The sequence below is a fragment of the Pseudomonas sp. R4-84 genome, from assembly GCF_054130985.1.
Map to the genome: position 1 here is coordinate 1,245,391 of NZ_CP096390.1, position 913,255 is coordinate 2,158,645.

At 60.8% G+C, this 913,255-nt stretch carries 817 protein-coding genes, 7 tRNA genes, 1 other RNA gene, 9 pseudogenes and 1 riboswitch (2 of these 835 running past the window's edge); of the genes and pseudogenes, 480 read left to right on the forward strand and 354 right to left on the reverse strand.

Annotated elements, in window-relative coordinates; all coding sequences use genetic code 11:
- From M1D68_RS05860 to M1D68_RS05870, 3 genes are all read left to right on the forward strand, one after another.
- Positions 1-1,720 carry the 3' portion of a potassium transporter Kup gene (locus tag M1D68_RS05860; protein WP_420764452.1) on the forward strand. 122 nt of this gene lie to the left of the window's left edge, so the window shows 1,720 of its 1,842 coding nt (coding positions 123-1,842); its start codon lies beyond the left edge, outside the window; the stop codon is at positions 1,718-1,720.
- Between the two features lie 177 nt (positions 1,721-1,897).
- The gene (locus tag M1D68_RS05865) at positions 1,898-2,188 is read left to right on the forward strand and encodes a type II toxin-antitoxin system Phd/YefM family antitoxin (RefSeq protein ID WP_457969622.1); all 291 of its coding nucleotides are present in this window, start codon (positions 1,898-1,900) and stop codon (positions 2,186-2,188) included.
- Between the two features lie 11 nt (positions 2,189-2,199).
- A complete protein-coding gene (locus tag M1D68_RS05870) occupies positions 2,200-2,487 on the forward strand; it encodes a type II toxin-antitoxin system RelE family toxin (RefSeq protein ID WP_434562600.1) in 288 nt (95 codons plus the stop codon).
- 55 nt (positions 2,488-2,542) lie between these two features.
- On the opposite strand, the gene M1D68_RS05875 is transcribed toward M1D68_RS05870, so the two are convergent.
- From M1D68_RS05875 to M1D68_RS05890, 4 genes are all read right to left on the reverse strand, one after another.
- Positions 2,543-3,832, reverse strand: a complete 1,290-nt coding sequence (locus M1D68_RS05875; protein ID WP_457969624.1) for a virulence factor family protein — start codon at positions 3,830-3,832, stop codon at positions 2,543-2,545.
- The gene (gene mprF / locus M1D68_RS05880; RefSeq protein ID WP_457970689.1) at positions 3,832-6,399 is read right to left on the reverse strand and encodes a bifunctional lysylphosphatidylglycerol flippase/synthetase MprF; all 2,568 of its coding nucleotides are present in this window, start codon (positions 6,397-6,399) and stop codon (positions 3,832-3,834) included. The genes M1D68_RS05875 and mprF overlap by 1 nt, the downstream gene beginning before the upstream one ends.
- A 224-nt stretch (positions 6,400-6,623) precedes the next feature.
- A tRNA-Met gene (locus M1D68_RS05885) sits at positions 6,624-6,700 on the reverse strand.
- Between the two features lie 220 nt (positions 6,701-6,920).
- A tRNA-Met gene (locus tag M1D68_RS05890) sits at positions 6,921-6,997 on the reverse strand.
- Between the two features lie 282 nt (positions 6,998-7,279).
- Between M1D68_RS05890 and dinB the strand changes: the two genes are divergently transcribed.
- Positions 7,280-8,341 carry a DNA polymerase IV gene (dinB, locus tag M1D68_RS05895; protein ID WP_420764295.1) on the forward strand — a complete coding sequence of 354 codons (1,062 nt, stop codon included), beginning with the start codon at positions 7,280-7,282 and terminating at the stop codon, positions 8,339-8,341.
- A gap of 63 nt (positions 8,342-8,404) precedes the next feature.
- On the opposite strand, the gene M1D68_RS05900 is transcribed toward dinB, so the two are convergent.
- The 4 genes from M1D68_RS05900 to M1D68_RS05915 form a co-directional block, all read right to left on the reverse strand.
- Complete coding sequence (locus M1D68_RS05900; RefSeq protein WP_457969626.1) at positions 8,405-9,358, reverse strand: hypothetical protein; 954 nt, start codon at positions 9,356-9,358, stop codon at positions 8,405-8,407.
- Positions 9,359-9,375: 17 nt separating this feature from the next.
- Positions 9,376-11,091 (reverse strand): proline--tRNA ligase, encoded by a 1,716-nt coding sequence (locus tag M1D68_RS05905; RefSeq protein ID WP_420764297.1) that lies wholly within the window; start codon positions 11,089-11,091, stop codon positions 9,376-9,378.
- A 144-nt stretch (positions 11,092-11,235) separates the two neighbouring features.
- Complete coding sequence (locus tag M1D68_RS05910) at positions 11,236-12,813, reverse strand: AmpG family muropeptide MFS transporter (RefSeq protein WP_457969628.1); 1,578 nt, start codon at positions 12,811-12,813, stop codon at positions 11,236-11,238.
- A gap of 44 nt (positions 12,814-12,857) precedes the next feature.
- Complete coding sequence (locus M1D68_RS05915) at positions 12,858-13,211, reverse strand: MGMT family protein (protein WP_420764299.1); 354 nt, start codon at positions 13,209-13,211, stop codon at positions 12,858-12,860.
- A 155-nt stretch (positions 13,212-13,366) separates the two neighbouring features.
- On the opposite strand from M1D68_RS05915, the gene M1D68_RS05920 reads away from it, so the two are divergent.
- Complete coding sequence (locus M1D68_RS05920) at positions 13,367-14,374, forward strand: DUF481 domain-containing protein (RefSeq protein WP_420764300.1); 1,008 nt, start codon at positions 13,367-13,369, stop codon at positions 14,372-14,374.
- 177 nt (positions 14,375-14,551) lie between these two features.
- On the opposite strand, the gene M1D68_RS05925 is transcribed toward M1D68_RS05920, so the two are convergent.
- Positions 14,552-14,761, reverse strand: a complete 210-nt coding sequence (locus M1D68_RS05925) for a cold-shock protein (RefSeq protein ID WP_002554837.1) — start codon at positions 14,759-14,761, stop codon at positions 14,552-14,554.
- Between the two features lie 353 nt (positions 14,762-15,114).
- On the opposite strand from M1D68_RS05925, the gene dcd reads away from it, so the two are divergent.
- On the forward strand, positions 15,115-15,681 hold the full coding sequence (dcd, locus tag M1D68_RS05930) for a dCTP deaminase (protein WP_017126297.1): 567 nt from the start codon (positions 15,115-15,117) through the stop codon (positions 15,679-15,681).
- 102 nt (positions 15,682-15,783) lie between these two features.
- Positions 15,784-15,990 (forward strand): hypothetical protein, encoded by a 207-nt coding sequence (locus M1D68_RS05935; protein WP_420764301.1) that lies wholly within the window; start codon positions 15,784-15,786, stop codon positions 15,988-15,990.
- Between the two features lie 34 nt (positions 15,991-16,024).
- Here the strand turns inward: M1D68_RS05935 and pdeM are convergent, their stop codons facing one another.
- The 10 genes from pdeM to M1D68_RS05985 all read right to left on the reverse strand — a co-directional run bounded on the left by pdeM (position 16,025) and on the right by M1D68_RS05985 (position 29,265).
- Positions 16,025-16,681, reverse strand: a complete 657-nt coding sequence (gene pdeM, locus M1D68_RS05940; RefSeq protein ID WP_420764302.1) for a ligase-associated DNA damage response endonuclease PdeM — start codon at positions 16,679-16,681, stop codon at positions 16,025-16,027.
- Positions 16,681-19,167, reverse strand: a complete 2,487-nt coding sequence (locus M1D68_RS05945; protein WP_457969631.1) for a ligase-associated DNA damage response DEXH box helicase — start codon at positions 19,165-19,167, stop codon at positions 16,681-16,683. Before M1D68_RS05945 ends, pdeM begins: the two co-directional genes overlap by 1 nt.
- A gap of 250 nt (positions 19,168-19,417) precedes the next feature.
- The gene (locus tag M1D68_RS05950) at positions 19,418-20,182 is read right to left on the reverse strand and encodes an ABC transporter ATP-binding protein (RefSeq protein WP_420764304.1); all 765 of its coding nucleotides are present in this window, start codon (positions 20,180-20,182) and stop codon (positions 19,418-19,420) included.
- A 13-nt stretch (positions 20,183-20,195) separates the two neighbouring features.
- Positions 20,196-21,314 carry a succinylglutamate desuccinylase/aspartoacylase family protein gene (locus tag M1D68_RS05955; protein ID WP_457969634.1) on the reverse strand — a complete coding sequence of 373 codons (1,119 nt, stop codon included), beginning with the start codon at positions 21,312-21,314 and terminating at the stop codon, positions 20,196-20,198.
- Between the two features lie 27 nt (positions 21,315-21,341).
- Positions 21,342-22,052: an ABC transporter permease gene (locus M1D68_RS05960; RefSeq protein ID WP_457969636.1), complete on the reverse strand. Its 711-nt coding sequence runs from the start codon at positions 22,050-22,052 to the stop codon at positions 21,342-21,344.
- Entirely contained in the window at positions 22,049-22,777 is a 729-nt protein-coding gene (locus M1D68_RS05965) for an ABC transporter permease (RefSeq protein ID WP_420764307.1), read from the reverse strand. The genes M1D68_RS05960 and M1D68_RS05965 overlap by 4 nt, the downstream gene beginning before the upstream one ends.
- A 58-nt stretch (positions 22,778-22,835) precedes the next feature.
- Positions 22,836-23,618, reverse strand: a complete 783-nt coding sequence (locus M1D68_RS05970) for a transporter substrate-binding domain-containing protein (protein ID WP_457969638.1) — start codon at positions 23,616-23,618, stop codon at positions 22,836-22,838.
- A gap of 259 nt (positions 23,619-23,877) precedes the next feature.
- The gene (locus M1D68_RS05975) at positions 23,878-25,566 is read right to left on the reverse strand and encodes an ATP-dependent DNA ligase (RefSeq protein ID WP_457969640.1); all 1,689 of its coding nucleotides are present in this window, start codon (positions 25,564-25,566) and stop codon (positions 23,878-23,880) included.
- Positions 25,563-26,594, reverse strand: coding sequence for a ligase-associated DNA damage response exonuclease (locus tag M1D68_RS05980; RefSeq protein WP_434562624.1), 1,032 nt, complete (start codon positions 26,592-26,594; stop codon positions 25,563-25,565). Before M1D68_RS05980 ends, M1D68_RS05975 begins: the two co-directional genes overlap by 4 nt.
- 220 nt (positions 26,595-26,814) lie before the next feature.
- Positions 26,815-29,265, reverse strand: coding sequence for a penicillin acylase family protein (locus M1D68_RS05985; protein ID WP_457969642.1), 2,451 nt, complete (start codon positions 29,263-29,265; stop codon positions 26,815-26,817).
- Between the two features lie 270 nt (positions 29,266-29,535).
- On the opposite strand from M1D68_RS05985, the gene M1D68_RS05990 reads away from it, so the two are divergent.
- Positions 29,536-30,093 (forward strand): cysteine hydrolase family protein, encoded by a 558-nt coding sequence (locus M1D68_RS05990; protein WP_434562628.1) that lies wholly within the window; start codon positions 29,536-29,538, stop codon positions 30,091-30,093.
- Between the two features lie 128 nt (positions 30,094-30,221).
- Here the strand turns inward: M1D68_RS05990 and M1D68_RS05995 are convergent, their stop codons facing one another.
- The 4 genes from M1D68_RS05995 to M1D68_RS06010 all read right to left on the reverse strand — a co-directional run bounded on the left by M1D68_RS05995 (position 30,222) and on the right by M1D68_RS06010 (position 31,969).
- Positions 30,222-30,422 carry an SEC-C metal-binding domain-containing protein gene (locus tag M1D68_RS05995; RefSeq protein WP_034146774.1) on the reverse strand — a complete coding sequence of 67 codons (201 nt, stop codon included), beginning with the start codon at positions 30,420-30,422 and terminating at the stop codon, positions 30,222-30,224.
- A 5-nt stretch (positions 30,423-30,427) separates the two neighbouring features.
- Positions 30,428-30,913 carry an LEA/WHy family protein gene (locus M1D68_RS06000; RefSeq protein WP_420764313.1) on the reverse strand — a complete coding sequence of 162 codons (486 nt, stop codon included), beginning with the start codon at positions 30,911-30,913 and terminating at the stop codon, positions 30,428-30,430.
- A gap of 67 nt (positions 30,914-30,980) precedes the next feature.
- On the reverse strand, positions 30,981-31,457 hold the full coding sequence (locus M1D68_RS06005; RefSeq protein WP_420764454.1) for a YchJ family protein: 477 nt from the start codon (positions 31,455-31,457) through the stop codon (positions 30,981-30,983).
- Positions 31,458-31,471: 14 nt separating this feature from the next.
- Positions 31,472-31,969 carry a DUF6231 family protein gene (locus tag M1D68_RS06010; protein ID WP_434701147.1) on the reverse strand — a complete coding sequence of 166 codons (498 nt, stop codon included), beginning with the start codon at positions 31,967-31,969 and terminating at the stop codon, positions 31,472-31,474.
- A gap of 193 nt (positions 31,970-32,162) precedes the next feature.
- Here M1D68_RS06010 and M1D68_RS06015 point away from each other — a divergent pair, with 193 nt between their 5' ends.
- The 4 genes from M1D68_RS06015 to M1D68_RS06030 all read left to right on the forward strand — a co-directional run bounded on the left by M1D68_RS06015 (position 32,163) and on the right by M1D68_RS06030 (position 34,820).
- Positions 32,163-32,858: an OmpA family protein gene (locus M1D68_RS06015; RefSeq protein WP_420764315.1), complete on the forward strand. Its 696-nt coding sequence runs from the start codon at positions 32,163-32,165 to the stop codon at positions 32,856-32,858.
- Positions 32,859-32,948: 90 nt separating this feature from the next.
- Complete coding sequence (locus M1D68_RS06020) at positions 32,949-33,674, forward strand: OmpA family protein (protein WP_420764316.1); 726 nt, start codon at positions 32,949-32,951, stop codon at positions 33,672-33,674.
- 122 nt (positions 33,675-33,796) lie between these two features.
- Positions 33,797-34,069 carry a DUF1145 domain-containing protein gene (locus M1D68_RS06025; RefSeq protein WP_420764317.1) on the forward strand — a complete coding sequence of 91 codons (273 nt, stop codon included), beginning with the start codon at positions 33,797-33,799 and terminating at the stop codon, positions 34,067-34,069.
- Positions 34,062-34,820: a collagen-like protein gene (locus tag M1D68_RS06030; RefSeq protein WP_457969643.1), complete on the forward strand. Its 759-nt coding sequence runs from the start codon at positions 34,062-34,064 to the stop codon at positions 34,818-34,820. The genes M1D68_RS06025 and M1D68_RS06030 overlap by 8 nt, the downstream gene beginning before the upstream one ends.
- Before the next feature lie 51 nt (positions 34,821-34,871).
- On the opposite strand, the gene M1D68_RS06035 is transcribed toward M1D68_RS06030, so the two are convergent.
- A complete protein-coding gene (locus M1D68_RS06035) occupies positions 34,872-35,336 on the reverse strand; it encodes a CopD family protein (RefSeq protein WP_420764319.1) in 465 nt (154 codons plus the stop codon).
- Between the two features lie 98 nt (positions 35,337-35,434).
- Between M1D68_RS06035 and dinG the strand changes: the two genes are divergently transcribed.
- The 4 genes from dinG (at position 35,435) to pdxH (ending at position 40,776) form a co-directional block, all read left to right on the forward strand.
- Positions 35,435-37,579, forward strand: a complete 2,145-nt coding sequence (gene dinG, locus M1D68_RS06040) for an ATP-dependent DNA helicase DinG (RefSeq protein WP_420764320.1) — start codon at positions 35,435-35,437, stop codon at positions 37,577-37,579.
- Positions 37,580-37,721: 142 nt separating this feature from the next.
- Positions 37,722-38,867, forward strand: coding sequence for a serine hydrolase domain-containing protein (locus M1D68_RS06045; RefSeq protein ID WP_457969644.1), 1,146 nt, complete (start codon positions 37,722-37,724; stop codon positions 38,865-38,867).
- A gap of 118 nt (positions 38,868-38,985) precedes the next feature.
- On the forward strand, positions 38,986-40,104 hold the full coding sequence (locus tag M1D68_RS06050) for an OmpA family protein (RefSeq protein ID WP_457969645.1): 1,119 nt from the start codon (positions 38,986-38,988) through the stop codon (positions 40,102-40,104).
- Positions 40,105-40,128: 24 nt separating this feature from the next.
- A complete protein-coding gene (gene pdxH, locus M1D68_RS06055; RefSeq protein ID WP_420764323.1) occupies positions 40,129-40,776 on the forward strand; it encodes a pyridoxamine 5'-phosphate oxidase in 648 nt (215 codons plus the stop codon).
- Here pdxH and M1D68_RS06060 read toward each other — a convergent pair.
- A complete protein-coding gene (locus M1D68_RS06060) occupies positions 40,724-41,005 on the reverse strand; it encodes a hypothetical protein (protein ID WP_420764324.1) in 282 nt (93 codons plus the stop codon). The genes pdxH and M1D68_RS06060 overlap by 53 nt on opposite strands.
- A gap of 172 nt (positions 41,006-41,177) precedes the next feature.
- Here M1D68_RS06060 and M1D68_RS06065 point away from each other — a divergent pair, with 172 nt between their 5' ends.
- Positions 41,178-41,642 carry an outer membrane lipoprotein gene (locus tag M1D68_RS06065; protein WP_024776354.1) on the forward strand — a complete coding sequence of 155 codons (465 nt, stop codon included), beginning with the start codon at positions 41,178-41,180 and terminating at the stop codon, positions 41,640-41,642.
- Positions 41,643-41,843: 201 nt separating this feature from the next.
- Here the strand turns inward: M1D68_RS06065 and nhaA are convergent, their stop codons facing one another.
- Positions 41,844-43,031 (reverse strand): Na+/H+ antiporter NhaA, encoded by a 1,188-nt coding sequence (nhaA, locus tag M1D68_RS06070; protein WP_434609931.1) that lies wholly within the window; start codon positions 43,029-43,031, stop codon positions 41,844-41,846.
- A gap of 263 nt (positions 43,032-43,294) precedes the next feature.
- On the opposite strand from nhaA, the gene M1D68_RS06075 reads away from it, so the two are divergent.
- Positions 43,295-44,389 carry a PLP-dependent cysteine synthase family protein gene (locus tag M1D68_RS06075; RefSeq protein WP_457969648.1) on the forward strand — a complete coding sequence of 365 codons (1,095 nt, stop codon included), beginning with the start codon at positions 43,295-43,297 and terminating at the stop codon, positions 44,387-44,389.
- Positions 44,390-44,515: 126 nt separating this feature from the next.
- On the opposite strand, the gene M1D68_RS06080 is transcribed toward M1D68_RS06075, so the two are convergent.
- From M1D68_RS06080 to M1D68_RS06090, 3 genes are all read right to left on the reverse strand, one after another.
- A complete protein-coding gene (locus tag M1D68_RS06080; protein ID WP_434562636.1) occupies positions 44,516-46,129 on the reverse strand; it encodes an NAD(P)/FAD-dependent oxidoreductase in 1,614 nt (537 codons plus the stop codon).
- Positions 46,130-46,238: 109 nt separating this feature from the next.
- Positions 46,239-46,913, reverse strand: a complete 675-nt coding sequence (locus tag M1D68_RS06085; protein ID WP_434564084.1) for a COG3650 family protein — start codon at positions 46,911-46,913, stop codon at positions 46,239-46,241.
- 59 nt (positions 46,914-46,972) lie between these two features.
- A complete protein-coding gene (locus M1D68_RS06090) occupies positions 46,973-47,572 on the reverse strand; it encodes a short chain dehydrogenase (protein ID WP_457969650.1) in 600 nt (199 codons plus the stop codon).
- A gap of 104 nt (positions 47,573-47,676) precedes the next feature.
- Here M1D68_RS06090 and M1D68_RS06095 point away from each other — a divergent pair, with 104 nt between their 5' ends.
- Complete coding sequence (locus M1D68_RS06095; RefSeq protein WP_434562640.1) at positions 47,677-48,585, forward strand: LysR family transcriptional regulator; 909 nt, start codon at positions 47,677-47,679, stop codon at positions 48,583-48,585.
- A 187-nt stretch (positions 48,586-48,772) separates the two neighbouring features.
- Here M1D68_RS06095 and M1D68_RS06100 read toward each other — a convergent pair whose 3' ends face one another.
- The 6 genes from M1D68_RS06100 to M1D68_RS06125 form a co-directional block, all read right to left on the reverse strand.
- The gene (locus M1D68_RS06100; protein ID WP_072409624.1) at positions 48,773-49,474 is read right to left on the reverse strand and encodes an ABC transporter ATP-binding protein; all 702 of its coding nucleotides are present in this window, start codon (positions 49,472-49,474) and stop codon (positions 48,773-48,775) included.
- Complete coding sequence (livG, locus tag M1D68_RS06105) at positions 49,475-50,242, reverse strand: high-affinity branched-chain amino acid ABC transporter ATP-binding protein LivG (protein WP_420764330.1); 768 nt, start codon at positions 50,240-50,242, stop codon at positions 49,475-49,477.
- Positions 50,239-51,495, reverse strand: a complete 1,257-nt coding sequence (locus M1D68_RS06110) for a high-affinity branched-chain amino acid ABC transporter permease LivM (protein WP_420764331.1) — start codon at positions 51,493-51,495, stop codon at positions 50,239-50,241. The genes livG and M1D68_RS06110 overlap by 4 nt, the downstream gene beginning before the upstream one ends.
- Positions 51,492-52,415 carry a high-affinity branched-chain amino acid ABC transporter permease LivH gene (livH, locus tag M1D68_RS06115; protein WP_434609939.1) on the reverse strand — a complete coding sequence of 308 codons (924 nt, stop codon included), beginning with the start codon at positions 52,413-52,415 and terminating at the stop codon, positions 51,492-51,494. Before livH ends, M1D68_RS06110 begins: the two co-directional genes overlap by 4 nt.
- Before the next feature lie 230 nt (positions 52,416-52,645).
- Complete coding sequence (locus M1D68_RS06120; protein WP_420764333.1) at positions 52,646-53,773, reverse strand: branched-chain amino acid ABC transporter substrate-binding protein; 1,128 nt, start codon at positions 53,771-53,773, stop codon at positions 52,646-52,648.
- Between the two features lie 60 nt (positions 53,774-53,833).
- Positions 53,834-54,082: a hypothetical protein gene (locus M1D68_RS06125; RefSeq protein ID WP_181289307.1), complete on the reverse strand. Its 249-nt coding sequence runs from the start codon at positions 54,080-54,082 to the stop codon at positions 53,834-53,836.
- A gap of 30 nt (positions 54,083-54,112) precedes the next feature.
- On the opposite strand from M1D68_RS06125, the gene M1D68_RS06130 reads away from it, so the two are divergent.
- Positions 54,113-54,418, forward strand: coding sequence for a DUF2288 domain-containing protein (locus M1D68_RS06130; RefSeq protein ID WP_264428324.1), 306 nt, complete (start codon positions 54,113-54,115; stop codon positions 54,416-54,418).
- A gap of 285 nt (positions 54,419-54,703) precedes the next feature.
- Here the strand turns inward: M1D68_RS06130 and M1D68_RS06135 are convergent, their stop codons facing one another.
- Positions 54,704-56,878, reverse strand: a complete 2,175-nt coding sequence (locus tag M1D68_RS06135) for a hypothetical protein (RefSeq protein ID WP_420764335.1) — start codon at positions 56,876-56,878, stop codon at positions 54,704-54,706.
- Between the two features lie 361 nt (positions 56,879-57,239).
- On the opposite strand from M1D68_RS06135, the gene M1D68_RS06140 reads away from it, so the two are divergent.
- Positions 57,240-58,589 (forward strand): spinster family MFS transporter, encoded by a 1,350-nt coding sequence (locus M1D68_RS06140; protein WP_457969654.1) that lies wholly within the window; start codon positions 57,240-57,242, stop codon positions 58,587-58,589.
- Positions 58,590-58,763: 174 nt separating this feature from the next.
- On the opposite strand, the gene M1D68_RS06145 is transcribed toward M1D68_RS06140, so the two are convergent.
- Positions 58,764-60,254 (reverse strand): MDR family MFS transporter, encoded by a 1,491-nt coding sequence (locus M1D68_RS06145; RefSeq protein ID WP_420764337.1) that lies wholly within the window; start codon positions 60,252-60,254, stop codon positions 58,764-58,766.
- A 94-nt stretch (positions 60,255-60,348) separates the two neighbouring features.
- Positions 60,349-61,539: a 4-hydroxybenzoate 3-monooxygenase gene (gene pobA, locus M1D68_RS06150; RefSeq protein ID WP_457969656.1), complete on the reverse strand. Its 1,191-nt coding sequence runs from the start codon at positions 61,537-61,539 to the stop codon at positions 60,349-60,351.
- Between the two features lie 172 nt (positions 61,540-61,711).
- On the opposite strand from pobA, the gene M1D68_RS06155 reads away from it, so the two are divergent.
- Entirely contained in the window at positions 61,712-62,605 is an 894-nt protein-coding gene (locus M1D68_RS06155) for a helix-turn-helix domain-containing protein (protein WP_420764339.1), read from the forward strand.
- 7 nt (positions 62,606-62,612) lie between these two features.
- Here the strand turns inward: M1D68_RS06155 and M1D68_RS06160 are convergent, their stop codons facing one another.
- The 9 genes from M1D68_RS06160 to gap form a co-directional block, all read right to left on the reverse strand.
- Positions 62,613-62,789 carry a hypothetical protein gene (locus M1D68_RS06160; RefSeq protein ID WP_420764340.1) on the reverse strand — a complete coding sequence of 59 codons (177 nt, stop codon included), beginning with the start codon at positions 62,787-62,789 and terminating at the stop codon, positions 62,613-62,615.
- A 168-nt stretch (positions 62,790-62,957) separates the two neighbouring features.
- Entirely contained in the window at positions 62,958-63,317 is a 360-nt protein-coding gene (locus tag M1D68_RS06165; protein ID WP_457969659.1) for a DUF5064 family protein, read from the reverse strand.
- A gap of 108 nt (positions 63,318-63,425) precedes the next feature.
- A complete protein-coding gene (locus M1D68_RS06170; RefSeq protein WP_457969660.1) occupies positions 63,426-64,772 on the reverse strand; it encodes a CoA transferase in 1,347 nt (448 codons plus the stop codon).
- Positions 64,773-64,828: 56 nt separating this feature from the next.
- Entirely contained in the window at positions 64,829-65,251 is a 423-nt protein-coding gene (locus M1D68_RS06175) for a YbaN family protein (RefSeq protein WP_434609957.1), read from the reverse strand.
- A 135-nt stretch (positions 65,252-65,386) separates the two neighbouring features.
- Positions 65,387-65,977: a biliverdin-producing heme oxygenase gene (locus M1D68_RS06180; RefSeq protein WP_457969661.1), complete on the reverse strand. Its 591-nt coding sequence runs from the start codon at positions 65,975-65,977 to the stop codon at positions 65,387-65,389.
- A 160-nt stretch (positions 65,978-66,137) separates the two neighbouring features.
- Complete coding sequence (locus M1D68_RS06185) at positions 66,138-68,729, reverse strand: TonB-dependent receptor (RefSeq protein ID WP_457969663.1); 2,592 nt, start codon at positions 68,727-68,729, stop codon at positions 66,138-66,140.
- 120 nt (positions 68,730-68,849) lie between these two features.
- Positions 68,850-69,812 (reverse strand): FecR family protein, encoded by a 963-nt coding sequence (locus M1D68_RS06190; RefSeq protein ID WP_420764346.1) that lies wholly within the window; start codon positions 69,810-69,812, stop codon positions 68,850-68,852.
- Positions 69,813-69,918: 106 nt separating this feature from the next.
- The gene (locus M1D68_RS06195) at positions 69,919-70,431 is read right to left on the reverse strand and encodes an RNA polymerase sigma factor (protein ID WP_457969665.1); all 513 of its coding nucleotides are present in this window, start codon (positions 70,429-70,431) and stop codon (positions 69,919-69,921) included.
- A gap of 201 nt (positions 70,432-70,632) precedes the next feature.
- Positions 70,633-71,634 carry a type I glyceraldehyde-3-phosphate dehydrogenase gene (gene gap, locus M1D68_RS06200; RefSeq protein ID WP_039593774.1) on the reverse strand — a complete coding sequence of 334 codons (1,002 nt, stop codon included), beginning with the start codon at positions 71,632-71,634 and terminating at the stop codon, positions 70,633-70,635.
- Positions 71,635-71,864: 230 nt separating this feature from the next.
- Here gap and edd point away from each other — a divergent pair, with 230 nt between their 5' ends.
- The 11 genes from edd (at position 71,865) to M1D68_RS06255 (ending at position 85,615) form a co-directional block, all read left to right on the forward strand.
- The gene (gene edd / locus M1D68_RS06205; RefSeq protein ID WP_457969668.1) at positions 71,865-73,691 is read left to right on the forward strand and encodes a phosphogluconate dehydratase; all 1,827 of its coding nucleotides are present in this window, start codon (positions 71,865-71,867) and stop codon (positions 73,689-73,691) included.
- The gene (locus M1D68_RS06210; protein ID WP_420764393.1) at positions 73,688-74,647 is read left to right on the forward strand and encodes a glucokinase; all 960 of its coding nucleotides are present in this window, start codon (positions 73,688-73,690) and stop codon (positions 74,645-74,647) included. Before edd ends, M1D68_RS06210 begins: the two co-directional genes overlap by 4 nt.
- A gap of 183 nt (positions 74,648-74,830) precedes the next feature.
- Positions 74,831-75,562 (forward strand): response regulator, encoded by a 732-nt coding sequence (locus tag M1D68_RS06215; RefSeq protein ID WP_420764394.1) that lies wholly within the window; start codon positions 74,831-74,833, stop codon positions 75,560-75,562.
- Positions 75,552-77,021 (forward strand): ATP-binding protein, encoded by a 1,470-nt coding sequence (locus M1D68_RS06220; RefSeq protein WP_420764395.1) that lies wholly within the window; start codon positions 75,552-75,554, stop codon positions 77,019-77,021. Before M1D68_RS06215 ends, M1D68_RS06220 begins: the two co-directional genes overlap by 11 nt.
- 255 nt (positions 77,022-77,276) lie before the next feature.
- On the forward strand, positions 77,277-78,536 hold the full coding sequence (locus M1D68_RS06225) for a D-mannose isomerase (protein WP_457969671.1): 1,260 nt from the start codon (positions 77,277-77,279) through the stop codon (positions 78,534-78,536).
- Positions 78,537-78,652: 116 nt separating this feature from the next.
- On the forward strand, positions 78,653-79,954 hold the full coding sequence (locus M1D68_RS06230; protein WP_420764397.1) for an ABC transporter substrate-binding protein: 1,302 nt from the start codon (positions 78,653-78,655) through the stop codon (positions 79,952-79,954).
- Positions 79,955-80,094: 140 nt separating this feature from the next.
- Entirely contained in the window at positions 80,095-81,003 is a 909-nt protein-coding gene (locus M1D68_RS06235; protein ID WP_030139360.1) for a carbohydrate ABC transporter permease, read from the forward strand.
- Complete coding sequence (locus M1D68_RS06240) at positions 80,996-81,835, forward strand: carbohydrate ABC transporter permease (RefSeq protein WP_420764398.1); 840 nt, start codon at positions 80,996-80,998, stop codon at positions 81,833-81,835. Before M1D68_RS06235 ends, M1D68_RS06240 begins: the two co-directional genes overlap by 8 nt.
- A gap of 2 nt (positions 81,836-81,837) precedes the next feature.
- Positions 81,838-82,998: an ABC transporter ATP-binding protein gene (locus M1D68_RS06245; RefSeq protein ID WP_434609975.1), complete on the forward strand. Its 1,161-nt coding sequence runs from the start codon at positions 81,838-81,840 to the stop codon at positions 82,996-82,998.
- 130 nt (positions 82,999-83,128) lie between these two features.
- Positions 83,129-84,475, forward strand: coding sequence for a carbohydrate porin (locus M1D68_RS06250; RefSeq protein WP_420764400.1), 1,347 nt, complete (start codon positions 83,129-83,131; stop codon positions 84,473-84,475).
- Positions 84,476-84,760: 285 nt separating this feature from the next.
- Positions 84,761-85,615, forward strand: a complete 855-nt coding sequence (locus M1D68_RS06255) for a D-hexose-6-phosphate mutarotase (RefSeq protein ID WP_457969674.1) — start codon at positions 84,761-84,763, stop codon at positions 85,613-85,615.
- A gap of 140 nt (positions 85,616-85,755) precedes the next feature.
- On the opposite strand, the gene M1D68_RS06260 is transcribed toward M1D68_RS06255, so the two are convergent.
- Complete coding sequence (locus M1D68_RS06260) at positions 85,756-86,616, reverse strand: MurR/RpiR family transcriptional regulator (protein WP_181289374.1); 861 nt, start codon at positions 86,614-86,616, stop codon at positions 85,756-85,758.
- Positions 86,617-86,812: 196 nt separating this feature from the next.
- Between M1D68_RS06260 and zwf the strand changes: the two genes are divergently transcribed.
- Genes zwf through M1D68_RS06275 form a run of 3 tightly spaced genes read left to right on the forward strand, consistent with a single transcriptional unit; the run spans position 86,813 to position 89,668 of the window.
- The gene (zwf, locus tag M1D68_RS06265; protein ID WP_434562672.1) at positions 86,813-88,285 is read left to right on the forward strand and encodes a glucose-6-phosphate dehydrogenase; all 1,473 of its coding nucleotides are present in this window, start codon (positions 86,813-86,815) and stop codon (positions 88,283-88,285) included.
- Complete coding sequence (gene pgl / locus M1D68_RS06270; protein WP_434609978.1) at positions 88,272-88,985, forward strand: 6-phosphogluconolactonase; 714 nt, start codon at positions 88,272-88,274, stop codon at positions 88,983-88,985. The genes zwf and pgl overlap by 14 nt, the downstream gene beginning before the upstream one ends.
- Before the next feature lie 17 nt (positions 88,986-89,002).
- Complete coding sequence (locus M1D68_RS06275; RefSeq protein ID WP_457969677.1) at positions 89,003-89,668, forward strand: bifunctional 4-hydroxy-2-oxoglutarate aldolase/2-dehydro-3-deoxy-phosphogluconate aldolase; 666 nt, start codon at positions 89,003-89,005, stop codon at positions 89,666-89,668.
- Positions 89,669-89,793: 125 nt separating this feature from the next.
- Here M1D68_RS06275 and M1D68_RS06280 read toward each other — a convergent pair whose 3' ends face one another.
- Both M1D68_RS06280 and M1D68_RS06285 read right to left on the reverse strand, forming a co-directional pair.
- The gene (locus tag M1D68_RS06280; protein ID WP_420764404.1) at positions 89,794-90,981 is read right to left on the reverse strand and encodes an aminotransferase class V-fold PLP-dependent enzyme; all 1,188 of its coding nucleotides are present in this window, start codon (positions 90,979-90,981) and stop codon (positions 89,794-89,796) included.
- A 33-nt stretch (positions 90,982-91,014) separates the two neighbouring features.
- Positions 91,015-91,251 carry a DUF3820 family protein gene (locus tag M1D68_RS06285; RefSeq protein ID WP_060738861.1) on the reverse strand — a complete coding sequence of 79 codons (237 nt, stop codon included), beginning with the start codon at positions 91,249-91,251 and terminating at the stop codon, positions 91,015-91,017.
- A gap of 207 nt (positions 91,252-91,458) precedes the next feature.
- Here M1D68_RS06285 and M1D68_RS06290 point away from each other — a divergent pair, with 207 nt between their 5' ends.
- The 4 genes from M1D68_RS06290 (at position 91,459) to M1D68_RS06305 (ending at position 95,198) form a co-directional block, all read left to right on the forward strand.
- Positions 91,459-91,923: a PA2169 family four-helix-bundle protein gene (locus M1D68_RS06290; protein ID WP_186709209.1), complete on the forward strand. Its 465-nt coding sequence runs from the start codon at positions 91,459-91,461 to the stop codon at positions 91,921-91,923.
- 207 nt (positions 91,924-92,130) lie between these two features.
- Complete coding sequence (locus M1D68_RS06295; protein WP_457969679.1) at positions 92,131-94,131, forward strand: FUSC family protein; 2,001 nt, start codon at positions 92,131-92,133, stop codon at positions 94,129-94,131.
- A complete protein-coding gene (locus M1D68_RS06300; protein WP_420764406.1) occupies positions 94,118-94,324 on the forward strand; it encodes a DUF1656 domain-containing protein in 207 nt (68 codons plus the stop codon). Before M1D68_RS06295 ends, M1D68_RS06300 begins: the two co-directional genes overlap by 14 nt.
- A gap of 10 nt (positions 94,325-94,334) precedes the next feature.
- The gene (locus M1D68_RS06305) at positions 94,335-95,198 is read left to right on the forward strand and encodes an efflux RND transporter periplasmic adaptor subunit (protein WP_420764407.1); all 864 of its coding nucleotides are present in this window, start codon (positions 94,335-94,337) and stop codon (positions 95,196-95,198) included.
- Positions 95,199-95,364: 166 nt separating this feature from the next.
- Here the strand turns inward: M1D68_RS06305 and M1D68_RS06310 are convergent, their stop codons facing one another.
- Both M1D68_RS06310 and M1D68_RS06315 read right to left on the reverse strand, forming a co-directional pair.
- Complete coding sequence (locus M1D68_RS06310) at positions 95,365-95,835, reverse strand: MaoC family dehydratase (protein WP_420764408.1); 471 nt, start codon at positions 95,833-95,835, stop codon at positions 95,365-95,367.
- A gap of 40 nt (positions 95,836-95,875) precedes the next feature.
- The gene (locus M1D68_RS06315; RefSeq protein WP_457969682.1) at positions 95,876-96,820 is read right to left on the reverse strand and encodes an alpha/beta hydrolase; all 945 of its coding nucleotides are present in this window, start codon (positions 96,818-96,820) and stop codon (positions 95,876-95,878) included.
- Positions 96,821-97,029: 209 nt separating this feature from the next.
- Between M1D68_RS06315 and fadD2 the strand changes: the two genes are divergently transcribed.
- Together fadD2 and fadD1 are read left to right on the forward strand one after the other, a co-directional pair.
- The gene (gene fadD2 / locus M1D68_RS06320; protein WP_420764410.1) at positions 97,030-98,718 is read left to right on the forward strand and encodes a long-chain-fatty-acid--CoA ligase FadD2; all 1,689 of its coding nucleotides are present in this window, start codon (positions 97,030-97,032) and stop codon (positions 98,716-98,718) included.
- A gap of 363 nt (positions 98,719-99,081) precedes the next feature.
- A complete protein-coding gene (gene fadD1, locus M1D68_RS06325) occupies positions 99,082-100,773 on the forward strand; it encodes a long-chain-fatty-acid--CoA ligase FadD1 (protein ID WP_445571427.1) in 1,692 nt (563 codons plus the stop codon).
- A 58-nt stretch (positions 100,774-100,831) separates the two neighbouring features.
- Here the strand turns inward: fadD1 and M1D68_RS06330 are convergent, their stop codons facing one another.
- On the reverse strand, positions 100,832-101,209 hold the full coding sequence (locus M1D68_RS06330) for a hypothetical protein (protein ID WP_030139341.1): 378 nt from the start codon (positions 101,207-101,209) through the stop codon (positions 100,832-100,834).
- Between the two features lie 195 nt (positions 101,210-101,404).
- Between M1D68_RS06330 and M1D68_RS06335 the strand changes: the two genes are divergently transcribed.
- The 3 genes from M1D68_RS06335 to def all read left to right on the forward strand — a co-directional run bounded on the left by M1D68_RS06335 (position 101,405) and on the right by def (position 103,257).
- Positions 101,405-101,596: a CsbD family protein gene (locus M1D68_RS06335; RefSeq protein WP_420764412.1), complete on the forward strand. Its 192-nt coding sequence runs from the start codon at positions 101,405-101,407 to the stop codon at positions 101,594-101,596.
- 174 nt (positions 101,597-101,770) lie between these two features.
- A complete protein-coding gene (locus M1D68_RS06340; RefSeq protein WP_420764413.1) occupies positions 101,771-102,721 on the forward strand; it encodes a YihY/virulence factor BrkB family protein in 951 nt (316 codons plus the stop codon).
- Positions 102,718-103,257: a peptide deformylase gene (gene def / locus M1D68_RS06345; protein WP_434562684.1), complete on the forward strand. Its 540-nt coding sequence runs from the start codon at positions 102,718-102,720 to the stop codon at positions 103,255-103,257. The genes M1D68_RS06340 and def overlap by 4 nt, the downstream gene beginning before the upstream one ends.
- Positions 103,258-103,323: 66 nt before the next feature.
- On the opposite strand, the gene M1D68_RS06350 is transcribed toward def, so the two are convergent.
- The 3 genes from M1D68_RS06350 to gntR form a co-directional block, all read right to left on the reverse strand.
- A complete protein-coding gene (locus tag M1D68_RS06350) occupies positions 103,324-103,746 on the reverse strand; it encodes a GNAT family N-acetyltransferase (RefSeq protein WP_457969686.1) in 423 nt (140 codons plus the stop codon).
- An 86-nt stretch (positions 103,747-103,832) separates the two neighbouring features.
- Entirely contained in the window at positions 103,833-104,387 is a 555-nt protein-coding gene (locus M1D68_RS06355; RefSeq protein ID WP_434562688.1) for a hypothetical protein, read from the reverse strand.
- 158 nt (positions 104,388-104,545) lie between these two features.
- Positions 104,546-105,577: an HTH-type transcriptional regulator GntR gene (gntR, locus tag M1D68_RS06360; RefSeq protein ID WP_457969687.1), complete on the reverse strand. Its 1,032-nt coding sequence runs from the start codon at positions 105,575-105,577 to the stop codon at positions 104,546-104,548.
- 216 nt (positions 105,578-105,793) lie between these two features.
- Between gntR and M1D68_RS06365 the strand changes: the two genes are divergently transcribed.
- Positions 105,794-106,327, forward strand: coding sequence for a gluconokinase (locus M1D68_RS06365; RefSeq protein ID WP_420764418.1), 534 nt, complete (start codon positions 105,794-105,796; stop codon positions 106,325-106,327).
- A 91-nt stretch (positions 106,328-106,418) separates the two neighbouring features.
- The gene (locus M1D68_RS06370) at positions 106,419-107,771 is read left to right on the forward strand and encodes a GntP family permease (RefSeq protein WP_305496305.1); all 1,353 of its coding nucleotides are present in this window, start codon (positions 106,419-106,421) and stop codon (positions 107,769-107,771) included.
- A gap of 162 nt (positions 107,772-107,933) precedes the next feature.
- Here M1D68_RS06370 and alaC read toward each other — a convergent pair whose 3' ends face one another.
- A complete protein-coding gene (gene alaC / locus M1D68_RS06375) occupies positions 107,934-109,148 on the reverse strand; it encodes an alanine transaminase (protein WP_305496304.1) in 1,215 nt (404 codons plus the stop codon).
- Between the two features lie 207 nt (positions 109,149-109,355).
- On the opposite strand from alaC, the gene M1D68_RS06380 reads away from it, so the two are divergent.
- Complete coding sequence (locus M1D68_RS06380) at positions 109,356-110,018, forward strand: LysE family translocator (protein ID WP_457969689.1); 663 nt, start codon at positions 109,356-109,358, stop codon at positions 110,016-110,018.
- 77 nt (positions 110,019-110,095) lie between these two features.
- Positions 110,096-110,584, forward strand: a complete 489-nt coding sequence (locus tag M1D68_RS06385) for a GyrI-like domain-containing protein (protein ID WP_457969690.1) — start codon at positions 110,096-110,098, stop codon at positions 110,582-110,584.
- 135 nt (positions 110,585-110,719) lie between these two features.
- Here M1D68_RS06385 and M1D68_RS06390 read toward each other — a convergent pair whose 3' ends face one another.
- Entirely contained in the window at positions 110,720-111,205 is a 486-nt protein-coding gene (locus M1D68_RS06390; protein ID WP_434562698.1) for a GNAT family N-acetyltransferase, read from the reverse strand.
- A 141-nt stretch (positions 111,206-111,346) separates the two neighbouring features.
- Here M1D68_RS06390 and M1D68_RS06395 point away from each other — a divergent pair, with 141 nt between their 5' ends.
- The 3 genes from M1D68_RS06395 (at position 111,347) to M1D68_RS06405 (ending at position 113,507) form a co-directional block, all read left to right on the forward strand.
- Positions 111,347-111,781 carry a YybH family protein gene (locus tag M1D68_RS06395; RefSeq protein WP_420764422.1) on the forward strand — a complete coding sequence of 145 codons (435 nt, stop codon included), beginning with the start codon at positions 111,347-111,349 and terminating at the stop codon, positions 111,779-111,781.
- A gap of 69 nt (positions 111,782-111,850) precedes the next feature.
- Positions 111,851-112,180: a YciI family protein gene (locus tag M1D68_RS06400; protein WP_457970691.1), complete on the forward strand. Its 330-nt coding sequence runs from the start codon at positions 111,851-111,853 to the stop codon at positions 112,178-112,180.
- Positions 112,181-112,271: 91 nt separating this feature from the next.
- Entirely contained in the window at positions 112,272-113,507 is a 1,236-nt protein-coding gene (locus M1D68_RS06405; protein ID WP_457969691.1) for an RNA polymerase sigma factor, read from the forward strand.
- Positions 113,508-113,821: 314 nt separating this feature from the next.
- On the opposite strand, the gene M1D68_RS06410 is transcribed toward M1D68_RS06405, so the two are convergent.
- From M1D68_RS06410 to M1D68_RS06425, 4 genes are all read right to left on the reverse strand, one after another.
- Positions 113,822-115,165, reverse strand: coding sequence for an imelysin family protein (locus M1D68_RS06410; protein WP_457969693.1), 1,344 nt, complete (start codon positions 115,163-115,165; stop codon positions 113,822-113,824).
- A 183-nt stretch (positions 115,166-115,348) separates the two neighbouring features.
- Positions 115,349-117,400: a putative bifunctional diguanylate cyclase/phosphodiesterase gene (locus M1D68_RS06415; protein ID WP_420764426.1), complete on the reverse strand. Its 2,052-nt coding sequence runs from the start codon at positions 117,398-117,400 to the stop codon at positions 115,349-115,351.
- 354 nt (positions 117,401-117,754) lie between these two features.
- Positions 117,755-118,351 (reverse strand): superoxide dismutase, encoded by a 597-nt coding sequence (locus M1D68_RS06420; protein WP_420764427.1) that lies wholly within the window; start codon positions 118,349-118,351, stop codon positions 117,755-117,757.
- Positions 118,352-118,525: 174 nt separating this feature from the next.
- A complete protein-coding gene (locus tag M1D68_RS06425; RefSeq protein WP_434562704.1) occupies positions 118,526-119,128 on the reverse strand; it encodes a LysE/ArgO family amino acid transporter in 603 nt (200 codons plus the stop codon).
- 98 nt (positions 119,129-119,226) lie between these two features.
- On the opposite strand from M1D68_RS06425, the gene M1D68_RS06430 reads away from it, so the two are divergent.
- From M1D68_RS06430 to M1D68_RS06440, 3 genes are all read left to right on the forward strand, one after another.
- The gene (locus tag M1D68_RS06430; protein WP_434562706.1) at positions 119,227-120,120 is read left to right on the forward strand and encodes a LysR family transcriptional regulator ArgP; all 894 of its coding nucleotides are present in this window, start codon (positions 119,227-119,229) and stop codon (positions 120,118-120,120) included.
- A 41-nt stretch (positions 120,121-120,161) separates the two neighbouring features.
- The gene (locus M1D68_RS06435) at positions 120,162-121,154 is read left to right on the forward strand and encodes an NAD-dependent epimerase/dehydratase family protein (RefSeq protein WP_420764430.1); all 993 of its coding nucleotides are present in this window, start codon (positions 120,162-120,164) and stop codon (positions 121,152-121,154) included.
- A gap of 107 nt (positions 121,155-121,261) precedes the next feature.
- Positions 121,262-122,140: an ATPase gene (locus M1D68_RS06440; RefSeq protein WP_420764431.1), complete on the forward strand. Its 879-nt coding sequence runs from the start codon at positions 121,262-121,264 to the stop codon at positions 122,138-122,140.
- A gap of 58 nt (positions 122,141-122,198) precedes the next feature.
- On the opposite strand, the gene rapA is transcribed toward M1D68_RS06440, so the two are convergent.
- Entirely contained in the window at positions 122,199-125,045 is a 2,847-nt protein-coding gene (gene rapA, locus M1D68_RS06445) for an RNA polymerase-associated protein RapA (RefSeq protein ID WP_420764432.1), read from the reverse strand.
- A 250-nt stretch (positions 125,046-125,295) separates the two neighbouring features.
- Between rapA and M1D68_RS06450 the strand changes: the two genes are divergently transcribed.
- From M1D68_RS06450 to ccoM, 3 genes are all read left to right on the forward strand, one after another.
- Positions 125,296-125,637, forward strand: a complete 342-nt coding sequence (locus tag M1D68_RS06450; RefSeq protein WP_420764433.1) for an aspartate-semialdehyde dehydrogenase — start codon at positions 125,296-125,298, stop codon at positions 125,635-125,637.
- Positions 125,638-125,728: 91 nt separating this feature from the next.
- Positions 125,729-125,890 carry a hypothetical protein gene (locus M1D68_RS06455; RefSeq protein ID WP_305496283.1) on the forward strand — a complete coding sequence of 54 codons (162 nt, stop codon included), beginning with the start codon at positions 125,729-125,731 and terminating at the stop codon, positions 125,888-125,890.
- A 145-nt stretch (positions 125,891-126,035) separates the two neighbouring features.
- Entirely contained in the window at positions 126,036-126,152 is a 117-nt protein-coding gene (ccoM, locus tag M1D68_RS06460; RefSeq protein ID WP_030139315.1) for a cytochrome c oxidase subunit CcoM, read from the forward strand.
- 247 nt (positions 126,153-126,399) lie between these two features.
- On the opposite strand, the gene M1D68_RS06465 is transcribed toward ccoM, so the two are convergent.
- The 3 genes from M1D68_RS06465 to M1D68_RS06475 all read right to left on the reverse strand — a co-directional run bounded on the left by M1D68_RS06465 (position 126,400) and on the right by M1D68_RS06475 (position 128,972).
- Positions 126,400-127,875: an inorganic phosphate transporter gene (locus M1D68_RS06465; RefSeq protein ID WP_420764435.1), complete on the reverse strand. Its 1,476-nt coding sequence runs from the start codon at positions 127,873-127,875 to the stop codon at positions 126,400-126,402.
- A 351-nt stretch (positions 127,876-128,226) separates the two neighbouring features.
- Positions 128,227-128,427, reverse strand: a complete 201-nt coding sequence (locus tag M1D68_RS06470; RefSeq protein WP_420764436.1) for a hypothetical protein — start codon at positions 128,425-128,427, stop codon at positions 128,227-128,229.
- A 143-nt stretch (positions 128,428-128,570) separates the two neighbouring features.
- Entirely contained in the window at positions 128,571-128,972 is a 402-nt protein-coding gene (locus M1D68_RS06475; RefSeq protein WP_457969698.1) for a hypothetical protein, read from the reverse strand.
- A gap of 16 nt (positions 128,973-128,988) precedes the next feature.
- Between M1D68_RS06475 and pcaR the strand changes: the two genes are divergently transcribed.
- The 11 genes from pcaR (at position 128,989) to pcaC (ending at position 140,083) form a co-directional block, all read left to right on the forward strand.
- Positions 128,989-129,831, forward strand: coding sequence for a pca regulon transcriptional regulator PcaR (gene pcaR / locus M1D68_RS06480; protein ID WP_420764438.1), 843 nt, complete (start codon positions 128,989-128,991; stop codon positions 129,829-129,831).
- Positions 129,832-129,940: 109 nt separating this feature from the next.
- Positions 129,941-131,287, forward strand: a complete 1,347-nt coding sequence (locus tag M1D68_RS06485) for an MFS transporter (protein ID WP_434562714.1) — start codon at positions 129,941-129,943, stop codon at positions 131,285-131,287.
- A 294-nt stretch (positions 131,288-131,581) separates the two neighbouring features.
- On the forward strand, positions 131,582-132,442 hold the full coding sequence (locus M1D68_RS06490) for a CoA transferase subunit A (RefSeq protein WP_457969701.1): 861 nt from the start codon (positions 131,582-131,584) through the stop codon (positions 132,440-132,442).
- On the forward strand, positions 132,439-133,218 hold the full coding sequence (locus tag M1D68_RS06495) for a CoA-transferase subunit beta (protein WP_420764441.1): 780 nt from the start codon (positions 132,439-132,441) through the stop codon (positions 133,216-133,218). Before M1D68_RS06490 ends, M1D68_RS06495 begins: the two co-directional genes overlap by 4 nt.
- On the forward strand, positions 133,215-134,420 hold the full coding sequence (gene pcaF / locus M1D68_RS06500) for a 3-oxoadipyl-CoA thiolase (RefSeq protein WP_434611535.1): 1,206 nt from the start codon (positions 133,215-133,217) through the stop codon (positions 134,418-134,420). The genes M1D68_RS06495 and pcaF overlap by 4 nt, the downstream gene beginning before the upstream one ends.
- Before the next feature lie 36 nt (positions 134,421-134,456).
- On the forward strand, positions 134,457-135,161 hold the full coding sequence (gene pcaH, locus M1D68_RS06505) for a protocatechuate 3,4-dioxygenase subunit beta (protein WP_457969703.1): 705 nt from the start codon (positions 134,457-134,459) through the stop codon (positions 135,159-135,161).
- Position 135,162: 1 nt separating this feature from the next.
- Positions 135,163-135,729, forward strand: coding sequence for a protocatechuate 3,4-dioxygenase subunit alpha (gene pcaG / locus M1D68_RS06510; protein ID WP_420764443.1), 567 nt, complete (start codon positions 135,163-135,165; stop codon positions 135,727-135,729).
- A gap of 342 nt (positions 135,730-136,071) precedes the next feature.
- The gene (locus M1D68_RS06515; protein ID WP_434562716.1) at positions 136,072-137,367 is read left to right on the forward strand and encodes an MFS family transporter; all 1,296 of its coding nucleotides are present in this window, start codon (positions 136,072-136,074) and stop codon (positions 137,365-137,367) included.
- Positions 137,368-137,502: 135 nt separating this feature from the next.
- Positions 137,503-138,867 carry a 3-carboxy-cis,cis-muconate cycloisomerase gene (locus M1D68_RS06520; RefSeq protein WP_457969706.1) on the forward strand — a complete coding sequence of 455 codons (1,365 nt, stop codon included), beginning with the start codon at positions 137,503-137,505 and terminating at the stop codon, positions 138,865-138,867.
- A 12-nt stretch (positions 138,868-138,879) separates the two neighbouring features.
- The gene (pcaD, locus tag M1D68_RS06525; RefSeq protein WP_457969708.1) at positions 138,880-139,680 is read left to right on the forward strand and encodes a 3-oxoadipate enol-lactonase; all 801 of its coding nucleotides are present in this window, start codon (positions 138,880-138,882) and stop codon (positions 139,678-139,680) included.
- A 10-nt stretch (positions 139,681-139,690) separates the two neighbouring features.
- Positions 139,691-140,083: a 4-carboxymuconolactone decarboxylase gene (gene pcaC / locus M1D68_RS06530; protein WP_030142291.1), complete on the forward strand. Its 393-nt coding sequence runs from the start codon at positions 139,691-139,693 to the stop codon at positions 140,081-140,083.
- A 342-nt stretch (positions 140,084-140,425) separates the two neighbouring features.
- Here pcaC and M1D68_RS06535 read toward each other — a convergent pair whose 3' ends face one another.
- The 4 genes from M1D68_RS06535 to M1D68_RS06550 all read right to left on the reverse strand — a co-directional run bounded on the left by M1D68_RS06535 (position 140,426) and on the right by M1D68_RS06550 (position 147,987).
- Positions 140,426-141,679: an OprD family porin gene (locus M1D68_RS06535; RefSeq protein ID WP_434562722.1), complete on the reverse strand. Its 1,254-nt coding sequence runs from the start codon at positions 141,677-141,679 to the stop codon at positions 140,426-140,428.
- A 528-nt stretch (positions 141,680-142,207) separates the two neighbouring features.
- Positions 142,208-143,665 carry an AdeC/AdeK/OprM family multidrug efflux complex outer membrane factor gene (adeC, locus tag M1D68_RS06540; protein ID WP_420766763.1) on the reverse strand — a complete coding sequence of 486 codons (1,458 nt, stop codon included), beginning with the start codon at positions 143,663-143,665 and terminating at the stop codon, positions 142,208-142,210.
- Positions 143,662-146,826, reverse strand: a complete 3,165-nt coding sequence (emhB, locus tag M1D68_RS06545) for an efflux RND transporter permease subunit EmhB (RefSeq protein ID WP_434562726.1) — start codon at positions 146,824-146,826, stop codon at positions 143,662-143,664. Before emhB ends, adeC begins: the two co-directional genes overlap by 4 nt.
- A 3-nt stretch (positions 146,827-146,829) precedes the next feature.
- Positions 146,830-147,987, reverse strand: coding sequence for an efflux RND transporter periplasmic adaptor subunit (locus M1D68_RS06550; RefSeq protein WP_420766761.1), 1,158 nt, complete (start codon positions 147,985-147,987; stop codon positions 146,830-146,832).
- Positions 147,988-148,251: 264 nt separating this feature from the next.
- Between M1D68_RS06550 and M1D68_RS06555 the strand changes: the two genes are divergently transcribed.
- Complete coding sequence (locus M1D68_RS06555; RefSeq protein ID WP_420766760.1) at positions 148,252-148,884, forward strand: TetR family transcriptional regulator; 633 nt, start codon at positions 148,252-148,254, stop codon at positions 148,882-148,884.
- 199 nt (positions 148,885-149,083) lie between these two features.
- Here the strand turns inward: M1D68_RS06555 and M1D68_RS06560 are convergent, their stop codons facing one another.
- From M1D68_RS06560 to M1D68_RS06575, 4 genes are all read right to left on the reverse strand, one after another.
- The gene (locus M1D68_RS06560; protein ID WP_434650171.1) at positions 149,084-149,710 is read right to left on the reverse strand and encodes a hypothetical protein; all 627 of its coding nucleotides are present in this window, start codon (positions 149,708-149,710) and stop codon (positions 149,084-149,086) included.
- A 177-nt stretch (positions 149,711-149,887) separates the two neighbouring features.
- Positions 149,888-150,937 carry an alkene reductase gene (locus tag M1D68_RS06565; protein WP_434562730.1) on the reverse strand — a complete coding sequence of 350 codons (1,050 nt, stop codon included), beginning with the start codon at positions 150,935-150,937 and terminating at the stop codon, positions 149,888-149,890.
- 33 nt (positions 150,938-150,970) lie between these two features.
- The gene (locus M1D68_RS06570; RefSeq protein WP_420766757.1) at positions 150,971-152,137 is read right to left on the reverse strand and encodes an MFS transporter; all 1,167 of its coding nucleotides are present in this window, start codon (positions 152,135-152,137) and stop codon (positions 150,971-150,973) included.
- 17 nt (positions 152,138-152,154) lie between these two features.
- On the reverse strand, positions 152,155-152,457 hold the full coding sequence (locus M1D68_RS06575; RefSeq protein WP_003198672.1) for an ArsR/SmtB family transcription factor: 303 nt from the start codon (positions 152,455-152,457) through the stop codon (positions 152,155-152,157).
- 152 nt (positions 152,458-152,609) lie between these two features.
- Between M1D68_RS06575 and M1D68_RS06580 the strand changes: the two genes are divergently transcribed.
- Positions 152,610-153,194: an acyl carrier protein phosphodiesterase gene (locus M1D68_RS06580; RefSeq protein ID WP_457969714.1), complete on the forward strand. Its 585-nt coding sequence runs from the start codon at positions 152,610-152,612 to the stop codon at positions 153,192-153,194.
- 112 nt (positions 153,195-153,306) lie between these two features.
- Here the strand turns inward: M1D68_RS06580 and M1D68_RS06585 are convergent, their stop codons facing one another.
- Together M1D68_RS06585 and olsB are read right to left on the reverse strand one after the other, a co-directional pair.
- A complete protein-coding gene (locus tag M1D68_RS06585) occupies positions 153,307-154,101 on the reverse strand; it encodes a lysophospholipid acyltransferase family protein (protein ID WP_457969716.1) in 795 nt (264 codons plus the stop codon).
- Positions 154,101-154,856 (reverse strand): L-ornithine N(alpha)-acyltransferase, encoded by a 756-nt coding sequence (gene olsB / locus M1D68_RS06590; RefSeq protein WP_434562738.1) that lies wholly within the window; start codon positions 154,854-154,856, stop codon positions 154,101-154,103. The genes M1D68_RS06585 and olsB overlap by 1 nt, the downstream gene beginning before the upstream one ends.
- Positions 154,857-155,000: 144 nt before the next feature.
- On the opposite strand from olsB, the gene M1D68_RS06595 reads away from it, so the two are divergent.
- From M1D68_RS06595 to M1D68_RS06615, 5 genes are all read left to right on the forward strand, one after another.
- Positions 155,001-155,885: an acyl-CoA dehydrogenase gene (locus M1D68_RS06595; protein ID WP_457969718.1), complete on the forward strand. Its 885-nt coding sequence runs from the start codon at positions 155,001-155,003 to the stop codon at positions 155,883-155,885.
- 163 nt (positions 155,886-156,048) lie between these two features.
- Entirely contained in the window at positions 156,049-157,143 is a 1,095-nt protein-coding gene (locus tag M1D68_RS06600; RefSeq protein WP_457969720.1) for a serine hydrolase domain-containing protein, read from the forward strand.
- Positions 157,140-157,451: an amidase gene (locus tag M1D68_RS06605; protein WP_434562744.1), complete on the forward strand. Its 312-nt coding sequence runs from the start codon at positions 157,140-157,142 to the stop codon at positions 157,449-157,451. The genes M1D68_RS06600 and M1D68_RS06605 overlap by 4 nt, the downstream gene beginning before the upstream one ends.
- A gap of 231 nt (positions 157,452-157,682) precedes the next feature.
- Positions 157,683-158,273 (forward strand): YceI family protein, encoded by a 591-nt coding sequence (locus M1D68_RS06610; RefSeq protein WP_420766750.1) that lies wholly within the window; start codon positions 157,683-157,685, stop codon positions 158,271-158,273.
- Position 158,274: 1 nt separating this feature from the next.
- Entirely contained in the window at positions 158,275-159,432 is a 1,158-nt protein-coding gene (locus tag M1D68_RS06615) for a phospholipase D-like domain-containing protein (RefSeq protein WP_457969722.1), read from the forward strand.
- A gap of 131 nt (positions 159,433-159,563) precedes the next feature.
- Here M1D68_RS06615 and bglX read toward each other — a convergent pair whose 3' ends face one another.
- Positions 159,564-161,855, reverse strand: coding sequence for a beta-glucosidase BglX (bglX, locus tag M1D68_RS06620; RefSeq protein WP_420766748.1), 2,292 nt, complete (start codon positions 161,853-161,855; stop codon positions 159,564-159,566).
- 261 nt (positions 161,856-162,116) lie between these two features.
- On the opposite strand from bglX, the gene M1D68_RS06625 reads away from it, so the two are divergent.
- From M1D68_RS06625 to M1D68_RS06645, 5 genes are all read left to right on the forward strand, one after another.
- Complete coding sequence (locus tag M1D68_RS06625) at positions 162,117-162,725, forward strand: LemA family protein (RefSeq protein WP_457969724.1); 609 nt, start codon at positions 162,117-162,119, stop codon at positions 162,723-162,725.
- Positions 162,725-163,543: a TPM domain-containing protein gene (locus tag M1D68_RS06630; protein ID WP_457969726.1), complete on the forward strand. Its 819-nt coding sequence runs from the start codon at positions 162,725-162,727 to the stop codon at positions 163,541-163,543. Before M1D68_RS06625 ends, M1D68_RS06630 begins: the two co-directional genes overlap by 1 nt.
- 28 nt (positions 163,544-163,571) lie before the next feature.
- Positions 163,572-164,189, forward strand: a complete 618-nt coding sequence (locus tag M1D68_RS06635) for a TPM domain-containing protein (protein ID WP_420766745.1) — start codon at positions 163,572-163,574, stop codon at positions 164,187-164,189.
- 282 nt (positions 164,190-164,471) lie between these two features.
- Positions 164,472-165,689 carry a class I SAM-dependent methyltransferase gene (locus tag M1D68_RS06640; protein WP_457969727.1) on the forward strand — a complete coding sequence of 406 codons (1,218 nt, stop codon included), beginning with the start codon at positions 164,472-164,474 and terminating at the stop codon, positions 165,687-165,689.
- A 202-nt stretch (positions 165,690-165,891) separates the two neighbouring features.
- Positions 165,892-166,473 carry a DJ-1/PfpI family protein gene (locus tag M1D68_RS06645; RefSeq protein WP_457969729.1) on the forward strand — a complete coding sequence of 194 codons (582 nt, stop codon included), beginning with the start codon at positions 165,892-165,894 and terminating at the stop codon, positions 166,471-166,473.
- 23 nt (positions 166,474-166,496) lie between these two features.
- Here M1D68_RS06645 and M1D68_RS06650 read toward each other — a convergent pair whose 3' ends face one another.
- The 3 genes from M1D68_RS06650 to M1D68_RS06660 form a co-directional block, all read right to left on the reverse strand.
- Positions 166,497-167,516 (reverse strand): DUF4917 family protein, encoded by a 1,020-nt coding sequence (locus M1D68_RS06650; RefSeq protein ID WP_457969731.1) that lies wholly within the window; start codon positions 167,514-167,516, stop codon positions 166,497-166,499.
- A gap of 104 nt (positions 167,517-167,620) precedes the next feature.
- Complete coding sequence (locus M1D68_RS06655) at positions 167,621-168,787, reverse strand: MFS transporter (RefSeq protein ID WP_457969733.1); 1,167 nt, start codon at positions 168,785-168,787, stop codon at positions 167,621-167,623.
- 12 nt (positions 168,788-168,799) lie between these two features.
- Positions 168,800-170,035 (reverse strand): aminotransferase class I/II-fold pyridoxal phosphate-dependent enzyme, encoded by a 1,236-nt coding sequence (locus M1D68_RS06660; RefSeq protein WP_457969735.1) that lies wholly within the window; start codon positions 170,033-170,035, stop codon positions 168,800-168,802.
- Positions 170,036-170,400: 365 nt separating this feature from the next.
- Between M1D68_RS06660 and M1D68_RS06665 the strand changes: the two genes are divergently transcribed.
- The 3 genes from M1D68_RS06665 to M1D68_RS06675 all read left to right on the forward strand — a co-directional run bounded on the left by M1D68_RS06665 (position 170,401) and on the right by M1D68_RS06675 (position 173,590).
- Positions 170,401-171,750 (forward strand): sensor domain-containing protein, encoded by a 1,350-nt coding sequence (locus M1D68_RS06665; protein ID WP_434562762.1) that lies wholly within the window; start codon positions 170,401-170,403, stop codon positions 171,748-171,750.
- A 347-nt stretch (positions 171,751-172,097) separates the two neighbouring features.
- Positions 172,098-172,601: a DUF4142 domain-containing protein gene (locus M1D68_RS06670; protein WP_420766738.1), complete on the forward strand. Its 504-nt coding sequence runs from the start codon at positions 172,098-172,100 to the stop codon at positions 172,599-172,601.
- A gap of 80 nt (positions 172,602-172,681) precedes the next feature.
- A complete protein-coding gene (locus M1D68_RS06675) occupies positions 172,682-173,590 on the forward strand; it encodes an SDR family oxidoreductase (RefSeq protein ID WP_457969737.1) in 909 nt (302 codons plus the stop codon).
- A gap of 45 nt (positions 173,591-173,635) precedes the next feature.
- Here M1D68_RS06675 and M1D68_RS06680 read toward each other — a convergent pair whose 3' ends face one another.
- Positions 173,636-174,040, reverse strand: coding sequence for a low affinity iron permease family protein (locus M1D68_RS06680; RefSeq protein WP_420766736.1), 405 nt, complete (start codon positions 174,038-174,040; stop codon positions 173,636-173,638).
- Positions 174,041-174,214: 174 nt separating this feature from the next.
- Here M1D68_RS06680 and M1D68_RS06685 point away from each other — a divergent pair, with 174 nt between their 5' ends.
- Positions 174,215-174,361, forward strand: a complete 147-nt coding sequence (locus M1D68_RS06685; protein ID WP_434562766.1) for a hypothetical protein — start codon at positions 174,215-174,217, stop codon at positions 174,359-174,361.
- Between the two features lie 124 nt (positions 174,362-174,485).
- On the opposite strand, the gene M1D68_RS06690 is transcribed toward M1D68_RS06685, so the two are convergent.
- From M1D68_RS06690 to M1D68_RS06700, 3 genes are all read right to left on the reverse strand, one after another.
- The gene (locus tag M1D68_RS06690) at positions 174,486-174,896 is read right to left on the reverse strand and encodes a type II toxin-antitoxin system HicB family antitoxin (RefSeq protein WP_198797116.1); all 411 of its coding nucleotides are present in this window, start codon (positions 174,894-174,896) and stop codon (positions 174,486-174,488) included.
- Positions 174,897-175,112: a type II toxin-antitoxin system HicA family toxin gene (locus tag M1D68_RS06695; protein WP_420766734.1), complete on the reverse strand. Its 216-nt coding sequence runs from the start codon at positions 175,110-175,112 to the stop codon at positions 174,897-174,899. It lies immediately after the preceding gene.
- A 267-nt stretch (positions 175,113-175,379) separates the two neighbouring features.
- Positions 175,380-176,009 carry a LysE family translocator gene (locus tag M1D68_RS06700; RefSeq protein WP_420766733.1) on the reverse strand — a complete coding sequence of 210 codons (630 nt, stop codon included), beginning with the start codon at positions 176,007-176,009 and terminating at the stop codon, positions 175,380-175,382.
- A gap of 145 nt (positions 176,010-176,154) precedes the next feature.
- Between M1D68_RS06700 and M1D68_RS06705 the strand changes: the two genes are divergently transcribed.
- Positions 176,155-176,631 (forward strand): Lrp/AsnC family transcriptional regulator, encoded by a 477-nt coding sequence (locus M1D68_RS06705; protein WP_434650188.1) that lies wholly within the window; start codon positions 176,155-176,157, stop codon positions 176,629-176,631.
- A 215-nt stretch (positions 176,632-176,846) separates the two neighbouring features.
- Here the strand turns inward: M1D68_RS06705 and M1D68_RS06710 are convergent.
- From M1D68_RS06710 to M1D68_RS06765, 12 genes and pseudogenes are all read right to left on the reverse strand, one after another.
- Positions 176,847-176,920 (reverse strand) — tRNA-Gly (locus tag M1D68_RS06710).
- A gap of 148 nt (positions 176,921-177,068) precedes the next feature.
- Positions 177,069-177,953, reverse strand: a complete 885-nt coding sequence (locus M1D68_RS06715; RefSeq protein WP_457969741.1) for an alpha/beta fold hydrolase — start codon at positions 177,951-177,953, stop codon at positions 177,069-177,071.
- A gap of 309 nt (positions 177,954-178,262) precedes the next feature.
- Positions 178,263-178,955, reverse strand: coding sequence for a pseudouridine synthase (locus M1D68_RS06720; RefSeq protein ID WP_457969743.1), 693 nt, complete (start codon positions 178,953-178,955; stop codon positions 178,263-178,265).
- Positions 178,956-178,988: 33 nt separating this feature from the next.
- Positions 178,989-179,207: a cysteine-rich CWC family protein gene (locus tag M1D68_RS06725; RefSeq protein ID WP_420766729.1), complete on the reverse strand. Its 219-nt coding sequence runs from the start codon at positions 179,205-179,207 to the stop codon at positions 178,989-178,991.
- Positions 179,200-179,817, reverse strand: a pseudogene (locus M1D68_RS06730) (GGDEF domain-containing protein); the annotation flags it as partial. The gene M1D68_RS06725 and the pseudogene M1D68_RS06730, both read right to left, overlap by 8 nt.
- Before the next feature lie 245 nt (positions 179,818-180,062).
- Positions 180,063-181,847: an allophanate hydrolase gene (gene atzF, locus M1D68_RS06735; protein WP_457969745.1), complete on the reverse strand. Its 1,785-nt coding sequence runs from the start codon at positions 181,845-181,847 to the stop codon at positions 180,063-180,065.
- Positions 181,848-181,869: 22 nt separating this feature from the next.
- Positions 181,870-185,550, reverse strand: coding sequence for an urea carboxylase (gene uca / locus M1D68_RS06740; RefSeq protein ID WP_457969747.1), 3,681 nt, complete (start codon positions 185,548-185,550; stop codon positions 181,870-181,872).
- Between the two features lie 297 nt (positions 185,551-185,847).
- Positions 185,848-186,489, reverse strand: a complete 642-nt coding sequence (locus M1D68_RS06745) for an urea amidolyase associated protein UAAP2 (RefSeq protein WP_420766726.1) — start codon at positions 186,487-186,489, stop codon at positions 185,848-185,850.
- Between the two features lie 11 nt (positions 186,490-186,500).
- Positions 186,501-187,226 (reverse strand): urea amidolyase associated protein UAAP1, encoded by a 726-nt coding sequence (locus M1D68_RS06750; protein WP_434562802.1) that lies wholly within the window; start codon positions 187,224-187,226, stop codon positions 186,501-186,503.
- 13 nt (positions 187,227-187,239) lie between these two features.
- Positions 187,240-188,028: an ABC transporter ATP-binding protein gene (locus tag M1D68_RS06755; protein ID WP_457969750.1), complete on the reverse strand. Its 789-nt coding sequence runs from the start codon at positions 188,026-188,028 to the stop codon at positions 187,240-187,242.
- Positions 188,025-188,840 (reverse strand): ABC transporter permease, encoded by an 816-nt coding sequence (locus M1D68_RS06760; RefSeq protein WP_420766723.1) that lies wholly within the window; start codon positions 188,838-188,840, stop codon positions 188,025-188,027. The genes M1D68_RS06755 and M1D68_RS06760 overlap by 4 nt, the downstream gene beginning before the upstream one ends.
- A 15-nt stretch (positions 188,841-188,855) precedes the next feature.
- On the reverse strand, positions 188,856-189,923 hold the full coding sequence (locus tag M1D68_RS06765; RefSeq protein WP_457969752.1) for a putative urea ABC transporter substrate-binding protein: 1,068 nt from the start codon (positions 189,921-189,923) through the stop codon (positions 188,856-188,858).
- A gap of 60 nt (positions 189,924-189,983) precedes the next feature.
- Positions 189,984-190,085: riboswitch (guanidine-I (ykkC/yxkD leader) on the reverse strand.
- A gap of 306 nt (positions 190,086-190,391) precedes the next feature.
- On the opposite strand from M1D68_RS06765, the gene M1D68_RS06770 reads away from it, so the two are divergent.
- On the forward strand, positions 190,392-190,787 hold the full coding sequence (locus M1D68_RS06770) for a hypothetical protein (RefSeq protein WP_420766721.1): 396 nt from the start codon (positions 190,392-190,394) through the stop codon (positions 190,785-190,787).
- A gap of 118 nt (positions 190,788-190,905) precedes the next feature.
- On the opposite strand, the gene M1D68_RS06775 is transcribed toward M1D68_RS06770, so the two are convergent.
- Complete coding sequence (locus tag M1D68_RS06775) at positions 190,906-192,018, reverse strand: enoyl-CoA hydratase/isomerase family protein (RefSeq protein WP_420766720.1); 1,113 nt, start codon at positions 192,016-192,018, stop codon at positions 190,906-190,908.
- A gap of 130 nt (positions 192,019-192,148) precedes the next feature.
- Between M1D68_RS06775 and ung the strand changes: the two genes are divergently transcribed.
- Positions 192,149-192,841: a uracil-DNA glycosylase gene (gene ung / locus M1D68_RS06780; protein WP_434562806.1), complete on the forward strand. Its 693-nt coding sequence runs from the start codon at positions 192,149-192,151 to the stop codon at positions 192,839-192,841.
- 126 nt (positions 192,842-192,967) lie between these two features.
- On the opposite strand, the gene M1D68_RS06785 is transcribed toward ung, so the two are convergent.
- The 4 genes from M1D68_RS06785 to M1D68_RS06800 are packed head-to-tail and all read right to left on the reverse strand — an operon-like array spanning position 192,968 to position 197,028.
- On the reverse strand, positions 192,968-194,011 hold the full coding sequence (locus M1D68_RS06785) for an AbrB family transcriptional regulator (RefSeq protein ID WP_434562808.1): 1,044 nt from the start codon (positions 194,009-194,011) through the stop codon (positions 192,968-192,970).
- Positions 194,004-195,518, reverse strand: coding sequence for a tripartite tricarboxylate transporter permease (locus M1D68_RS06790; protein ID WP_420766717.1), 1,515 nt, complete (start codon positions 195,516-195,518; stop codon positions 194,004-194,006). Before M1D68_RS06790 ends, M1D68_RS06785 begins: the two co-directional genes overlap by 8 nt.
- A gap of 1 nt (position 195,519) precedes the next feature.
- The gene (locus tag M1D68_RS06795) at positions 195,520-195,981 is read right to left on the reverse strand and encodes a tripartite tricarboxylate transporter TctB family protein (protein WP_434562810.1); all 462 of its coding nucleotides are present in this window, start codon (positions 195,979-195,981) and stop codon (positions 195,520-195,522) included.
- A 54-nt stretch (positions 195,982-196,035) separates the two neighbouring features.
- Positions 196,036-197,028: a Bug family tripartite tricarboxylate transporter substrate binding protein gene (locus tag M1D68_RS06800; protein WP_434562812.1), complete on the reverse strand. Its 993-nt coding sequence runs from the start codon at positions 197,026-197,028 to the stop codon at positions 196,036-196,038.
- A gap of 420 nt (positions 197,029-197,448) precedes the next feature.
- Here M1D68_RS06800 and M1D68_RS06805 point away from each other — a divergent pair, with 420 nt between their 5' ends.
- Positions 197,449-198,120, forward strand: a complete 672-nt coding sequence (locus tag M1D68_RS06805) for a response regulator (protein WP_420766714.1) — start codon at positions 197,449-197,451, stop codon at positions 198,118-198,120.
- Positions 198,113-199,498 carry a sensor histidine kinase gene (locus M1D68_RS06810; protein ID WP_457969756.1) on the forward strand — a complete coding sequence of 462 codons (1,386 nt, stop codon included), beginning with the start codon at positions 198,113-198,115 and terminating at the stop codon, positions 199,496-199,498. The genes M1D68_RS06805 and M1D68_RS06810 overlap by 8 nt, the downstream gene beginning before the upstream one ends.
- Before the next feature lie 58 nt (positions 199,499-199,556).
- Here the strand turns inward: M1D68_RS06810 and M1D68_RS06815 are convergent, their stop codons facing one another.
- Together M1D68_RS06815 and ygfZ are read right to left on the reverse strand one after the other, a co-directional pair.
- Positions 199,557-200,378, reverse strand: a complete 822-nt coding sequence (locus M1D68_RS06815) for an HDOD domain-containing protein (RefSeq protein ID WP_434562814.1) — start codon at positions 200,376-200,378, stop codon at positions 199,557-199,559.
- A gap of 35 nt (positions 200,379-200,413) precedes the next feature.
- Entirely contained in the window at positions 200,414-201,355 is a 942-nt protein-coding gene (gene ygfZ / locus M1D68_RS06820) for a CAF17-like 4Fe-4S cluster assembly/insertion protein YgfZ (protein ID WP_457969758.1), read from the reverse strand.
- A gap of 149 nt (positions 201,356-201,504) precedes the next feature.
- On the opposite strand from ygfZ, the gene M1D68_RS06825 reads away from it, so the two are divergent.
- Together M1D68_RS06825 and M1D68_RS06830 are read left to right on the forward strand one after the other, a co-directional pair.
- On the forward strand, positions 201,505-201,759 hold the full coding sequence (locus M1D68_RS06825; protein ID WP_003184348.1) for an FAD assembly factor SdhE: 255 nt from the start codon (positions 201,505-201,507) through the stop codon (positions 201,757-201,759).
- On the forward strand, positions 201,743-202,195 hold the full coding sequence (locus M1D68_RS06830) for a protein YgfX (RefSeq protein ID WP_434610097.1): 453 nt from the start codon (positions 201,743-201,745) through the stop codon (positions 202,193-202,195). Before M1D68_RS06825 ends, M1D68_RS06830 begins: the two co-directional genes overlap by 17 nt.
- Here M1D68_RS06830 and nadB read toward each other — a convergent pair.
- A complete protein-coding gene (gene nadB, locus M1D68_RS06835; RefSeq protein WP_434675236.1) occupies positions 202,164-203,780 on the reverse strand; it encodes an L-aspartate oxidase in 1,617 nt (538 codons plus the stop codon). The genes M1D68_RS06830 and nadB overlap by 32 nt on opposite strands.
- Positions 203,781-204,337: 557 nt before the next feature.
- Here nadB and rpoE point away from each other — a divergent pair.
- The 4 genes from rpoE to M1D68_RS06855 all read left to right on the forward strand — a co-directional run bounded on the left by rpoE (position 204,338) and on the right by M1D68_RS06855 (position 208,150).
- Positions 204,338-204,919, forward strand: a complete 582-nt coding sequence (gene rpoE / locus M1D68_RS06840) for an RNA polymerase sigma factor RpoE (RefSeq protein ID WP_003172477.1) — start codon at positions 204,338-204,340, stop codon at positions 204,917-204,919.
- 30 nt (positions 204,920-204,949) lie between these two features.
- On the forward strand, positions 204,950-205,537 hold the full coding sequence (locus tag M1D68_RS06845; protein WP_039593313.1) for a sigma-E factor negative regulatory protein: 588 nt from the start codon (positions 204,950-204,952) through the stop codon (positions 205,535-205,537).
- Positions 205,538-205,545: 8 nt separating this feature from the next.
- Positions 205,546-206,493 (forward strand): MucB/RseB C-terminal domain-containing protein, encoded by a 948-nt coding sequence (locus M1D68_RS06850; protein ID WP_457969770.1) that lies wholly within the window; start codon positions 205,546-205,548, stop codon positions 206,491-206,493.
- A 229-nt stretch (positions 206,494-206,722) separates the two neighbouring features.
- Positions 206,723-208,150: a DegQ family serine endoprotease gene (locus tag M1D68_RS06855; protein ID WP_434701075.1), complete on the forward strand. Its 1,428-nt coding sequence runs from the start codon at positions 206,723-206,725 to the stop codon at positions 208,148-208,150.
- A 69-nt stretch (positions 208,151-208,219) separates the two neighbouring features.
- Here M1D68_RS06855 and M1D68_RS06860 read toward each other — a convergent pair whose 3' ends face one another.
- Positions 208,220-209,653, reverse strand: a complete 1,434-nt coding sequence (locus tag M1D68_RS06860) for a M48 family metalloprotease (RefSeq protein WP_445571446.1) — start codon at positions 209,651-209,653, stop codon at positions 208,220-208,222.
- A 98-nt stretch (positions 209,654-209,751) separates the two neighbouring features.
- Here M1D68_RS06860 and M1D68_RS06865 point away from each other — a divergent pair, with 98 nt between their 5' ends.
- Together M1D68_RS06865 and M1D68_RS06870 are read left to right on the forward strand one after the other, a co-directional pair.
- On the forward strand, positions 209,752-209,991 hold the full coding sequence (locus M1D68_RS06865) for a sulfurtransferase TusA family protein (RefSeq protein ID WP_434562826.1): 240 nt from the start codon (positions 209,752-209,754) through the stop codon (positions 209,989-209,991).
- Positions 209,992-210,020: 29 nt separating this feature from the next.
- Entirely contained in the window at positions 210,021-211,091 is a 1,071-nt protein-coding gene (locus tag M1D68_RS06870) for an AI-2E family transporter (RefSeq protein ID WP_420766704.1), read from the forward strand.
- A gap of 132 nt (positions 211,092-211,223) precedes the next feature.
- Here M1D68_RS06870 and M1D68_RS06875 read toward each other — a convergent pair whose 3' ends face one another.
- Complete coding sequence (locus M1D68_RS06875; RefSeq protein WP_434675234.1) at positions 211,224-211,697, reverse strand: peroxiredoxin; 474 nt, start codon at positions 211,695-211,697, stop codon at positions 211,224-211,226.
- A 10-nt stretch (positions 211,698-211,707) separates the two neighbouring features.
- Positions 211,708-212,268, reverse strand: coding sequence for a glycine cleavage system transcriptional repressor (locus M1D68_RS06880; protein WP_003184325.1), 561 nt, complete (start codon positions 212,266-212,268; stop codon positions 211,708-211,710).
- A 315-nt stretch (positions 212,269-212,583) separates the two neighbouring features.
- Here M1D68_RS06880 and dapA point away from each other — a divergent pair, with 315 nt between their 5' ends.
- The 12 genes and pseudogenes from dapA (at position 212,584) to M1D68_RS06940 (ending at position 226,296) form a co-directional block, all read left to right on the forward strand.
- Entirely contained in the window at positions 212,584-213,462 is an 879-nt protein-coding gene (gene dapA / locus M1D68_RS06885; RefSeq protein WP_420766702.1) for a 4-hydroxy-tetrahydrodipicolinate synthase, read from the forward strand.
- A 17-nt stretch (positions 213,463-213,479) separates the two neighbouring features.
- Positions 213,480-214,595 carry an outer membrane protein assembly factor BamC gene (gene bamC, locus M1D68_RS06890; protein WP_420766701.1) on the forward strand — a complete coding sequence of 372 codons (1,116 nt, stop codon included), beginning with the start codon at positions 213,480-213,482 and terminating at the stop codon, positions 214,593-214,595.
- Positions 214,596-214,599: 4 nt separating this feature from the next.
- Positions 214,600-215,358: an MBL fold metallo-hydrolase gene (locus M1D68_RS06895; RefSeq protein WP_420766700.1), complete on the forward strand. Its 759-nt coding sequence runs from the start codon at positions 214,600-214,602 to the stop codon at positions 215,356-215,358.
- A gap of 28 nt (positions 215,359-215,386) precedes the next feature.
- The gene (gene purC, locus M1D68_RS06900; RefSeq protein WP_025212375.1) at positions 215,387-216,100 is read left to right on the forward strand and encodes a phosphoribosylaminoimidazolesuccinocarboxamide synthase; all 714 of its coding nucleotides are present in this window, start codon (positions 215,387-215,389) and stop codon (positions 216,098-216,100) included.
- An 83-nt stretch (positions 216,101-216,183) separates the two neighbouring features.
- Positions 216,184-216,273: transfer RNA gene (locus M1D68_RS06905), tRNA-Ser, on the forward strand.
- Positions 216,274-216,484: 211 nt separating this feature from the next.
- The gene (locus M1D68_RS06910; protein ID WP_457969773.1) at positions 216,485-218,956 is read left to right on the forward strand and encodes an RCC1 domain-containing protein; all 2,472 of its coding nucleotides are present in this window, start codon (positions 216,485-216,487) and stop codon (positions 218,954-218,956) included.
- Between the two features lie 75 nt (positions 218,957-219,031).
- A complete protein-coding gene (locus M1D68_RS06915) occupies positions 219,032-219,946 on the forward strand; it encodes an Ig-like domain-containing protein (protein WP_457969775.1) in 915 nt (304 codons plus the stop codon).
- Positions 219,943-222,075: an RCC1 domain-containing protein gene (locus M1D68_RS06920; protein ID WP_457969777.1), complete on the forward strand. Its 2,133-nt coding sequence runs from the start codon at positions 219,943-219,945 to the stop codon at positions 222,073-222,075. The genes M1D68_RS06915 and M1D68_RS06920 overlap by 4 nt, the downstream gene beginning before the upstream one ends.
- A 2-nt stretch (positions 222,076-222,077) precedes the next feature.
- Positions 222,078-223,691 (forward strand): hypothetical protein, encoded by a 1,614-nt coding sequence (locus M1D68_RS06925; protein ID WP_457969778.1) that lies wholly within the window; start codon positions 222,078-222,080, stop codon positions 223,689-223,691.
- A gap of 291 nt (positions 223,692-223,982) precedes the next feature.
- Positions 223,983-224,630: pseudogene (locus tag M1D68_RS06930) on the forward strand (MCP four helix bundle domain-containing protein); the annotation flags it as partial.
- 306 nt (positions 224,631-224,936) lie between these two features.
- Positions 224,937-225,536, forward strand: a pseudogene (locus M1D68_RS06935) (methyl-accepting chemotaxis protein); the annotation flags it as partial.
- A gap of 13 nt (positions 225,537-225,549) precedes the next feature.
- Positions 225,550-226,296, forward strand: coding sequence for a phytanoyl-CoA dioxygenase family protein (locus M1D68_RS06940; protein WP_434675229.1), 747 nt, complete (start codon positions 225,550-225,552; stop codon positions 226,294-226,296).
- A gap of 9 nt (positions 226,297-226,305) precedes the next feature.
- Here M1D68_RS06940 and M1D68_RS06945 read toward each other — a convergent pair whose 3' ends face one another.
- The 3 genes from M1D68_RS06945 to M1D68_RS06955 all read right to left on the reverse strand — a co-directional run bounded on the left by M1D68_RS06945 (position 226,306) and on the right by M1D68_RS06955 (position 227,908).
- The gene (locus M1D68_RS06945; protein ID WP_434562846.1) at positions 226,306-226,674 is read right to left on the reverse strand and encodes a cupin domain-containing protein; all 369 of its coding nucleotides are present in this window, start codon (positions 226,672-226,674) and stop codon (positions 226,306-226,308) included.
- Between the two features lie 100 nt (positions 226,675-226,774).
- The gene (locus tag M1D68_RS06950; protein WP_457969780.1) at positions 226,775-227,581 is read right to left on the reverse strand and encodes an AraC family transcriptional regulator; all 807 of its coding nucleotides are present in this window, start codon (positions 227,579-227,581) and stop codon (positions 226,775-226,777) included.
- 135 nt (positions 227,582-227,716) lie between these two features.
- Positions 227,717-227,908: a YegP family protein gene (locus tag M1D68_RS06955; protein WP_249873713.1), complete on the reverse strand. Its 192-nt coding sequence runs from the start codon at positions 227,906-227,908 to the stop codon at positions 227,717-227,719.
- A gap of 162 nt (positions 227,909-228,070) precedes the next feature.
- On the opposite strand from M1D68_RS06955, the gene M1D68_RS06960 reads away from it, so the two are divergent.
- The 8 genes from M1D68_RS06960 (at position 228,071) to M1D68_RS06995 (ending at position 236,307) form a co-directional block, all read left to right on the forward strand.
- Positions 228,071-229,006 (forward strand): LysR substrate-binding domain-containing protein, encoded by a 936-nt coding sequence (locus M1D68_RS06960; RefSeq protein ID WP_457969782.1) that lies wholly within the window; start codon positions 228,071-228,073, stop codon positions 229,004-229,006.
- A 71-nt stretch (positions 229,007-229,077) separates the two neighbouring features.
- Positions 229,078-229,443 (forward strand): 5-carboxymethyl-2-hydroxymuconate Delta-isomerase, encoded by a 366-nt coding sequence (locus M1D68_RS06965; protein WP_420766696.1) that lies wholly within the window; start codon positions 229,078-229,080, stop codon positions 229,441-229,443.
- A gap of 372 nt (positions 229,444-229,815) precedes the next feature.
- Positions 229,816-231,189, forward strand: a complete 1,374-nt coding sequence (locus tag M1D68_RS06970; RefSeq protein WP_457969784.1) for a glutamine synthetase family protein — start codon at positions 229,816-229,818, stop codon at positions 231,187-231,189.
- Between the two features lie 162 nt (positions 231,190-231,351).
- Positions 231,352-233,001: a phosphoethanolamine transferase gene (locus M1D68_RS06975; protein ID WP_434562854.1), complete on the forward strand. Its 1,650-nt coding sequence runs from the start codon at positions 231,352-231,354 to the stop codon at positions 232,999-233,001.
- A gap of 64 nt (positions 233,002-233,065) precedes the next feature.
- On the forward strand, positions 233,066-233,707 hold the full coding sequence (locus M1D68_RS06980; RefSeq protein ID WP_420766693.1) for a class I SAM-dependent methyltransferase: 642 nt from the start codon (positions 233,066-233,068) through the stop codon (positions 233,705-233,707).
- Between the two features lie 121 nt (positions 233,708-233,828).
- Complete coding sequence (gene rnd / locus M1D68_RS06985) at positions 233,829-234,962, forward strand: ribonuclease D (protein WP_420766692.1); 1,134 nt, start codon at positions 233,829-233,831, stop codon at positions 234,960-234,962.
- Positions 234,959-235,252: a YcgL domain-containing protein gene (locus M1D68_RS06990; protein ID WP_420766691.1), complete on the forward strand. Its 294-nt coding sequence runs from the start codon at positions 234,959-234,961 to the stop codon at positions 235,250-235,252. The genes rnd and M1D68_RS06990 overlap by 4 nt, the downstream gene beginning before the upstream one ends.
- 122 nt (positions 235,253-235,374) lie before the next feature.
- Positions 235,375-236,307 carry a D-2-hydroxyacid dehydrogenase gene (locus M1D68_RS06995; protein WP_457969787.1) on the forward strand — a complete coding sequence of 311 codons (933 nt, stop codon included), beginning with the start codon at positions 235,375-235,377 and terminating at the stop codon, positions 236,305-236,307.
- 121 nt (positions 236,308-236,428) lie between these two features.
- On the opposite strand, the gene M1D68_RS07000 is transcribed toward M1D68_RS06995, so the two are convergent.
- Positions 236,429-237,022, reverse strand: coding sequence for a nitroreductase family protein (locus M1D68_RS07000; protein WP_457969789.1), 594 nt, complete (start codon positions 237,020-237,022; stop codon positions 236,429-236,431).
- A gap of 159 nt (positions 237,023-237,181) precedes the next feature.
- Here M1D68_RS07000 and M1D68_RS07005 point away from each other — a divergent pair, with 159 nt between their 5' ends.
- Positions 237,182-237,631, forward strand: a complete 450-nt coding sequence (locus M1D68_RS07005) for a YcgN family cysteine cluster protein (protein WP_420766688.1) — start codon at positions 237,182-237,184, stop codon at positions 237,629-237,631.
- A gap of 35 nt (positions 237,632-237,666) precedes the next feature.
- Positions 237,667-238,896: a hypothetical protein gene (locus tag M1D68_RS07010; protein ID WP_457969791.1), complete on the forward strand. Its 1,230-nt coding sequence runs from the start codon at positions 237,667-237,669 to the stop codon at positions 238,894-238,896.
- Positions 238,897-239,017: 121 nt separating this feature from the next.
- Here the strand turns inward: M1D68_RS07010 and M1D68_RS07015 are convergent, their stop codons facing one another.
- From M1D68_RS07015 to M1D68_RS07030, 4 genes are all read right to left on the reverse strand, one after another.
- The gene (locus M1D68_RS07015; RefSeq protein ID WP_434562860.1) at positions 239,018-239,395 is read right to left on the reverse strand and encodes a YgaP family membrane protein; all 378 of its coding nucleotides are present in this window, start codon (positions 239,393-239,395) and stop codon (positions 239,018-239,020) included.
- Between the two features lie 77 nt (positions 239,396-239,472).
- Entirely contained in the window at positions 239,473-239,943 is a 471-nt protein-coding gene (locus M1D68_RS07020) for an RNA methyltransferase (protein ID WP_457969792.1), read from the reverse strand.
- Positions 239,944-240,145: 202 nt separating this feature from the next.
- Positions 240,146-240,520 carry a YajD family HNH nuclease gene (locus M1D68_RS07025; protein ID WP_003184246.1) on the reverse strand — a complete coding sequence of 125 codons (375 nt, stop codon included), beginning with the start codon at positions 240,518-240,520 and terminating at the stop codon, positions 240,146-240,148.
- A 48-nt stretch (positions 240,521-240,568) separates the two neighbouring features.
- Positions 240,569-241,255 (reverse strand): spermidine synthase, encoded by a 687-nt coding sequence (locus M1D68_RS07030; RefSeq protein ID WP_039593339.1) that lies wholly within the window; start codon positions 241,253-241,255, stop codon positions 240,569-240,571.
- Positions 241,256-241,331: 76 nt separating this feature from the next.
- Here M1D68_RS07030 and M1D68_RS07035 point away from each other — a divergent pair, with 76 nt between their 5' ends.
- Entirely contained in the window at positions 241,332-241,616 is a 285-nt protein-coding gene (locus tag M1D68_RS07035; RefSeq protein ID WP_434562862.1) for a hypothetical protein, read from the forward strand.
- A 72-nt stretch (positions 241,617-241,688) separates the two neighbouring features.
- Here the strand turns inward: M1D68_RS07035 and M1D68_RS07040 are convergent, their stop codons facing one another.
- Both M1D68_RS07040 and M1D68_RS07045 read right to left on the reverse strand, forming a co-directional pair.
- On the reverse strand, positions 241,689-242,162 hold the full coding sequence (locus tag M1D68_RS07040; RefSeq protein ID WP_420766683.1) for a cyclic nucleotide-binding domain-containing protein: 474 nt from the start codon (positions 242,160-242,162) through the stop codon (positions 241,689-241,691).
- Positions 242,163-242,292: 130 nt separating this feature from the next.
- Positions 242,293-244,347: a S9 family peptidase gene (locus M1D68_RS07045; RefSeq protein WP_457969795.1), complete on the reverse strand. Its 2,055-nt coding sequence runs from the start codon at positions 244,345-244,347 to the stop codon at positions 242,293-242,295.
- Between the two features lie 159 nt (positions 244,348-244,506).
- On the opposite strand from M1D68_RS07045, the gene M1D68_RS07050 reads away from it, so the two are divergent.
- The 7 genes from M1D68_RS07050 (at position 244,507) to M1D68_RS07080 (ending at position 250,377) form a co-directional block, all read left to right on the forward strand.
- Positions 244,507-245,001 (forward strand): MFS transporter, encoded by a 495-nt coding sequence (locus tag M1D68_RS07050; protein ID WP_434610143.1) that lies wholly within the window; start codon positions 244,507-244,509, stop codon positions 244,999-245,001.
- A 31-nt stretch (positions 245,002-245,032) separates the two neighbouring features.
- Positions 245,033-245,809 (forward strand): class II glutamine amidotransferase, encoded by a 777-nt coding sequence (locus M1D68_RS07055; protein ID WP_420766680.1) that lies wholly within the window; start codon positions 245,033-245,035, stop codon positions 245,807-245,809.
- Between the two features lie 12 nt (positions 245,810-245,821).
- Entirely contained in the window at positions 245,822-246,364 is a 543-nt protein-coding gene (locus tag M1D68_RS07060) for a DUF2937 family protein (RefSeq protein WP_003184238.1), read from the forward strand.
- Between the two features lie 293 nt (positions 246,365-246,657).
- On the forward strand, positions 246,658-247,944 hold the full coding sequence (locus M1D68_RS07065) for an MFS transporter (RefSeq protein WP_420766678.1): 1,287 nt from the start codon (positions 246,658-246,660) through the stop codon (positions 247,942-247,944).
- Positions 247,945-248,006: 62 nt separating this feature from the next.
- Positions 248,007-248,759, forward strand: coding sequence for a 5-oxoprolinase subunit PxpA (locus tag M1D68_RS07070; protein WP_457969798.1), 753 nt, complete (start codon positions 248,007-248,009; stop codon positions 248,757-248,759).
- Positions 248,756-249,460, forward strand: coding sequence for a 5-oxoprolinase subunit PxpB (gene pxpB / locus M1D68_RS07075; protein WP_420766676.1), 705 nt, complete (start codon positions 248,756-248,758; stop codon positions 249,458-249,460). Before M1D68_RS07070 ends, pxpB begins: the two co-directional genes overlap by 4 nt.
- Entirely contained in the window at positions 249,457-250,377 is a 921-nt protein-coding gene (locus M1D68_RS07080; protein WP_457969800.1) for a 5-oxoprolinase subunit C family protein, read from the forward strand. The genes pxpB and M1D68_RS07080 overlap by 4 nt, the downstream gene beginning before the upstream one ends.
- Positions 250,378-250,497: 120 nt before the next feature.
- Here M1D68_RS07080 and M1D68_RS07085 read toward each other — a convergent pair whose 3' ends face one another.
- The 3 genes from M1D68_RS07085 to M1D68_RS07095 form a co-directional block, all read right to left on the reverse strand.
- The gene (locus M1D68_RS07085; RefSeq protein ID WP_434675219.1) at positions 250,498-251,676 is read right to left on the reverse strand and encodes a vWA domain-containing protein; all 1,179 of its coding nucleotides are present in this window, start codon (positions 251,674-251,676) and stop codon (positions 250,498-250,500) included.
- A 34-nt stretch (positions 251,677-251,710) separates the two neighbouring features.
- Positions 251,711-252,556 (reverse strand): AAA family ATPase, encoded by an 846-nt coding sequence (locus M1D68_RS07090; protein ID WP_053143593.1) that lies wholly within the window; start codon positions 252,554-252,556, stop codon positions 251,711-251,713.
- Between the two features lie 306 nt (positions 252,557-252,862).
- Entirely contained in the window at positions 252,863-253,939 is a 1,077-nt protein-coding gene (locus M1D68_RS07095; protein ID WP_434610153.1) for a DUF748 domain-containing protein, read from the reverse strand.
- A 127-nt stretch (positions 253,940-254,066) separates the two neighbouring features.
- Between M1D68_RS07095 and cysK the strand changes: the two genes are divergently transcribed.
- The 3 genes from cysK (at position 254,067) to M1D68_RS07110 (ending at position 257,532) form a co-directional block, all read left to right on the forward strand.
- Positions 254,067-255,041 carry a cysteine synthase A gene (gene cysK / locus M1D68_RS07100; protein ID WP_434610156.1) on the forward strand — a complete coding sequence of 325 codons (975 nt, stop codon included), beginning with the start codon at positions 254,067-254,069 and terminating at the stop codon, positions 255,039-255,041.
- Between the two features lie 354 nt (positions 255,042-255,395).
- On the forward strand, positions 255,396-256,334 hold the full coding sequence (locus M1D68_RS07105; RefSeq protein WP_434562878.1) for an aspartyl/asparaginyl beta-hydroxylase domain-containing protein: 939 nt from the start codon (positions 255,396-255,398) through the stop codon (positions 256,332-256,334).
- Between the two features lie 334 nt (positions 256,335-256,668).
- Complete coding sequence (locus M1D68_RS07110; RefSeq protein ID WP_434562880.1) at positions 256,669-257,532, forward strand: DMT family transporter; 864 nt, start codon at positions 256,669-256,671, stop codon at positions 257,530-257,532.
- A gap of 113 nt (positions 257,533-257,645) precedes the next feature.
- Here the strand turns inward: M1D68_RS07110 and M1D68_RS07115 are convergent, their stop codons facing one another.
- A complete protein-coding gene (locus tag M1D68_RS07115; RefSeq protein WP_420766669.1) occupies positions 257,646-258,554 on the reverse strand; it encodes a DMT family transporter in 909 nt (302 codons plus the stop codon).
- A gap of 130 nt (positions 258,555-258,684) precedes the next feature.
- Here M1D68_RS07115 and aceK point away from each other — a divergent pair, with 130 nt between their 5' ends.
- From aceK to M1D68_RS07140, 5 genes are all read left to right on the forward strand, one after another.
- Complete coding sequence (aceK, locus tag M1D68_RS07120) at positions 258,685-260,406, forward strand: bifunctional isocitrate dehydrogenase kinase/phosphatase (protein ID WP_434650242.1); 1,722 nt, start codon at positions 258,685-258,687, stop codon at positions 260,404-260,406.
- Positions 260,407-260,615: 209 nt separating this feature from the next.
- Positions 260,616-264,527, forward strand: a complete 3,912-nt coding sequence (gene hrpA / locus M1D68_RS07125) for an ATP-dependent RNA helicase HrpA (RefSeq protein ID WP_457969805.1) — start codon at positions 260,616-260,618, stop codon at positions 264,525-264,527.
- Between the two features lie 240 nt (positions 264,528-264,767).
- Positions 264,768-265,889, forward strand: a complete 1,122-nt coding sequence (locus M1D68_RS07130; RefSeq protein WP_457969807.1) for a beta-ketoacyl-ACP synthase III — start codon at positions 264,768-264,770, stop codon at positions 265,887-265,889.
- Between the two features lie 289 nt (positions 265,890-266,178).
- Positions 266,179-267,489 (forward strand): OprO/OprP family phosphate-selective porin, encoded by a 1,311-nt coding sequence (locus M1D68_RS07135; RefSeq protein ID WP_434562888.1) that lies wholly within the window; start codon positions 266,179-266,181, stop codon positions 267,487-267,489.
- Between the two features lie 140 nt (positions 267,490-267,629).
- Positions 267,630-268,754 carry a GNAT family N-acetyltransferase gene (locus tag M1D68_RS07140; protein WP_457969809.1) on the forward strand — a complete coding sequence of 375 codons (1,125 nt, stop codon included), beginning with the start codon at positions 267,630-267,632 and terminating at the stop codon, positions 268,752-268,754.
- 163 nt (positions 268,755-268,917) lie between these two features.
- Here the strand turns inward: M1D68_RS07140 and M1D68_RS07145 are convergent, their stop codons facing one another.
- The 4 genes from M1D68_RS07145 to M1D68_RS07160 form a co-directional block, all read right to left on the reverse strand.
- On the reverse strand, positions 268,918-270,750 hold the full coding sequence (locus tag M1D68_RS07145) for an ABC transporter ATP-binding protein (protein ID WP_434562893.1): 1,833 nt from the start codon (positions 270,748-270,750) through the stop codon (positions 268,918-268,920).
- Between the two features lie 84 nt (positions 270,751-270,834).
- Positions 270,835-271,398 carry a peptidylprolyl isomerase gene (locus M1D68_RS07150; RefSeq protein WP_434562895.1) on the reverse strand — a complete coding sequence of 188 codons (564 nt, stop codon included), beginning with the start codon at positions 271,396-271,398 and terminating at the stop codon, positions 270,835-270,837.
- A gap of 4 nt (positions 271,399-271,402) precedes the next feature.
- A complete protein-coding gene (locus tag M1D68_RS07155) occupies positions 271,403-272,206 on the reverse strand; it encodes an alpha/beta fold hydrolase (protein ID WP_434562897.1) in 804 nt (267 codons plus the stop codon).
- A 14-nt stretch (positions 272,207-272,220) separates the two neighbouring features.
- Positions 272,221-273,144, reverse strand: coding sequence for a LysR family transcriptional regulator (locus M1D68_RS07160; protein ID WP_256233402.1), 924 nt, complete (start codon positions 273,142-273,144; stop codon positions 272,221-272,223).
- Between the two features lie 50 nt (positions 273,145-273,194).
- Between M1D68_RS07160 and M1D68_RS07165 the strand changes: the two genes are divergently transcribed.
- From M1D68_RS07165 to M1D68_RS07175, 3 genes are all read left to right on the forward strand, one after another.
- Positions 273,195-273,509, forward strand: a complete 315-nt coding sequence (locus M1D68_RS07165) for a 3-phosphoglycerate kinase (RefSeq protein WP_434610172.1) — start codon at positions 273,195-273,197, stop codon at positions 273,507-273,509.
- A gap of 150 nt (positions 273,510-273,659) precedes the next feature.
- Entirely contained in the window at positions 273,660-274,259 is a 600-nt protein-coding gene (locus M1D68_RS07170; RefSeq protein ID WP_434650249.1) for an FMN-dependent NADH-azoreductase, read from the forward strand.
- Positions 274,260-274,600: 341 nt separating this feature from the next.
- On the forward strand, positions 274,601-275,467 hold the full coding sequence (locus M1D68_RS07175; protein ID WP_420766658.1) for a carboxylate/amino acid/amine transporter: 867 nt from the start codon (positions 274,601-274,603) through the stop codon (positions 275,465-275,467).
- Between the two features lie 110 nt (positions 275,468-275,577).
- Here M1D68_RS07175 and M1D68_RS07180 read toward each other — a convergent pair whose 3' ends face one another.
- Positions 275,578-276,876, reverse strand: coding sequence for a mechanosensitive ion channel family protein (locus M1D68_RS07180; RefSeq protein ID WP_457969812.1), 1,299 nt, complete (start codon positions 276,874-276,876; stop codon positions 275,578-275,580).
- Positions 276,877-277,068: 192 nt separating this feature from the next.
- On the opposite strand from M1D68_RS07180, the gene M1D68_RS07185 reads away from it, so the two are divergent.
- Positions 277,069-278,415 carry a DEAD/DEAH box helicase gene (locus tag M1D68_RS07185; RefSeq protein ID WP_434650253.1) on the forward strand — a complete coding sequence of 449 codons (1,347 nt, stop codon included), beginning with the start codon at positions 277,069-277,071 and terminating at the stop codon, positions 278,413-278,415.
- 223 nt (positions 278,416-278,638) lie between these two features.
- Here the strand turns inward: M1D68_RS07185 and M1D68_RS07190 are convergent, their stop codons facing one another.
- On the reverse strand, positions 278,639-278,914 hold the full coding sequence (locus tag M1D68_RS07190; RefSeq protein WP_434562903.1) for a hypothetical protein: 276 nt from the start codon (positions 278,912-278,914) through the stop codon (positions 278,639-278,641).
- 245 nt (positions 278,915-279,159) lie between these two features.
- On the opposite strand from M1D68_RS07190, the pseudogene M1D68_RS07195 reads away from it, so the two are divergent.
- The 4 genes and pseudogenes from M1D68_RS07195 to M1D68_RS07210 all read left to right on the forward strand — a co-directional run.
- Positions 279,160-279,654, forward strand: a pseudogene (locus tag M1D68_RS07195) (POTRA domain-containing protein); the annotation flags it as partial.
- A 73-nt stretch (positions 279,655-279,727) separates the two neighbouring features.
- Positions 279,728-280,429, forward strand: coding sequence for a transposase (locus M1D68_RS07200; RefSeq protein ID WP_457969815.1), 702 nt, complete (start codon positions 279,728-279,730; stop codon positions 280,427-280,429).
- Between the two features lie 234 nt (positions 280,430-280,663).
- Positions 280,664-280,933: a hypothetical protein gene (locus tag M1D68_RS07205; RefSeq protein WP_434562911.1), complete on the forward strand. Its 270-nt coding sequence runs from the start codon at positions 280,664-280,666 to the stop codon at positions 280,931-280,933.
- Between the two features lie 137 nt (positions 280,934-281,070).
- Complete coding sequence (locus tag M1D68_RS07210; RefSeq protein ID WP_434562913.1) at positions 281,071-281,502, forward strand: hypothetical protein; 432 nt, start codon at positions 281,071-281,073, stop codon at positions 281,500-281,502.
- A gap of 65 nt (positions 281,503-281,567) precedes the next feature.
- Here M1D68_RS07210 and M1D68_RS07215 read toward each other — a convergent pair.
- Both M1D68_RS07215 and M1D68_RS07220 read right to left on the reverse strand, forming a co-directional pair.
- Positions 281,568-281,810: pseudogene (locus tag M1D68_RS07215) on the reverse strand (IS4 family transposase); the annotation flags it as partial.
- A gap of 40 nt (positions 281,811-281,850) precedes the next feature.
- Complete coding sequence (locus M1D68_RS07220) at positions 281,851-283,044, reverse strand: IS4 family transposase (protein ID WP_434562915.1); 1,194 nt, start codon at positions 283,042-283,044, stop codon at positions 281,851-281,853.
- A 264-nt stretch (positions 283,045-283,308) separates the two neighbouring features.
- Between M1D68_RS07220 and imm45 the strand changes: the two genes are divergently transcribed.
- A complete protein-coding gene (gene imm45, locus M1D68_RS07225) occupies positions 283,309-283,647 on the forward strand; it encodes an Imm45 family immunity protein (RefSeq protein WP_420766645.1) in 339 nt (112 codons plus the stop codon).
- Positions 283,648-283,843: 196 nt separating this feature from the next.
- Here the strand turns inward: imm45 and M1D68_RS07230 are convergent, their stop codons facing one another.
- Positions 283,844-284,116 carry a hypothetical protein gene (locus M1D68_RS07230; protein WP_420766644.1) on the reverse strand — a complete coding sequence of 91 codons (273 nt, stop codon included), beginning with the start codon at positions 284,114-284,116 and terminating at the stop codon, positions 283,844-283,846.
- A 680-nt stretch (positions 284,117-284,796) separates the two neighbouring features.
- Between M1D68_RS07230 and M1D68_RS07235 the strand changes: the two are divergent.
- Positions 284,797-285,077 (forward strand): annotated as a pseudogene (locus M1D68_RS07235) (HigA family addiction module antitoxin).
- Between the two features lie 99 nt (positions 285,078-285,176).
- Here the strand turns inward: M1D68_RS07235 and M1D68_RS07240 are convergent.
- Positions 285,177-285,908 carry a DUF899 domain-containing protein gene (locus M1D68_RS07240; RefSeq protein WP_457969816.1) on the reverse strand — a complete coding sequence of 244 codons (732 nt, stop codon included), beginning with the start codon at positions 285,906-285,908 and terminating at the stop codon, positions 285,177-285,179.
- A 189-nt stretch (positions 285,909-286,097) separates the two neighbouring features.
- Between M1D68_RS07240 and M1D68_RS07245 the strand changes: the two genes are divergently transcribed.
- Positions 286,098-286,490: a hypothetical protein gene (locus M1D68_RS07245; RefSeq protein WP_030141150.1), complete on the forward strand. Its 393-nt coding sequence runs from the start codon at positions 286,098-286,100 to the stop codon at positions 286,488-286,490.
- A gap of 136 nt (positions 286,491-286,626) precedes the next feature.
- Here M1D68_RS07245 and M1D68_RS07250 read toward each other — a convergent pair whose 3' ends face one another.
- The 3 genes from M1D68_RS07250 to M1D68_RS07260 form a co-directional block, all read right to left on the reverse strand.
- Entirely contained in the window at positions 286,627-287,493 is an 867-nt protein-coding gene (locus tag M1D68_RS07250; RefSeq protein ID WP_457969817.1) for a DUF6279 family lipoprotein, read from the reverse strand.
- 81 nt (positions 287,494-287,574) lie between these two features.
- On the reverse strand, positions 287,575-288,285 hold the full coding sequence (locus M1D68_RS07255; protein ID WP_445571478.1) for a TorF family putative porin: 711 nt from the start codon (positions 288,283-288,285) through the stop codon (positions 287,575-287,577).
- 197 nt (positions 288,286-288,482) lie between these two features.
- On the reverse strand, positions 288,483-288,671 hold the full coding sequence (locus M1D68_RS07260; protein WP_018607615.1) for a hypothetical protein: 189 nt from the start codon (positions 288,669-288,671) through the stop codon (positions 288,483-288,485).
- Between the two features lie 329 nt (positions 288,672-289,000).
- Here M1D68_RS07260 and M1D68_RS07265 point away from each other — a divergent pair, with 329 nt between their 5' ends.
- The gene (locus tag M1D68_RS07265) at positions 289,001-289,837 is read left to right on the forward strand and encodes a CvfB family protein (RefSeq protein WP_434610199.1); all 837 of its coding nucleotides are present in this window, start codon (positions 289,001-289,003) and stop codon (positions 289,835-289,837) included.
- Between the two features lie 405 nt (positions 289,838-290,242).
- Positions 290,243-291,697, forward strand: coding sequence for an NCS1 family nucleobase:cation symporter-1 (locus M1D68_RS07270; protein ID WP_457969819.1), 1,455 nt, complete (start codon positions 290,243-290,245; stop codon positions 291,695-291,697).
- Here M1D68_RS07270 and M1D68_RS07275 read toward each other — a convergent pair whose 3' ends face one another.
- The gene (locus M1D68_RS07275) at positions 291,698-292,870 is read right to left on the reverse strand and encodes an MFS transporter (protein WP_457969821.1); all 1,173 of its coding nucleotides are present in this window, start codon (positions 292,868-292,870) and stop codon (positions 291,698-291,700) included.
- A gap of 103 nt (positions 292,871-292,973) precedes the next feature.
- Between M1D68_RS07275 and ptrR the strand changes: the two genes are divergently transcribed.
- Positions 292,974-293,867, forward strand: a complete 894-nt coding sequence (gene ptrR, locus M1D68_RS07280) for a putrescine utilization regulator PtrR (RefSeq protein ID WP_434562929.1) — start codon at positions 292,974-292,976, stop codon at positions 293,865-293,867.
- Between the two features lie 138 nt (positions 293,868-294,005).
- Positions 294,006-294,134: a PA1414 family protein gene (locus tag M1D68_RS07285; RefSeq protein WP_256222727.1), complete on the forward strand. Its 129-nt coding sequence runs from the start codon at positions 294,006-294,008 to the stop codon at positions 294,132-294,134.
- 208 nt (positions 294,135-294,342) lie between these two features.
- Here M1D68_RS07285 and M1D68_RS07290 read toward each other — a convergent pair whose 3' ends face one another.
- The 4 genes from M1D68_RS07290 to speB all read right to left on the reverse strand — a co-directional run bounded on the left by M1D68_RS07290 (position 294,343) and on the right by speB (position 298,843).
- On the reverse strand, positions 294,343-295,731 hold the full coding sequence (locus M1D68_RS07290; RefSeq protein ID WP_434650275.1) for a sodium:solute symporter family protein: 1,389 nt from the start codon (positions 295,729-295,731) through the stop codon (positions 294,343-294,345).
- A 187-nt stretch (positions 295,732-295,918) separates the two neighbouring features.
- Entirely contained in the window at positions 295,919-297,421 is a 1,503-nt protein-coding gene (locus tag M1D68_RS07295) for a purine-cytosine permease family protein (protein WP_457969823.1), read from the reverse strand.
- 54 nt (positions 297,422-297,475) lie between these two features.
- Positions 297,476-297,883, reverse strand: a complete 408-nt coding sequence (locus M1D68_RS07300; RefSeq protein WP_434562935.1) for a YybH family protein — start codon at positions 297,881-297,883, stop codon at positions 297,476-297,478.
- Positions 297,884-297,892: 9 nt separating this feature from the next.
- Positions 297,893-298,843: an agmatinase gene (speB, locus tag M1D68_RS07305; RefSeq protein ID WP_420767428.1), complete on the reverse strand. Its 951-nt coding sequence runs from the start codon at positions 298,841-298,843 to the stop codon at positions 297,893-297,895.
- A gap of 336 nt (positions 298,844-299,179) precedes the next feature.
- On the opposite strand from speB, the gene M1D68_RS07310 reads away from it, so the two are divergent.
- Positions 299,180-300,073, forward strand: coding sequence for a LysR family transcriptional regulator (locus tag M1D68_RS07310; RefSeq protein ID WP_420767427.1), 894 nt, complete (start codon positions 299,180-299,182; stop codon positions 300,071-300,073).
- 2 nt (positions 300,074-300,075) lie between these two features.
- Positions 300,076-300,672, forward strand: a complete 597-nt coding sequence (locus M1D68_RS07315; protein WP_434562937.1) for a tRNA-uridine aminocarboxypropyltransferase — start codon at positions 300,076-300,078, stop codon at positions 300,670-300,672.
- Between the two features lie 174 nt (positions 300,673-300,846).
- On the opposite strand, the gene M1D68_RS07320 is transcribed toward M1D68_RS07315, so the two are convergent.
- The 3 genes from M1D68_RS07320 to M1D68_RS07330 all read right to left on the reverse strand — a co-directional run bounded on the left by M1D68_RS07320 (position 300,847) and on the right by M1D68_RS07330 (position 305,971).
- The gene (locus M1D68_RS07320; protein WP_420767425.1) at positions 300,847-302,211 is read right to left on the reverse strand and encodes an HlyD family type I secretion periplasmic adaptor subunit; all 1,365 of its coding nucleotides are present in this window, start codon (positions 302,209-302,211) and stop codon (positions 300,847-300,849) included.
- Positions 302,212-302,433: 222 nt separating this feature from the next.
- On the reverse strand, positions 302,434-304,593 hold the full coding sequence (locus tag M1D68_RS07325; RefSeq protein WP_420767424.1) for a type I secretion system permease/ATPase: 2,160 nt from the start codon (positions 304,591-304,593) through the stop codon (positions 302,434-302,436).
- 19 nt (positions 304,594-304,612) lie between these two features.
- Positions 304,613-305,971 carry a TolC family outer membrane protein gene (locus tag M1D68_RS07330; protein WP_420767423.1) on the reverse strand — a complete coding sequence of 453 codons (1,359 nt, stop codon included), beginning with the start codon at positions 305,969-305,971 and terminating at the stop codon, positions 304,613-304,615.
- Positions 305,972-306,420: 449 nt separating this feature from the next.
- On the opposite strand from M1D68_RS07330, the gene M1D68_RS07335 reads away from it, so the two are divergent.
- Positions 306,421-312,792, forward strand: a complete 6,372-nt coding sequence (locus tag M1D68_RS07335; protein WP_457969826.1) for a retention module-containing protein — start codon at positions 306,421-306,423, stop codon at positions 312,790-312,792.
- Between the two features lie 104 nt (positions 312,793-312,896).
- Here the strand turns inward: M1D68_RS07335 and M1D68_RS07340 are convergent, their stop codons facing one another.
- The 4 genes from M1D68_RS07340 to M1D68_RS07355 all read right to left on the reverse strand — a co-directional run bounded on the left by M1D68_RS07340 (position 312,897) and on the right by M1D68_RS07355 (position 316,797).
- Positions 312,897-314,942: a hypothetical protein gene (locus M1D68_RS07340; RefSeq protein WP_457969828.1), complete on the reverse strand. Its 2,046-nt coding sequence runs from the start codon at positions 314,940-314,942 to the stop codon at positions 312,897-312,899.
- 265 nt (positions 314,943-315,207) lie between these two features.
- Positions 315,208-315,648, reverse strand: a complete 441-nt coding sequence (locus M1D68_RS07345; protein ID WP_434675188.1) for a hypothetical protein — start codon at positions 315,646-315,648, stop codon at positions 315,208-315,210.
- Positions 315,649-315,805: 157 nt separating this feature from the next.
- Positions 315,806-316,201 carry a YbaN family protein gene (locus M1D68_RS07350; RefSeq protein WP_434562943.1) on the reverse strand — a complete coding sequence of 132 codons (396 nt, stop codon included), beginning with the start codon at positions 316,199-316,201 and terminating at the stop codon, positions 315,806-315,808.
- Between the two features lie 8 nt (positions 316,202-316,209).
- Complete coding sequence (locus M1D68_RS07355) at positions 316,210-316,797, reverse strand: UPF0149 family protein (RefSeq protein ID WP_420767418.1); 588 nt, start codon at positions 316,795-316,797, stop codon at positions 316,210-316,212.
- A 327-nt stretch (positions 316,798-317,124) separates the two neighbouring features.
- On the opposite strand from M1D68_RS07355, the gene recQ reads away from it, so the two are divergent.
- From recQ to M1D68_RS07370, 3 genes are all read left to right on the forward strand, one after another.
- Entirely contained in the window at positions 317,125-319,251 is a 2,127-nt protein-coding gene (gene recQ / locus M1D68_RS07360; protein ID WP_434610221.1) for a DNA helicase RecQ, read from the forward strand.
- Positions 319,252-319,368: 117 nt separating this feature from the next.
- Positions 319,369-319,803: a MarR family transcriptional regulator gene (locus M1D68_RS07365; RefSeq protein ID WP_003199001.1), complete on the forward strand. Its 435-nt coding sequence runs from the start codon at positions 319,369-319,371 to the stop codon at positions 319,801-319,803.
- Between the two features lie 111 nt (positions 319,804-319,914).
- On the forward strand, positions 319,915-321,888 hold the full coding sequence (locus M1D68_RS07370) for a FimV/HubP family polar landmark protein (RefSeq protein ID WP_457969832.1): 1,974 nt from the start codon (positions 319,915-319,917) through the stop codon (positions 321,886-321,888).
- A gap of 136 nt (positions 321,889-322,024) precedes the next feature.
- Here M1D68_RS07370 and M1D68_RS07375 read toward each other — a convergent pair whose 3' ends face one another.
- Complete coding sequence (locus tag M1D68_RS07375) at positions 322,025-324,226, reverse strand: patatin-like phospholipase family protein (protein ID WP_457969834.1); 2,202 nt, start codon at positions 324,224-324,226, stop codon at positions 322,025-322,027.
- A gap of 68 nt (positions 324,227-324,294) precedes the next feature.
- On the opposite strand from M1D68_RS07375, the gene M1D68_RS07380 reads away from it, so the two are divergent.
- Entirely contained in the window at positions 324,295-324,582 is a 288-nt protein-coding gene (locus M1D68_RS07380) for an Rdx family protein (protein ID WP_420767414.1), read from the forward strand.
- Positions 324,583-324,588: 6 nt separating this feature from the next.
- Here M1D68_RS07380 and M1D68_RS07385 read toward each other — a convergent pair whose 3' ends face one another.
- Together M1D68_RS07385 and M1D68_RS07390 are read right to left on the reverse strand one after the other, a co-directional pair.
- Positions 324,589-325,479 (reverse strand): DMT family transporter, encoded by an 891-nt coding sequence (locus M1D68_RS07385; RefSeq protein ID WP_420767413.1) that lies wholly within the window; start codon positions 325,477-325,479, stop codon positions 324,589-324,591.
- Between the two features lie 92 nt (positions 325,480-325,571).
- The gene (locus M1D68_RS07390) at positions 325,572-326,321 is read right to left on the reverse strand and encodes an AraC family transcriptional regulator (protein WP_457969837.1); all 750 of its coding nucleotides are present in this window, start codon (positions 326,319-326,321) and stop codon (positions 325,572-325,574) included.
- A gap of 136 nt (positions 326,322-326,457) precedes the next feature.
- Here M1D68_RS07390 and M1D68_RS07395 point away from each other — a divergent pair, with 136 nt between their 5' ends.
- On the forward strand, positions 326,458-327,276 hold the full coding sequence (locus tag M1D68_RS07395) for a UDP-2,3-diacylglucosamine diphosphatase (protein WP_457969838.1): 819 nt from the start codon (positions 326,458-326,460) through the stop codon (positions 327,274-327,276).
- A 54-nt stretch (positions 327,277-327,330) separates the two neighbouring features.
- Here the strand turns inward: M1D68_RS07395 and M1D68_RS07400 are convergent, their stop codons facing one another.
- Both M1D68_RS07400 and M1D68_RS07405 read right to left on the reverse strand, forming a co-directional pair.
- Positions 327,331-327,915, reverse strand: coding sequence for an HD domain-containing protein (locus tag M1D68_RS07400; RefSeq protein ID WP_457969840.1), 585 nt, complete (start codon positions 327,913-327,915; stop codon positions 327,331-327,333).
- An 11-nt stretch (positions 327,916-327,926) separates the two neighbouring features.
- Positions 327,927-328,238, reverse strand: coding sequence for an Mpo1-like protein (locus M1D68_RS07405; protein WP_420767409.1), 312 nt, complete (start codon positions 328,236-328,238; stop codon positions 327,927-327,929).
- Positions 328,239-328,437: 199 nt separating this feature from the next.
- Here M1D68_RS07405 and M1D68_RS07410 point away from each other — a divergent pair, with 199 nt between their 5' ends.
- Entirely contained in the window at positions 328,438-329,493 is a 1,056-nt protein-coding gene (locus M1D68_RS07410) for an AraC family transcriptional regulator (RefSeq protein ID WP_457969842.1), read from the forward strand.
- On the opposite strand, the gene M1D68_RS07415 is transcribed toward M1D68_RS07410, so the two are convergent.
- Positions 329,450-330,904, reverse strand: coding sequence for a TrkH family potassium uptake protein (locus tag M1D68_RS07415; protein ID WP_420767407.1), 1,455 nt, complete (start codon positions 330,902-330,904; stop codon positions 329,450-329,452). The genes M1D68_RS07410 and M1D68_RS07415 overlap by 44 nt on opposite strands.
- A 154-nt stretch (positions 330,905-331,058) precedes the next feature.
- Here M1D68_RS07415 and M1D68_RS07420 point away from each other — a divergent pair, with 154 nt between their 5' ends.
- Positions 331,059-331,622: an NAD(P)H nitroreductase gene (locus M1D68_RS07420; protein WP_434562958.1), complete on the forward strand. Its 564-nt coding sequence runs from the start codon at positions 331,059-331,061 to the stop codon at positions 331,620-331,622.
- 196 nt (positions 331,623-331,818) lie between these two features.
- On the opposite strand, the gene M1D68_RS07425 is transcribed toward M1D68_RS07420, so the two are convergent.
- From M1D68_RS07425 to phhA, 3 genes are all read right to left on the reverse strand, one after another.
- On the reverse strand, positions 331,819-333,012 hold the full coding sequence (locus M1D68_RS07425) for an amino acid aminotransferase (protein ID WP_457969844.1): 1,194 nt from the start codon (positions 333,010-333,012) through the stop codon (positions 331,819-331,821).
- A complete protein-coding gene (locus tag M1D68_RS07430) occupies positions 333,012-333,368 on the reverse strand; it encodes a 4a-hydroxytetrahydrobiopterin dehydratase (protein ID WP_457969845.1) in 357 nt (118 codons plus the stop codon). The genes M1D68_RS07425 and M1D68_RS07430 overlap by 1 nt, the downstream gene beginning before the upstream one ends.
- A gap of 99 nt (positions 333,369-333,467) precedes the next feature.
- On the reverse strand, positions 333,468-334,253 hold the full coding sequence (gene phhA, locus M1D68_RS07435) for a phenylalanine 4-monooxygenase (protein WP_186704640.1): 786 nt from the start codon (positions 334,251-334,253) through the stop codon (positions 333,468-333,470).
- A 387-nt stretch (positions 334,254-334,640) separates the two neighbouring features.
- Here phhA and M1D68_RS07440 point away from each other — a divergent pair, with 387 nt between their 5' ends.
- The 60 genes from M1D68_RS07440 (at position 334,641) to M1D68_RS07735 (ending at position 399,431) form a co-directional block, all read left to right on the forward strand.
- On the forward strand, positions 334,641-336,203 hold the full coding sequence (locus tag M1D68_RS07440) for a sigma-54-dependent transcriptional regulator (protein ID WP_445571487.1): 1,563 nt from the start codon (positions 334,641-334,643) through the stop codon (positions 336,201-336,203).
- A 336-nt stretch (positions 336,204-336,539) separates the two neighbouring features.
- The gene (locus M1D68_RS07445; RefSeq protein ID WP_003199043.1) at positions 336,540-337,277 is read left to right on the forward strand and encodes a flagellar basal body rod protein FlgF; all 738 of its coding nucleotides are present in this window, start codon (positions 336,540-336,542) and stop codon (positions 337,275-337,277) included.
- Between the two features lie 49 nt (positions 337,278-337,326).
- Complete coding sequence (flgG, locus tag M1D68_RS07450) at positions 337,327-338,112, forward strand: flagellar basal-body rod protein FlgG (protein ID WP_186610404.1); 786 nt, start codon at positions 337,327-337,329, stop codon at positions 338,110-338,112.
- A gap of 72 nt (positions 338,113-338,184) precedes the next feature.
- Positions 338,185-338,880, forward strand: a complete 696-nt coding sequence (gene flgH, locus M1D68_RS07455; RefSeq protein ID WP_420767402.1) for a flagellar basal body L-ring protein FlgH — start codon at positions 338,185-338,187, stop codon at positions 338,878-338,880.
- A gap of 45 nt (positions 338,881-338,925) precedes the next feature.
- Positions 338,926-339,996: a flagellar basal body P-ring protein FlgI gene (locus M1D68_RS07460; RefSeq protein WP_170847652.1), complete on the forward strand. Its 1,071-nt coding sequence runs from the start codon at positions 338,926-338,928 to the stop codon at positions 339,994-339,996.
- Between the two features lie 14 nt (positions 339,997-340,010).
- Positions 340,011-341,309, forward strand: coding sequence for a flagellar assembly peptidoglycan hydrolase FlgJ (gene flgJ, locus M1D68_RS07465; RefSeq protein ID WP_420767430.1), 1,299 nt, complete (start codon positions 340,011-340,013; stop codon positions 341,307-341,309).
- A 10-nt stretch (positions 341,310-341,319) separates the two neighbouring features.
- Complete coding sequence (gene flgK / locus M1D68_RS07470) at positions 341,320-343,386, forward strand: flagellar hook-associated protein FlgK (RefSeq protein WP_420767401.1); 2,067 nt, start codon at positions 341,320-341,322, stop codon at positions 343,384-343,386.
- 13 nt (positions 343,387-343,399) lie between these two features.
- Entirely contained in the window at positions 343,400-344,965 is a 1,566-nt protein-coding gene (locus M1D68_RS07475) for a flagellar hook-associated protein 3 (protein WP_434562966.1), read from the forward strand.
- Positions 344,966-345,059: 94 nt separating this feature from the next.
- Positions 345,060-348,629 (forward strand): glycosyltransferase, encoded by a 3,570-nt coding sequence (locus M1D68_RS07480; RefSeq protein ID WP_457969849.1) that lies wholly within the window; start codon positions 345,060-345,062, stop codon positions 348,627-348,629.
- Positions 348,630-348,894: 265 nt separating this feature from the next.
- Positions 348,895-349,668 carry a glucose-1-phosphate cytidylyltransferase gene (gene rfbF / locus M1D68_RS07485; protein ID WP_420767398.1) on the forward strand — a complete coding sequence of 258 codons (774 nt, stop codon included), beginning with the start codon at positions 348,895-348,897 and terminating at the stop codon, positions 349,666-349,668.
- Entirely contained in the window at positions 349,650-350,732 is a 1,083-nt protein-coding gene (gene rfbG / locus M1D68_RS07490) for a CDP-glucose 4,6-dehydratase (protein ID WP_457969851.1), read from the forward strand. Before rfbF ends, rfbG begins: the two co-directional genes overlap by 19 nt.
- Positions 350,729-351,289: a dTDP-4-dehydrorhamnose 3,5-epimerase gene (rfbC, locus tag M1D68_RS07495; protein WP_434562972.1), complete on the forward strand. Its 561-nt coding sequence runs from the start codon at positions 350,729-350,731 to the stop codon at positions 351,287-351,289. Before rfbG ends, rfbC begins: the two co-directional genes overlap by 4 nt.
- Complete coding sequence (locus M1D68_RS07500; RefSeq protein ID WP_457969853.1) at positions 351,286-352,512, forward strand: methyltransferase domain-containing protein; 1,227 nt, start codon at positions 351,286-351,288, stop codon at positions 352,510-352,512. Before rfbC ends, M1D68_RS07500 begins: the two co-directional genes overlap by 4 nt.
- The gene (locus M1D68_RS07505; RefSeq protein ID WP_434562976.1) at positions 352,509-353,366 is read left to right on the forward strand and encodes an NAD-dependent epimerase/dehydratase family protein; all 858 of its coding nucleotides are present in this window, start codon (positions 352,509-352,511) and stop codon (positions 353,364-353,366) included. Before M1D68_RS07500 ends, M1D68_RS07505 begins: the two co-directional genes overlap by 4 nt.
- On the forward strand, positions 353,356-354,426 hold the full coding sequence (locus M1D68_RS07510; protein ID WP_434650315.1) for a class I SAM-dependent methyltransferase: 1,071 nt from the start codon (positions 353,356-353,358) through the stop codon (positions 354,424-354,426). The genes M1D68_RS07505 and M1D68_RS07510 overlap by 11 nt, the downstream gene beginning before the upstream one ends.
- Before the next feature lie 16 nt (positions 354,427-354,442).
- Positions 354,443-355,180 (forward strand): cephalosporin hydroxylase family protein, encoded by a 738-nt coding sequence (locus tag M1D68_RS07515; RefSeq protein ID WP_434675176.1) that lies wholly within the window; start codon positions 354,443-354,445, stop codon positions 355,178-355,180.
- A 51-nt stretch (positions 355,181-355,231) separates the two neighbouring features.
- On the forward strand, positions 355,232-358,165 hold the full coding sequence (locus M1D68_RS07520) for a TIGR00180 family glycosyltransferase (RefSeq protein WP_457969856.1): 2,934 nt from the start codon (positions 355,232-355,234) through the stop codon (positions 358,163-358,165).
- Between the two features lie 228 nt (positions 358,166-358,393).
- A complete protein-coding gene (locus M1D68_RS07525) occupies positions 358,394-359,320 on the forward strand; it encodes a ketoacyl-ACP synthase III (protein WP_434701049.1) in 927 nt (308 codons plus the stop codon).
- Between the two features lie 83 nt (positions 359,321-359,403).
- Entirely contained in the window at positions 359,404-360,696 is a 1,293-nt protein-coding gene (locus M1D68_RS07530; RefSeq protein ID WP_457969857.1) for a motility associated factor glycosyltransferase family protein, read from the forward strand.
- Positions 360,693-360,962 carry a hypothetical protein gene (locus M1D68_RS07535; protein WP_434562994.1) on the forward strand — a complete coding sequence of 90 codons (270 nt, stop codon included), beginning with the start codon at positions 360,693-360,695 and terminating at the stop codon, positions 360,960-360,962. The genes M1D68_RS07530 and M1D68_RS07535 overlap by 4 nt, the downstream gene beginning before the upstream one ends.
- 253 nt (positions 360,963-361,215) lie before the next feature.
- The gene (locus M1D68_RS07540) at positions 361,216-362,067 is read left to right on the forward strand and encodes a flagellin domain-containing protein (protein WP_079305252.1); all 852 of its coding nucleotides are present in this window, start codon (positions 361,216-361,218) and stop codon (positions 362,065-362,067) included.
- Between the two features lie 72 nt (positions 362,068-362,139).
- Complete coding sequence (locus M1D68_RS07545; RefSeq protein ID WP_457969858.1) at positions 362,140-362,505, forward strand: flagellar protein FlaG; 366 nt, start codon at positions 362,140-362,142, stop codon at positions 362,503-362,505.
- 82 nt (positions 362,506-362,587) lie between these two features.
- Complete coding sequence (gene fliD, locus M1D68_RS07550) at positions 362,588-364,021, forward strand: flagellar filament capping protein FliD (protein WP_457969859.1); 1,434 nt, start codon at positions 362,588-362,590, stop codon at positions 364,019-364,021.
- A gap of 130 nt (positions 364,022-364,151) precedes the next feature.
- Complete coding sequence (gene fliS, locus M1D68_RS07555) at positions 364,152-364,547, forward strand: flagellar export chaperone FliS (RefSeq protein ID WP_457969861.1); 396 nt, start codon at positions 364,152-364,154, stop codon at positions 364,545-364,547.
- 11 nt (positions 364,548-364,558) lie between these two features.
- Positions 364,559-364,855 carry a flagellar protein FliT gene (locus tag M1D68_RS07560; protein WP_420767383.1) on the forward strand — a complete coding sequence of 99 codons (297 nt, stop codon included), beginning with the start codon at positions 364,559-364,561 and terminating at the stop codon, positions 364,853-364,855.
- 173 nt (positions 364,856-365,028) lie between these two features.
- Entirely contained in the window at positions 365,029-366,504 is a 1,476-nt protein-coding gene (locus tag M1D68_RS07565) for a sigma-54 dependent transcriptional regulator (protein WP_434563002.1), read from the forward strand.
- A 128-nt stretch (positions 366,505-366,632) separates the two neighbouring features.
- Positions 366,633-367,823 carry a sensor histidine kinase gene (locus tag M1D68_RS07570; protein ID WP_457970694.1) on the forward strand — a complete coding sequence of 397 codons (1,191 nt, stop codon included), beginning with the start codon at positions 366,633-366,635 and terminating at the stop codon, positions 367,821-367,823.
- Positions 367,824-367,828: 5 nt separating this feature from the next.
- Positions 367,829-369,211 (forward strand): sigma-54-dependent response regulator transcription factor FleR, encoded by a 1,383-nt coding sequence (fleR, locus tag M1D68_RS07575; RefSeq protein ID WP_457969871.1) that lies wholly within the window; start codon positions 367,829-367,831, stop codon positions 369,209-369,211.
- Between the two features lie 249 nt (positions 369,212-369,460).
- Positions 369,461-369,787: a flagellar hook-basal body complex protein FliE gene (gene fliE / locus M1D68_RS07580; RefSeq protein ID WP_457969873.1), complete on the forward strand. Its 327-nt coding sequence runs from the start codon at positions 369,461-369,463 to the stop codon at positions 369,785-369,787.
- A 15-nt stretch (positions 369,788-369,802) separates the two neighbouring features.
- Positions 369,803-371,587 carry a flagellar basal-body MS-ring/collar protein FliF gene (fliF, locus tag M1D68_RS07585; RefSeq protein ID WP_258648065.1) on the forward strand — a complete coding sequence of 595 codons (1,785 nt, stop codon included), beginning with the start codon at positions 369,803-369,805 and terminating at the stop codon, positions 371,585-371,587.
- Positions 371,580-372,599 carry a flagellar motor switch protein FliG gene (gene fliG / locus M1D68_RS07590; RefSeq protein ID WP_007958288.1) on the forward strand — a complete coding sequence of 340 codons (1,020 nt, stop codon included), beginning with the start codon at positions 371,580-371,582 and terminating at the stop codon, positions 372,597-372,599. Before fliF ends, fliG begins: the two co-directional genes overlap by 8 nt.
- Positions 372,600-372,606: 7 nt before the next feature.
- Positions 372,607-373,437 carry a flagellar assembly protein FliH gene (gene fliH / locus M1D68_RS07595; protein ID WP_434610273.1) on the forward strand — a complete coding sequence of 277 codons (831 nt, stop codon included), beginning with the start codon at positions 372,607-372,609 and terminating at the stop codon, positions 373,435-373,437.
- Positions 373,427-374,785 carry a flagellar protein export ATPase FliI gene (gene fliI / locus M1D68_RS07600; protein ID WP_420767378.1) on the forward strand — a complete coding sequence of 453 codons (1,359 nt, stop codon included), beginning with the start codon at positions 373,427-373,429 and terminating at the stop codon, positions 374,783-374,785. Before fliH ends, fliI begins: the two co-directional genes overlap by 11 nt.
- Before the next feature lie 6 nt (positions 374,786-374,791).
- Entirely contained in the window at positions 374,792-375,241 is a 450-nt protein-coding gene (gene fliJ / locus M1D68_RS07605; RefSeq protein ID WP_003184033.1) for a flagellar export protein FliJ, read from the forward strand.
- 102 nt (positions 375,242-375,343) lie between these two features.
- Positions 375,344-375,649: an STAS domain-containing protein gene (locus M1D68_RS07610; protein ID WP_258648063.1), complete on the forward strand. Its 306-nt coding sequence runs from the start codon at positions 375,344-375,346 to the stop codon at positions 375,647-375,649.
- Between the two features lie 5 nt (positions 375,650-375,654).
- Positions 375,655-377,361 (forward strand): ATP-binding SpoIIE family protein phosphatase, encoded by a 1,707-nt coding sequence (locus tag M1D68_RS07615; RefSeq protein WP_457969877.1) that lies wholly within the window; start codon positions 375,655-375,657, stop codon positions 377,359-377,361.
- A gap of 31 nt (positions 377,362-377,392) precedes the next feature.
- The gene (locus tag M1D68_RS07620) at positions 377,393-377,737 is read left to right on the forward strand and encodes an Hpt domain-containing protein (protein WP_420767375.1); all 345 of its coding nucleotides are present in this window, start codon (positions 377,393-377,395) and stop codon (positions 377,735-377,737) included.
- A gap of 85 nt (positions 377,738-377,822) precedes the next feature.
- Positions 377,823-379,190, forward strand: coding sequence for a flagellar hook-length control protein FliK (locus M1D68_RS07625; RefSeq protein ID WP_457969880.1), 1,368 nt, complete (start codon positions 377,823-377,825; stop codon positions 379,188-379,190).
- A 218-nt stretch (positions 379,191-379,408) separates the two neighbouring features.
- Entirely contained in the window at positions 379,409-379,912 is a 504-nt protein-coding gene (fliL, locus tag M1D68_RS07630) for a flagellar basal body-associated protein FliL (protein WP_420767373.1), read from the forward strand.
- Between the two features lie 9 nt (positions 379,913-379,921).
- Positions 379,922-380,890, forward strand: coding sequence for a flagellar motor switch protein FliM (gene fliM / locus M1D68_RS07635; protein ID WP_003184019.1), 969 nt, complete (start codon positions 379,922-379,924; stop codon positions 380,888-380,890).
- A 59-nt stretch (positions 380,891-380,949) separates the two neighbouring features.
- A complete protein-coding gene (gene fliN, locus M1D68_RS07640; RefSeq protein ID WP_420767372.1) occupies positions 380,950-381,408 on the forward strand; it encodes a flagellar motor switch protein FliN in 459 nt (152 codons plus the stop codon).
- Complete coding sequence (fliO, locus tag M1D68_RS07645; RefSeq protein WP_434610286.1) at positions 381,409-381,846, forward strand: flagellar biosynthetic protein FliO; 438 nt, start codon at positions 381,409-381,411, stop codon at positions 381,844-381,846.
- A complete protein-coding gene (gene fliP, locus M1D68_RS07650) occupies positions 381,846-382,595 on the forward strand; it encodes a flagellar type III secretion system pore protein FliP (protein ID WP_420767370.1) in 750 nt (249 codons plus the stop codon). Before fliO ends, fliP begins: the two co-directional genes overlap by 1 nt.
- Before the next feature lie 23 nt (positions 382,596-382,618).
- Positions 382,619-382,888, forward strand: coding sequence for a flagellar biosynthesis protein FliQ (gene fliQ, locus M1D68_RS07655; protein ID WP_003184009.1), 270 nt, complete (start codon positions 382,619-382,621; stop codon positions 382,886-382,888).
- A 2-nt stretch (positions 382,889-382,890) separates the two neighbouring features.
- Positions 382,891-383,673, forward strand: coding sequence for a flagellar biosynthetic protein FliR (gene fliR / locus M1D68_RS07660; RefSeq protein ID WP_420767369.1), 783 nt, complete (start codon positions 382,891-382,893; stop codon positions 383,671-383,673).
- A 3-nt stretch (positions 383,674-383,676) separates the two neighbouring features.
- Positions 383,677-384,813 (forward strand): flagellar biosynthesis protein FlhB, encoded by a 1,137-nt coding sequence (gene flhB, locus M1D68_RS07665; RefSeq protein WP_420767368.1) that lies wholly within the window; start codon positions 383,677-383,679, stop codon positions 384,811-384,813.
- Positions 384,814-385,043: 230 nt separating this feature from the next.
- Positions 385,044-387,173 (forward strand): flagellar biosynthesis protein FlhA, encoded by a 2,130-nt coding sequence (gene flhA, locus M1D68_RS07670; protein WP_420767367.1) that lies wholly within the window; start codon positions 385,044-385,046, stop codon positions 387,171-387,173.
- 11 nt (positions 387,174-387,184) lie between these two features.
- Complete coding sequence (gene flhF / locus M1D68_RS07675) at positions 387,185-388,534, forward strand: flagellar biosynthesis protein FlhF (RefSeq protein ID WP_420767366.1); 1,350 nt, start codon at positions 387,185-387,187, stop codon at positions 388,532-388,534.
- Between the two features lie 116 nt (positions 388,535-388,650).
- Positions 388,651-389,481: a flagellar synthesis regulator FleN gene (fleN, locus tag M1D68_RS07680; protein WP_003184001.1), complete on the forward strand. Its 831-nt coding sequence runs from the start codon at positions 388,651-388,653 to the stop codon at positions 389,479-389,481.
- Positions 389,478-390,221 (forward strand): RNA polymerase sigma factor FliA, encoded by a 744-nt coding sequence (gene fliA / locus M1D68_RS07685; protein ID WP_003184000.1) that lies wholly within the window; start codon positions 389,478-389,480, stop codon positions 390,219-390,221. Before fleN ends, fliA begins: the two co-directional genes overlap by 4 nt.
- Before the next feature lie 167 nt (positions 390,222-390,388).
- Entirely contained in the window at positions 390,389-390,760 is a 372-nt protein-coding gene (locus M1D68_RS07690; protein WP_003183998.1) for a chemotaxis response regulator CheY, read from the forward strand.
- Positions 390,761-390,778: 18 nt separating this feature from the next.
- The gene (locus tag M1D68_RS07695; RefSeq protein WP_420767365.1) at positions 390,779-391,564 is read left to right on the forward strand and encodes a protein phosphatase CheZ; all 786 of its coding nucleotides are present in this window, start codon (positions 390,779-390,781) and stop codon (positions 391,562-391,564) included.
- A gap of 30 nt (positions 391,565-391,594) precedes the next feature.
- Positions 391,595-393,844 carry a chemotaxis protein CheA gene (locus M1D68_RS07700; protein ID WP_434563018.1) on the forward strand — a complete coding sequence of 750 codons (2,250 nt, stop codon included), beginning with the start codon at positions 391,595-391,597 and terminating at the stop codon, positions 393,842-393,844.
- Positions 393,845-393,892: 48 nt separating this feature from the next.
- Complete coding sequence (locus tag M1D68_RS07705; RefSeq protein WP_434563020.1) at positions 393,893-395,026, forward strand: protein-glutamate methylesterase/protein-glutamine glutaminase; 1,134 nt, start codon at positions 393,893-393,895, stop codon at positions 395,024-395,026.
- A complete protein-coding gene (locus tag M1D68_RS07710) occupies positions 395,026-395,766 on the forward strand; it encodes a flagellar motor protein (protein ID WP_305499634.1) in 741 nt (246 codons plus the stop codon). The genes M1D68_RS07705 and M1D68_RS07710 overlap by 1 nt, the downstream gene beginning before the upstream one ends.
- A 15-nt stretch (positions 395,767-395,781) precedes the next feature.
- The gene (gene motD, locus M1D68_RS07715) at positions 395,782-396,666 is read left to right on the forward strand and encodes a flagellar motor protein MotD (RefSeq protein ID WP_420767362.1); all 885 of its coding nucleotides are present in this window, start codon (positions 395,782-395,784) and stop codon (positions 396,664-396,666) included.
- A 49-nt stretch (positions 396,667-396,715) separates the two neighbouring features.
- Positions 396,716-397,507: a ParA family protein gene (locus M1D68_RS07720; RefSeq protein ID WP_420767361.1), complete on the forward strand. Its 792-nt coding sequence runs from the start codon at positions 396,716-396,718 to the stop codon at positions 397,505-397,507.
- A 96-nt stretch (positions 397,508-397,603) separates the two neighbouring features.
- Positions 397,604-398,476: a CheW domain-containing protein gene (locus M1D68_RS07725; protein WP_420767360.1), complete on the forward strand. Its 873-nt coding sequence runs from the start codon at positions 397,604-397,606 to the stop codon at positions 398,474-398,476.
- Between the two features lie 72 nt (positions 398,477-398,548).
- Positions 398,549-399,034 carry a chemotaxis protein CheW gene (locus M1D68_RS07730; protein ID WP_024778681.1) on the forward strand — a complete coding sequence of 162 codons (486 nt, stop codon included), beginning with the start codon at positions 398,549-398,551 and terminating at the stop codon, positions 399,032-399,034.
- A 1-nt stretch (position 399,035) separates the two neighbouring features.
- Positions 399,036-399,431, forward strand: coding sequence for a DUF2802 domain-containing protein (locus M1D68_RS07735; RefSeq protein WP_420767359.1), 396 nt, complete (start codon positions 399,036-399,038; stop codon positions 399,429-399,431).
- Positions 399,432-400,157: 726 nt separating this feature from the next.
- Here M1D68_RS07735 and M1D68_RS07740 read toward each other — a convergent pair.
- Both M1D68_RS07740 and fliK read right to left on the reverse strand, forming a co-directional pair.
- Positions 400,158-400,487 (reverse strand): EscU/YscU/HrcU family type III secretion system export apparatus switch protein, encoded by a 330-nt coding sequence (locus tag M1D68_RS07740; protein WP_420767903.1) that lies wholly within the window; start codon positions 400,485-400,487, stop codon positions 400,158-400,160.
- On the reverse strand, positions 400,484-402,055 hold the full coding sequence (gene fliK, locus M1D68_RS07745; RefSeq protein ID WP_420767902.1) for a flagellar hook-length control protein FliK: 1,572 nt from the start codon (positions 402,053-402,055) through the stop codon (positions 400,484-400,486). Before fliK ends, M1D68_RS07740 begins: the two co-directional genes overlap by 4 nt.
- 197 nt (positions 402,056-402,252) lie before the next feature.
- Here fliK and ccmA point away from each other — a divergent pair, with 197 nt between their 5' ends.
- The 12 genes from ccmA (at position 402,253) to M1D68_RS07805 (ending at position 413,034) form a co-directional block, all read left to right on the forward strand.
- Entirely contained in the window at positions 402,253-402,888 is a 636-nt protein-coding gene (ccmA, locus tag M1D68_RS07750) for a cytochrome c biogenesis heme-transporting ATPase CcmA (RefSeq protein ID WP_434563026.1), read from the forward strand.
- Positions 402,885-403,553 (forward strand): heme exporter protein CcmB, encoded by a 669-nt coding sequence (gene ccmB, locus M1D68_RS07755; RefSeq protein WP_457969890.1) that lies wholly within the window; start codon positions 402,885-402,887, stop codon positions 403,551-403,553. Before ccmA ends, ccmB begins: the two co-directional genes overlap by 4 nt.
- A 94-nt stretch (positions 403,554-403,647) precedes the next feature.
- Positions 403,648-404,403, forward strand: a complete 756-nt coding sequence (locus M1D68_RS07760) for a heme ABC transporter permease (RefSeq protein ID WP_420767899.1) — start codon at positions 403,648-403,650, stop codon at positions 404,401-404,403.
- Complete coding sequence (gene ccmD, locus M1D68_RS07765) at positions 404,400-404,576, forward strand: heme exporter protein CcmD (RefSeq protein ID WP_007939192.1); 177 nt, start codon at positions 404,400-404,402, stop codon at positions 404,574-404,576. The genes M1D68_RS07760 and ccmD overlap by 4 nt, the downstream gene beginning before the upstream one ends.
- Positions 404,573-405,028, forward strand: a complete 456-nt coding sequence (gene ccmE, locus M1D68_RS07770; RefSeq protein WP_457969894.1) for a cytochrome c maturation protein CcmE — start codon at positions 404,573-404,575, stop codon at positions 405,026-405,028. The genes ccmD and ccmE overlap by 4 nt, the downstream gene beginning before the upstream one ends.
- 4 nt (positions 405,029-405,032) lie before the next feature.
- Positions 405,033-407,021, forward strand: coding sequence for a heme lyase CcmF/NrfE family subunit (locus M1D68_RS07775; protein WP_434610304.1), 1,989 nt, complete (start codon positions 405,033-405,035; stop codon positions 407,019-407,021).
- On the forward strand, positions 407,018-407,554 hold the full coding sequence (locus M1D68_RS07780) for a DsbE family thiol:disulfide interchange protein (protein WP_420767896.1): 537 nt from the start codon (positions 407,018-407,020) through the stop codon (positions 407,552-407,554). Before M1D68_RS07775 ends, M1D68_RS07780 begins: the two co-directional genes overlap by 4 nt.
- Positions 407,551-408,024, forward strand: a complete 474-nt coding sequence (locus tag M1D68_RS07785; protein WP_420767895.1) for a cytochrome c-type biogenesis protein — start codon at positions 407,551-407,553, stop codon at positions 408,022-408,024. The genes M1D68_RS07780 and M1D68_RS07785 overlap by 4 nt, the downstream gene beginning before the upstream one ends.
- On the forward strand, positions 408,017-409,219 hold the full coding sequence (gene ccmI / locus M1D68_RS07790; RefSeq protein ID WP_420767894.1) for a c-type cytochrome biogenesis protein CcmI: 1,203 nt from the start codon (positions 408,017-408,019) through the stop codon (positions 409,217-409,219). Before M1D68_RS07785 ends, ccmI begins: the two co-directional genes overlap by 8 nt.
- 14 nt (positions 409,220-409,233) lie before the next feature.
- Positions 409,234-409,641 carry a hypothetical protein gene (locus tag M1D68_RS07795; RefSeq protein ID WP_434563034.1) on the forward strand — a complete coding sequence of 136 codons (408 nt, stop codon included), beginning with the start codon at positions 409,234-409,236 and terminating at the stop codon, positions 409,639-409,641.
- Between the two features lie 151 nt (positions 409,642-409,792).
- Complete coding sequence (speE, locus tag M1D68_RS07800) at positions 409,793-410,668, forward strand: polyamine aminopropyltransferase (protein WP_434563036.1); 876 nt, start codon at positions 409,793-409,795, stop codon at positions 410,666-410,668.
- 272 nt (positions 410,669-410,940) lie between these two features.
- On the forward strand, positions 410,941-413,034 hold the full coding sequence (locus M1D68_RS07805) for an LTA synthase family protein (protein ID WP_420767891.1): 2,094 nt from the start codon (positions 410,941-410,943) through the stop codon (positions 413,032-413,034).
- Positions 413,035-413,089: 55 nt separating this feature from the next.
- Here M1D68_RS07805 and M1D68_RS07810 read toward each other — a convergent pair whose 3' ends face one another.
- Positions 413,090-413,242 carry a DUF3309 family protein gene (locus M1D68_RS07810; RefSeq protein ID WP_018606531.1) on the reverse strand — a complete coding sequence of 51 codons (153 nt, stop codon included), beginning with the start codon at positions 413,240-413,242 and terminating at the stop codon, positions 413,090-413,092.
- Positions 413,243-413,530: 288 nt separating this feature from the next.
- On the opposite strand from M1D68_RS07810, the gene M1D68_RS07815 reads away from it, so the two are divergent.
- The 3 genes from M1D68_RS07815 to csrA all read left to right on the forward strand — a co-directional run bounded on the left by M1D68_RS07815 (position 413,531) and on the right by csrA (position 415,085).
- Complete coding sequence (locus tag M1D68_RS07815) at positions 413,531-414,346, forward strand: SDR family oxidoreductase (protein WP_420767890.1); 816 nt, start codon at positions 413,531-413,533, stop codon at positions 414,344-414,346.
- Between the two features lie 57 nt (positions 414,347-414,403).
- Entirely contained in the window at positions 414,404-414,736 is a 333-nt protein-coding gene (locus tag M1D68_RS07820) for a YnfA family protein (protein WP_457969898.1), read from the forward strand.
- A gap of 148 nt (positions 414,737-414,884) precedes the next feature.
- The gene (gene csrA / locus M1D68_RS07825) at positions 414,885-415,085 is read left to right on the forward strand and encodes a carbon storage regulator CsrA (protein WP_420767888.1); all 201 of its coding nucleotides are present in this window, start codon (positions 414,885-414,887) and stop codon (positions 415,083-415,085) included.
- Here csrA and M1D68_RS07830 read toward each other — a convergent pair.
- The 5 genes from M1D68_RS07830 to mnmC form a co-directional block, all read right to left on the reverse strand.
- Entirely contained in the window at positions 415,074-415,301 is a 228-nt protein-coding gene (locus tag M1D68_RS07830) for a YheU family protein (protein ID WP_047226285.1), read from the reverse strand. The two genes, csrA and M1D68_RS07830, sit on opposite strands and share 12 nt — an antisense overlap.
- A gap of 179 nt (positions 415,302-415,480) precedes the next feature.
- Positions 415,481-416,671: an osmoprotectant NAGGN system M42 family peptidase gene (locus M1D68_RS07835; protein ID WP_420767887.1), complete on the reverse strand. Its 1,191-nt coding sequence runs from the start codon at positions 416,669-416,671 to the stop codon at positions 415,481-415,483.
- A gap of 175 nt (positions 416,672-416,846) precedes the next feature.
- Positions 416,847-418,592 (reverse strand): N-acetylglutaminylglutamine synthetase, encoded by a 1,746-nt coding sequence (gene ngg, locus M1D68_RS07840; RefSeq protein ID WP_420767886.1) that lies wholly within the window; start codon positions 418,590-418,592, stop codon positions 416,847-416,849.
- A 3-nt stretch (positions 418,593-418,595) separates the two neighbouring features.
- Complete coding sequence (locus M1D68_RS07845) at positions 418,596-420,368, reverse strand: N-acetylglutaminylglutamine amidotransferase (RefSeq protein WP_457969901.1); 1,773 nt, start codon at positions 420,366-420,368, stop codon at positions 418,596-418,598.
- A gap of 286 nt (positions 420,369-420,654) precedes the next feature.
- A complete protein-coding gene (gene mnmC / locus M1D68_RS07850; RefSeq protein ID WP_457969903.1) occupies positions 420,655-422,637 on the reverse strand; it encodes a bifunctional tRNA (5-methylaminomethyl-2-thiouridine)(34)-methyltransferase MnmD/FAD-dependent 5-carboxymethylaminomethyl-2-thiouridine(34) oxidoreductase MnmC in 1,983 nt (660 codons plus the stop codon).
- A 150-nt stretch (positions 422,638-422,787) separates the two neighbouring features.
- Here mnmC and pap point away from each other — a divergent pair, with 150 nt between their 5' ends.
- Positions 422,788-424,299 (forward strand): polyphosphate:AMP phosphotransferase, encoded by a 1,512-nt coding sequence (gene pap / locus M1D68_RS07855; RefSeq protein WP_434563044.1) that lies wholly within the window; start codon positions 422,788-422,790, stop codon positions 424,297-424,299.
- Positions 424,300-424,403: 104 nt separating this feature from the next.
- Positions 424,404-425,588 (forward strand): thiolase family protein, encoded by a 1,185-nt coding sequence (locus tag M1D68_RS07860; RefSeq protein ID WP_457969904.1) that lies wholly within the window; start codon positions 424,404-424,406, stop codon positions 425,586-425,588.
- A gap of 148 nt (positions 425,589-425,736) precedes the next feature.
- On the opposite strand, the pseudogene M1D68_RS07865 reads toward M1D68_RS07860, so the two are convergent.
- Positions 425,737-425,931 (reverse strand): annotated as a pseudogene (locus M1D68_RS07865) (DUF6316 family protein); the annotation flags it as partial.
- 190 nt (positions 425,932-426,121) lie between these two features.
- Between M1D68_RS07865 and M1D68_RS07870 the strand changes: the two are divergent.
- Entirely contained in the window at positions 426,122-427,084 is a 963-nt protein-coding gene (locus tag M1D68_RS07870) for a DMT family transporter (RefSeq protein ID WP_420767914.1), read from the forward strand.
- A 170-nt stretch (positions 427,085-427,254) separates the two neighbouring features.
- On the opposite strand, the gene M1D68_RS07875 is transcribed toward M1D68_RS07870, so the two are convergent.
- Entirely contained in the window at positions 427,255-428,649 is a 1,395-nt protein-coding gene (locus tag M1D68_RS07875; RefSeq protein ID WP_030141034.1) for a class II fumarate hydratase, read from the reverse strand.
- Between the two features lie 202 nt (positions 428,650-428,851).
- On the opposite strand from M1D68_RS07875, the gene M1D68_RS07880 reads away from it, so the two are divergent.
- From M1D68_RS07880 to M1D68_RS07910, 7 genes are all read left to right on the forward strand, one after another.
- The gene (locus M1D68_RS07880) at positions 428,852-429,373 is read left to right on the forward strand and encodes a DUF2059 domain-containing protein (RefSeq protein WP_420767909.1); all 522 of its coding nucleotides are present in this window, start codon (positions 428,852-428,854) and stop codon (positions 429,371-429,373) included.
- A gap of 13 nt (positions 429,374-429,386) precedes the next feature.
- Positions 429,387-429,686 (forward strand): BolA family protein, encoded by a 300-nt coding sequence (locus M1D68_RS07885; RefSeq protein WP_434675156.1) that lies wholly within the window; start codon positions 429,387-429,389, stop codon positions 429,684-429,686.
- Positions 429,687-429,949: 263 nt separating this feature from the next.
- On the forward strand, positions 429,950-430,891 hold the full coding sequence (gene trhO / locus M1D68_RS07890) for an oxygen-dependent tRNA uridine(34) hydroxylase TrhO (RefSeq protein WP_457969907.1): 942 nt from the start codon (positions 429,950-429,952) through the stop codon (positions 430,889-430,891).
- 36 nt (positions 430,892-430,927) lie between these two features.
- The gene (locus tag M1D68_RS07895; RefSeq protein WP_420767913.1) at positions 430,928-431,530 is read left to right on the forward strand and encodes a DsbA family protein; all 603 of its coding nucleotides are present in this window, start codon (positions 430,928-430,930) and stop codon (positions 431,528-431,530) included.
- Positions 431,523-433,352 carry an ABC transporter ATP-binding protein gene (locus M1D68_RS07900; protein WP_457969909.1) on the forward strand — a complete coding sequence of 610 codons (1,830 nt, stop codon included), beginning with the start codon at positions 431,523-431,525 and terminating at the stop codon, positions 433,350-433,352. The genes M1D68_RS07895 and M1D68_RS07900 overlap by 8 nt, the downstream gene beginning before the upstream one ends.
- Positions 433,353-433,542: 190 nt before the next feature.
- Positions 433,543-436,002 carry an EAL domain-containing protein gene (locus M1D68_RS07905; RefSeq protein WP_434563052.1) on the forward strand — a complete coding sequence of 820 codons (2,460 nt, stop codon included), beginning with the start codon at positions 433,543-433,545 and terminating at the stop codon, positions 436,000-436,002.
- Between the two features lie 79 nt (positions 436,003-436,081).
- Positions 436,082-436,852 carry a TenA family transcriptional regulator gene (locus M1D68_RS07910; RefSeq protein WP_457969911.1) on the forward strand — a complete coding sequence of 257 codons (771 nt, stop codon included), beginning with the start codon at positions 436,082-436,084 and terminating at the stop codon, positions 436,850-436,852.
- 1,015 nt (positions 436,853-437,867) lie between these two features.
- On the opposite strand, the gene M1D68_RS07915 is transcribed toward M1D68_RS07910, so the two are convergent.
- The 5 genes from M1D68_RS07915 to M1D68_RS07935 all read right to left on the reverse strand — a co-directional run bounded on the left by M1D68_RS07915 (position 437,868) and on the right by M1D68_RS07935 (position 442,860).
- Positions 437,868-438,794, reverse strand: a complete 927-nt coding sequence (locus M1D68_RS07915; RefSeq protein ID WP_420767781.1) for a GGDEF domain-containing protein — start codon at positions 438,792-438,794, stop codon at positions 437,868-437,870.
- 359 nt (positions 438,795-439,153) lie between these two features.
- A complete protein-coding gene (locus M1D68_RS07920; RefSeq protein ID WP_420767782.1) occupies positions 439,154-439,894 on the reverse strand; it encodes a YciK family oxidoreductase in 741 nt (246 codons plus the stop codon).
- A gap of 199 nt (positions 439,895-440,093) precedes the next feature.
- Positions 440,094-440,765 (reverse strand): N-acetylmuramic acid 6-phosphate phosphatase MupP, encoded by a 672-nt coding sequence (gene mupP, locus M1D68_RS07925; protein WP_420767783.1) that lies wholly within the window; start codon positions 440,763-440,765, stop codon positions 440,094-440,096.
- Positions 440,766-440,769: 4 nt separating this feature from the next.
- On the reverse strand, positions 440,770-441,468 hold the full coding sequence (ubiG, locus tag M1D68_RS07930) for a bifunctional 2-polyprenyl-6-hydroxyphenol methylase/3-demethylubiquinol 3-O-methyltransferase UbiG (protein WP_039588851.1): 699 nt from the start codon (positions 441,466-441,468) through the stop codon (positions 440,770-440,772).
- 60 nt (positions 441,469-441,528) lie between these two features.
- On the reverse strand, positions 441,529-442,860 hold the full coding sequence (locus tag M1D68_RS07935) for a TRZ/ATZ family hydrolase (RefSeq protein ID WP_457969914.1): 1,332 nt from the start codon (positions 442,858-442,860) through the stop codon (positions 441,529-441,531).
- A 105-nt stretch (positions 442,861-442,965) separates the two neighbouring features.
- Here M1D68_RS07935 and mtnA point away from each other — a divergent pair, with 105 nt between their 5' ends.
- The 32 genes from mtnA (at position 442,966) to M1D68_RS08095 (ending at position 480,429) form a co-directional block, all read left to right on the forward strand.
- Positions 442,966-444,042, forward strand: coding sequence for an S-methyl-5-thioribose-1-phosphate isomerase (gene mtnA / locus M1D68_RS07940; RefSeq protein WP_434610335.1), 1,077 nt, complete (start codon positions 442,966-442,968; stop codon positions 444,040-444,042).
- Positions 444,043-444,463: 421 nt separating this feature from the next.
- The gene (gene gyrA / locus M1D68_RS07945) at positions 444,464-447,127 is read left to right on the forward strand and encodes a DNA gyrase subunit A (protein ID WP_434563062.1); all 2,664 of its coding nucleotides are present in this window, start codon (positions 444,464-444,466) and stop codon (positions 447,125-447,127) included.
- A 320-nt stretch (positions 447,128-447,447) separates the two neighbouring features.
- Positions 447,448-448,533, forward strand: a complete 1,086-nt coding sequence (gene serC / locus M1D68_RS07950; protein WP_420767787.1) for a 3-phosphoserine/phosphohydroxythreonine transaminase — start codon at positions 447,448-447,450, stop codon at positions 448,531-448,533.
- Positions 448,533-449,627 (forward strand): prephenate dehydratase, encoded by a 1,095-nt coding sequence (gene pheA, locus M1D68_RS07955; RefSeq protein WP_420767788.1) that lies wholly within the window; start codon positions 448,533-448,535, stop codon positions 449,625-449,627. Before serC ends, pheA begins: the two co-directional genes overlap by 1 nt.
- Before the next feature lie 13 nt (positions 449,628-449,640).
- The gene (gene hisC, locus M1D68_RS07960) at positions 449,641-450,753 is read left to right on the forward strand and encodes a histidinol-phosphate transaminase (protein ID WP_457969916.1); all 1,113 of its coding nucleotides are present in this window, start codon (positions 449,641-449,643) and stop codon (positions 450,751-450,753) included.
- Between the two features lie 28 nt (positions 450,754-450,781).
- Positions 450,782-452,989 carry a bifunctional prephenate dehydrogenase/3-phosphoshikimate 1-carboxyvinyltransferase gene (locus M1D68_RS07965; protein ID WP_434564088.1) on the forward strand — a complete coding sequence of 736 codons (2,208 nt, stop codon included), beginning with the start codon at positions 450,782-450,784 and terminating at the stop codon, positions 452,987-452,989.
- Entirely contained in the window at positions 452,986-453,675 is a 690-nt protein-coding gene (gene cmk, locus M1D68_RS07970; protein ID WP_030141014.1) for a (d)CMP kinase, read from the forward strand. Before M1D68_RS07965 ends, cmk begins: the two co-directional genes overlap by 4 nt.
- Before the next feature lie 120 nt (positions 453,676-453,795).
- A complete protein-coding gene (gene rpsA / locus M1D68_RS07975; protein ID WP_030141013.1) occupies positions 453,796-455,487 on the forward strand; it encodes a 30S ribosomal protein S1 in 1,692 nt (563 codons plus the stop codon).
- 200 nt (positions 455,488-455,687) lie between these two features.
- Positions 455,688-455,966, forward strand: a complete 279-nt coding sequence (locus M1D68_RS07980; protein ID WP_457969918.1) for a hypothetical protein — start codon at positions 455,688-455,690, stop codon at positions 455,964-455,966.
- A 145-nt stretch (positions 455,967-456,111) separates the two neighbouring features.
- The gene (gene ihfB / locus M1D68_RS07985) at positions 456,112-456,408 is read left to right on the forward strand and encodes an integration host factor subunit beta (RefSeq protein ID WP_420767791.1); all 297 of its coding nucleotides are present in this window, start codon (positions 456,112-456,114) and stop codon (positions 456,406-456,408) included.
- Positions 456,409-456,433: 25 nt separating this feature from the next.
- Positions 456,434-456,658: a lipopolysaccharide assembly protein LapA domain-containing protein gene (locus M1D68_RS07990; RefSeq protein ID WP_457969920.1), complete on the forward strand. Its 225-nt coding sequence runs from the start codon at positions 456,434-456,436 to the stop codon at positions 456,656-456,658.
- A gap of 187 nt (positions 456,659-456,845) precedes the next feature.
- Positions 456,846-457,889: an LPS O-antigen chain length determinant protein WzzB gene (locus M1D68_RS07995; protein ID WP_457969922.1), complete on the forward strand. Its 1,044-nt coding sequence runs from the start codon at positions 456,846-456,848 to the stop codon at positions 457,887-457,889.
- 457 nt (positions 457,890-458,346) lie between these two features.
- Entirely contained in the window at positions 458,347-459,243 is an 897-nt protein-coding gene (locus M1D68_RS08000) for a hypothetical protein (RefSeq protein WP_434650359.1), read from the forward strand.
- 43 nt (positions 459,244-459,286) lie between these two features.
- Positions 459,287-460,441, forward strand: a complete 1,155-nt coding sequence (locus tag M1D68_RS08005) for a hypothetical protein (RefSeq protein ID WP_457969924.1) — start codon at positions 459,287-459,289, stop codon at positions 460,439-460,441.
- A gap of 139 nt (positions 460,442-460,580) precedes the next feature.
- Positions 460,581-461,045 (forward strand): acyltransferase, encoded by a 465-nt coding sequence (locus M1D68_RS08010; protein WP_434650363.1) that lies wholly within the window; start codon positions 460,581-460,583, stop codon positions 461,043-461,045.
- Positions 461,046-462,044 (forward strand): UDP-N-acetylglucosamine 4,6-dehydratase (inverting), encoded by a 999-nt coding sequence (pseB, locus tag M1D68_RS08015; protein WP_434650365.1) that lies wholly within the window; start codon positions 461,046-461,048, stop codon positions 462,042-462,044.
- Between the two features lie 3 nt (positions 462,045-462,047).
- Positions 462,048-463,208 carry a UDP-4-amino-4,6-dideoxy-N-acetyl-beta-L-altrosamine transaminase gene (gene pseC / locus M1D68_RS08020; RefSeq protein ID WP_434650367.1) on the forward strand — a complete coding sequence of 387 codons (1,161 nt, stop codon included), beginning with the start codon at positions 462,048-462,050 and terminating at the stop codon, positions 463,206-463,208.
- Positions 463,205-463,906, forward strand: a complete 702-nt coding sequence (gene pseF / locus M1D68_RS08025; RefSeq protein ID WP_434650369.1) for a pseudaminic acid cytidylyltransferase — start codon at positions 463,205-463,207, stop codon at positions 463,904-463,906. Before pseC ends, pseF begins: the two co-directional genes overlap by 4 nt.
- The gene (gene pseG, locus M1D68_RS08030; RefSeq protein ID WP_457969927.1) at positions 463,903-465,015 is read left to right on the forward strand and encodes a UDP-2,4-diacetamido-2,4,6-trideoxy-beta-L-altropyranose hydrolase; all 1,113 of its coding nucleotides are present in this window, start codon (positions 463,903-463,905) and stop codon (positions 465,013-465,015) included. Before pseF ends, pseG begins: the two co-directional genes overlap by 4 nt.
- On the forward strand, positions 465,008-465,547 hold the full coding sequence (gene pseH / locus M1D68_RS08035) for a UDP-4-amino-4,6-dideoxy-N-acetyl-beta-L-altrosamine N-acetyltransferase (RefSeq protein ID WP_434650373.1): 540 nt from the start codon (positions 465,008-465,010) through the stop codon (positions 465,545-465,547). Before pseG ends, pseH begins: the two co-directional genes overlap by 8 nt.
- On the forward strand, positions 465,534-466,586 hold the full coding sequence (gene pseI / locus M1D68_RS08040; protein ID WP_457969929.1) for a pseudaminic acid synthase: 1,053 nt from the start codon (positions 465,534-465,536) through the stop codon (positions 466,584-466,586). The genes pseH and pseI overlap by 14 nt, the downstream gene beginning before the upstream one ends.
- Positions 466,583-467,935, forward strand: a complete 1,353-nt coding sequence (locus M1D68_RS08045; RefSeq protein ID WP_434650377.1) for a hypothetical protein — start codon at positions 466,583-466,585, stop codon at positions 467,933-467,935. The genes pseI and M1D68_RS08045 overlap by 4 nt, the downstream gene beginning before the upstream one ends.
- The gene (locus M1D68_RS08050; RefSeq protein ID WP_434650379.1) at positions 467,932-469,485 is read left to right on the forward strand and encodes a capsule biosynthesis protein; all 1,554 of its coding nucleotides are present in this window, start codon (positions 467,932-467,934) and stop codon (positions 469,483-469,485) included. Before M1D68_RS08045 ends, M1D68_RS08050 begins: the two co-directional genes overlap by 4 nt.
- A complete protein-coding gene (locus M1D68_RS08055) occupies positions 469,482-470,276 on the forward strand; it encodes a glycosyltransferase family 2 protein (RefSeq protein ID WP_434650381.1) in 795 nt (264 codons plus the stop codon). Before M1D68_RS08050 ends, M1D68_RS08055 begins: the two co-directional genes overlap by 4 nt.
- Positions 470,273-471,217 carry a UDP-glucuronic acid decarboxylase family protein gene (locus M1D68_RS08060; protein ID WP_434650383.1) on the forward strand — a complete coding sequence of 315 codons (945 nt, stop codon included), beginning with the start codon at positions 470,273-470,275 and terminating at the stop codon, positions 471,215-471,217. Before M1D68_RS08055 ends, M1D68_RS08060 begins: the two co-directional genes overlap by 4 nt.
- A gap of 13 nt (positions 471,218-471,230) precedes the next feature.
- Positions 471,231-472,574, forward strand: a complete 1,344-nt coding sequence (locus M1D68_RS08065; RefSeq protein WP_434650385.1) for a UDP-glucose dehydrogenase family protein — start codon at positions 471,231-471,233, stop codon at positions 472,572-472,574.
- Positions 472,561-473,538 carry an NAD-dependent epimerase/dehydratase family protein gene (locus tag M1D68_RS08070; RefSeq protein ID WP_434650387.1) on the forward strand — a complete coding sequence of 326 codons (978 nt, stop codon included), beginning with the start codon at positions 472,561-472,563 and terminating at the stop codon, positions 473,536-473,538. The genes M1D68_RS08065 and M1D68_RS08070 overlap by 14 nt, the downstream gene beginning before the upstream one ends.
- A 55-nt stretch (positions 473,539-473,593) precedes the next feature.
- Positions 473,594-474,607, forward strand: a complete 1,014-nt coding sequence (locus tag M1D68_RS08075; RefSeq protein ID WP_434650389.1) for an MraY family glycosyltransferase — start codon at positions 473,594-473,596, stop codon at positions 474,605-474,607.
- 111 nt (positions 474,608-474,718) lie between these two features.
- Positions 474,719-476,713: a polysaccharide biosynthesis protein gene (locus tag M1D68_RS08080; protein ID WP_434650391.1), complete on the forward strand. Its 1,995-nt coding sequence runs from the start codon at positions 474,719-474,721 to the stop codon at positions 476,711-476,713.
- Positions 476,714-476,827: 114 nt separating this feature from the next.
- Positions 476,828-477,163 carry a ComEA family DNA-binding protein gene (locus M1D68_RS08085; protein WP_434650393.1) on the forward strand — a complete coding sequence of 112 codons (336 nt, stop codon included), beginning with the start codon at positions 476,828-476,830 and terminating at the stop codon, positions 477,161-477,163.
- 352 nt (positions 477,164-477,515) lie between these two features.
- Positions 477,516-479,519: an acyltransferase family protein gene (locus tag M1D68_RS08090; RefSeq protein WP_457969932.1), complete on the forward strand. Its 2,004-nt coding sequence runs from the start codon at positions 477,516-477,518 to the stop codon at positions 479,517-479,519.
- Positions 479,520-479,577: 58 nt separating this feature from the next.
- Entirely contained in the window at positions 479,578-480,429 is an 852-nt protein-coding gene (locus M1D68_RS08095; RefSeq protein WP_434563097.1) for an urea carboxylase-associated family protein, read from the forward strand.
- A 162-nt stretch (positions 480,430-480,591) separates the two neighbouring features.
- On the opposite strand, the gene M1D68_RS08100 is transcribed toward M1D68_RS08095, so the two are convergent.
- Together M1D68_RS08100 and eat are read right to left on the reverse strand one after the other, a co-directional pair.
- Positions 480,592-480,759, reverse strand: a complete 168-nt coding sequence (locus M1D68_RS08100; protein WP_003183831.1) for a DUF2897 family protein — start codon at positions 480,757-480,759, stop codon at positions 480,592-480,594.
- Between the two features lie 119 nt (positions 480,760-480,878).
- Entirely contained in the window at positions 480,879-482,243 is a 1,365-nt protein-coding gene (gene eat, locus M1D68_RS08105; RefSeq protein ID WP_457969935.1) for an ethanolamine permease, read from the reverse strand.
- A gap of 317 nt (positions 482,244-482,560) precedes the next feature.
- Here eat and M1D68_RS08110 point away from each other — a divergent pair, with 317 nt between their 5' ends.
- From M1D68_RS08110 to kdpC, 6 genes are all read left to right on the forward strand, one after another.
- Entirely contained in the window at positions 482,561-487,414 is a 4,854-nt protein-coding gene (locus M1D68_RS08110; protein WP_457969937.1) for an RHS repeat-associated core domain-containing protein, read from the forward strand.
- Between the two features lie 3 nt (positions 487,415-487,417).
- On the forward strand, positions 487,418-487,828 hold the full coding sequence (locus tag M1D68_RS08115; RefSeq protein ID WP_457969939.1) for a hypothetical protein: 411 nt from the start codon (positions 487,418-487,420) through the stop codon (positions 487,826-487,828).
- Between the two features lie 447 nt (positions 487,829-488,275).
- On the forward strand, positions 488,276-488,365 hold the full coding sequence (gene kdpF, locus M1D68_RS08120) for a K(+)-transporting ATPase subunit F (RefSeq protein ID WP_032863112.1): 90 nt from the start codon (positions 488,276-488,278) through the stop codon (positions 488,363-488,365).
- 8 nt (positions 488,366-488,373) lie between these two features.
- Positions 488,374-490,068 (forward strand): potassium-transporting ATPase subunit KdpA, encoded by a 1,695-nt coding sequence (gene kdpA / locus M1D68_RS08125; protein ID WP_434563099.1) that lies wholly within the window; start codon positions 488,374-488,376, stop codon positions 490,066-490,068.
- A 9-nt stretch (positions 490,069-490,077) separates the two neighbouring features.
- Positions 490,078-492,132 (forward strand): potassium-transporting ATPase subunit KdpB, encoded by a 2,055-nt coding sequence (gene kdpB, locus M1D68_RS08130; RefSeq protein WP_457969941.1) that lies wholly within the window; start codon positions 490,078-490,080, stop codon positions 492,130-492,132.
- Positions 492,133-492,165: 33 nt separating this feature from the next.
- Positions 492,166-492,711 (forward strand): potassium-transporting ATPase subunit KdpC, encoded by a 546-nt coding sequence (kdpC, locus tag M1D68_RS08135; protein ID WP_457969942.1) that lies wholly within the window; start codon positions 492,166-492,168, stop codon positions 492,709-492,711.
- 36 nt (positions 492,712-492,747) lie between these two features.
- Here kdpC and M1D68_RS08140 read toward each other — a convergent pair whose 3' ends face one another.
- Positions 492,748-493,695, reverse strand: coding sequence for an IS110 family transposase (locus M1D68_RS08140; protein WP_445570990.1), 948 nt, complete (start codon positions 493,693-493,695; stop codon positions 492,748-492,750).
- Positions 493,696-494,019: 324 nt separating this feature from the next.
- Here M1D68_RS08140 and M1D68_RS08145 point away from each other — a divergent pair, with 324 nt between their 5' ends.
- Together M1D68_RS08145 and M1D68_RS08150 are read left to right on the forward strand one after the other, a co-directional pair.
- Complete coding sequence (locus M1D68_RS08145; protein WP_457969944.1) at positions 494,020-496,671, forward strand: DUF4118 domain-containing protein; 2,652 nt, start codon at positions 494,020-494,022, stop codon at positions 496,669-496,671.
- Positions 496,672-496,718: 47 nt separating this feature from the next.
- Positions 496,719-497,417 (forward strand): response regulator, encoded by a 699-nt coding sequence (locus M1D68_RS08150; protein ID WP_434650413.1) that lies wholly within the window; start codon positions 496,719-496,721, stop codon positions 497,415-497,417.
- A 114-nt stretch (positions 497,418-497,531) separates the two neighbouring features.
- Here the strand turns inward: M1D68_RS08150 and M1D68_RS08155 are convergent, their stop codons facing one another.
- Positions 497,532-498,569, reverse strand: a complete 1,038-nt coding sequence (locus M1D68_RS08155; protein ID WP_420764824.1) for a patatin-like phospholipase family protein — start codon at positions 498,567-498,569, stop codon at positions 497,532-497,534.
- 208 nt (positions 498,570-498,777) lie between these two features.
- Here M1D68_RS08155 and M1D68_RS08160 point away from each other — a divergent pair, with 208 nt between their 5' ends.
- From M1D68_RS08160 to M1D68_RS08170, 3 genes are all read left to right on the forward strand, one after another.
- Entirely contained in the window at positions 498,778-499,068 is a 291-nt protein-coding gene (locus M1D68_RS08160) for a hypothetical protein (RefSeq protein WP_420764823.1), read from the forward strand.
- Between the two features lie 102 nt (positions 499,069-499,170).
- Positions 499,171-499,932, forward strand: coding sequence for a CHAD domain-containing protein (locus M1D68_RS08165; RefSeq protein WP_457969947.1), 762 nt, complete (start codon positions 499,171-499,173; stop codon positions 499,930-499,932).
- Between the two features lie 145 nt (positions 499,933-500,077).
- Positions 500,078-500,875, forward strand: coding sequence for an acyl-CoA thioesterase (locus M1D68_RS08170; RefSeq protein WP_420764821.1), 798 nt, complete (start codon positions 500,078-500,080; stop codon positions 500,873-500,875).
- Between the two features lie 14 nt (positions 500,876-500,889).
- On the opposite strand, the gene M1D68_RS08175 is transcribed toward M1D68_RS08170, so the two are convergent.
- The 3 genes from M1D68_RS08175 to M1D68_RS08185 all read right to left on the reverse strand — a co-directional run bounded on the left by M1D68_RS08175 (position 500,890) and on the right by M1D68_RS08185 (position 503,563).
- Positions 500,890-501,252, reverse strand: coding sequence for an Mpo1-like protein (locus tag M1D68_RS08175; RefSeq protein ID WP_420764820.1), 363 nt, complete (start codon positions 501,250-501,252; stop codon positions 500,890-500,892).
- 127 nt (positions 501,253-501,379) lie between these two features.
- Positions 501,380-502,597, reverse strand: a complete 1,218-nt coding sequence (locus tag M1D68_RS08180) for a methyl-accepting chemotaxis protein (RefSeq protein WP_457969950.1) — start codon at positions 502,595-502,597, stop codon at positions 501,380-501,382.
- Between the two features lie 156 nt (positions 502,598-502,753).
- A complete protein-coding gene (locus tag M1D68_RS08185; protein ID WP_457969952.1) occupies positions 502,754-503,563 on the reverse strand; it encodes a TatD family hydrolase in 810 nt (269 codons plus the stop codon).
- Between the two features lie 230 nt (positions 503,564-503,793).
- Here M1D68_RS08185 and M1D68_RS08190 point away from each other — a divergent pair, with 230 nt between their 5' ends.
- The 3 genes from M1D68_RS08190 (at position 503,794) to M1D68_RS08200 (ending at position 506,305) form a co-directional block, all read left to right on the forward strand.
- Positions 503,794-505,215 (forward strand): transglycosylase SLT domain-containing protein, encoded by a 1,422-nt coding sequence (locus M1D68_RS08190; protein ID WP_457969954.1) that lies wholly within the window; start codon positions 503,794-503,796, stop codon positions 505,213-505,215.
- 97 nt (positions 505,216-505,312) lie between these two features.
- Positions 505,313-505,747 (forward strand): DoxX family protein, encoded by a 435-nt coding sequence (locus tag M1D68_RS08195; RefSeq protein WP_457969956.1) that lies wholly within the window; start codon positions 505,313-505,315, stop codon positions 505,745-505,747.
- A 249-nt stretch (positions 505,748-505,996) separates the two neighbouring features.
- Complete coding sequence (locus M1D68_RS08200; RefSeq protein ID WP_420764815.1) at positions 505,997-506,305, forward strand: class I SAM-dependent methyltransferase; 309 nt, start codon at positions 505,997-505,999, stop codon at positions 506,303-506,305.
- Here M1D68_RS08200 and M1D68_RS08205 read toward each other — a convergent pair.
- The 4 genes from M1D68_RS08205 to M1D68_RS08220 all read right to left on the reverse strand — a co-directional run bounded on the left by M1D68_RS08205 (position 506,292) and on the right by M1D68_RS08220 (position 511,019).
- Positions 506,292-507,155 (reverse strand): hypothetical protein, encoded by an 864-nt coding sequence (locus M1D68_RS08205; RefSeq protein WP_457969957.1) that lies wholly within the window; start codon positions 507,153-507,155, stop codon positions 506,292-506,294. The genes M1D68_RS08200 and M1D68_RS08205 overlap by 14 nt on opposite strands.
- A 144-nt stretch (positions 507,156-507,299) precedes the next feature.
- Positions 507,300-507,797, reverse strand: coding sequence for a transcription elongation factor GreB (greB, locus tag M1D68_RS08210; RefSeq protein WP_420764813.1), 498 nt, complete (start codon positions 507,795-507,797; stop codon positions 507,300-507,302).
- A gap of 34 nt (positions 507,798-507,831) precedes the next feature.
- Positions 507,832-510,336, reverse strand: a complete 2,505-nt coding sequence (locus M1D68_RS08215; RefSeq protein ID WP_457969958.1) for an ABC transporter permease — start codon at positions 510,334-510,336, stop codon at positions 507,832-507,834.
- The gene (locus M1D68_RS08220; protein WP_039588896.1) at positions 510,336-511,019 is read right to left on the reverse strand and encodes an ABC transporter ATP-binding protein; all 684 of its coding nucleotides are present in this window, start codon (positions 511,017-511,019) and stop codon (positions 510,336-510,338) included. Before M1D68_RS08220 ends, M1D68_RS08215 begins: the two co-directional genes overlap by 1 nt.
- A gap of 10 nt (positions 511,020-511,029) precedes the next feature.
- Between M1D68_RS08220 and M1D68_RS08225 the strand changes: the two genes are divergently transcribed.
- The 3 genes from M1D68_RS08225 to M1D68_RS08235 all read left to right on the forward strand — a co-directional run bounded on the left by M1D68_RS08225 (position 511,030) and on the right by M1D68_RS08235 (position 513,200).
- Positions 511,030-511,635: an arylesterase gene (locus M1D68_RS08225; RefSeq protein ID WP_434563121.1), complete on the forward strand. Its 606-nt coding sequence runs from the start codon at positions 511,030-511,032 to the stop codon at positions 511,633-511,635.
- 56 nt (positions 511,636-511,691) lie between these two features.
- Positions 511,692-511,985, forward strand: coding sequence for a hypothetical protein (locus M1D68_RS08230; RefSeq protein WP_041020059.1), 294 nt, complete (start codon positions 511,692-511,694; stop codon positions 511,983-511,985).
- Positions 511,986-512,228: 243 nt separating this feature from the next.
- Positions 512,229-513,200, forward strand: coding sequence for a L,D-transpeptidase family protein (locus tag M1D68_RS08235; protein WP_434563123.1), 972 nt, complete (start codon positions 512,229-512,231; stop codon positions 513,198-513,200).
- A 123-nt stretch (positions 513,201-513,323) separates the two neighbouring features.
- Here the strand turns inward: M1D68_RS08235 and oprI are convergent, their stop codons facing one another.
- Positions 513,324-513,575: an outer membrane lipoprotei OprI gene (gene oprI, locus M1D68_RS08240; protein WP_011335311.1), complete on the reverse strand. Its 252-nt coding sequence runs from the start codon at positions 513,573-513,575 to the stop codon at positions 513,324-513,326.
- Positions 513,576-514,210: 635 nt separating this feature from the next.
- On the opposite strand from oprI, the gene M1D68_RS08245 reads away from it, so the two are divergent.
- Complete coding sequence (locus tag M1D68_RS08245; protein WP_420764809.1) at positions 514,211-514,492, forward strand: GNAT family N-acetyltransferase; 282 nt, start codon at positions 514,211-514,213, stop codon at positions 514,490-514,492.
- 82 nt (positions 514,493-514,574) lie between these two features.
- Here the strand turns inward: M1D68_RS08245 and M1D68_RS08250 are convergent, their stop codons facing one another.
- A complete protein-coding gene (locus tag M1D68_RS08250) occupies positions 514,575-515,651 on the reverse strand; it encodes a 3-deoxy-7-phosphoheptulonate synthase (RefSeq protein WP_420764808.1) in 1,077 nt (358 codons plus the stop codon).
- A 214-nt stretch (positions 515,652-515,865) separates the two neighbouring features.
- Between M1D68_RS08250 and M1D68_RS08255 the strand changes: the two genes are divergently transcribed.
- The 4 genes from M1D68_RS08255 to cysB all read left to right on the forward strand — a co-directional run bounded on the left by M1D68_RS08255 (position 515,866) and on the right by cysB (position 519,437).
- Entirely contained in the window at positions 515,866-516,831 is a 966-nt protein-coding gene (locus tag M1D68_RS08255; RefSeq protein WP_457969962.1) for a putative 2-dehydropantoate 2-reductase, read from the forward strand.
- 18 nt (positions 516,832-516,849) lie between these two features.
- Entirely contained in the window at positions 516,850-517,755 is a 906-nt protein-coding gene (locus tag M1D68_RS08260) for a 5'-nucleotidase (protein ID WP_420764806.1), read from the forward strand.
- A 96-nt stretch (positions 517,756-517,851) separates the two neighbouring features.
- A complete protein-coding gene (locus M1D68_RS08265) occupies positions 517,852-518,352 on the forward strand; it encodes a universal stress protein (RefSeq protein WP_420764805.1) in 501 nt (166 codons plus the stop codon).
- Between the two features lie 110 nt (positions 518,353-518,462).
- Positions 518,463-519,437 (forward strand): HTH-type transcriptional regulator CysB, encoded by a 975-nt coding sequence (cysB, locus tag M1D68_RS08270; RefSeq protein WP_003183769.1) that lies wholly within the window; start codon positions 518,463-518,465, stop codon positions 519,435-519,437.
- Positions 519,438-519,443: 6 nt separating this feature from the next.
- Here the strand turns inward: cysB and M1D68_RS08275 are convergent, their stop codons facing one another.
- Both M1D68_RS08275 and M1D68_RS08280 read right to left on the reverse strand, forming a co-directional pair.
- Positions 519,444-519,926, reverse strand: a complete 483-nt coding sequence (locus M1D68_RS08275; protein WP_457969966.1) for a GreA/GreB family elongation factor — start codon at positions 519,924-519,926, stop codon at positions 519,444-519,446.
- Positions 519,927-519,928: 2 nt separating this feature from the next.
- Positions 519,929-520,315: a cytochrome b/b6 domain-containing protein gene (locus tag M1D68_RS08280; protein ID WP_420764803.1), complete on the reverse strand. Its 387-nt coding sequence runs from the start codon at positions 520,313-520,315 to the stop codon at positions 519,929-519,931.
- 121 nt (positions 520,316-520,436) lie between these two features.
- Here M1D68_RS08280 and earP point away from each other — a divergent pair, with 121 nt between their 5' ends.
- The gene (earP, locus tag M1D68_RS08285; RefSeq protein ID WP_457969967.1) at positions 520,437-521,570 is read left to right on the forward strand and encodes an elongation factor P maturation arginine rhamnosyltransferase EarP; all 1,134 of its coding nucleotides are present in this window, start codon (positions 520,437-520,439) and stop codon (positions 521,568-521,570) included.
- A gap of 48 nt (positions 521,571-521,618) precedes the next feature.
- On the forward strand, positions 521,619-522,188 hold the full coding sequence (locus tag M1D68_RS08290; protein ID WP_007955690.1) for an elongation factor P: 570 nt from the start codon (positions 521,619-521,621) through the stop codon (positions 522,186-522,188).
- Positions 522,189-522,258: 70 nt separating this feature from the next.
- Here the strand turns inward: M1D68_RS08290 and M1D68_RS08295 are convergent, their stop codons facing one another.
- From M1D68_RS08295 to M1D68_RS08305, 3 genes are all read right to left on the reverse strand, one after another.
- The gene (locus M1D68_RS08295; protein ID WP_457969969.1) at positions 522,259-523,272 is read right to left on the reverse strand and encodes an alpha/beta hydrolase; all 1,014 of its coding nucleotides are present in this window, start codon (positions 523,270-523,272) and stop codon (positions 522,259-522,261) included.
- 36 nt (positions 523,273-523,308) lie between these two features.
- Complete coding sequence (locus tag M1D68_RS08300) at positions 523,309-523,728, reverse strand: organic hydroperoxide resistance protein (RefSeq protein WP_457969971.1); 420 nt, start codon at positions 523,726-523,728, stop codon at positions 523,309-523,311.
- Positions 523,729-524,024: 296 nt separating this feature from the next.
- Positions 524,025-524,486, reverse strand: coding sequence for a MarR family winged helix-turn-helix transcriptional regulator (locus M1D68_RS08305; RefSeq protein WP_434563134.1), 462 nt, complete (start codon positions 524,484-524,486; stop codon positions 524,025-524,027).
- 147 nt (positions 524,487-524,633) lie between these two features.
- On the opposite strand from M1D68_RS08305, the gene M1D68_RS08310 reads away from it, so the two are divergent.
- A complete protein-coding gene (locus M1D68_RS08310; RefSeq protein ID WP_434563136.1) occupies positions 524,634-525,383 on the forward strand; it encodes a sulfite exporter TauE/SafE family protein in 750 nt (249 codons plus the stop codon).
- Here M1D68_RS08310 and M1D68_RS08315 read toward each other — a convergent pair.
- The gene (locus M1D68_RS08315; RefSeq protein WP_420764840.1) at positions 525,373-526,227 is read right to left on the reverse strand and encodes a LysR substrate-binding domain-containing protein; all 855 of its coding nucleotides are present in this window, start codon (positions 526,225-526,227) and stop codon (positions 525,373-525,375) included. The genes M1D68_RS08310 and M1D68_RS08315 overlap by 11 nt on opposite strands.
- Positions 526,228-526,324: 97 nt before the next feature.
- Here M1D68_RS08315 and M1D68_RS08320 point away from each other — a divergent pair, with 97 nt between their 5' ends.
- Positions 526,325-526,546 carry a DUF1127 domain-containing protein gene (locus M1D68_RS08320; RefSeq protein ID WP_420764797.1) on the forward strand — a complete coding sequence of 74 codons (222 nt, stop codon included), beginning with the start codon at positions 526,325-526,327 and terminating at the stop codon, positions 526,544-526,546.
- A gap of 64 nt (positions 526,547-526,610) precedes the next feature.
- Positions 526,611-527,840: a winged helix-turn-helix domain-containing protein gene (locus M1D68_RS08325; protein WP_457969973.1), complete on the forward strand. Its 1,230-nt coding sequence runs from the start codon at positions 526,611-526,613 to the stop codon at positions 527,838-527,840.
- Positions 527,841-527,972: 132 nt separating this feature from the next.
- Here M1D68_RS08325 and M1D68_RS08330 read toward each other — a convergent pair whose 3' ends face one another.
- Complete coding sequence (locus tag M1D68_RS08330) at positions 527,973-529,319, reverse strand: class II 3-deoxy-7-phosphoheptulonate synthase (protein ID WP_420764795.1); 1,347 nt, start codon at positions 529,317-529,319, stop codon at positions 527,973-527,975.
- Positions 529,320-529,460: 141 nt separating this feature from the next.
- On the opposite strand from M1D68_RS08330, the gene M1D68_RS08335 reads away from it, so the two are divergent.
- Together M1D68_RS08335 and M1D68_RS08340 are read left to right on the forward strand one after the other, a co-directional pair.
- A complete protein-coding gene (locus M1D68_RS08335; RefSeq protein ID WP_420764794.1) occupies positions 529,461-530,216 on the forward strand; it encodes a spermidine synthase in 756 nt (251 codons plus the stop codon).
- Between the two features lie 465 nt (positions 530,217-530,681).
- Complete coding sequence (locus tag M1D68_RS08340; protein ID WP_030141884.1) at positions 530,682-532,355, forward strand: DEAD/DEAH box helicase; 1,674 nt, start codon at positions 530,682-530,684, stop codon at positions 532,353-532,355.
- Positions 532,356-532,555: 200 nt separating this feature from the next.
- Here the strand turns inward: M1D68_RS08340 and M1D68_RS08345 are convergent, their stop codons facing one another.
- The gene (locus tag M1D68_RS08345; RefSeq protein ID WP_457969975.1) at positions 532,556-533,323 is read right to left on the reverse strand and encodes a DODA-type extradiol aromatic ring-opening family dioxygenase; all 768 of its coding nucleotides are present in this window, start codon (positions 533,321-533,323) and stop codon (positions 532,556-532,558) included.
- A 104-nt stretch (positions 533,324-533,427) separates the two neighbouring features.
- Between M1D68_RS08345 and M1D68_RS08350 the strand changes: the two genes are divergently transcribed.
- Entirely contained in the window at positions 533,428-534,132 is a 705-nt protein-coding gene (locus M1D68_RS08350) for a thiopurine S-methyltransferase (RefSeq protein WP_434650433.1), read from the forward strand.
- A gap of 48 nt (positions 534,133-534,180) precedes the next feature.
- Here M1D68_RS08350 and htpX read toward each other — a convergent pair whose 3' ends face one another.
- Both htpX and M1D68_RS08360 read right to left on the reverse strand, forming a co-directional pair.
- On the reverse strand, positions 534,181-535,068 hold the full coding sequence (gene htpX, locus M1D68_RS08355) for a protease HtpX (RefSeq protein WP_003183732.1): 888 nt from the start codon (positions 535,066-535,068) through the stop codon (positions 534,181-534,183).
- 301 nt (positions 535,069-535,369) lie between these two features.
- Positions 535,370-536,581 carry a pyridoxal phosphate-dependent aminotransferase gene (locus M1D68_RS08360; protein ID WP_420764791.1) on the reverse strand — a complete coding sequence of 404 codons (1,212 nt, stop codon included), beginning with the start codon at positions 536,579-536,581 and terminating at the stop codon, positions 535,370-535,372.
- Between the two features lie 220 nt (positions 536,582-536,801).
- Between M1D68_RS08360 and msrB the strand changes: the two genes are divergently transcribed.
- From msrB to M1D68_RS08375, 3 genes are all read left to right on the forward strand, one after another.
- Positions 536,802-537,197, forward strand: coding sequence for a peptide-methionine (R)-S-oxide reductase MsrB (gene msrB / locus M1D68_RS08365; RefSeq protein ID WP_420764790.1), 396 nt, complete (start codon positions 536,802-536,804; stop codon positions 537,195-537,197).
- Between the two features lie 265 nt (positions 537,198-537,462).
- Positions 537,463-537,948: a glutathione peroxidase gene (locus M1D68_RS08370; protein ID WP_420764789.1), complete on the forward strand. Its 486-nt coding sequence runs from the start codon at positions 537,463-537,465 to the stop codon at positions 537,946-537,948.
- Complete coding sequence (locus M1D68_RS08375; RefSeq protein WP_434563144.1) at positions 537,945-538,406, forward strand: MarR family winged helix-turn-helix transcriptional regulator; 462 nt, start codon at positions 537,945-537,947, stop codon at positions 538,404-538,406. Before M1D68_RS08370 ends, M1D68_RS08375 begins: the two co-directional genes overlap by 4 nt.
- Here M1D68_RS08375 and M1D68_RS08380 read toward each other — a convergent pair.
- On the reverse strand, positions 538,390-540,711 hold the full coding sequence (locus tag M1D68_RS08380; protein WP_434563146.1) for a hybrid sensor histidine kinase/response regulator: 2,322 nt from the start codon (positions 540,709-540,711) through the stop codon (positions 538,390-538,392). The genes M1D68_RS08375 and M1D68_RS08380 overlap by 17 nt on opposite strands.
- 163 nt (positions 540,712-540,874) lie before the next feature.
- Here M1D68_RS08380 and M1D68_RS08385 point away from each other — a divergent pair, with 163 nt between their 5' ends.
- On the forward strand, positions 540,875-541,765 hold the full coding sequence (locus M1D68_RS08385; RefSeq protein WP_434563148.1) for an ATP-binding protein: 891 nt from the start codon (positions 540,875-540,877) through the stop codon (positions 541,763-541,765).
- Positions 541,762-542,244 carry a GAF domain-containing protein gene (locus M1D68_RS08390; RefSeq protein ID WP_434563150.1) on the forward strand — a complete coding sequence of 161 codons (483 nt, stop codon included), beginning with the start codon at positions 541,762-541,764 and terminating at the stop codon, positions 542,242-542,244. The genes M1D68_RS08385 and M1D68_RS08390 overlap by 4 nt, the downstream gene beginning before the upstream one ends.
- Here M1D68_RS08390 and M1D68_RS08395 read toward each other — a convergent pair whose 3' ends face one another.
- The 3 genes from M1D68_RS08395 to M1D68_RS08405 all read right to left on the reverse strand — a co-directional run bounded on the left by M1D68_RS08395 (position 542,245) and on the right by M1D68_RS08405 (position 549,526).
- Positions 542,245-545,193, reverse strand: coding sequence for an HD domain-containing phosphohydrolase (locus tag M1D68_RS08395; RefSeq protein WP_457969977.1), 2,949 nt, complete (start codon positions 545,191-545,193; stop codon positions 542,245-542,247).
- A gap of 74 nt (positions 545,194-545,267) precedes the next feature.
- Entirely contained in the window at positions 545,268-548,888 is a 3,621-nt protein-coding gene (locus tag M1D68_RS08400) for a transporter substrate-binding domain-containing protein (protein WP_457969979.1), read from the reverse strand.
- Between the two features lie 11 nt (positions 548,889-548,899).
- The gene (locus tag M1D68_RS08405; protein WP_420764782.1) at positions 548,900-549,526 is read right to left on the reverse strand and encodes a response regulator; all 627 of its coding nucleotides are present in this window, start codon (positions 549,524-549,526) and stop codon (positions 548,900-548,902) included.
- A gap of 75 nt (positions 549,527-549,601) precedes the next feature.
- On the opposite strand from M1D68_RS08405, the gene M1D68_RS08410 reads away from it, so the two are divergent.
- On the forward strand, positions 549,602-549,781 hold the full coding sequence (locus M1D68_RS08410; RefSeq protein ID WP_434650439.1) for a hypothetical protein: 180 nt from the start codon (positions 549,602-549,604) through the stop codon (positions 549,779-549,781).
- A gap of 88 nt (positions 549,782-549,869) precedes the next feature.
- Here M1D68_RS08410 and M1D68_RS08415 read toward each other — a convergent pair whose 3' ends face one another.
- The 4 genes from M1D68_RS08415 to M1D68_RS08430 form a co-directional block, all read right to left on the reverse strand.
- Positions 549,870-551,198 (reverse strand): deoxyguanosinetriphosphate triphosphohydrolase, encoded by a 1,329-nt coding sequence (locus tag M1D68_RS08415; RefSeq protein WP_434563156.1) that lies wholly within the window; start codon positions 551,196-551,198, stop codon positions 549,870-549,872.
- Positions 551,199-551,348: 150 nt separating this feature from the next.
- On the reverse strand, positions 551,349-551,684 hold the full coding sequence (locus M1D68_RS08420) for a hypothetical protein (RefSeq protein ID WP_420764780.1): 336 nt from the start codon (positions 551,682-551,684) through the stop codon (positions 551,349-551,351).
- The gene (locus M1D68_RS08425) at positions 551,681-552,070 is read right to left on the reverse strand and encodes a phage holin family protein (protein ID WP_434563160.1); all 390 of its coding nucleotides are present in this window, start codon (positions 552,068-552,070) and stop codon (positions 551,681-551,683) included. The genes M1D68_RS08420 and M1D68_RS08425 overlap by 4 nt, the downstream gene beginning before the upstream one ends.
- Positions 552,071-552,072: 2 nt before the next feature.
- Complete coding sequence (locus M1D68_RS08430; RefSeq protein WP_420764778.1) at positions 552,073-552,387, reverse strand: DUF883 family protein; 315 nt, start codon at positions 552,385-552,387, stop codon at positions 552,073-552,075.
- A gap of 340 nt (positions 552,388-552,727) precedes the next feature.
- On the opposite strand from M1D68_RS08430, the gene M1D68_RS08435 reads away from it, so the two are divergent.
- Entirely contained in the window at positions 552,728-553,936 is a 1,209-nt protein-coding gene (locus tag M1D68_RS08435; RefSeq protein WP_434563162.1) for an ammonium transporter, read from the forward strand.
- A gap of 7 nt (positions 553,937-553,943) precedes the next feature.
- Here the strand turns inward: M1D68_RS08435 and M1D68_RS08440 are convergent, their stop codons facing one another.
- Positions 553,944-555,656, reverse strand: coding sequence for a cation:proton antiporter (locus tag M1D68_RS08440; RefSeq protein WP_445571550.1), 1,713 nt, complete (start codon positions 555,654-555,656; stop codon positions 553,944-553,946).
- Positions 555,657-555,847: 191 nt separating this feature from the next.
- Between M1D68_RS08440 and M1D68_RS08445 the strand changes: the two genes are divergently transcribed.
- The 3 genes from M1D68_RS08445 (at position 555,848) to M1D68_RS08455 (ending at position 557,463) form a co-directional block, all read left to right on the forward strand.
- Positions 555,848-556,087 (forward strand): glutaredoxin family protein, encoded by a 240-nt coding sequence (locus tag M1D68_RS08445; RefSeq protein ID WP_420764775.1) that lies wholly within the window; start codon positions 555,848-555,850, stop codon positions 556,085-556,087.
- A 90-nt stretch (positions 556,088-556,177) separates the two neighbouring features.
- Positions 556,178-556,498: a transcriptional regulator gene (locus M1D68_RS08450; protein ID WP_420764774.1), complete on the forward strand. Its 321-nt coding sequence runs from the start codon at positions 556,178-556,180 to the stop codon at positions 556,496-556,498.
- A gap of 74 nt (positions 556,499-556,572) precedes the next feature.
- Positions 556,573-557,463 carry a pseudouridine synthase gene (locus M1D68_RS08455; RefSeq protein ID WP_457969982.1) on the forward strand — a complete coding sequence of 297 codons (891 nt, stop codon included), beginning with the start codon at positions 556,573-556,575 and terminating at the stop codon, positions 557,461-557,463.
- Between the two features lie 82 nt (positions 557,464-557,545).
- Here M1D68_RS08455 and M1D68_RS08460 read toward each other — a convergent pair whose 3' ends face one another.
- Both M1D68_RS08460 and mobA read right to left on the reverse strand, forming a co-directional pair.
- Positions 557,546-557,767, reverse strand: a complete 222-nt coding sequence (locus tag M1D68_RS08460; protein ID WP_039588986.1) for a YgdI/YgdR family lipoprotein — start codon at positions 557,765-557,767, stop codon at positions 557,546-557,548.
- A gap of 75 nt (positions 557,768-557,842) precedes the next feature.
- Positions 557,843-558,445, reverse strand: a complete 603-nt coding sequence (gene mobA / locus M1D68_RS08465; protein WP_457969984.1) for a molybdenum cofactor guanylyltransferase MobA — start codon at positions 558,443-558,445, stop codon at positions 557,843-557,845.
- A gap of 78 nt (positions 558,446-558,523) precedes the next feature.
- On the opposite strand from mobA, the gene moaB reads away from it, so the two are divergent.
- Together moaB and M1D68_RS08475 are read left to right on the forward strand one after the other, a co-directional pair.
- Entirely contained in the window at positions 558,524-559,063 is a 540-nt protein-coding gene (gene moaB, locus M1D68_RS08470) for a molybdenum cofactor biosynthesis protein B (RefSeq protein ID WP_420764771.1), read from the forward strand.
- 22 nt (positions 559,064-559,085) lie between these two features.
- Positions 559,086-560,273 (forward strand): molybdopterin molybdotransferase MoeA, encoded by a 1,188-nt coding sequence (locus tag M1D68_RS08475; protein ID WP_420764839.1) that lies wholly within the window; start codon positions 559,086-559,088, stop codon positions 560,271-560,273.
- Between the two features lie 60 nt (positions 560,274-560,333).
- Here the strand turns inward: M1D68_RS08475 and M1D68_RS08480 are convergent, their stop codons facing one another.
- Positions 560,334-560,642: a hypothetical protein gene (locus M1D68_RS08480; RefSeq protein WP_457969986.1), complete on the reverse strand. Its 309-nt coding sequence runs from the start codon at positions 560,640-560,642 to the stop codon at positions 560,334-560,336.
- A 348-nt stretch (positions 560,643-560,990) separates the two neighbouring features.
- Here M1D68_RS08480 and yegS point away from each other — a divergent pair, with 348 nt between their 5' ends.
- Complete coding sequence (gene yegS / locus M1D68_RS08485) at positions 560,991-561,908, forward strand: lipid kinase YegS (protein ID WP_420764769.1); 918 nt, start codon at positions 560,991-560,993, stop codon at positions 561,906-561,908.
- On the opposite strand, the gene M1D68_RS08490 is transcribed toward yegS, so the two are convergent.
- The 3 genes from M1D68_RS08490 to M1D68_RS08500 all read right to left on the reverse strand — a co-directional run bounded on the left by M1D68_RS08490 (position 561,892) and on the right by M1D68_RS08500 (position 564,134).
- A complete protein-coding gene (locus M1D68_RS08490) occupies positions 561,892-562,551 on the reverse strand; it encodes a response regulator (RefSeq protein ID WP_420764768.1) in 660 nt (219 codons plus the stop codon). The genes yegS and M1D68_RS08490 overlap by 17 nt on opposite strands.
- Positions 562,548-563,441 carry a sensor histidine kinase gene (locus M1D68_RS08495; RefSeq protein ID WP_434564091.1) on the reverse strand — a complete coding sequence of 298 codons (894 nt, stop codon included), beginning with the start codon at positions 563,439-563,441 and terminating at the stop codon, positions 562,548-562,550. The genes M1D68_RS08490 and M1D68_RS08495 overlap by 4 nt, the downstream gene beginning before the upstream one ends.
- A 225-nt stretch (positions 563,442-563,666) precedes the next feature.
- Positions 563,667-564,134, reverse strand: a complete 468-nt coding sequence (locus tag M1D68_RS08500) for a hypothetical protein (protein ID WP_420764767.1) — start codon at positions 564,132-564,134, stop codon at positions 563,667-563,669.
- A gap of 482 nt (positions 564,135-564,616) precedes the next feature.
- On the opposite strand from M1D68_RS08500, the gene M1D68_RS08505 reads away from it, so the two are divergent.
- Both M1D68_RS08505 and M1D68_RS08510 read left to right on the forward strand, forming a co-directional pair.
- Positions 564,617-565,540 carry a chemotaxis protein CheV gene (locus M1D68_RS08505; RefSeq protein ID WP_039588994.1) on the forward strand — a complete coding sequence of 308 codons (924 nt, stop codon included), beginning with the start codon at positions 564,617-564,619 and terminating at the stop codon, positions 565,538-565,540.
- Positions 565,541-565,611: 71 nt separating this feature from the next.
- A complete protein-coding gene (locus M1D68_RS08510) occupies positions 565,612-566,421 on the forward strand; it encodes an MOSC domain-containing protein (protein ID WP_420764766.1) in 810 nt (269 codons plus the stop codon).
- Between the two features lie 86 nt (positions 566,422-566,507).
- On the opposite strand, the gene ppnP is transcribed toward M1D68_RS08510, so the two are convergent.
- Together ppnP and M1D68_RS08520 are read right to left on the reverse strand one after the other, a co-directional pair.
- On the reverse strand, positions 566,508-566,792 hold the full coding sequence (gene ppnP, locus M1D68_RS08515) for a pyrimidine/purine nucleoside phosphorylase (RefSeq protein WP_003183665.1): 285 nt from the start codon (positions 566,790-566,792) through the stop codon (positions 566,508-566,510).
- A gap of 79 nt (positions 566,793-566,871) precedes the next feature.
- The gene (locus M1D68_RS08520) at positions 566,872-567,414 is read right to left on the reverse strand and encodes an exonuclease domain-containing protein (RefSeq protein ID WP_457969991.1); all 543 of its coding nucleotides are present in this window, start codon (positions 567,412-567,414) and stop codon (positions 566,872-566,874) included.
- Between the two features lie 214 nt (positions 567,415-567,628).
- On the opposite strand from M1D68_RS08520, the gene M1D68_RS08525 reads away from it, so the two are divergent.
- The 3 genes from M1D68_RS08525 (at position 567,629) to M1D68_RS08535 (ending at position 570,203) form a co-directional block, all read left to right on the forward strand.
- Positions 567,629-568,288, forward strand: coding sequence for a TetR/AcrR family transcriptional regulator (locus M1D68_RS08525; protein ID WP_457969993.1), 660 nt, complete (start codon positions 567,629-567,631; stop codon positions 568,286-568,288).
- Positions 568,289-568,327: 39 nt separating this feature from the next.
- On the forward strand, positions 568,328-569,122 hold the full coding sequence (locus tag M1D68_RS08530; protein ID WP_457969995.1) for a substrate-binding periplasmic protein: 795 nt from the start codon (positions 568,328-568,330) through the stop codon (positions 569,120-569,122).
- 67 nt (positions 569,123-569,189) lie between these two features.
- Positions 569,190-570,203 (forward strand): GNAT family N-acetyltransferase, encoded by a 1,014-nt coding sequence (locus tag M1D68_RS08535; protein ID WP_457969997.1) that lies wholly within the window; start codon positions 569,190-569,192, stop codon positions 570,201-570,203.
- Positions 570,204-570,306: 103 nt separating this feature from the next.
- On the opposite strand, the gene M1D68_RS08540 is transcribed toward M1D68_RS08535, so the two are convergent.
- A complete protein-coding gene (locus M1D68_RS08540) occupies positions 570,307-570,855 on the reverse strand; it encodes an RNA polymerase factor sigma-70 (protein ID WP_039589001.1) in 549 nt (182 codons plus the stop codon).
- Positions 570,856-571,137: 282 nt separating this feature from the next.
- Between M1D68_RS08540 and M1D68_RS08545 the strand changes: the two genes are divergently transcribed.
- Positions 571,138-584,124: a non-ribosomal peptide synthetase gene (locus tag M1D68_RS08545; RefSeq protein WP_457969998.1), complete on the forward strand. Its 12,987-nt coding sequence runs from the start codon at positions 571,138-571,140 to the stop codon at positions 584,122-584,124.
- A 275-nt stretch (positions 584,125-584,399) separates the two neighbouring features.
- The gene (locus M1D68_RS08550) at positions 584,400-585,212 is read left to right on the forward strand and encodes an alpha/beta fold hydrolase (protein ID WP_457970000.1); all 813 of its coding nucleotides are present in this window, start codon (positions 584,400-584,402) and stop codon (positions 585,210-585,212) included.
- Positions 585,213-585,361: 149 nt separating this feature from the next.
- Here M1D68_RS08550 and dsbG read toward each other — a convergent pair whose 3' ends face one another.
- The 4 genes from dsbG to M1D68_RS08570 form a co-directional block, all read right to left on the reverse strand.
- Complete coding sequence (gene dsbG, locus M1D68_RS08555) at positions 585,362-586,129, reverse strand: thiol:disulfide interchange protein DsbG (protein ID WP_420764760.1); 768 nt, start codon at positions 586,127-586,129, stop codon at positions 585,362-585,364.
- Positions 586,105-586,974, reverse strand: a complete 870-nt coding sequence (locus M1D68_RS08560) for a TlpA family protein disulfide reductase (protein WP_434610468.1) — start codon at positions 586,972-586,974, stop codon at positions 586,105-586,107. The genes dsbG and M1D68_RS08560 overlap by 25 nt, the downstream gene beginning before the upstream one ends.
- A complete protein-coding gene (dsbD, locus tag M1D68_RS08565) occupies positions 586,974-588,701 on the reverse strand; it encodes a protein-disulfide reductase DsbD (RefSeq protein WP_420764758.1) in 1,728 nt (575 codons plus the stop codon). The genes M1D68_RS08560 and dsbD overlap by 1 nt, the downstream gene beginning before the upstream one ends.
- A gap of 103 nt (positions 588,702-588,804) precedes the next feature.
- Positions 588,805-589,743 (reverse strand): sel1 repeat family protein, encoded by a 939-nt coding sequence (locus M1D68_RS08570; RefSeq protein ID WP_457970002.1) that lies wholly within the window; start codon positions 589,741-589,743, stop codon positions 588,805-588,807.
- A 212-nt stretch (positions 589,744-589,955) separates the two neighbouring features.
- On the opposite strand from M1D68_RS08570, the gene M1D68_RS08575 reads away from it, so the two are divergent.
- From M1D68_RS08575 to M1D68_RS08590, 4 genes are all read left to right on the forward strand, one after another.
- The gene (locus M1D68_RS08575) at positions 589,956-590,636 is read left to right on the forward strand and encodes a response regulator (RefSeq protein WP_420764756.1); all 681 of its coding nucleotides are present in this window, start codon (positions 589,956-589,958) and stop codon (positions 590,634-590,636) included.
- Positions 590,636-591,967, forward strand: coding sequence for an ATP-binding protein (locus tag M1D68_RS08580; RefSeq protein WP_457970005.1), 1,332 nt, complete (start codon positions 590,636-590,638; stop codon positions 591,965-591,967). Before M1D68_RS08575 ends, M1D68_RS08580 begins: the two co-directional genes overlap by 1 nt.
- 122 nt (positions 591,968-592,089) lie before the next feature.
- Positions 592,090-593,499, forward strand: coding sequence for an aspartate aminotransferase family protein (locus M1D68_RS08585; protein ID WP_420764754.1), 1,410 nt, complete (start codon positions 592,090-592,092; stop codon positions 593,497-593,499).
- Between the two features lie 83 nt (positions 593,500-593,582).
- Positions 593,583-593,810: an MbtH family protein gene (locus tag M1D68_RS08590; protein WP_420764753.1), complete on the forward strand. Its 228-nt coding sequence runs from the start codon at positions 593,583-593,585 to the stop codon at positions 593,808-593,810.
- Between the two features lie 121 nt (positions 593,811-593,931).
- Here the strand turns inward: M1D68_RS08590 and ppsR are convergent, their stop codons facing one another.
- Positions 593,932-594,750: a posphoenolpyruvate synthetase regulatory kinase/phosphorylase PpsR gene (gene ppsR, locus M1D68_RS08595; RefSeq protein WP_420764752.1), complete on the reverse strand. Its 819-nt coding sequence runs from the start codon at positions 594,748-594,750 to the stop codon at positions 593,932-593,934.
- 184 nt (positions 594,751-594,934) lie between these two features.
- Here ppsR and ppsA point away from each other — a divergent pair, with 184 nt between their 5' ends.
- From ppsA to M1D68_RS08635, 8 genes are all read left to right on the forward strand, one after another.
- Positions 594,935-597,310, forward strand: a complete 2,376-nt coding sequence (gene ppsA, locus M1D68_RS08600; protein WP_420764836.1) for a phosphoenolpyruvate synthase — start codon at positions 594,935-594,937, stop codon at positions 597,308-597,310.
- Between the two features lie 136 nt (positions 597,311-597,446).
- Entirely contained in the window at positions 597,447-598,436 is a 990-nt protein-coding gene (locus tag M1D68_RS08605) for an alpha/beta fold hydrolase (protein WP_457970008.1), read from the forward strand.
- A 128-nt stretch (positions 598,437-598,564) separates the two neighbouring features.
- Positions 598,565-599,056, forward strand: coding sequence for a ribonuclease E activity regulator RraA (gene rraA / locus M1D68_RS08610; protein ID WP_420764750.1), 492 nt, complete (start codon positions 598,565-598,567; stop codon positions 599,054-599,056).
- A 25-nt stretch (positions 599,057-599,081) separates the two neighbouring features.
- Complete coding sequence (locus M1D68_RS08615) at positions 599,082-600,077, forward strand: zinc transporter ZntB (RefSeq protein ID WP_420764749.1); 996 nt, start codon at positions 599,082-599,084, stop codon at positions 600,075-600,077.
- A 63-nt stretch (positions 600,078-600,140) separates the two neighbouring features.
- Positions 600,141-600,386, forward strand: a complete 246-nt coding sequence (locus tag M1D68_RS08620; protein WP_420764748.1) for a CrfX protein — start codon at positions 600,141-600,143, stop codon at positions 600,384-600,386.
- Positions 600,387-600,388: 2 nt separating this feature from the next.
- Positions 600,389-601,213: a mechanosensitive ion channel family protein gene (locus M1D68_RS08625; protein WP_045155488.1), complete on the forward strand. Its 825-nt coding sequence runs from the start codon at positions 600,389-600,391 to the stop codon at positions 601,211-601,213.
- A 91-nt stretch (positions 601,214-601,304) separates the two neighbouring features.
- Positions 601,305-601,895: an RNA polymerase sigma factor SigX gene (sigX, locus tag M1D68_RS08630; protein WP_420764747.1), complete on the forward strand. Its 591-nt coding sequence runs from the start codon at positions 601,305-601,307 to the stop codon at positions 601,893-601,895.
- 107 nt (positions 601,896-602,002) lie between these two features.
- Positions 602,003-603,037 (forward strand): OmpA family protein, encoded by a 1,035-nt coding sequence (locus M1D68_RS08635; protein WP_186609887.1) that lies wholly within the window; start codon positions 602,003-602,005, stop codon positions 603,035-603,037.
- A 186-nt stretch (positions 603,038-603,223) separates the two neighbouring features.
- Here M1D68_RS08635 and cobA read toward each other — a convergent pair whose 3' ends face one another.
- The 8 genes from cobA to M1D68_RS08675 form a co-directional block, all read right to left on the reverse strand.
- Positions 603,224-603,979 carry a uroporphyrinogen-III C-methyltransferase gene (cobA, locus tag M1D68_RS08640; RefSeq protein WP_420764746.1) on the reverse strand — a complete coding sequence of 252 codons (756 nt, stop codon included), beginning with the start codon at positions 603,977-603,979 and terminating at the stop codon, positions 603,224-603,226.
- Between the two features lie 10 nt (positions 603,980-603,989).
- Positions 603,990-606,707: a nitrate reductase gene (locus M1D68_RS08645; protein WP_457970012.1), complete on the reverse strand. Its 2,718-nt coding sequence runs from the start codon at positions 606,705-606,707 to the stop codon at positions 603,990-603,992.
- Positions 606,704-607,024 carry a nitrite reductase small subunit NirD gene (gene nirD / locus M1D68_RS08650; protein ID WP_420764744.1) on the reverse strand — a complete coding sequence of 107 codons (321 nt, stop codon included), beginning with the start codon at positions 607,022-607,024 and terminating at the stop codon, positions 606,704-606,706. The genes M1D68_RS08645 and nirD overlap by 4 nt, the downstream gene beginning before the upstream one ends.
- Positions 607,021-609,474, reverse strand: coding sequence for a nitrite reductase large subunit NirB (gene nirB / locus M1D68_RS08655; protein ID WP_457970014.1), 2,454 nt, complete (start codon positions 609,472-609,474; stop codon positions 607,021-607,023). Before nirB ends, nirD begins: the two co-directional genes overlap by 4 nt.
- Positions 609,475-609,902: 428 nt before the next feature.
- Positions 609,903-611,573 (reverse strand): protein kinase domain-containing protein, encoded by a 1,671-nt coding sequence (locus M1D68_RS08660; RefSeq protein ID WP_457970016.1) that lies wholly within the window; start codon positions 611,571-611,573, stop codon positions 609,903-609,905.
- Between the two features lie 9 nt (positions 611,574-611,582).
- The gene (locus M1D68_RS08665) at positions 611,583-612,794 is read right to left on the reverse strand and encodes a nitrate/nitrite transporter (RefSeq protein WP_025212688.1); all 1,212 of its coding nucleotides are present in this window, start codon (positions 612,792-612,794) and stop codon (positions 611,583-611,585) included.
- 332 nt (positions 612,795-613,126) lie between these two features.
- On the reverse strand, positions 613,127-613,702 hold the full coding sequence (locus tag M1D68_RS08670; RefSeq protein WP_420764740.1) for an ANTAR domain-containing response regulator: 576 nt from the start codon (positions 613,700-613,702) through the stop codon (positions 613,127-613,129).
- A 14-nt stretch (positions 613,703-613,716) separates the two neighbouring features.
- A complete protein-coding gene (locus M1D68_RS08675) occupies positions 613,717-614,928 on the reverse strand; it encodes a CmpA/NrtA family ABC transporter substrate-binding protein (RefSeq protein WP_420764739.1) in 1,212 nt (403 codons plus the stop codon).
- Between the two features lie 234 nt (positions 614,929-615,162).
- Here M1D68_RS08675 and M1D68_RS08680 point away from each other — a divergent pair, with 234 nt between their 5' ends.
- Positions 615,163-616,182, forward strand: coding sequence for a quinone-dependent dihydroorotate dehydrogenase (locus M1D68_RS08680; protein WP_420764738.1), 1,020 nt, complete (start codon positions 615,163-615,165; stop codon positions 616,180-616,182).
- 206 nt (positions 616,183-616,388) lie between these two features.
- Here the strand turns inward: M1D68_RS08680 and rmf are convergent, their stop codons facing one another.
- Positions 616,389-616,604 (reverse strand): ribosome modulation factor, encoded by a 216-nt coding sequence (gene rmf / locus M1D68_RS08685; protein ID WP_003223300.1) that lies wholly within the window; start codon positions 616,602-616,604, stop codon positions 616,389-616,391.
- A gap of 532 nt (positions 616,605-617,136) precedes the next feature.
- Here rmf and rlmKL point away from each other — a divergent pair.
- Positions 617,137-619,407, forward strand: a complete 2,271-nt coding sequence (gene rlmKL / locus M1D68_RS08690; protein ID WP_420764737.1) for a bifunctional 23S rRNA (guanine(2069)-N(7))-methyltransferase RlmK/23S rRNA (guanine(2445)-N(2))-methyltransferase RlmL — start codon at positions 617,137-617,139, stop codon at positions 619,405-619,407.
- 141 nt (positions 619,408-619,548) lie between these two features.
- On the forward strand, positions 619,549-621,933 hold the full coding sequence (locus M1D68_RS08695) for a sensor domain-containing diguanylate cyclase (protein ID WP_420764736.1): 2,385 nt from the start codon (positions 619,549-619,551) through the stop codon (positions 621,931-621,933).
- Positions 621,934-622,062: 129 nt separating this feature from the next.
- On the opposite strand, the gene dacB is transcribed toward M1D68_RS08695, so the two are convergent.
- A complete protein-coding gene (gene dacB, locus M1D68_RS08700) occupies positions 622,063-623,529 on the reverse strand; it encodes a D-alanyl-D-alanine carboxypeptidase/D-alanyl-D-alanine endopeptidase (RefSeq protein WP_420764735.1) in 1,467 nt (488 codons plus the stop codon).
- Between the two features lie 233 nt (positions 623,530-623,762).
- Here dacB and M1D68_RS08705 point away from each other — a divergent pair, with 233 nt between their 5' ends.
- Positions 623,763-624,107 (forward strand): YggL family protein, encoded by a 345-nt coding sequence (locus M1D68_RS08705; protein WP_249875505.1) that lies wholly within the window; start codon positions 623,763-623,765, stop codon positions 624,105-624,107.
- 158 nt (positions 624,108-624,265) lie between these two features.
- On the opposite strand, the gene M1D68_RS08710 is transcribed toward M1D68_RS08705, so the two are convergent.
- A complete protein-coding gene (locus tag M1D68_RS08710; RefSeq protein ID WP_434563216.1) occupies positions 624,266-625,456 on the reverse strand; it encodes a benzoate/H(+) symporter BenE family transporter in 1,191 nt (396 codons plus the stop codon).
- A gap of 242 nt (positions 625,457-625,698) precedes the next feature.
- Here M1D68_RS08710 and M1D68_RS08715 point away from each other — a divergent pair, with 242 nt between their 5' ends.
- The gene (locus M1D68_RS08715; RefSeq protein ID WP_420764733.1) at positions 625,699-626,463 is read left to right on the forward strand and encodes a GntR family transcriptional regulator; all 765 of its coding nucleotides are present in this window, start codon (positions 625,699-625,701) and stop codon (positions 626,461-626,463) included.
- A 120-nt stretch (positions 626,464-626,583) separates the two neighbouring features.
- Here M1D68_RS08715 and guaD read toward each other — a convergent pair whose 3' ends face one another.
- From guaD to xdhA, 4 genes are all read right to left on the reverse strand, one after another.
- Entirely contained in the window at positions 626,584-627,888 is a 1,305-nt protein-coding gene (gene guaD, locus M1D68_RS08720) for a guanine deaminase (protein ID WP_457970025.1), read from the reverse strand.
- Between the two features lie 20 nt (positions 627,889-627,908).
- Positions 627,909-628,745, reverse strand: a complete 837-nt coding sequence (xdhC, locus tag M1D68_RS08725) for a xanthine dehydrogenase accessory protein XdhC (RefSeq protein WP_434563220.1) — start codon at positions 628,743-628,745, stop codon at positions 627,909-627,911.
- A 114-nt stretch (positions 628,746-628,859) separates the two neighbouring features.
- Entirely contained in the window at positions 628,860-631,259 is a 2,400-nt protein-coding gene (gene xdhB, locus M1D68_RS08730) for a xanthine dehydrogenase molybdopterin binding subunit (protein WP_457970027.1), read from the reverse strand.
- On the reverse strand, positions 631,252-632,706 hold the full coding sequence (gene xdhA, locus M1D68_RS08735) for a xanthine dehydrogenase small subunit (RefSeq protein ID WP_434563224.1): 1,455 nt from the start codon (positions 632,704-632,706) through the stop codon (positions 631,252-631,254). Before xdhA ends, xdhB begins: the two co-directional genes overlap by 8 nt.
- 278 nt (positions 632,707-632,984) lie before the next feature.
- Between xdhA and M1D68_RS08740 the strand changes: the two genes are divergently transcribed.
- From M1D68_RS08740 to ffs, 6 genes are all read left to right on the forward strand, one after another.
- The gene (locus tag M1D68_RS08740) at positions 632,985-633,644 is read left to right on the forward strand and encodes a GntR family transcriptional regulator (protein WP_420764728.1); all 660 of its coding nucleotides are present in this window, start codon (positions 632,985-632,987) and stop codon (positions 633,642-633,644) included.
- A 1-nt stretch (position 633,645) separates the two neighbouring features.
- Positions 633,646-637,134, forward strand: coding sequence for a chromosome segregation protein SMC (gene smc, locus M1D68_RS08745; RefSeq protein WP_434610508.1), 3,489 nt, complete (start codon positions 633,646-633,648; stop codon positions 637,132-637,134).
- Between the two features lie 258 nt (positions 637,135-637,392).
- Positions 637,393-638,238 (forward strand): cell division protein ZipA, encoded by an 846-nt coding sequence (gene zipA / locus M1D68_RS08750; protein WP_420764726.1) that lies wholly within the window; start codon positions 637,393-637,395, stop codon positions 638,236-638,238.
- A gap of 137 nt (positions 638,239-638,375) precedes the next feature.
- Positions 638,376-640,733: an NAD-dependent DNA ligase LigA gene (ligA, locus tag M1D68_RS08755; protein WP_434563228.1), complete on the forward strand. Its 2,358-nt coding sequence runs from the start codon at positions 638,376-638,378 to the stop codon at positions 640,731-640,733.
- Positions 640,734-640,857: 124 nt separating this feature from the next.
- Entirely contained in the window at positions 640,858-642,018 is a 1,161-nt protein-coding gene (locus M1D68_RS08760; RefSeq protein ID WP_420764724.1) for a zinc-binding metallopeptidase family protein, read from the forward strand.
- A 160-nt stretch (positions 642,019-642,178) separates the two neighbouring features.
- Positions 642,179-642,275, forward strand: an RNA gene (gene ffs, locus M1D68_RS08765) — signal recognition particle sRNA small type.
- 131 nt (positions 642,276-642,406) lie between these two features.
- Here the strand turns inward: ffs and M1D68_RS08770 are convergent.
- The gene (locus M1D68_RS08770) at positions 642,407-643,174 is read right to left on the reverse strand and encodes a substrate-binding periplasmic protein (protein ID WP_457970030.1); all 768 of its coding nucleotides are present in this window, start codon (positions 643,172-643,174) and stop codon (positions 642,407-642,409) included.
- Positions 643,175-643,317: 143 nt separating this feature from the next.
- Here M1D68_RS08770 and dnaX point away from each other — a divergent pair, with 143 nt between their 5' ends.
- The 4 genes from dnaX to recR all read left to right on the forward strand — a co-directional run bounded on the left by dnaX (position 643,318) and on the right by recR (position 647,719).
- Positions 643,318-645,399, forward strand: a complete 2,082-nt coding sequence (gene dnaX / locus M1D68_RS08775; RefSeq protein WP_434563232.1) for a DNA polymerase III subunit gamma/tau — start codon at positions 643,318-643,320, stop codon at positions 645,397-645,399.
- Positions 645,400-645,463: 64 nt separating this feature from the next.
- Positions 645,464-645,802: a YbaB/EbfC family nucleoid-associated protein gene (locus M1D68_RS08780; protein ID WP_003183512.1), complete on the forward strand. Its 339-nt coding sequence runs from the start codon at positions 645,464-645,466 to the stop codon at positions 645,800-645,802.
- A 219-nt stretch (positions 645,803-646,021) separates the two neighbouring features.
- On the forward strand, positions 646,022-647,050 hold the full coding sequence (locus tag M1D68_RS08785) for an NADP-dependent oxidoreductase (RefSeq protein ID WP_457970033.1): 1,029 nt from the start codon (positions 646,022-646,024) through the stop codon (positions 647,048-647,050).
- A 66-nt stretch (positions 647,051-647,116) separates the two neighbouring features.
- Positions 647,117-647,719 (forward strand): recombination mediator RecR, encoded by a 603-nt coding sequence (gene recR, locus M1D68_RS08790; protein ID WP_181286939.1) that lies wholly within the window; start codon positions 647,117-647,119, stop codon positions 647,717-647,719.
- A 130-nt stretch (positions 647,720-647,849) separates the two neighbouring features.
- Here the strand turns inward: recR and M1D68_RS08795 are convergent, their stop codons facing one another.
- The 23 genes and pseudogenes from M1D68_RS08795 to ccoN (M1D68_RS08905) all read right to left on the reverse strand — a co-directional run bounded on the left by M1D68_RS08795 (position 647,850) and on the right by ccoN (M1D68_RS08905) (position 671,866).
- On the reverse strand, positions 647,850-648,398 hold the full coding sequence (locus M1D68_RS08795; RefSeq protein WP_420764720.1) for an adenine phosphoribosyltransferase: 549 nt from the start codon (positions 648,396-648,398) through the stop codon (positions 647,850-647,852).
- 75 nt (positions 648,399-648,473) lie between these two features.
- On the reverse strand, positions 648,474-649,208 hold the full coding sequence (fnr, locus tag M1D68_RS08800) for a fumarate/nitrate reduction transcriptional regulator Fnr (RefSeq protein ID WP_420764719.1): 735 nt from the start codon (positions 649,206-649,208) through the stop codon (positions 648,474-648,476).
- A gap of 94 nt (positions 649,209-649,302) precedes the next feature.
- Positions 649,303-650,685, reverse strand: coding sequence for an oxygen-independent coproporphyrinogen III oxidase (gene hemN / locus M1D68_RS08805; protein WP_457970035.1), 1,383 nt, complete (start codon positions 650,683-650,685; stop codon positions 649,303-649,305).
- A gap of 304 nt (positions 650,686-650,989) precedes the next feature.
- A complete protein-coding gene (locus M1D68_RS08810; protein ID WP_457970037.1) occupies positions 650,990-651,673 on the reverse strand; it encodes a sulfite exporter TauE/SafE family protein in 684 nt (227 codons plus the stop codon).
- Positions 651,666-651,884: a cbb3-type cytochrome oxidase assembly protein CcoS gene (gene ccoS, locus M1D68_RS08815; RefSeq protein WP_420764716.1), complete on the reverse strand. Its 219-nt coding sequence runs from the start codon at positions 651,882-651,884 to the stop codon at positions 651,666-651,668. Before ccoS ends, M1D68_RS08810 begins: the two co-directional genes overlap by 8 nt.
- 24 nt (positions 651,885-651,908) lie before the next feature.
- Positions 651,909-654,359, reverse strand: coding sequence for a heavy metal translocating P-type ATPase (locus M1D68_RS08820; RefSeq protein ID WP_457970038.1), 2,451 nt, complete (start codon positions 654,357-654,359; stop codon positions 651,909-651,911).
- Positions 654,360-654,379: 20 nt separating this feature from the next.
- A complete protein-coding gene (locus tag M1D68_RS08825; RefSeq protein WP_457970039.1) occupies positions 654,380-654,919 on the reverse strand; it encodes a FixH family protein in 540 nt (179 codons plus the stop codon).
- A gap of 11 nt (positions 654,920-654,930) precedes the next feature.
- On the reverse strand, positions 654,931-656,346 hold the full coding sequence (ccoG, locus tag M1D68_RS08830; RefSeq protein WP_434563242.1) for a cytochrome c oxidase accessory protein CcoG: 1,416 nt from the start codon (positions 656,344-656,346) through the stop codon (positions 654,931-654,933).
- 361 nt (positions 656,347-656,707) lie between these two features.
- Positions 656,708-657,178, reverse strand: coding sequence for a hypothetical protein (locus M1D68_RS08835; protein WP_457970040.1), 471 nt, complete (start codon positions 657,176-657,178; stop codon positions 656,708-656,710).
- A gap of 496 nt (positions 657,179-657,674) precedes the next feature.
- Positions 657,675-658,034 carry a DUF6124 family protein gene (locus tag M1D68_RS08840; protein WP_434563246.1) on the reverse strand — a complete coding sequence of 120 codons (360 nt, stop codon included), beginning with the start codon at positions 658,032-658,034 and terminating at the stop codon, positions 657,675-657,677.
- 505 nt (positions 658,035-658,539) lie between these two features.
- Positions 658,540-659,151, reverse strand: coding sequence for a hypothetical protein (locus M1D68_RS08845; protein WP_434563248.1), 612 nt, complete (start codon positions 659,149-659,151; stop codon positions 658,540-658,542).
- Between the two features lie 84 nt (positions 659,152-659,235).
- Positions 659,236-659,646: an SMI1/KNR4 family protein gene (locus tag M1D68_RS08850; RefSeq protein ID WP_434563250.1), complete on the reverse strand. Its 411-nt coding sequence runs from the start codon at positions 659,644-659,646 to the stop codon at positions 659,236-659,238.
- Positions 659,637-664,055 carry an RHS repeat-associated core domain-containing protein gene (locus M1D68_RS08855; protein ID WP_457970042.1) on the reverse strand — a complete coding sequence of 1,473 codons (4,419 nt, stop codon included), beginning with the start codon at positions 664,053-664,055 and terminating at the stop codon, positions 659,637-659,639. The genes M1D68_RS08850 and M1D68_RS08855 overlap by 10 nt, the downstream gene beginning before the upstream one ends.
- Positions 664,056-664,150: 95 nt before the next feature.
- Positions 664,151-664,560, reverse strand: a pseudogene (locus M1D68_RS08860) (PIN domain-containing protein).
- Positions 664,561-664,815 (reverse strand): type II toxin-antitoxin system Phd/YefM family antitoxin, encoded by a 255-nt coding sequence (locus M1D68_RS08865; RefSeq protein ID WP_420764706.1) that lies wholly within the window; start codon positions 664,813-664,815, stop codon positions 664,561-664,563. It abuts the pseudogene before it with no gap.
- A 150-nt stretch (positions 664,816-664,965) separates the two neighbouring features.
- Positions 664,966-665,949, reverse strand: coding sequence for a cytochrome-c oxidase, cbb3-type subunit III (ccoP, locus tag M1D68_RS08870; RefSeq protein ID WP_434563254.1), 984 nt, complete (start codon positions 665,947-665,949; stop codon positions 664,966-664,968).
- Positions 665,946-666,131: a CcoQ/FixQ family Cbb3-type cytochrome c oxidase assembly chaperone gene (locus M1D68_RS08875; protein ID WP_003183474.1), complete on the reverse strand. Its 186-nt coding sequence runs from the start codon at positions 666,129-666,131 to the stop codon at positions 665,946-665,948. Before M1D68_RS08875 ends, ccoP (M1D68_RS08870) begins: the two co-directional genes overlap by 4 nt.
- Positions 666,132-666,136: 5 nt before the next feature.
- Positions 666,137-666,745: a cytochrome-c oxidase, cbb3-type subunit II gene (gene ccoO, locus M1D68_RS08880; RefSeq protein ID WP_039589059.1), complete on the reverse strand. Its 609-nt coding sequence runs from the start codon at positions 666,743-666,745 to the stop codon at positions 666,137-666,139.
- The gene (gene ccoN, locus M1D68_RS08885; protein WP_420764704.1) at positions 666,745-668,187 is read right to left on the reverse strand and encodes a cytochrome-c oxidase, cbb3-type subunit I; all 1,443 of its coding nucleotides are present in this window, start codon (positions 668,185-668,187) and stop codon (positions 666,745-666,747) included. The genes ccoO (M1D68_RS08880) and ccoN (M1D68_RS08885) overlap by 1 nt, the downstream gene beginning before the upstream one ends.
- A 481-nt stretch (positions 668,188-668,668) precedes the next feature.
- Complete coding sequence (ccoP, locus tag M1D68_RS08890) at positions 668,669-669,622, reverse strand: cytochrome-c oxidase, cbb3-type subunit III (RefSeq protein ID WP_434563256.1); 954 nt, start codon at positions 669,620-669,622, stop codon at positions 668,669-668,671.
- Positions 669,619-669,819 carry a cbb3-type cytochrome oxidase subunit 3 gene (locus M1D68_RS08895; protein WP_420764702.1) on the reverse strand — a complete coding sequence of 67 codons (201 nt, stop codon included), beginning with the start codon at positions 669,817-669,819 and terminating at the stop codon, positions 669,619-669,621. The genes ccoP (M1D68_RS08890) and M1D68_RS08895 overlap by 4 nt, the downstream gene beginning before the upstream one ends.
- A 3-nt stretch (positions 669,820-669,822) precedes the next feature.
- Positions 669,823-670,431, reverse strand: coding sequence for a cytochrome-c oxidase, cbb3-type subunit II (gene ccoO / locus M1D68_RS08900; RefSeq protein ID WP_181286923.1), 609 nt, complete (start codon positions 670,429-670,431; stop codon positions 669,823-669,825).
- A 10-nt stretch (positions 670,432-670,441) separates the two neighbouring features.
- Positions 670,442-671,866: a cytochrome-c oxidase, cbb3-type subunit I gene (ccoN, locus tag M1D68_RS08905; RefSeq protein ID WP_434563260.1), complete on the reverse strand. Its 1,425-nt coding sequence runs from the start codon at positions 671,864-671,866 to the stop codon at positions 670,442-670,444.
- A 96-nt stretch (positions 671,867-671,962) separates the two neighbouring features.
- Between ccoN (M1D68_RS08905) and M1D68_RS08910 the strand changes: the two genes are divergently transcribed.
- Entirely contained in the window at positions 671,963-672,655 is a 693-nt protein-coding gene (locus tag M1D68_RS08910) for an alpha/beta family hydrolase (RefSeq protein ID WP_420764699.1), read from the forward strand.
- A gap of 168 nt (positions 672,656-672,823) precedes the next feature.
- Here the strand turns inward: M1D68_RS08910 and M1D68_RS08915 are convergent, their stop codons facing one another.
- The 3 genes from M1D68_RS08915 to acnA form a co-directional block, all read right to left on the reverse strand.
- Complete coding sequence (locus M1D68_RS08915) at positions 672,824-674,389, reverse strand: methyl-accepting chemotaxis protein (protein ID WP_457970047.1); 1,566 nt, start codon at positions 674,387-674,389, stop codon at positions 672,824-672,826.
- 76 nt (positions 674,390-674,465) lie between these two features.
- Positions 674,466-675,254, reverse strand: a complete 789-nt coding sequence (locus M1D68_RS08920; RefSeq protein ID WP_457970049.1) for a CPBP family intramembrane glutamic endopeptidase — start codon at positions 675,252-675,254, stop codon at positions 674,466-674,468.
- A gap of 115 nt (positions 675,255-675,369) precedes the next feature.
- Positions 675,370-678,111: an aconitate hydratase AcnA gene (gene acnA, locus M1D68_RS08925; protein ID WP_457970051.1), complete on the reverse strand. Its 2,742-nt coding sequence runs from the start codon at positions 678,109-678,111 to the stop codon at positions 675,370-675,372.
- A 172-nt stretch (positions 678,112-678,283) separates the two neighbouring features.
- Here acnA and rlmM point away from each other — a divergent pair, with 172 nt between their 5' ends.
- Together rlmM and tusA are read left to right on the forward strand one after the other, a co-directional pair.
- Positions 678,284-679,357, forward strand: coding sequence for a 23S rRNA (cytidine(2498)-2'-O)-methyltransferase RlmM (gene rlmM, locus M1D68_RS08930; RefSeq protein WP_457970053.1), 1,074 nt, complete (start codon positions 678,284-678,286; stop codon positions 679,355-679,357).
- Positions 679,358-679,544: 187 nt separating this feature from the next.
- Positions 679,545-679,796 (forward strand): sulfurtransferase TusA, encoded by a 252-nt coding sequence (tusA, locus tag M1D68_RS08935; RefSeq protein ID WP_420764694.1) that lies wholly within the window; start codon positions 679,545-679,547, stop codon positions 679,794-679,796.
- On the opposite strand, the gene M1D68_RS08940 is transcribed toward tusA, so the two are convergent.
- The gene (locus M1D68_RS08940) at positions 679,793-681,196 is read right to left on the reverse strand and encodes an MATE family efflux transporter (protein WP_434650518.1); all 1,404 of its coding nucleotides are present in this window, start codon (positions 681,194-681,196) and stop codon (positions 679,793-679,795) included. The genes tusA and M1D68_RS08940 overlap by 4 nt on opposite strands.
- A gap of 291 nt (positions 681,197-681,487) precedes the next feature.
- Between M1D68_RS08940 and pdxB the strand changes: the two genes are divergently transcribed.
- Positions 681,488-682,630 carry a 4-phosphoerythronate dehydrogenase PdxB gene (gene pdxB / locus M1D68_RS08945; RefSeq protein WP_457970056.1) on the forward strand — a complete coding sequence of 381 codons (1,143 nt, stop codon included), beginning with the start codon at positions 681,488-681,490 and terminating at the stop codon, positions 682,628-682,630.
- 62 nt (positions 682,631-682,692) lie between these two features.
- On the opposite strand, the gene M1D68_RS08950 is transcribed toward pdxB, so the two are convergent.
- Complete coding sequence (locus tag M1D68_RS08950; protein ID WP_003199629.1) at positions 682,693-682,872, reverse strand: PA1571 family protein; 180 nt, start codon at positions 682,870-682,872, stop codon at positions 682,693-682,695.
- Positions 682,873-683,090: 218 nt separating this feature from the next.
- On the opposite strand from M1D68_RS08950, the gene M1D68_RS08955 reads away from it, so the two are divergent.
- Entirely contained in the window at positions 683,091-684,902 is a 1,812-nt protein-coding gene (locus tag M1D68_RS08955) for an ABC transporter transmembrane domain-containing protein (protein WP_434563272.1), read from the forward strand.
- 206 nt (positions 684,903-685,108) lie between these two features.
- Here M1D68_RS08955 and M1D68_RS08960 read toward each other — a convergent pair whose 3' ends face one another.
- Positions 685,109-687,037 (reverse strand): transglycosylase SLT domain-containing protein, encoded by a 1,929-nt coding sequence (locus tag M1D68_RS08960; RefSeq protein ID WP_434700981.1) that lies wholly within the window; start codon positions 687,035-687,037, stop codon positions 685,109-685,111.
- A 215-nt stretch (positions 687,038-687,252) separates the two neighbouring features.
- On the opposite strand from M1D68_RS08960, the gene M1D68_RS08965 reads away from it, so the two are divergent.
- Entirely contained in the window at positions 687,253-689,172 is a 1,920-nt protein-coding gene (locus M1D68_RS08965; protein ID WP_420764689.1) for an ATP-binding cassette domain-containing protein, read from the forward strand.
- A gap of 107 nt (positions 689,173-689,279) precedes the next feature.
- On the opposite strand, the gene M1D68_RS08970 is transcribed toward M1D68_RS08965, so the two are convergent.
- Positions 689,280-689,720: a universal stress protein gene (locus tag M1D68_RS08970; protein ID WP_420764688.1), complete on the reverse strand. Its 441-nt coding sequence runs from the start codon at positions 689,718-689,720 to the stop codon at positions 689,280-689,282.
- A gap of 102 nt (positions 689,721-689,822) precedes the next feature.
- Between M1D68_RS08970 and M1D68_RS08975 the strand changes: the two genes are divergently transcribed.
- From M1D68_RS08975 to M1D68_RS09005, 7 genes are all read left to right on the forward strand, one after another.
- Complete coding sequence (locus tag M1D68_RS08975; RefSeq protein WP_420764687.1) at positions 689,823-690,260, forward strand: hypothetical protein; 438 nt, start codon at positions 689,823-689,825, stop codon at positions 690,258-690,260.
- Positions 690,261-690,745: 485 nt separating this feature from the next.
- Positions 690,746-692,893, forward strand: a complete 2,148-nt coding sequence (gene fadB / locus M1D68_RS08980; RefSeq protein WP_420764686.1) for a fatty acid oxidation complex subunit alpha FadB — start codon at positions 690,746-690,748, stop codon at positions 692,891-692,893.
- Between the two features lie 30 nt (positions 692,894-692,923).
- Positions 692,924-694,099 carry an acetyl-CoA C-acyltransferase FadA gene (fadA, locus tag M1D68_RS08985; RefSeq protein ID WP_420764685.1) on the forward strand — a complete coding sequence of 392 codons (1,176 nt, stop codon included), beginning with the start codon at positions 692,924-692,926 and terminating at the stop codon, positions 694,097-694,099.
- 109 nt (positions 694,100-694,208) lie between these two features.
- Positions 694,209-694,445 (forward strand): DUF1653 domain-containing protein, encoded by a 237-nt coding sequence (locus M1D68_RS08990; RefSeq protein WP_420764684.1) that lies wholly within the window; start codon positions 694,209-694,211, stop codon positions 694,443-694,445.
- Between the two features lie 115 nt (positions 694,446-694,560).
- Positions 694,561-697,173 (forward strand): type I DNA topoisomerase, encoded by a 2,613-nt coding sequence (gene topA, locus M1D68_RS08995; protein ID WP_420764683.1) that lies wholly within the window; start codon positions 694,561-694,563, stop codon positions 697,171-697,173.
- 222 nt (positions 697,174-697,395) lie between these two features.
- The gene (locus M1D68_RS09000; RefSeq protein ID WP_434650526.1) at positions 697,396-697,920 is read left to right on the forward strand and encodes a DUF6586 family protein; all 525 of its coding nucleotides are present in this window, start codon (positions 697,396-697,398) and stop codon (positions 697,918-697,920) included.
- A gap of 92 nt (positions 697,921-698,012) precedes the next feature.
- Entirely contained in the window at positions 698,013-698,246 is a 234-nt protein-coding gene (locus M1D68_RS09005; protein ID WP_003183419.1) for a hypothetical protein, read from the forward strand.
- A gap of 67 nt (positions 698,247-698,313) precedes the next feature.
- Here the strand turns inward: M1D68_RS09005 and sulA are convergent, their stop codons facing one another.
- On the reverse strand, positions 698,314-698,787 hold the full coding sequence (sulA, locus tag M1D68_RS09010) for an SOS-induced cell division inhibitor SulA (protein ID WP_420764681.1): 474 nt from the start codon (positions 698,785-698,787) through the stop codon (positions 698,314-698,316).
- A gap of 10 nt (positions 698,788-698,797) precedes the next feature.
- Entirely contained in the window at positions 698,798-699,406 is a 609-nt protein-coding gene (gene lexA, locus M1D68_RS09015) for a transcriptional repressor LexA (protein WP_420764680.1), read from the reverse strand.
- 240 nt (positions 699,407-699,646) lie between these two features.
- Between lexA (M1D68_RS09015) and M1D68_RS09020 the strand changes: the two genes are divergently transcribed.
- From M1D68_RS09020 to M1D68_RS09030, 3 genes are all read left to right on the forward strand, one after another.
- On the forward strand, positions 699,647-700,354 hold the full coding sequence (locus M1D68_RS09020) for a TetR/AcrR family transcriptional regulator (RefSeq protein WP_420764679.1): 708 nt from the start codon (positions 699,647-699,649) through the stop codon (positions 700,352-700,354).
- 171 nt (positions 700,355-700,525) lie between these two features.
- The gene (gene nagZ / locus M1D68_RS09025) at positions 700,526-701,536 is read left to right on the forward strand and encodes a beta-N-acetylhexosaminidase (RefSeq protein WP_457970061.1); all 1,011 of its coding nucleotides are present in this window, start codon (positions 700,526-700,528) and stop codon (positions 701,534-701,536) included.
- A gap of 10 nt (positions 701,537-701,546) precedes the next feature.
- On the forward strand, positions 701,547-702,287 hold the full coding sequence (locus M1D68_RS09030; protein ID WP_420764677.1) for an S-methyl-5'-thioinosine phosphorylase: 741 nt from the start codon (positions 701,547-701,549) through the stop codon (positions 702,285-702,287).
- A gap of 66 nt (positions 702,288-702,353) precedes the next feature.
- On the opposite strand, the gene M1D68_RS09035 is transcribed toward M1D68_RS09030, so the two are convergent.
- The 3 genes from M1D68_RS09035 to mfd are packed head-to-tail and all read right to left on the reverse strand — an operon-like array spanning position 702,354 to position 709,085.
- On the reverse strand, positions 702,354-705,047 hold the full coding sequence (locus M1D68_RS09035; protein ID WP_457970063.1) for a DEAD/DEAH box helicase: 2,694 nt from the start codon (positions 705,045-705,047) through the stop codon (positions 702,354-702,356).
- Positions 705,048-705,058: 11 nt separating this feature from the next.
- Positions 705,059-705,625 (reverse strand): CsiV family protein, encoded by a 567-nt coding sequence (locus tag M1D68_RS09040; protein WP_420764675.1) that lies wholly within the window; start codon positions 705,623-705,625, stop codon positions 705,059-705,061.
- 10 nt (positions 705,626-705,635) lie between these two features.
- Positions 705,636-709,085, reverse strand: coding sequence for a transcription-repair coupling factor (mfd, locus tag M1D68_RS09045; protein WP_434563284.1), 3,450 nt, complete (start codon positions 709,083-709,085; stop codon positions 705,636-705,638).
- 168 nt (positions 709,086-709,253) lie between these two features.
- Here mfd and M1D68_RS09050 point away from each other — a divergent pair, with 168 nt between their 5' ends.
- Positions 709,254-710,717, forward strand: a complete 1,464-nt coding sequence (locus M1D68_RS09050; RefSeq protein WP_420764673.1) for a glyceraldehyde-3-phosphate dehydrogenase — start codon at positions 709,254-709,256, stop codon at positions 710,715-710,717.
- A gap of 59 nt (positions 710,718-710,776) precedes the next feature.
- Here the strand turns inward: M1D68_RS09050 and tcuC are convergent, their stop codons facing one another.
- Complete coding sequence (gene tcuC, locus M1D68_RS09055) at positions 710,777-712,075, reverse strand: MFS transporter (RefSeq protein WP_420764672.1); 1,299 nt, start codon at positions 712,073-712,075, stop codon at positions 710,777-710,779.
- Between the two features lie 228 nt (positions 712,076-712,303).
- On the opposite strand from tcuC, the gene M1D68_RS09060 reads away from it, so the two are divergent.
- Positions 712,304-713,290 carry an FAD:protein FMN transferase gene (locus M1D68_RS09060; protein WP_434702043.1) on the forward strand — a complete coding sequence of 329 codons (987 nt, stop codon included), beginning with the start codon at positions 712,304-712,306 and terminating at the stop codon, positions 713,288-713,290.
- 415 nt (positions 713,291-713,705) lie between these two features.
- Positions 713,706-715,100 (forward strand): Si-specific NAD(P)(+) transhydrogenase, encoded by a 1,395-nt coding sequence (gene sthA, locus M1D68_RS09065; protein ID WP_304553302.1) that lies wholly within the window; start codon positions 713,706-713,708, stop codon positions 715,098-715,100.
- Positions 715,101-715,142: 42 nt separating this feature from the next.
- Here the strand turns inward: sthA and M1D68_RS09070 are convergent, their stop codons facing one another.
- Both M1D68_RS09070 and M1D68_RS09075 read right to left on the reverse strand, forming a co-directional pair.
- The gene (locus tag M1D68_RS09070; RefSeq protein ID WP_434563286.1) at positions 715,143-715,865 is read right to left on the reverse strand and encodes a glycerophosphodiester phosphodiesterase; all 723 of its coding nucleotides are present in this window, start codon (positions 715,863-715,865) and stop codon (positions 715,143-715,145) included.
- Positions 715,862-716,458 (reverse strand): PilZ domain-containing protein, encoded by a 597-nt coding sequence (locus M1D68_RS09075; RefSeq protein WP_434563288.1) that lies wholly within the window; start codon positions 716,456-716,458, stop codon positions 715,862-715,864. Before M1D68_RS09075 ends, M1D68_RS09070 begins: the two co-directional genes overlap by 4 nt.
- 94 nt (positions 716,459-716,552) lie before the next feature.
- On the opposite strand from M1D68_RS09075, the gene M1D68_RS09080 reads away from it, so the two are divergent.
- The 5 genes and pseudogenes from M1D68_RS09080 (at position 716,553) to queF (ending at position 721,008) form a co-directional block, all read left to right on the forward strand.
- Positions 716,553-717,803, forward strand: a complete 1,251-nt coding sequence (locus M1D68_RS09080) for a lipoprotein-releasing ABC transporter permease subunit (RefSeq protein WP_434563290.1) — start codon at positions 716,553-716,555, stop codon at positions 717,801-717,803.
- 7 nt (positions 717,804-717,810) lie between these two features.
- Positions 717,811-718,494 (forward strand): lipoprotein-releasing ABC transporter ATP-binding protein LolD, encoded by a 684-nt coding sequence (lolD, locus tag M1D68_RS09085; RefSeq protein WP_434563292.1) that lies wholly within the window; start codon positions 717,811-717,813, stop codon positions 718,492-718,494.
- A 63-nt stretch (positions 718,495-718,557) separates the two neighbouring features.
- A complete protein-coding gene (locus M1D68_RS09090; protein WP_457970067.1) occupies positions 718,558-719,802 on the forward strand; it encodes a lipoprotein-releasing ABC transporter permease subunit in 1,245 nt (414 codons plus the stop codon).
- 95 nt (positions 719,803-719,897) lie between these two features.
- Positions 719,898-720,116 (forward strand): annotated as a pseudogene (locus M1D68_RS09095) (cupredoxin domain-containing protein); the annotation flags it as partial.
- 61 nt (positions 720,117-720,177) lie between these two features.
- Entirely contained in the window at positions 720,178-721,008 is an 831-nt protein-coding gene (gene queF / locus M1D68_RS09100) for an NADPH-dependent 7-cyano-7-deazaguanine reductase QueF (protein ID WP_457970069.1), read from the forward strand.
- A gap of 84 nt (positions 721,009-721,092) precedes the next feature.
- Here queF and M1D68_RS09105 read toward each other — a convergent pair whose 3' ends face one another.
- Together M1D68_RS09105 and M1D68_RS09110 are read right to left on the reverse strand one after the other, a co-directional pair.
- The gene (locus tag M1D68_RS09105; protein ID WP_420764665.1) at positions 721,093-721,359 is read right to left on the reverse strand and encodes a DUF4404 family protein; all 267 of its coding nucleotides are present in this window, start codon (positions 721,357-721,359) and stop codon (positions 721,093-721,095) included.
- Between the two features lie 109 nt (positions 721,360-721,468).
- On the reverse strand, positions 721,469-722,089 hold the full coding sequence (locus tag M1D68_RS09110; protein ID WP_457970071.1) for an HAD family phosphatase: 621 nt from the start codon (positions 722,087-722,089) through the stop codon (positions 721,469-721,471).
- A gap of 201 nt (positions 722,090-722,290) precedes the next feature.
- Here M1D68_RS09110 and M1D68_RS09115 point away from each other — a divergent pair, with 201 nt between their 5' ends.
- From M1D68_RS09115 to rssC, 3 genes are all read left to right on the forward strand, one after another.
- Entirely contained in the window at positions 722,291-722,980 is a 690-nt protein-coding gene (locus M1D68_RS09115) for an MlaA family lipoprotein (protein WP_420764663.1), read from the forward strand.
- Positions 722,981-723,321: 341 nt separating this feature from the next.
- Positions 723,322-724,503, forward strand: a complete 1,182-nt coding sequence (gene rssB / locus M1D68_RS09120) for a two-component system response regulator RssB (RefSeq protein ID WP_039589103.1) — start codon at positions 723,322-723,324, stop codon at positions 724,501-724,503.
- The gene (rssC, locus tag M1D68_RS09125) at positions 724,503-724,985 is read left to right on the forward strand and encodes an anti-sigma factor antagonist RssC (protein WP_420764662.1); all 483 of its coding nucleotides are present in this window, start codon (positions 724,503-724,505) and stop codon (positions 724,983-724,985) included. The genes rssB and rssC overlap by 1 nt, the downstream gene beginning before the upstream one ends.
- 144 nt (positions 724,986-725,129) lie before the next feature.
- Here rssC and tal read toward each other — a convergent pair whose 3' ends face one another.
- The 5 genes from tal to M1D68_RS09150 all read right to left on the reverse strand — a co-directional run bounded on the left by tal (position 725,130) and on the right by M1D68_RS09150 (position 728,884).
- The gene (gene tal / locus M1D68_RS09130; protein ID WP_420764661.1) at positions 725,130-726,056 is read right to left on the reverse strand and encodes a transaldolase; all 927 of its coding nucleotides are present in this window, start codon (positions 726,054-726,056) and stop codon (positions 725,130-725,132) included.
- A gap of 178 nt (positions 726,057-726,234) precedes the next feature.
- A complete protein-coding gene (gene dusA / locus M1D68_RS09135) occupies positions 726,235-727,230 on the reverse strand; it encodes a tRNA dihydrouridine(20/20a) synthase DusA (RefSeq protein WP_434650538.1) in 996 nt (331 codons plus the stop codon).
- Positions 727,231-727,321: 91 nt separating this feature from the next.
- Entirely contained in the window at positions 727,322-728,044 is a 723-nt protein-coding gene (locus tag M1D68_RS09140; RefSeq protein WP_457970074.1) for a metallophosphoesterase, read from the reverse strand.
- Positions 728,045-728,108: 64 nt separating this feature from the next.
- Complete coding sequence (locus M1D68_RS09145; protein WP_457970075.1) at positions 728,109-728,714, reverse strand: putative adenosine monophosphate-protein transferase Fic; 606 nt, start codon at positions 728,712-728,714, stop codon at positions 728,109-728,111.
- On the reverse strand, positions 728,714-728,884 hold the full coding sequence (locus tag M1D68_RS09150) for a YhfG family protein (protein ID WP_085987050.1): 171 nt from the start codon (positions 728,882-728,884) through the stop codon (positions 728,714-728,716). Before M1D68_RS09150 ends, M1D68_RS09145 begins: the two co-directional genes overlap by 1 nt.
- A 161-nt stretch (positions 728,885-729,045) precedes the next feature.
- On the opposite strand from M1D68_RS09150, the gene M1D68_RS09155 reads away from it, so the two are divergent.
- From M1D68_RS09155 to M1D68_RS09170, 4 genes are all read left to right on the forward strand, one after another.
- On the forward strand, positions 729,046-730,266 hold the full coding sequence (locus tag M1D68_RS09155) for a putative DNA modification/repair radical SAM protein (protein ID WP_434563302.1): 1,221 nt from the start codon (positions 729,046-729,048) through the stop codon (positions 730,264-730,266).
- Entirely contained in the window at positions 730,263-731,126 is an 864-nt protein-coding gene (locus M1D68_RS09160) for a TIGR03915 family putative DNA repair protein (protein WP_457970078.1), read from the forward strand. The genes M1D68_RS09155 and M1D68_RS09160 overlap by 4 nt, the downstream gene beginning before the upstream one ends.
- Positions 731,127-731,248: 122 nt before the next feature.
- The gene (locus M1D68_RS09165; protein ID WP_457970079.1) at positions 731,249-731,935 is read left to right on the forward strand and encodes a cysteine hydrolase family protein; all 687 of its coding nucleotides are present in this window, start codon (positions 731,249-731,251) and stop codon (positions 731,933-731,935) included.
- Positions 731,936-731,942: 7 nt separating this feature from the next.
- The gene (locus M1D68_RS09170; protein WP_434610614.1) at positions 731,943-732,836 is read left to right on the forward strand and encodes a LysR family transcriptional regulator; all 894 of its coding nucleotides are present in this window, start codon (positions 731,943-731,945) and stop codon (positions 732,834-732,836) included.
- A 162-nt stretch (positions 732,837-732,998) separates the two neighbouring features.
- Here the strand turns inward: M1D68_RS09170 and M1D68_RS09175 are convergent, their stop codons facing one another.
- On the reverse strand, positions 732,999-733,916 hold the full coding sequence (locus M1D68_RS09175) for an AraC family transcriptional regulator (RefSeq protein ID WP_457970080.1): 918 nt from the start codon (positions 733,914-733,916) through the stop codon (positions 732,999-733,001).
- 258 nt (positions 733,917-734,174) lie between these two features.
- On the opposite strand from M1D68_RS09175, the gene M1D68_RS09180 reads away from it, so the two are divergent.
- A complete protein-coding gene (locus M1D68_RS09180; RefSeq protein ID WP_457970082.1) occupies positions 734,175-735,398 on the forward strand; it encodes an MFS transporter in 1,224 nt (407 codons plus the stop codon).
- A gap of 109 nt (positions 735,399-735,507) precedes the next feature.
- Complete coding sequence (locus M1D68_RS09185; RefSeq protein WP_434610621.1) at positions 735,508-735,750, forward strand: hypothetical protein; 243 nt, start codon at positions 735,508-735,510, stop codon at positions 735,748-735,750.
- Positions 735,751-735,782: 32 nt separating this feature from the next.
- Here M1D68_RS09185 and M1D68_RS09190 read toward each other — a convergent pair whose 3' ends face one another.
- Together M1D68_RS09190 and M1D68_RS09195 are read right to left on the reverse strand one after the other, a co-directional pair.
- On the reverse strand, positions 735,783-736,262 hold the full coding sequence (locus tag M1D68_RS09190; protein WP_457970084.1) for a hypothetical protein: 480 nt from the start codon (positions 736,260-736,262) through the stop codon (positions 735,783-735,785).
- Positions 736,263-736,349: 87 nt separating this feature from the next.
- A complete protein-coding gene (locus tag M1D68_RS09195; protein WP_420764650.1) occupies positions 736,350-737,498 on the reverse strand; it encodes a mechanosensitive ion channel family protein in 1,149 nt (382 codons plus the stop codon).
- Positions 737,499-737,784: 286 nt separating this feature from the next.
- On the opposite strand from M1D68_RS09195, the gene M1D68_RS09200 reads away from it, so the two are divergent.
- The 5 genes from M1D68_RS09200 (at position 737,785) to M1D68_RS09220 (ending at position 745,594) form a co-directional block, all read left to right on the forward strand.
- Positions 737,785-739,356: a sensor domain-containing diguanylate cyclase gene (locus M1D68_RS09200; protein ID WP_434610626.1), complete on the forward strand. Its 1,572-nt coding sequence runs from the start codon at positions 737,785-737,787 to the stop codon at positions 739,354-739,356.
- A gap of 200 nt (positions 739,357-739,556) precedes the next feature.
- Positions 739,557-742,133, forward strand: a complete 2,577-nt coding sequence (locus M1D68_RS09205; RefSeq protein WP_457970086.1) for a bifunctional diguanylate cyclase/phosphodiesterase — start codon at positions 739,557-739,559, stop codon at positions 742,131-742,133.
- Positions 742,134-742,203: 70 nt separating this feature from the next.
- On the forward strand, positions 742,204-742,998 hold the full coding sequence (gene xth, locus M1D68_RS09210) for an exodeoxyribonuclease III (protein WP_420764647.1): 795 nt from the start codon (positions 742,204-742,206) through the stop codon (positions 742,996-742,998).
- A gap of 115 nt (positions 742,999-743,113) precedes the next feature.
- Entirely contained in the window at positions 743,114-743,935 is an 822-nt protein-coding gene (locus M1D68_RS09215; RefSeq protein ID WP_420764646.1) for an arylamine N-acetyltransferase family protein, read from the forward strand.
- Positions 743,936-744,073: 138 nt separating this feature from the next.
- A complete protein-coding gene (locus M1D68_RS09220) occupies positions 744,074-745,594 on the forward strand; it encodes a nucleobase:cation symporter-2 family protein (RefSeq protein ID WP_457970087.1) in 1,521 nt (506 codons plus the stop codon).
- Positions 745,595-745,679: 85 nt separating this feature from the next.
- Here the strand turns inward: M1D68_RS09220 and M1D68_RS09225 are convergent, their stop codons facing one another.
- The gene (locus M1D68_RS09225) at positions 745,680-746,030 is read right to left on the reverse strand and encodes a hypothetical protein (protein ID WP_039589121.1); all 351 of its coding nucleotides are present in this window, start codon (positions 746,028-746,030) and stop codon (positions 745,680-745,682) included.
- Positions 746,031-746,275: 245 nt separating this feature from the next.
- Here M1D68_RS09225 and M1D68_RS09230 point away from each other — a divergent pair, with 245 nt between their 5' ends.
- The gene (locus M1D68_RS09230; RefSeq protein ID WP_420764644.1) at positions 746,276-747,097 is read left to right on the forward strand and encodes a shikimate 5-dehydrogenase; all 822 of its coding nucleotides are present in this window, start codon (positions 746,276-746,278) and stop codon (positions 747,095-747,097) included.
- A 6-nt stretch (positions 747,098-747,103) separates the two neighbouring features.
- Here the strand turns inward: M1D68_RS09230 and M1D68_RS09235 are convergent, their stop codons facing one another.
- The gene (locus tag M1D68_RS09235; protein ID WP_420764643.1) at positions 747,104-747,751 is read right to left on the reverse strand and encodes a YceH family protein; all 648 of its coding nucleotides are present in this window, start codon (positions 747,749-747,751) and stop codon (positions 747,104-747,106) included.
- A 129-nt stretch (positions 747,752-747,880) separates the two neighbouring features.
- Between M1D68_RS09235 and M1D68_RS09240 the strand changes: the two genes are divergently transcribed.
- Positions 747,881-748,390 carry a DUF1993 domain-containing protein gene (locus M1D68_RS09240; RefSeq protein WP_457970090.1) on the forward strand — a complete coding sequence of 170 codons (510 nt, stop codon included), beginning with the start codon at positions 747,881-747,883 and terminating at the stop codon, positions 748,388-748,390.
- Between the two features lie 79 nt (positions 748,391-748,469).
- On the opposite strand, the gene sstT is transcribed toward M1D68_RS09240, so the two are convergent.
- Positions 748,470-749,702: a serine/threonine transporter SstT gene (gene sstT / locus M1D68_RS09245; protein WP_434563329.1), complete on the reverse strand. Its 1,233-nt coding sequence runs from the start codon at positions 749,700-749,702 to the stop codon at positions 748,470-748,472.
- Positions 749,703-749,982: 280 nt separating this feature from the next.
- On the opposite strand from sstT, the gene M1D68_RS09250 reads away from it, so the two are divergent.
- Positions 749,983-751,143, forward strand: coding sequence for an MFS transporter (locus M1D68_RS09250; protein ID WP_434563331.1), 1,161 nt, complete (start codon positions 749,983-749,985; stop codon positions 751,141-751,143).
- On the opposite strand, the gene nhaR is transcribed toward M1D68_RS09250, so the two are convergent.
- Positions 751,140-752,036, reverse strand: a complete 897-nt coding sequence (nhaR, locus tag M1D68_RS09255) for a transcriptional activator NhaR (protein WP_420764639.1) — start codon at positions 752,034-752,036, stop codon at positions 751,140-751,142. The two genes, M1D68_RS09250 and nhaR, sit on opposite strands and share 4 nt — an antisense overlap.
- Positions 752,037-752,172: 136 nt before the next feature.
- Here nhaR and M1D68_RS09260 point away from each other — a divergent pair, with 136 nt between their 5' ends.
- Positions 752,173-752,436, forward strand: a complete 264-nt coding sequence (locus tag M1D68_RS09260) for a hypothetical protein (RefSeq protein ID WP_420764638.1) — start codon at positions 752,173-752,175, stop codon at positions 752,434-752,436.
- Between the two features lie 27 nt (positions 752,437-752,463).
- The gene (locus M1D68_RS09265; protein ID WP_420764637.1) at positions 752,464-753,213 is read left to right on the forward strand and encodes a TerC family protein; all 750 of its coding nucleotides are present in this window, start codon (positions 752,464-752,466) and stop codon (positions 753,211-753,213) included.
- 198 nt (positions 753,214-753,411) lie between these two features.
- Here M1D68_RS09265 and M1D68_RS09270 read toward each other — a convergent pair whose 3' ends face one another.
- Positions 753,412-753,576, reverse strand: coding sequence for a hypothetical protein (locus M1D68_RS09270; RefSeq protein WP_457970092.1), 165 nt, complete (start codon positions 753,574-753,576; stop codon positions 753,412-753,414).
- Positions 753,577-753,617: 41 nt separating this feature from the next.
- Between M1D68_RS09270 and M1D68_RS09275 the strand changes: the two genes are divergently transcribed.
- The 3 genes from M1D68_RS09275 to M1D68_RS09285 all read left to right on the forward strand — a co-directional run bounded on the left by M1D68_RS09275 (position 753,618) and on the right by M1D68_RS09285 (position 754,779).
- Positions 753,618-753,788, forward strand: coding sequence for a hypothetical protein (locus tag M1D68_RS09275; RefSeq protein ID WP_420764635.1), 171 nt, complete (start codon positions 753,618-753,620; stop codon positions 753,786-753,788).
- A gap of 10 nt (positions 753,789-753,798) precedes the next feature.
- Positions 753,799-754,476, forward strand: a complete 678-nt coding sequence (locus M1D68_RS09280) for a peptidase C39 family protein (protein WP_457970094.1) — start codon at positions 753,799-753,801, stop codon at positions 754,474-754,476.
- Between the two features lie 99 nt (positions 754,477-754,575).
- The gene (locus M1D68_RS09285) at positions 754,576-754,779 is read left to right on the forward strand and encodes a DUF6021 family protein (RefSeq protein ID WP_420764633.1); all 204 of its coding nucleotides are present in this window, start codon (positions 754,576-754,578) and stop codon (positions 754,777-754,779) included.
- A 51-nt stretch (positions 754,780-754,830) separates the two neighbouring features.
- Here the strand turns inward: M1D68_RS09285 and pbpG are convergent, their stop codons facing one another.
- Together pbpG and folD are read right to left on the reverse strand one after the other, a co-directional pair.
- The gene (gene pbpG, locus M1D68_RS09290; RefSeq protein WP_420764632.1) at positions 754,831-755,769 is read right to left on the reverse strand and encodes a D-alanyl-D-alanine endopeptidase; all 939 of its coding nucleotides are present in this window, start codon (positions 755,767-755,769) and stop codon (positions 754,831-754,833) included.
- Positions 755,770-756,094: 325 nt separating this feature from the next.
- On the reverse strand, positions 756,095-756,949 hold the full coding sequence (gene folD / locus M1D68_RS09295; RefSeq protein ID WP_420764631.1) for a bifunctional methylenetetrahydrofolate dehydrogenase/methenyltetrahydrofolate cyclohydrolase FolD: 855 nt from the start codon (positions 756,947-756,949) through the stop codon (positions 756,095-756,097).
- A gap of 281 nt (positions 756,950-757,230) precedes the next feature.
- Here folD and M1D68_RS09300 point away from each other — a divergent pair.
- The 10 genes from M1D68_RS09300 (at position 757,231) to M1D68_RS09345 (ending at position 767,579) form a co-directional block, all read left to right on the forward strand.
- A tRNA-Arg gene (locus M1D68_RS09300) sits at positions 757,231-757,307 on the forward strand.
- Positions 757,308-757,347: 40 nt separating this feature from the next.
- Positions 757,348-757,423, forward strand: a tRNA-His gene (locus M1D68_RS09305).
- 58 nt (positions 757,424-757,481) lie between these two features.
- Positions 757,482-757,566, forward strand: a tRNA-Leu gene (locus tag M1D68_RS09310).
- A 414-nt stretch (positions 757,567-757,980) separates the two neighbouring features.
- Positions 757,981-759,291: a trigger factor gene (gene tig, locus M1D68_RS09315; protein WP_420764630.1), complete on the forward strand. Its 1,311-nt coding sequence runs from the start codon at positions 757,981-757,983 to the stop codon at positions 759,289-759,291.
- Positions 759,292-759,383: 92 nt separating this feature from the next.
- Complete coding sequence (clpP, locus tag M1D68_RS09320) at positions 759,384-760,025, forward strand: ATP-dependent Clp endopeptidase proteolytic subunit ClpP (protein WP_003183177.1); 642 nt, start codon at positions 759,384-759,386, stop codon at positions 760,023-760,025.
- Between the two features lie 107 nt (positions 760,026-760,132).
- Positions 760,133-761,416 carry an ATP-dependent Clp protease ATP-binding subunit ClpX gene (gene clpX / locus M1D68_RS09325; RefSeq protein ID WP_024778305.1) on the forward strand — a complete coding sequence of 428 codons (1,284 nt, stop codon included), beginning with the start codon at positions 760,133-760,135 and terminating at the stop codon, positions 761,414-761,416.
- A 160-nt stretch (positions 761,417-761,576) separates the two neighbouring features.
- Complete coding sequence (gene lon / locus M1D68_RS09330) at positions 761,577-763,973, forward strand: endopeptidase La (protein ID WP_039589135.1); 2,397 nt, start codon at positions 761,577-761,579, stop codon at positions 763,971-763,973.
- A 148-nt stretch (positions 763,974-764,121) separates the two neighbouring features.
- Positions 764,122-764,394 (forward strand): HU family DNA-binding protein, encoded by a 273-nt coding sequence (locus M1D68_RS09335; protein ID WP_003183171.1) that lies wholly within the window; start codon positions 764,122-764,124, stop codon positions 764,392-764,394.
- Positions 764,395-764,618: 224 nt separating this feature from the next.
- Entirely contained in the window at positions 764,619-766,490 is a 1,872-nt protein-coding gene (locus tag M1D68_RS09340; protein ID WP_457970098.1) for a SurA N-terminal domain-containing protein, read from the forward strand.
- 219 nt (positions 766,491-766,709) lie between these two features.
- Entirely contained in the window at positions 766,710-767,579 is an 870-nt protein-coding gene (locus M1D68_RS09345) for a DUF2242 domain-containing protein (protein WP_434563339.1), read from the forward strand.
- A 330-nt stretch (positions 767,580-767,909) separates the two neighbouring features.
- Here M1D68_RS09345 and M1D68_RS09350 read toward each other — a convergent pair whose 3' ends face one another.
- Positions 767,910-768,947: an AraC family transcriptional regulator gene (locus tag M1D68_RS09350; protein ID WP_457970100.1), complete on the reverse strand. Its 1,038-nt coding sequence runs from the start codon at positions 768,945-768,947 to the stop codon at positions 767,910-767,912.
- A 2-nt stretch (positions 768,948-768,949) separates the two neighbouring features.
- Positions 768,950-770,080, reverse strand: a complete 1,131-nt coding sequence (locus tag M1D68_RS09355) for a nitrilase-related carbon-nitrogen hydrolase (RefSeq protein WP_457970102.1) — start codon at positions 770,078-770,080, stop codon at positions 768,950-768,952.
- Positions 770,081-770,350: 270 nt separating this feature from the next.
- Between M1D68_RS09355 and M1D68_RS09360 the strand changes: the two genes are divergently transcribed.
- Both M1D68_RS09360 and M1D68_RS09365 read left to right on the forward strand, forming a co-directional pair.
- Positions 770,351-772,390 (forward strand): oxidoreductase, encoded by a 2,040-nt coding sequence (locus tag M1D68_RS09360; protein ID WP_420764625.1) that lies wholly within the window; start codon positions 770,351-770,353, stop codon positions 772,388-772,390.
- A gap of 174 nt (positions 772,391-772,564) precedes the next feature.
- A complete protein-coding gene (locus M1D68_RS09365) occupies positions 772,565-773,473 on the forward strand; it encodes a 1-aminocyclopropane-1-carboxylate deaminase/D-cysteine desulfhydrase (RefSeq protein ID WP_457970104.1) in 909 nt (302 codons plus the stop codon).
- Between the two features lie 65 nt (positions 773,474-773,538).
- Here the strand turns inward: M1D68_RS09365 and M1D68_RS09370 are convergent, their stop codons facing one another.
- Positions 773,539-774,015 carry a hypothetical protein gene (locus tag M1D68_RS09370; RefSeq protein ID WP_457970106.1) on the reverse strand — a complete coding sequence of 159 codons (477 nt, stop codon included), beginning with the start codon at positions 774,013-774,015 and terminating at the stop codon, positions 773,539-773,541.
- Positions 774,016-774,028: 13 nt separating this feature from the next.
- Here M1D68_RS09370 and M1D68_RS09375 point away from each other — a divergent pair, with 13 nt between their 5' ends.
- The gene (locus M1D68_RS09375) at positions 774,029-774,310 is read left to right on the forward strand and encodes a hypothetical protein (protein WP_434563347.1); all 282 of its coding nucleotides are present in this window, start codon (positions 774,029-774,031) and stop codon (positions 774,308-774,310) included.
- Between the two features lie 156 nt (positions 774,311-774,466).
- Here M1D68_RS09375 and M1D68_RS09380 read toward each other — a convergent pair whose 3' ends face one another.
- A complete protein-coding gene (locus tag M1D68_RS09380; protein WP_434563349.1) occupies positions 774,467-775,855 on the reverse strand; it encodes a type VI secretion system Vgr family protein in 1,389 nt (462 codons plus the stop codon).
- A 216-nt stretch (positions 775,856-776,071) separates the two neighbouring features.
- Between M1D68_RS09380 and M1D68_RS09385 the strand changes: the two genes are divergently transcribed.
- A complete protein-coding gene (locus M1D68_RS09385) occupies positions 776,072-776,776 on the forward strand; it encodes a YebC/PmpR family DNA-binding transcriptional regulator (protein ID WP_420764620.1) in 705 nt (234 codons plus the stop codon).
- A gap of 7 nt (positions 776,777-776,783) precedes the next feature.
- Here M1D68_RS09385 and M1D68_RS09390 read toward each other — a convergent pair whose 3' ends face one another.
- From M1D68_RS09390 to M1D68_RS09425, 8 genes are all read right to left on the reverse strand, one after another.
- The gene (locus M1D68_RS09390; RefSeq protein WP_457970108.1) at positions 776,784-778,124 is read right to left on the reverse strand and encodes a leucine-rich repeat-containing protein kinase family protein; all 1,341 of its coding nucleotides are present in this window, start codon (positions 778,122-778,124) and stop codon (positions 776,784-776,786) included.
- An 88-nt stretch (positions 778,125-778,212) separates the two neighbouring features.
- Positions 778,213-779,274 carry an ABC transporter substrate-binding protein gene (locus M1D68_RS09395; protein ID WP_420764618.1) on the reverse strand — a complete coding sequence of 354 codons (1,062 nt, stop codon included), beginning with the start codon at positions 779,272-779,274 and terminating at the stop codon, positions 778,213-778,215.
- 18 nt (positions 779,275-779,292) lie between these two features.
- Positions 779,293-780,408: an NAD(P)/FAD-dependent oxidoreductase gene (locus M1D68_RS09400; protein ID WP_434650576.1), complete on the reverse strand. Its 1,116-nt coding sequence runs from the start codon at positions 780,406-780,408 to the stop codon at positions 779,293-779,295.
- Positions 780,405-781,760, reverse strand: a complete 1,356-nt coding sequence (locus M1D68_RS09405) for an FAD-dependent oxidoreductase (protein WP_457970110.1) — start codon at positions 781,758-781,760, stop codon at positions 780,405-780,407. The genes M1D68_RS09400 and M1D68_RS09405 overlap by 4 nt, the downstream gene beginning before the upstream one ends.
- A 160-nt stretch (positions 781,761-781,920) precedes the next feature.
- A complete protein-coding gene (locus M1D68_RS09410; RefSeq protein ID WP_457970111.1) occupies positions 781,921-782,211 on the reverse strand; it encodes a (2Fe-2S)-binding protein in 291 nt (96 codons plus the stop codon).
- Between the two features lie 7 nt (positions 782,212-782,218).
- Positions 782,219-783,013, reverse strand: coding sequence for an ABC transporter permease (locus M1D68_RS09415; protein ID WP_030140057.1), 795 nt, complete (start codon positions 783,011-783,013; stop codon positions 782,219-782,221).
- Between the two features lie 6 nt (positions 783,014-783,019).
- The gene (locus tag M1D68_RS09420) at positions 783,020-783,889 is read right to left on the reverse strand and encodes an ABC transporter permease (RefSeq protein WP_457970113.1); all 870 of its coding nucleotides are present in this window, start codon (positions 783,887-783,889) and stop codon (positions 783,020-783,022) included.
- Positions 783,886-784,911 carry an ABC transporter ATP-binding protein gene (locus M1D68_RS09425; protein ID WP_457970115.1) on the reverse strand — a complete coding sequence of 342 codons (1,026 nt, stop codon included), beginning with the start codon at positions 784,909-784,911 and terminating at the stop codon, positions 783,886-783,888. The genes M1D68_RS09420 and M1D68_RS09425 overlap by 4 nt, the downstream gene beginning before the upstream one ends.
- A gap of 244 nt (positions 784,912-785,155) precedes the next feature.
- Between M1D68_RS09425 and M1D68_RS09430 the strand changes: the two genes are divergently transcribed.
- A complete protein-coding gene (locus tag M1D68_RS09430; protein WP_457970117.1) occupies positions 785,156-785,992 on the forward strand; it encodes an IclR family transcriptional regulator in 837 nt (278 codons plus the stop codon).
- 134 nt (positions 785,993-786,126) lie between these two features.
- Here the strand turns inward: M1D68_RS09430 and M1D68_RS09435 are convergent, their stop codons facing one another.
- Both M1D68_RS09435 and M1D68_RS09440 read right to left on the reverse strand, forming a co-directional pair.
- The gene (locus tag M1D68_RS09435; RefSeq protein WP_457970118.1) at positions 786,127-786,879 is read right to left on the reverse strand and encodes an anti-sigma factor family protein; all 753 of its coding nucleotides are present in this window, start codon (positions 786,877-786,879) and stop codon (positions 786,127-786,129) included.
- Positions 786,876-787,382, reverse strand: a complete 507-nt coding sequence (locus M1D68_RS09440) for a sigma-70 family RNA polymerase sigma factor (RefSeq protein WP_420764610.1) — start codon at positions 787,380-787,382, stop codon at positions 786,876-786,878. Before M1D68_RS09440 ends, M1D68_RS09435 begins: the two co-directional genes overlap by 4 nt.
- 166 nt (positions 787,383-787,548) lie before the next feature.
- Between M1D68_RS09440 and M1D68_RS09445 the strand changes: the two genes are divergently transcribed.
- Positions 787,549-788,628, forward strand: a complete 1,080-nt coding sequence (locus M1D68_RS09445; protein ID WP_457970120.1) for a catalase family peroxidase — start codon at positions 787,549-787,551, stop codon at positions 788,626-788,628.
- Complete coding sequence (locus tag M1D68_RS09450; RefSeq protein WP_457970122.1) at positions 788,625-789,161, forward strand: cytochrome b; 537 nt, start codon at positions 788,625-788,627, stop codon at positions 789,159-789,161. Before M1D68_RS09445 ends, M1D68_RS09450 begins: the two co-directional genes overlap by 4 nt.
- Positions 789,162-789,222: 61 nt before the next feature.
- On the opposite strand, the gene M1D68_RS09455 is transcribed toward M1D68_RS09450, so the two are convergent.
- Both M1D68_RS09455 and M1D68_RS09460 read right to left on the reverse strand, forming a co-directional pair.
- Positions 789,223-790,374, reverse strand: a complete 1,152-nt coding sequence (locus M1D68_RS09455) for a M14 family metallopeptidase (protein ID WP_434610684.1) — start codon at positions 790,372-790,374, stop codon at positions 789,223-789,225.
- Positions 790,375-790,861: 487 nt separating this feature from the next.
- Positions 790,862-791,203, reverse strand: a complete 342-nt coding sequence (locus tag M1D68_RS09460; protein WP_434650588.1) for a DUF6124 family protein — start codon at positions 791,201-791,203, stop codon at positions 790,862-790,864.
- Between the two features lie 128 nt (positions 791,204-791,331).
- On the opposite strand from M1D68_RS09460, the gene M1D68_RS09465 reads away from it, so the two are divergent.
- Positions 791,332-791,979, forward strand: coding sequence for a LexA family protein (locus M1D68_RS09465; protein WP_457970124.1), 648 nt, complete (start codon positions 791,332-791,334; stop codon positions 791,977-791,979).
- Positions 791,980-792,009: 30 nt separating this feature from the next.
- Here M1D68_RS09465 and M1D68_RS09470 read toward each other — a convergent pair whose 3' ends face one another.
- Genes M1D68_RS09470 through M1D68_RS09485 form a run of 4 tightly spaced genes read right to left on the reverse strand, consistent with a single transcriptional unit; the run spans position 792,010 to position 797,571 of the window.
- Positions 792,010-793,959, reverse strand: a complete 1,950-nt coding sequence (locus M1D68_RS09470; RefSeq protein WP_457970126.1) for an acetyl/propionyl/methylcrotonyl-CoA carboxylase subunit alpha — start codon at positions 793,957-793,959, stop codon at positions 792,010-792,012.
- Positions 793,956-794,774 carry a gamma-carboxygeranoyl-CoA hydratase gene (locus M1D68_RS09475; protein WP_434675048.1) on the reverse strand — a complete coding sequence of 273 codons (819 nt, stop codon included), beginning with the start codon at positions 794,772-794,774 and terminating at the stop codon, positions 793,956-793,958. Before M1D68_RS09475 ends, M1D68_RS09470 begins: the two co-directional genes overlap by 4 nt.
- Positions 794,775-794,788: 14 nt before the next feature.
- Positions 794,789-796,396 carry a carboxyl transferase domain-containing protein gene (locus M1D68_RS09480; protein WP_457970128.1) on the reverse strand — a complete coding sequence of 536 codons (1,608 nt, stop codon included), beginning with the start codon at positions 796,394-796,396 and terminating at the stop codon, positions 794,789-794,791.
- A gap of 11 nt (positions 796,397-796,407) precedes the next feature.
- The gene (locus tag M1D68_RS09485; protein WP_420764601.1) at positions 796,408-797,571 is read right to left on the reverse strand and encodes an isovaleryl-CoA dehydrogenase; all 1,164 of its coding nucleotides are present in this window, start codon (positions 797,569-797,571) and stop codon (positions 796,408-796,410) included.
- A gap of 187 nt (positions 797,572-797,758) precedes the next feature.
- Between M1D68_RS09485 and M1D68_RS09490 the strand changes: the two genes are divergently transcribed.
- Positions 797,759-799,456, forward strand: coding sequence for an AMP-binding protein (locus tag M1D68_RS09490; protein ID WP_434563377.1), 1,698 nt, complete (start codon positions 797,759-797,761; stop codon positions 799,454-799,456).
- Between the two features lie 590 nt (positions 799,457-800,046).
- Here the strand turns inward: M1D68_RS09490 and M1D68_RS09495 are convergent.
- The 3 genes from M1D68_RS09495 to M1D68_RS09505 all read right to left on the reverse strand — a co-directional run bounded on the left by M1D68_RS09495 (position 800,047) and on the right by M1D68_RS09505 (position 802,532).
- Positions 800,047-800,946, reverse strand: a complete 900-nt coding sequence (locus M1D68_RS09495) for a hydroxymethylglutaryl-CoA lyase (protein WP_457970130.1) — start codon at positions 800,944-800,946, stop codon at positions 800,047-800,049.
- 71 nt (positions 800,947-801,017) lie between these two features.
- Positions 801,018-801,419, reverse strand: coding sequence for a MerR family transcriptional regulator (locus M1D68_RS09500; protein WP_420764598.1), 402 nt, complete (start codon positions 801,417-801,419; stop codon positions 801,018-801,020).
- 183 nt (positions 801,420-801,602) lie between these two features.
- Positions 801,603-802,532 (reverse strand): LysR family transcriptional regulator, encoded by a 930-nt coding sequence (locus tag M1D68_RS09505; RefSeq protein WP_420764597.1) that lies wholly within the window; start codon positions 802,530-802,532, stop codon positions 801,603-801,605.
- Between the two features lie 177 nt (positions 802,533-802,709).
- Between M1D68_RS09505 and M1D68_RS09510 the strand changes: the two genes are divergently transcribed.
- A complete protein-coding gene (locus M1D68_RS09510) occupies positions 802,710-803,939 on the forward strand; it encodes an acyl-CoA dehydrogenase (RefSeq protein WP_457970132.1) in 1,230 nt (409 codons plus the stop codon).
- A 139-nt stretch (positions 803,940-804,078) separates the two neighbouring features.
- Here M1D68_RS09510 and M1D68_RS09515 read toward each other — a convergent pair whose 3' ends face one another.
- From M1D68_RS09515 to M1D68_RS09550, 8 genes are all read right to left on the reverse strand, one after another.
- Complete coding sequence (locus M1D68_RS09515) at positions 804,079-804,948, reverse strand: isocitrate lyase/PEP mutase family protein (protein ID WP_420764595.1); 870 nt, start codon at positions 804,946-804,948, stop codon at positions 804,079-804,081.
- 183 nt (positions 804,949-805,131) lie between these two features.
- Positions 805,132-805,317 carry a hypothetical protein gene (locus M1D68_RS09520; protein ID WP_420764594.1) on the reverse strand — a complete coding sequence of 62 codons (186 nt, stop codon included), beginning with the start codon at positions 805,315-805,317 and terminating at the stop codon, positions 805,132-805,134.
- A gap of 17 nt (positions 805,318-805,334) precedes the next feature.
- Complete coding sequence (locus M1D68_RS09525; RefSeq protein ID WP_434563381.1) at positions 805,335-805,994, reverse strand: transposase; 660 nt, start codon at positions 805,992-805,994, stop codon at positions 805,335-805,337.
- Positions 805,991-806,764, reverse strand: a complete 774-nt coding sequence (locus M1D68_RS09530) for a hypothetical protein (RefSeq protein WP_457970135.1) — start codon at positions 806,762-806,764, stop codon at positions 805,991-805,993. Before M1D68_RS09530 ends, M1D68_RS09525 begins: the two co-directional genes overlap by 4 nt.
- 196 nt (positions 806,765-806,960) lie before the next feature.
- Entirely contained in the window at positions 806,961-807,995 is a 1,035-nt protein-coding gene (astA, locus tag M1D68_RS09535) for an arginine N-succinyltransferase (RefSeq protein WP_434563385.1), read from the reverse strand.
- A gap of 58 nt (positions 807,996-808,053) precedes the next feature.
- Positions 808,054-809,070 carry an arginine N-succinyltransferase gene (locus tag M1D68_RS09540; protein ID WP_457970137.1) on the reverse strand — a complete coding sequence of 339 codons (1,017 nt, stop codon included), beginning with the start codon at positions 809,068-809,070 and terminating at the stop codon, positions 808,054-808,056.
- A gap of 108 nt (positions 809,071-809,178) precedes the next feature.
- Positions 809,179-809,931: an N-formylglutamate amidohydrolase gene (locus M1D68_RS09545; protein ID WP_420764589.1), complete on the reverse strand. Its 753-nt coding sequence runs from the start codon at positions 809,929-809,931 to the stop codon at positions 809,179-809,181.
- Positions 809,915-810,127, reverse strand: coding sequence for a hypothetical protein (locus tag M1D68_RS09550; RefSeq protein WP_434675045.1), 213 nt, complete (start codon positions 810,125-810,127; stop codon positions 809,915-809,917). Before M1D68_RS09550 ends, M1D68_RS09545 begins: the two co-directional genes overlap by 17 nt.
- A 297-nt stretch (positions 810,128-810,424) precedes the next feature.
- On the opposite strand from M1D68_RS09550, the gene M1D68_RS09555 reads away from it, so the two are divergent.
- Positions 810,425-810,991, forward strand: a complete 567-nt coding sequence (locus tag M1D68_RS09555) for a histidine phosphatase family protein (RefSeq protein ID WP_434675044.1) — start codon at positions 810,425-810,427, stop codon at positions 810,989-810,991.
- Positions 810,988-811,743 carry a precorrin-6A synthase (deacetylating) gene (gene cobF / locus M1D68_RS09560; protein WP_457970139.1) on the forward strand — a complete coding sequence of 252 codons (756 nt, stop codon included), beginning with the start codon at positions 810,988-810,990 and terminating at the stop codon, positions 811,741-811,743. Before M1D68_RS09555 ends, cobF begins: the two co-directional genes overlap by 4 nt.
- Before the next feature lie 37 nt (positions 811,744-811,780).
- Here the strand turns inward: cobF and ftrA are convergent, their stop codons facing one another.
- On the reverse strand, positions 811,781-812,740 hold the full coding sequence (gene ftrA, locus M1D68_RS09565; protein ID WP_434563395.1) for a transcriptional regulator FtrA: 960 nt from the start codon (positions 812,738-812,740) through the stop codon (positions 811,781-811,783).
- Positions 812,741-812,840: 100 nt separating this feature from the next.
- On the opposite strand from ftrA, the gene M1D68_RS09570 reads away from it, so the two are divergent.
- From M1D68_RS09570 to M1D68_RS09585, 4 genes are all read left to right on the forward strand, one after another.
- Positions 812,841-813,275 carry a rhodanese-like domain-containing protein gene (locus tag M1D68_RS09570; protein ID WP_420764584.1) on the forward strand — a complete coding sequence of 145 codons (435 nt, stop codon included), beginning with the start codon at positions 812,841-812,843 and terminating at the stop codon, positions 813,273-813,275.
- A 289-nt stretch (positions 813,276-813,564) separates the two neighbouring features.
- A complete protein-coding gene (locus M1D68_RS09575) occupies positions 813,565-814,344 on the forward strand; it encodes an ABC transporter substrate-binding protein (RefSeq protein WP_434650604.1) in 780 nt (259 codons plus the stop codon).
- A gap of 104 nt (positions 814,345-814,448) precedes the next feature.
- Entirely contained in the window at positions 814,449-815,561 is a 1,113-nt protein-coding gene (locus M1D68_RS09580) for a succinylglutamate desuccinylase/aspartoacylase family protein (RefSeq protein ID WP_420764582.1), read from the forward strand.
- A 64-nt stretch (positions 815,562-815,625) separates the two neighbouring features.
- Entirely contained in the window at positions 815,626-816,342 is a 717-nt protein-coding gene (locus M1D68_RS09585; RefSeq protein WP_457970142.1) for an alpha/beta hydrolase, read from the forward strand.
- A gap of 447 nt (positions 816,343-816,789) precedes the next feature.
- Here M1D68_RS09585 and M1D68_RS09590 read toward each other — a convergent pair whose 3' ends face one another.
- Together M1D68_RS09590 and M1D68_RS09595 are read right to left on the reverse strand one after the other, a co-directional pair.
- Positions 816,790-817,377 (reverse strand): DcrB/PsbP domain-containing protein, encoded by a 588-nt coding sequence (locus tag M1D68_RS09590; RefSeq protein WP_434610725.1) that lies wholly within the window; start codon positions 817,375-817,377, stop codon positions 816,790-816,792.
- Positions 817,378-817,451: 74 nt separating this feature from the next.
- Positions 817,452-818,387 (reverse strand): LysR family transcriptional regulator, encoded by a 936-nt coding sequence (locus M1D68_RS09595; RefSeq protein WP_420764579.1) that lies wholly within the window; start codon positions 818,385-818,387, stop codon positions 817,452-817,454.
- Positions 818,388-818,498: 111 nt separating this feature from the next.
- Between M1D68_RS09595 and M1D68_RS09600 the strand changes: the two genes are divergently transcribed.
- Complete coding sequence (locus M1D68_RS09600) at positions 818,499-818,996, forward strand: DMT family transporter (protein ID WP_457970144.1); 498 nt, start codon at positions 818,499-818,501, stop codon at positions 818,994-818,996.
- Between the two features lies 1 nt (position 818,997).
- On the forward strand, positions 818,998-819,450 hold the full coding sequence (locus M1D68_RS09605) for a DMT family transporter (protein ID WP_457970146.1): 453 nt from the start codon (positions 818,998-819,000) through the stop codon (positions 819,448-819,450).
- 5 nt (positions 819,451-819,455) lie between these two features.
- On the opposite strand, the gene M1D68_RS09610 is transcribed toward M1D68_RS09605, so the two are convergent.
- Positions 819,456-819,734, reverse strand: coding sequence for a hypothetical protein (locus tag M1D68_RS09610; protein ID WP_457970148.1), 279 nt, complete (start codon positions 819,732-819,734; stop codon positions 819,456-819,458).
- 152 nt (positions 819,735-819,886) lie between these two features.
- Between M1D68_RS09610 and selD the strand changes: the two genes are divergently transcribed.
- From selD to M1D68_RS09625, 3 genes are all read left to right on the forward strand, one after another.
- A complete protein-coding gene (gene selD / locus M1D68_RS09615) occupies positions 819,887-820,921 on the forward strand; it encodes a selenide, water dikinase SelD (RefSeq protein ID WP_420764575.1) in 1,035 nt (344 codons plus the stop codon).
- Complete coding sequence (gene mnmH, locus M1D68_RS09620; RefSeq protein ID WP_457970150.1) at positions 820,921-822,024, forward strand: tRNA 2-selenouridine(34) synthase MnmH; 1,104 nt, start codon at positions 820,921-820,923, stop codon at positions 822,022-822,024. Before selD ends, mnmH begins: the two co-directional genes overlap by 1 nt.
- A gap of 318 nt (positions 822,025-822,342) precedes the next feature.
- On the forward strand, positions 822,343-823,290 hold the full coding sequence (locus tag M1D68_RS09625; protein ID WP_445570990.1) for an IS110 family transposase: 948 nt from the start codon (positions 822,343-822,345) through the stop codon (positions 823,288-823,290).
- 64 nt (positions 823,291-823,354) lie between these two features.
- On the opposite strand, the gene M1D68_RS09630 is transcribed toward M1D68_RS09625, so the two are convergent.
- Positions 823,355-824,029: a histidine phosphatase family protein gene (locus M1D68_RS09630; RefSeq protein WP_434563409.1), complete on the reverse strand. Its 675-nt coding sequence runs from the start codon at positions 824,027-824,029 to the stop codon at positions 823,355-823,357.
- A gap of 294 nt (positions 824,030-824,323) precedes the next feature.
- Between M1D68_RS09630 and M1D68_RS09635 the strand changes: the two genes are divergently transcribed.
- From M1D68_RS09635 to M1D68_RS09645, 3 genes are all read left to right on the forward strand, one after another.
- Positions 824,324-825,022, forward strand: coding sequence for a glutathione S-transferase family protein (locus tag M1D68_RS09635; protein ID WP_457970152.1), 699 nt, complete (start codon positions 824,324-824,326; stop codon positions 825,020-825,022).
- Between the two features lie 131 nt (positions 825,023-825,153).
- A complete protein-coding gene (hemB, locus tag M1D68_RS09640) occupies positions 825,154-826,128 on the forward strand; it encodes a porphobilinogen synthase (RefSeq protein WP_434563413.1) in 975 nt (324 codons plus the stop codon).
- Between the two features lie 283 nt (positions 826,129-826,411).
- Complete coding sequence (locus M1D68_RS09645; RefSeq protein WP_434700945.1) at positions 826,412-827,506, forward strand: DUF1615 domain-containing protein; 1,095 nt, start codon at positions 826,412-826,414, stop codon at positions 827,504-827,506.
- Between the two features lie 152 nt (positions 827,507-827,658).
- Here the strand turns inward: M1D68_RS09645 and M1D68_RS09650 are convergent, their stop codons facing one another.
- A complete protein-coding gene (locus M1D68_RS09650; protein ID WP_434610734.1) occupies positions 827,659-828,093 on the reverse strand; it encodes a phage infection protein in 435 nt (144 codons plus the stop codon).
- A gap of 193 nt (positions 828,094-828,286) precedes the next feature.
- Here M1D68_RS09650 and M1D68_RS09655 point away from each other — a divergent pair, with 193 nt between their 5' ends.
- Entirely contained in the window at positions 828,287-828,916 is a 630-nt protein-coding gene (locus M1D68_RS09655) for a glutathione S-transferase family protein (RefSeq protein ID WP_457970154.1), read from the forward strand.
- 1 nt (position 828,917) lies between these two features.
- Here the strand turns inward: M1D68_RS09655 and M1D68_RS09660 are convergent, their stop codons facing one another.
- The 5 genes from M1D68_RS09660 to M1D68_RS09680 all read right to left on the reverse strand — a co-directional run bounded on the left by M1D68_RS09660 (position 828,918) and on the right by M1D68_RS09680 (position 832,870).
- A complete protein-coding gene (locus M1D68_RS09660; protein WP_434563419.1) occupies positions 828,918-829,454 on the reverse strand; it encodes a PqiC family protein in 537 nt (178 codons plus the stop codon).
- 17 nt (positions 829,455-829,471) lie between these two features.
- Positions 829,472-831,127, reverse strand: coding sequence for a PqiB family protein (locus M1D68_RS09665; protein WP_434563421.1), 1,656 nt, complete (start codon positions 831,125-831,127; stop codon positions 829,472-829,474).
- Positions 831,108-831,767: a paraquat-inducible protein A gene (locus M1D68_RS09670; RefSeq protein WP_434563423.1), complete on the reverse strand. Its 660-nt coding sequence runs from the start codon at positions 831,765-831,767 to the stop codon at positions 831,108-831,110. The genes M1D68_RS09665 and M1D68_RS09670 overlap by 20 nt, the downstream gene beginning before the upstream one ends.
- Positions 831,764-832,360 carry a paraquat-inducible protein A gene (locus M1D68_RS09675; RefSeq protein ID WP_434650619.1) on the reverse strand — a complete coding sequence of 199 codons (597 nt, stop codon included), beginning with the start codon at positions 832,358-832,360 and terminating at the stop codon, positions 831,764-831,766. The genes M1D68_RS09670 and M1D68_RS09675 overlap by 4 nt, the downstream gene beginning before the upstream one ends.
- Before the next feature lie 69 nt (positions 832,361-832,429).
- A complete protein-coding gene (locus M1D68_RS09680) occupies positions 832,430-832,870 on the reverse strand; it encodes a CBS domain-containing protein (RefSeq protein WP_030138503.1) in 441 nt (146 codons plus the stop codon).
- Positions 832,871-833,191: 321 nt separating this feature from the next.
- Between M1D68_RS09680 and M1D68_RS09685 the strand changes: the two genes are divergently transcribed.
- A complete protein-coding gene (locus M1D68_RS09685; RefSeq protein ID WP_457970158.1) occupies positions 833,192-835,555 on the forward strand; it encodes a DNA polymerase II in 2,364 nt (787 codons plus the stop codon).
- Positions 835,556-835,702: 147 nt separating this feature from the next.
- On the opposite strand, the gene M1D68_RS09690 is transcribed toward M1D68_RS09685, so the two are convergent.
- Positions 835,703-836,524 carry an aldo/keto reductase gene (locus M1D68_RS09690; RefSeq protein WP_445571616.1) on the reverse strand — a complete coding sequence of 274 codons (822 nt, stop codon included), beginning with the start codon at positions 836,522-836,524 and terminating at the stop codon, positions 835,703-835,705.
- Positions 836,525-836,696: 172 nt separating this feature from the next.
- A complete protein-coding gene (locus M1D68_RS09695) occupies positions 836,697-837,845 on the reverse strand; it encodes an aldose epimerase family protein (RefSeq protein ID WP_434610751.1) in 1,149 nt (382 codons plus the stop codon).
- Positions 837,846-838,141: 296 nt separating this feature from the next.
- Between M1D68_RS09695 and M1D68_RS09700 the strand changes: the two genes are divergently transcribed.
- The 4 genes from M1D68_RS09700 to M1D68_RS09715 all read left to right on the forward strand — a co-directional run bounded on the left by M1D68_RS09700 (position 838,142) and on the right by M1D68_RS09715 (position 841,901).
- Positions 838,142-838,891: a hypothetical protein gene (locus M1D68_RS09700; RefSeq protein WP_420764562.1), complete on the forward strand. Its 750-nt coding sequence runs from the start codon at positions 838,142-838,144 to the stop codon at positions 838,889-838,891.
- Between the two features lie 103 nt (positions 838,892-838,994).
- Complete coding sequence (locus M1D68_RS09705) at positions 838,995-839,780, forward strand: sulfite exporter TauE/SafE family protein (protein ID WP_434563435.1); 786 nt, start codon at positions 838,995-838,997, stop codon at positions 839,778-839,780.
- Between the two features lie 69 nt (positions 839,781-839,849).
- Positions 839,850-841,208, forward strand: coding sequence for an erythromycin esterase family protein (locus M1D68_RS09710; RefSeq protein ID WP_457970160.1), 1,359 nt, complete (start codon positions 839,850-839,852; stop codon positions 841,206-841,208).
- A gap of 135 nt (positions 841,209-841,343) precedes the next feature.
- A complete protein-coding gene (locus tag M1D68_RS09715; protein WP_420764833.1) occupies positions 841,344-841,901 on the forward strand; it encodes a DUF4174 domain-containing protein in 558 nt (185 codons plus the stop codon).
- 61 nt (positions 841,902-841,962) lie between these two features.
- On the opposite strand, the gene ampC is transcribed toward M1D68_RS09715, so the two are convergent.
- Positions 841,963-843,108, reverse strand: a complete 1,146-nt coding sequence (gene ampC / locus M1D68_RS09720; RefSeq protein ID WP_457970162.1) for a class C beta-lactamase — start codon at positions 843,106-843,108, stop codon at positions 841,963-841,965.
- A gap of 227 nt (positions 843,109-843,335) precedes the next feature.
- On the opposite strand from ampC, the gene M1D68_RS09725 reads away from it, so the two are divergent.
- Both M1D68_RS09725 and M1D68_RS09730 read left to right on the forward strand, forming a co-directional pair.
- A complete protein-coding gene (locus M1D68_RS09725; protein WP_434563441.1) occupies positions 843,336-844,235 on the forward strand; it encodes a Dyp-type peroxidase in 900 nt (299 codons plus the stop codon).
- 77 nt (positions 844,236-844,312) lie between these two features.
- The gene (locus M1D68_RS09730) at positions 844,313-845,059 is read left to right on the forward strand and encodes an SDR family oxidoreductase (RefSeq protein WP_420764557.1); all 747 of its coding nucleotides are present in this window, start codon (positions 844,313-844,315) and stop codon (positions 845,057-845,059) included.
- A 115-nt stretch (positions 845,060-845,174) separates the two neighbouring features.
- On the opposite strand, the gene mapR is transcribed toward M1D68_RS09730, so the two are convergent.
- The 3 genes from mapR to M1D68_RS09745 form a co-directional block, all read right to left on the reverse strand.
- Positions 845,175-846,584 (reverse strand): GntR family transcriptional regulator MpaR, encoded by a 1,410-nt coding sequence (gene mapR, locus M1D68_RS09735; protein ID WP_420764556.1) that lies wholly within the window; start codon positions 846,582-846,584, stop codon positions 845,175-845,177.
- A gap of 38 nt (positions 846,585-846,622) precedes the next feature.
- On the reverse strand, positions 846,623-848,035 hold the full coding sequence (ccoG, locus tag M1D68_RS09740; protein WP_434563446.1) for a cytochrome c oxidase accessory protein CcoG: 1,413 nt from the start codon (positions 848,033-848,035) through the stop codon (positions 846,623-846,625).
- Between the two features lie 563 nt (positions 848,036-848,598).
- Positions 848,599-848,835, reverse strand: coding sequence for a DUF3203 family protein (locus M1D68_RS09745; protein ID WP_420764554.1), 237 nt, complete (start codon positions 848,833-848,835; stop codon positions 848,599-848,601).
- Between the two features lie 131 nt (positions 848,836-848,966).
- On the opposite strand from M1D68_RS09745, the gene M1D68_RS09750 reads away from it, so the two are divergent.
- Positions 848,967-849,467, forward strand: coding sequence for an MgtC/SapB family protein (locus M1D68_RS09750; protein WP_434650631.1), 501 nt, complete (start codon positions 848,967-848,969; stop codon positions 849,465-849,467).
- A gap of 136 nt (positions 849,468-849,603) precedes the next feature.
- Here M1D68_RS09750 and M1D68_RS09755 read toward each other — a convergent pair whose 3' ends face one another.
- A complete protein-coding gene (locus M1D68_RS09755) occupies positions 849,604-849,768 on the reverse strand; it encodes a hypothetical protein (protein ID WP_434563450.1) in 165 nt (54 codons plus the stop codon).
- Between the two features lie 207 nt (positions 849,769-849,975).
- Here M1D68_RS09755 and M1D68_RS09760 point away from each other — a divergent pair, with 207 nt between their 5' ends.
- From M1D68_RS09760 to glgB, 3 genes are all read left to right on the forward strand, one after another.
- Positions 849,976-851,973, forward strand: a complete 1,998-nt coding sequence (locus tag M1D68_RS09760) for an alpha-1,4-glucan--maltose-1-phosphate maltosyltransferase (RefSeq protein WP_445571621.1) — start codon at positions 849,976-849,978, stop codon at positions 851,971-851,973.
- Positions 851,974-852,146: 173 nt separating this feature from the next.
- Positions 852,147-855,491, forward strand: coding sequence for a maltose alpha-D-glucosyltransferase (treS, locus tag M1D68_RS09765; RefSeq protein ID WP_434563454.1), 3,345 nt, complete (start codon positions 852,147-852,149; stop codon positions 855,489-855,491).
- A gap of 11 nt (positions 855,492-855,502) precedes the next feature.
- Positions 855,503-857,737, forward strand: coding sequence for a 1,4-alpha-glucan branching protein GlgB (gene glgB, locus M1D68_RS09770; protein ID WP_434563456.1), 2,235 nt, complete (start codon positions 855,503-855,505; stop codon positions 857,735-857,737).
- A 78-nt stretch (positions 857,738-857,815) separates the two neighbouring features.
- On the opposite strand, the gene gudD is transcribed toward glgB, so the two are convergent.
- Together gudD and M1D68_RS09780 are read right to left on the reverse strand one after the other, a co-directional pair.
- Complete coding sequence (gene gudD, locus M1D68_RS09775) at positions 857,816-859,159, reverse strand: glucarate dehydratase (RefSeq protein ID WP_420764542.1); 1,344 nt, start codon at positions 859,157-859,159, stop codon at positions 857,816-857,818.
- A gap of 30 nt (positions 859,160-859,189) precedes the next feature.
- Positions 859,190-860,536 (reverse strand): MFS transporter, encoded by a 1,347-nt coding sequence (locus tag M1D68_RS09780; protein WP_434563460.1) that lies wholly within the window; start codon positions 860,534-860,536, stop codon positions 859,190-859,192.
- A 338-nt stretch (positions 860,537-860,874) separates the two neighbouring features.
- On the opposite strand from M1D68_RS09780, the gene M1D68_RS09785 reads away from it, so the two are divergent.
- On the forward strand, positions 860,875-861,588 hold the full coding sequence (locus M1D68_RS09785) for a FadR/GntR family transcriptional regulator (RefSeq protein WP_420764540.1): 714 nt from the start codon (positions 860,875-860,877) through the stop codon (positions 861,586-861,588).
- A gap of 249 nt (positions 861,589-861,837) precedes the next feature.
- Here M1D68_RS09785 and M1D68_RS09790 read toward each other — a convergent pair whose 3' ends face one another.
- The 3 genes from M1D68_RS09790 to M1D68_RS09800 are packed head-to-tail and all read right to left on the reverse strand — an operon-like array spanning position 861,838 to position 864,430.
- Positions 861,838-863,019, reverse strand: a complete 1,182-nt coding sequence (locus M1D68_RS09790; protein ID WP_457970165.1) for an acetyl-CoA C-acetyltransferase — start codon at positions 863,017-863,019, stop codon at positions 861,838-861,840.
- An 11-nt stretch (positions 863,020-863,030) separates the two neighbouring features.
- Positions 863,031-863,696, reverse strand: a complete 666-nt coding sequence (locus M1D68_RS09795; RefSeq protein WP_042731047.1) for a CoA transferase subunit B — start codon at positions 863,694-863,696, stop codon at positions 863,031-863,033.
- A 35-nt stretch (positions 863,697-863,731) separates the two neighbouring features.
- Positions 863,732-864,430, reverse strand: coding sequence for a CoA transferase subunit A (locus tag M1D68_RS09800; protein WP_420764538.1), 699 nt, complete (start codon positions 864,428-864,430; stop codon positions 863,732-863,734).
- Positions 864,431-864,598: 168 nt separating this feature from the next.
- On the opposite strand from M1D68_RS09800, the gene M1D68_RS09805 reads away from it, so the two are divergent.
- Positions 864,599-865,510, forward strand: coding sequence for a LysR family transcriptional regulator (locus M1D68_RS09805; RefSeq protein WP_420764537.1), 912 nt, complete (start codon positions 864,599-864,601; stop codon positions 865,508-865,510).
- On the opposite strand, the gene M1D68_RS09810 is transcribed toward M1D68_RS09805, so the two are convergent.
- Positions 865,490-866,317, reverse strand: coding sequence for an NAD-dependent protein deacetylase (locus M1D68_RS09810; RefSeq protein ID WP_420764536.1), 828 nt, complete (start codon positions 866,315-866,317; stop codon positions 865,490-865,492). The two genes, M1D68_RS09805 and M1D68_RS09810, sit on opposite strands and share 21 nt — an antisense overlap.
- 178 nt (positions 866,318-866,495) lie before the next feature.
- Here M1D68_RS09810 and M1D68_RS09815 point away from each other — a divergent pair, with 178 nt between their 5' ends.
- The 11 genes from M1D68_RS09815 to M1D68_RS09865 all read left to right on the forward strand — a co-directional run bounded on the left by M1D68_RS09815 (position 866,496) and on the right by M1D68_RS09865 (position 875,466).
- The gene (locus tag M1D68_RS09815) at positions 866,496-867,005 is read left to right on the forward strand and encodes a ferritin-like domain-containing protein (RefSeq protein WP_434563466.1); all 510 of its coding nucleotides are present in this window, start codon (positions 866,496-866,498) and stop codon (positions 867,003-867,005) included.
- A 78-nt stretch (positions 867,006-867,083) separates the two neighbouring features.
- On the forward strand, positions 867,084-867,353 hold the full coding sequence (locus tag M1D68_RS09820) for a hypothetical protein (protein WP_420764534.1): 270 nt from the start codon (positions 867,084-867,086) through the stop codon (positions 867,351-867,353).
- A gap of 24 nt (positions 867,354-867,377) precedes the next feature.
- Entirely contained in the window at positions 867,378-867,626 is a 249-nt protein-coding gene (locus M1D68_RS09825) for a metallothionein (protein ID WP_420764533.1), read from the forward strand.
- Between the two features lie 510 nt (positions 867,627-868,136).
- Positions 868,137-868,514 (forward strand): con-10 family general stress protein, encoded by a 378-nt coding sequence (locus tag M1D68_RS09830; RefSeq protein WP_434564093.1) that lies wholly within the window; start codon positions 868,137-868,139, stop codon positions 868,512-868,514.
- 266 nt (positions 868,515-868,780) lie between these two features.
- On the forward strand, positions 868,781-869,662 hold the full coding sequence (locus M1D68_RS09835) for a manganese catalase family protein (protein WP_420764532.1): 882 nt from the start codon (positions 868,781-868,783) through the stop codon (positions 869,660-869,662).
- Positions 869,663-869,769: 107 nt separating this feature from the next.
- A complete protein-coding gene (locus tag M1D68_RS09840) occupies positions 869,770-870,699 on the forward strand; it encodes a ZIP family metal transporter (protein ID WP_420764531.1) in 930 nt (309 codons plus the stop codon).
- Between the two features lie 247 nt (positions 870,700-870,946).
- Positions 870,947-871,600 (forward strand): hypothetical protein, encoded by a 654-nt coding sequence (locus M1D68_RS09845; RefSeq protein WP_420764530.1) that lies wholly within the window; start codon positions 870,947-870,949, stop codon positions 871,598-871,600.
- Positions 871,600-872,031 (forward strand): phage holin family protein, encoded by a 432-nt coding sequence (locus tag M1D68_RS09850; protein WP_420764529.1) that lies wholly within the window; start codon positions 871,600-871,602, stop codon positions 872,029-872,031. Before M1D68_RS09845 ends, M1D68_RS09850 begins: the two co-directional genes overlap by 1 nt.
- Entirely contained in the window at positions 872,028-872,837 is an 810-nt protein-coding gene (locus M1D68_RS09855) for a DUF3618 domain-containing protein (protein ID WP_420764528.1), read from the forward strand. Before M1D68_RS09850 ends, M1D68_RS09855 begins: the two co-directional genes overlap by 4 nt.
- A 115-nt stretch (positions 872,838-872,952) precedes the next feature.
- Entirely contained in the window at positions 872,953-874,359 is a 1,407-nt protein-coding gene (locus tag M1D68_RS09860) for a saccharopine dehydrogenase C-terminal domain-containing protein (protein WP_434563472.1), read from the forward strand.
- A gap of 87 nt (positions 874,360-874,446) precedes the next feature.
- A complete protein-coding gene (locus M1D68_RS09865) occupies positions 874,447-875,466 on the forward strand; it encodes a hypothetical protein (protein ID WP_457970697.1) in 1,020 nt (339 codons plus the stop codon).
- Positions 875,467-875,480: 14 nt separating this feature from the next.
- Here M1D68_RS09865 and M1D68_RS09870 read toward each other — a convergent pair whose 3' ends face one another.
- Complete coding sequence (locus M1D68_RS09870; RefSeq protein WP_420764526.1) at positions 875,481-875,675, reverse strand: hypothetical protein; 195 nt, start codon at positions 875,673-875,675, stop codon at positions 875,481-875,483.
- A 321-nt stretch (positions 875,676-875,996) separates the two neighbouring features.
- On the opposite strand from M1D68_RS09870, the gene glsB reads away from it, so the two are divergent.
- Positions 875,997-876,905 (forward strand): glutaminase B, encoded by a 909-nt coding sequence (glsB, locus tag M1D68_RS09875; protein WP_420764525.1) that lies wholly within the window; start codon positions 875,997-875,999, stop codon positions 876,903-876,905.
- 186 nt (positions 876,906-877,091) lie between these two features.
- Here the strand turns inward: glsB and M1D68_RS09880 are convergent, their stop codons facing one another.
- Both M1D68_RS09880 and M1D68_RS09885 read right to left on the reverse strand, forming a co-directional pair.
- A complete protein-coding gene (locus tag M1D68_RS09880) occupies positions 877,092-877,421 on the reverse strand; it encodes a hypothetical protein (protein ID WP_434563474.1) in 330 nt (109 codons plus the stop codon).
- A 543-nt stretch (positions 877,422-877,964) separates the two neighbouring features.
- Complete coding sequence (locus M1D68_RS09885) at positions 877,965-879,908, reverse strand: DNA topoisomerase III (RefSeq protein WP_457970170.1); 1,944 nt, start codon at positions 879,906-879,908, stop codon at positions 877,965-877,967.
- 241 nt (positions 879,909-880,149) lie between these two features.
- Between M1D68_RS09885 and M1D68_RS09890 the strand changes: the two genes are divergently transcribed.
- Positions 880,150-880,557: a response regulator gene (locus M1D68_RS09890; protein WP_420764522.1), complete on the forward strand. Its 408-nt coding sequence runs from the start codon at positions 880,150-880,152 to the stop codon at positions 880,555-880,557.
- Between the two features lie 62 nt (positions 880,558-880,619).
- Here the strand turns inward: M1D68_RS09890 and M1D68_RS09895 are convergent, their stop codons facing one another.
- Positions 880,620-882,242 (reverse strand): MFS transporter, encoded by a 1,623-nt coding sequence (locus tag M1D68_RS09895; protein WP_420764521.1) that lies wholly within the window; start codon positions 882,240-882,242, stop codon positions 880,620-880,622.
- A 207-nt stretch (positions 882,243-882,449) separates the two neighbouring features.
- Complete coding sequence (locus M1D68_RS09900; protein ID WP_457970172.1) at positions 882,450-884,093, reverse strand: GMC family oxidoreductase; 1,644 nt, start codon at positions 884,091-884,093, stop codon at positions 882,450-882,452.
- Between the two features lie 129 nt (positions 884,094-884,222).
- Here M1D68_RS09900 and M1D68_RS09905 point away from each other — a divergent pair, with 129 nt between their 5' ends.
- The 15 genes from M1D68_RS09905 to M1D68_RS09975 all read left to right on the forward strand — a co-directional run bounded on the left by M1D68_RS09905 (position 884,223) and on the right by M1D68_RS09975 (position 901,160).
- The gene (locus M1D68_RS09905) at positions 884,223-885,107 is read left to right on the forward strand and encodes a LysR family transcriptional regulator (RefSeq protein ID WP_434563482.1); all 885 of its coding nucleotides are present in this window, start codon (positions 884,223-884,225) and stop codon (positions 885,105-885,107) included.
- A 95-nt stretch (positions 885,108-885,202) separates the two neighbouring features.
- Complete coding sequence (locus M1D68_RS09910) at positions 885,203-885,955, forward strand: GntR family transcriptional regulator (protein ID WP_420764518.1); 753 nt, start codon at positions 885,203-885,205, stop codon at positions 885,953-885,955.
- Positions 885,952-887,691, forward strand: a complete 1,740-nt coding sequence (locus M1D68_RS09915) for a fumarate reductase/succinate dehydrogenase flavoprotein subunit (RefSeq protein ID WP_457970174.1) — start codon at positions 885,952-885,954, stop codon at positions 887,689-887,691. The genes M1D68_RS09910 and M1D68_RS09915 overlap by 4 nt, the downstream gene beginning before the upstream one ends.
- A gap of 24 nt (positions 887,692-887,715) precedes the next feature.
- On the forward strand, positions 887,716-887,961 hold the full coding sequence (locus tag M1D68_RS09920; RefSeq protein WP_003180418.1) for a 4Fe-4S dicluster domain-containing protein: 246 nt from the start codon (positions 887,716-887,718) through the stop codon (positions 887,959-887,961).
- Positions 887,962-888,211: 250 nt separating this feature from the next.
- Positions 888,212-889,618: an ABC transporter substrate-binding protein gene (locus M1D68_RS09925; RefSeq protein WP_457970175.1), complete on the forward strand. Its 1,407-nt coding sequence runs from the start codon at positions 888,212-888,214 to the stop codon at positions 889,616-889,618.
- Between the two features lie 129 nt (positions 889,619-889,747).
- Positions 889,748-890,530 carry an ABC transporter permease gene (locus M1D68_RS09930; RefSeq protein ID WP_420764515.1) on the forward strand — a complete coding sequence of 261 codons (783 nt, stop codon included), beginning with the start codon at positions 889,748-889,750 and terminating at the stop codon, positions 890,528-890,530.
- Entirely contained in the window at positions 890,530-891,378 is an 849-nt protein-coding gene (locus M1D68_RS09935; protein WP_420764514.1) for an ABC transporter ATP-binding protein, read from the forward strand. Before M1D68_RS09930 ends, M1D68_RS09935 begins: the two co-directional genes overlap by 1 nt.
- Entirely contained in the window at positions 891,375-892,337 is a 963-nt protein-coding gene (locus tag M1D68_RS09940; RefSeq protein ID WP_420764513.1) for a HEAT repeat domain-containing protein, read from the forward strand. The genes M1D68_RS09935 and M1D68_RS09940 overlap by 4 nt, the downstream gene beginning before the upstream one ends.
- Positions 892,334-892,606, forward strand: a complete 273-nt coding sequence (locus M1D68_RS09945; RefSeq protein ID WP_434650658.1) for a DUF971 domain-containing protein — start codon at positions 892,334-892,336, stop codon at positions 892,604-892,606. The genes M1D68_RS09940 and M1D68_RS09945 overlap by 4 nt, the downstream gene beginning before the upstream one ends.
- 171 nt (positions 892,607-892,777) lie before the next feature.
- Positions 892,778-893,395, forward strand: a complete 618-nt coding sequence (gene lexA, locus M1D68_RS09950; RefSeq protein ID WP_457970176.1) for a transcriptional repressor LexA — start codon at positions 892,778-892,780, stop codon at positions 893,393-893,395.
- Positions 893,395-894,018, forward strand: coding sequence for a translesion DNA synthesis-associated protein ImuA (imuA, locus tag M1D68_RS09955; RefSeq protein WP_457970177.1), 624 nt, complete (start codon positions 893,395-893,397; stop codon positions 894,016-894,018). Before lexA (M1D68_RS09950) ends, imuA begins: the two co-directional genes overlap by 1 nt.
- Positions 894,019-894,025: 7 nt before the next feature.
- Positions 894,026-895,447 (forward strand): Y-family DNA polymerase, encoded by a 1,422-nt coding sequence (locus M1D68_RS09960; protein ID WP_457970178.1) that lies wholly within the window; start codon positions 894,026-894,028, stop codon positions 895,445-895,447.
- Positions 895,423-898,521, forward strand: a complete 3,099-nt coding sequence (locus tag M1D68_RS09965; protein ID WP_457970179.1) for an error-prone DNA polymerase — start codon at positions 895,423-895,425, stop codon at positions 898,519-898,521. Before M1D68_RS09960 ends, M1D68_RS09965 begins: the two co-directional genes overlap by 25 nt.
- A gap of 164 nt (positions 898,522-898,685) precedes the next feature.
- On the forward strand, positions 898,686-900,797 hold the full coding sequence (locus M1D68_RS09970) for an ATP-binding protein (protein ID WP_434650665.1): 2,112 nt from the start codon (positions 898,686-898,688) through the stop codon (positions 900,795-900,797).
- A gap of 96 nt (positions 900,798-900,893) precedes the next feature.
- Positions 900,894-901,160, forward strand: coding sequence for a hypothetical protein (locus tag M1D68_RS09975; RefSeq protein ID WP_434563494.1), 267 nt, complete (start codon positions 900,894-900,896; stop codon positions 901,158-901,160).
- Between the two features lie 50 nt (positions 901,161-901,210).
- On the opposite strand, the gene M1D68_RS09980 is transcribed toward M1D68_RS09975, so the two are convergent.
- Entirely contained in the window at positions 901,211-901,732 is a 522-nt protein-coding gene (locus M1D68_RS09980) for a DUF4142 domain-containing protein (RefSeq protein ID WP_420764505.1), read from the reverse strand.
- A gap of 216 nt (positions 901,733-901,948) precedes the next feature.
- On the opposite strand from M1D68_RS09980, the gene M1D68_RS09985 reads away from it, so the two are divergent.
- The gene (locus M1D68_RS09985) at positions 901,949-902,182 is read left to right on the forward strand and encodes a YdcH family protein (protein ID WP_420764504.1); all 234 of its coding nucleotides are present in this window, start codon (positions 901,949-901,951) and stop codon (positions 902,180-902,182) included.
- Between the two features lie 80 nt (positions 902,183-902,262).
- Here the strand turns inward: M1D68_RS09985 and M1D68_RS09990 are convergent, their stop codons facing one another.
- The 3 genes from M1D68_RS09990 to M1D68_RS10000 form a co-directional block, all read right to left on the reverse strand.
- A complete protein-coding gene (locus M1D68_RS09990) occupies positions 902,263-903,126 on the reverse strand; it encodes a LysR family transcriptional regulator (RefSeq protein WP_420764503.1) in 864 nt (287 codons plus the stop codon).
- Positions 903,127-903,229: 103 nt separating this feature from the next.
- Positions 903,230-903,547 (reverse strand): SCP2 sterol-binding domain-containing protein, encoded by a 318-nt coding sequence (locus M1D68_RS09995; protein WP_457970180.1) that lies wholly within the window; start codon positions 903,545-903,547, stop codon positions 903,230-903,232.
- A gap of 52 nt (positions 903,548-903,599) precedes the next feature.
- On the reverse strand, positions 903,600-904,310 hold the full coding sequence (locus M1D68_RS10000; protein ID WP_420764502.1) for a histidine phosphatase family protein: 711 nt from the start codon (positions 904,308-904,310) through the stop codon (positions 903,600-903,602).
- A gap of 227 nt (positions 904,311-904,537) precedes the next feature.
- On the opposite strand from M1D68_RS10000, the gene sohB reads away from it, so the two are divergent.
- Complete coding sequence (gene sohB, locus M1D68_RS10005) at positions 904,538-905,569, forward strand: protease SohB (RefSeq protein ID WP_420764501.1); 1,032 nt, start codon at positions 904,538-904,540, stop codon at positions 905,567-905,569.
- A gap of 219 nt (positions 905,570-905,788) precedes the next feature.
- Here the strand turns inward: sohB and M1D68_RS10010 are convergent, their stop codons facing one another.
- The 3 genes from M1D68_RS10010 to M1D68_RS10020 form a co-directional block, all read right to left on the reverse strand.
- Positions 905,789-906,283 carry a DUF934 domain-containing protein gene (locus M1D68_RS10010; RefSeq protein WP_420764500.1) on the reverse strand — a complete coding sequence of 165 codons (495 nt, stop codon included), beginning with the start codon at positions 906,281-906,283 and terminating at the stop codon, positions 905,789-905,791.
- Entirely contained in the window at positions 906,267-907,925 is a 1,659-nt protein-coding gene (locus tag M1D68_RS10015) for a nitrite/sulfite reductase (RefSeq protein ID WP_420764499.1), read from the reverse strand. The genes M1D68_RS10010 and M1D68_RS10015 overlap by 17 nt, the downstream gene beginning before the upstream one ends.
- A 543-nt stretch (positions 907,926-908,468) precedes the next feature.
- Positions 908,469-908,687, reverse strand: coding sequence for a DUF2970 domain-containing protein (locus M1D68_RS10020; protein WP_024781254.1), 219 nt, complete (start codon positions 908,685-908,687; stop codon positions 908,469-908,471).
- Positions 908,688-908,843: 156 nt separating this feature from the next.
- Here M1D68_RS10020 and M1D68_RS10025 point away from each other — a divergent pair, with 156 nt between their 5' ends.
- Positions 908,844-913,255, forward strand: partial view of an NEL-type E3 ubiquitin ligase domain-containing protein gene (locus M1D68_RS10025; protein WP_457970181.1) — the 5' portion only. It continues 2,530 nt past the right edge of the window; only the first 4,412 of its 6,942 coding nucleotides appear in the window; the start codon lies at positions 908,844-908,846; the stop codon falls past the right edge of the window.

Consider the following 913,255-nt stretch of genomic DNA (forward strand, 5'->3'; position numbering starts at 1 on the left):
CCTGTCGCTGATTTTCTGGTCGCTGATTTGGGTCGTGTCCATCAAGTACATGATGTTCGTCCTTCGCGCGGACAACCAGGGCGAAGGCGGAATCATGGCCTTGACTGCCCTGGCGCGGCGCGCGGCGGCCGGCAGGGCGCGGCTGCGTACGTTGTTGGTGATCTGCGGCTTGATCGGTGCGGCGCTGTTCTATGGCGACAGCATGATCACCCCGGCGATCTCGGTATTGTCGGCGGTCGAAGGCCTGGGCCTCGCATTCGAAGGCATCGATCACTGGGTGGTGCCGTTATCGGTGGTGGTGCTGGTGGCGTTGTTCCTGATCCAGCGCCACGGCACCGCGCGCATTGGCATCCTCTTTGGACCGATCATGGTGACCTGGTTCCTCGTCCTCGGCGCCTTGGGCGTGTATGGCATCAGCCAGCACCCGGAAGTATTGAACGCAGTGAACCCGGCCTGGGCCGTGCGTTTCTTTGTCGTCCACCCGGGCATGGGCGTAGCGATCCTTGGCGCGGTGGTGCTGGCGCTGACCGGGGCCGAAGCGCTGTATGCCGACATGGGCCACTTCGGCCGTAAACCCATCGCCCGTGCCTGGTTCATCCTCGTGCTGCCGGGCCTGATGCTCAACTATTTCGGCCAGGGCGCCTTGCTGCTCGGTGATCCTGAAGCGGCGCGCAACCCGTTCTATCTGCTGGCGCCGAGCTGGGCATTGCTGCCCTTGGTGGGCCTGGCGACGCTGGCGACGGTGATTGCCTCGCAAGCGGTGATCTCCGGCGCGTTCTCGCTGACGCGCCAGGCAATCCAGCTCGGCTACATCCCGCGCATGTACATCCAGCACACCTCCAGCGCCGAACAGGGCCAGATCTACATCGGCGCGGTGAACTGGTCTTTGATGGTCGGCGTGGTCTTGCTGGTGCTGGGCTTCGAGTCGTCCGGAGCGCTGGCATCGGCCTACGGCGTGGCGGTGACCGGTACGATGTTGATGACCACGATCCTGGTCTCCGCCGTGATCCTGTTGCTATGGAAATGGCCGCCGCTGCTGGCGGTGCCGGTGCTGTTCGGTTTCTTGCTGGTAGATGGGCTGTACTTCGCCGCCAACGTGCCGAAAATCATCCAGGGCGGCGCATTCCCGGTCATAGCCGGCATTGCCTTGTTCGTATTGATGACCACCTGGAAACGCGGCAAGCAGCTGTTGGTGGAGCGGCTGGACGAAGGGGCGTTGCCGCTGCCGGTCTTCATCAGCAGCATCCGCGTGCAGCCGCCGCACCGGGTCCAGGGCACGGCGGTGTTCCTGACGGCGCGCTCGGATGCGGTGCCCCATGCGCTATTGCACAATCTGCTGCACAACCAGGTGCTGCATGAGCAGGTGGTGTTGCTGACAGTGGTCTACGAAGACATTCCCCGCGTGCCGCCACAACGGCGTTTCGAGGTCGATGCCTATGGCGAGGGCTTCTTCCGGGTGATCCTGCATTTCGGTTTTACCGACGAGCCGGACGTGCCCGAGGCGCTCAAGCTCTGTCATTTGGACGACCTGGATTTCAGTCCGATGCGCACCACCTACTTTCTCAGTCGCGAGACTGTTATCGCCTCCAAGCTGGAGGGCATGGCGCGTTGGCGTGAGTCGTTGTTTGCTTTCATGTTGAAAAATGCCAACGGCAACCTGCGCTTTTTCAATCTGCCGTTGAATCGGGTGATTGAATTGGGGACGCAGGTGGAGATGTAGCACCGGGAAACAAAAAGCCCCCACTGCCTTGCGGCGGTGGGGGCTTTTTTGTGGGAGCCTCTTGGGCATTTGGTCGGTTGGTCTTTCCTTACCTTGATTTGCGTCTAATATGACGTAATATTTTACAGTTAAAGATGTGTTTTAAAGTATGCGGAATCAGGTGGAAGGAGGTGGGGTATGGCAGCACTACTGGAGCGGGCGGATCAAGCGATATCCGTTACGGCAATGGTCAGGGGGTTCAGCGCGAAGCTCAAGGAAGTATCGAGTCGTGCAACCGAAAGGCTGGTGATCTTCAAGGACAATGAACCCGCAGCGGTGATCATCAACGTCGACGCTTATCAGGAAATGCTCGATGAGCTGGAAAATCTTCGCGTCGAGGCGACGGCTCGTGAGCGCTTGATCAATTTCGATCGGGCCAAGGCCGTCAGTCATAAGGATATGCGGGCGCGGTATGCCAAAAACGACTGAAGGGGCGGTGAATGGCTTGGAACGTTGTTTACCATCCGGAGGTTCAAGACGATCTGGATCAGTTGGGTGCTGCGGCTGCGAACCGTATCCTTGATGTCATCGAAGAGCGGATCATCAATGGCGAGCCGGACAAGATCGGCAAGCCGCTCAGAGCCAGCCTGGCCGGGTGCCGAAGGATCCGAACGGGTGATACCCGCATTGTTTACAGGGTCGACGGAAAAGCGATTCAGGTGCTGATAGTCGCCGTTGGCGCGCGGCGAGATAAAGAAGTATACGACGCGGCAGAACGTCGCCGTTAACAAAAGCCCCCAAGTGCCTTGCGGCGGTGGGGGCTTTTGTCTGGCTTGCCCCCGCTTATTGCACGGCAGGCTTGGTTTGGCGCTTGTCGATCTCGCCGATCAGGCGCTTGGCCAGGGCCGGGTAGTTTTCATCGAAGTGGTGGCCGCCCGGCAACTTGATGACTTCGCCCACGGCAGTCTTGTCGGTGCAGCCGCTTTCGTTGGCCTCTTCGGCGCCGTAGATGCACACCACTTTTTCGGCGGGCAGCTTGGCCATCTCCGGGCCGGTGGCGGCTTCGGTGCCGGCGTTGCCGAGCCAGCCCTCGACTTCGATTTCGAAGCTGCCGGTGCGAGCGAAGGCGAGCAGGATGATTGCATCGACCCGCTGTTGCTCTGTCGCCGGTAGACGGTTGTAGATCGCCGGCAGCACATCGGCGCCGAAGGAGTAGCCGGTCAGGATGAAGCGCTTGGTGCCCCAGATCTGGCGGTAGTGCTGCATCAGCTCGGTCAGGTCGGCGGCGCTCTGTTCGGGGCTCTTGTGCTGCCAGTAGTAACGCAGGGTGTCGATGCCGACGACCGGGTAGCCGACCTTGGCCATTTCATCGGCCACGTCGCGGTCCAGGTCACGCCAGCCACCGTCGCCAGAGAGAAACAGCGTCACGGTATCCCGGGCCTGGCTGGCGGGCACCTCCACCACCGGGATGCTCAGGCCGCCCTTGCCCTTTTCGGCACCTACCAGGATCTTGCGCAGCTCATTGTTCAGCACTTGCGGCAGGTTGATGTCGTAGTCGCTGATGCTGGTTTCGGCATTGTATTGATCACGAACGAACCCGGCGCTGGTGTCGTCGGGGTTATCGTTCCAGGCGACCAGCCAGTGACCGTGTGCGGCGCTCTTGGGCAGCAGGTGCGTGCAGCCAGGTTTTTCCAGGGCCAGGTCCACCGAGACGGCCCGGGCATTGTCGTCCTTCTGCTCGGCCAACCAGCGCCAGGCCAGCACGGCGCCGGGGCCGATGCCGCTGACCAGCGTGGCCGGGCCGTGGAGTTGTCTCAGGCCGGCCTGTAGAGCACGGCCTTGCAACATGCAGTCCTTGGGCAGGATCACTTGGACGATCTGTGCCGAGCCGCTGCGGCTGAGGGTCGTCAACTGGGTGTCGCTGAGCTTTTGGTCCTCATTCACGGCCACCAGTACCTGGGCGCGGGGCTTGGTGCCGGGGATGACGCGCGTCATTGGCACGCCGTCGGCGGGTTCCAGTTGTTCCAGGGTCGGTTGCGGGGCAGGGCGGTTCCAATACCAGTAGCCGCCACCGAGAATCACAGCCAGCACCAGCAGGGCGGCCACTACGTATCGCCACGAGCGTTGCATCATCAGCGTTTCACCAATCCAGTCAGGCCGCCTGCAATCAGGGCGGCGGTATCAGCCAGTGCAACCAGCGGATCGAGTCCGGCGGGCACGGCCATGTAACGAGGTTCCCAGTCAGGCTGGAATTTGTCTTTGAAGCGGCGCAGCCCCTGGAAATTGTAAAGCTGCTCGCCACGGCGAAACACCATCGACCCCAGGCGCTGGGTCAGCGGTGCGCCGCGCCGCGGCTGCAAGCCCGACAAAGGGACCATGCCGAGACTGAAGCGAGCGTAGCCATGGTTTTTGTAATGTTGAATCAGGCCGACCATCATGAATTCCATGGTCAGCTTCGGCGCGTCGGGGTGGGCACGCATCAGGTCGAGGCTGGCCAATTCGTGGTTGTGGGTTTCCAGCAGGTTGGCGAATGCCACCGGCCGGCCTTCGAAACGAATCACCGCGATGCGGAAATGCTTGAGGTAGTCATCGCTGAATCGTCCGAGGGAGAAGCCTTTTTCCCGGACGTTCTTGCCGGTCAGCCAGGCGTCGGAGATGACTTTCAGTGCGTCCATGGGCGCCTGGCCCGGCTCGTGGATTTCCAGCGACAGGCCATCGCGGGTGCCGCGATTCCAGGTGTAGCGCAGGTCCTTCATCTCTTTGCCCTTGGCTTCGAGATCGAAACGTTTGAGGTCGACTCGCGCCTCTTCGCCCAGCTTGATCGCGGTCAGGCCGATGTCCATGTAGTAAGGCAGGTTCTCGGCGCGTACCTGGTAGAACACTGGCCGGGCGTGATAGATGTCGCAAAGGTCACGGAACTGCCAGATCATTTCCGCCCGTTGCTGGGTCGGCCCGATCGGGTCGTACAGCGCGACAAGGCTGCGGCCGCGACGGGCGTACATCAAAAATGCCTCGTCGTTGGGGTGAAACAGCAGCGCCTTGTCGCCGGTCAGGGCCAAGCCGCCGTCGGGTTGAGACGACGCCATGAGAATGGTCTTGGCGCGTTCCAGCTCTTGTGCCGTAGGCAAGTGAATCACCGGCCGCGCGGTGCGCAGCAACCAGGTCAGCGACACCACCACCAGCAGCACCGCGGCACCGAGCAATGAGCGCAGGCCGCGGGGAGCGTCGGCATCCAGGGTGAATTGCCACCACAGTTGATGGCTGTAGGGCACGTCCTGATAGGCGAACAGCAACAGCCAGATCGACGCCCCCAGGACGCACAGGCTAGCGATCAAGAACAACGGCGAAAACGGCAACTCGGTCAGGCGACTCGGCCTGTAGAACGAACGCCGGAAGATCGACAGCAGGGCAGCAGTCAAGGTCAGCAGCGTGGCTTCTTCCCAATCAAAGCCCTTGAGCAGCGAGAGCAGGGCACCTACCAGCAATAACACGGTGGTGAGCATCCAGGCGGCGGACAGGCGACGGCGCAAGCCTTGGGCCAGCAACAGGCACAGCACGCCAATCAGGCTGGCGCCAAAGTGCGAGGCATCCACCAGTCGGTGAGGAATCAGAAAGCCGATGTGCTCCAGGCGGGTATCGATTTCGGGTGTCACCCCGGAAAACAGCAGCACCACGCCCGACAAAAACACCAGCACGGCCAGGATCGGTGCCGCGAAACCTGACGCCGCCCGCAAGGACTGGCGTGTCTGGAAGAGTCGTTGCGCCTCATTGATCAACAGCAGCACGCACGCTACCAGCATCGGCAGCAGCACGTAGATCAAGCGATACAGCAGCAAGGCGGCGGCCAGCGGCGCGGCACCCAGCTTGTCGGCAAACGCGGCCAGCAGGATCGCCTCGAACACCCCGACCCCGCCCGGCACGTGGCTGAGTACACCGGCGGCCAGCGCGAGCGAGTACACCAGCAGGAATGGACCGAACGGGGGCGCTTCGGGCAGCAACAGATAGAGCACCGTCGCGGCAGCTGCGACGTCCAGCGCGGTAATCACCAATTGCAGGAGCGTCAGGCGTCGGCCGGGCAGCCGCAAGGTCCGGCGACCGGCCCTGACCAGCAGGCTGTCGCGGTAGGGTTGGTCCGGCAGGCGACGGCGATAGATACCCACCGCCAGCACGCCAGTCAGCAGCAGCACCGCGACGGCGATCGATCCCAGCAACGTGGCTGGAAGATGCAAGGCGGCGGATGCCGCAGGCAGATTGCTCAGTGTCGCCAGGGCGGCCAAGGGCGGCAGGGCGCAGCCCAGCGACAGGCTGGCGAACAACGTCATATGGGCGACATCCGTCGCCCCCAGGCCATGGCGAGCATACAGGCGATAACGAACCGAGCCGCCCGACAGCAGCGACAGGCCGATGGCGTTGCCAATGGCGAAAGCGCTGAAGCCCCCTAGCACCAGGGTTTGCGGCGGCAGCTTCACCCCCGCGTAGCGGGTGGCGGACCACTCATAGCCCAGCAGAATGACAAAACCGGCCACGGTCGCGGCGATCGCGCCGAGCAGGGCCGGCCTCGGCACCTCGAGGATCGAGTCGTGAAGGGCGTAAAGGTCGAGCTCGCTCAACAGATGGCGGCAGGCGATCAAGGCAATTGCAAACAGGAGCAGCGTGACAGCGAGGCCGATCGGTTGCCGGTACTGGCTGATCCGCTCCATCCAGCGCAATCGCTCGGCCTTGATCGGTTGTGTCGCAGAAACAGTGTCTTGTGGGTCAGACGAGTGGGCGCGCATCAATCACCTCTTGAGCTATGCGCGACAGGATGGGGGTATCCAGCCAAGTTACCAATCCCTGCGGTGGAAAATATTACAAAATATTTGTCATGGAGTTTTTTCGACACGCACAAAAAAGGCCACTCTTTCGAGTAGCCTTTCTTGATGTTTGGTTGCGGGAGCCGGATTTGAACCGACGACCTTCGGGTTATGAGCCCGACGAGCTACCAGACTGCTCCATCCCGCGTCTGTGTGGCGGCATTCTACAGGCGAACGCCAGAGTGTCAACCGTTAATAAGGGGCTGGGTGAAATAAACGACGAGTTCACCTAAATACACGAAAACAAAAGAAAATTGTCCTACAACCATCAGCAAGGGCTTAGGTTGATAGAAGCGCCATGGGGCGCAGGCGCATAAATCAGGCGCGCACAAAAAAGGCCACTCTTTCGAGTAGCCTTTCTTGATGTTTGGTTGCGGGAGCCGGATTTGAACCGACGACCTTCGGGTTATGAGCCCGACGAGCTACCAGGCTGCTCCATCCCGCGTCTGTGAGGCGGCATTCTACAGAAGATCGATGGACTGTCAACCCTTATTCAGGAAAAACATGTTCCGCTTCAAGCGGTTAGCCCAGGGGCAGGGCCAGGTTTCGCGCTGTGACGCAAGCCGGGCAAGGGCTGGCGCCCTATTGGCGGGCTCTGGGTGATTGAGGAAATACATCCATGTAGGAATTTTCAAGGTTCAACGAAGGATCTTTCAAAGCACTGGTGCTATATACAGGTTCGAATGAGATACTGGCGCCCCGAATCAATCCGTGTGCCGCTTCTCTCATGACGCAACGCAAAATCATCCACGTCGACTGCGACTGCTTCTATGCCGCTATCGAGATGCGTGATGATCCGCAGCTGGCCGGCAAGCCATTGGCGGTCGGCGGCTCGGCGGACCGGCGCGGCGTAATCGCGACCTGCAACTATGAAGCCCGAGCTTATGGCGTGCGCTCTGCCATGTCTTCCGGCCATGCGCTGAAGCTCTGCCCTGACCTGACCATCGTTAAGCCGAGGATGGACGCCTACCGAGAGGCGTCGAAGGAAATCCACACGATCTTCAGCGATTACACCGATCTGATCGAGCCGCTGTCCCTCGACGAGGCTTACCTGGATGTCTCCGCCAGCGCGCATTTTGGCGGCAGCGCCACGCGTATTGCCCAAGACATTCGCCGGCGTGTCTCCAATCAGCTGCACATCACCGTGTCCGCTGGCGTTGCGCCGAACAAGTTTCTCGCCAAGATCGCCAGTGATTGGAAGAAGCCCAATGGCTTGTTTGTCATCACCCCCGACCAAGTGGAAGATTTCGTCTCGGCATTACCGGTGAATAAACTCCACGGTGTTGGCAAGGTCACCGCCGACAAGTTGAACAGGCTCGGGATCACCGATTGTTCACAGTTGCGTCAGTGGGACAAGCTCGCCCTGGTGCGTGAATTCGGCAGTTTTGGCGAGCGCCTCTGGAGCCTTGCCCGTGGGATCGATGAGCGTCTGGTGCACAACGACAGCCGTCGTCAGTCCATCAGCGTGGAAAACACCTACGACGTTGATCTGCCCGATTTGAAAAGCTGCCTGGACAAGTTGCCGGAGCTGATGGAAACCCTCAGCGGGCGCATGGCGCGGATCGACAGCAGTTACCGCCCGGGCAAGCCATTCGTCAAAGTCAAATTCCATGATTTCACCCAGACCACCCTGGAGCAGTCCGGGGCCGGGCGGGATCTGGGCAGTTACCAGCTTTTGTTGACCCAGGCCTTCAACCGTGGCGGCAAACCGGTGCGGTTGTTGGGGATCGGGGTACGGTTGGAGGATTTGCGGGGAGGGTATGAACAGTTGGAGCTGTTTGATCGGTAAGCGCTCGTTGTGGTGAGGGATAATCCCCTCACCACAGGGGAAGCATCCCTCGTTCAGCCAGGTTCAATTCGCCCCTGGGTCCGCCACCAACCGTCCGCCATCCTTGGTCAACGCCTTCAGGAACTCGGTCTGCAGTTCCGGATCGTTGCGGGTCAGTTCGATCAGGCTTTGCTCCAGCTCACTGGCTTCTTCTTCAAGGCCCAGTTCCGACAGGCGTTTGACCCGGTGAACCCACTGGCTCACTTCGTCATCTTCCAGGTCGTCGTAGATCAATGCGTGGGCTTCGACCAATTTGCTGCGCAGGGTGCTGCTGATGCTCAGCGACGAGTCGGTATGCACCTCGTCCTGGGCATCCGTCACGCTGATCTGCAATTTGCCGAACTGGCTCAGGTCATGTTCGGCGAACGGGCTTTCCAGCAGGTTCAAGCGCAGCACCCCGTTGCGGTCGGTGCTCATCTCGAATGTCTGGCGAGCGGCCTTCACCTGTACCGGGCGTTCGCTCCAGGGCAGGCTCGAGTGCTCGGTGCGCTTGTCGCGCTGGATTTCGTCGATACCGGCCAGGTTTTGTTGCGCTCGACCGTTGGACGGTACGTTCATGAATGGGTTCAGGCCGGCGAAACCGTAGCTGATCCAGTCACGGGTCGCGGTGTCAGGCAAGGTGCCCAGGGCGAACACATTGACCACGTTCGCGCCGACACCGGCCACCACCGCCACCGCGCCCAGCGGGATCTCATAGACCTCGCGCCATGGCTGGTAGGGCGTGTAGCGATCGTAGTGCCGGGTGACTTCGAATTCAGTGACCTCGAAAGTCTTTTGCTCGTTGATCCGAACCCGACGCTGCGGCAAGTCGAGCACCTTGGGCTCGCCCACATCGATTTGCAGACTATGGTCGAGCAGCTTGCGCTCGATCCGTTCTTCGTGCTCGTTGCGTTGCGACATCTGGTTGGCGCAGCCGCTGACCAGCAGGGCGCCGCACAGTGCGGCGCCCCCGAGGCCTAAGGTGTTTCGCTTGAACATGACGTCTCTATCTGGTCTCAGCGGCGGATACGAGCCTGGAGGAAGGACAGCACTTCGGCGACCGGTAGCGCTTGCGGCTCGGCCTCGGTGCGGCTCTTGTATTCCAGGTTGCCTTCGGCCAGGCCGCGATCACTGACTACGATCCGGTGCGGGATACCGATCAGTTCCATGTCGGCGAACTTGATACCGGGGCTGGTTTTCTTGTCGCGGTCGTCCAGCAGCACCTCGAAGCCAGCGGCCGTCAATTCGGCGTAGAGCTTGTCGGTCGCTTCGCGAACCTGTTCGGTTTCATAGCGCAGCGGCACCAGCGCGACCTGGAAGGGCGCCAGTGTGTCGCTCCAGATGATCCCGTTCTCGTCGTTGTTCTGCTCGATGGCAGCGGCCACCACGCGCGATACACCGATGCCGTAGCAGCCCATCTGCAGGGTGACCGGCTTGCCGTTGTCGCCCAGCACCTCGCATTTCATCGCCTTGCTGTACTTGTCGCCCAGCTGGAAGATGTGTCCGACTTCGATACCGCGCTTGATTTCCAGAGTGCCCTTGCCGTCCGGGCTTGGATCGCCGGCCACCACGTTGCGCAGGTCCGCGACGGCTGGAACCGGCAGGTCGCGCTCCCAGTTCACGCCGAAATAATGCTTGTCGTCGATGTTGGCGCCGATGGCGAAATCGCTCATCAGCTCCACCGAGCGATCAATGATGATCGGCAGCGGCAGGTTCAGCGGGCCGAGGGAGCCGGCGCCGGCGCCGATGGCGTCGCGCAGCTCGGCGTCGGTGGCCATGACCAATGGGCTTGCGACGCCAGGCTGGTTGGCCGCCTTGATTTCATTGAGCTCGTGATCGCCGCGGACGATCAGGGCGATCAGCTTGCCTTCTTCTTCCGCGCGCACGATCAGGGTCTTGATGGTGCGTTCGATCGGCAGGTTGTAGCCTTCCACCAACTGGGCGATGGTCTTGGTGTTGGGTGTATCCACCAGGCGCAATTCTTCGGTCGGCGCGGCGCGGGACGTTTCCCGTGGCACGGCTTCGGCTTTCTCGATGTTCGCGGCGTAGTCGGAGCCGTTGCTGAAGACGATGTCGTCTTCGCCGGACTCGGCCAGTACGTGGAATTCATGGGAGCCGGCACCGCCAATGGAGCCGTTGTCGGCTTCAACCGGGCGGTATTTCAGGCCCAGGCGGGTGAACACGTTGCAGTACGCCTGGTGCATGCGGTCGTAAGTAACCTGCAGCGACGCCAGGTCGGCGTGGAACGAGTAGGCGTCCTTCATGATGAACTCGCGACCGCGCATCAGGCCGAAGCGCGGACGGATCTCGTCACGGAACTTGGTCTGGATCTGATACAGGTTGATGGGCAGCTGCTTGTAGCTGCTCAACTCGTTGCGCATCAGGTCGGTGATCACTTCTTCGTGGGTCGGGCCTGCGCAGAAGTCGCGACCGTGACGGTCCTTGATGCGCAGCAGCTCGGGGCCGTACTCCTCCCAGCGTCCCGACTCCTGCCACAGCTCGGCCGGTTGGGTGCTCGGCATCAACACTTCCAGAGAGCCGGCGGCGTCCATTTCTTCACGGACGATGGCTTCGACCTTGCGCATGACCCGCAGGCCCATCGGCAGCCAGGTGTACAGGCCGGAGGCGAGTTTGCGGATCATGCCGGCACGCAGCATCAGCTGGTGGCTGATCACGACGGCGTCGGAAGGCGTTTCTTTCTGTGTGGCGAGCAAAAATTGACTGGTGCGCATGGTTGGCCGTTGTCGGTTGCTGATGACGAGAAGTGACGCAGCATTGTACGGGCGAGATGCCCTGGCGTACAGGCGCGTGGCCTGTTGCCGGATCCAGGCGCCGCTTTCTTCGGCGCCTGCTGAGCTTTCCTACGATTCTTGGGCCTACGACTCTTGGGCGGGCCGGGTCGGCGTCGATTTCGACTCCGGCTCTGACTCCGTTCCGTGCGTCGAGTCCTGGCGGCGATTTTCCTGGTACCAGTGGAGCGCGATCAGCAGCAAGGTTGGAACGCCGAGCAGGGCGGTGATCAGGAAGAAATCGTGATAGCCGAACTTTTCCACCATGACCCCGGAATACCCACCGATCAGGCGCGGCAGCAAGAGCATGATCGAGCTGAGCAGGGCGTACTGGGTTGCGGAGAATTTCAGGTTGGTCAGGCTGGACAGGTACGCGACGAATGCCGAGGTCGCCAGGCCGGAGCTGAAATTGTCCAGGGAGATGGTGACAATCAGCATCTCCAGGTCGGCGCCCATCCCCGTGAGCATCAAGAACAGGATATTGGTGGCCGCCGAGGACACGCCGCCAATGAACAGGATCGGCAAGATGCCGAATCGCACGATGAGCAGGCCGCCCATGCCGGCGCCCACCAGCGTCATGATCAGCCCGAATATCTTGCTGACGCTGGCGATCTGGTCCTTGGTAAATCCTTGGTCGATGTAGAACACGTTGGCCATGACGCCCATGACCGTGTCGGACATCCGGTATGTGGCGATCAGGCCGAGCAGCAGCAGCGCCTGCCAGCGGTAGCGCAGGATGAAGTCGTTGACGGGGGTGAGCACCGGCGCCAGGCCGCGACGGCCCATCGACGACAGGCACATGACAGTCAGGAGGGTATAGAGGATGGCGCGCAGGAACGCCCGGTCCTCGAGCAGCAGGTCGAGCAGGCTGACGCCCTCGAACAGCACGCTGGCGAAGTCGGTGTTATAGAGTTGGGTGAACATGGCCGGGACCGACACCAGGAGCACGATCAGGACGAACACCGATGCGAGCTGATGGACGAAGGTATAGCGCCCGGCCTGCAACTGTGTGCGCAGTGGCACCGGAGGCTCGCGCATGAACAGTGAGGTCAGCAAGGCGGGCACCATCAGCACGCCGAACAACAGGTACGTGCCCGCCCAGGCCGAATGTTTGTAGCTGAACCCGGTGGAGCCGAAGCCCTCGGCGAAAAACAGCGCGCCGGCCGTGGCCAGCAGGGCGGCGACCCGGTAGCCGGACATGTAGCTGGCGGCCAATGCGGCCTGGCGGGTGTCGTCCACGATTTCCAGTCGATAGGCATCGACGGCGATGTCTTGGGTCGCGGAGGCGAAGGCCACTATCACCGCGATTGCGATCAGCCAGGACAGGTGCTTTTGCGGATCGCAGAAACCCATGCCCACCAGGCCCAGGATGACCAGCCCTTGGGATAGCACCAGCCAGGATCGGCGGCGTCCCAGCTTGCCCAGCAGTGGCAGGCGCCATTGGTCCAGCAATGGCGACCAGACCCATTTGAAGGCGTAGGCGAGGCCGATCAGGCTGGCGTAACCGATGGTCTCGCGAGCCACGCCGGCTTCGCGCAACCAGACCGAGAGCGTGGAAAACACCAGCATGTACGGCAAGCCGGCGGCGAAGCCAAGCAGCAACAGCACGAGCGTCGAAGGACTGGCATAGGCGGCGAGGGCGGCGCGCCAGGTTTTACGGGGCATGGGCTGGAGTCTGCCTCAAAAATTGCGAAAACAAAGCGCGCACTCTAACCGCTGTGCTCTACCGGGCGCCAGCCATGGCGCTGAATATCAACACGATTATTCAGGACACTGATCCCCTCCGTGCGCAAGCGCGCGCGTTGTTCGTCCCCTGAGGGGCTTCCCACCGGCAGGCTGATCCGACCGCCGGCACCGAGCACGCGATGCCACGGCAGCTTCGTGTCGCCGGGCAATTGGCTGAGGGTTCGTCCTACCCAGCGCGCGGCGCGGCCCAGCCCGGCCATTTCGGCGAGTTGGCCGTAGGTTACGACTTTGCCGGCAGGCACCTGTGCCAGGGTGAGGTAAAGCGTGGTGCGGCGGATCTGGGCGGCGTTTTCGGTGGCCGAAGAGGCGTCAGTCACAAGCGCGGTTCCTGAAAGTGTCCGTCTGTAGATTAATTCCTACAGGGCGGGTTGATAAATGAACTCATCTTCCATACGTGGGTCAGTCGTTGCTGAGGTGTCATCCTGGGGGATAATGCCGCCTTTTCATCGCAAACTTGAGCCCATTATCGCTTATGTTGTCCAGAACCCTGCTTTGCCTAGCTGTTACGAGCGCCTCCATGCCTTTGCTTGCCGATACCGTCTGGTTGAAGAACGGCGACAAGCTCAGCGGCAAGATCACCGTTTTCGACGGCGGCAAGTTGCTGATCCAGACCGATTATGCCGGCGCGGTCCCTATCGATTGGAAACAGGTCAAGACCCTTGAAAGCGACCAGCAGTTGTTGGTCAAGCAGGACGCTTACAGCGGCGAGAAAGCCAAGGCGTTGCAGGCGGCCGAGGATGGCAAGGTGACCTTGGCCAATGGTGATGTGCCCAAGACCGTCGAGCTGGCGAGCATCCAGCAGATTCTCAAGCCCAAGCCGGTGGTCGAGGATTTGGTGTGGAAGGGCAATATCGACGCCGCACTGGATTACCAGCGGGCGGAAAACGACACCGACGACTACGACATCGACTTCAAGACCTCGGCGCGCCACGGCAGGTGGCGGCACACCGCCGAAGGCGAATACAACCGCGAATTCCAGGACGACATAGTCTCGGCTGATAACTGGCGACTGGAGTACTCCCTCGACCGGTTCATCACCGATAAATGGTTCTGGCAAGGTCGGCTCAACTACAAGCGCGACAAAGTCGAGGACCTGGCCCGCCAGCGTGTCGTGGGTACCGGTCCGGGCTACCAGTTCTGGGACGACGAACTGGGTGCGTTCTCCCTGGGTTCGCTGCTCAACCGCACCGATTACGAGTACAGCGATGGCGGCAAGGACAACTTCTATTCCGTCGCCATGAAATGGGACTACAACCGTTACCTGATCGGCAAACGGGTTGAATTTTTCACCAATGGCGAAGTCGGCAAGCCGCTGTCTGGCGTGGCGGATTATGCCTACGACGCAGAGTTGGGGTTGCGCTATAAAGTGACCGACTGGGCGTCACTCAATCTCAAGGCCGAGAAAGATGTCATCGAAGGGACGGAAGACAGCGACATCAGTAAGACGCGCTACACGGCTGGGTTCGGTGTGACCTGGTAATCCCAGGCTAATCAACGAACCCTCCTGTGGGAGCGAGCTTGCTCGCGATTGCGGTGGGTCAGACAGACCGCTATCGCGAGCAAGCTCGCTCCCACAGTTTTTTTGTGCCTGAAAAATCAACAGACACAAAAAAGCCCCGCTTTTAAGGGCGGGGCTTCTTACTAAAGCAAGTACAAGTTAGATAACTTGAACTTCTTCAGCTTGCATGCCTTTCTGACCGCGGGTAGCGATGAAAGAAACCTGTTGGCCTTCTTTCAGGCTTTTGAAGCCGTCGGATTGGATAGCTTTGAAGTGAACGAACAGATCGTCACCGGATTGTGGAGTGATGAAGCCGAAGCCTTTTTCATCGTTGAACCACTTAACGGTACCGGTTTGGCGATTAGACATGGTGTAACTCCTTGAACAAAGATAACTGCGACTCAGGAAGAACCCTGGCCGAGACTGAGTGCAAAGAGCAGGAAAAATTCTTGTAGATGGTTGGATCGAAATTCAACATATCGTGTAGAGATTCTCAGTGACACAAGCAGCACAGTGACGCCACCTTAACCCTTTTTCCGGAACGTGCCAATGGTCTTTGCGAAGGTTTCTCGGTTTTAATGACTGACGGCGCTGACGGTTGCCGCCAGGGCCCGGAAATCAAGGTGGATCGGCGAGAATTGCGTCCCGCACTTTGAACCCGCCCCGCGCCCCGGTAAGATGCCGGACAGTTTTTTCCACCTCGCTATTTCAGGAAACCCGCCATGAGCATCAAATCGGACAAGTGGATTCGCCGCATGGCGCAAGAGCACGGCATGATCGAGCCCTTCGTAGAGCGCCAGATGCGTGGCGAAGGCGCCGACCGGCTGATTTCCTTCGGTGTTTCCAGCTACGGCTACGATGTGCGCTGCGCCGATGAATTCAAGGTGTTCACCAACATCAACTCGGCCACCGTCGACCCGAAGAACTTCGACGAGAAGAGCTTCGTCGACATCAAGAGCGATGTCTGCATCATTCCGCCGAACTCCTTCGCCCTGGCTCGCACCGTCGAATATTTCCGTATTCCGCGCAACGTGCTGACCATTTGCCTGGGTAAAAGCACCTATGCCCGTTGCGGCATCATCGTCAACGTCACGCCGCTGGAACCGGAATGGGAAGGCCATGTGACCCTGGAGTTTTCCAACACCACGACCCTCCCGGCCAAAATCTACGCCAACGAAGGCGTGGCGCAGATGTTGTTCCTCGAATCCGATGAGGAGTGCGAAGTGTCCTACAAGGACCGGGGTGGCAAATACCAGGGCCAGCGCGGCGTGACACTGCCGCGTACCTGATTCTGACGAGCTGTTGGAATTCCTGGGCGGGCAGGCACTCTATGAAGTGTACTGCCCGTTTTTTTGCGTCAGCCCAATGGGCCTTCGCTCAGGAGTAGCTCTATGAAGATCGATCCGCGAATCAGTGCCGAACTGGCAAGTCTTGAGCCCAATCAGATCGGCGTCCTGGCTTGGTCACTGCTGGCCCACCCTGCTGAAGCGGCAGGCGGCATCCCCGGCCAGCCAGATCCCGATACCCCCAACGAGCAGCCAACCGAACCCGGCGAACCGACACTTCCCGACGAGCCGCCTCCTGCGCCCGTAGCCTGATCACATATGGCCCGTCAGTTGAAGCGAATGCGCTTCAGCTGACGGGCCATATTTCGTTGTCGCCAATCACGAAGATCTTGCAGTCGTTGTCCTGCTCGACCCGATAGCCTCCGGTGAACGCACCGAAGGCCGGCAGAAGGCTGACATCACTACCGAGGCGGAAACACGGAAGCCGAAGCCGTTGCCGGCCTTTGCCTGTCAAGTGATAGACCGGGTGCACATGCCCGGCCAGCACATGTCGGCTTGGGTGCGGCGTGGGTTCGTGTTGCACGGCGAACGGGCCCAGCAGCAGTGGCTCGGGTACGACGCGGATATTCATCGAGGGCGGTGGATCGCCAGCGCTCTTGTCGTGATTGCCACGTATGAGCGTGATGGGAAGTGCTTGATGCCGTTCACGCCAACCGGCGAGAGCGTTCAGTGTGCCGGGGGCATGGGAACCAGGCCCGTGAAGGAAATCCCCAAGGAAAATCAGCAATCGACACGGCACGCTTGCCAGCAGTTGATCCAGCACGGCGATATTGCTCGCCGTCGTGCCGTGGGGCACCGGTTGGCCGAGGCTGCGATAGGCAGCGGCCTTGCCGAAATGTGCGTCGGCCACCATCAGGGTTTCCTGGGCCGGCCAGTACAGGGCTTTGTGCGGCAGCAGCCAGAGTTCTTCACCGGCGAGGTTGATGGGGTAGGGCGCGGGCATCAGACGGTACCTTTATCGGCGGTTCGTTCCAGTTCGCTGACCATCCGGCGGATTCGATCGGCAAGTTTTTCCGAGCTCATGCTTTCGCGGAACCGTTCCACCAATAACGGGAAGCCCAGCGGGGTGGGGCGTTTAATGATGTGCAGGTCCAGCTTCAACGTATCGAGGCGTTCCAAGGTCTGCTCCAGTCGGCGTATATCCAATTCTTCGCGCAGGACCTCCTCGCCGGCCTGGGCCAGCAGCAGGTTATCGGCGTCGTATTGCTTGAACACTTGAAAAAACAGTCCGCTGGAGGCCTGGACTTGCCGTGTGCTCTTCGGCGCGCCGGGATAGCCGGCGAATACCAGCCCGGCGATTCGGGCGATCTCGCGAAAGCGCCGCAGCGCCAGTTCTCCGGCATTCAGGCTGGCGAGCACGTCCACCAGCAGATCATCGGTGCGCAAGAGCCCCGGGTTCAGGTGCGCTGACCAGTCCACTTGGGTGGCGCTGAGCAGTTCCAGTCCGTAGTCGTTGACCGCGATGGAAAATGTCACCGGTTGTCGCTGGCTGACGCGCCAGGCCAGCAGGCTGGCAAGCCCGAGGTGAACCTGGCGCCCGGCGAACGGATAGAGGAACAGGTGCCAGCCCTCCCGGGACTTGAGCGCTTCGGCCAGCAACGTGCCCTGCGTGGGGAGGCCGGACCAGCGCAGTTGCGTCGATAGTAATGGTTGCACGGCGCGCATCTCCGGGCCGTCGAAATGGCCTGCGGCGGCCTCGCTCAGGCGTGCTACGACCGCGGCGGCAAGTTCGCTGGAAAGTGGCATGCGGCCGCCGTTCCAGCGTGGCACGGCAGCTTTTTTCGCCTGGCTGCGCCGCACGTAGGCCGTCATGTCTTCGACCCGGACCAGTTCCAATAACCGCCCGGCGAAGAGAAACCCGTCGCCGGGACGCAGCCGCGCGATAAAACCTTCTTCCACGCTGCCCAAGGTTTTGCCGCCACCGCCCTTGCTCCAGAACTTCAGCTGCAGGCTGGCGTCGCTGACGATGGTGCCGATGCTCATGCGGTGGCGCCGGGCCAGGCGTGCGTCAGGCACGCGCCATACGCCGTGCTCGTCCGGCTCGACCCGTCGATAGTCAGGGTAGGCCGTCAACGAGAGTCCACCGTGGCGCACGAACGCCAGGGCCCATGCCCATTCGGCAGGGTTCAAATCGCGGTAAGCCCAGGCGCCACGGACCTCGTCGAACAGTTCGTCGGGCCTGAAACCGCCGCCCAGGGCCATGCTGACCAAATGCTGGACCAGCACGTCCAGGGGTTTGTGCGGCGATTCCCGGGGCTCGATGCGCCGCTGCGCCACGGCGTCCTGCGCGGCGGCGGACTCGATCAGTTCCAGGCTATGGGTCGGCACGAGTGTGATTCGCGAGGTCCGTCCCGGCGCGTGGCCGGAGCGTCCGGCGCGCTGCATCAGCCGCGCCACACCCTTGGCCGAGCCGATCTGCAACACCCGTTCTACCGGCAGAAAATCCACCCCAAGGTCCAGGCTTGAGGTGCACACCACCGCTTTGAGCTGGCCATCCTTGAGGGCTTGTTCCACCCAATCCCTGGTCTCGCGGGACAACGAGCTGTGATGCAGCGCGATCAGCCCGGCCCAGTCCGGACGTGCCTCGAGGATAGCCTGGTACCAGATTTCCGACTGCGCACGGGTGTTGGTAAAGACCAGGCAGCTGCTGCTGGCGTCGATTTCGGCGACGACCTGGGGCAGCATTTTCAAGCCGATGTGCCCGGCCCAGGGGAAACGTTCAAGGGTCGGCGGCAACAGCGTATCGACCTGTAGGGCCTTGGCGTTGGCACCCTGCACGCTGGCACCATTGCCTTGTGGGATAAGCACCTGTTCGGCGTGGGCCTGGTTACCCAGGGTCGCGGAGACTCCCCACACGATCAGCCCCGGATGCCAGCGCCGCAAGCGGGCCAGGGCCAGTTGCAACTGCACGCCACGCTTGTTGCCGAGCAATTCGTGCCATTCATCCACCACGACCATGCGCAAGGTCGAAACGGCGGTTTGCGCGTCGGCGCGGGCCAGCATCAGGGTCAGGCTTTCCGGGGTGGTGATCAGCGCCGTGGGCAGGCGTCGGCCTTGGCGGGCGCGTTCGTTCGCGCTGGTGTCACCGGTGCGCAGGCCGACGGTCCAGGGGATCTGCAACGGGTCGAGGGGCGCTTGAAGTGCCTTGCCGGTATCAGCGGCCAGCGCGCGCATCGGCGTTATCCACAAGACTGTCAACGGCTCGGCCGCAGGTTTGCGTTTTCGGGGTTTGTCCGGCGGCGGCACGGCGCGGGCGAAACGGTTGAGGGCGGCAAACCACACGGCGTAGGTCTTGCCGGCGCCGGTGCTGGCGTGCAGCAGCCCCGACTCGCCGCGCTTGACCGCGGCCCACACATTTTTTTGAAAAGCGAACGGCTTCCAGCCCCGGGCGTCGAACCACTTTTTTGCGAAGTTGCTGGATGTCGCCATGCGTGCCGTGTGCGCCCTGAAGGTCCTTCTTCAGTGACCACGGCAGGAGATGAAGGTTTATTTGATCGACTGGTCGGGCGCGGACCCCTGTGGGAGCGAGCTTGCTCGCGATAGGGCCAGCTCAGGCAGCATCGATGGCGACTGGTCTATCGCCTTCGCAAGCCAGCTCGCTCCCGCAGGTATTGCTGTGTTTAAGACTCGTTGATTGAACGCCAGCGGGAGCAAGCTCCCTCGCCACGGAGGCGGGGAGTTATTTCAGATTGCCGCTGAGGAACTGCTTGAGTCGCTCGCTCCTGGGGTTGCCCAGCACGTCTTGCGGCGCGCCTTCTTCTTCCACCAGGCCCTGGTGCAGGAACAGCACTTGATTGGAAACCTTGCGGGCGAAGCTCATTTCGTGAGTCACCATGATCATGGTGCGGCCTTCTTCCGCCAGGCCTTGGATCACCTTCAACACTTCTCCCACCAGCTCCGGGTCGAGGGCGGAAGTCGGTTCGTCGAACAGCATGACTTCCGGCTCCATCGCCAAGGCGCGGGCAATCGCCACGCGCTGTTGCTGCCCGCCGGACAGGAACGCCGGGTATTGCTCGGCGACGCGGGCCGGCAGGCCGACCTTGTCGAGATAACGACGGGCGCGCTCGTCGGCTTCCTGCTTGCTGACGCCCAGCACCCGGCGTGGCGCCATGGTGATGTTTTCCAGCACGGTCATGTGGCTCCATAGGTTGAAGTGCTGGAACACCATGGCCAGGCGCGTACGGATGCGTTGCAGCTCGTCGGCATCGGCCACGCGCATGCCGTGATGATCCTTGATCATCTGGATCGACTGGCCGTCCAGGGTCATGGCGCCGTCGTTGGGTTGTTCGAGGAAGTTGATGCAGCGCAAGAAGGTGCTTTTGCCCGAGCCGCTGGCGCCGATCAGGCTGATCACGTCGCCGGTCCTGGCCTTGAGTGAAACCCCTTTGAGCACCTCGTGCTGGCCATAGCTCTTGTGCAGGCCTTCGATGGTCAGTTTGTACATGGAACAGGCATCCTCAAGGCGAAAGTAAGTAGCCGCTGCGGTAGGCTTCGGTTCCGGCGACATGGGCGATGACCATGCCGGCGGTGGCCATGCGGCGCAGCGAGCGGGCATAAAGCAGCCCGGCGTTGCGGCAATGAACGGGCGTGACGGTGTCGTTGACCGGGTCGATGATTTCGGCGATCAGTTGCCCCGCCTCCATGTACTCGCCGGGCAGGGCGTTGTACACCAGCAGCCCGCCAACCGGCGTCGCCACCGGTTCGACGGCCGCCAGCGGCGTGGCCGGGTAGGGCAGGTCGGGCAACGGCACCGGTTCGCCGTCGATGGCGCCGTAGTGGATCAGGTACTCGATCAATGCCTGGCAGTCGAGGCTCGCCAGGCCGTGGTTGACGTCACCCTGGCCGCGCAGTTCGACGGTGACCGAAAAGCTTCCCAGGGGAATCTCGAATCGTTCGCCAAAACGTTCCTTGAGCTGCCACCACAGCAGCGTGAAACACTCATCGAACGACTGGCCGCCCGAGTCGGTGGCCAACAGGCTGGCCTCGGCGCCGATGTAGCGTGCCAGCGGCTCGACCTGCGGCCAGGCTTCGGGGGTGGTGTAGAGGTGGGCCACGGCTTCGAAATCGCAATGCAGGTCGAGCACCATGTCGGCGTCGCAGGCCAGCCGCTGAAGGACCAGGCGCTGGGATTGCAATTGCGTGCTGGCGCTCTGGCGGCTCAGGGCATCGCGCAGGCTGGTGCGGATCAGCATCAGGTTGTGCCGCGGGTCGTCGGTCAGCAAGCCTTCGATTTCATTGCCGATCTCTTCGCTCAGGTCGACGAACCGGCGGTTGAAATTCTGCCCGCTCTCCAACTCATAGCGGCCCAGCGGCACGTCCATCAGCACTTGTTCAAGGCCGATGGGGTTGGCAATAGGCACCAGCACGATCTCGTGTCGCAAATGGCCGGAGGCCTCCAACTCGGCCAGGCGCCGCTTGAGGTGCCAGGCCACGAGCATGCCGGGCAGCTCATCGGCGTGCAGGGACGACTGGATGTAGATTTTGCCATCGGCCTTTTCCGGGCCGAAGTGAAAGCTGTGGATCTTGCGTGCGGTCCCCGGCAGCGGGGCCAGCAGGTCATGTATCTGGTGGCGCATGTGCGTGTATGTCCTGGAACGGAAGCCTTAGTGGGTTGGCCCGAGGAAGGCCAGCCAGCGGCGTTCGGCGAGGCGGAAGAGGCCCACCAGTGCAAACGTTATGGTCAGGTAGATCAAGGCGGCGATCCCGAACGACTGGAACGTCAGGAACGTGGCCGAGTTTGCATCTCGCGCGACCTTCAGCACGTCTGGAACGGTAGCGGTGAACGCCACGGTCGTCGAGTGCAGCATCAGAATCACTTCGTTGCTGTAATACGGCAGCGAACGACGCAGGGCCGACGGCATGATCACGTGGGCGTAGAGTTTCCAGCCGGTCAGGCCGTAAGCCTTGGCCGCCTCGACCTCGCCGTGGTTCATGCTGCGAATGGCCCCGGCGAAAATCTCCGTGGTGTAGGCGCAGGTGTTCAAGGCGAATGCCAGGATCGTGCAGTTCATCGCGTCGCGAAAGAAACTGTCGAGCACGGGTTGCGCGCGCACCGCCTCGAGGCTGTAGATGCCGGTGTAGCAGATCAGCAGCTGAATGTAGAGCGGCGTGCCACGGAACAGGTAGGTGTAGAACTGCACCGGCCAGCGGACGTAGAACCTGGGTGAAACCCGCGCGATGGACAGCGGGATCGATACCACGAAGCCGATCAGCAACGAAGCGCTGAGCAGCCACAGAGTCATCGCCAGGCCCGTGATGTTGACGCCGTCGCTGTAGAGAAACGGTCGCCAGTATTCCTGCAGGAGTTCGATCATCGCACCGCCTCCCGGGCTCCGGCGGCGTAGCGCCGTTCAAGCCAGCGCAGGATGATATTGGACGCGCTGGTGATCATCAGATAGATCAGCGCCGCGAGCACCAGAAAGTAGAACAGCTGGTAGGTGCTCTTGCCCGCGTCCTGGGCCGCCTTGACCAGGTCAGCCAGGCCGATGATCGACACCAGCGCGGTGGCCTTTAGCATCACCATCCAGTTGTTGCCAATGCCCGGCAGGGCAAAGCGCATCATTTGCGGGAACACCACGTAGCGGAAACGCTGGCCACGCTTGAGGCCATAGGCCGTGGCCGCTTCGACCTGCCCGCGCGGCACCGCGAGGATCGCGCCGCGAAAGGTTTCGGTGAAGTACGCGCCATAAATGAAGCCCAGGGTGATGACCCCGGCGCCGAATGGGTTGATCTCGATGTATTCCCATTCCATGAAATCGGTAAAAGACGTCAGCCAGGTTTGCAGGCTGTAGAAGATGAGCAGCATCAGCACCAGGTCGGGTACACCGCGAATCAGCGTGGTGTAGAGCTGGGCTGGAACACGCAGCAATTTGACGCTGGACAGCTTGGCGCTGGCGCCCAGCAGGCCGAGCAGAACGCTTAACAACAGGGACAGGGCAGAGAGCTTGATCGTCATCCAGGTGCCCTGCATCAGCAGCGGGCCAAAGCCCTGCAGGCTGAAGGCCGAGAGCCCCAGATTTTGTAGGAGTTGTTCGAACATGGAAGATTGCCTTGGGCAGAAAAAAAGTGCCCACCCGAAACCGGGTGGGCACTGCGCATTATTTGCCGCTGTACAGATTCAGATCGCCAAAGTGTTTTTTCTGGATTTCGGCGTACTTGCCGTCGTCGTGTAACGCTTTGATACCTTTATCCAAAAGCGCCTTCAGCTCTTTGTTACCTTTCTTGATACCGATAGCGGTCTTGGAGGGCAGCAATTCATTGTCAACAGGCTTGCTGACTTCATAGTCTGCGCCTTTTGGCGACTTCAGGAAGCCCAGCTCAGCCTGGAGCATGTCCTGGATCGCGGCATCGAGGCGGCCGGAGGTCAGGTCGGAATAGACCTGATCCTGGTTCTGGTAGGCCTGGGTCTTGACGCCAGCCTTGTCCAGTACGGTCTTGGCGTAGGTTTCCTGGATGGTGCCTTGCTCGTAGCCAACGGTCTTGCCTTTGAGCGAGGCAACGTCTTCGCTCAGGCCCGAACCTTTCTTGAATACATAAGCCGTTGGGCCGGAGAACAGCTCGTTGGAAAAGTCGATGACTTTTTCGCGGGCCGGGGTCACGGTCATGGATGAGATCACGCCGTCGAATTTATTGGCCTTGAGGCCTGGGATCATGCCGTCGAAATCGCTTTCGACCCATTTGCATTTGACCTTCAGTTCTGCGCAGATCGCATTGCCCAGGTCGATGTCAAAACCCACCAGGTTGCCGTCGGCGGCCTTGGATTCGAACGGGGCGTAGGACGGGTCGACACCAAAACGCAGTTCCTTGTATTCCTTGGCCGTGGCAGCGCCAGCAGCCACGCACAATGCCAGTGCAGAAAGGGTCAGCAGTGCTTTTTTCATTATTGAGTCCCTAAAACCAATTTGAGCGCTTGTGGCGCGTTGGATTGTTACCGGTGAAGGTCTGAACGGTATGACGGCATAAAGGTAGCAATTTCCGAACCATAGTGCCGAACAAGTGTTTTAAAAGCACTCGCGGCAGATGACGGAACGCGGTGGTGCGCGGGGATGAGCGTACATCAAAAAGCGCACCGGGATGGAGCGTGCGCTGTTTGGAAAAACGCTATGGCAAAAGACGAACGGTTTTTTGTGGCGAGGGGTGTTATTTCAGCAAGTCCTGAAGGGTTGCCAGTGTGTCGGCCTCATCGACGCTCTTATCCTGGCGCCAGCGCAACATTCGCGGAAACCGCACCGCGATCCCACTCTTGTGGCGCTTGGACAGGGCGATGCCTTCAAAGCCCAACTCGAACACCAAGGTGGGGGTGACGCTGCTCACTGGGCCGAACTTTTCCACGGTGGTCTTGCGCACGATGCTGTCGACCTGGCGCATTTGTGCATCGGTCAGGCCTGAATAAGCCTTGGCGAACGGCACCAGCGTGCGTTCGCGACTGCCCGGCGGGTTGTCCCACACCGCGAAGGTGTAGTCGCTGTACAGGCTGGCGCGTCGGCCATGGCCGCGTTGGGCGTAGATCAACACGGCATCGACGCTGAACGGGTCGATTTTCCATTTCCACCAAACGCCCATGTCCTTGGTCCGCCCGACGCCGTACAGCGCATTGCGGGCCTTGAGCATCATGCCTTCGACGCCGAGGCTGCGTGAGGCTTCGCGCTGGCGGGCGAGGTCGAGCCAGTCCCGGCCGGTCACGACGGGCGATGGCAACAGTACGGGGCTGTGGCAACGGGCGACCAACGTTTCCAGCTGTTCGCGACGCTCGGCCTGGGGCCGGCTGCGCCAGTCCTCGCCTTGCCATTCCAGCAGGTCATAGGCCATCACCACCACGGGGGCGTCTTCGAGGATCTTCTTGCCCAGGGTCTTGCGACCAATGCGTTGTTGCAACAAGGCGAAGGGTTGCACCGCAGGTTGCAGTGGCGCCTGCGGGTCGAAAGCGTCGTCGATGACTGACTGCGGCGCTTTCCAGACGACGATCTCGCCGTCGATTACCGTGCCGTCGGGCAACGCCTGGGCCAGTGGGTGCAGTTCCGGGAATCGTTCGGTGACCAGGTCCTCGCCTCGGGACCAGATCCACAAGTGGCCGTCGCGCTTGATCACCTGGGCGCGGATCCCGTCCCATTTCCACTCAACCTGCCAGTCACTGGCTGGCCCCAGCAGGGTGTCGAATTGCTCCGCCGGTTGCGACAGGGCGTGTGCCAGGAAGAACGGATATGGCTGGCCGCCGCGCTGGGCATGTTCATCGTCGGACTCGGCGGCGATCAGCTTGAGGTAGCTGGCCGCCGTGGGACGATGGGACAGATCGGTGTAGCCCACCAGTCGTTGGGCCACCCGTTTGCTGTCCAGCCCGGCCATGGTCGCCAGGGCACGGGTCACCAATAGCTTGGACACACCGACGCGGAAACTGCCGGTGATCAGCTTGATGCAGAGCATCAGGCTCGACCGGTCGAGCTGCGCCCACAGCGCCGGAAGCCGTTGAGCCAGGACCTCGGGCGACTCACCGCGCAGCGGCAACAGTTTCTCTTCGATCCAAAGCGCCAGGCCCTCGTCGCTGTTGTGGGTCGATTCGGGAAGGACCAGAGAAATGGTTTCGGCCAGGTCGCCCACGGCCTGATAACTCTCCTCGAACAGCCAGAGCGACAACCCGGACACCCGGACCGCCAGCTCCCGCAGGATTTTCACTGGCACCAGTTGCCGTGGACGGCCACCGGAGAGGAAATACACAGCCCAGGCGGCATCTTCCGGCGGTGCCTTGCCGAAATAATCCTGCATGGCGGCCAGCTTGGCGTTGCTGGAGGTGGTGGCGTCCAGTTCGGCATACAGCTCGGCGAAGGCTTTCATGGTGCCTCCTCGCCGCTGACGGGTGCCTGGGCGAGGTCTTCTTCATCGTCGCCGTACTCGGTGGTGAAACCCTGGGCGTCGAGACCTTGTTCGCAAAGGTGGCGCACCAGCACGGCGACCGAACCATGGGTGACCATGACCCGCTCGGCGCCGGTCTGCTCGACGGCCCAGAGCAGGCCAGGCCAGTCGGCGTGGTCGGACAATACGAATCCGCGGTCCACGCCGCGGCGCCGACGGGTGCCGCGCAGGCGCATCCAGCCACTGGCGAAGGCGTCGCTGTAGTCGCCGAAACGACGCATCCAGCTGCTACCGCCGGCGGAAGGTGGAGCAATGATCAGCGCCTGGCTCATGATCGGGTCGTTCTTTTTGAAATCGCCCGCATAAAGTGTCGGCGGCAGGTGAATACCTGCTTCTCGGTACACCCGGTTCAACGGTTCCACCGCGCCGTGGGCGAGGATCGGCCCGAGGCTGTCATCGATGCCGTGGAGAATCCGCTGGGCCTTGCCGAAGGAATAGCAGAACAACACGCTGGCCCGGCCGGCGGCAATGTTCCCGCGCCACCACTGGTTGATCTCATCAAAGACTTGCGCCTGGGGTTGCCAGCGATAGATCGGCAGGCCGAAGGTGGATTCGGTGATGAACGTGTGACATTTCACCGGCTCGAACGGTGCGCAGGTGCCGTCGGGCTCGACTTTGTAATCGCCGGAGGCGACCCACACTTCGCCTTCGTATTCCAACCTGACCTGGGCCGAGCCCAGCACATGCCCGGCGGGATGAAAGCTCAGCGTTACGCCGTGATGCCGCAGGCGTTCGCCATAGGGCAGGGTTTGCAGATTGATGTCCTGGCCCAGCCGGGAACGGAGAATGCCTTCGCCGGGGGCCGCTGCGAGGTAGTGCTGGTTGCCGCCGCGGGCATGATCGCCGTGGGCGTGGGTAATCACTGAGCGTTCTACCGGGCGCCAGGGGTCGATGTAGAAATCTCCGGGCGGACAGTACAGGCCTTCGGGGCGGGCAATGACAAGATCCATGCGGTCACCGGGGCGATGGGCTTGTCAGGTAGAGGCGGGGGCGGGGGGAGAAGTTCGATCGGTTTTCAGAGGACGGACTGACGCCATCGCGAGCAAGCTCGCTCCCACAGTGGCTTGGTGTGATGCGGAAATACGGAACTCAACACCGCCTCATTGTGGGAGCGAGCTTGCTCGCGATGGCAATTTTCAACTCACCGCAAATCTCAAAGGCCGTTCCAGGTTATTTTCCAGGCACCAACGTCAACCGCGCCTTGCCATACCCGCGATCAAAGTTCTGCGGTTGCATCGGCAGGCTTTGATACTGCGCCTTGATCCACGGATCGATGCCGTTCACATAGTTCGGGCTGGCCGGGTTCCCCGATTGACCGGCGCCGCCCTGGATCGTCAACGGCTCGGGCTGGCTGAAATCGACGATCAAGCGCAGGGCCGGCGCCAGGGCGGTGTTGAAATCCTGGCCCCAGGCGAATGCCGCGGCATTGAGCGTGGTGCCATCACCGCCAGCCGCCAACGGCCCACGTACGACCTGGCCGCTGGTGTTTTTCCACTCGTAGCGGTGCAGTTTGCCCCACTGCCAAGTGGTGTGATCGCTGCCCAGTTGGCTCTCGCCGACAGTGATGGCCGCTGCCAGGCTGCGAGCAAGGATCACGGCCTTGTCTTCTTTCTGCGGGGTGCGCACGTCGTCCCAGAACGGGCTGTCCTCGCGGCCGAGCAGGTGATCGGCCTGGGCCGAGTAGGACCGTTGGCCGTTCGCGACCAGTGCTTTCCAAGCTGGGCTGCTTTCCGGACCCAGTTCATCGAGGAACGTCTGCTTCATGCTTTCCTGCAGGAACAGCTCGTAGATCGCCGCGTCGGTGGACACCGGGCTGAGCCTGCCGTCGAACGCCATCAGGCGGGTGTAGGCCTCGCGAGCCTTGGCCCGGTCCGCCACCGGCAGGGCTTCGATCGCCTGTTTCAGCGGCTGGGCCATGCCTGGGGCTTCGAAGACTTTCTTGAGTTTGGCCGCGAACGTCGTGGTCTGGTCATATTGCATGGCGCTCAGGCTGCGGGCGTCGTGCTTGCCGGCGCCGGCCAGTTCGGCCAGGCGCTCGCCACGCTCCGGCGCCGCCCAGGAGTTGGACAATTGCATGCCGTAGCCATGGGGAATGACCCGCTGGTTGGTAGTGCCGAGCCAACCCTGGACCGGGTCCTGGTCGTAGGGGTGCAGCATCGGGTCGGCATAACCGTCCCAGTCATAGCGACCCTCCCAGCCGGGCGATGGCAGCAATCCTTCGCCTTCACGGCGGTTGGGGTAGCGGCCGGTCACTTGCCAGCCGATGTTGCGCGCGTCGGCAAACACCATGTTCACCGCCAGGGCGCGAATCTCCCGGCTCGCATCCGAGGCTTTCTCGATATTTCGCGAGCGTGACAGATCGAAGAACGCATCCAGGGTCTTGTCGTCGGTGAAACTCGGCAATTGCAAGGCCAGCCCCAGACCGTTGGCCATGGCTGGGCCTTGGGCGCTGTTGAGCAGGGGGCCGTGGCGGGTCTCGTACACGGCTTCACGAATAGACCGTTGACCCTTGATGAAATAGGTTTCGTTGCGCACGGTCGCCGGCTGCCATTTGCCGTTCACTTCGTAGGACAGCCCGTTGCCCTGGCGTCGGATCTTTTCCAGGAACAGGTCTTGGTTGTCACCCAGGACGCTGGTCATGCTCCACGTCACGTGGCCGTTGAAGCCGGCCAGGATCATCGGAATACCCGCCACGGAAAGCCCGGCCGCCTGGTACTTGGGCGCGCGGATCTGCACCGGGCTCCAGAGCGACGGCACGCCCAGCGGGCCATGGCTGTCGCTGGCCAACAGGCTTTTACCGTTGCGGCTGCGTTGCGGGGCGATGGCCCAGTTGCTCGAAAACGCTGCGCCCAACAGATTCAGGTCGGACAACTGGGCGCCAGCCTTGCTGATTTGGTCCAGGCCGGGCACCTGGCCATTGAGGCGGACGCCCTGAAGTTTATCGGCTTCCGCCAGGGGCAGCGGTTCATCGGGGTAGGACGGGCTCAGCCAGGCCAGTTTGTCGTTTGTGACGGTCTGGGCCAGCACCAGGGTGGCCAGCTCTTCCGGCAAGTTGGCCGACTGGCTGAAATTCAGCAGGCAGAACAGCAGCGCCGAGTCTTCCGGCTTCCAGTATTCGGGCTTGTAGCCGGTGGCAGCCAAGTCCGCCGGCAACTTGTCGCGATAGCGGAACAGGTAGGCATTGACGCCCCGGGCATAGACTTCAAAGAATCGCTTGAGGCGCGGCGATGACGCTTTATAAAGCTCGTCGGCGTTTTTCTTCAGGTTCACCGCCCGCATGTAGCGGTCGATATCGAGCCGTTCGGCCCCGGACATTTCCGCCAGCCGACCTTGGGCAAGCAGGCGCAGGGTCGCCATCTGCGTGATCCGGTCACTGGCGTGGACATAGCCGAGGGCGAACAGGGCGTCGTGGAAACTGTTGCTTTCGATCAGCGGCATGCCCATGGCGTTGCGCCGGACCGAGACATTCTGCGCCAGCCCCTTGAGCGGTTGCACGCCGGTGGTAGGCGGGACAGTGTCCTGGGTATTCCAGGCCTGGCAACCGCTCAAACCGAGCACACTGGCCGCTGCTGCGGCTACGCCGAGCTTGGGAATGAGGGAAATAAAGGCTGGCGAGGCCATGGCAAAGCTCCTGCGGGAGGGGTGGCACCAATAAAGGCGCTACGTTAGTGAGCAGGAAGGGGCCGCGCAAGCGGGCGGTGGGGTTATTTGTTGATTTGGCGATGAAAGCCTGCGGCAAAGCCCGCGGCGAAGCCCGCGGCGAAGCCCGCAATCCGCTGAACACGTGGCGATGAAGCGGCCCCTCGCCACGGGCCGATCGACGACTTGCTCGTAGGGAACGGTGATGTTCAAGTGGTGCAAAATCCAACGATCGATCATGGGAAATCCGACATGGATCTACAGAAAAACGCGGCGCTGATTCTTATCGATCAACAAAAAGGCATCCTCCACCCCAAGCTCGGCCCCCGCAACAACCCCGAGGCGGAGCTGCGCATGCTTGAGCTGCTTGCCCGCTGGCGGAATTCGGCGCGGCCTGTCATCCATGTCCACCATCTGTCCCGCTCTGAAGACTCGGTGTTCTGGCCCGGGCAATCAGGCGTGCAAGTCCAGGAACGGTTCGAGCCGATGGCCGGGGAGCGGTTGGTTCAAAAGCAGGTGCCGGATGCGTTCTGCGGCACCTCCCTGGAGGCGGATCTGCGCGGCGCGGGAATCGGGCAACTGGTGATCGTCGGCGTCGCGACGAACAATTCGGTGGAGTCCACCGCGCGGACGGCCGGCAACCTGGGATTCGATACATGGGTGGCCGAAGACGCCTGTTTCACCTTCGACAAGGCCGATTACTTCGGCAATGCCCGTTCGGCTGCCGAGGTGCATGGGATGTCCCTGGCTAACCTGCACGGGGAATATGCGACGGTGGTCAGCGTGATGCAGATTCTGCAGGCGGGGTGATGGATGGGGTACAGGGCGGCCTCATCGCGAGCAGGCTCGCTCCCACAACATTCTTAGGCGGACTTTGAATCCTGTGGGAGCTAGCTTGCTCGCGATGACGGTCTAACAGGCAAAAAACTTTTTAGCCATCAAGCCCCGTGGCACTTCTTGAATTTCTTGCCATTGCCGCAAGGGCATGGATCGTTGCGGCCCACATCCTTCAAGGCATTGCGCACGGGCTCTTGGTGGGCGTGGCCGCAGTTCGGGCCATGGACGTGGCCGTGATCATGGTCGTGGTGGTCATGATCGTGGTTGCAATCAGGGCCATGGACATGGGGTTGCTGTGTCATCGGGGTTACTCCGCAATTAAATCGGCGGCGATTATCACGCCATTGCGTTCCAGGTGCACGTAGTGGGCGATGAATAAACCGGTTTCCAGCTCACCTTCCAGGCGATAGGGGATCTGCTCACGAGGTTTCTCCAACAGCTTTACCAGCTCCCGCACCTGGGGCCACAGGTTGGTGCGAACCGGCAGCTTGAAATACCCGCTGCGTCCGGGGCGAACCGTGAACCAGTGCTCATGCTCGCCTTCGGTCAGCAAGAGGTCGCCCAAATGAACCCGGTAGGTCAGGCCGCGCACGGTGAGGTCGCTATCACCGGGGTTGTCGACGCGAAAGTGCAGCATGAACCTTTGTTCCACCAGGCGCGCCCGCACCACCTCGACCTTGACCAGGTGGACTCGCGGCTCGGGTGCCTCTTCAGCTTGCCAGGACGCGCAACCGCCGAGCCCTACGATCAGTAGCAGGCAGGTGACGCATAGCCATTGGAGTTTGAAGGTCATGTCCGTGCCTCTGGTTTGTCCCCAGTTTAGCCCTCGGGTGGTGGACGAGCGTCAGGCGTTTGCAAAATCAGCGATTGAAATACCCGGCGCAGCATTTTTTGAATTTATGCCCGCTGCCACAAGGGCAACTGTCGTTGCGGCCGATCTTCACCGGCACGGTGGGGTCGATGAAGTACCAACGCCCGCCGTTCTGCACGAACGATGACTGTTCGCGATGGCTGTGCTCACCTTGGCCGTCGTGCCAGCGCGCGGTGAACGTAACGAAAGCGTGTTCCGGTTGGCCGCCGAACACTTCGCTGCTTTCCACTTCCAGCCCCAGCCAGGTGCTCCTGGCGCTCCATTCGCTGATGGACTGGCGATCGAGGCCATCCTGCTGGGCCGGCAGAGTGGTGCTGACGAGGTAGTCCACAAGGCCCAGTACATAAGCGCTGTAGCGCGAGCGCATCAAGGCTTCGGCACAGGGCGCGGGATGGCCGTCATGGTAACGGCCGCAGCAGGCATCCAATGGGTTGCCACTGCCACAAGGGCAAATGGTCGTGTGCAGGCTTGTGTCCACAGCTACCACCAATATTTTCCAAAGTTTTCGGGGTTAGCCCAAAACCGTGAGTTGAGCCAGTCGGGGACCTGCTTGTATTCAAGCAGATCGTAGGTAAACAGGGTCAGCACCTGGTCCTCGCGCTGGAACCGCTCGCTGGCTTGCAAGGCCAGGGAAAAGAAGTCCGTTTCCTGCCAGCCGCAGGCGTTGAGGTCGGCCAGCACCGCAATCCGGCTGGCGTTGAGATTGCGGATGCCGCCCAACAGGTTCAGACCGTCGCGCTTGGGCAAATGCTCCAGGCAATCGAGCGCAAGGGCCAGGTCGAAACGCCGCGCCGCCACGTTTGCCGGCAGCGCGCCGGGGCCCGCGTGGACCACTTCGGTGGCGGGATGGGCCTGCTGGAACGCCTCCAGCGCAGGAAAGCTGCTGGCGCCGATCAGCAGCAGCCTTTGCGGGGCGTAACGGTCAAGCACGGCGGCCAGGGCTTGCTGGGGCGTACGCGAAGAAATGGCAACGGTCATCGAAGTTCCTCAATCAGAACCGCCAAGATAGCCTGCCCGGACATCATGGCCTAGAGCGGTTTGTCCACGAACGTACGGAACCTGCGCGAACACGTGGCGAAAACCTGTAATCGTTGGGGCTGGCGCAGATCCGAAGTCCGGTCTTTACTCCCCTGAATCGGCGGCGAAGCCGATCCTTCAAGGAGAAAACCCGATGAGCATAGTTCGGACAGCGTTACCCCTGGTTCTGCTAACGAGTGTGTTGACTGGTTGCGCAGGTTTGCAGAAAACCGACTGGCCGATCTGTGCGGCCACCGGTGGTGTCGTGGGCGCGGGATTGGGCGCCATCGAGAGCAGTTCCTGGATTGGGCCGGGCGCGTTGGTGGCCGGCACCGTGGCGGCAGGTTGGTGCTGGGCCCATGGCGATGGCGACGAAGACGGCGATGGCGTCCCGGACAGCCGCGACAAGTGCCCGGGCACACCGAAAGGCGTGCAGGTCGACGCCGACGGCTGCCCACCGCCCGCCCCGGCGCCAATGGCCGAAGAGCCGGTAGTGGTCAAGGAAGAAACGATCGTGGTGCGCGATGTGCATTTCGAATTCAACAAGGCCACGCTGACACCAACCGACAAGGAAGTGCTGAGCACCATCGCGACCCGGTTGAAACAGGAAACCTCCACCGCGCAACTGCGGGTGACGGGCCACACCGACAGTGTCGGCAGTGATGCCTACAACCAGAGACTGTCGGAAAAACGCGCCAATTCCGTGGTGCAGTACCTGGTGGAAAGCGGCGTGCCTCGCGCCAGTTTCGTCTCGGTGGAAGGCGCCGGGGAAGGCCAGCCGGTGGCGGACAACAAAACTGCTGATGGCCGGGCGATGAACCGTCGTACCGAAATCAAGATAAACCGTTGAAACCCTTGTCATCCGCGGCTTGTACAGTCGCGGATGCGGGTCTTTACTCCTGTGTGACCGGTATGGGCCGGTGACACAGGAGCATTCATCATGAAGGTTCTCATCAGGGTTGCCATGCCGGTGCTGCTCGCGAGCAGTCTGTTATCCGGTTGCGCCACTCACAGCGACGGCAGCGCATCACTCAATCAACGCACCTGGCCAATCTGCAGCCTGATCGGCGGGCTCGTCGGCGGCGGTCTGGGTGCCATCGAAAGCACTGGCTGGGCGGCCGGTGGCGCCGCGTTGGGGCTGCTCGGCGGTGGCTTGATCTGTTATGCCCAGGATGGCGACGAAGATGACGATGGCGTGTTCGATCGTCGCGACCGTTGCCCCGACACGCCGGCCGGTACGGCCGTTGAACACCACGGTTGCCCGCTGCCGCAGTATCCGGCCAGCGCACCACCGGACGAGCCGCAAACGCCGACCAGTGAAGTCATCACCCTCAATGACACCGGCAAGGTGCTGTTCGAATTCGATAAATCCGATCTCACCCCGGCGGCTCGAAGCCAGCTCGACGAGCTGATGGGCAAGCTGAGCCACGCCAACGTCGCGAGCATTCGCGTGGTCGGCCATACCGACAGTGTCGGTACCGACGCTTATAACGAAGGCCTTTCCGAGCGCCGGGCCGGCAGCGTCGTGGAGTATTTGCTGACCCAGGGCGTGGCGCCGGCAAAAGTCACCAGCGAAGGCAAGGGCGAAAGCGAACCGGTGGCCGACAACGAGACCGACGAAGGCCGCGCCCAGAACCGTCGGGTTGAGTTGCGCATCCAGCGTTGATAACCGTTGCGACAAAGGGCCAGAGCCGTCGGATCGCAAAATTAAATTTGCCCGGCCCTCTGGCTTATCCTTTGCGCGAGCCGTTACTGTTCACGCAAAGAATAATTTCGAACGGGGGGCGTATGAAGGTGTTTTGGGGGCTGGGGCGCTTGTTGACCCTGCTGTTCTGGCTGGTGGTGCTGGTCAACCTGCTCTTGCCGTTTGTCCACCCGCTGCATGTCTTGGTCAATCTCGCCGGGGCGCTGTTGCTGGCGGTCCATTTGCTTGAGCTGTTGTTGTTCAGGGCACAGTTTCGCGGGCGTCCCGCTCCGGGCCGTGATCGCCTCCGAGTGCTGCTGTTCGGCATCTTCCACTTGCAAACCCTTCCGACCGCGCCAGAGGCTTCCCATGCGTAAATTGTGTCTACTCGCGGCATTCGTGTGCCCGTTGGCCTGTGCCCAAGTGGTCCAGGTCGAAAGCAATTCCTTGATGCGCCTGCCGAACACCACCAGCGTGCTGGCCCTGGAGCGCTTGGATGTGGCCGATTACGGCACGCTGTTGGTGCCTTCGAACGTCACGCAGCTGTCCATCGCAGAGCTGCACCTGGGGCGCGAGGCACGAATTGCGATCGTGCCGGCGCAACAGGCATTGGAGATGAAGGTGGCCCAGGCCGAACTGGACGAGGGCAGCCAGATCACGGCTCGCGGCGCGCCGGGAACCTACACGAAGGCGGCGCGGCCGGGGCGCAATCTCAACCTGCGCTTCAATGCGTTGAACGCACCGCTACTGTCAGTGGATGCCCGTGGCGGCAGCGGTGCGCCAGGTTATGTGGGGCTTGACGGCGCCAACGGACAATCTCCGGGGTGTACCTGGGGTTCGGCCGGTCGCGGCGCCGACGGCAGCAATGGCGGCGACGGCCAGCCGGGCGCGGCCGGTGCGCTGGTGCGGCTCGAGTTGCCTCGCGCTTACCCCGATGAACAGATAAAGGTCACGGTGGACGGCGGCGCCGGCGGCAAACCTGGGCACGGTGGCAAACCCGGAGCAGGCGGCAAGGCCAAGGGATGCCTGGTCTATACCGCCGACGGTGGCAAGAGCGGCCGGCCAGGCGCCGATGGCCAGCCAGGGCCTGCCGGAACGGCGGGCGCGGTGACGGTGCAGCGGTTCTGAATAACATTCATGACCCAGAGGGAGCGAGTTCCCACTGGGTTTGATGCGATATCAAAACATCGGCCGCGCCGCGCCTATCGCCACCACCAGCAACCCGATCAACAGATTGATGCCCACCAAGCGGCGTATCTTGCCCAGCATCGCTGCGCCAGTCGGCCAGTCCTGGGCCGTCACGGCGGTGCGCAATGCAGGCAGTTGCAGGCCCTGAATGCGGATGAACAGTGCCGTCATCACGATATACAGCCCCATCATCACCTGCACATAACGTGGCGCGGTTTCGAAGCCGGTGAAGCGCAGGTGGATCAGGCCCACGCCGCTGATCGGCAAAAGCACCACCGCCACCCAGACCCAGACAAAAAAACGCTGAAACACTTCTACCCATAGTTTTAGCCGGGCGGGGCCTTCAAGCGCCGTCATTGCGGCGGGACGCAGGATCATCCAGGCGAAAAACATGCCGCCGACCCAGATCAGGGCCGCCAGTAAATGCAGGGTGTAGACGAGGGCAAAGGGTGTCATTGGGTCACTCCGTTCTGCGCGAGATTCATTAGCGGGGTATGATAGCCGCCGATCCGAACCACTGAAAATTTATCCAGCGTTTTTTGCGCCCGACATTCATGATCAGCACCGAACTCAAAACCACGATCCAGGGCGCCTACTCGCGTTTTCTCGAAGCCAAGAGCCTCAAGCCGCGATATGGCCAGCGCCTGATGATTGCCGAAGTGGCAAAAGTCCTGGGCGACATCGACACCGATGACGAAGGTCGGCGCAGTGGCGAGCCGGCCGTCGTGGCGGTCGAGGCCGGCACCGGTACCGGCAAGACCGTGGCCTACAGCCTGGCGGCGATTCCGAGCGCCAAGGCTGCCGGCAAGCGGCTGGTGATCGCCACAGCCACCGTCGCCCTGCAGGAGCAGATCGTCTACAAGGACCTGCCCGACCTGATGCGCAACAGCGGGCTGAATTTTACCTTCGCTCTGGCCAAGGGCCGCGGGCGCTATATGTGCCTGTCCAAGCTCGACATGTTGCTGCAGGAAGGCCACGCCCAGACCGCCACCGCGCAGTTGTTCGAAGAGGAAGGCTTCAAGATCGAAGTCGACGAGGCGAGCCAGAAGCTGTTTACCAGCATGATTGAAAAACTGGCCGGCAATAAGTGGGACGGTGACCGCGACAGCTGGTCAACGGCCCTGGAAGACGCCGACTGGTCGCGCCTGACCACGGATCACAGCCAGTGCACCAATCGTCACTGCCCCAACTTCGGCCAGTGTGCTTTCTACAAGGCGCGCGAAGGCATGGGCAAGGTCGACGTGATCGTCACCAACCACGACATGGTCCTGGCCGACCTGGCCCTGGGCGGTGGTGCGGTGTTGCCGGACCCGCGCGACACCATCTACGTGTTCGACGAAGGCCATCATCTGCCGGACAAGGCCATCGGCCATTTCGCCCATTACACGCGGCTGCGCTCCACCGCCGACTGGCTGGAAACCACGGCGAAGAACCTGACCAAGCTGTTGGCTCAGCACCCACTGCCGGGCGACCTGGGCAAATTCATCGAACAGGTGCCCGAGCTCGCGCGTGAGATCAAGACGAACCAGCAGTTCATGTTCACCGCATGCGAACAGGTGGCTGATTTCAAGCCAGGCGAAGATGTAGAGGGCCGCGAGCGGCCTCGCCATCGGTTTGTCGGCGGGATCATCCCCGAGCATATGCGCGAGATGGGCATCGAGCTCAAGAAGGGCTTCGCGCGCCTGACGGATTTGTTCACGCGCCTGACCGACTTGCTCAAGGAAGGCATGGATGGCGAGGTGAACATCGGGATCGCCAGCAACCAGGCCGAGGAATGGTATCCGCTGTTCGGCAGCCTGCTGTCCCGCTCGCAAGGCAATTGGGAGCTGTGGACGGCTTTCACCACCGAAGACCCGGAAGACAACCCACCGATGGCGCGCTGGTTGACCCTGGCCGAGAGCGGTTCGCTGTTCGACATCGAGGTCAATGCCAGCCCGATCCTGGCGGCGGACATGCTGCGGCGCAACCTGTGGAACGTTGCCTACGGCGCGCTGGTGACGTCCGCCACGCTGACCGCCCTGGGTACGTTCGACCGTTTCCGTATGCGCGCCGGCTTGCCGAAAATCGCCGTGACGGCCGTGGTCCCGAGCCCATTCCACCATGCCGACGCCGGCGTGTTGCGAGTCCCCGACCTCAAGGCCGACCCACGGGACGCCGCGGCCCACACCGCGGCGATCATCCGTGACTTGCCGGACCTGGTGGAAGGTTCCCGTGGAACCCTCGTGCTTTTTTCCTCGCGCAAGCAGATGCAGGACGTGTTCGACGGTCTCGACCGTGACTGGCGCAAGCAGGTGTTCATCCAGGGCAATCTGTCGAAGCAGGAGACCCTGAACAAACACAAGGCGCGGGTCGATGGCGGCGACTCCAGCGTACTGTTCGGCCTGGCAAGTTTTGCCGAAGGCGTCGACTTGCCCGGCGCCTATTGCGAGCACGTGGTGATCGCAAAGATACCGTTCTCGGTCCCGGACGACCCGGTTGAAGCCGCGCTGGCCGAATGGATCGAAGCCCGGGGTGGCAATCCGTTCATGGAAATCTCCGTGCCGGACGCCTCGCTGAAACTTGTCCAGGCCTGCGGTCGCTTGCTGCGCACCGAGGAAGACCGCGGCACCATCACTTTGCTCGACCGCAGGCTGGTGACCCAACGTTATGGCAAGGCCATCCTCAACGCGCTGCCACCGTTTCGGCGGGAGATTTCCTGACGGTCTTGTGTGGCGAGGGGGCTTGCTCCCTCGCCACACAAGACTGCGCTTAACCAGCCGTCTCGCGAAGGTTCACAAAAACATCAATGACTGAAACAATGCCAGCCAGCTGAAAAAAGCGTGTGTTTCAAAGGAGTTGCGGGTGCAAATTCAAGGCCATTACGAACTTCAGTTCGAAGCAGTGCGTGAAGCGTTCGCGGCACTGTTTGACGATCCGCAGGAGCGCGGCGCGGCGTTGTGCATCCAGGTCGGGGGCCGCACGGTCATCGACCTCTGGGCCGGCACAGCCGACAAGGATGGCCATGAGGCTTGGCACTGCGACACCATCGCCAATCTGTTTTCTTGCACCAAGACATTCACCGCCGTTGCCGCCTTGCAATTGGTCGCCGAAGGCAAGTTGCAACTGGACGCGCCGGTCGCTCGCTATTGGCCTGAGTTTGCGGCGGCGGGCAAGCAATCCGTCACCCTGCGCCAGTTGCTCTGCCATCAGGCCGGACTTCCCGCATTGAGGGAGTTGATGGCCCCCGCGGCACTTTACGATTGGCAGACCATGGTCGATGCACTGGCTGCCGAGACGCCTTGGTGGACCCCCGGCGAAGGCCACGGCTATGCCGCGATCACGTACGGCTGGTTGGTGGGCGAATTGTTGCGCAGGGTCGATGGCCGTGGGCCAGGCGAGTCCATCGTGGCCCGGGTTGCCAAACCCCTGGGCCTGGATTTCCACGTTGGCCTGGCCGACGAAGAGTTTCATCGCGTGGCGCATATTGCCCGCGGCAAAGGCAACGTTGGCGACGCAGCGGCCCAGCGTCTGTTGCAGGTCACGATGCGCGAACCGACGGCCATGACCACCCGGGCCTTCACCAACCCTCCATCGATCATGACCAGCACCAACAAGCCGGAATGGCGGCGGATGCAGCAACCGGCTGCCAACGGTCACGGCAACGCCCGCAGTCTCGCCGGGTTCTACGCCGGCCTGCTGGACGGAAGCTTGCTGGAAGGTGAAATGCTCGACGAACTGACTCGCCAGCACAGTTTCGGCGAGGACAAGACATTGTTGACCCAGACCCGTTTCGGCCTGGGTTGCATGCTGGATCAACCGGATGTGCCCAATGCGACCTACGGCCTGGGGCCGCGGGCGTTTGGTCATCCCGGAGCAGGGGGCTCCATCGGTTTCGCCGATCCTGAGCATGACGTTGCGTTCGGGTTCGTGACCAATACCCTCGGGCCCTATGTCTTGATGGACCCACGTGCCCAGAACCTTGCACGGGTGCTTGCCACTTGTCTATAAAACGCCATTGGCGGTAGTGGGTAAAGGAACAAGGTGTTGTTTTCGCTTTCCAAGCGACTGTTTATGCGGCCGGAACATGGCCTTCGTTTTTTACTTCAGATCATTTTGTGGATATCCAATGTCATCGAACAAAACCCTCGCTCTGGCGCTGTGCTTCGCTATCACCGGTTGCGCACAAAACCCACAAAATGATGCCGAGGGCGGCGGTGGCTGGTGGCCGTTCGGGTCCTCCGACAAGGTCGCGGCCAAGGAGCCGGTCCCGCCGGCTCCCCTGAAACCCGCCGCCGTGGCGCCGCAAGCCAAGGCAGAGGGGGCCACGCATTGGTGGTGGCCGTTCTCCTCCGACGATGGCGCCGATGTCGCCAAGAAAGAAGAAGCGAAACCTGTCGCCAAGGCTGAAACCAAGGCGCCGACTACCGTCGCCAAGGCCCAAGCCGAGAGCAGTGGCAAATGGTGGTGGCCGTTCGGCGGCAAAGAGCAGGAGACCGCGAAGGCAGTGCCGATGCCCGACCCGAAAGTCACCCAGGCCTGGCTCGACGACTATGAGCCAAAGCTGCGTACCGCCATCAAGGACAGCAAGCTTGAGCTGGAGCGCCGCGATAATGTGCTGGTGGTCACCGCTCCCGTGGACGGCTCGTTCAACCCGGACCGTCCGGCCATGCTGCTGCCGGTGACACTCGGCCCGTTCACTCGCGTCGCCAAGATTCTAGAGGCCGATCCGAAAACCGCGGTGCTGATCCTCGGTCACGCCGATACGTCGGGCGCGGCGCCGGCGAATCTGAAGCTCAGCCAGGAACGCGCCCAGTCCGTCGCGGCGATCTTCCGGCTCAGTGGCTTGCAGCGTGATCGCCTGATGCTGCGCGGGATGGGCTCGGTGGCGCCACGTGCGGCCAACGATAGCGTCGAGGGACGGGCTTTGAACCGTCGTGTCGAATTGCTGGTCACGCCCGCCAATACCATGGTCGCGTTGTTGAGCAAGTACAACATGCCGACCCCTGCGCCAGTGACCATGGTGGCTGCCCAGGACGTCAAGCCCGCGGCACCTGCCCCGGCCCCGGCGGCGAAAAAATCCGCCGCGCCGGCAACCAAGAAAGCCGCAGCCAAGAAGGCTCCTGCAAAGGCCCCGGCCAAAAAAGCCCCGGCCAAGAAGGCGACTCCGGCGAAAAAACCTGAACCGGCCAAGGCCGCGGCTGACGGGAAAAAAGTTGCTGCCGCCGACTCCTCCAAAAAACAGTGATTGGCTGATCACAAGGAACGCGCCATGACCCAAGCGCTGGCTGATATGCGCCGTGACTACACCCGCGATGGCCTGACCGAGGCGCAAGCCCCGGCCGAGCCGTTCGCGTTGTTCCACCAATGGTTCGCCGACGCGGTGAAAACCGAACAGGCTCCGGTGGAAGCCAATGCCATGACCCTGGCAACAGTGGACGCTGACGGCCGGCCTCATTGCCGGATCCTGCTACTGAAGGGCCTGGATGCCCAGGGCTTTACTTTCTTCACCAACTACGACAGCGCCAAAGGCCAGCAACTGGCTGCGAATCCGTACGCGGCCATGACATTTTTCTGGCCGACACTGGAGCGTCAGGTGCGTATCGAAGGCAAGGTAGTGAAAGTCACTGCGCAGGAGTCGGACGCTTATTACCAGGTCCGACCGCTGGGCAGCCGCCTTGGTGCCTGGGCCTCACCCCAGAGCCGGGTGATTGCCGGGCGCGGCGAGCTGGAAGACTTGCTCAAGGCCACTGAGCAGCGTTTCAGCGACAGCCAACCCCATTGTCCCGAGCACTGGGGCGGCTACCGCTTGCTGCCCGAACGCATCGAGTTCTGGCAGGGGCGCCCCAGTCGCCTGCATGATCGTCTCAACTACCGCCTGCAAGGGGCGGATTGGACTCGCGAGCGCCTGGCGCCTTGATGGGGTAACCTGCCGCTGCCGCCTGGAGCCATTGCGGCAGGTCCCGTCGCTTGACGCCTTGTTCGCGGGCGCGAGCCAGTTGTTGCAGCATGTAGTGTTTTTTCGGTTCATCCTGCCCCGCCAATGACAGCGCCAGGTCTCGGTCCATCCAGCGTTTGATGCGTACGTACAGCCACCAGTGGAAGTACAGGCCGGCTAGGGTGGTAGCGACTATGATGAAGTAATCCATGGAGAGTCCTTGGAGCGGTAACGCCGCTGACTGAATTTGGCGCTGATGTTTGATGAATTTTCTCGGGTGCGCCTGTATCCCACCTGAATGAAAACAATTTTATCCCGGCGAGGCCGTGACAGGTGTCAAGCCGGGGAGTTTAATGGATCCCTGTCTTTTGGAGTTTGATGCTATGCGTAAGTCTGTTTTGCTGGTTGCTTCCTTTTCCACGATGGCGATGTTGCTCACTGGCTGTCAGTCGAGCCTGACCGGTGACTCCTACTCCCGTGACGAAGCGCGTCGCGTTCAGACGATTCGCATGGGCACTATTGAATCCCTGCGTCCGGTCAAGATCGAAGGCACCAAGACGCCTATCGGCGGTGCGGCGGGTGCTGTAGTAGGCGGCGTGGGTGGCAGCGCGATCGGTGGTGGCCGTGGCAGCATCGTTGCCGCCGTAATCGGCGCGGTGGCTGGCGGCTTGATCGGTTCGGCCACAGAAGAAGGCCTGACCCGTACCCAGGGTGTTGAAATCACGGTTCGTGAAGACGACGGCAGCATGCGTGCCTATGTTCAACAGGTTCAGGAGAATGAAGTGTTCCGCGTGGGCGAGCGGGTGCGGATTTCTACTGTCGGTGGAACCAGTCGCGTTTCCCACTAAGTGGCTTTGATCGCGAACGCCGCTGATAAATTTGAATGAACTGGCCTCTTCGCGAGCAAGCTCGCTCCCACAGTGGATCGGGGTATACACCGAATGGTGCGTCCGCCGAAAAAACCGTGGGAGCGAGCTTGCTCGCGATAGCCGCTGGTTCAGCTATGAAAACGCTGGATGAGTGCCCCGCTGTACGGCCCGCTCAACACGTCATGAATGCTGCGAAACGGGCTTGCGACTAGCCATCGCCGTAACCCCATACCCAATTACCGCCGCCAGGATCGACCCGGTAAGAATCCCCATCCGGTCCATTCCTGCATACTCACTTGCACCCGGTGCGAACGCCAGGGAACCCACGAACAGGCTCATCGTGAAACCGATCCCGCAGAGAATCGCCACCCCCAGTATCTGCCCCCAGTTCGCCCCGGCGGGAAGGCTGGCAATGCCGACTTTCACCGCAAGCCAGGTAAGGCCGAACACACCGACTGCCTTGCCCAGCAACAGCCCGACCGCGATGCCCATCGGCACGTGGTGAGTAAAACTTTCGACGGTGACGCCGCTCAACGACAGACCCGCGTTGGCGAAGGCGAACAGCGGCAAGATGCCATACGCCACCCAGGGATGCAGCGCATGTTCGAGGGTCAGTAATGGCGACGTTTCAGCGTTTTTCGTGCGCAGTGGAATGCAGAAGGCCAGGGTGACACCCGCCAGGGTGGCATGGACACCGCTCTTGAGCACGCAAACCCACAGAATCAGCCCGACCACCATGTAGGGGCCGAGTTTGACCACGCCCATGCGGTTCATTGCCACCAATGCCGCGATGCACGCCGCAGCCAGCCCCAATGACAGGGTCGACAGGTCGCCAGAGTAGAAGATCGCAATGATGATAATGGCGCCCAGGTCATCAATGATCGCCAGCGTCATCAGGAACAGCTTGAGCGACACCGGCACTCGCTTGCCCAGCAAGGCCAGCACGCCCAGGGCGAAGGCAATATCGGTGGCCGTCGGGATCGCCCAGCCGGCCAGTGCGGCTGGGTTGTCGCGGTTGAGGAACCAGTAGATGAGCGCCGGCACCAGCATGCCGCCGACGGCCGCAGCGCCCGGCAGGACAATCTGCGATGGTTTGGACAATTGCCCGTCGAGGACCTCCCGCTTGACCTCAAGGCCGATGAGCAGGAAGAACATAGCCATCAGGCCGTCGTTGATCCACAGCAGCAAGGGCTTGGCGATCTGCAAGGCGCCGACCTGAGCCACCACCGGAGTCTCCAGCAAGCCGTTATAAAGCCAGTCCAGCGGCGAATTGTTGATCACCAGGGCCAGCACAGCGGCCGCGATCAACAGAAGACCGCTTGCCGCTTCCAGTTGGAAAAAACGTGTCATAGAGCTACGTAGAGCCAAGACTGCTCTCCATTCATCGGATCCAAAGATAGGGACACCCTAACCCGTACCCTTAGTTGTTAAAACAAAAGTTATATTCTTTTTTGTTATATGCTGTTACAGCGCCTGTATTGCCGCCGGGCAGTTGACGGGCATATTGGACCTTAGCTGTACCTGTGCGCGATGTCGGTTTTTTCCTAAGCTTGCGTCTCGTATTTCCGAACCAGATCGTGCCCCGTGGCTATCGGTCTGCCTGCGTCGTACCGATCCAGCGAGAAAACACCATGAACGACCACCGCCAGTGGGCGCGTGAAGCCATCCGTATCATCGAGGCGGACTTCCAGCGCAGCGCCGATACGCACTTGATCCCACTGCCGTTGCCGGGGTTGCCGGGCATTGAGCTGTACTTCAAGGATGAGTCCAGCCATCCCACTGGAAGCCTCAAGCATCGATTGGCTCGTTCGCTTTTCCTCTATGCGTTGTGCAACGGCTGGCTCAAGCCGGGGGCGCCGGTGATCGAAGCCTCCAGCGGATCGACGGCAATTTCCGAGGCCTACTTCGCCCGGTTGCTGGGCCTGCCATTCATTGCGGTGATGCCGGCGACGACCTCTCGGGAAAAAATCGCACAGATCGCCTTTTATGGCGGCCAGAGCCATTTGGTGGATGATCCTACGCAGATCTACGCCGAGTCCGAACGCCTGGCGCGGGAGCATAACGGCCATTTCATCGACCAATTCACCTACGCCGAGCGCGCTACGGACTGGCGCGCCAACAACAACATCGCCGAGTCGATCTTCCAGCAGATGCGTTTTGAGCAGCATCCGGAACCGACCTGGCTGATTTCCAGCCCCGGAACCGGTGGCACGACCGCCACCCTGGGACGTTATGTGCGTTACCGCCAGCACTGTACCCGTGTGCTGTGTGCCGACGCCGAGCGCTCGGTATTCTTCGATTACTACCGCAGCGGCGACGCCAGCCTGCGCCTGGATTGCGGCTCGCGGATCGAAGGCATCGGCCGACCACGGGTCGAAGCGTCGTTCCTGCCCACGGTCATCGATGCGATGGTCAAGGTCCCGGACGCCTTGTCTCTCGCGGCCATGCATTACCTGGCCCAGCGGTTGGGGCGACGGGTAGGTGGGTCCAGCGGTACCAACCTGATCGGCGCGCTGATCGCCGCGAAGGGGATGGTGGATGCTGGTGAGTCAGGGTCGATCGTGGCCATTCTTTGCGACGGCGGGGAGCGTTATGCCACGACTTATTATGATCCGGCGTGGTTCAAGCAGCAGGGGTATGAGTTGAGTGGGTTGATCGATGCGGTGGCTGCGTGTGCGGAACGCGGAGAAGCGCTGCCGGAGAGTGTGTTGCGGGCTAACATCTGAGTTCTTGAACACGCTGAGATCCCTTGTGGGAGCGAGCCTGTTCGCGATAGCGGATCAACATTCAACACAAATGCTGGCTGATCCACCGCCACCGCGAGCAAGCTCGCTCACACACCGGGATGAATGTCAGGCCTCGAGGCCGAGCATATCCCGCGCCACCGCCTCGGCAATCCGGATTCCATCCACGCCCGCCGACAGGATGCCGCCTGCGTAACCGGCGCCTTCACCTGCGGGGAACAAGCCCTTCACATTCAGGCTTTGCAGCGTTTCGTTTCGCGTGATGCGCAGCGGTGACGAGGTGCGCGTCTCGATGCCGGTGAGCACTGCATCGTGCAGCGAATAGCCACGGATCTGTTTCTCGAACGCCGGTAACGCTTCACGAATGGCTTCGATGGCGAAATCCGGCAGGGCCAGGGCCAGGTCGCCCAAGGCAACCCCCGGTTTGTAGGACGGTTCAACGCTACCCAGCGCCGTCGAAGGCTTGCCGGCGATGAAATCGCCCACCAGTTGCGCGGGGGCCTCATAGTTGCTGCCGCCAAGTACGAAGGCGTGGGACTCCAGACGCTCCTGCAACTCGATTCCCGCCAGCGGGCCCCCCGGGTAATCCACTTCCGGGGTAATGCCGACAACGATGCCGGAGTTGGCGTTGCGCTCGTTACGTGAATACTGGCTCATGCCGTTGGTCACGACCCGGTTCGGCTCGGAAGTCGCCGCCACCACTGTACCGCCCGGGCACATGCAGAAGCTGTACACCGAACGGCCGTTCTTGGCGTGGTGCACCAGTTTGTAGTCGGCCGCGCCGAGCTTCGGATGGCCGGCGTACTTGCCCAGGCGTGCACTGTCGATCAGTGATTGCGGGTGTTCGATGCGGAAACCCACCGAGAACGGCTTCGCTTCCATGTACACGCCACGGCTGTGGAGCATGCGGAACGTGTCCCGGGCGCTGTGGCCCAGGGCAAGGATCACGTGTTTGGAATGGATCTGTTCACCGCTGGCCAACTCGACACCGACCAATTGGCCGTCTTCGATCAGCACATCGGTGACTCGCTGCCCGAAGCGCACTTCGCCGCCCAGCGCGCGAATCTGCTCACGCATGTTTTCCACGACGCCTGTCAGGCGGAACGTACCGATGTGTGGCTTGCTGACGTAGAGGATTTCTTCGGGCGCCCCGGCCTTGACGAACTCGTGCAGGACCTTGCGTCCGAGGAATTTAGGGTCCTTGATCTGGCTGTAGAGCTTGCCGTCGGAGAATGTCCCCGCACCGCCCTCGCCGAATTGCACGTTGGATTCAGGGTTGAGCACGCTTTTGCGCCACAGGCCCCAAGTGTCCTTGGTGCGCTGGCGCACCTCCGGGCCGCGCTCGAGGATGATCGGCTTGAAGCCCATCTGCGCGAGCAACATGGCGGCGAAAATGCCGCACGGGCCGAAGCCGACCACGATCGGCCGTTCGCCCAGGTCGGCCGGCGCCTGGCCAACCACTTTGTAGCTGACGTCCGGCGCTTCGTTGACGTTACGGTCATCAGCGAACTTGCGCAGCACGCTGGCTTCATCGCGCACCGTCAGGTCGATGGTGTAAATGAAGCACAGCTCGGAAGATTTCTTGCGTGCGTCATAGCTGCGTTTGAACAAGGTGAAGTCGAGCAGGTCATCGCTGGCGATGCCCAGGCGTTGCACGATGGCGGGACGCAGGTCTTCTTCGGGATGGTCGATCGGCAGCTTGAGTTCGGTGATTCGTAACATGACAGGATCCGGTTCGCGGGGCGCACAACTGCGCCAGGGCGTGCTTCAAACCGGCGATTATAAGCTGCATTCCCTGCTACCCGGGAGGTTAAAACAGACTGGCGACAAGTCAGTCGTCCCGTGCGCCACCGAAATAGGCACATCCGCGCTGGACCTGGCCGTTGACCCGCAATTCGGCGCTCATGTGTTGCACGCTGCCGCTGGCGCTGTCGACACAGCGAGCCGGGGTGACCCATAGCTCGACTTTCTGGCCATTGGCTTCGGTACCGAGGTTGAACCTGCCATCGCCCAATTGCTCCTCGACATAGGGCACCGCCAGTGGCGGCTGACCTACCCGATCCAGCACCAGGCCCTTGCCGCTGGCCGTGAGGGTCCATTCAGGGCTGTGGCCCGTTGCACGCAGAATCACGCGCTTGAAGTCTGCGTCGCCGCACGCGGTCCCCGAAGGTTCCAGGCGATAGAGCTGGCCAACGTCCAGCTGGCTGTCGGCACCGGCCGATGCGCTGGAAACGATGCGGCCGCGCAGGTCGGCGAACAATTTGCCGCTATCATCCGCCAGGGTGGCTGCTTGTTGCAGGACGCTGGTGCCGCCGGCGTCATTGACCATGTAGCGGCGCTGTTCCTGGCACGGCTGGAACATCAACTTGCCGTCCGCGGCTGTCAGTTCGCCTTGCATACGTGTTTGCCCCGCATGGGGCGCGCTCTGGCGCGGGGCTTCGAGCAGCTGGCAGCCGGCGAAAAGCGGGAGGAGGGCGACAAACAGCAGGGAACGAGCGGCACGCATCATTGGGTCTCCAGACAAGTGCCGCCACGTTACGCAGACTGTCCCTCTATCACAAGGGGTCAGCCCACGTGAAAGGTCTGGCCGGTTTGCAGGCCTTCGACACTCTTCGCGTAGGCCAACGCCACTTCCGCCGCAGGAACGGGCTTATAGCCACGGAAGTACGGCGCATATTTGTCCATGGCTTCCAGAAGCACGTTCGGGCTTACCGAATTGACCCGTAGCCCGCGCGGCAATTCGATTGCTGCCGCGCGCACGAAACTGTCGAGGGCGCCGTTCACCAGTGCCGCCGAAGCGCCGCTCTTGATGGGGTCGTGGCTGAGTACGCCAGTGGTGAAGGTAAAGGATGCACCGTCGTTGGCGAACTCGCGGCCGATCAGCAGCAGATTGACCTGGCCCATCAGTTTGTCCTTCAGGCCTAGGGCAAAGCTGTCTTCGGTCATGTCGCCCAGAGGTGCGAAGGTGACATTGCCCGCGGCACAGACCAGCGCGTCGAAGCGGCCGGTCTTTTCAAACAAGGCGAGGATCGAGGCGCTGTCGCTGATATCGACTTGTACGTCACCGCTATGGCGGCCGATGCGTACGATTTCGTGGCGGGGCGATAATTCATTATCGATGGCCGAACCGATGGTGCCGTTGGCGCCGATCAACAGGATTTTCATGGGCTGTTCCTCATTGGTTTGAACGAGGTTGCAGTCTAGGCTGGATTTTCTTCGGGATAATCGTGCTAATAGGAAACCTTTGGTTTTCAATTGGAAACAATCCAGTGAGCGAGATAGATGACCTCGCAGCGTTCGCCGTGCTGGTGGAGGCTGGGAGTTTCACCTTGGCGGCGCAGCAGTTGGGGTGCAGCAAGGGGCAACTGTCCAAGCGCATCAGTCTGTTGGAAGAGCGGTTTTCGGTACTGCTGCTCCAGCGCACGACACGACGCCTTAGCCTGACGGCGGCGGGCGCTGCGCTGTTGCCCCAGGCCCAGGCATTGTTGGTCCAGGTGGAAAGGGCGCGTCAGGCGTTGGCGCGCTTGAAGGGCGAAATTTCCGGACCGGTGCGCATGACGGTTCCGGTTTCGTTGGGCGAAACGTTCTTCGAGGGATTGCTTACGGAATTTGCCTGTGCCTATCCCGACGTGCAGATCGAGCTGGAGCTCAACAATGGTTACCGCGATTTAACCCGCGATGGCTTCGATTTGGCGATTCGTTCGGATGCGGCGGTCGATGAGCGGTTGGTGGCTCGACCGTTGCTGGCCTGGCATGAAATGACCTGCGCCAGCCCGGCCTACCTGGAACGCTACGGCGAACCCGAGTCCCCCCACGCCTTGGTGGAGCACAAGTGCCTGCTCAACAGCCACTACAGTGGTCGGGAAGAGTGGCTGTATCACCAGCAGCACGAATTGTTGCGGGTGCGAGTGTCCGGGCCGTTCGCCAGCAACCATTACAGCCTGTTGAAAAAAGCCGCCTTGGCCGACGCGGGTATCGCCCGTTTGCCATCGTATTTGCTCCATGAAGAGCTGGCCGACGGACGCCTGCGTTGGCTGCTGCGCGATTTCCAGACCCGGCGCATGCCGATGTACCTGGTGCATCCTTATCAGGGTGGGTTGCCCAAGCGTACCCAGGTGCTGGCTGATTATTTGATTGAATGGTTCAAGCGCAGTGGGGAGGCGTTGGATCGGTTGTAGAGTGAAGACGCTAAACCCGTGGCGAGGGAGCTTGCTCCCGCTCGGTTGCGTAGCGACCGCAAAAACTGGGGGCCGCTACGCCCGAGGCGTCGGACCGGCCCAGCGGGAGCAAGCTCCCTCGCCACGGGGGCGTGCGCATCCAGATAAAAAAAACGGCCCGAAGGCCGTTTTTTTCTTGGTGACAGCCTCAGCCGCCCAGGTACGCCTCGCGCACTTTCGGGTCGGTCAGCAGCGCTTCACCGGTGCCTTGCATCACCACGCGACCGTTCTCCAGCACGTACGCCCGGTCGGCGATTTTCAGCGCTTGGTTGGCGTTCTGCTCCACCAGGAACACCGTCACGCCATCCTTGCGCAGCTGTTCGATGATGTCGAAGATCTGCTGGATGATGATCGGTGCCAGGCCCAGGGAAGGCTCGTCGAGCAGCAGCAGCTTGGGCTTGCTCATCAGCGCACGGCCGATGGCGAGCATTTGCTGTTCGCCACCGGACATGGTGCCGCCGCGCTGGGTAAAACGCTCTTTCAGGCGTGGGAAAAGGTGCAGCACCTTGTCCATCTGTTCCTGATAGTCGCCCTTGTCGGTGAAGAACCCGCCCATGGCGAGGTTTTCTTCCACGGTCAGCCGGGCAAATACCCGACGGCCTTCAGGCACCACAGCGATGCTCTTGCGCATGATCTGCGCCGACTCCTGGCCCACCAGTTCCTCGCCCATGTAGCGGATGCTGCCGCTGTGGGCCTGGGGCGAACCGCAGAGGGTCATCAGCAGCGTCGATTTGCCAGCACCGTTGGCGCCGATCAGCGTGACGATTTCGCCCTGGCGGACCTCGACGTTGACGCTGTGCAGCGCCTGGATCTTGCCGTAGAAGGTGGAAACGTTTTCGAATTGCAGCATTTACGCTTCCCCCAGGTAGGCTTTGATCACTTCGGGATTATCGCGGATCTGTTCCGGCGTACCGTCGGCCAGCGGCGTGCCCTGGTTGATCACGACGATGTGGTCGGAAATGCTCATGACCAGCTTCATATCGTGCTCGATCAGCAGGACGGTGACGTTGTGCTCCTCGCGCAACACGCTGATGAGCGCCTTCAGGTCTTCGGTTTCCTTCGGGTTCAGGCCGGCGGCCGGTTCGTCGAGCATGAGGATCCGCGGGCGGGTCATCATGCAGCGGGCGATTTCCAGGCGCCGTTGCTGACCGTAGGCCAGGGTGCCGGCGGTACGGTTGGCGAACTCGGTGAGGTTGACCTTGTCCAGCCAGTACGCGGCGTACTCCATCGCCTCGCGTTCGCTCTTGCGGAACGCCGGGGTCTTGAACAGGCCCGCGAAGAAGTTGGTGTTCAGGTGACGGTGCTGGGCGATCAACAGGTTCTCGACCGCCGTCATGTCCTTGAACAGCCGCACGTTCTGGAAGGTCCGCACCACGCCCTTGCGAGCGATGTGATGGCCGGCCAGGCCCTGGATCGGCTCGCCGTCCAGCAGGATGGTGCCGCCGGTGGGCTGGTAGAAGCCGGTCAGGCAGTTGAACACTGTGGTCTTGCCCGCGCCGTTCGGCCCGATCAGGGCAACCACCTGTTTCTCTTTCACGGTCAGGGCCACGCCGTTGACCGCAAGCAAGCCGCCGAAGCGCATGCTCAAGTTTTCAACTTTGAGGATCTCGCGGCTCATTTGCGCAGCTCCATGTGTGGGCGTTGCATAGGCAGCAGACCTTGAGGACGCCAGATCATCATCAGCACCATCAAGGCGCCGAACATCAACATGCGGTATTCGCTGAATTCACGCATCATTTCAGGCAGCAGGATCATCACGATCGCCGCCAGGATCACGCCCAGCTGCGAGCCCATCCCGCCCAGCACGACGATGGCGAGGATGATCGCCGACTCGATGAAGGTGAACGATTCGGGCGTCACCAGGCCCTGGCGAGCCGCGAAGAAGCTACCGGCGAAACCGGCGAACGCAGCACCGAGGGTAAAGGCCGACAGTTTGATCACGGTTGGGTTGAGACCCAGCGCGCGGCAGGCGATTTCGTCTTCACGCAGCGCTTCCCACGCACGGCCGATCGGCATGCGCAGCAGGCGATTGATGACAAACAGTGCCGCCAGTGCCAGCAACAGGGCAACCAGGTACAGGAAGATCACCTTGTTGATCGAGTTGTATTGCAGGCCGAAGTACTCGTGGAAGGTCTGCAAGCCTTCGGCGGCCTTGCGCTCGAAGGTCAGGCCGAAGAACGTCGGCTTCTCGATATTGCTGATGCCGTTCGGACCACCGGTGATGTCGGTCATGTTACGCAGGAACAGCCGGATGATCTCACCGAAACCCAGGGTCACGATCGCCAGATAGTCACCACGCAAGCGCAGGACCGGGAAACCCAGCAGGAAACCGAAGGTCGCAGCCATCAGCCCGGCGATCGGCAGGCAGATCCAGAAGCTCAGGCCGAAGTAGTGGGACAGCAGCGCGTAGCTGTAGGCGCCGACGGCGTAGAAGCCGACGTAACCCAGGTCCAGCAGGCCGGCCAGGCCTACCACGATGTTCAGGCCCAGGCCGAGCATCACGTAGATCAGGATCAGCGTAGCGATGTCCACCGCGCCGCGCGAGCCGAAGAACGGCCATACCAGCGCGACGATGATGAGGGCGATGATGAAATAGCGCTGAGTCGTTGGCAGGGTCAGGAAGTTGCTGGCCTTGGCCGGGATCAGCGGCAGGCCCGGGGAGGAGCGCCAGGCCTTGCTGATTTGCTGGTTGAACAGCACGCGCAGGAACATCAGCACCGAGCAGATCGCGATGGTCGCAAGCACCGCAGGGCTGGTGTTGTGCACTTCCAGGTTGATACCGACGATGGTCAGTTTCAGACCGAGTACCGGGTAGGCCACGGCCCAGACCAGCAAGGCACTGAACAGTGCCTGTTTAAGATTCCTAGTCATACTTTCTCAACCTCCGGACGGCCCAGAATGCCGGTCGGACGGAACAACAGCACCAGAACCAACAAGCCGAATGCAACGACGTCCTTGTACTGGTCGCCGAAAATATCGGCGCCAAAGGCTTCCGCCACCCCCAGCACCAATCCACCGAGCATGGCTCCGGGAATGCTGCCGATGCCGCCTAATACCGCAGCGGTGAAGGCCTTGAGGCCGACGAGGAAACCGGCGTTCGGGTTGATCACGCCGTATTGCATGCTCAGCAGAACAGCCGCAACAGCTGCCAGCGCAGCACCAATGACAAAAGTCAGGGCGATGATGTTGTTGGTGTTGATGCCGAGCAGGTTGGCCATCTTGATGTCCTCGGCACAGGCGCGGCAGGCGCGGCCCAGGCGAGAACGGGAGATGAACAGGGTCAGGCCGAGCATGGCGATCACAGTGACGACGAACACCACGATCTGCATGTAGGAAATCAGCACTTCTTGTGCGCCACCCGGACCGAAGGCGAAGTTGCCAGGGATCAGGTTGGGGATTGCTTTGTCCTTGGAGTCTTGCGCCAGCAGAACGGTGTTCTGCAGGAAAATCGACATACCAATGGCGGAAATCAGCGGGATAAGACGGTTGCTGCCGCGCAAGGGGCGATAGGCGATCCGTTCGATGCTGTAGCCATAGGAGCTGGTGACCACGATGCTCGCGATAAAAGCCGCGGTCATCAACAGCGGGACACTGTCGAGTCCCATCATGGTCAGCCCGGCAATGGCGATGAACGCCACGTAGGAGCCGATCATGTACACCTCGCCGTGGGCGAAGTTGATCATTCCAATGATGCCGTAAACCATCGTGTAGCCGATGGCGATCAGGGCATACATGCTGCCAACGTTAAGGCCGTTAACCAGCTGTTGGAAGAAGTGATAGATGTCAGGCATTACAGCGCTCCTAAAAACCTGATACGCATTTCACTGGTGGAGTCATTTTCCCGCCCGGCCCCGTGGATCTCTATCCACTTCGAATCCGGGTTTTGCCAGCGAACCGCTGATGACGGTTTTGAGATTTTCAGGTGGGGAGACTGGCGGATCACGCCAGCGCGGCCCATACATTCGTAAAACAAAGCCCACGGCACGCCGTGGGCTTTATTGGCAGTCAGTGAGGCAGCGCCTTACTGAGGCGAAACTTCAGTTTTAGGTTTGCCGTTGTGCCACTCGTAAACCACGAATTTGAAGTCTTTCAGGTCGCCTTTTTCATCGAAGCTCAGGTCACCGGTCGGCGTCTTGAAAGTGCCGGCGTGGATGGCTTCAGCCACTTTGGTCGCGTCTTCGGACTTGGCCGCCTTGATGCCTTCGGCAATCACGGTCACTGCGGAGTAGGACGGGAACACGAACGGGCCGCTCGGGTCTTCCTTCTTCGCTTTGAACGCGTCAGCCAATGCAACGTTGGCCGGATCCTGGTCGAAGGACTTCGGCAGGGTCACCAGCAGGCCTTCGGAAGCATCCTTGGCGATCTGGGTGATCGAATCGTTGCCCACGCCTTCCGGACCCATGAAGCGGGCTTTCAGGCCCTTTTCCTGGGCTTGGCGCAGGATCAGGCCCAGCTCCGGGTGGTAACCGCCGTAGTAAACGAAGTCGACACCGGCTTGCTTGAGCTTGGCGATGATCGCGGAGAAGTCCTTGTCGCCGGCGTTGACGCCTTCGAACACGGCAACCTTGGTGCCTTTCTTCTCGAGGGTGGCTTTCACCGCGCTGGCGATGCCTTCACCGTACTGCTGCTTGTCGTGCAGGACCGCAACGATTTTCGGCTTGACGTGATCGGCGATGTAGTTGCCGGCCGCTGGGCCTTGGGCACTGTCCAGACCGATGGTGCGGAAGATCATCTTGTAGCCACGGGCGGTGATGTCCGGGCTGGTGGCCGCTGGGGTGATCATGATCACGCCTTCGTCTTCGTAGATGTCCGAAGCCGGTTGGGTGGAGCTGGAGCACAGGTGGCCGATCACGAACTTGACACCGTCGTTGACGACCTTGTTCGCGACGGCGACCGCTTGTTTTGGATCGCAGGCGTCGTCGTATTCAACGGCTTCGAGTTTCTTGCCGTCGACGCCGCCCTTGGCGTTGATTTGCTCGATCGCCATCTTGGAGCCGCTGAACTGCATGTCGCCGTATTGGGCTACAGGGCCGGTTTTCGGGCCGGCGATGCCGATCTTGATGGTATCGGCGGCAAACGAATGGCTGGCAACCCCGGCCAGAACCATAGCGGCAAACAGTTTGGAAATCTGCTTAGTAGCCTTAGTCATAGTGCTCCACTCATGCTGTTGTAGTTTTTATAGTCCTGGCGCCGTAGCAGCAGAACCGGGTCAGATATCTTGGATATCCTCGCGGAAAATGCCCCCGGCAACTGTACCGGTACAGTGTAGAGCGCCGATTGTTGGCAAGGGAAGCTGGCGCTTGGGGGCAAAACCTGAGGGTGTCGCTTTATTGAAAGAAAAAGACAGATTCGCGGCGGGGGTTGTCCGGTCAAATCGGCAATCCTTGGCTTTGCTGCGCTTTTCAATCGGTGCTGCAATTGCAACTGGGTTTTTCTGCCAGACCACCGACGTTATCATTCGCGCCGATTTCTTTTCCGGACAGCTCCCATGAATCAAGAACCTAGCACCCTCTATGCCAAATTGCTCGGTGAAACCGCATCCATCACCTGGAAAGAGCTGGAGCCGTTCTTTGCCAAGGGTGCCCTATTGTGGGTCGATCCGGCACTGGATCTGATCGCTGCCGCCGAAGCCGTGGCCCAGGACGAAGGTACCAAAGTCGCCGCCTGGCTGGGCGCCGGGCAGGTCGCCAAGCTGTCTGAAACGCGGGCGCTGGATTTTCTGGAGCGCGATCCGCAGCTCTGGGCGGTGGTGGTTTCGCCTTGGATCATGATCCAGGAAAGGGCATCGAATTGATCGATGCACCAACTTGGTTCGCTCCCTGGCTCGGTTGAAAGTGTGTAGGTGAGTAGCGAGATGACAGCCTGCCGTGGCGAAACGCCACAGGGCAGGGTGACGTATACGTAACGGGAACAGTTTATTGGGCAGCCTTTTGGCTGCTTAATTGTTTCTGGATGTTGTTCTGGGGAGAGATTCAAGGCCGCTATCGCGAGCAAGCTCGCTCCCACAATGGGTCTCTGTTCACAAAACCTGTGGGAGCGAGCTTGCTCGCGATTTGGGCGACTCGGTCTCAAGCCAGACTTAATAAGTACGGCCAGTATGGTTATTAAGCGAAATAACCTTGGTCTTGCCGATCCGATGACGGTAGATCTCGCGCAGGTACTTGATGGACTTCTTCACGCAGTCGCGGGACAGGCGGATGTCGTTGATCGAGACGAATTTTTCCTTGTCGCTGATCAGCTCGCGGTATTTCTTTTCATACATCGGCTTGATCGCGTACCAGTTGGTGTCGAGGATTTTCGCCGGGTTCTCGAATTCATTGAGCAGGTCGTCGATGCGTGCCTCGTCGAATTCTTCGTTGATGATGAAGTCCAGGATCGAGTTGTCCAAGGTCTCATCGAAGCGGTACGGCGTACGGGCGAAGCAGCGTTTGATAAACGCCACGATCAGGGTCAGGAAGTCGTCCGACAGGCATGGGCTCTTGGCGATCAGCGTGGTCAGCGACAGGTTCGCCGAGGCGCCGATCACCAACGCGTAGCGCTTGAGCGTGGTGTTGGGGAACAGGCTGTTGAGGTGGGTCTTGAGCCGGTTCAAGTCCATGTAGGACAGCTTGTAATCCTTGGGCAACGAGACGATCGATACCACCGACGAGCAGTTCTTGAAGAAGTGCAGGTCATGCAGCGCAGCGGCGTCGTAGCCGGAGTTCTTGTACTGCTCCAGCGAGGCGCGGTAGCGCTTGGACTCGATGGGCAACAGGCTGATGCCTTCGATGGCCTGGGTGACTTTGTTGAAGTGCGGCAGGTCGATGGAACGGAAGAACAGGTCATCGATGTTCAAGCGCGGTGGCTCTTTCTCGAACACCTTGAACTTGTCGCCGCTCGGCGCCGGGGTTTCCGGGACCACGGACTCGGCGTAGGCAATCGCCACCGGGCCGGCCAGGCTCATGAACAGGTCGTTGGCGTCCAGGCGAATGGTTTCACCAATGTCGATGCCGGCGCGACGGAAGTAGTTCTGGTCGTAGTCGGTGGTCACGGCCTGGGCCGTCAGGATGTTGAATATCTGCTGAGAAATGTACTGGTTGGCGTGCTTTTCCATGGCATTGACATCAATGTTCTGGATGTTGCCGTCATCACTCTCTTCGGCGTAGCGCATGATGTCGTTGGAGATCAACATCATCGCGTTCCACGGACGGATGCGGCCCATGACGCTGGCTTCGCTGCTGTCTTCGTTGGCGAAGTTGTACGAGAAATCCCATTCTTCCGAGAGGTATTTGCACAACAGCCGACCGGCGTTGATGTGCAGAGCCTCGGACATTTCGCTGCGGTGGTCGGAGATATTCGGCAGCACGCAGATGCCGCTGGTGAAAATCGGCTCGAAGACGAAGGAGTGACCGCTCTTGCTATCGTGTTCGTCCATCGGCTTGGTGTCGAACGTCTTGTTCATGTAGGAGTACTGCTGGGCCAGGCCAAACTCCGAGGCCATGCCGGAACCGGTACCGCCGCCGGCGCTGAAGATCGAAAAATACAGGCGCGACTGGTTGGCCTTGATACCGCAGCTGTCGATCAGGTACGAGTGAATCATCTTCCAGTCGGGGCTGGAGAAACGCTGGGTGTCCTTGTTCAGGATGATCTTCGCCAGATACTGGCCGAGGATCGGCGCGTTGCCGGCGCCACCGGCATGGACTTCCGACAGGTCCATGATTTTCATCTTGCTGTAGTCGCGCAAGAAGCCGCTTTTCTCGCCTTTGCGCGAGAAACGGATGCGCCCGGCGATGTCCTTGTCCAAGTCTCCCAGCATGACCAGCGGTTCCACCAGGAACACCGGTTTGCTTGCCTTGCTGTTGCCCAGGCGCAGGTTGCGCATCCACTGCGCCGGGCGATAACTTTTGTCGCCGTAGTTTTTATCCTCGGCATTGAATTCGTTGAGGTAGAACTTGCGGGCGTTGTAGACCAACTCCGCGACGTCCAGGGCGATGTTGGAACCGCAGCGACCCAGGCCGATCAGGCAAACCGATGGGAACTCCTGCTGGCCACGTTCGCTCTCGTCGTCCACCAGGTGCGGCGGACGGGGGAACACGGCATCGCGCAGGCCGTCGAGGTTGTCGAGGATGCGGTCGGTGTTGGTCTCGGTGAAATACAGGTATTGCTGGGTAGCCAGGGATCGCGAGCTGCTCGACAGCGTCGAGGTTTCAGGGCCGTTGGCGGCTGGGCTCAAGGTCAGATCGGAAACCGCAGTGGCTGTTTTTTTGGAAGTCATTGTGCGCCGTATGCCTGGACTGGTCGGATCGACGATATGTCATCGAACCATCGCGAATGGGAACTCGCGTCCTTTGATGGCAACGCGAATGTCGGCCCAAGCGTTCAGGGCTGCAGCCTGAGCAGCGCTCGGGAGAATCTATTCCTGATCATGTTGGATCGGCCATCGCGCGAGGTTCTTTAATCAAGAGCAGGCAAAATGATGACAGTTGTTGCAGCAAATTGACCAAAGCAATGAAACACGCCCTGCGCCATGGTTTGGTATCAGCCATGCGAATGATTGGAGACAGCTCGCGTCCCGCTGTCTAGATTGCAGACTCCGGGCTCGGATGCCTCGCCCAACAATAAAAAGAGACGGACCCATGCAGAACTCGACCCAAGCGGCGAATGCCTGGCGCATTCTGTTCCTGTTGTTCCTGGCCAACCTGTTCAACTTCTTCGATCGCACCATCCCGGCGATCATCATCGAGCCGATCCGCATGGAGTGGAGCCTCAGCGACTTCCAGATCGGCATCATCGGCACCGCGTTCACCATTGTCTACGCCATTGCGGGCTTGCCGCTGGGGCGCATGGCCGATACCGGTTCGCGCAGCAAGTTGATGGGCTGGGGCTTGGCCGCCTGGAGCGGATTGACCGCGGTGAATGGCCTGGTGGGCAGTTTCTGGGCGTTCCTGGTGGTGCGCATGGGCGTGGGCATCGGTGAGGCCAGCTATGCGCCGGCCGCCAATTCGTTGATTGGCGATCTGTTCCCGGCTCACCGCCGGGCTCGGGCAATGGGCATCTTCATGCTGGGGCTGCCGCTGGGCCTGTTGTTGGCGTTCTTCACCATCGGCGCGATGGTCAAGGCCTTCGACAGCTGGCGTGCGCCTTTCTTCATCGCGGCGGTGCCGGGGCTGGTGCTGGCGGTGTTCATGTTCTTCATCAAGGAACCCAAGCGCGGCGCGGCGGAAACCGTGCAGGTGTCCCAAGAGAAGGTTGATAAACCGGTTCGCCGGGTGCTGGCGATTCCGACCTTTCTCTGGTTGGTGCTGGCGGGGCTGTGCTTCAACTTCGCCACCTACGCCTGCAACTCATTCCTGGTGCCAATGCTGCAACGGTATTTCGGGATGCCGCTGCACGAGGCGGCCGTGGCGACCGGCATCATGGTGGGCGTGACCGGATTGTTCGGGCTGACCCTTGGCGGCTGGGTCGCAGACAAGATCCACCAGCGCGTGCCCAACGGCCGTCTGTTGTTTGCAGCGTTCAGCCTGGCCATTTCGACCGTGACCACGGCGTGGGCCCTCCATGCCGGGCGCATCGAGATCGGTGTTTTCGTGGCCGTGTTCAGCGTTGGTTGGTTGTTTGCCTATAACTTCTACACCTGCGTCTATACCGCGATCCAGGACGTGGTGGAGCCGCGACTGCGTGCTACGGCGATGGCCTTGTATTTTGCCGGGCTGTATCTGCTCGGCGGCGGCCTCGGGCCGGTGGTGGTGGGCGGCTTGTCCGACTACTTCGCCCACACGGCGATGGCCGTCGCAGGTGCCCCGCAAATGACCGAAGCCTTCAAGGCCATCGGCCTGCATGACGCGATGTACCTGATCCCGGTGGCGCTGTTGCTGACCATGGTGTTCCTGTTCCTGGCGTCTCGCTGCTTCGTGCGCGATGCCAAGCGGATGAAGGACGGGATGAGCGTGGTGGTGGAGCCGGGGGGCGTGGCGGCGACGGCTTGAGATCAAACTGCTGGCGAAACAGCTTTTGTGGCGAGGGGATTTATCCCCGCTGGGCTGCAGAGCAGCCCTCGAAAAACACTCAGCTAACCTGACACAGTGCGGCGTCGGTTTTAGGGCTGCTGCGCAGCCCAGCGGGGATAAATCCCCTCGCCACAGGGTTCAGCGCCATCTGCACTAACGAGCCTTTTCTTCTCGCCCGCGCAACAGCCGATCGGGCATTGCCACGGCAGCCGCCAGCCCCAGCAATGACACCGCCGCGCTGATCATCAGCAAGTGCCGGAACGTCGCCTGCAACTCCTCACGCAAGGCATCCCGTGCCTCGCCGGGAGCGGCGTTCAAACCATCGAGCAGGACGTTGCCGGAATGCCCCTCGCCGATCATCGACGAACCGGCGAGCTGGGCAAAACCGGAATCCTGCAGCAAGGCCAGCAGCAACGCCGACATCAGCGCCACACCCACCGCGCCGCCCAATGAGCGAAACAGGTTAGTGGTGCTGGTGGCGACACCGATGTCCCGTTGCTGCACCGAATTCTGCGAGCCCACCAGCGAAGTAGGAAATTGCATGCCCGAAGCGATGCCGCTGAGCAACATGAACAGGCTGCTCAGCCAGAACACGGCGGGCGGCGTGAAAGCCATGCCAAGAATGGCGAACGGGAAGAGCAGGGCGCCACTGAGGATCATCGGTTTGTAGCGCCCGGTGATCGAGGTGCGCCGCCCGGCAAAATAGGCGCCCATCGGCAAACCCATCGCCAGCGGCAGCAAGTGCAGCGCGGCGCTGTCGGCGCCGGCGCCGGTCACGCTCTGGAAGCGCAACGGCACCAGCACTGTCAGGGAAATCGCCTGGAAGCTGGTGAAGAAAACCGTGCACCAGCACAGCACCGCGCTGCGGTTGACGAACAGGTGCATAGGCAGCAACGGCTCCCGTGCGCGGCGTTCATGCCAGGCGAAGAGACCCAGCACGAGTACTGCGCCACCCAGCAGCCCGAGCACTTCGCGGCTGTGCCAGGCATGGCCTTGGCCGATCTGGGTAATGCCCAGCAGCAGCGAGGTCAGACCGATGATCAGCAACACGGTGCCCAGGTAATCGATGATTGGTGTGCGTTGTGGCACCGGCAGCCCCACCAGGGCGCGCCGGGCCACCAGCCAGGCGCCCAGGCCCAATGGCAGGTTGATCCAGAAGACCCAGCGCCACGACAGGTACTCGGTCATGTAGCCGCCCAGCACCGGTCCGGCCACGCTGGCCACCGCGTACATGCTGCTGAAATAACCCTGGTAGCGCCCACGCTCGCGGGGCGGGATGATGTCGCCGATGATCGCCTGGCTCACAGAAATCATGCCGCCGGCGCCGATGCCCTGGAAAATCCGCGCCAGCACCAGTTGCTCCATGTTCTGTGCCAACCCGCAAAACAGCGAAGCGAGGGTGAACAGGCCCATGCCGAACAGCATCAGCGGGCGCCGGCCATACAAGTCGCCCAGCTTGCCGTAGATCGGCACCGCTACGGTCATGGCGACCATGTAGCCGGAGATCACCCAGGCCAGCAGGCTGACATCCTTGAATTGCGCGGAAATGGCCGGCATCGAGACCGCGACGATGGTCTGGTCCAGCGCACCGAGGAAAATCGCCAGCATCAGCGCCACCAGCACGCTGCGGATAGCGGGTTGCATAGCTTGAGGCGTATCGAGCTGAGTCAAGGCAGGACCTGCGGGCATCGCGCCTGGCGGCGAGGGGACGAAGCCCGCAGTTTAATTCGGTAGCCGCCTATTCGATAGCCTCGTAAGGAAGGCCGACGTAATTTTCCGCGATGGTTTTGCGCCCCGCCTCGGAGTCGACGAAATACTCCAGCTCCGCCTCGCTGATGCGCTGGTTGAACGCGTCGTCATCGAAGCGGTGCAGCATCGACGTCATCCACCAGGAGAAGCGCTCGGCTTTCCAGACCCGTCGCAGGCAGATGTCGGAATAGCGTTCCAGCAGATCCGCGCGACCGTCGCGATAGACCTTAAGCAAAATATTGAATAGCGTGCTGACATCGCTGGCAGCCAAGTTCAGCCCCTTGGCCCCGGTCGGCGGGACGATGTGGGCGGCGTCGCCCACCAAAAACATCCGCCCGTACTGCATCGGTTCCACGACGAAGCTGCGCAGCGGTGCGATGCTTTTTTCTATGGAGGGACCGGTCACCAGGGTTTCGGCCAGGTCGGTGGGCAGGCGTATTTTCAGTTCATCCCAGAAACGCTCGTCCGGCCAGTCGGCCACTTGTTCCTCGGCGGGCACTTGCAGGTAATAACGGGTGCGGGTCCGCGAGCGCATGCTGCACAGGGCAAAGCCGCGCTCGTGGCGAGCGTAGACGAGTTCTTCGTGGACGGGCGGGGTGTCGGCGAGGATGCCGAGCCAGCCGAACGGGTAGACGCGTTCGAAGACCTTGAGCTTTGCCGCCGGGATCGATTGCCTTGCCGCGCCATGGAAACCATCGCAGCCGGCCACGTAATCGCAATCCAGGCGCCAGGTTTCGCCGGCGTGTTCAAAGGTCACGAAGGGGTGCTCGGTCTTCAGGTCGTGGGGCTGGGCGTTGTCGACCTGATACAGCGTCTGGGCGCCGGATGCCTGCCGGGCGGCCATCAAGTCGCGATTGACTTCGGTCTGACCGTAAATCATGACGTTCTGGCCACCGGTCAGCCCTTTGAGATCGATGTGGACGCGCCGACCGTTGAGGACCATCTCGAAGCCATCATGGGGCAAGCCCTCGGCGTCCATGCGTTGGCCAACTCCGGCCTGGCGCAGCAGCTGGACCATGCCCTGCTCGAGCACACCGGCGCGGATCCGGCCGAGGACGTAATCGGGAGTCTGGCGCTCGAGGATCACGGTGTCGATCCCTGCGTTGTGCAATAACTGGCCGAGCAGCAGCCCAGAGGGGCCGGCGCCGATAATGGCGACTTGGGTCTTGAGGGTTTTCATTGTTGTTATGGCTCGCAAGAGGCACGCGACCAGGGTCGGCGTTTATTTTTAGTAATCCTGGCGTGCATTTTTCGCTTGCGGACCTGTCAATTGAAGGGGAAAACTGAGCTGAAACCTGCACATTCTGCCAATCGGTGCGATTACCGCCCGTAACCCAAGGCCGATCCTCGTTATGAAGAAAACTGAGCTGCCTTCGATTCCCGTGTTCAAGCTCTACGGCGAGAGCCAGGATTGGCCCACGCCGGACCTACTGCACTGCGAAACCATTTCCAGCCGCAGTAGCGAGCACCAATGGGAAATAAAACCTCATCGACATGCCGATCTGTGCCAGCTGCTTTTTGTGTTCAAGGGTCAAGCGGAACTGGAAATCGAAGGCCAGCGTACGCGGCTCGACGAGCCGGCCGTGCAGATCCTGCCGCCGCTGTCGGTCCATGGTTTCCGTTTTTCGGAGGATGTGCAGGGTTACGTCGTGACCCTGGCGGCGCCGCTGGTCACGCACCTGCAAGCCCAGCTAGGCCATTCGGTCAATGTCCTGGCCCAGGCGGAAGCCTATCCGGCCGGAGAGAACGCTGATTACCTCAACAGTTTGTTCAGTGCCATGCAGGCGGAGTACGTGGGCCATCAACCGGCCCGGGAAATGCTCATGCATGCCTTGGTCAGCGTGATCATGGTCTGGGTGAGCCGCCAGGTGATGAACCGGCGTATCTCCACCCAGCGCCCGCAGCGGGCCCGGGAATACCTCAACGGGTTCATCCAACTGGTGGAAGAGACCTATCGCCAGCACGTCAAGGTCGAGGACCTGGCCCATCGCCTGGGCATCTCGGTGTCGCACCTCAATGGCACCTGTCGCGAACTCGCGGGACAGCCGGCACTGCAGATCATGCACGAGCGCCAGTTGCTGGAAGCCAAGCGGCTGCTGACCTATACAGGCATGACGATCTATGAGATCTCCGAGATGCTCGGCTTCTCCGACCCGACCAACTTCACCCGACTGTTCCGTCGGCGCGTCGGTATCTCGCCCAAAGCCTTCCGAGACCGGCTCAAGACCGATCAGCAGGACGACTGAAACCGTCTCAGCGCAGCGCGTTCAAGGTTGCGTTGTGCGGTATGCAGCGTTCGAAGTTGCAGCTGGCGTATTCACGGGGCAGTTGCCTGGCCTGCTCGACCCGATAAGCGGCGGTGCCATACAGCGCCAGCGTGGCGGTGCAGGTGACGAAGATGGCGAGGCGTCTTCTTGTTTTGATGTTCATGGCGATGACCTCTGAACGAATACCCGGGGGTACTGTTTTCAGCATAGGTCAGCCATGGCGGGTTGCCAGCCAAGCGGTTTGTGTATGTAAGCAGATATTCAGCTCGCTGATATTCCCTGTGGGAGCAAGCTCGCTCCCACAGGGAATAGGGTTGTTCTTTCGAGCGTTCTATTCCAAATGCTCAGGTTTCATCGGATCCCCCGGCTTGACATCCAACTGGTGGCGCACGTCTTCGAACATTTCGTCGTAGTACTTGTGCATCGAGCCGATGTTCGTGCTCTTGGGCAGGCCGTAGTGTTGGGCAATGCGGGTGGCGTGGCGGGCGAAGTCGAAGGCTTGGTCCTTGGCCAGGAAAAACGTCTCGTCTACGTTCTTGTCTTCTACCGTGCCGTGCAGGCGAAATGACATGCCCTTTCCCTCGTCGGGATCCTGGGCAATTTCGTAATCGATGCACAGGTTGTAGCTGAAATCGTCCTTGTTCAGCGCATGGCGCTCCATGTGCAGGTGTCCGGGTTGGAACGTGGCCATCAGCGTCTCTCCTTCGAAGGCGTGGAGAACGGCAGACACCGCGCCTGCCCCATAAGTTTTCCCGTTATCGATAAACATGCCGGGCGACGGGTGCGGTCTATTGAACCGTCACCATTGCGCGCGGTGGGCGCCCAGGTCAGCGGCCGGCAACTTCCATTGCAGCGGCGTGCCGGGCATTTTCAGCGGTACCAGCAAGCGATGCGCCGGACCCCAGGGCGTCTGTTCCACCAGCAACCCCTGGTCAGCCTCGTCTTCGGGGCGCAATGCAACCTCACTGCCGGCGCCGCCCTCGATCAACAGCTTCGCCGTGCGCGCCAGTGACAAGCGTGCCGAGCCCCCACGGCCGTTGGCCAAGCGTCGATTCAGCAACACGATTGCGCTGGCGGCCATCAGGTAACCGGTGCCGTGGTCCAGCGCCTGGACCGGCAGAGGCGTCGGTTTGTCCGTGTGTTTCCAGGCCATGCCGGCCTCGGCGATACCGCAGCTCATCTGCACCAGGCTGTCGAAGCCGCGACGGTGTTGCCAGGGGCCGCTCCAGCCGTAGGCGTTGAGGCAGACGTCGATCAGGCCGGGCGCCAACTGCCGACGTTGTGTAGCGCCGTAGCCCAGGCGTTCGAGCGCGTCGGCGCGGTAGCCGTGCAACAGGATGTCCGCCTCCTGGAGCAGCGCCTCGAACGCTGCTCGATCGGTGGGCTGGCGCAAGTCGAGGCGGGCGCAACGTTTGCCGAGGGTGACTTCAGGCACCACGCCGGGTTCGTTCCAGGTCGGCGGGTCGATGCGCAGCACGTCGGCCCCCAGCCCGGCGAGAAAGCGACTGGCAACCGGGCCGGCCAGCACGCGGGTCAGGTCCAGCACCTTGAGGCCCGCCAAGGGCTGGGCGACGGAGCCGAGCCAGGGGCCAGGCGCGCCTTGCGCTCCGCTATCCAAATGAACGAGGGGCTCGGCATTGACAGCGATGCCCTGGGGATGAGCCTGCCATGCCAGCCATGAACGCATCTGCGCGGCGCAACCGCCGGCATCGATCACGGCCTGTTCCAGTTCGGCCTTGTTCCACCGGACCACTCTGCTGGCCATGTCGGCGCGGTCGGTGCAGGCGCCGAGCACCTTTTGCGCCGCCTGGCGATGATGCGGCGCGTTGGTGTGCAGGCGGATCCAGCCGTCGGCGGTGGCGTAGTCGCCCGCCACCGGATCCCACAGGGGCGGCACGCCCCAGCCGATGGGCCGCAGGGAGGTGGAAAACCAGAATGAGGCCAGGCGCCGGTCGACTTCCATCGACGGCAGGCGACCGGTTTGCTGGCGGATCAGTTCGGCGACCGCTTGACCGGCCGTGGCGATGCTCGCGCAGGCCAGCTCGGTGACGGCGAAGGCGGAGGGCAGGGCGCCTTCGCTGGTGAAGGGGATGGGTGTCGTGGGCAAGCCGATGGCGGTTTGCATGGGTGTGAGTAGGTCTGACATTTGGAAACCCTCCTGAATCAGAGAGCGAGCATAGATCAAACAAACATCGGGGGCCGCTACGCCCGAGGCGTCGGACCGGCCCAGCGGGAGCCAGCTCCCTCGCCACGATTCTCCGGTCTGGACCAGATCCAGAGATTGCCCAGGCCCATGCCTGCGAGTGCCAGGTATACCGGCCAGCGGTGATCGAGCATCAGCAGCATAAACCCTGCACAGCACAGCATGCTGACCGTTGCAGCGATCTTGGCCCGGCGCGGGATAACCTTGCCGTTGCGCCAGTTGCGCAGCATCGGCCCGAACAACCGATGGCCCTCCAGCCAAGCGCTCAGGCGCGGCGAACTGCGGGTCGCGGCCCAGGCGGCAAGCAGGATGAATTCGGTGGTGGGCAAGCCCGGCACGACGATGGCCACCAGGCCGATGGCCAGGCTGGTGTAGGCGAGGAGGGCGAAGAGCAGGCGAGTGAATCTGGAAGGGCGTTTCATCAGTGTTCTTCTTTCATGCACATTCCCTGTGGGAACGAGCCGGCTCGCGATGGCGGTGGGTCAGGCGACTTCTGTGGCGACTGAGCCAGTGTCGTCGCGAGCAGGCTCGCTCGCGCAAGGGAAACTGTGAAGGCTTCAGGCCAACTCGGTCGCGTAGGCTTGCTCCAGCAACACGGTAAAGCGGTTGAAGGCCGCCAGCGCTCCTTTGTCCGCCTCGGCTTCCTGCTGTTCGGTGAGGGGCAGCGCGTCGAGGATCCGGGTGAAGGTTTTCCAGCCTTCGGCACGCCCGCCCGCCGGTTCTGCCAAGTGTCGGGCACCAAAGGTTTCGCTCAGCCCCAGCCCCACGGCGCGCTTGATCAGGAACGCGGCGCCAAGCTTGGAACCCTCGGACACGAACAGCCAGCCGAGGGCTTCGGCCTGGGTTGGTTTTTTCACTGCGCCGGCCACTGGCGGCGGCACTTCGGTGTGCAGGTCCACCAGGTCGGCCTTGGCCGCTTCGGCGCGGCAGCGCGCGGGCAGGTCGGCAATCAGCGCGGTCAGTTGCGCGTCGTTGTACAGCGCCACCAGTTCCGACTGGAATTGGTACTGGGCGACGACGAAGCGGGCGTAGCTGGCCTGGGTTTCGAATGGGGCGTGAGCCTTGACCAGCGCGTCGAGCTTGCCGTGGGGCTCGTGGGTGATCTGGTTCAGGCGTTGGGAGCGGGAAAGGGTGCGTTGTGTGCTCATAGCAATTCCTTCGAGTGGAATACATCGTGGCGAGGGAGCTTGCTCCCGCTCGGTTGCGCAGCGAGCGTTAGATCCGGGGGCGCTTCGCCCGAAGCGTCGGACCGTCCCAGCGCGAGCCTGCTCCCTCGCCACAGGTAACTGTCTTGCGTGAAGAATCGGATCAGATATCCCAGATCAGGTTGACCGCGAAGTTGCGCCCAGGGGCGGTCAGGCGGTCGAGGTTGGCCGGGCTCAGCACTGCCGCTTCGCCGACGCTGTCGTAGCCGCGCACGTCGTCCCACAGCCAGTATTTCTTGTCGGTGAGGTTGTAGAGGCCGCCGCTGACGGTGACGTCGTCGGTGACCTTGTAGTACCCGCTCAGGTCGAGGATGCCGAAGCCCGGCGTCTTGAACTGGCTGCTGACGCCGTCAGGAGAGTTGAAGTTGCTGTCGTCGACGCGGTTTTTCTTCTTCACCAGGGTCCAGCTAAGCAAAGTGCCGAACTGCTCCTGGTCATAGCCCAGGCCGAATACGCCGGTCATCGGGTTGATGCTGTTGAGCGGTTCGCCGGTGTCGTCGTTGCGGCCTTGGAGGTAAGCCACCGAACCTTGGGTATAGAGGCCCCGTGGCGCGCCGAACACGTCCAGGTCCAGGCGCCCCTTGGCCTCGATGCCCTTGATGGTAGCGTGCTTGATGTTGTTGCTCTGGAAGGTCAACTGGTCCGCGCCAGGGGTGATGGCGTCCTCGTTGATGAAATCGCGGTACTTGTTGTAGAACACCGCCACGTCGAACGAACCGGAGTCGAAACGACCGCGCAGGCCGGTTTCGTAGCTCTTGCTTTTTTCCGGCTCCAGGTCGGGATTGGGTTCCACGCTGTAGCCCGCGTCCGGGTTATCGAAGCGCCCGTACAGAGCCTTGGCGGTCGGGGTGCGGAAACCCTCGGCGTATTGGCCAAACCAGGTGTATTGGTCGGTCAGGGCGTAAGTCAGCCCGAACTTGGGCGAGACGCGGTGCCAGGTCTTGTTCTCATCACTGACTTTACCGCCGGCGGTAGGGTCAACGGTGCTGAGGAATTCTTCGGTCAGGTGTGGCTTGAGCTGGGTGTAGTCGTAACGCAGCGCCGGTGTGAAGGTCCATTTTTCCCAGCTGATCTGGTCCTGGGCGAACAGGCTGTAGGTGTTGATGGTCGGGTCCGGGAAGTCACTGGCTTTTGCCAGTACGTCCCGCGTGCTGATGGCGCCGACGGCGGCGCAGCCCACGCCGACCGCCAGGCACACGCCATTGCCGCTGCGCGAACCGGTGACTTTCTGCTGTTTGAGCGTGGTGCCGTAGGTCAGCGTGTGATCGGTGTCGGCAATGCTGAATGACTTGTCGACTTGCGCATCAAGCACCCACTGTTTTTCTTCATACAGGGTCTCTCGCGTGCGAAGGACCCTACGGGTGATCGGGAAGTAGAATTCGGCGGTGCTCTGGTCGGTCTTGGCGACCTGGTGGTTCAGGCTCCACTTGATGTTATCGGCCAGCAGGCTGTCGAGCGCGAAGCTGTGCTCCAGGCCGAAACGTTCGCGGGTGATGGTGTCGTTGCCGGTGCGCCACTGGTACATGCCGCCCGGCAGGATGGAGGCGGGAATGGCCGGTTGGCCGTTGGCGTAAGGACCGCCGTAGGCGCTTTTCAGATCGGTGTCACGGTCGTCCTTGTACTTCTCGTAGACCAGGCTCAGGCGTGCGTCATCGTTGTAGTTCCAGCCGAGCTTGGCCAGCACGTTGTTGGCGCGCACGTCCTGCGGGTTGGCCGCGGTGCGGTCCAGGCCGGTGCCATTGTTGCTGCCGTAGGATTCGGTTTCATGGCCGTCGCGCTGGCTGTAGTGCAGCAGGCCGTCGAAGGGCCCGCTGCGACCGGCGACGGTGGCGGACTTGAGCCAGCTCTCGTCGACGGAGCTGTAGCCAGTCTTCAGGCGCGCGCCAACATCCTTGCCCGGCTTGATGATGTCATCCGCATCGAGGGTGAAATAACTCACGACGCCACCAATGGCGTTGCTGCCGTACAGCACCGAGGCCGGTCCGCGCAGGATCTCCACGCGCTTGATGATCTCCGGGTCGACATAGTTGCGCTGGGTCTTGGCGTAGGGGCCGTTGAAGAAACCGCCGGGCACTTCCACGCCGTCGACCTGGGTCAGGATGCGGTTGCCGTCGATGCCGCGGATGTTGTAGCCGCTGATGCCGCCGCGCTCGCCCGCGCCGCCCACCGATACGCCGGGCTCGTAGCGCACCAAGTCCTTGATGGTGTTTACGTTGTTACGGTCCAGTTGCTGGCGATCATGAACTGAAACGGTGCTCGGTACGCGGGTGATGTCCTGTTCTTGACGGGTGGCGCTGATGGTCACCTGCTGCAAGTCCAGCACGTTGCCCGCGCTGCGTTTTTCCAGAACGATGTTGTTGCTGCCCAGTTTGCGGTAGCGCAAGTCGGTCCCCACCAACAGGTGCTCCAAGGCTTTCTCCGGCGACAGCGAGCCGTTGACGCCCGGCGAGGCGATGCCTTCGGCCAGTTCAGCCGGCAGCCCCACCTGCCAGCCTGTGACGGCAGTGAACGCGTTGAGCGCGGAGACCAAGGGCTGCCGGGCGATGTTGAAGCTGTAGTCGCCCATGTTGTGCGCGGGCGGTTGGCCAGCGGCGGCAAGGGCGGCCGGCGCGGCACCGGCCATCAGGATGGCGGCGGTCAGCAATGAAAGTGCGCGGGAAGGGACGAGTAACCGGCAAGTAAGGCGAGAGGACATCGATAGCGCTCCGTGTCGCATCTGTTATAGGTGCAGATCGGCATCGTGGAGATGCGAATCAATTGCATTGGCTATAACGAGACGAACCAGCGGAGGCTATCGAGTAAAAATAATTCTCATTTAGTTCAAAATCACCAGCGCCGGGAATTCCTGCAGGCGCGCGGAGGTGATCTGGGCCAGGGAGCGGACCACGTCCAGGGGCTGGTCGAGGCGGTAGTTGCCCGTCACCGCGACGTTGGCCAGCCGTTCGTTGGTGTTGATGATCCAGCCTGGGTAGTAGCGTCGCAACTCCGCCAAGACCTGGCTCAGCGGACGGTTCTCGAACACCAGTCGGCCCTGCACCCAGGCAAGGTCGGTGCCGGCATCGAGCCGTGCCGGGCGGTCGAAGCCATTGGGGCCGATGCGGATGCTTTCGCCAGCCGACAGCCGCACGTGGGTGTCGTAGCGGGTGGCCCGCAGGTCGACGTCGCCGCGCTGCACCTGGACTTGCGCGACGCCATCCACGTAGCGCACGGCGAACGAGGTGTCGCTGACGCTGGCGGTGACCGGGCCTGCGTCCAGCTCCAACGGCAGATGACGGTTGGCTGGCACCTCGAAGAAAGCTTCGCCCTTGTAGAGCCGGGCCACTTGCCGTTGGTTGTCGAATGAACTGGAGAAGGCCGAATCGGTATTGAGCAGCACCTTGGAGCCGTCTTCCAACTGCAGGCGCTGGCGTTCACCGACCACGGTCAGGTGGTCGGCCTGGAAGCGCAGGGGCAGGTCGCTGAAATTGAACAGTCCCAGCAACAGCACGGCGGCGGTGGCCAGGGGTTTCCAATGGGCGCGCAGGCGCGACAGCGTGGTGATCTTTGGCCGGTCCCTCAGTTGCCGGGCGCTTTCGATTATCTGCGGGCCGTTCCAGATCGCCTGGGCCCTGGCGAACGCTTCGCCATGGCGTGGATCGGCCGCCAGCCAGGCCTGGAAGTGTCGGCGCTGCTCCTCGCTGGGGCTGTCGAGCAGGATCAACCAGTCCAGCGCCTGATCCATGGCGTGGGCGGTGTCCTGCGCCTCGGCGGCTTCAGGTGGGCGATGGTTGTCCGTCACGGTGGATTCTCATTATTGGCGGCAAGCACACGCTACAAGCCGCAAGCGGTAGCTGGCAAGCCCATATCCCGCTTGCGGCTCGAAGCTTGTGGCTTGCCGCTTGTATTCACGGGTTGCGTTCGGCCACGCCCACGCAGATGGCCATGATCAGTTTCAGTTCTTTTTGCACCGTGCTCAGGGACACGCCTAATCGTTGCGCGATGTCCTGGTAGCTGTGGCCATGCAGCCGGCTGAGAATGAAGATCCGCTGTTGACGGGGGCTGAGGGATTGCAGGCTGACGTTGAGGCGTTCGAGCATTTGCGCGGCGTGGGCGGCATCTTCGGCGCTGCTTTGAGGGGCGACGACGTTGTTCACGATGTCCAGCGGCACGTCGTCGACCAGGGCCCGCGACTGGATCCGCCGCGCGCGCAGATGATCCAGCGCCAGATTGCGGGCGGTCTGGAAAACAAAGGGTTCGAGATGATCGACGGTGCGTTCGCTCAAGGCGCGGGTGACACGCAGGTAGGTTTCCTGCAGCAAGTCTTCGGCGGTGCTCGGGTTGTTGACCATCCGCTCGAGGGTGCGCAGCAGCGGGGTACGCTGGGCGAGAAAAATGTGGTGAAAACGCGATTGACTCACGATAGGGCCCGATCCGGTTCGAGTAGATGATAATGCTTATCATCTGCGTCGATGGTCAAGCCTTCATTTCATGAGTGTTGAAACCCTGTGGGAGTGAGTTCGCCAGCGATAGCGGTGGTCCAATCACCCTATGATCCAGGCTGACCGGACGCTATCGCGAGCAAGCTCGCTCTCACAGAAAAGCTTCCTGCTGCTGGGCAGTTACTCCGCGTTACACAACGCCAGGCAGTTATCCAGCATGCGGTTGGAGAAGCCCCATTCGTTGTCATACCAGGCCAGCACCTTGAGCAGCTTGCCGCTGGCTTTGGTGTGGTTGGCATCGAAGATCGACGACAACGGGTTGTGGTTGAAATCGCTGGAGACCAACGGCAGGGTGTTGTAGCCGAGGATCTTGGAGTGCTGGCTGGCCTGCTTGAGCAGTGCGTTGACTTCATCGGCCGACGCTTCGCGCTTGAGTTGCACGGTGAGGTCCACCAGGGAGACGTTGATCACCGGCACGCGCACGGCCATGCCGGTCAACTTGCCCGCCAGTTCCGGCAGCACCAGGCCCACGGCTTCGGCGGCGCCGGTCTTGCTCGGGATCATGTTCTGGGTGGCCGAGCGGGCGCGGTACGGGTCGCTGTGATAGACGTCGGTCAGGTTCTGGTCGTTGGTGTAGGCATGGATGGTGGTCATCAGGCCGCTTTCGATGCCGAGCTCGCGGTGCAGCACCTGGGCCACCGGGGCCAAACAGTTGGTGGTGCACGACGCGTTGGAAATGATCTGGTGGGACTGGCGCAAGATGTCATGGTTGACGCCGTACACCACAGTGGCATCGGCGCCCTTGGCCGGGGCCGAGATAATCACTTTGCGAGCGCCGGCACTGATGTGGGCGGCAGCCTTGGCGCGGTCGGTAAACAGACCGGTGCATTCAAACACCACATCGATCTTTTCGGCGGCCCAGGGCAGCTCGGCTGGGTTGCGGATGGCACTGACCGAAATGCGGTCGCCATTGACCGTCAGGCTTTCGTGATCGTGCTGCACGTCGGCATCGAAAGTGCCATGCACGGTGTCGAACTTGAGCAGATGAGCGTTGATCGCACTGTCGCCCAGGTCGTTGATGGCGACGATCTGCAGGTCGCGACGATAGCCTTGGGTATACAGTGCGCGGAGGACGTTGCGGCCGATGCGGCCAAAACCATTGATTGCGATTCGAAGAGTCATTAACTGCGCCGCCATCGATTTGTTGTTGGAATTACAAGATTATTCGCATAAAAATAGAAAACAAGCCTTTTTAGTGGCAATATTTTGTTTTATCTACAACGAGTGACCTGAATCAACTGGTCCGATTGGTCAAAAACCGTTTGTCGCCTTGTCTTTCACCGGGTGTGCAACGGGCTTTTAACCAGCATAGACAATCAGGTCGCCACACCCGCTAGCCTGGAGTTCTACACATGCATCCCCGCGTACTTGAGGTCACCGAACGGCTTATCGCCCGCAGTCGCGCTACGCGCGAGGCTTACCTTGCACTGATCCGCGGTGCAGCCAGCGACGGGCCGATGCGCGGCAAGCTGCAGTGCGCCAACTTCGCCCATGGCGTGGCCGGTTGCGGCACTGAAGACAAGCACCACCTGCGGATGATGAACGCCGCCAACATCGCCATCGTGTCGTCCTACAACGACATGCTCTCGGCCCACCAGCCCTACGAAACATTTCCAGAACAAATCAAGAAAGCCCTGCGCGAGATCGGCTCGGTTGGCCAGTTCGCCGGCGGCACGCCCGCCATGTGCGACGGCGTGACCCAGGGTGAGGCGGGGATGGAACTGAGCTTGCCGAGCCGTGAAGTGATCGCACTGTCCACGGCGGTGGCGTTGTCCCACAACATGTTCGACGGCGCGCTGATGCTCGGCATCTGCGACAAAATCGTCCCTGGCCTGATGATGGGCGCGCTGCGCTTCGGTCATCTGCCGACGATCTTCGTGCCCGGCGGGCCGATGGTCTCGGGCATTTCCAACAAGGAAAAAGCCGACGTACGCCAGCGCTACGCCGAGGGCAAGGCCAGCCGCGAAGAGCTGCTGGAATCGGAAATGAAGTCCTACCACAGCCCGGGCACCTGCACGTTCTACGGCACCGCCAACACCAATCAGTTGCTGATGGAAGTGATGGGCCTGCATTTGCCGGGCGCTTCGTTCGTCAACCCGAACACGCCGCTGCGCGATGCGTTGACCCGTGAGGCCGCGTTCCAGGTGACGCGCCTGACCAAGCAGAGCGGCAACTTCATGCCCATCGGCGAAATCGTCGACGAACGCTCACTGGTCAACTCCATCGTTGCACTGCACGCCACCGGCGGTTCCACCAACCACACCCTGCACATGCCGGCCATCGCCATGGCGGCGGGCATCCAGCTGACCTGGCAGGACATGGCCGACCTCTCCGAAGTGGTGCCGACCCTCAGCCACGTCTACCCGAACGGCAAGGCCGATATCAACCACTTCCAGGCGGCGGGCGGTATGTCCTTCCTGATCCGCGAATTGCTGGAAGCAGGCCTGCTCCACGAAAACGTCAACACCGTGCTCGGCCATGGCCTGAGTCGCTACACCCAGGAGCCGTTCCTGGAGGATGGCGAGCTGGTCTGGCGCGACGGCCCGACCGAAAGCCTCGACGAAACCATCCTGCGTCCGGTGGCCCGTGCTTTCTCCTCAGAAGGCGGGTTGCGGGTGATGGAAGGCAATCTCGGGCGTGGGGTCATGAAGGTTTCGGCCGTGGCCTTGGAAAACCAGATCGTCGAAGCGCCGGCCATGGTCTTCCAGGATCAGCAGGACCTGGCGGATGCGTTCAAGGCGGGTCTGCTGGAGAAGGATTTTGTCGCGGTGATGCGCTTCCAGGGCCCGCGCTCCAACGGCATGCCGGAGCTGCACAAGATGACGCCGTTCCTCGGCGTGCTGCAGGACCGTGGCTTCAAGGTGGCGCTGGTCACTGATGGACGCATGTCCGGGGCATCCGGGAAAATCCCGGCGGCCATTCATGTCAGCCCTGAAGCTTATGTCGGCGGCGCGTTGGCGCGGGTGCAGGAGGGCGATATCATCCGCGTCGATGGCGTCAAAGGCACCTTGGAGTTGAAGGTCGACGCCGAGGAATTCGCCGCGCGCGAACCGGCCAAGGGCCTGTTGGGCAACAACATCGGCACTGGTCGCGAGCTGTTCGGTTTCATGCGCATGGCCTTCAGCTCGGCAGAGCAGGGCGCCAGCGCCTTCACTTCTGCCCTGGAGACGCTTAATTGAAACTGGCTTTGGTCGGTGACATCGGTGGGACCAACGCGCGTTTCGCCCTGTGGAAGAACCACAACCTGGAGAATATCCAGGTGCTGGCGACAGCGGATTACGCCTGCCCGGAAGATGCCATCGAGGTTTACTTGAATGGCATGGGAATGAAACCGGGCGCCATCGGTTCGGTGTGCCTGTCGGTGGCCGGCCCCGTGAGCGGCGATGAGTTTCGTTTTACCAACAATCACTGGCGCCTGAGCAACCTGGCGTTCTGCCAGAGGTTGCAGGTGGAGAAACTGTTGCTGGTCAACGACTTCTCCGCCATGGCCCTGGGCATGACCTGCTTGCGTCCGGATGAGTACCGGGTTGTCTGCCAGGGCACGCCGGAGCCGATGCGCCCGGCGGTGGTGATCGGCCCGGGCACCGGGCTGGGCGTCGGTACGCTGCTGGACTTGGGCGAGGGCCGTTTTGCGGCGTTGCCAGGGGAGGGCGGCCATGTCGACCTGCCGATGAGCAGTCCGCGCGAGACCCAGCTCTGGCAGCACATCTACAACGAGATCGGCCACGTCAGCGCCGAAACCGCCCTGAGCGGCAGCGGCCTGCCCCGTGTCTACCGGGCGATTTGCGCGGTGGACGGTCATGACCCGGTGCTCGATACCCCCGAGTCGATCACCGCCGCCGGGCTGGCCGGCGACCCTATCGCCCTGGAAGTGCTCGAGCAGTTCTGCCGGTGGCTGGGCCGCGTGGCCGGCAACAACGTACTCACGGTGGGCGGGCGTGGCGGCGTGTACATCGTTGGCGGCGTGGTCCCGCGGTTTGCCGATTTCTTCGTCGAAAGCGGTTTCGCCAAATCCTTCGCCGACAAGGGCTGCATGAGCGATTATTTCAAGGGTATTCCGGTCTGGCTGGTGACGGCGCCATACTCCGGCCTGATGGGCGCGGGCGTGGCGTTGGAGCAATCCTCCACGATTTGAAATTGGAAACTCGCCCCTGTGGGAGCGAGCTTGCTCGCGATGATGGAGTGTCAGTCGCCATTGAGATTGACTGATACACCGCTATCGCGAGCAAGCTCGCTCCCACAAGGGGCTCTGGAGTGTTTGTAAAACCCGGCCATCAGGCATAATCGCCCCCAATCCACACAACAAGGACGAGGCCCCGTGAGTGCAGTGAACAAATCGATTTTGTTGGTCGACGATGACCAGGAGATTCGCGAACTGCTGGACACTTACCTCAGCCGTGCGGGTTTCCAGGTGCGCACCACGCCTGATGGCGCCGGGTTTCGCCAGGCCTTGAACGAGGCGCCAAGCGACCTGGTGATCCTCGATGTGATGCTGCCCGATGAGGACGGTTTCAGCCTGTGCCGCTGGGTTCGCGAACATCCACGCCAGGCCCATGTGCCGATCATCATGCTCACCGCCAGCTCCGACGAAGCCGACCGGGTCATTGGCCTGGAATTGGGTGCCGATGATTACCTGGGCAAGCCGTTCAGCCCGCGTGAATTGCAGGCGCGCATCAAGGCGCTGCTGCGCCGGGCGCAGTTCGGCCAGGAGCGGACGGGCGGCGACGTGCTGGCCTTTGACGAGTGGCGGCTGGACATGGTCAGCCATCGGCTGTTCCACGCCGACGGTGAAGAGGTGATTCTCTCCGGCGCTGATTTTGCCCTGCTCAAGTTGTTCCTCGACCACCCTCAGGAGATCCTCGACCGTGACACCATCGGCAACGCTACGCGTGGGCGCGAACTGATGCCCTTGGACCGAATCGTCGACATGGCGGTCAGTCGCCTGCGCCAGCGCCTGCGCGACACGGAAAAGCCGCCGCGGTTGATCCGCACGGTGCGCGGCAGTGGTTATCAACTGGCGGCCAGTGTGGTTGCCAGCAATGGTCACTGAAGCGATCAGGAAAGTCGTGCGCCGGGTGCCCGTGCCACGCTCGTTGCTGGGGCGGATGCTGCTGCTGACGCTACTGGTGGTGCTGTTCGCCCAGACGCTGTCCAGTCTGATCTGGGTCTCCCAATTGCGCGCCACCCAGCTTGAAGGCCTGGTCACCAGCGCGCGCAGCCTTGCCCATTCGATGACCGCCACTGTCAGTTATCTGCGCTCGCTGCCGGTGGCGTACCGGCCCCTGGTGCTGGACCAGTTGCGCAGCATGGGCGGCACACGCTTTGTCGTCACCCTCAACGACAAGCCGCTGGGCATGGACGTGCTGCCCGTGACGCCGCGAAAGCTGGCGGTGCTCCAGGCCGTGGATGACGTGCTGCGGCGCTCCCTGGGCAGCAGCGCCGACATCTCGGTCAAATTCGTCAGCCCTGAAGACCTGCGGATTTTCAACGGCGGGCTCAAGCTCGACGAGCTGCCGCGATCATGGGCCCATTACGCCTTGACGCTTGAGCCGGTGAATCCGCCGGTCCTGGTCACGCAAATCCAGATGGCGCCGGGTGAATGGCTTTACATCGCCTCGCTGCTGCCCGAACCCTATACCAGCCTCGAAGAGCAGGATCTGCCCAAGCAGCAGGTGGGCTTCATCGTGCTCACCAGCAGCCTGTTGCTGTTGTTCATCGGCTTGTTGGTGCATTGGCAGAGCCGACCATTGAAACGCCTGGCCCGAGCGGCGCGGGACATGTCCCTCGGTGCCGAAGTGGAACCGGTGGCCGAGGGTGGCGGCAGCGAAGTGGTGGAGGTGGGCCGGGCTTTCAATGCCATGCGCGAGCGCATCAGCCGCTATTTGACCGAGCGCAGCCAGTTGTTCAGCGCCATCTCCCACGATCTGCGCACGCCGATTACCCGGCTGCGGTTGCGGGTCGAGCTGCTGGAGGATGAAAACCTGCAAGCCAAGTTCGGCCGAGACCTGGATGAGCTGGAGCTGTTGGTCAAGGGGGCGCTGCAATGTGTGAAGGACACCGACATCCACGAAAACATCGAGCCGGTGGACCTCAACCATGTGCTGGATTGCCTGGTAGAGCCTTATCTGGCGCCCAACGGCAACGGCCGAGTGACCCAGGATGGCCGGGCGCTGGCGCCGTATCCCGGCAAGCCGCTGGCCCTCAAGCGGTGCATCGGCAACCTGATCGACAACGCCTTGAAATACGGCCAGAGAGCCCATTTGCACATCGATGATGATGAGTCGGCGTTCATCCTGCATGTCGATGACGAAGGCCCGGGCGTACCGGAGCAACGCCTCGAACAAGTCTTCGAGCCGCACTTTCGCCTGGCCGGGCAGCAGCAGGGGTACGGCCTGGGGCTGGGTATCGCACGCAACATTGCCCACAGCCATGGCGGTGAGGTGAGTTTGCAGAACCTGCGCGAGGGTGGGTTGCGGGTGACGTTGCAGTTGCCTCGCAGCGTGGATTGATTAGACCGCGTTATCGTCCGTCGCGAGCAGGCTCGCTACCACAGGGGATCTGCGTCAAACAGGATATGCGCGTCAATGAGGTCCAATGTGGGAGCGAGCCTGCTCCGGGCGGCGTTCCGACGAAGGCGCCCATCGCTTCAACACATATCCATGCCAATGTCACAACTCGGTGACATAACTCGCCCCTTTCGTTACCTGCCGTCAACCCTCCCTTGTTTAGACTCCCTGCGTCAAAACAACAAAAAAGGTATCTCGATGGACACCTTCCAACCGGCGTTCAGCAGTTGGCTGAATGCGCCCGTCCACCAGCAATGGCTTGCCGCAGAAGGCTTGCGTCTGCTGACGTTCGCCAAGGCCTCGAAGCTGCCGGACGGCTTTGGCAACCTGGACGAATTGGGCCGCCTGCCGGCCGATGCCCGGGCCGAAACCATGAATACCGCGCGCATGACCCACAGCTTCGCCATGGCCCACATCCAAGGCCTGCCGGGGTTCGCCGAGCTGGTTGACCATGGCGTACAGGCGCTCATGGGGCCGCTGCGCGATGCCGAGCATGGCGGTTGGTTCGCCAAGACCGATCCGGCTGAAAACGAGGCTGGAAAAGCCGCTTATCTGCATGCTTTCGTTGCCCTGGCAGCCAGCTCTGCGGTCGTGGCCCAGCGCCCTGACGCCGAGGCTCTGCTCAAGGAGGCGGTGCGGGTCATCGACGAACATTTCTGGTGCGAGGAAGAGGGTGCCCTGCGTGAATCCTTCAACCGCGACTGGTCAGAAGAAGAGGCCTATCGCGGCGCCAACAGCAACATGCACGGCACCGAAGCCTTCCTCGCCCTCGCCGATGCCACGGACGATCCGCGCTGGCTGGCTCGCGCGTTGCGTATCGTCGAGCGGGTGATCCATGGTCACGCGGCCGCCAACGACTACATGGTCGTCGAGCATTTCGACCGCGACTGGCAGCCGCTGCGCGAGTACAACCACGACAACCCGGCCGATGGGTTTCGTCCCTACGGCACCACCCCTGGCCATGGTTTCGAATGGGCGCGGCTGTTGTTGCACCTCGAGGCCGCACGCGTGCAGATCGGCATGCTGACGCCGGGCTGGCTGGCCCAGGACGCTCAGAAACTGTTCGACCAGAACTGCCGCCATGGCTGGAACGTCGACGGTGCCCCGGGCATCGTTTACACGCTGGACTGGGACAATCGCGCCGTGGTTCGCCATCGCCTGCACTGGGTGCATGCCGAAGCGGCAGCGGCGGCCAGTGCCTTGCTCAAACGTACCGACGAGGCTCGATACGAAGCGTGGTACCGGCGCTTCTGGGAATTTTGTGACAAACATTTCATCGATCGCTGCAACGGCAGCTGGCATCACGAGCTCGACCCGCAGAACCGCCCCAGCGCCGACATCTGGCCGGGCAAGCCGGACCTTTATCATGCCTGGCAAGCGGTGTTGATCCCTCGTCTGCCGTTGGCCCCGAGCATGGCGTCAGCCTTGGCGCGGTTGTCCGATCCTGCACCTGTGTAACCATGTCGTGACATATCCACGTCCCTTCGTTACCTGCGAAGGGATAACCCCTGATTAGAATCCATGCAGCGCAAGCACCAGACTTGCATGCATAACAACAAGAAAGGTACTTCTAGATGAATGCGATTTCTCGCCTCGCTACTGTCATTTCTCTTGCTTCCTTGCTTCCCGTCGCAGCATTCCCTGTCAGCGCCCTGGCCGCCGAATCGAAAGGTTCCGTGGAAGTCGTCCACTGGTGGACGTCGGGCGGTGAAAAAGCCGCGGTCGATGTGCTCAAGGCTCAAGTAGAAAAAGACGGTTTTACCTGGAAGGACGGCGCCGTCGCTGGCGGTGGCGGTTCTACCGCCATGACCGTGCTCAAGAGCCGCGCCGTGGCCGGCAACCCACCGGGCGTTGCCCAGATCAAAGGCCCGGACATCCAGGAATGGGCGACCACCGGCCTGCTCGACACCGACGTCCTCAAGGACGTTTCCAAGGCAGAAAAGTGGGACAGCCTGCTCGACAAGAAAGTCTCCGATACCGTGAAGTACGAAGGTGACTACGTCGCCGTGCCGGTGAACATCCACCGCGTCAACTGGCTGTGGATCAACCCGGAAGTCTTCAAGAAAGCCGGTATCACCAAGAATCCAACCACCCTCGAAGAATTCTACGCCGCCGGCGACAAGCTCAAGGCCGCGGGCTTCATCCCCCTGGCCCACGGTGGCCAGCCTTGGCAGGACAGCACCGTGTTCGAAGCGGTGGTGCTCTCGGTCATGGGCGCTGATGGCTACAAGAAAGCACTGGTCGACCTGGACAACAAAGCGTTGACCGGCCCGGAAATGGTCAAGGCGCTGACCGAGCTGAAGAAAGTCGCGACCTACATGGACGCCGATGGCAAGGGCCAGGACTGGAACCTGGAAGCGGCCAAGGTCATCAATGGCAAGGCCGGCATGCAGATCATGGGTGACTGGGCCAAGAGCGAGTGGACTGCCGCGAAGAAAGTCGCCGGCAAGGACTACGAGTGCGTAGCGTTCCCGGGTACCGAGAAGGCCTTCACCTACAACATCGACTCCCTGGCGGTGTTCAAGCAGAAGGATGCAGGCACTGCGGCGGGCCAGCAGGACATCGCCAAGGTCGTGCTGGGTGAGAACTTCCAGAAAGTCTTCAGCATCAACAAGGGTTCGATCCCGGTGCGCAACGACATGCTGGCCGACATGGGCAAGTACGGTTTCGATTCCTGCGCCCAGACCGCCGCCAAGGACTTCCTGGCGGACGCCAAGAATGGCGGCCTGCAACCGAGCATGGCGCACAACATGGCGACCACGCTGGCCGTGCAAGGCGCGTTCTTTGACGTCGTGACCAACTACATCAACGACCCGAAAGCCGATCCGGCCGACGCCGCCAAGAAACTTGGCGCAGCGGTTCAGTCTGCGAAGTAACCGCTAACCCCTGTGGAAGCGAGCCTGCTCGCGAAAGCATAGTGTCAGGCAGCAGTGCATGAGCTGATACGACGCCATCGCGAGCAGGCTCGCTCCCACAAGGAACAAACTTGTAGTTTTTCCTGGTACTGGATTTCCCCATGAGTTCTGTTGCTGTGTTCAGCAAGGCCTCGCCTTTCGATGCATTGCAGCGCTGGCTACCAAAACTGGTGCTGGCGCCGAGCATGTTCATCGTCCTGGTGGGCTTTTATGGCTACATCCTGTGGACGTTCGTCCTGTCGTTCACGACGTCGACTTTCCTGCCTACCTATAAATGGGCGGGCCTGGCTCAGTATGCGCGGCTGTGGGACAACGACCGCTGGTGGGTGGCCAGCAAGAACCTCGCGGTGTTCGGCGGGATGTTCATCGGCATCACCCTGGTCATCGGCGTGCTGCTGGCGGTGTTTCTCGACCAACGTATTCGCCGCGAAGGTTTCATCCGCACCATTTACCTGTACCCAATGGCGCTCTCGATGATCGTCACCGGTACCGCTTGGAAGTGGCTGCTCAACCCGGGCATGGGCCTGGACAAATTGTTGCGTGACTGGGGTTGGGAAGGCTTCCGCCTGGACTGGCTGATCGACCCCGATCGCGTGGTGTATTGCCTGGTGATCGCTGCCGTTTGGCAGGCCTCGGGCTTCATCATGGCGATGTTCCTGGCCGGCCTGCGAGGCGTGGACCAGTCGATCATCCGCGCCGCGCAGATCGATGGCGCGAGCATGCCGCGCATCTACTGGAAAGTCGTACTGCCGAGCCTGCGCCCAGTGTTCTTCAGCGCCGTGATGATCCTGGCGCACATTGCGATCAAGAGCTTCGACTTGGTGGCGGCCATGACGGCCGGTGGTCCGGGCTACTCCTCCGACCTGCCTGCCATGTTCATGTATTCGTTCACCTTCAGTCGCGGTCAGATGGGCATGGGCTCGGCCAGTGCAATCCTGATGCTCGGTGCGATCCTCGCGATCATCGTGCCTTACTTGTATTCCGAGCTGAGGGCCAAGCGTCATGACTAGTCTCGCTGCGAAACCTTCCATCAGCCGCATCGCGATCTATGCGGTGCTGATTGTTGCGGTACTGCTTTACCTGGTGCCGTTGGTGGTCATGCTGTTGACCAGCTTCAAGACGCCGGAAGACATCAGCACCGGCAACCTGTTGAGCTGGCCGACCGTGGTCAGCGGCATCGGCTGGGTCAAGGCCTGGGCGACGGTCAACGGTTACTTCTGGAACTCGATCAAGATCACCGTGCCGGCCGTACTGATTTCCACGGCCATCGGTGCACTGAACGGTTATGTGCTGTCGATGTGGCGCTTCCGTGGCTCGCAGTTGTTCTTCGGCCTGCTGCTGTTCGGTTGCTTCCTGCCGTTCCAGACCGTGCTGCTGCCGGCCTCGTTCACCCTCGGCAAGATGGGCCTGGCAAGCACCACCACTGGCCTGGTGTTTGTCCACGTCGTCTACGGCCTGGCGTTCACCACGCTGTTCTTCCGTAACTACTACGTGAGTATTCCCGACGCGCTGGTGAAGGCGGCGCGCCTCGATGGCGCCGGGTTCTTCACGATATTCCGGCGGATCATCCTGCCGATGTCGACGCCGATCATCATGGTCTGCCTTATCTGGCAGTTCACGCAGATCTGGAATGACTTCCTGTTCGGCGTGGTGTTCTCCAGCGGTGACTCCCAGCCCATCACGGTGGCGCTGAACAACCTGGTCAACACCAGCACCGGGGCCAAGGAATATAACGTGGACATGGCGGCGGCGATGATCGCCGGGCTGCCGACCCTGCTGGTCTATGTGATCGCAGGCAAGTATTTCGTGCGCGGCCTCACGGCTGGCGCGGTCAAGGGGTAATCATGGCTACGCTTGAACTTCGCAATGTAAACAAGACCTACGGCGCGGGCCTGCCCGACACCTTGAAAGACATCCAGCTGTCGATCAAAGAAGGCGAATTCCTGATCCTGGTCGGTCCTTCGGGCTGCGGCAAATCGACCCTGATGAATTGCATCGCCGGCCTCGAGACCATCACCGGCGGCGCGATCATGATCGGCGATCAGGATGTCAGCGGCATGAGCCCGAAGGATCGCGACATCGCCATGGTGTTCCAGTCCTACGCGCTGTACCCGACCATGAGCGTGCGCGAGAACATCGAGTTCGGCCTGAAGATTCGCAAGATGAAACAGGCGGACATCAACGAAGAAGTGGCGCGGGTCGCCAAGCTGTTGCAGATCGAGCACCTGCTAAACCGCAAGCCTGGCCAGCTCTCCGGTGGCCAGCAACAGCGCGTTGCGATGGGCCGGGCCCTGGCGCGGCGGCCTAAGATCTACCTGTTCGACGAACCGTTGTCCAACCTCGACGCCAAGCTGCGGGTCGAGATGCGCACCGAAATGAAACTGATGCACCAGCGACTGAAGACCACCACGGTCTACGTCACCCACGACCAGATCGAAGCCATGACCCTGGGCGACAAAGTGGCGGTGATGAAGGACGGGATCATCCAACAGTTCGGCACGCCGAAGGACATCTACAACAACCCGGCGAACCTGTTCGTGGCGAGCTTCATCGGTTCGCCGCCAATGAACTTCATCCCGCTGCGCCTGCAACGCAAGGACGGCCGCCTGCTGGCCTTGCTCGACAGCGGACAGGCCCGTTGCGAGTTGCCGCTGGGCATGCAGGACGCCGGCCTGGAAGATCGCGAAGTGATCCTTGGCTTGCGCCCGGAGCAGATCGTGCTGGCCGGCAACGAGCCGAACGGCATGCCAACCATTCGCGCCGAAGTGCAGGTCACCGAACCCACCGGGCCAGACACCCTGGTGTTCGTCAATCTCAACGACACCAAGGTCTGCTGCCGCCTGGCGCCAGACGTGGCGCCGCAGCCGGGAGAGACCCTGACGTTGCAATTCGACCCAGCGAAAGTGCTGCTGTTCGACGCCAAGTCCGGCGAACGCCTGGGCGTGGCTGCGCAGCCGCAGGCCGAAGACCGACCTGCCAACGTGGCGCAGTTCAAAGGCCGGTGATGAACAAGTGTGGCGGGAGCAAGCCCGCTCCCACAGGAAGGAGTATGCGACGGGTGGGGACATCCGTCGCAATCGTTGTAAACCGCGTTAGATAAAAACAGTTAATAACAATAAAGACGAGGATGTAGGGATGAAGAAGAAGAACAATGCCCAGCTTATCTGCCAGTTGTCAGCCGTTGCGGCGATGATGCTGGCCGGTAGCGCACACGCTGCCGACGCGTTCAGCGCCGATTCGCAGTGGATGACGGGCGACTGGGGCGGTGAACGGACCAAGCTGATCGAGCAGGGTATCGACATCAAGGCCGATTTCGTCGGTGAGATGGGTGCCAACCTCCACGGCGGCTACAACGATGACAAGACTGCGCGTTGGTCCCAGCAGTTTGGCCTGGGTGTCGCGCTCGACCTGGAAAAACTGGCGGGCTGGAACGATACCGAAGCCAAGATCCAGTTCACTCGCCGGGATGGTCGCAACATTTCCAACGACCGTATCGGTGACCCGCGTGCCGGCACGCTCAGTTCGTCCCAGGAAGTCTGGGGTCGCGGCCAAACCACGCGTCTGACGCAGTTGTGGATCAAGCAGAAGTACTTTGACAGCAAGCTGGACGTCAAGGCCGGTTACTACGGCGTGGGCGAGGATTTCAACACTTTCCCTTGCGACTTCCAGAACCTGGCCTTCTGCGGTTCCCAAGCGGGTAACTGGGCCACCGGCATCTGGTACAACTGGCCAATCATGCAGGCAGCGATTCGGTTCAAGTACAACATCACCCCTGAGCTCTACGCGCAAATCGGTGCGTACAACCAGAACCCTTCGCAACTGGAAAACAACAACCGTTACAAGCTCAGCGGCAGCGGGACCGAGGGTACGCTGATTCCCGTCGAGTTGGTCTGGTCGCCCAAGCTCAACAACCTGCCTGGCGAATACCGTGTCGGTTACTACAAGAGCACGGCCAAGGCCGATGACGTCCGTGAGGACGACAACGGCAACGACGCCGCAACCACCGGCAGCGCCTATCGCAGCCACAGCAGCAAGGACGGCTACTGGTTCGTCATGCAACAGCAGCTCACCACCCACAATGGTGACGCTTCGCGCGGCTTGAACATCGCGGCCAACGCCACCTTCCACGACAAGGACACCAACATCGTCGACAACTACCAGTCGCTGATGTTCGTGTACAAGGGCCCATTCGATGCGCGTCCAAAGGATGACGTGGGTATCGGCTTCGCCCGTATCCATGTCAACGAAGACGTGAAGAAGAACGCCGATCTGACCAACGTAGCCAATGGCGTGACCGATTACGACGATCCGCTGTTTTCGCCGTTGCGCAGCACCGAGTACAACTACGAAATCAACTACGGCTTCCACGTCACCAACTGGCTGACCGTGCGTCCGAACCTGCAATACGTCACTCACCCGGGCGGTGTTGACGAGGTGGACAACGCGCTGGTGGCCGGCCTGAAAATCCAGTCGGTGTTCTGACGCTGTTGCGATAAGCTCTCCTCTATGTGCGCATATTTGCGGACGGCCAAGGCTGTCCGCTTTTTTTTGCGGAGCGATCAATTGTTTGGTTAGGGGCCGAACCTGTGGCGAGGGGATTTATCCCCGCTGGGCTGCGGAGCAGTCCTCAGCTGGCCAACTCGGTGCGTCAGGCAGATTATCTGCAACCTGTTTTGGGGCTGCTCCGCACCCCAGCGGGGATAAATCCCCTCGCCACCAAAACTGTCGCATCAATTGAGAGTTCAGTGATTCCCAGGACGACAGCCCATGCATGAGCATCCGCTACAACGCTTTTTCAGATCCTTGCGCGAGCGTCCGGTGTTTGCGTGGGAGCGCTATCAGCAGCGCGACGTCTTGGTTATTGACCATCCGTTGTGCCAAGCGGTTTTCAGTCGCCAGGGTGCGCAGTTGTTGCACTTCCAGCCGCGAGGCCAGAAACCTTGGCTGTGGTGCGCGGCCAAGTGGCCCCAGGTCGGCGCGATACGCGGCGGGGTACCGGTGTGTTGGCCTTGGTATGGCCGCCATCCGAGTGAAAATGCCTGGCCGTCTCATGGTTGGGCGCGGCTGATCGATTGGAAGTTGCTCGACAGCGCCAGCGATGACGATGGCGTGCATCTGCATTGGCAATTGCAGCTGTGCGACTGGCAAGTGGACCTGCATGCCGACTTGGGCGACCGCATGGAATTGCGCTTGAGCACCGAGCATCAAGACAGCCTGCCTTGCCAATTGAGCCAGGCCTTGCATGCCTATTGGCGCATTGGTGACGTTGGTGAGGTAGCGCTGTCTGGACTCGAAGGCGCGCAAGGTTACGACCAGTTGAACCGTGCGGTTTGCCGGCAGGAAGGCGAGTTGCGGGTCGAGGGCGGCTGTCAGCGAGTGTTCCAGCATGAAGGAGAGTTGCAGCTCAAAGATCACGCCTGGCAGCGGGAATTGTGCATCGACACCGGTGAAAGCGCCGACACGGTGGTGTGGCATCCCGGTACACGGCCGTTGCTGGGCGTGAGCTGGGATGAGGTCAACGAGTTCGTTTGCGTCGAAGCGGCCAGTGGCGGCACCGACAGCCTGAGCCTGGCGCCCGGGGAGCGGGCGCATTTGAGTTTGCAGGCGCGGGCGGGGGTTTAGCTCTGGATCTACGGTGTGGCGGCTGCCGTCATCGCGAGCAAGCTCGCTCCCACACTGGTTCTCTGGCGTTCACAAAACCCCCGTGGGAGCGAGCTTGCTCGCGATGACGACCTATCAGGCACCAAAAGTTCCGGACCGAATCAGTTGAACTCATCCCCAACCGGATACCGGCTGGCATTGAGGCTTTCCTTGATTTTGCGCAGGTGCGGCTGGAAGTCCACCCCGCGGCGCAGGGTCATGCCGGTGGCGAGCACGTCCAGTACGGTGAGCTGGATGATCCGCGAAGTCATCGGCATGTAGATATCGGTGTCTTCGGGCAGCGGAATATTGAGGCTCAAGGTGCTGGCCTTGGCCAGTGGCGAGCCTTCGGCGGTCAGGCCGAGTACCGATGCGCCGTTTTCCCGGGCGATACGCGCGACTTCCACCAGTTCGCGGGTACGACCGGTGTAGGAAATGATCACGAACAACTCACCGGTATGGGCCACCGAGGCGATCATGCGTTGCATCAGCACGTCGGCGTGGGCGGTCACTGCCAGGTTGAACCGGAAAAACTTGTGCTGGGCATCCAGCGCCACCGGAGCCGAGGCGCCGAGGCCGAAGAAGTGGATCTGCCGGGCCTGGATCAGCAGGTCGACCGCGCGGCTGATCAAATTTGGATCAAGGGCCTGGCACGCACTGTCCAATGAGGCAATGGCGCTGCCAAAGATTTTCTGGGTGTAGGCTTCAGGGTTGTCGTCGGCTTCCACTGCGCGGCTGACATAAGCCGCGCCGCTGGCCAGGCTTTGGGCCAGTTGCAGCTTGAGTTCCGGGTAACCGCTCACGCCGAACGAGCGGCAAAAGCGGTTGACGGTCGGTTCGCTGACCGAGGCCGCCTGGGCGAGGGCGGCAATGCTGAAGCGGGTAGCCTGCTGTGGGTTGAGCAGGATCACCTCGGCCACCTTGCGTTCGGCCTTGTTCAGGTCTTCCAGGCGACTCTGGATCTGCTCCAGTAGATTTCGCACGCGGTCCATACAGGATTCCTAGAGAGACGGGTCTTTGATACGACCCTTTGCGGTGGCCTATCCTACTGATGGCTCCGACGGACCACCACTCGGAATCGGTATTTTCGGAAAATGTTGTAGTTATTACTACATTTTTCCTTGAGTGATGCCTTGAAAAAAGGTATTTGTAGCTTAACTTGATAAAAGAACAAACATCATGCATTCGATTACGGTTGAACCGTGTACTTTTGCCTTGTTCGGCGCGTTGGGCGACCTGGCGCTACGCAAGCTGTTTCCTGCCCTTTACCAGCTCGATGGCGCCGGCTTGTTGCACGAAGACACGCGGATCCTGGCGCTGGCCCGTGAACCGGGCAGCGAACAACAGCATCTGGCGTTCATCACCACCGAGCTGCGGCGTTACGTCGGTGATAAAGACCTCGACGAATCCGTGATCGAACGCTTCCTGGCGCGGCTGACGTACCTGCACGTGGATTTTCTCAAGGCGGACGATTACGTCGCGCTTGCCGAGCAGGTCGGGCTGACGCAGCAACAAGTCATTGCCTATTTCGCCACGCCGGCGGCGGTCTACGGCGCGATTTGCGAGAACCTGGCGAAAGTCGGCCTCAGCGAAAACACCCGTGTGGTGCTGGAAAAGCCCATCGGTTCGGACCTCGAATCGTCGCGCAAGGTGAACGACGCCGTGGCGCAGTTCTTTCCGGAGAACCGCACTTACCGCATCGACCATTATCTGGGCAAGGAAACGGTACAGAACCTGATCGCGCTGCGGTTCGCCAACAGCCTGTTCGAAACCCAGTGGAACCAGAATTACATCTCCCACGTGGAAATTACCGTGGCCGAGAAGGTCGGGATCGAAGGGCGCTGGGGCTATTTCGACAAGGCCGGCCAACTGCGGGACATGATCCAGAACCACCTGCTGCAGCTGTTGTGCCTGATCGCCATGGACCCTCCGGCGGACCTTTCCGCCGACAGCATCCGTGACGAGAAGGTCAAGGTGCTCAAGGCCTTGGCGCCGATCAGTCCGGAAGGCCTGACCACCCAGGTGGTGCGTGGCCAGTACATCGCCGGCCACAGCGAAGGCAAGGCGGTGCCCGGCTACCTCGAAGAGCCGAATTCCAATACCCAGAGCGACACCGAGACCTTCGTTGCCCTGCGCGCCGATATCCGCAACTGGCGCTGGGCCGGGGTGCCGTTCTACCTGCGCACCGGCAAGCGCATGCCGCAGAAGCTGTCGCAGATCGTGATTCACTTCAAGGAACCGTCCCACTACATCTTCGCCCCCGAGCAGCGCTTGCAGATCAGCAACAAACTGATCATCCGCCTGCAACCGGACGAAGGGATTTCCTTGCGGGTAATGACCAAGGAGCAGGGCCTGGACAAGGGCATGCAGTTGCGCAGCGGTCCGCTGCAACTCAACTTTTCCGACACCTACCGCAGCGCACGGATTCCCGATGCCTACGAGCGGTTGTTGCTGGAAGTCATGAACGGCAATCAAAACCTGTTTGTTCGTAAAGATGAAATCGAAGCCGCGTGGACGTGGTGTGACCAGTTGATCGCCGGCTGGAAGAAGTCTGGCGATGCGCCCAAGCCTTATGCCGCTGGGTCATGGGGGCCGATGAGCTCCATTGCACTGATCACGCGGGATGGGAGGTCATGGTATGGCGATATCTGAATTGAAACTGCCCCAGGGTGTCACTGCCCTGGAGTTCAAGAGCCCAGTGGTGCTGGCGGAAAAATTGGCGGTGAACGTGGCGGAGCAATTGCGCGCCGCGATCGATGCCAAAGGCGCGGCGACCTTGGTGGTGTCCGGCGGTCGTAGCCCGGTGGCGTTTTTCCAGCATCTGGCCAAGCAGGCGCTGGACTGGTCGAACGTGGTGGTGAGCCTGGCCGATGAGCGCTGGGTGCCGGTTGAACATGCCGACAGCAACGCCGGCCTGCTCAAGCGTTATCTGCTTCAAGGGGCTGCGGCCAAGGCCCAGTTCCTGAGCCTCTACAGCGCCAGCGCCAATCTGGAAGCCGCCGCCGAGCAGGCGGATCGCCTGCTCGCCGAGCTGCCGCCGATCGACGTGCTGATACTGGGCATGGGCGATGACGGGCATACCGCGTCGCTGTTTCCCGACAGCCCGAATCTGGCCGAGGCCCTGGATAAGAATGGTGCTCGCCGCTGCTGGCCGATGCTCGCGCCGACGGTCCCACACCAACGCCTGACCATGAGCCGCGCCTTGCTGGCGTCGGCCAGGCACAAAGTGCTGTCTATTTCCGGTCAATCGAAACTGACCACCCTGAATGCCGCGGTGTCTGGTGACGATGTCGCCGAGATGCCGATCCGCGCATTTCTGCAACCTACGTTAGAGATTTACTGGTGCCCATGAACCAAGGATCAGCCGCTATGACAAACCCATCCCCGACCGTTTCCATGGCGGACAAAGTGACGCTGATCGACAGCCTCTGCGCCAAGGCGCGGATCCTGCCGGTGATTACCATCGCGCGTGAACAAGACATCCTGCCGCTGGCCGATGCCCTGGCCGCCGGTGGCCTGACGGCACTGGAAGTGACCTTGCGCTCGCAATACGGGCTCAAGGCCATTCAGGTCCTTCGCGAGCAGCGCCCAGAGCTGGTGACCGGTGCCGGCACGGTGCTCGATCGCCACATGCTGGCCGCCGCCGAGGCTGCCGGTTCGCAATTCATCGTGACGCCGGGTATCACTCGGGATCTGTTGGAAGCCAGCGTCCAGAGTCCGATTCCGTTGCTGCCGGGAATCAGCAATGCCTCGGGCATCATGGAAGGTTATGGCCTGGGCTATCGCCGCTTCAAGTTGTTCCCGGCGGAAGTCAGCGGTGGCGTTGCTGCCATCAAGGCGTTGGGCGGGCCGTTCGGCGAAGTGAAATTCTGTCCGACCGGCGGCGTGAGCCCGGCCAATATCAAAAGCTACATGGCGTTGAAAAACGTGATGTGCGTAGGCGGGAGCTGGATGCTCAATCCGGAGTGGATCAAGAACGGCGACTGGGCCCGCATCCAGGAATGCACCGCCGAGGCATTGGCGCTGCTGGACTGATCGTCCTACCGAACTTCGTTGTGTGTTCTACGGCTTTACGGTGCGCTTGGTCGGCGCACCGTTTTTTTTGCCTGTTTTTTGGCTGCAGATCCCCGTGGCCAGGGACCAAGCGCCCTCGCCACGGGTTACGTACTGTTCAGGTTGATCAGTGCCGCAGTCAACCGCTCCATATCCCGCGCCAAGGTAATCAACCCCGGCGTAATGCGGATGCAGAGGCCGACGCTGGTCTTGCGCACCACGGTAAAGATCCCATATTCCTTGAGCAGTCGGTCGGCCATCACCTGTTGATCAGGCTGGTTGGTGAATCGCATGGACGTGATACCGCAATAGAGGCGCCGGTCGTCTGGGGTCATGACCTCGATGCCGGGCACATCGCGCACCGCGCTCACCCACAGGTCCCGTAGATAACAGAGCCGAGCACCCTTGGCCGGTGCTCCGCCCAGGGCACGGTGCTCTTCGAATACCAGAGGCAGCGTCAGCAGGGCCGGGATGTTGGGCGTGCTGTGGGGCGTGCGCGAGCGTATATCGGTGGTGGGGTAGTGGCCTTCGTCCATGTCCGGGTCGATGTCGGCCAGCCGGTGTGGAGCGATATAGAGAAAGCCCAGGGCCAGAGGGCCGCCGAGCCATTTCTGCAAGTTGAACCCGGCAAATTGAATGCCGAGCTTATTGAGATTGAAATCGATCTGCCCCAGGGCGTGGGCGCCGTCGAGAATGATATCGACGTCGAACTCCCGTGCCGTCTCGGCTATCGCCTGGACCGGCATCACCAGGCCGGTCAGGTGGTTAACGTAGGTCAGCGCCATCAGCTTCAGGCGCGGATAACGAATGAAGGCTTCTCGATACGTGCCCACCAGGCTGTCGAAACTGGCGGGGTGCGGATGGACCAGCTCGATGACCTCGGCGCCACGCTGGCGGGCGAGCCAGCGCATCGCGCTTTTGACCGACTCGTACTCCACGTCGCTGATCAGAACCTGGTCGCCAGGCTTTAGCTGGTTGTAATTGCGGATCAGCGTCTGCAAGGCGTCAACCGCGTTGGTGGCCAACGCCACGGTGGACGCTGGGGCGTGGATGAGCTGCGCCACCTCTCGGCGAATCACTTCGCAATGCTCCAGGTCGAACTGTTGGCGCACATAGACCGAATTGCCGCGGTTCACCCAGTCGATATTGCGTTGGTACTCCGCGACCACCGTACGGGACATCCGGCCAAAGTAGCCGTTTTCCAGGTTGAGCGGACCATTGACGTCGACATCGTAACGACCGACAAAGGTTTCCCAGAAGGCTTCGTCGTGGGCACGCAGCGTATTTTCGGGCATCGCAGAGCTCAGTCAGTCAGTCAATGGCAGGGGTCAATGGCGAGGTTTGGGCAAGCCATGTTTAGCCCGCAGCGGATCCAGGAGGTCAGACAGACCGTTGTGGTCGATTTCCTGCATCAATGCCAGCAACCCGCCCAATTCGCCGTGGGGGAAGCCCTCCCGCGCGAACCAATTCAGGTATTGGCCTGGCAGGTCGGCAAGAATTCTGCCCTTGTATTTGCCGAAGGGCATCTGGCGGGTGACCAGCAGCTCAAGCTTTTCTGGATTCATAGGGCGGCTGTCTTGTTGAAAGTCCTAGGCAAAATACAGGCATTCTGCATGCAGGCCAAATGACAGATCATGCAAATAACGCGGATACAGATTTCTCATTTGTTCATAACATATTGATTTAAATGGATTTTAAGTTGAGCTGAAGGCTGGCATGGCCGATGCAATATCCCTTGCAGGTTTTTATTCACCAAGCAAAGGAACTGAAAAATGACTGACATCAACAAAGAATCCATCTCTGTCTTGAATGACCTGATCGAGACCAGCAAGGATGGCCAGGAAGGATTCAAGACCTGCGCTGAAGACATCAAGCACCCTGAGCTCAAGGCGCTGTTCGTCAAGCGCGCCGCCGATTGCGCCACCGCTGCGGCTGAGCTGCAAGCCGCCGTGCGTTCCCTGGGTGGCGATCCGGAGACTTCTACCAGCGTTGCCGGTGACCTGCACCGCCGTTGGGTCGACGTAAAATCCATGTTCACCGGCAAGGACGAAGAGGCTGTGCTGAACGAAGCCGAGCGCGGCGAAGACCATGCGCTGAAGGCTTATAAGGAAGCCATCGAGAAGATCAACAAACACAACCTGGTGGGCATTCGTGACCTCGTGGAGCGTCAGTACCACGGCGTGCAACGCAACCATGACCAGGTCAAGGCTCTGCGCAACCAGGCACGCGCCAGCTAACATCCGCGTGTGAAGAAAAAACGCCAGCTTGCCTGGCGTTTTTTTATGGGAGCGATCTGGGGCAGTAAGACTTTTTCGGCACCAATTCGCAAGAGTGTTTGTCAGAACGCTCAACAATCATCTCTGGACGTGAATAGATAGCTCCCTAATAATTGCGCCGCCCCTCTCACGATCTATCGTTACATCATCTCAAGAAGAGTTTTGCGCGTGCCCATCACCTTTCAGGCTCTGTTCGCCCCTGATCGTCTCGCTGTGCAGTTCGCCATCAAGACTGTGCTCGGTGGCGGCCTGGCGTTGTGGCTGGCGTTGCGCTGGGGATTGGAGCAGCCGTCGTGGGCGCTGATGACCGCGTTTATCGTTGCCCAGCCGTTGTCTGGGATGGTGGTGCAGAAGGGCCTGGCACGCTTGGTCGGGACTCTGGTGGGGACAATCATGTCGGTGGTGTTCATGGGCCTGTTCGCCCAGGCGCCCTGGTTGTTCCTGCTGGCGCTGGCGTTGTGGCTGGGCGTGTGCACGGCCTGTTCAACGCTCTTGCGCAGCGCGTGGTCGTATTCGTTCGTGCTGGCTGGCTACACCGTGGCGATCATTGCCTTGCCGGCCATCGCCCATCCGCTTGGAGTGTTCGACCAGGCGGTGGCGCGTTGCACCGAGATCAGCCTGGGCATCACCTGCGCCACCGTGACCAGCGCCTTGCTCTGGCCGTTGCGGGTTGAACGGCAATTGGCGGATCAGGCACGTGCCGCCTGGCAAAGTGGCATGCAGGCGGCGCGCGCCACATTGGCCGGCGATGCCCAGGCGCGCAAAGGTCTGTTGGAAATCCTCGGCAAAATCGTCGCGGTAGACGCCCAGCGCGAACATGCCTGGTTCGAAGGCCGCCTGGGCCGCCAGCGTGCCCGGGCCATCAGTGGCTTGAGCCAGAAACTGTTGATGCTGCTGCGCATTTCGCGCTCGGTACGCCGACAATGGAACCAGCTCGACCCTCAAGAAGCCCAAGCGCTGCAGCCGTGGATGAGCGAGGTGCAGCAAGCCCTCGACGCCGACAGCACGACATTGCAGGCACTGCGGCCGCGGGTATGGGATGCGTCTCACGAAGCACGGTTCAGCTCGGCGCAAAGTTATTGCCTGGCACGTTTCGCTTTGTTGCTCGACACCGCCCTGGCGGCCTGCGCTGCGCTGTCGGCGGTGCAAGAGGGCAGGGCGGCGGCCGATCCGCCACGCACCCTGGCGCCCCATCGGGACCTGTCCCTGGCGATGGTGTTTGGAGCCCGCAGCGCCCTGGCGTTCCTGGCAGTGGCGTGTTTCTGGCTGGCCACTGCCTGGCCTGCCGCGTCGGGCGCGCTGTTGCTGACGTGTGTGGTGTGCAGCCTGTTCGCCAGCCGCGAAAATGGCGCGCAGATCGGCATGAGTTTCTTGCGAGGCATTCTCCTGGCGGTACCGACCGCGTTTGTGATCGGTGAAATCCTGCTGCCCCAATGGAGCAGCTTTGCGATGCTCTGCATGGCCATGGGCGTACCTCTGTTCCTGGGGGCGCTGGGCATGGCCAAGCCGCCGCTCTACGCGACCGCCACCTCGTTCTGCCTGCACTTCGTGGTGTTGGTATCGCCGCTTAACGCCATGAAGTACGACGTTGCGACATTTTTCAACAATGCCCAGGCCATGATGATCGGTGTCGGCGCGGCCGTGCTGGCATTCAATCTGTTGATTCTGCGCAACCCGGCCTGGCACAGCCGTCGGTTGCTGGCGGCAACGCTCGATGACCTGGTGCGCTTGACCCATCGCAATCTGCGCGGCGCCGAGAGCTGGTTCGGCGGGCGCATGGCCGATCGTTTGCTGCAACTGGCGCGGCACTATCCGGAGCTGCCGGTGCCGGCGCGCAGTCGTTGGGACGATGGTTTGCTGGGCCTGGACGTCGGGGACGAATTGCTCCATCTGCGCTTGAGCCTGGCCGTCGCCCAAGTGCCGGACAGTCCAGCCCAACGCCGATATTTCGAAACGTTGGAGCAGGTGCTGGAGCACGGCCCGGCGGGCGGGCAGGCCGACGCACTGGCCCAGGCGAGCGACGATTATCTGGCAGCGCTTTCAAATCAACCGCCAAGCGACGCGCTGAAGCTGGCCCAGGGCGCGGTGGTGCAATTGCAGAACAGCTGGCGCGCCTGGTGCCGCCAGCACGAATCTTCAGAAGGGAAACATAGCCATGGGCTTGCATGAATGGTCGATCGGCGGGGTGCTGCTCAGCCCGTTTTTGATTTATGTCGTGCTGGCCTTGTTGGTCACCGGAGCCTTGCGACTGCTGCTCAGTCTCGTGCCGGCAGGGCGCTGGATCTGGCATGAAGCGCTGTTCGACTGCGCTCTGTATGTCTGTGTTTTGACTGTCATTACCCTGGTCCTCGGACCGTCATGAGGAGTTGAACATGCGTACTTCCGTACGTGTCGCCGTCACGTTGAGCGTGGTGGCCCTGGCGATCTTCGCCGGTTTTCATTTGTGGCAGTACTACATGCTCACGCCCTGGACCCGGGACGCGCGGATCCGTGCCGACGTGGTGGTGATCGCCCCAGACGTCTCGGGTTGGGTGCGCGAGCTCAGGGCCGTGGACAACCAGCACGTCAAGGCGGGGGATTTGTTGCTGAGTATCGATCGCGAGCGTTTCGAGGCCGCGGTGGAGAAGGCCCGCGCGGTAGTGCAGACCCGCCAGCAGCAGTTGAGCCTGCGCGAACACGAAGCCAGCCGTCGAGCGGCCCTGGGACCCCAGGCCATCAGCGCCGAATTGCGCGAGAACGCCCAGATCAATGCCGGCATCGCCCGTGGCGAGCTACGCGAGGCCCAGGCCGAGGCCAAGGTCGCGGAGCTGAACCTGGCTCGCAGCCAGGTCCTGGCCCCACGCAGCGGCCACGTCACCAACCTGCGCCTGGCCGAAGGCAACTATGTGAACGCCGGGCAACCGGTCATGGCGTTGGTCGATGATTCGACGTTCTACGTGCAAGCTTACTTCGAGGAAACCAAGTTGCCGCGGATTCGCGTCGGCGATCCGGTCAAGGTCTGGTTGATGAGCGCCGGCCATGCGCTGGACGGCCATGTGGAAAGCATCAGTCGAGGCATCACCGACCGCAACACCAACCCCGATGCGCAACTGCTGGCAGAGGTCGAGCCGACCTTCAACTGGGTGCGTCTGGCCCAGCGGATCCCGGTGCGGATCAAGCTGGACAAGGTGCCGGAAGGGGTGAGCCTGAGTGCCGGGATGACAGCGAGTGTGCAGGTGCAGGACGAACAGCGATAGCCGCTGCGCCGCGCACCCCGTGGCGAGGGAGCTTGCTCCCGCTCGGCTGCGAAGCAGTCGCAAAACGAACGTTGCGTTGTTCAGGTTGGACGCGCAAGCCTTTTCCAAGGGGCGCTTCGCACCCCAGCGGGAGCAAGCTCCCTCGCCAGGGGAGTGTCGAGTCGCATCAGCCGATGCTGATTGCCGGCAACTCGGGCAAGGTCACGGTCTGCTGCTTGCGCGGCGCCAGGATCTCCGCTTCGCCGTCCACCACCAGCTCATCGCGCTGGTTGAACACGCGCGTGGCGATACGCACGCGGAATTTCGGCAGCTTTTCCAGGATCTCCAGGCGCACGGTCAGGGTATCGCCAATCTTCACCGGCTTCTGGAAACTCATCTGCTGGCCGATATAGATGGTCCCCGGCCCAGGCAACTCACAGGCCACTGCCGCGCTGATCAGCGCACCGCTGAACATGCCGTGGGCGATGCGTTCCTTGAACATGCTGGCGGCGGCGAATTCGGCGTCCAGGTGTACCGGGTTGTGATCGCCGGACATGGCGGCGAACAGCTGGATGTCGCGCTCTTCGACGGTCTTGCTGTAGCTGGCGGTCTGGCCGACTTCGAGGGCTTCGTAAGGGATGTTGGTAACCTGGGTCATGTCTGGATCCTGTGACGTGTAGAGAAAAAACGCTGCAAACCTACTCGCTGCGTGGTGGTCGCTGGTGGCTTAGCGTCTGGGCAATCCAGGCCAGCACATCGGCGGTCACCTCATCGCGGTTGGTTTCGTTGAACAGTTCGTGCCGAGCCTGCGGATAGATCTTCAGTTGCAAACGTTGGTTGCCGGCGTCGCGCAGGGCATCGGCCAGATCTCTCAGACGCTTGCCTTCGCTCACCGGATCACATTCACCGCCAATCACCAGCAGCGGCAGCCCTGGATCGATCTGCGCGAGATTGGACGCTTTGCTGATCTGCTGCAACCCGCCGAGCAGGTCGATCCACAGTTGGTTGGTGCAACGAAAGCCGCACAGCGGGTCGCGAATGTATTTGTCGACTTCGCCAGGGTCGCGGCTGAGCCAGTCGAAGGGCGTGCGGGTCGGTTTGAACTTTTTATTGAAGCTGCCAAATGAGAGCCATTCGATCAGGGCGCTACGCCCAGTGCCCCCCTGCCGCCTGCGTTCGAAACGGGCGATTAGCCGCGCCGCGCGGTAAAGCGCCACGGGTTGGAAGTTCGAACCGCTGAGGATGGCCCCGTGCAGGCTGGCGCTGTGGTGCAACAAATAGCCCTGGGCGATATAGCTGCCCATGCTGTGCCCCAGCAGCAGGATTGGTGTTTCTGGATGTTGCTGGCCGATGTGATGGTTCAGGCTTGCCATGTCGCCCACAACCTTGGCCCAGCCGTCCTGGTCGGCAAAATGACCCAGGATCGCTTCCTCGCCGGTCTTGCCGTGGCCACGTTGGTCCGGCGCGTAGACGCCGTAGCCTTCTTCGCACAACGCCTGGGCCAGGCGCCCATAGCGGCCGCTGTGTTCCGCCATGCCGTGAGCCAGCATGATCACCGCCAGCGGGGCGGTTTCGGGTAGCCATCGGTTGACGAGCAAGCGGCTGTGATCGGTCGCGGTCAGCCAGAACGTTTGGTGGATCATGGCGGTTCCTTGCACAAAGTCAGACGCAGCGTCGCTGCATTGTATAGCGCATCCGTTGCGCCAGGCGATTCAGCAAGATTCACACAATCTATGACGCAAGTTGCCATATTTGCCTGATTGGCCATAGCTGCTAGTGTCCCATGAGCTCCGCCTGTGCAAGCGATACGCAAGCGGTTACCGGATATGTTCAGGTAAAGAGGACAAAAACAATGCAGCCTGATTTCTGGAATGACAAACGCCCGGCCGGCGTGCCCTCGGACATCGACCTGAGTGCCTACAAGTCAGTCGTCGAGGTGTTCGAGCGTTCCTGCAAGAAATTTGCCGACCGTCCGGCGTACAGCAACATGGGGGTGACGATCACCTACGCCGAGTTGGAGCGTTACAGCGCGGCCTTCGCCGGTTACCTGCAAGCCAATACCGACCTGGCGCCGGGCGATCGTATCGCCGTGCAGATGCCCAATGTCCTGCAATACCCGATCGCGGTTTTTGGTGCCCTGCGCGCCGGGCTGGTGGTGGTCAACACCAATCCGCTGTATACCCCCCGGGAAATGCGTCACCAATTCAAGGACTCCGGCGCCCGGGCGCTGGTGTACATGAACCTGTTCGGGCAGAAAGTGCAGGAAGTGCTGCCCGACACCGACCTGCAATACCTGATCGAGGCGAAGATGGGCGACCTGATGCCCACCGCCAAGGGCTGGCTGGTCAATACAGTCGTGAGCAAGGTCAAGAAAATGGTCCCGGCCTATTCGCTGCCCCAGGCCATTTCCTTCAAGAGCGCCTTGCGTTTGGGACGGGGCCAGGCCATCAAGCCGCTCAATGTCAGCCTCGGGGACATTGCCGTGCTGCAATACACCGGCGGCACCACCGGCTTGGCCAAGGGCGCCATGCTGACCCACGGCAACCTGGTGGCCAACATGCAGCAGGCCCGCGCCTGCCTGGGGCAGATCGGCGACGACGGCAAGCCTTTGTTGCGCGAGGGCCAGGAGGTGATGATCGCACCGCTGCCGCTGTATCACATCTACGCCTTCACGGCGAACTGCATGTGCATGATGGTCACGGGCAACCACAACGTGCTGATCACCAATCCAAGGGACATCGGCGGTTTCATAAAGGAGCTGAAGAACTGGCGGTTTTCGTTGCTGCTGGGGCTCAACACGCTGTTCGTCGCGCTGATGGACCATCCGGATTTCAAGACGCTGGATTTCTCCAACCTCAAGGTCACCAACTCAGGCGGCACCGCGTTGGTCAAGGCCACCGCCGAACGTTGGAAGCAGTTGACCGGTTGCGGCATCACCGAGGGCTACGGCCTGACGGAAACCTCGCCAGTGGCCAGCGCCAACCCTTACGGTGGCAAGTCGCGCCTGGGCACGGTGGGGCTGCCGGTGCCGGGTACGCTGATGAAAGTCATCAGTGACGACGGTGTCGAGCTGCCCTTGGGCGAACGCGGCGAGCTGTGCATCAAGGGGCCGCAGATCATGAAGGGCTACTGGAACAAGCCCGAAGCGACCGCCGAAGTGCTCGACAGCGAGGGCTGGTTCAAGTCCGGAGATATCGCCGTGATCGACCCCGACGGGTTCGTGCGCATCGTCGATCGCAAGAAAGACATGATCATCGTCTCGGGCTTCAACGTGTACCCGAACGAAATCGAGGATGTGGTGATGGCCCACCCGAAAGTCGCCAGCTGCGCGGTCATCGGCGTGCCGGACGAACGTTCGGGCGAGGCGGTGAAACTGTTCGTCGTGGCCCGTGAGGCGGGCGTCAGCCTCGAAGAGCTCAAGGCGTACTGCAAGGAGAATTTCACCGGCTACAAGGTGCCCAAGCACATCGTGTTGCGGGAATCGCTGCCGATGACACCGGTGGGCAAGATCCTGCGCCGGGAGTTGCGCGATATCGCCTGAGGCCGGCGCGACAGACCCTAAGTGGGAGCGAGCTTGCTCGCGATGGCGGTGTATCGGTGCCAGAAAGATTGGCTGATACATCGTTATCGCGAGCAAGCTCGCTCCCACAGGTTTTATGGATTCGGGACAATTAGATAAGGCTTAGAATTTTTACTCTAAAAATGACCATTGAATATTCTTGAGTCATATTTGTGACTGTAGGGGCCGCTTTTGGCTCTAGGCGACCCTTGGCAAAGCTGCTACTCTCGGCGCGCTTTTGTGACTTCTCGGCCGTTATCCAAGCCAGATTCACCAATAGACATACACCAATAATAATCGCATCAAATGCGGTGAGAATTCGCGTTGCTGAGGAGTGGGGCTTCCATGATTGAAAACTTTTGGAAGGATAAGTACCCAGCTGGGATTGCTGCCGACATCAATCCAGATGAGTATCCGAATATTCAGGCGGTGTTGAAGCATTCCTGCCAACGCTTCGCCGACAAGCCGGCATTCAGCAACCTCGGCAAGACCATCACCTACGGTGAGCTCTACGAATTGTCCGGTGCCTTTGCCGCGTACCTGCAACAGCATACCGATTTGCAGCCGGGCGATCGAATCGCCGTGCAACTGCCCAACGTCCTCCAGTACCCAGTGGCTGTGTTTGGCGCCATCCGCGCCGGCCTGATCGTGGTCAATACCAACCCGCTCTACACCGCGCGGGAAATGGAGCATCAATTCAACGATTCCGGTGCCAAGGCACTGGTCTGCCTGGCTAACATGGCGCACCTTGCCGAAAGCGTGGTGCCCAAGACTGGCGTCAAGCACGTCATCGTCACCGAAGTGGCCGACTTGCTGCCGCCGCTCAAGCGCCTGTTGATCAACAGCGTGATCAAGTACGTCAAGAAGATGGTCCCGGCCTATCATTTGCCCAAGGCCATCAAGTTCAACGACGTCCTGAGCAAGGGCCACGGCCAGCCTGTGAACGAAGCGAGCCCCACCAGTGATGATGTGGCGGTGTTGCAATACACCGGCGGCACCACGGGCGTGGCCAAGGGCGCCATGCTGACCCACCGCAACCTGGTGGCTAACATGCTGCAATGCAAGGCGCTGATGGGTTCCAACCTCAATGAGGGCTGTGAAGTACTGATCACGCCGCTGCCGCTGTACCACATCTACGCGTTTACCTTCCATTGCATGGCGATGATGCTGATCGGCAACCACAACATCCTGATCAGTAACCCGCGCGATTTGTCGGCGATGGTCAAGGAGCTGTCGAAATGGAAGTTCAGCGGCTTCGTAGGGCTCAACACGTTGTTCGTGGCGCTGTGCAACAACGAAGCCTTCCGCAAGCTGGATTTCTCGGCGCTGAAGGTTACCCTGTCTGGCGGCATGGCTTTGCAGTTGGCGGCGGCGGAGCGTTGGAAAGCGGTCACCGGTTGCCCGATCTGCGAAGGCTACGGCATGACCGAGACGAGCCCGGTTGCCACGGTCAACCCGATCCAGAACATCCAGGTCGGCACCATCGGCATTCCGGTTCCGTCGACCTTGTGCAAGGTCATCAATGACGCGGGCGAAGAGTTGCCTTTGGGGGAAATCGGCGAATTGTGCGTCAAAGGCCCGCAGGTCATGAAGGGCTACTGGCAGCGCCAGGACGCCACCGACGAGATCCTCGACAGCGAAGGCTGGCTCAAGACCGGTGACATCGCCTTGATCCAGCCGGATGGCTACATGCGCATCGTCGATCGCAAGAAAGACATGATCCTGATCTCCGGTTTCAACGTTTACCCCAACGAGCTGGAAGACGTGCTGGCGGCCTTGCCGGGCGTGCTGCAATGCGCGGCCATCGGTGTACCTGACGAGAAATCCGGCGAGGCGATCAAGATATTCATCGTCGCGCGTCCGGGTGTCACGCTCACAAAGGAACAGGTGATGGAGCACATGCGCGCCAACGTCACCGGCTACAAGGTGCCCAAGTCCGTGGAGTTCCGCGATGCACTGCCGACCACCAACGTCGGCAAGATCCTGCGGCGTGAGTTGCGGGATGAAGAGCTCAGGAAGCTGGGGCTGAAAAAGTAACAACCCCACCAATGAAAAGCCCCGCTGATGCGGGGCTTTTTGTTGATCGAGTGGAGCGTTACAACCGAAACTGCGCAAAATCCAGATTGGTGCCGCCGGGCCGCATGTCTTGCAGGTACGAATCCTTGTCTGCGCTGAGCTCCAGGCTCAAGGCTGCCTTGCGTTTGCCCTGGTTGCGTACTTCCAGGCCTTCCATTTTTTCCCGCAGGAACACGGTGGGCACTTTCAGGTGCAAGAGTTCGTCGGTGGCAGGCGTGTGCAGCAGCAGGTGAATCCATTCGTACTGCCCAATGGCCAGGCGGGCCACCGGGATGTCGAACCAGAAGATGTTGCGGTTGCGGTTCAGTTCGCTGAAATGGCAGTTGTTGACGCCCAGGACGGCACCGCCCAGTTCTTGGTTCCTGCGGGCGATGGCCTGCTTTTTATCGAGTTTCATAACGTTCCTACGGGAATTGGAGCTTCAGGCGCAGCCTGAATACGTGGAGCATTCTCAGGTGTGGGTCGGTAAACATAAAGCGCAACCTGCATCTGACGATGAAATGCGCCGCTGAAAAAATGAAACTCCCTGCAAACGGCGTCGGTCAACCCCTATGTAATGACTTTTCTTACAGTTGTTCACAGGAGAAACATCATGGGAAGCACGAACGATAAAGTGAAGGGCGTTGCCAACGAAGCTGTCGGCAATATCAAGCAAGGTGTCGGCAAGGCCACCGACAATGACCGCATGCGCGCCGAGGGCGTGGTCCAGGAGAAAAAAGGTGAGGCCCAGCAAACCGCGGGCAAGGCCAAGGATGCAGTCAAGAAAGGCGTTGACGAGGCATAACCGGCCTGTAGAAAAGCGATTGGAACGGCCATCCGCGGGTGGCCGTTATCATGTCGGCTCGAACTTGCACCGGGGAAATTGTTCCAAAGTCGCCAAACAGGTTACTTTTGTCACGGATAGCAGCCCCGTGAGTCGCCAGGCGACCTTCCTCTTTTGCGGCGAAAGGAGACGCACATGATGTTCCCGGCCTTGAAAGGCTTGCCCCTGCATCGCGTGATGATGCGCACGGTGACCGAGTTTCTCGACGACGAGATGTCGACCTACGCCTCCGCACTGGCTTACCAGATGCTGTTTTCGCTGTTTCCCTTCATTCTTTTCCTGATCGCGCTGATCGGCTTCCTGCACCTGCCGGATTTCTTTTCCTGGCTGCGCCTGCAATCGGAACTGGTGCTGCCGCCCCAGGCGCTGGAGCAGGTCAACCCGGTGATCGACCAGCTCCAGCAATCCAAGGGCGGCTTGCTCTCGGTGGGTATCGTCATTGCGCTGTGGACCGCGTCGGCCGGCGTGCGGCTGATGATGAGCGCCATGAACGCGGCGTACGACGTGGTCGAGGGGCGCCCGGCCTGGAAGCGCTTTCCGCTGTCGATTCTTTATACGGTCGGTATCGCCGGCATGCTGTTGGTCGCCGCGGCCTTGATGGTACTGGGCCCGCAAGTGATGGGTTGGATTGCCTCGCAGATCGGGCTGGAGGAGTTCATCGTCACCGTCTGGACCCTGGCGCGCTGGCCGGTCATCGTGTTTTTGCTGATGGTGGCAGTGGCGCTGATCTATTACGTGATGCCTGACGTCAAACAGGAGTTCCGCTTCATCACGCCGGGCTCGGTATTGGCGGTGGTGGTGTGGATCATCGCGTCCCTGGGTTTTGCGTTCTATGTGAAGACCTTCGCCGACTACAACGCCATGTATGGCAGTATCGGCGCGATCATCGTGTTGTTGCTGTATTTCTATATCTCTGCGGCGGTGTTGCTACTCGGCGCCGAGATGAATGCGGTCATCGAACACATGTCCGCCGAAGGCAAGGACACCGGTGAAAAGACCCCGGGCGAGCACGAGAAACAGCATGTGTCGGGCCTGGGGCGCGACCATTCCGTTGCTCATACCCCTACAGACGAAGCCCGACCATGATCCGCGAAATCCTGAAGATGGGCGACGAACGCCTGCTGCGCATCGCCCCGCCGTTGCCGCCGGAAATGTTCGACAGCGCCGAGTTGTGGCAACTGATCGACGACATGTTCCAGACCATGGAAAGCGTCGGCGGCGTCGGCCTGGCGGCGCCGCAGATCGGCGTGGACCTGCAACTGGTGATCTTTGGCTTCGAGCACAGCGAGCGCTATCCCGATGCCGAAGCGGTGCCGCAGACGATCCTGATCAATCCTTTGATTACGCCGCTGAGTCCGTTGATGGAAGAAGGCTTCGAAGGTTGCCTGTCGGTGCCAGGCTTGCGCGGCGCGGTGGATCGTTACCAGCATATCCGTTACGAAGGTTTCGACCCCAAGGGCGAACCGATCATGCGCACCGCCTCGGGCTTTCATGCCCGGGTGGTCCAGCATGAGTGCGATCACTTGATCGGCCGCTTGTATCCGTCGCGCATCACTGATTTCAGTAAGTTCGGGTTTACCGAAGTGATGTTTCCGGATCTGGACCCTATGGCTGACGACTAGCTGAAACCGACACAAAAAAATTGTGGGAGCGAGCCTGCTCGCTCCCACAATGAACTGTGTTCGGCGTCAGGAGAGTATGTTGGGCTCCAACCCCATCGCAATCATCGGCTTGCTGCGCGCATACCGGCTCAGCCTTTCAGCCATCGCATAGGGCAGCTCGGGGTCGAAGCTGAAGCCCCGTCGTTCATAAAACCCGCGCAAGTCCGGGTGACAGAACAGCCACACCGGTTCATCCAGCCCCTTCACTGCTTCTGCGATCAGTCGCGCGGCGACGCCTTGTACGCGGTGCGCCGGGTCGACGAACAATCCCGTCAACCAATGTCCGCCCGAAACCGGTCGAAGGCACAGCGCCGCGATGATGTCTTCGCGCCGTGCCACCCACAGCTGGGCGTCGCGCACGGCTTTCATCGAGGATTGGTGGGCGCGGTAGAACTTGTTCATCAACGGCCACAGAGGCTCGTCGAGACGTGTGTAGTGGAAGTCGGGCATGGCGAGGGCGGAGAGGGCAGGGGAGATGGGCGATTATAAGGGAACAAACAATGCGCCGGGACATCTCCGGCGCCTGTCTGCAAGGTCTACAGCGAGGCGAGGAACATGTCCGTGGCCGGATTCTTCTCATCCGTCCGGCTTTCCTGGGCTTTTTCCACCTGCGCCATCGCGGCCTTGTCCTGCATGCGCTGGGCAATTTCCTCGCCGACCGCCCGTTGCTTCTCGGGCGGCATCTGCGCGTACTCTTCTTCAGTGATGCCCATTTCCTCAAGAATGCTGTCACGCAAGCGTTCTTCAGGCGTCTTGCTCATGTATTCCTTGAACTCCGTCATGGCAGAGCTGCGTGCTTTCTTCGCCTCGTCGGCGGCTGACGAAGCGACGGTTTGCAGTTGCACGCGGGTCTTGGCGAAGGCCTCGTCGACGTTGTCGCTGATGGCGGTGGCGGCGTTGACCTGCTGCGTGGCTTGCCGGGTGATGGATTCCTGGACCTGGGTGCTGCCCTGGTTGGCCTGGGCCTGGACGTTGTCACGCAGCGATTGCAGGGCGGCGCTTTGCAAGCCGCTGGCGGCTTCGGCGGTCGGGTCTTCGCCGGGGCGTTTGAGGGGCAGGTTTATCGCTTGTTGTTTTACGCTGACCAACATGATGTGTACCCGTAGGTAATGGCTGAGCGATGGTGGGAGCAATTACCATGCCGTCGCGCAAGGCCCCGTTTTTCAAGGGCTACGGGCGAAACGCATAGCGCGGTGCGGCCAATCCTTGCCGTTCGTCGGCATGGATCGACCGCAGGGTGGCGGGGCGCTCAGGTGCTTTCGCGAATCTTGAGTTCGAAACCCAGGTCGACGACCGGCTGGGCGATGCGGTTGCCGGCCATCAACGTGAGCATCTGTTCGGCGGCGCGCCGGCCGATTTCTTCTCGCGGGGTGCTGATGCTGCTCAAGCGCGGGACCATGTGGGCCGAAGCGGGCAGGTCGTTGAAGCCCAGTATCGAAACCTGTTCGGGAATCCTGATGCCGCAGCGCAACGCTTCGAGCAGGGCGCCGTGGGCCAGGTCGTCGTTGCCGAAGAAAATCGCGTCGACGTCTGGATGGCTGGCCAGCAATTGCAGGAACAATTCGCCGCCCAGGCCCACCGACGACGGGCGAGGGGTCAGCACTTCCAGGTCAGGGTCGTAGAGCCCGGCCTTCTGGAGGGCGCAACGAAAGCCTTCGCCGCGCAGCAACGTGCGTTGGTCCAGTTGCGCGCCGATGTAGGCCAGGCGCTTGCGGCCTCGGGAGATCAAATGCTCGGCGGCGGTCTCGCCGGCCTGGAGCTGGGAGAATCCCACGCAGTTGAGGCCGGCGCCCGGATCCAGTTCCATCATGTACACGCAGGGGATATTGCTGGCCTCGATCATGCGCCGGGCGCTTTCGGTCCGGTCGAATCCGGTCAGCAACAGACCGCGCGGCTGATAGGCCATGTAATTGCGCAGCAGGTCTTCTTCTTCGTCCCGGGAATAATGGTAGTTGCCGATCACCACTTCGAATCCCTTGGGCCGCAAGACGCGATGGATGGCTTCCAGGGTGTCGATGAACAACAGGTTGGACAGTGACGGCACCAGTACCACCACTGAATGGCTCTGGGCCGAAGCCAAGGCCCGGGCCGCGGGATTGACGACGTAATTGAGTTCCAGGGCGGCCTGGCGGACCTTGTCCACCAGTTCGACGGCCACGGTGCTGACGCCGCGCAGGGCACGGGAGGCGGTGATCGGGCTGACCCCGGCCAGGCGGGCGACTTCATTGAGCGTGGGGCGACCGGTGGTGCGAGTATTCTTATCGTTTTTAGGGGCGGTCATCAGGGCGGCTTGCCAAACAAAAATCAAGGCACTAAGGTAGCGCTGTCTCGGCGCGGCTGCAAATGCGTTGACAGGGTTTGCCTGATCCCTGTCCCGTGGGTGTCGTGGACGAACATGCTGCAACCACAAAAATGACAAGAAGGCGTCGGCAACTTCTGCTTTTGCTGCGGTGTCATAACTGGCAAAGGTAGCGCTGTCTGCGCGCTGAGGTGTTACATGAATAATCCAATCACCGCCCTCGTCATCATGGGCGTTGCCGGTTGCGGCAAAACTTGCGTCAGCCAGGCCCTGTGCCAACTGAGCGGCGCCACCGCCATCGAAGGCGACACGTTCCACCCCGCGGCCAACATCCAGAAGATGAGCGCCGGTATTCCCTTGACTGACGACGACCGTGCCGGCTGGCTCGACAGCCTGTGCGACGAGTTGCGCCGTGTCGACGGCACGGGCGAGCGCCCGGTGCTGACCTGCTCGGCCCTCAAGCACAGCTACCGCGAGCGCCTGCGCAGCGCCCTGCCGGGCCTGGGCTTCGTATTCCTTGAATTGACCCCCGAAGTGGCTGCCGATCGTGTCTCCCACCGTCCGGGCCATTTCATGCCGTCGACCCTGATCGACAGCCAGTTTGCCACCCTCGAATCCCCTGTTGGCGAGCCCCTGACCCTGGCTCTGGACGCGTCCAGCCACAGCATCGATGAATTGGCCCGCCAGGCCTACGTCTGGTGGCTGGCCCACGGTTTGAAACTCGCCGGCTGAGTTTCGAAAAATATGCGTCAGAAAGATAGCGCTGTCCCGACGGCCCATAAATAACTGCTTCAATAACAACAACAAATCAGGAGACACCTCCATGTTCGGCATGTCCCACGAGACGTTTCTACTGCTTGATGCAGTGGTCACGGTGATCGGACTCATCGTCCTCATCACCAAGTTCAAATTCCACCCGTTCATTGCGCTGACCATCGCCGCCGCGTTCCTCGGCCTGACGTCGGGGATGCCGACCGGCACCATCATCAAGGCGTTCCAGGACGGCTTTGGTGGCGTGCTCGGTTTTGTCGGCATCATCCTGGCGCTGGGCACGATGCTCGGCAAAATGATGGCTGAATCGGGCGGGGCCGATCAGATCGCCCAGACGCTGATCCGTGCCTTCGGCAAGGAAAAGGTGCAGTGGGCGATGATGTTCGCCGCGTTCCTGGTGGGCATCCCGCTGTTCTTCGAAATCGGCTTCGTGTTGCTGATTCCGTTGGTGTTCATCGTGGCGCGCCGCACCGGCGTGTCGATCATCAAGATTGGTATCCCGCTGCTGGCCGGCCTCTCCGCGGTCCACGGCCTGGTGCCGCCGCACCCGGGGCCACTGCTGGCGATCGGCATCTTCGGCGCCGACATCGGCAAGACCATTCTTTATGGCCTGATCGTCGCGCTGCCGACCGCTATCATTGCCGGCCCGATCTTCGGTACCTTCATCGCCAAGCACATCCCCGGGCATCCAAATCAGGAACTGGTGGACCAACTGGCCCGTGAGACGAACGCCGCCGAGCTGCCAAGCTTCAGCATCACCCTGATCACCGTGCTCTCGCCGGTGTTCCTGATGCTGCTCAAGACGTTCGCTGATGTGGCGCTGCCGGATGGCAACCTCTTCCGCGTCTGGATGGACATGATCGGCCACCCGATCTCGGCGCTGTTGTTGGCGTTGCTGCTATCGCTTTACACCTTCGGCTACAAACAGGGGATCGGTTCCAGCCAGATGTTGAAATGGCTCGACGCGAGCCTGGCCCCGACCGCCGCGATCATCCTGATCATCGGTGCTGGTGGTGGCTTCAAGCAGATGCTGGTGACCAGCGGTGTGGGCGATGTGATCGGTCACATGGCGGTGAGTGCGCAGATTTCGCCGATCCTGCTGGCGTGGCTGGTGGCGGCGGTGATCCGTATCGCCACAGGCTCAGCGACCGTGGCGACCATTACCGGTGCGGGGATCGTGGTGCCTGTCGTGGGGATGATGCCGGGCGTGAACCGTGAGCTGCTGGTGCTGGCGACCGGCGCCGGTTCGTTGATCCTGTCCCACGTCAACGATGCGGGTTTCTGGCTGGTCAAGCAGTACTTCAACATGACCGTGGCCGAGACTTTCAAGACCTGGACCGCGATGGAAACCATTCTGTCCGTGGTGGGCTTGATCTTCATCCTGCTGCTGTCGCTGGTGATCTAAGAACACCTTGGCCTAACTGTGGCGAGGGAGCTTGCTCCCGCTGGGCCGCGAAGCGGCCCCAATCCAGTCAATTCCTCTCATGGAGTGAGGCGACCGGTTTGCGACTGCTTCGCAGTCGAGCGGGAGCAAGCTCCCTCGCCACATAGAGGTTGTGGTTGGCCGTCAGGCTTGTTTGCCAGCCAACCCATCCGCCCGGAACATCCCACGGATCCCCCGCACCGCCTGGCGAATCCGGTCCTGGTTCTCGATCAGCGCAAAGCGCACGTGATCATCCCCATATTCCCCGAACCCCACCCCCGGCGAGACGCAGACCTTGGCTTCGGCCAGCAGCTTCTTGGCAAACTCCAGTGAGCCCAGGTGCGCATAGGCTTCGGGGATCTTGGCCCAGACGTACATCGACGCCTTCGGGTTTTCCACCATCCACCCCAGCTCGTGCAGGCCCTTGACCAGCACATTGCGGCGCTGGCGGTACTGCTCGGCAATGTCGCGCACGCATTGCTGGTCGCCTTCGAGGGCGGCGATGGCGGCCACTTGCAGCGGGGTGAAGGTGCCGTAGTCGTGGTAGCTCTTGATCCGCGCCAGGGCGCTGACCAGTTCCGGGTTGCCGACCATGAAACCGATGCGCCAGCCGGCCATGTTGTAGCTCTTGGACAGGGTGAAGAACTCCACCGCGATGTCTTTGGCCCCTGGCACTTGCATGATCGACGGCGCTTTCCAGCCGTCATACACGATGTCGGCGTACGCCAGGTCGTGGATCACCAGCACGTCGTATTGCTTGGCGAGGGCGATGACCCGTTCGAAAAAATCGAGCTCCACGCATTGCGCGGTCGGGTTGGACGGGAAGCCGAGGATCATCATCTTCGGCTTGGGGATCGAACCGCGAATGGCCCGCTCCAGCTCATCGAAGAAATCCACGCCGGGCACCAGCGGCACCGAACGCACCTGGGCGCCGGCGATCACCGCACCGTAGATGTGGATCGGATAGCTGGGGTTGGGCACCAGCACCGTGTCGCCCTGGTCCAGGGTCGCCAGCATCAGGTGCGCGAGGCCTTCCTTGGAACCGATGGTGACGATGGCTTCGCTTTCCGGGTCGATGTCCACCTCGTAGCGGTCCTTGTACCAACGCGAAATGGCGCGGCGCAGGCGCGGGATGCCTTTGGACGTGGAGTAGCCGTGAGTGTCTTCACGCTGGGCGACGGTGACCAGCTTCTCCACGATATGTGGGGGCGTGGCGCCATCGGGGTTACCCATGCTCAGGTCGATGATGTCTTCGCCGCGCCGACGCGCAGCCATCTTCAGCTCGGCAGTGATATTGAATACATACGGGGGGAGTCGATCGATGCGCGCAAAGCGGCGCGGCGAACCTTGTTCGGCCATTGTTGCCTCGAGATACGTGAGCGCCCGGAACCGTCCGAGCGACGTTGGCCACTGCGGTGGCCTGCGGCGCAAGATAATCGGGCGGATGTCGAATTGTCCAGTAGCCGCGCCGAACTATTTTCGACGACACTGTCGCCCTGGCTGCGGCGCCCCCGAAAGGCCCCGCAGGCGGCTGAACACGCTTATCCAATCCTGATGGAACGAATCATGGAATTTTCCAGCGGCTTCCTGCTGAGTCTTTCGCTGTGCCTGGACATTGGCGTGGCCAACATCGCGATGATCACGCTGGCGATGCAACGCGGCTATTTCCAAGGCTTCGCCTTGGGCCTGGGCACGTGCGTGGGCGACCTGGTCTATGCAGTCCTGGCGCTGGCCGGGATGACCGTTTTGCTGCAATACGAACCGGTGCGTTGGGCGCTGTGGATTGGCGGCTCGGTGCTGCTCTTGTATTTCGCGGCGAAAATGGTTTATTCGGCGATCTATCACAACGCGGTGCTGGCTGAGGCGGGCGAGACTCGGGCCAACTCGCCGCGCCAGGAATTTTTTCGCGGGATTTTCCTCGCCATGTCATCGCCCAGCGCCATTCTCTGGTTCGCCGCAGTGGGCGGAACGCTCATTGCCCGCTCGGGTGGCGGCACCGTGCTCAGCTCGGCCTTGTTCCTGGGCGGATTCCTCAGCGCCGGGCTGCTTTGGAGCGCTGGCCTGTGCCTGGCAGCGACCCAGGGCGGGAAAATGCTAGGCGATAAGTTGCTGCGGTACTCCTATTGGGCATCGGCGGCGATCTTCTGTTATTTCGCGGTCTACGTGATCGTTTCTGGTTATAACGAGTTTGTAGGAACGGTAAACGCCCCCAGCTTGCCGGGACTTTAACAAGCGAAACGGCCTGGCAATTACGGTTTGGCTTCTATACTGCCAAACCCGACTTCAAGTTTTCGGAGTGTTGAGCAATGGAAACGCAAAAACGCGCTAACGCAGCCGAGCCGCGCTTCGAGCAGGGACGCTTTCAGCTCATCGCCGGTTTCGGCGCGCGTTTTACCCAGGAAACCGCCCAGGACATCCCGCAGCTCTGGGAAAAATTCCTGCCTTGGCTCGGCAAGGTGCCCGGACAGAAAGACGAGGTAACGTACGGGGTGTGCTGCAACCCGGACGGCCAGGGCGGCTTCGAGTACATCGCTGGCGTGGAAATCAGCCGGCTCGACGACCTACCCGAACAATACCGCTGGATCGAGATCCAGCCCGGGTCCTACGCGGTCTTCGAGCACAAAGGGCCGCTCAAGGATCTGCCGCATACGTTCCAATACATCTGGAAAGAATGGCTGCCCCAATCGGGCCATCAGGCGGCGGATGAACCGGAGTTTGAGCGCTACAGTGAAGATTTCAATCCCCGGACCGGCGAAGGCCACCTGGAAATCTGGATACCGCTCAAGCCGAGTTGATCGCCTCGGGTCCCTGTGGAAGCGAGCTTGCTCGCGATAGCAGCGGATCAGCCAACGTCGACGACGACCGATATGCCCTCATCGCAAGCAAGCTCGCCGCCAGACTTTGCAGCTATTGATCGTTGGCCCTGTTTGTCAAAACACCAACCCCATCCGCCGCTCATAACCGATGCGGCCTTTGTAGGCTTCGCCACTGTCGACCCAGCCCAGTCGGGTGTAGAGGCCGATGGCCGAGTGGTTGTCAGCATCGACGGAGAGCTCCAATCCCCTGATTTCCGGCCAGGCCGCGCGGGCCGCGGCGGGTAGCGCTTGCAGGCACGCCTTGCCATAGCCTTTGCCCTGGGCGCGGTGGTCAACTTGCAACGCGTGCAGGGTCGCGCTGTGTTCGTTGGCCCAGGCCGGCAGCACGGGCGGGCGCTTGAGCAGCAGGAATGCCACGGGCACCTCGTCGTCCAACAAGGCGAAGCCCTTGACCCCTGGGCCGGGCTTGGACAGCAGTGTGTGCAGCGCGCCGTGAATGTCGCCAGAGAACTTGATTTGGTCGGGGTAAATCTCGATGGATTCGACCTGTTGCCGTTGCAGTGGGGTCAGGTCTTCATAGGGTACGAGCTGAGCAGTCACGAAAACGTCCGTTGTTTGTCGACAGAATGGACCTTGGATTCTAGCGAAATTTTTTCTTTGGATTATTTTTGTTTAGCTGTCGATTTGCCGTTTCTCCAAACGACAAAGGGTGTCTCTAACAAAAACCTGCGGAGAATCACCATGAATACCCAAGCTGCCGATACCGAGATCCAGACCCTGATCGATACTTATCGCCAAGCGGTCATGGCCAAGGATGTAGAAAAGGTCATGGCGCTTTATGACGATGGCATCGTTTCGTTCGACGCCATCCAGGCCTTGCAATTCAAGGGCAAGGTCGCCTACCGGGCGCACTGGGAGGCTTGCATGGAAATGTGCCCCGGCCCGCACAAGTTCGATTTTCACCAGGTGCAGATCAACGCAGCCGATGACATTGCGTTTGCCCACTGGCTGGCTTATTGCGGTGGCACCAACGACAAGGGCGAGGAGCAGGCCTGCTGGATGCGCGTGACGGCCTGCTACAAACGTTCGGCCGGGCAGTGGAAAATCGTCCACGAGCATTGGTCCGCGCCGTTCGATCCCATGGCCGGGACGGCGATTTTCGATTTGCAGCCCTGAGCGGCTGCGGTTCGCTTCTGCCATCCTTGTCGATCAGCCGATCACGGAGCTCTCCATGAAGTATTATGCCTGGTGTATAGCAACGAAGAGGTCCTGCACAACTCGCCGGACAGTCCCGAGGACGCCGAATGCATGGCCTACGCCGAATCGGTCCAGGGCAGTGGCCGGATGGTCGCGGCCGAAGCCCTGGAGTCGGTGCAGACCGCCACCACGGTGCGCATGCGCGGCGGCAAGCTGTCCATCACCGATGGCCCGTTCGCCGAAACCAAGGAGCAATTGGCGGGCTTCTACCTGATCGACGCCAAGGACCTGAATGAAGCCATCCAGGTCGCCGGCCACATACCGGCGGCCCGGGTCGGCTGTGTCGAGGTTCGACCGGTACGTCAATTGAATCCTTGAAAACGATGATCAACAGGATTGCTTCCATGAACCTTGAGCTTGTTTCTTCCATGCGATCCATCAGCCCAGTGACCAGGGGGCTGTCCGGCTGATGTCGGCCGAAGTGGTCAAGGCGCGGGTCGAGCAGGTCTACCGGCAGGACTCGCGGCGGATCCTGGCGACCCTGATTCGCCTGCTGGGAGACTTCGACCTCGCTGAAGAGGCTATGCACGAGGCCTTTTTCATCGCGGTGGAGCGCTGGCAGCGCGACGGAGTGCCGGACAATCCGCGAGCCTGGCTTGTATCGGCGGGGCGGTTCAAGGCGATTGACGGCCTGCGCCGGCGGGCGCGCTTCGCGGCATCTCAACCGATGCTGATTGCGCAGCTCGAGGAACTGGAGCAGGCCGATTGGAGTGACGAGGACGTGGAAGACGATCGCCTGCGGCTGATTTTCACCTGCTGCCACCCCGCGCTGGCGGCTGACGCCCAAGTGCCGTTGACCCTGCGAGAAGTGTGCGACCTGACGACCGAGGAGATCGCCCACGCATTTCTCGCGGCGCCGGCGACCATCGCCCAGCGCATCGTGCGGGCCAAGGCGAAGATCCGTGATGCACGGATTCCTTACCAGGTGCCGTCCCGCACCGAATTGCCTGAACGCCTCGACAGCGTCCTGCGCGTGGTCTACCTGGTGTTCAACGAAGGGTACTCGGCGTCGATGGGCGCCGAGTTGACCCGGGAAGACCTGACCCGCGAAGCCATACGCCTGGCACGCCTGTTGATGGAGCTGTTGCCCGAAGCCGAAGTAATGGGGTTGCTGGCATTGATGCTGTTGCACGAATCGCGGCGGCCGGCGCGGACTTCCATGACCGGTGAGCTGGTCTTGCTGGATGAACAGGACCGGTCGCTGTGGGACCAGGCAATGATTGCCGAAGGCTGCGCCATGGTCGAGGCGGCGCTCAATACCCGGCGGTTCGGACCGTATTGCCTGCAAGCGGCGATCGCTGCGGTGCACGCCGAAGCGCCGACAGCGCAGCAAACCGACTGGCCGCAGATCGTCGGCCTCTACGATGTGCTGCTGCGTGCCGTGCCATCGCCGGTCATCGAACTCAACCGCGCGGCCGCCTTGGCCAAGCGCGACGGGCCGCAGGCTGGGCTGAGCCTGATCGATGGAATACTGGGTAGGGGTGAATTGACCGACTATCACCTGGCCCATTCGGCGCGGGCGGAGTTTTGTCGGCAGTTGGGACGGGTGGAGGAGGCGAGGGCGGCGTACCGTCGTGCGCTGGCGTTGACGCAGCAGTTGCCGGAGCGGCGGTTTATCGAAGCCAGGCTTGCCGGCTTGCACTGATGGCACGAGCAGGCCCGTGGCGAGGGAGCTTGCTCCCGCTGGGGCGCGAAGCGGCCCCCTGCGATGTGTCGGTTATATGAAGGAGCTGCTGCGTCGGCAAATCCTGCATCACTGCGCTTGACCCACCGCCTTCGCGAGCAGGCTCGCTCCCACAAGGGAGGTTATCGCACGCATGGAATCATGTATCCAGAAACCAATGTGGGAGCCAGCTTGCTCGCGATGGGGGTGGCCCAGCCAACATCATGGTTGGCTGGTAGACCCCATCGCGAGCAAGCTCGCTCCCACGGGTTTATCGGTGACCGAACCGGCGTTGATCAGAACTGGTGATCAGCGCTGTCCGGGTTCAGGTCGCTGATGCCCAGCTTGCCTGCGGCCTGTTCGATCGAACCGGTCTGCTTGACCAGGGCGGCAATGGCGTCGCGCACGACCTGGTTGCCCGCGGTGTTGCCAGCGGCGATCAGTTGGTCGTAGTGCTCACCCTTGTTGGCGTGATCCACCATGACCTGGATCTTCGCTTCGGTATCGGCCAGGTCGGCCTTGAGCGCGGTGTCGGCGGCCGGGTCGGCCTTCGCCACCAGGGACGACAGGCTCGCACCGGTCATCTTGGTGCCGTCTACGCGTGTGTATTCACCCAAGTAAACGTTACGCACGCCCTTGGCATCGTAGAAATGCGAGTTGTGGGTGTTGTCGCTGAAGCAATCCTGTTCGTCTTCCGGGGAGTTGGCTTCCAGGGAGACTTTCATGCGCTCGCCCGCCAGTTCACCCAGGGACAGGCTGCCCATGCCGAACAGCATCTTGCGCAGGCCGGTTTCGGCAGGCTCGGCTTCCAGGGTGGCGCGATAGTTGTCGGCTACGTTCGGCTTCCAGTTGCCGACCATTTCCTGCAGGTCGTTGACCAGCAGCTGGGTGACGGACTTCAGGTAGGCGCGACGACGATCGTTGTGGCCGCCCGTGGCGCCGGCGCCTTCCAGGTAATCCGAGGCCGGGCGATTGCCAGCGCCAGGGCCGGTGCCGTTGAGGTCCTGGCCCCACAGCAGGAATTCGATGGCGTGGTAGCCGGTGGCGACGTTGGCCTCGGAACCGCCCAGCTCGTTCAGGCTGGCGAGTTTTTCCGGGGTGATGTCCTTGACGTCGACCTTGTCTTCGCCGACCTGGACCTCGGTGTTGCCAATGATATTGGCGGTGGCGCCCGGGTTACCCAAGGCATGCTCGTAGGATTTGTCGACGTAGTCGATCAAGCCCTCGTCCAGGGGCCATGCGTTCAACTGACCTTCCCAGTCGTCGATGATGGTGTTGCCGAAGCGGAACACTTCGCTCTGCAGGTATGGCACGCGTGCGGCGACCCAGGCAGCCTTGGCGGCTTTCAGGGTATCGGCGTTCGGCTTGGCCAGGAAGGCATCGACGGCGGTCTGCAGGTTTTTCGCGGTGGATTCGGCATCGCTGTAGACGGCGTAGACGATGTCGGCGTAGTGCGCGACAACAGCCTTGGCGGCGGCTTCATCGATCTTGCCAGCGGCAGCGGGGGCAGCCGGTGCAGCGGTGCTGGCGGCCGGCGTTGGCGCTTGCGGCGCGGCGGCCTTGTCTTTGCCTTCGCCGCAACCGGCGAGGGAAATAGCAATGGCCAACAGACTGGCGGTAGCCAGAGGCATACGAATCATGGCGAACATCCTGCTTCGGTGATGAATGGGACAGGCGCGAGGGCGCGCAAAACTGCGACATAATGCGAAAGATTTGCATTATGTGTAAAGGGTTGTGCCTGTAAATATTTCTTATTCACTCGAGCGGATCGCTGTCTTTCGACGACGTCCGTAAGAAATTTCCGATGACGGGGCCGGCGAGGATCAGACGATGGAAGCCTTGATGCGCTCCGCCTGCTTCAGGTAAAGGCCCAACTCCCGCGCGGGCAGGGGTTTGCTGTAGTAGTAACCCTGGCCTTCATGGCAGCCCTCGGAAATGATGTACGCCTCCTGCTCGATAGTCTCGACACCTTCGGCAATGACCTGCATGCCCAGGCTCTTGCCCAGTTGGATGATGGCGCGAACGATTGTTGCATCGTCTTCGTCATCGAGCAGGTCCTGGACGAAGCTCTTGTCGATCTTGATCTTGTCCAGCGGCAGGCTCTTGAGATAACTCAGCGATGAGTAGCCAGTGCCGAAATCGTCAATGGCGATCAGCGCGCCGGAACGGCGCAGGCTCAGCAAATGCTGGGCAGCGGTGGTGATGTCCTCCATCAGGCCGGTCTCGGTGACTTCCAGCTCCAGGCTGCGCGGCGGCAGACGGTACATCTGCAGGAAGTTGTTCACCACCCTGGGCAACTCGGCGTGGTGCAGCTGCACGGTGGACAGGTTGACCGCCATGCGCAGGTCGACGAAGCCCTGGTCATGCCAGTCGCGCAGCTGCTTGCAAGCCTGGTCCAGGACCCATTCGCCGATCGCGATGATCGTGCCGTTCTGCTCGGCCAGAGGAATGAACAGGTCTGGCGGCACGAAACCGTGTTCGGGATGGTTCCAGCGAATCAGCGCTTCGGTGCCCACCACGCGCAGGTCGCGATAGCTGATCTGCGGCTGGTACACCAGGGTGAACTGCTCGCGCGACAGGGCTTCGCGCAGGTCCTTTTCCAATTCGCGACGGCGGCGCATCTCGCTGTCGACGCTGGCAATGTAGAACTGATAACGATTGCGCGAGCGGGTCTTGGCCAGGGTCATGGTCTGCTCGGCTTTTTGCAGCAGCTTTTCGGTGCTGTCGCCGTCTTCAGGAAACAAGGTGATGCCAATGGTCGCCCTCAGGCGGATCTCCTGGTCGTCCAGCGCGAACGGCGCTTCCAGGTCGTCAAGAATGCTCTGGGCCAGTTCGGCGGCTTCGTAGGGTTGCTCGATATCGGCCTGGACCAGCGCAAACTGGTCGCCGCCCAGTCGCGCCAATGCGCCGAGGCGTCCGCTGTGGGCGCGCAGCCGATCGGCCAGGGCAAGCAGCAGCTGGTCACCGGTCTGGTAGCTGAACTGTTCGTTGATGCTCTTGAAATCATCCAGCCCCACGCACAGCACCGCGACGCGACGTTGCAGACGTCCGGCATCCACGAGGATCTTGTCCAGTTGCTGTTGCAGTTGCTGGCGATTGGGCAGGCCGGTCAGGAAATCGTACTGGGCCATGCGCAGCAGGCTGTTTTCAGCCTCGTGGCGCAGGTGGGTGTTGCGCTCGATGGAGGCCAGCAATTGATTGGCGGTGTTGATCCACAGGCCCAGTTCGTTGTGCTCGTGACCCCTTAGCTGCGGGATCTTGTGGGCACTGGGGCGGTCCGGGTTTATTTCGGTCAGGTGCTGGATGATTCGCGACAGCGGCTTGGTCAACAGCCAGTGGTAGACCAGGTACAGCACCAGGCCCATGGCCAGAGCCCGCAGCATTCCGGAAATGAAGATGATGACCGAACTGACGATAAAGCCCTGGCCATAGGTGGCGGTGTCGAGCGTGATGCTCAGGTCGCCATAATATTCACTGTAGGGGCCGCGGCCCACCAGTTGCGTGGTGAAGGTCCGCTCCTGGCCCAGTATCAGGTCGGTCAGCCAGCGGCTTTCAGACTTCTGCAGAGGCCGGGTTTTTTCGGCCAGCATGGTTTCGCGCGGATGCCCGATGGACGCCATGCGCACGGCTTCATCTTGGAACAGGCCTTCGATCACCTGCATGCCCATCTCGCGGTCCAGGCTATAGACCGCCTGGGTGGACGGGTCGCGGAACATATCGAGGATGCGCTGGGCGTCGTCGGCGACGGCCCGGTTGGTTTTGTAGGCGTCGAATACGATCTGGGCGCAGCTCAAAACCATGCCAACGATCAACGCCGAGAGGAGCACGACCCGGAGCAACTTCACAGACAAGCTGTTTTTGAGTTCCAGCTTCAAAGAGGGATTCCTTGTTCCGTGCGGGTAGCGTCAAGATGCCATGAGTATTGGCAATCCTGTGATGTCAGTCAAAGGGACAATCAAACACAAGGGATTTCGCCTGAAACCTGGCCGTTATACGGTGTTTGCAGAGTGATGACTCTACGACCATTGTTTCGGTTGGAAGGGCCTGCAACTTGAGGCTAGGCGGGATTTTTATTGGTTTTTCGGACGCGAGGTCATTTACCTGGGGCGATATTGCTTGATCACCGCGAAGCTTGCCGAGGGGCAAGCTCGCTCGCGCAGAGCAATCCAAGTCTAAAAAAAAACGGCGCTTTCCCGTCGGAAAAGCGCCGTTTTTCAAGACATCACAGCTTAGGCAGTAAAGGTCTTGCCTTCGAACTGCTGAGCCACGAACTCCCAGTTCACCAGGTTCCAGAACGCCTCGACGTATTTTGGACGCACGTTACGGTAGTCGATGTAGTAGGCGTGCTCCCAGACGTCGCAGGTCAGCAGCGGGGTGTCGCCGCTGGTCAGCGGGTTGCCGGCGCCGATGGTGCTGGCCAGGGCCAGGGAACCGTCAGCCTTTTTCACCAGCCAGCCCCAACCGGAACCGAAGGTGCCGATGGACGTCTTGCTGAATTCTTCCTTGAACTTGTCGAACGAACCGAAGGCAGCATTGATGGCTTCAGCCAGCGCGCCGGTAGGTTGGCCGCCGCCGTTAGGCGTCAGGCAGTTCCAGTAGAAGGTGTGGTTCCAGACCTGAGCGGCGTTGTTGAAGATACCGCCCGAGGAAGTCTTGACGATTTCTTCCAGGGTCTTGCCTTCGAACTCGGTGCCAGGCACCAGGTTGTTCAGGTTCACGACATAGGTGTTGTGGTGCTTGTCGTGGTGGTATTCCAGCGTTTCTTTGGAGATGTGTGGCGCCAGTGCGTCGTGTGGGTACGGCAGCGGCGGCAATTCGAAAGCCATGGTGATTCTCCTAATCAGGTCAGTTGCGGTGAGCGCAAGGCCGATCACGGGCGGCCAGACTAGCGCCGGGGAGTTTGTACTCTTTGCGGCGCAGGAGTCGGATCATAGCACCGGGGGTGCGGCATAACCACGCAACAACTGTGTGGAATAGAGGTTCCAGAGCGGTTTGGAATATCAGCCCGACACGATCAGTTGCGCTGCTACCGTGAACATCATCACGGCCACCAGCAGGTCCAGGACGCGCCAGGTCGCAGGGCGGGCCAGCCAGGGAGCGAGCCACGCGGCACCCAGGGCCAACGTGGAAAACCACAGCAGCGAAGCACTGGCCGCGCCCACGACATAGGCGCCAGGCACGCTCTGCTGGGCACCGAGAGAGCCGATCAGCAACACTGTGTCGAGGTAGACGTGAGGGTTGAGCAGCGTGACCGCCAGCGCGCTCAGCAGCACGGTTCGCAGAGACCGCGCGACCTGCTTTTCATCCCGCTCCAGACTTTGCCTCGAACAGGCCCGACGCAGCGCCTGGCTGCCGTACCAAAGCAAGAACGCAGCGCCGCCCCAGCGAGCGATAGAAAGCAACAATGGGCTCTGGGCCAGCAGCGTTGCCAGGCCGAACACCCCGGCGGCGACCAGCAGCGCATCACAGGCGATGCACAGCGCAGCCACCGGCAGGTGATGCTCGCGGCGCAGGCTCTGGGCCAGCACGAACGCGTTCTGCGCGCCGATCGCCATGATCAACCCAAGGGCCACCAGCAGCCCGTTTACATAGCTTTGCCACATAACGTTGTCACTCCAGGAGTTCGCAAATTGCTGGCCATTCTCCGGGGTGCGGGGGTATAAGAAAAACAAATCATGCTGATCGGCCATAAGGAAAACTGATGTTCGATTACAAACTGCTCTCCGCCCTGGCGAGCGTTGTCGAGCAAGCTGGCTTCGAGCGAGCCGCGCAGGTGCTGGGATTGTCGCAGTCGGCCATCTCCCAGCGGATAAAGCTACTCGAAGCGCGGGTCGGCCAGCCCGTGCTGGTGCGCGCCACGCCTCCGACGCCCACGGAAATCGGCCGTCGCCTGCTCAACCATGTACAACAGGTGCGTTTGCTGGAGCGCGACCTGCAAAGCCTGGTGCCGGCGCTGGACGAAGAGGGCCTGCCGGAGCGCCTGCGCATTGCGCTGAACGCCGACAGCCTGGCCACATGGTGGGCCAGCGCGGTGGGGACATTCTGTGCCGAGCAGCATGTGTTGCTCGATTTAGTGGTGGAGGACCAGACCGTAGGCCTCAAGCGCATGCGCGCCGGAGAGGTCGCCGCTTGTCTTTGCGCCAGTGAGCGCCCGGTGGCCGGCGCCCGCAGCGTGTTGCTGGGGGCCATGCGCTACCGGGCGCTCGCCAGCCCCGCCTTCATTGCCCGGCATTTCCCCGGCGGGGTGCGCGCCGATCTACTGGCTCGCACACCTGCCCTGGTGTTCGGCCCGGATGATTTCCTGCAACACCGGTATCTGGCTTCCCTCGGCGTCGAAGGCGGATTCGAACACCATTTATGCCCATCATCCGAAGGTTTCCTTCGCCTTATCGAGGCGGGGCTTGGCTGGGGTTTGGTGCCCGAGCTGCAGGTTCGCGATGCACTGGGCAGAGGCGAACTGGTGGAATTACTCGCAGATAAGCCGATTGACGTGCCGCTGTACTGGCATCATTGGCGCAATGGCGGGCAGCTGCTCGGTTTGTTGACCGAGCAGCTGGTCGCGGCGGCAGGCAGCACGCTGCATGGGGTGAACTGATGCAGCTGGCTTGTGGCACGAAACTGATTTAGGAGCATTTCATGAAAATTCTGGTCACCGGCGCAAGCGGCTTCATTGGCGGACGCTTTGCGCGTTTCGCCCTGGAGCAAGGCCTGGATGTTCGGGTCAATGGCCGCCGGCCTGAAAACGTCCAGCACCTGGTGACGCGCGGCGCCGAGTTCATCGAGGGCGATCTGGGCGACCCGATGTTGGCCCGGGACCTGTGTCGCGATGTCGACGCCGTGGTGCATTGCGCCGGCTCGGTGGGGTTATGGGGACGCTACCAGGACTTTCACCAAGGCAATGTCCAGCTCACCGAGAACATCGTCGAGGCTTGTCTGAAGCAGAAGGTCCGGCGACTGGTTCACCTCTCTTCGCCCTCGATCTACTTCGATGGTCGTGACCACTTGGGATTGACCGAAGAACAGGTGCCCAAACGTTTCAAGCATCCCTACGCCGCTACCAAATACCTGGCCGAACAGAAAGTCTTCGGTGCTCAGGAGTTCGGTTTGGAAGTGCTGGCCCTGCGCCCGCGATTCGTCACCGGTGCCGGCGACATGAGCATTTTCCCGCGGCTGCTTAAAATGCAGCGCAAGGGACGCCTGGCGATTGTTGGCAACGGCTTGAACAAAGTGGATTTCACCAGCGTACAGAACCTCAACGAAGCGCTGCTCAGCAGCCTGCTGGCCACCGATTCGGCCTTGGGCAAGGCTTATAACATCAGCAATGGCGCGCCTGTCCCGCTGTGGGATGTGGTCAATTATGTGATGCGGCAGATGGAAGTCCCGCAGGTCAGGCGTTACCGCTCCTATGGACTGGCCTACAGCGTTGCGGCCATGAACGAAGGTCTTTGCGCAATCTGGCCCGGACGGCCTGAACCGACGCTGTCACGCCTGGGCATGCAGGTGATGAGCAGGAATTTCACCCTGGATATCGACCGGGCACGGCACTGTCTGGATTATGATCCGAAGGTCAGCCTCTGGGCCGCCCTCGATGAATTCTGCGCCTGGTGGCGCGTCCAGCATGGCCGCTGATCGCCCCGTCATGAACCGAGTGCCCGGTTCGGGGTCAATGGGTGCGGCGGGCGAGGGGGTTATACTCGCCGCATCGAGTCACCACCGATTTCCCAAAGGTTGAACCCATGCCCACGCGTAACGATGCCAACGACGACTTCGACGATGTACCGAGCCTGCGGATGCGGGCGGACATCCCCGATGACGATGACTTCCTGAGCAATCGCCCGCCCCACGTGCAGGCGCGTCCGGCGTCCGTTGCGGCGGCGAAGGTCAAGGCACCGAGCACCGGGCCGCTGTGGGCCTTGGTCGGAGCCTTGCTGTGCGCGCTGGCCTTCCTGGCGTGGTGGAGTTTCCAGCAGATTTCCCTGATGGAACAGCAATTGGTGGCCACCCAGGAAAGCTTCGCCCGCATCAGCGAGGATGCGGCCGGGCGCTTGCAGGACATTTCCGGCAAGGTGGTCGCCGGACAGTCCAATGTCATGAGCGACAGTGAAGCCTTGAAACTGCAGATCAGACAGTTGGAAAACAAGATGCAAGAGCAGGGCCGCCAGTTCGACGGCAAGCTGCAGGAACAATATAAAGCGCTGCAAGGCGCCTTCGGCCCGTCCGCCGACCTGGACACGCAACTGGCCAAGATGATCACCCAGGCTTCGCAGCAGGAAAACACCAACACCCAGCTGCAAGCGGCCAACAAGGAACTCCAGGCTCAGGTCAAGGCGTTGGCGGCGGAAGTGTCGGCCTTGAAGAACCAAGGCGAGGGTGGTGCCCTGGATGCGCAGCTCAAGAGCATCGGTGCGGACATCACGGCTTTGAAACGAGCCACTTCTAACTCGGCCATCGAGCGTTTGGAGCAGGACATGGTCGTGCTCAAGAGCCAACAGGAAAACCGTTCCGGCAACACCGCCGAGTTCGATGCCTTCCGCGGCCAGGTCACCCGCAACATCAACACTTTGCAATCGCAGATCCAGTACCTGCAACAGCAACTGAGCAACCGATCTCAGTAACGAACCCTGTGGGAGCGAGCGTGCTCGCCCCCACACGGAAACGAAAGCCCAGCCGTAATTACCCCGCCACCAGCACCCGAATTGCCTCCAACCGCAACGCAGCCTTCTCCAACATCGCCAACCCTTGCTCACGCTGCTGGCGCAAAGCCTCCAGCTCGCTGTCCCGCACGGTTGGGTTGACCGCTTGCAGCGCGGTCAAGCGTGCCAGCTCTTCTTCGGTATCAGCCGCCAGGCGACGTTGGGCCTCGGCCACGCGCTCGGCATGGCGTGGGATGATTTTCTGTTCGCCGGCATTGATCCGCGGCGCGAGTTGGTCGCGCTGGGCCTGGATGAACTTGTTGGCGCTGGCGCGTGGCACGCTTTCGAGCTGGTCGTTCAGGGTTTCGAAAGAGACCCGGGCCGCCAGGTCGTTGCCGTTGGCGTCCAGCAGGCAGCGCAGGGCCGCTGGTGGCAGGTAGCGGCCCAGCTGCAGCGAACGCGGGGCGACCACTTCGCTGACATAGAGCAGTTCCAGCAGCACGGTGCCGGGTTTGAGTGCCTTGTTCTTGATCAGCGCTACGGCCGTGTTGCCCATGGAGCCCGACAGCACCAGGTCCATGCCGCCTTGCACCATCGGGTGCTCCCAGGTGATGAATTGCATGTCCTCGCGAGACAGCGCCTGGTTGCGGTCGTAGGTGATGGTCACGCCTTCGTCGTCGCCCAAGGGGAAACTGGCGTCGAGCATTTTCTCGCTCGGCTTGAGGATCAGCGCGTTGTCTGAATGGTCCTCGCTGTCGATACCGAAGGCGTCGAACAAGGTCTCCATGTAGATCGGCAGGGCAAACTGGTCATCCTGTTCGAGAATGGCTTCCACCAGCGCATCACCTTCACCCGCGCCGCCGGAATTGAGCTCCAGCAGGCGATCGCGGCCGGTATGCAGCTCGGCTTCCAGGCGCTCGCGCTCCACGCGGGCCTCGTCGATCAGCGCTTGCCAGTCGCCATCGTCGGCTTCTTCGAGCAATGGCAGCAGGCGCGGGCCGAACTGATGCTGCAAGGCGTTACCGGTCGGGCAGGTGTTGAGAAACGCATTCAGGGCTTCGTGATACCACTGGAACAGCCGGGCCTGCGGGCTGGTTTCCAGGTAGGGCACGTGCAGCTCGATGGTGTGTTTCTGGCCGATCCGGTCCAGGCGGCCGATCCGTTGTTCCAGCAGGTCCGGGTGCGATGGCAGGTCGAACAGCACCAGGTGATGGGCAAACTGGAAGTTACGACCTTCGCTGCCGATTTCCGAGCAGATCAGCACCTGGGCGCCAAACTCTTCATCGGCGAAGTAAGCGGCCGCGCGGTCGCGCTCCAGAATGTTCATGCCTTCGTGGAACACCGTGGCAGGGATGCCGGAGCGCACGCGCAGGGCGTCTTCCAGGTCCATGGCGGTTTCCGCGTGGGCGCAGATCACCAGAACCTTGGTGCGCTTGAGCATTTTCAACTGGTCGATCAGCCATTCGACGCGCGGGTCGAATTTCCACCAGCGCTCTTCTTCGCTGGCGTCCGGCTGGGCCTGGAAGCTGACTTCCGGGTACAGCTCGGCATGATCGCCCAGCGGCAGTTCCAGGTATTCGTCCGGGCATGGCAAAGGATAAGCGTGCAGCTTGCGCTCCGGGAAGCCTTGCACGGCGGCGCGGGTATTGCGGAACAGCACGCGGCCAGTGCCATGTCGGTCGAGCAATTCACGAACCAGGCGGGCGCTGGCTTCGATGTCGCCATCGTTGACAGCCGTCAGCAGCGCTTCGCCCTCGTTACCCAGGAAACCGTGGATGGTCTGGTGGGCTTCGGGCGACAGGCGCCCTTTGTCCAACAACTCCTGAACGGCTTCGGCGACCGGGCGATAGTTCTCGCTTTCGGCACGGAAGGCCTGCAGATCATGGAAACGGTTCGGGTCCAGCAGGCGCAGACGGGCGAAGTGGCTGTCCTGTCCCAGTTGCTCAGGTGTCGCGGTCAGCAGCAGTACGCCGGGAATGGTTTCGGCAAGTTGCTCCACCAGCGCGTATTGAGGGCTGACATGGTCTTCGTGCCACACCAGGTGATGGGCTTCGTCGACAACCATCAGGTCCCATCCGGCGGCAAACAGCGCGTCCTGGGCCTTCTCGTCGTCTACCAGCCATTCCAGCGCCACCAGCGCCAGTTGGGTGTCTTCGAAGGGGTTGCTGGCATCGCTTTCAATGAAGCGTTCTTCGTCGAACAGCGCCACCTGCAGGTTGAAGCGCCGGCGCATTTCCACCAGCCATTGGTGCTGGAGGTTTTCCGGGACCAGGATCAGGATGCGGCTGGCGCGCCCGGAAAGCAGTTGGCGGTGGATGATCAGGCCGGCTTCGATGGTCTTGCCCAGGCCCACTTCGTCTGCCAGCAGTACCCGTGGCGCAATGCGGTCAGCCACTTCACGGGCGATGTGCAGTTGGTGGGCGATCGGTTGGGCGCGGACGCCACCCAGGCCCCAAAGCGGGGACTGCAATTGGCGGCTGGTATGTTCCAGCGTGTGGTAGCGCAGGGAAAACCAGGCCAGTGGGTCGATCTGGCCGGCGAACAGGCGGTCGCTGGCCAAGCGGAACTGGATGAAGTTCGACAGCTGGGTTTCGGGCAGCGTGACGACTTCGTTCTGGCCGTCAAGGCCGTGGTAGACCAACAGTCCATCGACGTCGTCGACTTCGCGCACGGTCATTTTCCAGCCTTCGAAGTGAGTGATCACGTCGCCCGGCGAAAACCGTACGCGGGTCAAGGGCGCATTCCGTAGCGCGTACTGGCGAGTGTCGCCAGTGGCCGGATAGAGCACGGTCAACAAGCGGCCGTCCTGTGCCAGAACGGTGCCTAAACCCAGCTCGGCTTCGCTGTCACTGATCCAGCGTTGCCCCGGTTGATACTGCTGCGCCATGCTGCCTGACTCCCGCCGTGAAAAAGCCGGCTATCTTAACGGAATGAGCCGCCAGACCAAAGGATTTACGCACATCTGCCAGGCCTCGCGTGGGCGTTCCCCGTCAACCTGGCCAAGGGAACTTAAACGGGTTGCGCGATCAAACAAGCTTGTGGGCTGGCAGGGCGCAATGCCAACCAGGTCACAAGTTTCGGACCAGCGGTTCAAGCTGTCCCTGCCACAGCCGACAACCTGAAGACAGGAGACCTTTATGTTGCCACCCATGCTTCCCTTGAGCGCCGTACCCGTTACCGCGCAGCAGGATCCTATCCGGCCGCGACCGGATATTCCGCCCGTGGTCCCTGTTCAGGAAAGCTCCAGCGAAAGCACCATCGACCTGCAAAAGCGCGATCCTGAAGAAACCGCGTTGTTGCTGCGCGAGGAACAGCGCCGCCAGCAGGAGCGGGAAAGGCGTCGCCGTGAAGCCGATGAAGACCCCGACGAACATTTGGCGGTGCCGGGCACCGAGCTGAACGCCGACAACACCGTACCGGTCGTACCGCTGGTGGAAGGGGAGTCGCGCCAAGGCCTGTGGGTCGATATCCAGATCTGATCCAAGCCCGCCGAGACGGCCGGGCTGGTCAACGCAGGAAGCAGCCCGCATCATGGGCGCATCCGAACTCACCGTATGATGCCGAAACACCATGAGCCAAGAAGACAAGCTGATTGACCTGGGCGCTGAGCGCGCCAAGCGCGTTCACGACCTCAACGAAAAACGCCTCAATGAAGTTCGCCAGGCTTTCGAGCAGGCCATGCCGCTGGGCAAGCCAAAGAAAAAACCGAAAAACAAACCGAAAAAGCGCTGAGCTCCCCTCGATTCATTGATCCAAATCAATTATTCCCTCTTCATTTCGCTCCGTCGCGAGCGGTATTGATTCCGGTCAATTTTCATCCAGGCCCGATTGGTTAACTTGGCTCCAACGAAACAGGGGCAAGACCAGGAGGCCAGTCATGTTTATCGATAATGTGGTGTTTGCCGGTGTGTTGACGGTCGGCCTCATGTTCGTGTTTTTCGCAGGTTTTGGATTATTCATCTGGAAAGATGCGCACAAGCGCAAGAAGCCGTAGGCCTTTTCAGCGACAACGAGCACGCAAGGCATTTTGGGCGACTTCGGTCGCCCTTTTTTTTGGCAAATGTTCCGGTTTCACATAAAACCATTTTGGGAGCGTGCTTGCTCGCGATAGCGGTATGCCTGTAGATACCTGTGTTGGCTAACCCACCGCCATCGCGAGCAAGCTCGCTCCCACAGGTGGCTGGGCATAAAAAAAGGTGCGAACCGCAAGGAACGCACCTTTTTTCATGACTGCCAGAGACTCAGCCGCTGATGGCCTTGGACGCCAGCCAGAACAGCGCCGCCGACAGGGCCACCGTTGCCGGCAAGGTCAGCACCCAGGCCAGCAGGATGGTCTTCACCGTGCCGCCTTGCAGGCCGCTCTTGTTGGCGACCATGGTGCCCGCCACGCCGGAAGACAGTACATGGGTGGTGGAAACCGGCAGGCTGAAGACGTTCGCCGCGCCAATCATGCAAGCGGTGGTGATCTGGGCCGACATGCCTTGGGCGTAGGTCATGCCTTGCTTGCCGATCTTCTCGCCGATGGTCAGTACCACGCGCTTCCAGCCGACCATGGTGCCCAGGCCCAGCGCCAGGGCAACCGCCAGGATCACCCAGAACGGCGCGTATTCGGTGGTCGCGGTCAGGTCTTTGCGCAGCTTGTTCAGGTCGTCTTTCTCACGAGCCGCCAGGCCCGGCAGCTTGCCGACCTTTTTCGCCGTGTCGTCCAGGCAGAGCAGGTAGCGACGCACTTCGATACGGCTTTCCGAAGGCAGCGAGTGGTAGTCCGCCACGCCTTTGAGCGTATCGAGCAGCGCGTTGATGGTCGGTTCGGTCTGTTGCGGGTTGCAACGGAATTTCTCCGGCAGATCGCCTTCGACACTCTTGCCCAAGGCCAGGAATTCGCCGAGGGATTCACTGTTGCGCTTGTAGAACTGGCTCAAGTGCAGGGTCGCGTCGCGGGTACGCTCGATCTGGTAGGTCGTGCTGTTCAGGTCGAGTACGAACTGCGCGGGGACGATCCCGATCAGCACCAGCATGATCAGGCCGATGCCTTTCTGGCCGTCGTTGGAACCGTGGACGAAGCTGACGGCCATGGCGGAAATCACCAGCACCAGGCGGTTCCAGAATGGCGGGTGTTTCTTGTCGTCGATCTTGCGGCGCTGTTCCGGCGTCTTGTGCATCTTCGACAACGGACGCCACCATTTCAGGCCGATCAACACCAGGGCGGCGATCAGGAAGCCGGCCATGGGCGAGAACACCAGGGAAGCACCGATGTCGATTGCCTTCTGCCAATTCACGCCATCGCGCAGCGCAATGTCATTGATCAATGCGTTGGCCAGGCCGACGCCAAGGATCGAGCCGATCAGGGTGTGGGAGCTGGAGGCCGGGATACCGAAGTACCACGTGCCCAGGTTCCAGGTGATGGCCGCCGCGAGCAGTGAGAACACCATGGCCAACCCGTGGCCGGTGTTCACGTTGATCAACAGTTCCACGGGCAGCAAGTGCACGATGGCATACGCCACCCCCACACCGCCCAGCAACACGCCGAGGAAATTGAACACACCGGAAAAGAACACCGCCAGGTGAGGCGGCATGGCTTTGGTGTAGATAACAGTGGCAACCGCGTTAGCGGTGTCATGAAAGCCGTTGATGAACTCGAAGGCGAGGACAAAAGCCAGGGCGAGCAAGAGGCTCACGAGCACCCAAGCATCCAGTCCGCTGAATAAATCGATCATGAAGGTTTTCTGACCCGGTCATAAGGGGGCGCGATTATGCCAGAAAACCTCGCAAATCGATGCATTGCCTGCTCATCGGTAACAATCTTCTGCTAAGCGACCGGGGTGCCGGCTGTCTTTTTCGAGGGGCGCCAGGAGGCTGCAAGCCTTTGTTTACAAGGATCAAAGCTCTGTTGGCGTGTTCGCCTCGCGCCGGGATCGTCGGAAGAAAAAAACTGAAGGACGAGCAGTCGTTACGGTTACCCGACCGATGGCTGGTGAGTTGAAGCGGCCCGCTTTTGGCGGGCGTCCGCTGTTGTCCGGCCTGGGTGGCGACCGGACACGGCCCGTAACAACATCAAGTGCGCAACGTCATCCTTCTTCGGACTTGAGCTCTTTTTCCATCTTTTGAAGTTCCTGGCTGAAAGCCTGGTCCTGGACGGTGGCGCGTTTGCGCCAAGGTTTGCGTTCCGGTTCGGGTTGCGCGGCGTAGGTGGTGATTTCCCCGCCGTAGACTTCCTTGTAACGTTGTTCCTGGCGCTCAAGTTCAGCGCGCAGTTCTTCTTTCGTCACAGTATTACCTAATGAATTGAAAATTAATCTGGTGATACGCACTGCATGCAGTCATGCAGACGGCCACGGCACCAGAGCTGACAGCTGACGTAGCATCAGGGCTTCGGGTTATTGCCGATACAGAGGAAGCGGTCATCGATGCTTCACGCACCGGTTGCCGACATGACAGTTAGAACTGTCGTGCCCGCGGACGGGACTGGCCGATTGGCCGCGCCGTCACTGAGCGCATTATAGCGGTCCATCTGAATAACACTATCGCTAAAGTTAAAACGTTCGGTTGCCTTGTGTGAACCAATGTTTGTATGTGCAAGTTGTGTCAACAGAGTTTCAAGACGTACCACAAGTTCAATATTGAGCCTCGTTTGTTGCAACCCGTCACGGCCCATCTTTGTTATTTCCATACCCGAGTGGGCGATGTTAGGAGCATGGCCAGATGAAGAGCTGATGCATGGATTGCGATTATCGGCCGCCAGTTCGATAATCGAACGGTCTTGATCGCCAGGTGCTTGTCTGTCGGCCGGGCAGCCGCTTGTAATAGTCGTCAATTTCTGAGGACCTGACATGAACGACCAATTGCGCAATGCCTTTACGTCAGTCGCGCCACCGATCGTCGCCTCGCCGGCCAAGCGGATCCAGGCCATGACGGGTGACCCGGATTTCATGACCTCGCTGGCCCGGGGCCTTGCCGTGGTCCAGGCTTTCCAGGAGCGCAAGCGGCACCTGACCATTGCGCAGATCAGCCATCGCACGGAAATCCCCCGCGCCGCCGTCCGCCGTTGCCTGTATACCTTGATCAAGCTCGGCTATGCGACCACCGATGGGCGTACCTATTCGTTGCTGCCCAAAGTGCTGACGCTGGGCCACGCCTATTTGTCATCGACGCCGCTGGCCGTGTCCGCCCAGCCTTATCTGGACCGCATGAGCGAACAGCTGCACGAGGCCTGCAACATGGCCACGCTCGAAGGCGACGATATCCTCTACATCGCCCGGTCGGCGACCACCCAGCGGCTGATTTCCGTGGACCTGTCCGTCGGCGGCCGCCTGCCGGCGTATTGCACGTCCATGGGCAGGATCCTGCTGGCGGCCCTGGACGACGCTTCGCTGCGAGATTACCTCGACCATGCCGACCTTCAGGCCAAGACCAGCAGGACCCTGCATACGCCCGAGGCGCTGCTTGAATGCTTGCATCAGGTCCGGCAACAAGGGTGGTGCATCGTCGATCAGGAGCTGGAGCAGGGGCTGCGCTCGATTGCCGTGCCGGTCTATGACGCGTCGGGCCAAGTAGTCGCGGCCCTGAATGTCAGCACCCATGCCGGGCGGGTCAGCCGCAATGAGTTGGAGCAACGTTTCCTGCCAGGTCTGTTGGGGGCCAGCCGCGACTTGAGCGCACAGTTGTTTTCTTAAGCTGTTCGATAAACGCACACACTCGGCTGCGATGAATTGACGGTATTTGCCCGGCCTCATTAATGTCGCGCAGCGTCATCTGGCGTCTCTTGCGTGGAATAAAAATAAAATGAATCAGCCCCAGACTTCCGTAGGCACCTGCCTCGATGTGCAGTCCTTCATCAACGCTCAACCGATCTCACGCTATCAGTGGCGCGTGGTCATTCTCTGTTTCCTGATCGTCTTCCTCGATGGCCTCGATACCGCGGCCATGGGTTTCATCGCGCCGGCGTTGTCCCAGGATTGGGGCATCGACCGGGCCAGCCTTGGCCCGGTCATGAGTGCCGCTCTGATCGGCATGGTCTTCGGCGCCCTGGGCTCCGGCCCGTTGGCCGATCGCTTTGGACGAAAACTCGTATTGGTCGGCGCGGTCGTGTTGTTTGGCGCGTTCAGCCTGGCCTCGGCGTTCTGTACCAATGTCGATCAATTACTGGTGCTGCGCTTCCTGACCGGCCTGGGATTGGGCGCCGGCATGCCGAACGCCACCACTCTGCTGTCGGAATACACCCCAGAGCGCAAGAAATCCCTGCTGGTGACCAGCATGTTCTGTGGCTTCAACCTCGGCATGGCCGGCGGTGGGTTCATCTCGGCCAAGTTGATCCCGGCATTTGGCTGGCACAGCCTCCTGCTGATTGGCGGCGTTCTGCCGCTGATACTCGCGGTCGTGCTGGTGTTCTGGTTGCCGGAGTCCGCGCGTTACCTGGTTGTGCGTAACCGTGGCACCGACAAAGTGCGCAAGACCCTGGCGCCGATTGACCCAACGACTATCGCCCAGGCGTCCAGCTTCAGCGTGCCGGAGCAGACAACCGTGAAGGCGCGCAACGTGCTGGCGGTGATTTTCTCGGGCACTTACAGCGCCGGCACTTTGTTGCTGTGGCTCACGTATTTCATGGGCCTGGTGATCGTTTATCTCCTGACCAGTTGGTTGCCGACCCTGATGCGTGACAGCGGCGCGAGCATGGAGCAGGCGGCGTTCATCGGCGCGCTGTTCCAGTTCGGTGGGGTATTGAGCGCCGTTGGCGTGGGCTGGGCGATGGATCGGTTCAATCCGCACAAGGTCATCGGCATTTTCTATCTGTTGGCAGGGCTGTTTGCCTATGCGGTAGGGCAGAGTCTGGGCAACATCACCCTGCTTGCCACCTTGGTGCTGGTGGCGGGCATGTGCGTCAACGGCGCCCAATCGGCGATGCCGTCCCTGGCGGCGCGCTTCTACCCGACCCAGGGCCGGGCCACCGGTGTTTCCTGGATGCTGGGCATAGGTCGCTTCGGGGCGATTCTCGGGGCCTGGATGGGCGCGACCCTGCTGGGGCTGGGCTGGAACTTTGAACAGGTCCTGACCGCGTTGGTGATCCCGGCGGCCCTGGCGACCGTGGCGGTGGTGATCAAGGGCATGGTCAGCCATGCGGACGCAACCTGAGCCATAGAGTTTGAGCCTGTAAAAGACCTGTGGGAGCGCGCTTGCTCGCGATGGCGGTGGGTCAGTCAACATTGATGCAAGTTGATACGGCGCTATCGCGAGCGAGCTCGCTCCCACAGGGAATTTGCTGTGTCCTGATAAATAGATAGCCAAGCAACAATCTGTTCGATAAACGAACGCTCTGTCGATTATCGGATTGTTTTGCCCTCATCCCGAAGCTTAATCTTCAGTCATTCCGGCGCCTAACCTCGCGCCTTATTCATGTCGGTCTACTGGAAAACGGGAGCCTGCCCCATGGCTGAAATCCTTTCGCTGCACGATGCGGTGAAGCAGTTCGTCAACGACGGCGATACCGTCGCGCTCGAAGGCTTCACCCACTTGATCCCGACAGCGGCGGGTCATGAAATCATCCGTCAGGGCAAGAAAGACCTGACGCTGGTGCGCATGACGCCGGACCTGATCTATGACCAGTTGATCGGAGCCGGTTGTGCCCGCAAGCTGATTTTCTCCTGGGGCGGCAACCCTGGCGTGGGCTCGTTGCACCGGTTGCGTGACGCAGTGGAAAAGCAATGGCCGCATCCGCTGGAAATCGAGGAGCACAGCCACGCAGACCTGGCCAATGCCTACGTTGCCGGTGCCTCCGGCCTACCGTTCGCGGTGCTGCGGGCCTACGCGGGTTCCGACCTGCCGAAGGTCAACCCGCTGATCAAGAGCGTGACCTGTCCCTTTACCGGTGAGGTGTTGGCCGCCGTGCCTTCGGTGCGCCCGGACGTCACGGTGATCCACGCTCAGAAAGCCGACCGCAAAGGAAACGTGCTGCTGTGGGGCATCCTCGGCGTGCAGAAAGAAGCCGCCCTGGCCGCCAAGCGCTGCATCGTCACCGTGGAAGAAATCGTCGATGACCTGAATGCGCCGATGAACGCCTGCGTGCTGCCGACCTGGGCGTTGAGCGCCGTGTGCCATGTGCCCGGCGGCGCCCATCCGTCCTACGCCCACGGTTATACCGAGCGAGATAATCGTTTCTACCAAGCGTGGGACCCCATCGCCCGGGATCGCGATACGTTTAGCGCTTGGATCGACGAATACATTCGCAGCACCCAGGATTTCAGTGAATTCCAGGCCCGGCTCGCAGCCGCTTCGCAGGTGAAACCATGACCTATTCCACCAATGAGATGATGACGGTCGCGGCGGCGCGGCGGTTGAAGAACAATGCCGTGTGCTTTGTGGGCATCGGTTTGCCGTCGAAAGCGGCCAATCTGGCACGGCTGACTTCGTCACCCGATGTAGTGCTGATCTACGAGTCCGGTCCGATCGGTGCCAAGCCCAGCGTATTGCCGCTGTCCATCGGCGACGGTGAGCTGGCGGAAACCGCGGACACTGTCGTACCGACCGGTGAGATTTTCCGCTACTGGCTGCAAGGGGGGCGTATCGACGTCGGTTTCCTCGGTGCGGCCCAGGTCGACCGTTTCGGCAACATCAACACCACGGTGGTGGGTGACTACCATCAGCCGAAAGTCCGCCTGCCCGGCGCGGGTGGCGCGCCGGAAATTGCCGGTTCCGCCAAGAGTGTGCTGATCATCCTCAAGCAGTCGGCCCGTTCGTTTGTCGACAAGCTGGATTTCATCACCTCGGTCGGTCACGGCGAAGGTGGCGATTCACGCAAGCGCCTTGGCTTGCCGGGTGCCGGGCCGGTGGGGATTATCACTGACCTGTGCATCATGGAGCCGGAAGCCGGCAGTCATGAGTTCGTGGTCACCTCGCTGCACCCTGGCGTGACTCGCGAGCAAGTGATCGCGGCCACCGGGTGGGCGATCCGCTTCGCTGACCAGGTGCAGACCACCGCCGAGCCGACCGAGGTGGAGCTGCGCGCACTGCGTGACCTTGAGGCCCGCACTGCGGCGGCCCACGGGCAGACACCGGGAGAAGCCTGATGCGCGACGTTTTTATCTGTGATGCGATTCGAACCCCCATCGGCCGGTTCGGCGGCAGCCTGGCCGCCGTGCGTGCCGATGATCTGGCCGCCGTGCCGATCAAGGCATTGATGGAGCGCAACCCATCCGTGGACTGGAATGCAGTGGACGAGGTATTCCTCGGCTGCGCCAACCAGGCCGGCGAGGACAACCGCAACGTCGCGCGCATGGCGCTGCTGTTGGCGGGCCTCCCTGAAAGTGTTCCTGGCGTGACCCTCAACCGCCTCTGCGCTTCGGGCATGGATGCTATCGGGACCGCGTTCCGCGCCATCGCCAGCGGCGAGATGGAACTGGCGATTGCTGGCGGCGTGGAGTCGATGTCCCGTGCGCCGTTCGTGATGGGCAAGGCCGACGCGGCGTTTTCCCGCAACATGAAACTGGAAGACACCACCATCGGCTGGCGCTTCATCAACCCTTTGATGAAAGCCCAGTACGGCGTGGACGCGATGCCGCAGACGGCGGATAACGTGGCCGACGACCATGTTGTCTCCCGCGCCGACCAGGACGCCTTCGCCGTGCGCAGCCAGCAGCGGGCGGCAGCGGCCCAGGCGGCCGGTTTTTTTGCCGAGGAAATCGTGCCGGTGCGCATCGCCCACAAAAAAGGTGAAACCGTGGTCGAGCAGGACGAGCATCCACGGGCTGACACCACGCTGGAGACGCTGAGCAAGCTCAAGCCGGTCAACGGCGCGGACAAAACCGTCACCGCCGGCAACGCCTCGGGTGTGAATGACGGCGCGGCCGCGATGATCCTGGCGTCTGCAGAGGCGGTTAAAAAACATGGCCTGACGCCTCGGGGCAAAGTGCTGGGCATGGCCAGTGCCGGGGTGGCGCCCCGGGTAATGGGCATCGGCCCGGTGCCAGCGGTGCGCAAGCTCACCGAGCGCCTGGGAATGGCCGTCGCCGATTTTGACGTGATCGAGCTTAACGAAGCCTTTGCCAGCCAAGGCTTGGCGGTACTGCGGGACTTGGGGCTGGCGGACGATGCGCCGCAAGTCAACCCGAACGGTGGCGCCATCGCCCTGGGCCACCCGCTGGGCATGAGCGGGGCACGGTTGGTGCTGACCGCGTTGCATCATCTGGAAAAGACCGGCGGCAAGAAAGGCCTGGCGACCATGTGTGTTGGGGTCGGCCAAGGTCTGGCGCTGGCGATCGAACGCGTCTGACGGTCGTTTCACTAATAAGAAACCGAGGAATGCTTCATGACTGACAAGCCTGGTTACCGCCGCCCTCAAGTGGGCACCCAGCCGGAATACCTGCACCCGTCGTACCAGTCCACCAACCTGCGTTCGCCGTCGAAACCTTTGGTGTATCTGCCTCATTCGCTGTCGGAAATCACCGGCCCGACTGTGGGCGCAGATCGCATCCAGGAGAAGGACCACGACCTGACCGCCCAGCACCCTGGCGAGCCGCTCGGCGAGCGGATCATCATTCATGGGCGCGTGCTGGATGAGCACGGCGAGCCGGTGCCGGGCGTTCTCGTGGAGATCTGGCAGGCCAACGCCGCCGGACGCTACAACCACGACCGTGACAACCATGACGCGCCGCTGGACCCGAACTTCACCGGCACCGGTCGCACCGTCACCGACGCCGACGGTTGGTATCAATTCCAGACCATCAAGCCCGGCGCCTACCCGTGGGGCAATCACCACAACGCCTGGCGCCCGGCGCATATCCACTTCTCACTGTTCGGGCCGAGCATCCTGACGCGCCTGGTGACGCAGATGTATTTCCCCGGCGACCCGTTGCTGGAATACGACCCGATCTATAACTGCGTGCCGGACACCAGTGCCAAGGAACGCTTGATCGCCCGGTTCGACCTGGAAAAAACCGTCCCTCACTACGCCCTCGGTTATCGCTGGGACATCGTCTTGCGCGGCCGCGATGCCACGCCGATGGAGAAATAAGATGACGCTCAACGCCACTACGTCCCACACCGTCGGGCCTTACTACCACATCGGCCTGACCTGGCTGAACCGCGAAGACCTGACCGACGAGCAGACCCTCGGCCAAAGGGTGGCGATCACCGGGCAGGTGGTCGATGGCAATGGTCAGTTCGTCAACGACGCGATGCTGGAAGTCTGGCAGGCCAACGCGGCCGGCAAGTACGCCCACCCGGAAGACGACCAGGACAAACCCCTCGACCCGCATTTCGACGGTTTTGGTCGGGTACCGGTGGATGCCGAGGGACGTTTTCGTTTCACCACCATCAAGCCCGGCACCGTGCCGGGGCTGGGCGGCACGACCCAAGCCCCGCACCTGGTGGTGTTGGTGTTCGCCCGTGGGCTGGTCAAGCATCTGCTGACGCGGATCTATTTTGACGATGAACCCGGTAACGAAGCCGACCCGCTGCTGGCCTGCGTGCCGCAGGAACGACGCGGCACCCTCGTGGCCAAGCCCGATGCGTCAGGTGTGTACCAGTGGAACGTGATCCTGCAGGGCACGGATGCCGAAACGGTGTTCTTCGATTACTGAGTGAAATTCTCGGTGGTGAGGGAGTTCGCTCCCGCTGGCTTGCGACGCATTTCGTCAGACCAATCGCGCTGCCTGGTTTGCGACTGCTTCGCAGCCGAGCGGGAGCAAGCTCCCTCGCCACGGGTGTGATGCAAGCCCTGCGGGAGCGAGCTTGCTCGCCACGGGTGTGATGCAAGCCCTGTGGGAGCGAGCTTGCTCGCCACGGGTGTGATGCAAGCCCTGTGGGAGCGAGCTTGCTCGCGATAGCGTTGGTACAGGCGCTACTGCATGAAAGACTGTTTGTGGAACGGGACTGTTACGAAGTGTGTCTAGACGTCGTCAGTCCCCAACGAGTGAAAAATCATGACCACCCCAACCAGCCACTACACCGGTGAAGAGCGCAGCAAGCGTATCTTCGCCATCGTCGGTGCCTCATCCGGCAACCTGGTCGAATGGTTCGACTTCTATGTCTATGCCTTTTGCGCCATTTACTTCGCGCCGGCATTCTTTCCGTCGGACAATCCCACCGTGCAATTGGTCAACACCGCCGGTGTATTCGCCGCCGGGTTCCTGATGCGGCCGATCGGCGGTTGGATTTTCGGCCGGGTGGCGGACCGTCACGGGCGCAAGAATTCGATGATGATCTCGGTGCTGATGATGTGCTTCGGCTCGTTGCTCATCGCCTGCCTGCCCACCTACAAGGACATCGGCGTCTGGGCGCCGGTGCTGCTGTTGCTCGCCCGTCTGCTGCAAGGCCTGTCGGTGGGCGGCGAGTACGGCACCACTGCCACCTACATGAGCGAAGTCGCCTTGAAAGGCCAGCGCGGCTTCTTTGCGTCGTTCCAGTACGTGACGCTGATCGGCGGGCAGCTGCTGGCGGTGTCTCTGGTGGTGATCCTGCAGCAGTTTCTCAACGAAGATGAACTGCGCGCGTGGGGCTGGCGGATTCCGTTCGTGGTCGGCGCCGTGGCGGCAATGATTTCCCTGTTCCTGCGCCGCTCACTGAAGGAAACCAGCAGCAAGGAAATGCGCGAAAACAAGGACGCCGGCAGCATCGCTGCACTGTTTCGCAGCCACAAGGCCGCCTTCATTACCGTACTGGGCTACACCGCCGGTGGTTCGCTGATTTTCTACACCTTCACCACGTATATGCAGAAATACCTGGTGAACACCGCCGGGCTGCACGCCAAGACCGCCAGCTACATCATGACCGGCGCGCTGTTCCTCTACATGTGCATGCAACCGCTGTTCGGCATGCTGGCGGACAAGATTGGTCGGCGTAACTCCATGCTCTGGTTCGGTGGCCTTGGGGCGCTGTGCACGGTGCCGATCCTGCTGATACTCAAAAGCATCAGCAGCCCGTTCCTGGCATTTGTCCTGATCACGTTGGCGTTGGCGATCGTCAGCTTCTACACCTCCATCAGCGGTTTGGTGAAGGCTGAAATGTTTCCACCGGAAGTGCGCGCGCTGGGAGTAGGGTTGGCGTATGCGGTGGCGAATGCGATTTTTGGCGGTTCGGCCGAATACGTCGCCTTGAGCCTGAAGGCCCAGGGCATGGAGAACGCCTTTTATTGGTATGTCACGGTGATGATGGTAGTGGCGTTCCTGTTCAGCCTGCGCCTGCCCAAGCAGCCGGCGTATTTGCATCACGATCTTTAAGGCTTGCTTGATTCATTGTGGTGAGGGGATTTATCCCCGCTGGGCTGCGCGGCAACCCTCTCTTGTGAGCGCTTCGCACTCAAGCGGGAGCAAGCTCCCTCGCCATAACTGCATCTATTTTCTCAAGGAATGTTTATGAGCGAACGACCGGGCAATCAGCTCTTCGATGCCTACTTCACCGCCCGCGACATGCGCGACGTGTTCTGCGATGCGGGGCGGGTGCAGGCCATGCTGGACGTCGAAGCGGCACTGGCCCGGGCCGAGGCGCGAGTGGGGCTGATCCCCCACGAGGCGGTGGCGCCGATCGAGAACGCCTGCCACGCCCACCTGTACGATTTCGGCGCGTTGAGCGAAGCGATCGCCAGTGCCGGCAATTCGGCGATCCCGCTGGTCAAGGCGTTGGGCAAGCGCATCGCCACCCAGAGCCTGGAAGCTGAGCGGTACGTGCATTTGGGTGCCACCAGCCAGGACGTGATGGACAGCGGTCTGGTGGTGCAACTGCGCCAGGCGCTTGGGCTGATCGAAAACGAACTGGCGCAACTGGCCGACAGCCTGGCCCGACAAGCCGAACGCTACGCCGCGACGCCATTGGCCGGGCGTACGTGGTTGCAACACGCCACGCCGGTGACCCTGGGCATGAAGGTCGCCGGTTGGCTGGGGGCGATCACCCGCAGTCGCCAACGCTTGCGCGAGCTCAAGCCGCGCCTGCTGGTGCTGCAATTCGGCGGCGCTTCCGGGACGCTCGCTGCCTTGGGTGAGCACGCGCTGCCAGTCGCAGAGGCGTTGGCCGCCGAGCTGCAATTGAACCTGCCGGAGCAGCCGTGGCACACCCAGCGCGATCGCCTGGTGGAGTTCGGTTCGGTTCTGGGCCTGATCGCCGGCAGCCTGGGCAAGTTGGGGCGTGACATCAGTCTGTTGATGCAAACCGAAGCCGGCGAAGCGTTCGAACCCTCGGCGCCGGGCAAGGGCGGTTCGTCCACCATGCCCCACAAACGCAACCCGGTGGGCGCGGCCGTGCTGATCGGCGCGGCGACGCGCGTGCCGGGCTTGTTGTCGACGTTGTTCAGCGCCATGCCCCAGGAACATGAGCGCAGCCTGGGGCTGTGGCACGCCGAATGGGAAACCCTGCCGGAGATCTGCTGCCTGGTATCCGGCGCGCTGCAACAGGCGCGGCTGCTGGCCGACGGGCTGGAAGTGGATCCGTCGCGCATGGCCCGTAACCTGGAGTTGACCCAAGGGCTGGTGCTGGCGGAGGCCGTGAGCATCGTCCTGGCCCAGCGTGTGGGGCGCGACACCGCGCATCATTTGCTCGAACAATGCTGCAAGCGCGCCGTGGCCGAACAACGGCACCTGCGCGAAGTGCTGGGGGACGAACCTCAGGTCACCGCGCAGCTATCCACGACCGAGCTCGATCATCTGCTCGACCCGGCCCACTACCTTGGACAGGCCCAGACTTGGGTCGCCCGAGCCGTGGCCGAACACCTTGCCTTGAATGCCTGAAAGGAGATTGTTGTGGGATTCGTCAAACTCGCCGAGGGCGATCTGAATTATCGATTGGACGGGCCGGAAGACGCGCCGGTTCTGGTGCTTTCCAACTCCCTGGGCACCGACCTGCACATGTGGGACGAGCAGATCCAAGCTTTCAGCGAACACTTTCGCGTGCTGCGTTTCGACACGCGTGGTCATGGTCAGTCGTTGGTGACCGAAGGCCCCTACAGCATTGAACAGCTGGGGCGCGATGTGCTGGCCATGCTTGATGCCTTGAGCATCGACAAGGTGCATTTCTGCGGATTGTCCATGGGCGGGTTGATCGGCCAATGGCTGGGAATCAACGCGGGCGAGCGGTTGTTCAAACTGGTCATCTGCAACACGGCGGCCAAGATTGGCGACCCGTCGGTGTGGGACCCGCGCATCGAAACCGTGCTGCGTGACGGCCAGGCGGCGATGGTGGCCTTGCGTGACGCGTCGATTGGCCGTTGGTTTACACCGGACTTCGCCGAGGCGCACCCCGCGACGGTAAAGAAAATCACCGACATGCTGGCTGCCACCTCGCCCCAGGGTTATGCGGCAAACTGCGCGGCGGTGCGGGACGCCGATTTCCGCGAGCAGTTGGCGTCGATCCGCGTGCCGTTGTTGGTTGTGGCGGGCACCGAGGATGCGGTGACACCGCCGTCCGGTGGGCATTTTATACAAGAGCGGGTCAATGGGGCCGAATATGCCGAGTTCCGCGCCGCGCATTTGTCCAACGTCCAGGCCGGCGCTGCGTTCAGCGCACGGGTGCTGGATTTCCTGCTTGATTCTGGCCGGGCCTGAGGAGTTGTTTGTGGACGAGAAACAACGTTACGACGAAGGCATGCAAGTGCGCCGCGCCGTGCTGGGCGATGCCCACGTGGATCGCAGCCTCAACGCCCTGACCGAATTCAACAGCGAATTCCAGGAGATGATCACCCGTCACGCCTGGGGCGACATCTGGACCCGCCCGGGACTGCCGCGCCATACCCGCAGCCTGATCACCATTGCCATGCTGATCGGCATGAACCGCAACGAAGAACTCAAGCTGCACCTGCGCGCCGCCGCCAATAATGGCGTCAGCCGTAGTGAGATCAAGGAAGTGATCATGCAAAGTGCGATTTATTGCGGCATTCCGGCGGCCAATGCCACCTTCCATTTGGCCGAATCGGTCTGGGATGAACTGGGTGTCGAGTCGCGGGGTTAGGGCATACCTTCGATTCCTTTGGGAGCGAGCCTGCTCGCGAAAGCGGTGGGTCAGCTTGCATCGATGTTGGATGTGATGACGCCATCGCGAGCAAGCTCGCTCCCACAATGATCTCCAGCGGCCATTGAATCTACGTCCACCGCCAATCCCCTGTGGGAGCGAGCCTGCTCGCGAAAGCGGTGGGTCAGCTTGCATCGATGTTGGATGTGATGACGCCATCGCGAGCAAGCTCGCTCCCACAATGATCTCCAGCGGCCATTGAATCTACGTCCACCGCCAATCCCCTGTGGGAGCGAGCTTGCTCGCGATGACGGTGGTACAGCCTCCATCCCTCTTTGGTTTTTACAGCAGGCTGATCGGATAGCTGACAATCAACCGGTTCTCATCGAACTCATTGGTACTGAAGTCCCTACGCATCGTCGAATTACGCCATTTCACGTTGAGGCTCTTGAACACGCCGCTCTGCACCGTGTAGGCCAGCTCACTTTCCCGGCCCCATTCCTTGCCGTCGTCGACCGTGGCGGTGTGAACGTTGTCACCGCTGATGTAGCGGTTCATCAGGGTCAGGCCCGGCACGCCGACGGCGGCGAAGTTGAAGTCGTGGCGCAGTTGCCAGGATTTTTCCTTGGCGTTGTCGTAGCTGGAGTTGTAGCTGTCGTTCGCCAGGGTGCCGCCGCTGGTGCCGTTGACGCGCATCCAGGCATCGTCGCCGCCGACTTTCTGCAGGCCGACGTAGAAGGTGTTGCCGCCGTATTTGGCGGAAAGCATGGCGAAGGCGGTTTTGTTGTCAAGGTCGCCGGCCAATGCACTGCCGTCTTCCTTGCCGGTGAAGTAACCGAGGTTGGCGCCCAGGGTCCAGTCGCCGATGGGCTGGCTGTGGGTCAGGTTGAAATATTGCTGTTGGTAGATGTCGGACAGTTCCGCGTACCAGACGCCGACCTGGGTGCGTTTTTCGTTGAAGGCGTATTCGCCGCCACCGAAGTTGAAACGGTCGGAGGTGAATGCACCGCGGCCGTTCATCGACATGTCTTCCATGCTCGCGTCGTTACGCGGGCTGTTGGCGCGGAACTGGCCGCCGTAGAGGCTCAAACCGTTGATTTCGGTCGAAGTCACCTGGCCGCCACGGAAGGTTTGCGGCAGGGAACGGCCATCGTCGGAACGCAGGATCGGCAACACTGGCATCCACTCGCCGACTTTCAATTCGGTCTTCGAGACCTTGGCCTTCAGGGCCACGCCCAGGCGACCGAAGTCATCGGCCGGGCGGCCGTCGTCGTGCACCGGCAGCAGCTGGGTGCCGGCCGTGCCACGACCGCCGTCGAGCTTGACCGAGTACAGGCCCAGCACGTCAACGCCAAAACCGACGGTGCCCTGGGTGAAGCCGGACTTGGCGTCGAGGATGAAGCTCTGGGTCCATTCCTCGGCTTTGCCCTGGGCATTGTCCGGGTTGGTGAAGTTGCGGTTGATGTAGAAGTTGCGCAGGTTCAGCGTGGCTTTGGCATCTTCGACGAACCCCGATTCCGCCGCCAGGACGGGGAGGGCGGTGCTGGTCAGGGCGACGGCAATGAGGCTGGGGAACAAGTGCTGTGTGGGCTTCATGGGCGTTGTCTCTTATTTTTTGTGGACGAAGCGAGTTGTTGCCGCATTTTTTGGGTGCGAACGGTACGGTGGGGGCAGGTTGTTAAAGCGACTGAGGATCAGCCGGACGGTGCAGGGCGTGGGGACATGGCATCGAACCTGTTGTTATTGGTTTTGTGCGAGCGATGGTGAAGGGCGGCCCGGGATCGGTTCAATTGCTGTTTGCGGGTTTTGGGCGATTATCGAACAGCAAAACAATCGAATGGATGGTCGCAATCCCCTGTGGGAGATTCTATGTTGCAGGGGAACCCTGCAGCATAGAATTAGGGCGCTATTCGCTCTGGTTTTTCATCAGGGCGAATGCCACCCGACACAATTTACGGGCGAGGCTCACCAACGCTTGGGTTCTGGCGAAACCTCTCGCCAAGCAGGCTCTCAAAGGCTGATCGAGTACCGGATACTGTCGACCCCCGTTAGCCAACTTGTGGATAAAGCAGGCCCTAACAAAAAGCCCACCTTTCGGTGGGCTTTTTGTTTTCAGTACATCAATCAGAACAACTTCGTCTCCGGCGCTTTTTCCGCCAGCGGTTCGTGCTTGCCCGTCTCGGCATTCCAGCCACCACCCAGGGCCTTGTACAAATTGACCTCGCTGGTCAGTTGCGCAAGGCGGTCGGTGATCAGCGATTGTTGTGCGCTGAACAACTGCCGTTGGGCGTCGAGGAAGGTCAGGTTGCTGTCGACGCCGATGCGGTAGCGACGCTCGGCCAGGCGGTAGTAGTCCTGGTTGGCGGCGACGAAGTCGGTCTGGGCCTGCAGCTGTTCGTTGTAGGTCTGGCGCGCGGCCAGGCCGTCGGAGACTTCCTGGAACGCTGTCTGAATCGACTTCTCATACTGCGCGACGTTGATGTCTTTCTGGATCTTGGCGTAATCCAGGCTCGCCCGCAGGCTGCCGGCGTTGAAGATCGGCAGGTTGATCTGCGGCGCGAAGGTCCAGGTGCCCGAACCGCCCTTGAACAGACCGGACAGGTCAGGGCTCAGGGTACCGGCGTTGGCCGTAAGGCTGATGCTTGGGAAGAACGCGGCCCGTGCGGCGCCGATGTTGGCATTGGCGGCGAGCAGGTTGCGTTCGGCCTGGAGAATGTCCGGACGACGTTGCAGCAGGTCCGACGGCAGCCCGGCCGGCACTTCGCTGAGCAGGTCATCGCTCAACGGTTGAGTGCGCAGGTTGGCCGGCAGGCCGGTGCCCAGCAGCAGCGTCAGGCTGTTTTCATCCTGGGCCACTTGGCGGGTGTAGCGAGCCAGTTGCACGCGGGCGTTTTCAACCGCGGTGCGCGCCTGGCTCAGGTCCAGGGCCGAGGCCACGCCGACTTCGGCGCTGCGCGAGGTCAGCTTCAGGCTCTGTTCGTAGGTGCCCAGGGTGTCCTGGGTCAGCTTGAGCAGTTCCTTGTCCGCCTGCCAGGTCAGATAGGCGTTGGCGACGTTGGCCACCAGGCTGATCTGGGTGCTGCGACGGGCTTCTTCGGTGGCGAAGTAGCTTTGCAACGCTTGCTCGCTCAGGCTGCGGACGCGACCGAACAGGTCCAACTCGTAGGCGCTGATCCCCAGCGTTGCGGAGTAGGAACTGCTGATGGCCGCTTCGCCGGTCTGCGAAGCCCGTGCCGGCACGCGCTGACGGCTGCCGGAGCCGGTTGCCGAGACCGCCGGGAGCAGGTCCGCCCGCTGGATGCGGTATTGCGCGGCGTAGGCGTCGATGTTCAACGCAGCGACCCGTAGGTCGCGGTTGTTTTCCAGGGCAACCTGGATCAGCTGTTGCAGCGCAGGGTCATGGAAAAACTGCTTCCAGCCCTGCTCGGCGGCTGCCTGGCCGGGGGCGTTGGCCGGTTCGTAGGCCGGGCCTTGCGGGTACTGCGCCGCGACCGGAGCTTCGGGCCGCTGATAGTCCGGGATCAGCGAGCAACCGCTGAGCACGACCGCGGCGATGGTCAGGGAGAGTAGCGACTTGCTCATTGGCCAGCCTCTTTAGAAGTTTCAGGAGTGTTGTCCTGGTCGGCATTTTTGCGACGACCTAACGACGACACTGTCACGAAGAACAATGGCACCCAGAAGATTGCCAGGATGGTGGCCGTGAGCATACCGCCGATCACGCCGGTACCGATGGCGTGCTGGCTGCCCGAACCGGCGCCGGTGGAAATCGCCAGCGGGACGACGCCGAGGACGAACGCCAGGGACGTCATGATGATCGGCCGCAGACGCATCCTACAGGCTTCGATGGCGGCTTCCACCAGGGTCCGGCCTTGTTCGTGTAGTTCCTTGGCAAACTCGACGATCAGGATGGCGTTTTTCGCCGCCAGGCCGATCGTTGTCAACAAGCCCACCTGGAAGTACACGTCATTGGACAGACCGCGCAGGCTGGTGGCTAGCAGGGCACCGATAATCCCCAACGGCACCACGAGCATGACGGCGATCGGGATCGACCAGCTTTCATACAGTGCCGCCAGACAGAGGAATACCATCAGCAGCGAGAGCGCGTACAGGGCTGGGGCCTGGGAACCCGACAGGCGTTCCTCGTACGACAGGCCTGTCCAGGAGATGCCGACGCCGGCCGGCAACTTCTTGGCGATGGCTTCGACCTCGGCCATGGCTTCACCGGTGGAATAGCCCGGCGCCGGAGCACCCAAGACTTCCATCGCTTCCACGCCGTTGTAGCGCGCGAGCTTCGGCGAACCGTAGGTCCACTCGCCTTTGGCAAAGGCGCTGAACGGTACCATGGTCCCGGCGCTGTTGCGCACGTACCACTTTTTCAGGTCTTCCGGACTCATGCGAGCGCCCGGCTGGCCTTGCACGTAGACCTTTTTAACCCGGCCACGGTCGATGAAGTCGTTCACGTAGCTACTGCCCAGGGCGATCGACAGGGTGTTGTTGATATCGGCCAAGGTGATGCCCAGCGCGCTGGCCTTCTCGTCGTCGATCTCGAGCTGGTATTGCGGCTCGTCGTTCAGGCCGTTCGGACGGACCTGGGTCAAGACCTTGCTCTGGGACGCCATGCCCAGGAACTGGTTACGAGCTTCCATCAGCTTGTCGTGGCCGATGCCGGCGCGGTCCTGCAGGAACACGTCGAAACCGGTGGCGTTACCCAATTCCAGCACTGCTGGCGGGGCGAAGGCGAACACCATTGCGTCACGGAAGGTAAAGAAATGCTGCTGGGCGCGAGCGGCGAGCTTGAACACGCTGTTGTCGGCGTTACGCTCCTCCCACGGTTTCAGCATGATGAACGCCATGCCCGAGCTCTGGCCACGACCGGCGAAGTTGAAGCCGGTCACGGTAAACACCGAGGCCACGGCATCGCCTTCACCACCGTCCTTGCTTGGACGCAGCAGGAACTCGCGCATCTTGTCGACCACCACCTGGGTGCGCTCGGCACTGGAGCCGGCCGGTGTCTGTACCTGGGCAAACAACACGCCCTGGTCTTCTTCGGGCAGGAACGCGGTAGGGATGCGGGTGAACAGCCAGACCATGCCGACCACAATGATCACGTAAGCGAGCAGATACGGAGCCTTGCGCTGGAGCATGTTGCCCACGCCACGCTCGTAGCTCCTGACGCCACGGTCGAAAGTGCGGTTGAACCAGCCGAAGAAACCGCGTTTCGGCGTGCCGTGCTCGCCTTTCGGAATGGGCTTGAGCATGGTGGCGCACAGGGCCGGGGTGAAGATCAGGGCGACCAACACCGACAGCGCCATCGCGGAGACGATCGTGATGGAGAACTGTTTGTAGATCACGCCGGTAGAGCCGCTGAAGAACGCCATCGGCAGCAGCACCGCCGAAAGCACCAGGGCGATACCCACCAGGGCGCCCTGGATCTGGCCCATGGACTTCTTGGTGGCTTCCTTGGGCGACAGGCCTTCTTCGCTCATCACCCGTTCGACGTTTTCCACCACGACGATGGCGTCGTCCACCAGCAAGCCGATGGCCAGCACCATGCCGAACATGGTCAGGGTGTTGATGCTGAAGCCGGCCGCCGCGAGAATCCCGAAGGTACCCAGCAACACCACCGGCACCGTCATCGTGGTGATGATGGTGGCTCGGAAGTTCTGCAGGAACAGGAACATCACCAGGAACACCAGCACGACCGCCTCGACCAGGGTTTCAACCACACCCTTGATCGACTCGCTCACCACCGGCGTGGTGTCGTATGGGAACACCACTTCTACGCCCTGGGGGAAGAACGGCTTGAGGTCGTCAATGGTCTTGCGCAGGGCTTTGGCCGTGTCGAGTGCGTTGGCACCGTTGGCCAGTTTTACCGCCAGGCCCGACGCTGGTGCGCCATTGAACTGGGCGCTGATGCTGTAGTTCTCGCCGCCCAGGCCAACGTCGGCCACATCGCCAACGCGCACTTGGGAGCCGTCCGGGTTGACCTTCAGCAGGATCGCCTTGAATTGCTCGGCGGTCTGCAAGCGGGTCTTGCCGATAATGGTCGCGTTCAGTTGCTGGCCGGGCAGGGCAGGCAAGCCGCCGAGTTGGCCGGACGAGACCTGGACGTTTTGCGCGGCGATAGCGTTTTTGACGTCCACCGGGGTCAGGCTGAAATTGTTCAACTTGGCCGGGTCGAGCCAGATCCGCATCGCATACTGGGCCCCGAAGACCTGGAAGTCGCCGACACCGGCAGTGCGCGAGATCGGATCCTGCATGTTGGACACGATGTAGTTGGACAGATCGTCCTTGGTCATGCTGCCGTCGCGCGACACCACCCCGATCACCATCAGGAAGTTTTTCACCGACTTGGTCACGCGGATGCCTTGCTGCTGCACTTCTTGCGGCAACAGCGGGGTGGCCAGGTTCAGCTTGTTCTGGACCTGGACCTGGGCGGTATCGGAGCTGGTGCCCTGCTCGAAGGTCGCGGTGATGGTCATGCTGCCGTCGGAGTTACTTTCCGAGGACACATAACGCAGGTTGTCGATGCCGTTGAGCTGCTGCTCGATGACCTGCACCACAGTGTCTTGCACGGTTTGTGCGGAAGCACCTGGGTAGGTCACCTGGATCGCAATGGCCGGCGGCGCGATGCTCGGGTACTGGTTGATCGGCAACTTGAGGATCGACAAAGCGCCGACCAGCATGATCACCAGGGCGATCACCCAGGCGAAGATCGGACGGTCGATAAAGAATTTCGACATGGTTTACTCCCCTTTGCCGCCGGCGGCTTTGTCAGCTGCCTGAGCGGGGGCCGGGTTCTTAGCGCCAACGTTGGTGGCTTCGGTGGCTTTGACTTCTACCCCTGGCCGTACGTACTGCAACCCTTCGGTGATCAGGCGATCACCGGCCTTGAGGCCGTCTTCGATCAGCCATTGGTTGCCAACGGTGCGGCTGGCCTTGAGCTGACGCAGTTCGACCTTGTTATCAGCGCCCACGACCATGGCGGTCGGCGTACCCTTGAGGTCGCGGGTCACGCCTTGCTGCGGTGCCAGGATCGCCGCGCTGTTCACCCCAGCCTGCAGTTGCGCGTGGACAAACATGCCCGGCAGCAACGTGTGGTCGGGGTTGGGGAACACGGCGCGCAAGGTCACGGAGCCGGTGGTCTGGTCGACCGAGACTTCGGAGAATTCGAGCTTGCCTTCATGGGGGTACTGGCTGCCGTCTTCCAGGGTCAGCTTGACCATGGCGGCGTTGTCGCCGGCCTTCTGCAGGCGGCCGCTTTCCAGCTCGCGGCGCAGTTGCAGGAGTTCGACGGAGCTTTGCGTCACGTCGACATAGATCGGGTCGAGTTGCTGGATGGTCGCCAGGGCATCGGTCTGCCCGTTGCTGACCAGCGCGCCTTCGGTCACCGAGGAACGTCCGATGCGACCTGAAATCGGCGCATAGACCTTGGTGTACCGCACATTGATCTGCGCGGTCTGCAGGCTGGCTTCCGACTCCAGGCGATTGGCCATGGCAGTGTCGTATTCCTGGCGGCTCACGGCTTGTTCATCAACCAATTGCTTGTAGCGATCAGCGATCGACTTGGTGGAACGCAGGTTGGCCTCGGCGCTCTTGAGGTTCGCTTCGTAAACGGCGGGGTCGATCTGGTACAGCTGCTGGCCGGCCTTGACGTCGGCACCTTCCTTGAACAGGCGCTTGAGGATGATGCCATTGACCTGAGGGCGCACTTCGGCAACGCGGAACGCACTGGTGCGGCCCGGCAATTCAGAGGTCAGGGTGAAAGGCTGGGTCTTGAGGGTTACGACGCCGACCTGAGGAGGGGGAGGCGCGGGTGCAGCCTCTTCCTTTTTGCATCCGCTGAGCAGCGATGCCAGGGCGATGGCAGTGACCAGAGCGGTAACAGCTGGCTTGAATTGCATGAAAATCCTCGGGTCCAGGCGCGTAACAGGCGCGCTCGAAAGTGAAAGGTGAAAAAAGAGCCAGATAAGCAATTAGTAGGATGCTAAGAAATATACTTACGTACACGGTTGTTTGTAAACAGCCAAATTGCGTACCATCCGGATTTACAAAAGCCTGACAAAGGCCAATGCGGACCGGGGACGCGTGCAGGCAGACGTTGCCTATAGATTGTCCTGCTGATCCTTACGCATTGCTTACGCATCCTGATTGAGGTGTTTACTGCCATGGTCCGTCGTACCAAAGAGGAAGCCTTGGAGACTCGCAGCCAGATACTCGAAGCGGCCGAAAAAGCCTTCTTCGAGCGAGGCGTTGCGCGTACCACGCTGGCCGATATCGCGACGCTCGCCGGTGTGACACGGGGCGCCATCTATTGGCATTTCAGCAACAAGGCGGATCTGCTCCAGGCCATGCTCGATACGCTGCATGAACCGCTCGATGAATTGGCCCGCGCGAGCGAAAACGAGGAAGAGCTTGATCCCCTGGGGTGCGTGCGCAAGTTGTTGGTACGGTTGTTCCAGCAGGTGGCCCTGGACCCGAAAACCCGGCGCATCAATGAGATTCTGTTCCATAAGTGCGAGTTCACCGATGAAATGTGCGATTTGCGCCAGCAGCGACGTGAAGTCAGCCTCGACTGCAACGTGCGTATCGCCTTGTCGTTGCGCAATGCAATGAAACGCGGCCAGTTGCCGGATGACCTCAATCCCGAAAGGGCGGCGGTTGCCATCCATGCCTATATCGACGGCATTCTTTACCAGTGGTTGCTGGCTCCAGACAGTTTCGCCCTGGCGAATGAAGCCGAACGCTGGGTGGACATCGGGCTGGATATGCTGCACCTGAGCCCTAGCCTGCGCAAATGAAACAAAATGCGTAATTGAATCGGTTTGTGTCAATACGGGCGCGTGAGAAAGGCTTTATAAACTGACGTCGGCCAAGGGTATATAAAATCGATGGCGAATTTTGTAGGAAAATTGTTTCGCGGTTGTAAGCGCAGTGGCCCGGTGCGCTTACAAAGTGGAAATATGTGCCCCATCCGGTTGGCCTGACGGGGCAGTATCTTCAGCTAATTACGATTTCTACAGTAAAGCCGTAGGGTTCTCCCTCCGCCGCGTGAGTGATGCGAGTTGTGCAATTGACGGGCGTTGCGCCAATAGAGGTCACGTTATGGGTCCGTACCGGTGTCAGGGTGGGGGTGAAAACGCCAAAAGAAGTCTCCACGCGTAAGCCGAAATCGAAGCGGAATCCACATTGTTTGTCGCCAAACACAATGAAGTGTTGGAACATATCCTTGCTACGGCTGCGCAATGTCCTGACGTACGAGAAGTCGAATTTCAACGCCTGGATATCCCCGCGACGGATATTGAAGAAGTCATGATCAATGGCGTTCAGGCTGAGGTTATTTTCGCGAAATTGAAAAGCCTGGTCGGTGTGGTTGAATATCTTGACCAGCAATCGGGTTTTATCCTGGCGAATCTTTTCTTGCTCCCAGGCTTGAATCTTCCGGTCGACCTCATCGTTCTTTTTATTCTTTTCTATCAAGGCGTTAAGTGCCTCGGCGTACTCTGTCGTGTCGAGTGACTTGAATTGCTCGTACAAGACTGACAAGGGCAAAAAGCGGAACTGTGAAAGGAGTCTCTCGATAAGGTCGTTATTGGCCGGTGGCGTGCTGTCCGTCGCGTCATTCATTCTCAAATTCCTTTTTTCAATGTTGCCTTTCAATGGCAGGAGGGGAACGCCGTATGCGCTCACTGTTCCTGATAATGAGCGGCTTTGCCTTGATTACAAAGTTCTTATGTTTGACCGAATATTGGAAATTAAAAAAGCCCTGGCTCTTTCGAGGCAGGGCTTTTATAGAGGTGGAGATTAAAGTACAGGGTAATCGATATAACCCACCGGGCCTTTCCCGTAGAAGGTTTCCGGATGCGGCTCGTTCAATGGCGCGTCGGCTTTCAAGCGTGCCGGCAGGTCCGGGTTGGCAATGAATGGCACGCCAAACGCCACGGCGTCCGCCTTGCCTGCTGCCAGCCAGGCGTTGGCGCTTTCCTTGGTGAAGCGCTCGTTGGCAATGTACGGGCCGCCGAAGGCTTGCTTGAGTTGTGGGCCGATGCTGTCGTCGCCTTCTTTCTCGCGGGAGCAGATAAAGGCGATGCCACGCTTGCCCAGCTCGCGGGCGACATAGCTGAAGGTTTCCAGACGGTTCTCGTCGCCCATGTCATGGGAGTCGGCGCGCGGCGCCAGGTGTACGCCCACGCGGCCGGCGCCCCAGACTTCGATGGCCGCATCGGTGACTTCCAGCAGCAGGCGAGCACGGTTTTCCAGGGAGCCGCCGTAGTGATCGGTGCGCTGGTTGGTGCTGCTTTGCAGGAACTGGTCGAGCAGGTAGCCGTTGGCACCATGGATTTCCACCCCGTCGAAACCGGCGGCCTTGGCGTTTTCGGCACCGACGCGGTAGGCATCGACGATGTCGGCGATTTCAGCGGTTTCCAGTGCTCGCGGCGTCGGGTAGTCAGCCAACGGGCGAACCAAGCTCACGTGGCCCTTGGGCTGGATGGCGCTCGGTGCCACTGGAAGTTCGCCGTCCAGGTAGGAAGGGTGGGAGATCCGGCCCACATGCCAGAGCTGCAGGAAGATCTTGCCGCCGGCGCCGTGGATGGCTTTGGTCACGTTGGCCCAGCCGCGTACCTGGTCGTTGGACCAGATGCCAGGGGTGTCCGGATAACCCACGCCCATTGGCGTGACTGACGTGGCTTCGCTGAGGATCAGGCCGGCGGAAGCGCGTTGCACGTAGTATTCGGCCATCAAGGCGTTGGGTACGCGGCCTGCGTCGGCGCGGCAGCGGGTAAGCGGGGCCATGATGATGCGGTTCTTCAGCTCGATGTCGCCGAGTTTGATGGGGTCGAAAATTGTTGCCATGAAATACAACCTCGCAAAGTGAAGGATCAGTAGTCAGTGAGTGGCAGGTGCCAGGTCGGCATGGCCGCCCTGACGGAAAGTGATCAGGGTCACCAGCAGCGCCAGCACGGCCAGCGCGCCGGCGGCGAGGGGCACGGTGGTCAGGCCCAGGCCATGGTCGATGACAGTGCCGCCGACCCAGGCGCCCAAGGCATTGCCAATGTTGAAGGCGCCGATGTTCAAGGTGGACACCAGGTTGGGCGCGTCTTTGCCGAAGGTCACCACGTTGACCTGCAGGGCCGGCACGGCGGCGAAGCAGGCGGTGGCCCACAGGAACAGCGTTATCTCGGTCGGGATCAGCGCCACGCTGGTCCAGCTCAGGACGGTGGACACGACGGCCATGGTCAGGAATACGCCCATCAGCGTGTTCGCCAGGCTCTTGTCCGCCAGCTTGCCGCCAATGATGTTGCCCAGGGTCAGGCCGAGGCCGATCAGCACCAGGGTCCAGGTCACGCCACGGGGCGACACGCCGGTCACTTCGCCGAGCAGCGGGGCGACGTAGGTGAACAGGGTGAATACCGAAGCGGAGAACAGCGCGGTCATGCTCAACGACAGCCACAAGCCGGCGCCCTTGAGCGCCACCAGCTCTGAACGCATGTCGAGTTTTTCCTCGTCGCGCTTGGCCGGCAGGAAGCGGATCAGGCCGATCAGGGCAATCACGCCGATGATCGTCACGGCCCAGAAGGTCGAGCGCCAGCCGGCTTGCTGGCCCAATGCAGTGCCCAGCGGTACGCCAAGCACATTGGCCAGGGTCAGGCCGGTGAACATCAGGGCCACGGCCGAGGCACGCTTGTTGGGCGCCACCAGGCCGGCGGCGACGACCGAGCCTATGCCAAAGAACGCACCGTGGCAGAGGGCGGTGACGACTCGGGCAAACATCAGCACGTTGTAGTCGCTGGCTACTGCGCAGAGCAGGTTGCCGACAATGAAAATCCCCATCAATGCCACCAACGCAGCCTTGCGCGGCAGTCGCGCGGTGGCCAGGGCCATGAACGGCGCACCGATGGCCACGCCCAGGGCGTAGCCGGTCACCAACCAGCCGGCGCCGGGAATCGATACGCCCAGGTCCGCCGCCACATCGGGCAACAGGCCCATGATGACGAATTCCGTCGTGCCGATGGCGAAGGCGCTAAGCGCCAGAATCAAGAGTGAAAGGGGCATTTCGAATCCTTGTCGGTTTAGAGCTCTTGGCTCATTTGCTTGAGGAACTGCTGGATCACTTCCTCGTTGCGTTTGAAGAAGTGCCATTGGCCGACCTTCTGGCTGGTGATCAACCCGGCCCGTTGCAATACCGCCAGATGCGCCGAAACCGTGGACTGCGACAGGCCGCAGCGCTGGTCGATCTGGCCCGCGCAGATGCCGAATTCGTGGTTGTGCAACTGTTCGGGAAACTGGACCTTGGGGTCCTTGAGCCAGTTGAGGATGTCTCGCCGTACTGGGTGTGCCAGGGCTTTTATTATTTCGTCGAGGTCGAGGGTCATTGGGGCAGCTCACATGAATAACGCTATATCGCGATGAGGCGAACCTTAAATCGTTGCTTCGCGATATACCAATATGTATTTGATCTGAAGATCTTACAAATCGCTATATCGGGTTATAACGATATAGGCGTCGGGGTGCTAAGCTGCGGGCCATGAACTATCTCGCGCACCTGCACCTCGGCGGCCCTGGCCGGGAACAACTGCTCGGCAGCCTTTATGGCGACTTCGTCAAAGGGCCGCTGCAGGGCCAATTCAACCCGCGGATCGAAGCGGCGATTGCCCTGCATCGACGCATCGACATGTACACCGATCGCCATCCGCTGGTGGATATCGCCTTGTCGCGTTTCTCCACGGTCCGGCGGCGTTATGCCGGGATCGTGCTGGATGTATTCTTCGACCATTGCCTGGCCCGGGATTGGACGCTGTACAGCGAAGGACCGCTGATGGACTTCACCTCCCGGATCTATCAGGTCCTCGCTGCTGAACCGCAACTGCCGGGGCGGCTGGCGCAGATCGCACCTTATATGGCGGCGGACGACTGGCTGGGGTCGTATACGCAATTCGAGGTGCTGGGCCAGGTGCTGCGCGGCATTTCCCGGCGGCTATCGCGGCCGGAGGAACTGGCGGGGGCGATGTCAGAACTGGTCAGGCTCTATGAGCCGTTGAGCGAAGACTTTCGGTTGTTCTATCCGCAGTTGCAGGATTTTGCGCGGAATCAGGCCTCACCGCAGGACTAAATTGTGGGAGCGAGCTTGCTCGCGATGGCGGTGTATCAGCCAGCACATCTGCTGAATGTTAGATCGCTATCGCGAGCAAGCTCGCTCCCATAGGGGCTCATGCGCATTCGGATCAAGCCGCAATCGCCGCCGGCCGAACCGGCATTGTCTGCGTCTCGGGCATTTCGCCGAACAATGCTTTGTGTACTGCTTGTTGCGCCTGGAAAGCCAGGGCCGCGCGTTCCTGGCCGTGGCAAGCAATCGGCTCCAAGAGATGGATTTCCACATCGCCAAGATCATTGGCGAACAATCGCATCAGGTGCGACAGCAGGTCGTCATCGCCAATGAACGGCGCCAGCAAATCGGGTTCGCCCTTGCGCAGGTAACGGATCGCCACCGGTTGCAAGGCCACGTCGGCATCGATGGCCGCCGACAACAGGCGGCCGTGGAAAGTGCGCAGCGTCCGGCCGTCGGTGGTGGTGCCTTCGGGGAACATGAGCAGCGGATAGGCCTGCTCCAGGTGACGGCTCATCTGCTTGCGAATCAACTGACTGTCGCCCGAACCACGACGGATGAACAGGCTGCCGGCCTTGGCTGCCAGCCATCCGGCGACCGGCCAGGTACGCACTTCGGCCTTGGACAGGAACGACAGGGGCGTGAGCATGCCCAGCAGTGGAATATCGGTCCAGGACACGTGGTTGCTGACCCACAGCATCGGCTGTTTCGGCAGTTGCCCATGGACGGTGACGCGAAAGGGCAGGGCGTTGGTCAGCCGCGCCATGAAGAAACGCGACCAGCGCTGGCGGCGCACCATCGAATGAGCGAGTCCCAGACGTTCCAGCATCCCGAACACACTGGCCATGGCCAGGCCCAGGGTGACGACCAGCAATACTCGCGCGATTCGCGCGTACACCCGCAACCGGCTCATCAGACCGCCGCCTTGAAGTGACGGGCATAACGCGGGCAGAGCTCGTCGCGCTTGAGCAGGATAAACACGTCGGCCACCTGGAAGTCTTCATCCCAGCAGGGCTCGCCGCAGATTTTCGCCCCCAGGCGCATGTAGGCCTTGAGCAGCGGGGGCATTTCGGCGATGACGTTGGACGGGACGTCCAAGGCCGGCAACGGCTTTTTCGGCACCGCTTGCAGGTGTTCGGTGCACAGGTAGCGCTCGCGCAGGCGCTGCATGATTGCCTGGGCCTGGATGCCGCCGTCCTGCATCGGGATGCTTGCGCAACCCATCAAGTAGCTGTAGCCGCCTTGATTGAGGACTTCGGCCAACTCGCCCCAGAGCACCGCGATGGTACCGCCGTTGCGGTAGGCCGGGTCCACGCAGGTACGGCCTATTTCCAGAATCGGGCCTTGGAGATGAATCAGGCCGTGTAGGGCGAATTCTTCTTCGCTGTAGAACCGGCCCAGGCTGCTGGCGGCCTGGTGGTCGAGCAGGCGAGTGGTGGCCACGAGGCGGCCAGTGTTCAGGTCGCGTACGCCAATGTGAGCGCAGTGAACATCATAGTCATCCATGTCCAGACCCATCTCCGCGCCCTTGAGCTTGGCGTTGAATTCGCCGCTGAAGACGTTGAAGCGCAGGGCCTGTGCTTCTTGCAAGGCCTGGGCGCCGATCAGGCGTTCGGCTTGCAGGCGGCGTTCATTGCCGGTGTCGCTGATGCGGGCGATCTGGGTCATAGCGAATCTCCGTGCGGGCTGTTCAGTTGCAGCCTGTCGACTTTCTTTATGCAGCCATGTTGTGCAAAGTCAGGCTATGTAGCCCCGGTGTCATCGCCATGAAGCTTTGGTGATGCTTATATGACAGCCCGCAAGGAGGCCCAGATGCCTTGGCAAACCCTGATCGAACGCGGCGAGCGGCTGCCCGCCTGTGCGGATCTGGCCGAAGGTTATGCCGCGTTGCTACATCGCCTGGGGTCGGTGACGCCGTTCGAGTTGGCCGTAGTCGGCGGTCGGTCGATGGCCACGCCCGGGTTGGCGTTTCTGGTGGGTTACCAAGCGGCGTTGCGGGCGCTTTGGCCGAGCGCGCCCCAAAGCCTCGGTGCGTTGTGCGCCACCGAGCAGCGCAGCTTGCGCCCGGCGGACATGCAGACCCGACTCGCCGACTTGCGGCTGAATGGGCGCAAGGATTTCGTCACCGCGGGCGATGCCGCCGAGTGGTTGCTGGTCGCGGCCCGAAGCGAGGCCCCCGGCGAGGCGCCGCGATTGAACCTGGCGGTGGTGCATGCGGGCGAACCGGGCGTGACGCTGGAAAAGTTGCCGACGTTGCCGTTCATGCCGGATATCAGCCATGGGCGGATGTTGCTGGACGGTGCGCTGTGCCAATTGCTCCCCGGCGACGGCTGGGACGTCTACGTCAAACCGTTTCGCACCTTGGAAGATGTCTACGTGCTCAGTGCGATGACCGCCTGGTTGTACGGCTTAGGGCAAGAATGCGGCTGGCCCCGGCCGTTGCAACTGCGTCTGTTGGCGTTGCTCGCCAGTTGCGCGCAGACGAGTCGCCACAACCCTTCGAGTACTGTCGCGCATGTGTTGCTGGGTGGGCTGTTCGCCCAATTCAAAGGGCTCGATGCTGAGTTGGACGATGCCTTGGCCGATGGGCCGGCGGCGTGGCGTGAGATGTGGGGGCGTGACAAGGCGGTGATGGACATCGCGGCGGGGGCGCGGGCCAAGCGGTTGGACAAGGCGTTGGGGTCTTCGTCGATTTGAAGGGCCTCATCGCGAGCAAGCTCGCTCCTTCGGGGCTTTGCGTCGCGCATAAAGTCCGCTGTGGGAGCGCGCTTGCTCGCGATGGCGTCCTTTCGAACACCAAAACTCAAACTGTCATCAAGTCTGAATAGGCTCTGCAAGTTCACCTCTGCGAGCCCCGCGCATGCCCAAAGGCTGGTTGTTGCTTTCGCTCCTGCTGCTGACCCTGACGGCCCGCGCCGAAGTCTGGCCTGGCGAACAATGGCCGACCGGCCAGGCCTCGAGTGGGCCGGCCATCGAAGCCTTGGCGCATTACGCTTTTGCACCCAGGGACGACGCCACCCGCCAAGGCATCCGCACCGACGCGCTGGTGGTTATCCAGGATGGTCGACTGGTCTACGAACGCTACGCCGGACCGACTGACGCACAGACCCCGCACCTGACCTGGTCCATCAGTAAAAGCCTGCTGGCGACGGTGTTCGGCGTCGCCTACGGTGAAAAACGCTTTGCCCTGGATGATCCAGCCGCCCAGTACTACCCGCCGCTCAAGCGACATCCGGACATGACCCTGGCCGATCTTTTTCATTGGGCGTCTGGCCTGGACTGGCAAGAAGACTATGAATACGCGCCACTCAATTCCTCGGTCGTGGCGATGCTCTATACCCGTGGGCGCCACGACATGGCCGCGTTCACCGCCAGGCACGAAAGCTTCAGCCCACCCGGGCAGGTGTTCCGTTATTCCAGCGGCGACAGCAATCTGCTGGCGGCAGCCCTGAAAAATATCGTCGGCCCGGCGCGTTATGCCGATTACCCCTGGACAGCCTTGTTCGAGCCGCTGGGCATCCGCCACGCGACCTGGGAAACCGACGCCAGCGGCACGTTTGTCGGTTCGTCCTATGCCTATCTCACCGCCCGGGACCTGGCGCGTGTCGGCCTGCTGATGCAACGCGATGGCCGTTGGGGCGACCGGCAATTGATTCCCAAGGATTGGATTGCCTTCAACCGCGAGCCTTTCGCTCGGTTTCAGGCGGGCCAGGACGAAGCCGTGCCTGGCGGACACTGGTGGCTCAATCGCGGCGCCGACCCGTCGATCCGCCCGTGGCCCGACGCGCCGCCGGATACGTTCGCCGCCCTGGGCCATTGGGGCCAGGCGCTGTATGTCATCCCCAGCGCCAGGCTGGTGATCGTGCGCTACGGCGATGACCGCGACGGCACCTATCGCCACAACGAACTGCTCATGCGTGCCATGGCGGCCTTCGCCGGGACGGTGCAGCCATGAAGCGCAGGGTAGTGCTCATTCTTTTGTCGATGTTGCTTGTTGGCCTGTTCGGTTGGGGCTGGCAGGAGCGGGTGGCCTTGCGGGCGTTCCCCGACATCATCAGCGCCTATACCGCGAAGGAATACTGCTCGTGCCGCTATGTGATGCGGCAACCGGCCGACTATTGCCGCGGCTATGTGAAGCAGTCGGTGCCGATCAGCGATTTCCTCGAGACCGTCGAAGCAAAACGCATCACAGTCAGCGGCTTGGGGCGTAGCCACAGTGCGCGGTGGATGGGGGAGCGGCAGGGGTGTCGGTTGGAACCCTGAGTGCTGTTTCAGCGATGCCTTTTGTGGCGAGGGGGCTTGCTCCCGCTCGAGTGCGCAGTGCTCGCAAATCCTTCAGTCAATCGCGACTTGGGGCTGCTTCACAGCCCAGCGGGAGCAAGCTCCCTCGCCACTGGGTTATGTTGGAAGCAGCGATGTTGTGAAACAGACAGTTTGCAAGCGCCCTCGGCCCGGTTAAGGTTCGCCACAGGTTTATCTGCCCCCCGAGTCTGTATGTTCAAGCGGTTATTTTCTCGCGCTGTCACCACCTTGCTCCTGGCCTGCGCCACGCTGCCGGCCCAGGCCGACTGGTACCTGGATGGTGAGTCCTCGCGACTGTCCTTTATCAGCAGCAAAAACGGCAATGTCTCCGAAGTCCAGCGTTTCCTGGTGCTTCATGGGCAGGTCCAGCCCAAGGGCCAGGCACGGCTGGAGGTCGAACTCGAATCCATCAACAGCGGTATCCCCCTGCGGGACGAGCGCATGCGCGCCGAGTTGTTCGATATCAAGCAATTCGCCGAAGCCACCATCACCGCGCAGCTCGACCTGATGCCGATTCAGGACCTGGCCAACGGCGCGCAACTGGAACTGCGCCTGCCGGTGACCGTGGACCTGCATGGCAAGCAGCATGAGTACAACGTCCAACTGCTGGCGACTCGCCTGGATGAGCGGCGTTTTCAGGTCGTGACCCTGGAACCGGTGGTGCTCAACGCGGCGGATTTCGACCTGGCGCCGGGGTTGGAGAAGCTGCGCGACCTGGCCGGATTGTCGACCATCAGCCTGTCGGTGCCGGTGAGTGCGGTGCTGATTTTCACGGCGCGCTGACATGAGCGGCCCGGTCTTTCCCTGGCGTGAAGGCAATCGCTTCGAGCTGTTGATCGACGGCCCGCAATTTTTCCCGCGCATGCTGGTGGAAATCGCCCGCGCCCAGGAACAGGTCGAACTGGAGTTGTACCTGGTGGAAGCGGGCGCTTGCGCCGAGGCGATGGTCCAGGCCCTTGTCCAGGCGGCCGAGCGCGGGGTGCGCGTGCGCTGTCTGTTCGATGACTATGGCAGCCTGGCGTTTACCTTGGGCCTGCGCAATCGCCTCATCCAGGCGGGCGTGGAGCTGCGGTTCTACAATCGCCTGAGTTGGCGGCGTTGGGTGCGCAATCTCTACCGCGATCACCGCAAGTTGCTGTTGGTCGACCAACGCTTGGCGGTGGTGGGCGGTACCGGGGTCACCGACGAATTCTGGAACCCTTTGGACGACCGAAGCGATTGGCACGAAGTGATGGTGGAAATCGTCGGCCCGCTGGTGCTGGACTGGCAGTTGCTGTTCGATCGCCAATGGCTTGCCAACCGCCATCGACGGGCCTGGAAACCGGCGTCCAATTTCGGCCTGCCCCGTCTGCCTCGCGTCCCGCCGGTGGGCGAAGGCATGGGCCGGGTCGCCTATGCCGACGCCCGCCAGCACCGCGACATCCTGCAGTCGCTATCCCGGGCATTGAACAGCGGCCAGAAACGCATCTGGATGGCCACGCCATACTTTTTGCCGACCTGGAACGTGCGCCGCTCTTTGCGCAAGGCCGCGGCGCGAGGCATCGACGTGCGGCTGCTGCTGACGGGCCCGCGCACGGATCATCCATCGGTGCGATACGCAGGCCATCGCTATTACCCACGGTTGCTCAAGGCAGGGGTGAAAATCTACGAATACCAGCCCTGCTTCCTGCACTTGAAAATGGTGCTGGTGGACGATTGGGTCAGCATTGGCTCATGCAATTTCGATCACTGGAACCTGCGCTTCAACCTCGAAGCCAACCTGGAAGCACTGGACTCTGGGCTGAGCAAGGCCGTGGCCGCCAGTTTTGAACGGGACTTCGAGCAGAGCCTGCAAGTGAGCCTCGACACCTGGCAGCGCCGGCCATTTTGGAAGCGCTTCAAGCAAAGGGTATGGGGGTTGGTGGATCGGGTGGTGGTGAATCTGCTGGATCGGCGGGGTTAGTTCAAACACCTTGGATACAACTGTGGGAGCGAGCCTGCTCGCGAAAGCGGCCTGACAGTCAATGATGCAATGACTGAAAGATCGCCTTCGCGAGCAGGCTCGCTCCCACAGGGTATTGCGGTGTTGCTGGATCAGAGCAACTCAAAACTCTGCTGCTTCACGTCCTGGGAATCCAGGCCGATCTGCACGTTGAACTTGCCTGGCTCTGCCGCGTACTTGAGCTGCGCGTTGAAGAACTTCAGGTCGTCTTCGGTGATGTCGAAGTGGATGACCTTCTTCTCGCCGGCCTTGAGCATGACCTTGCGGAAGTTTTTCAGCTCCTTCACCGGACGGATGATCGAGCCGGTAACGTCCTGGATGTACAGCTGCACCACGGTTTCGCCGTCACGATCGCCGGTGTTTTCCAGAGTGATGCTGGCGTCGAGCTTGCCGGTCTTGTTCAGCGTGGTGGACGACAGGGCCATGTCCGACAGGCTGAACGTCGTGTAGCTCAGCCCATAGCCGAACGGGTAGAGCGGGCCGGTGGTGTCGTCGAAGTACTGCGAGGTGTAGTTGCCTGGCTTGCCCGGCGTGAACGGCCGACCAATGCTCAGGTGGTTGTAGTAGGTCGGAATCTGCCCGACCGAGCGTGGGAACGTGATCGGCAGCTTGCCCGACGGGTTGTAGTCGCCGAACAGCACGTCCGCGATGGCGTTGCCGCCTTCGGTACCGCTGAACCAGGTTTCCAGGATCGCATCGGCCTGCTGTTTTTCTTCCAGCAACGACAGCGGGCGGCCATTCATCAACACCAGCACCAACGGCTTGCCGGTGGCCTTTAGGGCCTTGATCAGCTCGCGCTGGCTGGCGGGGATGTTCAGTTCGGTACGGCTCGACGATTCATGGGACATGCCACGGGACTCGCCCACGGCGGCGACGACTACGTCCGCTTCTTTCGCGGCTTTCACCGCTTCATCGATCAGCACTTGGGCCGGACGCGGATCGTCCACCACTTCCGGGGCATCGAAGTTGAGGAAGTTCAGGTAATCGAGCACCTTCTTGTCGCCCGTGATGTTGGCGCCACGGGCATAGATCAGCTTCGACTCACCGCCCAACGCGCGGGCCATGCCGTCATACACCGTGACCGACAACGCCGGTCGCCCGGCGGCGGCCCAACTGCCCATCATGTCGATCGGCGCCTTGGCCAGCGGGCCGACCAGGGCGATCTTCGCGGTTTTCTTCAGGGGCAGAGTCTGGTTGCGGTTTTCCAGCAGCACCAGGCTGCGGCGCGCCACGTCACGGGCATCGGCGCGGTGCATGCGGTTGTCGGCATAGACATCGGCCGGGTCGTCCTCGGCCTTGCCGATACGCAGGTACGGATCCTTGAACAAGCCCATGTCGTACTTGGCGGCCAGCACTTCACGCACCGCGTTGTCGAGGTCGCTCTGCTCGATCTCGCCCGCCTTGAGCAGCCCTGGCAGCTCCTTGCCATAGAGCGAGTCGTTCATGCTCATGTCGATGCCGGCCTTGATCGCTAGCCTGGCCGCTTCGCGACCGTCCCGAGCGACGCCATGCTTGATCAGCTCGAAAATCGCGCCATGGTCACTGACGGCCAGGCCCTTGAAGCCCCATTCCTTGCGCAGCAGGTCGTGCATCAGCCATGTGTTCGCGGTGGCCGGTACGCCGTTGATGGAATTCAGCGCGACCATCACCCCGCCCGCGCCGGCGTCGATGGCGGCGCGATAGGGCGGCAGGTAGTCCTGGTACATTTTCACCGGGCTCATGTCCACGGTGTTGTAGTCCCGGCCGCCTTCCACGGCGCCGTACAGGGCGAAGTGCTTGACGCTGGCCATGATGCTGTCGGCGGCGTTGGCGCCGGTGCCCTGGAACGCCTTGACCATCACCCCGGCAATGCGCGACACCAGATAAGTGTCTTCGCCGAAGCCTTCGGAGGTCCGGCCCCAGCGTGGATCGCGGGAGATATCGACCATGGGCGCGAAGGTGATGTCGATGCTGTCGGCCGCTGCTTCCTTGGCAGCGATGCGGCCGGAGCGGTAGATGGCGTCCATGTCCCAGCTCGAGGCCAGGGCCAGGGGAATCGGGAAAATGGTGCGATGGCCATGAATCACGTCATAGGCGAAGAACATCGGGATCTTCAGCCGGCTGCGCATGGCCGCGTCCTGCATCGGACGGTTCTCATCGCGGGTAATGGAGTTGAATGTGCCTCCGATGTTGCCGGCGGCAATTTCCTTGCGGATCATCTCCCGGGGCATCTCCGGGCCGATGCTGATCAGGCGCAGCTGGCCGATCTTTTCCTCGAGGGTCATTTGCTTCATCAGGCTGCTGATGAAAGCGTCCTTGTTCTCTATGGGGGCTGGCAGGTTGTCGGCTAATACGGATTGACTGGCCAGACTGACAAACAGGCCCAGCAAACACAGCTTCTTCATGAATAGTTTTCTCGCAAGCCTAAAGGGCGGTGATCAGGACACGCCGGTCAGCCTAAATGTGAGGAACGGCTATTGTTGTTCGGGTGTTATCCAGTTAAATGCAGCACACTTTCGAACCTGTGCCGATGAACTTAGTTTCGCACTGCGCATCTTTTAGCCCATAGACCCGATTCGATCCAGTGCGGCGGCGATTATGCCCCAGACGCCGGTAAGATAGGTGGCGGTGTTTTCTTAATGCAATGCAAGGGAGAGCTTCACCCGATGATTCGACGACTGAACCACCGCAGCGCGCTGCAAATGCTGGCCCTGATGCTGTTCACCACGCTGCTGGCCGGTTGCGGCATCAACAACATCCCGACCCTGGACGAGCAGGCAAAGGCGGCCTGGGGCCAGGTGCAGAACCAATACCAGCGCCGCGCCGACCTGATTCCCAACCTGGTGGAGACCGTCAAGGGTTATGCCCAGCATGAGCAGGAAACCTTGACGGCGGTGATCGAAGCCCGGGCCAAGGCCACGTCCATTCAGGTCGATGCCAGCACCCTGGACAACCCGGAAAAACTCAAACAGTTCCAGCAGGCCCAGGACCAGTTGAGCGGCGCATTGAACCGCCTGATGGTGGTATCCGAGCGCTACCCGGACCTGAAGGCCAACCAGAACTTCCTGGCCTTGCAATCGCAACTCGAAGGCACCGAGAACCGCATCGCCGTGGCCCGTCGTGATTTCATCCTGGCCGTGCAGAAATACAACACAGAGATCCGTACCTTCCCGGGTCGCCTGTGGCACAGCGTGATGTACAGCGATCTGCCAGTTCGCGAGACCTTCGAGGCCACCAGCCCGAATGCCGAAAAAGCGCCTGAAGTGAAGTTCTGATGGAGCAGCCTCAAGTTCTGAGCGCCAAGCTGCAAGCTCAGGTAACGCGTACGGCTTTCGGCTTGAGGCTTGCTGCTCGAAGCTTGAAGCTGGTCGTGCTGTTGCTCTGGGCTTTTGCAGCCACGGCCCAGGCAGAATTGAGCTTCCCGGCGCTGACCGGGCGGGTGGTGGACACCGCCCAGTTGCTCGACCCATCGGTGCGCACGCAACTCGATGCGCAACTCAAGGCCCATGAACAGGCCACCGGCGAGCAGGTGGTTGTCGTTACGCTGGCGAACCTTCAAGGCGCCAGCATCGAAGACTTCGGTTATCAATTGGGGCGCCATTGGGGCATCGGGCAAAAGGATAAAAACAACGGCGCGCTGCTGATCGTCGCCCGCGATGACCGTAAACTGCGCATCGAAGTGGGTTACGGGCTGGAAGATCGCCTGACCGACGCCCAGAGTTCGGTGATCATCAACCAGGTGATCACCCCGGCGTTCAAGACGGGCAACTTCAACAAGGGCATCAGTGACGGTGTGGCGGCGATGCTCGTGGTGTTGGGTGGCAACCCCCTCGATGAACCGGCTGCGGCATACAGCGCGGGCAGTGCGGACGAGGGCGATTTCGTCGAGCGCCACCCAGGCTTGTTCATCTTCCTCGCGATGCTTTTCATCCTGACGATTTTCGTTTGCCAAGTGCTCGGTATCCTGCCCAGCGGAGGGGGCTCCGGCGCAAGTTATAGAGGCGGAGGAGGCGGCTTCGGCGGCGGTGGTGGCGGTGGCTTCAGCGGTGGTGGCGGCAGTTTCGGCGGCGGCGGTTCGTCCGGCGGCTGGTGACAATAACAATGAGCGGGCATTTTCAAACATGGCATTACTGACTGAACACGAACAGCGCAAAGTGGCCGAGGCGATCGCTCGGGTCGAGCGCGACACCGACGCCGAACTGGTCACGGTGCTCGCCGCCCGCGCCGATGACTACGCCTATATCCCCTTGCTCTGGGCCAGCCTGCTGGCGCTGGTGGTGCCGGGCATCCTGCATTACGTGACGGGATGGCTGAGCGTGCATAGCCTGTTGTGGGTGCAATGGGGTGGTTTCATCGTGCTGTGCCTGATGTTTCGCATTCCTGCCGTCACCACGCACCTCATTCCTCGCTCGGTACGCCATTGGCGGGCTTCCAACCTGGCGCGCCGGCAATTCCTCGAACAGAACCTGCATCACACCGTAGGCAGCACCGGCATGCTCATTTTCGTCTGCGAGGCCGAGCGGTATGTGGAAATTCTGGTGGACGAGGGTATTTCCAAGCGACTCGACAACAGCCATTGGGATGCCATTGTCGGTACGTTCACCCAGCAGGTTCGCCAGGGCCAGACGTTGCAAGGTTTTGTGGCGTGCATCGAGGCTTGCGGCGAATTGCTCAAGGAACACGTGCCGGTGACCCATGCGCGTAATGAGCTGCCGAATCGGTTGGTGGTGTTGGGCTGATTGGCTGCCGGCCACCCTGGCGAAGGCGCCTTTGTGGCGAGGGAGCTTGCTCCCGCTGGACCGCGAAGCGGTCCCCATCGATTCCAGGGTCAGGCAACGGGCTCGCACATCGACGACTGCTTCGCAGCCGAGCGGGCGCAAGCTCCCTCGCCACAAAAGCGCGCTGCCACCTAGATTGCGCTGCGCATTTCGCACCGTTGGGGAAATTCCCCGTGCCCCCGCATCCGATCCCCCCTAAAATACCCGTCATTCCCGATCCGCCCGCCCCGAGGCCGCTTTTCCATGTCCGTCACCGCAACTCCCACCCGTCCCGGGCCGGATCACCACGCTCAGTTCATCGAGCTTTTGCAAACCAGTCTCGAACAAAACGCGTTCATCAAGCTGGTGCTGGCCAAGTACGTCGGTGACGAAAGCGATCTGCAGCGGCTGATCATCAAGCAACTGACCGTCAAGGACCAGCCGTGCCTGTCCTTTGTCTATCGCTACAAGACCCGCGACATCACCAAGAATTTTTCGCTGGCCGAAGGCGTGGATGCCATCGCCACGCTGTTGCCGACTTCGTTCAAGAATGCTCACTTGTTGGCGATTACCGACGAGGCGCAGTTGGAATACAGCAAGAAAGGCAAGAGCTCGCTGTTCAAGAGCAAGCCGCAGCAACTGCGGGAAGTACCGTCCGCCGGGCACAACCGCGAGAAAAACCGCTTCCTCGACCTGAATCGGCCCTTTTTGGCCGACCTGGGGGTGACCAACCATAAGCACGAATTGATCCCGGCCATGTCGCGCAAGTGGAAGCAGATCAACAAGTTCATCGAAGTGTTCAGCCACGCGCTGACATCTTCGCCATTGGCCTTGGACAAGCCGGTGCGAGTCTCGGATTTCGGCTCGGGCAAGGGCTACCTGACCTTCGCCATCCATGATTACTTGCGCAACACCTTGCAGGCCGAAGGCGTGGTGACGGGTGTCGAGCTGCGCGAAGACATGGTCAAGCTGTGCAATGAAGCCGCGGCACGACTGGAGCATCCGGGCCTGAGTTTCCAGCACGGTGACGTGCGCACCGTGGCGCCGAGCGCGGTGGATGTGATGATCGCCTTGCACGCCTGCGACATCGCCACCGATTACGCCATCCACATGGGCATCCGCTCGGGCGCCTCGATCATCATGTGCTCACCGTGCTGCCACAAGCAGATCCGCCTGCAAATCCAGAGCCCGGCGCTGCTCAAGCCGATGTTGCAATATGGCCTGCACCTGGGCCAGCAGGCGGAAATGGTCACCGACAGTTTGCGGGCGTTGTACCTCGAAGCCTGCGGCTATGAGACCAAGGTGTTCGAGTTCATTTCCCTGGACCACACCAACAAGAACAAGATGATCCTGGCGGTCAAACGTCCCGAACCGGTGGAGCCCACCGAACTGCTGGCCAGGATCGACGAACTCAAGGCGTTCTACCACATTACCGAGCACTGCCTCGAAACGCTGCTGCGGGCGGATGGCTACCTGGCCTGACAAACCGACCTGAACCCTGTGGAAGCGAGCCTGCTCGCGAAGAACGATAACGCGGAATATCTGACAAACCGCGCTGCCTGATTCGCGAGCCTGCTCGCTCCCACCCATCAAGTGGTGCAGTCTGTCAGTTAATGGCGGGCTGTCGTTACAGCGGTCTACCTTTAATGCGTCCACTCTCACGCATTCCAAAGGAGCCCATTCCATGGCCGCCAAGAAAATCCTCATGCTGGTCGGCGATTACGTCGAAGATTACGAAGTCATGGTGCCGTTTCAGGTCCTGCAGATGATCGGCCACACCGTCCATGCCGTGTGCCCGGATAAAACGACCGGGCAGACTGTCCGCACGGCGATTCATGACTTCGAGGGCGACCAGACCTACAGCGAAAAACCGGGACATCTGTTCGCCCTCAACCATGACTTCGCCAGCGTCGAGGCGGCCGACTACGATGCGTTGCTGGTGCCAGGCGGTCGCGCTCCGGAATACTTGCGGCTGAATGAAAAAGTCTTGCAACTGGTGCGCGATTTTGACTTGGCGGGCAAGCCGATCGCGGCGGTGTGCCACGGGGCGCAATTGCTGGCGGCGGCGGGCATCCTGGAGGGGCGCGAGTGCAGCGCCTATCCGGCCTGTGCCCCGGAAGTGCGCTTGGCCGGCGGGACGTTCATCGACATCCCGGTGACCGAAGGCCATGTCCAGGGCAACCTCGCCACGGCACCGGCCTGGCCGGCGCACCCGAGCTGGCTGGCGGGGTTCCTGACGTTGCTCGGTACGGCGATTACCCTATAGGGCGCCGGGCCAATCGGAGCGGTCTAGACCTCCACCGGCACCGACAGCTTCGGATCGCCCAGTGGATGGCTCTTGGCATCGAAGAAACGCAGCTCTGTGTCCAAACCCTGGAACAGCTTGGCGTAATGCCGTTTCTGGTGCTGGATGAACGCCTGGCTGCGTGGGTAGATCGAGATGGCGACGGTCTTCGGCGCGGCTTGGCGCAAGGCATCGACAATGTGGCTGTCCTGCTCGCCCAGGGCGTGGCCGAACAGGCACAGATTGTCGTGGTGGTGCAGCAGTTGGTCGTAGCAGAACGACAGATAGTCGCTGCTGCGAATCGTTTTGAGTTTGTCCTGGCTCGGCCCTTCGCTGACCAACAACGGCACATCGTCGAGGGTCTTGATGGTGTTGTTGATGGCGAAGCTGCCCAGCAGCGTGCCTTCGGTGGAGGTGAGCTTGCGTGCCGTGCCGTCCTGGTTGCGCACCAGGTGCAGGCCACCGTGCAGGTACAAGAGACGGGGTTTGTCGAGGTGGGCCTGGCTCAGGTCAAAGCTGTGGTCGGCCCCCAGGAACAGATCGGTGAGGGTTTCGGGCGCTTGTTGGATCGCCCAATAGCTCAGCAGATCGTAGTTGGTGGTAAACACCGTAAGGTAGCGGCCCAGTTCCTGATTGAGGTTCTCCAGGGTCGACGGTTGTACCAACCGCCAAGGAATATGCACCGCATGTACGGTGTTGATCAGCGCTTCCTTGATCGCGTAATAACGATTGCGCGGCGCCGCGGAGCTGACGGCCAAGGCCTTGTTGACCCGACTGGTGGTTTTCAGCGCCCCCAGCACTTGTTCGAAACTGCGTGTCTGCAGCGCGTCGAAGACGCTCAGTTCCGACGCGCTCAAGGGTTTTTCCTCGACGGTGCGGGCGTTCTCGAACAACGAGTCATAGCCGAAATCATCCCACACGGCGCGGCTGGCGCCATTGCCCACCAACAAGCCGCTAAAGGCGGTGTCGGCGCGCAAGGTCTCCCAATCTTCGAGCCGGGCGTCGTATTCCTGGAAATCGGTCATCGCGAAAATCATCTCAAAACGTGGCTAAGGCAGGGCGTGACTTTATCACGACCCAGTCTTGAGCCAGATCGAGATGCGTTTTGAACAGTCGATTTCCTGTGTTTTTACCGACCCGGTCCATTTGGCGTGAACCTGGCGCACAGCGTCGCCGCCGTCGCCAATAACATGCATAAAACCGCGAGTGGCCACGCCTGTTGGCTTAGCAAGAGGCTGGCAATCGCGCCGATCATAGACGCCATCAGCTGGTGCAGGAAACCGCTCAACGCCATGGCGTAAGCGCCGGCGATCGGCGAGCCTTCGTTTGCCAGCGACAGGCTGATCGGATAATTCAACGACTGGCCGAACACCGCGAAGCAGTATGGCAACCAGAACAAAAGCGCGACGCTGCTCAATGAAACGCTTCCTGCCAGCATGGTCGCGCTGCCACCCAGGACCAGGGCAATGCCCCAACCCATCAGCCGGCGCTGGCCCGTGCGCAGCACAAAGGCATTGACCGCGAGCGCGCCCAGCAAGTACGCGCCGCTGATCGGCCAGCCCAACAGCCCATACTCGATGGCAGACCAGTGAAAGCCCTGTTGCAGGATCAGCGGCGCGGCGGTGTTGAAGGCGATGATCACGCCATAACCCAACCCGCCCGCCAACGCAGGCAACAGAAAACCACGATGCTGGAGTATCCGTACGTAGATCCGCCAAGCCGACTGTCCATTGCTGTTTTCGGCAAGTACCGGGAACGCCGCCGTGGACACCGCGGCGGCCATGACCAGGCTGGCCGCGCCCAATCCGAGAAAAATCGCCTCCCATCCAAACGCAGCCTGGATCAGTGAGCCGAGGTACTGGCCGATGCCGAGGGCAACCACGAAGGCGATCGATATCCAGGACAAGGCCTTGGCCAGCAGGTCGCCGCTGAAGCTGTCACGGATCAGCACCCTCGCCATCACCGAAATACCGCTGGCGCCGACGCCCTGGACCAACCTGAACGCCAGGAACGTTTCTATCGTCGTACCCAACGGCAGCGCCAGGTTTGCGAGGCCGTACAGCGTCAATGCCGCCAACAGCACCGGTTTGCGTCCAAGACGCTGGCTCAGGCTGCCCCACATCAGCATCGGCAAGGCCATGCCGGCCAGGTACACCGACAACCCCCACGACACTCGGGATGCATCGGCGCTCAGGGCCTGGGCGATATCCGGCAGGGCTGGCAGATAGATGCTCATGCCCAGCTGTGCCAGGAAGACCGTGGTGCAGGTGACGATCAGTGTTGTACGGTTTTTCATCAAGGGCTCGTTTCAAGGACGGATATCACGGCCGTGGGCCACCAAAAGACTGGTCAGCTGTTCGCAGAACGAACGAATCACGTCCGGCTCCATGTCGGCGCGCAGGGTGATGCGGATCGCGGCCTTGTCTTGCGGCACCACGGGGAAAAAGACCGCTGAAGTGAAATACCCCAGGTCGGCCAACTCCACCGCCAGGCGGGTAGCCAGGGCTGCCTCACCGCAGTGCACCAGGCGGATTGCCATGGGGCTTGCATACTGTTCGGTGCGGATGAGGCTGTCGAAAAAACGGATATTAGCCTGCAAACGTTCTTGCAAGGCGTGGAATTCTCGACTGCGATGCAAGCGGATCGAGGCCATGCCGGCGCCGATAGCCGCCGAATTGAGGCTCTGCGACCAGTTGGCGGGGCCGCCGTAACGCTGCACCAGCGTCTTGTGCCGCTCGCTGCCGAACATGGCCAGCCCGCCACTGGCCCCGAAGGACTTGGCCAGCGAGGCGACGATCAGGGTTCGCTCATCCAAGGCGTGGATCCGTGAGCGTACCCGACCGATGCCGCAGTGCCCCACGGTAGACACGGCATGGGAATCGTCCAAATAAAGGAACAGACCATAGCGCTGTCTGAGGTACAACAAACTGTCCAGGTCCGCCATGCCGCCCATGCTGTAGGCGCCGTCCGTCACGTAGGCCACGTTGCCCTGGCGTTTGCAGACGTCCTCAAGAAAATCCATGTCGTTGTGTGGGCAGGTGAGGACCTGGGTTTCATCCGCACACGCGGCCTTGATATGGTTCATTGAGTAGTGGGCGTGCTTGTCGAACACCATCACCGGCGGGCGGTTTTTCGTCAGCGCGCCGCTGGCCAGCAGCGGCAGGATTCCCGCACTCGCCGCACTGCAGGACAGCGCACTGAGGCAGCTGGCGCCGAACAACTCCGACAGCTGGGTTTCGTATTGGTCCAGGATTGCCAGCCGGCTGCGGTTTCTGGAGTTGGCGACACGCAGTGTTCCTGTTTCCCACAGCGTAGTCATGGCGCCATCCAGCAAGGCGGGGTGGTAATCCAGGCCCAGGTACGACGTGGTGCAAAAGTGATGCAAGGTGCGACCATATTGGTCGATGAGCACGTTGGGAGACTGGACCTCGACGTTCAGTCCAGCGATCTTTCCGTTTTCGGCGTTCTGCCAGTCCCGGTCCGCCAGGGAAATGATTTTGCGATAGTTACTGAAGTGCTGAGTGGGCTGCGCAATCTGGTTCATGGCGTGAATACATTCCTTGGTTAGCGTTGCTGTCCGTGGGGCTTGTGTGTCCAGACTTTACAGACCGATGGGCGGGGCTTTGAATCGGCTGATTCCGGCGTGTTTGAGTGTTACCGGAGACTTCTGCGTAGGACCCTGCCTAGGACCTTGGCCGGGAAATCCATTTGCCATGTCGGAGCTGCTTCCTGGCCTCTGAGCCCGGGGCGTTTGCTATCCTCAGGCGTCTGGGCACCCCGCGTGTCGATACCCTGCGCTATCCTCATCGGTACCGTGGGGGGCGCGTCGGCTTTGCATGCTCCGTCGGCGTCATGAACGGGGGCGACCCGGTTCGCCCATTGCTTGATTACCCGGATGGCTTGCGAGTCATGGACACCCGAAACTCCACGCCGTTGGCCAGTTACCTCGACCTGCTGCTCGATGCCGTCTGCGCCGTCGATGCCCAGGGACGCTTCGTATTCGTCAGCGCCGCCTGCGAGCGTATTTTCGGCTATACCCCCCAGGAACTGATCGGTCGGTCGATGATCGAGCTGGTTCATCCCGCCGATCGCCAACGGACCCTCGAGGCGGCGCGGGAGATCATGGGAGGCGAGCCCAAGCTCAATTTCGAAAACCGCTATCTGCGCAAGGACGGTGGCGTGGTGCACATCTTGTGGTCGGCGCGCTGGTCGGAGGCTGACCAGCTTCGGATCGCCGTGGCTCGCGACATCACCGAGCGCAAGCAGGCGGAATCCAGGCAGGCCGCGTTGTATGCAATTTCCGAGGCGGCCCATGCCGCCGCCGACTTGCTGGCATTATTCAAGCGTATCCACCTCATCATTGGCGAGTGGTTGCCGGCGCTGAATTTCTCGGTGGCGTTGTATGACGAGCAGTGCGCACAGCTCAACTTTGCCTATCACGTCGACGATCGAGAACGACAGCCCGAGCTGCCTGGCACGGCTATCGGGCGCTTGTGCGCCGAAGTGGTACGCAGCGGCCAGCCGATCCTGCTCACGCCCGGTTGCAGCTCGTCGCCCGTGGAATTCTGCGACCTCGTGGCGAAGCCTGATGCGCCTTGCTGGCTGGGTGTACCGCTGAATTCGCAAGGCAGTACGATCGGCGCATTGATCGTCAAGAGTGCTCCGGACAGTGGTCGCTATACGGAGCAGGACAAGGAATTGCTGCAATATGTCTGCGCCCAGATCACCCTCGCCATCGAGCGCCAGCAACTGCACGCCCGGCTTCAGCACATGGCGCAGTACGACCAACTGACCCAGGTACCCAACCGTGAGTTGCTGCGGGATCGGTTCAAGGCCGCGTTGGCCACGGCCCGTGTTGTCTCCGGACGGATGGCGTTGTTGTACATCGACCTGGATCGTTTCAAGCAAGTCAACGACACCTACGGCCATGGCGTCGGCGATATGCTGCTGCAAGCGGTCGCCAGCCGATTGAAGGGGTGCATACGTGACGCCGACACCGTCGCGCGCATCGGTGGCGATGAGTTCGTCGTGTTGCTCCATAGCGTCCACAGCGTGGAAGATGCCGGCAGGGTACAGGAGAAAATTCGTCTCGCATTGGCCCAACCTCTGCGGCTGGACGGCCACTGTCTCAGCATCGAGCCGAGCATCGGTCTGGCCTGTTTTCCTGACCACGGGACCGAAGACGTAACGCTGTTCCGCCATGCTGATGAGGCGATGTACGCAGCCAAGCGCCACAATCATAGGGCTTTCGGCATTTGAATTCGCGCCACCGTTCGTCGTGGCGTGAGCGTTTTTTCCAAACCTTGAATCCCAGGTCACTTCAAATGAATACGGGGCAAGCGTGCCCATCATTCTTTGTTTACGGAGGGTTGAACTATGGGCGGATCAAGCAATATTTATCCGGGAAACATTGCCCACGATCGAACGAAGGTGTCCGAAGCGGGTCGCAAAAGTGGGAGAACCACCATCGCGAGTGTCGATAAAAGTCCGCTGAAAGCCGAGATTGGCCGCAAGCCGGGCGGGACGTCTCGCTGAATGTTCAACGGTGGTTCTGATTTCTGCGGCGCAAAATCCCGTCGCAATATCTTTCAGAGGAGGGCGCGACCATGAGCCGGATGGCCACCTTTTTACGCACCACCAGTGTTGTTGTACTGATGGGCCTGGGTGCCAACAGTGCGTGGGCCCAGTCACCTGTCGAATTCATCAACGATGCATCCGCCAAAGGCATGGCCGACATCGAAGCCAGCCGTGAGGCACATTCGAAGGCGGAGTCACGGGAGGTCAAGGATTACACCATCATGGTGATCAACGACCGCACCACCGCCAACCAACATCTGGCGAAGATCGCCAAGAAACTCGACTTGCCTGTCGCGCCGCGGGAAGTAGTGGCGGACAAAGCGAAGACCCTGCAGCCGCAAGTCGCCGAGGGCGAGTCGTTTGAAGCGGCGTATGCCGCCAGCCAGGTCAAGGCCACTGAGGACGCCATCGCGCAGATCCAGCAGCAGGCCCAGACCACTGACGTGCCGGAGATCAAGGCATTCGCCGACGAAACCCTGCCTAAATTGCAGACGCACCTTGAAATGGCCAGGGCCCTGCAAGCCAGCCGTTGATCTTCGCTGCACCTGTGTCAATTCCAGGGCCGGGGCGCCAACGTCCCGGCTTGTTTTGCCCGCTGAAAAGGAGAACCTCGATGTTTACACGCCGAGAACCCAACCAATACGCGATGCAGAATCCGCTGACCCAATACCCGCGTCCGGAATTTCCCGACCAGCCGCAGTCACCCCCTGGCATTGATCAGGATATGGAACCGCAACCGGATCATGGTGAAAAAAGCTATCAAGGCTTTGGTCGCCTGGAGGGGCGCAAGGCCTTGATCACGGGCGGCGATTCGGGGATTGGTCGCGCCGCTGCCATCGCCTACGCCCGGGAAGGGGCCGATGTCGCGATCAATTATCTGCCCAGCGAAGAGCGCGATGCACAACAAGTCATCGAACTGATCAAGGCTGAGGGCCGCAAGGCCATCGCCATACCAGGCGACCTTAAGGATGAGGCGTTCTGTGTCCAGATGGTGAAGATGGCGCAGCAGCAACTCGATGGCCTGGATATCCTGGTGAATGTCGCCGGTAAGCAGGAGGCGCAAAAAGACATTGCCGACATCACCACCGCGCAATTCGATGACACCATGAAGACCAACATCTATGCGATGTTCTGGATCTGCAAGGCTGCTGTTCCGCTGATGCCAGCTGGGGCAACCATCATCAATACCGCCTCTATCCAATCCTACGATCCGTCCGCGACGCTGCTGGACTACGCCACCACCAAAGCGGCAATCGTGGCGTTTACCAAGGCGCTGGCCGGGCAAGTCATCAGCAAGGGCATTCGTGTCAATGCAGTCGCGCCGGGTCCAATCTGGACCGTGCTGCAACCCAGCGGCGGACAACCTAGGGAGAAGATTCCTACGTTCGGCTCCCAGGTTCCGATGAAACGTCCGGGCCAACCCGCTGAATGCGCGCCGCTTTATGTACTGCTCGCTTCCCAGGAGTCGAGCTATATCACCGGGGAAGTATTTGGCGTGACGGGAGGCAACCCGTTGCCCTGATGCCCAAGGGATGCGCGAGTGGCATGGGCCCCTCGCGCATCAGTATCAGCATTGGTTCAGGTCTACCTTTTTTTCCTGTTCGACGCCATCAAGGCTCTTGGCGTCGACCTTGCCCATGTCCTGATACCGCTTCCTCAACGCTTCAAGTTGTTTGAGATCAAGCGACTCGAGACCAAGCATCGCGTTCTGCGCATCCTTGGACGCCCGAAGCAATTCATCCACTTTCAGGTGCAGGATATCCGTATCGCGGTTCTGCGTATTCTGGATGAGGAACACCATCAGGAAGGTGATGATCGTGGTCGAGGTGTTGATGATCAGTTGCCAGGTATCGTTGAAACCGAACAAAGGTCCGCTGGCAGCCCAGAGCACCAACAGCACGATGGCCCCTAGGAAGGTCTTGGGGCTCCCGGCCCAGAGGGATAGTTTTTGAGCGATTTTGGCGAACGTCATTGCTGTGTTTCCTTTTGGGATGCACCTGTCTGGTGAGACAGCAACGAGGCGGTGAAAATTCTACTTACATTTCAATCGCAAGGTCCCTTACGTTCATCGTGCAGCACGATGACAGTCGCAACCATTGCCGCTGCCACGGGTCACTCATGAAAGCCCTCAGCATTGGAGTACATCATGAATATCGCCCGCACCCTTTGCCTCGCCTGCTGCCTGTTCGCTTTGCAAGGCTGCTTCGACAACTCGGGTAACGAGACCAAGGACAACACCGACGGCAGCAAGTCTTCGGTGCAGATGCAGGAGTCCAAGTCGGAGAGCAAGTAGAATCGGTGAAACGGTGGGAGCGAGCTTGCTCGTGATGGCTCTGTGTCAGACAACCTGATATCGCTGACCCTACGCCATCGCGAGCAAGCTCGCTCACACCGGTTCGTGTTTCGTCAGTGATTGCTCATCGCCCTTGCTGCAGCACCTTCAGCGCTGCCGACGCGAGGAAGCCGGAGCGGCTCTTCTCTTCGGGATGGTGCAATACATATTCATCAATCCGGTTGAGCAGGTAGCCGGGTAACGTGATGTTGAGTTTCTGCGCCTTGCCCAGGTACTTGGTCACATCGATGTCCACCAGCGCCCAGGTGCAACCGGCGTATTGTGGGTTGGCTGCGTGCAGGGTAACGGTGTTGGCCGATGGAATGGGCGAACCGTCTTCGGCCAGAATCTCGAAATGACCCTCGATGGCCTCCCGCGCCATCGCCATGGCCTCGTCCAGGTCGTCACCTGCGGAAAAACAACCGGGAATATCCGGCACTTCCACACCCCAGGCGTGCTTGTCATCGCCCATGGAAATCGCAATTGGGTAAAGCATTCAATCGTCCTCTGGAAAAGCGCGGCAACCAGGCGTCTGGAGAAGGGCCTGTTGCAAGATACTGATAGCCGTCTTCTTGAGCAGGTCCTTCTTGGGATGAGGAACCGTAACCAGCCCCGGTTTGGTTGGGTGTTTGAAGTGATGGTGACTGCCTCGGATACGCACCAGATACCAACCATCCGCAACAATTTGGCTTATCAAAAATCGGCTGTTCACAACACCTCCCTGTGGTGTCATCGGTAAGTACTATACCTACTGAAGAAAAATGATCAACACCATAACCACCATTGAGGACGGTTGGGGCTGGCGAGCTCTTTGCTTGAAGTCTAGGAGCAGCGTCACGCTAGGGTGGGAAAGGGCGGGTTGGCTTTATTTCGGGATGTGAGACGGGGTCGTTGATATTGACGTGGCGAGGGAGCTTGCTGCCGCTGGGCTGCGGAGCAGCCCTGGTTTTTCAGCGTATCCGCTACAAATCCATAGGACTCACGACTGCTGCACAAACGTCAGCCGGACCGCAAAACCGATCAGCAAACCACCAAACACCCATCGCTGCACGCGCTGGGCCGAAGGCGAGCGTTGGAGCCATCGCCCAAGCGCTACACCGATCAATGCATAAGCGCTGTCGAACAGCAGGCCAACGCCGACCAGTACTACACCCAATATCGCGAATTGCCCCAACACCGGCCCGTCCTGTGGATCGATGAATTGCGGGAGCAAAACCGAGCAGAACAGCAACGCCTTGGGGTTGAGCAAATTCGTCAACAGACCGCGCCGGATCGCCTGATGCCATTGCCGCTTCTCGATTTCAGCGGCGGCTCCTTCGAAGCGGGGCAACAACGTCGTCCGCAAACATTGAAACCCGATCCAGGCCAGATAAGCAGCCCCGGCCAGGCGCACCGCATCAAACGTCCACGGCGCCGTCTTGAACAATACCGAAAGGCCCATCGCTGCCAGCGCGACATGACATGCCCGGGCGACGCCCAATCCCAGCGCCGTTGCCAATGCCACGCCTTTGCCCTGTCGAGCGCCGGTTTGCAGCACCAGGATCATGTCCGGCCCAGGCAGTAGATACGCCACCGTCAATGCCATGAAAAACAACCAGAGCCCTGTCATTGCAAGCCCTCCGCATTCTGTAGATTGGAGACGCCAGTCTAGGGTCGAAGGGCAGGGCAGGTGGTTGCGTAGTCAGCTTCTAAAGCTCTTGAAATTGGCATAACCTGCCACTTAATCGAATGATTGAAACGGATAATGCCAAATTATGAAATTGGATACGTTCGACCGCAAAATCCTGACGGCACTGCAACGGGACGGTAGGCTGAGCAACGTGCAACTGGCCGAAGAAATCGGCTTGTCTCCCTCACCCTGTCTGCGTCGCGTGCGGATGCTTGAAGAGGCGGGGGTGATTCGCGGTTATCAAGCCATCCTGGATCGCGATGAAGTGGGACTTGGGATGACGATTTTCGTTGGCATCAAGGTCGAACGGCACACCGACGAGCGAGCCGAGGCTTTCCGTCAGGCGGTGACCGCGCTGCCCGAAGTGATCTCGGCGTTCCTGGTGTCCGGTGAGTCCGACTTCTTGCTGCAAGTGGTGGTGCCTGACCTGCGAGCCTATGACCGTTTTGTCACGGGCAAGCTGCTGAAGTTGCCGGGGGTCAGTGATATTCGCAGCAATTTCGCGATCAACACGGTGAAGGCGCCGGGGCCGCTGCCGTTGGGGCATTTGGGTGGGGATTGAGGCGGTTGTCTGTCGTAAGCAACTTGCTGTTTTATGTCGACGAACCAAGCGCTGATCATCCGCCGCCTTACCGCCGTTATGGAAAATAATAAATGACTCGGCGTAAGCGTCAGGAAAGAAACCCCACAAACCCCAGGCCAAAAAAACCGGCCACCAAGAGCCGGTTTTTTCAATCTCCCGTCAAAAACCACCACGACGCGAGACCAGAATTCGATTGGAGCGGGTGAAGGGAATCGAACCCTCGTTATCAGCTTGGGAAGCTGGAGTAATGCCATTATACGACACCCGCTCAGAGCGGCTGACTTTGTACCAGATGTCGCCTTGGATTTGAAGTTTTTCTTTCCGGCCGGTCAGGTCATCCGTCTGCGCAAGCCTTAAAGCAGAGCGGTCGTCGCGGGCAAGCCTCGTTGTGGGAGGCTCGCTCGCGATGACTTTTTTCAGATAGCCAGTGCATGGTAGTCCTGCACATAGCTGTAGCGCGGTCGGCTTTCGTGGCGGGTCGGCTTGAGGAAGCCCAGCAACGCGTCGCGGCTGTCGCGGCAGGCGGCTTTGTGTTCCATGTCCAGGAAGTGGCCGGTCGCTTGCAACGTGGTGAAGCTGCTGTGCTGGACGTGGTCGGCGAAGAGCCTGGCGTCGGTTGCCGAGGTGTACTCGTCCCATTCGCCGTTCAGGAACAGCACCGGAACGTTGACCTTCCTGGCTGCGTTGACGTAGCACTGCTGGTCGCTGTGAAGCACGTCGTTGATGTGAAAGTGCATCTGTCCGTATTCATGCTCGGCCAGGTTGCTGACGTGGCGATAGTTGAAGCGCTTGAACAGGGGCGGCAGGTGCTTGCCGATGGTGCTGTTGACCAAATGTCCAACAAGGTCGCCGTCCAGGCTGCTGAGGTAGTCGACACCGCGTTCCAGGTAGTCGCGCATCGGCATGTTGAGCACCGGTGAGAACGAGCTGATGACGGCTTTTTCGATGCGCCGCGGGCGGTGGGCCAGTGCCGTCAGCGCGGCCGCGCCGCCCCACGAAAAGGACAGCACGTGTTCGGCGGCGAAGTGGTCGATCAACTCCAGGAGGATCTGCCCTTCGATTTCCTTCGTGAGCATTTTCTCGTGACGGTTATGGGCCTTGGACTTGCCCGCGTAGGGCTGGTCGTACAGCACGACGTTGAATTGCGGGTAGAGGTTCTTGGCGGTCTGGGCAAACGACGCGGTGGTGGCCATCGAGCCGTTGACCAGGATGATGGTCTTTTGCGCGGCGTCTGCGCGATAGAACTCCGTGTAAACCCGATACTGACCCTGTATATCCAGCACAGCGATTTCTGGCCTCATGTCATAAGACTCCTGGCAAGCGGGTATGCGCGCAATGAGATTGCACGGGCAATGTGACAGGTAGGCATACGCCTGGAAGATAAGGCCCATGTCGATCCATGACATTCGGTCGACGGGTATTGTTATGGCGGGCAGTTTGCCGGAGGGATGGGGCGGAACCTGGGGGCTCCAGCCGGCAAAAAGTTTCTTAGAGGTATGAGGTGACTCGTCGGTCACATTTCGGCCGACGGTTTGATTCAAGCAGGGGGTCGAGCGTTGCGCAAGTGCTCTTTGAAAATTGTCCGGCACTTCTGCCCAGCGGTCGTTGGCTCAGACCAGGCAGATCTCCTCGGGGCCAAGGGCACGGTAGCGACCGGGCTCGAGATCCGAGTCCAGCACCAGGGGGCCCATGCTCTCGCGGTGCAGGCGCAGCACCTTGTTATTGAAGTGACCGAACATGCGCTTGACCTGGTGGTAGCGACCTTCAACGATGCTCAATCGCGCGGACTTCGGCCCTAGCAGCGTCAGTTGCGCCGGTTGCGTGGTCAGGTCTTCGAATCCGAAATACAGGCCTTTGGCAAAGGTGGGGGCGTACTCGGCGGTGAGGGGCTGCTCGGTCTCGACGTAGTAGACCTTCGGCAGTTTGGTTTGCGGTTGGGTCAGGCGCCGCGACCAACTGCCATCGTTGGTGATCAGCATCAGCCCGGTGGTGTTGAAATCCAGGCGGCCGGCGATGTGCAAGTCGTCCTTGTCCGGCTCGTCCAGTAGATCGAGCACGGTGCGGTGCTGTGGATCGCGGGTGGCACTGACGCAGCCAGGCGGCTTGTGCAGCATGAAGTACCGCGCGGGTCGGCCTGCTTGCAATACGTCACCATCGACTTCGACGTGGCTGAACTCGCGCACCGGCGCGTGTGGGTCGGTGACGGTCTGGCCATCGATACGCACCCGACGCCCCACCAGGAGCAGGCGGACCTGCTGCCGATTGAAACGCGGCAGATTACTGAGGAAACGGTCAACGCGCATGGGACGTTCAGGCCAGGAAGCGGGGGCGCAATATTACGCGATCGGTCGCGGATTGGCGCGCAACTGGTCGTCGACCTGAGCGCACCGTGGGCACAGGCAGGATTTGTTCCGTAGCTCGGCCGGCAATGCCAGGAGCACAGCCGGGTCGATGCTGACGCCATAGCACCAGCAGGCGCGGTCGGCGGTCCTCGGATCGGCGAGGGTGCAGTCGTTGGCGCCGCCGCAGGCCGGGCAATGGTCAGGTTCATTCATAGCTGGAGTGAGGCATTTCCACGCAGGTTCGGTTGTTGCCGGTTTGTCGGGCGCGTTGCAGCGCATGATCGGCTCGGGACAGCAGGCTATGCAAGGTGTCTTTGTCCTGCAAGGTGGTCAGGCCGATGCTGACGGTGACCTGCAATTGTTTCCCGCTGCAAAAGTAGCGCTGCAACTCGATGCGCTGGCGAATTTTCTCAGCGATTTTCAGACCGTTCTGTCCATCGGTGTCCTTGAGTAGCATGACGAAGGCGTCTGTGCCCCACCGACACACGATGTCCGAGTGCCGCAATGTGTCGGTCAGGTCGTGGGCGAAACCGCTCAGCAATTGGTCGCTGACGACATGGCCGTGGGTGGCATCCAGTTGTTTGAAAGCATCCACCTCCAGCAACAACGCGCTCAAGGGCTTGGGTTCTCGCTGGGCTTCGTGCAGTGCTTGCACCGCCAGCAGGTCGAAGCCCCGGCGATTGGGCAGTTCCGTCAGCCCATCCAGAATCGCTTGGGCGTCGATCCGGCGTTGGAAACTGGCGATCAGCCGATAAAGCATGACGAACACCGTCACCGTGACCAGTAGGCCGATCAGGAGGTTGACGTACAACGCCTTGAGGATGTTGTCCTTGAGTGACGTGTTGGCGGCGTAATAAGCCAACAGCGAAGTCAGCAGGAAGGCGGCACCCAGCAAAACGGCGAGCATCAGCACCGGTGAGCGCTGGGAATACAGCGGCGAACGAAGCGACATGGCGATTCCTCAGGAGTGACCCGATGGAATCAGTTTAGTGGCCTTGTGAGAAAAGGAGCCCCTGGATTTGCGATTTGTGAACCGGTGGCGAGGGAGCGGACTCCCTCGCCACCGGTTCATCGCGATTCCAGGGTTCGCAAATAAGCCCGCCATCCGCCCAAATGGCTGATGTCCTGTGCGCCGTCCAGGCCATACGGCTCGCAGATGAAACCGCTTTCCCAGCGCCCGTCGGCCAATTGCACCTTGCCCAACCCAAGCGGTGCGGGGATACCGGTCAGGAACGAGCCCAGTTCACTGGTTGGCAGTTCCCAGATTTCCACCTCGATCGCCATGCCTCCCTCGCCAACCCGAAGCATGCCGGGGCGCATTGGCGGGCCGCCGGCGAGGGCATAGAGCCGATAATCCGGCGAGCTTTGGCTGACCTCGACCAGCCGGGCCCCACGCTGCTTGAGTTGCCAATTCAACGCCAAACCCTCCAGGTGCGCGCCGCACACCACCAGCCGAGCCCGATCATGGCGCGCGGGATTGGCGGGGGTTGGCAAGTCATCCAGTTGCTGACGCTGCAAGGCGTCGGCCACGCCCAGCAGGTATTGATCGGTGAAGGCCCGGCCGAACAACGTCACGCCCCACGGCAAACCGCTGGCCATGAAGGCGCTGGGCACGGCGACGGCGGCGTAGTCCAGCAGGTTCATGAAGTTGGTGTAATAACCCAGTTCAGCGTTGCGCTGCAGCGGTTCGGCAGCGAGTTCGGCGAGGCTCACCGGGCGCCCGATGGTGGGGGTGAGCACGCAGTCGAGGGCTTCCATGGTTCGGTCGCACTGGGCCTTGAGCGCTTGCAAACGGTACTGGGCGCGGAAAGTTTCTACACCCGTTACGGTAGGCGCTTTCGCCAGCACGGCGCGGATGACCGGCAGCACCGCGCTGGAGTCGCGCTCGATCAGGTCCCCGGCAACGCTGTAGCGCTCGGCGACCCAAGGTCCCTCATACAGCAAGCGCGCCGCTTCGAGGAAGGGCGACAGGTCCAGCTCGACGACTTCGCCGCCCAGACGTTCGAGTCGCTCAATGGCGTCGCGGAACAACCGTGGGCCTTCGTCGCAGCCAAAAAATTCCAGGTCTTGCCAGCGAGGCACACCGAAACGAAAGCGCCGCGGCGCGCCGAACGCCGAGCCGTCGTTCCATTGCGGGTTGCGGCGGCTGTATTCGTCGCGCGGGTCGAAATGCGCGGTCAATGCCAACAGCTGGCTGGCTTCCCGCGCCGTCGCGGTGAAGGTCGTCACGCAGTCCAGCGTACGGCAGGCCGGCACCACGCCGGCGGTGGAAACCAAACCTTTGGTGGCTTTCAGCCCGACCAGATTGTTCAGCGCCGCGGGCACCCGGCCGGAGCCCGCGGTGTCGGTGCCCAAGGCAAAGCTTGCCACACCCAGGGCCACCGCCAGCGGCGAGCCGGCACTCGAGCCACCCGCCGGATAATCCGCCAGCACGCTGTTGCGGCAGGCACCGTAGGGGGTGCGGGTGCCGTTGAGCCCGGTGGCGAACTGATCGAGGTTGGTCTTGCCCAGGGGAACAGCGCCCAACGCCAGCAACTGCTCGACCACTGTGGCCGAACGTTGCGGTACGTAGGCAAACGCCGGGCAGGCGGCCGTGGTGGGAATGCCGGCCAGGTCAATGTTGTCCTTGATGGCGAACGGCACGCCATACAACGGCAAGCTGTCCAGGTCGCGACTTTCCAGGGCCGCCAGATAAGGCTCCAGCTCCTCGGGCGACAGCAGGTGAATGAACAGGTGGTAGTCCGGGTTGAGCGCAGCGGCTTTTTCCCGCAGGGCCAGCAGCAACTGGCGGGGTGTCGTTTCCCCTTTGCGATAGGCGTCGCGAAGGTTGTCCAGGCGCAGAGAAAGGTTCATCGCGTTAATCCTTTGTTTGAGTTCAGTCACGTTCCAGCACCACGACACGCTGCCCTGCGCGCACCGCCGAACCGGGTTGGACGCGTACTTCACGTACCACGCCGGCCATGGGCGCAAGCACCGGGATCTCCATCTTCATGGACTCCAGAATGACCAGTACGTCACCGGCGGCAACTCGCGTACCCACCTGCACTTGGACTTGCCAGAGATTGCCGGCGATGTGGCTGTCGACGCTCAGTTGGCCCGCGTCCAGCAACGCATCTTCGCTCGGCGCGAGTGTCGGTTCCTCACTGTCGAAATGAGCCTGGCCGCTGGCAATCCAGCGCTCGCGCTCGGCGTTGAAGGCACGTTGTTGCTGCTGGCGGAATGCGCCGATGCTGTCCGCTTCCCGGGCCAGGAAATGCTGGTAGTGCGCGAGGTTGAGTTGGCTGTGCTCGATCTTGAGGTCGAAGCGGCCCAGCGGGAAATCCCGGCGGATGCGCAACAGCTCATCGGCGCTGACCGGGTAGAAGCGGATCTGGTCGAAGAACCGCAGCAACCAGGGCTTGCCATCGAACGCGGCCACGTCCCGATAACGATTCCACATCTGCAACGTGCGCCCGACGAACTGATAGCCGCCGGGACCCTCCATGCCGTACACGCACATGTAGGCGCCGCCGATGCCCACCGAGTTTTCCGCGGTCCAGGTCCGGGCCGGGTTGTATTTGGTGGTCACCAGGCGATGGCGCGGGTCCAGCGGGGTGGCGACCGGCGCGCCGAGGTAGACGTCTCCCAGCCCCATCACCAGGTAGCTGGCGTCAAACACCGTGCGCTGGACCTCGTCGAGGTTCGGCAGGTCATTGATGCGGCGGATGAACTCCAGGTTGCTTGGGCACCAAGGGGCGTCCTTGCGCACGGTGGTCATGTATTTTTCGATGGCCAATTGGCAGGCCGGATCGTCCCAGGACAGTGGCAGATGAACGATGCGCGACGGCACTTGAAGATCTCGCGCGGCGCACACCGCGCCCCACTCGCCGGCGACGATTGCCAGCAGTTCGGCCAGAGGCAGTTGTTCGGGTTGGTAATGCACTTGCAGCGAACGGATGCCAGGCGTCAGGTCGATCACGCCGTGCAGGTGTTTTTGTTCCAGCGCCTGCATCAAGGCGTGGGCGCGAAAGCGCAGCACCAGGTCCAGTTCGGGTGCGCCGATTTCCAGCAGTAGGTGGGTGTCACCAGATAATCTTGCCACCAGGCGCGTGTCGTCCAGCCCGATATCCAACACCACAGGCGACACCAATGTTTGTGTATCCCCAAAACCTGTGGCGAGGGAGCTTGCTCCCGCTGGGTCGCGCAGCGGCCCCGACTTTTCACCGGTAAGCGTGTTGTCCGGCGAGCGCTGCGCACTCGAGCGGGAGCAAGCTCCCTCGCCACAGGGGAAATCCATTGCCAGTGCGCGCGCGGTCTCCAAGTCCACCGGCACAAACCTGACCTTGTCCCCCGCCTTGAGCTGCCCCAACTGCCAGAGGTCCGCCTCGATCACCGTCACCGGGCAGACGAAGCCACCCAGGCTAGGGCCGTCGGGGCCGAGGATGACAGGCATGTCGCCGGTGAAGTCCACGGCGCCAATGGCGTAGGGATTGTCATGGATATTGGACGGGTGCAGGCCTGCTTCGCCGCCGTCGGCGCGCACCCATTGCGGCTTGGGCCCGATCAGTCGCACGCCGGTTCGGCTGGAGTTGAAATGCACTTCCCAGGAGGTATCGAAAAACGTCTGGATGTAGCGCTCGGTGAAATATTCCGGCGCGCCATGGGGGCCGTAGATCACCCGGATTTGCCGCACGGCTGGCAACAGCAGAGGCGGCTCGTCCACTGTCGGCAACACGGCGTGCTCATCCAGCGCAGCCAGGTGCAGCACATCGCCGGTACACAGCGCCCGTCCACCATGGCCGCCAAACTGGCCGAGGGTGAAGGTGCTTTTGCTGCCGAGGTAATCCGGTACCTGCAAGCCACCTTGCAGGCACACATAGCTGCGCGCCCCGGCGCCGGTGATGGTGCCCAGGGCCAGAGTGGATCCGGGATTGATCGACAGCGGGGCGTTCATCGGCACCGCTTCGCCGTCCAGGGTCAGGGCAATTTGCGCACCGGTCACCGCCACCCGGGCGTTGCAATTGAAGCGCAGCACCGGCCCGCTCATGGTGATTTCCAGGGCCGCCGCGCCTTCGTCATTGCCCAGCAGGCGATTGCCCAAGCGCTGCGAGCGGCTGTCCATCGGACCCGACGGCGGTACGCCCACGGCCCAATAACCGAGGCGGCCCGGGTAATCCTGCACGCTGGTCTGGGTGCCAGGGCTGAGCACTTCGAAGGTGTTGGCGCGATAGGCCAGGGTTTCCAGGCAGCGCGTCCAGGGCTGGCCGCCGGCGAAGGGCGCGTCGAGAAGAATCTGTTGCAGGTAGATGCGGTTGGTTTCCACGCCGTAGAGCAGGCTTTCGTCCAGCGCTTGATGCAATCCCAAGCGCGCCTGTTCACGGGTCGGCGCCCAGCGAATCACCTTGGCGATCATCGGGTCGAAATAGGGCGGGATCTGGCAACCTGCCTCGACCCACGTGTCGATGCGCAGTTGTTGCCCGTCGGCGTGGGGGAATTTCACGGCGGTCAGCAGGCCCGGGCTCGGCTGGAAATCCCGGCCCGGATCCTCGGCATACAGGCGCGCCTGGATCGCGTGGCCCTCAGCTTTCAGGCCCAGGCTCAGCTCGCTCAAGGGCGGCAGTTCGCCGGCGGCCAGTTGCACCATCCAGCGCACCAGGTCCACGCCCCATACCTGCTCGGTAACGCCGTGCTCCACCTGCAGGCGCGTGTTTACTTCCAGGAAGTAGAAGCGCCCGGCGTCGCTGTCGTAGACGAACTCCACGGTGCCCGCGCTGCGGTAGTTCACTGCCCGGGCCAGTTTGATCGCCGCTGCGCAGAGGGCGTCGGCCATGCCCTCGGGCAGGTTGGGCGCGGGCGTTTCTTCAATGACCTTCTGGTTGCGCCGCTGCACCGAACAGTCGCGCACGCCGAGGGCGATCACTTGGCCTTGGCCGTCGCCGAAGACCTGCACCTCCAGGTGCCGTGCCCGTTCGATGTATTTTTCGATGAACACGCCGGCGTCGCTGAAGTTGTTCTGTCCCAGGCGCTTGACCGCTTCGAAGGAATCGCTCAATTCGGCGGCGCTACGGCACACACGCATGCCAATCCCACCGCCGCCAGCCGTACTTTTCAGCATTACCGGGTAACCGACCTGCGTTCCGGCCAGCAGCGCGGCGTCGAGGCTGTCGAGCAGTTCGGTGCCTTCGAGCAGCGGCACGCCGTGCCGCTTGGCCAGGTCTCGGGCGGTGTGCTTGAGGCCGAACACCCGCAGTTGTTCCGGCGTCGGGCCGATGAAGGCGATACTGGCGGCCTCGCAGGCTTCGGCGAAAGCGGCGTTTTCCGAGAGGAAACCGTAGCCGGGATGAATCGCCTTCGCGCCGCTGCTTTTGGCGATTGCCAGGAGCTTATCCACCGCCAGGTAGGTGCCCGCCGCCGCGCCTTCGCCCAGGCAGTGGGCTTCGTCGGCCTGGAGGATGTGCAGGCTGGCTTCGTCCGCTTGGGAGTACACCGCGATGCCTTGGACATTCAGCTCGCGCAAGGTCCGCAGGACGCGGCAGGCAATAGCGCCACGGTTGGCGATGAGGATTTTTTCGAACATGGCATTGCCCCCTCAGGCATGGGTGCTGCCTGAACTGGGATGCGGGCCGTCCCGCAGTTTTCGATGGCCGCCGGGGTCGTCCCCGTGGGCGAAACTTTCTTAAAAACACCATCGGACCTTGTGGGAGCGAGCTTGCTCGCGATGGCGGCGGCACATACAACCTCGATGTAGCTGACAGACCGCTATCGCGAGCAAGCTCGCTCCCACAGGACCGGCGGCGTTCAGCCGATCATTTAATGCACTGCCCCGACCGGCTCTGGCACAACGCGAACAGCCAGCGGCGCAGGCGCATGAGTTTCAGTTCCATATCAAAAGCTCCGCAGGCGTGGGGTTATAGGCGTTGCATGGGTTATTCAACTGCGGGCAGTTGGAGATCAGGACGATCACGTCCATCTCGGCCCGTAGGTCGACGTATTTGCCCGGTGCCGAGATCCCGTCTTCGAAGGTCAGGCCGCCGTCGGCGGTCACCGGTACGTTCATGAAGAAATTGATGTTCGGCCCGATGTCGCCCTTACCGAGGCGGCCGTCGTGGGCGCAGGCCCGCAGGTAGTTATCGCGACAGCTGTGCATGTAGCGTTTTTCCAGGGCGTAGCGCACGGTGTTGCTTTCCTGGGCGCAGGCGCCGCCGAGGGTGTCGTGACGTCCGCAGGTGTCTTCGATGATCGTCAGCATCGGTCGACCGAGGTTGGAATACAGCACGCTGCCGGTACTTAGATAAACGCTGTTCTGCCGGCGCAGGGTGCGTTGCACGTCGTAGCGTTCCTTGGGGTTGGCCAGGCTGTAGAACAGCGTATCGACCGCCTGGTTGCCTTCCAGGTCCAGGATGCGCAGGGTCTGGCCGGCCTTGACCTCGGTCAGCCAGGGTTCCCCGGCGGGAATCGTGGCGCGGTAGACGGCGGTCTCGGCGTGCTTGTGTGCGGTGGCGATGGCGAGTGACATGGCGACGATCCTCAGGCGAACAGGCGGTCGGTATTGATGAAGCCCCGCTGGTTTTCCGGGCGCGAAAGGCGGCAGTGTTCGGCGACGCTGGGGTTGGCATTCATCCAGCTGAGCTTGAGCGGCTGCGGGGCGTATTGCGGGTTCGGGTCCATCGGGTGTTGCAATGCGGTCAGCACCACCAAGGTGTCCATTGGCGCGTACAACTCGATGTAGTCGCCCGCCTTGGAGTTGCCTTCCACGAAATGAAAGTGGCCGGCCTCGTCGACATCGACCCGGCTGAACAGGTTGAGGGTCATCAGCAGGTCGGACAGGCCCAGCCCCCATTTGCCCAGTTCCACCAACAGGTTGTCGGTGCCGTTGCGAAAGAAGCCGTTGCGCAGTTCCTGATAGCGGCCCTGGCCATATTTTTCATCGACTTCCTCGGCGCAGAGCACACCGCCCAGGCTGTCGCTCCAGCCGCAGGTGTCGACGGTGATCGCCGCCAATACCCGGCCCATGTCGGAATAAAGGCAATGGCCGGCGGTGAGCTTGGCGGTGTGTTGGCACTTAAGGCTGTCCGGCAGGTTCAGGCGTTCGGTTTTTTCGTTGGCGTTGAGCAGCGTCAGGCTCACGTTGGCGCCGCCGCGAAGGTCGGTCAGGCGCAGCAGTTGGCCGCGCTTGAGCACGAAGGAACGGTGGCCGCCGCCGGGCAGAATCTCTTCAGCGAAGGGGGGAAATACTTGGATCGAATCGGTCATGGAAAAGCTCCTTTCAAGCGATACGCAGCGTGCCGGCCAGTTCGGCGGGCTGGGCGTCGACGGCGGCACGGGCGGTGCGACGGTCGCTGTTCAATGGAATGTCGTAGGTGATGCGTGCGCCATAGGCGCCAGGGGCGTGTGGATCGACGCGGACCTTGTCGAACACCAGCAGGCGTGTGCCGAGGCTGAAACCTTCGGACAGATCATGGGTGACCATGAATACCGTCAGCCGGGTTTCGCGCCACAGTTCCAGCAGCAGGGCGTGCATGTCTTTGCGAATGCCCGGGTCGAGGGCGCCGAACGGTTCGTCCAGCAGCAGGACCCGGGGCTTCATGATCAACGCCTGGGCAATCGCCAGCCGTTGCTGCATGCCGCCGGAGAGCTGCGCCGGGTATTTGTCCAGCGCGTGGCCGAGGCCAACCTTGTCCAACAGTTGCGCAGCCTCTTCGCGAGCCTGGCGTTTGGCACTGCCGAACAAACGCCCCAGCAACGGCGAGCGCGGCAACTCCAGGCCCAGGGCGACGTTGTCCAGCACCGTCAGGTGCGGGAACACCGAATAGCGCTGGAACACTACGCCCCGGCTGGCATCCGGCTCGCCCGCCAAGGGTTCGCCGTCCAGCAGGATCTGTCCGCGACTGGCGCGCTCCTGGCCGAGCAGCAAGCGCAGGAAAGTCGACTTGCCGCAACCCGATGCGCCCACCAAGGTGCAAAATTCACCCTCGGCGACGTTCAGGTTCAAGCGTTCCAGCACGACCTGATCGGCGTATTGCTGCCAGACATTGTTCACACAGATAAAACTCATGCCTTCGCTCCCTCGTACCAAGGAAACGCTCGACGGGTCAGGCGTTTGAGGCCCCAGTCCATCAGCCAGGCGAGCAGGGTGATCCACACCACGTACGGCAGGATCACGTCCATCGCCAAGTAACGACGCACCAGGAAAATCCGATAACCCAGCCCATCGGTGGACGCGATGGCTTCGGCGGCGATCAGAAACAGCCAGGCCGAACCCAGCATCAACCTCAGGGAGATCAGCAAGCGTGGCAGCAGTTGCGGCAGGACCACGCGCAAGATCAGAGTCCAGGTTGACGCGCCGAGGGTCTGGGCCTTGATCAGCAGCTCACGGGGAATCTCCCGGGCGCGCTGTTCCAAGTCCCGGGCCAGACACGGTGTGATGCCGATCACGATCAGCATCACTTTCGACAATTCCCCCAGGCCGAAGACGATGAAGAGGATCGGCAGAATCGCCAATGGCGGCACCATCGACACCACGGTGAGCAACGGTGAAAGCGGTGCGCCCAACAGCGGCAGCGTGCCAGCCGCGATGCCCAGGCACAGCCCGACCAGGGCGCTGATGCCCAGGCCGATCGCCAACCGGCGCAGGCTCGACGCGGTGTCTTGCCAGAGCAGGTAGTCGCCACTGCGCGCATCGGCGGTAAAGGCCAGGCGTTTCACCGCATCGGCCATCTGCCCGGCGCTGGGCAGCAGCTTGTCGTTGGGGTTGTCCGTCAACCGTTCGGCCGAGCCCATGAAGTAGGCGAACAGCACCAGCGCGAACGGCAAGATCACCAGCAACAAGCGGCTGGGACGGTCCGGGTAGCGGTTGATCAGGCGCATGCCAGCTCCTCCGGTTTACAGCTTGGCGTCGGCGGCCAGCTGTACGTAGGTCGGATCAAAGCGCAGCTTCAGGTTGGCCTTGTCGCCGCGAGTCACGCCATTGGCGAACGCCATGCCGACCGCATCGGTGTCCCTGGCGCCTTCGCCCAGCAAGCCGTGCTGGAACGAAAACGCCGCCACCTTGCCCATGGTGGCGGGCAGTTGTTCGCTGGTGACGAAGGCCAGCGCTTCCGTGGGCGTGGCGAACAATTTGGTGGTGTCCAGTTGCGCCTGGAAACCTTTGAGGTCAGTGCCCGACGCTTTGGCCATGTGTTCCAGCGCAGCGTTGGCGGCAGCGTTCCTGGCGTTCACCAGCGCCACCACTTCAAACCAGGCGCCGGTCAAGGCCTTGCCCAGGGCTGGGTTGTCTTTCAGGGTCTGGGTGTTGACCACCATCATGTCCATGATCTCGCCGGGCACTTGGCTGGAGTTGAACACTTCGCTCACGCCCGGCTGGGCCTTGATGTCCGAAAGCATCGGGTTCCAAGTGGTGACGGCCTTGACCTGGTCGGTGTTGAAGGCAGCGGAGATATCAGCGTCGGAGGTGTTGACGACTTTCAGGTCTTTCTCGGCGAGGCCGACCGAATCCAGGGCACGGGCCAGCAGGTAATGGGACACCGACAATTCCACCAGGTTGACGTCCATGCCTTTAAGGTCGTCAACTTTCTTGCCTTCGCCCTTGAGGACGATGCCGTCGTTGCCGTTGGAGAAATCGCTGACGATCAGCGCGGTGCTGTCCACGCCGCCGGCGGCGGGAATGGTCAGGGCGTCCATGTTGGTCATGGTGCAGCCGTCGAACTGGCCGGCGGTGTACTGGTTGATGGATTCAACGTAATCGTTGAGCTGCACGACATCGATGGTAATGCCGTACTTTTTTGCCCACTTGTCGACGATGCCTTGGCTGCCCGCGTACTCCCAGGGCATCCAGCCGGCGTAAATGGTCCAGCAGACGCTGAAGTGGTCTTTTTGCGCGGCGGCGGATGAGAAGCTCAGGAAAGCCGAGAGGACGGCGACGAGCAGGGCGGACAGACGAAGCTTGAACATGGTGGTTCTCCAGTTGATCAAGGGCGGACAGGAGCAACGCGGCACCGCGAACGGTGTCTTGTCTCCCGGGCTTTTGTCCCGCCGTGTAACCTCAACTGGAGGTCGCCAACTCTCGGACCAGCCACTCGCCAGAGGCGAGCCGGAACCCTAGTCAGCCATTGCAAATTGTGGTGCCGCGAACCTGTGATGACTCCTGCACGGGATTGGTAAAGCGAGAGCCGTGCCAATTCGGGCAGAGGCCCGGGCCAGAGGGGGTGGGTCTGAGGGAGGAATGATCGGGGGGCGGATTTGTGCTTGGTTGTGGTGCTGTCGCGCACCGGAAGAGGGCGACGAGGGACATGTTTCCAGTTGTTGCCAGGTCGCACCAGATTCCGATTTCGCTGTCAGATTAATCGTCAGTCACCCCAATAGATGACTGCTGCCCATCAGCGTCGCTGGTGCGGCCCATTCGCGGTCCAGGAGGCCGCCATGTATCGACGACTGCTCCTCATTGCGTTTCTTGGTCTGACTCTTTCGGCATGCGTGCCTTACTACGACGGAGGCTCGAGCTACTATCGTTCAGAGGTCTATACCTCACCAGCGCCGGCCTATTACAGCGGTGGGTATTACTCGGCCCCACGGGGCTATTACGCCCCACGGTACTACCAACCGGCGCCCCGTTATTACTCGGCCCCGCGCTACTACCAACATGGCCCGCGCTATTACTCGCCACCGCGAGCGGCGTACCGGCCTTATCCACACCGAGGCGGCTGGGATGGTCGCGATCGAGGCGGCTGGAACGATGACCGTCGTGGCCGGGGCGGGCGTGACCGCGGACATGACCATCGAGGACGTGGTCATGATGGGCGAGGCAACCATCGGTAAAGGACAGGCAGCAAAAAGCGGCGCATGAAGCGCCGCTTTTTTTATGCCTGCGATAAATCCGGCGGGATGACCTCTGTGGGAGTGAGTTTTCTCCTGCGCGGATATGATTCTGGCTCGGTTATTCGTTGGACAAATCCGCCAACGGATGCCGACCCTCCCACACCTTGTGAAAATGCGCTTGCACCGCTGCTTCCGGTACATGATTGATGTCCGGCCAGTGCCAGTGGGGTTTGTGATCCTTGTCGATCAATCGCGCCCGCACGCCTTCGCTGAATTCCGGATGGCGACAGCAGTTCAGGCTCAAGGTGTACTCCATGCGGAACACACCGGCCAACGACAAATGCCGCGCCCGGCTGATCTGCTCCCAGACCAGGTGCGCCGTCAACGGCGAGCCCTCGGTCATGGTCTTGGCCGCGCGGGCGATCAGCGGATCAGGATGCTCCACCAGCAAGCTGAGGGCCTTCCAGGCGCAGCGGACGTCACTGACATCCAGCCATTCGTCGATTTTGTGCCGACGGGGCAACCACTGGGCTTCGGGCAACTGGGTCAGCGCTTCTTGCTGCAAGGCCTTGAGCAGACTGTTGAGTTGCATCTCGGTCTGTTCCTGCCAATTGAGTTGCAACAAGCCCTCGATCAGGTCGTCCTGCTGCTCATCGAGTAAAAAACGATCGGCCAGGCCCAGGTCGATGGCGTCGCGCGCGTTCATGTGGGCACCGGTCAGGCCGAGAAACAGGCCCAGCTTGCCCGGCAGGCGCGACAGGAACCAACTGGCGCCTACATCCGGGTACAACCCGATGCTGATTTCGGGCATCGCCAACCGACTGCTCGGCGTGACGATCCGCGTGCTCGCGCCTTGCAGCAATCCCATGCCGCCGCCGAGCACGTAGCCATGGCCCCAGCACAGCAATGGCTTGGGGTAGGTATGGAGATTGAAGTCCAAGCGATATTCGGCGGCGAAGAATTGCGCGGCCAGCGGCGGCACCTCGCCGGGGTGGGCGCGGCAGGCTTCGGCCAGGCTGCGGACCTCGCCACCGGCGCAAAACGCTTTGGCACCTTTGCCGCGCAGCAATACGCAGACTATCTGCGGGTCCCTGGCCCAGGTGTCGAGCCGATCACGCAGGGCGTTGATCATTGGCAGGGAGAGGGCGTTCAAGGATTTTTCGGCGTCCAGGGTGGCGATGCCCAGGCGCGCGCCATCGATGCCGGTGAGTTCTTCGAAGTGCAGATTCATCGTGACCTCGATCAGAAATTGAATGATCAGTATGACTGCTGTACGAGAAAGTGCCGGATCCGTGTCAGATCAATTGACAAGCCTTGTGGGCTTTCCTAGGGTGCGCCCATTGTTTTTACCGGGTGCAACCATGACCGCTGACGACCGTATCAAGCTCGAACCCAGCTGGAAGCAGGCACTGCGTGCCGAGTTCGACCAGCCCTACATGGCAGAGTTGCGCGAATTCCTGCGCAGTGAATACGCCGCCGGCAAGGAGATCTACCCTCCGGCCCCGTTGATTTTCAACGCCCTCAATTCCACTCCGCTGGACAAGGTCAAGGTCGTGATCCTCGGCCAGGATCCCTATCACGGGCCGGGCCAGGCACATGGCTTGTGCTTCTCGGTGCAGTCGGGCGTGCCGACACCGCCATCGCTGGTGAATATCTACAAGGAATTGAAGCGCGACCTGAACATCGACATTCCCAACCACGGTTATCTGCAAAGCTGGGCCGAACAGGGCGTATTGCTGCTCAATACCACCCTGACCGTTGAACGCGCCAATGCCAACGCCCACGCCAAGAAAGGTTGGCAGCACTTTACCGACAGGGTCATCGAGGTGGTCAGCGAACACCAGTCGAACCTGGTGTTCCTGCTGTGGGGCGCCCATGCCCAGAGCAAACAGAAGCTGATCGATGCGACCAAGCATTTGGTCTTGACCTCGGTGCATCCGTCACCGCTGTCGGCCCATCGGGGCTTTATTGGTTGCGGGCATTTCAGCCGGGCCAACAAGTTTCTGGAGCAGCACGGCGAGAAGCCGATCGAGTGGCGGTTGCCGCCGGTTTGACGCGCTAGTCGAGCGGGCCCCATCGCGAGCAGGCTCGCTTCTACAAAGGTTTTGTGGTGGGACGCCAAATGGATACTCGCCGCAGACTCCTGTGGGAGCGAGCCTGCTCGCGATGAGGCAACTCGGTTACAAGCTTGAACCTGTCTTGCGCATCCAATACCTGAACAACGGCTCCGCCAGGAACAGCACGAACAGCAGCCGCATCACCTGCAACGCCGTGACCAACGGCACCGACAATTGCAACGTCTCCGCCGTCAGGCTCATCTCCGCGATGCCACCGGGCATCATGCCCAGGGTCAGCGAACGCAAATCCAGGTGAGTCAAGGTGCTCAGGCCCAGGGCCGCGAGCGTGGCGATCAGCATCGTCAATACCGTGCCAACCAATGTACGCCCCATGAACGACGGTGCCCGGCGGAAGAACTGCCGGTTGAAATGACAGCCCAGGCCGCTGCCGATCAGCCATTGGCCGATCTGGCTACCGCCGTCGGGCAGGCCGATGTGCAAATCCCAGCCGATGCTCACCGCCGCGCTGACCAACAGCGGACCGAACAGCCATGGGTTGGGCTGGCGAAGGCGCTCCCAGATCCAGGCGAGCAGTGCGCCGGCCGGGAACAGGATCGCCAGCCACATCCAGTCCACCGTCGTGGCGTGTTGCAGTGGGGTGCCTTCGCCCAGCAGGTACTTGAAGGCGGCGGGAACGCACAGCACCACCACCAGCACGCGTAGGCTCTGGCCCGCGGCGACATGGCTGAGCATCGCGCCGTTGCGGGCGCCGAGGTTGACCATTTCGCCGGAACCGCCTGGCATGCTGGAAAAGAAAGCGGTGGCGCGGTCCTCGCCGGTGCGGCGCATCAGCCACACGCTCACCACGCTGGACACGCTGGTGATCAGCGCGCCGAAGAAAATCAGGCCGAAGTGGCTCAGGACTTGCTCCATCACCACTGGCGTAAAGTGCAGGCCGATACCGATGCCCACCACCCATTGGCCGCATTTGCGGCCGCCGGGGATTTCCATCAATTGCCATGGCGTGAGGCAGCGCACCAGGATGATCGCCAACAGCGAGCCGACCATCCAGGGCAAGGGCCAGCCGATCAGGCTGGCCAGATAACCGCCGGCCAGACCGACCAGCGGTGTTCCCCACCATTGTCTGAAAGTTGTCGTCTCAGGCATTGGCCAGGGCACGACGCTGGGCACTGCGGCGACGCCAGATGCGCAGCAGCGGCAGGAACAACATGATTGCGGTCAGGACCCAGCAACCGAAGGTGATCGGGCTCGACCAGAGGATTTCCAGCGCGCCGTTGGAGATCGACAACGCACGACGCAGGTTCTGCTCCATCAGGCCGCCAAGGATGAAGCCCAGCAGGACTGGCGACAGCGGGAACTCAAGCTTGCGCAGGATATAGCCGAAGATACCGATGCCGATCATCAGGAACAGGTCGAACGTGGTGGCGTGTACCGCATAGACACCGATCCCGGTGATGATTGCGATGACCGGCACCAGCGCCCAGTTCGGCACCGCCAGGATGCGCGTAAACACGCGGATCATAGGGATGTTGAGGATCACCAGCATGACGTTGGCGATGAACAACGAGGCGATCAGGCCCCAGACGATGTCCGGTTGCTGTTGGAACAGCAGCGGGCCGGGGGTGATGTTGTACAGCGACAGCGCGCCGATCATGACCGCCGTGGTGCCCGAGCCGGGAACGCCGAGGGTCAGCATAGGCACGAGGGCGCCGCAGGCTGCGCCACCGATGGCGGTTTCCGGCGCCGCGAGGCCACGCTTGTCGCCCTGGCCGAACGTACCGGTGGCACCGGCCATGCGTTTTTCAGTCATATAGGCTACGGCACTGGCCAGGGTCGCGCCGGCACCTGGCAATACGCCCATGATGAAACCGAGCACGCCACAGCGCATGTTCACCCAGAACACCGAGGCAGCTTCCTTGACGTTGAACATCATCCGCCCGGTGGCTTTCACAGCTTCCTGGCCGCGATGGGTTTTTTCCAGCAGCAACAGAATCTCGCTGATGGAGAACAGGCCCAGCACCAGCACGACGAACTGGATGCCATCGGTCAAGTGAATGTTGTCACCGGTGAAGCGGTAGACGCCGCTGTTGGCGTCGATGCCGACGCACGACAGGAACAGACCGATCAGCGCGGCGATGAACGTCTTGAGCGGTCGATCACCGGCCATGCCGCCCAGGCAGACGATGGCGAACACCATCAGTACGAAATATTCCGCCGGTCCGAAGGCAATTGCCCATTTGGCCAGCAAGGGAGCAAACAGCACCATGCCGCAGGTGGCGATGAGCGCGCCGAGGAACGAACTCCACGCCGACAATGACAAAGCGACCCCGGCCAGGCCTTGGCGAGCCATTGGATAGCCGTCCAGCGTGGTCATTACAGTGGACGCTTCGCCCGGGATGTTGAGCAGAATCGAGCTGATACGCCCGCCGTATTCGCAGCCCAGGTAAACGGCCGCCAACAGGATCAACGCCGACTCCGGCGGCAGGCCCAGGGCGAAGGCGATCGGGATCAGCAGCGCCACGCCGTTGATCGGGCCCAGGCCCGGCAGCAGCCCTACGACGGTGCCGATCAAGGTGCCGCTCAACGCGGTGACGAGGTTGTAGGGAGTCAATGCAACGCCAAAACCCTGGCCGAGATAATTCAGGGTATCCATATCAATTCTCCAGGACGTCGAGCAGGCCCAGGGGCAGCGGCACGTCCATCAGCTTGTCGAACAACAGATAAAGACCAATGGCCATCAGGCTGATGATCACTACGCTCGGTACCCAGCGGCCGCCGTACAGGCGCGCCATCGGCACGCCGGTGACAATGCTGGCGAGGATGAAGCCCAGGGGTTCGAAAGTTCCGGCGAAGACCAACAGCAGCAAAACGCAGATGCCGATTTTCTGCAGGGTTTCACGGTCCAGTTGCGGGTCGTCTTCGCTGTGCACGACGGGGGTAGGACGAAACAGCATGTACAGCAGCGCCAGCCCCATCAGCCCGATTATCAGCAGGGGAAAGGCGCGCGGGCCGACCGGTTCATAGGAAAAGGCGGCCTGATAAGGCCAGGCCATCAGCGCCAGGCCGATACAGGCCAGCAGCAGCACCGCGGCAACAATACGTTGGATGACGAGCATGACTAACTCCTGGGCGGCGCCGGTTGTGCCGACGCCGCCGCGAGACAGGGGCGATTACTGGATCAGGCCGAACTCTTTGGCCAGCATCTTGTAGTCGGCCACTTGCTTCTTCACGTAGGTGTCCAGCTCCGGACCGGTCATGGCGAACGGGAACAGTTCGCGCTGGTCACGCAGCTTGGCGAACTCTTCGGAGGCCAGCAGTTTGTCGAAGGCGTTTTTCCACCAGGCGTATTCCTCATCGGTGACCTTCGGGCCCAGGTAGAAGCCACGTACCACCGGCCAGCGGATGTCGTAGCCTTGTTCCACGGCGGTCGGGATGTCTTTCATTTCCGGCTCTTCCAGGCGCTTATCGGAGAATACGGCCAGCAGACGCATGTCGCCGCTCAGGATGTGTGGCATGGAGTCGGAGATGTCCGTACTGCCCACCTGGATATGACCGCCGAGCAGAGCGGTAGCGATTTCGCCGCCGCCTTCAAGGGCCACGTAGCGCAGTTTGCGCGGGTCGATACCGGCGGCCTTGGCAATCAAAGCGGTCTGCATCCAGTCCTGGCTACCGACGGTGCCGCCAGAGCCGATCACCACCGAGCCAGGATCTTTCTTCAGAGCCTGTACCAGATCGTCGAGATTCTTGTAGGGCGAATCGCTTTTCACCGCGATGGCGCCATAGCTGGTGCCGACGGCAGCGAGCCAGCGCACATTGGTTTCATCGAAACGGCCGAACTTGCCTTGCGCCAGGTTCAGCAACGAGCCGCTGGACCAGGCCACCAGCGTGCCGGCGTCTGCCGGGCGCTGCGCAACCACTGCGTTGTAGGCCACCGCGCCGACACCGCCGGGCATGTAGGTGACGCGCATCGGCTTGGTCAGCAGCTTTTCATTGACCAGTGCGCTTTGCGCCAATTTGCAGGTCAGGTCGAAACCACCGCCGGGTGCGGCGGGGGCGATGCACTCAGGGCGCTTCGGCTCTTTGGACGAATCAGCGGCGAGCGTTTGCCCGGCGAGCATCAGGCATCCGACGGCAAGGGCTACTTTACGCAGTGCTAGGTTCATTTTTGTCTCCACAGGAGTTGTTGTTTTGTGTTTCAAATCAGGCTTCGCAGAACATGTACGGTGCAGACCCCTGAACGCGTGTCAAAGACGCAGCAGTTCGGTCTGCGCAGAGGCACAGGCAAGGGTAGTCTGGTTGGGGCAGCAAAGGCGGGTGGGCATTGAAGCCTGGAGCTGTATGGACAGCATGGTGAATACTCCGCTTATTGTTTTTATTCGGCGAAAACGCTTCGTGGCGTTTTTCGTTCGCGAGGTGTGTCGCGACCGGCAGTCGAAACTGTCCGTGGAGCGACTCTAACGACCCAACCTTTCGCTAACCTTTCAAAAGCTTTCAGGATGATTTTTGGCTTCACAGTGGCGGATGCGGCTGTAAACTCCGCGCCAAAGAATGGCGCCGGCCATCCCTGAATCGAGGAAAAACCCATGCGTGTTCTGCTCGTCGAAGACCATCTGCAGCTGGCCGAAAGTGTCGCCCAGGCGCTCAAGAGCACGGGTTTGACAGTGGACGTGCTGCACGATGGGGTGGCCGCTGACCTGGCCCTGAGCAGCGAGGAATACGCCGTGGCGATTCTAGATGTGGGGCTGCCGCGCATGGACGGTTTCGAAGTGCTGGCGCGCTTGCGGGCGCGGGGCAAGACCTTGCCGGTGCTGATGTTGACCGCGCGCAGCGACGTCAAGGACCGCGTCCACGGCCTGAACCTCGGCGCCGATGATTACCTGGCCAAGCCATTCGAACTGACCGAGCTGGAAGCCCGGGTCAAGGCGTTGCTGCGCCGTAGCGTACTCGGGGGCGAGCGCCAGCAGCGCTGCGGTGGGTTGGTCTACGACCTGGACACCCGCCGCTTTACGCTTGATGAGGAATTGATGACCTTGACCTCCCGCGAGCAGGCGGTCCTGGAGGCGTTGATAGCTCGACCGGGGCGGGTGATGAGCAAGGAACAGCTGGCCGCCCAGGTGTTTGGCCTGGACGAAGAGGCCAGCCCCGACGCCATCGAGATCTACGTTCATCGGCTGCGTAAGAAACTTGATGGCCATGCGGTGGCGATCGTGACGTTCCGGGGCCTGGGCTATTTGCTGGAAACCCGTGATGCATAAGCCCGACAGCCTGCGCTGGCGGCTCCTTCGCAACCTTGCATCGCTGCTGGTGGTGCTGATGCTCGCCAGTGGGCTGAGTGCCTATTGGAATGGCCGCGAAGCGGCCGATACTGCCTATGACCGGACGCTGCTGGCTTCGGCCCGGACCATTGCCGCCGGGCTTTCCCAGCGAGACGGCACCCTGAGTGCGGACGTGCCGTACGTGGCCTTGGACACCTTCGCCTATGACAGCGCCGGGCGTATCTACTATCAGGTCAACGATATCCACCAAAAGCTCATCTCCGGATACGAGAATCTTCCTGGCCCGCCGCCGGGTACGCCGCGCACGGACGATTACCCCGCGCTGGCGCGCTTCTATAACGCCTCTTATCAGGGCCAGAATGTGCGCGTCGTAAGCCTGCTCAAGGCCGTGAGCGAGCCGGAGATGAACGGCATGGCGGAAATCCGCGTGGCGGAAACCGAAGAGGCGCGGGTCAGCATGGCGCGCAGCTTGATGGCCGATACCTTGCTGCGGTTGGGCATGCTGGCGGTGGGTGCGCTGCTTTTGGTGTGGTTCGCGGTCAGTGCCGCGCTGCGTCCCCTGGAACGCTTGCGCACGGCGGTGGAAGAGCGGCAGCCAGACGATCTGCGACCGCTGCCGCTGGTGGAAGTCCAACATGAGTTATGGCCGCTGGTACGGGCACTCAATCACTTCACCGAGCGCCTGCGCGGCCAATTCGAGCGTCAGGCGCAATTCATTGCCGACGCCGCCCATGAGCTGCGAACGCCATTGGCCGCCCTCAAGGCTCGCCTGGAGCTGGGCCTGCGCGCCAGCGAACCTGCCACGTGGCGCCAAACCCTGGAGACCGCCGCCCAGGGCACCGACCGCTTGACCCACCTGGCCAACCAGTTGCTGTCATTGGCCCGGGTGGAAAATGGCGCCCGGGCGATTGCCGAGGGCGGCGCGCAATTGCTCGACCTGAGCCAGCTCGCCCGTGAGCTGGGCATGGCCATGGCACCCTTGGCCCATGCCCGTGGAGTCGCGTTGGCGCTGGAGGCCGATGAGCCCGTCTGGTTGCGGGGCGAACCGACGTTGCTGAACGAACTGTTGAGCAACCTGGTGGACAACGCCCTGGCCCACACCCCCTCGGGTGGCAACGTCATCCTGCGGGTGATCGCGCCGGCGGTCCTGGAAGTCGAGGACGACGGCCCCGGCATTCCTGAGACTGAGCGCGAGCGAGTATTCGAGCGCTTCTATCGACGCAACCAGCAAGTGGCCGGTTCTGGCTTGGGATTGGCGATCGTCGGGGAAATCTGTCGCGCGCATCTGGCCCAGATCACCCTGCATGACGGGCAGGAGAGTGGGCTGAAGGTGCGGGTGAGTTTTATCCCCGGCTAAGCCAGGCAATGCAAAACCCGTGGAAAGGGAGCAAAGTCCCTCGCCACAACGGGCCTTGTCAGTAAAACATCGACCGCGCTTCTTCCAGATCCGCGCAGCGGTCGTGGTTGTCCAGGTCAATGCCCAGCTTCTTGATCGCGGGGACGCCAAATACGTCGATCCTGCTCAGCGGATGATCGGAGTCCTTGTAGCAGTACAGTGCGGCGACTTGCACCAGGTCGACGTAATCGAGTTGTTCCGAATCCCGGGTGAAATCCAGATACAACCCCGGCAACTTCATCAATCGTTCCGGAAACTCCCAGACGCTGAGCAGCTTGTCCCCCAACACGGGATGAATCGTCTCGATGACGTGGTTGAGGCTGATTGGATCCGACAGCAATTCGTTGTTGTCTTCGGCGTACGTCAGGATCGGCAGCACGCCGATCTGATGGACCAATCCGCCCAGCGCGGCCTGGTCAGGCTTGAGGTGGGTATAGCTGCGACATAGCGCATAACTGACACCGGCGATCTCCAGGCTCTTGCGCCACACCTCACGCATCTTCTGTTCCACAACATCGGAGCGGGCATGGAATATCTGCTCCATGACCAGGCCAATCGCCAGGTTACTGCTGTAGTTGACGCCCAGCCGAGTGATGGCCGTGTGCAAGTCCGTCACTTCCTGCGTGGCGCGTAGCAGCGGGCTGTTGACCACTTTTATCAGGCGCGCCGAGAGTGCTGTGTCACGACCGATCACTTTGCTCAGGTTACTGACACTGATCTCCGGATCTTCCGCGGCCCGGCGAATCTGCATGGCCACTTCCGGTAGTGTGGGCAGGACCAGGTCGTCCTTATCGATGGCCGCCACCAAATCCCGCTGGACCTTATCCGCCAAATCGCTCATTTCGGTTCTCTAGGTGTTGCGACAAAATGTTGCGATCAACGCTGGATTTCGCGGTCGCGGTCCAGTTCGTAAGGCAAGTCCAGCAATTGTAGCGCGGGTCCTTCCAAAGCACCGAGATGCAAATTGCCATCCTCGGCGGCTTCGGCCTGCAACACTCCCAGCAGCTCAATATTCTGCTCGGCCCGGGCAGCAATGACGACCTCGCCGATCGAGCTGCCATGCGTAGGGGAAAACAGCGGGGTGCCAGGCTCCGGCAACTCGGCGGCGTCCAGTTGCAGGCGATACAGGCGACGCTTGAGCTTGCCGAGGTACTGCATGCGCGCGACGATTTCCTGGCCGGTATAGCAGCCTTTCTTGAAGCTGACACCGCCAACGGCCTGCAGGTTGAGCATCTGAGGAATGAACAGTTCGCATGTGGCCGCCATGACTTGGCCGATTCCCGCACGAACCTGGCCCAGCAGCCAGCGGTTCAAGTCGCCTTCGGCCAGTTGCGAGCCCAGGCGAGCGCGCAGCGTATCGGCCTGTTCGGCGCGGACCCAGAGTTCGGCCCGGCCCGGGGATACGCGGATGGCGATCAAGGATTCATGGCGTGCCATGCTATCGGTGTCGGCCGGCAGCTCCAGGCCCAGTTCGCTGAGGGCGGCGTCAGCGTTTTCCAGTCCGAAGCGAACCCAGGCCGGGCTTTCATCGGTGAGTTTGGATTTGGAAAACACCGCGTATTTTTTCAGGTCCGCCAGTTGCGGTTCGAGTAACTCGCTGGCCATCGCCATGAGTACGCCGTCGCCCTCGAGCAGGATCCGGAAGCTTGATTGCATCCGGCCTTTCTGTGTGCAGCGGGCGCCGAGGCTGGCCCGGCTGTCGCTCAGGTAATTGAGATTGCAGGTCAGTTGGCCTTGCAGGAATTTACCGGCATCCACGCCGCGGACCGCGAGAATGCCTTCGTGGGACAGGGTGCAGAAAAAAGCGGAATCAGCCATGGGTCATCGCAGGGTAAAAAAGTCTGGTGGACATCATAAGGGGGCGCCCTTGAAATGGGTAGTTGCCAAAGGATCGTCGACGGCCGACAAAGCCGTGTGTTCCGCCACGGCCGGGCCTGTATACTTGCGCCCTATTTGAGGAGCGCTCCATGGTCGAAGATGTTGAACTGAATCGCCTCTACTGGCACAGCCGCCGCGGCATGCTTGAGCTTGACGTGTTGCTGGTGCCTTTCGTGAAGGAGGTCTACCCCCACCTCAATGAGGTTGACCGTGCATGCTACGTCCGCCTGCTGGAATGTGAGGACCAGGACATGTTCGGCTGGTTCATGGAACGCAGTGAGTCCGAAGATCCGGAGTTGCAGCGCATGGTCCGGATGATCCTGGACCGTGTCCAACCCAAGTAATCGCTTCGAATGCCGCTGGCGCGCCTCCGGGCAGTTGTTGGCGGCCTATCTGCTGGCGCAGCTGTTCGCCCTTGGCTCGTTGTTGCTATTGGCCGTCCCACCCGGGTTCGCAGCCGTCGGCATCATACTGTGCCTGGGCCATGGCGCCTGGGTACTGCCGCGACACCTGTTGCTGACCCATCGACAGGCGTTTCGCGGCTTGCGTCGCGATGCCGGTGGCTGGCAGCTATGGAGCTCCGACGGCGGCTGGCAATCGGTGCAGTTGCGGCCCGATAGCCTCGCATTGCCGATAATCGTCGTGTTGCGCTTTCGCCTCCAGGGCGAGCGGCGGGTCCGCTCGCTGTGTGTGCCCCGTGATGCGCTGGCGCCGGATGTGCACCGACGCCTGCGAGTGCGGCTCAGGTTCAGCCGGCGTAGGTGGGCGGCACCAGGATAGTATCCAATGGCTCGGGCAACAGGTCCGGGTAATCGAGGGTGTAATGCAGCCCTCGACTTTCCTTGCGTTCCATCGCCGAGCGAATCATCAGTTCGGCCACTTGCGCGAGGTTGCGCAGTTCGATCAGGTCCCGGCTGACCTTGTAGTTACTGTAGAACTCATCGATCTCATCGAGCAGCAGTCGTACCCGATGCTGGGCCCGTTGCAAGCGTTTGTTGGTGCGCACGATCCCAACGTAGTCCCACATGAAGCGCCGCAGTTCGTCCCAGTTGTGGGCGATGATGACGTCTTCATCCGAGTCGGTGACCTGGCTGGCATCCCACGAGGGCAGGGCGGCAGGTATGTCGATGCGCGGCAATTGCTCAAGGATGTCGGCCGCTGCCGAGCGGGCGTAGACGAAACATTCCAGCAGCGAATTGCTGGCCATGCGATTGGCGCCGTGCAGCCCGGTAAAACTGGTTTCGCCAATGGCATACAGGCCGGGGACGTCGGTGCGACCGAACTGATCGACCATGACCCCGCCGCAGGTGTAATGCGCCGCCGGCACCACCGGGATAGGCTGCTTGGTGATGTCGATGGAAAATTCCAGGCAGCGTTCGTAGACCGTCGGGAAATGACTCTTGATGAACGCTTCGGGCTTGTGGCTGATATCCAGATAAACGCAGTCGATGCCCAGGCGCTTCATCTCATGGTCGATGGCTCGGGCAACGATGTCCCGTGGGGCCAGTTCGGCGCGGGGATCGAAGCGCTGCATGAAGCGTTCCCCGTTGGGCAGCTTCAGGTGCGCGCCTTCGCCGCGCAGGGCCTCGGTCACCAAAAAACTCTTGGCGAGCGGGTGATATAAACAAGTCGGGTGGAACTGGTTGAACTCCAGGTTCGCCACCCGGCAACCGGAACGCCAGGCCATGGCAATGCCGTCACCGCAGGCGCCGTCCGGGTTGCTGGTGTAGAGGTAGACCTTGGCCGCGCCACCGGAGGCCAGGATCACGAAGCGCGCCCCGTAGGTGTCGACTTCGCCCGTGCCACGGTTGAGCACATAGGCGCCCAGGCAGCGATCACCGTTCAGACCCAGGCGTTTTTCGGTGATCAGATCGATCGCGACCCGTTGCTCCAGCAACTCGATGTTCGGCCGTTGCCTGGCCTGGGCCAGCAGCGTCTTGAAAATCGCCGCGCCGGTCGCATCGGCGGCATGGATGATCCGCCGATGGCTATGGCCGCCCTCGCGGGTCAGGTGAAATTCAAAGCCGCCATCTTCGGTGCCGGACTGCTCATCGCGGGTGAATGGCACGCCTTGGTCGATCAGCCATTGGATGGCCTCCCTGCTGTGCTCGACGGTAAAGCGCACCGCATCCTGATTGCACAGCCCGCCGCCAGCGTTGAGTGTGTCGTCGACGTGGGATTGGATCGTGTCGGCGTCATCCAGCACGGCCGCGACGCCGCCCTGGGCCCAGAACGTCGAGCCGTTGGCCAGGTCGCCCTTGCTCAGCACGGCGATGCGCAGATGCGCGGGCAAAGTCAGCGCCAGGCTCAATCCGGCGGCACCGCTGCCGATTACCAGAACATCATGTTGGAACTGTTGGCTCATTCGAATGATTTCCGCTCAAAGCGACCCGTGAGGGGTTGGCGCCGGACATCCGTTTGACGGGTCGGGCAGCCTTGCAGCCCACTAGTATATAGAGGGGGGGATCGGCACAATAGCCGGGCAATCATGGCGATGTGAAACCAGCGTGACGGAAAAACAACACGCTTCGTCGGATCAGGGTTTTCTTGAAATGGCGACAACGCGACGTTTTCGCGGACAGAACGTTGTTTATCTCGTCACGGTTGCCAGATTTTCGTTTCGAAGAGCTGAAAATAGCGGGAACTTTTGCCAAGCGCCTACGTTCAATAGACGGTTGTCTGCAAAAGGGAACAGCGTCGGGTTGGTTAAGGACTTCGATTCAAGTCCTCGTCCGACAGGCCCGGCGACAGATTATTCGCGCAGCCGGGGAATCTCGTGCTGCGTTTTTCGTGCGTGCCGGATCAGAGCGCGCCGGAAACTTGCTTGGAAGGGGGAGAACTTTTGCGAAAAGCCCGAGTCTATGTTTGCAAGCCCGGTCGATTAGTAGTGCAACCCTCCTTCGAGCTTATCGAGGAGTGTTCATGCTAACCCAGGAAGAGGATCAGCAGCTGGTCGAACGCGTTCAGCGCGGCGACAAGCGAGCTTTCGATCTGCTAGTGCTGAAATACCAGCACAAAATTCTCGGGTTGATCGTGCGTTTCGTGCACGACACCCATGAAGCCCAGGATGTTGCCCAGGAAGCCTTCATCAAGGCCTACCGCGCACTTGGAAATTTCCGCGGGGATAGCGCGTTTTACACGTGGCTTTACCGCATCGCCATTAACACGGCGAAAAACTATCTGGTTTCACGCGGCCGCCGGCCGCCGGATAGTGATGTGAGTTCCGAAGATGCTGAGTTCTACGATGGCGATCATGGCCTCAAGGACCTCGAATCTCCGGAGCGTGCATTGCTGCGGGATGAGATCGAAGGCACCGTCCATCGAACCATCCAGCAATTGCCTGAAGATTTGCGTACGGCTTTAACTTTACGTGAATTCGACGGTCTGAGTTACGAGGACATTGCGAGCGTCATGCAATGTCCGGTGGGTACCGTGCGCTCCCGGATCTTCCGCGCTCGGGAGGCCATCGATAAAGCCCTGCAACCGTTGTTGCAGGAAAACTGAGACAGCGGCGACAGCCAAGAGAGGAACGCCATGAGTCGTGAAGCCCTGCAGGAATCGCTGTCCGCAGTGATGGATAACGAAGCGGACGAATTGGAATTACGTCGGGTATTGAATGCCTTCGACGATGTTGAAACCCGTGAGACCTGGGCGCGCTATCAGATCGCCCGGGCTGTCATGCACAAGGACCTGCTGCTTCCGCGTCTGGATATCGCTGCGGCAGTGTCTGCTGCGCTGGCTGATGAAGCCGTACCGGCAAAAGCCTCCCGCGGTCCATGGCGCAGCCTGGGTCGCCTGGCTGTAGCTGCTTCGGTCACCGTTGCGGTACTGGCCGGTGTGCGGTTGTACAACCAGGATGAGATCGCTGGCGTTCAAATGGCGCAGCAATCGAACCAGCCAAGCCTGGCAACGCCACAGGTCAAAGGTCCTGCGGTGCTGGCCGGCTACAGTGAAGGTTCGGAAGCTGCTGGCCCGATGAACAATGGTGTCCTGCAAGGACAACCAGGCTGGCACGATCAGCGCCTGCCTAACTACCTGCGCCAGCATGCCCAACAGGCTGCATTGAAGGGCACTGAAAGCGCGCTGCCCTACGCTCGCGCGGCCAGTCTGGAAAACCGTTAAGGAGGACCATGCGCGCCATACCTCTTTTATCGCTTCTGCTCGGTGGCTGGTGCGTGATTCCAGCCCATGCCGGCGAGGCTCAAGACTGGCTTAATCGCCTGAGTCAAGCCGAGCAACAGCAAAGCTTCCAGGGCACTTTCGTTTACGAGCGTAACGGTAGTTTTTCTACCCATAACATCTGGCATCGCGTCCAGGATGGCAAAATCCGCGAGCGGTTGCTCCAGCTCGACGGTTCGGCACAGGAGGTCATGCGCATTGATGGACGTACTCAATGCGTCAGTGGCACCTTGATCGCCGGGCTGGGAAATACGCCAGATGGCACTGCACGTGCGCTCGATCCGCAAAAACTCAAGAATTGGTATGACCTTGCCGTGATCGGCAAGTCGCGTGTGGCTGGGCGACAAGCTGTCATTGTGGCCCTGACTCCGAAGGACCAGCATCGCTACGGGTTCGAGTTGCATCTGGACAAGGAAACCGGGCTGCCGCTCAAATCCCTGCTGCTCAACGACAAGGGACAGTTGCTCGAACGCTTTCAATTCACCCGCCTGAACATCACCTCACCTTCGGACGCTGACCTGCAGGCCAGTGCCGAATGCACGGCTGTTGCGCAGGATCCGAACAAGGCGACGGCAGTGAAGACCGCATGGCGTTCGGACTGGCTTCCGCCGGGCTTTGAATTGACCAGCAGTGTTGCGCGAAATGACCCGGACACCAAAGTGCAGGTCAGCAGCCTCATGTACGACGATGGCCTGGCTCGGTTCTCGGTGTTTCTGGAACCGTTGAACGGCGCCACGGCTACCGATACCCGAACTCAGCTAGGTCCGACCGCCGCCGTATCCCGCCGTCTGACCACGCCGCAAGGTGAAATTATGGTCACGGTGGTAGGTGAGATACCTATCGGGACGGCGGAACGGATCGCGCTTTCCATGCGCTCCGACGTCGCGGCAGCCAAGTAGCCATTGCGCAAGTGGCTCGATTGCGCGGCAGGCCGTTAACGCCAAGGCTTGATCGAATTGCTGAAACTTCCTGTCAGCATTTTCATTTGCAAAAAATCGATTTTTTTTCTATTAGGTCAGAGCCGCTCGGCTCTGGCCTTGTCTGTTTGCGGAACGAAAATACCGGCGTATCGTTCTCCGGTGTTTCAGCTCCATATCGCTTAACCATGCTCGTCGTAACGGGAGCCGTATGTCGATACCACGCTTGAAAACCTATCTCTCCATATTCGCCACCGTGCTGGTCCTCGGTCAGGCCGTTCCCGCAGCGGCGGTCGAATTGCCGGACTTCACCCAACTGGTCGAACAGGCTTCACCCGCAGTCGTGAACATCAGTACGACGCAGAAGCTGCCTGAGCGCCGGGTGATGGACCCACAGATGCCGGACCTGGAAGGTCTGCCACCCATGCTGCGCGAGTTTTTCGAGCGCGGAATGCCGCAGCCTCGTTCACCGGGTGGTGGCCGCCAGCGGGAAGCGCAATCCCTGGGTTCGGGTTTCATTATTTCGCCCGATGGCTACATCCTCACCAATAACCATGTCATCGCGGATGCCGATGAGATCCTGGTCCGCCTGGCCGATCGCAGTGAGCTCAAGGCCAAACTGATCGGCACCGATCCACGGTCCGATGTGGCGCTACTCAAAATCGAAGGCAAGGATTTGCCAGTCCTCAAGCTTGGCAAATCCCAGAACCTGAAGGCCGGCCAATGGGTCGTGGCGATCGGTTCGCCGTTCGGCTTTGACCACACCGTGACCCAGGGCATTGTCAGCGCCATCGGCCGCAGCCTGCCGAACGAGAACTACGTGCCGTTCATCCAGACCGACGTGCCGATCAACCCCGGCAACTCCGGCGGCCCGTTGTTCAACCTTGACGGTGAAGTGGTGGGCATCAATTCCCAGATCTACACCCGCTCGGGCGGTTTCATGGGTGTGTCCTTCGCCATTCCAATCGACGTCGCCATGGACGTTTCCAATCAGTTGAAAAGCGAAGGCAAAGTCAGCCGTGGCTGGCTGGGCGTGGTCATCCAGGAAGTGAACAAGGACCTGGCCGAGTCGTTCGGGCTGGAAAAACCCGCCGGTGCCCTGGTGGCACAGATCCAGGAAGGTGGCCCGGCTGCCAAGGGCGGCTTGCAGGTTGGTGATGTGATTCTCAGCCTCAATGGCCAGCCTATTGTCATGTCCGCTGATTTGCCGCACCTGGTGGGTGCCCTGAAGGCCGGTGCCAAGGCCAACCTCGAAGTGATTCGCGAAGGCAAGCGCAAGAACGTCGAGTTGACCGTTGGCGCTATACCGGAAGAGGGCAAGGAGCTGGATTCGCTGCCCAAGTCCGGCGTAGAGCGCAGCAGTAATCGCTTGGGCGTCGCGGTGGTCGAATTGACCGACGAGCAGAAGCGCACTCTGGAACTGCAGGGCGGCGTGGTGATCAGGGAAGTACAGGACGGTCCTGCTGCACTGATCGGCCTGCAACCGGGCGACATCATTACGCACCTGAATAACCAGGCCATCGGGTCCGCCAAGGAGTTCACCGATATCGCCAAGGCCCTGCCGAAGAATCGCTCGGTGTCGATGCGAGTCCTGCGCCAGGGACGTGCGAGCTTCATCACGTTCAAACTGGCTGAATAAGCCCGTCTGCAGCTGAAAAAAACCGCCTCGATGTATGTCGAGGCGGTTTTTTTTATGCCTGGCTGAAGCTCAGCCCATCATGTCCTTGACCATTCGCTCCTGTTCCATAAGCTCACGCTGCCGTGCGTCGATGCGGGACGACAATGGAAAGTTGCCGCCGGCGCGGCGTTTGGCGAAGTCCAATTGTTGAATCGCCTGGCGATAGTCGCCGACCAACGCGAAGTATTCGGCGCGGGCCTGATGCAAGCCGATGATGTTGCCCGACAGGCCGCGCGTCTCGGCGACCATGTACCAGACGTCTGGATCGTCCGGGCGATTCTTGAGCAGCGTCTCCAGGGCTTTTTCTGCGTCAGCGGGGCGGTTTTGCTTTAGCAGCAGGTCGACGCGCACTTGGTTGAGCGGATAGTTGCCAGGGTATTGAACCAGCATCCGGTCGACGCGGGATTGGGCGTCAGCCAGCTTGTTGTTGGTAATGTCCAGATCGACTTGGGCCAGGTTGTAGATGATTTCGTTGGGTGATTTGGCCAGCAGCGGCTTGAGGTTCTCCCGCGCTTCATTCAACTGGCCCCCCTTGACCTGGGCGATGGCCAGGCCATAGCGGGCCACATCGTTTTTGGGGTTCTCGTCCAACAGTGCGCGAAAGCGCTTGGCGGCCAGGCCTGGGGTTTCCTCATAGGTCAGCTGGACGCGCGCACGAATCAGTTGATAACGCATGCTGTCCTCGATGCCCCCCGGCTTGGCCTGTTCGGCGCGGTTGCGGGTGTCGGCGATACGCGACTCGGTGACCGGGTGCGTCAACAGAAACTCCGGAGGCTTGGCGTCAAAGCGGTATTGGCGCATCAGACGCTCGAACATGGTCGGCATGGATCGAGGGTCGTACCCAGCTTTTTCCAGATTCTGGATGCCGATTCGGTCGGCTTCCTGTTCGTTCTGGCGCGAAAAGCGCCGTTGCTCCTGGATGGCGGCGGCCTGGGTCCCCGCGATGGCGGCAATCCCTGCATCGCCCCCGCCAGCGGCGGCGACCACGATGCCAGCCAGCAGCGCGGCCATCATCGGCACTTGCATGCGCTGTTGAGCTTCCACGCCACGGGCGAAGTGGCGCTGCGACAAGTGCGCCAGCTCGTGGGCCATGACCGACGCGTATTCGCCTTCGGTCTGTGCGTTGAGGAACAGCCCGCCGTTGACCCCGACGATTCCGCCCGGTGCGGCGAAGGCGTTGAGCTGCGGGCTGTTGATCAGGATGAATTCCAGGCGCCGGTCATTGACCTGGCTGGTCTCCACCAGCTTGTAGACGCTGGTTTCGACGTAGTCCTTGAGCTGGGGGTCGTTGAGCTGTGAAACCTGGCTGCGCAGCAGCGCCAGCCAGGCGCGGCCCAGTTGGTGCTCCTGTTCTGGCGAGACGATGGCAGAACTGGCGTCGCCAAGTGACGGCAGGTCGTCGGCGAAGCCCGGTGAGGCAAGCAGGCAGGCGAGCGTCAGCAGGGTGGGGCGCAGAAATGTCATGCACGAAGCCTTAGTCGACAAAGACCTTACTGTAGCCGGACAGCGGGTCCGGGACCAGATATTCTAGGCGGCTCGACGACCCGTTGCGGAGTGAAACAATGACCGATGCTGTAGCCCACGATGCCGAGCTGGACGCCAGTGGCCTGAATTGTCCGTTGCCGTTGCTCAAGGCCAAGCTGGAACTCAATCGTCTGACCAGTGGCGCCGTGCTCAAGGTAACCGCCACGGACGCTGGCTCCCAGCGCGATTTCCGCACCTTCGCCCGGTTGGCCGGTCATACGCTGCTGCGTGAAGAGGACGAAAACGGCACCTACCGTTACTGGTTGAAAAAAGCCTGAAGGCAGGCGACATCTCTTAGGGATTTTTAATGTTCAAAGTGTTACGCGACTGGATTCAGCGCTACTTTTCCGATGAAGAGGCGGTGGTCCTGGCAGTGCTCCTGTTCCTGGCTTTTACCGCCGTGCTCACGCTGGGCGGCATGTTGGCACCGGTGTTGGCGGGGATGGTGCTGGCGTACCTGATGCAAGGGCTGGTCATCACTTTGGAGCGCTTGCGACTGCCGGGTTCGGTCGCGGTAGGGTTGGTGTTCGCGCTGTTCATGGGCGTGCTGGTGGTCTTCCTGGTGGTGATCGTGCCCTTGCTGTGGCACCAGTTGGTGACGTTGTTCAACGAATTGCCGGGGATGCTCGTCAAATGGCAATCGCTGCTGTTGCTGCTACCGGAGCGTTATCCCCACCTGGTCTCGGACGAGCAGGTATTGCAGACGATCGAAGTGGTACGCGGCGAGATCGGCAAGTTCGGCCAGTGGGCGCTGACGTTTTCGCTGTCCAGCCTGCCGTTGCTCGTGAACATCATGATCTATCTGGTGCTGGTGCCGATCCTGGTGTTTTTCTTCCTCAAGGACCGGGAAATGATCGGACGCTGGGTCCGCGGTTACCTGCCGCGCGAACGGGCATTGATCACCCGGGTGGCGCAGGAGATGAATCGGCAGATCGCCAATTACATCCGCGGTAAAGTCATCGAGATTTTTATCTGTGGCGGCGTCACCTACATCGGCTTCGTCGCCCTGGGGCTCAATTACGCCGCCCTGTTGGCGCTGCTGGTGGGTATTTCAGTGGTGGTGCCCTACGTCGGCACCGTAGTGGTGACCGTGCCGGTGGCATTGATCGCACTGTTCCAGTGGGGCTGGAGCGATCAGTTCATCTATCTGATGGCCGTCTACGGAATCATCCAGACCCTGGACGGCAACGTGCTCGTACCGTTGCTGTTCTCCGAGGCGGTGAACCTGCATCCGGTGGCGATTATCTGCGCAGTGTTGTTGTTCGGTGGATTGTGGGGGTTCTGGGGAGTGTTCTTCGCGATTCCCCTGGCGACGCTGTTCAAGGCAGTGCTGGATGCGTGGCCGAGCAAGGAGCCGGTAGTGGCGCCGTTGCTATAGCAGTGATATAGCCGGTGATGCTACCGGCCCTTTCGCGAGCAGGCTCGCTCCCACAGGGGATTTGCGGTGTTCCGTGAAATCCTGTGGGAGCGAGCTTGCTCGCGATGAGGCCGAAGCTGACAACGATAAAACTCAGGCCTTGTTGAGCGCCTGAGCCGCCGCCAACACCGCATCCACATGCCCCGGCACCTTCACGCCACGCCATTCCTGGCGCAACACTCCCTGTTTATCGATCAGGAACGTGCTGCGATCAACGCCCAGGTATTCCTTGCCGTAAAGCTTCTTCAACTTGATCACGTCGAACAACTGGCAAACCGCTTCGTCCTTGTCGCTGATCAGCTCGAAGGGGAACTCCTGCTTGCACTTGAAGTTCTCGTGGGACTTGAGGCTGTCCCGGGAGACGCCGAACACTTCGGTGTTGGCGGCCTGGAATTGCGCGTACTGATCGCGGAAACCCTGGCCTTCGGTGGTGCAGCCGGGCGTGCTGTCCTTGGGGTAGAAATAAATGACCACTTGCTTGCCCTTCAGGGCTGCGAGGCTGATGGTCTGCCCGCTGGTGGCGGGCGCCTGGAAATCGGTAACCGGCTGGTCGATGGCAACGGCCATGAACGCTTCCTTACATTGGGTTTTGTGGGCGCCACGGTTCGATCAATGCGTCCAGGTTCATCGCATCGGCGAAATCCAGGAACTGATCACGCAGCCAGCTGATCTGGGTGCCGGCCGGCAGTGTCACGGTGAACGTGGCGTTGAGCATGGTGCCGCCGGTCTGCGGGGCCTGGTAGGTGTCGCAGGTCAGGTTCTCCAGTTCGACGTGGTGGTCCATGAAGAACTGGCACAGCTCGTTGATGATGTCCGGGCGGTAGGCCGAGCTGACGTAAGCCACATAAGGCAGGGCCTGGGGACGATTCTCCAAGGCGGCGCTGCGTACCACGTTGACGGTGAAGGCATGTTTCTTGGCCAGTACAGGCAGGCTGCCCTCAAGGCGGGCCAGCGCGTCCCAGCTGCCGGAAATTTCCAGCACGAGCGCGCTGCACTCGCCATGACGGGTCAGGCGTGACGTCACGACGGCGCAGCGATTTTCATGGCTGGCGCGGCACAGGACGTTAGTCAGCTCCATGGGGTTGGCGCCAAGGGCACTGATAACAAGGAATTGTTCGCGGACTGTGGGGGTGGACATGCAGCATTCCTAAAGCGATGAGCGGTCGGTACGTTTCAGCTCGATGTGGTGCCAGCCTTGGGAAATCGAACGGTTCAAGCCCTTCGCCTCGTGGATGCGTTGCGTTGCGGGGCAACACAAATACACCGGGACACACGCAGGATCGGGGCTTGTAACGACGAAAACGGAGGCTGGGGACCGGCGCATGAGCTTATCGCTACCGATCAAAGCCTGAAGGGTAGCGAAAACCATCGCCAAGGGGAATGGGAGTTCGCTTGTACAAGCATCTTGGCGCCAGTACCATTACGGCTCTCTTTTTCCGGCAGGAGCGGTTTCATGATTGCGGGCAGTATGGTGGCACTGGTCACACCCATGGATGCACAAGGGCGTCTTGACTGGGCCAGCCTCAGCAAACTCGTGGACTTCCACCTTGAAAACGGCACCCATGCCATTGTCGCCGTCGGCACCACCGGCGAGTCGGCTACCCTTGATGTCAACGAACATATCGAAGTCATCCGCGCCGTCGTCAAGCAGGTCAACGGGCGCATTCCGGTGATCGCCGGCACCGGAGCCAACTCGACCCGCGAAGCCGTCGAACTGACCCGCAACGCCAAGGAAGCCGGCGCCGATGCCTGCCTGCTGGTCGTTCCGTACTACAACAAGCCGACCCAGGAAGGCTTGTACCAGCATTTCAAGTACATTGCCGAAGCGGTCGACATCCCACAGATCCTCTATAACGTTCCCGGCCGCACCTCCTGCGATATGCAAGCCGAGACCGTGATTCGCCTGTCCACCGTGCCGAACATCATCGGCATCAAGGAAGCCACGGGCGACCTGGTACGGGCCAAGGCCATCCTCGATGGCGTCAGCAAGGATTTCATCGTGCTGTCTGGCGATGACCCGACAGCCGTCGAGCTGATCCTGCTGGGCGGCAAGGGCAATATTTCCGTGACCGCCAACGTCGCTCCGCGAGAAATGGCCGATCTGTGCGAGGCCGCGCTCAAGGGCGATGCCGAGACCGCACGTGCAATCAACGAAAAACTGATGCCGCTGCACAAGGACCTGTTCATCGAAGCCAACCCGATCCCGGTGAAGTTTGCCTTGGTCGAAATGGGCCTGATGCACGAAGGCATTCGCCTGCCGCTCACCTGGTTGAGCAACACCTGTCACGAACCGCTGCGGCAGGCCATGCGCCAGTCCGGCGTCCTGGTTTAATTGAGGAAGTACAACGCATGAAGCGAATGGCCGGACTTTCCGCACTTGCCTTGATTATCTCCAGCACCAGTGGCTGCGGGTGGATCTGGGGACCGGATGGTTACTTCCGCGACCGTGGTAGCGACTACCTCGAAGCGCAACAGACTGCACCGATGCAACTGCCACCGGACGTCAGCGTCGCCAAGCGTTTGGATCCGCTGCTGCCGATCCCGCGCAACGTCGCCGACGACAGCGTCAAGGGCGAATACGTTGTCCCGCGACCACAGCCGCTGTCGGCCGTGGCCGATGCCAGTGACTACACCCTGCAAAAGAGCGGTGACTCCAGCTGGGTCATGGGCCAGCACCCACCGGCCGAAGTCTGGCCGGTGGCGATCCAGTTCTTCCAGGACAACGGTTTCCGCCTGGACGAGCAGCGCCCACAGACGGGTGAATTCACCACCACCTGGCAGCGTTCCGATGAACTGTCCGCCGCCATGGCCAAGCGCCTGAGCGCCGCCGGTGTCTCGGCAGACAGCGAAACCCGCGTGCGCGTACGGATCGAGCCGGGCGTACAGCGCAACACCAGTGAGATTTACGTGGTCAGCGCCGAGCGTCCCGCCGGCAGCACCGCCGACGTGGCCTTCACCAATCGCTCGGTCAATACCGGCCTCGACGCCGCGCTGGTGGACGACATGCTTGCCAGCATGAGCCGCACCGCGGAGCAGGGCGGTTCGGTTTCGATGCTCGCGACCCGCGACTACGACACGCCAAGCCGCGTCAGCCTGAGCGAAGACGGCAGCGGCAACCCGGTGCTCAACGTCGGCTCCGACCTCGACCGTGCCTGGTCGAGCGTGGGTCGTGCGCTGGAGCAGGGCGAATGGCGCGTTGAAGACATCAACCGCAGCCTGGGCCTGTACTACATCAACCTGGCTGAAAAAGCCGAGAAGAAAGACGAGAAGCCTGGCTTCTTCAGCAACCTGTTCGGCAGCGCGCCGGACAAGGAAGAAATCGAAGCCCGCGCCGAGCGTTACCAGGTTCGCCTGAGCAAGGTCGGCGACAACGTCCAGGTCACCGTCGAGAAGAACATCAACACCGTGGCGCCGGCCGATGTAGCCCGCAAGGTGTTGGGCGTGATTCAGGACAACCTGGGCTGATCCGATGCGTTTTGCCGTTCTCGGCAGCGGTAGCCAGGGGAACGGCACGCTGATAGCCAGTGCTGGGACCTACGTTCTGGTCGATTGTGGTTTCTCCCTGCGGGAAACCGAGAAGCGCCTGTTGCGCCTGGGTGTGCACCCGGCGCAACTGAGCGCGATATTGGTGACCCACGAACATGCCGACCACGTGCATGGCGTGGGTTTGCTGTCTCGGCGCTACAATCTGCCGGTGTACCTGAGCCGTGGGACGTTCGAAGGCCTGCGCAAACCCATCGAGCCAGCTGGTTTCGTGGCCGGCGGCGAGCAACTGCGTGTCGGCGGCCTGGATATCAGCGTGGTCAGTGTGGCCCACGATGCCCGGGAGCCAACCCAGTATGTGTTCAGCGACGGCGAGCGGCGCTTTGGATTGCTCACCGACCTGGGATCGTATTGCGACAGGGTCATGGACAGCTACCGGGACCTCGATGCGTTGATGATCGAGTCCAACCACTGCCGGGACATGTTGGCGCGTGGGTACTATCCGTATTTTCTCAAGCAGCGGGTAGGCGGGGAGCACGGACATTTGAACAACCACCAGGCGGCATACCTGGTGGCCGAGTTGGGCTGGCAAGGCCTGCAACACCTGGTCCTGGCCCATTTGAGCAGCAAGAACAACCTGCCGCAGCTGGCCCGGCAATGTTTCGTCGACACCCTTGGGTGCGACCCGGACTGGCTGCAACTGGCCGATCAAGATTCAGGGCTCGACTGGCGACATATCGCCTAGCCCATCTACTTAGCAAGCGGAGCCCATCATGGAAAAACGTGAAGAACTCTACCGCGGCAAAGCGAAGTCGGTTTACAAGACCGACGACGCTGACCGCTTGATCCTGCTGTTTCGCAACGACACTTCGGCGTTCGACGGCAAGCGCATCGAACAACTCGACCGCAAGGGCATGGTGAACAACAAGTTCAACGCCTTCATCATGCAGAAGCTCGAAGCCGCCGGCGTGCCGACTCAGTTCGATAAGCTGCTGGGCGACAACGAGTGCCTGGTCAAGAAGCTGGACATGATCCCGGTCGAATGCGTCGTGCGTAACTACGCCGCTGGCAGCCTGGTCAAGCGCCTGGGCGTGGAGGAGGGCATGAAGCTCAACCCTTACACGTTCGAGCTGTTCCTGAAGGACGACGCCAAGGGCGACCCGTTCATCAACGAATCCCATGTCGTGGCCTTCGGTTGGGGCACCGCCGAGCAACTGGCTCGCATGAAGGAACTGTCGCTGAAGGTCAACGAAGTGCTGACCAAGCTGTTCGACGACGCTGGCCTGCTGCTGGTGGACTTCAAGCTTGAATTCGGTGTGTTCAGCGATGGCTCCATTGTCCTGGGCGACGAGTTCAGCCCGGATGGCTGCCGCCTGTGGGACAAGGACACCAAGAAGAAAATGGACAAGGACCGCTTCCGCCAAGGCCTCGGTGACGTCATCGAAGCCTACGAAGAAGTCGCCCAGCGCCTGGGTGTACCGCTGTAGTCGACGCAAGCGACTGATAGCACGGAAAAAATTTCGCCCGGGGGTTCGCTTCCGGCGAATGTGCTGGTATGATGCGCGCCACTGGAGAGATGCCGGAGTGGCCGAACGGGACGGATTCGAAATCCGTTGTACTGGCAACAGTACCTAGGGTTCAAATCCCTATCTCTCCGCCATTATTGAATACGACTAAGCCCCTGAAATGGTTGAACATTTCAGGGGCTTTTTCGTTTTTGGCGATTTGAACAATCCGTTTCTCGTCCAGCCTCACCCTGCCGTCCGTCGTGAATCTCCTCCGACCTGTAAGTTCTGACAGTAGCCCGTCCTCCCAGGATGAAGTTTGATGACTCCATGCCGAAAGGCCATGCGCCATTGTCAGGAGACATCATGGACATCCAATCTTCCGCCTTGAACGAATTGTTCGCTCTATACCCTGTGGTCATCATGGGATGGGTAACGCCAGTGAAGCCGGCAAGTATTGCGGATGGCGGCATTCCCAAGAGCCTTTACGACGATCAGCCCGATGGGCTGGAATGCCTGATCGACCCGTGGACCGAACTCCAGAAACGTTCCTGGACAATGGCGGTTGATGACCGAGCTGATTTGTACGTCAATGACGATGCTTTTCCGGTGGATGGGAAGACCGTAGGGCCGGGAGAAGAACAGCAGCGCATGAGGCTGTATGTGCCCCGTAATCGGTTACGGGATGGCGTCAACCGGTTGCACTACAAAGTAACCCGTCCCAGTCAGAACGGTGAACCATCCGGGGATTTGCACGTGCTTTACCACCTGTGGTCGCCGGGTCAGCCTGCGCCCGGAAGTCTCAACCTGGTGATTCCCCCCGCTGTCATTGCCGACGGAGTCAACGCCGACCGGGCGGCGCAGGGCGTAGAGTTTGGTTTTGAATATTCCAACAAGCGGAGCTACGACCACATCGATTTCTTGATAGGCACTGTGACGGTGCCATTTGAGGTATTGGACGGTTCGGTGCCCGTGGTGCATACGCTTTTTACCGATACATTCGTACAGGCGGGGGACAACCCAAACACGCCTCTCGTATTCAGGGTGACGGACCAACTGGGCAACTCCAGCCAATCATCAATCAAATACATCAATGTCCACCTTGATGAGGTCGAGCAGGAACTACCGGCACCGATCGTCGAAGGCGTGGAGGACGGCGGCACGCTCGATCCCTCTCAAACCGAAGTCTGGACCAGAGTGTACGGTGATAGGTTGAACCTTGGTGATGACGTCACCGTAACCTGGACGGACCCAAGCGGAGCGATCACACCCTATGTCTCTGCACCCAAATCGTATACGGCCAACGACCAACTCAATAATTACCTGCGGTTTTTGATCCCTGCGGCTGATGTCCTGAGATTTCTCGACAAGAGTGTGACAGTCACCTATACGCGGGATCGAGACGGGACGACCACCGGACCGTCCCTGCCGTTCAATATGCGGGTTGAAACGCCTGTATTGCTGGAACCGTTCAAGGTGATGGGGGCACGCTTCAATCGCACGACATACAGGGCATCCGGCAGTTCACGATTGCTGAGCGCGCTTCATGCCAACTCCCTGCAGCCGTTGCCCGTCGAATGGAAATACGTCGATGAAATCAATTGGAGTTCCCCTTCCGCTACCTGGCGCGACAGCCAACCATCGAAGCCACTTCAGGTGCGCTCCAGCAGCCATGAAGCGACCCTGAACCCGGCAAATATCTTCGGCAATGGCGTCGATACCCTCACCACTGGTGGTGCCGCCTTCGTAGCCTTGCTGAACCAAGGGAATGTGGTGGGTTGGGGAAACCGGGGTTTTGGTTCGGAGGTCCCCGCCTTGAACGGTATCGTTGAAGTGAGTTGTACCCAAAGCGCTTATGCGGCCCTTGATACCAGCGGCAGGGTATGGGTGTGGGGCAATGTGGCCGAAGGTGGGCGCATGGGCAACGTAGCGCCAACCGGCTTCGTCGAGATCGTCGGCAATGGCAATGCCTTCGCTGGCCGCAAGAGCAATGGGACGGTGGTGGCGTGGGGGGCGAATCGGGAAACCGATCTGGTACCGGCACCGATCAACAGTTACACAGATATCTTCGCTGTGTATGCCACTTCGCAGGCGTTCGCTGCCCGTCGAACGAACAACCCGGTCGTCGCTTGGGGAATCGCGGGGTTCGGTGAAACAGTGCCCGGGTTGATCAACGATGCCGCTGACATCATCGGCAGCTACGCCGCTTTTGCGGCCCTGCGTAACGGCGACAGAGTGCAGGCCTGGGGTAGCCCAGATTACGGCGGCGCACTGCCGGGCGGGCTGTCTGGCATCGCCTCTCTCGGGTGCTCCAATGCCCAGGCGTTCTGTGTCCTGAACAACAACCAGCAGGTGCAGTCGTGGGGTACGTCAGATTACGGAGGCGGCGGTGCTCCATCACCCAACAGCGATGTTGTCGAAGTCGTCAGCACCTGGCGCGCATTCGCCGCGCGTCGCAGTGACGGTACCGTGGGCGCATGGGGGCGGGCTGAGGAGGGCGGAACCGAGCCGGCGGGGCTCAACAACGTGGTGCAGATAGCCGGCAGTTCCGAGGCATTCGCCGCCTTGCACAGGAACGGCACCGTCACTGTTTGGGGCAACCAGGCAGTGGGTGGGGCAGCACCGGTGCTCAACAACGTCCTGGCTCTTTACAGTAACTCCCATGGTTTTACTGCTTTGACTGAGTCGGGTGACGTCGTTTCCTGGGGGCATGCCCAGGGTGGGGGCGATAACTCGTCGGCCATTGGGCAGTTGCGCAACAACGTTTCCTACTACCGCTCGCCACCGGCACCGAGGGCCTTGGCCGCCCAGGCTGAGCAAGCCAGCAGCCACTCTTGAATCATTTGTTCGGTTCTTGATCCGTCTCGGCGCACGGTAAGGACGTCGAGTCCTCTCTACCTATGAGGCTTCATCATGTCCGGTACACCTGAGCGTGCGGCAAACCTGCCTCCCCCGTCGGTGGATGAAGCGCCTGACGGCATCCTCGATCCTGCCGATATCCCGCTTGATGGCGCCCGTGTCCGGATCAAGCGCTCTACCGCCGATACCGACTGGGAGAAAGTGTTTGTTTTCGTCGGCCCTTCCTACAGCAATCAGTACCCTGTAGGAACGGTAATCAGGGATGTCGTGTTCTATGTCGAGGCAGAGCATTTTATCGCCGAAGCAGTCGATATCGTGATCATCCGCTATGAAGTGTTGATGAAAGATGGCTCCACGCAAGCCTCGGACAATCTTGAACTGAAAATGGATGTCGGCTTCGAGGCGCCTGCAATCCTGGACCTTAGCCAGGAAAATTATGTCGCGGTGGCTGACAAGGCTCCGCTGGACGTCCCGCCCTATGCCCTGATGACCCGAGTCGCGACCCGGGGCACTCCCCCTTATCGATATGAAAGCAGCAATGAATACGTCGCCAGCGTCAATGCCCAGACCGGCGAGGTGACCGCCAGGGGCAATGGCCAATGCACGATCACGGCCACCGACAGCCTGAACCAATCGCGCCATTACGATCTGACCGTCAAGGGTATTCGGGAAGTGCATTTCTTGAGCCCCAGCGCTGAATGGGAGGGCATGAAGGCCGTTTGTGATGCCGCCGGAATGAACATGGTCACGCGCTCGGACCTCGACCGGTTACGGGCAGTGTACAAACACCCGGAGATTGGTGAAGCGGTTGGGGAATATCTGGGTTGGCTGCCCTATCCGTTCTGGACCGGTGACGCGGTGGGGGCGGGCAGCACCTATTGGGTCTATGAAATGGACACCGGTGACAAGACATCAGCCGATGCCGGTGCTCATCACCAGGCACTCGGTATATCCAAACGAGTGCCTTGACCGTTAGCTTCGGAGGCCGCGATATGAACGACACGCCTGAAAACACAACAATGAGCACTTTGTTGCCGCCGCCCTCCGTGGAGGGAATGGTTGACGGCGCCGTACTGGATCCCGACTCCGTGCCCCAGGGCATCAGGGTGCAGGTGCCCGCCGCCAGCTTGGCCGAAGGCGACCATGCCCGGCTCGACTGGACGGACGCGGCAGGTGTTGTCCCCGCTTATAGCGTTGACAAGCCTTATTCCCATAACGATGTGGGCAAACCCCTGTCATTCACCGTAGCCCAGGCGGAGGTCCGCCGGTTTCTCGACCGAAGCGTGGCGCTGACTTATACGGTGCAACGCCTGGCGGACGGAGCAGACGTGGGCTCCGAGGTTTTCAGCTTTCGGGTGGCAAAGCTGCCGCTGTCCGCGCCGACGATCCTGGAGGCCAGGGATGGTCAGTTGAACCCTGATGATTTATCGGCCAGCGCCACGGTGCAAATCCCGCGCGAAGCCTGGCTCAAAGTCAACGATGTGGTGCGCGTGAGCTTGATGGGGGCAGTAGGCGAGGGAAGCAGGGTGGTGACGCACACAGTCGCCTTGAACGAGGCCGGGCAGGCGTTGGAAATTGCCCTTCCTTATAGCGTGATCAACGCCAACGAAGGCCGATCTGTCGTGTTGTCCTATACCGTCAACGGGGCAGAGCCGAGCCCAGAGGCCGTTTATTCAATCAAGCGGGACATTGGCTCCGGCGAGCTGCGGGTCATGGGTGCGCGGTATAACCGTGGCCTGTATCGCTGTTCGGGGTGTTCGCGGCGCTTGAGTGCGTTCCAGGCCGCCACGGGGCGGCCGATCCTGGCGCAATGGCGATACGACGGCGATGACAATTGGGTCGTCGGCGCGACTTTTCGCGATACCGATGCATCCCGGCGGCTACAGGTACGCTCGATCGATTATCAGATAACGCTCAGCCCCGCAAATGTCTTCGGCAACGGGCTCGACGGTGCACTCACCGGCGTCGCGGCTTTTATCGCCCGTCGAGGCATCGGCGATCTAGTCGGCTGGGGTAACTCCGGCGAAGGCGCCACGATCCCGGCAACCATTATCAGCATGGACGATATCGTTGAGGTGAGTGCCACGGCGGGTGCCTATGCCGCGCGCCGTGCCAACGGCAACGTGGTCGCTTGGGGAACGGCTACCCAGGGCGCGTCCATGGGAGACATCTCCAGACTGGATTTTGTCCGTGTGGTGGGAAATGGCGCGGCCTTCGCCGGTATCAAGCGTGACGGCACGCTAGTCGCCTGGGGGGACCCGGCGCGCGGTGGATCGCTGCCGGCGCCTATCGCGGAACTCACCGATTTCGTCCGGGTACACGGTGCGTCATCAGCCTTCGTGGCGATCCGCCGTACTGGAGGGATGGTGGCTTGGGGGGCGGCTGCCGGTGGAGGTGTGCTGAGCGACGACATCGCAACCTTGACCGATATCGAAGAGGTACTGGGCAACGATGCGGCGTTCGTGGCATTGCGCGGCAATAGGCGCTTGATCGCATGGGGCGCCGCCGAACAGGGCGGTGCACTACCGGAAGCGATCGCCTACCTGGACGACATTGCTGAGATCAGCTGCGCCAATGCGAAAGCCTTCGTCGCCCTGCGCGCCAGCGGACAAATCGTCGCATGGGGCGCTGCAACCCATGGCGGTGTCCTGCCGGAGCTGATCAGGGATCTCGATGACATTGTGGAGATAGCCGCCAACTGGCAGTCCTTTGTGGCACGTCGCGAAAACGGCCATTTGGTGGCTTGGGGCTCCGCAGAGACCGGAGGTGCTGTCAGCGATGACGTGGCCCGGTTGAACGACATTGTCCAGGTGGTAGGGTCTTCCAAGGCTTTTGCCGCCCTGCGCAAGGATGGCAGTGTCGTGGCCTGGGGCGATGTGACGGTAGGTGGGGACACCGCTTTGGTCGCCGAAAGTCTGATCGATGTCCAAGCCATCTATGGCAACTCCCATGGCTTTGCCGCCTTGACCGCCGGCGGCCAGCTGGTGACTTGGGGGCATGTGAAGGGCGGGGGAGATAGTGCTGCGGTTCAAGCTCTGCTGGACGGACGGGTCGATTATTATCTGTCTGCCCAGTCAGTGACGCCGGAAGATAAATAATCATGGCCACTTTCTCGGCGCGGGATTTCTTCGCCCATTTAACCCCGATAGTGGTCCTGCTATGGCTATCACTGATCCTATCAGCCCAGGCCGCAACTGGCCCGGAGGTCGCGCAGCTGCTCAATAACCGATATCGCAGCACGCCGCAGGAATGCCCCGGCGGCCATGCGGCGTATTACTGCAGCGGGGTGTTGGTCAGTGGTCTGGCGGGCAATTTCGGGGTGAAGTTCTGGCAGCATGGCCCTACGGCCAGTGAACTGGGCGCGCGCGATTTTTCCTATCTACGGCGCGATGTGGGTACTCGCACCCTGACGCAGCCCAGCGGGATGGTGTTCAGTGACTCATTTACTGCCATCAGCCAAGGCAAACCGCTGGATGTGCTTTGTGCCTATCCGTTGGTGTCGGCGAATCGGGATAAATATGGTTGTGGCGTCGGTGGCAGCGAGAATGATCCCGGCTCATGCGCCGCACAGGGCGTCAGCGATGCTCCAGGCTGGTTGGCGTACTTTCAGCAACAGGGCCAGCAGCCCTTGCTGCAATGTTCGTTGAGCAGCCGGATCGCGGCGCAATTTCGCGCCAGCTTGCTGGCCCATGAGCAATTGGGTGGCAGTTGGGTCGCCCAACCCAATGAGTTACAAGTGCGCAATTGGGATCCCGAGACACCGACGAACATCCCACTGCAAGCGCTGTTTTACGACGTGGCCCGTGAAGGGGGGTTGTACGATGCCCTGCGTAATCAGCGTGAGTTTTATGCGACTACCGGCCAATGGTTGCCGATTCTACGCCTGGATCTGGCGCAGGCTGATGGTGCAGTCTTTGGCTTTGATTTGCAGGAACAGCTGTACATAGGCTATCAGGTCGCCGCGCGTTTGAATGCGCGCTACGCCGATACCTCACCCTCCTGTCACGGGGGCAGCGCGGCGTTCAATTGCAATGGCGTGCTGATACGCATCACCGACGCAAATCCATCTTTCCACGCATGGAATCCGAGTACTGGTTCGGTAGCACGCAATGGCGTGTCTTTTTCCTATATGCGCGCCGATATGCCGATTTCAAGGCTGGCCTGGTACAAGCATCACGGACTGATAGTCAAGGAGCTGGCAGCTCCAACGTCGTATCGCCTGACCGTACGGTGTTCCTACCCGTACGACGGTTCTACTTTTTCTCGTAGTGACAGTTGCAACGAACACAGTGTCAATCCTTCCGTAAGCGGTCCGTGTGATGAACAGGGAATTTCCACGGTCGAACAATGGCTGGCTTTTTATAACTCTCTTCCTAATAAAATCACGGGGTGCAGCTTCAAAGGGGACCAGGAGTATTTCGCTCTAAGCATACAAGCCCGGATCCGACTTCCTCCTGCCTCCCAGATAGACCAAAACGAAGTCATCATTGCCAGTTGGGACCAAGACATTCCAGAACGGATTCCTCTGGAAGCGTTTTTCTATACCGTTCCCAGCCAGGCTCTACCCCAGGCTCGGTTTTTTCAGCGGGATTATTTCGAGCAGACCGGGAAATTCCTGCCGATCGTCAAAGTCAATCTAGCCCCTACGGCCAATGAGCCGAGCTTTTCCTATAGTCCGCAAGATCAGGCGGAGCCCGGGGCACCTGGAAAATGAAGATGTATAAGTCGTGCAGATTCTTCCAGTGCTATTGCTGCTGAGCGTTTGCTACATTCAGGCCGCGACCGGTCCGGGAGGTCGCGCAGTTTCTACCTCAAACCGTTCATTCCGGCCAACCCGCTGGTTTGTGGCAATCAGACTAATGGGCTATAGCTCAAGGCAAGGCTGCCGATAGGCAGGTATTCCCCCCGTGTAAGGAGTGACACCATGCTGCGGTTTTTCGCCGACTTGGGCTTTCGTTGGAAAATCACTCTGCCGATTGCGTTCCTGGCTGTGTTGCTGGTGCTGATGGGGGGGGCGGGTGTGCGCGGTATCGGCCAGGTGACGGAGTCCAGCACGCAGTTGACCAAGCGTTATCTGCCGGCCATCAGCCTGTTGCTCAATGCGGATCGTGACCTGTATCAGGCCTTCGTTGCCGAACGCAGTTTGCTGGGTGGCGGGGCGACGGCTCATGTCGAGGCGCTGCGGGCCAGTCACAGGGACAATTTGAAGCAAGCGTACGAACGCGTGCAAAAATACGCGGCGATGCAGCCAGGTGCCGAGGCGCAGGCGCTCGTCGGTCAGTTCAATGACCGCTTTGCCCAGTGGTCGCAGATCTCGCGGCAGGTCGTCGAGCAAGCCACGAGCAATCCGCAGGCGGCCAGTGCACTGAGTTTTGGTGAGGGCGAGAGCAAATTCGACACCATGCGCGATGCCATCGACAAACTGGGTGAGCTGGAAGACGAGGCGTCGCAACGGGAAGGTCAAGCGGCGATTGATCACGGACAAGCCGTGGGCCTGCAGCAGGGAGGCATCTTGCTGGTCGGCCTGGTCGGCTGCATCCTGCTGATCGTGACCTTGCCCATGGTCGTGTTGCGTCCGATGCGTCGCTTGCTCCACCGGGTCGAACAGATCGCCGAAGGTGGTGGCGATCTGAAGGGTCGTCTCGAAGTGCGTTCGGCCGATGAGCTGGGACAACTCGGCAGTGCCTTCAACCGTTTCCTCGACAAGCTGCAACCGCTGATTGCCGAAGTAGGGCGGGTGACCGGCGAGGTCGATTCCGCCGCGCGGGCCATGGCCGATATGGCCGCGACGAACGATCGGTTGATCAGCAGCGAGCACGCCGCGCTCGATCAGGTCAGTACCGCCGCCACTCAAATGAGCGCGGCGGTGCATGAAGTGGCGCACAACGCGGTAAGTGCTTCGGATGCAGCGCAACAGGCGAGCAGTCAATCTCGCGATGGCGTCGAGGTGGTCAGCAGCACCATCGAGTCGATCCGCCAGTTGGCCCAGGAAGTGGAGAGCGCCTCGGGTACGATCGAGGCACTGGCCCAGGAGACCTCCAGTATCGGTGCCGTGCTCGAGGTGATCCGTGGCATCGCTGAGCAGACCAACCTGTTGGCGCTGAATGCTGCCATCGAAGCCGCTCGGGCCGGTGAGCAGGGCCGTGGTTTTGCTGTGGTGGCCGACGAGGTGAGGGCGCTCGCGGCCCGCACCCAGGACTCCACCAAGGACATCCAGGTTCGCATCGAGCGCTTGCAGAGCGGCGTCGCCAAGGCGGTACAAGCCATGCATGTGGGCAGTAGCAAGGCCCGGGACAGCGTGGAGCGTGCGGCAGGTGTCGATCAGGTGCTCAGCGGTACCGGCGGTTCGATCCAGCGGATCAACGACATGGCCGCGCAGATCGCCAATGCCTGTGAGGAACAAAGCAGCGTCACCGAGGAAATAGCCCGCAATATTTCCGATATCCGCGATCTTTCCAACGAAGCGGCCGCCAATTCTGCCCAAAGCATGCATGCCAGCCAGCAGTTGTCGAATCTGTCGAGGAATCTCGCAGAGCTGACCGGCCGCTTCCGCACTTGAGGCAGGTGGTGTCGTGGCGACTGACGACCTTCTACGTGCCTTGCATCAGGACGGCTTTGTCCTGATGCCCGGTGTGTTGGACGCCGGGCAGGTCGCCGACCTGCGTCGCGCTATCGACTTGCTGAAGCCTCAGCACTGGGATTACAGCGGCGTCATCGATCATTACAAATGCGTTTTCAACCGGGATCCGTTCTGGTTGCCGTACCTGGACGTGAGCGCAGTTATCGAGCTTGCCGAGGCCGCCTTGGGAGATGATTGCCATATCATCGGGCAGACAGCCTGGCGCTGCCATCCCGGTTTTATCGGCGCGCCTCTGCATCTGGATTACCTGCCCATGGAGCTGCCGCCCGCCCTGTTGGCCGACCCCGGTTTCGAACTGCCGATGCAGGTGTTCACCGCACAGTTTTACCTTGATGACATTGATGCTGACCTGAGCCCGACACGGGTAATACCCGGCAGCCACAAGGCGGGCCGGGCGCCTGCGGCGGGCGAAACGCAGTGGCAGGGACGTTCGGCGCAGCCAGTGTTGTGCCGGGCGGGCGATGTTCTGGTACTGCGAAGTGAGTTGTGGCACGCCGGCAGCGACAACCGGACCGCCGACCGCACGCGGTACATGCTCCAAGTGCATTACGGTCGGCGGATGGTTGCGCAGAAGTTCTCGCCTTATCTTCAGTGGCAGTTCAACCCCGCAGTACTGGCCGCCGCGACGCCTCGCCAGCGACGGCTGCTTGGCGATCACCAGGAAGCGGAATACGACTGAGCTGCCCGGTCAGATCCAGACGTCATTGACTGCGGTTCGCGTATTGATTTGCTCCCCCGTGTTGATGACGCCCCGCGGTTCGATCAACAACAACTTCACTTCCCGCTCGGCACTGGGTTTGTGCTCGACGCCTTTCTTGACCACATACATCTCGCCCGGGCCAATCATGACGGCGCCGTCGCGAAAGTCGATGCGCAGTTCACCTTCCAGCACGATAAAGGTTTCGTCGGTATCGGCATGGGTGTGCCAGATAAAATCGCCTTCGAGACGAGCAATCTTGAACTGGTAGTCGTTCATCTCGGCGACAACCTTGGGTGCCCACTGCTCATGGAACAGCGCGTATTTCTGCGCGAAGTTAATGGGGGAGTAATGATTCATCGCGGTACGCTCCTCAATTGAAAGTGAGTGCTACGTTAGGGGCTGGATCGTCGCGGGTATTGGATGATCGTGCAGCTTTCCGCTGAAGGGGCGCAGGGCTTCAGCGCAGCATTTTCAGCCAGCGTGCCGGTGAAAGACCAAAGGCTTGGGTATGGAGCCGCGTCATGTGGCTCTGGTCGAAAAAGCCACAGGCCAGCGCCGCTTCACTCAAGGGCATGCCGTGCAATACCAGGCGACGAGCTTCGCTCAATCGACGTTGGGTGATGTAGCGATAGGGGCTGGTGCCGTACAAGGCGCGAAAGTCCCGCGACAGGCTCCATCGGTCCCGGCCACTGGCCTGCACGAGGTCATCGAGGGTAATGGGTTGGTCAAGGGCATCATGAATGAACAGCCGGGCGCGTTCCGCAGCAGGGTAGTCAAGCAGCCTGCGGCCTCGTCGGCTCCCTGACGCGACGGCGAGCGCCTGGGCCAGGTCGTAGATGGCATCCTCTTCCTCCAGTGGATCGAGACGATGCTCGAGGCTGGCCAATAACCGGCGGGTCGCTATGTTGAGTCGTGGATCGTTCGAAAGTCCGCCTTCGATGAAGGGCAGTGACCTGCCGCCCAACACTTGTTGGATCAACGCGGGCTCAATGTAGGACATCCGGTAACGAAAGCCATCGCTCGTTCCGGCCTCCCCATCATGCACCTCGTCCGGGTGCAGGACGATGGTTCCGCCGGGCTGGCTATGGCGCTTGCTGTGCCGGTAATTGAAGCTTTGGACGCCGGAAAGCGTGAAGCCGATGGCATAGGTGTCATGCCGATGGGTGTTATACCCATGACCGCTGAAATAGGCCTCGATGCGTTCCAGTTTCCTCGATTCAGGCGCACGCATCAGCCAGTCGCGACGGTGACTGAATTGACTCATGAGCTCCGACCTCTCGCTGTTGTCTGCACACGATACCCGCCTGCCAGCTCGCGTCGCAGCAAAAAACTCAACTCAAGTTCGGGTAAAGCTGCTCTGGTGCAGAGCAGCTTGCGCATCCGCCGCCCATGGACGGCTTCAGATTTCCTTTACGGGCGTCTCGCCGTGGGCACTTTTGATCAATCCGATAACGTGCAGGCAGTCGGCCTTGTTCACATAGGACTCGCCGCTGGCGATGGTTTCGTGATTGCCGGCCCTCAGGCGCCAGCGCCACTGGCCTCGTCCGGTGCTTGGGGTTCCTCGGGTCTGTCGGTAGATTTCAAAATACATCGGTTCGCTCCCTGCGATTTATTCATTCAAGACATGTTCTGGACATGTCGTCGCAAGCCTAGCCAAGCTGCACGTTTTCGCTATGGGGAAAACGTTTCCAATGATGATGGGATATTTCAGCGAATTTCAGCGCTGCTCAAACTGATAACCAGGAGCGAAAGGATGAACCGCAACGAATTGCGCAAGGCCGACATCAACCTCATGGTCGTCTTCGAAACGTTGATGCTGGAGCGTAACGTGACACGGGCAGCCGAAAAGCTGTTCCTGGGGCAGCCGACCATCAGTTCCGCGCTCAACCGCTTGCGCAAAATGTTCAACGACCCGTTGTTCATTCGCGTCGGCCACCGCATGGAGCCGACCGTTCGCGCCAAGGAAATCGTCCAGCACTTGTCGCCGGCCCTGGACTCGCTGTCGGTGGCCCTGAGCCTGACCCACGATTTCGACCCCGCCAGCAGCACCATGACATTTCGCATCGGCCTGTCGGATGACGTAGAGTTTGGCCTGCTTCCCCCGCTGTTGCGCAGCTTGCGCCAGGAAGCGCCGCAAATCGTGTTTGTCGTCCAGCATGTCGATTATTGGCGCATCCCCGATCTGCTGGCTTCCGGCGAGATCACCGCTGGCATCAGCCAGACCCGCGGGCTGCCGGCCAACGCCAAGCGCAAACTGCTGCGGCACATCCAGCCCTGTGTGTTGCGGGCCGACGCTTCGGACAAGCCGCTGACCCTGGATGAATATTGTTCGCGGCCCCATGTGCTGGTTTCCCATACCGCCAACATCGCCGGGTTGGCTGACGAATGGCTGGCGGAGATCGGTCGCAAGCGCCAGGTGGTGTTGTCCGTGCCTCAGTACAGCGCCCTGCCGGCGTTGCTGGCCGGCACTGATCTTATCGCCAGCCTGCCGGACTACACCGCCACGGCCATGGCCGCTTCCGGTCACTTGTTCAGCGAGCCATTTCCCTTCAAGACGCCGACGCTGGACCTGTCCATGGTCTGGCTGAGCCATGTCGACAACGATCCGGCGGAGCGCTGGTTGAGGTCCCGGCTGGAGGCCTTCATGAGCGAGCGCATGGGAGCGATGGACGAAACAAAACCTGCCTGAAAGCACAAAGTCGAGGTATGGTTGCGCCAATCCATTCCAGCAATCACTTTTTTCGAATCGGAGTCGAACGCATGCCTCACTTGCACATGGAGTACACCGCCAACCTGACCGAGCTGAACGCTGATGTCGCGCTGTTGCGCTTGAACAATGCGCTGGTAGCCTCGGGGCAGTTCGCTGCCGAGTTCGACATCAAGAGCCGGGCCGTGAAGCTCGAGACGTTCCGCGTAGGAACCGGCATGGGGGAGCGGGCTTTCGTGCATGTGAAACTGGCCTTGCTGAGCGGCCGTTCACCGGAAATCAAAAAACAGCTGGCGGACAGCCTGCTGGTGGTAATTCAGGACCTGGGCCCTTGGCCCGCCGGCGTTAGCGTGCAGTTGTGCGTAGAACTGCTGGATATCGACCGTGGCCCGTACGCCAAGGCTGCCATCGGTTTTTAATGTCTGTTCGAGCGGTGCGATTGTTTAGCGCGAGTCGATCCAGACTCCGCTAAATGATGGTTTAACGGTCAGTGGCGTCGTGTGACGCTTGAACCGAACATTTCCTGTGATATCTCTATGGACGGTTGGCCCGCAGGCCCTGCATACCCACCACTCACCGCTGAGGGGGCGGCTGGCGGTCGCATACCTGCCATCGCACCTTCATCCTGCGCGCTGCCCTGTGAACTGGCGTTCTGGGCGCTCTGGCATTGCCGCCATGCGCGTCCTCCAGACCTTCGTATTTCCTGTTGATCCTTGAACTGTGCTCGTCGCTGGCGAGTACAGCCTGACGGCGCCTGGTCGTCCGTCCGACATGAATATACGAGTGTGTCCATGAATCTTTCTTTTGCATCCGAGCAACAGGCCCAGGCGTTCCTGGCGCAAAACCCGGATATCGAGCTGTTCGAATTGTTTATCGTCGACAACAACGGCGTGCCCCGGGGCAAGTGGCTGCATCGGGACGAATTGCTCGCGGTCTATCAAAGTGGCCAGCCACTGCCCAGCACGATTCTGGGGCTGACCGTCAATGGCGACGACGTGGAGAATTCCGGCCTGGTCTGGGACGTGGGTGACATTGATTGCCGGGCCTATCCCATCAGCGGCAGCTTGCAACGCATGCCCTGGCGGCAGATTCCCACCGCCGCGGTGCAAGTGGCCATGCATCCCCAGGAGGGCATGCCGGCGGCCATCGCCGATCCCCGCCATCTGCTCGGCCGGGTCACCGACGAATTGCAGGCGGACGGCTATTTCCCGGTGATGGCGGCGGAGCTGGAGTTCTACCTGTTGGATGGGCAGCGCGACAGCGAGGGCCGGCCCCAACCGGCGCGGGACGCCGACGGCAGCAGGCCGCGCCATACCCAGGTCTATGGCTTGCGTGAACTGGAGCAGATCGAGCCCTTTCTCGCCGATCTCTATGCGGCCTGCAAACTGCAGGGCATTGCGGCCCGGACAGCCATTTCCGAATACGCTCCGGGGCAGGTGGAAATCACCCTCGAACACCGTGCCGATGCCTTGCAAGCCATGGATGAAGCGGTGCGCTACAAACGACTGGTCAAGGGCGTGGCCCATAAACATGGGATGGCGGCGTGTTTCATGGCCAAGCCATTCGAGCATCTGGCGGGATCTGGCCTGCACATGCACGTCAGCCTCGCGGACCGGGATGGCCACAATCTGTTTGCCAGCGAAGCCGCCGATGGCACGCCGTTACTGCGTCAAGCGGTGGGCGGTATGCTCGAAACGTTGCTCGACTCGCTGTTGATGTTCTGTCCGAACGCCAATTCCTACCGTCGGTTTCAAAGCAACAGCTACGCGCCGCTGGGGGCGACGTGGGGCGTGGACAATCGCACCGTCAGCTTGCGGGTGCCCGGCGGCCCGGCGTCCTCGCGGCACATCGAGCATCGTATCTGTGGCGCCGATGCCAACCCCTACCTGGCTGCGGCGGCAATATTGGCTGGCATCCATCGGGGCATCCGTGGACAGTCTGATCCTGGTGCGCCTGTCGAAGGCAACGGCTATGCCCAGGCCACCCAATTATTGCCCACCGACTGGCTCACGACTTTACGCGCCCTGGAGGCGTCCACTTGGGCGCGGGACGCTTTTGGGGAGGCGTTCCTCGGTGTCTACCTGGCGGTCAAACGTGCGGAGTATCGCCAGTTCATGGGTGAGGTCGGCGAGCAGGATTGGCGTTGGTACCTGAACCAGGCCTGAGGGCGTTCAGGAAGATTTAAATAATTATTTAACGGCAACTTTTTCACGAAAAATTGATGGTGGGCTACCTAAAGTTTGTGCTGCCGTAGGGAATGAATTTTCACATTTTCCTTGCGGCGCTTTTCTTTCTTAGAGCAACTTTTCAGGAAGTTTCCACCCATCATGCTGACTATCAAAGCCGTGCGCCCCGAGTGGGTGACGCTGGCCGCCAGTGCCTTTTTGTTAGTGGGTTTCAATCTGATCCTCTGGCAGCATCTGCTCACCATAACCGCATCCGATGGGCACGGTGCGCTGCTGTGCCTGGCGTTTGGCGTGATGGTGTTCTGCGCGTTCAACCTGGTGCTCACGCTGCTGGCGTTCCGGCCGCTGCTAAAGCCGTTGTTGATGGCGCTGTTTATGATCAGCGCTGGCGTGGCATATTTCATGGCCGAGTACGGCGTGTTGATCGATGCCGGGATGTTGCGCAACTTCGCCGAAACCAATGCCACGGAAGTTCGCGACCTGTTGTCGTTCAAGTTGTTTGCCTATTTATTCTCGTTGGGAGTCCTGCCAGCCTGGTTGTTATTCAAGACACCGATAAAATATCGTCGCTGGCCCAAGGAGTTGTTAAGTAAGTTTTTGGTCTCCGTGGTCACGATTGCCGTGCTCGGCGGGGTGGCGTTGGTCAACTACCAGGGCTTGGCGTCGTTGTTTCGCAATCATCACGAGTTGCACTTGATGGTCGTGCCGAGCAACTACATCGGTGCGTCGATCGGCTATTTGCGCGAGCAGGTCGCATCGGCCAAACAACCGTTCATCCCGTTGGGCGAGGATGCGAGTCGCAACCCGGCCTGGCAAACCCATCCACGAAAATCTCTCACTGTGCTGGTCGTGGGCGAGAGCGCCCGTGCCGAGAACTTCGGCATTCTTGGGTATAACCGTGATACCACGCCGCAACTGGACAAAGAGGCCGGCCTGATCGCCTTCACCGACGTGCATTCCTGTGGCACCGAAACCGCCGTGTCAGTGCCTTGCATGTTTTCCAACATGGGGCGCAAGAACTACGACGCGAGCAAGGCCAAGAACGAAGAGGGGTTGCTCGACGTGCTCAAGCACGCCGGGCTGGACGTGATCTGGCGCGACAATCAGTCCGGCTGCAAAGGCACCTGTGATCGGGTCACGGTGCAGGACGTGAGCAATCTCAAGGACCCGGCCCTGTGCGCCAACAGTGAATGCCGTGATGAAATCCTGCTTCAGGGCTTGCAGCACTTCATCGACAGCCTCGACAAGGACACCGTGCTGGTACTGCATCAGATGGGCAGCCATGGGCCGGAATACTTCAAGCGCTACCCCAAGGAATACGAGCATTTCACCCCGGTGTGTGAAAGCAACGCGTTGAACAACTGCAGCCGCGAAAGCATCGTCAACGGCTACGACAACACGCTGGTGTACACCGACCACGTGTTGTCGACGCTGATCGATCTGTTGCGGGCCAACCAGGACAAAGTCGACACGGCCATGCTGTACCTGTCGGACCATGGCGAATCCTTGGGCGAGTACAACCTGTTCCTCCATGGCACGCCCTACATGCTAGCGCCGGAGCAACAGAAACATGTGGCAATGCTGGCATGGTTCTCCGATAGCTATCAGAAGTCCTTTGCTGTCGACACCCATTGCTTGCAACTGAGTCGGGACAAGCCCCTGAGCCAGGACAACTTGTTTCATTCGATGATTGGGCTGTTGGAAGTCAACAGCAAGGTCTACAACCCGGACCTCGATCTGTTTGCCAATTGCCGGGGAGCGGTGATCGATGGCGTGCTTGCCCGGGAATGATTCCTACACCTTTTTTTCACCTGGCGTTGTTTAAGCTGTTGTCGAATCTTCCATGAGCGTAAGTATGTCCGGGCAACCCCCATCCACCGTCGAGCTTGAATTCGCCAGGCAGCATGACCGAGAGCATGCACAAATCTGTCGCCAGCCGGTGCCCCGCCGTTTACGCCTGACCTTCTGGCGTGACGAGCAATTGGTGCGCAACGCCATGAAAGTAGCCGGTGAGCCTGGGCTGGTGTTGGATGTCGCGTGTGGAGCCGGGCGGTTCTGGCCGGTGTTGGCCGAACATGCCAACCGGGTCATCCTGGCGGCGGACCCTTCGCCGGACACCCTCGATCACGCACGCAGCCACCACGGTGGTGCGTTGCTCAAGCGGGTCAAGACCTTCCCCAGTTCGGCGTTTACCCTTGGGCTGTCAGCCAACGCCGTGGACTGCATTTTCTGCCTGCAACTGTTTCAGCACATCAAGGCCAGCGAACATCGCCAGGCCTTGTTGCGCGAGTTTCATCGGGTCAGCCGCGATACGGTGGTCGTGTCGGTCCGGATCGAAGGGCGTCTCAAGCTCGGCCAGCCTGGGCGGCGAATCCTGGCTGGCAAGAACGACGTCGAAGGGGAGTTTGTCGAAGCCGGTTTCAGTGTGCTGTGGTATCAGGATTTCCTTCCGGGTTTCGCCTTGAGACGGGTTTATGTATTGCGCAAGGCCAGTTAAGTTCTGATGTAGGACTATTCTTGCGATTGCGTAGGCGATTTCTCTCAAGCTCTTGCTCCGTAGATGCTCGCAATCGCCGACGGCGATATATACTGCGCGCCATTCTTCAAGGGAGAGCCGTGTGGCCATCGATATTCACTGGATTCGCGACAACGATAGCCTCGGTCGGTTTTGCGCCGAATGGCAACAGTTGCCGTTCGTCGCCCTCGACACCGAATTCATGCGGGTCGACACCTTCTATCCCATCGCCGGCTTGCTGCAGATTGGCGATGGTAAAAGTGCGTACCTGATCGACCCCTTGAGCATCGACAATTGGCAACCCTTGGCCGCGCTGCTGGAAAATCCGGCTGTGCTCAAGGTGCTTCATGCCTGCAGCGAAGACCTGGAAGTCCTGCTACGCCTGACGGGCAGCCTGCCCGCGCCGCTGTTCGACACCCAACTGGCCGCCGCCTACCTGAACCTGGGTTTTTCCATGGGTTACTCGCGGTTGGTGCAGGAGGTGCTGGGCATCGAGTTGCCCAAGGGCGAGACGCGCTCCGACTGGCTGCAGCGACCCTTGTCCGAGACGCAGATCAGCTACGCCGCGGAGGACGCGGTGCATCTGGCGGAAGTCTTTGTAGAGCTGCGTCCCAAGCTTTGCGACGACAAATACGCCTGGGTGCTGGAAGACGGCGCCGAACTGGTCGCCAACCTGCGTCGCGAAGTGGACCCCTACGAGGTTTACCGCGAGGCTAAGCTGGCCTGGAAACTGTCCCGCGCGCAGTTGGCCGTGCTGCGCGAACTGTGTGCCTGGCGCGAGCGCGAGGCGAGGGCTCGTGATTTGCCGCGCAACCGGATCATTCGCGAGCACTCGTTGTGGCCCCTGGCCCGCACGCAGCCGGATAACCTCGCTGCGCTGGCAAAAATCGAAGACATGCATCCGCGTACCGTGCGTCAGGACGGTGAGTTCCTGCTGGACCTGATCAAGCGCGCGGGCAGCGTGCCGCCCGAACAGTGGCCGCCCGCCGTGGCTGAACCCTTGCCCATCGAGGCCTCGGCGCTGCTCAAGCGTCTCAAGGCACTGGGACAGGCCGAAGCCGAGCGCCTGGGCATCGCCCCGGAATTGATGCTGCGCAAGAAAACCCTCGAAGCCCTGATCAAGAGTGGCTTTCCCGAGGGCCCTTACCAACTGCCCGATTCGCTGCGTGGCTGGCGCCGCGAGTTGATGGGCCAGGCATTGCTCGACAGCCTGGCCACCGCCGGAGAACAGCCTTGAAACGAATCTGCTCCATCTACCGAAGCTCGAAGAAAAACGAGATGTACCTGTACGTGCTCAAGAGCGACGCGTTGGCCCGTGTGCCGGAACCGTTGATGGCGGCATTCGGCAAGGCCATCCACGCATTCGACCTGGTATTGAGCCCGGAGCGCCAGTTGTCCCGGGAGGACATCGGCAAGGTGCTGGAGAACCTCGACACCCAGGGTTATCACCTGCAAATGCCACCGGCCGAAGATGAGTACATCGAGCATCTGCCTGAAGAGTTGCTGCGACGCAACGATCCGGTCTGACGATGCCCGGGCGCCTGTCCAGGCGCCTGTTGAAAACGAAAAATGATTATTGGCGATTGGCCGCAAGGATGGAGCGATACTCTGTCAGCGGTCATCTGCACTGTTTTTGAAAGGTTTGATTCATGCGCGTTCTGATTGCCGAACACGACCACGCGGTCTATGCCCAGCTCCTGCGTCAGGCTGCACCCGATATCGAAGTGCTGACCAGCGGCGATTCCGCCGAGCTGTCGCGGCTTGCCACCGACTGCCCGGTCTGGCTCGGCCAGCCTGATCTATTGGCGACGCTGTTGCGTCAGGGCCATCGACCCCGTTGGTTGCAATCGACGTGGGCGGGCATCACGCCGCTGCTGGCCGAGGGCCTGACCCGCGAGTACCGCCTGACCCGCGCAGTGGGCATCTTTGGCCAAGTGATGGCTGAATATGTATTGACCTACATGCTGGGGCATGAGCGCGAGGTGCTGGCTCGGCTGGTCAGCCAGGTGGAGCGCAAGTGGGACAACCGCCAGGGGCAAAGCCTGGCGGGGCGCAAGGTGCTGATCGTCGGAACCGGCGATATCGGCCAGCGCGTGGCGCGGTTCCTGGTGCCGTTTGGCGTGCAGTTGTACGGCATCGCCAGTGAAGCCCGTGAGTTGGCGCCGTTTATCGAAGTCGGTGCGCTGGCGGATTTGCCGCGGTTGGTGGGCGAGATGGATTACGTAATCAACCTGCTGCCGAACACGCCGGATACCCATGACATCTACGACGCCGCGCTGTTCAAGCAATTCAAGCCCACCGGTTTGTTTATCAATGTCGGCCGTGGCGTGGCCGTGGTTGATGCCGACCTGGTGCAAGCCTTGAAGGACGGGCACCTGGCCGGGGCGGTGATCGATGTGTGTCGCCAGGAGCCGTTGCCGCAGCGCCATCCGTTCTGGACGGCTTGGGGCTTGCTGTTGACGGGACACAGCTCGGCACCGACCTCGCCGTCCATGATGGTGCAGCTGTTCCTGGAGAACCTGCGCGCTTACCAGGCTGGCGAAGCGCTGCGTGGGGAAGTGGATTTCAGTCGGGGCTATTGAGCAAGCCCCGATCAAACTGTGGGAGCGAGCTTGCTCGCGATAGCGGTGTGTCAGTTGCCATCAAAAGTGACTGGCCTGACGCCATCGCGAGCAAGCTCGCTCCCACTGTTGCTTGCGACGCTCAGAGAGTGAAATCCCCCTCGGCCACCAGTTCGCTCAACGGCCGGCGCGGGCTTGGGACTTCGCGGGCCTGGAGGTAGTCGGCCAAGGTGGATTTATCCCCCAGCTTGCCGATCGCCACGGCGGCATGCAGGGCGTAGCCGTCCGGGATCTTCAATTCCTTGCGGGTCAGCTCCTGGTCGAAGCCGGCCATGCCATGGGTATGCCAGCCGCTTAGGCTCGCTTGCAGCGCCAGATGGCCCCACGCCGCGCCGGTGTCGAAGGTGTGGCATTGCGCCGGGGTTTCTTCGGTGGCGCCGGGCACCGCGAACGTGGTTTTCGAGGCAATGATCACCAGCGCCGAGGCGTGCTGGGCCCAGCCACGGTTGAACTCGTTGAGCAGGCCCAGGTAACGCTCCCAGTTCGGCGTGTCGCGACGGGCATAAAGGAAGCGCCACGGCTGTGAGTTGTAGGCCGAAGGCGCCCAGCGCGCAGCTTCGAAGAAACTCAGCAAGGTTTCTTTCGCAATATGTTCGCCGGTGAAAGCGCGGGGGGACCAGCGTTCGATGAATTGGGGATGGATCGCGTAGTCGGCAATGCGGGAGTTGGCGCTCATGGGTTCACCTTGGCTAGGTCAGGGAATCTGATGACGCAACCTACGTCTCGGTGTGTGGCCTGACAAGTCCCTTCTACCGACAGTCGCCAATGCTTGGCCTCACGAGGCCTCGGCACTAGACTGTCGGCCTTTTCACCACGTGATGTTGATGCTCGAGCCATGGCCGCCAAAGTCGAACCGTTCTGGATACGCAAAACCCTCGATCAGCTCGATCCGCAGGAGTGGGAATCGTTGTGCGATGGCTGTGGCCTGTGCTGCCTGCAAAAGCTCGAGGACGAAGACGACAACGCCGTCTATTACACGCGCATCGCCTGCAAACTGCTGGACCTGAAGACCTGCCAGTGCACCGACTACCCCAACCGCCGCGACTTCGTTCCCGATTGCATCCAGCTTACGCCGGGCAAGGCCGACGAGTTCAAATGGCTGCCGCCGACCTGCGGTTATCGCCTGGTCAGCGAGGGCAAGGACTTGCCGCTGTGGCACCACTTGGTCTGTGGCGACCGGGATGCCGTGCATCACGAGCGCATTTCCCAGTCGGGGCGCATGCTGGCCGAAGGCAGCGTGGCTGAAGAAGATTGGGAAGATCATCTGATTTTCCGCGCTGGTTGAATCAAAAGACATCGCATCGCATCACGGGAGCGCCCATGGCTTCAGGATTGAGACAGACACTGGCGACGGGGCTGCTGGCGGTGTGCGGGCCGCTGTGGGCGGCGCAGAAAGTCGATCTGGATTATCACGTGCATTTGTTGCCGCAGAGCGACCAGGCTGAAGTGCGCCTGACCCTCGCGCGGGGCTCGGCGGTGCGCAGCCTGGATTTTGACCTCGGCGATGATGGCCGCTACAGCGATTTCAAGGCGGACGGCCAATGGCAGCTCACATCCGGCAAGGCGTCGCGAGGCGTCTGGCGTCCCGCTGCTGACAAGGCGAGCCTGACTTACCGCGTACGCATCAGCGAGTCACGCAAGAACGGCTCTTTCGAAACCCGCATGACCCCTGGCTGGGCGCTGCTGCGCGGCGATGCCCTGGTGCCGCCGGCGAAGCTGGACCAGCAGGACGGCGTTGAGCTGGTGTCGCGCCTGGCGTTCGAGTTGCCGGGCGGCTGGCAAAGCATCGAGACGGCCTGGCCGCGTATCGGCAAGCAACGCTTTCGTATCGATAATCCATCTCGCCTCTTCGATCGCCCCACCGGTTGGATGCTTGCCGGCAAGCTCGGCAGTCGCCGCACGCGCCTGGGCGAGACCGACGTGACGGTGACTTCGCCCAAGGGCCAGGGCATGCGCAGGATGGACGTACTGACACTGCTGACGTTTGTCTGGCCGCAGGTCCAGGCGGTGGTGCCGCGTCATCCCGGCAAGTTGCTGATTGTCGGCGCTGGCGATCCGTTGTGGCGTGGCGCCCAGGCCGGCCGCGAATCGATTTATCTGCATAGCCGCCCACCGTTGGTCAGCGAGCGAGGCAGCAGCCCTTTGTTGCGCGAGTTGATGCAGGTGCTGGCGCGTATCAACGATCATGATCGCAGCGACTGGATCAGCGAAGGGTTCAATGAATACTACGCCATCGAATTGCTGCGCCGAGCCGGAGGCATGAGCGATGAGCGTTATCAGGCCCTGAACGATCGGCTCGCCCGGGACAGCAAGGGCGTCACCACGCTGCGCGGCGAGCAGATGAGCCCCGCGATGGTGTCCAGGGCGGTGCTGTTGTTACAGGAGCTGGACCGGGAGATTCGCCTGAAGACTCGCAACAAGCGCTCGCTCGATGATGTGCTGCAGGCGGCGATGCGCCTGGAAACGGTCGACACCGAGGAATTTGTGCAGCTCAGCGAGAGCATTCTGGGTGGTGGTTCGACTGTTCTGGATACCCGGTTACTTCAGTAATACCGCTATCGTCGGAACGCCGCCCGGAGCAAGCTCGCTCCCACAGGGTTCTTGTGAACACCACAAATCCAATGTGGGAGCAAGCTTGCTCGCGATGAGGGCATCAGCGGCACTGCAAAAATCAGAGCCCAGCCCTAGGCGAACTCAACGAATCATTCCCCGTCACCGTGGCCGTACCTGTCGCCGCCTCGGCATTGGCCTTCATGCGGCTCAGTTCGTCGCCGGCCTGTTCGATGCGGGCGCGGGCGTCATGCAGATGCTGACGATTCCTTTCCAGCATGCTCTTGGCCGAACAATGCCCGGTGATGCCGCGCGCCAAGGCCATGCCACCGATTGCCAGTTGCGCCAGGCCGATCACCCCGCCGCGACGCAGACCCTTGCCCATCATCAGCACCCCGCCGGCCAATGAACCAATGCGCTCCCAGCCGTGAACGTTCTGTGGGCTGTGGGATTGGAATGGGGTGGTTTCAACCGGCCCGAACGGATTGTTATCGCTCATGATCTGTCTCCAGTGTGGGAATTTGTATAAAGCTGACTGCCAGAGCGAATCCGTCGTTCCATGGAATTTCCCGCCGGTCAGCGGAATTGCGGTCCCGAGCGCGTGTTGTTGCCTTTGGCCATCCGGTCGTACAGCACGACGTTGACCGTGGCCGCCAGGTTCATGCAGCCATGAGTGGGGATGTAGATCACGTCTTCGCACCAGTCGCGGATGTCTTTGTCCAGCGAGCCGTCTTCCGGGCCGAAGATATACAAGGCGCGGTCCGGATGGGTGTATTCGGGCAACGGACGGGCGTCTTCCACCAGTTCGACGGCCACCGGCACGCAGCCCAGGGGCAGGATCTTTTTCAAATCGTCGATGCCGATCAGCGGGATGTCGTAGTGGACTTTCTTGGTGTCGGTGACAAAGTCGGCCGCGCGTTCATAGCGTTTGCCGGTGTAGAACACCGACGCCACGCCGTAGCAGCCGGCGGCGCGCATGACCGAACCGACGTTTTCCGGTGACTTGGGGTTGAACAGACCGATGCAGCTGTAGCGTTTGTTGGCCACGGACGGGGTGCCTTTGGGAAAAGGCGCGATTATACGGGGAATGGGGGAGGGTGGTCAGGTTCGAGATGTGTGGTGTTCGTTCGATCGTCATCGCGAGCAGGCTCGCTCCCACATTGGATTTTTTGGCGATCAAAAAATTGTGGGAGCGAGCCTGCTCGCGATGGCGGCCTTGCAGCCTGTAAAGATTCTTCGATGATGCCAATCACTCGTCTTTTTTCATCAACCCCGCCAACGCGGCGAAGGGGTTGTGGGTCGCCTTGGCGATCTTCGGCGTACTCAGGGAGCCGTCGCCGAAATACTGCTGGTCGGTGTAGCGCGAGTGCTCGTTGTCGTGGCAATACAAGCACAGCAGTTCCCAGTTGGAACCGTCCTGCGGGTTGTTGTCGTGGTTGTGGTCGCGGTGGTGAACGGTCAGTTCGCTCAGGCGCTTGCCGGAAAATTCACGGGCGCAGCGGCCGCAGACGTGGGGGTACATTTTCAGGGCTTTGTCGCGGTAGCCCATCTCCCGGTCGCGCTGGGCGTCGGCGAGGATACGGTCCAGCTTGGCAGTGTTGGACGGCGGGGTGGACGAACTCATGGGTTCACCTTTGTAGAAAAGACTGATGACGGTTGGACAGAGTTTAGCTCAGCCCTTGAGCTTCTCGGCAATCCAGATGGTGTGGCGGGTGCCTTTGTTGCCATGGGCGAACACCTGCACCTCTTCAGCCTTGAAACCGGCCTTCTTCAGCTTGTCGGAAAACTGCCGGTCGGCGCTGGCCGACCATACGGCCAGTACGCCCTTGGGCCGCAGGGCCTTGGCGCAGGCGGCGAGGCCCCCGGCCGAATACAACCAGCTGTTGGCTTTCTGGGTCAGGCCTTCGGGGCCGTTGTCGACATCCAGCATGATCGCGTCGAACCCCTGAGGTTCGGCTTGCAACACCTTGGCAACGTCCTCCAGGCGGATCACCGTGCGTGGGTCCGACAGCGGTCGCCCGGCTTTTTCGCCCAAGGGGCCACGATTCCACTCCACCACGCCTGGCACCAGTTCAGCCACCACCACTTCAGCGCTCTTGCCCAAATGCTTGAGGGCCGAGGCGAGGGTAAAGCCCATGCCAAGCCCGCCGATCAGCACGCGCGAGCCGGGGCGACCGGCGACCTTGCGGCAGGGGATCTCGGCCAAGGCGTCTTCGGAACCGTGCATGCGGGTGTTCATCAGTTGCCCGCCGTCGCCGCCCTGGATCTTGATGACGAAGTCCTCGCCATACTCGAACAGGCACAAGGCGCCGCCGTTGTCGGGGATAGGCGTGGTGTCGAGCAGAACAAAACGTTTCATGGAAATCTCATGGAGAAGAAGCAGACCGGCCCGGCAGGGGCTAGCCTGAAAGCAGACAATAGCCACGGAGCCATTGATGAAGTGCATCATTCTAACGGCCATTGCGCTGGTGACGCTCTCGATAAGTTGCGCCCAGGCCCAGCAACCGACGATTCCGGTCGCGCCGCCGAGCATTCCCGGCTCTCCCGGCACCGCCACGCCCATGCCGTATCCACCGGTTACGCCCAGCGGCGTCCCAAAGGTGGCGCCAGGAAACGGCCCGCCCCTGTTGCCGCCCATCGAAATGCCCAGGCCGCCCAAGGACCAGCCGATACCGGGTATGGAGCCGAAGCCGGAGAAGGCCAAGTCGCCGGGGGGGTAGATTGCGAATACGACGCCATCCCCTGTGGGAGCGAGCTTGCTCGCTCCCACAGGTCTGTGTTTCAGCTAGGGGCTAGACCTGCTGCGACAGCAGCTGTCCATCCGCCATGCGCAGACGCTTGGAGAGGGAGACGGCGAGGGCGCGGATGATCTTGGCGGCGACCTTCGGTGCGTCGTTGAGCATTTTTTCCAATGAGTCCTTGCCCAGGTTCAGCAATTGGCAGTGAGTGGCCGCGATGCAGCTGGCCGAGCGCCGTTCGCCGTCGAGCACGGCCATTTCGCCGAACGCCCTGCCGCTGCGCAGTGTGGCAATGGTCACGGGTTGGCCGTCGGGGCCGGTTTTCTGCACGGCCACCTGCCCTGTATGAAGGATGCACATGAAACTGCCGGCATCGCCCTCGCGAAAAATCGCCTCGCCCTCGGCGACGGTGCTGATGCTGAAGTAACCCGATGCGGCGGCGAAGTCGACGGGCAGCAGTTGGTCGAACAGACCGCAGTCCATCAGCCAATCGCGGATTTGGTTGTTCAGTAAGGTCGGTTCTGACATGTCGTCACGGTCTTTTTCTTGTGCTCGTTGCGGTTTTGGAGTGCTTGGGTATCAGCCAATTCCCACAGAGGATTGTGTCAAATCCGGGCCCAGTGCATGGAGCTAAGACCCGGCCTTCACACAGAGTTCCTCAGGCCACTCCCAAAACCTTCAACACAAACGCATATTCGAGCGCTACGTCGCGCAATCCCTGGTAGCGACCGCTCATGCCGCCATGGCCGGCGCCCAGTTCGGTCTTGAGCAGCAGCAGGTTGTCGTCGGTCTTGGTGGCCCGCAGCTTCGCGACCCACTTGGCCGCTTCCCAGTACTGCACGCGGCTGTCGTTGTAGCCAGCGATCACCAGCATCGCCGGATATTCCTGGGCGCGGACGTTTTCGTACGGGGCGTAGGCCCTGATCCGATCATAGACCTGCGGCTCCTCGGGATTACCCCATTCGTCGTATTCGGTCACCGTCAATGGCAACTCGGGATCGAGCATGGTGTTTAGAACATCGACAAACGGCACTTCGGCGATCGCGACCTTGAACAGCTCCGGGCGCTGGTTGAGCACCGCGCCGATCAATAGCCCACCGGCGCTGCCGCCGCTGATCGCCAACTGGCCGGCGGTGGTGACGCCATTGGCGATCAGGTGTTCGGCGCAGGCGATGAAGTCGCTGAAGGTGTTGTGCTTGTGCTCTTGCTTGCCGGCGCGATACCAGGCTTCGCCCAGTTCACCGCCACCGCGCACATGGGCGATGGCAAACGCCACGCCGCGGTCCAGCAGGCTCAACCGTGAATGGGAAAACCACGGGTCGAGGCTTTCGCCATAGGCGCCGTAGCCATACAGATACAGCGGCACTGGCCGACCCAGGGCCTCGCGCTTGACCACCAGGCTGATGGGCACTTGCGTGCCGTCCGGTGCCGTGGCCCAAAGCCGTTGGCTGACATAGGCGTCGGCATCGAACGGACCCAATACCGGGGTTTGCTTGAGCACGACCTGGTTGCCGCTGGCCAGGTCCAACTGGCGGATCTGGGCCGGGCGATTCAGTGCCTCGTAGCGCAGGCGGATGCGCTCACTGACGAATTCCAGGCTGTTCTGTACGTGCAGGCTGTAGGCCGCGTCTGGAAGTTGCACCCGATATGTCGGCGATCCCTGTGGGTGAACTTCGATGATCGGCAGGCCACCTTCGCGCAAGCTCAAGGTCATGGCCATGGCGTTCAGGCTCAGGCCGTCGATCATCACCGTGTCGCTGTGGGGGATCAGGTTCTGCCAGTCGGCCTCGGTCGGCGCCTCGCCCGTGTCGACGGCCTCGTACAGCGCGAAGTTGATGCCGTCACGGTTGCTGCGGATAAACCAGGTCCAACGATCATCGAGCAAGCCGTGGTCGACGTCGTACTCATGGTTTTCCACCCGTGGCGCCACGCAGGTAAACGGTTGTTGCGGCTGCGCCGCGTCGAGCACCCAGACTTCACTCGTGGTCTTGCTGCTCAGGGACAGGATTAATTGTTTTTCCGAGCTGGAGCGGTAGCAATGCAGGAAAAACCGCCCGTCCGGCTCATGGAAGACCTCTTCGGCGGCGGTGCCGTCCAAACGATAACGAAACAGCTTATGCGGGCGATGGGTGTCGTCCAGTTCGCCAAAGAACAGCGTCAGGCTGTCGTTGGCCCAGGTCATGCTGCCATCACAGTTTTCGAAGGACAGTTCGCTGACCCTGTCGTTGGACAATTCCTTCACGAACAGCGTGTAGATCTCATCACCCGTGGTATCCAGGCTGTAGGCCAAGCGTTGGTGATCGGGGCTGATGCTGAACGCGCCCAGGGCAAAGAATCCGCCGCCGGCCAGGGCGTTCGGGTCCAGCAACAGCTGTTCATGGCTTTCATCCACGGTCAGGCTGTCGTCGGCCGGACGCGGGCAGCGGTAGTGGCGCGGGTATTCGTCGCCCGCCGTGGTTCGGGTGTAATACAGGTAGGGACCCCAGGGCGAGGGCAGGGACAGGTCGGTTTCGAGGATCCGTCCCTTGATTTCCTGGAACAGCGTCTCGCGCAGTTCGGCCTGGTCGGCAAGCAGGGCCTCCTGGTAGCTGTTTTCAGCCTTTAGGTAATCGAGCACGGCGTCGGTGTCGCGGTCTTGCAGCCAGGCATACGGGTCGATACCAGGGGCCTTGCGGGCAATCGGGGCATCGGTAACGTGGGCAGATCGGGGCATGGAAAAACTCTCGAGCGTGATACGAAAAGGGACAAGTGCCTGGCGGGGTCAGTTCTGCCGCCGGACCGAAAAACTCTCCATGCCGGGCATCCGCTGGATGCCGGGGCAGCCTGACGAGCGAAAAGCCGTTACTATAAGCGCCTCTTTGCCTGCCTTGCCATGGACACCATGACCGAGAACGACTATCTGATTGCCTGGGGCCTGTACGCCTTTGCCGCCGTGGGCTGCCTCCTGGTTTGGATGCGCATGACCCGCTTCATGTGGCGCTGGTTGCGCGAGCCGCTGCGGCTGCTGATGGCGGTGTTGCTGTTCAGCCCCACCATCGTCGACCCGGTGAAGGAAAAGGTCGCGCCGGCCTTGGCCATCGTCGCCCTGGACGTGTTGTTCAAGGTTGGCAACAACGTATGGCGCGCAGCGTCCGACCTGCTTATGTACGGCATGATCGCGTTCGGCCTTTATCTGATTTTCGTGCTGATCCGCTTCCCCATCGAACGCGCTGCCAACGCTCGCAGGGAACGGGCCGCCGCCGCTAAAGCCGCCGCCGCTGCCGAGCCTGACGACGAGCCGCCGTTCGGCGTGGCCGGTGACGACCGTTACGGTCGCCCACCCGTGCCGAGCAACCCCCAGCGTTCGCGTATCGAACCGCGCCTGTAATCGGGCCGCCCATTCAAACGAGGGTTCGAGCATGTGTGAGTTATTGGGCATGAGCGCGAATGTGCCGACCGACATCGTGTTCAGCTTCACTGGGCTGATGCAGCGCGGCGGCAAGACCGGGCCGCACCGCGACGGCTGGGGCATCGCCTTTTACGAGGGCCGTGGCCTGCGCCTGTTCCAGGACCCGGCCGCGAGCAGCGAGTCTGAAGTGGCGAACCTGGTGCAGCGTTATCCGATCAAGAGCGAAGTGGTGATCGGGCATATCCGCCAGGCCAACGTCGGCAAGGTCTGCCTGTCCAATACGCACCCGTTCGTGCGGGAGTTATGGGGACGCAACTGGTGTTTCGCCCACAACGGCCAGCTCGCTGATTTCCAGCCGGGCGCAAGCTTCTACCGTCCGGTGGGTGATACCGACAGCGAAGCGGCGTTCTGCGACCTGCTTAACCGCGTGCGCCAGGCGTTTCCCGAGCCAGTGGACGTGGAACAGTTGCTGCCGTCGTTGATCGAGGCCTGCACCGAATACCGCAGCAAAGGCGTGTTCAACTGCTTGCTCAGCGATGGCGACTGGCTGTTCTGCTATTGCTCGACCAAACTGGCGCAGATAACCCGTCGCGCGCCGTTCGGCCCGGCGCGGCTCAAGGACGTGGACGTGATTGTCGATTTCCAGGCGGAAACCACCCCCAACGACGTGGTCACGGTGATCGCTACCGAACCCTTGACCGAAAACGAAACCTGGACCCGCTACGAGCCGGGCCAATGGAGCCTGTGGCGGCGCGGCGAATGCGTCAGCCACGGCCGGACCGAATAAGGACGTCACGTTATGTTGCTCAGTTATCTACGGCTGGTGTTGTTCGCGGTGGGCCTGTTGGTGGGGGTCCAGGTTCCGGGGTTCATCAATGACTACGCCAAGCGGGTCGAGGCTCACCTGATCGAGGCGCAGACTGGCCTGCAAGGTTTCCAGGGCACCGCCAATCAATTCTTCAAAGGCGACATGCAGGCCCTCGTGGCCCATTACCGGGCCAGCGAAGACCCGATCTTTCGCAGCGATGCCGACAGCCTGAACACCTTGCTCGTGCGCCAGCAGGCCCTAGACAAGCAATTCCAGGCGATGCAAGGCCCGTGGTACATCCGCCTGCTGCAAGTGGCGCTGGCCGCCGATCCGGACATCCGCAAGGAAACATGGAACGGCTACAGCTACCAGATCCTGCTGACCCCCGAGGCGATGATCTGGGGCATCAGCGGCGCGATGTTGCTGTCGTTCGGCCTGGAATGCCTGTTCCGCCTGATCGACTGGGTGGTGCTGGGTGGCAAGCGCTTGCGCCAGAGCCGGCCGATCGAAGAGCGTGACCTGCGCGGGCTCTAGTGGCGAGGGGATTTATCCCCGCTGGGCTGCAAAGCAGCCCCCATTGCAGTCAATTAGATAATCCTGTTTGGCCTTGTTGGGGGCCGCTTCGCGACCCAGCGGGGATAAATCCCCTCGCCACAACGGTGTCCTCCAAGTTTTCCGGCAATCTTGCCCACCCAATCAAATTTTTCTTATGACCCGGCCAAGGTTTTATTCGTTGGACGGGATTGGCTGCGCGCTCAAGAATCGGGGCAACGGTCTCCGCGCCAGCATCGTCGAGACTCACAACAATAAAACCGTGGAGAACCACCATGAGTGCACCCGACACGCTCGGCGTCCCCCAACCCCAGGCCCGGTCCGGCCCGTTCGATTGGTATCGCAACATCAACCAGCAGGAACGGCGCACCTTCTGGAGCTGCAAGATCGGTTACGCCCTGGACGGCATGGACACGCAAATGCTCAGTTTCGTGGTGCCGACCCTGATCGCGATGTGGGGCATCACCACCGGGCAGGCAGGCCTGATCCACACCAGCACCTTGATCGCCTCCGCCATTGGCGGCTGGGTGGCGGGCATTCTCTCTGACCGCATCGGCCGGGTCCGTACCCTGCAATTGACGGTGCTGTGGTTCGCATTCTTCACTTTTCTGTGCGGCTTTGCCCAGAACTACGAACAACTGTTGATCGCCCGCACGCTGATGGGCTTCGGTTTCGGCGGCGAGTGGACCGCCGGCGCGGTGTTGATGGGCGAAGTCATTCGCGCCAAGGACCGCGGTAAAGCGGTGGGCATGGTGCAATCGGGCTGGGCGCTGGGTTGGGGCATGACGGCGATCCTGTATGCGCTGTTGTTTTCGGTGCTGCCGCCGGAAGACGCCTGGCGCGCATTGTTCATTCTCGGCATCGTGCCCGCCGTGTTCGTGATTTTCGTCCGCCGGTTGGTCAAGGATCCGGAAGTCTATAACCAGACCAAGGCCCGCCTGACGCCGGAAAACCCAGCGAAGTTCTACGAGATTTTCGCCCCCGGCATTCTCTTCACCACGATACGCGCCTCGTTGCTGACCACCGGCGCGCTGGGTGGTTACTACGCGATCACGTCCTGGCTGCCGACTTTTCTCAAGAACGAACGTGGCCTGAGCGTCCTGGGCACCGGTGGCTACTTGGCCATGGTGATCGTCGGCTCCTACGTGGGTTACGTCATCAGTGCGTACCTGTCGGACATCCTGGGACGAAAGAAGAATTTCGTCCTGTATGCCGTAGGCTCGTTCACCATCGTCTTGCTGTACACCCAGGTGCCGGTGAGCAATAACGTGATGCTCTGGCTGGGCTTTCCCCTGGGCTTTTTCGCATCGGGTATGTTCAGTGGCATGGGCTCGTTTCTCACCGAGCTGTTTCCCACGCGCATCCGGGGTTCTGGCCAGGGTTTCTGCTACAACATCGGCAGGGCGGTGGCAGCCTTGTTCCCGCTGTTGATCGGTATCCTGAGCCAGAAGGTGCCGTTGAGTGTTGGCATCGGTGCGTTCGCGGCAGTGTCCTACGGCGTGGTGATCCTGGCGGCCCTGAGCCTGCCGGAAACCCAAGGCAAGCAGCTGGAAGCCGAGTAACTGATACCCTGGGGGACGAAGTCCCACAGGCTTAAAAGAAAGAACTTACAGGAGCGTTCACCGTGAACCGCCTGCTATTGAATTGCGACATAGGCGAAAGTTTCGGCAGTTGGACCATGGGTCTGGATGCCGAGGTGATGCCCTTCATCGATTGCGCCAACATCGCCTGCGGTTTCCATGCAGGCGACCCGAGCATCATGCGCAAGACCGTCGGCCTGGCCCTGAGCCACGGCGTGCGCATAGGCGCCCACCCGGCCTATCAGGACCTGGCGGGCTTCGGCCGGCGTTCCATGGCTTATGGCCCCCAGGAACTGCAGGACTTGCTGCATTATCAGATCGGCGCGCTGGACGGCATCTGCCGCGCCCAGGGTGGGCGCGTCAGCTACGTCAAGCCCCATGGGGCGATGTACAACGACATGATGGCCAACCCGGCGCAACTGCGCGCCGTCATCCAGGCCGTTGCCGCTTATGATCGCGGGTTGCCGTTGATGCTCATGGCGACCCGGGACAACAGCGCCGCCCAGGCCCTGGGCGATGAGTATGGCCTGACGCTGTGGTTCGAAGCCTTCGCCGATCGTGCTTATGACAGTGCCGGCCGCCTGGTTTCGCGGCAAACGCCGGGCGCGGTGCATCACGACCCCGAGGTCATCATCGCGCAGGCCCTGACAATTGCTCGCGGCGATCCGTTGACGGCCAGCGATGGCAGCGCCCTGAACCTGCACGCCACTACGTTGTGCGTACATGGCGACAACGCCAGTTCGGTAGCCGCTGTGCAACGCATCCGTGAAGCCCTGGACCGGCAGAGCGCGCCATGAAACCACGCTTGGAAGTGGTGGCGGTGGACTGCCTGATGGTGCGCCTGTTCGACGAAATCGCAGAGGCCAACATGCCTTGGATGCTGGCCGCCAGCGAGCGCCTGCGAGCGGTGTTTGCCGAGCGTTTGATCGACCTGGTGCCGTCCTATACCACGTTGATGGTCCATTACGATTTGCTCGTCCTGAACCCGGTCCAGGCCCGCGAATTGATCGACGAGGCATTGCATAACCTTTCACCGGACGCCCGATCCGCCGGTCAATGCCACGTGCTGCCGGTGTGGTACGACGCTACCGTCGGGCCGGAGTTGGGCCTGCTGGCGAGTCGCAGTGGGCTGACGGTGGAGCAGGTGATCCGGCGCCACAGCGAGCGCGAATACCAGGTATTTGCCCTGGGCTTCGCACCGGGGTTCGCCTTCATGGGGCTGGTGGACGAAGCACTGGCCGCCCCGCGCCTCGACACGCCGCGCAAACGGGTCGCGGCGGGCAGTGTCGGCATTGCCGAACGGCAGACCGCAGCGTATCCGGCGGTGTCGCCCGGCGGCTGGAACCTGATCGGGCGCACCCCGGCCAAGCTGTTTGATCGTGAGCGCGACGGCTACAGCCTGATGCAGCCGGGGGACACGGTGCGTTTCGCTGCCGTGGACCACGCCGAATTCATCGCCCTGGGTGGCGACGACACACCGTTGGAGGCCCAGGCATGAGTCGGTTGTTGATCGAGGCCAGCACGCCGCTGTGCCTGTTGCAGGACACCGGCCGCTTCGGCGTGAGGCACTTGGGCGTGACCCAGGGCGGCGCGGCGGATTGGTTGTCGATGGCGTGGGCCAACTGGATGCTCGGCAATGATCTCGACGCGGCGGTGGTGGAGGTTACCCTCGGCGGCTTCACGGTGGTGGCTGAAGAGGATTGTGTGCTGGCCCTGGCCGGAGCGGACCTGGGTGCGCGGATAGACGGCCAGGGCGTGGCGTCGTGGCGCTTTTTCAGCTTGCGCAGGGGCCAGGTGCTGGCGCTGACCCAGCCCGTGCTCGGTGCCCGGGCCTACCTGGCGGCGCCTGGCGGGTTCGATGCACCGCAAGTCCTGGGCAGCCGTTCGACCGTCGTGCGCGAAGAACTCGGTGGCCTGGATGGGCGAGGGCGGGCCCTGGATCGTGGGGCGCGCTTGAGCTATTCAGGCTCGGCGACGCCTCGGCCCATGCCGCATACGCGGATTCCGGATTTCCAGCAGGTGCAGCCGCTGGATCTGATCCTGGGTGCGCAGAATGGCGAGTTCAGCGGACGGAGCCTGTTCGATGCGTTCAACAGCCCGTGGAGGCTGGACAGTCGCGCCGACCGCATGGGCATGCGTTTGCTGGGGACTGCGCTGGAGTATCAGGGGCCGGCGATGATCTCGGAGGGCATTCCCCTCGGTGCCGTGCAGGTACCGCCGGACGGCCAGCCGATCGTGTTGCTCAATGATCGGCAAACCATCGGCGGTTACCCACGCCTGGGTGCGTTGACGCCGCTGTCCCTGGCGCGGTTGGCGCAATGCCTGCCGGGAACTCAGGTGCGGTTGCGTCCGGTGGTGCAGGAAGTTGCGCATCGGCAGCAGGTTGAGTGTTTGCAGGGGCTATTAAATCGCTAAAAAGCATCGTCGGATCGCCGCCCGGAGCAGGCTCGCTCCCACACTGGATCTTCGTCGTATACAAGACCCCTGTGGGAGCGAGCCTGCTCGCGATGAGGCCCTGAAAGGCACCAAAGAACTTTACTTGGAAAGAAACCGCATCCCTTCCTCCAGCCCCCGCAAGGTCAGCGGATACATCCGGTCTTCCACCAGCTCGCGCACGATGTTGGTCGAGGCGGTATAACCCCAGGTGTCTTTGGGGTAGGGATTGATCCAGATGAGTTTCTTGTACTTCTCCATGAAGCGCTGCATCCACACGTAACCGGCTTCTTCGTTCCAGTGCTCGACGCTGCCGCCGGCCTGAGTGATTTCATAGGGCGCCATGGCGGCGTCGCCGATGAAGATCACTTTGTAGTCGGCGCCATACTTGTGCAACAAATCCTGAGTCGACGTGCGCTCCGAGGTACGGCGCAGGTTGTTCTTCCATACCGATTCATACACAAAGTTATGGAAGTAGAAGTATTCCAGGTGCTTGAACTCGGTCTTGCAGGCCGAGAACAACTCTTCGCAGATCTTCACGTGGGCGTCCATCGAACCGCCGATATCGAACAGCAACAGGAGCTTGACGGTGTTGCGTCGCTCCGGGCGCATCTGGATATTCAGCAGGCCGGCATCCCGGGCGGTGTGGTCGATGGTGCCATCGATGTCCAGCTCATCCGCCGCGCCCTGACGGGCAAACTTGCGCAGGCGGCGCAGGGCGATCTTGATGTTGCGGGTGCCCAGTTCGACCTGGTCGTCGAGGTTCTTGTATTCGCGCTGGTCCCAGACCTTGACGGCCTTGCCCTGGCGCTTGCCGGCGTCGCCGACGCGAATGCCTTCGGGGTTGAAGCCGCCGGAACCGAACGGGCTGGTGCCGCCAGTGCCGATCCACTTGTTGCCGCCGGCATGGCGTTCCTTTTGTTCTTCCAGGCGCTTCTTGAATTCTTCAATCAGCTTGTCCAGGCCGCCCAGGGATTGGATCTGCGCCCGTTCCTCGTCGGTCAACGAGCGTTCGAATTCCTTGCGCAGCCAGTCTTCGGGAATCAGCGCCTGGAGGTGATCGTCGAGTTTCTCCAGGCCATTGAAGTACGCGGCGAACGCCCGGTCGAACTTGTCGAAATGCCGCTCGTCCTTCACCAGGATGGCCCGGGACAGGTAATAGAACTCATCCATGTCGGCAAAAATCACCCGCTGTTTCAGCGCGTTGATCAGGTCCAGCAGTTCTCGCACCGACACGGGCACCTTGGCGGCGCGCATCTCATTGAACAGGTTAAGCAGCATGGCAATCGCCCTCGCTCTTGTTGGACGAAGAGGATCAGCGAGTGCCGCGACGGCTCATGAACGCCAGGCGCTCAAGCAATTGCACGTCCTGTTCGTTCTTGACCAAGGCGCCGGCCAGCGGCGGAATGGCCTTGGTCGGATCACGCTCGCGCAGCACCGCTTCGCCAATGTTGTCGGCCATCAGCAGCTTGAGCCAATCCACCAACTCGGAGGTGGAAGGCTTTTTCTTCAGGCCCGGGACTTTGCGCACATCAAAAAACACGTCCAGCGCTTCGCTGACCAGGTCCTTCTTGATATCCGGGTAATGCACGTCGACGATTTTCTGCAGGGTGGCGCGGTCGGGAAATGCGATGTAGTGGAAGAAGCAGCGACGCAGGAAGGCGTCCGGCAGTTCCTTTTCGTTGTTGGAGGTAATGATGATGATCGGGCGCTGCTTGGCCTTGATGGTTTCGTCGGTCTCGTAGACGTAGAACTCCATCTTGTCGAGCTCTTGCAGCAGGTCGTTGGGGAACTCGATGTCGGCCTTGTCGATCTCGTCGATCAGCAGGATCACCCGTTCTTCGGACTCGAAGGCTTCCCAGAGCTTGCCCTTCTTCAAGTAATTGCGCACGTCGTGGACCTTGTCCACGCCCAACTGCGAGTCCCGCAGGCGGCTGACCGCATCGTACTCGTACAGGCCCTGGTGGGCCTTGGTGGTGGACTTGATGTGCCAGGTGATCAGGCGCGCGCCGAAGGACTCCGCCAGTTGTTCGGCGAGCATGGTCTTGCCAGTGCCCGGTTCGCCCTTGACCAACAGCGGCCGCTCCAGGGTGATGGCGGCGTTGACGGCCAGTTTCAGGTCATCGGTGGCCACGTAGGCGCTGGTGCCTTCGAACTTCATCTGCAATTCCTCGAACGTGTCGCCGGCCCGGCGAGGCGGGGCGCGCGAAATAAATGTCGTGCCCGACTATACCGCGAGGCCCCGCCGACTGTGAACGCAGACGCTGTATTCAGTCTCTGAATGGAGCGTCACATGTTGACTCAGTCTTGGGCCTAGGGGATTAAGCGAAACGTCGCACCGCTCCGCTGGGCTGTGCAGCAGCCCTAAGGCAGTGAACCCGTTTTACCTTGCACACCGAGTTGCCTGGTTTGGGGCCGCTTCGCACCCTGGCGGGGATGTATCCCCTCGCCACCAATAACGCAAGATCTAATCTTTGGAAGGCGGCGGTTGCTCGTACCGGGCATTGAAGGCCTGTACGAAACCGTTGCGCAGGATCTGCAGGAAGGCTTCGAAGGCACTGATGTTCTGCTGATGCACGTTGCCACTCAGCTCCACCCGCGTGGCGAACTGGTTCTTGCTCTGATTTTTCAGGGCCGTTTCGCCCGTGCCGACCAAGGCTTCCCAGACCGAGCGGAAGATGTTCTTTTTCTCGTTCTCCACGTCCTGCTGCCAATCGAACACGTCGACGTCGCGAAGCAGCGGCTTGATGTAGCCGCTGAGCCGAGCATTGTCAGCTTCGGCTTCGACCACCAGATCGCCGTGACCGGCATTGAAGTCGAATTTCCCATAGGCCGCGGCAAAGTCGTTCAGGCGTTTCAACTCGATGTTTCTGGCCCGCAGACGGAAGTCGAAGTCCTCGAAATTGCTCAAGGGATCGAAGGTCGCTTGCACCTCCAGGGGCGCGTGTTCGGCCACCAGGGCCTTGCCCTCGAACCGGGCGTCGCGCTTGCCTTCGGTGTCGACCACGTTGGTCAGGTTATAGAAGCTGGCGTTGACCTCTGTGGCCCGCAGGTTGACAGGTGGCTTGGAGTTGAAATTGCGAAAGGTGACCTTGCCATCCCGCAGGCGCACTTCGTTGAAGGTGATAGGCAGCAGTTTGCTCAACTGCTCGCGCCAGTTGGTGCCCTGGCCGGTCTGGGAGTTCTGCCGGTCGGCCCCGCCGTCGACGAAGTTGACTTCGGGACGGGCAAATTCCACTTCGGCCACCACCGCATGGTCATACCACAGCGAGTGCCAGCTCACGGACAGGTCGACCACCGGAGCATCGACGAATGGCACCGGCACCTTGCCGTCGACCTTGACGATCTTCAAGCCATTGATCCGGTAGGCTCCACGCCAGAGGGCCAGGTCGACATCGACGACCTGGCCGCGGTAATCACCCATGTCCGCCAGTTTGTCGTTGAGGTAGTTGCGCACCAGGTAAGGCAATGCGAAATGCAGGGCCACCAACAGCGCAACGATGGCGACGAAGGCCCACAGTGGCCAGCTGTATCGACGCTTCATGACAGTAGTCTCCGTTGTTAAAGCCATTGACTCTTGTAACAACGGGAACGTTCGGTGCAACTGGACGCCTTTGGGCAACAGGCTTACCTTTAAGCGCTAAATTCCCTCTGCATTTAAGGACCCGGTCATGAGTCGTATATACGCTGACAACGCCCATTCCATTGGCAATACGCCACTGGTGCAGATCAATCGCATCGCCCCGCGCGGCGTGACCATCCTGGCCAAGATCGAAGGGCGCAACCCGGGGTATTCGGTCAAGTGCCGGATAGGCGCGAACATGATCTGGGACGCTGAAAGCTCCGGCAAACTCAAGCCTGGCATGACCATCGTCGAACCGACTTCGGGCAACACCGGCATTGGCCTGGCATTCGTGGCCGCCGCCCGTGGCTATAAATTGATGCTGACCATGCCGGCGTCCATGAGCATCGAGCGGCGCAAGGTGCTCAAGGCCCTGGGGGCGGAACTGGTGCTCACCGAGCCGGCCAAGGGCATGAAAGGTGCCATCGAGAAAGCCGCCGAGATCATGGCCAGCGACCCCTCGAAATACTTCATGCCGCAGCAGTTCGAAAATCCGGCCAACCCGGCGATCCACGAGAAAACCACCGGCCCGGAAATCTGGAACGACACCGATGGCGCGGTGGACGTTCTGGTCGCGGGCGTCGGGACGGGCGGAACCATTACCGGTGTCTCGCGGTATATCAAGAATACGTGCGGCAAACCGATCCTGTCGGTGGCGGTAGAGCCCGAGGCTTCCCCGGTGATCACCCAGGTGATGGCGGGGCAGGAAATCAAGCCCAGCCCCCACAAGATCCAGGGTATCGGCGCGGGTTTCGTGCCGAAGAACCTCGATCTGTCGATCGTCGATCAGGTGGAGCGGGTGACCGATGACGAGTCCAAGGCCATGGCCCTGCGCTTGATGCAGGAAGAGGGAATTCTCTGCGGCATCTCTTGCGGCGCGGCGATGGCCGTGGCGGCACGCCTGGCGGAAAAGCCGGAAATGCAGGGCAAGACCATCGTGGTAATCCTGCCGGATTCGGGCGAACGATACCTGTCGAGCATGTTGTTCAGTGACTTGTTTACCGAGCAGGAGACCCAGCAGTAAACCTCTGTGCAATGGCGAAATAGCTTTCTGTGGAGGGGAAACTTGATCCATGTGGCGAGGGAGCTTGCTCCCGCTGGCGTGCGAAGCGCGCCCCGGCGATCCTTGCGATTGGAGGCGACTGCTGCGCAGTCGAGCGGGAGCAAGCTCCCTCGCCACGAAAAGGAGTCACGTTTGAGAGTGCGTCAGCCAAGGTTCAGGCGACGCATGGTAACAAGGGCTTTGTTGCATTCCTCTCAACAGTGAATGTCGCCTCCGGCGATGTTTAACCTGGACAGGGATATTTAACATGGCCGGCCGCCGCGTCGGGCAGATGGCGTAGCGCAAGTTGCATTTAAACAAGGAGTTGAAAAAGAAATGACCGTTTCGTTTGTCGCGAAGGCTTCGGTATTGCTGCTGTTTTTGGGCAGCACGCTTTACGTGCATTTACGTGGCAAGGCGCGTTTGCCTGTCCTGCGCCAGTTCGTCAACCACTCGGCATTCTTCGCGCCCTATAACGCCCTGATGTACTTGTTCTCCAGCGTGCCGTCCAAACCTTATCTGGATCGCAGCCAGTTCCCAGAGCTTGATGTGCTCAAGGAGAACTGGCAAGTGATCCGCGACGAAGCCATGCGCCTGTTCGACGAGGGTTATATTCGCGCCGCCGAGAAGAACAACGATGCCGGCTTCGGCTCTTTCTTCAAGAAGGGCTGGAAGCGCTTCTATCTCAAGTGGTATGACAAGCCGCTGCCCTCGGCGAAGCAGCTCTGCCCAAGGACCGTTGAGCTGGTCAATCGAATTCCCAACGTTCGGGGCGCGATGTTTGCCCTGCTGCCGGGCGACAGTCACCTGAACCCCCATCGCGATCCGTTCGCTGGGTCCCTGCGCTATCACCTCGGGTTGTCCACGCCCAACTCCGATGATTGCCGGATCTTCGTAGACGGACAAATCTACGCCTGGCGCGACGGTGAAGACGTCATGTTCGACGAAACCTACGTGCACTGGGTCAAGAACGAAACGCCGCAGACCCGCGTTATCCTGTTCTGCGATGTCGAGCGTCCACTTAAAAACCCGCTGATGACTCGTCTCAATCGCGCTATCAGTGCATTCCTTGGCCGCGCTACCGCGCCGCAGAACCTCGACGACGAACGCGTCGGCGGTATCAACCGGGCCTACGCCTGGAGCAAGTCGTTCAGTGACGGCATCAGCGGTAGGGTCAAGCAATTCAAGCGCAAGCACCCCAAGGCGTATCGGGTGATGCGTCCGGTGCTGGCCGTGGCTGTGCTGACGGCGCTCGGCTACTGGTTGTTTGTTTAAACATTGCGTTACATGTCGAGCGCTGGTTATAGTCAGCGCTCGGTTTTCGAACCCACCCTCCAAGAGATCGGCTCATGCCTTCATTCCCAGTCACCGCGGTCGTGGTCCCAGCGTTCAACGCTGGCGTCGTGCCGTGCGGGAAAAGGTCGCCTGAGCAGATCGGTCAATACCCTCCACCTGTCAGTCGCTCACCGGTATACGCCTGCGTATCACCGCCGGGTGTTGGCGTTCAGGGCTGATCGGCAACGGTTGCCGTTCCCTGCGCCCGCCTGAAAAAACGACTGGATTTCAGCTTCGGCTGAGTTGGCTTTTTGCCTGACTACAGGTGGTTTTCATGTTTTCCTTTTCCAAAAACGCCTTATTGGCGACGGCTTCGACGAGCCTGTTCGTTCTGTTGTGGAGCAGCGGGGCGATCTTCTCCAAATTGGGCCTGGCCCACGCGTCACCTTTCGCCTTCCTGCTGATCCGCTTCGCCATCGCGTTGTGCGCATTGGTGCTGTTGATTCCCATGTTGAAGTTCAAGCTGCCCGGCACCGGCAAGCCGATGCTGTACGCGGCGGCGACGGGACTGGTGCTGTTGGGCGCCTATCAGATCTTCTATCTGCTGGCGCTGCAACTGAACGTCACCCCTGGAGTAATGGCGACGCTCATGGGCGTGCAGCCGATCCTTACCGTGGTGCTCATGGAGCGTCAGCGTTCATGGCAGCGCATGTTCGGCCTGGCGCTGGGGCTGGTGGGGTTGGTGATGGTGGTTTACCAAGGCATTGGCCTGGCCGGTATGTCCCTGGCGGGCATGCTGTGCGGGTTGCTGGCGCTGGTGAGCATGACGGCGGGCTCCATCATGCAGAAGCGCATCACCGACAACCCACTGGGCACGCTGCCGGTGCAGTACCTGGCCGGGCTGGTGTTGTGCTCGGTGTTCGTGCCGTTCCAACCCTTCCACTTCGAGCGCAGCGCGGGTTTCATCGTGCCGGTGTTGTGGATGGGGCTGGTGGTGTCGGTGTTGGCGACGTTGCTGCTGTACCGGCTGATTGCCCGGGGCAACCTGGTCAACGTCACCAGCCTGTTCTACCTGGTGCCGGCGGTGACGGCGATCATGGACTACCTGGTGTTCGGCAACCGGTTGGCGTTGTTGAGCTTGCTGGGGATGGGGTTGATCATCGTGGGTTTGGTGTTTGTGTTTCGTAAAAGTCGCTAGCTGATCGCTGGCAGTTCCACCGCTATCGCGAGCAAGCTCGCTCCCACAAAAGGCTGCGCATAACCCTGTGGGAGCGGGCTGCTCGCGATGGCCTACTCCGCTACACCGATGAATTACCGGGCAGACGCTCCAACCGGCTTGACCACCCCAGGCTTCAACACCAACCACAACGCCGCCGCAATCAACACCCCGCCATACACATGGGCCATGCCCAGTGGCTCATCCAGCAGCAATGCGCCCCACAGCACGCCGAACGGCGGGATCAGAAAGGTCGTTGTCATGGATTTGACTGGGCCAATGGAGCTGAGCAAGCGGAAATAAAGAATGTACGCCAGCGCCGTACACACCAGGCCCAGGCCCAGCAGCGACAGCCATACGCTCCAGCCGCCCCAGCTGGCCGGTGGTTGGGTGATGACACTGTAGCCAAACAGCGGCAACAGGAAGATCGTGGCGCCGAACATGCTGCCAAGGGCGGACAAGCGGCTGTCCAGCCCGCCTTGATGATCGAGCCAGCGCCGGGTCAGAAAACCGGCAAAGCCATAGCAGGTCGTGGCGAGCAGGCAGGCGAGGGCGCCCATCAACAGTTGCTGGTCGAACGCCACCGGACCTGCGCGGGTGAGGATCGCGACGCCCATCAGGCCGAGAAAAACCCCGCTGACCTTGGCCGCCGTGAGTGGCTCACGGAAAAACAATCCACCGATCAGCACGCCCATCAGCGGCGTCGTCGCGTTGAAGATCGCCGAGTAGCCCGCCGGCAACACTTGGGCCGCCAGGGAGTAGAACGTTGCGGGAATGCCGGAATTGATCAAGCCCAAAACCATCACGGCTTTTAGCTTGCCGCGAAAATTCCAGTCGACACGCATCAGCGCAAGAATGACCAGCAGGCCGACGAAGGCAATGGAGACGCGAAAGAAAGCCGTGGGAATCGTGCCGATGACCGGAGCGATAATGCGCATGAACAAGAAGCTCGCGCCCCAGATGGCGGCCAGTGACAGCAAGCGCAGGATATCGACGAGGTTCACGGGTGCATCCTTCCTTGATCGGGTCGCAAGTGTCACCCCGCTAAACACCGATGGCAATGGTTGCGTTGCCCAGGGATTGGCCTCTAAGCTCAGTCGCCAATAACAAGCATGACCCGCCGAGGTTTACCCTATGCCGCAGCCATGGCCCGCGACCGATATCGCCCGTTCGATCCTCGACGGTTTCGACGATTATCGTGAGCATTTCCGGCAGATCACCGACGGCGCTCGCGCCCGGTTCGAGCAGGCGCAATGGTTGGAGGCGCAGGCGGCCTCAGCGGCGCGCATCAATCTGTATGAAGAAAAAGTCTTCGAAACCGTCGCCCGGTTGCGCCAGGCCTTTAGCGCCGAGGCCTTGATGGACGTCGGTTGCTGGCCATTGGTGAAGAGCGCCTATATCAGCCTGATCGACCTGCGCTTCGACGATGAATTGTCGGAGACCTGGTACAACTCGATCTTCTGCGGCCTGTTCAGCCATGATCTGATCAGCGACGGCACCATGTTCATCCACACGACCCGGCCGAGCCTGCGTCGTGCTCGCGCGGCACAGACCCGCACCTATAAACCCGAAGGGCAACTGGACAAAATGCTCGCGGCGATCTTCGCCGATTATCGCTTCAGTGAAGAGTACGCCGACCTGCCCGGCGACCTGCGACGTCTCGAAAGCCAGCTACGCGAAAACCTGCCGGATTGGGTCTGCAAGGACCCGGAACTGACGGTCGAACTGTTTTCCTCGGTGCTCTATCGCAACAAGGGTGCCTACCTGGTGGGCCGCATCTACACCCGTGACGATCAGTGGCCCCTGGTGATCCCGTTGCTGCACCGCGAAGGCCGGGGTATCCAGATCGACGCGCTGATCACCGACGAGGCGCAGGTGTCGATCATCTTCTCGTTCACCCGTTCGTATTTCATGGTGGACGTGCCGGTGCCGGCGGAATTCATTGGCTTTCTCAAGCGCATCCTGCCGGGCAAGCACATTGCCGAGCTGTACACTTCGATTGGTTTCTACAAGCACGGCAAGTCGGAGTTCTACCGGGCGCTGATCAACCATCTGGCGAACACCGATGACCAGTTCATCATGGCGCCTGGCGTGCGCGGCATGGTCATGAGCGTGTTCACCCTGCCGGGCTTCAACACCGTGTTCAAGATCATCAAGGACCGTTTCTCGCCGTCGAAGAACGTCGACCGGGCCACGGTCATCGAGAAATACCGATTGGTGAAAAGCGTTGACCGGGTCGGGCGCATGGCCGACACCCAGGAGTTCGCCGACTTCCGCTTCCCCCTGAGCAAATTCGAGCCGGCCTGCCTGGAAGAACTGCTGGATGTGGCGCCGTCCACGGTGTCGGTGGAGGGCGACACGGTGTTGATCCGCCACTGCTGGACCGAACGCCGGATGACGCCTCTGAACCTCTACCTGGAAAACGCCAACGAAGCTCAGGTGCGCGAGGCGCTGGAAGATTATGGCCTGGCGATCAAGCAACTGGCGGCCGCCAATATCTTCCCCGGCGACATGCTGCTCAAGAACTTCGGCGTAACCCGCCATGGCCGCGTGGTGTTCTACGACTACGATGAGATCTGCTTTCTCACCGAGGCCAACTTCCGCCATATCCCCCAGCCGCGTACGCCGGAAGATGAGATGGCGTCCGAGCCCTGGTATTCCATCGGCCCGCTGGACGTTTTCCCTGAAGAGTTCCCGCCGTTCCTGTTCGCCGACGCCGGGCAGCGCAAGCTGTTCGACCAGTTGCACGGCGAGTTGTACAACGCTGACTACTGGAAAGGCCTGCAGGACGCGATCCGGGCGGGAAAGGTGATTGATGTGTTCCCGTATCGGCGTAAAGACCTGGACAGCGAATAACCAGCAGGCAAGCAAAAGCCACCTGTGGGAGCGAGCTTGCTCGCGATGACGGTGTGCCAGTTAACATCAACGATTGCTGATCCACCGCTATCGCGAGCAAGCTCGTTCCACAAGGGGACGGTGGTGAGGCCACTTCTGGTGTTCGGCGCAATAGCCGCAAATCTGCGACAATCGCCCCCTCGCTCAAACCGACGAACCCTCCGTACCTGATGACTGACCAAACCCCCGCTATCGACAAACTGCTGAAAAACCTCGATCACGCCATGCTCGCCGACCGGCACCGGTTGCGGCGGCAGTTGCTCGAGCTGCGCAAGAAGCCCGACGAGGCCAAGCTGGCCCAGTGGGTAGCGCGGATGCAAGCGTCGTGCGACCTGGTGCTGGCGCGCAAGGCGAGCGTGCCGTCGATTCGCTACGACGACAACTTGCCGATCGCCGCCAAGCGCGACGAGATCAAGGAGGCGCTGCTCAAGCATCAGGTGCTGATCATCGCCGGCGAAACCGGCTCGGGCAAAACCACCCAGTTGCCGAAGATCTGCCTGGAGATCGGCCGTGGCCAGCAGGGTTTGATCGGCCACACCCAGCCACGCCGCATCGCCGCCCGCAGCGTGGCGAGCCGTGTCGCCGAAGAGCTGGCGACCCCCCTGGGGGCGCTGGTGGGTTATCAGGTGCGTTTCGAGGACCAGAGCGACGCCAACACGCTCATCAAGTTGATGACCGATGGCATCCTGCTGGCGGAAACCCAGAACGACCGCTACCTCGAACGCTACGACACGATCATCGTCGACGAAGCCCACGAGCGCAGCCTGAATATCGACTTCCTGCTGGGCTACCTCAAGACCCTGTTGCCGCGTCGCCCCGATCTGAAAGTCATCATTACGTCGGCGACCATCGACCTGGAGCGTTTCTCCAAGCACTTCGATGACGCTCCCATCGTCGAAGTCTCGGGCCGCACCTTCCCGGTGGAAACCTGGTATCGCCCGCTGACCCTTGAGCAAGACGAGGAGGGTAACCGGGTCGAGGATGACTTGACCGTCGACCAGGCGATTCTCGCCACCCTCGACGAAATCGCTGCCTACGAGCGCAGCGAACGGCGCAGCCCCGGCGACGTGCTGGTGTTCCTGCCGGGCGAGCGGGAGATTCGCGACGCCGCGGAAATGCTGCGCAAGGCCCAACTCAAGCACACCGAGATCCTGCCGCTGTACGCGCGCTTGTCGCCGGCCGAACAACAACGGATCTTCCAGTCCCACCCGGGCCGTCGCGTGGTGCTGGCCACCAACGTCGCCGAAACCTCATTGACCGTGCCGGGTATCCGCTACGTAATCGACAGCGGCACCGCGCGCATCAGCCGCTACAGCTATCGCGCGAAGGTCCAGCGCCTGCCCATCGAAGCCATATCCCAGGCCAGCGCCAACCAGCGCAAAGGCCGTTGCGGGCGGGTCGAGCCGGGGATCTGCGTGCGGTTGTACAGCGAAGAGGATTTCATCAGTCGCCCTGAATTCACCGATCCGGAAATCCTGCGCACCAACCTGGCGGCGGTGATCCTGCAGATGCTGCACCTGCGTCTCGGCGAGATCACCGATTTCCCGTTCATCGAGCCGCCGGACGGCAAGGCCATCAGCGACGGATTCAACCTGCTGCAAGAATTGTCGGCGGTGGATCGAAACAGCCAATTGACGCCGTTGGGTCGGCAATTGGCGCGTTTGCCGGTGGATCCGCGCATGGGCCGCATGCTGTTGGAAGCAGCGAAGCTGGGCAGCCTGCAGGAAGTGCTGATTGTCGCCAGCGCCATGTCGATCCAGGATCCGCGCGAGCGTCCGCCCGAGCGCCAACAGGCCGCCGACCAGGCTCACGCCCAATGGAAGGACGTGGATTCGGACTTCGCCGGGCTGGTCAATCTGTGGCGAGGTTTCGAAGAACAGCGCCAGGCCCTGACCGCCAACCCGCTGCGCAACTGGTGCCGCAAGAACTTCCTCAACTACCTGCGCCTGCGCGAATGGCGTGATTCCCACCGCCAGTTGAGCCTGATCTGCCGCGACATGCAGTTGAGCCTCAACAAAGAGCCGGCCGATTACCCGAAACTGCACAAGGCGGTGCTCTCGGGGCTGTTGAGCCAGATCGGCCAGAAAACCGAAGACGGCGATTACCTCGGCGCTCGCCAGCGGCGCTTCTGGGTCCATCCATCGTCAGGCCTGGGCAAGAAGCGTCCGCAGTGGCTGATGACCGCCGAACTGGTGGAAACCACCAAGTTGTACGCGCGCATGGTGGCGAAGATCGAGCCGGACTGGATCGAACCGCTGGCGGGGCACCTGATCAAGAAAAACCACTTCGAGCCCCATTGGGAGAAGAAGCGCGGGCAAGTGGTGGCTTATGAGCAGATCACCTTGTTCGGGCTGATCGTCGTTGGTCGTCGGCCCGTTCACTACGGGCCGGTGGACCCGGTGGTGTCCCGTGAATTGTTCATCCACGAGGCGCTGGTGCGTGGCGAGATCCAGTCCAAGGCCAAGTGCCTGAGCGCCAATACGCGGTTGCTTGAACAACTCGACGAGCTCGAAGCCAAGGCCCGTCGCCGCGACATCCTCGCGGACGAGGAAACGCTGTTCGCCTTCTACGACGCGCGCCTGCCTGCCGAAATTCATCAGACCGCGACGTTTGACAGCTGGTATCGGATCAACAGCCAGAAAGATCCGCAGCTGTTGATCATGCGCGAAGAAGACGTGCTGGCCCGGGAGGCCAGCGAGGTGACGGCCAACCAGTACCCCGACACCTTGCGCGTCGGCGACTTGACGTTGCCGTTAAGCTATCACTTCGAGCCCAACCATCCCCGCGACGGCGTCACGTTGCGTGTACCGGCGCCGCTGCTGCCGATGCTGCCACCTGAGCGCCTGGAATGGCTGGTGCCGGGGATGATCGAAGCCAAGTGCATCGCGTTGGTGCGCAACCTGCCCAAGGCCTTGCGCAAGAACTTCGTGCCGGTGCCGGACTTCGTCAAGGCCGCGTTGCAACGCATCACGTTTGCCGAAGGTTCGTTGCCGCAATCCCTGGGGCGCGAATTGCTGCGCATGACCGGTGCGCGGGTCAGCGATGACGCCTGGGCGGAAGCGGCGCAGCAGGTAGAAAGCCATTTGCGCATGAACCTGGAAATCGTCGATGGCCAGGGCAAGTTCCTCGGTGAAGGCCGCGACCTGGCCGAGCTGACGGCGCGTTTTGCCGAGGCCAGCCAGGCCGCCTTGGCCGTGCCGCAAACAGCCAAGAGCCAGGAACCGGTGGAGGCGAAAGTCTTCGCACCGGTGGCCGAGAAAACCCAGCAGAAGATCGCCGGGTTGTCGATGACGGTGTACCCGGCGTTGGTGGAAGAGGGCGGCGTGGTCAAGGAAGGGCGCTTTCCGACCCCGGCCGAAGCCGAGTTCCAGCACCGTCGTGCCTTGCAGCGTTTGCTCATGCAGCAATTGGCCGAAACGGCGAAATTCCTCCGTGGCAAGCTGCCGGGATTGACGGAGTTGGGCCTGCTCTATCGTGAATTGGGGCGCGTCGACGCTCTGGTGGAAGACATCCTGCTGGCGAGCCTCGACAGCTGCATCCTCGAAGGCGAGCCGAGCCTGCCCCGTGACGGTGCCGCGCTGGCGGCCCTGGCCGAACGCAAGCGCGGCGGCTGGACCGAGCACGCCGAACGCCTGGCGAAGCTGACCCTGGACATCCTCAAGCTCTGGCACGGCCTGCAAAAACGCTTCAAGGGCAAGATCGACCTGGCCCAGGCCGTGGCGCTGAACGACATCAAGCAACAGCTCGGCCACCTGGTGTACCCAGGCTTCGTGCGGGAAACCCCGCATCAATGGCTCAAGGAACTGCCGCGCTATCTCAAGGCAATCGAGCAACGTTTCGAGAAGCTGGGCAGCCAGGTCCAGAAGGACCGGGTCTGGAGCGGCGAGCTCTCCAATCTCTGGGCTCAATACCAGGCCCGCGCCAGCAAACACGCCCAGGAAGGCAAGCGCGACCCGCAACTGGAGCTCTACCGTTGGTGGCTGGAGGAATTCCGCGTGTCGCTGTTCGCCCAGCAGCTGGGGACCAAGGTGCCGATTTCCGACAAGCGCCTGGGTAAGCAGTGGGGGTTGGTGGAGGGTTGAACAGACCACCACCTATTCCCTGTGGATTCTTGTCTGGTAAAAGGGAACATGGGCCAAAAGCCAGCGTTTATGGCAAACTTCGCGCCTATAAATACCGGTCCCGTGGTTTTGCGCTTCAAGGTCACGGGCGGATCGGAATAAAGCGATGCCAGGGCTGCTTCCCCGGGATGGGAAAAGTCCCTTTGCGTGTTGGTACGTCGGTGCCAATACTTTCTGCCTGAACAGAATAGAGACACGACCATGCATAACGTCGTCATCAGCGGCACCGGCCTGTACACCCCGGCCAACAGCATCTCCAACGAAGAGCTGGTGCAATCCTTCAATACTTACGTCGCGCAGTTCAACGCCGATAACGCCGAGGCCATCGAGCGCGGCGAAGTGCAAGCATTGACCGAATCCAACGCCGCGTTCATCGAAAAGGCTTCCGGCATCAAGAGCCGCTTTGTCATGGACAAGGACGGCATCCTCGACCCACAACGCATGACGCCGCGCCTGCCCGAGCGCTCCAATGACGAGTGGTCGGTGCTCTGCGAAATGGCCGTCGGCGCGGCGAAGCAGGCCCTGGAGCGCGCCGGTCGCACCGCCGCCGACATCGACGGCGTAATCGTGGCCTGTTCGAACTTGCAGCGTCCATACCCGGCCATCGCCATCGAAGTACAGGAAGCCCTGGGCATCGAAGGTTTCGGTTTCGACATGAACGTGGCCTGTTCTTCGGCGACGTTCGGCATCCAGGCCGCCGCCAACAGCGTTCAACTGGGCCAGGCTCGGGCGATCCTCATGGTCAACCCGGAAGTCTGCACAGGCCACCTGAATTTCCGTGACCGCGACAGCCACTTCATCTTCGGCGACGCGGCCACCGCCGTGATCATCGAGCGGGCGGACCAGGCCACGTCGCCGTATCAGTTCGATGTGGTCAGCACCAAGCTGCTCACCAAGTTTTCCAACAACATCCGCAACAACTTCGGCTTCCTCAACCGCGCGGCGGAGGAGGGCATCGGCACCCGGGACAAACTGTTCGTTCAGGAAGGACGCAAGGTGTTCCGCGACGTCTGCCCGATGGTGGCTGAACTGATCGGCGCCCATTTGGAGGAAAACCAGCTGAACGTCGGCGAAGTGAAGCGATTCTGGCTGCATCAGGCCAACCTGAGCATGAACCAGCTGATCGTGCGCAAGTTGCTGGGACGCGAAGCCAGCGAAGAGGAGGCCCCGGTGATCCTCGACCGCTACGCCAACACCAGCTCCGCCGGCTCGGTGATTTCGTTCCACCTGTATCAGCACGACCTGCCCAGCGGCTCCGTCGCGGTGCTCAGCTCGTTTGGCGCCGGCTATTCGATCGGCAGCGTGATCCTGCGCAAGCGTTGATCTCTCGTTCAATGTAAAAAAACTCCTGTGGGAGCGAGCCTGCTCGCGAAGGCGGAAGATCTGTCAACTTGAATCTGACTGATCCACCGCCTTCGCGAGCAGGCTCGCTCCCACATTTTTGTGGCATTTCTGTTATTCCCTTTCGAAGTAAAAAGTTCCGCTGTCATAAAATCTTTATGTGATAGCAACTTGCCTGACACACCCCGTCGCCAAGATCCCCTCCCAACACCAGCGGGCCCAGTTCCGCGTGTTTTCTAACGCATAGACTACCAACTAGGGGAATTCTTCGATGATCCGTAAGCACTTCGCAGGTTTTGCCGCCAGCGCTCTGGCAATGGCAGTAACCGCCCAGGCTTTCGCCGGCACCGTGACCACAGACGGCGCCGATATCGTGGTCAAGACCAAGGGCGGCCTGGAGGTCGCTACCACTGACAAAGAGTTCAGCTTCAAGCTCGGCGGTCGTTTGCAGGCTGACTACAGCCAGTTCGATGGCATCTACACCGACAACGGTGACAAGGCCGATGCCGCTTACATCCGCCGTGGCTTCCTGGAGTTGTCCGGTGTGCTGTACACGGACTGGGCCTACACCATCAACTACGATTTCTCCCACAACAGCGGCGATTCCGATAACGGCTACTTCGACGAAGCTTCCTTGGCCTACAACGGCTTCAAGCCGGTTTCGATCAAGGTCGGCCGTTTCGACCCGGATTTCGGCCTGGAAAAAGCCACCAGCTCCAAATGGGTCACCGCACCTGAGCGTAATGCCGCCTACGACCTGATCGACTGGGCCAACGGCCACCAGAACGGCCTGGGCCTGCAAGCATCCGGCGTCTTCGCTGATTCGTTCTACGTCTCGGCCGGTGTGTTCAGCAAAGACACCGACGACACCGACGGCAACAGCATCAAGCAAGCCAATGGTCGTTTCGTGTTCGCCCCGATGCACGAAGCTGGCAACGTGCTGCACTTCGGTTTGAACGTGGCCTCGCGTGACGTTTCGGACACCGCATTCGACGCTCGTTATCGCTCCCGTCTGGGCATGCGTGGCGTTGAAACCCTGGGCGGCAATGACGCCGGCCCTAACGGCAACCGTCCGGTCCTGGGCGGCGCCAACAACTCGCCGGCCGGTTCCTACGACACCGACACCGCCTTCGGTCTGGAAGCCGCTTTCGCCATGGGCCCAGCGTCTATCCAGGGTGAATACATCAGCCGCAAGACCAAGGCTGACAGCGACGCCTTCGAAGACCTCAAAGGTCACGGCTTCTACGTCCAGGGTGCCTACACCCTCACCGGTGAATCCCGTGGCTATAAACTCGGCAAATTCGACGCCATCAAGCCTCAGAACAAATCCATCGGCGCTTGGGAAGTGTTCTACCGCTTCGACAGCATGACCGTCGAAGACGACAACATCACCACCGCCTCGGCGACCCGCGAAGTGGGCGATGCCGAAGCCAAGGTGCACAACCTGGGTGTGAACTGGTACGCCAACGAAGCGGTGAAAATCACCGGTGCCTACGTCAAGGCCAAGACCGATAAAGTCACCAACGCCAATGGCGATGATGATGGCGACGGTTTCGTAGTCCGTGCCCAGTACGTGTTCTAAGCCCTTTTGACCTGATACACCGCTGCACTTTCATCCGTTACAGCTCCTTTGAACCCCGCCTCTGGCGGGGTTTTTTTATCCCCTTGCGATTCGGATCGGCGATACTCGCCCAATCCGTCGTCTGGATATCGGGGAACCGCATGCCGCTTCACGTCTTGGACAGCCTGTCCGCCATCGCGCCACATGAGTGGGACGCGCTGGTGCCCGTCAACCAACCCTTCCTGCGCCACGCTTTTCTCACCGCCCTGGAAGACAGCGCCAGCCTGGGTTCGCATTCCGGGTGGCAGCCCGAGCATCTGCTGCACCTTGAAGAAGGGCGGCTGCTGGCGGCCTTGCCCTGCTATCGCAAATGGCATTCCTACGGTGAGTACGTGTTCGATCATGGCTGGGCCGACGCTTGTGCCCGGGCCGGCATCGACTATTACCCCAAGCTACTGACGGCGGTGCCATTCAGTCCGGTGAGCGGCCCGCGACTGCTGACGGCGCGTGTTGAGGATGGCTTGGAACTGCTGGGCAGCCTGCCGGGCTATCTGGAGATCGAAGGGCTATCCAGCGCCCACATCAACTTCACCGACGCCTTCACCGACGAGGCATTGGCCAGGCAGGAGGGCTGGTTGCAGCGAATCGGTTGCCAGTACCACTGGCAGAATCGCGGCTATCGGGATTTTCAGGATTTCCTTGACGCGCTCAGTTCCCGCAAGCGCAAGCAGATGCGCAAGGAGCGCGAGCAGGTGGCGGGGCAGGGCATTGATTTCGAATGGCTGGAAGGCCATCAATTGGACGAGGCGCAGTGGGATTTTGTCTACGCCTGTTACGCCAACACTTACGCGGTGCGTCGTCAGGCGCCTTATCTGACCCGTGCTTTTTTCAGCCTGCTGGCCGAACGCATGCCCGAGGCCATTCGCGTGGTACTGGCCAAGCAAGGTTCACGGCCGGTGGCGATGGCGTTCAGCCTGTTGGCGGGCGACAGTTTTTATGGGCGTTATTGGGGCTGCCTGGCAGAGTTCGATCGGCTGCATTTCGAGACGTGTTTCTATCAAGGCATGGACTACGCGATTGCCAACGGCGTGCAGCGTTTTGACGCCGGGGCCCAGGGTGAGCACAAGTTGATTCGCGGCTTCGAACCGGTGATCACCCGTTCATGGCACTACCTTCGCCATCCGGGCTTGAAAGCGGCGGTGGCGGATTTTCTTGCGCGCGAGCATGAGGGCGTGATGGCGTATGCCGAAGAAGCGAAAACGGCACTGCCTTATCGGCAGTGCTGAGGATGTCTGAGGCTTGGTGGCGAGGGAGCTTGCTCCCGCTGGACTGCGCAGCAGGCCCCTGCGGTGTATCTGACACATCGCAGTGCCAGATACAGTTTGGGGCTGCTACGCAACCCAGCGGGAGCAAGCTCCCTCGCCACGGGGTTTTGTGCATAACCAGGGTTCAGTCGATCCCGACGAACCCACCCGTCTGATGCTGCCACAGCCGCGCGTACAACCCACCCTGGGCCAGCAACTCGGCATGGCTGCCGGTCTCGGCGATGCGACCCTTCTCCAGCACCACCAGCCGGTCCATCCGGGCGATGGTGGAGAGGCGGTGGGCGATGGCGATCACGGTTTTGCCTTGCATCAGCGTCTCGAGGCTTTCCTGGATGGCCGCCTCGACTTCCGAGTCCAGCGCGGAGGTCGCTTCGTCCATGATCAGGATTGGCGCGTCCTTGAGCAGCACCCGGGCAATAGCGATGCGCTGACGCTGGCCGCCAGAGAGCTTCACGCCGCGCTCGCCCACGTGGGCATCGAAACCGGTGCGGCCCTCAGCGTCCGAGAGCAACGGGATGAATTCATCGGCCCGGGCCTTGTGTACCGCTTCCCAGAGTTGCGCGTCGGTGGCGTCGGGCTTGCCGTAAAGCAGGTTGTCGCGAATCGAACGGTGCAGCAGCGACGTGTCCTGGGTGATCATGCCGATGCGTGCGCGCAGGCTCTCCTGGCCGACGTGGGCGATGTCCTGGCCGTCGATGAGGATGCGCCCGCCCTGCACGTCATAAAGGCGCAGCAGCAGGTTGACCAAGGTCGATTTGCCGGCGCCGGACGGGCCGATCAGGCCGATTTTCTCGCCCGGCTTGATCACCAGGTTGAGGTCGCTGATCACGCCGCTTTTCTTGCCGTAGTGAAAATCCACCTGCTCGAAACGCACTTCGCCCTGGGCCACCGCCAACGGCTTGGCCTGATCTCGGTCGGTGACGCTGACGGGCTGGGAGATGGTCTGCAAACCGTCCTGGACCATGCCGATATTCTCAAAAATGCCGGTGACCACCCACATGATCCAGCCGGACATGTTGACGATGCGGATCACCAGTCCGGTGGCCAGTGCAATCGCGCCGACGCTGATCAGCGACTGGGTCCACAGCCACAGCGCCAGGGCTGTGGTGCCGACGATCAGCAGCCCGTTCATGCTGGTGATGACCACATCCATGCTGGTCACGACGCGACCGGCGAGCTGGGCTTTTTGAGTCTGCTCTTCGATGGCTTCGCGAGCGTATTGCTGTTCGAAGTTGGTGTGGGCGAACAGCTTCAGGGTGGTGATGTTGGTGTAGCCATCGACGATCCGCCCCATGAGCTTTGAACGGGCATCGGAGGACACCACCGAGCGTTCCTTGACCCGGGGGACGAAGTAATAGAGCGCGCCGATGTAGGCGGCGATCCACATCAACAGCGGGATCATCAGGCGCCAATCGGCTTCGGCGAACAGCACCAGCGAGCTGACGGCGTAGATCAGCACGTGCCACAACGCATCCACGGCCTGCACCGCCGAGTCCCGCAGCGAGTTGCCGGTCTGCATGATGCGTTGGGCGATACGCCCGGCAAAATCGTTCTGGAAGAAGTTGAGGCTCTGCTTGAGCACATAGCTGTGGTTTTGCCAGCGGATCAGGCTGGTCATGCTGGGGCTCAGGGTCTGGTGAACCAGCAAGTCATGCAGGGCGACAAAAATCGGCCGAAGAACCAGTGCGACCACCGCCATCCAGGCCAGTTCGAGGCCGTGGAGCTTGAAGAACTCTGCGTTGGGCGTGGCCTGGGTCAGGTCGATGATGCGGCTCAGGTAGCTGAACAGCGCCACTTCGATCAGCGCGCCGATCAGGCCGACCACCAGCAGCACGGCGAAGCTGGGCCAGACCTGTTTCAGGTAATACGTGTAAAAGGGCAGGACGCGGTTCGGCGGGGCCGAAGTCGGGGCGTCGCGGAAGATGTCGATCAGTTTTTCGAAACGGCGATAAACCATGGGGTACCTAGCCCGGGCAGGGCTCTCCTTTTTTGCTGTGGGCGGCGCGGGATCGCCGACGCCGCCCAGGCTTGCCCTGTGGGTTTAGTCGATGCGCTTGGCCGACTTGATGATCACAGGGTCGACCGGCACGTTTTGCATGCCTTGCTTGGTGGTGGTCTGGGAGTTGACGATGATGTCCACCACGTCCATCCCCTTGACCACCTTGGCGAACACCGCGTAACCAGCGTCGCGACCCGGATCCAGGAAGGCGTTGTCGGCCACGTTGATGAAGAACTGGCTGGTGGCCGAATCCGGGTTGGATGTGCGGGCCATCGACAAGGTGCCGCGTACGTTGTGCAGCCCATTGCTGGCTTCGTTCTTGATCGGCGCCTTGGTGTCTTTCTGTTGCATCTGTTGGGTGAAACCGCCGCCCTGGGCCATGAAGCCCGGGATCACACGGTGGAAAATCGTGTTGTTGTAGAAGCCGCTGTCAACGTACTCAAGAAAATTCTTGGTACTGATAGGGGCCTTGACCGGGTCCAGTTCGATTTCAATCTGACCGTTGGTGGTGTCCAGCAATACGTGAGGGGCCTTGGCCGGTTGCGCGGCCATCAGGTTGGCAGCAAAGAGGACGGAGCCGGCGGCGAGGGCGATTTTTTTCAGCATGGGTTCAGTGATCCTGAGTAGTGGAATCGATTGCGATCAAGAATTCGAGCAGGGTTTGGTTGAAGCGTTCGGGTTGATCCAGCGGCGTAGCGTGCCGTGAATCGGTGATGACTGCCAGTCGTGCGTCAGGCAAACGCTTTGAATAGGCTTCTTTCAGCGCCACCGGGGTGTAGTCGTGGTCGGCGCAAATGATGAGGGTTGGACAGGCAACTTGCGACAGGCGTTCCTGTACGCCCCAGCCGACAATGGCGTCGAAGCTGGCCAGATAAGCACGTTTGTCATTCATTGCCCAGCGCCGGGCCATTTCCAGGCGCAACTCGGTCTGTTCGGGCTTGGGGAACAGCTTGGCACCGAGGGCCTTGCCGATGGTTTCCAGGCTGAGCAGCCGCATCAGGCTCCAGCGCTTGAACCATTGCCAGCAATCGTCGGGCGTGCGGACCTTGACCTCCGGGGCGCTGTTGACGATACACAGGCTCTTGACCCGCGCGGGTTCGTCCACGGCCAGTTGGAAGCAGATCATGCCGCCCATGGACCAGCCCACCAGATGCACCGCGCCCAGGCCGAGGTAATCGATCAGGGCGCTCAGGTCGTCGCTGAACCCTTCGATGCTGTAGCGCTCACGCGGCTTGTCGGACCGACCGTGTCCGCGCACATCCAACACGATCAGGCGATAGCGGGCGGACAGCACCGGGATCTGCTTTTCCCAATCCCGTGTGCTGGAGCCCAACCCGTGGACCAGCACCAGGGGCGCGCCGTGGCCATATTCCTCATAGTGCAGGTTGCAACCTTCGTGCGCAAAATAGGCCATCGGCGAGTTCCTTGTCAGGCTTGTTCAGGTGCGGCGAACGGCGCATCCAGCGGCGCGGTATCAAAGGTGCGCAGCAGCTCGATGAGGATTTGCGTGGCCGGGCCCAGAGGTTTTTCCTTGTTGGAGAACAGATAGAAAGTCGAGTTGCGGCTGCCTCCTTGCTCCAAGGGTAGACGCTTGAGCAAGCCTTCCTTGAGCTCTCGTTCGATCATGTGCCGCGGCAGCCAGGCGAACCCCAGGCCGCTGCCGACAAACGTCGCGGCGGTGGCCAGGCTGCCTACGGTCCAGCGTTGTTCGGCACCGAGCCAGCCGACGTCCCTGGGCTGCTGGCGACCGGAGTCGCGGATGACCACTTGCAGCTGGCTTTCCAGGTCCTGGAAACTCAGTTCGCGGTTGAGGCGATGCAGGGCATGTTCGGGGTGGGCCACCGCGACGAATTCGACGTCGCTCAACTCCGCGCCCAGGTAACCAGGGATGCTGAAGCCGCTGATGGCCAGGTCGGCCACGCCTTCGAGCAGCACTTCTTCGACGCCCGACAACACTTCTTCGCGCAGGCGCACCCGGCAGCCCCGGCTTTGTGGCATGAATGCCGTGAGGGCGCGGACGAGGCGGGCGTTGGGGTAGGCCGCATCCACCACCAGACGCACTTCCGCTTCCCAGCCTTGCTCCATGTGGTGGGCCAGGTCTTCCAGTTGGCTGGCCTGCTTCACCAGTTGCCGCGAGCGGCGCAGCAGCACGCCGCCGGCCTCGGTCAGCACCGCCTTGCGTCCATCGATGCGCAGCAGCGGCACGCCGAGCTGGTCTTGCATGCGAGCCACGGTGTAGCTCACCGACGATTGCGAGCGGTGCAGCACTTCGGCGGCCTGGGCGAAACCACCGTGGTCCACCACCGCCTGCAACGTTCGCCATTGATCAAGGGTCACGCGGGGCGCTTTCATATTGAGCTCCTCTTGTCCTAAGCTGGCGGTCCCTTGGTGGAGACTGCCGAATGAAAAAAATCTGTTGTGCGGTGCTGGCCCTGCTGCCGCTGACTGCATTTGCCTACCCGATCGATGTGGAAAAACACCTCAACGGCCTGAGCATCGACTACAACGCCTATGACACCGACGCCGACATCGGCTCGATCCAGGTCAACAACTACGGCAGCACCGATGCAACCTGCAAAGTAGTGTTCCGCAACGGCCCGGAGGCGCCGCGCACCCGCACCATCGAAGTCGCCGCCGGCAAGTTCAAGAACGCCACCGCCAAGTTCAACCGCAACATCATCAAGCTGCGCATCGAGCTGACCTGCAAGCCGAAATAGCCAGCGGCGGGGCGGCATCACAAAGCTTGCTCCGCTTATAAACGAAAATATCGATGGTTCGCAGCAATTATTTGCGCTTTTTCATCGATATGATCACGCTTAACCTTCACTCCATCGACTGACAACATTCTCAGATGGAGCCTACAAGCCATGTCCCGCGTCCTGATCATCGAAAGCAGCGCCCGCCAGCAAGATTCGGTTTCCCGTCAACTGACCCAAACGTTTATCAGCCAGTGGAAAGCCGCGCACCCGGCCGATGAGATCAGCGTCCGCGACCTGGCAATCAATCCGGTGCCGCACCTGGATGCCAACCTGCTGGGCGGCTGGATGAAGCCTGCCGAGCAACGCAACGACATCGAGAACGCTTCGCTGGAACGCTCCAACGAACTGACTGACGAGCTGCTGGCCGCCGACGTCCTGGTGATGGCGGCGCCGATGTACAACTTCGCCATTCCCAGCACTTTGAAAGCCTGGCTCGACCATGTGCTGCGTGCTGGTGTGACCTTCAAATACACCCCCACCGGTCCTCAAGGTCTGCTGACCGAAAAGCGCGCCTTCGTGCTCACCGCTCGCGGCGGCATCCACGCCGGCGGCGCCACCGATCACCAGGAACCGTACCTGCGCCAAGTGATGGGTTTCATCGGTATCCACGACGTGACCTTCATTCACGCCGAGGGCATGAACCTGGGTGGCGACTTCCAGGAGAAGGGTTTGAACCAGGCCAACGCCAAGCTTTCCCAGGTCGCCTGAGCCGTTAATCTTCGGATAATCGCCGGGTGTTCTAGTGACTCGGCGCTTCCCTTCAAACCGTTTTGCGCATCGAACCTCCCTTCGCACTTTCACAGCTCCTGAGTGCACCCGCCCGATTGAACGCTTAAGCGAGATCGGGCTTTTTTTTGCCTGGGATATTCCATTCGCTGAATGCCCATGTGGGAGCGAGCTTGCTCGCGATAGCGGTGGATCAGCCATGTAGATGTTGGCCGGCCTGCCGCTATCGCGAGCAAGCTCGCTCCCACAGGGTTCAGTGTTCGGAGATTCGCGACAACCACCAAAACCCGCTATCTTCGCCGCCATTCAAAACGAGGGGCGGTATGGGCTATCTACTTTTTGTAACGCTGATCCAGGCGTTTTCCTTCAGCCTGATCGGCGAATACCTGGCGGGGCATGTCGACAGTTATTTCGCGGTGCTGGTGCGGGTCGTGCTGGCGGGGCTGGTGTTCATCCCCCTGACGCGCTGGCGCCAGGTCGAGCCGTCGTTCATGCGCGGCATGCTGTTGATCGGTGCCTTGCAGTTTGGTGTGACCTACGTCTGCCTCTACCTGAGTTTCCGGGTGTTGACGGTCCCGGAAGTGCTGCTGTTCACCATCCTTACACCCCTGCACGTGACCTTGATCGAAGACGCCCTCAATCGGCGCTTCAATCCCTGGGCATTGGTTGCGGCGCTGGTGGCCGTGGCCGGTGCGGCGGTGATTCGTTATGACAGGATCAACCCGGACTTCTTCATGGGTTTCCTGCTGCTGCAACTGGCCAACTTCACCTACGCGGCCGGGCAGGTGCTTTACAAGCACTTGGTGGCGCGTCACCCAAGCGATCTGCCGCATTACCGGCGTTTCGGTTATTTCTACCTCGGTGCATTGATGGTGGCGTTGCCGGCGTTCCTGCTGTTCGGCAAAGCCGACTTCTGGCCGCAAGCGCCGTTGCAGTGGGGCGTGCTGGTCTTTCTCGGCCTGGTTTCCACCGCGTTGGGCCTCTACTGGTGGAACAAAGGCGCGTGCCTGGTCAACGGCGGCACGCTGGCGGTGATGAATAACCTGCACGTGCCGGTGGGGTTGCTGGTGAACCTGCTGATCTGGAACCAGCACGAGGCGCTGGGGCGGTTGGTGTTGGGTGGTTCGGTGATACTGGCGGCGGTGTGGATCAGTCGGTTGGGGGTTCGCCAACCGCTCGTTACACGCTGACCTCTGTGGGAGCGAGCCTGCTCGCGATGGCGTTGTATCAGTCAGCATCTATGTTTCTGACACACTGCTATCGCGAGCAAGCTCGCTCCCAAAGGCGAATGGGGTTGGCTTTAGACCGCCTGCTTCTCCGGCTCCGACAAGTGACTCGCCCCCAGCGCCGCCGGCAGCAGTCCCGCCCGCAAATCCGTGCCGCTCGGCTGCTGGTACAAGCCCAGCCCGAACTCCGGCATCACCGCCAGCAGGTAATCGAAAATATCCCCCTGGATGCGCTCGTAGTCGGCCCACACGGTGGTACCCGTGAAGCAGTAGATCTCCAGCGGGATCCCTTGGGCGGTGGTCTGTAGCTGCCGGACCATGCAGGTCATGTTCGGCTGGATCTCGGGGTGGCTTTTCAGATAGGCCAGGGCATAGGCGCGAAAGGTGCCCAGGTTGGTCATGCGCCGACGGTTGGCCGACATCGCCGCGACGTTGCCCTGGGCTTCGTTCCAGGCCTTGAGCTCGGCCTGTTTGCGGCCGATGTAATCAGTCAGCAGGCGAACCTGGGACAGGCGCTGCTCTTCGTCGTCATGCAGGAAGCGCACGCCACTGGCGTCGATGAACAGGCTGCGCTTGATCCGTCTTCCGCCGGATTGCTGCATGCCGCGCCAGTTCTTGAACGACTCGGACATCAACCGCCAGGTGGGGATCGAGACGATGGTCTTGTCGAAATTCTGCACCTTCACCGTGTGCAGCGTGATGTCCACTACATCACCGTCGGCGCCCACTTGTGGCATTTCGATCCAATCGCCAACCCGCAGCATGTCGTTGCTGGTCAGCTGCACGCTGGCGACGAACGACAGCAGGGTGTCCTTGTAGACCAACAGGATCACCGCCGACATCGCACCCAGGCCCGACAGCAGCAACAGCGGCGAACGATCGATCAGCGTGGCGACAATGATGATCGCGCCAAACACGTACAACACCATTTTCGTGAGCTGCACGTAGCCCTTGATCGAGCGGGTGCGCGCGTGTTCGGTGCGGGCGTAGACGTCCAGCAGGGCGCTGAGCAAGGCGCTGATGGCCAGCAACATGAACAGGATGGTGAAGGACAGCGCGACATTGCCCAGGAAAATCATGCTGGTCTTGCTCAGCCCTGGCACCAGGTGCAAGCCGAACTGAATGATCAGCGACGGCGTCGTCTGCGCCAGGCGATGAAAAACTTTGTTCTGGCGCAGGTCGTTGACCCAGTGCAGCGCCGGCTGGCGGCCGATCAGCTTGGCGCCGTGCAGGGTTAAATAGCGCGCCACCCGTCCAAGCACCAGCGCGATCGCCAGCAGCAACACCAGCGCAAGGCTCGAATGCAGGATCGGATGTTGATCAAGGGCGCCCCAGAAATCCTGGAGGTTGAGCCAGAGTTGTTTGATATCCATGGGCGAGACGGTTCTTTTATGAGCGCGAGGGGCGAATTAGAGCATTTTAAGCGGCGGGAAGTGACCGTTGATCGTGAATCCAATCATGACAACACACTGATTTGCTGCCGTTTGCATAAAGAAACTCGGCCTTCGCGCTCGAAACCGTTACCCTATGCAGCTGTTTTTTTGCATTTCTTCGAGGTAGCACCCGTGTTTTCCCAATTCGCCCTGCACGAACGCCTGCTCAAAGCCGTGGCCGAGCTTAAATTTGTCGAGCCAACGCCGGTGCAGGCAGCGGCTATTCCGCTCGCGCTCCAAGGGCGTGACCTGCGGGTGACGGCGCAGACCGGCAGCGGCAAAACGGCCGCGTTCGTGCTGCCGATCCTCAATCGCCTGATCGGCCCGGCCAAGGTCCGTGTCAGCATCAAGACGCTGATCCTGCTGCCAACCCGTGAACTGGCCCAGCAGACCTTGAAGGAAGTGGAGCGCTTCTCGCAGTTCACCTTCATCAAGTCCGGCCTGATCACCGGCGGCGAAGATTTCAAGGTCCAGGCCGCCATGCTGCGCAAGGTTCCGGACATCCTGATCGGCACCCCTGGGCGGATGATCGAGCAGCTGAACGCCGGCAACCTCGACCTCAAGGAAGTCGAAGTGCTGGTGCTCGACGAAGCCGACCGCATGCTCGACATGGGTTTTGCCGAAGACGTGCAACGCCTGGTAGACGAGTGCGTGAACCGCCAGCAGACCATGCTGTTCTCCGCCACCACCGGCGGTTCGGGCCTGCGCGAGATGATCGCCAAGGTGCTGAACAACCCCGAGCACCTGCAGCTCAACGCGGTCAGCCAGCTGAACTCCACCACCCGCCAGCAAATCATCACCGCTGACCACAACCAGCACAAAGAGCAGATCGTCAATTGGTTGCTGGCCAACGAGACCTACGAAAAAGCCATCATCTTCACCAACACCCGGGCCATGGCCGACCGCATCTACGGGCGCCTCGTTGCCCAGGAATACAAGGCGTTCGTGCTGCACGGCGAGAAGGATCAAAAGGACCGCAAGCTGGCCATCGACCGTCTGAAGCAGGGCGGCGTGAAAATCCTCGTCGCCACCGACGTCGCCGCCCGTGGCCTGGACGTGGAAGGCCTGGACATGGTCATCAACTTCGACATGCCCCGCAGTGGTGATGAATACGTTCACCGCATCGGCCGTACCGGTCGTGCTGGCAACGATGGCTTGGCGATCTCGCTGATTTGCCACGGCGACTGGAACCTGATGTCGAGCATCGAGCGCTACCTGAAGCAGAGCTTCGAGCGCCGCACCATCAAGGAAGTCAAAGGCACCTACAGCGGACCGAAGAAGGTCAAGGCATCGGGCAAGGCCGTTGGCGTGAAGAAGAAAAAGGTCGACGGCAAGGGCGACAAGAAAAAGACCGGCGCCAAGGCCCCGACCAAACGCAAGACCGCCAACCGCCCGAAGACCGACGCGCCGTCGCTGGTCAGCAAGGACGGCATGGCCCCGCTCAAGCGCCGCAAGCCAGAGGCGCCGGCGGCTGAGTGAAATCGCGTTAACGCTGTATAAAAAACCGGACCTTGGGTCCGGTTTTTTATTGAGGGAATTCCACAACCCTGTGGCGAGGGAGCTTGCTCCCGCTGGGCTGCGAAGCAGCCCTAAAACCAGCGACTCGGTGTGCCAGGAGCAAACGGGGGGCTTTTGTTGGGGCTGCTGCGCAGCCCAGCGGGAGCAAGCTCCCTCGCCACAAAAGCGGGTCGTGCCCGACTCATCACTCCGCCTTCTTCTGCGCCTCTTCCAACTCCTGCAGACGCTTGTCGATCAACTGGCACTTGTCCGGCACGTCCTTGCTGGATGTCTCCATGTTCATGGCCTGCAGTTCTTCATTCATCTCTTTTGCCTTGGATGGGTCCTGCTCGGTGAGCTTGGCGACTTTGTCCGCCAGCTGCTCACGCTTGATGGTGGCTTCTTCAGGCGTGCACGTAGCCCAGGCCGGCAGGGCGCAGGCGAGAGTGGCGGCGAGGGTGAGTTTGAGGAAGGTTTTCATGGCTCGGGCCTCGTATTCCTTTGATGGGCGGATATTTGGTTGAGGCTGGGCTGCGTTGGAAAGTTCATTTGATCGCCATGGCGGCGTCCTAGGGCGTGGCGGAACTCGCTTTTTCGGCCCCAGCTTGATTACAGATGAACGGACGCCTCGATCAACTCAAAGCACGCACGGTTGGTTGACGTCAAAATGATGGCTCATTAATATCGCGCCACTATTTTGATATTGCTTTTGTCGAGGGATCGAACATGTTCTCACCCGCCTTTTGGGCGAGGTTGTGCGTGGCTTTGCTGTGCCTTTCTCCGCTTTCCCTGGCTCACGCCGCTCCAACTCCCGGTGACACCGACCTGATCCGTGAACGCCAGAATCGCTTGCTCGAAGATCAGCGTCGGCGCCTCGAAGAGCTCAAGGATCTGCCGGGCAAGGAGACCAAGCCTGCCCAGCCGACCGCACCTGCCAACACCCGTTGTTTCCACATCAAAACCATTGAACTCAAGGGCGCCGACACCCTTTCCTCCAGCGAGCGCGAGCGCCTGCTCAAGCCCTATATCGACCAATGCCTGGGCGTGCCGCAGCTCAACGAACTGCTCAAAGTCATCACCGACTACTACATCGAGAAAGGCCTGGTCACCAGCCGTGCCTATCTGCCTCAGCAGGATTTGTCCGGCGGGCACCTGAGCGTGTTGGTAGTGGAGGGGCGACTGGAAGGCCTGAAGGGCGCCGAGAACAGTGGGTTGTCCGAGTGAGAGAAAAGGGGACAGATTTATTTTCTAAGCCTTTGCTACGCTGGAAGCTTCCACGGAGGAGAGGTCAAATATGCCCAGGATGGGACGTATTGTTTTGCCGAATTACCCACACCATATCGTGCAACGCGGTCACAACCGTCAGGTAGTTTTTGCGGTCCCCGAGGATTATCAACGCTACCTTACGGATCTGCGCGAGCTCAAGGACGCGTTTGGGGTCAGGGTCTACGCCTATTGTTTGATGACCAATCATGTTCATCTGTTACTGGCTCCGGGTGAGTCCATCGCTGGATTGGGACAGATGATGAAGGCTTTAGCGGCGCGAGCCACGCGTTGCCGCAATCGACTCGAAGGGCGCTCCGGTACGCTATGGGAAAGTCGTTACAAATCCAGCGTGGTGCAATCAGATGCCTATCTCCTTGCCTGTTGTCGTTACATTGAATTGAATCCCGTACGCGCTCAAATGGTGGCCGATGTGGCGGACTACCTTTGGTCGAGCTACAGAAGCAGGGTGGGTGATGGGCCTGACAGCGAATGGCTGGATGTCGATCCCTGCTTCGTTGCTCTAGGCGCTACGGCTTTGGAGCGGCGTCGTAGGTATGAGGCTTTCGTGTGCGAGGCCATACCTGCAGAGCAGGTCCGTTTGATCCGTGATGCGTTGCAGCGAGGCCAGTTGACTGGGACGGGACGCTTCGTTGATGAGGTAGAGCGGATAGTTGGTATCCGGGTAGAACAACGAGGTCAGGGGCGGCCAAGGGGGAGAGCAGAAAAATAAATCCGTCCCCTTTTTTTTCAATGCAACGTCTCGGCAATGAGGGTATCCAGGTCAATCAAATCCGTGGGGCTTGGGTGGCTGGTACTGACAGCGTTAACACTGCTCAATATCTCGAAAATATTGCTCATGGAATGTCAAAAGAAAACGCTGCCTTGAATACTTGGACAGGCCAAATATCCCAAAGATACGGATACGGAAAGGTCGATAAAATTGAAACCATTGGAGACATTACCTATGTCACCTTCAAAAAATAGACATTTGTTAGCGCAATTACTGGAAGGCAAGTTGCCAAGCACGGTGCTGAACATGATGCTGGAGGTCGATCCCCATTTAGATAAATATGCTTTGGCAAATATTTTTTTAGAAGAATATGATCGTTTGGATAGCAAAATCCTTCCGGTAATATGGCACTGGAAGAGCTCAAAGTCGATTAGAGGTATGTCTGATCGGCAGTTTGACGAGACGGTTTTGCTGTTGATGAGGGCTGCGGGTTACATGGTGTAAGTCAGCAGAAAAAAGGGGACAGATTTATTTTCTGAGCCTGTGATGATGGGGGCGATCCGGACCTGGTTGATCGCGTGGGAGGTAAACGCCGATGGGAAAATAAATCTATCCCCTTTTTTTGGGGGGGGAGCGGAATAATGGAAATGGATGATGAGTTTTTGGAAGTCAATGATTTAGATTGGTTTGCTTCTTATAAAGATGGGTTTCTTGCGCATTTTACGACTGGAGGAAAGGGGGGCGTTCCGCAGTCAATAAAAGAGTCCCTTTCTAAATATGAGTTGATATATGAGTATTTTGATTCGTTAAAAGAGTGCTTTGAGGTTGAGGTGGTCGAAGAGAATCTACCAGTGTTCAGCTCCGAAGCTCAACGGAATAGATACTTGCAGTCGTTTGTTTCTATGGCGAAAAAAGGGCTGTACAGTCATGATTTTAGTGGGGGAGAGTACAAGTTGGTCGCCAAACCCAAATGTGGTAAAAAGGGATCTGAGCTGCCCGCAGAAATTTTAAATATTATTTGCATGCTGTCAGTGGGCTCCAGTGAGGGTGTGAATAGTATTAGCGATTTTTGATGTTTGTGAGCAGCAGAACCGGGGACACCAGAACCGGGGACAGACCCTGAGGGATCCCCACAAATCTACTCCAGGCTCTGCGCCTGATAATGCACCTCGTCACGCAGGGCCTGCTCGAGCTTTTCTAAATGCTCTCGTCCGCCAAAGTCCGTGCAGCAACGCCAATACTCCAGCCCCAAGCGCCACAGCGAAAGCACCCGTCTATCTTTTAGGCTGTTGCTTTAATAACGCTGTTCCAATTTGCTTTCACGGGCCTGTAGCCCTGTCAGGAAGATGAGGTAGTTGGCCAGAGCCGCAATCAACAGCAGGGGCAGAACCGGGGACAGACCCTGAGGGATCCCCACAAATCTACTCCAAGCTCTGCGCCTGATAACGCACCTCGTCACGCAGGGCCTGCTCGAGCTTTTCTAAATGCTCTCGTCCGCCAAAGTCCGTGCAGCAACGCCAATACTCCAGCCCCAAGCGCCACAACGAAAGCACCCGTCTATCTTTTAGACTGTTGCTTTGATAACGCTGTTCCAATTTGCTTTCACGTGCCTGTAGCCCTGTCAGAAAGATGAGGTAGTTGGCCAGAGCCGCAATCAACAGCAGCGCCTCAATGCGCCGAGGGCAATGACTTCTATGCAGGTTCAGCCCCAACCCCAAGTGCTCACTTTTTACATCCCGGAAGCCTTCTTCGATCTGCATGCGCCTTTTATAAATCACGACGATTTTCGCCGGATTCCACTCACTGTGCTCCAGATTGCTCGCCAGCAACCAGGGTTCACGTTCACGTCTGGCGGACTGACGACTGAGCTTACTTTTGGCGATTGAACCTGTGACTCGTTGATGCTTTCGGCCTTTGGCCGAGTGCCGGACACAATACAAGTCGATGAAATGGGGAGCGCTACGGGTCATCTCGACATGGCCCAACGATCTGGGTGATGAAGTGGCCAGAGCATATAGGCTTTTCACGGGTTGCCAGTCAGCGCCACCAGTGCGATAAAGCTCACGATTTCGTATGCGAGCTACGTAATACCAGCCCTGTGCTGCCACCGCCTTCATCCATGGACGCCGAAAACCCGCGTCAGTTACCAAGATGGGAATACAGCCGTCAGGCAGTAGTTCAGCCAGTGTGTTGAGCAATCGTTTTTGGTATCTCGGGCAACTCTCACGCTCATGCACACTTTCATAAATGGGAAATGAGCGTCCGGCCAACGGAATCGCTGCTCTCAACAAGAACGCGTCTCCTGGGGCGTCAATTCGAGACCAGTCGACCAAAATCAATGGATGTTTTAGCGAGCCCAGCAACGCTCGTAACATCACCCAGTAGAACAGTGGGCGCTCTGCTCTGAGGTGCTGATTACCCAGCAATCGATCTACTCGCTTGATGGCATGTTTGGGGTAAGCCCGGCCTGGCATCGACCGCCCTAGTCCTGTCAGCGTCAGGCGACGGCCTTGCAGCAATGAACTAACACAACTCATCAACGTAGTCAGACGACGGGAATGGACAGAGGGAAGTGCTTGAGCGAGCGCTCTGTGTAAAAATCGGATGGCCTGCATGGGTTCGGGATCTTGTTTTTGCGTGGTGCAAACCAAGTTGCCGACTCATGCAGGTCTCTTCAATATTCCAACTTCTTGATTTTCCATAAGAAAATTCGGGGATCCCTCAGGGTCTGTCCCCGTTTTTCCGTCCCCGTTTTTCCTGGCAGGTTGGAGCAGGTGCACGGCAAAACAGGAAAACACATTGGCGAATATTATTTTGATTTGGTTGCTGTTCCTAATTCAAAGGACACATCTGGGTGGGCATGATTTGAGGGTTAAATAATGAAAGGTATCAAATTAGTCGATAGTCTGGCTCCAGCGATAACTCGTGGGCAGATATTCCGACTCCCTGCTAAATGGCCGTATGAGGAGATCGTAGATTTCATGGTCGTTGATATTCCGGACGACCAGTACGGGCATTCTATTGCCGTTGCGTCCGGTAATAAGGCGGGGCTTTTGGTGGTGCGCCTACCTCTTGAAAGTCGTTTTTCAGATACCCGAGAGATTTCAAGGGAATGGCTGATTAAGAACTGGGCCAAATGGATCTATCCCGATTGCCCTGTTGAGAAGGTTTATTTATTTAAGCAAGCAGCGATTCCGTCTAATTTTGTAGGTCGTTAAGTGTTGGCTTGTCCTTAAAAGGATGTCTAGTCCTGAAATAGGTTTACAGCCGTTTCAGGACCAGACAATACAAACCTTAAATGAGAGCACAGATGGAGCTAAGCAGAACCGGGGACAGACTACGTTATCTGTGTCCCTGGTTTTCTTTAGCTTTCCGCACATGTGAAAACGGCGACCCAAAGGTCGCCCGTTTTCGTCACTCAGCAGCTTGCGCCCGCAACCGTCTCCCAATTACATCCAGCACGTCACACCCATCACGCAACGCTATCGTCAGCATTTTGCAAAAGTCCGAAAGCACAACCGTATCGGAGCTGATATCCGAACGAAACGCGATGTTTTCCAGCAGTTGGGTCACGGTGCGGATGCGGTAGTCGGCGGTTTCGAAGAGGACGTCGAGTGGGGCTTCGGTGTCGATGAGCAGGGTGGCGGGCGTGCAGTCGACGCCAGTGATGGGCATGAATCTAGTCATAGCAAGAGCCTCGGAAGTTGATGAGTCTCTCTGTTTATTCGGGTCGCCAAACCCGGTCGCCTTTTTGGGCGACGAGGGACTATAAGCTGGTCCACTCCGGAGCCACAAGACGCCGCTTTCTGAGCTTTATGTAGGACGTTTGGCCTGGCATTTGTCGGCTTAAAGCAAGCGACTGCTGCGCAGTCGAGCGGGAGCAAGCTCCCTCGCCACGGGGCGGTGCTCGGCTAGATTGTGCTTATCCGCATCAGTGGCCGCAGGGCTTGGCCTCTTAGCGTCCGTTGGGATGCGGATAAGTCCTCGTTTCTTCCATTTACGAGCTGTTTTGTCATCTGTCCGTTTGTAGGAAGTTTCAACCTTCGAGCGGGATCCTTCGTACTTCTATACGGGACGCGTCTGATTTCAGAAGGACGGTTTCGACAGTAGTCTCTTTGGTCAAAGGTGCGCCGCGTCGAACCATTGGTCTGATCAGTATGTGGTTGGCGTGGTGGGCTACACCGAACGGCGAGGCGATGAGGTCTGCATGTCTCCACCCGATAGCTACTAAATAGAAGGCATACGTTATGTCGGAAACATCGAAAACCGATTGGGAGCGCCTGCTCAAGATGAACGACTCGGACATCGATACCAGCGATATACCTCCGCTAGACGAGGACTTCTTCCACCGCGCCGAGCTGATTAACATGCACAACCCTCCCCATCCCGGGGTGTTCATTACTGAGACTTATCTAGAGCCCAACGGCATCAGCAGCCGTGAGCTGGCAGTAAAACTCGATGTAGCCCCCTCGGCACTGAACGGTGTCTTGAAGGGCACTAGCCCCGTGTCGCCCGAAATGGCGATGCGGCTGTCTGTAGTATTTGGCCGCTCGCCGGAGAGTTGGCTGGCGATGCAGGATGCTTACGATCTCTGGGTGGCTCGTCAGCACATTGATTTGTTGTAGTTAAGAAGCTCGCTTTCGCCTGAGCCATCCTGTTGGTGCCCGCGGACACAGAAGGCGACCGCTGCGCAGTCGAGCGGGAGCAAGCTCCCTCGCCACGTCGCTCGACTGGGCGGGCTGACGTATCAGCTGTGGCAGCAACCCTGGGGCCTGGCCTCTTCGTACTTATCATGATGCCGCACCCAATCCATGATCTCGTCTTCATTGCGGCCCTTGGGCGTGAGGTCGAGGTAGTTGTAGGTGCCGACGAGGATGTCGAGGCCGCGGGCGTAGGTGGAGTAGGTGTGGAAGATGTCGCCGGCTTCGTTGCGATAGAAGACACTCAGGCCGGGGAGTTCGCCTTCGGTGGTGTCGGTTTTTTCGTAGTTGTAGGTGGCTGTTCCGGCGGCGGTGTCTTCGGTTTTGAAGCTGACGCCGAAGTCGTAGTTGAAGTCGCAGCCTTGCGACGAGACCCAATCGAAGGCCCAGCCCATGCGGCGTTTGAAGGGTTGGAATTCGGTGAAGGGCGCGCGGGAGACGGCTACGACGGCGACGTCGTGGTGGGCCAGGTGTTGGTTGGCGCCGTCGATGTGGTCGGACAGGAACGAGCAGCCTTGGCAGCCTTCGGTCCAGCCGGGGCCGAACATGAAGTGGTAGATGATCAGTTGGCTGCGGCCGCCGAACAGGTCGGCGAGGCTCAATTCGCCGTGGGGGCCTTGGAAGCGGTAGGGTTTGTCGATTTTTACCCAGGGCAGGGCGCGGCGTTCGGCGCTGAGTTTGTCTCGTTCACGGGTGAAGGCTTTTTCGTGGGCCAAGTGTTCGCGGCGGGCGGCGAGCCATTCTTCACGCGAGACGACCGGAGGGTGCTCGATGTTCATGGGGCTTATCCTCAGGGATTCAATTATCGACGTTTGCAATGCCTAGTCGTTTGGCCGGCCACGGTTTCGACACACCGTTGGTCGGCTGGCTGGTGGAACCGTTGGAAAACCAAGCTGAACGGCGCTGAACCGCCTCGGTCACACTTTAAGTAGGCATCTCACTCTTTAAGCATTAGAGGATGGACCAGGATGACGACTTATAACTGGGACTTGATCGAACGGTTGCTGCACGAAGTGCAGAACGGCGCCGGCCACAGTTTTACCCCTCGGCCCTACGCGGAGCAGCACGCGGCGGAAAAGGCGGCTCAGGGCGAGGAAATCGAGAACCTTGATCATCTGAAAGCGGTCGCCGGAGAGTACGAAAAATTACTGCTGGAGCGTGGGTATATCGAGCCTCGGCCGGAGGAAGAGGGCGGCAATGGCGAAAACTTCGTGCTGACGCCTCGCGGCTCGCGGTTGTTGAGCCTGATCGACAGCAGCATTCCGGGCAATGATCATCCGCGTCAGGTGCTGGATGAACAGGAAGATGCGCTGGATGAGTTTACCTTTGATGATTTGGCTTCGAAGGCGCAGATTGCCTGAAAGGCTGGCACTGAACCGTGTGGGAGCGAGCTTGCTCGCGATGGCCATTAAACAGGCAAAACACCTGTTGAATGTCAGGCCGCTATCGCGAGCAAGCTCGCTCCCACATTGGTTCTTCCACATGGATCTCAGTGGTTTATGATCGTGCTGCCTTCAAGCATTTCAGATCACTGAAATCCTTCTTCACTCCATCAATCTTCTGCAACAACCGTTCACGCTGCGCCGGGGTGCTGTCGGCCATCAGGTCCACCAACAGGCTGCGGGCCTGGGCTTCGGTTTTGTTGTAGGCCTCGCGATAAGCGGGCGTCCACAGGCTCTCGCGGTTTACCAGCAGTTGCTCGATACGTTTCGGGAAGTCGGGGCTGTGGCGTTGGGCGACGGCCTCGCTGAACTGGTTTTGCCAGTGGGCGCGGTTGGCGATCCATTGCTGGTTTTGATCGCCAAGAGCGGTAGACCAAGCCATCACACGCCGGCGCTGGGCGTCGTTGAGCGGGCCGATCCAGTCGTTGAGCCGTTTCTCCATGCGCTCGGCACGTTCCTGGATTTGCTGCTGCAACGTCGGCTTGAGGTATTCGCGCTGACGCTTTTGTTGATCCTTGACGAACGCGGCGTCCATGTCGGCGACTTGTTCGTCGCTCAGGCCTTGCAGCAGTTCGATGGCCGACGGGGTGATTGCCCGGGCGGTTTCGGCGATGGCGGCCTTGGCTTCCCGGGTGCGTTGCTGCAGGGCTTCGTCGGTTACCGCGTTGGTTTGCACCATGGTCTTCAGGCGGTCCAGCCAATCGAGATAGCCCGGCAGTTGCGTGGTGCAGTGCCAGCTCAGGTGTTCCTTGAGGCGATCGTCGAACCAGTCCTTTTGCTCGCCGTTGATCTCCAGGTAATCGTTGAGGGTCCAGGGAATGATCAGGTCGAGGTTGCGGTAGGCCAGGCCGACACGGCTGCAAGCGGTGAGTGTCAGCAGCAGGGCGATGAACATGGCGGTGCGTGTTAACCAGCGCGACATGAGCGGGTCCTTGCGAAGGCGGAGGTGATTTGTTTGAGCATGGCAGGCGCGCGGCAGTTCAGCCGAACGAATAAGTAACGCTTAGTAAAAAGGATGGGCCATCTTCAGGGTCAGCAGGCTGTCGCATTCGCTGTTGTGCCCGGAATAGGCCGAGCAACTGCTGCCGCTGAGGCTTGAGTCGCTGTAGATCAGGTCCAGGTCGATACCTTTCCAGGGACGGGATATTTTCAACGACCAGTCGCTGAAACTGCCTACGTAACCATTCTCCACCGAGACCGGGGTATTAAGCTGGTGGGTGGTGTACTTGGCGCTGATGCCGATGCCGAAGGGCACGTTGCCACCGAGGTCGGCGAACAGGGTGCTGTTCTGTTTGTCCGGGTCATTGCTCAAGGCCGCACCGAAGCGGCTGCCTAGAATGGTCAGGCCGCCATAGAATTCCTGGCTGTCGAGGGTATCGACGGTGGGGTAGCTGTAGTGGATCAGGCCGACTTCGTAACCCAAGGTCTGGTCGAAGGGCTGTTTGAAACCCATGTAGGAATCGACTTCCAGGTCAGCGGAGAAGCCGGCGCTGGGTGACCATTGTCCGACGTACCAGCCGCTGTCATGGCTCAGGTCCAGGCCGCCATGGAACGAGCCGGTGCTCGACGGCGTGACGAGGCCCTGGGCCATGCTGCGGCTGGGTGTGGTGCCGAGTTTAAGGTCGAAGTCACCGAGCTCACGCTGAAACACCTGCCCATAAGAAGCAGGGCAAGCGAGCAGACTGAACGCCAGCAGGACAACAGGAATGCGCAATGCTTCACTCCATGAATAGCGAGGAGCAGGGAACCGTAACCAAGCTGAAACGCTTGAGCTAGAGAGGTGCAAGCATACCGGCGAATGCTCGACCGAGATGGCCGTTCGTCGATTTTTGCGGGGAAGGGGGCTGAGAGAGGGGTTCCAGTCCAAGCGCTTCGAGATTCAAAGCGCTTTGGGACCAGGTGACGCGGGGATTACTTCTTGCCCAGGCTGATCTGCTTGGACGGGCCGAATGTCTGGCCGCTGACACCTTTGGCAATCTGCTGGATTTCACCGCCGGACTTGAGGAACGCAGCGATCTGGTCGTTGATCGACTCGCTGGTTTCAACGGCTGGAGCTGGCTTTGCTTTGCTGTTGGATGCTTTTACGCGCATGACGGCCATTAACCTATGGATAATTAATTGGGCCAGGCATCGTACAGGAAATACTTGACAATTGCTTGGCAAATATCCCCCTGAATTATTTGCAGTAGGGCTGGAATATCGACCGACTCATGCCTGTGTATTGACCTAAGCCACTGTTTTAAATAACAACCCGCCTTGAAATTACAAACGTAAGCGGGGCGATTCAAACCCAGTGTCTTCTGACGAATGGCCGCCTGCGGGCCAAAAAGCCAGAAAAATCAAGGGGCGCACGCCGATCGATGCTGGCGGCGACGAATCGCACGCCAAAACCGGGTAGAATGCCGCCCACGTAACGAGGGTATTTGGAAATGGCTTTAGTCGGGCGCTACAACAGTTTGCAAGTGGTTAAACATACTAACTTCGGTTTATATCTGGACGGCGGCGCGGACGGTGAAATCCTGCTGCCCAACCGTTATATCCCCAAGGATATTCCCAGCGAAGATGAAGACTGGCTCAATGTTTTCATTTATCTGGACAGCGACGACAAACTGATCGCTACGACAGAAAAACCAAAAGTCCAGGTGGGCGAATTCGCCAGTCTGAAAGTGGTTGAAGTCAACAGCATCGGCGTGTTCTTGGACTGGGGCCTGCCCAAGGATTTGCTGTTGCCGTATTCCGAAGAGAAACGCCAGCTGACCGCCGGCGAGTATTGCGTGGTCCATGTCTATCTGGACAAGCACACCCGCCGCATCACCGCGACGGCACGCCTGGATCGTTATCTGGACAAGACCCCGGCCAACTACACGCCTGGTCAGGAAGTGGATTTGCTGGTCGCCGAAGCCACCGACATGGGCTTCAAGGCAATCATCAATAACAAGCACTGGGGCTTGATCCACAAGAACGAAATCTTCAAGTTCATGCGCGCCGGCAAACAGGAAAAGGGCTTTATCAAGGAAGTCCGTCCGGACGGCAAGATCAGCCTGAGCTTGCAGCCGGTGGGCCAGGAAGCGGCGACCAGCCTCAACGCCAAGATTCTTGCCAAGTTGCGTGAGAACAACGGCACGCTCGCGGTGAGCGACAAGAGCGATCCTGCGCTGATCACCAGTCTGTTTGGCGTCAGCAAGGGCAACTTCAAGAAAGCCATTGGTGCGCTGTACAAGAATGGCCAGATTATCATTCATGCTGATCGTATTGAGCTGACTTGATCGTTAGGCCGAGCAAACCACCGTTGGCTAGGTCATCCTGTGGCGAGGGGATTTATCCCCGCTGGGCTGCGAAGCAGCCCTGATTCGAACGCCTCGGTGTACCTGCCAGATTGAGTGGTTATTTTTGGGGCTGCTCCGCAGCCCAGCGGGGATAAATCCCCTCGCCACAAATCTTCGCTGTATACAAAAATCCTTGCACCTTAACCATGCACCCGCGCCCCGTTCGTGGGCGTTCTGTTGTGTTCGTTCGGTTTTTACCTGCGCTGAAAAGCGCGGTTTGTCTCGTATCCACCATCCATGGCACGCATTCTGCGTAGGAACCCGTATACAAACCACGCCGGCTCCCGTGCGCAGTGTGGTGGACAATCAAACGCGGGAGCACGGCGGCACCCAAGGAGCCCCGCAATGTCCGAGCAATTGCCCAACGGCTACAGCCCCCGCCTCTATAACGAAGACCTGGGCCCGCTGCCGCAGAAATGGAATTGGTACAACATCTTCGCGTTCTGGATGAGTGATGTGCACAGCGTCGGCGGTTATGTGTTTGCTGCCAGCCTGTTCGCCTTGGGCCTGGCGAGTTGGCAGGTGCTGATTGCCTTGCTCGGCGGGATTTGTATCGTGCAGTTGATTGCCAACCTGGTCGCCAAGCCGAGCCAGCAAGCGGCGGTGCCTTATCCGGTGATCTGCAGGCTGGCGTTCGGCGTGTTTGGGGCGAATATCCCGGCGGTCATTCGTGGGCTGATCGCCGTGGCTTGGTATGGAATCCAGACGTACCTGGCGTCCAGTGCGCTGATCATTGTTGTCCTGCGGTTTTTTCCTTGGATGGAAGTCTACGCGACGCCACATTTTGTAGGGTTGTCCTATCTGGGGTGGTTCGGTTTCCTTGGGCTGTGGTTTGTTCAGGCGCTGGTGTTCTGGACGGGCATGGAGTCGATCCGTCGCTTCATCGACTGGGCCGGGCCGGTGGTGTATGCCGTGATGTTCCTGCTGGCCGGCTGGATCGTCTGGAAGGCCGGCTGGAGCAACATCAGTTTTACCTTGGCGGAAAAATCGCTGTCCGGCTGGCAGGCATTCGGCCAGGTGATCGTGGCAACGGCCCTGGTTGTGTCGTACTTTTCCGGCCCAACCTTGAATTTCGGTGATTTCAGCCGGTACTGCCGGAGCATGTCTGACGTGCGTCGCGGCAATTTCTGGGGGCTACCGGTGAATTTCCTGGCGTTCTCCCTGGTCACCGTGGTGATCGTTTCCGGGACGTTGCCAGTGTTCGGCGAGATGCTCCACGACCCGATCGCCACCGTGGCACGCATCGACAACGACGTGGCCGTCTTGCTGGGAGCCTTTGCGTTCGTCACCGCAACCATTGGCATCAACATCGTCGCCAACTTCGTGTCCCCGGCTTTTGATTTCGCCAACGTCGCGCCGAGCAAGATCAGCTGGCGCGCCGGCGGCATGATCGCGGCTGTGGCATCGATTTTCATCACGCCTTGGAACCTGTTCAATAACCCTGAAGTGATCCACTACACCCTAGACGTGCTAGCGGCGTTTATTGGCCCGCTTTTCGGGATCCTGCTGGTGGATTACTACCTGATCAAGAAGCAGCAGATCGACGTTGATTCGCTATTCAATGATGGCCCGACCGGGCGCTATTACTACAGCGGGGGCATTAACTGGACAGCAGTCAAAGCGTTGATCCCGGCGACGCTGATGGGCGTGGCGATCACTTTCACGCCGCTCCTCCAGCCAATGGCCAACTTTGCTTGGTTCACCGGTTGCTTCCTTGGAGGCGTGTTGTATTTCGCCTTGGCCCGACGCCAACCCTTCCTACACCTGAACCCGTCGTTAAACCCGGTCGGCCCGGCTTGATCAGCGCAGGGCGGTCTGGGCGCAAGGTTTCACCGCGCTCGCATTGGTGGGCCGCAGCAACAGGCCGCCCGCCAGCACCAGGCCGCTGCCGGCAACGATCAATGCCGGTTGCAAGCCGCCGCTGAAGTGACTGCTCAGTGCCGCCAACAGGGGGCCGCTGAGTTGGCCGACGGCGAAGCATGCGGTCAACAAACCGATGTTGCGCTGGGTGGCATGGGGCGCCAGTTCCCGGGCGCGCATCACCATCAATTGCATGCAGGCCAGAAACGGGGCGCCACACAGGATCACGCCCAGCGCCAGGCCTGTGCCACTGCCCAGCATGCAGGCAAACACGCCCGCGGCTTGCAGCCATAAAGTGGCCATCAACCACCGGGCAGTGGTGTCCGGGTTCGGCCGCCGCAGACTCACCAACAGCACGCCCGTGGCGGCCGCCAGGCCGAAACAAGGCCAGAACAGATCCGCCTGCCATTGCCCGTGGAACTGCGCCGAAGCCATCTGCGACAGGAACGTCGCCGGTATGATGTAGCCCACGCCATATAAGGCGTAGACCACGCAAAGCCGGGAGATGCCGCGATTGCTGGATACAACGACGGATGCGGCAGGGGCGGCTGTGGACATGGGCTTCGGCAGGGCCGGCAGGATCACCAGCAACATCAACAGTGCCGCGCCGGCATATACCAGCCACAAGACATCGGAGGTCTGGCCCAGCAGGTTCGAGCCAAGGGCCAACAAGCCTGTCAGAAAAATCCCCAGCCCCGGTCCGGCGAATACCAGTGCACCAAGGCGTGGCCGTCCTGCCGCCGCAGCCAAGGGTTGGCTGAGGGCGGTGATCATCACCATCACCCAAGCGCTCGCCACGCCTGTGCCGAAGCGCAGCGCCAAGTGCGGCCAGAAGCCCCAGGCCCAGAACGACGCCAGCGTCAGCAGCACGCACAACCACAGGCCGCCCAATAAACGCCGCTGTACCTGTTCGGCGCGACGGGCAAACATGGCGTCCAGCGCCCCGAGGAAATAACCCAGGTAGTTGGCGGCGGCGATCAGACCGGCGGCGGTCAAGTCCACCTGGCCTTCGCCGATCAAATGAGGTAACTGCGGTGTAAGGGCGAAGCGGCCGATGCCCATGGCCATCATCAGGGCTATGAAACTGGCGAGCAGGCGAATCAAGGGCGACATGGTCGTACTCCAGCGCTGAGGCGAATGACCGTCAGGCTAGGACTGATTGACTTTCATTAAAAATGAATAATAGTGAGTAACTTGTTCTTTTTTGGAGAAGGTCATGGAGTTCAGCCAACTTAGGATTTTCCAGGCCGTGGCCGAGGAAGGTTCGATCACCCGGGCTGCCGAGCGCTTGCATCGGGTGCCGTCGAACTTGTCGACGCGGCTCAAACAGCTCGAAGAGCAGTTGGGCGTGGATCTTTTCCTAAGAGAGCGTCAGCGTTTGCAATTGTCGCCTGCGGGAAAAGTCCTATTGGACTATGCGACCAAGCTGTTTGCCCTGCATGACGAAGCCCACGCGGCGGTGCAGGGCGGTCAGCCGGCCGGGGATTTCCTGCTCGGCACCATGTACAGCACGGCAGCGACGCATTTGCCTGATCTGCTGGCGGCTTATCACCGGGCCTACCCGGCGGTGAACCTGCAAGTGCAATCGGGGCCGAGTGGCGAATTACTTGAAGGCCTGCTCACCAATCGCCTCGACGCGGCGCTGGTGGACGGCCCGCTGGAACTGGCGGGGCTCGATGGCGTGCCGTTGTGCGACGAGCGGCTGGTGCTGATCACCGAGGCTGACCACGCACCGGTACGCAGTGCGCTGGACGTGCAAGGCCGCGCAGTGTTCACCTTTCGCCGGGGCTGTTCGTACCGGATGCGCCTGGAGGCCTGGTTTGCCCATGATCATGCAACCATGGGTCGGGCGATGGAGATCGAGTCCTATCAGGGGATGCTGGCGTGTGTCATCGCCGGGTCCGGGGTGGCGCTGATGTCCGAGTCGATGCTCGCCAGCCTGCCGGGGCGCGAGCGTGTGATGGTCCATCCACTGGCTGAGCCATTTGCGAGTGCGACAACGTGGTTGATGTGGCGTAAAGGCATGGTCGGAGCCAACCTGAACGCCTGGATTGAGATGCAACAACAAGCGTGGCCGCGGGCGCCAATGATGACGGCGCAATCGGCTTGAACTCACAGCCTGGGATTCGGATCAATTCAGTAACAGATCATTGCAATCTGTAACGAGCATTGCGTAGGACTTCGGACTATTATCAGTGCGAAGGGGCCACAGAAATCTGCCGCTCGCACCACCTGAGGGGGCACCACGATGAAAGAGAAAATCCAGAACTGGCTTCACGACTTGGGTGTCGCGCTCGGCCTGATCGAGCCGCCCATGCAGCCGATACCGATCCGCACTGACGATGAGCAACGCCGCCGCCAGCCGCGCCGCCGGTAAACACCGCCGAATTTGGAGAGATCGCAGCTGCGGACCATTTCAGTCGAGATGGCCCGCAGCTGCGATCTTTTTATTTCTGAAAGACAGAACCTGTTGGAGCGAGCTTGCTCGCGATAGCGGTGACCGGCGTGCATCCATGTTGAATGTACCGCCGTCATCGCGAGCAAGCTCGCTCCCACAGGAATCTCTTCTTGCCGAGAGTTGACGATCAAGCCGCCTTTGGCACCACATTCGACCGTGGCGAAAGCAGGCTGACCACCACGAAACTCACCAATGCCACGCTCAGGCTGTAATAGATCGGCGTATTCGCGTCCAGGCCATCCTTGACCATGAAGAACAGCGCGGTCACGAAGCCCAGCGACATGCTGGTAATCGCGCCGGCCGTGGTAGCGCGTTTCCAGTAGATGGCGCCTATCAGCGGGACCAGCATGCCGCCCACCAGCAGGTTGTAGGCCAGGGTCAGGGCGCTGATCACGTCGCTCACCACCAGGGCGATCGCCAGGACCACGGCGCCCAGCAGCAGGGTTGCGATGCGGTTTTCATGGACGTCGCCGTTGCCGCTTTCACGACCCTGGCGCAGACGCGGCAGCAGGTCCTGGACCACGGTGGTGGAGGCCGCCAACAGACCCGCCGCCGCAGTGGACATCAGCGCCGCGAGGGCTGCGGCGATTACCAGACCGCGTATCCCGTTGGGCAAGCTGTGTTGCACCACGCTGGCAAAGGCGTTGTTGACGTTTTCCAGGTCCGGCAACAGCACCTTGGCGGCCATGCCGATCAGCGCACCGGCCAGGCCGTACAGCACGCAGTACAGGCCGGCGGCGGTGCCGGCGACTTTTGCCACGCCTTCGCTGCGGGCGGTGAACACCCGTTGCCAGATGTCCTGGCCGATGAAGATGCCAAAGAAGTAGATCAGGAAGTACGTGATGATGGTGTCCCAGCCAATGGCGGTGAAATCGAAATAGCGCGCCGGCAAGGCCGCCACCATCGCGTCCCAGCCACCGGCGTCACTGATGGACAGGGGCATCAGCAGGAACACCAGGCCGATGGTCATGATCAGGAATTGCACGATGTCGGTCAGGGTCAGCGACCACATCCCGCCAATGGTTGAATACAGCACCACCACGCCGCCGCCCACCAGGATCGAAACCCAGAAGGGCAGGCCGAACAGCACCTGCATGACCGTGCCGATGGCGATGGTCGAGGTGGCGCCGATCATCAGCGCGTAGACCAGCATGATCAATGCGCTGGCATGGCGTGCGGCCGGGTTGTAACGGCGCTCTAGCACTTGGGTCACGGTATAGATCTTGAGCTTGAGCAACGGCTTGGCGAGAAACAGGCTCAGCCCGACGATGCCCAGGCCGATGGCGCCGCACAGCCAGAATCCGGAAATGCCATGGACATAGCCCAGGCGCACGGTGCCGATGGTCGATGCGCCGCCGAGCACGGTGGCGGCCATGGTGCCCAGGTAGAAGCCCGGGCCGAGGTTGCGTCCGGCGACGAGGTAGTCGTCACGGGTCTTGGCGCGGCGCATGCCGTACCAGCCGAGGGCGATCATGCCGGTGGCATAGATGAGAACGACGATTAAATCCAAGGCCATGATGGCGTGTCTCCGATTTTATTTTTTATGTACGGGATGAAGTGCTGCTGTCCCTGGCGAACGAGCGTCGGTGGCGAGGGAGCTTGCTCCCGCTCGACGGCGCAGCCGTCGTCGCTTTTCAGTTCAGAAAACCGGGGCTGCTGCGCAGCCCAGCGGGAGCAAGCTCCCTCGCCACGGAATTTGTCAGTCAGGCGGCCTGCCGGAGCGCTGGTTTCGTGAGCGGCGCTATGCTCCGCGGATCCTGCGGCCCATACACCGCCGCCGGTTCCGGAAACAGCCCCAGCAATGCCAGGTACACCACCGAGGCCAGCCCCAGAGTCACCGGCAGGCTGACGTCGATCCCACCGGCCAACTCACCCAGCGGCCCGACGAACTGCCCCGGCAAGTTGACGAAGCACAGCCCGACCAATGCGCTGGGAATCCACGCTCCCAGGCCGCGCCAGTTCCAGCCGTGGCTGAACCAGTAGCGTCCGCCGGTCTCGCCTCGGGTGAACACTTGCAGGTCATCCGGGCAGTAGAAGCCGCGGCGCACCAGCAGCCCGATGATCATGATCACCATCCACGGCGTGGTGCAGGTGATGATCAGCACGGCGAAGGTCGAGACGCTCTGCACAAGGTTTGCCGCGAAGCGGCCGATGAAGATGAAGGCAATCGACATGACGCCGATCAACAGCGTCGCCTTGACCCGCGACAGCACCCGTGGGAATACGCTGGACATGTCCAATCCCGTGCCATACAGCGACGTGGTGCCGGTGGACATGCCACCGATCACCGCTATCAGGCACACCGGCAGGAAGAACCATCCCGGCGAAACCGCCAGCAGCCCGCCCACGTAGTTGTTGGCCGCGATGTAGTCCGGCGCCTTGGTCGCCACGATGGTGGCGGTGGCGAGGCCGAACAGGAACGGGATCAGCGTTGCCAACTGAGCGGCAATCACCGCCAGCATGATGTGTCGCTTGGGGGTATTTCGCGGAATGTAGCGCGACCAGTCACCCAGGAAGGCACCGAAAGAAATCGGGTTGCTCATGGCCACCAGTGCCGCGCCGATGAAGGCGGCATAGAAGCCTGTTTGGCCGAGGGCGACCGTGCCGGCGAACTGGCTGTCGAAACTCGGCGCGAAGGCGAAGATGCCCAGCAGGAACAACAGGCTCGCGGCCCACACGGCGATGCGATTGACCCACAGCATGAAGCGGAAGCCGTAGATGCACACCGTCAGCACCAGCAGGGCGAACAGGCCGTAGGCCAGGCCCAGACTCAAGTCGGTTTCCGGCACACCGACCAGCCGCTTGGCGCCGCCGATCAGCGCGTCCCCCGAACTCCATACCGACAGGGAGAAGAACGCGATAGCGGTCAGCAGCGACAGGAACGAGCCGACGATCCGGCCGTGAACACCGAAATGCGCGCCGGACGAAACCGCGTTGTTGGTGCCGTTGAGCGGGCCGAACAGGCCCATCGGCGCAAGGATGATCGAACCGACCAACACCCCCAGCACGATCGCCCAGACCCCGGCCTGGAACGAAAGGCCGAACAACACCGGGAAACTGCCGAGCACGGCGGTGGCAAAGGTATTGGCGCCGCCGAAGATCAGTCGAAACAGATCACCCGGGCCGGCGGTTCGTTCATGGTCCGGGATCTGCTCGACCCCGTTGGTTTCAATCTGCGTAAGGCTTTTATCGTTATTGTTATTCATGATCTGCTCCGATCATCAAGGCGCGTTCATCGTGCGTGAACGTCGCCTGCTTGGCTAAGGGGGTGGCAGCCCTTCCGGCATTGCGGACAAATGTTCATGACAGGCCAGCCATAGGCCTTGTTGTTCTTGGCGAAACACGATGGTTTCGCGCTCCTGGCTAAAGTGAAGCTCCCCTTGCATGCGCAGCTCGGTGGCCACGTCATGGATGAAAATCGCCACGTTCCCTTGCAGGCTGACGAAGGCGTTGCTCGAGGTGCAGCTCAGCACCTCGAAGCCATCCTCGGACCGCCAGCGATCCCACAACGCCTGGTAGGCATCGCGCGACAGCAGCGGCTGTTCGAGGGTGTAGAACACGAAGCTCGCATCGGTGCTGAACGCGCCGAAGTAAGCCTCGCGATCGTTGCGGGCGAAGGCCGACACCAGATCGGCGGCGGCTTCGAGGACTTGATCTCGATCGTTCATGGCCGCGCCTCAGCGATGAACCACGCCGGGCAGTACGCAGAGCATCTCGTACAGCAGGTTCGCGCCCAGCAGCGAGGTGTTGCCGGTGGTGTCGTACGGCGGCGAAACTTCTACCAGATCGCAACCGACCAGGTCGAGGCCCTGGCAGCCACGGACGATTTCGATTGCCTGGATGGTAGTCAGGCCACCGATTTCCGGGGTGCCGGTGCCTGGCGCCCAGGCCGGGTCGATGCCGTCGATGTCGAAGCTCAGGTACACCGGTCCGCCGCCGACTTTCTCGCGCACTTCGGCCATCAGCGGTGCCAGGGATTTGTGCCAGCACTCTTCGGCCTGGACCACGCGAAAGCCCTGGTTGCGACTCCAGTTGAAATCCTCGGCGGTATAGCCCTGGGCGCGAAGCCCGATTTGCACCACGCGGTCGCAATCGAGCAGCCCTTCTTCCACGGCGCGGCGGAAGGTGGTGCCATGGGCGATTTTCTCGCCGAACATGTGGTCGTTCACGTCGGCGTGGGCGTCGATGTGCACGAGGCCGACCTTGCCGTGTTTTTTGTGGATCGCCCGCAGAATCGGCAGGGTAATGGTGTGGTCACCGCCCAGGGTCAGGGGGATGACGTTGTGTTCGAGGATCTTGTGGTACGACTCCTCAATGATTCGCACGGCATCGAGCAGGTTGAAGGTATTGATCGCCACGTCGCCAATGTCCGCCACCGACAAGGAGTCGAACGGCGCGGCACCGGTGGCCATGTTGTAGGGGCGGATCATCACGGATTCGGCGCGGATTTCGCGTGGCCCGAAACGGGTGCCGGCGCGCAGGGACGTGCCGATGTCCAGCGGCACGCCGACAAAGGCAGCGTCCAGGCCGGCGGCGGTGGGCACGTGGGGAAGTCGCATCATGGTGGCGATGCCGCCGAAGCGCGGCATTTCGTTGCCGCCCAGTGGTTGGTGAAGAATCTTGTCCACGGGTAGGGCCTCATCGTTTGTTTTATTTATCAGGGGCCGATTCTGCGAAAAGCCTGTGCCGTGAAGAATCGCTGACGGCAAATACTTAGTTCAGATTTTTCTAAACTAATGCGAGGCGGGGCGATAGACTCCGATCCGGCGCAGTTGTAGCGGACATGATGCCCCCTGTGGCGAGGGAGCTTGCTCCCGCTGGGCTGCGAAGCAGCCCCAAAACCATTCACCTCGGTGTATCAGGTAGATCGCGTGGGCAGGTTTTGCGACGGCTGCGCCATCGAGCGGGAGCAAGCTCCCTCGCCACAAGAGCGCTACTAAGCCCTGAGTAATTCGGAGACCCCCATGGCCAACGCTCTACCCGACCTGAAACTGCTGCGCATCTTCGTCAGCGTGGTCCGGCACCAGGGGTTTGCCAACGCGCAGCACGAGCTCAACCTCTCCACATCGGCCATCAGTACCTACATGAGCCAACTCGAATCGGCCCTGGGCCTGGTGCTCTGTCATCGCGGGCGGGGTGGGTTCAGCCTGACCAGCAAGGGCGAGTTGTTCCATCAGGAAACCTTGCGCCTGCTCGGCGAACTCGAAGGCTTCGAGCAATATGCTGCGGCCCTCAAGGGCGAGTTGCGCGGCACCCTGAACCTGGGGGTGATCGATTCCACGGTGAGCGACAAAGCCTTGCCGTTCGCCGAAGCCATCGGCGCGTACAGTCAGGAACACCCGGCGGTGCATCTGCACCTGTCGGTCCTGAGCCCTTACGAATTGCAACTCGGCGTCCAGGACAACCGCCTGGACCTGGCCATCGGCGCGTTTTCCACGCGCATGAGTGGGCTGGTCTACATGCCGCTGTACCGCGAGCAGCACTGGTTGTATTGCAGCAGTCGCCACCCGTTGTTCGGCGAACGACGTATCCCGGAGCAACTCATCACCCAGCAGCGCATGGTCGGACGCGGTTACTGGAGCCAGGCCGAGCTGGCCCGCCATGGCTTCAAGCACAGCGCGGCGACAGTGGAAAGCATGGAGGCACAGTTGATCCTGGTACTGTCGGGCGCCTACATCGGTTATCTGCCCGAACATTACGCTCAGGCCTGGGTCGACAAGGGCGATTTACGCGTGCTGCTGCCGGCGACGTTTGGTTATCAGGCGCCGTTCTCGATGATCGTGCGCCGTGGCCGCAGCCGCGAGCCGCTGATCCAGACCTTCCGTGATCTGCTCAAAGCTCAACTGAACCAGGCCTGACCATGTCCAGAATCCACTGCCCACGTTGCCTCAGGCCGCAAAGCCATTGCCTGTGCCCTTTGATCCCCAGCCTCGACAGCCGCACCCGCGTGTTGCTGTTACAGCATCCCAGCGAGGTGAACCATGCCTTGAACACCGCACGGCTGGCGGCGTTGGGGCTCAACAATGCCGAATTGATCGTGGGCGAGGTGTTCGAGGATCTGTCACGGCTGCTCGATCAACCGGGTTACCGGGCGCGGTTGTTGTTTCCCGCCGACGATGCGCAGCCGCTGCAAGCCTACACCCCCTGCGATGAGCCGCTGCTGTTGGTCGTTCCTGACGGCACCTGGCGCAAGGCCCGCAAGTTACTGCACCTCAACCCGCTGCTGGCGGCACTGCCAAGGGTGACCTTGGCCGACGGCGGCGTGTCCCGCTATCGCTTGCGCAAGGCGCCAGGGCCAGGGGCGTTGTCGACGGTGGAGGCGATCGCCCAGGCGTTGCAGACGCTTGAGACACCGGTGAGTTTCGAGCCGTTGTTGCGGCCGTTCGAGGCGTTGATCGAGGGGCAGATTGCGGCGATGGGGGAGGAGACTTACCAGAAGAACCATGGAGGGGTATAGAGACCCCTGTGGCGAGGGAGCTTGCTCCCGCTCGGCCGGTCCGACGTCTCGGGCGCAGCCGTCGTAAAACCTGCTGGCGCGGTCTGCCTGACACAACGAGGTGAATGGTCTTGGGGCTGCTGCGCAGCCCAGCGGGAGCAAGCTCCCTCGCCACGAGATCGGCGTAGATTCGGATTACCGCTCGCGCATCGCCTCGGTCCGCGCCTTCAACACCGGCTTGAGCAGGTAGTCCAACACACTTTTCTCCCCGGTAATGATGTCCACTGTCGCCACCATTCCCGGAATGATCAGCAACGGTTTCGCGTCCCCACCCAAGTGGTTTTTATCGGTGCGCACCTGGATCAAATAGAAACTGTTGCCCTTGTCGTCGGTGATGGTGTCGGCGCCGATCAGCTCGAGCTTGGCGCTCAGCCCACCATAGATCGTGTAGTCGTAGGCGCTGAACTTGACCATGGCTTTCTGGCCTGGGTGCAGGAAGGCGACGTCCTGTGGGCGGACCTTGGCTTCGATCAGCAGGTTGTCTTCCAAGGGCACGACTTCGATCATGTCGCTGCCCGGCTGGACCACGCCGCCGATGGTGTTGACCTTCATTTGCTTGATTACCCCATGCACCGGCGAGACTACGGTGGTGCGGGTCACGCGGTCATCGATGGCGATGCTGGAGGCGGTGATTTTCGACAGTTCCGTGCGTTTCTCGTTGAGCTCCTTGGCCGCGTCGGAGCGGAAGGTCTGTTCCGATTCGTCGATCTTGCTCTTGATCTCATTGATGGCCGACTCGGCCCGAGGGATCGCCAGGGTGGTGGCGTTGAGCGAGCCGCGGATTTCCACCGCGCTGCGCTTGAGCCGCAGAATCTCCACCGGCGACACCGCCCCGGTGCGCACCAGCGGTGCCGACATGTTCATCTCTTCTTGCAGCAATGCCAGTGCCGAGCTGAATTGGCCTTGCTTGGAGCGAAACTCCGCCAGTTCCTGGGTTTTCTGCCGCAATTGTTCGGTCAAGGTCCGTTGCTCGCTGGCCAGGCGACGCTGGCGCTGCTCATGGAGCGCACGCTCGTCCTCGGCCACTTGTGGCGCCTTGCCGGTCACTTCGCTGGATAACTGCAATGGCCGTCCTTCGGCCTCCGCCGACAAGCGTTCGACCTGGGCCATCAACGCATAACGGTCGGCCTCGCTCTCGCCCTTGTTCGACAGGAACCGCGTGTCATCCAGGCGCAGCAAGGTGTCGCCCTTGTTCACCATCTGGCCTTCGCGCACGAAAATCTCGGTGACGATGCCACCCTCCAGGTTCTGGATCACCTGGATCTTGCTCGATGGAATCGCCTTGCCTTCGCCGGTGGTGACTTCCTCCAGGACCGCCAGTTTCGCCCAGACCAGCCCGGTGACAATCAGCCCGGCCGCCAGCCAGACAGTAACCCGCGAGCGACGGGGCGAGTCCTGCAGCGTGGCACCGGCGGTTTCCGGCATGAACTCGCTTTCAGCGCTTTTGCTGAAGCTGCCGAAGTAGCTTCGGGCGGCTGAATCGGATGTTTGAGCAGACATGGGCGGTACCCGTTGGTTAAATGAAATAGAGCTGGATGCTGCTTCTTGTGGCGAGGGAGCTTGCTCCCGCTCGATGGCGCAGCCATCGCAAAACCAGTCGATGCGGTCTGTCAGATACACCGAGGTGAATGGTTCTGGGGCTGCTTCACAGCCCAGCGGGAGCAAGCTCCCTCGCCACAGTGTTAACCCTGTCCCCGGACCAAACAGATTATGTGTTGGCTTCTACACCGCAGCAGAGCCCACCCGTCCCTTGCGCAGCGCATCGATCACCGCGTCCTTCGGTCCGTCCGCCACGATCCGCCCGTTATCCAGCACCACCAACCGGTCAACCAGGCTCAACATCGAGGTACGGTGGGTGACCAGCAGCACGGTCTTGCCTTGCACATGGGTATGAAGCTTCTGGCGCAGAGTGTCTTCGCTGCTGTTGTCCATGGCGCTGGTGGGTTCGTCCAGCAGCAGGATCGGCGGGTCGAGCAACAAGGCCCGGGCCAGTAGCACGGCCTGGCGTTGGCCGCCGGACAGCAGTTGCCCGCGTTCGCCCACCGGGCGGTCGAAGCCTTGGGGATGTTGACGGGCCAATTCGGTGACGCCGGTCAGTTCCGCCACTTCCAGCATGCGCCCGTCGCTGATGTAGCGCGCGCCGAGGGTGAGGTTGTCCCGCAGGCTGCCGGCCAGCAGCGGCAAGTCATGGGCGACATAGCCGATCTGCTGACGCAAGTCGGCAACGTCCAGTTGCCGCAAGTCCAGGCCGTCCAGCAGCAACTGGCCTTGCTCCGGCGCATAAAACCCCATCACCAGCCGCGCCAGGGTGCTTTTGCCCGAGCCGCTGCGACCGATGATCCCGACCCGTTCGCCGGGCTTGAGGCTGAAGCTGACATCGGCCAGCGCCGGAGCGTCCTGGCCGTTGTAATGGAAGGTGATGCCGCTGACGTCCAGGGCACCTTGCAATTGGGTTCGGTCCAGCGGGCGCTGCTTGGCGTCGCGCTCCTGGGGCAAGGCCATCAGGGCATCGGTGCTGCGCATGGTGAGCTGCGCTTGCTGGTAGCGGGTGATCAACCCGGCGATCTGCCCGAGCGGAGCCAGCACGCGGCTGCCGAGCATGTAAGTCGCCACCAGTGCGCCGACGCTGAGGTTGCCGGCGATGATGCTGTAGACCCCGGCGACGATGGTCGCCATGCCCGCTAGTTGTTGCAGGAACAACGTGCCGTTGGTCGCCAGGGCCGAAAGATTGCGCGCATGGCTGTCGAGGCGGGTGAGGGCGCCGTGGGTGCTTTCCCACTGATGCTGGCGTTCGCTTTCGGCGCTGCAGGCCTTGAGGGTTTCCAGGCCGCCGAGGGTTTCGATCAGCAGGGCTTGGCGCTGGGCGCCCAGGGCCAGGCTTTTTTGCACGGTGTCGCGCAGGCGCGCCTGGATGATCATCGCGAATACCACGGTGATGGGAAACGCCACCACCGGAATCACCACCAGCCAACCGCCCAGCAGCCCGATCACCACCAGCATCAGCAGGGCGAAGGGTAGGTCGATCAGGCTGGTAAGGGTCACGGCGGTAAGAAACTCCCGCAGCCCTTGGAAGTCATGGATGCTTTGGGCGAATCCGCCGATGGTCACCGGCTTGGCTTTCATGGCCATGCCGGTGATGCGCTCGAACAGGGTGGCGGAAAGAATCACGTCGGTTTTCTTGCCGGCGGTGTCCAGCAGATGAGCACGCACCACCCGCAACACGAGCTCGAAACCGGTGCCGATCAACAGCCCGACGGCCAGCACCCACAACGTGGAGGTGGCCTGGTTCGGCACCACGCGGTCGTAGGTCTGCATGACGAACAGTGGCACCATCAAGCCCAGCAGATTGATCAGGAAACTGGCCAGGATTGCGTCGCTGTACAGCCAGCGGGACAGTTTCAAGGTGTCGCGAAACCACGCTTCGACCCGTGGCACCAGGGGCGCGCGCAGGTCTTCAAGCTCATGGCGCGGCCGGGCGAAGAGCGCCTGGCCGCTGTAATCGGTGGTCAGTTCCTCGCGGCTGACCCATTGTTCACCGCCATCGGCCTCGCTGGGCAGGATCAGCGCGCGACCGTCCTCGCCCCAGCGCCGCAATATCGCGCAGCGGCCCCCGGCGAGGATCAGCATCACTGGCAAATTCAGCGCCGATATATCCCCCAGCTCGCGGCGCAACAGCCGCGCCTGCAAACTGGCCCGGGCCGCTGCGCGAGGCAGCAGGTCCAGGCTCAGACGTTGGTGCGCCATAGGAAGCCCGGCGCTGAGGCTGGCGCGGCTGACGGTCGCGCCATGGAGTTTGCAGAGGATCAACAAGCCGTCCAGCAAGGGATCATCGAAGTTCAAGCGCGGGTCGGTGCCGGGAATTGCCGGTTCCATGCGGGTCATGCTGATCACTCCCACTGGATTACTTCAGTTCCGGCAGCCGTGCCTGGTTCTTGACTTCGGTCTGCGCGACCGCATCGGCCGGCAGCACGATCCGTTGTTTCTGCAGCAGCAGGCCCATGTTCGCCAACACCCGGTACATCGAGTACTCCTCGGTGTAGCGCACCTCGGTGTAACGGCGGTTGGCGTTATACAGCTCGTTTTCACTGTCGAGCAGGTCAAGCAGTGTGCGTTGGCCGAGGCCGAACTGATCTTGATAAGCCGCGCGCACACGAGAAGTGGTGTCGGCGTATTCCCGGGCGGTCGGGGTCTGTTTGCGGGCGTTGAGCATTGCGTTCCAGGCCAGGCGGGTGTCTTCGTTGAGCTGGCGCAATGCGTTGTTGCGGATGTCCATCGCCTGGTTGATCTGGTGGGCGTTGGATGCCAGCCGCGCCTTGTCGCTGCCGCCGCGGAACAGGTTGTAGTTCATCACCACGCCCAGCCGCCAGTTGTTGTCGTGGCCTTCCTCGCCACCCAGGTTGTTGTTGGCGCCCACGGCTGCTTCGGCGTCGAAGCGCGGATAGAACGGTGATTTCGCCACCTCGTATTGGCTTTCGGCGGACTGGATGTCGGCCTGGGCCGATTTCAGGTACGGGTTGTTATCCACCATGCTTTGCTGGGCCTCGCGCAGGTCCACGGGGATCTCGCCTTTGGTGGACGGTGGGGTTTCCAGCTCATCGGGCATGCGCCCGACCACGCTGTAGAAATTTGCTTCCGCGTCCGCCAGGTCGACCTGGGCGGTGTCGTAGTTGTTTTCCGCCAGGGCCCGACGTGCATTGGACTGATCGGAGTCGGCGGTACTGCCCACGCCGCGCTCGGTGCGCAGGCCGATCTGGTCATTGACGCGCAGGTGCGCTTGCAGGTTGTTCTTGGCCAAGGTCACCAGTTCGCGACGCTTGAGCACTTCCAGGTAGACCTCGATGGTCCGCAGCGCCAGATCCTGCGCGGTGCCCTGGGCGTAATAGGCCCGGGAATTGACCACGCCCTGGGTACGTTCCACTTCATTGGCGGTATTAAAACCGTCGAAGATCATCTGCCGCAGGCGCAGTTCCGACTGGGTGTAGGTCAGGATGTTGGTGTGATGGTTGCCCAGTGCCCGGGTATTGGTGTTGTCGCTGTAGCCACGGCCATAACCGGCGTTCAAATCCACCGACGGAAAGAAGCCTCCTCTGGCGACCTTGACGTCCTCGTTGGCCGACAGACGGCTGTCTACCCGTTGCGCCAGTTCCGGGTGAGTCGCGATGGTGCTCTGGATCGCCTCGGTCAGGGACATCGCCTGAACCTGAGAGGAGCAGGCCATGGCCAGTAGAACCGCGCTGCAGAGGGGGGTAAGAACGCGCATGGGGTGCTTCTCCTGAGATCTGTTGTACTTCGTTGTCGCCAGAATATTGACGTTTAAAAGATCAAAACCGTTTCAACCTTGTAACAACACAGCTAAGAACATCCTAGGAAAAACCTAAGAAGAATTTCTCATAACAGTTATTCCAAAAAAAACTTATGAGCTTGGAAAAATCCAGCACATTGTTCAAAGCGAAAGCCTCGCCGAATAAGGGTTGCGTCGGTTTGTAGGCGTCAATAAAAAGTTCCACATAATTTTTGAAACGATGTGAAGAGGTGCTGAAGGGTTCAAAAGTGAGACAGTTTTGAGTGACGTTTTTTTGTCGTTATGGCAATTTGACTGTCCCTCGTACGGTCTCGAAAGCTGGCAGATTTTCCAAATTCTGGCGGCTACCCAGCACCGATCTTCACCCAGACAGGTGCCGACTGTGGTTGGCAGCGGAGGGAATGCACATGGCAGCGCTCATCGGTACCGTCAGCAAGGTGGTAGGGCAGGTTTTCGCACAGGACGTCGGCGGGCTGCGGCGTCCTCTGGTCGAAGGTGACCGGCTGTATGCCGGCGAGCACCTGGTCACCGGGGCCGAAGGCGCTGTCGCGGTGCAGTTGCAGAACGGCCATGAGCTGACCCTGGGTCGCGGCAGCGACTTGACCTTGACCCCACAATTGCTCGCCGATCAGCAGGCGCCGCGGGTGGACACGCCGCAAACGCCGACGCCCAGCGAGGCCCAACTGACCGATGTGCAGAAGCTGCAGCAAGCCATCGCGGCCGGCGCCGACCCGACCCAGACTGGCGAGGCCACGGCCGCCGGGGCCGAGGGCGGCAACCCCGGCGCAGTGGGCGGCGGGCACAGTTTTGTGTTGCTGGAAGAAGTCGGTGGACAGGTCGATCCACTGATCGGCTTCCCCACCGCAGGCTTCAATGGCATACCCGAATTTCCGCTGCTGGAGGTGGCGGCTGACCCGGATGGCGACGACGCAGCCGTTGCGCCGGTCATTCCTGAGACCCCAGACAACCCCGTCACCCTCGACGGCCTGACCGTGGACGGTGGCGAATTGACCGCCAACGAGGCCAACCTCGCCGACGGCACCGCCAGTAATGCTGGTGCATTGGTGCAAAATGGCACCTTTACCATCTCGGCTCCCGACGGCCTGAGCAGCTTGAGCATCGGCGGCATCAGCGTCATCACCGGCGGCGTGCCCGCAGGTTTCCCGCAGTCCATCACTTCGGCCCTGGGCAACACGCTGACGATTACCGGATACGACCCCGCCACTGGCGTCGTCACCTACAGCTACACCTTGACCGACAACGAGGCGCATCCGGCGGGCGGTGGTGCCAACACCATCAGCGAGCAATTCCCGGTGGTGGCAATCGACACCGACGGTGATATCGCGAACGGGAGCCTGGACGTCAACATCACCGACGACGTGCCCCAGGCGATCGACGACAGCCACGCCAGTACCGCGTCGGAAACCCTCGTGAGCCTGACCGGCAACGTTTTGCCCAACGATCACCAGGGTGCGGACCGCATTCCCACCGGCCCTGACAGCGGGCCGATCATTGGCGGCACATTTACCGGCACCTACGGTACTTTGGTTCTCAATCCCAATGGCACCTACACCTACACGCTGAACACCAGCGATCCGCAGTTTGTCGCCTTACACGGCGGCGGCAGCGGCACGGAAACCTTCACCTACGCCCTGACCGACGCCGATGGCGACACCAGCACCGCGAACCTGGTGCTGCAAGTCCACAACAACGACGACCCGGTGATCATCACCGGCCTGGATACCGATGGCGGCGAGCTCACGGTCCAGGAAAACAACCTCGACGACGGCAGCAGCCCGGACACGTCGGCGCTGACGCAAAACGGCACCTTCACCGTGACCGCGCTGGACGGCGTGCAGAGCCTGAGCGTTGGCGGCATCACCGTGGTCAGCGGTGGCGTGGCCGCCGGATTTCCACAATCGATCACCACGGCGCTGGGCAATACCCTGACCGTGACCGGCTTCAACGCCGCCACGGGCGTGGTCAGCTATAGCTACACCTTGCTCGACAACGAAGCCCATCCCAACGCCAGCGGCGCCAACAGCCTTGGCGAGCAATTTACCGTGGTGGTCACGGACGATAACGGGACCACGGCCACCGGCAACCTGGACGTGAATATCGTCGATGACGTGCCCAACGCCGTGGACGACAGCAACACCGGCACCGCGTCGGAAAGCAACCTGACCCTCACCGGCAGCGTGCTGCCCAACGACACCCAAGGCGCCGATCAGGTGGCGTCCGATCCGATCACGCCCGGAACGTTCACCGGCACCTATGGCACCCTCGTCCTGAACGCCGATGGGTCCTACACCTACACGCTCAATGCGTCCGATACCGATTTCAAAGGCCTGAATGGTGGCGGCAGCGGCACGGAAACCTTCACCTACACCCTGACCGACGCCGATGGAGACACCAGCACCGCGAACCTGGTGCTGCAAGTCCACAACAACGACGACCCGGTGATCATCGACGGCCTGGACACCGATGGCGGCGAGCTCACGGTCCAGGAAAACAACCTCGACGACGGCAGCAGCCCGGACACGTCGGCGCTGACGCAAAACGGCACCTTTACCGTGACCGCGCTGGACGGCGTGCAGAGCCTGAGCGTTGGCGGCATCACCGTGGTCAGCGGTGGCGTGGCCGCCGGATTTCCACAATCGATCACCACGGCGCTGGGCAATACCCTGACCGTGACCGGCTTCAACGCCGCCACGGGCGTGGTCAGCTACAGCTACACCTTGCTCGACAACGAAGCCCATCCCAACGCCAGCGGCGCCAACAGCCTTGGCGAGCAATTTACCGTGGTGGTCACGGACGATAACGGGACCACGGCCACCGGCAACCTGGACGTGAACATTGTCGATGACTTGCCTACCGCTTATGCCGACTCCGCCTCGGTGGATGAGGGCGGGACGGTCAGCGGCAACGTTCTCAACAACGATGAGGGCGGTGCCGATGGGCCTGCGGCAAGCGGCGCGGTGATCGGCGTTCGCGCTGGCAGCGATACCTCGACCTCGGCCGTTGGCGGCCTCAATACCCAGATCAACGGCAGCTATGGTTACCTGACCCTGGACGCCAATGGCAACGCTGTGTACCACAGCAATCCGAATGCCGTCAGCGCACCGGGTGCCACCGACGTGTTCACCTACACCGTGCGCGACGCCGACGGTGACGAAAGCACCACCACCATCACCATCGACGTGCATAACAGCTGCCTCGTCGCCGCACCGGATGATGAAGTCAGCGTGCGTGAAAGCGCGCTCGACCTGAACCAGGACGGCCAGGACCTGGCCCCCGGCACCGTCACCGGTAGCCTGCCGAACGCCACCAGCGAAACCGCCAGCGGCAGCCTGCTGGACTCGGTGACCGGTGCCGTTGGCGCCGTCACGTTCGCCCTGGTCGGCAATGCCACCGGCGCCCACGGTCAACTATTGCTCAACCCGGACGGTTCCTACACCTACACCCTGACGTCGCCCGCCACGACAACGCCCGCCGCCAACGATGGCCCGAATGAACTGAGTGAAAGCTTTACCTATCAGGCCACGGATTCACTCGGCAACACCGTCACCAGCACCATCGTCATCAATATTGTCGACGATGTGCCCAAGGCGCATTGCGATACCGCCGCGGTGGTGGAGGGCGGGACGGTCAGCGGCAACGTTTTGCACAACGACGTGCTTGGTGCCGACGGTGGCACGGTGGTTGGCGTGCGCGCTGGCAACGACACCTCAAGCCCCGCCAACGGCGGCCTCAATACGCAGATCAATGGCGCTTATGGCTACCTGACGCTGGATGCCAACGGCAATGCGGTCTATCACAGCAATCCGGACTCCGTCGGCGCGCCAGGTGCAACTGATGTGTTCACCTACACCGTGCGCGACGGTGACGGCGATGAAAGCACCACAACCATCACCATCGATGTGCACAACAGTTGCCTGGTTGCCGAGACCGACCATGACATCACCGTCTACGAAAAGGCCCTGGACCTGAAACAGGACGGCCAGGACCTGGCGCCCGGCACCACGACCGGCAGCGAGCCAGGTTCCACCAGCGAAACCGCGACTGGCTCCCTGGTAGGCTCGGTCACTGGCGCAACCGGAGCCGTCACGTTCGCCCTGGTGGGTGATGCCAACGGCGCCCACGGCCAATTGTCGCTCAACCCCAATGGTTCCTACACCTATACGCTGACGTCTGCGGCGGCAACGTCGCCCAATGCCAACAATGGCCCGAACGTATTGACCGAGAACTTCACCTATCAGGCTACTGACGCCCTGGGCAACAGCACCACCGGCAACCTGGTGGTCAGCATCGTCGATGACGTACCCAAGGCTGTCGCGTCCGAGCGTTCGGTCACGGCGACCGAGATCGACTCGAACCTGCTGATCGTGCTCGACGTCTCCGGCAGCATGAAAGATGCCTCCGGTGTCCCGGGGCTTTCGCGAATGGACCTGGCCAAGCAGGCGGTCAGCGCCTTGCTCGACAAATACGACGACATGGGCGACGTGAAAGTCCAACTGGTGACCTTCAGCGGCAGCGCCACCGACCAGAGTGCCGTCTGGGTGGACGTTGCAACCGCCAAGACGCTGATCGCCGCGCTGAAAGCGCACGGTGACACCAATTACGACGCGGCGGTGGCCACGGCCCAGACTGCGTTCGCAACCTCCGGCAAACTGGTTGGCGCACAAAACGTTGGCTACTTCTTTTCAGACGGCAAGCCGACCTTGGGCGAAATCGGCTCGGCGGACGAGGTCGCGTGGAAAGCCTTTCTCGATGCCAATGGCATCAAGAACTACGCCATCGGACTGGGCAGCGGCGCGAGAAACATCAATCTCGATCCGCTGGCCCACGACGGCAGCACCCACACCGACACAAACGCGGTCGTGGTCACCGACCTGAACCAGCTCAACTCGGTGCTTTCCGGCACCGTGCAGGGCGTGCCGGTCACCGGCAGCCTGCTCGGGGAGGGCGGTTCGTTCGGCGCCGACGGCGGATTTGTCAAAAGCCTCCTGGTGGACGGCACGAGCTACAGCTACAACCCGGACGCCAACGGTGGCCAGGGAGCACTGACTGCCAGCGGTGGCGCCAATCATGGGGTCTTCAATACGGCGACCAACACGGTCAGCATCGCCACCGGCCACGACGGCACTCTGGTGGTGAACCTCGACACCGGGGCGTTCAGCTACACCTCCCAGACCACCACCGGTACGTTGATCACCGAGAACATCGGCTACACCCTCAGTGATAACGATGGCGACCTGGCCAGCTCCAACCTGGTCATCAAGGTCCAACCCAACAGCCCGCCGGTGGCGATCGATGACAACGTCATAACCAACGTGCTGTCGGGCAATATCGTAGTCCCCGGTGAGCTGTTGCTGGGCAACGACAGCGACGCCAATGGCGACCCGCTTACCGCGTCGCCGACCAGTTTCAACACAGGCTGGGTTGCCAAGGGCGCGGACTTCACCGGCAGCACCGGCACCGCAAGCTTCGCCGGCAACAACGTCCAGTCGATCAACCTGAACCGCAGCGCCTTCGTCGCCAATGCCGCGAGCATGACAGCGGTGCTGGTGGTCAGTGGCGCGCTGGGGGCGGTGTCGAACAGCAACGCCAACGATGAAGACCGGCTCAACATCAGCCTGAAGCAGGGCGAAACCCTCAAACTGGATCACAACCTGGCCGCGGGCCGCATCGCCATGGAGTACTCCTTGAATGGCGGGCCCTTCATCGCGATCAGCGACGGTGCCTCGTTCACGGCGGCGGCGACTGGCAACTACCAGATCCATGTGACCAACATTCCCAATCCTGGCAATGGCAACGGCAATGGCTCGGAAAACTACCAGCTGACCCTGACGGTCAACTACGCGGGCGCTCAAAACAGCACGCCGGATTTCCATGGCACCTACACCGCCAGCGACAACCACGGTGGCAGCGATAGCGCCGGGGTAGGCATCAGCTATCAAGCCGGTCACACCCTGACGGGGACGGCGGGCGACGACGTGCTGCTGGCCGGCAATGGCGACAACGTGCTGAACGCCGGCGGTGGCGACGATGTTCTCAGCGCGGGCTCTGGCAATAACGCCATGCACGGTGGGGCAGGGGATGATGTGCTCTACAGCGGCGTCGGCAACGACCTGCTCGACGGCGGCACCGGCAACGATACCGCCAGCTATGCCCATGCCACGGCAGGCGTCACCGTGAACCTCGGCCTGCTGGCCGCGCAAAACACCCTCGGGGCCGGGACCGACACCCTGGCCGGCATCGAAAACCTCGTTGGCTCGAATTTCAACGACACCCTCACGGGTGACGGCTCGGGCAATCGCATCGATGGCGGCCTTGGCCATGACGTGCTCAACGGCGGGGGCGGCGACGACATTTTGATTGGCGGCCTGGGCAATAACATCCTCAGCGGCGGCAGCGGCGCGGACACCTTCCAATGGCAGGCTGGCAACAGCGGCCACGACGTCATCACCGACTTCACCCCGGGCCTGGACAAACTCGACCTGTCCCAACTGCTACTGGGCGAAAACGGCAGCGCGGCGTCCCTGGACGACTACCTGCACTTCACCGTCACCGGAACCGGCGCATCGGTCGTGACCAGCATCGACGTCAGCAGCACCGCGGGCGCCACGCCGAACCAGACCATCGACCTGGCCGGCATCGATCTTGCCAGCCATTACGGGGTGACGCCGGGATCGGGTGGAATGATTGGCGGGGCTGATACGGCGACGATCATCAACGGAATGCTCAATGATCATTCGTTGAAGGTGGACACGGTTTGAGCTGAAACGAAGTGGGCAGCACCCGGCGAAATGCCGGTGCTGCCTGGCGCTTTGGACTCAAGCATGACGAACCCTGTCAGACCTCGTTCAGCGTTTCCTGCCGGTCAAGCGTCCACCACGCTGTCTTGGAGGATGACCTGGTACTGATACGTCCCCGACGCATCGAGCCAGGTGGCGAGAATGGCGTTGGGATTAGAGGCTACGGTCAGGGTTTCGTCTTCCGGAGCGGGATCCTCGCCAAATACTGTTTCGGCATCCGTCTGCTGCAGGATTACTTTCCATTGATAGACCGAACCCTCGCGCCAGGTCACGAGTGTGGCGGTAGCCCCCTCGACCTGGTCATGTCCATCAGGAATAGGGATCTGAGAATCGCCTTGATCGTCGCCGATGGCGCCGGGCTGACGCAGTTGCAACGTTGCCTCATCGACCAACTGGCCGATGCCGTCGAAGACTTGGCCGGAGGTCGCCAACTGCCGGGCCAGTGTCTTGCTGTTCGGCAGGGCTTCTTTGTTCAGCCAGGTCAGCGCGATGTATTGATAAGCGCCAACGGTTCGAGAACTGGCCGTCGATATGATGTAGCCGACGCCTCGATAGAGTGGGAGCTGGTTAGTCGTGTCCCAGGTACCGTACCAAGTTAATCGATAGTAACGATCTGGCCCGGCGACGGCACCGTAATAAACCGCGGAACGCCAATCAGCGGGGAACACATAACGGGCGTCGAGGGCTGTGAACTGAGTGCCCGGCGAAGGGGCTATCGCCCCGGAAACACTTCGCCGCCACCTTTCTGCGTTATCACCGCTAATACGGTGCGTGGAAAAAACCCACACCCAAGCCTGGTTGATGGTCACGGTGTAGGCAAGGCTGGCTCCGGTGCTGTCGGTGACGCGGATATCGGTGGTCCCTGCGCGTGCGATAAAGACTCGGCCATCAGCGGCGTTCACCGAAGCGACACTGGGATTGCTGGAGGTGTAGCTGTACGGAGGACTCCCATTGGAGGCTTGCCGCTGCACGTCCGAGAAATCCGGCCTGAACGGATGCGCTTCGGATGCGGTGGTCACGTGCACCGGTTGGGTGAATCTTACCGGGCTGGTATCGATCGTCAGGGCCACAGCCACCGTAAGGTGGCGTACATTCGAGTACACATTTGTGGGGTGGTAAAGGGATTTGGCATAAAGACGACGTCTTCCTGCGGGGACGGTGATGGCCAAGGTCCAAAGGCCGGTTGCTGCATCTGCGGTTGCAGTCCCCTTGGAAACGGCGCTGGACCCACTACCGTCGTATACCTCGATTTGCTTTCCTTTGCTTGCCTGCCCCGAGAGCGTCAAGGCGGTGCTGGTGGTGCTGCCTTCGTCGGGAATGTCCTGGCCGGCGGGGTCTTTTACGCTGTCGAGGGTAGGGGTGATCAACGCAACTTCAAGATGAATATCCAGGCGCCTGGTCTTCGACTCGTTGGCATTGCCCAATTGGTCGGTGACGGTGAATCGCAGCGGCGTGGCGGGGTTGTCCCCCGCCTGCCTGAACGTGTCGGTGAACAACGTATGCGCTACCGGCTGGGGAACATCCGCCACGTCGAATGGGACGGTCACGTTGCCCACAAAAAAATCGATATGGTCGTAGTTTCGGCGGTTGGTATAAGTGAATCCGAACTCCACCCCTTGCTCCGCCTTATCGAAGCTGACGCCGTCGATAATAACGTCAAGTGGAATGACTAGATCCGCGCTGAGTGATGGTTCACCCGGCGATTGCAGGTGATAGAGAACGTTCAGCGGTCGAGAGAGCTCTTCGTTGTTCCCAACGCGGGTGACTTTATAGTGCAGTTTGTTCACCCCTTCATTCAGTCTCCCAGGAGTGACATGCAATGGGATGCGTTCTTGCTCCTGCCCTGGCAGAACGGTATGGCCATCAACGGGGGTCGGCCCGTCATTGACGTATAAATCGACTCGATCAAACGCGGCCATTGTCCAGGAACGACCGATGAGTTCGGCCCATGGGTCAACCACGCATAGCAGTCCGTCGGACGATGAGTCGTAAAGCTTCTTGGGCACTCCGCCATTTGCGATGCCTGCCGGTTTCACCGGACTTATCCAACCCGGAATGACCACAGGATATAGTTCAAACAGCAGGTTTAAGGCAGGGGATCGGATATCCATGGCGATTTTCCCAAGAGCTGAACGGGCGAATGACCGTTGATGTATGGGCTATCAAACTCCCAGCAGGCAGCGCTGGCTACTGTCAGAGTCGACAGGTATGGGCAGGTTTTGGATGAGCGGTAGGGAGCTGGGAGGGGTGACGTTTTTCGCAGGCTTGGTGGGCGAAGTTTGAAGCTGGACACGGTTTAAGCTGAGCCGAATAGACAACACCCGGCGAAATGTCGGGTGTGGTCTATCAGCTACGGGAGGGCTCTGCTGGAACGGGTCATGCTATGAGTTCACGCACCAACAAGTTGAGTACCGATGAGTATTCATATTCCCGCGTGCCGGCGCGCCACAAGGTATAGCTCACCCTGACACGTCGGCCCATGTTCGGCATGACAAATTCTGTCCCCACCGCGAACCGCACCGGACGGCCTTCGAAGACGTCGGAGACGGTCAATTTGCTGCTGGTACACCCCAACGAATCTTCCCCAAGCCAATAGCACCTAAGAATGTCGTTGCGGGCCATTTGCGGATATTCGATCAGCACGTGAACGACTTCGAACTCTTTGCCAGGGTCGAACACATCCGGCGGGGAGGCCTCTTCCAACCTGGGGCAGGGCAACGTGGCACGCACGGTAGGGGGCAGCCGTTTGGCTGCATGGCGGGCGCGAGGCGATACTTGATTGGCGTAGGAACCGAGTGGGAAGGAAATGTCGGGCATGACCACGCTCCTTGGGGCGACGCTATGGTTGAAGCATGACGAAATGATGACATTGAGCCTCGACCGTGGCGCGCTGGCTACTGTCAAGGTTGACAGGTCGACAGCGATTCGCGACGAAAGGTGCAGAACCCTTTGCGACGCTACGCGACCTTCTGCATCAGGGCCGGCGCAGCGTTTTTTGCCGGAGTATGTAAACCGTCACCAGCACCGCGCTGGTCAGCATGAAGACCCGCGCCCACGGCAATGGCACCAGGTAGCACGAGAGCAGGATGCTTACCCACATCAAGCCGATGGCGTAGACCTTGCCCTTGAGCGGGATGCCGTTGCCGCTGAGGTAGTCGCCGATCCACGGGCCGAGGCGGGGATGTTCCACCAGCCATTGGTAGAAGCGCGGCGAACTGCGAGCGAAACAGGCAGCGGCCAGGAGGAGGAAGGGGGTGGTGGGGAGAACGGGAATGAAGATGCCGATGACCCCCAGCACCACGCTCAGCCAGCCGACGGCCAGCAGAGCGTAACGCAGGATCAGCGGGCGCTTGCCGATAGGGGCGCGCACCCGGTGACTCAGTGGTGGCGAGGCTTGAGAATCGCCGGCTTCTCGTCCGGTGCGTTGCACAGCAGGTACAGGGCCGTCAGTGCTTCCGGGATCTGCACGATCATGTCGTCCATCAGGTTCGCGTCCTTGGCAATGTCTTCGAACTCCGGTTGCTCGTCGAACAGGCCGGAACCGACCATGATCGGCAGCAGCATTTCGCTGACTTCTTCCTCGGCGGTTTCGAACCAGGCGGCTTCGCGCAGGAACACGCCTTCCATGAAACCGATGCACCAGCCGCGCAGTTCCGAATCGTCCGGGTCGTCGCCCAGGTCCAGCTCGCACGGCAACTCGAATTCCTCATCGGAAGCCAGTTGACGCGCGATGTGGGCCTTGAGGCCCACCAGCGTGGCTTCGATTTCAGCGCGCTGGGCTTCGTCGGCGTAGTGCGGTTCTTCGGCGAACAGGGCGTCGATCCACTCACGATCGGGCACCGATTCCGCGCAGATCGACAGGGCAGTCAGATAGCCATGAGCGGCCACGTAATCCAGCGCCTCTTCGTGCAGCTCATCGGCGTCGAGGAAGACTTGCAGGCGGGTCAGTTGCTCAGCGAAGGACATTACGGGCTACCTTGGGGAATAAACAATGCGGGAATTCTAGGCCTTCTTGAGCGCTCAGGCCAGCCGCGTGGTGGATTTGCCTCTTCGTTGGCCGGGCATGACTCAATGTCAGGGCGATCTTTGGCAGGTCTGGGCCTGGTCCAACACTCGCCGCTAGCGCCTCTTGTCAGCAACCCCCTTCGCAACGAAGCCCTCGGGTATACTGCCGCGTTTTGTGATGCCCTGCGGCGTCCCGCCGGTTCGAAACGCCCACTTACGATTTGTCGGTGCAGTCTTTTGGATTCTGAACCAGCCTTGCAGGGATGTTTTGGTGATTTTGGAGTTTCTATGCTCGAACAGGCTCAACGCGTTCTCAAGGACATCTTCGGCTACGACAGTTTCCGTGGCCGCCAGGGTGCCATTATTGAGCGCGTGGCCAGCGGTGGCGATGCCCTGGTGCTCATGCCCACCGGCGGTGGCAAGTCCTTGTGTTTCCAGGTGCCCGCGCTGCTGCGCAATGGTCTGGCGGTGGTGGTTTCGCCGCTGATCGCTTTGATGGATGACCAGGTCGCCACGCTTGAAGAGCTGGGTGTCGCCGCCGCATCGCTCAATTCCACCTTGAGCGCCGAGCAGCAGCGGGACCTGGCGGCGCGCATCAAGCGTGGCGAGGTGAAAATGCTGTACCTGGCGCCGGAGCGCCTCGTGCAGCCTCGCATGCTGGCTTTTCTACAGGGCTTGGAAATAGCCCTGTTCGCCATCGACGAAGCTCACTGCGTGTCCCAATGGGGTCATGATTTCCGTCGCGAATACCTGCAGTTGGGGCAACTGGCAGAGCTGTTTCCCGATGTACCGCGGATCGCGCTGACGGCCACCGCCGACAAGCGCACCCGTGAAGAAATCATTGAGCGGCTGCATCTACAAGACGCCGAGCGATTCCTCTCCAGTTTCGACCGCCCGAATATTTTCTATCGCATCGTGCCCAAGGAGCAGCCGCGCAAGCAGTTGCTGGCGTTCCTCGCGGAGCGGCGCAGCGACGCGGGCATTGTCTATTGCCTGTCGCGCAAGAAAGTCGAGGAGGTGGCGGCGTTCCTCAGCGAACAAGGTTTCCCGGCATTGCCCTATCATGCGGGGCTACCCAATGACTTGCGGGCCTATCACCAGAAGCGCTTTCTCAACGAAGAAGGCTTGATCATGGTCGCCACCGTGGCGTTCGGCATGGGCATCGACAAGCCCAACGTGCGTTTCGTCGCTCATCTTGACTTGCCCAAGTCCCTCGAGGCCTATTACCAGGAAACCGGGCGTGCCGGTCGTGACGGCTTGCCGGCGGATGCCTGGATGGCCTACGGTCTGCAAGACGTGGTGATGCTCAAGCAGATGCTGCAGAACTCGGAGGGCGATGAACGTCACAAGCGGTTGGAGCAGCACAAGCTCGACGCGATGCTTTCACTGTGCGAAGAAACCCGCTGCCGACGCCAGACCCTGCTCGCCTATTTCGACGAAGACATGCCCCAGCCTTGCGGGCACTGTGACAACTGCGTCGATGGAGTGGAGACCTGGGACGCCACCGAGCCTGCCCGCCAGGCACTCTCGACGATCTATCGCACGGGCCAGCGTTATGGCGTGGGGCATCTGGTGGATGTGCTGCTGGGCAAGGACAACGAGAAGGTCCGTGGCTTCGGTCATCAGCACTTGTCAGTCTTTGGCGTGGGCAAGGCCCGCAGCGAAAGCGAATGGCGGTCATTGTTCCGGCAACTGGTGGCCCGCGGGCTGGTGGACATCGACCTGGAAGGCTACGGCGGCTTACGCCTGAGCGCGAGTTGCCGCCCCTTGCTCAAGGGTGAGGTCACCCTGGAGCTGCGCCGCGACCTCAAGCCCGCGACAGCGGTCAAGAGCAGCAAGAGCCAGGCCAGCCAACTGGTGCGCGGCGAAGAGCGCGATCAGTGGGAAGCCTTGCGCGCCCTGCGTCGCAAGCTGGCCGAGGAACACGGTGTACCGCCGTATGTCATCTTTCCCGATTCCACTTTGCTGGAAATGCTCCGCAGCCAACCGACTTCCCTGGCGGAAATGGCCCGGGTCAGTGGTGTCGGCGCGCGCAAGCTGGAGCGTTACGGCGAGGCCTTCCTCCAGGTGTTGGGCGGCGAAGCCGAGACACCGCCAGCGGTGGCCGATGTACGCCACGAACTCATCACCTTGGCTCGAGCCGGCATGACCCCGCTGCAGATTGCCGGACAGTTGCAATGCTCGGAAAAGAACGTCTACACGATGCTGGCCGAGGCCATTGGCGAGCAACAGCTGTCCCTGGAGCAGGCGCTGGATCTGCCTGAAGAATTGATGGGCGAGGTTCAGGATGCGTTCCTCGATGGGGAGGGCGAGTTGCCTCCCGTATCGGAAGTCGCCGCGTTGTTTGTAGGACGTGTCCCAGAAGGAGTTTTGTATTGCGTCAGGGCTGCATTGCAATCGGAATTTGAAGTCTGATCAGCCAGTTACATTCCTTTAACGATTCACTACAGTGCGAGCCTTGCCTGAACCGCAAGCTCATGCTTAGCTGACTAATAATTAGTTTTTCTCTATTTCAGATTTGATGAGTTTTTTATGCCTTTGACCGATCAACACCGTTTTGGCATGCAGTTGGCGCAAATGTCCCGAGGCTGGCGCGCCGAACTGGATCGTCGTCTCGCCGGGCTGGGCCTGTCCCAGGCGCGCTGGCTGGTGCTGCTGCACCTGGCCCGTTTCGAGCAGGCGCCGACCCAACGCGAGTTGGCCCAGAGCGTCGCCGTCGAAGGCCCGACCCTGGCCCGCTTGCTCGATAGCCTGGAAACCCAGGGGCTGGTGCAACGCCAAGCCGTGGCCGAAGACCGTCGGGCCAAGAAAATCGTGCTGTGCGCCCCGGCGTTACCGCTGATCGAACAAATCGAAACCATTGCCACGCAGTTGCGCCGGGAGTTGTTCGAGGGCGTCGATGAAGCGGACATGCGGGTTTGCATGCGGGTTCACGGCACGATCCTGGCCAACCTTGAAAAATCCTGAGGCATATCCCTGGCATCCGACTTTTGAGATTCGACGGTTAGCGAACTATAACCAGTACTAAGCGATCGTATTGGAAGCGTTTCGCATAGGTCGTTGATCAAAGGGATACCCATGCTTGAAAGTTTGCAGTCCACGTTGCGCAGTTGGATCAACGTGTCGGTCGTCGTGGGTGTCCTGGGATTTCCAGCCCTGGCGTCGGCGCTGGGGCTGGGTGAGATCACGCTCCATTCCGCCCTGAACCAGCCGTTGCGCGCCGATATCGCCTTGGTTGACGCGGCGGGCCTCAGCGAGGGCGACCTGTCCGCGAGCCTGGCGGGGGCGGAGGATTTCAGTCGTGCGGGCCTGGAGCGGGTATTCTTCCTCAATAATTTGCGCTTTACCCCCGTGCTGCGTGGCGGGCGCAGTTTCATTCGGGTGACGTCCAGCAAACCGGTGGAGGAGCCGTTTCTCAACTTTCTGGTGCAGCTCAATCAGCCCAACGGGCGTTTGTTGCGCGAATACACCGTGTTGATCGATCCACCGGGCGCGCCCGGCATAGCTCCGTCTGTTGATGAGCCTTCCGCCCCGGCCGAGACAAAGGCAGCCATCAAGCCGCCTCCGGCCACACAGGGCAAACGCTACACCGTGGTGCAGGGCGACAACCCTTGGATCATCGCCAAGCGCCTGCACGATGCGGGCAGCAATGCATCGGTCAATGAACTGATGCAGGGGATTGAGGCCTTGAACCCCGGCAGCGAGCGACTTTCCATCGGCCAACGCTTGTTGCTTCCCGATTCGGCCATCCTGCCTGCTCCAGCCCAAAGTCCTGTCAGCCCGGCTCCCGCCACGCCCGACAACAATGCCGAGCAATTGGCAGCCAGTGTGCTGCAAGGCCAGCAGCAACAGCAGACCATCGAACAACTGCAAGCCAGGATCCAGGCTCAGGACCAGGAAATCGCCGCTCAACGCCAGCAGATCAGCGATCTCCAGGCGCAACTGACCCAGGCATCGTCACCTGAGATCACCTCGGAACTTGCTCCGGAACCCGCCGAATCAACCGAACCCGCCGAAGCCTTGCCGATGGACGAGACAGCACCAGCGACGCAAACCGAAGGCGTCGACTGGTTGTGGGTAGGGGGATTGGTGGGGCTGGTTGGGTTGCTTGCGCTTTTGCTGTTCCTTCGTCACCGTCAACAACAGGAAGTGACAAGGCCTGTGCCATTGGCCGAGCGTCCGGACCTGGCCCTGGATGACGACACCGAAACCTATGCCGAGAGTGCCGACAAAGAGCATCCCGAGGTCGCCTCGTCGTTCAACAATGGCGATGCGCCTTTGGGAGACGTGCTCGAGGGCGTTGGGATCTACCTGACGTATGGCCGTTTCACTGAAGCCGCGGGGCTGCTGCGCGCGGCACTGCTGGCCGAGCCGGACCGTACCGACCTGGGCCTGAAGTTGCTGGATGTATTGGGCAAGCAGGGCGATGTGATCGGCTTCCAGGCCCAGGAGAGCCATTTATCGGCCCAGGGCGTCGATCGCCAGGCACTGGAAGACGTCCGCAAGCGTTACCCCAGGGTGACCCTAGTTAATGCTGCGACGCAAACGCCGACAGAACCCCAGGCACCAGTGCCCGCGCCGAAACCTGTGGCCGCGCCCAGCGATGAGTTCGAGTTGAACCTGGATGGACTTTCCCTGGAGAACAGCTGGGACCTGGCCGATGACCAACGGGCATCCCCAGAGCCCCCAAAACCGCCGGCCGCTGCCGCCGATACGCTGACCCTATCGGGCTTCGATGAGACGGACCTGCAATGGGGCGCGCCGTTGGAAACGGAGTCGTTGGACGATGATTTCCTCGATGGGTTTGCCGATGAGGAGCAAGCGCTGGAGTTGGAGCCAGCGCCCGTTGAACCCGAATTCGAATCCCTCTCCCTCGAACCTGTCTCCTTCGAACCGCACACATCGGAGCACTCGGAGAAACTCGAAGAAGCCCAGAATTGCATCGACGAGGGCGATCTGAAGAGCGCCATCACGTTGCTGGAAGAGCTGCTGCAAGAGGGCGATGAACCGCTCAGGGAAACCGCCCGGGTTTTGCTCGCCGGGATTCGCTGAGACGATTGCAAGGCCGACGGGAATCCTGTGTGGGGGCGAGCCTGCTCGGGATGACAGTTGTGTATTCACAACCTGTGCTAGCCGGTCTACCGCATTCGGGAGCAGGCTCGCTCCCACAAGGTAGGGGCTGTGTACTTTAGAACGTCTGCCCCAGGTTCAAATACACCGCCTGCGCATCGTCGTCATTTACGCCATAGCTGAAGTTCAAGGGGCCCAGCGGCGTGTCGAAGCCTAGGAAGACACTGGCGGCATTGATGTAGCCACTGTCGAACTCGTTGTCGTTGTTCCAGGCCCGACCACGCTCCAGCGAGCCGCCGATATACAGCGGGAAATCCAACGGCAGGTAGGCCCGAGGCGTGAGCCTGCGGTAATACACGGCGCGCATCAGGCTCATGTTCTGGCCGGATATCCCGTCCTCGCGAAAGCCTGATAATTGCCGAGCGCCGCCGAGGACAAAACTGGAGGTCACTACTTCGGCGGTATCGAGGGTGCGGCCGTAGCGACCACCCAGGATGAACGTGTCCGGGCCGCTGCTCAGGGCCTTGTCCAGTTTGAATTCCCATTGGCGGTAGCGCTGGTCCGAACCCAGGCCCGGTTCGTACTGACGCCAGGACAAACCGATGTCTTCGCCTTCGTGGGGGAAGTACACGTTGTCCAGGGAGTCGAAGGAGTACTTGAGTTCGTAGAATCCCTCATTGAAATTTTCGCTGGGCTGGTCGTGGTCGCCGATGCGCACGTCGGCCTTGCCCCAGGCCTGGCCGACACCGAAGCGGATCTCCCCGCTGTTGCCGATCTGGCGACCCAGGTTCAGACCAAAGCCATAGCGCTCGACCCTGTACTGGGCCACCGGATCGTTGTCGAGGATCGAATCGACGTTGCGCGATTCGAACCGTCCATAGGGCGCGACGAAGTAGCGCGAGCCGACATCCAGCGGTTGGTAGAACTCGCTGTACAGCTCCTGTTTGTCGCCGATCTGCGCCCGGGTCAGCCATTCCGCACCCAGTCGATTGATACCGTTGACCCGATAGCTGGCGCCAAGGTTGAAGGCGCTGTCGCCGCGCATGTCGTCCGACAGGCTCAGGCCCACGCGCAGGTAATCGGTGCCGGTGCGTCTGCCCCGGGCATTGATCACCAGCGTGTTGTCCGCGCCCTTGTGTACGACGCGGTATTGCACCTGCTCGAAATAATCCAGGCCGTACAGCGTGCCCATGTCGGTTTGCAGGCGCCCCAGGTCCAGCGGCTCGCCGATCTTCTGGCGAATGTAATAGCGGATCACGTCGTCACCGACTTTCGAATCGTTTTCCACCCGGATCGCGGTGATGACCGGGGTGCGCTCGCTCGGGGTGCGCGCCGCCAGCAGTTCGGCGTCGGCCGGCTCGGCGGGACGCAAGTGCGCCAGGCGCGTTTGGAGTATCCGTGTGGCGCGGTAACCGGCATCGACTATTTCCTGCGCTCGTCCGAAGTCGGTGGAACCGAAGCTTGCCAGGGCCGGTTGGATCAACACGTCATCTTTCCCCAACGTGGCCAATTGCTCTTCGGAGTTGCGCCGGGTCATGAGCGTCGTTGACTGATTCAACACGTCCACCACCGTGACCAGTTGCTTGCGGGTGCGCAGTGGGGTGCCGATATCAACGACGATGGCCACGTCCACCCCCATTTCCCGAGCCACATCCAAAGGGATGTTGTCGGTCATGCCACCGTCCACCAGAAGGCGGCCGTCCAGCTCCACCGGCGCAAACACGGCCGGGATCGACATGCTGGCGCGGATGACCTTGGGCAGGTGGCCCTTGCGAAACACGACTTTTTCACCGGTGGCGATGTCGGTCGCCACGGCGCGGAAGGGGATCGGCAGTTTGTCGAAGTCCCGGGTATCACTGGCGTGGGCCAGGAGGCTTTCGAGCAGCAGGGCCAGGTTCTGTCCCTGGATCACTCCCAGCGGCAGGCCGAGGCTGCCGTCGTCGCGAAAGCTCAGTTTCTGCTTGACCAGGAAATCCCGGTCATCCTGCTTGCGCCTGAAGGGTACGTCCTTGCGCGGCGGGGCATCGGACAGGGCTTGTTGCCAATCAATGCCCAGGGCGAGTTTTTCCAGCTCGTCGATCTTGTAGCCCGAGGCATAGAGGCCGCCGATCACCGCGCCCATGCTGGTGCCGGCGATGGCGTCGATCTTGATGCCTTGTTCCTCCAGGGCCTTGAGCACGCCGATGTGGGCCAGCCCACGGGCCGCGCCGCCGGACAGTACCAGGCCGATCTTCGGGCGCCATGTTTCGACGGCGGGCTCGTTGGCCTGGCCGAGCAGGGGCAATAGCAAAAGTAGCAGGCAAGGCAGCAGGCGGCGCATCGTCAATTCCGGGTAGGCAATCAAAGGCGAGTAGTATAACGACGCCTTTGCAACCAGGAGTTGATCCCATGACCGCGCAGAAACCGGAAATCGTCATCACTTATTGCACACAGTGCCAATGGCTGCTGCGTGCCGCCTGGTTGGCCCAGGAACTGCTAAGCACGTTCGGCGACGACCTCGGCAAGGTGTCCCTGGTGCCAGGCACCGGTGGGGTTTTCCACATTGGCTGCGATGGTACCCAGATCTGGGAGCGCAAGGCGGATGGAGGTTTTCCCGAGGCCAAGGTGCTCAAGCAGCGGGTCCGCGACCAGATCGACCCGGAGCGCGACCTGGGGCACAACGACAGAATCCAGTGACCGGGCTCAGTGAGACGGGGCCTGGGCGCCGGCGCTGGATTTCTTTGTGCCGTCCAGCTGGCTCGACACCACGATCGCAACGATGATCAGCGCGCCACCGAGCAACATGCGCAGGGTCGGGTCTTCGTCGAACAGCAGCCAGGCGATGGTGATGCCGTAGACCGGCTCCATGGCGAACACCACCGCGGCGGTGCGGGCCTTGATCACCGCGAGGCTGGCGACGAACAGGCTATGGGCCAGGCCGGTGCAGAACACCCCGAGCAGGCCGATCCACAACCAGTCGAGCGGACGAACGTCGGCCAATTGCGGCGCGGCCATTGGCAACAGGCAGAGTCCGACCACGACGTTCTGGCACAGCGCGGCCTGCACCGGGGGCACGTGTCCTGAACCGGCGCGATTGGTCAGTGATAACAACGAGAACAACAGCCCCGAGGCCACCGCCCAGAGCAGCCCGGTGGTAGCGCCGCTCGCCAGGTCGAAGGTTGGCGTGACCAACACCAGGCCGACGCTCACCAGCACCACCAAGAGGATTTCGTTGGCGCGGATGCGCTCGCGGAAAATCAGCCCTTCAAGCAGCACCGTAAAGGCCGGAAAACTGGCGAATCCCAGGGTGGCGATCGCAACGCCGGCGACTTTCACCGAAATGAAAAAACTCACCCAGTGCCCGGTGAGCAACAGCCCGCCAAGCAGCAACCTGCGCAGGTCCCGGCCCCGCAGCTTTTCCCAGCGGGTAGGGCTGGCGAACCGGGCAAACGCCGCCAGCGCCAGCACGGCGAACACCGCGCGACCAAACACGATGACGGCCGGCGAGGCTGCGGCGAGCTTACCGAACACGCCGGTGAGGCCGAACATGAGTGCGCCGATGTGCAGGGCGCCGAGGGCGGTACGGGGTGTCATTGCAATCCTTGTTCAACGGTGGGACGTTCGGCTATTAAGCCCGCTGCCAAGCGCCTTCGTCTGTCGCGATCCTAGCGATTTTTAGCGCGAGACTAGCGCGGTTGCCGGAGCTTGCCCGGCGGGACGCCGAATTCGCGCTGCACGGCTGCGGCAAAAGCGCTTTGCGAGCTGTAGCCAACGCGATGGGCGATCTCGCCGATCGCCAACTGCGAGTCACGCAGCAGCTCAAGTGCCTTGTGCAAGCGGCGGCTGCGGATGTATTCCATCGGTGTCTGGCCGCATTCGGCGACGAAACGGGCATGCAGGCGAGCACTGGAAAGCCCTGCGACTTGCGCCAGGTCCGCTACCTGTAGCGGATAAGCGGCATATTGGTCGATGTGAGCGTTGAGCGCCGCGTAGGGCAGGCGCCGGCCACCGGTGGTTTCCAAACGCCCGCCGTTGAGGCTGGCCAGCAACAGTACCGCGCCTTGCTGTGCAATCACCGGGTCGTCCACCGGGCTGCCCGCCAACCAACTGACCAGTTGGCTTTGCCCCGCATTCAGGGGCAGGCGGGTGTTGTTGTCGAGTAATCGGCGGCTGGCATCGGCATGGTCGCCCAGGCATTGCCCGATCCATTCATCATCCGGCACGTCCAGCACCAGGCAACGGCTGCCCCGTGGGCTGCCGCACGCATGATGAGCACCGGCCGGTACCACCACGAAACTCTGCTGCACCACCTGGCTGCCACGCCCTTCGACTTCGAAGTCCAGCGCGCCAGACAACCCGAACACCAGTTGCGCGTGGTCGTGGCTGTGGACAATCAGATCGTGGCTGTAGTGGCGTAGCGTGAGGATCGGTCTCATCGCAGTCTCCCTTGTCAGGCGGCCAGTCTACACCGAGGGCGCGGCGCCCCGCGCTGTCATGTAATCGACTTATTGCTGTCACGGAGCATTAACCGCTCGGGTGCACTGTGGTGAAAACGATCAGAGGGTTGCCCCCATGACCAGCGCCGAGCTCGCCAGGCCCAGCCGCAAGCAACGTGTACGCACCCTGTGGATTTCCGATGTGCACCTGGGCACTCGGGATTGCCAGGCCGAACACCTGTCGCACTTCCTCAAGGGCTACCACGCCGACAAGGTCTATCTGGTGGGCGATATCATCGACGGCTGGAAACTGCGCAGTGGCATGTATTGGCCCCAGGCCCATACCAATGTCATTCGCCGCCTGCTGACCATGAGCAAGCGCGGCACCGAGGTGATCTATGTCACCGGCAACCATGACGAATTCCTGCGGCGTTATTCGAAGCTGATACTGGGCAATATCCAGTTGGTGGACGAAGCGGTGCACGTCACCGCCGACGGCCGGCACCTGCTGGTGATCCATGGCGATCAGTTCGATGTCATTACCCGTTACCACCGTTGGTTGGCGTTCCTTGGGGATTGGGCCTACGAATTCACCCTGACGCTGAACCGTTGGCTCAACCATTGGCGGGCCCGTTATGGCTACGACTATTGGTCGCTGTCGGCGTACCTCAAGCACAAGGTCAAGACCGCCGTCAGTTTTATCAGCGATTTCGAAGAAGCCATCGCCCATGAATGCGTGAAGCGTGAGTTGCACGGGGTGGTCTGCGGGCACATCCACCATGCCGAGATTCGCAAGGTGGGCGAGGTGGAATACCTTAACTGCGGCGACTGGGTCGAATCCTGCACGGCGCTGATCGAACATTGGGATGGGACGATCGAGCTGTATCGGTTGGCGGACGCCCAGGCGCGGGATGCGCTGCTCAAGGCTGAGTTGAAAGTGGCTGAGCCTGCCTAGAGCGCCGGCCTGTCTATCCACCCACTTAGAACCCGTGGCTGCTTCTGCAAGAATTCAGGGCTGTTCGGCCATCGCCGCCTTGTAGATAGACTGCTTCGGCGCGGCGAACACCCTTTCCAGCATCGGCTCGAAGAAGCTCAACGGCAGCGTGTCGTATTCGGGATCGAACGCCGCGGCGTCGTATTTCGCACAGAAGTCGATGGTCGCCTGGTACTGAGGATGTTCGCAAAATTGCTCGCGCAAATGCCGGTCCATGCCCAAGTGATGGAAAAAGTAGTAGCCCTGGAAAATACCGTGTTTTTCCACCATCCACAGGTTTTCGGCGCTGACGAACGGCTTGAGGATTGCCGCGGCGATGTCCGGGTGATTGTAGGTGCCCAACGTATCGCCGATGTCATGAAGCAGGGCGCAGACCACGTACTCCTCGTCCCGCCCGTCGCGGTAGGCGCGCGTGGCGGTTTGCAGGGAATGGGTCATGCGATCCACCGGGAACCCGCCAAAATCGCCGTCGAGCAATTTCAAATGAGCGAGAACCCGACTCGGCAGCTGCCGCGCATAGGCGCTGAAGTCGGCCGCGATGATCGCCCAGTCTTCCTGGGTCCCGTCCCGCATGTGGGTGAAGCGTGCGTGAGAATTCATCGACAGCCCTCCTAGAACGCGACTTTGCCCAGCAGCATGTCGCGGTACATGACAAAGTCACCGAGCAGGCTGTAAAGGGGATGTTGGAAAGTGGCAGGACGGTTTTTCTCGAAGAAAAAATGCCCGACCCAGGCGAAACCGTAGCCCGCCACCGGCAGGGCGACCCACAGCCACCAGGCACCGACCACCAGCGCCGTGGCGAAAACCAGCAGGACAAGGGAGGTACCGATGAAGTGCAAGCGTCGGCAGGTGCTGTTGCGGTGTTCGCTGAGGTAGTACGGATAAAACTCGGCGAAGGTGTTGAATCGTTTAGTGTTTTCCAAGACTGCGGGCTCTTTGGTTATTGTTCTGGCGACCGGTGTTTCATGGCTCATGACCAAGTCTAGAGCGGCCGTTCGCAACGGCCAGTGACAATCAGCGCCACTCTAGTGTCCTGTCTTACAAATACTGTTCGTATGACAGGACACTGATATCCTCCGCAAATCCAGCCGTACCCTGCGGCTCGTCATGCAAGTAAACGTCATGAGCGAACGAACCACTTCTTCAAGCTGGGCGATGGGGATTGTCAAGGCGTTGGAAATGGACGGCCTGGACTGTCGGGCGCTGTTCAAGCAACTGGGGCTGGATTTCGAGGCGCTGGACGATCCGGATGCGCGCTTTCCCCAGGATTCGATGACACGGCTCTGGCAGCTTGCGGTGGAGCTGTCGGGCAATGCGGCCATCGGCTTGAACATGGGCAAGGTGGTGCGCCCGGCATCGTTCCATGTGGTCGGTTACGCGTTGATGTCCAGTCGGACGCTGGCCGAAGGGTTCCGCCGGTTGGTGCGTTATCAACGAATCATTGCCGAAAGCGCCGACTTGAGCTTCCGCCATTTGGATGAAGGGTATGGGCTGATCCTGACGGTGCACGGCGACCACCTCCCGCCCACCCGGCAAAGTGCCGAAGCGTCCCTGGCTTGCGCGCTGGCCTTGTGCAGTTGGCTGACCGGGCGCACTTTGCATCCGGTGAAAGTGCTGTTCCAAGGCAACGAACCCGTTGACGTTGCACCTTATCGACAGGCCTTCGGCGCGCCGCTGGTTTTTGACGCACCCTACGATGCGCTGATTTTCCAGCAGGACGACATGGAAACACCACTGCCCACGGCCAACGAGGCCATGGCGCTGTTGCACGACCGGTTCGCGGGGGAATACCTGGCGCGGTTTTCAGGCAGCCGCGTGACTCACCAGGCGCGGCAAGTGCTGTGCCGGTTGCTGCCCCAGGGCGAGCCCAAGCGTGACGTGGTGGCGCAGACGCTGCACTTGTCCCAGCGCACCTTGCAGCGGCGCTTGCAGGAAGAGGGCACCAGTTTCCAGAGTTTGCTGGACGACACCCGACGCGAGCTGGCCGAGCAATACCTGGCGCAACCCAGCATGACCTTGCTGGAAGTCGCCTACTTGCTCGGGTTTGCCGATCCGAGCAATTTTTTCCGGGCCTTCCGCCGTTGGTTCGGTACCACGCCCGGCGACTATCGGGCGCGGGGCGTGGCCAAGCCGGTCAGTGACGCCAGAACGCAGGAATACACAGCACGAACACCGTGATGATCTCCAGCCGGCCCAGCAACATGCCGCCCGAGAGGATCCACTTGGCCGCGTCCGGCAGCGGCGCGAAGTTGCCGGCCGGGCCGATTGTCTCGCCGAGCCCAGGGCCGACGCCGGACACGGTACTGGCCGCGCCGGTCAACGCTGTCATCCATTCCACGCCCAACAGCGACAACAGCAGCGCGATCACGCAGATGGTGATGGCGAAGAAGAACGAGAAGGTCAGGATCGAACGCACGATTTCTTCATCGAGGCGATGGCCGTTGTATTTCTGCTTGATCACCGCACGCGGGTGGATCAGTTGGTTAAGGTTGGCCCGAAGCAGGATGTAGGCGACCTGGAAGCGGAAAATCTTGATTCCGCCGGCGGTCGAGCCCGAGCAGCCGCCGACGAAACCCAGGTAGAAGAACAGCATCAGTGAGAAATTGCCCCAGAGGCTGTAGTCGCCCAGGGCGAAACCGGTGGTGGTGACGATGGACGTCACGTTCAGCGCCACATGCCGCAGCGCGTCGAGCCAATGCAGGTCGGTGGTCGCCCAATACCAGGTGCCAAGCACCAGCCAGGTGACCAGCAGCACGCCGATAAGCCCCTGGACTTGCTGGTCCTTGATCAGCGCCCGGCGATTGCCCCGCAGCGTCGAGACATACAAGGCGAACGGCAGGCTGCCGAGGATCATGATCACAATAGTGACCCAATGCACCGCTGGCTGGGTCCATTTGGCCAGGGACAGGTCCGAGGTGGAAAAACCACCGGTGGAAATCGCCGACATCGAATGGTTGATCGCATCGAACAGGCTCATCCCGGCCCACCAGAGCGCCAGCGTGCCGAGAACCGTAATGCCCACATAGGACGCCACGATCAGCCGCGCCACCATGTGCGAGCGGGGCATGACCTTTTCCGAGCGGTCGGACGACTCGGTCTGGAACAGCCGCATGCCGCCGATGCGCAACAGCGGCAGGATCGCCACGGCCATGCCGATAAAGCCGATGCCGCCAAGCCAGTGCAACAGCGATCGCCACATCAGGATTCCGGGCGACATCGTGTCCAGGCCGCTCAACACCGTCGCGCCGGTGGCGGTAATGCCTGACATGCTTTCGAAGAACGAATCGGTGTAGCTGATGTGCTGGGTCAACAGGAAGGGGAGCGCGGCAAACACACACACCACCAGCCAACTGCTGACGGTCAAAAGGTACATGTCCCGGGGCCGAAGATGGACGTGCTCGGGGCGTCCGGGAAGAATCAGTGCCAGGCCGGCGACAAAAGTAATCATGCTTGACCAGAGGAACGATGGCAGGTCGCCGGTGCGCTCGTAGACCAGCAACGTGGCCATCGGCACGACCATGAAGATCGCCAGGGTGATCAGGAAGATGCCGATGATGAAACCAATGATCCGCAGGGTCGGCAACGCCATGAAGTCCGCTCGGTCTGAAAGAGGAAAGGGCGCCATTCTACCTGCGACAAGCGGCGTGTAAACCGGCGTCCGGCGTTGCCTGTCTCTGAATTCGGGCTAACGGATTGACGGAACAGCCACTAGAATAGCCGAACATTTTTCCAGGAGGTCGCCGATGCAGGCTTTAGATGCTTTGCTCAACCGTGTTTCCGTGCCACGCCTGGTTGACCCGGCGCCCACGCCGCAACAGCGCGAAGTCATGTTCGCGGCCGCGATGCGCGCGCCCGACCATGGCCAGTTGCGCCCGTGGCGGTTCCTGACGGTGGAGGGGCAGGCACGCCATCGCATGGGCGAGCTGTTGGCCGAAGCAGCGCGCTTCAATGATCCGCTGGTGCCCGAAGCCGTCGTGGAGAAAGCCCTCAACGGCCCGCTACGGGCGCCGCTGGTGGTGGTAGTGATTGCGCGGTTGCAAGACCATTTCAAGATTCCAAAGCCTGAACAATTGCTGGCGGCAGGCTGCGCGGCACACGGCATTCTGCTGGCCGCTTATGCACAAGGGATAGGCGGCGTGTGGCGTACGGGTGAGCTGGCTTACTCGCCGCATGTGGCCCGGGGCCTGGGGCTTGAAGACGGCGAGGAGGTGATTGGTTTCCTTTACCTTGGCACGCCGCAGAAAGAGGCGCGCACGGCACCACAGGAAGATATCGGGCGGTTTGTCCGGGCCTGGACGGGGGAATAACTTCTCAAGGGCGGCGGATAACCTGAGGCGGCTTTGATCCACTGTGGCGAGGGAGCTTGCTCCCGCTGGGCGGCGAAGCCGCCCGGATGGAACGACGCTATGTCCCAGGTACACCGCGCCAGGCCTGTTCACGACTGCTGCGCAGCCGAGCGGGAGCAAGCTCCCTCGCCACAAGATCAGCAGCCGACGGTGGCCATTATTTGCAAACATCCGCAATTGCCACCGCCAGGGCATCCAGGCGCGTCGCATCGATGCCGGCCACGTTGGCCCGGCCGGTGCCGACCATGTAGACGCTATGGCGCTCGCGCAGGTGCTTGACCTGTTCCGGCGTCAGGCCGGTGTAGGAAAACATCCCGCGCTGCACCCCCATATGGGCAAAGCGCTCACGCAAGCCGTGGGGTTCGAGTGCTTCCAGCAGACCGCCGCGCAGTTGAGCGATGCGCAGGCGCATGGCTTCCACTTCGTCGGCCCACAGGCCCCTGAGTTCCGGATTGCCGAGGATCGTCGCCACCACCGCCGCGCCATGATCCGGCGGCGTCGACCAAAGGTTGCGGGCGATGTTGGCCAGTTGGCTGCGAATGTCGACCAGTTTGTCGGCATCGCGGGCGCAGACAATCAGCGCACCGGTGCGGTCGCGGTAAAGGCCAAAATTCTTCGAGCATGAACTGGTGACCAGCACCTCGGGCAACGCTTCGGCAAACAACCGCACGGCCCAGGCGTCCTGCTCCAGCCCGTCGCCGAAGCCCTGGTAAGCGAAATCGATCAACGGCAGCAGGCCACGGCTGCGCACCACTTCCAACACCTGGCGCCATTGCTCGTGAGACAGGTCGAAGCCGGTCGGGTTGTGGCAGCACGCGTGCAGCAACACCACATCGCCTTTTGGCACCTGGCCCAGGGTGGCGAGCATTGCCTCGAAATCCAGGCGGTTGTCGGCGCCCACGTAGGGGTAATGACTGGCCTTGACGCCCGCGGCGGCGAAGATGGTTTCGTGGATCGGCCAGGTCGGGTTGCTCAACCAGACACCACGGCCCGGCAGGCACTGGGCGATGAAGTCGGCGCTCAAGCGCAGGGCGCCGGTGCCGCCGGGGGTCTGGGTGGCACCGGCGCGTTTGCCGGCGATCAACGGTGAATCGGCGCCCAGCACCAGCGCATTCATCAATTGGCCGAACGCGGCGTCGCCATGACCGCCGATGTAAGTCTTGGTGGACTGGCGATCCACCAGCCACTGCTCGGCCTGTTTCACTGACTGAAGAATCGGCGTCAGACCCTGGGCGTCCTTGTAGACACCAACGCCCAGGTCGAACTTGCCAGGGTTGCTGTCCGCCCCGTAGGCCTCCATCAGGCCCAGGATCGGGTCGCCGGGCACGCGGCCGATGGCATCGAAATGCATTACTTGCGGCCCTCGGCGGTTTTGGCAACGTCATCGGTGCGGGCGGCCATGATGAAGTCGTTGCGGTGCAGGCCCTTGATCGAATGGCTCCACCAGGTGACGGTGACTTTGCCCCATTCGGTGAGCAGGCCCGGGTGATGACCTTCGGCCTCGGAGATCTCGCCGACGGCGTTGGTGAACGCTAGGGCGTGCTTGAAATTCTTGAACAGGAAGACCTTTTCCAGCTGCATCACGCCGTCGCGCACTTCGATGTTCCAGTCGGGGATCTGCTTGATCAGTACTGGAAGTTCTTCGTCGCTGACCTGTGGGGCATCGGCGCGGCAGGCTTCGCAATGGGCTTGGTTCAAAGTGGTCATGGTGGGTTCCCGGATCGGATATTTGGAAAACGTCGATGCAGCCACGCTAAAGCAAAGTCGCGAGGCGCAACAGACTCAATTGGAATCAAAACCAGCGGTTCACGCGGCTTTCGGTGGAAATTTCGGTGCGTGCAGGCCCAGTTCCCGCCCGCGCTTGACCATGCCCATGATGTCCTCGTGGGCCAGGTCGAACAGGCGCTTGAGCTCGGGCAGCACGAAATACACCGGCTGTAGGATGTCGATGCGATAAGGCGTACGCATGGCTTCCAGCGGGTCGAAGGCTTGATGCTCCGGCTCGTCTGACAGGCAGTACACGGTTTCCTTGGGCGACGAGAGAATGCCGCCGCCGTAGATGCGCCGGCCTTGCGGCGTCTGCACCAGGCCGAATTCGATGGTCATCCAATACAGACGCGCCAGGTAGACGCGTTCTTCCTTGGAGGCCTGTAGGCCGAGTTTGCCGTAGGTGTGGGTAAATTCAGCAAACCAGGGATTGGTCAGCAGAGGGCAGTGACCAAAGATCTCGTGGAAAATGTCCGGCTCTTGCAAGTAGTCCAGTTCTTCACGGGTACGAATAAAGGTTGCCACCGGAAACTGCTTGCTGGCGAGCAACTCGAAGAAGGTCTGGAAAGGGATTAGCGCGGGCACCCGGGCGACCTGCCAGCCCGTGGTCTCGCCCAGCACTTTGTTGACTTCGTCCAGCTGCGGGATGCGGTCATGGGGCAACCCCAGCTTGTCGATACCGTCCAGGTACTCCTGGCACGCACGGCCTTCGATGACTTTCAGCTGGCGGGTGATCAGCGTGTTCCACACTGCGTGTTCTTCAGCGGTGTAGTGGATAAAACCTTGCGCATCGGGCTCGCGGGCCACGTATTGCGTCTGCTTCATGCTGCTCTCCTGCTGATATCCCTCAAGGGGAAAATTTGTTTTGTTGTTATCTCCAGCGATGCATAAGGGATAACCCAAACCAGGGGCAGGCGCAGCAGGGCTAGCTGGCCGAACAACCGCCAATCATGCACAAAATGTAAAGTTTCCGTTACGTATTCTGGCGAGTCTCGGTGTTGCAGGTATTTTCGGCTGGGAAAGGTTCTCAAACTGTCACATAATCTTGACGGCTATTTGCGCCGCAGCGCAGAAAACCGTGGCGAGGGAGCTTGCTCCCGCTGGGCTGCGCAGCAGCCCCAAAAAAACAGGGCCGCTTCGCGCCCCAGCGGGAGCAAGCTCCCTCGCCACAATGAATCAAACAAACCTTAAGTGAACAGCATCGGGCCTCTCATGCGTATCAAAGTCCATTGCCAGAACCGCATCGGCATCCTGCGGGACATTCTCAATCTGCTGGTGGAATACGGCATCAACGTCGCCCGGGGCGAGGTCGGTGGCGAGCATGGCAATGCGATCTACCTGCACTGCCCGAACCTGATCAACATCCAGTTCCAGGCGTTGCGTCCGAAGTTCGAAGGCATCGCCGGGGTGTTCGGCGTCAAGCGCGTAGGGCTGATGCCGAGCGAGCGTCGGCACATGGAGCTCAATGCCTTGCTTGGCGCCTTGGAGTTTCCGGTGTTGTCCATCGACATGGGCGGCTCCATCGTCGCGGCCAACCGGGCGGCGGCGCAGTTGCTCGGGGTGCGGGTCGACGAGGTGCCGGGGATTCCCTTGTCCCGCTACGCCGAGGACTTCGACCTGCCGGAACTGGTGCGCGCCAACCAATCTCGGATCAATGGCCTGCGGGTCAAGGTCAAGGGCGATGTGTTCCTGGCGGACATCGCGCCGCTGCAATCGGAGCACGACGACAGCGAGGCGATGGCCGGCGCGGTGCTGACCTTGCACCGCGCCGACCGGGTAGGCGAGCGCATCTATAACGTGCGCAAGCAGGAACTGCGCGGCTTCGACAGTATTTTCCAGAGTTCGAAGGTAATGGCGGCGGTGGTCCGCGAGGCCCGGCGCATGGCGCCGCTGGACGCGCCGCTATTGATAGAAGGCGAAACCGGAACCGGCAAGGAATTGCTGGCCCGTGCCTGTCACCTGGCAAGCCCACGGGGGCAATCGCCGTTGATGGCGCTCAACTGCGCCGGATTACCGGAGTCCATGGCCGAGACTGAACTGTTCGGCTACGGGCCCGGCGCCTTCGAAGGGGCGCGGGCCGAAGGCAAGCTCGGGCTGCTGGAGCTGACGGCGGGCGGTACGCTGTTTCTCGACGGTGTCGGAGAAATGAGTCCGCGCTTGCAAGTGAAATTGCTGCGTTTCCTACAGGACGGTTGCTTCCGCCGCGTAGGCAGTGACGAAGAGGTCTACCTGGATGTCAGGGTAATCTGCGCGACCCAGGTCGATTTGTCCGAACTCTGTGCCCGGGGAGAATTCCGTCAAGATTTGTACCATCGCCTGAATGTGCTTTCTCTGCACATCCCGCCGCTGCGCGAATGCCTCGACGGGCTGGCCCCGCTGGTCGAGCATTTCCTCGACCAGGCCAGTCGCCAGATTGGCTGCCCACTGCCAAGACTGGCCCCAGCGGCGATGGACCGGCTCAGTCACTACCACTGGCCAGGCAATGTCCGGCAACTGGAAAACGTGCTGTTCCAGGCCGTTTCCCTATGCGACGGCGGGAAGGTCAAGGCCGAACACATTCGCCTGCCGGACTACGGCGTACGCCAACCCCTCGGTGACTTTTCCCTCGACGGAGGGCTGGACGAGATCGTCGGCCGTTTCGAGAAGGCCGTGCTCGAGCGCCTGTATTCCGAACACCCGAGCAGCCGGCAACTGGGCAAGCGGCTGGGGGTTTCCCATACGACGATTGCCAATAAGTTGCGTGAGTATGAGGTGGGCAAAGAACCCGGCATGTGATGATAGACGCTTCGTGGCGAGGGAGCTGCTCCCGCTCGGTTGGGTAGCAATCGCCAAAAGTGTGGAGCCGCTACGCCCGAGGCGTCGGACCGGCCCAGCGGGAGCAAGCTCCCTCGCCACGGGGCGTCTATTTGATCAGGTTAGGCGGACACTTGCCGTAAGCGGCACGACACCGCCGGTTTTTCGTCTTCGATACGTTTCCATAATCCCTTTCAATTCCGCCAAGTCCTTTATTTACCGGCCCCACCAGCGTCAGAAATAAGTTGGTCTGCAATTTGCTTAAGGCTGTGCAACACAGCAGTGGGCGGCAAACGTCCGGCATGCAGAGGAACGACAGTGGACAAGTACCTTTATGTGGCAATGACCGGCGCCAGCCAGAACGCACTGGCGCAACGGGCCCATGCCAACAACCTGGCGAACATCTCCACCAATGGTTTTCAGAAAGACCTGGAGCAGGCACGTTCGATGCCGGTGTTCGGCGACAGCTTTCCGGCGCGGGCGTTTGCCATGTCCGAACGGCCTGCCACTGACTTTACCCCGGGAGCGCTGGTTGAAACCGGTCGCGACCTGGACGTGGCGGTCAGCGGACCGGGCTGGATGGCCGTGCAGAATCCCGACGGCGGTGAAAGCTACGTGCGTACCGGCAGCCTCAACGTTGACGCCCTGGGTGTGCTGCGGGCCGGCAACGGCATGCCGGTAATGGGCAATGGCGGTCCGATCGCCGTGCCACCGGAGCAGAAAATCGAAATTGGCCAGGACGGCACCATCAGCATTCGCGCCATGGGCGAAGGCCCGCGGGTGATGGCTGAGGTGGACCGAATCAAACTGGTCAACCCTGACCTCAAGAACATGACCAAGGGCCTCGACGGCTCGATCCGCACCAAGGACGGCCAGCCCGCGCCCATCGATGCCAACGTACAACTGGTGTCGGGCTTCCAGGAAGCGAGCAACGTCAATGCCGTGGATGAAATGACTTCGGTGCTGGCCCTGGCCAAGCAGTTCGAGCTTCACGTCAAGATGATGAACACCGCCAAAGAAGGCGATGAGGCCATGGCTCGGGTCTTGCAGATCTAATCACTAATTACAGCGCTGCGCCGAAAAACAGGCGTGAGAGGAGAATCGAATGCTTCCGGCTCTTTGGGTTGCCAAAACAGGTCTGTCCGCCCAGGACACAAACCTGTCCACCATTTCCAACAACCTGGCGAACGTCTCGACCACGGGTTTCAAACGTGATCGCGCCGAGTTCCAGGACCTGCTCTACCAGGTAAAACGCCAGCCAGGCGCCCAGTCGACCCAGGACAGCGAATTGCCGTCGGGCCTGCAAGTGGGTACTGGTGTGCGCATCGTCGGCACCCAGAAAAACTTCAACGCCGGCAGCCTGCAGACCACCGAGCAGCCGCTGGACATGGCCATCGACGGTCGCGGTTTCTTCCAGATCCTGCAGCCGGACGGCACCACGTCCTACACCCGTGACGGTACCTTCCACCTCGATTCCAATGGCCAGATCGTCAACGCCAGTGGTTTCGCCCTGGAACCGGCCATCATCATCCCGAACGATGCCCAGACCTTCACCGTGGGCCGCGACGGCACCGTGTCCATCACCGTGGCGGGCAACCCGGCCTCCCAGGTGATCGGCAACCTGCAGACCGCCGATTTCATCAACCCGGCCGGCCTGCAAGCGGTGGGTAACAACCTGTTCATGGAAACCGCTGCCAGCGGCGCGCCACAAGTCGGCACGCCTGGCCTGAACGGCTTCGGCACCACGCTGCAGAACACCCTGGAAACGTCGAACGTGAGCACCGTTGAGGAGATGGTCAACATGATCACCACCCAGCGCGCCTACGAGATGAACTCCAAAGTGATCTCCACCGCCGACCAGATGCTCTCGTTCGTCACGCAGAACCTGTAATCGCGTCGCAACATTCGTCATCACGTAGACAGGGCGGCTCCAGGGTCGCCTGCAACACCAAGAGGTAGGGTCATGAATCGCTTCGTATCTGTTCTGGCATTGAGTGGGATCACCGCATTGGCGGGCTGTGTCGCGCCAACGCCAAGGCCCAATGACCCGTATTACGCTCCGGTGTTGCCGCGCACACCGTTGCCGGCGGCGGCCAATAACGGTTCGATCTACCAGGCCGGTTTCGAGCAGAACCTGTACAGCGATCGCAAGGCTTTCCGGGTCGGTGACATCATCACCATCACCCTGAACGAGCGGACCCAGGCCAGCAAGAACGCCAACTCGCAGATCGACAAGACCAGCGAGACCAGCGTCGGCCTGACATCGCTGTTCGGCTCGGGCCTGACCACCAACAATCCGATCGGCAGCAACGATCTCAGCCTCAACGCCGGCTATGGCGCCGACCGTGCCACCAAGGGCGACAGCAAGTCGGGACAGAGCAACAGCCTGACCGGTTCGATCACCGTGACGGTGGCCGACGTCCTGCCCAACGGCATCATCGTCGTACGGGGTGAAAAGTGGCTGACGCTCAACACCGGTGACGAACTGGTACGCATCGCCGGCATGGTTCGGGCCGATGACATCGCCACCGATAACACCGTTTCGTCCACTCGCGTGGCCGATGCGCGCATCACCTATTCGGGCACTGGTGCCTTTGCCGATGCGAGTCAGCCAGGTTGGTTCGACCGCTTCTTCCTCAGCCCGAAGTTCCCTTTCTAGGTGATCAAGTTGAATCTTAAACAGCTGTTGATCGGTGCCCTGGTGATGTCGGCAGCCTTCAGCGCTCAAGCCGAGCGCCTGAAGGACATCGCCAGTATTTCCGGCGTGCGTTCCAACCAGTTGATCGGCTACGGCCTGGTCGTTGGCCTCAATGGCACCGGTGACCAGACCACACAGACACCGTTCACCCTGCAGACCTTCAACAACATGCTGTCGCAGTTCGGCATCAAGGTGCCGGCGGGCTCCGGCAACGTGCAGTTGAAAAACGTAGCGGCGGTGTCGGTCAGTGCCGATCTGCCGGCCTTCGCCAAGCCCGGCCAGCAGGTGGACATCACCGTTTCGTCCATCGGTAACTCCAAGAGCTTGCGCGGCGGCACCTTGTTGCTGACCCCGCTCAAGGGTATCGACGGCAACGTCTACGCCATCGCCCAGGGCAACCTGGTGGTGGGCGGTTTCGATGCCGAAGGGCGCGACGGTTCGAAGATCACCGTCAACGTTCCGTCGGCCGGGCGCATCCCTGGCGGCGCGTCGGTAGAACGTGCGGTGCCGAGCGGTTTCAACCAGGGCAACAGCCTGACGCTGAACCTCAATCGTTCCGACTTCACCACGGCCAAGCGCATCGTCGACAAGATCAATGACATGCTCGGCCCAGGCGTGGCCCAGGCCATCGACGGCGGTTCGATCCGCGTCACCGCGCCACTGGATCCGAGCCAGCGGGTCGACTACCTGTCGATCCTGGAAAACCTCGAAGTCGACCCGGGCCAGGCGGTGGCGAAAGTCATCATCAACTCGCGCACCGGCACCATCGTGATTGGCCAGAACGTCAAGGTTTCGCCAGCCGCCGTGACCCACGGCAGCCTGACCGTGACCATCACCGAAGACCCGATCGTCAGCCAGCCGGGCCCATTGTCCAACGGCCAGACCGCCGTGGTCCCGCGTTCGCGGGTCAATGCCGAGCAGGAAGCCAAGCCGATGTTCAAGTTCGGCCCGGGCACGACCCTGGATGAAATCGTCCGGGCGGTGAACCAGGTCGGCGCGGCACCGGGCGACCTGATGGCGATTCTCGAAGCCTTGAAGCAGGCCGGCGCGTTGCAAGCCGACCTGATCGTGATTTAAGGAAAGCGGTCATGGTGGATATGCGCAAAGGCGCCTTGATCAGTGGGGATTCAGCGTCCTATTCGGACCTCAATCGCCTCAATCAGCTCAAGGTCGGCGACAAGAACAGCGAAGGCAACCTGCGCAAAGTGGCGCAGGAGTTCGAGTCGCTGTTCCTCGGCGAAATGCTCAAGTCCATGCGTTCGGCCACCGAGGCCCTGGGCAAGGACAATCCGATGAACACGCCGGAAGCCAAGCAATACCAGGAAATGTACGACCAGCAGTTGGCCGTTTCCATGTCCCGCGAGGGCGGCGGTATCGGCCTGGCTGACGTGCTGCTGCGCCAGATGTCGAAGAACAAACCGCTGGCCTCGGGCGAGGCGGCCACCTTATCGGCCGCCAAGCAGCAAGAGGCGCTGGACAAGGCCAAGGCGCCAGTACCCACGCCTGTGGCGGCCGGAACGCTGCCCGACGGGCCGTTGTCGCGCAGCAACGGCCAGCGCCCACTCTGGGCGTCGCGTGCCGTGAGCGCGCCGCAAGGTGCCGAGGGCATTCACCGTAACGACATGGAATTGATCAACCAGCGCCGCCTGGCCCTGCCACCGAAACTCGCCGACCGCTTGCTCGCGGGGTTGGTGCCTTCGGCATCGGTCAAGCCTGAAGCCATGGCGCAGAACGTCTTGCCTGATCGCGCCATTGCCGCCGTCAAGCCGGCTTCCGGTGAGCTGGCCAACGGTGACTGGCTGGCCGCGCTCAAGGCTGCCGAGCCCAAAGGCGACATGCAAGTCTATGGCCGCGCCGTGGCCCAGCCACCGTTGGCGCCGGCGCGCAAGGCCTTCCGCGATGCCGATGAATTCGTCAACGCCATGCTGCCAATGGCCAAGGAAGCAGCGGACCGTATCGGCGTCGACCCTCGTTACCTGGTGGCCCAGGCTGCTCTCGAAACCGGTTGGGGCAAATCGGTGATGCGCCAGCCCGATGGCAGCAGCAGTCACAACCTGTTCGGCATCAAGGCCAGCGCGAACTGGAAGGGCGATTCGGCGCGGGCGATCACCAGCGAATTCCGCAATGGCGAGATGGTCAAGGAGACGGCCGAGTTCCGTTCCTACGCCTCGTACCGTGACAGTTTCCATGACCTGGTCAATCTGCTGCAAAGCAACAGTCGCTATCAAGCTGTGCTGAAGTCGGCCGATAACCCGGAACAGTTTGTACGCGAGTTGCAGAAGGCCGGTTACGCCACCGACCCGAACTACGCCAGCAAGATTTCGAACATAGCCCGGCAGATGACGAGTTACCAAAACTACGCTTCGGCTGGTGCCACCACGACTTTATAAGGTCTGAACCATGAGTTTGCTCAATATCGGGATGTCGGGTCTGTCCGCAAGCCAGACCGCACTGGTGACCACGGGTAACAACATCGCCAACGTCGATACCGCAGGGTATTCGCGTCAGCAGACCGTGCAGACCACCAAGGCGTCGAACCAGTACGGCAACGTGTTCATCGGCTCCGGCACGACCCTGGCGGACGTACGCCGGGTCTACAACTCCTATCTTGAAGCGCAACTGAAGACCACCACCTCGCTCAACAGCGATGCGGCGGCCTACCAGGGGCAGATCACACCGCTTGATTCCCTGCTGTCGGACAGCGGCACTGGCCTCAACGGCGCGCTGACCAAGTTCTTCGCCTCGGTGCAGAACGTCAACGCCAAGCCGGGCGACGACGCCTCTCGCCAGTTGCTGCTCAGCGATGCACAGGCCTTGAGCAACCGTTTCAATTCGGTAGCCAGCCAGTTGACGGCGCAGAGCGAGAACATCAACGGCAACCTGTCGAACATGGTCGAGCAGATCAACAGCCTGGCCACCACCGTCGCCCAGTTGAACAAGAAAATCGCCGAAGTCTCCAACGCCGGCGGCGCGCCGAACGACCTGCTCGATGCCCGCAGCGAGACCATTCGCCAGCTGTCCACCTTCACCGGCACTCAGGTCGTGGAGAACGGCAGCAGCCTGGACATCTACCTGGGATCCGGCCAGCCACTGGTCATGGGCAATATCACCAATAAACTGGAAGCGGTGCCGGACAAGAACGACCCCGGTCGCATTGGCATCCAGCTCAACAGCGGCTCCAGCGTCATGGACATCACCCAGGTGATGACCGGCGGTGAAATCGGTGGCCTGATGCGCTACCGCAGCACCGTCCTCGACCCGGCCATGAACGAGCTGGGCCGTGTGGCGCTGGTCGTCGCCGACCAGATGAACAGCATCCAGGCCTCGGGTATCGACAAGAACGGCGCATTCGGTTCCAACCTGTTCAGCAGCATCAACAGTGCGGCCCAGATGAGCCAGCGCAGCGTTGCCTCGCTGGGCAACAGCGCCGGGTCCGGCAACTTCAACGTGTCGATCGAAGACACGGGCAAGCTGACGACCAACGACTACAAGATCACCTTCACCAGCGCCACCGACTACACCGTCCAGCGTCTGCCCGATAACACGCCGATGGGTGCGTTCAACACCGCGACCACGCCGGCACCGGTGGTCGATGGTTTCTCGCTGACCTTCGCCAACGGCACTGCGGCCGTCGGTGACTCGTTCAAGATCACCCCGACCCGCAACGCCGCGGGCAGCATCAAGACCGAGATGACCGACTCCAAGCGGCTGGCGATCGCCGCGCCGCTGGGCGCCGCCATCACGCCGGGCGGCAGCGGCACGCTGACCATTCCGGCCAGCGGCCAGCCGACCATGACCACCAAGCTGGACATCTACGACGAAGCCACTACCAGCATCATCCAGAACGGCATCAAGAATTCGATGCCGGTCAAAGTGGTGTTTGGCGCGACGTCGGCCGGTGGCACCAGCCAGGCTTATCAGTTGCTCGATGCCAAGGGCGGCGTGATCAGCAGTGGCACCATCAAACCCGGTCAGAGCAACACCCTGAGCCTGAGCGTTCCGCTCAAGGACGCCACCGGCGCCCCGATCATGGATTCGTCCGTACCGCCGGTGCAGCGTACCGTCACGTTCGATATGTCCATCGCCGGCGCGCCTTCCGACGGTGCCGGCATCGATATAAGCCTCAGTCAGCCTGGTAGCCTTGATAACCGTAACGGTACCGTGCTCGCTGGCTTGCAGACCGCCAAAACCGTGGATACCGGTTCGGCCAGCAAGGGCATTTCCTTGAACGATGCCTACGGCAAACTGGTGGAAGGCGTCGGTGCCAAGGCCGCCCAAGGCAAGCTGGACAGCGCCGCCACCGGCGCGATCCTGGACAACGCCAAGAATGCCCGCGACTCGCTGTCGGGCGTCGACCTGGATGAAGAGACCGGCAATCTGGTCAAGTTCCAGCAGTACTACACCGCGTCTTCGCAGATCATCAAGGCTGCGCAGGAAATCTTCAGCACATTGATCAACAGTCTTTAAGGAGCCGTAGCCCATGCGCATTTCTACTTCTCAGTTTTACGAAAGCACGGCTGCGAACTACCAGAAGAACTTCGCCAACGTGGTCAAGACCAGCGAAGAGGCCAGCAGCCTGGTGCGCGTGAACACCGCCGCCGATGATCCGGTGGGCGCTTCGCGTCTGCTGCAATTGGGTACCCAGGCTTCGATGCTGGCCCAGTACGAAACCAACGCCAACACCATCAAGGCCACCCTGGGTACCACCGAAGCGGTGATGACCAGCATCGGCAACGTGCTGCAGCGCGCCAAGGAACTGGCTGTCGGTGCCGGTAACGCCGGTTACACCGACGCTGACCGTCAGGCCAACGCTTCGGAGCTGGCGCAGATCGAAGAACAGTTGCTGAGCCTGATGAACAGCAAGGACGAAAACGGAAAGTACATCTTCTCCGGTTCCAAGGGTGACACCGTCCCGTTCACCCGCAACACCGATGGTAGCTACAGCTACAACGGCGACCAGGTGACGCTCGACCTGCCGGTCGGTGACACCATGTCGATGGCCACCAACAGCACCGGCTGGGAAGTGTTCCAGCAAGCCGTCAACACCAGCCGCAGCCAGGTCACTCGGACCGCGCCGCCGGTGGATGACGGGCGCGTGGTCTTGTCCGACGGCCAGGTTTCCTCCAGCGTTAGCTATAACAGCAAGTTCCGCAGCGGCGAGCCGTACACCGTGGAGTTCACCAGCGGCACGCAACTGAGAATCACCGACTCGCTCGGCAATGACGTGACCGCCGAAGCGAGCCAGGGCGGCGCGTTCGACCCTAACAGCAAGAGCGGGCAGGCGGTCCAGTTCCGTGGTGTGGAGCTGACCCTGAACATCAATCTGCAAACGGGCGATGTCCCTGGCACGGTGTTGCCAGGCCATACCTTCACCCTGGCTGCCAAGCCGGACACCTTTGTTCCGATGCGCAGTCCTGGCAACCCGACCGCGGTGCAAGTCACCGGCAGCGAAATCACCGATCCGGTGGCCTACCACGCTAGTTTCCCTACGGGGGCGGCCGTGTTGAAGTTCACCAGCGCCACCGATTTCGACCTTTACGCAGCGCCGCTGACCGCTAACAGCCAACCCGTGTCCAGCGGCACCCTGGCCGGTAACGTAGCCACCGCTTCGGGCGTGAGCTTCACCCTGGACGGCACGCCAGCCGCAGACGATCAGTTCAGCATCGCGGTCAACACCCACGAAACCCAGAACATCCTGGACACCGTGAATCAGCTGAAAACCGCGTTGAACACACCGACCAACAACGATCCGATAGCGTTGCAGAAACTGCAGGCTTCGCTGGCGTCCGGCATCGGCAACCTGGCAAGCGGCACCGATCAATTGTCCAGCGCCCTGAGTTCCGTGGGTGGTCGTGGTGCCGCTCTGGACACCCAGAGCGACACCAACCAGAGCTTGATGCTGGCCAATAAACAGACCCAATCGTCGATCCGTGACTCCGATTCGGCCGAGGTATTAACCCGCCTGACATTGCAACAGACCATGCTGCAAGCCTCGCAACTGGCGTTCAGCAAGATCGCCCAGTTGGGTCTGTTCAACAAGATCTGAGCCGGTATCGACCGAGCCGCCAACCGTCTTTTTTTAAGCGGTTCCGGGGCTCCGGCCTGAAAAGGCCGGGGCCCGCCGCTCGAGAGTTTAAACCGTGAAGTCACTTCCCCTCGTCAGCATCGTCATCCCCGCATACAACCCTCGGTTCTTTGACCAGGCACTGCTCAGTGCGTTGGCCCAGACCTACGAAAACGTTGAAATCATCGTTTGCGACGATTCGCCTGACGATGAGATTCGCAACATAGTCGCGTCATTCAAACAGCCGGCCCATCCGGTCCGCTATCTGAAAAATCCTCAACGGCTAGGACTGCCGGGCAACCTGTTGCGTTGTGTCGATGAGGCGCAGGGCGAGTTCATCAAGGTCTTGTGCGATGACGATCGTCTATTCGCACCGAGCATTGCGATGCAGGCCCAGGCGTTGATGGATCATGCTGACGTGAGCGTGGTGTTCGCGCTGCGGCTGTTGTGCGATGCCGGCAACTTCATCCTCCCACCCCGTGTGGACAACTGTCGTTTCTCGCCAAATGACGCCTTGCTCAAAGGCGACGACATGCTGGCAATTTTCGAGAGCACGCCAACCAACTTCATCGGCAATTTCAGTTCCACCCTGATGCGCCGGGCCGATGTGCTGGAATTGCTGCCCGCGCTGATTCAGGACGGTGCCGGTTTTGTTGCGGTGCTCGATTTTGCTTTGTTTGTCTGCCTGATGCGACGCGGCAATCTGATTGCCTTGAATACCGTGTTGAGTATCGAGCGCCTCTACCCGGAGCGTTTGAGCAAGACCCCGGAAATGCTCAAGGCAGCAAAGACAGAGTGGGAATGGCTGGCGCAGATGCTTGTCGCGCGCAGCGGTGAAGCGGCGCCGGCTTCTGGTTGGGTGCGCTGCATTGATCTGGACAAGATCACCGATGAACCTCACACCTGGCAGGAGCTCTGCGTAACCCGCGTATTGGGCAACCGCAATACCGTCGTGAATGGTCGAGTCGGGGCGCAAAGCGATAGTTATGCCGACTTCTATCGGGAATGGCTGGCCGTCCGCCGGTTCAGTGAGGTAGAACGACGCGTCATGCCCGCGCGCATCGATAGTTGGCCGTTTCGGCCGAACATCGTGCCTTTGGTCATCGACGCGCTCGGCGATGCGGAGTCGCTTGAGGCGACGCTACGCAGCATCAAGGGCCAGCTGTATTCAGCCCAGGCCGTAGTGGTGCTTTCCGATGCTCCTTGCGAAGCGGATGAACGGGTTCTGCAGTTGCCTTACCAGGCGGATTGGCCGAGTCAGCTTAATGCCATCGTTCCACAGCTGGAAGGCGCCCATTGGTTCTACGTGCTGCGCGCGGGCGACGTGCTGCGCGATTCAGCGTTGTTGATCCTGGCCGAGCGCGTTGCCGGGAGGCCGGGCATCCTTTGCGTCTACAGCGATGAAGGCGCTTTGGTGGACGGCGAGTCCTTCGAGCCAGTGTTCAAGCCGGATTTCAACCTGGACCTGATGCGCGCCTATCCCTATGTCGGTCGGACCTTGGCTTTCGAGCGTGAACGATTCATGGCCCTCGGTGGTTTTGAACCGGATCACGGTGAACTGGCGCCCCACGATCTGCTCTGGCGCCTGGTGGAAGAGGCTGGCCCTCAGACCATCGAACACATCGCGGAAATCCAGGTTGAGTCGGTCCTGAGCTTCGCCCAATGGTTGTCGCTGCCCGAGGTGATCGAGGGCAACGCCCGGTTGGTTGGCGCGCATCTGGAGCGTATCGGCATCGATCATGAGATTTCCCCGGACACCTTGCCGTTGATCAACCGCATCAGCTACCGACACGGCGAGCGCCCGCTGGTATCGATCATCATGCGTACCGGTGACTCGCTCGCCGCCTTGCAGCGTTGCGCCGAGAGCCTGATCGAACGTACGGCCTACACCCATTATGAAATTCTGATTGTTGACAGCGGCGTCCGGGACCCGGCAATGCTCGACTGGCTGGATAACATGTCGCAGTTGGGTGCGAGCATGTTGCGCGTATTGCGATACGCCGGTGATGACAGCGATGCAGCGGTGCGCAATTTTGCCGCAGGTCAGGCCCGGGGCGACTATTTGCTGTTGCTCAGTCCGCAAACGGTCATTTGTGAAAATGACTGGTTGGACGAGATGGTCAATCATGCCCAGCGTCCTGAGGTAGCGGTGGTCGGTGCGAGAATACTCAGTCCTCAAGGCACGGTTGTCGGCGGCGGGCAAGTTCTTGGGTTGGCTGGGCCGGTGGGCACGCCGTTCTACGGTGAATCCGCGGCTTCGCGCGGCTACATGCAGCGTTTGCATACGACGCAGAACTGGAGTTCGGTAAGCAGCGATTGCTTGATGGTGCGCAAGCAGGTATTCGATGAACTCGGCTGCCTGGATGCGTCCTTAACCTTCGGCCTCAGCGATGTCGATCTGTGCCTGCGCGCAGGAAAAATTGGCTACCTGGTTGTCTGGACGCCCTACGCCACGGTCATGAAAGTCGTCCTGCCGTCGACCGCTGTCCAGCCTGAAGAAACCACGTTGGTGGAGCGCGAGCGCGAAATCTTCTATCGCAAATGGCTGCCGCAGATCGCCCAGGATCCAGGCTACAACCCTGCGCTGAGCCTCGGGGCGTCCAGCTTCAGCCTGGAACCTTCGCTGCGCAACAATTGGAACCCGTTCTGCCGCCGCGCCCTGCCATTGATACTTGGCTTGCCGGTCAACGCCACCGCGGTTGGGCATTATCGCGTCACGGCCCCGTTGGCCGAATTGGAGGCCGCCGGCCGGGTAATCGCTCGGGTCGCCTACGAGTCGCCTCCTACCGTCGAGATTGAGCGCCTGTCGCCGGATACGATCGTATTGCAGGGGCGCTACAGCGAAGGGGCCGCCGGCGATATTCTCAGAATGAAAAAATACTCCGGTGCCTTGCGGATTTTCGAACTCGACGATTACGTCATCCAGGCACCCAAGAAAAACACGCATGCGCGCAACAAGCCGGCCAATATCGAACAGATGCTGCGCGAAGGAATCGGGCTGTGTGATCGTGTGGTGGTGACGACACCTTCGCTCGCTGATGCCTTGTCCAGCATGCACAATGAAATTCGTATCGTGCCTAACATGTTGCCACCTGAGCCGTGGGCAAAGCTGACCAGCCGGCGCGGCACGTCCTCCAAGCCTCGGGTAGGTTGGGGGGGAGGAACCAGCCACAGCGGTGATCTGGAAATCATTGCGGACGTGGTTCGCGAGTTGGCAAACGAAGTGGAATGGGTGTTCTTCGGTATGTGCCCGGATGCACTGCGTCCGTATATTCATGAGTTCCACAGCTCGGTCGGCTTGAACACCTACCCATTCAAGCTGGCCAGCCTGAATCTCGACTTGGCGCTGGCTCCCCTGGAGTTCCACATTTTCAACGACTGCAAGAGCAACCTGCGCTTGCTGGAATACGGTGCCTGTGGCTACCCGGTCATCTGCACCGACACCAAGGCCTACGACGGTTTTCTGCCCTGCACCAAAGTGCGCAGCAACAGCACCGAGGAGTGGGTTGAAGCGATCCGCATGCACCTGGCCGATCCGGACGCGAGTTACCGCATGGGTGACGAACTGCGCGAAGCGGTGCTGCGGGACTACATGCTCAGCGGCAAGAACCTGCAGCATTGGTTGTGGGGGTGGTTGCCGGATTGAACGTTGCCCTGTGCAGCGTTGACACTCGTGGAGAGGGAGCTGGCTCCCTCGCCATAAAGGCCGCATACGCTCGTCTTTTCGCCTTCCTTCCCCTGAAACCGCCCCAACAGAGCTGGCGCGTTTCCTGCAAGCCCCCCTCATATCGCCATAAAACGAGCGCTCGCGGCCTTTCGCAGCGCCCAAATCGGCATTGAAGGTGTAATCCCCGCGTCCGCAAAGCGAAACAACGCTTGGTCGAGCCCGGTGATGAACAAGAGGGGAGACGATGAAGGCAGTTATCTTGGCAGGTGGTCTCGGCACGCGGATCAGCGAGGAGTCCCACCTCAAGCCCAAGCCGATGATCGAGATCGGTGGCAAGCCAATTCTTTGGCACATCATGAAGCAGTATTCCGCCCATGGAATCCACGACTTCGTCATTTGCCTGGGCTACAAGGGCTATGCCATCAAGGATTTCTTCGCCAACTACTTCCTGCACACCTCCGACGTTACCTTCGACATGTGCAACAACCGCATGGACGTTCACCAGAACTACAGTGAACCGTGGCGTGTGACCTTGATCGACACTGGTGATGACACCATGACCGGTGGGCGACTGCGTCGGGCGGCGCGTTACCTGGAGAATGAAGAGGCGTTCTGCTTCACCTATGGCGACGGTGTGTCGGATCTCAATATTGGCGCGCTGGTGGATTTTCATTTGTCCCACGGCAAGCTTGCCACGGTGACAGCCGTCCAGCCGCCTGGACGTTACGGTGCGCTGGAGCGCAACGGCGATTCTGTCCTCGGGTTTACCGAAAAACCGCGAGGCGATGGCGGTTGGATCAATGGCGGATTCTTCGTGCTTTCGCCCAAGGTGTTGCCTTATATCGCTGACGATCAGACCTCATGGGAAGCCGAACCGCTGGCGACGCTGGCAGCGCAGGAGCAACTCAACGCTTTCCAGCACGACGGTTTCTGGCATCCGATGGACACCTTGCGGGACAAGAACCACCTCGAAGCCCTGTGGCAAAGCGGCGAGGCCCCATGGAAGCAATGGTCTTGAACCCTGAATTCTGGCGTGGCAAGCGCGTACTGGTCACAGGCCATACAGGCTTCAAGGGCAGTTGGCTGACGCTGTGGCTGCAAAGCCTCGGGGCCAAGGTCAGTGGTTTTTCCCTCGACCCCGCCACCCAGCCGAACCTGTTCGAGTTGGCCCGCGTGAGCGAGGGCATCGATGACCGGCGCGGTGACTTGCGCGACCTCGGCGCCTTGCTGGAACTGCTGGCCGACGTGCAGCCGGAGATCGTCCTGCACCTCGCCGCTCAGCCGCTGGTGCGCGAAGGTTACCGGGACCCATTGGGCACGTATTCCAGCAACGTCATGGGCACTCTCAACCTGCTGGAAGCGGTTCGCCAGGTGGGTGGCGTCAAGGCATGTGTACTGGTTACCACCGACAAGGTCTACGCCAATCAGGAATGGTTATGGCCCTACCGCGAAAACGAGCCTTTGGGCGGTCACGATCCTTATAGCAGCAGCAAGGCCTGCTGCGAATTGCTGGCGCAGTCTTATGCCGCCTCATTCTTTTCGGCTGAGCGCTATGCCGAGCATGGCCTTGCTCTGGCCACGGCGCGGGCCGGCAATGTGCTGGGCGGCGGTGATTTCGCTCCCGAGCGCCTGATTCCCGACGTGCTTAAAGCCTGGTCGGCAGACGAGCCGGTGACGCTGCGTTATCCACAGGCCGTTCGTCCGTGGCAGCACGCCCTGGAACCGTTGGCCGGTTACCTGTTATTGGCTGAGTGCCTTTATCAGCAGGGACCAGAGTTCGCCGGTGCCTGGAACTTCGGCCCGGGTGAAACCGACATGTGCAGCGTCGGCGAGGTCGTCCAGCTGTTGGCCGAGCGCTGGCCGCAAGCGCCCGGCCTGCGCATCGAGCCGAGCGACTTACATGAGGCCGGCCTGTTGCGCCTGGACAGCACTCGCGCCCGGCAGCTGCTTGGCTGGCAGCCGCGCTGGTCGTTGCAACAATGCCTGGCCCAGACCCTGGATTGGCACTTGGCATGGCAGAACGGCGATGATATGCGTCAAGTCAGCCTCGGCCAACTGAACCTGTATCGAGGGACGTTGTGAGCGAGTTTTCCTTGATGGCGTTGCCGCTGGCCGGTCTGTTCAGCGTTCAGCACAAACGCTTCGAAGATCAGCGCGGGCATTTCGCCCGGCTGTTCTGCGAAGGTAGCCTGAGCGCATTTGGCCAGCCATTTCATATCCGCCAGATCAACCATTCCTGCACTCGTGAGCGCGGTAGCGTGCGTGGGTTGCATTATCAGAACGCGGCGCAGCCGGAAGCCAAGTTGATCACCTGCCTGCGTGGCGAAGTCTGGGATGTAGCCGTGGATCTGCGTCCCGATTCCGAGACGTTTTTGCATTGGCATGCCGAGCACTTGAAGGCTGGCGATGGCCGCAGCCTGTTGATCCCGGCCGGGTTTGCCCATGGGTTCCAGACCCTGACCGAAGACGCCGAGCTGCTTTACTTGCACAGTGCCGACTACGCTCCCGAGCACGAGGGCGGCCTGTCGGTGAATGATCCGCGGCTGGCGATTGCCTGGCCGCTGCCTGTCAATAATCTGTCGAGCCGGGACAGCAACCATCCCTTGCTCGACGAGCGTTTCGCTGGAGTGCGTCTATGAACTGCCGAGGTTGCGGAACTGCCCTGGCTTTGCCTTTGATCGATCTTGGTACTTCGCCGCCATCCAACGCTTATGTGCGGGCCGACCAACTGGATCAGGCCGAGCAGTGGATGCCGCTCAAGGTCGCGGTGTGCCAGCAATGCTGGTTGGTGCAGACCGAGGACTACACCCGCGCGGACACATTGTTCGACGCTGAGTACGCCTATTTCAGTTCGTTCTCCAGCACCTGGCTGGCCCACGCCGAGCGCTACGTTGCCGAGATGGTGGAGCGCTTCGAATTGAGTGCAGACAGTCGCGTGGTGGAAATTGCCGCCAACGATGGCTACCTGTTGCAGTACGTGGCCAAGTGCGGTATTCCCTGCCTGGGCGTCGAGCCGACGCGCAGCACCGCCGAGGCGGCTCGTGCCAAAGGCCTGGTGATCCGCGAGTTGTTCTTTGGTCGCGAAACGGCCACGCAACTGATCGGCGAAGGCTGGGCAGCGGATTTGATGGCGGCCAACAACGTGTTGGCCCACGTGCCGGACATCAACGATTTCCTCGCCGGCTTCGCCACACTGCTCAAGCCAACCGGCGTCGCCACGTTCGAGTTTCCGCAACTGCTGACATTGATGGCCGGGCAGCAATTCGACACGCTGTACCACGAGCATTTTTCCTACTTGTCGCTGACCTCCGTGCAAACCCTGTGCGAGCGCAACGGGCTGGAAGTATTCGATGTTGGCCGGTTGTCGACCCATGGCGGTTCGTTGCGAGTCTTCGTCCAGCGTGCCGACGGAGTGCGGCGTTCGATCCAGTCCTCGGTGCAGCAACAATTGCAGGCCGAACAGGAGGCTGGCGTGAAGACCGCCGCGTACTACGCCACCCTGGCGCCGGCTGCCGAAGCGATCAAGCATGGCTTGCTGCGTTTCCTTTTGCAGGCCAAGGCCGACGGCAAGCGTGTGGTGGGCTACGGCGCAGCGGCCAAGGGCAATACATTGCTGAATTATGCGGGGGTCAGGCCCGACCTGCTGGCATGGGTAGCCGATGCCAATCCACACAAACAAGGTAAATACTTGCCGGGCAGTCGCATTCCCATAGTGGCGCCTGAGCGTATTGCTGCCGAGAAGCCTGATTACATTCTCGTCCTGCCTTGGAACCTGCTGAGCGAAGTCAGCCAGCAGTTGGAAGAGGTGCGTGGGTGGGGTGGCCGATTTGTGGTCGCCGTACCTGAGTTGACGCTCCTATGAAGGTGCTGGTGACGGGGGCAACCGGATTTGTGGGTCGACATCTCGTCGAAGCTCTGCTCGCGCGTGGTTGCCAGGTTCGGGCCGTTGCGCGTCGGGTCGAGCCGGCCGAGGCGCTGCCCTGGTTCGACCGTGTTGAATTCGTCGCGGCCGATGTCCATTCCAAAGAGCTGGACGTCGCTGCATTGGTCAAGGGTGTCGATGCCTTGGCGCACCTGGCGTGGCCGGGATTGCCGAATTACCAGGCCCTCCTTCATTTCGAACATAACCTGATGGCCGATTATCAATTCATCAAACAGGTAGTCGTGGCGGGGGTGGGACAGGTGCTGGTCACGGGTACCTGTTTTGAATATGGCCTGCAGAGCGGGCCGCTTGACGAGCAGACTGCACCACAACCGTCCAACCCTTACGGCTTGGCAAAAAATACCTTGCGCCTGTTTCTCGAACACCTGCAACGCGAGCATTCGTTTACGTTGCAGTGGGTACGCTTGTTCTATTTGCACGGCATCGGTCAGAACCCCAACAGCCTGCTCGCGGCGCTGGACCGGGCCATCGATGCCCAAGCGCCGGTATTCGATATGTCGGGTGGCGAGCAGTTGCGCGATTACCTGGCCATCGAAACAGCGAGTGCTTATATGGCGGGTCTGCTGTCGCTGCGCGAATTCAATGGTGTCGTCAATTGCTCAAGTGGCGAACCGGTGTCGGTTCGCGCACTGGTAGAAGCACGCCTGCGCGAGCGTGGCGCGGCCATTCGCCTGAACTTGGGCCATTATCCCTATCCGACCCACGAACCCATGGCGTTCTGGGGCGTGGCCGAACGTTTGCAAACCTTGTTGGGAGCCGAACATGACGCGTGAGCTGTACCGGGCCGCCGGCCTTCCGGTTCTGCAGAACCGTACCTTCGCCGATGAGCAGTCGGCCAGAGCCTCGGCGAGTGCCGACATGGTGTTGGTTCAAGACGACGTGAGCGGGTTGGTTTTCAACCAAGCGTTCGATGCGGACAAGCTCAGCTATGACAGCGACTACCAGAATGAACAGGCCCACTCCGGTCAGTTCCAGAAGCATCTCGCTGACGTGGAAGGCATCATCGCCAGGCATTTCAGCGGTCAGGACTTGATCGAGGTCGGTTGCGGCAAAGGCTATTTCCTGGAACTGCTCAAAGAACGTGGTTATGCGATCACGGGTATCGACCCTGCCTATGAGGGGGACAACGCCGACGTGATCAAGGCGCCGTTCACTCGCGATCTGGGCCTGTCGGCCGACGCGGTCGTGCTACGTCACGTGCTGGAGCATATTCAGGATCCGGTGGCTTTCCTTGCAGAAATCTCAGCGGCCAACCAGGGCGGACAGATTTACATTGAAGTGCCGTGCCTGGACTGGATCCTGGAGCATCGTGCCTGGTTCGACCTGTTCTATGAGCACGTGAACTATTTCCGCCTCGATGACCTGCGCCGGATGTTTGGCACGGTGCATGAGGCCGGGCACCTGTTCGGCGGTCAGTACCTGTACATCGTTGCCGATCTGGCCACGTTGCGCCTGGAGCCGGAACAACCCGTTCCAGCCTTGCAAATGCCAGACGAATTCACCGCCAGCCTCAGTCGCGCCGTGCAGATCGTTCAGGCCGCGCCGCAACAAGGCTCGGCGATCTGGGGGGCATCCTCCAAAGGGGTGATCTACTCGCTATTCCTGCAACGAGCCGGTGTAGCGGTGGACTGCGTGGTGGATATCAACCCGGCCAAGCAGGGGCGATATCTGCCGCTGTCGGGCGCCCGGGTGTCTTCGCCGCAAGAAGCCATGAATGCATTGCCCGAAGGCGCCAACCTGTTCGTAATGAATTCCAATTACCTCGAAGAGATCAAGCGGATGACCGGTGGGCGCTACGTCTACCACGCCGTTGACAGCGCTTCGTTCCAATAACCGCGAGATTCGAAAAATGACTGACAACACTATCCATACAGCTTTCGAAGCCCAATGCCAGACCGAAATCGCCGGGCAAGGCCAAGATCAGAAACTCGTCGGCTTGGCCAAGGAGTTTTTCAACGAGTCGGCCCGCCACAAGTACAGCTACCATTTTTCATGGATGGGCCGGCCAATCATCCAACTGCCGCAGGACATGATGGCCATGCAGGAACTGATCTGGCAGATCAAGCCTGACCTGATCATCGAATGCGGTATCGCCCACGGCGGTTCGATCATCTATTACGCTTCGTTGCTGGAGTTGCAAGGCCACGGCGAAGTATTGGGCATCGACCTGGATATCCGCCCGCACAACCGTGAAGCCATCGAGAGCCATCCGATGAGCAAGCGCATCTCGATGATCGAGGGTTCGAGCATCGATCCGGCCATTGCCGAGCAGGTCCATGCAGCGGCCAAAGGCAAGAAAGTTATTCTGGTACTCGACTCCAACCACACCCATGACCATGTCCTCGAAGAACTGCGCCTGTACGCGCCGCTGGTTTCGGTGGGCAGCTACTGCGTGGTGATGGACACGGTGGTGGAAGACATGCCGGCGGACTTCTTCCCGGATCGCCCATGGGGCCCGGGCGACAACCCGAAAACCGCTGTGTGGAAATACCTCGAAGAAAACGACCGCTTCGAAATCGACCAGCAACTGCAGAACAAGCTGCTGATCACCGTTGCGCCGGATGGTTATCTGCGTCGGGTTCGTTAATCCATCCGTTTCAAGTCATTGGCGTCTGGCAGGTTGTGGGGACTAGGAAATATGCAGGTTCGAAATATGCTTCAAAACAACGTGGCACCGCTGAGCGAGCGGTTCACCGTGGTGGTCATCTCCCACAACCGCAGCGCATTTCTGCGCCGCACATTGCATTACTACAGCAGCTATCCGTGTTCGGTACTGGTATTGGACTCGTCGGTGGAGCGCGATGATCGGATCGCCGAGGATTTTCCGTCGGTCGATTACCGCCACTTGCCCCAGTTCACCTACAAAGGGCTTCAGGAAAAATTGACCTACGGTGTCAACCAGGTCAAAACGCCTTATATGGTGTTCGCCGCCGACGACGATTTCCTGCTGCATGATGCCTTGACCGAATCGGTTGAGTTTCTCGAAGCCAACCCCGACTACGGCCTTTGCCACGGCTACGGCATCATGTATTTGTCCTGCGCAACAGAAGTCTGCTACTTCCGCCGTGACCGCAAGGTGCATGAGGACTACGACAGCGAACTGGCCGAGGACCGTGTGATCCGTTTCATGGATCAATTCCTGCCGCCGTTCTACGCCGTGACCCGCACTGACTTGCTGCAACAGTGGTACGGCATGTTGCCGCCTGGCACCAGTTTCGAGTGGCAGGAGATCGGCCATACCTTTTACTTGCTGGCTTGTGCCAAGGCGCGGATCCTGCCGATTCCGTTCGCCGTGCGCGAACTCAACTACGGCGGTTCCGAACACAACACCAACGTGCTGACGGTGTTGAGTTACAAAGACGCCAAAAGCGTCGCCGAGCGTGAGCAGTTCGCCGAGTTCCTGGCATCGGTGCCGACCCAGCTCAGCGAGCAGGCTCCGGAACGCATCAAGCAGATTGCCCTGGACAGTTTTGCGGCCATGGCCGACTGCCTGCAGCAAGGGCGTTCGCTCAAGGGCACGCAGATTATCCGTTCGGCCTGGTTGGAGGCCGGTGGTGAGCCGGTTCGTTCGTTTGGCCCACAGCAATTTGTTGAAATGCCTTTCTACAATCAACGGGTCTTCGATCTTCTGACTCACTTTGAATTCCTGCTGCATGCCATGCCAGCCGGCCGCCTTCAGCTTCAACAATTGGAAGGCATTCTGCTGCGTCAGCATGAGCTGATGCGTGTGCAACCAAACGATAACGAGCGCACCCTACGCAGCCGTCTGTGGGAAGCCCAAGGCCTGTACGCGTTCAACCGCACCGTGATCAAGCGCCTGGCCGAGTCGTTGAAAAGCAGCGATGAGCCTGATGAGGCAGTGAAACTGCAGGCCTGGGCCGAGCGCCTGGACTCGGTGCCGGGTCAGCAAGAGCGCCGGTTACTGGAAAACATGCACTCCGGCCGTTTGTTAAATTGGCTTGAGGCGCGTAATCCAGATGCGCAGCAGCTCAAGTCCATCGCGGCGCACCTGGCCGAGCATCAAGGCGGCCCGCGGTTCGGCATCTTGTTGCTGGACCTGGACGCTGACATGTTCAAGCTGCAGGCGACCTTCGACAGCCTGGTCAACGGTCATAGCAAGGCGTTCAACGTGGTGGTCTTCACCACCGGCGACCTGCCGGCGACCACCACCGTGCGCGACACCGTGCACTTCGTCAAAGTCAGCACTGGCAATTATGTCGAGCGCATCAACCAGATCATCGGGCAGTCCTCCGCCGACTGGATGGTACTGGCCGAGGCTGGCGACCAGTTCACCGAAAGCGGTCTGCTGCGCGCCAGTCTTGAACTGATCGGCGCTGATGGCGTGCGTGCCGTGGCCATGGACGAAATCCAGCGTAAGGCCGACGGCAGCCTGGTCGATGTGTTCCGTCCTGGCGTCAATCTTGACTTCCTGCAATCGGTGCCTTCGCTGATGGCGCGGCATTGGCTGATTCGTCGTGACGTGCTGGTACAGGCACGCGGTTTTACGCCTGAATACACCCAGGCGTTGGAGTTGGACGTGTTGTTGCGTCTGATCGAAGAGGCGGGGCTTGCCGGCCTGGCGCATCTGTCCGAGCCGTTGCTGATCTGCAATGCCCCGGCGCAAGAGGAAAATGCCCAGGAGCGTCAAGTACTGACGCGCCACTTGGCGGCCCGGGGTTATCGTGCCCAGGTCACCTCGGCGCAACCGCTGACCTATCAAATCGACTACCAGCATGCCGAGCGGCCGTTGGTATCGATCATTCTCGAAAGCCGGGACAACTTCGAACAGATTCAACAGGCGCTGGTCAGCGTGCTGCAGCGCACCCGTTATCATCGCCATGAAATCCTGATCGCAGATAATCATAGCCAGTCCGAAGCAATGGCCCAGTGGCTCGACAGCTTGGAAGGCAAAGGCGATCGGATCCGTATCCTGCGCAGCGATCGGCGCTTGAGTGCGTCGGCTCTGTACAACTGGGCGAGCGCCCAGGCCAAGGGGGAATACCTGGTGCTGTTGTCGGCCGAGGTGCAAGTGATCAACGCCAACTGGCTCGACAGCTTGCTCAACCAGGCCCAGCGCCCGGAGGTGGGGATCGTCGGCAGCAAACAGATGGATATTCGCGGCATCACCACTCAGGCTGGCCTGGTGCTCAAGCCCGATGGCCAGGTGGCCTCGGTGTTCGTTGGCGAACGCAAGGACGCCAAGGGTTATCTCAATGGCCATCAGGCGGAACAGAACTACTCTGCGGTGTCCGGCGTTTGCCTGATGATCCGTAAGGATTTGTTCGAAGCCGTAGGCGGCCTGGACGAAGAACATTTCGCCGAGGCCTTTGCCGACGTCGACCTTTGTCTGAAAGTAGCTGACGCAGGCTATCTCACGGTCTGGACACCCCAGGCGCAGATGCTGCACGCCGGTACGGTCCCCGATGCGCCGGAGGCACTCGATGCCCTATGCAAAAAGTGGCAGGCGCGTTTCGAACACGACGCGGTCCGTAACCCGAACCTGGCCTTGACGGACAAAGGTTTTGCGCTGGGTACCGCCACGGCTGTCGACTGGGCGCGGTTGCTGGCATAGCCCGATGCCTCCTTCCATTGTCGTATAAGCCCTCGCAAAAAGGGCTTATTCGGCAATTTAGCGTGACCTGCGAGTCATAACGCGCATCTTCACTGTATTGTATTGACCGGGAAGATGGCGCCTGGCCCTTATCAGGACCGGTGATAGCCCTTTACACTTCCCGTTTGTCGGCGCCCCTCGATTCCTTGCGAGCGGTGGTATTGGGCTGTTTTTGATTGGGAAGCCGTAATGATTGGCATAAAAAGCATTGCGAGCTACGTTCCTGTAGCCGGCGTGGACAATTACGCACAAGGTGCAAAATTTGAAAAGGATGAAGAGTTCATCCTCGGCAAGATCGGTTCCGCCTTCTTGCCACGCAAGGATGACGGCCAGGAAACCTCGGATCTGTGCGTCGAAGCGGCCAATGCGCTGTTTGCCAATAATCCCGATCTGAAGCGCGAATCCATTGACGTGCTGATCGTCGTCACCCAGAACGGCGATGAAGAAGGCTTGCCCCACACGGCGGCTATCGTTCAGGACAAGCTCGGCCTGCCCACCAGCGTAGCGGCGTTCGATATATCCCTGGGTTGCTCGGGTTATGTCTATGGCATCTACGCCATCAAGGGCTTCATGGAAGCCGCTGGCCTGAAGAATGGCCTGTTGGTAACCGCCGACCCATACTCGAAAATCGTCGACCCGGAAGATCGCAACACCACGATGCTGTTCGGTGATGCCGCCACGGCGACGTGGATGGGCGAGGATGCGCCGTGGCAACTGGGCAAGGCAAAGTTCGGCACCGACGGCTCCGGTGCGCCGCACCTGAAGGTCAGCGACGGCGTATTCTTCATGAACGGCCGCCAGGTGTTCAACTTCGCTTTGCTCAAGGTGCCGGCACATTTGCATGAGTTGCTCGCCGATTCCGATCTGCAACCCAGTGACATCGATGCGTTCTGCATTCATCAAGGCAGCGCCGCAATCGTCGATGCCGTGGCGCGGCGTTTCGAAGGCGAGCCGGAGAAGTTCATCAAGGACATGGTCGAGACCGGTAACACAGTGTCGTCGAGTATTCCGCTCTTGCTGGAGAAGCACGTGATCGATTCCGACTGGAAGCGAGTGGCGTTGAGTGGCTTTGGCGTGGGCTTGTCATGGGGCTCGGCGATCATCTATCGCCCTTGAGCGCCTAAAACCCAGGCACAAAAATAGCGTCCAAGGTGTAACCTTGAACGCTATTTTTTTGCCTGGTGCAAAAGCGAGACGCCATGAGCGAGTATTTTGAGCGCAATCTACAGGTGATCCAGCGGCGTTGGCCTGCACTGGCCGAGCGCTTGCTGCTGGAAGACGTGGGTAGATTGCAAGCTGATCTGGTGGAGGGCATTGGTTCGACCCTGAGTATCAATGGAATCCAACTGACCAGCCGACATGACCGTCTTGCCGAGGCGGAGCTGCAAGCCGCCAGTCTGCCTTTGGACGCTTGCGTCGTGCACGTCTACGGAACCGGGCTGGGCGACCTGCAAAACCGTTTGCTGGAACGGGCAGGGCTCGAGCGGTTGTATGTTCATGTGCTCAATGGCGCTGTGTTTGCCTTGGTATTGCAGGTGCTGGATCAGATGCCATGGCTTGCCGATCCCAGGGTGGTATTGCTCTACGCGGGAGATCTGACGGAAATCCAGCTGCCATTCTTCGCACTCCCCGCCGAGCTGGTACTGGCCGATGATTATAGTGCCAAGATTCGCGATCGGTTGATCAGTGAAGTTCATCTGGACTTCACCAACCGAACGTTCGACCCCAAGGCTCCCGAGGTCGTCGAGCGGCTGCAATCGACGTTCAATCTTGTACAGGGCGACCGCGATGTTGCCGAGCTGTTCGGCGCATTCCAGGGGCGTGAGGTGTTCGTCGTTGCCACCGGTCCGAGCCTTGAGCACCATTTCGACAGGCTGCGCCGCGTGAGCGAGCGAGCTGAGCGACCGTTGTTGATTTGTGTCGACACGGCTTACCGACCGTTGATCAATCACGGCATCCGTCCTGATGTCGTGGTCAGCATCGACCAGCGTATCTCGGGGCGTCATCTTCCGCCTGAGCAAACCGAAGGCATTGCCCTTGTTTATCTGCCCATGGCCGACCCCTTAGTGATTCAGGCATGGCGGGGGCCGCGCTACGCCGGTTATTCCTCCAGTCCCGTCTACCGCGAGATGCGTGAGCGACTCTGCCGGGCCGAACTTCATGTGGGCGGGAGCGTGATTCATCCAGCGGTCGATTTAGCGGTGCAAATGGGCGCTGCGCAAATCACGCTGTTTGGTGCCGATTTTGCCTTCCCCCATGACAAGACTCACGCAGGATGGGGCGATGGCGATTTGGGGCCGCAGTTGGGGGCGTCAAGGCATTGGGTGCTCGATGGGCATGGACGGCGCGTCAAGACCCAGCTCAACTTTCGCAGCTACCTCTGTGAACTGGAGCGTTTCATTGCCAGGCACCCCAACGTACGCTTCTTCAACAGCAGTCGGGACGGGGCGATGATCGTCGGCACCGATTTCCATCCGGAGTACGTGCAATGACCACGCTTGATGAGGCACTCATTGATGCCCGCGCATGCGCGCGCCTGTTTCGACTAGGGCGGGATGTTGAGGCGGGGTTGGCGATGGTCACGCTGATCGAGTCGGCGCAGCCCCTGGTCGAACGGATGCCAGGCGATGTCCTCTCGTCGTGGAACGCGCTGCTTGCCCTGATGCTCGATGATCAACAGGCGCAGAATTGGGTTTCGCTGGCCGATTATCTTGAGTACGAGTGGGTCCAGCTGCTGACCGCTGGTCACTCCATCTAGCTACTTTTCGCAGCTTTCCCGCTGTCATGCGCTTCCAGCGACGTCAGCGGCGTTTCCCTGACGCCATTTTTTCACCCTTGAATCGCAGCCAAGTCCTTGATTTACGAGGGGTGGCACCCTGATGGCAAAATTTTTGAAAAATCTGCTAAAGCAAGTTCCGAATACGACGATAACTATTACGAAGGTTCTCTAGGCCACACCCGGCGGTTGCCAGGGCCGGAAGCCGCAGTACCCAACCAACGAGGAATTCGTCATGGCTTTAACAGTAAACACCAACGTCACATCGTTGAACGTTCAGAAGAACCTGAACAAGGCTTCCGATGCTCTGTCCACTTCGATGACCCGCCTGTCGTCCGGCCTGAAAATCAACAGTGCCAAAGACGACGCCGCCGGCCTGCAGATCTCCACTCGTATGACTTCGCAAATCCGCGGTCAGACTGTTGCGATCAAGAACGCCAACGACGGTATCTCCATCGCTCAGACCGCTGAAGGCGCTCTGCAGGAATCCACCAACATTCTGCAGCGTATGCGTGAACTGGCCGTACAGGCACGAAACGACAACAACGGTACAGCTGACCGTGATGCTCTGAACAAAGAATTTGCTCAGATGTCGGACGAGCTGACTCGTATCGCTGATTCGACCAACCTCAACGGCAAGAACCTGATCGACGGTTCCGCTGGCACCATGACCTTCCAGGTCGGTTCCAACACTGGTGCTACCAACCAGATCACTCTGACCCTGAGCGACAGCTTCGACGCTGCTACCCTGAGCGTTGACTCTGGTGCCATCGCGATCAGTGCTGCAGACAGCGCCGAAGCCGAAACCAACACCTCTGCTGCAATCGACGCGATCGACGCTGCTTTGGCGACCATCAACGCCAGCCGTGCGGACCTCGGTGCTGCCCAGAACCGTCTGACCAGCACCATCTCCAACCTGCAGAACATCAACGAAAACGCCGCTGCTGCACTGGGTCGCGTACAAGACACCGACTTCGCTGCTGAAACTGCCCAGCTGACCAAGCAGCAGACTCTGCAACAAGCTTCCACTTCGGTTCTGGCCCAGGCTAACCAACTGCCGTCCGCTGTACTGAAGCTGCTTCAGTAATAGTCGGATGAGTTTTAGCGGGGGAGTGCGCTTGCGTACTCTCTCGCTTTTTCCGTTCAAGAGGTGATGGACATGGATATGAGCGTGAAGCTGAACTTGTCTTATCCGGCGGCGAAACCGGCGCCTAGTGTGGCCGATAAGCCGGTGGAGAAGCCTCGGGCCGAGATGGCTGTGGTAGCTCCGGTCAAAGAAGCCCCTAAGGATGCTGCTGCCGAGCAGGACAAACTCAAGAAAGCCGTTCAGGAAATCGAGAAGTTCGTCCAGTCGGTCAAGCGTAACCTGGAGTTCTCTATCGATGAGCCTTCAGGCAAAGTAGTGGTCAAAGTGATCGCCAGTGGTTCCGGTGAAGTGATTCGCCAGATCCCGAACGAAGAAGTTCTGAAACTGGCCAACAGTTTGAATGATGCGAACAGCTTGTTGTTCAGCGCTGAAGCCTGACAACCGGCACGAATTCTGTTGTTATGTTCTTTTGGACGTTGTAAAGGTCAAAAGGCCGGCGACACACTGAAGGGAGTCCCACATGGCAAGTCCAATTCTACCTGGCTTGGGTTTAGGCTCTGGCCTTGATACCACTGCTATCGTCAAGGCACTGGTTGATTCTGACAAAGCGGCCAAGCAAGGTCAGATCGACCGCGCCACCAAGACCAACACAGCCAATATTTCAGGGATCGGTACCCTGAAGTCGCTGCTGGCTACCTTTCAGTCCGCGCTTGAAAGCCTGGGCAGCACGACCTCGCCTCAATTCACCGGGGTTGCAGCCACTTCGGCCAACACCAGCGCCTTGACAGTAGTGGCCAGCAACTCGGCGGTCAGCGGTACTTACTCGGTAAACGTCACTCAGTTGGCGACGTCATCAAAAGTCGCTACCGCCGCGTTCGCGGGTGGCACTTCCAGTGTCGTAGGGGCGGGCACGCTGACGATCAGCCAGAGCGGCAAGGATTACACGATTGACGTTCCGGCGGACGGGACGCTGCAGTCGGTTCGCGATGCGATAAACAGCAAGTATTCATCCAGCGGTCTGACCGCTAACATCGTCACCGACAACTTTGGTTCCCGTCTGGTAGTGGGCTCGACAAAGACCGGAGCCGGCAGCGATATTTCGCTCAGCGGTATTGCCAGTCTCGCTGCCGACGGATCTACGTTGATGGGGGCACCTAGTGCAACCTCTTCGGGCTCGATCGGCCTGGCCAAGGATGCAATTTTTACGGTTGATGGGCTATCGATGACTAGCCCAACCAACAAGCTGGATAACGTTATTTCGGGCTTGAACATGACATTGCTCGTCGCCGGCTCCGGACCGACGACGGTCACCGTTGCCACTAACGCCGACGGCTTGAAGGCTTCGATCCAAAAATTTGTCGATGCTTATAACGCTATTGCCAAGGCGGTCACATCGTTGACCAAACCGTCGACGGATGCTGATGGTAATTCGGTCCCTGCCGCGTTAACGGGCGACTCTTTGCCGCGTTCGCTCCTGGCGGCCATTCGTGCTCCTTTGTCTGAGGCGGGGGCGGGCGATAAGTTGACCGTGTTGTCACAGTTGGGCATCACGACCAACCAGACGACCGGTGCCCTGGACTTCAACAGCGTGAAGTTTACGGAAGCCCTGAATACCAAACAGTTGGGTGGAGAGGTCCAGACTCTGTTCACCGGCGAGAATGGTTTGATCGAACGCATGCAGAATGCACTCAAACCTTACACGGAAAAAAAGACAGGACCTGATGGGAAAACGGTAATCGATAGCATCTTGACAACGAGATCGAAGAATCTCGACATCATCAAGGCGAAATTGAGCGCTGACCAGCTGGCGCTGGACCGTCGGGTCGAGACGCTGACTGCGGTATTGACCAAGAAGTATAACGACATGGACACTCTGGTCGGCAAGCTGAAAGCCACTGCCAGTAACATCACCTCGATGTTTGAAGCGATGACGGCACAACAGAAGAACAGCTGATTTTCGACCGATACAAAAAGCCCGGCAGCGTTTTGACAACGCTCCGGGCTTTCGGCTTTTCGGACTAAAGTTTTTTGACACAGCGTCGATACGCTGTTTATACGAACCGAAGTTTTTGATGAGGTAGAACATGAATCCGATGTTAGCCCTTCGCCAATACCAGAAGATTGGCGCCCAGGCGCAAACCTCCGAAGCAAGTCCCCATCGTCTTGTGCAGATGCTCATGGAAGGCGGGCTGGACCGTATCGCCCAGGCCAAGGGCGCGATGGAACGCAAGGATGTCGCGAACAAAGGCATACTGATCAGCAAGGCCATCGGGATCGTGGGTGGCCTGCGTGAAGGCTTGGATCTGGAAAACCAGGCCGAGTCGGTAGCCGAGTTGGATGCTCTTTACACCTACATGATGAAACGTCTCGCCGAAGCCAACGCCAAGACCGATCCGAAGATCCTCGACGAAGTCGCTGATCTACTGCGCACGGTCAAGGAAGGCTGGGACGGTATCGCGCCACCTGGCCCGCAATTCTGAGGAATAAGCTCATGAGTCTTGTCTTGCAGCGCATAGAACAAACCCGAGATGCCCTGGTTGATGCCCTGGCTGAGCGCAATTGGGAGGCCATCGGTCAATTGGATCTGGCGTGCCGTTCCTGCATGGAAGACGTCATGGGCGAGTCCGAGGTGGACGAGGCGGCGTTGCGTAACAACCTGGAAGAGTTGCTTGGCGTGTATCGGCAGTTGCTGGATGCCGCGACGGGGGAACGTCAGGCGATCGTGAACGAAATGTCACAGATTAACCAGGCACAGAACGCGGCGAAGGTTTATCACCTGTTCGGATGATTTAATTTTCATTTAATCCGAACAAAGTGCGCCATAAATTTGACTGTGCACGATTTTTTGACTTAACTAGTGGCTGTTTACAGATTTCAGGCGTCTACAGGCATGACAAGTCTGCAAGCGTCTAGCTTGCCCCCAAATTCGGGCACTGAGTTGACTAGGGAAGTTGCTATTGCATGTGGCGTGAAACCAAAATTCTCCTGATCGATGACGATAGCGTCCGCCGCCGCGACCTGGCGGTGATCCTTAATTTTCTCGGCGAAGAAAATTTACCCTGCGGCAGCCATGACTGGCAGCAGGCTGTCGGCTCATTGTCGTCCAGCCGTGAAGTCATTTGCGTCCTTATCGGGACCGTAAATGCCCCCGCATCGCTTTTGGGCTTGCTAAAGACACTCTCAACCTGGGATGAGTTCCTTCCCGTTTTGCTGATGGGCGAAAATTCTTCCCTAGACCTGCCGGAAGACCAGCGCCGCCGGGTACTTTCCACCTTGGAAATGCCGCCCAGCTACAGCAAATTGCTTGATTCGCTGCACCGTGCCCAGGTTTATCGCGAAATGTATGACCAGGCCCGTGAACGCGGCCGGCATCGTGAACCCAATCTTTTCCGCAGCCTTGTCGGCACCAGCCGTGCGATCCAGCACGTGCGCCAGATGATGCAGCAGGTGGCCGACACCGACGCCAGCGTGCTGATCCTGGGTGAGTCCGGCACCGGCAAGGAAGTGGTTGCGCGCAACCTGCATTACCATTCCAAGCGCCGCGAAGCGCCGTTCGTTCCAGTCAACTGCGGGGCGATCCCAGCCGAGTTGCTGGAAAGCGAATTGTTCGGCCACGAGAAGGGCGCATTCACCGGCGCAATTACCAGTCGCGCCGGGCGTTTCGAATTGGCTAACGGCGGCACGCTGTTCCTCGATGAAATCGGCGACATGCCGCTGCCGATGCAGGTCAAGCTGCTGCGCGTGCTGCAAGAGCGCACCTTTGAACGCGTGGGCAGCAACAAGACCCAGAGCGTCGACGTGCGGATCATCGCCGCGACTCACAAGAATCTGGAAAGCATGATCGAGGTCGGCAGTTTCCGCGAGGATCTCTATTACCGCCTCAACGTATTCCCGATCGAAATGGCGCCGCTGCGTGAGCGGGTCGAAGACATCCCGCTGCTGATGAACGAATTGATCTCGCGCATGGAGCATGAGAAGCGCGGTTCGATCCGCTTCAACTCTGCGGCGATCATGTCTCTCTGCCGCCATGGCTGGCCGGGCAACGTCCGCGAGTTGGCCAACCTAGTGGAGCGCATGGCGATCATGCACCCCTACGGCGTGATCGGCGTGGCCGAGTTGCCGAAGAAGTTCCGCTACGTCGACGACGAAGACGAGCAGATGGTCGACAGCTTGCGCAGCGACTTGGAAGAGCGCGTAGCGATCAATGGCCATACGCCGGACTTCACCAGTAACGCCATGCTGCCGCCGGAAGGCCTGGATCTGAAGGATTATCTGGGAGGCCTGGAGCAGGGCCTCATCCAGCAGGCACTCGACGATGCCAACGGCATCGTCGCCCGCGCGGCGGAACGCCTGCGCATCCGTCGCACGACACTGGTGGAAAAAATGCGCAAGTACGGCATGAGCCGTCGCGAAGGAGATGAACAGGCGGATGATTGACGCCTGTTTTACAACCGCCTGATTTCTGGGCGGTTTTTTTTCGGCACGGGTATTGCTACTGCCCTCGCAACGTTCCGTTTAACTGACGGTCAGCCAAGCGAGAGAGCACGATGACCCAAGCCGCCCTGATGTCTCCTGTCCCTGAGCCGGGACTCATGCCGTCCGCCGAGCAGGCTAGCCGGCTTGGACTTGAGCAGGCGTTTTCGCTGTCTAACCAGGTCTCCAGCCAGTTATCCGACTCCTACAGCCTGCTCGAAGCCCGGGTCACCGAGCTCAAGGGTGAGCTGGCGGTGGTCAGCGCTCAGCGCATGCAGGAGCTGGCGGAAAAAGAACGCCTGGCCAATCGGCTGCAAAACCTCCTCGACCTCTTGCCTGGCGGCGTCATTGTCATTGATGAGCACGGTTTCGTGCGCGAAGCCAACCCGGCAGCGTGTGAGCTGCTCGGCCTGCCATTGGAGGGCGAGCTGTGGCGGCATGTGATTGCCCGCTGCTTCGCTCCTCGCGAAGATGACGGCCATGAGATTTCCCTCAAGGACGGTCGACGCCTTTCTATCTCGACCCGTTCGCTTGATGCCGAGCCCGGGCAGTTGGTGCTGCTCAACGACCTGACTGAAACCCGCCACCTGCAAGATCAGCTGGCCCGCCACGAGCGGCTGTCTTCCCTTGGGCGGATGGTGGCGTCGCTGGCCCATCAGATCCGTACGCCGCTGTCCGCCGCGTTGCTCTACGCCAGTCATTTGACTGAACAGCAACTGCCGATGGATACCCAGCAGCGCTTCGCCGGCCGCCTGAAGGAACGCTTGCATGAGCTGGAGCACCAGGTCCGCGACATGCTGGTGTTCGCCCGCGGCGAATTGCCGTTGACCGACCGCGTGACGCCCAAGGCGTTGCTGCAATCCTTGCAGGCCGCAGCGTCGACCCACGTACAGGGTTTGCCGATCCGCTGGCAGTGTGACAGCCGCGCGGGCGAAGTCTTGTGCAACCGCGACACGCTGGTGGGCGCGGTATTGAACCTGATTGAAAACGCGATCCAGGCGGGCGACGGCGACGTTCGCCTGAAAGTCCACCTATACACCCGTGGCAGCACGTTGCGCCTGTGTGTCAGCGACAACGGCAGCGGCATCGATCCAGCCGTGTTGACCTGCCTGGGTGAGCCTTTTTTCACCACCAAGACCACCGGGACGGGCCTCGGTCTGACCGTGGTCAAGGCCGTGGCGCGGGCCCATCAGGGTGAATTGCAGTTGCGCTCGCGGCCGGGGCGCGGCACGTGTGCGCTGGTCCTGCTGCCGCTGTTTTCCAGTGTGCCAGGGGTGGAGTGAAGGCAATGGCAATCAAGGTTTTGCTGGTGGAGGACGATCGTGCCCTGCGCGAGGCGCTCGCCGATACACTGCTGTTGGCCGGGCATGATCATGCCGTCGTCGGTTCGGCGGAGGAGGCGTTGCTGGCGGTGGCCCGCGAGCCGTTCAGCCTGGTGGTCAGCGACGTCAATATGCCGGGCATGGACGGCCATCAGTTGCTCGGTTTACTGCGGGCGCGCCAGCCTCAATTGCCAGTCCTGTTGATGACCGCCCACGGTGCGGTCGAACGAGCGGTGGATGCCATGCGCCAGGGGGCGGCGGACTATCTGGTCAAGCCGTTCGAGCCCAAGGCGCTGCTTGACCTGGTGGCGCGCCATGCCCTGGGAAGCCTTGCCGTTGAAGGTGAAGGCCCGGTGGCGATCGAGCCGGCCAGTGCGCAGCTGCTGGAATTGGCCGCGCGGGTGGCACGCAGCGATTCAACCGTATTGATTTCCGGTGAGTCCGGTACGGGCAAGGAAGTCTTGGCCCGTTATATTCACCAGCAGTCCCGTCGCGCCAGCGAGCCGTTCATTGCCATCAACTGCGCGGCGATTCCCGACAACATGCTCGAAGCAACATTGTTCGGCCACGAAAAGGGTTCGTTCACCGGCGCCATCGCGGCCCAGGCTGGCAAGTTCGAACAGGCCGATGGCGGCACCATCCTGCTGGATGAAATCTCTGAGATGCCCCTGGGCCTGCAGGCAAAATTGCTGCGGGTGTTGCAGGAGCGAGAAGTGGAGCGGGTCGGCGCGCGCAAGCCCATCAGCCTGGACATCCGGGTGGTCGCGACGACCAACCGCGACCTGGCGGGCGAAGTGGCGGCGGGGCGTTTCCGGGAAGACCTTTATTACCGGCTGTCGGTTTTTCCGTTGGCCTGGCGTCCGTTACGCGAGCGCACCGCCGATATCCTGCCGCTGGCCGAGCGTCTGCTGGCCAAGCACGTCAATAAAATGAAGCACGCAACGGCGCGCCTGTCCGCCGAGGCACAGGCTTGCCTGATCGGGTATCCCTGGCCCGGTAACGTCCGGGAACTGGATAACGCGATCCAGCGGGCGCTGATCCTGCAGCAGGGCGGCTTGATCCAGCCCGAGGATTTCTGCCTGGTCGGTCCGGTGGCTTGTGCGCCTTTGCCGGTACCGCCGCTGGCGCCGGTAGTGCCTCCGGTCGAGGTAGCCGAATCAGCCGGTGCGTTGGAGGACGATCTGCGTCGTCGCGAATTCCAGATGATCATCGACACCCTGCGCGCCGAGCGCGGCCGTCGCAAGGAAGCGGCCGAGCGACTCGGCATCAGTCCCCGAACCCTGCGCTACAAGTTGGCGCAAATGCGTGATGCCGGGATGGATGTGGAGGCCTACCTTTTCGCCAGTTGAATCATTGATCCAAGCAGTTGCACCTCTAGATCTGTGGGAGCGAGCCCTGCTCGCGAAGGCGGTGATTCAGGCGATGTAGATGTTGACTGACAGACCGCTATTGCGAGCAGGCTCGCTCCCACATGAGTCCGGATGAGCTCGCGCATGCATTTGTTTTTTACGGCCATCGAGCTGGCACCCTTGTTGCTAACACCTACGTACCCGCTGAGTAAGTGTCAAAAAAATGCGGGCCGCCAGAGAGAATAGACCATGAGCCAAGGTATTGAATTTAATCGATTGATGTTGGACATGCGGTCCATGCAAATGGACGCCATGGCCCAGCCGAATTCGGTCGCGGTCCCCCAGGTGGGTGGCAGCAGCTTTTCCGACATGCTCGGTCAGGCCGTCAATAAAGTGAACGATACCCAGCAGGCTTCGAACCAGTTGGCCAGTGCTTTCGAGATTGGTAAAAGTGGCGTCGACCTGACGGATGTAATGATCTCTTCGCAGAAAGCCAGTGTCTCGTTTCAGGCGTTGACCCAGGTACGTAACAAACTGGTTCAAGCCTACCAAGACATCATGCAGATGCCGGTCTAAGGAAACTATTGAGTCATGGCAGAAGCAGCCGTTGATAACGTTCCAGCCAAGGCCACTCCGGTAGACGGCAAACCGCCGTTGTTCGGTCTGTCTTTCCTGGAAAACCTCTCCGAGATGACCATGCTGCGTCAGGTTGGCCTGTTGGTCGGCCTGGCTGCCAGCGTGGCGATTGGTTTCGCCGTCGTGTTGTGGTCCCAGCAGCCAGACTACCGTCCGTTGTACGGTAGCCTGGAAGGCATGGACGCCAAGCAGGTCATGGAAACCCTGGCTTCTGCCGACATTCCCTACACCGTTGAACCCAATTCTGGCGCCTTGCTGGTCAAGGCCGACGACGTGGCGCGCGCGCGCCTCAAGCTCGCTGCCGCTGGCGTGACACCGACCGATGGCAACATCGGTTTCGAGATTCTGGACAAGGACCAGGGCCTGGGCACCAGCCAGTTCATGGAAGCGACTCGTTATCGTCGCGGCCTGGAAGGCGAACTGGCGCGCACCATCTCCAGCCTCAACAACGTCAAGGCTGCCCGTGTGCACTTGGCGATCCCGAAAAGCTCGGTGTTCGTGCGCGATGAGCGCAAGCCGAGTGCTTCGGTACTGGTTGAACTGTATTCCGGCCGCTCCCTGGAGCCAGGCCAAGTCGTTGCCATCATCAACCTGGTGGCGACCAGCGTTCCCGAACTGAGCAAGTCGCAAATCACCGTGGTCGACCAGAAGGGCAACCTGCTGTCCGACCAGGCGGAAAACTCCGAACTGACCATGGCCGGCAAGCAATACGATTACAGCCGCCGCATGGAAGGCATGTTCACCCAGCGGGTGCATAACATTCTGCAACCTATCCTGGGCAATGGCCGCTACAAGGCCGAAGTCTCGGCGGACGTGGATTTCAGTGCGGTCGAATCGACCTCCGAGCAATTCAACCCGGATCAACCCGCGTTGCGCAGCGAGCAGTCGGTGAACGAACAGCGTACCGCCAGCAATGGACCGCAAGGCGTGCCGGGTGCCCTGAGCAACCAGCCGCCGTCGCCGGCCAGCGCGCCGCAAACCACCGGTGGCGCCACCGCCGCCGCGGGCATGGTGCAGCCCGGCCAGCCGCTGATCGATGCCAATGGCCAACAGATCATGGACCCGGCCACCGGCCAGCCGATGCTCGCGCCGTACCCGGCCGACAAGCGTCAACAATCCACCAAGAACTTCGAGCTCGACCGTTCCATCAGCCACACCAAGCAGCAGCAGGGCCGTTTGAATCGCCTGTCGGTCGCCGTTGTCGTGGACGATCAGGTCAAGATCAACCCGGCCAACGGCGAAACCAGCCGTGCGCCGTGGAGCGCCGACGAATTGGCGCGCTTCACTCGCCTGGTGCAGGACGCCGTTGGTTTCGACGCCAGCCGTGGCGACAGCGTCAGCGTGATCAACGTGCCGTTCTCCCTGGAGCGCGGTGAAGAAATTGCCGACATTCCGTTTTATTCGCAACCCTGGTTCTGGGATGTGGTCAAGCAAGTATTGGGTGTGTTGTTCATCCTGATACTGGTATTCGGCGTGTTGCGCCCGGTGCTGAACAACATCACCGGTGGCGGCAAGAACAAGCAGTTGGCAGGCTTGGGCGATGTAGAGCTGGGAGGCATGGGCGGCCTGGATGGCGAATTGGCCAACGATCGCGTCAGCCTCGGCGGGCCGCAGAGCATCCTGCTGCCAAGCCCGAGCGAAGGCTACGACGCTCAGTTGAACGCCATCAAGAGTCTGGTGGCAGAAGATCCGGGTCGTGTGGCCCAGGTCGTGAAAGAGTGGATTAACGCAGATGAGTGATAATCGAGCCGCTGTTGCCAAATTGTCCCGGGTCGACAAAGCCGCGATCCTGCTGCTGTCCCTGGGTTCGACCGACGCCGCCCAAGTGCTGCGTCACATGGGGCCCAAAGAGGTCCAGCGCGTTGGCGTGGCCATGGCCCAGATGGGCAATGTCCATCGCGAGCAGGTCGAGCAGGTCATGAGCGAGTTCGTCGACATCGTCGGCGACCAGACCAGCCTGGGCGTCGGTTCCGACGACTACGTGCGCAAGATGCTCACCCAGGCCCTGGGCGAGGACAAGGCCAACGGCCTGATCGACCGGATTCTGCTGGGTGGCAACACCAGCGGCCTGGACAGCCTCAAGTGGATGGAGCCGCGCGCGGTTGCCGACGTGATCCGTTACGAACACCCCCAGATCCAGGCGATCGTGGTGGCGTACCTCGACCCGGACCAGGCCGGCGAAGTGCTGGGCAACTTCGACCATAAGGTTCGCCTCGATATCATCCTGCGTGTGTCGTCGTTGAACACCGTGCAGCCGGCGGCCCTGAAAGAACTGAACCAGATTCTCGAGAAGCAGTTCTCGGGCAACTCCAATGCCTCGCGCACCACCTTGGGCGGTATCAAACGCGCGGCGGACATCATGAACTTCCTCGACAGTTCGATCGAAGGTCAACTGATGGACTCGATTCGCGAAGTCGACGAAGACCTGTCCGGTCAGATCGAAGACCTCATGTTCGTGTTCAACAACCTGGCCGATGTCGACGATCGTGGTATCCAGGCTCTGTTGCGCGAAGTGTCCTCCGACGTTCTGGTCCTGGCCCTCAAGGGTTCGGACGAAGGCGTCAAGGAGAAGATCTTCAAGAACATGTCCAAACGAGCGGCCGAACTGTTGCGCGACGACCTCGAGGCCAAGGGCCCGGTGCGCGTCAGCGATGTGGAAACCGCACAGAAGGAAATCCTCACCATCGCCCGCCGTATGGCCGAAGCCGGAGAAATCGTGCTCGGTGGCAAGGGCGGCGAAGAGATGATCTAAGGTCGTTATGTCTGCCAAGAGTGATGATGCACCCAGCGACCTGATCCGCGCCCGGGACGTCGGAGGTTTCGACGTCTGGTCGCTGCCCAGTTTCGACCCCTTCGTGCCCGAGCCCGAGCCGGAGCCGGTGGAAGAACTGCCGGAGATGGAGGAGGTGCCGCTGGAGGAAGTCCAGCCACTGACCCTCGAAGAAGTCGAGAGCATTCGTCAGGAGGCCTACAACGAAGGCTTCGCCATTGGCGAGAAAGAAGGTTTCCACAGCACGACGATCAAGGTTCGCCAGGAAGCCGACGTGGCGCTGACGGCGAAGCTGCGTGCGTTGGAATCACTGATGCTCAATCTGTTCGAGCCCATCGCCGAGCAGGACACCCAGATCGAAAAGTCATTGGTCGGGCTGGTGCAGCACATCACCCGCCAAGTGATCCAGCGCGAGCTGGCGATCGATTCGAGCCAGATCGAACACGTCATGCGCGAAGCCCTCAAGCTGCTGCCGCTGGGCGTGGGCAACGTGCGGCTGTACATCAACCCTCAGGACTTCGAACTGGTGAAGGCCCTGCGCGAGCGCCACGAGGAAACCTGGCGCATCGTCGAGGACGAGTCCCTGCTGCCGGGCGGTTGCCGCGTAGAAACCGAGCACAGCCGCATCGACGCGACAATCGAGACGCGCATCAGCCAGATCATGGCGAAACTCTTTGACCAACTGCACGAACAGGCCCTGCATCCGGCTCCGGCCGACCTCAGCCTGGATCTGCCGGACGAACCCAAGGCCGCTGTCATCGTCGATCCGGACGGTGACGAACCGCTTGTTGGCGCAACGGACAGCCGCGATGCGCCTTGAGCGAACCAGCTTTGGCAAGCGCCTGGGCAGCTACGCCGAGGCCACCGAACTGGCCGGCCAACCGATCCTGGAAGGTCGCCTGCTGCGTATGGTCGGCCTGACCCTTGAGGCGGAAGGCTTGCGTGCCGCCATGGGCAGTCGTTGCCTGGTGATCAACGATGACAGTTATCACCCGGTGCAGGTCGAAGCCGAAGTCATGGGTTTCTCCGGCAGCAAGGTGTTCCTGATGCCGGTGGGCAGTGTCGCCGGCATCGCCCCGGGTGCCCGCGTGGTACCGCTGGCCGATACCGGTCGCCTGCCCATGGGCATGAGCATGCTCGGCCGGGTGCTGGATGGCGCTGGACGGGCCCTGGACGGCAAGGGCGGTATGAAGGCTGAAGATTGGGTGCCGATGGATGGCCCGACGATCAACCCGCTCAAGCGCGACCCCATCAGCGTACCGCTGGACGTGGGCATCCGTTGCATCAACGGTTTGTTGACGGTTGGACGCGGCCAGCGCCTGGGCCTGTTCGCCGGTACTGGTGTGGGCAAGAGTGTGCTGCTGGGCATGATGACCCGCTTTACCGAAGCCGACATCATCGTGGTGGGCTTGATCGGCGAGCGGGGTCGCGAGGTGAAGGAATTCATCGAGCACATCCTCGGCGAAGAAGGGCTCAAACGTTCCGTGGTGGTGGCTTCGCCGGCGGACGATGCGCCATTGATGCGCCTGCGTGCCGCCATGTACTGCACGCGTATCGCTGAATATTTCCGCGACAAGGGCAAGAATGTCCTGTTGCTGATGGACTCACTGACCCGTTTCGCCCAGGCCCAGCGGGAAATCGCCCTGGCCATCGGCGAACCTCCGGCGACCAAAGGGTATCCGCCTTCAGTCTTCGCCAAGCTGCCGAAATTGGTGGAACGCGCCGGAAACGCGGAGAAGGGCGGTGGCTCCATCACCGCGTTCTACACCGTGCTGTCCGAGGGCGACGACCAACAGGATCCGATCGCCGACTCGGCCCGTGGTGTGCTCGACGGCCATATCGTATTGTCCCGGCGTCTGGCGGAAGAAGGACATTACCCCGCCATCGACATCGAAGCGTCGATCAGCCGGGTCATGCCATCGGTGATCAGCCCCGAGCACATGAAGCGGGCGCAACAGTTCAAGCAGTACTGGTCCCGTTACCAGCAGAGTCGCGACCTGATCAGCGTAGGTGCCTATGTGCCTGGCGGCGATCGCGAAACCGACACGGCCATCAACCTCTATCCGGCCATGGCGGTGTATCTGCGCCAGGCGCTGAATGACAGCATCGGCATGGGCGCCAGCGAAGCGCACCTGCAAACCATTTTCGCCCCAGTCTCCGGCACGTAACCGATCATGGCCACGAGTCGTGCGGCGCGCCTGGCACCGGTGGTGGACATGGCGGAAAAGGCTGAGAAAACCGCTGTACAGCGGTTGGCGTATTTCCAGGGGCAAGTGGCTGTTGCTGAAAGCAAGCTGGCTGACCTGGAGAATTTTCGTCTGGAATACCAGGAACAGTGGATTGCCCGTGGCAGTCACGGCGTTTCCGGACAGTGGTTGTTGGGTTACCAGGGGTTCCTGGCGCAATTGGGCACCGCCATCGATCAGCAGCGCCAAAGCCTGGTCTGGCACCAGAACAATCTCGAGAAGGCTCGCCAGAGTTGGCAGGAAGCGTTCGCCCGAGTCGAGGGGCTGCGCAAGCTGGTACAGCGTTACATCGACGAGGCGCGGCAATTGGAGGATAAGCGTGAGCAGAAACTGCTGGATGAATTGTCCCAGCGCTTGCCGCGCCAGGACCCGTATTGATATTGGCGGTAGAGTTTTGTCGGGCAGGCGATTTGAAACCTTGCTCAGACCTCTACCAGGTGCTAAACCTTGTACACGTATGTCCACGACAAGGAAGTGAATATGTCTGTCGTTACCGAAGTATCTCCTGATGGGCAAAAACTGACGATCTCGATCAAGGGCCGCTTCGATTTTGGCCGGCATCAGGAGTTTCGTGAGTCCTATGAAAAGCTCAACACGAAACCCGAGTCCATCGTGGTGGATCTGAAAGAGGCCACTTACCTAGATAGCTCTGCCTTGGGCATGCTCCTGCTGTTGCGTGACCATGCCGGTGGCGACGAATCGGATATCCGCGTCGTCAACAGCAGCAGCGACGTCAAGAAAATCCTCGCGATTTCCAATTTCGACAAGCTGTTCGATATCAGTTGATCGCCATGCAATCGTCGCCGGAGCCGCTGACGATCCTGATTGCCGAAGACAGTGCCGCCGACCGACTGCTGTTGTCGACCATTGTCCGTCGCCAGGGGCACCACGTGCTCACCGCCGCCGATGGCGCCGAGGCGGTCGACGTCTATCTGGAGCAGCGTCCTCATCTTGTGCTGATGGACGCGATGATGCCGGTCATGGATGGCTTCGAAGCGGCGCAGAAAATCAAGCAATTGGCCGGGGATCAGTTGGTCCCGATCATTTTCCTCACCTCATTGACCGAAAGCGAAGGGCTCGCCCGATGCCTTGAGGCCGGTGGGGATGACTTCCTGGCGAAACCCTATAACCAAGTCATCCTGGCTGCGAAAATCAAGGCCATGGATCGCTTGCGTCGGTTGCAGGCCACGGTGGTCGAGCAGCGCGACCAGATCGCCCGACACCACGATTACCTTCTCAATGAGCAGCGGGTCGCCAAGGCCGTGTTCGACAAGATTGCCCACTCCGGTTGCCTGAGCGCGCCGAATATCCGTTATCTGCAATCACCTTATGCCTTGTTCAACGGCGACTTGCTGCTGGCCGCGTTCAACCCGGCCGGCGACATGCATATCCTGCTCGGCGATTTTACCGGGCACGGCCTGCCGGCGGCGGTCGGCGCGATGCCGCTGGCGGAAGTGTTCTACGGGATGACGGCCAAAGGTTATGGCCTGGCGCAGATCCTGCGGGAGATGAATGCCAAGCTCAAGCGCATCCTGCCGGTGGATATGTTCTGTTGCGCGACGCTGTTATGCATGAGTTTCCAGCGCTGCACCGTGGAAGTCTGGAATGGCGGCATGCCTGACGGGTATCTTCACGACAGCCTCAGTGGCGCGCGCACGCCGTTGCCGGCGCGGCACTTGCCGCTGGGTGTGCTGACGCCCCAGTTGTTCGACGATCGCACCGAGGTCCACTCGCTGTCGGTGGGTGATCGGGTCTTCCTGTTGTCCGACGGAGTGATAGAAACCAGCGACCACGATGATCAACCGTTTGGCGTGGAGCGGTTGCAGCAGGTGTTCTCGGCCAACCGCGAACCCGACCGTCTCTTCGAGGATATCCAGCAGGCCTTGCGGGATTTTCGCGGTGAGGCCCGTGATGATTTCAGCATGGTCGAGGTGCGGCTGGTCGCGCCGACGCAACTCAACCCGCCGCCACCGGTCTATTCCGATAGCGGCCAGTCCAGTCCGCTGGATTGGTCGTTGAGTTTCGAATTCCGCGCGCAAACACTCAAGCGCTTCAACCCGATGCCTTACCTGCTGCAATTATTGTTGGAGGTCCACGGGCTCAGGGCGCAGAGTGGAGCACTATACAACGTGTTGTCGGAGCTTTATTCCAACGCCCTGGAACACGGGGTGCTGGGGCTCGACTCCAGCCTGAAGCGTGATGCGACCGGTTTTGCTCGTTACTATCAGGAGCGCGGCGCGCGTCTGGACAAGCTGGACGATGGTCACGTGCGGGTGCATCTGCACGTCACGCCCCAGGGCGACGGTGGCAGACTAATCATTGAAGTCGAAGACAGCGGAAAGGGCTTCGATGTCGCCAAGGTGTTGGCGCGGCCGCTGGACCGGGATCGATTGTCTGGGCGCGGCGTGAGCCTGGTGCGCCAACTCTGTCATCAGGCCTCCTGGTCCGACGATGGTCGTAGTGCGCGCGTGGAGTTTTTCTGGGAGGCTCTGTCATAATCGGGGCCATTCTTGATCAGGGAGCGAACAAGTGAACGAAATTCATCTGGATCTCGACGTGCTGAGCACGTTGAAGGAAGTCATGGAGGACGGGTATCCGGAGCTGTTGGATACTTTCCTCAAGGATTCCGAAGCCCGCCTTCGTGTACTGCACGAGGCGAGGGACGCGCAAATGCTCAGTGCTACTGCCCATAGCTTCAAGGGCAGCAGCAGCAACATGGGCGCCATTCGCCTGGCCGAGCTGTGTGGTGAGCTGGAGCAGCGTGCCAAGGAGCCGTCGCTGCACGGTATCGAGAGCCTGGTCAATGAAATCGATAGCGAATTCGCTCACGTTCGTACGCTTTGTCGAGAAGAGCGCGAAAGCTTTCACTGCTGAAGCATCCCGTTTGCTTCATTGGCCCGTCCCTTGCATTGCCCTGTCTCAACTGCATCTATGATTCCAGTGCAGCGGAGACCATCTTATGCCCGTTACACCCAACACACTGCTCCAGGCCACCGCCCAGGCCAAGCCGCAGGCCGCCGTCAATCCACTGGCAGCAGGTCCGGACGCCGAGAACAGAGCCTCCAGCTTCGCCCAGGTCTTCGCCAAGCAGGCACCCGTCAAATCACCGGCGGTGCCTGAGTCATCGGCAAAACCGGTGCGCGACAAGACCGCCGACAATGCCGCCAAGAAGGACGCGGGCAGCGATACTGCCGCTCCGGAGCCGGCGGTTGCCGATAGCGGCAAACCCTTGCCCGCCGACAAGCCGACCACTGCCGGCAGCAAAACGGCGGATGATGCCGACAGCGATGCGCCAGAAACGCCGGTAGCGGATGCCGCGCCTGTCGATCCGACGCTGGCCCCTGCATTGTTGCCGGGCACCGTTATTCCAGAGGGCGTCGCTGAGGCGCAGCCTGCTCCCGTGGTGCCTACGATCGAGGCTCAAGTCACTGCGGCGGTAGCGGCTCCCGTTGCCCCGAGTGTGGCGGCCAATGCCTCGGCGCCGGTGACGGACCCGGAGTTCGATCCGCAGGCCGATCCGCTCGACGCACTACCGGCGTTGCGGTTGGCGATGGAGCAGAGCGGCCACGTGTCCGCTTCCAGCCAGGCGCAGTCCAAGACCGCTGCGCCGGCGTCTCTCGATGGTGAGCCGACTTCGGCCCAGACGTTCGCCGCCGGTATGGCGAGCATGCTCGCCGTGCAAGCCGACCAGGACAGCACCGGTGCCGGCAGCCAGGGGGGCGACAAGGCGTTCAGCGGCCTGATCAGCGAAGGCCTCAAGGATCTGACGGCCGCTTCCAGCGATACGCGCGTGGATGACTTTGCCAACCGCCTGGCGGCACTGACCCAGGCCGCCACACCGAAAACCGCCAACGCGGTGCCGGTCAATCAGCCCATTGCCATGAACCAGGGCGGCTGGACCGAGGAGGTGGTCAACCGGGTGATGTACTTGTCGAGCGCCAATCTCAAGGCGGCGGACATCCAGTTGCAACCGGCCGAGCTCGGACGCCTGGATATTCGGGTGAACATGATTCCAGACCAGCAGACCCAGGTGACCTTCATGAGCGCCCACTCAGGCGTGCGCGAAGCCCTCGAAGGCCAGATGCATCGTCTGCGTGACAGTTTCGCCCAGCAGGGAATGGGGCAGGTCGACGTCAGCGTGTCGGATCAATCCCGTGGCTCGCAGAACCAGGATCAACAGGCCCAGCAGCAAGCCCAGGCTGGACGCACCACGTCCTCCGGCGGCCGAGTTGACTCGCTGGATGAAGAGGTGCCGGCCAGCGTTGCCGAAGTGGCGGCCAGCACTACCAGCGTCATTGGCACCAGCGCGGTCGATTACTACGCCTGATTCAACGCATTAACCTTGTGGGAGCGAGCTGGCTCGCGATAACGATGGATCAGTCACCTGCAACGGTGGCTGAAAAACCGGCGTCGCGAGCAAGCTCGCTCCCATAATGGTTTAGGGTGTTCTCGAAATTGCGTCGACCATCGTTTCTCTTCTGGCATAACACTTGCTCCAGCCTAGCCATGCAACAGTGAACCCCCGATTAACGACGGATTATTGGCATGGCGAAGAGCGAAGCAGCAGCTGTAAAAGACCCCGCAACCAAAGGCAAACTCAAGATGATCATCCTGATCGTGGTGGGCTTGCTCCTGGCCGTGGGCGTGTCCGTGGGGGCGACCTGGTATTTCATGCACAATGCCCAGAGCAAGCCGGCCGAGGCGGTGGAAGCTGCTCCGGTGGGCAAGCAGCCAGCGGTTTTCGAGCCGATGGCCCCGGCCTTCGTCGCCAACTACACCCAGAACGGTCGTCAGCGCTACATGCAGGTGAGCATTACCTTGCTGGGGCGCAACCAGGCCGACCTGGAAGCGTTGCGTGTACACATGCCGCTGATTCGCAATAATCTGGTGATGCTGTTTTCCGGACAGAGTTTCGACACCCTGGCCACTCCGGTGGGCCAGGAAATGCTGCGTCAGAAAGCCACGGCCAGCGTGCAGGAAGTGGCCCAGAAAGAACTCGGCAAAGTGGTGATCGAACAGTTGCTCTTCACTAACTTCGTATTGCAGTAGGAACACGACATGGCCGTGCAGGACTTGTTGTCCCAGGACGAAATCGACGCGCTGTTGCACGGTGTCGACGACGGCCTGGTGCAGACCGAAAACGCTGCTGAACCGGGCAGCGTCAAAAGCTACGACCTGACCAGCCAGGATCGCATCGTTCGTGGACGCATGCCGACCCTGGAAATGATCAACGAGCGTTTCGCCCGATACACCCGCATCAGTATGTTCAACATGCTGCGCCGCTCGGCCGACGTGGCCGTGGGTGGCGTGCAGGTGATGAAATTCGGCGAATACGTGCATTCGCTGTACGTGCCCACCAGCCTCAATCTGGTGAAGATCAAGCCGCTGCGTGGCACGGCATTGTTCATCCTCGACGCCAAGCTGGTGTTCAAGTTGGTGGACAACTTCTTCGGCGGCGACGGTCGTCACGCCAAGATCGAAGGTCGCGAATTCACACCGACCGAACTGCGTGTCGTGCGCATGGTGCTGGAGCAGGCTTTCGTCGATTTGAAGGAAGCCTGGCAGGCGATCATGGAAGTGAATTTCGAGTACATCAACTCGGAAGTGAACCCGGCGATGGCCAACATCGTCGGCCCAAGCGAAGCCATTGTCGTCTCGACGTTCCACATCGAGCTCGATGGGGGTGGCGGCGACCTGCACGTGACCATGCCGTATTCGATGATCGAGCCGGTGCGTGAAATGCTCGACGCCGGTTTCCAGTCGGACCTCGACGACCAGGACGAGCGCTGGATCAACGCCTTGCGCCAGGACGTGCTGGATGTCGACGTGCCGATCGGCGCGACGGTCGCCCGACGCCAGCTACGATTGCGGGACATCCTGCACATGCAGCCGGGGGATATCATCCCCGTCGAAATGCCGGAAGACATGATCATGCGCGCCAATGGCGTGCCGGCCTTCAAGGTCAAGATGGGCTCTCACAAAGGCAACCTGGCGTTACAGGTGATCGAGCCGATCGAACGCCGCTGAGCGGTGTCAACTTCTTAAGTTTTGGTTTTTAACCGATTTTTGCCCGCCGAGGAAACATGATGGCTGACGATATGAATACCCAGGATGACCAGGCGCTGGCCGATGAGTGGGCTGCGGCCCTGGAAGAAACCGGCGATGCCGGGCAGGCAGACATCGATGCATTGCTGGCGGCTGACACAGGCAACCATGGTTCCAACCGCTTGCAAATGGAAGAATTCGGCAGCGTGCCGAAAAGCAACGAACAAGTGACGCTCGACGGTCCCAACCTGGACGTGATCCTCGACATCCCGGTGTCGATTTCCATGGAAGTGGGCAGCACCGACATCAACATCCGCAACTTGCTGCAGCTCAACCAAGGCTCGGTGATCGAGCTGGATCGCCTGGCCGGTGAGCCGCTGGATGTGTTGGTCAACGGCACCCTGATCGCCCATGGCGAAGTGGTTGTGGTCAACGAGAAGTTCGGCATTCGCCTGACGGACGTGATCAGCCCGAGCGAACGCATCAAGAAGCTGCGCTGAATGAAAGGCTTTCTCGCCGCAGCCCTGATGCTGCCGTTCAGTGTTCTGGCAGCCGAGCCGGTGGCCACGGCTGCCGTTGCGCCGGCGAGTGGCAGCGGCATGGCCGGGCAACTGGCGCAACTGGTGCTGGGCCTGCTGGTGGTGCTCGGGTTGATTTTCTTCCTGGCGTGGATGCTGCGACGCGTTCAGCAGGCGGGGCCTGCCGGCAAAGGGCAGGTCATCGACATTGTCGGTTCCCGCGCGCTGGGGCCACGGGATCGGCTGGTGCTGGTGCAGGTCGGCACCGAGCAGATCCTGCTCGGCCTGAGTCCTGGCAGCATCACTGCGCTGCATGTCCTGAAGGAACCGGTGCAGGTGCCGGTCACGGAGCAGGCCACGCCCGAGTTTGCCCAACGGCTCATGGAACTGCTGGGAAAAGACCAAAAGGATAAAAAGTAATGCCGTTGCGCATTCTCTTGGCGTTGGCCCTGATGCTGGCCGCGCCGTTGGCGTTCTCCGCCGACCCGCTGTCGATCCCTGCGATCACCTTGGGCACCAACGCCGAAGGGGCACAGGAATACTCGGTCAGCTTGCAGATCCTGCTGATCATGACCGCGCTGAGTTTCATCCCGGCGTTCGTCATGCTGATGACCAGTTTCACCCGGATCATCATCGTCTTTTCGATCTTGCGCCAGGCCCTTGGCCTGCAACAGACGCCGTCGAACCAGATCCTCACCGGCATGGCGCTGTTCCTCACCATGTTCATCATGGCGCCGGTGTTCGACCGGGTGAACCAGGACGCGCTGCAACCCTATCTGGCGGAAACCCTCAGCGCCCAGGATGCCGTGGCCAGAGCCCAGGTGCCGATCAAGGATTTCATGCTCGCCCAGACCCGCAGCAGCGACCTGGAGCTGTTCATGCGCCTGTCCAAACGCACCGACATTGCCAGCCCCGACCAGGCGCCATTGACCATCCTGGTGCCGGCGTTCGTGACCTCCGAGCTCAAGACCGCCTTCCAGATCGGTTTCATGATTTTCATCCCGTTCCTGATCATCGACCTGGTGGTCGCCAGTATCCTCATGGCCATGGGCATGATGATGTTGTCGCCGCTGATCATTTCGCTGCCATTCAAGATCATGCTGTTCGTGCTGGTGGATGGCTGGGCGTTGATCATCGGCACCCTGGCGGGCAGTTTCGGCGGTGTTTAGACCTCTCACGCGGGTAGTACGATATGACGCCTGAAGTAGCGGTAGACCTGTTCCGCGAGGCCCTCTGGCTGACCACCATGATGGTGGCCATCCTGGTGATCCCGAGCCTGCTGGTTGGCTTGCTCGTGGCGATGTTCCAGGCCGCCACGCAGATCAACGAGCAGACCCTGAGTTTCCTGCCGCGCCTGCTGGTGATGCTGGTCACGCTGATCGTCGCCGGCCCCTGGCTGGTGCAAACCTTCATGGAATACATCCTGCAGTTGTACGGCAGTATTCCGCAGTTGATCGGCTGACGATGTCGATGCTCGCGCTGACGGATACCCAGATCAGTACCTGGGTGGCGTCGTTCATCCTGCCGTTGTTTCGTGTCACGGCCGTGCTGATGAGCATGCCGGTCTTCGGCACGACCTTGGTGCCGGGTCGTGTGCGCCTGTATTTCGCCCTGGCGATTACGGTGGTCATCGCCCCCGGGCTGCCGCCCATGCCGCCGGTCAACGCCCTGGACCTCACCGCGTTGATGCTGGTGGCCGAACAGATCCTCATAGGCGCCTTGCTGGGCTTTTCGCTTCAGTTGTTTTTCCAGGCATTCGTGGTGGCCGGGCAAATCATCTCGATCCAGATGGGCATGGCGTTCGCCTCGATGATCGACCCCACCAACGGCGTGAACACTGCCGTTATCGGGCAGTTCCTGACGATGCTGGTGACGTTGCTGTTCCTCGCCATGAACGGGCATCTGGTGGTGTTCGAAGTATTGACGGAGAGCTTCACCACATTGCCGGTAGGCAGCGCGATGCTGGTCAATCATTTCTGGGACATTGCCAGCAAGCTTGGCTGGGTCCTCGGCGCGGCGATGGTACTGGTGTTGCCGGCGATTACCGCGCTGCTGGTGGTCAACATCGCCTTCGGCGTGATGACCCGGGCGGCGCCGCAGTTGAACATTTTTTCCATCGGCTTCCCGCTGACCCTGGTGCTGGGCATGGTGATTTTCTGGGTCAGCCTGGGGGACATTCTCAATCAGTATCAGCCGTTGGCCACCCAGGCCTTGCAGCTGTTACGCGACATGGCACAGGCGCGCTGAACCATGGCCGAGAGCGAAAGCGGTCAGGATAAAACAGAAGACCCCACCGAGAAACGCAAGAAGCAATCTCGGGAAAAGGGCGAGATTGCCCGTTCCAAGGAGCTCAACACCCTGGCGATCATGCTCGCCGGTGCCGGTGGTTTGCTGATTTACGGTGGCGGACTGGCGTTGGATCTGCTGGAAATCATGCGGTTGAATTTTTCCTTGCCTCGCGAGGTATTGCTCACGCCGGGCGCTATGACGCAGTACCTGTTGCATTCGGGCAAGATCGCGATGCTTGCAATGCAACCGGTGCTCATTTTTCTGCTGTTGGCGGCTTTCATCGGCCCGATTTCCCTGGGCGGATGGCTTTTCGCCGCCGGTAGCCTGGCACCGAAGTTCAGCCGGATGAATCCGGCCGCCGGTATCAAGCGCATGTTTTCCACCACGGCGTTGATGGAACTGCTCAAGGCTTTCGGAAAATTTCTCCTGGTGTTGTTCGTCGCGCTGGCGGTGTTGCAGGCCGATATCGACGATCTGCTGCGCATCGCCCATGAGCCGCTGGAGCAAGCCATCATCCATAGCGTGCAGTTGGTCGGCTGGAGCACCTTGTGGATGGCTTGCGGGCTGATCCTCATCGCCGCCATCGACGTGCCGATCCAGCTTTACCAGAGCAAGCAGAAATTGATGATGACCAAGCAGGAGGTGCGCGACGAGTACAAGGACTCGGAGGGCAAGCCGGAGGTCAAGCAGCGGATCCGCCAGTTGCAGCGCGAGGTTTCCCAGCGGCGGATGATGGCGGCGATTCCCGACGCCGACGTGGTCATCACCAACCCGACTCATTATGCCGTCGCGCTCAAGTACGATCCCGACAAGGGCAATGCGCCGGTCCTGCTGGCCAAGGGCAGCGATTTCCTGGCGTTGAAGATTCGCGAAATCGCTGTCGCCAACGAAGTGATGCTGCTCGAATCTCCGGCATTGGCGCGGTCGATCTACTACTCCACCGAGCTTGACCAGGAAATCCCGGGAGGCTTGTACCTCGCCGTCGCCCAGGTGCTGGCCTACGTCTACCAGATCCGCCAGCACCGCGCCGGCAAGGGCAAGCGGCCAGAACCGCTCAAGGACCTGCCCATCCCGCCGGATTTGCGCCGCGATTCCTGAACCAAGGTGCCAAAGCCCCTGTGGGAGCGAGCTTGCTCGCGATAGCGGTCTTCCAGTCAACGCTCGCACAAACTGACCCTCCGCCATCGCGAGCAAGCTCGCTCCCACAGGTCGGCATCCCTTGAAAGCCTCTATTTCAACCTCCCGCGAAAGTTGGAAAGCTTCTTGCAATACCCCGCCTGCGCCCCTTCCGGGCGTCAAAAGTTTGCTTCCAGGAACGGGGAATATTGGTGGATCGCTCTCAGTTACTCAGCACCGCGCGCAGCAACGTCGTAGACCTCAGCAGGGGCAATCTGGGCGTGCCGCTGTTGCTGCTGGTCCTGCTCGCCATGATGATGCTGCCGGTACCGCCGTTCCTGCTGGACGTGTTCTTCACGTTCAACCTCGCCTTGTCGATCGTGGTGCTGTTGGTGTGCGTATACGCGCTGCGCCCATTGGACTTCGCCGTCTTCCCGACCATCCTGCTGGTGGCGACGCTGTTGCGCCTGGCGCTGAACGTGGCGTCCACCCGGGTGGTGATGATTCACGGTCACGAGGGGCACCAGGCCGCCGGTAAGGTGATCCAGGCCTTCGGCGAAGTGGTGATCGGCGGCAACTACGTGGTCGGTATCGTGGTCTTTGCCATCTTGATGATCATTAACTTCGTCGTGGTGACCAAGGGCGCCGGGCGGATTTCCGAGGTGAGCGCGCGTTTCACCCTCGACGCGATGCCTGGCAAGCAGATGGCGATCGACGCCGACCTCAATGCCGGCTTGATCGACCAGAGCCAGGCCAAGCTGCGCCGTCTCGAAGTAGCCCAGGAAGCCGAGTTCTACGGGTCCATGGACGGTGCAAGTAAGTTTGTCCGCGGCGACGCCATCGCCGGCCTGCTGATCCTGTTCATCAACCTGATTGGCGGCATGGCCGTCGGTATCTTCCAGCACGGCATGGCTTTCGGCGACGCCGGCAAGGTCTACGCGTTGCTGACCATCGGTGACGGTTTGGTGGCGCAATTGCCATCACTGTTGTTATCCACAGCGGCGGCGATCATGGTGACCCGTGCTTCGGGCTCCGAAGACATGGGCAAGCAGATCAATCGCCAGATGTTCGCGTCGCCCAAGGCCCTGGCCGTGGCGGCCGGCCTGATGGCGGTGATGGGCCTCGTGCCGGGAATGCCGCACTTTTCTTTCCTGAGCATGGCGGCCTTGGCCGCGGGTGGCGCGTACCTGTTCTGGAAGAAGCAGAACGTGCAGAAGGTCCAGGCGCTGGAAGAGGTCAAGCGCCAGCAGGAACTGCTGCCGTCGCCAGCGCGTGCCATGGAAACCAAGGAATTGGGTTGGGATGACGTGACGCCGATCGACATGATCGGCCTGGAAGTCGGCTACCGCTTGATTCCATTGGTCGATCGCAACCAGGGCGGCCAATTGCTGGCGCGGATCAAGGGCGTGCGCAAGAAGCTGTCCCAGGATCTGGGCTTCCTCATGCCCACCGTCCACATTCGCGACAACCTCGACCTGGCGCCGAGCGCCTATCGCCTGACGCTCATGGGCGTGATCCTGGCGGAAGCCGAGATCTACCCGGACCGCGAGCTGGCGATCAACCCAGGGCAGGTCTACGGTTCGCTCAACGGCATTACCGCCAAGGATCCGGCTTTCGGCCTGGAAGCGGTGTGGATCGAAATCAGCCAGCGGGCCCAGGCCCAGTCCCTCGGTTATACCGTGGTGGACGCGAGCACGGTCGTGGCGACCCACTTGAACCAGATTCTCTACAAGCATTCCAGCGAGCTGATCGGTCACGAAGAAGTCCAGCAACTGCTGCAAGTACTGGCCAAAGGCTCGCCGAAACTGGCTGAAGAATTGGTGCCGGGCGTGGTTTCGTTGTCCCAATTGCTCAAGGTGTTGCAGGCGCTGCTGGCCGAACAGGTTCCGGTGCGCGACATACGCAGCATTGCCGAAGCGATCGCCAACAACGCTTCGAAGAGTCAAGATACCGCCGCTCTGGTGGCTGCGGTGCGGGTCGGCGTATCCCGCGCAATCGTCCAAAGCATTGTAGGCACTGAGTCTGAGCTGCCTGTGATCACTCTGGAGCCAAGGTTGGAACAGATATTGCTCAATAGTCTGCAGAAGGCAGGACAAGGCTCGGAAGAGGGTGTTCTGCTGGAGCCAAGCATGGCCGAGAAGCTGCAGCGTTCGCTGATCGAAGCAGCCCAGCGGCAAGAGATGCAAGGCCAACCGGTGATCCTGCTGGTGGCCGGTCCGATTCGCGCGATGCTTTCGCGGTTCGGGCGCCTCGCGGTCCCGGGGCTGCATGTGCTGGCGTACCAGGAAATACCGGACAACAAGCAAGTGACCATCGTTGCGACAGTAGGGCCCAACGGCTGAGGTAGTGGTTTATGCAAGTGAAGCGTTTTTTCGCCGCCGATATGCGTCAGGCCATGAAACTGGTTCGTGACGAGCTGGGCGCTGAAGCAGCCATCATCGGCAACCGTCGTATCGCCGGCGGTGTCGAGCTGACGGCGGCCCTGGACTACAAATTGTCGGCGCTGGCCCCTCGCGTTCCGAACATGGAGCTCGAGGACGAGCTGCGCAAGACTCAGTCGCGCATCGCCAGCGCCCAGGCCGAGTTGAGCCTGCGCAGCAGCGAAGGCTCGGCCAGCGCGGGCACCAATCGTCAATTGTTCGCCGGCCAGCCATTGACCGCAGGCCTGCCGCTGACCGCTGCCGAACCGCTGATCGAGCCGACGCCGGCCGAACCGCGTCGTCCGGCACCGGCACCCGTTGCCGCAGCCGCGGGCGTTGATCCCCGTGCCCTGGACTCGATGCGCTTCGAACTCAACAGCCTGCGCGAGCTGATGGAAGTCCAGCTCGGCTCGCTGGCCTGGAACCAACTGCAAGGCAGCCGTCCGGCCCAGGCCAACCTGTGGCGTCGCCTGCAACGCATTGGCCTGTCCGGCCCGCTGGCGCGCGACCTGCTGGCATTGATCAGCGACATCGACGAGCCTCGCCAGGCCTGGCGCATGCTGCTTGCGCACCTGGCGCGGATGATCGCCACGCCGGAAGTCGAGCCACTGGAAGAGGGCGGAGTAATCGCCATGGTCGGCCCGGCCGGCATGGGCAAGACCACCACTCTGGCCAAGCTCGCGGCCCGTTATGTACTCAAGTACGGCGCCCAGAGTATCGCCCTGGTGAGCATGGACAGTTTCCGCATCGGTGCCCAGGAGCAACTCAAGACCTTGGGCCGGATCCTCAATGTGTCGGTGACCCATGTGGATCCGGGCCAATCCCTGGCCCAGGCGCTGGAACCGCTGATGCGCAAGCGCGTCGTACTGATCGACACCGCCGGCCTGCAAGCCAGCGATCCGGCCCTGCGCATGCAGCTGGAAAGCCTGGCCGGGCGTGGCATCAAGTCAAAAAATTATCTCGTGTTGGCAACCACCAGCCAGAAACAGGTTCTAACCGCCGCATACCACAGTTACAAACGCTGCGGGCTGGCCGGCTGCATCCTGACTAAGCTGGACGAAACGGCAAGCCTGGGCGAGGTGTTGAGCCTGGCGATCGGTCATGAACTACCGGTGGCCTACCTGACCGACGGGCCGCGGATCCCGGATGATTTGCATCTGCCGCGCCGTCATCAACTGGTCAGTCGTGCCGTGAGTGTGCAAATGCAGGAAGAACCCAGCGAAGAAGCCATGGCTGACATGTTCGCTGATATCTACCACAGCCCGACCAAGCAGGTTGGCTGAGGTATTCATGAATATTTTTTGTACCTACATCGATGGTCTGCCATGCATTGTTCCGTATGTGAACGCGCAGCCAGTAATGTGGCCTCCGTCTAAGTAAGACAAGGTAAAGAACGAACATGGGCAGCATGCATCCCGTACAGGTGATCGCGGTGACCGGCGGCAAAGGTGGCGTCGGGAAGACTAACGTGTCAGTGAACTTGTCCCTGGCTCTGGCAGAGCTTGGCCGACGGGTCATGCTGCTGGACGCCGACCTGGGCCTGGCGAACGTTGACGTGCTGCTGGGGCTCACACCCAAGCGCACGCTGGCGGACGTGATCGAAGGGCGCTGTGAATTGCGCGACGTGTTGTTGCAAGGCCCCGGCGGGATTCGCATCGTGCCGGCCGCCTCCGGCACCCAGAGCATGGTTCACCTGACCCCGGCGCAGCACGCCGGCCTGATCCAGGCCTTCAGCGACATCGGTGACAACCTCGATGTGCTGGTGATTGACACGGCTGCCGGTATCGGTGACTCGGTGGTCAGTTTCGTGCGCGCCGCCCAGGAAGTGTTGCTGGTGGTCTGCGACGAACCGACGTCGATCACCGACGCCTACGCGCTGATCAAACTGCTTAACCGCGACTATGGCATGAACCGCTTTCGCGTCCTGGCCAACATGGCCCAAAGCCCACAGGAAGGACGCAACCTGTTCGCCAAGTTGACCAAGGTCACGGATCGCTTCCTGGACGTCGCCCTGCAATACGTCGGCGCAGTGCCTTACGACGAAAGCGTACGCAAGGCTGTCCAGAAGCAACGTGCCGTTTATGAAGCTTTTCCTCGTTCCAAATGCGCCCTGGCGTTCAAGGCGATCGCCCAGAAGGTCGACACCTGGCCGCTGCCGGCCAACCCACGTGGGCATCTGGAATTTTTCGTCGAGCGTCTCGTGCAACAAACAGCAGGGCCCGTGTTATGACAGCCAGCGGTTACAACCATCTCTACAAAAAATCGGCACGGGACGCCCAGTACGAATTGATCGAGCGTTACGCGCCACTGGTCAAGCGCATCGCCTACCACTTGCTGGCGCGTTTGCCGGCCAGTGTCCAGGTCGAGGACTTGATCCAGGCGGGCATGATCGGCCTGCTCGAAGTGTCGAATAAATACGACGCGAGCAAGGGCGCCAGTTTCGAGACATACGCCGGTATCCGTATCCGCGGGGCGATGCTCGATGAGGTCCGCAAGGGCGACTGGGCGCCGCGTTCGGTGCATCGCAACACCCGCATGGTCAGCGACGCGATTCGTGCGATTGAAGCGAAAACCGGGCGAGACGCTAAAGATCACGAAGTTGCGGCCGAACTCCAGTTGAGTCTCGATGATTATTACGGGATTTTGAACGATACCTTGGGCAGTCGCCTGTTCAGTTTCGACGACCTGTTGCAGGACGGCGAACACGAAGGGCTGCACGAGGACGGCGCGAGTGCTCACATGGAGCCGTCGCGCGACCTGGAAGATGAACGTTTCCAGAGCGCCCTGGCGGATGCGATTGCCAATTTGCCGGAGCGTGAGCGACTGGTCTTGGCGCTGTACTACGACGAAGAGCTGAACCTCAAGGAAATCGGTGAGGTCCTGGGGGTCAGCGAATCGCGGGTCAGCCAGTTACATAGCCAGTGCGCGGCCCGCTTGCGGGGGCGTTTGGGGGAGTGGCGAGCGCGCTGACGAGCAGTGTGGGGACGCTGCGAGCGGGGCTGGCATGGCGTATGCCGGGCCAGTCTCCATCCGTTGTGCTCCATACCGTTGTCGAGTGTTGTGCCGGATTGATTGAAATGGCGCGTCCAGGTGCTGGGCGCGTTTAAGACTGCTTGGAGGTCGAATTGGACAAGAACATGAAAATCCTCATCGTTGATGACTTCTCAACGATGCGGCGGATCATAAAAAACCTGTTGCGTGACCTCGGGTTCACCAACACGGTCGAGGCCGACGATGGCACAACCGCCATTCCGGTCCTCAACAGCGGGAGCATCGACTTTCTGGTGACTGACTGGAACATGCCTGGCATGACCGGTATCGACTTGCTGCGCCACGTGCGCGCCGACGAAAAACTCAAGCACCTCCCGGTGCTGATGGTCACTGCCGAAGCCAAGCGCGAGCAGATCATCGAAGCGGCCCAGGCCGGTGTGAACGGCTATGTGGTCAAACCCTTCACGGCCCAGGCGTTGAAAGAGAAGATCGAAAAAATCTTCGAACGCATCGGTTAACGGCGCCACGGGGGAGCTATGGACAACGAATCTTCAATGGGCGATTTCGAATCGACCCTGAAAAAACATGCCCGCGAACTGGTAGACAGCCTTGAAAAGGGCCGCTTCGGCGATGCGGTTCAAATGATTCATGAGCTCAACCAGACCCGTGATCGCGGTCTGTACCAGGAAGTCGGCAAGCTCACCCGTGAACTGCACAGCGCGATCGTCAATTTCCAGATCGATCCGAACATGCCGCAGGCCGAGGAAGTCTCGCAGATCACCGACGCCACCGAGCGCCTGGGTTATGTGGTCAAGCTGACCGAAGCCGCAGCGAACCGCACCATGGACCTGGTGGAAAGCGCAACGCCCCTGGTCAACGGCCTGAGCGAGGAAGCCCAGGCGTTGAGCACCGATTGGGGACGGTTCATGCGTCGCGAAGTCGGCGCCGAGGAGTTCCGGGAGCTGGCCCGTCGGGTCGACGGTTTCCTGGCGCGCAGCAGCGCTGAGAATCGCGCCGTGGCCAGCAACCTCAACGACATTCTGCTGGCCCAGGACTATCAAGACCTGACCGGCCAGGTGATCAAGCGTGTGACCCAACTGGTCACCGAAGTGGAAAGCAACCTGCTCAAACTGGTGTTGATGGCTAGCCAGGTCGACCGCTTTGCAGGTATCGAACACGACCGTGAAGCGATGCTTGCCGAAAAAGATCCACAAAAACATCTCTCTCAGGGTGAAGGTCCGCAGATTCATGCCGATAAAAGAGAAGACGTTGTGTCCGGTCAGGACGATGTGGACGATTTGCTGTCCAGCCTTGGATTCTAAGTTTTAGCCCTATTTTAGGAGCAGCCATTAATGAGCTTCGGCGCCGATGAAGAGATCCTTCAGGATTTCCTGGTTGAGGCCGGCGAGATTCTAGAGCAACTATCCGAACAGCTGGTCGAGCTGGAAAGCCGACCTGATGATGCGGATCTGCTCAATGCAATTTTTCGCGGTTTCCACACTGTAAAAGGAGGCGCCGGCTTCCTCCAGCTCAATGAGCTGGTGGAGTGCTGCCACATTGCCGAGAACGTGTTCGACATCCTGCGCAAGGGTGAGCGTCGCGTCGACTCGGAACTGATGGACGTGGTGCTCGAGGCCCTGGATGCGGTCAACAGCATGTTCAGCGAAGTGCGCGAGCGCTCGCCGATCACCCCGGCCACCCCCGAGCTGCTCGCCGCGCTGTCGCGCCTGGCCGAGCCGCAGTCGGCTGACGAGGCCATGCCCGTTGCCGAGCCTGTGGTCGAAGAACCGGTTGCGCAAGAATCGGGCGACATCACCGATCATGAATTCGAATCGCTGCTGGACTCGCTGAACGCCGTCAAGGCCGAAGCCGAGGCTCCGGCCGCGCCCGCTGCGCCAGCCGCCGATGCCGCTGCCAGCGATGAAATTACCGACGATGAGTTCGAATCGCTGCTCGACCAACTGCATGGCAAGGGCCAGTTCGCCCCCGATGCGGTCGTAGCGCCGGCGGCCCCGGCTGCGCCAAAGGCAGCGGGGGATGACTCCGACATTACCGACGACGAATTCGAAGCCTTGCTCGACCAGTTGCATGGCAAGGGCAACTTTGCCGTCGACGCGTTGGATTCGGCCATCGCTTCGGCGCCGACCCCGGCCAAACCAGTGGCAGCGGCAGCCGGAAGCGACTTGATCAGCGACCACGAATTCGAATCGCTGCTCGACGAGCTGCATGGCAAGGGCAAGTTCAGCGAAGTCGGCACGGCCGCCGCCGCGCCTGCCGCTGCCGCCACGGCTGCACCCGCCGCCAAGGCCGCGCCGAAGCCGGCCGCCAAGGCGCCGGAACCGAAAGCCGAAACCCCGAAGCCTGCCGCCGCAGCGGCGCCAGCCCCGGCTCGCGCGCCTTCCGCCGCGCCCGCCGAAAAACCGGCGAGCGAAGCCGAGACCACCGTTCGCGTCGACACCGCGCGGCTGGATGAGATCATGAACATGGTCGGCGAACTGGTGCTGGTGCGTAACCGCCTGGTGCGCCTGGGCCTCAACAGCCAGGACGAAGCCATGTCCAAGGCCGTGTCGAACCTCGACGTGGTCACGGCTGACCTGCAAACCGCGGTCATGAAGACCCGGATGCAGCCGATCAAGAAAGTCTTCGGGCGCTTCCCGCGCCTGGTTCGCGACCTGGCTCGCCAGCTCAAGAAAGAAATCAACCTGGAACTGGTGGGTGAAGAGACCGACCTCGACAAGAACCTTGTCGAGGCCCTGGCCGACCCGCTGGTCCACTTGGTGCGCAACGCGGTCGACCACGGCATCGAGTCGCCGGAAGAGCGCGAAGCGTCAGGCAAGGTCCGCAGCGGCAAGGTGATCCTGGCCGCCGAGCAGGAAGGCGACCATATCCTGCTGTCGATCTCCGACGACGGCAAGGGCATGGACCCGAACGTGCTCCGTTCCATTGCGGTGAAACGCGGTGTGATGGACAAGGACGCGGCCGATCGCCTGAGCGACACCGAGTGCTACAACCTGATCTTCGCTCCGGGCTTCTCGACCAAGACCGAGATTTCCGATGTGTCGGGTCGTGGCGTGGGCATGGACGTGGTGAAAACCAAGATTTCCCAGCTCAACGGTTCGATCAACATTTACTCGACCAAGGGCCAGGGCTCGAAGATCGTCATCAAGGTCCCGTTGACCTTGGCGATCATGCCGACCCTGATGGTGATGCTGGGCAACCAGGCGTTCGCCTTCCCGCTGGTCAACGTCAACGAGATTTTCCACCTCGACCTGTCGCGCACCAACGTCGTCGATGGCCAGGAAGTGGTCATCGTACGGGACAAGGCACTGCCGCTGTTCTACCTCAAGCGCTGGCTGGTCAGCTCTGCCGCTCATGTGGAGCAGGGCGAAGGCCATGTGGTGATCCTTTCGGTGGGCACCCAGCGGATCGGCTTCGTCGTCGACCAGTTGGTGGGCCAGGAAGAAGTGGTCATCAAGCCGTTGGGCAAGATGCTCCAGGGCACCCCGGGCATGTCCGGCGCCACCATCACCGGCGACGGCCGCATCGCGTTGATCCTCGATGTGCCTAGCATGCTCAAGCGCTACGCCGCTCGGCGTATTTGATTCTGGAGGGGCGCGGCCCGACGCCGCGCCTTGTCTAACGGAGTGTTTATGGTAGTTAAAGTCCTGGTGGTGGACGATTCGGGGTTTTTCCGCCGCCGCGTCTCGGAAATTCTTTCAGCGGACACGAGCATTCAAGTCGTCGGTACGGCGACCAATGGCAAAGAGGCGATCGATCAGGCCCTGGCGCTCAAGCCGGACGTGATCACCATGGACTACGAGATGCCGATGATGGACGGCATCACGGCAGTGCGGCATATCATGCAACGCTGTCCGACCCCGGTTTTGATGTTCTCGTCCCTGACCCATGAAGGCGCCCGAGTCACCCTCGATGCGCTGGATGCCGGGGCGGTGGACTTCCTGCCAAAGAACTTTGAAGACATCTCGCGCAACCCGGACAAGGTCCGCCAGTTGCTATGTGAGAAGGTCCACAGTATTTCCCGCAGTAACCGCCGCGTCAGTGCCTACAGCGCACCGGCGTCAGTGCCGGCTGCTGCGCCAGCACCAACGCCTGCGCCTTCTGCGTCGAGCAGCTTCAGTTCGGCGCCGGTTCGCAGTGCTCCTGCGCCGGCGCCCGCTCGCCCGGCGCCCGCCAGCCCGTCGTCGCCAGCGCCCAAGCGCAAGGCCTATAAACTGGTCGCCATCGGCACGTCCACGGGCGGCCCGGTTGCGCTGCAACGGGTCTTGACCCAGCTGCCAGCGAACTTCCCGGCTCCGATCGTGCTGATCCAACACATGCCCGCCGCATTCACCAAGGCGTTCGCCGAACGTTTGGACAAACTGTGCCGCATCAGCGTCAAGGAAGCCGAGGATGGCGACATCCTCCGTCCAGGCCTGGCGCTGCTGGCACCGGGTGGCAAGCAGATGATGATCGACGGCCGTGGCGCGGTGAAAATCCTGCCGGGCGATGAGCGCTTGAACTACAAGCCTTGCGTAGACATCACCTTCGGTTCCGCGGCGAAATCCTACGGCGACAAAGTTCTGGCGGTGGTGCTCACCGGCATGGGTGCCGATGGCCGCGAGGGTGCGCGCCTGCTCAAGCAGGGCGGCAGTGCGATCTGGGCCCAGGACGAGGCCAGTTGCGTGATCTACGGCATGCCCATGGCGATCGTCAAGGCCGACCTGGCTGACGCGGTCTACAGCCTGGACGACATGGGTAAACATCTGATCGAGGCGTGCCTGTAATGGATGTGCTCAGTCTGATCGGCATCATCATGGCGTTCGTCGCCATCATTGGTGGCAATTACCTGGAAGGCGGTCATCTCGGTGCGCTGGCTAACGGCCCGGCCGCGTTGATCGTGATCGGTGGCACTGTAGGCGCTGCGCTGTTGCAGTCGCCGATGAGCGCCTTCAAGCGCGCCATGCAGGTCCTGGTGTGGATTCTGTTTCCACCTCGGGTCGACCTGGCCGGCGGCATCGACCGCGTGGTCAACTGGAGCCTGACCGCCCGCAAGGAAGGCCTGCTTGGGCTGGAAGGGGTGGCCGATGCCGAACCCGACAGCTACTCGCGCAAGGGCCTTCAATTGCTGGTGGACGGCGCCGAACCCGAAGCGATTCGCAGCATCCTGGAGGTGGATTTCTACACCCAGGAAAGCCGCGACATCGAAGCGGCCAAGGTGTTCGAGAGCATGGGGGGCTACGCGCCGACCATCGGTATCATCGGTGCTGTCATGGGTTTGATCCATGTGATGGGCAACCTGGCCGATCCGTCGCAACTGGGCAGCGGCATTGCCGTGGCATTCGTTGCCACCATCTACGGCGTGGCGAGCGCCAACCTGGTGCTGCTGCCGATCGCGGCCAAGCTCAAATCCATTGCGTTGCGCCAATCGCGCTACCGCGAAATGCTGCTGGAAGGGATCCTGTCGATTGCCGAAGGCGAGAACCCGCGTTCCATCGAGTTGAAGCTCCAGGGCTTCATGGACTGATGGGGGAAATGGCAGATGGCGCGTCGCAGACATCGTGAAGAACACGTCAACCATGAACGCTGGCTGGTTTCCTATGCCGACTTCATCACGCTGCTGTTCGCGTTTTTTGTGGTCATGTATTCGATCTCTTCGGTGAACGAAGGCAAGTACAAGGTCATTTCCGAAGCGTTGATCGGCGTCTTTACCGATTCGGACCGCGCCCTCAAGCCGATTCCCATCGGCGAAGAGCGTCCGAAGACGACGACCCCGGCCAAGCCGCTGGTCAAGGACAGCGAACAGGTCGACGCCGGCATTGCCGGTGGCAGCGATCCGTTGAAGAGCATTGCCGATGACATCAGTTCGGCGTTCGGCGACCTGATCAGCTCCAACCAGATGACCGTGCGTGGCAACGAGTTGTGGGTCGAGATCGAACTCAACTCCAGCCTGCTGTTCGGCAGCGGCGACGCGATGCCCAGCGACATGGCGTTCAACATCATCGATAAAGTGGCGGCGATCCTGAGACCGTTCGACAACCCTATCCACGTCGAAGGTTTCACCGACGACCAGCCGATCCGCACCGCGCAGTACCCCACCAACTGGGAATTGTCGTCGGCCCGTTCGGCAAGCATCGTGCGCATGCTCGCCATGCAGGGTGTCAACCCGGGCCGCCTGGCGTCGGTGGGGTATGGCGAATTCCAGCCGGTGGCCAATAACGCCACGGCCGAGGGGCGCGCACGCAATCGACGGGTGGTGCTGGTGGTTTCGCGCAATCTCGATGTGCGTCGCAGCCTGACCGGTACCGGCACCGCCAATGCAAAGCCCGATGCGGCATTGAAGCGGGCTGGCACACAAACTGCACCGACCCCGGTCAAGTCGCCGGATAGACAGAACGCCGTCAATTCTCCGTCACCGGCTTTATAACCGAGCTATTTCTCGGTCGAGCCCGTCTCGACCGGGAGGAACGATCCGAATGAGAGTCTGGGCAGTCGCCAATCAAAAAGGTGGTGTGGGCAAAACCACATCCTCCATCGCTTTAGCCGGTTTGCTGGCCGAGGCCGGCAAGCGCGTGGTCATCGTCGATCTGGACCCCCATGGCTCGATGACCAGTTACTTCGGCTACGATCCCGATAGCCTGGAACACAGCAACTACGATTTGTTCCTGCACAAGGGCAGCGTGCCCGAAGGCTTGCCGGGGCAGTTGCTGCTGTCTACCAGCGACGAGCGGATCTCCTTGCTGCCGTCGAGCACCGCCCTGGCCACCTTGGAGCGCCAATCGCCCGGCCAGAGCGGCCTGGGCCTGGTGATCGCCAAGAGTCTGGCGCAGCTGTGGCAGGATTTCGATTACGCGATCATCGACAGCCCGCCGTTGCTGGGCCTGCTGATGGTCAATGCGTTGGCCGCCAGCCAGCAATTGGTCATTCCTGTGCAGACCGAACACCTCGCGGTGAAGGGCCTGGAGCGCATGGTCAACACCCTGGCGATGGTCAACCGTTCACGCAAGCAGTCGCTGGCATTCAACATCGTGCCGACCCTGTTCGACCGTCGTACCCAGGCGTCCCTCGGCACCTTGCGAGTGCTGCGCGACATGTACCCGGACGACATCTGGCAAGGCTACATCCCGGTGGACACGCGTTTGCGCGACGCCAGCCGCGCCGGCGTGACACCGTCGCAATTCGATGGCAAAAGCCGTGGTGTACTGGCCTATCGTGCGCTTCTCAAGCACCTGCTGGCCCAGCAGCTCGTTGCGCAGCAGGTGGCTTGAGTTGATGAAGTTCTCCTTAGACGTTGTGCTTGCTTGCGGGCGCTCAAGTCCTGCCGTATCCATGCCGATAACCTTTTCAAGTGGCGCACAGTTCCCATGAACCGCCCCATCAAGACAACTTCGCGTCCCCAATTGGCCCTGCAGTCCTATCTGGATGGGCTGTTGCAGGAAGCGACCGATGAATTGCCAGCGCAGCCGAGCGCGTTCCAGGCGTTGCCCGAGCCTGTCGAAGCCGAACCCGCGCTCGACGAGTTCCAGGCCGCCGTGCTCGAGGAGCAGGCCCGTGATGCACAGGCTTCAGCGGTTGTGACAGCGGTGGAAGCGCCGTTCGTCAAGCCGCAGTTGGCGGTGATGGAAGCACCCGCACCGATCCTGGCGCCGGTCTCCACCGTCGCGCCATTGTTGCAGGGGTTGGTGACGCCGGTAGTGGAAATCCACATGCCGCCGAGCAACACGCCGCCGCCGGCGCCGGGCGATGATCGCCCGGCGTGGGCCGCCGAGCCGTTCGAGTGCTTGTTGTTCGATGTGGCCGGTTTGACGCTGGCGGTGCCGCTGGTGTGCCTGGGATCGATCTACTCCCTGGCCGGGCAGGAATTGACGCCGTTGTTTGGCCAACCGGAGTGGTTCCTCGGAATCCTGCCGAGCCAGGCCGGCAACCTGAAAGTGCTGGACACCGCGCGCTGGGTCATGCCGGATCGTTATCGCGATGATTTTCGCCAGGGCCTGCAGTACGTGATTTCTGTGCAGGGCTACGAATGGGGATTGGCGGTGCATCAGGTCAGCCGTTCGCTGCGCCTGGACCCGAACGAGATCAAGTGGCGCAGCCATCGAGGGCAACGGCCATGGCTGGCCGGTACGGTGATCGAACACATGTGCGCCTTGCTGGACGTTTCCGAACTGGCGGAGCTGATCGCCAGCGGCGGGGCAAAACACCTGGACGGCGCCAAGCCGGTCCGGAAACCGAAATAAGACAACCGGCGGCGCAGGGCGACGCCGGACAGAACACACACCGCCACAGGCGGTTTTTCGAGGGGTCAGGGTATGAATGATAAGGCGTCGTCTCTCAAGGGTTCCGAAGATCCGATCTTGCAATGGGTGACTTTCAAGCTCGATAACGAAACCTACGGCATCAACGTGATGCGCGTGCAGGAAGTGCTGCGCTACACCGAGATCGCCCCGGTACCGGGTGCGCCAAGCTACGTGCTGGGCATCATCAACCTGCGTGGTAACGTCGTGACCGTGATCGACACCCGTCAGCGTTTCGGCTTGAACTCCACCGAGGTCAACGACAACACCCGTATCGTGATCATCGAGGCGGACAAGCAAGTGGTCGGTATCCTGGTCGACAGCGTTGCTGAAGTGGTTTACTTGCGTCAGTCGGAAATCGAAACCGCGCCTAACGTCGGTAACGAGGAATCGGCCAAGTTCATCCAGGGCGTCTGCAACAAGAACAACGAGTTGCTGATCCTGGTCGAACTGGAAAAAATGATGAGCGAAGAAGAGTGGTCGGAACTGGAGAGTATCTGATTTGATTCTTGAGGTAGCAGTCATTGTCCTGTTCCTTTTCTGGGCAGGCACGCTGGCGATGTTTTTGTCCTACATACGTGGCCAGCGGGAAATCGCCGCTCAACAGGCCCAGGGCGATGCGCTGCGCGATCAGCGCATCCGGGACCTGGCCAAGCGTGTCGACGACTATCAGAACGGCACCGTGCGCATGGGCGAAGCGCTCCATGAGCTGCGTGCCGTCGTCGCGCCATTGCCGGACAAACTGGCGCAACTGGAACAGCGCGACCCCTCCAGCCTGTCCTTTGCCCAAGCCGCCCGGCTGGTCGGCATGGGCGCCAGCATCGACGAACTGACCCAGGCGTGCGGCCTGACCCAGGCCGAGGCCGAATTAATGAGCAAGTTGCACAAGGGCGGCTGATATCTATCTATCCCCCAGAACCCATGCGGGAGCGAGCTTGCTCGCGATAGCGGTGTGACAGTCAGCAAATATGCTGAATGTATGACCGCCATCGCGAGCAGGCTCGCTCCCACAGGTTTTTTTGGCGTTCAGAAATAATCACTCCAGCCCGGTCCCCGTGGCGAGGGAGCTTGCTCCCGCTGGGTCGCGCAGCGGCCCCAGGTTTTTACGACTGCTTCGCAGCCGAGCGGGAGCAAGCTCCCTCGCCACGGGATAGCGCGTTCAGCGATTAGTAATTAGCGGTGTGACAGTCAGCGGATATGCTGAGTGTATGACCGCCATCGCGAGCAGGCTCGCTCCCTCAGGTTTTTCTGGCGTTCAGAAATAATCATTCCAGCCCGGTCCCCGTGGCGAGGGAGCTTGCTCCCGCTGGGTCGCGCAGCGGCCCCAGGTTTTTACGACTGCTTCGCAGCCGAGCGGGAGCAAGCTCCCTCGCCACGGGATAGCGCGTTCAGCGATTAGTAATTAGCGGTGTGACAGTCAGCAAATATGCTGAATGTATGACCGCCATCGCGAGCAGGCTCGCTCCCACAGGTTTTTCTGGCGTTCAGAAATAATCATTCCAGCCCGGTCCCCGTGGCGAGGGAGCTTGCTCCCGCTGGGTCGCGCAGCGGCCCCAAGTTTTTACGACTGCTTCGCGAGCCGAGCGGGAGCAAGCTCCCTCGCCACGGGTAGCGCCTTCAGCGATTAGTAATCATCCCCACGCTCCGTCACGTCTTTCTCGATGTTTTGCGCATGCGGGTCGAAGCCCTGGGGAAATTTGCCCTTCAGGTTCCAGGCAAACGCAATGATCTCGGCAATCGTGCGGTACAACTCTTCCGGAATGCTGTCGCCCAGCTCCAGCCGTGCCAGCAACTTCACCAGTTCAGCATTTTCGTAGATCGGTACTTCGCTCTCGCGGGCGATGCGCAGGATTTCCTCGGCCAGGGCTTCGTCGCCCTTGGCGGTGAGGGTGGGGGCGTGGTGGCCGTCGTACTTGAGGGCGATGGCCTGGCGGGGTTCGGTGTGGGTTGTCATGCGGTTTCGTCCACCCAGCGTTGTTCCAGCCGGGTCTTGGGTCCTTGGGGCGGGGTGCCGAGGTGGCAGTCGAGGTCGCCGACATTCAACCCGCACGTCACAAGGCGCTCGCGCAATGCGGTCAGGTTCCTTTCGATCAGGCCCGCGGTGTACGCTCGTTCTGCCCACAGCTGACTGGACAGGCTGCCACTGAGCAACTGGGCCTGGATCTGCAGCGGCCCCAGCGGTTCCATGTCGAAGGCCAGCTCGACCCGCCAGAGCTGCTGTTTCGGTTCGGTTTGTTCGCGGCGTTCGTCCGGTTGTTCCCGGGCGGCGGTTTCCTCGCGCTGGAACTTGACCTGCAACGGCACGATGTCCTGCAGGTTGCGCATCGGAATCTCCAGTTGCCAAGTGCTCATCAACCGGCCGTCATCGGTCAGCCCGGTTTGCTCCAGGCTGGACAGCTGATGGCTTTGCAGGCGTGACACGGCGGCGGCTGCCAGGCGCAGCAGATGCTCCAGGTCACCTTCTTCATCCTGACCTTTCAATAATCTGGCGGGCAGCGGAAAGCCGGTTGGTTGTGGCTTGGCGCTGACCTGGCCGAGCATTCCCAGGGCGCTGCGCACGAAGCTGGGCAATGCCTGGGCCAGGGTGTTGGCGGCGATGACCGCGGAGAGGTTGGTGGAAGCGGGCAGGGCGGGTGTCAGTTGGGCGATCAGTTTCAGCAGGTCGCCTTTCATGTCCGGGGCCAGGCTTGGCGGTTGGCCGGCCAGCAGCTTGCTTTCCAGGAACACGCCGCTGGCGACCATGGCTTGGGCCAGGCCCTTGGGTGTGCTCAGTTGTTGTACGTCCGGCAGGCCAGCCAGCAGGCGTGTCACCGCCGCGCGCAGTTCGGGGCCGGCGTCATCGCTGGCGGGAAGGTTTTGCAGGGCGGTGAGCAGGCTGTCCAGCGAGCCCTGGCGGCTCACTTGTGTCACCAATTGCTGGCTCACCGCCAATTGCTCCTGGCGATTGCTTAAGGGCACGAATTTCAATGTCTGAGCATCCTGTACCTGGGCGCTCAACAGCATGCCGATGCGCAGCGGCTGCGGGCTGTCGATGTCCAGGGTGCTGCCGGCCTGGGCGGTGTTGAGCAGGCTTACCAGCGAGCGATACACCGCCGGTTGCCCGGGCTGTTGCGGCAAGGCCTGGCTGGTCAGCACTTTGCCCTGCAACAAAGTGCCCACGGGCAATTGCGCGGTGTCGATCCGGGTCAGGGCGGCGACGCTGGAGGCGAGGGCCTGCTGCACGGTAATCGCCAGGTTGCTGGCCGAAGGCTGAGTCACGGCCAGGCTGGTGCCCTGGGGCAGCGGCTGGGTGCTGGTGGCTTGTACGGTGGCCTGCCGGCCGCTCTCCAGCGTGACCTTGAGCAGCAGTTGGAAAGCCTGGTCCGCCTGCTTGAGCGACAGCACCTCGGCCTTGGCGGTCTGGCCCGGACCGATCAATCCCTCGGCCGGTGCCAGCAGCTTGAGCAACTCGCCCGTGACCGCCGGCATACGTGTCGTTGCCGTGGGCTGGGGCAGCGGCGGGATGTTCATGTCGCCTGTCATCTGCGGTATTACCTTGGGGAAATCAGCGCTCTTGAGAGAAGAACTTCACATGTATAATGCCGCCCGCCTTCCAGAGAGTGGCAAAACCTTGCAATTGTTTGACGCAGCTCTGTGGATCGGGCCGTCAATGCATCTATGCTGCATCACTTTAACGGCTGCCGCACTGCCGACTTGAACCGTATAAGGCTCGTGATCCCTTGACCAGTCCTCTCCTGCAAACCGTCGGCCTCGCCTGTGAGCGAGATCTGCGACTGCTTTTCGAAAATCTCGAATTGAGACTCTCGCCTGGCGATATGGTACAGATCAGTGGCCCCAACGGCAGTGGCAAGACCAGCCTGTTGCGCCTGCTGGCCGGGTTGATGCAGCCCACCGCCGGCGAGATCCTGCTCAACGGCCAGCCGCTGCACAGCCAGCGTAGCGAACTGGCACGCAACCTGCTCTGGATCGGCCATGCCGCCGGCATCAAGGACCTGCTGACCCCCGAAGAGAACCTGAGTTGGCTCTGCGCGCTGCATCGTCCGGCTGGGCGCGAGGCGATCTGGCGGGCATTGGCGGCGGTGGGATTGAAAGGTTTCGAGGACGTTCCGAGCCATACCCTGTCGGCCGGCCAGCAGCGCCGCGTGGCCCTGGCCCGGCTGTACCTGGACAGCCCGCCACTGTGGATCCTCGACGAGCCGTTCACCGCTCTGGACAAGCAGGGCGTGGCGCAACTTGAAGAACACCTGGCCGGCCATTGCGAAAACGGCGGCATGGTGTTGCTGACCACGCACCACACCTTGGCCCGGATGCCCTCCGGTTATCGCAGCATCGACCTGGGGAACTGGGCGGTATGAGTGTCTTTGGCTTGTTGCTCGCCCGTGAGGCGCGCCTGTTGTTCCGTCGTCCGGCCGAACTGGCCAACCCGTTGGTATTCTTCGCAATCGTCATCGCCTTGTTCCCGCTTGCGGTCGGCCCGGAAACTCAATTGTTGCAAACGTTGTCGCCTGGACTGGTCTGGGTGGCAGCGCTTTTATCGGTCCTGCTCTCGCTGGACGGGCTTTTCCGCAGTGATTTCGAGGACGGATCCCTGGAACAGTGGGTCCTTTCGTCGCACCCCCTGGCCCTTCTGGTTTTGGCCAAGGTACTGGCACACTGGGTTTTTTCCGGCCTGGCGCTGGTGCTGCTCTCGCCGTTGATGGCGATGATGCTGGGCTTGTCCGCGGCCTGCATGCCGGTGCTGCTGTTGTCGCTGTTGCTGGGCACGCCGGTGCTGAGCCTGCTCGGCGCGGTAGGCGCGGCGCTGACTGTGGGGCTCAAGCGCGGAGGCTTGTTGCTGGCCCTGCTGATTCTGCCGCTGTACATACCGGTATTGATCCTTGGAAGTGGCGCCTTGCAAGCGGCACTGCAAGGCATGCCGGCAACCGGTTATCTGCTGTGGCTTGGGAGCCTGACCGCCCTGGCGATAACCCTGACACCCTTTGCAATAGCCGCTGGCCTGAAGATCAGCGTCGGCGAATAATAATGAGGCCTGGTCAGGAGTTGACCACTTCCCAGGAAGTAAAGGCCGCCCCAGCGGTTCGCGATAGCGAGCCGCAACCGTGATGGAATCTGCAATGAACTGGACCTGGTTTCACAAGCTCGGCTCACCCAAGTGGTTCTACGGCATCAGTGGCAAAATGCTGCCCTGGTTGAGTATCGCCGCCCTGTTGCTGATCGGCATCGGCGTGGTCTGGGGCCTGGCGTTCGCGCCGCCGGACTATCAGCAAGGCAACAGCTTCCGCATTATCTATATCCATGTCCCGACGGCGATGCTGGCCCAGTCGATCTACGTGATGCTGGCGGTATGCGGCGTGGTCGGGCTGGTGTGGAAAATGAAACTGGCCGACGTAGCCCTGCAATGCGCCGCGCCCATCGGCGCCTGGATGACCGCCGTGGCGCTGGTCACCGGGGCCATCTGGGGCAAGCCGACCTGGGGTTCGTGGTGGGTCTGGGATGCACGACTGACGTCGATGCTGATCCTGCTGTTCCTGTACTTCGGTCTTATTGCGCTGGGCAACGCCATCAGCAATCGTGACAGCGCCGCCAAGGCCTGCGCGGTGCTGGCGATCGTCGGGGTGATCAACATTCCGATCATCAAGTACTCGGTGGAGTGGTGGAACACCCTGCACCAGGGCGCGACCTTCACCCTCACCGAAAAACCGGCGATGCCGGTGGAGATGTGGCTGCCGCTGTTGCTGACCGCGCTGGGGTTCTATTGCTTCTTCGGCGCGGTGCTGCTGCTGCGCATGCGCCTGGAAGTGCTCAAGCGTGAGTCCCGGGCCAGCTGGGTGAAAGCCGAAGTACAGAACAGCCTGGAGGCCGCTCGATGAGTTTCGCGTCATTCGGCGATTTCCTCGCCATGGGCCATCACGGCTTGTATGTCTGGTCAGCCTACGGCATCTGCCTGGCGGTGCTGGCTCTCAACGTGGCGGCGCCGATCCTGGCCCGCAAGCGGTATCTGCAACAAGAGGCGCGTCGTCTGCGCCGGGAGAATGGTCAGTGAATCCGCTGCGCAAAAAACGTCTTTTCATCATTCTGGCGATCCTGGTCGGCGTCGGCGCGGCGGTCGGCCTGGCCCTGAGCGCCCTGCAGCAGAACATCAACCTGTTCTATACCCCGACGCAGATTGCCAGCGGAGAGGCGCCCAAGGACACTCGCATCCGCGCCGGCGGCATGGTGGAGCAGGGGTCGCTGGTGCGTTCCGGCGATTCGCTGGACGTGAGGTTCAACGTCACCGACTTCAACAAGACCGTGACCATCACCTACCGCGGCATTCTCCCTGACCTGTTCCGCGAAGGGCAGGGCATCGTCGCCCTGGGCAAGCTCAATGCAGACGGCGTGGTGGTGGCCGACGAAGTGCTGGCCAAGCACGACGAGAAGTACATGCCGCCGGAAGTGACCAAGGCCCTGAAAGACAGCGGCCAATCGGCGCCCGCGCCCGCGAAGGAGGGTTGATAAGATGACCACCGGTATCTTCATTCCCGAGCTGGGCCATCTGGCGATGATCCTGGCCCTGTGTTTCTCCCTGGTGCAGGCCGTGGTTCCATTGCTCGGCGCCTGGCGTGGTGACCGTCTGTGGATGAGCCTCGCCCAGCCAGCGGCATGGGGACAGTTCGCGTTCATGCTGTTTGCCTTCGCCTGCCTGACCTACGCGTTCATGGCCGACGACTTTTCCGTTGAGTACGTCGCCAGCAACTCCAACAGCGCCTTGCCCTGGTACTACAAGTTCAGCGCGGTGTGGGGCGCCCACGAAGGTTCGTTGTTGCTCTGGGCCTTGATCCTCGCCGGGTGGACCTTTGCCGTGTCGGTGTTCTCTCGGCAATTGCCCCAGGTGATGCTGGCCCGGGTATTGGCGGTGATGGGCATCATCAGCACCGGTTTCCTGCTGTTTTTGATCGTCACGTCCAACCCGTTCGAGCGCATCCTGCCCCAGGTGCCGACCGACGGTCGCGACCTGAACCCGTTGCTCCAGGACATAGGCCTGATTGTCCATCCACCGATGCTGTACATGGGGTACGTCGGTTTTTCCGTGGCCTTCGCGTTTGCCATCGCCGCGTTGCTCGGTGGTCGCCTCGATGCCGCTTGGGCTCGCTGGTCGCGCCCATGGACCATTGTTGCCTGGGCCTTTCTCGGCATCGGCATCACCCTCGGCTCGTGGTGGGCCTACTATGAACTCGGCTGGGGCGGCTGGTGGTTCTGGGACCCGGTGGAAAACGCCTCGTTCATGCCATGGCTCGTCGGCACGGCCCTGATCCATTCCCTGGCGGTCACGGAAAAGCGCGGGGTATTCAAGAGCTGGACGGTCCTGCTGGCCATCGCGGCATTCTCCTTGAGCCTGCTGGGAACCTTCCTCGTGCGTTCCGGCGTGCTGACGTCGGTGCATGCCTTCGCCTCGGACCCGGAGCGTGGCGTGTTCATCCTGATGTTCCTGATGGTCGTGGTCGGCGGTTCGCTGACGCTGTTCGCCCTGCGCGCGCCGGTGGTCAAGAGCCAGGTCGGCTTCAACCTCTGGTCCCGGGAAACCCTGCTGTTGGGCAACAACCTGGTGCTGGTGGTGGCGGCGTCGATGATCCTGCTGGGCACGCTGTACCCGCTGGTGCTCGATGCGTTGTCCGGCGCCAAGCTGTCGGTTGGCCCGCCGTATTTCAACGCATTGTTCATACCGCTGATGGCGATCCTCATGGTGGTGATGGCCGTCGGCGTGCTGGTGCGCTGGAAAGACACGCCGGTCAAATGGCTGATGGGCATGCTGACACCGGTGTTGTTGGGCACGGCTGCCCTGGCCGTGGTGGCCGGGATCGCCTACGGCGACTTCAACTGGGCCGTGCTGGCAACCTTCGTCCTGGCCGCCTGGGTATTGCTGGCCGGCGTTCGGGACATCTTCGACAAGACCCGTCACAAAGGCCTGATCAAGGGCCTGCCAACCCTGACCCGCAGTTATTGGGGCATGCAACTCGCCCACCTGGGCATCGCCGTTTGCGCCCTGGGCGTGGTGCTGTCCAGCCAGAACAGTGCCGAACGTGACCTGCGCCTGTCGCCGGGCGAATCCATGGACCTGGGTGGCTACCAGTTCGTCTTCGAGGGCGCCAAGCATTTCGAAGGGCCTAACTTCACCTCCGACAAGGGCACCGTGCGGGTCCTTCGCAACGGCCAGGAAATTACCGTGCTGCACCCGGAGAAACGCCTCTACACCGTGCAGAACTCGGTGATGACCGAAGCCGGGATCGATGCTGGTTTCACCCGTGATCTCTATGTCGCGCTGGGCGAATCCCTGGGCGATGGCGCCTGGGCGGTGCGCGTCCACGTTAAGCCGTTCGTGCGCTGGATCTGGTTCGGTGGCTTGCTGACCGGCCTGGGCGGAGTCCTGGCGGCGCTGGATCGTCGTTATCGCGTCAAAGTGAAGACCCGGGTGCGTGAAGCGCTGGGCGTGACAGGAGCCACTGCATGAAACGTTGGTTGATGGTATTGCCGCTGGCGCTGTTCCTGATGGTTGCGGTGTTCCTCTACCGGGGGCTGTTCTTGAATCCGTCGGAGTTGCCCTCGGCGCTGATCGGCAAGCCGTTCCCGGAATTTTCCCTGCCCTCGGTACAAGGCGACAGGACCCTGACCCACGCCGACCTGCAGGGCAAGCCGGCGTTGGTCAACGTGTGGGGCACCTGGTGCATTTCCTGCCGGGTCGAGCATCCGGTGTTGAACAAGCTGGCCCAGAATGGCGTGGTGATCTACGGCGTCAATTACAAGGACGTCAATGCCGACGCCTTGAAATGGCTGGCCGAATTCCACAACCCATATCAGCTCGATATCCGCGACGAAGAGGGCACCCTCGGCCTGAACCTGGGTGTGTACGGCGCGCCGGAAACATTCTTCATCGACGCCAAGGGCATCATCCGCGACAAGTTCGTCGGTGTGATCGACGAACAGGTCTGGCGCGAAAAACTGGCTGGCAAATACCAGGCCCTGGTGGATGAGGCCAAGCCATGAAGCGCTGGTTAGCCGCCGCTGTCCTCGGCTTGAGTCTGTCGGGTGTGGCCCATGCCGCCATCGATACCTATGAATTCGCCAATGACGCCGAGCGCGAGCGGTTTCGCGAGCTGACCAAGGAGTTGCGCTGCCCCAAATGTCAGAATCAGGACATCGCCGATTCCAACGCGCCGATCGCGACCGATTTGCGCAAGGAAATCTTCCGGATGCTCGGCGAGGGCAAGGACAACCAGCAAATCATCGATTTCATGGTGGATCGCTACGGTGAGTTCGTGCGCTACAACCCAGCCCTGTCTTCCAAGACCGCGCTGCTCTGGTTCGGCCCCGCCGGGCTGCTGCTGGGTGGTTTCGTGGTGATCGCGGTGATCGTGCGCCGCCGTCGGGTGCAGCGCAGCGCCGCCCCGGATACGCTTTCTGTCGAAGAGCGCCAGCGCCTCGACCAACTGTTGGATAAAACCAAGCATGATTGATTTCTGGCTCGCCGCAGGTCTGCTTCTCCTGGTCGCCCTGAGTTTTCTGTTGATCCCCGTGTTACGTGGCCGTCGCGCCCAATTGGAAGAAGATCGCACCGCACTGAACGTGGCGCTGTATCAGGAACGGGTTGCCGAACTGCAGGCCGAGCGGGAAGAGGGCGTGCTCAACGCGTCCCAACTGGACACCGGGCGCGCCGAGGCCGCCCGAGAATTGCTGGCTGATACCGAAGGCGCCGATGCGCCGCGTGAATCACGCCTGGGCAAGCCGTTGCCGCTTCTCGCCGCTGTGCTGGTGCCGGTGTTGGGCCTGGCGTTGTACCTGCATTTCGGTGCCATCGACAAAGTCGAACTGACCCGCGAATTCGCCCAGGCGCCGCAGTCCATGGAGGAGATGACCCTGCGCCTGGAGCGTGCGGTGGCGGCACAACCGGATTCCGCCGAGGGCTTGTATTTCCTCGGTCGGACCTACATGGCGCAGGATAGGCCGGCGGACGCGGCGAAGATTTTCGAACGCACCGTGGCGGTCGCGGGTCGTCAACCGGAGCTGTTGGGCCAATGGGCGCAGGCGCAGTACTTTGCCGATGGCAAGAAATGGTCGGATAAAGTCCAGGCCCTGACCGACGAAGCGCTGAAGCTCGACCCCAAGGAAGTGACCAGCCTTGGCCTGTTGGGCATCGCCGCGTTTGAAGGCGAGCGTTATCAGGAAGCGATCGATTATTGGGAACGCTTGCTGGCGCAATTGCCTGAAGGCGATAGATCCCGCGAAGCGTTGCAGGGCGGCATCACCCGGGCCACCGAGAAGCTCCAGGCCAGTGGGGGCAAGCTCGCCCAGGCGCCGACGGTCAAGGCCGTGGCACTGCTCAAGGTTCGCGTCGACCTGGCTCCGGCGCTCAAGGCGAAGGTGCAGCCGGGCGACAGCGTGTTCATTTTCGCCCGCGCCGTTTCCGGCCCGCCGGCGCCGCTGGCGGCCAAGCGCCTGACCGTCGCCGACCTGCCGGCCAGCGTCGAGTTAGGCGACGCGGACGCAATGATGCCGCAGCTGAAACTGTCGAACTTCCCCGAAGTCCAACTGGTGGCGCGTATATCCCGGGCCGGTCAACCGACCGCCGGCGAGTGGATCGGTCGCAGCCAGCCCTTGGCGAGCAGTACCACCGCACCGCAGCAATTGACCATCGACAGTCCGGACCAATGACAGGAACTCGCCCCATGACCGCCATCGCTCGTATCACACTGCTCACGCTCGTCCTGGGCCTGAGCGCTTGTGCGGTCCAGCGTCCGCCCGAACCTTCGGCGCCGCTGCCGCCCATACCGCCGTCGACACCGACCACCAAGCCAGCACCGTCGACCGCCCCCGGCAAACCGGTGACCCCGAACAAACCGGCCAAGCCAGTGCCGCGTACCTCCGCCAGTTTCGCGCCCCCACCCGGCGGCAACAGCCATTGGGATGCCAAGCTCGGGGTCTATGTGCTGGATGATCAGACCAATACCTTCTACCGCCAGCGCACCTACTATCGCTGGAACAATGGCTGGAGCCGTTCCGTCAGCCCGAACGGGCCGTGGGAAGACACCACCATCGAAGGCGTGCCGGCTGGGCTCGGACGCAAATTCAACTGAAAAACCATGGCGAGGGAGCTTGCTCCCTCGCCACAAAGGCTGCGTTGTGTCGTCAGACAGTTGAAGGTTCGACCTGTCATCCCCAGCGTCGTAGAATGCGCGCCTTTGCGAGCCTCACTGGCCAACCGCGTATTTATCGGAGCACCTGACCATGACGACCACCCCGACCGGCGATTACCTTGAAACCCTCTACGAAGGCTATGGCCAGCGTTTTCGCATGGACAAGCTGCTGCATGAAGTGCGCACCGAGCACCAGCACCTGGTGATTTTCGAAAACCCGCGCATGGGCCGGGTCATGGCCCTGGATGGCGTGATCCAGACCACCGAAGCCGATGAATATATCTACCACGAGATGTTGACCCACGTGCCGATCCTGGCCCATGGCGCGGTCAAGCGCGTGCTGATCATCGGCGGTGGTGACGGCGGCATGCTGCGGGAAGTGACCAAGCATGTGGGCATCGAGCACATCACCATGGTGGAGATCGACGGCACGGTGGTGGACATGTGCAAGGAGTTTTTGCCGAACCATTCCAAGGGCGCCTATGACGACCCGCGCCTGAACCTGGTGATTGACGATGGCATGCGTTTCGTTGCCACGACCCAGGAAAAATTCGACGTCATCATTTCCGACTCCACTGACCCGATCGGTCCGGGCGAAGTACTGTTCTCGGAGAATTTCTACCAGGCATGCCACCGCTGCCTCAATGAAGGCGGGATCCTGGTCACTCAGAACGGCACGCCGTTCATGCAGTTGGGCGAAGTCCAGACCACCGCCGGGCGCTTGCACGGCCTGTTCGCCGACTGGCATTTCTACCAGGCCGCCGTGCCGACCTATATCGGCGGCGCCATGACCTTTGCCTGGGGTTCGACCAACGCCGCTTACCGCAAGCTCTCCCGCGAAACCCTGCGCGAGCGCTTTACCGGCAGCGGTATCGTGACGCGCTACTACAACCCCGAGATTCATATCGGTGCGTTCGCCATGCCGCAATACGTGCTGCAGGCGATCAACAAGCCGAGCAACGACTGACGTCAGCGACAGTCTGCTCCTGTGGCGAGAGAGCAAGCTCCCTCGCCACTAGGCGCTGGCCCTTTTGTGTTGCCAAATATTCAATCAACGAAATTTTCACGAAACCTTGCAGACAATCCCACGCGCTTTTATTGCGGCGGTTATTAATGGCAATGCCATGACCGTTCGTGCAAGATTTGCGCTTTCGCGCAAGCCCCGGCCTTGAATGGCTCAGCAGAGGGCGCGCTGTTGTTCCTACTTTCGACCCCACTTCCAATAGGTCCTAAAACGACATGGCAATCCCGGACGCCCTGAGTCAGCAGCGCACCACGCATCGCCTGCTGCAACCGACCGTCAAATCGCACCTGGCCTACACGCTGCTCTGTGCCCTGGTGATGATGATCATGCTCAGCCTGCTGCGCGTGGCGCTGCTGGTCTACAACCGCCAGATGATCCTCGATACCCCAGCCTCGACCTTCGTGGAAGCTTTTATCAATGGGCTGCGTTTCGACTTGCGCCTGGTCGTCTATCTCTGCATTCCGCTGCTGCTGGCATTGTTCAGCGCGCGGGCCATGGCGGCACGTGGGTTCTTTCGTTTCTGGCTGACGGTCACCTCCAGCATCGCGCTGTTCCTGGGCTTGATGGAGATGGACTTCTACCGTGAGTTTCACCAGCGCCTCAACGGCCTGGTCTTCCAGTACGTGAAGGAAGACCCCAAAACCGTGGCGAGCATGCTCTGGTATGGTTTTCCCGTGGTTCGTTACCTGCTGGCCTGGGTGGGCGGCACCATCATCCTGAGCCTGGCGTTCAAGGGCGCCGATCGTGCCACACGGCCGCGTGGGCCTTTCAGTGGCGGCAGCATCGGCACGCGCCAGATCGCGCCGTGGTATGGCCGTGTCGCCGTGTTCCTGGTTTGCCTGCTGGTGGCCGTGGCCGCTGCGCGTGGCACCCTGCGCCAAGGGCCACCGCTGCGTTGGGGTGACGTCTACACCACTGATTCCAACTTCGCCAACCAGTTGGGTCTCAACGGCACGTTGTCGCTGGTGGCAGCGGCGAAGAGCCGGATGTCCGAAGACCGTGACAACATCTGGAAAGCCACTCTTGAGCAGCCGCTGGCGCAGCAGACCGTGCGCGACATGCTGGTGATGGCTGACGACAAGCTGGTGGACGCCGAGACGGCCGCCGTGCGTCGCGACTACACGCCGCCTGCCGACAAGACGCTGCCGATCAAGAACGTCGTCGTGATCCTGATGGAAAGCATGGCCGGTCATTCCGTGGGCGCCCTTGGCGCGCCGGGCAACATCACGCCTTACCTGGACAAGCTGTCCAAGGAGGGCCTGCTGTTCGACCGCTTCTTCTCCAATGGCACGCACACCCACCAGGGTATGTTCGCCACCATGGCCTGCTTCCCGAACCTGCCAGGTTTCGAATACCTGATGCAGACGCCGGAAGGCAGTCACAAGCTGTCGGGCTTGCCGCAGCTGCTCAGCGCCCGTGAATATGACGACGTGTATGTCTATAACGGCGACTTCGCCTGGGACAACCAGTCGGGCTTCTTCAGCAGCCAGGGCATGACCACGTTCATTGGCCGTAACGACTTCGTGAACCCAGTGTTCTCCGATCCGACCTGGGGCGTGTCGGACCAGGACATGTTCGACCGTGGCCTGATCGAGCTCAAGGCACGGGAGAATGGCAAGCCGTTCTATGCGTTGTTGCAAACCCTGTCCAACCACACGCCCTACGCGCTGCCAACGCCGTTGCCGGTGGAGCGCGTGACTGACCGTGGCAGCCTGAACGAACACCTGACCGCCATGCGTTACTCCGATTGGGCGCTGGGCCAGTTCTTCGAGAAGGCCCGCAAAGAGCCTTACTTCAAGGAAACCCTGTTCGTGGTGGTCGGCGACCATGGTTTCGGCAACGAGCGCCAGATCACCGAAATGGACCTGGGCCGCTTCAACGTGCCGATGCTGCTGATCGGACCGGGCGTGCAGGAGAAGTTTGGCCAGCGCAATCACACCGTGGGCACCCAGGTCGATATCGTCCCGACCATCATGGGCCGCCTCGGCGGGGAAGTGCGCAATCAATGTTGGGGCCGTGACCTGCTGAACCTGCCGCAAGGCGATACCGGTTTCGGCGTGATCAAGCCGTCCGGTAGCGAGCAGACCACGGCGATCATTCGCGACGACAAGATCCTGGTGCTGCCAAAAGAGAAAGAAATGGCGCCCAAGATGTATCGCTATGAACTCGGTGCGAACCCGCGGGCAGAAGTCATTCCGGATGCACCGGAAACTGCCGAGATGAAACTCAAGCTTGAATCGTTCCTGCAAACCGCGACAAAGAGTTTGTTGGATAACACCGCCGGCGTTATCGACGGCAAGCCGGACTGATAACCGGTGAATAAAAAAGAGGCCTTGAAGGCCTCTTTTTTTTGCGCTTGGGGATCTATATCTTGCCAAGTAACAGCAGGATCAACAGCACCACCAATACTACGCCGATGATACCGGACGGGCCGTAACCCCAACTTCTGGAGTGCGGGAAGACCGGAAGGCCACCGATCAGCAGGAGGATCAGGATGATGATAAGTATAGTGCCCATTGTTGATTTCCTTATTGGTCAGTTCTGGAGTGATGAAACTTTCAACTGCCAGCGCGCATGCATTAAATCCGGGCGGCTTATAAACTCCGACCGTAACGTCCTGTAAAAAATTCAAAGTTTTTTGTCGTCGCCATTGCGCGCGGGTTGACGCCATCTCTTGCCAAGGTTTCAAACCCATCAACTGTCATGGTTTGCCCTCGCCATTCAGCAAGATGATGGAACGTGGGTCGGGCCGGCTCCTTCGCTACACTCGGCCCATCTCTCCCGGAACAACAAGGCTGTTTCCCTATGCAAAATCGCATGATGATCACCGGTGCTGGCTCTGGCCTGGGTCGCGAAATCGCGCTGCGCTGGGCCCGCGAAGGCTGGCGCCTGGCCTTGTCTGATGTCAGTGAACCGGGCCTGCAGGAAACCCTCAGGCTGGTTCGCGAAGCGGGCGGCGACGGCTTTGTGCAACGTTGCGACGTGCGTGACTACAGCCAGCTCACCGCGTTTGCCCAGGCTTGCGAAGAAAAACTTGGCGGCATCGACATCATCGTCAACAACGCTGGCGTGGCGTCGGGTGGATTCTTCAGCGAACTGTCCCTCGAGGATTGGGACTGGCAGATCGCGATCAACCTGATGGGGGTGGTCAAGGGCTGCAAGGCGTTCCTGCCACTGCTGGAAAAAAGCCGTGGCAAAATCATCAACATCGCCTCCATGGCGGCCCTGATGCAAGGCCCCGCCATGAGCAACTACAACGTGGCCAAGGCCGGCGTGGTGGCGTTGTCGGAAAGCCTGCTGATCGAACTGGCGCAGCAGGAAATCGGTGTGCACGTGGTCTGCCCGTCGTTCTTCCAGACCAACCTGCTGGACTCGTTCCGCGGGCCGACTCCCGCCATGAAAGCCCAGGTCGGTAAATTGCTGGAGAGCTCGCCGATCAGTGCCGCTGACATCGCCGACTACATCTACCAGCACGTTGCCGAGGGCCAGTTCATGATCCTGCCCCACGAACAGGGGCGCGCGGCCTGGACGTTGAAGCAGAAAAACCCACAGCTGCTCTACGACGAAATGACCGCCATGGCAGACAAAATGCGCGCCAAGGCGCGACAGTCCCCAAGTTGACCTGCCTTCCCGGCATCCATCAGGATGGCGCCTCGTGCCCTCCTGATGGACCGCTCCATGCTCAATTACCTGTGGTTTTTCCTTGCCGCGCTCTTTGAAATCGCCGGGTGCTATGCCTTCTGGATGTGGTTGCGCCAGGGCAAGAGCGCCTGGTGGATCGCGCCGGCGTTACTCAGCCTGACATTGTTCGCCCTGTTGCTGACTCGTATCGAAGCCACGTATGCCGGTCGCGCCTATGCCGCCTATGGTGGGATCTATACCGTCGCGTCCATCGGCTGGCTGGCGGTCATCGAGCGCGCGCGGCCGCTGGCTTCCGACTGGATCGGCGTGGCGCTCTGTGTAATGGGGGCGGGAATAATTCTCTTCGGGCCGCGATTCACGGGACCTTGATCGGCTTCGATAAACGTTTTTTGCAGGACATTTCCTTCAGTTACAAGGATCCCGATGTGTAGGGGAATACTGAATTCGCGCCGGTATCTTGTGCATGGAAAACAGGCCGGGCATGGTCAAGGTCCAGACACTCTTAAGGACAAGAACCATGCTCGTATTAAGCCGCGCAGTGGGCGAGTTGATTTCCATCGGTGACAATATTTCCGTGCGCGTGCTGTCGGTCAGCGGCAGCACCGTGCGTTTCGGCGTGGAGGCGCCTCGACACGTCGAAGTGCATCGTTCCGAAATCTACGACAAGATCCAGAGAAAAAAGGCCCAGGCGGCACGCAAGGCCTGTTCAATCGAATAGATGCTTGGGCACGTCGTGCTTGAGCATCAATTGGCATTGTTCGCTTTCCGGATCGAAGACAATCATTGCCTGGCCTTTGGTCAGGGCCTGGCGGACCCGCAGGACGCGGGTTTCCAAAGGCGTATCGTCGCCATTGTCGGTCCCGTCACGGGTGACGAAATCCTCGATCAGGCGGGTGAGGGTGTCGACTTCGAGTTGGTCGTAGGGGATCAGCATGATAGGGCTCCGCTAAATATTGGGCGGATGCTACGGCGGATGAGCTGTGGCGGCTAGCCCGGGCTTTCTCATGTCTGCTCTGGCCTCATCGCGAGCAAGCTCGCTCCCACAGGGCCTCAGTGCATTGAAGTCTGTCGTGGGAGCGAGCGTGTTCTTGATGGAATTGTGAGCATGTGGGATCAGCTATCGGAACGCTGCCCAATCAGGCTGTCCACAGAAGGCACCCGGGTGTCGCTTTCCATTTGTGCATCGTGTTCGATCTGATGGCTGAAGCGGTCCAGTGAACCCTGGGCCGGTTGCGCATCGCTGGCAAACACCGGCGGGCTGAGGATGTAGGCGCCGAGCAGACGGCTGAGAGCCGCCAGGCTGTCGATGTGGGTGCGTTCGTAGCCATGGGTGGCGTCGCAGCCGAAAGCGAGCAGGGCGGTGCGGATGTCGTGGCCGGCGGTGATCGCGGAATGGGCGTCACTGAAGTAGTAGCGAAACAGGTCACGGCGCGCCGGCAGTTCGTTTTCCTTGGCCAGTTTCAATAAGTGCCGCGACAGATGGTAGTCGTAAGGGCCGCCGGAATCCTGCATCGCCACGCTTACGGCGTGTTCGCTGGAGTGCTGGCCCGGCGCGACCGGTGCGATGTCGATCCCGACGAACTCACTGACGTCCCAGGGCAGCGCGGCGGCCGCGCCGCTGCCGGTCTCCTCGGTGATGGTGAACAGCGGATGGCAATCGATCAGCAGCTCTTCGCCGCTGTCGACGATGGCCTTCAGCGCCGCCAACAACGCGGCGACCCCGGCCTTGTCATCCAGGTGACGGGCGCTGATATGGCCGCTTTCGGTGAATTCGGGCAAGGGATCGAAGGCCACGTAGTCACCGATGCCCACGCCCAGGGTCTCGCAATCGGCGCGGGTGGCGCAGTAGGCATCCAGGCGCAGTTCGATGTGGTCCCAACTGATGGGCATTTCATCCACGGCGGTATTGAACGCGTGACCGGACGCCATCAACGGCAGGACGCTGCCGCGAATCACGCCCGTATCGGTAAACAGGCTGACCCGGCTGCCCTCGGCAAACCGGCTCGACCAGCAACCCACGGGCGCCAGTGTCAGGCGACCGTTGTCCTTGATGGCCCGGACCGAGGCGCCAATGGTGTCCAGGTGCGCCGAGACCGCGCGGTCGGGGCTGCTTTTGCGGCCCTTGAGGGTGGCGCGGATGGTGCCGCGCCGGGTCATTTCGAAAGGAATGCCCAGCTCTTCGAGGCGCTCGGCGACGTAACGGACAATGGTGTCGGTGAAACCGGTAGGGCTGGGAATGGCGAGCATTTCCAGCAAGACTTTCTGCAGGTATTCGAGATTCGGTTCGGGAATCTTACTGATCATGGAAACTCCTCGCGAAATATTGGAACGAGAGACCCGTGGCGAGGGAGCTTGCTCCCGCTCGACTGCGAAGCAGTCGCCTTGAGCTCAAATCGGAGCACTAAGTGAGTCAGCAGGGCCGCCTCGCGCTGGTGGCCGGCCCGGCCCAGCGGGAGCAAGCTCCCTCGCCACAGAAATCTCAGACCACCGCTTGGCTATGGGGAAACAACAAGTCCACAAAACGCTCTGCGGTGGGTTGCGGTTCGTGATTGGCCAGCCCGGCGCGTTCGTTGGCTTCAATGAACACGTATTCCGGTTGATCAGCCGCCGGGACGAGCAGGTCCAGGCCGACCATCGGGATGTCCAGGGCCCGTGCTGCACGAACCGCCGCATCGGCCAGGGTCGGATGGAGGATGGCGGTCACGTCCTCCAGGACGCCACCGGTATGCAGGTTCGCCGTGCGCCGTACGAACAGATGCTCACCCTTGGGCAGCACGCTGTCGTAGGCATAACCGGCCGCGCTCAAGGTGCGCTCGGTTTCGGCATCCATCGGGATCTTGCTCTCACCGCCGGTAGCGGCCTGGCGCCGTCGGCTCTGGGCTTCGATGAGCGCGCCGATGGTGTGCTGCCCGTCGCCGATTACCTCGGCCGGGCGACGGATTGCCGCGGCCACCACTTCAAAACCGATCACGAGGATTCGCAAGTCCAACCCTTCGTGGAAGCTTTCTAGCAATACCCGGCTGTCAAACCGCCGGGCAGCTTCGATGGCGGCCTGTACTTCTTCGATCGTGCGCAGGTCCACCGCCACGCCTTGGCCCTGTTCGCCGTCCAACGGCTTCACGACCACCCGTTCATGCTCATCGAGAAACGCCAGGTTGTCGTCGGCATTGCCCGCCAGCTGTTGGGCCGGCAGGTTCAGGCCAGCGTTTTTCAGCACTTTGTGGGTCAGGCTCTTGTTCTGGCAGAGCGTCATGCTGATTGCGCTGGTCAGGTCGCTCAGCGATTCCCGGCAGCGAATCCGGCGGCTGCCGTGCATCAGGGTGAACAGGCCGGCCTCGGCGTCGTCCACTTGCACTTCGATGCCGCGACGATGCGCTTCCTCAACGATGATCCGCGCATAGGGGTTGAATTGCGCCTCGGGGCCGGGCCCAAGGAACAACGGCTGGTTGATGCCATTCTTGCGCTTGATGGCGAAGGTCTGGAGGCTGCGGAAACCGAGTTTGGCATAGAGGTTTTTCGCCATCCGATTATCGTGCAGTACCGACAGGTCGAGGTAGCTCAAGCCCCGGCTCATGAAATGCTCGATGAGGTGGCGCACCAGCACCTCGCCAACGCCGGGGCGTGAACACTGTGGGTCCACCGCCAGGCACCAGAGACTGCTGCCGTTTTCTGGATCGTTGAAGGCTTTCTGGTGATTGAGGCCCATCACGCTGCCAATCACCGCGCCGGTGTCGTCGTCCTCGGCCAGCCAGTAGACCGGGCCACCTTGATGACGCGGTGTCAATCGCTCCGGGTCGATGGGCAGCATGCCGCGAGCCTGGTACAGCTGGTTGATGGCCTGCCAGTCGCTATCGTTCTGGGCGCGGCGGATCCGGAAACCGCGGAATACTCGCGTGGCTTGTCGGTAATCGCTGAACCACAGGCGCAGGGTGTCGGACGGATCGAGAAACAGGTGCGCCGGCTCCAGCCCCAGCACTTGCTGGGGCGCGGCGACGTACAGGGCGATGTCCCGTTCGCCGGGTTGTTCGTTGAGCAGTTCCTGGGCCAGGGTCGCCGGGTCCGGGAACGTATGGCCGATCAGCAGCCGGCCCCAGCCGCAATGCACGGCGATGGGGGCGGCATTGAGTTCGCTGCCGTCTTCGGCCAGGCGTGCCTGCAAGCGTTCGTAGGACGGCGGTTGGCCGCGCAAGAGTCGTTGGTTGTGGAGGGTGGAATGGGGTTTCATCGGTCAGATTCCTTGCTCGCTGAGCCACAGGTTCAGCGCTGCCAATTGCCACAGCCGCGAACCGCGCAACGGCGTCAGCTGGCCGTTGGGGTCGGTCAGCAGGCGATCAAGCATGGTCGGGTTGAACAGGCCGCGATCCTGGCTCGGATCCAGCAGCAGTTCACGGACCCAGGCCAGGGTGTTGCCTTCAAGGTGCTTGAGGCCCGGCACCGGGAAATAGCCTTTCTTGCGGTCGATGACCTCGCTCGGGATCACCCGGCGTGCCGCTTCCTTGAGCACGTGCTTGCCGCCCTCGGGGAGCTTGAATTTGGCCGGCACCCGAGCGGAAAGCTCCACCAGACGGTAGTCGAGGAACGGTGTGCGTGCTTCCAGGCCCCAGGCCATGGTCATGTTGTCGACGCGCTTGACCGGGTCGTCCACCAGCATCACCGTGCTGTCCAGGCGCAAGGCCTTGTCGACGGCGGCATCGGCGCCCGGCTGGGCGAAGTGCTCCTTGACGAAGTCTCCGGCGGCATCGTTGGCCGTCAGCCATTTGGGTTGAACGGTGGCGGCATACTCCTCGTAAGTGCGGTCGAAAAACGCCGCGCGATAGGCCGCATACGGGTCGCTGGCGCCATCCACCTGCGGATACCAATGGTAACCGGCGAACAACTCATCGGCGCCCTGGCCGCTCTGAACCACTTTGCAGTGCTTGGCCACTTCCCGCGAGAGCAGGTAGAAGGCGATGCAGTCGTGGCTCACCATCGGTTCACTCATGGCGCGGAACGCGGCGGGCAACTGTTCAATGATTTCTTTTTCGTCGATGCGCAACTGATGGTGGCGGGTGCCGTAGTGCTTGGCGATCAGGTCTGAATATTGAAACTCGTCGCCGCGCTCACCGCCGGCGTCCTGGAAGCCGATGGAGAAGGTGGACAGGTCGTCAACGCCGACTTCGCGCAGCAGGCCCACGAGCATGCTCGAGTCCACGCCGCCCGACAGCAGCACGCCGACATCGACGGCGGCGCGCTGGCGGATGGCGACCGCTTCGCGGGTGCTGTCCAGTACGCGCTCGATCCAGTCTTCCAGTTTGAGGTTCTGCTCGTCGGGCCGGGGGCCGTAGGGCAGCGTCCACCAGGTTTTCTGCTCGGTGCTGCCATCCGCCTCGACGCGCATCCAAGTGGCCGGGGGCAACTTCTCGATGCCAGCCAGCAAGGTGCGAGGCGCCGGGACGACCGCGTGGAAATTGAGGTAGTGATTCAGCGCGACCGGGTCGAGCACAGGGTTGATGTCGCCGCCCTTGAGCAATGCCGGCAATGCCGAGGCGAAGCGCAGGCGCTGGCCGGTGCGAGACAGGTACAGCGGCTTCACGCCGAGACGGTCACGGGCGATGAACAGCCGCTTGGCGTCGCGCTCCCAGATGGCGAAGGCGAACATGCCGTTGAGCTTGGGCAGCAGAGCTTCGCCCCAGGCGTGATAGCCCTTGAGCAGCACTTCGGTGTCGCCGCCCGAATGAAAGGCGTAGCCCAGGCCTTCGAGTTCGGCCCGCAATTCCGGGTAGTTGTAGATCGCGCCGTTGAACGCCAGTGACAGGCCCAGTTGATTGTCGATCATCGGCTGGGCCGAGCCGTCGGACAGGTCCATGATTTTCAGGCGTCGATGGCCAAGGGCAATTGGGCCCTGGCTATGAAAGCCCCACGCGTCGGGGCCGCGAGGGGCCAAGTGATGGGTGATGCGCTCTACGGCCGCAAGGTCCGCAGGGTGTTGATCGAAACGTAACTCACCAGCTAATCCGCACATAAGTCCTTACCGGTTTTTCCGTTGGGGAGGGGTCAAGCCATACACGCCAAAAGGGCGGGTACTCTGAAACTGACCGGAGGGATGGCTGTGAGTTTTATATCGATGCGTTATAAGCCGACGGATGGAGGCTGTGGGTATTGCGACATTTGTCCAGGAAAAACTAGACCTTGTGGGAGCGAGCCTGCTCGCGAAGGCGGTGGTTCAGCCAACTTCTAAGCCGGTTGAACCACCGCTTTCGCGAGCAGGCTCGCTCCCACAGGAGAATGTGGCGAATCGTCAAAGTCCGTCAGGCCTTGCCCCGAATCAACGCCCGTAACGCAAATCGGTTGGGATGACAGGCCTCGGCCACGCTTCGCGGCAGGGGCAGCGATTCGTTCTCCAGCCACGCGGCGATCAGCTCGCCCGACAGCGGCGCGGTGATCAGGCCTCGGGAGCCGTGGCCGCTGTTGACGTACAGGCCGTCGAGCCAGGGGCAGGGGGCGTCGGGCACTTGACGGGCGTCCTTGGCCAGAACCGAATACGCCTCGATGAAGGCAGAGTGATCGGCCAGTGGCCCGACGATTGGCAGGTAGTCCGGGCTGGTACAGCGAAACGCCGCGCGGCCTTCCAGTTGCGCTGGGTCCAGCGCTTTGGCGTTGAGCCGGTCTACCAGGTCCACAGAAATATCTTCGAGCATCTTAAGGTTACCGGCATGCTCGGCGGCGGTGGGGGTCAGGTCGTCGCTGTGGAAATCGAAACTGGCGCCCAACGTGTGCTCGCCCATTCGCGGGGGCGCCACGTAGCCTTCGGCACAGACGACCGTTGCCAGGCGCTGGCTGCGGGTGGTTTGCGGCAGGCGAGTGATCTGCCCGCGAATGCGCTTGAGGGGCAGCTCGGCGGCAGGCTCGAAACGTTTGATCTCGGCCGCGCTGGCGAGGATCGCCACCGGTGCGCTGGCCACGCAGCGTTCGCCGTCCCAGGCCTGCCATTGGCCGTCGACACGCCGCAGTTCCAACACTTCATGGTGTGGCTGCAAGGTAATCGCCGGGTTCGAAGCCTGCCAGCGACACAGCGCTGGCGGATGCACCCAGCCGCCCTCGGGATAAAACAGGCCCCCGCTGGGCAAACCAATGCCGGCTTGCGCCTCGGCCTCATCGCGATCAAGCACCTTCAACAGACTGCCCGCAAAGGCCTCGGCCAAGCGCGCCTGGCGCTCGGCTTCCTTGGCATCGAAGGCCAATTGCAGGACACCGCAGCCGTCCCAGTCGAGGCTGCGCTGCAGGTGTTCGAGCACGCGCCGCGTGTAGCCGAAACCGCTGAGGATCATCTGCGACAGCGCCGTGCCGTGGGCCGACAGCTTGAGGTACAGCACGCCCTGGGGATTGCCGGACGCTTCCTCGGCCAACCCAGCGTGACGCTCCAGCAAGGTCACGTGCCAGCCACGGGCCGCGAGGCTGGCCGCGCTGGCGCAACCGGCCAGTCCGCCGCCGATGACCAAGGCCCGCCGCTCGCCGGTATGCGGGGCGGGCCGGGCGTACCAGGGCTTGATCGGCGCGGGTGACGGCGTCTGCTCCGGCCAACCGAGGAACACGCCGCGAAGAATCTCCCATTTATGGCCGATGCCTGGCGTGCGCTTCATCTTGAAACCCGCCGCGTTCAACCGGCGCCGCACCCAGCCGGTGCTGGTGAAGGTGCTGAGGGTAGCCCCCGGCGCGGCCAGTCGCGCCAGCTCGGCGAACAGCTCGGCGCTCCACATCTCGGGGTTTTTCGCCGGGGCGAAACCGTCGAGGAACCAGGCGTCGATCCGCCCATCCAGTTGCGGCAATTGCTCCAGGGCATCGCCAATCAACAACGTCAGGGTGACCCGGCCGCTCGCCAGGGTCAGGCGCTGGAAACCTGGGTGAATCGCCACGTACTGCCCGAGCAATTGATCGGCCTGGACCTTGAGCGCGGGCCACAAGGCCAGGGCCCGACGCAGGTCCTCGGGGCTCAGGGGAAACTTCTCGACGCTGACAAAATGCAGCCGTGCCCCGGCCGGTGCGCATTGCTCGAACAACTGCCAGGCGCAGAGGAAATTCAACCCGGTACCAAACCCGGTTTCACCGATCACCAGCCGCCCGCCCTCCGCCAGCCCGGCGAAACGCTCGGCGAGGTTGTTCTGTTGCAAGAACACGTAGCGGGTTTCTTCCAGGCCCGACTGGTCCGAGAAATAAACATCGTTGAACACCCGGGAGCGGGGGCGACCCTGGTCGTCCCAGTCGAGTTGGGCGTGGTGTTGAATGGGCGTCATGACGGGCTCGGCGAAAATGAAGGCGCCATTCTAGCCGATCGGCAAGGCGTTGCTTGATCCAAGGCAAGGGTGCCCGCATCCGGAAGGAATCTGCTGCGCAGGCGCGCATCCAATCCGCTAGTCTTGCCCCATTCCTTGAAGGAGCTGCCCATGTTCGAGTCCGCCGAAATCGGTCACGTCGTTGATAAAGAAACCTATGAGGCTGAAGTCCCGGCACTGCGCGAAGCGTTGCTCGAAGCGCAATACGAGCTGCACCAGCAGGGGCGTTTCCCGGTCATCGTACTGATCAACGGCATCGAAGGCGCGGGTAAGGGCGAGACGGTGAAGTTGCTCAACGAGTGGATGGATCCGCGATTGATCGAGGTCCGCACCTTCGACCAGCAGACTGACGAGGAGCTGGCGCGGCCGCCGGCCTGGCGCTATTGGCGGATGCTGCCGGCCAAGGGGCGCATGGGGATTTTTTTCGGTAACTGGTACAGCCAGATGCTGCAAGGGCGGGTCCACGGCGAGTTCAAGGACCCGCGGCTCGACCAGGGGATCAACGGTGCCGAACGCCTGGAGAAAATGCTCTGCGATGAGGGCGCGCTGATCTTCAAGTTCTGGTTTCACCTGTCCAAGAAACAGATGAAGGCCCGCCTCAAAAGCCTCAAGGACGATCCGCTGCACAGCTGGCGCATCAGCCCGCTGGACTGGCAGCAGTCGAAGACCTACGACAAGTTCGTCAAGTACGGCGAGCGCGTGCTGCGCCGCACCAGTCGCGATTACGCGCCGTGGCATGTGATCGAAGGGGTGGATGCCTGTTACCGCAGCCTTGCGGTCGGACGCATCTTGCTCGAAGGCTTGCGCCAGGCCCTGGATCGGCCGAAGGTCAAGGCGGCCAAGGTCAACGTGGCGCCGTTGCCAGCGCTGGATGACCAGGTGACCTTGATCGATAGCCTGGACATGACGCTACGTCTGGACAAGGCCGACTACGAAGAACAGTTGATCACCGAGCAGGCCCGCTTCGCCGGCCTGCTGCGCGACAAGCGCATGCGCCGGCATGCCCTGGTGGCCGTGTTCGAAGGCAACGACGCGGCGGGCAAGGGCGGTGCCATCCGCCGGGTCGCGGCGGCGCTCGATCCGCGCCAGTACAGCATCGTGCCGATTGCCGCGCCCACCGAGGAAGAACGTGCCCACCCCTACATGTGGCGGTTCTGGCGACATATTCCGGCCCGGGGCAAGTTCACCATGTTCGATCGCTCATGGTACGGACGGGTGTTGGTGGAGCGGGTCGAAGGCTTTTGCAGCCGTGCCGACTGGCTGCGAGCCTACGGTGAGATCAACGATTTCGAGGAACAGTTGGCCGATGCCGGCGTGGTGGTGGTGAAGTTCTGGCTGGCGATCGACAAGGAAACGCAGCTGGAGCGCTTCCAGGAGCGGGAGGAAATCCCCTTCAAGCGCTTCAAGATCACCGAGGACGACTGGCGCAACCGGGACAAGTGGGACGCCTATCGCTCGGCGGTCTGCGACATGGTCGATCGCACCAGCACCGAGATCGCGCCCTGGACGCTGGTGGAGGCCAATGACAAGCGCTGGGCCCGGGTCAAGGTGTTGCGCACGCTCAATGACGCGCTGGAGGCCGCGTTCGAGCGTTCCGCCAGGCAAGCACGGAAAAAGAGCTAGCACGATGGGCACGCATACGCGAGGTGAATGATTGTCGCGTTCGGTTATGCGGTGGATTTATCCTCGAATCCACTCTTAACCGATAACAACAATGAGGTGCCGCCATGCGTGAAGTGGTGATCGTCGACAGCGTACGGACCGGATTGGCCAAGTCCTTTCGCGGCAAGTTCAACATGACCCGTCCGGACGACATGGCGGCGCATTGCGTCAATGCGTTGCTGGCGCGTAACGACATCGACCCGGCCAGTGTCGAGGATTGCATCGTCGGCGCCGGTTCCAACGAAGGCGCCCAAGGCTTCAACATCGGGCGTAACGTGGCGGTGCTCTCGCAACTGGGCATCGGCACCGCCGGGATGACCCTCAACCGTTTCTGCTCCTCGGGCCTGCAAGCCATCGCGATTGCCGCCAACCAGATCGCCTCGGGTTGCAGCGAGATCATCGTCGCCGGCGGCGTCGAATCCATCAGCCTGACGATGAAGAGCGTCAACACCGACAACTTGATCAATCCATTGCTCAAGGAACAGGTGCCGGGAATCTACTTTCCCATGGGTCAGACTGCCGAGGTCGTCGCGCGCCGTTATCAGGTGAGCCGCGAGGAGCAGGACCGCTACGCCTTGCAGAGCCAGCAGCGCACGGCCCGGGCCCAGGCCGAAGGGCTGTTCAACGATGAAATCGTGCCGATGACGGTCAAGTACCGGGTCGAGGACAAGAGCACCGGCGCGGTTCAGATTCTGGGCGGTGTGGTTGACCGCGATGACTGCAACCGCCCCGATACCACCTACGAAAGCCTGGCCGGCTTGAAGCCGGTGTTTGCCGAGGACGGTTCGGTGACGGCGGGCAACTCTTCCCAACTGTCCGATGGCGCCTCGATGACGCTGGTAATGAGCCTGGAAAAAGCCGTGGCCCTGGGGCTCAAACCCAAGGCGTTTTTCCGCGGCTTTACCGTCGCCGGTTGCGAGCCGGACGAGATGGGCATCGGCCCGGTGTTCTCGGTGCCCAGGTTGCTCAAGGCCAAGGGGCTACAGATTGGCGACATCGACCTTTGGGAGCTCAACGAAGCGTTTGCCTCCCAATGCCTCTACAGTCGCAACCGGTTGGAAATCGATAACGAGAAATACAACGTCAACGGCGGCTCGATTTCCATCGGTCACCCGTTCGGCATGACCGGCTCGCGGCAAGTGGGGCATCTGGTGCGGGAGTTGCAACGGCGCAACCTGCGCTATGGCGTCGTGACCATGTGCGTGGGCGGCGGGATGGGGGCGACGGGGTTGTTCGAGACGGTGCGATAAGCGCCGCCTCAGGAGCTTCGTGGGGAGGGAGCTTGCTCCCACTCGGCTGCGAAGCAGTTGCCCCTTTTTACTGGGTATGAACCATAGAAGGGCCGCTTTGCGGCCCAGCGGGAGCAAGCTCCCTCGCCACGGGAGCTGCAAACTGTTCAGCCACCTTGGGCAACTTCTGCATCCGTTGGATGTATGCCGCAATCTCCTGCTCCGCCGCCTCACGAGTTTCGAACGGACCTTCCTGGGTGCCTTCGCGCGTATTGAAATAAAATTCGCCATTTACCCGGCAGATCCGGTCACTGCGGAATACTGTCTTGGGGGCGTCTGTATCGTTTGCGCGCGTTCCTGGCATTTCGGGTCTCCATGGGGGCTGCGTGGTTGTCTCAATTGAGCATATGTGGTGTCGCAGGTTTGCGCCTGTCCAGCCGATCGACGGCTAGCGACCCGTACAATTGCGTCGGCGCCAAATGCCCGATTGTGCCTGTGCCACCGATCGATCCGAGCCTAGAATGGGCGTTCATATCGAGGGCTTCGAGGGTTGCATGCACATATCGTCCGGTCGCTGGGTCTACGGGCTTCTTCTGGCTTTGTTGACCGCCCTGTTGTGGGGAATCCTGCCGATCAAGCTCAAGCAAGTGCTGCAAGTGATGGATCCGGTGACGGTGACCTGGTTTCGGCTGACGGTGTCCGGCGGGTTGCTCTTCGTTTACCTGGCGGCGACACGGCGCCTGCCCAGCCGCAAGGTGCTTGGCCCGCGTGGCGGCTGGCTGGTGGTGATGGCGGTGTTGGGGCTGGTGGGTAACTACGTCCTGTACCTGATGGGCCTGAACCGCTTGAGTCCCGGTACGGCGCAACTGGTGGTGCAGATGGGTCCGATCATGCTGCTGGTCGCCAGTCTGTTTGTATTCAAGGAGCGTTTCAGCGTGGGGCAGGGCATTGGCCTGCTGGTGTTGCTGATTGGTTTTGCGCTGTTCTTCAACCAGCGTCTGACCGAGTTGCTGACGTCGTTGAGCGACTACACCGCCGGGGTCTTGCTGGTGCTGTCTGCGTCGACGGTCTGGACGTTTTATGCCTTGGGCCAGAAGCAACTGCTGACGGTCTGGAATTCATTGCAAGTGATGATGGTGATCTACCTGTTCTGCGCGTTGTTGCTCACGCCTTGGGTTCATCCGCTGGAGGCGTTGCAACTGACCCCATTGCAGGGCTGGCTGTTGCTCGCCTGCTGCCTCAACACGTTGATTGCTTATGGTGCGTTTGCCGAGGCGCTGGCCCATTGGGAAGCCTCGCGGGTCAGCGCGACCCTGGCGATCACGCCGCTGGTGACGTTCGCCGCCGTGGCGATGGCCGCCTGGTGGTGGCCCGAGTATGTCCATGCCGAACAGATCAACGTTTTGGGGTATGGCGGGGCGGTGTTGGTCGTGCTGGGGTCCGCGCTGGTGGCGTTGGGACCATCGCTCATCGCCGGGCTCAGGGCCCGGCGCGAGCGTTTGGCGGTGGGTCGCTAGATCGCTGAGGGAGCGTAGGTGGGTGTCAGGTATGGTGATGTCGAGCCTGCTGGCGCCATCGCGAGCAGGCTCGCTCCCACATGGGTTCGTCTGTGGACTCGACATCAAGGCCCACACCGGCCCCTGTGGGAGCGAGCCTGCTCGCGATGGCGGCCTTCAGGACAACAAACTCAACCCTGCCCACCGGCCTCCAGCATGTTCTCCGGCCGGACCCAGGCCTCGAACTCCTCATCGGTCAGGTACCCCAGCTGCAACGCGGCCTCCCGCAGGGTCAGCCCCTCGCTGTAGGCTTTCTTGGCGATTTCCGCCGACTTGTCGTAGCCGATGTGCGGGTTCAGCGCCGTCACCAGCATCAATCCGCGTTCCAGGTGCGCCGCCATCTGCTCGGCATCCGGTTCGAGGCCGGCGATGCAATGCTGTTGGAAGTTGCTGCAGCCATCGGCCAGCAGGCGGATCGATTGCAGCAGGTTGTGGATGATCACCGGCTTGAACACGTTCAGCTGCAAGTGACCCTGGCTGGCGGCGAAACCGATGGCCACGTCGTTGCCCAGGACTTGGCAGGCGAGCATCGACAAGGCTTCGCACTGGGTCGGGTTGACCTTGCCAGGCATGATGGAACTGCCCGGCTCGTTGGCCGGCAATTTCACCTCGGCAAACCCCGCTCGCGGCCCGGAACCCAGCAGGCGAAGGTCGTTGGCGATTTTCATCAGGGTCACGGCCAGGGTCTTCAGCGCGCCGGACAATGTGGTCAGCGGCTCATGGCCCGCCAGCGCAGCGAACTTGTTCGGCGCGGTAACGAAGGGCAAGCCGGACAACGCCGCCAACTCAGCGGCAATCGCTTCGCCAAAACCATGGGGGGAATTGAGCCCTGTGCCCACCGCCGTGCCGCCCTGGGCCAGCTCGCAGACGGCCGGCAAGGCGGCGCGGATCGCTCGTTCGGCATAATCGAGTTGGGCGATGAACGCGGACAGTTCCTGGCCGAACGTGATCGGCGTGGCGTCCATCATGTGGGTACGGCCGGTCTTGACCAGCTTCATATGGCGCGCCGCCAGTTCCGCGAGACCACCCGACAACTCGCTGATGGCCGGCAGCAATTGCTGGTAGACGGCTTGGGCGGCGGCGATGTGCATCGCGGTGGGGAAGCAGTCGTTGGAACTCTGGGAACGGTTGACGTGGTCGTTGGGGTGAACCGGGCTCTTGCCGCCTCGCGGGTTGCCCGCCAGCTCATTGGCGCGCCCGGCGATGACCTCGTTGACGTTCATGTTGCTCTGGGTCCCGCTGCCGGTCTGCCAGACCACCAGAGGAAACTGGTCGTCATGCTGGCCGGCCAGCACCTCGTCGGCGGCCTGCTCGATCAGGCGGGCGATGTCGGCGGGCAGGTCACCGTTGCGGTCGTTGACCCGCGCGGCGGCTTTTTTGACCAGCGCCAAAGCGTGCAACACCGACAGCGGCATGCGTTCGTTGCCGATGGCAAAGTTGATCATGGAGCGCTGTGTCTGTGCGCCCCAATAGGCTTCATCCGGGACTTCAACCTGGCCAAGGCTGTCGGTTTCAATACGGCTCATCGGGTCAAACTCCTGTAGGTCTGAATGCGCAGTTTAGGCCCTGGTGGGCGCCAGCGGTTCCCTCAATCACCCCTCAATCTAGGAGCGCGCGGTTCTGTCCGTCAATCGGCCCCGCCAAGGGTCGGGGTTGAGCCCCGGCGTTTATTAGGCGCAGAATGGTCGCCCTTGGGGTTTTACCTCGCCTGTTAGAAAAGGAAACTCGATGACCCGTCTTCGTGCCATCTGTACCGCCGTTGCTCTGGTGTGTGCCAGCGGCCCTGTCTTCGCCGATACCGCCAGCCACAACGCCAGTGCCGAAGCGTTCCTGACCCTGGCGCATGCCGACAAGCTGGGTACCCCCGTCTACATGCAAGTACAGCAGATGTTTGCCCAGCGCTTCGAGCAGACCAAAGCTCCCGAGTCGAAAAAGGCCACGCTGGAGACCTACCAGGCCAAGGCCAATGCCGCGCTGGACCAGGCCATCGGCTGGAACAAGCTCAAGCCGGACATGGTCAAGCTCTACACCAGCAACTTCAGCGAATCGGAGCTCAAGGAACTGGTGTCCTTCTATCAGTCTCCCCTGGGCAAGAAAGTCCTGGAAAAAATGCCACAGCTGACCCAGCAATCGGCGCAACTGACCCAGGCCAAGCTGGAAAGCGCGGTGCCGGTGGTCAACAAGCTGCTGGCGGACATGACCGCCGAGCTCGAGCCGAAAGCCGCTGCCCCGGCCAAGAAAAAGCCATAAGCGGAGCCCTGGCATGAGCATGCAACAACGCATTGAATCGACCCTTGGGCTTCTGCAGCCCGAGCACTTGCAAGTGCTGGACGAAAGCCACATGCACAGCCGTGGGTTGCAGACCCACTTCAAGGCGGTCGTGGTCAGCCGACAGTTCGAGGGGCTCAATCGGGTCAAGCGTCACCAGATGGTCTACGGCACGCTGGGCGAATTGATGGGCGAATTCCATGCACTGGCGCTGCACACCTACACGCCGCAAGAATGGGCCGAGATCGACGCGGCCCCGGCTTCGCCGACCTGTGCCGGAGGCAGCAAGCACTGATTGTCATGGGTGAAGTAGCTTGTTGTGGCGAGGGGATTCATCCCCGCTGGCCTGCGAAGCAGGCCCATCCGGAAGGAAGCCTGGCGCCTGCTTCGCAGCCGAGCGGGAATAAATCCCCTCGCCACAGGGCAGTGTCCGGCCTTGCAATTGCAGCCCTGCAATACATATGTTTTTGCTAGAATCCGCACCGCGCCGCTTACCCGGCGCGTTTTTTTTCGCATCCGGTTCACCCTTTGCGAGGGTAGCCACCTGGAGAAATACCCATGACACCACCCATTGTCGTGGCGGCACTGTATAAGTTCGTCACCCTGAAAGATTACGTCGAGCTGCGCGAGCCCCTGCTCAAGGCGATGCTCGACAACGGCATCAAAGGCACGTTGTTGATCGCCGAAGAAGGCATCAACGGCACCGTTTCCGGCACCCGCGAAGGGATTGACGGATTGATGGCCTGGCTCAAGAACGACCCGCGCATGGATGATATCGACCACAAGGAGTCGTACTGCGACGAGCAGCCGTTCTACCGCACCAAGGTCAAGCTCAAGAAAGAAATCGTCACCCTCGGCGTCGACGGCGTGGACCCGAACAAGCAGGTTGGCACCTATGTCGAGCCGCAAGACTGGAACGCCTTGATCAGCGATCCGGAGGTCCTGCTGATCGACACGCGCAATGACTACGAAGTGGCCATCGGCACCTTCGAAGGCGCCATCGATCCCAAGACCACCAGCTTCCGAGAATTCCCCGACTACATCAAAGCCCACTTCGACCCAACCCGGCACAAGAAAGTGGCGATGTTCTGCACCGGTGGCATTCGTTGTGAAAAAGCGTCGAGCTATATGCTTGGCCAAGGTTTCGACGAGGTCTATCACCTCAAGGGCGGCATCCTGAAATACCTTGAAGAGGTGCCCCAGGAAGAAACCAAATGGCGCGGCGACTGCTTTGTATTCGATAACCGCGTGACCGTGCGCCACGATCTCAGCGAAGGCGACTACGATCAATGTCATGCATGCCGTACGCCGGTGAGCGTTGAAGATCGCGCCTCCGAGCACTACGTGCCCGGGATCAGTTGCCCGCACTGCTGGGACAAGCTGAGCGAGAAGACCCGCCGCAGCGCCATCGACCGGCAAAAGCAGATCGAACTGGCCAAGGCCCGCAACATGCCGCACCCGATCGGCTACAACTACAAGCAAACACCTTCCGAGGCTTGAGCCATGGCGTCGCGCCTGCTGTATGTGATGGACCCGATGTGTTCCTGGTGCTGGGGCTTCGCGCCGGTGGCCGAGGCGTTGGCCGAGCAGGCGCAGGCCGCGGGCGTGGAATTGCACCTGGTGGTGGGCGGCTTGCGCACTGGCAGCGGTTCGGCCTTGGAGCCGACGACTCGGCGCTACATCTTGGAACACTGGCAGGCGGTCACCCAGGCCACCGGCCAGCCGTTCAAGCTCGAGGGTGCGCTACCGGACGGTTTTGTCTACGACACCGAGCCCGCTTGCCGCGCGCTGGTGACGGCCCGCAGCCTGGCGCCGGACATGGCCTGGACGCTGATGAAGCTGATCCAGCAGGCTTTTTATGCACAGGGTCGCGACGTGACCCACGCCAGCGTCCTGGTGGAACTGGCGGAGCAGGCCGGGCTGCCTCGCATCGAGTTTGCCGCCGCCTTCGATCGCGCCGATCAGCATGCCGCCACGGCCGCTGACTTCACTTGGGTACAAGACCTGGGCATCGCCGGATTCCCCACGCTGCTGGCCGAACGGGACGGCCAATTGGCCTTGCTGACCAACGGCTACCAACCTTTGGATCAGTTGGCCCCGCTGCTGGGCCGCTGGTTGGAGCGCGCGGCCTGTGCCTGACCTGCCCGGTGATGGCGTATCCGCCACGCGGCGCATCGATCGGTTGAGCTGGGCGGAAATCCGTCGCCTGGCCCTCAAGCACAAGAAAGCCCTGTGGATCGCCAACGGCGTTGCCGTGCTGGCGACGCTGTGCAGCGTACCCATCCCGTTGTTGCTGCCGTTACTGGTGGACGAAGTCCTGCTGGGTCACGGCGACGCGGCATTGAAGGTCATGAATCATGCGCTGCCGGCGGCCTGGCAGAGTGCGGCCGGCTACATTGGGTTGATGCTGCTCGTGACGTTGGCACTGCGTTGCGGCGCATTGCTGTTCAACGTCTTGCAGGCCCGTTTATTCGCCAGCCTGGCCAAGGATATCGTCTATCGCATCCGTATCCGGCTGATTGAACGCCTCAAGCGCATTTCCCTCGGCGAATACGAAAGCCTGGGCAGCGGCACCGTGACCACCCATCTGGTCACCGACCTGGACACTCTCGACAAGTTCGTCGGCGAAACCCTTAGCCGGTTCCTGGTGGCCATGCTGACCCTGGTGGGCACCGCCGGGATCCTGATGTGGATGCACTGGAAGCTGGCGCTGCTGATCCTGTTGTTCAATCCATTGGTGATCTACGCCACGGTGCAGCTAGGCAAGCGGGTCAAGCACCTGAAGAAGCTGGAAAACGACAGCACCTCGCGTTTCACCCAGGCGCTGACAGAAACCCTGGATGCCATCCAGGAAGTACGCGCCGGTAACCGCCAGGGATTTTTCCTCGGACGATTGGCGATGCGTGCCCGGGATGTCCGGGACTACGCGGTGAATTCACAATGGAAAACCGACGCCTCGAACCGTGCCAGTGGCCTGCTGTTTCAGTTCGGCATCGACATTTTCCGCGCCGCGGCCATGCTCACCGTGTTATTTTCGGACCTGTCCGTGGGCCAGATGCTCGCGGTGTTCAGCTACTTGTGGTTCATGATCGGCCCAGTCGAGCAACTGCTGAACCTGCAATACGCCTATTACGCGGCGTCCGGCGCCTTGAATCGCATCAACGAATTGCTGGCCCGCGCCGATGAGCCTCAGTACGACGGTGGCGTCGACCCATTTAAAGGGCGGGACACGGTAGGCATCGACATCCAGGGGCTCAGTTTTGGCTACGGCGAGGAGCGGGTGCTCGATCAGATGAACCTGTCCATCTCGCCGGGGGAAAAGGTCGCAATCGTCGGGGCCAGCGGTGGCGGAAAAAGCACCCTGGTGCAACTGCTGTTGGGGCTCTATACGCCACAGGCCGGCAGTATTCGGTTCGGGGGCGCGAGCCAACAGGAAATTGGCCTGGAAACCATCCGGGAAAATGTCGCGGTGGTGCTTCAGCACCCGGCGCTGTTCAACGACACGGTGCGGGCCAATTTGTCCATGGGTCGCGACTGCAGCGATGAGGATTGCTGGCGAGCACTGGCGATCGCCCAGCTCGAATCGACAGTGCGGGCGCTGCCCATGGGGCTGGAGAGTGTCGTGGGTCGATCCGGGGTGAGGTTGTCGGGCGGGCAGCGTCAGCGACTGGCGATTGCGCGCATGGTCCTGGCCGATCCCCGGGTGGTGATTCTCGATGAAGCCACATCGGCGCTGGACGCCGCCACTGAATATAACCTGCACCAGGCATTGGCGAAGTTCCTGCACGGGCGCACCACCTTGATCATCGCCCACCGGTTATCGGCGGTGAAACAGGCCGACCGGGTGTTGGTATTCGACGGCGGGCAAATCGCCGAAGACGGCGACCATCTGCAACTGATTGCCGAGGGTGGTTTGTACGCTCGACTCTATGGTCACTTGCAACAAATACAGCGACCTTGAGTTTCCTTTGCTTTTCTGTGCTTAGTATCGGAAAAAAATCAGCCAGAGCCCCCGATTCGTCCGAATCTCCACCCCAAGCCAAGCGATCCCGGGATCCATTCGTTCGAAGGATCGAAAACTAGCCTAGGCTGTGGAATCTGGAGCGGAATTCTCGCGGGTGCTCATTGGCAATGCTTGTGCAAGGGACCTCATGAAGCAAAAGCGGACTCTCGGAACGCCACGATTGTTGGGCATTGTCTGGCCCTTTATTGCCGTTGTGCTATTTCAAGCATTGCTTGGCGGCGTCAGCCTGTATGTCTTGTCTGCGGTACGCGGATATGTGGCGGGGGAAAGTCTTTGGTCCAAGGGCCAGAAAGACGCCATTTATTACCTCAACCTGTATGCCGACAGCCGTGACGAATCGATTTTCCGCAAATACCAACAGGCCATCGCCGTGCCTGAGGGCGGCCATGACCTTCGCGTGGCCCTCGATCGCCAACCGCCGGACCTGGAAGCGGCGCGGGCCGGGATCCTCCAGGGCGGGAATCATCCGGACGACGTTTCCAGCCTGATCTGGCTGTACCTCAACTTCCGCCACTTCAGTTATCTGGAAGAAGCCATCGACCTCTGGACAGTGGGCGATGGCTACCTCACCGAGCTGGATAATGTCGCGCGACAAATGCATCGCAGTATCACGGCGGGGGAGGCGACGGAAAACGACGTGCGAGGCTGGAAAGCGCAGATTTTCGCGATCAACGATTCGGTGACGCCGGCCGCCAAGGCTTTCAGCGATGCGCTGGGCGAGGGGTCGCGGTTCATCCTGCGCCTGTTGCTCGTGACCAACTTCGCCACGGCCCTGGGGCTGATCGTGCTGGCGCTGTTGCGCACGCATAAATTGCTGGCCCAGCGACAAGTCTTCGCCAACGCGCTGCAGTTAGAGAAGGAGCGGGCGCAGATCACCCTGCAATCGATCGGCGACGGGGTGATCACCACCGACGTTGAAGGCGCCATTGCCTACATGAACCCCGCGGCCGAAGCGATGACGCACTGGAAAGCCGAGCATGCGGCGGGGCTGCCCCTGGCGGCGCTATTCAATCTGCTCGATGACAATGCCCAGACCGAGGGGCTGACATTGATCGAGCATATCCTCAGCGGGCGGCTTGGCGGCGGCAGCGAGCATTCCAAGCTGATCCAGAGGCTGGACGGCAGCACCGTGTCGGTCACGCTGGTCGGTGCGCCGATCCGCCACGCGGGCAAGGTCAGCGGCGCGGTGCTGGTATTGCACGACATGACCCAGGAGCGGCAGTACATCGCCAACCTGTCCTGGCAGGCCACGCACGATGCATTGACCGGTCTGGCGAACCGTCGCGAATTCGAATACCGCCTCGAACAGGCCCTGCATAACCTGACTCGTCAAGTGGGCCGCCACGCCTTGATGTTTCTCGACCTGGATCAGTTCAAGCTGGTCAACGACACGTGCGGTCATGCCGCGGGTGACGAGTTGCTGCGCCATATTTGCGCGCTGCTGCAATCGGGGTTGCGGGAAAACGATACATTGGCCCGGCTGGGCGGGGATGAGTTCGGCATCTTGTTGGAAAACTGTTCGCCGGACGCGGCGGAAAAAATTGCCGAAGGTCTGCGCCAGACCGTACAGAACCTGCATTTTGTATGGAAAGGCCGGCCATTCGTGACCACCGTTAGCATTGGCCTCGTGCACATCGCCCAGAGTCCGACCACGCTGGAGGCGTCCCTGCGGGCCGCGGACATGGCGTGCTACATGGCCAAGGAAAAAGGGCGCAACCGGGTCCAAGTCTACCATGCCGACGATTCGGAACTGTCCCTGCGTTTCGGCGAGATGGCCTGGGTCCAGCGCCTGCATATGGCCCTGGAAGAAAATCGCTTCTGTCTCTACGCCCAGGAAATTGCCGCATTGGGTCCGGGTGACCATGGCGGCGGTCACATTGAAATCCTGTTGCGCCTGCATGACGAGGCGGGCCGGATGATCCTGCCGGACAGCTTCATCCCGGCGGCGGAACGTTATGGCCTGATGACTTCGCTGGACCGTTGGGTAGTGGAGAATGTTTTCAGGATCATTCGTCAGTGCCTGAACGAATCAAGACGGGGTCCGTTGGCAATGTGTGCGATTAATCTGTCAGGCACGACTATAGGAGATCAGGCATTCCTGGACTTCCTGCGTAAACAGTTTGAGACGTACGCCATCCCACCAGAAATGATTTGTTTTGAAATTACCGAGACCAGTGCAATTTCCAATCTGGGCAGTGCGATCCGCTTTATCAATGAACTCAAAGGCTTGGGTTGTTACTTTTCCCTGGATGACTTTTGTGCCGGAATGTCTTCATTCGCTTACTTGAAACATTTACCTGTAGACTTCCTGAAGATCGATGGGAGTTTCGTAAAGGATATGCTGGACGACCCGATTAACCGGGCAATGGTCGAAGTGATCAATCATATCGGCCACGTCATGGGTAAGCGTACGATTGCCGAGTTCGTAGAAACGGTACAGATCGAACAGGCATTGCTTGAGATTGGCGTGGATTACGCTCAGGGGTATGTTATCGAGCGTCCACAAATGTTTACCTGTGACACATTGCAGTGCAGGCCGGCCAGGCCCCAGCCGTTGTTATTCAAGGCCCCCGGCACGTTCCGCTGAAACTCTTGTTGGTCCGCAAAAAATCACAATCAAAAGGAGCCCGACAGTGATCGACACATTCAACCGAACAGGCCCGCTCATGGACGCTAATAGCTATCCGAAATGGGCACAGCAGCTCATTACAGATTGCAGCGAGAGCAAGCGCCGGGTTGTCGAACACGAGCTGTATCAACGCATGCGTGACAACAAGCTCAGCGCCAAGACCATGCGTCACTACCTCATTGGTGGTTGGCCGGTCGTTGAACAGTTCGCTTTATACATGGCACAGAATCTCACCAAGACCCGCTTTGCCCGCCACCCTGGCGAGGACATGGCGCGTCGCTGGCTGATGCGCAACATTCGTGTCGAACTCAATCACGCCGACTACTGGGTGAACTGGAGCGCCGCCCATGGTGTGACGCTCGAGGATCTCCAGGCACAGCAGGTGCCGCCCGAGCTGCACGCACTGAGCCATTGGTGCTGGCACACCAGCTCGGCGGACTCGCTGATCGTGGCGATTGCGGCGACCAACTACGCCATCGAGGGCGCGACCGGGGAATGGTCGGCGCTGGTCTGCTCCAACGGCGTCTACGCATCGGCCTTCGCCGAGGAAGACCGCAAGCGGGCCATGAAATGGCTGAAGATGCATGCGCAGTATGACGATGCCCACCCTTGGGAAGCGCTGGAAATCATCTGCACACTGGCCGGCATGAACCCGAGCAAGGCGCTGCAGGTGGAGTTGCGGCAGGCCGTTTGCAAGAGCTACGACTACATGTATCTGTTCCTGGAACGATGCATGCAGCTGGAGCAATCGGGCGTAGCCGAGAAGACCCCGCCCAGCCGCGAGCGCCTGGCGTTGGCGGGTAGCTGACACCCGATAGCTTGACCCTTCTGTGGGAGCGGGCTTGCTCGCGAAAGCGGTCTGAACCGTCAACCTTGTGTTGAATGTTCCGGCCCCTTCGCGAGCAAGCTCGCTCCCACAGTGGTTTTGTGGTGAGTGAAGATCTTATGTACACCGCCAATCCCCTGTGGGAGCGACCTTGCTCGCGATGGCGGGCTGGCAGTTAACCTTGCGTTGGCAGACCCGGCCCCTTCGCGAGCAGGCTCGCTGCCACAGTGGTTTTGTGGGGATCGAAAATCTGATGTACACCGCCAATCCCCTGTGGGAGCGAGCTTGCTCGCGATGGCGGGCTGGCTGTTGACCTTGTGTTGGCAGGCCCGGCCCCTTCGCGAGCAAGCTCGCTCCCACAGTGGTTTTGTGGGGATCGAAAATCTGATGTACACCGCCAATCCCCTGTGGGAGCGAGTTTGCTCGCGATGGCGGTCTGGCAGTTAATCTTGTGTTGGCAGACCCGGCCCCTTCGCGAGCAGGCTCGCTCCCACAGTGGTTTTGTGGTGAGTGAAGATCTTATGTACACCGCCAATCCCCTGTGGGAGCGAGTTTGCTCGCGATGGCGGGCTGGCAGTTAACGTTGCGTTGGCAGGCCCGGCCCCTTCGCGAGCAGGCTCGCTGCCACAGAGGTTTTGTGGGGATCAAAAATCTGATGTACACCGCCAATCCCTTGTGGGAGCGAGCCTGCTCGCGATGACGGTCTGGCAGTTAACCTTGCGTTGGCAGGCCCGGCCCCTTCGCGAGCAGGCTCGCTGCCACAGTGGTTTTGTGGGGATCGAAAATCTGATGTACACCGCCAATCCCTTGTGGGAGCGAGCTTGCTCGCGATGGCGGTCTGGCAGTTAATCTTGTGTTGGCAGACCCGGCCCCTTCGCGAGCAGGCTCGCTCCCACAGTGGTTTTCTGGTGAGTGAAGATCTTATGTACACCGCCAATCCCTTGTGGGAGCGAGCTTGCTCGCGATGGCGGTGTGTCGGCGTTGAGCAGTTGGGGCTTCAGCCCGCCATCGTCAATCGGTTTCTGCCCTCGCGCTTGGCTACATACAGCGCACTGTCGGCTCGGCGCAAGAGGCTTTCGGCCGACTCGCCCGGCAGCAATGTCGCGCAGCCGAGGCTGACGGTCAGTTCAATCCTTGTCCCGCCGGCGAAATAATCCTGGGTCTGGGCGGCATAACGCAGCCGTTCGCCGACCATGGCCGCGGCATCCCGGCTGGTGTTGGCCAGCAGGATCAGGAACTCTTCCCCGCCAAACCGGAACACCATGTCGACATTGCGCAGATGGCTCTTGATCGAGTCAGCGACGGCCCTGAGCACTTCATCGCCGACACCATGCCCATGGGTGTCGTTGATCCGCTTGAAATGATCGATGTCCAGCATCAACAGCGACAGTGGCTGCATGTGGCGCCGGGCCATGTCGATCTCACGTTCCAGCGTCTGGTCCATCGCGATGCGGTTGCCGGTGCCGGTCAGCGGATCGCGTAGGGCGCTTTGGGTGGCGGCGCGGTAGAGCAAGGCGTTGCGCAGCGGAAAAAACAGCGAAGACAGTGTCGATTCCAGATCGCTCTGTTCCGACTCGGTAAAGCGCTGATTACGGCGGAACACCAACTCGCCCAGATGTTCGCCCTCATGGCTGAGGTTGTAGCTGAGGTTGTGGTGTCCGCGTTGGCCGAATTCCATACGCAGGTCGCTGGGCTTGTGCTGATACGCCAGCGCGTCCAAGGGCACCAGCCGTTGCACTTCGCGGAAGAACAAGCCAAGGATCCGTTGCGGTTCCAGGCTGGTCTGCAACTGTTGACCAAGTTGTTGGCGCAGCTGGGACAGGCTGACGGGCCGCGCCACGAGTGGAGACGGCTGGGCCAGGCCCAGGCGCTGCAACTTGGCGCTATCAAAGTCGATCGCGTTGGTCTGTGTGGGCGTTTTCATATGGCGTGAGCCCCTGAACTTTATCGATCCTGACCGGCGGGGGTGAGGTGGCCCTAGGCTACGCGTCGTACTGATCCATCAGTCCCGAAGGACACTGAGTTGAGTTTAGTCCGCTTTATCTGGCAGGCATAAACCCTTCGCAATGTTCGCTACTCGCCGGACACGGCGTGTTTAAAAGGGTTAGAGCGAAACTCGTGCCATTCAGTTCACCTTGATAAAAACCACTATCGAATCAAGGCGTTGATGACTGACGGTGGTCGTAATGCGAGCAAGGGGCGGCGACGGCTTGGCGTTTCGGTTGGGTGGCGCATCGAGGAAAGGTGCGTCGCGACGGTAAACCGCCGCGACGCGGATGGCTGTCACTGCGCGTTGAGCGCCTGGCCATTGACGCCCTGGCTGTCAGGTCCCATGAGGTACAGGTAGACCGGCATGATTTCTTCGGGTGTCGGATTGTTGAGCGGATTTTCTCCCGGGTAGGCCTGGGCCCGCATGCTGGTGCGGGTGGCGCCGGGATTGATGCTGTTGGAACGCACTGGCGCTACGGTGTCGACTTCGTCAGCGAGAGTTTGCATCAGCCCCTCGGTGGCGAACTTGGACACGCCATAAGCGCCCCAATACGCCCGGCCTTTGCGTCCGACGCTGCTGGAAGTGAACACCACGGAGGCATCCCTGGACAATTTGAGCAGCGGCAACAACGTGCTGGTGAGCATGAACATGGCGTTGACGTTCACTTGCATCACGCGCATGAAATTCTCGCCGGAAAGCTGCTCCAGCGGCGTGCGCGGACCAATGATCGAGGCGTTGTGCAGCAGCCCGTCGAGGTGACCGAACTCGGTCTCGATCATGGCGGCCAGCTCATCGTATTGATGGGGCAGGGCAGTTTCGAGGTTGAAGGGAATCACCGCTGGTTGCGGATGGCCGGCCGCTTCGATTTCGTCATAGACCTGGGTCAGGTTGGCCTCGGTCTTGCCCAGCAACAGCACGGTGGCGCCATGGGCGGCATAAGCCTTGGCGGCAGCGGCGCCGATCCCGCGGCCGGCCCCGGTGACGAGAATGATGCGGCCTTCGAGCAGGTCGGGGCGGGCGGAGTAATCAAACATAAAGAAACCTCACGAAACAAAACAATGCGTCAGTGGTGCGCAGTTGTGGCGAGGGGATTTATCGAAACGTCGCACCGCCCCTCTGGGTTCGGTTTGATGTACTGCGGTGGCAGTTATATTTTTGGGGACGCTGCGCACCCCAGCGGGGATAAATCCCCTCGCCACAGCAAGCTCCCTCGCCACAAGAGCGGGCCTCAGATCAGCAACTGCACAACGCGTTATCCAGCACTTCACGCAGGGCCAGGGGATGGTCGATCACCACATCCGCGCCCCAGTGCTTGGGATTGTCGTCTGGATGGATATAGCCGTAAGTGACCGCACAGGTCTTGGTGCCAGCGCCGCGGCCCGACTCGATATCGCGTAGGTCATCACCCACGAACAGCACGCTGGCCGGATCCAGGTCGAGCATCTTGCAGGCCAGGGTCAACGGTTCGGGATCCGGCTTGCTGTTTTTCACATGGTCGGGGCAGATCAACACTTTCGAGCGCTCGGCCAGGCCCAGCTGCTGCATGATCGGCTCGGCAAAACGTACCGGTTTGTTGGTGACCACGCCCCAGATAAGGTTGGCCGCCTCGATGTCGGCCAGCACTTCGGCCATGCCATCGAAGAGGTGACTGTGGACCGCGCACCCTTTGAGGTAACGGTCGAGGAATTCCTGGCGCAGTTCTTCGAAGCCCGGCGATTCGGGGTCCATCGAGAACGTCGCCGCGACCATCGCCCGGGCACCGCCGGAAATTTCGTCGCGGATGTGCTGGGTGTTCATCGGCGGCAAGCCACGGTCGGCGCGCATGGCCTGGCAGATGGCGATGAAGTCGGGCGCGGTGTCGAGCAGCGTGCCGTCCATGTCGAAGAGAACCGCTTTGAGACGCATCGACTTATTCCTCGCGCAGGGTCTGGATCATGTAGTTGACGTCAACGTCGGCGGCCAGCTTGTAGTGCTTGGTCAGCGGGTTGTAGGTCAGGCCGATGATGTCCTTGACGGTCAACCCGGCCATGCGGCTCCAGGCGCCGAGCTCGGAAGGACGGATGAATTTCTTGAAGTCGTGGGTGCCACGCGGCAGCAGCTTCATGATGTATTCGGCGCCGATGATGGCGAACAGGTAGGCCTTCGGGTTGCGGTTGATCGTCGAGAAGAACACCTGGCCGCCGGGCTTGACCATCTGGAAGCAGGCGCGGATGACCGACGAAGGGTCCGGCACGTGCTCGAGCATCTCCAGGCAGGTGACCACGTCGAACTGGCCGGGCATTTCCTCGGCCAGGGCTTCGGCGGTGATCTGCCGATATTCCACGCTGACGCCGGACTCAAGCTGATGCAATTGCGCAACCGCCAGCGGCGCCTCGCCCATGTCGATGCCCATGACAGTGGCGCCACGCAGGGCCATGGCTTCGCTGAGGATGCCGCCGCCACAACCGACGTCGAGGACTTTCTTGCCCGCGAGGCTGACGCGCTCGTCGATCCAGTTGACCCGCAGCGGGTTGATGTCGTGCAGCGGTTTGAATTCGCTCTCGCGGTCCCACCAGCGATGGGCCAGGGCTTCGAACTTGGCGATTTCGGCGTGGTCGACGTTGCTCATGTGAAGATCCTCGAAAAACTTGAAAAATCAGTGACCCCGAGCCTTGGCTCAAAGGGCGTGCTATTCGTCCTGGCCGCTCACCCGCCGGCCCCAGGCCTGGGCCGTGGCAGACAGTTGCGACTCGTCCATGCGAGTCAGGCGACCTTCCTCCAGCAATTGTTTTCCGGCCACCCACAGGTGTTTGACGCAATGCCGGCCCGTGGCGTAGATCAACTGCGAAACCGGGTCGTAGACCGGTTGTTGCGCCAGCCCGGACAGGTCGAAGGCCACCAGGTCGGCGGCCTTGCCGACTTCCAGTGAACCGACCGTCGCTTCGATGCCCAAAGCCCGGGCGCCGTTGAGCGTGGCCATGCGCAGCGCACGGTGGGCGTCCAGGGCGGTGGCCGAGCCCGCAACGGCCTTCGCCAGCAGGGCGGCGGTGCGGGTTTCGCCCAGCAGGTCCAGGTCATTGTTGCTCGCCGCACCGTCGGTGCCGACCGCGACGTTGACGCCAGCCTGCCACAGGCGCTCCACCGGGCAGAAGCCGCTGGCCAGCTTCAGATTGGACTCCGGACAATGGATCACGCTGCAGTTGTGTTCTACCAGCAGGGCCTGGTCCTCGTCGCTGACCTGGGTCATGTGCACCGCCTGGAAGCGTGGGCCCAACAGGCCAAGCCGCGCCAGTCGGGCCATCGGCCGCTCGCCAGTATTATCCACAGCCTGCTGCACTTCGAAGGCGGTTTCGTGAACATGCATGTGGATGGCCGCGTCCAATTCCTCCGCGATCACCCGGATCTTCTCCAGGTTGTCGTCGCCCACGGTGTATGGCGCATGCGGGCCGAATGCGACTTTGATCCTCGGGTGGTGCTTGAGGTCGCCGAATAATTCGATGCCCTGACGAATGGCGTCGTCGGCGTTGGCGGCGCCGGGGATCGGAAAGTCGAGAATGGGAATGGCTATTTGCGCGCGGATGCCGCTGTTATGGACGCGGTCGCTGGCGACCTTGGGGTAGAAGTACATGTCCGAAAAGCAGGTGATGCCGCCCTGGATCTGCTCGGCGATCGCCAGGTCGGTGCCGTCGCGGACGAAATCCTCATCGACCCATTTGCCCTCGGCGGGCCAGATGTGCTGTTCGAGCCAGGTCATCAGCGGCAGGTCATCGGCCAGGCCGCGGAACAGCGTCATCGCCGCGTGACCGTGGGCGTTGACCAGGCCTGGGCTGAGCAGCATGCCGGGCAATTCGCGGACTTCAGCGGCGTCGCACCTCATGGCTTCGGCCCGTGGCCCGATGAACACGATGCAACCGTCGCGAATGCCCAGGCCATGATCCTTGAGCACGACACCGGCGGGTTCGACAGGCACCAACCAGGTCGGCAGCAATAATAAGTCGAGCGCAACGGCAGGCTTGGGCATCGTGGAACGGTTCCATGAGTTATAAAGGAGGCGAAGTATACCCGAGCGTCTTCGCGGAGGGATCGCTATAATCGGCGGCTTTTGTTTCTGAGTGCGGGGTGAAGGATGCGCAATCGACTGTTGGCTGCGGAGAAGGTGAAGGCCATCGATTGGCGTGATGGCGCTCTTTATCTGCTCGATCAGCGTGTTTTGCCGTTCGAGGAGAACTGGATCGGCTACACCAGCGCGGCCGGCGTGGCCGAGGCCATCCGTTCGATGGTAGTGCGCGGCGCGCCGGCCATCGGCATCAGTGCCGCCTATGGCGTGGTGCTGGCGGCGCGGGCGCGGTTGGCCGAGGGCGGTGACTGGCAAGATGCGCTGGAAGCGGATTTCGCCTTGCTGGCTGATTCCCGGCCGACGGCGGTCAATCTGTTCTGGGCGCTTGACCGCATGCGCGACCGCTTGGCGCGCCTCAAGGAGCATGCCGATCCACTGGCGGCCCTGGAGGCCGAAGCCATGGCGATCCACGAAAGCGATCGGGAGGCCAACCTGACCATGGCCCAGCTCGGCGTCGACCTGATTCGTAAGCATCAGGGCAACGCCCAGGCCATCCTGACCCACTGCAACACCGGCGCCCTTGCCACCGGCGGCTTCGGTACCGCGCTCGGGGTGATTCGCGGCGCATTCCTTGAAGGCATGGTCGAGCGGGTCTACGCCGACGAAACCCGCCCATGGCTACAGGGTTCGCGGTTGACCGCGTGGGAACTGGCGAACGAAGGCATTCCAGTGACCCTCAACGCCGACTCCGCTGCCGCCCACATCATGAAGACCAAAGGTGTGACCTGGGTGATCGTCGGCGCCGACCGCATCACCGCCAATGGCGATGTGGCGAACAAGATCGGCACCTATCAATTGGCAGTCTGCGCCATGCACCACGGTGTGCGCTTCATGGTGGTGGCGCCGAGCTCGACCATCGACATGAACCTGGCCAGCGGTGAAGACATTCCCATCGAAGAGCGTGACGGCCGCGAATTGCTGGAAGTTGGCGGCAAGCGGGTCGGGGCCGATGCCGACGCCTTCAATCCGGTTTTCGACGTGACCCCGGCAGACCTGATCGACGCTATCGTGACGGAGAAAGGCATTGTTGAGCGGCCAGATGCGGCGAAGATGGCCCAACTGATGTGTCGCAAGCGGTTGCACTAAGGGCTTCGGCGCCTGAGCTGGCCCCATCGCGAGCAGGCTCGCTCCCACATTGGACGGCGTACGTTGCCCTGTGGGAGCGAGCCTGCTCGCGATGGGGCCGGCAAAGCCTGAAAAAACAGCCAAATCCGGCCACCAATCGCCATTCCCAGCGCCTCTGAGCTTCTCTCGTCCCTTTTCAGCCTGTCATCGGTCAACTAACTACGCACCATGCGCATCTGGGGGATAGGTGCGTGGCGGCTCTTGTGATAACATCCGGCGGTTTCCAAGGCTGCCTCGCGAGGTGGCCTTTACTGCGCAGATCCATGGCATAACTCGTTGATTTGTCGTAAGTCGCTGCTCGGCATTTGTCCTGCAGCGGCGAGCTTCGTTCGTCCCATCTGGACGTGACGAGGTTTCACCAGAAAAAGGAATCAGGCTTCTCATGGGCGAACTGGCCAAAGAAATCCTCCCGGTCAATATCGAAGACGAGCTGAAACAGTCCTACCTCGACTACGCAATGAGCGTGATCGTCGGGCGGGCGCTGCCGGATGCGCGCGATGGCTTGAAGCCCGTGCACCGGCGCGTGCTGTTCGCGATGAGCGAGCTGGGCAACGACTTCAACAAGCCGTACAAGAAATCCGCCCGTGTCGTCGGCGACGTGATCGGTAAGTATCACCCCCACGGCGACACTGCCGTGTACGACACCATCGTGCGGATGGCGCAGCCGTTCTCCCTGCGCTACCTGCTGGTGGATGGCCAGGGCAACTTCGGTTCGGTGGACGGCGACAACGCCGCGGCCATGCGATACACCGAAGTGCGCATGACCAAGCTGGCCCACGAGCTGCTGGCCGACCTGCACAAGGAAACCGTGGACTGGGTGCCGAACTACGACGGCACCGAGATGATCCCGGCGGTCATGCCGACCCGTATCCCGAACCTGCTCGTCAACGGCTCCAGCGGTATCGCCGTGGGCATGGCGACCAACATCCCGCCGCACAACCTCGGCGAAGTCATCGACGGTTGCCTGGCCCTCATCGACAACCCGGAACTGTCCGTCGATGAACTGATGCAGTACATCCCCGGCCCGGATTTCCCGACCGCCGCGATCATCAACGGTCGCGCCGGCATCATCGAGGCCTATCGCACCGGTCGTGGCCGCATCTACATGCGCGCCCGTTCCACCGTCGAGGACATCGACAAGGTTGGCGGCCGCCAGCAGATCGTCATCACCGAGCTGCCGTACCAACTGAACAAGGCTCGCCTGATCGAGAAGATCGCCGAGCTGGTGAAAGAGAAGAAACTCGAAGGCATCACCGAGCTGCGTGACGAGTCCGACAAGGACGGCATGCGCGTCGTGATCGAGCTGCGCCGTGGCGAAGTGCCCGAGGTGATCCTCAACAACCTCTACGCCCAGACCCAGCTGCAAAGCGTGTTCGGCATCAACATCGTCGCGTTGATCGACGGCCGTCCGCGGATCCTTAACCTCAAGGACCTGCTGGAAGCCTTCGTCCGTCACCGCCGCGAAGTGGTTACCCGCCGTACCGTGTTCGAGCTGCGCAAGGCGCGCGAGCGCGGCCATATCCTCGAAGGCCAGGCCGTTGCCCTGTCGAACATCGACCCGGTGATCGCCTTGATCAAGGCCTCGCCAACGCCGTCGGAAGCCAAGGAAGCGCTGGTCAGCACCCCTTGGGAATCCAGTGCGGTAGTGGCGATGGTCGAACGCGCCGGTGCCGATTCGTGCCGTCCGGAAAACCTAGATCCGCAATACGGCCTGCGCGAAGGCAAGTACTTCCTGTCCCCGGAGCAGGCGCAAGCCATCCTGGAACTGCGCCTGCACCGCCTGACCGGTCTGGAGCACGAGAAGCTGCTGGCCGAATACCAGGAAATCCTCAACCAGATCGGCGAGCTGATCCGCATCCTCAACAGCGCCACGCGCCTGATGGAAGTGATCCGCGAAGAACTGGAAGTGATCCGCGCCGAATACGGCGACGTGCGCCGCACCGAAATCCTCGATGCGCGCCTGGACCTGACCCTGGGGGACATGATCCCGGAAGAAGAGCGCGTGGTGACCATTTCCCACGGAGGCTATGCCAAGACCCAACCGTTGGCCGCCTACCAGGCCCAGCGTCGTGGCGGCAAAGGCAAATCGGCTACCGGCGTCAAGGACGAGGACTACATCGCACACCTGCTGGTCGCCAACAGCCACACTACGCTGCTGCTGTTCTCCAGCAAGGGCAAGGTGTACTGGCTCAAGACCTACGAAATTCCCGAAGCATCCCGCGCTGCCCGTGGTCGTCCGCTGGTCAACCTGTTGCCGCTGGACGACGGTGAATACATCACCACCATGCTGCCGGTGGAGGAATACACCGAAGGTCACTACATCTTCATGGCAACCGCCAACGGCACCGTGAAGAAGACCCCGCTGGAATCCTTCAGCCGCCAGCGCAGCGTCGGCCTGATCGCCCTGGAGCTGGACGAGGGCGACGTGCTGATTTCCGCCGCCATCACCGACGGCGAACGCGAAGTCATGCTGTTCTCCGACGGCGGCAAGGTCACGCGCTTCAAGGAATCCGATGTCCGCGCCATGGGCCGTACCGCCCGTGGTGTGCGCGGCATGCGTCTGCCGGAAGGGCAAAAGCTGATTTCCATGCTGATCCCCGAAGAAGGCAGCCAGATCCTCACCGCTTCCGAGCGTGGCTACGGCAAGCGTACCGCCATCAGCGAGTTCCCCGAATACAAGCGTGGCGGCCAGGGCGTGATTGCCATGGTCAGCAACGAGCGTAACGGTCGCCTGGTTGGCGCGGTCCAGGTGCTCGACGGCGAGGAGATCATGCTGATTTCCGACCAGGGCACGTTGGTGCGTACGCGGGTCGACGAAGTCTCCAGCCTGGGTCGTAACACCCAGGGCGTGACGCTGATCAAGCTGGCCAAAGACGAAAAACTGGTCGGCCTTGAGCGCGTCCAGGAGCCTTCGGAAGTCGAAGGCGAAGAGCTGGAAGGCGAGGACGGCGTGGCGTTCGATGGCGCCCTCGGTGCCGATGTCGACGACACCGTCGGCGACCAACCGCTCGATGCTGCCGCAGACGAAGAAGAGCCGCAGGACTAAGCGGGAACGCAGGGGGCGGATGAAAATTCGCCCCCTTGTTGTTTGTTCCGTTTGAAAATTTGCGACACTGCGCAATCCCTATGGGGACTGCCCCTCTCTTGAGGCTTGTTTGATTCATTGTGGCGAGGGAGCTTGCTCCCGCTGGGCCGGCTGGCGCTCCAGTGCGCAGCGGCCCCTCTTTTTTGTGAGCGCTTCGCACTCAAGCGGGAGCAAGCTCCCTCGCCACGGATTCATCCATGTCTTGACTAAGCGGTAGCCCTGTAAGGGCGGTGTGCGGACCAAAAGATTTATGTGACCACCAGATCAGAGCGAGATTGGATGTGAGCAAGAGAGCCTATAACTTCTGTGCCGGCCCGGCGGCGCTTCCCGAAGCGGTCCTGAAGCGTGCCCAGGGCGAACTTCTCGACTGGCATGGCAAGGGCCTGTCGGTCATGGAGATGAGCCATCGCAGCGATGAATTCGTGTCCATCGCCACCAAGGCCGAGCAGGACCTGCGTGATCTGCTGAACATCCCGTCCAACTATAAAGTGCTGTTCCTGCAAGGCGGCGCCAGCCAGCAGTTCGCCCAGATTGCGCTGAACCTGCTGCCGGAAAACGGCTCGGCTGACTACATCGACACCGGTATCTGGTCGCAGAAGGCCATCGAAGAAGCGTCGCGCTACGGTCATGTCAACGTGGCGGCCACCGCCAAGCCCTACGACTATTTCGCGATACCCGGCCAGAACGAGTGGAAGCTGTCCAAGGACGCGGCGTACGTCCACTACGCGCCGAACGAAACCATTGGTGGCCTGGAATTCAACTGGGTCCCGGAAACCGGTGACGTGCCGCTGGTGGCCGACATGTCCTCGGACATCCTTTCGCGTCCAGTGGACATCTCCCGTTTCGGCATGATTTACGCCGGCGCCCAGAAGAACATCGGCCCGAGCGGCATTCTGGTCGCGATCATCCGCGAAGACCTGCTCGGTCGCGCCCGCTCTCTGTGCCCGACCATGCTCAACTACAAGGTCGCGGCGGACAACGGCTCGATGTACAACACCCCGCCGACCCTGGCCTGGTACCTGTCAGGCCTGGTCTTCGAGTGGCTGAAAGAGCAGGGCGGTGTCGAGGCTATCGGCAAGCTCAACGAAGTGAAGCAGCGCACGCTGTATGACTTCATCGATGCCAGCGGCCTCTACAGCAACCCGATCAACAAGTCTGATCGCTCCTGGATGAACGTGCCGTTCCGCCTGGCGGATGATCGTCTCGACAAGCCGTTCCTGGCCGGCGCCGACGAGCGCGGCCTGCTGAACCTCAAGGGCCACCGCTCGGTCGGCGGCATGCGCGCCTCCATTTACAACGCCGTGGACATCAACGCAGTCAACGCGCTGATTGCCTACATGGCGGAGTTCGAGAAGGAACACGGCTGATGTCTGAGCAAGAACTCAAGGCGCTGCGCCTACGCATCGATGCCCTGGATGAGAAAGTCCTGGAGTTGATCAGCGAGCGCGCACGCTGTGCCCAGGAAGTTGCCCGGGTAAAAATGGCGTCCCTAGCCGAGGGCGAAGTGCCGGTGTTCTACCGGCCGGAGCGCGAAGCCCAAGTGCTCAAGCGTGTCATGGAGCGCAACAAGGGGCCGTTGGGCAACGAAGAGATGGCGCGCTTGTTCCGCGAAATCATGTCCTCGTGCCTGGCTCTCGAACAGCCGCTGAAAGTCGCTTACCTGGGCCCGGAGGGCACCTTCACCCAGGCAGCGGCCATGAAGCATTTCGGTCACGCCGTGATCAGCAAGCCGATGGCGGCCATCGACGAAGTCTTCCGCGAAGTGGCGGCCGGTGCCGTGAATTTCGGCGTGGTGCCGGTGGAGAACTCCACCGAAGGTGCGGTCAACCACACCCTGGACAGCTTCCTCGAGCACGACATGGTGATCTGCGGCGAAGTCGAGCTGCGCATTCACCATCACCTGCTGGTGGGTGAGAACACCAAGACCGACAGCATCAGCCGGATCTACTCCCACGCACAGTCCCTGGCCCAGTGCCGCAAGTGGCTGGACGCCCATTACCCGAACGTCGAGCGCGTGGCGGTATCGAGCAATGCCGAGGCGGCCAAGCGGGTCAAGGGTGAGTGGAACTCGGCGGCGATCGCCGGCGACATGGCGGCAGGCCTTTACGAGCTGACGCGCTTGGCCGAGAAAATCGAGGACCGTCCGGACAACTCCACCCGGTTCCTGATGATCGGTAACCAGGAAGTCCCGCCGACGGGCGACGACAAGACCTCGATCATTGTCTCCATGAGCAACAAGCCGGGGGCACTTCATGAGCTGTTGGTGCCGTTCCATGACAACGGCATCGATCTGACGCGGATCGAGACTCGCCCTTCGCGCAGTGGTAAATGGACCTACGTGTTCTTCATCGATTTCGTCGGCCACCACCGCGATCCGCTGGTGAAAGGTGTGCTGGAGAAAATCAGTCAGGAAGCAGTGGCACTCAAGGTGCTGGGTTCCTACCCCAAGGCAGTTCTTTAAGGGCGGATAGCAAATGAGTGGCAACTTCCTCGCCCTGGCCCAGCCAGGCGTGCAACAACTTTCGCCCTACGTTCCAGGCAAGCCTGTGGACGAACTGGCCCGCGAGCTGGATCTTGACCCGGCCAGCATCGTCAAGTTGGCGAGCAACGAAAATCCGCTGGGCGCGAGCCCCAAGGCACTCGCGGCAATTCGCGACGAACTGGCCGAGCTGACGCGCTACCCCGATGGCAACGGCTTCGCCTTGAAAAGCCTGCTGGCCGAGCGCTGCTGCGTCGAGCTGAACCAGGTGACCCTGGGTAACGGCTCCAACGACATTCTCGAGCTGGTCGCCCGTGCGTACCTGGCGCCGGGCCTCAATGCCGTGTTCAGTGAACATGCGTTCGCGGTCTACCCGATTGCCACCCAGGCCGTCGGTGCCGATGCCCGTGTCGTTCCAGCCAAGGCTTGGGGGCACGACCTGCCCGCCATGCTCGCCACCATCGACGCCAATACCCGCGTAGTCTTCATCGCCAACCCGAACAACCCGACCGGCACCTGGTTCGACGCCCAAGCCCTGGACGACTTCCTGCAGGACGTGCCCGAGCACGTCCTGGTGGTGCTGGACGAGGCCTACATCGAATACGCCGAAGGCAGCGACTTGCCCGACGGGTTGGATTTCCTCGCCGCCTACCCGAACCTGCTGGTGTCGCGCACCTTCTCCAAGGCTTATGGCCTGGCGTCGCTTCGGGTTGGCTACGGCTTGTCCACTGCGGTGGTGGCCGATGTGCTGAACCGCGTGCGCCAACCATTCAACGTCAACAGCTTCGCCCTGGCTGCCGCTTGCGCCGCATTGCAGGATGAAGCCTACCTGGCGCAAAGCCGTCGCTTGAACGAAGCCGGCATGCAGCAATTGGAAGTGGGCTTGCGTGAGTTGGGTCTGGGCTGGATTCCTTCCAAGGGCAACTTCATTTGTGTGGACGTTGGACGCGTCGCGGCGCCGGTCTATCAAGGCTTGCTGCGCGAAGGCGTGATCGTGCGTCCGGTGGCCAACTACGGCATGCCGAATCACCTGCGGGTCACCGTTGGCCTGCCGGCGGAAAACAGCCGTTTCCTGGAGGCGCTGAGCAAGGTCCTGGCTCGTGGTTGATGTCACCTTGCTGCAACCTGCGACCCCTATGATCGGTCGCCTGGTGGTGGTCGGCCTGGGGTTGATTGGCGGTTCGTTCGCCAAGGGCCTGCGTGAAAGCGGGCTGTGCCAGGAAGTCGTGGGCGTCGATCTTGACCCGCATTCACGCAAGCTGGCGGTAGAGCTGGGCGTGGTGGACCGCTGTGAAGACGATTTGCAGGTCGCTTGCCAGGGCGCGGATGTGATCCAGCTGGCGGTGCCAATCCTGGCCATGGAGAAACTGCTGGCCCGATTGGCCGGCATGGAGCTCGGGCAAGCGATTCTCACCGACGTCGGCAGTGCCAAGGGCAATGTTGTGCGGGCGGCGACCGAGGCGTTTGGCGGCGTGCCGGCGCGTTTCGTGCCCGGTCACCCGATCGCCGGCTCCGAACAGAGCGGGGTCGAGGCTTCCAATGCCGAGCTGTTCCGTCGGCACAAGGTCATCCTGACGCCGTTGGACCAGACGGACCCGACGGCGCTGGCGGTGGTGGATCGCCTGTGGCGCGAGTTGGGTGCCGATGTCGAGCACATGCAGGTCGAGCGACACGACGAAGTATTGGCCGCCACCAGCCATTTGCCGCATCTGCTGGCGTTCGGTCTGGTGGATTCATTGGCCAAACGCAATGAAAATCTTGAGATCTTCCGTTACGCTGCCGGCGGTTTCCGCGATTTCACGAGAATCGCGGGTAGCGACCCGGTCATGTGGCATGACATCTTCCTCGCCAACCGTGAAGCTGTCCTACGCACACTCGATACATTTCGCAGCGACCTCGACGCCTTGCGCGACGCGGTCGATGCAGGGGACGGGCACCAATTGCTGGGCGTTTTCACACGTGCCAGGGTGGCCCGCGAGCATTTCAGTAAAATCCTGGCCCGTCGGGCCTATGTGGACGCTATGAACTCCAACGATCTGATTTTCCTGGCACAACCTGGTGGCTCCCTCAGTGGGCGGATTCGTGTACCGGGCGATAAATCGATTTCCCACCGTTCGATCATGCTCGGCTCGCTGGCCGAGGGCGTGACCGAGGTGGAAGGTTTCCTCGAGGGCGAAGACGCTCTGGCGACGCTGCAAGCGTTTCGCGACATGGGCGTGGTCATCGAAGGTCCGCACCACGGCCGCGTGACGATTCATGGTGTCGGCCTGCACGGCCTCAAGCCTGCGCCGGGCCCGATCTACCTGGGCAACTCCGGCACCTCGATGCGCCTGTTGTCCGGCCTGCTGGCCGCCCAGGACTTCGACAGCACCCTGACCGGCGATGCCTCGCTGTCCAAGCGCCCGATGAACCGTGTTGCCAACCCGTTGCGGGAAATGGGCGCGGTGATCGAGACCGCTGCCGAGGGCCGTCCACCCATGACCATTCGTGGTGGCAACAAGCTCAAGGGCCTGACCTACACCATGCCGATGGCCAGTGCCCAGGTGAAATCCTGCCTGCTGCTGGCGGGCCTCTACGCCGAAGGCAAGACGACGGTCACCGAGCCGGCTCCGACCCGCGACCACACCGAACGCATGCTGCGTGGCTTCGGTTACCCGGTCACGGTCGACGGCGCCACGGCGTCCGTTGAATCCGGCAACAAACTGACCGCGACCCACATCGAAGTGCCAGGCGATATCTCGTCGTCGGCGTTCTTCCTGGTGGCGGCCTCGATCGCCGAAGGCTCCGACCTGGTGCTGGAGCATGTCGGCATCAACCCGACCCGTACCGGCGTGATCGACATCCTGCGCCTCATGGGCGCCGACATCACCCTGGAGAACCAGCGTGAAGTGGGCGGCGAACCGGTTGCGGACTTGCGCGTACGAGCGGCTAAACTCAAGGGCATCGAGATTCCGGAAGCGCTGGTTCCCCTGGCGATTGACGAGTTCCCGGTGCTGTTCGTGGCGGCTGCCTGCGCGGAAGGCCGCACTGTGCTCACTGGCGCCGAAGAGCTGCGGGTCAAGGAATCGGATCGCATCCAGGTGATGGCGGATGGCCTGCTCGCGCTCGGCGTCAAATGTGAGCCGACGCCGGATGGCATCATCATCGACGGCGGCCAGATTGGTGGCGGCGAGGTCCATGGGCACGGTGATCACCGTATCGCCATGGCCTTCAGTGTTGCGTCCCTGCGCGCCAGCGCGCCGATCCGCATCCATGATTGCGCCAACGTCGCCACGTCGTTCCCGAACTTCCTGGCGTTGTGCGCGCAGGTCGGTATTCGAGTAGCACAAGAGGCACAGTCGTGAACATCAAGGCACCGGTCATCACCATCGATGGCCCAAGCGGATCGGGCAAGGGCACCATCGCCGGCATGCTGGCCAAGCAACTGGGCTGGAATCTGCTCGATTCCGGTGCCCTGTATCGCTTGCTGGCCTTCGCCGCGGCCAACCATGGCGTCGATCTGACCAACGAAGAGCTGCTCAAGGCCCTTGCCGCCCATCTGGACGTGCAGTTCATCGCGGCCACCGATGGCCAGTTGCAGCGGATCATCCTCGAAGGTGATGAAGTCAGTGATGTCATCCGCACCGAAAGCGTTGGCGCCGGGGCTTCCCAGGTCGCCGCGCTGCCGGCGGTGCGCGAAGCGTTGCTGCAACGCCAGCGGGCTTTCCAGGAGCCGCCGGGGCTGGTGGCGGACGGCCGGGACATGGGCACGGTGGTGTTCACCGATGCGCCGCTGAAGATTTTCCTGACCGCCAGCGCGGAGGAGCGGGCTCGCCGCCGATATTTGCAGTTGAAGGGCAAAGGCGAGGATGTTAGTCTGTCGAGTCTGCTAGATGAGATCCGTGCACGCGACGAGCGTGATACCCAGCGCGCAGTGGCCCCGCTAAAGCCGGCGGCCGATGCGATACAGCTGGATTCCACGGAGTTGTCCATCGATCAGGTGTTGCAACGCATCATGAGTGAAATCGCGCTTCGCGATATCGCCGGGTGACCAGGAAGCTCCGCAGGGGACCAGTCATAGTCCTGCGGTGCTTCTTATATATGAAACTAACCCACATCGTCTGGGGTGTGGAGATGGGCGTTTACTTCGCCCTAATCAACAGGAATTAAAATGAGCGAAAGCTTTGCGGAACTCTTTGAAGAAAGCTTGAAAACCCTGAACCTTCAGGCAGGCTCCATCATCACCGGCGTTATCGTTGATATCGATTACCAGGCTCGCTGGGTAACCGTTCACGCTGGTCTGAAGTCTGAAGCGCTGATCCCGCTTGAGCAGTTCTACAACGACGCTGGCGAACTGAACATCAACGTTGGTGACGAAGTTCACGTAGCGTTGGATTCGGTTGAAGATGGCTTCGGTGAAACCAAGCTGTCCCGTGAAAAAGCCAAGCGTGCTGAATGCTGGATCGTTCTGGAAGCGGCCTTCGCAGCTGAGGAAGTGGTCAAGGGCGTTATCAACGGTAAGGTTAAAGGCGGCTTCACTGTCGACGTTAACGGCATCCGTGCGTTCCTGCCAGGTTCCCTGGTTGACGTTCGTCCAGTGCGCGACACCACGCACCTGGAAGGCAAAGAGCTGGAATTCAAGGTCATCAAGCTGGACCAGAAGCGCAACAACGTTGTCGTTTCCCGTCGCAGTGTCCTGGAAGCCGAGAACTCCGCCGAGCGTGAAGCTCTGCTGGAATCGCTGCAGGAAGGCCAGCAGGTCAAGGGTATCGTCAAAAACCTCACCGATTACGGCGCATTCGTCGATCTGGGTGGCGTCGATGGCCTGCTGCACATCACCGACATGGCCTGGAAGCGTATCAAGCATCCTTCGGAAATCGTCAACGTTGGCGACGAGATCGATGTCAAGGTTCTGAAGTACGATCGCGAGCGCAATCGTGTTTCCCTGGGCCTCAAGCAACTGGGTGAAGATCCATGGGTCGCTATCAAAGCCCGTTACCCAGAAGGCACCCGCGTCACCGCCCGTGTTACCAACCTCACCGACTACGGCTGCTTCGCTGAGCTGGAAGAAGGCGTTGAAGGCCTGGTACACGTTTCCGAAATGGACTGGACCAACAAGAACATCCACCCTTCGAAAGTCGTACAAGTCGGCGACGAAGTGGAAGTCATGGTTCTGGACATCGACGAAGAGCGTCGTCGTATCTCCCTCGGCATCAAGCAGTGCAAGTCCAACCCATGGGAAGACTTCTCTGGCCAGTTCAACAAGGGCGATAAAATCTCCGGCACCATCAAGTCGATCACCGATTTCGGTATCTTCATTGGTCTGGACGGCGGCATCGACGGCCTGGTTCACCTGTCCGACATCTCCTGGAACGAAGTGGGCGAAGAAGCCGTACGCCGTTTCAAGAAGGGCGACGAGCTGGACACCGTTATCCTGTCGGTTGACCCAGAGCGCGAGCGCATCTCCCTGGGTATCAAGCAACTGGAAAGCGACCCGTTCTCCGAGTACGTTCAAGAGAACGACAAAGGCGCAATCGTTAAGGGCATCGTGAAAGAAGTTGACGCCAAAGGCGCCATCATCACCCTGGCCGACGATATCGAAGCGACTCTGAAAGCCTCCGAAATCAGCCGTGACCGCGTTGAAGACGCGCGCAACGTCCTGAAGGAAGGCGAAGAAGTAGAAGCCAAGATCATCAGCGTTGACCGCAAGAGCCGCGTAATCCAGCTCTCCATCAAGTCGAAAGACGACGCTGAAGAGAAAGAAGCAATCCAGAGCCTGCGCGACAAGCCAGCTACTGACATTGCTGCTGGTCCTACCACTCTGGGCGACCTGCTGCGTGCACAGATGGAAAAACAGAACTGAGTTCTGTAAGACCATAGAAAAAGGGCGACTTCGGTCGCCCTTTTTTGTGCCTGCGATTTCTGGTTTGCCAAGGCATTGTAGGGTTGTCCCAGGCGTTCCTCTCGAAGCGTTGCGAAACCAAACGGCCAGCATGGGTGTCTCTTCTATGACACAGCTGGGAAATTCGGGACAGGGATGCGTCCCTCTAACGAAGGATCTGAATGAATAAGCTCTTTCTGATGTTGGTTGTTCTGCTGCTGGCAGGCTGCGCCACGAGCGCCAAGACCCACGCCGTGCGAGGTGTCAGCGGTATCGAGATCGATTGCTCAGGGCTGGGCTCCGGCTGGGAGAAGTGCCTTAAGCGCGCAGCCAAGGAGTGCAAGGGGGCAGGCTACAAGGTGATCACTCGATCCGATGATGCAAAAGACCAGGATCAATACCCCTTTGGCTTCAATCCGGCGGGTTACCTGACTCGCACCATGCTGGTCATGTGCCGCTAACCTGCAAAATGTTTTCAGTCTGCGCCAAAAAGGGGCGATCAGGAGGCGCTGAAGATATGTCAAGAGTTGGGCTGTTCAAATTCCTCCGGGCATGCTAAAACCTTTGAAGCGATTTTCCTAGCTGCTTGAAAAAGAAGGGAAAAACATGACGAAGTCGGAGTTGATCGAACGAATTGTCACCCATCAAGGGCTGCTCTCATCCAAGGATGTAGAGCTGGCCATCAAGACCATGCTTGAACAAATGTCCCAATGCCTGGCGACCGGAGATCGTATCGAAATCCGCGGGTTCGGCAGTTTCTCCCTGCACTACCGCGCCCCTCGTGTGGGTCGCAACCCAAAAACAGGTCAATCTGTCAGCCTCGATGGAAAATTCGTACCTCATTTCAAGCCGGGCAAGGAGCTCCGAGACCGGGTGAACGAGGAAGAGGGTGACGAGGTCTGAATCGACCCCAAAAAAAGAGGTCTCCATGCGGAACTTTAGGCGCCTTGCGCTTGTCGTACTTGCGGTGCTCGTGGCTTCGGCTATCGTACTGTTCGTGCTTGAAAACAATCAGCCTGTCGCGCTGTTGTTCCTGGGATGGTCGGCACCGCAACTTCCTGTTTCGGTTTTTGTGTTGCTCGCGCTCCTCTCTGGAATGATGATTGGCCCCCTATTGGCGTGGATCGCCGGGAGAGGTCGGCGGCTGAAATAAATGGATGTGTGAGCCCAGTAGTCTCGTAGTAAGGATCACTGCCGCAAATTTCTGACTTTGGGTATGTTGCATTTGTTTAAGTTTAATAAAAAGACCGCTGTGTCCGTCGGGGACTTGCCCGCCTTACCTTTTAATGCGACCCGTGTGTCTGCAAGCGCAAAGCTAAAAAAAGGGAGCGAGGCTATCCATGCAAGATGATCGTATTGCAACGCGCGACGACGATGAAATCGACCTGATCGCCCTCGCTCGCGGGCTTTGGGCTCAAAAATGGCTGATCCTCGCCATTACTCTTCTGGTCACTGCTGGCGCTGCTGCTTACGCGTTCCTCAGCAAACCTGTCTATGAAGCAAAGCTTTTTATCATGCCGCCGACTCAGAATGAGATCGCTGAGCTGAACTATGGGCGTGGGAAAAGTACGGAGCTGGAAACTTATACCATCAAGCATGTTTACGATGTATTTGCTCGTAACTTGCAGGGTGAGTCGCTTCGTCAGACTTTTTTTAATGAGGTTTATCTTCCTTCGCTTGATGAGTCGCAGCGAGAGGGAGCTCTTGATCGTTTGTACGAGCGGTTCTCTCGACAGCTGGTCGTCAAAGGGCCTGGGAAGGATACGCCAGATCGTTTCTCCGTCACTGTGCAAATCGGCGACCCGGTGAAGGCTACCGAGTGGGCCAAGGCTTACGTAGCCCGCGCCAGTGAGGCTGCCGAGGCAGAGCTCGTCAAGAACGTGACGACTGAAGCTTCGGTGAGAGCGCGCAATCTGGAGCAGCGTATTGTCAGCTTGCGCGAGACTGCTCAGCGGATACGTGAGGACAGGATTCAGCAATTGCGGGAAGCGTTGAAAATTGCCGAGGCGATTGGATTGACTACGCCGACTGTTAACTCTTCTGCTGCGGTGGATATTACCGTTGATACCGGTAGCAAGATGGATTATCAGCGTGGTAGCAAAGCTTTGGCTGCTGAGATCAAAACGTTGGAGTCCAGAACCTCAGATGACGCGTTTATAGAAGATCTGCGGACGTTGCAGATGCGGTATAACTTTTATCGTAAGTTGAATGTTGATCCTGAGCTTATTTCGGTTTATCGGCAGGATGGTAGTGTTGAGGTGCCGGAGAGCCCGGTTAAGCCGAGGAAGAGCTTAATTGTGGTGTTGGGCGCAATCATAGGTTTGATTCTGGGTGGGTTTGCGGCATTGATTTGTTTTGCCTTTGTCCGGAACCGGATTAAGTGAGTTCTCTTCATTCATAGAATTTAGCGTCTGGGGGGGGGGCTTTGCTGGCCTGTTATCGTCGTGGTGTGCGGCGATAGCGGGCTTTTTATATTTTTTGAAACTGAGTTTATGCTTGAGTAAGTTATTTAATCGGTAGCTATAACGCGCGTCATATATTCGATAGTATCTATGGCTTCATAGGCTGGCTACTTCGTTTTATAGATTTGCCTTGGCAAGTTGTCGCAGGCCAGCTACATACCCAGCAGCAGACGCATACTTACGATCATCACGCTGCTCCATCGCTCTACCTGTGCTAGCAAGCTGAGTTGAATCATCTGGACAAAATTCTCATTTACCCATGAAAATGGAGCTGGTGCGGGCGAGGGGAAATGCTTCCTTGGTGACCCTCCTCAGCAGGTTTCATTCGTCGATATAGTGATATTTTTTTGGGTTTTTGTAGCTGATAAGCAGGGAAATCATGTTGACAAAATATAAAATTATGCGTGGCTTGTTTAAGCGAAGGTCAGTAAGGACTCTGATTTGGACTGTCGTGGCCTTTTTTAATAAGAAGCGCCTAGCTGATTTTGTAAGGACTCAGGTAAATAGAAAAGAGGAGTCATTTGTAGTATTCGATGTCGAGTCTATAGATTCGGTGGTTGCAGAGCTGGAGATTAATGGTGCTCTAGCTGGGCCGTCGTTGCCAAAGGATGTTGTCGAGTATCTCTTGGACTATTCGGAAAGCAATCCCTGTTTCGCGGACAGAGATCAAGCAAAAGGTTTTTATTTAACAGATAGGGATAAAGCCCAGAAAGCGCTCGGCAAGGAGCTTTTGTTGGCTCAATACTTTGATGCGGAGCAAGACGAAAAAATTTCTAAATTGGCTAACGATCCGTATTTGCTATTGGTTGCTGCTAAGTACTTGAAAGTTCCTCCAAAGTTAATGAGTGTTAATATGTGGTGGACTTTTCCGGTAAACGCCAGTGCGGAAGACAAGGCGCGCCATGCGCATGTCTTTCATTTTGATTTGGATGACTTGAAGTTCGTTAAATTTTTCTTTTATTTGACCGATGTGGATGATGATGCTGGTCCTCATATTTTTGTAAAAACGTCGAATAGATTGATTAAATACGAATCGCCGATGTTCAAGTCTCGCCGCTTTACCGACGAAGAAATTATCTCCGCGTATGGGGCTGATAATGTTGTCAAGGTTTTAGGGCCGGCTGGGACGTGTTTGATAGAAGACACTATCACTGTACACAAAGGTGTTACGCCAGTTTCTCGGGCAAGGCTTATGCTGCAGTTCGAGTATTCGATTAATACTTATTCGGAAGTTAGTTGTGTTGGTGATAGAGAGGCTCAGAAAATATTCGTCTAGGCTGAATGCCTGGTCCTATTTGTTGTTCGCTGGCGGAGCCTCTATGATTGCTGCGCTAAAGGGGTTCGCTTACGCGCATTTACTTTCTTTTGATCAATATGCTCAAATAAATTATTATTTGTTGATTGTAGGGCTGGGCGCCCTTCTTGTTGGTTCTGGTGTAATAGTTAGATGCCATTCGGAGATGCCGTTATTAGCCAGTAATGAGAAGAAGTTATCTGAGTTTGTGTTGAATGTAAAATGGTTTGGTGGCGTTTGCTGGCTGGTTGGGCTTATCGGATTAATTGGCTACGGGGTTCTTTCGAATGCTCCGATGCTTATATTTTTACTCTCGCTAGTCCAAGTGTTGGTTTTTTTTGTTTTTACTGTTGATCTGATGGTTGTAAAGAGCAAAAAGAGGTTCGTGGAGTATGCGAAGCGGTTGCTTTATCGAAACTTGTTCATCGCTTTAGCTGGCTTGTGTGTTGCATTTGTCACAGTTAATGCCACATACGCGATTTTGGCTGAGGTTCTTGTAGGGGGTATTCTTTGCTTTAAGTCTCTGATGTCATGGCTCGTAAAAATGGTTGTTCCAAACCGGACATTTCTTCTGGATTGCTTGAAGTTTGTGCCTGTGACTTGTGTTGGGGCATTTATGCAGTACGTGGATAGGGTCTTTGCTGCCTATTATTTAAGTCCCAAAGATTTTTCACGCTTTTCTTACCTCTCACTTGTTGTGATGGTGGCGCTTTCTATTCAGCAGTTGATAAATACCCGGGTGATTACTCTGTTGCCGGAGATATGTCTGGATAGTCCTAGGGCGGGTTTCAGGTACGTTGCCAGGATTTCCTTCCTGGTATGCTTGTTTTTGTCGGTGGCGCTGCTATGTTTGCTTTGGCTTTTGCAAAGTCGCTGGTTTGCTGCCGAATGGCTAGAGGCGAGTGCTGGGGTTGGCGCGGTTTTCTTGATGTGCGCAATATTGCGTTCGGCTGATTTCTTCACGTCTTATTTGCTTGTGATGTCGCAAAGAAACAAACTTCTTGCTGTTCAGTTATGTATGCTTGGGTTGTTTTTTATTCTTTCTGTGTCTTACAGCTTGATATTTGAGTCGGGTGGTATTTTTGCTTTCGTTTCTTTGATGTGTGTAGGTTTCTCTGTGCAGTTGTTTTTTTTGATTTTCTTTTCTTGGAGAGTTAGTTTTGCTAAAGAAACTATCTGATGGTGTGGTTGCCCGGCTTAGAGTCTTCGGGTTGTTTTTTTCGATGCTCGCCCGTAGATCGTTAATCTCGCCTTTTTCTAGGGTCTCTAGGCGAGGACGTATATTGATCGGGAGGCGAGTCACTGTAAAAAGTGCGTTGTTGAACGCAGGTGTTGGAGAGGTCAAACTCGATGATGGGGTGTGGCTAAATAGTGGCGTTGAGCTTTCCGCGCTGACGCGAATCCGTATAGGCGAAGGAACGACAATCCAGCGGAACGTGACCATAAATGGTGACGTTTCAATTGGCAGGGAATGCCTTCTGGCGCCAAACATTTTTATGTCTTCAGCTTCGCATGTGCATGATCGTTACCCCGGGATCAGCATTCGCGAGCAAGAGCGGCGAATTTCCCGTGAGGACTTTTTGGCGACCTACAATAAGCCAATCGAGATCGGCGATGATGTTTGGATTGGCGCGAATGCGGTTATAATGCCCGGTGTTGAAATAGGTTCGCATTCGGTGATTGGTGCTAATTCTGTGGTGACCAAGGATGTTCCGGTAGGGGCAATTGTAGTAGGTGGTCCTGCAAAAATAATTAAGTTTCGCTTTGGGTTTGAGGGACTGTAGATGTTGAGCAACAAGACGATTTTGGTGACCGGCGGTACCGGCTCGTTCGGTAACACATTCGTACCGATGACCCTGGCCAAATACAACCCCAAGAAGATCATCATCTTCTCAAGGGACGAAATGAAGCAATGGGACATGGCGAAAAAATTCGAGGGTGACCCTCGTGTTCGCTTCTTTATTGGCGATGTTCGCGACAAAGAACGCCTTTATCGGGCCCTTGATGGAGTTGACTACGTTGTCCATGCGGCCGCTACCAAGATCGTACCGACTGCTGAATACAATCCTTTCGAGTGCATCAAGACCAATATCAACGGCGCCATGAACCTGATCGATGCCTGCATCGACAAAGGCATCAAGCGGGTGGTGGCGTTGTCCACCGACAAAGCCAGCAGCCCGATCAATCTGTACGGTGCCACCAAGCTGGCGTCTGACAAACTTTTCGTTGCCGGGAACTCATACGTAGGTGGTCACGAAACTCGCATGGCTGTTGTGCGCTATGGCAACGTCATGGGCTCGCGGGGCTCGGTTATTCCCTTTTTCATGTCTATCAAGGACAAGGGCGAGCTACCGATCACCGATGAGCGAATGACCCGCTTCATGATTTCGCTGGAGGAAGGTGTCGAGTTGGTCTGGCACGCTTTCGAAGACATGGAAGGCGGCGAAATCTATGTGAAGAAGATCCCTTCAATGAAGGTGACCGACCTTGCCCGTGTTGTGGCTCCCGACGCCAAGCAAAAGATTGTTGGTATCCGCCCAGGCGAAAAATTGCACGAGCAGATGATCAGCGCTGAGGATTCGTATTACACCTACGAGTACCCAGAGCATTTCAAGATCCTGCCGGTCATCAACGAGTGGGCGACCTGCCCGAAACGCATCAAGGATGGCAAGAAAGTCGCGGAAGGGTTCGTCTACGCCAGCGATAACAATACCGAATGGATGAGCGACGAGGATCTACGCAACTGGATCACCGCTAACGAAGCGAAGATCGGGAGTATCTGATCCATGATTCCATACGGTCGCCAGGATATAACCCAAGCCGATATCGACGCGGTTGTCGGTGTGCTGCAATCTGATTTCCTCACCCAGGGGCCGATGGTGCCTCGTTTTGAGCAGCAGGTTGCTGCCCATGTGGGCGCCAGGCATGCGCTTGCGGTGAATAGCGCTACGTCGGCGTTGCATATCGCATGTCTTGCGTTGGGTCTTGGTCCCGGTGATCGTTTATGGACGAGTCCCGTTACGTTTGTCGCTTCTGCGAACTGTGGTTTGTATTGCGCTGCTCAAGTTGATTTCGTTGATATCGATCCTCGTACCTACAATCTTTGCCCTCAGGCGCTGGAGCGCAAGCTGGTAAAGGCTGAGCGAGAGGGTACGCTGCCTAAGGTGGTCGTGCCGGTACACCTTTGTGGCCAGCCCTGCGATATGCAGGCCATACAAAAACTCGCCAAGCGCTACGGCTTCAAGGTGATAGAGGATGCCTCTCACGCCATCGGTGGAAAATACCAAGGCGATTTCATTGGGAGCGGCAAATACAGCGACATTACGGTATTCAGCTTTCATCCGGTGAAGATAATCACTACCGCAGAAGGTGGGATGGCGCTGACCAATAATGCCGAACTTGCGAACAAGATGGCGCTTTTGCGCAGCCACGGCATTACTCGTGATCCGCAACAAATGACTCACGACTCAGACGGTCCCTGGTACTACCAGCAGATAGACCTGGGTTTCAATTATCGAATGACCGAACTGCAAGCAGCCTTGGGCTTAAGTCAGATGGAGCGTCTGGATCAGTTCATTGCTCGGCGACACCAGTTGGCAACGCGTTATAACGATCTGCTCGCGGCGCTGCCTGTAACTGTTCCATGGCAACATCCCGACAGTTATTCAGGCTTGCACCTCTACGTGATTCGGCTACAACTGGCAAAAATCAGCAAGAGCCACCGTCAAGTGTTCGAATCGCTGAGGGACCAGGGGATCGGGGTGAACCTGCATTACATTCCTGTCCATACGCAGCCGTACTATGCGCAGATGGGGTTCAAGCCGGAAGATTTCCCGGTAGCCCAGGATTACTATCGCGAAGCTATCAGCATTCCGATGTTCCAGACCATGAGTGATGAACAGCAAGACCAGGTGGTAGCTGCCATCAAACAGGCAGTGAACGCATGAGACTGGCCGTCATTCCTGCCCGGGGCGGCAGCAAGCGCATCCCAAGAAAAAACATCAAGATTTTTTGTGGCAAGCCGATGATCGCTTGGTCAATCGAGGCGGCGCTCGAGAGTGGCTGTTTTGATAAGGTCATTGTGTCTACGGATGACGAAGAGATTGCCGGTGTTGCGCGTGATTGCGGAGCCAGCGTTCCATTCATGCGTCCAGCTGAGTTGGCTGACGACTACACCGGAACAATACCGGTTATTCAGCAAGCAATTGAACGTCTCAGGGCTGATGGGTTTGAAGCCCAGCAGGTTTGCTGCCTTTATGCTACAGCCCCGTTTGTCAGCCCTGAAGATTTGCAGCGAGGTCTGGCGACTCTTGAACGAACGGGCAGCCAATACGCGTTTTCAGTCACCAGCTATGCATTCCCCATTCAGCGAGCGATTCGCCTGTCTGAAAACGGAGGCGTGGAAATGTTTCACGCCGAGCACTTCAACACTCGCTCACAAGATCTGGAAGAAAGCTATCACGACGCCGGGCAGTTTTATTGGGGGCTGACAACTGCATGGCTGGCTGGGCATATGATTTTCAGCCCACAGTCGAGCGCTGTTGTACTACCGCGCCATCGTGTGCAAGACATCGATACCCCAGAAGATTGGGTTCGTGCTGAATGGATGTATAAAGCCTTTCAAGCGGAAAGCGCCAAAGCATGAAAGGCATGACGGTAGTATTCAGGGCAGATGCCTCGGTGCTGATTGGCAGCGGGCATGTAATGCGTTGCTTAACTTTGGCTGAAGCTCTGCGTGCTGAAGGCGCTACATGCTATTTCATTTGTAGGGAGCACCCAGGAAATCTGCTTGATTTTGTTCGGAGCAAGCATTTCGAAGCGTTTGCACTGGACGCGACTGAGAGCCCTGGCGCCGCTGGCTACTCAGTTTTCCCGGAAAGCCAACTAACTCACTCTGCTTGGCTCGGAGCTTCCCAAACGCAAGATGCCAGCGAGTGTGCTGCCCTGTTAGGCGAGTTAATGCCTGACTGGCTGGTAGTGGATCATTATGCTCTGGATGCCCGGTGGGAAAACGCACTGAAGAAATACTATAACGCTCTTTTAGTTATAGATGACCTCGCGGACCGTCCGCATGTTTGCAAAATACTCCTCGATCAGAACCACGGGCGTACGGAGCGAGACTACATAGGGCTTGTGCCCGATGGCTGCCAAATACTGGCTGGTGCACGGTTCGCACTGTTACGCCCAGAGTTTGCCCAGCTGCGTAAGCGAAGCCTTGAGAGACGAAGCTCTTCGGTGCTCCAGCATCTGCTGATTACGATGGGAGGCGTCGATCAAGCAAATGCCACAGGGCTCGTCCTGCGGATCCTGCGAGACTGCCCTCTACCTGACGATTGCCGAATAAGCGTAATCATGGGACTTAACGCTCCTTGTCTGGCTTCTGTAAACGAAATCGCGGCGACCATGCCTTGGCCTACCGAAGTGTTGGTTAACGTGTCTGATATGGCTGAGCGCATGACTTCGGCAGATCTAATCATCGGTGCCGCTGGCAGTACCTCCTGGGAGCGCTGCTGCTTGGGTGTGCCGACCATTATGGTGGTGTTGGCGGATAATCAAAAATCTGGGGCAGAAGCACTCTCGCGTTCCGGCTGCGTCGTGCTCGTTGGACAAGCGAACGATGTTCCCGAACGCTTACCGGCGGCCATATTCGATTTAACACAAGGCTGTTCCTTGTCGGAGCTAAGCCGGCAGGCAAAAAACGTCTGCGACGGTTTAGGTGTTGAGCGGTTAATCGGGAGCATGGGCAATGGATAATGCGCAGCGGGACTCATCTATCCGGAAGATGACGGCAGACGATTTGAACCTTGTACTTGCCTGGAGGAATCATCCGGATATACGTCGTTTTATGTATACCCAGCATGAAATCAAGCTTGAAGAGCATCGAACCTGGTTCATGCGTGCGTCCGTTGATGCAAGCAAGCATTTACTGATTTTCCAAATGGACGGCGCAGCCCAAGGCTTCGTGAATATAACCGAACTCGGCGTACCTGGAGTCGCTGACTGGGGGTTCTACATAGCGCCTGAAGCAGAGAAGGGCACAGGCCGAGAATTGGGAAAGGCGGCGCTGGATTACGCGTTTAGAGCTCTCCATCTGCATAAGATCTGCGGACAAGCCCTTGCCTATAATGAACGATCAATCAAGTTTCATCTTGGTATGGGATTTCAGCAAGAAGGAGTTCTGCGCGATCAACACTACGACGGCGAAAACTATCATTCAGTTATTTGCTTTGGATTATTGAGCGCCGAATGGCAGCCAGAAGAGAGTCAATCGTATGCGAAATCCTAGTATCAATATAGCCGGCAGAAAAATTGGCGCAGACGAGCCCCCGTATATTATTGCAGAGCTGTCCGCCAATCATAATGGCAATTTTGAGACTGCAAAGCGGATTATGGAAGAGGCCAAGAAGGCGGGCGCCGACGCGATCAAGCTGCAGACATATACCGCTGACACTATTACGTTAGATTGCGATTCGGCCGATTTCCAGATTCGTGGTGGGTTGTGGGATGGGCGGACATTGTATGAGCTTTATAAAGAAGCCCACATGCCCTGGGAATGGCATGCTCCGCTTTTTGACTATGCAAAAAAGCTCGACATCACTATTTTCAGCTCGCCTTTCGACTCGACGGCAGTTGATCTTCTCGAAAGTCTGAACGCACCTGCTTATAAAATTGCTTCGTTCGAAGCGATTGACCTACCGCTAATAAAATATGTGGCCAGTACGGGCAAACCGATGATCATCTCTACCGGGATGGCAGACGCAGACGAGATAGCTGAGGCAATCGAGGCCGCGCGAGAGGGCGGTTGTAAGGAACTGGCTGTCCTTCACTGCGTTAGTGGTTATCCAGCGCCGGCAGAAGATTATAATCTACGTACTATTCCGGATATGATCCATCGCCATGGTTTGGTGACCGGGTTATCTGACCATACATTAGACAATACAACGGCAATTACAAGCGTTGCACTCGGGGCGTCGATTATCGAGAAACACTTTACCCTTGATCGCAGCGGCGGCGGCCCAGATGACAGTTTTTCGCTACAACCCCAAGAGCTTATGGCGCTGTGCCAGGATAGTAAAACGGCATGGGCGGCGCTGGGCAAGGTTGATTATGGGTGTAAGTCTAGTGAGCAAGGAAATGTGCAATTCAGGCGCTCCCTCTATGCAGTGGAAAATATCGCCAAGGGTGAGATCATTAGTCTGAAAAATGTACGAAGTGTGCGCCCGGGCTATGGGTTGCCGCCGAAATACCTCGACATTATCTTAGGAAAAAGCGCTGCTGTTGATATCAAGAAAAACACGCCGTTGAGTTTTGACGTCTTAATATGAGTGGCAATGTAAGTGGGAAAGGGCGGGCTGAATTGATAATTGCCAAGAAAAATTTATTGCATATTATTTTGCCTGTTGCAATAGTGTTGGCTGTCGCGTTGTTGTTCTTGGTGCTTGAATTGTCTATTCCCTATACATCCGCAGTTGCGGATGTATACCCTGCCTATGGGGTGTATGCTCTATTTTATATGGTCATGGTTGTTTCGTACTTTCTGGTGTCGCTAGGTCTATATTTTATTGATGCGCGTACGATTTCAGCCTCTGTATATTCGCCGTCTCGTGAGTTGTATACAGTTATGAGGCTGTCGTGCTGGCTGTCGATATTAGGGCTTGGTTTCTTAATTATAGACCGGTCTTTATATCAGGGTGTGGATTACTTAAGTAGTAATTTTGTGGAGATCAGGTCACGGTTGAATTCTGAAAGAGCCGGCGCTGAGGGTGTCTCTTCTATTTTTAGCGTGGTGGGGAATCTGTTGCAATTCTGGTACTATTTTGCTTTTGTATTTCTAGTTTATTACTATGAATTTTTTTCCCGCAAACAGCGATGGGTCTTAGCGTCGTTGATTTTTGTCGCGCTTTTGACAGGGTCTTATATTCTCGGCGGACGCTCACTCATCGGTGTGTTGGTCGTTAGTTTTATTGCGGTAATTATCGCCCGAGGAAGTTCCGGTCGAGGTGCGTATACAGAACTGTTTAAGGTAAGATCTTTGGTTTGGATTTTCTTTGCGGGTATGCTTTGTTTGGCTGCAATCATGTTTGTTTTTTATGCACGAGCCTCTGTGGGTGGAAATGACTCGGAGGCTTACCTAAATAGCTTTGTAGATCACCTCCATGGCATGAAAACCCAATCTTACAATGCCTGTGACTCTGGAGCTGTTTGCGATATAAAAAATTACCTTCTTCTGACCGCCTTATATGTAACCCATACGTTCTGGGTGCTGTCCGAAAATATCCAATATTTACCTTCTGATGCGGGCGGGTCTGCGTTATGGGGGGGCATACTCGCCTTGAGTTCGAAAGTTATCGGCTCGGCAGGTGGCGAATATCAGTATGCGGGATTATTTAACTCCTTGCCAGGATCGATTTATTACGAGTATGGTTTACTTGGGGTTGTCGCAGGAGCGCTTTTGTTGGCTAGCCTCTTGGCTTGGATGAACTTCTCCATTCTGCGCTCTAGCGGTATATTTAAGGTGATATTTTATGTTGCTTTACTGGATACGTTGTTAGTAGCCCCTGTCCTTTCATCTATGAATGTAATTATGTTTATTTTTGTCTTGGTTTCGCTGTGTTCGGCGGCAGGTATATATATGTTTTTGTGCTCGATAAAAAAGGAGGTTAGGTCTTTATGAGGATCGGACTTGTCAATATGTTCTCTTTTAGGCCTCACGTCGAGCATTTGTATTATTTGGCTAGAATGCTTGAAGATGGCGGGCACGAGATTTTCTATCTGACCTGTGACGGTGCAGTGAGTAATTGCTACTCCCGAGCAATCAAAGGCAAGCGGAAGCTAGAAGAGTGTCCCAAATGTATCTTGGGAGGCGTCAGGAGCTTTCCGGTAAAAAATGTCACTTCTGTAAGCTCTGGCTCTGAGAGTCTAGACTCAGATGTGTTAGACCGTCTCGCCCTGTCCAGTTCATGTACGTTAAACCGGACCGAATCTGAGATTGAGTGGAATGAGCCTCAAGTCGTTACGGTCAGGGAAAGTTTGTATGTACCTATTAACACAGTGTACCAAAGCGCCGCCCGGTGGATAGAAGATAACCGTATAGAAGCGGTAATTTGTTTCAATGGTAGAATGGATTTGCCCCGGGCTATTACGTATGCGTGTGAGCAGAAAAATATTCCCTATATCACTCATGAGCGAACTTGGTTCGGTGACGGGCTCCAGTTGATCCCCAACGCGAACTGTCTGTCGCTTAAGGCACTGGGCGATATGGTTAAAGAATACGATGATAGACCTTTGACTGCTGAACAGGCGAGGTTGGCGGGACGTCTGGCAGGTGAACGCTTCCTGCAAAAAAATTCTCTCGAATGGCGTCTATATAATAGAAATCCCGAACCTGCACCTTGGCCGTTAACCAGCGACGGGCCCCGAGTACTGGTTATTCCAAGTAGCAAAAACGAATTTGCCGGTCACGATGAGTGGCGTACGGAGTGGACGGACAACACCAAGGCACTTGATGATCTATTCGAAGCGTTTTCAATAAAGCCAGAGCAAGTAGTGGTTCGCTGTCATCCAAATTGGGCTGAAAACATCGGGAAAGTAGTCGGTGACAGATCGCTTTCTTTATATAAAGAGTGGGCGTTCAAGAATAATATCTATTGTATATCCAGCGAGCAAAAGGCAAGTACCTATGATCTTATTCAGCAGGCGGATATAGTAGTCCTTAATGGCGGAAGCTCTGCAGTCGAAGCCGGGGTATGTGGCAAGCAAGTTATCTGCATGGGGCCTTCAACGTATCAGGAGGCGGGTTTTTTAAGGGCGTTTAGAGATAAGCAGTCTTTATATGCAAATGATGCTCGGGTTTCGCTTGATCCAGATGTCGTTATTCGCAAAACATTACGCTTTTTATATTTAAGATCTCACCGCTTCTCACAATACGTAAAATATGTCAAAGCTGTGGAGACTACGCGTTACAGGTATTTCGAGGGAGCTGACCCTGAGAGAATTATCTCCATGCTAAAAACAGGTAAGCTGACAGCTGACGACGCGACGTTCGCTGACGATGGCTATGGCGAAGACGTCGTAGTCGACGCCCTGAAGAAGAAGGAATGGGCGCAGCTTGCAGAATACGAGGCCCAGCCGATCATGTTGGAGCCACTTTTGATACGCAGGCGTTTCGGGTTGCGCTGGGTAGATAATGTTAGGGCAAAAATGCCAAGAGGAGATCGAGGTTGAGCGAGTTTGCGCGGAAATTAGTTTCAGTCATCATGCCTTCTTATAATGCGGAGGGCTTGATCGCGCGGTCGATACAGTCTGTGATTGATCAATCTTATACCAATTGGGAGCTGATTGTTATAGATGACTGCTCGAAGGACGCAACCCGTCAAGTTGTCCAATCGTTCGTAGAGAAAGACTCGAGAATCAAGCTTATATCTCTTGAAAAAAATAATGGAGCTCCGGCGGCTCCTAGAAATATTGGAGTACGTAATTCATCTGGCGATTGGATTGCTTTTCTAGATGCGGATGATATATGGCATCCTCAGAAGCTGAAGCTGCAAATTGACGCGCTTCAGACGAGTAATGTCGATTTTTGTTGCACCCAAATGAAAGATTTTACTGATGATACGCTTCTCACTTTTGATCCGGTGATGGAAGTTGCCTTGGAGCAAATCAGTTTCGCTAAGCAGCAGATAAAAGGCCGGATTCCTACCTCTAGCGTGGTGGTTAAGAAGGATCTCATGTTGCGCTTTCCTTTCAATGAGGATATCCGCTACAAGGCAGTTGAGGATTATCATTGCTGGTTGAGAATGCATGAGGAAATCGGGGCTACAATAAAGCTTTGTTATCCTTTGCTGAGCTATAGACGAATAGTAGGCCAAATATCAGGTTCGAAAAAATACATGCTTGAGCGTATGTATATGGTTCATAAAGAATATCCTGGAACTTCTGCTGCTCAAGCAGCGCTTTACACAATTACCCATGCGCTGGGTGGATTTTACTATCGAATTTTGAGGAAGGGATTATGAAACGTGTAATGGTTACTGGCGGGGCAGGCTTCGTTGGCTCTCATTTGTGTGAGCGGCTGTTGGAACGGGGCTATGAAGTTCTTTGTGTGGACAATTTTTATACCGGTGCTAAGCGCAATATCGCTCACCTGTTACAGAATCCGTACTTTGAACTTCTTCGTCACGATGTAACCTTCCCATTACATGTAGAGGTTGATGAAATTTATAATCTGGCCTGCCCAGCATCTCCTGTACATTATCAATTCGATCCGGTGCAAACGTTGAAAACCAGCGTTCACGGCGCGATTAATATGTTGGGGCTCGCTAAACGAACTAAAGCCAAAATTTTTCAAGCTTCTACCAGTGAGGTGTACGGCGATCCAGAAGTGCATCCCCAGCCTGAGTCCTATTGGGGGAAGGTAAACCCTATTGGCATCCGGTCGTGCTACGACGAAGGGAAACGCTGTGCAGAGACACTTTTTTCTGACTATCACCGGCAGCATAATGTTCGGATAAAAATTGCTCGTATTTTTAACACCTATGGCCCACGTATGCATCCGAATGATGGCAGGGTCGTAAGCAACTTCATTGTTCAAGCGCTTCGTGGAGAGGACATCACTATCTACGGTGAGGGACAGCAGACCCGTAGCTTCTGTTACGTCGACGATCTAGTAGAAGGGTTTCTGCGCTTGATGGATACACCCGATAGCGTCACGGGCCCAGTCAATCTCGGTAACCCGGGTGAATTCACTATTCGGCAGCTGGCTGAGCGAGTGCTGGAACTGGTGGGTTCGAATTCGAAACTTGTGTTCCAGCCGTTACCTCAGGATGATCCCCAGCAGCGCCAGCCGGATATTAGCTTAGCTAAGGAGCTGTTGAATTGGCAGCCGACAATTATGCTTGATCAAGGTTTGGAAAAAACGATCAAGTATTTTGACAATCTGTTGTCGGAAAAAAGTTAAAAGTTGAGTCTCGATGAAAATTACAGTATTCGGTAGTGGATATGTTGGGCTCGTCACGGGAGCTTGTCTGGCTGATGTCGGTCATACGGTGATGTGCATTGATATCAACAAGGAAAAAATTGACGCCTTAAACTGTGGTGTCATACCAATATACGAGCCAGGGCTTGACGAGCTGATATTGAATAATGTCCAGGCCGGACGTCTGAGATTCTCCACCGACGCTGCAAAAGGTGTCGAGCATGGCTATCTCCAATTCATCGCCGTCGGAACACCGCCGGACGAAGATGGTAGGGCTGATCTGCAATACGTGTTGGCCGTTGCTAAAACTATCGGTCTTTACATGGATAATGAAAAGTTGATCATCGATAAATCGACGGTTCCGGTAGGGACCGCTGATCAGGTGAAAGCTGTTGTAAGGCAACAACTTGAAGCCAGAAATAAAGAAATAGAGTTCAATGTTTGCTCTAATCCTGAGTTTCTCAAGGAAGGAGCAGCTATTGATGATTTCACGAAAGGACCTCGAATCATCGTTGGCACTGATTCGGAAAAAGTCGCCAATGACATGCGCCAATGCTATGCGCCATACAATCGTAATCACGATAAGATCATGTTTATGGATGTTCGTTCAGCGGAGCTTACCAAGTACGCAGCGAATTCTATGCTCGCCACTAAAATTAGTTTTATGAATGAATTGGCTAATTTGGCTGAATGTCTCGATGCAGACATTGAAAGTGTACGCCTTGGTATCGGTTCCGACCCCCGGATCGGTTACCACTTCATTTATCCAGGCTGTGGGTATGGCGGGTCCTGTTTTCCCAAGGATGTCCAAGCACTGGCTCGTACTGCTCAGGAAGCGGGCTATCAGCCTGATTTGCTGCTGGCTGTCGAGGCGGTCAATAATCGCCAAAAGGATATCTTGTTTAAAAAATTGGCACAGGCTTTTGATGGCCAGCTCAAGGGCAAATGCGTCGCCCTGTGGGGATTGGCCTTCAAGCCAAATACCGATGACATGCGGGACGCTCCAAGCCGTACCCTTATGGAAGCTTTGTGGGCCGCTGGTGCTTCTGTTAGGGCACACGATCCCGAAGCAATGGAAGAATGTAAGCGAATCTACGGTGCTCGTGATGACCTTATGTTATGCGCTACCAGAGAGGATGCGGTCGAGGGCGCCGATGCATTGGTAATTTGTACTGAATGGAAAGCCTATAGGACGTTAGAGGCTGATTGGCTGAAGAGTACTTTGCGTTACCCTATAGTTGTAGACGGGCGAAATATCTTCAACCCTACCGAGATGACCAAGGCCGGGCTGCTGTACTTTGCGATTGGCCGAGGAATTTCTAACCGTGACTGCCAATAATCACAAGGAAGTTCAAAACGTTTTAGTTACCGGGGCTAACGGCTTCATCGGTAGGGCTCTTTGTCATAGGCTTTTGTCGGAGGGCTATAACGTATCTGCAGTGGTTCGCCAGTTGTCTAAGCCGATCGACAGGGTCAATTATTTGGTGGCCGATCTTGAGCGTTCCGATGACCTTAGTCTAGAGGGGTTGGGCATCGACTGCATTGTTCATTTGGCGGGACGTGCTCACGTGCTGGGAGAAAAAAATGCTGGCGCCCTTGAGTTGTATCGTCTTGCGAACCGAGATGCGACGGTACGGCTTGCTCAGCTGGCTATTGCTGCGGGTGTGAGGCGTTTTGTTTATATCAGCTCGATAGGCGTCAACGGATCAGAAACCTGCACAGGTGCGTTTGATGAGCGAACCACAGCTCACCCTCACGCTGACTATGCCGTTTCGAAATATGAAGCGGAATTGCAACTCAATGCAATGATGAAAAGCTTACCTATTGAGTCTGTTATCGTTCGTCCCCCCTTGGTTTATGATGTTCAGGCCCCAGGAAATTTCGCCAGGCTCTTACGGTTGGTTTCGAGCGGGTTACCACTGCCTTTCGCCGCTCTGGACAATAAGAGAAGTATGATTTCCCTTAAGAATCTGGTGGGGTTTATTGAGTTGTGTGTCCGTCACCCCGATGCCGCTCAAGAGCTCTTTCTTGTATCTGACGGGTGTGATCTATCTACGACCGATATAGTAAAGTTGCTCGCTGAAGGGATGGGCAAGCGGCCATGTATGTTTCCTATTCCGGATAGCTTGGCTTTATTCGGAGCCAAACTGATTGGTCGCCAGAATTTGCATGTGCAGCTCTTCCGTTCGCTGCAAGTTGATTCATCCAAGGCCAGGCGTTTGTTGGGCTGGAATCCAGAAGAGGATGCACGGGCCGCGTTGATTGAAGTGGGAAGCAGTTGGAATCGGCGGTACTCCCGTTGAGATACGACTGTCGCTAAATCCGGTTTTAGATCCGGGTCACACGTTGGATGTCGATATGAATGTTATGTTGTCCCTGTTGTTTGTCGGTTTATCCTGCGCGCTCACTTGGTTGCTACGTCGTTACGCCTTGTCGCGCAGTATGATTGATGTGCCCAACGCCCGTAGTTCACATACCGTTCCGACCCCTAGAGGCGGTGGTGTGGCCATTGTCCTTAGCTTTCTGTTGGCTCTGCCTGTTTTGGCTGTTGCCGGGTTTCTGACCTGGCCAACCATGTACGCGATGCTTGGGGCTGGCATGGGCGTCGCTGTTCTGGGTTTTCTGGACGATCATGGCCACATCGCTGCTCGCTGGCGGTTACTGGGGCATTTCGCGGCTTCGGTATGGGCGTTGTACTGGCTAGGTGGGTTGCCGCCAATCACATTGTTTGGTCTGGATTTGGAGTTGGCTTGGTTTGGACACATCCTCGCGCTGTTCTACCTTGTCTGGGTGCTTAATCTCTACAATTTCATGGATGGTATTGACGGCATTGCCAGCGTGGAGGCAATTTGCGTTTGTCTAGGGGCGTGCCTGCTTTATTGGTTGGGCGGTTTTGACTCCTTGATTGTCGCTCCTCTCGCACTAGCGTTGGCTGTCGCTGGTTTCCTTTTTTGGAATTTCCCTCCCGCACGTATTTTCATGGGGGATGCGGGTAGCGGCTTCCTCGGGATTATCCTGGGAATGCTGTCGCTGCAGGCTGCCTGGGTTTCATCCAAATTGTTATGGGTTTGGCTGATCCTTCTCGGTGTTTTTATAGTCGACGCAACCGTCACCTTGCTAAGGCGGCTGCTTCGTGGCGACAAGGTCTACGAGGCCCATCGTAGCCATGCGTACCAGTTCGCCTCCCGCCGTTACGGTCGCCATCTACCTGTAACACTCGCGGTGGGGGTAATCAATGTCTTCTGGCTATTGCCCCTGGGCGCCTGCGTTGTGCTGTTGAACTTAGACGGCGCGTTGGCTTTGCTCATAGCTTACGTACCTTTGGTGTTGCTGGCTTTCAAGTTTCATGCGGGCGAGCTTGAAAAGGCCTGATTTCAAGCTAGGTTCGCTTTTTTCGGTTATGGATTGTCCAACGCACGATGGTTTGCCACCGGCGTAAGAGCGGACGGGGTTTAGGAGTTGGCCAGGGTGCAGGAAGGATTCATGGATAAATTAAGAACAGTCTTGTTGGGACTCCCGAGGCGCCATAAGCGAGCAATCCAGGTCGCCATGGATATTGTGCTGGTCTGGATTGCGCTGTGGCTTGCATTTGTCGTGCGATTGGGTGTTGACGCGTTGATAGCACCGATCGAAACGCATCTGTGGCTGTTCGCATCGGCTCCACTGGTCGCCATTCCTATTTTCATCCGTTTCGGCATGTACCGTGCTGTCATGCGTTACTTTGGTAACGATGCGCTGATCACTATTTGTAAAGCAGTCAGCCTCTCGGCGCTGCTATTGGCCTTGGTGGTGTATTGGTACAGCAACCACAAGACTGTCGTCCCGCGCTCGATTATCTTCAATTATTGGTGGTTGAGCCTGATCATGATCGGCGGGCTTCGTCTCGTGATGCGCCAATACTTCCTGGGCGACTGGTTCACTGCGGCGCAACATGTGCCCTTTACCAACCGTGACGATGGCCTACCCAAGGTCGCTATCTATGGCGCCGGCGCAGCAGGCAACCAGCTCGTCGCCGCGCTGCGTATGGGACGGGTGATGCGGCCCGTTGCGTTCATAGACGATGACAGCAGCATCGCCGATCGCGTAATCGCAGGGCTCCAGGTCTATCAACCCAACCACATTCAAAAAATGATCGATGCGACTGGCGCCCAGGAAATACTGCTCGCCATTCCTTCTTCGTCACGTGGGCGCCGTCGAGAAATCCTGACCCTGCTTGAAGGCTTCCCACTGCACGTACGCAGCGTCCCGGGCTTCATGGACCTGGCCAGCGGCCGGGTCAAGGTGGACGACATCCAGGAAGTGGATATCGCGGACCTTCTAGGACGTGATGCAGTGCCGGCGCAGCCTGATCTATTAGAACATTGCATCACAGGCCAGTCGGTCTTGGTCACGGGGGCCGGCGGTTCGATCGGCTCAGAGCTTTGCCGACAGATCCTTGCGCTGAAACCCACCACGCTGCTGCTTTTCGAGCACAGCGAATTTAATCTCTACAGCATTTTGTCCGAACTGGAACCGCGAATCGCTCGGGAGTCTCTATCTGTTCGCCTATTGCCGATCTTGGGTTCGGTCCGCAACCAAGAGAAACTGCTTGATGTGATGAAGATCTGGAACGTCGACACGGTCTATCACGCAGCCGCCTATAAGCATGTGCCTATGGTTGAGCACAACATCGCCGAAGGTGTCTTGAACAATGTAATCGGTACCCTGAACACTGCACAGGCTGCATTGCAGGCGGGTGTGTCGAACTTTGTCTTGATCTCCACCGACAAGGCTGTACGCCCGACCAATGTAATGGGTAGCACCAAGCGGCTCGCTGAGCTGACGTTGCAAGCATTGAGTCGTGAATTGGCCCCGGTATTGTTTGGTGATCAGGCCAACGTCTCACGAGTTAACAAGACCCGCTTCACCATGGTCCGCTTCGGTAACGTACTGGGCTCCTCCGGATCGGTTATTCCGCTGTTCCATAAGCAGATCAAATCCGGTGGGCCGTTGACCGTCACCCATCCCAAGATCACGCGATACTTCATGACTATCCCCGAAGCAGCTCAACTGGTGATTCAAGCCGGTTCCATGGGCTTGGGTGGAGATGTGTTTGTGCTGGACATGGGCGAGCCGGTGAAAATCGTTGAGCTGGCGGAGAAGATGATTCACTTGTCTGGCTTGAGCGTTCGCTCCGAAAAGAATCCTCACGGTGACATCGCTATCAAATTCACCGGCTTGCGCCCCGGCGAGAAGCTTTATGAGGAGTTGCTGATAGGCGATAACGTCGTCGCTACCCAGCATCCAATGATCATGAGTGCCAATGAGGACTTCCTACCTTGGGACGTCCTCAAGCTGAGGCTGGCAGATTTACTCATCGCCATCGAAGAAGACGATTACGCACGAGTCCGTCAATTACTTCGCGACACCGTCAGTGGCTACGCCCCGGACGGAGAAATTGTTGACTGGATCCACCAGCAGCGCCATCTTGAGCCCTGATTGTTACACACCTCGTAACATACGCACTTTTGACAGCAAGCCAGCATCGCCTAAGTTTGAGAAGCAGCTTTGGAAAAGCTGCTTCTCTCTTAACGATGTCATGGAGCGTCACTTATGCGTACAGGCTATTTCTACTCGCTGATTTTTGCCTTCCTCACCAGCGCCTCGATTGCTGTTATTGCTGCCCCAGCGGTCAAGCCGGAGTCGGTTGCTTCGCCGTTGACGGTGGAGCAGCCAGTGAAAAAGCAAGGAGCCAAGGTAGATCTGAACGGGGCAGATGCCGCAACGTTGCAGCGCGAGCTGTCAGGGATAGGCAAGGGCAAGGCCGAGGCGATTGTTGCATATCGGGAAAGTAACGGGCCTTTCTCTTCGGCGGACGAGTTGCTTGAGGTCAAGGGAATCGGTAAAGCGCTTCTCGACCGCAACCGTGACAAGTTAGAAATAAACTGAGGCGTACCGAGGCCGGTCAATGATCGGCCTCGGTATGATTGGCTCAAGGATAGGCCTGCCGTATATCTGAAAATTTTGTTCATGATCCAGGCTCGGCTGCACTTCTGCACCGCTGTGAATCGCTCGAAGGCGTTTACAACAATGCAACTCTCCATAGCTGACGAAACGCCCAACGGTTCTTCCAGCAAATCCATTATGCCATCAGCGCCCCAACTGTTTGTCAGCTGCATCTTGACGCAGCATTTGTATCGTGAGTTAAAAAATCTGGATACATTATGAAAACATTGGCAGTATGCATTCCAGCACACGAGCAAAATGGAGCTCGTATGGACGCATAGGAGCAACCTGGGCAATGCAATTCGAAAAAATAAACATCGGTCAAAAAACTGTCGGTCATGCTTTTGTTTATCGACCGGAAATCGATGGCCTTCGCGCAGTAGCAGTTTTAAGTGTTTTGTTCTTTCATGCTTTTCCCGAATGGCTTCCGGGAGGTTTTGTAGGTGTAGATATTTTTTTTGTTATATCTGGATATTTGATTGCTTCTATACTAGTAGCAGAGCTGCGTGACGATAAATTTTCATTTCTCCGGTTCTATGAGCGTAGAGCGCGTAGGTTGTTGCCGCCATTACTGCCTGTGCTCATCGCAACTATAATAATATTCTATTTTATTTTAAATAAGACGCAGTTTTCTGGGTTTGTAAGTAGCTTGAAGGCAAATGCGATCTTCATGTCGAATTGGTATTTTTTGAAGTCGTTATCATACTTTGATTCTCCTGGTGCGCTTGCGCCGATCTTACATACGTGGTCGCTCTCCGTAGAAGAACAGTTTTATTTTGTTTTTCCAGCAATGTTGCTTTGTGTGATGGTAATTGGTAAAAGGCTCTTGCTTCCTCTCGTCGTAATCATGCTAGCTTGTTCGCTATGCTATTCCGTGTACTTAATGAGTGACGACCAAAAAGATGTTGCTTTTTATAATTCAGTGGCGCGCTTTTGGGAGATTTTGGTAGGAGTCGTTCTAGCTACGATTCGGAAATATGATCTGTCAAGAGGGGTTGAAAATTTTCTAGAGTGTGTTGGGGTAGGGCTTATTGTTACTGCTATCATCGCATTCGGACACGATTTACCTTTTCCCGGTATGTATGCGTTAGTTCCCACCATTGGTGCTGCGTTACTAATCCTCACCAAGGGTAATGGCGTCGTAACCAGAATTCTCGCGAGTAAACCTATGGTTTCCATAGGGTTGGTATCTTATGCCCTTTATTTATGGCATTGGCCTTTGATGGCCGCTGTGCGGGTTCTTGATCCTACTCCTGCGGCTTGGCTGATGACTATAATATTGCTCATCTCCGGCTTACTCGCCTGGCTGTCTTATATATTCATAGAACGCCCAATTCGCTCCAAGCGAATTTTTTCAGGCAAGGCCCCTGTCTGGTCTTGTGCGCTGATTGTAGTCGTTGGTTCTTATGCGGCAGGAGCGTATTTTACCAATCCCAAGGCAGTAGCCCATCAAGAGACGGCGTATGCAGCAGTTTCAAGAGTAATCTATCCTGACGCCAAGGTAGAGATACTTGATAGGATTGAGGAGCGAAGAGAATTCTACATGCAAGCCATGAATCTGAATTTCAATGGTAAGTCGGGTGAGTTTGATGAAACAAAATTCAAATTTTGGACGTGCAGTTTTGATTTCGGTAATACCGCTAGTAAGCTCATTGAATGCCTTGTGAAACAATCAGGCGTGGATAACGTTTTGGTTATGGGGGATAGCGTCGGAAGGGATACGACACATGCCTTGAGAATCGCGTTTCCTAATAAAAACTTTATTATGCTTCATCAGTCCAGCTGTCCTCCTGGAACAACCAAGGTTTGCTTTAAGGAGCAGCAAAAAATATTGTCGGCTCTTAGTAGTCAAGTGAATGTTAGTGCGGTTGTAATGAGCTTTCGTTATCGTCCGAGCGACTACAGAAGTGTAGAGGCTGGAATAGTGGAGGCCAAAAAGGTCACCCCTAATGTCTACCTTTTTGGATTGTCTCCAATGTTTTCACTGCCATTGGCAGATTATTTGAAGTCTCTGCCGTTGCGGGCGATGCCAAGCGCGACGATCAGCGCTACTGACAAAACAATGCTCGCTTGGAAGTTGGATGAGCTGCTTTCCGAAGCCAAAAAAATGGCGGATCGACACGGTATAAAGTTTGTAAACGTGCTTCCGTTTTTTTGTGAAGATCAGTTATGCACCCTTTGGGTGGGTAAGCAATACGGGGAGCCTCTTTACTTTGATCAGTTGCATCTCACTGCGCCCGGTATCCAATCGTTTTCTTCTTATTTAAGAACCAAACCTGAGTTGGCCGATTTTCTGTAGCGCGGAAGGCCGCCGCTGAACTAATTTCCCAGTTGGGACTGATCAAAGGACCTGCGCCATGTACAAAGACTACCCAGCCGCCTACCAGGTCAGCAAAGGCTCTGCCCTCCAAGTGGACAAACCCTTTTACGACCGCATCCGCACCCAGCAGAACAAACGCACCCTGATCGAGCAGTTCGAAGTCCCAATCCGCACCGGCCGCGCCTGGCATGTGCCGGCCGGTCATGTCTTTCGCGTGACCACCCCGGTCGGTCCGCAAGTCGGGGATTTCAACGTCTGGAACGCCCACGATCCACGTGAACGGTTGTGGGCGGCGCGGACGCGGCAGCTGCAGGGCGCTCATGTCAGCACCTATGATCGGTTGTGGTCGAACCTGCCATTTCTGCGGCCTTTGGTAACAATCACCGATGACAGCTTGGCCAACTACGGTATCGACGAACACGGCGGGCGTTTGCATGATTTGCTGGGGACGCGATGTGACCCGTACGTGAACAAGATGCTGACCGGCGAAGATTTCCATCATCACTGCCACTCGAACCTGACGCGTGCGGTGTTGCCCCATGGTTTGACCGAGTTTGATGTCCACGATGTGCTGAATATTTTCCAGTGCACCGGGCTGAATCATGACGACATGTATTTCATGAAAGCCTGTCCGGCGCAGAAGGGCGATTACTTGGAGTTCTTTGCCGAGATTGATTTGTTGTGTGCGCTGTCGACTTGCCCTGGTGGGGATCTGTCGCTGGCGATGTGGGGGCCGGAGGCGCAGGATCCTTTAAGCGTTTGTCGTCCGCTGGGAGTGGAGATTTATCGGTTGGAGGATTCGTTGCTGCAGGGCTGGAGTCAGCCGGAGCGGGCGGCTTACAAAGGGCTGCATGGGTTGCATATTGCCAAGGCGGATTGGGAGAACTAAATACCGCAACGGCGCGAGCGGCTCTTGTGGCGAGGGAGCTTGCTCCCGCTGGGCTGCGGAGCGGCCCCAGATGCGTTGAACACAATAGAACTGACACACCGGGAGGGGTTGGGGGCGCTTCGCGCCCCAGCGGGAGCAAGCTCCCTCGCCACGAAAAGCGGGTCAGCGATCCTTCGCTTCTTTCGCATCCATCTCGGCATTGCGCTCGGCAACACGTTTGCGCTGTTCGTCCGTCAGCTCGACCTTGTTGGCGGTGTCGCGCAGCATCATCAGACCACCCACGATCGAGCCGATGGCGACGATCAGGATTAACCAGGCATACCAGGGCATAGGGCTCTCCTTGAGGGGGCAGTGGCCGGGCGAAAATTTCGCTGGCCATTGCCTCTACCACTTATGAGCGAAGACGGTTCGCAGTGGTTCCATACTACGCCGGTTATGCCGGGTACACCTTATAGCCCGGTCAACATCGCATCGACCGGGGCATCGGCACGCAACTGTGCGGTCAGCACGAAGTACACGAAGCCCACGGCCATGAAGCCGATGAATATCAACCCGATCAGGGCGTTGAACCAAGCCATTGCCACCAGGCACACCACCGCCAGGGCCAAGGCGATGCCCGGCACGATCGGATAGCCCGGCGCGCGGAAGGTGCGTTCCAGGTTGGGCTCGGTTTTGCGCAGTTTGAACAGGCTGAGCATGCTCATGATGTACATGACGATGGCGCCGAACACGGCCATGGTGATCATCGCGGCGGTGAGGGTCATGCCGCCGAGGTTGATCAGGCCGTCGCTGTAGATGGCGGCGATGCCGATCACGCCGCCGGCGATTATGGCGCGGTGCGGGGTCTGGAAACGCGACAGTTTGGCGAGGGAGGCGGGCAGGTAGCCGGCGCGGGCCAGGGCGAAGAATTGGCGGGAGTAGCCGAGGATGATGCCGTGGAAGCTCGCCACCAGGCCGAACAGGCCGATCCAGACGAGCATGTGCAACCAGCCGGAGCTTTCGCCGACCACGGTTTTCATGGCTTGGGGCAGCGGGTCGTTGATGTTGGAGAGGGTGCGCCAATCACCGACGCCACCGGCGAAGAACATCACGCCCATGGCCAGCACTACCAGGGTCAGGATGCCGCTGATGTAGGCCTTGGGAATCGTGCGTTTTGGGTCCTTGGCTTCTTCGGCGGCCATGGCCGCGCCTTCGATGGCAAGGAAGAACCAGATCGCGAAAGGGATCGCCGCGAACATCCCGGCGATGGCCGGTGCGCCGAACACGTCGGAACCGGCCCAGCCGTTCAGGGCGAAACTGCTGAAGCTGAACGCTGGCGCGACCACGCCCATGAACACCAGCAGCTCGGCGACCGCGAGTACGCAGACGACCAGTTCGAAGGTCGCGGCCAATTTCACCCCGAGGATGTTCAGGCCCATGAATACGATATAGGCACCCACGGCGGCGTGTTTCGGATCGAGCGCCGGGAATTGCACGTTCAGGTAGGCGCCGATGGCGAGCGCGATGGCGGGTGGAGCGAAGACGAATTCGATCAAGGTTGCCAGTCCAGCGATCAAGCCGCCTTTCTCGCCAAAGGCCCGACGGCTGTAGGCGAACGGTCCGCCGGCGTGGGGGATGGCGGTGGTCAGTTCGGTGAAACTGAAAATGAAGCAGGTGTACATGGCCGCAACCATGAACGATGTCACCAGAAAGCCCAGCGTGCCGGCCACGCCCCAGCCGTAGCTCCAGCCGAAGTACTCGCCGGAAATCACCAGGCCGACGGCGATGCCCCACAAATGCAGGGTGCCAAGCGTGGGTTTGAGTTGTGTGTTCATTGGTGGCTCCCCTCGATAAGTAGCAAAAGCGCTGGGGAAGGGCAGTGCAGTGGGCGTGCCAGTATGGTTCGGGCGGTCGTAATGGAGAAAATGGTGTCGTATCGGGGATGTTCGCGGCTGGATAGGCTGGGTTTGTGCCCCAGTTCGGAGCGCTGGTACCTGGGTGGGCGTCATTGCGAGCAGAGATTACGGTGGGCTACTGGCTCGGTTGAGCCAATTAAGGAATCGCCCTACGCGCACCGCTTCTTTTCCTGACTTATTTCCCCAGCCGTCCTCGGCACAGTCTCGCGCCCACTCCTGCGTTGCGAGATGTTTACATGCTCCCCTACGACAAAATCCTTGCCCAGGGCAACGTCATTGGTTCGCTGGTGATGGCGGTCATGAACCCGGATCACCCCGATATCGAAGCGGTACTGCAGGACTTTCGCCATTGCCTGGGGGACTACGACACGTGGGCAGAGAAGTTATGGAGTGGCCGGACACTGGACATCAAGCAAGTGTTCAAGGTGGGCAACGAGGTGTCGCTCGCACCCGCGAAGGACGGCGGCAAACGGGTCAGCTCCGTGGTGACAGCGTGTCCGGCGCAAGGTCCATTGACCCTTGTGCATATGTTCCAGGCATCACGTTTCGTGCCGATCGGCGACACGCCGGTGGTGTTGGAACCGATCAGTGTGAACGCGCAGGGGAAGGAAACGTTTGGCGAGCCAGTCCGTCACGTCATCGGCCCCAGCGGCATCTTGGAAATCCCCAAATGCGATCGCGGCCGGCGTTACCGCATCACCTTTTTCCCTGATGTTACGACCGATCATGTGAAGGCGCTGTATGCCTCCTACCACCTCGTGATCGCCGAACTCGAAGGTTGGCTGAAAGCCGAGTGGAACGAGTTTCAACCGCTGTGGAAAGAGTTCACCGAAAGCGGTTTCGTGAAGCGTTTTAACGTGTTGCAAGAAGCCGAACAGCGCGATTTTGAAAGAGTCCTCCGTGGACTGTGGGACAACGTCAAACAGATTTTCAATCTGTTGGCGGACCTGCAGTCCAACAGTGAAAAGTTGCTGGAATACCTCACCGGGGCCGAGCTTGAGCAACTGCTGGAAACTTCGTCAGAGGCGATCGCCAAAGCGCTGATGATCCTGAGCGATGAGCCCTTGCTCTTCGTCTACACGGCGGCGTTCACCACTTGGCTGCGGATGCTGCCGCCGCAGTACATGGCCGAAGTCATGGGGGAGATGCGCACCGAGATTCTGATCAATTTCCTATTGGCGGCTGTCACCGGCGGCCTGGGTTTGGGTCTGCGCCTGAGCGGCAAGGCGCTGCGTTTGGTTCGTTCGGAACGCGTCCGCGCATGGTTGCAGGCCTCGAGCCAACGCCTGGGCCAACTCGGTGGCGACAGCCTTAACGCTCATGCCGATGTGCTCAAGCCGGTCGTGATTGCGGGGCGAGGACCTTCAGTGGGGCCGGCGCCTGTCAGACCCTTGCAAATCACCACGGGAGACTCCCCACCTCTGTCGGTCAGCAATCCTGCCGCGATCGTGCGGGAAAAATCCCAGCCGTCTACGCAACTGAGCAAACAAGAACACCACGACGACGCCCCCGCCCAATCGAAAAACCCCAACGGCGACCCCGCCGACAGCGCCGCCCAGACCCGCACCGACGGTTGCCCGGTGTCCATGGTCACCGGCGAAGAGCTGCTCACCCTCGAAGACGGCACCCTCGACGGCCGCTTGCCCTTCGTCTTCACCCGCCTCTACCGCACCAGCGCCGCCGACCTGGACATCGGGCTCGGCCGCGGATGGACCCATGCCCTGGCCCATCGCCTGTTGATCGACGGCGAGCAGGTGACCTGGATCGACCAGGAAAACCGCCGCACCACGTTTCCCCGGCCCAGCCTGCAACGCCCCGCCATCCACAACAGCCTGGCCCGCGCGGCGATTTACCTGAGCAACGAGCCGGACGAATTGATCGTCGCCCAGCCCGGCGAAGACGCTCCTTTCCTACATTTTCGCGACGGCCATCTGACGGCCCTGAGCGATCGGTACGACAACCGCCTGACCGTCCAACGCAACATCTACGGCGACATCAGCCGCCTGGACAACGGTGCCGGCCGCTGTTTGCGTTTGCGCTATGAGCATCGGCATCTGGTCGCCATCGAGTATCAGAGCTTCCACCCGGCGCTGACCCTCGACGAAGCCTGGCGCACCGAACAGACCCTGGTGACCTACCGCTACGATGCGCGTTCGCGCCTCATCGAAGCGACCAACGCCGCCGGCGAGAGCGAGCGCTACGACTACGACGACCAGCACGTCATCCTCCAGCGGCAACTGGCCGGGGGCGCGAGTTTCTACTGGGAGTGGCAAGGCCTCGGCCCGGCGGCGCGCTGTGTCCGGCATTGGGCCTCGTTCGCGCAGATGGACAGCCGCTACACCTGGGGCGACGACGGCAGCGTCACGGTCCGGCATATCGATGGCAGCCAGGACGTGTATGTCCACGACGACCACGCGCGGCTGGTGCGCCAGGTCGATCCCGCCGGCGGCGAACACCTCAAGGCTTATGACGAACAGGGCCGGCTGATCGCCGAGCAAGACCCGCTGGGCGCCGTCACCGAATACCGCTACGACGAAGTCGGACGGCTGGTGGCGCTGATTCCGCCGGAAGGCGAGCCCACGTCCTACGAATACCGAAACGGTTTCCTGCACGCCCGGACCCGCGGCAAGGCCGTGTGGACCTACTGGCGCAATGCCCAGGGCGACATCATCGAAGTCGTCGACCCGGCTCGCCAAAGCACTTGGTATCACTACGACGACCAGGGGCAACTGAACACCATCAGCTACCCGGACGGCGGTGCCCATCATTTTGTGCGAAACCCGTTGGGCCAACTGACGGAAGAAATCCTGCCGGACGACGGCCAGCGAGTTTTTACCTACGACGCCCTGGGCCGCCTGCTGACCCGTCAAGACGAACGCGGCGCCATCACCCATTACCAATGGGACGCCGTGGGCCGCTTGCTACAGACCACCCTGCCCACCGGCGCGACCCGTGCATGGACCTACAACGCCTACGGCAAGGTCACCGCGGAACGGGACGAACTGGGGCGCATCACCCGCTACGAATACGCCGACGATCTGCACCTGGTCAGCCGCCGCCTCAACCCCGACGGCAGCGAACTGAAGTACCGCTACGACTCGGCGCGGCTGTTGCTGACCGAAATCGAGAACGAATCCGGCGAAAAGTATCAGCTGGACTACACGCCCAACGGACTGATCCGACAGGAAACCGGCTTCGACGGCCAGCGCACCGGCTACGCCTACGACCTCAACGGCCACCTGCTGGAAAAGACCGAATTCGGCGCCGACGGCAGCCAGCGGATCACCGCCTACCAACGCGACACCGCCGGCCGCCTGCTGCGCAAGACCTTGCCCGACGGTGCCACGGTCGAGTACGGCTACGACGCCCTCGGGCGACTGATCAGCGTTGAAGACGGCCATTGGCCGCTGGCCTACGAATACGACAACCAGGACCGCCTCGTCGCCGAACACCAGGGTTGGGCGAGCCTGCATTATCGCTACGACGATGTCGGCCGGCTGGTCCATTGCCGCCTGCCCGATCGCAGCACCCTGGATTACCGCCACCTGCGAGGCGGGGCGCTGATCGCCATCGACCTCAACGGCACGTGCCTGACCGAACACCGCTTCAAGGGCGGCCGCGAACGCCAGCGCCAGCAGGGCCAGTTGCTCAGCGACTACAGCTACGACGAACAGGGTCGCCTCAAGGCCCAGACCGTGTGGCAAAGCCAGCAAAAACAACTGTTCTGGCGTGACTATTCCTACAGCGCCAACGGCAACCTCGCCGCGCTTTCCGACACGCGAAACCGACGCGGCTACCAGTACGACGCGCTGGATCGCCTGGTGCGCATCGACTACGCCCACAGCCAACCCCCGGAACACTTTTCCCACGACCCGGCCGGCAATGTGTTGTTCAACGACCGTCCCGGCCCGACCACCCTCAAGGGCAACCGCCTGCTGATGGAGGGTGATCGTCACTATGACTACGACGCCTACGGCAACCTGGTCCGCGAACGCCGCGGCCATGCCCAGTGCCTCGTCACGCAATACCGCTACGACAGCCAACATCGGCTCATCGGCGTCACCACCCCCGACGAAAGCGAAACCTCCTACCGCTACGACGCCTTCGGCCGACGCATCGAAAAGACCGTGGACGGCCTTACCACGGAATTCATCTGGCAGGGCGACCAGGTCATCGCTGAAAGCAGCGACCGTCACTACCAGAGCTACGTCTATGAGCCCGGCACCTTCCGCCCCCTGGCCCTGCTGGAAGGCGCAGGCCCGGAAAAAGCCACGCCGTTCTACTACCACCTCGACCACCTCGGCACCCCTCAGGAACTGACCAGCCACCAAGGCGAAGTCGTCTGGGCCGCGCGCTACAACGGCTACGGCAAACTCACCGAACTGCGCCACGGCGACGGCAAGCGCCTGGAACAACCGCTGCGCTTTCAGGGGCAATACCACGACCGGGAAAGCGGCCTGCATTACAACCGGCACCGGTACTACAATCCGGAGACGGGGCGGTATTTGACGCTCGACCCGAGCAAGCTGGCGGGTGGGTTGAATGGGTACCGGTACACCCTGAACCCGACGGGGTGGGTGGATCCGTTGGGGTTGGTGGATTGTCCTGGGAGCGGTGGGTGTAAGCCGGCGGTTGGGGTTGAGGAGCCGACAGATAAGGTTGGGGTGAACGAAGGGGGCCCTGAGTCCCCAGGCGCCAAGCCCAAAGCTATCTATACCTATAGAGGCGACACCAGAGAACCGTGGGAAATTTTTGACGAAGGCTTCGAACCATTAGGCTTTAGTACTGATTTATTCCTTCACGCTAAGGATAATCGGAGTCCCCCCAGCATCTATGTGAGCACCACCACTTCGATGAAGGAGGCGAAAAAATTTGCAACGGGGTACGGGCTCGAGTCAGGGTATGTATATGTATTAAAAAATGTGCCAGGCATTGATGTTAATAAAAAACTTGGTCTGCTCTCACCCCATCGGAAGGAATTGGAGATAGCAGTTCCTGGCGGTGTCGATAAAAAAGATATAGTTGGCGCAACTCCCGTGGATTCAGATGGAGCTTTCGTGGGCTATTCGATACCTAATTTCAAAAGGTGATATATGATTATTCGTGAGGTGGCAGTTGAAATAGGCAGCTCTTTAAAGACTGCGAAATTTAAATGCGATCGGAAAACCAACATGATGACCGTGCTGATGCCGGACGGGTCAGAAAGATCTTATACCGACGCTGACCTGTATATGTGCTTTGGAAAAGTCAGGGAAGATTACCCGGATGTAAAATTTTTATGCAAGGGCTCGAAGCTTAACGTACACCCTTCGCGGATGTCTTCGCAGATGTCTGGAGGGATAATCGCTTACGAGGTTACTGCTGGTGAACCGGCGGACGACGATAGAATCGTAAATATCTTTGATTACGAAGATAGAGATTTAACAAACAACATCCAAGAGCAAATCAACTACTATTTGCATTGGATGCAATCATTAAATAAAGATGATGTTCCGAGCATATAAGGCAGTGCAGTGCCTCCTCGGCGTGCCTTAGGACTGACCAGCCATCAGAGCGAAACTGTTTGGTGGCGCGCTAAAACGGCTATAACAAATCCAACAGGGACATTCCGATACACTCTGAAATCACAACAAACTGGATACAGCTGGAAGAAGCATTAGCGAACGCGCTAAATAAAATAAAAAAGATAGCCGCCGGCAACAGTTCAGCTGATGGACATTGACTAAACGAGGGAGGCCGTCAATCGCGAGCAAGATTGACGGCGTTATCCCTAAAGGGCCTCCACGACTTGAGCAGTTCCGCCGCCTCGTGAATGGGCCACCCCCTCAACCCCACCCCGTTTTTTTACAATTTCTTTATCCCCCCACCCAACCCTCGATCTCGCACCTTTACACCCTCCCTACCGACAATCTCTCCACACACGGCACGACGCCGTACCACGGAGAAATCCCATGAGTGTTCTGGACGGGGTGTCGCTGCTGTTGGCAGTGGCGCTGTTCATTTATCTGTTGGTTGCGCTGTTGCGCGCGGACCGGGGTTAGGAGCGGTTATGCACGGCTATGACTACGGGCTGATCCTTGGCTTTTTTGCGCTGGTGCTGATTCCGGCACCGTTCCTGGGGCGGTTCTACTATCGGGTGATGGAAGGCCAGCGCACCTGGCTTTCACCGGTGTTTGGTCCGGTGGAGAGGTGTTGTTACAAGGTGGCCGGTGTCGATCCGACCACCGAGCAGAGTTGGCAGAAGTACACCTTGGCCTTGCTCGCCTTCAACCTGGCGGGTTTCGCTTTGTTGTTCGCGGTTCTGTTGTTGCAAGGGCATTTGCCACTCAACACCGAAAACCTGCCCGGCATGGAATGGACCCAGGCCTTCAACACGGCGGTCAGTTTCATGACCAACACCAACTGGCAGTCCTACAGCGGTGAGGCGTCCCTCAGTTACTTGAGCCAAATGATCGGCCTGACGGTGCAGAACTTCGTCAGCGCCGCCACTGGCCTGGCTGTGCTGGTGGCGTTGTGTCGTGGGATCGGGCGCAAGTCCGCCACGACCCTCGGCAATTTCTGGGTCGACCTGACCCGCGCCACGCTCTACGGATTGTTGCCGCTGTGCCTGGTACTGGCGCTGTTTCTGGTGTGGCAGGGCGTTCCGCAGACCTTCGCGCATTACATACATGGCGTGACGATGCAGGGCGTGGATCAAGTGATCCCGCTCGGGCCGGCGGCCAGCCAGATTGCAATCAAGCAATTGGGCACCAATGGCGGCGGTTTCTTCGGCGTCAACTCGGCGCACCCGTTCGAGAACCCGACGGCCTGGACCAATCTGTTCGAAGTCGCGTCGATCATCCTGATTCCGGCGGCGCTGGTGTTCACCTTCGGCCACTACGTCAAGGACCTGCGCCAGAGCCGGGCGATCATCGCCTGCATGCTTGCGCTGTTCCTGATCGGCGGCGCGACGTCGCTGTGGGCCGAGTCCCAACCCAATCCAGCCCTCGACAACGCCGCGGTTGAGCAAGCCGCGCCGCTGGAAGGCAAGGAGGCGCGCTTCGGCACCACTGCCACGGTGCTTTGGTCAGTGACGACCACGGCGGCGTCCAACGGCTCGGTCAACGCCATGCACGACAGCCTCAACCCCCTCAGCGGCATGGTGGCGCTGATGAACATGATGGTCGGCGAGGTGGTCTTCGGCGGCGTCGGGGCCGGGCTCTACGGGATGTTGCTGAATGTGCTGATTGCGGTGTTCCTCGCCGGGTTGATGATTGGTCGCACGCCCGAATACCTGGGCAAGAAGCTCGGTGCCCGGGAAGTGCAATTGCTGGTGGTAACGCTGCTGGTGATGCCCGTGAGCGTGCTGGTGCTCGGCGCTATTGCCGCAAGCCTGCCCGGCCCTGCGGCGGCGGTGAGCAACCCTGGCGCCCACGGTTTCAGCCAATTGCTCTACGCCTACACCTCGGCGGGGGCCAACAACGGTTCGGCTTTCGCCGGTTTTGGCGCCAACACGCCGTTTCACAATCTGATGCTGGGCCTGGGCATGTTGATTGGCCGTTTCGGCTACATCCTGCCGGTGCTGGCGTTGGCCGGTAGCCTGGCGATGAAAAAGCCCGCCCCTGTCGGCCAGAACAGCTTTCCCACCCACGGCCCGCTGTTCGTAACGTTGCTGACCGTGACCATCCTGTTGGTCGGCGGCCTGACCTTCCTGCCAACCCTGGCCCTGGGCCCGATCGCCGAACACCTGAGCCTGGGTTTCTGAGGATTTGAGATGAACATGCCGATGAGTAAGACCGTCGTCGCCAAGGCGCCGGAGCAACCGAAAACCAATCTGTCGGCGCTGTGGCGGCCTGCGTTGGTGCAAGCTTTCGTCAAGCTTGATCCACGCCAGTTGCACCGTGCGCCAGTGATGCTGGTGGTGGAACTCACCGCGATCCTCACCACTGTGCTGTGCCTGATTCCCGACAGCACCGTGCCGACTTTCGTGGCCGCGCAGATTGCCCTGTGGCTGTGGTTCACAGTGTTGTTCGCCAACTTCGCCGAAGCCTTGGCCGAAGGGCGCGGCAAGGCTCGCGCCGACAGCCTCAAGGCTGGCAGTGAAGGCTTGAGTGCCCGCCGCCAGACGGCGAACGGTTTCGAGGTGATACCCGCCACACGCCTGCGCAAAGGCGATGTCGTGCGCGTTGCGGCGGGGGAGATGATCCCCGGCGACGGCGAAGTGATCGAAGGCATCGCGGCGGTCAATGAAGCGGCGATCACCGGGGAGTCGGCGCCGGTCATTCGCGAATCGGGCGGGGATCGCTCGGCGGTTACCGGCAATACGCGGCTGGTCTCCGATTGGTTGTTGGTGCGCATCACCAGCAATCCCGGCGAATCCACCCTGGATCGCATGATCGCCCTGGTGGAAGGCGCCAAACGCCAGAAAACCCCGAACGAAGTGGCGCTGGATATCTTGCTGATTGGTCTGACGCTAATCTTCCTGCTGGTGGTGGTGACGTTGCAGCCGTTCGCCCATTTCGCCAACGGCAGCCTGCCGCTGGTGTTCCTGGTGGCGCTGTTGGTGACGTTGATCCCCACCACCATCGGCGGCTTGCTGTCGGCCATCGGCATCGCCGGGATGGACCGCCTGGTACGCCTGAACGTGATCGCCAAGTCCGGTCGCGCCGTGGAGGCAGCGGGGGATGTGCACGTGTTGATGCTGGACAAGACCGGCACCATCACGTTTGGTAACCGTCGTTGCGCAGCGGTCTATGCCGCCCCGGGCGTAAGCGCCAAGGAGCTGGCCGAAGGCGCGTTGTTCGCCTCGTTGGCCGACGATACGGCCGAGGGCAAGTCCATCGTCGAATACCTGCGTGGGTTGCATCCTCAGGCTGAACCCGCCGCGGAGTTACTGACAGCCGTGCCATTCAGTGCCGAAACACGCTTGTCCGGCGTGGATTATCAGGGGCGCGTGTATCGCAAGGGCGCGGTGGATTCGCTGCTGACTTTCATTGGCTTGCCCCGTGACGGACTGCCCACCGCATTGGGCCGGGAAGTCGACAAGATCGCCCAGAGCGGCGGCACGCCGTTGCTGGTCTGCGTGGACGGAAAATTGCTCGGCGCCATTCACCTCAAGGACGTGGTCAAGCCCGGCATCCGCGAGCGCTTTGCCGAGCTGCGCAAACTGGGGATCCGCACCGTGATGGTCACGGGCGACAACCCGCTGACCGCTGCCGCGATTGCCGCCGAAGCCGGCGTGGATGATGTGCTGGCCGAGGCCACGCCGGAGAAAAAACTGGCGCGCATTCGCCATGAGCAGAACGATGGTCGACTCGTCGCCATGTGTGGCGACGGCGCCAACGACGCTCCGGCCCTGGCCCAGGCCGATGTAGGCATGGCGATGAACGACGGCACCCAGGCCGCGCGCGAGGCGGCCAACATGGTCGACCTCGACAGCGATCCGACCAAGTTGCTGGACGTGGTGCAGATCGGCAAGGAACTGCTGGTGACCCGGGGCGCGCTCACCACGTTTTCCATCGCCAATGATATCGCCAAGTACTTCGCCATCCTGCCGGCGCTGTTCGCCTCCATCTATCCGCAGCTCGGCGTATTGAACGTCATGCATTTGCAGAGCCCGCAAAGCGCGATCCTGTCGGCCATCGTCTTCAACGCCCTGATCATCGTCGTGTTGATCCCCCTGGCCCTGCGCGGCGTGCGAGTGCAAGCCGCGAGCGCGGCGGCCTTGCTGCGCCGCAACCTGCTGATCTACGGCCTGGGCGGGATCGCGGTGCCGTTCGTGGGGATCAAGGCGATCGATCTGTTGCTGACGGGATTGGGGTTGGTTTGAGCCTGAAGACATCCATCAACTGAGGATTTAGCAATGTTCACCTTGATTCGCCCGGCCTTGAGCCTGTTGCTGCTGATGACCTTGATCACCGGCATCGCTTACCCACTCATCGTCACCGGCGTGGCGCAAATCGTTTTCCCGGACCAGGCCAACGGCAGCCTGGTCCATGATGCCGACGGCAAGGTCCGTGGCTCCCGGCTGATCGCCCAGGATTTCGTCGGCGATGGGTGGTTTCATCCGCGGCCCTCGGCAGGCGCGTTTGCGACGGTGGCCAGTGGCGCGAGCAACTTTTCGCCGAGCAACCCGGCACTGGCCACGCGGGTGATCGATGGTGCCCAGAAGCTGCAAGTGCCCGGCCAGGGACCGGTACCCCTGGCGCTGCTGACCACTTCCGGCAGCGGGTTGGACCCGCACTTGCCTCCGGCCGCGATTGCCTATCAACTGACGCGTGTCGCGGCGGCCAGGAATGTGCCAGTGTCGAGGTTGCAGCTGTTGCTCAATGAAAACATCGAGCAACCGTTGGTGGGACCGCCGGTGGTAAACGTGCTGGCGCTGAACATGGCCCTGGAAAAACTGTAGAAACCTGTGGGAGATTCTATGGTGCATGGCTAGCCCTTAGATGCCTTTTGGTAAGTATTCGCTCTGGTTCTTCAACAGAGCGAATACCACTCGGGCAAGCTTGCGGGCCAGTGCCACTAATGCTTCGGTTGTGCTTAGCCCTCGAGCCCGCAGAGCCCCATAAAAACCCTTCCACGCCGCTGTGCGGCTCGCCGACATCGCGGCGTTGTGCATCAATCGGCGCGCCTCCGGGTCACCTCGCTTAGACAGGCAGCGGCGTCCCTTCTTTTTTCCCGAGTCCGATATGCGCAGGTCCAGCCCTAGAAAAGCGATGAAGGCATCGGCATTTCTGAAATCTCCACGCTGAAACGACGTAAGTAAACGCGCACCGCTCAACAGCCCGATTCCTTCGACTTTCATGCAGCGCTTGAGCTGACTGCCCAGACCGGCTGCATCCAATTGCGTCTGGATTGTTTTCTCAAGCAAGATTTCCAGTCGCTGCATGGCCTTTATCTGGTTCTCAAAGGCCGTTTTGAGCAACGGTTCGTTCGACCAACTTTGCTTGAGGCTGACACGCGCCTGAACCAAGGCTGCCCGGCGCCGGAAAAGGCTTATAAGCCGGCAATACAGGGGCGATGGCGGGGTCCACGGGTGCAACTGGTGGCCTTCGTTGTTCAAGTAGCGAGCCAACAACCGAGCATCCAGCGCATCGGTTTTGGCGCGAACTTTCACACCTTTGCGGTAATGGCTGAGTTCGTAGCCGCCGATCATGTAGATCACACAGCCCTGCGCATAAGCCAGGTCGGCGAAGTCCTGGTGATAGATATTGGTGGCCTCGATGGCGACATCCACTGGCGCAGGCAATTCCTTGAGCCACTTCTTGATCGCAGCTTTGGTGTTGGGGATCGCTTCCAGTCGATCTGTTTCTGCGTGATAAATCACCAACTCATCTTTGGCGACATCAACCCCCACGATCGGCTTTGCGACAGAAACCGGCATTGCCATTGAAAATCCTCCGCGCTAAGGTTTGAACACTTGAAGGGTTCACCCAGAGGCGCAGGCTTGTTCCTATCGTCGGTCTAGGCCAGATGCATTCTTTATCGGCGCTTGGGTGAAAGGAGGAGGGGTGAAAATCTCCCACGGTCTGTACTGCGCGAACAGTCAGAATCGAGCCTTGTCCCTCCTCCTCCCTTCAAGCCCTACCATACAAGCGAGCTTGCTCGCGATAGCGGTGGGTCAGTCAATGACAGTGACGGCTGAACGACCGCCATCGCGAGCAAGCTCGCTCCCACAGAGGCTCAATTCCATCCCTGAAACAAGAGACATAGCATGAGCGACTCCGGCCGCGCCGATGCACTGCTAGCCAATCTGCCCCGCCACGACCGTGGCCGCCTCAAGGTTTTTCTCGGCGCCGCGCCGGGCGTGGGCAAGACCTACGCCATGCTGCAAGCGGCTCACGCCCGGCTGCGCCAAGGCACGAACGTCGTCGCCGGCGTGGTCGAGACCCACGGGCGCGCCGAGACCGAAGCGCTGTTGAATGGCCTGCTGCAGCAGCCGCTGGTGCGTTCGGAATATCGCGGCGTGGTGCTCGAGGAAATGGACCTCGACGGCCTTTTGTCGTCTCGCCCGAGCCTGGTGTTGGTGGATGAACTGGCCCACAGCAACGCGCCCGGCAGCCGGCATGCCAAGCGCTGGCAAGACATCCAGGAGTTGTTGGCGGCAGGCATCGATGTCTACACCACGGTGAACGTCCAGCATTTGGAAAGTCTCAACGATCAGGTGCGCGGCATCACCGGCGTGCAGGTGCGCGAGACGTTGCCGGACTGGGTGTTGCAGGAAGCCGACGAGTTGCTGCTGATCGACTTGCCGCCGCGCGAGCTGCTGGAGCGCCTGCGCGACGGCAAGGTTTATGTGCCGGAGCAGGCGCGGGCAGCCATCGATGCGTTTTTTACCCAGACCAATCTTACCGCGCTGCGCGAGCTGGCCATGCAGACCGCGGCGGCGCAAGTGGACGACGATCTGGCGCAAGGCTATCGGCAACTGGGCCAGGCGGCGCCGGCGGTGCGCGGTCGGTTGCTGGTGGGCGTGGACGGCGACTTGCAGGCCGAACGGTTGGTACGCCACGCCAGCCGCGTCGCCCAGCGCCGGCATCTGCCGTGGAGCGTGGTGCATGTGGATAACGGCGGGGCGCGGGACGAGTCGTCCCGCCAACGTCTGCAGAACGCCCAGCAATTGGCCGAGCGCCTGGGAGGGGAAGTGGTGTCGCTGCGCGCCGGGGAGGTCGCGCGGACGTTGATCCAGCACGCCATGCAACGCCGCGCCACGTTGCTGTTGGTAGGGCAGTCCCGCCGGCGTCTGCGGCGGCGATGGTTTGGCGGTGGCCTGGCCTCACGCCTTTTGCGCAACGCCCGTGGCCTGGAAATCAACGTGTTGGACAGCGATGAATCGCCACCGCCCACGCGCTTGGCCCTGAGCACCCTCGCCACCGGTTTCGACTATGCCCTGGCGCTCGCGGCGACGATGACGGCCAGTGCCTTGGCCTGGGGAGTCTCAGGGTTGCTGGCACTGCCGAACATCTCCCTGGTGTTTCTGATGGCGGTGTTGCTGGTGGCGGTGCGCAGCAGCCTCGGCCCGGCCCTGGCCTGTGCGGCGCTGTCGTTCCTGGCCTACGATTTTCTGTTTATCCCGCCCAATTTTTCCCTGACGATCCAGCGCGAAGAGGACGTACTGACGCTGGCATTTTTCCTACTGATGGCCGCCCTGACGGGCAATCTCGCGGCCCGCCAGCGCCGTCAACTGCAAGCGCTGCGCGACACCCAGCAGGAAACCGGTGAACAGCTCGACCTGTCACGCAAGCTGACTGCCGCCACGGATCGCCAGGCCGTGATCAGCGCCGCCGTGCAACACCTCGACAGCGAGGACGATTTGCAGCTGTGCCTGCTCAACCGCGACGGCGGGCATGGTTGGAAGGTCGAGACCGCCGAGCCGTTGACCTTCACCGAGGCCGAGCGCGCTGCCGCCGACTGGTCCTGGCAACACGACCAACCGGCCGGTGCCGGCACCGCGACGTTGCCGTCCGGGCGCTGGTGGTGGTGGCCTTTGTCCAGCGAGGGCGCTCCGCTGGGCCTGCTGGGCGTCTGCCCGAAAGACGGCAAGCCGTTGAGCGGCCATCGTCGACGCTTGTTGGCGGCCCTCAGCCAGCCGCTGGCCCAGGCGCTGGCCCGGGCGCAACTGGCACAGGATCTGGAAGCAGCGCGCCTGCACGGCGAAACCGAACAGTTGCGCAGTGCCTTGCTCGCGTCTGTCTCCCATGATCTGCGCACACCGCTGACGTCCATGCGCGGCAGCATCGACAGCCTGTTGGCGCTGGGCGAGGCGATCCCGCTGCAGGACCGTCGCGAGCTGCTGGAAGGCACCCGCGACGAGGCCGAGCGCCTGGACCGTTATATCCAGAATCTGCTCGACATGACCCGGCTCGGCCATGGCGCGCTGAAGCTGGCACGCGATTGGGTGTCACCCGCCGACATCGTCGCCAGTGCGTTGAACCGTCTGCGGGCCGTGCTGGCGCCGTTGGCGGTCGATGTCCAGGTGCCGGTCGGCTTGCCGTTGCTGTATGTCCACGCCGCGCTGATCGAACAGGCCCTGGTCAATGTGCTGGAGAACGCCGCGCGGTTTTCCCCGGCCCATGGACGGCTGCTGCTCAACGCCGAGGCGACGGCCGACGAAATCCTGTTCGCCGTGGCGGATGAAGGGCCGGGCATTCCCGAGCAAGAGCGGGAAAAGATTTTCGACATGTTCTACACCGCTGCGCGCGGTGATCGAGGCGGGCAGGGCACCGGGCTCGGATTGGCGATCTGCCAGGGCATGGTCGGTGCCCACGGTGGGCGGATCAGCGTCGGCGACGGCCTCGACGGTCGTGGCACCTGCATCACTTTGCACCTGCCCTTGCAGGCACAACCAGGCATGGACGATGAAGCCTGACCGGCGCTGCGTTATGCTCTCGCCACTTGATTGGATGAATGGACCCCATGAGCCAGAGCGCGACCCTTTTGGTCATCGATGACGAACCGCAGATCCGCAAATTCCTGCGCATCAGCCTGGCCTCGCAAGGCTACAAGGTGCTCGAAGCCGAGACGGGAGCCGAGGGCCTGGCCCAGGCGGCGTTGAACAAACCCGACCTGTTGGTGCTCGACCTGGGCCTGCCGGACATGGACGGTCAGCAAGTGTTGCGAGAGTTCCGCCAGTGGTCGGCGGTGCCGGTGCTGGTCCTCTCGGTGCGGGCCAGCGAGGCGCAGAAAGTCGAGGCGCTGGACAACGGCGCCAATGACTACGTGACCAAGCCTTTTGGCATCCAGGAATTCCTTGCCCGCGTGCGTGCGTTGCTGCGCCAGGCGCCGCCAGGCGAGGCACCGCCGGCGGCGCTGACGTTCGGCCCGCTGACGGTGGACCTGGCGTATCGCCGGGTCCTGCTGAACGGCGCCGAAGTGGCCCTGACCCGCAAGGAATACGCGGTGCTGGCGCAACTGGCGCGACATCCGGGGCGGGTCATCACCCAGCAACAACTACTCAAGGACATCTGGGGCCCGACCCACGTTGAGGACAGCCACTATCTGCGCATCGTGGTCGGTCACCTGCGCCAGAAACTGGCCGACGACCCGACCCGGCCTCGGTTTATCGTGACTGAAGCGGGGGTGGGGTATCGGTTGTTGGAGGAGGGGGGGCTTTAATCCATCGGAGTCTGGGCGGACATTATCGCGAGCAAGCTCGCTCCCACAGTGGGCCGCATTTCATTGTGGGAGCGAGCTTGCTCGCGATGACGCCCGCCCAGTCAGCGCAGATCCCTAATTCTGCTCACTCTCATACCGATCCAACGTATCCCGGGCGATCTCCCGCCCCAACGCGATCAGTTCCGGCGCCTTGTAGAATTCGAAGAACCGGCACACCCGTTTCGGCACGTTGATCAGCACGTCCGGCGGGTAACCGGCGATTTTGTACTGGGCCAGCGAGGTCTGCATTACTTCGAAACTCTGGTTGATCAAATCCAGCAAGGACGCGGGCCCGACGTTATCGATGATGAACGAGCCGGTGGCGGATCTTGGCGCACCGTCGCTCTCTGGCGCGGCGGCCGGTTGCTGGCCTTCCGGCTCGGCGGATTCGATCCACGGGTTGATATCGGCGGCCTCGGCCTTCAGCGCTTCCTGCTCCAGCAGCAACAGCTGCTCGGCCTGTTTGCGGCGAAATGGCAGCCGTGAGCCCAGGGAGCTGACCAGGGTATCGAAGCGACGCCGGAACGCGGCGGGGCGCTGGATCACTGGCAGCCGATATTGCTTCTGGTTGGTGGCGTTGAGGTTGACCGCGATGATCAGGTCGCAATGGCTCGACACCACTGGCACGATCGGCAGCGGGTTGAGCAGCCCGCCGTCCACCAGCATGCGGTTGCCTTGCATCACCGGGGTGAACAGGCTGGGAATGGCCGCCGAGGCGCGCATCGCCTGGTGCAGGCAACCTTCCTGGAACCAGATTTCCTGCTGGTTGGTCAGGTCGGTGGCGACAGCCGTATAAGGAATGCGCAGGTCTTCGATGTTGAGTTCGCCGACAATTTTTCGGATTTGCCCGAAGACTTTTTCTCCGCGAATCGCCCCGAGACGAAAGCTGACGTCCACCAGCCTCAGCACATCCAGGTAGTCGAGGCTTTCGATCCAGTTGCGGTAATCCTCGAGCTTGCCGGCGGCGTAGATTCCGCCCACGACGGCGCCCATGGAGCAGCCGGCGATGCAGGCAATGTCGTAGCCGCGCCGTTCGATTTCCTCGATCACTCCGATATGGGCATAGCCCCGGGCGCCGCCCGAGCCCAATACCAATGCGACACGTTTTGTCATGAGCCGGCCTCTTATCGAACAGACGTCAACAATGCACTCATCGACGGCCCGGCTCAAATCGTTGTGGCGCAGGCGTCGTTTTTTGACACGCCGCGACGGCATTTGCGTATTCTCGTCCACACTTGAATATAGCGGTGGCGCCGAGGCACTTTTTCCCGGCGAAACCGTCTTACCAGCACGACTGTTGACCTGACTTGAGGTGTTATCGATGAAAGCCCGGATCTGCCTGCCCCTGGTGGCATCCCTGATGGTTCTGGCCCTGGCCGGTTGTGCCGGCAAGACCGCGTACCGCGACAGTTGTGGCAGCCAACTCGACAGCGCCTGGCGCGAACTGGACCTGGCCAAGGCCGAAGGTTTTGCCGGTACGGTCAGCTACTCCAAGGCCCTGTCGCTGCTGACCGGCGCCAAGACCCAGCAGCAATTCGAAGCCTTCGAAGGCTGCACTCAAAAAGCCGAGAAGGCCCGCTTCTACATTCGCGAATCCCGCGCAGGACGATAAACACAGCGGCGAGCTACAAGCTGCAAGCTGTAAGTGGAAGCGAAACTGTTTTCCCTTGCGGCCTGTAGCTCGAAACTCGAAGCTGCGTACGGAGTACGCCCGATGATTGATCGGCTGGTGGCCCGGATACTGGGCCTGGAAGTCCGCCTGTTGGCCTGCCAGGCCCGCTTGAATGCCCAAACCGACAGCGAAGCTCTGCATGACCTGCGAACCACGGTCCGTCGGTTGCGCAGCCTGCTTCGTCCGTTGCGTGGATTGCCCGGTGTCGAACAGCTGGAAACGGCCGCGTCGGCAGTAGGAACCCTGACTACGCCCTTGCGCGACCGCGAGGTGCTGGCGGCTTATCTGCAAAAGCACGGCAAGACCGACGCGGCGCAGCGGCGCCAGGTGCAAATGGCCGAAGCCTATCCCGCCGTGGCCAGCAGCCCGGAATTGGCGCAGCTGCTGATGATTCTCGACGCGTTCCCACGCTTCATCCGCGCTGCCCAGCGCCAGGGCCTGCTTGCCGGGCTGCGCAAGCGCATCGAAAAACGCCTCGACAAGCAATGGAAAAAACTCGGCGAAGCCTTGCGCGACCCCTCCCATGACCGTCACCGGTTGCGCCTGTTGATCAAGCGCGTGCGCTACGCCATCGAGGCCTATCCTGAACTCGATCGCTTGCCGGAAACGGCCATGCCACGGCTGAAGGCTGCCCAAGGTGCCCTGGGGGATTGGCATGATTGCTGGCAATGGCTGGCGCGGGCCGAGCATGAAGCCGATTTGCAAGCCTGTGTGCCGGTCTGGCGAATCACCATGGAAAAGGCCGAGGCCAAGTCCGACCGCGTGCTGGATAAACTCATCGCCAGTTGTTTCGATAAATCCTGAGGCTACCCCAAACCCCTGTGACCATCCGGGGTGGATTCAAGCCCCACGGCTTTTCTGTCAGTCTCTTTGGCCGGAATGAGCGCTGTGTCGCTTGCCCGCGCTGGTTAAGATTCCTTCATCTTTTTCCGCTGCTCTCGAGGTCGACATGCGCTTCTCCGATTTGATCGATGCCGTGCGCCATCAGCCAGGCGCCGTTGTGATCCCTCCTGAATGGGGCCAGGGACGGGCCAGTTTTGGCGGGCTGGTGGCGGCGCTGCAATACGAGGCGATGAGGGCCCAGGTCCCGGCGGATCGCCCGGTGCGTTCGTTGGCGATCACCTTTGTCGGCCCCGTCGCGCCCGACGTCCCCGTCAGTTTTCAAGTGCAGGTGTTGCGTGAAGGCAAGGCGGTCAGCCAGGTCTTGGGGCGTGCGGTACAGAACGGTGAAGTGGTGACCGTGGTGCAAGGCAGCTTTGGCGCGTCGCGATCTTCAACCGTGTCGGTGCAGGCTGACCCCGCGCCTGAATTCAAGGATGTCGAGCAATGCCAGGAGTTGCCCTACATCAAGGGCGCTACGCCTGAGTTCATGCGCCACTTGGCGATGCGCTGGAGCGTGGGCGGGCTGCCATTCACCGGCAATAAATCCCGCAGCATGGGCGGTTGGGTACGTTTGCGCGGCGATGTAAAGGAACAGCCGCTGGACGAAGGGCATATCCTGGCGCTGGTGGATGCCTGGCCTCCGGCGCTGTTACCGCACCTCACCCAGATGGCCCCGGGCAGTACGCTGACCTGGACGATCGAGTTCGTCCAGCCGTTGCTGGAACTCACGACGTTGGATTGGTGCCAGTATTTGGCTGAGATCGAACACGCCCAGGATGGCTATGGCCATGTCGCGGCGAAATTCTGGAGTGCCGATGGGCGGCTGATCGCCATGAGCCGGCAGACAGTGACCATTTTCGGCTGAGACGTTTCGGCGATTCAGCGGCGGTGGCGCTCCCGCCAGGCGCGCCACCATCCACCGCTTAGAAAAAATCGTGGGAAGGTCAGGAATTGTTCCACCAGCAGGCGCGACATCGCGTCCTTGCGATCACTGAAAGGCTCCGGCGCTTGTGTCTCCAGGCTATGGCCATGGCGTTGCAGCCCGAGTGCGGCAAGCAAGCCGATCACACCGATGGCGACATCCCCCAGGCTCAGGCTGAACACACCGCAGACAATCAGCAAAAACGCGACGATGAACAACGGCACCGCGATCAGGTGCAGGACCAGGTTGGTCGGGTGGCGATGATTGTCAGGGTAGGCGCGCCATTGCCAGGCCGGAAGGTTGGGGTGACGTTTGCCCATGATGCTGTTCCTTGAGTCCGTTTAAACCGAATAAACGAAGGATAGGTCGGGCCGGGCGGGGCGGCGAATCGCGGTTGGCTATCGTGGCGATAGGTGGCGATAGCCATAAGCCTTCTGGACGAGGGGTTCAAAGCTTCAACTGCCCAATCGCCTTGTTCAATTGCCCCGCCAGCGTCGCCAGTTCAGCACTGGTGGCGGCGGAGTCCACCGTCTGGCGCACGGTGTCTTCGGTTACGTCGCGAATACCCAGCACCGCTCTGTTCATCTCCTCGGCGACGTGGCTTTGTTGCTCGGCAGCGACGGCGATCTGGGTATTGCTCTCGCGCATCTGCGCCACCGCCTCGGTGATCTGCGCCAACGCCTCGCCGGCTGCGCAAGCCTGCTGTACGCAGTCATCGGCCTTGTGCGAACTTTCCTGCATGAACTCCACCGCATCCCGGGTGACCGCCTGCAGCGCCGACACCATCGTGGTGATCTCGTCCGTAGAGGTTTGGACCCGCCTGGCGAGGTTGCGGACCTCATCGGCCACCACCGCAAAGCCTCGACCCATGTCACCGGCCCGCGCCGCTTCGATGGCGGCGTTCAGGGCCAGTAGGTTGGTTTGCTCGGCGATGCTGTGGATGACACCGACCACGCCGTTGATTTTCTGGCTGTCTTCGGCCAGGCGCCGGATCATCTCGGCGGTCTGCTGCACGCCGGTGGACAGGCCGGTAATCGATTGCTGGACACGGCTGACCACCTCGCGGCCGTTGCCGGCGAGGGTGTCGGTGGTTTTCGACAGATCACGGGTGGCGCCAGCATGCTGGGCGATGTGATAAACCGTCGCGGACATCTCGTTGATCGCCGTGGCGGCCTGGTCGGTCTCGCTCTGCTGGCCGAGCATGCCGTGGCGCACCTCGTTCATGCTCGACGCCAGCCGAGCGGCCCCGTTGTCCAGCTGCCGCGCGGTGCTGGCGACGGTGTCGACCACCCGTTGGTAACCCGCCTGCATCGCGTTGAACGCGGCGGCCATCTGGCCCACCTCGTCGCGGCAGGCCAGGGGCACGCGGGCAGAAAGGTCACCGGTTTTTTCCACGTGCAGCATCACGTCTTTCAACGTGTCGAGCTGACTGAGCAGGAAGCGGATCAACAGTTGCGAGGCACCCAGCATTGCCAGCATCAACACCATCACCGCCACGGCGTATTGGCTGAAGCGTTCGGCAAAGACCAGACCCAGGCTCACCCCTCGGACCTGCTGTTCCAGGTGCATGGCATAGAGCACCAACAGCAAGGTTGTGGCGAACGCGACCGCATTGACCGCCCAGAATTTGTATTTAAGCGAGGTATTGCTAAGCCAGGCACCCATGGTAGGTCTTCTCTGATAGCGGAAACAGTTTCGGCAAGGTGCCAGTATTCTGCTGCTATCCAGGGGCGGGGTTTTGATGTGCGTCAACAGATGCTAAAGAGCCCTTGACCAAGAGCCCTGGGGAGCGAGCTTGCTCGCTCCCCAGGGCCTTTCGGCTCATTCGGAAAGGTTCGGCAACCCAAAAAACGCCCGGGCGCAGGCGGTGGTGTGGGCTGCCAGGTCTTCCTGGGTTTCACCGCGGTGCAGGGCAACTTCGCGAAGGACGTCCGTCAGATACGCCGGCTCGTTGCGACCATTCTTGGGCTTGGGCCGCAGGGTGCGCGGCAGTAAATACGGGGCGTCGCTTTCGAGCATGAGCCGACCGCGTGGGATTTCCCGCATCAATGGATGCAGGTGGGTGCCCCGGCGCTCATCGCAGATCCACCCGGTGATTCCGATGTGCAGGTCCAGATCGAGGTAGCGGAACAGCGCTTTTTTCTCGCCCGTAAAACAATGCACCACCGCGGCGGGCAATCGGTCACGAAAGCCTTGTAGGATTTCCAGCAGACGCTGGTCGGCGTCGCGCTCGTGGAGAAACACCGGCAATTGCAACTCCACCGCAAGGGCTAGGTGTTCTTCCAGGACCTTTTCCTGCTGTGGGCGGGGCGAGAAGTCCCGGTTGAAATCCAATCCGCATTCCCCCACCGCGCGGACGCGGTCTTGCTTGAGCAGATCCTTCAGGTGTCGGGCGCTGTCGGTCGTCCAGTCGCTGGCGCTGTGGGGATGGATGCCGGCAGTGGAAAACAGCCGTTGCCCCTCTTCGTCGAGGTGCTGGCAGAGTTCAAGGGCCTGCTCGCTGCCTTCGATGCTGGTACCGGTCAAGACCAGTTGGCAGACGCCCGCTTCATAAGCGCGCTCGAGCACCGCCTGGTGTTTGTCGGCAAAACTGGGGTTGGTCAGGTTGACGCCGATATCGATGAGTTGCATGGTGCTACCTCGGCCCAAAGGCCGCAAAGCATATCAGAGCTGTAGATTTATAAAAAAAGCCAAGAACTACAACGAGTTGCGGCTGTCTGTTGAGGCCACGAGACCGGTTGGGGTGGTGCGAATGCCATCGCTGTGCCAGTCTTTCGCACTTTTCAGCGCCCCAAGGTGCTCTGTTTTGCCAGTCGGTCCCGTTCCCTGGGATGGCTCGGCACTGTCCTTCCGGAGAGTGGATGGCACGTCCCCAGGTATTGCTTGTGCTGTGTTGTTCGCTGTTTTTGCCGATGCCGGCCGAAGCGCGGCTGCCCGGACCGCTGCAAGCCGTGGCGCCGGGAACCGTCCGGGACCTGGCGCAGATCCGGGACAGCCGGGTGCTGAAAGTCCTGGTCAATCAGAGCCGCAACAGTTCCGGCGAAGTCCAGGGACAGCCCATTGGCGTCGAATATCACCGGTTGCGGGCGTTCGAGCAATACCTCAACGGACATGCCCGGGACGGCCAGGAAATTACCCTCAAGATCATTCCCAAGGCCAAGGATCAACTGCTTGGCGCCTTGCAGCGTGGCGAAGGCGACCTGGTCGCTCCCGGCGAACTGCTTGAGCCGCAACCGGGCCAGGCGGTCAGCGCCAGTGATCCGATCCGCAGCGACGTGCCGTGGCTGCTGGTGGGCATCAAGGGGGAGAAGCGATATACCCGCGTCGAACAATTGTCTGGCAAGACCCTGGCCCTGCCCACTGGCAGCGCGGCGGGGGATGCCGTCAGCCAGATCAATCAGAAGCTTGCGTTGCTCAAGTTGCCGGCGGTGAAAATCGAATGGGTCGATCCCACCCTGGCGGTGGAGGATGTGCTGGAGATGGTCCAGGGCGGGATCTTCCACCTGACCATTGTCGAACAGCCGATTGCCGAACGTTGGGGCAAGATCTTGCCCAAGCTGCGCTTCGACCGCCAATTGCTCATCGGCGAGCCGAGCGATGAGTTCTGGTTCGTCCGTCGTGACGCCGCGATGCTGCGGGCGAGCATCGATCGATTCCTCGTCACCTACAAGGCACCGTCAAACGAAGACGCTGCGTTCCTGCGGATCTACCGTCGCTTGTACCAGGTCCATTATCCGTTGGCCCGGGCCAATCGCCAGCGCCTGGAGCAATTGCGGCCGGTGCTGCAAAAGCACGCCCAGGCTCAAGGCATGGACTGGCTCAACCTGGCGGCCCTGGCCTTCAAGGAGTCGGCCCTGCAACCCAACGCGCGCAGCGGCAGCGGCCCGACGGGCCTGATGCAGATCACTCCGTCCGCTGCCCAGCGGGTCGGGGTCAATGACATCCGCAACCTCGATGGCAATGTGCAGGCTGGCGCCAAGTACCTGGCCATGATCCGCCGCAAGTTTTTCGCCAGCCCCAAACTCAACGAGCGAGAGCGCATGGCGTTCGTCCTGGCGGCCTACAACATGGGACCCGAGCGGGTGCAAGGGATGCGCGCCGAGGCCCGGCGACGGGGATTGAACCCGAACCAGTGGTTTTTCCAGGTGGAGCGAATCGCCATGGAGCAGGTGGGGATGGGCGCAGTCAGCTACGTTAATAGTGTGAACAAATACTATCTGGCGTTTGATCGGGAGCGAGAGTCGCTGGAGTCCCAGGAACGAAAGGTGGTCCTGCGAAAATAATCAAATAACCTGATCGTTATAGCGGAGTTTTTGCGCTAGTTAGATAAGGTTATTCGATTAATATGGCGTCCAACCACACATCACCAAGGAATGATCCATGAGCACTCTCATCAACAAAGTACTGTTCTCCCGTGCTGGCTACGGCCTGACTGTCCTGCGCATCGTCGTCGGTATCATCTTCACTGCCCACGGTGGGCAAAAGCTGTTCGGTCTGTTTGGCGGTTACGGTTTGGCGGGGACGGCGCAGTGGATGGAAAGCATCGGCCTGGCTCCCGGTTACTTGATGGCGACGTTAGCGGGCAGTACCGAGTTCTTTGCCGGCCTGGCGCTGATCATCGGCCTTCTGGCGCGCCCTGCGGCGCTGGGTCTGGCGATTCTGTCGCTGGTGGCGATTTTCTCGGTGCATATCGGCAATGGTCTGTTCATGGCCAACAATGGCTACGAGTTTGGCCTGGCCCTGCTGGCGGGTAGCATCGCCGTGCTGATTGAAGGTGCTGGCAAGCTTTCCGCCGACAACGCCATCGCCCGCTGACCCCTTGCTTGAATCGTCGAGGCCCGTCCAGTACGGGCCTTTTTTGTGCTCGTCGATTCTTGACACTGGCCGGTCAGCTTCTCTAGGATGCCGCTCATGCGCCGATTTAAACAGCTACTTGCGGGGCGCCAGGTGACTTCCGGTCACCGATAGAAGCCAGGACAACAGGGCTTCGAAATACCGCTAAAGCGCTGGTTCGGTGTTGCCTCTCACCTGCCATGCAGACTTTTGAGGCAGAGACACGACACAATGAACGCATCCAGCCCCCTCGTACGTCTTGCGCCAATCACGGCGAACCTTCTCCAACGCAATCCGAAAATTCTCCTGGGCGGTACCCACCAGCCAACGCTGCTGCGTTATCTGGACGGCTGGCCGCGACGCAACCATGGGCCTGCTGCCTTCCTGATCCAATTTGTCGAAGACGGCGAGTCCCTGGCGCGTTTTGCCAATGACAGCTTCGACCTCGCCGTGATCCAGTCCCCCACCCGGGCGGACGCTGCCGAAACGATCCGGCAGCTGACCCGTGTGGCCAGGCAGGGACTGATCACCCGCCGTTAAGGTCCCCTTTGGCCAGGCCCCGGAACTGGTTGGCGTGCATGCAGTTGAGCACAATGCTGCTTCGCGTCGACCAGTCGGTATTGATGATGTGAAAGCGTTGGATATAACTATTGATGTCTTGGGACGCGAACCATTCGTCAACTTTGTCGCTGAAATCATCCGGGACGAAGAAGCCTGTATATTTCGCGCATTGGATGGAGCGAAGCGCGTAGGGCCTTTTAGGCTGTGAACTGGCATCGTCCATGAATTTTTTCAGCGTTGAAGTGCTTATATAGTTCTCGTCGGACCATTGGTGCTCGACCCCGGGCCAGTAACCATCCCCGCCACGCCTGTTATAGGAAATGACGATATTCTTTCCTGGCATGCGTTGCCATAGTTCCTGAAGCGTCATATAGCTCTGAGCGTAGTGGATCAGTCGATGTCCGATCGTCTGGTCAATCAGGTCGTGAAGTTCGTTATGTGCCGCATCGGTAAAATTCTTGAACTGATGAAAGTTCAAAACGATGATTTCCTTCCCTCGGGCTGGGTTCGCATAAAACGCGTTGAGCACGTCAAGGACATCACCGGCCACGGTACGGCCCGACGAGGTCAGGTGATAAAGCTGGAAGCGACGCGGGTGACCGACAGGCTGGTCGGCGAACAGCTCAACGCGCAGGTCGAGTACGCGAAACCCACGGTTGATCTGATCGCGGATTGGAACGTCTTGGGTGATTTCAAACGGAAACTGCATCTTCGGCGCTTCTCTGTCAGAGCCTGAATCATGGGTGCCGGGGAGAATTAGTTCATCAATGCGAAGTTTATAAATTTGCGGTGTGTGGTTCATCCATCGGTCACTGAAGTTTGGGTTCATGTTATTCATCCTTGAATATGTAAAGGTAATAAAAAAGTGCGCTCTCGGCGCACTTTCAATTTCCCGGATGAACCTGTTGATGTCAAATAACAAGTTGCTTGTCGTTGTGCCGCGATATGTCCGTGGATTACTTTTCTTTGATTTTTACAAGTATTCGATGTGGGTTATATATATAAGTTGCTCCCCGGCAGGCGTTTGGACTCGGGCTTCGGCATCCAGGGCCTTGCCGATCAATGCCCGGGCCAGCGGCGAGTCGATGCTGATCAGGTTCTGTTTCAAATCCAGCTCATCGGGTCCGACGATGCGATAGCGGGACTCGTTGCCTTCTTCATCTTCCACGGTGACCCAGGCGCCGAAATAAACCTTGTTGGGGTCGCTGGGCTTTTCACTGACGACCTTGAGCGCTTCGAGGCGCTTGGTGAGGAAGCGCACGCGACTGTCGATTTCCCGCAGCATCTTCTTGCCGTAAGTGTATTCGGCATTTTCCGAACGATCGCCCTGGGCCGCCGCCTCGCTGACCGATTGGGTCACCTGGGGGCGGCGCACGTGCCAGAGTTCGTGGAGTTCAGCGCGCATCCGCGCCTCACCTTCGGGGGTGATCAGCGCGGTGCCGGCGGTGCGGGGAGGGCGATAGCGACTCATGGCAACTTCTTGTGATAGCGAAGCCGGAAGTCTATCAACCCTCGCGCAACACTGTCAGCGGGCTGGCGTTGAGTGCTCGGCGGGTACCAAATACGCCCGCTGCACCGATCAGCAAAGCGCCCAGCAATGGCAGCACCAGCAACCATGGATGCGGATGCCATGGCAGGTCGAATGCGTACCGGTAAAGCACCAGGCTCACCAACTCCGAGCCCAGGGCGGCCAGCAAGCCGCTGACCGCGCCCAGCAAACCGAACTCGATGCGCCGGGCCTTGGTCAGCAGTGGCCGCTCGGCACCGAGGGCGCGTAGCAATGCGCCTTGGCGAATCCTTTCATCGAGCGTGGCTTGCAAGCCTGAGAACAGCACGGCCATCCCCGCCGCGAGCACGAACAGCAGCACATATTCCACAGCCAGCGTCACCTGGGCGAGGATGCTGCGCAGTTGTTCGAGCAGGGCTTCCACCTGCAGGATCGTCACGGCGGGGAACGCCCGTGACAGGTCGACAATCTGCTGGTCGTGACCGGCTGCCAGATAGAAGCTGGTGAGGTAGGTGGCCGGAAGATCCTTCAAGGTGCCGGGCTGGAAAATCATGAAGAAGTTTGGCTGGAAATTGTCCCAATTGATTTCCCGCAGGCTGGTGACCTTCGCCTCCCGGTTGAGACCCCCGACATTGAACACCAGGCGGTCGCCCAGCTTGATCTTGAGGTTTTCGGCCACCTTGCCTTCCACCGACACTCCTGGAATATCGTCCGGTGGCTGTTGAGGCCACCAGTTTCCGGCGGTCACCACATTGCCCGCAGGCAGATCCGCGGCCCAGGTCAGGCTCAGGTCGCGCTGCAGCGCGCGATCGCCCGCCGAGTCTTTGGTCACGAATTCCTTCGCCGGCTCGCCGTTGATGCTGATGAGCCGCCCCGGTACCACGGGATACAGCGGGGCCGACTGCGCGGACAGTTCCATCAGCTTGTCGGCGAACGCCTGTTTGTCGTTGGGCAGGATGTTCAGGGCGAAATAGTTCGGAGCGTTCTTGGGCAGCTGGTTTTGCCAGGTATCCAACAACTCGCCGCGCAGCAACGCAATCAATGCCATGGACAACAGGATCAGGCCGAATGCCAGGGCCTGGCCCGCCGCGGCCAGCGGGTGGCGCAGCAACTGGCCGAGCCCCAGGCGCCAGGGCAGCGAGGCGCGGGCCAGCATCCGACGCAGGCTCTGCAATGCCAGCAGCAGCAGGCCACCAAGGACCAGCGCGGCAATCACGCCGCCACCGAGCAGGGCAAACGTGAGCACCAGGTCCAGGCTCAGGCGCCACATGATCAGCCCAAGGGCACCCAATGCGGCGCCGTAGACCACCCAGGTACTGGAGGGGATCGGCAGCATGTCGCGGCGCAGTACGCGCAGCGGCGGGACCCGGCCCAGTGCGGCCAACGGCGGCAAGGCGAACCCCGCCAGCGCCACCAGCCCGGTGCCGATCCCGGCGATCGCCGGCAACAGGCCGCCTGGCGGCACGGTGGTCGGCAACAGGTCATGCAGCAAGGCGAACAGGCCCAGTTGGGCGATCCAGCCAAGGAGGGCGCCGCTGATACTGGCCAGCAGGCCCAGCACTGTCAATTGCAGGCTGAACAGCACCATGGCTTCCCGGCGCGACAGGCCGAGACAACGCAACAGCGCGCTGGCGTCGAAGCGCCGGGTGGCGAAGCGGTTGGCGGAGAGGGCGACGGCCACGCCGGACAGCAGCACCGCCACCAGGCTGGCCATGTTCAGGTAGCGCTCGGCCTTGCCCAGGGCGCCTCCGATCTGCCGGTTGCCATCGCGGGCATCCTGCAGACGCTGGTTGGGTTCCAGGCCTGGCTTGACCAGGTCGCGGTAGGTTTGCAGTGCCGGGGCCGGGCCTCGCCACAGGTCGCGATAGCTGACGCGGCTGCCCGGTTGCACCACGCCCGTGGCGTCCAGATCCTTGAGATTGATCATGACTCGCGGTGTAAGGCTGTAGAAGTTGCCGGCGCGATCCGGTTCGTAGGTCAGCACCCGGCTCAGGCGAAGGGTCTTGTTGCCGACATCGATGCTGTCACCGATCTTCAGGTCCAGGGCGGTCAGCAGCCGCGCCTCCACCCAGGCCTCACCCGGGGCTGGACGTCCGCCCGTTTCCTCCTGTGCAAGGGGCGCGGGGGCGCTTTTCAGTTCGCCGCGCAAGGGGTAGATGTCATCGGCTGCCTTGACGCTGGACAGCTGGATACCGTTGTCGGTGGCAACGACACTGGAAAACTCCACCACGCGGGCATGTTCCAGGCCCAGTTCGGTGCCGCTGCGAATCTGTTCCGGGCGGGCGGGGGAGCTGCCTTCGAGCAGCAGGTCGGCGCCGAGGAACTCGGTGGCGCGCATCATCATCGCGCCGTTGAGCCGGGCGCCGAAGTAGCCGATGGCGGTGCTTGCCGCCACGGCCACCAGCAAGGCGAAGAACAGCACGCGCAGCTCGCCGGCGCGGGCGTCGCGCAGCAACTGGCGAATGGCAAGACTGAACAGGCGCAGCAGGGGCAAGCGTGCCATCAAGGCTCCAGGGGCGCGACCATCTGGCCGGCTTCAAGTCGGATCAGGCGCCGGCAGCGATGGGCCAGGCGTTCGTCGTGGGTGACCAGCACCAGGGTCGTACCGCGTTCCTTGTTCAGCTCGAACAGCAGATCGCTGATGCGTTCGCCAGTGTGGCTGTCGAGGTTGCCGGTAGGCTCGTCGGCAAACAGAACGTCGGGTTCGGCGGCAAAGGCGCGGGCGATCGCAACGCGCTGTTGTTCGCCGCCGGAGAGCTGGCGTGGCGAGTGAGTCAACCGCTGGCCGAGCCCGACCCGTTGCAGCAGTTGCGTGGCGCGCTCCCGGGCGTCCTTGCGGCCGTCCAGTTCCAGCGGCAGCATGACGTTCTCCAGCGCGTTGAGGCTGTCGAGCAGCTGGAATGACTGGAAGACGAAGCCGACATGTTCGGCGCGAACCCGTGCCCGCTGATCCTCGTCCAATGCGCTGAGGGCTTGGCCGGCGAGGGTCACTTCGCCCTTGCTGGGCAGGTCGAGCCCGGCCAGCAGGCCGAGCAGCGTCGACTTGCCGGAACCGGACGCGCCGACGATGGCCAGGCTGTCGCCCTTGTTCAGTTCCAGGCTGAGTTCGTGCAGGATGGTCAGTTCACCTTCCGCGCTGGGAACCACTTTGCTAAGGTCCGTCGCGGTGAGAATGCTTGAGCCCATGGAGAATCCGATGCGTGTGTGGTTTTTGAGTGCCGGCCTGGCCTTGATGTGCATGGTCCAGAACGCAGCGGCGGGTACAGTCCTGATCGTTGGCGATAGTATCAGCGCGGCTTTCGGCCTGGATACCCGGCAAGGCTGGGTGTCGTTGCTTGAACAACGGCTCAAGGCCGAGGGTTTCGACGATAAAGTGGTCAATGCCTCGATCAGTGGCGACACCAGTGCAGGTGGCCTGGCGCGCCTGCCGACGCTGCTTGCGGCCCATAAGCCGGAGGTGGTGGTTCTGGAGTTGGGAGGCAACGATGGGCTGCGCGGACAGCCGCCAACACAATTGCAACAAAACCTTGCAGCGATGATCGAGAGCTCTCGCGCCAGCGGTGCGAAGGTGATCTTGCTGGGCATGCAGTTGCCGCCCAACTATGGGCGGCGCTACACCGAGGCTTTCGCGAAGGTCTACACCACCTTGGCCGAGGAGAAGAAGGTGCCGCTGGTGCCGTTTTTTCTCAAGGATGTGGGAGGTGTCCCAGGGATGATGCAAGGCGACGGGTTGCACCCGTCCGTCGCGGCTCAGGGCAAGTTGCTGGAAAATGTCTGGCCGACGCTCAAACCGCTGCTTTGACGCTTTTCTACAGACGGTGTTTCGGCTAATGTGGCGCCCCCGATTTGGAGCCCCCGATGCCGCGTCCCGCCTGGTCCCTGTTTGCCTACCAACTGATCGAGCCTGACGAGCAGCTGGATCTGTTCGCCTGCCAGGAAGTACGGGTGCACCTGGTGACCCGGCAGTTGGAACTGGGCGGATCGGCCGACCGGACCCTGTGTGGCAGCCTGTTGCCGGCCCAGCCACGTTGGTCCGGGGTCGATCGCAGGATTTTCCAGGATCACCGCCTGTGTTCCTTGTGCCGGGCGATCCTGGAGTCGCAGAAACGCGGCACCTCGCCAATCTGGCCGGAGTTGCGGTTCGAGTTGTGATCCTTCTGGCCCAGAGTATCGCTTTTGTGGGAGCGAGCTTGCTCGCGATAGGGCCGGCACAGTCCCATACAGTGCAGGCAGGCCCACCGCCAATCGCGAGCAAGCTCGCTCCCACAGGGTTTCAGTTGATCCCCCGGCATGCTGCGCATCGGACACTCCGGTGCCGCTCTCCCCGAAATAACGGGGGGCAGTGTACAATCGCCGTTTCGATACCCCTTGTTCGATCTGCGAAGGATTTCCCGGATGTTGCCGCGCTTGCCTGCCGTCGCCCGCTGCCTGTCTCTTGCCGCCCTGTGTATGGCTGGTCCCGTTGCTGCGTTGGAGTTGCCCCTGCCCCCACCGGGCGAAGACATCGTCGGCCAGGTGCAGGTCATCAAGGCCAAATACGAAGATACCTTCGCTGACCTGGGCACCACCTATGACTTGGGCTATACCGAGATGGTGGCGGCCAACCCCGGGGTCGATCCGTGGTTGCCGGGGGCTGGCACCGAGATTGTCCTGCCGACCCGTTTCATTCTTCCTCCGGGCCCGCGCGAAGGCATCGTGATCAACCTCGCCGAATATCGCCTCTACTATTTCCCCAAGGGCCGGAACGTGGTCTATACGTTCCCGCTGGGGATTGGCCGCGAAGGTTGGGGTTCGCCCATTGCGCGCACCAGCATCATCGCCAAGACGCCTAACCCGACCTGGACGCCTCCGGCCTCGATCAAGGCCGAACACGCCGCTGATGGCGACCCGCTGCCGAATGTCGTGCCGGCCGGTCCTGACAATCCATTGGGCCCGTTCAAGTTCACCCTGGGTACGCCGGGCTACCTGATCCATGGATCGAACAAGAAGTTTGGCATTGGCATGCGTACCAGCCACGGCTGTTTCCGTATGTTCAACAACAACGTCCTGGAGATGGCCGGCATGGTGCCGGTGGGCACTTCGGTACGAATCATCAACGATCCGTACAAGTTGGGCCTCAGTGGCGGCAAGGTTTACCTGGAAGCCCATACGCCCCTGGATGACAAGGGCAACCCGTCCGTGGTGGACAAGCACACCGCGGTCATCAATGCGATGCTCAAGCGTGAGGACATCACCAGCAACTTGCGCATGAACTGGGACGTGGTGCGTGACGTGGTAGCTGCCGAAGATGGCCTGCCGGTGGAAATCGCAGTGCCAAGTGCATCAGCCCCGATGGTCTCGAGCGCCCCGGTCGACATGCCTCAGTAACTGTCCTGAAGCAAACCGCCGACTTCTTGCGACCTCGGCGGTTTTTTTTGCCTTGCAAAAACTCAGGGCAATAAAAAAGCCGACCCAGTAACAGGTCGGCTCGATAACAATCCCGAAGGACTATTACTTGCGGCTAGCTTTTTCCAGCATGCGCAGAGCACGCTCGTTAGCTTCGTCAGCAGTCTGTTGTGCTTTTTGAGCAGCAGCCAGAGCTTCATCAGCTTTACGGTAGGCTTCGTCTGCACGAGCTTGGGCGCGAGCTGCTGCGTCTTCGGTAGCAGTCAGACGGGCTTCGGTTTCTTTCGATGCGCTGCTGCAACCGGTAGCCAGAACTGCGGCCAGGGCCAGAGCAGAGAATTTCAGAACGTTGTTCATCGTGTTCCCCTTCAAGGACTTTCTATTTAATGACTGTCTCCCCAGAGTGAGGAGTTAGCCGGCGTACATACTACTCATTACTTGTAGTAAGTAAACTGACGTAGCGCAAGAAGCAAAAAAATTGTAGGCGGTGATTCTTTTTCAAGCAACTTTTCTGAGTGCTGTTTAAAAAACGCACAGCCCAACCTCCGGAATGGAGCGCGGCGGTGAAGAAAAGTTCCGCTGGGCAGACCAACTCATTGCAGAGCGCTAAAGTCGCTGTTTATTGATTCTCCTAGACTTTTGCTCATTTTTTGCGCAACCGCCGGCACATCTTTTATTGGTAACGGCGGTGACTTTAACAATCGGCGCTCGTCTCAAGACTCAACAACTGGCGATGTTCAGCTATTGCGCCTTGATCGACTACAGGGTGAGCGTGACGCTCAATCGATAAACCCGCCGGGGTTTATCCCTTCAGTGACAGGCGTGCCTTGAGCATTTGCGTCATTGGTGCCTACTATTCACGACGTGCTCGGGTTTGAGCGGTTGATTTTTTGCGCTCGGTGACCAAGCAGGCACGGGGTGGCGTAGATGTTCCTTCGCCGGAAAAACATCGGTAAGGTAGGGGTCGGCATTCAGACCCGCGAGGAGTAGTGATGAGCGAGGCGGTTACCATCCACCATGACCAGGCTGGTCATCAGTTCGAGACCATTGTGGACGGTCATCGTGCCTATCTGACCTACATGGACCTGGGCAAGCAGACCCTGGATATCTATCGCACGTTCGTGCCCAACGCGTTGCGTGGCAGGGGAATCGCGGCGAAGCTGACTGAAGCGGCCCTGCAGTACGCCGAGGAAATGGGCTACACGGTGATCCCGTCCTGCTCCTATGTGGAGCGATACATGGAACGTCACCAGCGGCACGCGGCGAAGCTCTGACACCCAACGGTTCCCCAAAAAAACGCCGGGCTGAAAAGCCCGGCGTTTTTTATGCTGGTGTTTTATCTGTCGAAGCGATCGATCAGCTGCGCTGACGCTTTGGCAGCACGTCCTTGAGCTTGGCGTGCATGCTGCGCAAGGTTTTCTCGGTGGTGCCCCAGTCGATGCAGGCGTCGGTGATGGAGACGCCGTACTGCAAATCGGCGAGGTCTTTCGGGATCGCCTGGCAGCCCCAGTTCAAATGACTTTCCACCATCAGGCCGATGATTGATTGGTTGCCTTCCAGGATCTGGTTGGCAACGTTTTCCATCACCAGCGGCTGCAGCGCCGGGTCCTTGTTGGAATTGGCGTGGCTGCAATCGACCATGATGTTCGGCTTGACCTTGGCCTTGTCCAGCGCCTGCTCACACAGGGCGACACTGACCGAATCATAGTTCGGCTTGCCGTTGCCGCCGCGCAATACCACGTGGCCGTAGGCGTTGCCCTTGGTGGTGACGATCGAGACGCCACCTTCCTGGTTGATGCCCAGGAAACGGTGCGGGCTGGAAACCGACTGCAAGGCGTTGATCGCCACAGTCAGGCCGCCGTCGGTGCCGTTCTTGAAGCCGACCGCCGAGGACAGGCCGGAGGCCATTTCCCGGTGGGTCTGGGATTCGGTGGTGCGTGCGCCGATGGCCGACCAGCTGATCAGGTCCTGCAAATATTGCGGAGAGATCGGGTCCAGGGCTTCGGTGGCGGTGGGCAGGCCCATTTCGGCCAGGTCCAGCAGCAATTGGCGACCGATGTGCAGGCCGTCCTGGATCTTGAAGGAGTCGTCCAGGTACGGGTCGTTGATCAGGCCCTTCCAGCCAACGGTCGTCCGAGGCTTCTCGAAATACACCCGCATTACCAGGTACAAGGTGTCGGAAACTTCCGCGGCGAGTACCTTCAGGCGCTCGGCGTATTCGTGGGCAGCCTTGATGTCATGGATCGAGCAAGGCCCGATGACCACGAACAGGCGATGGTCGGTGCCGTCGAGAATGTTGCGGATGACTTCCCGGCCCTTGGTCACGGTGCGCAGGGCAGCGTCGCTCAGGGGGATATCGCGCTTGAGCTGGTCAGGCGTGATGAGGGTCTCGTTGGAGGCGACGTTTAGGTCATTGATCGGTAAATCAGCCATCGTGTTACTCGTCAGGTCACGGGTGCCGGCCGCCAGCGATCCCCGCGCGGCGGTGCACAGCGAAGTTAAGCGCGTCGGGGAGCCGAACCTTAGCGCGTTCGGAGGTGGCTCGACAATGGGCAGGGGCCGCTTTAATTGCGGCGGGCAGGGTCCTCGCCACGAAGCGTGGGTCCTGTGTAATGATGCGCGGGGATTGTCAGAGAGGGGGAGTTGCATGACGCAGGCAGGCGCTAGGCCCGGGAGCGGCAGGATCGGCATGATCGGCACCGGGGCGATCGGTGGGTTTTACGGTGTGATGCTGGCCCGGGCCGGTCACGACGTTCACTTCTTGTTGCGCAGCGAATTTGCCGCCGTCGCCGAGGGCGGCCTGCGGATCGACAGCGATGTCCATGGCGCGCTGAGCCTCGATCCGGTCCAGGCGTACCGGTCGGCGGAGCAGATGCCGCCTTGCGAGTGGCTGCTGGTGGGCGCCAAGACCACCAGCAATGCCGACCTGGCACCGGCGATCATCCAGGCGGCCGCCGATGGGGCGAAAATCCTGTTGCTGCAGAACGGCCTTGATGTCGAAGACGATCTGCGGCCGTTGTTGCCCGATTCGCTGCACCTGTTGGGTGGCCTGTGCCTGATCTGCGTGAATCGTGTCGGCCCGGGCGTCATCGCTCACCAGGCGCTCGGTGCGGTCAACATCGGCTATCACAGTGGTCCCTTCCAGGACCAGGCTGAGCGCATGGCGATCGTCGAAGAGGCGGCGGGTCTGTTCCGTGACGCCGGCATCGACTCCCAGGCGATGCCCGACCTGCAACAGGCTCGTTGGCAGAAGCTGGTGTGGAACGTACCGTATAACGGCCTGTCGGTGCTGCTGGGCGCCAGCACCTCGCCGTTGATGGCGAATGATCACAGTCGCGGGCTGATCCAGGCGCTCATGGGCGAGGTGGTACGCGGTGCGCAGGCCTGCGGCCATCAAATCGCGCCTGGGTATGCGGATTATCTGTTCACGATGACCGAAAAAATGCCCGACTACTGGCCGAGCATGTATCACGATTACGCCCATAAACGGCCGCTGGAGCTGGAGGCAATCTACGCCCGGCCATTGGCGGCGGCCAAGGCGGCAGGCTGCGAGCTGCCGAAGATCGAAGCGTTGCATCAGGCGCTGGCGTTCCTGGATCGCCGCAACCGTTGACAGGCGAAAGGGGGCAACATGGCAAATAACATCGATGACAAGCTGGTGCTGGCGATTTCATCGCGGGCCTTGTTCGATTTGCGCGAAAGCCACAAGGTCTATCTGTCGAGTGGCGTCGAGGCCTATCGGCAATACCAGATCGAGCATGAAGACGAGGTCCTGGAGCCGGGGGACGCCTTCGCCCTGGTGCAGAAACTGCTCAACCTCAACGAGCACCTTGGGCGCGCCCGTGTCGAAGTCATCCTGGTCTCGCGAAACAGCGCCGATACCGGCCTGCGGGTATTCAACTCGATCCACCATTATGGCTTGGCGATTTCCCGCGCCGCCTTCGTTGGCGGCCGCAGTCCATACCCTTATCTGAAGGCCTTCGGCTGCGACCTGTTTTTGTCCACCCATGCCGAAGACGTGCGCAGCGCCCTGGACGCGGGATTTGCGGCCGCGACAATTCTGTCGGGCGGCGCCAGCCGTGCCGCCAGCGAGGAATTGCGCATTGCTTTCGACGGTGATGCGGTGCTGTTTTCCGACGAGTCGGAACGCGTCTATCAGAGCGGTGGCCTGGAAGCCTTCCAGGCCAGTGAACGCCAGGCCGCGCGCGAGCCGCTGCGAGGGGGGCCATTCAAGGGCTTCCTGGCGGCGCTCAATGCGCTGCAACGCGAGTTTCCCGAGGATGCTTGCCCGATCCGCACGGCATTGGTGACGGCCCGTTCGGCGCCGGCCCACGAACGGGTCATTCGCACGTTGCGCGAATGGGATATCCGCCTCGACGAGTCGCTGTTCCTGGGCGGCTTGACCAAGTCGGCCTTTCTCGAGGCTTTTGCCGCCGACGTGTTTTTCGACGACCAGACCGGACATTGCGAGCTTGCCCGGGAAGTGGTCGCCACCGGGCACGTGCCCCATGGCATCAGTAACGAAGTGAAGCTCTGACCACCCGTTGCGGGGAGCGTCACGCCGCACGTCGCACTCGTCGGGGCGCTGCTAAGCTGAATCAATCTCCGCCATTCAGGCATTCGAGGAGGTCACATGATTCGTTCGATGCTGTACGCCACAGACCTGGGCCTTTATGCCCCTTATGTGATGCAGCATGCCTTGGCGTTGGCACGGACGTTTGAAGCCGAGTTGTATGTAGTGCATGCGGTGGAACCGATGGGGCTGTTCGCCGAGTCGGTGTTGCAAAGCTACCTCGACGAGCACGCGCTGAACGAATTTCATCGCCAGGGTCTGAATACGGTGATGGCCAATATCGAGCAGCGGGTACTCGACAATTTTCGCGAGGAACTGGGGGAGGGGCAGCAGGACTTGAAGCTGATCAAGTCGGTGAGGGTATTCCAGGGTGATCCTTCCCAGGTCATTCTCGAGCAGGCCGCGAAACTCTCCGTCGATTTGTTGATCGTAGGCAGTCATTGCCAGGGGGCGAATGGCGAGACCCCTTTGGGGAGGACCGCCGCACGGGTATTGCAGTTATCCCGGGTGCCGGTCTACCTGGTGCCGCTGGTGCAGCGCCGGCGCCACGGGGAGACCTAAGGCTAAATGATGGTTTTTTATAAAAAGTTCTAGATTTATTAATACAACCATTCATATAGTTATATGCCGTCGCTGATGCCCGTCGCATCCAACTGCTTTGAGGGATACATATGAAGCTTCAACAATTGCGCTACATCTGGGAAGTGGCGCACCACGACCTCAACGTTTCCGCTACCGCCCAAAGCCTCTACACGTCGCAACCTGGCATCAGCAAGCAGATCCGCCTGTTGGAAGACGAACTGGGCGTCGAAGTCTTCGCCCGCAGCGGCAAGCACCTGACCCGTGTCACCCCGGCCGGTGAGCGCATCATCACCACGGCTGGCGAGATCCTGCGCAAGGTCGAAAGCATCAAGCAGATCGCCCAGGAATTTTCCAACGAGAAGAAAGGCACCCTGTCCATCGCGACCACGCACACCCAGGCCCGTTATGCGCTGCCGCCGGTGATCAGCAATTTCATCAAGCAATATCCGGACGTGGCGCTGCACATGCACCAGGGTTCGCCGATGCAGATCGCCGAAATGGCCGCCGATGGCACCGTGGACTTCGCCATCGCCACCGAAGCCCTGGAGTTGTTCGGCGACCTGGTGATGATGCCGTGCTATCGCTGGAACCGCTGCGTGGTGGTGCCCCAGGGCCATCCGTTGACCAAGCTGCCGAAGCTGACCCTCGAGGCCTTGGCCGAATACCCGATCGTGACCTACGTGTTCGGCTTCACCGGCCGTTCGAAACTCGACGAAGCCTTCAGCCATCGTGGCCTGACGCCGAAGGTGGTGTTCACCGCCGCCGACGCAGACGTGATCAAGACTTATGTACGCCTCGGCCTGGGTGTGGGGATCGTGGCGAAGATGGCCGTCGATACCAAGCTCGACAATGACCTGGTGGTGTTGGATGCCAGCGAGCTGTTCGAATCCAGCGTGACCAAGATCGGCTTCCGTCGTGGCACCTTCCTGCGTGGCTTCATGTGCGATTTCATCGAGAAATTCGCGCCGCACCTCACTCGGGAGGTGATGGCCAAGGCCATTCAGTGCCACAACAAGCAGGAACTCGAAGAGCTGTTCGACGGCGTCGAATTGCCGGTGCACTAAGCTGGACTAAATCGCCTCGGTGACAGCGAATTGTTGCCGGGCGCCCGCCACGACGATCTCCACTTCATCCCCTTCGAATTTGCCCAGCAGGCCTCGGCCCAGCGGCGAGCGAGGGGTGATGACGGTGATCGGCTGACCCACCAGCGACACCTTCAGCCCCGCCGCATCCGGCCCCAGGAACAGCCACTGTTGGCGGCCATCTTCATCTTCCAGTCCGATCAAGGTGCCGACCTGGATGCCGCGTTGCGCATCGTAAGGCCTTAGCGCCAGGTTCTGGCAGAGGGCGAGGGCCTGGCGGATTTCCTCTACGCGCCTGGCTTGCCCCGCGGCAAGGTAGGACGCTTCGAGACCAAGGGTGTCGTACTTGTTTTCGGCGATGTTTTCCTCGTGGGTCGCGGTTTCATAAACGGTTTGCGCGGCGCGCTCGGCGACGTCGAGGTCAACCTTGAGCTTGTCGAGGATCAATTGGTGAACGGTCTGCTTGTTCATGATCACTCGCAAAATTGCAGGACATTGGCGCGGCTTTTCTCACTGGGCGCGTTCTGGTCCTGTTGCAGCCAGAACTGGCATTTGGGGTTGGACAGGTTGCGAGGATTGTTGCGCACCTGTTCCAACGCCTGGCGCTGCTCGTTCTTCTGCAGATTCTGCTGGTACTGCTCGAACATCGGCGTGGGCGGCTCGGGCGCCGGTTGCACCGCTGGCGGTTGCGCCAGTTGATGGACCGCGGCGGCCACCGGGGCCAGTTGTTCATCGAACAGGAACCTGGACAGCAACCAGCCCGTCAGAACGATGGCGACAAACCCCAGCCACAGGCCCAGGGCAATACTGACGGTCAATCGCAGGGCTGTGAGGCGCGGGGCGGGGGGATGATCAGGCATGACTGCTTCCTGGCAGGGGCATGGATAGGCGCTGATTGTCGCATGAAGATTAATCGCCGTCGGCCCTTCTGCAATACGGGGCCAATGCGGGACAATCAGGCTTTGCCACAGGGAGTCGGGAATGACCGTGCGCTGGGATATTTTTTGCACCGTCGTGGATAACTTTGGCGACATCGGCGTCACGTGGCGCCTGGCCCGGCAATTGGTGGCCGAGCATCGATGCGCGGTGCGGCTTTGGGTCGATGACCTGCGTGCTTTCGAGCGGCTGTGCCCCGAGATCGACGTCGGCCTTTGTGAACAATGGCAGCAGGGTGTACAGGTCCGACACTGGCCCACGCAATGGTGCGACACCGACGCGGCGGACGTTGTGATAGCAGCCTTCGCCTGCCAATTGCCCGGTGCCTATATGGACGCGATGGCCGAACGCGAGGTGACGCCGTTATGGATGAACCTCGACTACTTGAGCGCCGAAGACTGGGTCATCGGTTGCCATGGCCTGCCGTCGGTCAAGTACAAGCATGTGCAGAAATATTTCTTTTTTCCTGGTTTCCAAGAGGGAACGGGGGGCTTGCTGCGTGAGGCCGGCCTGCTGGAGCATCGTCGGCTGTTTCAACAGGATGACGTGGCGCAGCGAAATTTCCTGCATGGATTGGGCGTTGTGCGGGAACCCGGGGCGCGCCTGATCTCGCTGTTCGCCTATGAGAACGCCGGACTGGCGAGCTGGTTCGAGGCGATGGCGACCGATGCGCGCGCATCCCATGTATTGGTTCCCGAAGGTCGGGTCCTGGGCGATGTGGCGCGCTGGCTGGGCGTGGATGGCTTGGAGTCCGGCGCGCTGTATCGCCGCGGCGCCCTGACGGTGCAGGTGCTGCCCTTTATTAGGCAGGATGATTACGACCGGCTCCTGTGGTGCTGCGATTTCAACGCTGTGCGTGGCGAAGACTCGTTCGTACGTGCGCAATGGGCCGGGCGGCCGTTGCTCTGGCACATCTACCAGCAGGAAGAAGACGTCCATCTGGAAAAACTCGAAGCGTTTCTCGCGTTGTACACCCAAGGTCTTTCGGCTTCGGCGGAAAAAGCGATCAGCGGTCTTTGGCGGGCCTGGAATGCCGGCCAGGACATGGCCGAGCATTGGAAAGCCACTGGCGAAGCGCGTCGTGAACTGGCCGAACACGCCCAGGCATGGTGCCTGGAACAGGCCTCGCGAGCCGATCTCGCCACGGCGCTGGTGAAGTTTTACCGAAATTGGATATGATACGCGGCCTAGATTTTTGTAAATCCCATCCAAATTCGGATATTCGCAATGAAAACTGGTAAAGAACTCAAACCCGGTACCGTGATTCGTATCGACAACGATCCTTGGCTGGTTCAGAAAGCTGAATTCACCAAGTCGGGTCGTAACAGCGCGATCATGAAGACCAAGCTGAAAAACCTGCTGACCGGCTACAAGACCGAAACCGTCTACGGTGCGGACGACAAGCTGGACGACGTGATCCTGGACCGTAAAGAAGCGACCCTGTCCTTCATCAGCGGCGACTCCTACACGTTCATGGACACCACTGACTACACCATGTACGAACTGAACGCCGAAGACATCGAAAGCGTTCTGCCATTCGTTGAAGAAGGCATGACCGACGTCTGCGAAGCCGTATTCTTCGAAGGCCGCCTGGTTTCCGTAGAACTGCCGACCACCATCGTGCGTCAGGTTGACTACACCGAAGGCTCCGCTCGCGGTGATACTTCCGGCAAGGTGATGAAGCCTGCCAAACTGAAGAACGGTACCGAGCTGTCGGTTGCTGACTTCATCGAAATCGGCGACATGATCGAGATCGATACCCGCGAAGGCGGTTCCTACAAAGGCCGCGCTAAATAAGCGAAGTCTCTTGTACGAAAAAGCCCGACCATTGAGTCGGGCTTTTTCATTCTTGCTCCCAGGGGCCCTGTTACTTCAGGTGTTCCTTGAGTTCTTGGGACGCTTGCAACATCGCCGAGCGCACCGCTGGCACCTGGCTCACGACGTTGAGCAAGCCATAGTCGTGGATCATGCCGTTGTAACGGACAGCCGTGACTGGCACGCCGGCCGCGTCCAGTTTGCGGGCGTAGGCTTCGCCTTCGTCGCGCAGTACGTCAGCCTCGGCAGTCTGCACCAGCGCGGGCGGCAGGCCCTTGAGCTGCGCGGTGGTTGCCCGCAATGGCGATGCATAGATCTCGTTGCGCTGCCCGGCATCGGTGGTGTAGTTGTCCCAAAACCACTTCATCATGTTCTTGCTGAGGAAATGCCCTTCGGCGAACTGGTTGTAGGACGCCGTCTCGAAATTGGCATCGGTCACCGGCCATAACAGCGCTTGGAAGCGGATCGCCGGGGTGCCCTTGTCCTTGGCCATCAGCGCCACGACCGCAGCCATGTTACCGCCAACGCTGTTGCCCGCTACCGCCAGGCGCTTGCCATCGACATTGATTTCCTTACCGTGCTCGGCCACCCACTTGGTTGCGGCATAAGCCTGGTTGATCGCCACCGGGTAACGCGCTTCGGGTGAAGGCGTGTAGTTGACAAACACCGCGACGGCGCCCGAACCCGCCACCAGGTCGCGAACCAGGCGTTCATGGGTTTGGAAGTCCCCCAGCACCCAGCCTCCGCCGTGGAAGAACATGAACACGGGCAGCGCACCCTTGATACCGGCCGGACGAACGATGGTCAGGCTGATCGATTGTCCATCGACCTTGATGGTTTTCTCGCTGACATCGGCCTTGGGCAGCGTCAACTTCACACCGGCCTGGGCGCCGACCAGTACTGCGCGGGCGTCTTTGGGCGACAACTGCTCCAGCGGCTTGCCGGTGCCGGCGTTCAGCGCGTCGAGGAAGGCCTGGGTGTTGTGTTCGACGATGCCGTCGGCGAAAGCGTTGCTCACGCTCAGGGCGAGAAGGGCGCCGGTCAGGGTTTTGCTGAAAGTGTTCATGTGCAGCTCCTTAAATTCAGGTTCGAGGGGCGAAGATCAAACGATCACGTGCAGGCGCACATCAACGTTGCCGCGGGTGGCGTTGGAGTAAGGGCACACCTGGTGCGCGGCATCGACGAGGCTCTGGGCGTCGGCCTGGTCGAGGCCCGGCAGGCTGATGTGCAGGTCGATGTCGAGACCGAAACCACCAGGAATCTGGCCGATGCCAACATGGGCAGAGATAGAGGCGTCGTCTGGGATCTTGCGTTTGGTCTGGCTGGCGACGAATTTCAACGCGCCGATGAAGCAGGCCGAGTAACCGGCGGCGAACAGTTGTTCAGGGTTGGTCGCCGCACCGCCTGCGCCGCCGAGTTCTTTTGGCGTGGCGAGTTTGACGTCGAGAATGTTGTCGCTGGAGATAGCACGACCGTCACGGCCGCCGCTGGAAGTTGCGATTGCGGTGTAGAGCGTTTTCATGGTGGGCGCCTCGTTTTCAGGTTGGTTGTTTGCGCTAAATGTTTGCGCGCTAAGTAGGTGTGGAGAGAATGTATAGCGCTAATAATTTGCGCGCAAGATAAATTTTTACGGAGAATATGAATTGGCAAGCCGGAAATGGCTGGAGGGGCTGTTCTAGAGCGGTTCGATGGGGTTGAAAATTTTTCGATGCGTGGGTTTTGACGGGAAGGGCGGAAGGTCAAGGGGAGGGGTATTGGATTCGCCGGCGCCTTCGCGAGCAGGCTCGGTCCCACATAGAGCCGGCGGTGTTCCTGAAGTTACAGGCTGTCTTGCAAGTGCCCACGCAACTGCTGGAGATCATGCTGCAGTTTCTTCAGTTGCTCCAACGTCTGGCCGCTGGCGGCGAGGATGCATTGGGGGATGTCGAGGGCCTTTTTCTGCAAGGCGCGGCCTTGCTCGGTGAGCTCGACGATCACCACGCGCTCGTCCTCACGGCTGCGGGTGCGGCTCAATAGGCCCTCGGCCTCCAGGCGCTTGAGCAATGGTGTCAGGGAGCCCGGGTCAGTGAGCAGGCGAGTGCTGATTTCACCGACGGTCAAACCGTCTTTTTCCCACAGCACCATCATCGCCAGATACTGCGGATAGGTCAGGCCCAGGGCTTGGAGCAGCGGCTTGTACACCTTGGTCATCAACAGCGATGTCGAGTGCAGGGCGAAACAGACCTGGTTGTCCAGCAAAAGGGCTTCGCAAGGGTCGGGGGTGTCGCGTTGGGTGCTCATGGCAAAACCTTTCGTCAAAGATGATTACGAATCTAGCGGACGAATCTTTAATGCACCAGATAATTCTGACGACTTGATCAGGTGTTGCGTTTCCTCGGTCTCGGCAACTGCGTAGGATAGGCGCCCTGATTAAGGGGAGAGTGGTCTGTGATCGAGGTCGTGCTGTATTTGCTGTTGGGCGCCGCGTTGGGCACCTTGGGGGGATTGTTCGGCATCGGTGGCGGGCTGATTGCGATACCGGTGCTGGGCGTATGGTTCGGCCTGGACCAGCAGATTGCCCAGGGCACGGCATTGGTGATGGTGGTGCCTAACGTCATGCTGGCGCTGTGGCGTTATCACCAGCGCAATCGCATCGAGTTGCGTCATGTCCTGCCGTTGGCGTCCATGGGATTCTGCTTCGCCTGGCTCGGCTCTATCTGGGCCGTGGGCATTGACGCCGAAAGCATGCGCATCGGCTTCGTGGTGTTCTTGGTTGTTTTGGCTGCATACAACCTCATCCGAATGTTCACCACCACGGCGCCCGCTTCGGCGCAGATGCGCCACGGTTGGCCATGGCTCGGTGTGTTGGGTGCGGCTTCAGGGACGATGGGTGGCCTGTTTGGTGTGGGTGGGGCCGTTGTCGCAACGCCGTTCCTCACCAGTGTGTTCGGCACGACTCAGGTAGTTGCCCAGGGCCTGTCGCTGTCGTTGGCCTTGCCCAGTACCGGCGTGACCCTTGTCACTTATGCGTTTCATCATGAAGTGGACTGGTGGATCGGCGTGCCGCTGGCAGTCGGTGGGCTGATGAGCATCAGCTGGGGCGTGAAGGTCGCCCACGCCTTGCCGGAGCGACTGTTGCGTGGGCTGTTCTGCGGATTCCTGGTGCTGTGCGCCGTACTGCTCATCTTTAAAGTTTGAAGCCTTCCACGATGTGTTCGGCCAGGCATTCGGTGATCGGCGACGGATTGTGCAGGTTGCGGATCAGCATGATGCTGGCCTCGGGCAGCTCCGGCAGGTTCTCGGCCTCGCCGAGGACGCGCATGTCAGGGGTCAGCAGGCTTTCCAGTTGCGCAGTTATTGCCAGGCCCGCGCCTACCACCGCCATGATCGCCGACAAGCTCGAGCTGTTATAGGCCACGCGGTAATCGCGTCCCATGGCGTCCAGCGCATTGCAGGCCCACTGCCGGCAGAAGCAATCGCTGTTGAACATTGCCAGCGGCAGGGGCGTTTGCTCATGGGTGTTGAAGCACGCCGCTTCGGCCCAGACAAAACGTTCCTTGCGCAGCAACTGGCCTATTTCATCCCCAGGCTTGCGAGTGACGATGGACAGGTCCAGGTCCTGGCGCAGCAGCAATTGCTTGGATGATTCGCAATGCACCTCGATTTCGATCAGCGGATAGAACTGGGCGAAGCGCTGCAGGATGCCTGGCAGAAAGCGCATCACATAATCGTCCGGTGTGCCGATGCGGACCGTGCCGACCATATGGGGTTCGCGCAGGGTATTGAACACTTCGCTGTGCAACTTGAGGATGCGCCGGGCATAACCCAGCAACACCTGGCCCTCGGCGGTGAGCTTTACTTGTCGCCCGTCGCGCTCGAACAGCCGACGCTGCAACACGTCTTCCTCCAGCCGCTTCATCTGCATGCTGACCGCGGATTGCGTACGGTTGACCAATTCCCCGGCACGGGTGAAACCACCCTGATCGGCGATGGCGACAAAGGTCCGCAGCACTTCCGTATCGATGCTCGGGTAACTCGACAATGGATCAATCTCCGAGATGTATTGCATAAGAAACATTCGTTGGATTGATCTTAGCCTTGGCGCGAGACTTGAGCTACCCCCAACGGAGGACATGACGATGAAAGGTCAGAAAGGGTATGTATCGATAGACAAGCACTCATTCCACCGGTTTTCCCTCAGCGATCTGCTGCACAAGTTTAGCCGCTGGTATGAATTGCACCATGAACGTGAATTGCTTGCCGGCCTGAGCGACGAGGCGCTCAAGGACATCGGCGTCAGCCGTGCCGACGTGGAAAAAGAAGTGGTCCGGCCATTCTGGGATGACCCAATGCACAAATGAGCCATCCTTCCCTACACAAACCGCTTAGTGGTGAGGTAGGTTGCGAGCAGACAAGGAGATCTCCATGCCCGCGACTCTGTCCTTTACCCTCAAACAGGCCCGGCGTCTGGCGTTGGCCGCCCAAGGATTCGATGGGCGGCTACCGTCGGCGCCGGTCCAACCCTCCCGCCTCAACCGCCTGATCGAACGTCTTGGCGTCCTGCAGATCGATTCAGTCAACGCGTTGGTGCGCTCGCATTACCTCCCGCTGTTCTCCCGCCTCGGTCATTACAATCGCGATTTGCTCGATCAAGCTGCCTGGAGCCAGGGGCGTCGTCGCACGTTGTTCGAGTATTGGGGGCATGAGGCTTCGCTGCTGCCGATGACGATGTATCCGTCGATGCGCTGGCGCATGGCTCGGGCGGCGCGCGGCGAAGGTATCTACCAACAATTGGCGCGTTTCGGCCGCGAGCAGCAAGACGTGATCGGTCGAGTCCTGCAATCTGTTCGGGACCAGGGCGCGATTGGCGCGGGCAGCTTGTCCACGCGCCAGGAAAAGGCCGGGCCGTGGTGGGACTGGAGCGCGGAGAAGCATGCGCTGGAGTGGCTGTTCGCGGCGGGCGAGGTGACGGTGGCGGGGCGCCGTGGCTTCGAGCGCCTCTATGATTTGCCGGAGCGGGTCTTGCCGGCCTCGATCCTGCAGCAACCGCTGCCGGACGAAGCCCAGGCCCAGCGCACACTGCTGATTCATGCCGCCGAAGCCTTGGGGGTTGGCACCGAAAAGGATCTGCGCGACTACTTTCGCCTGGGGCCGGCGGACGCGCGCGAGCGGCTGGCTGAACTGGAAGAGGCCGGAGCACTGCTGCGCTGTCAGGTCCAGGGTTGGAAACAGCCGGCCTGGTGTCGCCCCCTCGTGAAAATTCCACGCAAGGTTGCCGCCAGTGCGCTGCTGTCACCGTTCGATTCGCTGGTCTGGGAGCGCAGTCGCACCGAGCGGCTGTTTGATTTTCGCTATCGCCTGGAGATCTACACGCCGGTACACAAGCGGGTGTATGGCTATTACGTCCTGCCGTTTCTACACAACGAGCGAATTGCCGCCCGGGTTGATTTGCGGGCGGAGCGGGCTTTGGGGCAATTGGCCGTGCATGCCGTGCACGAAGAGGTGCCCGGGATGGACGAGGAGGGCGTGCTGGCGCTGGCGGCGAATCTGTGGAGCATGGCCCGGTGGTTGGGGTTGGAGCGGGTTCAACTCAATTGCCAGCGGGAGGGTGGGGTTCGGTTGGCGGTGGCATTGGCTGAAATTACCAGTGACTGAGCTGGCCCCTTCGCGAGCAGGCTCGCTCCCACAGGGATTTGCGGTGACTACAGCCTTTGTGACACAGCAAATCCAATGTGGGAGCGAGCCTGCTCGCGAGGCGATTGAACTGGTGAAGAAGGACCTACAGACTCACCGCCGAACCTGCTTCAAGGTCTCGGCAATCAAGAACGCCAACTCCAGCGACTGGTCAGCATTCATCCGCGGGTCGCAGTGGGTGTGGTAGCGGTCCGACAGGCCGTCCTCGGTGATCGGGCGCGCGCCGCCGATGCATTCGGTGACGTTCTGCCCGGTCATCTCGATGTGGATACCGCCGGCGTAAGTCCCTTCGGCTTCATGGACCTGGAAGAACTGCTTTACTTCGCCAAGGATCTGCGCAAAGTCCCGGGTCTTGTAGCCGCTGCTGGCCTTGATGGTGTTGCCGTGCATCGGATCGGAGCTCCACAGCACCTGCTTGCCTTCACGCTGTACGGCGCGCAGCAGTTGCGGCAGGTGATCGCCAACCTTGTTGGCGCCCATGCGCGCGATCAGGTTCAGTCGGCCCGGGTCATTGTCCGGGTTGAGGACGTCGATCAGGCGAATCAGGTCGTCAGGGTTCATGCTGGGGCCGACCTTGACGCCGATCGGGTTGTTCACCCCGCGCAGAAACTCGACGTGGGCACCGTCCAGCTGACGGGTTCGGTCGCCGATCCACAGCATATGGGCCGAGCAGTCGTAATAGTCATTGGTCAGGCTGTCGCGGCGCACGAAGGCTTCTTCGTAGTTGAGCAGCAACGCCTCGTGGGCGGTGAAAAAACTGGTTTCACGCAGTTGTGGCGAGCTGTCCATGCCGCAGGCGCGCATGAAGGCCAGGGTTTCGTCGATGCGGTCGGCCAGGTGGCTGTATTTTTCCGCCAGGGCCGAGTTGGCGATGAAATCCAGATTCCATTTGTGCACCTGGTGCAGATCGGCAAAGCCGCCCTGGGCGAACGCACGCAGCAGGTTCAGCGTGGCGGTGGACTGGTGGTAGGACTGCAGCAACCGCTCCGGATCCGGTACACGACTTTGCTCGTCGAAGCCGATGCCATTGACGATGTCACCCCGGTAGGCCGGCAGCGTTACGCCGTCGATGGTTTCATCATTGGCGGAGCGTGGCTTGGCGAACTGGCCGGCCATGCGCCCGACCTTCACCACCGGGCAACCGGCGGCGAACGTCATCACGATCGCCATCTGCAGCAGCACCTTGAAGGTGTCGCGGATCTTGGCGGCGGAGAATTCGACGAAGCTTTCCGCACAGTCGCCGCCCTGCAACAGAAAGGCCCGGCCCTGGGTGACTTCGGCGAACTGACGGCGCAACTCCCGGGCTTCACCGGCAAACACCAGTGGCGGATAGCTGGCCAGGGTCTGCTCGACCCGTTGCAGATGCGCCGCGTCAGGGTATCGGGGTTGCTGCTGGATCGGCAGGGCGCGCCAGCTGTCAGGGCTCCAGGGTTGGCTCATCATGATCTCTAGGTGATTTACGCTCGGGCGCTCATGTTATCAGCAAATTAGTGCGTGACCTGTTCCGCTTGCTTCGCGGACAATCGCGCCTTCGCCCCGTATGGGCAGGCCCATGGCCGCCCGGCAACATCAGGAGATGAAATGACAGAGGAGCGCGTCGAGCATTTGCTCGCCGAGGTGCACGACGAGTTCGGCATGATTCGCGTGTTCGAAGTGGCCGACTACCGGTTTCTCGAGTTCGGCGATGCCATCGAGCAGAGCTGCGTGTTCACGGCCGATCCCAGCTGGCTCGAATACGACTACACTCGCGCCATGCTGATCGGTGCGTTGTGTCACGAGCAGCCGGAAAGCGCGCTCTTCCTGGGATTGGGCGCAGGAACCTTGACCCAGGCCTGCCTCAAGTTTCTGCCGCTGGAAGATGTCGAGGCGATCGAGCTGCGCCCGGATGTGCCGCGCCTGGCCATCGAATACCTGGGGCTGGATGACGATCCGCGCTTGTACATCCGCGTCGGCGATGCCCTGGAACTGCTTGAAACGGCGGAGCCGGCCGATCTGATTTTTGTCGACCTCTATACCGATGTCGGCCCCGGCGTAGGCCATCTGGCGTGGGGTTTTCTGGAAAACTGCCAGAAGCGCCTCAACCCGGGCGGCTGGCTGGTGATCAATCAATGGGCAACCGATGACGGCAAGCCCCTGGGCGCGGCATTGTTGCGTGGTCTGTACCACCGACACTATTGGGAATTGCCGGTGAAGGAGGGCAACGTGATCCTGATCGTGCCGGCGGACCTGGACCAGGCGCTGGACATGCAAGGCTTGGTTGCCCGGGCCGAAGGGCTGGCGCCACGATTGGGGTATTCGTTGCAATCGCTGATCAAGGCGATCCGCCCGGCGACGTGATCAGAACTGCAAGGGCTTTTGTGGCGAGGGAGCTTGCTCCCGCTCGGCTGCGAAGCAGACGCCTGGGTCAGTAGTCTGGAATCGATGGGGCCGCTTCGCGACCCAGCGGGAGCAAGCTCCCTCGCCACAGGGGAACGCCAGCGCAAGTGAACCGTTTTAGCCGGCTGCCCCAAGGCTTTTGGTCGCGAGCCCTACAACAGTGTTTCAGTAAAAAAAGCTCCCTTTTTGGGCGAATTCCGGTATAGTGCGCGCCGGCCTTTAGCCGGGCCGCGTCAAGGTAGCGCAATATTCCGAAGCCAGCTTCGGTTGCATGTCCGCACAACGGATGCTTCCGCGACGTTCTTTTTCATTCATTCGTTTTCGCAAATCCCCGCCGACAAAGCTGCCAGGGCGACTCTTGAGTCTCAACACGGCATGCGCAGCTTTGGAGCATGGGTCTTTGCGGATGCACTTAGAGGCAGACCCATGACCCAGGAAATCGGCGGCTTCGCCGCTCTTGAACTTCATCCCAATATTGTCGCTGCAGTAGTCGCTACCGGCTATGAAGAGCCTTCGGCCATTCAGCAGCAGTCGATCCCGATCATTCTCGCCGGTCACGATATGATTGGTCAGGCGCAAACCGGTACGGGTAAGACCGCCGCGTTCGCACTGCCGATCCTGCACCGCATTGATCCGTCCAAGCGCGAGCCGCAAGCTCTGATCCTGGCCCCAACTCGTGAGTTGGCGCTACAAGTTGCAACCGCTTTCGAAACCTACGCCAAGCAAATGCCAGGCGTGACTGTTGTGGCTGTCTACGGCGGCGCGCCGATGGGCCCACAACTGAAAGCAATCCGTAATGGCGCACAGATCGTTGTCGCCACCCCGGGCCGTCTGTGCGACCACCTGCGTCGCGACGAAAAAGTCCTCGCCACCGTGAACCACCTGGTTCTCGACGAAGCGGACGAAATGCTCAAGCTGGGCTTCATGGACGACCTGGAAGTCATCTTCAAGGCCATGCCTGAGACTCGCCAGACCGTCCTGTTCTCGGCCACCTTGCCACAATCGATCCGTGCCATCGCCGAACGCCATCTGCGCGATCCGAAGCACGTGAAGATCCAGAGCAAGACCCAGACCGTCACCGCGATCGAGCAGGCTCACCTGCTGGTTCACGCCGACCAGAAGACTTCCGCCGTTCTCAGCCTGCTGGAAGTCGAAGACTTCGACGCCCTGATCATGTTCGTGCGCACCAAGCAAGCGACCCTGGACCTGGCCAGCGCCCTGGAAGCCAAAGGCTACAAAGCCGCCGCGCTGAACGGTGACATTGCCCAGAACCAGCGTGAGCGCGTGATCGACTCCCTCAAGGATGGCCGCCTGGACATCGTTGTGGCGACCGACGTCGCGGCCCGTGGCCTGGACGTTCCGCGTATCACCCACGTGTTCAACGTCGACATGCCGTACGACCCGGAGTCCTACGTACACCGTATCGGTCGTACCGGCCGTGCCGGTCGCGAAGGCCGTGCGTTGTTGTTGGTCACCCCGCGTGAGCGCCGCATGCTGCAAGTGATCGAGCGTGTGACGGGTCAGAAGGTCGCTGAAGTCCGCCTGCCGGACGCCCAGGCCGTTCTCGATGCCCGCATCAAGAAACTGACCAACAGCCTGTCGCCGCTGGTGGCTGACGCCGAATCGACCCACGGTGATCTGCTCGATCGCCTGACCGCCGACATCGGTTGCACCCCACGTGCCCTGGCCGCTGCCCTGTTGCGCAAGGCCACCAACGGCCAAGCGCTGAACCTGGCTGCAATCGAGAAGGAACGCCCACTGGTGCCGAACAACGCACCGCGTGGCGACCGTCCTGAGCGCAGTGGCGATCGTCCGGACCGTGGTGATCGCGAGCGTCGTGCACCGATCCCGTTGGCCGAAGGCCGTGCTCGCTGCCGTACCGCGCTGGGTGCTCGTGACGGCATTGCCGCCAAGAACCTGCTGGGCGCGATCCTCAACGAGGGTGGCCTGGCTCGTGAAGCCATCGGTCGTATCCAGGTGCGTGACAGCTTCAGCCTGGTGGAACTGCCGGAAGATGGCCTGGAGAAGTTGCTGACCAAGCTCAAGGACACCCGCGTGGCCGGCAAGCAGCTCAAGCTGCGTCGCTACCGCGAGGATTGATCGACCTACGGGTTGATTGATCGAGCACGAAAAAATCCCCGACTGGTTCGGGGATTTTTTTTGCCTGTCGTTTGGCGCTTTTCAATGCGAGCGGCGGGGAGGCCAATCGCGAGCAAGCTCGCTCCCACAGGGGATTTTTGAGCGCCGAAGACCCAATGTGGGAGCGAGCTTGCTCGCGATTGGCGCGACTCGGTTTGCGATCAGTCGAACCGATAAATATCCATCCCCAGCGTCCCCATGGTAAATCCAGCATGGGCAACGCTGAACGTACCACCGGCTCCGCGGGCGAAATACAGCGGCAACAAATGCTCGTCGCTGGGATGGCTGCGCACGGCATGGGGAGCCTGGCGGCGGTAGTCATGCAGTGCCGTCTCGTCGTTCGACGCCAGCCTGGCAACCATCCAGTCGCGAAACGCCTTGGCCCACGGCTCGATGCTGTCGGGGCCGGCGTTCCAATCCAGGTCCCGCAGGTTGTGGGTGATGCTCCCGGAGCCGATCACCAGCACGCCTTGTTCCCGCAGGCTTGCCAATGCGCGGCCCACCCGCGTTTGCAGCGTTGGCCCCTGACGGCTAGGCAAAGAGACCTGTACCACCGCAATATCCGCCTCGGGATACATCAGTGACAGCGGCACCCAGACGCCATGGTCGGCGGGCCGTCCCGTGTCGAGGCGTGCCGGCAGCTGCGTGGCGTTGAGCAGGTCGGCGACCTGTGTTGCCAACCGAGGATCGCCTGGGGCGGGATATTGCACCTTGTACAGGTCGGGTGGAAAACCACCGAAATCATGCCAGGTGCGTGGCCGTGGGTTGGCGCTGACCAGCAGCTCATCACTCTCCCAATGAGCTGAGACAACGACGATGGCCTTGGGCCTGGGCAACTGCGCGGCAAGGCGAGTCAGGGCCTGACCGCTTTCGCCGGGCTCCAGGGCAAGCATGGGGGAGCCATGGGAGATAAACAGGCTGGGCAGCATCGACGGGCTCCTGAGGGTTAAGATGTGTCATCTTCTGTCAGGTCAATGATCGAAATCTAATACAAGTTTTAAGCTGTTTTGATCGAATTTATGGAGCGAACCCCATGGACCCCGAGTTTTGGCACAAGCGTTGGTCAACCAACCAGATCGGCTTTCATCTGCCTGAAGTGAACCCTTACCTGCGGCGTTTCTGGCCTCAGTTGGGGTTGCCTGAAGAGACGCGAGTGTTGGTGCCCTTGTGCGGCAAGACGCTGGATCTGCTGTGGTTGGCGCAACAAGGTTTTTCCGTACGGGGGATTGAGCTGTCGGAAAAAGCCGTCACTGATTTTTTCCAGGAACATCAGCTCCAGCCGAACGTGAGTGAGGAGGGAGCCTTCAAGATATTTCGTGCCGGCGCCATTGAAATCCGTTGCGGTGATTTCTTTGCGTTGACGCCTTTGGACGTAGCCGATTGCGCGACGTTGTATGACCGCGCTGCATTGATCGCCTTGCCCGAGCCGATGCGTGAGCGGTATGCGGCCCATCTGCAGAGCATAATGCCGGACTGTGTCGGGCTGGTGATCACGCTGGATTACAACCAGGACGAGATGCCTGGACCTCCGTTTTCGGTAGGGCATGACGAGGTGCAGCGGTTGCTGGGTGGGGCTTGGGAGTTGCAGGTCTTGCACGAACAGGATGTGCTGGGCGAGAGTTGGAAGTTCTTGCAGGCGGGCGTGAAGCGGCTGGATGAGCGGGTATATCTGGTATCCAGTCGTGGGGTGCATTCAATGACCCCATCGTTGAAAAGTCCGCCCCCGCGCTTGGAATAGCAAAAAAAAGCCCGCATTGCTGCGGGCTTCTTTTTGAGGCTCTAGCGATCAACCACGGCGACGCAGTGCGTCAATCCGCTCTTCCAGCGGCGGGTGGCTCATGAACATGCGGGCCAGGCCCTGCTTGATGCCACCGTTGATGCCAAAGGCATTCAGGGTGTCGGGCATGTGCACTGGCAAACCTTGCTCGGCGCGCAGGCGCTGCAGGGCGCCGATCATGGCGCTGGTGCCGGCCAGGCGGGCGCCGGCGTCATCGGCGCGGAACTCGCGTTTGCGCGAGAACCACATGACGATCGCACTGGCGAGGATACCCAGCACCAGCTCGGCGAAAATGGTCGCCACGTAGTAGGCGATGCCTTGGCCTTCTTCGTTCTTGAAGATCACCTTGTCGACAAAGTTGCCGATGATGCGGGCAAAGAACATCACGAAGGTGTTCACCACGCCCTGGATCAGCGCCAAGGTCACCATGTCACCGTTTGCCACGTGGCCGATCTCGTGAGCCAGCACCGCCTTGACTTCATCCGGTGAGAACCGCTCGAGCAAGCCCTGGCTTACCGCCACCAGTGCATCATTCTTGTTCCAACCGGTCGCGAAGGCGTTGGCCTCGTAGGCCGGGAATATCCCGACTTCGGGCATCTTGATACCGGCTTCGCGAGACAGTTGCTCGACGGTCTGCAGCAGCCATTGTTCGTGGCGAGTGCGCGGCTGGCTGATGATCTGGGTACCGGTGCTCATCTTCGCCATCCATTTGGAAATGAACAGCGAGAACAGGGAACCGGCGAAACCGAACACCGCACAGAAGATCAGCAGCTGATTGAGGTTGAGGTCAACCCCGTTGGCCGCCATGAACCCGTTGAAGCCGAAAAGGCTCAGGGTGATGCTGGCAATCAGCACGACCGCCAGGTTAGTGGCCAAAAACAGCAGGATGCGCATCATGGTGGTAGCAATCTCCTCATGCTAAAGATGTAGCGTTATGCGGGGTATATAAGGTGCTGCCGCAGGCTATTCAACTCGCCTACTATTTCAAACTGTGTCCTACACGCGTCCTAAATGTTTGAAAGACTTTTCTGAAAGTGATCGTGGAATCGAGATTTGTCGCCCTTGCCCCGTGAACGTTGAGTTTCCTCTTCCTTAGGTCGCTGGTTTCCCAGTGTAGAAGGCCTGCCGGCGCGCAAAGATTGGATATGTTGCTGAATCAGACAGCGTGCGAGGCGAGGGGCCTCGCACGCTGACCGGGCTACTGGCGGTAGGACTTTAGGAAATTGCCGATGCGTCCGATGGCCTGGTCCAGGTCATCGACTCGCGGCAGGGTCACGACACGGAAATGATCCGGCCATGGCCAGTTGAACGCCGTGCCCTGGACGACCAGCAGCTTTTCGGAAAGCAGCAGGTCGAGGACGAATTTCTCGTCGTTGTGGATCGGGCAGATTTTCGGGTCGATGCGCGGGAACGCATACAAGGCGCCCATCGGCTTGACGCAGCTGACGCCTGGGATGTTGTTGAGCAGTTCCCAGGTGCGGTTGCGTTGTTCCAACAACCGGCCCTGGGGCAAGACCAGGTCGTTGATGCTCTGGTAGCCGCCCAATGCCGTCTGGATGGCGTGTTGGCTCGGCACGTTGGCGCACAGGCGCATGTTGGCCAGCATGTCGATGCCTTCGATATAGCTCTGGGCGTGATGCTTGGGCCCGGAGATGGCGATCCAGCCGGAGCGGAAGCCGGCGACGCGATAGGACTTCGACAAGCCGTTGAAGGTCAGGCAGAGGAGATCCGGCGCCAGGGACGCGGTGCAGACGTGCACGGCATCGTCGTACAGGATCTTGTCGTAGATCTCGTCGGAAAACACTACCAGGTTGTGCTGACGGGCCAGTTCCAGCATGCCCAGCAGCACTTCTCTGGAATAGACGGCGCCGGTGGGGTTGTTCGGGTTGATGATCACCAGGGCCTTGGTGTTCGGGGTGATCTTGGCCTTGATGTCCGCCAGGTCAGGGAACCAGTTCGCCTGCTCATCGCACAGGTAATGCACCGGGTTGCCGCCGGACAGGCTCACGGCAGCGGTCCACAGCGGATAGTCCGGCGCCGGCACCAGGACTTCGTCGCCGTTGTTGAGCAAGGCTTGCATGGACATGACGATCAGCTCGGACACGCCGTTGCCCAGGTAGATGTCCTCGATGCCGATGCCTTCGACCTGCTTCTGCTGGTAGTACTGCATCACGGCCTTGCGCGCACTGAACAGACCTTTGGAGTCGCTGTAGCCCTGGGCGGTCGGCAGGTTGCGGATGACGTCCTGGAGGATTTCATCGGGGGCTTCGAAACCAAAGGGCGCCGGGTTGCCGATGTTCAGCTTGAGGATGCGGTGGCCTTCCTCTTCCAGGCGTTTGGCGTGCTTGAGCACCGGGCCGCGAATGTCGTAGCAGACGTTGGCGAGCTTGTTCGATTTGCTGACCTGCATGGCGATGTGTTCCCGAAAATGAACGATCCAGGCGGCGTGTGAACTACCGTACTGGGGATCCTGCGTCTGTGCCCGGGCCGGACGCGGTAGATGCGCCACAATCCATTTGAATGCGCATGACGTGGCTGCCAGACTGGCGCCTGACGAGGCGCAATCATACGTGCCGCCCGATCTGCGGAAAAGCGTCGGATCGGGCTTTTTCAATTGCCGAGGTAGGACGATGGAAAAGTTGCAGAAAACCCTTGAAGAGTGGCGTGAAATGCTCGACCCGGAGCAATACAACGTCTGTAGGCTCAAAGGCACCGAGCGACCGTTCTCCGGCAAATACAACGGGACCAAGACCGACGGTGTTTACCACTGCATCTGCTGCAACGAGCCGTTGTTCGATTCGATGACCAAGTTCGATTCCGGCTGTGGCTGGCCGAGTTTTTATGCGCCCATCGAAGGCAGCGCGGTGGTGGAAGTGCGGGATGTCAGTCATGGCATGATCCGCACCGAGGTGGTCTGCGCCAAATGCGACGCGCACCTGGGACACGTCTTCCCCGACGGCCCGCCGCCCACCGGCCTGCGTTACTGCATCAACTCGGTGTGCCTGGATCTCGTGCCTCGGGAGTAACGTTCTACGCGGTCCTTTGTGGCGAGGGGGCTTGCTCCCGCTGGGTGGCGCAGCCGCCCCAACGCTGTTTGCCAGACGGACCGCGTCAGCTGGGTTTACGACGGCTGCGCCGCCGAGCGGGAGAAAGCGCCCTCGCCACAACACCCATGGCTCATCACAACAGTCACAGCAGCCTCATGGTCCGTGAGGTGTCCCGAGAATTAAATTGCACGCAATTTAATTGGTCGCTATCTTAATTCTCCCAACCTCTTCAGGAGCTGCCCTCATGACCGACAATCTGCTAAGCATCCCGTGCACGACCATCAAGGGCGAGCAAAAGACCCTGGCCGATTTTTCCGGCAAGGCCGTGTTGGTGGTCAACACCGCCAGCCAATGTGGTTTCACGCCGCAGTACAAGGGGCTCGAGGCGTTGTGGCAGTCCTACAAGGACCGGGGGCTGGTGGTGCTGGGTTTTCCCTGCAATCAGTTCGGCAAGCAGGAGCCAGGCAACGAGGGGGCGATTTCTGAGTTTTGCGAGCTCAATTTCGGCGTGAGCTTTCCATTGTTCAAGAAGGTCGAGGTCAACGGTGCCAATGCCCATCCGTTGTTCGTGCAGCTCAAGCAGCGGGCACCTGGGGTACTGGGGTCCAAGGGCATCAAATGGAATTTCACCAAGTTCCTCATCGGCAAGGACGGCCAAGTGGTGAAGCGCTTTGCCCCGACCACCAAGCCCCAAGACCTCACCGCCGAGATCGAAGCCCTGCTCAAATGAATGATCTGTCAGTCGATTCGCTGAAGCTCGACAGCCAGTTGTGCTTCAAGTTGTACGCCGCGTCGCGGGCGGTGATTCGGGGTTACAAGCCGATGTTGGATCAGCTTGGCCTGACCTATCCGCAATACCTGGCGATGCTCGTACTGTGGGAATGGCAGGTGAGCCCGCCGGAGCAACCGACCGTCAAAGCCCTGGGCGAACGCTTGCTGCTTGATTCCGGCACGCTGACGCCGTTGCTCAAGCGCCTGGAACAACTGGAGCTGGTCCAGCGGCAACGATCGGCACGTGATGAACGCGAAGTGCATTTGAGCCTGTCGGAGCGCGGGCGAACCTTGCGTGAGCAGGTCGGCCCGCTCAAGGCTCGCTTGCTGTGTGACAGCGGTATCGATCTGGATCGCGTGGGAGAGCTACGTGACGGCCTCGATCATTTGTTGGCCCAGATCAAAGCGCTGACGTAGTGGGCACCCATTGGTCCAGCAATGCGGCCAGTTCTTCGCGACGGAACGGCTTGGATAAATAGTCGCTCATGCCGGCGGCCCGACAGCGCTCACGTTCTTCGGGCATGGCGTTGGCGGTCAGCGCGACAATCGGCAGGTCGGGCCAGCGCCCGCTGCGGCGGATCTGCCGGCTGGCTTCGTAGCCGTCCATGACCGGCATGTTGCAGTCCATCAGGACCAGGTCGAATTCCCGCTGTTCGAGCTGATCCAGGCCCTCGGCGCCGTGGGCCGCGACAACCACTTCACAACCCAGTTTGACCAGCATGCCCTTGGCCACCAGCTGGTTGACGGGGTTGTCTTCCACCAACAGGACACGAGCACGCAGGGTGGGCGGCAATGCGTCGATCTGCGCCTCATTGATCGTGGTCGCCTCGCTTTGCAAGGCGCGACGCAGGACCTGATAAAGCGCATGGCGCGCCAGCGGCCGGGCCTGTTGCAGCAATGGGGCGAGGGCGCTCGCTTCTTCGCTGGGCATGAAACTGCCATAGGCGGTAACCAGCAGAATGGTGGCGTCGAAGGTCGGCCGCAGGTTGAACAGGCATTCCGGGCAATCGGTGATCAGGATGTCGGGCTTGAGCCCCAGCAGCCCGTCATCCACGGAACGTTGGACATAATCCAATCCCCAGGCGGGTAGCAACATGCCCAGCAGTTCGGCCAGCCCGCTGTTCGCGGTGGTGATGGCGACGACGTTGCCATGCAAGCGTACGACGGGGACGGCAGGGGTGTGGCAAGGCAACGGCAGGTCGGCACAGAACTGGCTGCCGAAGCCGGCCTCGGAACTGATCGTGAGCCGGCCCTGCATGGCTTCGCAGAGGTTGTAGGTCAATGCCAGCCCCAGCCCGGTGCCGCCGAACTGGCGGGTAATGCCTGCGCCGGCCTGGGTGAACGGCTGAAGGATCCGCGCCTGGGCCTCCTGGGGGATGCCGATGCCCGTGTCGCAGACCTCGATCCGCACGCCGCCCTCATACTGGCTCAAGCGCACATCGACCCGGCCGAAGCGGGTGAACTTCAATGCGTTGGACAGCAGGTTGCTGACGATCTGGCGGACGCGGGTCGGGTCGCCCAGTACCTGCGCGGGAAACTGCGGCTCGATCAGGCACGCCAGTTCGACGCTCGGGGCGGCATTTTGTGAAAGCAGGTTGGCGGTGTCTTCGACCAGGGAACCCAGGTCGAACGGGATGCGTTCGAGCTCCAGCTGGCCGGCATCGAACTTGGACAAGTCGAGGATATCGTTCAGCAACTCGACCAGCACTTTGCCCGAATCGTGGGCGATCGACAGCTGTTGCTGCTGTTCAGCGGTCAGTGGGCCATCCAGGGACAGGGCGATCATACCGAGCAGGCCATTGAGTGGCGTGCGGATCTCATGGCTCATGTTGGCGAGGAATGCAGAACGGGTGTCGGCCATGTCCAAGGCGGTACGCCGGGCGACCTCCAGTTCTTCGTTGGACTGGCTGAGGCGGGCATTGATGGCCTTGAGTTCGGCGGTGCGCGCCGAAACGATATTTTCCAATTGCGCCAGGTAATCGGTGAGGCGGTTTTCAGCCGTGCGTCGCTGCTGGATCTCGGTGGAGATATTTTCGAACTGCTGGTTGGCGACTGAAACCAGCACGCCGATTTCGTCGTATTGGTGGCCGGAGGGGCATTCCAGTGGGCTCTGTTCGCTGCTACTGGGATCGCGGCTGCTCAGCTCGCGGATGACGCGCACCAAGGGCTTGGTCAGCATGACGTAGAAAAGCGCCAGCAACAGGCCGGTCAGGATCAGGCTACGAGCGAAACCGTTGAGCAGGGTGATCTCGGCCCGTCGCAGGAAGCGACTGCCGAACGAATAGGTGTCGACATCCAGCCGCAACACTCCCAGGGACTCGCCGGGCAGATGGGTCAGGTAGAGCCGGTCTTCGAACTGGCGCTGGGCGCCAAAGAGAAAGTCGCTGATGAACCGATTGTTGCTCTGCAGTTCGGGACGTTTGACGCTGGCCAGGACCGTATTGTTGTTGTCGATGAGTTCGGCACCGATGATGGCCGGCGAGCGCAACAGGCCCAGGGCCAGTTCCTGAGCGAGTTCGGCGTCGATGTTGTAGGCGATGCGCGAGGCCGGGTTGTGGCTGATTTCCAACAGCGAGAGGATTTCACGGTTGATCGATGCGTCTTCGCTGGCATAATCGATGCCGATCTGTCCCAGGCTTAATAAAGTACCCAGCACGAAACCCACCAGGACGGTCAGTCGGGCCTGTTTGTACGACAACCGTTGGGTGAACCTGATGTCCATGGAATGGTGAACCACTTACGTTTCCCTTCGCCGGTCAAGCATAGCTGATCATCTCTGAATATCGGTGCGGCCGGTATGTAGTGTGTGAAACAGACCCGCCATCGGCTTCGTCGTTTCGTCGCTGTAGCGTCATCATTACCGTGAACCTGTCCGAGGAGAAGACGTGGACGCCCGATTGATCGCTTTTCTTGAACGCGCCGATGCGGTGCTGACCCGTATCGAGCCCTTTTTGCCTGCGCCACGGCCCGCCATCGACTGGAACCAGACCCTGGCCGCCCGTTGGCAGCGCGACGGGCGCGGCGGTTTTCTCCTGCCGCTCCAGGTCAGCCTCGATATGCGCTTGTCGGACCTGATCGGCGTTGATCGCCAGGTCGAACAGTTGGGGCGCAACACCCGGCAGTTCATCGATGGCATGCCTGCCAACCACGCCTTGCTGTGGGGCTCGCGCGGCACGGGCAAGTCTTCGCTGGTACGTGCGTTGCTGGCCGAACATGCTGGCCAGGGCCTGCGCTTGATCGAGATCGAACGCGATCATCTGGCCGATCTGCCTCGGGTGGTCGAGCAAGTGGCGAAATTGCCCCAGCGCTTCGTGGTGTTCTGCGATGACTTGTCGTTCGAGTCCGGCGAAGGTGACTACCGCGTACTCAAGAGCGTGCTCGACGGATCCCTCGAACAGGCCCCGGACAACGTGCTGCTGTATGCCACCTCGAACCGTCGTCATCTGGTGCCGGAAAAGGAAAGCGACAACGAGAACTGGAAGCGGGTCGACGGCGAGCTTCATCCGAGCGAAGCCGTGGAGGACAAGATTGCCTTGTCTGACCGTTTCGGGCTTTGGCTGTCGTTTTATCCGTTCACCCAAGAGCATTTTCTCGACGTGGTGGAGCATTGGATCGGCGAGCTCGCGGCGAAGGCCGGGCTGGCCTGGCAGCGTGACGAGGCGCTGGAAATACAAGCGGTTCGCTGGGCGACCGGACGCGGCAATCGCAACGGACGTTGCGCCTATCAATTTGCCCGTTATTGGGTGGGCCTGAAATTGCTGGAGCAAGATGCATGATCGATTTGAAAAGCACTGGCGAAGGCCTCGAAGGCTATGGCTTGTTATCGGCACAGTTGCAATCGCTGCTGGCGGATGAGCGCGATTTCATCGCCAACGCCGCTCAGTTCTCGGCGTTCCTGTTCAGTCAGCTGGACGACCTCAACTGGGCCGGTTTTTACCTCAATCGCAACGATGAGCTGGTGCTGGGGCCGTTCCAGGGGCAGATCGCTTGTGTAAGGATTCCCTTCGGTCGCGGCGTGTGTGGCGCCGCTGCGGCGACCCGCCAGACCCAGCGCGTCGAGGACGTGCATGCGTTCCCCGGGCATATCGCCTGCGACAGCGCCTCGAACAGCGAGTTGGTGGTGCCGCTGGTCAAGGACGGGCGCCTGGTCGGCGTGCTGGACCTGGACAGTCCCAAACTGGCGCGCTTCAGCGAGCATGACCAGGCCGGTATCGAACAGTTGGCGGCGATATTCCTGCGCCTGACCGATTGCTGATCATGCTTTCAATCCAGCCCTGAGCAATAGGTCGCCCGGGTCGACTTCATCGATCTGGAGCGGGTCGAGAAACGCCTCGGCGTAGCGCAGGTAGATTCTTTCTTCGATGAACAGCCCGAACAGCTCGGGATCGATATGGGCGTCACGGCACATGGTGGCCATGATGCCCAGGGCTTCGCTCAGCTTCTTGGCTTTTTTATAGGGGCGATCGGCCGCGGTCAGGGCTTCGAATATATCGGCAATCGCCATCATTCGAGCCGGCAGGCTCATCTGCTCACGCTTCAATCGCTTGGGGTAGCCGGTGCCGTCCATTTTCTCGTGGTGGCCGCCGGCAATTTCCGCAACATTTTCCAGGTGGCTGGGGAAGGGCAACTGGCTGAGCATCAGGATGGTCTGGACCATGTGGTGGTTGATCACGTAGCGCTCTTCGCGGGTCAGCGTGCCACGCGTGATGCTGAGGTTGTAGAGTTCGCCGCGGTTGTATTTCCAGGTCGGCACATCGAGCTGGAAGCCCCAGGGATTGTCCTCTGGAATCAACTCGGCCTCGTGCCGCTCGAACAGATGCTCGGGTTTGTCCATCAACAAGGGTTCATTCACGGGCAATGTCGGCTTGGGCGTGCGCGCCTGGCGGCGGTTTTCTTCCCAGGAAACCCCCAGGCGATCGTCCAGGGTCCGGGTCCATGTGCGGCGGGCGATGGTTTGCAAGCGTTGCAGGTCGGCATCGGCCATGGCTTCGGAGCCCAGGTTGCAGCGTGCAACAAAGGTGAAGTCATCGTCGAGGGCGGCCAGTGTCGCGTCGCGTTGCTCTGCCAGGGATGAGGGTTCGCCTCCGGTTGCCAGCGCCTGCCAGTAGTCGACCCAGGCGTCACGCTTGAGGACTTCGAAGCGGGTACGGATCTCGTGGATACGGTCGTTCAGGGTTTCCAGCTTGGTGGCTTTGTCCACCACGTATTCGGGCGTGGTGACCTTGCCACAGTCGTGTAGCCAGGCCGCGATGTGCAGCGCCTCCCACTCGTCTTCGGTCGGGCGGTAGCTCTCGAACGCCGGCGCCGGGCTGGCGGCGGCGGCCCGGGCGAGCATCAGCGTCAGGGCCGGTACTCGCTGGCAATGGCCGCCGGTGTAGGGACTTTTTGCATCGATCGCGCCGGCCAGCAATTGGATGAACGAGTCCAGCAATTGTTTTTGCCTGGCTTGCAGGCGCTGGCTTTCGATGCTCACCGTCGCGGTGCCGGACACGGCCTGCAGGAAGGCGATGCGATCCGGCTGGAGCTTTTCCAGGTCCGCTTCGGTGCCGGTGTCGGTGATCAGCAGAACCAGCGCGCCAACGGTTTCCTGGTGACGATTGCACAGGCGGATGCCGATCAGGTGTACCCGTGGCGCGTCCAGCGCAAGCAGGACACTGCGCAAATCGCCCGCCTGTTCGAAACCCAGGGACGATACAAGGGTTTGCGCGACGGCCAGCTCGCGAAGCCATTGGGGATTGTCCGCAGCGTCCAGTGAGTAACCTCGCAGGGCGAAGGTTTGCGGGTCCCGAGGGGAACCGTCGATGACCAGTCCGCAGGGCTTGATGTGCTCGCCATCGTTTTCGCGCAGGTAGATCAGGCCAGCCTGGGCCTGGCCAATTTTCACGGTCTCGAACAGCACTCGCTCCAGTAGCGGGGCGAAGCGGGTTTCGGCGCGCAGGCTGGCGGTGATTTCGAAAAAGCTCGCCAGGGTTTCCTTCATGCGGGCCATTGAAACGCCCAGTTGGTCAACCTCCAACACGGGGGAGCGACGGGACACCGGGTAATGGAAATTGAAACTGCGGATGGCATCGGCCTCTTGCACCAGGGCCCGCAATGGCTTGACCAGGATCCTGGAGGTCAGCCAGCCCAAGGGCAGGCACAGCAGCAAGGTGGCGAGGGTGATCAGCGCGCCTTGCCAGCGCATGCGATAGGCGCCGGCGAGCAGCTCGTCTTCCGGAACCAGCAACGCCAGTTCCAGGCCCTTCGGGCCGCCTTCCTGCATGTGGCTGCGAGAAACGATCCACTCGCGTCCTGCCGCCTCCAGGCGCGGCGTATCAGTGTCGTTGTCGAGCGCGGCGGCAATGGCCGGGTGCAAGTCGCGCGCCTTGATCAGGCGTGCCGACTGGCTGTCGGTCACCAGCCGGCCGCTGTCGGGATAACCCACGGCGTTGCCTTGCAGATCAGCCAGGACAATCTCGGTACTGGCGGTTACTTTGTGCTTGGCCAGCGTCTGGGAGAGGGCGGCCAGGGTGAGGTCTGCGCCGATGACGGCCTGATCGCCACTGCGGCGGGCGAGGGTCGTGCCGATGTTGCGGCTGGAAAAAAACACGTAGGGTTCGGTGGTGATTTGTTCGGAGGTGTCCATTGCGCTGCGAAACCAGCCGCGGCTGCGCGGATCGAAGGTCTCGCCAGAGTTGTCGCGGCGACCGATGAGCGCCAGGGCCTGATCGTAGAACAATGATTGGGAGAGCACCTGGCCTTGGTCAGCCGTGCGCTCGATGGTCCAGACCTCGTAGCGCGCGGCAGCCGGTGCCTTGATCGCCGTCTTCGAGGCCTCGGAGCCCAAAGGCCGGACCATCAGGAAATTGCCGTCGCGATCGCCCAGGTACAGCGATGCCAGGTTCGGGTTGTCCCGCAGTGCCTGGGTGAAGGGGGCGAGGAGCGTCAGTCGCTGGGCCATCCCCGGTTCGCGCGTCGCCGGGTAGTGGGCCAGCAGGCCCAGCAGATGGCGGATCGGTTCATAAGTGTCGTACAGGTCCAGGCGCACGTCCTGTTCGATTCGATTGAACAGCTGTTCGCTGCCAGACAGGATGATCTGGGTGGTTTGCCGATAGTTGAAGACGCCCAGCACCACACCGGTCAGCAGCAAGAGCAGCGTGAACATCACACTGATATGAACGTGCAGGGGAAACCGGCGTTTTTGCGGACGCGGTGCGCTGGGCATTTCCATCACTCCAAGTGTTGGGGGAGATCGCCCCCGGCTACGCACTGCTGAGCGAACAGCATAGTAAACACCGGTTATTTTGCCTTGGCGATCTCTGTTTCCAGGGCCTGCTCCAGTTCGCTCATCGCCCGGCCCAGGGCATGCGTGCATTCATCGATGCGTTCCGGCGCGAGCCCTTGTTGGCAGGCCTGCTCCAGTGTCTCGCACAGCTGGATCAATGAAGTTGCCTGCACGATACGGGCGACACCCTTTATCTTGTGTGCTGTCTCGGTGATCGCCTGTGGGTTTGCCCCTCGGGCGACGTCGAGTAGCTCCTGGCGGTCTGCGCGATTGCTGCTGAGCAGTTCCGCCAGCAGACGCTGGATGGAGACAGGGTCGCCGCCAGTCAGCATCTGCAGGCTTTGAACGTTGAAAGCGTGGGCGCGGCCGCCGGGTTTGATCGTGCTCATCCACTGATGCAGGGCGCTCAGGCTGATGGGCTTGAAGAGGCAGTCGTCCATGCCCGCCTCCTTGCAGCGTTGTTTTTCCTCGGGTTGTGCATTAGCGGTGAACCCGAGGATGGTGCAGGGCGGTCGCCGTTGTTCGGCCTCGTGTCGACGGATTGCTCCGGCGAGCTCGTAGCCGCTCATGACCGGCATGTTGCAGTCGGCGATGACCAGGTCGAAATTCCCCTCCTGCCAGGCCTTGAATCCCTGTTCGCCGTCATGGCTGACATGGTGGTGATGACCCAGGTAGTCCAGTTGTTGCGCCATCAACAGGCGATTGGCCGGATGATCGTCCACGACCAGGACGTTCAGCGCGCAGGGGGCTGTTTCAACGACAGGCGCGACGGGGGCGCGAGCCTTTGCGTCGGGCAGGATGGCCAAGGGCAGGCAAACCCGGACCTGGGTTCCTGCGCCCGGTTGGCTGTTCATGTGCAATTCACCGCCCATGACCTGGCACAGGTGGCGGCTGATCACCAGGCCCAGCCCAGCGCCCTTGCGGGCCATCCGGTTGCCATTGTCGACCTGGGCAAACGGCTCGAACAGGCGTTGCAGGTCGGCGGGGCTGATGCCGATGCCACTGTCGCGCACGTCCAGTTGCATTCGAAGGGTGTCTTCCCCGATCGTGCGTGACAGCCTCACGCTGACATTCACTTCACCTTGCTCGGTGAACTTCAGGGCGTTGCTGATGAGGTTCGAAATCACCTGCTTGAATCGCAACGGGTCCATCAGCACGTCCGGGTTACCCTCGGTTGGCTCGAATCGCAACGACAACGCCAGGTTTTTCTGCCGGGCCAGTCCTTCGAAAACCCGCATGACCGATTGCACCAGCGCCTTGAGGTCGACCCGTTCGGGTGCAAGGCCCAAGTGGCCGGATTCGATACGGGCAATGTCGAGGATATCGCCGATCAGGTCGAGCATGCCGGAAGCCGACTCGTATGCGACTTCAATCGCCGCGCGGTCCATCTGGCCCTTGTCGGCATGCTTGAGCGCCAATTCGAGCATGCCGATCACGGCATTCATGGGGGTGCGGATCTCATGGCTCATGGTGGCCAGGAACGTGCTCTTGGCCCGGTTGGCGTCGTCGGCCTGTTCCTTGGCGGCTCGCAGATCCTCGACAAGCTGTCGCCGTTCGCTGATATCGATCCAGCCGCCGATGATCCCTTGCACCTGGGCCGCGGAGTTACGGTAAGGCAGTATCCAGTGATAGATCGTCAGCTTGCGGTCACCGATGTGCAGGGGCCGATCGATGATCTGTGCGGTGCCCTGGGCCATGACGCGTCGATAATCGGCCTGGTACTCCAGCGCTTCGAAGGCGTTGCTCATGGCCCCGGGCATGATGTCCTTGCCGATCACGTCTTCGCGTCTTGCGTCGAACGTCTCCAGGTAGCTGTCGTTGCAACTTTGCAGGACCCCGTCCCGGTCTCTTACATAAATGGGATGGGGCGTGCCGTTGAGCAGGGCGTGCATGAACTCGAGCTGGTCATTGAGGGCCAGTTCCGCCCGCTGGCGTTGGCGGATCTGCCGTTGCATATAGGCATTCCAGGCCAGTGAGAGCAACAGCAAAAGGCCGGCCCCCGCTACGACCTGGAGAAACAGGCGGTTGTAGGTGCGCCATGTGCTTTCCGCGGCCGGGATATAGCCGCGCCAACGGTTGTCGATCACGCCCAGTTCATCGGGGTCGATGCTGGTCAGGGCTTTATCGAGGATGGCGCTCAGCTCCGTCGCGTTCCTGGACGTGGCCAGGGAGAACATGGCGTCGCGGGTGCCGACGGTGCTGCTGATCTGCAGCTTGCCCTGCAGCGTATGGGACGCCAGGAAATAGTTGGCCATGACCAGCGCGTTCACGCTGCCGTCGACTTGACCCTCGGCGAGCGACTGGGCGGCATGCTGCGAATCGACGGTTTCGATAATTCGCAGGTCTGGATACTGGCTGCGTAGCCATTCGATGATGGGATTGCCTTTGGTAACGGCCAGGCTCCGCGCGCCGAACTGGTCCAGCGTCGCCGGTGTGTCGGATTGCTTGCGCGTAAGCAATACAAACGAGCTGTCCATGTAGGGACGGCTGAATTTCAGCGATTTCTGTCGTTCGCTGCCAGGCAGCAACGCGGCGATCACGTCGGCTTTGCCGCCGAGGACCGCGGCGATCATTTCGTCATCGTCCTGATAACGCTGGATATCCAGGCGCAAGCCGCTGCGCAGGCGGATCAGTTCCAGCAGGTCGGCGCTGATGCCGTGGAAATCCCCGTCTGGGTCGAAAAAAGTAAAGGGCGCGAATCTTTCGTTCACCGCCACCCGGACCACCGGGTGCCGAGCCAGCCAGTCCTGTTCGCGGTCGGTCAGCTGGATTTTATGTTCGGCGAGGTACAGGTCGCTGCCTGCCCTCCAGCGCTTGGCGATTGTCGCTTGTTCGGCGATAGGGATCTGGTTGAGCGTGGTATTGACGATGTCCAACAGGCGGGTGTCGTCCTCCCGGAGCGCGAAGCCGAACCCGTGTGCCTCGTGTTTGGCAAAGCTGGCCATGCGGATGTTGTTCAAGTACCCCTTGCTGATCATGTAGTGGGTGGAGATGGCGTCGCCAAGAAAGACATCGGCCTGGCCGAAGGCAACGGCATTGATCGCGTTCTGGTAGGAGGGATACGTGTTGATGCGGGCCGTGGGGTATAGCTGTTTGACCTCCTCCAACGGCAGGTAGTGATAGACCATGCTGAGCCGCAGCCCTTTGAGGTCTTCGTTCAGCGGGCGGCTTTCATTCGTCCGGGTGACCAGCACCGGTTGATCGACAGCGTAGTGTGCCGAAAGAGCGACGCCTGAATTCTGCGCTTCGAACCCGTTGGCAGTGCCGAGCAGGTCGATTTCTCCGGCCTTGAGCGCGGCGATGGCGGCTTCCCGCGAATCGAACCGCAGTACGGTCATTGGCAGGCCGGTCGCCTTGGCGATGACTCCGGCATAATCGGCGGTCATTCCTTCGTAGTCGCGGCCACTGCTGGAAAGGTCGAAAGGCGGATAATCCGGGGCGGAGGTTCCCAGGATCAGTTCGCGACGTTCCTTGAGCCAGGCGCGCTGGGTATCGTCGAGCCTGATCTCGATATGATCCGCGGCCGCGCGACTCAGCAGCGAGTAGGCCTGAGGCAGATTCGTTGTCGCCAGGAGGAGCCCTGCATGGAGTCCTGCGGCGAACAACAAAAAGTAGCGGCTTATGCATTTGAGCATTCTGTTGTTTCTCACACCAGTGCGTTGCGTTTTGCCATTTCGATAAGGTCGACGAGGGACTTCACCTTGAGTTTTTGCATGAGTCGTTTTTTATAAGTGCTGACAGTTTTATTGCTAAGGAACATGCCTTTGGCTATTTCCTTGTTGGTCCGACCCTGGGCAAAAAGTTGCAATACCATCAACTCCCGGTCGTTGACACTTTTGAACAGGTCCAACTCGAAACTGCGTGGATCATCTGGACGAACAGGGTTAAGTGCCTGGCTGGGGAAATAGTTGTAGCCGGATAATACGGCTTTGATCGCGCTGACCAGTTCACTGAGATCTTCCTGTTTACAGACATAGCCGGAAGCCCCGGACTGCATGCAGCGAATGCCAAACAGCGTTGGCGATTGAGCCGTCAGGACCAGCGTCTTGAGGGGCGTGGTCATGGCGTTGAAGCGCGAAAGAATTTCCAGCCCGTCAAGTTTCGGAATGCTGATGTCGAGGATGACCAGGTCCGGCATGCATTCACGCACCATTTGCATCGCGTCGACGCCATTGTCAGTTTCTCCGACGACTTTATAGCCTTCATGCTCCAGCAGCATTCGGACAGCGAGGCGGATGACCGGATGATCGTCGACAATGAAAACGGAGTTCATGAATAAAGTCCCCTAGAGCTCTTATAAAGCGCGCACCTTAGCCCAGTTAAGGCTAACTCGTGCGGGGAGACCGGCATGCACGATCAATTTCAGAAGTTTCCTACAAAAAAAGAAGCGGGATACCACGACGTATTTAGGGGGGCAGGTAGGCAAGTGGAGCGAGGAGGGCATGTTTTACATTTTATTGAATATAAAACCGCGCTTTTAATAGTTGGGGAAAAGAAACTGTGCCGTTATTTCAGCGGCAGAAAATGACGAGCTGACAACCGGAAGGCTCCAGGCGCAGGCTGCAAAGCGAGCGCCAGGTCGCGTTTCCCTACCGATCGCCGGCTGCAATCGCCTGCTATTGGCGAGTGCGGCCGGTCATCTCCTGTGCCATGTCGCTTGCATAGCTGTCAGTCATGCCGGCGATGAAGTCGATCATCCGCAGGAAGGCGCTGTGAAGTGAACCTTGAGGATCGGGCGCGTTATTGCCCAGCAAGTCGAGAATCCGGCGATTCTTGAACGACGGCGTACGGCCACCGTGTTGTTCGAGGGCTGCGCCGCAGAAACCGTTGAGCAGGATCTCCAGCGTGGTGTAGGCGCCGATTTCGTTCAGGGTCTTTCGTTTGTCCTGGAAAATTTTCTTGCGGGCCATGTCCTTGGCGTTTAATACGCAACGCTTGGCAGGGCCGTGCATGTGTTCCACCAAATCGCCTTGCAGCGTGCCAGCGAGCAACGCCTCCTGCTGCTCTACGAATGCCCGTGCGGCCGCGTTGGTCAGGTGCTCGATGGCCTTGCCTCGCAGGATCGCCAGCTTTCGCCGTCGCGAATCCAGCGGCCCGAGTTGACGGTACGTCTCTGGCAGATCATCACCCACCAGGTCCAGGAGCAGCGATTCCACCTGCGGATACTCCAGCAGGTCCATTTCGACGCCGTCCTCCAGGTCGATGAGCGCATAGCAGATGTCATCCGCGGCTTCCATCAGGTAGACCAGCGGATGCCTTGCCCAGCGCTCATCCTCGATTTGCGGAAGGCCGAGTTTATGGGCGATTTGCTCCAGCAACGGCAGTTCGCTCTGGTAGCAGCCAAACTTGTGCTTCTTGTAGCCCAGGGAATCGGCGTGGCGAGCCGTCCAAGGATACTTCAGGTACGTGCCGAGGGTCGCATAGGTCAGGCGGGTGCCGCCGTCGAACTGGTGGTATTCGAGCTGCGTAAGGACGCGGAACCCCTGGGCATTGCCTTCGAAGTTGAGAAAATCGTTGCGCTCGGCCTCGCTCATTGCGTCAAGCCAGCCCCGTCCCGCCGCCTGTTGGAACCAGTAGCGGATGGCATCCTCGCCCGAATGGCCGAACGGTGGATTGCCGATGTCATGGGCCAGGCAGGCCGACTGCACCACCATGCCCAGATCACTGGGCTCACACCAGTCGGGCAGGGCGCCGCGGATGGTTTCCCCTACGCGCATACCCAGGGAGCGACCGACGCAACTGACTTCCAGCGAATGGGTCAGGCGCGTGTGGATATGGTCGTTGCTGGATACCGGATGCACCTGCGTCTTGCGCCCGAGGCGGCGGAAGGCACCGGAAAAGATAATGCGATCGTGGTCTTTGTGGAATGGACTGCGGCCCAGCTCTTCCGGGCTGTGCAGCGGTTTTCCCAGGCGTTCGCGCGTCAGCAGGGTGTGCCAATCCAAAGCCGGTTGCTCCGTTTGATGAGTCGAAGTCCTAGCTTCCCGGTTCGAGCCCCGTCCTGCAAGGGCTCAGGACCCCGATCAGTTGTGCCCGAGTGTTGCTGCGTCGACGGTCGAACAGGGCTCTTCGATGGAAGAGCCCGTCGATTCGCCTCAAGGCTTGCGCGCACTCTTGGCCAGTTTGATCAGCGGAAGCACGGCGGTCGCCAGTCGGATCAGGCGCGACAAACCACCGGAGCGGCCACTGCGGGTTCGCTTGCCACCGAGAAAGCCGAGCAGGCTCACCGCGGCGACGCCCCAAAGCGAGGCGTGCTTGAGGCCGAACCCTTCGTGCCAGCTCTGGGTGAATCCGCGTACCCGTTGCAACGGGTGCAGCAATTGTCGCGTTTCCTGACGAATTTCCTGGCGATGCATCTCCATGCGCAGGCGCACCAGTGCCTTGCGCATTTCCTGCCGCGTACGGGCTTGAGGAGCATTAGGGCGACTCATGGCAACAGGCGCTCCCGGTCGTTGGCGAGTTCTTCGAGAGTGGCGTGGAAAGGCGAGGACTCATCAAAAATCGCTGCCTTGAGCCGAAGCCCGCAGAACAGCGCCGCCAGCAGGTAGAACAGGCACAGGCCGATGATGCCCGCCAACCGATAGGTATCCCACACCAGGATCAATACCAGAGCCGACAGCCCCACCAGTAACAGCAGGCCGAAAACCAATGCCAGCCCCGCGAATAACAACAGGCTGACGGTGCGAGCCTTTTGTTCCTGCAGTTCAATACCGAACAACTCGACGTGGCTGTGCAGCAATCCAAGGAATGCCGCGCCCAGGCGACGCGCTGTTGGTTTAGTGCCCGTTTCGGGCGATCCGGATTCGTCGATGCCCATAATCAGCGCCGTGTCGCCAACAATCCGATCAAAAAGCCTACGCCCGCCGCGATGCCGACCGATTGCCAGGGATTGGCCTGTACGTATTCTTCGGTAGCGATCATGGCTGCCTGGCCGCGCTCACGCACTGAATCTTCGGTCAACTTAAGGGTTTCGCGGGCGCGCAGCAGTGTTTCGTGGATCTGGCCACGCAGTTCGTCCGCCTGGTCGCCTGCCAGCGTGGCGGTGTGATCCAGCAATCGTTCGGTGTCTTTGACCAGCGTCTGAAAATCATCCATCAACGTTTCTTGAGCAGTCTTTGCCTGGGTTCTGGCCATGGGGGTGGATCTCCGTAAGTGACGTCTGAAGCGTTCGAGTATGAGCCCAACCGGAAGGTTCAGTGAAACTGACTGGTACAACTTTTGCTCCGCCCTTTGCCATGTGCTGGTGCGCTGAGGTGTGCCGGTGCGCTGAAGCTGGGCGAAAGCCCGAAAACCTTAACCCAAATAATCAAAACCGGCGAAGCACCTCCAAGCGGGGCGTCATGTTGTCGCGTTTCATGCACCAAAGCGGTTCGGCTGCCCACCTATGGTCGGTCGTTCGGTCTCAACTTGGTGCATGACCGGCTGGGATGAACCATCACGGTGCTTTTTCAACTTCTTCAGGTCTGCCAATACCATGGAAAATCTGCAAAGTGCTGTGGACGGTCTGGTCCATAGCTCCAACACGCTGTTCATCCTGCTCGGCGCGGTCATGGTCCTGGCCATGCATGCCGGGTTCGCGTTTCTGGAAGTAGGAACGGTCCGGCAGAAGAATCAGGTGAACGCGCTGTCGAAAATCCTCAGCGATTTCGCGGTATCGACGCTGGCCTATTTCTTCATTGGTTATTGGATTTCCTACGGCGTGACTTTCCTGCAACCGGCGGCAGTTCTCAGTGCCGACCACGGCTACAGTTTGGTGAAGTTTTTCTTCTTGTTGACGTTCGCCGCCGCGATCCCGGCGATTATCTCTGGCGGGATAGCCGAGCGTGCCCGGTTCGTCCCGCAGTTATGCGCCACGGTGCTGATCGTGGCGTTCGTCTATCCGTTTTTCGAAGGTCTGGTCTGGAATGGCAATTTCGGTTTCCAGGCTTGGCTGCAAGCGCACTTTGGCGCCAGCTTCCATGACTTTGCCGGCTCCGTGGTGGTGCACGCCATGGGCGGCTGGCTGGCACTGGCCGCGGTGCTCCTGCTCGGACCGCGAAACGGGCGTTACCGGGACGGTCGTCTGGTGGCCTTCGCGCCTTCGAGCATTCCGTTCCTGGCACTGGGGTCGTGGATTCTCATCGTCGGCTGGTTCGGCTTCAACGTGATGAGCGCCCAGACCTTGCCCGGCGTGAGTGGGTTGGTGGCGGTCAACTCGTTGATGGCGATGGTCGGAGGGACCGTGACGGCGCTGGTCGTTGGGCGCAACGACCCCGGTTTCCTGCACAACGGCCCGCTGGCCGGATTGGTGGCGGTCTGCGCCGGCTCCGACCTGATGCATCCGATGGGTGCCCTGGTGACCGGCGCAATTGCTGGCGGTCTGTTCGTCTGGTGTTTTACCGCGGCCCAGGGCAAGTGGAAAATCGACGATGTGCTGGGCGTCTGGCCCCTGCATGGGCTGTGCGGCGTCTGGGGCGGTATCGCCTGCGGGATTTTCGGCCAGGACGCCTTGGGTGGCTTGGGCGGGGTAAGCCTCGCCAGCCAGTTCGTCGGCACCGCCCTCGGCGTGTTGATCGCCCTGGTCGGTGGTTTCGCGGTCTACGGTGTGATCAAGGCGGTGCTGGGCTTGCGGCTGACTCAGGAAGAAGAGTACTACGGGGCCGATTTGTCCATTCACAAGATCGGAGCGGTCAGTCAGGACTGAGCCTGTGCTACGGCTCCTTGTCCTGATTGCCGGGATAAAAGCCATGGAGCAAGCCATAGCGCTCGTGACGGACTTGATCCACATGGTGCCGCACCCGCTGCTCGGGCAGCCCGAGCATGATCAGCGCATGGGAGGCCAGCATCAGGCTCGATTCCAGCAGTTCTGGAACCACCTCGGTGGCTCCGGCTGCCTGCAACTCGGCCAGTTGGCTGTCGTCCCGGGTGCGCACGAGGATGGGCACTTGCGGGTTGACCCGCCGGGCCTCCCTCAGCACGGTCATCGCAATGTCCGTCTTGTCGACTGCAATGACCAGCAGCCTTGCGCGACCCAGTCCTACGGCGGCCAGCAGGTCGGCTCTGCGTGAGTCTCCGTAATGCACGCATCGTTCGCCGACGGACGCTTCACGAATGATGACCGGGTCATCATCCAGGGCCACGAACGCCAAGCCCTCCCGGCGCAGAAAGCGCCCGATCGATTGTCCTACCCGGCCATACCCGCAGATGATTACGTGACTCGACAAGTCGGCATTGAGAGCGCTGATCTGGTCCAGTTGCGCCTCTTCGTTGGGTTTGCGGTGCAGCCGCGCGGCCAGGCCGGGTGCGGCGCGCAGCAACAGCGGCGTCAACAGCATCGAGCAGAAGGTGGCGGCCAATAGCAGGCCGCCGATATCCCCTGGCATGAGTCGGTTCTGTTGCATCAGCGCCATCAGCGCGAAACAGAATTCACCGCCCTGGGCCAGGGCGAGGCCGCTGCGCCAGGCGGTTTCGCCGTCGCTGCCGCGCCACTTCACCAGGGCGGCCACGACGCTGCCCTTGATGAGCATCAGAGCGAGGGTCAGCCCGAGGATCAACAGGCCATCGTCGACAAACAATTGCAGGTCGATCAGCATGCCAATGCTGACGAAGAACAGCCCCAGCAAGATGTCGCGGAACGGTCGGATATCGGCCTCGATCTGGTGCCGGTAGTGGCTCTCTCCCAGCAGCATGCCGGCCAGGAATGCTCCCAGGGCGGGGGAGAGGCCGAGCAGGTGCGTAAGCCATGCCGTCAACAACACGATCACCAGGGCCAGCAGCACGAACAGTTCGGCGGACCGGGAGGCAGCCACCTCATGGAACAACCGTGGCAGCAATAGTCGGCTGGCCAGCAACAGGCCGCCAAACAGCACCAGGGTCTTGCCCAGAGTCAACGGCAACGCCCAATACCACGGGTGTTCGCTGCTGCCGGCAAATACCGGCACCAGGGTCAGGAGCAACACGGCGACGACGTCCTGGAACAGCAACACGCCGATGGCGTTCTGGCCGTGGCTGGTGAAGATTTCCCCCAGGCTGGTCAGTTCCTTGCTTACAATGGCGGTAGACGACAAGGCCAGCCCGGCACCAAGCAACACGGCCGCCGTCATCGGCACACCACTGCTTGCCAGCAGCACGCCCAATAGCAACCCAGAAGCCAGGACCTGGAGGCTGCCAAGTCCAAACACCACCCGACGCAGCTCGAGCATTTTCGATAACGAGAATTCCAGCCCCAAGGAAAACAACAGGAAAACCACCCCAAGCTCAGCCAGGTCCGGCAGCTCTTCGCTGTCGTTGACCCAGTCCAGCGCAGTGGGCCCGATGGCCAGGCCCACGCACAGGTAACCGAGTACCGGCGGCAGGCGCAGTCGCCTGAACAGGGCGATGACCACCAGGGACGAGGCAAGGATGATCAGCAGGTTGGCGTACAAGAGACACTCCGTTTCAGGGCTTGCTGGATCCAGCGTAGAACAGCAAAAAACTTGAGCATCACTGGAAAGTCATTTCAGCACAGTGATTTGCATCAGCGTTTTACCGACATAATCTGCGGCATTTTAGCCGGCTCGACGGTTGCGTGAGGTGGGCCTAGAATGGCGAACTGTCTTTTTTGGGTCTACCTGCCATGCTTCCTGAATGCCAGCTGTTCGGCACCCTGGGTTGCCATCTGTGTGAGGTCGCCGAGAGCGTGCTGATGCCTTTCGTCGAATATGGATTATTGGTGGAGTTGGTGGATATCGCCGAAAGCGAGGCCTTATCCGAAGCCTATGGGCTGCGCATTCCAGTGCTGCGCAGGGTTGATACAGGCGCCGAACTGGACTGGCCCTTCGACGATCCAGACCGGGTTGCTGCATTTTTACGTTGAACCTTCCATCGGCTGGGTCCCTACGTCGCGATTGGCGAAAAGACGTTCTTCGGTTACTGTATGCCCATACAGTTATCTGGAGTGGGTCCCTTGGTCAATGTCGAACAACTGAAAAACAGCGTGAACCGGATGTCCGTGGACGTTGTGCGCGAGGCGGTCCTGGAATTGCGTCTGGACGGGCTGGTGACCGAAGGCAAGACGCCCTTCAATAAACTTCACTTCAACACATGTTTCGCCGAGATCGAGGCGCTGTTCCAGCGCGCCGGCTACCACAAGCAGCTGGATGTGGTGGGTTATCAGGGGCTGTTGTATGCGCTGTACGATCCGGGGCGCTGGGAGGCGGTCGAGGTACTGCGCTGGCTTAAGGAATTCACCGAGGCCGCGACGAGGCCGGCGCCAATCCTTGCATGAGGCAATCATTGCTGGGCTGGCTCGTGTGACTGTCGGATAATGCCCAGTCCGCAACAGGCTGAAGAACTTTTTTAATGTCCGGTCCATCGTTTTCCGCAGCTCAGCATCAGGCCAGCACGCTTTACCTGCCGCCCGGCCCCTGGCAGACGGTATTGGATTGCCTATGCGATCACTTCAGGGCGATCAGCCGCGAGCAGTGGCTCGATCGCATCGCTCGAGGCCGGGTGCTGGACGCCGAGGGCAAGGCAATCCGCGCCGACCTGCCATACCGGGAAGGCTTGCGCGTCCATTACTTTCGGGAAGTACCGGACGAAAAGCCGATCCCGGTGATGGAGTCGATTCTGTATGTCGACGAACATCTGGTCGTGGCGGACAAACCACATTTCCTGCCGGTCACCCCAGCGGGCGAGTACGTTGAGCAGACCTTGTTGCGACGGCTGATTCATCGCCTGGACAATCCCAATCTGGTGCCTTTGCACCGCATCGATCGGCACACCGCCGGGCTGGTGTTGTTTTCAGCCAATCCGGACACCCGCTCGCGTTATCAAGCCTTGTTTCCAACGCGACGGATTGAAAAATTCTACCAAGCCATCGCTCCCGCATTGCCCGGATTGACGTTTCCCCGCGTACACAAAAGTCGGATGGTCGATGGCGAACCCTTTTTTCGCATGCAGGAGGGGGCGGGCGAGCCCAACACCGAAACGGCCATGGAAGTGCTTGAAAAAAACGGGGACCTATGGCGCTACGGTCTGTATCCGGTCACCGGGAAAAAACATCAGCTACGGGTCCATATGAACGCCTTGGGCGCGCCTATCTGTAACGATCCGTTCTATCCGGACGTGGTGCGAGACGCCGTGGATGACTTTGCCAATCCGCTCAAGCTGCTGGCTCGAGGTGTGCGTTTCATCGATCCGCTTACGGGGCAGGAACGGGACTTTGAAAGTCGGATTTCGTTGGGGTGGTAGCGAGCCGACGGTTCGAGCAGGCAACAAAAAAGCCCGCAATAACCATTGCGGGCTTTTCTTTATCTGGCTTTGACGCTGAGGATCACAGGTCTTTAACGGTACGAACCTGATCCTTGTTCACGCGAGTCTGCTTGCCGTCCAATTGTTCGAATTCGTAGAAGCCGCTGTCTTCATCATAATGTGGCGTGTCGACGGCCTGGATTTCGCGACCGTCATTCAAGGTAATCACTGTTGGCGATGCGCACCCGGCGAGAGTGGCGAGGCCCAGCGCGAGCATGAAAGTAGCGAGGGTCCGTTGAGTCATGGTGTTTCTCCGAAAGGATTTCTTCAAGTTACTGACCTTCAGACGTATACATCGCGAGCAAGTTCCTGGCTAGTGTCAATCTGACACGCCTTTGTGCTGGGCAAGGAGTTCCGGCGTATTGAGATTGGCCAGCCGGGGATCGTCGGCCGGGCATTGCAATGGGACCGCGTGCAACGTGCGCATGATCCGGCCGGGGCTGCGTTCGCCTTCTTTCCATGCCTGTTCGAAGTCATTGGCCAAGGCTCGCGGGATGACGCACAACAGCGGCTCCCAATGTTCGCCATGACGAACCATCAATGGCTTGTCCGGGTGTCGGCTTGCCGTTTCCCGCATGCCTTCGAGCAGGCTGGTGTCGATTCGCGGCACGTCGCATGGCAACACCAACAGATACGGATGGCGTGCCGCCCTCAGGCCCGCCCGTATGCCTGCCAGCGGGCCGGGGAAATCACCCTCGTCATCATGCACCAACTGATCGGCGTACGCGGCGTAACGCTCCCGGTTGCGGTTGCAGGAAATGATCAAGTCATCGCTCATGGCCCGGGTCTGCCGATGCAGATGAGCAATCAATGGGCTGCCTTGCCACTCCAGCAGCCCTTTATCCTGTCCACCCATCCGGTGCCCGCGTCCGCCCGCCAGGAGCAGGATGGAGCAGGGCGGCAGGGGATTGTTCAAGGTCATGAGGTGTCTCCACACGGGCGAAAAAATCGGGCGCTGTGATATAACACCAGGCTGTTTCCCCTACAACTGGACGAGCCTATGAAACCCAAGGCTGATGTACCTTTCGTACCGCTCAATATCGCGGTGCTGACTGTCAGCGATACCCGTACCCTGGAAACCGACACGTCGGGCCAGGTCTTCGTCGACCGGCTCTCGGAAGCCGGGCACAATCTCGCGGCTCGGGTGCTGCTCAAAGATGATCTGTACAAGATCCGCGCGCAAGTCGCCGCTTGGATTGCCGACGAGGTGGTGCAGGTGGTGCTGATCACCGGGGGGACCGGCTTTACCGGCCGCGACAGTACTCCAGAGGCCGTTGCGTGTCTGTTGGACAAGCAGGTCGACGGTTTCGGTGAGTTGTTCCGGCAGATATCCGTGGCGGATATTGGCACCTCCACCGTTCAATCCCGGGCACTGGCCGGGCTGGCCAATGGGACGCTGGTGTGCTGCTTGCCGGGCTCCACCAATGCGGTGCGCACCGGATGGGACGGCATACTGGCCGAGCAACTGGATGCGCGGCACCGGCCGTGTAACTTCGTAGCCCATTTGAAACAGGCGGCCCCTTGTGAATCCCGTGGGTAAACCGGGCAAGACCGGTGCCTTGATGGCCGTCGAAGTCGCGCTGGAGCGCTTGCTCCAAAGCGCGGCGGCTTCGCCAATCGTCGAGCGTGAGCGGGTTTCACTGGCGCAAGCGCAGGGGCGGATCCTCGCCGAAGATCTGGTGGCGACGCTCGACCTGCCGCCTTGGCCCAACAGTGCCATGGACGGCTACGCGTTACGCCTGGCCGATTGGCGCGGCGAGCCACTGGTGGTCAGCCAGCGGATTTTCGCCGGGCAGGCTCCGGAGCCCCTGGTCGCGGGAACCTGCGCGCGGATCTTCACTGGTGCGCCGATTCCGGTCGGCGCCGATTGCGTCGAGATGCAGGAAAACGTCGAGCTTGAGGATGACCAGCGGGTGCGGTTCATCCAGCCCCTGGCGATCGGGCAGAATATCCGCCCTCAAGGGCAGGAAACGACCGTTGGCGAACGGGTGCTTTGTGCCGGCACCCGCCTGGGCCCGATTGAGCTTGGGCTGGCGGCCTCCCTGGGATGTGCATCGTTGGAAGTCGTGCGCAGGGTGCGCGTTGCGGTCCTGTCCACGGGCGATGAATTGGTGGAGCCTGGCCAGCCCCTTGGGCCGGGCCAGATCTACAACAGCAATCGCGTGTTGCTCTGTGGTTGGCTGCAACGCCTGGGGTGCGAGGTTATCGATGCAGGTATCCTGCCCGATGACCTGCCCACTACCCGCAAATGCCTGGCCCAACTGTCGGATGTCGACCTGATCCTGTCGACTGGCGGTGTATCGGTGGGGGAGGCTGACTTCCTGGGCATCGCCCTTCGTGAGGAAGGCGAGCTGACGCTGTGGAAACTTGCCATCAAGCCGGGAAAACCCCTGACATTTGGGCATTTTCGCGACGTGCCGGTCATAGGCCTGCCCGGGAACCCTGCTTCGACGCTGGTGACCTTCGCGTTGTTGGCTCGGCCTTATCTGTTGCGACGCCAAGGCGTTCAGTCAGTGGCCCCCCTCAAGTTCAAGGTGCCGGCCGGTTTCGCCTGGCCGAAGGCTGGCAGCCGGCGCGAATACTTGCGAGGCCGCATCGAAAATGGTCGAGCAATCATCTATCGCAACCAGAGTTCGGGAGTCCTGCGCAGCGCAGCTTGGGCCGACGGACTGGTCGAGGTCCTCGAAGAGCGGACTTTGGTCGAAGGCGATGAAGTGGGCTTCATTCCTTTGAGCGAGGTGCTGGGTTAGTCCTGCATCGCATTCATTGGTGACGGCCTGAGCTGGGCTCGGGCCGTTGCGGTTTTGCCTTCATCGCGACAGTAGCATCACCAGTTGATCGAAACGGCTGTTCGCGACCCACCCCAGCAGGCCGACCACCACCGCCGCCGCGCCTGCCAGATAGGCAAGTCGGTGGCGAACCGCCTTGACGTCGGTACGAATTTCATCCATGTCCCTGCGGATGTACTTGAGGTGGGTTTCCAGTTCAACGACGCGCGGTTCCAAATCAATTCCTCCAGCGGGATTACAGCAACTTTTGCCTTCGTTTTTGGCGTCGGCCCGCTCGCTCCCGAAGGATACGAAGTGGCGGGGCGACACCTTGCATTCATGGCTGCGCATAGGACGTTCCTTCCCTGTGGCCATGATTAATCGAGCGATTCAGCGGGCCTCTACGGGCCGTGACATATCCATCCATGGGTGACACATCCTTGTCTAAATGATCGTTTGCCGGTTAAACGCAACAGAATGCCAAGGTGTCTCAATATGCCCAGGGGGTCAATTGAGCTGATTCGCCACGTCTTGTAAGAAAATTCTTTGAATAAGAAAAAGCCATGGGAAGGCTGTTCCCATCTTCGTGGCATCGGCCCGAACGCCATGCTTTTTCATATAAATTGAGGGAAGCTGGGCTTTTTCCAGTGAATGAGCGGTCCCATTTCCTGAACCTTCTTTCCAATGACGGAGACAACAATGAGCAAAGGCAAGGCGCTATTGATCCTGCATGGCAAGCAAGCGCTCAACGAAGAGGTTCGCGCCGCAGTGATGCTCAAGCGCAAACAGGGTTGGGACCTCGCGGTCCGGTTGACTTGGGAAGCTGGTGATGCCCGGCGATGTGTGGAGGAAGCACTGGCGGCCGGTTATACCCAGTTGATTGCCGGTGGCGGCGACGGGACCTTGCGCGATATTGCCGAGGCCATTGCCCAGCACTCTGGCGATGCCAGCCTGGTATTGCTGCCGCTGGGCACGGCCAACGATTTTTCCCGGGCCGCCGGTGTCCCGCTGGAGCCGGAGCGGGCCCTGGACTTGCTGGAGGTTGAGCCTCGGGCGGTCGATCTGGGTGAGGTCGGCGGGCGGATTTTCCTTAACATGGCCACGGGCGGCTTCGGTAGCCAGGTAACAGCGAACACCTCGGAAGACTTGAAGAAAATTCTCGGCGGGGCCGCCTATCTATTTACCGGCCTTTCAAGGTTCGGTGAGCTGAGTGCAGCCTATGGCGAACTGCAAGGGCCTGGTTTCCAATGGCGCGGCGATCTGCTGGCGCTGGGGATAGGCAATGGCCGGCAGGCCGGCGGGGGGCACATGTTGTGTCCGGAGGCGTTGGCCGATGACGGGCTGCTTGATATCAGTATCCTGCCGGCGCCGCAGGAGGTGGTGAGCACGCTGAAGGACCTGCTGGCCGGTGGCCTGGGTATCGACAACATGTTCGTGCGGGCACGCTTGCCCTGGGTGGAAATCAAGGTAGCCCAGGGGCTGGATATCAATCTGGATGGCGAACCACTACAGGTCGATGATCTGCGTTTTACCTTGCGTCCCAAGGCACTGCGGGTGCATCTGCCGGTGGACTCGCCGCTATTGGGATCCCCCGGATTGCTCAATCGTCCAGGCTGATGATCTGCTCGCGCACCGCAAACAGCACCAGGCCCGCCACGTCATGGATCTGCAGGCGTTTCATGATCTGGGCGCGGTGGGTTTCCACGGTCTTGATGCTCAGGCTCAAGCCGTTGGCGATTTCCCGGGTGGACTTGCCACGCACAATCAGCCGCAGGATCTCCAGCTGACGCGCCGTCAGGTTATGGGTCGGGGCAGGATGGGGCGGCTGTTTCTGCACCCGGGTCAGTGCCTGGTTGATCACGGTATGGGCGATGGCCGGGCTCAGGTAGCGTTCGTTGTTGCGCAGCGCTTCCAGGGCGTGCTCCAGCTCGGTGGGAGTGGCGTCCTTGAGCAGATAGCCATGGGCTCCGGACTCCAGCGCCTGCATGATCACCTCTGGGTCGGTGTGCATGGACAGGATCAACACCTTGCTCTGGGGGCGGACCTGCTTGAGCTGTTGCAAGGCTTGCAGGCCGCTGGTGTCTTTCATGGAAATATCCAGCAGCACGATATCGGGGTTCAGTCGTTCTACCAGCTCCAACAGTTGGGCGCCGTCATTGGCTTCGCCGACCACGGCGTAGCCAGGCAGGTCGAGGACCAAGGCGCGCACACCGGCCCTGATCAGCGAATGGTCATCTACCAGAAGCAAATTACAAGTCAATGGAGAACCTTATTCTTGCTGGCCCGTTCCAGGGTGCGAGGCGCCCAGGGAAAGCGAGCTTCGATATGCGTGCCTTTGCCGGCCTCGCTGGTTACCTTGAGAGCGCCGCCCAGTTGTTCGACCCGTTCCGACATGCCGGCCATGCCGCGTTGCCCTTCGCGGGCGGGATGGATGGCGGGGACAAAGCCCCGGCCGTCGTCGCTGATGAGCAGCGTCAGCCCTTCGGGCAGTCGTTGCAGGCGTACCAGCAGGTTTTTTGCCTGGGCGTGGCGCAGGATGTTGGTGACCGCTTCCTGTGTGATCCGAAAAGCCGCCACTGTCATTTCTTCCGGGATACCCGTCATGCGTTGCTGGCAATCCAGGCTCCAGTTTACGGGGGTATTAGCCAGGGTCTTGAGCAGATGCGCGCGCAGGCTGGCTTCGAGTCCCAGGCTGGTCAGTTGCCTTGGATTGAGGATCGCCGACACGTCGCGCACCTTGTTCAACGTTTCTTCCAGCGTCTCGCTGAGCACGGAGCATTGGCCTTGCAGCTCTTGCGGCATGCGACGCTTGAGCCATTCGCTCTGCAGTTTTGCCGCTGTCAGCAATTGGCCAATGTCGTCGTGCAGTTCGCGACTGAGGCGATGGCGCTCGTTTTCCTGGACCTCAAGCAGCCGGTCAGCGAGTTCCTGCGGCTGGAATTTGATGGATTTTCGTGACAACCGATACTGGATCCAGACACAGGCAAGGGCTGCGACATTCAGTACCAGCAAGCTCAACGGCACCGTGAGGGCCGACAGGTAAGCCAACAGACAACCGAGGGTCGAGCAGATGCACAGCAACAGCGTGAACCGGCGGGCGTTTTCTCGGGAAGGTGGCCAGGAAATGAATGACTTGAAGCTGGCGTACATAGCGGATGGAGCCAATGGGTGTTCGCTGCGGGCAAGCCGGTCAGCGCATCTGACGGGCCGGGTCGGGTAAACGTTTCAGGTCGGGGATTGCTTCAGTTGGCGGCGGCTGGTTGAAGCGAACGACGCGAGACATAGTACCACTTCAAATATCGTTGGTCGCGCTCGGCTTGGCGGCCCGAAAGCTCCGTGCGCCGGGCACATGGCACCAGGCAGCGACAGGCAGCTTCATGCTTGTTTCTGGGCGTAGGGCACCAATGCCAGCGGGCGCGGTGGTTGTAACGCCTGACAAGGGCTCTGACCCACCTGGAAGGCGAAGGCTTCGATCAGCGACGTCTGTTCGCTGTTGTCCAGGCCCAGTTTACCGGTGGTGTGGTCGACCAGCTCCAGCTGCCAGGCCATGAGCGTGAAACAATCCTTGAGCGCGACCAGGGCCTGCTCATGCAGTTCCATGTCCTGCGCATGGCTGAGCAAGCCATGGATATGCAGTGAAAACTCCGAAACGGCCTCCAGCGCCAGCGCATCGGCCTTGTTTGCCAGCTTCAGCAGCGTGCTGAGCATGCAATCAATGGCGTCTTTATCGTTGCTGATCAATTGCAGGTGGCTCAGGCATTCCTCTGACTTGGCCAAGAGGGTCTCGGCTTCGACCAGGAACTCAGGAAGGCGCTGGCTCCAATTCTTGCGATCGTTCGGCATGCTTATCTCCACAACATCATGTCAGGCGAAAAGTAAATCGCGCGTGGCGAACGGTTGGATCTCATGGCCGACAACGAACCAATACGCCCGGCGCGCCCATGCGATCCGGCAAAGGGCTGCTGTTCGCAAACGATTGCACGGGCGGGATCGGCCGAAAGGCTTGAGGTTCGGTGTCCTGCGATGGCGCACAAAAGCCTGACTCCGTTCAGCAATGAGAATGGCGTCACATTAATGGCTATTGGATAGCGCGAATATCAGGTTGGACCTGATTGTGCCTAGGGGAATCCCTTAGGCAGGGGAACTTCGTGCGCAAACCGGAGTCGCGCAGCGAAAAAATAACGGATGAAAACGGAACGCCAGTAAACCATGATGTTAATGTGACATCAATCCCCGAGGGGAATATTTCGTGTCGGGGTCAAGATCCGGCCCCGGCAGCCGATAAGCCTTTACAAGATTCATCCGAACAAGCCCAGGAGTCATCGATGGCCGGCATTCTCGACACAGTAGATCAGCGAACCCAACTGGTGGGTGAGAATCGCCTGGAAATTCTCATGTTTCGCCTGGCAGGGCGGCAATTGTTTGCCATTAACGTGTTCAAGGTCCAGGAAGTGTTGCAACTGCCGAAGCTGACCTTGATGCCCCAGCGCCATCCTTTCGTCTGCGGCGTGGTGAACCTGCGGGGCCAGACGTTGCCAGTCATCGATCTGTCCCAGGCCATCGGCATGCGTCCGCTCGTGCCCGGGCCGAACAGCACCATCATCGTCACCGAGTACAACCGCTCGGTCCAGGCGTTCCTGGTGGGGGGCGTGGACCGCATCGTCAACATGAACTGGGAAGCCATCCTGCCACCGCCGACCAGCGCCGGCCGCGAGCATTACCTGACGGCCATCAGCAAGGTGGACGATCAGTTGGTGGAAATCATCGACGTGGAGAAGGTCCTGGCGGAGATCGTCCCCTACAACGCCAAGGTTTCCCGAGACAAACTCGAAGACCCGGTGCTGGAGCGCGCCCGTGGTCGCGAAGTCTTGCTGGTGGACGATTCCAACGTAGCGCTCTCCCAGTTGCGCGATACCTTGGGCCAGTTGGGCGTGAAGATGCACATCGCCAGCGACGGCTTGAAGGCGTTGAACATGCTCAAGGCCTGGGCTGATTCCGGCGAGGTGATGACTGACAAGTTGCTGATGATCTTCACCGACGCGGAAATGCCAGAGATGGACGGCTATCGCCTGACCACCGAAATCCGTAACGACCCGCGGCTGCGTGGGCTCTATGTGGTGCTGCACACCTCGCTGTCCGGTAGCTTCAACGACTCGATGGTCAAGAAGGTCGGCTGTGACAATTTCCTCTCCAAATTCCAGCCGGACAAGCTCGTTGATGTAGTACGCCAACGGTTGATGCTCGACTGAAGCCAATCCGGGTTTGTTTCATCGACCGGCTCGTATAAGGTTGCGTTTTTTCGCCACCAGGAACGTCGATCATGTTGCGGCTGAGTGCGCTTTACCGTTATCCGTTGAAGTCCGGCAAGGGGCAGCAGGTCCAAGGGATTGGCCTGGACAAGCTCGGGCTCGACGGTGATCGTCGCTGGATGCTGGTGGATGAGGCCAGCGGACGGTTCCTGACCCAGCGAGCCGTGGCGAAAATGAGCCAGCTTTCGGCGCTGTGGAACGAGGCGGGTGGCCTGACGCTCAGTGCGCCGGGCCATGGCGTCATCGAAGTGCCGTTGCCGCCTGCCCACGAAGAACAGCGGCGCGGCGTGATCATCTGGCGCGACACGTTGCGCGTGCCGGATGCGGGCGACGAGGCGGCTGCCTGGGTCAGCGCGTTCATCGGCAATCCTACCCGGCTCGTGCATGTGCCAGTGGAGTTGGCCCGCACCACAGCCGCCGGGTATGGCAAGGACGATGACAAGGTGGCCTTCGCCGACGGTTTTCCCTTGCTGTTGATCGGTCAGGCCTCATTGCAGGACCTGTCTGGCAGGGTAGGTCGCCCGCTGGAAATGCTGCGTTTCCGTCCGAACCTGGTGGTCGAGGGCAGCGAGGCGTTCGCCGAAGATGGTTGGAAGCGTATCCGTATCGGCGATATGGAGTTGCGCGTGGTCAAGCCGTGCTCGCGCTGCATCATGACCACGATCGATCCGCAGACCGGTGAGCGCGATCCGCAGCGCGAGCCTTTCGCGACGTTGCTGCAGTACCGTTCGACCCCGGACGGTGCGATGTTCGGGCAGAACCTGGTCAATGACGGTAATGGCAGCCTGGAAGTGGGCATGCCGGTCGAAGTGCTGGAATAAAAAATGCCCGTGTCGTTGGACACGGGCATTTCATTTACCACGCAATCGCTTTTGCCGTGGGGCAAGCGCCCTTGCTACGGTCCGACTCAGCCGCGATATTCGCACAGGTAAGCCGTGTCGACGGCGACCTTGAGCTGGAACTTGCTGTTGGCCGGGACGTTGAACTGGCTGCCGGCCGCGAAGGTTTCCCAGTCGGTGCTGTCAGGCAGTTTCACGGTCAGGGCGCCGGAAACGACGTGCATGATTTCCCGCTGGGCGGTGCCGAATTCGTATTCGCCCGGTGCCATGACGCCGATGGTCGCGGGGCCTTCGGCAGTGCCGAACGCGATCGACTTGACGGTGCCGTCGAAGTACTCGTTGACTTTGAACATGGGCGATTCCTCGAGAAAGGGCTGAAAAAGGCCGGCCAGTATGCACAAGGCCACACGGGCCGTCATCTGCTACGCCGGGTCAGCCCGTCAGCACCAGAGGCAATAGTCGCGCTGTATTGCGGGCGTCCTCGAGCGCGCGGTGCTGTTGTCCGCAAAATTGCAGCCCGGCCAGTTGCAGCGCGCTATTTAGCCCCAACGGTCGTTCCAACCGGCGGGCCTTGGCAAAACGTTGCTTGAGGTTTATGTGCGGCACTTGGCCGAGGAGGCTGTGCAATCGCTGTTGCTGCCATTCCTGAAGAAGCTGCTTGCGATCGTAGTCGCCCCAACTGACCCAGCCTTCCAGGTTGGGGTGGTAGGGCGCCAGCCAATGTTCGAACGCCGGCCAGACCTCGGTCAGAGGTCCGGCACTGTCGATGTTGGCCTGGCTGATGTGGGTCAGCGAGCGACAGAAAGGGGTGAGCAGCGGTCGCCTCAGCGGCCGTACGAACCGCTGGAAATGATCGATTTCCCGGCCGTCTCGATTCACCAGGGTCGCGCCGATTTCGATAATTTCCATTTCGGTTACCGGCCAGCCACCTTCATCGGTGGTGGCCTCCAGATCAATCACCAGCCAGTGAGGCATTGCAGAGTTCCCGGTATCGACGTGCTGATGGGTTTGAGCGTAGTCAAACCCGGCGCTTGCGCCTAGCCCTATCTTGAGGCGCCGACACGAAGGACCGAGCGCAGGTTCTTGCGCCCGAGCGCTTGCTTGGTTGCCCCGGCCAGCTTAAATTGCCGTGTCACTGGCGATTCTGAGAGTGGCCGCGCATTGATCGTTCGACTGAGGAGCAAAGTAGGTGAACGAGCAAAAAGCCTTGGACGTGATGCGTGAGCTGGTCGACGCCGGGCAACTGACCGATCCGGACAGCGCTCGCGGCAAACTGCTCCAGACCGCCGCCCACCTGTTCCGCAACAAAGGCTTCGAGCGCACCACGGTGCGGGATCTGGCCAGCGCCGTGGGCATTCAGTCGGGCAGTATTTTTCATCATTTCAAAAGCAAGGACGAAATCCTGTGGGCGGTGATGGAAGAGACCGTCCGCTACAACACCGCGATGATGCGGGCAGCCCTGGCAGAGGGCGGCAGCATTCGCGAGCGGGTGCTGGCGTTGATCCGCTGTGAATTGCAATCGATCACGGGGGAAAACGGCGAGGCGATGGCGGTGCTGGTCTACGAATGGCGCTCTTTGTCAGAGGAAGGGCAGCGGCAAGTGCTGGCCTTGCGTGATATCTACGAACGTGTGTGGCTTGAAGTCCTGGGAGAGGCCAAGGAGGCCGGGTATATTCGCGGGGACGTATTCGTTACCCGACGTTTCCTGACAGGTGCATTGTCCTGGACCTCCACCTGGTTTCGCGCCGGAGGCAGCCTGAGCCTTGATCAATTGGCTGACCAGGCGCTGATTCTGGTATTGCAAGAAAACGATGAACCAGCGGCTGGCCAAGCGCCTGAAACCGCCTAGCGTGAACATATTGAACGGACTTCTGGGGGAGTGGTTATCTTGACGTTTTCGCCGATGGGGGTGACCTCGCGCGTTCTGGCTGCTCTGGCCTTGTTATGGATGTTGCCCGTCGAGGCGGCGCAGCTGGTCCGGATCGGTGCGGCACATTTTCCGCCCTATACCGTTCGACCCGAAAAAGGTGCGGACACCGGCCTGCTACCGGAACTGGTCGAGGCGTTGAATCGCGCCCAGGCCGATTACGAGTTTGTGCTCGTCCCCACCTCGATCCCGCGGCGCTTCAATGATTTCAAGCAAGGCCGGATCGACATGGCCATCTTCGAAAACCCTGACTGGGGTTGGCAGGATGTGCCGCATACCACGGTGGACATGGGCCTGGAGGATGCGGAAATCTTCGTGACCCAGCGTTTGCCTGACCGCCAGCAGAGCTATTTCGCGGACCTGCGGGCCAAGCGGCTGGCTCTGTTCAGCGGTTATCACTACGCTTTTGCCGAGTTCAATGCCGATCCCAAGTTCCTGATCGGCCAGTTCAACGCCACGCTGACGTATTCCCATGACAGCAATCTGCAAATGGTCTTGCGTGGGCGCGCGGACGTTGCGCTGGTGACCCGTTCGTACCTCAGCGACTATCTGCTGCGCAATCCTCAAGTCGCTCCGCAACTGCTCGTGTCCGAGCGTATCGACCAGATTTATCACCATTTCGCGCTGCTGCGACCCCAGGCGCCGATCTCCGGGGAGGCGTTTGGGCAATTGCTGGGCAAGTTGAGAGACAGCGGGCAGCTGTTGGAGATTTTCAAGCCCTACCAGATCGAGCTCGTGTCGACCGCTCGCCACTGAGGCGACACTAAATTTCCCCTTCCGGCTCACGTCACACGTTGACTACCGACGAATACGTGAGCCTTCAATGCCAGACCTCAATCCTGCAGCGACGCTGCCCTTGCCCGGCGGTCGCTGCCTGGGCGCCGATGAAACCGAACGTCACCTGAGCCTGATGCTCGAAGGCGCGCCGCTGATCCGGCTGCGCCTGGAACGAGGCGCGCCCTTGCACGTGCATTTGCAGGAAACCAACGGGCGCCCGGTGGGGCCGGCGCTTTGGGCGGCCTGCTATTGGCTGTTTACCCGGGATCCGGGCTGCCAGTGCCTGGTCTGGCATCTTGACGAGCGTCCTGGTGAAGCGTTGCTCAGCGGCCTGCTGGTGGGCACCGCGCAACCCAACGAATACGCATGCGAACGTGCGCTGTTCTGGCAACTGCCGCAGCCCTGGCTGGGGGAGTCGTTCAGTGGCAGTTATCCGCAACAGATGATCATCACCGATGGCAAGCGTCATCCTCGCCGGCCCATCAAGCCTCGGGGGGAGGTGTATCGGCGTTTCGACGCGCGGCTGGGTGCCTGGGTGTCCTTGCGAACCCTTGAAATCGAGCAGGACCTGACGCGTTTCAATCGTTGGCAGAACAGCCCTCGGGTCGCCAGCTTCTGGCAGGAGGAGGGTAGCCTGGAGCAGCATCGGGAGTACTTGGGCAACTTGCAGCACGACCCTCGGGTCTTGACGCTGATCGGCTGTTTCAACGACGAGCCATTCGCCTATTTCGAGGCCTACTGGGCCAAGGAGGATCGAATCGCGCCGTTCTACCAGGCCAACGATTATGACCGTGGCATTCACATGCTGGTGGGCGAGGAACAACACCGTGGCCCGCATAAGGTCGCCAGCTGGCTGTCGGCATTGGTGCACTATCTGTTTCTGGACGATCCGCGCACCCAGCGCGTGGTGGCCGAGCCCCGGGCCGACAACGCCCGCATGATCGGGCATCTGCACAACCAGTGTTTCCACTGCGAAAAGGAATTCGACTTTCCGCACAAGCGAGCGGCGCTGATGATCCTGGGGCGCGAGCGGTTTTTTGACCGGTGTTCGTTGATGTAAATCTCACCGCAATTCTCAAGGCCCCATCGCGAGCAAGCGCGCTCCCACATGCACTGCGACGACGCTTGCGTGGGAGTGAGCTTGCTCGGTCAGCCCCGCGGAATCATCGCCGAGCGAAGGTATCTCCACGCACCCCGGACACCTTGCGGCAATGTACCAGGGCATCGCGGATCATGAAGTTCACCAACGTCGGCGAGACCCCCAGCTCCTTGGCGATGTCTTTCTGCGGCACGCCGTGCAGGCGATACATCTCGAAGGCATAGCGGGTGCGGCTCGGCAACTCGGTCAGGGCCTCGGCAATGTGCTCGAGCGTGGAGAAGTTGATGTGAGACGTTTCCGGCGAAGCACCCTGGATCACCACGTTCAGCCCTTCCTCTTCCGGCCCCGAGTATTTCTGTTCCAGCGCTTGCTTGCGGTAATGATCGATGGCCAGGTTGCGCACGATCTGGAACAGATAACTGAGCTGGGCCTTGAAGGATGAGGTGATCTGGGGCGCCGACTGCAACCGGAAAAACGCATCCTGGACCACATCTTCGGCCCGGGACCGGCAGCCCGTGATACGCGCTGCGATCTTGACCAGGATGGTTCGGTTATCGACGAATGCCTGGAGTAGCGGTGAGTCGCACCTGCTTGTGGATACTTGTTCCGTCATGGAATTCACCTTGCTGCAAATAGTTAGCAGGACGACCGATCCGGCGGACATGTCCTACACATCGACGGCCAAATTAGGCGTAATGATAATTATTGTCAATTGAGAAGAAGAATTATTGATGAAAGGAAGTCCAGCCCGATAGCTGCGACCCGTTGCCGCGGCGCGTGATGGCCCGCAGTTCTGCCACCCGCGTGAGAACAAGGTCGCCGACTAATTATTTGCTGGTGTTATCCGTCCCCATGGGTGACCACTTGCAAGCCGAATTTCAGGCAGGAACCCCCCATGACCGACGCGTTCGAACTTCCCCGCACCCTGGCTCACGCACTCCAGCGCCGCGCCGCGTTGACCCCGGATCAGGTGGCCTTGCGCTTCCTGGCCGATACCCCGGAGCAGGGCGTGGTGTTGAGTTATCGCGACCTGGATCAACGCGCCCGGACCATCGCCGCCGCCTTGCAGGCCGAGGCCCGATTCGCTGATCGAGCGGTGCTGTTGTTCCCCAGCGGCCCGGATTATGTCGCGGCATTCCTCGGTTGCCTGTATGCCGGAGTGATCGCCGTACCGGCCTATCCGCCGGAATCCTCCCGTCGGCATCATCAGGAGCGCTTGCTGTCGATCATCGCCGATGCCGAACCGCGGCTGTTGCTGACCACCGCTGACCTGCGCGACACCTTGCAAGCCATCGAATCGGCACCGCCGGTGCTGTGCGTCGATACGCTCGATCCGACCCGCGCCGAGCAATGGCAAGCGCCGCAGCTGCAACGCGATGACATCGCTTTCCTGCAATACACCTCCGGTTCCACCGCCTTGCCCAAGGGCGTACAGGTCAGCCACGGCAACCTGGTCGCCAATGAACTGTTGATCCGCCGTGGCTTCGGCATCGATGTGAACCCCGACGATGTCATCGTCAGCTGGCTGCCGCTTTACCACGACATGGGCCTGATTGGCGGCTTGTTACAGCCGATCTTCAGTGGCGTGCCTTGCGTGCTGATGTCGCCGGCCTATTTCCTCGCCCGGCCGTTGCGTTGGCTCGAAGCGATCAGCGAGTACGGCGGCACCATCAGCGGCGGCCCGGACTTCGCCTATCGCTTGTGCAGCGAACGGGTCAGTGAGTCCGCCCTGAGCCGCCTCGACCTGAGTGGCTGGCGCGTGGCCTATTCCGGCTCCGAGCCGATCCGCCTAGACAGCCTGGAGCGCTTTGCCGGGAAATTTGCCGCGTGCGGCTTCACGGCCGACCGTTTCATGGCCTCCTACGGGCTCGCCGAGGCGACGTTGTTCGTGGCCGGCACGCCACGTGGCCGAGGCATCCCGTCGATGCGCATGGACGATGCAGCCTTGACGCAAAACCGTGCCGAGCCGGGGCAGGGCTGCGCGGTGATGAGTTGTGGCGTGAGCCAGCCGGATCATGCGGTGCTGATCGTCGAACCCAACACCCTGCAACCGCTGGCCGACAGCCAGGTGGGCGAGGTCTGGGCCGCCGGCCCGAGCATCGCCCACGGTTACTGGCGCAACCCCGAGGCCAGCGCCAAGACCTTCGTCCAGCATGACGGCCGCACTTGGCTGCGCACCGGCGACCTGGGTTTTATGCGCGAAGGCGAGCTGTACATCACCGGCCGCCTGAAGGACATGCTGATCGTGCGCGGGCACAACCTCTACCCCCAGGACATCGAGCAAACCATCGAACGGGAAGTGGAAGTGGTGCGCAAAGGACGGGTTGCCGCCTTCGCCGTCGATGAGGCGGGCGAGGAAGGCATCGGCATCGCTGCTGAAATCAGCCGCAGCGTGCAGAAGATCCTGCCCCCCGACGCCTTGATCAACGCGATTCGCCAGGCCGTGGCCGACGCCTGCCAGCAAGCGCCGAGCGTGGTGGTGCTGCTCAACCCGGGGGCGCTGCCCAAGACGTCCAGCGGCAAACTGCAACGTTCGGCGTGCCGCGCCCGGTTGGCGGACGCCAGCCTCGACAGCTATGCACGGTTCCCTTCGGCCAAGGCTGAAACCGGCGATGAAACCGCGCCATCATCCGAGCTGCAAGAACTGATCGGCCGCCTCTGGTGCGAGCAGCTACACGTTGAGCGGGTTCGTGGCGACGATCATTTTTTCCTGTTGGGCGGCAACTCCATCGCAGCCACCCAGATCATTGCACGGCTGCGTGAAGTGCTTGGTCTGGAACTCAACCTGCGCCTGCTCTTCGAAGCGCCGACCCTGGGCGCGTTCGCGACGGCAGTGGCAAATCTGCAACAGGACGGCGGCCAGGCCCAAGGCGCCATCAAAGCGTTGGCGCGCGATGAAGCCCTGCCGCAGTCCCTGGCCCAGAACCGTTTGTGGCTGACCTGGCAGCTGGACCCTGCCAGCCGCGCCTACAACATCCCCGGCGCTCTGCGCCTGCGCGGTGAGTTGGACGAACAAGCGCTGCGCGCCAGCCTCCAACAATTGACCGAGCGCCATGAATCCTTGCGCACACGGTTCCTGGAGCGCGACGGCGTGGCCCTGCAGCGGATCGATCCGGCCGGCGAGTTCAATCTCCAGGTGATCGACCTCAGCGACGTGGCCACCGATCAACGCGAAGCCCAGGCCCAGCGTCTCCGCGAAGACGAAGCAGCCACTCAATTCGACTTGGAAAAAGGCCCGCTGCTGCGGGTCGCCTTGCTGCGCCTGGCGGAAGACGATCACCTGCTGTTGGTGACGATGCACCACATCATTGCCGATGGCTGGTCGATGAATGTGTTGATCGAAGAATTCTCGCGACTGTACGCCGCAGCGTCCCAAGGACAAATCGCCGCGCTGGCGCCGTTGCCGCTGCAATACGCCGACTACGGCAGTTGGCAACGGCAATGGCTTGCCCAGGGCGAAGCCGATCGCCAACTGGCGTATTGGAAACAGCAGTTGGGCGACGAGCACCCGACCCTGGCGCTGGGCACCGACCACCCGCGCAGTGCCCAACTGCGTCGCAGCGCCGCGCGCCATAGCCTGCGCGTGGACAAGTCACTCAGTAATGCTCTGCGCCAGATCGCCCAGGCCCATGACGCGACGGTGTTCATGCTGTTGCTGGCGGCGTTCCAGGCCTTGTTGCAGCGCTACACCGGTCAGTCCGACATTCGCGTCGGCGTACCCAACGCCAACCGCCCGCGTCTGGAAACCCAAGGCTTGATCGGTTTTTTCATCAACACTCAGGTGCTGCGTGCGCAAACCGATTCGCGTCAACCCTTCGCCGCGCTGCTGGCCCAGGCCCGGGAGGCGACGCTCGCCGCCCAGGCCCATCAGGACCTGCCCTTCGAACAGCTGTTGGAAGCCTTTCCCCAGGCTCGCGATCAAGGTCTGTTCCAGGTGATGTTCAACCACCAGCAGCGCGACCTCGGCGCGTTGCGGCGTCTGCCGGGACTGTTGGCGGATGAGTTGCCATGGCACAGCCGCGAGGCCAAGTTCGACCTGCAGTTGCACAGCGAAGAAGACCGCAACGGTCGGCTGACACTGTCGTTCGACTACGCAGACGAGTTGTTCGAGGCGGCAACCATCGCGCGCCTGGCCGAGCACTTTTGCAGTTTGCTGCGGGCGGTCTGCGCTGATCCGCAGCAGGCCCTGGGCGATTTGCCGTTGTTGAGCGCCGATGAACTCGCCCAGCAGCAGCGTTGGGCGGCGGCACCCTGCGCGCCCGCCACGCAATGGCTCCCGGAACTGCTTAATGACCAGGCCCGGCTCACACCGCAACGCAGGGCATTGCAGTGGGATGGCGGCTCGCTGGACTACGCTGAATTGCACGCCCAGGCCAATCGGCTGGCCCATTATCTTCGGGACAAAGGCGTGGGCCCGGACGTGTGCGTGGCGATTGCCGCCGAGCGCTCGCCGCAATTGCTTGTTGGCGTGCTGGCGATCATCAAGGCAGGTGGCGCCTACGTGCCGCTGGATGTCGATTACCCGAGCGAACGCCTGGCCTACATGCTCCACGACAGCGGCGTCGATCTGCTGCTGACCCAAACCGCGCTGCTCGAACGCTTGCCGGCCTGCGAGGGCGTCAGCATCATCGCCATGGATGCGCTGCACCTGGAGCAATGGCCGAGCAACCCGCCGCGGTTGCACCTGCACGGCGATCATCTGGCCTACGTGATCTACACCTCCGGCTCGACCGGCCAACCCAAGGGTGTCGGCAATACCCACGCGGCCCTGGCTGAACGCTTGCAGTGGATGCAGGCCGCCTATGAGCTGGATGAAACCGACGTGTTGATGCAAAAGGCGCCGATCAGTTTCGACGTGTCGGTGTGGGAGTGCTTCTGGCCGCTGATCACTGGCAGCCGATTGGTCCTGGCCGGCCCGGGGGAACACCGCGACCCGCACCGCATCGCTCAATTAGTCGAGCAGTTTGGCGTAACCACGCTGCATTTCGTCCCGCCGTTGCTCAGCCTGTTTATCGACGAGCCGTTGAGTACCCGTTGCACCGGCCTGCGGCGGATTTTCTCCGGGGGCGAAGCCTTGCCAGCCGAATTGCGTAACCGGGTGCTGGCGCAGTTGCCGGCGGCGCAATTGCACAACCGTTATGGCCCGACCGAAACCGCGATCAACGTCACTCATTGGCACTGCACCGCAGACGATGGCGAGCGCTCGCCCATCGGCCGGCCCTTGGCTAACGTGCTGTGCCGCATCCTCGACAGTGAACTCAATCCCGTGCCCGTCGGCGTGCCGGGTGAGCTGTGCATCGGTGGCCTGGGCCTGGCCCGGGGTTACCTCGGGCGCCCCGGGTTGACCGCGGAGCGCTTCGTCGCCGACCCCCAAGGGCTGGCGGGCGCGCGGCTCTACCGGACCGGGGACCGGGCGCGCTGGGGTGCCGACGGCGTCATCGAATACCTCGGCCGCCTCGATCAGCAGGTGAAGCTGCGCGGTTTCCGCGTCGAACCTCAGGAAATCGAGGCGCGGTTGCTGGCCCAGGACGGCGTCGCCCAGGCGGCGGTGCTGGTGCGCGATACGGCGGCCGGTCCGCAGTTGATCGGCTATTACACCGCAGCAGTGCTTGATGAAGACGATATCGTCCAGGCCGCGCGCTTGAAAAACGCCCTTGCCAGTGAGCTGCCTGACTACATGGTGCCCGCCCAACTGCTGCGCCTGGACGCCATGCCCCTGAGCCCGAGCGGCAAGCTCGACCGTCGTGCCTTGCCTGAGCCGCAATGGCAGGTGCGCGAACACGTCGAACCGGCCAGCGCTCTCGAACAGCAGATCGCCGCGATCTGGCGCGACGTGCTGGGCCTTGCCCGCGTCGGCTTGAGGGACGATTTTTTCGCCCTGGGCGGCCATTCGTTGCTCGCGACCCAGATCATTTCCCGTACGCGCCAGGCCTGCGATGTCGAGTTGCCGTTGCGTGCGTTGTTCGAGGCCAGTGAGCTGGGAGCGTTCGCCGAGCAAGTGCGGTTGATCCAGGCCAGCGGCCGGACCAACCGTCAGCCGCCGATCGAGAAAGTCGACCGCAGCCAACCGGTGCCGTTGTCCTATTCCCAGCAACGCATGTGGTTCCTCTGGCAGATGGAACCGCATAGCCCGGCCTACAACGTCGGTGGCATGGCGCGGCTGCGCGGGGTGCTGGATGTCGGGCGCTTCGAAGCGGCGTTGCAGGCGTTGATCCTACGCCATGAAACCTTGCGCACCACGTTCCCGAGCGTCGACGGCGTGCCTCGCCAGCACGTACACGACGAGACGGGCCTGCGCATGGACTGGAAGGACTTCTCCATGCTCGACGCCGACATTCGCCAGCAACGGGTGCAGCAAATGGCCGACAGCGAAGCTCACGAGCCCTTTGACCTGGAAACCGGGCCGCTGCTGCGGGCCTGCCTGGTCAAGACCGCCGAGCACGAACATTACCTGGTGCTGACGCTGCATCACATCGTCACCGAAGGCTGGGCGATGGACATCTTCGCCCGGGAGCTAAGCGCGCTGTACGAAGCCTTTATCGATGATCGCGAGTCGCCGCTGGAACCGTTGCCGGTGCAGTACCTGGACTACAGCGCCTGGCAGCGCCAGTGGTTGGAATCCGGCGAGCGCCAACGCCAACTCGATTACTGGACCGCGCAGCTGGGCCGCGAACATCCCTTGCTGGAATTGCCGGGGGACCGCCCGCGTCCGCCGGTACAAAGCCATCGTGGCGAACTGTTCCGTTTCGACCTCAGCGATGACTTGGCCGCACGGGTTCGTGCCTTCAACGCCGAGCATGGCTTGACCCTTTTCATGACGATGACCGCTGCCCTGGCCGTGCTGCTCTATCGCTACAGCGGCCAGACCGACCTGCGCATCGGCGCGCCGGTGGCCAACCGCATCCGTCCGGAAAGTGAAGGGTTGATCGGCGCGTTCCTCAACACCCAAGTGCTGCGTTGCCAACTCGACGGGCAGATGTCCGTTGGCGAGCTATTGGAGCAGGTGCGCCACACCGTGATCGAGGGCCAGTCCCACCAGGACCTGCCGTTCGATCATCTGGTGGAAGCGTTGCAGCCACCGCGCAGCGCGGCGTACAACCCGCTGTTCCAGGTGATGTGCAACGTGCAGCGGTGGGAATTCCAACAAAGCCGCACGCTGGCCGGCATGAGCGTCGACTATCTGGTCAACGATGCGCGGGCCACCAAGTTCGACCTCAACCTGGAAGTCACCGATCTGGACCGGCGCCTGGGTTGCTGCCTGACCTACAGCACCGATTTGTTCGACGAGCCACGCATTGCCCGCATGGCCGGGCACTGGCGCAACCTGTTGGAAGCGCTGCTGGTGGATCCGGCCCGGCGGCTGAGCGAGCTGTCGTTGCTGGAGGCCGGCGAACAGCGGCAGTTGCTCGAGAGTCTGGGCGAAGAACCGGGCGAGCATCGCCTGGATCGATGCATCCATTCATTGTTCGAAGAACAGGCCAGGGTGCGCCCGGACGCGCCGGCGCTGACGTTCGCCGAGCAGACCCTGACCTATGGCGAACTCGAACGCCGGGCCAATCGCCTGGCCTGGATGTTGCGCGAACGTGGTGTCGGGCCTCAGGTTCGCGTGGGCCTGGCCCTGGAGCGCTCGCTGGAAATGGTCGTCGGCTTGCTGGCGATCCTCAAGGCGGGTGGCGCCTACGTGCCGCTGGATCCGGAATACCCGCTGGACCGTTTGCTCTACATGATCGAGGACAGCGGCGTCGGTCTGTTGCTCAGCGATCGGGCCAGGTTCCAGGCCCTAGGCCCACTGCCGGAAGGCGTGCAGCGCGGGTGCCTGGAAGACGACAGCGCGGCCGTGGCGGATTACCCCGACCAGTCGCCAGGGCTGATCAATCTGCCGCAACACCAGGCTTACTTGATCTACACCTCCGGCTCCACCGGCAAACCCAAGGGTGTGGTGGTGTCCCACGGCGAAATCGCCATGCATTGCCAGGCGGTGATCCAGCGCTTCGGCATGCGCCCCGAAGACTGCGAGCTGCATTTCTATTCGATCAATTTCGACGCCGCCACCGAGCGCTTGCTGGTGCCCTTGCTCAGCGGCGCCCACCTGGTGCTGCGCGCTCAGGGCCAGTGGGATGCCGAGGAAATCTGCGGCCTGATTCGCCAACACCGCATCAATATCCTCGGTTTCACCCCCAGCTATGGGAGCCAATTGGCGCAATGGCTGGCGACCCAGGGCCAGACGCTGCCGGTGCGCATGTGCATCACCGGTGGTGAGGCCCTGACCGGCGAGCATTTGCAGCGTATCCGCGCCGCGTTCAGCCCGGATCTATTCTTCAACGCCTACGGCCCGACCGAAACCGTGGTCATGCCGCTGGCGAGCCTCGCCCCGGAGCGACTGGAGGAGGGCGCCGGCAGCGTGCCGATCGGCAGCGTGATCGGGGCTCGGGTCGCCTACGTTCTCGACGCCGACCTGGCATTGGTGCCGCAGGGCGCGACCGGTGAGTTGTACGTTGGCGGCGCCGGGCTGGCCCAGGGTTATCACCAGCGCCCGGGCATGACCGCCGAGCGTTTCGTCGCCGACCCGTTTGCCGCCAATGGCGGACGGTTGTATCGCACTGGCGATTTGGTGCGCCAGCGCGCCGACGGCCAGGTGGAGTACCTTGGACGCATCGACCATCAGGTGAAGATTCGCGGTTTCCGCATCGAGCTGGGGGAAATCGAAAACCGTTTGTTGGAGCACGATGCCGTGCGCGAGGCCGTGGTACTGGCCCTGGACATGCCCGGCGGCAAGCAACTGGCCGGTTATCTGGCCACCGACATTGCCTCTCAGGACGCCGCCGGGCAAGCGGCGCTGCGCGAAGCGCTGAGGAACCACCTCAAGGCGCAACTGCCGGACTACATGGTGCCCGCGCACTTGATCCTGCTGGCGAGCATGCCGCTGACCGCCAACGGCAAGCTCGACCGCCGCGCCTTGCCGATGCCGGATCCGGAGCTCAATCGCCAACAATACGTGGCGCCGAGCAATGCCTTGGAGCAAGCGCTGGCGGCAATCTGGTGCGACGTGCTGAACGTGAAGCAGGTCGGCCTCAACGACAACTTCTTCGAGCTGGGCGGCGATTCGATCCTGTCGATCCAGGTCGTCAGCCGGGCCCGGCAACAGGGCCTCCACTTCACGCCACGCGACCTGTTCCAGCACCAGACCGTGCAGGCCCTGGCGGCGGTCGCGACTCGCAGCGAACAGGTGAGCGCCGAGCAAGGGTTGTTGAGCGGTGAGTCGGCGCTGACGCCGATCCAGCACTGGTTCTTGGCCAACGAAATACCCAACCGTGAACATTGGAACCAGGCGTTGTTGCTGGAGCCGACCACGCCCTTGGAAGCGGATGCTCTGGAGCAAGCGTTGCGCGCCGTTTTCGAGCAGCACGACGCCTTGCGCCTGGGCTTTGGCAACAGCGCCGGTCAGTGGCGCGCCGAGCATCAGCCAGTGTTCGAGGGAACGCTGCTGGAGACGGTATCGGTGGGCTCGCCGCACGCCTGCGAAGCCGTGTTTGCCCAGGCCCAGCGTGGCTTCGAACTGGCGACTGGGCCGCTGCTGCGGGCCGTGCTGGCGCAGCTACCGGACGGTCGGCAGCGCCTGCTGATCGCGATTCACCACCTGGTGGTGGACGGTGTGTCATGGCGGGTGCTGATGGACGATCTGCAAACGGCTTACCGCCAATGCGTCGCCGGACAAACGCTGCAATTGCCAGCCAAGACCAGCCCCTTGCGTGATTGGGCCGCGCGTTTGCGGGCCTACGCCGGTAGCGAATCCCTGCGCGAGGAAATGAGCTGGTGGCAAGGTCAGTTAAGTGGCCCGCAGGTGACACTGCCTTGCGCGCGTCCCGACGGCGGGCGGCAGGAACGGCATGCCGACATCGTCAGCCTGCGCCTGGACGCCGAGCGCACCCGGCAATTGTTGCAACAGGCGCCCAGTGCCTACCGCACCCAGGTCAATGACTTGTTGCTCACGGCGCTGGCTCGGGTGCTGTGCCGTTGGAGCAATCACGAATCGGCGTTGGTCCAGCTCGAAGGTCATGGTCGCGAGGCGCTGTTCGATGACATCGACCTGACCCGCACCGTGGGATGGTTTACCAGTGTCTATCCGCTGCGCCTGAGCCCATCGGCCGATGATATCGGCACCTCGATCAAAGCCATCAAGGAGCAACTGCGCGCCGTGCCCCATAAGGGCCTCGGCTATGGCGTGCTGCGTTACCTGACAGACAGCGGCACCCGCGAGGCGATGGCCGGCCTGCCGCAAGCGATGGTCACTTTCAACTACCTCGGCCAGCTCGACCATGCCCTCGGCCAGGACGTGCTGTTCCAACCGCTGGACGAGCCGCTTGGCGCGATTCACGACCCCGACGCTCCGCTGCCCAACGAGCTGAGCCTCGACTGCCAGGTCAGCGGCGGCGAACTGGCGCTGCGCTGGACCTTCAGTGCCGAGCGCCATGACCGCCAGAGCATCGCCGTGCTGGCCAACGCTTACCTCGACGAACTGCAGCACTTGATCGAACACTGCTTGACGGACGAGGCGGGCGGCCTGACGCCGTCGGACTTCCCGCTGGCGAAACTGACCCAGGCGCAACTGGACAACCTGCCGGTGCCGGCCGCGGAGATCGAAGACGTCTATCCACTGACGCCGATGCAGGAAGGCATGCTGCTGCACACCTTGCTGGAACCGGGCACGGGCCTGTACTACATGCAGGACCGCTACCGCATCAACAGTGAACTCGACCCCCAGCGTTTCGCCCAAGCCTGGCAGGCGGTGATCGCCCGTCACGAAGCCTTGCGCGCCTCGTTCTGCTGGAATGTCGGTGAAGACATGCTGCAGGTCATCCACAAACCCGGCCGCACGCCGGTGCAATACCTCGACTGGACGCAAGTACCCGACGACGCCCAGGAGCCCAAACTCCAGGCGCTGCTCAAGAGCGAACGGGAGGCCGGTTTCGATCTGTTGAACGAGGCGCCGTTCCACTTGCGCTTGATCCGGGTTGGCGCGGCGCGTTACTGGTTCATGATGAGCAACCACCACATCCTCATCGATGCGTGGTGCCGTTCGCTGCTGATGGACGATTTCTTCGAAATCTACACGGCCCTTGGCGAACAGCGCGAGCCCCACCTGGCCGTGCCGCCGCGCTATCGCGACTACATCGGTTGGCTGCAACACCAGGGCCTGGCCGAAGCCCGACAGTGGTGGCAGAAGAACCTGCAAGGCTTCGAGCGGACCACGCCGATCCCCGCGGATCGACCGTTCCTGCGCGAGCACGCCGGTGACAGCGGCGGCATGGTCGTCGGCGATTGCTACACCCGGCTCGACGTTCGAGACGGTGCGCGTTTGCGCGAGCTGGCCCAGGCCCATCAGCTGACTGTCAACACCTTCGCCCAGGCCGCGTGGGCCTTGGTGCTGCGTAGGGTCAGCGGCGATCGCGACGTGCTGTTCGGCGTCACCGTGGCCGGCCGTCCGGTGGAGCTGCCGCACATGCAGCGCACGGTGGGGCTGTTCATCAACAGCGTCGCCTTGCGAGTGCAGATTCCGTCGGATGACCAGCGTTGCAGCGTGCGCCAATGGCTCAACGGTTTGCTGGACAGCAACATGCAACTGCGCGAGTACGAATACCTGCCGCTGGTGAGCATCCAGGAGGTCAGCGAACTGCCCAAGGGCCAGCCGTTGTTCGACAGCCTGTTCGTGTTCGAGAACGCGCCGGTGGAAGTCTCGGTGCTGGACCGCGCCCAGAGCCTCAACGCCACCTCGGATTCAGGGCGCACCCACACCAACTTCCCGCTGACGGCGGTGTGTTACCCGGGCGACGATCTCGGACTGCACCTGTCCTACGACCAGCGTTACTTCAATGAGTCGACGGTCCAGGAGCTGCTGGGTGAGTTCAAGCGATTGCTGCTGGCGCTGATCGAAGGTTTCCACGGTGACATGGCCGAGCTGGCGCTGATCGGGTCTGAAGAAAAGACTTTCCTCATCGAGGGCTGCAACCAGAGTGAACGTGCCTATCCGCTGGAGCAGAGTTACGTGGAGCTGTTCGAGGCCCGGGTGGTGGCTCATCCGCAACGCATTGCCGCCAGTTGCCAGGACGACAGCTGGACTTACGCCGCGTTGAACGAACGCAGCAACCGCCTCGGTCATGGGCTGATCGAGGCGGGCGTCGGTCCCGACCAGCCGGTGGCGCTGCTGGCCGAGCGCGGCCTGGACTTGCTGGGCATGATCATCGGCAGCTTCAAGGCCGGCGGCGGTTATCTGCCGCTGGACCCAGGCCTGCCGAGCCAGCGCCTGAGCCGCATCATCGAGCTGAGCCGCACGCCGTTGCTGGTGTGCACGAGAGCTTGTCGCGAACAGGCGTTGGCCTTGCTGGAAGAGTTCGCCTGTGCCGGGAGGCCGAAGCTGCTGGTCTGGGAAGACGTCCAGGCCAGTGATACGGCGGTGGACAATCCTGGCGTTTACGGCGGGCCGGACAACCTCGCCTATGTGATCTACACATCTGGCTCCACCGGCTTGCCCAAAGGCGTGATGGTGCAGCAGCGCGGCATGCTCAACAACCAGCTCAGCAAAGTGCCGTACCTGGCGCTGGATGAAACGGACGTGATCGCCCAGACCGCGTCCCAGAGCTTCGATATTTCGGTGTGGCAGTTCCTGGCCGCCCCGTTGTTCGGCGCCCGGGTGGACATCGTGCCCAATGCCATCGCCCACGATCCCCAAGGACTGTTGGACCATGTAGGTCGTCAGGGCATTACCGTGCTGGAAAGCGTGCCTTCCTTGATCCAGGGCATGCTCGCCCAGGAGCACACCGGTCTGGATGGGTTGCGCTGGATGCTGCCCACCGGCGAAGCGATGCCACCGGAACTGGCCCATCAATGGCTGGTGCGTTACCCCGACATCGCCCTGGTGAATGCCTACGGACCGGCGGAATGTTCCGATGATGTGGCGTTCTTCCGGGTCGACATGGCCTCGACCCGTGGCACCTACCTGCCCATCGGCACTCCGACCGACAACAACCGTTTGTACGTGCTCGACGGCGCGCTGGAACTGGTGCCATTGGGCGCGGTGGGCGAGTTGTGCGTCGCCGGCACCGGAGTGGGGCGTGGTTATGTCGGCGATCCGTTGCGTACGGCGCCGGTCTTCGTGCCCAACCCGTTCGGCGCACCGGGCGAACGGCTGTACCGCACTGGCGACCTGGCGCGCCGCCGCAGCGATGGCGTGCTGGAATACGTCGGGCGCATCGATCATCAAGTGAAGATCCGCGGTTACCGCATCGAACTGGGGGAAATCGAAGCACGGCTGCATGAGCAGCCCGAAGTCCGCGACGCGGCGGTCGGGGTGCAGGAGGGCGTCAATGGCAAGCATCTGGTGGGCTATCTGGTTGCTGCCGACTCGACGCTCAGCCCGAGCGAACGCCTGGATCGGATCAAACAGCGCCTGCGCAGCGAGCTGCCCGAATACATGGTGCCGCTGCACTGGCTGTGGCTCGACCGCTTGCCCCTCAATGCCAACGGCAAGCTCGATCGCAAGGGGCTGCCGGCGTTGGAAATCGGCCAGTTGCACGGCCACGACTACCAGGCGCCCGCCAATGCGCTGGAGCAGACCCTGGCGGATATCTGGGCCGAAGTGTTGAAGGTCGAGCGGGTGGGGGCGCGGGACAATTTCCTTGAGCTGGGCGGGCACTCCTTGCTGGCGACACAAATTGCCTCCCGCGTGCAGAAGGCCTTGCAACGCAACGTGCCGCTCAGGGCGATGTTCGAGTGCAGCACCGTGGAGCAATTGGCTGAATACATTGCGGGGTTGCAAGCCAGCGAAATGACCGAGGAGAAAGTGGACCGGTTGAATGATCTGATGGCGGAGTTGGAGGGGTTGTAGTGCTGTGATGCCTGTAGCGGCCTCATCGCGACAGGCTCGCTCCCACAATGGATCGGAGTCCAGAGATCAAAATGTGAGCGAGCCTGCTCGCGATGGGGGGCGAGACTTTTGTCGCGGTTTTGCGATCGAACCGTCGAGCTATCGTCAGTGGCTGCGTTTATCTACTGTCAGACCTTACAGGTCGTTACGAAGCGGTTTAGGCCAGCGGTTGACGCTCAGTGCGGGTCACGGCAGTCTCCCCTGGGCCATTCCATTGCCAAACAAGGAGGTCACCGATGCCCTTTGCAACGATTGACGGACAACCGCTCCATTACCTGGACCAGGGCCAAGGCCCGGTAGTGGTGCTGGGTAGCAGCTATTTGTGGGACCAGAGCATGTGGGCGCCACAGGTCGATGCCCTGTCGAAACACTATCGGGTCATCGTCCCGGAGCTATGGGGCCACGGGCAATCCGGGCGACTTCCCGAGGGCATGGCCTCACTGGACGACCTGTCCCGCCAGACACTGGCGTTGATGGATCACCTGGATATCGACTGCTTCAACCTGGTCGGCCTGTCGGTGGGCGGAATGTGGGGGGCGCGGTTGGCGCTGGCAGCGCCTAAGCGAGTGAGTTCGCTGGTGTTGATGGACACCTACGTCGGGGTAGAGCCGGAACCGACCCGCCAGTATTATTTTTCACTGTTCGACAAGATCGAGGCCAGTGGCAGCGTGCCCGAGCCGCTGCTGGATATCATCGTGCCGATTTTCTTCCGGCCGGGCATCGATCCGCGGTCGGCGCTCTACCGGCAGTTTCGTGCCACCTTGGCCGCGCTGCCAACGGATCGCCTGAGGGACAGTATCGTGCCGTTGGGGCGGATCATTTTTGGTCGGGACGACATCCTGTCGCGCCTGCCTGAACTGGATGCCAGGCGCACGCTGGTGATGTGTGGCGACCAGGACAAGCCGCGGCCACCGTCCGAGGCCCTGGAAATGGCCGAGCTGATCGGCTGCGAACACATGCTGATTGCGCAGGCGGGGCATATATCCAACCTGGAGAATCCGGAATGTGTGACTGAAGCGTTGTTGGGATTTCTGAAACGGATGCACTGACTTTGTGGCGAGGGGATTTATCCCCGCTGGGCTGCGCAGCAGCCCATAACCAGAAACCTCGGTGAAGCTGACAAACCAAGTCGACAGGATTGGGGCCGCTTCGCGACCCAGCGGGGATAAATCCCCTCGCCACAGTTCAGTGTTCCGGATCACTTAGGCCCGAGAATCTTCACCAGTTTGTCCGACGACGGCGCGCCTTGCTGCTGTTGCAGTTCGCCCTGGTCATCGAGGTAGAAAATGGCTGGAGTGGAGGACAGCTCCAACTCGTCCATCAATTGCTGATTGGCGTCCAGTTTCGCCTGGATGGCCGGTGGTATTTCCTTGAGCGGCTTGAGCGAGCTGCCCTTGCCGGCTTTCTCATGGTCGGCCAGCGCCTTTTCCGGCGCCTTGGCCGCGAGCAGGGCGGCCGATTTGCCGGGGCTGTCTTCGCGGATGATGCCCACCATGATGTGACGCAACTGCACCTTGCCGGCCTTGACCCACGGCCGGGCCTGTTCCCAGAACATGTTGCAATACGGGCAATTGGGGTCACTGAACAGGTACACGGTGCGCGGTGCGTCCTTGCTGCCGTCGGCGATCCAGTTGCTGGCCTCCATTTTCGCCCAGATTTCCTTGGCCATCGGGGCATAGACCAGTTTTTGCAGCGGTTCGGCGCTCAAGTCCTTGCCGTCGGCGTCGTACAGGTTGCCCAGCAGGACGTGTTTGCCGTCCGGCGTCAGGTACAGCGCCATCCCACGGTTCTGGTATTGCGCCGCGTAGCCGCGCAGGCCGTCCGGTGCTTGGAAGGTGCCGACGATTTTCGCGCCCTTGGCTTCGATCTTCTTGATGGCCGCTGGCAATTCTTCGGCGTGAAGCAGCGGTGCCTGCAGCAACGCGCCGGCGAAAGCCAGGGTCAGCAGGTGGTGGAGGCGGGGCATGGCAGTTTCCTTGTAGAAGGTGGGATCGCCGAGGTTGGACCCGGCGTTTCGAAATTTTCCAGGGCGCGGGCCAGGCTGGCTTCCGACAGTTCACCCAGGTGACTGCCGAGCAGGCGGCCATCGGCGCCGTAGAACAGGGTCGTCGGCAAGGCCATTGACCCGACGGCCTGGGCGAGACGGCCACTGCCGTCGAACAGCACGTTGTGCAGGCTCAGGCCCTGGGTGGCGAGGTAAGTGCTGACGCTATGCATGCTTTCGGCCTGATTGACGAACAGGAACGTCAGGTCCGGGCGTTCCAGTTGAGCGGCTTCCAGCACCGGCATCTCGCGACGGCAGGGCGGGCACCAGGTGGCCCACAAATTGACCACCAGAGGCCCGCCCTGATAGTCGGTAAGTTTCACCGTTTGGCCGTCGGCGTTGCGCAGCTCGATCTCCGGCAGCCGCGTGCCTTGGTCATAGATGGTCAATGACATTGTCGCCACCAGCCAGAACAGCAGGCCGCTGCCCACACCAAAGCCCAATGGCCGGCGCAGGGTCGGTCGGCGCCGCGCCCACAGCAGCGCCGCGGCCAACAGCACCAATATCCCCGGCCATGCAAGGAAACCGCCATCGCGCAGATCGACGATCTGCCAGAGGTCGTCCCGATAATGATTCCAGTACGCCACGACAAAACCTGTTCGCGCGGCGAGCAGCCCGAGGAGAAACAGCACGAACAGCACCGACTCGGGGTTCTCGCCCCCGCGCTTGGCCACTCGCCAGCCGACGAACGTCGCCAATGCCAGCGCGCTGATCAACAGGAGGTGATGGATAGCGATGGCAAAGGTGCCCAGGGTAAAGGTCAGCATCAGCCTGCATCCCGGGTCAGGTTCCAACGCTCCAGGAAGCCTTTGGCATCGATCTCGCCTGTGATGCGCTGGCCACGGCGTTCTTCTGCGTCGGGCCCGATCCACAGCAGGCTGGGCGGGCCCGGCACCTGGTAGCGCTGGAGCAGCGCTCGGCTGGCGGCGTTGTCGGCAGTGACGTCCAGGCGCAGCAGGCGCACGTCGCTAAGCGCGGCCATGACTTCGGCGCGGCCAAACACCTGTTTCTCGATGATTTTGCACGACACGCACCAATCGGCGTAGTAGTCCAGCAGGACCCATTGGCCCTGGGCCTTGGCGCTGTCCAATTCCCGTTGCAGGGCGGCGGGCTCGCTGACGGTGATGAAGGCGTCGTGGGCCTGGGCAGTCGCATTGCCCCGGGCACCGCTGTAGACCTCCAGCGGCTTGAACAGATCGTCGCTGCCTCCCGCCGCCCCGACCACCAGCAGGCTTCCCCACAACCCGAACAGCAGCGATACGCTGCCCCACAGATAGGGCGCGCGACCGAACCCCTGGGTCTGGCGCCAGGCGCAGTAAGCGGCAATCAGCAGCAGAGCGCCCCAAAGGCCGATCCACAGCGAGCCGTCGATGACCGGGCGGATCATCAGCAACGCGGTACCCAGGAACAGGAAGCCGAATACGCCCTTGAGCAGGTTCATCCAGGCGCCGGGCTTGGGCAGGAAACGATTGCCGACGGTCACCAGCAACAACAGCGGCAGGCCCATGCCGACACCCATGGTGAACAGGATCAGGCCGCCGTGGAGCGCGTTGCCGCTCTGGGCGATGTACAACAGCGCGCCGGCCAGCGGCGCAGTCATGCACGGCCCTACCAACAGACCGGACAGGGCTCCCAGAACGCCGGCACCCACCAGGCTGCCACCGCGGCGCTGGCGGCCGGCGTTTTCCAAGCGATCACGCAGGGCGGCTGGGAGTTGCAGTTCGAAAAAGCCAAACATCGGCAGCGCCAATACAACGAAGATGGCCGCGAAGGTGCCCAGCAACCACGGTTGTTGCAGCAATGCCTGCAGATTGGCTCCCAACAGCGCGGCGAGCACGCCCATGGCGGCGTACACCATCGCCATGCTGATCACGTAGCTGCCGGCCAACGCCAGGCCGCGCCGGGGGCCGGCGCCGCTACCCACCACCAATCCCGCCAGGATTGGCAGCATCGGCAGCGAACAAGGGGTAAACGCCAGCAACAGCCCAAGGCCGAAGAACACCAGCAGGCTCCAGCCCAGCGCGCGCTGCTGCAAGCCGCTGGCCAGCGCCTGGTCTTGCGCCTCGCCAGTGCTTGCCACCGGTGCGGCGCCGCCCAGGTCTACGATTTGGGTCTGGGGCGGATAGCACAGGCCCGCATCGGCGCAGCCCTGGAAACCGACCTTGACCTTGCCGGTAGCCCCGGCGGGAATCTTCAGCTCCAATGCCTGGCGGTAGACTTGCTGGTCGCCGAAGAACTCGTCGCTGTGGGCTTCGCCCTCGGGCAGCTTCGGTTTCTGCGCTTCGGCCAGGCCATCGAACTTGAGCCGCTGCTGATACAGGTAATACCCGTCGGCGATCTGCCAGAACAACTGGGTTTCACCGGAGTCCAGGCGTTCGGAAGTAAAGACGAATGCCTTTTCCACCGGCAGGAAGTCGGGCTTGGTTTCGAAGGGATTGGCGGCCTGGGCCAGGCCCGAGATCAGAAACAGCCACAGCAAAAACAATCGACGCATGGGGTAGAGCCTTAGAACCAGGAGAGTGAGGCGCACAGTGGCGGCTGGCGATTAACCTTAAGTTAACGCCAGCCTACAAACGTGCCGGCACCCGTCGGGCCAATCAGAATTCCTGATAGGTTAACCGGTATTCGGACATCGGGGGATGGCTCAGTTTCCACGCTTGGGCCTGTTGCTTGGCGTCGGTGATTTCTTGCGCGGTCAATTGCGCTTCGAGGTGGGCGAGATTTTTGACAGTATCAGCGTGGCGCTTGAATTGGCGCGTTGTATCACTGACCAGCCAGAGCAGAGCGTAGGCTTTGACAAGGTCTTTTTCGTAGCCGAATTCCTGTTCATCCTCGTCCATGTCGTATTCCGTCGAGATCGCAAAGGCGTAGTCCAGCAAGGCATTGACATCATTGAGCTGAAGCCTCTTTTCCAGCCAGGCACGGCTGGTTGTCTTATCGCGTACTGTTAACAGTCTGGGATACCACGCCATGGCTTTGGGCAAGCCCGCAATCGCGGCCTCCAGCAGGAGTCTCGTCTGTTCAGCCGTTGGGGTGAGGCCGGAGGGGACGAGTTTTTCATCCCTTCCATACAAGTAAGCCAGGATACATTTGGCCTCGGAGGAACCGGCTCGCTCGGATTTTCTCAACGACTCGATGTCCCCCGTCAATTCGTAAAGCTGTAGCAGGCGCTCAGCCGGGTCTGCGTTGGCTTCAGCCAATGCCTTGGCCTTGGCCAACGACGTTTCGTCCGCCAGTCGCAGCAGGGCGTAGAAATGATCTTGACCAGCAGCCTTTTGGTACCAGTTTCGCGCCTCTTCGGTCATGTATCCGGCGTCACGCCTCAGCACCTCCGCCAAGGCATATTGCGCATCTTTGTTGCCATCCGTGGCAGCTATCAATAGATGGAGTTTCGCCCTGTTGAATTCTCCCAGGTTGTATAACTCCAGGCCCTCGTTTGTCGCCATTGTTCGTTGCTTTTTTACATGGTCGACCAGGTTTTGGATCGCGGTGACAAAGTCGGCGTAACTGAGCAGCGCGTTCGTATGCGTATACATGTTGGGATACCTGCTTCAATAAGGAAAATATGTGTCCAGCGGGTACCAAAGTAAAAGCGACGGTCCATTCGGGTGCGGTATATATGTATGGCGATGGATTCGAATGTTTCCAACGGTTACTGGTATGCCTCGCACCCACGGCTTTGCGGGCTGCCATAATTGCGCCTTAATGTTCACTTGGTTCAATCGCGGCTTTTGCCCATGGAGCGTTCATGCACGTATTGGTATGCGAAGATGACGCGCTGATTGCCAGCGGCATCGTGGCCGGGCTCACGGCTCAAGGCCTGACGGTCGAGCACGTCGCCACGGCATCGGCGGCGCGGGCCATGGTCGGCGTGGCGACGTTCGATGTCATGGTGCTGGACCTCGGCTTGCCCGATGAGGATGGCCTCAAGCTGCTCAAGCAATTGCGCCAGCAGGGCCTGGAAATCCCGGTGCTGATCCTGACCGCGAGGGACTCGGTGACCGACCGTGTCGACGGCTTGCAGGCCGGCGCCGATGACTATCTGCTCAAGCCCTTCGACCTGCGCGAGCTGGCGGCGCGCCTGCATACGTTGTTGCGGCGCGTTGCCGGGCGCAGCGTCAACCTGATTGAACATGGTCGCCTGACGTATGACCCCAGCAGCCGGGAAACCACCCTGGACGGCCAGCCGGTTGACCTCTCCCGGCGCGAGCAGGCGCTATTGCAGGCGTTGTTGCACAGCCGTGGCCGGGTGCTCTCCACCGAGCAACTCAAGGACAGCGTCTACGGCTTCAATGACGAGCTGGAAAGCAATGCGCTCAACGTCCATATCCACCACCTGCGACGCAAACTGGGCAATGGCGTTGTCGAGACGGTGCGCGGGCTGGGCTATCGCCTGGGGCCGGCCGACGGCGGGGAATCTTCCAAGTGATGAGCCTGCGATTGCGCTTGAGTCTGACCCTGGGCGCGGCATTTGCCCTGATCTGGGCCTTGGCGGCGGCGTGGATGCTCAGCGACCTGCGCAATCAGATGATGTTTTCTCTCGATCAGCGCCTGGTCGCCTCGGCACAGATGGTCGCCGGGCTGCTGGAGCAATTGCCGCCGGTGCCCAGCAAGGGTGAGGGTACGCATTTCAGCGCCGAACAACTGAGCGTCCCGGGGGGCATGGCTTGTCAGGTTACCTCGTTGCGGGGCGAAATCCTGGCACGCAGCCACGACACCCCGGGACAACCGCTGGAAGCCGAGAAGATGGGCTTTCATGACCAGATGATCGATGGCGCGCCGTGGCGCAGCTTCACCCTGGCCCGTGGCGACTTGCGTATCACCACCGCCGACCGCCAGATTGAACGCGAAGCCTTGAACATGTCGGTGCTGCTGGCGGCGTCGGTGCCGGTCGGCGTGGCGTTGCTCGGTTGCCTGTGCCTGTTGTGGCTAGGCGTCGGCCAGGGCTTGGCGCCGCTCAATCGCATGCGCGATGCGTTGACGCGGCGTAACGCGGACTCCCTGGAGCCGTTGCAGATCCAGCCGTTGCCCAGCGAGTTGCAACCCTTGCTGGAAACCCAGAACCAGCTGCTGCTGCGCATCGGCAAGGCCATCGAACGTGAGCGCCGCCTGACCGGTGACGCGGCCCATGAATTGCGCAGCCCCTTGACCGCCATCAAGACGCACCTGCAGGTGGCGCGCATGACCGACGGCGCCGCTCGCGACCAGTCCCTGGCGCGGGCGGAGGAGGGCGCCGATCGGTTGCACCGTACCCTGGAACAATTGTTGTTGCTGGCCCGGGTCGAGGGCAGCCTGTCGTTCGACGACGGTGTGCAATGCAATGCCGCGCAAGTCGCGCGGCTGGCTATCCAGGACGCGGCCAATGGCGCTCCCCGGCGAATCAGGCTGCATGTCTCGCCGCAATTGTCCGATGCGCCGGTCCAGATGCCGGCGGTCTTGTCCATAGCCGCGCTGCGCAATCTGTTGGACAACGCCTTGCGCCATACCCCGGACGATACTGACGTCGAGCTGAACCTGGAAATGGTGGGCCAGCGCGTGCGTTTCCAGGTACGCGACCACGGGCCCGGCATTGCCGCCGACGATGTCCAGCACCTGACGCAGCGCTTCTGGCGCAATGGGCAGAGCGAAGGTTGCGGGTTGGGGCTGGCAATTGTCCAGGCCATCGTTCAGCGATGCGGCTGCGGCTTGCAATTCGATAGCCGCCCGGACGGGCTGCGGGTCGAGCTGACCGTGCCGGTGCAAGCCTCTTTGACTCAGTAGATAGCCCGAGGCAGTAAATCCGTGCCTCGCTGATGCGTTCCCACAACAGGAAACCTGCATGTGCGCTGCGAATGCGCACCTGCCCGGTGCGCCGTTTGGTCACTCATTGCGGGGTCGAGAACATGTCAGTCACAAGTCCTATCGAAGCATCGCCAGTACGAGGCGGCTCCACGCCGGTCGAGACGCTTTACCAATTCGACGAATCACCGTTGCTGGCGCGCCAGAACCGCCAGGAATCCAATGCACGCAGTTATCCCCGACGCATACCCCTGGCGCTCAAGCGCGCCAAGGGGCTGTACGTCGAAGACGTCGAGGGCCGTACTTTCATCGATTGCCTGGCTGGCGCCGGCACGCTGGCGCTCGGGCACAACCACCCGGTGGTGATCGAGGCGATCCGGCAAGTGCTTGCCGATGAACTGCCCCTGCATACCCTGGACCTGACCACGCCGGTGAAGGACCGCTTTGTCCAGGATCTGTTCGGCCTGTTGCCGGCAGCCCTCGTCGCTGAGGCGAAGATCCAGTTCTGCGGCCCCACCGGCACCGACGCCGTGGAAGCGGCGCTCAAGCTGGTACGTACCGCGACGGGGCGTAGCACGGTGCTGTCGTTCCAGGGCGGCTATCACGGAATGAGCCAGGGTGCGTTGAGCCTGATGGGCAGCCTGGGGCCGAAGAAGCCCTTGGGCGCCTTGCTCAGCAACGGCGTGCAGTTCATGCCGTATCCCTACGATTACCGCTGCCCGTTCGGTTTGGGTGGCGCGGAAGGCGTCAAGGCCAACCTGCATTATCTGCAAAACCTGCTGAACGATCCGGAGGCCGGCGTGCAATTGCCAGCGGCCGTCATCGTCGAAGTGGTGCAGGGCGAGGGCGGCGTCGTACCGGCCGACCTCGACTGGCTGCGTGGCTTGCGGCGGATCACCGAGCAGGCCGGGGTGGCGTTGATTGTCGATGAAATCCAGAGTGGCTTCGGCCGGACCGGCAAGATGTTCGCCTTCGAGCATGCCGGAATCGTCCCGGACGTGGTCGTGCTGTCCAAGGCCATCGGCGGCAGCCTGCCGCTGGCGGTCGTGGTGTATCGCGACTGGCTCGACACCTGGGCGCCGGGCGCCCATGCCGGCACGTTCCGGGGCAACCAGATGGCCATGGCAGCCGGTTGCGCTGTGATGCGTTATCTGGTGGAACACGACCTGCCGGCCCACGCCACCGCCATGGGCGAGCGCTTGAGCGAGCATTTGCTAATCCTGCAACGGGATTTCCCGCAGATGGGCGATATTCGCGGTCGCGGCCTGATGCTCGGCGTCGAGTTGGTCGACCCTGCGGGCGTGCCGGACACCCAGGGTCACCCACCGGTGCATGCGCGTCTGGCGCCACGCTTGCAGCGCGAGTGCCTCAAGCGTGGGCTGATCCTGGAATTGGGCGGCCGACAGGGCGGCGTGGTGCGGTTCCTGCCGCCATTGATTATCACGGCGACGGAAATCGATCGGGTCGCCGACATTTTCCGGCGCGCCCTGGAAGCCGCCGTGGCCGATGCCTAATTTTCCCTCGGCCCGGTACGTTCCTTTCATACCTTGGCTGCGCCCGTGGCGCGGCGAACCTTGAGCAATGACGGAGAAACACCATGACTTCAGTATTCGATCGCGAGGACATCCTCTTCCAGGTCGTGGTCAACCACGAAGAACAATATTCGATCTGGCCGGACTACAAAGCCATCCCGGAAGGCTGGCGTACGGTCGGCAAAAGCGGCTTCAAGAAGGAATGCCTGGCGTATATCGAAGAGGTCTGGACCGACATGCGCCCGTTGAGTTTGCGCAAGAAGATGGAAGAGCAGGCGGCCTTAGCGCAGTAGACCGCGGACACATGTGGAAGCGAGCCTGCTCGCGATGCAGGCAACTGGGTCTTTCAGTCAGACCAAGGTGATGCTATCGCGAGCAGGCTCGCTCCCGCAGGGCTTTGTGGTGTTGCGGGTTTTATTTGAACCGCCGCTCCACGCCTTTCTCCACCAGGATCTTCGCCGATATCTCTTCCACGGAAAAATGCGTGGAGTTGATATGGGGAATGTTCTCCCGCCGGAACAGGTTTTCCACTTCGCGCACTTCGAACTCACACTGGGCGTAGCTCGAATAGCGGCTGTTGGGCTTGCGTTCGTTGCGGATCGCGGTGAGGCGGTCCGGGTCGATGGTCAGGCCGAACAGTTTGTGCTGGTGGGCGCGCAACGCATTGGGCAGTTGCAGGCGCTCCATGTCGTCTTCGGTCAACGGATAGTTGGCCGCGCGGATGCCGAACTGCATCGCCATGTACAGACACGTCGGCGTCTTACCACACCGCGACACACCCACTAGGATCAGGTCGGCCTTGTCGTAATAATGCGTGCGGGCGCCGTCATCGTTGTCCAGCGCAAAGTTGACCGCCTCGATCCGCTCCATGTAGTTGGAGTTGTGACCAATGGAGTGGGACTTGCCGACCGAATAGGAAGAATGTTCGCTCAGTTCCTGTTCCAGGGGCGCCAGGAACGTGGAAAAAATGTCGATCATGAAACCATTGGACGTTGCGAGAATCTCACGGATGTCCTGATTGACGATGGTGTCGAAGATAATCGGGCGAAAACCGTCGTTTTCGGCGGCTTTATTGATTTGCTGTACCATGGCCCGCGCCTTGTCGACGCTGTCTATGTAGGGGCGTGTCAGCTTGGTGAAGGTAATGTTTTCGAACTGCGCCAACAGGCTCTGGCCCAGCGTTTCGGCCGTGATGCCGGTGCCGTCGGAGATAAAGAAAGCAGATCGTTTCATTTGCGCCTTGGGCCTTAAGCTAGTGAGCTAGTCACGATTCTTGGATATGATAGGCGCGATTTGCCGGCCGCCCGTGGCCCGCATTCTCACTTATTTTCCAGGTCCAGGCCATATCGCCGGTGAGCGCTCCCCTGGAGCCGCCGGTACCTTGAGCTTTTCCAACACAGTCAGTGGAGAGATCACCTTGGTAGAGTACGTAGTTTCCCTCGATAAGCTCGGCGTCCATGATGTAGAGCATGTGGGGGGCAAGAACGCATCCCTGGGCGAGATGATCAGTAACCTCGCGGGCGCCGGAGTATCGGTGCCGGGTGGCTTCGCCACGACCGCCCAGGCTTATCGTGACTTCCTGGAACTGAGCGGCCTGAACCAGCAGATCCACGATGCGCTCGACGCCCTGGACGTCGATGACGTCAATGCCCTGGCCAAGACCGGTGCCCAGATCCGCCAATGGATCATGGAAGCCGAGTTTCCCGAGAAGCTGAACAGCGAAATCCGCACGGCTTTTGCCAAGCTCTCCGAAGGCAACCCCGACATCGCTGTCGCCGTACGCTCCTCGGCCACCGCCGAAGACTTGCCGGACGCCTCGTTCGCCGGCCAGCAGGAGACTTTCCTGAATATCCGTGGCGTGGAAAACGTCATCCGAGCCGCCAAGGAAGTCTTCGCCTCCCTGTTCAACGACCGTGCCATTTCCTACCGCGTGCATCAGGGCTTCGACCACAAACTGGTCGCCCTGTCCGCCGGTGTGCAGCGCATGGTCCGCTCCGAAACCGGCACCGCCGGCGTAATGTTCACCCTCGACACCGAGTCGGGCTTTCGTGACGTCGTGTTCATCACCGGTGCCTATGGCCTGGGTGAAACCGTCGTGCAAGGCGCGGTGAACCCCGATGAATTCTATGTTCACAAGGGCACCCTGGAAGCCGGTCGTCCGGCCATCCTGCGCCGCAACCTGGGCAGCAAGGCCATCAAGATGGTCTACGGCGACGAAGCCAAGGCCGGTCGTTCGGTCAAGACCGTCGATGTCGACAAGGCTGATCGCGCGCGCTTCTGCTTGACCGACGCCGAAGTCAGCGAGCTGGCCAAGCAGGCGATGATCATCGAGAAGCACTACAAGTGCCCGATGGACATCGAGTGGGCCAAGGACGGCGACGACGGCAAGCTGTACATCGTGCAGGCCCGTCCGGAAACCGTGAAGAGCCGCACCCAGGCCAACGTCATGGAGCGCTACCTGCTCAAGGAAACCGGCACCGTGCTGGTGGAAGGCCGCGCAATCGGCCAGCGCATCGGCGCCGGCAAGGTGCGGATCATCAAGGACGTCTCGGAGATGGACAAGGTCCAGGCCGGCGACGTGCTGGTCTCCGACATGACCGATCCGGACTGGGAACCGGTGATGAAGCGCGCCAGCGCCATTGTCACCAACCGCGGTGGACGCACTTGCCACGCGGCGATCATCGCCCGTGAGCTGGGCATTCCGGCCGTGGTCGGTTGCGGCAACGCCACCGAGCTGCTCAAGGATGGCCAGGGCGTGACCGTTTCCTGCGCCGAAGGCGACACCGGCTACATCTTCGAAGGCGAGCTGGGCTTCGACATCAAGAAGAACTCCGTGGACGCCATGCCGGAGCTGCCGTTCAAGATCATGATGAACGTCGGCAACCCGGACCGTGCCTTCGACTTCGCGCAGCTGCCGAACGCCGGCGTGGGCCTGGCCCGCCTGGAGTTCATCATCAACCGCATGATCGGCGTGCACCCCAAGGCACTGCTGAACTATGACGGCCTGCCACAGGACATCAAGGACAGCGTCGACAAGCGCATTGCCGGCTACGACGACCCGGTCGGTTTTTACGTCGAGAAGCTCGTGGAAGGCATCAGCACCCTGGCGGCGGCGTTCTGGCCGAAGAAAGTCATCGTGCGCCTGTCGGACTTCAAGTCCAACGAATACGCCAACCTGATCGGCGGCAAACTCTACGAGCCGGAAGAAGAGAACCCGATGCTGGGCTTCCGTGGTGCGTCGCGCTACATCAGCGAATCGTTCCGCGATTGCTTCGAACTCGAATGCCGTGCCCTCAAGCGCGTGCGTAACGAGATGGGCCTGACCAACGTCGAGATCATGGTGCCGTTCGTGCGCACCCTCGGCGAGGCGAGCCAAGTGGTCGACCTGTTGGCGGAAAACGGCCTCGCCCGTGGCCAGAATGGCCTGCGCGTCATCATGATGTGCGAACTGCCGTCCAACGCGATCCTGGCCGAAGAATTCCTCGAGTTCTTCGACGGCTTCTCCATCGGCTCCAACGACCTGACCCAACTGACCTTGGGTCTGGACCGCGATTCGGGGATCATCGCCCACCTGTTCGACGAACGTAACCCGGCGGTCAAGAAGCTGCTGGCCAATGCTATCGCCGCCTGCAACAAGGCCGGCAAGTACATCGGCATCTGCGGCCAGGGCCCTTCGGACCACCCGGACCTGGCCAAGTGGCTGATGGAGCAGGGTATCGAAAGCGTTTCGTTGAACCCGGACTCGGTACTGGAAACCTGGTTCTTCCTGGCTGAGGGGCAGGCTGCGGTCTGATCGAGTGAAGGGGCCTGATCGGTAATGTAAGCCGGGGTAATTCCTTGTGGTATCCGGCGGCCAGTCTTCCGGCCCCTTTTGATTTGAAGTAGGGCGGGCTCCATTTGGAAGCCGCCCTTTTTTGTGCAAGAAGATCATGCAAAGCAGCAGCAACCTATTTCCTGTCGCCCTGATCAGCGCCGAGCGGCGTGGCGATCTGAGCGAAGATGTCTATCGTTTGAAACCCGGTAACAGCCCCGACTACAGCGTCGAGCTGGCCGTCACCCGGCTGGGCATGGCCGATGTCGGCGAAACCCGGGGTGTCCCGGTGATCCTGCTGCACGGCAGTTTTTCCAACCGTCGCTTCTGGTATTCGCCCAAGGGGCTGGGGCTGGGGGCGCACCTGGCGCGGTTGGGGTTCGATGTCTGGATTCCCGAAATGCGCGGGCATGGCTTATCCCAACGAAACCAGGGCTACCGCAACAACCGCGTGGCCGACTACGCCCGGTATGACTTGCCGGCCATCGGCGCCTTCGTGCGCGAGCAGAGCGGGCAGGTGCCCCATTGGATCGGTCACTCGCTGGGCGGCATCACCCTGGCAGCGGCCTTGGGCGGCCATTACCTGGGCGCGCCTGCCGTTGCATCGGCGGCATTTTTTGGTACACAGGTCAGCCGTACCTATTGGCCACTGAAAATTCCCCCGGTTGAATGGAGCGGGCGCTTCATCCTCAAGCGTTTCGCCCATTTGTCCGGTTCAAGGCTCAAGCGCGGCCCAGAAGATGAGCCCATCGGCCTGGCCCTGGAGAGCCTGCGCTGGTATGGCCTGTTCGGGCGTTTCGGCGATGCCGAGAAAAACTGGTGGGCGGGCCTGGCCGACGTGCAGGTGCCGGTGCTGGCGGTGAGCGCCGCCGGCGATCAGCAGGATCCTACCTGGGCATGCCGCAAACTGTTCGAGCAGATCGGTTCCGAGCACAAGCAATTTGTCTGCCTTGGGCGCCAACAAGGCTTCGGCGATGATTTCGGCCACGTCGAAATGCTCGTCAGTAAAGCCGCCCAGGCCGAGGTCTGGCCATTGGTGGCTCGGTGGCTGGAGAATCAGCGCGGACCGTTGCCGGCGGATCAACCCCACCTGGCGGAGGCGGTTTGACGCGAAGGCTCTGAGGAGGGCATTTCGCTCTGGACTGCTTGCGGCTAAGATATGACGCGTTCCGCTGTTCCGGTCACAAACAGCGGTTCACTTCAGCCCGACGTTCCAGCCCATACAGGAGTTGTTCGATGAACCATTACCTCACGCCTGACCTGTGCGATGCCTATCCAGACCTCGTGCAAGTGGTGGAACCGATGTTCAGCAATTTCGGCGGCCGCGATTCCTTTGGTGGCGAGATAGTGACCATCAAGTGTTTCGAAGACAATTCCCTGGTCAAGGAACAGGTCGAGCTCAAGGGGGACGGCAAGGTGCTGGTGGTCGACGGCGGCGGTTCCCTGCGTCGGGCGCTGCTGGGAGACATGCTGGCGGAAAAGGCCGCGAAAAATGGTTGGGAAGGGTTGGTGATCTACGGTTGCATCCGCGACGTCGACGTCATTGCCCAGACCGACCTCGGCGTCCAGGCCCTGGCCAGCCATCCGATGAAGACCGACAAGCGTGGCATCGGCGATCTCAATGTGGCGGTCACCTTTGCTGGCGTGACGTTCCGTCCGGGTGAATATGTCTATGCGGACAATAACGGCGTGATTGTCTCGCCGAGCCCGTTGAAGATGCCTGAATAAAGCGTTGCAGCCATAAGGGATGAGGATGTTCGAGGAAGAAAACGCGCAATGGGGGCTGGTGCATGCCCTGGTGCTGGATGGTAAAGGTGGCGCGCGTTCGATAGCCCGGACCGAACTTGACGATCTGCAGCTGCAGGCCCATGAAAGCCTGTGGCTGCATTGGGACCGCAGTCATCCGCAAACCCATACGTGGCTGCGCAAATCCAGTGGTTTGAGTGAATTCAACTGCGACCTGCTGCTTGAAGAGAACACCCGTCCACGACTGCTGCCGCTGCCCAACGCCGAACTGCTGCTGTTTTTGCGTGGGATCAACCTCAATCCGGGGGCCGAGCCGGAAGACATGGTGTCGGTGCGCATCTTTGCGGCGGCGCAGCGAGTGATTTCCCTGCGGCTGCGCCCTTTGCGCGCCACCGATGAGCTGCTGGCCGAGCTGTCCGAGGGCAAGGGGCCCCGGACAGCTTCGGAACTCATCCTTTATATGGCGCAGTACCTGACCAATAAGGTGCAGGACCTGGTGACGTGCCTGTCGGAAATCGTCGACACCGAGGAAGAAAAGCTCGATACCGACGAACGGTATACGCCTGAACACGATGCCATTTTGCACATCCGTCGAAGGGCTGCCGGGCTGAAGCGATTCCTGGCGCCGCAACGGGATATTTTCGGCCAGATGTCGCGAATCAAGTTGCCCTGGTTCGTCGAGGACGACGGTGACTACTGGAATGAATTGAACAACAGCCTGACCCGCTATCTCGAAGAGCTGGAACTGACTCGCGAGCGCGTGGGGCTGGTACTGGAGGCCGAGGACCGGCGCCTTTCAGTGCGCATGAACCGCACCATGTACCGCTTCGGCATCATCACTGGGATCTTCCTGCCGATGAGTTTCCTCACGGGGCTGCTGGGCATCAATGTCGGCGGCATTCCGTTTTCCGAGAGCCCCTATGGTTTCCTCGTCGCTTGCCTGCTGATGGTCTGCGTTGCGCTGGGGCAATGGTGGCTGTTTCGCCGTTTGCGTTGGGTGTGATGGGGTTTCATGTGACCCGACGAAATCTGATCGCGTCTTCCACAGACATCACGAGAGGTGCGTATGCACGATCCGTTTGAACAGTCTCTGCGCGACATGCTCAAGGCCTCGCCGTCCAGCCGGGACGACGATGCATGCCTGGGCCGTGTACTCAAAACCGCCAACCGCCAGGTGGGCGCCGGCGATCTGTTCAGCCTGCTGGGCCGTTGGGTGCCAGCGCTGATGATCGCCCTGAACAACGGGTCGGCCCACGTCTCGCCGGTTTCCCGTCGCAAACCTGTTACTCGCACCGCTGATAAGGCTGACTGAATATGGAACTTGATCTCTGGACCCAGAGCCTCGTCACGGCAATGACTGCGTTGTGGACCAAGATAGCTAACTTTATTCCCAATCTCTTCGGCGCCCTGGTGGTGCTGTTGTTGGGTTTTGTCGTGGCCAAGCTGCTGGACACGTTGCTGTCCAAGCTGCTCGCCAAATTGGGCCTCGATCGCCTGATGGGCGGCACCGGCCTGACCAAGCTCTTGTCCCGTGGCGGCATCCAGGTTCCGATCTCGACCTTGGTGGGCAAGATCGTCTATTGGTTCGTGCTGCTTATATTCCTGGTTTCCGCGGCTGAGTCCCTGGGCCTGGAGCGCGTTTCAGCGACCCTGGACATGCTGGCGCTGTATTTGCCGAAGGTGTTCGGCGCTGCCTTGGTGTTGCTGGTGGGCGTGTTGCTGGCGCAATTGGCCAACGGCCTGGTGCGCGGCGCCGCCGAAGGTGTCGGGCTCGATTATGCTTCGGGACTTGGACGGATTGCCCAGGGCCTGGTGATCATCATCAGTATTTCGGTCGCGATCAGCCAGTTGGAGGTCAAGACTGACCTGCTCAACCATGTGATTGTGATTGTCTTGATTACCGTTGGTCTGGCGGTTGCGCTGGCCATGGGGTTGGGAAGCCGGGAAATCGCCGGTCAGATTCTTGCGGGAATCTATGTGCGTGAGCTCTACGAGGTTGGGCAACAAGTGCGTGTTGGAGAGGTCGAAGGCCAGATCGAAGAGATCGGCACGGTGAAGACCACATTGCTGACCGAGGAAGGCGAGCTGGTGTCGCTGTCCAATCGGATTCTGCTGGAACAGCATGTGAGTAGCCGCTAACCCGGCAAATCCTGCTAATGTATGCCGCCGCAAAATGCCTGGTACCGCAGGCTGCGGCGCACATTGACCTAGACTGTCGGCCCGACTTGTTTTGAACAAACCCCAATCGCTATCCACGCGCTACGACCCCCGTGATCTCTCCGATGAGGAGTTGGTCGCGCGCGCGCATTCGGAGCTGTTTCACGTCACACGCGCATACGAAGAGTTGATGCGCCGTTACCAGCGAACATTATTTAACGTTTGTGCAAGATATCTTGGGAACGATCGTGATGCTGATGATGTCTGTCAGGAGGTGATGTTGAAGGTGCTGTACGGCTTGAAGAACTTCGAGGGGAAATCGAAGTTCAAGACGTGGCTATATAGCATCACCTACAACGAATGCATCACACAGTATCGCAAGGAGCGGCGAAAGCGTCGGTTGATGGACGCGTTGAGCCTTGACCCTCTCGAGGAAGCGTCCGAGGAAAAGGCGCCCAAGCCCGAGGAAAAGGGTGGACTCGATCGCTGGCTGGTTTATGTGAACCCGATCGACAGGGAAATTCTGGTGCTACGATTTGTCGCAGAACTGGAATTCCAGGAGATCGCAGACATAATGCACATGGGTCTGAGCGCGACAAAAATGCGTTATAAGCGCGCGCTCGATAAGCTGCGTGAGAAATTTGCGGGCATAGCTGAAACTTAGTTCAGCGCAAATATCTCTTACGTGTAGGCAAGTTCTGATAGACTTGCCGCCGAGTTGTCCCCCGGTTTGCGGGACTGCTTCACAATCACCAGATGGGGATTTAACGGATGAAACTGAAAAACACCTTGGGCTTTGCCATTGGTTCTTTGATTGCTGCCACTTCGTTCGGCGCTCTGGCACAAGGCCAAGGCGCAGTTGAAATCGAAGGCTTCGCCAAGAAAGAAATGTTCGACAGCGCTCGTGATTTCAAGAACAACGGCAACCTGTTCGGCGGTTCGGTTGGTTACTTCCTGACCGACGACGTTGAACTGCGTCTGGCCTACGACGAAGTGCACAACGCACGTACCGACGATGGCACCAACGTCAAGGGCGCGAACACCGCTCTGGACGCTCTGTACCACTTCAACAACCCAGGCGACATGCTGCGTCCTTACGTTTCGGCCGGTTTCTCCGACCAGAGCATCGACCAGAATGGCAGCAACGGTCGTAACCGTTCTACCTTCGCCAACGTTGGTGGCGGCGCCAAGCTGTATTTCACCGACAACTTCTACGCCCGTGCTGGCGTTGAAGCTCAGTACAACATCGACCAGGGCGACACCGAGTGGGCTCCTAGCGTCGGTATCGGTGTGAACTTCGGTGGCGGCTCCAAGCCAGCTGCTGCTCCAGTTCCAGCACCTGCTGAAGTCTGCTCCGACAGCGACAACGATGGCGTGTGCGACAACGTCGACAAGTGCCCTGACACCCCAGCCAACGTAACCGTTGACGCTGATGGCTGCCCAGCTGTTGCTGAAGTCGTACGTGTTGAGCTGGACGTCAAGTTCGACTTCGACAAGTCGGTCGTTAAAGAAAACAGCTATGGCGACATCAAGAACCTGGCTGATTTCATGAAGCAGTACCCATCCACCAGCACCACTGTTGAAGGTCACACTGACTCCGTCGGTCCTGACGCTTACAACCAGAAACTGTCTGAGCGTCGTGCAAACGCCGTTAAGCAAGTTCTGACCAACCAGTACGGTGTTGAATCGTCCCGCGTTCAGTCTGTTGGCTACGGCGAATCCCGCCCAGTTGCCGACAACGCCACTGACGCTGGTCGTGCAGTCAACCGTCGCGTAGAAGCGCAGGTTGAAGCTCAAGCTAAGTAATTAGCCCACAGCACTAGAAAAACCCGGCTTAGGCCGGGTTTTTCTTTGTCTGGGATTTAATGGGACGGCTTGTGCAAAAACTGTGGGAGCGAGCTTGCTCGCGATGGCAGTGTGTCAGTCAATGTATGTGCGACTTAACCACCGCCATCGCGAGCAAGCTCGCTCCCACAGGTTTTGGTTTGTCTGTTAGAGGGCGCAAACCTGGGCCCAGGCAGGCGGGGAGGTGGCAAGCTCAGCGGCAGCCGCCACCGCACCAATCACCAGGATCGCCGGACTCTTGAGTTGAAACGCGCTGGCGTCGGTTTCCATCGATGCCAGGTCGCTGCGGCAGTCGCGCTGGTGGGGCAGGGAGGCGTTTTCAATCATGGCGACCGGTGTATTCGCCGCCATACCGCCCGCCAGCAATTGCTCACGGATCTCGCTCAGTTTCGCCACCCCCATATACACCACAAGGGTCGTCCCGCCCTGGGCCAGGGCTTGCCAGTTCAGGCTGCTGCCGTCCTGGGTATGGGCGGTGACCAGCGTCACGCCACGGGCAACGCCGCGTAAGGTCAGTGGAATATCGCATTGGGTGGCTCCGGCAAGACCCGCCGTGATGCCATTGACCAGTTCCACCTCGACCCCGTGTTCGCGCAGCCACTGCGCTTCTTCGCCGCCCCGGCCGAAAACGCACGGGTCGCCGCCCTTGAGTCGTACCACGCATTTGCCTTGGCGGGCATAACGCAGCATCAGTCGATGAATGAACGCTTGTGGCGTGGAGCGGCAACCGCCGCGCTTGCCCACGGCGATGATGCGCGCGCCCGGACAATGTTCCAGCACTGCCTCGTTGACCAGGTCATCGATCAACACGACGTCGGCTTCGCCCATGGCGCGCACGGCTTTGAGGGTCAGCAATTCAGGGTCGCCAGGACCCGCACCTACCAGCCAGACTTTTGCGTTCATAGTGTTTTCCTCACGAGATAGCCGCCAGCGGTTGCGCGTTGGCAAACAGCAGGCGTTTGATTTCCGGTACGCAGGAACCGCACTGTGTGCCGCAACCCAGTTCTTTTTTCAGGCCCTGCAAATCCAGGCCGCGCTCGATACCCGCGCAAACGGCGCGCTGGCTGACATTCATGCAATTGCACAGGGTTTTCCCGCCGCCCATGGCGGCACCGGTGTTGCCCGGTGGCGCGCTCAAGGGGGCCAGCAGCCAGCGCCGCAGTTGCTCGTCGGCGCGACCTTCGAGCCACAGGTTCTGCAGCCAATGGCGAGCCAGGGTTTCTCCGGCCAGCCGAATGGCGGTGATGCGGCCGTTTTCGATCCGCACCCGCTTGCCAATGGAGCGGCGCGGATCGTCATAGGCCAAGACGGGCCCGTCGATAAGGCCGAGTTGCTCGTCGATCGCCTGGAGCAGTTGCGGTTCGGGCGCAGCGGCGCTGGCGGCGCGAATCAGCAATGCGGGACGTTCACGTCCGGTAAGGCTAAGGCTGACGTAGGCAAACGCCTCACACAGAGGACGCAAAGTCTCCAGATGCTGTTGAACATTGCCTTCGACCAAGGCGAAAAGCTGCCATGGCAGGTTCACCGGTTCCAGGCGCACGCCGCTGTGCTTGAGCTCCGGCTGCTTCGACAAAGGGTCGAACGCCGGTTGAGTCAGGACGTTGACCCCGCCCTTGAGAAACCGGTCGCCCCAGTGCATGGGCAGGAATGCCTGTCCGGGGCGCACGCTTTCGTCGCTGTCCACCGCCACGATCAGGCTGCCGCGACGGCTTTTGAGGCTGACCAGGTCGCCCGCTTGCAGGCGATGGCGAAGCAGCTCGTCGGGATGCAGGCTGAGCACCGCTTCGTTGACATGGCCAAACAATTGCGCGGCGGTGCCGGTGCGGCTCATGCCGTGCCACTGGTCACGCAAGCGGCCGGTGTTCAGGGTCAACGGATAGCGCGCGTCACGCAATTCCTTGGCGGCGCGATAGGGGTCGGCTACAAACCGAGCCCGGCCGCTTTCCGTAGGAAACACGCCGTCTACGTATAAACGGGCGGTGCCGACCGTAGCGCCTTCGCGGAACGGCCATTGCTGGGGGCCAAGCTGATCGATCAGCGCGTGGCTGATACCGGACAGGTCCAGGTCGCGACCACGGGTCAGTTGCTTGTATTCATCGAACAGTTGGGCCGGGGTTTCGAAGCCGAACAGGCTGGAGGGAGCCGGGCGCAGGCGTTTTTCCAGACGCTGTGCGAAATCCACGGTGATGGCCCAGTCCGGACGTGCTTCACCCGGGGCGTTTATTGCCCGGCGAACGTGTGAAATGCGCCGTTCGGAGTTGGTGACCGAGCCTTCTTTCTCACCCCAACTGGCCGCTGGCAGCAGCAGGTCGGCGAAGGTGGCGGTCTCGGTGGTGCGGAAAGCCTCCTGCAATACCACGAATGGGCAGGCTTGCAGGGCTTCGCGTATGGCGGCCTGGTCAGGCATCGATTGGGCCGGGTTGGTGCAGGCGATCCACAAAGCCTTGATCTTGCCGTTGCGCACCTGCTCGAACAGCTCGATGGCGCTGAGGCCTGGGGTTGCGGGTAACTGATCGACGCCCCAGTAATCGGCTACTTCAGCGCGATGTTCCGGGTTGGCTACTTCGCGATGACCGGGCAGCAGGTTGGACAGACTGCCCGTTTCGCGGCCGCCCATGGCGTTGGGCTGGCCGGTCAAGGAAAACGGGCCCGCGCCCGGACGGCCGATCTGTCCGGTGGCCAGGTGCAGGTTGATCAGTGCGCTGTTTTTGGCGCTGCCGGCGGTGGACTGGTTCAGGCCCATGCACCACAACGACAGGAAACTGGGCGAGGTGCCGACCCATTCGGCGCATTGGTGCAGTTGCCCGACACTGATACCGCACAGCTGGGCGACCATGGCGGGCGTGTAGTCGCGTACCAGGTTCTTCAGGTCCGCGAGGCCTTCGGTGTGTGCCTTGATGAAACTGCGATCAATCCAGTCTTCCCACAACAGCAGGTGCAAAATCCCATGGAACAATGCGACGTCGGTGCCCGGCAGGATCGCCAGGTGCAGGTCCGCCAGGTCGCAGGTGTCGGTGCGCCGGGGGTCGATGACGATGATTTTCATCTCTGGCCGGCGGGATTTGGCTTCTTCGAGGCGACGAAACAGGATCGGGTGGGCGTAGGCCATGTTACTGCCGACGATCATCACGCAGTCGCTCAGTTCCAGGTCCTCGTAGCTGCAAGGCGGGGCGTCGGCGCCGAGGCTTCGCTTGTAGCCCACCACGGCGGAGGACATGCACAGCCGCGAGTTGCTGTCGATATTGTTGGTGCCCACCAGAGCCCGGGCGAGTTTGTTGAAGGCGTAGTAATCCTCGGTGAGCAATTGACCGGAGATGTAGAAGGCCACGCTGTCGGGGCCGTGCTCGGCGATGGCCTCGGCGAAAATACTGGCAGCGTGATCCAGGGCACTGTCCCAGTCGGTGCGGGCCCGGGCCAGGCCTTTGCCCAGGCGCAGCTCGGGGTAGAGCGCGCGGGCGGCGAGGTCGCCGGTCAGGTGCAGCGTCGAGCCCTTGCTGCACAGTTTGCCGAAGTTGGCCGGATGGGCAGGATCGCCACTGACGCCGAGGATCCGCTCGCCGTCATGCTCGATCAACACGCCGCAACCGACCCCGCAATAACAGCAGGTCGAGGCTGTGGTCTGGCGGCTCATGAGCTTGCTTCCCGCAGGGCCAGCATGACCCGGCCGTTCTCTACCCGGGCCGCATGGTGGTGGGCGCAACCCACGTCCGGGGCTTGGGCCAGGCCGGTTTCCAGGTCGATCTGCCAGTTGTGCAGCGGGCAGGCCACGCGCTTGCCGTAGATCAGGCCTTGGGACAATGGGCCGCCCTTGTGCGGGCAGCGGTCGTCGAGTGCGAAAACTTCATCGTCGCTGGTACGAAAAATCGCGATATCGCCCTTCGGCCCCTGGATGATGCGTGAGCCCAGGGCGTTGATTTCGTCCAACGCGCAGATATCCAGCCAGTTCATGCCGGCACCTCCAGGTTTTTCACGGGGATGGCCTCGAACTCTTTTTTCAGTTGAGGCTGTTCCAGCCGCTGTTTCCAAGGGTCCTGTTCCAGGGACAGGGAAAACTTCAGACGTTCGTTGAGGGCCTTGCGCCGCTCCGGGTCTTCCAATACCGCTTTCTTGATGTGCTCCATGCCGACCCGCTGCATGTAGTGCACGGTGCGTTCGAGGTAAAAGGCTTCCTCGCGGTACAGCTGAAGAAAAGCACCGTTGTATTCGCGTACTTCTTCGGCGGTCTTGAGCTTGACGAAAAACTCGGCGACCTCGGTCTTGATCCCGCCGTTGCCGCCGATGTACATCTCCCAGCCGGAATCGACGCCGATAATGCCTACGTCCTTGATGCCTGCTTCCGAGCAGTTGCGAGGGCAACCGGAGACAGCCAGCTTCACTTTGTGCGGCGACCACATATTGAACAAGTCATGTTCCAGCTCGATGCCAAGCTGGGTGGAGTTCTGCGTGCCGAAGCGGCAGAACTCACTGCCCACGCAGGTCTTCACCGTGCGGATGGATTTGCCGTAGGCATGGCCGGACGGCATATCGAGGTCTTTCCACACGCCGGGCAGGTCTTGCTTCTTGATGCCCAGCAAGTCGATGCGCTGACCGCCAGTGACCTTGACCATGGGCACGTTGTACTTGTCGGCGACATCGGCAATACGCCGCAGCTCGGACGGGTTGGTCACGCCGCCCCACATCCGCGGCACTACGGAGTAGGTACCGTCTTTCTGGATATTGGCGTGGGCGCGTTCGTTGATCAGGCGCGACTGCGGGTCGTCCTGGGCTTCGCCGGGCCAGGTGGAAATCAGGTAATAGTTCAGCGCAGGTCGGCAGGTGGCGCAGCCGTTCGGGGTGCGCCAGTTCAGGTAGCTCATGGTTCCGGCGATGGTCAGCAGGTGCTGGTCGCGGATCGCCTGGCGAATCTGGCCGTGGTTGAGGTCGCTGCAGCCGCAGATGGCTTTCTCGCTTTTGGGCTTGACGTCAGCCGCGCCGCCCACGGTGTTGATCAGGATCTGCTCCACCAGGCCGGCGCAGGAGCCGCAGGAACTGGCGGCCTTGGTGTGTTTCTTCACGTCATCGACGCTGAACAGCCCGTGTTCCTGGATCGCCTTGACGATGGTGCCCTTGCACACGCCGTTGCAGCCGCAGACTTCGGCAGTGTCGGCCATGCTCATGGCTTTGTCCTGGCCCTGATGGCCTACATCGCCAAGTGCGTTTTCGCCGAACATGAGGTGGTCGCGGATCTCGCTGATGGCGTGATTCTCACGGATCTGGCGGAAATACCAGCCGCCATCCGCCGTATCGCCGTACAGACAGGCACCGACCAGCACGTCATCCTTGATCACCAGCTTTTTGTAGACGCCGCCGATCGGGTCGGAAAGGGTGATGGTCTCGGTGCCTTCGCCGCCCATGAAGTCGCCGGCGGAGAACAGGTCGATGCCGGTGACTTTCAGCTTGGTTGACGTGACTGACCCCTTGTAAGTGGCGAAACCCAGTTGCGCGAGGTGGTTGGCGCAGACTTTTGCCTGTTCGAACAACGGCGCCACCAGGCCATAGGCGGTGCCACGGTGGCTGGCGCATTCGCCGATGGCGTAAACGCGTGGGTCGTAGGTCTGCATCGTGTCGTTGACCAGGATCCCGCGGTTGCACGGGATGCCGGATTTTTCCGCCAGCTCGGTGTTGGGACGGATGCCAGCGGCCATTACCACCAGGTCGGCGGGAATGACGTCGCCGTTCTTGAACTGTACCGAGCCGACACGGCCATTGCCGGCGTCATGCAGGGCCTGGGTCTGTTCGCTGAGACGGAATTTCAGGCCACGGCTTTCCAGGGCGGTTTGCAGCAGTTGGCCGCTGGTCTTGTCCAATTGCCGTTCCAGCAGCCATTCGCCGATGTGCACGACGGTCACGTCCATGCCGCGCAGCTTCAGGCCGTTGGCGGCTTCCAGGCCCAGCAGGCCGCCACCGATCACCACAGCGTGTTTATGGGTCTTGGCGGTGTCGATCATCGCCTGGGTGTCGGCGATGTCGCGGTAGCCGATCACGCCATTGAGGGTGTTGCCGGGGATCGGCAGGATGAACGGCGTGGAACCGGTGGCGATGAGCAAGCGGTCGTATTCGGCTTCGCTGCCGTCTTCGGCGATGACCCGGCGCTTGACCCGGTCGATCTCTACTACCTTGCGGTTGAGCAACAGCTTGATGTTGTTTTCCTGATACCAGTTCAGGTCGTTGAGCACGATTTCTTCGAACGTCTGTTCCCCGGCGAGCACGGGTGAGAGCAGGATGCGGTTGTAGTTGGCGTGGGGCTCGGCGCCGAACACCGTGATGTCGTAGAGCTCATTGCTCAACTTGAGCAGTTCCTCGAGGGTTCGAACCCCGGCCATGCCGTTGCCGATCATTACCAGTTTGAGTTTTTTCATCAGGGTTCTCCGCAGGCTCAGGCCTGTTTCATCACGGCGGTCAGGCTGGCTCGACAATTTTTCGAAAACAAAAAAAGGCGTCCCGCTAGCACAGCTAGCGAGGACGCCTTTGTCCTGGTCCCGTTCTCTCGGGAAGCACCGCCTTCATCGTTGGAAGCGTTGCTTTATGTATGGTGAGAGAGGTTATGCAGTGGTTGTGCCAAGTGCTTCGGGAACGCGGATTTGTTGGGTGATCGGCGGGTCGGGTGAAACCGAGGGGAATTTATTGCACCGAATCAAAGCGTGTTGCTCGGTAATGGAGCGTGGGGCCGATAGCTTTGTAGTGGTAGACAGGCCGCCATCGCGAGCAAGCTCGCTCCCACAGGTTTTGTTTCCACTGAGGATCCAGTGTGGGAGCGAGCTTGCTCGCGATGGGGGGCGACCGGATTTCAGCTGTTAAACACCAGGAACAACAGCACCACATTCACCACCAACGACACCAGCGCCAACGTCCGCCAGACCTTCAGCGGCTCCCTCTCGAGCAAAGGCCTGGGCCTTACGCTCATGCTGCGCCGCTCGCCCTGTTCCAGAACCAACAGCCATTCCTCGGCTGTTTCAAAGCGCTGCGCGGGGTCTGCCGCCACGGCCCGTTCCAGGCTTTGTCCAAGCCATTCGGCAAGGTCCGGTCGATAGCGGCTGGCGTTGATCGGCACGCCAAAGCGCGGGCGCTGGAAGGCTTCGATTTCGCCGTAGGGATAGTGCCCCGTCAGCAGGAAATACAAGGTCACGCCGACCGCATACAAATCCTGTTGCGCCGTAGGGGCGTTGCCGCCGAAGGCTTCCGGGGCAATGTAGCTGGGCGTTCCGGGCAGCACGTTGGCCTGGTCCTCGGACAGGCCGGGGCAGTACGCGAGGCCAAAATCCAGCAGGCGCAATTCGCCATCGTCTCCCAGGTGCAGGTTTTCCGGCTTGATGTCGCGGTGGTAGATCTGCCTTCGATGCAGCAGACCCACCGCTCGCACCAACCGCTGCGCCAGGTCTTGCCATTGGGCCAGCGACAGCGGACCGCCCTGGTTGAACAGCTCGGCCAGGGTCGCGCCCGGGTATTCGCGCATCACGTAGTACAGATGCTGGCGCTGAGGCACGCCATGCACCTCCGGAAATTGCCTGCCCGCGACCCGCTTGAGAAACCATTCTTCCGATAGCAGCGCCTGGCCGGCCCGGGTGTCGTCCCGTAACTGCCCGGGCAAGGTTTTCAGCAGCCAGGGTTGGCCCTGGCCATCGCGTACCCGGTAGAGCAACGACTGCTGGCTCTGGCCGAGCGCGCCTTCGATCTGCCAGCCCTCGAACACTTGGCCCGCCTTCAGCGCAGGTGGCAGGGGCCACTGCTGCAATTGGATCAACGCGTCGCCGATGCTCGCTTCGCCCACCGCATCGACCCGCACCAGCAGCGCGCTGGCGTTGTCCTGGCTACCGGCCAGATGCGCGGCGTTGACCAGCGTCTGCGCGGCGAGATTGAGGTCCGGCTGGTCGCGCAGGATGCCGGCGATGGCCGTGTCCCCGAGTACCGCCCAGACACCGTCGCTGAGCAGCACGAAGGTTTCGTCTTCGCGTAGCTCACCGTCCAGGAAATCGAGGATCAGGTGCTGATCCAACCCCAGGGCGCGCTTGAGCACATGCTGCATGCCCTGTTGTTCCCAGACATGGTCTTCGCTGACCCGTTGCAGGTGGTCGGCGTGCCAGCGGTAGACCCGGCAATCGCCGACATGGGCGAGGGTGAAGCGCCGGCCCCGCAGCACCAGGGCACTGACGGTGGTGAGCAGCGGCTGCCCGCCACCGTTGGCCTGCAGCCAGCGGTTCTGCGCCGACAGCAGCCGGTCCAGTGCCTGGGCCACGCCCCAGGTTTGCGGCGTGGCGTAGTAGTCCAGCGCCAGTGCCTGCAAAGTAGAGCGCGCCGCCAACCCGCCATCGGCGCATTGGCTCACACCGTCGGCGATGGCGAACAGGTAACCCTTGCTGGCGGCCAAGGCCGGGGCAGGGGTCACCAGGCGCAGGGCGTCCTGGTTCTCCTCCCGTGGGCCGATGGCACTGGCTTCGGCAAAACTCAATTGCAGGCTCATGATGGGCGGTCAGACCCGAGCAGCGGTGACGGCGGCCGAACCCCAAGTAGTTCTCCAGCGACGCTTGACGCCGTGCAGGCCGAACCAGGCCAGGACACCAAGGCTGGCGAACAACCACAACGCCAACTGGTAGCTGCCGGTGCTCTGCTTGATCGCGCCCATGCCCGCCGCGAGGGCGAAGCCGCCGATGCCGCCGGCCATGCCGATCAGCCCGGTCATCACGCCGATTTCCCGACGGAAACGTTGTGGCACCAGTTGGAACACCGCGCCGTTGCCCGCACCCAGGCCAAGCATGGTGCAGACGAACAAAGCCAATGCCGCGTAGGAACTTGGCAGGTTGAACCCCACCGCGGCGATGCAGACGGCCGCGACGGTGTACATGCCGAGCAAGGTGCGGATGCCGCCGAAGCGGTCCGCCAGGGCGCCGCCCAATGGGCGCATGAGGCTGCCACCAAAGACGCAGGCGGCGGTGTAGTAGCCGGCCGTGACCGGGCTCAGGCCATATTGGTCGTTGAAGTAGCCGGGCAGGGCGCTGGCCAGGCCGATGAAGCCGCCGAAGGTCACGCTATAGAAAAACATGAACCACCAGCTGTCCCGGTCGCCCAGGGCCTTGAGGTAGTCGGCCATGGATTTGGCCTTGGGGCGCTCGGGGGCGTTCTTGGCCAGCCAGGCGAAGAGGACAAGGGTCAGCACCAGCGGGATCAGCGCGAAGCCGAACACGTTGGTCCAGCCGAAGGCCACGGCCATGACCGGTGCGATCAATGCTGCGAGCACGGTGCCCGAGTTGCCGGCCCCGGCGATGCCCATGGCCTTGCCTTGGTGCTGCGGCGGATACCACTGGGACGCCAGCGGCAGGGCCACGGCGAACGAAGCGCCGGCCACACCGAGGAACAGGCCTAGCAGCAGCGCTTGCTCGTAGCTGTGGATGCCCAGTTTCCAGGCGCAGAACAGCGCACCAATGACGATCACCTGACCGACCATGCCGGCGGTCTTCGGCGAAATCCGGTCGGCCAGCAGACCCATGAACAGGCGCAGTACGGCACCGGCGAGGATCGGGGTGGCGACCATCAGGCCGCGCTGTTGCGTGGTCAGGTGCAGGTCGGCAGAGATCTGCACCGCCAACGGGCCAAGCAGGTACCAGACCATGAAGCTCAGGTCGAAATAGAGGAAGGCCGCGAACAATGTCGGGGTGTGGCCGGATTTCCAGAAGCTTGAATTCATCGCGCACCTCAGCTGTAAAAGTCTCGAGAAATGAGTCAGTGCTTTGAGCAGTGCGCCGCCTGTGGTCGCACCACCGGTCCCGCGGGACCAAAACAAAAAAACGCCGCAACCCGGATTGCCTGAGAGGCGAGAGGGTGTGCGACGTCTTTGTCGTAGGTGGGGCAACCGCCGTTGGTTACCTGTGGGGTTGCTTAAGCGAGATCTGTGCCAACCCGAGGGAGGGGGATGGCTATCGCGAGCAGGCTCGCTCCCACATGGGGATTTGAGGCGTTCACCGATTCTGTGGGAGCGAGCCTGCTCGCGAATGGGGCAGGCCAGGCACTACAAGGCTTTCAGCCAAGCAATTCATTCATCGCAATGATCTGCTCCGCCACCTGGATCAGCTTCTGCTGGCGGCTCATGGCCTGGCGGCGCATCAGCGTGTAGGCCTGTTCCTCGTTGCACTCTTTCATTTTCATCAGCATGCCCTTGGCCAGTTCGATGCGCTTGCGTTCAGCCAGTTGCTGGTCGCGGGCCAGCAATTGGGCGCGCAGGGCCTGGTCGCTTTCGAAGCGCGCCATGGCGACATCGAGGATCGGTTGCAGGCGCGCCGCGTGGATGCCTTCGACGATGTAGGCACTCACACCCGACTTGATGGCCTGGCGCATCACATCCGGATCGTGCTCGTCGGTAAACATGACGATCGGTCGCGGCTGGTCGCGACTGACCAGCACTACTTGCTCCATCACATCGCGTCCGGGTGACTCGGTATCGATCAGGATCACGTCCGGACGCACCGTTTCGACGCGCGCTGGCAGGTCAATGGTCAGGCCGGATTCGTCGATCACTTCGAAGCCGGCCTCAATCAAGGCCGCTCTAAGGCGGCCGACTTTTTTCGCGGTGTCGTTGATCAGCAGGATACGCAGCATAATCGTGGCTCCTGTCAGCGGCTGGCGAGAAGGGGAGCCGCATCGCTCAAGGCGTGCAGTTTGAAGCTGCGGGCGTACCCGGCCGGGTCCGTGCCGTCCCAGGTGGTGCCGTCGATCAGTTGGCTGCTGCGCATGTCCTGGCCTGGGGGCGTCATGCCCAGTGTCGCAGCGGCTTCACGGTACAGCTCGAGTTGCTGGACCTGGCGCGCGACGGCCAGGTAGTCCGGGTCTTCGCGCAGCAGGCCCCAGCGGCGGAACTGTGTCATGAACCACATGCCGTCGGACAAGTATGGCAGGTTCACCTCGCCGCCTCCGTGGAAGCGCATGGCATGGGGATCCTGCCAGCTGTTGCCCAGGCCGTCGGCGTAGATGCCCAGCAGGCGCGGCTCGATGCAATCCAGCGGCGCATCGAGGTATTCGGGCGCGCTGAGCAATTGCGCGGTACTGCGACGGTTCTCGACGCTTTGCTCGATGAAACGGCTGGCTTCAAGGATCGCCATGACCAATGCCCGGGCGGTATTGGGGTATTGCTCGACGAAAGCGCGGGTGCAGCCGAGGACTTTCTCCGGGTGATCGGGCCAGATCGTCTGGGTGGTCGCCAGGGTAAAACCAAGGTTCTGCTTCACCGCGCTGGCGCACCAGGGTTCGCCCACGCAAAAACCGTCGATACGACCAGCCTGCAAGTGCGCGACCATTTGCGGCGGCGGCACCACGACGCTGTCGACGTCCGATAAAGGATGAATGCCCTGGGCCGCGAGCCAGTAGTAGAGCCACATGGCGTGGGTGCCGGTGGGGAACGTCTGGGCGAACGTCAGTTTCGGGCGAGTTTGGTGCACGTGCTGTTCCAGTGCCTCAGGACTGGTCACGCCTTGGGCCTGGAGGCCGTGGGACAGGTTGATGCTCTGGCCGTTCTGGTTCAGCCCCATCAGCACGGCCATGTCGGTGGGCGCGACGCCGCCGATACCCAGGTGCACGGCATAGATCAGGCCGTACAGGCTGTGGGCTGCGTCGATTTCGCCACTGACCAGCTTGTCCCGCAGGTTAGCCCAGGACGCCTGGCGCTTGAGGTTCAAGGTCAGGCCGTAGGGTTGGGCGAAGCCTTGGGTGGCGGCCACCACCACCGGGGCGCAGTCGCTCAGGGCCATGAAGCCAAGATTGATCGCGCTTTTTTCCGGGGCATCGCTGCCATTGACCCAGGCCAGGGGCGTGGCTGGAACTTCATTCATCGATATCACCTTCCACATCAAAAAGCGCCGTGTCCGGGCCAAGGAAGGCCGGACGCCGACGCCGTTGTCCTTTGAAACAGTGCGGCACTCATTCCGTCGTTGGCATGGGGCGCTGATGACCAAAAAGGTGCAAGGCATATGCCAGCGCTGCGGTTTTGTGCGAGCGCCTCGCTTGCGACGCCGTTGCGCGGCTATAATCGCGGCCTCATTTCGTCGCCCGAGTCAAAGCCGCCCATGTACACCCTGGCCCGTGAACTGCTGTTCAAACTCTCCCCGGAAACCTCCCACGACCTGTCCCTGGACCTGATCGGCGCGGGCGGGCGCTTGGGCCTCAACGGTCTGCTGTGCAAGGCTGCGGCGAAACTGCCGGTGACGGTCATGGGCCTGGAATTTCCCAACCCGGTCGGATTGGCGGCGGGCCTGGACAAGAATGGCGCCGCCATCGACGGCTTTGCGCAACTGGGTTTCGGCTTCGTCGAGATCGGCACCGTGACGCCGCGGCCACAGCCGGGCAACCCGAAGCCACGATTGTTCCGTCTGCCTCAGGCCGAGGCGATCATCAATCGCATGGGCTTCAACAACCTGGGCGTCGATCACCTGCTGGCCCGTGTCGCGGCGGCCAAGTACAAGGGCGTGCTGGGCATCAACATCGGCAAGAATTTCGACACCCCGGTGGAGCGCGCCGTCGACGACTATCTGATCTGCCTGGACAAGGTCTATGCCCATGCCAGCTATGTCACCGTAAATGTCAGCTCCCCGAACACTCCGGGGCTGCGTAGCCTGCAATTTGGTGACTCCCTCAAGCAATTGCTCGCCGACCTGGCCCGGCGCCGCGCGGAGCTGGCGGTTATCCATGGCCGGCATGTTCCGTTGGCCATCAAGATCGCCCCGGACATGAGCGACGAGGAAACCGTCCAAGTGGCCCAGGCCCTGATCGAGACCGGCATGGACGCGGTGATTGCCACCAATACCACCCTGGGACGCGAAGGCGTCGAAGGGCTGGAACACGGTGACGAGGCGGGCGGTTTGTCTGGTGCGCCGGTGCGTGACAAGAGCACCCATACCGTGAAAATCCTGGCGGGTGAACTGGCGGGACGCTTGCCGATCATTGCGGCGGGCGGGATCACCGAAGGCCGGCATGCCGCCGAGAAAATCACCGCTGGGGCAAGCCTGGTGCAGGTTTATTCGGGTTTCATCTACAAGGGGCCGGCGCTGATTCGAGAGTCGGTGGATGCGATTGCGGCGTTGGGGTGATTCCTCAGGTTGGTGAGGTCCATTTGTGGCGAGGGGATAACTCCCCTCGCCACACCAGTGTTTTCAGCTCAAATCCGCGAATCCCGTGCATTAAAAAGGGCTCCAGAAGGAGCCCCTTGGGCCGTAGCCCGCCGTCCGGATGGGACGTGCGTGGTTAAATCGGTTTGGATGTCAAGTTGTCGAGTTCTTGAGTAATAAGCCCTGTGTCAGCCGACGGCGTGAAGTTCGTTGAGTCTATGGATACCCGCAGTGCCGGTCATACCGTCCCAGTTGTCGCCGCGTCCTTCCCGCCAGCCATTGATCCAGGCTTGACGTACCGACGGTAGAGTAAAGGGGCAAAGCTCACGGGATTTACCACCAACGCCATATTGGTAACCGCGTAAAAATGCTCTTTCCAACGGATCACGCTTAAGTCTTCTCATAGGGTGTTGCCCTCACTTGTTGACTGTTGCTTAGCGTCGACCTCTATTGAGGCCGGGGCAGAATCATTCTGCCGTTGGCGGCTCGTTGCCGGCGTGACGAGCCGAGGTGTTGACGCCGTTGCGACGTCAACCTGTGGTGAGTTCTAACCAAAGCGTCACACGGATGGAATGATCGTTTTGTCATAAGCACGTAACATTAAAGATGCTAGTGCGATAAGTAACATGATGTTCAACACCCGCTTTTGAGCAAGACCCCTGTATGATCAGCCCTGCGCCGAAAGGCGGTCGCCATGGTCGGATGAGAATGTCCCCCTGTTGCACTCGGGTACTATTCGACGAAAGGGGTGACTTTTCACAATTTGTTGCACAGAATTTTTTTATCTGTACACGCATCTAAGCTCTTTGAACCTGAGCGGCGAGTACGGAACGGCACACGCTCGTGCCACGCGGGTGCTCTTGAGAAAAGCACCTGATTGAACCCGGCCCGGCAATGCGTTGCCCGGCCCACTTAGCCAAAGGCTCTGGAAATCCAATGTCCGACCGTTTCGAACTCTTCCTCACCTGTCCCAAGGGCCTCGAAGGCCTGCTTCTTGAGGAAGCCGTCGGGCTTGGCCTTGAAGAGGCGCGCGAGCACACCTCGGCCGTTCGCGGCAGCGCTGACATGGAGACAGCCTATCGGCTCTGCCTATGGTCGCGCCTGGCGAACCGCGTGTTGCTGGTGCTCAAGCGCTTCCCGATGAAGGACGCTGAAGACCTTTACCACGGCGTACTGGATGTCGATTGGCAAGACCACATGCTGCCCGATGGCACCCTGGCGGTGGAATTCAGCGGTCACGGCTCGGGCATCGACAACACCCATTTCGGCGCCTTGAAGGTCAAGGACGCTATCGTCGACAAATTGCGCACCCCTTCGGGCGACCGTCCTTCCATCGATAAGCTCAACCCGGACCTGCGCATCCACCTGCGCCTGGACCGTGGCGAAGCGATCCTTTCCCTGGATCTCTCGGGCCACAGCCTGCACCAGCGCGGCTATCGCTTGCAGCAAGGCGCCGCACCATTGAAGGAAAACCTCGCCGCCGCGATCCTGATCCGCGCCGGCTGGCCGCGCATTGCCGCTGAAGGCGGGGCGCTGGCCGACCCGATGTGCGGCGTCGGCACGTTCCTGGTGGAAGCCGGCATGATCGCCGCCGACATGGCGCCCAACCTGCGTCGTCAGCAATGGGGCTTTACCGCCTGGCTCGGCCATGTGCCGGCGCTGTGGCGCAAGCTCCATGAGGAGGCCACCGAGCGCGCCGCCGCCGGACTGGCCAAGCCGCCGTTGTGGATTCGTGGCTACGAGGCCGACCCACGGCTGATCCAGCCGGGCCGCAACAACGTCGAACGCGCGGGCCTGAGCGAGTGGATCAAGATCTACCAGGGCGAAGTCGCCACTTTCGAACCACGCCCGGACCAGAACCAGAAGGGCCTGGTGATCTGCAACCCACCGTATGGCGAGCGTCTGGGCGACGAAGCCAGCCTGCTGTATCTCTACCAGAACCTCGGCGAACGCTTGCGCCAGGCCTGCCTCAACTGGGAAGCGGCGGTGTTCACCGGCGCGCCGGACCTGGGCAAGCGCATGGGCATTCGCAGCCACAAGCAGTATTCGTTCTGGAACGGCGCCTTGCCCTGCAAGCTGCTGTTGATCAAGGTGCTGCCGGATCAGTTCGTCACGGGCGAGCGTCGCACCCCGGAACAACGCCAGGCCGAGCGTGAACAATCCGCCTACGACCAGGCCCCGGATGTCCCCCAGGAGCGCCAGTACAACAAGAACGGCAACCCCATCAAGCCAGCCCCGGCACCCGCCCCGGTGATCGAGCAGGCGCGCCTGAGCGAAGGTGGGCAGATGTTTGCCAACCGGCTGCAGAAAAACCTGAAGTTGCTGAGCAAGTGGGCCAAGCGTGAGGGCGTGGAGTGCTATCGCGTCTACGATGCCGACATGCCCGAATACTCGATGGCCATCGACCTGTACCACGATTGGGTGCACGTCCAGGAATACGTCGCGCCCAAATCCATCGATCCGGAAAAGGCCTCGGCCCGGTTGTTCGATGCGCTGGCGGCGATTCCCCAGGCCTTGAATGTCGACAAGAGCCGCGTGGTCATCAAGCGCCGCGAGCGCCAGAGCGGCACCAAACAGTACGAGCGCCAGAGTGCCCAAGGCAAATTCACCGAGGTCAGCGAAGGCGGCGTGAAGCTGCTGGTCAACCTCACGGATTACCTGGACACGGGGTTGTTCCTCGACCACCGGCCGATGCGCCTGCGGATCCAGAAGGAGGCAGCCGGCAAGCGTTTCCTGAACCTGTTCTGCTACACCGCGACCGCCAGCGTCCACGCCGCCAAGGGCGGTGCGCGCAGCACCACCAGCGTCGATTTGTCGAAAACCTACCTGGACTGGGCGCGGCGCAACCTGTCCCTCAATGGCTTTTCGGACAAGAACCGCCTGGAGCAGGGCGACGTCATGGCCTGGCTTGAAGCCAGTCGCGACGAGTACGACTTGATCTTCATCGACCCGCCGACCTTCTCCAACTCCAAGCGCATGGAAGGCGTGTTCGACGTGCAGCGCGACCACGTGCAACTGCTCGACCTGGCCATGGCGCGCCTGGCGCCGGGCGGCGTGCTGTATTTTTCCAACAACTTCCGCAAGTTCCAGCTCGAAGAAAACCTGGCCGAGCGTTACGCGGTGGAGGAAATCACCGCCAAGACCATCGACCCGGACTTCGCCCGCAACGGCAAAATCCACCGCGCCTGGAAAATCATGGCGCGCTGATCTCGAGGCATTGGATCCAGGGGAGCCTTGAAATTCAAGGCTCCCGGGCATCATTGGGGCTGGCTAAAGTGATGGCAGATAGCTATAACTAGGCTGTGGCCGGGGCTGTACATATGCCTGGTCCCTTTCTGAGTTATGTGTATGGCATTACATCAGGTGCGTCCCAGAATCCTGGGCTTTATCAGTGAAGATGTTTCGGCATGGCTAGTGGCGTCCCTGGTCCTGATGGCGGGCTTGCTGCTGACCGGTTTGCTGGCCTGGGGCACGCTGAATCTTTTCAACCAGCAATTGCGCCAGCGCTTCGAACTGCAAGCCGAAGAGCGCTATAGCCGCCTCCAGGAACGTTTCCAGGACCAGGAGCAACGCCTCGACAGCCTGAGACGTTTCTTCGCCAACTCCTCCGGGGTTTCCAACAGCGAGTTCCATGGCTACACCGAAGCCCTGTTGCGGCGCACCCGGGCCTTTGCCTGGGCGCCCCGGGTCTTTCGGGACGATCGGCAGCCGTTTGAACAACAGGCGCGGGCCGAGGTGTCTGGCACCTATACCATTCGCGAACAGGATGAAGCCGGTATGTTGCATCCGGCCATCGAACGGGACGAATACGTACCGGTGCTGTACGTCCAGAGCCAACCGTCCTATGGCTCGCCGCTGGGCCTGGATCTTCTTTCGCAGCCGTTACGCCGTGTGACGCTGGAGCGGGCCCGCCAGCGTAACGCCCTGGTGGTTTCCCAACCGGTTAACCTGATAGGAGTCGACCCGGCCTTTTCCCGTGGGGTCGTGCTCGCAGCCCCCGTGAGTCGGCATCTGGCCGGTGAGCCGTTCGGATACGTGGTGGCCGCCGTCAGCATGCGCCAGCTGGTCGCCGATGACCTGCCTGCGCCGGGCCGCGACAATCTGTCGATGCGTGTGATCGACCTGTCCGATGGCGATCATGGGGAGGTGCTGTACGAGACGTCGGACCAGCCGGGCAAAAGCGATTTGGCAGCGACCCGGTTACTGCGCCTCGCGGACCGGGACTTCCGGGTCGAATTGCGTCCCAGCCGCCTGTTCCTGTCGAGCAACCATTCCAGCGTGACAAGCCTGACAGTGCTGGGCGCATTGCTCAGCCTGTTACTGAGCGCGTTGTTTTATACGCTGGTCAGCCAACGGCAGCGGGCCCTGGCACTGGTGGAGCAGCGCACCCGGGAATTGCGGGCCCGGGAGTCGGAACTGCGCGGCACCCACGGCCAACTGCGGGGCGTGCTCGATGCCGCGACCCAGGTTGCGATCATCGCCACCGACCTGCGCGGTGTCATCACTACGTTCAATGCCGGCGCCGAACAGATGCTCGGCTACCGCAGCTGTGACGTCCTGCAAAGCATGACCCTGGAGAGCCTCCACGTTCCCCGCGAATTGCAACACCGGGCCGCACAACTGGCGGCCCGCTTTGGAAAACCGATCCCGACATGCCACGCGATGCTGCTCGAGGGCGGCGAACAAAGTGGACAACAGGCTCGTGAGTGGACCCTGGTGCGCCGCGACGGCAGTCACCTGACGGTCAACATGTTGGCCACGCCTGTGCTCGATGAGCAGGGATTATGGGTCGGGCACCTGGCGATCTGCATCGACGTCACCGAGCGCAAGCGCGTCCACGAAGCGCTGGCGGCGAGGGATCTGCTGTTGAAGAAACTCAGCGCCCATGTGCCTGGCGGCATCTATCAATTCAAGATGGATTTCAACGGCGGGTTCAGTGTGATCTACGCCAGCGATGGCATCCGCGACATTTATGAGTTGGAGCCCGATGTGCTGGTGCGGCACGCTGATGCGATTTTCTCGCGTATCCATCCATCCGACAGCGCACGGGTACGCGCGTCGATTCGCACCTCGGCCGATACCTTGAGCCCCTGGCGGGAGGAGTACCGGGTGCAACTGCCGCATCGCGGGCTGCGTTGGGTGCGTGGCGAGGCGACTCCCGAACAGTTGCCCGGCGGCGGCGTGTTATGGCACGGCTATATTTCCGACATCTCGGACCTCAAGCGCGTCGAGGAAGAGCTGCGGGCGCTGTCGGTCACCGACGCCTTGACCGGGATCCGCAACCGGCGCTATTTCCAGGAGCGCCTGACGACGGAAATGACCAGGGTCGAACGTGGCTCCGGGGAGCTGACGGTGGTCATGCTCGATATCGATCATTTCAAGCGCATCAACGACCAGCACGGCCATGCGGTGGGGGACCGGGTGTTGCAGGCGGTCTGCCAGCGGATCACCCAGCGACTGCGCCGCACCGATGTGTTTTGCCGGCTGGGCGGGGAGGAGTTCGTGGTGCTATGCCCGGATACCGACAGCGAAAGCGCCTACACGCTGGCGTTGGGGTTGTGGGATGGTCTTCGCAGCGCGCCGATTGACGACGTGGGCATCATCACCGCCAGTTTTGGCGTGGCCAGTTGGCGCGCCGGCGAAGGCGCCGATGCGTTGCTGTTGCGGGCTGACGCTGGGGTTTACGCGGCCAAGCAGGCAGGACGGGATCGGGTCGAGGTGCAGTTGGCATAATGGCTTCACGCTAACCGCTGTGGGAGTGAGCTTGCTCGCGATAGCGGTGTCTCAACCAGCATCGATGTGTGCTGGTCGACCGAATCGCGAGCAGGCTCGCTCCACATTGGGTTGGTGTTGGGGCCTGGCTCAGAGCAGCGACGCTGCCTGGGGCAGTTTCGGCTGGCGATACAGGTCCAGCAGCACCTGGTCCAGCACGGAGGAAGCGCCCCATGGCTTCGGATCGTTGAGGATGGCCACCACCGCCCAGGTATTGCCATTGATGTCACGGCTGTAGCCGGCAATGGCGCGGACGGTGTTCAGCGTGCCGGTCTTGATGTGGGCTTCGCCCGCCATGGCAGTGGTCTTCAAGCGTTTGCGCATGGTGCCGTCGGTGCCGGCGATGGGCATCGAGCTGACGAATTCCGCCGCGTACGGGCTGCGCCATGCCGCTTGCAGCATCGCCGCCATTTCCCGGGCGCTGACCCGTTCCGCGCGGGACAGGCCCGAGCCGTTTTCCATCACCAGGTGCGGCGCCGTGATGCCTTTCTTGGCCAGCCATTGGCGTACCACTCGTTGCGCCGCCTTGGCGTCGTCACCGTCGGCCTCGTTACGAAACTCCGCGCCCAGGCTCAGGAACAGTTGTTGGGCCATGGTGTTGTTACTGTATTTGTTGATGTCGCGGATGATCTCCGCCAGGTCCGGGGAGAACGCCCGGGCCAACAGTTTGGCGCTCTTCGGGGTCGCGGCCAGGCGGTCGTTGCCCTGGATGCTGCCGCCCAGTTCTTTCCAGATCGCCCGCACGGCGCCAGCGGTGTAGGTAGCATGATCGAGCAGCGACAGGTAAGTCTGGGAACTGCAACCCTCGCCGAGCTGGCCGCTGACGGTCACCGTCATGCTGCCGTCCGCCTGGGCCACCGGGTTGTAGCGCACGCCGCCGGTGCATTGCTTGGAGTTGGCGGCCTTGACCACGTTTTCGATGCGGATGTTGGCAATGGGAGGCTCCACCGAAACCAGCACCCGGCCCCCGTCATTGCGGGCCACGAAGCGCAGGGCCTTCAGGTTGACCAGCAGCGAGTCGGGCTTGACCAGGAAGGGCTTGTTCACATCGTTGCCGTCGTCGTTGAACTCGGGCAATTGCGGCTGGATGAAAAAGCTGCGGTCGAGCACCAGGTCGCCGGTGACTTGTTGCACGCCGTTGGCCCGCAAATCGCGCATCAACAGCCAGAGCTTCTCCATGTTCAGCTTGGGGTCGCCGCCGCCCTTGAGGTACAGGTTACCGTTGAGGATCCCGCCGCTGAGGGTCCCGTCGGTGTAGAACTCGGTTTTCCACTGGTGGTTCGGCCCGAGCATTTCCAGGGCCGCGTAGGTCGTCACCAGCTTCATGGTGGACGCCGGGTTCACCGAGACGTCGGCGTTGTAAAGCGTCGGGGTGCCGGGGCCGTTGAGCGGCACCATCACCAGGGAGAGGGCGTTGTCTTGCAGCTTGCTGTTCTTGAGGGCCTTTTGCACATTGGGCGACAGGGCGGTGTTGATGGTGGCGGCGCTGGTGGAGACCGGAAGGGCCAGGGGAAGAAGAAGGCTGGCCAGAAGCAGTGGACGCAAAGATTTGATCATGTGAAGTAAAACCCTGCAGGCGAGGGGAGAAAAGACGAGGACATGAAAATGAACGTCCTCAACGGTCATGAAAGTTCGGCATTATGCCCCAAGGCGCAACGGCTTGTGCCGTGCCCAAGCCCGCCGAAGCGGTATTTTTTTACCGACGGTAGGCACAGATGCCCGATGAGTCGGGCAATCGACGCACCAAACTGGTAAAGTGCCGGCCGTTATTACTTATGAGGATTGTTTCAATGGCGACTAACCGTTCCCAGCGTCTGCGCAAAAAGCTGTGCGTGGATGAATTTCAAGAGCTGGGTTTCGAACTGAACCTGGATTTCAAAGAAGATCTGGCCGATGAGGCTATTGACGCTTTCCTCGACGCTTTCCTGAAAGAAGCCATGGAAGCCAACGGCCTGGGCTATGTCGGCGGTGACGACTACGGCCTGGTTTGCCTGCAGAAGCGTGGCTCGGTTACCGAAGAGCAGCGCGCTGCCGTCGAAGCCTGGCTCAAAGCCCGTCCTGAGCTGACCAGCGTTGAAGTCAGCCCGTTGCTGGACGTGTGGTATCCGGAAAAGCCGATCAATTCGAAGGCTTGATGTTAAAAAAACCGGCGACCTTCACAGGTGCCGGTTTTTTTGTGCCTGTCTGTTAAGTAATTGCCGTCCTTCAGGCCGCTTTCGCGAGCAGGCTCGCTCCCACAAGGTTATGTGAGCGACACAAGTCCCCTGGGGGAGCGAGCCTGCTCGCGATGCTTTTAAGCGTTGCGCCAGTTAAGGATAAGCAACGTCAACACCCCCGCCACAATCCCCCAGAACGCCGAGCCGATGGAAAACAGCGTCAGCCCCGACGCCGTGACCATGAAGGTGATCAGCGCCGCTTCCCGTTCCTTCGCTTCGCTCATGGCGATGCTCAGGCCGTTGATGATCGACCCGAACAGGGCCAGCGCCGCGATGGACAGCACCAGTTCCTTGGGCAGCGCCGCGAACAACGCCGCCAGTGTCGCGCCGAAAACCCCGGCAATTCCGTAGAAAACTCCACACCACACGGCCGCCGTGTAGCGCTTGTTGCGATCTTCGTGGGCGTGCGGCCCGGTGCAGATCGCTGCGCTGATCGCAGCGAGGTTGATGCCATGGGAGCCAAACGGCGCCAACAGCAGCGAGGCGATCCCGGTGCTGGTGATCAACGGCGAGGCCGGTACGTTGTAGCCATCGGCGCGCAGCACCGCGATGCCGGGCATGTTCTGCGAGGTCATCGCCACCACGAACAGCGGGATGCCGATGCTGATGGTGGCGGCCAGGGAAAAGTGCGGCGTGGTCCAGACCGGCGTCGCGACTTCCAAGGCAAAACCGCTGAAATCCAGGAGCCCCAGCACGCCCGACAGCGCCGTGCCGACCAGCAGTGCCGCCAGCACCGCATAACGTGGCGACAGGCGCTTGACGATCAGGTAGGTGAAAAACATCCCCAGCACCAGACCGGTGCGGTGCTGGGCCGCGACGAAAATCTCGCTGCCGATCTTGAACAAAATGCCTGCCAGCAACGCCGCCGCCAGGGAGGCAGGAATACGCTTGACCAGGCGCTCGAAGCTGCCGGTCAGGCCGCAGATCGTGACCAGTACCGCGCAGGTGATGTACGCGCCGATGGCCTCGCCATAACTCACGCCGCCGAGGCTGGTAATCAGCAGCGCCGCGCCGGGTGTCGACCAGGCGATGGTGATGGGCGTGCGGTAGCGCAGCGACAAACCGATGGAGCACACCGCCATGCCGATGGAGATGGCCCAGATCCACGAGGAAATCTGCCCGGTGGTCAGGCCCGCCGCTTGTCCGGCCTGGAACATCAGCACCAGGGAGCTGGTGTAACCGGTCATCATGGCGATGAAACCGGCAACGATGGCCGAGGGCGATGTATCGGCCAATGGACGAAGTGGCGCGGTCGTGACTTCGGTCATGGTGGGCGGCGGTCCTTGTTGTAGATTGACTGGGCGGGTGGCGCCACAGGTTCGGGTTTAAAGCCTAAACTCAACGCACCGACCGGTCGCGATACAGCCGTGTCCGCAAACAGCCGTACAGTCGTGTTGCCATCAGAGGTTGTGTACAATCGCCGTGTTTTTTACGCGATACTTGCCAGCGACCCGCTGTGCCGTATTACAGTCACGGTTAAATCGCCGCAGTTCTCCCGACTCGAGTGCCCATGAACGAACAGTTGCAGCCCCTCAAGAAACAACCGCGAGCTGGCAAAGCCGGCCGCAGCGGAACCCAGGACGATATTGTCTATGCGCACATTTTCGAGGCCATCCTCGAACAGCGCCTGGCGCCCGGTACGAAATTGAGCGAAGAGGCGCTGGGGGAGATTTTCGGGGTCAGCCGCACGATCATTCGCCGCGCGCTGTCGCGCCTGGCCCATGAAGGCGTGGTGTTGCTGAGGCCCAATCGTGGCGCGGTGGTTGCCAGCCCAAGTGTCGAAGAGGCCCGCCAGGTGTTCTTCGCCCGGCGCATGGTGGAGAAGGCGATCACGGAGCTGGCGGTCCAGCACGCCACGGCCGAGCAGCTTGCCGAGCTGCGGCAGATGGTCAGCGACGAGCGCGACAGTTTTTCCCGTGGCGACCGTGGCGCCGGCATCCGGCTGTCGGGCGAGTTCCACCTGAAACTGGCCGAGGCGGCAAAAAACGCACCGCTGATCAGTTTCCAGCGCAGCCTGGTGTCCCAGACTTCGTTGATCATTGCCCAGTACGAAAGCGGCAACCGCTCGCACTGTTCCTATGACGAACACACCCAATTGATCGACGCCATCGAGGCCCGTGACGCGGCCTTGGCGGTGAACCTGATGATGCATCACATGGACCACATCGACAGCAAGCTCAACCTCGACGAAGAAAGCGCGTCGGATGACTTGCACGCGGTGTTCTCGCACCTGTTGCAGAGCAAGAAGCCGGGGCGTTCGCCTGCCAAGCTCTGAGGGTTGAACCAGTCATACCGCCAATCGCGAGCAAGCTCGCTCCCACAGGGTTATGTGTACACCACAAATCCACTGTGGGAGCGAGCTTGCTCGCGATAGCGTCCTGGCAGGCAATACAACCTACCGCTGGTGCACCAACCGACCCGCCGCATAAGTCTGCGCCACCGCCCGATCATCCCCCAGCGTCATCAGCACGAACAACCGCTCGGCAATGTCCTTGGCCTGCTTCAGGCGATAGCTCAGCAATGGCGTGGCGTTGTAGTCCAGCACCAGGAAATCCGCGTCCGTTCCCGGTTGCAACGTCCCGATCTTGTCTTCCAGGCGCAAGGCCCGGGCCCCGCCGAGGGTGGCCAGGTACAGCGATTTGAACGGGCTCAGCCGCACCCCTTGCAGTTGCATGACCTTGTAGGCTTCGTTCAGGGTTTGCAACAGCGAGAAACTGGTGCCGCCGCCCACGTCCGTGCCCAGGCCCACGTTCACTTTGTGCTTCTCCGTCATCGGCAAGTTGAACAGGCCACTGCCGAGGAAGAAGTTCGACGTCGGGCAAAAGGCGATGGCCGATCCGGTCTCGGCCAGGCGCGCGCATTCGTCGTCACACAGGTGCACGCCATGGGCGAACACCGAACGTTCGCCGAGCAACTGGTAGTGGTCGTAGACGTCCAGGTATCCCTTGCGCTCCGGGAACAATTCCTTGACCCATTGCACTTCCTGCAGGTTCTCACTGATGTGGGTCTGCATGTACAGGTCCGGGTATTCACTGAGCAACTGGCCGGCCAGGGTCAGTTGCTCCGGGGTGCTGGTCGGCGCGAAGCGCGGCGTCACGGCGTAGTGCAGGCGACCCTTGCCATGCCAACGCTCGATCAATGCCTTGCTCTGGGTGTAGCTGGATTCGGCAGTGTCGACCAGATAGTCCGGGGCGTTGCGGTCCATCATCACCTTGCCGGCAATCATGCGCAGGTCGAGCTTCTCGGCCACCTCGAAAAATGCATTTACCGATTGGGGATGCACGCTGCCAAACACCAGGGCCGTGGTAGTGCCGTTGCGCAGCAGTTCCTTGATGAAAATATCCGCCACTGCCTCGGCGTGGGCCGGGTCGGCGAATTGGCTTTCGCAGGGGAAGGTGTAGGTGTTGAGCCAGTCCAGCAGTTGCTCGCCATAGGCGCCGACCATACCGGTCTGAGGCAGGTGGATATGGGTATCGATGAGGCCTGGAGTGATCAGCGCGTCCGGGTAATGGGCGATTTCGATATCCGCCGCCAGGGTCGGCAGCAGCTCATGGGCGTGGCCGATGGCGCTGATCTGGCCATTTTCCACCACCAGCAGGCCATCCTCGAAATATTCATAGGAGGCCTCGATGCCAACTTCGGCCGGGTCGGCGAGGCTGTGGAGCAGGGCGGCGCGGTAGGCTTTGCGTGTCAGGGGCATGGTCTGTCTCGATAAAAAGATTAACGCTGGCTGCGGCGCGAAACCGGCAGCAACTTGGCAATGGGTTCGGCGCGCGAGGTGTGCTGGCCGAAATCCGCGTTATAGGTGGCGATGATTTCGCCGGCGATGGAGATGGCGATCTCCACAGGCAATTTGCCTTTGACTTCGCCAATGCCCATCGGGCAACGCATACGTTGCAGGGTGCCGCTGTCGAAGCCGCGATCCCGCAAGCGGTGTTCGAACTTGACCCGTTTGGTCTTCGAGCCGATCAGGCCGAAATAGGCGAAGTCGTTGCGCTTGAGAATCGCGGCGCTCAGTTCCAGGTCGAGCTGATGGTTGTGGGTCATGACGATGCAGTAGCTGCCGGCGGGCAAGTCGTCGACTTCATCCAATGGCTCTTCAGTGACGATCTTGCGCACACCATGGGGTAACTGTTCAGGAAACTCCGCCTCCCGCGAGTCGATCCAGCGGACCCGGCAGGGCAGGCTTGCCAGCAACGGCACCAAGGCCCGACCGACATGGCCGGCGCCGAACACGGCGATCTGCGCCTGGACCTGACCCATGGGTTCGAACAGCAACACGGTGACGCCGCCGCAGCACTGGCCAAGGCTGGCGCCGAGGCTGAAACGCTCCAGATGCGTGTTCTGCTGGCCGCTGGCGAGCATCTGCCGAGCGATTTCCATGGCCTTGTATTCCAGGTGACCGCCACCGATGGTGTCGAACGTCTGGCTGGCGCTGATGACCATCTTCGAACCGGCGTTGCGCGGCGTGGAGCCAAGCTCTTCGATGATCGTCACCAGCACGCAGGGTTCACCGCGGGTTTGCAGGTCGGCGAGGGCGCTGATCCAGTTGTACATGTTCACCTCGACATCTCTGTTGTCTGTTCGGCCGCTTTCGCGAGCAGGCTCGCTCCCACATTTGGAACGCGGTCCCTGTGGGAGCGAGCCTGCTCGCGAAGGCCGCGCCGCGGTTTAAAGTGAAGCCAACTCGACCTCGGCTTGCGCAGGCTTCACAGCCTTCAACTGCCGCATCTGCTCACACCCCCACAACACCCGCTCCGGCGTCGCCGGCGCGTCGATCTTCGGTTGATGCCGGTAATCCCCCAGGCTCGCCACGGCGTCCTTGATGGCGCACCAAGCGGCGATGCCGAGCATGAACGGCGGCTCGCCCACGGCCTTGGAGTGGAACACCGTGTCTTCGGGGTTCTTGCGGTTTTCCACCAGCTTGACCCGCAAATCCAATGGCATGTCAGCCACGGCGGGGATCTTGTAGCTGGCCGGGCCATTGGTCATCAGCTTGCCCTTGTCGTTCCACACCAGTTCTTCCACGGTCAGCCAGCCCATGCCCTGGATGAATCCGCCCTCGACCTGGCCGATGTCGATGGCTGGGTTCAGCGAGGCGCCGACGTCGTGAAGGATGTCGGTGCGCAGCATCTTGTACTCGCCGGTGAGGGTATCGACGATCACCTCGGCGCACGCCGCGCCGTAGGCGTAGTAGTAGAACGGCCTGCCACGGGCCTGGCTGCGGTCGTAGTAGATTTTGGGGGTCCTGTAGAAACCGGTGCTCGACAGCGAGACCTGCGCGAAATACGCCTGTTGAACCAGTGCCTCGAAGGTCAGGATGTGATCGCGCACCCGCACGTGGCCGTTGTGGAATTCCACGTCTTCCTCGCTGACCTTGTATTGCCGCGCGGCGAACTCCACCAGGCGCCGCTTGATGGTTTCGGCGGCATTCTGCGCCGCCTTGCCGTTCAGGTCGGCGCCACTAGACGCGGCGGTGGGCGAGGTGTTCGGCACCTTGTCGGTGTTGGTCGCGGTGATCTGCACGCGGTCCATTTCCACCTGGAATACCTCGGCCACCACTTGGGCGACCTTGGTGTTCAAGCCTTGGCCCATCTCTGTGCCGCCGTGATTGAGGTGGATGCTGCCGTCGGTGTAGACGTGAATCAACGCGCCGGCCTGGTTGAGGAAGCTGGCGGTGAACGAAATGCCGAACTTCACCGGCGTCAGCGCCAGGCCCTTTTTCAGGATCGGGCTGCCTGCGTTGTAGCGGCGGATCGCTTCGCGGCGCTCGGCGTATTGGCTGCTTTGTTCAAGCTCGGCGGTCATCTCTTCGAGCATGTTGTGCTCGACGGTCTGGTAGTAATGCGTGACGTTGCGCTCGGTCTTGCCGTAGTAGTTGGCCTTGCGCACCGCCAGGGGGTCGAGCCCCAGGTGCCGGGCGATAGCATCCATCACCTCTTCGATGGCGACCATGCCTTGGGGGCCGCCGAAACCACGGTAAGCGGTGTTCGAGGCGGTGTTGGTCTTGCAGCGGTGGCCGTTGATCGTTGCATCGCCCAGGTAGTAGGCGTTGTCGGCATGGAACATCGCTCGGTCGACGATCGAGGCGGACAGGTCCGGCGAGCAGCCGCAATTGCCAGCCAGTTCCAAGGCAATGCCGTGCAGACGACCGGTGCTGTCGAAGCCGACGTCGTATTCGATGTAGAAGGGATGGCGCTTGCCGGTCATCAGCATGTCTTCGACCCGGGGCAGGCGCATCTTGGTCGGCTGGCCGGTGAGGTGCGCGATGACGGCGCACAGGCACGCCGGGCTGGCGGCCTGGGTCTCCTTGCCGCCGAACCCACCGCCCATGCGACGCATGTCCACCACCACTTTGTTCATCGACACGCCGAGCACTTCGGCCACCAGCTTTTGCACTTCGGTGGGGTTCTGGGTCGAGCAGTAGACGATCATGCCGCCGTCTTCGGTGGGCATCACCGAGGAAATCTGGGTTTCCAGGTAGAAATGTTCCTGGCCGCCGATGTGCAGTGAACCCTGGATGCGATGTTCGGCGCTTGCCAGCGCCGTGGCTGAATCGCCGCGCTGGTGGGTATGGCTGTCGAGCACGAAATGCCGCTTGCGCAGCGCCTCGACCACATCCAGCACCGGTTCCAGGTCCTCGTATTCGACTATGGCCGCCATGGCTGCCTTGCGCGCCGTTTCGAGATCCCTGGCGGCAACGGCCAGAACGGGTTGACCAACGAACTGCACATCGTCGATCGCCAGCAGCGGGTCACCGGGCAGCAACGGGCCGATGTCCTTCAGGCCCGGGATGTCCTGGTGGGTAATGGCGATGCGCACGCCTTCGAAGGCGTAGCAAGGCGCGGTGTCGATGCGCAGGATCCGCGCGTGGGCGCGGTCCGAGAGCCGGGCATAGACGTGCAATTGGTTCGGGAATTCCAGGCGGTCGTCGATGTACTGTGCCTCGCCTGAAACGTGCTTCGCGGCGCTGTCATGCTTGACGCTGCGGCCCACGCCGGTGGTGAGGTCGCGGGCGAACAGTTGCGCCAGTTCGGCTTGGGTCTTTTCTACGGCGTGATGATTAGACATAAGCGGTCACCCGAGTCTCGATGTGGGGCGTTTGCAGTTCGATGAAATATTTGCGCAGCAGGTTGCGGGCGCTGAGCAGGCGATATTCCTTGCTGGCGCGGAAGTCCGACAGGGGCGTGAAATCCTCCGCCAGGGCCGCGCAGGCGCGTTCGAGGGTGCTGTCGGTCCAGGGCGCGCCGATCAGCGCGGCCTCACAGTGCTTGGCGCGCTTGGGGGTCGCGGCCATGCCACCGAAGGCCACACGTGCCTCGCGGACCATGCCGTTGTCGATGCGCAGGTTGAACGCCGCGCACACGGCGGAAATGTCGTCGTCCAGGCGCTTGGAGACTTTGTAGGCGCGAAACGCTTGCTCGGCGCTGGCCCGGGGCACGATGATCTTTTCGATGAATTCGCTTTCCTGGCGGGCGGTGACCCGGTAATCGATGAAATAGTCTTCCAGGGCCAGGGTGCGGCGAGTCTGGCCTTTGCACAGCACAATCTGCGCGCCGAGGGCGATCAGTAGGGGCGGCGAGTCGCCAATGGGCGAGGCGTTGCCGATGTTCCCGCCCAGGGTGCCCTGGTTGCGGATCTGCAACGAGGCGAAGCGCTGCAGCAGTTCGCCGAAGTCCGGATATTCGGCTTGCAGGGCCTCGTAACAATCGGAAAGCGCGGTGGCCGCGCCGATTTCCAGGCGATCATCGAAACGCTCGACGCGCTTGAGTTCGGCGACGTTGCCCACGTAGATCATCACCGGCAGGGTGCGGTGGAACTGGGTGACTTCCAGCGCCAGGTCAGTGCCGCCGGCCAGCAGCCGTGCTTGTGGGTAGGCGTCGTAGAGGTCGGCCAGGTCAGCCACGGTCAGCGGCACCAGGCAGCGTTTGTCGCCGCAGTTGAGTTCACCGGTCTCGGTCGGTGCGATGGCTTTGAGGCGGGCAATGGTCTGGGCCTCACGGGCGTCGAACTGGTCGGGCTGCTTGGCGCAACAGGCCTGGTCGGCGGCGGCCAGGATCGGCCGGTAACCGGTGCAGCGGCACAAGTTACCGGCCAACGCTTCGTGGGCCTTATGGGCGTCGGGCTGCTCGCTGTTCTTTTGCAGGGCGAACAACGACATGACGAAGCCCGGGGTACAGAAACCACATTGCGAACCGTGGCAATCGACCATCGCCTGCTGGACGCTGTGCAGCTGGCCATCGTGCTTGAGGTCTTCGACGCTGATCAATTGCTTGCCGTGCAGCGACGAGACGAAGGTCAGGCACGAATTGAGGCTGCGGTAGCGAATACGCTCGCCACCTTCTGCGTCCGTCTCCAATTCGCCCACCACCACGGTGCATGCGCCGCAGTCGCCGCTGGCGCAGCCTTCCTTGGTGCCGGGTTTACCAACGTGTTCGCGCAGGTAATTGAGCACGGTCAGGTTCGGGTCCAGGGCATGCTCGCTACGGAGTTCCTGGTTGAGTAAAAACTGGATCACGGAAGGCCTCGCAGATTCATTATTGTTGTATCGACGTAAGCTGAATTTAGCAGTTCTGACTTTTCGGTCAATGATTTTCTGACTTAAAGGTCAAGAAATACCGTTTTGTCGATAAAACCCTTGGGAGCGAGCTCGCTCTCACAGGCTCTCTTTCACCAAGAGGGCAGGCACTTTTTGCTTATATCGTGCCAAAAACCAGGTGGAGGCCCTGCGCCATGACGTATTGAGTGCGCTACACTGCGCCGCTTGTGCAGATCTGAAGAGTTTGAAGGACAACCATGACGTTCAAGGCCCCGGACAGCCTCGCCGAGCAAATCGCCCATCATCTCGCCGAGCGCATCATTCGCGGCGAAATGAAGCCGGGAGAGCGCATCCAGGAGCAGAAGGTTACGCTGGCGCTCAATGTCAGCCGCGGTTCGGTCCGCGAGGCCTTGCTGATCCTGGAGCGGCGTCACCTGATCGCCATCTTGCCGCGCCGTGGCGCCCACGTCACCGAGCTCACCGAACACAAGGTGCGCAGCCTTTGCGCATTGATGAGCGAGCTCTATATCCTGCTGGGCAATGCAGTGGCGCATGGTTGGAAAGAGCAGGCAGACATGGCACCGTTCGTGGCGATCCAGCAGCGCCTCAAGGAAGCCTACGAGCGCCAGGACATCCGTACGTTCGTCGACGATAGCTTCAGCGTGATGCGAGCAGCCTATCCCTTTGCCAACAACCCTTATCTGCAGGAAACCGTTGAAAACCTGCAACCTGCCATGAGCCGCGCCTATTTCCTGGCTCTTGAGCAGCGCAAGGCGGAAATGAGCGAATTCCTCGACCTGTTCCAGCGTCTGCTCGCGGCCGTGCTGGCCCGTGATCTGCCGCAGATCCGCACCGTGCTCACGGCTTACGCCCAGCGCAGTTGCGATCTGGTGGTTTCGGCCCTGACGGCGGCCTGACGTGCGACTCAAGTGCATCAAGCTGGCGGGGTTCAAATCCTTCGTCGACCCGACGACGGTGAACTTCCCCAGCAACATGGCGGCGGTGGTCGGGCCCAATGGTTGCGGCAAGTCGAACATCATCGACGCCGTGCGCTGGGTGATGGGCGAAAGCTCGGCCAAGAACCTGCGCGGCGAGTCGATGACCGACGTCATTTTCAACGGCTCCACCAGCCGCAAGCCAGTGAGCCAGGCCAGCATCGAACTGGTGTTCGATAATTCCGATGGCACCCTCATCGGCGAATACGCGGCCTACGCGGAAATTTCCATCCGCCGCAAAGTGACCCGTGACAGCCAGAACAGCTATTTCCTCAACGGCGCCAAATGCCGTCGCCGGGACATCACCGACATCTTCCTTGGCACCGGCCTGGGACCGCGCAGCTATTCGATCATCGAGCAGGGCATGATCTCCAAGCTGATCGAGGCCAAGCCCGAAGACCTGCGCAACTTCATCGAAGAAGCCGCCGGCATCTCCAAATACAAGGAACGGCGTCGCGAGACTGAGAACCGCATCCGCCGTACCCACGAAAACCTCGCGCGTCTGACTGACCTGCGTGAAGAACTCGAGCGCCAGCTCGAACGCCTGCATCGCCAGGCCGAGGCGGCAAAGAAATACCAGGAATACAAAGCCGAAGAGCGCCAGCTCAAGGCCCAACTGTCGGCCCTGCGCTGGCAGGCGTTGAACGAACAGGTGGGCCAGCGCGAGGCGATCATCGGCAACCAGGAAGTCAGCTTCGAAGCGTTGGTGGCCGAGCAGCGCAACGCCGATGCCGCCATCGAGCGCCTACGCGACGGGCACCATGAACTTTCCGAGCGCTTCAACCTGGTGCAAGGGCGCTTCTATTCCGTGGGAGGCGACATTGCCAGGGTCGAGCAAAGCATCCAGCACGGCCAGCAGCGCCTGCGCCAGTTGCAGGAAGATTTGAAGGAGGCCGAGCGCGCACGCCTGGAAACCGAATCCCACCTGGGCCACGATCGCACCTTGTTGCTGACCCTCGGCGAAGAGCTGGAGCGGCTCACGCCGGAGCAGGAACTCACCAGCGCCGCCGCCGAAGAGGCCGCCGCAGCCCTGGAAGAAGCCGAGTTGACCATGCATGGTTGGCAAGAGCAGTGGGACAGTTTCAACCTGACCTCGGCCGAGCCGCGGCGCCAGGCAGAAGTCCAGCAGTCGCGCATCCAGCAGTTGGAAACCAGCATGGAGCGCCTGGCCGAACGTCAGCGTCGCCTGTCTGAAGAGCGCGCCTTGCTCGCCGCGGATCCGGAAGACGCCGCGATTCTGGAGCTGAGCGAGCAACTGGCGACCAGCGAAGCCACCCTCGAAGACCTGCAGGCCAGCGAAGATGCCCAGGTCGAACGCCTTGAACAACTGCGCCAAGCCTTGCAGCTGGCCTTGCAGAACCAGCAACAGGCCCAGGGCGAATTGCAGCGACTCAACGGTCGGCTGGCCTCGCTGGAGGCCTTGCAGCAAGCCGCGTTGGACCCAGGCACCGGCACCGCCGAATGGCTGCGCGACCAGCACCTGGCCGAGCGCCCGCGCCTGGCCGAAGGTTTGAAGGTCGATGCCGGCTGGGAACTGGCGGTGGAAACCGTGCTGGGCGCCGATCTGCAAGCAGTGCTGGTGGATGATTTCGCCGGGTTCGATCTTTCCGGTTTCAGCCAGGGCGATCTGCGCCTGCTCAGCCCGGCCGGCGACGGCGTGCGGGTGCCAGGCAGTCTGTTGGACAAGGTCGAAGCCCAGGTCGACCTGTCGCCTTGGCTGGGGCAGGTCAAGCCGGTGGACAGCCTTGAGCACGCCTTGGCCTTGCGCGGGCAATTGGCAGCCGGCGAAAGCCTGATCAGCCGCGACGGGTATTGGGTCGGGCGGCATTTCCTGCGGGTTCGCCGGGCCTCTGAAGCCGAGAGCGGCATGCTCGCCCGAGGCCAGGAAATCCAGCGCCTGGCCGCCGAGCGCGAAGAGCGCGAGGCCAGCGTCGAAGCCCTGGAAACCGAACTACAGAACCTGCGGGCGCAACAGCGCCAACAGGAAAACGGCCGCGAACACCTGCGTCGGCTGTTGCAAGATGAAGCACGCCAGCAGGGCGAACTCAAGGCGCAGCTGTCTGCCGGCAAGGCCAAGGTCGAACAATTGGCCCTGCGTCGTACCCGTCTTGACGAAGAAATCGCCGAGTTGGGCGAGCAGCGGGCGTTGGAACACGAACAGATCGGCGAGGCACGCCTGCAATTGCAAGAAGCCCTTGATGCGATGGCGGTGGATACCGAACAGCGTGAATTGCTGCTGGCCCAGCGCGACAGCCTGCGTGAACGCCTGGACCGCGTGCGCCAGGAAGCGCGCCAGCACAAAGACCATGCCCATCAGCTGGCGGTACGCCTGGGCTCGCTCAGGGCCCAGCACGATTCCACACGCCAGGCCTTGGAACGTCTGGAAATGCAGTCCGAGCGCCTGACCGAAAAGCGTGAGCAGTTGAGCCTCAACCTGGAAGAGGGCGAGGCGCCACTGGAAGAACTGCGCCTCAAGCTCGAAGAGTTGCTCGACAAACGCATGAGCGTCGACGAAGAACTCAAGACTGCACAGATTGCCCTGGAGGATGCCGACCGCGAACTGCGCGACGCTGAGAAGCGCCGCAGCCAGGCCGAGCAGCAATCGCAGCTGATCCGTGGCCAGATGGAGCAGCAGCGCATGGAGTGGCAGGCCTTGACGGTGCGGCGCAAAGCCTTGCAGGACCAATTGCTGGAAGACGGCTACGACCTCGACGGCGTGCTCGCCACCCTGGTGGCCGGGGCGAACGAAAAGGACGCCGAGGAAGAACTTGAACGCATCGCCCAGCGCATCCAGCGCCTGGGGGCAATCAACCTGGCGGCCATCGACGAGTACCAGCAGCAGTCAGAGCGCAAGCGTTACCTGGACGCTCAGAACGACGATCTGGCGGAGGCGCTGGAGACCCTGGAAAACGTCATCCGCAAGATCGACAAGGAAACCCGCAACCGCTTCAAGGATACCTTTGATCAGATCAACGGCGGTTTGCAGGCGCTTTTCCCAAAAGTTTTCGGTGGCGGTAGCGCCTACTTGGAACTGACGGGCGAAGATCTACTCGATACAGGGGTGACAATCATGGCGCGTCCTCCCGGCAAGAAGAACAGCACCATCCATTTGCTCTCCGGCGGCGAAAAAGCGCTGACGGCGCTGGCCCTGGTCTTTGCCATTTTCAAACTGAACCCGGCGCCGTTCTGCATGCTCGATGAGGTCGACGCACCACTGGACGACGCCAACGTCGGCCGTTACGCACGGCTGGTGAAGGAAATGTCCGAAACGGTGCAGTTCATCTACATCACCCACAACAAGATCGCCATGGAAATGGCCGACCAGTTGATGGGCGTGACCATGCATGAGCCGGGGTGTTCACGGCTGGTGGCGGTGGATGTGGAGGAGGCCATGGCCATGGTGGACGCCTGAACAAAGGCTCGCAGGGCTTCTGTTTTGAACGCTGTAGGTGTTTTTTACCCTTGGGGCTGATGTTCAATTCACAGATTGGGCACAAGCCTATGCGACAGACGGTGTAAAGTTATCTTTGGTCGTGCTAGTTTAATGTCAATTTTTCGTATGCGTGGGCAAAACGCCATTCAGAACATAGAGTTGGCGCCACGTTTTAAAGCGGTTTGCAAATAGCTAAGCCCCTTATTTTTCAGCATTTTTATAGAGGCACGGGATTAAATGGAAATCGGTCTGCGCGAGTGGCTGATCGTCATCGGCATCATTGTCATTGCCGGTATTCTTTTCGACGGCTGGCGTCGCATGCGCGGCGGCAAGGGCAAACTCAAGTTTCGCCTGGATCGCAGCCTGTCGAACCTCCCCGATGAGGATGACAGCGCCGAGCTGTTGGGCCCGCCCCGGGTGCTGGACACCCACAAGGAGCCGCAGCTGGACGAACACGATTTGCCGTCCATGAGCGCGCCTGCCCGTGAGCCACGGGAGTCGGGTTCCAAGCGCGGCAAGCGCAACAGCGAACCGTCCCAGGGTGATTTGAACCTGAACCTCGACCTCGATGGCGGGCCGAGCTTCAACAGCCGTGACGGCGATTTCCCGGACGAGAGCAAGTCATCCAGCGGCGACAAGGAACAGGCCCAGGCCGAAGAAGTGCTGGTGATCAGCGTGATCTGCCGCGACCCGGCCGGCTTCAAGGGCCCTGCGCTGTTGCAGAACATCCTGGAAAGCGGCCTGCGTTTTGGCGAGATGGACATCTTCCATCGCCACGAAAGCATGGCAGGCAATGGCGAGGTGTTGTTCTCCATGGCCAACGCCGTCAAGCCTGGCGTGTTCGACCTGGACGACATCGACCATTTCAGCACGCCGGCGGTGAGCTTCTTCCTGGGCCTGCCAGGCCCGCGTCATCCCAAGCAGGCTTTCGACGTGATGGTGGCCGCTGCGCGCAAGCTGGCCCAGGAGCTCAACGGCGAATTGAAGGACGACCAACGCAGCGTGCTGACGGCCCAGACCATCGAGCACTACCGCCAGCGCATTGTCGAATTCGAACGCCGCGCGCTGACCCAGAAGCGTTGAGCGATGAGACCGGCTCCCCTTGGTTGGAGAGCCTCTTGTGGCGAGGGAGCTTGCTCCCGCTGGGGTGCGAAGTACCCCTCAACGTCTTGAGAAAATTGAGCAGCCCAGGCTGCTCTTTTGCTTTATGAGAGAACACCATGAGCGCCGTCGAAACCCGCATCCTAGAGCTGCGCACCGAGCTGGACCAGCATAATTACCGCTATCACGTCCTCGATGAACCTTCCATTCCGGACGCCGAATACGATCGTCTTTTCCATGAGCTCAAAGCCTTGGAAGAACAACACCCGGAGCTGGTGACGAGCGATTCCCCGACCCAGCGAGTCGGCAGCGTGGCGCTGTCGGCCTTCAGCCAGGTGCGTCACGAAATCCCGATGCTCAGCCTGGGCAACGTGTTCGACGAAACCACTTTGCGCGAGTTCGACCGGCGAGTGACCGAAGGCCTCGACCTGCCCATGGGCGATTTGCTCGGCGGCGGCGCGGCGGTGGAATACAGTTGCGAGCCGAAGCTCGATGGCCTGGCGGTCAGCCTGTTGTATCAAGACGGCATGCTGGTGCGCGGCGCGACGCGAGGTGACGGCACCACGGGCGAAGACATCAGCGTCAACGTGCGCACCGTGCGCAACATTCCTCTCAAGTTGCAAGGCAGCGGCTGGCCACCGGTGCTGGAGGTGCGCGGCGAGGTGTACATGTCCAAGGCCGGTTTCGAGCGCTTGAACGCCACCCAGCTGGAGGCGGGCGGCAAGACGTTCGCCAACCCCCGCAACGCCGCAGCGGGCAGCCTGCGCCAGTTGGACTCCCGGATAACCGCCAATCGTCCCCTTGAGTTTTGCTGCTATGGCATCGGCCAGGTGACGTCGGACATCGCCGATACCCACATTGGCAATCTCAAACAACTCAAGGCTTGGGGCATGCCCATCAGCCGCGAGCTGAAGCTGGCCCACGGCATCGACGAATGCCTGGATTACTACCGTGACATTGGTGAGCGGCGCAGTTCGCTGCCCTACGAAATCGACGGCGTGGTGTTTAAGGTCAACAGCATCGCGTCACAGCGCGAACTGGGTTTTCGCGCGCGGGAGCCTCGCTGGGCTATCGCTCATAAATTCCCTGCCAGCGAAGAGCTTACCGAACTGCTGGACGTCGAGTTCCAGGTCGGCCGCACCGGCGCCGTCACGCCCGTGGCGCGGCTCAAGCCGGTCAAGGTGGCTGGCGTGACGGTGGCCAACGCCACGTTGCACAACATGGACGAGGTGGCGCGCCTGGGCCTGATGATCGGCGACACGGTGATCATTCGCCGAGCCGGTGATGTCATCCCGCAAGTGGTGCAAGTCGTCACCGAGCGTCGTCCAGCCAATGCCCGTCCGGTGGCAGTGCCGCAGCAATGTCCGGTTTGCGGTTCCCACGTCGAACGCACTCAACTGATCAAGCGCAGCAAGGGCCGTGAAACCGTCAGCGAAGGCGCGGTGTACCGCTGCGTCGGTCGCCTGGCCTGTGGCGCGCAGCTCAAGCAGGCAATCATTCATTTTGTCTCGCGCCGGGCCATGGATATCGAAGGGCTGGGCGAGAAGAGCGTCGAACAATTGGTGGACGAAGGCCTGGTGGGGTCGCCGGCGGACCTGTATGCGCTGACGTTCGAGCAGATCGTCGACCTGGAAGGCTTCGCCGAGCTGTCGAGCAGGAATCTGCTGTCAGCGATCGTCGACAGCAAGAAGCCGAGCCTGGCGCGTTTTATCTACGCCCTCGGCATTCCCGACGTGGGCGAGGAGACCGCCAAGGTCCTGGCCCGCTCCCTCGGTTCACTGGAGCGCGTGCAGGCGGCGCTGCCGCAGGTGCTGACGTACCTGCCGGATGTCGGCCTGGAAGTTGCCCACGAGATCCACAGCTTCTTCGAAGACCCGCACAATCGCCAGGTCATCAAGGATCTGCTGCGCCATGGCCTGGAGATCCAGGACCAGGGCGAACTGGGCGCGGAATTTTCCGCCAGTACTACCCTGGGAGGCTTCCTCGACAAGCTGCACATTCCTTCGGTCGGGCCGGGCGGCGCGCAGAAACTGGCGGACAAGTTCGGTTCCCTCGAAGCCGTCATGGATGCCGACTGGCTGGACATGCGCCAGGCGTTGCCGGAAAAGCAGGCAAACGCCGTGCGCGAATTCTTCACCATCGCCGCCAATCGTGAACAGGCCTTGGCTGCCGAGCAGCAACTGCGGGATTTCGGCATGCACTGGCGGAGCGAGAAGAAGGTTGTCGAGGGCTTGCCTGAAGCGGGGCACACCTGGGTCCTGACCGGTTCGCTGGAGCTGATGAGTCGCGATGTCGCCAAGGACAAGCTGGAAAGCCTGGGGGCGAAGGTGGCCGGTTCCGTGTCGGCGAAAACCCACTGCGTGGTGGCCGGGCCGGGCGCTGGATCGAAATTGACCAAAGCCAATGAACTGGGGCTCAAGGTGCTCGACGAACAAGCGTTTGTCGAGTTCTTGACAGGGCATGGCGTCGCGCTCTGAGGCTTGGCTTTTGTGGCGGGGGCGCAAGCTCCCTCGCCACGGTTATCGGGGTCATGACACAGCGTTTTGGAACGATTATGAGCATCAGGTGATCTAGTCTTGCAGGCTCCTGGGAGAGATCGCCATGTACCGCTTTTTCGAACAACTGAGCTCACGCATCGCCGCGCCGTTCCTGGGTGATCGGTCACGCAACAGCAAAGTCTGGCCGTGCCGCTGCGGCCAGTCATTGTTCTTTCGCAACAGCCAATGCCTGGCGTGCCTGGCGGCGTTGGGGTATCAGCCGGAGCAGAGCCGCCTTTCGTCCCTTCAGCCCGGCGAGCAACCTGATACCTGGCTCCTGGACGTCGACCCGCAGGCCGGACTGTTTCGCCGCTGCGCCAATCTCGACACCCCGGCGGCGTGCAATTGGCTGTTACCAGCCAACGGGCACGACACACTGTGCATCGCCTGCAGCCTGAATCGCACGATTCCCGACCTCTCGATCCCGGAAAACCCCGAGCGCTGGCGCAAGGTCGAAACCGCCAAGCGCCGCCTCGTGGCGCAACTGATTACCCTCGGCTTGCCGGTCATCCCCAAGAGCGCCGACGAAAACATCGGCCTGGCCTTTGATTTCATCGGCGTCGACCCCGACGGGAAACCGCCGACGACCGGGCACGCCAGCGGCCTTATCACCCTCGACATCAAGGAAGCCGACGATGCTCACCGCGAGCACGTGCGGCAGCAGATGCACGAGCCGTATCGGACCTTGCTCGGGCATTTTCGCCACGAGGTCGGCCATTATTTCTGGGACCGGCTGGTTGCCGACAGTCACTGGCTGGAGCCGTTTCGCGCCTTGTTCGGCGATGAGCGCGCAAGCTACTCCGAGGCGTTGGAGCGGCATTATCAACAAGGCGCGCCACTGGATTGGCAGGCCCGTTACGTCAGCGCCTACGCCACCATGCACCCGTGGGAGGACTGGGCTGAAACCTGGGCCCATTACCTGCACATGATGGACGCCGTCGACACGGCGCTCGGCTTCGGCATGAGTGCGCGGGAAATGGATTTCGATTACCAGCCATTTCCTCCCGAAACCCTGTTCGACCCCGAGCACGCGGGCGGCAAGGCGTTCCTTTCATTCGTCAACGCCTGGATCGAACTGGCCGGAATGCTCAACGAACTCTCGCGCAGCATGGGCCAGCCGGATTTCTACCCGTTCGTCGTACCGGCGGCAGTAATCACCAAACTGCATTTCATCCATCTGGTGATCCAGGAGGAGGGTGGCCGGGCGGATGAGGTGCTGTTGTAGTTTCTATCTGAATGGCCGAGGCGATTGCGAAAGAGCTTCTTCCCATAGCAAGTACTTGAACCTCATGGATTTTTTTAATCCGACACGAACGGTTGTAACTTCTTGTCAGATAGGTACAATGGCGCGGCTCGCCGCAAGGCGGGCGTCGTTATGGTGACCCCATCGGTCCCCCCGCAACGATTACCCGTGAACCTGGTCAGATCCGGAAGGAAGCAGCCACAGCGGGAACATTGTGTGCCGGGGTGTGGCTGGTGGGGTTGCCTCCTTAACGCCCCCAGGCCTTCGTTCGCAAGGTTTGCCAGATACCTCCTGTTCTAAGATATCACGCTCGTGCCGGTGGCTGACGAAACCACAGGGCGCCACCACAGCGCCAGGCCCGGCCCGTTGATCATGGAGACGCATCGCCGTCCCGCAACCCTTCGTTGCGGCCAGTATATAGCTGGATGATCGCGTCGATTTCCCCGGATCTCTTCATGTTCGACAAGGTACGCAGGATGCGCTGTGCGGGAATCTTCGGATCATTGCGCACATAGCAGCTCAACTGTTGTTCCTGCAGGACAGCGACTTGGCGCAGCTGTCGGTCAGCGCTGTGACGCTGGTTGAACCAGTCCAGCGCCCATTGATTGCTGACCGCATAGCGGTATCGCCGGGCCAGCAGTTTCGCCAGCACCTGATCCTGGCTGCGGGCGTCGTCGCGCCGCAGGTGGCCACTGTCGAATAATGGCTGCAGGGTGGGGTAGCTGTAGCTCAGCACGGTGCCGATGGACTGTTGTGTGAGTGCCGACGGCGTGATGGCAGCGGGAGCGCCGGGCGAACCGACAAGCACATCGCGCTGGAAGAACAGCGGGACGCTCCAGAGATAGTCGCCCCCGATATCCTTCACCCAATCAGGCGAGACATAACAGCGCATGTCTATTTCGCCCTGCTCCATGGCGCTGTCCAGCCGCGCGCGGGCCAGGACATGGAATTGCGCAGGCATGCCCACCTGGGTCGCCAGGCTGGTCATGACGTCCGTCAGAATGCCCTGGGTCGGGCGGCCTCTGTCGATCTGCACCATGGGCATGGCCCAGCCATCGGTGACGGCAAAACGCAAGGGAACCTCATCAGCGAAACACCCCGTCCCCAACAACAGCAAAGCCCCCATGGCCGAACGCATAAACTCTCCTGACTGTACAAAAAACTGTCGACAACCGAGCTGCTGAACCTAGCTTAGCCAGATTAGACGAGCGCACCGGATGCAATTTCGTCCCTGCTCCGCTAGCATTAGCCGCTTATGTTCCTTCGTTGCGACGGTTTTCGATGAGTTATCAGGTTCTTGCACGTAAATGGCGTCCGCGCTCGTTCCGCGAAATGGTCGGCCAGACCCATGTGCTCAAGGCTCTGATCAATGCCTTGGACAGCCAGCGGCTGCACCATGCCTATCTGTTCACCGGTACCCGCGGCGTGGGCAAGACCACCATTGCGCGGATCATCGCCAAGTGCGTGAACTGTGAAACCGGTATTACGTCGACGCCCTGCGGCGAATGTTCGGTCTGCCGGGAAATCGACGAAGGTCGTTTCGTCGACCTGATCGAAATCGACGCCGCCAGCCGCACCAAGGTCGAGGATACCCGCGAGCTGCTCGACAACGTGCAGTACGCCCCGAGCCGTGGGCGCTTCAAGGTCTACCTGATCGACGAAGTGCACATGCTCTCCAGCCATTCCTTCAATGCGCTGCTCAAGACCCTCGAAGAACCGCCGCCCTACGTCAAATTCATCCTGGCGACCACCGATCCGCAGAAACTTCCCGCAACGATTTTGTCGCGCTGCTTGCAGTTCTCTCTGAAGAACATGACGCCGGAACGGGTCGTCGAGCACCTGACCCATGTGCTGGGCGTCGAGAACGTGCCGTTCGAGGACGATGCGCTGTGGCTGCTGGGACGAGCCGCCGACGGTTCGATGCGTGACGCCATGAGCCTGACCGACCAGGCCATTGCCTTCGGCGAAGGCAAGGTCATGGCCGCCGAGGTGCGTGCCATGCTGGGCACCCTCGATCACGGCCAGGTCTACGACGTTTTGACTGCGCTCATCGAAGGGGACGCAAAGGCATTGCTCGAAGCGGTGCGTCACCTGGCCGAGCAGGGGCCGGACTGGAATGGCGTGCTCTCGGAGATTCTCAACGTGCTGCACCGTGTCGCCATCGCCCAGGCCTTGCCCGAGGGGGTCGACAACGGCCATGGCGACCGGGACCGCGTGTTGGCTTTGGCCCAGGCGCTGCCGGCCGAAGACGTACAGTTTTATTACCAGATGGGCCTGATCGGCCGTCGCGACCTGCCACTGGCACCGGATCCGCGCGGCGGCTTCGAGATGGTGCTGCTGCGAATGCTTGCGTTCCGGCCGGCCGATACCGCGGACGCCCCGAGACAAGCGCTAAAGCCAGTGGGGATCAGCCAGGCCACAGCTGATTCCGCCAAGCCAGTGGCTGCCACGCCCGTTGTTGCGTCGGCAGCGGCTCCTGCTCTTACGGCGGTGGCGCCCGCAGCCCAGCCGATTCCGGCCCCGGCGCCTGTTGTCGTCACGCCTGAGCCAGAGCCCGAACCGGTCGTCGAGGCGCTCCCCGAGCCCGTCGCCGAAGAAGTCATCGACCTGCCTTGGAACGACCCGGTCGAGCCGCAAGTTATCCAGCAACCCGCCGTCGAGCCCGTTTTGGAAACCATCGCCGAGCAGCCCGAGTTGCCGCCGATGCCCCTGCCGACACCCGACAGCGTGGTGCCCGATGCACCCGAGTGGGTGGCTGCGCCAATGCCGGAGCCGACGGTGGCCGACGTCGAGGTCGCGACGCCGGGCATCGATCTGGACGACGAGCCGCCGCTGGACGAGGACTACATCGAGCCGGACATCGATTCGGCCTACAGCTACCTGGACGACCTGGCCAGCGAACATGCCGCCGAACCGGCACCGGAGCCAGAACCTGAACCGGCGGCAATGCCCGCCACTGGGCTGGCCCTGCAATGGCTGGAGCTGTTCCCCAAGCTGCAGATCAGTGGCATGACCGGTAGCATCGCCGCCAACTGCACCTTGATCTCGGTCGAGGGCGACCATTGGCTGCTGCACCTGGATCCGGCCCACAGCGCGCTGTTCAACGCAACCCAACAGCGTCGCCTCAACGATGCGCTGAACCAGTACCACCAGCGCACTCTCACGTTGACCATCGAGCTGATCAAGCCCGAGCAGGAAACCCCGGCTCAGGCCGCGTCCCGGCGCCGCGCCGACCGTCAGCGCGAAGCCGAGGAATCGATCCAGAACGATCCGTTCATCCAACAGATGATGCAACAGTTCGGCGCCGTGGTCCGTCACGATACTATCGAACCTGTCGAGGCCCCGGTCACCCAGGGCTCATAACTGAAGGCGCCGGGCCGGGCAGGCCGGGCGCGTTGTTTATCCAAGTACTTTCGAGGTGATTACCATGATGAAAGGTGGCATGGCCGGCCTGATGAAGCAGGCGCAGCAGATGCAGGAAAAAATGGCCAAGATGCAGGAAGAGCTGGCCAACGCTGAAGTCACCGGCAAATCCGGTGGCGACATGGTGACGGTGGTCATGACCGGTCGCCACGATATCAAGCGCGTCAGCATCGACCCGAGCGTGGTCGAAGGCCTGAGCGAAGACGACAAGGAAATGCTCGAAGCCCTGTTCGCCGCCGCCGTCAACGACGCAGTGCGCAAGATCGAAGCGAACAGCCAGGACAAGATGTCCGGCATGACCGCTGGCATGCAGCTGCCGCCGGGCATGAAACTGCCGTTCTGATTCGCCATCGCGCTCGGGATGGGCTACACACAATGCCAGGCATCGCGCCTGGCATTTTTGTTTCTGGCAGGAGCAATGGGGTCTCTGTTCGACTGCTTTCGTCGGAACGCCGTCCGGAGCAGGCTGCACCGTGCTATCCCGGCATAAACATCGAACGCGCCCCCAAGGCAATGGTCTGCTCCCTATACGTGTACGCTCAACGAACTAGGAGACGCCTCCATGTCATCGATTTCCAATCAGCGCATCGTGCTGGCCTCGCGCCCCCAAGGTGCGCCAACCCCTGAAAACTTTCGACTTGAACACGTGACGTTGCCCGATCTGGCCGAAGGACAAATCCTGCTCAAGACGCTCTTCCTGTCACTGGACCCTTACATGCGCGGGCGCATGAGTGACGCGCCTTCCTACGCTGCGCCGGTGCAGATCGATGAGGTGATGACCGGTGGTGCCGTCAGCCGCGTAGAGCGCTCGATGCATCCGAAATTCCAAGAGGGTGATCTGGTGGTGGGGGCCACGGGTTGGCAGAGCCACTGCATCAGCGATGGCCGCGATGTCATTCCGATCCCTTCCGGCTTGCCCAGCCCCTCGATGGCGCTGGGGGTGTTGGGGATGCCGGGCATGACGGCCTACATGGGGTTGATGGACATTGGCCAGCCCAAGGCCGGGGAAACCCTGGTCGTGGCGGCGGCGTCGGGCGCCGTGGGCTCCGTGGTTGGCCAGGTGGCGAAGATCAAGGGCTTGCGGGTGGTGGGGGTGGCCGGCGGTGGCGAAAAATGCAAGTACGTGGTCGATGAGCTGGGTTTCGACGCCTGTATTGACCATAAAAGCGCGAATTTCGCCGAAGAGCTTGCCAGGGCTTGCGATCAAGGTATCGATATCTATTACGAAAACGTCGGCGGCAAGGTCTTCGATGCGGTCGTGCCGCTGCTCAACGCCAAGGCGCGCGTCCCGCTTTGCGGCTTGATCGCATCCTACAATGATCATCAGCCGCCAAGTGGCCCGGATCGCCTGCCGCAACTACAACGCACGCTGTTGACCAAGCGCGTGCGCATCCAGGGTTTCATCGTGTTCGATGATTACGGTGATCGCCAGCCGGAATTCATCAGCGCCATGGCGCCCTGGGTGCGCGATGGCAAGGTCAAGTTCCGCGAGGACGTGGTCGACGGTCTTGAAAATGCGCCCCAGGCTTTCATCGGCATGTTGGAGGGGCGAAATTTCGGCAAGTTGGTGGTGCGAGTAGCGCGCGATTGAGTATTTGACGCTAATCGGAGGCGCGGGTATAAACCGCGTCTCGTTGTTATGTCGGACGTTTCCCCCATGAGCTTCAGCCCTTTGATCCGCCAACTGATCGATGCCCTGCGAACCTTGCCAGGCGTGGGTCAGAAAACCGCCCAGCGCATGGCGTTGCAACTGCTCGAGCGTGATCGCAGCGGCGGCTCGCGCCTGGCCCAGGCGTTGAGCCAAGCCATGGAAGGTGTCGGGCATTGTCGCCAGTGCCGCACCCTGACCGAGGACGATCTTTGCCCGCAATGCGCCGACCCGCGACGGGACGACAGCCTGCTCTGCGTGGTCGAGGGGCCTATGGATGTCTATGCGGTGGAGCAGACCGGCTTTCGCGGCCGTTACTTTGTGCTCAAGGGGCACCTGTCACCGCTCGACGGCCTGGGGCCCGAAGCCATCGGCATCCCGCAGTTGATGGCGCGGATCGAGGAGGCGGGCACGTTTACCGAAGTCATCCTCGCCACCAACCCGACGGTCGAAGGCGAAGCCACTGCGCATTACATCGCCCAACTGCTCAGCAATAAAGGCCTGGTCGCCTCCCGCATCGCCCATGGCGTGCCGTTGGGTGGGGAGCTTGAGTTGGTGGACGGCGGGACGCTGGCGCATTCGTTTGCCGGGCGCAAGCCAATCGCGTTGTAGCCGCAACACGAATCCCTTGTGGGAGCGAGCCTGCTCGCGATAGCGGTGTGTCAGCCAGTATAGGTATCGACAGATCTACCGCCATCGCGAGCAGGCTCGCTCCCACAATGGGTTATGTGATTTGGCCAGGTTATTTTTCGCTGAGGGAGAACTGCGTCAGGCAGAACGTCGGGATGCCCATGTCTTCCAGGCGCTGGGAGCCGAGCAGTTCCGGCAAGTCGATGATCGCCGCGGCTTCATGGACCCTGGCGCCCATGCGGCGGATCAGGTTGGCGGCGGCGATCAACGTTCCGCCAGTGGCGATCAGGTCATCGAACATCACCACCGAATCCCCTTCGCACAGGCTGTCGGCGTGCACTTCAAGAAAGGCTTCGCCGTACTCGGTCTGGTAACCCTCGGCCAGTACGTCGGCTGGCAGCTTGCCCTGTTTGCGAAACAACACCAGCGGCTTGTTCAGCTGATAGGCCAGGATCGAGCCGATCAGGAAACCCCGGGCATCCATCGCGCCAATGTGCGTGAACTCGGCCTCGACATAGCGATGGGCGAAGCTGTCCATGACCAGCCGCAGGGCAGTGGGCGACTGGAACAGCGGAGTGATATCGCGAAAGATCACGCCTGGCTTGGGGAAGTCGATCACGGGGCGGATCAGGGATTTGATGTCGAAGGAGTCGAAGACCATCGTCGAGGTGTCCTGGCTGGCTGCAAACGCGGCAGTATAGCGCGACGGGGCGAAAGCCTCAGCCGCGCGAGTGCGTCAGCCTTCGACCGAGCCGCCGGCCAGGGCGCAGAGCTGGATCGGGTCGAGAATATGAATTTCCTTGCCTTCGGCTGCGATCAACGCGTTCTGTTGGAAGCGGGTGAACACCCTGGACACGGTTTCCACGGCCAGGCCCAGGTAGTTGCCCATTTCATTGCGGGACATGCTCAAGCGAAACTGATTGGCCGAAAACCCGCGGGCACGAAAACGCGCCGAGAGATTGACCAGGAACGTGGCGATGCGTTCGTCGGCGGTTTTCTTCGAAAGCAACAACATCATTTGCTGGTCGTCACGAATTTCCCGGCTCATCACCCGCATCAATTGTCGACGCAGTTGCGGCAGCTGCACCGCCAACTCATCGAGACGATCAAAAGGAATTTCGCACACCGAAGTCGTCTCCAGTGCCTGGGCCGAGACCGGGTGGGTCTCGGTGTCCATGCCCGACAGGCCTACAAGCTCGCTGGGCAGATGGAAACCGGTGAGCTGCTCTTCGCCACCGTCGCTCAGGTTGAACGTCTTCAGGGCGCCCGAGCGCACTGCGTAAACCGAGTCGAAGCCATCGCCCTGGCGAAACAGGAACTCACCTTTTTTCAGCGGCCGTCCCCGTTTGACGATGTCATCCAGCGCGTCCATGTCCTCCAGATTCAACGAAAGTGGCAGGCATAGAGGGGCCAGGCTGCAATCCTTGCAATGGGCCTGGCTGTGAGCGCGGGATTTGACTGGCTCGGACATTTCTTAAATCCTTGTGGGAAAACACACATAAGACGTAAGGGTAACCCAGCGCACAAACTCCGGCCAGTGCGGTGTCCCCGTCAAAGTGTCGCGCTCAGATGACCCGGGAAAAACGTTGGCGGTTTTGTTGCTGCAGATAACCGTCGAAGACCATGCAGACAGAACGCACCAGCAGGCGCCCCGCGGGCAGTACGTTGATATGGGTCTGCGTCAATTCGAGCAGCCCATCGGCTGCCATCGTCTGTAGTTGCGGCCATAAAGAGCCAAAATAACCGCGCAAGTCGACATTGAAGTCTCGCTCTATCTCGGCGAACGCCAGCGAGAAATGGCAGATCAACTGCTGGATCACGGCGCGTCGCAAACGGTCGTCGGCGTTGCACACCAGCCCGCGGCTGGTTGCCAGTTGCCCGTCGGCAAGGGTGTTCTGGTAGTGGGTCAGGTCGCTGCTGTTCTGGCAGTACAAATCGCCGACCTGGCTGATGGCTGACACGCCGAGGCCGATCAGGTCGCAATGCCCATGGGTGGTATAGCCTTGGAAGTTGCGCTGCAGGGTCGCTTCTTCTTGGGCGATCGCCAGTTCGTCGTCGGGGAGGGCGAAGTGGTCCATGCCGATGTAGCGATAACCGGCGGCGGTCAGCTGTTCGATGGTGCCTTGCAGCATGGCCAGTTTCTGCACCGGGGTAGGCAGGTCCTGGCCATCGATCCGCCGCTGCGGCATGAAGCGCTCCGGCAGGTGGGCGTAATTGAAAACCGAGAGACGGTCCGGTTGCAGGCTGATGACTTCTTCGACCGTGCGCGCGAAGTTTTCCGGCGTTTGTTTGGGCAAGCCATAGATCAGGTCGATGTTGATCGAGCGGAACTGCAAGGTCCGGGCGGCTTCGATCACCGCCCGGGTTTCTTCCAGGCTCTGCAGGCGATTGACGGCTCGCTGCACGGCAGGGTCGAGGTCTTGCAGGCCGATGCTGACCCGGTTGAAGCCCAGCTCCCGCAGCAGGCCCATGGTTGACCAGTCGGCTTCCCGTGGATCGATTTCGATGCCGTAGTCGCCGGAATCGTCGTCCATCAGGTTCATATGCTTGCGCAGGCTGGCCATGAGTTGGCGCAGCTCGTCGTGGCTCAGGAACGTCGGCGTGCCACCGCCCAGGTGCAGTTGTTCCACCCGTTGGGAAGGGGCCAGATGGCAGCCGATCAGTTGGATTTCCTGCTCCAGGCGTCGCAGGTAGTTGTGGGCACGACCGCGATCCTTGGTAATGACTTTATTACAGGCGCAGTAGTAGCAGATGTTCGCGCAAAACGGCACGTGCACGTACAGCGACAGTGGCCTGTGTGCCTTGCGGCTGTCGCGCAGGGCGTGGAGCAGGTCGAAGGTGCCCACCTGGCCGGCGAACTGTGCCGCAGTAGGATAAGAAGTGTAGCGTGGTCCCGCCAGGTCGTAGCGGCGGATGAGGTCTGAGTCCCAACGGATGGCGTCGAGCATGCGGGCGTTCCCCGGATAGGCTGGCATGGTCGCGAGTCTAGGGGGCGTGGGAAAGGGCGTGTTGATTTGCGTCAACGGGGCTGGCAGTCGTCGAGGGTGATGCTCGTGCAGACAACTCAAATCCGTGGCGAGGGAGCTTGCTCCCGCTCGGCTGCGCAGCAGACGCAATATCAGTTACATGCGTCTCTGCCTGGGGGTGTAGGGGCCTGCTTCGCAGGCCAGCGGGAGCAAGCTCCCTCGCCACAGGGCTGCGATCATGATGTGCTCATTTCCTCTAAATTTGCTTGAGGAGGAGGCGACTCGGTCAATGACCCATGAGCCAATGCTGATGCGGCCCCGGCAGTGTCCAGATGCCGAAGACGATCACCAACAACCCACCGGCCATGCGCACGCTGCGTTTACGCAACAGGACGGTGACACGCTCGGCCGCCAGGCCAGTGGCGAGGAGCACCGGCCAGGTACCCAGGCCGAAGGCGAGCATCAATAGCGCGCTGTCCAGCGCATTGCCCTGGCTGGCGGACCAGAGAAGGGTGCTGTAGACCAACCCGCATGGCAGCCACCCCCACAGCGCGCCGAGCAGCAAGGCCCGTGGCAGGCTTGATACCGGCAGCAGGCGGTTGGCGACGGGTTGGATGTGTCGCCACAAGCCCCGGCCGATCCCCTCGATACGGGTCAGGCCGCTCCACCATCCGGCGAGATACAGGCCCATGGCGATCAGCAGCAGACCGGCCAGCACCCGCATGATCATCGCCGCCGGGCTGTTGGCGACGGCCCAGCCGGCCAGTCCGATCAGCAAGCCCGCCGTGGCGTAACTCAGGATCCGCCCCAGGTTGTACGCCAGCAATAATCGAAAACGCCGGCTGCGCTGTTCCTTGGGAATCGCCAGGGTGAGGGCGCCCATCAGACCGCCGCACATGCCCAGGCAGTGGCCGCCGCCGAGCAGGCCGAGGATGACGGCCGATATCAACAGCGGCGCCAGATCAAGCATGGGGCGGCGCCTTGTCGTCCGGTTTCTGGGCCTCGCCGCTTGCTTCTTCCACCGCGGCCTTATGGTTCGGGTCTTGTTCGTCGAACAGGATGCTGTGGGCCGGGCCGTCGAGGTCGTCGTATTGGCCGCTGTCCACGGCCCAGAAGAATATGTAGACGGCGATCGCTACGATCAGCAGCGCGGCCGGAATCATTACGTAAAGAGCTGGCATGTCGGACCTCCATGCCCGCGCGGCTCAGGCCGGCTGCGGACGGGTATCGGGCGTGGCATCAAGAACCTGCACCTTGGGTTGGCGGGTCAGCCTCAGCGCGTTCAAGACCACTGTCAGCGAACTGATGGACATGCCGGCCGCAGCCCACACGGGAGTGATCCAGCCAAGGGCGGCGAACGGCAACATGAGGCCATTGTACAGCCCCGCCCAGACCAGGTTCTCGATGATGACCCGACGGGTGCGCCGGGCGAGGCTGAAGGCGTGAACCAGGGCCTCGAGGCGGTTGGACAGCAGTACCGCGTCGGCGCTGGTCTTGGCCAGGTCGGTGGCCGAGCCCATGGCGACGCTGATATCCGCCGCTGCCAGTACCGGCACATCGTTCACGCCGTCACCGAGCACCAGCACCTTGCGGCCCTGTTGACGCAACTGCTGCAGCACGGCCAGCTTGTCGTCCGGGCGCAGACCGCCGCGAGCCTCATCGATGCCCAGTCCGGTGGCAACGCTGGCGACCATCGGCGAGCTGTCGCCCGACAGCAAGAGCGTGCGCCAGCCCCGCGCCTTGCAGGCCGCGACAAGGGCCGGGGCATCGGTACGCAGACGGTCGTCGAGGACAAACCAGGCCAGCGGCCCGGCATCATCCCCCAGCAACAGCCATTGCCCAGGTTCGTCCGGCATCACCGGTACGGTAACGCCACTCGGGTCGCAGACAAAGCCGGGATGGCCGATGCGCAATCGCTGTTCCCCCACCAAGCCCTCAAGCCCAAGTCCCGGAAAACTCTGCACATTCTCAGCGGCCAGTGGCGCCCGGCCGAAGGCGCGGGCAATCGGGTGTTCGGAGCGATTCTCCAAGGCCGCGGCCAAGGCCAGGCACTGATCGCTGTCGAGCGCCGCCAGGGGGCGGATGGCGCGCAACGCCAAGCGGCCTTCGGTAAGGGTGCCGGTCTTGTCGAAAATCACCGTGTCGATCTGGTTCAGGCCTTCCAATACATGGCCGCGGGTCAGCAACAATCCGAGTTTGTGCAGGGTGCCGGTGGCTGCGGTGAGTGCGGTTGGCGTCGCCAGGGACAGCGCGCAAGGGCAGGTCGCGACGAGCATCGCCAGGACGATCCAGAAAGCGCGCGAAGCATCCAGATGCCACCACAACAGGCCGATGGCGGAGGCGGCAACCAGAGAGAACAGCAGGAACCATTGGGCGGCGCGGTCGGCGATTTCCGCCAGGCGCGGCTTCTCGCCTTGGGCGCGTTCCAGCAGGCGGACGATGGCGGACAAACGAGTGTCCTGCCCCAAGGCCAATACCTGAACGGTCAGCGCGCCCTCGACGTTCAGCGTGCCCGCCGTGACTGCATCGCCGGCCTGGCGGGGTTGCGGCAGGTATTCACCGGTCAGCAGCGATTCGTCGACGCTGGACTGCCCTTCGAGAATCCTGCCGTCGGCGGGCAGGATAGCCCCGGGCTGCACCAGCACCCGGTCGCCCGTATGCAGTTCGCTGAGCAGGATGCGCTCGCTCTGGCCGTCATCCGCCAGGCGCAGGCACGAGGCCGGCAACAGGTTCACCAATTGGGCGGTGGCCGCAGCGGTGCGTTCCCGAGCCCGGCGTTCCAGGTAGCGGCCGGCCAGCAGGAACAGGGCGAACATGCCGACGGCATCGAAATACAACTCGCCGACACCGGTAATGGAGGTCCAGATGCCGGCAATGTACGCGCCACCGATGGCCAGGGAGACTGAAACGTCCATCGTCAGGTGGCGAGTGCGCAGGTCACGCATGGCACCCTTGAAAAAAGGTGCGCAGCTGTAGAACACAATGGGCGTTGTCAGGAATAGCGCGACCCAGCGCAGGATGGTGTGCATCTCCGGGCTCAGGTCGATGTTGAATTCCGGCCAGGTGGCCATGGTCGCCATCATCGCCTGGAACCAAAGCAAGCCGGCCACGCCCAGCTGGCGCAGGGCCAGACGGTTTTGCGCGGCGAGCTGTTCGCAAGCCTGGTCGGCCTGGTACGGGTGCGCGGCGTAGCCGATCTGGCGCAATTGCGCGAGCAGGGTGCTCAGCGGCAATTGGGCGTCGGCCCAGCGGACGTGCAGGCGATGGTTGGACAGGTTCAGTCGCGCCTCGGCCACCGCTGGCAAAGCGCGCAGGTGCTTTTCGATCAGCCAGCCACAGGCGGCGCAACTGATGCCTTCCATCAGCAGGGTGGTTTCGCAAAGCTCGCCTTCATGGCGAACGAACGATTGCTGCACGTCAGGGCGATCGTACAGCGCCAGTTCTTCGGTCAGCTGCACCGGCAGGGACTGGGGGTTGGCCGATGCTTCACTGCGATGCTGGTAATAGCTTTCCAAACCGCCGGCCACAATCGCTTCGGCCACCGCCTGGCAACCCGGGCAGCACAGCTCGCGGGTTTCACCGAGGACAACGGCGGTGAAGCGACTGCCGGGCGGGACGGGCAGGGCGCAGTGGTAGCAGGGCCGTGGGGTGGTCATGGTTGCTGCATAAAAGCGGCTTATTTCTTCAGGTCTTCAGCGCCTTGCAGCGGTTCATCACCGAGCAAGATGGCCTGTTCGTGGTTGATCTGCTCTTCTTCGAACAAGCGCCAGGTCTTCTCGTTCTGCGCCCCCAGCAGTTCGACAAAGCGCCGGCCTTCGACCTTGTCTGCCAATTGGCCAACGTAGCGCCCAGGTTCGCTGTCGTTGCGGGTCAGGACGATCTTGCGGTCCTTCTCCGGCTGGGTGGGTGAGATCAGGCTCAGTTCGAGGGTCTGGGGATGGCTGTTGCCGTCCAGGCGCAGGTTGACTTCCCCGGTGAGGTCGTCCAGCTGCACATTGGCATGCAATTGCAGGGTCTGGGCCAGCAGTTCGCGCTCCAGGGAGCGGTTGATGCCTTTACCGGCTTCGTAGTAGTTGTCGTTGACCAGGTTATCCGGGTTGTTCACCGCGATGGTCACCATGGTCAAGCTCAGCGTTACCGAGCAGGCAAGGATACCGATGATGATCCACGGCCAGAGGTGCTTGTACCAAGGGCTGGTGGCAGTTGCTGCAGGCATGTTCATTTCTCTCAACGAGTCTGTGGGCCGATGAACCGGCTCTTGGCTTCAACATGGACGCTTTCGTCATCGGCATCCTTGAGGATGAAGGTCACCTCGTTGGTGCTCGATGGCAATTGTTCAGGTGCGCTGGACAATTCGACCGGCTGGCTGTAGATCTCGCCGGCGGCGACCTTGATTTCCCGTCGGCCTTCGAGCTTGAGATCAGGCAGGCCGGCGGCTTCCAGGACGTACGTATGGTCGCGTTGGTCCTTGTTCATGATCTTCAGGCTGTAGACGTTCTCGATCCGACCTTCGGCGTTCTCGCGGTACAGCACGCGGTCCTTGCTGACGTCGAAACCCACCAGCGAACGCATGAAAAACGCCGTTACCAGCAAGCTGATCATGGCCAGCAGCACCAAGGCGTAGCCGATCAGGCGCGGGCGCAGTTTATGGGTTTTTTGCCCCGAGAGGTTGTGTTCGGTAGTGTAGCTGATCAGCCCGCGCGGATAATCCATCTTGTCCATGATGTTGTCGCAGGCATCTATGCAGGCCGCGCAGCCGATACACTCGATCTGCAAGCCGTCGCGGATGTCGATGCCGGTGGGGCAGACCTGGACGCACATGGTGCAGTCGATGCAATCGCCGAGGCCCAGGGCCTTGTAATCGATGCCTTTCTTGCGCGGGCCACGGCTTTCACCGCGACGCGGGTCATAGGAAACGATCAAGGTGTCTTTGTCGAACATCACGCTCTGGAAGCGGGCGTAAGGGCACATGTAGATGCACACTTGTTCACGCAGCCAGCCGGCATTGCCGTAAGTGGCCAAGGTGAAGAATCCGACCCAGAAATACGACCAGCCATCGGCCTGGCCGGTGAAGAACTCGAACACCAGTTCGCGGATCGGGGTGAAGTAACCGACGAAGGTCATGCCGGTGACGAAACCGATCAGTAGCCACAGGCTGTGCTTGGCGAATTTGCGCAGGAATTTATTGGCGCTCATGGACATCTTGTCGAGCTTGATGCGCTGGTTGCGGTCGCCTTCGGTGACCTTTTCGCACCACATGAAGATCCAGGTCCAGACGCTTTGCGGGCAGGTGTAGCCGCACCAGACGCGCCCGGCATATACCGTGATGAAAAACAGGCCGAAGGCGGCGATGATCAGCATGCCGGAGAGGAGGATGAAGTCCTGGGGCCAGAAGGTTGCACCAAAAATAAAGAATTTGCGTTCAGGCAGGTTCCACCAGACGGCTTGGTGACCGCCCCAATTCAGCCAGACCGTGCCGAAATACAGCAGGAACAGAAACCCCCCGCCAACCATTCGCAGGTTGCGGAACAGGCCCGTGAAGGCGCGGGTGTAGATTTTCTCCCGAGAGGCGTACAGGTCGACGCTTTTGTTGGCGTCTTTGGCAGGCGGGGTAACGTCATGTACCGGAATCTGGTTGCTCATCAATTGCATCCCACGGCAGTGGAAAAATGCCGAGGCCAGTACGTGCCGACCACGGTCAGAAAGGGTGTTGCAGTGGCGCAATGATACGCCTGTCGCTCTGGCTCAAGGGTGCGACCTTTGGTCGCGTTGGGTGTCTGGGCCGAATGGTGTAACGGATGTAACAAGTCATGACCTGGATCAATTGACTATAGACAGCGTATGGCGTTGGTGGAGTATTGGATGGCTGGGGCGGCTTCTCCACCCAGCGGGAGCAAGCTCCCTCGTCAGGGGATCTGCGTTTCGCCTCAAATCTTGTGCTCAGCCAGCGTTCCGCGCTGCCTCTTTCTAGCTGGCATTCAGACGGATAATTTGATGGTTTATGTTATTGCGGTTTATGAAGCCAGGAAGAAAAGTCGGATATGTAAATTTCATCCAGCGTTAGCGTCGGCGGTATGTTTTCGATGCTGTCAGCTATCTCGTCATAAGGCGCTGGTAGGACATAGCAGAGTCCGAAATCCTCGTTGAGGATTATGACGCCGTTGAATATGCGCTGGCGTTCGGTCAACTTTTTTATCTGGTCAAAAGGCATCCCTGTGGAAAGCGTATGTTCGTAAAGCCCTTTGTATCGCGCGTTGCAACCGATTGAAAAAATTGTTCCGTCAGGAAGGGTTGAGAGGGTGAGCGTACTATCGATTACGTACGCTGTTCTAGTTTCACCGTCAGGTAGCGTGTAGCTCTTTATCTCGACTTTATGATGCTCATAGAGCTCATTCATATAGGTCGAGATATTGTCTTGCAATAAAATGTTCGCAATTGAATGCTTGGATTTTATGTCGCCTGCAAAATCAATCATTTAAGTTCCACCGTTCATTAGCGTGCCGTTTACGTATACGGGTCAGTCTTTTATGAGGGTCATAATTTTTAAAGTCACTATGTCCAATCCTGCCGAATACAACATCTTCACCGGCTTTATTGACTTTATAGACCTTCCAATAATCATTTCCATGGACGTTGGGCTGGGTAGGGCTGCCGCCTGGATGGTAGTCAAGCTTGTAGGTGGCTCCGGATTTTGTACTGCGCACATACTGGACGTGCTGAATCGCATCTGGCCGAGGGCGTCGTAGGCGAAGCTCAGGGTTTGCACGTCGCCTTGCAGGTTGGTGAGGGCGGGTTACACGCTTGCTTTTGAGGTGTAGGCGATCCGTGGCGAGGGAGCTTGCTCCCGCTCGGCGGCGCAGCCGTCGTAAACCGGCTGATGCGGTGTGTCTGTAGGGATGCGCCGGTCTGTTTTGGGGCGGCTTCGCCACCCAGCGGGAGCAAGCTCCCTCGCCACGGAGGTGGTGTAGCAGCTAGCGTGGGTCGACGTTATCCAGTACACGGCTGGCCAGCATTGAACTCAGTTCGATCAATTGCTGGATGCCGAGGGCGATGTGGCGGCGGGGGCCTTCGAGGTCGAAGGCTAGGTTGCTGATCATCGCGTCAGCGGATGCCAGGTTTTCGCTGAGGTTAGCGAGCAGGCATTCGTTGTCGGCGTTTTTTGCCACGATGAAGAGCAGGTCCGGTTTGGATGCATCTTCGGACTTTTCCGGTTTCGGTAGCAGGTAGTAATCCAAGGCGCGCTTTTCTGCTTCGTCTTGTTTCTTCGTTTTGGATTGAGTGGACGCAGAGATGCGCTCTGTTTCGGGGGGATTCGGTGTAATTTTGAACATGGTGCAGCTCCTTTCGTAAGAGGAACCATCACCGTCTGCCGCCAAGCAGGTGGGGTGACGGGTTACGCAAGGTTGGCGGACCGGCACGAAAGGAACCCGGCATCCCCGAAGGGATCCTTGCGCAACCCGCCATAACATAGGAGTGCCAAATGCCAGAGACATTGCAATCATATTGGGGGCTGTTGCGCCTTTCGTGTACCGGGCCGCCAAGCCCGACCACTGATGGGCAGTGGCAGGGAAACGATAAAACCCATGGGCAAGGCGCACAAGCAGGCGGATTCTGGCGTAGTTGTAGGCAATGGCGCAAGGATTCGTAGCTTGTCGGAAGCATTGCGCAGGGAGAATAAACAAGCCTTCGTAATGCCCTGGATTCGGTGCGAGGGAGCTTGCTTTCGCTCGGTGGCGCAGCGTTTTTTCTGTAGGAATGCGCCTGCCTTTTTGGGGCTGCTGTGCAGCCCAGCAAGGGCAAGCTCCCTCGCCACGGGAATTTGCGCTTAACCTGCGCCTAGTAGTTTTTCGCAAGCGGCAAGTCGAACTGCTTGTTTCCGAATATTGATTTAGTGGCCAGAGCGTTCTTGAGCAAATCCGAATCCAGGCTCAGATTATTTTTGTGCGCTACAAAGACAATCGTCAGGAATGGGAACGCATAGTTATCCGGCTCGGCCAACACGTCATCGATTAATGTGGGGGAGCCAAGAACGCTGTGCTCTGCCTTGGGCAGGTAAAATTTCTCGAGCCGTTCGCTTATTTTCTTGACGGTTGCGCTGATGGCTTGAGGGGACGGGGTCCTGATGATGCCGCCCGGCTCGTCACCGAATTGTTTTGCTTGCTCCGACAAGGAGCTCTTCGATAAAAACGATGCATTCAGCAGGCGGCTCTCGTAGGGCGGGGATTGCTCTTTGCAGAAGCTGAAGGCCTCGCGGGTATAGAGCTCCAACCCCGCGTAATAGCCGTCGGCCTTGGTTAGGTGTTGAACGTAGATTTCCCCAAATTTTTCCTTGGCAGCGAGCAGGCCAAGTTTGTTTTTGCTGGCCTTCAGGTCCAAGTGGGCTGACGTTGTTTGCTGCAGCGCCGCCAGTAGTTTCACTTCCAGATGCTTGCGAATTTCCATACTCATGGCGCAGACCTGAGCGAGCCTCGTGAGGCTATCGCTTCACGGGCTCGTGTGTAGACTAAGCCTGTCCAGCGATGACGCATGGCTCTATTGACCCGTGAGTTCAGCGAGGAATTCTTCAAATGATTCGCATACGAACGCCAGATCTTCTTCATCCATCAAGTACAGGTAAATATTTCCGAAGTCAGCCTCCTTAACGGATAAGAGGAAGGAATTGCCACCGTGATCGTACGCAAAGGGGATCATTTGCTTTAACGACGGAACGTCGTCCGTCAAGTCTCGATAGACCGTTTCGATAGGGGCTTGTCCGTATTTGATCGGAGTGAATCCACCCAGCAAAAAATCATTCTCGCTATTGCTCTCAGCCAAATCGCCGCCGTTGTGCTTTAGATAAAATTGCCTAAAGGCTGTCGGTAATTCCACATTGAATTTTTCTTGGAACTCATTCAACTCTTGCACAGAGAGGGCGTGTTCGGATTCTTCGAGGGTCAGCCGCATTTGGATGCTCCTTTTGTTCTGCTCTTGAAACGAGCTGGGTGGGTGTAGGCCTTGCCCGTAGCTGCTTTGTATTGAGCTACACCGCCGTTATGGCTTATGCCGCTGTGGGCGTTTTGCTTGATGAGCTGCATCGTGCCTGTGTTGGTCTTCGGGTCGTAATCATCCAAGTGGTGCCATACGTGGCCGGATGGCGTAGTTTTTTGACTCAACTTGGCCGCCTTGTTTGCGGCCTCGAAGTCCTTCCCGTAGTCGCCAGTGTATTCAATTCTAACGATTGGGTTCACGCCGGATTTTTTGTTGTAAAGCGCGTTACTTTCAGAATAGTCGAGACCTCCACCAGGTGTCTTCGTGACGCCGGTGTACCCACGGTCTTTCAGTTTTATCAGCGGGTCGACTGCAAGGCCTAGAGGGTCTGCATAGCCGATAGGGTTGGGCGCATAGGCATAGAAATTTAGGCCTCCAGCCAAGCCTATTGGATCGGGCGTAGTGAAGCGACCCACGTCAGGATCGTAAAACCTGAGAACGTTGTAGTGCAGCCCAATTTCTCGATCGAGATACTGTCCTTGGTACCTCAGGTTTTGCTCTTCAATGAAGTAGGGTTCACGAATTTCCTGAAGAGGGTTACCCCACACCTCAAAGCGAGCTTGCCAGACGCTTCGTCCGTCGACTTCTGTGAGTTGTTCGGGCAGGCCGTTCAGGTCGTTGTGGTAATAACGGACTTTCTGATGCGCACCGTATCCATCTATCCGCGCAAGGGGTTCGTAGGTGTTATCCGTATAAAGATAAAGGCTAGTCTGGTTGTATCGACTTTCCTGCAATAAGCGCATGCCATCCCAGGTGAAGCGGGTTTCCCCAAGCGGGTAGCCGTGGCTGTCGTGTTCGGTTTTTTCGATGCGCCGGCCCAGCGGGTCGTAGGCCATTTTGACCACGCTGCCGTTGTCATTGCGCACCTCGATCAAGCGGCTTTCGGCGTCGTAGGCAAAGTGCTGCACGCCACGTTTGGCGCTGCGTTTTTCGATCATCCGGCCGAAGGCGTCGTAGCGGTAGCGCTTGTCCTGGTAGGTCAGCAGTTTGTTGTGCACCACCAATCCGGCGCCGGGGGCCGGGCCGTCCAGCAGGTTGGCGGCGGCGTCGTAGGTGAAGGTTTCGCGCTGGCCGTGCAGGCTGTCCTGGCTGGCGATGATGCGACCGGTGGCGTCGTAGTGCAGGAGCTGGCGCTGTTGCGCGGCGGGTTGCTGGTCGAGTTTGCCGATGAGGTTGTCGGCGGGGTCGTACTCGAAGTGTTTTTGCACCGCCGCCGGCAACAGCGAGGGTTGGCCGCTGTGGCGGCGTTGTCGCGTGCGCAGGCGACCGCTGCGGTCGTATTCGCTGCGGGTGCTGAACTGCCCTTGGGTACGCAGCACTTCGCGGTGCAGGCGGTCGCGTTCGAAGTCGCTGATGACCTGGCCGTCGAGGTTGATCTGGTGCAGATGACCACTGCCGTAGTACAGGCGGTTGACCCAGCGGCCATCGGGCAGTTGGGTCTGGATCAGGTTGCCGAGTTCGTCGTAGTGGTGTTGCAGGCTGCCGGCGGCGCTGTTTTCGGCGAGCAACTGGCCGAGGGCGTCGTAGGCGAAGCTCAGGGTTTGCGCGTTGCCTTGCAGGTCGGTGAAGGTGACGGCGGTGAGTTGGTCCAGCGGGTCGTAGCGGTATTCGGTGCGGCCGTCGTCGGTGACTTTGGCGATCAGCCGACCCACGGCATCGCGTTCCAGGCGATGGACGATGGGCGCCGGCGGTGTTTCGGGAATGAGCGCCAGGCCCGTGCCGTACGGTGCAGGCATCGCCGTCACTGCCGCGACGTTGTCGAGGCGGTCGTAGTCGTAGCGTTTGGCGCTGCCATCCAGGTCTTGTTGCTCGCTCAACCGATCCCCAGCATCCCAGGCAAACCGGTAGCTCTCGCCATTCTCGTTGGTCAGCGCTTGCAGCCGGCCGAAGCTGTCGTAGGCGAACTGCACTTGCCGGCCCTGGGCGTCGGTGCGTAGGCGGACCTGGCCGCGGCGGTTGTGTTGGTAGCGCGTGGTGTGCCCGGCCGGGTCGGTGTAGCCGGTGAGTTGGCCTGCGGTGTCGCGCTGGTAGTGCTCGGTGCGGCCGTCCGGCAATTGGCTGCTGAGCAAGCGCCCTTGGGCGTCGTAGCTGAATTGGGTGCGCTCGCCGAGGGCATCGGTGATGGTTTGCAGGTAGCCTCGCTGGTCATAACTGAAACGCGTCGGATAACCCGAGCAATCGACGTGTTCAACCAATTGCCCAAACGGGTTCCAGCGCAGCTTTTTGTTTTTGCCGGTGGCGTCGATGATTTCCACGACCTGGCCGTGGGCGTCGTAGCGATAGTGGGTGATGTGGCCCCGCGGGTCGGTTTGCGCGGTGCAATTGCCGCGTTGATCGTAGCGGTATTTCCAGCTGTGGCCGGCGGCGTTGGTGTCCACCAGCGGCAGTCCCCAATGTTCGAGCCAGAGGGTGGATTCGCTGCGGCCCATCGGGTCGGTTTCGCTGATCAGATTGCCGGCATCGTCATAGCTGAACTGATACTGGCCACCTTGTGGATCGGTGGCGCTGAGCAACTGACGTTCATCATTCCATTCGAACAGCCACGTCTGGCCGAGGTTGTCGCTGAACCGGATGATCTGGTGCTGGCTGTTCCAGTGCCGAATGCTGACGCGTTGCAGGCTGTCGCTGATGCGGGTGATACCGGCGTGCAGGTCATAGTCGAACTGGTAGGCGTCGCCTTCGTCGGTCCAGTGCCGGACCACGCGCCATTCCTGGCTTTCGATCAAGGCCCACTCATAGAAGCAGCGCAGGCCGGTGGGTAATTGGTGCTCGACCATCCGCTGCCCGCCGTCATAGCTGAAACGCCGTTGCATCTGGTTGCCAGCGTCGCGTACTTCGGCGAGGTTGCATGCGGCGTCGTAGGCGTAGCTGACCAGCACTTCCCGCGATTGATCAGGATAGAGACGTTCGATCCGGCTGACGCGTTCGCCTTCGCGAATCAACTCGACCTGCACCAGATCGAAGGTGTCGCGCAGCCGTACCAGGCGTCCGGCGTCGTCATAGTCGAGGTGGATACGGTTGTCGTTGCGGTCACCCAGTTGGCTCAGGCGCAGGTGTGCCGGGTTGACCGGCGTGGGTTCGAACAAACGGTACAGGCCGTCGTCGCTTTCGATCAGCAATTGCCCGTTCGCGTGACGGCGCACGGCCAGACCCTCGCCGGCGCTGAACACCGCGCCGCCCAATGGGATCGAGCCCATGTCGATGGGGCGCGCCTGTTCATCGGTGTAGACCAGGGTTTCGCCGCCGTCGGGGTGAGGGAGGATTTCGACCTGTACCTCATAGCTCACGCTCCACCCGGCACCGAACAGGCTGCCGTGACGTTCGTCGCGGCTGTTGTAGAAACGCTGCCAGTTTATCGGCAGGATGCCGGGCAAGACGAAGTCCAGCTCTTCATCACCACCCAGCACCTTGGCGCCGGTGGCGGCATGCACCGGGTTCGGCGAGCCCAGGGCGGCGTTGGCAGCCGCGTTCGCCGCACTGCTGGCGGCCATGGACACCGCGCCGCCCACCAACATGCAGGGCAATTTGCTGAAGAACTTGCCTTTGCCGCCCTTGAGCATCAAAAGCGCCGTGACCGCCAACCCCACGCCCGGGGTCTTGCCGCTGCGGATCTCGCGCACTACCACCGAACCGCCGCCGATGGTCACGTCCGGTGAGATCAGCCCGGACGACACCACCGTCGCGTCGCACGTGCTGCGGTCGCCGCTGCGCACGGCGGGCTGGCCGTTGATGGTGACCTTGTCCGAGCCCTCGGCCATGAATTGCGGGGGCATCGGCGGGTGCTTCGTGCAGATGACCAAGTCTTCGGGCTTGGGTACGGCGCCCGGCGCGGGCGTGGCGACGGTAGGACGCCACATCTGCGAGAAGAATGACCCGGCCATGTCCAGGTAGCTGGGTTCTTCTTCTGGCTCGGAGGCTTCGAGCTCGGTGCCGGCCGGGGCGACATGGGATTGAATCGCCCCGGCGGCGCGGGCGGCGGGTATGTTGTTGGTGAGGGTGTCGGTGGACCCGGTGAGGATGTTGGCCTGCACCGTGGGCGGAAAGAGGGCGTTGCCGATGCCTTCGCATATATTGCTCAAGCCTTTATCGGCCCCGGTCTTGCTCATGGCCAGGCCGACCACCGTTCCCACCACCAGGCCGAGCACGAAGCAGCCCAGGCCGCCAGTGACCACGGTAATGCCCGTGGCGGCGACCACCGCGGCGGTCGCCACGGCAGTGATCGCGATGTTCGCCGCCACCTCCAGCACGCCGCCGAGAATGTCGGCCATCATTGAAGTGTGGTTCAGCGCGTCGCCCAGGCGGGCAGCCCAGAGCGCGTCAGACATGGACGATGCTCAAACTGGCGCTTGTATGCTTGGGTGGTTCGATGCCTTTCATTGCGCCTGTCTCCCTGGCGTTAAGTGGTGAGTCCGTTGTGTTATCAGCTTGACCAAGGGTTGAGCAACGCCACGCCGCTGCTCTGGAAATCCGTCACGTTGCGGGTCACCACGGTCAGCCCGTGAACCAGCGCGGTGGCGGCAATCAAAGCATCGCATTCATTGCTGCGGTCGAGAACGTGAAGACGTGCGCAGCGAAGCGCAACGGCGCGGTCGACGGCGAGAATCCTGCCGGCAAACGTGGGCATGACGTGGTTGTCCAGCCATGCGCGCAGGCGACTGCCTTGCACCGGGTCCTTGCGTTCGATGCGCAAGACGCCGTTTCCAGCTCCAACACGGTAATGGCCGAGACGTAGAGGCTGGGGGCGGGGACGCTGCGTGCCCAAGGCTGCACGTTCTTGTCGGCTTGGGGTTTGCGCAGCTCCGAGATGACATTGGTATCGAGTAGAAACATTCAGGACAGGTCGACCGATCGGGGAGTGATGACGGCACGTTCGGGATCGAAGTCGATATCCGACGCGTCGGGCATGACCAGCAACTCGACAATACTGGCGCCAATGCCGGTCAGTTTCTGGTACTCCTCAATGCTTAGCAGCACATGGGCCGGCTTGCCACGATCGGTGATGATCACCGGCCCTTCACGGGCGGCTTTTTTGGCACCACTTGTGTCGTGGTTGAATTCGCGGCTGGAAATGGTAGTGACGGACATGGTGGCGTACCCCATGGAAACTGAATGTAGGCACGTTACTTCTGGCGCCAAGTGCAGGCAAGGGGAAACAGGCTCGACATGTTTCGAAGGCCGATAAAAAAGGCCCCGCCAAATGGATTGGCGGGGCCTTTCGTGTAGCAGGGAGTTGCTTTACTGAGCGTCAGCGGCCGGAGCCTTTTCGCCATGTGACAGGCTATAGACGTAGGCGGCCAACAGGTGGACCTTGTCATTGCCTTGCATGTCGGCCTGGGCCGGCATCTGGCCTTGACGACCGTAGCGGATGGTCTGCTGCAGCTGGGCGAAGCTCGAACCGTAGATGAAGCCGGCCGGGTGCGTCAGGTCAGGTGCGCCCATGGCGGGCGTGCCTTTGCCGGCCGGACCGTGGCAAGCCACGCAGTTGGCTGCGAACAGTTTCTGGCCATTGGCCGGATCCGCCTTGGCGCCTTCCGGCAGTTTGCGACCGTGCAGGCCGGTCACGACGTAGGAGGCCACGTCGGCGACGCCTTGTTCGCCAACCACGGCAGCCCAGCCCGGCATGACGGCGTGACGGCCGCCCATGATGGTGGTCTTGATGGTTTCCGGCTCGCCGCCCCAGCGCCAGTCGGCGTCGGTCAGGTTGGGGAAGCCATAGGCACCCTTGGCGTCGGAACCGTGGCAGACCGAGCAGTTGGAAGCGAACAGGCGGCCACCCATCTTCAAGGCTTGCGGGTCCTTGGCGACTTCTTCGATCGGCATGGAAGCGAACTTGGCGAAGATCGGACCGAACTTGGCATCCGAGCGGGCCATTTCCTTTTCCCATTCATGCACGCCAGTCCAGCCGGTCTGGCCGTTGGCAAAAGGGGTCTGCTTTTCGGTGTCCAGGTAGTTATAGCCTGGCAGCAGGCCCTTCCAGTTACCCAGGCCGGGGTAGAGCACCAGGTAGCCGAGGGCGAAGATGATGGTGCCCACGAACAGCATGAACCACCACTTCGGCAGCGGGTTGTCGTACTCCTCGATCCCGTCGAAGGAGTGGCCGACCGTCTCCTCGGTGGCTTCGCTGCGCTGGCCCTTACGGGTCGACAGCAGCAGCCAGGTCAGGGCGAAGATCGTTCCCAGGCTGAGGACTGTGACGTACAGACTCCAGAACGTAGTCATTCTTTGTTACTCCTAGAAGCTTGCTCGACGTGCTTGATGGCTTCGGGATCGTCCGCGAACGGCAGCAAGGTCGCGTCGTCAAACTCCGACTTACGCTTGGGGCTGAACACCCACAGAGCCAGGCCGATGAAGGCCACCATCACGACGACGGTGCCCAGGCCACGAATCATCCCGATATCCATCCAGATCACCGTTTGCTTTTGATGATGGTGCCCAGGCCTTGCAGATAGGCCACCAGCGCGTCCATTTCAGTCTTGCCCTTCACGGCATCCCTGGCGCCGGCGATGTCTTCGTCGGTGTAGGGAACGCCCAGGGAGCGCAGGACTTCCATTTTCTTGGCGGTGTCTTTGCCGTCGAGCTTGTTTTCTACGAGGAACGGGTAGGCCGGCATTTTCGACTCCGGCACGACGTTGCGCGGGTTGTACAAGTGCGCACGCTGCCAGTCGTCGGAGTAGCGGCCGCCCACGCGGGCCAGGTCCGGACCGGTACGCTTGGAACCCCACAGGAACGGGTGGTCCCAGACGCTTTCACCGGCGACCGAGTAGTGGCCGTAGCGTTCGGTCTCGGCGCGGAACGGACGGATCATCTGCGAATGGCAGCCGACACAACCGTTGGCGATGTAGACGTCGCGGCCTTCGAGTTCAAGGGCGGTGCGCGGCTTCATGCCTTCGACCGGCTTGTTGGTCACGTCCTGGAAGAACAGTGGAACGATCTGGGTCAGGCCGCCGATGCTGACGGCGATAACCATGAAGAAGGCCAGCAGGCCGATATTCTTCTCTACTGCTTCGTGCTTCATCAGTGAGCTCCAACAACGGCGATCTTGGCAGCGGCTTCAGCTTCAGCCGGGTCAGAGGCACGAACGGTGCGCAATACGTTGTAAGCCATCAGCAGCATGCCGCTGGCGAAGAACGCGCCGCCCAGGGCACGGACAATAAAGCCCGGGTGGCTGGCTTGCAGCGCTTCGACGAACGAGTAGGTCAGGGTGCCGTCGTCGTTGATCGCACGCCACATCAGGCCTTGGGTAATGCCGTTGACCCACATCGAGGCGATGTACAGCACGGTGCCGATGGTCGCGAGCCAGAAGTGCGCGTTGATCAGGCCAGTGCTGTGCATCTGCGCGCGACCGAACAGTTTCGGGATCATGTGGTAGATGGCGCCGATGGAAATCATCGCTACCCAGCCGAGGGCGCCGGCGTGTACGTGGCCGATGGTCCAGTCGGTGTAGTGGCTCAAGGAGTTGACGGTCTTGATGGCCATCATCGGGCCTTCGAAGGTCGACATGCCGTAGAACGCCAAAGACACCACCAGGAACCGCAGGATCGGGTCGGTGCGCAGCTTATGCCAGGCGCCCGAGAGGGTCATCATGCCGTTGATCATGCCGCCCCAGCTTGGCGCCAGCAGGATGATCGACATCGCCATGCCCAGGGACTGCGCCCAGTCCGGCAGCGCGGTGTAGTGCAGGTGGTGAGGGCCGGCCCAGATGTACAGGGTGATCAGCGCCCAGAAGTGCACGATGGACAGACGATAGGAGTAGATCGGACGCTCGGCCTGTTTCGGCACGAAGTAGTACATCATCCCCAGAAAGCCGGTGGTCAGGAAGAAGCCCACGGCGTTGTGGCCGTACCACCATTGGATCATCGCGTCGGTGGCGCCCGAATAGGCCGAGTAAGACTTGAAGAAGCTGACCGGCAGGGACGCGTGGTTGACGATGTGCAACATGGCGGTCACGACGATGAACGCACCGTAGAACCAGTTGCCGACATAGATGTGCTTGGTCTTGCGCTTGACGATGGTGCCGAAGAACACCAAACCGTAGGTCACCCAGACGATGGCCAGCAGGATAGCCAGGGGCCATTCCAGTTCCGCGTATTCCTTGGTGGTGGTGAAACCCATTGGCAAGGTCACGATCGCGCCAACGATCACCGCTTGCCAACCCCAGAAGGTGAAGGCGGCGAGGCTGTCGGAAATCAGTCGCGTTTGGCAGGTTCGCTGCACGACGTAATAAGAAGTGGCAAACAACGCACAACCACCGAAGGCGAAGATCACCAGGTTGGTGTGCAGCGGGCGCAGGCGTCCAAATGTCGTCCATGGCAGATCGAAGTTCAACTCCGGCCAGACCAGTTGCGAGGCGATGAAGACACCGAGCCCCATGCCAAGGATCCCCCAGACCACCGTCATGATGGCGAACTGGCGGACTACCTTATAGTTATAAGCAGTCGGACTGATTGCTGTGCTCATTCTAAGGTTCCACGGTTTGGGTGTTTTATTAGGATAAAAATCGGTCGCAAGTATGGAGAAAGCGGGGGGTCATTGCAACGCGCCATGACCGGGGTCAATGCTTTCCAAAGCTGATTCTGCGGCCTTTCCATGTTCGGTGTAGGGACAAAATTGGCCCTCGGCAAAATGTCGCGACAAAGGAAGGAGGCGAGGGGGTCAGGTCGGTTGTAACGGGGTGTGTTCAAACACGGCGTTCGGGGGGTGACAGGCAACTGTCGCAACAGCCGGTATTCACCTGCCTTTGCGGCCTTTTTGTCGAACGATTGTCGAACGCATCGGGTCGGATCGACCTGAAACCGGCAGTCGCCAGCACACGCAAAGGCAAGCTTAGACCTGATTCCATGGAACCGAAAGAAAGACTAAGGCAGGGTGCGACAATGAGTCGCGCAGGGGCACGGAACGGCCGCATCCAGATGAACGCGGCTGTTCGTGTGGTCAGGATTTATTCGCTTTTGTGTTCCGCTTGCAGGCGCTCGGTGCCGACACCCTGAGACAGGCTGTAGACGTAAGCCGCGAGCAGTTGCACCTTATCATTGCCAAGCAGTTCATTCTGCGCAGGCATATGGCCTTGGCGACCATGGCGAATGGTCTGCTGCAATTGGGCCAGGCTGGTGCCGTAGATGAAGCCGGCCGGTTGCGTCAGGTTCGGCGCGCCCATGGCTTCGGTGCCCTGGCCGTTGGCGCCGTGGCAGGCGACGCAGGTGGTGCTGAACGCTTGCTGGCCGGCTTGCAGGTCGGCACCGCTGTCCGCCGGTAGCGGCAGGCCTGCCAGATCGTGTCGCACATACGCGGCGACGTTCCTGACCCCGGCATCTCCCAACACGTCGCCCCAGGCCGGCATCGCTGCCATGCGGCCGCCCATGATGGTCGCCTTGATGGTTTCGGCATTCCCGCCCCAGCGCCAGTTACTGTCGGCAAGGTTCGGGAAGCCGAAGGCGCCCTTGGCGTCCGAGCCATGGCAGACCGAGCAGTTGGAAGCGAACAACCGGCTGCCCATTTTCAAGGCTTGCGGATCCTTGGCGACTTCTTCCACCGGCATCGCGGAGAACCTGGCGAAGATTGGCCCGAACCTGGCGTCAGCCTTGGCCATTTCCTTTTCCCATTCATGGGCGCCGGTCCAGCCGTTGTCGTAGCCGGGCAGGATGCCTTTCCAGTTGCCCAGGCCCGGATAGAGAATCAGGTAGCCAACGGAAAACACCAAGGTGCCGGCGAACAACAGGAACCACCATTGCGGCAGCGGGTTGTCGTATTCCTCGATGCCGTCGAAGCTGTGGCCCATGGTCTGGTCGACGCTGCCCTTGGTCTCGCCCTTGCGGGTGCCGATCAGCAGCCAGGTCAGGCCGATGAGGCTGCCGAGGGTCAGTACGCAGATCCACGTACTCCAGAAAGTGGTCATGACCGGGTACTCCTTGGTTCAGGGTCTTGGGGGATGAGGTCGGCGGGCGGCTCATCGGCAAACGGCAGCAGGCGTGCCTGGGCGAATTCCGGGCCGCGCTTGCTGCTGAACACCCACAGGACCAGGCCGATGAAGGCGATGAACACCACGACGGTGCCCAGACCGCGGATCATTCCAGTACTCATTTCAAGCACCATGGCTCACCTCTTGCTCTTGATGGCAGTGCCAAGCACTTGCAGGTAGGCCACCAGCGCATCCATTTCGGTCTTGCCCTTGAGCGTGGCCGTCGCGCCTGCGATGTCATCGTCGGTGTACGGCACGCCGAGGGTGCGCATGGCGCGCAGCTTGCCTTCGGTGTGGCTGCTGTCGACGGCTTGGGTGACGAGCCACGGGTAGGCCGGCATTTTCGATTCGGGCACGACGTTGCGCGGGTTGTACAAGTGCGCGCGATGCCAATCATCGGAGTAACGCGCGCCGACCCGGGCCAGGTCCGGGCCAGTGCGCTTGGAGCCCCAAAGGAACGGGTGATCCCAGACGCTTTCGCCGGCCACCGAGTAGTGGCCGTAGCGCTCGGTCTCGGCGCGAAACGGACGAATCATCTGCGAGTGGCAGCCGACGCAGCCTTCGCGGATGTAAATGTCGCGGCCTTCCAACTGCAGGGCGGTGTAGGGTTTCATGCCGTCCACCGGTTTATTGGTCACGTCCTGGAAGAACAGCGGCACGATCTGGGTCAAGCCCCCGATACTCACGGCGAGGACCATCAGCAGCATCAGCAGGCCGACGTTTTTTTCGATTGTTTCGTGTTTCATCGCGGACTCCTCAAGCCATCTGCGCGGCAACGGTGGCTTCGGCAGGCTGAGAGGCCCGCACGGTGCGCCAGGTGTTGTAGGCCATCAGCAACATGCCGCTGAGGAAGATCGCCCCGCCTACCAGCCGCACGATGAAGCCTGGGTGGCTGGCCACCAGGGTTTCGACGAAGGAGTAGGTGAGGGTGCCGTCTTCGTTCACCGCACGCCACATCAGGCCCTGGGCAATGCCGTTGACCCACATCGAGGCGATGTACAAAACGGTGCCGATGGTTGCGAGCCAGAAGTGCGCGTTGATCAGGCCGATACTGTGCATCTGCGTGCGGCCGAAGACTTTGGGGATCATGTGGTACAGCGCGCCGATGGAAATCATCGCCACCCAGCCCAGTGCGCCGGCGTGTACGTGGCCGATGGTCCAGTCGGTGTAGTGGGAGAGGGCGTTGACGGTCTTGATCGCCATCATCGGCCCTTCGAAGGTCGACATGCCGTAGAACGCCAGGGACACCACCAGAAAGCGCAGGATCGGGTCGCTGCGCAATTTATGCCAGGCGCCCGAGAGGGTCATCATGCCGTTGATCATGCCGCCCCAGCTTGGCGCCAGCAGGATCAGCGACATCACCATCCCCAGCGATTGCGCCCAATCCGGCAGCGCGGTGTAGTGCAGGTGGTGCGGGCCGGCCCAGATATACAACGTGATGAGCGCCCAGAAGTGGACAATGGACAGACGATACGAATACACCGGACGCTCGGCCTGTTTCGGCACGAAGTAATACATCATCCCCAGGAAGCCTGCGGTGAGGAAAAAGCCTACGGCGTTGTGGCCGTACCACCATTGCACCATCGCATCGGTGGCCCCGGCATACACCGAGTAGGATTTGGTCAGGCTCACCGGCAATTCCAGGTTGTTGACGATGTGCAGGATCGCAACGGTCAGGATGAACCCGCCGAAGAACCAGTTGCCGACGTAGATGTGCTTGGTCCTACGCTTGGCCACGGTGCCGAAGAACACGATGGCGTAGGCGACCCAGACGATGGTGATCAGAATGTCGATCGGCCATTCCAATTCGGCGTATTCCTTGGAACTGGTGTAGCCCAGCGGCAGGCTGATGGCCGCCAGCAGGATTACAAGCTGCCAGCCCCAAAAGCAGAATGCGGCGATTTTCGGCGCGAACAACGTTGTCTGGCAGGTGCGCTGCACTGAATAAAACGAACTCGCAAACAACGCGCAACCGCCGAAGGCAAAGATCACCGCATTGGTGTGCAACGGGCGCAGGCGGCCGAAGCTGGTCCAGGGCAAATCGAAGTTGAGCTGCGGCCAGACCAACTGGGCCGCGAGAAAAACCCCGAGCCCCATGCCGACGATGCCCCACACCACCGTCATAATGGCGAATTGGCGGACCACCTTGTAGTTGTAGGCGGTACTGATAGAAGTGTTCATGGTTCCCCATCCACGGTTCAGTCGAAGTGAGTGCCTGCGCAAGGCAGTGCGGCGTTCTTCGCCTGGAGTTATAGGCAGACTAAAAGCGAGGCAAGCATGGACAAACAGCACAAGGCCAGTATTGACGGGGATCAATGGGCGCGATGCGTGGCGGAACATGGTTGGCTGTGGACGGCCGCCAAGCCAGGTGCTGGCGCCGAGTCGCCGACCCTGATCCTGGCCCATGGCGCCGGCGCACCGATGGACAGCGGTTTCATGGCGCAAATGGCCACCCGCCTAGGCGCACAGGGCGTCAATGTGTTGCGCTTCGAGTTTCCCTACATGGCCCAGCGGCGCGTGGACGGCGGCAAGCGTCCACCGAACCCTGCGCCAAAGCTGCTGGAATGCTGGCGAGAGGTGTACGCCACCGTGCGGCCTTATGTCGCTGGGCGGCTGGCCATTGGCGGCAAGTCCATGGGCGGGCGCATGGCTAGTTTGGTGGCTGATGAGCTGGGCGCCGATGCGCTGGTATGCCTGGGCTATCCCTTCTACGCGGTAGGCAAACCGGAGAAACCGCGGGTCGAGCACTTGGCAATGTTGAAGACCCGAACCTTGATCGTCCAGGGTGAGCGGGATGCGTTGGGCAATCGGGAGGCGGTGCAGGGCTACACGTTGTCACCGGGCATCGAGGTCATGTGGCTGGTGGCGGCGGATCATGATCTGAAACCGTTGAAGGCGTCGGGGTTTAGTCATGAGCAGCATTTGGAGGCGGCGGCGCAGGCGGTGGCCGGGTTTGTGTCTCAAGACTGATGCTGCCAGTCATGGCCTCATCGCGAGCAAGCTCGCTCCCACATTGGAATGCATTTGAATGAACGCCCCACACCCCCTGTGGGAGCGAGCTTGCTCGCGATAGCGGCCTGCCAGGCGACAAAAACCCGGAAGCTTTCGCTGTCCGGGCCTTTGGTTCGCCAATTGAACTCAGCGGTTGAACCGCTCCACCAACGAATACTGCGTGTTGGCCGTGCGGGTCAGTTCTTCGCTCAGCAGCGCCGAGCTGTGGGCCTGCCCGGAGGTCTGGTCAGCCAGTTCCGAGATGTTACTGATGTTGCGGCTGATTTCCTCGGCCACCGAACTTTGTTCCTCGGTCGCGGCGGCGATCTGAGTGGTCATGTCGGTGATGTGTGCCACCGCTTCGCTGATCCCCGCCAGTGCCTGGTCGGCTTCGATGACCCGCGCAACGCCTTCTTCAGCCTGGCGATGACCGGCGTCCATGGTCTGCACGGCGTTGGTGGCGGTCTGTTGCAGTTTGGCGATCAAGGCATGGATCTGCCCAGTGGACTCGCTGGTGCGTTGGGCCAATTGCCGCACTTCATCGGCGACGACTGCAAACCCGCGTCCCATCTCGCCGGCGCGGGCCGCTTCGATGGCGGCGTTGAGGGCCAGCAGGTTGGTCTGGTCGGCGATGCCCTTGATCACGTCAACCACGCCACCGATTTCATCGCTGTCCTTGGCCAACTGGGTCACGGTCTGCCCGGTCTCGCCCACGACGACCGACAGTCGCTCGATGGCCTCGCGGGTTTCGCCTGCAATGTCGCGACCGCGTCCCGTCAGGCGATTGGCCTCTTGGGTGGCATCGGCGGTGCGCTGCACGTGGCTGGCGACTTCCTGGGTGGTCGCGGCCATCTGGTTGATGGCGGTGGCCACTTGTTCGGTTTCCACCCGCTGGCGCTCCAGGCCGCTGGAGCTGTCGTGGGCCAACGCGCTGGATTGGCGCGCCTGGCCGTTCAGGTGCTCGGCAGTGTCCTGCAGGCGGGTCAGGCAGGTTTTGAGGCGGGCTTCCTGGCTCAGGATCGACATCTCCAGGCGTGCCTGGACGCCGCGGCTATCGGTGAACATCCGTGCGATCAATGGGTCCGAGGTGGTTTGTTCGGCCAGGCGCAGCAGGCGCTTGATACCGCGTTGCTGCCACTGCAGGCCCAGCAGTCCCAACGGCACCGACAGCAGGCCGGCGAGGGCAAAACCCCAGGAAGAGGTGAAAAAAGCGCCGACAACGAAACTCAACTGGCTGACCAGGATGAACGGCAGCCAGTCCTGCAGCATCGGCAGCCATTTATCGCTGCCCGGCACTGCGGATTTGCCTTGGTTGAGGCGCTTATAAAGGGCTTCGGCTCGGGTAATCTGCTCAGCGGTGGGTTTGACCCGTACCGATTCATAGCCTACGACCTGATTGCCTTCGAACACGGGCGTGACGTAGGCGTTGACCCAGTAGTGATCACCGTTCTGGCAGCGATTCTTGACGATGCCCATCCATGGCAAGCCTTGTTTCAACGTGTTCCACATGTGGGTGAACACGGCCGACGGAACGTCGGGATGGCGCACCAGGTTGTGCGGCGAATGGATCAATTGTTCCTTTGTAAAACCACTGATGTCGATGAAAGCATCGTTGCAGTAGGTAATCACACCCTTGGCGTTGGTGGTGGAAATAAGTCGTTGCTGGGCCGGGAAGGTCCTTTCGCGTTGTGTAATAGGCTGGTTGTTACGCATGGTGTGGTAGTCCGCAAGGCTTTGAAAGGTTGTCGGCACCGTCAGCTTTTTGTTGAAATAATTCTTCCCGGCGGTGTCACGCCAGCATCGGGTAGGTAAACAGGGTGAAGTGAAGCAGGTTGAGGCCAAAATGCGTGGCTATCGCTGCACCCAGGCCACCCAATCGATAGGCCAGGCCGTAACCGATCCCGGCCAGCCCCGACAGCAGCACCCATTCCCAACCGGCGCCGGCATGCACCAGGCCGAACACCAGCGAGGCCAGCAGTAACGCGAGGTTGTCGCCATGGCGCAAGTGTTGAAAGCGCCGGCTCAGGCCTCCCTGGATATAGCCACGAAACAACGCTTCCTCCACCAACGTCACCAGAAGAAGATTATTCAGGACCCACAGCCAGGCCGAGTCTGGCCATTTAGGCGCCCAGTTGATCATGCCCAGCAGCATGGCCCCGCCCAGGGCCAGGATCGTACTGATGCACATGCCCAGGGCCGTGGCATAGACAGACAAGCGAAACGGGCGCCGCCCGATGATCCATGGGCAGAACAACAGCAACCAGAAGCCGATCAGTGGCTTGTCCTGGTTCAGGTACATGGCGAATCGCACGGCATCATCGGTAAAACGTTGTGCCGCGATGGCCCTGCCGTTGAAGAAGCCTGGCATCCAGTGCAGGGCCAGCGCGACCGCGAGCACCGCGAACAGGCAATGCCCGAGGAACTGCCCGACCGGCGTCTGCCGCTGGCGAACGGCATACCCGGCGAACAGCAGCAGCGCGACCGAAATAGACGCTGTCCAGGCCAGGTGGCCATAGACCAGGGCGAAGCCATAGCCGATCGAGAGAAGGGCCAGGTAGGGCCAGGGTAGGGCGGGCATGTCGAATCCTTGGGGCTGGAAAACGGGCGAAGCTCGCAGAGCCGGCGGGGATTATAGGCAGGCCCATACAAAAACACCGCCTATCTGAGGCGGTGTTTTCGTAGGACGCTTCTTTTTATCCTGCAATCAATTGCCGTAGGACAAAGTGCAGGATGCCACCGGCCTTGAAATATTCCACTTCATTCAAGGTGTCGATCCGGCACAACACTTCAATCCGTTCCTGGCTACCGTCTTCGCGGGTAATGACCACGGGCAGGTTCATGCGTGGCGTCAGCTCGGTGTCGCTCAAACCGAGGATGTCCAAAGTTTCCCTGCCGGTGAGGTTCAGGCTCTTGCGATTCTGATCGAGCTTGAATTGCAACGGCAGCACGCCCATGCCCACCAGGTTGGAGCGGTGGATACGCTCGAAGCTTTCGGCGATAACGGCTTTGACTCCCAGCAGGTTCGTACCCTTGGCCGCCCAGTCTCGACTTGACCCCGTGCCGTATTCCTGACCCGCGATCACCACCAATGGCGTGCCGGTGGCCTGGTACAACATCGCGGCATCGTAGATCGACATGCGTTCGCCGTTGGGGATATAGATCGTATTGCCGCCTTCCTCGCCGCCGAGCATTTCGTTGCGGATGCGGATGTTGGCGAAGGTGCCTCGCATCATGACCTGGTGATTGCCCCGTCGCGAACCGTAGGAGTTGAAGTCCCGTGGCTCGACGCCCTGTTCACGCAGGTAGCGACCGGCCGGGCTGTCCGCCTTGATGTTGCCGGCGGGGGAGATGTGGTCCGTGGTCACCGAGTCTCCCAGCAGAGCGAGGACCCGCGCACCCTCCACGTTTTTGACCGCGGGTGGAGGCCCGCCAATATCGTCGAAGAACGGTGGATGCTGGATGTACGTGGAGTCCGATTGCCAGACGTAGGTCGCGGCTTGTGGAACCTCGATCGCTTGCCATTGCTCGTCGCCGGCAAACACGGCGGCATATTCCTTGTGGAACATGCTTGTGTCCACTTGAGCCACCGCGTCGGCCACTTCCTTGCTGCTCGGCCAGATGTCCCGCAGGTACACCGGATTGCCTTCGCGGTCGTTGCCCAGCGGTTCGCTGCTGATGTCGATGCGCACGGTGCCGGCCAGGGCATAGGCGACCACCAGTGGCGGTGAGGCCAGCCAGTTGGTTTTCACCAAAGGATGCACCCGTCCCTCGAAGTTGCGGTTACCCGACAGCACGGACGCCACGGACAGGTCGGCTTTCTGGATGGCTTTTTCAATCGGATCGGGCAGCGGGCCTGAATTGCCGATACACGTCGTGCAACCATAGCCCACCAGGTCGAAACCGAGTTTGTCGAGGTATTCGGTCAGGCCGGCGGCCTTGTAGTAGTCGGTCACCACCTTCGAGCCCGGTGCCAGGGAACTCTTCACCCAAGGCTTGCGGGCCAGGCCTTTTTCCACGGCTTTTTTCGCAAGCAATCCGGCGGCCATCATCACGCTGGGGTTGGAGGTGTTGGTACAGGACGTAATCGCCGCGATGACCACGGCGCCGTTCTTCAGGCGGTGGGTCTGGCCTTCGAATTCATATTCCGCTTCGCCCACCTGGTCGGCGTTGCCCACCGCGACACCGCCGCCGCCTTCGCTTTCGAGGCGACCTTCTTCTTTGCTGGTGGGCTTTATCTGAAGGCCCAGGAAGTCGCTGAAGGCCTGGCCGACATTCGGCAGCGACACCCGGTCCTGGGGACGCTTGGGGCCGGCGAGGCTGGCTTCGACACTGCCCATGTCCAGTTCCAGCGTGTCGGTGAAAACCGGTTCCTGCCCTGGCAACCGCCACAGTCCCTGGGCCTTGCAGTAGGCTTCCACCAGTTTCACGGTTTCCGTCGGACGGCCGGACAGGCGCAGGTAGTCCAACGTCACATCGTCCACGGGGAAGAAGCCGCAGGTGGCGCCGTACTCCGGGGCCATGTTGGCGATGGTGGCGCGATCGGCCAATGGCAGGTCGGCTAGACCGTCGCCATAGAACTCGACGAATTTGCCCACCACGCCTTTCTTGCGCAGCATCTGCGTGACGGTCAGCACCAGGTCGGTGGCGGTGATGCCTTCGCGCAGTTTGCCGACGAGTTTGAAGCCGATGACTTCCGGAATCAGCATCGATACCGGTTGGCCGAGCATCGCCGCTTCCGCTTCGATACCGCCGACGCCCCAGCCGAGCACGCCCAGGCCATTGATCATGGTGGTGTGGGAGTCGGTGCCGACCAGGGTGTCGGGGAAGGCGTAGAGACGACCGTCTTCCTCTTTGGTCCATACGGTACGGCCCAGGTATTCAAGGTTGACCTGGTGGCAGATGCCGGTGCCCGGTGGCACCACGCTGAAGTTGTCGAACGCGCTCTGGCCCCAACGCAGGAAGGCGTAGCGTTCGCCGTTGCGCTGCATCTCGATGTCGACGTTCTGCTCGAAGGCCTGTTGGCTGGCGAACTTGTCCACCATCACCGAGTGGTCGATGACCAGGTCGACGGGTGACAGCGGATTGATCCTCTGCGGATCGCCGCCGGCCTTTTCCACCGCTGCGCGCATGGCCGCCAGGTCGACCACGGCGGGGACGCCGGTGAAGTCCTGCATCAGCACCCGGGCCGGGCGGTATTGAATCTCGCGGTCGGAACGGCGCTCCTTGAGCCAGCCGGCCAGCGCCTTGAGGTCGGTGCCGGTGACGGTTTTGTCATCTTCCCAGCGCAACAGGTTTTCCAGCAGAACCTTGAGGGACATCGGCAACTTGTCCAGGTCGCCCAGGCTTCGCGCTGCGTCCGGCAGGCTGAAATAATGGTAGGTCCTGGCGTCGACTTGCAATGTTTTAAGGGTTTTCAGGCTATCGATGGACGGCATTGAAATCACTCCTTTGAGTCCGCACGGCTACGGACTGACGGAACGGACAGAGCCTTTAACCTAGCCCTGTTTTGAACGTATGACTAATCACTGGACTGTATAGCAAGGTTCGCGGTTCCGAACTCCGCTATCATGCGCCGGTTTTCGTGACAGGCTTTGCTACGGAGTTTCAATGAACACGCTTTTCATGCACTGCCGGCCGGGCTTCGAAGGCGAGGTCTGTTCCGAGATCGCCGAACACGCGGCCCGGCTCAACGTCGCCGGGTACGCCAAGGCCAAGCCGGCCAGCGCCTGCGCCGAATTTGTCTGTACCGAAGTGGACGGCGCCGAGCGGTTGATGCACGGGCAACGTTTCGCCGATCTGATTTTTCCTCGGCAGTGGGCGCGTGGCACGTTCATCGAACTGCCTGAGACCGACCGAATCAGCGTCATTCTGTCCCACATGACGGCCTTCCCGACGTGTGGCAGCCTGTGGCTGGAGGTAGTTGACACGAACGACGGCAAGGAACTGTCGAACTTCTGCAAGAAGTTCGAAGGCCCGCTGCGCAAGGCCTTGGGCGGGGCAGGGAAACTGCTGGACGACCCGCGCAAGCCGCGCCTGCTGTTGACCTTCAAGAGCGGTCGTGAAGTCTTCCTTGGCCTGGCTGAGGCGGATAACTCAGCGATGTGGCCGATGGGTATCCCGCGTCTGAAGTTCCCCCGGGACGCGCCGAGCCGCTCCACACTCAAGCTCGAGGAGGCCTGGCACCATTTCATTCCTCGGGACCAGTGGGACGAACGCCTGCACAGCGACATGACCGGTGTGGACCTCGGTGCGGCGCCGGGTGGCTGGACGTGGCAATTGGTCAACCGTGGCATGCTGGTGACGGCCATCGACAATGGCCCAATGGCCGAAAGCCTGATGGACACCGGCCTGGTGCAGCACTTGATGGCGGACGGATTCACGTTCAAGCCCAGGCAGCCGGTGGACTGGATGGTCTGCGACATCGTCGAGAAACCGGCGCGCAACGCGGCGATGCTGGAAGAGTGGATCGGCGAGGGCCATTGCCGCGAGGCCGTGGTCAACCTCAAGTTGCCGATGAAACAGCGTTACGCCGAGGTGAAACGCCTGCTCGAACGCATCGCCGAGGGTTTCAAGGCCCGGGGCATCCAGGTCGAGATCGGCTGCAAGCAGCTGTACCACGACCGAGAGGAGGTGACGTGTCATCTGCGGCGGTTGGACACCAAAAAAACGAAGGCCCGTTAGTCCTTGAAAGCCAATGAAGCCCTTGTGGGAGCGAGCTTGCTCGCGATAGCGGTGGGTCAGTTTGCATCGATATTGGATGTGCTGGCGCCATCGCGAGCAAGCTCGCTCCCACAGGGTGCAGTGTTGAACCAGGGGTGACCGAACGCCGACATTGCGCGACAATGCCCGCCAGTTTCAGGAGTAGATCATGAGTGAAATGAACGATGCGCCAATCGACGGCACGCTGGATGCCACTGGTCTGAATTGCCCGGAACCGGTAATGATGTTGCACCAGCATATCCGCGACCTGGCCCCAGGTGGCCTGCTCAAAGTCATCGCCACCGACCCCTCGACTCGCCGCGACATCCCTAAGTTCTGCGTGTTTCTGGACCACGAGCTGGTGGCCCAGCAAGAGGACGCCGGCACCTACCTCTACTGGATTCGCAAGAAACTCGCCTAACCCGTCGCACGGCTGATGCGGATCTGCCCTCGCGCGCTGCGTGCCAGGCGAATCGACAGCATCAGCGCCGCGCAGCTCAACCCCACGATCAAGCCTTGCCATAATCCGCTTGGGCCACTGGCGGTGCCGAGCCTGTCGGTCAGGCCCAGGGCGTAACCCACCGGCAAGCCGATGCCCCAGTAAGCGAAGAGCGTCAGGATCATCGTCACCCGGGTGTCCTGGTAGCCGCGCAATGCGCCGGCCGCCGTGACCTGGATCGCATCGGAAAACTGGAACAGCGCCGCGTAGACGATCAGCATCGATGCGACCTCGATCACCCGCGGATCGGCTGTGTAGATCGCTGCGATGGGGCCGCGCAGCGCGAACATCACGCTCGCTGACAGGCACGCGTACGCCAGGGCCGTGCCCATGCCGACGCCCGCGGCGAAGCGCGCCTCTCGAGGCTGGCCACGCCCCAGCGCCTGGCCTACCCGTACCGTCACGGCCATGCCCAGGGAGTAGGGGATCATGAACACCAGCGAGCTGAAGTTCAGCGCGATCTGATGCCCGGCCACCACCGTGGCGCCGAGGCTGCCGATCAGCAGGGCGATCACCGCAAAGATGCTCGACTCGGCAAACACCGCGATGCCAATCGGCAGGCCAATGCCCAGCAGGCGCTTGATCATCGACCATTGCGGCCAGTCGAAACGGGCGAACAGACGGCTCGATTGATAGATTGGGGCCCGATACGTCCAGATCGCCATGCCCGCTGCCATGAACCACATCACGATGGCGGTGGCCCAGCCGCAGCCAACCCCGCCCATGGCCGGGACGCCCAGGTGCCCGTAGATGAAGATGTAATTGAGCGGAATGTTCAGCGCCAGTCCGCACAGCCCCAGCACCATGGCCGGTCGCGTGCGCCCCAGGCCGTCGCTGAAACAGCGCAGCACGTAATAGAGCGCCACTGCCGGGAGCCCGGTGCCTATACCCCGCAGGTATTCCATGCAAGGGCCGATCAATTCGGGATCGACGTGCATCACATGCAGGATCGGCTCGGCGCTGAACAGCGCCAATGTCGCGGCCAGCCCCACCGCGAGGGCCAACCACAATGCCTGGCGCACCAAGGGGCCAATCTGTTCGAACGTGCCGGCCCCGAAACGCTGGGCAACTTTTGGCGTAGTGGCCAGCAGCGTGCCGGTCATCAACAGGAATACCGGCACCCAGATCGAATTACCCAGCGCCACCGCGGCGAGGTCCCGCGGGCCGACCCGCCCGGCCATCACCGCATCGACAAAACCCATGGCAGTGGTCGCCAATTGCGCCACCATGATCGGCAAGGCGAGGGCGAGCAGCGTCTTGAGCTCCAGGCGAACCCGGGCGGGGCGAGAGAGGACGGAAGGAGTGTCGATTGCAGGATTCACGAGGCAAGCATCCGAAAAAGATAAACGCAAGGCGGCGGATTCTACGCCTTGACGCAGTGGTCAGGAAAAAACCTGTGTTGTGGATTTGTAATCGCTCGCTAAGTCGTACGAATGCTTGTTGCGAGGGAACCTGCTCCCGCTCGACTGCGCAGCAGTCGCCTGCCTTTTGGGCCCGCTTCGCAGGCCAGCGGGAGCAAGCTTCCTCGCCACAAACGGGTTCACTGAAGTAATGGGCTGGCTCATCGAGGCGAGGAACGCCTACACTGCCCGTCCCGCCAAAGGAGCTCTGCCATGCTGATCGTCGCCGACGAAAACATTCCCCTGCTCGATGCATTTTTCCAAGGTTTCGGTGAGATCCGCCGGGTGCCGGGGCGGGGCATTGACCGGGCATTGGTAGAGCAGGCCGATGTGCTGTTGGTACGGTCGGTCAGCCAGGTCAATCGAGCCCTGCTGGAAGGCAGCAAGGTGCGCTTCGTCGGCACTTGCACCATTGGCACTGATCACCTGGACCTGGATTATTTTGCCGAGGCCGGCATCCGCTGGGCCAGCGCGCCTGGGTGCAATGCCCGTGGCGTGGTGGATTACGTACTGGGCAGCCTTATGGCCCTGGCTGAGATCGAAGGCGCGGATCTTGCGCAGCGCACGTTTGGCGTGGTCGGCGCGGGGCAGGTAGGTGGGCGGTTGATCGAGGTGCTCAAGGGCCTGGGCTGGGCTGTGAAAGTCTGCGACCCGCCTCGCCACGCTGCCGAAGGCGGCGACTACGTGAGCCTGGAGCAGATCATCGAGGAATGCGACGTCATCAGCCTGCACACGCCATTGGCTCGCACGGGTGAGTACATGACTTGGCACCTTTTTGATGAGCATCGCTTGAACAGCCTGAAGCCTGGCACCTGGCTGATAAACGCCGCGCGCGGCCCGGTCATCGATAACTCGGCGTTGCGCGAGGTGCTGTTGGAGCGCGAAGACCTCCAGGCGGTGCTTGATGTCTGGGAGCAGGAGCCGACGGTGGACGTGGACCTGGCCGACCTCTGCGTGATCGCCACCCCGCACATTGCCGGCTACAGCCTTGACGGTCGCCAGCGCGGCACGGCGCAGATCTACCAGGCCCTGTGCGACTTTCTTGGGCGGCCCGCCGAAGTCGATCTGGCCGACTTGTTACCCCGGCCCTGGCTCGGGGGCATCACGCTGGATGCCGATACCGACCCGGCCTGGGCGCTGGCGGTGTTGTGCCGGAGCGTGTACGACCCGCGCCGCGACGATGCGGATTTTCGCCGCAGCTTGATCGGTACGGTGAGTGAGCAGCGCAGTGCGTTTGATGCGTTGCGCAAGCATTACCCGCCACGCCGGGAGATCGACAGCTTGAAGGTGCGTATCGAAGGGCAGTCGACGGCCTTGCAGCAGATCGTGACGGCCTTGGGAGCTACTATCGTTTAAGCCCGGTGAACAGGCATAAAAAACCCGACATCAAGGTCGGGTTCAATTGAAGACGGGCTGTATCACTTTTGTTCGGCAGGTTTGACCAGTCGTTTCTCCAGCTCGCTGCAGGCTTTCTGGATCATGTCTTCGGTGATCGGTACTTCGCGCCCTTGGGCATCGATGAACGAGCAGCCCAGGGACTGGTCCGGTTGCGTGCGGATTACTTGAATCTTGTCGTCGCTGCTGTGTTGCAAGGACATGGCCTGTCTCCTCATCAGGTTGCGTGCCTATCGTAATGTCGTCAGGTGACCGAGCCATGACACTCCTTGAAGGTCCATGACGACAGCTCCACTCAACCAGAAACACACTCGCGTTTCCAGCCAGACGTTAGACCGATAACATCTAGGCATTAGTCTCGGCGGTCATATTTAACCTGACTCATTTCGATTCCACTTGGTTCCGCTGCGTTTCGGTACTGATGGCCAATCTTTTCCTGTTGCATTATCGGACACTCTCGATGCTTTCTTCACGACATCGCCGCGCAATACGCCTGGCCAGCGGCTTCATCGCCCCTTACCGCAAACAGGTCGCCGGTGCTTTGCTGGCCCTGATTGTCACGGCCGGTATCACGTTGTCCATGGGCCAAGGGATCCGCCTGCTGGTGGACCAAGGCTTCATGACCCGTTCGCCGCATCTGCTCAATCAGTCCATTGGCCTGTTCATGGTGCTGGTGGTGGGCCTGGCTATCGGTACGTTTGCACGCTTTTATCTCGTGTCATGGATCGGTGAGCGGGTGGTGGCCGATATCCGGCGGCAGGTCTTCAATCACCTGGTGTATCTGCACCCGGGCTTCTACGAGAACAATCGCAGTTCGGAAATCCAGTCACGCCTGACCGCCGATACGACTCTGCTGCAATCGGTGATTGGTTCGTCGCTGTCGTTGTTCCTGCGCAACGCCTTGATGGTGATTGGCGGCATTGTGCTGCTGTTTGTCACCAACCCCAAGCTGACCAGTATCGTGGTCATTGCCCTGCCATTGGTCCTGGCGCCGATCCTGGTGTTCGGGCGACGGGTGCGCAGCTTGTCGCGCCAGAGCCAGGACCGCATCGCCGACGTCGGCAGCTACGTCTCCGAAACCCTCGGCCAGATCAAGACCGTGCAGGCCTACAACCACCAGGTCCAGGATGAACAACGTTTTTCCGTGACGGTGGAGCAAGCCTTCGACACCGCCCGCAAGCGCATCGCCCAGCGGGCCTGGTTGATCACCCTGGTGATCGTGCTGGTGCTGGGTGCGGTAGGGGTGATGCTCTGGGTCGGCGGCATGGATGTGATCGCCGGGCGGATTTCCGGCGGCGAACTCGCGGCGTTCGTGTTCTACAGCCTGATCGTTGGCAGCGCCTTTGGCACCCTCAGCGAAGTGATCGGCGAGCTGCAACGGGCAGCGGGCGCCGCGGAACGCATTGCCGAGTTGCTGCGTTCGCAGAACATTATCCAGCCACCGGTCACAGGGCTGGTGACGTTGCCGGAGCGGGTGCGGGGTGACTTGCGCCTTGAAGGCGTGCGTTTTTCCTACCCCTCCCGACCGGACAGCTATGCGGTCGATGGCCTCGACCTGAGCATCAAGGCCGGCGAAACCCTGGCCCTCGTCGGGCCATCCGGCGCGGGCAAGTCAACGGTGTATGACCTGCTGCTGCGCTTCTACGATCCGGTGCAAGGGCGGATCCTGATCGACGACGTGCCGTTGACCTCGGTCGACCCTTTGGACCTGCGTCGTCATTTCGCCCTGGTTTCTCAAAACCCGGCACTGTTTTTCGGCACGGTCGAAGAAAATCTTCGCTACGGCAATCCCCAAGCAACATTCGAGCAGGTACGCGAGGCTGCGCAGATTGCCCACGCCCATGATTTCATAGAAAAAATGCCTGACGGCTACCAGACCCACCTGGGCGATGGCGGCCTTGGACTGTCCGGCGGCCAGCGCCAACGCCTGGCGATCGCCCGGGCCCTGCTGGTGGACGCGCCAATCCTGCTACTGGACGAAGCCACCAGCGCCCTCGACGCGCAAAGTGAACACCTGATCCAGCAAGCCTTGCCCAGCCTGATGAAGAACCGTACCACCCTGGTCATCGCCCATCGCCTGGCCACGGTGAAAAACGCCGACCGGATTGCGGTGATGGACCAAGGCAAGGTGGTTGCCGTGGGTAGCCATCAGGAGCTGGTTGCAAGCAATGCGCTGTATGCGCGGTTGGCAGCGTTGCAGTTCAACGTTGGCTTGGACTCGGCAGCCGACTGAGCGCAGCGTCCACACGAATCCCCTGTGGGAGCGAGCTTGCTCGCGATAGCGGTGGGTCAGCTTGCATCCATGTTGAAGGTGCCGACGCCATCGCGAGCAAGCTCGCTCCCACAAGGTCCAGCAACAGACCAAGTAGCCGACCAAAAATGCCCGCATCTTTCGATGCGGGCATTTTTTTCTTCTCAGGAACAGCGTCTCGCTAATACTCACTGATCATCAAAATACCGCTCATGCCAGTCCACCAGCGGTTGCGGCAAGTTGAGCTTCTGGCCGTAGATGACCGAGTACGACAACACGTTCTGCACGTATTGGCGGGTTTCGTCGAAGGGGATGCTTTCGACCCAGACGTCGAAGCTCAGGTGGTCTGCACCGCGCAACCATTGGCGCACGCGACCGGGGCCGGCGTTGTAGGCGGCGGAGGCGAGGACGCGGTTGCCGTTGAACTGGCTGTGCACCTGGCTCAGGTACGCCGCGCCCAGCTGGATATTCTTGTCCGGGTTGAAGACTTGCTGCGGTGATGCCAGGGGAATATTGAATTTGCGCGCGGTTTCCTTGGCCGTGGCCGGCATCAATTGCATGAGGCCGCTGGCGCCGACACCGGAGCGGGCGTCGTCCATGAACGCACTTTCCTGCCGGGTGATGGCGAACGCCCAGCTAGGGTGCAAGCCGCGGATCTTGGCTTCTCGCACCAACGTGTCGCGGTAGGCCATCGGGAAACGGATATCCAAGTCATCCCAGTATTTGGCCTGGCTGATGGTGCGGATGGCTGGGAAATACCACTTGAGGTCGTAGGCCAGTTTCGCCTGGGCGACCATTTCGTCCCGGCTGAAATGGCGGCTGACGTGATACCACTCGCGGCGTCCGTCGACGATTTGACCACGCGCGTGGAATTCCAGCGCCCGGCGTATGCCCGGTGTATTGCGGACTTTGTTGATCAGCGCCTGGCTCATGGGCAGCGGCTTGTTCACCAGCGAATACGGTGACTGGGACCGGTCGGCGGCCAGGAAACCGTAGAAATCACGCTCGCGAGCCAGGTGCTTGTAGAGCGTCAGCGCTTCGGGGTTCTGTGGCTGCGCCAGTTCCAGGCTACGGGCCTGCCAGTAGCGCCAGCGATTGGTGCTCGCCAGCGATTCGGGCAGGCGGCGGGTCAGTTGGTAGGCGTCGTCCCAGCGGGCGAGGCGCAGGAGCAGGCGCAAGCGCCACTCCGATACGGTGTCGTCCCGAAGCTCCGGGTCATATTTGGTCATGACATCCAGGGCGCGGCTATCGAAGCGCTTGGCCAGGGTCAGGCCGATTTCCCGGGCGATGGCGACCTTCTCGTCCCGAGAGAAACGCATGGTGCTGGCATAGCCCTCCAGCAATGACATGGCTTTTTCCGGGTCCTGGCGGGCCAGGCGGCGCAGCCCAAGACTGACGACATCGGACATGGGCTCATCGGCGGGCATGAAGCGCGAAGGCTGGTTGAGCAGTTCGGGCTTTTGCGCGACGTCAACCAACAGCTTGCCTCGGGGGGCAAGGGTGGTCAGGCCGCTGACCAGGCTATTGGCCAGCGGATAGTTGCGTGCCTGGGCCGCCAGTTTCGCGCGCTCCCAGCGTTTCTGCTCGGTCAACTGGCCTTGCGCGGCCCACATGCCGAACAGCGCGTCGCAAGCCGTCGGCTGGGATTTACCGGTAAGCCATAGTTTCTCGGCGTTGGCATAACCTTCGGCCTTAAGGCCATGGCTCAGTTGATATTGAGCGTTGAGGCAATCCAGCTCGGTGAAGTTGAGCTTGGGATCGTAATACTTGACGAAGGTTGCCCAGTCGCCACGTTCGGCCAACCAGCGCAACCAGCGCAACTTCATCCAGTTGGCCTGGGGCAGGTCGCCATGTTCGGCAAGGAATTTTTCGATTTCGGCGTTGCTCGCGCTCTTGAGTCGCGCAGTCAGTTCGTCATAGGCCAGGTACGGTTCCAGCGGATAATCGCGCAGGGCCTGGCTGTAGCGAAAGTAGGGAGCGGAATCCCCTTTGGCCAGAGCACGCTTGGCCTCGTCGTAGTACTGGCGCTGGGTGGAAATATCCACCGCATGGGCGGTTTGAACGGCAGTGGCACATACAAACAAACAAGATAAAACACTGAAAAGGCGACTGCGCATGATACGTCCGGGCAAAGATAAACATGACAAGCCCAAGGAGAAACCCAGGGTAACTTGCCTGTAGCTTAGCCTTTTGCCAGCAACCGGCGAAAGCTTTGCGGGACTGTTGGCACAACTTCGCAACATTTGTAGTACAGAGTGCTTCGACGACGAAATTGACGGACTTTTGAGGTCTCTTCTCAGGTAGAATGCGCGCCCGGTTTTTGGAGAAGCTCATGACCCTGCTCAAATTCAGCGATGTGTCCCTTGCTTTCGGCGCGATGCCGTTGTTGGACAAGGTGTCCTGGCAGATCGCCCGTGGAGAGCGGGTGTGCATCATCGGCCGCAACGGCACTGGCAAGTCCAGCATGATGAAGCTGGTCAAGGGGGATCAGAAGCCCGATGACGGCTCCGTCTGGCGTGCGCCCGGGCTGAAAATCGGCGAGCTGCCCCAAGAGCTGCCGGTAGCCGACGAGCGGACCGTGTTCGACGTGGTTGCCGAAGGCCTGGACGGTGTCGGCGCGCTGCTGGCCGAATATCACCACCTGAGCCAGAACATCGTCACCGATGCCGACCTGGACAAGCTGATGCATGTGCAGCACGACCTCGAGGCCCGTGATGGCTGGCGCCTGCAGCAATTGGTCGACAGCACCTTGAGCCGCCTGCAACTCCCGGCTGACAAGACCTTGGCCGAGCTGTCCGGCGGCTGGCGTCGTCGGGTCCTGCTGGCCCAGGCCCTCGTGTCCGAGCCAGACCTTTTGCTGCTCGACGAACCGACCAACCACCTGGACATCGGTGCCATCGCCTGGCTTGAAGAAGCGCTGAAGGATTTCCAAGGGGCGGTTCTGTTCATCACGCACGACCGTTCCTTCCTGCAGAACCTGGCGACCCGCATCCTCGAACTGGATCGTGGCGGCCTGATCGATTGGAACGGCGACTACGCCAGTTTCCTGGTGCACAAGGAAGCGGTGCTGGCGGCGGAAGAAACCGCCAACGCCTTGTTCGACAAGCGCCTGGCCCAGGAAGAAGTGTGGATCCGCCAGGGCATCAAGGCCCGACGGACTCGTAACGAAGGCCGTGTGCGCGCCCTCAAGGCATTGCGCGTGGAGCGTAGCGAACGTCGCGAGCGCACCGGCAAGGCCAATATCCAGCTCGAGACGGCCGACAAGTCGGGCAAGCAGGTCATGGTGCTGGAAGATGTCAGTTTCGCCCATCCGGGCGGCCCGTTCCTGATCAAGGATTTCTCCATGGTCCTGCAGCGCGGTGACCGGATCGGCCTGCTTGGCGCCAACGGTACCGGCAAGACGACCCTGCTCAAGCTGATGCTTGGCGGCCTGGTGCCGACCAGCGGCAAAGTGGAGGAGGGGACAAAGATCGACGTCGCCTATTTCGACCAGTTGCGCCATCAGTTGGACTTGGAAAAAACCGTGATCGACAACGTCGCCGAAGGCCGCGACTTCATCGAAATCGATGGCCAGAGCCGCCACGTATTGAGTTACCTCGGCGACTTCCTGTTCAGCCCACAGCGCGCCCGTACGCCGGTGAAAGCGCTGTCTGGTGGTGAGCGGGCACGGCTGCTGCTGGCCAAGTTGTTCAGCAAGCCGGCGAACCTGCTGGTGCTCGACGAACCAACCAACGACTTGGACGTGGAAACCCTCGAGCTGCTGGAAGAAGTGTTGTTGACGTTCAACGGCACTGTGCTGATGGTCAGCCACGATCGGGCCTTCCTCGATAACGTGGTCACTAGCACGTTGGTGTTCGAAGGCGAGGGGCTGGTTCGCGAATATGTCGGTGGTTATCAGGATTGGCTACGCCAAGGCGGCTCGCCGCGCCTGCTGGGTGTGACTGAGAGCAAATCAGGCAAGGCCGACTTGAACTCCGCGGTCGTCAAGGCCGAGCCGGCGCCGGTTGCCGCCGCTGCCGCACCGGCTCCGACCAAGAAAAAGCTCAGCTACAAGCTGCAGCGTGAACTGGAAGCCTTGCCAGGTGATATCGACGCGAAGGAGCAGCAGATCGCCGCGGTGGAGGCCGAGATGGCTGATGCCGGCTTCTACCAGCGTCCCGCGGCCGAAACCGCCAAGGTAATCGCGCATCTGGAACAGTTGCAGGCTGAGCTGGATGCGCTGGTCGAGCGTTGGGCTGAGCTGGACGCTTGATCCGCTGTTGAGAAGATTCCCGGCGTTCAGCAATGAACGCCGGGATTTTTTTATTTGAAACGCAATCCCTTGTGGGAGCCAGCTTGCTCGCTCCCGAAGGTCCAGGGTCAGGTGCGCTTGACCAGGTGCACCGCCAGCACATCGCAAGGCGCGCCATGCAGCACGTCGTTGGCGGTGGAGCCCAGCAGCAACGCCAGGCCATGGCGGCCATGGCTGCCGACCACGATCAGGTCGCAGCCTTGCTCCTTGGCCAGGTGATGGATCTCCTGGCGCGGCTGGCCATAGGTCAGGTGGCTGTTTTCCTTTTTCAAGGCAGGGTATTTCACGATCAATCGGTCAAGGCGTTCCTTGGCCTGGTCGAACTGCTGCTGTTGCAACTGGGAAAGATCCATCGGAACGTCACCGCCGAAGGCCATCGCCATCGGCTCGACGATATGCACCAGCGACAGTTTGTTGTCCCGCCCTTCGCAAAGGGCGAGGGCTCGCTTGACGACGGGATCGCATTCTTCAGTAAGGTCGACGGCGACCAGGATGTGTTCGTAGTACATGAAAAGCACTCCAGAGAATGGCGATACGGTAAGTATGGCTGGTTTCAAGCGCATTGATGGCGATACAGGTCAATGGGCTCATCAGAATTCGGGAGTACAGATATGACGGTCTGGATAGTGGTGTCAATCCTGTTGGTGGTATTAAGCCCCCTGGCATGGTTGCGACCGTCTCGCGCACAGAGCGGGCGTATAGCCCTTCGCATGGAGGCGCGACGCCTCGGGCTGGCCATGCGATTGACCCCGCAAGACTGGCCCCATTGGCTTGGCCAGCAGCCACCAAACCCCTGTGCGCAGTACCACCGAGCCCGGCGGGGCAGTCAGCCGGCCAGCTGGAGTTATTGGCAAAAGGCTCCAGGGGTGTGGGTCAACCAATGGCAGGAGGTGTGCCAGGATGAAGCGTTGCTCGGCCACTTCCGAGCATTGCCAGCCAATGTCTATAAGGTCGAGGCCGACCGGCAAATGATCGCCCTGTATTGGGGAGAAAAAGGCGAAGCCAGTGTTTTGCAGGACATTTCTGCCGTATTAAAAGCGTTGGCCTGAGCGTAAAAAAGCCCGACAGCATCATCGGGCGGGTTGGCCAGGCAGGCCGGTAAAACCATTCTTTCCAGGGCGTGCTTCGAAACGTCCTGTTCCCCGCGTACTCAATCATATTGTCACCAGCTTAGTCGGTTGAATCCGGTGCGCCTGGAATTAGGGCGACTTTTCTAATGATTGATTCTATGAATGGTCGCTCATGCAAGGTCGTGTTACGGATCCAGGCGGTACGGAAATGACTGCGGAGTCCCGTTCAAACGCCTGTTTAGGGCGATTGACAATTGTCGGAAATTCCGTGAAGGTGACGTACCCAAATCAAACGGGCGTATGAATTGAGCGTTTGTATTTTCAGAACGTTCCTACAGAACCCGACTATCGCGTTGACGGGTGTGTCTGGCGGATTGGCGTAGCATCGGCGGTTATGTCCATGTGGAGCCAGGGGCCAGCGTCCAACGTGTACTGTTCAGCTTCCATATCGTGGAGATCAGTTGATGATTTACGAAGGTAAAGCCATCACGGTTAAGGCTCTTGAAAGTGGCATCGTCGAACTGAAATTCGACCTCAAGGGTGAGTCCGTCAACAAGTTCAACCGTCTAACCCTGAATGAATTGCGTCAGGCCGTGGACACTATCAAGGCAGATGCGTCGATCAAGGGTGTGATCGTCAGCAGTGGCAAGGACGTGTTCATCGTCGGCGCCGACATCACCGAATTCGTCGACAACTTCAAGCTGCCCGATGCCGAACTGATCGCTGGCAACCTCGAAGCCAACCGTATCTTCAGCGACTTTGAAGACCTCAACGTACCGACCGTCGCGGCCATCAACGGCATCGCGCTGGGTGGCGGCCTGGAAATGTGCCTGGCGGCGGACTACCGCGTCATGTCCACCGCGGCCAAGATCGGCCTGCCGGAAGTCAAGCTGGGCATCTACCCGGGTTTCGGCGGCACCGTGCGCCTGCCGCGCCTGATCGGTGCTGACAACGCTATCGAGTGGATTGCCGCTGGCAAGGAAAACCGTGCCGAAGACGCGCTGAAAGTCGGCGCCGTGGATGCGGTGGTCGAACCCGGCAAGCTTCTGGAGGCGGCCCTTGAAACCGTCAAGCGCGCCATCAGCGGCGAGTTTGACTACAAGGCCAAGCGCCAGCCGAAGCTGGAAAAACTCAAGCTCAACGCCATCGAACAGATGATGGCCTTCGAGACCGCCAAAGGTTTCGTCGCCGGCCAGGCGGGCCCGAACTACCCGGCGCCGGTCGAGGCGATCAAGACCATCCAGAAAGCCGCGAATTTCGGTCGCGACAAAGCCTTGGAAGTCGAAGCCGCCGGTTTCGTGAAACTGGCCAAGACGTCTGCCGCCCAGAGCCTGATCGGTCTGTTCCTCAATGATCAGGAGCTGAAGAAAAAGGCCAAGGCCTACGACGAAATTGCCCGTGACGTGAAACAGGCCGCCGTGCTCGGCGCCGGCATCATGGGTGGCGGCATCGCCTATCAGTCGGCGTCCAAGGGCACGCCGATCCTGATGAAGGACATCAATGAACACGGCATCGAGCAGGGGTTGGCCGAAGCCGCCAAGCTGCTGGTCGGTCGCGTCGACAAAGGTCGCATGACAGCCGCGAAGATGGCCGAAGTGCTCAATGGCATTCGTCCGACGTTGTCCTACGGCGATTTCGGCCACGTCGACCTGGTGGTCGAAGCAGTTGTCGAGAACCCGAAGGTCAAGCAGGCGGTTCTGGCTGAAGTCGAAGACAAGGTCAAAGAGGACACCATCCTCGCGTCGAACACCTCGACCATTTCCATTTCGCTGCTGGCCAAAGCCCTCAAGCGTCCGGAAAACTTCGTCGGCATGCATTTCTTCAACCCGGTGCACATGATGCCCCTGGTGGAAGTGATCCGTGGCGAGAAATCCAGCGAGGAGGCGATTGCCACCACCGTGGCCTACGCCAAAAAAATGGGCAAGAACCCGATCGTCGTCAACGATTGCCCGGGCTTTTTGGTCAACCGCGTGCTGTTCCCGTACTTCGGCGGTTTCGCCAAGCTGGTCAGTGCCGGTGTGGACTTCGTGCGCATCGACAAGATCATGGAAAAATTCGGCTGGCCGATGGGCCCGGCGTACCTGATGGACGTGGTCGGCATCGACACCGGCCACCACGGTCGCGACGTCATGGCTGAAGGCTTCCCGGACCGCATGAAAGACGACCGTCGTTCCGCCGTCGACGTGCTCTACGAAGCCAAGCGCCTGGGACAGAAGAACGGCAAGGGCTTCTACGCCTACGAGACCGACAAGCGCGGCAAGCAGAAGAAAGTCGCCGATTCGTCGGTGCTCGAAGTGCTCAAGCCGATCGTCTACGAGCAGCGCGAAGTCACCGACGAGGACATCATCAACTGGATGATGATCCCGCTGTGCCTGGAAACCGTGCGTTGCCTGGAAGACGGCATTGTCGAAACCGCCGCCGAAGCCGACATGGGTCTGGTCTACGGCATCGGTTTCCCTCCATTCCGTGGCGGTGCGCTGCGCTACATCGATTCGATCGGTGTGGCCGAGTTCGTTGCCCTGGCTGACCAGTACGCTGATCTGGGCGCGTTGTACCACCCGACCGCGAAGCTGCGTGAAATGGCCAAGAACGGCCAGCGTTTCTTCGGTTAAGCGCCCAACGACTAGAGCGAGAGAACATTTATGAGCTTGAATCCTAGAGACGTCGTGATTGTCGACTTCGGTCGTACGCCGATGGGCCGCTCCAAGGGCGGCATGCACCGCAACACTCGCGCCGAAGACATGTCGGCGCACCTGATCAGCAAACTGCTGGAACGCAACGTCAAGGTCGACCCCAACGAAGTCGAGGACGTGATCTGGGGCTGCGTGAACCAGACCCTGGAGCAGGGCTGGAACATCGCCCGCATGGCTTCGCTGATGACCCAGATCCCTCACACCGCTGCCGGCCAGACGGTCAGCCGCCTGTGCGGTTCGTCCATGAGCGCGCTGCACACCGCCGCCCAGGCGATCATGACCGGTAACGGTGATGTGTTCGTGGTCGGTGGTGTCGAGCACATGGGCCACGTGAGCATGATGCACGGTGTCGATCCGAACCCGCACATGTCTCTGTACGCGGCAAAAGCCTCGGGCATGATGGGCCTGACCGCGGAAATGCTCGGCAAGATGCATGGCATCACCCGCGAACAGCAGGACGCCTTTGGCGTGCGCTCCCACCAGCTCGCCCACAAGGCGACGGTGGAAGGCAAGTTCAAGGATGAAATCATCCCGATGCAGGGCTACGACGAGAACGGCTTCTTGAAACTGTTCGACTACGACGAAACCATTCGTCCGGAAACCACCCTGGAAAGCCTGGCGACCTTGAAGCCGGCCTTCAATCCTAAGGGCGGCACCGTGACGGCGGGTACTTCGTCGCAGATCACCGACGGTGCCTCGTGCATGATCGTGATGTCGGCCCAGCGTGCCCAGGACCTGGGCATCCAGCCGATGGCCGTGATTCGTTCGATGGCTGTCGCGGGTGTGGACCCGGCGATCATGGGCTATGGTCCAGTACCGGCTACGCAGAAAGCGTTGAAGCGCGCGGGCCTGAGCATTTCCGATATCGACTTCTTCGAGCTCAACGAAGCTTTCGCCGCACAGGCGCTGCCTGTGCTGAAAGATTTGAAAGTACTCGACAAGATGAACGAGAAGGTTAACCTGCACGGCGGCGCGATCGCCCTGGGTCACCCGTTCGGTTGCTCTGGTGCGCGTATCTCTGGCACGCTGCTCAACGTCATGAAGCAGAACGGCGGCACTTTAGGGGTGTCCACCATGTGCATTGGCCTCGGCCAGGGCATCGCCACTGTCTTCGAACGCGTCTAAGCGTTGCGTTGATGGAAGCCGGGGCCAAGTGCCCCGGTTTTTGTTTTTCGGGTTTAGTAAAAGAAAGATTTTGTTTTTATTTTGAAAAAATTTGAGTGAGGGCCAACGCATGCCGATACAACCTGGGCTCTACCAACATTACAAAGGTCCGCAGTACCGCGTATTCAGCGTTGCGCGGCATTCCGAGACCGAGGAAGAAGTGGTCTTCTATCAAGCCCTGTATGGCGATTACGGCTTTTGGGTGCGTCCGTTGAGCATGTTCCAGGAGTCTGTCGAAGTTGACGGCGAACAGGTGCCGCGCTTTGCTTTGGTGCAGGTCGAGGAGAGCATCTTTTCCAAGTCGTGAGGCCAGTGTGAGGGCGACCCCGCCCTTGACCTCACCTTGCAGCCACTATATATAGCGGTGCCGCGTCAGGCGCCAACCGCCTTTCACTTTTTAGAATTCAGGAATTTTCTGATCCATGGGCAAATCGCTGGTCATTGTGGAATCCCCGGCTAAGGCCAAGACCATCAACAAGTATCTGGGCAACCAATACGTGGTGAAGTCGAGTATCGGCCATATCCGAGACCTGCCCACCAGCGGTTCGGCTAGCGCCAGCAAGGAGCCAGCCGCCAAGCGCGGCAAGGCGGCCGCTGGTGAAGCGCCGGCGCTGTCGCCGAAAGACAAGGCGCGCAAGCAGCTGGTCTCACGCATGGGAGTCGATCCGGAGCACGGCTGGAAAGCCAAGTACGAGATCCTTCCGGGCAAGGAAAAGGTCATCGAAGAACTGCGTCGGCTCGCCAAGGACGCCGACACCATTTATCTCGCGACGGACTTGGACCGCGAAGGGGAAGCCATCGCCTGGCACCTGCGCGAAGCCATCGGTGGGGATGACAGCCGCTACAAGCGCGTGGTGTTCAACGAAATCACCAAGAAGGCTATCCAGGAAGCCTTCTCCCAGCCGGGCGAGCTGGACATCGACCGGGTCAATGCCCAACAGGCGCGTCGCTTCCTTGACCGCGTCGTGGGCTACATGGTCTCGCCATTGTTGTGGGCCAAGATCGCCCGTGGCCTGTCGGCCGGTCGTGTGCAGTCGGTGGCGGTAAAGCTGGTGGTGGAGCGCGAGCGGGAAATCCGTGCGTTCAATCCCGAAGAATATTGGGAAGTCCATGCTGATCTCGGTACCGCCAAGGGCGCTACCGTGCGTTTCGAAGTGGCTCGCGAGAAAGGCGAAGCCTTCAAGCCGCTCAATGAAGCCCAGGCCATGGCAGCGCTGGAGAAGCTCAAGGCTTCCAGCTACAGCATCGTCAAGCGCGAGGACAAGCCCACCAGCAGCAAGCCGTCGGCGCCCTTCATTACGTCCACCTTGCAGCAGGCGGCGAGCAACCGCCTGGGCTTCGGTGTGAAGAAGACCATGATGATGGCCCAGCGTCTGTACGAAGCGGGCTACATCACGTACATGCGTACCGACTCGACCAATCTCTCGGCCGATGCCGTGGCGATGGCGCGTACTTATATAGAAAGCGAGTTTGGCAAGAAGTACCTGCCGGATACGCCGAACGTGTACAGCAGCAAGGAAGGCGCCCAGGAGGCTCACGAAGCGATTCGTCCTTCCGACGCCAATACCGAGCCAAGCAAGCTGTCGGGCATGGAGCGCGACGCCGAGCGTCTCTACGAGCTGATCTGGCGCCAGTTCCTGGCATGCCAGATGCTACCTGCGCAATACCTGTCGACCACGGTCAGCGTCGGTGCTGGCGATTTCGAGCTGCGCGCCAAGGGTCGTATCCTGAAGTTCGACGGCTATACCCGCGTCATGCCGCAGATCACCAAGCCGGGGGACGATGACGTCCTGCCGGACATGGCCCAGGGCGACGTGATGAAGCTGATCAAGCTGGATCCGACCCAGCACTTCACCAAGCCGCCGGCACGGTATTCCGAGGCCAGCCTGGTCAAGGAGATGGAAAAACGTGGCATCGGTCGTCCTTCGACCTATGCGGCGATCATTTCCACCATCCAGGATCGCGGCTACGTGACGCTGCACAACCGTCGCTTCTATTCGGAAAAGATGGGGGACATCGTCACCGAGCGCTTGTCCGAGAGTTTCTCGAACCTGATGGACTACGGCTTCACCGCCGGCATGGAAGAGAACCTGGACGACGTGGCCCAGGGTGAGCGGGACTGGAAAAACGTACTCGACGAGTTCTACGGCGACTTCAAGAAAAAACTGGAAGTGGCCGAAAGTCCGGAAAGCGGCATGCGGGCGAACCAGCCGGTCATGACCGATATTCCATGCCAGACCTGCGGGCGTCCGATGCAGATCCGTACCGCGTCGACCGGTGTATTCCTGGGTTGCTCGGGCTACAGCCTGCCACCCAAGGAGCGCTGCAAGGCGACGGTCAACCTGGTGCCAGGCGACGAAATCGCCGCGGACGACGAAGGTGAGTCGGAGTCCCTGGTGCTGCGCGGCAAACACCGTTGCCCTATCTGCAGCACAGCGATGGATGCTTACCTGCTGGATGAAAAGCGCAAGCTGCACATCTGCGGTAACAATCCTGATTGCGCCGGCTACGAGATCGAAGAGGGCACCTATCGCATCAAGGGCTACGAAGGTCCGAGCCTGGAATGCGACAAGTGTGGCAGCGAAATGCAGCTCAAAACCGGCCGTTTCGGCAAGTTCTTCGGTTGCACCAATCCGACCTGCAAGAACACCCGCAAGCTGCTCAAGAGCGGTGACGCGGCGCCGCCGAAGATGGATCCGGTGAAGATGCCCGAGCTCAAGTGCGAGAAGGTAAACGACACCTACATCCTTCGTGATGGTGCATCCGGCCTGTTCCTGGCAGCCAGCCAGTTTCCGAAAAATCGCGAGACTCGGGCGCCGCTGGTGATCGAGATCTTGCCGCACAAGGATGAGATCGATCCGAAGTACCATTTCCTCTGCGACGCGCCGCAGAAGGATCCGGATGGCCGCCCAGCGGTGATCCGCTACAGCCGCAAGACCAAGGAGCAATACGTGCAGACCGAGGTTGACGGCAAGCCTACCGGTTGGAAAGCGTTCTACGACGGTGGTAAGTGGACCGTTGAAGACAAGCGCTGATTGATGGCGAAAGGATTTGAATCTGCGCGATCCTCGTGGCGAGGGAGCTTGCTCCCGCTGGGCGATTCAGTCGTTGTTCTAAACGCCGCGTAAGCAAAAGGCCGCATGACAACCCTCGGGTTTTCATGCGGCCTTTCAGTTTTTGGGTTGCAGTAGCTTCGGTTGATCCACGACACTGTCGCACCTGCGTGACGCTTTTATTTCGTTGGGGAGAATGCCGCCATGGCCCACGAACTCTACACCCGTACCAATCAGAAGATTTATTTTGCCGGCCTGTCGCTCGAAGCGCTTGCCAGGGCAGAGGATGGGCGCGCCATGAATGCTCCCGCGCTGGTCCAGGCTGGGCGTGAATCCGTGCTGTTTCATTTGTACGGCGCCTTGCTGGGTCTTTGCCACGAAATTGCCGGGTTCTATCGCTTGCCCCAGGCGAATGCGTCACGGGCCGAACTGATGCTGATGCCAGAAGTACTGGACAGCCTTGCGATTCCCGAGCTGGCGGAAATGGTCGAGTTGGCGCAGAACCGCGAGACTTGGCTGGCCAAGTTGCTGGCGGCTCATGCCGCGTTATTCCAGCCGCCACGGGCCCCGCGTAAACCGAAGGGTGATGTTACCCAGCCGTTGATTGTCGCGGTCAATCTTGACGAGCAGGAACCAGAGCCAGAGCTGAGTCGGGAAGAGTTGGAGAGCTGGCGTCAGAATCTCAAAAGCCTGGCGATTCGGTTCCGTGACGGCTTGAACGAATGCTGACGTGATGGCCGTCGGTAACGCTTGGTCAAGATCCTGAGCGAAGCCTGGCCGATGACTATATAATCCCCGCCTTTCGTGGAGAACAGACTTTTATGCCTACGTCCTTTCTAGAAATTGTCGAACTTCCTGATGGTCGCATTGAGCTGCGCCGGGCTGAAGACGAGGGTTCGCTGGTTACCCTGAACTTCTCCGAGGATGCCAAGGTGTTTCTTCAGGGCCAACATGTCGAGGTCGCCAAGGCGATGCTCAGCGTGGGTGTCCAGATGGCAGGTCGCCTGGTTGAAGGCGAATTCAACAAGGAAGAGGGGCCGCGGGTTCTACATTGATCCCCGTCTGTCGGCTTTTGAAGTAATGTGACTGGTCTGGCTTCTCTGTCCTGGAGAAGCCCTGCGTTTATCCCAATCGAATATTCAGGCTTTGTGCATCGCCGGTGCGCGCGGCGCTGATCAATTGCTGACGCGCGGTCGCGGTCAAGGGATTGAGCCAGCTGACCACCGTATGACTGCGCCCCAGGCGCAACGCTTCGCAGGTCAACTGCTGGGCGCTCTGGCTGCCGCGCGGCTGCAATAGCAGGATTCGCTCGCGATTGAGACCAGCGTCTCGCAACCAGGCCTGCGTTACGCTGGCCGGTGGTGCGATCAGCGTAAGCCAGCGAGCGTCCTGGTCCTGGCTCAGTTCTCTCAGGATCGGCGCTAGCAGGTTCAGGCAATTTCCCGCCGCACCACGCAACGACAGCTCGCTGAAGGCTTCGGGTTCGACGCTCCAGGGCGACTCGATGACCTCGTTCAGGACTGGAACCAGCGGTTGGGCCATGAATGCCTCGAACAGCGGAAGTTGTGTGTGCTGTGGTGTATGAGGAAATTGCATAAAGCCTCCTTTAGCGGCGAATGACGCCAACGCTCAAGCCTTCGATAACCAGATCCTGGTCTTTCAGGTCCACTTCGATGGGGGCGAATTCCGGGTTCTCGGCGATCAACCAGACCTTGCTGCCCTCGCGCTTGAAGCGCTTGACGGTGACTTCATCGCCGATCCGCGCCACCACGACCTGGCCGTTACGGGCTTCACGGGTGGTGTGGACAGCCAGGAGATCGCCATCGAAGATACCGATGTCCTTCATGCTCATACCGTGCACGCGCAGAAGATAATCGGCCCTCGGGTGAAAGAATGAAGGATTGATGTTGCAAGACTCCTCGACGTGCTGCTGGGCGAGGATAGGCGCGCCGGCGGCCACGCGCCCGATGATAGGCAGGGTGGTGTCGTCGGCCTTGGCTTCGAAGCCGGGGATGCGAATCCCCCGGGATGCTCCGGGCGTCATTTCTATTGCACCCTTGCGGGCCAGCGCCTTGAGGTGCTCTTCAGCCGCGTTGGGGGATTTGAAACCCAGTTCCTGAGCGATTTCCGCACGGGTCGGCGGATAGCCGTTGTCTTCTAGGCAGCGTTTGATGAAGGCCAGAATCTCTGCTTGGCGTGGCGTCAGCTTTAGCATATCGATCGCTCTGTCTTTTTATACAGTGACTGGGATTATATACAGTACGAGTCAGTTGGCAATCCTCCTTTTTCGCCAGGCTGCCAGACGGTTGATGGAACCGCTGGCAGGGACTGTGCTATAGCTCGCCAAAGGTGTGGTTAAATACCTGACCGGACGTTCGCAAAATGCCCCGGCAGGCTTGACAAGCCCCAGGCTGAAACGTATGTTTCAAACAAGTGTTTGTCAGGCGGAGTAGCCATGGCCCAGTCGGAAACCGTTGAACGCATTCTCGATGCTGCCGAGCAATTGTTCGCGGAAAAAGGTTTCGCCGAAACCTCTTTGCGTCTGATTACCAGCAAGGCCGGGGTGAACCTGGCGGCGGTGAACTACCACTTCGGCTCGAAAAAAGCCCTGATCCAAGCGGTATTTTCGCGCTTCCTAGGGCCGTTCTGTATCAGCCTCGATCGCGAGCTGGAGCGTCGCCAGGCCAAGCCTGACGTCAAGCCCACTCTGGAAGAGCTGCTCGAGATCCTGGTCGAACAAGCCCTCGTGGTCCAGCCACGCAGCGGTAACGACCTCTCCATATTCATGCGTCTGCTGGGCCTGGCATTCAGCCAGAGCCAAGGGCACTTGCGGCGCTATCTCGAAGACATGTACGGCAAGGTGTTCCGTCGCTACATGCTGCTGGTCAACGAAGCCGCGCCGCGCATACCACCTATCGAATTGTTCTGGCGCGTGCATTTCATGCTCGGTGCCGCGGCATTCAGCATGTCGGGCATCAAGGCGCTGCGGGCTATCGCCGAGACCGACTTCGGCGTGAATACGTCGATCGAGCAGGTGATGCGCCTGATGGTGCCATTCCTGGCAGCGGGCATGCGCGCCGAAAGCGGCGTCACCGATGAAGCAATGGCGGCCGCGCAGCTGCGTCCGCGCAGCAAATCGACGCCGGCGCTCGCCAAGGCATAGGCACACGGGTGGGCGCGGATGGCTACATCCGCTAAGCTAGCCGCCCATGCCGATTCTCCTTTTGAGTTCGTCTCAATATTCTTCGCCCGCGCGGTCTGCCGGCCCTTCAGCCTGGCGGTGCCGGGGCGGATGCAGCATCGCGCGCGTCCCTCGTTATTAAAAGGAACTGTTATGACTGGTGCCCTTCAAGGCTCGTTGATGGTGGACGTCGCCGGAACCTGGCTGACGGCTGAAGATCGCCATCTGTTGCGTCAGCCCGAAGTGGGTGGACTGATCATTTTTGCTCGCAATATCGAGCATCCCCGCCAGGTGCGCGAGCTGAGCGCCTCGATCCGGGCCATTCGCCCCGATCTGTTGTTGGCGGTCGACCAGGAGGGCGGCCGGGTGCAACGCCTGCGCCAAGGCTTCGTGCGTCTGCCGGCGATGAGGGCCATAGCCGATAACCCGAACGCCGAGTACTTGGCCGAGCAGTGCGGCTGGATCATGGCCACCGAAGTGCTGGCGGTCGGCCTCGATTTGAGCTTCGCCCCCGTGCTGGACCTCGATTACCAACGCAGCGCGGTGGTAGGAAGTCGTGCCTTCGAAGGCGACCCCGAGCGCGCCACACTGCTGGCAGGTGCGTTTATCCGTGGCATGAACGCCGCGGGAATGGCGGCCACAGGCAAGCATTTTCCGGGGCATGGCTGGGCCGAGGCAGACTCCCATGTCGCCATTCCTACTGACGAACGCAGTCTCGAACAGATCCGAGCCTGCGACCTGGTACCGTTTGCCAAGCTGAGCAAGAAGCTGGCGGCCGTCATGCCCGCCCATGTCATTTATCCTCAGGTGGATGCCAGCCCGGCAGGGTTCTCCCGTCGTTGGCTGCAAGACGTCCTGCGCGGCGTGTTGCAGTTTGATGGCGTGATCTTCAGCGATGATCTTTCGATGGCCGGCGCCCACGTGGTCGGCGATGCCGCCAGTCGGATCGAGGCTGCCTTGGCCGCGGGCTGCGACATGGGGCTGGTCTGCAACGACCGTGCGGCCGCCGAGCTCGCCTTGAGCGCTGCCCAGCGCCTGAAGGTCACGCCGTCGGCGCGGATTGCCCGTATGCGTGGCCAGGCCTTCGCCAGTACCGAGTACCGTCAGGATCCGCGCTGGTTGACAGCGATCGGCGCGTTGAAAGCCGCTCAACTGATTGATTAAGGATGTTTCGATGACTGTTTACGCAATTATCGGCGGCACCGGCCTGACCCAGCTGGAAGGCCTGACCATTCGCCAATCCCTGGCGGTGGAGACGCCCTACGGCGCGCCATCAGCCGAGGTGCAGATCGGCGAATACGCCGGGCGTGAGGTGTTGTTTCTGGCACGCCATGGCCATCCCCACCGTTTCCCGCCGCATCAGGTCAACTATCGCGCCAATCTCTGGGCGCTGAAGCAGGCGGGCGCCGAGGCGGTCCTGGCGGTCAACGCCGTCGGCGGGATCCACGCCGCGATGGGCACCGGTCATTTTTGCGTGCCCCACCAGTTGATCGATTACACCAGCGGTCGCCAGCATACGTATTTCGCCGATGACCTGGAGGCGGTGACCCACATTGATTTCAGCTACCCCTACACGGAATCGCTGCGCCAGCAATTGATTGCGGCCCTGGCTGCCGAAGGCTGCGGCTATAGCAGTCACGGTGTCTATGCCTGCACGCAGGGGCCGCGCCTGGAAACCGTGGCCGAAATCGCCCGCCTGGAGCGCGATGGCTGCGATATCGTCGGCATGACGGGCATGCCGGAGGCGGCGCTGGCTCGTGAGCTGGAACTGGACTACGCCTGCCTGGCGCTGGTGGTGAACCCGGCGGCGGGCAAATCCACTGCGGTGATTACCATGGCGGAGATCGAGCAGGCCCTGCATGACGGAATGGGTAAAGTGAAGTCGACCCTGGCGCGGGTGTTGATGGCGGGCTAGAAAGTCCGGTTTATTGGAGAATGATCTTGTGGGAGCGAGCCTGCTCGCTCCCACAATCAAGGAGTTTTAGCGCTTGTCCAGCTTGTCCGGCAGCGGCGCAAATAGCGCCTCGATGTCTTCGTTCTGCAGTTTCCAATCCCCAGCCACACGCCCATCCAGCACGCCGGCCGCCAGGTCGGACTTTTCTTTTTGCAGCAGCTGGATCTTTTCTTCCACCGTGCCGCGGGCAATCAGTTTGTACACGAACACCGGTTTTTCCTGGCCAATGCGATAGGCGCGGTCGGTCGCCTGGTTTTCGGTGGCGGGGTTCCACCAAGGATCGTAGTGAATCACCGTGTCCGCTTCTGTCAAGTTCAGGCCCACGCCGCCGGCCTTCAGGCTGATCAGAAAGATCTGACGCTTGCCGCTTTGGAATTCCTTCACTGGCGTGCGTCGGTCTCGGGTCTGGCCGGTGAGGATGGCGTAATCCACGCCGCGTTTTTTCAGTTCATCTTCAATCAGCGCCAACATGGAGGTGAACTGTGAAAACAGCAGCACCCGCCGACCTTCTTCGAACAATTCCTCAAGCATTTCCATCAGGCTGTCGAGCTTGCCCGAGGTGCTGCCGCGGGTGGACAGGGTGGCATCACTGATCAGGCGCAAATCGCAGCACACCTGGCGCAGCTTGAGCAGCGCTTCCAGGATGATGATCTGGCTGCGCGCCACGCCTTTGCGGGTGATCTCGTCGCGCACCTTCTTGTCCATCGCCAGGCGCATCGTCTCGTAGACATCCCGCTGGGCGTCGCTGAGTTCCACCCAATGGATGATTTCGGTCTTGGGTGGCAGCTCCGTCGCCACCTGCTCTTTGGTACGGCGCAGCAAGAAGGGTTTTATCCGACCGTTCAGGTGTTGCAATCGTACGTCGCTGCCGCGCTTTTCGATCGGTACGCGGTAGTCGCGATTGAAGCTCTTGACGTCGCCAAGCCAGCCCGGCAGCAGGAAGTGAAACAGCGACCAGAGTTCACCAAGGTGGTTTTCCAGTGGTGTACCGGACAGGCACAACCGTTGCCTGGCATCGAGTTCCCGGGCGGCTTGGGCGGCTTTGCTGGTGGGGTTCTTGATGTACTGGGCTTCATCCAGGATCAGTACATGCAGCGGCTGCGCCTTGAGGCGTTCGACATCCTTGGGAAGCAGCGCATAGGTGGTCAGGATCAAGTCGTAATCGGCCAGGCGCTCGAAGTGTTTCTTGCGCCCGGCACCGTACAGCGCCAGTACCTTGAGCTGCGGAGTGAAATGCGAGGCTTCGTCGAGCCAGTTGGGAATCAGGCTCGTCGGCATCACCACCATGCACGGTCGGTCCAGGCGCCCAGCGTTTTTTTCGCTAAGAATGTGCGCCAGGGTCTGTAGAGTTTTGCCCAGTCCCATGTCGTCCGCGAGAATCCCGCCTACTTCCAGCTGTCGTAGCGATTGCATCCAGCTCAAACCTTCGAGCTGGTAGGGTCGCAGCGTGGCGTTCAAGCCCTGCGGGGCGGTGGCGGTGTAGTCCTTGATGTCCCGCAGGCGTTGGGCCAGGCTGCGTATGTGCTCGCCACCTTCCCAGCGCAGCGGCATGTCCTGCAATGGGTTCAGGCGCAGGGCATCGGCGCTGTTGAGGCGCAGTTTGGTGGTGCCGGGCTCTTGCAGGTAGAACTCGCCGAGGGTCGCCAGCACGGGCTTCAACCGCCCGTAGGGCAGGGCAACTTGCTGAGGGCCGAATTCCGAGTTGGGCCGGTGCGGCAAGTTGACCAGGATAAGTTCGTCATCGCGGCGCCTGGCCAGTCGTTCCGGGTTGAATAGCTCGATATGCGAGCGCATCAGGTTCAACAGGATAGGCAGCAGGCTCAGTCGCTCGCCGTTGACGATGATGCCCAGCTCCAGGTCGAACCAGTCACGCTCCGGAGTCTCATCGACCGTGGCGTACCACTCATCCACCGCCGTCAGGTCGAAGCCGAAGTCTTCGTCAATCTGCAATTCCCAACCCTGGGTGCGCAGCTTTGGCAGGTCATTGAGGGTAAAGGTCAGCCAGGCGCTGTCGTTGACCATTTCGTACAGTTCGCCAGCGCTCTCCGGTAGAGCCTTGCTTTGTCGGGTCGCAACCTTGAATCCAAGAATTCGCAACTGCTCGCGGTAGGACTGTTCCACTTCGATCTGGCGTTTTATCCGCAGCGTCTGGGTTTCTTGGCGAATCAGTACGTCGGTGTTGCGCTGGCCGCTGACGTACTCGTCCAGATAACTGAAGGACAAGGCGGCGCGGTGCTGGATATAACGCTGCATCTTGCCGTTGCGCGGCTCGAAGGCGCTGAACTCGACACTTGCCAGCCAAAGCCGTGGCACCGGCTGCACGTTTTCCACCAGGACTTGCGGCGGGGCCTTGGGGCTGCGGTTGTCCAGCACTGCCTGGAGCTTTTCCAGCAATTGCGCGTCTTTTTCGGCGGCCGGGTAGGCCAGGGTTTCCTGAACTTGCAGCAGCACCGCTGCGCAATGCTTGCAATTAATGCGCACCGGGCAGGAGCACGCGGCGTCTAGCAGGATCAATGTGCCTTTGGCTGACTCCTTGAGGCGAATGGTCTGACGGTAGACGCTGCCGCCCGAGCCTTCGCAGCTGGCGATGATGGTGCTGTCGCCGGCCTCGACGACCCTCACGCGGTTTTCCAGCGCGTATCGGCGCCCACGCTCCAGGCTTTGTTCCTTGAATCGATTGACCCAGGAAGGTGCCAGCGGTTTGCTCAGGGGCGAGGGCATGGGCGCGCCGATCAGTCTGGAATGACGTCAGGTGCCTGCCGAGGCGCAGGCGCAGTCAACGAGGTGATCTTGATCAACAAGCCAAGGTGGCCGTTATCGAGGAAGTTCAGCTGGCCGTTCTTGGTATGGCTCTGTTGTTTCAAGCGCTCGCTGGCCGTGACCAGCCCATTGGCGTCGATCTGGTTGATCCAGAAGTCGGCGTCTACGTCAGTGAAACGGCCCAGTTTCAGTTCCAGGGTGCCCTCGATGGGAAACTGGCCGAACTGCTCGGCGCCATCACTGACGGCAATCTTGCTGCCCTGTTCGCCCAGGTTCTGTTGCCAGGCCTTGTGCATCAGCACGGTGTATTGACCGCTGGCGTTGAGTTTCTCGACGATGTTGCCCATCGCCGGCGTGCGCTGGCTGTCCGCGCCCAGGCGTTGTGCGCCGGCGTCCCAGTCCTCCGGCGCGGCGCGGCTGATAATGGCCGGCTCGGCATTCTGGCGGACTAGAATCATTTCAACCTGGTACAAGTCGTCGGCAACCGCCAGGGGAGCGATCAGCGTCATCAACAACGTCAAGGAGCGAAACAGGCGCATTGGGCGTCCTTCAAGCAGTGGTCGGATTGAGGCGCTCGAACAGCGCCTCTACGGTATTGAAGCGCTCTTCCGGGCGTTCCATGGGCACCATGAACTTGAACATCGTGGCGCCTTCGAATTTGTAGCGTTTAGGCTGGCCCTGGATCAGCTTGATCAGGACCAGCGGATCAACCGGGGTCTGCGCCTCGAACTCGATCCGGCCGCCGTTGGGGCCGCCGTCGACTTTCTTGATGCCCAATTGCTCTGCCTTGAGCTTGAGCAGCGTTGTGCGTACCAGGTTCTTGGTCGGCTCCGGAAGCAGGCCGAAGCGGTCGATCATCTCCACTTGCAGGTCCTTCAGGCCTTCCTCGTCGGTGGCCGAGGCGATGCGTTTGTAGAGGATCAGGCGTGCATGAACATCCGGCAGGTAATCCTCGGGGATCAGCGCTGGCACCCGCAGGTTGATTTCCGGGCCGCCGCCGAGGGGCTGGTCGAGGTTCGGTTGCTCGCCCTTGCGGATCGACTTGACCGCCCGTTCAAGCATTTCCATGTACAGGGTGAAACCCACTGCCTGGATCTGCCCGCTCTGGCCATCGCCAAGCAACTCGCCAGCGCCACGGATTTCAAGGTCATTGGTGGCCAGTACGAAGCCGGCGCCCAGGTCCTGGGTGTTGGCAATGGCTTCCAGGCGTTTTTCCGCGTCCGGGGTGATCTGCTGGCGCGGCGGTGTCAGCAGGTAGGCGTAGGCCTGGTGGTGACTGCGTCCGACCCGGCCACGCAATTGGTGCAACTGGGCCAGGCCGAATTTGTCGGCGCGCTCGATGATGATCGTGTTGGCGCTTGGCACGTCGATGCCGGTCTCGATGATGGTCGAGGCGATCAGCACGTTGAAGCGCTTGTGGTAGAAGTCGCTCATCACCTGTTCGAGCTCGCGTTCACGCATTTGTCCGTGGCCGATGCCGATGCGTGCTTCCGGCACCAGCTCGGCCAGGTCGGCGGCGCATTTCTCGATGGTCTTCACGTCGTTGTGCAGGTAATAGACCTGGCCGCCGCGCAGCAGCTCGCGTAGCAAGGCCTCTTTGACCGTGCTCTTGTTCTGCTCCATGACGAATGTGCGCACCGACAGGCGCCGGGCCGGCGGCGTGGCGATGATCGACAGGTCGCGCATGCCTGAAACGGCCATGTTCAATGTGCGCGGGATCGGCGTGGCGGTCAGGGTCAGGATGTCGACTTCGCTGCGCAGGGCCTTGAGCTGTTCTTTCTGGCGGACGCCAAAACGGTGCTCTTCATCGATGATCACCAGCCCGAGGTTCTTGATCTTCACATCGTCCTGCAGCAGCTTGTGCGTGCCGATGACGATGTCGATCTTGCCTTCGGCCAGGTCGGCCACGGCGGCGTTTACTTCCTTGGCGGATTTGAAGCGGCTCATCACTTCCACGGTCACCGGCCAATCGGCGAAGCGGTCGCGGAAACTGTTGTAATGCTGTTGGGCGAGCAGGGTAGTCGGCACCAGGATCGCCACCTGCTTGCCGCCATGCACGGCAATGAACGCAGCACGCATCGCCACTTCGGTCTTGCCGAAACCCACGTCGCCACACACCAGCCGGTCCATGGGCTTGGGCGCGAGCATGTCGGCGCGCACGGCTTCGATGGTGGTCTGCTGGTCGACGGTTTCTTCGAAGGGGAAGCCGGCGCTGAAGGTTTCATAGTCGGCTTTCGGATCTGCGAATGCATAACCCTCGCGTGCGGCCCGGCGAGCATAGATATCCAGCAATTCCGCTGCCACGTCGCGGACCTGTTCGGCGGCCTTGCGCTTGGCTTTCTGCCAGGTTTCCGAGCCCAGGCGATGGAGCGGGGCCAAGGCGTCGTCGCTGCCGGTGTAGCGGGCGATGAGGTGCAGGTTGGCCACCGGCACGTACAGTTTCGCGCCCTCGGCGTATTCGAGGGTCAGGAATTCGGCGGCCTGGTTTTCGATCTCCAGGGTCGCCAAGCCCAGGTAACGGCCCACGCCGTGGTCGATATGCACCACCGGCGCGCCTTCACGTAGTTCCGTGAGGTTCTTGATGACTGCGTCGTTGGCTGCGTCGGCGCGTTTTTCGCGACGACGACGCTGCATGACACGCTGGCCGAACAATGGGCTTTCAGCCACCAGCGCCAAGGCCGGATCGTCAAGGATCAAGCCGTCGTTAAGCGGTGCGATGGTGATCGCCAGGCGATCCTTGCCCGCGACAAAGTCAGGCCAGCTGTCGACGGTCTTCGGACGCAACTTCAGGCGTTCGAGCAGCTCCAGCAACACTTCGCGGCGGCCCGCGGACTCGGCGGTAAACAGCACACGGCCAGGGAAACCGTCGAGGAAACCGGCCAGCGCCGCCAGCGGTTGCGTGGCCTTGGCTTCGATTGCCAGGTCCGGCAAAGGCTTGGCAGGGAAGCGTTCACGCCCGGCGCCGGTTTCCACGTCCTGCTGGCTCGCCACCACACGGGGCCAACTCTTGAGGCGGGCGAAGCAGTCTTCCACCGGCAAGAACAGCTCGGCAGGCGGCAACAAAGGTCGAGACGGATCGACGCGACGTTCTTCGTAGCGATTACGTACATCGTTCCAGAAGTTTTCCGCCGCCTGCTCGATGCCCGGAAGGGAAAACACCTGGGTGTCCTGTGGCAGATAATCGAACAGCGTGGACGTTTCTTCGAAGAACAGCGGCAAGTAATACTCGATGCCGGCCGGCGTGATTCCGCTGCTCAGGTCCTGGAAGATCGGGCAACGGCGGAAGTCCACGTCGAAACGCTCGCGAAAACGCGCCTTGAACCGGGTGACCGCGTCTTTTTGCAGCGGGAATTCCTTGGCGGGCAACAGGCGGATCGATTGGACCTTGTCGATGGAACGCTGGTTTTCCGGATCGAAAGTGCGCAGGGTCTCGATTTCGTCATCGAACAGGTCGATGCGATACGGCAATTTGCTGCCCATCGGGAAGAGGTCGATCAGGGCGCCACGGACCGCGAACTCACCGTGCTCGTAAACGGTATCGACGTAGCGATAGCCACTGGCCTCGAGCCGGCTGCGCATCTGCTCGACGTCAAGCTTCTGGCCGATGTCCAGCACCAGGCTGCTGCCCAGCAGGAACTGAGTCGGTGCGAGGCGATGTAGGGCTGTGGTGATCGGCACTACCAAAACGCCATGACTGAGCTCCGGCAGCCGGTAGAGGCTGGCGATGCGCTGGGAAATGATGTCCTGGTGCGGCGAAAAAAGGTCGTAGGGCAGGGTTTCCCAATCCGGGAAATGCAGCACTGGCAAATCCGGGGCGAAGAAACCCAGCTCCTGTTCCAGCCGCTCGGCGCTCTGGCTGTCGGCGGTCAACAACAGGGTGAAGCGCTTTGCAGCGCTGGCGGCCTCGGCGATAGCCAGGCTCAGGGCGGCACCGGGCAGGTTGCCCCAGTGCTGTTTACCTGCCGCGGCAGGGAGAAGCGGAAGACGCAGAACGGGCACGGAAGGTTGAGCTCCAGCGTTGCGACAAAGTCGACAATTGTAGCGGGGGAAGTGCCCGGCTGTCAGTCGCGGACTACTCTGTCAGAACGCAAAACCACGGCGCGACGGGCGCGCATTGCTCCGCAGAGGACTCGGCGGCATAATGTAGCCCCTTTTTTCAGCCCCTACATGTGGAAGGTTACCGTGACTCAGAAGCCCGACCAGTGTCTTGGTGAATGGATTGATCGTGAAGCACTCGCAGAAGCGATGATCCCTCTCATCGGTCAGCTCTACCGCAATAACAATGTGGTGAGCTCGATCTATGGCCGCAGCCTGATCAACCAGTCTGTCATCGCGATCCTCAAGGCCCACCGCTTTGCTCGCCACCGTTCTTCCGACGACAGCGAACTCTCCGTCCACGAAACATTCCCCCTGCTCAAGGCCATGAGCGAGCTCAAGCTCGGCGCGGCTTCGGTGGACCTGGGCAAGTTGGCGTTCAAATTCCGTAACGAAGGCAATGGCCGTAGCGCCGAGCAGTTCGTTCGCGAAGAGATGGCCGATGTGGTTGGTCAACAGAACGCTTCGCCGCGCAAAGGCACTGACGTCGTGCTCTACGGCTTTGGCCGTATCGGTCGTCTGCTGGCGCGCATCCTGATCGAGAAAACCGGTGGTGGAGACGGCCTGCGCCTGCGTGCCATCGTCGTGCGCAAAGGCGCCGAGAACGACCTGACCAAGCGCGCCAGCCTGCTGCGTCGCGATTCGGTCCACGGTTCGTTCAATGGCACCATTACCATCGACGAAGAAAACAACACCATCACCGCCAACGGCAACCTGATCCAGGTGATCTACGCGAAGAACCCGACCGAGGTGGATTACACCCAGTACGGCATCAAGGACGCGCTGCTGGTGGACAACACCGGCGTATGGCGTGACGCCGATGGCCTGGGCCAGCACCTGGCGTGCCCGGGTATCGACCGCGTTGTCCTGACCGCGCCTGGCAAGGGCAAGCTGAAGAACATCGTTCACGGTATCAACCACAACGAAATCACCGCTGACGACAAGATCGTGTCCGCCGCGTCCTGCACCACCAACGCCATCGTGCCGGTGCTCAAGGCCGTGAACGACAAGTTCGGCATCATCAACGGTCACGTCGAAACCGTTCACTCGTACACCAACGACCAGAACCTGATCGACAACTTCCACAAGGGCGATCGCCGTGGTCGTAGCGCCGCGCTGAACATGGTCATCACCGAGACCGGTGCCGCCACTGCTGCAGCCAAGGCCCTGCCTGAGCTGGCCGGCAAGCTGACCGGTAACGCGATCCGCGTGCCGACGCCGAACGTGTCGATGGCCATTCTCAACCTGAACCTTGAGAAAGCCGCGACTCGCGAAGAGATGAACGACTACCTGCGCTACATGGCGCTGCACTCCGATCTGCATAAGCAAATCGACTTCGTCAACTCGCAGGAAGTGGTGTCCACCGACTTCGTTGGCTCCCGCCACGCCGGTGTCGTCGACGCAGAAGCGACCATCGTCCAGGATAACCGTGTTGTCCTTTACGTCTGGTACGACAACGAGTTCGGTTACAGCTGCCAGGTGGTTCGTGTGATGGAAGACATGGCTGATGTGAATCCGCCTGCATTCCCGCGCTAAGCGTTAACTGCTTGTGAAAACGCCCCGACTTGTCGGGGCGTTTTTTTGCCTAAGATTTGTCAGGCGCCACCAACGGCAGAAGCCTGGGCGGTCCGCAGCTCATGCCGGTTACCCTTGAACAGCACCAAGGTCGCAATCAACCCCAACACCGCCGCGCCGCTGAGCCAGATTCCCGGTGCGGCCTTGTTGCCGAGCACGTGGATCAGGTAGGTGCAGGCCGCTGGGGTAAATCCGCCGAAGGTCGCGGTGGCGAGGCTATAGGCCAGGGAAAAACCAGTGGTACGCACCTCGACTGGCATGATTTCCGTCAAGGCCACGACCATTGCGCCGTTGTAGGATCCATACAGGAACGATAGCCACAACTCGACGATCAGCAGATGGCTGAAACTGGGGTTCGCCACCAGCCAGGACAGTGCTGGGTACGCGGTCAGGATCGCCAGGATCGTCGCACCGAGCAGTAGGGGTTTACGCCCGATCCTGTCGGAAAACGCGCCCATCACGGGCAGCCAGAAGAAGTTCGACAAGCCGATGCACACGGTGACTAATAGCGCGTCCAGGTCCGAAAGGTTCAATTCGGCCTTGCCGAAGGTCGGTGTGTAAGCCGTGATCAGGTAGAACGACACTGTGGTCATCACTACCAACGCCATGCCTGCCAATACGATGCCGAAGTTCTGACCGATGGAGCGGACAATTTCTGACAGGGTAGGGCGGTGTTTTCTGGCCTGGAATTCAGCCGTCTCCTCCAGGGAGCGGCGAATCACGAAGATGACCGGTACGATCAGACAGCCGACCAGGAACGGCACGCGCCAGCCCCATTCGCCCATCTCCTGGGGGCTCAGCCAATGATTGAGACCGACCCCCAGCAGACCGGCGAACACCACCGCGGCCTGTTGGCTGGCGGACTGCCAACTGACGAAAAAGCCCTTGCGCCCTGGCGTGGAAATTTCCGCCAGGTACACCGACACCCCACCCAGCTCCACGCCAGCGGAAAAGCCTTGCAGCAATCGACCCAGCAACACCAGTAACGGTGCCGCCACGCCCAATGTGGCGTAGCCCGGAACGCAGGCGATCAGCACCGTGCCGGCGGCCATCATCGCCAGGGTGATGATCAGGCCTTTGCGGCGGCCGTGGCGGTCGATGTAGGCGCCGAGGAAAATCGCGCCCAGCGGACGCATCAGGAATCCCGCGCCGAACGTGGCCAGGGACAGCATCAGCGAGGCAAAGGCGCTGTCTGTTGGGAAAAATGTCTTGGCGATGGCCGTGGCGTAGAAGCCGTAGACCATGAAGTCGAACATCTCGAGGAAGTTGCCGCTGACGACGCGGAAAATCGCCTTGCCGTTGCTCGTGTTGGAAGACATGGTTAAGTACCCACTTTGGCAAATCTTGTATGAAAACGCTGCAGCCCCTGTGGGAGCGAGCTTGCTCGTAATAGCGGTGTGTCAGGTAGCGCATTGCTCGATGAGCCCCCGCCGCCGCGAGCAAGCTCGCTCCCACAGGTTTTTTGCGCGTGTCTGTAGCCCATAATGGCTGGCGCGGTTTTGTCGGGAGATGAAGATTTGTTAACTGGACGATGGATAGGGGGTGTGATGCTTGCTGGCGTGTTATCCGCTTGCGGCAACGGCGACACCTTGGAGCGCTTCGACGGCCCGACCATGGGCAGCCGCTATTCCATCCAGTACGTCAGGCATGTCGCTACCCCCGGTCCGAAAGTGGTGCAGGGCGAGGTGGAAAAGATCCTGGCCGAAGTAGATAGACAGTTGTCCACCTATCGCAGCGACTCGGACATCGAGCGTTTCAATACGATGCCTGCTGATAGTTGCCGAGTGATGCCGGAGCCAGTTCTCGAGCTGATCCGAGCGGGCGAGCAACTCTCCTCGCAAAGCGCAGGTGCCTTCGATTTGACGGTTGAGCCTTTATTGAACCTGTGGGGGTTCGGTCCGCAGTCCCGGGAAGAACAGGTGCCGAGCGCCGAGGCCCTGGCCGAAACTCGTCAGCGCGTAGGTCATAGACATCTGCGCATTGAGCGCGACCAACTGTGCAAGGACGCCGCGGTGGAAGTCGATTTCAACAGCATCGCGGCCGGTTACGCCGTCGACCGCATCGCCGCCAGGCTTCAGGCCCTGGGCATCGACAGCTACCTGGCCGAAGCCACCGGTGAACTCAAGGCTATCGGGCGCAAGCCGGATGGTTCGCCCTGGCGCATCGCTCTGGAAGAACCACGGGACGACCGGCAAGTGGCGGAGCGGGTCATCGAGGTCAACGGCTACGGGATTTCAACGTCAGGTGATTACCGAAAATACTTCGAGCAGGGCGGCAAGCGTTATTCCCACACCTTTGATGCGCGTACTGGTGCGCCGGTCCTACACAACCTGGCGTCCGTCACGGTGATTCATCCTTCGGCGATGATGGCCGATGGACTATCGACGCTGTTGCTGATTCTCGGTCCTGAACGAGGTTGGGACTATGCCCAGGAACATGGCGTCGGGGTATTTTTCGTATTGCGGGATGGGGAGCGTTTCGTCAGCCGCACCAACGACATCTTTGAACGGATGACCCGTGGAAAAAACCAATGACCATTGAAGTGGAATTACCGTGGCGAGGGAGCTTGCTCCCGCTTGAGTGCGAAGCGCTCACAAAAATGGAGGGGGCGCTACGCACCCCAGCGGGAGCAAGCTCCCTCGCCACATGATCCAAGCGTACTTGAGATCAGTGTCATGCAATGACAGGGTGCTGAAAGGCTCCCGTGGCGAAATAGCGCAGGCAAAGGGGGCATTCTCAATTAATTTACCCACAACGCGGTGGGGAAACTAATTGAGAACGCCCCCTAGCCTACGACGCGACCAAGGGGTAATGTGCGCGGCGTTGACGCTTCTATAGACTGTGGCCGGGCGCGTGAACCGGCCCCAAATTGTTCCTTCATGCCGCCGGTCGGCATGATTTAGCCGTCGGTGCCAAGCGTGGCATCGCGGCCTGTTCTGAGGAGTACGCATGGCTGTCTACAACTACGACGTGGTAGTACTGGGTTCCGGCCCTGCTGGGGAAGGCGCGGCAATGAACGCTGCCAAGGCAGGGCGCAAAGTGGCGATGGTCGACAGCCGTCGGCAGGTCGGCGGCAACTGCACCCACTTGGGCACCATCCCGTCCAAGGCCTTGCGTCACTCGGTCCGGCAGATCATGCAGTTCAACACCAACCCGATGTTCCGGGCCATCGGCGAGCCGCGCTGGTTCTCCTTTCCGGACGTGCTCAAGAGCGCCGAGAAGGTGATCTCCAAGCAAGTGGCCTCGCGTACCGGCTACTACGCTCGCAACCGTGTCGATGTGTTCTTCGGCACTGGCAGCTTCGCCGACGAGCAGACTGTCGAAGTAGTTTGTGGCAATGGCGTGGTCGAGAAGCTGGTGGCCAAGCACATCATCATCGCCACCGGTTCGCGCCCATATCGTCCGGCTGATATCGATTTCAACCACGCACGTATCTACGATAGCGACACTATCCTGAGCCTGGGTCACACCCCACGTAAGCTCATCGTCTACGGCGCCGGGGTGATCGGTTGCGAATACGCCTCGATCTTCAGCGGCCTGGGCGTGCTGGTGGAGCTGGTGGACAACCGCGGCCAGTTGCTGAGCTTCCTTGACTCGGAAATCTCCCAGGCCTTGAGCTACCACTTCAGCAACAACAACATTACCGTGCGCCACAACGAGGAATACGACCGCGTGGAAGGCGTCGACAACGGTGTGATCCTGCACCTCAAGTCTGGCAAGAAGATCAAGGCCGACGCCTTGCTCTGGTGCAACGGCCGTACCGGCAACACGGACACCCTGGGCCTGGAGAACATTGGCGTAAAGGTCAACAGCCGTGGCCAGATCGAGGTCGACGAGAACTACCGCACCTGCGTACCGAATATCTACGGTGCCGGTGATGTGATCGGATGGCCGAGCCTGGCCAGTGCCGCCCACGACCAGGGCCGTTCGGCCGCCGGCAGTATTGTCGACAACGGCAGCTGGCGCTTCGTCAACGATGTACCGACTGGCATCTACACCATTCCAGAGATCAGCTCGATCGGCAAGAACGAGCAGGAACTGACCCAGGCCAAGGTGCCTTATGAAGTGGGCAAGGCCTTTTTCAAGAGCATGGCGCGGGCACAGATCGCCGGCGAGCCGCAAGGCATGCTGAAGATCCTCTTCCATCGCGAGACGCTGGAAGTGCTCGGTGTGCACTGCTTCGGCTATCAGGCGTCGGAGATCGTTCACATCGGCCAGGCGATCATGAACCAGCCGGGCGAACTGAACACGTTGAAATACTTCGTGAACACCACGTTCAACTACCCGACCATGGCTGAAGCCTATCGGGTAGCCGCCTATGACGGGCTCAACCGGCTTTTTTGAGCGGCTCCGGCCGGTGGCCTGAGCCGGCCGGGGAGACCGATTTCAGCAATTCTCGAGGGTGGCAGTGGCCAAACCGGGAAAGTCTGTAATCAGGCTGTCAGCGCCAAAGTCGGCGAGCCTGCGCATGAGCGCGGGCTCGTTGACCGTCCACACCGACACATGCAGCCCCTGGCGCTGCGCCTTGATAAGGCGTTCCGGCGTGCACAGGGTCCAGTTCAGCGCCAGAATCTCGCAGCCATAACTCTGGGCGACCTTCAACGGGTCGAGCCAGGCGTATTCGGCCACCAGTCCGCGGGAAATGTCCGGGGTCAGGTCCAGGGCCGCCTTGAGCACTTCCCGGGAACTGGAGGTGATGGTGATCTTATCCAGCAGCCCGAAGCGTTGGGCCATCTCGCGAATGCCCAGCACGGTTGCGGCGGCGCGGGTGCGTGACGCGCTTTTCACTTCAAGTTGCCAGTGCTCGAAATCGCATTGCTCGAACAGCTCTTCCAGCCGAGGAATCGGGCACGGCTTGATCCAGCCTGGGCCACCTTTGCGCGCATCGTAGGTCACCAGTTCGGCGGCGGTGTGTTCGACGACCTTGCCCCGGCGATCGGTGGTGCGCTTGAGGGTCGGGTCGTGGATCACCATCAACTCGCCGTCCATGGACAGGTGCAAGTCCAGCTCGCAACGGCGCACGCCGTGCTTGAGGCATTCCTGGAACCCGGTGAGGGTATTTTCCGGTGCTTCGCCCTTGGCGCCGCGGTGGCCATAGATTAGGGTCACGGTTCTTCCTTATTGATGCCAGATTCGTTCAGTTCCCGCGCCAGGCGCCGTTCTTGCGCCTGTTTTTGCAGGATGTAGCGGGCCAGCAATTGGCGCTGGGCGTCGGTCGGGTGTTCAAACTCTGTTCCCACGTCGTAGCCATCGCCCTTGGGATCGCAATGCGTGACGCGGGCTCGGAGCAACAGGCCCAGGGCCTGGGGCATCAGCACCAGCTTGATCGACAGGTGCGCGCCGACCGCAACGGGGGAGGGGTATTGGAAATCAATGCCGCCTTCGGAGATGATCACAGGCTGTGGTTCGCCGATTTCGCCAAGCACGGTCACCGCGATGACCTGGCTGAGCAAGTCGATGCGTTTGTTCATGGCCTTCAGGTAGGCGGCGATGCTGCGTTCGCGCTCGCTGATCTGGCGCAACAGGTGCTGTGACTCGAATTCGCTCAGGTGCAATTCGCTGAGCAGATTGAACAATGGGGACTCATCCTGCAACACTTCCTGGCTGGCGGCTTCAGGAACGGACAGGGGCCGAATTTCCAGTGCGATCGTGTCCTCGATACGGTAGTATTCGCGGCGATCTTCTTCATCTAATGTCGACATGGCGAACCCATGGTAGCGGCGGTGGTCTGAGTGTAAAGCTGGTTTGTGACCCCCGCCACAAGGACGTTCCTTTTCCCTCCGAACAAGCCCCGACATGTTCAGACCTCTCTTCGTATTCATCGGCACGCGTTATACCCGTGCAAAGCGTCGCAATCATTTCGTATCGTTCATTTCCCTGACGTCCATCATCGGGCTGGCCCTTGGCGTGGTCGTGATGATCGTCGTGTTGTCGGTGATGAACGGCTTCGATCATGAAATGCGCACCCGCGTGCTGGGCATGGTGCCTCACGCGACCCTCGAAACCGGCGAAGCCATCAGCGATTGGCCGAGCCTGGCCGCCAACGTCAAGCGGAACCCGCAGGTGCTGGCCGTGGCGCCTTTCACCCAGATGCAGGGGCTGCTGACCAACGACGGCAAGGTTTCCAAGGTCTTGCTCAACGGCATCGACCCCGGGCTGGAGCGGCAGGTGTCGATCATCGACAACTTCATGAAGCAGGGCAAACTCGACGACCTGGCGCCAGGCAGCTTCGGCATCGTGATCGGCGACAAAGCCGCGGCCAAGCTCGGCGTGGCCATCGGCGACAAGCTGACCTTCGTCGCGCCGGAAGTCACCGTCACCCCGGGCGGCATGTTCCCGCGCATGAAACGCTTTACCGTGGTCGGAATCTTCCATGTCGGCGCCGGCGAGCTGGACGGCTACCTGGGCGTGACCAATCTCCAGGATCTCGCCCGCCTGCATCGCTGGAAACCGGACCAGGTCCAAGGCCTGCGATTGAAGTTCGATGACCTGTTCCAGGCGCCACGTGTTGCCTGGAACATTGCCCAGCAACTCGGCGAAGACCGTTACTACGCCCGCGACTGGACCCGCACACACGGCAACCTGTACCAGGCGATCCGCATGGAAAAAGCCATGATCGGCCTGCTGCTGTTGCTGATTGTCGCCGTGGCGGCGTTCAACATCATCTCGACGCTGGTGATGGTGGTGAACGACAAGAAGGGCGATATCGCCATCCTGCGTACCCTCGGCGCCACGCCGGGGCAGATCATGCGCATCTTCATGGTCCAGGGCACCGTCATCGGCGTTATCGGTACGTTCGTCGGGGCCCTGGTCGGAATGTTCGCCGCGCTGAATGTCAGCGCCGCGATTGCCGGTCTCGAAACCCTGATCGGGCACAAGTTTCTCAACGCCGACGTGTACTTCATCGATTACTTGCCTTCGCAATTGCAGGCCGATGACGTGTTGATGGTCTGCGGCGCCGCGTTGATCCTGAGTTTCCTCGCCACCCTGTATCCAGCCTGGCGTGCCGCGCGCACCCAGCCTGCGGAGGCGTTACGTTATGAGTGAGTCGGGCATGAGTGAAAAAGCAATCTTGAGTTGCCGCGACCTGGGCAAATCCTACGAGGAAGGCCCGGAGTCGGTGGTGGTGTTGTCGGGCCTGCAGCTGGAGCTGCATCCCGGCGAGCGCGTGGCGATCGTCGGAACTTCCGGCTCGGGCAAAAGCACCTTGCTGAACCTGCTCGGTGGCCTCGATACGCCCACCGCCGGCAGTGTCTGGCTGGCGGGCGAAGAACTCTCGGCATTGAATGAGAAAGCCCGCGGCCTGTTGCGTAACCGTTCCCTGGGTTTCGTCTATCAGTTCCACCATCTGCTGCCCGAGTTCACGGCCCTGGAAAACGTCTGCATGCCGCTGTTGATCGGTCGCACGGCGATTCCCGAGGCCCGTCAGCGCGCCACTGCACTGTTGGAGCGGGTAGGGCTGGGGCATCGCTTGGAGCACAAGCCGGCCGAACTGTCCGGTGGCGAGCGCCAGCGCGTGGCGATTGCCCGCGCCCTGGTCAACAAGCCCGGCCTGGTGATGCTCGACGAGCCGACCGGCAACCTCGATTCCCACACCGCCCAGGGCATCCAGGACTTGATGCTGGAGCTCAGCACCTCGATGCGCACGGCGTTCCTGGTGGTGACCCATGATATGAACCTGGCCCGCCAGATGGACCGCGTCCTGCACTTGCAGGAAGGTTGCCTGACGCCCATCTGATCGACCGAAACCCGGCGCTTGCCGCAAGCGCCGGGTCTTTTATTTTCATACGGTGCCCAACGAATGTTCAGACCGTTATCGATTTTCATCGGCACGCGCTATACCCGCGCCAAGCGCCGCAATCGTTTTGTCTCGTTCATTTCCATGACATCGATGATCGGCCTCGCCCTTGGCGTACTGGCGATGATCGTCGTGTTGTCGGTGATGAATGGCTTCCAGCGCGAAATGAGTTCGCGCATCCTCGGCATGGTTCCGCACGCCACCATCGTTGGCGTTAACCCGATCGATGACTGGCAGCCAGTGGCCGCCGCCGCATTGAAAAATCCTGAAGTCCTCGCGGCCGTTCCGTTCACCGAGATGGAAGGCATGCTGAGCCATAAAGGTTCGATGCAGCCGATCCAGATCAGCGGCGTGGACCCGGCCCAGGAAGGCAAGGTTTCCATCGTCGCCCAGCACATCGTCCAGGGCCGTCTCGACGCCCTGAAACCGGGGGAGTTTGGCGTGGTGATCGGCGAGATCACTGCCCGGCGCTTCCGCCTGAACCTGGGCGATAAACTGACCCTGATCGTGCCGGAAGTCAGCACCGCGCCTGGCGGCATCACGCCACGGATGCAGCGGCTGAATGTGGTCGGCGTGTTCAAGGTCGGCGCCGAGCTGGACGGCTCCATGGCGCTGATCCACCTGGCTGACGCCGCGCAGATGCAGCACTGGCAGCCGAACCAGGTGCAAAGCGTGCGCCTGGCGGTGAAGGACTTGTACGCGGCGCCGAAAGTCTCGGGTGATATCGCCACCGGTCTTGGCGCCAGCTACAAGGCCGACGACTGGACTCACACCCAGGGCAGCCTGTTCAGCGCCATGAAAATGGAAAAGACCATGATTGGCTTGCTGTTGCTGATGATCGTCGCGGTGGCGGCGTTCAACATCATCGCCACGTTGATCATGGTGGTGAACGATAAAGGCGCCGACATCGCCATCCTGCGCACCATCGGCGCCACGCCGCGGCAGATCATGGCGATCTTCATGGTCCAGGGAACGGTGATCGGCATCGTCGGCACGCTCATTGGCGGCGTGCTGGGCGTGATCGCCGCGTTGAACGTCAGTGAGTTGGTGGGTTGGCTGGAGCGGGTCAGCGGTCAGCACATCTTCAGTTCCGATGTGTATTTCGTCAGCAACCTGCCGTCTGAGCTTCAGCGTGGCGACGTGGTGCTGATCTGTTCTGCCGGGTTCATCCTCAGCTTCCTCGCCACCGTGTACCCGGCGTGGCGCGCGGCGAAGATCGAACCGGCGCAGGCGTTGCGGTATTCCTGAGGCTGGACCGGCTTTCGTGGCGAGGGGGCTTGCTCGCGCTGGGCTGCGCCGCAGCCCCAAAATTTCACTCATCCAAATGATAAGCAGCGTCTGGATTGATGCCGACCACGATGAAGCCGGGGTTGGATCATGCCGCCATGGGCCACGGCGAGGCGAAGATGCGCCACGATGACCCCAACAGCGTGCTGGTGGAGCCGGGCAAGACCGCCGAGCTGACCTGGACCTTCAGCAAGGCCACGCGCCTGGAATTCGCCTGTAATGTTCCCGGCCACTACCAGGCTGGCATGAGGGGCGAGCTGACAGTCAGTCAGTAAGCACTCAAAGGCTGCGGCAAAGACTGGTAGAATCCGCTGATTCTTCAGTCAGGTTTCCGTCATGCATCCCGCAGCCGAACATTCGCCGCTGGGCAAATCCAGCGAATACATCGCCACGTACACGCCGTCATTGCTGTTCCCGATTCCGCGCGCCGCGAAGTGGGCGGAGCTGGGCCTGACGGCCGAGACCCTGCCGTACAAAGGCGTGGATTTCTGGAACTGTTTCGAATTGTCCTGGCTGTTGCCTTCCGGCAAGCCGGTGGTGGCCATCGGCGAGTTCGCCATCGCGGCGGATTCGCCGAACATTATCGAGTCCAAATCCTTCAAGCTTTACTTGAACTCGTTGAACCAGACCCCATTCACCGACACCGCGAGCCTGGAAGCGACCTTGCGCCAGGACCTTTCGGCGGCTGCCGGCAAGCCAGTGGGTGTGCGGGTCCGCAGTCTCAAGGATGTGGAAAACGAAGGCATCGTGGCGCTGCCCGGTGCGTGCATCGACGAATTGGACATCAGCGTCGATTCCTATGAGCACCCGCGCCCGGAACTGTTGCGTTGCGATGACTCGCGCATCGTCGAGGAAAGCCTGCACAGCCATTTGCTCAAGTCCAACTGCCCGGTGACGAGCCAGCCGGATTGGGGCAGCGTAGCGGTGGAGTATCGCGGCGCTGCGTTGGATCATGCGAGCTTGTTGGCCTACATCGTTAGCTTTCGCCAGCACTCGGATTTCCATGAGCAGTGCGTGGAGCGGATCTTCCTCGACCTGCAGCGCTTGCTCAAGCCGGAGAAACTGACGGTGTATGCGCGGTATGTGCGGCGTGGTGGGCTGGACATCAATCCGTATCGCAGCACCGACGAGGTGCAATTGCCGAACCATCGGCTGGTCCGCCAATGACATCTTGATTGTGGGATTGCATTTCAATTCGTAAACATTAAAAAGCCCTGCTGGCGATAGCAGGGCTTTCTGCGTTTCAAGGGTTTAGATCCCCATGCCGCCCAAGGTAATGACGATATTGCGCAGTGTTCCGGCGATCGTTGGGTGCTCCACTTCAAAACGCTCTACGGCCAGGTTTACGCCGTCGACCAGGTTGTTGTCCTGAAGCTGGTTTTCCAATTCGATCTGAGATTCGATCTCTGCCATCAACTTGTGCAGATGTTCGCGATCTGGCTCAGACAGCGGCGGGTCCTGTTCCAATTGCTCGCGCAAGGTATCGAGTTGTTCTTGCAATTCCCGGCTGGCAGGCATTGGCGTACTCCCTTTATTGATAGGCACAGACATGGACCGCGACGCTGCGTCAAAGGTCCTTGGCCTGCCTTAAGAGTAATCCACACTCACGCACCCTGCATGATCCGACTCAGGGCTTCTCGCCTTTTTGTCTGCGCAGGCTGATGTCGGTCAGGCAAGTGTCCAGTTCGCCCAGGTGGTCGATCACCGAATGCACGCCGAGGCTGAAGAGCTGCACCGTGGCCTTGGCCCGTTTGATTTCCCGTTCCTGCTGGCTCAGGGCTTGCCATTCGGAAGGGGACAGCCCGCACAATGAGCCGCAGGACGCCAGTCCAATGGTCCACAACCCGGCGTTGAGCCCGGACTGCAACAACTTGGGTTCGCCACTGACCAACACGCAGCCGTCCAATTGTTGGACGTTCAGCGCCATGAGGGCTTGCCAGCAGGCATGCGGCGCCGGCCAAGGTTGATTTGTTGCGGGAAGTTGCGGCGCCTTGATGGACGCAGGCAACGAAGTCGCCAGGCCATGGCTGACGGCGGGGGGCAGGTCGTCGAGCCAGGCGCAGGGGATATCCAGATGCTGCAAGCGTTGCAGGCTTTCCAGCGCGCCTGGGGTCGGATGGGCATGATCCGATGGCTGGGTGCCTGGCTGGCGTACGCGCGCGCCGAAATCCACCAGGCATCCACTCAGGCCAAACAGTACGGCGGTAAGGCTGGGAGCAGGGAGGGGCAGTGCTTCGGCGCGCGGCATGGGAACGTCCTTGAAATAACCAGCAGCCTAGCGAGCGCGGATGACAGTCCGGTGACAGCACCATGATGCGAGTTAGTTGTGGAATATTCCTACAGCGAGCTTCTTGCTTCAGTGCTGCCTATCCACGTTTTCCGTCTTATACTAGCGGCCTTACCGCCTGGGCTCGGCGCCCTTGCCTGAATAATCCAAGGAGTTTTCCCTATGCGCTGGAGCCATCGTCTAGCTCAGCTGTGTCTATCTGCCAGTATCCTGCTGGTACCGTTTGCCGCCCAGGCCGCCACGGAAGAAGATCCATGGGAAAGCATCAACCGTCCAATCTTCACCTTCAACGACACCATTGATACTTATGCGCTCAAACCGCTGGCCCAGGGTTATCAGTACGTGACGCCGCGATTCCTCGAAGACGGCATCCACAACATGTTTCGCAACATCGGTGACGTGGGCAACCTGGCCAACGACCTGTTGCAAGCCAAACCGGCCGCTGCGGGAGTCGACACAGCCCGTTTGATTTTCAATACCACGTTCGGTCTCCTGGGGTTTTTCGACGTGGGCACCAAGATGGGCCTGCAACGTAACGACGAAGATTTCGGCCAGACCCTCGGGTATTGGGGGCTGGGCAGCGGACCGTACCTGATGCTGCCGCTGCTGGGGCCGAGTACCCTGCGTGACGCGCCGGCCAAGTGGGTCGACAGCTACGCCACCCCTTACCCTTATATCGATAATGTCTCGGTCCGCAATTCGATCTGGGGCCTGAACATCGTCGACACCCGTGCCAGCCTGCTCTCGGCGGAAAAGCTCGTCAGCGGCGACAAGTATGTGTTCATCCGCAATGCCTTCCTGCAAAACCGCGAATTCAAGGTCAAGGATGGTCAAGTCGAAGATGATTTTTGATTTCCAATTGTAAGTTGCGGAGGCGGCCCAGATGGCCGCCTTCTTTGCTTTGGTAGGGTTCAAGCGCAGATTTGTCCTTCCATTGAGTTACGCTTCGCTCGGTTCTTATAACTCTCCGTGCTTTGACAAATAAAGACGGCAAGCGACGATTCGCATGAGCTTGAAACGCCCCGCGGATGGGAGTACCGTCTGCGCCTTAGAAGGGCACCTCTGGTGTAACCGTGTGTAGGGCGAAGGCCTGAAGCCGGTACGGCAGAGAGGCTAGAAAGCGAATCCAGTAGTGCGCGCAGGCCCAACGCCAAGCCCGCTACGCCAACCTAATTCTGGCGCCGTTTGCCCACATGCCAAAAACCAGTGCCACGCTGCTGATAATCGATGATGACGAAGTGGTGCGAGCCAGTCTCGCGGCCTACTTGGAAGACAGTGGTTTCAGCGTCTTGCAGGCCAGTAACGGCCAACAGGGTCTTCAGGTATTCGAGCAGGAGAAGCCCGACCTGGTCATCTGCGACCTGCGCATGCCGCAGATGGGCGGACTCGAACTCATTCGCCAGGTCACCGAGCTGTCGTCGCAGACCCCGGTCATCGTCGTTTCGGGCGCGGGTGTGATGAACGACGCGGTCGAGGCGTTGCGCCTGGGCGCGGCGGACTACCTGATCAAGCCCCTAGAAGACCTCGCGGTGCTTGAGCACTCGGTGCGCCGAGCCCTGGATCGCTCGCGACTGCTGGTGGAGAACCAGCGCTACAGGGAAAAGCTGGAGACCGCCAATCGCGAGCTCGAAGCCAGCCTGAACCTGTTGCAAGAGGACCAGAACGCCGGGCGCCAGGTGCAAATGAACATGCTGCCGGTGAGCCCCTGGACGGTCGATGGTTTCCGTTTTGCCCATCAGATCATCCCGTCGTTGTACCTGTCGGGGGACTTCGTCGATTATTTTCGTGTAGATGAGCGTCGCGTGGCGTTCTACCTGGCGGACGTTTCCGGGCACGGTGCTTCGTCGGCGTTCGTCACGGTGTTGCTGAAGTTCATGACCACGCGCCTGCTGTTCGAATCCAAGCGCAACGGTACATTGCCGGAATTCAAGCCTTCTGAGGTCCTTGGGCATATCAACCGGGGCCTGATCAGTTGTAAGCTGGGCAAGCACGTCACGATGGTCGGTGGAGTCATCGACGAGGAGACTGGTTTGTTGACCTATAGCATCGGCGGTCACCTGCCGTTGCCTGTGTTGTATACACCAGACAGTGTTCGTTACCTGGAAGGGCGTGGTTTGCCGGTAGGCCTGTTCAACGAGGCGACCTATGAGGACCACGTATTGGAGCTGCCACCGACATTCAGCCTGACGCTGATGTCTGATGGCATTCTGGACCTTTTGTCAGAGCCTACACTCAAAGAGAAAGAAGCGGCCTTGCCCGAGCGGGTGAGTGCAGCGGGCGGCAGCCTGGAAGGCCTGCGGCAAGTGTTTGGATTAGCCACGCTAGGGGAGATGCCGGATGATATCGCCCTGTTAGTGTTGAGCAGGAACCTTTGATGAGTACCGGTAGAATCCAGTTCGCCGAGCAGGACGGCACTTTTGTCCTGAAGTTTGTCGGTGAGGTGCGCCTGACCTTGTGTTCGGCGCTGGATGCGACAATAGAAAAGATCTTCACCGCGCTGAATTTCAGCGCCATCGTGATCGACCTGACCGAAACCCGCAGCATCGACAGCACTACGCTGGGCCTACTGGCCAAGCTGTCGATCCTGTCGCGGCAGAAAGTCGGCCTGCTGCCGACTGTCGTCACTACCCACAACGACATCACCCGTCTTCTGCAATCGATGGGTTTCGACCAGGTGTTCAACATCGTCGGCGATCCGGTGCCATGCCCCGATTGCCTGGACGACCTGCCTGACCAGGACCAATCCGAGGAAGAAGTGCGGATCAAGGTACTCGAAGCCCACAAGATCCTCATGGGGCTGAACGACTCCAATCGCGAAGCGTTCCATGACTTGGTGAATGCGCTGGAGCGGCCTTGATTCTTGAGCCTGCGTAGGCCGGACTGACGCTTTCGCGAGCCTGCTTGCGAATGGCCTGGTCAGACGCCAGATTTCTCAGGCCGAGCCGCATAAAAAAGGGCGAACCCATCAAGGTTCGCCCTTTTGCATGCCTTGCGAATCAGCTCAAAGCTTGGCTTGCAGCAACGCTTCCAGCTTCTCCTGGTCACGAGCGAACTGACGGATGCCTTCAGCCAGTTTCTCGGTCGCCATGGCGTCTTCGTTGGACAACCAGCGGAACTGGGGCTCATTGAGGCTCAGGCGAGCTTCTCCAGCTTGCCCAGGTGCCAGTTTGCGCTCCAGCTTGCCTTCGTCGGCGGCCAGTTTCTCCAGCAGCTCAGGGCTGACAGTCAAGCGATCGCAACCGGCCAATTGCTCGATCTGGTTGAGGTTGCGGAAGCTCGCGCCCATAACCACGGTCTTGTAGTCATTGGCCTTGTAATAGTTATAGATGCGCGTCACGGACTGCACGCCCGGATCATCGGCGCCGGTGTAGTCGTTGCCGTTGGCCTTCTTGTACCAATCGTAGATACGGCCCACGAACGGCGAGATCAGGAAAACCCCGGCATCTGCACAGGCAGCGGCCTGGGCGAAGGAGAACAGCAGGGTCAGGTTGCACTGGATGCCTTCGCGTTCCAGTTTCTCGGCAGCGCGGATGCCTTCCCAGGTCGAAGCGATCTTGATCAGCACGCGGTCACGGCCAACGCCGGCCTTTTCGTACAGATCGACCAGCCGATGCGCGCGCTTGAGCATGGCTTCGGTATCGAACGAAAGGCGTGCATCCACTTCGGTGGAAATGCGCCCCGGAATCACTTTCAGGATTTCCTGGCCCACCGCAACACCAAAGCGGTCGCTGGCCAGGCCCACGTCGCCCTTGCAGTCCGCCACGCAAGCGTTCAGCAGCTCGGCATAACCGTGGATGGCCGAAGCCTTGAGCAGCAGGGATGGGTTGGTGGTGGCGTCGACGGGTTTGATGCGGGCGATGGCTTCGAAGTCGCCCGTATCGGCCACGACGGTGGTGAACTGCTTGAGTTGTTCCAGCTTGGAAGTCATGAGCGTGCTCTGTCCTATGGGTCCGTTGACATTACCCGAGGGCCGGCAGCCACTCAAGGGCGTGAAGAGGTATCGATGGCCCCAGCGGCAACAACCTGAAAACGGGTGTTTGAAAGGCCGGGGCAACTACCGGTAGATACGATGCCAAAACAGCGCGCAGGTTCAAAGCAAGTGATGGTTAACGCCCTTCCAGCAACTGGCCCGCCTGATCGAGCAAGGCCAACGGATCCTTGGTCTTGTGGATATCCACCGACAACAACTGCCGGAACCGCCGCGCGCCCGGGAACCCAGTGCCCAGCCCCAGCACGTGACGGGTGATGTGGTGCATGGCACCGCCTTGTGCCAAGTGATCGGCAATATAAGGCCGCAGCTGTGCCAAGGCCTCGGCACGAGTAATGAGCGGCGCAGTGCTGCCGAACAACTGTTGGTCCACTTCGGCCAGCAGATACGGGTTGTGGTACGCCTCGCGGCCCAGCATGACACCATCGAACGTTTGCAGATGTTCGTGGCAGGCCTCCAGTGTCTTGATTCCACCGTTGAGTACGATCTCCAGCTCAGGGAAGTCCGCTTTCAATCGGGCCACCACGTCATAGCGCAATGGCGGAATGTCGCGATTCTCCTTCGGCGACAACCCCTCCAGGATCGCAATCCGCGCATGCACGGTAAAACTGTTGCAACCGGCGTCACGCACGGTCCCGACGAACTCGCACAATTGCTCATAACTGTCGCGACCATTGATTCCGATCCGATGCTTGACCGTCACCGGAATCGACACGGCGTCGCGCATCGCTTTCACGCAATCGGCCACCAATTCCGGATGCCCCATCAAGCAGGCGCCGATCATGTTGTTCTGCACCCGGTCGCTTGGGCAGCCGACGTTGAGATTCACCTCGTCGTAGCCATGTTCCTGGGCCATTCGGGCGCAGGCCGCCAAGTCGCCGGGGACGCTGCCGCCCAGTTGCAGGGCCAGGGGATGCTCGGTTTCATGGTGGCGCAGGAAGCGTTCGTGGTCGCCGTTGAGCAAGGCACCGGTGGTGACCATTTCGGTGTAAAGCAGGGCGTGCTTGGAGAGGATGCGTAGGAAGAAGCGACAGTGGGCGTCGGTCCAATCCATCATCGGGGCCACGCTGAAGCGGCGGGAAACGGACTGTCGCAAAGTTTCTTGAAGAGGCATGGGAATCTGGAGGCAAATGCGGAGGCCGCACAGTTTATCAGGTATGGGACGGCAGCGAATGCATTCAGCCCGGACTAGGCAGCCCGCCCATTCACTGCGTCATGCCTATGCTGAAAACCGATTGGCTGCCGATTTCCATGAGGCTCAGTGCTCCGTCGGAAAAGGAGCAGCCAGTATCCATGTAGACAACATTGCCGAGGCGGGTGACGCGCGGGACTGATGAATGTCCGACATAAACTTCGTGGATGCCTTTGATTGGAGTCGGGTCCTGCTGTTCGATTTTGTCCCGGGCATAAAGGGCTTGCGCCAAGGCTTGTCGTTCGGACTGCTTTCCTCGCGTTCCGGTAATGGCTTCCTTCGCATTCTGCCATTCATTTTCAAGCCCGACAGCTGGCGCTTGGGCATGTACTATCCCAACTGTTTTATCGTCGGATAACTTAACTTCGATAATGATCGGAAGTTGCTGAAGCGCTGCTAGAAGTTGCTCCTGGGTGGTCGGGCTCAACTCATAGAGCCAGGCGCCGCCGTTGCGGATGTGCCTGTGTCTGTCTCCGTGGCCGCAGATACCATCGATAACCATTTGCTCATGGTTGCCGCGTACCGCATGAAACCAGGGTTGCCCAAGCCAATTCAATACGTCCTCTGAGTCGGGACCGCGATCGATGAGGTCCCCCACGGAAAAAACCCGGTCTACTTCGGTATTGAACTCGAGTTTCGCCAAGGCCCTTTCCAGAAGCTTGAAATGCCCGTGGACGTCGCCCACGACAAAGTCTCGGCCTCGTTCATTCGGGGGGAACGAGGCGGTCTGGTTCATACATCGTCTTTCGGCAGGGTTGGCTGGCACGGAATGTATCGCTTAAGCAAAGAGCGCAGGTAACTTATGGTCGAGATTGTATCGGCTGTCCAATACACTTCTTGAAAACGGTTTCCATGGGATCGAGCACGCAGTTATAAGCCGCGATATTGGCACTGATCCATTCGTCTTTTTCGATTCCCCACCAACTTATTTCGAACCCGACATTCATGATGAGGTGCTCGAACAGGATGCGTTGGGCGCGGCCGTTGCCTTCTCGAAAGGGATGGATGACGTTGATATCGGAATAGGCGTCCGCCACGGCGACTATGAGTTCATCCCGGCCCATTGCTTCGAACCAATTCGCTGCCGCCATGCGGGCGAAAATCTTTTCGGCTTCCTTCTCCATGTATTCCGGTTGGCAGAAGCGAGTGTCCTGCTTGGCCATGCCAACGGTCCGCAGCTTTCCGGCCCATTCGAACAGGTCTGCGAACAATGCGTGATGGATATTCTGAAGGTAAGCCAGGCTGTAAGGGGGCGGGTTGAATTCAACACTGCTCGCCGCGATCGCCGAAAGCTGTTGTTCGGCTTCGCCCAGGGTGGGTTCGTCGTGGATATCGAGTTTGTTGCGCAGCACCGTGGAGCCGGGATAGCAGTAGGCGTCCTCGCCGACGCCATATTTGTCGGGCATCAGGCTCGGGTCTTGGTGAAGGTCTTCAACACGTCTTCACGGGATGGCAGCTTGCGTTCGCCGTCCTCGAAAGACACCTTGAAGCCCTCCAGGCGCAGGCTCGCTGCGTAGTTGGACCTACGAGTCCTGGCCGCGTAGGCCTTCTTTGTTTCAAGGCTGACAGTGCCCATGGGGTCGGACCTCGAATGACGTGGGTGAGCGGATTATAGCCCATCGCGTAGCTAATGAACCCATCTGTCACTGTCGGTTCGGCGGCTGGATTGACCAACGGAGCTTGCAACACGGCGCATCTGCGAATACTGTTCATGCATCCAGTATCCGAGTGTTTTCCATGCAACTCATTGCCAAGCTGGGCATTCTTGCCGATGCCGCCAAATATGACGCATCCTGCGCCAGCAGTGGCGCCCCCAAGCGCAGTTCGCGGGGGCGGGACGGGCTTGGGGCCACGGATGGCATGGGTATCTGCCATAGCTACACGCCGGATGGTCGCTGTGTATCGCTGCTCAAGGTGTTGTTGACCAATTTCTGCCTGTACGACTGCCAGTACTGCGTGAACCGCCGCTCCAGCAATGTGCCGAGGGCGCGATTCTCACCCGAAGAAGTGGTCCGGCTGACCCTGGATTTCTATCGACGTAATTGCATCAGCGGCCTTTTCCTGAGCTCTGGCATCATTCGCTCGGCCGATTACACCATGGAGCAGTTGGTTCGAGTCGCGCGGTTGCTGCGCGAAGAGCACCAGTTCCGTGGATATATCCATCTCAAGACCATTCCCGACGCCGACCCGCTATTGATCGAAGAGGCCGGGCGGCTGGCGGATCGCCTGAGCGTGAATATCGAATTGTCCTCGGAGATCAGCCTCAAGCGCCTGGCGCCGGAGAAGCAACTGGCTACCATCCGTCAGGCGATGGGCACCATCCACGACGGCCAACAGGCGGTGGCGGGCGAGCCGCGGGCGCCTCGTTTTGCCCCGGCCGGGCAGAGCACGCAAGTGATCGTCGGGGCCGATGCCACTGACGACCACGCCATCCTCAGCAACGCCGAGTCGCTTTACCAGGGCTACGGCCTGCGGCGAGTCTATTACTCCGCCTTCAGCCCGATCCCCGAGAGCCCCGCCAGCGTGCCACTGGCCGCGCCACCTTTGCTGCGGGAGCATCGGTTGTATCAGGCCGACTTCCTCATGCGAGGCTACGGCTATAAGGCAGGCGAACTATTGAGCACATCCACCAACCTGGACCTGGACATCGACCCCAAGCTGGCCTGGGCATTGGCCAATCGTGATGTGTTTCCACTCGACCTCAACCGCGCCGAGCCGGCTTTGCTCGCGCGCATTCCCGGCATCGGCCTGCGCAGTGTCCAGCGGCTGGTGACACTGCGCAGGGAGCGGCGGATTCGCTACGACGACTTGGTGCAGTTGCGTTGCGTGTTGGAAAAGGCGCGTCCGTTTATCGTGACCAGCGATTACCGCCCCGCTGACGGCCAAGTGCGCAGCGGGCTGCTCCGAGCGCGCTTGCGCGACCCACAGCGGCCGGTGCAAATGGGGCTGTGGGCATGATCGCCCTCGATTGTGGCGACGATTTCAGCACCTGGCGTGACCAGGCCCGAACGCTGCTGGGCCACGGAATCGACCCCTGCGACGTGACATGGGCCCAGGGCCCGATCGCCGACCTGCTGGCTGTGCCGACGCCGCTGCCACAGGGCCCGGGGCCGTTCCAGACGCGCGTGCCGCCGGGGTTGTTGGGGCAATTGGAACAGGCCAGCCGCTACCAGGGCGAACAACGCTGGAATCTGCTGTACGAAGTGCTCTGGCGCGTCGCCCATGGAGACCGCACCGCAATGCTCGCTGGCGATCGATTGGGCAGCGAATTGCAACGGCGCATCAAACAGGTCAGCCGCGAAGCCCATCACCTTCATGCGTTCGTGCGTTTCGTACCGCTGCCGCCGGCGGTCGCCGAACAACTGCAGTTGGATCTTGTGGCTTTCCACCAGCCCGCCCACGACATCCTTGAAAGCGCGAGCGGGCATTTTGCCGATCGATTGGGCCGGCAACGCTGGCTGATCGCAACGCCCCGCGATGGCATTCGTTTCGATGGGCATTCGCTGGACTATCAACGCCGTTGCCCCGAGCAATGGCAACAATGGGCCCGCCACGCCGAAGATCCCGGCGCGGAACTGTGGCGCACCTATTATCGACACATCTTCAATCCGGCGAGGCTCAACCCCACCGCGTTGCGCCAGCACATGCCGGGGCGATTCTGGAAGCACTTACCTGAAGGGGATTTGATTCCTCAGCTGGTGGGGCAGGCGCGGCAGGGCAAGCAGAGGGATGGGCAGGCATTGGAAGTGGGGGCGAAAGTGGGGAAGCGGATAATCGCGGGCAGTGGGGCAGAGGTACGGGGCTGTAGACAGTCCTGAGCGCTCGATCACGGTTCACCTGTGCAAATTCCAAACAAGTTCTGTGCCGTCCGCGCTGTGTTCCGGCGCCAGCCATCCACCTAGGATTCCCTTCATTCACTCCATGAAAGAAGGAACTGCCCATGCAAAGCTTTACCCGTCGATTGCTCACCGCCTGTGTATTCTCAGGCGTTCTCGCCAGTGCCGGCGCCTCGGCCGAGAGTCATCCAACCATTCGTGCAATGTCTGGTGCAGTGCCCGTGAGCCAGTTGCCTGCCGGTAAAACCGCGTTACTGGTGATCGATTTTCAGAATGAATACTTCACCGGTAAGATGCCGATCCCTGACGGCCCGGCAGCGCTGGCCAACGCCCGGAAGCTGATCGAATTCGCCGATGAACACAAAATGCCGGTCTACCACGTTCAGCACATCGCACCCGCCGGCTCCCCTGTGTTTGCCATCGACGGTGAAACCGTGAAATTCCATCCTGATATGCAGCCCAGGCCCAATGACCCGGTCTTGCAAAAAACCACCGTCAGCGTGTTCGGCAGTACCGATCTGGACAAGCGTCTGAAAGCCGGGGGTATCGAGAACGTGATCGTCTCCGGCCTCATGACCCATGCGTGCGTGGCGGGCGCTGCTCGGGATGCGGCACCGCTGAGCTATAACGTGTTGGTGGCGGCCGATGCATCAGCTACGCGTGCGATTACCCGGGTCAATGGGGAATCGATCGACAAGGACGCCTTGCACAAGGCTGCCCTCGCCGAGATTGAGGATACGTTCGGCGATGTGATGAACACCGGCGAAATCGTCAAGCTACCGGTGCGCTAAGCCCCCTATGAATCAGATGCTCGCCATGCGTGTGTTCCGCTGCATCGCTGAGGCCCAGGGATTCTCAGCCGCCGCTGAGCGGCTGAACACCACGCACTCGTCGGTTTCCCGGCATTTGCATCAGTTGGAATCCACGTTGGGCGTGCGTCTGGTCAATCGCAATACCCGCCGCATGAGCCTTACGGCAGCAGGGGAAAGGTACTACGCAGCCTGCGTGGATATCCTTGACCGAGTCGATGCCGCGTCCCAAGCCGTCGCGCTGGAACACGAGCGTCCCTTCGGGCTGCTTCGGATCAGCGCGCCGCTGGTGGTAGGCACCTTGGAGTTGGCGCATTGGTTGCCGGCCTTCCAGGCGCGGTATCCGGAGATCCAGATCGATTTGTCTTGCTCTGATCCGTTGGTCGATCTGGTGGCCGATGGCTTCGACGTCGCGTTGCGGATTTGCGGGCCCTTGGCCGACAGCAGCCTGGTCGCCCGTTTGCTCAGCGTTTCACCGCTGGTGCTGGTAGCGGCGCCGGCTTACGTGTTCAAGTGCGGTTTGCCTCGCAGTGCTGCCGAACTCAACGAGCATCGGTTGCTGACGTATGGGGCGACTCCTCAGTGGACGCTCACCAGCGCCTGGGAAGGCCCCGTCAGTCTGGATTGCCAGGGCATTTTTCATACAGACACCATCACTGCCTTGCACGCTTATGCCTTGGCAGGCGGCGGCATAGCCGCGTTTACCCTGGCTACGGTGCAAGATGACCTGTTGGCCGGCAGGCTGGTGCGAATCCTGCCTGAGCACACCCTTGGGGAACGGCATTACTACGCGCTTTACCCTCATGCCCGGCATTTGCCGGCCAAGGTGCGCGTGTTCGTGGAGTACATGACGCAGTATTACCGCGCGGTGTCAGGCGGATGAGCACAACGAAGCGCGCTCCAAGGTATTCCATGGCTTGCGCATGGTTGGCTTGCGGTTGGTGTAGGTGCAATGCCATCCCCTTGATCCTGGCGCGCAAATGTATTGCGCTGGCGGACCCGCAGGATGAAGCCGAGTCGCCAAGGTGGAGCCGGGCACCACGAGTCAATCAGCTTTAATGGCATCTGCCGGCCTGCGCAACGCCGCGATATCCCGCTTCGGGGACGCGCCGAAGAGACGGCTGTATTCTCGGCTGAACTGCGAGGGGCTTTCATAGCCCACCTGGTAGGCCGCGCTCGCCACGTCCAAGTGCTCGTTGAGCATCAGGCGCTTTGCTTCGTTCAACCGCAGCCATTTCTGGTATTGCAGTGGGCTCATAGCCGTGAGCTGGCGGAAATGGTGATGGAACGTCGGGGCGCTCATCTGCACGCGCGACGCGAGGTCCTCCACACGGACAGGCCCGGTGTAGTTGAGCTTCAACCAGTCGATGGCCTTGGCGATCCGGTAGCCTTGGCTGTCGACGGAGGCAATCTGCCTTAGCCGCGCGGCCTGGTCGCCCATCAACAACCGATAGTGAATTTCTCGCTGGATCAAGGGCGCCAGCACCGGGATGGCGTCGGGTTCATCGAGCAGGGCCAGCAGGCGCACGAACGGCTCGAGAAAATCCTGGGTGGCCGTGCCGATCCCCGCACCTATCCCGACGGCGCGCTCGACCCGTGGGATCACGCTGCCCTGGGCGATCAGATCCGCCACCATGCGCAAATCGAGTCGCATGACCAGCCCCAGGCAGGGCTGTTGCGGGCTGGCGGCCAACACTTCCGAGTTCGCAGGCATATCCAGCGAAGTCATAAGGAAACGTGCGGTGTCGTACCCATACGCCTGTCCCCCAATCCACACCTGTTTCATCCCTTGGGCGACGAGGACGATGCTCGGTTCGATCATGCAGGTCATGGGTGGGGCAGGGGCGTCGCGCCGGAAAAAACAAAGACCGGCAATTGACGTTTCAAAGTCGCCCGGGCCTGTCGTCCGGTTATCGATGAGGTTGGCGAGCCTCTGTTGGAGCGATCTGTCTTGGGCGGTCATGTCGATATCTGCGGGATTGAGAGCTATAGGCAGAACATTACCCCGCCAAGCGAAGCGTTGCCTATGGGAAACAGGCGGGTTCACAGGATCGGGCAAGAACTCCAGCGAAATGTTCTACCGGTCGCCCTTGCCAGTCGTTAAAACTGCACGTCACATTAAGCTCATCCGGAACGGCGCTCGCTCGCCGGGTCCATGCTCGGTGCAATCACTAGACCCAAGAGAGGGGCTCCGAGCCCATCAAGCAATTTCAGGATTTTCATGACCGATACCTCATTGCCAAAACCACAGGGCAAACCTGCATGGGGCGCTGTGCTCGCCATGTCGTTGGCGGCCTTTGCACTCGTTGCGTCGGAATTCATGCCGGTCAGCCTGCTGACACCGGTGGCCGCAGACCTGCACATCAGCGAAGGGCAGGCTGGCCAGGGCATCGCCGTCTCCGGTGCCTTTGCGTTAGTCACCAGCCTGTTCATCGCGTCGATCGCGGCGCGCATCGAACGCAAGTGGCTGCTCTCGGCGCTGACGCTGTTGATGATCGTCTCCGGAACGGTGGCGGCACTGGCGCCCAGTTATCTGGTTTTCATGGTCGGGCGCGCACTGATCGGCGTTGCGATTGGCGGCTTCTGGTCGTTGTCGGCAGCGACGGCCATGCGCCTGGTGCCGCAGGATAAAGTCCCCCGGGCCCTTGCCATCGTCAACGGCGGCAATGCCTTGGCCACGGTCGTGGCCGCGCCGTTGGGCAGTTTCCTGGGAGCGATCATCGGCTGGCGTGGTGCGTTTTTCTGCATCGTGCCCGTCGCCGCGCTCGCCCTGGCATGGCTGCTGATGAGCCTGCCGTCGATGCCCATCCAGGCGAAACGGGGCGCCGCCAATCCTTTCAAGCTGATGGCCCGGGCGCCGGTTGCGTTGGGCATGCTGGCGGTCAGCACGTTCTTCATGGGCCAGTTCATGTTGTTTACCTACCTGCGGCCGTTCCTGGAGAGCGTGACGCGGGTGGACGTCTCGTTGCTTTCGCTGATGTTGCTGGCGATTGGTCTGGCGGGATTGCTCGGCACCTTCCTGATCGGTGCGCTCCTCAAAAAAGGCCTGTATCGCACGCTGATCATCATCCCGCTGCTCATGGCCGCGATCGCCCTGGCCTTGGTGGGGTTCGGCAGTTCCGCGTCCATCACCGCCTTACTGCTCGGCCTCTGGGGCCTGGTGGCCACGGCCGCGCCTGTGGGCTGGTGGACCTGGCTGGCAAGGACGTTGCCGGACGATGCCGAGGCAGGGGGTGGGTTGATGGTCGCGATCGTTCAACTCGCCATTGCCTCGGGGGCCACGGTGGGCGGCGTGCTGTTTGACTTGAGCGGTTATCGCGCGACCTTCGAAACCAGTGCCGCGGTCTTGGTCGTAGCCGCAATCCTCACCATTCTGGCAGCTCGGGCGGCGGCTCGACCATCGACACAAGCGTCGCCCACCGTGACATACAGCACGGGGCGTTGACTTGGGAGCCGTTGGGCGGCTGCGGTTGGTGGCACATTGATATCTTGGTAGACTTTGGACTCGTTATCTACCGAGTTGGTTAGTTGTGTCTACTGAGAGAATTCAACCCTTGGAGCAGGCCCTTCTGGCGGTAATAGCTGCTGCGGGAAAAATGGGCATCAGTTGCGATGAGTTATGCGCCCAGGCGGTGGGCGGCCTGGTGTCCGAACAACACTGGACCTGGGCGGATGCCCAACATGCGGAGCGTGCCGCCGACGAGATCGACAATGCCATGGCGATCCTCATTGACCGGCAAACAGGGACGCCAATCAAAAGCGGGCCCGATGCGGCATTTGAATCGAATCGACTCTGAGAACGGGCAATCCGTTGAATCCCCGTTTGTGCTTAAAGGCCCAAGCCTTCCTCGATGAACGACAGGAAAGTGTCTTCATCGAGGGTCACGGGTTCGGGCTTCTGCTGGCCGGTTGGCCGCAGATGCCAATGGGATTCGCCATGCATCCCCACTGTGCGCAGGATGCAGCGCTCCAATCCCTTCGTATGGATTTCGATGCATCCCTCGGCATCGGGGGAAAAGCGAGCGATCGGGTCGAGCAAGATGCGGCGGTAATTACCCTCGATCACCAATTGGTCGATGGCATAGTTGTAAGTCGACCCGCTGGAATGGCTTTCAAACACATGGGTGGGGTTACGCCGGATAACCAGGCCCGCCTCACAGACCGGCGCCAGCCAGCTTTCAATCTGGCGGTACAGCTCGTACACCTGGCCAGGCCAGTGTTCAATCGCCAGGTCGGCGCAATGGTCAGTGTCGGCCGGCGCGCGTTGGGCCTGCCTCAGCTTTGCTGCGAGTTCGTCTGCCTTGCTCATGTCGATTCCCTGTCGTGGTGATGGGTTGAGCTTAGCCGAAGGGGCAGGGTGGGCGTTTGCGCTGGGTCATGGAAGCGCAATTGACGGTTAATGCTTGGCGCCTGCCCCATCGGTTCGTAGCGGCATTCTTTCACTGTTCCCCCTGGCGAATTGCTCAGGCATCTCCGGCAACGAAGCCACGTGCACGGCGCGGGACGGCATGGCGAAGCGCACGCCGATCTTGGCGAACTCGTCCATCATCCCCAGGTTGATGGCTTGCTGGATGTCCATATAGACGTTGTAGCTGGGGTCCAGCACGATGTAGACCGTTTCGAATTCCAACGTGCTTTCGCCGAAACCGCGAAAGTGCGCGCGGTCGAAGCGGGTTTTCTCCTGGGCCTTGATGATGTTTTCGACGATGACGGGCACTTGCCGAAGTTGGTCGGTCGAGCATTCCTGAGGCAGGGCGAATTCGAAGACGATGCGGCGCTCCTGCAGGCGTTTGTAGTTCTGGATGGTGGTGCTGATCATCCCCGCGTTGGCCATGACGATCTGCTCGCCGCCCAGGCTGCGGATCCGAGTGGTCTTCAGGCCGACATGTTCCACGGTGCCCGCCAGGGAACCGACCACGATGAAGTCGCCGACTTCGAAGGGTTTGTCCACGGCAATGGACAGCGAGGCGAACAGGTCGCCGAGAATGTTCTGCACGGCGAGCGCTACGGCAATGCCGCCAACGCCGAGGCTGGCAACGAATGCTGTGATGTTCACGCCCAGGTTGGAAAGCATCGCCAGCAGCACCACTGCCCACAGGAACACTTTTGCGCCCCAGAGGCTCAAAGTGGCCAAGGCGCTTTTCTGATGGATGTCGCTGTGGCTGTGGCGCGCGAAATAGTGCAGCAAGGCCAGGGCGATCGCCCGGTTTGCCCATAACCCCACCTGCAAGGCGGCGACGACGAACCAAAGGCTGCTGACCCGACCCAGCCAGCGTTCCGGCAGGTCCAGAACACCGATGCCGATCAGAATCGAGGCCAGCAATAGCAGGGTGTTGCTGGTGCTGGACAAGACCTCGACAGCAATATGGCTGACGTAGGCATCGGGCCTTTGCGCCCGTGCCCGTACGTTTTTCAACAGGAAGCCGATGCCGGCTCTGGCAACGATGAAACTCACCGTCATCACGCTGAGTGCCAGTAACCAATTGGCGATGGAAATGCCGAGCAGTTGGGTGTCGGTAAAAATGTCGAGAGAGCTTGAATCCATGGGTCGGGATCACCTGTGCCATTGCTGTTCAGGTTGTGCCCTGGCCGATTCGCGCAAGGCACGGGCCGGGCCATGAACTTTGTTAGTTCATGTGGGCCAGGGGCCGTTCAAATTTATTCTCCGGGCGCGGCGCGTGCCTTGCGCTTGGCTTGTTTTGGATCCATTGCGCCATCCATCGACTTCCTCCTAAAGGCAAATTGCCGCCCCCCAAGCGGTACGCTAAGCTCGCGATTATTGGGGGCTTTTGAGCGACTCGCTCACTGTTTTGCCCTCCCCAGGATTTCGCTTGCCTATCCCCATCCACGATCCGAACCATGCGCCTGGCGGTGCCTTGAAACGCCTGCCTTTGCTCAAGGCCGCAGTGATGTTCATCGCAGCCGTGTGCCTGTGCCTCTGCGGTTTGCTCTTCTTGCAACTGGAGCAGTCCCGTCGGCATGACCTGGAGTCGGCGCGCCTCGCTTCGGCCAACCTCACCCGGGCCATGGCCCAACAGGCCCAGGACACATTCCTGCAAGCCGACCTGGCGCTAGCCAGCCTGGCCGACTGGATTCAAAACGACGGGTTCGGTCCGTCGACACGACCGCGCCTGCACCAGACGTTTGCCCGGCGGGTGCAGTCCCTGGAGCAGTTGCATGGTCTGTTCCTGTTCGACAAGAACGGCCAGTGGATCATTACTTCTTTCGAACACCTGCACAGGGGGGCGGGGGTGGCCGATCGGGACTATTTCAAGTTCCACCAGCAGAACGCCTCGCTGATCGCCCACGTCGGCCCAGCGGTTCGAAGCCGACAGAACGGTGAATGGATCATTCCGGTTTCCCGTCGATTGAACGACCAGAAGGGCAACTTCCAGGGCGTGCTGCTGGCCGGCATCAAGATGTCCTATTTCGATCAATTCTTTAAAAGCTTCAGTCTCGACGCCAAAGGCGAAATGTCTTTGGCGCTGTCCGACGGTACGTTGCTGGCGCGTCGTCCTTTCGATGAGGGACAGATCGGTCGTCCGCTTGCCGATGAGTACGTTTACGAACACCAGCACGCAAGCATGGGCGCCGGCGATACGGTGCTCCGCCCGGCGCCCGACGGCATCGTCCGGTTATATGGGCACCGGCATCTGCAGGCTTATCCGCTGATGGTGACCGCCGCGATGTCCGAACAAGCGATCCTGGCGGGCTGGTACGACAGGGCGTTCCAGTCCAGCCTTATCGTGGCCTTGGTGGTGTTGGGCGTTTGCCTGTTTGGTTGGGTCTTCGTGCGCCAGGTGCGCAACAGCGAGCGGATCGAGGCAGACTTGCGCAAGGCCCAGGAAGCGCTGGAGCTAATCGCCACCCACGACAGCCTGACCGGCCTGGCGAATCGGCGTTTATTCGAACGTGCCCTGGACATCGAATTCGGGCGAGGCGCTCGCCAGCGCAGCCCCCTGAGCCTGATCATGCTCGACATCGATTTTTTCAAACGCTACAACGACACCTATGGGCATGTTGCGGGGGACCACTGCCTGGCCGAGGTGGCGAAGGTGCTCAAGAGTTGCTGTCATCGCAAGGCCGACCTGGCGGTGCGCTACGGCGGCGAGGAGTTCGCCGTCCTGCTGCCCGACACCAACCTGCACGGTGCCATGGCATTGGCCGAGCAGATCCGCAGCTGTGTCATCGACAAGCACATCAGCCACTCCGCTTCCCCCTCTGGCTACCTGACGGTCAGCCTCGGCTGCTATGCCTTCGTGCCGAGCAGCCTGGACAGTACCGAAGTGTTTATCCAACGGGCGGACGCTGCGCTCTATCAGGCCAAGCACAGCGGTCGCAACTGTGTCGCGGTCCTATCCAGGGAAGGCGCGCTGGATGCGCTGGAGCGTTCCGACCGTTGAGATCCGTTGGAATCATCGGCGGCGGATAACGGTCCATTGGTCAACATGCAGGCTAGGCGTGGGCCCTTTCGTCAAATCTTGTGGGCTCATCATCTGGCTGGACGATGGCTGCTAAGGTTAAGAAAGCGCAACGGTCCGATGCGGTTCACGCCGTGACCTTTGCACGGCGAAGCCAGCGCCGAAAGGATAGGAACAGGTCAATGGATACCACTGCCGATACCCCCTCTGATGTCTCGCGTCATACGCCGATCACCCGTCGCCTGGTGGCGGCCCTTGGCGTGTTGTTTGTCCTGGGGGTTCTGGTGGCCGTCGCCGCGCTGTTCAACATCGCGCAAAAGCTGGATGCACAGGATGTGGACGAGACCCGCTTCTATATCCAGCGTGCCCTCGATAATCGCATCACAGCCACGAAAAACTACATCACCAGCTACGCCTACTGGACCACTGCCTACGAGCACCTAAGCGGCGAGGTCGATGTGCAGTGGGCCTATGCCGACCAGAACATGGGCAAGACCCTGTTCACCAACGATGAACTAGAAGGTGTGTTTGTCATTGACCGTGAGCGCACCAAATATGCCGTGGTGCGGGGCCAGCAGGTCCAGGCAGACGCGGCGGCGTTCATGAATATGCCGCTGAAGGACCTCGTGGATGAGCTCCAGGCACAACCTGACCTGACCAGGCCGATGATTCGCTACACCTTGTTCGAAGGCTGGCCGGCCGTCGTCACGGCTTCGGTGATTGTGCCCAACGACGAACGTCCCCAGGTCAACGCCAGGGAGACGTCGATCCTCCTGTTCGTCGACCAACTGACGCCGGTGAAACTGCGCAAGGTGGGCATGGGTTACGGCCTGACCGACCTGAACCTGGTGAAAGACACCACATTGGAGCCCGGCCAGCCCGCGGTGCCGTTGGACAGTACCGGCTACAGCTTGATATCGCAGCTGCAGCGGCCGGGCCAGCATTTGCTGTGGTCACTGGCTCCGCCGTTGGGAGGCGCATTGCTGATCCTGGCGTTGCTCACCGCCTATTTTTTCCGGTATGCCATGCGCACGGCTCGACAGGTGGACGCCAGCTACGACAGCCTTGAAAAATCGAAACAAGCGCTCGAGGCCAGCGAAGAACGTTTTCGCGCCGTGGCCGAGGCGGCGTCCGACTGGATATGGGAGATCGACAGCCAGCAACGCATCACCTATCTATCGGCTCGCTTTAATGTCGTCACGGGTTTTTCCGACCAGCAGTGGCTGGGCCAGGAGATCGAGCAGTTGCTGTTCTGCGACACCCTGCCCATTGCTTCCTGGCTGGGCAACCTGGTCGAAGAACAGAACGCCAGCAACCTGCGCTGCTCTTACCGCGATCATTCCGGGCAATTGCGATTCTGTCGGGTCTCGGCGCGACCGATCCAGGACAAGGCAACCGTGACGGGCTATCGCGGCACGGCCAGCGACATCACCGATGAGGTGGCCGCCCACGCTCAAGTCCAGCATCTGTCGCTGCATGATGCGCTGACCGGACTGCCGAATCGCAACAAGTTGGCGCGACACCTGGACGACGCGTTGATCGCCAAGGAGCATTCCGCGCCGTTGGCCCTGCTGATGGTGGACCTGGACAACTTCAAGCCGATCAACGATTCCCTGGGCCATGCGGCGGGCGATGCTGTGTTGCTGGAAGTCGCCCAGCGCCTGCGCGACAGCACGCGTGAACAGGACCTGGTGGCGCGCCTGGGAGGGGATGAGTTCGTGATAGTGCTCAGTGGCGTGGAGCACTCCACTGAAATCGACCGATTCTGTACGCGGCTCATCGACAGCCTGCAGCAACCGATCCACTACGAGTCCCATTCCCTGCACATTGGTGCGAGCATCGGCGTTGCCGTGAGCCGACGCCAAGGCTACGTACCAGGCGAGTTGATCCGCTGCGCCGACATAGCCCTGTACCAGGCCAAGTCCGAGGGTAAAAAGACCTGGTGCTATTTCGCCTCGCACATGAACGATCAGATCCAGCATCGTCGTCAGTTGGAAAACGACCTGCGCCAAGCGGTGAAGAACAACGAATTCATCCTGCATTTCCAGCCTCGCTACACGGTCGACGGCCAGGAGATCGTCGCGGTGGAATCGCTGGTGCGCTGGCAACATCCAACCCAGGGTCTGTTGAGCCCCGATGCCTTCATTCCGCTGGCCGAGCAAACCGACCTGATCGTCCCGCTGTCGCGCTGGGTACTGCGCGAGGCGTGCGAAACCGCGCTCACCTGGCCAGGATCGCTGATGGTTTCGGTCAACCTGTCACCGGCGCAATTCGAACGCAGCGATGTGGTCGAGGATGTCCGCCAGGTATTGATCGAAACCCACTTCCCGGCGAGTCGCCTGGAGCTGGAGATCACCGAAAACGTCATGCTGAACGACGTGGATGGCGCGCTCCAGGTGATGAATGCGCTCAAGGAATTGGGGGTGCGCTTGAACATGGACGATTTTGGTACCGGTTACTCATCCCTCGGCTACCTGCGCACATACCCGTTCGACGGCATCAAGATCGACAAGCGCTTCATTGCCTCGATGAGCAATAGCAGCAACGACCGCGCCGTGGTCCAGGCGATTATCAACCTGGGCAAGGCGATGGGCTTGACCGTCACGGCGGAGGGCGTGGAGACCCTGGCCCAATTGGGTTCATTGGGCACCGATGAATGCCACGAAGTGCAGGGCTATTTTCTTAGCCGGCCAATCGACAAGCAGGCATTTGCTGCCTTGCTTGAAAGCAGTCAGTCCATGTCAAGAACCGGTTCCTGAGCAATGATTGCAACCCCCGAGGCCTGTCGCCGGTCACAGCTATGTCTTGGCATTCAGGAATTATTCGCCCATGAAGAACCTGCGGATCGCGACGTTCAACATCAACGGCATTCGGGCGCGGTTGCCTAACCTGCTGGAATGGCTGGAGCGGGAAAAACCCGATATTGCCTGCCTGCAAGAGCTCAAGGCTGCGGACAAGGACTTTCCCGCCGCCGAGTTGGAGTCGGTGGGATATGGATCGATCTGGCATGGCCAGGCTTCATGGAACGGTGTGGCGATCCTGGCCCGTGATGCGCAACCCCTGGAGAGTAGACGCGGGCTGCCAGGAGGAGAGGAAGACAGTCACAGTCGTTATCTGGAGGCGGCGGTGCATGGCGTGCTGGTGGGCTGCCTTTATTTGCCCAATGGCAATCCCCAGCCCGGTCCGAAGTTCGACTACAAGCTGGCATGGTTCGAGCGCCTGATCGACTATGCGCAGGCACTCCAGGCGAGTGATCATCCGGTGGTGTTGGCTGGGGACTACAACGTGGTGCCAACCGACATGGATATCTACAACCCACGCTCCTGGCTCAAGGACGCGTTGTTGCAGCCCGAAAGCCGGGAGTGCTACCAACGACTGCTGGACCAGGGGTGGACGGACTCCCTGCGTCACCTCTACCCGGAGGAGCGGATCTATACGTTCTGGGACTATTTTCGCCAGCATTGGCAAAAGAACTCCGGGCTGCGCATTGATCACCTGCTGCTCAACCCCGTGGCCAGTGCATACCTGAGCGACGCGGGCGTGGATGCCTGGGTCAGGAACCAGGAGCATCCCAGTGACCACGCGCCTACATGGATTCGCTTGTCTTCGCGCAAGCGACGCTGAAGGTTCGAGCGGACCAGGCATTCGTGGGATTTGTCCGTAGGAAGGAAATGCCTTATACCTGCCCAATCGCAGCGCGCTAACCCAAAGCCCTGCCTTGACAGGAAAGGACATCCCCATGAGCCAACCTCGACTGAGCGACACCGGTCGCTATCTACGACGCCTGGGCTTTGACACGGCGCCGCCTCCAACGCTGGAAACGCTGCGTCAGCTTCAAGGGCGCCATACGGCCGAGTTTCCCTTCGAAACCCTCTCGACACTGTTGCGCCAGCCGGTCGCCATCGACCTTGAATCCGTCGAGCGGAAGGTTTTCGAACAGGGCCGTGGCGGTTATTGCTATGAACTCAACCAGTTGTTCCTGGCGCTGTTGCAAACCCTGGGCTTTGATGCCCAGGGCATCACTGGACGCGTTGTGATGAACGCCGCCGAGGGCGCCTGGACAGCGCGCACCCATCGCTTGAGCGTGGTGACGCTCAGTGGCGTGCGCTATATCACCGACGTCGGTTTCGGCGGTATGGTGCCCACCGCGCCGCTTTTGCTGGATAGCCGCGATATCCAGCACACGCCCCATGAGCCGTATCGCATCGACGTCAACCCGGATGGCTACCTGCTGCGCGCCCAGGTCGGCGATGAATGGCGCCCGATGTACCTTTTCGACCTGCAACGCCAGGAGGAAATCGACTATACCGTGGGCAATTGGTACGTCTGCTCCCATCCCGAATCACCGTTCATGGGAAGGCTGATGGTCGCCCGTACCGGTGAGGGACTCCGTAGGACGCTCAACGGCAACAGCTATGCCGTGCACCGGATCGGGCACGAAAGTGAACGACGCACCATCAACGACGCGGATGAGCTGATCACGTTGCTGGAAAATGAATTCAGCCTCACGGTGCCGCCCCGGGAACTGCTGCGACCCGCAATCGAAGGGCTGTTGGTGTGATGCCTTGAGCGTTTTGGTTTAGCAATTGCATTCCCTGTCAGCGACGGATGCGCAACAAGTTGTATACAACTCTATGGACATTTGTCCTGACTTTTGAATACAGTGTGCGCATAACAAAAAACAGGGAACCCCCGAACCATGAAAACGCCCCATGTTTCACTCCCACGGCCCGAGGACGAAAACCTCGGGGTCGGCGCGAATATGGCTTACGGCCTGCAACATGTCCTGACCATGTACGGTGGCATCGTCGCGGTGCCGTTGATCATCGGCCAGGCGGCCGGGTTGTCCCCGGCCGACATCGGTCTGCTGATCGCGGCTTCGTTGTTTGCAGGGGGGCTGGCGACGTTGTTGCAGACCCTGGGCCTGCCGTTTTTTGGTTGCCAACTGCCGCTGGTCCAAGGCGTTTCGTTCTCCGGCGTCGCAACCATGGTTGCAATTGTCGGCACCGGTGGGGAGGGCGGCTTCCAGGCCATCCTCGGCGCGGTGATTGCCGCCTCCTTGATCGGCCTGCTTATCACGCCGGTGTTTTCCCGCATCACGCGTTTTTTCCCACCTCTGGTGACCGGCATCGTCATCACCACCATTGGCCTGACGTTGATGCCGGTGGCGGCACGCTGGGCAATGGGCGGCAACAGCCATGCGCCGGATCTTGGCAGCATGGCCAACATTGGCCTGGCCGCGGTGACCCTGGTGTTGGTACTGGTGCTGAGCAAGATGGGCAGCGCGACGATTTCGCGGTTATCGATCCTGCTGGCGATGGTCATCGGTACGGTCATCGCGGTGTTCCTCGGCATGGCCGATTTTTCGTCAGTGGGTGAGGGGCCAATGTTCGGCTTCCCGACACCTTTTCACTTCGGCATGCCAACCTTTCATATCGCCGCGATTCTGTCGATGTGCATCGTGATCATGGTGACGCTGGTGGAAACCTCGGCCGATATCCTGGCAGTGGGCGAGATTATCGACACCAAGGTCGATTCCCGGCGTTTGGGCAACGGCCTGCGAGCAGATATGTTGTCGAGCATGATCGCGCCGATCTTCGGATCGTTCACCCAGAGCGCCTTTGCCCAGAACGTCGGCCTGGTGGCAGTGACTGGAATCAAGAGTCGTTTCGTGGTGGCGACAGGGGGGGTGTTCCTGGTGGTGCTTGGGCTGTTGCCCTTCATGGGCCGGGTAATCGCCGCCGTGCCGACCTCCGTGCTCGGAGGCGCTGGTATCGTGTTGTTCGGTACCGTTGCCGCCAGCGGAATCCGGACGCTGTCGAAGGTCGATTACCGCAACAACGTCAACCTGATCATTGTCGCCACGTCCATTGGCTTCGGCATGATTCCCATCGCCGCACCGAACTTCTACGATCATTTTCCGAGCTGGTTCGCGACGATCTTTCACTCCGGCATCAGCTCATCGGCCATCATGGCCATCATGTTGAACCTGGCCTTCAACCACTTCACCACCGGCAACTCCGATCAACAATCGGTATTCGCCGCCGGCACCGAGCGGGTGCTGCGTTATCAGGACCTGGCGGCGCTACGGGAAGGTGACTATTTCAGCGACGGCAAGTTGCACGACTGCGACGGTAACGAAATTCCCGTCGTAGCCGCACCTGAGCATCCCACTGGGGATCATGGCCCGGTGCGATTGAAAAGCGGTGAGCACGTCTAGCCTTGGCGAAACCCCAGCCCAACAAAAAGCAGCCTGTGATGATCAATCACAGGCTGCTTTTTTTGTTTCGCTTTAGAGGGGCCGTTTACCAGCGCCCGTAGTGCCCACGTGGCGGACCGTAGTAATAGCCCCTCGGTGGCCCGTAATACACCGGGGCCGGGCGATAATAGATCGGCTGCTCGATATACACCGGCTGTGGCTGGTAGTAGACCGGTGGAGGTTGCTGCACGTAGACCGGCTGTGGCTGAACGTAGACGGGCTGTTGTACGTAAACCGGCCGGTCTCGGTTGATGAGCGCGGAGCCGACAATGGCAGAGCCGACGATGGCGCCGAACACTGCGGGCCCCTCCCAACCACCGCGACCATGGGCGGATGCCTGGCCGGTGACCGCGAGTGCCCCCACGAGCAGGGCGATGATAGGGAGTTTGCGTTTCATGGCGTTTCCTCGTTCCGACCCCGGCGCCTGTGGCCTGCTACAGACCCGAATAAGGGCGCGGGGATACTTGCTATGACAGCGATTTTCCCAGGATTTGCGGCGCTGTTGGGTAAAGGTTGTGTAAGGTCTGCGACAGATTTTTTTTACGAACACCGAGTCGGTTCGCTGCGCACGGTGTCTGATCATCGATGAACCGGTCGGGACGACACTCCCGTCCATCCGAAAGTGGCTTGAAGGAGACGCACATGCAGATGAACCCCAACAAAGACACCCAGCTATGCATGTCGCTATCGGGGCGCCCGGGCAATTTCGGCCTGCGTTTTCACAATCACCTGTATGAGCAGTTGGGGCTCAACTTCTACTACAAGGCGTTCACCAGCCAGGACCTGGCCGGGGCAGTGGGCGGTATCCGTGCTCTGGGTATCCGCGGGTGCGGTGTGTCGATGCCATTCAAGGAGGCCTGCATTGCCTTGGTCGATGAGCTGGATCCTTCCGCCGCTGCCATCCAGTCGATCAACACCATCGTCAATACCAATGGTCATTTGAAGGCCTACAACACGGACTACATCGCCATCGCGCAACTGTTGCAAAGCCATGCCGTGCCCAAGGAGTCAACATTTGCCTTGCGCGGCAGCGGTGGCATGGCCAAGGCAGTCGCCAGCGCCTTGCGCGACGGCGGCTATACAAACGGCTTGATTGTTGCCCGCAACGAAACCACCGGCCGAGCGCTGGCCGACACGCTGGGTTACGAATGGCAGGCCGAGTTGGGTGACCGACGGCCGCAGATGCTCATCAACGTAACGCCGATCGGCATGACCGGCGGGGCGGAAGCGGACCTGTTGGCATTCGAGCCCGCCGCCATCGCTGCCGCCGACACTGTGTTCGATGTCGTGGCGATTCCTTCGGAAACGCCGTTGATCGTGCATGCCAGAGCGGAAGGCAAACGGGTGATCACCGGCCTTGAGGTCATTGCGATCCAGGCGTTGGAGCAGTTTGTCCTGTACACCGGCGTTCGGCCCAACCTGGAACAATTCGACAAGGCCGTGGCGTTTGCCCGAGCGGTGTAGGCCCTGTCATTCCAATCGTGCCAGCCGTTCTTCCAGCGCTGCGATTCGCGCTTCTAGCTCTTCGATACGCTCCAGCGATACGCCGCCGGCCGCGCTGCGTTCGGTCGGCTGGTGACGCGCGGCGAGGATCGCCTCGATGTCTGCCGGGTCGCCCATGGCATGCATGTAACGGTCTTCCCGTTGGCCGGCCTGGCGCGGCACCAGCAACGCCAGGCCACGAGCGATCAAGCGCTCCAGCTGATGCACCACCTGCTCGGTGTCCTCGAAATCATGCATGCGGCCGCTGCGGGTCAGCAGCTCATTGACGGTCTGCGGGCCGCGCAGGAACAGCAATCCCATCAGGATCACCTGGGCCGGCACCAGTTCCAGCGCCTTGTCGACCCGGTGCTCCCAGCGGTCGGCGCGACTGCCCATCACCAACCGGGTGAAACCACGTCCTTCCAGGGCTCGCAGGCTTTGGCCGACTGGCCCCGGGTTGAGGTTCATCACCGGTTCGCGGCTGGTTTTCTGGTTGCAAGCCAACACCAGCGCGTTGAGGGTGAGGGGGTAAGTCTCGGGATTGGTGGCCTGCTTTTCGATCAGGGCGCCAAGAATGCGGATTTCCGTGCTGTTGAGCCGCGGTTCTTCGGCCGGGCTTTGTTCTTCGATGCTCATCGCGCGTTCCCTATGCTGTGGAAGCCGCCTAGCCTAATCCTTGCGCAATAAAAGACAAGGTGCGCAACAAGCCGTGGCTATAATCGCCTACGTTTGATTCGTTTCCTTCCATTACTCCATGAGATCGCCATGACTATTTCCCTGTACGCTGCCTCCGTCCCGGTTTTCAAGCAAATGCTCAATGCCCTGAGCGATGTTTTGAACAAGGCCGAGGCCCACGCCACCGCCAAGAACATCGATCCGAACGCGCTCTTGCAAGCGCGCCTGTTCCCGGACATGTTCCCGTTGGTACGCCAGGTGCAGATTGCCGTGGACTTCGCCAAGGGCGTGTCCGCGCGCCTGGCGGAGATCGAAGTGCCGAAGTATGACGACAGCGAGACCACCTTCGCTGAGCTGCAGGCATTGATCGCCAAGGTGCTGGCTTTCATCGATGGCATCAATGCCCAGCAGATCGACGGCAAGGAAGGCATCGAAATCGTGACCCGTCCGGGCACGCCGAAGGAAAAACGCTTCACTGGCCAGAATTATCTGCTGACCTACGGCTTGCCGCAGTTCTTCTTCCACGTGACCACCGCATATGCACTGCTGCGTCACAATGGCGTGGAAGTAGGCAAGCGCGATTACATGGGCGCGTTCTAACTCCCGCAGGCATGAAAAAGCCCGGGGCGGTGGAGCCGTCCCGGGCTTTTTTATGGCTGGCTGTCAGGCCACCAAGCGTTTACGCCGCGTCCCGCGCCCGCTCTTCTTCACCCAGGCAAGCCGCCGCCGTGAACAAGACATCGGTGGACGAATTCAACGCCGTTTCAGCCGAATCCTGCAGCACGCCGATGATGAACCCTACGGCGACCACCTGCATGGCGATTTCGCTGGGAATGCCAAACAGGCTGCACGCCAGGGGAATCAACAACAGCGACCCGCCCGCGACCCCGGAAGCACCGCAAGCGCAGACGGCGGCAACGACACTGAGCAGCACGGCGGTGGGGATATCCACCACGATACCCAGGGTATGCACGGCGGCCAGTGTCAGGACCGTGATGGTAATGGCGGCGCCCGCCATGTTGATGGTCGCACCCAGCGGGATCGAAACCGAGTACGTATCCTCATGCAGGCCGAGGCGTCTGCTGAGCTCCAGGTTCACGGGGATGTTCGCCGCGGAGCTGCGGGTGAAGAACGCGGTGATGCCGCTTTCACGCAGGCAGGTAAACACCAGCGGGTAAGGGTTGCGACGCAGTTTCCAGAACACGATGAGCGGGTTGACCACCAGCGCCACGAACAGCATGCAACCGATCAGTACGATCAGCAGATGCAGGTAGCCGAGCAGGGCGCTGAAGCCAGAAGTGGCGAGCGTCGAGGCCACCAGCCCGAAAATCCCCAGCGGGGCGAAGCGGATGACCAGGCGCACGATCACGGTCACGCCGTTGGACAGGTCTTCGAGCACAGTGCGCGTGGTTTGGCCGGCATGGCGAATGGCGATGCCCATGCCGATGGCCCAGGCCAGGATGCCGATGAAGTTGCCGGTCATCAATGCACGGACCGGGTTGTCAACGACGCTCAACGCCAGGCTTTGCAGCACTTCGCTGATGCCACCCGGTGCGGTGACCGCAACGTCCTGGGTGCTCAGCACGAGGCTGGAGGGAAACAGCGTGCTTGCGATGACCGCGACCACCGCGGCCGCGAAAGTACCCAACAGATAAAGGAACAGGATCGGCCGGATATGGGTCTCCTGGCCGTGCTTATGGTTGGCGATCGAGGCCATGACCAGCACGAACACCAGGATCGGTGCCACCGCCTTGAGCGCGGACACAAAAACCTTGCCGACGAATTCAGTGGATTTCGCCAGGTCCGGCGCCAGCCATGCCAGGACAATACCGGCGATCAGGCCAATAATGATCTGCGTGACCAGGCCAGTGCTTTTGAGGCGGTGCAAGGGAGAAGGGGAGACAGCTGTCATAACGGTATCTCTGATTTTTTTATGTGTAACGGTCAGCCGAACGGGGCTATAAGCCGGCAGGCCACATGGACGGGACCGAAAGAAGGTAGAGCGTTTGCAGGTCGCGGACTTTATCACAGCCCGACGAAAAATCTGACGGACCCGTGACGATCCGTCACCCCCATGTTTGAGCACGTTTTTCTGACGGGCACATTCTGGTAGGCTTTGTCCTTCTCACTTTTCAATACCGCCAGCGGGCCTATGGCTATCGCTGGTGTCGTCGTTTTCCCCGGAGTCGCGCATGCTGTTACCCATTTTCCTGTTGTCCGCTGCCGGTTTTACGGTGTTGACCACGGAATTCATCATCGTCGGCCTGCTGCCTTCCATTGCCCGCGACCTGCACGTCACCATTCCCCAGGCGGGGCTGTTAGTGACGTTGTTTGCGTTTACTGTCGCGGCGTTCGGGCCGTTCCTCACCGCCTGGTTCGCCCGGGTTGAACGGCGCAAATTGTTTATCAGCGTGCTGGTGATGTTCGCGTTGGCCAACACCCTGGCGGCGCTGGCGCCCAACATCTGGGTCATGGCAGTTGCCCGATTGATCCCGGCCCTAGGCTTGCCTGTGTTCTGGGCATTGGCCAGCGAAACGGCAGTGGACATAGTCGGGCCGCAGTTCGCCGGGAGGGCCATCGCCCGGATCGGCTTCGGTATCGTCTGCGCCACGGTGTTTGGTATCCCGGTGGGTACGCTGATCAGCGATGCATTCGGCTGGCGAAGCGCCTTTGCGATCCTGGCCGTCATTGCGTTCGCCAAGGCGCTGCTGCTGTTCATCTACTTGCCTAGGACAAATCTGCATCAACACCAGGTGAGCTTTCGCTCTCAATTCAAGATCCTGCACAGCCCGTTGATGCAAGGGCATGTGTTGTTGTCGATCCTGGTGTTCAGCGGCATGTTCACCGCCTACACCTACCTCGCGGATATCCTTGAACGCCTGGCCGGCTTCGATGGCACGCTGGTGGGCTGGTGCCTGATGGGTTTCGGCGCGGTAGGCCTGCTCGGCAATTCCCTGGGCGGTCGCGCGGTGGACCGGCATCCCTTGATCGCCTCGATGGTGTTCTGCCTGTTCATGATCGGCGGCATGGTCGCGCTGGTGCCGAGTATCCATTCGACTCTTGGGCTGGCCGCCGCCCTTGGCATATGGGGCGTGACCCAGGCGGCGCTGTTTTTGGTCAGCCATGTCCGGCTGATGAAGGCCGCACCAGAAGCTCCGGCCTTTGCCGCGTCGCTGAATATCGCGGGGGCGAACCTGGGTATAGGCCTGGGCGCGATGGTTGGCGGTCGGGTCATCGATACCCTTGGGCTGGGTAAGGTCGGTTTCGCCGCGGCCGGGTTCATTCTGGTGTCGATCCTGCTGGCGTTATTGCTGATGACGTTCAAGCCCCGCGCCGCCTGTGTGCAGCACTAAGCGCTGAACAGCTCGCGCCGCGCCCCCTCGGCGATCGCGACGATGCCCGGGTGGCTGACCTTGCGCTCCACGGAGATGGCGTAGAAAGACTCGCTCACCGCATCGGTCTGGCCGATCACCTGTACCCCGTATTGCTGTTGGACTTCTTCAGCGATCACGCTGGGACCGATGAAGATCCCGCTGCCGGATTGCCCAAACGCCTGCATCAATGCGCTGTCATCGAATTCACCGACGATGCGCGGTTGGATCTGCTGTTCAGCGAACCAGCGTTGCAGCCGGCTGCGCACGACTGTCTCCGGCCCGGGGATCAGCAGCGGGGCGTCATGCAGGCCGTGGGGGAAGTCCTGCCCATGATGTTCGGCCAACGCCGGGGTGGCGAAAAAGCTGATTCCGCATTCCCCCAGTTTCTGGCTGTAACCCTTGATATCCAGATGACTTGGCATCGGACTGTCGGAAATCACCAGATCCAGGCGCTGGATCGCCAGGTCGGCCAGTAGCCGTTCGAGCTTGTCTTCCCGGCAGGTAATGCGCAGCGGCTCGCTCAATTCCATGGTAGGTGCCAACAGCCGATAAACGATGGATTTGGGCACGACGTCCGCCACCCCGACCCGGAACAGCGTTTGCTGCTCGTTGGGTTGAGCCCGCAGCATCAGCTCCAGTTCGCCGCCCAGTTGGAACATGTGCTCGGCGTAAGGCAGCGTCTGGCGGCCGGCCTCGGTCAGTTCCAACTGGCGTCCGACTCGGCGGAACAGCTTGATGTTGTAGGTCTGTTCAAACAATGAGATTTGCCCGCTGATGGTTTGCGGCGTCAGGTTCAGTTGCTCGCAGGCCCGCACGATGCTGCCGGTTTTCGCCACGACCCAGAAATAATGCAGCTGTCGATAATTGAGCATGATTCTCGCCGCTTCGTAAAAACCGAAGTATAGCCGCTGAAAATACGAATTTTCCTGAAGTATTTCCCTCTCTAGAATTCCGGGCCATCGGTGAGCCATCTTTCGTGCTCCGTCTATTCTCTGAGAGGCAATGTGCATGACGTATAGAACCCTGGGGCTTGCAGCCTTGCTGGCATTTTCCTCGATGGCCCTGGTGGGCTGCGAACAAGCGGAAAAAAGCGCCCAACAATTGGCCGAGCAGTTGAAGGAGCAAGCTGTCGAAACGGCCAAGCAGGCCATCGACGATACGCACAAGGCCGCCGAGCAAGCCCTCAGTGACGCCACCGGCGGGCTGATCAGCCCCAAGAAAGCGCCGGAGAAGGACGCTGAAGAATCCGAACCCGCTACCCACACCCTCTAACCCGTCAAATCGAGTCAGGACTGACCCATGGATTATCTGTTACAGCTCGCCGCCAGCCCCACCGCCTGGATTGCTCTGGCAACCCTCGTCGTCATGGAAATCGTGCTCGGCATCGATAACCTGATCTTCATTTCGATCCTGACCAACAAGTTGCCCGAGCAACACCGTGCCAAGGCGCGGCGGATTGGCATCGGCATGGCGTTGATCCTGCGCCTGGGTCTGCTGAGCACCATCGCCTTCATCGTGCAATTGACGGAGCCTGTCATCGAGATTCTCGGCCAGGCGTTTTCCTGGAAGGACATGATCCTGATCGCCGGCGGCCTGTTCCTGTTGTGGAAGGCGACCACCGAGATCCATCACAGCATGGACCCGGCGCCCAATGATCCGAAGTCGGCCACTTCCGGCGTGACCCTGGGGTTTGCCGCTGCGATCGGTCAGATCCTGATGCTTGACCTGGTGTTCTCCATTGACAGCATCATCACGGCGGTGGGCATGACCGAGCACTTGCCGATCATGATTATTGCCGTCGTGGTCTCGGTATTGGTGATGCTGCTGGCCGCCGAGCCGCTGGCGAAATTCATCAACGACAACCCCACCGTGGTCATGTTGGCCCTGGGCTTCTTGATCATGATCGGCATGACGCTGATCGCGGAAGGCTTCGGTGCCCACGTGCCCAAGGGCTATATCTACGCGGCAATGGCCTTCTCGGCGGCTATCGAGGTGTTGAACATGATGTCCCGTCGCGCCAAGCAGAAGGTCTTGGTCGACGAAGCCTGATCCAAGGCAGACAAAAGCCGCCCGGGTTAACGCCCGGGCGGCTTTTTTCATGGTGACGCTCTAGGCCCTATACGAAACGTATCCGCACTCGCCCAGACTGCGTTGAACGAGGTTCGGAATGCTCATGTACTTCAGGACACTGCGCTTCCTCGCCCCGTTTCGCGTTGTCTGGCCTTCGCGATCACATTTCTGCAGGCCCTAGTGCGCGGTGGCGTGGCGCCTGGAAGATTTAGTGGTCTGCTGCATTTCTCGTGTTGGTGCGGGATGGTGGCGACGGGCGATTCGCAACACCCCCCACAACATGGCTGCCGCTACGCTCAACCAGCCGAAAACCAGCATCAGAATAGTCGTCATCAGGCTCATCTGTGCCTCCTTCTGCCCAGACCGGGCAATGCACTCTTACAATGGACAGTCTAGTCGCTCAAGTGTTACGGGCAGTCGATATCTTGCATGTGCAAAGAATCGGTTGGTTCTATCACGGTGTCGAAACTGTCGCTTATGGCTATACCCGGGCCGGCACGCGTCTTATCATCGTCGGCCCAAGCCCGGCCTTGATGCCGGGGCTGTCTGAATAAGAGAGTCATCATGTTGCCAGTAATTTCATCTTTTCGATCACTGGTATTCGCGACGGCGTGTCTCGCCGCCCTGGCGGGATGCGCGGGAAGTGTGTCGCCGCAAGTAAAGCGACTGCCTGAACGGGTAGAACTCAACAGCGTGCCGTTCTTTCGTGGCGAAATGTTCCAGGGCGCGCCGCAATCCCTGGCGGCCCTATTGACGTTGCAAGGCACAGTGACTACCCCAGGGTTGTTGGAGAAGCCGCTGCACCTGCCCGGCGGCGAGGCCCGTTTACAGCGGAACCTGCAAACCCTGGCACGTGAACATGGGCTGGTGGTGTATCCCCTGGAGGCTGAGCTTGGCGCGTTGCTCGAACAGGTGGCTGCCGGTTATCCGGTGTTGCTGCGCTATACCGACGGCTCGGCGTTCTGGGCTGAGCCGCGCTACGCAATCCTCGTGGGTTATAACCGGCACAAGCGCACCGTACTGCTGCGTTCAGGGATGAATCGGCGCTCCTCGATGAGTTTCGGTGCGTTCGAATCGGCTTTCAAAGGCGCTGGCGGTTGGGCAGTCTTGGTCCAGCAACCGGGGCAGTTGCCGGCCAATGTCGATTCGAAGCGCTGGTTGAAGGCCGCCGATGAGTTGGCCGGAGCAGGGCAGGAACAGGCAGCCGCGCGCGCCACCAAGGCTTTGGGCACCGCCCGCTGAGCGCTGCCCCGTTCGTCACCTGGCGGGCACGACCCGGCGTGCCTCGGGTTCTTACCGTCAAGGCCTGGAGTTTCCAGGCCATGATCCAAGGAGGCAGCAATGGCACAATCGAAAACACCTTCGGGACCGCATTCTTCCGAACATTCGTCCGGTGACGATGACTTGGGATTCGATCCCGACTCTCCGGACCTCGACGATCCCCAGGTCGATCCGATAGGGCCGGCCAAGGCACCCCAGGATGAGGACGACGAGGAACCGCCTTCTTCCCGGCCTTATGATCCGCTGGGTGATTTGAAGCCCTGAATGCAAATAGCCCCGACGAGTCGGGGCTATTCATGTGTGATGTATCGCGCCTTATTTAGACGCTTCCACCACACCGCTCTGGCGACTCTTGAGGTTCTTAGCGGCTTTGTATTGCAAGGCCACAGCCGGGACGCTGGCGCTTTTGCCGGTCTCGACCCAGCTACGGATGCGGCTTGCGTCGGCAAAGTGGGTGTATTTGCCAAACGCATCGAGGATGACCAGTGCCATCGGACGATTGCCCATCTTGGTCACCAATACGAGGCAGTGACCCGCCTGATTGGTGAAGCCGGTCTTGGTCAGTTGAATATCCCAATTGGCCTTGTGCACCAGGTGATCGGTGTTGCGAAAGCCCAGGCTGTAGACCGGTTTGCGGAACGTTACAGTCTTTTCCTTGGTGGTGCTCAGCTCACTCAGCAAGGGGTATTTGCGCGCGGCGATCAGCAGCTTCGTCAGGTCCCGGGCCGTCGACACGTTGTGGATTGACAGGCCGGTGGGTTCGACGTAATGGGTGCTGGTCATGCCCAGGGCCTTGGCCTTGGCGTTCATCGCCGCGATGAACGCCGCATAACCGCCTGGGTAATGATGGGCAAGGCTGGCGGCGGCTCGATTCTCCGACGACATCAATGCGATCAGCAACGTATCCCGGCGGGACAGTTCGCTGTTGAGCTTGACCCTGGAAAACACGCCTTTCATTTCCGGTGTGTTCGCGATGGTCATGGAAATGTATTCATCCAGGTTCTGCTTGGCGTCCAGCACGATCAGGCCGGTCATCAACTTGGTTACCGATGCAATCGGCACCACGACATCCGGACTGCTGGAATACACCACCTTGTCGGTCTGCAAGTCCAACAGGATGGCGCTGCCGGATGCGACTTGCAGTTTGGAAGTGTCCCGTGGAGCAGCGATGGTTTCCTGGGCACTGACGTTGTGCGCGATGAAAGTCCCTGTAAAGGCGAAAAACAGACTGATGATCGAAAGACGGATTTTCACGCGAGTAGACTCGATTGAGTTAAGGGTGCCGTTGAGCGGGGCGTGTTGAAAAAGCGCCGCATTTTATGAGTATGGGCGATGACAGCGCCATATGCCGCTGCCACCGGGACGCTTGAATAAATAAAGTTTAATGGACGGGGATTCTGGCGAATCGAATCTGAAAAAAATGTAATTCGAGCGTCACGGGTTGGATCGGATGTTGGCAGCTGAAAACACTGTGGGAGCGAGCTTGCTCGCGATAGGTAGGTTTCAGTCAACGGATATGCTGGCTGGTCCACCGCTATCACGAGCGAGCTCGCTCCCACAGGTTGCGTCGAGGCCTTTATCAGCTATGAAGCGTCTCGGCCGCGTACAGCGTGTTTTCCAACAGGCAGGCACGGGTCATCGGGCCGACGCCACCGGGAACCGGTGTGATCCAACCGGCGCGGGGCAGGGCGGTCTCGTAGGTCACATCGCCTACCAGTTTGCCGTCGTCCTGGCGGTTGATGCCCACGTCGATCACGATGGCGCCTTCCTTGATCCATTCGCCTTTGACCAGGCCAGGCTTGCCGGCGGCAACCACCACCAGATCGGCACGGCCGACGTGGCCGGCCAGGTCCTTGGTGAAGCGGTGGGTCACGGTGACGGTGCAGCCAGCCAACAGTAATTCCATCGCCATTGGGCGACCGACGATGTTGGAGGCGCCCACGACCACGGCATCGAGCCCGTAAAGATCCACCCCGGTGCTTTCCAGCAAGGTCATGATGCCCTTGGGCGTGCAGGGGCGCAGCAATGGAATGCGTTGGGCGAGGCGGCCGACGTTATAAGGGTGGAAACCGTCGACGTCTTTGTCCGGACGGATACGTTCCAAAAGCTTGGAGGCGTCCAGGTGTTCAGGCAGCGGCAACTGGAGCAGAACACCGTCGATGTTCGGATCGTCGTTCAGGCGGTCGATCAGATCGGCCAGCGCTTGCTGAGTGGTTTCGGAAGGCAGGTCGTAGGCCTGGGAAAGGAAGCCGACCTCTTCACAGTCTTTACGCTTGTGCGAGACATAAACCTGAGAGGCAGGATCGCTGCCGACCAGGATCACCGCAAGGCCGGGCGTGCGCAGGCCTTGCTGGCGGCGCTCGGTGACTCGTTGGGCGATCTGCTGGCGCAGGCTGGCGGCGATCGATTTGCCGTCGATAAGTTGTGCAGTCATTGCGCGTGGTTAACCATCGAGAGGGGAAAAAAAGAGAGCGCATTCTCGCATGCCGAGGCGTGAGGGCAAAGGCGCTTGGTCTGTAAATTCCCCTAACCCCTTTAATTAAATGAATTTTTTTTAAAAAAGAGTTGACGACCTATCGGGCCGTCTATAACATTCGTCGCACTTGTCGGGCACAGCCTAGCACTGGTTAAGAAGGTGGAGCGGAGTTGGATGTTTCAACTCGGTAAAACTGAAAGCACTTAGTTTGTAATCGTCCAAGAATACAGATTAAAAAGGCGCCCGTAGCTCAGCTGGATAGAGCATCCGCCTTCTAAGCGGATGGTCGCAGGTTCGAGTCCTGCCGGGTGCGCCATTAGGCAGCTTTGGCACAAGTAAGGCAACAAGGCAATATGGTGGGCGTAGCTCAGTTGGTAGAGCACGGGATTGTGACTCCCGTTGTCGTGGGTTCGATCCCCATCGTCCACCCCATATTCTAGAAAGGCGCCAGATTTAACAGTCTGGCGCCTTTGCTTTAAAAGCTTGATACGCGGATGTGGTGGAATTGGTAGACACACTGGATTTAGGTTCCAGCGCCGCAAGGTGTGAGAGTTCGAGTCTCTCCGTCCGCACCATACAAGTCGCTATTTAATTAGCAGAGAACGGCGCAGAACCTGAAAAGGGCTGCGCCGTTTTTGTTTTATTCGCGGACTCATGTCCGGTTTTTTTTCATGCGGACACAGGGCGATTCGTCGCGATTGTGTTTCGTGATGATGCTTGGCATGTCCGTCGGTCTCTTCGTGGAGGCCATACGCCAAGTGCTCGAGGGCGGCGCTTCTATATATAGAAGCGCCGTGCAGAGCCCTGGCGAGGATCGACTTTATTTGCAAACCGGGCGGGGCATGACTGATTGCTCCGCTTCTAAACCCGGCGCCTGTTTCCCGCGCGTTTTCAGTAGGGTGACTTCTTGAGTTTGACCTACTAGAATGCATGCCCTTGATTCTGGGGTCGGAAACGCCCGGCCAACGTCTGTGCAACGAGGAATATCCATGCAAGTTTCTGTTGAAAATACTTCTGCTCTTGAGCGCCGCATGAGCATCACCGTGCCAGCTGAGCGTATCGAGACTCAGGTCAACAAGCGTCTGCAGCAGACTGCCCAAAAGGCCAAAATCCCAGGTTTCCGCCCAGGCAAAGTGCCAATGAGCGTGATCCGTCAGCGTTACGAAGCTGATGCGCGCCAGGAAGCCGTGGGCGACGTGATCCAGTCTTCTTTCTACGAAGCAGTGGTCGAGCAGAAGCTGAACCCGGCTGGCGCTCCTTCCGTCGAGCCTAAAGTGCTGGAAAAAGGCAAGGACCTCGAGTTCGTCGCCACGTTCGAAGTGTTCCCTGAGTTCACCGTTGCCGGTTTCGAATCCATTGCCGTTGAGCGCCTGAGCGCCGACGTTTCGGACGCCGACCTGGACAAGATGCTGGATATCCTGCGCAAGCAGAACACCCGCTTCGAAGCGACCGACCGTGCCGCCCAGAACGAAGACCAGCTGAACATCGATTTCGTCGGCAAGGTCGACGGCGAAGTATTCGCTGGCGGTTCCGCCAAGGCTACCCAGCTGGTGCTGGGCTCGGGTCGCATGATCCCAGGCTTCGAAGACGGCCTGGTTGGCGCCAAGGCCGGTGAAGAGCGCGTCCTGAACGTGACCTTCCCCGAGGACTACCAGAACCTGGACCTGGCTGGCAAAGCCGCCGAGTTCACCGTGACCGTCAACAGTGTTTCCGAGCCGAAGCTGCCTGAGCTGAACGAAGAATTCTTCGCTCAGTTCGGCATCAAGGAAACCGGCCTGGAAGGTTTCCGCGCCGAAGTTCGCAAGAACATGGAGCGTGAGCTGCGCCAGGCCATCAAGTCCAAGGTCAAGAACCAGGTCATGGACGGCCTGCTGGCTTCCAACCCGATCGAAGTGCCAAAGGCCCTGCTGGATAACGAAGTGAACCGTCTGCGCGTACAGGCCGTTCAACAGTTCGGCGGCAACATCAAGCCAGACCAACTGCCGGCCGAGCTGTTCGAAGAGCAGGCCAAGCGCCGCGTGGTACTGGGCCTGATCGTCGCCGAAGTGGTCAAGCAATTCGAACTCAAGCCTGACGAAGCCCGCGTGCGCGAGCTGATCCAGGAAATGGCCTCGGCCTACCAAGAGCCTGAGCAAGTGGTGTCCTGGTACTACAAGAACGAGCAGCAGCTGAACGAAGTCCGTTCGGTTGTGCTGGAAGAACAAGTTGTGGATACTGTTCTGCAGAAAGCTAGCGTGACCGACAAAGCGGTCTCTTACGAAGAAGCGGTCAAGCCGGTGGAAGCTCCACAAGCCGATTGATGGTTCTGCGGTAAGAAATACACACCATAAGCCAGCCTTCGCGCTGGCTTATGCGTATTCAAGACATAACTATTTGGGAGTGACTGCGAGACATGTCCCGCAATTCTTTTTATCAGCAGAGCTCTGACATCCAGGCCGCAGGCGGCCTGGTCCCTATGGTTATCGAGCAGTCCGCCCGTGGCGAACGTGCCTATGACATCTATTCGCGCCTGCTCAAGGAGCGCGTCATCTTCCTGATCGGCCCCGTCGAAGACTACATGGCCAACCTGGTTGCGGCGCAGTTGCTGTTCCTTGAGGCGGAAAACCCGGACAAGGATATCCATCTGTACATCAACTCTCCCGGCGGTTCGGTGACTGCGGGCATGTCGATCTACGACACCATGCAGTTCATCAAGCCTGACGTGTCCACCATCTGCATCGGCCAAGCCTGCAGCATGGGTGCGTTCCTGCTCGCCGGCGGCGCAGCGGGCAAGCGCCACTGCCTGCCTAACTCGCGCATGATGATCCACCAGCCATTGGGCGGCTTCCAGGGCCAGGCGTCGGACATCGATATCCATGCCAAGGAAATTCTGCATATTCGCTCGCGCCTGAATTCGTTGCTGGCCCATCACACCGGCCAAAGCCTCGAAACCATTGAGCGTGACACCGAGCGTGACAACTTCATGAGCGCTGAGCGTGCGGCCGAATACGGTCTGATCGACTCTGTGATCAACAAGCGTCAAATGCCTGCCTAAGCCGCTCAAAATGCAGGTGGTTGGGATGACCGGCCGCCTGCGGGCTTGAAAAAGCCCGCAATTGCCTTCATCTTGTGTTGCAAGCCTATCGGATTTGGATCGATCGAATGACTGACACCCGCAACGGCGAGGACAACGGCAAACTGCTTTATTGCTCCTTCTGTGGCAAAAGCCAGCATGAAGTACGCAAATTGATTGCCGGTCCCTCGGTCTTCATTTGCGACGAGTGCGTCGACCTGTGCAATGACATCATCCGCGAGGAGGTGCAGGAAGCCCAGGCCGAAAGCAGCGCGCATAAGTTGCCTTCGCCTAAAGAAATCAGCGGCATCCTTGACCAGTATGTTATCGGTCAGGAACGCGCGAAAAAGGTACTGGCCGTAGCGGTGTACAACCACTACAAGCGCCTGAACCAGCGTGACAAAAAGAATGACGAGGTCGAACTCGGCAAGAGCAACATCCTGCTGATCGGCCCTACGGGCTCGGGTAAGACCCTGCTTGCAGAAACCCTGGCCCGCTTGCTGAACGTTCCGTTCACCATCGCCGACGCAACCACCCTCACCGAGGCGGGTTATGTGGGTGAGGACGTCGAGAACATCATTCAGAAGTTGTTGCAGAAGTGCGACTACGACGTGGAAAAGGCCCAGATGGGCATTGTCTACATCGATGAAATCGACAAGATTTCCCGCAAGTCAGATAACCCGTCCATTACCCGGGATGTTTCCGGCGAGGGCGTGCAACAGGCCTTGCTCAAGTTGATCGAAGGCACGGTCGCTTCCGTACCGCCCCAGGGTGGTCGCAAGCATCCGCAGCAGGAGTTCCTGCAGGTCGACACCCGTAACATCCTGTTCATCTGCGGTGGTGCGTTCTCTGGCCTCGAAAAGGTCATCCAGAACCGTTCGACCCGTGGTGGCATCGGTTTCAACGCCGAAGTCCGCAGCAAGGAAGAGGGCAAGAAGGTCGGTGAATCCCTGCGTGAAGTCGAGCCTGACGATCTGGTCAAGTTCGGCCTGATCCCTGAATTCGTCGGTCGTCTGCCGGTCCTGGCGACCCTGGACGAGTTGGATGAAGCAGCATTGATGCAGATTCTGACCGAGCCGAAAAACGCCCTGACCAAGCAATACGCCAAGCTGTTCGAAATGGAAGGCGTAGACCTTGAGTTCCGTTCGGACGCGCTGAAGTCGGTTGCCAAACGAGCCCTGGAACGCAAGACCGGTGCCCGTGGGTTGCGCTCGATTCTTGAAGGTGTGCTGCTCGATACGATGTATGAAATCCCCTCGCAATCCGAGGTGAGCAAAGTCGTGATCGACGAAAGTGTCATCGAAGGCAAGTCCAAGCCACTGTATATCTACGAAAACAGTGAGCCGGCTGCCAAGGCTGCGCCGGACGCGTGAGTGTCCCGCAGTTGAAATAAAAGAAGGGGCCTTCGGGCCCCTTTGCTATTAGCGCGTTTTAGACGTGTTAGCGCTTGTTTTTTTTGAAGGCTGCCCCCATCTTGGTTTCAAGCTTACTTCCATCTGTTTACGGCCTTATGGCCGCCGTAGAGGCGAAATCATGAAGACAACCATCGAATTGCCTCTCCTGCCATTGCGCGATGTCGTGGTATATCCGCACATGGTTATCCCGCTGTTCGTGGGGCGCGAGAAGTCCATCGAAGCCCTCGAGGCCGCGATGACGGGTGATAAGCAGATTCTTCTGATCGCTCAGAGAAATCCTGCCGACGATGATCCCGGCGAAGACGCACTTTATCGCGTAGGTACGATTGCAACGGTCCTGCAGTTGCTCAAGCTTCCCGATGGCACGGTAAAAGTGCTGGTTGAAGGCGAGCAGCGAGGGGCGGTCGAGCGTTTCAGCGAGGTGGATGGTCACTGCCGTGCCGAAGTCTCGCTCATCGATGAAGTCGATGCACCAGAGCGTGAGTCCGAAGTGTTTGTCCGCAGCCTGCTGTCGCAGTTCGAACAGTACGTTCAGCTGGGCAAGAAGGTGCCTGCCGAGGTGCTATCGTCGCTTAACAGCATCGACGAGCCAGGACGCCTGGTCGACACGATGGCGGCTCACATGGCCCTCAAGATCGAGCAGAAGCAGGAAATCCTCGAGATCATCGATCTCTCAGCCCGTGTCGAGCATGTATTGGCATTGCTCGATGGCGAGATCGATCTGCTGCAGGTTGAGAAGCGCATTCGTGGTCGCGTCAAGAAACAGATGGAGCGCAGCCAGCGCGAGTACTACCTGAACGAGCAGATGAAGGCCATTCAGAAAGAGCTCGGCGATGGTGACGAAGGTCACAACGAAATCGAAGAGCTGAAGAAGCGCATCGATGCCGCCGGCCTGCCGAAGGATGCCCTTGCCAAGGCCCAGGCCGAACTGAACAAGCTCAAGCAGATGTCGCCGATGTCGGCGGAAGCCACCGTGGTGCGCTCCTACATTGATTGGCTGGTCCAGGTGCCATGGAAAGCCCAGAGCAAGGTACGTCTGGACCTGGCGCGTGCCGAGGATATCCTCGATGCCGACCACTACGGTCTGGAAGAGGTCAAGGAACGCATCCTCGAATACCTCGCTGTGCAAAAGCGCGTGAAGAAAATTCGTGGTCCGGTGTTGTGCCTGGTCGGTCCTCCAGGGGTGGGTAAAACCTCTCTGGCAGAGTCGATTGCCCACGCCACTAACCGTAAGTTCGTACGCATGGCCCTTGGCGGCGTGCGCGACGAGGCGGAAATCCGTGGTCATCGCCGTACCTACATCGGTTCGATGCCAGGAAGATTGATTCAAAAAATGACAAAGGTCGGCGTGCGCAACCCGCTGTTCCTCTTGGACGAAATCGACAAGATGGGCAGCGACATGCGCGGCGACCCAGCTTCTGCGTTGCTGGAGGTCCTCGATCCCGAACAGAATCACAACTTCAACGATCACTACCTTGAAGTCGACTACGACTTGTCGGACGTGATGTTCCTCTGCACCTCCAACTCCATGAACATCCCGCCAGCGTTGCTGGACCGGATGGAGGTGATCCGTCTGCCGGGCTACACCGAGGACGAGAAGATCAACATCGCCGTCAAATACCTTTCGCCCAAGCAGATCCAGGCCAACGGCCTGAAGAAGGGCGAGCTGGAATTCGACGAGGAAGCAATCCGCGACATCATCCGCTACTACACTCGCGAAGCGGGTGTGCGGGGCCTTGAGCGGCAGATTGCCAAGGTTTGCCGCAAGGCCGTGAAGGAACACGCCCTGGAAAAACGCTTCGCGGTCAAGGTCACTTCGGACCTGCTGGAGCACTTCCTGGGCGTGCGTAAATTCCGCTACGGCCTTGCCGAACAGCAGGACCAGATTGGCCAGGTGACCGGCCTTGCGTGGACGCAGGTGGGTGGCGAATTGCTGACGATCGAAGCCGCCGTGGTGCCCGGAAAAGGCCAGTTGATCAAGACCGGTTCCCTGGGCGATGTGATGGTGGAATCGATCACGGCTGCGCTGACGGTTGTCCGCAGCCGTGCGCGGAGCCTGGGCATCCCGCTGGATTTCCATGAGAAACGCGACACCCACATCCACATGCCGGAGGGGGCAACGCCCAAGGACGGACCGAGTGCCGGCGTGGGCATGTGCACCGCCTTGGTTTCCGCGCTTACCGGCATTCCGGTGCGTGCCGATGTTGCGATGACGGGTGAAATCACCCTGCGCGGTCAGGTCCTGGCAATTGGCGGCTTGAAGGAAAAACTGCTGGCGGCTCACCGGGGTGGGATCAAGATTGTGATCATTCCCGAAGAGAACGTGCGCGATCTGAAGGAAATTCCTGACAACATTAAGCAGGATCTTCAGATCAAACCGGTTAAATGGATTGACGAAGTCCTGCAAATTGCGCTGCAATACGCGCCGGAGCCCTTGCCGGATGTGGCTCCGGAGATTGTCGCGAAGGAAGAAAAGCGAGAGTCTGACTCTAAGGAAAGAATTAGCACGCATTAATACGCATTTGCCTGGGGGGCTTCCTTGACAGTTTTTTAGAGCCCTTGTTATAAAGCGGCTCTTAAGTGTCTGCAGGCCATTCAGCACTCGTTTTTGCTTTCACCAAAAAAACTTAGAATCATCTCAAATAGATATAAGGGGACTTAGAGTGAACAAGTCGGAACTGATTGATGCTATCGCTGCATCCGCTGATATCCCGAAAGCTGCTGCTGGCCGTGCGCTGGACGCTGTAATCGAATCCGTCACTGGCGCTCTCAAGGCCGGCGACTCCGTTGTTCTGGTTGGTTTCGGTACCTTCTCCGTGACTGATCGTCCAGCTCGCACCGGTCGCAACCCGCAGACCGGCAAGACCCTGGAGATCCCGGCTGCCAAAAAGCCTGGCTTCAAGGCTGGTAAAGCGCTGAAAGAAGCCGTTAACTAAGGTTTCACTGAGTTTATCCGGGTCGGGGTCATGCCTGGCTTGGCAGCGGAGCGGTAATGCGTCCGGTAACATCCGGGCTGTCACGCCGAGGCTCGCGGGTTCGAGCCCGGTCCGCTCCGCCAGTTACGAGAAGGCGCATCCTCGGATGCGCCTTTCTTCTATCCGGATTCTACCCACGCTCCACGGTTGCCTAAATTTGAAGTTCAACCGTTTCTGGGGGACGCATGCTGCAGAATATCAGGGACAATTCACAAGGCTGGATTGCCAAGACCATCATCGGGATCATCGTCGCATTGATGGCGTTGACCGGTTTCGAAGCCATTTTTCAGGCCACCTCGAACACTAATGAAGCGGCCAAGGTCAACGGCGAGGAGATCAGCCAGAACGAGCTGAGCCAAGCGGTCGACATGCAACGCCGTCAGCTGATGCAACAGTTGGGCAAGGATTTCGATGCTTCCTTGCTGGACGAAAAGATGTTGCGCGACTCGGCTCTCAAGGGCCTGATCGATCGCAAGTTGTTGCTACAAGGCGCCCATGATGCGGATTTCGCTTTTTCCGAAGCCGCGCTGGATCAAGTGATCCTGCAAACGCCTGAGTTCCAGGTCGATGGCAAGTTCAGCCCCGAGCGTTTCGACCAGGTCATACGCCAGTTGGGTTACGGTCGCCTGCAGTTCCGCCAGATGCTGGCGCAGGAAATGCTGATCGGCCAGCTACGCGCCGGCCTGGCTGGCAGCGGATTTGTCACCGATGCCCAGGTGCTGGCGTTTGCCCGTCTGGAAAAGCAGACCCGTGACTTCGCTACCCTTACCATCAAGGCAGATCCATCGACCGTGAAGCTGACCGATGACGAGGTCAAGGCCTACTATGATCAGCACGCCAAGGAATTCATGACACCCGACCAGGTGGTCATTGACTACGTTGAGCTGAAGAAAGCCTCTTTCTTCGACCAGGTCAGCGTCAAGGATGAGGACCTGCAAGCGGCGTATCAGAAAGAAATCGCCAACTTGTCCGAACAGCGTCGCGCGGCGCACATCCTTATCGAAGTCAACGATAAGGTCACCGAAGCCCAGGCCAAGGCGAAGATCGAGGAAGTCCAGGCGCGCCTGGCCAAAGGCGAGTCGTTTGAAGCCTTGGCGAAGGAATATTCCCAGGATCCAGGCTCGGCGAACAATGGCGGCGATCTGGGCTTTGCGGGGCCAGGGGTCTACGATCCGGAGTTCGAAAAGGCGCTGTACGCCCTGAACAAGGACCAGGTTTCGGCACCGGTGCGAACCGACTTTGGCCTGCATCTGATCAAGCTGCTGGGTGTTGAAGCCCCTGAGGTGCCGACCTTTGCGAGCCTGAAGGACAAGCTGACTCGCGAGCTGAAGGCTCAGCAGGTCGAGCAGCGTTTCGTCGAGGCGACCAAGCAATTGGAAGACGCTTCGTTCGAAGCCTCGGACTTGGCGCAGCCTGCCCAGGACCTCAAGCTGACCGTGCACACGTCGGCACCGTTTGGTCGCGAAGGCGGTGAAGGAATTGCGGCCAACCGCGCCGTGATCACTGCTGCGTTCAGCCCGGAAGTGCTGGAAGAGGGTGCCAACAGCACGGCCATCGAGCTGGACCCGGAAACGGTCGTGGTGCTGCGTGCCAAGGAACACCGCAAGCCTGCGCAAATGCCGCTGGAAAGCGTGGCCGGTCCGATACGCGCTCAATTGTCCAAGGAACATGCCAGCGCAGGTGCCAAGACCCAGGCCGATGAGCTGATCGCCAGCCTGCGCGATGGCAAGGTTGCCCTGGACAAGCCGGTCAATGGCCAGGCGTGGAAAGCTGTAGAAGCGGCGACTCGCAGCCAGGAAGGCGTCGATCCTGCCGTGCTGCAGGCGCTGTTCCGCATGTCCAAGCCGCAGACCAAGGACAAGCCGACGTTCGCCAGCGTGACCCTGCCTGACGGCAGCGTGACGGTCTTGCGCCTGAACGGCGTCAACGAAGGTGCGGCACCGACCGAGGAAGAAAAGGCCGAGTACCGTCGCTACCTGGCGTCCCGTGTCGGTCAGCAGGATTTTGCGGCTTACCGCAAACAGTTGGAAAGCGAGGCGGACATCAAGCGCTTCTGAGTGCATTGATGCGTTAGCCATGGACCCCGGCCGAAAAGCCGGGGTCTTTTTGTATCTGCGTATTGCGGTTGACGGGGATGTTCGTCGATTCGTCGAACTTGGTCTTTTTCCTGCCCGCAAGCCCCCGTAGACTTGTACCGCCTTTGAGACACGATTACCCAAGCTGCGGTCGCGTTCTGTTGCACAATACGCGCCGGATTGTTTTACCCAGGATGCTCAATGTTCAAATCATTTCACATGCGCACCGTTGGGCTGGCATTGCTGCTGGCTGTCGCGGCCGGCTGCTCCTCCAAGAAGGCCGCCATCTACGAGCACGAGAACTTTGATGATTCGGGTACGTTCTCGCGTACCTATCCGGTGACTGATGTGGCGACCTGCGAAGCAGGGCGCCGGGCGTTGCTCAGCCAGGGCTACATCATCACCAGCAGCGATCCGAAGCTGATCAGCGGCCACAAGAGTTTCCAGCAGACTGGCGATACCCATATGGAGATCAGCTTCAACCTGGTCTGCGCCGAGGATGGCGGTCCCGGCCATCGCGCCACCATGTTCGCCAACGCCTTGCAGGACCGCTACGCCCTGAAGAAAATCAACAACTCCGCCAGCCTGGGCGTGGGCGTGTTGGGATCGGTCTCGATGCCGATCGGTTCTTCGGATGATTCCATGGTCAAGGTCGCCAGTGAAACCGTATCGGCGGCCAAGTTTTATGAGCGCTTCTTCGCGCTGGTGGAGGTGTTCCTGCCACCGGAAGCCAAGAAAGCCGTGGAGAATGCCGATAAGCCAAAAGCGGAGCTTGGCGTTCCGGAACCCAAGGCCGAACCGGCAGCCTTGGCTCCCGCGTCGGCTCCCGCACCCGCCCCTGGGGCCTTGCAAGCGCCTGCAGCGGAACCAGCGCCGGCCCCGGCACCCATCATGCCGGTCGAGCCGGCCCCCGCCGCATCGGAGCCGGTCGCGCCGCCAGTCGAGCCCGCGCCGATCGCACCCAGCGAGCCGGAGTCCTACGCGCCTTCTTCGTCGGACACCATCACACCGCCGCCGGCCAGCTCCTTGCCTGCACCGACCGAGCCAATCCAACCCCTGCCGGCCTCCTGAGCAGCTGTAGCAAGGGCTGTCATTCCTTGCTACATGTCTTGGCTTTAAATCCCCAATGCTGTGCTACGTTTAATTCATGAGGCTGTGGCTTCATGTTTTATTCACAAAGCAGCTTTATGCTGATTCCAAGCCATCAGGCTTCGGTTCAACGATTGGGAAGGACGCGCAATGGATGATTATCAGGAAGAGCTGCTGGAATATCAGGCCTATGAGCTGGACCCGCTGGAGCCAGCCGAGGATGCGACTGAGCTTTAGGGGCATGTCTGCAGGCAGCTAGAGGCCAGTTAGAGGCGACGAGACACGACGGAGCCTGGGCGCTGGGTATCGGGTTCATGTCCCCTTGCGGCTGCGACGAAAGTCTCCGGGCGTTTGGTTGTTCCAGCGCTTAAAGGCACGTTGAAAGGCTTCCGCCGAGGCGAACCCCAGCAAGTAGGCGATCTCGCCGAACGCCAGCTCCGTGTCGCGAATGTACGTCATGGCCAAGTCTCGACGGGTCTCGTTGAGGATCGCCCTGAACTGCGTACCTTCCTCCGCCAGTTTGCGGCGCAACGTCCAGGTCGGTAGTTTCAGGCGCATCGCCACTTCTTCTAGATCCGGCTCCCGCCCACCACTGAGCAGCGGACCCAGCAGCTGGATGATACGTTCACGCAAGGTTCGCGTGCGTGTCAGTTGCTCCAGTTCCCGTTCGCATAATTGGAGCAGGTGCCGCCAGGTACTGGGACAGTGTTGAGGATTGCGCTGTGCGAGGCTATCCAGGCCCAGGCGCAGCTGGTTCTGTTCGGCGCCGAACTGCATCGGGCAGTCGCCAAGTATCTGATAGGCCTGCCCATACTCCGGCTCCTCGAATTCGATGTCGATGCGTTCGGCTTGCAGCCCGATTTCGCTCACACTGGACAACTGCTTGAGCCAGCCGGCAATGATCGAATCCACGACGAAGCGGTTATAGGCGTTATAGGGGCTGATGGAATAGAACCGCAGCCAGGCGCCTCGGGCGTCCTCGTAGAAGCTTGATTGTCCGCGATAATTGGAACCGTACAGCGGCTCGAAGCGGATCATGCAGCGGGCAGCTTCCCGTACGGTGGGCGCCTGGGCGGCAGTCACGCCGGCGAGCCCGGCCTGGCTCAAGCGGCTGAGCTGACCCATGCGCAAGCCCAGTGCCGGATCCTCTGTCAATTGGATCGCGGCGTGGCCCAGGCGCATGTAGCGCGGAATCGACAGCCGCGCCCTGGGTTCGGCCAGGCGTGCAGGATCAAGGCCGTATTGTTCGAGCAACGGCAGCGGATCCCTCCCGTGGCTGGCAATTGCGTCGGCAAGGCTATGGACGAAACCCACGGACAAGTCGCCCAGGCGCATCGGCTGTGGCTTCATGCTCACAACCAGAGGTTCAACAGGCGAGCGCCACGGGCTTCGCCATCGGGGAACTGCTGGCCGCCATGGCTGATGAAACTCTGGCCGGCACTGCCGGTGTCCCAGAACTGGCCGCGTAGAAACACGCTGACGCCCCCCAGGGCCTGGCTGACCGGCAACTGGCTGGTCAATGTCAGGCGACGCCATGCCTGGCCTTCGGTTATCTCGCCGGGCTTGAGGCTCACTTCGCTTGGCGTGGACAGGCCTTTGTAGCCTGCCCAGGGTTTATTCCACGAATCGCGGCCAACCACAAAGGCGGGTACGGCAATCAATTGCACGTCCTGCTCGTCGAGTTGCCGATAATGGAGCGGATACCAACTGTCACTGCCGATCAGTACGCCGAGGCGACCGGCCGGCGTGTCGATGACCGGGGTAGCCTGGGTTTCTTCTGCCCCGAGCACGTCTTGTTGGTCGAATATCGGATGACGTTGACGCAGGGGTTGGCCGATCGGACGACCATCGGGGCCGAACACCAGGCTGGTGTTGTACAGCGCGCCGCCACTGATCTTCAGCTCGCCTTCGCTGACACTGGGTTCGGGCAGCACGATGGAGCCGGCCACCAGGGTCACGCCGAATTCCTTGGCCAGGCCCCCAAACAGCGTCTGGTAATCCCGGGCCATGGTGTCCGCTTTCATCCGCAGGTAGGCATCGTCCAGGCGGCTGCTGCCCTTGGCGCTTGCCAGGGCGCGAATAAAAGCCAGCGGATTGCTGGCGGCGAGCCAATGCATGGCTTGCTTCAATGTACTGGCTTGATACACCTCGTCCTTTTCGCCGCTGACCATCAGCCAAGTGCCGATGTGCTCGGGCAGGACCACGATGGTTTTGTCGTTGAGAAACCCTTGGTCGCGCGCCGCTTGCAGATAGGCGGCCAGCTTGCGACGCAGGCGCTGGGGGCTCTGGTAGTCGGTGGGGAAAAGCTCGGGCTGGATGCCGAGCAAGTTGCCGCGATCAGAGGGCGTGCCCTGGTCGACCGCCAGGTTGATGCGCAGGTCTGAAAGGTAATGGCCGACTGGACGGTCCGCTGTCCACAGTGCGTAAGTGATAACGGCGGCCATCAAGGCCAGTGAGAACAGCAGGTACAGAAATTTGCGCATGGGGACAGTCAATGGTCGCTTACAGGTTCGTGATTTTTCACCAGGACACCTGGCAGGGTACGGTAAAACAAAGGATTAGCGAAAGGGCGCACAGCGGTGTGAGGAGGATGTGGGAAGTCTAGGCGAGCCGATTGTCCTGTGCATTTGGATCATCAACTTGTCAGTTTCGGTCATTGAGCGACCCCATCCCGACTCTTAGGCTGTTACCCATGACTGACGGAGGCCATAGAGCTTCCGCATTTTCCGTGATCGCCCGTAGTGGAGTAACCGATGACCGCCCCTCATTACCCGCATTTGCTGGCCCCGCTGGACCTTGGCTTTACCACGCTGCGCAACCGTACCCTGATGGGGTCGATGCACACCGGTCTTGAAGAAAAGCCCGGTGGCTTCGAGCGCATGGCGGCCTATTTTGCCGAGCGCGCCCGTGGCGGCGTGGGCCTGATGGTCACCGGGGGAATCGGTCCTAACGATGAGGGTGGCGTTTACTCCGGTGCGGCCAAGCTGACCACCGAGGAGGAAGCCCTCAAGCACCAGATCGTCACCCGGGCGGTGCATGAAGCCGGCGGCAAGATCTGCATGCAGATCCTCCATGCCGGACGCTATGCCTATAGCCCCAAGCAGGTGGCACCGAGCGCGATCCAAGCGCCGATCAACCCGTTCAAGCCCAAGGAACTGGACGAAGAGGGCATCGAGAAACAGATCAGCGATTTTGTGACTTGTTCGTTGCTGGCCCAGAAGGCCGAGTACGACGGTGTCGAAATCATGGGCTCGGAAGGCTATTTCATTAACCAGTTTCTGGCGGCCCACACCAACCACCGTACCGACCGTTGGGGGGGCAGTTACGAAAATCGCATGCGCCTCCCAGTGGACATCGTGCGTCGGGTGCGCGAGGCGGTCGGCCCGAATTTCATCATCATCTTCCGTCTGTCGATGCTCGATCTGGTGGAAGGGGGCAGCACCTGGGAAGAGATCGTCCAACTGGCCAAGGCCATCGAGCAGGCCGGTGCGACGATCATCAACACGGGTATCGGTTGGCATGAAGCGCGTATTCCCACCATCGCCACCAAGGTTCCAAGGGCAGCGTTCAGTAAAGTCACCGCCAAGCTGCGCGGTTCGGTGAGCATTCCGTTGATCACCACCAACCGCATCAATACGCCTGAGGTCGCTGAGCAGATCCTGGCCGAGGGCGACGCCGACATGGTGTCCATGGCTCGGCCTTTCCTCGCTGACCCGGAGTTCGTCAACAAGGCAGCCGCTGGCCGGGCGGATGAAATCAATACCTGTATCGGCTGCAACCAGGCCTGCCTGGACCATACGTTCGGTGGCAAGCTCACCAGTTGCCTGGTGAATCCGCGAGCGTGCCATGAGACCGAGCTCAACTACCTGCCAGTGACCCAGGTGAAAAAAATCGCCGTGGTGGGCGCCGGTCCTGCCGGGTTGTCCGCCGCCACCGTGGCGGCCGAGCGCGGCCATCAGGTGACGCTGTTCGATTCGGCCAGTGAAATCGGCGGGCAGTTCAACATCGCCAAGCGTGTGCCCGGCAAGGAGGAGTTTTTCGAAACATTGCGTTATTTCAAGCGCAAGTTGCAGACGAGCCACGTCGAGCTGTGCCTCGATACCCGGGTGGACGTCGCGCAGTTGGTGGCCGGCGGTTTCGATGAAATTATCCTGGCGACCGGCATCGCACCGCGAGTGCCGGCCATCCCGGGCGTGGATCATCCCAAGGTGCTGAGTTACCTGGACGTGATCCTCGAGCGTAAGCCGGTAGGGCGTAGCGTCGCGGTGATCGGTGCAGGTGGGATCGGCTTTGACGTGTCGGAATTCCTCGTACACCAGGGGGTTGCCACCAGCCAGGACCGCGAAGCGTTCTGGAAGGAGTGGGGGATCGATACCCACCTCGAGGCGCGCGGCGGCGTGGCCGGGGTCAAGGCGCAACCTCATGCGCCGGCCCGGCAGGTGTTCCTGTTGCAGCGCAAGAAGTCCAAGGTCGGCGACGGTCTGGGCAAGACCACCGGCTGGATTCATCGCACAGGCTTGAAAAACAAGCAGGTGCAGATGCTCAACAGCGTCGAGTACCTGAAGATCGACGATCAGGGCCTGCACATTCGCATCGGCGAAACGGGCGAGCCGCAAGTGCTGGCGGTGGACAACGTGGTTATCTGCGCCGGCCAGGATCCGCTGCGCGAGTTGCAGGAGGGCTTGGAAGCGGCCGGCCAGACCGTCCACCTTATCGGCGGCGCCGACGTGGCGGCGGAGTTGGATGCCAAGCGCGCGATCAACCAAGGCTCGCGACTGGCGGCGCAGTTGTAAGGCGCAAGTCCTCTGTGGGAGCGAGCCTGCTCGTGATGGCGGTCAGTCAGTTTCAGAAATGTTTGGCTGACCCACCGTTATCGCGAGCAAGCTCGCTGCCACCGTTTTTTCGATGTCAGGACGTTTGCAACCAGCTGTTAATATGCCGGCCTGTTTTCCACCCGACTCGCCGCCATGCTACTTCCCGCTCTCGACTGGCACCCTCAACCTCGCCTCGAACCCCTTCATCTGGACTGGCTCGCCCGGTCCGGCGTCGAGGTGGCAGTGCTGCGCCTGGACCGGATCGATCCGCTGATCAGCGGGAACAAATGGTTCAAGTTGCTTCACCACCTGCGCGCAGCTCATCGGGCCGGTGCTGCAGGTGTGATGAGCCTGGGCGGCGCTCATTCCAACCACCTGCACGCACTTGCCGCAGCGGGCCGGCGCTTTGGGTTCGCGACGGTCGGACTGCTGCGCGGTCATCCCCTGGATACGCCCACGGTGCTCGACTTGAAAGCGTTCGGCATGACGCTGCACTGGTTGGGTTACGAGGGATACCGCAGGCGTCATGACGATGGTTTCTGGACACCCTGGCGGTCGCAATACCCTGAACTCTGGGCGGTGCCGGAAGGGGGGGCAGGCCTGCCCGGCGCGCAAGGCTGCATGAGCTGGGTCGCCTGTGCCCGTGATCAACTGGCGGCGTTGGGCTGGGCGGACTATCACGGCTGGTGGCTGGCCTGCGGCACCGGAACGTCGCTGGCGGGCCTGGTGCTGGCTGAAGCCGGCCAGCGCAAGGTGCATGGCGTCCTGGCGGTGCCCCAAGGCCATGGCGTCAGCCAGAACGTGGAAAACATCGTGAGGGCGGCAGGGCTTGCCGACCCGCTCTACGAGCTGCTCGACGGCAGCCGTGGTGGTTTCGGCCAGGTTGATGCTGATCTCTCCACGTTCATAGAAACCACCCAGGCCATCGAGCTGGAGCCGCTCTACACCGGCAAGGCGTTGATGTTGCTAAAGGCTCAGGTCGAGGCCGGCGCCTTTGAGCCGGGTACTCGGTTGATCTTCGTTCATACGGGTGGCTTGCAGGGGCGTCGGGGGTTTCAGTGAGCCATCAATAAGATCATGTATAGCAATCAATGCTCGCTCTTTCCTACGATCTCCAACATTGTTGTTCAGCTCTGGTTGAAGTTTGCAGGTCTGCTGTTGTGCGGTCGAGATTCTGAAATACTTGCCCGGTCATATTTATATGATCTTTTTCGTTTGTACGGTCTTTTCAAGTTCTCTATCGTTGCCTCAATGTTTTTGGATTTATAAATAAGCGAGCCTGGATCGGCCGGGCCGTATTTATAAAACGAGGAGTAGAACATGGATACGTTCAATGGCAACAACGCACAACACGCTGTCATTAACCGGCAGATGGCGAAACCGCTGCGCCCGAGGCCGACGGCCAAGCCTGGCCTTGTTTCAAAACCGGCGGCCAAGCCTGGCCCGGCCCTCAAGCCCGCACCCAAGCCAATACCAAAGCCCACCCCAAAGCCGGCACCCAAACCAGCGCCCAAGCCAACACCTAAACCAACGCCAAAACCCAATCCGACACCAGCGACGACACCCGGTCCGTCCACTAAACCCACCCCGGCGTGGGCATCCATTCCGTGGCCCACCTTGAACGTGGGTATCGATCCCCTGGCGTTCGTAAACCTGGCAAAATCACCCGGGAGTACCCCGAATAACGATGGGACAGTCTCGCTGGCCGATGGCAGTGTGGTGGATGTCGAAGGTGAATCGGTCACGCGTCCCGATGGAACTATTCAATATGGCGACGGCACGTTGGTATACCTTGATGGGCGTGTAGTATTTGCCGATGGACAGATTCAATTTCCGGATGGGAGTGTGCTATTTCCCGATGGCGAATGGTTTGACATGGACGGGAACAAAAAGAACTGAAGATTTGTATTGTTCAGTTGTTAATGTATGAAACGTTCGATTGGAAATGCCGTGAACTATTGCCGCAATCTCCATGGAGTTGCGGCATTTTTTATCGGAAAGAAAACTTTGAATGAAAAGTGCGCATCGACGAGCCGCAATTGGGTTAGGAAAGGATCATGGTGAGATGTCCGGGGGGTTCAAGAGCCAGTTGAACAGCAGCCCGACATCTTTGTCGCCTGGCTCAGGCGGGGGGGCAGACGGAGGGCCATCGCTGTCCACGGCCGGGCCCACCAATCCTGCACACAATACTGGACGGTCTGGGTCGCCCTCGATGAAGCTGACCAGCACTTCGCTGCCGGCAATCAATGGGGGACGGTCATCGGGCATCGGCCAAGACAGGGGCAACGTGATCGGTTCTTCTTCCGGGCTCCAGAGGCTGACCTCGACTTTACCCTGCTCGTTAGGCCTGGCTTGCTGGCCGGGCGGGCCGAACACGTAGGCGACGTGGTAACCGGCGATACATGGCTTGGGATGCTTGAGCGCCGGGCGGAACACCGTGGACCAAGGGATGGCGCAAAACCGGTTGCGATAATGCCGCGGTTGCGGCGTGGCCGGCGGGTTCGCTTCTAGTATGGAAAATTGCCTTCCTCGGTGCTGGACCTCGGTGATCAGCCATTGATCATTGAAGGACGACACCGGGTGATTGCAGATCTGCGCGATGTGACCGCTGCGCAGGGCTGGTTCTGTGGCGTGGCCATGGATTTCCCGATGCCGATAGCGCAACCGTTCAAGGCTGCGGCGACCCGCCTGGTAGCGGTAAGCCTGTGCCGGATCTTCACGCATTTTTTCTGGGGCCGCGCTTCCAGGCGGGAGTGTCGCCCCTCGGTCGTTGTGGCCGACGGGCGGTCTGGCGATGATCGAATGATGGCGCTGGTATAGCCGCCTGATTGTCGGGTGCCTGTCCGCATCCTGGCGCATGACCAGTTCGACCGGCTGTGCCGGGAAGCTCTTTGGGTCTTCCGCGAATACGGCGACGTGGCCCTGGGGCGCGTGTTCGAAGTGATAGTGAATGCCTTCCTCTTCGCATAACCGCTGCAGCATATCCAAGTCGCTTTCTTCATATTGAATGCAGAACGGGCGAGTCGGATACTGCCCGTGCGGCAGCTCGAAACGATAGCTGTCGGGAGGCACGGCGTTACCTTCCAGCAGGCACTGCAGGATCTGGACAACGTTGAGCCGATGAAAAACCCGCCGTCGTGGCCCTTGTTCCAATTGCTGCAGATGAGGGACCAGCGTCAAGCGATAGCCCACGCGGCGCATGGTGTCGGCGGTCAGGCTGACATAATGCACAACCCCATGTACGCCCGACTCGCCATCAAGGCGTAGGAAAGCTGCCTGCCCCAGCAGACTGTCGGGGCTGACCGGCGGCGCCAGGCCGATCAGGTCAAGGTCGAAGCGGTAAGGCTGGTTCAGGGCCTCACGGCCATTGAGCCGCAGCACTTGCAGGCGCAGGTCGCTTTGAAGGATCGTCAGGCTGAAAGGGTGTTCCGAATCGTTGCGCATTGCGGCCCATGCTGGCTGAAGGATAAGAGTGCAAGGGTACGAAACCCCGGCGCGCAGCGCTGTGCCCGAATCGCTATTTCGGAAACCCCCTACAACACGTTGTGAAAATGTCGATTGGAGGCAGCGATTTTTTGGTCGATCAGCCGGTTTAGGCCGTATAAACTTGCGCCACAGCGCCGGCCAGGTGTCTCGGCGCGTCAGACAAGAGAGTGAGTAATGGGCGCACAGTGGAAGGTTAAACACAAAGAAGCGGCTGCCAACGCCAAGGGCAAGATCTTCGGCAAATTGGTGAAGGAAATCACCATTGCCGCGCGCAACGGTGCTGATGTCGCCACCAACGCGCACCTGCGGCTGGTGGTCGAGCAGGCAAAAAAAGCTTCGATGCCCCGCGAGACCCTGGAGCGCGCGATCAAGAAGGGCTCCGGCCAGCTCGGCGAAACCGTGCAATACCATCGTGTCACCTACGAAGGGTTCGCACCCCATCAGGTGCCGCTGATCGTTGAGTGCGTGACCGACAACATCAACCGTACCGTCGCGGAGATTCGCGTTGCGTTCCGCAAGGGCCAACTGGGTGCCTCGGGTTCGGTGGCCTGGGATTTCAACCACGTGGGCATGATCGAAGCCGCCCCGGACAGCCCCGACGCTGATCCGGAAATGGCCGCCATCGAGGCCGGGGCCCAGGATTTCGAACCGGGCGAGGACGGTGCGACGCTGTTCATCACCGAGCCTGGCGACCTGGACGCCGTGCAAAAGGCGTTGCCGGAGCAAGGCTTCACGGTGTTGTCCGCCAAATTGGGCTATCAGCCGAAAAACCCAGTCAGCGGCCTGACCGATGAGCAGATGGCGGAAGTCGAGGCGTTCCTCGAAGGCCTCGACAACCACGACGACGTGCAGGATATGTTTGTCGGTCTGGCGGGCTAAGCCAAAGTCACTGTGGTGAGGGAGCGAGCTCCTTCACCACTCGCAGCAATTCTTCAATCTCGTCAAACCCCGGCCGCGCCAGTACATCCGGCTGGCAGCACCGCGCCTCGAGGTCTTTCAGTCGTGAAAGATCCTCGTTACCGAGCGCCGGTTCGATCCGCGCCAGCAATTCCCCCAACAGAATCCCGAAGGCCCGCACCTCGATGCGCTGCAACGCCCGTGTTTGCCTGTCTTTTTCGACCGTGGCGTGGAAAGACGCCGCGCCAAAATCCCCCAGCAGGCAATCGCCTTGGTCATTGAAGAGGATGTTGTGGCCGTACAGGTCTCCATGGGTAAGGCCTTGTCGGTGCAAGTGGCACGCCACGCCGGCAATACCCCGGGCGATGCGCAAGGCCACATCGGCGCTCAGGCGCAGTTCATCGGCATACACGTCGCGGGTACAGGATTCCAGGCTCGGCAGCCCGGCCAGGTTGCGGTAATCGGGCCCGATCAGGGCCATCACCAGCCCGGCCTGTTGCTCTGGGTGGCCGTTGGCCTGACCCAGCACCTCGATCAGGTTCGGATGCTTGCCGGCGGTGATGCACGCGTGCATTTCATGCAATGGCGAGCCATCGCTGGTCATCTGGCCTTTGTAGAGCTTGACCGCGACGTCGCGCCTGGCCTTGCCGGGCGGTTGCCAAAGTGCATGGTAGATCACGCCCGAAGCCCCTTCGCCCAATGAACGCTGCAAGCTCAACTGCGACCAATCGATCGGCGTGGCGGCATGCAGCGCCTGGGTATCGCCTTGCGCTTGCAATGGATTGCCGGCGTAGGCCAGCCAACTGAGGCTCGGCATTTCCAGCAGCCAGGAGGGCAGTTCGGTCAGTTGATTGGCGCAAACACGCAGCAATTCGAGGCGATGACACCGGGCCAGGCTCGGCGGCAATTGCCGCAGGCGATTACCGGCCAGCATCAATTTCTGCAGATGGGGACGCCGGCCCAGCTCATCCGGCAGCTGGCTGACGCAATTGTCGGTCAAGATCAACCAGCGCAGCAGCGGCGGCAAGGCTGCGCCCGTGACGCGCTCGATGCGGTTGGCCTTGAAGCCGACCATGGTCAATGCGCTGCAACGGCCCAGGCATTCAGGCAGTTCGGTGAAGCGGTTGTCCGAACAGAACAGTATCCGCAAGCGAGTAAGCCGATGGAGATCCGCTGGCAGCGTTTCGAGTTGATTGCCGCTCAGGTCGAGGATTTCGAGCGAGTCCGCCAGGTCGTAAATTTCCTGAGGAAACTCCGTCAGGCCGCACGACAGCTTCAGTCGGGCAATGCCCGATAGCTGGCCGGTTTGGAGTTGGGTGAGGGTCTGCATTGGGGAAGTCGCTGCTATCAAGGGGCCGAGCGCAATGGTGAAACCGGCGCAGGCCCGCATGATAAACAAAAAGGTTGCGCCAGTGCTTCTAGCGCTCGATGCTGCGGTTCCACCGCGCATTCCACGCCGGACGTTGTTCATTGACCTGATCCCAATCCACCGCGATCGCGGTTTCCAGGTACTGCTTCATCGCTTCCACTTGGCCTCGCGTCTTTTCGGTGGTCGGCGTGTTGGGGTTGGACGGGATCTGGTCGCCTTCTTCAAGGGCGATGGCCTGGGCTTCGGGCGTCAGCAGGAAGGCAGCGAGTTTTTGCGCGAGTTCGGGTTCGCTGTTCTGGGCGACGGCACATTCGGCGACGTTCAGCACCACCGCGCCTTCCTTCGGTTGTGCATACTCGACCGGCATGCCCTTGAGTTTCAACGCGGTGACCTGGGTCGGCGTCAACGGGAACAGCGCCGCTTCGTCCGTCTGCAACATCTCGGAGATTTTCGCCGAGCTGGGGATGTACTCCAGCACGTTGCGCCCGACGGTGTTCGGCCACGCCTTGAAGCCTGGCTCGACGTCAGTTTCGCTGCCGCCCTGGATCCGGTTGAACATCAGAAAACCGTGCAGGCCGAAGGTTGAGGAGGCCATCGATTGAAACACCACCTTGTCCTTGAATCGCGGGTCCGCCAGATCCATCCAGGACGTCGGCGTGTTCCAGCCTTTTTCCTTGAACAGCCGCGTGTTGTAGGCCAGTCCGGTGACGCCGAGGCTGACGGCGACGGCCTGGTCCTTGATGCGGCCCTTGGCCGGAATCTGTGCCAGGGGGGCGCTGTCCTGCAGCTTGTCGCACAGCCCCATGGCGATGGCGCGGTACATGATGCCATCGTCCAGGAACATCACGTGCATCTGCGGGTTGCCCTTGCTGGCCTGGACCTTGGCCAGGATGTCGGCCGAAGTGCCCGGCACGATCACCACCTTGACATTGTTGGCCTTCTCGAAGGCCGGCAAGACCTTGTCGGCATAAAGCCGCTCCATGGTGCCGCCGTTCATGCCCAGGTAAAGCGTCGGCTCGGCCAACGCCTGGGTAACGGGGAGCAGGGCGCCCAGGCAAGCGGAACCCAGCGAGCAGAAGCCGAACAGTGCACTGCGTTTGACGTTATTCATTAGCGCGACCTTCCTCTATCAAGCAACGGAGATGGAGTGGAACCGGGTGATGGAAAACGCATCCAGCGGCGTGGACGAAGCCCCGCTGCAGATGATTTCGGTGAGCGCCTGGCCCACCGCCGGGCCGATCTGGAAGCCCGCGCCGGCGAAACCGAACGCATGCAAGAGACCGGGTTGGGTGCTGCTGGGGCCGATTACCGGTTGGCGATCGGGCAGGTAGCCTTCGGTGCCGCTCCAGGTGCGGATCGCCTGGGCGCCCTCCAGAAAAGGGTAGAGTTCGACGGCCTGGCGCAGGATCTCGATGACCGCGTGCTGGCCGGGCCTGGCGCGGGCGTCGTCCAGTGCGAAGCCCTGGCCCCCTCCCAGCACGCAATTGCCCCGGGCGACCTGGCGCGCATAGATGCCGCCGCCTTCGACGCCCGTGCTGGCGTCCATCACCACGGGCAGCGGCTCGGTCACCAGCATCGCTGGGTGCCCGGCGTGCATCGGCACTGCTTCGCCGAACTGCGCGGCGAAGCGGCTCGCCCAGGCGCCAGCGCAATTCAGTAGCCACGGCGCGCGACATTCGAGGCCGGTTTCGGTGTGCACGGCAAAGCGTTGGCCGTCATGAGTGACGTGGCTGACCGGGCATTGTTCGTGAACCTGTGCGCCATGCCTGCGGGCCGCCTGGGCAAATGCCGGCGAGACCAGCCGCGGGTTGGCGTGACCATCGTCCGGGCACAGCGAGGCGCCGACCGCGACGGTGCCGACCCAGGGAAACCGTCTGCGTAATTCGTCGCGATCCAGCAGTTGCAAATCGAGGCCAAAGCCCTGACTGCTGGCGGCGTAGTTCTGCAATGAACGCAGGTCATCGAGGCTGCGTGCCAACTTCAGATGGCCGCTGCGCTGATACTCGCCGTCGATGCCAATCAACTGCGGCAATTGACCCCAGATTTCATGGGCACGTTGCGACAGCGGCAACTGAGACAAGGGCCGGCCCTGGCGCCGCACGCCGCCGTAGTTCACGCCGCTGGAATGCGAGCCGCAGAAGTCTCGTTCCAACAGCGCCACGCGGCGTCCGGCCTTGCTCAAAAACAGTGCGGCCGAGGCGCCGACGATGCCGCCACCAATGATTACTGCATCGACCTCGATCATGGCTCGACCTCCAGGCCAAACGGCACGGGCTTGACTGGTGCCTGTGCCCGCAGGCGCCCGATGTCCCGGATGTCGCGGCCACTTGCGCAAGCGATGATTTCCGCGGCGGCGGCACCGCACATCCGCCCCTGGCAACGGCCCATGCCGACCCGGCAGTGGGCCTTGACCCGGTTGATTTCCCAGTGACCTTCGCCCACGACCTGGCGGATATCGCCGACGCTGACTTCTTCGCAGCGGCAAATCATCAAGTTGTCTTGAGCGAGGCTCGCCCACTCATCAGGGAAGGCAAAGGCCTGCTCCAGGCCTTGGCGGAAATTACCGATGCGTTCGAGAGACTGTTCCAACTGGGCGCAACGTTGCGGGTCGACTCGGTAGCCGAGGTCTTCGAGCAGTGCCAGGGCGGCGCGCTCGCCGGCCATTTCGGCGGCGTCGGCGCCCATGATCCCAGCGCCGTCACCGGCCAGGTAGACCCCGGCCGAACTGCTGCGACCGGCGCTGTCGCGTTGCGGTAGCCAGGCGCGATTGAGCGGGTTCCAGGCAAACTCGCAGCCCAGCAGATCGGCCAGTTGGGTTTCACTGCGCAAGCCGTGGGCGAAGGCGACCGCATCACAATCGAGCGTGTGCTCGCCCTTTTTGTTTCGCCACTTCAACGACTGTACCCGGCGTTTCCCGTCGATGTGCGCAAGGGTGGCGCCTTGATGCACCGGGATACCATGTGTCGTCAGCCAGGCGCGGTAATAGAGGCCTTTGGCGAGCGTGGCCGGTTGTGCGAGCAGGCCCGGCAGAGCCCGGGTCTGCGCGCTCAAGGGCGAACTGTCGAGTACCGCGGCGACGTTTGCGCCGGCCTTGGCGTATTGGTACGCCACCAGATAAAGCAATGGCCCGCTGCCCGCGAATACCACCCGTTCACCAATGGCGCAGCCTTGGAATTTAAGGGCGATCTGCGCCGCGCCCAGGCTGTAGACGCCCGGCAGGGTCCAGCCGGGGACCGGCAGAATCCTGTCGGTGGCCCCCGTTGCGACGATCACGTTGGCGTAATCCAGGCGATCGGCGCGGCCCTCATGCAAGGTATCCAACTGACCGGCTTCAGCGTTCCAGACCAGCGTGTCGGGGCGGTAGTCGAGCTGCTCGCGCAACGTATCGAGGGTCTGGTGGATGGCGTTGGCCTTTGTTGCTTCGAAACCATAAAGCTTGCGCGCAGACCGGCTGAAATTGACGGGCTGGCGTCGGTAGATCTGCCCGCCACCGCGGGCGGCTTCGTCCAGCAGGATCGGGTAGATGCCATGGGCGACCAAGGTTTGCGCGGCGCGGATACCGGCGGGGCCGGCGCCGATGATGACGATGGGTTTCATGGCAACCCCACCGGCAACGGATTTTCGCTGCTGTCGAGGCCGCCTTCGCGAGCAAGCTCGCTCCCACATGGGATCTGTCGTGGATGCCGATTGTGCGTACGCCGCAGGTCACCTGTGGGAGCGAGCTTGCTCGCGATGGGGCCATACCTGTCAAAGCCGTTCATACCTGCCGCCCCGGTTCGCGATTGATCTGCTGGCCAGCTTCGAGCATCGTCGAGCAGGCGCGCACGCGGCGGCCGTCGCCCAGTCGGACCCAGCAATCCTGGCAGGCGTTCATCAGGCAGAAGCCGGCGCGGGGCTCGGCGCTGAAATCGCTGCCGCGCAGGTGTTCGCCGCAGGTCAGTACCGCGGTGAGCACGGTATCGCCAAGCAAGCCGCTGGCGGGTTCGCCGTCGAGCAGGAAATCCAGGGCCGGGCGGTCGTTTTCGGCCAGTCGTTTCAGCAGAGCCATGGTGCCCTCATTGTTTGCCTACCAGGACTCGATCCAGGCCATACACCCGGTCGAGCAGAATCATGGTCAGCGCCGTCAGCGCGATCACCAGTGCCGACACTGCCGCCATCATCGGATCGATGGATTCAGTGGCGTAGACGTACATGCGCACCGGCAAGGTTTGCGTGGCCGGCGAGGTGACGAAAATCGACAGCGTGACTTCATCGAAACTGTTGATGAACGCCAGCAACCAGCCTCCGGCGACGCCGGGCAAAATCATCGGCAAGGTGATCTGGCGGAACAGGGTGAAACGACCGGCGCCCAATGACTGCGCGGCTTGCTCGGCGCTGCGATCCAGGCCGATGGCCGAGGCCAATACCAGGCGCAGCACATATGGCGTGATCACCAGCACATGGGCGAAGATCAGCCAGCTGAAGTTGCCGTTCACGCCCATCAGTGCAAACAGCCGCAGCAACGCGACGCCCAGCACCAAATGCGGAATGATGATCGGCGACAGGAACAGGCCGTTGAAAAAATCCCTGCCAGGAAACTCCAACCGGGTGATCGCCAAGGCCGCCGGCACCGCGATCAGTGTCGCCAGCGAGGCCGCGCTGAACGCCAGGATGAGGCTGTTGTAGAACGCATCGACAAAATCCGCGCGCTCGAACACGGCACGAAACCAGCGCAGGGAAAATTCCGTGGTGGGCAAGCTCAGGGTGTTTTCCGGCGTGAAGGCGACCAGGCAGACCACCACCAGCGGCGCCAGCATGAACACCACTACCAAGGCATGAAACAACAGGGCGAAAGGACCGTTCCTGGACATGAAGAATTACCCCAGTGATTTCTTGTAGCGGCCTTCGATCATGCGGTTCCACGACAGCATGATCAGAAGATTGAGCAACAACAGCGCGACGGCAATGGCCGCGCCCATCGGCCAGTTCAGTTCCGACAGGTATTGGTCGTAGATCAGCGTGGCGACCATTTTCAGGCGGCGCCCGCCGAGCAGGCCGGGGATGGCGAACGAACTGGCGGCGAGGCCGAACACGATCAGCGTGCCGGACAATACGCCCGGCATGATCTGTGGCAGCACCACCTTGCGGATCACCGTGAATTGGCTCGCGCCCAGGGATAGGGCGGCCTGTTCGGCGGCGGGATCAAGTTTTTGCAGCGAGGTCCACACCGGAATGATCATGAACGGCAGCATCACGTGCACCAGGGCGATGACCACCGCGAACGGTGTGTAGAGCAGCTTCATGGGTGAACCGCCGAGGGCTTGCAGCGTCTGGTTGATCAGGCCATCGGCGCCGAGCAGCAGGCTCCAGCCGAACGCTCGCACCACCACCGAAATCAGTAGCGGCGTAAGGATCAGGATCAAAAAGATCGAACGCCACGGCGCGCCCATGCGGCTGAGGATGTACGCCTCGGGTACGCCGATCACCACGCACAGCAACGTGGTTAGGGCGCTGATCCAGAACGTGCGCAGGAAGATTTCGTAGAAGTACGGGTCGCCCAGAAGGCTGGTGTAGTGCTCGAAGGTGTAGGCGTCGCCGTCGATACCCGAGCCGTAGTCGAAAACATTGAACGACAGCACGAGCGTCAGACCAAGGGGAATCACCAGCAGGCCCAGGTACAAGGCCAGGGCCGGGGCTGACATCCAATAGCCTTGGCGGCCGCGCTTCATGACATCGATCAGCTTCATGCCAACACCTCATCCACGCTCAACACACGCAGCAGCGCCGGATCCCAGTCCAGACCCACGGCGGTGCCTTCGGCCAGGGGCGCCGAGCCGTCGTTGCGCCGTACCACGCTGAGTTCGCCCAGAGGGGTGCAGACGCCATACAGCCATTGGCTACCGAGGAAAAAACGCTGGGTGACGGTGCCTTGCAGTCGTCCCGAGCCGGGGGCGCACAGGTCGATTTTTTCGGGACGCAGGCTCAGGGTCAGCTCACCTTTACCGGTGCTGCTGGCTTGCACGAGGCCGGCGCTATCACGTTCGCCGGGCAGCAGATTGGCCTTGCCGACGAAGCCGGAAATGAACTCGGTGCGCGGGTGCTCGTAAAGGGTGTAGGGCGCGTCGATCTGGGTGATGCGGCCGGCCTGCATGACCACCACTCGATCGCTTATCGAAAGCGCCTCGGATTGGTCATGCGTGACCATCAATGTGGTGATGCCGACTTCGCGCTGGATGCGGCGGATTTCGAACTGCATTTCCTCACGCAGGTTGGCGTCGAGGTTGGACAAGGGTTCGTCGAGCAGCAGCACCGGCGGTTCGATCACCAGCGCCCGGGCCAATGCCACGCGCTGACGCTGGCCGCCCGAGAGTTCTCGCGGGTAACGCTCGGCATGCCGGTCCAGGCGCACCAGCTTGAGTACGCGATCGACCCGGGACTGCAATTCTGCGCTGGGCACCTTGCGCATGCGCAAGCCGAAGGCGACGTTGTCTTTGACGGTCATGTGGGGAAACAGCGCGTAACTCTGGAACACCACGCCCAGGCCGCGGCTGGCGGGCTTGGCATGAGTGATGTCGCGCCCGTCCAGCAGGATCCGGCCGCTGCTGGCCTCAACGAAGCCGGCGATCATTTGCAGGGTGGTGGTCTTGCCGCAACCGGACGGCCCTAGCAGAGAGACGAATTCGCCTTTCTCCACACAGAGGTTGGTGGCGACCACGGCGTCCAGGTCGCCATACCGTTTGCTCAAGTCTTGAAGTTGCACGAAAGCCATGACTGCGCTCCACCTGAGATTGTTATGCGTCGCCGCGAGGCGCGCTTTTTTGTATGGGCAGATACGAAAGGATGTCGCGGGGTGCGTTGGCGCTCGACTTACGTCGGCTGCCGCTGTTGTTCGAATCGCCCCTGTATGGACGCAGAGTAGGACGAAGAATAGGATGGGCTCAATGGACTATTTCACTGAAGCGATGACTATTTTCGGTTTCTTTCGGTGAATAAATAACTGAGTAAAAAATCCTATGTCTGATTCCATTGAGCGGAATACCGAAAAGATTGAAGTAGGGGTTGGCTCGGTTTCTCGGTTGTTTGCCGTTTTGCGCAGCCTGGGCGAGACCGCAGAGGGCGGCGAGCGAGTCACGCAACTGGCCCAGCGCATTGGCCTGTCCCAGCCCACAACGCACCGCTTGCTGCGCAACCTGATGGACGAAGGCATGGTCGAGCAGGATGCGCGCAGCAAACGCTACCGCTTGAGCCTGGACTTTTTTGCCCTGGCGGCCCGTGCAGGTAACACCGGCAACATGCGGGAACTGGCCAGGCCCGCAATGTTGCGGTTGTCGGCGTCGTTGGGGGATTCGCTATTTCTGCTGGCACGCTGTGGCTTCGATGCGATCTGCCTGGACCGCAGCGAAGGGCCGTTTCCGATCCGCACATTCACCGGCGACATCGGTGGCCGCGTGGCCTTGGGCGTGGGACAGGGCAGCCTGGCGATCCTTGCGTTCCTCCCGGAGGAAGAGCGCGACACGGTGATCCATTACAACCTGCCACGGCTCAAGGATTTTCATTTGTATGATGAGGTTTTCCTGCGCACGGAAGTGGAGAACGTCCGCACGCTGGGTTATGCCGGGCGCAACACCGGGGTGTTGCAGGGCATGGCCGGCGTGGCGGTGCCGATTCTCGATCGTGAGGGACGGGCCGTGGCGGCCTTGAGCGTGGCAACCATCAGCGACCGGCTCGGGCCGGATAGGCTGCCAACGGTGGTGGAGATGCTCAAGCGCGAAGCCGCCCTGATCGGCCCGCGAATCAACCCGTTCGATCCGCTGCTGCGCAGGCCTTCGCAGGTGTTCAGGCAGGGGTGAATACCGATTTTTGGCCTGTCACAAGACCTCTGTGGGAGCGAGCCTGCTCGCGAAGGCGGTATCTCAGTCGACATCATTTCTAACTGTGCGACCGATTTCGCGAGCAGGCTCGCTCCCACAGGGGAAGGTGGTGGTCAGAAATTCAAGGTCTGCTTGAGCTTCTGCGCCGTCGGCGTATCGCTCGGGATGACCATCGCATAATTGTACCCAGGCCCGGACCAATACTCGGCCTGCAGTTCGCCATCGCGCCGGCTGCCACGGGGCAGCAGGATATTTTTTGGACCTGGTGGGCGGATATAGAAGCTGATCTTCAGGCCGCTCGAATCCTGGTAAACCACCATCGCCGCCGCGCCTTGGTCAGTGCTGAGCAATCGCCCGCTGACCGGCGTGAAGCCCGCCGCCGAGAGATCCGGCAAGCGGTCGGCTTGGCTGAAGTAACGGTCGAGCCAGCCTTGCATGCTGTGCTCGTCGCCAGTCTGGTAATCGGCCGGGAGCACGCCCTGCTGGGCAATCAACCGGTACGCCTGCAATGCGTCAGCCATGGGCGCTGCTGCGCTGAGCAGGGTTATCTGTCGGGCCTGCCAGCCGCCCACCCCACCGATACCGACGGCCAGCGTCAAGACCGCTGCGCTGGCGAGAAGGCGGCGCGTACGGTGTTTCATGCGTTGACGGATGACAGTCGGGTCGAGGCTGGGATTGGGTGGGAGTTGCAAGGTTGCGCTCAGGGTTGCGCGCAGATGCTGCGCGTCCTGTTGCCAGGCCCGTACGCGTTTGGCGACGGCGGGGTGGCTGGCCAGGTAGGTTTCAACCTGTCGTCGGTCGGCTTCGCTCAGTTGATGATCGACGTAGGCGTGCAGGTCTTTGTCGCTGGGGGGCAGGGTGATCATTTGAGTATTCGCAGGGCAGGGCGGGCGATTTCGCCGTCGCTGAGTTGGCGCAAGGCCTGGCGGGCCCGTGACAGGCGCGACATCACGGTGCCGGTCGGCACGCCCAGGATGTCGGCGACTTGCTGGTAGCTCAAGCCTTCTACTGACACCCACAGCAATAACGCGCGCTGTTCGGTGGGCAACTGGTCAAAAGCCTGGAGCGACGATTGGGCGATGACGCTGCGCTCGGCGGAAGGGTGTGCATCGTCGCGCCCGGTGAAGAATTCCAGCATGCGTGCGTACCGTCGGGAACGACGATGGGCATCGAGGAACTGCCGGTAAAGGATGGAGAACAGCCAGGCCCGCAAATCACCGTCCGGGCGCTTGTCGTTCCATTTCGACAGGGCCCTTTCCAGGCACGCCTGGACCAGGTCGTCGGCGTTGCTGGGGTTGCGTGTCAGCGACACGGCAAAACGTCTCAGCCGTGGAATGAGCAGGCGCAACTGGTCGTCGAGTTCGTTCATGAGGATGCGTGGCTTCGTGGGCAATCACTGCGTTGGAAAGAAAGACGATCCAGGCACAAGATTATTCCAGTGAACGAAAAATAAATATGAAGCGTGGGAATAATCACGTTGGGCTTTCGTCTGACGGGTCCTTTCCACTAACGGCCTCGTGCCTTGGAGTCTCCAAATGGTTGACCCTTCTTCTGAACGTCGGCCGCCGTTGAGCGCCGCCAGCCTGACATTGCGCCTGACGGCCATTGCCGTGGTCGTTGCTGCGCTGGCCGGGGCGTTTGCCTACGTCAATGGCACACTCGACCCACAACGCCTGACGCCCAAGGCCTTGGTCAATGTGCTGGAAACGAACAACGGGGTCCATGCGGGTTTCCGGCGCAATCACTCCAAGGGCGTCTGCGTTGCCGGTTATTTTGAAAGCAGTGGCGAAGCCCGCGCCTACTCCAGCGCCCAGGTATTCAATGAGCCACGCACGCCTGTGGTCGGTCGTTTTGCGCTGCCCAGCGGCAACCCCTACGCACCGGATGGCAGTGTGCCGATCCGAAGCCTGGCGCTGCGTTTTACCCAGGCCGACGGCCAGCAATGGCGCACCGGTATGAACAGTATGCCGGTGTTCCCGGTGGGTACACCGCAGGCTTTCTTTGAACTGCAACAGGCCCAGTCGCCGGACCCGGCCACGGGCAAACCAAACCCTGGCGCCGTGCCGGCGTTTTTTGCAGCGCATCCCGAGGCAGTGCCGTTCTTGCAATGGATCAAGACGGCCAAGCCATCGGCCAGCTATGCCACTGAAACCTACAACGGCATCAATGCGTTCTACCTGGTGGGCCCTGCCGGACAACGCCAGGCCGTGCGTTGGGGGGTGGTGCCGATAAGCAAGGACGAGGTGGATGCGAGCCCACCCCAAGGCGCCGACTTCCTGGAACAGGACCTGACCAAACGCCTGGCTGGCGGACCACTGCGCTGGCAGTTGAACATCACCTTGGCCAACCCGGGCGATCCGGTCAACGACGCCAGCAAGGCCTGGCCCGCCGATCGCAAGGTGCTCAACGCCGGCACCCTGGTGCTGGAGCGCGCCCAGGCGCAGGACAACGGCGATTGCCGCGATATCAACTATGACCCGCTGATCCTGCCCAGTGGGATCGAAGGTTCTGATGATCCGCTGTTGGCCGCTCGTTCGGCGGCCTATGCCAGTTCGTACCTGCGCCGTACCAGCGAAGTCAGCCAGTTGCCCGCCACCCAGGAGTCTCGTCCATGAACGCCCCCCGACATTTCGCGCCGCTGGCTCGGCTGCTGCACTGGATGATGGCCTTGATGATCATCGCCATGTTGTTTATCGGCGCGGGCATGGTCGCCTCCGTGTCTGAGCGCCATGAGTGGCTGCTTCAACTGCACAAACCCCTGGGCATCGCTATTTTGTTGTTGGTGATTGTCCGCCTGGTGGTGCGCTTCACCACGCAGATACCGCCGTTGCCGGCCGACCTGCCGAGCTGGCAGGCCTTGTCGGCCAAGGCTTCGCATGTCTTGTTGTATGCCTTGATGCTGGCGTTGCCACTGTTGGGCTGGGGGATGATATCGGCGGCGGGGGACCCGGTGATGCTCAGCGAGTCGCTTCGGTTGCCTTCCATCCTACCCGCGAATGCCCAGACCTTCGCATGGCTGCGCAAGGCTCATGGTTACCTGGCCTATTTGTTATTCCTGACGGTGCTGGTGCATCTGGCGGCGGCGTTGTTTCACGGCTGGGTGCGCCGGGACGAGGTGTTGCACAGCATGTTGCGCGGCCGGGACTGACCGGGAGGCTCGTGGCGAGGGGCTTGTTCCCTCGCCACAGGGGAACGGCGCTAAAGGGACCTCAGCGCAACTCGTCGACCATGGACTCGAGGGTGCTCAGCACGTCCTTGCCCAGTTGCATGGAGCGTTTGCCGGACCAGCCGGTGTGCGGGTTCGGATGGTCGTCGTGGTCCTTGAAAGGCATCTCCAGGGTCAGCGACAGGCAGTCGTATTTCTGGCCGACCGCGTTGCAAGCCAGCGTCATGTTGGCCTGGCCGGGTTCGTCGCGGGTGTAACCGTGGGCGGTTTGGAAATCCTTGGTCTGGCGTTTGAGATGGCTGCGGAAACGTTCCTCGAGCCCGGCGATGCGTGGTGTGTAGCCGGGGTTACCTTCGCAGCCAGCGGTGAAGACGTGGGGGATTTCTTCGTCGCCATGAGCGTCCAGAAACAGATCAACGCCATACTTTTCCATTTGCTGTTGTACGAAAAATACCTCGGGGCTGATTTCCGGGCTGGCGTTCTGCCAAGCCCGATTCAGGTCCTGGCCCATCGCGTTGGTGCGCAGATGGCCGTGAAACGCGCCATCGGGGTTCATGTTGGGCACCAGATACAGGTCGGCCTTGGCAAGCAGCCGGTTCAGTTGGGCATCGTCATGGTGCTGGAGGCGTTCGATGATGCCTTCCATGAACCACTCGGCCATGTGCTCACCGGGATGTTGCTGCGCAATGATCCAGATTTTGCGCCGTCCTTCGGCACCGCTGCCCTTGCGCAGCAATTGAATATCGCGACCCTCGACGCTCTTGCCGGTCGCCAGCAGTTCGGTGCCAGCCTTGTGCTGCGCTTGTTCGATCAGCCAATCGTGGCGGCCGCGGCTGTAAGGTTCGAAATAGGCGAACCAGGCGTGAGGTTGCTCGGCCTCCAGGTGGAAGCGCAGCGCATCGCCTTCAAATTGCGTAGGAATACGGAACCAGTTGACGTGGTCATAGGAAGCAACGGCTTGATAACCGGTCCACGCTTTGTTGTAGGAGGATTGGCTGGCATTGAGCAGGCGAAAGGAATATTCCTGGCCGACGTGCAACCCGCTGGCCTTGAAGTGAAACCACTGGAAATGGGCGCTACGGGTATCAGGTCTGATTTTCAGCAATGATTGCAACGGGTTGCCGATGTCCACCACTTCGATGTTGCCGCTGTCGAAATTGGCGTTGATATCAAAGGACGATTTAGCCACGGTCACGATTCCTGCCCAGGATTTTTATGGCCGTTACTTTACACGCAAAGAAGGAGAAAACCGGGACGAATTGTTGTTGGGGAAGGGGGCGTCCTCCCTGGACGCATTTGCAGATTAGAGAGTCCCTGATCGATTCTCAAGTGCTGCCTGTCGATCATTCGAACCGGTGCAACGCAGGGGCTTTTGTAAACGAATGTGCATTTGCTATCATCGCCAGCACCGAATTAGCGACACCCAAAGACTTCATTAGCCTGAAGCCATAAGCCGAAAATCGGCAAAAAAAAGACCCGGCAAAAAGCCGGGTCAAAAACCGTGATTAGCCTGATGAGGAGATAATCCAGAAGTCCGACCTAAGGTCTTCTGGCCTATCGACTGATCTCGCGACCAGCTGATGCAATAATAATCATTATCATTTGCAAGTCAAATGTTTTTATTGCGACCATTGGAAATTATTTCCCATGTGGTTATGCAGCCGCCTTTTCCAGCGTTACGCCTAGCGAGTAGGGTAACCGTCCAGCGACCGGTCGATCATGACCTTGACCAAGTCGATCATGTGCACCACCGAAAATGCCAGGTCGCGGCTCGGGCCGCTGAGTCGAGTGGCAGATTCCTGGGCGGTAGCGGCCGCGCAGCGCAGCAGTTCGCAGGCATGAACCAGGGCTTCCTCACCGCTGATGTTGCGGTTCACGTCGAAGAAGCGATGTTCTGCTTGGGCGTGCGCAATACCTGGTTTCAAGTAATAGTCCAAGGCGCGCTTCGCCGCAGGGCAATCCTGAAGCGAGGGAAATGGGCTTTCTGAAGGAGTTGTGGGCTCGTCTTTGTTGGGCTTGTCCATGGTGTCGAGTTTCTCCGTGTTGGTGTGAAATCCTGGATCCAGCTTAGTACGCTTCGTAATTGTGACGACGATTTAAATACTACAATTTGTGTTTTGATGGGCGTGGTCATCCACGTATCGTGCCGTTCATGGATAAATGGATAGAGTTGGTCAAGGCCAAGATGAAGGAGCTGCACATCACGCAAGTGGTGCTCGCAGAGCGTTTGGGGATGTCCCAGGGTGGTGTCGGCCATTGGCTGACCAAGCGCCGGCAGCCCAGTCTTGAAGACATGAACCGGGTGCTTCAGGAGCTCGGACTCGAGTTCCTGGAAGTGGCAATGGTGATCCGCGAACCGGACACCTCCACTGACGAGGGCATGGCGCTGGCGCAGAAGTACAACCCGTACTTCCGCTACCCGGTCAATGACTGGCACGACATCGGCGCGGTTCACGAGGGTGATCTGGTCGGGTACGGGCAGCCGCGCTACGAGCTGACGGACTACCATGCCCAGGGAGACGCTTTCTGGCTGGTGGTGGTAGGCGACGCGATGACTGCGCCAAGCGGGCTGAGCGTCCCTGAGGGCATGTCGATCCTGGTTGATCCGGCGATCGAGGCGGTGCCCGGCAAACTGGTGGTGGCGAAACTGCCCGGCAGCAGCGATGCGACCTTCCGCAAACTGATCGAAGAGAGCGGCCAGCGTTACCTGGTCCCGCTCAATCCCACTTACCCGAAAAATCTATACACAGAGCATTGCCACATCATCGGCGTGGTCGTACAGGCAACCATCAGGTTCTGAAATGCATCGGCCCGGCAAACGGGCCGATACCTATTCTTCCAATGCCACCAGCGCGCTGCCCTCGCTGACCATCTCACCTTCCTGGCAATACAACGCCTTGATCACGCCCGCCTTGGGTGCGCGGATGCTGTGCTCCATCTTCATGGCTTCCAGCACCACCAACTGCGCGCCGGCTTCCACTGGTTGCCCGACACTCACCAGCACCCGCACGATGCTGCCATTCATAGGTGCGACCAAGCCGCCCTGATGGCCGTGGCTGGCCTCGGCGGCGGCTAACGGGTCGTAGACATCGACGCGATGCAAATCGCCCGCCCATTGCAGATAAAGGCTGTCGCCCTGGCGAACAGCCCGATGGCTGCGACGCACGCCGTTACGCTCGATGACCAGGTGCTCCCCCTTGAGCTCGGCGCTACGGGCGGTAACGTCCACCGTTATCGCGCGATCCTGGCCACCACAGACCAGATGCAGGGTGGTTTCCCCTGGCAGCCCCAGGCGCAACCCGGTGCTCTCGGCCCAGGGGGAATTGAGGTCATCCACGCGGACGCGAGGCGTCATGCCCAAGGCAAAGGCAAGGGCCGCCGCGTACCAGAACTCGTCGTCCAATTCGCCAGGTTCGGGCAGTAGTTGCGCTTGGTAGCGTGGGATAAATCCGGTATCGAGTTGCGCCGCTGCAAAGGCCGGGTGGCCGACGATGCGCCGCAGAAAATCGATGTTGGTTCTCAGGCCACCGATGGCGAACTCATCCAGCATCGCGAGCAACCGTAGACGGGCTTGTTCACGGTTTTCGCCCCAGGCGATCAGCTTGCCGAGCATCGGGTCGTAGAACGAAGAAATCTCGTCACCTTCTTCTACGCCGCTGTCGACCCGTCGACCTTCGCCCCCGGCAGACTCACGGTATAACGCCAGGCGTCCGGTGGCGGGGAGGAAATCATTGGCGGGGTCTTCGGCATAAAGCCGTACTTCGATGGCATGGCCCCGCAACGGAACTTGTTCCTGGGTAATCGGCAGCGGTTCGCCTTGGGCCACGCGGATCTGCCAGGCCACCAGATCGAGGCCGGTAATCGCTTCGGTGACCGGATGCTCGACCTGCAGCCGGGTGTTCATCTCCATGAAGAAGAACTCGCCCCGCGAATCCAGCAGGAACTCCACCGTGCCCGCGCCGACATAACCGATGGCCTGGGCGGCGCGCACCGCGGCCTCGCCCATTGCCCGGCGCAGTTCCGTGCTCAGACCCGGAGCGGGAGCCTCTTCGACAACTTTTTGGTGCCGGCGCTGGATCGAGCAATCGCGCTCGTTGAGGTACAGGCAGTGACCGTGTTGGTCGGCGAATACCTGAATTTCCACGTGGCGCGGCTTGAGCAGGTATTTTTCCACCAGCATGCGCGCGTCGCCGAACGATGATTGCGCCTCGCGCTGCGCCGATGCCAGTGCTTCGGCCAGTTGGCTGACGTCTTCCACGACCTTCATGCCCTTGCCGCCGCCACCCGCCGTTGCTTTGAGCAGAACCGGGTATCCGATGCGCTCGGCGGCGGCGCGGAAGGTTTCCAGATCCTGGGCTTCACCGTGATAGCCAGGCACCAGCGGCACGCCGGCGGTTTCCATCAAGGCCTTGGCGGCGGACTTGCTGCCCATGGCGTCGATGGCCGAGGCGGGTGGGCCCAGGAAGATCAGCCCGGCTTTTTCAATGGCCCTGGCGAAGCCGGCATTCTCAGAAAGAAAACCGTAGCCGGGATGGATGGCCTGGGCGCCGCTGGCAAGGGCTGCGGCGATCAGTTTGTCGATTTGCAGGTAGCTGTCGGCGGCCTTGCTACCGCCCAGGTCGACGCGGATATCGGCTTCACGGCAATGGCGCGCGTCACGGTCGGTGGCGCTGTGCACCGCGACGGTAGCCAGGCCCATGGCCTTGGCTGTGCGCATGACGCGGCAGGCGATTTCACCTCGATTGGCGACCAGTAGCGTATTGAGGATAGGGGCGCTCATTGACGCGGCTCCTTGTTGTTCGACTCGGCTTGCCAACTGGGCGGGCGTTTTTGCAGAAAAGCTCGCAAGCCCTCCTGACCTTCAGGGCTGACACGTATCCGGGCGATGGCGTTTTCGGTGTAGCGGCGCAGCGCCGGCGTGAGCGCACCGTTGCCGACTTCACGCAGCAGTTCCTTGCTGGCGCGCATGGCCGCTGGACTGTTGAGCAACAGGTTGTCGATCCATTGCCCGAGCTGATCGTCCAACGTCTCGGCGGGGTAACTTTCCGACAGCAAGCCGATCTCTTTCGCACGTTGTCCGCCGAAGCGTTCGGCGGTCAGGGCGTAACGCCGCGCCGCCCGTTCGCCGATGGCTTGCACCACGAATGGACTGATCACTGCCGGTGCCAGGCCGATGCGCACCTCTGACAGACAAAATTGCGCTTCGTCGGCGCCGATGGCCATGTCGCAGGCGCTGATCAGCCCCAGCGCGCCGCCAAACGCGGCTCCCTGAACCACCGCCAACGTTGGAATCTTCAACTTGGCGAGGTTGTACATCAGCTCCGCCAGTTCCCGGGCGTCGTCCAGGTTGGTGTGGTAATCGAGTTCGGCGGACTGTTGCATCCAGGCCAGGTCCGCGCCGGCGCTGAAGTGTTTGCCCCGGCCACGGAGCAACAGGAAGCGCAGGTTCGGGTCGCTGCCGACCTGGTCCAGGGCGAGAATCAGCTCTCGGATCATCTCGGCGTTGAACGCGTTGTTTTTTGATTCGCGGCTGAGCCACAGGATGGCGAAGCCGCGCGGGTCGGTTTGCAATTCGAGGGTGCTGTACTGAGTCATGGGCGTTTTCCCGGTTACATCCTGAACACGCCGAAGCGGCTCGGTTCGATGGGCGCGTTCAGCGACGCGGACAGGGCCAGCCCCAGCACATCGCGGGTCTGCGCCGGGTCGATGACGCCGTCGTCCCACAGCCGCGCGCTGGAATAATAGGGGTGCCCCTGTTCTTCGTATTGATCGAGTATCGGTTGCTTGATCTCGGCTTCCTGGCTGGCGCTGAAGGGCTGGCCGCTGCGTTCGGCCTGTTCGCGCTTGACTTGCACGAGCACGCCGGCGGCTTGCTCGGCACCCATCACGCCGATCCGGGCATTGGGCCACATCCACAGGAATCGCGGGTCATAGGCGCGGCCGCACATGCCATAGTTCCCCGCGCCGAAACTGCCACCGATGATTACGGTGAACTTCGGTACCCGGGCGCAGGCCACGGCGGTCACCAGTTTCGCGCCGTGCTTGGCGATGCCGCCGGCTTCGTATTTCTGGCCGACCATAAAGCCCGTGATGTTTTGCAGGAACAACAGGGGAATCCCGCGCTGGCAGGCCAGTTCGATGAAATGCGCGCCTTTCTGCGCGGCCTCGGCGAACAGGATGCCGTTATTGGCGAGGATGGCGATTGGATAACCGTGCAAATGCGCGAAGCCGCACACCAGGGTCGTTCCGAACAGCGCCTTGAATTCGTCGAACACCGAACCATCGACAAGCCGCGCAATGACCTCCCGCACATCGAACGGCTGCTTGGCATCGGCCGAGACCACACCATAAAGCTCGTCACTCGAATACAGCGGGGCGATGGGTGCGCGTTGCTGCACATCGCCAAGCTTGCGCCAATTGAGGTTGGCCACGCTGCGACGTGCCAATGCGAGGGCGTGCTCGTCGCTGTCGGCGTAATGGTCGGCCACCCCGGAAATCTTGCAGTGCACATCGGCACCACCCAGGTCTTCGGCGCTGACCACTTCGCCGGTAGCGGCTTTTACCAGGGGCGGGCCGGCGAGGAAGATCGTCGCCTGCTGGCGGACCATGATCGCCTCGTCCGCCATCGCCGGCACATAGGCGCCGCCGGCGGTGCAGGAGCCCATGACCACGGCAATCTGCGGGATGCCCTGGGCACTCATGTTGGCCTGGTTGAAGAAAATGCGGCCGAAATGCTCGCGGTCGGGGAACACTTCATCCTGGCGTGGCAGGTTCGCGCCGCCGGAATCCACCAGGTAAATGCAGGGCAGGCGGTTCTGTTGGGCGATGGTCTGGGCCCGCAGGTGTTTTTTTACCGTCAGCGGATAATACGAACCGCCTTTGACCGTCGCGTCGTTAGCGACAATCATGCACTCGACGCCTTCCACGCGACCGATGCCGGCGATCACGCCGGCCGCCGGCACGTCTTCCCCATAGACTTCGTAAGCCGCCAGCGGGCTGATTTCCAAAAAGGGCGAGCCTGGATCCAGCAAGCGATTGATGCGTTCGCGCGGGAGCAATTTGCCCCGGGACGTGTGCCGCTCCTGGGCCTTGGGGCCGCCGCCTTGCTGGACATGTATGAGCAAAGTGCGCAAAGCCTCGACCTGTCCAAGCATCGCGTCGCGGTTGGCGATGAACTCGGGCGAGCGGGTGTGGAGCTGAGTGTGCAGCGTGGTCATGGTCAGCTCCGTTAGCGGGTTTCGTTGAACAGTTCGCGGCCAATCAACATCCGACGAATCTCACTGGTGCCCGCGCCGATTTCGTACAGCTTGGCGTCACGCAGAAGACGACCAGCCGGGAATTCATTGATGTAGCCGTTGCCGCCCAATATCTGGATGGCATCGAGGGCCATCTGCGTGGCGCGCTCGGCGCTGTAGAGGATCACCCCGGCGGCGTCCTTGCGGGTGGTTTCGCCGCGCTCGCACGCCTGGGCCACTGCGTACAGATAGGCGCGGCTGGCGTTGAGCTGGGTGTACATGTCGGCGACCTTGCCTTGGATCAACTGAAATTCGCCGATGCTCTGGCCGAACTGCTTGCGGTCGTGGATGTACGGAACGATCAGGTCCATGCACGCCTGCATGATGCCGGTCGGGCCACCGGACAAGACCACGCGCTCGTAGTCGAGGCCGCTCATCAACACTTTCACGCCACCATTGAGCACGCCGAGGATATTTTCCTCGGGCACTTCGACGTCATCGAAAAACAACTCGCATGTGTTGGAGCCGCGCATGCCGAGCTTGTCGAATTTGTTGCTGCGGCTGAAGCCTTTCCAGTCGCGTTCGACGATGAACGCAGTGATGCCATGAGGGCCTTTTTCCAGGTCAGTCTTGGCGTAAATGACGTAGGTGTTGGCATCGGGCCCGTTGGTGATCCAGGTCTTGCTGCCGTTGAGCACAAAGCGGTCGCCACGTTTTTCGGCGCGCAGTTTCATGGAAACCACGTCGGAGCCCGCATTCGGTTCGCTCATGGCGAGGGCGCCGACATGTTCGCCACTGATGAGCTTGGGCAGGTACTTGCTCTTTTGCTCATGGGTGCCGTTGCGGTTGATTTGATTGACGCACAGGTTGGAGTGGGCGCCGTAGGAAAGGGCGACCGAGGCCGAGCCGCGGCTGATTTCCTCCATGGCGACCACGTGGGCCAGATAGCCCAGGCCGGCACCGCCGTATTCTTCCGGCACAGTGATGCCCAGCAGGCCCATGTCGCCGAATTTGCGCCACATGTCGGCAGGGAACAGATTGTCGATGTCGATCTGGGCTGCCCTAGGCGCCAGCTCGGCCTTGACGAAGGACTGGACCTGGTCGCGCAACATATCGATGGTTTCGCCAAGGGCAAAATTCAGGGATGGGTAGCTCATGGGACACCTTTTGTTTTTTTGTCGGGTGCGGAAAGTAGCAGGACTGCTCTCACCTTTACGTTAACGTAAGCTTGTGACGGATGCCTGTCAATCGCTCTTTACGTTAACGTCAACTTGGGCGAGAGTAAGGCCGCTTTCCTACGGAAATTGCCGATACACCCACCGAATAAAGACAAGAGGGGTCGTCATGGATCAACCCGGTTCGCAAGCGCAATCGAGCTACACCCGAGGGAGCCAAGCCAAGTCCTTGTTGGAGCAGACCATTGGCCAAGCATTCGACCAGACCGTGGCTCGATGCCCTGATGGCGAAGCACTGGTGGTTCGTCACCAGTCGCTGCGCTACAAGTGGCACGAACTGGCCGAAGTGGTCGACTTACACGCACGGGCTTTTTTGGCGTTGGGGTTGAAGACAGGCGATCGCCTGGGCATATGGGCGCCCAACTGTGCGCAGTGGTGCGTGAGTCAGTTCGCCAGTGCGAAGATCGGCGTGATTCTCGTCAATATCAACCCGGCGTATCGTGCCTCCGAACTGGAGTACGTACTCAAGCAGTCCGGCTGCCAGTGGCTGGTGTGCGCGGGGTCATTCAAGACCTCGGATTACCATGCCATGTTGCAAGCATTGGCGCCGGAACTGGCAGAGCAACCTATCGGGCATTTGCACAGCGAGCGCCTTGCGGATCTGCGCGGTGTGATCAGCCTCGATCCGCAGCCCCCCTCAGGCTTCCTGCCTTGGTCGCAGTTGACGGCCCTGGGTGCCTCGGTGTCGCCAGGGCAACTGGCCGAGCGCCAGGCCAGCCTGCGTTTCGATCAGCCCGTGAATATCCAGTACACCTCCGGGACCACCGGGTTTCCCAAGGGGGCGACCCTCAGTCATCACAATATTCTCAACAACGGCTACATGGTGGGTGAAAGCCTCGGCCTGAGCGCTGGCGATCGCTTGGTGATCCCAGTGCCGCTGTATCACTGTTTTGGCATGGTCATGGGCAACCTGGGTTGCGTGACGCACGCCAGCACCATGATCTACCCCAACGACGCGTTCGATCCGTTGCTGACCCTGCGCACCGTGGCCGAGGAAAAAGCCACCGCGTTGTATGGTGTGCCCACCATGTTCATTGCCATGCTGGACCAGCCGCAACGGGGGGATTTCGACCTGTCCAGCCTGCGTACCGGGATCATGGCCGGCGCTACGTGCCCCATCGAGGTGATGCGGCGAGTCATCAACGAGATGCACATGGCTGAGGTGCAAATTGCCTACGGCATGACGGAAACCAGTCCGGTGTCGTTGCAGACCGGTCCTACAGATGAATTGGAATTACGCGTCACTACCGTCGGCCGCACTCAGCCGCAACTGGAAAGCAAGATCATCGACCAGGCGGGGGAAATCGTCCCTCGCGGCACCATCGGTGAGTTGTGTACGCGAGGCTACAGCGTGATGCTCGGCTACTGGAATAATCCCAAGGGCAGTGCCGAAGCCATTGACTCGCAAGGCTGGATGCACACCGGCGACCTGGCGATCATGGACGGGCAGGGTTACGTGCGTATCGTCGGGCGCAACAAGGACATGATCATCCGTGGTGGAGAGAATGTTTATCCTCGGGAGTTGGAAGAATTCTTCTTCACTCATCCCGCAGTGGCCGACGTACAAGTGATTGGCATTCCTTGCTCGCGTTATGGCGAAGAGATCGTAGCCTGGATCAAGTTCCATCCCGGGCACAGCGCCTCCGAGCAAGAGCTGCAAGCGTGGTGCAAGGAGCGAATTGCTCACTTCAAGACGCCGCGGCATTTCAAGTTCGTCGAAGAATTCCCCATGACGGTCACGGGCAAGATCCAGAAATTTCGCATGCGGGAAATCAGCATCGAAGAACTGAGCGATAGCAATGGCTGAGTAATTTCCCTGCGGGGCGAGTTTGCTCGCTCCCGCAGGAAAACCCAAACGCCAGACAGCACAAAGGGGAGCCGAGGCTCCCCTTTAATTTTGTCGTCGCGTGCTCTTTTTTTATTATTGAGGGGCGGCCTGTTGTTGTTTTTGGCAGCCGTGACCCTTTACCGCTGTTTTTGGCGATCCCCATCCGGGATCAAGAGCAAACGTATTTTTTTGAGCGCTGATCTGCTTTTTCGCCTGGCGATCCAACCGATTCGGGCGCTACCTGAAGGTAGTTTTATTGTTCTCTGCCCGGTTGCGGGTTGCTCCTGAAAGCACCCTGAAAAGCACATCTTCTCCAAAAAAATCTGTTAGCTGCGTCTCTGCCGTGTTGTTTTTGTTATGCCAGAGTCGTTTCGTCTTGTTTTTATTGGGTTTGTCGCTTTTTTTTATTCTTGTTGTGCAGGAGGTATAGCAGGTGGCGTGCCAACTTTTAAAAATCTATATAGAACAATGACTTGTGATTTTCTCGAAAAAATCAGGACGGCCAATCCCAGACAAATTGTTTCCGTGTTACTCGTTTCACCCCCGTTACAGACGAGGGCGGTAACACCTCACTGCGCCAGCCGCGCCTTTGCAACACGCGAACCGGTGGGGCGGCCCAGCACGTCACAAATCTGCTGGCCCGCGGCAATCAGTGCGTCCAGATCGATACCGGTTTCGATACCCAGCCCCTTGAGCAGGTAAAGCACGTCCTCGGTGGCGACGTTACCGCTGGCGCCCTTGGCATAGGGACAGCCGCCCAAGCCGGAAATGGAACTGTCGAACACGGCGATACCTTCCAGAAGGCTGGCGTAGATGTTGGCCATTGCCTGGCCATAGGTGTCATGGAAGTGTCCCGCGAGTTTTTCCCGGGGAACGTCACCCGAAACCACTTCAAACATCCTGCGTGTGGCGCCGGCGGTGCCCGTCCCGATGGTGTCGCCGAGGGAAACCTCGTAGCAGCCCATGTCGTACAGCTCCCGGGCGACCCAGGCCACTTGCTCGGGTTCGACCGCGCCTTCATAAGGACAGCCCAGCACACACGACACGTACCCGCGTACGCTGACACCGTTGCGCTGTGCGGCCTCCATGATCGGGGCGAAACGTTCCAGGCTTTCCTTGATGGAGCAATTGATGTTGCGTTGGGAAAATGCTTCGGATGCCGCCGCGAACACCGCAACCTCCTTGACGCCTGCCGCCAGCGCGTCCTCGAACCCCCGCAGGTTCGGCGCCAACGCGCCGTAGGTCACACCGGGCTTGCGCTGAATCTGCGCGAACACCTCGGCCGAGCCGGCCATTTGCGGCACCCATTTGGGCGAGACAAAACTGCCAACCTCGATGTAACCGAGGCCCGCGGCGCTCAAGGCATCCACCAGGCGCACCTTGTCGGTGACGCTGATGGGTTGCGATTCATTCTGCAGCCCGTCGCGGGGGCCGACTTCGATCAGGCGTACAAAAGAGGGCAGGGACATGGGGATTGACCTGTGGTGAATGGGCTCGGTGTGGAAGCGAGCTTGGTCGCTCCCACTGGATAACTGTTGTGTTACTGGACGGTTTCCTCGCCCTTGAGCGTCTGTTCCAGCGCCTGGATGCAACGTTCCTCGGCGGTGTCGAGTTCCAGTTTCATCTGTTCGATGTCCAACAGCTGCTGTTCGAGCTGCTCACGACGCTCGGCAATTTTCGCCAGCATGCTGTGTAACTGTTTCTGATTGCCGCTGGTGGGGTCGTACAGCTCGATCAGCTCACGGCATTCAGCGAGGGAAAACCCAATGCGTTTGCCCCGCAGGATCAGTTTCAGGCTGACTTTGTCCCGTGGCGAGTAAACACGTTCCTGGCCTCGGCGCTCCGGACGCAAAAGACCCTGTTCTTCATAGAAGCGGATGGCTCGAGTGGTGATATCCAGCTCGCGGGCGAGATCGGAGATGCTGTAGGTCAGGCTGCTCATGGAAGCGCTCGAAACGATAGGAGTTGGCGCTAAGCTAAAGGCAGGTTGACGTTCACGTCAAGCAATGAGCTGTCGACGAAACCTGTGGGAGCGAGCCTGCTCGCGAAAGCGGTAGTCCAGCCAATATGAATTAGTGACTGATCCGACGCTATCGCGAGCAGGCTCGCTCCCACATTGGACAGGCTAAACCTTATCGAGCTTCTTCTCATGGGCCGTCACCTGCTGGCACAGTTCGATGATCTGCTCGCGCATCCAACGATTGGCCGGGTCCTGGTCGGTGCTTTCGTGCCAGTAGAGATGGGTTTCCACTGGCGGCACATCGTTGACGGGCACGTGGACCGCATGCAGGTCATGGCGGCGCGTGAAGCGCTCCGGAACAGTCATGACCATATCGGTCTGCTGGAGCACCTGGGACGCCATCAGATAATGCTGCGAACGCAGGGCAATCTTGCGCTGTATGCCCATTTTGCCGAGGGCCAGGTCCACGTAACCCAGGCCGTTGCGGCGACTGGAAATATGCACGTGGGTCTGGGCCAGGTAATCGTCGAGGCTGAGTTTTTCTTTATTCGCCAGCGGATGGCCCTTGCGCATGGCGCAGACGTAACGGTCCTCCATCAGCTTGACGTGGCGTACTTGTGGGTCGGTGTTGAGCGGGGCGTCCACCGCGAAGTCCAGGCGTCCGGCGGCCAGCTCCTTGGTGGTTTCCCGGCGCTTGGACAGGAAACTCTCGATAGCCACGGTCGGCGCCAGGCGACGCAGGCGCTGGAACAGTGGCGGCAGGATCACGCCCTCGGTGAGGTCGGTCATGCTGATGCGGTAGGTCTTGACGGCTTGCAGTGGGTTGAAGATCCGACTTTCCTGTACCGATACCCGCAGCAGCGACAGGGCGTTGCGCACCGGCCCGATAATATTCTGGGCCATCGGTGTAGGCACCATGCCCTGGGCGGTGCGCACGAACAGCGGATCATTGAAAGTCTCGCGCAAACGCGCCAGGGCATTGGACACGGCCGGCTGAGTGATGCCGACGATCTGCCCGGCACGGGTCAGGTTGGCTTCGGTGTAGATCGCATCGAAGACAATGAAAAGGTTGAGGTCGACCTTGCTCAGATTCATGGCGCTGCACTCTTATTCTTGGGCTTGTATGAGGTGCCGGGTGGCAATGCAAATCAGTGAACCATATATCGGTGATGAATGTTAATACACGCCGAGAATAGGTTAGGTAAATTTTCGTAGCTCAACTAGCATCGATTCCATGACCTAAAAACAACCTCTGCCAAGAAGGTGCTGCCCATGGATTTTGCCTATTCCCCCAAGGTTCAGGAGCTGCGTGAACGCGTTACGGCGTTCATGGATGCGCATGTCTACCCGGCCGAAGCGGTATTCGAACGACAAGTGGCCGAAGGTGACCGTTGGCAACCCACCGCGATCATGGAGGAGCTGAAGGCCAAGGCCCGGGCCGAAGGGCTGTGGAATCTGTTCCTGCCGGAATCCGAACTGGGCGCAGGCTTGACCAACCTTGAATATGCGCCGCTGGCGGAGATCATGGGGCGCTCGCTGCTGGGGCCGGAGCCGTTCAACTGCTCGGCGCCGGACACCGGCAACATGGAAGTGCTGGTGCGTTACGCCAATGAAGAACAAAAGCAGCGCTGGCTGGAACCGTTGCTGCGGGGAGAGATTCGCTCGGCCTTCGCCATGACTGAACCGGACGTCGCTTCGTCGGATGCCACCAACATGGCCGCCCGTGCCGAGCGCGATGGCGACCAGTGGGTCATCAACGGTAAAAAGTGGTGGACCTCAGGCGCCTGCGACCCGCGCTGCAAGATCCTGATCTTCATGGGCCTGAGCAATCCCGATGCACCTCGTCACGCCCAGCATTCGATGATCCTGGTGCCGGTGGACACGCCCGGGGTCAAGATCGTCCGGCCACTACCGGTGTTCGGTTACGACGACGCGCCCCATGGCCACGCCGAAGTGCTGTTCGACAACGCGCGGGTGCCGTACGAAAACGTCCTGCTAGGCGAGGGCCGCGGTTTCGAAATTGCCCAGGGCCGCCTCGGCCCGGGCCGGATTCATCACTGCATGCGCTCCATCGGCATGGCGGAGCGCGCATTGGAATTGATGTGTCAGCGGGCCATCAGTCGCACCGCCTTCGGCAAGCCACTGGCGCGCCTGGGTGGCAACATCGACAAGATCGCCGATTCGCGGATGGAGATCGACATGGCTCGCCTGCTGACGTTGAAGGCGGCCTATATGATGGACACGGTCGGCAACAAAGTGGCCAAGAGCGAAATCGCCCAGATCAAGGTCGTTGCGCCGAACGTGGCGCTGAAGGTCATCGACCGGGCGATCCAGATTCATGGCGGGGCTGGGGTTTCCAACGACTTTCCGCTGGCCTACATGTATGCCATGCAGCGAACGTTGCGCCTGGCCGACGGCCCGGATGAAGTCCACCGCGCCGCCATCGGCAAGTTCGAGATCGGCAAGTATGTGCCCAAGGAGATGTTGCGCAGCGGGCATTGAAGCTTATTCACACTGACACGTAATCGCGAACAGGCTCGCTCCCACTGAGTTTGTTGGATGAACGCAGCATTGGCGTTCACCGCAAGCACCTTGGGAGCGAGCTTGCTCGCGATGGCCGTCTTTTGGACGGTGAATGAGCTTATTCCTTGACGCTCATGTATTCCTCGGCCCAACGGATGTACTCCTCGGGCTGGGTGTAGGTGTGGGTCAGTTCGGTGGCGCTCAGGTCCGAGGCCTGGGTAAAGATCTGGCGCTGTTCCCGCAGGCTGTCATAAGTGGCCTTGATCGCGGCGAAATAGGCGCCGTGGCCATCGATGGTGATTCGTACACCCAGCTCGGCCAGGCGTTTGTCGTCACGCAGCAGCGGGTTGCCGTAAGTGACCAGCATCAGCGGCACGTTCAGGTTCTCGCTGATCTTTTCCAGATGCTCGAAGTCCTGTACCCCGACCATGCAGATCCCATCGGCGCCGGCACGTTCGTATTGTTGGGTGCGGCTGATGATTTCCTGAACCGGCAGTATTCCCGCGTTGGTCCGGGCGATGATGGCCATCTCCGAATCGACGCGGGCCTCCAGGGCGGCGCGGATCTTGCCGACGCCTTCGGCCACGCTGATGAGGTCCGTGGACTTGCGGCCGAACTGGGCGGGCAGCAGGGTGTCTTCGATCGTCAGCGCGGCAATGCCGGCGCGTTCGAGCTCGATGATCGTGCGCATCACGTTCAGCGCGTTGCCGTAGCCGTGGTCAGCGTCGGCGATCACCGGCAGCTGGGCCACGCGACCGATGCGGGTAGCCTGTTCGGCAAATTCACTGAGGGTTATCAAGGCAAAATCCGGCGCGGCCAACACTTGCAATGAAGCGACCGAGCCGCCGAGGATCCCCACTTCGAATCCCAGGTCTGCGGCTATGCGCGCTGACATCGGGTCGAACACGGACGCAGTGTGGTAGCACGTGTCGGAAGCCAGCAATTGGCGGAAGTTGCGACGCAAATCTTGATGGGAAAGCCTGGACATATAAGTTCCACCAATGGAATGGAAGGGCTTGAGCAAAAGTGTCAACGCCGAAAAACCAAAGGCTATCATGCGGCAGGCACAAAGATGATGACGAATGTGCATGGGCCATGCTTTGCAGTGCACCAAAAAAGGCCACAGACCGGAAGGCCTGTAGCCTGGCGAGTGCCTACAGCTTAAACGATGTCAGGACAGGGTCGTTTCCCCCCACATCTTCTTGATCTCGTGAATGTTTCCAACGTTGAAGCGGGTCGAGAAGGGAATAGTGCAGAAGACTTCGTTCTCGTTCGTCAATTGGACAGCGGTATCCACCGCATCCGTACCGGCTCGCAGCAAAGGCGCTTGGTCCCAGTTGTTCATCAGGTTATCCATGTTTTTTCCTCTTTTGGTTATAGGGCAGCCAATGACTGCCCGGGGTTGAGCAACGACAGCGTGTCTTTGAATAACGCTGTCTCTTGCGCAGCTACGCCGGGGTAAAACGGCTTATAGTTTTCATCGAAACACCAGGCTTCGTCCGGTCTGATCGAGTGTTCAGGATGAATGAGCAGACTCAACGATGCAGACATTGACCGAGGCGCGATCTGTTTGTGGATCTCTCGAAATGCAGGCATGTATAAAACTTCGCCTGGCGCCAGTTTTACGCTTCGTTCCTTACCTAATCTGGGCACCTTGCCCATTTGTAAGGGAAGTTCATCAAGTATTTCGCGGACAACCGTTGTATAACCATCTCCGCTATAGCCCACCGCATACATGTCGAAGTCATGATTGTGGTTCAGGTTGTAGATGAAAGTCTTGCTCTCGTCATGTGTTTCCACGGGTGCCCAGAATCCCAGGCGCAGGGTAAACTCATCGTTGCTGTGCAGTACAAAGGCATAGGCATTGTAGATATTGTTGCGGATGGCGAAACCATCTCTCTGTATTACGTCATGCAGATGGTGACTCAATAAAGAACGATTCGTCGCCAGCTGGCGCATGTCTTCAATGACATCGGCTTTGTCACGCTGCAGATCGTAAGTGTTTATGCGCTCCAGGAAAGTGTCGAGTTTCATGCGGCCTTCTCCAGTGGACGAAGCAAGCTGTCCAGGCGCGCACTTTTGTGTTTTTTCAGCAATGGAGCGTATGCCAGCGCCTTGGGCCGGTCCGCTCGGTAGAGTATCTGGAAGGCTTTCCAAACCACAGCGGGATGATAGTGGTAGACCAACTCCTCCGCGACCTTGACGCTATCGAGGTCTTGGATTGTGTCGAGCAGCTCCAGGCTGACCAGATAACGAGAGGCACTTTCATCGTGGGGCAACCACGCTATCTTTTTCAACGTGACACGATCGAATACGCTGATATCGGCCGCTCTGTTTGGCAGATTGATTCGCCCTGTAAGTCTGGCTGGCTTGGGGGCGGTTTGGATGTAGTCGAATAATGTATGACGGCCGTCGATGATCAGCGGGTTTCTTTCGTCAATAACTACTCTATCGGCCTTTTCGATACGCTGTTCCATCAAAGTGTATCGCTGGACCTGGAAGGGGCGGTCAAGCGCGAACAGAATGCTGTGGCCGGGCACTGAGTACAGTGGCGATGAAGTTGAATCGAATGTGGGTGATTTAACACTTATGTTGCCTATGCTCGTCTGGTGCAGTATCACGGTTCCCGTATGCGGGTTGGTGGAGCTCATGATTGTTGCCCGCCGGAATTGCTCCCTGGCAAAGTCGGGTGCGGCGGTAAGTTGAGAAACCAGTTGTCTTGTTTCTGAGGTCATGTCCAATGATTTAATTGTTGCCGCAATGTCCGTTGGCGAAACTATCTCGGTAATTAGATTTTTGATCATGATCGTTTTCGATGCAGTGGGTCGGTGTTGAAAAGTATGGAGTTGGACAGGGTGGGAGGCAACTTGCTAATTGTCGACAAGTATTGCTGGGGAAATATCGAGTTGCTTTCTGGTTAAAGAGGGTTGTTATTGTTTAGTGTTACATCCTCACGTTGCGCGAGGAGTAAATGGAAAGTGCCGGGACAGGGCGGCGGATTTATGCCGCCTCGGCCTGTTCCCGCGGTCTGAGCAACGTCACGGCGCGTACCGTGTCGCCCGGTTGCACTTGCAAACGTTGGGCTGTGGCGCGGTCAACGAGCAGGCTTTGGCCATGCAGGTGGGCCCGGGCGCTGGTGACGCGGCAGCTTTCCAGGCGCCGGTTGTGGATCAGCCACACCGGCGCCTGCCCGTCCGGCGTGCCGATCGTCAAGGTCAGTGGCTGGCTGTCGCGTACGCTGCGGATCTTCGAGACAGGTGCCTCGATGACCGGCCCGCCGTCAAAGATGTCCACGTATCCCTTGTGGGCGAAGCCTTCGGCACCGAGGATCTTCAAGGCGGGTTCGGTGTCCGGATGCGCTTTGCCTATCGCTGCCTGGGCCTGCTCGGTGAGTAGGCAGGTGTACAACGGTTGGCGTGGCATCAGCTCGGCGATGAAGGCTTTGTTGCCCATGCCAGCCAACTGGTCGGCGTAGCTGAAGTCCTTGTTGAAGAAGTGTCGTCCCAGGCTATCCCAGAAAGGCGAGCAGCCCTGGTCGTCCGCGCGACCGCGCAATTCTGCAATCAGCTTTTCGCCAAACAGCTGGGAAAACTCGGCCACGAACAGCAGGCGCGCCAGGGACAGCAAGCGCCCGTTATGGCCACGGCGCTGATGGGGATGAAGGAACAGCGAGCAGATTTCCGATTGCCCGGTCATTTCGTTGTTGAGGAACAGCGTCGGGATCTGTCGCTGGATGCCCAATTCAGGCGCCGAGCTGACGGTCACACCCACGCGGTAGTTGTACCAGGGCTCGCGCACCCCCACCGCGCCGGTCAGCGCGCTGATACCCACCACGTGCCGGTCGTCGTCCTCCAGCACGAACAGGTAGTCGGCATCGGCACGTTCCACCTGCCCGGCGAAGGTCCGTTGGGCCCAGCGCACTCGGTGCGCCAGGCGTTCTTCGTTGGCCGGCAGGCTGGTAAACCCCGGGCCGGCGCAGCGCGCCAGGTCCATCAACGCAGGCAGGTCGGTCAGGGCGACCGGGCGGACAATCATGGTGTCGCTCCTTGATCATGCCGGGCGCGATGCTGCCATAGACGGGCTCGAAGGCGTCTCATAGGCGGACCACCCGGATCCGGTCACCCTCTGCAATGCCCAACGCATGCAACATATCGGGCTGCAATGGGACAGGGCCTTCGCCGTTGACTTCCAGGTCGGCGACAATGGCTCGGTAATGGCCCAGGCGATCGTTGCTGACCAGGTAGCGACCCGTGGCGTCGATGTGTCGGCTCTGGCGCGCGATAGCCAAGTGACTCTGGGTGATCGAGCGGATGTTCGCGACCCGGGCGTGCAGCGTGGGGCCACCGTCGAAGATATCCACGTAGTTGTTGGTTTCGAAACCCTCGCGCTCGAGGATGTCGAAGGCTTCCTGGCCGTCCGGGTGGACCCGGCCTATGCAGGCCTGGGCCGCCGGGGGCAGCATCGGGACATAGATCGGGTATTGAGGCATCAGCTCTGCGAGGAAGGTTCGGCTGCGCAAGCCGCACAGACGTTCGGCCTCGGTGTAGGGCAGGTCGAAAAAATGCTGTCCGACTGCGTCCCAGAAGGGCGACTGGCCATCCTCGCTGCTGAAACCGACGATCTCAGTGATCACCGAGTCGGCAAAGCGCCGCGGGTGGGCGCCGATGAACATCAGCCGCGCCCGGGAAAGCAACTCCGATTCCGGCGTGCGTACCCGTGCAGCGTCGATGTGAAAACCGCGCAGCAGCGTCTGACCGTTGAGGTCCTGGCAGAGCGACAGCGCGGGTACGCCGTGCTGGATGTTCAGCTCGCGGGATTCGCTGGAAAACGGCCGGTTGCGCAGGCTGTAGAATGGTTCGCCGCAACCCGTGGTGGCGACAATTTCCGAACAGCCCACGAGGCGACCTGATTCCAGCTCCTGCAAAACAAAAAAATAATTCTCCCCGCCCGGGATGTGCACTTCGGCCTCGAAGGAGGCGCACGAGGCGAGAATTTTTTCCCGCAGGTGATCGACGTCGTCGGGGAGCGAAGTGACGCCTACCAGGCTATCGCGGGCCAGCTGTTGCAGTTGCGGCAAATCGGTCAATTGAACTGGACGTAAAGCCAGCATGGATTGCACTCCTGTTCCAAAGAACCCGCTGATAGGCACCGGGCTTGACGATCACTGTCGTTGTCCACGCGTTGTTGCTTTGCAGCTGAAAACTCTACACCGTCGTGTTTATAGCAGGGGAGCGAGGTATGCGCTCCAGGTCCTTAACGACTCGAGGCTGCGCAGTTGGTCGTTGCGCACTTCGATCAGCACCGAATCCAGGCCGCGGCCGTCGCCATGTACCGGAACCGTCATGTCGCTCAAGGGGCTGACCTTGTAGGGCTGGTTGCCGGCGACCCGCAGCGAGTGCCGGGCCAGCCCTTCGACGATGTGCTGGGCATATTCCCTGGCTTCGCCAAACAGGACGCCGGCCTCGAGTGCGCGCGGCTGGCCGTAGAACACCGGGGTGAAACTATGGATGCCCACTACCCGCACGACCCGGTTGTCAGCCAGGCGGCGGTCGATCAGGGTTCGCAGTCGGTCATGAAAAGGGTGGAACAGGCACTGCTGGCGGTATTCGCGCGTGGCGTCGTCCAGCGAGTGGTTGCCGGGGATCTGGTAGATCTCGCTTTGCGCCGGGATGCTGTCGGGGACGTGCAATGGGCGGTTCAGGTCGATCAACAGTCGCGAGTAGTTGGCCGACAGCAGGGTCGCGCCAAGGGTTTCGGACAGCCGCTCGGCCAAGGCCAGGGCACCGATGTCCCAGGCGATATGTTCCTGGGCCGCCGTCTCATCCAGACCCAGGTCATTGAGCGCGCCTGGGATGAATCGGCTGGCGTGTTCACAGACCAGCAGCAGCGGATGGTCCGACTCTTCCCGCAGCAATCTGAAAGCAGGCTTGGTGTACAGACCTGATTCGGCGCATTCAATGGGTTCGCGCATAGTGCTCACAAGGCTCGGCAGATGGCGACGCCTGGGTCAAGGCCGGCTCCCGGGCCTTCAAGGCTGGACAGGCTTCAACCAGCGGGCTGGACGCCGCTTCGAACAATGCCCGACTGCGCAGGGCATCTATGGCCTGGCTTTCCGATGGCGGCAAAACCAGGCATGGATCGCTGGTCTGGTCTCTGGAGAGAGGCATCCGTGCTCCTTGCCTGGATGGGTGTTGGGTTTTTTTCATCATTTCGAAAATAGTATTTGGGTAGCGGGTGCTACGTGTCCAGAGGTTTTTACGTTCCGTTTAAAAAGTCTGAACTTATGTGTAAGCCTTGTAGGGCAAGGCTTTGGTTGAGGTGCCTTTGTATGTCAGGTAATGCTTCTGCCGGTGTCGGACATAACGCCTTTTTGTCCAACGTTATTGGAGTTCATATAAGGTGCTGTACAACAAAGTGCGCCATTGCCCTGTCACTGATCCCCTCCAACCGCCCGAGAATTCCCCGTGCAAGCGACCCGCCTGACCTTGATGTGCCACGCCCGCACCGCCGCTCAGAAAAGCGCTCGCTTGGGCCTGGACGAACCGCTGGATGCCGGTTGGCTGGCGAAGCGCCCCGACATCGGTCGCCAATACCACCATGTCCGGCATCTGCTCTGCGGGCCGGAACTGAGGACGCGCCAGACGGCGGCCTTGTTGGGTGACTCACCCGTGGTGACCCCGGCATTGGCCGATTGTGATTTCGGACGGTGGCGGGGGGCGTCGGTCGACGAGTTGCTCGCGACCGAACCGCAGCACCTCCAGGCGTGGCGCGATGATCCGGACGCCGCGCCCCACGGCGGTGAATCCGTCAGCCAATTGTGTCGGCGCGTCGGTGACTGGCTGGCGTCGCTGGAAAAGACCCCGGGTCGTTGGTTGGCCGTTACCCATCCGTTCGTGATCCGCGCCGCCATGATGAACGTGCTGGGCTGCCAACCGGCCATGTTCAACCGGATCGATATCGAACCCCTTGGCGTCGTTGACCTGCGATTCAACGGGGTTTGGCGCTTGCGAGCCTTGGAGTCACGACCATGAAAAAACTCTTGGTGATCGGCATCGGTGCAGGTGATCCGGACCACTTGACGATGCAGGCGGTGAAGGCCTTGAACCAGGTGGATGTATTTTTCCTGATGGACAAGGGGCCTGCCAAGGACGGGTTGCTGGACTTGCGCCGCGAGATCTGTCGACGCTATATCGCCGACCATTCCTACCGTTTCGTCGAAGCCAGCAGTCCTGAGCGCGAGCGCGGCGATTCGGACTACGCGGGCACTGTCACGGAGCTGAATCGGGCGAAGCAGGCCATTTTCGAAGGGCTGATCGAAGAGCAGTTATCAGACGGACAATGCGGGGGTTTCCTGGTGTGGGGCGACCCGTCGTTGTACGACAGCACCTTGCGTATCCTCCAGGCGATCCTTGATTCAGGACGCTGCGCTTTCGAGTTCGAAGTGATCCCTGGCATCACCAGCGTCCAGGCCCTCGCGGCGCGACATAAAGTGTCATTGAATACCATTGGCGGTTCGCTGGAGATCACCACTGGCCGGCGGTTGGCGGCGGGGCAGGTCGGCGACGCGGAGAGCGTGGTGGTGATGCTCGATGCGCAGGACGCGTATCGTCAGGTACGCGATCCGGACCTGCACATCTACTGGGGCGCCTATGTAGGGACGGCGGACGAAATCCTGGTCGCCGGCCGGCTGGGGGACGTGGCCGATGACATCGAACGCACTCGCCAGGCGGCGCGGCAGGCCAATGGCTGGATCATGGACACGTACTTGTTGCGCAGACGCTGAGCGTCGCGAGCAAACCTGGGCGAAGCTCATGCTGGGTTCATCCCCGCCCAAACCGCTCTCGGTAGACCGACGGCGCAACCCCCACCACGCTACGAAATGCCACGCGGAAACTTTCCACCGAGCGGTAGCCGCAGAGTTGGGCAATGATGTCGGTGTTGTCGCTCGTGCTCTCCAGCAGTTCCCGCGCCCGAGCCAGGCGTTCATGTTGCAGCCAGGCCTTGGGTGAAAGGCCAGAGGCCTGGGTGAAGCGGCGCAGGAAGGTTCGTTCGCTCATGGCGGCGTGGCTTGCCAGCTCGCGCACACCCAGCGGCTCGTGGAGACGTTCCCGGGCCCATTGCATGACGCCGGACAAGTCGCTGCGCGGTGTGCGACTGACCGGCGACGGAATGAATTGCGCCTGGCCGCCGGTGCGTTGCGTCGGCATGACCAGCCGGCGTGCCACGGTGTTGGCGACCTGGGCTCCGAAATCCCGCGCAACCAGGTGCAGGCACGCATCGATGCCTGCCGCGCTGCCAGCCGACGTGATCACTTGGCCTGAATCGACATAAAGCACGTCGGGATCCACATCGATGGCGGGGTAGCGCTCGGCGAGCTCGTCGGTGTAGCGCCAATGAGTCGTGGCGCCCAGGCCGTCGAGCAATCCCGTGGCGGCAAGCACGAACGCTCCTGAACAGATCGACAACAAACGGGCGCCGCGTTCATGGGCTCGCCGCAGGGCCTGGAGCAGGGCATCGGAGGGCGGACCGCTGCGAATGCGCCAGCCCGGCACGACAATCGTACGAGCGCTGTCGAGCAGTTCCATGCCGCCATCGGCCAGCACCTGGAAGCCGCCCATGGCGCGCATCGGGCCTTCGTCGACGGCGACGATGCGGTGCTCATACCACGGGAAATCGAACTCGGGCCGTGCCAGTCCGAATATCTCGACGGCGACGCCGAACTCGAACGTGCACAGGCCGTCGTAGGCAAGGATCGCGACGAGGCCGGGTGTAGGATGCATTTGGCGGAAAATTCCCACAGAGTGTCGTATCCGCCACTGTAGCGGTAAGCGCCAGGTCGATAAAGTCTCTTCGAGCCCTTTTGTTCCAGGAGTAAAAATCATGACCAGCCCCGTTAGCGAAGTGCCTGCCGCCTCATCCGACCTGGCCTTGCAACACTTCAGCCGGCGCCTGATGTTCGAAACCGACTGTTCCGATGTCCATGCCAGCCAGGAAACGGGCGATGTCGATTTTGTACTGGTGGATGTACGCGGTCCGCTGGCCTACGAGCGCGGGCATGTGCCGGGGGCGATCAATCTTCCAACCCGCACGCTCACGGCGCACGCACTGGCTGCCTATCCCGAGACGACTCTGTTCGTGGTCTATTGCGCCGGGCCACACTGCAACGGCGCCAACAAGGCTGCGGTCCGCCTGGCGACCCTCGGGTATCCGGTCAAGGAAATGATTGGCGGCGTCATGGGCTGGCTCGACGAGGGCTTTCGCCTGACCGGTTCCGTAGAGCGCGTGGCGGAGAAGATCGTCAGCTGCGATTGCTGAAATTTTCCGGCGGCTTGTTCACGTTGTGGCGAGGCAGCTTGCTCCCGCTGGGCTGCGTAGCAGTCCTGAGCGGTGCAGAACCTCGCCACCAGCGTTTGCCTCTGTCAGGCTTTTCGTAAATTCATGATCCTCAGCCAAGCCTGGGTATTTCTATAACTATTTGTCGCCTCTACGTAATTTCCCTCCCGAGTGCCCCTCTAGACTCCCGCCCACTTCGGTTTCCCAGACCGAACGCTGTTTCCGAATCTGCCAATAACGATCAAAAAAACCTGCGCACTCAGGAGCAAAAATGAAGAAGCTTGTCATGTTCGGTGCCCTGGCACTGTCCGTATTATCCTTCTCAGCCGTGGCCGAAGACGCCAAGCCGATCCGTCTCGGGATCGAGGCCGGGTATCCACCTTTTTCGATGAAAACCTCTGACGGCAAGCTGGCCGGCTTCGATGTGGATATCGGCGACGCGCTGTGCGAGCAGATGAAGGTCAAGTGTGTCTGGGTCGAGCAGGAGTTCGACGGCCTGATCCCGGCGCTGAAGGTCAAGAAAATCGACGCGGTCCTGTCGTCCATGACGATCACGGACGACCGCAAGAAAAACGTCGACTTCACCATCAAGTACTACCACACCCCGGCGCGTTTCGTGATGAAGCAAGGCACCGACGTCAAGGACCCGCTGACCGAGCTCAAGGGCAAGAAAGTCGGTGTACTGCGCGCCAGTACCCATGACCGCTTCGCGACCGAAGTGCTGGTGCCGGCGGGGATCAACCTGGTGCGCTACACCTCTCAGCAGGAGGCCAACCTGGACATGGTTGCCGGTCGCCTCGACGCGATGCTGGCTGACTCGGTCAACCTCGACGAAGGTTTCCTGAAAACCGACGCCGGCAAAGGTTTTGCCTTCGTCGGGCCTACCTATGAAGACGCCAAGTACTTCGGCGGCGGCGCCGGCATTGCGGTGCGCAAGGGTGATAAAGAGCTTGCCGAGAAATTCAACGCTGCCATCGCTGAAATCCGCGCCAATGGCACCTACAAGAAAGTGCAGGACAAATACTTCGCCTTTGACGTCTACGGGCATTAATAGCTGAAGCCCACAGGTGGCCCGCCGCTGACCCGGCCGGCCACCTTTTTCATGGGCGATTGTTTTACCCTGAGCCTGTCGAGAAACCGATATCTGGAGTGCCTATGCAACGCATCGACCATATCCTGCCATGGAGTCACCTGGGCACGGAGCGTTCGCTCAGCGTGTTTCGTTACGGCCACGGGCCGCGCAAGGCGTACATCCAGGCGAGCCTGCATGCCGACGAGTTGCCGGGCATGCGCACGGCATGGGAGCTGAAACAGCGACTGAACGATCTTGAAGCCCGTGGTTTGCTCAAAGGCGTGATCGAGCTCGTGCCGGTGGCCAATCCCATCGGCCTGGATCAGCATCTGCAAAGCGCCCATATGGGGCGTTTCGAGCTGGGCAGCGGCAAGAATTTCAACCGTTCCTTCGTCGAACTCAGCGCCCCGGTGGCGCAACGCATCGGTGACCGTCTCGGGGATGACCCGGCCGCCAACATCACCCTGATTCGCCAGACAATGGTCGAGGTGCTGGAAGATCTGCCGCCGCCACCTTCCCAGCTTGAAGCCCTGCACCGGCTATTGCTTCGCCACGCCTGCGACGCCGATGTCACTCTGGATCTGCACTGTGATTTCGAGGCCGCGATCCACTTGTATGCCTTGCCCCAGCAATGGCCGCAGTGGCGCTCATTGGCCGCGCGGTTGAAGGCCGGGGTGGCGTTGCTGTGTGAAGATTCGGGCGGCAGTTCGTTCGATGAGTCCTGTTCGACACCCTGGTTGCGCCTGGCTAGGATTTTTCCGCAAGCGGCGATTCCGCCGGCCAACCTGGCGACGACGCTCGAACTGGGCAGCATGGGCGACACCCGGGTGGAGCAGGCCCAGGCCAATTGCGAAGCCATCCTGGGATTTCTCGCGGAACAGGGCCTCATCGCCGGTGACTGGCCGGCCGCGCCGCAAGAATGCTGCGAGGGCTTGCCGTTCGAAGGCACGCAATACCTGTTCGCGCCGCACCATGGCGTGGTGAGTTTCCTGCGGGAGGCCGGGGAGTGGGTGGAGCGCGGCGATCCGCTGTTCGAGGTGGTCGATCCGTTGAATGACCGGGTCAGCGTTGTGCCAGCGGGCACCAGCGGCGTACTGTTCGCCCTGGATCGTGGGCGCTACACCCAGCCAGGTATCTGGCAGGCGAAAGTCGCCGGGCGCGAGCCTATTCGGGCGGGGAAATTGATCAACGACTGATAAGTGCTGTCTACCTCACCGCACGGTCGTTGTCGTGCGGCTATCCAATGATGGAGGAAGACTGATGCTCAAAGCGTTCGCCCTGTTTCTGCTGCTGGTATCGGCCGGCGTGCAGGCCCAACCGTCGCTGCAAACGGATTTGCCCCTCAATTACCTGGCCCGCGCCGACGAGCAGGCCCGAAACCGGCCGCTCGTGATTTTCCTGCACGGTTCGGGCAGCAACGAAAAGGATCTGCTCAGGCTCGCCGATGAACTGCCCAGGCACTACAACTACCTCTCGGTGCGCGCGCCCAAGTCCATGGAACCGGGCCACTACCAATGGTTCGCCAAAAAGGGCGAGGGCGCGTATGACGGTGACACTTCAGACTTGAAGGCCAGTAGCCAGATGCTTATGGAGTTCATCGAAAAGGCGCGGGCCAAGTACCCGACCGATGCGGGCAACGTCTACCTGGTGGGCTTCAGCCAGGGCGCGATGATGAGCTACGAAATCGCCTTGCGACACCCGGAAGCCGTCGGGGGCATCGCTGCGATGGGTGGGCGAATCCTGCCGGTGCTGCGGGCCGAACTGACGCCCGACGAGGCGCGAAGGGCGCTAGCCGTGTTCATCGGCCACGGCACCGCGGATCCGATCATTCCCTTCCATGACGGCACCGACGCCGACACCTTCCTAAAGACCCTGGCCCTGGAGCCGGAATTCCATGCCTATCCGGGCCTTGGCCATGAGATCAATGCGCAGGAAGTGAAGGATCTGCGGGCCTGGCTTGAGCGACTCAATCCCTGATAGGCACATCAGCCCTCAAAAGGAGATTGTGCTGCGCTTGGGTTTTGAGTCATCCACAAATCCAGTGTGGGAGCGAGCCTGCTCGCGATGGCGGTGTTTCAGTTGATGGGGATGCTGAATGTACCGCCGTCATCGCGAGCAAGCTCGCTCCCACAGGGGGGTGTGCTGCGCTTGGGTTTTGAGTCCTCCACAAATCCAGTGTGGGAGCGAGCCTGCTCGCGATGGCGTTGTTTCAGTTGATGGGGATGCTGAATGTACCGCCGTCATCGCGAGCAAGCTCGCTCCCACAGGGGGGGTGCTGCGCTTGGGTTTTGAGTCCTCCACAAATCCAGTGTGGGAGCGAGCCTGCTCGCGATGGCGGTGTTTCAGTTGATGGGGATGCTGAATGTACCGCCGTCATCGCGAGCAGGCTCGCTCCCACGGGTCAGGCATGCTGCGCCAGTGTTCTCACTTCCCGCTGGCGATCTGCTTGACCAGGGCCTCATGGCCGGCCTGGTCGCTGGCCCTGGAAATGATCTGCACCACGGCCATACGCGTGCCGGAGGCGCCGATCAGCGTGGTGTCCAACGTCGGCCCGCCACCCTGCGTGGCCTTGGTGTCGAGCTGACGCAGGCCCAGACCGGTGGTTTTCTGGATCAGGCTTTGTTCGCCAAGAATTTTGGCATCCGGCAGAGCCTTGGTTTTCTGAACGGCAAAATCGGCAAAGGTGCTGTCCAGGAAGGCCGCGTCGTTGTCCTTCACATTCGCCCCGTCGACCAAGGTGTTTTCAGCCGTGATCACCACTGTCTTGCTCGTGGCATTGCTGTACATCATACCGGTCGCCCCGGCTGTCCCCTGGGCCACTTCGCCCGCGGATAGCGGCGTTGCCGTGTAGCCCTTGGGCAGGGTGAAGCTGAACTTGCCGCCCAGCATCGAAATCTTCTGGACCGGTGCCTGGGCCACGGTCTTGGGCTGGGCCGCCATGGCAGGCCATGCGGCCAGGCTGGCGACCGCCGTCAGCAGCACGGCGGCGGCTCGTTTACTCAGCAATGACATTAAAACGCTCCACGCAGGCTCGATCTAAAGCTGGATCATCCCATGGGCCTGGCCTTGACTCCAGCGCCCGACCGTCAAGGACGATCCCAGTAGGGCACCTCGCCGAAACATTCAAGGAAAAAGTCGATCACCGTACGCACCTTCACCGACAGGCGTCGGCTGCCGGGCCAGAGGATAGCGATTTGCTGGGGTTCGAGACTGTTGGACGCTTCGTAGTCGCTCAGCACCGGCACCAGCGTTCCGCTGCGCACGGCTTCGCCGATGAGCCACGACGGGAACATCACCAGGCCCAGCCCTTGCACGGCGGCCTGGGTCAGGGTGTCGGCGTGGTTGCCGGTGATCGGGCCCCTGACACTGTATGGCGTCCAGGTTTGACCGGGACGTCGGAAGAACCAGCGCTGCTGGCCCGCCACGCCTTTATAGGCCAGGCATTCATGGGCAGCCAGGTCCTGGGGCTTGCGTGGCGTGCCATGACGGGCGAGGTAGTCGGGGCTTGCGGCAATCTGGAAGCGGTGCGGCGCGACGATCCGCGCCTGCATGCTGGAATCGTGCAGCGGCCCGATGCGAAAGAGCAGGTCGGCACCTTGCTGCAGCGGGTCCACATAATTGTCGGTCTGCTGGATGTCCAACTGCAGCTTGGGGTAGCGCTCGCACAACTGGCCCAGCCACGGCGTCAGGTGTCGCTGGCCGAACACCACGGGAGCGTTGATCCGTATCAGCCCGGCCGGCTCGCTGTACTGCTCCTGCAAGGCTTGTTCGGCTTCCTCCAGTTGCACCAGCAACAACCGTGCGTGGTGACCGAGCAGGCGGCCGGCTTCGGTGGGCGAAACGGCGCGCGTGTGGCGATAGAGCAGTTGCTGGTTCAGCGCTTGCTCCATCAATTGGATCTGGCGGGAAATCGAAGAGGGCGCCAGCCCCTCACGCCGCGCCACTTCCGAAAAGCTGCCGTGATCGAGCACCGCGACAAACAGTCGGAGTGCCTTGAAACCCAGTTCATCGAGACCTTGCATGGGAAATCCGCTGTGCGTACTGCGCAAAAGTGTTGTTGGAATGCTCACATTTATCGCATAGGAGCGCCAGTTGATAATGCCCGTCGTTTCTTTCCAAGACAGGTACATTCGATGCAACCGACACCACAAGACGCGGCCGCGCCGATATCGGCTGCGGCGCCACCCCGGCCATTTTTGCGCTGGCTATTGTTGCCCCTGGTCATCCTGGCGGGCATGGGATTGTCGGTGGAGGCCGGTCTGCTGGGACCGTTGGGCATCCAGGTCGGCCATCTATGGGCGACGTTGAGCATCTTTGGCGTGGGCGCCGCGCTGCTGTTCCTGCTGCTGTTGCTCAGCGGCCCCCAGCGAGGCCCATCACTGGACACGTTGCCGCGCTGGCAATTGATCGGCGGCTTTCTGGGACCCATCTATGTGGTGGTCCTGACCCTCGCCACCCCTCACATCGGTATTGCGATGACCATGATCGCGATCCTCTCCGGCCAAGTGGGCAAAAGCGTGCTGATCGACCATTTCGGTTGGTTCGGCGCGAGTCGCAAGCGGGTCAATCGCGAGCGTTGGCTGGCGTTGGCGTTGATTGTGGTGGCCCTTGTCCTGATAGCCCGAGGTTGATATGAGCATCATTGTGTTATTGCTGGTGGTCGTTGCCGCCGGCGCGGTACTGAGCGTTCAGGCCGCGATCAACGGACGCCTGGGCGAGACGGTTGGCGTGCTGCGCAGCAGCCTGCTGACCTTTGTGGTGGGCACGGTGGTCACGGGGCTGTTGATCGTGTTTTTCGAGCCGACGCACGCCATGAGCCTGTTGGAGGTGCCCAAGTGGCAGCTCAGCGGTGCGTTGTTTGGCGTGGTGTACATGATAGTGATGGTCGGCGCGGTGCCACGAGTTGGCACGGCCGTTGCCACCGTGGCGGTCATTGTCGGGCAACTGGGCATGGGCATGCTGATCGATAACTTCGGCTGGCTGGGCAATCCGGCGATCGAACTGTCTAGCAGCCGCTTGCTGGCCATGGCCTGTCTGGCTTTGGCGCTGGTGTTCATGTACCGCAGCAGTACACCGCGCGCCTGAGCGCTTCAGTCCGGTTCGACGTCCAGCTGCAAGCTGTGGTCGGCCAGGCGCTCGGAACGCCGGACGATACCGCTGATGCGTCGGCCTTCGGCGCTGAACACCACGATCTGGGCCTTTGCCAGGTCTTCGGGCAGCGGCGGGCGTACATGCAGGGCAAACCACGGCGGCTCGCCGTCGTCCAGACGCTTGACGTCGAACTGGCAGTCGACGCTTTTGGTCTCGCGGCCGAACAGCGTGTCGAGACCGTAATCAAGATGAGTCGTCGCGGGTGGGGTTGGGTCCATTGGCTATCTCCTTGGAAGGCTCGGCTATTGTTCAAGTGAGTCCCGCGACGCCGGAAAAATTCCGTCGGATACGCGGCGATTGATCGCGACGGGCGGTGGGCGGCGGACGTTGCTGGTAGAATTGCCGACCTTGACTTACGAGAGGTATGCCCATGAGCGAGCCGATTCGCCTGACCCAGTACAGCCACGGTGCCGGTTGCGGCTGCAAGATTTCGCCCCAGGTGCTGGAAGTGATCCTGGCCGGCAGCGGTGCGCAGAACCTTGACCCCAAGCTTTGGGTCGGCAATGCCTCCCGGGACGATGCAGCGGTGTATGCCATCGACGAGGAGCGCGGGGTGGTCTCGACCACCGATTTCTTCATGCCGATCGTCGACGATCCTTTCGATTTCGGACGCATCGCCGCGACCAATGCCATCAGTGATATCTACGCCATGGGCGGCGATCCGCTGATGGCGATTGCAATCCTCGGCTGGCCCGTCAACGTACTGGCCCCGGAAATTGCCCGGGAGGTCATTCGTGGTGGCCGCTCGGTGTGCGACGAGGCGGGCATTCCCTTGGCGGGCGGCCATTCGATCGATGCGCCGGAGCCAATGTTTGGCCTCGCGGTGACGGGGCTCCTGCACAAGCGCCACATGAAGCGCAACGACACCGCCGTCGCGGGTTGCCGCTTGTACCTGACCAAACCCCTGGGGATCGGCATCCTCACGACCGCGGAAAAGAAAGGCAAGCTGCGCGCCGCCGACGTGGGCCTGGCCCGGGATTGGATGTGCACCCTCAACAAGCCCGGCAGCCGTTTCGGCAAGCTCGACGGCGTGGCCGCAATGACCGATGTCACCGGTTTCGGCTTGCTCGGACACTTGGTGGAGATGGCCGATGGCAGCCAGCTCACCGCACGCATCCGCTACGACGCCGTGCCGCGCTTGCCGGGCGTCGAGTACTACCTGGACCTGGGCTGCGTGCCAGGCGGCACACTGCGCAACTATGACAGCTACGCCAGCAGGGTCGGTCGGGTCCAGGAGTTGCACAAGCGCGTGCTGTGCGACCCGCAGACCAGCGGCGGCTTGCTGGTTGCCGTCACGCCCGAAGGCGAAAGCGAATTCCTGCAGGTTGCCGTCGAGCTGGGCCTTTCGCTGGAGCCGATCGGTGAATTGGTCGAGCGACAGAGCCACGCGGTCGAGGTGTTCTGATGACCCGCGACATCACCGATTACCGCGATATCTTCCTCAACGACCGTCCGATGATGGACACCCGAGCGCCCGTCGAATTCCTCAAGGGCGCGTTTCCCGGCGTGGTCAACCTGCCCCTGATGACCGACATCGAACGGCAACGCGTTGGCACTTGCTATAAACAACAGGGCCAGCAAGCTGCCATCGTCCTCGGGCATCAATTGGTTAGCGGTGACACCAAGGCCCAGCGCATCCAGGCCTGGTCCGACTTCGCCCGTTCCCATCCCGAAGGAGTGCTTTATTGCTTTCGTGGTGGCTTGCGCTCGCAGATTGTCCAGCAGTGGCTCAAGGAAGAAGCCGGCATCGACTACCCCCGTGTCGGCGGTGGCTACAAGGCCATGCGTACCTTTCTGCTCGAAACCGTCGATCAAGCGGCTGCCCAGTGCGACCTGGTCTTGTTGGGCGGCATGACCGGCACGGGCAAGACCGAAGTGCTGACGCAACTGCCCAACGCACTGGACCTGGAAGGCTACGCGAATCATCGCGGTTCCAGCTTTGGCAAGCGCGCCACCGGGCAGCCGTCCAACATCGATTTCGAAAACCTGCTGGCGGTGGATGTGCTGAAGAAGCGCGCCGCCGGGCTCGAGCAATTCGTGCTGGAAGACGAAAGTCGCATGGTGGGCAGCTGCGCCGTGCCGCTGCCGTTGTACCAGCGTATGCAGCAGGTGCCGATGGTCTGGCTAGAAGACAGCCTGGAGCGACGGGTCGAGCGCATCCTGAGTGATTATGTGATCAACCTCTGCGCCGAATTCATCGACGTGCATGGCGACGAAGGCTTCTCGCTGTTTTCCGAACGGCTGCTGTCGAGCCTCGATAACATCCATAGGCGGCTGGGGGGCGACCGTCATCGCCGGTTGATGGACATCATGGAGGCGGCCCTGGCCGAGCAGGCCAGTACGGGAGCCGTCGATTTGCATCGCGGCTGGATCGAAGGCTTGCTGCGCGAATATTACGACCCGATGTACGTATTCCAGCGAGAAAAGAAGGGCGGGCGCATCGAGTTCGCCGGGGAGCAGGCGGCGGTATTGCAATACCTGCGTGAGCGCGCGGCTCGGGGCGGGTAGGACGCCATCTGGCATTCAACACACCGTGCCCCTGTGGGAGCGAGCCTGCTCGCGAAGAGGCCGTTTCATGCACCACATCAGTGACTGAGAAGCCGCTTTCGCGAGCAGGCTCGCTTGTATGGTAGGGCTTGAAGGGAGGAGGAGGGACAAGGCTCGATTCTGACTGTTCGCGCAGTACAGACCGTGGGAGATTTCACCCCTCCTCCTTTCACCCAAGCGCCGATAAAGAATGCATCTGGCCTAGACCGACGATAGGAACAAGCCTGCGCCTCTGGGTGAACCCTTCAAGTGTTCAAACCTTAGCGCGGAGGATTTTCAATGGCAATGCCGGTTTCTGTCGCAAAGCCGATCGTGGGGGTTGATGTCGCCAAAGATGAGTTGGTGATTTATCACGCAGAAACAGATCGACTGGAAGCGATCCCCAACACCAAAGCTGCGATCAAGAAGTGGCTCAAGGAATTGCCTGCGCCAGTGGATGTCGCCATCGAGGCCACCAATATCTATCACCAGGACTTCGCCGACCTGGCTTATGCGCAGGGCTGTGTGATCTACATGATCGGCGGCTACGAACTCAGCCATTACCGCAAAGGTGTGAAAGTTCGCGCCAAAACCGATGCGCTGGATGCTCGGTTGTTGGCTCGCTACTTGAACAACGAAGGCCACCAGTTGCACCCGTGGACCCCGCCATCGCCCCTGTATTGCCGGCTTATAAGCCTTTTCCGGCGCCGGGCAGCCTTGGTTCAGGCGCGTGTCAGCCTCAAGCAAAGTTGGTCGAACGAACCGTTGCTCAAAACGGCCTTTGAGAACCAGATAAAGGCCATGCAGCGACTGGAAATCTTGCTTGAGAAAACAATCCAGACGCAATTGGATGCAGCCGGTCTGGGCAGTCAGCTCAAGCGCTGCATGAAAGTCGAAGGAATCGGGCTGTTGAGCGGTGCGCGTTTACTTACGTCGTTTCAGCGTGGAGATTTCAGAAATGCCGATGCCTTCATCGCTTTTCTAGGGCTGGACCTGCGCATATCGGACTCGGGAAAAAAGAAGGGACGCCGCTGCCTGTCTAAGCGAGGTGACCCGGAGGCGCGCCGATTGATGCACAACGCCGCGATGTCGGCGAGCCGCACAGCGGCGTGGAAGGGTTTTTATGGGGCTCTGCGGGCTCGAGGGCTAAGCACAACCGAAGCATTAGTGGCACTGGCCCGCAAGCTTGCCCGAGTGGTATTCGCTCTGTTGAAGAACCAGAGCGAATACTTACCAAAAGGCATCTAAGGGCTAGCCATGCACCATAGAATCTCCCACATCGGATGTCCAGTCAATAGAAGTGGCCTGCCGGTTACGTCGGGCACGTCTCCTGCCCGTTATCCAGCCCTTGCTTGTAATTCTGGCTGGTGAGGCTGGCCTTGCCGTTGTGCCACGTCAGGGTCAGTACATACAGCGAATCGAAATCGCTCGACGCCCAATCGTCGGTAATCTCTTGCCGTTTGCCCACCGCTTCACCAGCGACCTTATTGATCAGCTCCGGCAGGTAACCATGGGACCAGGCGGTGTAGATGGTGGAGTTGTGGTATTTGTCGTCCAGCAGTTCGTTTGCCAGGTCGCTGGTGTCGTTGGCTGAGTATTCGATATTGACCGGCAAGCCCAGCTTGATGGCACTGGGGCTGATGGTCATCAATGGGCGGATGTAACTATAGGAATTGTCCAACTCACCCTCTTCGACGTTTCGGGTAGGGTTGGCGGCGAATACATAGTCAGCTTTGCCGAATTTTTCCGGCAGCAGGGTAGCCAGGTCGATGGCGCGGTTGAGGCCTTGGCAGTTGAGCTGGCCGAGGCCTCCGGCGGGTTTCTCGGCGTGGCGCAAGAACACCAGGGTCTGGACACCGTCGGCTGGCTGCGCGCGGCTGACGCTGGATTCCAGCGACAGTACCAGTCCACAGGCCACAAGCAGCGTCGGCAGCACCAGCCACGAACGGCGTTTGAGGTAACGGGTGAATCTCTGTGGGTTCATCATGGGATAGACGTCTTCGATGCTCTCGATTCAGGCTGACAAACCCCGGCACCGCGAGGCCCTGGGCCCGGGTGTTTTCCTTGTCGTAAAGCCGCTTCGATTTCTCGGGGCCTCTCTCTGAGTCCCTTCTCGCCCTTTGGTTCGATCCTGGCCGATGCGCTGTTTTTAGCGGCATGCCGTCAGGAGATGAAGCGAATGTTAGCGACAGGATGTTGCGGATTTAAGAATGGGCGACGGCCCAATGCTGGATCAGCTGATTTATGCTTCAGCTTTCTGGCTGACTCTGGAACCCATTTCATGCCCAACCTGACCCCTTTTCCCATCACCCAAAAATGGCCCGCCCAGTACCCTGAGTGGATCCAGCTCTACTCCCTGCCGACCCCCAACGGCGTAAAAGTCTCGATCATGCTCGAAGAGATTGGCCTGCCGTACGAGCCCCATAAAGTCGATTTCGGCAGTAATGACCAATTGTCGCCCGAGTTTCTGTCGCTGAACCCCAACAACAAGATTCCAGCCATTCTCGATCCCCACGGTCCCGGGAACCAACCGCTGGCGTTGTTCGAATCGGGGGCGATCCTGATCTACCTGGCGGACAAGAGCGGCCAATTGCTCGCACAGGAATCGGCGGCGCGCTACGAGACGATCCAGTGGCTGATGTTCCAGATGGGCGGGATCGGGCCGATGTTCGGGCAACTGGGGTTCTTCAACAAGTTCGCCGGCAAGGACTACGAGGACAAGCGACCGCGCGACCGTTATGTCGAGGAGAGCAGGCGCCTGCTCAAGGTGCTCGATGGCCGTTTGCAGGGGCGGGACTGGATCATGGGCGAGCGCTACACCATTGCCGACATCGCGACGTTTCCGTGGGTGCGCAATCTGCTGGGATTCTACGAGGCGGGTGACCTGGTGGGCATCCAGAACTTCCCCAACGTGACTCGGGTGTTGGAGCGTTTCCTGGCGCGGCCGGCAGTGACTCGCGGGTTGAAGATCCCGGAATGACTGGCACCAGGGATCGCTGACTGAGGGATTATTGCCCGGTCGGTAACACTCTGTTTTCCGAGCGCCGTTTGTGCCCTGGCTGGCCAGGGCATAAGCTTTGCCTCGTGATTCAAACCTGACCCCGGAGTCCCATGTCCAGCCAGTTCCCCGAAGCACGTCCACGCCGTCTGCGCCGCAACGCGAGCTTGCGCAGCCTGTTCCAGGAAACCGAGTTCACATTGAACGATCTGGTGCTGCCAATCTTCGTCGAGGAAGAGATCGACGATTTTGTGCCGATCAAGAGCATGCCGGGTGTGAGGCGTATCCCCGAATCGAAACTGGCCGGCGAAATCGAGCGCTATGCCCGCGCGGGTATCAAATCGGTGATGACCTTTGGCGTGTCTCATCACCTGGACAACGATGGCAGCGACACGTGGAGCGAGCGTGGCCTGGTATCGCGCATGGCCGGGATCTGCAAGGACGCCGTGCCGGAAATGGTGGTGATGTCCGACACTTGTTTCTGTGAATACACCGATCATGGCCATTGCGGCGTGCTGCATGGCGATGAAGTGGATAACGACCGCACCTTGGTCAACCTGGGCAAGCAAGCCGTGGCGGCGGCGCGCGCCGGTGCCGATGTCATTGCGCCGTCGGCGGCCATGGACGGGCAAGTCCAGGCTATTCGCAAGGCTTTGGACAACGCGGGCTTCAGCCAGACCGCCATCATGGCCTACTCCACCAAGTTCGCCTCGGCGCTCTACGGGCCGTTTCGCGAGGCTGGCGGCAGTGCCTTGAAGGGCGACCGCAAGAGCTATCAGATGAACCCGATGAACCGTCGCGAAGCCTTGCGCGAGTCGTTGCTGGACGAGCAGGAGGGCGCCGATGCGTTGATGGTCAAGCCGGCAGGGGCCTATCTCGATATCATCCGCGACATTCGCCAGGCGTCGAACTTGCCCTTGTCGGCTTACCAGGTCAGCGGTGAATACGCGATGATCAAGTTTGCCGCCCAGGCCGGTGCTATCGACGAGGCCCGCGTGGTACGTGAAAGTCTGGGCGCGATCAAGCGGGCCGGGGCAGACCTGATCTTCACCTACTTCGCCCTGGACCTGGCCTTGAGCGGAATCTAACCCAGCACCGTACTAGAAAGATGATGGACCTGTGTCGAGGGACTTTGCTCCCGCTCGGCGGCGAAGCAGTCGTAAACCGTCGGACTCGGTGTTTCTGTTGCTGCGCATTGGGCGGGTTTTGGGGCCGCTTCACGGCCCAGCGGGAGCAAGCTCCCTCGCCACGGGTTTGCAGGTGGCCTTGAGTGAACGGCGTTGCCTTGTAGGAGCAAGCTTGCTCTCTATTGGATTTCTACCGGCTTTTGGTCGTATGGTTGCTCCCGAACAATGGATCTGATGGAGCACCATGCATTTCACTCGATTGACGATCAGCCTCGCCGCTTCGCTGGCCCTGGCCGGTTGCGGCACTCGCCAGGCCCAGGAGCCTGAACGCCAGCCTGCCGAAGTCAAGGCGCAGATCGTTCGTTTGTTGCCGGCCAAGACCGCTGATCGGGCAGGCTGGGCAACGGATATCTACGTAGCCTTTTCGGCGCAGCAGATCCCGCCCACGACGCAGAACATCTGTTCGGTGCTGGCGGTGACCGAACAGGAATCCACGTTCCAGGCCGATCCGGCCGTGCCCGGGCTGGGCAAGATCGCCCGGCAGGAGATCGACCGTCGCGCGGCCAAGGTGCACATTCCGGGGTTCCTGGTCAGCGGCGCGCTCCAGGTGCGTTCGCCGAACGGTAAAAGCTACAGCGACCGTCTGGACGCGGCGCGAAGCGAGAAAGAACTCAGCGCGATTTTCGATGACTTCATCAGCATGGTGCCGTTGGGCAAGACGTTGTTCGACGGCTTCAATCCCGTGCACACGGGTGGCCCGATGCAGGTCAGCATCGCATTTGCCCAGGCCAATGCCCGGGATTATCCGTACACGGTGGATGGCTCCATTCGGCGGGAAGTGTTCAGTCGTCGTGGCGGCATGTATTTCGGCATCGCCCATTTGTTGGGCTATCCGGTGAGCTACACAGAGCCGCTGTACCGGTTCGCCGATTTCAATGCCGGGTGGTATGCCAGTCGCAACGCGGCGTTTCAACATGCGGTGAGTCGCGCTTCGGGTATTTCTTTGGCCCTGGACGGCGACTTGATCTTGCATGGCTCGATCATGCCGGGCAGCACGGAATTGGCGGTGCGCACCTTGGGCAAGTCCCTGGGGATGCGCAACCCGACCATCCGCGATCAGTTGGAGATGGGCGACAGCCTCGCCTTCGAAGACAGCAAACTCTACAAGCGTGTATTCGAACTGGCTGAGAAGGCCGAGGGCAAGCCGCTGCCTCGGGCACTGTTGCCGGGCATTGTGCTCAAGAGTCCGAAGATCACACGCAAACTGACCACCGCATGGTTTGCCAAGCGCGTGGACGAACGTTATCAGCGCTGCATGGCTCGGGCTTCGGGGCGCTAAAACTTCTGGCCATGAAAAAGCCCGGCGGTTGAGGCCGGGCTTTCAGGGGGATGACTTGCAAGCGGGTTGGACCGTCATGGCAAGGGGCTGTCCTCGCCATGACTCGTATTGAACGTCGTTTGGAACCGGGTCAGGCATTGCGTGAAAACCACTCATGCACGGTTCTGAGCCAGACGATCGGAGCCACCTTCGGCGACGCGGCGTTCCAGCAGACGATCGGAGCCACCTTCGGCGACGCGGCGTTCCAGCAGACGATCGGAGCCACCTTCGGCGACGCGGCGTTCCAGCAGACGATCGGAGCCACCTTCGGCGACGCGGCGTTCCAGCAGACGATCGGAGCCACCTTCGGCGACGCGGCGTTCCAGCAGGCGATCGGAGCCACCTTCGGCGACGCGACGTTCCAGCAGACGATCGGAGCCACCTTCGGCGACGCGGCGTTCCAGCAGACGGTCGGAACCACCTTCGGCGACGCGGCTTTCGATCAGGCGGTCGGAGCCACCTTCGGCAACGACGGGTTGGGAAGTGGCGGCGAATGCGTTGGCGGCCAGTACCGAGAAAGCGAAGCTGAGGATGATTTGGCGTTTCATGATGGTGTGCTCCGGGGTGTGTTGTTTGTGTGGGGCCATTGTTGCGCCGGGCAGGGAGCATGAGAACTTCATTGACGTGATGGTGGACATCGACGGCGGTGATAGCTCGTTGCAGGTGTGTCGTCAGATTGATGGAACACTCACGGACCAGGAAGCCTCTACCGGCATAATCCCTTTTGCAGGAGGCAGGTGCATGTACCAGTTATTCGGTCACAGCCAGTCCGGCTCGGCAGCTGTCGAGGTCGCCTTGAACCTATGCGGGGTGCCTTATCGACGCGTCGATACCTATTCGACCGAGGACAACGAGGCCGCGAAAGAACTCGAGGCGTTGAATCCTCAGAAGCAGGTCCCGACCCTGCAACTGCCGGACGGCTCGGTGTTGACCGAGGCGGCGGCGATCCTGATTCACTTGGGGTTGTCTTTCCGAGAATCAAAACTGTTGCCGGAGGATCCGGCCCAGCGCGCGCAGGTCATACGTGGCCTGGTCTATATCGCCGCCAATTGCTACACGCCCATTGGCATTATCGATTTCCCCCAGCGCTGGCTGCCTGATGCGGACGAATTCACCCAGGAACGTCTGGTGTCGGGCACGAAACAGCGCCTGTATCGCAACTGGGCTCTGTTTGCCGACCAGTTTGCAGCGTCACCCTTTCTCGGCGGCGCCGAGCCCGGCGCGCTGGATATCCTGGCGGCGGTGATCACGAAATGGGTCGAAACCCGAGAAGCGATGCTCAATGCCCGCCCTGAGTTCCATGCCTTGCTGGCGCGTATCGACCACCACCCGCGAGTCGCTCCAGTGCTTTCACTGCATTGGCCCGATTGAATCAGGGGCAGGCGTTGCGCGATGCCGCTTGCCCCACGAGGTCGACCAACTGCCGGACGTTGTTTTGATGCCCCTTCACCAAGTCGTCGATATTGCCCGTGGCCGGTGTTTGCAGGCTGCTGCGACAGGTGAGGGCGTGGGCGTCGCTGCCCAGCGTGCGCAGTCGCCATTGCACGTCCATGCGCGCATACCGACCGGGAATCGAGTCGAAGCGCTGCACGTCGACCCGCAGCAACCGCTTTGGCGCACCGGGGTTGCTCAATTGCTCGTCAAGGCTGCTGCGTAGTTCGTCCGCCAGGCTTGAGCCCCACCATTCGGTTTCGAGGATGGCCAACCCGCTGTCGCCCTGGCGAATCACCATCTGGGTGCGATCCACTTGCGGTGGAACGCTGAGTTGCTCGATCTGGATATCCACGCCCGCATGCACCTGGCCCGCCGGTTGGACCGGGCTCAGGGTGTGATAGTGGATAGGGTCGCTGCGGCAGGCGCCGAGGAGCAGCGCCAGCGCAATCAACGAACATCTCAGCGTCAGCGGCATCGAGCGTGCTCCTGTCATCATTCTTTCACCGGAAAAGTCAGGTTTTGCGCCGGGGCGTCCTTCGGACGGCCGCGAAGCAGCGATTCAGGATGTCGGCTCAGGTAGTCCGACAGCTCGCGCAGCGAACGGGACATGCGGCCCAGGTCATCCAGGGTCTGGGTCAGCTGTTCACGCTGCGGCGAGTCTTCCGCCAACGTAGAATTCGCCGATTGCAGGGTCTTGCTCACGTCCTGCAAGGTGCTTTGCACGCCCGGCAGGGTCTTGTTGTTGAATTGCGAGAGTCCTTTGCGCAGCTCCACCAGATTGCCGTCCAGATTGCTGGCGATGCTCTCCAGCGGCAGCTTGTTGATGCGCTCCACCACCGTTTGCAGCTGTTCCTGCAATTGCTGCAGGCTGCCCGGGATCGTCGGGATCCGCAGGGGGCGGGCGGCGAGGTCGAAGGCGACCTTTTCCGCTTTGGGGTAGAAATCCAGGGAGATATACAACTGCCCGGTCAGCAGGTTGCCGCTGCGAGCCTGGGCGCGCAGGCCCCGTTCGACGAAACTGCCCACCAGCCGGGCAGCGGCGGCTTCGTCTTCCGGATCGTAATCCAGCGATTTGAGCAGTTTTTCGTGGGCCTTTCCCAGCAGTTGGGGGTAGATCACGATGCCGACATTGATAGGGAACGTGCGCTGCTTTTCGTCGAAATCCAGGTTCATGGCGACGACACGGCCGATCTCGATGCCTAGAAACTCCACCGGGGCCCCAACGCGCAAGCCGCGCAAGGCCTGGTCGAAGCGTAAAGCCAGGAATTGCGCCTTGCCACTGGGCGGGGCGAGGGCGCTCTGTTGGTCGGCGAACAGCTCGAAATTCTTGTCTTCGGGCGCGGGCGTGTCGTTGGGGCTGTACTCCGGGGCCCTGAAGGCGATGCCGCCGACCAGCAGGGCGGAGAGGGATTCGGTCTTGACCGCGAAACCGTTGGCGCCGACGTTCACATCGACACCGCTGACGTTCCAGAAGCGGGTGTTCTCGGTGACGTAGGCATCGTTTGGCGCATTGACGAACACTTCGATATTGACCCCCTTGCCGTCGGCGTCCAGGGCATAGGACACCACTTGGCCCACCGGGATCTTGCGCAAGTACACCGGCGAGCCGATGTCCAGCGAACCGAGGTCCTGGGAGTGCAGGGTAAAGCGCTTGCCCGGCTCTCCGTAAGTGATGGGGGGCGGGGCCTCCAGGCCGGTGAAGGACTTGGCGCGCACGGTGGAGTGGCCGGCGTCGGCACCGATGAAATCCCCGGACAGCAAGGTATCGATCCCGGAGATACCGCCGGCGCCGATACGCGGCCGGACCACCCAGAACACCGAGTCTTCATGGGTGAACGTGTCCGCGGTCTTGGCGAGCTTGACGGTGGCGGTCACATTCTTCTGGTCGGCGCTCAGTTGCACGTCGGTGACCTGGCCGATGACCACGTTGCGGTATTTGACCGGGGTCTTGTTCGCGGTGAGGCCCTCGCCCGTCTTGAAGGTGATGGTGATGGTCGGGCCTTCCTGCAGCCAGTTATGGACCACCAGGGACACCCCCACCAGCACGGCGATGATGGGCACGATCCATACCAGCGACACCGTCCAGCGACGGCTGGTGACATGGGCCCGGCCCGGTGCGGGCTGTCCATCAGTGGCTTGCGACTTCATCCATGACCTCCTCGGATGGTTGGGTATCCCAGATCAGCCGTGGATCGAAACTCATGGCCGACAGCATGGTAAACAGCACCACGAGACCGAAGAACAGTATTCCCGGTCGCGGTTCGATGTCGCTCAGGGCCTGGAATTTCACCAGCGCCGCCACCAACGCTACGACCAGCACATCGAGCATCGACCAGTAGCCGATGACCTCCACCAGCCGGTACAGCTTCGCTCGCTGGACCTGGGCCCAGGTGCTGCGCCGCTGCACGGTCACCAGCAGCAGCGTCAGTACGACGAACTTGATGCCCGGTACGGCGATGCTGGCGATGAAGATGATCAGGGCGATGTCCCAGGCGCCACTGTTCCAGAACTCGAGAACGCCGCTGATGATCGTGCTGTCCGCGCCATCGCCGAGCATTTGGGTGTTCATGACCGGCAGCAGGTTCGCCGGGATATAGAACACCAGCGCCGCCAGCATGTAGGCCCAGGTGCGGGTCAGGGTATCGGGTTTGCGCCGGTGCAGGGCGGCATCGCAGCGCGGACACGTCTCGGGCTCGTCGCTCATGTCGCACGCCAGGCCGCAGCTGTGGCACAGGCACAGGTTCAGGTCGCCGGCCCGGGGCGGGTTGCCTGGCAATGGCCCGTTCACAGGGTGTCCCAAAGGTCGCGGACATCGCGGCCGGCAATACGGATCATCAAGAGGCTCAGGGCCGCCAGGGCGAACAGGCCGATGCCGGGCAGTACATCCAGCAGGCCGGCAAGCTTGATCACCGCGACCAACGCACCCAGCAGACACACCTCCAGCATGCTCCACGGCCGCAGGGTTTCCAGGCTGCGCATGCACAGGCTGAAAGCCGGTGCCCGCCGCTTGGAATAGGCGTAGCCCAGCACCCAGAGCAGGAGCGCCAATTGGAAGGCCGGGGCGATGATGATCGCGACGGCGGCGACCAGGGCGATGAAGGTAATGGGGCCCTGGCTCAGGGCAACGACGGAGTCCCACAGCGTCGCGCTGTTGCTCAAGCCCTGGAGGCGGATGCTCATCACCGGATAAACGTTGGCGAAGACCCAAACCACCGCCGCGGTGATGGTCAAGGCCAAGCGCTGTTCGATGGTCAAGCCGTTGTAGCGCTGGATCACGGCGTGACATTGCACGCACGCAGCTTTTTGATGCGGGGCGAGCTCAACCGGCTCGTACACCGCATCGCAATGTTCACAGATGATCAGTCGTTCGGTAACGGCCATGGGGATGCTCGGCGGGGCAACTCCTTCAATATAGAAGTGAGTCGCAAATGAGCAACCCGCCCGAGCCGATCATTCGCCGCGAATGTATTGCTCCAGTTGTCGGATCAGGTCTGCTTGTTCGGCAATGGCCTCTTTCACCAGGTCGCCGATGGACAACAGGCCGACGAGCTTGCCGTCCTCCACGACGGGCAAATGCCGCAAGTGCTTTTCAGTCATGATGCTCAGGCACGTCTCGACGTTCTGATGGGGATCGATGGTGATCACGGGCGAAACCATGATGTCGCTGACTTTCGTGCCCACCGATGAGCGCCCGTGCAAGACCATTTTGCGCGCATAGTCACGCTCACTGATGATGCCCAGCACCTCGTCGTTCTTCACCACCAGCAAGGCACCGACGTTTTTCTCGGCCATGCGCATCAGGGCCTGCAAAACCATGTCGTCCGGTGAAATGGTGTGCACTTGCTGGTTCTTCTCGTCTTTTATCCGGAGCAACTGCGCGACGGTTTTCATGGGGAGGCCTCGGGTGTCGTTTTTTGCGGGTGGTAAAAGAATCGTAGACCCAACGGCGAAGGGCAAGCGATAAAGCGGCAGTCAGTCGTCCAAAAGCGTCATGGCGGGAGAATTCACTCCTATCTAAAGTCATCCGCCGTTGTGGCGAAGGGATTTAGCGAAGCGTCGCGCCGCCCCGCTGGGCTGCGCAGCAGTCCCAAAAATGTCGACACGACATTCATCTGATGCAAGTTGCTTGAGGGGCTGCTGCGCACCCCAGCGGGGATAAATCCCCTCGCCACAGGTAGAATCAGCGCACATGCAAGTTTTGAGGTTTCAGCGGTGGATCTACAGCAGGGCTTCGTCCTGACCCGGCATTGGCGCGATACCCCGGCGGGCACCGAAGTCGAGTTCTGGCTGGCGACCGATGCCGGCCCCCGGCGCGTGCGCCTGCCGGTGCAGCCTTCGGTGGCGTTCGTGCCGCAAGTGCAGCGCGGCCAGGCCGAAGCGCTGTTGCAAGGGGAGAAGGACATCGAGCTGCGTCCCCTGGACCTGCTGGATTTCGAGCATCGCCCGGTGCTGGGCCTGTATTGTCGACAGCATGGACAACTGATGCGCCTGGACACCACGCTGCGGCGCGCCGGCGTGGACGTGTTCGAAGCTGATATCCGGCCACCGGAGCGCTACCTGATGGAGCGCTTCATCACCGCCCCGGTGTGGTTCGGTGGCACGCCATCGGCCGACGGCGTGCTGCTCGACGCCCAGATGAAACCGGCTCCCGAGTACCGCCCACCGCTGCGGCTGGTGTCCCTGGACATCGAAACCACCGCCCAGGGCGATTTGTACTCCATCGCCCTGGAAGGCTGCGGCGAGCGACAGGTCTATATGCTCGGTCCACCGAACGGCGATGATCGCGACGTTGATTTCCAACTCGAATATTGCGAATCCCGAACGCTGCTGCTCAAGAAGCTCAATGAGTGGTTTGCCCGCTTCGACCCCGACGCGATCATCGGCTGGAACCTGGTGCAGTTCGATTTGCGCGTGTTGCATGAGCATGCTCGTCGGTTGGCCGTGCCGCTGCGCCTGGGGCGTGGCGGTGAGGAAATGCAGTGGCGCGAGCATGGCGCGCGCAACAATCATTTCTTCGCCTCGGCGGCGGGCCGGTTGATCATCGACGGGATCGAGTCCTTGCGTTCGGCGACCTGGAGTTTCCCGTCGTTCAGCCTGGAGAACGTCGCGCAGACCCTGCTGGGCGAAGGCAAGTCCATCGACAACCCGTACCAGCGCATGGACGAGATCAACCGCATGTTCGCCGAGGACAAGCCGGCCCTGGCCCGCTACAACCTCAAGGACTGCGAGCTGGTGACGCGGATTTTCGCCAAGACCGATCTGCTCGAGTTCCTGCTGGAGCGCGCCAGCGTCACCGGCCTGCCGGCCGATCGCAGCGGTGGTTCGGTGGCGGCGTTCACGCACCTTTACATGCCGCTGATGCACCGCCAGGGCTTCGTTGCGCCGAACCTCGGCCAGCGTCCGCCCGAGGCCAGCCCTGGCGGGTTCGTCATGGATTCCCAGCCGGGGCTCTACGAATCGGTGCTGGTGCTCGACTACAAGAGCCTGTACCCGTCGATCATCCGCACCTTTCTGATAGACCCGGTGGGCCTGATCGAGGGGCTGCGCCATCCGGGCGAGCACGAGTCTGTCCCAGGCTTTCGCGGGGCGCGGTTCTCCCGTACCCGACACTGCCTGCCGTCCATCGTGGCGCGGGTCGCTGAAGGCAGGGAGACCGCCAAGCGCGAACATAACGCGCCCTTGTCCCAGGCGCTTAAAATCATCATGAACGCGTTTTATGGAGTGCTCGGCTCCAGTGGCTGTCGCTTCTTCGACCCGCGCCTGGCGTCGTCCATCACCCTGCGCGGTCATCAGATCATGCAACGCACCCGGCAGTTGATCGAAGCAAGGGGGCATGTGGTGATCTATGGGGACACCGATTCAACCTTCGTCTGGCTGCGCCGGCCCCATGGCCAGGACGAAGCCGCGGCGATTGGCCGGGAACTGGTGGCTTACGTCAACGGGTGGTGGCGCGAGCACGTGCGTGACGAGTTCGGCCTGGAGAGCGCGCTGGAGCTGCAATTCGAAACCCATTTCAAGCGTTTCCTCATGCCGACCATCCGCGGCGCGGAGGAGGGCAGCAAGAAGCGCTACGCCGGCTTGATGACCCGCGCCGACGGCAGCGATGAAATCATCTACAAGGGCCTGGAAACCGTGCGCACCGATTGGTCGCCTCTGGCCCGGCAGTTCCAGCAGGAGCTGTACGGACGGATCTTCCATCGCCAGCCCTATCAGGATTATGTGCGCGACTACGTGCGCCAGACGCTGGCCGGTACATTCGATGAGCGTCTGGTCTACCGCAAGCGCCTGCGCCGCCCCCTGGATGATTACGAACGCAACGTGCCGCCCCACGTACGGGCCGCTCGGCTCGCCGACGAGTTCAACGAACGCCAGGGTCGGCCTCGGCAGTATCAGAACGGCGGTTGGATCAGCTACGTTATCACCGTGGCCGGCCCCGAGCCGCTGGAAACCCGCAGCGCGCCGATAGATTACGACCATTACGTGACTAAGCAACTACAGCCGGTGGCGGATGCAATCCTGCCGTTTGTGGACGATGATTTTTCGACTTTGGTCGGGGGGCAGATGGGGTTGTTCTGATGCCGCTGAGTGATGGGTTGGAGGGGGAGGCTCTTGTGGCGAGGGAGCTTGCTCCCGCTCGGTTGCGCAGCAGCCGCCTAAAGCGAGGGCCGCTTCGCACCCCAGCGGGAGCAAGCTCCCTCGCCACAGAACCTTCGATTCCCCAAGCTAAACCATCGCCAACCGCTGCTTGCCCTGGGGCTTGGGAAACACCAGGTCCAACGCCGCCAGATCCTGGGGCTCAAGTTGCAGATTCGCCGCTTCGGCATTCAGGCGCACATGTTCAGGCTGCACGGCCTTGGGAATGGCGATCACATTGTCCTGGCGCAACAGCCAGGCCAGGGCAATCTGCGCCGGTGTCGCGCGGTGGCGCTCGGCGATTTGTTGCATGGTGTGATCCCTGAGCAGCTGCCCACCCTGGCCGACCGGGCAGTAGGCCATGATCGACATGCGCCGTTGCTGGCTCCAGGGCAGCAGGTCGTATTCGATGCCGCGCTCCTGCAGGTTGTACAGCACCTGGTTGGTGGCGCAGTCGGGCGCGTTCAGTTCTTCCATGTCGTCGACGTCGAAATTCGACACGCCCCAGCGCCCGATCTTGCCTTCTTCGCGAAGTCGTTCAAACGCTTCGACGGTTTCTTCCAGCGGGTATTGGCCACGCCAGTGCAGCAGATAAAGGTCGATGTAATCGGTGTCGAGCCGCCGCAGGCTGCGCTCGCAGGCCAGCGGAATGCCTTTGCGGCTGGCGTTGTGGGGGTAGACCTTGCTCACCAGGAATACTTGGTCACGCAGCCCGGTGATCGCTTCGCCAACGACTTTTTCGGCGCCGCCCTCGGCATACATTTCGGCGGTGTCGATCAGGGTCATGCCCATTTCAATGCCCAGGCGCAGGGCAGCCACTTCTTTTTTGTGATGGGACGGTTCTTCACCCAGGCGCCAAGTGCCCTGGCCGATTACCGGCACGGACACGCCGGCCAACTCCAGAGTTCTCATTCGCATCTCCTGTCGTGCGGGTCGATTAAGCTGTGGCAGCAGAATAGACCAGGCGTTCAGGTTTGATTCGCGCCGCAATGCAGCGGGATGCTCTAGGGCTGAAAAGCATGACGCAGAGCGCCACGGGAGGCGTCCCCACGCGCAGCGTGGGAACGCTCGGTTGGCAGCAGGGTTATTCCGCCGAGAACTTCAGCACCATGGCCTGGGTGTAGGTCTGGCCCGGATCCAGCCGCGTGGTCGGGAAGTCCGGCTGGTTCGGCGAGTCGGGGAAGTGCTGGGTCTCCAGGGTAAACGCGCCCCAGTGCGGATAGACCTTGCCTTGCTTGCCCTTGACCGTGCCATCGAGGAAGTTGCTGGTGTAGAACTGCACACCGGGTTCGGTGGTAAAGAGCTGCAGCCGTCGCCCGGACTTCGGATCCTGGACGTCGGCGGCGAGTTTGTTTACGTCACCCTTGGCGTCGAGCACCCAGTTGAAGTCAAACCCACCCTGTTTTGGCTCGGCGAACTTCAACTGCGGATGATCGGCTTTGATATGGGTGCCGATGGCGGTTGGCTTGGTAAAGTCCATCGGCGTGCCGGCCACTGGCGCCAGCTCGCCGGTGGGAATCAGCTTGGCGGTCACCGGTGTGTAGCGGGACGCGTGCAAGGTCGCGACTTGTTTGAGGATGTCGCCATTGCCTGCACCCGCCAAGTTGAAATAACTGTGGTTGGTCAGGTTCAGTACGGTCGGTTTGTCAGTGGTGGCCTTGTAGTCGATGCGCAGTTCGTTCTTGTCGTTGAGGCTGTAGGTGACGTCAGTCTTCAGATTGCCGGGAAACCCCATCTCGCCGTCTTTCGACAGGTAGGTCAGGGTCACGCCGACCGAGTCCTTGTCGTTGCTCGGCTCGGCTTTCCAGACACGCTTGTCGAACCCTTGCGGCCCGCCGTGCAGCGAATTGTCCTTGTCGTTCTGCGGCACCTGGTAGCGCTTGCCATCCAACTCGAACGCGCCGCCAGCCAGGCGATTGCCGAAGCGGCCGATGGTCGCGCCGAAATATACATTGCCATTCTTCTGGTAGCCCTGGACATCGTCGAAGCCGAGCACGATGTCGTCGGTCATGCCGTTTTTGTCCGGCACGATCAGCGACTGGAGAATCCCGCCGTAGGTGATGACGGTAGCCTCCATGCCGTTGCTGTTGCGCAGCACATATTTTTCAACCGCCGTGCCGTCGTCGGTCTTACCGAAGGCAACGCGTTCGTTGGTCAGGCCGGCGGCCTGTGAAGAGGTGGCAATCATCAGAGAAACTCCGAGGGCCGAGAGCAGGTGTCTGGATTCAAGCATGAGTGTGACCTTCCTTCCTGTTTTTTTTTGTTGTTTTAACGCGGGTCGAGTCCGTTAATTGGTCAGACAGCGATGAAGGTTTTTCTGTTCAGTAGTCTTTCTATTTGCGGGTGGAGATGGGATTTATAGCTATAAATTGAGATTTATCAATTAAAAAGTAAGACTAATTGATCGAGGCGAATCGTGACCAGACGTCAACTCTCTGGTAAGGCACTGCACTTTTAGGGTTTTTTCCGCTCTATCCATGGCCAGGAAGCGGCGAGCCCCACCGCTTCCCCATGTCCAGACGAGATTCGATGGCCGGTGTTTTACTTTCCGTGATGGTGTCGCCACGTCGCAGCAACCTGCTGTTGGTGGGCCTGTTGCTGTTGCTCAGCGGCGGCTGCACCCACCAGCAAGGCCAGGACATGGTTACGCAGTTCAGCAACGCCAAGCCCCAGGAATTCTTGCAGACCAGCGTGGACCGGATGGCCACGCTCTCGATGCACGACAACTTGCAGAGCCTTTACCTGCTGATGCACAAACTTTACCTGCGCAACCCGGAAGAATTGCGCAAGTCGGGCTTCCTCGACGTCCGCGTCGCCGTCAAGCAAGTGCGCCAAGCCATCGAGCAACAGCAGCCCTTGCCGACCTTGGGCAATAAAAAGGACCTGGCGGCCCTGAGCTATGCCATGAGCCCCGAGTTCCTTGGTGATAGGGTCGGTGCGTTCATCTACGCCATTGGCAGCATGCTGGTCACGGCCCACGGCAATCGCCTGGAGTTCTACATGACCGACACCATCGATCCGCGCTTCGTCAGTAACGCTGCGCGCAACATCGAAAAGGCAACCTGGTTGCTGGGCCAGCGGCAGAACAAGGACGGCTCGCCGATGCTGTTTTCCAACGAAATCTCGGAGGAGGGCAGCAACCTGAGCTTTGCCGTCGAGTTCGGGAAAATCGTTGCACGCCTGGACCTGCTGACCCAGATGCTCGACGAGCGCTACCGGCGGATAGGGCTCAACTATGCACAGAGCCTGCTGTTCCTGAATTTCCTGCCCGTCCAGTGATCGAAAAAGGAATAAAGATAGATCACATCGATATAGGGGGTTATAAGAAAAATCGCTATGCTCGCGGCCAGATTTTTCACGCGGTCGCGCTGAGACGGGTTTGATGGATTTCGGTAATTTCGGTTTAGTCGTAGCGGGCCTGGTGGTCGGTTTCATCGTCGGGATGACCGGCGTGGGTGGCGGATCGCTGATGACCCCCATTCTGCTGTGGTTCGGCATCAACCCCGCGACGGCGGTGGGTACGGACCTGCTGTACGCGGCCATTACCAAATCCGGCGGCGTGCTGGTTCACGCCAAGAACCGCAATATCGACTGGTCCATCACCGGTTGGCTGACCTTGGGCAGCGTGCCGGCGGTCGGGCTGACCCTGTGGTTCCTCAGCAGCCTGAACAGCTCGCCAGACGCGATGAACGCAGTCATCAAGCAAGCACTGGGTTTTGTGTTGTTCGCCACTGCCCTGGCGATCCTGTTCAAGAAACGCCTGCTCCAATTCGCCCACGATCGCGCAGGCGGCCACTACAACCCCAGCGGCTCACGGCTCAACGTACTCACTGTGATTACCGGCTTGGTGCTGGGCACGATGGTCGCGTTGACCTCCATCGGCGCCGGCGCCCTGGGCACTGTCGCGCTGTTCATCCTCTATCCGTTCCTGGTCACCAGGCGCCTGGTGGGGACCGAGATCGCCCACGCCGTGCCGCTGACCCTGGTGGCCGGCCTGGGCCACGCAAGCATGGGCAACATGGACTGGCACATCCTCGGCTTCTTGCTGATCGGTTCACTGCCGGGCATTTACCTGGGCAGCCATTTGTCGGGACGTATTTCCGATGAACTCCTGCGCCCTTGCCTGGCGGTGATGTTGGCGATGATCGGCTTCAAACTGGCGTTCTGATTTGCTCGGAGTCATGGGCCGATAGGCATAGTCATACCTGTAAACCAGGTACTGATGAGGCCACGATCCATGAACAGCCCAGCCAGAGATCTGCTGCAACGCCTGCGCCGTCGTCGCGTCGAACCTCGCTCCGACATCGCCGACATCCTGCGTCATCACGCCGAACCGCTGCCCGCCGAGGACAGCCCGGCGTTTGGCGAGATGTTCGATCGCTTTGCCGACGCGAAGGTCTTGCTGATCGGCGAAGCCAGCCACGGCACCCAGGACTTCTACCGCACCCGCGCGGCCATCACCCGGCACATGATCGAGCATCACGGCTTCGGGATCGTCGCCGTCGAAGCCGACTGGCCCGACGCCGGGCAAATCGACCGCTGCGTGCGTGACCTCGGACCCTCGGCCTGGAAACAGCGGGCTTTCGCCCGGTTTCCAAGCTGGATGTGGCGCAACACCGACGTACAATCCTTCGTCCGCTGGCTGCGCGACTACAACCTGGAGCAGCCGGACGATCGGCGCGTGGAGTTTCGCGGGCTCGACGTCTACAGCCTGCGACACTCGATCGACGAAGTGCTCAACTACCTCGATAAGGCACACCCCCACCTGGCCCGCGGCGCCCGGCATCGTTATGGTTGCCTGACGCCTTGGCACGACGACCCGGCGCTTTACGGTCATTTCACCGAACGCGGCAACCTGGCGACCTGCGAGGACGCGGTGGTCGAGCAGCTCAATACGCTGCTCGCCGAGCGCCTCGATCCCCTGATCGAGGATGACGAGAGTTTCTTCAGCGCCATCCAGAACGCCCGGGTCGTGCGCGCCGCCGAACAGTACTACCGGGCCATGTATCGCGGCGGAAAATCGTCCTGGAACCTGCGGGACCGGCACATGTTCGACACCCTGCAGAGCCTGATGGAACATCGTGGCCCCGATGCGAAAGCGGTGGTCTGGGCGCACAACTCCCACATCGGCAATGCCGCCGCGACCCGCATGGGTTGGGAAGGTGAATTCAATATCGGCCAGTTATGCCGCATGGCTTACGGCCGCGACGCGGTGCTGTTGGGCATGGGCACTGATCATGGCAGTGTGGCGGCGGCCGATGACTGGGACTCACCGATGAAAATCAAGCAGGTGCTGCCCGCATTGGCCGGCAGTTGGGAGCGGGAATTCCTGAATGCGGGTGTTCGCGCATCGCTCACGGACTGGCGGACTAATCCTGACGAGGCACTGCTGGACGCATTGTCCGAGCCCCTGCTCGAACGCGCTATCGGCGTGATCTACCGCCCTGAAACCGAACGCCAGAGCCATTACTTCGAAGCCGTATTGGCCGAGCAGTTCGATGCCTGGCTCTGGTTCGAGCAGACCGAAGCGGTCACGCCATTGCCAACACCTCACACGCTTGAGCACGAGGAAGACACCTTCCCGTTCGGCCTTTGAGCGCCTCGTGACGCGGTTGCGCTATGGGGCCGGTGGCCTAAGCTCAAGGCAGGCAGCTGCGGTAACGGGCGACTCTCGCGGAACAATCGCCGCCATGTGCAATCAGTACAGCGTAAATATCAAAAGGAGAGGCGCATGCTTATTCGGTCGTTGACCTTCGCTACCTTGCTGGCCTTTGCTGGCCCCTTGTTCGCCGCTGATGGCGACTCGCCCCTGGTGGCGGAGGTGGGTAAGACCCGCCCCTTGATCATTATCGCGCCCAGCTCCGTCGACCCTGCATGGTCCACGTTGAAAGCAGAGCTCGAAAAGCCAGAGGGCAAGCAGGGATTCTCCGAACGAAACATGATGCTCTACACCGTTTTCAACACCATCGGGAAACGTGATGGCAAGGATCTGGACCCGCAAAGCACCATGGCACTGATCCGTTCTCTCAAGCTGGGAGCCGGTGCGCTGCCCAAGATCATCCTGGTGGGCAAGGATGGGGAAAAGAAGCTTGAGCATTCCGGCGCGATCACATTGAGCGAGCTGTTCGATGCTGTCGACAAATTGCCTGCGGCTGAAAAGGAAGCCGTGGCGCCAACCCCGCTACCCGAGCCAGAACCCGCGCCGGCCAAGGACGCGAAAGGCGCCAAGCCGGGCAAGGCGGCCAAGCCCACCAAGCCCGCGGCCGCGCCGAAGGCGCTGGAGGATTGACCCTCTATAACGCCGAATTTACGTGGCGAGGGAGCAAGCCCCCTCGCCACAAAAGCAGACTTCATTGTCGTTCCAATGCCGCCAGGATTTTGTGCGCGGCCTTTATCCGTTCTTCGATCGGGTAGTTCTTGTTCGCCAACATCACGATCCCCAAATCCTTTCCAGACACGAGCGCCGCGTATGCGCCAAAGCCGTTGGTAGAGCCTGTCTTATTGATCCAGCTGCCGTCCGGCGCCGGGCGGGGCGGGTTGAGCGGTTCGACTTTCTGTGGGGTCAGGGCCATCTGCGGGGTATTGCCGGCGAGCAGGTCATCCACGGTGAACGGGGCAGGGTAGAACTCCCAGCCCAAGCCCTGCGTCATCCCGCCGACCCGATAGAAACCCATGTGGGTCGTGGCGATGGCTTGCTTCAAGGCTTCGTCCAGCTTTTGCGGTCGCAGGTTGGCCTCGACGAAACGAATGAGGTCCGCTGAGCTGGTCTTCACACCATACGCCTCGGAATCCAAGGCGCCAGGTCCGACCCGCACGGGCTTGCCATCCTTTGCATAGCCCTGGGCGTATCGGCCCGATTGGTCTTGCGGCACCCGTACATAACTGTGTTTGAGGCCCAGCCCCGGCATCAGCGTTTGTTCCATCACGTCATCGAACGACCGACCCAGGGCGCGGGCCGCCAGATGGCCAAACAGGCCGATGCTCGGGTTCGAGTAGAGCCGTTGGGTGCCGGTCGGGTAGAGCGGTTTCCAGGACTTGTAATAGCTGAACATCCTGTCGGCATGGTCTGCATCGTCGGGAAACTGCAAAGGCAGCCCGCCCGCCGTGTAGGTAGCGAGATCGAGCAGGCGGGTGTTTGCCAGCGCTGCTCCGTTCAGCTGCGGGGCATAGCGACCGGCGGGATCCGACAATTGCAACTTGCCTTGGGCCTGGGCATAGGCGCCGAGCGTGGCGGTGAAGGTCTTGCTGATCGAGCCGACTTCGAACAGGGTCCGGTCGGTGACGGGCTTTCTCGTGTCCTTGGAGGCAACGCCATAATTGAAGAACTGGCGCTGGCCGTTGTGGGTGATCGCCACCGCCATCCCCGCGATGTCCTGCTGTTTCATCAGGGGCTGGATAACGGCATCGACAGTTTCTTCAAGGCGTTCCTGGGCGACGCCGGTAAAAGAAAGGATCAGGAAAAAGCTCCCGGCGAGTATCGATTTGGCAATGTGCATGATGGACCGCTCTCGTTGGCCTTCCTTGAGGGACGGTCAATCTAGGGCGTTTTTTGCTGCCCGGCAATCCGCAGCAACGGATGCAGGCTGGGTTCCGAGCTGTCTGACAGGGACGTGGGAGCGTTCCCACAAAACGGTCCCGTCGACCGAAGGGCCCTGTCCTCAAGCGAAGCGACACAAAGCGGCCGCCGCCGGGTAAACTCGCGACTCTTTCCGAAGGAGTTCCCATGAGTTACTACCAGCCCGGCATTCTCGCCACCCCTGTTCCGCCTCAGGCCCGTCATCTGTTTTTTGCCCTGGAATCGGTCGAGGCACTGCCGGCTGCGATCGATAAATTGTTGCTGCAATTGGATGGCCGCGCGGTCGTCGGGTTTGGCGAGTCGTTGGTGCAAGCGTTGGGCGCCGAGGTCAAGGGGCTGCGGGCATTTCCTGCCCTGGCCGGTGTCGGCGTCGATAATCCCTCGACCCAGCACGCGCTGTGGTGCTGGTTGCATGGCGAGGATCGCGGCGAGCTGCTGCACCGCAGCCGCGCCATCGAAGCGGCCCTGGCGCCGGCCCTGCGCCTGGTGCAAATGAACGAAACCTTCCGCCATATGACCGGCCACGACCTGACCGGCTACGAAGACGGCACCGAAAACCCCCACGATGACGCGGCCGTCGCCGCCGCCCTGGCCCAGGGCGCCGACGGACTGCGCGGTGGCAGCTTCGCCGCGATCCAGCAGTGGCAGCACGATCTGGACGGGTTCGCGGCGATGCAGTCCCACGAACGCGACAACATCATGGGCCGTCGCCTGAGCGACAACGAGGAAATCGAAGAGGCGCCGGAGTCGGCCCACGTCAAGCGCACGGCCCAGGAAAGCTTTGCACCGGAGGCTTTCGTCGTGCGCCGTTCCATGCCTTGGATCGAAGGCGATCGCGCTGGGCTGATGTTCCTGGCGTTCGGTTTCTCCCTGGATGCCTTCGAAGCGCAACTGCGCCGCATGAGCGGCCTCGAAGACGGCATTACCGATGGCTTGTACCGCATGAGCCGGCCGATCACTGGCGGGTATTACTGGTGCCCGCCGCTGCTGGACGGGCGCCTGGACCTGCGCGCACTGGCTCGCCAGTCGGTGTCATCGCCCCGGTAAACCGGCCGCGTTGTGCAAATCGTCGGGTCAACGCTATTCTTGGGCCCGACGTGTTTGCGTGGAACGGGAGAGCAAGCGTGGATAAAGTCATCGTCATCACTGGTGGCGGGCGCGGGATCGGAGCGGCCACGGCGCTGCTGGCGGCGGATCAGGGCTATCACATCTGCATCAACTACCAGTCCGATGAAAACGCCGCTCAGGACATCCTCGAACAGGTCCGGGCCAAGGGTGCGCAGGCCATTGCGGTGCGGGCCGACGTGAGCATCGAAGATGAGGTGGTCGGCCTGTTCAGCCGCGTCGACGCCGAATTGGGCCGTGTCACCGCCCTGGTGAACAACGCCGGTACGGTCGCCCACAAATCCCGGCTCGATGAAATGTCCGAGTTCCGCATTCTCAAAATCCTGAAGACCAATGTGCTGGGGCCGATCCTGTGTGCCAAGCATGCGGTGCTGCGCATGTCGCCCCGCCATGGCGGGCAGGGCGGCAGCATCGTCAACGTCTCGTCGGTTGCCGCCCGTTTGGGCGCGCCGGGGGAATACGTCGACTACGCGGCCTCCAAGGGCGCACTGGATACCTTCACCGTAGGCCTGTCCAAGGAAGTGGCCGGCGAAGGCATTCGCGTCAACGCCGTTCGCCCGGGCTATATCTACACCGATTTCCACGCCCTCAGTGGTGATCCTGAGCGGGTCAGCAAGCTGGAATCGGCGATTCCCATGGCGCGTGGCGGGCGTCCGGACGAAGTGGCCGAAGCGATCATCTGGTTGCTGTCGGACAAGGCTTCGTATGCGACGGGGACGTTTGTTGACCTTGGTGGTGGGCGCTGAGAACTGGGCGGTCTGCCCTGGCCTCATCGCGAGCAAGCTCGCTCCCACAGGGGATTGCGTTCCAAATGTGGGAGCGAGCTTGCTCGCGGTGGCGGTAGTGCTGGCAAATCAAATATTAGAACGACCGGATAATCCGCCCCAATGTCTCCATCGCCTTTTCCGACGCCTCAGTCCAAGGCCCGCCATAGTTCAGCCGGATGCAATTCCTGAAACGTTGGGTCGGTGAAAAGATCGGCCCGGGAGCGATGCTGATGCCTTGCGCCAATGCCATCTGGAACAGCTTCAGCGAGTCGATCTGCTCCGGCAGTTCCAGCCAGAGGAAATAGCCGCCCGCCGGCTGGCTGACGCGGGTCTGGGGCGGGAAATAGCGGCCGATGGCGGCGAGCATGGCGCTTTGCTGTTCTTCCAGGGCGTAGCGCAGCTTGCGCAGGTGCCGGTCGTAGCCGCCGTGTTGCAGGTAGTCGGCGATCGCGGCCTGGGCCGGCATCGAGGCGCACAGGGATGTCATGAGCTTGAGCCGTTCGATCTTCTGCGCATAGCGCCCGGCGGCGACCCAGCCGACGCGATAACCCGGGGCCAGGCTCTTGGCGAACGAACCGCAATGCATCACCAACCCTTCGGTGTCGAACGCCTTGGCTGGTTTGGGAGCCTGCTGGCCGTAATAGAGTTCGGCATAGACGTCGTCCTCGATCAACGGCACCTGGTGTTGGCGCAACAGCTCCACCAACGCTTGCTTGCGCGCCTCGGGCATGGTGGCGCCCATGGGGTTCTGGAAGCTGGTCATGCACCAGCACGCCTTGATCGGATGGCGCGCCAGCGTCTGTTCCAGCACGTCCAGGTCGATCCCGTCACGCGGATGCACGGGGATTTCCACGGCCTTGAGCTTCAGCCTTTCCAGCACTTGCAGGCTGGCATAGAACGCAGGGGCTTCGATCGCCACGAGGTCGCCGGGCTCGGTCACCGCTTGCAGGCATAGGTTCAAGGCTTCCAGGGCGCCGTTGGTGACCAGCAATTGCTCCATGGGCAACATCAGCCCACCGACCATATAGCGCAAGGCGATCTGGCGGCGCAGTTGAGGATTGCCCGGTGACATGTCGGTCACCACCACGCGTGGGTCCATGTCCCGGGTCGCGCTGGACAACGAGCGGGACAGCCGCTGCAACGGAAACAGCATGGGGCTGGGGAATGCAGAGCCGAACGGTACGGTGGCGGGATCCTTGATCGAGTCGAGCACCGAAAACACCAGTTCGCTGACATCGACTTCAGTGGACTCTTGCACCTGGCTGCTGATGACCGGCTCGCAGAACGGGCGCGGTGCAAGATTATTGACGAAATAACCGGAACGCGGCCGGGCCCGGATCAGGCCGCGTCGCTCCAGCAGGTAATAGGCCTGGAAAACAGTGGACGGGCTGACGCCGTACGTTTGGCTGGCGTAGCGCACCGACGGCACGCGCTGGCCGGGCCCCAGCATGCCGGAGCGGATCAGTTCAGCGATGTCATCGGCGAATTTTTCGTAGCGTTTCATGGCGGGCCCGGTCATAAGGGACATTGCATCTTAAAGGTTCACCGATTCATCGGCGCGACAAAACGGCTCTTGGCCACGCTGTAGACTTGCTGCTCGTCACTGTCGGCAACCTTGAAGGTCATTTCCTGGGAACCGCTGCGTGGCCGTTCGCTGAGCATCGCCACCGAGACTGGCACGTCGACGATTTCCCCCGGCGCCAGGCTCAGGCGTGTCTTGCCTTGCAGGACAAAGCCGTCGCCGTCCACCAGGGACAATTCATACGCCTGGTGTTGCTGGGTCTTGTTGATGATTTTCAGGCTATAGATGTTTTCGATCTGGCCCTGGCTGTTTTCACGGAACAGCCCACGGTCCTTGCTGACATCCAGCGACACCATGGGGCGCTCCGCCAGCGCCACCGCCAGGGCACCGATCATGACCAGCAGCACCGCCGTGTAGCCCACCAGCCGTGGCCGCAGCAGATGCGTCTTGCCTCCTTGCAGTTGATGCTCGGAGGTGTACTTGATGAGGCCACGGGCGTAGCCCATCTTGTCCATGATCGAGTCGCAGGCGTCGATGCACGCCGCGCAACCAATGCATTCCATTTGCAAGCCATCGCGGATATCGATGCCGGTGGGGCAGACCTGCACGCACATCTGGCAGTCGATGCAGTCACCCAGTCCGACATCGGCGGGATCGACCTCGCGTTTGCGTGGCCCGCGAATGTCACCACGGGCCACGTCATAGGAAATGGTCAAGGTGTCCTTGTCGAACATCACGCTCTGGAACCGTGCGTAAGGGCACATGTGCATGCACACCGCTTCGCGCAGCCAGCCGGCGTTGAGGTAAGTGGCCGCGGTGAAAAACAGCACCCAGAACAGGCTGACGCCGCCGATCTGCAAGGTCAGCAGTTCCTCGGCCAGGGGGCGGATCGGGGTGAAATAACCGACGAATGTCAGGCCGGTGAGCAGGCTGATGACGAGCCACAAAGTGTGCTTGGCCGAGCGCCGCAGGAGTTTGTTCAAGTCCCACGGCGCGGCTTGGAGTTTGATGCGCTGGTTGCGTTCACCTTCGGTGATTTTCTCGACCCACATGAAGATCCAGGTCCATGAGCTTTGGGGGCAGGTGTAGCCACACCACACGCGCCCTGCGAACACGGTGATGGCGAACAGGCCGAACGCGGCGATGATCAGCAGGGCGGACAGCAGGATGAAATCCTGGGGCCAGAAGGTCGCGCCGAAGATGTGGAACTTGCTCTCGGAAAGGTCCCAGAGCACCGCTTGGCGGCCGCCCCAGTTCAGCCATACCGTGCCGAAGAACAACAGGAACAGAATGCCGGCACCGCTGATGCGCAAGGTGCGGAACAAGCCGGTAAAGCTGCGGGTGTGGATCAGGTTGTCGGTGGTTCTGGACTTTGTTTTTGTGGGCGTGGGGTCGAAGGTCTGTATCAGTTGGGCGGGGATTCTTTCGCTCATGGTCGGTCGCTCATCAGCCGCTATCTGGCTGGGGCACTATGACCATTGAACTGTTTGCATAACAGGCTCAGGTGGGTTGATAAAAACCGGATCAGATGCGATGTAGCCCTCGCTTTGCGGCAGTTTGATGCGACTTCCGGATTGGTGTGTATATCCATCTCTGCGGTTGGTGGCTACTGACGGTTCCGCCCTTACGGCGGCTTACTTTTTTTCAGACGCCAAAAAAAGTAAGCAAAAAAGGCTTCGCCCCACCACTCGGCACCTCGCCTAGGCTCGGCGTTCCCTCACTCCGGCATTGCTCCGTGGGCCCGCCGCGATGGGCCATCCATGGCCCTGCGCGGCTATCCCGGCATCCATGCCGGGATACCCACTACGCAATACCTGCGTTCGGCCAGCGTGGTTAACGGGGCGTTCACGATCAAAAGCCGAAGCGAGATCAAGAGCAAGGCAAGATCAAAAGCAAAGCAAAATCAAAAGCAACGCAAAATCAAAAGCAACGCAAGATCAAAAGCGAGGCAAAATCAAAAGCAACGCAAGATCAGAAATAAGAGCCAAACGAGCCGTCAGATGACCGAATCCCCGTCCGTTGCCTTCAGATTCTGCCGCCCGTCAGCCGCCCCAGCCACGATCAGGGCATCGACCTGCGCTTCGGTCAGGTAGACCCGCCCGCCATTGAGTTCCACCGCCGACATGGCCTTGTCCGGGTCGGTGATGATGGTCAGCTCGCTGGCCGGGCGAAGTTCCGGCCCGTTGGCGGTGTCGAAATGGCAGGTCTGGTGGTCATCGATACGTACAGTCATGGTACTGCTCCTTCCTGTATGCCTGAACGTTAGGCGCCTCCCGATCGGCAGGGTTCTTCGTGGCTGATCAGCGGTCGCACGTCTCGCATCGCTTGCGGTCAATCGTTTATCGAGTGAAGAGAGGAACGTTCATGGATTCGTGGTGGGATGAAGTCTGGATGACGCTGCAAGCGGAGTTCGCCGACATCGCCGATGCCCAGCAAATGACGCGGGTGACGGTGCGCCTGGTAATGGCTGCACTGTTGGGAGGCATTTTGGGGTTCGAGCGTGAGCACAAGGGCAAGGCCGCCGGGGTGCGCACCCACATGCTGGTGGCGCTGGGCGCCGCGCTGTTCGTGCTGGTGCCGCAAATGTCAGGGTCAGAGGCCGATGCGATGAGCCGGGTGATACAGGGCGTTGTCGCCGGGATCGGTTTCCTCGGCGCCGGTACCATCTTGAAAAACGCGGATGCAGATGAAAGCCACGTCAAAGGCCTGACCACCGCGGCGGGCCTGTGGATGACCGCCGCCATTGGCGTCGCCGCCGGGCTCGGCCGGGAAGCGACGGCGGTGCTCAGCACCGTTCTGGCGCTGGCAATCTTCAGTGTGATGCCAGTGATTGTTCGGGCATTGGAGAGGGACGAGAAGCTGTAAGGCATTCGCCGGGCTGTGCGCAAAGTCCTTGTGGGAGAGCTAGCTCGCCATAACGATGTGTCAGTCACCTCTGGCTTCGCTGACCTGACGCTATCGCGAGCAAGCTCGCTCCCGCAGGTTCACTGCGGCTAGGCTTTCAAACCCGCTCCGGCGGCGCCTCGCTTGGTGGATCGCCCTGGGGCGGCTGCGGGTCCAGCGGCGGGTCTTTTTCCGGAATCGGCTCGGGATCGGGACCCGGTGGCGGCAGGTTGGGGTCGTCGATGTTCGGATCGGGTGTTTCGGCCGGGATGGGAATGGTCATCGGGTGGTGCCTCCAGGACGCAAGTGGCTTGAGTCATGCTTGTCTGGTTGACCACCGTTCGACGGGTTTGATTCCCCGCTGCCGGCCAGCAAATCCCGCTGAACTTTTGGCTGCCGGTCCGGTTCGGAGCTTAAGTGAGTTAATCAGGACCCGTTGGGCCTTTACCGCCACAAACGCGTCCATGGGGCGTAAAAGGAGCGATGCTCGATGACTGCCGAACAGCCGACCGACCTGGAATACAACCCGCATCTGCCGTTGTCCCAGGCCTTGTTGTTGCCGCGTATTGCGATTGAAGACACCATGCCAGTGATTGACGGCGGGCAATTTGCCGCCAAGGCCCTCGCCGGACAGGACGTGACGGTGACCAGCAAGGTGTTCGCCGATGGCCACGATAAATTGGCCGTGCGAATCCGTTGGCGTGCCTTGGAAGATGACATCTGGAACAGCGAGGTCATGGCCGAGCTGGGTAATAATGGCTGGCGTGGCCAGTTCACGGTACCGGCCGTCGGACGCTACGTGTTCTGTATCGAAGCCTGGTTCGACCAGTTCGCCAGCTTCCGCTATGAATTGGAAAAAAAATACGCCGCCGGTGTGCCCATCAGCCTGGAGCTGCAAGAGGGGCGCAACCACGTGCAACAAGCCGCCGAGCGTAGCGACGGCGAATTGAGCGAACAGCTGGCCGCGTTGCACCACGAGCTTTCGGGCCTGCTGCCTGAAGAGCAAGTGGCGTTGTTTCTCGCGCCACGCAGTGCCGACTTGATGTCCCTGGCCGATCACCGGCCTTACCTGAGCATCAGTCCCGAATATCCACTGGACGTGGAGCGCCAACTGGCCGAATTCGCCAGTTGGTACGAACTGTTCCCCCGTTCGATCACCGATGATCCCAAGCGTCACGGCACGTTCAACGACGTGCATTCGCGCCTGGCGGTGATCCAGGACATGGGCTTCGACGTGCTGTACTTTCCGCCGATCCATCCGATCGGCCGCAGTTTCCGCAAAGGGCCGAACAATTCCCTGACCGCCGGTCCGGACGATCCAGGCAGCCCATATGCCATCGGCAGCGAGGAGGGCGGCCATGAGGCGATCCATCCTCAGCTGGGCACCCGCGAAGATTTCCGACGCCTGGTGGCCGCGGCCGCCGACCATGGCCTGGAGATCGCCCTCGATTTCGCCATCCAGTGTTCCCAGGACCACCCCTGGCTGCAGCAGCATCCGGGCTGGTTCAGCTGGCGGCCGGACGGCACGATCAAATACGCGGAGAACCCGCCGAAGAAATACCAGGACATCGTCAACGTCGATTTCTACGCCGCCGATGCAATCCCCAGCCTGTGGCTGGAACTGCGGGATATCGTCGTCGGCTGGGTCAACGAAGGCGTGAAGATATTCCGTGTCGACAATCCTCACACCAAGCCGTTGCCGTTCTGGCAATGGCTGATCGCCGACGTTCGTGCGCAGCACCCAGAGGTGATTTTCCTCGCGGAAGCGTTCACCACCCCAGCGATGATGGCGCGACTGGGCAAGGTCGGTTATTCCCAGAGCTACACCTACTTCACCTGGCGTAACACCAAGGCCGAGCTGGCGGCGTATTTCACCGAGCTCAATGAGTCGCCTTGGCGCGAATGCTACCGGCCGAATTTCTTCGTCAACACACCGGACATCAACCCAGCGTTCCTCCATCACTCGGGACGCGCGGGTTTCCTGATTCGTGCGGCGCTGGCGACCATGGGGTCGGGCCTGTGGGGCATGTATTCGGGCTTTGAACTGTGCGAATCGGCGCCGGTGCCAGGCAAGGAGGAGTACCTTGATTCGGAGAAATACGAAATCCGCCCGAGGGATTTCACCGCGCCGGGCAACATCATCGCCGAAATCGCCCAGCTCAACCGTATCCGTCGCCAGAACCCGGCGTTGCACACGCACCTTGGCCTGAAAATCTACAACGCCTGGAATGACAACATCCTGTACTTCGGCAAGCGCACACCGGACGGCAGCAATTTCATCCTGGTGGCGGTGAGCCTCGATCCGCATAACGTCCAGGAAGCGAATTTCGAATTGCCGTTATGGGAGATGGGCCTGCCGGACGACGCCCAGACCCAGGGCGAGGACTTGATGAACGGCCACCGTTGGACTTGGTATGGCAAGTACCAGTTCATGCGCATCGACCCGGCTTACCAGCCGTTCGGGATCTGGCGGATCAGCGTGGCATAAAACAAAAGTGAGCGGATGAAGTGCTTTTGTGGCGAGGGAGCTTGCTCCCGCTGGGTCGCGCAGCGGTCCTCTAAAAGCGATGAGCGCTTCGCACTCAAGCGGGAGCAAGCTCCCTCGCCACGTACGTCTCGCCAGCCAGCTCAACGGCTTTATAGAATCAGCAGGAGTTGCAAATGGCCAAGAAACCCCGGTCTGCCACCTTCATCAACGACCCGCTCTGGTACAAGGACGCGGTCATTTATCAGGTTCACGTCAAATCCTATTTCGACTCCAACAATGACGGAATCGGTGATTTTCCCGGTCTGATCGAGAAGCTCGATTACATCGCCGACCTGGGCGTCAACACCATCTGGCTGCTGCCGTTCTATCCTTCGCCCCGGCGCGACGACGGCTACGACATCGCCGAGTACCGGGGGGTCAGCCCCGACTATGGCACCATGGCCGACGCGCGGCGCTTCATTGCCGAAGCCCACAAGCGCAACTTGCGGGTGATCACCGAGCTGGTCATCAACCACACCTCCGATCAGCACCCCTGGTTCCAGCGCGCACGCAAGGCCAAGAAAGGCTCCAAGGCGCGGGATTTCTACGTCTGGTCCGATGACGATCACAAATATGACGGCACCCGGATCATCTTTCTCGACACCGAGAAGTCCAACTGGACCTGGGACCCGGTCGCCGGCCAGTACTTCTGGCACCGTTTCTACTCGCACCAGCCGGACCTCAACTTCGACAACCCGCAAGTCATCAAGGCCGTGCTCTCGGTGATGCGCTACTGGCTCGACATGGGCATCGATGGCCTGCGTCTGGACGCGATCCCCTACCTGATCGAGCGCGACGGCACCAACAACGAGAACCTGCCCGAGACCCACGACGTCCTCAAGCTGATTCGTGCCGAGATCGACGCCAATTACCCCGACCGCATGTTGCTCGCCGAGGCCAACCAATGGCCGGAAGACACCCAGCTCTATTTTGGCGACGTCGATGCCCAAGGCCTCAATGGCGACGAGTGCCACATGGCGTTCCACTTCCCTTTGATGCCGCGCATGTACATGGCGTTGGCCCAGGAAGATCGCTTTCCCATCACCGACATCCTGCGCCAGACGCCGGAGATTCCGGCCAACTGCCAGTGGGCGATTTTCCTGCGCAACCATGATGAGCTGACCCTGGAGATGGTCACCGACAAGGAGCGCGACTACCTATGGAATTACTACGCCGCCGACCGTCGCGCGCGGATCAACCTCGGCATTCGTCGACGTCTGGCTCCCCTGATGGAGCGCGACCGCCGCCGCGTGGAGTTGCTCAACAGCCTGTTGCTGTCGATGCCTGGCACGCCGACCTTGTATTACGGCGATGAGATCGGCATGGGCGACAACATCTACCTGGGCGACCGCGATGGCGTGCGCACGCCGATGCAGTGGTCCATCGACCGCAATGGCGGCTTCTCCCGCGCCGACCCGGCGAGCCTGGTGTTGCCGCCGATCATGGACCCGCAATACGGCTATCTGTCGGTGAACGTCGAGACCCAGTCTGGCGACCCTCATTCGCTGCTCAACTGGACCCGTCGCATGCTCGCGGTGCGCAAGCAGTCCAAGGCCTTTGGCCGGGGCACGTTGAAAATGCTGTCGCCGAGCAATCGGCGGATCCTGGCGTATACCCGTGAGTACACCGGCCCGGACGGCAAGCACGAAATCATCCTTTGCGTGGCCAACGTATCGCGCAGTGCCCAGGCTGCCGAGCTGGATCTGTCGGCCTATGCGGGCATGGTCCCGGTGGAAATGCTTGGTGGCAACGCATTCCCGCCCATTGGCCAGTTGAATTTCCTGCTGACCTTGGCGCCGTACGGTTTCTATTGGTTCGCCCTGGCGGCGGAAAACCAGATGCCGAGCTGGCATGTGGAGCCGGTCCAGAGCCTGCCGGATTTCACCACGCTGGTGCTGAAAAAACGCCTGGAAGAGTTGCTCGAGGCGCCATCGCGCGCCACGTTGGAGCAGAGCATCCTGCCAAGCTGGCTGCAAAAGCGCCGCTGGTTCGCCGGCAAGGACAGCGCCATCGAGAACGTCGACATCGTTTATGGCGTGCGCTTCGGCGATCCGCAACACCCTGTGCTGTTGAGCGAAATCGACGTCACCAGCGCCGGCCAGACCTTGCGTTATCAACTTCCATTTGGCCTGCTCGCCGAAGAGCACGTCGGCCCGGCGCTGCCCCAGCAACTGGCCTTGTCGCGGGTTCGTCGGGGTCGCCAGGTCGGCTTGATCACCGATGCGTTCACCCTGGAAAACTTCATTCGCGCGGTGCTCCAGGGCATTCAGGCCGGTTCGGTGCTGCCGTGCGCTGACGGTGAATTGCGCTTCGAACCCACCGAAGGTCTGGCGGCGCTGAACCTGGGCGCCGAGCCGGAGGTGCGCTACCTGTCCGCCGAGCAGTCCAACAGTTCAGTGGTGGTGGGTGGCAGCCTGGTGCTCAAGCTGATCCGCAAAGTCGCGTCCGGCGTTCACCCGGAACTGGAGATGAGCGCTTACCTGACCGCGGCAGGTTTCAGCAACATCTCGCCGCTGCTGGGTTCGGTGATTCGCCGCGATGCCCAGGGTGAAGATGCCTTGCTGATGATCGCCCAGGGTTACCTGAGCAACCAGGGCGATGCATGGGAATGGACCCAGAACAATCTCGAACGCGCGTTGCGCGACGAATTGGCCGACGCCGTGTCGGAGCAGGAACAGCATTACAACGCCTTGGGCGAACTGAAGGATTTCGCCGGCATGCTCGGCCAGCGCCTCGGGGAGATGCACCAGGTGCTCGCCCAGCCCACCGACAATCCGGACTTCGCGCCCCAGCCTACCAGCGCCAAGGAGGCCCAGGCCATCGGCAAGGACGTGGCCGCTCAGGTGGAAAATGCCTTGCGTCTGCTCAAACAGAACCAGGACCAATTGAACCCAGCGGACCAGGCGATGGTCGCACGCTTGCTGGAACACAGGAAAACCGTGCTGGCCCACGTCCAGGAGCTGGCCGGCAAGGCCGCTGGCGGCTTGCGCATCCGCGTGCATGGCGACCTGCACTTGGGGCAGGTGCTGGTGATCAAGGGCGATGCCTACCTGATCGACTTCGAAGGGGAGCCGGCGCGGCCGTTGCATGAACGACGTGGCAAGCACAGCCCGTACAAGGACGTCAGCGGTGTGTTGCGCTCGTTCGATTACGCGGCGGCGATGGCGGTCCAGTTGCACACCGTCGACAGCACGGCCGATGCCGATGCGGCGCGCAAGCGAGTCGCCGACCGTTATCTTACCGAGGCTCGCCAGGCATTTGTCCAGGCATATCGGCTGGCGGCAGCTAGTCTTGCCCATGAGTGGAAGGATGCTGAAGGCGAGGACGCCGCATTGGCGTTGTTCGGCCTGGAGAAGGCGGCCTATGAAGTGGCTTATGAAGCCGAGAATCGCCCTGCCTGGCTGCCCGTGCCGCTGCACGGCCTGTACGGGTTATTGAGTGGGCTTGAACCCTTTTCCGATTTAGCCGGACCGATTTAGTGGAGAGAATCATGAGCGTCTCGAACAAGGAATCACAGGGGCAGGCCAAAGAGTCTTTGCTGCCGGCCCCCCACGACATCGACGCGCTGGTGCGCGCCGAACACCACGACCCGTTTTCGATCCTGGGCCCTCATGGCGATGGCGCCGGAGGGCAATTCATCCGGGCCTATCTGCCCGGCGCGTTGAGTGTGCATGTGCTCGCCCGTGACGGCGGCGAAGAGCTGGGCGAGTTGCAGATCACCGAAACCCCGGGCCTGTTCGTCGGCCATTTCGACCGCGCCCAACCGTACCTGCTGCGCACCCGTTGGGCCGGTGGAGAGCAGGTTGCCGAGGACCCGTACAGCTTCGGACCGCTGCTGGGGGAAATGGATCTCTACCTGTTTGCCGAGGGCAATCACCGCGACCTCAGTGCCTGCCTCGGTGCTCAACTGAAAACGGTGGATGGCGTCGATGGCGTGCGCTTCGCCGTCTGGGCGCCGAATGCGCGCCGGGTCTCGGTGGTGGGGGATTTCAACGTCTGGGACGGGCGCCGGCACCCGATGCGCATTCGTTACCCGTCTGGCGTGTGGGAAATCTTCATCCCGAGGCTGGGTCCCGGCGAAGGCTACAAATATGAAATCCTCGGTGCCCACGGCATCCTGCCGCTCAAGGCCGACCCGGTGGCCCTGGCCACGCAGATGCCGCCTGATACGGCGTCCAAGGTCGCCCCGCCCCTGAAGATCGAATGGCACGACGACGAGTGGATGCAGAGCCGTCGTGAACGCCAACTACCGGGGGCGCCGCTTTCGATCTATGAGTTGCACGCCGGTTCCTGGCAGTGCGAGATCGACGAGGCGGGGGAGGTGTCCCGGCAGTACAACTGGCATGAGCTGGCTGAGCGGTTGATCCCTTACGTCAAGGACCTGGGCTTCACCCATATCGAGCTGATGCCCATCATGGAGCACCCGTTCGGTGGTTCGTGGGGCTATCAACCCCTTTCGCAGTTTGCCCCCACGGCGCGTTTTGGTTCGCCCGATGATTTCGCCGCGTTCGTCAACGCCTGCCACAAGGCTGACATTGGCGTAATCCTGGACTGGGTCCCGGCGCACTTTCCCACCGATACCCATGGCCTGGCCCAGTTCGACGGCACGGCGCTGTACGAGTACGGCAACCCGCTGGAAGGCTTCCATCAGGATTGGGACACGCTCATCTACAACCTGGGCCGCACCGAAGTCCACGGCTTCATGCTGGCGTCGGCGTTGCATTGGCTCAAGCATTTCCACGTCGACGGCCTGCGGGTGGACGCCGTGGCCTCGATGTTGTATCGCGACTATTCGCGCAAGGCCGGCGAATGGGTGCCTAACCGCCATGGCGGACGGGAGAACCTGGAAGCCATCGATTTTTTGCGGCATCTCAACGACGTGATCGCCCTGGAAACGCCTGGTGCGCTGGTCATCGCCGAAGAGTCCACCGCCTGGCCTGGCGTCAGCCAGAGCACGCAGCAGGGCGGTTTGGGTTTCGCCTACAAGTGGAACATGGGTTGGATGCACGATTCGCTGCATTACATCCAGCAGGATCCGGTGTACCGCGCCCATCATCACAACGAGTTGAGTTTTGGCCTGGTGTACGCCTGGTCCGAGCGTTTCGTTCTGCCGATTTCCCACGACGAAGTGGTCCATGGCAAGCGTTCGCTGATCGACAAGATGCCCGGTGACCGCTGGCAGAAATTCGCCAACCTGCGGGCTTATCTGAGTTTCATGTGGGGCCATCCCGGCAAGAAGCTGCTATTCATGGGTTGCGAGTTCGGCCAATGGCGCGAATGGAATCATGACCAGCAACTGGATTGGTACCTGTTGCAGTACCCGGAGCACCGCGGCGTGCAAAGGCTGGTCAGCGATCTGAATCGACTCTATCGCGAAGAGCCGGCGCTGCACGATCAGGACGACGCACCCCAGGGCTTCCAGTGGCTGATCGGCGACGATGCGCTCAACAGCGTCTATGCGTGGTTGCGCTGGAGCAAGGACGGTCGGCCGGTGCTGGTGGTCGCCAACTTCACACCGGTGCCGCGCGAGGCGTATCGGGTGGGCGTGCCGTTTGGTGGTCGTTGGGTGGAGTTGCTCAATAGCGATGCCGACACCTACGCCGGTTCCAACTATGGCAACGGCGGCGGTGCCTCGACCGAGGCAATCCCCAGCCATGGCCAGGCGCTTTCGCTGGAACTGAACCTGCCGCCGCTGGCGGTGCTGATCCTGCGGCCGGAGGGTTAGCCCCCGGATTCAGATCCAATGTGGGAGCGAGCAAGCTCGCTCCCACATTACGGTGCCGAGCTAAAAGTTCTTAGCGTCTCAGCGAACCAGGCACGGCTGCTTGTTGTTGAACGTCCAGCCCGGGATCAGGTACTGCATCGCCACCGAATCGTCCCGCGCCCCAAGCCCCATGCCTTTGTACAGCTCGTGAGCCTTGGCCAGCTGGTCCATGTCCAGTTCGATCCCCAGCCCAGGTTTTTTCGGCACCTGCACGCAACCCCCCTTGATCTGCAAAGGCGCCTTGGTCAGGCGTTGGCCGTCCTGCCAGATCCAGTGGGTGTCGATGGCAGTGATGTCGCCCGGTGCGGCGGCTGCCACGTGGGTGAACATTGCCAGGGAAATATCGAAGTGGTTATTGGAATGGGAGCCCCAGGTCAGGCCCCACTCATTGCACATCTGCGCGACCCGTACGGAACCCTGCATGGTCCAGAAGTGCGGGTCAGCGAGGGGGATGTCCACCGATTGCAAGGTAATGGCGTGGCCCATCTCGCGCCAGTCGGTGGCAATCATGTTGGTGGCGGTCTTGAGACCGGTGGCCCGACGGAACTCGGCCATCACCTCGCGGCCCGAATAGCCATTCTCCGCTCCGCAAGGGTCCTCGGCGTACGCCAGCACCTTGTGCTGATCACGGCACAAGCGGATCGCTTCCTTGAGTGACCAGGCGCCGTTCGGGTCCAAGGTGATGCGCGCCTGGGGAAAACGCTCGGCCAATGCGGTCACGGCTTCGATTTCCTCGTCGCCCTTGAGCACGCCGCCCTTGAGTTTGAAGTCCTGGAAACCATAGTGCGCATGGGCCGCTTCGGCCAGGCGCACCACCGCTTCGGCATCGAGGGCTTTCTCGTGACGCACGCGGAACCAGTCGTTATCGGCGTCTGGTTCGCTGCGGTAGGGCAGGTCGGTCTGTTGCCGATCACCGACATAGAACAGATAGCCAAGCATCTTCACTTCGTCGCGCTGCTGGCCTTCGCCGAGCAGGGCCGCGACCGGGACATCCAAGTGCTGGCCGAGCAGGTCCAGCAATGCGGCTTCCAGGCCAGTGACGGCGTGGATGGTGATGCGCAAGTCGAACGTTTGCAGGCCACGGCCACCGGCGTCGCGGTCGGCAAAGGCCTGGCGCACGCTGTTGAGGATTTTCTGGTAGGTGCCGATGGGGCTGCCGACTACCAGCGAGCGCGCATCTTCCAACGTCTGGCGAATGCGTTCGCCACCGGGCACCTCGCCCACGCCGGTGTGCCCGGCATTGTCCTTGAGGATGACGATGTTGCGGGTGAAGAACGGGCCATGGGCGCCGCTGAGGTTCAGCAGCATGCCGTCGTGGCCGGCCACGGGCACGACCTGCATGCTGGTGATGATCGGGGCTTTGCTGGTGTCTGGCGTAGTCATCGTGTACGTATCCTTGAATTATTGTTGTGGTCAGGCGTGGCTGGTAACCGGGTCGGTGGAGGTCGTGGCGGATTTCTGCTTGGGTGTGTTGCGTGCGGCGAATACGATGATCGCGGCAATGATCGAGGTGGCGGCGAGGCCATACAGACCGCCCTGGATCGAGCCGGTGTGCTGTTCCAGCAGGCCGAAGGTGGTCGGCGCGACGAAGCCGCCGAGGTTGCCCACCGAATTGATCAACGCGATCACGCCGGCGGCAATGCGTGCGTCCAGGTAGGCCTGGGGAATCGGCCAGAACAGCGAAGACGCCGATTTGAAACCCAGGGCCGCGAAGCAGATCGCGACGAAGGCGAAGATGGGCCCGCCGGTGGTGGACATGAACATCCCCGCCGCGGCGATCAGCAGGGCCGCAGCGACCCAGGCCTGTTGGAACTTCCATTTGGCCGACAGCGAGGCGAAGGCGTACATGCCGACAATCGACAGCAACCAGGGAATCGAATTGAACAGCCCGACCTGAACGTCGCTGAGCTCGCCCATCTTCTTGATGATGCTCGGCAGCCAGAAGGTGGCGGCATAGATCGTCAATTGAATGAAGAAATAAATCACGCAGAACAGAATGATCTGGCGATCCTTGAGCAGTTGCCCGATGGACAGCTTGATCGGCGTCGCGGCTTCACGGGCTGCCTGTTCATCATCGATGGCCTTGACCAGCGCGTCCTGTTCAGCACGGTCCAGCCACTTGGCGTCGTGGGGCTTGGAGTCGAGCCAGAACCAGACGAAGAAGCACAGGCCGACGGAAAACATCCCTTCGATAAAGTACATCCACTGCCAACCGTGCATGCCCAGGCCGTTGATCTGCAGGAGCAATCCTGACAATGGGCCGGAAATCAGCGAAGCGATCGCCGAGCCGCTGAGGAAGATGGCGATGGCTTTGCCGCGTTCGACCCCGGGCAACCAACGGGTGAAGTAATAAATCACGCCAGGGAAGAAGCCAGCCTCGGCCACGCCCAGCAGGAAACGAAGGATGTAGAAGTGGGTTTCGTTCTGAATGAAGGCCATGCCTGCCGCCACCAGGCCCCAGGTAAGCATGATGCGCGTCAGCCAGATTCGGGCGCCGATGCGTTGCAACAAGATGTTGGAAGGGACTTCGAACAGCGCGTAGCCGATGAAAAACAGGCCGGCGCCAAAACCGTAGGCGGCTGCACCGATGCCCAGGTCGTGCTCCATATGGGAGCGGACGAAGCCGATGTTCACCCGGTCGATGTAGTTGACGATGAACATGATGACGAACAGCGGCAAGATGTGGCGCTTGACCTTGGATATAGCCGATTGCAGCACCGGATCCGCGCCGGCATTCGCCCTGAGGCTGGAGGTATTCACTGATTTTTCTCCCACTCTTTATTTTTATGCGGGGCATCGTGCGGGTGCCGATGTTGATAGACATCATACAACTGGGTTTTTTTGTCTGACAAGCAGTTTTTGAGCACGATTGGATTGGGTGGGAAGGGTTTTTATGCCGTATTTGTGGGGTTGTAAGCCACTAAAGGCGCTTCTACCCTATCTGAACGGTTTTGAAACGGATGTCGAATACATCCCCCTTTATGCGGTTTTAAAGGGCTATCCTGCCTGTTGTCATACAAGTAGAAGCCTCGCCGATGCACAAATCCAACCCTGCCAGTGATAGGATCGACACGCCTGTCTTCAAGGAACCCTGGCACATGCAGCAAGACATTGAAGCGCCCCTGCGCAAGCGCGCCCACAACCTGGCCCATGACTTGGTGGCGAAGTTGAGCCAGAGCATTTTGCTTGGGCAGTTGAAGCCGGGGCAGAAGTTGCCGTCCGAGGGCGCCATCGTGCAAGAGCATGGCGTCAGCCGCACGGTGGTGCGCGAGGCGATTTCCAAGTTGCAGGCCTCGGGGCTGGTGGAGACACGCCACGGCATAGGCACTTTCGTGCTGGAACAAACGGGAGAGCAAGGGCTGAGGCTCAACGTCGATACCGCGGCGGGCGTTCGGGGAATCCTGGAATTGCGCTTGGGGCTTGAGACCCAGGCCGCGGCTTTGGCTGCCCAGCGTCGCAGCGAACGGCAATTGCAGCAGATGCGCGAGGCCTTGGATGACTATCAGCGATTGCTCAGCAGCAATGACAGCTGCGTCGAGGCTGACCGGCGTTTCCACCTGTTGATCGCCGAAGCCACGGACAACACCTGTTTTGTCGAAATCATGCAGCACTTGGGCAGTGCGATGATTCCCCGTACGCGGGTGAACATGGCCGAACGTGGTCAGGCGGACCTGGGCAGGCTTGCGCAATTTGCCAACCTGGAGCACGAAGCGATTTACAACGCCATCAAGCGCCAGGACCCCGACGCCGCCCGCGCGGCCATGTGGCTGCACCTGACCAACAGCCGTGACCGGTTGGGTGCGGGGGGCTGACGGATCATCGTCACCTGACCCACCGCCATCGCGAGCAAGCTCGCTCCCACAGGGGATTTGGGGTGAACAGTGCGTCTGCGGATACCAAAGCACCCTTGTGGGAACGAGCTTGCTCGCGATGGGGCCAGATTGGACAACCCAAACTCAAGGCATAAAAAAAACCGGCGCAACGAAGGTCGCGCCGGTGGTGGTGCCGGTGACTGCGCGAATGTCGTGGGTCCGCGCGGCCACCGTTGTGCCTGTTGTCGGTTACGCCCGTTCCAGCGCGAGGGCAACGCCTTGGCCGCCGCCGATGCAGAGTGTCGCGAGGCCTTTCTTGGCGTCGCGCTTGATCATTTCATGCAGCAGCGTCACCAGCACTCGGCAGCCCGAAGCCCCGATTGGATGGCCCAATGCGATGGCGCCGCCGTTGACGTTGACCTTGTCCATGTCCCATTCCAGCTCCTTTGCGACGGCCAAGGACTGGGCGGCGAAGGCTTCGTTGGCCTCGATCAGGTCCAGTTGGTCAAGCGACCAGCCGGCCTTGTCCAGGCAACGGCGAGTGGCCGAGACCGGGCCGATGCCCATGATCGCCGGGTCGACGCCGGCGTTGGCGTAGGCACTGATCTTTGCCAGCACCGGCAAACCCAGCGCCTTGGCTTTTTCTGCGCTCATCAGGATCACGGCGGCGGCGCCATCGTTCAGCGAGGACGCATTGCCCGCCGTGACGCTGCCGTCTTTCTTGAACGCCGGCTTGAGCTTGCCCAGGGATTCGGCGGTGGTGCCGGCGCGCGGTTGTTCGTCGACGGCAAAGGCCACCGGATCGCCCTTGCGCTGGGGAATCAGAATCGGCGTGATCTCATCGGCGAAGCGGCCGCCTTCGATGGCGGCGACGGCTTTCCGCTGGGACGCGGCGGCGAACGCATCTTGCGCCTCGCGGCTGATGCTGTACTTGTCCACCAGGTTCTCGGCGGTGATGCCCATGTGGTAATCGTTGAACGCGTCCCACAAACCGTCGGTGATCATGCTGTCGATCATTTTCGCGTGGCCCATGCGCAAGCCGGTGCGGGCGGCTGGCAACACATAGGGGGCCAGGCTCATGTTTTCCATCCCGCCGGCGATGATGACGTCGGCATCGCCACAGCGAATCGCCTGGGCGCCCAGGTGCAGCGCTTTGAGGCCTGAGCCGCAAACCTTGTTCAAGGTCAGCGCCGGCACGGCGTGGGGCAGGCCGGCGAGGATCGACGCCTGGCGCGCCGGGTTCTGCCCGGAGCCTGCGGTCAGCACTTGGCCGAGGATCACTTCATCGACCTGTTCGCCAGCCAGACCGGTCTGTTCCAGCAGCCGACGAATCACTGCGGCACCGAGTTCCGGCGCGGGAATGGACGCGAGCGAACCCTGGAAACTGCCGATGGCGGTACGGGTTGCGGCGACAATCACGACTTCTTGCATCGAATCTCTCCTCACTGGGCAGCGAACTGCATTTCAGGGACGTGGTCCGGCACGATCAGTTTGCCGGCGGTCTTGGTGACGATTTCCTCGACGCTGACGCCCGGGGCGCGTTCCTTGAGAATAAAGGCGCCGTCCTGGATTTCCAGGTAGGCCAGGTCGGTGAGCACGCGCTTGATGCAACCGGCGCCGGTCAGCGGCAGGCTGCAGCGAGGCAGCAATTTCGACTCACCGTCCTTGGACGCGTGGGTCATGGTGACGATGATGTTCTCGGCGCCGGCCACCAGGTCCATTGCGCCGCCCATGCCCTTGACCAGCTTGCCGGGGATCATCCATGAGGCGATATTGCCTTCGACGTCCACCTCGAACGCGCCGAGCACGGTCAGGTCGATGTGGCCGCCGCGAATCATCGCGAACGATTCGGCGGACGAAAAGATCGACGCGCCGATGCGCGCGGTGACGGTTTGTTTGCCGGCGTTGATCATGTCAGCGTCGACTTCTGCTTCGGTGGGAAACGCGCCCATGCCGAGCAGGCCATTTTCCGATTGCAACATGACTTCCATGCCTTCGGGGATGTAGTTGGCGACCAGGGTCGGGATGCCGATACCGAGGTTTACGTAATAGCCGTCTTGCATTTCGCGGGCGACGCGCTGAGCCATTTGTTCGCGGGAAAGTGCCATGGTGTCATTCCTTCATTCGGGCCGGGGGCAGGGGATCACTTACGCACGGTGCGCTGTTCGATGCGCTTTTCAAACGTGCCGCAGATGACCCGGTCGACGTAGATGCCGGGGGTATGGATCTGTGCCGGGTCCAGCTCGCCGGGCTCAACGATTTCTTCGACTTCCACCACGGTGATCTTGCCCGCCGTGGCGGCCAGGGGATTGAAGTTCTGAGCGGTGTGGCGATAGATCACATTGCCGAAATGGTCGGCTTTCCAACCTTTGACGATGGCGAAGTCGCCGGTGATGGATTCTTCCATCAGGTACTGGCGACCGTGGAACTCGCGTACTTCCTTACCTTCGGCCACGGGGGTGCCGACGCCGGTAGCGGTGAAGAACGCCGGGATGCCTGCGCCGCCCGCGCGCATTTTTTCGGCGAGGGTGCCTTGGGGGGTGAGCACGACTTCGATTTCGCCGCTCAGCAATTGCTGTTCGAACAGGGCGTTTTCGCCCACGTAGGAAGCCACCACCTTGCGAATCTGCCGGTCCACCAGCAGGACGCCGAGGCCGAAACCGTCAACGCCGCAGTTGTTGGAAACCACGGTAAGGTCGCGGGTGCCCTTGCGCTTGATCTCGGCGATCAGGTTCTCTGGAATGCCGCATAGACCGAAGCCGCCGGCGATGACGGTCATGCCGTCCTTCAAGCCGTCCAGCGCCTCTTCGTAAGAGCTCACGCGTTTGTCGAAACCTGCCATAGACACCTCTTTTATTCTTGAATGGGGTCGCAATGGAATGCAGTGTTGCGCCAAGTCATATATTTGTTAAGTTGATTTTTACGTTGCATTGATTGATAAAACTCAATAATAGCTGGCATAAGCTTGCAGCTCGAAACTGACCACTCGCCGCTGGGAGCGTTAGCGACTATGACCCTCAAGCAAATCCGCGCTTTCCTTGCCGTCGCCCAAAGCCTGAGCTTCGCCGTGGCTTGCGAGCGGTTGCACCTCTCTCAATCGGCCCTGAGCCTGACGATCAAGGCGCTGGAAGAGGGCCTCGGTGGCCGTCTGTTCAGTCGCAATACGCGTAACGTCGCGTTGACCCCCGAAGGCGAATCACTGCTGCCACTGGCCCGCCGGCTGGTGGCCGATTGGGATAACGCCGAAGACGAAATGCGCCAGCGTTTCACCTTGCAGCGTGGCCGTGTGACCTTGGCCGCGATGCCATCCTTCGCCGGCAACCTGCTGCCGCCGATCCTCAAGACCTTCCGCGCGCGGTTCCCAAATGTCAACGTCACGGTCAACGACGTGATCAATGAACAGGTGCTGGAAATGGTCCGCGATCGCCACGTGGAGCTGGGGGTGGCGTTCGAGCCGATGCAGGGTTCGTCGCTGGTGTTCACGCCGTTGTACCTGGACCGTTTCGTCGCGGTGGTGCCGCTGGATTCGCCATTGGCCCAGCGCGACGAACTCCAGTGGGAGACTTTATTGGAACAGCCGTTCATCACCTTGCAACGGCCCTCTACCGTGCGGGTGATGCTGGAGGAGCATCTGCAATCCCGAGGCATGAAACTGCCCGTGGAATTCGAGAGCCACCAACTGGCGACGGTCGGGCGGATGGTTGCCAGCGGCCTGGGCGTGAGCGCCGTGCCGGCCCTGTGCGTCGGCCAGATGCACGAGCTGGGCGCCCGCTGCATCACCCTTGGCGAGCCGGTCATAGAACGAGCCATCGGCGTCCTGACCAAGCCGGGCTACGAGCTGTCGGCGGCGGCCCAGGCATTGTTCGATACGTTCAAGGATCAGGACCTGTGGGAGCGAGCTTCAGGTCAGCAGCGGCAATAGCTGCTCACACGGCATTTCAACCTTCAAATCCAGCAACTCATCGGCCCGGGTCTTGCCCCGGTTGATCGCCAGCAGCGGCTTGCCCTGGTCCTTGATTGCCCGGCACAGGCGAAACGCCGAATAGGCCATCAATGACGACCCCACCACCAACAATCCATCCGCTTGTTCAACGGCTTCCATGGCGCGAGCGGCGGTGGGCGCGGCGACGTTTTCACCGAAAAAAACCACATCCGGTTTCAGGCGTTCACCCGCGCAATGGGGGCAACGCGGAACCTGGAAGCGTGCCTCGAACGCCGGGTCCAGCAGCGTGTCGCCATCGGGCGCCTGCACTGCGTCGACACCGGTCAGGTAGGGGTTCTCGGTTTCCATCAAAGCCTGGATGTGCTGCCGCTCGCTGCGCTGGCCGCAATCGAGGCACAGCACTCGATGCAAGCTGCCGTGCAGCTCGATGACCTGGCGGCTTCCGGCTCGGTCGTGCAGGGCGTCGACATTCTGTGTGATCAGCGCGCTGATGCGCTCCGCCGCCTGCAACGCTGCAAGGGCCTCGTGGGCCAGGTTCGGGCGCGCTTGGCGCAGGCGTGGCCAGCCCAGCATGGCCCGCGCCCAGTAGCGTCTTCGCGCCTCGGGTTTGGCGAGAAACTCCTGGTACATCATCGGTTGCCGGCCCCGACGAACGCCGTCGCTGTCACGGTAGTCGGGGATGCCGGAAGGGGTGCTGATTCCCGCGCCCGTCAGCACCAGGAAACGGCGCCCGGACAGGTATTCCTGCAGTTGTTCGATGGGTTCACGGTGAAGATCGTCGGGCATTGCTGTGCTCCGCTGGCCTTGAATCGTAGAGGTTAGCATCGGGTCCGCGGTACGCCTTTCGTCGCCCTCCGATGCTGTTTCTTCAAACTTTCCCGGCGCGGCGGACATCCACCCTATGTGCGGTATTTCAGAGCTTTCGCACTGCAGTGCGCCAATGACACTGAATAAGGAGAACGCAATGGCAACCCCTAAAGAGAACCTGCTGGATTGGCTCAACGATGCTCACGCCATGGAACAGCAAGCGGAGAAAATGCTCAAGGCCCAGGCCGAGCGCCTGGAACATTATCCGGTGCTCAAGGCCCGAATCGAACAGCACATCGAAGAGACGCTCGGGCAGCAGAAGTTGGTCGAAGGGTGCATCCAGCGCCTGGGCGGCAGCCCCTCGATGCTCAAGGACATGGCCGGCAAGCTGATGGCGTTCGGTCAGGCCATGGGCGGCATGGCGATGAGTGATGAAGTGGTCAAGGGTGCCATGAGTGGCTACGTTTTCGAAAACCTCGAGATTGCTTCCTACACGGTGCTGATCGAAGCGGCGAAAGTGGCCGGCGACGTGGAAACCCAAAGGGCTTGCGAGCAGATCCTGCCCCAGGAAATCGCGATGGCCGATTGGCTGCGCGACCATTTGCCGGAAATCACCCAGGCATTCCTGGAGCGTTCGGCCAACCCGCATACCGAAGCCAAGCGCTGAGGTTGGAGCTTGCATGAAAGGCGCGGCCGGTTGCTCCGGCCACGTCACAACCTGCCGTCAAAACGATAGAGGACAGGTATGAAGCAGACCACCGGAGAGGTAAGGGCCATCAATCGACAAAGCGCCAGGGTCGGCGTCTACGTGGCGCAAGAGGATGGCCACACGGTGCTCGAACTGGGCCCCGCCAACGACGTTGACATCGGCGACATCATTGAATGGGACAGCGGCACGGCCGTGGGCACCCAGACTTATCGCAACCTGACCAAAGGTTGGGTTGATGAAGTGTATGTCGCCAAGCATGGCGTTGCGGCAGCGAACCTTGAGGTGCAGTTGCTGGTGGGATCCTGATAGCGCGAATGCAGGAGGAGGAGCATGAGTGAATTGAAATGTGGCTGCCCCGGCTGTCACTGCGACGTCGATCCCGAGCGGGTGTTCAATCACGACGGCGAGGCTTATTGCAGCCAGGCCTGCGCGGAACAACACCCCAACGGCGAGCCGTGCCCGGCGCAGGATTGCCATTGCGAACGCAGTGGCAAAGTTGGCGAACGGGACATTACCAACGATCAACTGGATGAAGCGCTGGAAGAGACGTTCCCGGCCAGCGACCCGATCTCGCCCTGAATAACGCTTTATCCGGGTATCGGCGACAGGGTACCCGGACACCGCAAGCCGGTCAGTGCGGTGGTGCAAGACAACACCGGCAGCCCGCGAGTTTTGGCTTCCTGGAACGGCGCGAGGCCAGGGTGACGAGACCGGTGCAATGGGGTGCCGGCGCCACTCGGCCCTTGGCGGACAGCGTGGAAAGACACGCACTGTATTGAGATGTTCAGAGTAAAGCCATTGTGAGAGCGAACCTGTTCGCGAAGCAGTTCAAAGTTCGATATTCCTATCGACTGAGACATCGCATTTGCGAGCAGGTGGCTCCCATAAAGTTGAGCATCTTGATGGCGTTAATTGATAGCCGCTTGGGTGATAGCGAATATCAATTCATTCCAAGCGCAGCGGTTATAAATTAAGCATTGACCGTTCGTCGCCGTTTGAAGCACTTTCTTCAAACCTTGGATGCGGCATGTTTTCCGAATAAGTACGAGCCAACGGGGTTCGCAAATAGCAACTAACGAGGTGAATGAAATGGCAAATACAGGTAATAACAACCCTGGCAATTTCGCTAACGATCGTGAAAAGGCATCGGAAGCCGGCAAGAAAGGCGGCCAAGCATCGGGTGGCAACTTCGCCAACGATCCGGAACGCGCAGCCGAGGCCGGTCGTAAGGGTGGCCACATGTCGGGTGGCAATTTTGCCAACGATCCGGAACGTGCCGCAGAGGCGGGCCGCAAAGGTGGACAAGCCTCGGGTGGCAATTTTGCCAATGACCCTGAACGGGCATCGGAAGCCGGCAAGAAAGGTGGCCAGGCGTCTGGTGGCAACTTTGCAAATGATCGGGAAAAAGCCTCCGAAGCTGGCAAGAAAGGCGGTGAAAACAGCCACGGTGGCGGTCGTAAATCGTAATGCCCCGTGGTCTACGGGCCTCATGTCGCTGGCATGAGGCCTGTACCAGCCGCTTATTAAAGTGTGTTTACAGTCGGGCATGTCATGCCCGGCTTCGCTTAATTATTCATTATTCAAGGCGGGTTGGTTTTTGTATAACCACAGTGACCGTTCGTCTTATGTCGTGAATAAAAAATAAATTTTATCTGTTTAACTTCTTCTGACTTTCATGGGCCTGTCGTCGGCAGGGTTTCCCATGAACTGTGTCCTGACCGAGGAGTTCAATCATGTTCATTCATAACAAACGATTGCAATATACCGTGCGCGTCGCCGAGCCCAATCCAGGACTCGCTAACCTGTTGCTCGAACAGTTTGGTGGCGCCCAAGGCGAACTGGCCGCAGCGTCCCGTTATTTCACCCAGGCCCTGTCCGAAGATGATCCTGGCCGCAAGGACCTGCTGATGGACATCGCCACCGAGGAGCTCAGCCACCTGGAGGTGATCGGCTCGATCATCGTGATGTTGAACAAGGGCGCCAAGGGCAAGATGGCCGAAGGTGTCGAACAAGAGGGCCAGCTGTATCGCGAGATCAACGGCGCCGGCAACGATTCCCACATCACCAGCGTGCTGTATGGCGCAGGCTCGCCGCTGACCAACTCGGCCGGTGTGCCTTGGACCGCGGCCTACATCGACACCATCGGTGAGCCCACGGCGGACATGCGTTCGAACATCGCCGCCGAAGCCCGGGCGAAAATCGTTTACGAGCGGCTGATGAATGTCACTGATGACCCGGGTGTAAAAGAAGCCCTGGGCTTCCTGATGACCCGTGAAATCGCCCACCAGCTGTCCTTCGAAAAAGCCCTCCATTCTATCCAGCCCAACTTCCCACAAGGGAAATTGCCTGGCATGCCGGAGTTCACCAATGTGTACTTCAATATGTCCCAGGGCGAACCCTCGGTGCGCGGTCCTTGGAATCAGGGCGACGATTGGGAATTCGTCGAGAACCCAACGCCAGCGGTCGATGGCGGAGATGGCATGGCCACTGTGCAGTTGAGTGAGAAAGACGAAGCGCTGCTGATGGACATGAAGGCGCGGACGATGTCCAACCCTGAAAGCGATCCTACGACAGGCGCCGACTTGGGTTCGGGGATGCAAGGTGACAAACTGTAATAAACCGGCGAGGGGGCTTGGGCCCTCTCGCCTGAACATATCGCCCGCCCGTCCCGCCATCAGGGGGGACGGGCGGGCTTCGCGCGGCTAATCGACAAGGACATTAGATGGACCAGCCCACCTCCCGGATCCGATCGCCCTGGCGTACCTGGCTTGATCCTGTGCAAAACAATCTGCTGCTGGGGGTGACCTTCTGGCTTGGATTGGCGCTGGTCGCGGTGCTGTTGCTGTATAGCGGCTATAACGCGCTGGTGGGGGCCGACCGCCAGAACCTGGGCTATGCAGCGCTGGGCGGAACCTCCGGCTTCGCCGCCACCGCCCTGGGGGCGCTGATGGCGGTGGTGCTGCGCGATATTTCATCGCGCACCCAGGACATCATGTTGGGTTTCGCGGCCGGCATGATGCTCGCGGCGAGCTCCTTTTCGTTGATCCTGCCCGGCATTGAAGCGGCGCAAATCATATGTGGCAACCAATTGCTTGCCGCCCTTGTGGTCGTGATCGGCCTTGGGCTGGGGGTTTTGCTGATGGTCGGCCTTGACCGTTTCGTCCCCCATGAGCATGAATTGAGTGGCCGGCGTGGCCCCGAGGCCAAGCGCATCAACCGGGTCTGGTTGTTTGTCCTGGCGATCACCTTGCACAACTTGCCTGAGGGCATGGCCATAGGCGTGAGCTTCGCCAACGGCGACCTCAAGGTCGGCTTGCCCTTGACCACCGCCATTGCGATCCAGGACATTCCCGAAGGCCTCGCCATCGCCATGGCGCTGCGGGTGACCGGGATCAGCACGTTGCGCGCCGCACTGATTGCGGTCGGCTCAGGGTTGATGGAGCCGCTGGGCGCGGTGATCGGCCTGGGCATGTCTTCTGGCGTGGCCGTGGCGTACCCCATAAGCCTGGGGCTGGCGGCGGGTGCGATGATCTTTGTGGTGTCCCATGAAGTGATTCCCGAAACCCACCGCAACGGCCACGAAACGCCAGCGACCCTCGGGCTGATGATGGGGTTCGCGGTCATGATGTTTCTGGATACCGCGCTGGGTTGAGGCTGGATAGGAGCGTCGGTTGGTCTGTTGGACCAGGGTTGGATCGGGCATTGGTGTACGCACCAATGCCCTTTTTTTTAACGAAACCCAACCCAACGGCGTCGGCGACCACACGGCGTGCAACCCTCAAACTCGTTGGAACTCGGCTCCCATGCGCCCCGTCACTTGTTCTGAGAGGCACTGATCCAGGCATCTGCCCAGGCAGTGCCTGATGTTGAGTTTTTCATCACGGAGGCGATGGACAGACATGACTATCCCGGACAACAACCCCGAGCGACAAAGCGGCACCGCAAGCCAGGGGCGAGCTGAAGAGCCCCTGAACCACATCAAGGATGACGTGAACGAAGCCATCGGCAGCGCCCGAGAGCAGGCCGATGCGCATTTTGGCCAGTACCGCGATACCGCGGCGGACCAGATCGATGCATTGGCGCGTAGCGCCAAGTCGGCCATGTCGGAACTCGAAGCCAACGACACGCTGGGCTTGTCGCATTACCTGGCGGACATGGCCGATAACATGAGCGGCCTGGCCAGCAAACTGCGCAACAAGAGCGCCGAGCAGCTGCTGCACGATGGCTCGCGGCTGGCGCGAGAGAACCCCGGCCTGTTCCTCGCCGGCAGTATTGCCGTGGGTTTCGGACTGTCGCGGTTCCTCAAGGCCGGCACCTCGCCGGTCGCCACCGAAGTCGACAACCCTGCCGCCGAACAGACGGAGCCATCGACCGAAGGGTCCGGCACTCAGCCTTTCGACCCGATACCTGATCCTATCGGTCCGGGTGCCGCGACAAGCAGCAGCGGCCTTGCCACCGGCGTTACCCCGACTTCACCCAGCGTGCAGGACCATCCCAGTGATTCAGCCACCGGCTCGCTGCCGGGCTCGGCCAATACCAGAGGAGAATTGTGATGAATCGACCAGACCCGGATATCCAGCGTCCCGCAGGGGCCCCGGCGCCCGAAAGCGATGCCTCGGTCATGGGCCTGCTCCGGCAGTTGACCCACGAGGTGCCCTCACTGTTCACCAAGGAACTGGCCCTGGCCAAGGCGGAATTCCAGGCCAGTCTCAACACCTTGAAAGCCGGTATCGCCGGTGTGGCGGGCGGCGCAATGGTGCTGATGGCCGGCTTCATCATCTTGCTGATGGCCGTGGTGTATGGCCTGAGCACGATGATGGCGCCCTGGTTGGCCGCGCTGATCGTTGGCGTCGTGGTGATGATCATCGGTTTCGTCATGGTGCAGTCCGGCAAGAAGCAATTCGAACCGTCCCATTTCAAGCCTGACCGAACGCTCGACGCCTTGAACAAAGACCAGGAAGCCCTGCGGAGGAAAGCCTCATGAAGGATGAATTCAAAACAGAATCGGAAAAGAGCCCGGAGGCCATCGAGCGCGAGATCGACGAGCAGCGTGCCCATATCAGCCATATCGTCGATGCCCTGGGCAGCAAATTCACCCCGGGCCAGATGCTCGACCAAGCCTTGGGCCTGGTGAAGGGCAACGGCGCGGAGTTCTTCGGCAACCTGGGCACCACAGTACGCAACAACCCCGTGCCGACGGTACTGACCACGGTCGGATTGTGCTGGCTGATGCTCGGCCAGAACCACCCGCCTCGGGTTGGCTATCGCGTCGGACCCGACCAGGACACCGGCGGCTGGACCGAGGGGCTCGCCAGTGGCGTGGGCAGTGCCCGGAACCATCTGCACGACACCACCGACTCCTTGCGTGAGGGTTTCCACCATCTCAAGGACAAGGCCTCGCATCTGGCCGAAGGTTTGGGCTCCGGTGCCCGTCAAGCCCGGCGCAGCGCCCATGAAACGGGTGAGCGCATGACCCAGGGCTCCCACGACCTGGGCGATCAGTTCAGCCGCTTGCTCAAGGAGCAGCCGTTGATGATGGCGGCGGCGGGTATAGCCTTGGGCGCGATGTTGGGAGCGGCCTTGCCCAGTACCACCACCGAGCAGCGAGTGATGGGCAAGACCAGTGCCGACCTGGCCGACAAAGCCAAGCAAAAGGCGCGCGAGGGGTATGAAACGGTGCGTGACACGGTAAGCAAGACCACCGAGCATCGTGATGAACCCGGCGTCGAGCCGGCCAACGGACGTGTGCATTCAGGCGCGGACCTGTCCGGTGGACTGGGGACTTCATAGGCGAACACAGGGCGCGGCGCGGGTTGAGCCGCGCCGCACCTGTCAACATTGACAGTAGCTTCGGTCGTCGTTCGGTTATTTCATGGGAAATACACCGTCTTCAAGGAAGCAGCACATGAAACATCAGGTCCCGTTCACCGGCCATCTGGTCTTCATCGGCTTCGGCTCCATCGCCCGGGCCACCTTGCCCTTGCTGCTGGGGCAGGAGCACATCGAGGTCCGGCAGATCACTGTTATCGCACCGGTCATCGAGCAGAACATCTGGTTCAAGGAGCGGGGCATCCATTTCGTCCGCGAAGCACTGACCGAGCCGGATTTCGCGCAAATCCTGGATCGCTTCGTCGAGCCGGGTGACTTCATCGTCAACCTGTCGGTGGAAGTCAGCTCCCTGGCAGTCATTGCGTATGCCTTCGACAAAGGCGCTTTTTACCTGGACACCTGCGTCGAGCCATGGGCGGGGGGCTACACCGATCCGCAGTTGGACCACGCGTTGCGCACCAATTACGCGTTGCGCTATCAAGCCCTGAACTTGCGCAAAAAACTGGGCAGGGGCCCGACGGCGATCATTGCCCACGGGGCCAACCCAGGCTTGATTACCCACCTGCTCAAGGCCGGCCTGATGGAACTGGCCATGCAGCTGAACCATCCGCTGCCCGAGGATCGCCAGGGCGTCGACTGGGCCCGGTTATGCATGGAAATGGGCATCAAGGTCATTCATTTCGCCGAACGCGATACGCAACGGTCCCAGCGTCTCAAGGAAGACGATGAGTTCGTCAACACCTGGTCGGTCCACGGCTTTATCAGTGAGGGCACCCAGCCAGCGGAGCTGGGTTGGGGCAGCCATGAGCGTGTCTGGCCGCCATCCGCGCGGCGGCACCGTTTCGGCAGTCGGAACGCGATCTATCTGGAGCGACCGAGCGCCAGCGTGCTGGTAAAGACCTGGACGCCCCTGGGCGGCCCATGCCTGGGGATGCTGATCACCCACCATGAGACCGCTTCGACAGCCGACCTGCTGACCTTGAAGGATCAGCGCAAGTTGCTTTATCGACCCACCCTTCATTACGCCTACCATCCCTGCAACGATGCCTTGCTGTCGGTCCACGAACTGATCGGCCGAGGCTGGCAGGCACAAACCCGGCAGCGCATCCTCAACGGTGAAATCGACAGCGGCGGCATAGACGCCTTGGGCGTTTTGTTCATGGGACATGAGCTTAACGCCTACTGGTTCGGCTCGCTGTTGAGTATCGACGAAGCCCGCGCGCTGGTGCCGTTCAACAACGCCACCAGCCTGCAAGTAGCGGCGGGTGTGCTGTCGGGGGTTGTCTGGGCGGTCGAGCATCCGGACCGAGGCATCGTCGAGCCCGAACAGATGGATCACGAGCGCGTGCTGGAAATCGCCAGGCCTTACCTAGGCACACTGGCCGGGCAGCGCACTGACTGGACACCGAGTGGCGCCAGCCCCAATCCATCAACGGACGACCCAGCGCAGGACTGGCAGTTCGCGCATTTCACTCGGTTCTAACTGCTGCGACCCTCTCCACGGAAACCGACCCGATTCCAACGCCTATACTCAAATCCCTGGAACCCTTGGTGCCCGGGTGGCGCAATGGTGCTGCGTTCGCTGATGCTGGTCGTGATGCTCGTTCTGGCGGGGTGCGCCACGTCTCAGCGCGGCCAGCCGGTGGCCACGGTCGCGATTGCCCAGGACACGTGGCGACAGGTTGACCGACAAATCATCGTCGCGTCGAAAAGTGCCCTTGAACAGGCTCAGCTGTATGCGCGTGGCTCAATGGAGCATTGGCGGGTGCTGGTCTACGAGCGCACGGAGGCCGAGTTCATCCCCTGGTTCAGCAGTTACTGGACCCAGGAATGGCTGGCCCTGAAAGTCAGCTGGTATTCGGCCAGCGCCGAGGGCGAGGCGGATTCGGCGGCCAAGCGGCTGTCGGTGTACTTGCAGGAACAATATCGCGAGCAGGTGTTGGAACCCGTGGCGGTGGAAATCGATCCCGAGGCAATCAGGGCCAACGCGACGGGTTATTACTTGCGCCTGCTCAATCAGCAGATCCAGGTGATCGCCCAGCGACATCGCATCCCACCCGAAGTGATGAACCGGCGTCTGCACAGCATCACGGCCATCAACCTGGGCCCGCCAGCGGCACGCAATGCGTCGTTGTACGAAATGGTCCACACCGAACCGCTCAATACACTGCCGGCCTACGCGGCGTTGATCGATCATGTCGACAAGGCGGCAGACACCGGTTCAGGTCCGTCGGACGCGGTGATCGCCACGGTGGCGCAACGCACCAGCGAAAAGATCGAGGCCCAATTCGCCACCCGAGGGGCGGCCGGTGCGGCGGCGGCCGTGGCCGGAAAGGCGGCCGGGGCGCTGATTTCAGTGGGCGTGGCGGGCATCCGAGCGATGATCCACGAGGGCGAACGGGAAGAAATGGAAGGGCAAATCCGCAAGAATCTGAGCGCCGCGTTCGACGAAGCCTGGTTCAAATCTCTCAAGCATCCCCTCAGCGGGGTGATGGCTGCGGTGTATTACCTGGCCGGGGAAATCGATGGCAACCTGGTGGAAGCGGACCTTGCCGATCGGCCGGTGGAACTGCGCGCCATTGCTCCATGACCGGTGTCTGTTCCCTAGTCAGAACCCAGAGTGACGCGACAGCCCTTGCGATGGCGGATCTGTTCGTCCGTGGGACGCTCCTTGATAAATTCGAAGCGCGGCTCGCCTTCGCTGTAGATCACCAGCCAGCCCCATTCCAGTTCGTTTTCATCCTGCCCAGGCTGGGGCGGCGCGGCCCACCAGGGTTCTTTTTGCATGATCTGGCGCATCGTTTACCTCCTGCCGGTTGATCCTTGACTATAGACCGTTGGATCTTGCGACTAGCGCCCCCGCAACTTTTAGAAAGTCATGGCCGGACGCTGTTTTTGTGGCGAGGAAGCTTGCCCCCGCTGGGCCGCGCAGCGGCCCCTCATTCCATCGCTCGGTCTGTCCGGTTGCGGCGACCAGCAATGGGGCTGTAGCACAGACCAGCGGGAGTAAGCTCCCTCGCCACGTTTTTTGGACCGAGCCAGTGTGCTCTGAACCTCCCCGTCGGCGTCTAGCGTCTGTATCCCCGCACTCGAATGGGGAATGATCGGACCCCTGCGCACATGCAAGCACTGTTGAACGAGATCCTCGATACGGTTCGTCCCCTGATCGGCCAGGGCAAGGTGGCCGACTACATCCCCGCCCTCGGCACCGTGGCGGCCAATCAGTTGGGCATTGCCGTGTACAGCAATGATGGCGAGATATATTGCGCGGGCGACGCCGAGACAGCGTTCTCGGTGCAGAGTATCTCCAAGGTATTCAGCCTGGTTCAGGCCATCGAGCATTCCGGGGAGGCCATCTGGGAACGCTTGGGCCATGAGCCCTCCGGCCAGCCCTTCAACTCCTTGGTGCAACTGGAGTTCGAACGCGGCCGTCCGCGCAACCCGTTCATCAACGCCGGCGCGTTGGTAATCTGTGACATCAACCAGTCACGCTTCGCCGCTCCGGCGCTGTCGATGCGTGATTTTGTACGGCGGCTGTCGGGTAACCCCCAGATACTGGTCGACGGCAAGGTCGCCGAGTCGGAGTACCAGCACCGTGCCCGCAACGCGGCGATGGCCTACCTGATGCAATCGTTCGGCAACTTCCATAACGACGTGGAAGCGGTGCTGCGCAGTTATTTCAGCCACTGCGCGCTGCGAATGAACTGCATCGACCTGGCCCGGGCGTTCTGCTTCCTGGCCAACGACGGTTTCTGCAAGCACAGCGGCGAGCAGATTCTCAGCGCTCGCCAGACCCAGCAAGTCAATTCCATCATGGCCACCAGCGGCCTGTACGACGAGGCGGGCAATTTCGCCTACCGTGTCGGCCTGCCGGGCAAGAGCGGCGTTGGCGGCGGGATCGTCGCGGTGGTGCCAGGACAGTTCACCGTGTGCGTCTGGTCGCCGGAGCTCAACGCGGCTGGCAACTCGCTGGCCGGCATGGCGGCGCTGGAATTGCTCAGCCAAAGGATTGGCTGGTCGGTGTTCTAAGGCTCTGTACGAAATGTATCCGCACTTGAAACGGGGCTCGGAATGCTCATGTACTCCAGTACACTGCGCTTCCTCGCCCCGTTTCGCCTTGTCTGGCCTTCGCGCGAACACATTTCATACAGACCCTCGGGGCCAAAAAAAGGGCCCGCTCCTGAGTCGGGAGCGGGCCCTTTTTTATGTGTGATATCAGCAGAGGCGGTCGACGACCCGGACCTCGGCAGTGTCCTGCACCGATTGCCAGGTTTGGGTCAGCGTTTGCAGCACGCGGCCCATGAAGTCCTTGTCGGCTGCGGCCTTCTTGCCCACGTAGCCTTGGCCACGGCGGTACATCTTCAGCCGCGCGCACAAGTCTGCCTGGCTCTTCTCGAATTCGTCTTCCTGGGTGAAAGGCGAGAGGCAGTCCATATGGACCTGGCCGGTCTTGCTGATCCACAGGATATGGCTGTCCAGGCTGTCCTTGTGTGCTGCGAACATGCGAGCCAGTTCATCAATAGATGGTTGATTATTCAGATTCATGTGTAAGCCCCTTGACCATTTGGTTGATCTGTCTGGTGGTTCGCAAAACTTCGCTGTTCGGTAAGTGCCTGCCTGATACCGAAATCAGGCCGTCAGCATTCGTCCGCCGGACTTCTGCGGGGTCGTGCATCGGTTGTGTAGTGTTAATCGAAGGGCTGCTACGCAAATGCGCTACAACGAAGAGAAACAGCGAAGAATCTTCAGGCCAGTGTCGACTTTCGAGGGTCGAGCCCATGCGTCATGAGGATTGATTCGCCAGCGTTTCTCGTCCTTGTCACCGGACGGTCATGCCAGGTCAGCACCTTCAATCTGCCTTGTGGGCAGTCCCTTATCCAAAAAAACAGCTCGGCGGTCAGACGAGCTTGCTCAAACATTTGCCTGTACTCCCGATCGGGGAGACGTCTGCATCATGCAAGGGCAAATCGGAGGCGTCAACGGTTTTGTAGTGATTATTTTTGGTCACTACATATTGTCGGACAAAATGGTTTGGGTATGAAAAAAGGCCGCGAGTCATTACCTGTGGCAAGGGATCTCATCTGACGGTCAGGTGGCCTTGGCCTTGGTTTTGCGCGGCGCGCCCCCAGCCTTGCGCTTGGCCGGCTTGCGCTTGTTCTTCCACGGCGTGGCGCCTCGCCCGGCGGGGCTGGCCGGGCCGCTGATGGTCAAGCTCATCCCCTGGCAGCGGGCGACGTGCTTGCTCATCCAGGCGGCCTGCCGGGTGACGAATTCCTCTAGGCTCATCTCGCCGCTTTGCACCATGTCCAGCGCCTGTTCCCAGATGGCGGTGGTGCCGGGGTCGGCGATCGCCCGAGGCACGGCGTCGATCAGGCTGAAGGCGGCTGGGGTAGCCGACAAGGCCTTGCCGTTTTTCACCAGGTAACCACGGTCGAGCAGGCCCTGGATGATCGATGCACGGGTCGCCTCGGTGCCGATGCCGGTGGTGTCCTTGAGCTTCTGTTTGAGCAGCGGATCCTCCACCAGCTTGGCGACGTTTTTCATCGCCTTGATCAGGTCGCCTTCGGTGAAGGGCTTGGGCGGTTGGGTCCACAAATCCTTTGGCGTCACCGCGTCGACGTTGCAATCGCGGCCCTCGGCCAGTGGCGGCAAGGTTTGCGGCGTGGGGGCTTCGCGACCTCGTGCGGGCGCCAATGCTTCGGGCAGGGCGCGTTTCCAGCCGAGTTCGACGATCTGCTTGCCCACCGCGCGCAGGTCTTGCCCAGCGCAATCGAAGTCGGCCTGGGTCCGGTCGTATTCATGATTGGGCAGGAATTGCGCCAGGTAACGTGCGCGAATGAGCGTATAGACGGCCCGTTGCTTTGCGGCGAGCTTGTCGAGGTTCTTCGCCGCTGCCGTGGGAATGATTCCGTGGTGTGCGCTGACCTTGGCGTCGTTCCAGGCCCGGGACTTGCGCTGCGGCTGCAGGTGATCGCGCAGCGGGGCAAGGGCCGGGTCGGCCTGGGCGAGGGCGGCCAGGATCGCGGGTGCTTCGCTGTGCTGGCTCAAGGGCAGGAAACCGCAATCGCTGCGGGGATAGGTGATGAGCTTGTAGGTCTCGTAGAGCGATTGGGCGATGTCCAGGGTTTCCTGGGCGCCGAGTCCAAGTTTCTTCGAGCAGACTTCCTGCAAGGTGCCGAGGTCGAACGGCAGCGGCGGGGCCTCGCGCAGGCGTTCGGTGCGAACCTTGGTCACCCGCGCGGTCGCGGCGTTGCCCATGGCCTGGGCAGCATTTCGCGCCAGGGCCTGGTTCAGGCAGCGCTCCTGATCGTCGCAGGCATCCGGGTCGGCGCGCCACTGGGCGGCAAACGCCGTGCCGGCATGGCTCAGTTGCACGTCGATGGCCCAGTAGGCGACCGGTACGAAGTTGGCGATGCTGCGGTCGCGATCCACCACCAGTCGCAGGGTCGGTGTCTGCACGCGGCCCACCGGCAGGACGCCTTGATAACCGGACTGGCGCCCCAGCAGCGTGAACAGGCGGCTCATGTTCATGCCGATCAGCCAGTCGGCCCGGGAGCGACCCAGTGCCGAGTGATACAGGTTGAAGGTTTCCGCTCCCGGCCTGAGGGCGGCGAGGGCCTTGCGGATCGAGGCTTCGTCCAGGGCCGATAGCCAGAGGCGCTGGATAGGTCCGCGATAGCGGCAATGCTCCACCAGCTCCCGAGCGATCATTTCGCCCTCGCGGTCGGCATCGGTGGCGATGACCAGTTCCTTTGCTTCACCCAACAGGCGCTTGACCGCTTTGTACTGGCTGGCGGTTTTCGGCTTGACGGTCATCTTCCATTGCGCCGGCACGATGGGCAGGTCGGCCAGCACCCAGCGCTTGTAGCGGGCATCGTAGGCGTCGGGCGGCGCGGTCTCCAATAGATGGCCGATGCACCAGGTCACCGTGACGTTCGCGCCCAGCCAGCAGCCATCGCCGCGCCGGGTGGCGCCCAGTACCGCGGCGATGTCCTTGGCCTGGGACGGTTTTTCACACAGGTACAGCCGCATCGCGCCTCTTCCTAAGCAGGTTTCATGGGGCGCTAGCATGGTCAGGGATTGGCGACGGGGCAAGCTTTATCTGTATGGATATACAGATAAAACATTGCGCTGCGTTGCAACGACCCGCTTGGCAAGACAGCCCGGCGACTGGATGGGCAAGCAGAATGAATTTATCGCAAGGGCATCGCTCATAACTTTCAGAGCGGCTCAAACCGCAAAGCATGTTAATGGAATCAAGGAGAGTCACTTCATGAATTCGATGCCGAAGGGCAACGGACAGGCGAGCACACGTTTGATTCTCGTCGTCGAGGATGATCCGACCATCCTGGAATTCCTCTGCGAGATCCTGGAGGACGAAGGATTTGTCGTCGAGCCCAGGGAAAGCGCCGATTCGGCGCTGACATTTCTGGAGGAAAGCGCCGATTACGTGGACCTGTTACTCACCGACATCACCATGCCCGGCGAAATGGACGGGGCCGACCTGGCCAACCTGACCGGGGATCGTTGGCCGCAGATACCGCTGCTGATCATGTCGGGCTTCGAAACCCCGGAAAGCGCCGGGATCAAGCACCAGGCCTCGTTCATCGCCAAGCCATGGGCGCTGGGGCAGATGCTGGATCTGGTGGAGAGCACGGTCAAGAGCCACTCGGTACACTGAGCTGACGACAGCACCCGTGGCGAGGGGATGGAACCCCTCGGCACAAAGGGTCCGATGAGTGCTCAGTTGGTGTCCAGGTCCACGTTGCGCGTTTCCCGCAGGCAGATCATCCCCACCACCAGGCTCACCCCCGTAATCACGACCGGGTACCACAGCCCGTAGAAAATGTCCCCGGTATAGACCACCAGGGCGAACGACACCGTGGGCAGGAAACCGCCGAACCAGCCATTGCCGATGTGGTAGGGCAAGGACATGGACGTATAGCGGATCCGGGTTGGGAACAGTTCGACCATCAGGGCCGCCAACGGGCCGTAGCACATCGCCGAAATGATGATCAGCGCGACGATCAGGGCCACGATCATCGGCCGATTGATCTGCTGGGCGTCGGCTTGTTGCGGGTAACCGGCCAGGGTCACCGCGCCACGCAGGGCGGCTTCGTCGTAACCTTCGAGCTTCACGTCTCCGACGCTGACCTGCACGGTGCTGCCGGCCGGTGCCGCGACGCTGCTGTAGGGCAGGCCTTGCTTGACCAGGAAGGTTTTGACCTTGTCGCAAGGGCTGTCGAAACGGGCCTTGCCCACCGGGTCGAACTGGAAGGTACACGTGGCCGGGTCGGCGACTACCGTGATCGGCGCCTGACGGCTCGCCAGGTCGATGGCGGGGTTGGCGTAATGGGCGAGCGTCTTGAAGATCGGGAAGTACAGCACCGTCGCCAACAGCAGGCCGATCATCAGCACCGGTTTGCGCCCGACCTTGTCCGACAGCCAGCCAAAGAAGATGAAGAACGGCGCGCCGATCACCACGCTGACGATCAGCAGGCTGTTGGCGAGGGCCGGGTCCATCTTGAGGAACTGGGTAAGGAAAAACAGCACGTAGAATTGCGCTGCATAGAAGGTGACCGCTTGCCCGGCGTTGATACTGAACAGGGCGATCAGCACCACTTTCAGGTTTTCCCATTTGCCGAACGATTCGCGAATCGGCGCCTTGCAGCACTTGCCTTCTTCTTTCATTTTCAGGAAGGCCGGCGACTCGTGCAGGCTCAGGCGGATCCAGGTGGAAATGCCCAGCAGCAGGATCGACAGCAGGAACGGAATGCGCCAGCCCCAGACTTCGAACTGATCGCCGGTGAAGTAGCGGCAACCCAGTACCACCAGCAGCGACAGCAACAGCCCCAATGTTGCGGTGGACTGAATCCAGCTGGTGTGGAACCCACGCTTGCCCATCGGCGCATGCTCGGCGACATAGGTCGCCGCGCCGCCGTATTCACCACCCAGGGCCAGGCCCTGGAGCATGCGCAGCACCACCAGGATGACCGGCGCGGCGATGCCGATGCTGGCGTAGTTGGGGAGCAGGCCGACGCAGAACGTGGCCAGGCCCATGAGGACGATGGTCGCGAGGAAGGTGTATTTGCGCCCGATCATGTCCCCCAGCCGCCCGAACACCAGCGCACCGAACGGCCGCACGATGAACCCGGCGGCGAAGGCCATCAGCGCGAAAATGAACGCCGTGGTGTCATTCACTCCGGCGAAGAACTGTTTGCTGATGACCGCCGCAAGGGCGCCGTAGAGGAAAAAGTCGTACCACTCGAACACCGTCCCGAGGGACGAGGCAAAAATGACTTTCTGGGTTTCCTGGCTGGTGCCGGCGCTGCGCGTGGCTTCCAGGGGCTGAACATGTTCAGACATAGCGGTATCCCTCACAGTGATTGTTTTTGTTGTTCCACTGCGACGCCGGGTGGGGGCGTCTCCTGATGTGACACACTTTCTTGATCCAAATGTTTTCCCTGTGGGAGCGAGCCTGCTCGCGATAGCGGTGTGGTGGTCGACATGAACGTTAGCTGACACACCGTCATCGCGAGCAGGCTCGCTCCCCACAGGGATCTCCAGTGTCTTTCAGACTGTGGCCGGCTCCTTTTGGCTTGTGATGCTGACAGTGGTGGGTTCGAGGATCATCCGCGCTGCCTTCTCGGCGATCATCAACGTCGGCGAGCAGGTGTTTCCCGAAATGATGCGCGGCATGATCGAGGCGTCGGCGATGCGCAGGCCCTTGATGCCGTGCACGCGCAGTTGCGCATCCACCACGGCGTCGCCGTCCTGGCCCATGCGACAGGTGCCCACCGGGTGGAAGATCGTCGTGCCGATGCGGGCGGCGGCCTTATGCAGTTCCTCTTCGGTCTGCAGGCTGGGTCCCGGCAGGTATTCCACAGGTTTGAAGGCGCCGAGGGCCGGGGAGGCGACGATTCTTCGGGTCAGGCGGATCGCGTCGGCCGCGACCCGCAGGTCTTCGGGGTGGCTCAGGTAGTTGGGTTGGATCAACGGCGCTTCACTCGGATCGGCTGAGCGGATGTCCACGCGGCCGCGGCTCATCGGGCGCAAGTCACACACCGATGCGGTGAATGCCGGGAAGCTGTGCAAGGGTTCGCCGAAGCGTTCCAGAGACAATGGCTGCACATGGTATTCGAGGTTGGCCGAAGTCTGTTCCGGCCCCGAGCGGGCGAAGGCGCCGAGTTGGCTGGGCGCCATGGACAGTGGGCCGCTGCGGTCATACAGGTAGCGCAGGCCCATGCCCATCTTGCCCCACAACGTACCGGCGATCTGGTTCAGGGTGCGGGCGTTTTCCAGTTGATAGATCAGCCGCAGTTGCAGATGGTCCTGCAAGTTGCCGCCCACGCCCGGCAACTCGTGCGCCACGCCAATGCCCAAGCGTTGCAGCAAGCTGCGCGGGCCGATCCCGGAGCGCTGCAGGATGCCCGGCGAACCGACGGCTCCGGCGCACAGGACGATTTCCTTGCGAGCCTTGAAGCTCATGGCCTTGCCTTGCCAGCGAGCGCTGACAGCGTGTGCGCGGTCATCGCGCAACAAAACGCGGTCGACTTCGACTTCGGTCAAGACCGTCAGGTTGGGGCGATTGCGTATCGGCTTGAGGAAAGCCTTGGCCGCGTTCCAGCGTATCCCGGCTTTCTGGTTGACCTGGAAATAGCCACAGCCTTCGTTGTCGCCGCCATTGAAATCCTCGACGTTGGGGATGCCGCTCTGCTCGGCGGCGGTGCGAAAGGCGTCGAGGATCGGCCATGACAGGCGCTGGCGCTCGACGCGCCATTCGCCGGCCGTGCCGTGAAGTTCGGAGTCTCCGGCGAAGTGGTTTTCGCTTTGCCTGAACAACGGCAGGACGTCTTTCCAGGACCAGCCAGCGTTGCCTTCGGCTGCCCAGCCATCGTAGTCCGCGGCCTGGCCACGCATGTAGATCATGCCGTTGATGGACGAGCAGCCGCCCAACACCTTGCCGCGCGGATAGCTCAGGGCGCGGCCCTGCAGGCCCGGTTGCGCTTCGGTCTTGAAGCACCAGTCGGTGCGCGGATTACCGATGCAGAACAGGTAGCCGACCGGGATGTGAATCCACGGATAGTTGTCTCGCCCGCCGGCTTCGAGCAGCAGCACCCGGTGTTGCGGGTTGGCCGACAGCCGATTGGCCAGCAAGCACCCGGCAGGGCCGGCGCCCACGATCACGTAATCGTATTCATCGACGACAGGTTGCATTCGCGACCTCATTTATTGTTCTTGTTGGCTCATCGTAGTTGTTAGTTTTCGTCAAAAGAATGTTAGTTTTTGCGCACCTGCTGAGCGTTTATAAACAATCCCGGGTTCAGGCGTTTTCAAGGATGGCTCATGTTCGACTGGAATGACTTGCGCTACTTCCTGGAACTGCAACGCAGCGGCCGCTTGCTGACGGCCGCGCGACGGCTCAACACCACCCATGCCACCGTGGCCCGGCACATCGAGGCCATCGAAAAAAGCCTGGGCACGGCTTTGTTTGTCCAGCACGCCCAGGGTTATGAACTGACCCCGGCGGGCGAGGCGCTGCTCAAGCATGCCGAGGCCATGGAAAACGTCGCGTTGCTGGCCCAAGAGGACATCACCCAATCCAGCGCACCCTTGGGCAAGATCCGGTTGGGCGTGACGGAAGGGCTGGGCATCATGTTCCTGGCCAGTCGCATGGAGGGGTTGTTCCAGCGCTATCCGGGACTTGAGGTGGAACTGGTGGCGGTGCCGCGCTTCGTCAGCATTCTCAACCGCGAGGCGGAAATCAGTATCCACCTCGAACGACCGGCGGCCGACCTGCTGGTGACACGCAAGCTCACCGACTACAGCCTGGCGCTGTATGCGAGCCAGGCCTACCTGGATCGCTCGCCGCCCTTGCGCAGCCGCGAAGATCTGGGCCGTCACGCCTGGATCGGCTACGTCGACGATCTGTTGTTCAGCCAGGAGCTCATGTTCCTCAACAGTTTTTGCCGCAAGCCCCGGGTGGTATTCCACAGCACCAGCGTCATCGCCCAGCAGCAAGCCGCGCGATCGGGCCTGGGCATCGCCGTGTTGCCGTGTTACATGGCCGGCAGCGACCCGACGCTGGTGCCCTTGCTCCCGGACGAAACCCTCTGCCGCAGCTACTGGATCAGCACCCGCCGCGAACTGCATAAATCCGTGCGGCTGCGGGTGCTATGGGATTACGTGGTGCAGCTGTGCGAGCGGGAGCAGGGGCTGCTGTTGCCCTGAGCCGACTCTAAGGATATGTCCAAACGGTATTTCTCAAGACTCGGGAGGTTTCCTTAAGATCACGTCATAACTCGTTATGACAAGTGACTGAAGCCATGCCTGACAACGTTCTTTCCCTCAGCAGCGTGCCGCTGCACCTGCAACTGCGCGACCTGTTGCGCACGCGCATTCTCGACGGTGAATACCCCCAAGGCAGCCAGATGCCTTCGGAAAGCGAGCTGGGTGCGTTGTTTCGCGTCAGCCGAATCACCGTGCGCCAAGCCTTGGGGGACCTGCAAAAGGAAGGTCTGATTTTCAAGATCCATGGCAAAGGCACCTTTGTCGCAAAACCCAAGACCTTCCAGAACGTCAGCACCCTCCAGGGCTTGGCCGAGTCCATGACCGGCCGCGGCTTCGAGGTGATCAATCGTCTTCGCAGTTTCAAATTCATTCCCGCCGACAAGCCGGTGGCCGAGCGGTTGAAGGTTGCGGAGGGGGATGTGGTGGCGCAGATCAAACGGGTGCGGCTGATCAACCGCGAACCGGTGTCGTTGGAGATTACCTACCTGCCCAAGGACCTCGGCGAGCGCCTGGAAAAAGCCGATCTGGTTACACGGGACATTTTCCTGATTCTGGAAAACGATTGCGGCCTGGCCCTCGGCCACGCGGACCTTGCCATCGATGCGGTGCTGGCCGACAGCGAGCTGTGCCAAGCCCTGGAGGTCGAGCCAGGGTCGCCCGTGATGCGCATCGAACGCCTGACCCATGGCGCCGATGGGCGACCGCTGGATTTCGAATACCTCTACTACCGCGGCGATGCTTTCCAGTATCGCTTGCGGATCGACCGGCAAAAAGGGACGCAGGCATGACCCAACGCTCAACGAATACCCTCGAACAGGAATACGACATCGTCGTCATCGGTGGTGGTACCGCCGGCCCCATGGCGGCGATCAAGGCCAAGGAACGCAACCGGGACCTGCGCGTCCTGCTGGTGGACAAGGCCAACGTCAAGCGCAGCGGCGCCATCAGCATGGGCATGGACGGCTTGAACAATGCAATTATCCCGGGCCATTCGACGCCCGAGCAGTACACCAAGGAAATCACCATCGCCAACGACGGCATCGTCAACCAGGCGGCGGTGTACGCCTACGCGACGCACAGTTTCGAAACGATCGAGCAACTGGATCGCTGGGGCGTGAAGTTCGAGAAGGACGAAACCGGCGACTACGCGGTGAAAAAAGTCCACCACATGGGTGCCTATGTGCTGCCGATGCCGGAAGGGCACGACATCAAGAAAGTCCTGTACCGGCAGTTGAAGCGGGCGCGGGTGAGCATCACCAATCGTCTGGTCTGCACGCGCTTGCTGACTGACCAAGCGGGGGCGGTCAACGGTGTGATGGGCTTCGATTGCCGCACCGCCGACTTCCATGTGATCAAGGCCAAAGCGGTCATTCTCTGCTGCGGCGCCGCGGGACGCCTGGGGTTGCCGGCCTCGGGCTACCTGATGGGCACCTATGAAAACCCGACCAATGCCGGCGACGGCTACGCCATGGCCTATCACGCCGGTGCCGAGCTGGCGAACCTGGAATGCTTCCAGATCAACCCGTTGATCAAGGATTACAACGGCCCGGCGTGCGCCTACGTCACCGGTCCGCTGGGCGGCTACACCGCCAACAACAAGGGCGAGCGCTTTATCGAATGCGACTACTGGAGCGGGCAGATGATGTGGGAGTTCCACCAGGAACTCGAAGGCGGCAATGGCCCGGTGTTCCTCAAGCTCGATCACTTGGCCGAGGAGACCATCCAGAACATCGAAGAGATCCTGCACAGCAACGAACGCCCCAGTCGCGGCCAGTTCCACGCCAACCGTGGCACCGACTACCGCACGCAGATGGTAGAGATGCACATTTCCGAAATCGGTTTTTGCAGCGGTCACTCGGCCTCGGGCGTGTGGGTCAACGAGCGGGCGGAAACCTCGGTCAAGGGGTTGTACTCGGCGGGTGACATGGCGGCGGTGCCGCACAACTACATGCTCGGTGCGTTCACCTACGGCTGGTTTGCCGGCAACAACGCCGCGGATTTTGTGGCGGGGAAGGATTTCTCGGTGCTGGACGTCGGGCAGATCGAACGGGAGAGGACGCGCGTTTACGCGCCACTGGAGCGCGAGCACGGCCTGCCGCCGGCCCAGGTGGAATACAAGCTGCGACGTTTCGTCAACGATTACCTGCAGCCGCCGAAGGTCACGAAAAAAATGCAGATCGGCTTGCAACGCTTCAGCGATATCCAGCGCGACCTGGATCAGATCAAGGCTCACAACGCCCATGAGCTGATGCGTGCCATGGAGGTCAGCGTCATCCGCGACTGCGCCGAAATGGCCGCCCGCGCCTCGCTGTTTCGCGCGGAAAGCCGTTGGGGGCTGTACCACTATCGGGTCGACCACCCGCAGCGCAACGACAGCGACTGGTTCTGCCATTGCCACCTGAAGAAAGGCGAGGACGGACAGATGACTTCCTTCAAGAAGGCGATCGAGCCCTACATCATCGCCCTCGATGCCGACGAGCTGCAGGCCTATGACCGGCTGCGGGTCGGTGCCGACGCGGCTTGAACCCTTCACTCAAAGAGAACGCCCATGGCCTACCAACCCCAGGAAATCTTCTTCCGCTCCAACGCCCCCGTCACCGTGGACGAGGACAAATGCATCGCCCACAAAGGCTGCACGGTCTGCGTCGATGTCTGCCCCATGGACTTGCTGGCGATCAACCCTGCAACGCAGAAGGCCTACATGGCGTTCGATGAGTGCTGGTATTGCATGCCCTGTGAAAAAGACTGCCCGACGGGGGCGGTGAAAGTCGAGATTCCGTATCTGTTGCGCTGATTGCGACGACGCCATCGCGAGCAGGCTCGCTCCCACAGTGGACTGAAGCCAGTCGCGATAGTTGTGTACACCGATAAACCCTGTGGGAGTGAGCCTGCTCCGGGCGGCGTTCCGACGAAGAGGCCACCACAGACACCACAAAAGCCATCCGGCCACCCCGGACGCTAAACCCAGAACACCCCTCGTTTCCCACCGCGCCCTGATCGCGGCGGAGACGAAATACCCATAAACGATTCGAGGGGACACACCCATGTTATTGCGTGCAGCATTGGCCGGTCTGGTACTGGCTTCATTGACCCTGCCTGCCCAGGCAGAAACCATCCGCATCGCCATCGGCACCCAGGACACCACCATCAACTGCGCCGCCGGTGGGTTGTTGATTCGGGAGTTGGGCCTGTTGGACAAATACCTGCCCCACGACGGCGCGTACAAGGATGCCCAATACGACATCCAGTGGAAAAACTTCACCAGCGGCGCGCCACTGACCAACGAGATGGTGGCGGGCAAGCTCGACTTCGGCGCCATGGCCGATTTCCCCGGCGCCTTCAATGGCGTGGCGTTCGAAACCGCTGGCAAGCACAGCCTGTTCATCAGCGTGTTGTCGGGCAGCACCGAGGGCAGCGGCAATGGCATCGTCGTGCCGAGCGCCTCGGGCGTTCAATCCCTGGCCGAGCTCAAGGGCAAGACCATTTCCGTGCCCTTTGCCTCCACTGCCCACGGCATGCTGCTGCGCGCCGTCGCGGCCCAAGGCTGGGATCCACTCAAGGATGTGAACATCATCGCCCAGCCACCGGAGGTCGCCGGCTCGGCGTTGCAGGCCGGCAAGATCGACGCCCACGCTGATTTCGTGCCGTTCGCCGAACTGTTCCCCAGCCGTGGTTTTGCCCGCAAGATCTACGATGGCGCCCAGGCCAAGACGCCAACATTCCATGGCGCCCTGGTGGACCAGGCCTATGCCAGGAAGTACCCGGAAATCGTCGTCGCCTACCTGCGTGCATCCATCGAAGCCAACCAGTTGTTGGCCGCCGAGCCTGAGAAGTACAGCGAGCTGATCGCCAAGGTCACCGGCGTGGATGCCGAGGTCAATTATCTGTTCCACGGGCCGCTGGGCGTGCAGACCCGCGACCTGACCTGGAAACCGGAATACCGCCAGGCCGTGGGCACCGCCATCGACACCCTCAAGCTGCTGAAGAAAGCCGATCGCGGGCTGGACCTCAACACCTTCATCGATGACCAGTACATCCGCGCCGCCTTCAAGGCCTCGAACCTGGATTACACCGCGCAACTGGCCAACTACGCCCAGACCCCGCTTGGCAGCGCCGATACTGCGACCGGCCAGGCCATCACCGATGCCCGCCACGTGGCCGAAATCTGGGTACGCGGCGAGCCGAAAGTGCGCCATTACGCCTCCGCGCAGTCAGCCTTCACCGCGCTGGCGAGCCTCAAGCAGGAAGGCAAGGGTATCCGAGCCGTCTACGCACAGGCCAGCGACAGCGGGATCAAGCTGCTGGCCGAGCAGGCGTGGTTCGCCAGCGATGCCAAGGGCCAGCTCAGCGCGTTCCTGTTGAAAGGGCAGGCCGAGCAGTTTGCCGCGCAGCAGGGCGGCAAGGTCCTGGATTTCACCGAGGCGACGACCCAGGCGGTCGCCGCCCGTTGACCTGACACCGTCCCCTGTGGGAGCGAGCTTGCTCGCGATAGCGGTGTGTCAGCCAATTCGATTTCAACTGACCTGACGCCATCGCGAGCAAGCTCGCTCCCACAAGGATTCCACTCCGGAGGAAGATTTGTGTACCCATCACCCAAACGCTGGCTCCTGCGAGCCGCTTCACTGCTGCTCTGCCTGCTGTTCTGGCAGCTCGCCGCCGACGGTCATTGGGACCTCGGCCTGGTGACCTTCGCCAACGTCCCGGCCCCATTGGCGGTACTCCAGGCCGCGCTTGGCCTGGGGGAATCGGGCAATCTTGCGCGGCACCTGGGCAGCAGCCTGGGGCGGGTCTTTGCCGGGTACGGTGCGGCGCTGCTGATTGGCGTGGCGCTGGGCGTGGCCATCGGTCGTTCGAAATGGGCCGAAGACTTGCTGTTGCCGCCACTGGAAGTCCTGCGGCCGATCCCGGCGGTGGCCTGGATTCCGTTGGCGATTCTGATGTTCCCGTCGTCGGAATTGTCGATGGTGTTCATCACCTTCACCGGCGCGCTGTTCCCGATCCTGCTCAACACCGTGCACGGCGTCGAAGGGGTGGACCGGCGGCTGGTCGCGTCAGCGAAAAGCCTCGGGGCGGGACGCCGGGCCATCCTGCTGGAAGTGATTCTGCCGGGCGCCGCGCCGAGCATCATCACTGGCCTCGCCATCGGCATGGGCACGTCCTGGTTCTGCCTGGTGACGGCGGAAATGATCGCCGGCCAGTACGGCATCGGCTACTACACCTGGGCGTCCTACACCGTGCAGAACTACCCCGACATCGTGGTCGGCATGTTGCTGATCGGCGTGCTGGGGATGGGCAGTAGTTTGTTGATCAAGCGCCTGGGCGGGTTGTTCACGCCTTGGCACCGGCCCCGAGGAAAAGCCTGATGAGTGCAATGCAAACGCCTGAAGGGCGGATCGACATCCGCCAGTTGTCCATTGTCCTGGGCCAGGGTGCCCAGGCCTTCGAAGCGGTGCAGGGGCTTGATTGCCAGATCGAGGCGGGCCAGTTCGTCTGCATCCTGGGGCCGTCCGGTTGCGGCAAATCGACCTTGCTCGGTGCCCTTGCCGGGCATCTGCAACCGAGCACCGGCACGCTGAACGTCGACGCGGTGCCGGTGGCCGGTCCCTCGCCTCAGCGCGGCATGGTGTTCCAGCAGCACACTTTGTTTCCATGGCGCAGCGTGCGCGACAACGTTGCCTTTGGCCTGAAGATGCGTGGCCTGGGCAAAGTCGAACGACAACGAGCCGCCGATGAGATGCTCGCCTCGGTGGGCCTGGAGGGTTTTGCCGGGCACTGGCCGGACCAGCTCTCCGGTGGCATGCAGCAGCGAGTGGAGATCGCACGGGTGCTGGTGAACCGCCCGCGCTTGTTGCTGATGGATGAACCCTTCGGCGCGCTGGATGCACTGACGCGCTTGAACATGCAGGAGTTGTTGCTGGACATCTGGACGCGCATCCGCACCACCGTTGTGTTCGTCACCCACGACATCGACGAGGCGCTATTCCTGGCCGATCGCTTGCTGGTGATGAGCCCACGGCCGGGTCGCATCATCGAGGATCTGCGCTTGGATTTTCCTCGGCCACGCACGACTGAGCTGGTGACGAGCCCTGAATTCTCCCGATTGAAGCGCCACTGCCTTGAGCTGCTGCGTCATGAAGATGGCCAGCAATTGCCGCGCCTCAATCCTCTCGGGCTGCCTCCTGAAACCTCCTTGCCGCGATTTGCCCTATGACCTCTCTATTTGAAAATACCGACAACCAAGACATTCTCGCCCTGCAACCGCGTCTTACCGACGAGGACGCCGGTGTGCGCCGCATCGCCCTTATCGAACTGGCCGACCTTGAAGAGCCCGAAGGCCTGTTGTGGCTTGTGGATCGCCTGGCCAGTGACCCCAGCGCCGAGGTGCGCGCCGAAGCCGCGCGATTGCTCGAAGCCTGGGAGGACGAGCCGGTGGTCGCAGGCTTGTGCGAAGCCCTGACCGATCGATCACCAACGGTGCAGGCCGCTGCTGCCCAAAGCTTGAGCCTGCTCAAGAGCGAGGCGGCAGGAAGAGTGATCCTGCCTTGGACGACACATGCCGACGCCGGTGTCCGCGTCGCGGCCTTCCGGGCCTTGCGCGAGTTGCGCCTGGGCGATGCCGCGCCAGCATCCATCGCCGCCCTGGCCGATGACGATGCTGGCGTGCGCCGCGAAGCGGTTGGCGTGCTGGGCTGGCTCAAGCACCTCGGCGCCTTGCCAGCCTTGGCCCGGCTCGCCAGTGATGACCCGGACAGCGAAGTACGCCGCGCGGCCACCGGTGCCCTTGGCCTGGCTTCGGATGAGCAAGTGTTGCCAGCCCTGCGCCAGGCCTTGCGGGACCCGGCGTGGGCGGTTCGCGAAGAAGCCGCTACAACGCTGGGCAAGGTCGGTCACGCCGATGCCGGCCCGGCCCTGATCGATGCCCTGGCGGACGACTACTGGCAAGTGCGCTTGCGGGCGACCCGCAGCCTGGGTCGTTTGCGCTACGCCCCGGCCCTGGCGGCATTGATCGAAACCCTGGGCCACCGCATCAGCAATCTGCGCAAGGAGGCAGCACTGGCCTTGGGCGAGTTGAACGATCCTGCTGCCATTGCGGCGTTGCAGGCCGCCCAGGAGGATGGCGATCCGGAGGTACGCAAGGCTGTGCGCATTGCCTTGGGCCAACTGCAATGAGCCCGCTGGCGATTGGCAATTCACGGGAGAAGGGGCTGTTGCGCCTGAGTTGGCCTGATGGGCGCGAACAACAGTTGGACCATGCCGAGCTGCGCCGGCAATGCCCATGCTCGCGGTGTCGAGCGTTTCGCCTGCAAGGATTGGCGGTTCAGGTGGATTCGCGGGTTCGGGTGGTTGAGGTCAATGGGCAGGGCTACGGGGTGCAGTTGGTCTTTAGCGATGGGCATGAGCGGGGGATTTTTCCCTGGGCTTATCTGGCGGGTCTGTAGCTTTATGCCTATCCCTTGTGGGAGCGAGCTTGCTCGCGATGAGGTCATTACATTCACCCTTTTGGCAAGCTGACCCACGCCATCGCGAGCAAGGATACGCTGGTCACCGAAACCATAAGTCGCTGTGAACTGACTGGCGGCGCTTGTAAGAAAAATCCCATAAGAGTACAAATGTACTCCATGACGACTCTCACTCCCCGCCGTACCGCCATCCTGACCTTTATCCGCGAACGCATCGCCGAAAAGGGCCAGCCTCCCAGCCTCGCTGAAATCAGCGAGGCGTTTGGTTTCGCCTCTCGTAGCGTGGCGCGCAAGCATGTGCTGGCGCTCACCGAAGCCGGTTTCATCGAAGTCAATCCGCACCAGGCCCGGGGCATCCGGCTGTTGAATCAGCCGCCGCGTCCCGAACTGTTGGATGTGCCGGTGTTGGGACGGGTGGCCGCCGGCCTACCGATCGGTGCCGATGCCGAGGTCCACAGCCGTCTGTTGCTGGACCCGGCGATCTTCACCAAAGCGCCGGACTACCTGCTGCGGGTCCAGGGCGATTCGATGATCGAGGACGGTATCCTCGACGGCGATCTGGTGGGTGTGCAACGCACGCCCCAGGCTTCCAACGGGCAAATTGTCGTGGCGCGCCTGGACGGTGAAGTGACCATCAAGCGTTTTGAGCGAATCGGCGAGCGCGTACGCCTGTTGCCACGCAACCCAGCCTATCAGCCGATCATCGTCGAAGCCGACCAGGACCTGGCGATAGAAGGCGTGTTCTGTGGTCTGGTGAGACAAGGCTGATGGGCGCCGTCGTTGCGCTGGACACGCTGTTCAATGGCGGCCAGGTCTGGAAGGGCCGGCCTGCGCCGCCGGCCGCCAGTCCACAGCCCACCGGCCACGCCGTACTGGATGCGGCACTGCCCAGTGGTGGCTGGCCGGAAGCGGCGTTGACGGAAATTCTCGTCGGCGCGCCGGGCGTGGGCGAATTGCAACTGGTGTGGCCGACCCTGGCGCGGCTATCGGCGGCGGGGGAGCGGATCGTGTTGGTGGCGCCGCCGTTCGTGCCCTATCCCCAGGCCTGGCGAAACGCCGGGGTGGACTTGCGCCAGTTGTCGATCATCCAGGCCGATCCACGGGAGGCCTTATGGGCCACCGAGCAATGCCTGCGCTCGGGCAGTTGCGGCGCGGTGTTGTGCTGGCCGCGCCAGGCGGATGACCGGGCCTTGCGCCGTTTGCAGGTCGCGGCGGAAACCGGCCAGACGCTGGCGTTCGCCTGGCGCTCGATCCAGGAAGCCATCAACCCGTCCCCGGCGGCCCTGCGCATCGCCATCGATTCCCGGCCCGCACAATTGCGGGTGCTCAAGTCCCGGGGCGGGCTGGCGCGTTCGGCGCCGATTGCGTTCCCCCCACAGACAGGGCATTGAGGTTGCGATGCGCTGGGTCTGTATTCTCTTCCCGCAATTGGCGCTGGATGCCGCGCTGCGCCAGCGCCCCGACCCCAGCGAGCCCCTGGCGCTGCTGACCGGCCCGGCCCAGCGCCGGGTGCTGCAAGCGGTCAATGAACCGGCGCGCGCCCTGGGCCTGCGCCCCGGCCAGACCATGACCGCGGCCCAGGCCTTGAGCAAAGGGTTCGCCACCGCCGAGTACGACGCGGCGCAGATCGAAAACTGGCAACGATTCCTGGCGGCCTGGGCCTATCGTTTCAGCTCCCAGGTGAGCGTGCATTATACACGCACGGTGCTGTTCGAAATCGAGTCGAGCCTGGGGCTGTTCGGGCCATGGCCGGTGTTCGAGGCGCGGTTGCGGGCCGAATTGACTGAGCTGGGTTTTCGGCATCGCATCGTCGCCGCCCCCAATCCCGTGGCGGCGCGGATGCTGGCCAATGCTTACGACGCCCTGGTCGTGCCCGATAACGAGACCTTGCAAGCGTACCTGGGACAGATGCCAGTGGACCGAGTCGGCCTGGCGCCCGAAGCTGCCACGGCCTTGTCGCGCATGGGCCTGCGTCGGCTCAGCCAAGTCCAGGCCTTGCCCCGGCACACCCTGGCGCGGCGCTTCGAAGCCGACATGCTCAAGCACCTCGATGCGCTGGTGGGCAGCCGCACCCTGGCGCTGTCGTTCTACCTGCCCCCGGACCGTTTCGATGTGCGCATCGAACTCAACTACGACGTGCAGTCCCACCAGGCATTGCTGTTTCCTCTGCGACGTTTGACCGGTGACCTGTCGGCCTACCTGTGCGGCCGCGACAGCGGCGTGCAGCGTTTTGATTTGCACCTGGAACACGCCGGTTTGCCGGACACGGTGATCAAGGTCGGCCTGCTCAGCGCCGAGCGGGATGCTTCGATGCTGTTCGAGCTGGCCCGTGGCCGTCTCGAGCAGGTGCAGGTCGAGGCGCCGGTGCGCGGTTTTCGCTTGTGTGCCGAAGACCTGCCGAGCTTCGTGCCCCAGCGCCTGGAATTGTTCGACGAGCGTCCCCAGCAGTCCTTGCCGTGGGAACAACTGCGCGAACGGCTGCGGGCGCGCCTCGGTGACGAAGCCGTGCAAGGGTTGGGATTTGGCGACGACCACCGCCCCGAGTGCGCCTGGCAGATGAAACCCCAGCCGCAACAACAGATGTGTCCGCTGCGCGATGATGTCCAGCGTCCCGGCTGGCTGCTTGGCGAGCCCCAGGTCTTGCCTGAAGGCCAGGCGCGAATCCTCATGGGCCCGGAGCGCATCGAGTCCGGCTGGTGGGACGGCGCCGATGTGCGCCGTGATTACTACCTGATCGAAACCCGCGCCGGCCAACGCGGCTGGGCCTATCGACCGGTGGGCGAGGGCGGACCGTTGTGGCTGCAAGGTTGGTTCGCATGAGCGTCGAATATGCCGAGCTGCATTGCCTGTCGAACTTCAGCTTCCAGCGCGGCGCCTCCAGCGCCCTGGAATTGTGCCGTCGCGCCAAACAGCAGGGCTATCGGGCCCTGGCGGTGACGGATGAATGTACCTTGGCCGGCATCGTCCGGGCCTGGCAGGCAGCCAAGGAACTAAACTTGCAATTGATCGTCGGCAGCGAAATCCAGGTCGAGAACGGTCCGAAGCTGGTGCTGTTGGTGGAAAACCTCGAGGGCTACCAAACCTTGTGCCGGCTGATCACCCGCGCACGGCGGCGCAGCGAAAAGGGCCGTTATCGCATCGTCCGAGAAGACTTCGACGAGCCGCTGCCAGGGCTGCTCGCCCTGTGGGTCCCCGATGGCAAGACGCCCGAGGCGCAAGGGCGCTGGCTCCGACAGGTGTTCAACGAAAGACTCTGGCTGTCCGTGCAGTTGCATTGCGGTCAAGACGACCAGCGACGGCTCGCGGACTTGCTCGCATTGGCCGAACGCCTGGGTCTTCCTGCCGTCGCCACGGGCGACGTGCATATGCATGTGCGGGGTCGCCGCGCCTTGCAAGACACCATGACCGCCATTCGCCACCACGTCACCGTTGCCGAGGCCGGTCAGCGTCTGCACCCCAACGGCGAACGCCACTTGCGCAGCCTCCAGGCCCTGGCCGATCTCTACCCCCGCGCCTTGCTCGATGAAACCCTGGACATCGCCCGGCGCTGCACGTTCGACCTCGGTCAGTTGCGCTATGAATACCCCCGCGAGCTCGTGCCCGAGGGCCATGATCCGGCGTCCTGGCTGCGGGAACTGACTGCGCGCGGCATGCGCGAGCGCTGGAAGAACGGCGTCACAGAAAAGGTGCGCGTGCAGATCGACAAGGAATTGGAGTTGATTGCCGAACTGGGCTACGACAGCTACTTCCTCACCGTGCAGGACATCGTCAGTTTCGCCCGTAGCCGTCACATTCTCTGCCAGGGCCGGGGCTCGGCGGCCAACTCGGCGGTGTGCTACGCCCTGGGCATCACCGAAATCGACCCGGCACAGACGGACATGTTGTTCGAACGCTTTCTGTCCCGCGAGCGCAATGAGCCACCGGACATCGACGTCGATTTCGAACACGAACGTCGCGAGGAAGTCCTGCAGTACGTGTTCCAGCGCTACGGCCGGCATCGCGCGGCGTTGACGGCCGTGGTCAGCAGCTATCACGGCGCCGGGGCGGTACGCGACGTGGCCAAGGCCCTGGGCCTGCCGCCGGACCAGGTCAATGCACTGGCCGATTGCTGCGGGCGCTGGAGCGATGAGGCACCGCCGCTGGAGCGTTTGCGCGAGGGTGGTTTCGACCCGGAGAGCCCGGTGCTGCGTCGGGTGTTGAGCCTGACCCAGCAACTGATCGGCTTCCCCCGGCACCTGTCCCAACACCCCGGCGGCTTCGTGATTTCCCAGCAACCCTTGGACACCCTGGTGCCGGTCGAGAACGCCGCGATGGCCGAACGCACCATCATCCAGTGGGACAAGGACGACCTCGATGCGGTCGGGCTGCTCAAGGTGGACATCCTGGCCCTGGGCATGCTCAGCGCGATTCGTCGCTGTTTCGACTTGATCGCGCATTACCGGGGCGTGCGTCATACCCTGGCGTCTTTGACCAAGGATGATCGGGCCACGTTCGAGATGATCAGCCGCGCCGACACCATCGGCGTGTTCCAGATCGAATCCCGGGCGCAGATGGCGATGTTGCCCAGGCTCAAGCCCAAGGAATACTACGATCTGGTGATCGAGGTGGCGATCGTGCGACCGGGACCCATCCAGGGCGGGATGGTGCATCCCTACCTGCGGCGGCGCAATGGAGAAGAGAAGATCACTTATCCATCGTCGGAATTGAAAGAAGTGCTGGGCCGCACCTTGGGCATTCCGCTGTTCCAGGAACAGGTCATGCAGATCGCCATTGTCGCCGCTGGCTACAGCCCGGGCGAAGCGGACCAGTTACGTCGTTCCATGGCCGCCTGGAAGCGCCACGGCGGGCTCGAACCGCACAAGAAAAGATTGGCCGACGGGATGGCGGCCAAAGGGTACAAACCTGAATACGCCGCGCAGCTCTTTGAACAGATCAAGGGCTTCGGCAATTACGGCTTTCCTGAATCCCATGCCGCCAGTTTCGCCTTGCTGACCTACGCCAGCAGTTGGCTCAAATGCCACGAGCCGGCGGCGTTCGCCTGTGCCCTGATCAACAGCTGGCCCATGGGTTTCTACAGCCCGGACCAGATCCTCCAGGATGCTCGCCGGCATCAGTTGCAGATCCGTCCGGTGGACGTGCGGGCCAGCGACTGGGAATGCAGCCTGGAACCGATGGAAGGTCGCCAGCCGGCGATTCGCATGGGCTTGCGTCTGATCAAGGGGTTTAGAGAGGACGATGCCCGGCGTATCGAGGTGGCACGCGGGCAGCGGGCTTTCAGCGATGTGGCCGACCTGGGCGAACGGGCTCGACTCGACGCCCGGGCCCTGGAGCAACTGGCGGACGCCAACGCTTTGCGCGGCCTGGCCGGCGACCGCCATCGCGCCCGTTGGGAAATTGCCGGAGTGGAAAAACAACTGGGCTTGTTCGCGGGCCTGCCCAGCCCGGAAGAACCCACCGTGGCCTTGCCGACACCCACGGTGGGGGAAAACCTGTTCGCCGACTACGCCACCCTGGGCACGACGCTGGGGCCTCATCCGCTGGCCTTGCTGCGCTCCGAATTGCGCGCCCGACGCTGCCGCAGCTCCCGGGAATTGCAGGCTGTCGAGCATGGCCGCCACGTCAGCGTCGCGGGGCTGGTCACTGGTCGCCAACGTCCAGGCACGGCCAGCGGGGTGACCTTTGTCACTCTGGAAGATGAGTTCGGCAATCTCAACGTAGTGGTCTGGCGCGACTTGGCCGAACGCCAGCGCAAGGTCCTGGTAGGGTCGCAATTGCTCAGGGTGGACGGGCGCTGGGAAAGTGTCGGCGAGGTCCGTCATCTGATTGCCGGGCGCCTGAGCGATTTGAGCGGTTTGCTGGCGGGCATCAATGTGCGCAGCCGGGATTTTCGCTGAATGTTTGGTTGAAATCTGTGGCGAGGGGATAAATCCCCTCGCCACAGAGGGTTGGCGTCGTCAGTCTGCATGAAACCAATTGCCAACCTCGCGCTCGAAGCACTAGCACAAGGGACTTGTGGTATGCCGCTTCCCTGCTGGTAGCTTGAGGTGAGAGACGTTCCATGAAGTTCTTATCCCAAAGTAACGGGTGTCCCGGTTGGGACGGAGAAATGGCCCGGCGCATCCGGGCCTACGATTGGCGTCGCACGGAGCTGGGTGCGATCGAGCACTGGTCCGCCAGCCTGCGCAGCGCGGTCCAACTGATGCTCGCTTCCCCATTGCCGATGGTCATGCTGTGGGGCCGCCAGGGCTACATGATCTATAACGACGCCTATGCCGAATTCGCCGGCGGCCGCCATCCCTACCTGCTGGGGAGCGCGGTGGAGCTGGGATGGCCGGAGGTGGCCGAATTCAACCGCCACGTATTGGACGTGTGCCTGGGCGGCGGCACCTTGTCCTACCGCAACAAGGAGCTGGTGCTGCTGCGCGACGGCAAGCCCGAAGACGTCTGGTTGGATCTCTACTACAGCCCGGTCCCCGACGATGACCATTCGCCTGCCGGCGTGTTGGCGATTGTCGTGGAAACCACCGAGCTGGTGCTGAGCGAGCGGGCCCGGCAAGAGGCCGAGCGCAGCTACCGTGCGGTCAATGAGCGTATCCAATTGGCGCTTTCGGCCGGGCCGTTGCTGGGGTCGTTCGTCTGGGATATCGCCACCGACACGCTGTCTGGCGATGAACGTTTCGCCCGTACTTTCGGTTATCCGCCCGAGTGCCCGCTGGATGCACTGCCCATCCAGATCGCTCGCCAGCGCATCCATCCCGACGACATCGACGACGTCGAACAACGGGTCGACCTGACCGTGCGCACGGGCGCTCCCTACACCGCCGAATATCGCTTGCGCCGTGGCGAGGGCGATTACCTTTGGGTGCTGGCCAGCGGGCGATGCGAGTTCGATGCGTTGGGCAAGCCCCTGCGGTTTCCCGGCGTACTGATCGATATCAACGAGCGCAAGACCGCCGAAGCGTCGCTGCTCAAGTTCACCCGCGACCTGGAACAACGCGTCGCCAGTGAAGTGCAGGCGCGGTTGGCGGCCGAGGAGCAGTTGCGTCAATCGCAGAAACTCGAGGCCATCGGCGGGCTCACGGGAGGCGTGGCCCATGACTTCAACAACCTGCTCCAGGTGATCGCCGGCAACCTGCACTTGCTGGCTCGCCACGAGCCTGACAATCCCAACGTCCAGCGGCGGGTCGGTGCATCCATCGAAGCCGTGGAGCGGGGCGCCAAGCTGTCGTCGCAGTTGCTGGCTTTCGCCCGTCGCCAGCCGTTGTCACCGGCGGTCTACAACCCTCGGCGCATCTATGAGGGCCTGGGTGAATTGTTGCAGCGAGCCCTGGGCGAAACCATCCGCATCGAGGTGGCGTTGCCTCCTGAGCCTTGGTGTATCCACGTCGATTGCAATCAGCTGGAAAACGCCCTGTTGAACCTGGCGATCAATGCCCGCGACGCCATGGGGGGCGAAGGTGTCATCAGAATGCTCGGGGAAAATATCGCCCTGGACGAATCGTCCTGTGCCGGCAAAGGAGTTGCGGCAGGGGATTACGTGCGACTGTCGGTGATCGATCATGGCGCGGGCATGGCGCCCGAAGTCCTGAACCAGGTCTTCGAGCCGTTTTTCACCACCAAGACCGACGGCCAAGGCACGGGGCTTGGATTGAGCATGGTGTTCGGGTTCGTCAAGCAGAGCGGCGGGCACATCGAAATTGCCAGCCACCCGGGCGAAGGCACTCAGGTGCATATGTATTTTCCCCGCAGCCACAAGCCCGAGTCCCCGGAACAGGCACCTCCCCGCGAGCTTCGATCCGGCCTGGAGGAAACCATCCTGGTGGTCGAGGACAACGACGACGTACGCGGAGCCTCGGTGGAGTTGTTGGAGCAGCTCGGCTATCGGACCCTGACCGCCGCCAACGGCGACGAGGCCATGAAGTTGTTGCTCGATGGCGTCTCGGTGGACCTGATCTTCACCGATGTGGTCATGCCCGGCCTGATCAAGAGCTCCGACCTGGCGGCCTGGGCGAAGGTACAGACCCCGCCGGTGCCGGTCCTGTTCACGTCGGGACACACCCGGGACATCATCTCTCGCAATCACCAACTGAGCCCCGATACCCACCTGCTGAGCAAACCCTACAACCCGGATGCATTGGCGCGGATGGTCAGTTCGGCACTGGACGAGTGAGCCCGACGCGGTAAAAGAATGGAACCCAAGCCGCCGTTTTGCCTTCGAATAAGCAGGGCCGATCACTATTCGGCCTGGTCATGAACGAGGTGTCTAATGAGCGACTCTGCAAATACTCAGCAACAAGGCCAGACGCAAACCCCGTCCTCGCGTAACGATCCGGCAATCGATCCTCAAGTGACGGATAACCAGCCTGCCAATCCGGCTGAAACACACGAGGCTCACAGTGCTGCCCGTGAGGTCGATCAGAAGAAAAATCATCAGGACAACGACAACACTTACAGCCCCGGTTTCAAGCCGGAACCGGATCGGCCTGGACCCGGTGACAAGACTGATGCTGATATCGACACAGCCGACAGCTGATCAATAAAAAAGCCCGACTCGAGAGTCGGGCTTTTTTATTGACGATGGCGTTATTTACTAGGGTGGGCCGCTTGAAGCTTCTTCGCCATTTCCAGGTGATGCTGCAGGTCCGGCAGCATTTTCTGGGCAAATGCCTTCAGTTCGGTACTGCCAGGCTTCTTATCGTCAGTGACGGTCTCAGCCTCTTTCTTGAACAGGGCGACGGTCTCTTCGTGAGCCATCACTTGGTTATTTGCATAGGCCGGATCGAAGGACTCATCGCGCACGTCAAGAATCTTGGCCTTGGCCTTTTTCATCAACGTGGTGTCGTCTGGTACTTCGATGTCATGTTTTTTCGCCAGCGCCTTCAGCTCTTCGTTGGCTTTGGTGTGGTCGGCAATCATTTTGTTGGCGAACTCCTTGATGTCCGCCGATTGGCTTTTCTGCAGCGCCAGTTTGCCGGTTTCGATCTCCGCAATGCCGCCGGCCGCCGCGTTGTCGACAAAGTCGCTGGAAGTCGCGGCCCATGCCATGCCCATGCTGCTACTCAGGGCAACAGCCAGGCCGAGTTGACGCAGGGTAAATCTGTCCATAGGTCAGTCTCCACACAGGTTGTACAGGTGATTCTCTGGGTACTGATCAATGGAGGGAAAAGCTCGGGGGAAGGTTTTATCGGAACGCGTCGTGGCACGACGAACGGTCACCGCTGGTCGGATTGGCGGTCGACAGAACCCGATCGGCAAGGCCATGCTGCTGACAGGCAGTGCCCAGAAAAGCACTTGTCACCGAACTCACGAAGGAGGTGCTCCATGCCGGTGTCCCATGATCTCTGCCAGGATCTGAAGTGCACAGAAGACGACATTCAGAAAAAACGCGAAAAGGACAAGGATCTCGACGCGCTGATCACTCGATATTCGAAAATCGATACAAAAGTCGTGAAGGCTGAAAAACCCACCGCCGTAGTGACCGACGACGACCTGGATAAGCTCAAGAAAGAACGGTTGCGGATCAAGGACGACATCGCCGCGCTGATGCAAAAGTAGCGATGACGGTTATCCCCTGAGCGCTTTTTGTGGCGAGGGAGCTTGCTCCCGCTGGGCCGCGAAGCGGCCCACCCAATCCATTATCCCAGCGGATCCCAGCGCTGAGACCAGTCGCTGCCAGTCTTGACGATGTCCCGCAGCACGTCGAACGCCTGCTGCAACGCGGCCGAATCCCGGTCCCTTGAATACACCAGGTAGGTCGGGTAATTGAATTCCGGCGCCTTGGGCACTCGCTCCAGAATGCCGCTGTCCAGGTAGCTCTGCACGACCCGAGTGCGGAAATAACCGCTGCCGCCGTTTTCCAGGATGTACTGCAACGCCAGGGGCCCAAGATTGAAGGTCACCGCGGCCTTGGCCTTGTCCGGCAGCGCCGTGTCGTGCTGGCGACGGAAATCGGCACTCCAGTCGATGTACACGTAAGGTTCGGGACGAGCGGCCAGGCGCACCAGGATCAGTTTTTCTTCCAGCAACTGCTCAACCTGGAGCCGCGGCCAGTACTCGGGCTGATACACCACCGCCGCGTCCAGCAGGCCCAGCTCCAGTTGCTGCAGCAGGTTTTCGCCGTCGCGGATGTCCATGCGCAGGGCATGGCCGGGAATTTTCTGGCGCAGCTCGCCGGCCCAGGCGAGCATCAAGGGGTTACACAGGCTGACTTCGCCGCCCAGGTGCAAGACGTTGCGATAGCCCTCTGGCAGCGGCAGGTCACGGCGGGCGGCCTCCCACGTTTGCACAAGCTGGTTGGCATAGACCACGAAGGCTTCGCCATCACTGGTCAGTCGCGCGCCGGCCCGATTGCGCACGAACAACCCGCAGCCAAGTTGGCTTTCAAGCTTCTGGACCCGGGCGGTGATCGCCGTCTGGGTGACGTGCAGTTTCTCTGCCGCGGCGGCGAGGCTGCCGTGGCGGACGATTTCCAGGAAAGTGCGAGCGAGGTCGATGTCCATGTTCAGGCCGAGGCGGGGTGAACGAGCATTGTAAGGTTTGCGGCGAGAAACAAAAAATCCCGCCACAAGGGCGGGATTTGGATACAGCCAGGGCGACCTGATCTCAGGACGGGAACAGCTCGGACAGTTTCATCGACAGCATCATGTCGCCTTCAACGCGCAGCTTGCCGCCCATGAATGCTTGCATGCCGTCGGTTTCGCCGCTGACGATGTCCTTGAGGGTCTGACTGTCCAGGACCAGCGTGCAGTTGGCGTCTGGATTCTCGCCTTCCTGGATGTCGCAGGTGCCGTCCTTCACGATCAGGGCGTACTGCTTGTCTTCGTCGGTGATGTTGAAACCGAATACCATGTCCAGGCCGGCAGCGGCGGCTGGGTTGAACTTGGCTTGCATGGCTTTTACGGCGTCGGCTACGGAGGTCATGGTTTCGATCCTTATTCGGGGTAATACAGCAGGGGTCTACAGCAAACCGGACTCAGCGGAAGGTGATGAGGTCCGGGATCTTCAGCAGTTGCAGGTGCGCATGACTGTTGAAGGAAGCCAGGGCCACCTCGCGGCCCCTGAATTTCAGTTGGTTGAGCGAGGTGTTGACGATCTGCCAGTTCAACTCGAAGGCCTGCCTGGCGGGCATCTGGGTAATCAGGTGGAGCAGGGCGGTGATGGTCCCGCCGGAGGTGAACACGGCGATCTTGTGCGTCTTGTCGGCGTTGTCGAGGATGCGGTGCAGGCCAGCCTGGACCCGTTCGACGAAACCCAGCCAGCTCTCCAGTCCCGGCGGGTCGTAGCGGCCGCTGAGCCAGCGCTCGACGATCAAGGCGAAGATGCGCTGGAACTCGGCGCGGTTCTGCGCGGCGTTGCGCAAAATGTCGAGGGCCTCGGGCTCCTGGGGGAGCATGTCCGGGAGCAGGGCGCGGATGACCGCGTCGGCATCGAATTCGTTGAAGGCGGCGTCGATTTCCAGTTCCGGAACCGGCAGGCCGGCTGCGCTCATCTGGCCCAGCGCGCCAGTGGCGGTGTCCTGTTGGCGACGCAGGTCGCCCGAGAGGCAGCGATCGAACACGACACCGAGCTGCGCCAGGTGGCTGCCCAGCACTTGCGCCTGGCGTATGCCGTTGGGCGAGAGGACATCGTAGTCGTCCGCACCAAAGGAGGCCTGGCCATGTCGAATCAGATAAATGCTGCCCACGTCCGCGTCATCCCGGTACGTTGAAGGTTTGGCGAGGTTATGAGGATGGCGATGGCGTGTCAATGAAAAAACATACGCTTGTTTGAAATGGCCGTTACAGCGTTATCCAGACTCGTCCGAGCTAACGTAACCACAGATTTCATGGCTGGTAGCAGGACAAACGCATGGGTATGCTGGCAGCGTTACGCGCCTGCGTTCAAATGGCGCATTGCATTTAAGGAGTCGCTGTGGAGTTTTTCGTCGAATACGCCGGTTTCCTGGCCAAGACGGTCACACTGGTCATCGCCATCCTGGTGGTCATGGCCAGTTTCGCTGCGCTGCGCAGCAAGGGGCGGCGCAAGTCGGTGGGGCAGCTGCAGGTCAGCAAGCTCAACGATTTCTACAAAGGGTTGCGCGAGCGCCTGGAGCAGACGCTGCTGGACAAGGAGCAGCTCAAGGCCCTGCGCAAGAGCGAAGGCAAGGCTGAAAAGGCCGAAAAAAAGCAGAAGGACAAACCGGCTGCCAAGCCTCGGGTCTTCGTGCTGGATTTCGACGGTGACATCAAGGCCTCCGCCACCGAAAGCCTGCGCCATGAAATCACCGCCCTCCTGACCCTGGCGACGCCCAAGGACGAGGTCGTGCTGCGCCTGGAAAGCGGCGGCGGCATGGTCCACAGCTACGGCCTGGCCTCGTCGCAGCTGGCGCGGATCCGCCAGGCGGGCGTACCGTTGACGGTGTGCATCGACAAGGTGGCGGCCAGCGGCGGTTACATGATGGCGTGCATCGGCGAGAAGATCATCAGCGCCCCGTTTGCGATTCTCGGTTCCATCGGCGTCGTGGCGCAGTTGCCCAACGTCAATCGCCTGCTGAAGAAACACGATATCGATTTCGAGGTGCTGACCGCCGGCGAATACAAGCGAACGTTGACGGTGTTTGGCGAGAACACGGAAAAGGGCCGGGAAAAATTCCAGGAAGACCTGGACATTACCCATGCGCTGTTCAAGAACTTTGTCGCCACGTACCGCCCGCAACTGGCGATCGATGACGTTGCCACAGGTGAAGTGTGGTTGGGTGTCGCGGCGCTGGAAAAGCGCTTGGTGGACGAGCTGAAAACCAGCGACGAGTACCTGGCCGAACGGGCCAAGGGTGCCGAGCTGTACCATCTGCACTATGCCGAACGCAAAAGCCTGCAGGAACGCATCGGCATGGCGGCAAGCGGTTCGGTGGATCGTGTGCTGCTCAGTTGGTGGAGCCGCCTGACCCAGCAGCGGTTTTGGTAATTCGAGGCGGGTGGCCACCACTAAACCCTGTGGGAGCGAGCTTGCTCGCGATGGCGGCGGTACATTCAACATCACCTGCCAGGCAAACCGCTATCGCGAGCAAGCTCGCTCCCACATGGGGCCAAGGCGGGCTGAAGATTAGGTTCTGCTCTCAATATCCATCAACAAAAAAAGCCCTGAACCGGTCATCCGGTCCAGGGCTTTTTTGTGTATCAGGTATCAGCGACGACGAAACAGCGGCAGCGGTTCGTCACTGGCCGCCTGATAAGTCACCGAGAAGTCCTTGAGGCTTTCGAGGGCTTCGTACGGGTCTTTATCGGCGCGAAGGGCAAAGGCGTCGAAACCGCAGCGGCGCATGTAGAACAACTGGTCGCGCAGCACGTCGCCAATGGCCCGCAGTTCACCCTTGAAGCCGTAGCGTTCACGCAACAGACGGGCATTGGAGTAGCTGCGCCCGTCGGTGAAGGCCGGGAAGTTCAGGGCGATGACCTGGAGCTGATTGGCGTCATCTCCGATTTCCTCGGCTTCCTCGTCGGCGTCCAGCCACACACCCAGGCCGCCATCGCGGGCCTTGAGGGCGTGGGCGTGATCGCGCCACAGGGCCAGGGGCACGATCAGGTCGTCGCAATTGGAAATGCCATCGAGGGTCGCGTCCTTGGGCAGCAGGTGCCAGGTCTCGTCGATGACTTCGTTGTTCTTAATGATTCGCTGCATAGACGCGTTCCTTGAAGAGGTCGATGCCGATACGTTGATAAGTGTCGATGAAACGCTCGTCTTCGGTACGTTGTTCGATGTACACGTCGATCAGTTTCTCGATCACATCCGGCATGTCGTCCTGGGCAAACGATGGCCCGAGGATCTTGCCCAGGCTGGCGTCGCGGCTGCCGCTGCCACCGAGGGAGACCTGGTAGAACTCTTCGCCTTTCTTGTCCACGCCCAGGATGCCGATGTGGCCAACGTGGTGGTGACCACAGGCGTTCATGCAACCGGAAATGTTCAGGTCCAGCTCACCGATATCGAACAGGTAGTCCAGGTCGTCGAAGCGGCGCTGGATCGATTCGGCGATCGGGATCGATTTGGCGTTTGCCAGGGAGCAGAAATCACCGCCCGGGCAGCAGATCATGTCGGTCAGCAGGCCGATGTTCGGGGTGGCGAAACCTTGTTCGCGCAGCTCGCCCCACAGGGTGAACAACTGGCTCTGTTCAACATCGGCCAGGATGATGTTCTGCTCGTGGGAGGTGCGCAGTTGGCCGAAACTGTAGCGATCGGCCAGGTCGGCGACGGCGTCCAGTTGCTTGTCGGTGATATCGCCTGGCGCCACGCCGGTCGGTTTCAGCGACAGGGTCACCGCGACATAGCCGGGCTTCTTGTGAGCCAGCGTGTTACGGGTACGCCAGCGGGCGAAACCTGGATGCTCCTTGTCGAGGGCGGCGAGTTCCGCATCCTGGTTGCCCAGGGCCTTGTAGTCCGGGTCGACGAAGTGCTTGGCCACACGGTGGACTTCGGCTTCGGTCAGGGTGGTCTGGCCGCCGCGCAGGTGGACCATTTCGGCCTCGACCTTTTCGGCGAACACTTCAGGCGTCAGGGCCTTGACCAGGATCTTGATCCGCGCCTTGTACTTGTTGTCGCGACGGCCGTAGCGGTTGTATACCCGCAGGATGGCGTCGAGGTAGCTCAGCAGGTCCTGCCATGGCAGGAACTCGTTGATGAACGCACCGACCACTGGCGTACGGCCCAGGCCACCACCCACCAGTACCCGGAAGCCCAGCTCGCCGGCGGCGTTGTAGACCGTTTCCAGGCCGATGTCATGGACTTCGATGGCCGCGCGGTCCGAGCTCGAGCCGTTGATGGCGATCTTGAACTTGCGCGGCAGGTAGGCGAATTCCGGGTGGAACGTGGTCCATTGACGGACGATTTCGCACCATGGACGTGGGTCGATCAGCTCATCGGCCGCGACGCCGGCAAACTGGTCGGTGGTGACGTTGCGCAGGCAGTTACCGCTCGTCTGGATCGCGTGCATCTGCACGGTGGCCAGTTCGGCGAGGATCTCAGGCACGTCTTCCAGCGCCGGCCAGTTGTACTGGACGTTCTGCCGGGTACTGATGTGGGCGTAGCCCTTGTCGTAGTCGCGGGCAATCTGCGCCAGCTTGCGCACCTGGCGCGAGGTCAGTTGGCCATAAGGCACGGCCACGCGCAGCATCGGGGCGAAGCGCTGGATATACAGGCCATTCTGCAAGCGCAGAGGGCGGAATTCTTCTTCGCTCAGCTCGCCTGCCAGATAGCGTCGGGTCTGATCACGGAACTGCTTGACGCGGTCCTCGATGATCCGCTGATCGTACTCGTCATATACGTACATATAAGTCTCGGTCTCAGGCTTGGGCCGATCAGAAACAGCTGCGTCTTGGCTCGCTGGAATCGGGTTCTGCCTCGGCAATTCTGCGCGCACGGCCGCGCACTCCTAGAGGAGCCGGTGCAAGATACCTGTTTTGAGTTATGCGCAAAAGTGATGTTTGAGTATATGTAAAGAACGAAATCGACTAATGAGATAAGTTATCGGCTAATCCACATTTGTCGTGCGGGCAATCATCGTCTTAACTGTGGTCGAGTCCCTATGCAATCACCTACAAAACCGACAAGAGGCGATGCAATGAGCAATTCGACCAAAGCAAGGAAAAGCGACAGTACCGTTGATGCCTGGGCCATTCTGTTCCTGATTATCCTGGTGGTGGGCACGGCGGTGTTCTGGGTCAGTCATCAATAATTTTCAACTCAACGCGCAACGCAATGTGGGAGCGAGCCTGCTCGCGATAGCGGTGTGTCAGTCGCTTCATGCTTGACTGAACAATCGCTATCGCGAGCAGGCTCGCTCCCACAGGGTCCTGTATGGTGTTGAAGGGAGCTACAACCCCGCCAGATGCACCACCAGCTTGACGATGCCAAACAACGTCAAGGCGAAGATCACCGTGAAAGCGATCCCCAGTATCACGAAGTGGCTTGGTTTACCGTGGGTGAAATCCCGGGCGCGATTCTTGCCGCTCTGCACACCAAAAGCCGCGGCGAGCACGCTGTGCATCATCTGCAACAGGGTGGGCGGCTTGTTGTCGACTGGATCGTCCATAAATCCCTCGCTGAAAATCGGTTCCCACCCAGCATAGTCAAACTGTGCGCTCTTGGATTGCCATTCAATCCGCCGTTTTCCGTCGGCCTATAACTATGTACCGCAGATGCGGTTGGCCGAGCTGGTCTGCTGTCGCCTCATTCAAAGGAGCGACGCATGCCAGTGAATTCCACGCACCACCCCCAAAAAACCATCCAGCCAAAACCACGGGCTACGGAGAGCCTGCACGCGGATTTGCTGGAAACCGCCATGCCTGCATGGCTGATCGAGGCTTCGCCACAACGCCGGCAGGCCCTCAAGAAAGCCGCAACGCAAACGCCGGCCTGGTACGCAAACGCTTCGCCAGAGCAGCGCAAGGCTTTGCATGCCTGTTTCAAGGCAAGCGTTGCAGCACAGATCCAACTGGATAAAACCATGTCCTCGTACCAGGACATCGACACGTTTGCCAGGCCGCTGCTGGTGCAGGCATTAAAGGATCAGTTCGAGATAGAGGTGGATGTCGACAAAACCTGGTTATGCATCAGGCGAGCGATGCACATGGGCGTCTCCAAGGTAGAACTTTCCACGTTCGATCTGCTGGTGTTGCCCCTGCTTCAGCTTGCGCTGCACAACTTCGAAAGCTGGGAGTGTGACACCGGCGCCTATCACGAAAGCTCAGGGTTCTTCGTGGAAACAGCAACACCCGGTACTCACGCGCCCGTGGCGTTGAAACTGTCGGTCGGCCAGTTCCTAAGCCTGTGCCGTACCCTGGATATTGGCGCCAAATATCAGGTCTACCTCAAGTCCTTTTTCTATCCGGCTGACGGAGAGACCGAAGACACGCTTCGCCAGCATTTCATTGCCAGTCAGAAAACCGCGATGCGGGCCGCAGCCGAGCAAGCGCTGTTGACCAGGGACATCGAGCCCGGGGATCACGCGATGATCCTCTCGGTCATCGAGGGTGAAAACAACCCGTGGTTGGGCAAAAAACCGGTCTGGTTCGAGGACATGACGCTGATGAGGCAGAGGCTGGTGGGCTGTGTCGCGTTCTCGATCTGCGAAATGCATCGCTATAGCGACGAAGTCATTCTCTATGTTCCCAACGACCCCCACCATCCGTTAAAGCGTTACCGCGGCGACGAGTTGAAGACACGTTTCAAGCAGTTGCTCACCACGCCCGAAACCGGGCATCCGCCAGGCACCGGTCCCACGCCTTATCAGCGCTTTTTCAGTCAGTTCGTACCGTACGAAAAGCGACCCTATTTCTTCAGCCAGTTCGTCAGAGAGGCGGCCGACTCTCCGATCGATTCATTACGGACCCTCGACCAAGCCGTCCACGAGTCGCCGTGGGCGATCCTCCTGGGCTCCGGCAAGGTTTTCCTGAGCCTGACGCGCATCGACGAATTCCCCCCCAGGCGTTCAGGAACGGAGCGCGAACCTGATCCCTACCTGGCGCCTTCCACGGTGGGCCAGAAAGGTCGCGCGTTGTGGGCCGATAACCTGGACCCCTGGGAATACTTGTTCAACCAGCATCGCGAAAAGGTTCTGGCCGATGCCCGCAGTCACGCGGTTCCCACAAACGATGTAGACGCCAAGGCCAGGGAAGCAAAGCTGGCCCATCTGCTGGAGCTGGGACTGTTTGCCGTGAACATCGTGTCCATGTTCGTTCCGGTGCTGGGCGAGGTGATGATGGTCGTCATGGCCGAACAGCTGTTGTACGAAACCCTTGAAGGCGCCGTGGAATGGGGCGAGGGCGATAAACGTGCCGCGAAGGCCCACTTGATCGATGTCGCGCAAAACCTGGCGATGCTTGGTGTGATGGCCGGCGCGGGCGCGGGAATGCGCAAGCTGGCCGCTATCAAGGCTGAACCGGTGATCGAGCGCCTTGAACCGGTGACGTTGCCCAATGGCGAAACGCGCCTGTGGAAGCCGGATTTGGGCAGCTACGAAAGCGACGTGACGCTGGACGATTCGCACGTTCCGAACACGTTGGGCCAATACGAAATCGATGCGAAAACCTACATTCGTAACGGCGACAAGGTCTATGAGCAATTTTTCGATGCGTCGATTCGCAAATGGCGGATCAAGCATCCAACGGACGATGCAGCGTATCAACCTATCCTCATGCATAACGGCACCGGCGCCTGGCGCCATTCGCTGGAGCGACCGATGACGTGGGACCGCCTGACGCTGCTCAGGCGCATGGGCCATCAAACCGCTGCGTTTACCGATGAGGAGCTGCTCAGGCTCGCGGACGTCAGCGGCGTCAGCGACAACAGGCTACGCAAGATGCACATGGACCTGACGCCGCCGCCTCCTGAACTGAAGGACGCAATGCGCCTGTACAAGGCGGATGCCGAGGCCGGCCGGATGGGGCTGTTACAAGAGGCTGCAACATCGGGGCCGTCCACCGGGGCGCTGGGGGATTATGCCCAAATGAGTCGACCGCAGATTTTCGAGCACCGCTACAAGGGCCCGGACCCCGTGGACGGTCGAGTCAGGATTCTGCAGCGTGAGTGTCCCGGCCTTAGCGAGGCCGCCGCTCAGGAGGTGATCGCCCATGGCAGCAGTGCTGATCTTGCCCGTATCGATGCAACGCGACGTACGCCGTTGAGCATGCTTGAAGAGGCGCGCTGGTATGCACGGCAGGGGCGTCAGGTTCGGGCGTATGCGGGGTTGCGCAGCGAGAATATCGCTTCGGCCGACAGCCAGCGTCTGGCATTGCGGGCCCTGGAAAAACTACCGGGATGGCCGGGTGTGCTGCGCCTGGAAGTGCGCGAGGGAGGCGTCGGCGGGGCATTGCTCGACAGCATCGGCGCCGAGACTGCGCCGCAGAAAAAATACCTGATCAAAAACGGACCCCGTTATCAGGCTTTCGATGAGCAGCAGGGGCGGGTTCCTGATCCTGACGGCAACTTCTACCGCTCGATTGTTCGTGCGTTGCCAGAGGAGCTGCTTTGCTCCATGGGGCTGTCGGGTGCCGATCAAGGCACCCTGCTGCAACGCAAGCTGATCGAATACGCTGATCGGAATCCCAAGGAAATGACATCGCAGCTTGAACCCCACGCCAGACGCTTCAAGCCGCCGGTGCGAGTGAGCGCGACACTCAAGGGCTATTACGCGAGCGGGCGCGGCGCGGGGCTCAATCCCTCCATTGAAGCGCGGGTACAGGCGCTTTATCCGGACGCGCAGCAAGCGGCGGCGTTTTTGAGGCAGCAACGGGGCAACACGGACCAGCAGATATATTCGGCACTGCAAACGCGCCAGCGGGAATGGCAGGCGCTCAGTGACACCCTCGATCAATGGCACGGCGCTGCGGCGCACAGCACGGACGGTTTCCACAGAAATCAATTTGCGCAGGCGCTCAGGGATGCCTGGCGTGACCTTCCGGTGGCGCAAGAATCGGGCGAGGCCATGCCGCTGTCGCTTTTCTCTGAGGCGCCGCTGCCCGAGATTACCGCTGATTTTCCACACGTGCGGGATCTGACAATCGTTGGCAACGGCCTTACAGATGCCAATGCGGATGGGTTCCTGGCACGTTTCCCTGGGGTCACGAGATTGTCGATCGGCAGCCGAGGGCGCGAATTTCTCGGTTCTATCTTTGAGCCCGCGCAGCACTTGACTACCTTGCCGCAAGCAGTGGGCCAAATGCGAGGGCTCACCTATCTGCGGTTCTCCTCCGCCGCCCAATCGCTGGCCGCGGATTTCCCGACAAGGCTCAGCGCGCTGACTTCTCTGGAGGAGCTGCACATCCACTACTCGGGTTTCGATTCTGCCAGCCTGCATGAGCTTGACCTGACACCGTTGCACCTGTTGCGGACATTGAGCATCGACGCGCCTCAGGCTTTGTCACGATGGCCCGCGTACGTTCAGGATCTTCCATTCCTCCGGCGCCTGAACCTGGGGCGCACATCGATACACACAGTGCCGGAGGCGATGTTCCAAGGGCACGAAATGCTGTGGTCAGGGTTGTCGCTCAACTGGTCAGACCTGACCCCCGAAGCGTTCGGGCGTGCCTATGGATATGTCAGCCGATACACAGGTGAATGGGGGCATCTGGTGGATCTGGACCAAATGGTGGACGGATACTGTCGCGGGCAGTTGCGGCGACTGGTTGGGGAGGCCGAGTTCTTGGGGCGTCTGCCCGAACCGCTCGACAGTGCTTTCCATAATCACCAGGAGCGCTTTGATGCGATGGAAGCGATCAGGGCGCAGCACGACGCAATCTTCGCCCAATTTTACGAGCCCGAGGAACCGGGTCAGTTGCCATACGCCACGCTTTCGCGACGCTGGTGGGACGGCGCAGCACCTGTATTTCGAGCCTTGCGAGACAGCTGGCGTGGCGCTGTTCGCCAGCGTCTTGGCTTGCCGACGGCTGAGGTCTCCACTTTTGAGGTGTCCCCGTCGGGATCGAGCCTTGCCAACGGCGTCATGGAAAGTCTCCCAGTATTGCCGGCCGGCAGTTTTGCCCATGTACGCACCTTGCGCCTGGGATCGTTGAATGTCCCTGCCGCCCAGGCACGCGGCTTTTTCCAGGCATTCAGCGGCACACGGGCACTGGACATCAGCGGCAACGGCTTCACTGCATT

What these genes read in the sequence shown, in the direction of transcription:
- M1D68_RS05865 (WP_457969622.1), top strand. Translation starts at nt 1,898, where the DNA reads ATGGCAGCACTACTGGAGCGGGCGGATCAAGCGATATCCGTTACGGCA.
- M1D68_RS05870 (WP_434562600.1), top strand. Translation starts at nt 2,200, where the DNA reads ATGGCTTGGAACGTTGTTTACCATCCGGAGGTTCAAGACGATCTGGAT.
- M1D68_RS05875 (WP_457969624.1), bottom strand. Translation starts at nt 3,832, where the DNA reads ATGATGCAACGCTCGTGGCGATACGTAGTGGCCGCCCTGCTGGTGCTG.
- mprF (WP_457970689.1), bottom strand. Translation starts at nt 6,399, where the DNA reads ATGGAGCGGATCAGCCAGTACCGGCAACCGATCGGCCTCGCTGTCACG.
- dinB (WP_420764295.1), top strand. Translation starts at nt 7,280, where the DNA reads ATGACGCAACGCAAAATCATCCACGTCGACTGCGACTGCTTCTATGCC.
- M1D68_RS05900 (WP_457969626.1), bottom strand. Translation starts at nt 9,358, where the DNA reads ATGTTCAAGCGAAACACCTTAGGCCTCGGGGGCGCCGCACTGTGCGGC.
- M1D68_RS05905 (WP_420764297.1), bottom strand. Translation starts at nt 11,091, where the DNA reads ATGCGCACCAGTCAATTTTTGCTCGCCACACAGAAAGAAACGCCTTCC.
- M1D68_RS05910 (WP_457969628.1), bottom strand. Translation starts at nt 12,813, where the DNA reads ATGCCCCGTAAAACCTGGCGCGCCGCCCTCGCCGCCTATGCCAGTCCT.
- M1D68_RS05920 (WP_420764300.1), top strand. Translation starts at nt 13,367, where the DNA reads ATGTTGTCCAGAACCCTGCTTTGCCTAGCTGTTACGAGCGCCTCCATG.
- M1D68_RS05925 (WP_002554837.1), bottom strand. Translation starts at nt 14,761, where the DNA reads ATGTCTAATCGCCAAACCGGTACCGTTAAGTGGTTCAACGATGAAAAA.
- dcd (WP_017126297.1), top strand. Translation starts at nt 15,115, where the DNA reads ATGAGCATCAAATCGGACAAGTGGATTCGCCGCATGGCGCAAGAGCAC.
- M1D68_RS05935 (WP_420764301.1), top strand. Translation starts at nt 15,784, where the DNA reads ATGAAGATCGATCCGCGAATCAGTGCCGAACTGGCAAGTCTTGAGCCC.
- pdeM (WP_420764302.1), bottom strand. Translation starts at nt 16,681, where the DNA reads ATGCCCGCGCCCTACCCCATCAACCTCGCCGGTGAAGAACTCTGGCTG.
- M1D68_RS05945 (WP_457969631.1), bottom strand. Translation starts at nt 19,167, where the DNA reads ATGGCGACATCCAGCAACTTCGCAAAAAAGTGGTTCGACGCCCGGGGC.
- M1D68_RS05950 (WP_420764304.1), bottom strand. Translation starts at nt 20,182, where the DNA reads ATGTACAAACTGACCATCGAAGGCCTGCACAAGAGCTATGGCCAGCAC.
- M1D68_RS05955 (WP_457969634.1), bottom strand. Translation starts at nt 21,314, where the DNA reads ATGCGCCACCAGATACATGACCTGCTGGCCCCGCTGCCGGGGACCGCA.
- M1D68_RS05960 (WP_457969636.1), bottom strand. Translation starts at nt 22,052, where the DNA reads ATGATCGAACTCCTGCAGGAATACTGGCGACCGTTTCTCTACAGCGAC.
- M1D68_RS05965 (WP_420764307.1), bottom strand. Translation starts at nt 22,777, where the DNA reads ATGTTCGAACAACTCCTACAAAATCTGGGGCTCTCGGCCTTCAGCCTG.
- M1D68_RS05970 (WP_457969638.1), bottom strand. Translation starts at nt 23,618, where the DNA reads ATGAAAAAAGCACTGCTGACCCTTTCTGCACTGGCATTGTGCGTGGCT.
- M1D68_RS05975 (WP_457969640.1), bottom strand. Translation starts at nt 25,566, where the DNA reads ATGAAAGCCTTCGCCGAGCTGTATGCCGAACTGGACGCCACCACCTCC.
- M1D68_RS05980 (WP_434562624.1), bottom strand. Translation starts at nt 26,594, where the DNA reads ATGGATCTTGTCATTGCCCGCCCCGAAGGCCTGTACTGTCCGCCCGGA.
- M1D68_RS05985 (WP_457969642.1), bottom strand. Translation starts at nt 29,265, where the DNA reads ATGGCCTCGCCAGCCTTTATTTCCCTCATTCCCAAGCTCGGCGTAGCC.
- M1D68_RS05990 (WP_434562628.1), top strand. Translation starts at nt 29,536, where the DNA reads ATGGATCTACAGAAAAACGCGGCGCTGATTCTTATCGATCAACAAAAA.
- M1D68_RS05995 (WP_034146774.1), bottom strand. Translation starts at nt 30,422, where the DNA reads ATGACACAGCAACCCCATGTCCATGGCCCTGATTGCAACCACGATCAT.
- M1D68_RS06000 (WP_420764313.1), bottom strand. Translation starts at nt 30,913, where the DNA reads ATGACCTTCAAACTCCAATGGCTATGCGTCACCTGCCTGCTACTGATC.
- M1D68_RS06010 (WP_434701147.1), bottom strand. Translation starts at nt 31,969, where the DNA reads ATGACCGTTGCCATTTCTTCGCGTACGCCCCAGCAAGCCCTGGCCGCC.
- M1D68_RS06015 (WP_420764315.1), top strand. Translation starts at nt 32,163, where the DNA reads ATGAGCATAGTTCGGACAGCGTTACCCCTGGTTCTGCTAACGAGTGTG.
- M1D68_RS06020 (WP_420764316.1), top strand. Translation starts at nt 32,949, where the DNA reads ATGAAGGTTCTCATCAGGGTTGCCATGCCGGTGCTGCTCGCGAGCAGT.
- M1D68_RS06025 (WP_420764317.1), top strand. Translation starts at nt 33,797, where the DNA reads ATGAAGGTGTTTTGGGGGCTGGGGCGCTTGTTGACCCTGCTGTTCTGG.
- M1D68_RS06030 (WP_457969643.1), top strand. Translation starts at nt 34,062, where the DNA reads ATGCGTAAATTGTGTCTACTCGCGGCATTCGTGTGCCCGTTGGCCTGT.
- M1D68_RS06035 (WP_420764319.1), bottom strand. Translation starts at nt 35,336, where the DNA reads ATGACACCCTTTGCCCTCGTCTACACCCTGCATTTACTGGCGGCCCTG.
- dinG (WP_420764320.1), top strand. Translation starts at nt 35,435, where the DNA reads ATGATCAGCACCGAACTCAAAACCACGATCCAGGGCGCCTACTCGCGT.
- M1D68_RS06050 (WP_457969645.1), top strand. Translation starts at nt 38,986, where the DNA reads ATGTCATCGAACAAAACCCTCGCTCTGGCGCTGTGCTTCGCTATCACC.
- pdxH (WP_420764323.1), top strand. Translation starts at nt 40,129, where the DNA reads ATGACCCAAGCGCTGGCTGATATGCGCCGTGACTACACCCGCGATGGC.
- M1D68_RS06060 (WP_420764324.1), bottom strand. Translation starts at nt 41,005, where the DNA reads ATGGATTACTTCATCATAGTCGCTACCACCCTAGCCGGCCTGTACTTC.
- M1D68_RS06065 (WP_024776354.1), top strand. Translation starts at nt 41,178, where the DNA reads ATGCGTAAGTCTGTTTTGCTGGTTGCTTCCTTTTCCACGATGGCGATG.
- M1D68_RS06075 (WP_457969648.1), top strand. Translation starts at nt 43,295, where the DNA reads ATGAACGACCACCGCCAGTGGGCGCGTGAAGCCATCCGTATCATCGAG.
- M1D68_RS06080 (WP_434562636.1), bottom strand. Translation starts at nt 46,129, where the DNA reads ATGTTACGAATCACCGAACTCAAGCTGCCGATCGACCATCCCGAAGAA.
- M1D68_RS06085 (WP_434564084.1), bottom strand. Translation starts at nt 46,913, where the DNA reads ATGCGTGCCGCTCGTTCCCTGCTGTTTGTCGCCCTCCTCCCGCTTTTC.
- M1D68_RS06090 (WP_457969650.1), bottom strand. Translation starts at nt 47,572, where the DNA reads ATGAAAATCCTGTTGATCGGCGCCAACGGCACCATCGGTTCGGCCATC.
- M1D68_RS06100 (WP_072409624.1), bottom strand. Translation starts at nt 49,474, where the DNA reads ATGCTGCAATTCGAAAACGTTTCCACCTTCTACGGCAAGATCCAGGCG.
- livG (WP_420764330.1), bottom strand. Translation starts at nt 50,242, where the DNA reads ATGAGCCGCGAGATCCTCAAAGTTGAAAACTTGAGCATGCGCTTCGGC.
- M1D68_RS06110 (WP_420764331.1), bottom strand. Translation starts at nt 51,495, where the DNA reads ATGACTAGGAATCTTAAACAGGCACTGTTCAGTGCCTTGCTGGTCTGG.
- livH (WP_434609939.1), bottom strand. Translation starts at nt 52,415, where the DNA reads ATGCCTGACATCTATCACTTCTTCCAACAGCTGGTTAACGGCCTTAAC.
- M1D68_RS06120 (WP_420764333.1), bottom strand. Translation starts at nt 53,773, where the DNA reads ATGACTAAGGCTACTAAGCAGATTTCCAAACTGTTTGCCGCTATGGTT.
- M1D68_RS06125 (WP_181289307.1), bottom strand. Translation starts at nt 54,082, where the DNA reads ATGATAACGTCGGTGGTCTGGCAGAAAAACCCAGTTGCAATTGCAGCA.
- M1D68_RS06130 (WP_264428324.1), top strand. Translation starts at nt 54,113, where the DNA reads ATGAATCAAGAACCTAGCACCCTCTATGCCAAATTGCTCGGTGAAACC.
- M1D68_RS06135 (WP_420764335.1), bottom strand. Translation starts at nt 56,878, where the DNA reads ATGACTTCCAAAAAAACAGCCACTGCGGTTTCCGATCTGACCTTGAGC.
- M1D68_RS06140 (WP_457969654.1), top strand. Translation starts at nt 57,240, where the DNA reads ATGCAGAACTCGACCCAAGCGGCGAATGCCTGGCGCATTCTGTTCCTG.
- M1D68_RS06145 (WP_420764337.1), bottom strand. Translation starts at nt 60,254, where the DNA reads ATGCAACCCGCTATCCGCAGCGTGCTGGTGGCGCTGATGCTGGCGATT.
- pobA (WP_457969656.1), bottom strand. Translation starts at nt 61,539, where the DNA reads ATGAAAACCCTCAAGACCCAAGTCGCCATTATCGGCGCCGGCCCCTCT.
- M1D68_RS06155 (WP_420764339.1), top strand. Translation starts at nt 61,712, where the DNA reads ATGAAGAAAACTGAGCTGCCTTCGATTCCCGTGTTCAAGCTCTACGGC.
- M1D68_RS06160 (WP_420764340.1), bottom strand. Translation starts at nt 62,789, where the DNA reads ATGAACATCAAAACAAGAAGACGCCTCGCCATCTTCGTCACCTGCACC.
- M1D68_RS06165 (WP_457969659.1), bottom strand. Translation starts at nt 63,317, where the DNA reads ATGGCCACGTTCCAACCCGGACACCTGCACATGGAGCGCCATGCGCTG.
- M1D68_RS06170 (WP_457969660.1), bottom strand. Translation starts at nt 64,772, where the DNA reads ATGTCAGACCTACTCACACCCATGCAAACCGCCATCGGCTTGCCCACG.
- M1D68_RS06175 (WP_434609957.1), bottom strand. Translation starts at nt 65,251, where the DNA reads ATGAAACGCCCTTCCAGATTCACTCGCCTGCTCTTCGCCCTCCTCGCC.
- M1D68_RS06180 (WP_457969661.1), bottom strand. Translation starts at nt 65,977, where the DNA reads ATGAGCACACAACGCACCCTTTCCCGCTCCCAACGCCTGAACCAGATC.
- M1D68_RS06185 (WP_457969663.1), bottom strand. Translation starts at nt 68,729, where the DNA reads ATGTCCTCTCGCCTTACTTGCCGGTTACTCGTCCCTTCCCGCGCACTT.
- gap (WP_039593774.1), bottom strand. Translation starts at nt 71,634, where the DNA reads ATGACTCTTCGAATCGCAATCAATGGTTTTGGCCGCATCGGCCGCAAC.
- edd (WP_457969668.1), top strand. Translation starts at nt 71,865, where the DNA reads ATGCATCCCCGCGTACTTGAGGTCACCGAACGGCTTATCGCCCGCAGT.
- M1D68_RS06220 (WP_420764395.1), top strand. Translation starts at nt 75,552, where the DNA reads ATGGTCACTGAAGCGATCAGGAAAGTCGTGCGCCGGGTGCCCGTGCCA.
- M1D68_RS06225 (WP_457969671.1), top strand. Translation starts at nt 77,277, where the DNA reads ATGGACACCTTCCAACCGGCGTTCAGCAGTTGGCTGAATGCGCCCGTC.
- M1D68_RS06230 (WP_420764397.1), top strand. Translation starts at nt 78,653, where the DNA reads ATGAATGCGATTTCTCGCCTCGCTACTGTCATTTCTCTTGCTTCCTTG.
- M1D68_RS06235 (WP_030139360.1), top strand. Translation starts at nt 80,095, where the DNA reads ATGAGTTCTGTTGCTGTGTTCAGCAAGGCCTCGCCTTTCGATGCATTG.
- M1D68_RS06240 (WP_420764398.1), top strand. Translation starts at nt 80,996, where the DNA reads ATGACTAGTCTCGCTGCGAAACCTTCCATCAGCCGCATCGCGATCTAT.
- M1D68_RS06245 (WP_434609975.1), top strand. Translation starts at nt 81,838, where the DNA reads ATGGCTACGCTTGAACTTCGCAATGTAAACAAGACCTACGGCGCGGGC.
- M1D68_RS06250 (WP_420764400.1), top strand. Translation starts at nt 83,129, where the DNA reads ATGAAGAAGAAGAACAATGCCCAGCTTATCTGCCAGTTGTCAGCCGTT.
- M1D68_RS06255 (WP_457969674.1), top strand. Translation starts at nt 84,761, where the DNA reads ATGCATGAGCATCCGCTACAACGCTTTTTCAGATCCTTGCGCGAGCGT.
- zwf (WP_434562672.1), top strand. Translation starts at nt 86,813, where the DNA reads ATGCATTCGATTACGGTTGAACCGTGTACTTTTGCCTTGTTCGGCGCG.
- pgl (WP_434609978.1), top strand. Translation starts at nt 88,272, where the DNA reads ATGGCGATATCTGAATTGAAACTGCCCCAGGGTGTCACTGCCCTGGAG.
- M1D68_RS06275 (WP_457969677.1), top strand. Translation starts at nt 89,003, where the DNA reads ATGACAAACCCATCCCCGACCGTTTCCATGGCGGACAAAGTGACGCTG.
- M1D68_RS06280 (WP_420764404.1), bottom strand. Translation starts at nt 90,981, where the DNA reads ATGCCCGAAAATACGCTGCGTGCCCACGACGAAGCCTTCTGGGAAACC.
- M1D68_RS06285 (WP_060738861.1), bottom strand. Translation starts at nt 91,251, where the DNA reads ATGAATCCAGAAAAGCTTGAGCTGCTGGTCACCCGCCAGATGCCCTTC.
- M1D68_RS06290 (WP_186709209.1), top strand. Translation starts at nt 91,459, where the DNA reads ATGACTGACATCAACAAAGAATCCATCTCTGTCTTGAATGACCTGATC.
- M1D68_RS06300 (WP_420764406.1), top strand. Translation starts at nt 94,118, where the DNA reads ATGGGCTTGCATGAATGGTCGATCGGCGGGGTGCTGCTCAGCCCGTTT.
- M1D68_RS06305 (WP_420764407.1), top strand. Translation starts at nt 94,335, where the DNA reads ATGCGTACTTCCGTACGTGTCGCCGTCACGTTGAGCGTGGTGGCCCTG.
- M1D68_RS06310 (WP_420764408.1), bottom strand. Translation starts at nt 95,835, where the DNA reads ATGACCCAGGTTACCAACATCCCTTACGAAGCCCTCGAAGTCGGCCAG.
- M1D68_RS06315 (WP_457969682.1), bottom strand. Translation starts at nt 96,820, where the DNA reads ATGATCCACCAAACGTTCTGGCTGACCGCGACCGATCACAGCCGCTTG.
- fadD2 (WP_420764410.1), top strand. Translation starts at nt 97,030, where the DNA reads ATGCAGCCTGATTTCTGGAATGACAAACGCCCGGCCGGCGTGCCCTCG.
- fadD1 (WP_445571427.1), top strand. Translation starts at nt 99,082, where the DNA reads ATGATTGAAAACTTTTGGAAGGATAAGTACCCAGCTGGGATTGCTGCC.
- M1D68_RS06330 (WP_030139341.1), bottom strand. Translation starts at nt 101,209, where the DNA reads ATGAAACTCGATAAAAAGCAGGCCATCGCCCGCAGGAACCAAGAACTG.
- M1D68_RS06335 (WP_420764412.1), top strand. Translation starts at nt 101,405, where the DNA reads ATGGGAAGCACGAACGATAAAGTGAAGGGCGTTGCCAACGAAGCTGTC.
- M1D68_RS06340 (WP_420764413.1), top strand. Translation starts at nt 101,771, where the DNA reads ATGATGTTCCCGGCCTTGAAAGGCTTGCCCCTGCATCGCGTGATGATG.
- def (WP_434562684.1), top strand. Translation starts at nt 102,718, where the DNA reads ATGATCCGCGAAATCCTGAAGATGGGCGACGAACGCCTGCTGCGCATC.
- M1D68_RS06350 (WP_457969686.1), bottom strand. Translation starts at nt 103,746, where the DNA reads ATGCCCGACTTCCACTACACACGTCTCGACGAGCCTCTGTGGCCGTTG.
- M1D68_RS06355 (WP_434562688.1), bottom strand. Translation starts at nt 104,387, where the DNA reads ATGTTGGTCAGCGTAAAACAACAAGCGATAAACCTGCCCCTCAAACGC.
- gntR (WP_457969687.1), bottom strand. Translation starts at nt 105,577, where the DNA reads ATGACCGCCCCTAAAAACGATAAGAATACTCGCACCACCGGTCGCCCC.
- M1D68_RS06365 (WP_420764418.1), top strand. Translation starts at nt 105,794, where the DNA reads ATGAATAATCCAATCACCGCCCTCGTCATCATGGGCGTTGCCGGTTGC.
- M1D68_RS06370 (WP_305496305.1), top strand. Translation starts at nt 106,419, where the DNA reads ATGTTCGGCATGTCCCACGAGACGTTTCTACTGCTTGATGCAGTGGTC.
- alaC (WP_305496304.1), bottom strand. Translation starts at nt 109,148, where the DNA reads ATGGCCGAACAAGGTTCGCCGCGCCGCTTTGCGCGCATCGATCGACTC.
- M1D68_RS06380 (WP_457969689.1), top strand. Translation starts at nt 109,356, where the DNA reads ATGGAATTTTCCAGCGGCTTCCTGCTGAGTCTTTCGCTGTGCCTGGAC.
- M1D68_RS06385 (WP_457969690.1), top strand. Translation starts at nt 110,096, where the DNA reads ATGGAAACGCAAAAACGCGCTAACGCAGCCGAGCCGCGCTTCGAGCAG.
- M1D68_RS06395 (WP_420764422.1), top strand. Translation starts at nt 111,347, where the DNA reads ATGAATACCCAAGCTGCCGATACCGAGATCCAGACCCTGATCGATACT.
- M1D68_RS06405 (WP_457969691.1), top strand. Translation starts at nt 112,272, where the DNA reads ATGTCGGCCGAAGTGGTCAAGGCGCGGGTCGAGCAGGTCTACCGGCAG.
- M1D68_RS06410 (WP_457969693.1), bottom strand. Translation starts at nt 115,165, where the DNA reads ATGATTCGTATGCCTCTGGCTACCGCCAGTCTGTTGGCCATTGCTATT.
- M1D68_RS06420 (WP_420764427.1), bottom strand. Translation starts at nt 118,351, where the DNA reads ATGGCTTTCGAATTGCCGCCGCTGCCGTACCCACACGACGCACTGGCG.
- M1D68_RS06425 (WP_434562704.1), bottom strand. Translation starts at nt 119,128, where the DNA reads ATGTGGCAAAGCTATGTAAACGGGCTGCTGGTGGCCCTTGGGTTGATC.
- M1D68_RS06430 (WP_434562706.1), top strand. Translation starts at nt 119,227, where the DNA reads ATGTTCGATTACAAACTGCTCTCCGCCCTGGCGAGCGTTGTCGAGCAA.
- M1D68_RS06435 (WP_420764430.1), top strand. Translation starts at nt 120,162, where the DNA reads ATGAAAATTCTGGTCACCGGCGCAAGCGGCTTCATTGGCGGACGCTTT.
- M1D68_RS06440 (WP_420764431.1), top strand. Translation starts at nt 121,262, where the DNA reads ATGCCCACGCGTAACGATGCCAACGACGACTTCGACGATGTACCGAGC.
- rapA (WP_420764432.1), bottom strand. Translation starts at nt 125,045, where the DNA reads ATGGCGCAGCAGTATCAACCGGGGCAACGCTGGATCAGTGACAGCGAA.
- M1D68_RS06450 (WP_420764433.1), top strand. Translation starts at nt 125,296, where the DNA reads ATGTTGCCACCCATGCTTCCCTTGAGCGCCGTACCCGTTACCGCGCAG.
- M1D68_RS06455 (WP_305496283.1), top strand. Translation starts at nt 125,729, where the DNA reads ATGAGCCAAGAAGACAAGCTGATTGACCTGGGCGCTGAGCGCGCCAAG.
- ccoM (WP_030139315.1), top strand. Translation starts at nt 126,036, where the DNA reads ATGTTTATCGATAATGTGGTGTTTGCCGGTGTGTTGACGGTCGGCCTC.
- M1D68_RS06465 (WP_420764435.1), bottom strand. Translation starts at nt 127,875, where the DNA reads ATGATCGATTTATTCAGCGGACTGGATGCTTGGGTGCTCGTGAGCCTC.
- pcaR (WP_420764438.1), top strand. Translation starts at nt 128,989, where the DNA reads ATGAACGACCAATTGCGCAATGCCTTTACGTCAGTCGCGCCACCGATC.
- M1D68_RS06485 (WP_434562714.1), top strand. Translation starts at nt 129,941, where the DNA reads ATGAATCAGCCCCAGACTTCCGTAGGCACCTGCCTCGATGTGCAGTCC.
- M1D68_RS06490 (WP_457969701.1), top strand. Translation starts at nt 131,582, where the DNA reads ATGGCTGAAATCCTTTCGCTGCACGATGCGGTGAAGCAGTTCGTCAAC.
- M1D68_RS06495 (WP_420764441.1), top strand. Translation starts at nt 132,439, where the DNA reads ATGACCTATTCCACCAATGAGATGATGACGGTCGCGGCGGCGCGGCGG.
- pcaH (WP_457969703.1), top strand. Translation starts at nt 134,457, where the DNA reads ATGACTGACAAGCCTGGTTACCGCCGCCCTCAAGTGGGCACCCAGCCG.
- pcaG (WP_420764443.1), top strand. Translation starts at nt 135,163, where the DNA reads ATGACGCTCAACGCCACTACGTCCCACACCGTCGGGCCTTACTACCAC.
- M1D68_RS06515 (WP_434562716.1), top strand. Translation starts at nt 136,072, where the DNA reads ATGACCACCCCAACCAGCCACTACACCGGTGAAGAGCGCAGCAAGCGT.
- M1D68_RS06520 (WP_457969706.1), top strand. Translation starts at nt 137,503, where the DNA reads ATGAGCGAACGACCGGGCAATCAGCTCTTCGATGCCTACTTCACCGCC.
- M1D68_RS06535 (WP_434562722.1), bottom strand. Translation starts at nt 141,679, where the DNA reads ATGAAGCCCACACAGCACTTGTTCCCCAGCCTCATTGCCGTCGCCCTG.
- adeC (WP_420766763.1), bottom strand. Translation starts at nt 143,665, where the DNA reads ATGAGCAAGTCGCTACTCTCCCTGACCATCGCCGCGGTCGTGCTCAGC.
- emhB (WP_434562726.1), bottom strand. Translation starts at nt 146,826, where the DNA reads ATGTCGAAATTCTTTATCGACCGTCCGATCTTCGCCTGGGTGATCGCC.
- M1D68_RS06550 (WP_420766761.1), bottom strand. Translation starts at nt 147,987, where the DNA reads ATGCAATTCAAGCCAGCTGTTACCGCTCTGGTCACTGCCATCGCCCTG.
- M1D68_RS06555 (WP_420766760.1), top strand. Translation starts at nt 148,252, where the DNA reads ATGGTCCGTCGTACCAAAGAGGAAGCCTTGGAGACTCGCAGCCAGATA.
- M1D68_RS06560 (WP_434650171.1), bottom strand. Translation starts at nt 149,710, where the DNA reads ATGAATGACGCGACGGACAGCACGCCACCGGCCAATAACGACCTTATC.
- M1D68_RS06565 (WP_434562730.1), bottom strand. Translation starts at nt 150,937, where the DNA reads ATGGCAACAATTTTCGACCCCATCAAACTCGGCGACATCGAGCTGAAG.
- M1D68_RS06570 (WP_420766757.1), bottom strand. Translation starts at nt 152,137, where the DNA reads ATGCCCCTTTCACTCTTGATTCTGGCGCTTAGCGCCTTCGCCATCGGC.
- M1D68_RS06575 (WP_003198672.1), bottom strand. Translation starts at nt 152,457, where the DNA reads ATGACCCTCGACCTCGACGAAATAATAAAAGCCCTGGCACACCCAGTA.
- M1D68_RS06580 (WP_457969714.1), top strand. Translation starts at nt 152,610, where the DNA reads ATGAACTATCTCGCGCACCTGCACCTCGGCGGCCCTGGCCGGGAACAA.
- M1D68_RS06585 (WP_457969716.1), bottom strand. Translation starts at nt 154,101, where the DNA reads ATGAGCCGGTTGCGGGTGTACGCGCGAATCGCGCGAGTATTGCTGGTC.
- olsB (WP_434562738.1), bottom strand. Translation starts at nt 154,856, where the DNA reads ATGACCCAGATCGCCCGCATCAGCGACACCGGCAATGAACGCCGCCTG.
- M1D68_RS06595 (WP_457969718.1), top strand. Translation starts at nt 155,001, where the DNA reads ATGCCTTGGCAAACCCTGATCGAACGCGGCGAGCGGCTGCCCGCCTGT.
- M1D68_RS06600 (WP_457969720.1), top strand. Translation starts at nt 156,049, where the DNA reads ATGCCCAAAGGCTGGTTGTTGCTTTCGCTCCTGCTGCTGACCCTGACG.
- M1D68_RS06605 (WP_434562744.1), top strand. Translation starts at nt 157,140, where the DNA reads ATGAAGCGCAGGGTAGTGCTCATTCTTTTGTCGATGTTGCTTGTTGGC.
- M1D68_RS06610 (WP_420766750.1), top strand. Translation starts at nt 157,683, where the DNA reads ATGTTCAAGCGGTTATTTTCTCGCGCTGTCACCACCTTGCTCCTGGCC.
- M1D68_RS06615 (WP_457969722.1), top strand. Translation starts at nt 158,275, where the DNA reads ATGAGCGGCCCGGTCTTTCCCTGGCGTGAAGGCAATCGCTTCGAGCTG.
- bglX (WP_420766748.1), bottom strand. Translation starts at nt 161,855, where the DNA reads ATGAAGAAGCTGTGTTTGCTGGGCCTGTTTGTCAGTCTGGCCAGTCAA.
- M1D68_RS06625 (WP_457969724.1), top strand. Translation starts at nt 162,117, where the DNA reads ATGATTCGACGACTGAACCACCGCAGCGCGCTGCAAATGCTGGCCCTG.
- M1D68_RS06630 (WP_457969726.1), top strand. Translation starts at nt 162,725, where the DNA reads ATGGAGCAGCCTCAAGTTCTGAGCGCCAAGCTGCAAGCTCAGGTAACG.
- M1D68_RS06635 (WP_420766745.1), top strand. Translation starts at nt 163,572, where the DNA reads ATGGCATTACTGACTGAACACGAACAGCGCAAAGTGGCCGAGGCGATC.
- M1D68_RS06640 (WP_457969727.1), top strand. Translation starts at nt 164,472, where the DNA reads ATGTCCGTCACCGCAACTCCCACCCGTCCCGGGCCGGATCACCACGCT.
- M1D68_RS06645 (WP_457969729.1), top strand. Translation starts at nt 165,892, where the DNA reads ATGGCCGCCAAGAAAATCCTCATGCTGGTCGGCGATTACGTCGAAGAT.
- M1D68_RS06650 (WP_457969731.1), bottom strand. Translation starts at nt 167,516, where the DNA reads ATGACCGATTTCCAGGAATACGACGCCCGGCTCGAAGATTGGGAGACC.
- M1D68_RS06655 (WP_457969733.1), bottom strand. Translation starts at nt 168,787, where the DNA reads ATGAAAAACCGTACAACACTGATCGTCACCTGCACCACGGTCTTCCTG.
- M1D68_RS06660 (WP_457969735.1), bottom strand. Translation starts at nt 170,035, where the DNA reads ATGAACCAGATTGCGCAGCCCACTCAGCACTTCAGTAACTATCGCAAA.
- M1D68_RS06665 (WP_434562762.1), top strand. Translation starts at nt 170,401, where the DNA reads ATGGACACCCGAAACTCCACGCCGTTGGCCAGTTACCTCGACCTGCTG.
- M1D68_RS06670 (WP_420766738.1), top strand. Translation starts at nt 172,098, where the DNA reads ATGAGCCGGATGGCCACCTTTTTACGCACCACCAGTGTTGTTGTACTG.
- M1D68_RS06675 (WP_457969737.1), top strand. Translation starts at nt 172,682, where the DNA reads ATGTTTACACGCCGAGAACCCAACCAATACGCGATGCAGAATCCGCTG.
- M1D68_RS06680 (WP_420766736.1), bottom strand. Translation starts at nt 174,040, where the DNA reads ATGACGTTCGCCAAAATCGCTCAAAAACTATCCCTCTGGGCCGGGAGC.
- M1D68_RS06685 (WP_434562766.1), top strand. Translation starts at nt 174,215, where the DNA reads ATGAATATCGCCCGCACCCTTTGCCTCGCCTGCTGCCTGTTCGCTTTG.
- M1D68_RS06690 (WP_198797116.1), bottom strand. Translation starts at nt 174,896, where the DNA reads ATGCTTTACCCAATTGCGATTTCCATGGGCGATGACAAGCACGCCTGG.
- M1D68_RS06700 (WP_420766733.1), bottom strand. Translation starts at nt 176,009, where the DNA reads ATGACAGGGCTCTGGTTGTTTTTCATGGCATTGACGGTGGCGTATCTA.
- M1D68_RS06705 (WP_434650188.1), top strand. Translation starts at nt 176,155, where the DNA reads ATGAAATTGGATACGTTCGACCGCAAAATCCTGACGGCACTGCAACGG.
- M1D68_RS06715 (WP_457969741.1), bottom strand. Translation starts at nt 177,953, where the DNA reads ATGAGGCCAGAAATCGCTGTGCTGGATATACAGGGTCAGTATCGGGTT.
- M1D68_RS06720 (WP_457969743.1), bottom strand. Translation starts at nt 178,955, where the DNA reads ATGCGCGTTGACCGTTTCCTCAGTAATCTGCCGCGTTTCAATCGGCAG.
- M1D68_RS06725 (WP_420766729.1), bottom strand. Translation starts at nt 179,207, where the DNA reads ATGAATGAACCTGACCATTGCCCGGCCTGCGGCGGCGCCAACGACTGC.
- atzF (WP_457969745.1), bottom strand. Translation starts at nt 181,847, where the DNA reads ATGAACCTTTCTCTGCGCCTGGACAACCTTCGCGACGCCTATCGCAAA.
- uca (WP_457969747.1), bottom strand. Translation starts at nt 185,550, where the DNA reads ATGTTCGAAAAAATCCTCATCGCCAACCGTGGCGCTATTGCCTGCCGC.
- M1D68_RS06745 (WP_420766726.1), bottom strand. Translation starts at nt 186,489, where the DNA reads ATGTCACTCGCCATCGCCACCGCACACAAGCACGCCGAGACCGCCGTC.
- M1D68_RS06750 (WP_434562802.1), bottom strand. Translation starts at nt 187,226, where the DNA reads ATGACCGATTCGATCCAAGTATTTCCCCCCTTCGCTGAAGAGATTCTG.
- M1D68_RS06755 (WP_457969750.1), bottom strand. Translation starts at nt 188,028, where the DNA reads ATGAGTTTTATCTGTGTGAACAATGTCTGGCAGCAATACGCCGATCAG.
- M1D68_RS06760 (WP_420766723.1), bottom strand. Translation starts at nt 188,840, where the DNA reads ATGCGCCTGATCAACCGCTACCCGGACCGTCCCAGCCGCTTGTTGCTG.
- M1D68_RS06765 (WP_457969752.1), bottom strand. Translation starts at nt 189,923, where the DNA reads ATGTTCAAGCTTCGTCTGTCCGCCCTGCTCGTCGCCGTCCTCTCGGCT.
- M1D68_RS06770 (WP_420766721.1), top strand. Translation starts at nt 190,392, where the DNA reads ATGTATCGACGACTGCTCCTCATTGCGTTTCTTGGTCTGACTCTTTCG.
- M1D68_RS06775 (WP_420766720.1), bottom strand. Translation starts at nt 192,018, where the DNA reads ATGAATCTGCACTTCGAAGAACTCACCGGCATCGATGGCGCGCGCCTG.
- ung (WP_434562806.1), top strand. Translation starts at nt 192,149, where the DNA reads ATGACCGCTGACGACCGTATCAAGCTCGAACCCAGCTGGAAGCAGGCA.
- M1D68_RS06785 (WP_434562808.1), bottom strand. Translation starts at nt 194,011, where the DNA reads ATGCCTGAGACGACAACTTTCAGACAATGGTGGGGAACACCGCTGGTC.
- M1D68_RS06790 (WP_420766717.1), bottom strand. Translation starts at nt 195,518, where the DNA reads ATGGATACCCTGAATTATCTCGGCCAGGGTTTTGGCGTTGCATTGACT.
- M1D68_RS06795 (WP_434562810.1), bottom strand. Translation starts at nt 195,981, where the DNA reads ATGCTCGTCATCCAACGTATTGTTGCCGCGGTGCTGCTGCTGGCCTGT.
- M1D68_RS06800 (WP_434562812.1), bottom strand. Translation starts at nt 197,028, where the DNA reads ATGAACCTAGCACTGCGTAAAGTAGCCCTTGCCGTCGGATGCCTGATG.
- M1D68_RS06805 (WP_420766714.1), top strand. Translation starts at nt 197,449, where the DNA reads ATGCGTGTTCTGCTCGTCGAAGACCATCTGCAGCTGGCCGAAAGTGTC.
- M1D68_RS06810 (WP_457969756.1), top strand. Translation starts at nt 198,113, where the DNA reads ATGCATAAGCCCGACAGCCTGCGCTGGCGGCTCCTTCGCAACCTTGCA.
- M1D68_RS06815 (WP_434562814.1), bottom strand. Translation starts at nt 200,378, where the DNA reads ATGAGCGATTTGGCGGATAAGGTCCAGCGGGATTTGGTGGCGGCCATC.
- ygfZ (WP_457969758.1), bottom strand. Translation starts at nt 201,355, where the DNA reads ATGGCTGATTCCGCTTTTTTCTGCACCCTGTCCCACGAAGGCATTCTC.
- M1D68_RS06825 (WP_003184348.1), top strand. Translation starts at nt 201,505, where the DNA reads ATGGTCGAAGATGTTGAACTGAATCGCCTCTACTGGCACAGCCGCCGC.
- nadB (WP_434675236.1), bottom strand. Translation starts at nt 203,780, where the DNA reads ATGAGCCAACAGTTCCAACATGATGTTCTGGTAATCGGCAGCGGTGCC.
- rpoE (WP_003172477.1), top strand. Translation starts at nt 204,338, where the DNA reads ATGCTAACCCAGGAAGAGGATCAGCAGCTGGTCGAACGCGTTCAGCGC.
- M1D68_RS06845 (WP_039593313.1), top strand. Translation starts at nt 204,950, where the DNA reads ATGAGTCGTGAAGCCCTGCAGGAATCGCTGTCCGCAGTGATGGATAAC.
- M1D68_RS06850 (WP_457969770.1), top strand. Translation starts at nt 205,546, where the DNA reads ATGCGCGCCATACCTCTTTTATCGCTTCTGCTCGGTGGCTGGTGCGTG.
- M1D68_RS06855 (WP_434701075.1), top strand. Translation starts at nt 206,723, where the DNA reads ATGTCGATACCACGCTTGAAAACCTATCTCTCCATATTCGCCACCGTG.
- M1D68_RS06860 (WP_445571446.1), bottom strand. Translation starts at nt 209,653, where the DNA reads ATGACATTTCTGCGCCCCACCCTGCTGACGCTCGCCTGCCTGCTTGCC.
- M1D68_RS06865 (WP_434562826.1), top strand. Translation starts at nt 209,752, where the DNA reads ATGACCGATGCTGTAGCCCACGATGCCGAGCTGGACGCCAGTGGCCTG.
- M1D68_RS06870 (WP_420766704.1), top strand. Translation starts at nt 210,021, where the DNA reads ATGTTCAAAGTGTTACGCGACTGGATTCAGCGCTACTTTTCCGATGAA.
- M1D68_RS06875 (WP_434675234.1), bottom strand. Translation starts at nt 211,697, where the DNA reads ATGGCCGTTGCCATCGACCAGCCGGTTACCGATTTCCAGGCGCCCGCC.
- M1D68_RS06880 (WP_003184325.1), bottom strand. Translation starts at nt 212,268, where the DNA reads ATGTCCACCCCCACAGTCCGCGAACAATTCCTTGTTATCAGTGCCCTT.
- dapA (WP_420766702.1), top strand. Translation starts at nt 212,584, where the DNA reads ATGATTGCGGGCAGTATGGTGGCACTGGTCACACCCATGGATGCACAA.
- bamC (WP_420766701.1), top strand. Translation starts at nt 213,480, where the DNA reads ATGAAGCGAATGGCCGGACTTTCCGCACTTGCCTTGATTATCTCCAGC.
- M1D68_RS06895 (WP_420766700.1), top strand. Translation starts at nt 214,600, where the DNA reads ATGCGTTTTGCCGTTCTCGGCAGCGGTAGCCAGGGGAACGGCACGCTG.
- purC (WP_025212375.1), top strand. Translation starts at nt 215,387, where the DNA reads ATGGAAAAACGTGAAGAACTCTACCGCGGCAAAGCGAAGTCGGTTTAC.
- M1D68_RS06910 (WP_457969773.1), top strand. Translation starts at nt 216,485, where the DNA reads ATGGACATCCAATCTTCCGCCTTGAACGAATTGTTCGCTCTATACCCT.
- M1D68_RS06915 (WP_457969775.1), top strand. Translation starts at nt 219,032, where the DNA reads ATGTCCGGTACACCTGAGCGTGCGGCAAACCTGCCTCCCCCGTCGGTG.
- M1D68_RS06925 (WP_457969778.1), top strand. Translation starts at nt 222,078, where the DNA reads ATGGCCACTTTCTCGGCGCGGGATTTCTTCGCCCATTTAACCCCGATA.
- M1D68_RS06945 (WP_434562846.1), bottom strand. Translation starts at nt 226,674, where the DNA reads ATGAATCATTACTCCCCCATTAACTTCGCGCAGAAATACGCGCTGTTC.
- M1D68_RS06950 (WP_457969780.1), bottom strand. Translation starts at nt 227,581, where the DNA reads ATGAGTCAATTCAGTCACCGTCGCGACTGGCTGATGCGTGCGCCTGAA.
- M1D68_RS06955 (WP_249873713.1), bottom strand. Translation starts at nt 227,908, where the DNA reads ATGTATTTTGAAATCTACCGACAGACCCGAGGAACCCCAAGCACCGGA.
- M1D68_RS06960 (WP_457969782.1), top strand. Translation starts at nt 228,071, where the DNA reads ATGAACCGCAACGAATTGCGCAAGGCCGACATCAACCTCATGGTCGTC.
- M1D68_RS06965 (WP_420766696.1), top strand. Translation starts at nt 229,078, where the DNA reads ATGCCTCACTTGCACATGGAGTACACCGCCAACCTGACCGAGCTGAAC.
- M1D68_RS06970 (WP_457969784.1), top strand. Translation starts at nt 229,816, where the DNA reads ATGAATCTTTCTTTTGCATCCGAGCAACAGGCCCAGGCGTTCCTGGCG.
- M1D68_RS06975 (WP_434562854.1), top strand. Translation starts at nt 231,352, where the DNA reads ATGCTGACTATCAAAGCCGTGCGCCCCGAGTGGGTGACGCTGGCCGCC.
- M1D68_RS06980 (WP_420766693.1), top strand. Translation starts at nt 233,066, where the DNA reads ATGTCCGGGCAACCCCCATCCACCGTCGAGCTTGAATTCGCCAGGCAG.
- M1D68_RS06995 (WP_457969787.1), top strand. Translation starts at nt 235,375, where the DNA reads ATGCGCGTTCTGATTGCCGAACACGACCACGCGGTCTATGCCCAGCTC.
- M1D68_RS07000 (WP_457969789.1), bottom strand. Translation starts at nt 237,022, where the DNA reads ATGAGCGCCAACTCCCGCATTGCCGACTACGCGATCCATCCCCAATTC.
- M1D68_RS07005 (WP_420766688.1), top strand. Translation starts at nt 237,182, where the DNA reads ATGGCCGCCAAAGTCGAACCGTTCTGGATACGCAAAACCCTCGATCAG.
- M1D68_RS07010 (WP_457969791.1), top strand. Translation starts at nt 237,667, where the DNA reads ATGGCTTCAGGATTGAGACAGACACTGGCGACGGGGCTGCTGGCGGTG.
- M1D68_RS07015 (WP_434562860.1), bottom strand. Translation starts at nt 239,395, where the DNA reads ATGAGCGATAACAATCCGTTCGGGCCGGTTGAAACCACCCCATTCCAA.
- M1D68_RS07025 (WP_003184246.1), bottom strand. Translation starts at nt 240,520, where the DNA reads ATGAGTTCGTCCACCCCGCCGTCCAACACTGCCAAGCTGGACCGTATC.
- M1D68_RS07030 (WP_039593339.1), bottom strand. Translation starts at nt 241,255, where the DNA reads ATGAAACGTTTTGTTCTGCTCGACACCACGCCTATCCCCGACAACGGC.
- M1D68_RS07035 (WP_434562862.1), top strand. Translation starts at nt 241,332, where the DNA reads ATGAAGTGCATCATTCTAACGGCCATTGCGCTGGTGACGCTCTCGATA.
- M1D68_RS07040 (WP_420766683.1), bottom strand. Translation starts at nt 242,162, where the DNA reads ATGTCAGAACCGACCTTACTGAACAACCAAATCCGCGATTGGCTGATG.
- M1D68_RS07045 (WP_457969795.1), bottom strand. Translation starts at nt 244,347, where the DNA reads ATGCCCCGATCTGCCCACGTTACCGATGCCCCGATTGCCCGCAAGGCC.
- M1D68_RS07050 (WP_434610143.1), top strand. Translation starts at nt 244,507, where the DNA reads ATGGACACCATGACCGAGAACGACTATCTGATTGCCTGGGGCCTGTAC.
- M1D68_RS07055 (WP_420766680.1), top strand. Translation starts at nt 245,033, where the DNA reads ATGTGTGAGTTATTGGGCATGAGCGCGAATGTGCCGACCGACATCGTG.
- M1D68_RS07060 (WP_003184238.1), top strand. Translation starts at nt 245,822, where the DNA reads ATGTTGCTCAGTTATCTACGGCTGGTGTTGTTCGCGGTGGGCCTGTTG.
- M1D68_RS07065 (WP_420766678.1), top strand. Translation starts at nt 246,658, where the DNA reads ATGAGTGCACCCGACACGCTCGGCGTCCCCCAACCCCAGGCCCGGTCC.
- pxpB (WP_420766676.1), top strand. Translation starts at nt 248,756, where the DNA reads ATGAAACCACGCTTGGAAGTGGTGGCGGTGGACTGCCTGATGGTGCGC.
- M1D68_RS07080 (WP_457969800.1), top strand. Translation starts at nt 249,457, where the DNA reads ATGAGTCGGTTGTTGATCGAGGCCAGCACGCCGCTGTGCCTGTTGCAG.
- M1D68_RS07085 (WP_434675219.1), bottom strand. Translation starts at nt 251,676, where the DNA reads ATGCTGCTTAACCTGTTCAATGAGATGCGCGCCGCCAAGGTGCCCGTG.
- M1D68_RS07090 (WP_053143593.1), bottom strand. Translation starts at nt 252,556, where the DNA reads ATGAAGTTCGAAGGCACCAGCGCCTACGTGGCCACCGATGACCTGAAA.
- M1D68_RS07095 (WP_434610153.1), bottom strand. Translation starts at nt 253,939, where the DNA reads ATGAAGCGTCGATACAGCTGGCCACTGTGGGCCTTCGTCGCCATCGTT.
- cysK (WP_434610156.1), top strand. Translation starts at nt 254,067, where the DNA reads ATGAGTCGTATATACGCTGACAACGCCCATTCCATTGGCAATACGCCA.
- M1D68_RS07105 (WP_434562878.1), top strand. Translation starts at nt 255,396, where the DNA reads ATGACCGTTTCGTTTGTCGCGAAGGCTTCGGTATTGCTGCTGTTTTTG.
- M1D68_RS07110 (WP_434562880.1), top strand. Translation starts at nt 256,669, where the DNA reads ATGTTTTCCTTTTCCAAAAACGCCTTATTGGCGACGGCTTCGACGAGC.
- aceK (WP_434650242.1), top strand. Translation starts at nt 258,685, where the DNA reads ATGCCGCAGCCATGGCCCGCGACCGATATCGCCCGTTCGATCCTCGAC.
- hrpA (WP_457969805.1), top strand. Translation starts at nt 260,616, where the DNA reads ATGACTGACCAAACCCCCGCTATCGACAAACTGCTGAAAAACCTCGAT.
- M1D68_RS07130 (WP_457969807.1), top strand. Translation starts at nt 264,768, where the DNA reads ATGCATAACGTCGTCATCAGCGGCACCGGCCTGTACACCCCGGCCAAC.
- M1D68_RS07135 (WP_434562888.1), top strand. Translation starts at nt 266,179, where the DNA reads ATGATCCGTAAGCACTTCGCAGGTTTTGCCGCCAGCGCTCTGGCAATG.
- M1D68_RS07140 (WP_457969809.1), top strand. Translation starts at nt 267,630, where the DNA reads ATGCCGCTTCACGTCTTGGACAGCCTGTCCGCCATCGCGCCACATGAG.
- M1D68_RS07145 (WP_434562893.1), bottom strand. Translation starts at nt 270,750, where the DNA reads ATGGTTTATCGCCGTTTCGAAAAACTGATCGACATCTTCCGCGACGCC.
- M1D68_RS07150 (WP_434562895.1), bottom strand. Translation starts at nt 271,398, where the DNA reads ATGCTGAAAAAAATCGCCCTCGCCGCCGGCTCCGTCCTCTTTGCTGCC.
- M1D68_RS07155 (WP_434562897.1), bottom strand. Translation starts at nt 272,206, where the DNA reads ATGGCCTATTTTGCGCACGAAGGTTGCAACCTGCACTATGAGGAATAT.
- M1D68_RS07160 (WP_256233402.1), bottom strand. Translation starts at nt 273,144, where the DNA reads ATGAAAGCGCCCCGCGTGACCCTTGATCAATGGCGAACGTTGCAGGCG.
- M1D68_RS07165 (WP_434610172.1), top strand. Translation starts at nt 273,195, where the DNA reads ATGAAAAAAATCTGTTGTGCGGTGCTGGCCCTGCTGCCGCTGACTGCA.
- M1D68_RS07170 (WP_434650249.1), top strand. Translation starts at nt 273,660, where the DNA reads ATGTCCCGCGTCCTGATCATCGAAAGCAGCGCCCGCCAGCAAGATTCG.
- M1D68_RS07175 (WP_420766658.1), top strand. Translation starts at nt 274,601, where the DNA reads ATGGGCTATCTACTTTTTGTAACGCTGATCCAGGCGTTTTCCTTCAGC.
- M1D68_RS07180 (WP_457969812.1), bottom strand. Translation starts at nt 276,876, where the DNA reads ATGGATATCAAACAACTCTGGCTCAACCTCCAGGATTTCTGGGGCGCC.
- M1D68_RS07190 (WP_434562903.1), bottom strand. Translation starts at nt 278,914, where the DNA reads ATGAAAACCTTCCTCAAACTCACCCTCGCCGCCACTCTCGCCTGCGCC.
- M1D68_RS07200 (WP_457969815.1), top strand. Translation starts at nt 279,728, where the DNA reads ATGCCCAGGATGGGACGTATTGTTTTGCCGAATTACCCACACCATATC.
- M1D68_RS07205 (WP_434562911.1), top strand. Translation starts at nt 280,664, where the DNA reads ATGTCACCTTCAAAAAATAGACATTTGTTAGCGCAATTACTGGAAGGC.
- M1D68_RS07210 (WP_434562913.1), top strand. Translation starts at nt 281,071, where the DNA reads ATGGAAATGGATGATGAGTTTTTGGAAGTCAATGATTTAGATTGGTTT.
- M1D68_RS07220 (WP_434562915.1), bottom strand. Translation starts at nt 283,044, where the DNA reads ATGCAGGCCATCCGATTTTTACACAGAGCGCTCGCTCAAGCACTTCCC.
- imm45 (WP_420766645.1), top strand. Translation starts at nt 283,309, where the DNA reads ATGAAAGGTATCAAATTAGTCGATAGTCTGGCTCCAGCGATAACTCGT.
- M1D68_RS07230 (WP_420766644.1), bottom strand. Translation starts at nt 284,116, where the DNA reads ATGACTAGATTCATGCCCATCACTGGCGTCGACTGCACGCCCGCCACC.
- M1D68_RS07240 (WP_457969816.1), bottom strand. Translation starts at nt 285,908, where the DNA reads ATGAACATCGAGCACCCTCCGGTCGTCTCGCGTGAAGAATGGCTCGCC.
- M1D68_RS07245 (WP_030141150.1), top strand. Translation starts at nt 286,098, where the DNA reads ATGACGACTTATAACTGGGACTTGATCGAACGGTTGCTGCACGAAGTG.
- M1D68_RS07250 (WP_457969817.1), bottom strand. Translation starts at nt 287,493, where the DNA reads ATGTCGCGCTGGTTAACACGCACCGCCATGTTCATCGCCCTGCTGCTG.
- M1D68_RS07260 (WP_018607615.1), bottom strand. Translation starts at nt 288,671, where the DNA reads ATGGCCGTCATGCGCGTAAAAGCATCCAACAGCAAAGCAAAGCCAGCT.
- M1D68_RS07265 (WP_434610199.1), top strand. Translation starts at nt 289,001, where the DNA reads ATGGCTTTAGTCGGGCGCTACAACAGTTTGCAAGTGGTTAAACATACT.
- M1D68_RS07270 (WP_457969819.1), top strand. Translation starts at nt 290,243, where the DNA reads ATGTCCGAGCAATTGCCCAACGGCTACAGCCCCCGCCTCTATAACGAA.
- M1D68_RS07275 (WP_457969821.1), bottom strand. Translation starts at nt 292,870, where the DNA reads ATGTCGCCCTTGATTCGCCTGCTCGCCAGTTTCATAGCCCTGATGATG.
- ptrR (WP_434562929.1), top strand. Translation starts at nt 292,974, where the DNA reads ATGGAGTTCAGCCAACTTAGGATTTTCCAGGCCGTGGCCGAGGAAGGT.
- M1D68_RS07285 (WP_256222727.1), top strand. Translation starts at nt 294,006, where the DNA reads ATGAAAGAGAAAATCCAGAACTGGCTTCACGACTTGGGTGTCGCGCTC.
- M1D68_RS07290 (WP_434650275.1), bottom strand. Translation starts at nt 295,731, where the DNA reads ATGGCCTTGGATTTAATCGTCGTTCTCATCTATGCCACCGGCATGATC.
- M1D68_RS07295 (WP_457969823.1), bottom strand. Translation starts at nt 297,421, where the DNA reads ATGAATAACAATAACGATAAAAGCCTTACGCAGATTGAAACCAACGGG.
- M1D68_RS07300 (WP_434562935.1), bottom strand. Translation starts at nt 297,883, where the DNA reads ATGAACGATCGAGATCAAGTCCTCGAAGCCGCCGCCGATCTGGTGTCG.
- M1D68_RS07310 (WP_420767427.1), top strand. Translation starts at nt 299,180, where the DNA reads ATGGCCAACGCTCTACCCGACCTGAAACTGCTGCGCATCTTCGTCAGC.
- M1D68_RS07315 (WP_434562937.1), top strand. Translation starts at nt 300,076, where the DNA reads ATGTCCAGAATCCACTGCCCACGTTGCCTCAGGCCGCAAAGCCATTGC.
- M1D68_RS07320 (WP_420767425.1), bottom strand. Translation starts at nt 302,211, where the DNA reads ATGTCTGCTCAAACATCCGATTCAGCCGCCCGAAGCTACTTCGGCAGC.
- M1D68_RS07325 (WP_420767424.1), bottom strand. Translation starts at nt 304,593, where the DNA reads ATGACCCGCATGGAACCGGCAATTCCCGGCACCGACCCGCGCTTGAAC.
- M1D68_RS07330 (WP_420767423.1), bottom strand. Translation starts at nt 305,971, where the DNA reads ATGCGCGTTCTTACCCCCCTCTGCAGCGCGGTTCTACTGGCCATGGCC.
- M1D68_RS07335 (WP_457969826.1), top strand. Translation starts at nt 306,421, where the DNA reads ATGGCAGCGCTCATCGGTACCGTCAGCAAGGTGGTAGGGCAGGTTTTC.
- M1D68_RS07340 (WP_457969828.1), bottom strand. Translation starts at nt 314,942, where the DNA reads ATGGATATCCGATCCCCTGCCTTAAACCTGCTGTTTGAACTATATCCT.
- M1D68_RS07345 (WP_434675188.1), bottom strand. Translation starts at nt 315,648, where the DNA reads ATGCCCGACATTTCCTTCCCACTCGGTTCCTACGCCAATCAAGTATCG.
- M1D68_RS07355 (WP_420767418.1), bottom strand. Translation starts at nt 316,797, where the DNA reads ATGTCCTTCGCTGAGCAACTGACCCGCCTGCAAGTCTTCCTCGACGCC.
- recQ (WP_434610221.1), top strand. Translation starts at nt 317,125, where the DNA reads ATGCTCGAACAGGCTCAACGCGTTCTCAAGGACATCTTCGGCTACGAC.
- M1D68_RS07365 (WP_003199001.1), top strand. Translation starts at nt 319,369, where the DNA reads ATGCCTTTGACCGATCAACACCGTTTTGGCATGCAGTTGGCGCAAATG.
- M1D68_RS07370 (WP_457969832.1), top strand. Translation starts at nt 319,915, where the DNA reads ATGCTTGAAAGTTTGCAGTCCACGTTGCGCAGTTGGATCAACGTGTCG.
- M1D68_RS07375 (WP_457969834.1), bottom strand. Translation starts at nt 324,226, where the DNA reads ATGCGCCGCCTGCTGCCTTGCCTGCTACTTTTGCTATTGCCCCTGCTC.
- M1D68_RS07380 (WP_420767414.1), top strand. Translation starts at nt 324,295, where the DNA reads ATGACCGCGCAGAAACCGGAAATCGTCATCACTTATTGCACACAGTGC.
- M1D68_RS07385 (WP_420767413.1), bottom strand. Translation starts at nt 325,479, where the DNA reads ATGACACCCCGTACCGCCCTCGGCGCCCTGCACATCGGCGCACTCATG.
- M1D68_RS07390 (WP_457969837.1), bottom strand. Translation starts at nt 326,321, where the DNA reads ATGAGACCGATCCTCACGCTACGCCACTACAGCCACGATCTGATTGTC.
- M1D68_RS07395 (WP_457969838.1), top strand. Translation starts at nt 326,458, where the DNA reads ATGACCAGCGCCGAGCTCGCCAGGCCCAGCCGCAAGCAACGTGTACGC.
- M1D68_RS07400 (WP_457969840.1), bottom strand. Translation starts at nt 327,915, where the DNA reads ATGAATTCTCACGCACGCTTCACCCACATGCGGGACGGGACCCAGGAA.
- M1D68_RS07410 (WP_457969842.1), top strand. Translation starts at nt 328,438, where the DNA reads ATGAGCGAACGAACCACTTCTTCAAGCTGGGCGATGGGGATTGTCAAG.
- M1D68_RS07415 (WP_420767407.1), bottom strand. Translation starts at nt 330,904, where the DNA reads ATGGCGTTGCCGACCCTGCGGATCATTGGTTTCATCATCGGCATCTTC.
- M1D68_RS07420 (WP_434562958.1), top strand. Translation starts at nt 331,059, where the DNA reads ATGCAGGCTTTAGATGCTTTGCTCAACCGTGTTTCCGTGCCACGCCTG.
- M1D68_RS07425 (WP_457969844.1), bottom strand. Translation starts at nt 333,012, where the DNA reads ATGCATTTCGATGCCATCGGCCGCGTGCCCGGCGACCCGATCCTGGGC.
- M1D68_RS07430 (WP_457969845.1), bottom strand. Translation starts at nt 333,368, where the DNA reads ATGACCACTTTGAACCAAGCCCATTGCGAAGCCTGCCGCGCCGATGCC.
- phhA (WP_186704640.1), bottom strand. Translation starts at nt 334,253, where the DNA reads ATGAAGCAGACGCAATACGTGGCCCGCGAGCCCGATGCGCAAGGTTTT.
- M1D68_RS07440 (WP_445571487.1), top strand. Translation starts at nt 334,641, where the DNA reads ATGCGTATCAAAGTCCATTGCCAGAACCGCATCGGCATCCTGCGGGAC.
- flgG (WP_186610404.1), top strand. Translation starts at nt 337,327, where the DNA reads ATGCTTCCGGCTCTTTGGGTTGCCAAAACAGGTCTGTCCGCCCAGGAC.
- flgH (WP_420767402.1), top strand. Translation starts at nt 338,185, where the DNA reads ATGAATCGCTTCGTATCTGTTCTGGCATTGAGTGGGATCACCGCATTG.
- M1D68_RS07460 (WP_170847652.1), top strand. Translation starts at nt 338,926, where the DNA reads ATGTCGGCAGCCTTCAGCGCTCAAGCCGAGCGCCTGAAGGACATCGCC.
- flgK (WP_420767401.1), top strand. Translation starts at nt 341,320, where the DNA reads ATGAGTTTGCTCAATATCGGGATGTCGGGTCTGTCCGCAAGCCAGACC.
- M1D68_RS07475 (WP_434562966.1), top strand. Translation starts at nt 343,400, where the DNA reads ATGCGCATTTCTACTTCTCAGTTTTACGAAAGCACGGCTGCGAACTAC.
- rfbF (WP_420767398.1), top strand. Translation starts at nt 348,895, where the DNA reads ATGAAGGCAGTTATCTTGGCAGGTGGTCTCGGCACGCGGATCAGCGAG.
- rfbG (WP_457969851.1), top strand. Translation starts at nt 349,650, where the DNA reads ATGGAAGCAATGGTCTTGAACCCTGAATTCTGGCGTGGCAAGCGCGTA.
- M1D68_RS07500 (WP_457969853.1), top strand. Translation starts at nt 351,286, where the DNA reads ATGAACTGCCGAGGTTGCGGAACTGCCCTGGCTTTGCCTTTGATCGAT.
- M1D68_RS07505 (WP_434562976.1), top strand. Translation starts at nt 352,509, where the DNA reads ATGAAGGTGCTGGTGACGGGGGCAACCGGATTTGTGGGTCGACATCTC.
- M1D68_RS07510 (WP_434650315.1), top strand. Translation starts at nt 353,356, where the DNA reads ATGACGCGTGAGCTGTACCGGGCCGCCGGCCTTCCGGTTCTGCAGAAC.
- M1D68_RS07515 (WP_434675176.1), top strand. Translation starts at nt 354,443, where the DNA reads ATGACTGACAACACTATCCATACAGCTTTCGAAGCCCAATGCCAGACC.
- M1D68_RS07520 (WP_457969856.1), top strand. Translation starts at nt 355,232, where the DNA reads ATGCAGGTTCGAAATATGCTTCAAAACAACGTGGCACCGCTGAGCGAG.
- M1D68_RS07525 (WP_434701049.1), top strand. Translation starts at nt 358,394, where the DNA reads ATGATTGGCATAAAAAGCATTGCGAGCTACGTTCCTGTAGCCGGCGTG.
- M1D68_RS07530 (WP_457969857.1), top strand. Translation starts at nt 359,404, where the DNA reads ATGAGCGAGTATTTTGAGCGCAATCTACAGGTGATCCAGCGGCGTTGG.
- M1D68_RS07535 (WP_434562994.1), top strand. Translation starts at nt 360,693, where the DNA reads ATGACCACGCTTGATGAGGCACTCATTGATGCCCGCGCATGCGCGCGC.
- M1D68_RS07540 (WP_079305252.1), top strand. Translation starts at nt 361,216, where the DNA reads ATGGCTTTAACAGTAAACACCAACGTCACATCGTTGAACGTTCAGAAG.
- M1D68_RS07545 (WP_457969858.1), top strand. Translation starts at nt 362,140, where the DNA reads ATGGATATGAGCGTGAAGCTGAACTTGTCTTATCCGGCGGCGAAACCG.
- fliD (WP_457969859.1), top strand. Translation starts at nt 362,588, where the DNA reads ATGGCAAGTCCAATTCTACCTGGCTTGGGTTTAGGCTCTGGCCTTGAT.
- fliS (WP_457969861.1), top strand. Translation starts at nt 364,152, where the DNA reads ATGAATCCGATGTTAGCCCTTCGCCAATACCAGAAGATTGGCGCCCAG.
- M1D68_RS07560 (WP_420767383.1), top strand. Translation starts at nt 364,559, where the DNA reads ATGAGTCTTGTCTTGCAGCGCATAGAACAAACCCGAGATGCCCTGGTT.
- M1D68_RS07565 (WP_434563002.1), top strand. Translation starts at nt 365,029, where the DNA reads ATGTGGCGTGAAACCAAAATTCTCCTGATCGATGACGATAGCGTCCGC.
- M1D68_RS07570 (WP_457970694.1), top strand. Translation starts at nt 366,633, where the DNA reads ATGTCTCCTGTCCCTGAGCCGGGACTCATGCCGTCCGCCGAGCAGGCT.
- fleR (WP_457969871.1), top strand. Translation starts at nt 367,829, where the DNA reads ATGGCAATCAAGGTTTTGCTGGTGGAGGACGATCGTGCCCTGCGCGAG.
- fliE (WP_457969873.1), top strand. Translation starts at nt 369,461, where the DNA reads ATGAGCCAAGGTATTGAATTTAATCGATTGATGTTGGACATGCGGTCC.
- fliF (WP_258648065.1), top strand. Translation starts at nt 369,803, where the DNA reads ATGGCAGAAGCAGCCGTTGATAACGTTCCAGCCAAGGCCACTCCGGTA.
- fliG (WP_007958288.1), top strand. Translation starts at nt 371,580, where the DNA reads ATGAGTGATAATCGAGCCGCTGTTGCCAAATTGTCCCGGGTCGACAAA.
- fliH (WP_434610273.1), top strand. Translation starts at nt 372,607, where the DNA reads ATGTCTGCCAAGAGTGATGATGCACCCAGCGACCTGATCCGCGCCCGG.
- fliI (WP_420767378.1), top strand. Translation starts at nt 373,427, where the DNA reads ATGCGCCTTGAGCGAACCAGCTTTGGCAAGCGCCTGGGCAGCTACGCC.
- fliJ (WP_003184033.1), top strand. Translation starts at nt 374,792, where the DNA reads ATGGCCACGAGTCGTGCGGCGCGCCTGGCACCGGTGGTGGACATGGCG.
- M1D68_RS07610 (WP_258648063.1), top strand. Translation starts at nt 375,344, where the DNA reads ATGTCTGTCGTTACCGAAGTATCTCCTGATGGGCAAAAACTGACGATC.
- M1D68_RS07615 (WP_457969877.1), top strand. Translation starts at nt 375,655, where the DNA reads ATGCAATCGTCGCCGGAGCCGCTGACGATCCTGATTGCCGAAGACAGT.
- M1D68_RS07625 (WP_457969880.1), top strand. Translation starts at nt 377,823, where the DNA reads ATGCCCGTTACACCCAACACACTGCTCCAGGCCACCGCCCAGGCCAAG.
- fliL (WP_420767373.1), top strand. Translation starts at nt 379,409, where the DNA reads ATGGCGAAGAGCGAAGCAGCAGCTGTAAAAGACCCCGCAACCAAAGGC.
- fliM (WP_003184019.1), top strand. Translation starts at nt 379,922, where the DNA reads ATGGCCGTGCAGGACTTGTTGTCCCAGGACGAAATCGACGCGCTGTTG.
- fliN (WP_420767372.1), top strand. Translation starts at nt 380,950, where the DNA reads ATGGCTGACGATATGAATACCCAGGATGACCAGGCGCTGGCCGATGAG.
- fliO (WP_434610286.1), top strand. Translation starts at nt 381,409, where the DNA reads ATGAAAGGCTTTCTCGCCGCAGCCCTGATGCTGCCGTTCAGTGTTCTG.
- fliP (WP_420767370.1), top strand. Translation starts at nt 381,846, where the DNA reads ATGCCGTTGCGCATTCTCTTGGCGTTGGCCCTGATGCTGGCCGCGCCG.
- fliQ (WP_003184009.1), top strand. Translation starts at nt 382,619, where the DNA reads ATGACGCCTGAAGTAGCGGTAGACCTGTTCCGCGAGGCCCTCTGGCTG.
- fliR (WP_420767369.1), top strand. Translation starts at nt 382,891, where the DNA reads ATGTCGATGCTCGCGCTGACGGATACCCAGATCAGTACCTGGGTGGCG.
- flhB (WP_420767368.1), top strand. Translation starts at nt 383,677, where the DNA reads ATGGCCGAGAGCGAAAGCGGTCAGGATAAAACAGAAGACCCCACCGAG.
- flhF (WP_420767366.1), top strand. Translation starts at nt 387,185, where the DNA reads ATGCAAGTGAAGCGTTTTTTCGCCGCCGATATGCGTCAGGCCATGAAA.
- fleN (WP_003184001.1), top strand. Translation starts at nt 388,651, where the DNA reads ATGGGCAGCATGCATCCCGTACAGGTGATCGCGGTGACCGGCGGCAAA.
- fliA (WP_003184000.1), top strand. Translation starts at nt 389,478, where the DNA reads ATGACAGCCAGCGGTTACAACCATCTCTACAAAAAATCGGCACGGGAC.
- M1D68_RS07690 (WP_003183998.1), top strand. Translation starts at nt 390,389, where the DNA reads ATGAAAATCCTCATCGTTGATGACTTCTCAACGATGCGGCGGATCATA.
- M1D68_RS07695 (WP_420767365.1), top strand. Translation starts at nt 390,779, where the DNA reads ATGGACAACGAATCTTCAATGGGCGATTTCGAATCGACCCTGAAAAAA.
- M1D68_RS07700 (WP_434563018.1), top strand. Translation starts at nt 391,595, where the DNA reads ATGAGCTTCGGCGCCGATGAAGAGATCCTTCAGGATTTCCTGGTTGAG.
- M1D68_RS07705 (WP_434563020.1), top strand. Translation starts at nt 393,893, where the DNA reads ATGGTAGTTAAAGTCCTGGTGGTGGACGATTCGGGGTTTTTCCGCCGC.
- M1D68_RS07710 (WP_305499634.1), top strand. Translation starts at nt 395,026, where the DNA reads ATGGATGTGCTCAGTCTGATCGGCATCATCATGGCGTTCGTCGCCATC.
- motD (WP_420767362.1), top strand. Translation starts at nt 395,782, where the DNA reads ATGGCGCGTCGCAGACATCGTGAAGAACACGTCAACCATGAACGCTGG.
- M1D68_RS07720 (WP_420767361.1), top strand. Translation starts at nt 396,716, where the DNA reads ATGAGAGTCTGGGCAGTCGCCAATCAAAAAGGTGGTGTGGGCAAAACC.
- M1D68_RS07725 (WP_420767360.1), top strand. Translation starts at nt 397,604, where the DNA reads ATGAACCGCCCCATCAAGACAACTTCGCGTCCCCAATTGGCCCTGCAG.
- M1D68_RS07730 (WP_024778681.1), top strand. Translation starts at nt 398,549, where the DNA reads ATGAATGATAAGGCGTCGTCTCTCAAGGGTTCCGAAGATCCGATCTTG.
- M1D68_RS07740 (WP_420767903.1), bottom strand. Translation starts at nt 400,487, where the DNA reads ATGACAACCCACACCGAACCCCGCCAGGCCATCGCCCTCAAGTACGAC.
- fliK (WP_420767902.1), bottom strand. Translation starts at nt 402,055, where the DNA reads ATGACAGGCGACATGAACATCCCGCCGCTGCCCCAGCCCACGGCAACG.
- ccmB (WP_457969890.1), top strand. Translation starts at nt 402,885, where the DNA reads ATGAGTGTCTTTGGCTTGTTGCTCGCCCGTGAGGCGCGCCTGTTGTTC.
- M1D68_RS07760 (WP_420767899.1), top strand. Translation starts at nt 403,648, where the DNA reads ATGAACTGGACCTGGTTTCACAAGCTCGGCTCACCCAAGTGGTTCTAC.
- ccmD (WP_007939192.1), top strand. Translation starts at nt 404,400, where the DNA reads ATGAGTTTCGCGTCATTCGGCGATTTCCTCGCCATGGGCCATCACGGC.
- M1D68_RS07775 (WP_434610304.1), top strand. Translation starts at nt 405,033, where the DNA reads ATGACCACCGGTATCTTCATTCCCGAGCTGGGCCATCTGGCGATGATC.
- M1D68_RS07780 (WP_420767896.1), top strand. Translation starts at nt 407,018, where the DNA reads ATGAAACGTTGGTTGATGGTATTGCCGCTGGCGCTGTTCCTGATGGTT.
- M1D68_RS07785 (WP_420767895.1), top strand. Translation starts at nt 407,551, where the DNA reads ATGAAGCGCTGGTTAGCCGCCGCTGTCCTCGGCTTGAGTCTGTCGGGT.
- ccmI (WP_420767894.1), top strand. Translation starts at nt 408,017, where the DNA reads ATGATTGATTTCTGGCTCGCCGCAGGTCTGCTTCTCCTGGTCGCCCTG.
- M1D68_RS07795 (WP_434563034.1), top strand. Translation starts at nt 409,234, where the DNA reads ATGACCGCCATCGCTCGTATCACACTGCTCACGCTCGTCCTGGGCCTG.
- speE (WP_434563036.1), top strand. Translation starts at nt 409,793, where the DNA reads ATGACGACCACCCCGACCGGCGATTACCTTGAAACCCTCTACGAAGGC.
- M1D68_RS07805 (WP_420767891.1), top strand. Translation starts at nt 410,941, where the DNA reads ATGGCAATCCCGGACGCCCTGAGTCAGCAGCGCACCACGCATCGCCTG.
- M1D68_RS07810 (WP_018606531.1), bottom strand. Translation starts at nt 413,242, where the DNA reads ATGGGCACTATACTTATCATCATCCTGATCCTCCTGCTGATCGGTGGC.
- M1D68_RS07815 (WP_420767890.1), top strand. Translation starts at nt 413,531, where the DNA reads ATGCAAAATCGCATGATGATCACCGGTGCTGGCTCTGGCCTGGGTCGC.
- M1D68_RS07820 (WP_457969898.1), top strand. Translation starts at nt 414,404, where the DNA reads ATGCTCAATTACCTGTGGTTTTTCCTTGCCGCGCTCTTTGAAATCGCC.
- csrA (WP_420767888.1), top strand. Translation starts at nt 414,885, where the DNA reads ATGCTCGTATTAAGCCGCGCAGTGGGCGAGTTGATTTCCATCGGTGAC.
- M1D68_RS07830 (WP_047226285.1), bottom strand. Translation starts at nt 415,301, where the DNA reads ATGCTGATCCCCTACGACCAACTCGAAGTCGACACCCTCACCCGCCTG.
- M1D68_RS07835 (WP_420767887.1), bottom strand. Translation starts at nt 416,671, where the DNA reads ATGATCAGTAAGATTCCCGAACCGAATCTCGAATACCTGCAGAAAGTC.
- ngg (WP_420767886.1), bottom strand. Translation starts at nt 418,592, where the DNA reads ATGAAACCCCATTCCACCCTCCACAACCAACGACTCTTGCGCGGCCAA.
- M1D68_RS07845 (WP_457969901.1), bottom strand. Translation starts at nt 420,368, where the DNA reads ATGTGCGGATTAGCTGGTGAGTTACGTTTCGATCAACACCCTGCGGAC.
- mnmC (WP_457969903.1), bottom strand. Translation starts at nt 422,637, where the DNA reads ATGACGCCCATTCAACACCACGCCCAACTCGACTGGGACGACCAGGGT.
- pap (WP_434563044.1), top strand. Translation starts at nt 422,788, where the DNA reads ATGTTCGAGTCCGCCGAAATCGGTCACGTCGTTGATAAAGAAACCTAT.
- M1D68_RS07860 (WP_457969904.1), top strand. Translation starts at nt 424,404, where the DNA reads ATGCGTGAAGTGGTGATCGTCGACAGCGTACGGACCGGATTGGCCAAG.
- M1D68_RS07870 (WP_420767914.1), top strand. Translation starts at nt 426,122, where the DNA reads ATGCACATATCGTCCGGTCGCTGGGTCTACGGGCTTCTTCTGGCTTTG.
- M1D68_RS07875 (WP_030141034.1), bottom strand. Translation starts at nt 428,649, where the DNA reads ATGAGCCGTATTGAAACCGACAGCCTTGGCCAGGTTGAAGTCCCGGAT.
- M1D68_RS07880 (WP_420767909.1), top strand. Translation starts at nt 428,852, where the DNA reads ATGACCCGTCTTCGTGCCATCTGTACCGCCGTTGCTCTGGTGTGTGCC.
- M1D68_RS07885 (WP_434675156.1), top strand. Translation starts at nt 429,387, where the DNA reads ATGAGCATGCAACAACGCATTGAATCGACCCTTGGGCTTCTGCAGCCC.
- trhO (WP_457969907.1), top strand. Translation starts at nt 429,950, where the DNA reads ATGACACCACCCATTGTCGTGGCGGCACTGTATAAGTTCGTCACCCTG.
- M1D68_RS07895 (WP_420767913.1), top strand. Translation starts at nt 430,928, where the DNA reads ATGTGTTCCTGGTGCTGGGGCTTCGCGCCGGTGGCCGAGGCGTTGGCC.
- M1D68_RS07905 (WP_434563052.1), top strand. Translation starts at nt 433,543, where the DNA reads ATGAAGCAAAAGCGGACTCTCGGAACGCCACGATTGTTGGGCATTGTC.
- M1D68_RS07910 (WP_457969911.1), top strand. Translation starts at nt 436,082, where the DNA reads ATGGACGCTAATAGCTATCCGAAATGGGCACAGCAGCTCATTACAGAT.
- M1D68_RS07915 (WP_420767781.1), bottom strand. Translation starts at nt 438,794, where the DNA reads ATGAAAACGCCCACACAGACCAACGCGATCGACTTTGATAGCGCCAAG.
- M1D68_RS07920 (WP_420767782.1), bottom strand. Translation starts at nt 439,894, where the DNA reads ATGTTTGATTACTCCGCCCGCCCCGACCTGCTCGAAGGCCGCATCATT.
- mupP (WP_420767783.1), bottom strand. Translation starts at nt 440,765, where the DNA reads ATGCGTCTCAAAGCGGTTCTCTTCGACATGGACGGCACGCTGCTCGAC.
- ubiG (WP_039588851.1), bottom strand. Translation starts at nt 441,468, where the DNA reads ATGAGCAACGTCGACCACGCCGAAATCGCCAAGTTCGAAGCCCTGGCC.
- M1D68_RS07935 (WP_457969914.1), bottom strand. Translation starts at nt 442,860, where the DNA reads ATGCCCAAGCCTGCCGTTGCGCTCGACTTATTATTGCTGCCGACCTGG.
- mtnA (WP_434610335.1), top strand. Translation starts at nt 442,966, where the DNA reads ATGCGCAATCGACTGTTGGCTGCGGAGAAGGTGAAGGCCATCGATTGG.
- gyrA (WP_434563062.1), top strand. Translation starts at nt 444,464, where the DNA reads ATGGGCGAACTGGCCAAAGAAATCCTCCCGGTCAATATCGAAGACGAG.
- pheA (WP_420767788.1), top strand. Translation starts at nt 448,533, where the DNA reads ATGTCTGAGCAAGAACTCAAGGCGCTGCGCCTACGCATCGATGCCCTG.
- hisC (WP_457969916.1), top strand. Translation starts at nt 449,641, where the DNA reads ATGAGTGGCAACTTCCTCGCCCTGGCCCAGCCAGGCGTGCAACAACTT.
- M1D68_RS07965 (WP_434564088.1), top strand. Translation starts at nt 450,782, where the DNA reads ATGATCGGTCGCCTGGTGGTGGTCGGCCTGGGGTTGATTGGCGGTTCG.
- rpsA (WP_030141013.1), top strand. Translation starts at nt 453,796, where the DNA reads ATGAGCGAAAGCTTTGCGGAACTCTTTGAAGAAAGCTTGAAAACCCTG.
- M1D68_RS07980 (WP_457969918.1), top strand. Translation starts at nt 455,688, where the DNA reads ATGAATAAGCTCTTTCTGATGTTGGTTGTTCTGCTGCTGGCAGGCTGC.
- ihfB (WP_420767791.1), top strand. Translation starts at nt 456,112, where the DNA reads ATGACGAAGTCGGAGTTGATCGAACGAATTGTCACCCATCAAGGGCTG.
- M1D68_RS07990 (WP_457969920.1), top strand. Translation starts at nt 456,434, where the DNA reads ATGCGGAACTTTAGGCGCCTTGCGCTTGTCGTACTTGCGGTGCTCGTG.
- M1D68_RS07995 (WP_457969922.1), top strand. Translation starts at nt 456,846, where the DNA reads ATGCAAGATGATCGTATTGCAACGCGCGACGACGATGAAATCGACCTG.
- M1D68_RS08000 (WP_434650359.1), top strand. Translation starts at nt 458,347, where the DNA reads ATGTTGACAAAATATAAAATTATGCGTGGCTTGTTTAAGCGAAGGTCA.
- M1D68_RS08005 (WP_457969924.1), top strand. Translation starts at nt 459,287, where the DNA reads ATGATTGCTGCGCTAAAGGGGTTCGCTTACGCGCATTTACTTTCTTTT.
- pseB (WP_434650365.1), top strand. Translation starts at nt 461,046, where the DNA reads ATGTTGAGCAACAAGACGATTTTGGTGACCGGCGGTACCGGCTCGTTC.
- pseC (WP_434650367.1), top strand. Translation starts at nt 462,048, where the DNA reads ATGATTCCATACGGTCGCCAGGATATAACCCAAGCCGATATCGACGCG.
- pseF (WP_434650369.1), top strand. Translation starts at nt 463,205, where the DNA reads ATGAGACTGGCCGTCATTCCTGCCCGGGGCGGCAGCAAGCGCATCCCA.
- pseG (WP_457969927.1), top strand. Translation starts at nt 463,903, where the DNA reads ATGAAAGGCATGACGGTAGTATTCAGGGCAGATGCCTCGGTGCTGATT.
- pseH (WP_434650373.1), top strand. Translation starts at nt 465,008, where the DNA reads ATGGATAATGCGCAGCGGGACTCATCTATCCGGAAGATGACGGCAGAC.
- pseI (WP_457969929.1), top strand. Translation starts at nt 465,534, where the DNA reads ATGCGAAATCCTAGTATCAATATAGCCGGCAGAAAAATTGGCGCAGAC.
- M1D68_RS08045 (WP_434650377.1), top strand. Translation starts at nt 466,583, where the DNA reads ATGAGTGGCAATGTAAGTGGGAAAGGGCGGGCTGAATTGATAATTGCC.
- M1D68_RS08050 (WP_434650379.1), top strand. Translation starts at nt 467,932, where the DNA reads ATGAGGATCGGACTTGTCAATATGTTCTCTTTTAGGCCTCACGTCGAG.
- M1D68_RS08060 (WP_434650383.1), top strand. Translation starts at nt 470,273, where the DNA reads ATGAAACGTGTAATGGTTACTGGCGGGGCAGGCTTCGTTGGCTCTCAT.
- M1D68_RS08065 (WP_434650385.1), top strand. Translation starts at nt 471,231, where the DNA reads ATGAAAATTACAGTATTCGGTAGTGGATATGTTGGGCTCGTCACGGGA.
- M1D68_RS08075 (WP_434650389.1), top strand. Translation starts at nt 473,594, where the DNA reads ATGAATGTTATGTTGTCCCTGTTGTTTGTCGGTTTATCCTGCGCGCTC.
- M1D68_RS08080 (WP_434650391.1), top strand. Translation starts at nt 474,719, where the DNA reads ATGGATAAATTAAGAACAGTCTTGTTGGGACTCCCGAGGCGCCATAAG.
- M1D68_RS08085 (WP_434650393.1), top strand. Translation starts at nt 476,828, where the DNA reads ATGCGTACAGGCTATTTCTACTCGCTGATTTTTGCCTTCCTCACCAGC.
- M1D68_RS08090 (WP_457969932.1), top strand. Translation starts at nt 477,516, where the DNA reads ATGCAATTCGAAAAAATAAACATCGGTCAAAAAACTGTCGGTCATGCT.
- M1D68_RS08095 (WP_434563097.1), top strand. Translation starts at nt 479,578, where the DNA reads ATGTACAAAGACTACCCAGCCGCCTACCAGGTCAGCAAAGGCTCTGCC.
- M1D68_RS08100 (WP_003183831.1), bottom strand. Translation starts at nt 480,759, where the DNA reads ATGCCCTGGTATGCCTGGTTAATCCTGATCGTCGCCATCGGCTCGATC.
- eat (WP_457969935.1), bottom strand. Translation starts at nt 482,243, where the DNA reads ATGAACACACAACTCAAACCCACGCTTGGCACCCTGCATTTGTGGGGC.
- M1D68_RS08110 (WP_457969937.1), top strand. Translation starts at nt 482,561, where the DNA reads ATGCTCCCCTACGACAAAATCCTTGCCCAGGGCAACGTCATTGGTTCG.
- M1D68_RS08115 (WP_457969939.1), top strand. Translation starts at nt 487,418, where the DNA reads ATGATTATTCGTGAGGTGGCAGTTGAAATAGGCAGCTCTTTAAAGACT.
- kdpF (WP_032863112.1), top strand. Translation starts at nt 488,276, where the DNA reads ATGAGTGTTCTGGACGGGGTGTCGCTGCTGTTGGCAGTGGCGCTGTTC.
- kdpA (WP_434563099.1), top strand. Translation starts at nt 488,374, where the DNA reads ATGCACGGCTATGACTACGGGCTGATCCTTGGCTTTTTTGCGCTGGTG.
- kdpB (WP_457969941.1), top strand. Translation starts at nt 490,078, where the DNA reads ATGAACATGCCGATGAGTAAGACCGTCGTCGCCAAGGCGCCGGAGCAA.
- kdpC (WP_457969942.1), top strand. Translation starts at nt 492,166, where the DNA reads ATGTTCACCTTGATTCGCCCGGCCTTGAGCCTGTTGCTGCTGATGACC.
- M1D68_RS08140 (WP_445570990.1), bottom strand. Translation starts at nt 493,695, where the DNA reads ATGGCAATGCCGGTTTCTGTCGCAAAGCCGATCGTGGGGGTTGATGTC.
- M1D68_RS08145 (WP_457969944.1), top strand. Translation starts at nt 494,020, where the DNA reads ATGAGCGACTCCGGCCGCGCCGATGCACTGCTAGCCAATCTGCCCCGC.
- M1D68_RS08150 (WP_434650413.1), top strand. Translation starts at nt 496,719, where the DNA reads ATGAGCCAGAGCGCGACCCTTTTGGTCATCGATGACGAACCGCAGATC.
- M1D68_RS08155 (WP_420764824.1), bottom strand. Translation starts at nt 498,569, where the DNA reads ATGACAAAACGTGTCGCATTGGTATTGGGCTCGGGCGGCGCCCGGGGC.
- M1D68_RS08160 (WP_420764823.1), top strand. Translation starts at nt 498,778, where the DNA reads ATGAAAGCCCGGATCTGCCTGCCCCTGGTGGCATCCCTGATGGTTCTG.
- M1D68_RS08165 (WP_457969947.1), top strand. Translation starts at nt 499,171, where the DNA reads ATGATTGATCGGCTGGTGGCCCGGATACTGGGCCTGGAAGTCCGCCTG.
- M1D68_RS08170 (WP_420764821.1), top strand. Translation starts at nt 500,078, where the DNA reads ATGCGCTTCTCCGATTTGATCGATGCCGTGCGCCATCAGCCAGGCGCC.
- M1D68_RS08175 (WP_420764820.1), bottom strand. Translation starts at nt 501,252, where the DNA reads ATGGGCAAACGTCACCCCAACCTTCCGGCCTGGCAATGGCGCGCCTAC.
- M1D68_RS08180 (WP_457969950.1), bottom strand. Translation starts at nt 502,597, where the DNA reads ATGGGTGCCTGGCTTAGCAATACCTCGCTTAAATACAAATTCTGGGCG.
- M1D68_RS08185 (WP_457969952.1), bottom strand. Translation starts at nt 503,563, where the DNA reads ATGCAACTCATCGATATCGGCGTCAACCTGACCAACCCCAGTTTTGCC.
- M1D68_RS08190 (WP_457969954.1), top strand. Translation starts at nt 503,794, where the DNA reads ATGGCACGTCCCCAGGTATTGCTTGTGCTGTGTTGTTCGCTGTTTTTG.
- M1D68_RS08195 (WP_457969956.1), top strand. Translation starts at nt 505,313, where the DNA reads ATGAGCACTCTCATCAACAAAGTACTGTTCTCCCGTGCTGGCTACGGC.
- M1D68_RS08200 (WP_420764815.1), top strand. Translation starts at nt 505,997, where the DNA reads ATGAACGCATCCAGCCCCCTCGTACGTCTTGCGCCAATCACGGCGAAC.
- M1D68_RS08205 (WP_457969957.1), bottom strand. Translation starts at nt 507,155, where the DNA reads ATGAACCCAAACTTCAGTGACCGATGGATGAACCACACACCGCAAATT.
- greB (WP_420764813.1), bottom strand. Translation starts at nt 507,797, where the DNA reads ATGAGTCGCTATCGCCCTCCCCGCACCGCCGGCACCGCGCTGATCACC.
- M1D68_RS08215 (WP_457969958.1), bottom strand. Translation starts at nt 510,336, where the DNA reads ATGGCACGCTTGCCCCTGCTGCGCCTGTTCAGTCTTGCCATTCGCCAG.
- M1D68_RS08220 (WP_039588896.1), bottom strand. Translation starts at nt 511,019, where the DNA reads ATGGGCTCAAGCATTCTCACCGCGACGGACCTTAGCAAAGTGGTTCCC.
- M1D68_RS08225 (WP_434563121.1), top strand. Translation starts at nt 511,030, where the DNA reads ATGCGTGTGTGGTTTTTGAGTGCCGGCCTGGCCTTGATGTGCATGGTC.
- M1D68_RS08230 (WP_041020059.1), top strand. Translation starts at nt 511,692, where the DNA reads ATGCCGCGTCCCGCCTGGTCCCTGTTTGCCTACCAACTGATCGAGCCT.
- M1D68_RS08235 (WP_434563123.1), top strand. Translation starts at nt 512,229, where the DNA reads ATGTTGCCGCGCTTGCCTGCCGTCGCCCGCTGCCTGTCTCTTGCCGCC.
- oprI (WP_011335311.1), bottom strand. Translation starts at nt 513,575, where the DNA reads ATGAACAACGTTCTGAAATTCTCTGCTCTGGCCCTGGCCGCAGTTCTG.
- M1D68_RS08245 (WP_420764809.1), top strand. Translation starts at nt 514,211, where the DNA reads ATGAGCGAGGCGGTTACCATCCACCATGACCAGGCTGGTCATCAGTTC.
- M1D68_RS08250 (WP_420764808.1), bottom strand. Translation starts at nt 515,651, where the DNA reads ATGGCTGATTTACCGATCAATGACCTAAACGTCGCCTCCAACGAGACC.
- M1D68_RS08255 (WP_457969962.1), top strand. Translation starts at nt 515,866, where the DNA reads ATGACGCAGGCAGGCGCTAGGCCCGGGAGCGGCAGGATCGGCATGATC.
- M1D68_RS08260 (WP_420764806.1), top strand. Translation starts at nt 516,850, where the DNA reads ATGGCAAATAACATCGATGACAAGCTGGTGCTGGCGATTTCATCGCGG.
- M1D68_RS08265 (WP_420764805.1), top strand. Translation starts at nt 517,852, where the DNA reads ATGATTCGTTCGATGCTGTACGCCACAGACCTGGGCCTTTATGCCCCT.
- cysB (WP_003183769.1), top strand. Translation starts at nt 518,463, where the DNA reads ATGAAGCTTCAACAATTGCGCTACATCTGGGAAGTGGCGCACCACGAC.
- M1D68_RS08275 (WP_457969966.1), bottom strand. Translation starts at nt 519,926, where the DNA reads ATGAACAAGCAGACCGTTCACCAATTGATCCTCGACAAGCTCAAGGTT.
- M1D68_RS08280 (WP_420764803.1), bottom strand. Translation starts at nt 520,315, where the DNA reads ATGCCTGATCATCCCCCCGCCCCGCGCCTCACAGCCCTGCGATTGACC.
- earP (WP_457969967.1), top strand. Translation starts at nt 520,437, where the DNA reads ATGACCGTGCGCTGGGATATTTTTTGCACCGTCGTGGATAACTTTGGC.
- M1D68_RS08290 (WP_007955690.1), top strand. Translation starts at nt 521,619, where the DNA reads ATGAAAACTGGTAAAGAACTCAAACCCGGTACCGTGATTCGTATCGAC.
- M1D68_RS08295 (WP_457969969.1), bottom strand. Translation starts at nt 523,272, where the DNA reads ATGAACACTTTCAGCAAAACCCTGACCGGCGCCCTTCTCGCCCTGAGC.
- M1D68_RS08300 (WP_457969971.1), bottom strand. Translation starts at nt 523,728, where the DNA reads ATGAAAACGCTCTACACCGCAATCGCAACTTCCAGCGGCGGCCGTGAC.
- M1D68_RS08305 (WP_434563134.1), bottom strand. Translation starts at nt 524,486, where the DNA reads ATGAGCACCCAACGCGACACCCCCGACCCTTGCGAAGCCCTTTTGCTG.
- M1D68_RS08320 (WP_420764797.1), top strand. Translation starts at nt 526,325, where the DNA reads ATGAAAGGTCAGAAAGGGTATGTATCGATAGACAAGCACTCATTCCAC.
- M1D68_RS08325 (WP_457969973.1), top strand. Translation starts at nt 526,611, where the DNA reads ATGCCCGCGACTCTGTCCTTTACCCTCAAACAGGCCCGGCGTCTGGCG.
- M1D68_RS08330 (WP_420764795.1), bottom strand. Translation starts at nt 529,319, where the DNA reads ATGAGCCAACCCTGGAGCCCTGACAGCTGGCGCGCCCTGCCGATCCAG.
- M1D68_RS08335 (WP_420764794.1), top strand. Translation starts at nt 529,461, where the DNA reads ATGACAGAGGAGCGCGTCGAGCATTTGCTCGCCGAGGTGCACGACGAG.
- M1D68_RS08340 (WP_030141884.1), top strand. Translation starts at nt 530,682, where the DNA reads ATGACCCAGGAAATCGGCGGCTTCGCCGCTCTTGAACTTCATCCCAAT.
- M1D68_RS08345 (WP_457969975.1), bottom strand. Translation starts at nt 533,323, where the DNA reads ATGCTGCCCAGCCTGTTTATCTCCCATGGCTCCCCCATGCTTGCCCTG.
- M1D68_RS08350 (WP_434650433.1), top strand. Translation starts at nt 533,428, where the DNA reads ATGGACCCCGAGTTTTGGCACAAGCGTTGGTCAACCAACCAGATCGGC.
- htpX (WP_003183732.1), bottom strand. Translation starts at nt 535,068, where the DNA reads ATGATGCGCATCCTGCTGTTTTTGGCCACTAACCTGGCGGTCGTGCTG.
- M1D68_RS08360 (WP_420764791.1), bottom strand. Translation starts at nt 536,581, where the DNA reads ATGCAGGTCAGCAAATCGAACAAGCTCGCCAACGTCTGCTACGACATT.
- msrB (WP_420764790.1), top strand. Translation starts at nt 536,802, where the DNA reads ATGGAAAAGTTGCAGAAAACCCTTGAAGAGTGGCGTGAAATGCTCGAC.
- M1D68_RS08370 (WP_420764789.1), top strand. Translation starts at nt 537,463, where the DNA reads ATGACCGACAATCTGCTAAGCATCCCGTGCACGACCATCAAGGGCGAG.
- M1D68_RS08375 (WP_434563144.1), top strand. Translation starts at nt 537,945, where the DNA reads ATGAATGATCTGTCAGTCGATTCGCTGAAGCTCGACAGCCAGTTGTGC.
- M1D68_RS08380 (WP_434563146.1), bottom strand. Translation starts at nt 540,711, where the DNA reads ATGGACATCAGGTTCACCCAACGGTTGTCGTACAAACAGGCCCGACTG.
- M1D68_RS08390 (WP_434563150.1), top strand. Translation starts at nt 541,762, where the DNA reads ATGATCGATTTGAAAAGCACTGGCGAAGGCCTCGAAGGCTATGGCTTG.
- M1D68_RS08395 (WP_457969977.1), bottom strand. Translation starts at nt 545,193, where the DNA reads ATGCCCAGCGCACCGCGTCCGCAAAAACGCCGGTTTCCCCTGCACGTT.
- M1D68_RS08400 (WP_457969979.1), bottom strand. Translation starts at nt 548,888, where the DNA reads ATGCTCAAATGCATAAGCCGCTACTTTTTGTTGTTCGCCGCAGGACTC.
- M1D68_RS08405 (WP_420764782.1), bottom strand. Translation starts at nt 549,526, where the DNA reads ATGAACTCCGTTTTCATTGTCGACGATCATCCGGTCATCCGCCTCGCT.
- M1D68_RS08410 (WP_434650439.1), top strand. Translation starts at nt 549,602, where the DNA reads ATGCACGATCAATTTCAGAAGTTTCCTACAAAAAAAGAAGCGGGATAC.
- M1D68_RS08420 (WP_420764780.1), bottom strand. Translation starts at nt 551,684, where the DNA reads ATGAGTCGCCCTAATGCTCCTCAAGCCCGTACGCGGCAGGAAATGCGC.
- M1D68_RS08425 (WP_434563160.1), bottom strand. Translation starts at nt 552,070, where the DNA reads ATGGGCATCGACGAATCCGGATCGCCCGAAACGGGCACTAAACCAACA.
- M1D68_RS08430 (WP_420764778.1), bottom strand. Translation starts at nt 552,387, where the DNA reads ATGGCCAGAACCCAGGCAAAGACTGCTCAAGAAACGTTGATGGATGAT.
- M1D68_RS08435 (WP_434563162.1), top strand. Translation starts at nt 552,728, where the DNA reads ATGGAAAATCTGCAAAGTGCTGTGGACGGTCTGGTCCATAGCTCCAAC.
- M1D68_RS08445 (WP_420764775.1), top strand. Translation starts at nt 555,848, where the DNA reads ATGCTTCCTGAATGCCAGCTGTTCGGCACCCTGGGTTGCCATCTGTGT.
- M1D68_RS08455 (WP_457969982.1), top strand. Translation starts at nt 556,573, where the DNA reads ATGTCCGGTCCATCGTTTTCCGCAGCTCAGCATCAGGCCAGCACGCTT.
- M1D68_RS08460 (WP_039588986.1), bottom strand. Translation starts at nt 557,767, where the DNA reads ATGACTCAACGGACCCTCGCTACTTTCATGCTCGCGCTGGGCCTCGCC.
- mobA (WP_457969984.1), bottom strand. Translation starts at nt 558,445, where the DNA reads ATGACCTTGAACAATCCCCTGCCGCCCTGCTCCATCCTGCTCCTGGCG.
- moaB (WP_420764771.1), top strand. Translation starts at nt 558,524, where the DNA reads ATGAAACCCAAGGCTGATGTACCTTTCGTACCGCTCAATATCGCGGTG.
- M1D68_RS08475 (WP_420764839.1), top strand. Translation starts at nt 559,086, where the DNA reads ATGGCCGTCGAAGTCGCGCTGGAGCGCTTGCTCCAAAGCGCGGCGGCT.
- M1D68_RS08480 (WP_457969986.1), bottom strand. Translation starts at nt 560,642, where the DNA reads ATGCGCAGCCATGAATGCAAGGTGTCGCCCCGCCACTTCGTATCCTTC.
- yegS (WP_420764769.1), top strand. Translation starts at nt 560,991, where the DNA reads ATGAGCAAAGGCAAGGCGCTATTGATCCTGCATGGCAAGCAAGCGCTC.
- M1D68_RS08495 (WP_434564091.1), bottom strand. Translation starts at nt 563,441, where the DNA reads ATGTACGCCAGCTTCAAGTCATTCATTTCCTGGCCACCTTCCCGAGAA.
- M1D68_RS08500 (WP_420764767.1), bottom strand. Translation starts at nt 564,134, where the DNA reads ATGCCGAACGATCGCAAGAATTGGAGCCAGCGCCTTCCTGAGTTCCTG.
- M1D68_RS08505 (WP_039588994.1), top strand. Translation starts at nt 564,617, where the DNA reads ATGGCCGGCATTCTCGACACAGTAGATCAGCGAACCCAACTGGTGGGT.
- M1D68_RS08510 (WP_420764766.1), top strand. Translation starts at nt 565,612, where the DNA reads ATGTTGCGGCTGAGTGCGCTTTACCGTTATCCGTTGAAGTCCGGCAAG.
- ppnP (WP_003183665.1), bottom strand. Translation starts at nt 566,792, where the DNA reads ATGTTCAAAGTCAACGAGTACTTCGACGGCACCGTCAAGTCGATCGCG.
- M1D68_RS08520 (WP_457969991.1), bottom strand. Translation starts at nt 567,414, where the DNA reads ATGCCTCACTGGCTGGTGATTGATCTGGAGGCCACCACCGATGAAGGT.
- M1D68_RS08535 (WP_457969997.1), top strand. Translation starts at nt 569,190, where the DNA reads ATGCCAGACCTCAATCCTGCAGCGACGCTGCCCTTGCCCGGCGGTCGC.
- M1D68_RS08540 (WP_039589001.1), bottom strand. Translation starts at nt 570,855, where the DNA reads ATGACGGAACAAGTATCCACAAGCAGGTGCGACTCACCGCTACTCCAG.
- M1D68_RS08545 (WP_457969998.1), top strand. Translation starts at nt 571,138, where the DNA reads ATGACCGACGCGTTCGAACTTCCCCGCACCCTGGCTCACGCACTCCAG.
- M1D68_RS08550 (WP_457970000.1), top strand. Translation starts at nt 584,400, where the DNA reads ATGCCCTTTGCAACGATTGACGGACAACCGCTCCATTACCTGGACCAG.
- dsbG (WP_420764760.1), bottom strand. Translation starts at nt 586,129, where the DNA reads ATGCCCCGCCTCCACCACCTGCTGACCCTGGCTTTCGCCGGCGCGTTG.
- M1D68_RS08560 (WP_434610468.1), bottom strand. Translation starts at nt 586,974, where the DNA reads ATGCTGACCTTTACCCTGGGCACCTTTGCCATCGCTATCCATCACCTC.
- dsbD (WP_420764758.1), bottom strand. Translation starts at nt 588,701, where the DNA reads ATGCGTCGATTGTTTTTGCTGTGGCTGTTTCTGATCTCGGGCCTGGCC.
- M1D68_RS08570 (WP_457970002.1), bottom strand. Translation starts at nt 589,743, where the DNA reads ATGTATACGCATACGAACGCGCTGCTCAGTTACGCCGACTTTGTCACC.
- M1D68_RS08575 (WP_420764756.1), top strand. Translation starts at nt 589,956, where the DNA reads ATGCACGTATTGGTATGCGAAGATGACGCGCTGATTGCCAGCGGCATC.
- M1D68_RS08580 (WP_457970005.1), top strand. Translation starts at nt 590,636, where the DNA reads ATGAGCCTGCGATTGCGCTTGAGTCTGACCCTGGGCGCGGCATTTGCC.
- M1D68_RS08585 (WP_420764754.1), top strand. Translation starts at nt 592,090, where the DNA reads ATGTCAGTCACAAGTCCTATCGAAGCATCGCCAGTACGAGGCGGCTCC.
- M1D68_RS08590 (WP_420764753.1), top strand. Translation starts at nt 593,583, where the DNA reads ATGACTTCAGTATTCGATCGCGAGGACATCCTCTTCCAGGTCGTGGTC.
- ppsR (WP_420764752.1), bottom strand. Translation starts at nt 594,750, where the DNA reads ATGAAACGATCTGCTTTCTTTATCTCCGACGGCACCGGCATCACGGCC.
- M1D68_RS08605 (WP_457970008.1), top strand. Translation starts at nt 597,447, where the DNA reads ATGCAAAGCAGCAGCAACCTATTTCCTGTCGCCCTGATCAGCGCCGAG.
- rraA (WP_420764750.1), top strand. Translation starts at nt 598,565, where the DNA reads ATGAACCATTACCTCACGCCTGACCTGTGCGATGCCTATCCAGACCTC.
- M1D68_RS08615 (WP_420764749.1), top strand. Translation starts at nt 599,082, where the DNA reads ATGTTCGAGGAAGAAAACGCGCAATGGGGGCTGGTGCATGCCCTGGTG.
- M1D68_RS08620 (WP_420764748.1), top strand. Translation starts at nt 600,141, where the DNA reads ATGCACGATCCGTTTGAACAGTCTCTGCGCGACATGCTCAAGGCCTCG.
- M1D68_RS08625 (WP_045155488.1), top strand. Translation starts at nt 600,389, where the DNA reads ATGGAACTTGATCTCTGGACCCAGAGCCTCGTCACGGCAATGACTGCG.
- M1D68_RS08635 (WP_186609887.1), top strand. Translation starts at nt 602,003, where the DNA reads ATGAAACTGAAAAACACCTTGGGCTTTGCCATTGGTTCTTTGATTGCT.
- cobA (WP_420764746.1), bottom strand. Translation starts at nt 603,979, where the DNA reads ATGAACGCAAAAGTCTGGCTGGTAGGTGCGGGTCCTGGCGACCCTGAA.
- M1D68_RS08645 (WP_457970012.1), bottom strand. Translation starts at nt 606,707, where the DNA reads ATGAGCCGCCAGACCACAGCCTCGACCTGCTGTTATTGCGGGGTCGGT.
- nirD (WP_420764744.1), bottom strand. Translation starts at nt 607,024, where the DNA reads ATGAACTGGCTGGATATCTGCGCGTTGGACGAAATCAACGCCCTGGGC.
- nirB (WP_457970014.1), bottom strand. Translation starts at nt 609,474, where the DNA reads ATGAAAAAACTCAAACTGGTAATGATCGGCAACGGCATGGCCGGGGTT.
- M1D68_RS08660 (WP_457970016.1), bottom strand. Translation starts at nt 611,573, where the DNA reads ATGAGCCTGCAATTGAGTTTTGCCGAAGCCAGTGCCATCGGCCCACGG.
- M1D68_RS08665 (WP_025212688.1), bottom strand. Translation starts at nt 612,794, where the DNA reads ATGAATTCAAGCTTCTGGAAATCCGGCCACACCCCGACATTGTTCGCG.
- M1D68_RS08670 (WP_420764740.1), bottom strand. Translation starts at nt 613,702, where the DNA reads ATGCTGCGTATCCTGCTGATCAACGACACCGCGAAAAAAGTCGGCCGC.
- M1D68_RS08675 (WP_420764739.1), bottom strand. Translation starts at nt 614,928, where the DNA reads ATGAATGAAGTTCCAGCCACGCCCCTGGCCTGGGTCAATGGCAGCGAT.
- M1D68_RS08680 (WP_420764738.1), top strand. Translation starts at nt 615,163, where the DNA reads ATGTACACCCTGGCCCGTGAACTGCTGTTCAAACTCTCCCCGGAAACC.
- rmf (WP_003223300.1), bottom strand. Translation starts at nt 616,604, where the DNA reads ATGAGAAGACTTAAGCGTGATCCGTTGGAAAGAGCATTTTTACGCGGT.
- rlmKL (WP_420764737.1), top strand. Translation starts at nt 617,137, where the DNA reads ATGTCCGACCGTTTCGAACTCTTCCTCACCTGTCCCAAGGGCCTCGAA.
- M1D68_RS08695 (WP_420764736.1), top strand. Translation starts at nt 619,549, where the DNA reads ATGGCATTACATCAGGTGCGTCCCAGAATCCTGGGCTTTATCAGTGAA.
- dacB (WP_420764735.1), bottom strand. Translation starts at nt 623,529, where the DNA reads ATGATCAAATCTTTGCGTCCACTGCTTCTGGCCAGCCTTCTTCTTCCC.
- M1D68_RS08705 (WP_249875505.1), top strand. Translation starts at nt 623,763, where the DNA reads ATGGCGACTAACCGTTCCCAGCGTCTGCGCAAAAAGCTGTGCGTGGAT.
- M1D68_RS08710 (WP_434563216.1), bottom strand. Translation starts at nt 625,456, where the DNA reads ATGACCGAAGTCACGACCGCGCCACTTCGTCCATTGGCCGATACATCG.
- M1D68_RS08715 (WP_420764733.1), top strand. Translation starts at nt 625,699, where the DNA reads ATGAACGAACAGTTGCAGCCCCTCAAGAAACAACCGCGAGCTGGCAAA.
- guaD (WP_457970025.1), bottom strand. Translation starts at nt 627,888, where the DNA reads ATGCCCCTGACACGCAAAGCCTACCGCGCCGCCCTGCTCCACAGCCTC.
- xdhC (WP_434563220.1), bottom strand. Translation starts at nt 628,745, where the DNA reads ATGTACAACTGGATCAGCGCCCTCGCCGACCTGCAAACCCGCGGTGAA.
- xdhB (WP_457970027.1), bottom strand. Translation starts at nt 631,259, where the DNA reads ATGTCTAATCATCACGCCGTAGAAAAGACCCAAGCCGAACTGGCGCAA.
- M1D68_RS08740 (WP_420764728.1), top strand. Translation starts at nt 632,985, where the DNA reads ATGACGTTCAAGGCCCCGGACAGCCTCGCCGAGCAAATCGCCCATCAT.
- zipA (WP_420764726.1), top strand. Translation starts at nt 637,393, where the DNA reads ATGGAAATCGGTCTGCGCGAGTGGCTGATCGTCATCGGCATCATTGTC.
- ligA (WP_434563228.1), top strand. Translation starts at nt 638,376, where the DNA reads ATGAGCGCCGTCGAAACCCGCATCCTAGAGCTGCGCACCGAGCTGGAC.
- M1D68_RS08760 (WP_420764724.1), top strand. Translation starts at nt 640,858, where the DNA reads ATGTACCGCTTTTTCGAACAACTGAGCTCACGCATCGCCGCGCCGTTC.
- M1D68_RS08770 (WP_457970030.1), bottom strand. Translation starts at nt 643,174, where the DNA reads ATGCGTTCGGCCATGGGGGCTTTGCTGTTGTTGGGGACGGGGTGTTTC.
- dnaX (WP_434563232.1), top strand. Translation starts at nt 643,318, where the DNA reads ATGAGTTATCAGGTTCTTGCACGTAAATGGCGTCCGCGCTCGTTCCGC.
- M1D68_RS08780 (WP_003183512.1), top strand. Translation starts at nt 645,464, where the DNA reads ATGATGAAAGGTGGCATGGCCGGCCTGATGAAGCAGGCGCAGCAGATG.
- M1D68_RS08785 (WP_457970033.1), top strand. Translation starts at nt 646,022, where the DNA reads ATGTCATCGATTTCCAATCAGCGCATCGTGCTGGCCTCGCGCCCCCAA.
- recR (WP_181286939.1), top strand. Translation starts at nt 647,117, where the DNA reads ATGAGCTTCAGCCCTTTGATCCGCCAACTGATCGATGCCCTGCGAACC.
- M1D68_RS08795 (WP_420764720.1), bottom strand. Translation starts at nt 648,398, where the DNA reads ATGGTCTTCGACTCCTTCGACATCAAATCCCTGATCCGCCCCGTGATC.
- fnr (WP_420764719.1), bottom strand. Translation starts at nt 649,208, where the DNA reads ATGTCCGAGCCAGTCAAATCCCGCGCTCACAGCCAGGCCCATTGCAAG.
- hemN (WP_457970035.1), bottom strand. Translation starts at nt 650,685, where the DNA reads ATGCTCGACGCCATCCGTTGGGACTCAGACCTCATCCGCCGCTACGAC.
- M1D68_RS08810 (WP_457970037.1), bottom strand. Translation starts at nt 651,673, where the DNA reads ATGCTTGATCTGGCGCCGCTGTTGATATCGGCCGTCATCCTCGGCCTG.
- ccoS (WP_420764716.1), bottom strand. Translation starts at nt 651,884, where the DNA reads ATGCCAGCTCTTTACGTAATGATTCCGGCCGCGCTGCTGATCGTAGCG.
- M1D68_RS08820 (WP_457970038.1), bottom strand. Translation starts at nt 654,359, where the DNA reads ATGACCACCCCACGGCCCTGCTACCACTGCGCCCTGCCCGTCCCGCCC.
- M1D68_RS08825 (WP_457970039.1), bottom strand. Translation starts at nt 654,919, where the DNA reads ATGCCTGCAGCAACTGCCACCAGCCCTTGGTACAAGCACCTCTGGCCG.
- ccoG (WP_434563242.1), bottom strand. Translation starts at nt 656,346, where the DNA reads ATGAGCAACCAGATTCCGGTACATGACGTTACCCCGCCTGCCAAAGAC.
- M1D68_RS08835 (WP_457970040.1), bottom strand. Translation starts at nt 657,178, where the DNA reads ATGATTGATTTTGCAGGCGACATAAAATCCAAGCATTCAATTGCGAAC.
- M1D68_RS08840 (WP_434563246.1), bottom strand. Translation starts at nt 658,034, where the DNA reads ATGTTCAAAATTACACCGAATCCCCCCGAAACAGAGCGCATCTCTGCG.
- M1D68_RS08845 (WP_434563248.1), bottom strand. Translation starts at nt 659,151, where the DNA reads ATGAGTATGGAAATTCGCAAGCATCTGGAAGTGAAACTACTGGCGGCG.
- M1D68_RS08850 (WP_434563250.1), bottom strand. Translation starts at nt 659,646, where the DNA reads ATGCGGCTGACCCTCGAAGAATCCGAACACGCCCTCTCTGTGCAAGAG.
- M1D68_RS08855 (WP_457970042.1), bottom strand. Translation starts at nt 664,055, where the DNA reads ATGTCTGACGCGCTCTGGGCTGCCCGCCTGGGCGACGCGCTGAACCAC.
- M1D68_RS08865 (WP_420764706.1), bottom strand. Translation starts at nt 664,815, where the DNA reads ATGTCCGTCACTACCATTTCCAGCCGCGAATTCAACCACGACACAAGT.
- ccoP (WP_434563254.1), bottom strand. Translation starts at nt 665,949, where the DNA reads ATGACTACGTTCTGGAGTCTGTACGTCACAGTCCTCAGCCTGGGAACG.
- M1D68_RS08875 (WP_003183474.1), bottom strand. Translation starts at nt 666,131, where the DNA reads ATGGATATCGGGATGATTCGTGGCCTGGGCACCGTCGTCGTGATGGTG.
- ccoO (WP_039589059.1), bottom strand. Translation starts at nt 666,745, where the DNA reads ATGAAGCACGAAGCAGTAGAGAAGAATATCGGCCTGCTGGCCTTCTTC.
- ccoN (WP_420764704.1), bottom strand. Translation starts at nt 668,187, where the DNA reads ATGAGCACAGCAATCAGTCCGACTGCTTATAACTATAAGGTAGTCCGC.
- ccoP (WP_434563256.1), bottom strand. Translation starts at nt 669,622, where the DNA reads ATGACCACTTTCTGGAGTACGTGGATCTGCGTACTGACCCTCGGCAGC.
- M1D68_RS08895 (WP_420764702.1), bottom strand. Translation starts at nt 669,819, where the DNA reads ATGGTGCTTGAAATGAGTACTGGAATGATCCGCGGTCTGGGCACCGTC.
- ccoO (WP_181286923.1), bottom strand. Translation starts at nt 670,431, where the DNA reads ATGAAACACGAAACAATCGAAAAAAACGTCGGCCTGCTGATGCTGCTG.
- ccoN (WP_434563260.1), bottom strand. Translation starts at nt 671,866, where the DNA reads ATGAACACTTCTATCAGTACCGCCTACAACTACAAGGTGGTCCGCCAA.
- M1D68_RS08910 (WP_420764699.1), top strand. Translation starts at nt 671,963, where the DNA reads ATGGACAAACAGCACAAGGCCAGTATTGACGGGGATCAATGGGCGCGA.
- M1D68_RS08915 (WP_457970047.1), bottom strand. Translation starts at nt 674,389, where the DNA reads ATGCGTAACAACCAGCCTATTACACAACGCGAAAGGACCTTCCCGGCC.
- M1D68_RS08920 (WP_457970049.1), bottom strand. Translation starts at nt 675,254, where the DNA reads ATGCCCGCCCTACCCTGGCCCTACCTGGCCCTTCTCTCGATCGGCTAT.
- acnA (WP_457970051.1), bottom strand. Translation starts at nt 678,111, where the DNA reads ATGCCGTCCATCGATAGCCTGAAAACCCTTAAAACATTGCAAGTCGAC.
- rlmM (WP_457970053.1), top strand. Translation starts at nt 678,284, where the DNA reads ATGAACACGCTTTTCATGCACTGCCGGCCGGGCTTCGAAGGCGAGGTC.
- tusA (WP_420764694.1), top strand. Translation starts at nt 679,545, where the DNA reads ATGAGTGAAATGAACGATGCGCCAATCGACGGCACGCTGGATGCCACT.
- pdxB (WP_457970056.1), top strand. Translation starts at nt 681,488, where the DNA reads ATGCTGATCGTCGCCGACGAAAACATTCCCCTGCTCGATGCATTTTTC.
- M1D68_RS08950 (WP_003199629.1), bottom strand. Translation starts at nt 682,872, where the DNA reads ATGTCCTTGCAACACAGCAGCGACGACAAGATTCAAGTAATCCGCACG.
- M1D68_RS08955 (WP_434563272.1), top strand. Translation starts at nt 683,091, where the DNA reads ATGGCCAATCTTTTCCTGTTGCATTATCGGACACTCTCGATGCTTTCT.
- M1D68_RS08960 (WP_434700981.1), bottom strand. Translation starts at nt 687,037, where the DNA reads ATGCGCAGTCGCCTTTTCAGTGTTTTATCTTGTTTGTTTGTATGTGCC.
- M1D68_RS08965 (WP_420764689.1), top strand. Translation starts at nt 687,253, where the DNA reads ATGACCCTGCTCAAATTCAGCGATGTGTCCCTTGCTTTCGGCGCGATG.
- M1D68_RS08970 (WP_420764688.1), bottom strand. Translation starts at nt 689,720, where the DNA reads ATGTACTACGAACACATCCTGGTCGCCGTCGACCTTACTGAAGAATGC.
- M1D68_RS08975 (WP_420764687.1), top strand. Translation starts at nt 689,823, where the DNA reads ATGACGGTCTGGATAGTGGTGTCAATCCTGTTGGTGGTATTAAGCCCC.
- fadB (WP_420764686.1), top strand. Translation starts at nt 690,746, where the DNA reads ATGATTTACGAAGGTAAAGCCATCACGGTTAAGGCTCTTGAAAGTGGC.
- fadA (WP_420764685.1), top strand. Translation starts at nt 692,924, where the DNA reads ATGAGCTTGAATCCTAGAGACGTCGTGATTGTCGACTTCGGTCGTACG.
- M1D68_RS08990 (WP_420764684.1), top strand. Translation starts at nt 694,209, where the DNA reads ATGCCGATACAACCTGGGCTCTACCAACATTACAAAGGTCCGCAGTAC.
- topA (WP_420764683.1), top strand. Translation starts at nt 694,561, where the DNA reads ATGGGCAAATCGCTGGTCATTGTGGAATCCCCGGCTAAGGCCAAGACC.
- M1D68_RS09000 (WP_434650526.1), top strand. Translation starts at nt 697,396, where the DNA reads ATGGCCCACGAACTCTACACCCGTACCAATCAGAAGATTTATTTTGCC.
- M1D68_RS09005 (WP_003183419.1), top strand. Translation starts at nt 698,013, where the DNA reads ATGCCTACGTCCTTTCTAGAAATTGTCGAACTTCCTGATGGTCGCATT.
- sulA (WP_420764681.1), bottom strand. Translation starts at nt 698,787, where the DNA reads ATGCAATTTCCTCATACACCACAGCACACACAACTTCCGCTGTTCGAG.
- lexA (WP_420764680.1), bottom strand. Translation starts at nt 699,406, where the DNA reads ATGCTAAAGCTGACGCCACGCCAAGCAGAGATTCTGGCCTTCATCAAA.
- M1D68_RS09020 (WP_420764679.1), top strand. Translation starts at nt 699,647, where the DNA reads ATGGCCCAGTCGGAAACCGTTGAACGCATTCTCGATGCTGCCGAGCAA.
- nagZ (WP_457970061.1), top strand. Translation starts at nt 700,526, where the DNA reads ATGACTGGTGCCCTTCAAGGCTCGTTGATGGTGGACGTCGCCGGAACC.
- M1D68_RS09030 (WP_420764677.1), top strand. Translation starts at nt 701,547, where the DNA reads ATGACTGTTTACGCAATTATCGGCGGCACCGGCCTGACCCAGCTGGAA.
- M1D68_RS09035 (WP_457970063.1), bottom strand. Translation starts at nt 705,047, where the DNA reads ATGCCCTCGCCCCTGAGCAAACCGCTGGCACCTTCCTGGGTCAATCGA.
- M1D68_RS09040 (WP_420764675.1), bottom strand. Translation starts at nt 705,625, where the DNA reads ATGCGCCTGTTTCGCTCCTTGACGTTGTTGATGACGCTGATCGCTCCC.
- M1D68_RS09050 (WP_420764673.1), top strand. Translation starts at nt 709,254, where the DNA reads ATGTGGAAGGTTACCGTGACTCAGAAGCCCGACCAGTGTCTTGGTGAA.
- tcuC (WP_420764672.1), bottom strand. Translation starts at nt 712,075, where the DNA reads ATGTCTTCCAACACGAGCAACGGCAAGGCGATTTTCCGCGTCGTCAGC.
- M1D68_RS09060 (WP_434702043.1), top strand. Translation starts at nt 712,304, where the DNA reads ATGCTTGCTGGCGTGTTATCCGCTTGCGGCAACGGCGACACCTTGGAG.
- sthA (WP_304553302.1), top strand. Translation starts at nt 713,706, where the DNA reads ATGGCTGTCTACAACTACGACGTGGTAGTACTGGGTTCCGGCCCTGCT.
- M1D68_RS09075 (WP_434563288.1), bottom strand. Translation starts at nt 716,458, where the DNA reads ATGTCGACATTAGATGAAGAAGATCGCCGCGAATACTACCGTATCGAG.
- M1D68_RS09080 (WP_434563290.1), top strand. Translation starts at nt 716,553, where the DNA reads ATGTTCAGACCTCTCTTCGTATTCATCGGCACGCGTTATACCCGTGCA.
- lolD (WP_434563292.1), top strand. Translation starts at nt 717,811, where the DNA reads ATGAGTGAAAAAGCAATCTTGAGTTGCCGCGACCTGGGCAAATCCTAC.
- M1D68_RS09090 (WP_457970067.1), top strand. Translation starts at nt 718,558, where the DNA reads ATGTTCAGACCGTTATCGATTTTCATCGGCACGCGCTATACCCGCGCC.
- queF (WP_457970069.1), top strand. Translation starts at nt 720,178, where the DNA reads ATGCATCCCGCAGCCGAACATTCGCCGCTGGGCAAATCCAGCGAATAC.
- M1D68_RS09105 (WP_420764665.1), bottom strand. Translation starts at nt 721,359, where the DNA reads ATGCCTGCCAGCCGGGAATTGCAAGAACAACTCGATACCTTGCGCGAG.
- M1D68_RS09110 (WP_457970071.1), bottom strand. Translation starts at nt 722,089, where the DNA reads ATGCCGCGCGCCGAAGCACTGCCCCTCCCTGCTCCCAGCCTTACCGCC.
- M1D68_RS09115 (WP_420764663.1), top strand. Translation starts at nt 722,291, where the DNA reads ATGCGCTGGAGCCATCGTCTAGCTCAGCTGTGTCTATCTGCCAGTATC.
- rssB (WP_039589103.1), top strand. Translation starts at nt 723,322, where the DNA reads ATGCCAAAAACCAGTGCCACGCTGCTGATAATCGATGATGACGAAGTG.
- rssC (WP_420764662.1), top strand. Translation starts at nt 724,503, where the DNA reads ATGAGTACCGGTAGAATCCAGTTCGCCGAGCAGGACGGCACTTTTGTC.
- tal (WP_420764661.1), bottom strand. Translation starts at nt 726,056, where the DNA reads ATGACTTCCAAGCTGGAACAACTCAAGCAGTTCACCACCGTCGTGGCC.
- dusA (WP_434650538.1), bottom strand. Translation starts at nt 727,230, where the DNA reads ATGCCTCTTCAAGAAACTTTGCGACAGTCCGTTTCCCGCCGCTTCAGC.
- M1D68_RS09140 (WP_457970074.1), bottom strand. Translation starts at nt 728,044, where the DNA reads ATGAACCAGACCGCCTCGTTCCCCCCGAATGAACGAGGCCGAGACTTT.
- M1D68_RS09145 (WP_457970075.1), bottom strand. Translation starts at nt 728,714, where the DNA reads ATGCCCGACAAATATGGCGTCGGCGAGGACGCCTACTGCTATCCCGGC.
- M1D68_RS09150 (WP_085987050.1), bottom strand. Translation starts at nt 728,884, where the DNA reads ATGGGCACTGTCAGCCTTGAAACAAAGAAGGCCTACGCGGCCAGGACT.
- M1D68_RS09155 (WP_434563302.1), top strand. Translation starts at nt 729,046, where the DNA reads ATGCAACTCATTGCCAAGCTGGGCATTCTTGCCGATGCCGCCAAATAT.
- M1D68_RS09160 (WP_457970078.1), top strand. Translation starts at nt 730,263, where the DNA reads ATGATCGCCCTCGATTGTGGCGACGATTTCAGCACCTGGCGTGACCAG.
- M1D68_RS09165 (WP_457970079.1), top strand. Translation starts at nt 731,249, where the DNA reads ATGCAAAGCTTTACCCGTCGATTGCTCACCGCCTGTGTATTCTCAGGC.
- M1D68_RS09170 (WP_434610614.1), top strand. Translation starts at nt 731,943, where the DNA reads ATGAATCAGATGCTCGCCATGCGTGTGTTCCGCTGCATCGCTGAGGCC.
- M1D68_RS09175 (WP_457970080.1), bottom strand. Translation starts at nt 733,916, where the DNA reads ATGACCGCCCAAGACAGATCGCTCCAACAGAGGCTCGCCAACCTCATC.
- M1D68_RS09180 (WP_457970082.1), top strand. Translation starts at nt 734,175, where the DNA reads ATGACCGATACCTCATTGCCAAAACCACAGGGCAAACCTGCATGGGGC.
- M1D68_RS09190 (WP_457970084.1), bottom strand. Translation starts at nt 736,262, where the DNA reads ATGAGCAAGGCAGACGAACTCGCAGCAAAGCTGAGGCAGGCCCAACGC.
- M1D68_RS09195 (WP_420764650.1), bottom strand. Translation starts at nt 737,498, where the DNA reads ATGGATTCAAGCTCTCTCGACATTTTTACCGACACCCAACTGCTCGGC.
- M1D68_RS09205 (WP_457970086.1), top strand. Translation starts at nt 739,557, where the DNA reads ATGGATACCACTGCCGATACCCCCTCTGATGTCTCGCGTCATACGCCG.
- xth (WP_420764647.1), top strand. Translation starts at nt 742,204, where the DNA reads ATGAAGAACCTGCGGATCGCGACGTTCAACATCAACGGCATTCGGGCG.
- M1D68_RS09215 (WP_420764646.1), top strand. Translation starts at nt 743,114, where the DNA reads ATGAGCCAACCTCGACTGAGCGACACCGGTCGCTATCTACGACGCCTG.
- M1D68_RS09220 (WP_457970087.1), top strand. Translation starts at nt 744,074, where the DNA reads ATGAAAACGCCCCATGTTTCACTCCCACGGCCCGAGGACGAAAACCTC.
- M1D68_RS09225 (WP_039589121.1), bottom strand. Translation starts at nt 746,030, where the DNA reads ATGAAACGCAAACTCCCTATCATCGCCCTGCTCGTGGGGGCACTCGCG.
- M1D68_RS09230 (WP_420764644.1), top strand. Translation starts at nt 746,276, where the DNA reads ATGCAGATGAACCCCAACAAAGACACCCAGCTATGCATGTCGCTATCG.
- M1D68_RS09235 (WP_420764643.1), bottom strand. Translation starts at nt 747,751, where the DNA reads ATGAGCATCGAAGAACAAAGCCCGGCCGAAGAACCGCGGCTCAACAGC.
- M1D68_RS09240 (WP_457970090.1), top strand. Translation starts at nt 747,881, where the DNA reads ATGACTATTTCCCTGTACGCTGCCTCCGTCCCGGTTTTCAAGCAAATG.
- sstT (WP_434563329.1), bottom strand. Translation starts at nt 749,702, where the DNA reads ATGACAGCTGTCTCCCCTTCTCCCTTGCACCGCCTCAAAAGCACTGGC.
- M1D68_RS09250 (WP_434563331.1), top strand. Translation starts at nt 749,983, where the DNA reads ATGCTGTTACCCATTTTCCTGTTGTCCGCTGCCGGTTTTACGGTGTTG.
- nhaR (WP_420764639.1), bottom strand. Translation starts at nt 752,036, where the DNA reads ATGCTCAATTATCGACAGCTGCATTATTTCTGGGTCGTGGCGAAAACC.
- M1D68_RS09260 (WP_420764638.1), top strand. Translation starts at nt 752,173, where the DNA reads ATGACGTATAGAACCCTGGGGCTTGCAGCCTTGCTGGCATTTTCCTCG.
- M1D68_RS09265 (WP_420764637.1), top strand. Translation starts at nt 752,464, where the DNA reads ATGGATTATCTGTTACAGCTCGCCGCCAGCCCCACCGCCTGGATTGCT.
- M1D68_RS09270 (WP_457970092.1), bottom strand. Translation starts at nt 753,576, where the DNA reads ATGAGCCTGATGACGACTATTCTGATGCTGGTTTTCGGCTGGTTGAGC.
- M1D68_RS09275 (WP_420764635.1), top strand. Translation starts at nt 753,618, where the DNA reads ATGGACAGTCTAGTCGCTCAAGTGTTACGGGCAGTCGATATCTTGCAT.
- M1D68_RS09280 (WP_457970094.1), top strand. Translation starts at nt 753,799, where the DNA reads ATGTTGCCAGTAATTTCATCTTTTCGATCACTGGTATTCGCGACGGCG.
- M1D68_RS09285 (WP_420764633.1), top strand. Translation starts at nt 754,576, where the DNA reads ATGGCACAATCGAAAACACCTTCGGGACCGCATTCTTCCGAACATTCG.
- folD (WP_420764631.1), bottom strand. Translation starts at nt 756,949, where the DNA reads ATGACTGCACAACTTATCGACGGCAAATCGATCGCCGCCAGCCTGCGC.
- tig (WP_420764630.1), top strand. Translation starts at nt 757,981, where the DNA reads ATGCAAGTTTCTGTTGAAAATACTTCTGCTCTTGAGCGCCGCATGAGC.
- clpP (WP_003183177.1), top strand. Translation starts at nt 759,384, where the DNA reads ATGTCCCGCAATTCTTTTTATCAGCAGAGCTCTGACATCCAGGCCGCA.
- clpX (WP_024778305.1), top strand. Translation starts at nt 760,133, where the DNA reads ATGACTGACACCCGCAACGGCGAGGACAACGGCAAACTGCTTTATTGC.
- lon (WP_039589135.1), top strand. Translation starts at nt 761,577, where the DNA reads ATGAAGACAACCATCGAATTGCCTCTCCTGCCATTGCGCGATGTCGTG.
- M1D68_RS09340 (WP_457970098.1), top strand. Translation starts at nt 764,619, where the DNA reads ATGCTGCAGAATATCAGGGACAATTCACAAGGCTGGATTGCCAAGACC.
- M1D68_RS09345 (WP_434563339.1), top strand. Translation starts at nt 766,710, where the DNA reads ATGTTCAAATCATTTCACATGCGCACCGTTGGGCTGGCATTGCTGCTG.
- M1D68_RS09350 (WP_457970100.1), bottom strand. Translation starts at nt 768,947, where the DNA reads ATGAAGCCACAGCCGATGCGCCTGGGCGACTTGTCCGTGGGTTTCGTC.
- M1D68_RS09355 (WP_457970102.1), bottom strand. Translation starts at nt 770,080, where the DNA reads ATGCGCAAATTTCTGTACCTGCTGTTCTCACTGGCCTTGATGGCCGCC.
- M1D68_RS09360 (WP_420764625.1), top strand. Translation starts at nt 770,351, where the DNA reads ATGACCGCCCCTCATTACCCGCATTTGCTGGCCCCGCTGGACCTTGGC.
- M1D68_RS09365 (WP_457970104.1), top strand. Translation starts at nt 772,565, where the DNA reads ATGCTACTTCCCGCTCTCGACTGGCACCCTCAACCTCGCCTCGAACCC.
- M1D68_RS09370 (WP_457970106.1), bottom strand. Translation starts at nt 774,015, where the DNA reads ATGGATGCCCACGCCGGGGTGGGTTTAGTGGACGGACCGGGTGTCGTC.
- M1D68_RS09380 (WP_434563349.1), bottom strand. Translation starts at nt 775,855, where the DNA reads ATGCGCAACGATTCGGAACACCCTTTCAGCCTGACGATCCTTCAAAGC.
- M1D68_RS09385 (WP_420764620.1), top strand. Translation starts at nt 776,072, where the DNA reads ATGGGCGCACAGTGGAAGGTTAAACACAAAGAAGCGGCTGCCAACGCC.
- M1D68_RS09390 (WP_457970108.1), bottom strand. Translation starts at nt 778,124, where the DNA reads ATGCAGACCCTCACCCAACTCCAAACCGGCCAGCTATCGGGCATTGCC.
- M1D68_RS09395 (WP_420764618.1), bottom strand. Translation starts at nt 779,274, where the DNA reads ATGAATAACGTCAAACGCAGTGCACTGTTCGGCTTCTGCTCGCTGGGT.
- M1D68_RS09400 (WP_434650576.1), bottom strand. Translation starts at nt 780,408, where the DNA reads ATGATCGAGGTCGATGCAGTAATCATTGGTGGCGGCATCGTCGGCGCC.
- M1D68_RS09405 (WP_457970110.1), bottom strand. Translation starts at nt 781,760, where the DNA reads ATGAAACCCATCGTCATCATCGGCGCCGGCCCCGCCGGTATCCGCGCC.
- M1D68_RS09410 (WP_457970111.1), bottom strand. Translation starts at nt 782,211, where the DNA reads ATGGCTCTGCTGAAACGACTGGCCGAAAACGACCGCCCGGCCCTGGAT.
- M1D68_RS09415 (WP_030140057.1), bottom strand. Translation starts at nt 783,013, where the DNA reads ATGTCCAGGAACGGTCCTTTCGCCCTGTTGTTTCATGCCTTGGTAGTG.
- M1D68_RS09420 (WP_457970113.1), bottom strand. Translation starts at nt 783,889, where the DNA reads ATGAAGCTGATCGATGTCATGAAGCGCGGCCGCCAAGGCTATTGGATG.
- M1D68_RS09425 (WP_457970115.1), bottom strand. Translation starts at nt 784,911, where the DNA reads ATGGCTTTCGTGCAACTTCAAGACTTGAGCAAACGGTATGGCGACCTG.
- M1D68_RS09430 (WP_457970117.1), top strand. Translation starts at nt 785,156, where the DNA reads ATGTCTGATTCCATTGAGCGGAATACCGAAAAGATTGAAGTAGGGGTT.
- M1D68_RS09435 (WP_457970118.1), bottom strand. Translation starts at nt 786,879, where the DNA reads ATGATCACCCTGCCCCCCAGCGACAAAGACCTGCACGCCTACGTCGAT.
- M1D68_RS09440 (WP_420764610.1), bottom strand. Translation starts at nt 787,382, where the DNA reads ATGAACGAACTCGACGACCAGTTGCGCCTGCTCATTCCACGGCTGAGA.
- M1D68_RS09445 (WP_457970120.1), top strand. Translation starts at nt 787,549, where the DNA reads ATGGTTGACCCTTCTTCTGAACGTCGGCCGCCGTTGAGCGCCGCCAGC.
- M1D68_RS09450 (WP_457970122.1), top strand. Translation starts at nt 788,625, where the DNA reads ATGAACGCCCCCCGACATTTCGCGCCGCTGGCTCGGCTGCTGCACTGG.
- M1D68_RS09460 (WP_434650588.1), bottom strand. Translation starts at nt 791,203, where the DNA reads ATGGACAAGCCCAACAAAGACGAGCCCACAACTCCTTCAGAAAGCCCA.
- M1D68_RS09465 (WP_457970124.1), top strand. Translation starts at nt 791,332, where the DNA reads ATGGATAAATGGATAGAGTTGGTCAAGGCCAAGATGAAGGAGCTGCAC.
- M1D68_RS09470 (WP_457970126.1), bottom strand. Translation starts at nt 793,959, where the DNA reads ATGAGCGCCCCTATCCTCAATACGCTACTGGTCGCCAATCGAGGTGAA.
- M1D68_RS09475 (WP_434675048.1), bottom strand. Translation starts at nt 794,774, where the DNA reads ATGACTCAGTACAGCACCCTCGAATTGCAAACCGACCCGCGCGGCTTC.
- M1D68_RS09480 (WP_457970128.1), bottom strand. Translation starts at nt 796,396, where the DNA reads ATGACCACGCTGCACACTCAGCTCCACACCCGCTCGCCCGAGTTCATC.
- M1D68_RS09485 (WP_420764601.1), bottom strand. Translation starts at nt 797,571, where the DNA reads ATGAGCTACCCATCCCTGAATTTTGCCCTTGGCGAAACCATCGATATG.
- M1D68_RS09490 (WP_434563377.1), top strand. Translation starts at nt 797,759, where the DNA reads ATGGATCAACCCGGTTCGCAAGCGCAATCGAGCTACACCCGAGGGAGC.
- M1D68_RS09495 (WP_457970130.1), bottom strand. Translation starts at nt 800,946, where the DNA reads ATGTCCCTGCCCTCTTTTGTACGCCTGATCGAAGTCGGCCCCCGCGAC.
- M1D68_RS09500 (WP_420764598.1), bottom strand. Translation starts at nt 801,419, where the DNA reads ATGAGCAGCCTGACCTACAGCATCTCCGATCTCGCCCGCGAGCTGGAT.
- M1D68_RS09505 (WP_420764597.1), bottom strand. Translation starts at nt 802,532, where the DNA reads ATGAATCTGAGCAAGGTCGACCTCAACCTTTTCATTGTCTTCGATGCG.
- M1D68_RS09510 (WP_457970132.1), top strand. Translation starts at nt 802,710, where the DNA reads ATGGATTTTGCCTATTCCCCCAAGGTTCAGGAGCTGCGTGAACGCGTT.
- M1D68_RS09515 (WP_420764595.1), bottom strand. Translation starts at nt 804,948, where the DNA reads ATGTCCAGGCTTTCCCATCAAGATTTGCGTCGCAACTTCCGCCAATTG.
- M1D68_RS09520 (WP_420764594.1), bottom strand. Translation starts at nt 805,317, where the DNA reads ATGGATAACCTGATGAACAACTGGGACCAAGCGCCTTTGCTGCGAGCC.
- M1D68_RS09525 (WP_434563381.1), bottom strand. Translation starts at nt 805,994, where the DNA reads ATGAAACTCGACACTTTCCTGGAGCGCATAAACACTTACGATCTGCAG.
- M1D68_RS09530 (WP_457970135.1), bottom strand. Translation starts at nt 806,764, where the DNA reads ATGATCAAAAATCTAATTACCGAGATAGTTTCGCCAACGGACATTGCG.
- astA (WP_434563385.1), bottom strand. Translation starts at nt 807,995, where the DNA reads ATGATTGTCCGCCCGGTCGCCCTGACCGACCTGCCTGCGTTGATGGAC.
- M1D68_RS09540 (WP_457970137.1), bottom strand. Translation starts at nt 809,070, where the DNA reads ATGCTGGCTTTACGTCCAGTTCAATTGACCGATTTGCCGCAACTGCAA.
- M1D68_RS09545 (WP_420764589.1), bottom strand. Translation starts at nt 809,931, where the DNA reads ATGCGCGAACCCATTGAATGCGCCGAATCAGGTCTGTACACCAAGCCT.
- M1D68_RS09550 (WP_434675045.1), bottom strand. Translation starts at nt 810,127, where the DNA reads ATGCCTCTCTCCAGAGACCAGACCAGCGATCCATGCCTGGTTTTGCCG.
- cobF (WP_457970139.1), top strand. Translation starts at nt 810,988, where the DNA reads ATGAAAAAACTCTTGGTGATCGGCATCGGTGCAGGTGATCCGGACCAC.
- ftrA (WP_434563395.1), bottom strand. Translation starts at nt 812,740, where the DNA reads ATGCATCCTACACCCGGCCTCGTCGCGATCCTTGCCTACGACGGCCTG.
- M1D68_RS09570 (WP_420764584.1), top strand. Translation starts at nt 812,841, where the DNA reads ATGACCAGCCCCGTTAGCGAAGTGCCTGCCGCCTCATCCGACCTGGCC.
- M1D68_RS09575 (WP_434650604.1), top strand. Translation starts at nt 813,565, where the DNA reads ATGAAGAAGCTTGTCATGTTCGGTGCCCTGGCACTGTCCGTATTATCC.
- M1D68_RS09580 (WP_420764582.1), top strand. Translation starts at nt 814,449, where the DNA reads ATGCAACGCATCGACCATATCCTGCCATGGAGTCACCTGGGCACGGAG.
- M1D68_RS09585 (WP_457970142.1), top strand. Translation starts at nt 815,626, where the DNA reads ATGCTCAAAGCGTTCGCCCTGTTTCTGCTGCTGGTATCGGCCGGCGTG.
- M1D68_RS09590 (WP_434610725.1), bottom strand. Translation starts at nt 817,377, where the DNA reads ATGTCATTGCTGAGTAAACGAGCCGCCGCCGTGCTGCTGACGGCGGTC.
- M1D68_RS09595 (WP_420764579.1), bottom strand. Translation starts at nt 818,387, where the DNA reads ATGCAAGGTCTCGATGAACTGGGTTTCAAGGCACTCCGACTGTTTGTC.
- M1D68_RS09600 (WP_457970144.1), top strand. Translation starts at nt 818,499, where the DNA reads ATGCAACCGACACCACAAGACGCGGCCGCGCCGATATCGGCTGCGGCG.
- M1D68_RS09605 (WP_457970146.1), top strand. Translation starts at nt 818,998, where the DNA reads ATGAGCATCATTGTGTTATTGCTGGTGGTCGTTGCCGCCGGCGCGGTA.
- M1D68_RS09610 (WP_457970148.1), bottom strand. Translation starts at nt 819,734, where the DNA reads ATGGACCCAACCCCACCCGCGACGACTCATCTTGATTACGGTCTCGAC.
- selD (WP_420764575.1), top strand. Translation starts at nt 819,887, where the DNA reads ATGAGCGAGCCGATTCGCCTGACCCAGTACAGCCACGGTGCCGGTTGC.
- mnmH (WP_457970150.1), top strand. Translation starts at nt 820,921, where the DNA reads ATGACCCGCGACATCACCGATTACCGCGATATCTTCCTCAACGACCGT.
- M1D68_RS09625 (WP_445570990.1), top strand. Translation starts at nt 822,343, where the DNA reads ATGGCAATGCCGGTTTCTGTCGCAAAGCCGATCGTGGGGGTTGATGTC.
- M1D68_RS09630 (WP_434563409.1), bottom strand. Translation starts at nt 824,029, where the DNA reads ATGATGAACCCACAGAGATTCACCCGTTACCTCAAACGCCGTTCGTGG.
- M1D68_RS09635 (WP_457970152.1), top strand. Translation starts at nt 824,324, where the DNA reads ATGCCCAACCTGACCCCTTTTCCCATCACCCAAAAATGGCCCGCCCAG.
- hemB (WP_434563413.1), top strand. Translation starts at nt 825,154, where the DNA reads ATGTCCAGCCAGTTCCCCGAAGCACGTCCACGCCGTCTGCGCCGCAAC.
- M1D68_RS09645 (WP_434700945.1), top strand. Translation starts at nt 826,412, where the DNA reads ATGCATTTCACTCGATTGACGATCAGCCTCGCCGCTTCGCTGGCCCTG.
- M1D68_RS09650 (WP_434610734.1), bottom strand. Translation starts at nt 828,093, where the DNA reads ATGAAACGCCAAATCATCCTCAGCTTCGCTTTCTCGGTACTGGCCGCC.
- M1D68_RS09655 (WP_457970154.1), top strand. Translation starts at nt 828,287, where the DNA reads ATGTACCAGTTATTCGGTCACAGCCAGTCCGGCTCGGCAGCTGTCGAG.
- M1D68_RS09660 (WP_434563419.1), bottom strand. Translation starts at nt 829,454, where the DNA reads ATGCCGCTGACGCTGAGATGTTCGTTGATTGCGCTGGCGCTGCTCCTC.
- M1D68_RS09665 (WP_434563421.1), bottom strand. Translation starts at nt 831,127, where the DNA reads ATGAAGTCGCAAGCCACTGATGGACAGCCCGCACCGGGCCGGGCCCAT.
- M1D68_RS09675 (WP_434650619.1), bottom strand. Translation starts at nt 832,360, where the DNA reads ATGGCCGTTACCGAACGACTGATCATCTGTGAACATTGCGATGCGGTG.
- M1D68_RS09680 (WP_030138503.1), bottom strand. Translation starts at nt 832,870, where the DNA reads ATGAAAACCGTCGCGCAGTTGCTCCGGATAAAAGACGAGAAGAACCAG.
- M1D68_RS09690 (WP_445571616.1), bottom strand. Translation starts at nt 836,524, where the DNA reads ATGAGAACTCTGGAGTTGGCCGGCGTGTCCGTGCCGGTAATCGGCCAG.
- M1D68_RS09695 (WP_434610751.1), bottom strand. Translation starts at nt 837,845, where the DNA reads ATGCTTGAATCCAGACACCTGCTCTCGGCCCTCGGAGTTTCTCTGATG.
- M1D68_RS09700 (WP_420764562.1), top strand. Translation starts at nt 838,142, where the DNA reads ATGGCCGGTGTTTTACTTTCCGTGATGGTGTCGCCACGTCGCAGCAAC.
- M1D68_RS09705 (WP_434563435.1), top strand. Translation starts at nt 838,995, where the DNA reads ATGGATTTCGGTAATTTCGGTTTAGTCGTAGCGGGCCTGGTGGTCGGT.
- M1D68_RS09710 (WP_457970160.1), top strand. Translation starts at nt 839,850, where the DNA reads ATGAACAGCCCAGCCAGAGATCTGCTGCAACGCCTGCGCCGTCGTCGC.
- M1D68_RS09715 (WP_420764833.1), top strand. Translation starts at nt 841,344, where the DNA reads ATGCTTATTCGGTCGTTGACCTTCGCTACCTTGCTGGCCTTTGCTGGC.
- ampC (WP_457970162.1), bottom strand. Translation starts at nt 843,108, where the DNA reads ATGCACATTGCCAAATCGATACTCGCCGGGAGCTTTTTCCTGATCCTT.
- M1D68_RS09725 (WP_434563441.1), top strand. Translation starts at nt 843,336, where the DNA reads ATGAGTTACTACCAGCCCGGCATTCTCGCCACCCCTGTTCCGCCTCAG.
- mapR (WP_420764556.1), bottom strand. Translation starts at nt 846,584, where the DNA reads ATGAAACGCTACGAAAAATTCGCCGATGACATCGCTGAACTGATCCGC.
- ccoG (WP_434563446.1), bottom strand. Translation starts at nt 848,035, where the DNA reads ATGAGCGAAAGAATCCCCGCCCAACTGATACAGACCTTCGACCCCACG.
- M1D68_RS09745 (WP_420764554.1), bottom strand. Translation starts at nt 848,835, where the DNA reads ATGACTGTACGTATCGATGACCACCAGACCTGCCATTTCGACACCGCC.
- M1D68_RS09750 (WP_434650631.1), top strand. Translation starts at nt 848,967, where the DNA reads ATGGATTCGTGGTGGGATGAAGTCTGGATGACGCTGCAAGCGGAGTTC.
- M1D68_RS09755 (WP_434563450.1), bottom strand. Translation starts at nt 849,768, where the DNA reads ATGACCATTCCCATCCCGGCCGAAACACCCGATCCGAACATCGACGAC.
- M1D68_RS09760 (WP_445571621.1), top strand. Translation starts at nt 849,976, where the DNA reads ATGACTGCCGAACAGCCGACCGACCTGGAATACAACCCGCATCTGCCG.
- treS (WP_434563454.1), top strand. Translation starts at nt 852,147, where the DNA reads ATGGCCAAGAAACCCCGGTCTGCCACCTTCATCAACGACCCGCTCTGG.
- glgB (WP_434563456.1), top strand. Translation starts at nt 855,503, where the DNA reads ATGAGCGTCTCGAACAAGGAATCACAGGGGCAGGCCAAAGAGTCTTTG.
- gudD (WP_420764542.1), bottom strand. Translation starts at nt 859,159, where the DNA reads ATGACTACGCCAGACACCAGCAAAGCCCCGATCATCACCAGCATGCAG.
- M1D68_RS09785 (WP_420764540.1), top strand. Translation starts at nt 860,875, where the DNA reads ATGCAGCAAGACATTGAAGCGCCCCTGCGCAAGCGCGCCCACAACCTG.
- M1D68_RS09790 (WP_457970165.1), bottom strand. Translation starts at nt 863,019, where the DNA reads ATGCAAGAAGTCGTGATTGTCGCCGCAACCCGTACCGCCATCGGCAGT.
- M1D68_RS09795 (WP_042731047.1), bottom strand. Translation starts at nt 863,696, where the DNA reads ATGGCACTTTCCCGCGAACAAATGGCTCAGCGCGTCGCCCGCGAAATG.
- M1D68_RS09800 (WP_420764538.1), bottom strand. Translation starts at nt 864,430, where the DNA reads ATGGCAGGTTTCGACAAACGCGTGAGCTCTTACGAAGAGGCGCTGGAC.
- M1D68_RS09805 (WP_420764537.1), top strand. Translation starts at nt 864,599, where the DNA reads ATGACCCTCAAGCAAATCCGCGCTTTCCTTGCCGTCGCCCAAAGCCTG.
- M1D68_RS09810 (WP_420764536.1), bottom strand. Translation starts at nt 866,317, where the DNA reads ATGCCCGACGATCTTCACCGTGAACCCATCGAACAACTGCAGGAATAC.
- M1D68_RS09815 (WP_434563466.1), top strand. Translation starts at nt 866,496, where the DNA reads ATGGCAACCCCTAAAGAGAACCTGCTGGATTGGCTCAACGATGCTCAC.
- M1D68_RS09820 (WP_420764534.1), top strand. Translation starts at nt 867,084, where the DNA reads ATGAAGCAGACCACCGGAGAGGTAAGGGCCATCAATCGACAAAGCGCC.
- M1D68_RS09825 (WP_420764533.1), top strand. Translation starts at nt 867,378, where the DNA reads ATGAGTGAATTGAAATGTGGCTGCCCCGGCTGTCACTGCGACGTCGAT.
- M1D68_RS09830 (WP_434564093.1), top strand. Translation starts at nt 868,137, where the DNA reads ATGGCAAATACAGGTAATAACAACCCTGGCAATTTCGCTAACGATCGT.
- M1D68_RS09835 (WP_420764532.1), top strand. Translation starts at nt 868,781, where the DNA reads ATGTTCATTCATAACAAACGATTGCAATATACCGTGCGCGTCGCCGAG.
- M1D68_RS09840 (WP_420764531.1), top strand. Translation starts at nt 869,770, where the DNA reads ATGGACCAGCCCACCTCCCGGATCCGATCGCCCTGGCGTACCTGGCTT.
- M1D68_RS09845 (WP_420764530.1), top strand. Translation starts at nt 870,947, where the DNA reads ATGACTATCCCGGACAACAACCCCGAGCGACAAAGCGGCACCGCAAGC.
- M1D68_RS09850 (WP_420764529.1), top strand. Translation starts at nt 871,600, where the DNA reads ATGAATCGACCAGACCCGGATATCCAGCGTCCCGCAGGGGCCCCGGCG.
- M1D68_RS09855 (WP_420764528.1), top strand. Translation starts at nt 872,028, where the DNA reads ATGAAGGATGAATTCAAAACAGAATCGGAAAAGAGCCCGGAGGCCATC.
- M1D68_RS09860 (WP_434563472.1), top strand. Translation starts at nt 872,953, where the DNA reads ATGAAACATCAGGTCCCGTTCACCGGCCATCTGGTCTTCATCGGCTTC.
- M1D68_RS09870 (WP_420764526.1), bottom strand. Translation starts at nt 875,675, where the DNA reads ATGCGCCAGATCATGCAAAAAGAACCCTGGTGGGCCGCGCCGCCCCAG.
- glsB (WP_420764525.1), top strand. Translation starts at nt 875,997, where the DNA reads ATGCAAGCACTGTTGAACGAGATCCTCGATACGGTTCGTCCCCTGATC.
- M1D68_RS09880 (WP_434563474.1), bottom strand. Translation starts at nt 877,421, where the DNA reads ATGAATCTGAATAATCAACCATCTATTGATGAACTGGCTCGCATGTTC.
- M1D68_RS09885 (WP_457970170.1), bottom strand. Translation starts at nt 879,908, where the DNA reads ATGCGGCTGTACCTGTGTGAAAAACCGTCCCAGGCCAAGGACATCGCC.
- M1D68_RS09890 (WP_420764522.1), top strand. Translation starts at nt 880,150, where the DNA reads ATGAATTCGATGCCGAAGGGCAACGGACAGGCGAGCACACGTTTGATT.
- M1D68_RS09895 (WP_420764521.1), bottom strand. Translation starts at nt 882,242, where the DNA reads ATGTCTGAACATGTTCAGCCCCTGGAAGCCACGCGCAGCGCCGGCACC.
- M1D68_RS09900 (WP_457970172.1), bottom strand. Translation starts at nt 884,093, where the DNA reads ATGCAACCTGTCGTCGATGAATACGATTACGTGATCGTGGGCGCCGGC.
- M1D68_RS09905 (WP_434563482.1), top strand. Translation starts at nt 884,223, where the DNA reads ATGTTCGACTGGAATGACTTGCGCTACTTCCTGGAACTGCAACGCAGC.
- M1D68_RS09910 (WP_420764518.1), top strand. Translation starts at nt 885,203, where the DNA reads ATGCCTGACAACGTTCTTTCCCTCAGCAGCGTGCCGCTGCACCTGCAA.
- M1D68_RS09915 (WP_457970174.1), top strand. Translation starts at nt 885,952, where the DNA reads ATGACCCAACGCTCAACGAATACCCTCGAACAGGAATACGACATCGTC.
- M1D68_RS09920 (WP_003180418.1), top strand. Translation starts at nt 887,716, where the DNA reads ATGGCCTACCAACCCCAGGAAATCTTCTTCCGCTCCAACGCCCCCGTC.
- M1D68_RS09925 (WP_457970175.1), top strand. Translation starts at nt 888,212, where the DNA reads ATGTTATTGCGTGCAGCATTGGCCGGTCTGGTACTGGCTTCATTGACC.
- M1D68_RS09935 (WP_420764514.1), top strand. Translation starts at nt 890,530, where the DNA reads ATGAGTGCAATGCAAACGCCTGAAGGGCGGATCGACATCCGCCAGTTG.
- M1D68_RS09940 (WP_420764513.1), top strand. Translation starts at nt 891,375, where the DNA reads ATGACCTCTCTATTTGAAAATACCGACAACCAAGACATTCTCGCCCTG.
- M1D68_RS09945 (WP_434650658.1), top strand. Translation starts at nt 892,334, where the DNA reads ATGAGCCCGCTGGCGATTGGCAATTCACGGGAGAAGGGGCTGTTGCGC.
- lexA (WP_457970176.1), top strand. Translation starts at nt 892,778, where the DNA reads ATGTACTCCATGACGACTCTCACTCCCCGCCGTACCGCCATCCTGACC.
- imuA (WP_457970177.1), top strand. Translation starts at nt 893,395, where the DNA reads ATGGGCGCCGTCGTTGCGCTGGACACGCTGTTCAATGGCGGCCAGGTC.
- M1D68_RS09960 (WP_457970178.1), top strand. Translation starts at nt 894,026, where the DNA reads ATGCGCTGGGTCTGTATTCTCTTCCCGCAATTGGCGCTGGATGCCGCG.
- M1D68_RS09970 (WP_434650665.1), top strand. Translation starts at nt 898,686, where the DNA reads ATGAAGTTCTTATCCCAAAGTAACGGGTGTCCCGGTTGGGACGGAGAA.
- M1D68_RS09975 (WP_434563494.1), top strand. Translation starts at nt 900,894, where the DNA reads ATGAGCGACTCTGCAAATACTCAGCAACAAGGCCAGACGCAAACCCCG.
- M1D68_RS09980 (WP_420764505.1), bottom strand. Translation starts at nt 901,732, where the DNA reads ATGGACAGATTTACCCTGCGTCAACTCGGCCTGGCTGTTGCCCTGAGT.
- M1D68_RS09985 (WP_420764504.1), top strand. Translation starts at nt 901,949, where the DNA reads ATGCCGGTGTCCCATGATCTCTGCCAGGATCTGAAGTGCACAGAAGAC.
- M1D68_RS09990 (WP_420764503.1), bottom strand. Translation starts at nt 903,126, where the DNA reads ATGGACATCGACCTCGCTCGCACTTTCCTGGAAATCGTCCGCCACGGC.
- M1D68_RS09995 (WP_457970180.1), bottom strand. Translation starts at nt 903,547, where the DNA reads ATGACCTCCGTAGCCGACGCCGTAAAAGCCATGCAAGCCAAGTTCAAC.
- M1D68_RS10010 (WP_420764500.1), bottom strand. Translation starts at nt 906,283, where the DNA reads ATGCAGCGAATCATTAAGAACAACGAAGTCATCGACGAGACCTGGCAC.
- M1D68_RS10015 (WP_420764499.1), bottom strand. Translation starts at nt 907,925, where the DNA reads ATGTACGTATATGACGAGTACGATCAGCGGATCATCGAGGACCGCGTC.
- M1D68_RS10020 (WP_024781254.1), bottom strand. Translation starts at nt 908,687, where the DNA reads ATGGACGATCCAGTCGACAACAAGCCGCCCACCCTGTTGCAGATGATG.